This is a genomic window from Streptomyces sp. NBC_00873 (assembly GCF_045207415.1).
Lineage (GTDB): Bacteria > Actinomycetota > Actinomycetes > Streptomycetales > Streptomycetaceae > Streptomyces.
Genome location: NZ_CP108803.1, coordinates 3,449,088 through 4,351,532, shown reverse-complemented (window position 1 = coordinate 4,351,532; position 902,445 = coordinate 3,449,088). Strand labels below are relative to the sequence as shown.

Below are 902,445 nucleotides of genomic sequence, written 5' to 3'. Positions count from 1 at the left end.
CCCAGATGGCGATGCCGAAGCAGAGCAGGATGGCAACAGCCATGACGACCTCGATCATCACCTTGGCTTCGTTGCCCAGGGCTCCGAACGGCCCCCACTTGGGAGCGATGCCGTTGATGATGGTGCTGATACCGCCCTTATCAGTGTCAGCTGCCAGGACCATGTAAGTCACCGCCCCTGTTGGGTAGTTCACTGCCCCTTGCCACATGGCATGGGTCACTCCCTATCTTCGCTGATGAATGCCCCCCGGTACGACGACTTGGCGCCTCTCTTTCATGGGATCTCGCACGTTTGACCGGTCCGACCGCCCTGACCTGCGGATCGAATCGGTGTGTGACCACATGCATATGGTTACTCTGTGTATCACGGAGAGTGACTCTGGGCAATCATTATCATCTCGCCACCCTGGCCGAAGCCCGCCTTCGGTCCCTCCTCGCACTCATCGGGGCAGGCAGGTTGAGGGCCAGTCAGAGGACGGAGCGGCGGGGGCCCGGCGGGCGGGGCAGTGTCGTCCAGGTCTTCGGTGGCCGGAAGTCGCACCAGGAGCCGTCAAAGGGAAAGGTTCCGGCCTCGGCCAGCCGCGCGACCTTGGTGCCCTCGGCACGGATGGCGGCCGCTTCATCGGCCGACCAGTAGACGGGGTGGCCGGTCTTCTCGGCGAAGGACTCCTCGTCCTTCCACTGCCAGGACCGGTCCGGTGCGACGTTGATGTCGAGCTCATGGTCGGCGATGTCGATGTCGTCGCCGTGGTGGACGCGGCGCTCCAGATTCACGTACCAACCGCGGAACTTTCCCCTGCGACCGAAGAGCCACAGAACGGAATGCGCGGCGTCGGTGGGCTGATAGAAGAGGGCGCTGCCCATCGGCCACCGGTCGGGGACCACCGGATATCCGGTGGCAGGTCGGTCGTCCGGGGCGATGTCGCGGAGGTGTGCGCCTCCCGGGAGCTCCGTGCGCCACATGGGTGCGCCTGTCTCCATCCATACCAGCTGGCCCTCGTCCGTGCGGTCGACGAGGCGTACGGGCACCGAGGCACTCAAGTGGCCGCCGATGAAGAAGTTCCAGTGCAGAATCCGGCCCGGTACGTCGTCCGTGGTGTCGATCAAGCGCGCGAGACGGTTCATGGATCCATCCTTGCTGCCGGAGCCCGATGGTGGTGATGTGTTCTGTTTTGCCCGGACAGGAGCAAGTTCAATGCGCGGAGGGGGGCGTGGCGTAGCGAATGCCTTTCGGTAGGACGAGCCGAACAGTTTGGAGCAGGCCGGCTCGCCGTCCGACAGGCAGGAGCCGCGCGGTCACGCCGGGGTGATCGGGCCCTCGCCGGCCGGCTCGGCGAAGTGGTCGAACTCGCCGGCCACGACGCCCTTGGTGAAGGCCTCCCATTTCGTCCGGGTGGTCGTGACGATGTTGGACGGGTCGCTGGTCTCGCGAAGGCGGACGAGCCCGTCCGGACCGAAGGCGATCTCGATCCAGGGCCCGGGGCCGTCCTCCCCCTCAGGAGCGGCGCGGACCCAGGTGAGGTCGGTGGGTATGTGTTGCTCAGCCATGGGTGGTTCCGGCCTTGACGCTTCGGAGAAGGGCGGCCCAGGCGGTGGGGGTGGTGCGGAGTATGGCTCCGGTGGGGTCGCTGCTCTCGGTGACGTTGACCGTGTTGTCGTGCGCGGCGACGTGTACGCAGGACTCGCCCTGTCCGCAGTACGACGACTTCTGCCACTGGTACGGGGGCATGTTGCGCTCCTTCACAGGTCGGTGACCAGACTGTGGATGAAGTCCCGGGACTTGTCCGGTGTCAGTGCTACCGCTTCCATGCGGGCCAGCAGAAGGCGGTAGGCCTCCAACTCCGACTCGGCATCCACCAGGGCGGGACCGTGTGACTGGTCCAGTGAGACGGTGTCGAGGCGCGGTGCCGATCCATGTACGTAAAGGATTGTCTGTCCGGATCCGGGATAGGCGCCGATGGAGAAGGGGATCACCTGGACCGTGATGTGCTCACGCTCGCTCTGTTCCAGCAGGTGGCGGAGTTGGCCCTTGGCGACGGTCGTGCCGCCTACCGGTACGCGGAGCGCTGCCTCGTGGATGACCGCCTGGTACGGAGGGGGAGACGGGCGGTCGAGGACGGCCTGGCGCTGGAGCCGGTGGCTTACGCGGTGCTCGATGTCCGAGCGGGAGAACTCCGGCACGACCTGCCGAAAGATCTCGCGGGCATGGTCCGTGGTCTGGAGGAGGCCCGGAATGTGCGACGTGTTTGCGGATTCCAACCCGGTTGCGTGGTGCTCCAGTTCGGCGATGTCCAGCAAAGGGGTGGGCAACACCTCGCGGAACGTCTCCCACCAGCCGGTCGTGCGCTCCCCTGCGAGGTCGAGCAGCCCCTCGATATAGGTGGCGTCCGAGCAGCGATAGTTGCGAGCCATGGCACGCAGCCGCTCCGCACTGACGCCGAAACGGCTCGCCTCGATGTTGCTGAGCTGGGCCTGGCTGATGCCGAGCAGGCGCGCGCCTTCAGTGGCGGTGAGCCCAGCCCGGTCCCGCAACCTGCGCAGCTCGGTCCCGAGGCGAAGCCGTCGCACGCTGGGAGTGCCTCTGAGCGCCATGCGTCAACTCTCCTTGCCGGACACAGGGGTGGTGCCGTCACTCACACGAGTGCTTCTCTCAAGCGATTGTCGATCAGGCAAATATTTTATGCGGCGAGCCGCTAGCTTGAGATGCAGGCCACTCGCCCGGAAGTACCCCGCTCGACGGAGCGGCCTCGTCACCGGGCAACCAGATGCGCGAGATCCAACGTCCCTCCGTGATCGGAGACTTCCATGGTCCTGGCCACCGTAACGCCGCCCTGGGCGTACACCCTCCAACTCCCGCAAGATCCCCGCGCTCCGGGCATCGCCCGAGCCACCCTCCGCTCCGTACTCCGTGTGCACGGCATGGGCGATCTCATCGACACCGCCGAGCTGTTGGCGAGCGAGCTCGTCACCAACGCGTACCGGTACTCCTCGGGGCCGTACTCACTCCGGCTGCGCGACGCCGGGCGGCACCGGATCAGGCTCAGCGTCTGGGACACCAACCCGGACATCCCGCCACCGTTCCAGGGCGGTGGGAAGGCGCCGGCGTCGCTTGCCGAGTGCGGTCGGGGGCTGCATCTCGTCACCCTGTGGGCCGACAGCTGGGGCGCGTACCCCCTGCGCGGCGGGCTGCCGGGGCACGGCGGGAAGCTGCTCTGGGTGGAGTGCGCGTGGAGACGGGAAGAGGACCTGCTGGGCCGCGTCTCACCGGGAGAACCGTCCTGAGTCATCGCGTCCCTCACGGGGCGGAGCCGTCAAGGACCTCCCCCAGATACCGTACGAATCGAAGGTCCGGGCGGCCGCTGAGCCGGACCTCGCCGGTGGGTATGAATCCGGTCCGGGCCAGTACGGCTCGTGACCCGGCGTTGTCGAGGGTCGTGACGGCCCGCAGTGCTGTCAGACCGTACTCCGCGGCGGCACGGGCGCAGATCTCACGGACGGCGGCCGTAGCCAGTCCTTGTCCGGCGCTCTTCTCGGCGATCCGGTATCCGAGCTCGGCCGAACCGTCCGCCACATCGACCAGGTTGACCCGCCCGAGCACCGCACCGCTCGAACGCAAGAAGGGCCCGGGCATGGTCGAGACGAAGGCGCCGCAGTTCAGCCATCCGGCGATGATGGTGAGCTGAATGCGCGACGGCAGTTGAGTATCTGCGCGCGAGATCTGCCGTGGGCCGGGAGCCGGGGCGCGCACCTCATGGGACCGGCCCCGGTCCTCAAGCTGCGGAGGGCGCTTGAGGTCCGGGGCCGGGTTTGGTGGGGTTGCGGGCTTCCCGGTCAGGTTGCCCGGCGCGCACACCGTGCTGTGGTGCGGCTCAGCCCACTGTCTCGGGCTCCGAGGTCCAGGTTCCCAGGGAGATCTCGGCGGTGATGCCCGGCCCGAAGCCGGCCATGATGCCGCGCTGGCCGTGGAGGGTCGACGCCTCGTCGAACATGCGGGCCAGGGCGTCGAGTACCACCGCGCTGGCGATGTTGCCGTACTCGGTGAGCGTGGCCCGGCTGAAGCGGAACGCTTCGGGCGGCACGTCGAGGAAGCGGCTCAGGTCGTCCAGGATGCGCGGACCGCCGGCGTGGATGATGTAGAAGTCCAGCTTGCTGGCGTTCCACTGGTGCTGTTCCGCGAGGGCGCTCAGGGCTGGGGCGAGTGGCTCCATGGTTCCGGGCACGCGCTTGTCGAGCTGGAAGTGGAAGCCCGTGGACCGGACCGCGTAGGAGATCCATTCCTCGGTGTCCGGGATGATGTACGACCCGTTGCGTTCCAGACGGACTCCGGTGCCGCCCTGGCCCCGGACCACGGCGGCGGCGATCCCGTCGCCGAACAAGCCGTTGGACAGCAGGGACCCCACACCCAGGTCGGTGGGCTGGTAGCACAGCGAGCAGAACTCGCAAGCGATGACGAGCACGTTGCGGTCGGGGTACGCCGTGCAGAAGTCGTGGGCCCGGTTGACGGCTGCGCCGCCCGCTGCACACCCGAGTTGGGCGATCGGCATCTGCCGTGTCTCCGGCCGGAAGCCCATCTTGTTGATGAGCCACGCGGTCGGCGGAGGCATCATGAAGCCGGTGCAGGAGACGTAGATGATCAAGTCGATCTGCGACGGCTCGAGTTCCGCCTGGTCCAGTGCCTGGCGGACAACAGCCGGGACGCGGGCCTTGGTCTGCGCCTCGTAGATTTCGCTGCGCGCATCGAACCCCGGGTGTTGCAGCACCTTGTCGATCGGCTGGATCAGATGCCGTTTCTGGACCCCGGTGTGTTCGATCAGACGGAGGACCAGACCGAGCTGCGGATGGTCGCCGTGCAGTCGTTGTGCCAGTTCGAGGGTTTCGTCGTTGGTGATGACGTACTCGGGAACTGCGATTGCGGGCTTGCAGAGTACCGCCATGGATCTCCTCCTAGCGGACGATGAACCACACGGCCGAGCCCTGACCGGATGTGGGGGCAGGTGTCGGCCGACGGTAGCCACTGCGGCACCGTGCGTGGAGCGGCGCGGGACAGACCTTTTGGCTGCGGCGCCGAATTCCATGCCCCTGCGGATGGGCATGGATGGGCCGATCGACGAATGCGCCGAATTCTCACCGTGTGGGCAGATGAATTTCGGCCGCACCTTGATCGGCCCTGGAAATCACGCTACGGCAGGCGGATGAGGGGCGCACGTCGGACGGAACGCGCTGTCCGGGAGCCCCGGAATCTTCCGGGTTTCCGCCCTTCGAGGGCCGATGCGGCACTTGTTTGTCGTTGGCCACGGCCGGGCGGACCACCCGTGCCCGGCACTGCCCAGCGCGTGCACGACCGGCCCGCCGAGGGGCCGCCCCACGGCGGGAGACGCACCGCTGCGGGGCGGCGGTCACCCATCCCGCGGACCGGTGATCGCCGGTCGGAGCGGGCCGCCCTCCCTGATCGCGTGCCGCGGTTGCACGAAGAGCCTGATGTCTTGCTGGGGTTCACAGCTGCTGGGCAAGCACATCGTTTTGGTGAACGTGGACACGATTGGGTGAACGGTGTGACGAGCTGCGGGTACCCCCGGCGGGGTGTGCGTAGCGTTCTCGGTGCGATCTGGGACGCCGGGTGTGGCGTCAGCAGTCGGGGCCCCCGTGTCACCAGCGAGATGGTTCGGGGCCTCCCCGTCGCCTCTGGCCACACCCATATGGCCAGGTCGTAGGGATTCCGCCCGCCCGGGACGGAGCGCATACGGGATATGCGTCGCCGACCGGGACGCGAAAGCGGAGGACCAGTGCGCCCAAGACCGTTCGGGGCGTACCGGTGAGCCGGGACTCACTCCTGCTCACTGCCCAGGAACGGTAGCGACGTCACCAGGCGACGGGCAGTGCCAGCGGATAACGCCAGATCGATGTCTTGTTCCAGGCCACTTCTCCGGCCGGCTTTGCCAGCCGGAGGTCAGGGAAGCGTTTCAGGAGGGTTCCGAGTGCGACTTCGAGCTCCGTGGCGGCGAGCGGGGCGCCGAGACAGTGGTGGCCACCCCAGCCGAAGGTCATGTGGGACGGACCGGTGCGTTCCAGGTCCAGCTCGTCAGGCCGGTCGAACTTCCGGCCGTCCCGGTTGGCCGTCAGGTAGGAGACGTGCACGATGTCTCCCGCTCGGATCTTCACCCCGCTCAGTACCACGTCCTCGGTGGCGACGCGGGGAATGCCGACGCCCTTGCGGAAGGGGATGAAGCGCAGCAGTTCCTCGATGGCCTGCGGGAGCATCTCGGGGCGGGCGCGCAGCATGGCCAGCTCCTTGGGACGCGTGAGCAGGGTGTATGCGATGTTCCCGATCTCGTACGTGGTGGTGTCCTGGCCGGTGATGAGCAGGACCATGGCCATGACGGTCAGTTCTTGATCGTTGAGGAGCTCGTCCCCGTCGCGGGCGGCGGCCAGCGCGCTGATCAGGTCGTCGCCCGGGTTCTCGCGCCGGTGCGCCGTCAGCTCCGCGAAGTAGGCGCGGAGATCGGCCTTGGCGCGTACCGCGTTGTCCCGGTTGTCGATGCCGACGTCCATCATGGTGCGCGCGTGGGCGCGCAGTTGAGCGTGGTCGCCCTCGGGAATGTCGAGGACCTCGCAAATGGTGGTCAGGGGCAGGGGGGCCGCGAGGTGCTCGAAGAGGTCGGCGGGAGAACCGTGCTCCTCCATCCGGTCCAGCAGCTCATCCACGACATGCTGGGTACGGACCCGCATGCGCTCCATGTGGCGCGGCGCGAAACCCTTGGAGATCAGGCTGCGCAGGCGACTGCTGGCCGGTGGGTCCATCACATTGATCGCCTCGTCCTGAACGATGGGTTCAGGGGTCATCCGCGGGAAGTTCCGGCCGATGATGGCGCTGCGGCTGAATCGCCGGTCGGTGGTCACCGTGCGTACGTCGTCGTAGCCGGTGACGAGCCATGCTTCCCCGTCGCCGTGGGGCAGTTGGATGCGGGCAACGGGTTCGTCGTTCTGCAGTTGCTTGAGCAGCGGATCGAATTCGAGGGCCTCGGCATAGTCGAATGGACAGTTCCGCGGCGTGGAGGCTGGTTCCATACGGGGCTCCAGATATCGGATCTGACGGATGGTTCGGTACCTACTGGGATGAACGGGTCATAAGTACCCGATCATCTTCCGGGGCACGCACCGCTCCGGGGCAATTGGTCCATTGGAATTGACCGTCCCGGTGATGCGGAGGGTTCTGGCCCGTGGCAGGGGCGGGGCATGCCGGCGCCGCGTACACACGCCTGCGAAACGTGCCGCGTCGGCGCCGAAGATGCCCAGGGGCCCGGGAGCGGGTACCCGGGAGCAACCCGCTCCCCACCCCTCTTTCTCAGCCGGTCGGCACGACGTTGGTGGCATCCACCGCGGGGCGCAGTCCCCGGGCGAGCTCGACGGCGTCGCCCACGGCCCAGAAATGGGTGAAGAACAGGCGGGGGTTTTCCGTCAAGTGGTGGTTGTGCAGCTCGACGAGCTTGATCCCGCCGCGCCGCAGAGCGCCCAGTACGTTCTGGACCTCCTCGGCGAGCATGGCGCAGTCGCCGCTGAGCGCGGCCCGGCCGCCACCCAGCGGCTGGAAGTTGAACGCGCTGGTCGATCCCAGACCGGGAGGCAGTACCAGATGGCCGTCGCAGATCGTCTCGCGACGGGCGAAAACGATCTTGTAGACCACGCCATCACTGGAGCCCTTGGCGCCCAGCGCAGCTTCGATGCCGGCGATGTCCAGGTCCTTGGGGACCGGCGGGCCGGGCGGTACTGCCGGCGGGGTCCCGGTGAGGTCGAATCCCGCGCGCAGGCCGCGCGCCAGGGCCACCGCGTCGGGGCCGTGTCCGTGGACGTGAGCCCACCAGATGTCGGGTGTCTGGGCCAGCAGGTGCTTGTGGAGCGCGGTCTGTGCGATTCCGTTCGCCTGCCAGGCGTCCGTCACGTGCTGCAGCTCGTCCTCGGTGACCACCACATCGCCCATCACCATCGTGGTGCCGTCGGCGTAACGGACGAAGCCCACGTGCGTGCCCAGCGCGAGCGCAGGTGTGACGGTGACGCCATCGGAGACCACGTAGAGATCCCCGCGGGGGAAGGCGGTGTGGTAGGTCGTTCCCCGCAGCATGTTGCCTCTGCGGCCCAGCGTGTGTGCGACGTCCGCCCAGTCCGCCTCGGTGGTGGTCACCGGCTTGACCCGCCGGTGACTCCGGTCCCCGGGCATCCCGGTCATTCCGGCCGGCACGGGTCGAGCGGCGGCCGCCCCTGCCCCGACTCCGGCCAGCATCGGTGCCAGCGCCGCTGCGGCCAGCACGCGCCGCCGCGACGTAGGCACCTGTGTGTGCGTGTCCTGCTGTCGATCTTCAGCCATCATCTGATCGCCTCCATGACGAGATGAAATCATGTGAAACAACAAGAAAGCGGATGCTTCGTCATAAGCCGGGCCTGGATGGACCAAGCGTGTGCTGCACGCTCCGGCCGACGGGGCGCACGAGCGTCCGAGACACGGCTCGTATCCCGGTGGGCATGTGGGGATACGGCATGGGGCGGTCCTGTCCTGACCGGTGAGGGACAGCAGCCCGCCCGATCGGGAGACGGGGGCTGGCTGGGCGCCGGATACCACAACTGCCCGGCCGGCAACGCCTGATCGCACGCCCTCCGGCCGCCCACCGATCGGGTGAAATCCCGCCGGGGGCGGGGCGGGCGTTCGGCCTTGCAATTCAGGGCCGAACGCCCGCCCCGAGGGCCGACGCGCATGGCGTGTCGGGTGCGCCGTCTTTGGGACAGTGCCGCTCCACGATCAAAGAGCGGGGTGAGCGGCGTGGCCGTGGTGGGCCGGCAGAGGCTGAGCGATCTGGGCGGGGCGGGCGGAGCTGGTGACGGTCCGGGTGGTGGTGGCAGGGATCAGCTGAAGCACAGCGACGGCCCCTGGCTGCGGGCCGCCGGGGGAGCCGAGTCGCTGCACACGCTGCTGGGGCCGGTGAAGACCGAGCTGGAGACCGCGCACGAAGGGGTCGTGACGGGGACCGTCGGACTGGAGGCGCTGGCCGAACTCGGCGCCGTACGCGAGTCGTGGCAGCGGCGGATCGAAGCCGCGCGCTGCGAGTGCGGGAGCCTCGCCGGGAAACTCCGCGCCGTCGTACTGGCCCAGGGCGTCACGGACGAGACCGTGAAGTCGTCCTTCGCAGCGGTCGCGACGCGGACCGGTGGGCAATGACCTCGAAGATCACGTGGGCCCAACTGCGCGACGTGAACTGCGCCGAACTGGAAGGCGCGGCCGACGGATGGGGCCGGGCCAGCAACCTGGCCGACGCCGGCCGGGACCGCATCGACAAGCAGCTGCTGAACGAGTTGCGCGGGACGCAGCAGGGCGAGGCGGCCGACGCGGCCGTAGGGCGGCTGCGACAACTCAGCCAGAACTTCCAGTACGTGTACACGGAGTGCGGTCTGCTCCGCACCACGCTGAACAGCATGGCCCACGAAATCAGGGGCCAGCAAAGGGCGTTGCAGGAAGCGCTGGACGACGCGGAAGCCCTGAAGTTCACCGTGCACCCGGACGGGTCGGTGACCTACCCGGAGGCCGGCGAGGGGCTGATCGACGACAAGCCGATGCCGGGCGGGACGGCGACCGGGGGAGGAGTACCGGGGCTGCTGCCGCCCTCGGGGCTCGTCGCCCCCAACCCGAACGTGGCCAAGGCGCAGGACATCGCCGACCGGGTGGTCAAGGCCCTGCGGACAGCGGCCGACATCGACTGGCGGTACACGCGGATCCTGCGGAAGCTGAAGGCCGAGGAGGGCCTGAAGGTCCCCGACTCGACGTGGACGGACGCGGCGACAGACGCGGCAGCGGTACGGAACGCGGCCGGCGCCTACCTGAACGAAGCCATCCCGCACAACGCGAGCCCGGCCGAACGCAAGGCGTGGTGGGCCGGGCTGACGCAGGAGCAGCGGGAGGAGTACCTCGCGGTGTACCCGGACCAGATCGGCAACCTGGACGGAATCCCGGCGGTCGTACGGGACGCCGCCAACCGGGACAACCTGCAACTGCTCATCGGGAAGCTGGAAGGGCAGGAGGGGGACAAGGCGGAGACGCAGTTGGCGGGGTTGCGGGAGATTGACCGGCAGCTGCACGACGGGCGGAAGCCGCCGATGTTCCTGCTCGGGATTGGGGATGAGGGGAATGGGCGGGCGATTGTCTCTTACGGGAATCCGGATACGGCTCGGAATGTGTCGGCTTATGTGCCGGGGCTGAATACGTCACTGGATGAGGAATTTACTAAGGCGGACCTTAAGCGTGCTCGTGACACTGCTATGGGTACCTTGAATCACGCCCCATCCAGTGCGGCGATCGTGTGGCTCGGCTACGACGCACCACAGACGCCTGATGGGTTGAGGAGTCTGGCGGTAATGGGTGACGAGAGGGCCGAGAGGGGTGGGAGCGCGTTTAACGGATTCATGAGTGGATTGGTGGCTACCAACGATAATGAGAACCCGCACCTGACGGCAATTGGGCACTCGTACGGATCGCGCACTGTCGGTGCTGCCACGCAGCAGGGTGGCGGGATTCCCGGAGTGGACGACATCGTCTTGGTTGGTAGTCCCGGGGTCGGCGTGGATCACGCCGAGGATCTGGGGGTGGGAAAGGACCACGTCTTCGTTGGGGCGGCGGAGCACGACATCGTGACGATGCTCCCGTCAAAGCAGCAGACCGCTTTTGGTGCTGTCGGCCTCGTCGCTGCGGGACCTGTCGCTTCCTACGTTGTTGGAGACCTCGCCGACCAAGGCGACGACGATCTCTGGTTCGGAAAAGACCCGGCGAGCGAAGCATTCGGTGCGAGACGTTTCCCTGTAGATGACGGTCCACGGTTGGTCAACGGTGAGGGGATCTCGATCGATGCACACTCCCAGTACTTCGATCCCCGCAAGGACACTTCGTCTGCCAACAGTATTGCGCTGATCGCTGCTGGGCATTCGCAAAGGGTCAAGGTGGAGAGGTATCGATGAGTCACCGTTTCGTGACCACGACTGTGGCTCTAATGGCATGTGTGCTGATCTCCGGCTGCGTGAATCATGGGAAGAGGACAGATATGAACATGCAAGGAGCAGCTGACCATTCTGACGGCATCCTTGACGCCGTGTTGAACGAGATCAAACCAGAAGTGCAGTGGGCGCATGCGCCGACCACCACAGGCAGTTGTGATGTGACTCGGAGGCGTACGGTCATGACCATTGTTTCGGAAGCCCGTCGCGGTAGCTTTCTGGGCCTGGTGGACCGTTTTTGGCGGAAAAGCGGGTACAGGATCAAGGCAATCAATAACGATGCAGATGCCCCGGCGATCTATGCGCAGACGAAGGACGGTTTCGGGGTCAGCCTCATCATCGGCTTCAAGGGCCAGGCCTTCTTCGAGGTGGATAGCCCCTGCGTGAAGGAATCAGAGGTGGCCGAGTCCACCACCCCGCCCAACGGTCCTGCGTACGAGGACGTCTATCCCCTTCCCCGCCCCAACGTGCACTCCGACTTCTGGTCCGCCAGAGCAACCTGACGCCACATCAGGACAAGGTGACCTGAACCTCCGGATGTATCGCGCACTTTGAGTCTCGCATTGGGCCCTGGGACCCATGCCCCGCCCGGTGCCCGTGTGGTCGCATACGTGGAGTGGCGGTTCTGTCACTGCTCACTGCACCCACTCACAAGGCAGGGGACTCGCCGTGTCTGGCATACGAGGGTTAGCGGTTCCGGGTGGCGTTGACCCGGATGCTGTCGTGGTCCATCCGGGCAGGCACCCCCTGCCGAGCACGTTGCAGGCAGTGCAGATCCTCGTCCGCGTGCTCTTCGTGGTCACCGTCGTCGGCGTGATCGACGTGTTGTCGGTGGCGTCCTCGGTCGATGCGGTGAACGGTCGGCTGCTGGGCATGCTGCTGTATGCGGCGTTACCGGGTGTCACCGGGTTCGTCCTCTCGCTGTATCTATGGACTGGTGGCGTCCGGATCCGCCGCGGACTCCTTGCCGTACACGTCTGGCTCGTCCTCGGTGCGCTGGCCACCTTGAGTGGGGACGGCAGCGTCCAAGGTGTCTTCCAGCTGGTGATACCTGTCGCCGTCGTCGTCCTTTTGTTCCTGAGGAGGTCCCGCGCCTGGTTCAGGCTCAGCCCTGAACAGCGCGCCGCGCAGAGGCCGTTCATTCTCACGCGGGTGATCAGGGCCCGTCGTGACCGTGGCCAGACCGCGATGGAGTACCTCGGCGCGGTCCTGGTGGTCGTGGCCCTTGTCGGTGCGCTCATGGCGACGCAGATCGGCGGACAGCTGACCGGTGAGATCCGGAGCGCGATCTGCCGGCTGACCGGTAGCGCCTGCCCGGCGGCGGGCAGTGGCGTGGCGGCCGGCCATGGCACCGATGGCGGTGGTGGTGCCTCTGCCGGTGGCGGTACGGAGTCCGGCGGTGTGGACTCCGGAGGGTCGACCGTCGCCGGAGGGACTTCTTCGTCCGGTGGGTCGGGGCCATCCGGGGGTACGGACTCGGGCGGGTCCGCAGCATCCAGTGGATTGGACTCCAGTGGATCGGACTCCGAGGGTACGGACTCCGAGGGTACGGACTCCGGCGGTTCCGCAGCGTCGGGTGGTTCGGACTCGGGTGGCACGGATGCCTCGGGCGGGTCCACCGCTTCCGGCGGAGACGGCGGCAACGCCACCCAGGCCGCCGAGGGGGGCGACGGTTCGAGCCCCGCCGGTCACGCATCGGACGGCGGCTTCTTCACCGGGCTCGTCGGCGACGGGCTCTGGGGCGATGTCAGCGGTGCCGCGGACGCTGTCCTCCACCCCGTCACGAACGGCAAGAACCTCGGCAGCCAGGTCGCCCAGTACACGCAGAGCGCGAGCAACAAGTGGTCCCAGGGCGACCGCGCCGGTGCGGCGGGGGAGCTGATCAAGGGGGCCACCGGGGTCGGTGGAATCGGCGCCGGGCTGCCCGGTTCGGGCTCCCGTGTCGGGGCGGCCGTGCAGGCGGACCAGCGCGACTATCTGAACGCCCGCATCCCGCGGGGCGGCACTGCTGCCGGGCGCAAGGCGTGGTGGGACGGACTGACGCAGGATCAGCGTGATCAGTACCTCGCCCTTTCCCCGGATCGGATCGGCAGCCTCGACGGGATCCCGGCGGCGACCAGGGACGCGGCCAACCGGAAGAACCTGACTCAGCTGATCGGGAAGCTGTCGGGGCAGGACGATGCGAAGTCGCAGAAGCAGCTCGCCGGACTGCGGGAGATCGAGCGGCAGTTGAAGGAGAACGGGAAGCAGCCGCCGATGTACCTGCTCGGCATATCGGACGAGGGAAACGGCCGGGCGATCGTCTCGTTCGGGAATCCGGACACGTCGAAGAACGTGTCGGCGTATGTGCCGGGGCTGAACACCTCTCTGGACGAGGAATTCGCGAAGAACGATCTCAAGCGGGCCCGTGACACGGCGATCGGTGCCCAGGGGTACGACCAGTCCACTGCGGCGATCGTCTGGCTCGGCTACGACGCGCCACAGACGCCGGACGGGCTGGGGAGCCTGGCGGTCATGGGTGCGGGGCGGGCGGAGAAGGGCGGCGTGGCGTACAACGACTTCATGAGCGGGCTGGTCGCCACCAACCAGAACAAGGATCCGCATCTGACGGCCATCGGGCACTCGTACGGCTCGCGGACCGTGGGAGCCGCCGCGCAGCATGTCGGCGGAATCCCGGGGGTCGACGACATCATTCTGGTCGGCAGCCCGGGGGTGGGCGTGGAGCAGGCCGTGGATCTCGGGGTCGGTGCCGGACACGTCTTCGTCGGCGCCGCGGCGAACGACCCGGTGACCAAGCTCCCTTCCAAGCTGCAGGCCGCCGTGGGCACGCTGGGGATGCTGGCGTTCGGTCCTGCTGGTGCATACTTCGCCGGGGATCTGGCCGACCCGGGGGGCGACGATCTCTGGTTCGGCAAGGACCCGGCGAGCAAGGCATTCGGCGCCAGGCGCTTCCCCGTGGGCGACGGGCCACCGGTGGTCAGCGGCTCCGGCCTGAGCTTTGATGCCCACTCTCTCTACTTCGATCCGGTGAGGGACGCCGTCTCGGCGGACAGCATCGCTCTGATCGTGTCGGGACATGCCGACGGGCTCAAGATGGAGGCACAGCGATGAAGCGACGGTTCCGGATCGTGGCGGTGGCCCTGGCCCTCGGCTTCTCCCTGTCCGCGTGCGGGAGCGAACACCGGGTACAAGGGGACGCCGGAGGGAAGAAGGGGCGCATGGACATGCAGCAGGCCGCCGAGCGGTCCGACGGCATGCTGGACGCGGTGCTGAAGGCCATCGACCCCGAGGTGCAGTGGGCGCACGGGCCGACGACTGCGGGGACGTGCGATGTGACCCGCAGGCGCACCGTGATGACCATCGTGTCGGCGTCGCGCCGGGCGGATTTCCTGGATCAGGTGGAGTCGTTCTGGCGGAAGAGCGATTACCGGATCAAGGCGATCAACAATGACACGGAGTTCCCGGCCGTCTATGCCCAGACGGACGCCGGGTTCGGTATCAGTGTCAGCTTCCGCGGAAAGGGGCAGGCGTTCTTCGAGGCGGACAGTCCCTGCGTGAAGGAGTCGAAGGTCACCGATTCCACGTCCAGGCCGAACGGTCCGGCGTACGAGGGCGTCTACCCCCTGCCGCGTCCCAACGTGCACTCCGACTACTGGTCCGCCGAGGCATCCTGAAGACGCGTCAGTGAACGGAATCCGCGCTCGGCCGCCCGGTCGGTGACCCCGGTGAGCCTGCCTGTGCCCCGAACAACTCGCACACACCCGCGAAACCGGCCTTGAACCCGCCCCCGATGGGGGATGGTTGAGGGGTGCGGAAATTCTGGGTGGTCGGTGGGATCGGCATCGGGGTCGCCATGTGCTTCGTGGCGCTGCTCGTCGTCGGTACGTACTCCGCTGCCGCCGGCCTCGGCAGCGCCGGCAGCAACGGGGCCGTCGGGCTGGCGAAGGGGGCCGTGCCGGCGAAGTTCCAGCCGCTCGTGCAGAAGTGGGGCAACCTCTGCTCGGCCATCAACCCCGCGCTCCTCGCCGCGCAGCTGTACCAGGAGAGCGGGTGGAACCCGCGGGCCCAGAGCAAGGCCGCCGCGCAGGGCATCGCGCAGTTCATCCCCGGGACCTGGTCCGGGCACGGGATCGACGGGGACGGGGACGGGGACCGGGACGTATGGGATCCGGCCGATGCGATCCCCTCCGCCGCCAGCTATGACTGCGAACTCGCCGGGTACGTCAAGAAGGTGCCGGGAGATCAGACGGACAACATGCTGGCCGCCTACAACGCCGGTGCGTACCGGGTCATCAGGTCGGGCGGCGTACCGAAGATCGCGGAGACGCAGAACTACGTCAAGGTCATCCGTTCGCTGGAGAAGAGCTTCGCCCGGCCGGTCGGGCGGGTCGAGCCTTCGCGGCAGGCGGCCGGGGCGATCTACTTCGCGCAGAAGAAGCTCGGCACGAAGTACCTGTGGGGCGGGAACGGCACTGCTGAGCAGGGTGGACGGTTCGACTGTTCCGGGCTGACGCAGGCCGCGTACCGGACCGTGGACATCGAGCTGCCGCGGGTGGCGAACGACCAGTACAACGCCGGGCCGCACCCCTCACGGGACGAGCTGCTCCCCGGTGACCTGGTCTTCTTCTCGGACGACCTGACCAACTCCCGGGCCATCCACCACGTCGGGCTGTACGTGGGCGGCGGGTACATGATCAACGCGCCGTACACCGGGGCCGTGATCCGCTTCGACAAGATCGACACGCCCGACTACTTCGGTGCGACACGCGTGACGAAGGACGGCGCCGCGGCACTACCGACCATCCAGCCGGCGGCGTGACAGGGAGTCAGCCTTGGCCGGAACTCTCCGTGAAGCCTGGGCCCTGAGCTGCGACGACGAGTCTCTCTTCGATAACGTCATGGTGATCATTCGGTGGAGAGTGGAACGTACACGCAGAGAGCATCGTTCCCTGGACTGGGACGGCATGCGCATTGACCATGCGGCGCCGACCGGCACAGTCGCGTACGTCACGCAGCAGTGATCGAAGTAGTGGTCGAACCGAAAAACGGGGGTTCGTCAAATGCGGTGCACACGGGTGTGCGCCGCGGCAGCAGACAAGACAAGGGGCCGCAGCGGATGGCTGGACTCGCACTGGATGCGTCGAACCCCGACGTCAGCCTGCTCTACGACATCAATGGGCTCGCGAAGTCCGCTCCGACCTGGTTCGACCGGGTCATGGAGTTCGTCGGCGAGTACGGGATCATGCTCGGCATGGTCCTCGTGGTCCTGTGGTGCTGGTGGAGCGTCCGCCGGCGCGGCACGGCCGAGGACTCGGTGACCGCGGTCGCCGGGATCGTCTGGGCGCCGCTCGCGGCCGGGATCGCGCTGCTCGTCAACATTCCGATCCGGGGCTTCGTGGAGCGGCCGCGCCCGTTCCGCGACCACCAGGGCCTGGATGTCCTGGTGTCGGGGAAGAACGACTTCTCGTTCGTGAGCGACCACGCCACGATGGCGATGGCCCTTGGCGTCGGGCTGTTCGTGGCCAACCGGAAATTCGGGCTCGCCGCGATCGCCCTCGCGCTGGCGGAAGGGTTCTGCCGGATCTACATGGGGGTCCACTACCCGACCGACGTCATCGGCGGATTCGCGCTCGGCACTGCTGCCGCACTGCTGCTCGCCCCGCTTGCGATGGCGCTGCTGACACCGGTCGTCGCCGCCGTCTCGCGGTCGGAGCGGGTGGGCTGGCTCGTGCGGTCGCGGCGGCCGGTGCCGGCCGAGGCCGAGGAGCGCCCGCTCGGGATCCCGGAGCCGCGCCCGCGGTCGGGCGGCGGTGGCGAGAAGGATCTGGCCGCCTGAAGGCGGTGTGGCCGAGGGAGAGCCGGGGGGCGTTCGCGCCCCCCGGTTCTGCGTCAGACCGACCGGCAATTGGGGGGTGCGTGCCCCAGATCCGTGACGCCGCCCCCCAATTGCCGGTCGGTCTTACAGCGCCTGCGGGAAAGTGAAGAGGCGCTCGGGGTCGTACTGCTTCTTCACCCGGGTGAGCCGGTCGGCCGCCGTTCCGTAATACGCCTGCCGCCAGTCGGTCAGCGTCGGGTCCGTGTAGTTCTGGTACGCCGCCCCGGACGCGTACCGCCGCAGCGCCCCGTGGGTGTTTTTCAGCCAGTCCTGCTGGGCCGTGCCCGCCGTGCCGGGACGCCAGGCGGCGATGTACTGGGCGAGCATCCGTGAGCGGCGGTGGACGAACGCCGTCGCCCGCGGGTCGACCCGGTTGATCGCCCCGCCGAGCGCGGTGAGCGCGATCGATCCGCCGCCGCCGCTCGGGGTCACGCCGATCCGGGTGAACGCCTCGGTCCGGTCGAGCAGGGCCCGTATGGCCGCCGGGGACAGGGAGTGGTCGAAGAAGTCGGACGCGGCGGCGTAGGTCTCGCGCTGGAGCGCGCCCTGCACGGTACGGCCGGGTGTCGTACCCGGCAGCCGGCACTGCGCGTCGCTGATATCGGAGCAGCCCGCGTACACCAGCATCGCCTCCTCGTAGCTGCGGCGGCGCAGCGACACCGAGGACGCCGATGCGCCGATCCGGGCGGCGAGACGGTCGACGGCGTTCTGGAGGTCGCCGTAGGTCCCCAGGCTGAACGCGACGACCGACGCGGTCGGGTTGCCGCCGCCCGGTCCCGCCGCGAGATGTGCGGAGGACCAGATCTCGTCCGGCTGGTCGGGGCCCCACTCCTGCCAGGCGGCGATGACGGACCGGGCGCGCGACCACGGCCACGACATGTACGCGGTGACGGTCTGCGGGGCCGGGCGGGTGCGGAACGTCAGCTCGGTGACCACGCCGAAGTTGCCGTTGCCCGCGCCGCGCAGCGCCCAGAAGAGGTCGGGGTGGTGCTTGGCGTCGGCGGTGACTGTCTTGCCGTCGGCGGTGACGAGCGTTGCCGCGGTGAGGCTGTCGCAGGTCAGGCCGTACGCGCGGGACGCGACGCCGTGGCCGCCGCCGAGCGTGAGGCCGGAGATGCCGACCGTGGGGCAGGAGCCTCCGGGGACCGTCAGTCCGTGCCGGGCAAGACCCCGGTAGACGTCGATGAGTTTGGCGCCCGCGCCGACGGTGCCGTCCCGGTCGACCCGGGAGAGTGACGAGACGTCAATGACCAGGCGCCCGTTGCCGCTCGACCAGCCTGCGTAGGAGTGGCCGCCGCTGCGGATCGAGACGGGGGTGGAGCTGCGGCGGGCGAAGGCCAGGCACTCACGGATGTCCGCCGCGTGCCGGACGTACGCGACGGCTGCCGGTTTCTGGCCGTCGAAACGGGTGTTGTAGAGCTGACGGGCCGTCCGGTACGCCGCGTCCGCGGGGCGCACGAGGGTGCCGTCGAGGCTCTTGGCCAGGGCGGGCCAGTTCGTCTTGCCGGTTGTGGCAGACGGTGAGCCGGCTGATGCGGGCGACGTGCGGGTGGTGGTGGCCGAGGTTGCGGCCGAGGAACCCGTGCCGGAGCCTCTGCAGGCGGTGGCCGTGGCGCCGGTCAGGGCTGTTGCCGCGCCCGCGGTGAGCAGGGTGCGGCGGTTCGGCAGGTTCATCGGACCTCCGGGACATGGCCTGGCGGGTCGGTCGGTCGGGCGACCGTCGGGTGGATCGGTTGTCCGTGATCCGTGATCCGTGATCAGCGGGCGGTGCGGTGTTGCTCGGCGTCGGTGCGGGCGCGGTCGCGGGAGCGGCGGGCCGGGCCGGTCCACCCGCATTCGCAGCGGGCGATGCAGAACGAGCCGCGTTCGATGGTGAAGGGCTCGTGGGCGGGGGGCGTCGGCGGGGTGGCGGGAGCGGTCGGCGTGACCTCCGCGGTGTGTTGGTCGTACACGCGTCCACGGTACTGGGGACGGGCACCCGTCCGTGAGGCCCACGAGGACGGCGTGACGGGGGACAGGGGTGGTCGTTATGCGGGTCGGGTGGGGGGCTCGGGCAAGCGGTACGTCGTTGAGGGTTGGCAGGCGATGGTGGTGCAGCAGCACAGGTCCGGAGGCGGGGCGCGCGCTGTCTGCGCCCTCGCCGTGGTGGGCGTGATGGCGGCGGCCGCCGGATGCTCGGACAGCGGTGGCCGGGGCGGGACCGATGCCGGCGGCCGGAGCGTGGTGGACGAGCGGGGTGGGGGCGATTCCCTCGAAGTGATCCACCGGGCGGCCGCGGTGCTCGCCGGGACAGGGGGCGGGAATCTGCCAGGGAGCCCGGACGTCGCCGGGAGTGCCGAGGTGCGTACGTCGATGGAGACCGCGGCAGGCGGGACGCGGGTGACGATCACCGGCCGGGGGACGTACGACTTCCGCAGGCAGCTCGGCCGGCTCACCGTGGTGCTGCCGAAGGACGCCGCGGGCGAGTACGAACACCGACCCATCACCGAACTCCTCGCCCCCGGTGCGCTCTACATGAAGAACCGTGGTGCCGGAGTGCCCGCCGGCAAGTGGGTCAGGGTCGATACGACGGCCCTGGAGGACGGCAACCTCGTCACGGGCGGGGTCACCGATCCCATGGCGGCCGCCGAACTGCTGCGCGGGGCGGACAAAGTGACGTACGTGGGGGAGAGCGAGCTCGCCGGGGTCATGGTCCGGCACTACCGGGGGACCGCGGACCTCGGACGCGCGGCGCGGACCGCCTCGCCGCAATCGCGTGGCGCACTGGCCGCGGCGGCGAAAGGGTTCCGCATGGACGCGGTGCCGTTCGACGCGTATCTGGACGAGGCGGGGCGGCTGCGGAAGGTGCGGCACCGGTTCAGTTTCGCCAACGAGGGACCGGCGGTGCAGGTGGTGTCGACGACGCTGCTGTTCGGATTCGGGGTGCCCGTGGATGTGCAGCTTCCGGATGATCGCGACATCTACACCGGGCGGATCGAGCAGGGGCGGCGGTAGCAGCGGAGGAGGCGGCGGGCCGGGCGCGTAGGCATCCGGCGGGGCCGAAATGGTCCGTCCGTGCCATGCGCGGCACGTGGTCCGCTCCCTACGCTAGGAAGTCGGCGACGGCAGTGAGAGGTGACGTACGTGGTGACGCTCAGCACTCGGACCGTTCAGGACCATGTGGCCCTCGCCGAGATCGAGCTATGCGGTGAGCTGATGATCGCGGCGTCGGCCGCGATCGGGGAACGGCTCAGTGCGGACCGTATCGACGAGGTGCTCAACGTCGGGGCAGGCACCGAACGCACCACCGTTCCCCGGCAGAGTGACCACCGGGGATGACGGACAGAAGCGCACGTCAGGCGGCGCCCCGGACAGTGCCCCAGGAAGTGCGACCGCACACCGTGCGACCTCCAGCGGCGCTGCCTCAGGTACGGAGCAGGCGGGCGATGGCCTTCGTGGCTTCCTCGACCTTCGCGTCGATCTCCTCGCCGCCCTTGACGGCCGCGTCGGCGACGCAGTGGCGCAGATGCTCCTCGAGAAGCTGGAGCGCGAACGACTGGAGAGCCTTGGTGGACGCCGAGACCTGCGTGAGTATGTCGATGCAGTAGACGTCCTCGTCGACCATCCGCTGCAGACCGCGGATCTGGCCCTCGATCCGGCGCAGCCGCTTGACGTGGTCGGCCTTCTGGTGGTGGTAGCCGTGTATGCCGCGGTCGTGGTCGGTGAGGGTCTCCGCCGTTTCCTCGGTGGGTTCCGTCGCCTCTGTGGTCTCGGTGGTGGTCATTGCTGCCTCCCGTTTCCCTTTAACCTGCGCCCTATATACCCCAGGTGGGTATATCCTAACGAATTCGGCTGAACCGTGACCGGGGGCCCGTGCCGATCACCGTGTTCGATGCGCGACACTGAAGAACGCCGGTTAGCCGTGGCCGGATGATGCGCCTAGCATCAGCCTGACCGAAACCAAAGCATCCTGAGGACCCCACGTGCGCTTTCGTCTGACCCCCAGGGAGACGAGCTTCTACGACATGTTCTCCGCATCCGCGGACAACATCGTCACGGGCTCGAAACTCCTCATGGAACTGCTCGGGGCGGACTCTGCCTCCCGAGTCGAGATCGCGGAACGTATGCGGGCAGCGGAGCACGCAGGGGACGATGCCACCCACGCGATCTTCCACCAGCTGAACTCCTCTTTCATCACGCCGTTCGACCGCGAGGACATTTACAACCTCGCATCGTCGCTCGACGACATCATGGACTTCATGGAGGAGGCCGTCGACCTGGTCGTGCTGTACCAGGTCGAAGAACTCCCCAAGGGTGTCGAGCAGCAGATCGAGGTGCTGGCGCGGGCGGCCGAGCTGACCGCCGAGGCGATGCCCAACCTGCGCACGATGGACAACCTCACCGAGTACTGGATCGAGGTCAACCGCCTGGAGAACCAGGCCGACCAGATCCACCGCAAGCTGCTCGCCCATCTCTTCAACGGCAAGTACGACGCCATTGAGGTGCTGAAGCTCAAGCAGATCGTGGATGTGCTGGAAGAGGCGGCCGATGCGTTCGAGCACGTCGCCAACACGGTGGAGACCATCGCGGTCAAGGAGTCCTGAACCACGTGGACACCTTTGCGCTGATCGTGACCATCGGTGTCGCGCTCGGCTTCACCTACACGAACGGCTTCCACGACTCGGCGAACGCCATCGCCACCTCGGTCTCCACCCGGGCGCTGACCCCGCGGGCGGCCCTGGCGATGGCCGCGGTGATGAACCTCGCCGGTGCCTTCCTGGGCCAGGGAGTCGCCAAGACCGTCAGTGAGGGCCTGATCGCGACGCCCGAGGGGCAGAAGGGGATGGGAATCCTCTTCGCCGCCCTGGTCGGCGCGATCATCTGGAACCTCGTCACCTGGTATTTCGGTCTGCCCTCGTCGTCCTCGCACGCGCTGTTCGGCGGCATGGTCGGTGCGGCGCTGGCCGGCGGAACGCTGGTGCACTGGAACGGGGTGCTCGACAAGATCGTCATCCCGATGTTCGTCTCGCCGGTCGTCGGTCTGGTCGTGGGCTATCTGGTGATGGTCGCGATCATGTGGCTGTTCCGGGAGACCAACCCGCACAAGGCCAAGCGCGGATTCCGCATAGCCCAGACGGTCTCGGCGGCAGGCATGGCGCTCGGGCACGGTCTGCAGGACGCGCAGAAGACGATGGGCATCGTGGTGATGGCGCTGGTCATCGCCGATGTCGAGAGTCCGAGCGACCCGATCCCGGTCTGGGTGAAGATCGTCTGCGCGCTGATGCTCTCGCTGGGTACGTACGCGGGTGGCTGGCGGATCATGCGGACGCTCGGCCGGAAGATCATCGAGCTGGACCCGCCGCAGGGCTTCGCCGCGGAGACGACCGGGGCGTCGATCATGTTCGGCTCGGCCTACCTGTTCCACGCGCCCATCTCCACGACGCATGTGATCACCTCGGCGATCATGGGTGTGGGGGCCACGAAGCGGGTCAACGCGGTGCGGTGGGGGGTCGCGAAGAACATCATCCTCGGGTGGTTCATCACGATGCCGGCCGCGGCACTGGTCGCTGCCGCGAGTTACGGGGTCGTCGTTCTGCTGTTCGGGTGAGTGACGCCCCCCGCGGGCTTGAAGTGAAAGGGGTCCGCCCCCGCTCCCTTGTGAGGAGCGGGGGCGGACCCTTCGCCTTGAGGGTGGCACCGCCATGCAGCACCCCAAAGGCTGTCCTTGGTCACCCAAAACGGCCGGAGATGTAGTCCTCCGTCGCCTGGACCGACGGGTTGGAGAAGATCCGTTCCGTCTCGTCTATCTCCACGAGCTTGCCGGGCTTGCCGACCGCAGAGAGGTTGAAGAACGCCGTGCGGTCCGAGACACGGGCCGCCTGCTGCATGTTGTGCGTCACGATGACGATCGTGAAGCGCTCCTTCAGCTCGCCGATCAGGTCCTCGATCGCGAGGGTGGAGATCGGGTCCAGGGCGGAGCACGGTTCGTCCATCAGCAGCACATCCGGCTCGACCGCGATCGCGCGGGCGATGCACAGGCGCTGCTGCTGACCGCCGGAGAGACCGGAGCCGGGCTTGTTCAGGCGGTCCTTGACCTCGTTCCAGAGGTTGGCGCCGCGAAGGGACTTCTCGACGACGTCCGCCAGCCGGCCCTTCTTGTACGAACCGTTCAGCTTCAGGCCCGCCGCGACATTGTCGAAGATCGACATGGTCGGGAACGGGTTCGGCCGCTGGAAGACCATGCCGACCGTGCGGCGCACGGTGACCGGATCGACGTTGGACCCGTACAGGTTCTCGTCGTCCAGCAGGACCTTGCCCTCGACGCGGCCACCGGGGGTGACCTCGTGCATCCGGTTCAGAGTGCGCAGGAAGGTGGACTTGCCACAGCCGGACGGGCCGATGAAGGCGGTCACGGAGCGGGGCTCCACGGTCATCGAGATGTCCTCGATGGCGAGGTGGGAACCGTAATAGGCGGACAGGCCGCTGACGTCGATGCGCTTGGCCATCTGAATCACTGCTTCTTTCGTGCCGCGTCAGCGGCCGGTCTTCGGGGCCTTCCAGCGGGCGATACCGCGGGCCACCAGGTTGAGGATCATGACGAAGGCGATCAGGACCAGAGCGGCGGCCCAGGCACGGTCGTACGACGCCTCGCTGCCGATCTTGAACTGCTCCCAGATGTAGAAGGGGAGCGACGACTGTGCGCCTTGGAAGGGATTGGTGTTGATCAGCTGGCTGCCGAAGACCAGCAGCATGATCGGCGCGGTCTCGCCGGCGATCCGGGCGATCGCGAGCATCACACCCGTGGTGATACCGCCGATCGCGGTGGGCAGAACCACCTTCAGGATGGTGCGCCACTTCGGGATGCCGAGCGCGAGTGATGCCTCGCGGAGCTCGTTCGGGACGAGCTTGAGCATCTCCTCGGTGGAGCGGACCACGACCGGGATCATCAGGATGGTGAGCGCCAGCGAACCCATCAGGCCGGACGGCTGGAGCTTCGCCATCAGCATGATCGACAGGATGAAGAGACCGGCGACGATGGACGGGATACCGGTCATCACGTCGACGAAGAACGTCACAGTCTTGGCGAGTACACCCTTGCCGTACTCCACCAGATAGACGGCGGTCAGCAGGCCGATCGGGGCGGAGATCAAGGTGGCGAGGCCGACCTGCTCCAGGGTGCCGATCAGCGCGTGGTAGACACCGCCGCCCGGCTCCATGCCGAGCACACCTGCCATGGAGTGGGTGAGGAAGTAGACGTCCAGGACCTTGGCGCCGCGGCTGACCGTGATCCAGATCAGCGAGGCCAGCGGCACGACGGCGAGGAGGAAGCACACCCAGACGATGCTGGTGGCGAGCCGGTCCTTGGCCTGGCGCTGGTTCTCGACGACCGACGTCGTGACGTACGAGATGACGACGAAGAGCACCGCGGAGAACACGCCCCACTGGATGCGGCTCTGCCAGCCCGCCGCCGCGCCGATGCCGACGCCGAGCACGAGCGCGGCGCACGCGAAGGCGGCCGGGGCCCAGCGGGGGAGCGCCCGGCTGCTGAGGCTGTTTCCGGAAGCGGCCGCCGTGGGGGTGGGGCGTTCCTGTATGCCGGTGTTGGCTGCCTGGCTCATGCGTTGGCCCCCGAGTACTCCTTGCGGCGGGCGATGATGAGCCGGGCCGCGCCGTTGACCAGCAGGGTGAGGACGAAGAGGACGAGGCCGGAGGCGATCAGGGCGTCGCGCCCGAACTGGTCGGCCTCGTCGAACTTCGCGGCGATGTTCTGGGCGAACGTTGCGCCGCCGGGGTTGAGCACATGCGCGGAGATGACGAAGCTCGGCGACAGGACCGTGGCGACGGCCATCGTCTCGCCGAGTGCGCGGCCCAGGCCCAGCATCGACGCGGAGATCACGCCGGAGCGGCCGAAGGGCAGCACCGAGAGGCGGATGACTTCCCAGCGGGTGGCGCCGAGGGCGAGGGCGGCTTCCTCGTTCATCTTCGGGACCTGGAGGAAGACCTCGCGGCTGACGCTCGTCACGATCGGCAGAATCATGATCGCGAGCAGGATGCCGACGGTGAAGAGCGAGCGGGCGACGCCGACCTCGGTCTTGTCCAGTACGTACGTCCAGCCGAAGAACTGGTCGAGCCAGAGGTTCAGCCCCTCCAGGTACGGGACCAGGAAGAGTGCGCCCCAGATGCCGTACACGATGCTCGGCACTGCGGCGAGCAGGTCGACGACGTACGCGAGGGGTGCGGCCAGCTTGCGCGGCGCGTAGTGCGAGATGAAGAGGGCGATACCGACAGCGATCGGAACCGCGATGACCATCGCGATGATCGAGCTGACGATCGTGCCGAAGAGCAGGACCGCGATACCGAAGACCGGCTTGTCGCCGACCGGGTTCCAGTCCAGCGTGGTGAAGAAGTTGCCCTGGTCCTTGGAGATGGCGAGGGTCGCGCGATACGTGAGGAACACGGCGATCGACGCCATGATCACGAGCAGCAGAATGCCTGAACCCCGTGAGAGGCCCAGGAAGATTTTGTCGCCCGCGCGTCCGGGGGCCTTGGGCCTGGCGCGCTTGCGCTGCACCGGGGGCACCGGTGGCGTGTCTATCGGTGTGGTGGAAGCCATGGTCTTTCCGGTCTGTGTGGGGGAGCGACGGGCTCCCCTGGCGGCGGTGCACCGGATGGGGGGTGGTGCCGGCGGGCCGGTCCGGAGGGGTGCACCGGGCCGGCCTGCCGGGTGTTGCTGGTGGAGCTGGATTTCAGCTGGTGTTACGGGTGTTGCTTCTGACTACGAGAGGGACGCGATGGTCTCGCGGACCTTGGCGTTGATCTCGGTCGGGATCGGCGCGTAACCGGCGTCGGTGAGGAGCTTCTGACCCTGGTCACTGGCGGTGTAGTTCAGGAAGGACTTGACCGTGGAGAGCGTCTCGGGCTTGTTGCCCGAGTCGCAGGCGACCTCGTAGGTCACCAGGACGATCGGGTACGCACCCTCGGCCTTGGTGGTGTAGTCGAGGTCGAGCGCCAGGTCCTTGCCGGTGCCCTTGATCTTGGCGGCGGCGATGGCCTTGGAGGCGTTCTCCGAGGAGGCCTTGACCGGGGCGGAGCCACCGGTGTTGATGTCGACCGTGGAGATGGACTGCGACGAGGCGTACGAGAGCTCGAAGTAACCGATCGAGCCGTCGACCTGCTTCACCTGGGCGGCGACACCGGCCGAGCCGGACGCGGCCTGGCCACCGGGGGCCGGCCACTTCTTCTCGGGCTCGTACTTCCAGTCGTTCGGCGCGGTGGCGGCGAGGTACTTGCCGAGGTTCTGCGTGGTGCCGGAGTCCTCGGAGCGGTGGAAGGCCTGGATCGCCTTGGCCGGAAGCTTCGCGCCGCTGTTGAGCTTGGCGATCGCCGGGTCGTTCCACTTCTTGATCTTGCCGTCGAAGATCTTGGCAAGGGTGGGGGCGTCCAGCGTCAGGCTGTCGACACCCTCGAGGTGGAAGCCGATCGCGATGGGGCCGCCGACCATCGGGAGGTTGATGCCCTGGCCGGTCTTGCAGATCTTCTTCGAGTCGGCGACCTCTTCGGGCTTCAGCGCCGAGTCGGAGCCGGCGAAGCCGACCGTGCCCTGGTTGAAGGCGATGATGCCCTCACCGGAGGACGACGACTTGTAGTTGATCTCCACGCCCTTGCAACCGGCCATGTAGTCCTTGACCCAGAGGTCCATGGCGTTCTTCTGCGCGCTGGAGCCGGAGGCGAGGAGCTGGCCCTTGGCGTCGTCGCACTTGATGTTCGACGCGGCGCTCGTCTTTTCGCCGCTGCCGCCCGTGCTGCTGCTGCCGCCGCTGTTGTTGTCCGAACCGCACGCCGTGAGGACCAGGGCGCTGGAGACGGCGAGGGCACCGAGCGCGGTGGCACGAAGCCGGTTCTTGCGCTGAAGCTTCACTTTCGGGTTTTTCCTTCCAGGAGCCGCCGAGGTCTTGTTCGTTCTACGACGGCGTGCGATGTGATGGGTGGTGCGGCGTCTCGCCGCGCACCGTGTACTGCCGAAATTAGGCAGAACAGGTGAAGTGGCTTACGGGGGAGAGTGAACAGAAGGTGAACCGTGGCGGGCGGCCTGGTTCTCGTCGCCGTGGTGCGGGGCCCCTGGGCGGGGCGGGGGCGTTGCGTGGTGCGGGGCCCCTGGGCGGGGCGGGGGCGTTGCGTGGTGCGGGGCCCCTGGGCGGGGCGTTGCGTGGTGCGGGGCCCCGGTCCGGGGTGCGGGGTTCCGTCCTCAATCGCCGGACGGGCTGGATTTTCGGCGCCGTGTCCCGGTGGAGCCGCCGCACTGTGCGGTGGGTGGTGGGCGGGGCCCCTCCGGGGCGTCTCCTCAGAACTGGCGCGGAAGCCGGCAACGCGGGCGAACCCGGGACGAGCGCCAGTCCCTGCGGGGACTCCCCTGCACGGCCCCACCCAGGCATCACTCGCGCCCGCGACCCGGCGGTCGTGACAGGAGGGCACACCGGGCCGTTGGCGCGCGACGGCCGGTCCGGGGCCGTGCAGGGGAGTCCCCGCAGGGCGACGAACGGGTACCCGGGCTTCCCGGCGTACCCGCCGAACGTTCGTCGTTCGAGGAGACACCCCGGAGGGGCCCCGGGCCACCACCCGCCGGGCAGGCGACGGTGCCACCAGGGGTCAGGCGGACACCTCAAGCCCGTCCGGCGATTGAGGACGGAACCCTGCCCCCGGACCCGGGTGCGAGAACCGCACCGCCCGCCGGGGCAGCCCCGCACGTCACCCGCTGATCAGCAGCGCGTCCAGCAGGTCGCGGTCGCGGGGCTGGGTGAGCCGGGTGCGGGCCGCTTCCGGGTGGAGCCAGAGGACGCGGTCCACCTCGTCGCTGGGGACGAACACGCCGTCCGTCGCCTCGGCCGCCCAGTACAGGACTTCCTTGGGGCGGCCGTTCGCGAGATACCGGACCGTGGGCAGCGGGGGCCCCGGTATGCAGTGGTGGCCGGTCTCCTCCAGAACCTCGCGCAGGGCGGCGTCGATCGCCGGCTCGCCGCGCTTGAGCTTGCCCTTCGGATGTGACCAGTCGTCGTAACGGGGCCGGTGGACCAGGCAGATCTCGAGCTCCCCGGATTGCTCCGACCGGCGCCACAGCACACACCCCGCGGCCTGTACGATCCCGCCGTTCATGGCGCGGTCACAGTCGCCGTCGTGTACGGCCAGGTCTCCCGGAACATCCCGCGGGCCGCCTCCACCTCGTGTCGCTGGTCGGCGTGGAGCACCCCCAGGGCGTAGGCGGTGGCCGGCGCGATCCTCGGCGTACGGGCCGCCGATGCCGCCGCCGCGGCTGCCTCCGCCGCGTCCCGGTGCAGGTCGAGCGCGTGTCCGGGGGTGACCAGGACAGGGTCGGGGGCGCCGCATACCACCTCGTGGGCGTACCGGTGCAGTCGCAGCAGAAGGCGGGCCTGGTGCCAGGGCGCGTCGTGCGCCTCGTTGTACGGCTCGGCCGTCTCGTCGGACGGGAGCGCGGCCACCGCACCGAGCAGCCGCTGCTCCGCCCGGTCCGCGGGCCCGTGCAGCATCTCGGCGGCCGGGGCCGTGGCCGCGGCGGAGAGCGGGACCTCGGAGGCCAGCAGGGCGACCGCGTCGGCGACCGCGTGGAACCGGGACGAGCCGAGCGCCTGGAGGGCCGCCGAGTGGGCGCGGGTCCTGGCGAGGGTGAGCTGCCGTTCCAGAAGCGCTCCGGCCCGGGCCGCACCGACGCCGAGTGCGGCCCGTTCCTTGGCCTGGGCGTCGTGCGGGGCGACATCGATACCGGTGCCGACGGAGGCGGTTCGCTGTGTGCGGGGCGGCGGCAGCGAGGTGCCGGACAGGGCGTGCAGCGCTTCGAGGAGCCGGGTCAGCCGGGTCGCGTACGCGTGCTCGCGGGCCAGCGTGCCGGAGAGCCAGGCCAGTTCCGTACGGAGCTGCTCGGCCCAGCCGGGTTCGAGTGCCGACCGGAAGGTGTGCAGGGTGCCGCTGATGCGGCGGGCCGAGCGGCGCAGCGCACCGGCGGCCTGCTCGGCGGCGAGTGTCCCGGCGTCCGTGGGGGCGCTGTTCTCGCGGTGCAGGCGCAGGCTGCGAAGGAAGTTCGCGGCCTGTTCCTGCAGGTAGGGGGCGAGGACCGCGCCCGCGGACACGTCCGTCCGGGTCGTCGTCTGGTGGTCAGGGCGTCGCACGCCGGCGCCTCCGTGCGTCAATGAGCATTTCCTGTACGTGCCGCAGCGGCTGGCCGTCCGCGTCCGTGGCGTGCCGGTTCCAGTTCCCGTCGGGACCGAGGTGCCAGGAGGAGGTGGTGTCGGCCATACCGGTCTCCAGGAGTCGGCTGAGCGCGGCACGGTGGGCGGGGTCGGTGACCCGGACCAGTGCTTCGATCCGGCGGTCGAGGTTGCGGTGCATCATGTCGGCACTGCCGAACCACACTTCGGGTTCGCCGCCGTTGCCGAATGAGAAGACCCGGGAGTGTTCGAGGAAGCGGCCCAGTATCGAGCGGACCCGGACGTTCTCGGAGAGGCCGGTGACGCCGGGGCGGATCGCGCAGATGCCGCGTACCCAGATGTCCACCGGCACGCCCGCCATCGCGGCCCGGTAGCAGGCGTCGATGATCGCTTCGTCGACCATCGAGTTGACCTTGAACCGTACGTAGGCGGGGCGTCCGGCCCGTTGGTGCGCGATCTCCTTGTCTATCCGGGAGATCAGCCCGTCGCGCAGGGACCTGGGGGCGACGAGGAGGCGGCGGTACGTCTCGCGGCGGGAGTAGCCGGAGAGCCGGTTGAAGAGGTCGGAGAGGTCCGCGCCGACTTGCGGGTCGGCGGTCAGCAGGCCGAGGTCCTCGTACAGCCGGGCCGTCTTGGGGTGGTAGTTGCCGGTGCCGACATGGGAGTAGCGGCGCAGCGTGTCGCCCTCCTGGCGGACGACGAGCGAGAGCTTGCAGTGGGTCTTCAGGCCGACGAGGCCGTAGACCACATGGCAGCCGGACTCCTCCAGCTTGCGTGCCCACTTGATGTTGGCCTGCTCGTCGAAGCGGGCCTTGATCTCGACGAGTACGAGGACCTGCTTGCCGGATTCGGCGGCGTCGATCAGGGCTTCCACTATCGGGGATTCGCCCGAAGTCCGGTACAGGGTTTGCTTGATGGCGAGAACGTCGGGGTCGGCGGCGGCCTGCTCCAGGAACGCTTGCACGGAGGTGGAGAACGAGTCGTACGGGTGGTGCAGGAGTACGTCGCGTTCGCGCAGCGCGGCGAAGATGTCGGGCGCGGCGGCGGATTCGACCTCGGCGAGATCGCGATGGGTGCCCGCGATGTACTTGGGGTATTTCAGCTCGGGCCGGTCCAGGGACGCTATGCCGAAGAGCCCGGTGAGGTCGAGCGGACCGGGCAGCGGGTAGACCTCGGCGTCGGACACCTTGAGTTCGCGTACCAGCAGGTCCAGCACGTACGGGTCGATGGACTCCTCGACCTCCAGGCGGACCGGCGGGCCGAAGCGGCGCCGCATGAGTTCCTTCTCCAGGGCCTGGAGGAGATTCTCGGCGTCGTCCTCCTCGACCTCCAGGTCCTCGTTCCTGGTGACCCGGAATGTGTGGTGGGCGAGGACCTCCATGCCCGGGAAGAGCTCTTCGAGGTGGGCGGCGATGACGTCCTCTATGGGCACGTACCGCTGCGGCGACGCCTCCAGGAACCGGGTCAGAAGCGGCGGCACCTTGACGCGGGCGAAGTGGCGGTGGCCGCTGACCGGGTTGCGTACGACGACCGCGAGGTTGAGCGAGAGGCCCGAGATGTACGGGAACGGGTGTGCCGGGTCGACGGCCAGCGGCGTCAGTACGGGGAAGACCCGCTGCCGGAAGAAGGTGAACAGGCGGGCCTGTTCCTTCTCGGTCAGCTCCGGCCAGCGGATCAGCTGGATGCCTTCGTCGGACAGTGCGGGCGCGATGTCCTGCTGGTAGCAGGCGGCGTGCCGGGCCATGAGTTCGCGGGACCGTGTCCAGATCAGGTCGAGGACCTCGCGGGGCTGCAGACCGGATGCGGAGCGGGTGGCGACGCCGGTGGCGATACGGCGCTTGAGACCGGCCACCCGGACCATGAAGAACTCGTCCAGGTTAGAGGCGAAGATGGCGAGGAAATTCGCTCGTTCGAGGAGGGGTGTCGCCGGGTCCTCGGCGAGCTCCAGCACCCGTTCGTTGAATGCGAGCCAACTGCGCTCCCGGTCCAGGAAGCGGCCGTGCGGCAGCTCGCTGCCGTCGACGTCGGGTTCGTACACGTCCACGTCGGCGTCGAGATCGGGATCGAGGTCGGCGGCCATGGAAAGGCCGGCTCCCGCGTAATTCGGGGATGCGACGGCATGGGGGCGGTGCGCGGCGAGAGAGCCGACCGACGGCTGCACGGCGGGCTGGACCGGGACCTCGGAGCTGGGCAACTGGCTCATGGCCCTATTGTTCCGCGCGGAAGGCTTCCGGGGCGCGTCGGAGGGGGCGGAGATCGCGGAAAACCCGGGGTCTCTGCCGCGTTTTCTCCCGTTGCGGGGGGTCGGCACAGCTGGCTGCATCCTGAGAGGGTCGCAAGCGCGTCTGAATGGGCGGTAACGGCGACATGACGTGCAGGAAGCGGTGTGCGATGCCGGGTTGCGGTGTCACGCTGCGTGTGCGGGGTCCGGGCCGCCCCCTCTGCGGCCCGGACCCCGACGATCGGGGAGGGTCAGCCGTGGCGTCGGCGCAGTACCCGGAAGGCGAGGGCGACGGCAGCGGCGGCGAGGACGAGCAGGATGCCGGTCTCGACCAGCTGGAGCGGCCAGAAGTGCGAGGCGGGGTGGTAGTCGACGTAGCGGAACGCGACGTCGTGGCCGGCCAGGCAGTCCTTCAGATCGTCGGCCGAGTTCAGGCACACATCGACGGGCAGCCGCTTGCCTCCGGTGGTGATCCACCCCTGGCCGGTTTCGGCAGCCGCATCGGGGAACCGGTAGGCGCTCCCGAACCGGAAGGTGTCCGTACGGACCGGCCACAGTCCGTTGCGTACGGTGTTCAGGGCCACGACCAGTGCGCCGTACGCGAGAACCGTCACGATCATCGCGGCGACCGTGCGCCGCAGCAGAAGCGCGGCGAGCGCGCCGAAGGCGAGCATGAGCAGCGCGTAGCCCACGGGGACGGTGCCCATCGCGCCGTACACGACCCGCTCGTACCACTCCGGTGTGTAGTGCGTGCCGTTCGCCTTTGAACGGGCCCAGGCGCAGACGGCGGACAGGACGGAGACCCCGGCGAGGGTCAGGACGGCGGGCACGGCGAGTTGTGCGGCGAGCCAGCGCGCGGGTGACACGGACTGGGTCCAGGACAGCTTGTACGTGCCGCTCTCCAGCTCCCGGCCGATCACCGGGCCTGCGACGAAGATGCCGATGAAGGCGGGCAGCAGCATCATCACCAGGTCCGCGTAGGCGAGCACTTGGCGGAAGTGGAATTCGGTGTCGAGGAAGTGACGGACGGTGTCGCCGCAGCCCCGGGTGGTCTTCTGGGCCGAGCAGCCGGTGCCCGCGAACGTGTCGGAGACGGAGCTCATCCACAGGTAGGTGCCGACTACGGCGGCGATCCCGGCGAGCGCGAGGGCGCCGACGGTCCACAGGGGCCGGCGGTACCGGCGTACGACGACCCGGGCCGGGCCGCGCAGGCTGAGGGTGCTCATCGCGCCGCCACCGCCTCACGGGCCACGGTCTCGCCGTGCGCCGCGCTCGGCGTCAGCAGTGCGGGCGCGTCCGGTGACCGCAGATGTGCCAGCAGCAGTTCCTCCAGTGACGGTGTCGCGATCTCCCAGGCCGCGTCGTCCACCGGGCCCTCCTTCCGTACCAGTGCGGTCAGTCCGCGCCCCGTTGTGCGGGACTCGACGACGGTGTGCGGTGCCAGGTCCTGTACCGGACCCGTGAGCAGGGCGTGTGCGCCGAGGATCTCCTCGGTCTCGCCGCCGAGACGGACCCGGCCGCCGTCGACGAGCAGGAGGTAGTCGCAGGCGCCCTCCAGCTCGGTGAGGATGTGCGAGGACATCACGATGGTGGTGGCGTGCTCGGCGGCCTCCGCCATCAGGACGCCCATCAGCTGGTGCCGGACGAGCGGGTCGAGGTCGGCCATCGGCTCGTCGAGCAGCAGCAGTTCGGCGCGCTTGCCGAGCGCGACGGCGAGCGCGAGGCGGGTGCGCTGGCCGCCGGAGAGCGTGCGGACCCCGGCGTCCCTCGGGAGGTCCCCGATGACGCGTTCGGCGGTGGCCCGGTCCCAGGTGGCGGGGTTCAGCTCGGCGCCCGCCCACAGCGTCTCGGCGACCGTCAACTGCGGGTACAGCGGCTTGTCCTGGGCCACGAAGGCCATCCGGGCCCGGGCCTCGGCGGGCGCGGAGCCGAGGATCCGCAGGGTTCCCTCGACCGGCCGCAGGAGGCCCGCCGCGAGGGCGAGCAGGGTGGACTTGCCCGCTCCGTTCGGCCCGACGAGCGCGCATATCCGTCCCGCGGGCAGCCGGAACGAGCAGTCGCGCAGCGCCCGGTCACCGTCTCCGCGCCGGTACGTCATGCCGAGGCCGGTCGCCTCGATCGCAGCGCCTGTCATGTGCGGTCGTCCCCCTTGTACGTGCTGTCCAGTACGGCGGTGAAGAGCGCGGCCATGTCGTCGCGCTCCAGCCCGGCCGTGCGGGCCCGGCGGGCCCAGTCGGTGAGTTCTCCCCGCAGGGGTGTGTCCGTGGTGGCCGTGGTCCCGAGGGTCCGGCGCACGAATGTGCCCATCCCGCGCCGGGCCTCGACCAGGCCCTCGCGCTCCAGTTCGCGGTAGGCCTTGAGCACGGTGTTCGGGTTGATGGCGGTGGCCTCGACGACCTCGCGTGCGGTGGGCAGCCGGTCGCCGGGCTCCAGCAGTCCGAGGCGGAGGGCCTGTTTGGCCTGCTGGACGATCTGGAGGTACGTGGCGACGCCGCTGCGCCGGTCGATGCGGAACTCGACCGCTGCGGACTCTGCCATGTTCACCCCTTTCACTAATTGAGTAGTGAAAGGGTGCCGGAAAGAAGGGGCGGCGTCAAGCGACGCCGCCCCGGGGGACGTTGTGCGGGCTCAGAGGTGGCCCGACAGCCTCTCAGGACTCCGCGCGGTACATCAGGTCCACCTCATGGGTGGCGAAGCCCATCCGCTCGTACACGGCCAGGGCCGCCGTGTTGTCCGCGTCGACGTAGAGCATCGCGGTCGGCAGCCCCTCGGCGGCGAGGTGGCGCAGCCCGATCGTGGTGAGCGCCTTGCCGAGACCGCCGCCCTGCGCGTCGGGCCGGATGCCGACGACATACACCTCGCCGAGGTGCTCCTCGGCGTGCACCTTTGTCCAGTGGAAGCCGACCAGCTCGGTCCCGCCCTCGGTCTCGCGCTCGGCCAGGAAGAACCCCTTCGGGTCGAACCAGGGCTCGCCCTTGCGGTCGTCCAGGTCGCGCTGGGTGAGCGATCCCTGCTCGGGGTGGTGGGCGAACGCGGCACTGTTCACGGCGAGCCAGGCGGCGTCGTCCTGGCCGGGCACGAAGGTACGGACGGTGACGCCCGGCGGCAGTACGGGCTCAGGGATGTCCAGCGGGCTCAGCGGGCGGCGCAGCTGGCGCAGCTCGCGGAAGAGGGAGAGGCCCAGGACCTGGGCGAGATGGCGGGCGGCGGACTTCCCGCCGTGCGCCCACACGCGCAGCCGCTTCCCGGTCGCGGCGAGCAGCGCGGCGCCCAGCGCACGCCCGTGCCCCTGCCCGCGGTGCGCGGGATGCACGACCAGCTCGGCGGCGGGCGCCTCGACGGGGTCGGTGTCCTCGAGCTGTGCGTACCCGACGAGGGTTCCCATGCTGGTGAGCAGAAGGTGCCGTACGCCCTCCCGGCGCCCGCCCCGCAGTTGCAGTCGCCCCTGCTCGGAGACTGCGGGCCTGCCGTCGGCGCGGGCCGCCTCGCCGAGCAGGTCGAGGACGGCTCCGGCCTGGTCGGGAGAGAGCACGTCGAGCGTCTGGATCTCGCGTCCCGGAGCGGGGAGGGGTACATCAGTCGTCATGCGTACGAGCGTACGGCGGGGCGGGGCGCTGGTGGGGCGGGGCGGGGCGTTGCGGCCTCGATCGGCGGTGTGCGGTGCGGGTCGGACCGCCTTCGCGGGGTGAGCGCGGCCGTCGGCCGGTCCCGGCCCGTCGGCCCTGGCGTACCGGCCTGCGGTGACCTGTATGCCGTGACGTTCCTGTCTGCATATGTGTGCCGTAGGGGTGAAGTGCGGTGATAGATGCCCTTACTGACCACAAGGCAACCAGTTCGTAACTCGAAACACCTGTCGCGCTACGCGCGTTGACTCTAGGCTGCGGGCCGAACCCTCCCGCTGAATTCACAAGGGGACCGATGTCCGCGACACCGCATAAAATCCGTGCGTCGAGGCGGGTGCTCGCCGCCGCGGCCGGGCTGGCCACCGTCGGCGCGCTCGTGGCCGCGATGCCGGCCGATGCCCAGAGCCTCGGTGACGGCAATGGGGGCCACGAGCCGGCCCGCACCGTCGATGTCCAGCTGCTCTCCTTCAACGACCTGCACGGCAACCTGGAGCCGCCGGCCAGCTCCGCGGGCACGATCCCGGCCGGTGGCGTCGAGTACCTTGCGTCCTCGCTGCGCACCGCGCGCCAGGGCCACCCCTACTCGATCACCGCGGCCGGTGGCGACATGGTGGGCGCGAGCCCGCTGCTGTCCGGTCTCTTCCACGACGAGCCGACCATCGAGGCGCTCAACAAGATCGACCTCGATGTGACGACCGTCGGCAACCACGAGTTCGACGAGGGTGCCACCGAGCTGGCCCGTCTGCAGAACGGCGGCTGCCACCCGGTCGAGGGGTGCTACGAGAAGGGCAAGACGTTCCAGGGCGCCGACTTCCCCTACCTCGCCGCCAACGTGACGGACGAGAAGACCGGCAAGCCGATCCTCAAGCCGTACACGGTGTGGAAGAAGAACGGCGTCAAGATCGGCTTCATCGGGGTGACCCTGGAGGGCACGCCGAACATCGTCACGGCCAATGGCGTCAAAGGCCTGAAGTTCCACGACGAGATCGAGACGGTCAACAAGTACGCCAAGGAGCTCGACCAGCAGGGCGTGAAGTCCATCGTCGCGCTCATTCACGAGGGCGGGGTACCGGCCTCCACCTCGTACAACTACGACTGCGACACCTCCGGCGCCGGTGACGGCATCTCCGGGCCGATCGTCGACATCGCCAAGGGGATCTCGCCCAAGGTCGACGCGCTGGTCACGGGCCACACCCACCAGGCGTACGTCTGCACGATCCCGGACCCGGCGGGCAACCCGCGCTTGGTCACCTCGGCGTCGTCGTTCGGCAAGGTCTACACCGACACGACCCTCACCTACGACCGCCGCACCGAGGACATCGTCCGTACGTCGGTGAAGTCGGCCGCGGCCTCGAACCCGAAGGCAGCGAACCACATCGTCAGCCGGGACCAGGGCAGGGCCAGGGACATGACGGACCTGATCGCGCGCTGGAACACCCTCGCGGCGCCCATCGCGAACAGGCCGCAGGGCTACATCACCGCCGACATCGAGGGCCGCAGCTCCACGGCCCCCGAGAAGCCGCTCGGCAACCTGATCGCGGACGCCCAGCTGGAGGGCCTGGCCCCGGCGGACAAGGGCGGGGCGGTCGTCGCCTTCATGAACCCGGGCGGCATCCGCGGGGACCTGGTGTACGCGTCGGTCGACGGCAAGTCCGACGGGGTGGTGACGTACGGGGAGTCCTTCACCGTGCAGCCCTTCACCAACATGATGAACGTCGTCGACCTGACCGGCGCCCAGCTGATCACCGCACTCCAGCAGCAGGTCAGCGGCTCCAACGAGGCCAGCCCGAAGATCCTCCAGGTGTCCAAGGGACTCACCTACACCCTGGACATGACGAAGACCGGCGCGGCTCGCGTCGTCGTCGACACCATCAAGCTGAACGGTGCGGCGATCGACCCGGCCAAGACGTACCGCGTCGCGATGAACGAGTTCCTCGCGGGCGGCGGCGACGGCTTCGCGGCACTCGGCCAGGGCACCAACAAGCTGGTCGGCGCCTCCGACCTGGACCTGTTCAACGCGTACCTGTCGGCCCACTCGGCGGCGGCGGCGCCGCTGGCCCCGCCGGTCACGGACCGGATCACGGTCGTTCAGTAGGTCCTGCGGGACACGCAGTGCCCGTACGCGGGTGAGTGAGCGGGGCGGTGGGCCGGATGGCCCACCGCCCCGGTGTCATCAGGGGATCCGAAAAAGTCTCGCCTATGGTCGCAAGAATGACTGAAGATGCAGACAAGGGCCTGGTCACCGTGGCCAGCAACAGGCCTGTCCGCGAGACGATCGACCGGCTTCAGGACGCGATCACCGCAGCTGGCTTCCATGTGTTCGCGCGGGTCGACCATGCGGACCACGCCGCCCGTGCCGGGCTGGAACTCCGTCCGACCGAACTGCTCATCTTCGGCAAGCCCGAGGGCGGCACGCACCTGATGCAGGACAAGCAGACCGCCGGCATCGACCTTCCGGCGAAGGCGCTGGCCTGGCAGGACGCCGCCGGGGTCACCTGGGTGACCTGCAACGACGCCTCATGGGTCGCCGCACGCCACGGACTGGGGCCGGAGAGCCAGGCCGGTGTCGCGGCACTGGAGGCGAGCACGGTGGCCGCCGTACGCCAGGCCACGTCACCGGCCCTCGACACCCTCTGAAGGCGCCCCCCGCCACCCGCCTGAGCCCGGTCGCCTCGCCGGTCCGGCACAACCCCGGGGCCTGACCGGACGCCGGGGGCGGCTCAGGGGTTCCCCGGCGGCGGCTGCGGTGCGCCCGGCAGTCGGATCGAGGCCTCCGTGCCGCCGCCCGGCGACGGGTGCAGCGCGACCTCGCCGCCCGCCTGCTGGACCGTGCGGGCGACGATCGACAGGCCCAGGCCCGAGCCGGGGAGCTGGCGGGCGGAGGGGGAGCGCCAGAAGCGTTCGAAGACGTGGGGGAGTTCCTCGGCGGGGATGCCGGGGCCGTGGTCCCGTACCGTCAGTTCGCCGTCCCGCAGCGCGACCTCGATCGTGCCGCGGGGCGGGCTGAACTTCACCGCGTTGTCCAGGACGTTGACCACCGCCCGCTCCAGTGCGGCCGGCTCGGCCCGTACGTACCAAGGGGTCAGGTCCGCCCTGATCGTCAGCTCGGGGCCACGCAGCCGGGCCCGTTCCAGGGCCGTGTCCGCGATGTCGTGCAGGCCCACGACCTGGAGCGGGCCGGGGTTCGCCGCGTCGGGTCGGGCCAGTTCCTGGAGGTCGCCGATGAGCGAGGCCAGCTCGGTCATCTGCGCCTTGACCGACTTCATCAGCGCCTTGCGGTCGTCCGGCGGGATGGCCCGGCCGGTGTCGTCGCTGCGGGCGAGGAGTTCGATGTTGGTGCGCAGGGACGTCAGCGGCGTCCGCAACTCGTGGCCGGCGTCCGCGATCAGCTGGGCCTGGCGGTCGCGGGAGCTGGCGAGGGAAGCGGTCATCGAGTTGAAGGAGCTGGACAGCCGGGCGATCTCGTCCTCGCCCTCGACCGGGATGCGGACGGTGAGGTCCTCGGTGCGGGCGACGTGCTCGACCGCCTCGGTGAGCTCGTCGACGGGGCGCAGGCCGGTACGGGCGACCCAGAGACCGGCGGCGCCCGCACCGATGACGCCGATGCCGGAGACGACCAGGAGGACCCAGGTGAGGGTGGCGAGCGGCTCGGTGATCTCGCTCAGCGGGCGGGCGACGGAGACCGCGAAGCCGCTGGGCAGCAGGCCCGGCACCGGGTTGCGGGTCTGGTACGTGTAGCTGTAGACGCGCATCTTCTTGCCGTTCTCGGCCCTGGCCGTGTGCAGGGCGTTGTCCCGCAGACCGGCGGCCACGGCGATGTCGTCGGTGGTCACACCGATCGGTGACGCCTTGGGGGCGGTGCAGGTGTTCCCGGACACGGTGACGAGCTGCACGACGTATGCCCCGCCGAGCTGCTGTGCGGCCGCCTGGCCGGGGTGCGTACAGGCGGCGACCAGGTCCTGCACATAGCTGTCGTCGACCTTGACGTTGCGCAGCGAGGTGTCCAGCTGTTGCTCCAGCTGGACCCGCGTCGCGAACCAGCAGGCCGCCGCGACCGCCGCCACCGCGACCGCCACCGCTGTCGCCACCAGCAGCGCGAGCCGGGAGCGCAGCGGCAGGGCGCGGAGCCGGCGCAGGGTCCCGGTCATCCGTCACCGCGGCCCGAGCGGAGCGCGTAACCGACCCCACGCACCGTGTGCACGAGCCGAGGTTCGCCGCCCGCCTCCGTCTTGCGGCGCAGGTACATCACGTACACGTCCAGGGAGTTGGAGCTCGGTTCGAAGTCGAAGCCCCACACCGCCTTGAGGATCTGCTCGCGGGTCAGTACCTGCCGTGGGTGCGCCAGGAACATCTCCAGCAGGGTGAATTCGGTCCGGGTCAGCTCGACCCGGCGCGGGCCCCGGGTGACCTCGCGGGTGGCGAGGTTCATCCGCAGGTCGGCGAAGGCCAGCACATTGTCGTCGGGGACGCCGCCTGCCGTGGCCGCGTACGAGCTGCGGCGCAGCAGGGCCCGGATGCGGGCGAAGAGCTCGTCCAGTTCGAAGGGCTTGACCAGGTAGTCGTCGGCCCCGGCGTCGAGTCCGGTGACGCGGTCGCCGACGGTGTCGCGGGCGGTGAGCATCAGGATGGGCGTGGTGGTGCCGGTGGCACGGAGGCGGCGGGCGGCGGTCAGACCGTCCATCCGCGGCATCTGGATGTCGAGGACGATCAGATCGGGGGCGTACGACTCCGCCCTGGCCAGCGCGTCGAGTCCGTCGACGGCGACCTCGGTGTCGTACCCCTCGAACGCGAGACTGCGCTGCAGGGCCTCGCGCACGGCCGGCTCGTCGTCGACGATCAGGATGCGCTGCGGATCGTCTTCGGCGGGGCTCATCGCTCGTTGTCCTCTTCTCTCTGCTGCCGTGGTGCTGTCTTCTCAGCCTCGCACGACCGTCGCGCTGCGGCGGGCGGCGCGGCGTTTCCGGCCGGTGGTGCGGGTCGTCGCACGGACCTCCGGCGAGCGCCGCGCCACGGCGGCGAACTCCGTCGCGAGCATCAGTGGCAGCGCGAGGGCGGCCGGGCCGGTGGGGGTGTGGGAAGGGTGGTTCATGGCTGATCTCCTCAGAAGCTGTTGCCGGACCGCAGGGTGTCCAGGTCGGCCTTGAGCGTGTTCACCGGGATGGCGAAGCCGAGGCCGACGCTGCCCGCGCCGGAACTGTTCGAGCCGTCGGACGAACTGGCGGAGTACATCGCGGAGTTGATGCCGATGATCTCGCCGTTCATATTGATGAGCGCACCGCCGGAGTTGCCGGGGTTGAGCGAGGCGTCGGTCTGGATGGCCTTGTAGGTGGTGGTGGAATTGCCGGTGTCGCCGTTGAACTGCTGCCCGCCGAACTCGAACGGCCAGACGCTGCGGCCCCCGCCCTGCTGTCCCTGACCGCTGCCGCTGTCCTTGGCGACGGTGACATCGCGATCCAGCGCGGAGACGATGCCGCTGGTGACGGTGCCGGTGAGGCCCTCGGGCGAGCCGATCGCGACGACCTGGTCACCGACCTTGAGCGAGGAGGAGTCGCCGAGCGTGGCCGTCTTCAGCCCGCTCGCCCCCACCAGCTTGATGAGCGCGAGGTCCTTGTCGGCATCCGTGCCGACGACCTTCGCGGTGTACGTCCTGCCGGTGCTGAGCGTCACCTTGATCGTCGAGGCGTCCGCGATGACATGGTTGTTGGTGACGATCTCACCGTCGGAGGTGATGATCACGCCGGACCCGGTGGACTGGCCCGCGTTCGAGCTTGCGACGATCTCGACGATCGTCGGCGACACCGCCTGCGCCACTCCGGCGACGGTGCCCGCGCTGCTCTGCGAGACGGTCGTGCCGCTGACCGCACTGCTGCCGCCACTGCCGCTGGAACCGGAGTCGGTGAACTGACCGATGGCGGTGGCGGTGGCACCACCGACGACCGCCGCCGCGACGGCCACGGCCGTCAGGAGGGCGACCGGCCGTCCGACCCGGCGCCTGCCGCGCGCGGGCGGCTGGGGTGCGGGCTGCGGCAGCCCGTGGAAGTCGCCGTAGCCGTCGTCACCGCCGCCACTGTGGCCGTCGGCGCCGCCGCTGCCGGGCCACACGGTCGTCCCGGGGCCCGCGGCGATCGGCTGCGCCGGCCGGTACGAGGGCGGCGGCGGGTAGGCCGCGTCGCCGTTGCCGTACGAGGGGTGCATCGGATACTCGCCGCTCGGGCGCTGGCTCTCAGTCATGTCTACGACTGTGTCCAGCGAACATGAGAGAACCCTGAGCACGCCCTGAGAAGCCCGACAGAACCGTGTATGCCCCATATAAGAGCCACGGGGAACGTCGTACGGGTGGGCGGAAGGCTGGTGCCGCGAGCCGGGGAAGTGCCCCGTCTACCGGCCCTGGGCCGTCGGCTCCCCGCACCCGCACGAGCGCCGCACCACCAGCGCCGACGGGAACTGCTTCAGCCGCTCCCGTCGCGAGCCCGAGACCCGCAGCGAGTCGTCGAGCACCAGATCCACCGCGGCCCGGGCCATCGCCGGGCGGTCCGAGAAGACCGTCGTCAGCGGCGGATCGGTCAGCCCCGCTTCCTTCACGTCGTCGAAGCCCGCCACCGCGAGCTCCCCGGGCACATCGATCCGCAGTTCGCGCGCGGCCCTGAGCACCCCGAAGGCCTGGTCGTCCGTCGAGCAGAAGATCGCCGGGGGCCGGTCCGGACCGGCGAGCAGTCCGAGCGCCACCCGGTAGGCGTCGTAGCGGTTGTACGGAGCCTGGAAGAGCCGGCCCTCCGTGGAGCGCCCCGACTCGTGCATCGCCCGTCGCCAGCCCTCGACGTGGTCCGCGACCGGGTCGCCGACCGCCGGGGTGGACTCCATGCCGCCGAGGCACGCCACGTACGCGTTGCCGTGTTCGAGGAGGTGCCGGGTGGCGAGCTGAGCGCCGCCGATGTCGTCGGTGACGACCGCGACGTCGTCGATCGCCTCGGGCCGCTCGTGCAGCAGCACGACCCGGGCATCCCATGCCTCCACCTCGGCTGCGGCCCGCTCGCTGGGGCCCTGGCTGACCAGGATCAGTCCGGAGACGCGCATACCGAGGAAGGCACGGAGATAGTGGACCTCGCGCTCGTCGCGGTAGTCGGAGTTGCCGACGAGAACCATTTTTCCGCGCTCGGAGGCAGCCTGTTCGACCGCGTGCGCCAATTCCGCGAAGAACGGCTGGCGGGCGTCCGGAACGATCATTCCTATGAGGTCGGTCCGCCGCGAGGCCATCGCCTGGGCGACGCGGTCAGGCCGGTAGCCCAGGTCCTTGATCGCGGCGAGTACCCGCTCGCGCGTGGCCGGGGCAACCGGCCGGGGTCCGTTGTTGATGACGTAGCTGACGACCGCGGTCGACGTCCCCGCCAGTCTCGCCACATCGTCCCGCGTCACCTTGGCCACGCGCGGCAGTCTACGCGGATGGAACTACCTGCGGGCAGGCCGGACCGGGGCATCTTCCATGACCTCGGCCACGGAGGGCTGCTCCGAACGGGTGGGTGGTTCGGCGGGCACCTTCGCCGCCCGGGACTTCGCCCCCTCGGCGGCGCGCTCCACCTTCTCCGGTGCGACGAAGCGGTAGCCGACGTTGCGGACCGTGCCGATCAGCGACTCGTGCTCGGGGCCGAGCTTGGCGCGCAGCCGCCGGACATGGACGTCGACCGTCCGGGTACCGCCGAAGTAGTCGTAGCCCCAGACCTCCTGCAGCAGCTGGGCGCGGGTGAAGACGCGGCCGGGGTGCTGCGCGAGGTACTTGAGCAGTTCGAACTCCTTGAAGGTCAGGTCGAGGACCCGGCCCTTCAGTTTTGCGCTGTAGGTCGCCTCGTTGACCGAGAGATCACCGCTGCGGATCTCCATCGGGGAATCGTCGGAGGTGAGCTGCTGCCGGCCGGTGGCCAGCCGCAGCCGGGCCTCGACCTCGGCCGGTCCCGCGGTGTCCAGCAGCACGTCGTCGATGCCCCAGTCGGCGGTGACGGCTGCGAGACCGCCCTCCGTCACGACGAGTATCAGCGGACAGCCAGGTCCGGTGGACCGCAGCAGCTGGCACAGCGACCGCACCTGCGGCAGGTCGCGGCGGCCGTCGACCAGGATGACGTCGGCACCCGGCGTGTAGACGAGAGCGGGTCCCTCGGCGGGGGCCACCCGCACGCTGTGCAGCAGGAGGCCGAGGGCGGGAAGCACCTCCGTCGACGGTTGAAGAGCGTTGGTCAGAAGCAGCAGTGAACTCATCGCCGCCCACCTGCCCGGGTCGTCGGTCGATGATCGTGCACGATTTGCTCGCCCATTACGTCGGTCCTCCTCGTTCCCTGCGAGAGGGGCACTCCCGGGCGGGGCCCGGGGGAGATCTGCGGCACTTCTTCGTACGTCTGTCGTGCTGCTGCCGTACGACGATTGTCATACGTGTTTTATGGTGCGGTCCCGCGCCGTGGGACCGCTGAGCTTGTCGAAACGTCGTCGTAACAACGCGCGTAAAGCACAAAAGGACCCGGGGGCTGCATTGCCCGGATCCTCTTCCCAGCAGAATAGCCCACATGAGTTCTGTGTCCGAGAGTTCGTTTCGGAGTTCTTCTGTTCTCTTGATCACGCCGGGAGCCCGGCGTGCCACATTGCGGACGGATGATGGGCTGCCGATCGAGGCGGTGTACGAACCATGTACGACCGGTGCCGCCCCCGGCGCCGGTGCCGGGGACGCCGGCACGGCGATCGTGGTCGCGCACGGATTCACCGGTTCGGTGGACCGGCCCGCCGTGCGGCGCGCGGCGGGGGTGTTCTCCCAGCGGGCGGCCGTGATCACGTTCTCCTTCCGGGGGCACGGAGGATCCGGTGGCCGGTCGACGGTCGGTGACCGCGAGGTGCTGGATCTGGCGGCCGCGGTGGCGTGGGCGCGCTCGCTCGGACACCGACGGGTGGTGACGGCCGGGTTCTCGATGGGCGGGTCCGTGGCGCTCCGGCACGGGGCGCTGTACACGGCTCCCGGGACCTCTCCGGACACGGCACAGCTCGCTCGCCCGGTTCCCGCGCACGGGAGGTGCAAGGAAGCGCACGCGGATGCGGTGGTAGCCGTGAGTGCTCCCGCCCGTTGGTACTACCGGGGTACGGCCCCGATGCGGCGCCTGCACTGGGTGGTGACCCGGCCCACCGGCCGGCTGGTCGGCCGGTACGCCTTCCGCACCCGGATCGACCGCAAGGAGTGGGACCCCGTGCCGCTCTCCCCGGTCGAGGCGGTCCCGCTGATCGCCCCGGCGCCGCTGCTCATCGTGCACGGCGACCAGGACCCCTACTTCCCGCTCGACCACCCCCGCATGCTGGCCGACGCGGCACAGGGCGGTGCGGAACTGTGGCTGCAGCACGGCATGGGGCACGCCGAGAACGCGGCGGACGAGAGCTTGCTCACCCGGATCGCGGACTGGGCGGTGGCGGAGTGATTCATCATGGACAGCTGACGCGAGACGAAGGGAGCGTCGCCATGCCAGCGGGAACCATCCGCTACTGGGCCGCCGCCAAGGCCGCCGCCGGGACCGCGGAGGAGCCGTACACAGCCGCGACGCTCGCCGAGGCGCTCGACGCGGTGCGCGAGCGGCACCCCGGTGAGCTCACCCGAGTGCTGCAACGGTGCTCGTTCCTGATCGACGGTGACCCCGTGGGGACCCGCAGCCATGAGACCGTACGCCTTGCCGAGGGCGGCACGGTCGAGGTGCTCCCGCCGTTCGCAGGAGGGTGAACCGCAGCACATGAGCAACAGCGATCAGCAGCATCCGTACGGACAAGAGCCCGGGACCGGGACCGGTTACGGGTACGGGTACGGCAACGGATACGGAAACGGCCAGGAACCGCAGCCGTACGGGCAGCAGGTCCCGTACGACCCGAACCAGGCATTCCAGGACCCCGGGGTCGCACAGACCTGGGAGGGCCAGACCTGGGACACCCAGTACCAGCCGGCCGTCCAGCCCGCACCGCAGCCGCAGCAGCCCCAGTACGAGCAGCCGCAGCAGTATGCGCAGCAGCAGTACGAGCAGCCGCAGTACGAGCAGCCGCAGTACGAGCAGCCCCAGTACCAGCAGCCCCAGTACGAGCAGTCGTACCCGGCGCAGGCGCCGCAGCAGCCCGCCGCGGCCGCCGCCGGCCCCGCCGTCGACGCCGGATATCCGATCCCGCGGGGCGCCTCCGGCTCGTACCCGCTGCCCCCCGAGGTCCCGGCAGCCATCCCGGCCGCCCCGGCACCGGACGCGGCGGCCGCGCGCGACGCCTCCGGCTACAGCGCGCCCACCACCCTGGGCAACACCCGCATCACCGACGCCCAGCGCGCCCGCGCCGAGGGCCGTTCTCCGATCATCGCGCCGGGGATGCAGCCGGCGGCGATCACCGCGGGGCTCGGGCTGCTGCTCGCCCTCGGTGCCGCGATCGGGCAGTACGCGCTCTTCGCACCGCTGGTGCTCCTCCAGGCCGTGACCGCCGCCGGCTGGTTCCGGCTCAACGGCATGTGGCCCGCCCGGCAGGGCATCGCGCTCGCCTTCGCCGGGGGGTTCGTCGCCGATGTCGTGCTGCTCGTCGCGGGCCGGGAGAACGCCCCGGCGGCGATCCTCGGCACCCTCGGCATCTGGGTGCTGCTCACCGTCGTCCTGCAGCTGCGCAGCCACGCGGGCGCCGACGAGCGGATGTACGGGCTGATGGCCACCGTCGCCTCGGCCGCCCTGGCGATCCTCGCCGCCGGGCATCTCGCGGCGGCGCCGGACGCCGTGACGGTCGGCTGTGTGGCTGTCGCGGTCGCCGTGCTCGCCCGGGCGCTGCCGCTGCCCGGACCCGCCTCGGTCGTGGTGGCGCTGCTCGCCGCCGTGGGTGCCGGTGTGGCGGCCGGCGGGCTCACCGACCTCGGCGCGAAGGGTGCCTTCCTCGGGTTCGCGGCCGGTGGCTGCGCGCTGATCGGGCTGCGGGTGGCGAGCTACGACTACCCGTCACGTTTTGTGCACATGACGGCCGGGGTGGCGCTGCCGCTCACCGCCGCGGCCCCCGCCGTGTATCTGATCGGCCGCGCAGTCTCCTGACCCGCGGGACCCGCCACGGACCGGGAACCGCGGAGGGGTCCCGGCTCGTCGATCACCTCGGGCGTGCCGTGCAGCCACAGCAGGCTCACGGGCGCCAGGGGGTTCGGGCGGATGCAGGGTGGGGGAAGAACGGGCATGCGTGCACTGCGAATACTGCTGGTCATTGTGGTGGTCCTGGGGGGCATCTTCATCGCCGTCGACCGGGCCGCGGTGTACTTCGCCGAGTCCGAGGCGGCGGGCCGGGTCGAGGTCAGCGGGGGCACGGTCGACTCGACGGACATCTCCATCAGGGGTTTCCCCTTTCTGACCCAGGTCGCCGGATCGGCACTCGACCAGGTCGACATCAAGCTCACCGGCATCGAGACCGCCGCCGGCGGGCACAGGATCCGGATCAGCGAGTTGAACGCCGAACTCCACGACGTCACGCTGGCCGACGGCTTCTCCAGCGCCACCGCCGCCCGGGCCACGGGCACGGCGACCATCTCGTACGAGGATCTGACGCACGCGGCCGGCGACGGCGTCGTCGTCGAGTACGGCGGCAACGGCAAGGTGAAGGTGACCGGCGCCATCGACATCCTCGGCCGCACCCTCACGCGCAGCGTGACCTCCACCGTCACCCTCGTCGACGGCCGCACCGTGCGGGTGCACGCGGACAGGGTGCCGGGCGAGGGCATCCCCGGGCTCGAAGGCCTGGTGCGCAGGAAGACCGACTTCGAGCGGGAGATCGGCGCCCTGCCGAGCGGGCTGAAGCTGCAGCGGATCGAGCCGACGAAGGGCGGTCTGGAGATCTCGGTGACGGGCTCGGACGTCCGGCTCGCGGGATAGACGAACTGCGCGCAGGCTGGGCAGAAGGTTCTCCACCGCTGTGCCACATAGTGAGACGGACTCGTCCGACCCGCAGATGACCGAACGGTTCGCTCCTTCCGGTGCCGGTCCCCACGGCACTGGAAGCGCTCGACCTTCTCGCATTGCGGACGATCGTGTCTCAAGATACGACACAACGGTGACATGGCCGCCCGCACGTCCCTACGATCGGTCCCATGCAGTGCTCTATCAGCGGTCTCCGTCAGCGGGGCCAGGCGGATCTCACGAAGCGGCGGGCAGTAGACCTGTGCCGCGTCGCCGCCATGCTCTGTCGCACTGTCTGAGCGGGATCGTCGCATCCCGCATTCCCCCGGCCCTTCGACCACTGTCAGGGCCCATTCCCGTGCATGTGTGTACGCGCAGAAACGCGCCCCCGTACATCCGCACTCCGCACCATCTCGCCGCAGACTGCCCCGGAGGAGAAAAGAATGAGCCGCAGTGACGTCCTCGTAGACGCCGACTGGGTCGAGGCCCACATCGATGACCCGAAGGTTGCTCTTGTCGAGGTCGACGAGGACACCTCGGCGTACGAGAAGAACCACATCAAGAACGCGATCCGGATCGACTGGACCAAGGACCTCCAGGACCCGGTCCGCCGTGACTTCATCGACCAGGCCGGCTTCGAGAAGCTCCTGTCCGAGAAGGGCATCGGCAACGACACCACGGTCGTGCTCTACGGCGGAAACAACAACTGGTTCGCGTCCTACGCGTTCTGGTACTTCAAGCTCTACGGTCACCAGGACGTCCGCCTGCTCGACGGCGGCCGCAAGAAGTGGGAGCTCGACTCCCGCGACCTGGTCGACGGCGACCAGATCCCGTCCCGTCCGGCCACCCAGTACCAGGCCCAGGCCCAGGACCAGTCGATCCGCGCCTACCGCGACGAGGTCGTGGCGGCGATCGGCAACCAGAACCTGGTCGACGTGCGTTCGCCCGACGAGTTCAGCGGCAAGCTGCTCGCCCCGGCGCACCTCCCGCAGGAGCAGTCGCAGCGTCCGGGCCACATCCCGACCGCGCGCAACATCCCGTGGTCGAAGAACGCCAACGACGACGGCACCTTCAAGTCGGACGACGAGCTCAAGGCCCTTTACGAGGACGAGCAGGTCGACCTGTCGAAGGACACCATCGCGTACTGCCGCATCGGTGAGCGCTCCGCCCTGACCTGGTTCGTGCTGCACCAGCTGCTCGGCCAGGAGAACGTCAAGAACTACGACGGTTCGTGGACCGAGTACGGCTCCCTCGTCGGCGTGCCGATCGAGCTCGGCGCCAACAAGTAACTCCGCACGACCCGGACCAGCCCGACCCCGACCAGAAGGACAGAACGCCATGTGTGGAGCAAAGGCCGGCGGCCCCGACGCTTCGACCATCAAGCCCGGTGAGACCACGATCCAGGGCAGCGTGACCCGCGACGGCGAGCCGGTGACCGGTTACGTCCGTCTGCTGGACTCGACCGGCGAGTTCACCGCGGAGGTCCCGACCTCGGCGACCGGACAGTTCCGCTTCTACGCGGCCGAGGGCACGTGGACGCTGCGCGCCCTCGTCCCGGGCGGCAGCGCCGACCGGACGGTCGTCGCGCAGACCGGTGGCCTCTCCGAGGTGGCCATCGCCGTCTGATCCGCGGCACAGACCGGCCGGAGGGCCGTATCCCAGGGGGTTGGACGCCTTCTGAACCGGGGTACGGCCCTCCGCGCCGTCCACAGGGTGTGCGCGGGCCCGTTCGTGCCGGGCGCACAGGCCGGAATCGGGCCTACGCTTGAGTTATGTACGCCCGGCGCCGTCGCCGCTACTTCCTGATGATGGGCGGATGCATCGTCCTTTTCGTCTCCGCCTGGGCCTTCGTGCGGCTCTGGTCGATGCCTGTAGCCGTCGGAATGTGCGTGGTCGCCATGGTCATCCCGCCCGTCGCGGCGATGGTCGCCAACCGGCGGGGGCCGGAGGACCGCTGGTGGGACGATCCGTCCGGCGACCCGGAGTCGGACGAGTGGTGGGATGAGCTCGACGGCAAGAAGCGCCGCCAGTAGCAGAACTGCCCGCCGTCGGCAGGAAGAACCGTCAGTAGACGAGGGCCTGGACGCCGTCCGCCATGACCTCGCTGACGAAGACCTGGGCGCCCGCGATCCGTACGCCTTCCAGTACGTCGTTCTCGGTGATGTCGCGCCGAGCCGCGCACTGGGTGCAGAGGGTGATCAGGCCGCCCGCCTGAATCGACTCGATCAGGTCAGGCAGCGGTGCGGCGTGCGGAAGTTCGAACTCGGCGGCGCGGCCAGGCAGGGCGAACCAGGAGGATTCGCCGGTCAGCCAGAGCGAGACCTCCACACCGCTGGCGACGGCGACCGCGGCCACCGTGAACGCCTGCGAGCAGCGCTCGGCGGAATCGGCACCTGCGGTCACCTTGATCACGAGCTTCTTCGGCATATGCCGAACTGTAATCGTCGGCCGCACAACCCCACCCCACCGCCATGGGCCAGTTGGGTGCGCAGGTAATGGAATCTGTGCAGAACCAGCTGCTGGGCTGACCCGCACGCCGGGGAGCCCCTTCCCTCGGCACGCCCCCAACCGTCGCGCCGGGCCCCTACCCATTAGGCTGGGGTCCGGCCCCGTATTGCCGCCATACCGCTCGTTATCGCTCGTCCGAGGAGCTCCCGTGCTTGAGGCATTCTTCTCCACCCTGCTGGTTCTGGTCTGCGTCGGCGTTCTTGCCTTCGCGGCCCTGACCGTGAAGAAGCTGTACCAGGGCCAGCGCTGACCCGAGTCCGCACCACTCACCACTCCCTCACAGATCGTCTGAGCCGCTCATGATCGAGATCCCGTCCGACCTCCACCCGGACCTCGTCCCGCTTGCCTTCCTGCTCGGCAACTGGGCGGGAGCGGGCGTGTCCGACTTCCCCGGCGCCGAGAAGTGCAACTTCGGCCAGGAAGTCTCCTTCACCCACGACGGCCGGGACTTCCTGGAATACGTCTCGCACTCCTGGGTGCTCGACGCCGAGGGCAACAAGGTCAAGCCGCTGGAGACCGAGTCCGGCTACTGGCGCATCGACAAGCACCGCAAGGTCGAGGCCGTCATGGTCCGCGACCAGGGGGTCATCGAGATCTGGTACGGCGAGCTCGCCCACCAGAAGCCGCAGATCGACCTGGTCACCGACGCGGTGGCCCGGACCGCGGCCTCCGGCCCGTACAACGGGGGCAAGCGCCTCTACGGCTATGTGAACAGTGACCTGATGTGGGTCGGGGAGAAGGCCACCCCCGAGGTGGAGCTGCGGCCGTACATGTCGGCGCACCTGAAGAAGGTCGTCACCCCGGAAGAGGTCGAGGCGATGGCGAAGAGCCTCGGCGACCTGCCGGACGACGGCATCGCGTTCTTCAAGTAACCGCAGCCGCACGCCTCCCAGGTACGCGCACGACCCTGCGGTCAGGTGCTCACCCGGTCCTACACTGGGCCTGTGGTGAGCACCGACTGGAAGACCGATCTTCGGCAGCGCGGCTATCGGCTGACGCCGCAGCGGCAGCTTGTCCTGGAAGCCGTCGACACACTGGAACACGCGACGCCCGACGACATCCTCGCCGAGGTGCGCAGGACGGCGTCCGGTGTGAACATCTCGACCGTCTACCGGACCCTGGAGCTCCTGGAGGAGCTCCGGCTGGTCAGCCATGCCCATCTGGGGCACGGGGCGCCGACGTACCACCTGGCCGACCGCCACCACCACATCCATCTGGTCTGCCGGGACTGCGCGGACATCATCGAGGCCGATGTCGACGTCGTCGCCGAATTCACCGCGAAACTGCGGGACAGCTTCGGCTTCGAGACCGACATGAAGCACTTTGCGATCTTCGGCCGCTGCGCCGGCTGCACGGCGAAGGCGGCGGACGGTGAGCCGGGCGATCGGGCGGCCGATCAGCCCCGGCCGCCTGCGTCCGCGCAGTAGACCGAGTCGTACGCTGGTCGCATGAAGAGCCCCCTGCTGTCCCTGCCCGGCGCCGTCCCCGCCGAGGGCCGCGACGAAGGCGTCGCCGCGCACTACGGCGACCTGTTCCGCGAGCAGCGAGCCCTCGCCGACGGCACCGGCCTCGTCGACCTCTCGCACCGTGGCGTCGTCACCGTCACCGGAAGCGACCGGCTGGCCTGGCTGCACCTGCTGATCACCCAGCACGTCAGCGAACTCGCCCCGGGAGAGGCCACCGAGGCGCTGGTCCTCACCTCGCACGGGCACATCGAGCACGCCCTCTATCTCGTCGACGACGGCGAGACGGTGTGGATGCACGTCGAACCGGACACCCAGGGCGACCTGATCGCCTATCTGGACTCGATGAAGTTCTTCTACCGGGTGGAGGTCGCCGACCGCACCGAGGACTTCGCCGTCGTGCACCTGCCGGCCGGCTCCATCGCGGAGGTCCCCGAGGGCGTCGTCGTACGGGAGGCACCGCACGGCCGTGACCTGTTCCTGCCCCGCGCCGACCTGGAGGCCTACGCCGCCGAGAACGGTCCGGTGGCCGGCATCCTGGCCTACGAGGCGCTGCGCGTCGAAGCTCACCGCCCCCGGCTCGGCTTCGAGACCGACCACCGCACCATCCCGCACGAGCTGGGCTGGATCGGCACCGCCGTCCACCTCCAGAAGGGCTGCTATCGCGGTCAGGAGACCGTGGCCCGGGTGCAGAACCTGGGGAAGCCGCCGCGCCGGCTGGTCTTCCTGCATCTGGACGGCAGCGACGTGATCCTGCCCGGGCACGGCACTCCGGTGCGGCTCGCAGCGGACGGGGCGGAGGGACGTCAGCTCGGCTTCATCACGACGTCCGCCCGCCATCACGAGCTCGGCCCGATCGCGCTGGCGCTGGTCAAGCGGAACGTGGCGGTGGACGCGGAACTACTCGCGGGGGACACCGCGGCGGCCCAGGAGACGGTCGTCGAGCCGTAGATCCGCTACGCGCGGCCGTCTACGGACGCGCTGGGCCGAACCCGGCTCAGACCTCGATCAGTACGGTGAACGGGCCATGGTTCGTGAGCGAGACCCGCATGTCCGCTCCGAACCGGCCCGTCTCCACCTGCGCACCCAGCGCCCGCAGCTGCGCCACCACCTCGTCGACCAGCGGTTCGGCGGTCTCGCCGGGCGCCGCGGCGTTCCAGGTGGGCCTGCGCCCCTTCCGGGCGTCCCCGTAGAGAGTGAACTGCGAAATCACCAGAAGCGGTGCATTCACATCGGAGCAGGACTTCTCGCCCTCCAGGATGCGCACCGACCAGAGCTTGCGGGCGAGCTGCGCCGCCTTCTCCGCGGTGTCCCCGTGGGTGACTCCGACCAGCACACACAGTCCTTCGCCGACGATTTCGCCGACCACCTCGGGCCCGTTTCCGTCGCTCGCGCCGTCGGCCACCGTGACGCTCGCGCCGTCCACTCTCTGTATCACCGCACGCATACAGACCAACCTATCTTGGGCTGAACGGGTACAGAGCATCTGCGTAGGCACGGTGTGGGGTGGCACCATGCACGGGAGGCGGTGTGCCGACGCACCGGTCGAGGGGATGGACAGAGCATGAGTACATATGGAGCCGGGCAATCCCCCGGTGTCGTACCGGTCACGCATGCCGCCGCCGGTCCTGGTACCAGCACCATGCGCCCGCCCGTGCAGCGGACCGGTCCCGGCCTCGACGACGGCCTGCCCGGGCCCTCGCAGCCGGAGCTGGGCGCCCTGCGACTGCCGGAACTGCGCGCGCTGCGCCGTGACGCGCAGCGCGATGAGGCAGACCTCAGTTACGTACGCCGTCTGGTCCAGGGGCGGATCGACATCCTGCGGGCCGAGCTGGCCCGCCGCCGGGACCCCGAGACACCGGTCGTGGACAGGCTCTCCGAGATCCTCGCCGACACCCCGTCGCGGCACCGCTCGTCCGCCCGGCACGTGACGCTGACCACGCCGCGGAGCGACGAGTTCCGCCGGCTGGCCGCCGAGACACTCGCCGAGGTCGAACTCTCCGACCTCGACGCCCGTACGGACGCGGAGCTGCACACCGCGATGGGACGGCTCGTCCGCTACGAACAACAGGTTTCCCGCCGCCGTCACCAGCTGCAGTGCACCGCGGACGATTGCGGCGCGGAGATCGCCCGCAGGTACCGTGATGGAGAAGCACAAGTAGACGACCTGCTCGCCTGAAGCGATCCTTCCGGGGCGGGTCCCGCACAGCCCCGGAAGGCCGCCACGATGAGCTCCACACCCGTCATATCCCCGGTGGCCCCCGCGCTGCCCGTTCTGGCCGAGGTCGTACGGTCCGGCTTCGTCGAGGGCCACCACCGGGGCTCGCTGGTCGTGCTGGCCGCCGACGGCAGTGTGGAGCAGGCGCTGGGGGACCCGGCCGCGGCGGTCTTCCCGCGCTCCTCGAACAAGCCGATGCAGGCCGCCGCCGTGCTGCGGGCCGGGCTCGACCTCTCCGGGGAACGGCTGGCGCTGGCCGCCGCGAGCCACTCGGGCGAGGGGTTCCACCTCGATCTCGTACGCAAGATGCTTGCCGAGCACGGACTGACGCCGGACGATCTGCAGACCCCGCCCGATCTGCCGCTGGACCCGGCGGAGGCGGAGACCTATCTCGCCGCGGGCGGCGCCCGCGAGCGGATCACCATGAACTGCTCGGGCAAGCACGCGGCGATGCTCGCGGTGTGTGCACGCAACGGCTGGGACCCGGCGACCTATCTGGACCCCGCCCACCCGCTCCAGCAGCTGGTTCACCAGGTGGTCGAGGACGCGGCGGGCGAGCCGGTCACGGCGGTGGGTACGGACGGCTGCGGGGCCCCGCTGATGGCGATCAGCCTGGTCGGTCTGGCGCGGGCGTTCCGCTCGTTCGTGCTGGCCGAGGCGGGCACCGCGGAGCGCCGGGTGGCGGATGCGATGCGCGCCCACCCGGAGTACGTCGCGGGCACCCGGCGCCCCGACACATGGCTGATGCGCGAGGTGCCGGGCACGCTCTCCAAGATGGGCGCGGAGGCGGTCCAGGCGGTGGCGCTGGCGGACGGCCGGGCGCTGGCATTCAAGATCGACGACGGTGGCGGGCGGGCGCTCGGCCCGGTGCTGGCCAGGGCGCTGGAGCTGCTCGGCGTCGATGGGCCCGTGGTGGGCCGGATCGGCCGGGCGCCGCTGCTGGGCGGCGGCGCGGAAGTGGGCGTGATCCGGGCGGCGTTCTGACCGTGCGGGTCCCCCGGGGATGCCCGGAAAACCTGGCGACACTCCCCGTCCCGTATGCCTAGCGTGGGGCGCATGAGTCCTGAAGTCCGTACCGTCACCGAGTCCGAGTTCCCCGGCTGGCTGCGCGCCGTGAACACCGGCTTTCTGCGCCCGCCGACAGTGACGGAGGAGGAGGCCGCGAGCCGCCTCCCGCACACGGATCTGTCCCGTACCCAAGGGGTGTTCGACGACGGGCGGTGCGTGGCGTCGTTCCGGTCGTTCGCGCAGGAGCTGACGGTGGTCGGCGGCGCCGCGGTGGCGTCCGACGCGGTCACCAACGTCACGGTGTCGCCCACGCACCGCCGTCGCGGACTGCTCGGCCGGATGATGGCCACGGACCTGGCGGCGGCGAAGGAGCGCGGCGACGTGGTCGCGACGCTGATCGCCGCCGAGTACCCGATCTACGGGCGGTACGGGTTCGGCCCGGCGACCTGGACCACCGAGTGGGAGATCGACGTACCGAGGGCGGGCCTCGACCCGCGCTGGTCGGGCCCGAGCGCTGCGGACGGCGGCGGTCGGATCGACCTCGTGGACGGTGCGGACGTACGCAAGCTCGGACCCGTCCTGCACGAGCGGCTGCGGTCCCGGCAGCACGGTGTGGTCAGCCGCGGGGACCGCTGGTGGCAGCTGAGGACCGGCGAGGACCTGCCTCTGCCGGGTGAGTGGACGGAGCCGTTCTACGCCCTGTACCGCAACGCGGACGGCGAGGTCGACGGCCTGCTCGTCTACCGCGCCGACGACAAGTGGGGCGATGCGAAGCAGCCGCTGAACCGGGCGTCCGTGCTCGGTCTCATCGCGGAGACCCCGGCGGCGGAACGGGCGCTGTGGCACTTCGTCTGCTCGATCGACTGGGTCACCACGGTTCGCTCCGGCTACCGCGCCCCCGACGACCTGCTCCCCCTTCTCCTCCCGGACCCGCGCGCGGCCCGCGTCGTCACGCAGGCGGACTGGATGTGGGTGCGCGTCCTGGATGTCGTACGAGCCCTGGAGGCGCGCACCTACGCCGTCCCGGCCACCCTGACTCTGGACGTCCGCGACCCGGCGGGCCTCGCCGGCGGCCGCTTCCGCCTGGACGCCTCCCCGGACGGCGCGTCCTGCACGCCGACCACGGAGAGCGCCGATCTGGCCCTGGATGTAAGGGAGTTGGGGACGCTCTACCTCGGCGACGAATCGGTGCTCCGGCTCGCGGCACTGGGCCGGATCGACGAACTCACGCCGGGCGCGGCGGCGGTGGCGGACGGGGTGTTCCGGGCGGGACGGCGCGCCTGGTGCCCGGATGTGTTCTGACCGCGTGCCACGTAGCCCCTTCTAGGATGGATCCAAGGGCGGATCTCCGCCCCGGGTGGGGGACGTCGCAGGCCCGGGGGCCGCGGTCCGGGGGCGGCGGGGAAGGTGGTTCAGGTGACTGGAACATACGGTTCGTCGGGCGGTACGGGCCTGCCGGCCAGCATCGAAGCCGCCTGGGGGTTGCGGGAGCGCCCGGTCAAGGGACCGAAGCCCGGCCTGAGTCTGGCCCGCATCGTGGACGCCGCGGTGGCGGTGGCCGAGTCCGAGGGGCTCGGCGCGGTCTCGATGGGGCGGGTCGCGAAGGACCTCGGCGCCTCGACGATGTCGCTCTACCGCTACGTATCGGCCAAGGGTGAGCTCTACGTCCTGATGCAGGAGGCGGCCCTGGGCCCGCCGCCCCCGCTGCCCGCGCTGGAGAGCGGCGCGGGCTGGCGGGAGGCGCTCCGGCAGTGGGCGTGGGCGCAGCGCGAGGTGTTCCACCGCAATCTGTGGATGCTCCGCATCCCGGTCGTGGGTCCGCCCGCCAGCCCCAACAGCCTCGCCTGGTGGGAGCAGGGCCTCCAGGCGCTCGACGGCACCGGTTTGAGCGAGCGGGAGGGGGTCTCCGTGATCCTTCTCGTCGCCGGTTTCGTACGGAACGAGTCGCTGCTGAGGGGGGACCTCGCCGCCGCCGTCGAGGCGCGGGGCGTCTCGCCGCAGGAAGTGATGAACCGGTACGCGCGGACACTGGACCGCCTGATCGACCCCGCGAGGCACCCGGCGCTCTCGCGGCTGCTGGCGTCCGGGGTGCTGGGCACGCCGGACGATCCGGACGATGAGTTCGCCTTCGGACTGGAGCGGGTGCTGGACGGGGTCGAGGTCCTGCTGCGGGGCCTGACCGGGCGGGCGGAGCCCGGACCGGGCGGGGGCGCGGGCACGGACGCGGGCTCGGACGCGGAGGTTCCGGATCCCCGGCCCGTCACGCCTTCCGCGTACTGAGCAGCACCTTGTCGAGCAGGCCGCGCCCCTCGATCGCCGCATGCACCTGCGCCGCCTGCTCCAGCGGGTAGACCTGCCCGATCACCGGGCGCAGCCGCCCGGCCGCCGCCTCGGCCAGCGGGCCGGTCCAACGCGCGTCGACGCCCTCGCTGACCGTACGGACCGTGCCGGCGATCCCGCCGCCCGGCACGTACGGCGGGACGACCGGGAAGTGGTTCCGGAACGCGCCCGACCGGATCTGGGTCTCCACGAAGAGCGTGTCAACGTCACTCACGTCGATCACCACCTCGTCGGACCCCGCCACCGGGTCGGGCCGCTCGGCCGGAACCAGTACCTCCGGACCGCCCAGCTCCCTGACCAGCGCCTCACACATGCGGATCCCACCCCTCCGTGTTCGGGCGGCCGGCCGTCCGGTGCCCGTCCTCCCACTCTCGGACGTCAAGTCCGGTTGAGGTCAAGGGCGTACGCTTCGTGGTCATGAACGGAGAGAAGGCCCGACCCGGGACCGCGGCTCAGCCGCTGATCAGCCTGCGGGAGCGGAAGAAGCAGCTGACGTACCAGGCAGTTTCCGATGCCGCGATCGCGATGTTCCTGGAGCGGGGCTTCGACAAGGTCTCGGTGGCGGAGGTGGCGGCCGCCGCCGACATCTCCAAGCCCACGCTGTTCCGGTACTTCCCCGCCAAGGAGGACCTGGCGCTGCACCGGTTCGCCGACCACGAGGACGAGGCGGCGAGGGTGGTCGCGGCCCGCCCGGAGGGCGAATCGCCGCTGGACGCCCTGCGCCGCCACCTCCTCGACGGCCTGGAGCGGCGCGACCCGGTGACGGGGCTCTGCGATGCGCCCGAGGTGCTGGCGTTCCACCGGATGCTGTACGGGACGCCGTCGCTGGTGGCCCGCATGTACGGGTACCAGAGCCGCTCGGAGGCGGCGCTCGCGCGTGCGCTGGGCGACGGGGCGCGGGACCGGCTGGCGGCGGGGCAGATCATCGCCGTGCAACGGATCCTGGCGCTGGAGAACTGGCGGCGGATCGACGCCGGGGAGAGCGCGGACGAGGTGTACGGGGACGCGGTGCGGGCGGCCGAACTCGCCTTCGTGCAGCTGAGGTCGGGGATCGAGGGGGACCGGTAGGGCGGGCGGCCCCCGCCCGGCCCGTCCGTGGTCGTCGGCGGTGCCCGCGCACCCGAACTGCGCCTGAGGATCGACACGCTCCTGTCCGCCCTCGCCACGACGGCGTCCCGAGCGTCCGACGGAAGTCAGCCCACCCGCTCCGCCAGGAAGTCCTCCCACGTCCGCGCACCCACGGACGTCCCCTCGCCGAGCGACAGGTTCTCGCCCGCCCGGTACGCGAGCCCGGCCTTCCCCGGCACCCGGACCGGCATCATCAGCCGGTGCTTGCCGCGCGCCTGCAGGTATCCGCGGCTCAGTTCGGCCACTCCGTACACGTTCGGCCCGGCCAGGTTGGGCACCAGGCCGGCCGGCTTGCCGAGCGTCAGCTCCACGAGCCGGGCCGCGACATCGCGCGCGTCGACCGGCTGGAACCGGAGTCCGCCGGGCACCGGTATCACCGGCAGCTTCGTCACCTTCTCCACGACGGTCAGGACCAGGTTGTTGAACTGGGCGGCACGCAGCGTGGTCCACGGCAGGCCCGAGCCGGCCACGGCCTGCTCAGCGCCCAGCTTGGACCTGAAGTAGCCGATCGGCATCCGGTCCGCCCCGATGACCGAGATGTACACGAGGTGCTGGACTCCGGCTCGCGACGCGGCCCGCACCAGGTTCCCGGTCGCCTCGTCGTCTCCCTTGGGGCCACCCGCGAGGTGCAGGACCGTCCCGGCCCCGGCCACCGCGGACTCGACGCCCTCGTCCTTGAGCAGGTCGCCCGTCACGTACTCGATGCCGTCCCCGGACTCGTGGCTGTGCCGGCTCAGGACCCGTACGTGACACCCGGCGTCCCGCAGGAGCGGCACGACGAGGCGGCCGAGCGTGCCCGTGCCGCCGGTGACCAGAAGGGGGGAGGTGGCCATGGTCGTCTCCAATTCGTTCGACCGGGAGTCGGACTCCCGTCACAATCAGCGGGGTTTTGCGGGTCTGCTGATATGACCCGCCATGGGGAAGGAATGTGACCGGATGGACGTGCGCGCAGGGCTGACCGAGCGTTTCGAGGAGGACCGGACCCGTCTGCGAGCCGTGGCGTACCGGATGCTCGGCTCGGTGAGTGAGGCCGATGACGCCGTTCAGGAAACCTGGTTGCGCCTCAATCGCACCGACACCAGCGGCGTCGAGAACCTCAGTGGGTGGCTGACGACGGTGACGGCACGGGTGTGTCTGAACATGCTGCGGGCGCGCGAGTCCCGGCGCGAGGATCCCCTCGCCGCACTCGTGCCCGAAACGGTCGTGGACCAGGAGGACGGGCGCGACCCCGAGGAGGAAGCGCTGCTCGCGGACTCGGTCGGACTGGCGCTGCTGGTGGTGCTCGACACACTGGCACCGGCCGAGCGAATCGCCTTCGTGCTGCACGACCTGTTCGCCGTGCCCTTCGACGAGATCGGCCCGATGATCGAGCGTTCCCCCACAGCGGCCAGACAGCTTGCGAGCCGCGCCCGCCGCCGGGTCAAGGGGGCCACCCCGGTGCCCGACGCCGACCTGGCCCGCCGGCGTCAGGTGGTCGACGCCTTCCTCGCTGCCACCCGTGGCGGGGACTTCGACGCACTGGTCCGGCTGCTCCATCCGGACGTCGTCCTCCGGGCCGACCCGGCGGTCGTGCCGACCCCCGAACCGATCGTCGTCCGCGGCGCCCGCACCGTCGCCCAGGGCGCGATGGCCGCCATGGGCCGGGCCCGGTTCACCCAGCCCGGGCTGGTCAACGGCGCGGTGGGTCTCATCATGGCACCGCTCGGCCGCCTGTCCCTGGTAATCGGCTTCACGGTCACGGCGGACGGGATCACCGAGATCGACGTGATCGCGGACCGGGGCCGCCTCGGCCAGGTCGATATCGCCGTGCTCGACGCCTGACGGGTGCTACGGAACGGGGGTGTGGCTGAAACACGTGCGGCCAAGGCCGCTGATCAAGCCGGAGGATCTCGAGAACGTTGCGGCGGCCGCTGAGGTGGCGTTGGCGTTGGCCTGCGGGAGCCCGCCGCCCGACGGCCCGGGAGCACCGACCTGCCGGCGTTAGGCTGGCCCGGTGACGCTTGAGGACCTCGTACGGCTGCGCCGGGCCCGGGACATGATGGACCGCGACTACGCACGGCCCCTCGACGTCCCGGCACTGGCGCGCGTCGCCCTCATGTCGCCCGGGCACTTCTCCCGCAGCTTCCGGGCTGCCTACGGGGAGACCCCGTACAGCTACCTGATGACCCGCCGTGTCGAGCGGGCCAAGGCGCTGCTGCGGCGGGGCGACCTGAGTGTGACGGAGGTCTGCTTCGCGGTCGGCTGTACATCGCTGGGGTCGTTCAGCTCGCGCTTCACCGAGCTGGTCGGCGAGAGCCCGAGCGCGTACCGGGCCCGCCGCCACGACCCGGGCGCGGCCATTCCGGCGTGCGTCGCCAAGATCCTCACGCGGCCGGTCAGGAACGGACCGGTCCGGATCGGAGAAGCGGAAACCGCCGACCGCCCGTAGCGTCATAGGCATGAACATCAAGCTTTCCCAGTGCTTCATCGCAGTCGACGACCATGACAAGGCGCTCACCTTCTACCGCGACGTTCTCGGCCTGGAGGTACGCAACGACGTGGCGTTCGAGGGGATGCGCTGGGTGACCGTCGGCTCACCCGCGCAGCCGGACGTGGAGATCGTCCTCGAACCGCCGGCCGCGAACCCGAACGCCTCGCCGGCCGACAAGCAGGCGATGGCCGAGCTGCTGGCCAAGGGCATGCTGCGCGGCGTGATCTTCTCCACCGACGACTGCGACGCCACCTTCGAGCGCCTCCGGGCCGCGGGCGGCGAGGTGCTCCAGGAGCCGATCGACCAGCCCTACGGCGTCCGCGACTGCGCCTTCCGCGACCCGGCCGGCAACATGCTGCGCTTCACCCAGCCGCGCGGTCGGTGACGTCCGCTTGCCCTGGAGCGCGCTTCAGCTCCTGCCGTCTCCGGCGTCCCGTTCCGGCGGCCGCAAGGTACGGGCGCGACCCGCGTTCGCCCCCGACGCCTCGGCGAACTCGCGGTCTCCGCCCGGGCGCGCGTCCGCGCGGATGGTCCGGGGCGCGCCCCGACCCCGCTGCGCCCGCTCGCGCTGCCCGCCGCAGAATCCTGGGTGACGCAACGTCAGGCGGTGCGTGCGACAGGTGGCCGGACGGATCAGGAATCGAGAAGCGTCGGTCACCGAGCCGCAGCTAACGTGACGGCCATGGACATCTCCATTCACACGACCTCCCTCCCGCAGGACGACCCGGACGCCGCCCTGGCCTTCTACCGGGACATCCTCGGCTTCGAGGTCCGCAGCGACGTCGGACACGGCAAGATGCGCTGGATCACGGTCGGCCCCGTCGATCAGCCCGGCACTTCCATCCTCCTGGCGCCGCCGGCCGCCGACCCCGGGGTCACCGAGGACGAGCGCCGCACCATCGTCGAGATGATGGCCAAGGGCACCTACGGCTGGATCCTGCTGGCCACCCGGGACCTCGACGGCACCTTCGAGAAGGTCCAGGCCCGCGACGCCGAGGTCGTTCAGGAGCCGACCGATCAGCCCTACGGCGTTCGCGACTGCGCCTTCCGCGATCCCGCGGGCAACCTGATCCGCATCCAAGAGCTTCGCTGAGCCGTTCCGTCATCGATCTGCCCTCGGTGGCCGGCGTCGCGACCACTGCGAAGAATGCGGCGGCCGGCGCTTCCGTGCTCCTACGTCCCGGGCGCGCCGACCACCGGCCCCCACCTGGCCACCGCCCGCTCCACCCTCAGCATGTACCCAGGTCATCGCACACATGGATGAAAGGAGTTCTCTCATGTGTCACCCCGCGTGGATGCGCGCACTTACCGCTGCGCAGCGCCTGAGCGACCTCGCGCGACTGCGCCGCGTCCGCGACCGGATCGACCGGGAGTACGCGCAGCCGCTGAACGTCGAGGCGCTCGCCCGCGGCGCGAACATGTCGGCCGGGCACCTCAGCCGGCAGTTCCGGCTCGCCTACGGCGAGTCGCCGTACGCCTATCTGATGACGCGCCGCATCGAGCGCGCGACGGCGCTGCTGCGGCGCGGCGACCTCAGCGTCACCGAGGTCTGCTTCGCGGTCGGCTGCTCATCGCTGGGCACCTTCAGCACCCGCTTCACCGAGCTGGTCGGCATGCCGCCCAGCGCCTACCGGCGCCGCGCGGCGGGCGGTGCGGGCGCTGCGGCGGGGATGCCGTCGTGCGTGACGAAACAGGTGACCAGACCGGTCAGGAATCGAGAAGCACCGGCGGCCGAGCCGCAACTAGCGTGACGGACATGACCTCCATCGAGTCCATCACCCTCGAGGTGGCCGACCCCACGGCCGCCAACCGCTTTTACACCACCGCCTTCGGTTTGGACACGCAGCTGCGCCTGCGGGCCTCCGAGGCACCGACGACCGGCTTCCGTGGGTTCACGCTGTCGCTCACGGTGTCCCAGCCGTCCACCGTCAACAGCCTCGTCGACGCTGCCCTCGACGCCGGTGCCACGCCGCTGAAGCCGGCCTCGAAGTCGCTCTGGGGCTACGGCGGCGTCGTACAGGCCCCGGACGGGACGATCTGGAAGGTCGCGACCTCGGCGAAGAAGGACACCGGCCCGGCCACCCGGGAGATCGACGATGGTGCTCCTGCTGGGAGTCGCCGACGTGACCGCGAGCAAGCGGTTCTACGCCGACCGCGGCCTCGCCGTGGCGAAGAGCTTCGGCAACAAGTACGTCGAGTTCGCCGCTGGGCCGGGTCCCGTCAAGCTGGCGCTGTACAAGCGCCGTGCCCTTGCCAAGGACGCCGGCGTCCCTGCCGACGGCACCGGATCGCACCGGCTCGTGCTCGGCGGCGACGCCGGGGCTTTCACCGACCCGGATGGGTTCGCCTGGGAGGCCGCATCGCTGACAGGCGCGCCCTGATCCGTCACCGCTGGAGTTCGGGTGCTGTCGCCGCCGAACGGATGCGTACGCGGCGTGTCCACCGGGCCCACGAGACGGGCGGTGTGCGCGAGGCCATCAGGGCTCATGAGCGCAGCGATCGTCGGCCTGACCCGCAGCCCGGCCCGACGGACAACCGGCCGGCGGGCCGGGCTGTTTCTGCCGTGGCGGGTGGAGGAACTCCAGGCAGAGGCTGCGGAGTCGGCTGTCCGGCCGGGGAGGGCAAGCCTCCTGGACCGCCGCATCGCCGTACGCGCCGCGTCACCGCTTCGGGAGGAGCTTGTCCGTCCACAGCGGACGACAAAAGGCAAAGGCAAGGAGGTTACCCACTCCTTGCCACTCTCAACATATAGCGCACCGGGGGCCTTGCGGCAAGACCCGGGTCGTGCTGCAGAATCTCCGGTCGAAGCCAGAACCTGCGGAAATCGGGGATTCGCGAAGTACATGCGCTTTTGGTGATGTGTGGGTCTCGCGGGACGTTGAACCGCCGGTGGGACTCGCGGTGCGGTTGCGGGCACTCGGCGCGGAGGTGCGGGTGTGCGCGCCGCCGGACTGCGCGGAGCAGCTGGCCGACATGGAATCTTGTTGAATGGGGGGTTTGATGATTGACGTGATCATTGCCGGCGGTGGACCGACAGGTTTGATGCTGGCCGGCGAATTGCGGCTGCACGGCGTGCACGCGCTCGTGCTGGAGAAGGAGGCGGAGCCGACCGGGCTGTCCCGCGCGCGCGGCCTGCACGCGCGCAGCGTCGAGGTGATGGACCAGCGCGGTCTGCTGGAGCGGTTTCTCCCGCTCGGCGAGCAGTTCGCGGTCGGCGGTTTCTTCGCCGGCATCGGCAAATCGTGGCCTGACCGGCTGGACACCGCACACTCGTACGTCCTCGCCATCCCGCAGAGCATCACCGAGCGTCTGCTGACCGAGCACGCCACCGAGCTCGGCGCCGAGATCCGGCGCGGCTGCGAACTGGTCGGGCTGAGCCAGGACGAACACGGGGTGACCGCCGAGCTGGCCGACGGCACGCGGCTGCGCTCGCGCTACCTCGTCGGCTGCGACGGCGGCCGCAGCACGGTGCGCAAGCTGCTCGGCGTCGGCTTCCCCGGTGAGCCCGCCAGGGTCGAGACGCTGCTGGGCGAGGTAGAGGTGGCCGTGCCGCCGCAGACGCTGGCCGCCGTGGTGGCCGAAGTCCGCAAGACTCACCTACGGTTCGGCGCCATCCCCATGGGGGACGGGGTGTACCGCATTATCGTGCCCGCCGATGGGGTGGCCGAGGACCGCACGGTCCCGCCGACCCTTGAGGAGTTCAAGCAGCGGCTGCGGGTGTTCGCCGGCACCGACTTCGGCGCGCACTCACCGCGCTGGCTCTCCCGCTTCGGCGACGCCACCCGGCAGGCCGAGCGCTACCGCGCCGGCCGGGTGCTGCTGGCCGGCGACGCGGCGCACATCCACCCGCCGACCGGCGGGCAGGGGCTCAACCTCGGCATCCAGGACGCGTTCAACCTCGGCTGGAAACTGGCCGCCGAGGTGGGCGGCTGGGCACCGGAGGGGCTCCTGGACAGCTACCACACCGAACGGCACCCGGTGGCCGCCGCCGTGCTGGACAACACGCGCGCGCAGATGGAGCTGCTGTCCCCCGAGCCGGGTCCCAGGTCGGTGCGGCGGCTGGTGTCGGAACTGATGGAGTTCGAGGAGGTGAACCGGTATCTGATCGAGAAGATCACTGCGATCGGGGTTTGCTACGACTTCGGCGAGGGGCATGAACTGCTCGGCCGGCGGTTGCGGGACGTCGGGCTGAAGCGCGGTCGCCTCTACGAGCTGATGCACGGCGGCCGCGGACTTCTGCTCGACCAGACCGGCCGGCTGTCGGTGGCGGGCTGGGCAGACCGGGTCGACCATGTCGTCGACGTCAGCGAGGAACTGGACGTGCCCGCGGTACTGCTGCGGCCGGACGGCCACGTGGCGTGGGTCGGTGAAGATCAGCGGGATCTGCTCAGCCGGCTGCCCAAGTGGTTCGGCGCTGCCGTCAGTTGAGCGCGCAGTCGTGGCTGTCCGTTCCCGGTGGGGATGAACTGGCGCCGTGCCTCTGAACGCGTCCCCCGGCTCGTGCCGGGCAGGCCCCGCAGGAAGCCGGACAGCCTCGCCGCGGACAAGGCGTACAGCAACAGTCCCTGTCGCCAGTACCCGCGGCGAAGGGTCATCCGGCACACCATTCCGGAGAAGAGCGACAGCCAGGCCGCCCGTCGGCGCAAAGGCTCACGCGGCGGACGGCTGCCCAGCCTCGACGAACAGCGGTACAAGAAGCGCAACACTGTCGAGAGAAGCAAGCCGCAGTGCTGTCATACCTGCGGCTCGGTTCCATCGCCGTCAGCTCCTTCCTCTCGCGCCTCTTCGTTCCCGGTGTTCATGCTGGCGGCCTGATTCTTCAACCAGGGGCGCCGGGTGTGCTGGCCGCGCGGCACCTGGTGCAGCGCGCGCAGGCGGTCGACCTCTGCCGGGTCGGCCCGGACGATCCTCAAGCCTGCCTGCGGGTGCAGGTAGCCGGTGGCCCAGCCTCGCCTGACCCAGGCATCCAGCGTGATCTCGGACATGCCCAGGTGCTCGGCGAGGTCGCGCAGCCACCACTCGTGTTCGTCCAGGTCGGGGCGGTGACGGTTCTGCTGCCGTGAGCGCTGGATGCCCAGGGCCCGCAGCAGGTCGTTGACCGCGTTCCTGGTGAACGTCTCGCAGCGCTTGGGCGGGCGGAAGCCCTCGGCGTTGAGGTGTTCGGCGATCTGCGCGGTCGTGCAGCCGGCCTCGACCAGTTCGGCGGCGCGGGCACGGAGCCGGGGGTAGTAGCTGAGCTGGGTCAGGCAAGCCACGGGCCGTGCCACCTGCGCATCGGTGCGGTGGCCTCCGGCCCAGCGGACAGCCACGTTCACCAACTCGCTGGTGCCCAGCACCTCGATGCGGACCTGCTCGACCAGATGCCGGATCAGCTGCTTGCGGTCCGCGTCGGTGGTGGTGGGCGCGTGCCAGATGCCCGGGACGTCAGCGGCCAGAGCCCTGATCTGTGCCCGTTCCTCGGCGCTGAGGGTGCGCGGGCGCACAGCGAGGAAGCGGTCGTACTCCTCGCCGAGCCTCTGGCGCTCGGTCATCGCCGTCTCCCAGTCCCTCTCTAACTGCCGTACCACCAGGCGGTTCTCCGGTTCGGCCAGTTGGTACTGGCGCCGTGCGCGGTCCACGGCGTAGTCGGCGCGCTCCAGACGCTGCCGCCAGATCCGGTCCACCTGGGCACGTTGCGTCTCGACCTGCTCGGCCGCGGCGAGTGAGACCTCCACCGCGGCCGGGGTCATCGCCTCCAGCAGCAGGGAGGCGACGTGCTCGTCGATGCAGCCCCCCGCCAACTGCTGGCACTGCCCTTGCCCGTAGTCGCTCTTGGCACGGGCGCACACATACGCCGGGTGCAGCTTCCCGCCCGCGCCACGCTGGTAGCGCACCGTCATCTTCATGCCGCAGCGGCCGCAGACCACCAGCCCGGCCAGCAGCGCCGGGCCGTCGCGCACCACGCCGATGCTCTCGGACCGGGCCCGGTTTGCGTCCATCCGCTGCAGGTTCCGTTCATGCTGTTCAACACTGATATAGGCAGGTAGCAGGCCCGGCAGGTAGACGAACCAGTCCTCGCGGCCGGTGCGCACCCGGCCGGTGCACGGCCGCCCCGCCTGCCGCCGGCGCGGATCGAGCCGGCTGCGGCCGTAGACGTAGATTCCAGCGTAGGCCGGATGCCGGAGCATGTTCTGCAGCGCGACCCGATTGGGCCGACGCCACTCCAACTCCCCACGCTCGGGGCCCTCCCGCAGCCGCACCCCGATCTGGATGTGGTTGTCGACCAGGTAGCACAGCACCGCGTTGACGGTCCCGAACCGCTCGAACAACTCGAAGACCAGACGCACCACAGAGCGCACCTGTTCGTCGGGATCCAGCACCGCCTCGCCCGAGGGACGCCGCACGAAGCCGATGGGCAAGGGCACCACCAGTTCCCCGCGCCGGGCCTTGGCCAGGCGTCCGGACCACATCCGCTGCTTGATCAGGTGCAGTTCCGCCTCGCTGATCGTGCCCTTCAAGCCCAGCAGCAGCCGGTCGTTGTGATCGCTGGGGTCGTAGACGCCGTCCGGATCCCCGAGAAGGGCCCCCGACAGAGCGCACAACTCCAGAAGCTGATGCCATTCGCGGCCACTGCGGGCCAGCCGGGACATCTCGATCCCCAGAACGATCCCCACGTGATCCAGGCCGACCTCGGAGACCAGGTGCTGGAAGCCGGGCCGGGCATCGATCCCGGACGCGGAATGCCCCAGGTCCTCGTCGATCACCAGCACCCGCGACGGAGGCCATCCCAGCGCGACCGCGCGCTCCACCAGCGCGTACTGCAGCCGCGTGGACTCCTGATGGTCCCTGACCTGCCCAGCCGTCGACTGGCGCACATATACGGCCGCGAGCCGGTCACGATGCCAGCGCTGGACCTTACCCTCCAGCCGTTCCCACGACAGCCCGACCATCGTCATCGTCCACACCCCCCTCCGTGCTCCTGAGCGGTGCCGTCGCCATGCGCTCCACCAGAAGACCCAGCAGACGCTGCACCACCACCCGGTTCACCTCCGGGAAGGACTCCCACCTCGGCGTCCCCGCTGTCGCGGGCCCGGTCTGGGGGGCACGGCCGCGTCTCCTCCAGCCATCGCGCCCCACCCCCCTCGCCTGCCCCGACCAGCCCCTCACGCAGCCGTCGGACTGTTCCGACCAGCGCCAACAGGGCATCAACCCCTATGACCGGGACATTCCCCATCCCGCTCGCTTCTATGTCAGTACTGTGGCTTGCTCCTTGAACGGGCTATCAACCGGCTGAAACAGTTCAGAGCGGTAGCAACCCGGTACGACAAGCGCGGCTACATCTTCCGCGGCACCGCCACCGCCGTAGCCCTCGTCATCTGGCTCCGCACATGATCGACCGGACAAGTCCTGGCCGGAGAGGCAGCTGTCGCAGATGGATTGCTCATCCACGGCACGGAACGGCTGGCTGCATATCCCGCAGAGGTCGGGAAAGGCGACGGTGAGGCATGTCGTGATCAGTAGACCCGCGGTCCGGCGTCGGTGGCCCGCACCGCGGTGGCTGCACCGACCGGATCTTTGCCCTTGAAGACGACCTCGCAGGAGTACTTCGACTTCGCATTCAGGGGCACCAGTACGGCGTCGGGAATGTCGTTGCAGAGCGCATAGTCCATGCTGTCGCCGCCGTTGCCGTAGAGCAGGCGGGCGACGCCGTCGCGGGTAAGGATGCCTTGGCGCGGGACCGCCTCGAACTCCACCATGTTGTCCGACCAGCCGGGCTTGTCGCCCACCGTCACGTCCCACTCCACCTTGAGGCCGTCATAGGCGGTCGTGCAGGTCACCTTCGTACCACCCTTTGGCTCCAGGCCCTTGGGACACGTGGCGGTGACCTTGCCCGCCGCCCGGGCCATGTCCAGAGTCTTACGACGCAGCTCGTACGCCAGGTTCTCGCCGAACGTCGCGTTGCCGTCAGGGGATGGCTTGAGCTCCTCCTCCGGCAGCGTAGGCGGCTTCGTCAGCCTCTGCGGTAGCACGGTTTCCACCGGTGCCGGCTTGGCGCCAGCATCGTTGGAACCCGAACCCTCGCCCCCGCACGCCGTGGTCAACAGGCCTATCGCAGCAGTAGTTACCACTGAAATGATCTTCATGCGCATGCCTGTCACTTTACCGGGGGAGCAAGCAGCGCCGAGTGGAGCGCGCGGGTAGGACTCCCGGCGCGACACTGTCGTCGACCAGCCACACCGCGGCAGCGGATGAACGTCTGCGTGGGGCACTTCGGCACTTCGTGGCAGCCGCAGGACTCACCGACGGCTCGGTGGTCCAGCCGTTGTCCGTCTAGATGAACGAGTCCAAGGTCAGTGGTCGAAGGCGGTCAGCGAGCGCAGGACGGGCTGACCGGTCCGGGCGTTGTGCCAGATGGCCGCTGTCAGGGCGAGGAGCCGTTGGAGGACTCGGACGGTGACCCCGCCGGGGGTGCGCCCGCCGTGTCCTTCGAGGTCCAGCTGGGCCTTGAGGGTCTGGTTGACGGATTCGATGAGTTGCCGCAGTGGCGCGGCTTTCTCGAACGAGTCGCTGGACCTTGCGGCGGGAAACTCCAGAAGCCGTCCGTTCACAGCGAGCTGCGTGAACTCCTGATCATCAGTCAGAAGTGAGCTGATCGTGGCTCGCAACTATGTGCTCGTCGTGCCACTCCGGAGTCGTCACTGTGCCAGCCTCCCAATCCCTGCGAAGGATCGCATAGCCGACTGCATCATGGACCGCCCCTTCAGCACCGGCCCAGGCATCGCGGTAGTGCGCCTCCTTGGCGTATCCGCATCGCTGGAACGTCCGCCGCATCGCCACGTTGTCCTGCCGAGTGGTGCCCTCGATCCGTCGGATCCGAGGGAACTCGTCGAACAAGTACCTCGTGATCCAGATCAAAGTCTGGCCCCCGAAGCCCTTGCCCCGCCACTGAGATCGGATCCGCAGGTCGAACAGTGGCGTTTCGTCGCCCAGGTCCATCAGGCGGATCAGCCCTACAACGTTGTCACCTGTGACGATCCAGAAGGTCCGGTTCTCCTCACTGTCGTAGACGCCGTCGGACATCCATTGTCGGATCCGGTCCCGGTCGATCACGACGGAGCTGTGGAACGGCCACGTATCGCTGGTGAGGAAGTTGATGAGGGCATCGCCTTCCGAGGGGACGAAGCGCCGGTAGGTGATCTCCACGGCCGCACTCTACGAGGCAAGCAGCCTCACCAGAAGTGATTTATCACCAACCCTCGTGGCGCACGTGGTCGTCCTGAAGTTCAGACACAGGCACTTACCTTGTTCCTTATCTTCCTGACCGGAAAACTCCACGGTGAGACGGGTACGGCGAGGTAGCCCCTGGTCGGTGACGTCGAGGGATCATTTGCTCCGACCAAGGCGCACGTGACCGAGACGAAGGGGTCCCGTGCCGGGCAAGGCTCCTCCGGACGGTCGCGACGCCGGTTGAAGGTGCTGCCTCGGGTGTGAGACTGGTGAGCTCGCGTATCCAACTGTCGCCAGTTGACCTGCCTGGCTCCGGAATCACTACTGGCCGTGACGCTCCGGGCGGGGGATCTGAGTGTCAGGGGCATCCGGTTGGATGAGCACGTGACTGTCTATGACGTAGCTCGCCAGCTTCCCACCATCGCCGACCTGCGGGACCTGTGCCGCTCACTGGCGATGCTCGATGCGATCCTGAGCCCGGACTGGGAGAGACGGTACTACTCCTTCAACGCCGGCTGGGCCGATGGTGAAGAGATGGCCTCGATGCGCAACGGATCGGGTGACGAGTACTCCATCGTGTTCTCGCCAGCCGGGGCCTACGTCCGCGGCTTCGACCACGAAGCGCCGATGAGCCCGTATGGCAACGATGGCGAGCCCTGGCCGGGAGTGATCGACGATGTCCCGGAGGCTTTCAGACCCTTTGTCGAGGATCCGGCCTTCACCGACGAGGACGACGTGCCCGTCGTGACGGCCTGCTTGTGGCGGGGGGCGACGGACGATCGGTGGCAGCACGGCACGATCGACTTCCCTGCCGGTCGTGCCGACGCTGACGGGGCAACGGCTCTGTTCGAGCTCTTGGTCGACCGTTCGCCGGAAGCGTTCCAGGGCTTCGCTGAGGACTACTACGAGGTCCCCGTGGACCTGGAAGCAGTGTGCGACGTGTACGCCTTGCGACCTCTGAGCCAGAAACTCGTGTCATCACTGAACTCGGAGGTCACCCTCGCCGACCTGGCCGAGGACATCGCAGAGATCGGCTACCCGCAGCCGGACCGGGACACGACCTGAACTTCAACTGTCGCTGGGCAAGCGAGTCCTCCTCGCTCCCTGACCAGGGTCCGTGGTCGCTAAGCGCGCTTTGACGGGCAGATTGCCGCCAGCCAGCTCCAGGGATGACCCGCACCACCCCTGCGAGGACAATCCAACCAGGTGTCCGGGGTGTCAGTAGCGCGCTGTACGTTGCGGCCATGGGCGTATATCTGGTCAGTGTTGGCGCGGAGGAATGGTTTGGTGAGGAAGAGGATGGGTGGGGGGAAATCGCCGCGGCGCTGAACCACGAGCTGCGGCAACAGGGGCTGCCGCCCTATGAGTCCGTGCCGGAGGAGATGGACTTCGTTCGCGGTTCGGGGCAGGCTTTCGAGGAGAAACTGATCCCCTCGATGGACGGGTTTGGGACGCTATGTCAAACGCACCTGTCACGAGGGGAAGTGGAGACTGTCTGCGGCTGGACGGTGCTGGTGCCGTTCTCGCTCGACGAGGAGATCTGGTTGCCCATTGACTCCAGCTATTCGGAGTCGTCGACCATGGTCGCCGGTGCTCCTCAGGTACTGGCGATTGCGGAAAGACTGGCGACAGCCATCGACCTGCCGGCCGAGACCCCACAGATGTGCGACAACCTCGATCTGACCATGTGGTTCATGAACGGAGCAGCGAAGGAACTGGCCGCTGCCCAACCAGGCCCATGGAGCGATGACCTGGATACAGCCTTCTACGTCGCACTGTTTCTGCGCGCTGCCCAGCACTCGGTGCGGCGGGGCTGCCCCATCGTCTACGCCTGACACCTGCGTAGGGTCCTTGCTCGAACCGAGCGGTAGTTCGCGCCTTCCCCCGACATGCGAGTGACTGACAGCAACGTGGTCACGGAAAGTGAGCCAGAAACCGGGTTCCGGAGGCAGTTGGTGGTCTACCCAGCCAGAAATGTTGACGAGAAACGACGTCATTGCCGTCGTCGCTGCTTGCGTTGCGTGAACTATTCGCTGTGACGTGACGAGGAACGTCCGTAGAGGGTCAGCCGAGATACGGCCGAAAGGGATAGCAGGACCCCGGCGGTGTGATCGCCGAGGTCCTCGTGCTGTTTCGGGCTCACCACCGGGGCGGTGTCGTCTTCGTCGGGCGAGGCAGGGTTCCGGCCGAAGTCCCGCGTTCCGGCATGGGTGTCCGCGCTCCTGGCTAAGAGTCATCCCGTAATGGGATGCCGTCCGACCAGTTCCCGTTCGGGGGTGTCGCCTCTGGGCGGGGCGTTCCCTTCGTGGGTGGCTGTTCCGACGTGGGCCTTGTGCCGCTGGTTCGCGGGTCGGGTCTCATTCGGGGTGGGCCGGTACCGGTCGGTGGTGTTTTGCCGAGCAGAGGACCGCTGCCGGGGGATTCCCGACGCTTGGGCTGCCGCGTGGGTGCGGCCCCGGGTGGGGCTGGCACCGCGCTGCGGTTGACTCGACAGGGCCTCTTGCAGCCCTTGTGAGAAAAGAATCTGTGTGACGCGCGCCTGGACTGTGTCCAGGCGCGCCGTGCTGGGATCGTCCGGATCGGTGAGCCGGACGTGTGCGGCAAGGGCCGCGGAGACCACGTCCCGGTCGCCGACCAGGCCGCACGCCGGGCAGGTGTGTACCCGGTCGGCGAGTGTCTTGGACACGCTCTCGCCGCACATGCAGGTCTGGGACAGCTTGGTGGCGAACGTCGACGCCCGTGGTAGCCGGCCGCCGGTCTTGTCGCACTCGCGGCCGATCGCGGTGATGAGCCGGCCGGGGGTGGCGGCTTGCAGGGCTTTGCCCCACAGCCGGTACCACGTGCTGATGTTGCAGTCCTCGACGACCAGGTTGGCGCCGTGAGCTCCCACGATCCGTTCGGCGATGCGCCGCGCCCGATGGTCCCTTGCCGCAGCGGCAGTTGCCGCAGATTCGGCGAGGCGGGCTCGGGTGTGGCGGTAGCCGGCCGACAGGTTGTCTCTGCGGTATGCCTGCTTCGGGATTCCGGCTTTGTTGGCTGCCCGGGCGCCGCCGGGGACGTGGACGTTCCGTTCGGGGAGGCCGGCAGCTTGGCGGCGTTCGGCGCGGGCCTGCTGCCGCCTCGACGGCGCGTACTGCTGAGCGTTGGCGGCCCGGCGGGACCGGTCCAGGGCCCGTTTGCGACCGCGTTCCTTGCGGCGCGACCTGGCGAGTGCGGCGAGCTCTTCGTCGGTGAGCTCAACCCGGGAAGTGGCGACTGGACCGTCGGAGGGATCGAACGTGCCGGGGAAGGAGACGACGGACACGTTCGAGACGTTGCCGTCGATTCCACCGACCCGGGCGAGTTCCCTCGTAGCCCGGCGGCGGGCTCGGGTGGCCGAGGATGCGTAACCGCCTGCCAGCACCATCAGGTGCGCCTCGTACGCCCAGCCGCCGGGCGCGGAGGCGTCCTGACGGCGAACGAGGTCGACCTTGTGCCACGTCGCAGGATCGTTCAGAAAATGCAGCAGGCGCGGCCAACGTCCCGCACCGGAAGGCAGCCGCACGGGCAGAACCAGGTCGCCGCGCTGGGAGTCGGCGCCGCCGGCGAATACGACGGCCAGCGGACCGGTGTGGTCCCACCAGGTTACCGCCCGGGTCTTCAGCGTTCCCTTCGGTGTCACCTCACCGGTCGGGATGCGGCCGGACGGCCGGGCAGGCACCGGCAGCTGCCGCGGCTGTTCCAGGACGCTCGTCCCCGGCGGCAGTCCAGCGGCCTGCTGAGGTGTGCCCACCGACGGGTCGAGGTCCCGGTGCCGGTAAGTGTCCATGTGCCCGACAAGGGTGCCGTGCAGCCGGAAGGTCTCCCATTTTCGTGCCGTGGTGCGCGACCGGGCACGGCCAGGGATCCGGGTGTAGTTCCACCAGGTCCCGGTCTTCGGCCGGCCAAACCGACGGCCGGTCGCATCGGGAAAGAAGTGACGGCTGACGGCCGTCTCGAATACTTCGTCGGCCTGATGCATCACCAAAGCTTTAGTGACGTGATGCCCCAAGTGCCGGGAGGCTTCCATGTGACGGTACGCGCGGCGTTCCATTCCTTCACGGGACAGACCGAGCTCTGCCCGCCAGGATTTCGCATCGTCCTCACGGCGCACATCGCCGGCCCAGTACGCGTCGACCGCAGCGCGGGCATCACGCTGCAGGGCACGCTTGACCGACCACATCGCTGAGTACAGCTGCTCCAGGCGATGCAGGTCGTCGGGGTTGTGGACATCCAGCGGCAGGCGGATCACCGCCAGTTCGGTGTCCTCGCCACGCTTCCAGCGCGCGCTCTTGTTCTTCCCTCGGAACCGGCGAGCGGGAGCCGTGACGCAAACGGGTCCACTGGGGGTGGGCGCCACGGCGGACAGCATGCTGCTCACGGACTTCCCACCTCCTAGATCCTCCGCCAATGCCGACGCCGCGGCGACGGCATAAACCACGCCGTCGCCGGCGTCGCCGCGCTGCACAACCTCAAGCTCGACATCCGGTAGCCGCAGCACCCGGCCCGGCGAGACACGCCTCACCCCGCATTACGGGATAGCTCTTAGCGTGATCGTCGTCTGCATGCCGTACGACGAGAGGACTTGCCGGTGCCCGACCTGCCCACCCCGACGCGGCTGTCACCGATCCGCGACGACCACGCCGGGCACTTCCCGGACATCAACGGCCACCGCACGCACGTGCGGCTGCGGGTGTGGCCGACCAAGGACGGCGGGCACCTGGTGATCGCCACCGACCTTCAGCTGGGCGCCGGGCTGATCAACGCGGCCGAAAGCCTGGTGCGGGCCTGCGCGCGGGAGTTCGGCGAGCCGGTGATGGTGGTGCGGCACTACCCGCCGCACTTCCCTTGGAGCCTGTGGCACGGCGTGGCGCCCAACAACAGCGGCAACGTGCGCAAGTCGGTGATCCTGCGGTTCGGCCAACTGTGGATCAGGCCGAACGACCACGATCGGATGGCCGAGCACACCGTCGCCAGGATGACCAGGCGGCAGCGGCGTATCTGCGGGCACTTCGGTAGGCAGCCCGACCCCATGGACTGGTACTTTCCGACTGACCAGGCCACCATCATGGGCCGGGAGCAGGCAACCAGGTGACTTCTTCAGGCACGTCAACGCGTCTGGCACGGCGAGCGCTTGGCGCTGTCTTGGCGGCCGAGGCGGTTTCGGTCGCGGGAAACCGGATCGCCCTGATCGCGATTCCCTGGTTCGTGCTGGACACCACCGGTGATCCCGCACGGGCCGGGCTGAGCGGGGTCGCCTACTTCGTTCCCGTGGTGCTGGCCGGGATCTTCGGCGGCCCCCTGGTGGACCGCATGGGGTTCATCCGCAGCAGTGTCCATGCCGATCTGGCCAGCGGCATGACGGTGGCCGCGATCCCGGTCCTGTACATGCTGGGCCACCTGTCGTTCTGGCTGTTGCTGGTCCTCACGTTCGCTGGCTCGATGCTCGACGTTCCAGGCACAACGGCCCGCCGCTCCCTCGTGCCCGACCTGGCCGAAGCCAGCGGTATGCGGCTGGAACGGGCGATGAGCGCGCACGAGACAGTGATGCGTGTCGCTCAGCTCACCGGCGGATTACTCGGCGGCGTGCTCGTCGCAGCTCTCGGGCCAATCCTTGTGCTGTACATGGATGCGGCCAGCTTCCTGGTATCGGCCCTGATCGTGGGACTGACTGTGCCCCGAGCGTCGCCTCACAAGGCTCCGCACCTGTCGAAAGGCACGTCGCGGTACTTCGCGGAGCTCAGGGAAGGGCTGCGGTTCATCCGCGAGGACACGTTGCTGCCCCGGATCCTCGTGGTGTTCATGTTCGCCAACATGGCCGACAACGCCCTATTCACCGTGCTGCTGCCCACCTTGGCCGAGCAGGTGCTCGACAACCCGCTCGCCCTGGGGCTTTCGGTCGCTGCCTTCGGCGCCGGCGCCCTGGCGGGCGCGGTCCTGTTTGGTGCAGTTGGGCATCGGTTCCCCCGGCACGTAATCCTGACCGGCGCGTTGCTGATTTCCGGGGCCCCGAAGTTCTTCGTCATCGCTGCGATGCCCGGAACTCCCACGCTTGTCGTCACCATGGCTCTCGCCGGCATCGCTGCTGGACCAGTGAACCCGCTGTTGACCGCTGTCGAGTTCAGCCGTATTCCCTCGGAGCTCCGGGGACGCGTGTCCGGCGCGATCATGGCCGCGGTTGTGGCCGCGGTGCCGGTGGGCATTTTCGGTGCCGGCCTGCTGGTCGCCATGACCAGCCTCACCACGGCTTTACTCGTGATCGCAGCTGGTTATCTCCTGGTCAGCCTCTATCCCGCATTGCATCCCGCGTGGCGAGCCGCCATTCCATGACCTCTGGATCGATCGACCTGCCAGATCGGCGGTGGCCGGGCCGCCGCCGGCCGACACCACCGAGCGCGGCGCGCCTGTGGTCCCATAACTGTCGCCGAGGAGGCGATCCGGCGGGCGGCGGCGCTGGTGAAGAACAACCCACCGGACCTGATCAAGCTGCACCGCAAGCTGGTGCGCGAGCGGCAGGGCATCTCGCCCGCCACCGTGCTCGGCGCTATCCGCCAGGCCCCGGCCATCAACAACGACCCCACCATGCGCAACCTCCGCAACACTGGCGAAACCAGCTGATAGTCGTACGCACAGGGCGATTCAATCGCTCAAGATCGCCCTACTATCCCTTCCGGCCGTATCTCGGCTGACCCTCTTCGGGGAAAGATCGTTGAGGACGCAACGCCGCCGAGCTGACCGCGCTCGCCGACCACCTCGCAGCCCACGGCCTGGTCCTGGAGATGCTCGCCGGGCCCCTGGCCGGGATCTACGACCCCACCGGGCACAGCCGCCTCCTGTTTGCCTTCTTCGCAGCCATGGCGGAGACCGAGCGGGAGAACATCCGCGAGTCGATGCTGGAGGGGCTCGACACCGCCGCCGCGCGAGGGCAAGCACGGCGGTCGGCCGCCGGTCATCACCGACGACATGCTGCACACCGTGCTCCGCCGCCGCACAGGCGGCGAGACGGTCGAGCAGATCCAGTCCGACCTGATCATCCCCACCGGCAGGCGCAAAGGGCAGAACCCGAGCCTGTCCAGCTTCTACCGGGCCCTGGCCGAACACGAGAAGCGGGCGGCGTACCACGAAGCCGTCACCGCGGCGCACACCGACTTCGCCGCCCTCCAGGCTGCCGGGGGCCTTCCGGGACAGGCGCCGGGAAGCGCGTTTGACTGAGACGGTCCGGTCGCGTGCTGTCTCATCGGGTCTGCTCCGTCCGGCGCGTCTCGTCCATCTCATGGAATCTGCTCCGTTCCGGCCGTCCCGATCCGCAGGATCACGCCGGGTGGTCTCGGAGACCGAGCCCTGTGACACCAGAGCAGTGCCAGGGAGACGGGACAGTTCGCCGCCAAGTGGACAATCGGTCGCACGTGGCGGGGAACACTATTGCAAGCATGTGCTTGCAATAGTTAGCAGTGATGGCGCACTATCGAGTCATGGCATCACTCAACGTCGGCAATCTCGGTGAGTACCTGCGCGAGCAGCGTCGCAATGCGCAGCTGTCGCTGCGGCAGCTCGCCGATGCCGCCGGAGTGTCCAATCCGTATCTCAGCCAGATCGAACGCGGGCTGCGCAAGCCGAGCGCCGAGGTGCTGCAGCAGGTCGCCAAGGCCCTGCGGATCTCCGCCGAGACCCTCTACGTACGGGCCGGGATTCTGGACGAGCGGGAGCGGGAGGAGCTGGAGACCCGGGCGGTCATTCTGGCCGATCCCTCGATAAACGAGCGGCAGAAGAACGTGCTGCTGCAGATCTACGACTCCTTCCGCAAGGAGAACGGGTTCGAGACCGTCCCGGGGGACCCCGGTGACGAATCCGGCCTCAGCGCGGACGGCACGGATGCCGATACAGCTTCAAAGCCTTCACCACCCTCACACTGAGTCTGATGATCCGGGAGGACCACAGTCATGGCCATCACCGATGACCTGCGTAAGACCCTCACCGACCCGACCCCCCTCTACTTCGCCGCCGGTACGGCGGACCTCGCCGTAGAGCAGGCCCGGAAGGTTCCGGCCCTGATCGAGCAGCTGCGGGCCGAGGCGCCCGAGCGGATCGAGGCCGTGCGCAACACGGACCCCAAGGCCGTCCAGGAGAAGGTGACCACGCAGGCCAGGGAGGCGCAGGCCACCGTGCAGGCCAAGGTCTCCGAGGTGCTCGGGTCGCTCGACACCGATCTGAAGAAGCTCAGCGAGTCGGCCCAGGACCTGGCGCTGCGCAGCCTGGGAGTGGCCGCGGAGTACGCGGTACGGGCCCGGGAGACGTACGAGAAGGTCGCCGAGCGCGGCGAGCAGACCGTGCGGACGTGGCGCGGCGAGACCGCCGAGGAGATCGTCGAGATCGCCGTCGTCGTCGAGCCGCGGCGGGAGTCCGGGCCCAAGCCGAAGCCGAAGGCGGAGCCCGCCGCGAAGAGCGAGCCGAAGACCGCCGCCAAGGCGGAGACCCGGACGCCGGCCGCGCCCGCCAAGAAGGCGCCCGTGCGCAAGCCCGCGGAGGTGCCCACGCGCAAGCCCGCGGAGGTGCCCACGCACAAGCCCGCGGAGGTGCCCACGCACAAGCCCGTGGCGAAGAAGACCACGCCGCCGACCGCCAAGTAGCGCCGGGGACGGTGTGTACCGGGGCGCGGGGCGGGCACCTTTCGGGGTGGCCGGCTCGTTGTCCCGGTACCTTGGCCGCGAGGCGCTCATCCACTTATTAGGCGGTGCACACCATGTTGCTCACAGGATTCAGCACGCTCGTCTGGCTGCTCTACATGATCATGCTCGTCCTGGCCGTGGTCGCACTGTTCCTGGCCGCGACGGCCCGCGAGGACGCGTACCGTGCCGCGGACAAGCAGAAGAAGTCCTTCTGGCTGATCATTCTCGGCATCACCGTTGCCGTGAACCTCTTCGTGCCGATGCTGTTCCTGCAGCTCGCGGGCGTGGTCGCATCGATCGTCTTCATGGTCGACGTACGGCCCGCGCTCAAGGCGGTCTCCGGCGGCGGTGGCCGACGCGGCGGTTCCAGCAGTGACGGGCCGTACGGGCCCTACAACGGCGGGCGCTGAGCGTTCGCGGGCGACGGCGCCGATCCGGGGCGGGGGCGGGGGCGGGGGAGCGACGTGCTCCGGCTGCGGCCCCAGCTGCCGCTCCGGTCGCGGTCGAGCAGCAGGACCGCCACGTCGTCGGTCAGTTCGCCGCCGTTCAGCTCCCGGACCTCGGCCACGGCGGCTTCCAGCAGCGCCTCTCCGGTGAGCCCCTCCGCCAGTTGACGGTTGATCATCGCAACCATGCCGTCCTGGCCGAGCCGCTGCGTCTCGTTCGCCCCGACGCGGCCTTCGATCAGACCGTCCGTGTACATCATCAGGCTCCAGGAGCCACCCAGTTCGACCTGCCTGCGCGGCCAGCGGGCGCGCGGCAGCAGCCCCAGGGCCGGGCCGCCGTTCTCGTACGGGAGCAGCTGCGCCGCCCGCCCGTGGCGGGCGATCAGCGGCGCGGGGTGGCCCGCCAGGCAGAAACCTGCGTGGCGCCCGTCGGGGGTGATGTCGACGGTGCAGAGCGTCGCGAAGATCTCCTCGCTCTCCCGCTCGTGCTCCAGGACCTGCTGGAGCGTGGAGAGCAGCTCGTCCCCGCAGAGCCCGGCGAACGTCAATGCCCGCCACGCTATGCGCAGTTCGACGCCGAGCGCCGCCTCGTCCGGGCCGTGGCCGCAGACGTCGCCGATCATCGCGTGGACGGTGCCGTCGGGCGTACGCACCGTGTCGTAGAAGTCCCCGCCGAGCAGTGCGCGGCTGCGTCCTGGGCGGTAGCGGGCGGCGAAGCGGAGGTCGGAGCCCTGGAGCAGGGGGGTGGGCAGCAGCCCGCGTTCCAGTCGGGCGTTCTCCTGGGCGCGCAGCTTCGACTCGGTCAGCTGGTGCTGCGCCACGTCGGCGCGCTTGCGTTCGACGGCGTAGCGGATGGCGCGGGTGAGCAGCCGTCCGTCGAGCTCGCCGCGGAAGAGATAGTCCTGGGCGCCGACACGCACCGCCTCGGCGGCCAGCTCGGTGTCGTCCTCCGCGGTGAGCGCGAGGACGGCGTGGCGCGGTGCGATGCGCAGGACGTGCTTGAGGGTGGCGAGCCCGGCAGGCCCCTCAGCGCCCGCGCCGGCGCGTGTCTCGCTGCTGGGCGGCAGAGCCAGGTCCAGCAGGATGCAGTCGACGTCGTCCGTGAGGAGCCGGCCCGCCTCGGTCAGATTGCGGGCGGTGCGGATGCGCACCCGGGTGCCGGCCGCGGCCGGGAGCTCGGGGACGGTGAAGGTGCCCGCCGGGTCGTCCTCGATCACCAGGAGGGTGAGGTCGGCGACGTGGGTGGTTTCCACAGCGGGAACGGCTTGCTGCTGCGCTACGGGTACGGGCATCGGTTCGGTTTCCTTCCCTCCCCCCGAGGGCGCGGCGGAACGACGATCGACGACCCGCCAGACCGGGACGATAGCGGTACCGGACAGGCGAACGGAATGGCGAACGGCAAGCGACCCCTGGCATATGCGGAGCCATAAGCCGCGTCCCGTCACGGATCCGGCGCGATGTGCCCGCCCGGGACCGGGTGGGGAGACATGACGAACATCACCCTGCGGCGGGGCCGGGGGTGGCGTGGCTCACGGCGCGGGCACATGGTCCCGGTCACCGGGTGCGGGCGCGTGGTTGCGTGGTCCGGGTCACTGGTCGCGGGGGCTGGTGCGGGGGCCTTAGACCGACCGGCAATTGGGGGGCGGCGTCACGGGGCTGGGGCACGCACCTCGCGGCGTTGTCGTCCATCACCATGTTCCCCGAGCTCTCGGCTTCGCTCGAGCAGGGGAGGCCCCATTCGCCATGGCTCAATCCTCCGCCTTGCGATGCACGCACCCCAGCCCCGCTCCTTCACCCACCCCCAATTGCCGGTCGGTCTTACTTGTCCGGGCGGACCACCCCGAGGATCGCCATCGAGCCCGCGCCCGCCAGCGTGACATTCCGGCCCGGGCGCGGTGCGTGCACGATCGCGCCGTCGCCGATGTACATCCCCACATGGCTGGCGTCACCGTGGTAGATGATCAGGTCGCCGGGGCGCATGTCCTTGATCGCGATGTGCGGGAGCTGCCGCCACTGTTCCTGTGAGGTGCGCGGGATCGGCCGTCCCGCCGCCGCCCACGCCTGGGACGTCAGCCCGGAGCAGTCGTACGACCCCGGGCCTTCGGCCCCCCATACGTACGGCTTGCCGATCTGCGACGTCGCGAAGGCCACCGCCTTCTTGCCGCGCTCGCTCGCCTCGCGGTTGATCTCCTTGAGGGCGCCGGAGCCGAGCCAGGCGGTCTGTGCCTGGTACTCCGCCTCCTGCTCCAGCTCGAGGAGGCGGGCCCGCTCCTTCTTCTCCAGCTGTGATTCCAGCTTCTTCGCGGCGGCGATCTGCGCGTTGATCTGTTTCTTGGCCTTGGCCTGCTTGATCCGGTTGGCTTCGAGCTTCTTCCAGTTGGTGCTCGCGTCCTTGGTGTACATCTCCAAGTCCGCCTGGGTCCTGGTCAGTTCACCGAGGACCCCCTTGGCTGCCTGCTGGCCCTGCCAGACCCGGTTCATGCCGTCCATGAACATCTGCGGGTCGTCGCTGAGCATCAGTTGCGCGCCCGGCGGCAGCCCGCCGGTCCGGTACTGCTCGCGGGCCTGGGCGCCCGCCTTGCTCTTGAGGTCGGCGATCTTCGCCTGTCCCTCGACGATCGCCTTCGCCAGTTCGACGATCTCACCGGACTGCTTCTTGGTCTGCTCGTCTGCGAGGTTGTACGCATCGGTGGCCGCCCCGGCCTTGCGGTAGAGGGCGTCTATCTCCTTGCGCACCTCTTCGAGGCTTTTCTTCGGCGCCCCGGGAGAGGCGGTGGGGGAGGGTGGTGCGGGCGCCGCGAATGCCTGGGTCGGCGCGGTCAGTACGGTCAGCGTGCAGACCAGAGTGATCGCGGCAGCGGCACAGTGGCGTCGGTTCACGGACTCCCCCTCCGAACGGATCTGATTTACCGTCAGTAACTTCTTGCGACGTCGAGATCGTGCCATGCCGTACCGAAAAGCAACAGAGGCGTACAGCTCCTGTCCTGACGGATACTCGGGTCAAACGGGTCATGCCGGTGCGCGGGGATCGCTCCCCTTCGTCTGGGACGAACGACGCCCCGTCCGCGTTCCCGGGTGTCCCTCGAAGCACTCTCGTTCAGAGCCTGTCGGGCTCGGGCCGCAGCGCCGCCCATTTCACCGTGACTTCGCCCTGCCGCCACCGCCGTACCCCGTCCGTCAGCGGCCAGTCGTCCGAGAGCGAACGCACCGCGGTGATCCAGCGCTGCCGCGCGCCCAGTGAGGCGTACGGCGCCGCCGCGGCCCACGCCCGGTCGAAGTCGCGCAGGAACGCGTGGACCGGTTCGCCCGGCACATTGCGGTGGATCAGCGCCTTGGGGAGTCGTTCCGCGAGATCGGAGGGGCGGTCCAGGGAACCGAGGCGGGTCGCGAACGTGACCGTGCGCGGGCCCTCGGGGCCGAGCGCCACCCACACATGGCGGCGCCCGATCTCGTCGCAGGTGCCCTCCACCAGCAGCCCGTCCGGTGCGAGCCGGGCGCAGAGCCGCTGCCAGACCGCGGCGACCTCGCCCTCGTCGTACTGGCGCAGCACGTTCGCCGCCCGGATGAGGGTGGGGCGGCCGGCCAGCGGGATCTCGAAGCCGCCGTGGACGAAGGTGAGCCCCTCTTCCTCGTACGGTTTCGCCGCCGCGACCCGCTCCGGGTCGATCTCGATGCCGACGACCGCCGTGCGCGGTTCGGCGGTGCGCAGGCGGTGCAGCAACTCCACGGCGGTCCAGGGCGCCGCCCCGTACCCGAGGTCGACGGCGATGGGGGCATCGGAGCGGCGCAGGGCCGGACCGTGCGTGGCGGCGATCCAGCGGTCCATGCGGCGGAGCCGGTTCGGGTTGGTGGTCCCGCGGGTCGCGGTGCCGATGGGGCGCATGACAGCGAGCCTAACGATCCCTGGGGCGGCGACCTCCACGACCGTCGCGTCCGGGCAGGCGTGGTGACGCGCCGTGGCCGAGCGTAATGATTTGGTAAAGCGGAAATGAAAGGGGGCATTCCGCTGTTCCAGCCTTTCGATGGGGCTCCGTGTCCCTTCGGTGTCATGCCCTGAGCGAGGAGGACCGGACGACGTGAGCCAGTACGTCTCTCGGCTCGGCAGCAGCCGTATGGCGCCGCGCCTGAGGTTCCCCGGCGCCTTTCCCGGCAGCCACCGCAAACCCCGCCGCGTCGCGATGCTCTCCGTCCACACGTCCCCGCTGCACCAGCCGGGCACGGGCGACGCGGGCGGCATGAACGTCTACATCGTGGAGCTGGCCACGCGGCTCGCCGCGATCGGCATCGAGGTGGAGATCTTCACCCGGGCCACCACCGGCGCACTGCCCCCGGCGGTCGAGCTGTCGCCCGGCGTCCTGGTCCGGCATGTCGACGCGGGACCGTACGAAGGTCTGGCCAAGGAGGACCTGCCCGCCCAGCTCTGCGCCTTCACGCACGGCGTGATGCAGGCCTGGGCCGGCCAGCGGCCCGGCTACTACGACCTGGTCCACTCCCACTACTGGCTCTCCGGCCATGTCGGCTGGCTCGCCGCGCAGCGCTGGGGCGTTCCCCTCGTCCACGCCATGCACACCATGGCGAAGGTGAAGAACGCCGCGCTCGCCGAGGGCGACACCCCCGAACCGGCCGCCCGGGTCATCGGCGAGACACAGATCGTCAGTGCCGCGAACCGGCTGATCGCGAACACCGCGGAGGAGGTGGACGAGCTCGTCCGCTTCTACGAGGCCGATCCGGCGGCGGTCGCCGTCGTGCACCCAGGGGTCAACCTCGAGCGCTTCCGCCCCGCCGACGGGCGGGCCGCCGCCCGGGCCCGCCTCGGACTGCCCCAGGACGCCCTCATCCCGCTCTTCGCGGGCCGCATCCAGCCGCTGAAGGCCCCCGATGTGCTGCTGCGCGCGGTGGCCGTACTGCTGGACCGGAACCCCTCGCTCCGTTCCCGGATCGTCGTTCCGGTGGTCGGCGGCCCCAGCGGCAGCGGGCTCGCCAAGCCGGAGGGGCTGCAGAAGCTGGCGGCGCGGCTGGGGATCGCCGATGTCGTGCGGTTCCACCCGCCGGTCGGCCAGGACCAGCTCGCCGACTGGTTCCGGGCGGCGTCGGTGCTGGTCATGCCCTCGTACAGCGAGTCCTTCGGCCTGGTCGCCATCGAGGCGCAGGCGGCGGGCACCCCTGTCGTCGCGGCGGCCGTGGGCGGGCTGCCGGTGGCGGTACGGGACGGGGCGAGCGGTTTCCTGATCCCCGGGCACGACCCGGAGGCGTACGCACAGGCGCTGGCCCGGTTCGCCGAGTCGCCGGAGCTCGTCGCCCGGATGGGCGGGGCGGCGGCCGCGCATGCGCAGGGCTTCGGCTGGGACACGGCCGCGTCCGCGACCGCGGACGTGTACACGGCGGCGATGCACGAACACCGCCGTCGGGTCCGCGTCCACCACGTCTGACGCACGCGCCCACCACGGCCGACGCGCACCCGCGCCGGGGCGACGTACGCCCGCACCACACCTCACGTACGCTCACCCCATGGCTGACGTATCCGCCGAAGCGGCAACAGCGCAGGTCATCGAGGCGACGCTGAAGGACGCCGGGCTCGAATGGGAGAGCCCCGACCGCGGTACCTACGTGGTGAAGCTTCCCGGTACCCGCAAGCTGTCCACCACCTGCTCGCTCATCGTCGGCAAGCACTCGCTCTCCCTCAACGCCTTCGTCATCCGCCACCCGGACGAGAACGACGCGGCGCTCCACCGCTGGCTGCTGGAGCGCAACCTCCGCCTCTTCGGCGTGAGTTACGCGATCGACCGGCTCGGCGACGTCTACCTCGTCGGCCGGCTGCCGCTCTCCGTGGTCACGCCCGAGGAACTGGACCGACTGCTCGGCACGGTCCTCGAAGCGGCCGACGGCTCCTTCAACACGTTGCTGGAGCTGGGCTTCGCGAGCGCGATCCGCAAGGAGTACGCGTGGCGGGTGTCGCGCGGCGAGTCCACGCGGAACCTGGACGCGTTCACGCATCTGACTCAGCGGCCCGCCAACTGACCTCCCTCGCCGATGTCCTGGACCACGGCGCCGTACCCGACGGCTCCGCCGACGCGGCCCCCGCAATCAACCGTGCCGTCGCCGCTACGGCCGCAGAACCTCCACGACGCACAGCGGGCGCCGGCGCACCGACGCCCGTACGCGGAGCGCAGGCGCTGCGGTCACGTCACCCCCGTGACCGCAGCGTCGCCTCCACGTTCTCTCACGGGGTGATCACAACGCAATCACGATCAAGTGCTGTGCCTTAATTGGTTGATCTTCAAACCATGGCTCGCTCATAGGGTTGGGCCATGAGACCTACTGCCATACGCCGTACCGCCGTTGCCGCCGCCTGCGCGATGTCCCTGACCCTGCTTGCCACCGCCTGTGGCGGAGACTCCGACTCCGGCGGCAAGGGCGGCGACGGCAAGGGCAAGGAGAGCGCCGCGGCCCAGCCTGCTGCCAAGGCGCTGACCGCCGCCGAGCTGGACAAGGTCGCGCTGGTCCAGGGTGACGTCAAGGGACACAAGGTCGCCGAGACGGGCAAGGCCGATGTCGTCTCAGCCTCGGACGTCACTGCGGACAAGGAGGCCTGCGAGCCTCTCGCCGACGCACTGATGGGCGCCGAGCTCGGCACGCCCGCGGCGGTCAACCGGCGCAAGGTGATCAGCGAGCCCAAGAAGGGCCAGAAGGACAAGCTGGACAGCGAGGACGCGGGCGAGGCCTTCACCGCCGCCTTCGACATCACGACGACGATGACGTCCCTCGCCTCGTACGACGGCAAGGGCGCCCAGGACACCGTCGAGAGCCTGCGTACCGCGGCGACCGCGTGCTCCGGCGGCTTCACCCTCACCGCGGCCGGGACGAAGCAGAAGGTCGTCACGATCAAGGAGGAGAAGATCTCGGGCGGCGAGGAGGCCGCCGCCTGGACGCTGACGGTGGAACAGGACGGCGAGAAGGCCCCGCTCAAGCTGGTCGTCGCACGCCAGGGCGCCACGGTCGCGTCGTTCAGTTCTCTCAACCTGGCCGCTTCCGGCACGGGCCAGGACTTCGAACTGCCGACCGCGGTGGTCGACGCGCAGCTCGCAAAGCTCGCCTGAGCGGCGGAAGTCAGGGAAGCGGGACCAGCCGCACCACGGTGACGGTGAGGACGGACCCGGAGACGTAATAGAGCACGATGGCCCCGGCGACGGTCGCCTCACGCCGGTCGTGCTCACTCTTGACGGCGGACGACCCGTGCCCGTACGGGTCGCTTCCCAGGGTGCGCGCCATCTCGTCCCGGAAGGTGTCGCCTTCCCGCATCTTGGCCAGGGTGTCGTCGGCGGGCGGAGCGTAGGAGATACGGAAGCTCAAGCGACGCTCCGCCTCTCGGCCTCGTCCCGCGCCAGCCGGTCCAGGATCCGCTCGGCCTCGGGATCGGGCACGGCCTCCAGCATCCAGTGCCGCATCACGGCCTGGATCTCGTGCACTCCGGCCCCGTTGATGGCGCGGTCGAACTCCTCGCGTCTCTTCTCGGGCAGCGTGGCCCGGATGTCCGGAATGCTGTTGGGCACGTCGACTTCGGTGCCGCCGACAAAGGTCTTCAGTGGCTCGCCCATGACCGTTCTCCCGATCGCCCAACGTGCTGCGCCACACAGTACGGCGGTGGGTACGGTCCGTCACCTCGCGTGCCACCACCTCTTGGACGGAGGTGCCGGGTCGTCAGAAGCCGAGGGGGACGACGGCTCGGGCAGTTCCCGTACGGCGGACCGTCGACTTCGACAGCTCGGGCCGCAGCCGCACCTCGGCGACGTCGTACCGGGTCAACGCACGGGCCGTCACCAGATACTGCCGCCGAATTCCTCTGAGCAGGGGGGAAACCTTCGCGCGGGGCGATCTTGGCTGATATACGCTGCGCCTGACTTGCTCGAACAGTTCGGCGAATCCGTGTCACCGGATACGCCCTGCCCGGGGGGGCATTCCCATGACTTCGCAGTCCCGCGCGGCGCTCGGCATCGCGCTCACTTCCGTCCTCGCCCTTGCGGCCGCGGCCCCGGCCGCCGCCCACACCACCATCACGGCCGCGGCCACCGGTACCACCGCCACGGCCGCCGGCACTGCCCCGGCCACCGTCGAGACGCGTGCGCCGGGCCCGTGGGGCACCCACACCCTGCACGCCCCGAACCCCAACCCCGCCTCCGCCTCGGGCGGGCTGAACGCCCTGGAGTCGGCCGGGAACGGCGCCCTCGTCTCCCTCACCGGCGACGGGCTCTCCCGTTCCACCCGGATCCGGCCCGCCGGCAGCACCCGCTGGCTCGCCCCGCAGACCTGGCCGGACGCCGGCGGGTACAACACCGAGCTTGTCTCGCTCGGCGACGGCTCGGTGCGCCTGGTCTGGCGGGCCAAGCGCGCCGACGACCACAACAACTACTGGCTGAAGGTGGCCACCCTCACGCCCGGCGCGACCGCCTTCTCCGAGCCCGAGTACGTCGCCGCGGTCCCCGAGAAGGGCTACCACCACCTGGCTGCGGCCCCCGACGGCCGACTGGTCGCCGTGTGGTCGGTCTCCGGCGTCGTGAAGGCCGCCGAGAAGACCGGCCCGCAGGCCGCGTGGACCGCTCCGGCCGACCTCAACGAGCAGCCGCCGTCCGGCAGTCGGGACATTTCCGGCATGGACCTGGCGGTCGCCAAGGACGGCACCGCCCTGCTGGTGTGGCAGTGGCAGGCAAGCAAGGCCGTCGTCGCCCTGGAGAAGGCCCCCGGCGCGTCCGCCTGGACCGCGGTCCAGGGCTTCCCGGTCCCGAGCGTGGACCTGGCGCGCCCGAAGGTGTTCGCCAATCCACAGGGCGGCTTCGACGTGTTCTACGACAACACCGCGCACCTCATGCACACGCGCCGGCCCGCCGGCGCCACGCAGTGGAGCACCCCGCGGTCCGCCGCCAACTATGGCAGCACGTACGGGATGACGGCGCCCGTCTACCTGCCCAACGGCGACCTCTTCGTCGTCGGCGGGCCCGGCTACTCGACCGGCCCCTGGTACGCGGTGCGCTCGGCGGCCACCGGCGTCTGGCAGCCGTACACGCAGCGCTTCTCCACGCACAAGAAGGTGCGCGCGGTCGGCGCGGCCGCCACCTCGGGCGGCACGGTCACGGTGACGTGGCGGGAGGGCTACTCGAACGAGGAGTACACGATGGCCGCCGTCTTCAAAGGCGGCACCTGGTCCGCCCCGCGGCGGCTGAGCGCGACGAGTGCCCAGTTCACCGGGGCGCCCCAGGTGGCCGCCGACGCGCTCGGCCGGCCCGTCGTGCTGTGGGACGAGTACAAGCGGACCGAGACGAACAGCAACGTCCTGGACGGCGTCTACCAGGCCACCACCACCAGCCGCGCGCTGCCCAAGTGGCGTGACTACACGGACGACGGCAAGGCCGACCTGTTCGGCCGCAACAGCACAGGGCTGAAGGTGTACGCGGGCGACGCGACGAAGCTGTCCGCGGGGCAGCGCGCGAGCAGCTGGCCGACGGGCACGCTCGTGCTGCCGTTCGGCGACCTCGACGGCGACCGCTGCAACGACGTGTTCGTCCGCTACCCGAAGGGCGAGGCCCGCGTCTACCCGACGATCTGCGGCGGGCTGCCCGACCAGCAGTCGTTCCACGTCAAGGTCTCGTCGGACTGGAGCGGGTACGACGCGGTCGTCTCGCCCGGCGACGTGACGGGCGACGGCCGGGCCGACCTGCTGACCCGGTCCGCCTCGACCGGGAAGCTGTACGTGTACGCGAACAACGGCGCGGGCGGCTTCAAGGCCCGCGCGCTCGCCGGGTCCGGCTTCGGCGGCTACAAGAGGCTGATCGCCGCCGGGGACCTCGACGGCGACGGCAAGAACGACCTGCTGGCCCTCGACGCGTCGAACGAGCTGTGGCGGTTCAGGGGGACCGGCGCCGGCACCTTCACGCCCCGGTCGCTGGTCTTCAAGGACTGGGGCACCTCCTACAAGGACGTGGTCGGCGGGCTCGACCTGTCCGGGGACGGCCGGGCCGACCTGATCTCGCTCGACAAGGACGGCCGCGCCTGGCTGAACCGGGGCAACGGCCACGGCGGCTTCGACAACCGGTCGCAGGTCGGCAAGGCCACGAACTGGTCGGGCATCCGCATCTCCTGACGGCGCGGATCCGGGGGCCACTCGGACCACGGGGGTCCCGGGGGCCGCTTTCGCGTCCTGTCCCGGTTCAGGGGGAACTTCGGACCCAGGGCTGACGCTCCGTGTGTACGCGCACGGCTGTGGCTGCTGTCTCCGATACGGCCCGATCAAGCACCTGACGGCCCAGCGGCGGCCCCAGGGCAGCAACAAGCCCCCTACTCGCGGAGATACCGCAGGTAGGGGGCTTGCTTTCGGTGTGCTACTTCTTCTTGCCCTGGTTCTTCACGGCCTCGATGGCGGCCTTCGCCGCGTCCGGGTCGAGGTACGTGCCGCCCGGCTTCAGCGGGCGGAAGTCGGCGTCCAGCTCGTAGGCGAGCGGGATGCCGGTCGGGATGTTCAGGCCCGTGATGTCGGCGTCCGAGATGCCGTCGAGGTGCTTGACCAGGCCGCGGAGGCTGTTGCCGTGGGCGGCGACCAGGACCGTGCGGCCGGCCAGCAGGTCCGGGACGATGCCGTCGTACCAGTACGGGAGCATGCGCTCGACGACGTCCTTGAGGCACTCGGTGCGCGGACGCAGCTCGCTCGGGATCGACGCGTAGCGCGGGTCGTCGCTCTGCGAGAACTCGGCGCCGTCCTCGAGGACGGGCGGCGGGGTGTCGTACGAGCGGCGCCAGAGCATGAACTGCTCCTCACCGAACTCGGCCAGGGTCTGCGCCTTGTCCTTGCCCTGCAGGGCGCCGTAGTGACGCTCGTTCAGGCGCCAGGAGCGGTGGACCGGGATCCAGTGGCGGTCGGCGGACTCCAGCGCGAGCTGCGCGGTGCGGATGGCGCGCTTCTGGAGGGAGGTGTGCAGGACATCGGGGAGCAGACCGGCGTCCTTGAGCAGCTCACCACCGCGGACTGCCTCCTTCTCGCCCTTCTCGGTGAGGTTGACGTCCACCCAACCGGTGAACAGGTTCTTCGCGTTCCATTCGCTCTCGCCGTGGCGGAGGAGGATCAGCTTGTACGGTGCGTCGGCCATGAGTCCGAGCGTAATCGAACCCGTGCGGGCTTCACGCGGCCGGTCACAGGGCGGACAGGCGGCGGGGGAGTGGCGGGTGGGGCGGCTTCGATTGACGGCAGCCGTCAAACGAGTGGCGGTCCGGAAGCAGAGCTTCGTAATGTGCTGATAGCCATCGGGCCACTTACCGCTCGAACCCGTTCCGTACGTCCCCGGGGGGAACCGTTATGTCTGTCGCCGGTCTCAGACGGGCCGCACGCGAGACCGTGTCCGGTCTCCCCAGGGAGTTCTGGTGGCTGTGGACCAGCACTCTGGTCAACCGCCTCGGGGCGTTCGTCGCCACCTTCATGGCCCTCTACCTGACCCTGGACCGGGGCTACTCCGCCTCGTACGCGGGGCTGGTCGTCGCGCTGCACGGGCTCGGCGGGGTCGTCTCCTCGCTCGGCGCGGGGGTGATGACGGACCGGCTCGGGCGGCGGCCCACGATGCTGATCGCGCAGAGTTCGACCGCCGCGTCGGTCGCGTTGCTCGGGTTCATGGTCCATCCGGTCGCGATCGCCGCGGTCGCGTTCCTCGTCGGCATGACGAGCAACGCGTCCCGGCCTGCGGTGCAGGCGATGATGGCCGACATCGTCCGGCCCGAGGACCGGGTGCGGGCGTTCTCGTTGAACTACTGGGCGATCAACCTGGGCTTCGCGGTGTCGTCCGCGGGCGCGGGGTTCATCGCCGAGTACAGCTATCGGGCCGGGTTCATGGCCGAGGCCGCGATGACGCTGTTCTGCGCGGTCGTCGTCTTCCTGAAGGTGCCGGAGTCCCGGCCGGAGCGGACACCGGGAATCACGAAGGGCGCGGCGGCCGAGTCCGAGGTCCGGCTCTCCACCGTGCTGCGCGACGGCCGCTTCATGAGCGTCGTCGGACTGTCGTTCGTGGTCGCGCTGATCTTCCAGCAGGGGTACGTGGGGCTGCCGGTGGCGATGGGTACGGACGGGCTCTCCAGCTCCGACTTCGGTACCGCGATCGCCGTCAACGGTGTGCTGATCGTGGCGCTCCAGATCCCCGCCACCCGCTTCATCCAGCACCGCGACCCGCGCGGGCTGCTGGTCGTGTCGTCGTTGCTGGCGGGGTACGGATTCGGGCTGACCGTGTTCGCCGGGTCGGTCGCCGTGTACGCGCTGACGATCTGTGTCTGGACGGTCGGCGAGATCATCAACGCACCGGTCCAGAGCAGCCTGGTCGTCCGCCTCTCCCCGGCCCACGGCCGGGGCCGCTACCAGGGCATGTACACGCTGTCGTGGTCGGCGGCCGCGCTGGTCGCTCCGCTGATGTCCGGTCTGGTGATCGACCACTACGGGGCGACGTGGCTGTGGGGGATGTGCGGGGTGCTGGGGACCGTCGCGGCGCTCGGGTACTGGGTGCTCATGCGCGGGCTTCCGACGGAGGAGAAGGTGACCGAGGTGGTGGCGGTGACGGCTGTGGAGGCCGAGCCGGACGCGGCCTCGGGCGCCCCGCAGGGTGTGGTGGAGCGAGCGGTCTGACCGGCGTCACCGCCTGAAACGGCACTGCCTGAAACGCACCGGACCGGCGCCCCGCACGGGGCGCCGGTCCCGTGGCGTCCGGTCAGCCGGAGCAGCCACCGCACTGGCACGGCGCGCCCGACTGGCAGCCGCATCCGCAGCCCGATCCGCAGCCACAGGCACCGAGCACCGTCAGATGGACCACTTCAGCGGGTGTCTCCTGCTGCGGGTCGGTCGTGGGGGAGTCGGCCATCGTTCCTCCTCAAGGACGTACATCCCGGCGTACGACAGGGCCGTACGACCGACTGCGACGTACGACCGGGGCGTACCACCAGGCGTACCGCCTGCCGCCCCACCCCATTCATGCCCACTCCGGCTGCCCCATCAACGGCGCACAGACGGCGCATCCAAGGCACACCCGCGCAAAACGCGCGGTCTCCTACCCGTTACGCGCCCTCTACCGACGCCGCATTCTGGATGTCGTCCGCGTGTTCACCCGTCACCAGATAGACGACCCGCTTGGCGACCGACACCGCGTGGTCGGCGAAGCGCTCGTAGTAACGGCCGAGCAGCGTCACGTCGACGGCGGTCTCGATGCCGTGCTTCCAGCGGTCGTCCATCAGGTGCTGGAACAGCGTGCGGTGCAGCAGGTCCATCTCGTCGTCGTCCTGCTCCAGCTGGAGCGCCAGGTCGACGTCTTTCGTGATGATCACCTCGGCGGCCTTGGCCATCAGGCGCTGCGCCAGCTGCCCCATCTCCAGAATGGTGGCGTGCAGGTCGTTCGGCACCGCCGACTGCGGGAAGCGCAGCCTGGCCAGCTTTGCCACGTGCTGGGCCAGGTCGCCCGAGCGCTCCAGGTCGGCACTCATCCGCAGCGACGTGACCACGATCCGCAGATCGGTCGCCACGGGCTGCTGGCGCGCGAGGAGGGTGATTGCCCGCGCCTCCAGGTCGTGCTGGAGGTCGTCGACCTTCTGGTCCGCGGCGATCACGCTCTCCGCGAGCTTGAGGTCGGCGTCGAGCATGGACGTCGTCGCCCGGCCGATCGCCGACCCGACGAGCCGGGCCATCTCGACCAGGCCCTCTCCGATCGAGTCGAGTTCCTCGTGGTAAGCGTCACGCATGGAAGTCCCTCTCCAGTCCTCACTAAGGCCGGGGCCAGATCTGAACCCCACGCTCTCACCCTGTGGGGCGTACGCGTCCGGATCCGGCCGACCAAGTGAACCAGCCCTTGCTCCTCAGTGAACTCTGGGCGACGAGTGTTCGAGTACGCCCTCGGATGGCTGGGAGAGCGCTGCCGCACCCGCTTAACCTGGACGCATGGACGTGAACGCGGCGGTCGCCGCGGCTGCAGCGATCGCCGGGTTGTGTACCGGTGTGATCGCCATGCTGGCGTTCCGCTGGAGCGAGCGCGACCTGAAGAGCCCCACGCGCACGTCCCTGCGGCCCGACAGCAACGGTGCACTGCCCCCCGGGGTCGACACGGTGCTCTCCGTGCTCTCCTCCTCCGCGGTCGTGCTCGATGAGAGCGACAGTGTCGTCAAGGCCAGCTCCGCCGCGTATGCGCTGGGACTGGTCAGGGGCGGCCGGCTGGCCGTCGAACCCATGCTGCACATGGCCAGGGACACCCGCCGGGACGGTGAGATACGGCAGGTCGAACTGGACCTCCCCCGGCGCGGTACGGGCCGGGGCGAGGCTCTCGCAGTCTCGGCACGGGTCGCCCCGCTGGGCTCCCGGCTGGTGCTCCTGCTGGTCGAGGACCTCACCGAGGCCCGCCGTATCGAAGCGGTACGACGCGACTTCGTCGCCAACGTCAGCCATGAGCTCAAGACCCCGGTGGGAGCGCTCTCGCTGCTCTCCGAAGCCGTCATGGACGCGTCCGACGACCCGGAGGCGGTCGAGCGGTTCGCGGGCCGGATGCAGATCGAGGCGACCCGGCTGACCAACCTCGTACAGGAACTCATCGACCTCTCCCGCGTGCAGAACGACGACCCGCTGGAGGACGCCGAGCCGGTCCGGGTCGACGAACTGGTCGCCGAGGCCATCGACCGCTGCCGGCAGCAGGCCGGCGCGAAACAGATCACCATGGCCGCCGGCGGCACCGCGGAGCTCCGGATCTGGGGCAACCGCGGCCAGCTCGCCGCGGCGCTCGGCAATCTCGTGGAGAACGCCGTCAACTACAGCCCCGCCCGCACCCGCGTCGGCATCGCCGCGAGGCGCCTGGCCGTACCGGGCGGGGACCAGATCGAGATTGCCGTGACCGACCAGGGCATCGGCATCTCGGAGAAGGACCGCGAGCGGGTCTTCGAACGCTTCTACCGCGTCGACCCGGCCCGCTCACGGGCCACCGGTGGCACCGGTCTCGGCCTCGCCATCGTCAAACATGTGGCCGCCTCGCACGGCGGGGAGGTCACGGTCTGGAGCTCGGAGGGACAGGGCTCCACCTTCACCCTGCGGCTGCCCGAAGCGGGCTCCGTTCGGGACCGAGACCGCACATCGGGCGGACCGCTCATCGTCAACGGTGACGACGGGACCTACCGGACCGCCGACCCCGACACCCTCGAACCATTCCCTGCCCCGGAGGTCCTTCCGTGACCCGAGTGCTTGTCGTCGAGGATGAGGAATCCTTCAGCGACGCCCTGTCCTACATGCTCCGCAAGGAAGGCTTCGAGGTCGCGATCGCGGCCACGGGCCCCGACGGTCTCGACGAGTTCGAGCGCAACGGCGCCGACCTCGTCCTCCTCGACCTGATGCTGCCGGGCCTGCCCGGCACCGAGGTCTGCCGCCAGCTGCGCGGCAGGTCCAACGTCCCCGTGATCATGGTCACGGCCAAGGACAGCGAGATCGACAAGGTCGTCGGCCTGGAAATAGGAGCCGACGACTACGTGACCAAGCCGTTCTCCTCGCGGGAGCTCGTCGCCCGCATCCGCGCGGTGCTGCGGCGCCGCGGGGAGCCGGAGGAGGTCACCCCGGCCGCCCTGGAGGCGGGCCCGGTCCGGATGGACGTGGACCGCCACGTCGTCACGGTCTCCGGCGGCAAGGTCGACCTCCCGCTCAAGGAGTTCGACCTGCTGGAGATGCTGCTGCGCAACGCGGGCCGGGTGCTGACCCGGATGCAGCTGATCGACCGCGTCTGGGGCGCGGACTACGTGGGCGACACCAAGACCCTCGACGTCCACGTCAAGCGCCTGCGCGCCAAGATCGAGCCCGACCCGGGGGCGCCGCGCTTCCTGGTGACGGTGCGCGGCCTGGGCTACAAGTTCGAGCCGTAAACCCGGTTCCGTACGGCAGGCGGCCGGGCGGAGCACATACGACGGAGGCGCCTCCCGAGCGGGAGGCGCCTCCGTCGTGCGTATCCGCGGACGTCAGCCGGCCGGCTGCGAAGCCGACGCGGCGTCCGTCGGGCCCGCTGCGCCGCTCGCCGACTCGGACGGGCTGCCCGACGGCGCGGACCCGGACGGCGTCGTCGCGGGCGTCTCGGACGGCACCGCCGGCAGCGAGCTCGGGCCGAAGCCCGTGAAGTAGCTGGTGGCCGGGACGACGAACAGGCCGAGCGGGACGTCGCCGGTCCTGCTGAACTTGAAGACGACCGACTGCACGTTGCCGGCCTGCGCCGCCTCGCGGCCGTTCTCGATCACGGCGGCGGCATTGCCCTTGCCGCCGAGGACGACCTTGCCCCCGGCCGGGACGACGATCGGCCCCGCACCCTTGGCGGCGTGCAGCTGCACCGTCACGCCGGTGCCGGGCAGGGTGATCGCGTCCAGCCTCTGCCGTGCGACACCGTTGTTGAACAGCGTCGCGGTGACGACGGCCGGACCCGCGGCGTTGCGCTCGGGCTGGGTGATGACGTTCGCGTTCTGGATCCGGATGTCACCGATGGTGGTGGCAGCGCTGTCCGGCTTGATTTCGAGCGTCTGCGCGTCATTGCCGGCACCACACGCGGAAAGTGCACCGATCGAGATCACGATGGCAGTGGCGGCAAGGGCGCCGCGTCGAAGGCTGCGGCTCACGGCTGCGGCAACTCCTTGAACGTACGGACTTCACGGACGGGAGGGGCGAGCGACGTAAAGCCGCCCTAAGGGTGTGTCAGCGCGCTTAGGTTACCGAGCCGTCGTCGCCGCCCTGCACCCGACCCGCCCCTACCGCCCCCCGGGCATCACGAGCCGTGTCCGCAGTCGGGCCCCCGATCCGCCGGCATGCCGCCCCGCCCCCACGATTCGTGTGCTGTTCACATAACAGGCTTGATCAATTCCTCGGACCGTGACGCATTCCTTGCGCGTAATCTCCGCGAATCCTGCCGTTGATCAATTCATTGGTCATCGGCACTTACGTCCGTACGGGTGATCGATCTCCGAACGGAGTACGGAAAGTTCACTATCTGGAATCCGGCAAAACGGGACGTTCAGCCACTTCGGAGGAGGTGCGGGCGTGTGTGACGCACGTGTTTCACCCCACCCGTACAGCCGCTCCGACCTGCGAATACCACCCTCCCGATCCCTTCCGCAGCACGTTCGTGTTGCTGTTGTCAAGCCCCGAGATATGCCCTGACCTGCGAAAACGCCATTCAGGAGAAGCTGTTCTCGTGTTACTCTTGATAGCCACGGAAGGGGTACCTGTCACATGACGTTCAAGGTTGGCGACACCGTGGTCTATCCCCATCACGGGGCCGCGCTGATCGAGGCTATCGAAACTCGCCAGATCAAAGGCGTGGACAAGACCTACTTGGTGCTCAAGGTCGCCCAGGGTGACTTGACGGTTCGTGTCCCGGCGGACAATGCGGAGTTCGTGGGCGTGCGCGACGTGGTCGGGCAGGAGGGCCTGGACCGGGTCTTCGAGGTGCTCCGCGCGCCGTACGCCGAAGAGCCGACGAACTGGTCCCGGCGCTACAAGGCAAATCTGGAGAAGCTCGCCTCGGGCGATGTCATCAAGGTCGCCGAAGTCGTGCGCGACCTGTGGCGTCGTGAGCGTGAGCGCGGACTCTCCGCAGGCGAGAAGCGCATGCTCGCCAAGGCTCGCCAGATCCTGGTGAGTGAGCTCGCTCTCGCGGAGAACACGAACGAAGACAAGGCCGAGGCTCTGCTCGACGAGGTTCTCGCGTCCTGACCCGGATCGCACCGGTCGTAAATAAATGTGCCGCGGTGCCCGCTGACCAGCCGTATTCACGGTGTGTCGTCGGGCGCTGCGGCATGTCCGGATTCGGATCCGGCTATCCCATCGATACTTTGCTCGCCATCTTGCAAAGCCGACCCCGAGCAGCCGCTGCGGCTTGCCCGAACTCGACCGGGTGTCACGGAAAGGGTCCCGGTCAAGTCAAGGCGTCGCGCCCGGCTCGCTTGTGGCCATACCCATGTCGGCCGTGGAAACAAACATGCTGATGCTTCGGAGTGCAACCGATGTCTGATCAATCGCGTCCGTACCGCACCGCCGCGGTGATTCCCGCCGCCGGGCGAGGCGTACGGCTCGGCCCGGGCGCCCCCAAGGCGCTCCGTGCGCTGAGCGGCACGCCCATGCTCATCCACGCGGTACGGGCCATGGCGGCGTCCCGGTCCGTCTCCCTCGTCGTCGTCGTCGCCCCGCCGGACGGCGCGCCCGAGGTCAAGAACCTGCTGGACGAACACGCCCTGCCCGAGCGCACCGACTACCTCGTCGTGCCGGGCGGCGACACCCGCCAGGAATCGGTCAGCCTCGGCCTCGCCGCGCTCCCCGAGGACATCTCCGCCGTCCTCGTCCACGACGCGGCACGCCCGCTGGTGCCGGTCGACACCGTGGACGCGGTGATCGAGGCCGTACGCGACGGTGCGCCCGCCGTCGTCCCCGCGCTGCCGCTCGCCGACACCGTCAAGGAGGTCGAGCCCGGCGTGCCCGGCGACCCGGAGCCCGTGCTCGGCACACCCGTACGGGCCAGGCTGCGCGCCGTGCAGACCCCGCAGGGCTTCGACCGGGACACCCTGGTCCGCGCCCACGAGACCGTCGCCGTCGACGGCGAGGGCGCCACCGACGACGCGGGCATGGTCGAACAGCTCGGGGCGCCCGTCGTGGTCGTACCCGGGCACGAAGAGGCATTCAAGGTGACCCGGCCGCTCGACCTGGTGCTGGCCGAGGCGGTTCTCGCGCGCAGGAGGGCGAACGATGGGTTCTGAGCACGCGCCGGTGATTCCGCAGGTCGGCATCGGCACGGACATCCACGCCTTCGAGGAGGGCCGCGAGCTGTGGTGCGCGGGCCTGCTCTGGGAGAACGAGGGCCCCGGTCTCGCCGGCCACTCCGACGCCGACGTCGTGGCGCACGCCGCCTGCAACGCGCTTTTCTCGGCCGCAGGGCTCGGCGACCTCGGACAGCACTTCGGGACGGGGCGCCCCGAATGGTCCGGCGCCGCGGGCGTCACGCTGCTGACCGAGGCGGCGCGGATCGTACGCGCCGCGGGGTTCGAGATCGGAAACGTCGCCGTACAGGTCATCGGCGTACGACCGAAGATCGGCAAGCGGCGCGACGAGGCGCAGAAGGTGCTGTCGGCGGCGGTGGGCGCCCCGGTCTCGCTCTCGGCCGCCACATCGGACGGGCTCGGATTCACCGGCCGTGCGGAGGGGCTCGCGGGGCTCGCGACGGCGCTGGTCTACCGGGTGGGCTGACCGCGTGCGGGGCCCCTGGGCGGGGCGGGGGCGCCCCGGCGGGCGGTGCGGGTCTCGCACCCGGGTCCGGGGTGCGGGGCCCCTGGGCGGGGCGGGGGCGCCGCGTGGTGCCGGTGCCGGTGCCCGGGTCCGGGGCGGGGGTTCCGTCCTCAATCGCCGGACGGGCTGGATTTTCGGCGCCGTGTCCCGGTGGAGCCGCCGCACTGTGCGGTGGGTGGTGGGCGGGGCCCCTCCGGGGCGTCTCCTCAGAACTGGCGCGGAAGCCGGCAACGCGGGCGAACCCGGGACGAGCGCCAGTCCCTGCGGGGACTCCCCTGCACGGCCCCACCCAGGCATCACTCGCGCCCGCGACCCGGCGGTCGTGACAGGAGGGCACACCGGGCCGTTGGCGCGCGACGGCCGGTCCGGGGCCGTGCAGGGGAGTCCCCGCAGGGCGACGAACGGATACCCGGGCTTCCCCGCGTACCCGCCGAACGTTCGTCGTTCGAGGAGACACCCCGGAGGGGCCCCGGGCCACCACCCGCCGGGCAGGCGACGGTGCCACCAGGGGCCAGGCGGACACCTCAAGCCCGTCCGGCGATTGAGGACGGAACCCCCGCCCCGGACCGGGGCACCACACAACGCCCCGCCCAAGCGCCCCGCGCAGAAAAAGCGCCCCGCGCAGAAAAATGGAGACCGTCCGGCGATTGAGGACAAAGACGGCGGGCACTTTCGGGCGCCGACAACACGAAGTTGTTCCGCCGGTCCCAAGGGGGCACTGCGCACAGCTGCGGGCCCACTACCCTTGAGGGGTGACTATTCGCCTGTACGACACCAGCGCCCGGCAGATCCGTGACTTCGTCCCGCTCACAGCGGGCTGCGTCTCGATCTACCTCTGTGGCGCGACCGTCCAGGCCGCCCCGCACATCGGGCACATCCGGTCCGGGCTGAACTTCGACATCATGCGCCGCTGGTTCGCCTACCGCGGCTACGACGTCACGTTCGTCCGGAACGTCACCGACATCGACGACAAGATCATCGGGAAGTCGGCCGAGCAGGGCCGCCCCTGGTGGTCGATCGGGTACGAGAACGAGCGCGCGTTCAACGACGGCTACGACGCGCTCGGCTGCCTCCCGCCCACCTACGAACCGCGCGCCACCGGCCACATCACCGAGATGATCGAGATGATGCGCGGCCTGATCGAGCGCGGTCACGCCTACGAGGCCGACGGCAACGTCTACTTCGACGTGGGGTCGTTCCCCGGCTATCTGGAGCTCTCCAACCAGGACCTGGACGACCTGCGCCAGCCGTCCGGCGAGGGCGAGACCGGCAAGCGCGACCAGCGCGACTTCGCGATGTGGAAGGCGACCAAGCCGGGCGAGCCCAGCTGGGAGACCCCATGGGGCCGCGGCCGCCCCGGCTGGCACCTGGAGTGCTCCGCCATGGCGCACAAGTACCTCGGCACCGCCTTCGACATCCACGGCGGCGGCATCGACCTGATCTTCCCGCACCACGAGAACGAGATCGCCCAGGCGAAGGCCTACGGCGACGAGTTCGCGAAGTACTGGGTGCACAACGGCTGGGTCACCATGTCCGGCGAGAAGATGTCGAAGTCGCTCGGCAACTCGGTGCTGGTCAGCGAGATGGTCAAGGCGTGGCGCCCCATCGTGCTGCGCTACTACCTCGGCACCCCGCACTACCGGTCGATGATCGAGTACAGCGAGGAGGCACTGCGCGAGGCGGAATCCGCGTTCGCGCGGATCGAGGGCTTCATCCAGCGGGTCATCGAGAAGGCCGGCGGCGAAGTCGTGGCCGCCTCCGAGGTGCCGCCCGCGTTCGCCGAGGCGATGGACGACGACCTGGGCGTCCCGCAGGCGCTCGCGATCGTCCACACCACCGTCCGTCAGGGCAACTCCGCCCTCGCCGCCGACGACAAGGAAGCGGCAGTCGCCAGACTCGCGGAGGTCCGCGCGATGCTCGGCGTCCTCGGCCTCGACCCGCTCGACGAACGCTGGGCGGGCGAGAGCGACCACGGCGAGGATCTGCACGGGGTCGTCGACACGCTCGTACGCCTTGTCCTGGACCAGCGCCAGTCGGCCCGCGACCGCAAGGACTGGCCCGCCGCCGACGCCATCCGCGACCAGCTCAACCAGTCGGGCCTCGTCATCGAGGACAGTCCGACAGGCCCACGGTGGACGCTCGGCCCGCGCCAGTAGTCCGCCCATGTGCCGCCCGGCGATCCGGGCGGCACACTTTCACTTACATACGCACGTCTGAAGCAACGAAACAGGTAGGTCATGGCCGGGAACAGCCAGCGCAGGAACCGCCGCACGTCCAACAAGAAGGGCATGCAGGTCGGCAGCGGTGGGCAGCGTCGCCGTGGCCTGGAAGGCAAGGGACCGACGCCGCCCGCCTCCGCCCGCAAGGGACACAAGAAGAACCGGGTGGCGAACGCCCAGGCCCGGCAGGCCGCTGTCCGCCGACCCGCCCCGCGGCGCGGTGGCGCCAAGGGCACGTCCGAGATGGTCGTGGGCCGCAACCCGGTCTACGAGGCGCTGCGCGACGGCGTCCCGGCGACCACTCTGTACGTCCAGCAGTACATCGACAATGACGAGCGGGTGCGCGACGCGCTCCAGCTCGCCGGCCAGCGCGGCAACATCAACCTGATGGAGGCGCCGCGCCCCGAGCTCGACCGGATGACGAACGGCCTGAACCACCAGGGCCTCGTCCTGCAGGTCCCGCCGTACGAGTACGCGCACCCGGAGGACCTCACCGCTGCCGCGTACGACAACGGCGAGGACCCGCTGATCGTCGCCCTCGACGGCGTCACCGACCCGCGCAACCTCGGTGCGATCGTCCGCTCCGTCTCCGCGTTCGGCGGCCACGGTGTCGTCGTGCCGGAGCGCCGTGCGGCCGGGATGACGGCGGGCGCCTGGAAGTCCTCGGCAGGCACGGCGGCCCGTACACCGGTCTCCCGGGTGACGAACCTGACCCGCGCCCTGGAGGGCTACCAGAAGGCCGGCATCACGGTCGTCGGCCTCGCCGCGGACGGCGAGCACACCGTCCAGGACCTGGAGGCGCTCGGCGGCCCCGTCGTCATCGTCATCGGCAGCGAGGGCAAGGGCCTGGGCCGTCTCGTCGGCGAGACCTGCGACTACCTCGTCCGGATCCCGATGCCGGGCGGCGCGGAGTCGCTGAACGCCGGCGTCGCCGCGGGCATCGTGCTGTACGAGGCGGCCCGGCGCCGCGTCTGACCGGGGGGCGGCTCCCGGACGGGCCCGAGACCGGCCCGTCCGGGAGCCCGCACTGCCGGACGGCGGCGCAGCGTTCCGACCTCGGCAGACGCGGCGGCACCGACCGCCGCGCGCACCCCGGCCACCGCACCGCCCGGGCCTGTTGACGGGTCTCGGACACATCGGGGCCGTCAAGGCAGTGTCCTAATCACACATCACTCGGTTAGATGAGTGTGGACACCAGAACGCCTCGGTTCGACGAACTACCCGCCCTGAGCATGGCCAAGGTGGACTGCGACCCAGCGCAGGTCATCGTCAACCACGCCAGCTTCCGGGTGCAGCTCGCCCCCGGCCAGCGCGCACGGGTGCGCCGCGCCGCCCCCGCGGGGTCCGCCAGGGTCCCCGCCATGAGCGGCAGCGGGGCCGGACGCGGCAGGCGCTCGCCCGTCGTGTGGAGCGGCAAGTCCGCCCCCGGCGACCCCGGCGCCACCGGACTCCTCCAGGCCGTACGGAACTCCACCGCGGTCGGTCTCGACCGCGGGTACGGCCCGTACGGCGACGAGTTCGACGCCGGCTCGGGCACCACCCAGGTCATCCCGCGCCTGGACGAGACCCAGCCCACCCCCGTCATCCCCGCCCCCCACCGCTCCGGCGGCCGCCACGGCAGAGGCCCGCTGCTGCCCCCGATGCGACAGGCGGTCGGCGCCTACGACGCCGTCGACACCGGTCCGTACGACCATGAGCCGTACGAGGACGACGAGTTCGACGAGACCGTCGGGAGCAGGTCGCAACGGCACAGCGCCGACACCGTCCGGCACGCGTACTACCCCGGACGCCGGATGAACCTCGGGGTCGTACTCCTGCCGATGCGGGTGTTCCTCGGCTTCATCTCCATCTACGCGGGCATGGGCAAGCTCTGCGACCCCGTCTACTTCGACGGCGGCGAGCGCGGCTCCATGGTCAAGTGGCTGACCTCTCTGCACCCTTGGGGACTCGCCGAACCGCTGCGGGACTTCGCACTCTCGCACCCGGTCGGGGCCGGACTCACCGTCGCCTTCCTCCAGGTCGTCGTCGGCGTCCTCACCGTCCTCGGCCTCTGGCAGCGGGTCGCCGCCTCGGTCGGCGCCCTGCTCTCCGCCGCGCTGCTGGTCACCGTCAGCTGGCGGACCGTCGCCGTCTACGACGCGCCGGACATCATCTACCTCGCCGCGTGGAGCCCGCTCGTCATCGCGGGCGCCCCCGTCTACTCCGTCGACGGACGCCTGGCCGGCGAGGCGTGGCGCAGGCTCGGCCCGCGCTCCGCGATCTGGGACCTGCGCCGCCGGGTACTGCGCCGCGGCGCCGTCGTCGCCACCGTCGTCGTCGGGCTCACCCTGCTCATCGGTTCGATGCTCGGCGGCGCCGTCCGCTCCTCCGAGGTCGTCACCGTGCCCGGACCGAACGACAACCCGACCAACCAGCTCCCCGGCTCCCCGCTCCCGCAGGAGTCCGGCAAGGGCAGGGCCTCGCGCAGCCCCGCCGGACAGAAGCCCTCCCCGTCGCGCTCCAGCGCCGCTGCCACGCCCTCCGCACAGGCGTCCACGCCCGGCACGGACAGCGTCCCCGAGTCCGGCCAGGCCGCCGGCGCCGGCGGCGGACAGCCCAGCCAGACACAGGGCACCGGGCAGCAGCCCCCGCAGCAGACGACCCCGCAGCAGCCCCCGACGACCAGTGCCGGACCGACCTCCTCCGGCTCCACCGGCACGGGCGGCGGCTCCACCGGTGGTGGTTCGACCGGCGGCTCCACGGGCTCGACGTCCGGCGGCACGTCGGGCGGCGGCCGCAACCCGATCGGTGGCCTGCTCGGCTGAACCGCACACCACGCGCAAGGGGCGGTCACCGGAACTCCGGTGACCGCCCCTCCCGCTTGCCCGCCACGCCGCCCCGCGGCGCTACGGGCCGTCCAGCTCCTTCGCCGCCTCGGCCAGGTCCTTCGCCGTGTCGATGGCCCGCCAGTACGCGCCGTGCGGCAGCGGATACCCGGCCAGCCGCCGCTCACGGGCCAGCCGGGGGAACGTCGTCCGCTCATGGTCGCCGCGTTCCGGCAGCAGCGCCGTGAACGCCGGCGAGAAGACGTACACACCCGCGTTGATCAGATACGGGGACGGCGGCGACTCGATGAAGTCGGTGATGTGCCCGAACGCGTCCGTCTCCACGGCACCCCATGGGATACGGGGACGGGCCAGAGCCAGCGTGGCGGTCGCATCGCGCTCCGCATGGAACGCGGCCATCTCACGCAGCGAGAAACGGGTCCAGATGTCACCGTTGGTCGCGTACCAGGGCTCCGACGGGTCCGGCAGCCGGGCGGCGGCGTACCTCAGGCCGCCGCCGCGGCCCAGCGGCTCCGACTCCACCACGGTGGTCACCCGGAGCGGCAGGACGGCCTCCGCGAGCCACTCCTGGAGCACCTCGGCCAGACGACCGCATGAGACGACAGCATCGGTCACGCCCTCGGCGGCCAGCCAGGAAAGCTGATGGCCGATGATCGGGGTCCCGGTGCCAGGGATCTCGACCATCGGCTTGGGGCGGTCATCGGTGTACGGGCGCAGCCGCGATCCCTGGCCACCCGCCAGGATCACGGCCTGCGTCGGATACGTATGCATGCCAGGCACGATAGGCCGTGCCCGGACCGGGCTGGTCAGCTGAACTGCGCAACACCCGAGGCGAACGACGTGTCGCAGACCGGGCGGGAGAACCGGTGCGCCCGCGTCGGACCGTACTGCTCGACCGCGGCGCGGCCCAGCGCCCTGGCGATCGACATGCAGTGCCGGGCGAGCGAGGGGCGTCCCTCGACGGCGCGCTGGAGGTCCGTCAGCGCGACGCCCGGGTCCTTCTCCTGAAGCTCCATGAGAAGCCGGTCGCGCAGGACGTCCTGCGGGGCGTGCGACGTGGCGTGCTTCGATACGGTCCGAGCCGACGCGGTGAGGGCCTGCGACTCGGAGTTGTGCGCTGCCCACGGCACACGGGTGACCGCGAGAGTCCCGGAGAGGACCATGACGACGGGCAGGACGAGAGCGAGAGTTCGGCCGATGCGGCGAGCAATGTGGGTCACGCAGCGAGCGTAGCGGGCAGTGATGATTCAGCGACATTGCGTCACTCTCGCGGGGGATGGTTCGAGGATGTTTTTCGAATCCCGCGTTGACGACCGCAGGTGAAATGACCGAAGTACCAGGGTATTTGTCGGAGATGCCGGACGTCCGGGCTCAAACCCGTACACGTGCTTCGGTACGCGGACGGCCCCGCACCACGAGGGGTGCGGGGCCGTCGTACGGCGTGTGTGACGTCAGTCGGTGAGACGCTCACCCGTCGAGGTCGAGAAGACGTGCAGCTCGTCCGGGCGCGGCACGACGTGCAGCGTGGTGCCCTTCTCCGGCACGGCGCGGCCGCCGACGCGGACGACCAGGTCCTTGTCCGCACCGCCGACGCGCGCGGAGCCGTAGACGAAGCCGTCGGCGCCGAGCTCCTCGACGACGTTGACCGAGACGGCCAGACCGGCCGGGGCGTCGGCGCTGTCCTTGGACAGCGACTTGGCGGCTGCGCCACCGTGCTCGACGATGTCGAAGTGTTCCGGGCGGATGCCGACCGTGACCGTGGTGTCGCCCTTGTCCGCGGCGGCGGTGAGCGCCTCGCGGGAGACCGGGACGACGCTGTTGCCGAACTTCACGCCACCGTCGGTGATCGGGACCTCGACCAGGTTCATGGCCGGGGAGCCGATGAAGCCAGCGACGAAGAGGTTGGCCGGGCGGTCGTACATGTTGCGCGGCGAGTCGACCTGCTGCAGCAGACCGTCCTTGAGGACCGCGACGCGGTCACCCATGGTGAGGGCCTCGACCTGGTCGTGTGTGACGTACACGGTCGTGATGCCGAGGCGGCGCTGGAGCGACGCGATCTGCGTACGGGTGGAGACGCGGAGCTTGGCGTCGAGGTTCGACAGCGGCTCGTCCATGAGGAAGACCTGCGGCTCACGCACGATGGCGCGACCCATCGCGACACGCTGACGCTGACCACCGGAGAGCGCCTTCGGCTTGCGGTCCAGGTACTCGGTGAGGTCCAGCATCTTGGCGGCCTCTTCGACCTTCGCCCGGATCTCGGTCTTGTTGACACCGGCGATCTTCAGCGCGAAGCCCATGTTGTCCGCGACGGACATGTGCGGGTAGAGCGCGTAGTTCTGGAACACCATGGCGATGTCCCGGTCCTTGGGCGGCAGGTGCGTGACATCGCGGTCACCGATGCGGATCGCGCCGCCGTTGACGTCCTCGAGACCCGCGAGCATGCGCAGGGAGGTCGACTTGCCACAACCGGAAGGACCGACGAGGACGAGGAACTCACCGTCCGCGATGTCGATCTCGAGCTGGTCCACGGCGGGCTTGGTGGAGCCGGGGTAGACGCGGGATGCCTTGTCGAACGTGACACTGGCCATGCTGAATCTTCTCCTCCACCGGCAGGAACGTGCCGGACGATCCGAGTACGGGAGTGGTCTGGTCCACCTGGATGAACCTGCCGCGACGCTACCTGGCCATTTGGAATCTGTCAGTAGTTCGAGGGGGACGGATATCTCGCATCGGGAGGGGCAGGCAGAGCAACGAACTTTTGACCTTGCGTCTGCGGGCAGAGCACCGGTTTTTTTGACCCGCTGCTGCATGCGCAGCACTTCCTGCTTCATCGCCCGCCGCCAACCCGACGCAACCCTGACGGTCACACCCGGCTGGTCTTACGTGGGCTCCACAGGCATGTCGGCCGACGGCCCGTCGGTCCGTAACACTCATATCGCGCCCGCTCACGCGGCCAGCAGCACCTCGGGCAGCTCCGATGCCTTGATCACCGGCGGTGGCACCCTGTCGGGCGGAAGCGCCGACGCCACCAGCCCGTACAGCCGCTGCGGGCCGCTGTGTAGAGTGAGGGAGCTTGCGCGCGCGGCTTTGCTGTGCGCGTTGCCGCCTTAGCTCAGTTGGCAGAGCGGTTGCCTTGTAAGCTCCAGGTCGTCGGTTCGATTCCGACAGGCGGCTCAAAACCCCAGGTCAGATAGCCTTTGACCTGGGGTTTTCTGTTGCTCAGGGCATGGCGGGGCACATGGCTTGCCTGCCGTGGGATGGCCTGCGTGAGCGATGCGTGAGCGGGGGGCCGCCGGACCCTACTTCCCGGGCCGCTCCAGGACACCGATGGTGTCGTCATCCGGGGCCACGACGCGGAAGCCGCTGTCGGTCTTCGGTTCGGACTCCTCGACCTCCCAGCCGTCCTGCACGAGCTGTCCCGAGACGGTGAGCGAGTGCCGGTCGAGGTTGGTCTCCGACCAGGGCTGCCCGCACGCCTCGCCGCGGCGCCGAAGGCGAGCGGATGCCCTCGTCCCGCAGGCGAAGCCACGCGCCGCCGTCGAGGGCGTCGTTCGACTCGCCCCCCTCCCGTGCCGACACCGCAGGCCCACCTGGTCTGGTCAGCTACCGACCTGGGAGCGTTCTCTTGGGGAACGCTCCCAGGGCTCGTCGGCGGTGGCCGGGCTCGCGGGCTCCTGCTGTCCGTGGGCTGTCACGAACCGCGCGGGCGGCCGGACGTCGGCCATGCGCCGCTCCGGGCCGCGCCGCCGCAGCACGAGGTACCCGCAGAACGCGGCCGGGCCGAAGAAGATCTGCGCGGGCACGATCTGCGGAAGGTGTCCGGTGAGCGCCTCGACCGTGACGGGTGTCAGCGTCGGGACGAGCGCGCCGAACACGGCGACCAGCCCAAGGGCCCAGGCCAGCCCCGCTCGTCCGTACGCCTTGTAGGCCACGGTGGTGAAGAGGGCGTACACCAGGAGGTCGCCCATGCCCACGACGGCGCCGAACTCGCCGACGCGCAGCCCGGCCGACGGTGCGAAGGCGTAGCCCTGCACCGCGTCGAACAGCTTCTGGGTGAGGGGGACGACGGTGGCGAAGAACAGGTCGTACACGGCGAGCGCCAGCGCGAACCGGGAGACGTGCCGCAGTTTCAGGCCGCCCTGCGCGTTGAGGTTGGCGGCGCCGACCGCCATCAGCATGATGACCAGGCTGTTGACCAGCCAGTATGGCGTGGCATGGGTGGGATCGTTCTCGGCGCTGCGCGCGGTGAGCCAGTCGGCGATCAGCAGACCGGCGATGAGCGACCAGCGCACCGGTCCCCGGCGGACGACCGGCCCGTAGCCGACCGCGAGACCACCGGCCAGGGTCAGCCCCAGCACGGGCGGCAGCAGCCAGCCCGGAAGGGAGAGATACAGGAAGGGCAGTGCGACGACGAAGCCCATCATGATGACAATGTCGTTGCCGTTGAACACGCCGACGGCCGGCCGGGGCACGGTGACCCGCCGGAAGTAGGCGACCGAGGCGAGCGAGACGCCCAGGGCGACGGCGAGGGTCACGAGGACGAAGAACGCGCTCTGTGCGGCGGTCATGCGGCCCGCCCGGCGGAGGCGAAGCTGTTCTCGACCAGATCGCAGCGGTAGCGCCGCAGCTCACGTCCTTCTCCCGGTACGACGTCGACGGTGGCGTCGAGGCCGGCCTCGGCGAAGTGACGCGCGATGTCGCTCGCCTCCGGCACGGATGAGGCGGCCACCTCCACATGCAGCCGCCCGTCCACCACGTCGGCGCGGTGGCGCATGGGCCAGCACGCGCCGGGCAGCGCGTCGAGGACTTCGATGACCTCACGCGGGGTCACCGGGCCGTCCTGGGTGCGCAGCACATGGTCCGCCTTTCCGAGGATGTGCGAGGTCGCCGGCACGTTCGCCATCTCGCAGGTGAGCGGCGCGTCGGGCAACTGCCGCACCAGGTCGCGGGTGTCGTAGCGGAAGAGCGGCATGCACTCCCGGTACGGGAAGAAGGGAGTGGCGACGATCGTGCCGAGCGCTCCGGGTGCGGCCGGTGCCCCGGTGTCGAGGTCGCACACCTCCACGAGGCCGATGCCGGCGTCGATGTGAAGGTGCCGCTGTCGGCAGATCGCGCCGGCCACCGGTGTCACCTCGGTCATGCCGTAGCCGTCGTGGACGGGGGCGCCGAAGGTCTTTTCGGCGGCCTCCGCAAGGGTGGGCGAGAGTACTTCGCTGCCGACGTTGATGCGGCGCAGCCGGAAGTCCGCGGGGCCGAGCCCCCGTTCGCGGGCCAGGCGGGTCAGCTGTCCCAGATAGCTCGGGTAGGTGACCATCAGGGTCGGCGCCGATGGGCCGGTTCCCGCCATGAGGTCCAGCGTCTCGGCCGGTGGGACCAGGCCCACCATGCGGATCGCCGCCCCTGCCAGGCGGGCGACCTGCATCTCCGCGTACGCCGTGCCGGTCGCCCGGGAGCTGATGTTGAACTGGACCAGGTCGGTGGTACGGACGGTGCCGCGCAGCACCTGGGAGAGGGCGACGAGCGCGGGCCACAGGCGTTCCTCGTAGCGGGAGTACCAGACCTCGGTGGGCCGGCCTGTCGTCCCGGTGGTCCGGGAAGCGAGGAAGGGCTCGCTGCACAGGAAGTCGCGGGCCCGCTCGACCAGGTCGGCCTTGGTGGTGACGGGCACGGCGGTGATGTTCTCGACGGTCAGTGCGGCCGGGTCGACTCTTGCTGCCGCGAAGTGGTCGGCGTAGAAGGGCGACTTGGCCGCGAGGCGTTTCGCGGTACGGCACAGGGCCTTGTTCGTGAGGTCGGTACGCATCTGCGGGTCTGCGGCGGCGCCGCGCAGCAACTGTTCGACGTCCTCACCGGGGGAGCCGAACTCGGCAAGTGTCGCCAGCGCGTCATCGACGAGCCTTTCGGCGGAGCGGACATTGATCGGACGGCCGAGCACCATGGCCAGCGCCATCCGGAACTGCCGTATCCCCGCGTCGAACATGGTCCTCCCCCGCCCGTCCCGGCCCCTTACCATGCCGGGGTGGGCGGCCATGGCCGCCCACCCCGTTCCCGCGTCAGCTGGGGCAGTTCGTGAACAGCACCGCAGCCAGGGAACCCATGACGTACTTCGTGTGCTTGAGCGTGGAAACGATCGCGGACATACGAAAACCCCCTTGTATCGCTCAAAACTGAGCCCCCACCGGTCAGCGAAGGCACACTGATCCTCAAATGGCGCAACGTCTGCTGTCAAGGACTCGTCACACGATCAAACTTCCGCCGCCAAACATTCAATCGGCCTGTTTCTACGGCGAGTTCGCGCCACGGCGTGATGCGGAATCCGGGCCGCGGGCGCGGGGAGCACGAGGAGTGAGCGTGGCATGGCTTCAAGCGCCGATCACTTCCGACAGTGGCATGAACCTCGGCACGGCGTACTCTCGCGACAGATCCAACGCCGCGAAAGCCGCCTGCATCGCCTCTATGCGCCGCCACCTTCGACAAAGGCTGTTGAGCCTGGAGCAGGACCTTCCTCCGGCATCACGGAACCTTCCTATTGGCCGGCGCCGACAGCGTTTTGGTGGCGCGTCGGGGCGAGCGGCAGCCCGCCCTCCCCCGTGGTCACGCCTCGCAAACGATCGACTTCTGCTCAGCTTGATGTCGCTGCTCGCGCACTCGCCCGTCGATGCCCTCCGCAACCTCCCGCTGCCCCTCACCGTCCGAGTTCTGGTAGTCAGTGCCGCCCTCTGCCGCTCTCGTAGGTCGTGCAGGAGGGGGAGGAAGGGGGGCGGTATCGGGACGGGGTTCTACCAGCGCGATCTGGTGCCGTACCAGGAGGTGCAGCAGACCAGCTCGCTGGTGGAGTGGCGGCCGCCCAAGCGGAAGCAGCAGTCGGACTGACGCTCACGGGTGTGTGAGAGGGGCCCGAAGAATCCTCCGGTCCCCTCCTCATGTCTCACGTCCGGTCAGAGCCAGGAGTCCCAGATGCCGTACGCCGTCGATCGGGTCACGGCCTCGGCGCCCGAGGCGTCCAGCCGTACGACGCGGTAGTAGTACAGGCCGAGCCGGTCCTCGTGCACCGTGGTGTCCATGTAGAACGCGGTGTCGCCCGTCGTGCCCTCGGCCAGGGTGACGTAGGCGGCCGTGGCGGGGTCCCAGCGCTCCACGCGGTAGCTCGCGAACCGGGAACAGTCCCCGAGGCCGGAGCTCTCGGAGCAGCCGACGTACAGCTCCGGGTACTGGTCCTGACGGACCTCGGTCTCCGTCCAGCCCGGCGGCCGGGTGTCGGGCAGGGTGACCGAGACCTCGGCGGGGTGGAGGACGTCGAGTGGCTCGTCGTCGTGCAGAAGCCGGCCGTCCGTGGCAGCCACCTTGTAGACGTGGGTGGCGCCGTCGGGGACTGTCGGGCAGAGCATCTCGGTCCTGGCCAGGGAGCTGCTGGTCCAGCAGTTCTCCTTCCAGACCGTCTCGCCGCTGTCCGGGTCGGTGATGCCCTGCCACACGTGGTAGCCGGTGACGTCGGCATCGGCGGGCGGCGTCCAGGTCAGCCGGACGCCGAGCGGGACGCGTTCCGCGGTCAGGTTCTGCACCGGGGCGGGCCGCTCGGTGTCCGGGGTGGTCTCCTTGGCGGCCGGGCCGGGCTGCGAGACATGCCCGTACCGGTCGGTCGTCACGACTCGGTACTCGTACGTCGTCTCTGACTTGCCCTGGACGTCCCAGCAGGTGCCGTTGACCTGCTTGCGGGCGGACAAGGGAGCGTTGTCGTCCGCCCAGGTCCAGTACGTGTCCGGGTCATCCAGCGGCTCGTCCCACGGGGTGAACGGCTTGCACTTGTCCACGATGCTGGTCTCGCCCGTCACGGTGTCGGTGCGGGCGATCTTGTACGTGGGAAGGGGCCTTTCGTCGACGGTCCACGGGTCGACGCTGCTCCATTCGACCATCACGCCCTCATCGAACCTGTGGGCGGTGGTCTTGAACGCGGGAATCGCTTCCGGCCGGTCGGCCATCTTCAGCGTGATTTCCACCGGCGCGGCGGCGTTGCCCTTGGCGTCCACCGAGCGCACCGCGTACCGGTAGCTGTCGGCGACGGCGGCCAGCTGGCGCGGCACCACGTCGGTCTGCGTGGTGGTGCTTTTCTCGGGCAGGGCGTTGCCATAGCTGCCGGTCGCCGGGTCGTACTGGAGGACCTGGTACGAGGCGGCCCCGGTGACGGGCGACCACACCAGATGCGGAACGCCCGACCGATACTCGGCGCGGAGCTGCGCGACGGCGGCCGGCGGGGTCAGGTCGGGGGTGGTGAACGTCGTGGCGGCCGAGTACGCCGACCAGTTCCCGGCGGCGTCCCGGGCCCGGCCCCGGTAAGTGACCTTGCTGCCGTCGGCCGGATAGCCGGTGTCGCAGATCGCGCCCTTGGCGCCGGAGTGGACGGTGCTCCAACGGTTCGTGGCGGCGTCGAGCCGCTGCATCTCGTACCAGGCGATGTCGGCGGCGTTCTCCGCGGTGGTGACCAGCTGCGGGGCCGCGTAGGGCTGGTCGGGCGGGCACGCGTCCCACTCGACGAACGGCGCGGCGGGCGGCGTCTTGTCGACGGTGGCGACGAGTTGGTCGGCGCTGCCGCCGGAGACGTTGCCCGCCTTGTCGACGGCCCGCACCTCGTAGTAGTAGGCCGCGCCGGTCTTCGGCAGGGTGCTGTCGGTGTACGACGTGGCGGTGGTCGTCGCGAGCGGCTTGCTGCCATACGACGAGCCCTTCAGCCGCCGGTAAACCCGGTAGTTCGCGAGGTCCATCTCCCTGTTCCTTGACCAGGTGAGCTTGGCCGCGCCGGTGGCGGTGTCGTAGGAGACGACCGCGCCCGTCGGGGTGAGCGGCTTGACCTTGTCAACGTCGACGGAGGTGCGCGGCGTATAGGCGTACTTGACGTTCGCGGTGCCCGTCCAGTTGACGAAGTCGACGCGGAGCGTGTGCTTGCCGCTGGGGATCGTCACGTTGACCGTCTTCTTGACGGTGGTGGAGACGTTCTTCCACAGGTCGATCTTGCGGACACCATCGAGGTAGACCCGTATGCCGTCCTGGGCGGACACCGTGAACGTGAAGGGGCCGCCGGAGCCGAAGTCGCGCGTCACCGACCAGCGCACGCCGAAGTTGTTAGACGGTACGCCGGAGACGGGTGCGCCCGTGCCCCAGTTCTGGTCGATCGCGGAGTCGCAGTCCGTCTTCTTCGGCGTGCCCGAGAACGTCGTGTTCGCGAAGAACTGCCGTTTGAAGACGGGGGAGGTGCAGCTCACCACCGCGGAGGCGGGTACGGCGGTGGCGTAGAGCACTCCGCCTGCCGTGGCCAGAACCAAGGCGGTGGCGGTGGTGCGTCTGGCTGGTTTCATCAAGTCCTTCAGTCCTGTTCGGCGACAGATGTCGATCAGACGTCGCTGAACAGGACCGGCAAGAGCGTCGATTGGTTGTACGAGCCTCAGCCGGTCACCGCAGTAGTGACAGCCCAGTCGCTTGGGGGCAAGGTCTCCGTTCTGTCCGCCATCACTGCGGTTAGGTTCCGTACGGACACTCACCGGGTATCCGACACGAGTGTCAGACGGCTGGGTAACGCGGCTGCACCGGCTGCGGCCGTGCCACAACGTGCCAGTAGGGGCGGTGAAGAGCGGTCAACACGGGAGACATAACGACAGTCGGTTCAGTGAAACACCAGCCGGTTCTGGGCCTCTTCGACGATCGCCACGTCCTCGTTCATCAAGTCGACGTGCAGTATTCCGTAACCCATAATCTGTAATTCCCTATTCGTTACCCATAGTCGGTTAATGGCTATGGGTAACGGACTCCGTAATAACCCGCATAAACGCGTACTCGAAAAAATTTCACGGAGTCGCACAACCATTCACCGGTGCCCCATGTCTGATCAGTGGAGTCAGCAGACTCCAGAGACTGACTGGATCGGGCGCCGCGGAAGCATGCAACAGAGCTGTCCCGTGCGCCCCTTTTTCAGACGTGGGGAAACACATGCGCATTCGTGCCTCTGTCGCCGCAGTGACAGGCGCCCTGGCCCTCTCCGCCCTCGCCGTCCCGGCGGCGCAGGCGGATGACAGCAACACCGTCTCCTCGTTCACGCAGAGCGTCGAGACCGACGCGGCGGTCAACCCGGCCGACGACGTCAGCGGAGACACCACGATCTCGAACGTGGTCGTAAACGGCGGCAAGGCCGTCGTCATGGGTGCGACCACGAAGAAGACCTTCACGGTCAGCTTCACCGCCACGGACGACTCGGGCATCGAGTGGGCGACCGCGGTGCTGTGGCACGGTTCGACCTTCGACAACGTCGACGGCGGCGTGGTGCCCAACGAGGACGAGGCCGTCTGCACCAAGGTCAACGACACGACCTCCACCTGCAAGCACACCTTCACTGTCGACGCCAACTACGACCTGCTGAACAAGCTGGCCGGCGGCTGGAAGGTCTGGGCGATCGCTCAGGGCACGGACGCTGACTACGTCCAGAAGGACAACGCCAAGGGCTTCAGCCTGCAGCGCATGTCGAAGCTGACGGTCAACGCGTCCCCGGAGCCGGTGGTGAAGGGCAAGACCATCACGGTCACCGGCGCGCTGACCCGTGCCGACTGGGAGTCGAACAAGTACGTGGGCCTCAGCGGCCAGTCGGTGGTGCTGCAGTTCCGCAAGGCGGGCACCACCAACTACACCAACGTCAAGGGCATCAAGTCGACCACGGGCGGCGCGCTGAAGACCACGGTCACGGCGTCCACCGACGGCTATTACCGCTTCACCTACGCGGGTATCGCGTCCACCGCGGCGGTCAGCGCCGCGGGTGACTACGTCGACGTGAAGTAAGTCGGCGTGAAGTAAGTCGGCGTGAAGTAAGTCGGCGTGAGGTAAGCCGGCGTGAAGTAGCCCATAGCCCCGTAGACGCGGGGCCCGTAACGGTTTACCGGATTTACGCGGGAAAGCGGCGGTCGACCCACCTCCACACGAGCTCCAGGGTGGCCGCCGCCACCACGGCGATACCCACCGCGACCCACGGCATCGCACTGCCACACCAACTGATCCCATGGGCGCCGTCCTTGCGAATCCCGGCCCGGCGGTGCAACCGAGGGGCCCCGCTGCGACCAACACATGACAGATCTGCGGGGATCCAATGCGCCCGAACAGGGACATCGGCGAACGAGTGTTCTCAGTGCCGTCCAGCCAGCCGGTCCGCCGTCTTGGCGATCTTGTCGGTGGTGGCTTCGGCCGAGGTGAGTTCGCGGCGGTCCGCGGTGCGGTAGGCCGCGTACATGCCGTGGACGCCGATCCAGCGGAAGGGTTCCGGTTCCCAGCGGCGGACCTTGTGGTTGACCCAGGGGAGGGTGGTCAGGTCGGTGGGGCCCGACTGGCCGGAGTCCTGCTGGATCAGGTCGCGCAGGGTGCGGGCGGCGAGGTTGGTGGTGGCGACGCCGGAGCCGACGTAGCCGCCGGCCCAGCCGAGTCCGGTGGAGCGGTCGAGGGTGACCGTGGCGCACCAGTCGCGGGGGACGCCGAGGACGCCGGACCAGGCGTGGTCGATGCGGGCGCCAGCGGTGGTGGGGAAGAAGCGGACCAGGATCTCGCGGAGGGCCTCGATGGTGGCGGGCTGGGTGCGCCCGTCATTGTCGGTCCCGGAGCCGAAGCGGTACGGGACGCCCCGGCCGCCGAGTGCGATGCGGTCGTCGGCGGTGCGCTGGGCGTACATGTAGGCGTGGGCCATGTCGCCGAGCGTTTCGCGGCCGTCCCAGCCGATGGTGTCCCAGACCGACTTCGGGAGCGGTTCGGTAGCGATCATCGAGGAGTTCATCGGGAGCCAGGTGCGCTTCTGGCCCTTGAGGTTGGCCGTGAAGCCCTCGGTGCAGCGCAGGATGTACGGGGCGCGGACGGTGCCGTACGGGGTGTGGGCGTGCTTGGGCTTGATCTCGGTGACGGGGGTCGACTCGTGAATGGTGACGCCGAGCGCCTCGACGGCGTCGGCGAGCCCCTTGACGAGTTTGACCGGGTGCAGGCGGGCGCCGTGCGGCGTCCAGGAGGAGCCGACGGCTCCGGTGACGCGGATGCGTTCGGCGGTCTCGCGGGCGCCGCGCAGGACCCGGCCGGTCTCACCGAAGGCGATCTCGACGGAGTGGAAGTCCTTGAGGCGGGCCAGCTGGGCCGGCGTGTAGGCCACTTCGAGGACGCCGCCCTGGTGGATGTCGGCGTCGATGTTCTCTTCGGCGGCGACGCGTACGACCTCGTCGACGGTGTCGTTCATCGCCTTCTGGAGGCGGACGGCTGCGTCGTGGCCGTGGAGTTTCGCGTAGCGGTCGCGGCCTGCGATGCCGTTGTAGAGCCAGCCGCCGTTGCGGCCGGAGGCGCCATAACCGCAGAACTTCGCCTCGAGGACGGTGATGTTCAGGAAGGGGACGGCCTTCTTGAGGTAGTACGCCGTCCAGAGTCCGGTGTATCCGCCGCCGACGATGCAGACGTCCGTGGTGGTGTCGCCGGGCAGGGGCTCGCGCGGGACGGGCGTGCCTTGGTCCGCGTACCAGAACGATATTCCGCCGTTGACCGTGCTGACGGTGCTCATGTTGCCCCTGCTTGTCCGTGTGAAGCCGAGTTCTTGTGCGACGGGACGTTACTGCGCGGGGGCGGTTTCGTCCTCCCCCGGATGAGCGGATAGCAGGCGAGACCGATGAGGACGGCGGTGATGTGGCCGAGGTCGGTGAAGGTGCGGCCGGTGACGAGGGGGACGCCGTAGACGACGAGGACGGCGAAGAGGTACACGTACCGCCAAGGCCGGGGGACGTGGTACGTGAGGACGGCGACGACGCCCGCGAGTGCGTAACTGACCCCGACGTCCAAGGTGTTGACCGCGGACGCGGGTGCCTGTCCGTGGCGGACGGCCCAGGCGAGGACGCCCTCGCTGACGAGGGTGGCCAGGATGTGCGCGAGCGCGGCAACCGCGAGCCAGCGCAGCGTGCCGAGCCAGCGTTCGGCGGGGGCGTGGAAGACCGTGAAGAGGAAGGCGTACGGGAGCCACTTGCCGCTGTCGATCCAGAAGGCGCTGGAGATGAGGACACGTACCGGGTCGCGGACGAGCTCGTGGATGTTGGTCGAGTGCTGACGCAGGAAGTCCTCCTCGAAGTCGGGGGACATCTGATGCACCACGACCGTGGTGACGTAGAGGGCCGTCAGCCAGATGTACGTGCCGGGCGCGCTCCGGATCCAGAAGCGGACGGCGCGCAGGGTGCGCGTCGGGAGGGGGAGCGGGTTCGTGGGCGGGGCCGGGCTGCTGCGGGGCATAACCGATTGACGCACGGGCCTACGATCGGGTGCGTGATTGACATTCCGGACGCGCTGATCGCCACCCGGTCCAAGTACAACGGCGAGACCGGGCGGGCGTTCCTGGCCGCGCTCCCGGGGCTCGCGGACCGGTTCCTGGGCGAGTGGGGGCTGCGGCCGGACGGGGCCGCGATGCACGGGATGTGCGCGCTGGTGCTGCCGGTGGTCCGCGCGTCGGACGGCCGGCGGGCGGCGCTGAAGCTCCAGGCAGCGGACGAGGAGACGGCGGGGGAGCCGGTCGCTCTGCGTGCGTGGGGCGAGGCGGGCGCCGAGCAGGCGGAGATCGCCCGGCAGCTGCTGGACCGGGGGTAGGGGGAAGCCGGTGGGCGGCGGCTGCTTACGCTGCCCCCATGATTCGTACCGCTACTGCTGCCGATGTCCCTGTCATCCATTCCATGGTCCGCGAACTCGCCGAGTACGAGAAGGCGCTCCACGAGGTGAACGCCACCGAGGAGCAGCTGCGCGAGGCGTTGTTCGGCGAGCGGCCCGCCGCGTATGCGCACATCGCCGAGTCGGATGAGGACGGGGAGATCGTGGGCTTCGCGCTCTGGTTCCTGAATTTCTCGACGTGGCGCGGGGTGCACGGCATCTACCTGGAGGACCTGTACGTACGCCCCGACCGGCGCGGCGGCGGGCACGGCAAGGCGCTGCTGACGGAGCTGGCGCGGATCTGTGTGGAGCGGGGGTACGAGCGTCTGGAGTGGTCGGTGCTGAACTGGAACGCCCCGTCCATCGCGTTCTACGAGTCGCTGGGCGCGCGGCCGCAGGACGAGTGGACGGTGTACCGGCTGACGGACGGGGCGCTGGCGAAGCTCGGCGGCTGACCGAGGCCCTAAGGGCTGTCCCGTGATCCCTGACGGGCGCACGACGACAGCTACGGCACCTCGCCGCGTTGTCGGAGCGTCCGAATACATCCAGTATGCGGACGCCCCGCGGGGGCGTTGTCAGTGGCGTGGGTCACGATGGGGCCATGGCACGTAACAGCAGGAGTGGTGGCGGGAAGGACGCCGTGGCGGCGGCGCGACGGCCGGAGGTGCGGTTGCCGCCGCTCGTTCCGTACGAAGGGGTGGGGCTGGAGCCGGACGGGGACTACGACGGTGTGCGGTTCGAGGGGACGGACCTCGCGGACGAGTCGGGTCCGGGCGCCCGGTTCATGGACTGCGCGCTGGAGGGATGCGCGCTCGACCGTGCGGAGCTGATCAGGGCCCGCTTCATCGACTCGGTCCTGACGGGGGTGCGGGGGGTGGGCACCGATCTCGCGGGGGCGTCGCTGCGCGATGTGGAGGTGGTGGACGCGCGGCTGGGCGGGGTGCAGCTGCACGGCGCGGTGCTGGAGCGGGTCCATGTGCGCGGCGGGAAGATCGACTATCTGAACCTGCGCAAGGCACGGCTGAAGGACGTGGTCTTCGAGGGCTGCGTGCTGTCCGAGCCGGACTTCGGGGAGGCGCAGCTGGTGCGGGTGGAGTTCCGGGACTGTGTGCTGAAGCGGGCCGACTTCAGTTCCGTAAGGATGGAGTCGGTTGACCTGCGGACGGCCGCCGAGCTGGACATCGCCCGTGGGGTGGAGCGGCTGGCGGGGGCGGTGATCAGCCCGGTGCAGCTGATGGAACTGGCCCCGGCGTTCGCGGCGCAGATCGGGGTGCGGGTGGAGGCGTAGGGGGTGTTCGGATCCGCTCGTCAGACCCGGGGGAAGCGGGCCTGGAGGTCCCAGATCACGGGGTTTTCGGCGAGCCCCTCGTGCATGTCGGCGAGGTCCGCGATCAGGTCGTGCAGGAAGTCGCGGGCCTCGCGGCGCAGCAGGGAGTGGCTGAAGGTGAGCGGGGGCTCGTCGCCGGGCATCCAGTCGGCTTCGACATCGACCCAGCCGAAGCGGCGCTCGAAGAGCATCCGGTCGGACGACTCGGTGAAGTCCAGCTCGGCGAACTGCCGCCGGTGCGAGCGGCTGCCGCGGGGGTCCTGGTCGATCTGCTCGACGATGTCGCAGAGCGCCCAGGCGAAGTCGAGCACGGGCACCCATCCCCAGGCTGTGGATACTTCGCGGTCCGCCTTGGTGTCCGCGAGGTAGACGTCCCCGGAGAACAGGTCGTGCCGCAGGGCGTGGACGTCCGCGCGGCGGTAGTCGGTCTGCGGGGGATCGGGGAAGCGCCGGGAGAGGGAGTAGCCGATGTCGAGCACAGTTCGATGGTGTCATGCCCGGGGGTGTGTCGACGCCGGAGCGGCGGGTTGCCCCACGGCCCCCGGGTCCGCGGGCGCGTGGCGCTGTGGCGGTCCTCGCCGCAGGCGGCCCGGCTCACGGCAGCAGCCGCTGCTCCTTCGCCACGGCCACGGCGCCCGCGCGGGTGTCGACGCCGAGTTTGTCGTAGATGCGGCCCAGGTGTGTCTTGACCGTGGCCTCGCTGATGAACAGGGCCCGGGCGATGTCCCGGTTGCCCAGGCACTGGGACAGCTGGCCCAGGATGTCGCGTTCGCGGTCGGTGAGCGTCGGCGGGGGCTGCGCATGCGGGCCATGACACGGCTGGCGACATCGACGTCGACCACGTCAACCGGCTCGGCTGGACCGCCCTGCTGGAGGCCGTGATCCTGGGCGACGGCGGCCGGGCGCACCAGGAGATCGTCGAACTGCTGCTGGCGGCGGGCGCGACCCCCGGTCTGCCGGACGGCGACGGGGTGACGGCGCTGGAACACGTTGAGCGGCGCGGGTTCGCGGAGATCGCGGCGCTGCTGCGGAACCGGGACCCGAGGTGAGCATCCGCCGATCCGCCAAACCGACATTCCGCACATAGGATCATCGGTGTGCGCCCCACCGCTCTGATCCTGGCCCTCGTCACGACCACCGTCGTCTCCCTCGGCACCGCCTGCTCCGCCGGGATCGGCGGTGTGGAGGGCACCCCCGGCGCCGCCGGTCTGCGTGACCCGTACTTCCCGAAGGTCGGCAACGGCGGGTACGACGTCACCCATTACGACCTCATTTTCGACGTCGACCCGGCTGCCCAGCACCTGCGCGGCACTGCCGTGATCACCGCGCGCGCCACCCAGGACCTCAGCGCCTTCAATCTCGACCTGGCCGGGCTGACCGTCGAGTCCGCGCAGGTCGAGGGCCGCCCGGCCGCCGTCAACCGGGCGGCCCGCGAACTGACGCTGCGCCCCGATGCCGAGGTGGAGAGCCACCTCCACAAGGGCAGGACGTTCCGTACGGTCGTCCGCTACTCCGGTTCGCCGCTGACCCTCACCGACCCGGACAAGTCGAAGGAGGGCTGGCTGAGGACGGCGGACGGATCGGTGGCTCTCGGTGAGCCGGTCGGGGCGATGGCCTGGTTCCCCGGCAACAACCACCCGAGCGACAAGGCGTCCTACGACGTCACGGTCACCGTTCCCAAGGGACTGACCGCGGTGTCCAACGGCGAGCTGACGTCCCGTAGGACCTCCGGCGACACCACCACGTTCCACTGGCACACCGCCGCGCCCATGGCGACCTATCTTGCGACGCTCGCCATCGGGCACTTCGACACGAAGGCGTCGACGACCCCCGACGGCATCAAGGTGTTCACGGCCGTGGACCCGAAGTCGGCGGCGGCGAGTGCCCGGACCCTGGCCCGGATCCCCGAGGTCGTGCGGTGGGAGGCCGAGCGCTTCGGCCCGTATCCGTTCTCCTCGACCGGCGCGATCGTCGACCGCCCGAACGACGCCGGGTATGCGCTGGAGACCCAGAACCGTCCGTTCTTTTCCGGCCCGCCGGACGTCGGGCTTCTGGTCCACGAGATGTCCCACCAGTGGTTCGGGGACTCCGTCACGCCCGAGAGCTGGCGGGATATGTGGCTCAACGAGGGCTTCGCGACGTACGCGGAGTGGCTGTGGCAGGCGGACAAGGAGGGCGTCCCCGTCCAGGACAGCTTCGACCGCGCCTTCGCGAGCGATGCCAACTGGGCGTTCCCGCCGGCCGATCCGCCGACGGCCGCGGACATCTCGCAGCCGCCGGTGTACGGGCGCGGGGCGATGGTGATCCACAAAATCCGGCAGGCGGTGGGCGACGACAAGCGGTTCTTCGCCCTCGTCAGGGGCTGGACGAAGGCGCACCGGCACGGCAATGCGTCGACGGCCGACTTCACCGCCTATGTGGAGAAGACGACCGGCATGGATCTGACGGACCTGTGGAACACCTGGCTGTACGGCAGGAGCCGGCCCGCCGCGAAGGACTGACCGGCTCCCGGAACCGCAGAGGCAGGGGCTACTTCACGTTGATTCCGGACCAGGCGGCGGCGACGGCCGCGTACTCCGTGCCCCCCGCCCCGTACAGATCGGTCGCCGCCTTCAGGGTCGCGGTCCGCGCCCCGGCGTAGTCGGTGGTCGACGTCATGTAGGTGGAGAGGGCCCGGTACCAGATCTGAATGGCCTTGTCGCGCCCGATCCCCGTGACCGTGGAGCCGTTGGAGGTCGGCGAGTCGTAGGAGACCCCGTTGATGGTCTTCGCGCCGCTGCCCTCGGACAGCAGGTAGAAGAAGTGGTTGGCGGGCCCGGACGAGTAGTGGACGTCGAGCCGGCCGAGGGTCTTCGACCAGGAGTCGGCGGAGGCGCCGTCCTTGCTCGGCTTGTCCATGTAGCGCAGCGGGGTGCCGTTGCCGCGGATGTCGATCTTCTCGCCGATGAGGTAGTCGCCGACGTCGCTGCTGTTGCCCGCGTAGAACTCGACCGAGGTGCCGAATATGTCGCTGGTCGCCTCGTTGAGACCGCCGGACTCGCGGCTGTAGTTGAGCCTCGCGGTGGCCGCGGTCAGACCGTGGCTCATCTCGTGTCCGGCGACGTCCAGCGAGGTGAGCGGCTTGAGGTTGCCCGAGCCGTCGCCGTACGTCATGCAGAAGCAGCTGTCCGACCAGAACGCGTTGACGTACGCGTTGCCGTAGTGGACCCGGGAGTACGCGGCCTTGCCGTCGCCCGCGATGCCGTTGCGCGCCAGGACGTTCTTGTAGAAGTCCCAGGTCACGGCGGCGCCGTAGGCGGCGTCGACGGCGGCGGTCTGACGGTTGGTCGCGAGACCGTTGCCCCAGATGTCGTCGGCGTCGGTGAAGAGCGTCCCGGTGCCGGAGGTGCCGCCGTTCAGGTCGTACGTGTTGTGGCCACCGCGACCGCCGTCGGTCAGGTTGTAGCCGGACCCGGAGGCCGTGGTGCCCAGGTTCACCGTGCCGCTGTACTGGCTGGTGCCGGACCCGGTGTCGATGGCCTCGTACGCGTAGAGCTCCTTGCCGCTCGTGGCGTCCGTGATGACGTGGCGTTCGCTGGGAGTCCCGTCGTCCTGGACGCCCTTGACCACGTTCTCGTACGCGAGCGTCGGCTTGCCGGTGGCGGCCCAGACCACCTTCCGCGCACCGGCCTTGGCGGCGAGTGGGGCGGTCGTCGACGGGACGGCGATGGCGGCGCCGGTGGCCTTGGAGACCCCCTTGAGCGAACCGTCCTTACGGGTGTGGGTGACGAGGTCGCCGCCGAGGACGGGCAGTCCGTCGTAGGTGCGCTCGTATCGGGTGTGAACCGTGCCGTCGGCGTCCTTGATCACATCGCGGACGACGAGCTTTTCCTTGCCGCCGAGCTTGATCTTCGCGGCGGTCGAGGCGGCTCCGGCCTGGGCTTCCTTGAGGGCCGAGACCCGCTGGGAGGCGCTGAGCGGCAGGGCGGTGGCCCCGGACTCGCGGTCCTGGGCCGCACCGGCCGGACCTGCTTGTACGCCGACGACGACCATGGCGGCGGTTGCGGCAAGGGCGGCGGCACGCAGAGTGGTTCTCACTCGTACTCCTTCATTCGGTCCATGAGCTCCGTAAGGGGTGCGGTGAGAGTGACATCGACGCGCCCCTATTGGCAGGGGCGCGTCAAGGATTTGACCGGATCTTGTCCGACCGTGAGGGAACGTCATCCGATATGCGGCATACGGTCATCGGTGCCTTGGCGGGTGGCCGACGGCAGGACAGGCGAACGGGAGCCCCTGGCCGAAAACAATCGGCCGGGGGCTCCCGCTGTTCGGGCCTTCAGGCCCCTGGGCTCTGCGTCAGAGGTTGACGCCGAAGTCCTGCGCGATGCCGCGCAGACCCGAGGCGTATCCCTGGCCCACCGCGCGGAACTTCCACTCCGCGCCGTTGCGGTACAGCTCGCCGAAGACCATCGCGGTCTCGGTGGCGGCGTCCTCACTCAGGTCGTAGCGGGCGATCTCGGCGCCGCCGGCCTGGTTGAGGATGCGGATGAACGCGTTGCGCACCTGGCCGAAGTTCTGGCTGCGCGTCTCGGCGTCGTAGATGGAGACCGGGAAGACGATCTTGTCGACGTCGGCAGTGAGGCCCGCCAGGTTGACGTTGATCTGCTCGTCGTCGCCCTCGCCCTGGCCCGTGACGTTGTCACCGGTGTGGACGATGGTCTGGTCCGGCGTCGACTTGTTGTTGAAGAAGATGAAGTGGCCGTCGGAGACGACCTTCCCCGCCGCATTCACCGCGATCGCCGAGGCGTCGAGGTCGAAGTCGGTGCCGGTGGTGGTACGGACGTCCCAGCCGAGGCCGACCGTGACGGCGGTCAGGCCCGGGGCCTCCTTGGTGAGCGAGACGTTGCCGCCCTTGGACAGGCTTACTGCCATGGGAAGTCCCTTTCATCGTCGTGTGCGGGCTTCATGCGTTCACGAAGCTACCGTCACCCGTCATAACGCAGGCGGAGGACCGAGAGGTTCCTGGTCTCTTTGCTTTCTTTACCGAATTCGCAGCCGGGCCGGCGGTCGGGTGCGGCAAAAGGAGGTGACGAACGGGTCCCCGGCCAGGGAACATGGGTGTCATGTCCGGGCCCTATGTCATCCGCGGTTCGGTCTCCCTGCCGGAGGCCGAACTCATGTGGCGTTTCTCGCGGTCCTCCGGGCCCGGCGGTCAGCACGTCAACACCAGCGACTCCCAGGTGGAGCTGCGCTTCGACCTCGCGGCGACCGAGTCGCTTCCCGAGGTGTGGAAGGAGCGGGCGCTCCAGCGGCTGGAGAGCAGACTGGTGGGCGGCGTGGTCACCGTACGGGCGTCGGAGCACCGCTCCCAGTGGCGCAACCGCGAGACCGCACTCGTCCGCCTCGCCGCCCTGCTGGCCGAAGCCACCGCGCCGCCCCCCAAGCCGCGCCGCAAGACCAGGATCCCGCGCGGGATCAACGAACGGCGGCTGCGCGAGAAGAAGCAGCGCGGCGACACGAAGCGCGGCCGCTCCGGCCGCGACTGGTAGGCGGCGCCCGCGGCCGCTCCGGGGTTGCGGACGGGCCGCACCCGCGATCCGTTCCGGCCCCGGCCGGCGGGCGCCGGTGACTCCGGGTCAGCTCAGCTGCCGGTAGCGCCCCCGGAAGTACGTCAGCGGCCCGCCGTCCGCGCTCGGCAGCGCCGCGCTCACCACCCGCCCGATCACCAGCGTGTGGTCGCCCGCGAGCACCCGCTGCTCCGTGCGGCACTCCAGAGTGGCGAGGGCGCCGCCGATCAGAGGTGCGCCGGACACCTCTCCCCGCACATAGGGGATGTCGTCGAACAGCAGCCGATCGCTGATCCGGCCCTTCATCGCGAACCGTCCCGCGATGTGCCGCTGGCTCTCCGCGAGCACGGAGACCGCCCACAACGGCTGCTCGTCCAGCAGGTCGTCCATCCGGGAGCCGTTGCGCAGGCTCACCAGGACCAGGGGCGGGTCCAGTGACACGGACATGAAGGCGGTTGCCGTCATCCCCACGTCCTCGCCGCGCCCGTTCTCGTCGAGCGGCGGCTCCTGGGCGGTGATCAGGACCACGCCTGCGGCCAGCCGGGCGAGGGCGCCGCGGAACTCCTCGTTGCTCACCCCTTCAGCATGGGGGATGGGCTCGGATCGTGGGGTGGGGGGTTTCGTCTGCAACACACCGGCACGCTAACCGTTGCCCGCGCGCGGTCGCCTCGGGCCAGGGGACCAGCCGGGTCCTAGGACTCCGGCCCCACGAGGTCGCACCGCCACGGCACCATGCAACGAGGCGCGACGCCGCGCAACGTACAGATGTGCGTTCAAGAAAAGGACGGACCTCTTCCGAAGGCCGCTCGACACCCTTGATCATCGATTGTGACTTGAGTCACAGAGGGCAATATTTGCTGACCCTGTGTACCGGGTGCACAGCTCACTGTGATTCAGTATCCGTGACACTGCGAACAGTACGTCGATATGAAACCTGGAGTGCTGCCGAGGTCTCGGGGAGTGCGAGCAATGGAGGCCGAGTCGGAGCCGTACGTTCGTCTGGCGACGATGCGGCAGCTGCATCAGGCCGCCGCCGATCTCAACACGGCGCGGAGCCTGGCCGACACATTGCAGACCGTGGCCGACGGAATCGTCGCCGGTCTCGGGTACGAGCTGGCCTGCGTCAACCTCGTCCGCCCCGACGGCGACCTCGTCGTCGCCGCGTTCGCGGGCAACTCCGCCGCCGAAACCCTGCTCACCGGCCGCGTCGGCTCGCGCGACGCCTGGGAGCGCAGGCTCTCCATGGGCGAGAGCTGGGACGAGCTCTGTTTCATACCGCACACCGAGGGCTGGGTCCTCCTCGACGACGACGTACCGCAGTGGCACACCGAGGGTCCCGAGCCCCGCTTCGAGGACGAGTGGCATCCGCAGGACCGGCTCTACGCCCCGATGTACGCGTCCGGCGGCGGCCGGGACCTCCTCGGCGTCATATCCGTCGACCGCCCGCGCAACGGCCGCCGCCCCGGCGCCTGGGGCCGCGAGGCCCTCCAGATGTACGCGTCCCAGTCGGCCATTGCGATCAGCAACGCCCGGCTCCGAGCAAACATGCAGCGTGCCCTGGTCCGGCTGGAACGGGAGCAGCAGGCGCTGCGGGCCAGCGAGGAATCCTTCCGCCAGGCCTTCGAGTACGCCCCCAGCGGCATGGCCATCGCCGAGATGGGCGGCGACCAGCACGGCCGGCTGCTGCGCACCAACGACGCACTGTGCCGGCTCCTCGGCCGGCCCGCCTCCGTCCTGCGCCGCTACTCCTTCGCCGACCTCGTGCACCCCGAGGACGTCGGCACCCTGCTGCGTACGTCCGCCGAGGGCGGCCGCGCCGAGCTGCGGCTCGGGCGCCGGGACGGCACCTACCTCTGGGTCTCGCTGCGCAACTCCGTCGTTGCCGACACCACCGACGGACCCCGCTTCCTCCTCACCCATGTGGAGGACATCGAGGAGCGCAAGCGCCACGAGCTGCACCTCGCGCACCGCGCCTCGCACGACGCGCTCACCGGCCTGCCCAACAGTGCCGAGCTGCGCGCCCGGCTCGGCGCCCGGCTCTGCGAGCGCCCGCACTCGCCGGCGACCACCGCCGTGGAGGCGCTGGACGCGGCGTACGGCGACGTCGAGGACACGGACGCCCGGATGCACGGCTTCCGGGCCGACGGCTTCGAGGCGAACGCGGTGGCGGGCGGCGGCCTGTACGACCACCATGTGCACGCGGTGGCGCCCGACAGCGAGCAGGACGACGGGACGAAGGGGCTCGCGGTCCTCTTCTGCGACCTCGACGGCTTCAAGTCCATCAACGACCGCTTCGGGCACCACACCGGCGATGCCGTCCTGATCGAGGTCGCCCGGCGGCTCACCACCTGTGTGCGCGACGGCGACACCGTCGCCCGGCTCGGGGGTGACGAATTCGTCGTCCTCGCGGACGGGCTCGGTGCCGCGGACGCCGCAGACCTGGCCGTACGGTTGCGTAACGCCATCATTCCCCCCATTCGGGTGGATGGTCGTGCGGTGCGGGTCGGGGCGAGTTTCGGGATCGGCTGGGCCGGCTGCGGCATGACCGCCGAAGAGGTGCTGCGCTCCGCCGACCAGCGGATGTATGTGGAGAAGCGGTCGCGGTCGAAGGTTCACCGCAGGGCCGGCTGACGTTCACGGCAGGTCCGTTCCCGCACCACACCCCGGTTCCGGCACGGCGCCCCGAAGGCCGACGGCAATTCTTGGTGTGCTCCGTTCGAGGTAGGCTCGGCCGGTCGGCGATGGCTGGCGAAATTCGGCGACGGCTGGCGACATGGTGAGGAGTGACCCAGGGATGACGGCCGGGAACAACGGCGCAAGCACACCCGAGGACGACGATCCGTTCGGCTACCTGTACGAGGACGGGCAGGCGTCCGGCGCCCAGTCGCCACGGCAGGGCGGCTACGGCTATCCGGGTCCTGTCTCGCAGCCCGGCGTGCCCAGAACCTCGTACAACCAGGTGCGGACGGTCGGCGAGCGCCAGTACGGGCAGCAGGTGCCGCAGCAGCAGCCGTACGGCGGGCAGCAGCAGGCGCAGTACGGCGGTCCGAACGCCCAGTACGCCGCCCCGGAGACGTACCCCGGCGGCGGTCCCACCGCGCACGTCCCGGTGCAGGGCGGCCGCGGCCGCAGCGGCGGTCCCGGCAGCGGCGGCCCGAACACCAAGGGCCTGCTGATCGGTGCGATCGCGGTCGTCGCGGTCGTGCTCGTCGGCATCGGCGTCGCGATGATCACGAACAACGGCAAGGACAGCAACAAGAAGGACGAGGCTGCCACCTCGGCCGGTCCCGCCGGTCAGGTCGAGGAGTCCCCGAAGCCGAAGCAGTCCGAGACGCCCTCCGAGGCGCCGGCGGAGCTGCCGAAGCAGGACGCGGCGACGCTGAAACTCGGCGGCACGGCCACGCTCGACAACTCGGTCGAGGGCGCGAAGAGCGCGAACGGCCAGTACATCAATCTGAACGAGGTCGGCAGGTCCGCGACCTGGTCGGTCGACGTGCCGGCGGCGGGCGAGTACACGCTGTGGGTGACGTACGGCGTGCCGGGCAAGGACGCCAAGACCTCGCTCACCGTCAACTCCGAGAGCCCCCGGTCCATCAACATGGAGAACTTCGCGCATGCCCCGGAGGGCGACCTGTCGAAGGGCTGGACGCACACCTTCGCCTACGTCAACCTCAACAAGGGCTCGAACACGCTGATGATCTCGTGCAACGAGGGCGACCAGTGCGACGCCAACCTGGACCAGCTGTCGCTGAAGGCCGGCCACCAGACACGCTGAACCCCGAACGAAGTCCGGCCCCACCACCCGACGAGGGCAGTGGGGCCGGTTCTGTATGTGCCGGGCGGGTCAGCCCATCAGGCTCAGGAACCCCGCCACCGTCGTGGCCATCGCCTCGCGGCCCGGGACGATGTACTTGCGCGGGTCGACGCCCGTCGGGTTCTCGGCCAGGTACGCGCGCACCGCGCCGGTGAACGCCGTGTTCAGCGCCGTACCCACGTTGATCTTGCGCATGCCGGAGGCGACCGCCTGGCGGATCTCCTCGTCCGGGACGCCGCTGGAGCCGTGCAGCACCAGCGGGACCGGGACCGCGTCGCGCAGCCGCCCGATCAGGGCGTGGTCCAGGGCGGCGGTGCGCTCCGTCATCGCGTGCGAGGAGCCGACCGCGACGGCCAGCGCGTCGACGCCGGTCGCCGCGACGTAGGCGGCGGCCTCGGCCGGGTCGGTCCGGACGCCGGGGGCGTGGGCGTCGAGCGGGGCCTCGCCCTCCTTGCCGCCGACCTTGCCGAGCTCTGCCTCGATCCAGATCCCGCGCTCGTGGCCCCACGCGACCGCGTCGGCCGTGGCCCGCACGTTCTCCTCGTAGGTCAGCTTCGAGGCGTCGAACATCACCGAGCCGAAGCCCTCGTCGTGCGCCTGGTGCAGCAGCTCCACGGACTCGACGTGGTCGAGGTGGAGCGCGAGCGGCGCGTGCGAGGCGCGGGCGACGGCGGCGGCCGCGGCGGCGATGGCGGAGAGCCGACCGCCGTGGAACTTCACGGCGTTCTCGGAGATCTGCAGGATGGCGGGCGCCCCGGCGCGTTCCGCGCCCGCTGCGATGGCCTCCGCGTGTTCCAGTGTGATGACGTTGAAGGCGGCGACCGATCGTCCGTCGGCCTGGGCGGCCGAGACGAGTTCACCGGTGCTGACGAGCGGCATGCTGACCCCTGAGACTTCGTGTGGTGCGGGATGATCCGGGACGGTGCCGGGCGCGCGATGCGGGCTGGTTCCGCGCCGCTCAGACCGCCGGTGCTTGTTCCTCGATGCTGACGCGCGACAGCAGCTCCTCGTACGCCGCCCGGTCGAACTCCCCGGCCGCCGGTGCCAGCACCGTCGCCGTCGACAGTGCCACCGCCCTGCGCAGCCGGTCCGGCCAGCTCAGCCCCTCGACGAGACCGGACAGCAGTCCGGCCACCGCGGAGTCGCCCGCTCCGGTGGGGTTGCCCGCGACCAGGTCCGGCGGCGCCGCCCGCCAGGCGCCCTCGGGTGTGACGCCGAGCATGCCGTCCGCGCCGAGCGAGGCGATCACGCCGTGCGCGCCCCGGCGGCGAGCGTCACGGGTGGCGCGCAGCGGGTCGCGGGAGCCGGTGAGCTGGGCGAGCTCGTCGGCGTTCGGCTTGATCAGGTCGGGGCGGGCGGCTATGCCCCGGCGCAGCGGTTCGCCGCTGGTGTCGAGGAGAACGGGGACCTCGGCGGCGCGGGCGATGCGGACCAGTTCGGCGTAGGCGCCGACGTGGATGCCGGGCGGCAGGCTGCCGCAGAGTGCGACCGCGTCCGCGCCGGCGAGGAGCTTCTCGTACGTGACGAGGAAGGCGGCCCACTCGTCGGCGCTGACGCGCGGGCCGGGTTCGTTGAGCTGGGTGGTGTCGCCGGTGGACGCGTCGACGACCGCGATGGTGCGACGGGTGTTCCCGGCGACGGGGACGAGTGCGTCGCGCGGCGAGAGGTCCGCCAGGAGCTCGCGGAGTACGGCTCCGGTGGCGCCTCCGGCGAAGCCGGTGACCACGGTCTCGTGGCCGAGTGCGGAGAGTACCCGGGCGACGTTGAGTCCTTTGCCGCCGGGGCGTTCGGATATGTCACCGACGCGGTGGCTGGTGTGCGGGACCAGCGCCGATACGCCGTACGTCAGGTCGAGTGCCGTGTTCAGCGTGACCGTGAGGATCACCTCGGTCACCCCTTCGATCCGTGCCGGAGCGCGGATCCCTTGCCAGAACGCGCTTTCCCTGCTGTTGACGAAGCGATCATGCCAAAGAGCAAGCGGTCGGCCCAGACCTCCGGGCCAATCGCTGCCTCTTTGTTACGTATTCGGCCCACTGCCAAGAATGGCTGAAATCACCCGAGTTCGGGCTCAATAACCCATTCGCCCTTGCGCATGACGCCCTTGAGCGCGAAGTCCGCGTCCAGGACCACCAGGTCCGCGTCCTTGCCCGGGTCGAGCGAGCCGACCTTGTCGTACACGCCGAGCAGCCGTGCCGGGTTGGCGGAGATGGACTGCACGACGTCCTCGACCGGGATCCGGTCGAGCGTGACGGCCCGGCGGAACGCGGTGTCCAGGGTGAGCGTGGAACCCGCGATCGAGTTGCCCTCGACGAGCCGGGCGACGCCGTCCTTGACCTCGACGGCGAGCGGACCCAGCTGGTACCGGCCGTCACCGAACCCGGCCGCGTCCATCGCGTCCGTGATCAGCGCCACGCGGGCGGCGCCCGCGTGGTGGTACGCCAGTTGCAGGGCGGCCGGGTGCAGATGCGTACCGTCGTTGATCAGCTCGACGGTGATCCGCTCGTCCTCCAGGAGGGCGGCGATCGGTCCGGGATCGCGGTGGGCGAACGGCGGCATCGCGTTGAACAGGTGGGTGGCGACGGTGGCGCCTGCGCCGATCGCCTCGACGGTCTGCTCGTACGTCGCGTCGGTGTGCCCGATCGCGGCGATCACGCCGTGCTCGGCGAGCAGCCGCACCGAGTCGATGCCGCCCGGCAGCTCGGTGGCGAGCGTGAACATCTTCGCGGTGCCGCGCGCCGCGTCCATCAGCTTGCGGACCTCGGCCGGGTCCGGGTGGCGCAGCAGCTTCTCGCTGTGCGCGCCCTTGCGGCACGGCGAGATGAACGGGCCCTCGAAGTGGATCCCGGCCAGGTCGCCCTGCTCGACCAGCTCGGAGAGGATGCCGGCCCGCTCGGCGAGGAAGTCCATCTCGCCGGTGACGGTGGAGGCGACCAGGGTGGTGGTGCCGTGCTCGCGGTGGGTGCGGACGCCGGTGAGAACCTCGTCCACGGTGCCGGAGGTGAAGGACGCGCCGCCACCGCCGTGGTTGTGCATGTCGACGAAGCCGGGGACGACCCAGTGGCCGGTCAGATCGATGGTCCGAGCGCCCTCCGCCGGACTCCCGGTGATCCGAGTGCCCTCGACGATCACCCGGCCGTTCTCGACGGTTCCGGTGGGAAGAACCACCCGGGCGCCGGCGAGAACCGTGCTGTCTGCGCGTCCGGCCATCAGGCGGATACCTCCGTGGAGAGAAGATCCCAGGCGAGCAGCCCTGCGCCCAGGCATCCGGCGGTGTCCCCGAGGGCCGCCGGGACGATGTCGGGCAGCTTCTGGAACGTGACACGTTCCTCGACGGCCGCACGGAGTGGTACGAACAAGGTTTCCGCTGCCTCGGCGAGACCGCCACCGATGATGAGCGTGCGGGGGTCCAGCAGGGTCAGCGCGGTGACCAGCCCGGCGGCGAGCGCGTCAACCGCGTCCTGCCATACCCGTACGGCCGCGGGGTCTCCCGATTCGACGGCCTTCGCGCAGTCCGCGGCGTCGGCCTCCGGATCCCCCGACGCGGCGGCCCAGGCGCGGCTGACGGCGGAGGCGGACGCGAGGGTCTCCAGGCAGCCGCGCTGTCCGCACCCGCAGTCCGGCCCGTCCGGCCGGACCACGATGTGCCCGATCTCGCCGGCGTACCCGTGCGCGCCCGCCTCGATGGTGCCCGTGATACCGATGGCTCCGGCGATGCCGGTACCGAGCGGGACGAACAGGAAGCGGTCGGCGCCCTTGCCCGCGCCGATCCTGCCCTCGGCGAGGCCGCCGGTCCTGACGTCGTGGCCGAGCGCGACGGGTACGCCGCCGAGCCGTTCGCCGAGCAGAGTGCGCAGGGGGACATCGCGCCAGCCCAGGTTCGAGGCGTAGACCGCGATCCCGTTCTCCGCGTCGACGATGCCGGGCACGGCGACACCGGCCGCGGCGGCGCTCTCGCCGAAGTGTTTCTCCCCGTGGACGCGCAGTTCCCCGGCAAAGGCGAGGATCGACTCCACGACGACGTCGGGTCCGCGCTCCCTGCCGGTTGCGCGCCGAGCCTCGTGCAGCAGGGTGCCGTCGGTCCCGACCAGTGCGGCCTTCATTCCGGTGCCGCCCACATCGAGGGCGATGACGTGTTTCACGGGAGACAGTTTCGCCCGAGGACCCTTGATAGGTCTAGTCCACTATCGCTGTTTGTTGAGGATCCATACAAAAGTGTGGCAAAGCCCTGGAGCGCGCCCCGGACCGTGCCAAAGCGGGTTCGGGGGCGGGCGATATGTTGGCTCGTATGACCGCCCCCGACGACGGCTCCGCCGAAGCGGAGCCCCCTGCCGACAGCCCCGCCGACCGCCCTGGCACCGGGCTCTCCGACCGCGAGCGTGCGGTCCTGGCCGTGGAACGGCGCTCGTGGCCCGGCCCGGGGGCGAAGGAGCGGGAGATCCGGGAGGGCCTGGGCATCTCGCCCACGCGCTACTACCAGCTGCTGAACGCACTCCTGGACGACCGGCGGGCACTGGAGGAGGACCCGGTGACGGTGAACCGGCTGCGACGGATCCGGGAGGCCCGGCGGGGGCGTCGCTGAACCGGCACCCTCCCTCAGTCGGAGACGGTGATCATGACGGGTTCCGCGGTGCCGGTGACGCGCAGTGCCTCGACGAAGACCTCCGTGGTCCAGGCTGCCGCGTCCAGGGACCACACGGGCACCCGGCGCGGCCGGCCGGCCCCGCTTCGCGGCCCGACACGGTCACGGTGATCTCCCTGACCGCGCCCGGGGTTCACAACTGCTGAGCAAGCACATCGTTTTGGCGAACATAGACACGATTGGGTGAACGGTGTGCCGAGCTGCGGGTACGCCCGGCGGGGTGTGCGTAGCGATCTGGGACGCCGGGTGTGGCGTCAGCAGTCGGGGCCCCCGTGTCACCAGCGAGATGGTTCGGGGCCTCCCCGTCGCCTCTGGCCACACCCATATGGCCAGGTCGTAGGAATTCCGCCCGCCCGGGACGGACCGCATACGGGATATGCGTCGCCGACCGGGACGCGAAAGCGGAGGACCAGTGCGCCCAAGACCGTTCGGGGCGTGCCGGTGAGCCGGGACTCACTCCTGCTCACTGCCCAGGAACGGTACGCCTATACGCTCGACCCATGGGCAGCAATCCGCACGTACCCGCGCCGAGCGAGATCCCGTCCGAGCTCCCGACCCCCACCACCCCACCCGGCCGAGAAGCCTTGGCCGCGATCTTCGCGCGCCCGGACCGTGCCGTCGTCGCCCTCGATTTCGACGGCACCCTCGCCGAGATCGTCCCGGACCCGGAACAGGCCCGCGCCCACCCCGGCGCCGTCCCGGCCCTGGCCGCGCTCGCTCCGAAGGTCGCCTCCGTCGCCGTGATCACCGGCCGTCCGGCCGACGTCGCGGTCCGGCACGGCGGCTTCGCCGGGGTCCCCGGCCTCGACCACCTCGTCGTTCTCGGGCATTACGGCGCCGAACACTGGGACGCCGTCTCCGGCACCGTCCACGCCCCCGCCCCGCACCCGGGCGTCGCCGCGGTCCGCGCCGAACTCCCCGGCCTGCTCGAACGGTTCGACTCGTGGCGCGGTACCTGGATCGAGGAGAAGGGCCGGGCGCTCGCCGTCCACACCCGTCGCGCCGCCGACCCGCAGGCCGCGTTCGACGCGCTGCGCGGCCCGCTCGGTGCGCTCGCCGCCCGGCACGGACTGATCGTCGAACCGGGCCGTTTCGTCCTGGAGCTGCGCCCGCCCGGCATGGACAAGGGTGTGGCGCTCACGGAGCTCGTCCGGGAGACGGACGCCGAGTCCGTTCTCTTCGCCGGCGACGACCTGGGCGACCTCGCGGCCTACACGGCCGTGGAGAAGCTTCGCGCCGAGGGCCCCGACAGCATCCCGGGCCTGCTGGTCTGCAGCGGCAGCGCCGAAGTGCCCGAACTGGCCGAACGCGCCGACCTGTTGCTGCCGGGCCCGGGAGCCGTCGTGGAGTTCCTCTCGGCCTTGGCGCACCGTCTCCGGTCGGATCCCCCCGAGAGGTGACGGGCCGCGTCACTCCTGCCGCAGCGCCTCCAGCTGTTCCAGGAACCACTGCTGCGGCGGCAGCGCCGTCGCCGCAGCGGCCAGCCGCTTCGAGCGCTCCGCCCGTTCCCCGTCCGGCAGCGTCAGCGCCTCGTGCAAGGCGGCCGCCGTCGCGGACACGTCGTACGGGTTCACCGCGATCGCGTCGGCGCCGAGTTCTTCGTACGCCCCCGCCTCCCGCGACAGCACCAGCGCGCAGCCCGCGTCGGAGACCACCGGGACCTCCTTGGCGACGAGGTTCATGCCGTCGCGGATCGGGTTGACGAGCGCCACGTCCGCCAACCGGTACGCCCCCAGCGAGCGTGCGAAGTCGTCGTGCACATGGAGCAGGACCGGGGTCCAGTCAGCGGTCCCGTACGTCGCGTTGATCTCCTCCGCGACCTGCTGCACCTCCGCGGTGTACTCCCGGTACACAGCCAGGTCCTGCCGCGACGGATACGCGAACGCCATGTGAACCACCCGTTCGCGCCACTGTGGACGTGTGTCGAGCAGCTCCCGGTAGGCGAGCAGGCCGCGCACGATGTTCTTGGAGAGTTCCGTCCGGTCCACCCGCACGATCGTCTTCCGGCCGGTGCCGCCGACCTGCTCGCGCAGTGTCGCCATCCGCTCGTCCACGTCCTTCTCGTGCGCGCGGCGGCGCAGGAAGTCCGCGTCCGCGCCCAGGCCGTGCACGCCGATCCTCGTCCGGCCGGTGCCGCCCAGGATCTCCGTGCAGCAGCCGGTGAACGCGTCCGCCCAGCGCCGGGTCAGGAATGCCGCGCGGTCCGCGCCGAGGATGCCGCGCAGCAGCTGCTCGGCGATGTCGTCGGGCAGCAGACGGAAGTAGTCGACGGGGGCCCACGGGGTGTGTGAGAAGTGGCCGATGCGCAGGTCGGGACGGAGTTCGCGGAGCATGCCGGGGACCAGCGCCAGGTGGTAGTCCTGCACCAGCACCGCCGCGCCCTCGCCCGCATCCTCGGCGAGCGCCTCGGCGAAGGCCCGGTTGTACGTCTCGAACGACGCCCACTGCCGCCGGAACTCCGCGTCGAAAACCGGTTCCAGCGGCGTCTGGTACAGCATGTGGTGGACGAACCAGAGCACCGAGTTCGCGATGCCGTTGTACGCGTCCGCGTGGACGGCCGCGTCGATGTCGAGCATCCGGACGCCCTGCTCACCGACCCCGCGCCGGACCGCCTCCCGGTCCCCGTCGCCGAGCGCGGCACACACCCACAGTTTGTCCTTGACGGCGCTCAGCCCGGAGACGAGCCCGCCGCCGCCGCGCTTGGCGTCGAGCGATCCGTCGGTGGCGAGGGTGTACGACACCGGGCCGCGGTTGGACGCAACGAGGACCTGGGCAGCGGACTGGGCTTCGTGCTCGGAGACCATGTTGCGGAATCTAGCCCGATCGCGAACCGCCCAAACGTGCGAAGTCAGGCCACGTCAGGCCGCGCGGCGCGAAACGTACTCCGTGATCTCGCACATCGGGGGCCGCTCCTCCGTGTCCACCGGATGGGTGCGCGGTACGAAACCGTCCTCGCCCCGCTCGAACTGGGTCAGGGCCGGACGTACCAAGTGACCTCGGGACAGCCGGAGTTGGGCGGTGCGATAGATCGCCGCAGCCATCCGTCCCAGTGCCTGGCCGTCCTGGTGGCGGTGTCTGCGCACCCCCACGTCGACCTGTGCCAGCGCGTCCAGCCCGACGGTGTGCAGGGCGTCCACCAGGAGGCCGAGTTCCACTCCGTAGCCGACGGGGAACGGCAGCCGCTCCAGCAGTGAGCGCCGCACCGCGTACTCGCCGCCGAGCGGCTGGACGAAGCCGGCCAGCTGCGGCCAGTGCAGATTGAGCAGCGGGCGGGCCACCAGTTCCGTGACACGACCGCCCTGACCCGCGGTGTCGCCCAGGGGGCGGTCGTACATTGCCTTGACGAACTGCACCCCGGGGTCGGTGAGCAGCGGGCCGACGATGCCGGAGACGAAGTCCGCGGAGAAGTCCCTCAGGTCCGCGTCTATGAAGCAGACGATGTCACCGCTGGTGACCAGGAGCGAGCGCCACAGGACCTCGCCCTTGCCGGGGAGCGCGGGTATGCGCGGGAGTATCGCGTCGCGGTGCACCACCCGGGCGCCCGCCTTCCGGGCGACTTCCGCCGTGCCGTCCGTCGAGCCGGAGTCGATCACCAGCAACTCGTCGACCAGCGGCACCTTCTCCATCAGCTCGACCCGGATCGTCTCGACGATGGCGCCGACCGTCGCCTCCTCGTTCAGGGCGGGCAGCACCACGCTCACGCTCCCGCGCCGCGGATCCCGGCCCTTGGCGGCGACGAGCCGGTCCAGCGGGCGGTCGGCTGCCGACCAGGAACGCCCGGCCAGCCAGCGTTCGACCTCTTCCAGCACGGTCGATACTCCCTGTATGTGATCCATCTCGCGGTTCGGACGACTGTCTCAACCGTCCGGTGCTTCCGTTACAGTCTTGAACAACGCGGATGACCCTCGCATGTCGGGGTCCTCCGCCAATAAATGCCTGGGTCGTTGATCCAGTGCCACAGCGCTCATCCAGAGGGACTGAGGGAAACGGCCCGTTGAAGTCCCGGCAACCCTCCCGCCGACCGCGAGGTCAGGTGGGGAAGGTGCCAATTCCGTCTCGTGGCGAAATGCGCCGCGAGGAAGATGAGGAGAAAGGGCCTCGCCATCATGGCTGCGCAGACTGTTGCAGTAAGCACCGATTCTTCCACCGACGCCGTCGACCTCGGCCCCGCAGCGGCGCTCTCCTGCCGCGAGTGCGGAGAGCGTTTCGAGCTCGGTCCCCTTTTCGCCTGCGCGTCCTGTTTCGGGCCGCTCGAAGTGGCGTACGACCTGCCGAGCGGCTCCCCGGACGAGCTGAAGAAGCGCATCGAGGCCGGACCTGACAACATCTGGCGCTACGCGCCGCTGCTGCCCGTCCCCGCCGATGTCGCGGACAAGCCCAACATCAACCCCGGCTTCACCAAGCTGGTCAAGGCCGACAACCTCGCCCGCGAGCTGGGCGTCACCGGCGGTCTGTACGTCAAGGACGACTCAGGCAACCCGACGCACTCCTTCAAGGACCGCGTCGTCGCGATCGCCGTCGAGGCCGCCCGCGCCTTCGGCTTCACCACTCTCTCCTGCTCCTCCACCGGCAACCTCGCCGGTGCGGTGGGCGCGGCCGCCGCCCGGGCCGGCTTCCGGTCCTGCGTGTTCATCCCGCACGACCTGGAGCAGGGCAAGGTCGTCATGGCCGCGGTGTACGGCGGTGAGCTGGTCGGCATCGAGGGCAACTACGACGACGTCAACCGCTTCTGCTCGGAGCTCATCGGCGACCCGCTCGGTGAGGGCTGGGGCTTCGTCAACGTCAACCTGCGCCCGTACTACGGCGAGGGTTCCAAGACGCTCGCGTACGAGATCTGCGAACAGCTCGGCTGGCAGCTGCCCGACCAGCTCGTCATCCCGATCGCGTCCGGCTCGCAGCTCACGAAGATCGACAAGGGTCTTCAGGAGCTGATCAGGCTCGGTCTCGTCGAGGACAAGCCGTACAAGATTTTCGGCGCCCAGGCCGAGGGCTGCTCCCCGGTCTCCACGGCTTTCAAGGCCGGTCACGACGTCGTGCGCCCGCAGAAGCCGAACACGATCGCCAAGTCTCTGGCGATCGGCAATCCGGCCGACGGTCCGTACGTCCTGGACATCGCCCGCCGCACCGGCGGCGCGGTCGAGGACGTCAACGACGAACAGATCGTCGACGCGATCAAGCTGCTGGCCCGCACCGAGGGCATCTTCGCCGAGACGGCGGGCGGGGTGACAGTCGGTGTGACGAGGAAGCTGATCGAGGCGGGTCTGCTGGACCCGACGCTCACCACGGTCGTCCTGAACACCGGTGACGGTCTGAAGACGCTGGACGCGGTCGCCCCGACCACCGGCCCGACCGCGACCATCCGGCCCAGCCTGGACGCGTTCCGCGACGCAGGCCTCGCCACCGGCTGACCCGACCACCCGAGACGTAAGGAAGGCACCCACATGAGCGTCAAGGTCCGTATCCCCACCATCCTGCGCACCTACACGGGCGGCCAGGCCGAGGTCCCGGCCGAGGGCTCGACCCTCTCCCAGGTCATCGAGTCGCTGGAGCGGAACCACCCGGGCATCGCCGCGCGTGTCCTGGACGACCAGGGCAAGCTCCGCCGCTTCGTGAACGTGTACGTCAACGACGACGACGTGCGCTTCGAGGGCGGCCTGGAGACGGCCACCCCGGACGGCGCGGGCATCTCCATCATCCCGGCGGTCGCGGGCGGCTGCTGACCCGTAGTCGGCCCTGCGGCAGACTTCACAGCGTTACCGGAATTGCCCCCTCTGCAAGCTAAGCGGAGGGGGCAATTCTGCATGGTTGAGCGCGGTACAGTGGGGAAGTCCCCTCCGCTGCCCGTGCCGACCGCATATGAGAATGCGCCCGCCCGCGACAAGATGCAGCCAAAGTGTTCGAACTCCTTGCGCCGTAAGTGGCCTTTGTCCGGCCCGACTTGCCCTGGAATCGCATAAATTCCTCATATTCGGGCGTTCGGTGCTGCCCGGAATTCTCGTCCGATTGACCTGTTGCAGAGGGCAGTTGGGCAGATACATTCAGCCGCGGTCGACGCGTTCCGGCGCACGCACCCTCTCCTGTCGGAGGGTGAGTTCTGACCCGGGTCCGCGAAGTGCGGTCCTGTGCAAGGGCCAGTAATAGGGGAGTTGGGCATGGCTCAGGGCACCGTCAAGTGGTTCAACGCGGAGAAGGGGTACGGCTTCATCGCGGTCGACGGTGGTGCGGATGTTTTCGTCCACTACAGCGCGATCCAGATGGACGGGTACCGCACCCTCGAAGAGGGTCAGCGAGTTGAATTCGAAATCTCGCAGGGCCAGAAGGGGCCGCAGGCGGACATGGTCAAGCTCGCCGTCGGCTGAGCTCGGCGCGGTCGGCCAACGACACCACTCACGCACGAAGGACCCGCACCCCTCCCGGGGGGTACGGGTCCTTCGTGCGTCCCGGAGCCCGCCCTGCGACCACGCCACCGCTGCCCGGCGTCATCCGCGAACTCGAAAGGGCGCTTGCACTCGAAGGGGTCGAGTGCTAATCATTGGGCGTTAGCACTCTGACGTTGAGAGTGACAGAAGGACCGGGTCGGTGAGGCCCGCAGGCCCGGCGGGGCAAGGAACCGTCAGGCACGCAGGCCGTCCGTCGCGGGCGCCACACGGTCCGGAGCAATCCACCCCTGTCCGGGAGGACCACTTCACATGGCCAAGATCATCGCGTTCGACGAGGAAGCGCGGCGCGGCCTCGAGCGCGGGATGAACCAGCTCGCCGACGCCGTCAAGGTGACCCTCGGCCCCAAGGGCCGGAACGTCGTCCTTGAGAAGAAGTGGGGCGCACCCACGATCACCAACGACGGTGTCTCCATCGCCAAGGAGATCGAGCTCGAGGACCCGTTCGAGAAGATCGGCGCAGAGCTGGTCAAGGAAGTCGCCAAGAAGACGGACGACGTCGCCGGCGACGGTACGACCACCGCCACCGTTCTCGCCCAGGCACTCGTCCGTGAGGGCCTCCGCAACGTCGCCGCGGGTGCGAACCCGATGGCCCTCAAGCGGGGCATCGAGAAGGCCGTCGAGGCCGTCTCCGCCGCTCTGCTGGAGCAGGCCAAGGACGTGGAGACCAAGGAGCAGATCGCTTCCACGGCCTCCATCTCCGCCGCCGACACCCAGATCGGCGAGCTCATCGCCGAGGCGATGGACAAGGTCGGCAAGGAAGGCGTCATCACCGTCGAGGAGTCCCAGACCTTCGGTCTGGAGCTGGAGCTCACCGAGGGTATGCGCTTCGACAAGGGCTACATCTCGGCGTACTTCGCCACCGACATGGAGCGCATGGAGTCGTCCCTGGACGACCCGTACATCCTGATCGTCAACTCCAAGGTCAGCAACGTGAAGGACCTCCTTCCGCTGCTGGAGAAGGTCATGCAGTCCGGCAAGCCGCTGCTGATCATCGCCGAGGACGTCGAGGGCGAGGCCCTGTCGACCCTGGTCGTCAACAAGATCCGTGGCACCTTCAAGTCCGTTGCCGTCAAGGCCCCGGGCTTCGGTGACCGCCGCAAGGCCATGCTCGGCGACATCGCCATCCTCACCGGTGGCACCGTCATCTCCGAGGAGGTCGGTCTCAAGCTGGAGAACGCCGGCCTGGACCTGCTGGGCCATGCCCGCAAGGTCGTCATCACCAAGGACGAGACGACGATCGTCGACGGCGCCGGTGACACCGACCAGGTTCAGGGTCGCGTCAACCAGATCCGTGCCGAGATCGAGAACTCCGACTCGGACTACGACCGCGAGAAGCTCCAGGAGCGCCTGGCGAAGCTGGCCGGCGGCGTGGCCGTCATCAAGGCTGGTGCCGCGACCGAGGTCGAGCTCAAGGAGCGCAAGCACCGCATCGAGGACGCCGTTCGCAACGCGAAGGCGGCCGTCGAGGAGGGCATCGTCGCCGGTGGTGGCGTGGCGCTGCTGCAGGCTTCCGCCGTCTTCGAGAAGCTGGAGCTCTCGGGTGACGAGGCGACCGGCGCCAACGCCGTCAAGCTGGCGCTGGAGGCTCCGCTCAAGCAGATCGCCGTCAACGGCGGTCTCGAGGGTGGCGTCGTCGTCGAGAAGGTGCGCAACCTGCCGATCGGTCACGGTCTGAACGCCGCGACCGGCGAGTACGTCGACATGATCGCCGAGGGCATTCTCGACCCGGCGAAGGTCACGCGCTCCGCTCTGCAGAACGCCGCGTCGATCGCCGCGCTGTTCCTGACCACCGAGGCCGTCATCGCCGACAAGCCGGAGAAGGCCTCTGCGGCCGCTCCGGGCGGCATGCCGGGCGGTGACATGGACTTCTGATCCTGACGGATCGGTAGTTCGGGCGCACATCGGCCCCCTGGACCTGCACGGGTCCAGGGGGCCGATGCCATGTCCGCGGCAGCGGCGCTGACGGCCGGTCAGCTGTCCGCGGTAAAGAAGGGCGGGCCACGTCGATGACTGCGGCGACGTCACGCTGCCAGGCCCGGCTCGCCCCGGCACGGTCCGCACTCGCCGCCTGGCAGCGCCTCCGGCTGCCCCGGTGCGCCGCACTTCGCGCACTCCAGGACCCGCAGCACGGCGGGTGGGGTGGGCGGGGCAACCCGTTCGGGTGGCATTTTGGCGGCCAGGCGACTGCGGACCAGTGCCGCCGCGTGATGCGCCGGCACCGGCAACCCGTCGGTCAGCGCGTGCAGCAGCTGTACCTCGGTGGCGCCCCGGTCGAACCACATCGTGACGTACGGCTCCAGCGCCGCACAGTCCGCCGCGGACAGGCATGCCTGCTGGGGAGGTTGGGTGGGGAGAGGCCCCCCACCCATTCCTTGGAAAGAGGGCTCGGGGTACGGGGCTTGAGCCCCGGGCCGTACGGGCCGTCGCAGCCGCGATCGGCGGCCCCGGAAAACGGTTCGACGGCTTTGCGGGGTCCTGACACAGTGGCGCACTATGGCGAACTTCGAGCTTGTGACCGCCGCGGACGTGCAGCTCATGCAGGGTCTGGCGCAGCGCGTCACCGCCACCCGCCCGGATCTGGTGAACGGCGACGCGACGTTCGGCGAGCTGGCCTGGAACTGGGGCAAGGGGCACGCCGGCGACGGCGCAGGCTGGGCGCGTCGGCTGTGGTTCTCTGGCGGGGATCTGGTGGCGTGGGGCTGGGCCTATCTTCCGCACCAGGTGAGGCGGAGCGACGGGTCGGTGAAGGACGTCACCGGCGCCTATCTGGCGTATCAGGTACATCCCGACCACGCCGGGCTGGTTGACGAGGTGATCGACTGGTACGACGGTACGGCGGCGGACATCGAGCGTACGGTGATGCCGAGCGCCGCCGATGAGTTCGCCCTGAAGCGATGGGCGGCGCACGGCTATGAGACCGACCCGGCCTCGCTCGGCGACGCCGGGTCCTGGACCCAGCTCAACGAGCGTGACCTCATCGACGTGGAACAGCCGGTACTGCCAGACGGATTCCGGTTCCGCACCGCCGACGAGGCCGGGCCGAAGGCCGTGGTCCAGGCTCATCTGGATGCCTGGGCTCCCTCGACGTACACGGCCGAGGGCTACCAGGGCGTCCGGCAGACGGCGGGGTATCGCGGCGACCTGCACATCCTGGTGGAGGCGCCGGACGGAACGATGGCATCCTCGACGATCATGTGGCTCGACGAAGCGAACAGGACCGCTGAGTTCGAGCCTGTCGGGACGCATCCGGACTACCGGCGTCTGGGGCTGGGAAGGGCGATGCTTCTGCACGGGATGCATCTGGCGCGGGCGGCCGGGGCCACTCATATGACGGTCGCCTGCCTGGGTGCGCCGGGGCATCCCCAGGCGCGCGGGCTGTACTACAGCGTCGGGTTCCGGGAGTTCACGCGGGACGCGCCGCTCATCAAAACCAAGACCGCGGGCTGAGGGCCGGAGGTTCGAGCCCGACCCGGTTCCCGTCGACGTCGGTGAACCGCAGCTGGGCGCCGGGGTGAGGCCGTTCGTTGCGGACGATCAACCGCAGGCCCTTCGGCCGGCCGGCCAGCGGACGGCCGCCGATCTCGGCGACCCAGGCGTCGTCACGGATCTGGCCGTCGGTGTCGATGGCCGGGGTCCAGGCCGAGGCGAGAACCTTGAGTACGGCCTGGTGGATGTCGGTGGTGATGGTCATCCCCACCGAGTAGGACAGCCACCGTCCATGTGCCGAGAGCCAGTTGACGAAGGCGTGGGTGCCGCCGCCGGAATCTGTACGGATCAGTGTCCGCCGCCCCCGGCGCAGGGATTTCGGCAGCTGGGCCAGCGCGAGCCGGGCAGCCTCGATGTGATCGGCCGCAGTGTTGGAACCGGCGTTGCCGGGCCGCGGCAACGCGGCCACCGGCTCACCGGACCCGGCCGCTCCGTGGTCGACGAACGCCATCGGCGTCGGGGAAGGCGTGGCCGCTTGACAGCCTTCCCGGTCACTCGTACAGCGAGCGCAGTTGCTCTCCTTCGACTTGGACCGGCCGGCAATTGGGGGGCGGCGTCACGGGGCTGGGGCACGCACCTCGCGGCGTTGTCGTCCATCACCATGTTCCCCGAGCTCTCGGCTTCGCTCGAGCAGGGGAGGCCCCATTCGCCATGGCTCAATCCTCCGCCTTGCGATGCACGCACCCCAGCCCCGCTCCTTCACCCACCCCCCAATTGCCGGTCGGTCTTATTTCATGCCGGGCTTTTCATCCAAGAGACGAGCCGGGCCCACCAGCCACCCGTCGATCGGCCACGTGAACCGTCCGGGCGTCGAGGAACCTGTGTGCGTCGCGCCGACCCGCCTGGTCGGACCGGCATCGGCCCCGTTCGAGTCATCGGCTCCCCTGCGTGTGCACGCCTGTGCTTCGCCGGCTCACACATGCACCGCTCAAGTGTTGGCACGCCGGCGAGCACTTGCTCCACGTGTCTCCCGCAGCCCTCGTAGGTGACCTTCCGGCATGACCGGCAGACAGCACGTTGGCACATGATTCCCCTCCATTGGCGTCCTCATTTACGCCCAGCAATATCAACAGTTTCGTCACAGTCGAATTCACAATTTCGCCACAAGCAACGCCTATATGTACACCATCTCCACGAACAACTGACTCCCGTTACCAGGAGGGTCGGCCATGAGGTCGCCTCACGCTCCAAGTGATCTCAATATCGGCCGCGAATATCCGAATATGAGGGGCATGGAGGCACAAGCGCGGCATGACATAGCTCACTCAGCGATGTCAAGCGGTCACGGTCAGAATCCTCCCTGAGGTTGCTCGGGACACCGAAACAGTGGTTCCATCACGCCCGGTCGAAGAAATGGAGGGCACGGCTCCATATTGTGACAGGCCGTCACTGCGTCGCTTGGAGATCGTCGACCCTGGCGCGGCGAGGGCACGAAATCGAGAACGGCAACCGCCTTCACCGAACGGGTGGTGTGCGCCGCTCGGAAGGGAGCAACGTGGGTTGCTCGCACACCGCAGGATGCCCCCTTTTCCCGCTACTTAGGGCGAGCTTGCAAGGCTGGCGCGACTACTACTGCGACAGCGAGGATCAGTGGCTCGGCTGTGCGCGCTACCAGGTGTCGCTCACCGGCGAGCGCGTGCCGATCAGCCTGCTGCCCAACGGAGCCCGCGCGCGACACCTCGAAGACGCTGCCGCCGACGCGGACCGCTCCGGCGCCGCCTACCCAGAGCAGCGACCCCAGCAGGCCCAGCCACCACAGCACAATCCGTGGTCACCGGAGAGCGCGTCCTGGTCGCAGCCGGCACCGGCCCGGCCACCAGAGCCGTCAGAACCTGGGACCGCGGCACCGGAGACCATGGCTCAGTTCGGCGCGGCATCTCCGCCGATACCGGTCTCGCATTACCAACCGTCACCACCCTCACAGATTCCCCAGTCTCCAGACCGCTCATCTCGACGCGCGCGGCGGGCGTCCAGCTCGAAGCGCGGCTGGTGGGCCCGATTCACCGAATGGATGGGAGGCCCCGCATGAGTAACTACTGGCCCTGGTGGGCCGGCGCTGCCGGGCTCGCTCTGATCACCATCAACTACGCCCTCACCACGGATCGGTCTTTCGGGGTGTCCTCCGCGTGGGATCGCGTGTTGCACTGGCGCAGGGAGCGTCGCCTCGAGCGGATGGACGAAGAGTTCACCGACGATCGTGCTCTCGCTGACGCTCTCGCCGCAGCTACAGCGGAGCACTTCGGCACCAGCCCCGCCGCGCCCACCGTGCCGCCGGTTCCGTACGGGACGTCACAACCGCTCGAAACGGACGTCGAACCGACGGTGAGTGAGGACACCTCGGTCACGGGCCTGGGCCCAGCCCCGCTGGTCACCCAGGCTGCCCTGCTGGTATCGATTTTCTTCGGCGGATTGATCGCCGCGGTCACCTCCGGGCGGTTCCACCTCCGCTTCGACATGGGCCCGGCATTCCGGAACGTGGTCACCGCAAATCCGACCACCATGATCGTCCTGCTGTTCGTCGGAGGCGTGCTGGTCGGCTTCGGCACTCGGCTGGCCGGTGGGTGCAGCTCCGGCCACGGACTCAACGGCTGCGGCCGTCTACGCCCGGTCAGCCTCGTCGCGACCGCCGTGTTCTTCGGCACCGCCGTCGCGGTGTCGTTCCTGCTGTGGAAGGTGATCTGATGCGTACTCGGGGCGCGATTCTGCTGGCCAACATCATCACCGGCCTCGCTCTCGGCTATACCGTCTCCAACATCGGCTTCGGCGACTACACCGAGCTGAACCGCATGTTCACCTTCCAAGACTTGCGCATGCTCCTCTCCTTCGCCGGCGCCGTCGTGATCATCGTGTGCGCATTCGCTCTGCTGCGGGTCCGCCGCACCCCGGGGCGCATCCACGCCGGCGTGATCCCGGGCGCAGTGCTGTTCGGTACGGGCTGGGCGATCTCAGGCGGGTGCCCGGCAATCCCGATCGTCCAAGTCGCCAGCGGATATCTGCCCGCCCTGGTCACCCTCGTCGGCGTCATCGTCGGTATCCGGCTGTCCCGCTGGGCCAACGCCCGATACTTCCACCTCGACCGCGGCTCCTGCGGGTTGTAACCATGCGCTGACGAGTACGGCCCCGGTGCCGGACCCACCGGGGCCGGACCATGCCCTCTACGCCGGGACCGCAACAGGACACAACCGAGGGAGTAGACGCGGGATGCGGGCTGCGCGGGGCGGCCCAACGCATGTTCCGGAGTCAGGTAGTCGGCAGTGCCGGTGATCTTTCCCGTGGCGGTCGGGCTGCTGGCGGCATCCGCGGCGAAGCACGCGATGCCGAAGTCGGTGATCTTCACCGTGCGGTCGGTGGTCAGCACCACGTTGGCGGGTTCGATGTCCCAGGCCGGCGGCCGCCTGGGCCGTGACGACTGCCGCCTCGGCCGGGGCCAGGACGCCGCGCACGGAGCGTTCCTGGGCCGGATTCCAGCCGTCGACGAGTTCCATGACCAGGTGAGGCTGGTCATGGTGTGAACCAAAGTCGTACATACCCACGACGTTGGGGTGGCCCAGCCGGGCCGCGATCTGCGCCTCCAGGCGGAACCGCTCGGCGTCCGCCGTATCCTCGGCATGCAGCAGTCTGACCGCCACGGGCCGCCCGAGGAGTTGGTCGCAGGCCCGCCACACCTCGCCCATCGCGCCGCGTCCCAGCAGCTCCTGCAACTCATAGCGGTCCGCCGGCAGACCCTGCACACCCACCCCGATCACCGCCTTGCTCGTAGTTCCCCCGGGCCCGATAGTTGCGGTTTGCGGTCGTTCGGGTCCCGGTTGCCCAGGCCGACACACACTCCCTCTCGGACCGGGCGCCCTCCCGAGGGGGGTACGCATGGGGGACTCACCTGGCTGCCCCTCATTGCGTGACCGCCGACTCGAAACGGGGGGCGAGCAGGTGCCACGGGGCCCCTGGATCCTGGGCCCACTCCTACAGCGCACTGGAGTGCCGGGCCGTCACACCCCTGGGGCACCCACCGCCACACGGCTCTCCAAGCCGGGAGAGCAGGGGCAGGCCCGGTTACGGGGGGAAACCGAGCCTGCCCCAGCACATCGGCGCCTCCATACCCTCCTCCCGGAGGAGGGGCGCCATGACCCCGCCCGGGGTCACTTCCAACAGCGCACCGCACGTCAGGAGCGTCACGGGGGGACGCAGATGATTGCGAGACCGACACCCCTATGAAGGGACGCACCGACCTCCCTCATAACCTGTTCACGAATTGCGCAAACACCGCCGGCTGGAGACTGCGGCGGCACCCGAATCACACCGCTCCATTCAGTCCGGAAAAGTGCCCCGCTACGTGAACATTTGGGTAAGTGGCCGTATAGGCGGCCATATTTGGGGCATTGCGAACGGTGGTGTAACGCCGCAGTGCATGCGGAACGCAGAAGTAGGAAGAAGCGAGGTGCCGACCCGGCTGAATTTCGGCGCCTTGGCGCGAGCGCGCATACTCGGCACTACGTCAGATCGGATTTCCCAGTGAGCAACATCGACCCGGTTCCCGGATACCAGGCATACAACGAGCCCCCAGGCCCGGACCGCGCTGTGCGCCGTCAGGCCACCACCCGGCGTGCGGCCATCACCATCTGCACGATCGCCGACGCCGCGGCGGGCCTGCTGGGCCTGTGGATCCTGTTGTTCCTGCTCGACGCGAACCGCGCGAATGTGTTCGTCCGATTCGTGTGGGGCTCGGCGGACTGGCTGTCCTGGTGGGCACAGGACATTTTCACGATGGACACAGAGGGTCTACGCGTTGTCCTTAATTACGGCCTCCCGGCCGTCATCTATTTGTTGATCGGTCACGGGATCGCTGCCCGGCTCAATCGAGCCTGACGGTGGACCGGCCTCATTATTGATCGCCACGAAATGGGCCGACCATGACGCACAGCTCAACCGAAAACGATCACCTGCCGATCTATGAGGACCTGATACGCGAACGCGGTGACGTCGTCGCCGAAGCCCAACTCGCCGCGGAACACACCCAGCACCGGGCAGCGGAATTGTTGACCGGACGGAACGCGGGTCAGCAAGTAGGTCGCTGGGATGACAGCACCGGAGCCGTTGCGGCTGGTCAGCCGGAGTGGCGCGGGTCGCCGCCGTAGGCGGACTCGGCGCGGGTACGTCCGCATGTCCCGTCCTCAGCCAAGAACCAGGCCGTGGCCCAGCCGGGCCGATGGCACGTCGAACCAGGAAGACCGGAGAACCGCAGATGGATTACTGCTCCTCATGCCGTCGACACCTCAACGGCGCCCTGGTGTGCCCCGGGTGCGGCGCCTACGCCCCGGACATAGCCCCGCCCACCGCCGACGGCCGCAGCGGGTCGGCCCCGGCGACAACGAGCGCCGGACCGGCCACAACGGCTCACCGGGACCCCACGGCCTCCGGGACGTGGCACGACAGCCTCCTGGACGGCGAGGCGGAGTCCAGCACTGCCATGGGTGTGGCCCCGTACATCGCCGCCGACGTCGAGGACCTGCCGCCCGTACGGCAGGGACGTGCGGCACGCCGTCGCCGGCTGGCCCGCTGGAAGAAGAACAAGCGCCGGGCGGCGGTCGCGAGCGCTGTCGCATTCGTCGGAGGCGGCCTGAGCATCGCCATGATGGATCGGCACTCCACCGACCGGGCACAGGCAGCCGTGGCACTGGACGACCGGAAGACGGGCGCCGTGCAGGAGCAGACGCCCGAGCAGAAGCCTCCGACCACCGCACCGGCGACCGCTCCGCACACCCGCCGGCCGTCACACGCCCCTTCCCAGCCGCCGACGACGACCGACGCACCGCGGCAGCAGTCCCTCGCGGCACCGTCCCGCACGACGCCATCGATCACCCGGCCGGACACCGCAGCTCCTGCCCACCCGGCCGCGACGCCGCCCCCACAGCCGCAGAGCACCGCCCCAGCCGCCGACGACACGGCCCCCGACGACACGGCCCCCGACCGCTCCGGGACGACGGCGGAACAGCAGTCGGCGCCCGCGACAGGCGACGTCACGAAGCCAGGCACGCCCCGGACCAGCCCCTCACGGGTGTCGACGTCGCCGACAGAGGTCTGTCTGCTCGGGTTGTGCCTCGGCTGACCACGCCTGCGCCCGGCCGTTCCTGGCGGGACGAGGGAGCGGACTTCGCGAGCCGTGTGTCAGCCCGTGAGCCGCCGGCCCCGGCCGTCGGAAGGGAGAGGAGGCAGAGGAGGTAGACCCATGAGTCCCCGCTACGAATTCCAAGTCCTGCTGCACCGTATCGGCCGGTGGTGGGCCGTCGACATCCCCGGCCTAAGCGCGCTTGAGGTCCGCGACGAAGGACGACCACGCCGCCGTACGGAACACGAGCGCCGGGCCGTCCGGAACCTTGGAGTCACGGACCGGGACGACACCGGGGTGCCCGTCGGCGACTTCCAGGCAGTCCCCGCCGCTGCCGCCGCTGTACGTCGACTTCCGCCAGGTGGCGACTTCGAGGCAGTCGCCGCCGCTCGCGCCGCTGTACGAGGACTTGTGCCAGATCGCCGCGGACAGGTCGTAGTCAGAACTACTGGTCTTCATGAAGGTAATCCTCCGCCGCTGACTCGATCAGGGCCAGGGACGCTTCCGGTGACAATGCGCTGGCCACCACCAGATCGTAGGTCAGTTCGTAGTGTCTGACGGTGGCGGGATCGTCCTGCAACTTCCCTGTGCCCAGGCCCTGGAGATAGACGAGCGGGGGCGCGTCCTCAAAGGACATCAGCTTGAGCGGACCTTCCATGGCCATGTGTGCGCCTGCGCCGAACGGCAGCACCTGCGCGATGATCCGGTGTTCGCGGGCCAGCTTCAGGATGTGGCGGAGTGCCTCTGCCATCGCTGCCGGTCCGCCGACCTCCCGACGCAGCACCGCCTCATCCAGAACTGCCCAAACCAAGGGAGTTGTTGGATCGGACAGCAGCTGTGCCCGTTCCAGTCTCACCGTGACCCGGTCGTCGACCAGGCTCTCCGTTGCCGTCGGCAGTCCGCCCCGGAAGACCGCTCGCGCGTACGCCTCCGTCTGCAACAGGCCGGGAATCAGCTGTGGTGCGTACTCCTTGATGGTCTTCGCGACGGCCTCCGCCTCCGCCGCCTCCGCGAAGTGATCCGGGTACTTCGACTTCTTCAGGGCTACGCAGTTCCGGACGAAGAATCCGTCCGCATGCAGGATCTCGTCGAACTTCTGGGCCTGGTCCACCTGCATCCGGCGTGTACCGGACTCCAGTTGGCCGATGAACGAGCCGCTGACGAAGAGCGGGAGACCGAGTTCTTCCTGGGAGAGACCGGCTTTGTCCCTTCGGTGCCGGAGTTCGGCGCCGAGGAGGGCGCGCGGAGAGGAGGACGGGTCGAGCTTCTTGGGCCCCGGCATGACAACTCCCTGTGACACACGTGCGGTTGTTGGTTCTGCGCCCCTTCCAGGTTAGCCGCGCGTTGGACACGCTGGGTGGACGTTGCGGTTACGGAGCGTGGAAGGTGTGCAGGATGACCAATGCAGAGCGACGACGGGTTGCTGCCGGAAGAGTGCGGGAGGCGGAGGACGCGGTGGAGAAGCTGAGGCAAGGGCTGAAAGGCGTCGGGCTAGCGCTGCCGTCGCTGCGGGTCGATCCGGTGTCATGCGCGGGCAACGAGCCCGCGCCGCTGGTGGACCTCGGGCGGTGCACCATCGATACGGCGCTGCGGCTGAGTGCTGTGCTGGGCGTGGACGGGCAACAGGGAGACCGGACATGACGGGTGAGGGGCTTGAGCCGTGTACGCCGGAACCCGGGTCGTTCGCGGTGGATTCCCGCGACGGGCGGGTGGGGCGCGTGATGGGGCGCGTCGGACCGTACGTACAGCTGCGGCCGCCGGGCGGTGGGGCGGAGTGGGACTGCCCGCCGGAGTCCGTGCGGCCGGCGCCGCCCGGGGAGGTGCTGCGGGCCCGGGTCAGGGAGGTCAACCGGGAGGGGCGGCTGCCGTGAGGGTGTCGGCCGGGCAGTTCTGACACGGCGGCGGATGTGCGGAAGGGCGAGTGCGCGGGAGGCCGTGGTGATCACGGCCGCTCGTCGCGCAATGTAATGCAATGACTACATGAAGGCGCAATCGGTGGCAGGTCGGGTGCCGTGCGCAGTCAGGAAAATTTCAGGGAGGCCCTGCCAGCGTGCGGTTACATGACAGCCGACACGACTGACACGTATACGCCGGGCACGCGCTCCCGGGCGCGGCAGATGCTGAACAAGGTCCCGGAAGTGACCCTCTACTTCTGGGTGATCAAGGTGCTGTGCACCACCGTGGGCGAGACCGCGGCCGACCTGCTCAACGCCAATCTGGGCATGGGGCTGACCAACACCTCGTACCTGATGAGTGCGCTGCTGGTCGTGACCCTGTTCTTCCAGTTCCGGGCGCGTCGGTATGTGCCGGGCCTGTACTGGCTGACCGTGGTCCTGATCAGCGTCGTCGGCACGCTGATCAGCGACAACCTGACCGACAACCTCGGGGTTCCGCTCCAGACCACGACCGTGGTGTTCGCGGTGGCGCTCGCCGTCACGTTCTTCGTCTGGTACGCGAGCGAGCGGACGCTGTCCATCCACTCGATCCGGACGACGCGCCGTGAGGCGTTCTACTGGCTGGCGATCCTGTTCACGTTCGCGCTGGGCACGTCCGCGGGCGACCTCACGGCGGAGAAGCTGAACCTGGGGTACTGGCTCTCCGCGGTCGTGTTCGCCGCGCTGATCGCGGCCGTGGCGCTCGCGCACCGCACGCTGGACTTCAACGCGGTGTGGTCGTTCTGGATCGCGTACGTCCTGACCAGGCCGCTCGGCGCCTCGCTGGGCGACTACCTGTCGCAGCCCACGGCGGACGGCGGGCTGGGGCTGGGCACGGTCGGCACCAGCATCCTGTTCCTCGTCGTCATCCTCGGCCTGGTCGTCTTCCTGACCCGGACCCGGCGCGATGTGGCGCAGGACGGTGCCGTCGAGACGGCCGGCGCACGGGGAGTCAGCCCGCGGGAAGGGTGACGACGAAGCGTGCGCCGGGGGCCGCGGCGTCCAGCGCGAGGCGGTGGCGCCGTCGACGGCGGTCACGACGTCGAAGTCCTCGTCGCGCAGGCCACGGGCCAGGACTTCGCGCAGGCCGTGGTCGTCCTCGACGTCGACGAGAATGCGTGCAGCGATCACCAGGCCAGTATTTCCCCGCCCGCACCGGGCACCCCAGCGCATTCAGGTTCTGTTCAGGTGGCGCGCGACACCATCGGGGCGTGGCCACGGCGGAGCAGTATGTGCGGACGGACCGGCGCCGTCCGGCCGCGGTAGCGTGACGGGGTGGCGCGCATCGTAGTCATCGAGGACGACCCGGCGATCGGCAGCCGGCTGGTCGCCACCCTCCGGGTGCTGGGCCACGACAGCCAGTGGTGCCCCGACGGGGCGAGCGCCCTCGCCGTCACGGAGCGGCGGCCCGCCGCCGATCTCTTTCTCGTCGATCTGGGGCTGCCGGACATCGACGGTTTCGACCTCTGCCGCGGACTTCGTGAGCGGGCGCCGGACGCGGTGCTGGTCGTGCTGACCGCCCGTACGGGGGAGATGGATGTCATCCAGGCGCTGGAGTGCGGCGCCGACGACTACCTGACCAAGCCGTTCCGGCTCGCCGAACTCCAGGCACGGGTCACCGCCCATCTGCGGCGCGCGGCGCCCCGCGCGTTCGGCAGTGCACCTCATCTCCGTGTCGGGGCGCTGGTGATCGACCGGTCGGCGCGGCGCTGCACCGCCCCGGCCGGCGAGGTGGAACTCAGGCCCCGCGAATTCGACCTGCTGGTGCGGCTCGCGGTCCGCCCGGGGCAGGCGGTGAGCCGGGAGGATCTGATGAGCGACGTGTGGGACGAGAACTGGTTCGGCCCCACCAAGACCCTCGACGTCCATGTGGCCGCCCTCCGCCGCAAGCTCGGTGACCAGGTGCGCATCACGACGCTGCGGCAGTTCGGGTACCGGCTGGAGGACCCCACCGGGCCGTGACCGCAGCCCGGTCATGAGAAGCCGTGACCGCAGCCGGGTCATGAGAAGCCGTGACCGCAGCCGGGTCATGAGAAGCCGTGACCGCAGCCGGGTCATGAGAAGCCGTGACCGCAGCCGGGTCATGAGAAGCCGTGACCGCAGCCGGGTCACGAAATGCCGTGACCGTAGCCCGGTCATGAGAAAGGGCGTGTGCCGTGCGGCGTCGCATTCTGAGAGCGACCGTTCTCGCCGTGGCGTGCGCGGTGCTGCTCTTCGCGCTGCCGCTCGGTTATGCGGCGCTGCGGCTGTACCAGCAGGACGAGGAGCGGGAGGCGCAGTCGCTGGGCGAACAGGTCGCGCTCAGCCTGCCCGAGCGGATCACCGCCACGGGCGACCCGATCGAGCTGCCGCCCGTCGAGTCCGGTACGGACATCGCGGTGTACGGGCCCGACGCCCACCGCATCCTCGGGACGGGTCCGGTCGCGGGTGATGCCCCGGTACGGGAGGCGGAGGCGGGCCGGGGCGTCACCCGGGAGATCGGCGACAGCCTGGTCGTCGCCGTTCCCGTGGGGGGATCGGAGCAGGTGCGGGCGATCGTACGGGTCGCCTCACCAGCCTCCGAGCCCTTGCGGCGGGCCGCGCTGACCTGGGCCGGAATGCTGGCACCGGCGGCGGTCGCGGTGGGTGGGGGCGCACTGCTGGCCGTACGGTCGAGCAGGCGGCTGGCCCGCCCGCTGGAGGAGCTGGCCGGGGTCGCCCGGGAGATGGAGGGCGGCGATCTGACGGCCAGGGCGGAGCCGTCCGGGCTTCCGGAGCCGGACGCGGTCGGCCATGCGCTGGCGCGGGCCGCTGCCCGTATCGATGAACTCCTGCGCCGGGAGCGGGCGTTCAGTGCGGACGCCTCGCATCAGCTGCGTACGGCACTGACCCGCGTACGACTGGAACTGGAGATGTCCCTCGCGGCCGGTCCGGACGCTGATGTGGAGGGCGGTGCGGGTGCAGGTGTGGGTGCCGGTGCGGGTGGGTCACGCGCGGCCGTCCGCTCGGCCCTGGCACAGCTCGAACGCATGGAAACCACCCTGGACGATCTGCTCGCCCTCGCCAGGGACGTACCCGAACGGGCGCCGCTCGACCTCGCGGCCCTGCTCGCCCGTGCCGAGGAGGACTGGCACGGGCCGCTCGCCGCACAGGGGCGGCGCTTTGAGATCGGGATCGACGACGCGCTGCCGCAGGCGCTCGGCTCGCGGCGGGCCGCCCGGCAGATCCTCGACGTACTGCTCTCCAACGCGGCGACACACGGCCGCGGCACGGTGACCGTGCACGCGAAGGAGACGGCCGGGGTCGTCGCCGTCGATGTCGAGGACGAGGGGGACGGCATCCCGGAAGCGGGCACGGACGGTGTCTTCGAGCGGCGGGGCGGTGAGGGAGGCCGCTCGGGCGGTGAGGCCGCGCGGGCGGGCGGACCGGCCGCCGGAGGCCATGGGATCGGACTCGCGCTGGCCCGGTCACTGGCCGAGGCCGAGGGCGGGAGACTGTTCGTCTCCCGCCCCCGGCCCCGGCCCCGGTTCACCTGGCTCCTGGCGGCATCACCGGTGGAGGAGCAGGATCCCTCACAGCTCCCGTAGTTCGGTCAGCGGAGGTCGGCGCGCGTGCCGCGCCGCCGCCCAGGCCGCCGCCGCCAGCGTGGCCGCGGTGATACCGGCCAGCGCGACGAGATACGCCCACGGCACCGCGACCTGGTCCGGGGGCGGGTCGAAGACCCCGGAGAGCACCTTCACCAGCATCTGCGACAGGGCCCATCCCATGACCGCACCGGCCGCGCCCCCCGCCACCGCGACCAGCGCTGCCTCGCTCCACACGAACCCGGACAATTGCCGTCCCCTGGCCCCCAGCACCGAGGCCAGCGCCAGCGTGCGACGCCGTTCGGCCAGGCCCAGGGCCAGGACGAGACCGCCCGCCGCCGCACCGATCACCAGGGCGAAGCCCAGCTCGACCCGGGTGAGTCCGGCGAGATCGACCGCGGTCAGGCTGGAGCCGACGACGGTCTGCGACGACGGCAGATCCGTGACATGGGCGCTCGGGCCCAACGCCTTCTTCGCCAGATCGGCCACCTGACGCTGGCCGGTGCCCCCGGTGTCGGCGAGCAGCGTCCCGGCGGCGCCGCTGCCCGTCGTACGCGCGATGTACGAGGCGTTGGCGATCAGAAAGCTGTCCTTCGGGGCGGTCGGGAACTCCTTGACGACACCCTGGAAGTGGAAGGGGATCGTACGCAGTTGACCGGTCCGCGCGTCGGTCAGGCGCAGCCGGACCTGATCGCCGGGGTGCAACTGGAAGTCGTGCGCCGTCTCCGCGCTGACCAGCAGCCCGTCCGGGCGCTCGGCCAGACGGTCCATCAGGGACCGCGCGGTGCCGCCGGAGAAATAGGCGTCCTGGAGCCGCCCCGCCGACACGATGCTCGCGGGCCGCACCCCGTACAGATCCTGCAAGTCGGCGCCCACATAGGCGAACCGGTGCTGGAGCGGTTCCACATGCCGCACCCCCGGCACCGCCGCCAGCTTCGCGGTGTCCGCCGCGGTAAGGGCCGGCTGGGTGACCGTGACATCGGCGCCGTTGGTCAACACCGCGTCCACCGCCGCCTGTTGGCGGTACGTGGAGTTGAAGACGCCGGTCGACACGGCGAACGCGCAGGCCAGTGCAAGCAGCACCACCGAGCGGACCACGGTGCCGCGCTGCCTGGACAGACCGGCCGCGACCGTGCCGGACAGGACCCCGGCCGCCGGGCGGAACAGCCGGGCGAGAACCGGCCTGCCGCGGCGCAGCAACAGACCCACCAGCAGCCCGACCACCACCGCGCCGCCCGCCCACAGCAGCGCGGGACCGGCGAACGCCCAGTAGTCGACCGACAGGGTCGGGGTGCCTTCGGGCGCCAGGACCAAGGCGTAGTTGGTGCCGCTCGTGGCGCGGAAGACGGCCAGCGAACCGGCGAGCAGGCCGAGTCCCAGCACCCACCACGCGGTACGCGGCACCGTACGCCGCTCGACCGCGGTGCGCCCCGAGACGATCGTGGCCCGGCGGGCGTCGTAGCGGGCGGGCACCAGCACGGTCGCCGCCGCGACGAGGGCGCCGACGACACACGCGATCAGCATCCAGGACAGCGGAATGCCCGTGCCGTGGAAGGCCCAGCGGTCCACCAGCGCGGCCAGCCCCAGACCACCGGCCGCGCCGAGCACCGCGACCACGGCCGCCTCCACACCGGCCAGGCCCATCAGCCGGCCGACGGTCGCACCGCGCGTCCGCAGCAGTGCCTGCTCCTTGCGGCGACGGCCCGCACCGGACTGGGCGACCGCCCAGGTCAGGGCCGCGGCCAGCACGGCCCCGGGCACGCCGAGGAAGAGGAAGAGCAGCTGTGCGTAGAGGGCGTCGGACCGGGCGGCGTCCAGGACCGAACCGAGATTGTCGCCGACCAGGCCGGTACCGGCGAGCCGCACCTCGGCGTGGTGTGCGTTGCCGGTGGCCGTGGCGTACGCGGCGGCCGGGTCGGATGGCAGGGAGTGGGTGCGCAGGGTGTGGATCTGCGACTGCACCAGGTCGGGGCGGGCCGAGGCGAGCGGACCGAAGACCGTGTCCCAGGTCTGCCGGGGCATCAGGACGACATTGTCCGGCGGTGCGGAGGGCTGCGACTGGGGCGGGGCGCCCACCTTCTGGAACAACGAGTCCGCGAACGGCAGATCGACGACACCGGCCACCTTCACCGGCACGGGCGGCAGCCCGCCCGCCCGCTCGATGGTGACGGTGTCACCGGGGGCCGCGTGCAGATTGGCGGCGGTCTGCTGGGCGAGGAGCACGCCCTGCTCCCGGCCGGCCAGCAGCCGTATCTCGCCGGGGAACGTGGCGGCGTAACCGGGAGGCAGGCCGAGGACCGAACCCGCGCCGGTGTTCTGCGTCGTTCCGCCGGTGTGCGCGCCCAGACCGCCGGTCTGTGCGTACCCGACCGGCAGGGCCGCCCTGGTGCCGGGCAGGCCCCGTACGGTGGACAGCACGTGCTGTGCGTCCGCGCCGGTGGCCACCTGCACCTGCCAGTCCACGGACACCGAACGCACCGACTGCGACGTCATGGTGGCGCGGGTCGTGGACAGGAAACCGCCGAGCGCCGCGAGCAGCGCGACGGCGACCATGACACCGAGCGCCGTGCCGATCAGGCGTCCGCTGCGCACCCGCAGCAGGCCCGAGAGCCAGATTCCGATCATCGCAACTCACGTTCCCGGTCGGGGGTTTCGGGCTGTACGAGACGGCCGTCGGCCATGTGCCAGCGCTCGTCGAGGGCGCCCGCCACCCGGGCGTCATGGGTGGTGATCAGGGCGGCCGCGCCGAGCGAGTCGGCGGCCGTCAGCAGCACCTCCAGCACGTGCCGGGCGGTTTCGCGGTCGAGCTGGCCGGTCGGCTCGTCGGCCAGGATCAGCCGCGGCCTGCGGGCCAGCATCCGGGCGACCGCGACGCGTTGCGCCTGACCCGCGGACATCTCGTCCGGGAGTTTGGCGGCCAGCGTGCCGAGTTCCAGCTCGGCCAGGGCGGCGGACGCCCGGTCGGCGGCCTCGTCCGCCGTGAGGCCGTCGATGAGCAGGGGCAGGGAGACGTTCTCCAGGGCGGTGAGCGGCGGCAGCAGGCTGGGCCCCTGGAAGACGACCCCGATGTCCCGGGCCTGCAGGATGTCCGCGGCGCCTTCGGGGTCCGCGGTCAGCCCGGGGTGGCTGACCGTACCGGCCGTGGGCCGGTCGAGGCCCGCCATCAGATGCAGCAGGGTCGACTTGCCGGAGCCGGAGGAGCCGACCACGGCGATCCGCGCACCGGCGGGGACGACGCAGTTCGCCCCGTGCACGGCGACGACGGCGTTCGGCCCCGAGCCGTAGGTGCGGGCCGCGTCCACGCAGACGACGAGCGGCTTCGCGGACGTGGGACCGGGGACGGTCATCGCACCCACCTCCCGTCACGCAGCCGGAGCACCCGGTCGGCGACGGCTGCCACCGCGCGCGAGTGGGTGACCAGCACCATCGCCGTGCCCGCACGCGCGCGTTCGCGCAGCAGCGCGAGGACGCGGCGCTCCGTCTCCCCGTCGACCTCGCCGGTCAGCTCATCGGCCAGCAGAACGGCCGGGTTGTTGGCCAGTGCGACGGCCAGCCCGGCGCGGGCGGCTTCACCGCCCGACAGTTGCCGGGGCAGTGCGCCCGCACGGGGGGCGATGCCGACGTCCCGGAGCAGCTCGTGCACACCGGGGCGGTCCGTGCCGCCCGAAATTCCCTGCACCAGCCGGATGTTGTCGCGGACGGTGAGGTGTTCCAGCAGGTTGCCGGACTGGAACAACACGCCGATGTAGCGGGCACGGAGCCGGCTGCGCAGGTGTTCCTGCTGGTGGGAGAGGCGTTCACCGGCGACGTGCACGGTGCCGCCGTCGGGTTCGTCGAGCCCGGCCAGACAACTCAGCAACGTGGTCTTCCCGGAACCGGAAGGGCCGGTCACCGCGACGATCTCGCCCTTCTCGACCTGGAGCCCCACGCCCTGGAGCGCGAACGTCTGCTCCTCGCCCGCGCGGAAGAACCGGTACAGGGAATCGGCGGTGAGCCGGGTCGCGGTCATCACGCCCACCGGAAGGAGTCCGTCACGATCTGCCAGGGATCGACGTTGTCGGCGCCCACGGCACCGGACAGGGTCAGCACGACCTGGGTGCCGTTCTTCCAGAACGCGTACCGCTCGACATCCTGGCGCACGCTCTTCCCGGTCACCTGGTCAGGCGCCGAGTCGGCCCGGTAGGTGGCCAGCACGGCGGTGCCGCCCGAGCGCTTCACTGCGCTGACCTTCCTCACCGTGACGTTCTTCGAGCTGCGCCCGACGGCCGGCAGATCGACCGAGCGGACCGACTGGACCGTGGGGGCCTTGTCCGCCGGACTCCGATCGATCCGGACGCTGTTGAACTTGTCGCTGAACACCGTGGCCCCGCCCACCTGCTGGCGGGCCCACCCCTCGGGCACCTTCACCGTGTAGCCGCCGCCGGACGGCGACCACGCGATGTACACCTGGTTGTCGGGGATGTCACCGGCCGGATTCACCTCCTTCGGAGGCGCGACCGTGGCGGAGGACGACGAGTGCGAGGAACCGGACGAACCGGACGAGGAGGAACAGGCCGCGGCCCCGGTGACGACCACAAGGCCGGTCACCACCGCTGACAAGGTACGACGCATGGGGAACACCTCTGCGCGAGCGAAGGAGCCGACCGGGATGCCGTCTCCACTGCGACGCTAGAAACCCACCGGCCAGCGCCGTGGTTGTGGAGGGTTAGCGGGGGGTTAACGCCGAAAAGCCGCTCACGCTTCCCGAGCCCTTCGGCACGATGCTTCCCACGGGGGACTTTCCGGCGTGACCGGGCACGGCTGAGGGCGGCACCCGGTGTGGATGCCGCCCTCTGTTGCGTTACGGGGTCAGGCGCGGGCCGGTTCCTGCGGCGGGTCCGTGGTCGGGGCGGCCGGGATGTCGGTCGCCGTGGCCGTCGAAGGCGCCGGCTTACGGGAGGTGCGGAGCGGTGCCCCGGATGGGGTCAGGTGCTGCGGGGTGCGGCCGCGAGGGCGGCGCGGAGGTGGCCGTCGGACGCGGACAGGAGCGTGGCGGCGGTCGGGCCGTCGACCTGGCCGAGGATGGCGAGGATCGCGTTCTTCACCTCGCCGTCGGTGGCGGCGAGCGCGGCTTCGATCTCCGCGTCGGATGCGCCGGTGGCGAGGGAAATGATCCGGCGGGAGCGTGCGCGCAGCTTCTCGTTGGAGGCGCGGACGTCGACCATGAGGTTTCCGTACGTCTTGCCGAGCCGGATCATCGTGATCGTCGACAGCATGTTGAGGACGAGCTTCTGCGCCGTACCGGCCTTCAGGCGGGTCGAGCCGGTGAGGAGTTCCGGGCCGACGACGACCTCGATGGGGTGCTCGGCCGCGGCGCCGAGCGCCGAGTCCGCGTTGCAGGACAGGCCGATGGTCAGCGCACCCTTGGCGCGGGCGTGCTCGACGGCCCCGATCGCATACGGCGTACGGCCGGAGGCGGAGATGCCGACCACCGTGTCGTCCGGGGTGAGATCCAGTCCGTCGAGGTCGGCGGCGGCCAGCTCCTTGCTGTCCTCGGCGCCCTCGACGGCTGTGACCATCGCGGACGGGCCGCCCGCGATCAGACCGACCACCTCGGACGGGTCGGTGTTGAACGTGGGCGGGCACTCACTGGCGTCCAGGACGCCGAGCCGGCCCGCGGTGCCCGCGCCCGCGTAGATCAGCCGGCCACCACGGGCCATGCGCGCGGCGACCCCGTCGATCGCGGCGGCGATCTCGGGCAGCCGGGCGGCGACGGCGGAGGGGACGGACTGGTCCTCGCCGTTCATGATCCGGGCAATCTCCAGCGTGGCCAGCCGGTCGATCTCGGCGAGCTCGGGCCGGAACGCCTCGGTGGTGAGGGTGGCGAGTTCGGCGCGGAGTTCCCCGTACTCGGAGGGCTGATCGGGCGTCGCTGCGTTGGCGTCGGTGGTGGAGGTCATGGAGAGCTGCTCTGCTTTCTCGATCTCGTGGCTCGTACGGTTCAGCGCGTGCGGGTGGGGGTGCGGGTGCTCGTGTTGTCAGCGGGTGCGGGGGGTGTGGCGGTGGGCCAGTGCCTCGTACGAGGCGGCGAGCGCCGGGGCTGCCGTCTCGTACGTCCGCTGGGCAACCCCTATGAACAGGCAGTCCACGACGAGGAGCTGGCTCGTCCGGCTCGACATGGCGGCGGGGCGCAGCTCGCTCTCGCGGGCGGTGGACGTGGTCAGCACGTGGTCCGCGTACTGCGTCACCGGGCCGTCGGGGCGGCCGGTGATCGCGATCGTCGTCGCGCCCCGGTCGAACGCCACCCGGAGCGGCTCGATCACGTCACCGGTGGAACCGGAGTGGGTGATCGCGATCGCCACATCGCCGGAGCGGAGCTGCACGGCGTTGGTGACAGCCAGGTGCGGGTCCATGTGCGCGTGCGCGATCAGGCCGATACGGAGCAGCTTCTGCCCCAGGTCCTGGGCGACGAGAGAGGAGGCGCCGACGCCGTAGATGTCGATACGGCGGGCGGTCGAGGCGGCGGCGACGGCGGCACCGAGCTGCACCGTGTCGAGTCCGGCGGCCGTGTCCGCGAGGGTCTGCTGCTCGTCGAAGGCGAGCTTGGCGACCACGTCGGCGATCGGGTCGTCGACGGCTATGTCCGCCGTGACGGAGGGGGCGCGGCCGGACTGCTGGTGGGCGGCGAGCCCGGCGAGGGCGAGGCGCAGATCCCGGTAGCCGGGGTAGCCGAGGAGGCGGGCCGTGCGGACCACGGTCGCCTCGCTGGTGCCGGTGAGCTCGGCGAGACCGGTGACCGTCAGGGCGGCGCAGCCGGCCGGGTCACCGGCTACGGCCTCGGCGACCCGCTGCATGGAGCGCGTCATGGACGGCGCGAGTGTCCGCACCTTGGCGGCGAGTGCGGCCGGAGCGGGCGGCGCATCACCGCTGAAACTTTCCTTCAGCTCATGGGTCACATTTGGAAGATATTTTCAACCCTGCGGTCCGTCAACCCCCTGTGGTCCCGACCTCTGACGGAACGGAGGCCGGGACGGGTGACTGGACGCAGGACCTGTTCGCACTCGGGGTGACAATGGCTGCATGGAGCTGAACCGCCTGGAGCAGGCGCTGCACACCGCCCGCGCCCTGGTCATGGCCGATCTCGCCGCAGGCGGTGTCGCCGAGGCCGAGATCGTCTCGCTCGTCGAGGACGCGGTGACGCATCGGCGCTGGTGGGTCGAGCACTGGCCGGACGGCGTGGAATACGTCGTCGGCCTTGTTGCCCAGGACGTCCAGGACGCGCTGCTGGAGCGGTACGGCCGCTGGCCGCTCTGCCCCGTGTGCGACGCGGGCGACCCGCACGCCCTCGACGTCGAACCGGAGCTGGGCCCGGACCCGCGCTGGGTCTGTACCAAGGCGACCGTGATGGTGGCGCGCGTGGGCGCGCTGAGCGGAGTGCTCGGCCGGTGACGGTCTATATCGACCCGCCCGACTGGCCGGGCCACGGCCGGCTCTGGTCGCATCTGGTCAGCGACGTGTCCTTCGACGAACTGCACGCGTTCGCCGCCGCCATCGGCTGCCCGCCGCAGGCGTTCGAGCGGGACCACTACGACGTACCGGAAACGCGGTACGCGGACGCGGTGCGGGCCGGGGCCGTCGAGATCGGTTCGAAGGAGCTCGTCCGCCGGCTCACGGAGGCGGGGCTGCGGCGTCCGAAGGGACGCCCGGCACCCGGCCGGGCGACGACCGGCGGCTGAACGACTGCCGAAGCGACAGCCTCTCAGGCGGCGGAGGAGCTTCCCGCTTCCACGTCCACGCCCACGTCCGCGGACGTCGGCGACGACGTCACGGCCGGCGACCCGGTCACCCGGCGCGACCTGCCCCCGCCGTGCAGTCGCAGCGAGAGCACCACGGCGCCCAGGGCCAGGACCGTCATCGCCGCGCCCGCCCAGGCCGTCGCCTCGAAGCCGAAGTCCGCGTCGATCACCGTGCCGCCCAGCCACGGGCCGCCCGTGTTGCCGAGGTTGAACGCGGCGGTCGTCGTCGCGCCCGCCAGGGTCGGGGCCGCGCCCGCGATGTTGAACATCCGGGCGTTCAGCGCCGGGGCCGTGTAGAACGCCGACAGGCCCAGCAGGAACGCGAGCCCGACCGCGGCGACCTGGTTCGACGCGAACAGCGCCAGCGCGACCAGGAAGACCGTCGAGGCCGCGATACCGCTCATCAGCACCCCGAAGAGGTGCGCGTCCGCGACCCGGCCGCCGATCGTCGTACCGACCAGCGCCCCGATCCCGAACAGCGCGAGCACCGTCGGCACCCAGCCCGAATCCAGCCCGGCGACATCCGTCAGCAACGGCGCCAGATAGCTGAACGCGCAGAAGACCCCGCCCGCCGCGAGCGCCGTGATCACGATCGACAGCCACACCTGCCGGTCACGGTAGATGGACATCTCCCGCTTGAGCTGCGGCTTCTCCTCAGGGAGCGGAATACGGGGGATGAGCGTCGCGACACCGACGAGCGCCACGGCGGACGCCGCGCCGACCGCCCAGAACGCCGACCGCCAGCCGAGGTTCTCACCGAGGAACGCCCCCAGCGGTACGCCGAGGACGTTCGCGATCGACAGCCCGCCGATCATCACGGCCATCGCTCTGGCCCGCGCATTCACCGGCACCATCGCGATGGCGACGGCCGCTCCCACCGCCCAGAACCCGGCGCACGCGAAGGCGCTCACCACGCGGGAGGCGAAGAGCACCTCGTACGTCGGAGCGAGCGCACCCGCGACCTGCCCGAGGCCGAAGACCGAGATCAGCGCGATGAGGGTGGTGCGGCGCGGCAGCCGGAGCGTGGCCACGGCCAGCAGGGGCGCGCCGATCACCATGCCGATGGCGAAGGCGGATATGAGGAGCCCGGCGCGGGGGATCGACACGTTCATGTCGTCGGCGATGGGCGGCAACAGCCCGGAGAGCATGAACTCGCTGGTACCGAGGGCGAAGACCGCCACCCCTAGAACCACGACGGCAAGGGGCATAGGGGTGCGGCGGCGAACGGCAGAGTCGGGCATGACAGCTGCCAACACCGGTCGTGACCGTTACATTCCCCTGTCGGGGTTTCCCGTCGGCCGTCTCAAGGGGTGAGCAGCTCAAGCTCCGTCAGCAGGTTCTGCCGGGCCCGCGGCTCCCACTCGGTGAACCCGTGCGGCGTACGGAACAGTTGCGGCAGTCCGAGCAGCTGCCGCAGCACGGCCGCACGCCCGTCCCGGAACGCGTCGTCGGGGACGAAGCCGTACTCGTCCCGGACCTGCGCCGCGTACGCCGCGTACTCCTTCGGGGCGGCCGCGAGGATCGCCAGATCCGCGTCGCACAGCACCTCGCCGTTGGTGTCGCCGTCCGCCGGGTCGTGGGTGACGGTGAGCCGGACCAGCCGGGCGACCTCGGCGGTGACGGCGTCCGGGACACCGGCCTCGGGCAGGGCGCGCTCGGCGAGGGCGGCGCTGCGCTCCTCGTTCTCGGACCGGTCCGGGCGGTACACCGCGTCGTGGAACCAGGCGGCGAGGCGGACCGCGTCCGGATCGGCGGCGTGACCGGCGAGGGTGTCGATGCGGTCGAGGACGGCCGTCAGATGGGCGGTGGTGTGGTACTTCCGCTGTGGTTCGGCCCAACGGGCCAGCAGGTTGTCGGCGTACGGCAGCGGATCGGGGCCGGTCGCGCCCTCCCGTACGGCGACCAGCGCATTGCCCCAGCGGGCGCGGAGCGCGTCCACGGCGTCGGGGGAGGATCCGCTCTCGTGCGCGCTGTCGTCCGTCATACGCACGAGAGTAGATTCCCCCCGTCGTCCACGGCGAGCGGCGGGCGGGCCCGGTTACCCGGTGAGTCCGAGCGGCGGTGAGGGAAGTCCGAAATGATCGGCGATGATCCGCACCGTGTGGGTGCCGTCGGCGTTGAAGCCGGGATCGGTGTCGTACTTCGGGGTGTCCCGGCCGACGATTCCGGCGTCCAGCAACTCCCGTACCAGCAGGTCGGCCATGCCTCCGGCACGCCGCGACTCGCGGCGTGCGCCGAAGTTGAAGTACGTCTGCTCGAACCCGCCGCGACTGTGGGTGAACTGGAACGGGTGCTCGGTGCAGTGCGGAACCATGTAGTTCTGCCCGTGCGGGCAGTCGCACGCGGATGTGGAGGCCAGGAACACGGTCTCCACATGGTCCGGCTCGCCGACACGTTCCGCATAGCGGTAACCGGTGATGTTGCGAGCCAGCTCCCAGACGGCCTGTCCATGCCGGGCGGTGGCATCGTGCGTCACCCATACCCAGCCGGACGATTCGCCACTGGTGAGGGCAGGACACCCCGCCTCGGCGAAGATGCCGGAGAGTGTGGACAGGTCCATGCCCTTGCAGAAGGTGACGAACGTATTCGGGGCGAGCCGGCTCACTGCGCCGTCACCTCCGCAGACAGCGGCGGCGAGGGCAGGGCGAAGAAGCCCGCGATCGTCTTCACCAGACGCTCGTGATCGTCGTAGTGATGGTCAAAACAGTCGTGACCGCCGTTGCCTTCGTCTCCACACACCGCATGGGGGCCGATGAGCTGCGCGGCCAGGAGTTCGGCGGACAGGTAATCGGGGTTCTCGCCCACCCGCTGCTGCAGGTCTTCGAAGCTGAAGCCGAGGATCGTGCGGCCGTCGCGGTAGTACTCGAAGGCGGGCGGGAAGGCCTTCGCGCTGCACGGCTCGGTCACGAACACAACGATCTCCGCACCGTCCGGGCAGAGCCCGCGGTAGTTGACGGGGTCGCAGTCCTCGACTTCCCAGTTGAGCATGGGGTGCACCGCCCAGGCCCACCCGCCCGCCTCGCCGTACGCGAGGGGCTCTCGCAGCAGTCCGCGAAGACCCTGGGTGAGCACATCAAGGGGCACACCCCGGGCGAAGACGACGTTCACCTCGTGGCCGGGAAAGGAGCCCTGTATCCAGTTGGTCATGCCGAGCACCCTAGGCGCGGGCACTGACAACCGGCTCAAGCAGTTCCGGTCAGCACATCGAGCAACCCGCTCGCCCCACTCGACCCGGGCAACAACGCTCAGGAATCCCGGCCACGGTACTCAGTTGTGGGGTCGCCCGGGGGATGTGCATCGGTGAGTGCGTCCAGATCCAGGCGGACGCTGAGCTGACTCCCGAGTTCCCGGAAGCCCAGCGCCCGCGCGACCTGGCGGGAGGCCGGGCCCGCCATTGGGGCAGCAGACCTGCGGTGAGTGCGTGCGACACCGCTGCGGAGAGCAACAGACGGTTCCCGAATCCGCCGGACCGGTCAGTGGCCGGGCGGGGTGTCCAGGGCCAGCGCGGCGAAGGTGGCCAGCCAGTGGTCCGTGCTGAAGTCACCGGAGGAGACCGTGGGCAGGCCGACGGCGAGATGAGCCTCGGCCGAAGCGGTCAGAGCGGTGTGGGCGGGGCCCTCGCCCAGCGCGTCGCCGATCGTACGGAGGGCCGCTGCCCGGCTCAGGGTGAGGCCCAGGAGGTGGCCGATCTGCGGGTCCGAGTGGTCGGAGATCACGGGCGGGGTGAGCAGCGGAGAGTCCGTCAGCCCCGGCAGGAACGTGGCCAGCCAGGTCCGGAATTCGGCGACGGGAAGCACCCTGCGCATCGCGTCCGCCTCGGTCAGGGCGGGGGAGAGGAAGTCCTGGCCGGACGGCTCCCAGTGGGCGGGGGCGTCGTGGTCATCGGCGAACCAGGTGCGCAGCCGGTCCGTCACCGCGTCGAGGACCGGGCGGGGCAGCCCGGCGCGCTCGCCCGCGTCCAGAACCATGCCCAGGCCGAAGGCGCTGTTGGGGTGGATCCCGTGCCGGATCGGGTACGTCGCCTTGGGCAGCCAGACGGTGAGGAGTTCGCCGACCGTCTCCACGGCGGGGGCGAGTGCGTCGGCCCAGCGGTCGCCCTCGGGGCCGGCGAGCGCACGGCTCTCCGCCGCCAGCGCCACCAGCCACGCCCAGCCGTAGGGGCGTTCGAAGTGCGGGCGGTTGCGGAGATACGTCGCCTCGACGGCGAGGTTCTCCGGGGTGAGGTGGGAGTTCAGCACCTCGTGGACACGGGTGGTGACCGTGGCCGGGAGGTCGCCGGTGGTGGAGAAGCGGCGCAGCAGGCGGACGAGCAGCCAGTGCATGTGCACGGTGGAGTGCCAGTCGTACCCCCCGTAGAAGGCGGGGTGCAGGGTGCGGGGCGCGACCAGTTCCTCGGGGCCGGTGTACAGGTGGGCCGGGGCGTTGGGGTACTCGCGTACGACGTTGGCGAGGGCCAGTTCCGCGAAGGGGACGGCGTACGCGGCAGGGAGCGCGGGGGGCATCGGGGTCACTCCAGAGGGGTGGGCGAGCGGCTCGGGTCAAGGGGTGGCTCGGGCCAGGGGGCAGGGGCGGTTCGGGTCAGAAGGCGAAGAGGGCCATGATCGCGACGTTGCAGACCAGCAGGGCCGCTGCCGTGGGGAGCTGGGCCTTGATCGGGCCGTACTGGTCCTTGAGTTCGAGCAGAGCGGCCGGAACCAGGTTGAAGTTGGCGGCCATCGGGGTGACGAGGGTGCCGCAGAAACCGCAGAGCATGCCGATCGCAAGGATCGCGGGCGCGTTGCCGTTCATCTGCTCGATGAGGACGGGCCAGCCGATCGCGGCGGTCATCACCGGGAACGCGGCGAAGGCATTGCCCATGACGATGGTGAACAGCGCCATGCCGCAGCAGTAGACCGCCACGGCCACGAACTTCTGGCCGTCCGGCAGCACCGCCTCGCTGATCCTTCCGACCTGCTCGCCGACCCCGGCGGACTGGAAGATCGTGCCGAGGACCGCGAGCAGCTGAGGGAGGATCAGCGCCCAGCCCATCGATTCGAGCATGTTGCGACCGGAGTGCAGCGGTACGGTGATCCTCCGCTCGCGCAGCAGCACCATGCCCACGATCAGCGCGGCGATGGCGCCGACGCCGAGGCCGAGGATGGTCTCGTACCCCGGTTCCAGGACCGGTTCGCCACCGATCTTCCAGTTCTTCACGAGCGTCGCGCAGATCATCGCGACAACGGGGATGGTGAGGGCCGGGAGGAACAGCTTGTTGCCGAGGCGGGCGGCCGAGGCGGCGCGCTTCTCGCGGGAAGGGGTGTGTGATTCGCCCTTGCCGGTGAGGCCGCAGCCGCCCAGGACGATCAGGATCAGGACGGCGACGCCCAGCGGTTCGGCGGGGAGGGACTTGTCGACGACTCCGGTGGAGTAGAAGAACGCGGCGCCCAGCAGGCCCCAGAAGCCGGCCGAGCCGAAGCGCTTGGGGTTGCTGCGGTCCATGAACATCTGCGCGGCCATGACGAGGAACACCGCGCCGACCAGCCAGAAGAAGTACTCGGACTTGATCACTTGGCGTCCTCCGTCCGGAGCCCGGCGTGTGTCGTCAGGTCGTTCTCGGCGGCGGCGACGGCGAGTTCGCGCTCCAGCTGCCGGTCCAGGTTGAGTAGGCGGGCCCCGTGGATCAGGAAGGCGCAGATCGCGGAGGGGATCGCCCACAGGGCCAGGTGCAAGGGTTCGAGGTGCTGGTCGTACGTGGAGTTCACGAAGCCGGTGATCAGCAGGATCGATCCGATGGCGATGAAGCAGTCCTCACCGAAGAACACTCCGATGGTGTCGGCGCCGGACGCGTGCGAGCGGACCTTCTCGCGCAGCTTCTGCGGCAGCGGACGACCCGCCTTGGCCTCGGCGGCGGCCTCGGCCATCGGGGCGATCAGCGGCCGCACACTCTGCGCGGGGCCGCCGATGCTGGTGAGGCCGACGGAGGCGGTGAGTTGCCGTATCAGCAGGTAGAGCGCCAGGAAGCGGCCGGTGGTCAGCCTGCCCAGCTTGCCGATGAGCGTACGGGCCTGCTCCTGGAGTCCGTACCGCTCAAGAAGCCCGATGACGGGCAGGGTGATGACGAAGACGGTCACGGAGCGCGAGGAGGCGAAGCTGGTGCCGAATGTGGCCAGCACCTCCTGCGGGGAGAGCTTGCCGAGCAGCCCGGTGACGATGCCTGCGACACCCACCACGAGGAGGGGATTGCGGCGAGTGGCGAATCCGAGGATCACCACGAGCACGCCGAGGAGAACGATCACGCGTCGGCCTTCTTCCGCGCATGGACGTGCAGGCAGGCCTGCTCGGTCCTGATCAGACGGGGTAGTGCGCGAGACATTAAGCGATTGTTCAACAAACCCACAAGGGTGTGGGCTACATGGATCGAAAAGCGCGAGGTGGGGACGTGGTGTGACCCGGGCGGACGGTGCGCGATTCGGTCGATGCGGGAGGCAAGTGGTGCGAGATGTCCCCTATGTGCAGTTTTGAACGGAGGGAAGTCCGGCGTCCGGCGTGAGGGGTGAGGTTCGGGAGATGGCGAGGATTGTGGAACGTCCGATGGATCGCACGGGCCGGCGGGACGCGAAGCGCGGGGTCGGTTGGAGCGGGGCTGTCGCGGGGCGGGCGCACCGGGCCGGGCTATCGCGTGGTCAGGCGCTCCGCGTACGCCTCCGCCAGCTGGCGCCGTGAGTCCTCCAGGTAGAAGGCCAGCATCCGCTCGGCGCCCGTCGCGTCGCCCTCGGCGAGCCTGTCCGCGATCTCCCTGTTCCGGGTGAGGTAGGGCTCGTGGAAGCGGCGCGGGTCGGCCATCACGTGGAAGGCCAGCCGCAGTTCGGCGAGGACGTTGCGCATCAGCTCGTCCGTGCGGGGACTGTTCGCGAGTCCGGCGAGGGCCTGGTGGAAGCGGATGTTGGCGGTCGAGCAGACGGGCCAGTCGTCCGCCAGCGCCGCCTGCTCGCCCGTCGACACGGCGGCTTCGACGGCCGTCAGGTCGTAGGGCGGCTCGCCCAGCGTCCGTAGGGCGGCGCACTCGACGAGCAGCCGGACCCGGTAGATGTCCACCAGGTCGTCGACGGCCAGGACGCGGACGAAGACGCCCTTGTTGAGCCGGTGTTCCAGGAGGCGCTCGTGCGACAGCAGGCGGAACGCCTCGCGCAGGGTGTTCCGGGACACGGCGAGGGCGCCGCTGATGCTCTCCTCGGAAAGCCGGCTGCCCGGCGGGAAGTAGCCTTCGGTGATCCGGTCCCGCAGGATGGCGGCGACCCGCTCGGCGGTGCCGGACCGGGCCAGGGAGGCGCTGTCCGCCGCCAGTTCCGAGAGATCCGGAGAAGTCCGGCCGCCCGCAGTCCCCGCCATGCCCCGTCCCCTGCCTGTTGCCGTGCGCGTCGTCAGGTGCGCACTCTCTGCCCAGCGAACCGTACCGGCATCCCGCTCCCGAGCCGGGCCTTGTCAGATTGTTGAACAATCGCTAGCGTGCGCTCGTGATGGATCTGACGAACCCGGCGAGTCCGACGAACCCGATGGATCTCAACGCGGATCTCGGCGAAGGGTTCGGGCACTGGACCCTCACCGATGACGACGCGCTGCTCGACTGCGTCACCAGCGCCAATGTGGCCTGCGGGTTCCACGCGGGCGACGCCTCCGTGATGCGGCGGGTCTGCGAGACCGCGGCCGCCAGGGGCGTACGGATCGGCGCCCAGGTCGCGTACCGCGATCTGGCCGGCTTCGGGCGTCGCTCCATGGATGTGCCACCCGCCGAACTCACCGCCGAGATCGCCTACCAGATCGGCGCCCTGCGGGTCTTCGCCGAAGCGGCCGGCTCCACCGTCACGTACGTCAAACCGCACGGTGCCCTCTACAACCGGGCCGTCTGGGACGACGACCAGGCCGCGGCCGTGGTCGAGGGCGTCCGGCTGGCCGGCGGGGACCTGGTGGTCCTCGGACTCCCCGGTTCGCGCCTGCTCGCCCACGCCGGGGCCGCGGGTCTCACCGCCGTCGAGGAGGCCTTCGCCGACCGCGCGTACACCCCGCAGGGCACGCTGGTCCCGCGGAGCGTGCCCGGCGCGGTGGTGCACGACGAGGACGAAGTCGTACGCCGCAGTGTCGGGATGGCGGTGGACCGGGGGGTCACCGGCGCGGACGGCAGCCGGATACCGGTCGCGGCACGCTCGCTGTGCGTCCACGGCGACACCCCGGGTGCGGCGGCGCTGGCACGCAGGATCAGAGCGGCGCTCGAAGAAGCGGGCGTGGCCGTGCGGGCATTCGCATGAACGCGGGAGCGGCTGCCGGCGCCGCGCGCGCGGTCACGGTCGAGCGGGGCGTCCCCGTGGCGGAGTCGTCCGACGCGCGTACGTCCGCGTCGCCGGAGGCGAGCGCCCGCCCGTCCGGCGACGCGAGCGCGCCGGCCGGCATCCGCGTTCTTCCCGCCGGGTCGGGAGCGCTGCTCGTGGAGCTGTCCTCCGGTGAGCACGCCGAGGCCTTTCACGCCGAGCTGCTGCGGCGTCGTGCACGCGGCGAGCTGCCCGCCGTACGCGAGATCGTTCCCGGTGCCCGGACCGTCCTGCTCGACGGCATCGCGGACCGTACCCCGGACGGCAGCGCGCGGCTCGCCCGGGACCTCGTCTCCTGGCGGATACCGCCGCTGCGGCGTGACACCGGGGAAGCCGTCGAGATCCCCGTCGTCTACGACGGCCCGGACCTCGCCGATGTCGCGGCGGCCTGGGGCGTCACCGCCGCCGACGTGCCCCGCATCCACGCCGGGACCGAATTCCGCGTGGCCTTCTGCGGGTTCGCCCCCGGCTTCGGCTACCTCACCGGCCTCCCCGCGCACCGGCACACGCCACGCCGCGCGACGCCGCGCACCAGGGTTCCGGCCGGTGCGCTGGCCCTCGCGGGGGCGTACACGGGGGTGTACCCGCGCCCGTCGCCCGGCGGCTGGCAGATCATCGGGCGGATGCCCCAGCCGGGCGAACTGTGGAACCCGGCCCGGGAACCGGCCGCCCTGCTGAGCCCCGGGGCACGGGTGCGCTTCGTCGCGGCGGAGGTGCGGCTGTGACCGGCGCCATCGAGGTGGTCAGGGCCGGAGCCCTGACCACCGTTCAGGACGCGGGCCGTATCGGCTGGGCGCACCTCGGGGTGCCGCGCGCCGGGGCTCTGGACGCTCCCTCCCGCCGCCTCGCCAACCGGCTGGCCGGCAACCCGGCGGACGCGGCACTGCTGGAGACGACCGCCACCGGCTGCGCGGTCCGCCCGGACCGGCCCGTGGTCGCGGTCGTCGGCGGTGCGTCCTGTCGGGTCACGGTCGACGGGCGGCCCGTGGCCTGGGGGACACCCGTGCAGGTACCGGCGGGCGCGGTGCTCGACGCCGGCCCCGCGGTGCGGGGGCTGCGCAGCTATCTGGCGTTCGGCGGCGGCCTGCTGCCGGAACCGGTGCTGGGCAGCAGGTCAGCGGATCTGCTCTCCGGGCTGGGCCCGGCCCCGCTGCGCGAGGGGGACGTACTGCCGCTGGGGCACGGGCCGTCGAGGCCCGCGGCCCCCGACGCCGTGCCCTGGCCGGGCGCGCCCGCCGAACTCGTGCTCCCCGTACGCCTCGGCCCCCGCCACACCTGGTTCACGGACGAGGCGCTGCGCACGTTCACCACGGCCACGTACCGGGTCTCGCCGCACAGCAACCGGATCGGCCTGCGCACGGAGGGCCCGGCCCTGGCGCGCGCCCACGAGGGCGAACTGCCCAGTGAGGGGATGGTGCTCGGCGCCGTCCAGGTGCCGCCGGACGGCCGCCCGGTGGTGTTCCTCAACGACCATCCGACGACCGGGGGTTACCCGGTCGTCGGAGTCGTGCACGAGACCGCACTCGCGGGGGCGGCACAGGCGGTGCCGGGAAGCCGGGTGCGGTTCGTGAGGGCTGGCTGAGGGACTGCCCCCGTCGGGGTGGGCGGCTTCCTACGCCGCCGCCCTGAACCCGCGCAGCCGCAGCGAGTTGCCGACCACGAAGACCGACGAGAACGCCATCGCGGCGCCCGCGATCATCGGGTTGAGCAGTCCGGCCGCGGCGAGCGGCAGGGCGGCCACGTTGTAGGCGAAGGCCCAGAACAGGTTCGTACGGATGGTGCCCAGCGTCCTGCGGGAGAGGCGGATGGCGTCCGCCGCGGCCCGCAGATCCCCGCGTACCAGCGTCAGGTCGCCGGCCTCGATCGCGGCGTCCGTACCCGTACCCATCGCCAGGCCCAGATCGGCCTGGGCGAGAGCGGCCGCGTCGTTGACGCCGTCACCGACCATGGCGACCGAACGGCCCTGGGACTGGAGTTCCTTGACGACGTCGACCTTGTCCTTCGGCATGACCTCCGCGTACACCTTCTCGATCCCGACCTCGGCCGCGACCGCCTCGGCCACCGCCCGGTTGTCACCGGTGAGCAGGATCGGGGTCAGCCCCAGGGCCCGCAGCCGCCGAATGGCCTCCGCACTGGTGTCCTTCACCGCGTCGGCGACTTCGAGGACCGCCCGTGCCTCGCCGTCCCAGGCGACCGCGATGGCCGTCCGGCCGGCGGCCTCCGCCGCGGCCTTGTGCCGGGCCAGCTCCACCGGCAGGTGGATCTCCCACTCGGCGAGCAGCTGCTCACGGCCGACGAGGACGGCGTGCCCCTCGACGACACCCTGCACGCCGAGCCCCGCGATGTTGGCGAAGTCCTCGGGGGTGGGCAAGGCGGCATCGGTGCGCTCGGCGGCTCCGGCAGCGACGGCCTGGGCGATGGGGTGTTCCGAGGAGTGCTCCAGGGCGCCCGCGAGCCGCAGCACTTCGCGCTCGTCCGTACCGTCCGCCGTGTGCACGTCCAGCAGCGTCATCCGGCCGGTGGTGACCGTGCCGGTCTTGTCCAGGACGATCGTGTCGACGCGACGCGTGGTCTCCAGAACTTCCGGGCCCTTGATCAGGATGCCGAGCTGCGCGCCGCGTCCGGTCCCCACCATGAGGGCGGTCGGAGTGGCGAGGCCCAGCGCGCACGGGCAGGCGATGATCAGTACGGCGACGGCGGCCGTGAACGCGGCCGTCAGACCCGCCCCGTTGCCCAGCCAGAACCCCAGCGTGCCGAGCGCGAGCGCGATGACCACGGGCACGAAGACCGCGGAGATCCGGTCGGCCAGCCGCTGAGCCGCCGCCTTGCCGTTCTGCGCGTCCTCGACGAGCTTCGCCATCCGCGCCAGCTGCGTGTCGGCGCCGATCCGTGTCGCCTCGACGACGAGCCGGCCGCCCGCGTTGAGCGTGGCGCCGGTGACGGAGTCCCCGGCACCGACCTCGACCGGCACGGACTCGCCGGTGAGCATCGACGCGTCCACCGCCGAGGCGCCCTCGACGACTGTGCCGTCAGTGGCGATCTTCTCGCCGGGGCGGACCAGGAACCGGTCCCCGACCTGCAGTTCCGCCGTCGGGACGGTCACCTCGCGGCCGCCCCGCACCACGGTGACCTCCTTGGCGCCCAGCTCCAGCAGCGCCTTGAGCGCGGCGCCCGCCTTCCGCTTGGAACGGGCCTCGAAATAGCGTCCGGCCAGGATGAACGCGGTGACGCCGGCCGCCGCCTCCAGATAGATGTTCCCGGCGCCGTCACTGCGCCCGATGGTCAGCTCGAAGGGGTGCGTCATGCCTGTCATCCCCGCCGTGCCGAAGAACAGCGCCCACAGCGACCACAGGAACGCGGCCGACGTACCGAGCGAGATCAGCGTGTCCATCGTCGCCGCACCGTGCCGGGCATTGGTCCAGGCGGCACGGTGGAACGGCCAGGCGGCATACGTGACGACCGGGGCCGTCAGGGTCAGCGACAGCCACTGCCAGTAGTCGAACTGGAGCGCCGGGATCATCGCCATCGCGATCACCGGGACGGCGAGCACCACGGCGGTGAGCAGCCGCTGCCGCAGCGGACGGAGCTCATCGGCTTCCACTTCGTCTTCTGACGGGGCGCCTTCCCCGGCAGGTACCGGGGGCGCGGGCTCCTGCGCGGTGTAGCCGGTCTTCTCGACCGTGGCGATCAGGTCCTGTACGGAGATGTCCTCGCCCCGGTAGCTGACCTTGGCCTTCTCCGTGGCGTAGTTGACGGTGGCGGTGACGCCGTCCATCCGGTTCAGCTTCTTTTCGATGCGGGCCGCGCACGATGCGCAGGTCATGCCGCCGATGGCGAGCTCGACCTCTGCGGTGGTGTCGGTGCCGATGCCGGTTGCGGCGGTATGCGCGGACACGGTTTCCTCCCAGGCGTTGACGGAGCTTTATACCCCTAGGGGGTATCTAATCCTGATCCATGTATACCCCCCACCCCTATGAAGTGCAAGAGTGGATCCGGATTCGAGAGATGGATCATGCGCGTCCGGTTGCCGGGTGCCGCTCCGGCCTCGCGTAGCTTCGCGTTCGCGCCGAGGCTTCGCCTTCGCGCGACCGGCCCGTAGGCTGGCCACTGGACTAGACCTGTAGCTGCTTACTGGAGGAATGGGGTCCCATGAGCAACCGTGCGGTCCTGGAGGTGATCGCTCTCGACGCGGAGGACGCGGTCGCTGCCCAGGCGGGTGGTGCGGACCGGCTGGAGCTGGTCACCGACATGGCGTCGGACGGCCTGACCCCGTCCTGTGCGACCTTCGCGGAGATCCGCGCCGCGGTCGACATTCCGCTGCGCGTGATGCTCAGGGTGGCGGACGGATTCGCCGCCGGTGACATCGAAGTGCTCGTACGCAAGGCGCGCGAGCTGCGGGCCGCGGGCGCCGATGAATTCGTCCTCGGCTTCCTGGACGTGGCGGGCCGCGCGGACCTCGTCGCCGTCGAACGGCTCGTCGCCGAGCTGGACGGCTGCCGCTGGACGTTCCACCGCGCGATCGACCGCGCCGCCGACCGGGACACCCTGCGCAAGCAGCTGGCGGACCTGCCGGGCCTCGACACGTACCTCACGGCGGGATCGGCGCGGGGCGTCGACGACGGCATCCCGACGCTGCTCGCGGACGCCGCCCACAAGGGTGAGCCCGGGTACGAGCCGCAGATCCTGGTGGGGGGCGGGCTCCGGCTCGAACACCTGCCCAAGCTGCTGGTCGCGGGCATCGACGCGGTGCACATCGGGGGCGCGGCGCGGCCCAAGGGATGGGACGCCCCGGTGGACGCGGCGGCGGTACGGGAGTGGCGGGCGCGGCTCGACGCGTAGGGCGGGGGTGGGTGCGGATGCCGGGGCCGTGCGGGTCGGGCTCACCGGGGTGACCGGTTCCGTCCTCACACGCCGGACGGGCTTGATTTCCCGGCCCGTCCGGCGTGTGAGGACAAAGCGGCTACCGGACGACCCCGGTACCCCCGAGCACCTCCGGCAGCTCCGCCGCATGCACCACCGTCAGCCCCGACACCGCACGGGTCAGCGCCACGTACAGCCGGCGCAGACCCGTGCGTTCGTCCGGTTCGCCGTCGACCACCGCCGCCGGCTCGTCCAGCACCACGTAGTCGTACTCCAGGCCCTTCGCCAGCGACGCCGGGACCAGCGTCAGCCGCGACTCGGCCGTCGTCTCCTCGCCCGGCGACAGATACGCGTGACCCGCCGCAGTCAGCGCCTCCGCCAGCACCGGGATCCGCGCGTCCGCCGCGATCAGCCCGATCGATCCCTCCTGCGCCAGCGACTCCTCGCAGGCCGCGAGCACCGCCGCGTCCAGTCCGGCCGCGCCGGGCACCTCCCGTACCGCCAGCGAACCCGGCGACTCACGCACCGACTCCACCGCCGCAAGTCCCGGCGAGATCACCGGCAGCAGCCGTGACGCGTACGCAATGACCTCCCTCGGCACACGGAAGCCCGCCGTCAGCTCCTCCACCACGGCGTCCTCCTTGCCCAGGTGGTGCAGCGCCTGCGCCCAGCTCTCCGTCGACCACGGCGTCGTCCCCTGCGCCAGGTCGCCGAGCACCGTCGCCGAACCCGTCGTGCACCGCCGTCCCACCGCCCGGTACTGCATGGGCGACAGGTCCTGCGCCTCGTCGAGGACGACATGGCCGAGCGAGTGCGTACGTGCCACCAGATCGCTCGCCTCGTCGATCAGCACCGCGTCCGCCGCCGACCACTTCGCCGACTTCACGCTGCGGGTCGCCCTTCCGCCGGATCCAGGCAGCGTCCACAGGATCGTCTTCTGCTCGTCCTCGGTGAGCAGCCCGTCCGCGTGCGCGGCCAGGAACTCCGGGTCGCAGAGCAGTCGCAGCACCAGCTTCGCCGGATCGACCGCGGGCCAGATCGCCTTCACGGCCGCCTTGACCGCCGGAGTACGGGCCACCGCGTTCTGCACCCGGTCGTCGGGTGCCTCGCCGGCCTCCTCCATCCGGACGAGGACGGCGTGCGCGATCCGCTGCGGGAGCGCCTCGTGCGCCGCGCCGTACCGCATGTCGCGGGCCAGCAACTCGGTGACCATCTCCTCCAGTTCGTACGCGGGCACCCGCCACCGCCGCGAACCGCGCACCACCATCACGGGCTCCGTCGGCAGCGTCACATGCGAACGGATCGCCCGCCGCAGCACCTCCGCCATCCGGGCGTCACCCTTGACGACGGCCGCCTCCGCCGCGTCCGATCCCCGCACCTCGACATGTGCCGCCACCAGATCGTCGACGGTCGCCTGCTTCACCTCCAGCTCACCGAGGGCCGGGAGCACCTGCTCGATGTAGTGCAGGAACGACCGGTTCGGACCGATCACCAGCGTGCCGGTGCGGGCGAGACGCTCACGGTGCGCGTACAGCAGATAGGCGACACGGTGCAGACCGACGGCGGTCTTGCCCGTACCGGGGCCTCCCTGGACGCAGACCGTCCCGCCCAGCCCGCTACGGACGATCTCGTCCTGCTCCGGCTGGATCGTCGCCACGATGTCGCGCATCGGACCCACGCGCGGCCGCTCGATCTCCGCCTGGAGCAGCTTGCTGGTCTGCGCGGCCTCGGTGGGGTCGGTGAGGTGCTCGTCCTCGTACGCGGTCAGTTCGCCGCCGGTGTAGCCGAAACGGCGCCGCTGTCCGACGTCCTGCGGGTCCTTCTTCGAAGCCCGGTAGAACGGCTGCGAGACGGGCGCACGCCAGTCGATGACCATCGGGTCGCCGTCGGCGTCATGGACGTGGCGGCGCCCGATGTAGAACTGTTCGCCCTCCCGTCGCCCACCACCACCCTTGGCCGAGGCGCTTCGCGCCGCCCCTCTTGATGCGCCCTCGGCCTGATCCGCGCCGACCCGGTGCAGATAGTCGAGGCGGCCGAAGAAGAGCGGGGTGTGCGACAGATCGGCGAGCGCCTTGATGCGTTCGTCGATCTGGGCCTGCAGGACGACGGCGTTCACCCAGTTCGCGGTGACATCGCGGATGTCGAGGGCCTGCGCGTCCTCGCGCATGGCCCGCAGCGCGGCGCGGGACGCGGCGAGATGGGCGCGCTCGCGGGCCAGCGCATCGGTGGTGGTCGTGACGGCTTCGTGTTCGTGCGCGGGCACGGTGTTGCCTCCGGCTTTTGACGCAGGACGGCGGACCGCAGCTCGCACCCGGTCACGTGCCAGGGGCGATGCGGTCCGCTCGGGGATCGATCACGGGGTACGCACGCTGGTGCGCGTGCGGCTGTCGGCCGGTTTCCGTCCGGCCGGCGGCGCTCCCCCGGCTGCCGGCGAAGAACCGGTACCACGGTGCGGGAGGCGGGCAGACCGGCGATTGTATCGACCGCGACCGGCGGGGTCGAATGAATTGGGCTGCCGGGCCCGCCCCTTTTCCACCCCCGGCCCACCCGTAGGGGACGGCGTTCGACCGGAGACCTGTGCGAAGCCCACGGGGATTCCGCCCGCGGGCCGATGCCTTTGCGGAACGGGAGAAGGACCATGGACTACATGAGCACCGTCAGTCTGAACCCACACGGCACCGGCCCCGCGCACGGTGCGACCGCGGCCACCGGTCACCCGCCCACCCACCACGTCGGCGATGCCGTGCGCGCCGTCAAGGTCTTCGCACGCGCCGCGTTCGGCGTGGCCGTCCTCGGCGAGTACGCGGAGGAGGCGGGCGTCCTCCGCCGCGACCACCGAGAACGGCACGACCACCGAGAACAGCACGACCACCGAGCACGCCGCGCCCACTGAGAACAGCGCGCCCACCGAGTACGCCGCGAAAACCGATTACGGCGCGAACTCGGCGGCTGACCGGGCGGGACCGCTCGGTTCAGTTGTCCGTCAGCAACTCGTCCGCGTCCACGATCCGGTACGCGTACCCCTGCTCGGCCAGGAACCGCTGGCGGTGCGCCGCGAAGTCCTGGTCGATCGTGTCGCGGGCGACCACCGAGTAGAACCGGGCCTCGTGCCCGTCCGCCTTCGGCCGCAGCACCCGGCCGAGCCGCTGTGCCTCCTCCTGCCGCGAGCCGAATGTGCCCGACACCTGAATGGCGACGGTCGCCTCCGGCAGGTCGATCGAGAAGTTCGCGACCTTCGACACAACAAGGACGTTGAGCTCGCCCTCACGGAACGCGTCGAAGAGCTTCTCGCGCTGCACGTTGCTCGTCTCGCCCTTGATGACCGGGGCGCCCAGATGCTCACCCAGCTCGTCGAGCTGGTCGATGTACTGCCCGATGACGAGAGTCTGCTCGCCCCGGTGCTTGCGCACCAGCGCCTCCGTCACCTTCCGCTTCGTCGCGGTCGTCGCGCAGAACCGGTACTTCTCCTCCGCCTCGGCGGTCGCGTACGCCAGCCGCTCCGAGTCCGTCAGATTGACCCGCACCTCGACACAGTCGGCGGGCGCGATGTAGCCCTGCGCCTCGATCTCCTTCCACGGAGCGTCGAACCGCTTGGGACCGATCAACGAGAAGACGTCCGACTCGCGCCCGTCCTCGCGCACCAGCGTCGCGGTAAGACCGAGCCGCCGCCGGGCCTGCAGGTCGGCGGTGAACTTGAAGACGGGGGCGGGCAGCAGATGCACCTCGTCGTAGATCACCAGACCCCAGTCGCGGGAGTCGAACAGCTCCAGGTGCGGGTAGATGCCCTTACGGCGGGTCGTCAGTACCTGGTAGGTGGCGATGGTGACCGGCCGGATCTCCTTGCGCGCACCGCTGTACTCGCCGATCTCGTCCTCGGTCAGCGAGGTCCGCTTCACCAGTTCGTGCTTCCACTGCCGGGCCGAGACGGTGTTCGTCACCAGAATCAGCGTGGTCGCCTTGGCCTCCGCCATCGCACCGGCCCCGACCAGCGTCTTGCCCGCACCGCACGGCAGTACGACCACCCCGGAGCCGCCGTGCCAGAACCCTTCGACGGCCTGCTTCTGGTACGGACGCAGCGCCCAGCCGTCCTCGGCCAGCTCGATCGGGTGGGCTTCGCCGTCCACGTACCCGGCAAGGTCCTCGGCGGGCCAGCCCAGCTTCAGCAGCGTCTGCTTGATCTGCCCGCGCTCGGACGGGTGCACCGCCACGGTGTCCGGGTCGATCCGCGCCCCGACCAGCGGCTGGACCTTCTTCGACCGGAGGATCTCCTCCAGCACCGGCCGGTCGGTGGAGGTCAGCACCAGCCCGTGGACCGGGTTCTTGGAGAGCGTGAGGCGGCCGTACCGGGCCATCGTCTCGGCGATGTCGACGAGCAGCGCGTGCGGCACCGGGTAGCGGGAGTACTGCACGAGGGCGTCGACGACCTGCTCGGCGTCGTGCCCGGCGGCGCGCGCGTTCCACAGTCCGAGCGGCGTCAGCCGGTAGGTGTGGATGTGCTCGGGCGCACGCTCCAGCTCCGCGAACGGGGCGATCGCACGACGGCAGGCGTCGGCCTGCTCGTGGTCGACTTCCAGGAGCAGTGTCTTGTCGCTCTGGACGATGAGGGGTCCGGTCACGCGTCTCGGCCCTTTCTGCGGGGGTGGCCGCCCGTGCGGCCAAACGTCCAGTGTGCCGCATGCGGGGCAGGTGGTGCGTCGGTGTCGGCCGGCGGGACGTCCGGCCGTCCGCCCGCCGCGGGGGCGGGAAACGTGTCATGGTCCGTGCGTGACCGATGCCACTGCCGGGGCAACGACCCCGGAACGAACCGCTTCCGCGCGTCCGGACGACCGCATACCGTCCGTACTGCGCTTCTGCACCGAACTCGTCGCCTGGGTGGCCACCCCCTGGGTGCTGGCCGGCCACTCATGGCTGCTCGCCGCGCTGTCGCTGGTGGTGCTGATCGGCCTGCCGGCCGTTCTGGCCACCCCGGGCGACAAGAACAGTGTGCTCGTCGCCGTGCCGGGCTGGGCCACGATCCTGATGGTGCTGGCCGAACTGGGCGCTGCCGTCGTCTCGTCGTGGCTGCTGTGGCCGGTGTGGGCGGCCGTTCCGGTGACGCTGCTCGCGGCGGCCGCCGTGGTCACCGAGCAGCCGCGCTGGCGGTGGCTCCAGGAGCTCGGCGAGCCGGGGCACCTTGGTGAAGCGGCCGGTGTGGTAGCTGCTGGCGACCGCTCCGCCACGCGCAGTTCGCACGAAAGCCGTTCCGCTCCCTCGGGGCGTCGGTGCCCCCGGTCTTGAGGTGACCGGCGCCGCCACACCTCGCGGCCGGGGGCGGCACTGACCTCCAGCACCGGGGCGGCGTTGGCTGGCTGCGGGCCCAGCCCGCAAGCACGCGCCTTATATCCATGCGTGCGACTGATGCTCTGAATATGACATATATGGCATGTATGGCATTTGGTGCTGGCGGGAATTCCTTTGTTGAACCCTCGGCTGGGAGGGCTCAGACAGGCGAGAGGAGCGCATCATGATCGCCAAGCTGCTCGGCAAGCTGTCCTTCACCCGCCACTACGGTGCGTACGGGGAACACGACTGGGGTGCGTAAGGCGGCGACGACCGGGTCTGACCGCACTGCCGGCGGGAGCCCCCGGGCGCCCGTCGGCCAGCTACGCTGCCGACGATTTCGGCCCGGACAGGTACGAGAGTCAGGGGGCGATCCCATGGGCCGAATGTATGAGCCGCCGCGGTTGCCCGAAGGCAGCTTCGCGGCCTGGAGCCGCGACCGGCTGGCACTGGCGCGCCGTGGCGCTGCCGAGTGCGGGGACGTCTGGCAACTGGAGCCGGGTGTCTACGTAGCCGCTACGGCTGGGCCGTGTGAAGCAGTCCTGCGCCGCGCGCAGGACTTCCCCAAGCCGCCCTCGCCTCTCTTCCCGCCGTTGAAGCGGTCGAGCGGAGCACCGACGCCTGAGGAGCGTGCGCACGCTCACGCCGCCCGCATGCGCGGACTACGCCCGCAGGCGGTTGCAGCCCGGATCGGTGAAATCGCGCCCAGGGCCGCTCGATTTGCTGACCAGTGGCCCACGGGCCAGGACTTCGAGATTCTGCCCCCGGTCCGGCATGCCCTGGCAGAGATCGGCGTGCGCTACCTCTTCTCCGAAGATGCTCCCACCCTGCTGCCCTTTGCCTCACAGCTCTTCCTGGCCCGGGAGGCGCTCGTACGCCCCTCGCGCTGGGTATGGCCGCGCTGGGTCCCCACACCGGTACGGCGGTTCCGCACACGGCAGCAACTCGCCTTCATCAACGCTTTGCGGCCCATCGTCCGCCGACGCCGTTCATCGGGCCGGCTCGGTGACGACGTGCTGGGACAGATGCTCCGGCCCTCCTCCCGCTATGGCCTACTGCCGGAAGAGGCCATCCTCGACCCTCTCCCCGGAATCACCCTCGCCACCTTCGAGACACCTTCCCGGGCAGCCGGATGGATTCTGCTCCACCTGGCCCGGTACCCCCAGGCAGCGGGCCGCGTCGCGGCCGAAGCAGCTTTGCTGCCCGCGGACCCGGCCGCGACGACCAGCACCCACCTCGACAGCCTGCAATACACCCAGGCACTGGTACGCGAGGTGCTCCGACTGCACCCCCCGAGCTGGCTACTGACCCGGCGCGCCACGCGGCAGACTCAGCTCGCCGACTACACCATCGACGCCGGGTCCACCGTTCTCGTCTGCCCCTACACCGCCCACCGCGACGCACGGGAATACCCCGAGCCGGACCAGTTCCGGCCCGAGCGCTGGCTCGATGATTCGGGCTCGCCGGCGAAACCCGGGGTCTTCCTCTCCTTCGGTACCGGGCCGCATGGCTGCGAGGGAGCCGCTCTGGCCATGGCGATGCTGACGCTCCTGACTGCGCAGACCGCCCGCCGCTACCACTTGAGCGAGCCGCCCGGACCGGAACCCAGCTACCAGGTCACCACCTTCGAAGGTCTCGCAACTGTCGGCCTGCGCCTGCGTGCCACCTTGCGCAGCTGAGGGCAGTCCCCGTCAGCCCGGACGGTGGCGCGGAAGCTGTGGCGGCCCAGGCAGTTGAGGTTCGCGTGCTTCCTCCCGGTACCCGCAGACATCCCGGATCTCCCACGCGTGCTCATACCGGTTCTGGCGCCGCGCCCCGTACACGGCGAACTCGCCCGCCTCGATAGCAAGCTGCTCGGCGGCGAACCGGACCACCACATCCGGGACCACGGACAAGTCCTCGGTGGGGAAGCCGCCCAGCATCCGCACGCAGCCCCACTGCACCGCCCACCCCAGCCGGTTCGCCGACGCACGCTTCGCCCGCGCAGCCGTCAGCGCCTGCGTATCCAGACGGAAGAACTGCTCCAGCTCCCCGGGCGTCGGCGCGGCAGCGAACCGGCCGTAGCGGGAGACCTGGTCATCAGAGAGAAAATCGACTGGCATGAACCGGAACGTAGTGCGGCTGAACAGCGGAAACAGGGCGAGTCATCGAACCGGAATCAAGATCGAGCAGTTGTCGCTACTGGTCGTTCCGATCCTCCCCAGGGGCCTCTAAGGGCTGTCAGGCGTCTTCGGAGTCGGCCAGTTCCGCGACGCCCGTGACCCGGTGCAGCGGGTACGTACGGATCTCGTCCGCCGTGTGGTCGTACGCCGTCACGAAGCCGCCCTCGACCCGCACCGGCGCGATGACGCGCTGGCTGGCAGCGCCGTCCGCATTGACGTAGCCGATCCAGAGCGCCGAGCCCGTCATGGCCGCCGCCTGCACGGTCGCGAGAGTCTCGGCGGAGGTCGTACGAGGCAGTGAACCGGCCGGGGCCGCGGGTTCCGGGGAGGTGTCCTTGCGGACGACGGTGGCGGCCGTGTCCCCGGCGCGGATCGCCCGTACCGCCGCGCCCAGCAGCGTTCCGTCGGGGAGCGGCGGGCCCTCGGGGACCGGCACGGGGGGTGTACGGGGAGGAGTGCGGCGGGTGCCCGCTCGGGTGATCAGGACATCGCCCTCGGCGGACTCGGCGGCGGGCGCGTACCCCATCTCGCGCAGCCCTTCGAGCAGGGACGCCGGGTCGATCTGGGCGGCCAGCGCCGTCGGGGCGAGGCGGCGCAGGCGCAGGGTGGCCGAGCGTTTGTCGGCGAGGATCTCGCCCAGCACGGCCTCGTCGTCGCAGCGCACGTACGCCGACGCGGTGCCGATCCGCAGATGGCCGTGGCGGCGGGCGACGTCGTCGATGAGATAGCTGAGCGGCTGCGGGACCGGCGTACGGCTGTGCGTGGCGAGGAACGCGTGCAGATCGGCCGCGGACTGTCCGGCGTCCAGCGCGCGGCGTACGGAGCCGGGCGTGAACCGGTAGACGGTCGCGCCGCCCTTCGACTCGATGTCCGCGAGGACGGACAGCGTGTCCGCGAGGGGGCGCTCCAGCGGGCCGGGCGCGACGGCCGTCAGGTCGGCCTGCAGCAGGACGTGACCGAGAGGCTCCGGGATGAGCGGGGCGAGCAGCGCGGCCGCCTCGGCGGGCCCGGAGTCGAGCAGGGCGCGGGACTGGGAGGAGAGTGCGCCGCGGCCGGTGATGCCGAGGAGTTCGGACTCGTTCAGTGTCCACAGGGCGATCCGGGACCGGAGGTCGGTGGTGTCCCCGGCGGACGCGGAGGCGCCGCGCAGCGGCCGTTCCCAGCGGAGCCGGGCGAGCAGTGTCTCCGGGTCCGGGGCGGTGCCGGGGGGCAGGGAGGCGAGCAGGGCCAGGATGCGGTGGCGTACCTCGAATGCGGCCGAGCGGTCCAGTTCGGGGCCGAGCGCGGACAGGGCCCGGCCCTTGGCGTCCTGGCCGCCGACCAGACCGGCGGTGCGGGTGGCGGAGAGCCAGGCGGTCGCGAGGCGCACCCAGCGGTCCTGGGTGGGGAGTTCGGTCCAGTCGTCGTATGCGGGCGTCGGCGCGTACCGCTCGTCGGCCTCGCCGTCGGAGGCCAGCAGCCCGGCCGCGTAGGCGAGTTCGAGCCAGAACGCGGCGATCGGCTCGGACACGTCGAGGACGGACGCCGTCCGCTTCAGCTCGCGGACGCTGAGGCCGCCGGCCCGGAGCATGGCGGGGCCGCCGCCGTTCCAGCTCGTCAGGAGTTCCTCGACGGTGGACACCGCCAGGCACGCCTGGCCTGCGGCCGCACTGTCCACAGACTGGGGATCGCGGGTCGCGGCCGCCACGACGGCGGGCGGCAGCGGCTCCGGTACGCGGTGGGCGCGCCCGGCCCGCAGATGCAGCGCCGCCTCGCGCGGCAGGACGACGGTGCGCGTCGACACGGGCAGCAACAGCCCGCGGTCGCGCAGCCACTTCACGGGCGGGGTCGGGTTCGGGGTCACTTCCCCGTACGGCGGACCCCACACCAGCCGGTCCAGTACGGCGAGCGCCTCCATCGGCGCGGTGTCCAGCAGCTCGCCCATCCTGGTCCGGTCGGTGAACAGCGCGGCCAGCGCGGCCACGGCGGAGACCGGGTCGTGTGTGGCGGGCAGCCCGGCCGCCGCCAGGATCTCCTGCAGCCGGCCCGGCGACATGCCGGCCGTGGCCTCGGCGACGGTCGGCCCGAGACCGGTGGGGGAGGGGTGCTGCGGGGACGGGGCGAGAAGTTCGCGCGCGGTACGGACCAGCCGCAGCCGGTCGTCCTCGCCCCAGACCAGGGCCTGTTCGCGCAAGGTCGCGAGGGCTCCGGGCGCCGCGTCCCGGATTGCCGCACCCGAGTCGTCGCGCTGCGCGCCGTCGTCCTGGCCGTCGCCCGTGAGGAGGGCGAGAAGGGTGTCGTACGAGGCCGGGTCGGGTGCGACCGCGAGCGCCTCCGCGGTCTGCAGGGCGAACCGGTCGAGGTGCTCCAGTGCGCGCACGACAGAGGCACGGGTGCCGGCTCTCGTCGCCAGCTGGGTGATGTCGTTCGGCACGGGAGACAGGAGGTCGGGACGGGCACGCAGCAGCCCGGCCAGCGACTCGTCGTCCCGGGCGCGCAGCGCTTCGGCGAGCGTCCGCGGTGGTGTGGTCATCCCCATCCGTCCCACGGTAGTCGCTCCGGACAGGCCCGAGGGCGCTACCGTCGGTGCGGGGCGGCCGGAGGGGAACCGAGGGGAACCATCACGTGGGGATCGAGAGCGATCAGCTCGTCTACGACTATCTGAGCCGGGTCGGCGACCTGGCCCAGCAGCAACAGCTGTCCTCGGGTGCCCGGATGCGGCTCGTGGCGGCACTGCGCACCGAGATCGACCGGCAGCGCGGAAGCCAAGGCACGGACACGCCGGCGGCGGTTCGTCGCATCATCGGGAAGCTCGGCACACCGGACGAACTGGTGGCCGTGGCGGCGAGGTCGGGGGACGGGACCGTGATGCTGCCGGGGACGGCGGCGGGCGGGGAACCCGGCGATCCGGAGCCGCGGGGGGTCCCACGGCCGCGGAGAGGAACCTTCCGGAAAGAGACTTTGCGCAAGGGCGCGTCGGAGGGGAGCCCGGGGGCCGGTGGGGTGCCTGGGGCGCGTGAAGCGCCTGAGGATTCTGGGGCCTCCGCGGCTTCTGCTGCTTCGAGGGGGGACGGGCCGTCGCCGCCGCACATGGCGGGGACGGATGAGCTCGGAGCGTCCGGGAGCGAACCCGACTGGTGGCGTATCGAGCCGGGGCCGTTCGGGGACGGGGTGCGGGTGCCGGGGTTCACCGGCGGGGTGGAGATCCCGGACCTTCTGAAACCGCCGTCGCCCACGGAGGAAGCGGAAGCGGCTGCCGAGGGCGAGACGGAGGGCCACGAGAACGGTTCCGGTGAGGACGGCGGGCGCGAGGGCGCGCGGGGGCGGTGGCGGCCGCGGATCCGGCGGCGTGCGCCACGGGAAAGGGCGGGGTTCCGGTTCGGTCACCCGCTGCTGCTGCTCGCCGCCGGGTTGCTGGTCACCGGTGCGGTGACGGGATCCCTGCTGGTGCTCGCGGGCGGCTGGCTGATCGCGTACAGCTCGCGCACGCTCTCCCGTGCGGAGGCGAAGCTGGCTGCGATGGGACTGCCCGGAGCGGCCGTGGCGGGCGGCCTGGTCTGGCTGTGGGGGCGGATGGACGGGCGCTGGGGCGAGCCCATCCCGGAGGACGGGATGGGGGACGCGCTGAGCGGGGTGTGGCCGGTGGTGGTGCGGGCGGCTGCGGTGGCGTCGGCGGTGTTCCTGGTGCGGCGGGCGGGGAAGCGGGCTGGGTAGGCGGGGGTGGGGCGCGGTGCCCCGGTCCGGCGCGGGGGTTCCGTCCTCAAGCGCCGGACGGGCTGGATGTGCGGGCTTGCCGCGTTCGGCGGGTTCGGGCCCACGGGGGTGGGCGGTTCCGTCCTCAAGCGCCGGACGGGCTTGATGTGTGCGTCTGCTTCCTGGTGGTGCCGTCGCCTTGTCGGGTGGGGTGGTCCGGGGCCCCTCCGGGGCGTCTCCTCGGGCAACGAACGTTCGGCGGGTACGCGAGGAAGCCCGGGTCTTTGTTCGTCGCCCTGCGGGGACTCCCCTGCACGGCCCCGGACCGGCCGTCCCGCGTCCGCGGTCCGGTGTGCCCTCCTGTCACGACCACCGGGCGCGGGCGCGAGTGATGCCTGGGTGGGGCCGTGCAGGGGAGTCCCCGCAGGGACTGGCGCACGTGCCGGGTTCGCTCGCGTTGCCGGCTTCCGCGCCAGTTCTGAGGAGACACCCCGGAGGGGCCCCACCCACCCCGCCACCGGGCAGGCGGCCCGCACCCACGGGGGCACGGTGCCGGAAATCAAGCCCGTCCGGCGATTGAGGACGGAACCCCGCACCCCGGACCAGCAGCGTCCAGCCGATCGGCGCGACCTCGTTCCGGCCGCGGCCGTTCAGTGAGCCCGCCATCCAGATCTGGTCCTGCTGGGCGACCGGATAGTCGCCCTTCGTCAGGAACAGTGTGGTGACGGACCGCGGCGCGATGGCGAAGCCGATGCCGGAAGGAGGCCGTGACCTCGGCACAATGGGCGGCATGGCTCCACACCCCCTGACGGTCGGCTTCGACCTCGACATGACGCTCATCGACTCCCGGCCGGGCATCAAGGCCACCTACCGGGCGCTGTCCGCCGAGACGGGGATGCCGATCGATCTCGACCTGGTCGTCAGCAGGCTCGGACCGCCCGTGGAGCACGAGCTCGCGAACTGGTACCCGGCGCACGCCGTGGCCGCCGCGGCCGACCGATACCGGGAGATCTATCCCGCGTACGCGATCACGCCGAGCCCCGCCCTGCCCGGCGCCCGGGAATCCGTCGCCGCGATCCGCGCGCGGGGCGGCCGGACGATCGTCGTCACCGCGAAGCACACGCCGAACGCCAGGCTCCACCTGGCACACGTGGGAATCGAACCCGACGAGGTCATAGGCAGCCTGTGGGCGGAGCGCAAGGGGGATGCGCTGCGCGAGCACGGCGCGCAGGTGTACGTCGGCGACCACACCGGGGACGTGCGCGGGGCCCGTACCGCCGATGCCCTGTCGGTCGGGGTCACGACGGGCCCGTGCGACGCGTATGAACTGCGGGAGGCGGGCGCGGACGTGGTCCTCCCGGACCTCACGCGATTCCCGGCGTGGCTGCGCACCTACCCGGAACCGGCGTAACCGGCGTAGCCGGCGTCCGGCCCCGTCAGCGCGCGGTCCGCTTGGGGGACCCCGCCCGTGCCGACCGCACCACGCCCGCCGCGGCGATCAGGAACCCCACGCCCATCAGCATGCACAAGGCATACGCGAAGGGCGGGAACGGGTCGGTCCCGAGGAACAGCGGAGCCACCGTGACCAGTGTGGCCAGTGCCCCGATGAAGAAAACGATCGCGCCGACGCGGACAAGCCGGTCACCTGCGCCAGAGGGAGGAGTACTCACCCAGCCAGGGTAGTTCCCGCCCCGGAGCAACCGTCCCTTCACCCGGAGTGCGCCGTTTCTGGACAGAGTCCGGATGACCAGGCTTGACGGGGGGTACTGCACCTGTGGAGGCTTCTGCCAGCAGGGGAGCACGACCACTGGACGGCCTGACCTGCTGAGGCTTGGTTCCGGCTTATGGGTTGAGATGGGGTGCGTGCTTTGCCGACTGGCAAGGTCAAATGGTTCAACAGCGAGAAGGGCTTCGGCTTCCTTTCCCGCGACGACGGTGGCGACGTGTTCGTGCACTCGTCGGTGCTCCCTGCCGGAGTCGACGCACTCAAGCCCGGCCAGCGCGTCGAATTCGGTGTCGTCGCAGGTCAGCGCGGAGACCAGGCGCTCTCGGTGGCGATCCTCGACCCGACCCCGTCCGTCGCCGCCGCCCAGCGCCGCAAGCCGGACGAGCTCGCATCGATCGTGCAGGACCTGACGACCCTGCTGGAGAACATCACGCCGATGCTGGAGCGGGGCCGCTACCCCGACAAGGCGGCAGGCAGGCAGATCGGCGGCCTGCTGCGCGCGGTCGCCGACCAGCTCGACGTATAGGCCCGCCCGTATCCCGTTGCGACCGGACTCAGGCGAACGACAGCGCGTCGCGGCCGAGGGGCGGCACCAGCCCCTCGGCCGCCGCGCGCGTGAGCAGCCCACGGATCGCCGCGTAGCCTTCCTCGCCGAGGTCGGCGGTGAACTCGTTCACGTACAGCCCGATGTGCTGGTCGGCGACGGCCGGGTCCATCTCCTGGGCGTGCTCCAGCACATACGGCCGTGACATCTCCGGGTCGTCCCAGGCCATCCGTACCGACGTGCGGATCGACTCGGCCAGCAGCTTCAGCGTCTCCGCGCCCAGTGACCGCTTCGCGATGATCGCGCCGAGCGGGATCGGCAGCCCGGTCGTCGCCTCCCAGTGCTCGCCCATGTCGGCGAGGCTGTGCAGCCCGTAGTTCCGGTACGTGAAGCGCGCCTCGTGGATGACGAGACCGGCGTCCACCTTGCCGTCCCGCACGGCGGGCATGATCTCGTCGAACGGCATGACGACGATCTCGCCGACATCGCCCGGCACGACATCCGCCGCCCAGAGCCGGAACAGCAGATACGCGGTGGAGCGCTCGCTCGGAACGGCGACGGTCTTCCCCGTCAGATCCGTACCCGGCTCCTTCGTCAGGACGAGCGGCCCGCAGCCGCGGCCCAGCGCACCGCCGCAGGGCAGCAGGGCGTACTCCTCCAGGACCCAGGGCAGCACCGCGTACGACACCTTCAGCACGTCCAGTTCGCCGCGCTCGGCCATGCCGTTCGTGATGTCGATGTCGGCGAAGGTGACATCGAGGGCGGGCGCGCCGGGGACCCTGCCGTGCGCCCAGGCGTCGAAGACGAAGGTGTCGTTCGGGCACGGCGAGAAGGCGATCTTCACAGCGGTGCCGGGCTTCGCGGTGCCCTCAGTCGAGTCGGTCATGGTGGGTCCAACCTTCCAGTACGGGGGTGAGCTTCCCGAACGCGCCGGTGAGTGCGGCCAGCGCGTCGCCGATGCGCCAGGCGTCCCGGTCGCGCGGGCCGACGGCATTCGACACGGCCCGGATCTCCAGCACCGGTACGCGCAGCCGGTCGGCTGCCTCGGCGACCCCGAAGCCCTCCATGGCCTCGGCGACGGCGTCCGGATGTGCGCCGCGGAGGGCGGCGGCGCGGGCGGCGCTGCCGGTCACGGTGGAGACGGTGAGGATGTCGCCGGTGACCGCTCCGGTCGCGGCGGCCACGTCCCGTACCAGGGCCGGCGGCGGCTCGAACCGTTCCCGGCCGAAGCCCAGGGCGGTGACGGGCACGAACCCGTCGGGGGTCTCCGCGCCCAGATCGGCGGCGACGATCGCGCTCGCCACGACGAGGGAGCCGACCGGGGCGCCGGGCGCGAACCCGCCGCCGATCCCGGCCGAGACGACGAGGTCGTACGGCCCGGAGGCAAGCCCGAACGCGGCGGCGGCGGCCGCGGACGCCGGACCGGCGCCGCCCGCGAGAACATCGACACCACCGGCGCGGTGCAGCTCGGCGCCCGGCGCCCGGACCACCTCCGGTCCGTCCCTGAACGCACGCGTGACCGCGTCCCGTTCCACCGGGACAGCGGTCACGACGAGCACACGCACGGGGACGGTCCTCCCGGGTCGGGAGGGGGTCAGCTGGTCTTCACGAAGGTGAAGTGCCAGATGCCCGTGAGCTTCTTGCCCGTGGTCTCCACGATGCTGATCTGCGTCTTGTTCGTGGTCCCGCCGGTCTGGCTGGAGAAGAAGGCGCTGCCCGGGATGGACCGGTAGGTCTTCTTGTACGGCTCCTGCTCGGCCTGCTGGCCGTTGATGAAGAGGGTCCAGCCGTTGTCCGCGATCTTCGGGTCGACGCCGAAGCGGACCTTGTCGTCCATCGCGACCTTGACGGTGTGCTCCGCCTTCTTGTTGTTGAGGCAGCCCTGGATCAGCGACTCCTTGATGGCATTGCCGTCGTTGTAGCAGGTTGCCTCGGCACTCACCGAGGTGTCGCCGACCGTCACGGTGGCGAGCGGCGTCGGCTTTTCGCAGGCGGACAGGACAAGAAGTCCCGCGGACACGGCACCAAGAGCGACGCCGATTCGACGGCCCTTACCGGAGAAGAACGCAACGGTCATGGGCCGAAGGCTATCGGTCGCTCCCGCTCACGCCACGCGGGGGTGCGGCGAGCCGCGCCGAGCCGCACCCAGCAGACCCCGTACGGAGGCTGCCGCACCGAGGGCGAGGATCCCCGCGGCGACCGACATTCCGAGTACGCCGTTGAGGGGGAGGACGATGCCGATACCGCCGCCGACCACCCAGGCCATCTGGAGCAGTGTCTCGGACCGGGCGAACGCCGACGCGCGGACCTCCTCGGGCACGTCGCGCTGGATCATCGCGTCCAGCGACAGCTTGGACAGTGCCTGGGTGAAACCCGCCACCGCGCCGAGCGCGGCGACCATCACGGTGGAGAAGAAGACCGCGGCGAGGACGGCGACACCGAGCGCCAGCCCCAGCACCGAGGCGATGATCACCTCCGGGCCGCGGGCCCGGAGCCAGGAGCCCATCGCCGTGCCGAGGGCATTGCCGACCCCGGCCGCGACACCGACGATGCCGAGCGAGACGGCCGCGCTCTGCCCGGCGAGCGGGTGCACCCGCAGCAGGAACGCCAGGAAGAAGATCAGGAAGCCGGAGAGCGCGCGGTGCGCGGCGTTGGCCTGGAGCCCGTGCAGGACGGACGGCCCGACGGTCCGCAGCCCCGGCCGCTTCTCCTTCTCCCCGCTGGTCCTGGCCCTGCCCTTCTTACCGTTGGCCCCGGAGGGCCTGGTGCGGACGGTGGGCTGATGGCTGTGCGGCTCGACCAGCTGGGCGCGGCGTTCGCCCTTCGCGGAGTCGACCTTGTGGGGCAGCGTGAACGCGAGAACGGTGCCGCAGGTGAAGATCAGACACGCGCCGTAGAGCGGCCAGGGCGCCCCGATGGTCTGTAGCCCGGCCCCGATCGGCGCCGCCACGCCCGTGGCCAGAAGCCCGGCCAGGGTGACCCGGGAATTGGCCTTCACCAGGGAGAAACGGGGTGGCAGCAGGCGTGGCACGACCGCGCTGCGTACGACCCCGTACGCCTTCGAGGCGACCAGCACGCCCAGTGCCGCCGGATATAATTCCAGACCGCCCGTGGCGACCGCGCCCGACATCGTCAGCGCGAGCACGGCCCGCGCCAGCATGGCGGCCGCCATCGCGGCGCGGCGACCGTGCGGCAGGCGGTCCAGGAGCGGGCCGATGACGGGGGCGAGGAGTGTGAAGGGCGCCATCGTGATGGCGAGATAGAGGGCGACGCGTCCTCGGGCCTCGTCCGTCGGTACGGAGAAGAACACCGTCGACGCGAGCGCGACCGTGATCATCACGTCGCCCGCGCCGTTCACGGCATGCAGCTCGATCAGTTTGCCGAGTCCGGATTCGCCGGCGCCGTGGGCGTGCGTCGCCTTGCGGATGCCTTTCGCGGTGCCGGTGAACGGCGTGTGCAGGGCATGACCGATCGTCCGGCCCGTCCTGCGGAGCGGGCCGGACCCGTCGTGCGACCTGGCGGAAGCCACTTCGTCATAGTGCCCCAGCCACTGCGGTAACGAACCGAGAACGGTACGGGGCGCGGGGTTCGCCGCCCTGTCGGGTCAGTGACAACCCTGCCGACAGGGCATTCCTCCGACCGCCGGACCCGGATACGGCAGTGGATACGCCGTTGTTTGGGGCGGGCAGGTGGGCGGGGAGCTGCGGAGAGGGTAGCGTGCGTAGCGCGCCCCCGGCGGTTGTTCTTGGCCGCGCGCCTCTCGGCGATCCCGCAGAATGGATAGCAGAAGGGCGCGCCCGAGGCAGGCACAACGGGTGCGGACGTCGACGCGGCCCTCAGGTCCGCTCCGCCCGCAACCGTCATGGCCGAAATCGATGGATCTGCTGGCGCACTCGTGAGACGGCGTATGGAGAGAAGCGAGACCTGTGAGTGCTGCTACGACGCGAAGCCGTACTGCCCGTACCCCTGCCCCCGACCGTCTGTGCGCCGAGGCGGTAGACCTCGCGCGCGCGGCGGCGGAGGAAGTGGCCGCGCCGGGGGAGGTCGGTGAGCACGTGGGCCTGGTCGCGGAGGGGGACCGGGTCGTGACGCACTACTTCGAGTGCAAGGAACCCGGCTACAAGGGCTGGCGCTGGGCGGCGACGGTCGCCAGGGCCTCCCGCGCCAAGGTCGTCACGCTCGACGAGGCGGTCCTGCTGCCGGGGACCGACGCGCTGCTCGCTCCCGAGTGGGTGCCATGGAGCGAGCGGCTGCGGCCCGGTGACATGGGACCCGGTGATCTGCTGCCGACGGAGGCGGAGGATCTGCGTCTGGAGCCGGGGTACAGCGGCGAGGACGAGCCGCCGCCGAACTCGGTGGCCTCCGAGATGTCGGAGGAGATGGCCGACCTCGTCGACGCGGAGGACGCGGAACTCACGACGCGCCCGGAGGCGACGAGGCGCGGCTCGATCGCCGCGCTCGCGGAAGAGCTCGGCATGCGGCGGGCACGGGTGCTGTCCCGGTACGGGCTGCATACCGCGGCCGACCGCTGGGAAGAGGGGTTCGGCCCGAAGACGCCGATGGCTCAGGCGGCACCGGCATCCTGTGTCACCTGCGCCTTCCTGGTGCCGCTGGCGGGTTCGCTGCGGCAGGCCTTCGGCGTGTGCGCGAACGAGTTCGGCCCGGCGGACGGTCATGTGGTCTCCCTGTCGTACGGCTGCGGTGGGCACTCGGAGGCAGCGGTGATGCCGAAGCCGCCGAAGCCGGCGCCGCACGCGCTGGACACGATGCAGGTGGACGAGTACCCGCTGCGCCCGGCGCGGGACAGCGGATCGGTCCCGGTGGAACCGGATGCGCCGTCGGAGGACCTGGGCCACTCCTGACGCTCCTGGCCGCTGGGGGGTCCGGGTTTGCGGTACCCGGGGGTCGCGCGCTGCGGTGCGGCCCCGGGGCTCCCGGTGAGCGCTTTCTCCTCAATCGCCGGGCGGGCTCGGTGTGGGTCCGGGGCGGGTTTTGGGTGCGGCCGGGTGGTCGTGTTGTCCTCAAGCGCCGGACGGGCTGGATGTGGCCGGGGTGCGTTCGTGGGTCGGTCGGGGTGCTTTTCCCGGGCGCCGTGCGGGCTCGGTGTGGGTCCGGGGCGGGTTTCGGGTGCGGCCGGGTGGTCGTGTTGTCCTCAAGCGCCGGACGGGCTGGATGTGGCCGGGGTGCGTTCTTGGGTCGGTCGGGGTGCTTTTCCCGGGCGCCATGCGGGCTCGGTGTGTGTGGGTCCTGTGCGGGTTTCGGGTGCGGCCCGGTGGCCGTGAGTCCTCAATCGCCGGGCGGGCTGGATGTGGCCGGGGGCGTTCTTCGGGGGCGGAATCAAGCCCGGTCCGGCGACTGAGGACAAGGCGTCGACGACTCGCCGGGTTCGCGGCCTTCGTGGGCACTTTCAGCTCGCCGAGGAGGTCCACCGTGCCTTGAGAGGGGACGTGACCCGACGGGCGGTGCCGCGACGGGGGCATTTCGAGCCTGTTCGGCGATGGAGGACAAGGGCGGCGCCCCACCGCCGCGCCACGCAGGATTGCCGGTCGCGGTACCTTCGGGCGCACACTGGCGGCACGGGTGTACGCGCACGCAGGCGCACGCACACCCCCGCCGCACACGGGTAACGCGTCACCGGACAGAGCGGAGTCAGAGCGTGAGCATGAATGCGACCGAGGGGGCCGATCCGTTCGGGACGGCACGGCTACGGCGCGGCGTGCTCGACGCCTGGGGTGCCGGTCCGGCCCGGTTCCGGGAGGACGCCAACGCCGAGGAGGACCTCGCGCTCGGCGGCTACCGCGACCGCCTCGTCGTCGAGCTCGCCCAGAACGCCGCCGATGCGGCCGCCCGCGCCGGCGTCCCCGGCCGCCTCCGTCTCACCCTTCACCCCGCCTCGGACACCGGACCCGCAGTCCTCGCCGCCGCCAACACCGGCGCCCCCCTCGACGCCACCGGCGTCGAATCGCTCAGCACGCTCCGCGCCTCCGCCAAGCGCGAGGGTCACGAGTCCGCCGTCGGCAGGTTCGGCGTCGGGTTCGCCGCCGTCCTCGCGGTCAGTGACGAGCCCGCCGTCGTCGGCCGGCACGGCGGCGTCCGCTGGTCCCTCGCCGAGGCCCGTGACCTCGCCCGCGAGGCCGTCGTCGGCAGCCCGGGCCTCGGTGACGAACTCCGCCGCCGCGACGGCCACGTACCGCTGCTGCGTCTTCCGCTGCCCGCCGAGGGCACCGCACCGGACGGGTATGACACCGTCGTCGTCCTGCCGCTGCGCGACGGCGTCGCCGAGGACCTCGTCGGACGGCTGCTCGCCGCCGTCGACGACGCGCTCCTCCTGACGCTCGCCGGTCTCGAAGAGATCGTCATCGACACCCCCGAGGACCTGCGGACGCTGCGCCGCTCCCAGCACGGCCCGTACACACACATCGACGACTCCGCATACGGCATGAACCGCTGGCGCACCGTCGCCCAGCACGGGCCGATCGAACCGGCCCTGCTCGCCGACCGCCCGCTGGAGGAACGGCTGCGCCCGCACTGGTCGGTGACCTGGGCGGTGCCCGTGGACGTAGAAGGGGCGCCGGTGTACCCGCGTACCGCCCCCGTGGTCCACGCGCCGACCCCCACCGACGAGCCCCTCGGCGTCCCCGCCCTGCTCATCGCTTCGCTGCCGCTCGACACCACCCGCCGCCACCCCGCGCCCGGCCCGCTCACCGACTTCCTGGTGCAGCGCGCGGCCGACGCGTACGCCGAACTGCTCGCCGACTGGCATCCGGTGTCCATCGCCACTCTCGACCTCGTGCCCGGCCCGCTCGGCAAGGGCCAACTGGACGGTGCCGTGCGCGGCGCGATCCTGGAGCGGCTGGCGCGCGTCGCGTTCCTGGAGCCCGCCGCCCCGCGCGACGCCGCCGCCGAACCCGAGCAGTGGGACGCCTGGGACGCCGGGGCGGAGAACGTCCGCGTGGCCACCACCGCGCTGCGGCCGATCGAGGCAGAGGTCGTGGAGGGGGTGGGCGCCGAGACCGTTCAGGTGCTTGCCGAGGTACTGCCGTGCCTGCTGCCCGCGGGACTTGAGCGCCGGAGCGAACTGCGTACCCTCGGCGTCGCCCGGGTCGCGCTGGCCGAGGCGATCGACCGGCTCGCCGGTCTGGAGCGCGAACCCGCCTGGTGGCGGCGGCTGTACGACAGCCTGTCCGGAATCGACCCCGACCGGCTCTCCGGACTCCCGGTCCCCCTGGCCGGAGAGGTGGAGAACGCGGTGGGCGCCCCGGACACCGCACCACCCCGCACCGCCATCGGCCCCCGTCAGGTTCTGCTGCCGCTCCCCGATGCCCTCACCGGCCCGGTCCTGGGCCGGCTGGCCCGGCTCGGGCTGAAGGTCGCGCATCCGGATGCCGCCCATCCGCTCCTGGAGAAGCTGGGCGCCCTGCCCGCCACCCCGCGCGCGGTGCTGACGACCCCGCAGGTGCGTGCGGCCGTCGCCGGTTCGCTGGACGCCGGCGAGGTGTGGGACGAGGACGCGCTGGACGCGGAGGAGCTCGCGGACACCGTCCTCACGCTCGTCCGGGACGCCGACCTGGCGCCCGGCGACGAACCCTGGCTCGGTGCGCTCGCCCTCCTCGACGAGGACGGCGAGCCCGCACCTGCCGGTGAACTCGTGCTGCCGGGAAGCCCGTTCGCGAGCATCATGCGCGAGGGTGAACTCGCGCTCTGCGATGAGGAGCTGACGGACCGCTGGGGTGAGCAGCCGCTGACCGCCTGCGGGGTGCTGGCCACCTTCGCGCTCGTCCGGGCCACCGATGTCGTCCTCGACCCCGACGAACTGGAGCCACGCGAAGGTGACTTCGCCGAACCCGACGACGCGGGACTGCTCGACGCCGTCGACGTGTGGTGCGAGGACATTCTCGACCAGCTGCAATTGAGTCTGCCGCCGCGCAGCGGTGACGATGACGGGTGGTGGTCGGGCGACGGGCGGGCCCCCGTGCCGCCCGTCGCCACCGAACTCGTCGCCGTCCGCGACCTCGACCTCGTCGACGACGACGCCTGGCCCCAGGCGCTCGCCCTGCTCTCCCGGCCTCCGCTGCGCGACGCGCTGACCCAGCCGGTGCGGGTGCTGCTCCCGGACGGCACGACCCAATCCGTGCGCCCGTACACCGCCTGGTGGCTGCGCGACCACCCGGTGCTCGACGGCCGCCGCCCGGCGGGACTGCGGGCTGCGGGCGGCGACCCGCGGCTGTCCGGACTGTACGACTCCGCCGACGCGACCGGCTTCGGCGACGTCCAGGTGCTGCACGCCCTCGGCGTACGGACCTCCGTTGCCGCGCTCCTCGACGAGCCGGGCGGTGCGGCGGAACTCCTCGGCCGGCTCGCGGACGAGGACCGCCCGGTCGGCTCCGTACAACTCCACGAGCTGTACACGGCCCTGGCCGATCTCGACCCGGAACAGGTCACGCTGCCCGACGAACTGCGGGCCGTGGTCGACGGCGAGGTACGCGTCGTCGACGCGGCCGACGCGGTGATCCCGGACGCCCCCGACCTGCTGCCGCTGACGGGCAGTCTGCCGCTCCTGCCGGTGGCCCCGGCGCGCGCCGCGGAACTGGCCGAGCTGTTCCAGGTGCGGCGGCTCTGCGAGACCGTCGAGGCGGAGGTGACGACGGACGGCGAGGAGCACCAGGTGCCGGAGTCGGTACGGATCCTGCTCGGCGCCGGGACCCCGGACACGTACGTCGAACACGGCGAACTCCGCGCGGGCGGCGTCGAGCTGGACTGGCGCCGCACCCCGGACGGGACCGTCCACGCCTCGACGCTGGAGGGTGTCGCGGCGGGTCTGGCCTGGGCGGCGGGTCAGTGGCCACGCCGTTTCGAGGTCGCTGCGCTGCTGCAGGACCCGTCGCGCACGGAGGAGTTGGCGCGCGACCGCTGGTTCGACTGACACGGCGGAGGGGCGGAACGCGTCAATACCCGGGCAGCGTCACGTATTCGCAAAATATCCCCACGGGCCGCACAACCGTTCACCCGTTCCACTGGTCTTGTCTGTGAAGCCACCAGGCTTCACAGACGACCTTGGGCCCGGGAACGGATGACCTCCGCGGGTCCCTTCTCCACATTGGGGAACGAAACATGCGTATTCGCGCCACTGTGGCCGCCGTAACCGGCGCCCTGGCTCTCTCCGCCCTCGTCGTTCCGTCTGCGGCTCAGGCCGATGACGCGCACCGCTCCACGGTCCTCGATGCCGCGCGCGCCGCTCAGGCCGCGTCCGGCGCGCAGTCCGGTGCGAAGTCCGGCGCGCGCTCCGTTGCCGCTGCCGGGACCGCCGGTGTCCCGCTTAACCTGACCTTCTCCAAGTTCACCGTGAACGGCGGCAAGCCGATCGTCGTGGGTACCAGCGCCACGAAGACCGTGGCGACCACGTACACCGTGACGCACGCCGCCGACGTGAACATCTTCGGCTCCGACTTCGCGCTCGACGTCGCGCTCTACCGCGGTTCGTTCGACGCGCCGACGAACGAGCTCTACGGCGCCAAGCCCCCCACCTGCACGGCCGTCTCCTCGACGGTCGCCACCTGCAAGGGGCAGATCTCCATCTCGCCGTACTACGACCTCATCGGCAACGCGGACGCCACGACGTGGAAGGCGGTGGGCTTCGCCGTCGACTTCAACGGCCAGGACCCGAGCAACCCCGACCCCACCCAGATCGACTACGCGCTGCAGGACGGCCTGGGTACCACCAAGCTCCAGCGCTTCTCGAAGCTGACGGTCAACGCTTCTCCGGAGCCCGTGACGAAGGGCAGGACCATCACGGTCACCGGGAAGCTCTCCCGCGCGAACTGGGACGACCTGGCCTACCACGGCTACTCGACCCAGTCGGTGAAGCTCCAGTTCCGCAAGAAGACCAGCTCCACCTACACCACGCTGAAGACGATCAAGTCGAGCAGCACCGGCGCCCTGAAGACCACGGCCACGGCCTCGGTCGACGGCTACTGGCGCTACAGCTTCGCCGGTACGTCCACCACCCCGGCCGTCACCACCGCGGGTGACTACGTCGACGTGCGGTAGTTCCACGCCCGATTCCAGGCGTAGTTCCACACGAGCAGCGGGATCTCCGGGAGGGGGTCCCGCTTCTCGTACCCCCATCCTGTGCGTCCCCGTCCGGCCCGCCGGTTCCGCGGACGCACTTGACCCATCGGGTCCCGCCGCGGCCGGAGCCACCACGCCACCTGCCCGACGGACCCCTTTCTCCACCGGAGAAAACATGCGCATACGTGCCACTGTCGCCGCTGCGTCCGGCGCCCTGGTCCTGTCCGCCCTCGCCGTCCCGGCCGCGCACGCGGCAACGGCGGATCCCGTCATCTCCAAGGTCAGCGTCAACGGCGGCAAGAACACCGTCCTGGGCACGACGGCGGCGAAGACCATCACCGTGTCGGTCACCGCCTCGCACGCCTCCGGCATAGCCGACGGCTGGGTGATCCTGTGGCACGGGAAGAACCCCGACGAGGGCATGGACGGCGCACTGCTGCCGAACGAGGAGGAAGCGACCTGCAAGGCCGCGAGCGCCACCACCTCCACCTGCTCGTACACCATCACGATCGACCCGAGGGTCGATCTGCCGAAGAACGCACTGGCCGGCTCCTGGCACATCCTCGCCGGCGCGGAGGCCAAGGACGGCTCCAGCACGTCCTACGACTCCTACGCCACGGCGAAGATCCAGCGGCTGTCGAAGCTGACGGTCAACGCCTCCCCGGAGCCCGTCAAGAAGGGCAGGACCATCACGGTCACCGGGAAGCTGTCGCGCGCCAACTGGGAGACGCACACCTACGCGGGCTACACCGGCCAGGCGGTCAAGCTCCAGTTCCGCAAGAAGACCAGCTCCACGTACACCACGGTGAAGACGATCAAGACGAACAGCACCGGCAACCTGAAGACCACGGTCACCGCCTCGGTCGACGGCTACTGGCGCTACAGCTTCGCCGGCACGTCCACCACCCCGGCCGTCACCACCGCCGGTGACTTCGTCGACGTGCAGTAACGGCTACACCGGGAAGCGGCGGCTGACCAGTCGCCAGGTGAACTCCAGGGCAGCCGCCGCCACCACCGCTATCCCCACCGCCGTCCACGGGATGACCGCGCCCACCAGCTTCAGCGCGAAGAAGTTCTGCAGCCACGGCACCATCAGCACGACCAGGAACGCCGCCCCCATCGACGCGACCAGGACGATGCGCCACCACGTGTACGGGCGGGCGATGATCGCGAGCACCCACATCGAGACCAGGAACAGCGTGAGCGTCGCCGCGCTGGTCTCCGCGCCCAGCGCTCTCGTACCCGTGTAGTAGTGCCGGGCGACCAGGTACGTCACGAAGGTGGCGATGCCCGCGATGACGCCGGACGGCACCGAGTACCGCATGACTCTGCGGACGAAGTGCGGCCGGGCCCGCTCCTTGTTCGGGGCGAGGGCCAGGAAGAACGCCGGGACGCCGATCGTCAGCGTCGACAGCAGGGTCAGATGCCGGGGCAGGAACGGGTACTCGACCTGGAAGCAGACCACCAGGATCGCCAGCAGCACCGAATAGACGGTCTTCGTCAGGAACAGGGTCGCGACCCGGGTGATGTTGCCGATCACCCGGCGGCCCTCCGCGACCACCGACGGCAGCGTCGCGAAGCTGTTGTTCAGCAGGACGATCTGGGCCACGGCGCGTGTCGCCTCGGAGCCCGAACCCATCGACACTCCGATGTCGGCGTCCTTCAGCGCCAGCACGTCGTTGACCCCGTCGCCCGTCATCGCGACCGTGTGGCCGCGGGACTGGAGGGCGGCGACCATCTCACGCTTCTGCTGCGGGGTGACCCGGCCGAAGACCGCGTTCTCCTCCATGGCCGTGGCCATCTCGTCCGGGTCCGCGGGCAGCCGGCGCGCGTCCAGCGTGTGCTCGGCGCCCGGCAGGCCGAGCTTGCCCGCGACCGCGCCGACCGAGACGGCGTTGTCCCCGGAGATGACCTTCGTGGCGACCCGCTGGTCGGCGAAGTAGCGCAGCGTGTCCCCGGCGTCCGGCCGCAGCCGCTGCTCCAGCACGATCAGCGCGGTCGGTACGGCCCCGTGGGCGATCTCCGGCCCCTCCAGCTCGCCCACGGCGCGCGCCAGCAGCAGCACCCGCAGCCCCTGCTCGTTGAGCTGCTCGATCTCGCCGAGCGCCGGGTCCTGGTCCGGGAGGAGCACATCGGGTGCGCCGAGCAGCCAGGTCGACGACCGCCCGTCGGCCTCGACGAACGCGGCGCCGCTGTACTTGCGTGCCGAGGAGAACGGCAGCGCCTCCGTGCACCGCCATGCCTCGCCGTTCGGGGACGGGTACGCGTCGATGATCGCCTGCAGGCTTGCGTTGGGCCGCGGATCGGATGTGCCGAGGGCGCGCAGCACCTGGCGTATGTACGGGTCGTCCGCGCCGTTCAGCGCCCGCACCTCGGTGACATCCATCCCGCCCTCGGTGAGCGTGCCGGTCTTGTCCAGGCAGACGACGTCGACCCGGGCCAGACCCTCGATGGCGGGCAGCTCCTGCACGAGGCACTGCTTGCGGCCGAGCCGTACGACACCGATCGCGAAGGCGACCGAGGTGAGCAGGACCAGGCCCTCGGGGATCATCGGTACGATGCCGCCCACGGTGCGGGCGATCGAGTCCTTGACGTTGGTGTTCTTGACGACGAGCTGGCTGATGATGAGGCCGATCGCGGTCGGCACCATCATCCAGGTGACGTACTTGAGGATCGTGCTGATGCCGCTGCGCAGCTCGGACTGGACGAGCGTGAAGCGGGACGCCTCCTCGGCGAGCTGCGCGGCGTAGGCCTCGCGGCCGACTTTGGTGGCGGAGAACGCGCCGCCGCCCGCGACGACGAAGCTGCCGGACATCACCGGGTCGCCTGCCTGCTTCAGTACGGGGTCGGCCTCGCCGGTGAGCAGAGACTCGTCGATCTCCAGGTTGTCGGCCTCGGCCACCGCGCCGTCGACCACGACCTTGTCGCCGGGCCCGAGTTCGACGAGATCGCCGAGGACGATCTCGGAGGTGGAGATCTCGGCCGCGACCCCGTCGCGCCGGACCGTGGGTTTCGCCTCGCCGATGACCGCGAGACTGTCCAGGGTCTTCTTGGCGCGCCACTCCTGGACGATGCCGATGCCTGTGTTGGCGATGATCACGAAGCCGAAGAGGCTGTCCTGGATCGGCGCGACGAACAGCATGATCAGCCAGAGCACGCCGATGATCAGGTTGAACCGGGTGAAGACGTTGGCGCTGACGATCTCGCGGACGGAGCGGGACGAGCGGACGGGTACGTCGTTGACCTCGCCGCGGGCGATCCGCTCGGCCACCTCGGCCGCGGTCAGCCCGCTCGTGCGGACGGCCGTGGCAGGGAGCTTCATCGGGTGGACCGGGTCGAGCTCGGAACCGGCGTCGATCATGGCCGGCCGGGGCCGGCCGGGTGTGTGCTCCCCGGAGGAGCGGAGTGCCCGCAGCGTCATGGTTCCGACGGTACGGGTGGAACGTCCGGTTCACCCGTCGGGGGGTCGAAGATCAGACCGGGGGAGGAGCGGAATGGTCCTCGGGTGGTACGGAAGTCAGGGCCGACCCTGACGTTCTTCGGTGGCGCCGGACGCGCCGGCCGGTCCGGCCCCGGCGGCCGCCCGCTTGATCGCCGCGTCGCGCCCCCGCACGTACCAGATACCGATCAGTCCGAGCCCGGCACCGGCCAGACACGTCCAGATCCACCACGTGTGACCGTGCTCGTCGAACCAGCCGTAGAACGGCAGCTGCACGAGGAAGAGGACGAACCAGAGGAGCGTGCCGCCGGTGATGGTGGCGACGACGGGCCCTTCCAGGGGCTCGGGTGCCTCGTGTGTCGGTGTCCACTTCGCCATGGGCTCAGTCTATGCGGCCCGTATGTAAGACCGGCCGGCACATGGGGGGCGGCGTCACGGGGCTGGGCACGCACATCTGCGGCGTTGTCGTCAGTCAACAACTCCCCCATAGCCTCAAAGGCATGGGGGGACCCCCTTCGCGTTGCCTCCCTCCTCCGCCTTGCAGCTGCACGCACCCAGCCCCGCTCCTTCTCCCACCCCCCATGTGCCGGTCGATCTAAAGCCCCTCGGCCCAGTCGGCCCATGGGTCTACGCGCGGAGATAGCGATCTTCGCCTTATGTATTCATACTGAATCTGCTTACGGCTGGCTCGATTTGTTCGTGTAAAAGTCCAAAGCTGACTACTTTTCTCTCCTTATCTACGTACGACTGAGGTCATACATGCCCCCCTCGGCCACCGCTCCGGTCGCCTCCAAGCAGCCTGCGGCTCGGCAGCCGCACGGCGGCCTGGATCGTTTCTTCAAGATCTCCGAGCGGGGGTCGTCGGTCGCGCGCGAGATCCGTGGCGGATTCGCCACGTTCTTCGCGATGGCGTACATCATCGTGCTGAACCCGATCATCCTCGGCAGCGCGAAGGACATGTACGGGCACCAGCTGGCCGGCGGCCAGCTGGTCACCGCCACCGTGCTGGTCGCTGCGTTCTCCACGCTCCTGATGGGCGTCATCGGCAACGTGCCGATCGCGCTGGCCGCCGGCCTCGGCGTCAACACCGTCGTCGCCCTCCAGCTCGCCCCCCGGATGAGCTGGCCGGACGCGATGGGCATGGTCGTCCTCGCGGGCATCGTCGTCATGCTGCTGGTCGCGACCGGGCTGCGCGAACGCGTGATGAACGCGGTGCCGACGTCGCTCCGCAAGGGCATCGCCATCGGTATCGGTCTCTTCATCCTGCTGATCGGTCTCGTCGACTCGGGCTTCGTCTCCCGCATCCCGGACGCCGCGCACACCACCGTGCCGCTCCAGCTCGGCAGCGACGGCCACCTCCATGGCTGGCCGGTCCTGGTCTTCATCCTCGGCGCGCTGCTCACCCTCGCGCTGATCGTCCGCAAGGTGCCGGGCGCGATCCTCATCTCCATCGTCTCGATGACGGTCGTCGCGCTGATCATCGACGCGGTCGCCGATCTGCCGGGCGAGGCGTGGGGCCTGACCGTCCCGCAGTGGCCGGGCAATCCGGTCGCCACCCCCGACTTCGGGCTGATCGGCCACGTCAGTCTGTTCGGCGGCTTCGACAAGGTCGGTGTGCTCACCGGCATCCTGTTCGTCTTCACCGTGCTGCTGTCCTGCTTCTTCGACGCGATGGGCACCATCCTCGGCGTCGGCGACGAGGCCAAGCTGATGGACAAGGACGGCAACTTCCCCGGCATCAACAAGGTGCTGTTCGTGGACGGCATCGCGGTCGCCGCGGGCGGTGCGGGCTCCGCCTCCGCAGGGACCTGCTTCGTGGAGTCCACCGCGGGCGTCGGTGAGGGCGCCCGCACCGGCTTCGCGAGCGTGGTGACGGGCCTGCTGTTCACGGTGGCACTGTTCCTGACGCCGCTGGCGACCATGGTCCCGTCGCAGGCGGCCACTCCGGCGCTGCTGGCCGTCGGCTTCCTGATCATCGCGGGTTCGGTGCGGGACATCGACTGGAGCGACTACACGCTCGCCATCCCGGCCTTCCTGGCCATGGTGATGATGCCGTTCACCTACTCGATCACCAACGGCATCGGCATCGGCTTCATCGCCTTCTCCGTGCTGCGGGTGGCGGCCGGGCGCTGGCGCGAGGTGCCGGTGGCCATGTACGTCGTGTCGACGGTCTTCGTCTTCTACTACGCGATGCCGGCTCTCGGCCTCACGTGACCTCTTCCGCCCCGTAGAACTTCTGCGTCTCGTCGACGGCCGTCTTGAAGCGCTCGTCGAAGTCGTCCCGAATGAGCGTCCGGACCACATAGTCCTGGACGCTCATTCCGCGTTTGGCGGCATGCTGCCGGAGCCGGTCGAGCAGCTCACCGTCCAGCCGCAGGCTGAGCACTGTCGATCCCATGGCAAGCAGGGTTAGGCCTCCGAGGTCGCTTGGCGTCACTTTCCGCATCCAACTCACTCGTTCGGGTGAGTGATCGGGCGCGCGTGTACCACCGAATGGTCTTTAGGGTAGGTAATGAGTTACGCTAATGAACATGCCTGACCTGATCCACGACGGCGACAGTGCGGCCGCCGTGAGCTCCCTTCGTTCCGCCGTGATGCTGCTGGGCCGACGCCTCAAGCACCAGCGCGTCGACGAGTCGCTGAGCCCCACCGAGATGTCGGTGCTCGGCACGCTCGCCCGCTGCGGTTCCGCCACCCCCGGTGAGCTGGCCCGCAAGGAGCATGTGCAGCCTCCGTCGATGACCCGCATCGTCGCGCTGCTGGAAGCCAAGGGGCTGGTCAGACTGGAACCGCACCCCGATGACCGTCGCCAGAAGATGGTCAGCCAGACCGAGCAGGCCGAAGCCATGCTCGAGGAGAGCCGCTCCAAGCGGAATGCCTGGCTGGCCACCCTCGCCGAGGGCCTGGACGAGGAGGAGTGGGAGACGCTGCGCAAGGCCGCGCCCGTCCTGGAGAAGCTCGCCCACCTGTAGCGGCGGTACCGGACCACGGTCCGGTACCGCCGTCACTGCCTCGTCAGTCAGTGAAATGTCCACGCCGAGGAGGCGAACCCTTTTGAGTACGGGATCCGGAGCAGACTCCGCCCCCGCACCGACGTCCACCCACGAGAGCAAGCCCGGCGGGACCTTCTCGTCGCTGAAGATCCGCAACTACCGCCTGTTCGCCACGGGCGCCGTGATCTCCAACACCGGTACCTGGATGTCCCGCATCACGCAGGACTGGCTCGTCCTGAGCCTCACCGGGTCCGCCGCCGCCGTCGGCATCACCACGGCCCTCCAGTTTCTTCCCATGCTGCTCTTCGGCCTGTACGGCGGCGTCATCGCCGACCGGCTCCCGAAGCGCAAGCTCCTCCTCGTCAGCCAGGCCGCGCTCGGCCTCTGCGGCATCGCCCTCGCCGTCCTCACGCTCTCCGGAGTCGTCCAGGTCTGGCACGTCTACCTGATCGCCTTCCTCCTCGGCATGGTCACGGTCGTCGACAACCCGGCCCGCCAGTCGTTCGTCTCCGAGATGGTCGGCCCCGCCCAGCTGCGCAACGCGGTCAGCCTGAACTCGGCCAACTTCCAGTCCGCCCGGCTCATCGGCCCCGCCGTCGCGGGTGTCCTGATCACCACGGTCGGCAGCGGCTGGGCGTTCATGTTCAACGGTCTGTCGTTCCTCGCCCCACTCGTCGGTCTGCTGATGATGCGTACCAGCGAACTGCACAAGGCGGTCGTCGTGCCGCGCGCCAAGGGGCAGCTGCGCGAGGGACTGCGCTATGTCTCCGGCCGCCCCGAGCTGATCTGGCCGATCGTCCTCGTCGGCTTCGTCGGCACGTTCGGCTTCAACTTCCCGATCTGGCTCACCGCCTTCGCGGATGAGGTCTTCCACGGCGGCGCCGGGATGTATTCGTTCTTCAACATCCTCATAGCCGCCGGCTCCCTGGCCGGCGCCCTGCTCGCCGCCCGCCGCCGCTCCTCGCGGCTGCGGATGCTGGTGGCGGCGGGCACCGCGTTCGGTCTCCTGGAGATCATCGCGTCCCTGTCGCCGTCCGTCTGGCTCTTCGCGATCCTGCTGGTCCCGATCGGCATGATCGGCCTGACGACCAACATCAGCGCGAACACGAGTGTCCAGATGGCGGCCGACCCGGCCATGCGCGGCCGGGTGATGAGTCTGTACATGATGGTCTTCGTCGGGGGTACGCCGGTGGGCGCCCCGATCCTGGGCTGGATCAGCGACGCGTACGGCGTCCGGACCGCCATGGCGGTCGGCGGTGCGTTCTCGCTGCTGGCCGCGCTCGGCGTCGGCTTCATGCTGGCCCGCGTCGGCGGCCTGCGCCTCAAGGTCGACCTGCGGCCGGGCCACCCGCATGTGCGGTTCGTCCCGCGCGAGCAGCTGGCGACGGCGGCCTGAGAGCCTGTCCGTCACGGACGTGATTCGGCCCCGACCGGTGGGTACCGGTCGGGGCCGTTGCTCATGGCCGACGGCACTGTCAGTCGCGCGGGAACTCGTCGGTCCTGAGGGTGATACCGACGGGGGTGTCGGTGAGGTCGATCGGAGTGCCGAAGTCGAGGCTCAGCACACTGCGGTACTCGTCGTCCTTCGGGAGCGTGTGGAGGTGCCACGTTCCGGTGTACGGGTCGGCGATGACGTACACGGGCACGCCGGCGGTGGCATAGGTGGCCTTCTTCGAGCCGTAGTCGTTGGCGGCGGTCTCCTTGGAGATCACCTCCGCGACGAACTCGATGTCCTGGTAACGACACCGTCCCTTGGCGTCGGGTCCAGAGCCCTCGGCCAGGGCTACGACATCGGAGGCGAAGCCGTTGAGGCGGCCCGGGAAGTCGATGCGTACGTCAGACATCAGCCGCTTCCGCGGGTAGCCGGCACGCAACTGCTCGACGATGTCGAGAATGATCTGCCAATGAGTGCCCCGTTGCGGCGACATGTAGATGATCCCCTCGACGATCTCGACCTTGAATCCCTCGGGGGTGGGCTCAAGCCACTCGAACATCATGTCCAAGGTGCGCTCGTCGCTGCTGTCGGCCATCTCGATCCTGTCGGTGTCTACGACGGTCATCGTGCCGCTCCTCCCCGCTGCCGCACGGGCGCGGGCAGCCGCGTAGTACAACGATACGCACGGTGACCGGGACACGCCGGTACGGTGCCACACTCGGATCATGAGCCGCATGAGACTCTTCGTCGCCGTCCTGCCGCCCGCCTCCGCCATCGCGGAGCTCCGCCGCGCCGTCGCCCCGCTGCACACCCTTCCGGGCGCCGGTGGCCTGCGCTGGACCGGAACCGACGCGTGGCACTTCACGCTCGCCTTCCTCGGTGTGGTCGACGACGCGCTGCTGCCCGATCTGCACGAGCGGCTGGCGCGCGCCGCCGGTCGCACCGAGCGGTTCCCGCTGCGCCTCCACCGCGGCGGCCGGTTCGACGGCCATGTGCTGTGGGCCGGGGCCGCGGGCGGCCTCGACACGCTGAGGCTCCTCGCCGAGCGCGCCGACGCCGCCGCCCGCCGCGCCGGCGTGCCGATGGACGAGCACCGCCGTTACACCCCGCACCTCACCCTCGCCCGCAGCCGCGCTGTGGCGGACCTGCACCCCTATCTGGAGGCCCTGGACACCTTCGAGGGCACACCGTGGGAGGTCGGCGAGGTCGCTCTCGTGCGCAGCAATCTGCCGATCTCCGGGGTGCCGGGGGAGCAGCCGCGGTACGAGGTGGTCGCATCCTGGTCGCTGGGACACTGAACGGTGCGGTTACGCTCGACGGGTGGACCCGAAGACCAGAAACCGCATCATGGCGGTCGTGCTCGTGCTGATGTTCGCCGTCGTCGCCGTGGCAGCCGCGGTCGGCGGCTGAGCGGCCGGCACCGGCTCCCGTCAGGCGAGCTCCAGCCCCCGGGCGGTCTCCCTCGCGAACGCCTCGGGGTTGTCCAGCATGATGTTGTGCCCGCACTCCGGGACCGGCACGACCCGCACCCCGGCCGCGACGAGACCGTTCTCGCCGGGCAGTGGCCCGTTGCTCTCCGGTCGCAGAAAGGTGCGCGGAATCTTCAGCTCCAGCAGCAGCTCGCGCAGCGTGGGCGTCGTCCCGCGCGCGAGGTGCATGGCGCTGCGGTGCAGTGCCTCCGGGCCCGCGAGCCGCATCGTCGACCACCAGTGGGAGCCCACCCGGTCGCGCACTTCGTGTAGTCCGTGATCGAGGAACTCCTCCTCCGTGTACGCGGCGATGCCGCTGGTGCCGGGCCGCGGCGGAGCGGGCGCGACCGGGTCGAGGTTCGCGTCGACCAGGACCAGCCGCGCCACCAGGTCCGGATGGCGGGCCGCGAGCACGATGGCCACCGCGCCACCCATGCTGTGCGCGATGACGTCGGTGGCGTACGCGTCGGCTGATCGGAGCGCGACGGCAATCGCGTCGGCGTGCGTTTCGAGGGTGTAGTCGACGTCCGTGGGCCGGTCGCTGATGCCGAAGCCGAGCATGTCCATGAGCAGCGAACGGCTGCCGGCGAGGAGCGGATGGACGGCGCTCGCGGTGAAGTACGGACCGGACGAGGCGCCCAGCCCATGCAGATAGACGCGGGTCGGTGCCGTGCTGCCGGGGATCTCCACCCACCGGATGTGTGCGCCGCCCGCTGTCACCTGTGCGTTCTTCATGTTCTCCCGCTCCCCTCCGGCCAGGTAAAGTCTCGGCGAGACTATATATCGGCGCCGATGTATAGAGCAATGAGGGAGGATGCTCGGGTGTTGGAACTGGCGATCCTGGGATTTCTGTATGAGCAGCCATTGCACGGCTACGAGCTGAAGCGACGCGTCGCCCACCTCACCGGCCACGTCCGCCCGATCGCGGACGGCACCCTGTACCCGGCGATCAAGCGCCTGGAGCGCGCCGGATGGCTCGGCCGCCGGACCGAGCCCGGCAGCAGGGCCGCCCCCCGCCACACGCTGACCCTGACGGACGACGGGCGCGAGGAACTGCGCCGCCGGCTGCGCGAGGCCGACGCGGTGGACATCAGCGACGAGAACCGCTGGTTCACCGTGCTCGCCTTCCTCCGCCATCTCCCGGCACCCGCCGAGCAGGCGGACGTGCTGCGGCGCAGGCTGGCGTTCCTGCAGGAGCCGAGCAGTTTCTTCTACGACTACAACTCCGAGGGCGAGCGCCCGCTCGGAGCGGAGGCGTTCGACGACCCGTTCCGCCGAGGTGTTCTCACGATCGCCCGCGCGACGAGCGAGGCGGAACTGAGCTGGCTGGCAACGACGCTGAAGGACCTCGAAACCCGCTGAGACCGCCCGCCGGCCACTTGCCTCGAGCGGACTCGAAGGCGTTGGCTTGGTGCCCATGAAGTACACGCAGCTCGGACGCACCGGACTCGAAGTCAGCCGACTCGTCCTCGGCACCATGAACTTCGGTCCGCAGACCAATGAGGCCGACAGTCACGCGATCATGGACGCCGCGCTGGACGCGGGCGTCAACTTCGTCGACACCGCCAATGTCTACGGCTGGGGCGAGAACAAGGGCCGCACCGAGGAGATCCTCGGCACCTGGTTCGCCAAGGGCGGTGAACGCCGCGACAAGGTCGTTCTCGCCACCAAGGTGTACGGGAACATGGCCGCGGAGGGCGACGCCTGGCCCAACCACCACAAGCTCTCCGCCCTCAACATCCGGCGGGCCGTCGACGCCAGCCTCAAGCGGCTGCAGACCGACCACATCGACCTGTACCAGTTCCATCACATCGACCGCTCCACCCCGGTCGAGGAGATCTGGCAGGCCATCGACGTACTGATCCAGCAGGGCAAGATCCTCTACGCCGGTTCGTCCAACTTCGCCGGCTGGAAGATCGCCCAGACCAACGAGACCGCCAGGCGCCTCGGTTCGTACGGGCTGGTCAGCGAGCAGTGCCTCTACAACCTCGCCGAGCGCCGCGCCGAGATGGAGGTCATCCCGGCCGCGCAGGAGTACGGACTCGGTGTCATCCCGTGGTCCCCGCTGCACGGCGGACTGCTCGGCGGCGTGATCCGCAAGGAGCGTGAGGGCGGCGCGTCCCGTTCGGTGTCCGGCCGGTCCGCGGACGCGCTCGCCAACACCACGGTGCGGGCGCAGATCCAGGCGTACGAGGACCTGCTCGACAAGCACGGCCTGGAGCCCGGCGAGGTGGGGCTGGCCTGGCTGCTGACCCGCCCGGGGGTGACGGGACCGATCTCCGGCCCGCGCACGCGGGAGCAGCTGGACTCGGCGGTGCGCGCGGTGGACCTCGAGCTGTCGGACGAGGTGCTCGCGTCCCTGGACGAGATCTTCCCGGGCCCGGGTCCGTCGCCGGAGGCCTTCGCCTGGTAGGCGACGGGGTCGGCTGAATGCCTGAGAGGCTGTCGGGTGACCTTCGATCGGATAGCGGACGCGGTCTGGTGCGTGCGATTCCAAGGCGGCGGGATGTCCTCGGATGGGCCTCCCCTGCTCGAACGAAGCTGAGAGCTTGGGGAAGGAGCTACTAGGACATTTCGGCAACGCGGGAAGCGTGCGTGCCAGGGCGTGGCCGCCCGATCAGAGGTCACCCGGCAGCCTCTGAGCCCGGCTCTGCGGCACAGGTGCGCGGAGCCGGGCTCAGGTCATGCGGGTACGTCCGTCAGCGGACCGCGGCGGCTACTTGAGGTAGACGAGGCCGTCCGTCGTGATCGCCGGACGGCCCGAGGTGGCGACGACGACGATCTTGACGGTGTGCTTGGCGCTGGTGGACCAGCTCTTCGTCCACAGGGCGTCGCGGTACTTGGTGGTGGACGACTTCAGGTCGACCGTGGCCACCTTCGTACCGTCGACATACACGTACGCCTGGCCCGACGTGGAGGCACGCGAGACCACCCAGGCGGCCGAACGGCCGGTGAACGTCCAGCTCAGGCTCGCGCCCTTGGCGGAGCTGGAGTACGACTTGCCGCCCAGGTACGAGGACGAGGACTTGGTCGTCCAGGTGCCGGTCTTCGTGGCCGAGGTCTCCTGGAGGATGACCGGGGTGCCGGAGACGGAGGCGGCCGCGGTGTTGCCCGCGGTGTCGTACGCGCTCATGGACCACGTGGTCGCCGCGCCGGACTTCGCGGTGTGCGAGGCGCTCGTGGTGGTCGGGCCGTAGGTCTTGGCGACCGGGGCGGTCAGCCGGACCTCCTTGAGCGACGCGGTGTCGGTCGCCTTCCACTTCAGGGTGAGCGGGACGGCGGTGGTGTTCACCGTGCCGGTGCGCAGCGCGAGGTTCGGCTTGGTGGTGAAGCTCGGCGCCGTCTGGTCGGCGACCACGGTCGCCGCCGCGGACAGGGCCGTCTTCCCCGACTGGTGGGTGGCGCGGACCTGGACCGTGTGCGTGCCGACGCCGAGGGTGGCCTTCGCCGACGTGGCGGTGCCCGCGGTGGTGGCGACGCTCTTGCCGTCGACCAGCAGCTCGTACTTGGAGATGAAGGCGCTCGGAGTGCTCGCCGACCAGCCGACCGTGATCGCGGACTTGGTGTAGTACGACGTCCCGGCGAGCGTGGCGCCGGTCACCGACTTGATGGCGAGTCCGGTGACGGGGCCCGCGGCGAGGCTGCGGATCGAGGGCAGCTGCCCGTACAGCATGGTGCCGGGGCACTCGGTGTTGAAGCCGTCGCGGTGGCCGGAGATCTGCTTGAAGGAGTACTGCGTACCGGCGGTGAAGGTCTTCTTGAAGCCGTTGGACCCGTTGGCGCCCGCGGTGAGCATGGTGCTGCCCGCCGGGTCGCCCTTGTACTGGCCGAGCTTCCACGCGGCGATCCGGGCCACCGAGGTGGTCACCGCGCTGGGGGCGGCCGTATCCGTGTAGGTGCCGAGGACGGAGATACCGGTCGACTCCCGGTTGAAGCCGTAGGTGTGTGCGCCGAGGACCGGCCGGTCCACGCCGCCCTTGCGGCCCTCGAAGATCGTCCCGCACTTGTCGACCAGGAAGTTGTAGCCGATGTCCTTCCAGCCCTCGCTCTCGACGTGGTACGCGTACACGCCGCGCACGATCGCCGCGGAGTCGGCGCAGGAGTACTTGTTGGTCCCTGCGGTGTGGTGGACGAAGACGGCCTTGACCGTGGCGTTGTACTCCGGCGCCTCCGGGCTGATCGACTCGTCGGCGCCCCAGCCCGCACGCGAGGTGATGGGCGGCTTGGGCACGGTCGACGGCGGCGCGGGCGGCAGCGACGCGGACGGCGAGGTGCTCGCGGACGGCGAGGTGCTCGCGGTCGGCGAGGTGCTGCCGCTCGCCGTGGGCGAGGGGCTGTCCGTTGCCGTCTCGGAAGGTGCCACGGGCGGCGCCTCTGATGCCGGGGCGGTGTCGGACTCTGTGGCCGTGGGGGTCGGTTCCGAGGTGGCCGTCGGATCGGCCGAGGGGGAGTCGGACGACGACGGGTCGGCGGGGACGTCGGTCTCGGCGACGAAGGCGGCCGGGGCCGCGTGCAGCGACGAGCCCTTGCCGGGGTCGACGGTGTCCAGCCGCAGCCCGGCGGGCAGCTTCGCGGAGACCTTGCCGTCCGCGGTGACGCGTACCTCGACGCCGTTGGACGGGCCGACCCACCGTGGTTCGGTGGACCCGCGGACGCCGGAGCGGCCCGCCTCCGTACGGCCGTCGATGTCGGTCTCCAGCGGCATCCAGGACGACCAGGTGCCGTTCGCGGCCGACCTGGTCCGTACCTCGACCGCTCCCGTCACCTTCGCCGCCGGGTCGGTCCAGGTGACCCCCAGCATGCTGAACGGTGCGGTGTCCCGCCGGCCGAGCGACGCGGAACTGCCGTCCGCGGCCACCTTCAGCGCCGTCTTCCGTACGTCGGTCCTGACCGGACCGGCCTTGTTGTCACTGTCATCTGCGGAGTCGCCGGTGACGTTCTGGAACACCACGAAACCCGCCACGGCTACCGTCGTAACGGCAGCCGTGGTCCATATTTTTCGGTGCGATCTCACGTCATATCCCTCGGGGGTGTCACGGGGGGTGGCAAGGAGCCGTTGGATCACGGCGTTCGCACAGCTTTCCATGACCGTCCGAGGGCCCGTCCCCCACCCCCGGCACCCAGGGTCTTTTGTTTGGATCGTGCCGGGCCCCGCGAGTCCGGCATGATCCAAACGAACGCGCCGGCCGGCGGAGGACGTGTCCTCCGCCGGCCGACGCACGTGGTGTCCGGGGGGTGTTACGGAGCCAGCGCGATGTCGAAGAGGTGGATGCCGGCATTGGCCGGGAGCACCACGAGTTCGACCTGCTTGGCCGGGTCCAGGGCGATGGAGTGCGCGAAGACCCGGTAGGCGATGCCGGCGTTGCCGTACCCATCCGGACGGTTGCGGCCGTCCGTCGACTTCACGAGCGTCGCGCCGTGTGCCGTTGCCTCCTGGAACGACCAGTTGGGGAAGCCGATCGACCCGGTGGTGCTCGACCCGTCGGCGTAGAACACCGTCGCCGTGCCGGTGGCCCCGCTGCCGACGCCGGAGCCGAGGAAGACCAGCTTGCTGCCCTTGCCGGCGACCTTCACGCCCTGCCCGGTGCTCGACACGTTGTTCTTCGTGCCGGGGGCCGCGGCAGGCCAGGTCAGCTGGGCGCCGAGGGCGGTGACGGACGCTCCTGGCGTCAGCCCGACCGCGGCGAGTTTCTGCGCGGAGAAGCTGTTGCCCTCGCCGTCGTAGTCACCGGCCTTGGTGTTGCTCTCGTCGGTGATGGCGACGTTGTTGTACGCGTCGGAGAGGCGGGCCAGCACGGGGCCGGAGCGCTCGACCCGCGTGCCCGTGGCGGTGCCCTGGCCGTCGCCTCCCTCGTAGCTGGCGCTGGCCGTGAACGTGCGCATGGTGAAGCCCGCGCGCTGTTCCGGCACCTGGATCCGGAACTCCGCCGTGGCCGCGGCACCCGGCTGGTACGACCCGTCGACGCTGCGCACCGAGGGCTGAACGGCCCAGCCGACGGGGCCGTTGAAGGTGACCTTGAGCCGGCGCAGGCGCTCGGGTCCCGCGTTGGTGACGGTGACCTTCACCTCCGAGATGGCAGGGCCGTTCAGGTCGACGGGGGCGATCGTCACCTGGGTGCGCGCCTCGGACGCGGACGCGTCCTGCGGCGCGGCGGACGCGGGGGCGGAGGTGAACGCCACCGTCGCCACCGCCAGGGCCGCCACGGCTCTTCGGGCTGCGGTCACAGGTACGGACATGAATGCTCGCTCCTTCTCTTACGGTTCGGGCAGTGCTCGGCCAGGGTTCAGGGGGCAGGGTTGGACGTGGGCCGGGGTCACACGGGCGGCATCTCTGTCATGCGTGAGTCGAGGCCGAGACGGAGGTTCACCCACGAACCCCGGGTGAAGTCCGGGATCTGTACGGGCTTGCCCTTGTCCTCCAGGGACTTGACGCTCAGCGGCACCGGCGCGCACCAGGCCGCGGAGTCGTACACGTCGATGTCGGGCACGAGGCCGGCGCGCATCAGCTGCACGGTGCGCCACTGCAGGACGTAGTCCATGCCGCCGTGGCCACCGTTGTTCGCGGCGTCGTCGCCGATCTTCTTCCAGAGCCAGTGGTCGAACTCCTTGCGGTACGACCCGAAGTCCCGCCAGGCGTCGTCGCCGTGGTCGGGCTCGAAGTAGACCCGGGCGCCGGTGGAGGAGGTTCCGACGTAGTCCTCGAAGAGGCCGCGGCTGCCGGCGAGGCTGTTGATGCGGCTGTACGGGCGGGCGGAGCTCACGTCGTGCTCGGCGCGGATCGTCCGGCCGTTGGCGGTCTCGATCATGCAGGTGACGAGGTCGCCGTTGATGTAGGTCTCGTTCCACGACGGGTGGCCCTTGGGGACGAAGCGCTCGCGGTAGTCGGCGAGGCCCTTCGGGGCGGTCGCGGTGGCGCGCAGCGTGGTCATCCGGTCGCCGCGGTTGATGTCCATCGCCGCGGCGACCGGGCCGAGACCGTGCATCGCGTAGAAGGAGGCGGTGCTGCGGGTGTGCCACAGGCGGCGCCAGGAGTCCGTGTAGTACGTGTCCGAGAACAGCAGCGCACGCAGGTCGTGCAGGTAACCGCCGTGACCGTTCGTGACGTCGCCGAACACGCCTTCGTGCGCCATCTTGAGCATGGCCAGCTCGTTGCGGCCGTACGAGCAGTTCTCGGCGAGCATCAGGTGTCGTCGGGTCTGCTCGCAGGTGTCGACCAGGTCCCACAGCTCCTCGAGCTGGGTGGCGATGGGAAGTTCGACGATGACGTGCTTGCCGGCCAGCAGCGCGGCCTTGCCCTGCGGGTAGTGGAACTCCCAGGGCGTGGCGATGTAGACGAGGTCGATGTCGTCCCGCTTGAGCATCTCGGCGTACGAGTCGGCGGAGCCGCCGAACTCGGCGGGGCGCGGCTTGCCCGCCTTGACCAGGTTGTCAGCGACGCGCTTGGCGCGGTCCGGGCGGATGTCGCAGACGGCGGTGACCTGACAGCCGGGCACGGCGGACCAGCCCGTGGTCATGCCGTTGCCGCGGTTGCCGAGGCCGATGACGGCGACCCGGACGGTCTGGTGCACCTTGTACGGCACGTTGATCATGGAGGTCTGGCCGGCGGTGCGGCGCGGCTCGGAGGCCGTGACCGCACCGGAAGCGCCCGGCGCGGCGAGCGCGGGGGCGGACCCGGCGGCTCCGAAGCCGACGGCGATCGCGCCCGTGGCCACCGCCCCTCCGAGAACCGATCGCCGCGAGACTGCGGGGACTTCAGACATGAAGGACTCCAGATTCGACGTGGTCGGGATCACTGGCGGGACGACTGTGACGCGCGTTACATATGCATGTCAATAGATGATTGCAAAACGCTTCTTGCGCTCATAAATGAACACCGCGGCCTGCACGCTGCTGCATCTGCGTGCGCGGCGGGGCAAAGCTCGCCGGGAGGGGCGCTAGCGCGACGCGAACCGGTCCAGCGCCTCCACTACCGCCCGGCTGGTCGCCGCACCGCCCAGATGTCCCGCCCCGTCGATCACGGTCAACTCCGCGTCCGGCCATGCCCGGGCCAGCTCCCAGGCGGTGATGAGGGGCCCGCCCAGGTCGAGCCGGCCGTGCACCAGCACTCCCGGGATCCCGGCCAGCCGCCCGGCGTTCCGGATCAACTGCCCCTCCTCCAGCCAGGCCCCGTTGGAGAAGTAGTGCGAGCAGATCCGCACCAGGGCCTGCTGCGCCCTGCCCGGCCTGCCGCTGTACGGGGGCGGTCCCGCGTACGTCTCATGGGAGAGCACCGCGTCCTCCCACGCACACCAGTCCGCCGTCGCCTTCGCCCGTACCCCCGCGTCCGGGCTCTCCATCCGCTGGGCGTACGCGGCGAGGACGTCCGGGGTCGGCTTGCCCTCGGCCTCCGGCACCCCGGCCCGGAACAGGTCCCACGCCTCCGGGAAGATCTGCCCTGCGCCCCGGTACAGCCAGTCGATCTCGCTGCGCCGGGTCGTGGTGACGGCCGGGATCACGATCTCGGAGACCCGGAACGGATGTTCCTCGGCGTACGCGAGGATCAGCGTCGAACCCCAGGACCCGCCGTACAGCAGCCACTTGTCGATCCCCAGACGGACGCGCAGCTGCTCCATGTCGGCGATCAGACGGCCGGTCGTGTTGTACCGCATGTCGGCGGCGGGGTCGCTCGCGTGCGGGGTCGACCGGCCGCAGCCCCGCTGGTCGAAGAGGACGACCCGGTACCGGTCCGGGTCGAAATACTGCCGCGCCCACGCACCGCACCCCGACCCGGGGCCCCCGTGGACGACGAGCGCGGGCTTGCCGTCCGGATTGCCGCAGACCTCCCAGTACACGAGGTTGCCGTCGCCGACGTTGAGCATCCCGTGGTCGTACGGCTCGATCGGCGGGTACTTCTCGTCGGGCTCACGGTCCATGGCGGCGTCCCTCCGGTCCGGGGCAAAGGGTTCAGACTACGGCGGGGCGTAGCCTGGCTGCCGTGAATTCCACTGCCCGGATCCTGGCCGTACTCGACGAACTGCTCACCGAAGCGGGCCCGGAGGAGCGCGGCGCCCTCTGGCACCTGGCCGAACAAGGACGTGAGTTGGACGCCAATCTGGTGCGTCTGCCGCCCGGCGCCGAGGTCGGCGAGCATCAGGAGGACGTCCTCGACGTCCTCCTCGTCGTCCTCGCGGGCGGCGGTCGTGTCCTCGCAGGCACGGGCACAGGCACGGAGACGCTGGAGCTGGCCCCCACGACGGCCGTCTGGCTGCCCCGCACCTCCCGCCGCGCCCTCGCGGCGGGCCCGGACGGGCTCGCGTACCTGACCGTCCACCGCCGCCGCCCCGGCCTGACCATCAAGCCCTCGGTCGCGCCCTCGGCGGCGTACGAAGGCGGCGAGGGGCCCTGCATGCTGGACCGGGTCTGCCCCGAGTGCGGCCGGCTCTCGCCGGACCCGGCGCCGGTGTTCTGCAGCCGGTGCGGGGAGCGGTTCCCGGAGCGGTGAGGTGACGGCGGGAGGGGCTGCCGGGTTCGAACTCCTTCTTCCGGATCACCTCGCCGCCCGGGCCCGGACCGCTAGCGTGGGCCCGTGCCACATACCCCCGCGCTCCTCGTCATCGACATGCAGAACACCCTGGCGGCCATCGCGCACCGGGCCGCCGAGACCGTCGCCACGATCGCCGGCCTCCGCGAACGTGCCAAGGCCTCGGGCGTACCGATCGTGACGATTCAGCACCGCGGCGAAGGGCTGGAGGCCGGCACCGAGGGCTGGCGGATCGTGCCCGAACTCGCGCCCGCCGCCGACGAGGAGGTCGTCCACAAGACCAGCGCGGACAGTTTCCTGGACACCGCTCTCGACAAGACCCTCAAGACGCTGGGAGTCACCGAGGTGGTCGTCACCGGCTTCGCGACCGAGATCTGCGTGGACACCACGGCGCGGCAGGCGCTGAGCCACCGGTACGACCTGGTGCTGGTGGCCGACGGGCACACCACGTCCGTCCGGCCCGACGCCGGCGAATACGCCTCGCCGGACCGGTCGATCGCGCACCACAACGAGATCTTCCGGCACATCGACTTCCCCGGGCGGAGCATCCGCGTGCTGCCCGCGTCCGAAGTGGACTTCGCGGTCCTGTCGTAGCCGGGGCGCGGCCGCGCCCCCGACCCGTTGTCGCACCGCTCGACGGTGGCCCCCTTCGCAGGGCCCTTGCCGCGTATATATGTCGCAAACAGAGGTAAAATGGGCAGGTGGTGGCGAGTGATCTCCCCGAAGAACTCGCCGGACTTCTGCCCCGCATTCAGCGGCTCGCCCGGCGGCGGCTGTGGGGCGGTCTGCCCACGCCCCGGCTGCGCGGAGCGCACGCGGAACTGCTGCGACTGGTTGCCGCCCGGCCCGGAATCCGGGTCTCGGCGGCCGCGCGCGAACTCTGCCTCGCGCCCAACTCCGTCTCCACGCTGGTCAACCACCTGGTCGCGGAAGGCCTGTTGCGGCGGGAGCAGGACCCCGGCGACGGGCGGGCCGCGCTCCTCCACCCGACCCCGGCGGGCGTCGGCCGGCTGCGCGACTGGCGGGCCCGGCGCGACGCGCTCTTCCGCGAACACGTGGCGAAACTCGACTCCGCCGACCGGGCCGCGCTGACCGCCGCGCTCCCGTCACTGCGCAGACTCGCCGAGTCACTGCGCGAAGGAGAGGAGACCCCATGACTCCCGCCCTCCGCTGCACCGGTCTGGCCTACTCCTTCGGAACCTCGAAAGCCGTCGACGGCCTGGACCTGCTCGTCCGCCCCGGCGAGGTCTTCGGACTCCTCGGGCCCAACGGCGCGGGCAAGACCACCACTCTGCGTGCGATCACCACGCTGCTGCCCGTACCCCCCGGCGTCATCCATGTGTTCGGCCACGACGCGGCCCGGCAGAAGATGGCCGTACGGCGCCTGCTCGGTTACGTACCGCAGCAGCTGTCGGCCGACGCCAGTCTCACCGGCCGGGAGAACGTGGCCCTCTTCGCCCGCGTCTTCGACGTGCCCCGCCGGCAGCGCGCGGCCCGTGTCGGGCAGGCGCTGGACGCGGTCGGGCTGGGTCCCGAGGCGCACCGGCTCGCCGCCACGTACTCCGGTGGCATGGTGCGCCGCCTCGAACTCGCTCAGGCGCTGGTCAGCGCACCCCGCCTGATGATCCTGGACGAGCCGACCATCGGTCTGGACCCGATCGCCCGCGACAGTGTCTGGGACCGCATCAACGAAATCCGTGTCGGCACCGGGATGACGGTGCTGGTCACCACCCACTCCATGGACGAGGCAGACCAGCGCTGCGACCGGCTCGCCCTGATGCATCTGGGCAGACTGCGCGCCCTCGGCACGCCCACCGAGCTCAAGAGCGAACTGGTCGCGCACCGCGAGGAGTCCGGCGATACGGCTCTGCCGCCACCCACCCTGGAGGACGTCTTCCGGTACCACTCCGGAAGCGGCCTGGGCGACCCCGGTTCTCCCGGAGAGAAGGGAGTCTTCAACGATGTCCGCCGTACCCGTCGCACCGCATCCCGCCGCGGCTGAACCCGGCTCGCCCGACCGCCGCTTCGCCCTCCTCCTGGAACCGCCGCCCGCCCGCACGGGCTGGCACGTCGTCCCCGCGCGGGTCGCGGCGATGTGCGCCGTCGAACTGCAGAAGCTGCGCCACGACCGCACCGAGATCTACACCCGCGCCGTCCAGCCCGCGCTCTGGCTGCTGATCTTCGGCCAGACGTTCTCCCGTATCCACGCCATCCCCACCGGCGGCGTTCCGTATCTCGACTTCCTGGCGCCCGGGATCATCGCCCAGTCCGCCATGTTCATCGCGATCTTCTACGGCATCATGATCATCTGGGAGCGGGACTCCGGCGTCCTCACCAAACTCATGGTCACACCGACGCCGCGGACCGCCCTGGTGACCGGCAAGGCCTTCGCCGCCGGGGTGAAAGCCGTGATCCAGGCGGCGGTCGTCATCGTGATCGCCGCGGCGCTCGGCGTCGGCATGACCTGGAATCCGCTGAGGCTGCTGGGCGTGGTCGTCGTGGTCGTCCTCGCTTCCGTGTTCTTCTCCTGCCTGTCGATGTCGATCGCCGGGATCGTCCTCACCCGCGACCGGCTGATGGGCATCGGCCAGGCCATCACCATGCCGCTGTTCTTCGCCTCCAACGCGCTCTACCCGGTCGCGCTGATGCCCGGCTGGCTCCAGGCGATCAGCAGGGTGAACCCGCTGAGTTACCAGGTCGACGCCCTGCGCGGACTGCTCATCGGCACGCCGGCCCACCTCGGCCTCGACTTCGCGGTACTCGTCCTCGCCGCGTTCGTCGGCATCGTCGCCGCCGGTTCGCTCCTCGGCCGGCTCGCCCGCTGACCGCGCCGTACGACGGGCACCGGCAACCGGCCGACGGCCGGCCGCTCCCGGTTGCGACGTGACTCGGCGGCATGCCACAAGCGGGAGCGATCGGTCGCATGAGGACCATGACGCTATTCGGCGTAGGCCTTGATGTCGGCCAGTCCGACGTTCGATCCGACCCCGTCGGTCAGCTCGAACCGCATGGCGATGATGCGCAGGCCGTCTTCGAGACGGACCAGGGCGTGTATCGAAAGTAGATCTCGACCGCGCGGTGATCTCGGCAAGTGCCGCCGATGTCGCCGACCCGTCAGCCGCCGGGTCCTCCACTGCCAAAAGCCCCACCGTTGTCATCCTTGGGTACGTCCCTTGGCGAAGAGGGCCGGTTGATCTCATATGGGCTGAGACCTTCCCCGAAATCATCTGCAGCCCTCAAGTTTTCGCTGCTTCGGGAGGAACGTTCGGCCCGTGGTCCCTGCTGTCGTGCCCGAGACCGACGGCGCGCGTCCCACCAGACGAGGCCAAGCAGAACAGCGACTACGACCACTGCTATACCGACGGGGAAAATCCAGCGCACAGCCGAAGCGGCCAGTGTGATGTCACCGATGGGCACCTGGCTCACAAAGTGGCTCATCCGGCCCACGTCCTTCCTGAGGGGATTCCACCGCTCACAAAGCGAGGCAGAGGCTTCCGCTCGTTAGAGAGAGCCCGCAATGGCTGGAGCCGTGGGAAACTCCAATCCCGCCGCCCTTGGCGGGATCAATCTCGCGGGGCCCGCCTGAACTGGACGTCTGGCAAAGCTCAAGCTCCCTGATAAGTCTACGGCGGGGAGCGTACGGGGGACTGCTTAGTGCGCGGCGGGTGTATCAGCGGCCGGAGAGCCATCTACACGAGAGTGAGTGCACGTCTGTGCCGATCTCGGTGATGGCGTTCCACCGTTCTAGGGCTTGTGGTCCGGCACTGACTCGGGCAGTCCTGCGTACCAGCCCTGGACGGCCAGCCAGAATCCGGCCAGCACTATGGCGACGAGCGCGACGCGGCCTGCGTACCCGGCAACGGACGGCCCGATTATCCGTCGCCGGGGCAGCAACCACGCTGACAAAGCGACTGCCACTCCGATGAGAACGGTCAGCGGAAGCTCCGCGTACAGCACGCTCCAGTCCGGCCCTGCTTCGAATCCGGAGCGCGCCCGGAGTTCGGCATCCGCGGCCCATCCCAGCAGCCCGACGAATCCACCGGCCAGGGCCACCCCGGTACCACTCAGCGCTTCAACGCGTTCCCTCATGATCACTGGAGACGCTGGCTACTTCGTGGGAGTTCCCGAAGAACCGCACGATTCTCCGTCGCGAGGCAGGAAGGCATCCGGTCTGGTCAACCCCGAACATTTCCACCGGGCTAGGGCCTGTTGGGAAAGTGGCTCCGCTCGCGAACTCATCATTCAGCAACAACGGCAGCAAGGATTCCAGCTCGACGGGGTCCACGGGCAGCGTCCGCCCCGTGAAGAAGAGGTAGTCGCCGGTGACCGGGTCCGTGAGCGCTCGGTCCGGGTCGTAGGACATATCCGGCAGCAGCTTCACCATGCGCTGCACGTCCGCCACCGTCCGCAGTTCCGCGCCCACGCGCGCACCGGCGTCCCGCGAGTCGAGGAGAGCGCACAGCCGCTTCGCCTGTGCGTACACGTCGAGCGGGTCGCTGCTGCGGTAGACGGGATACGCCCGGGAGTTGCCCATCAGCCGGTCAGGCGTCGCCCTCGCCGGCGTACCCGAGGAAGGCGGTCCAGGCGGCGGGGGAGAGGGTGAGGGCGGGGACGGTGAGGTCCTTGGAGTCGCGGACGTGGACGGTGTGGGGGCAGGTGGCGACCTCGATGCAGTCGCCGCCCTGGTCGCCGCTGTAGCTGCTCTTGAACCAGTTGAGGTCGGTGCTCATTCTTCCTCTGCCACCTCTTCGATCAGTTTCATGGACGCTTCCGGGCTGAGCGCCTGCGCCCGCAGAATGCCATATTTGCCGAACAGATCGCCCAGGTCAGGCTGTTGGCTTACGAAGAAGCTGCCGCTCTGTCCTTCGACGTAGGCGAGGCGGCTTCGTTCAGCTGTCTCCAGCAGGACGTGCGACAGCTCCGCCCGCTCCCGGAAGAAGCGCAATAGCGTCCCGAACATCTGGGCGTTGCCGCCCCCTTGGCCACCGGAGTGCACAACTCACCTCCCGAGTGCACAACAGTGCACAGACGCCTTGTGTCCCTGGTCACGGTACGTGTGGGGCGCGACGCTTTCCGTATGGAACGGAAAAGTTCACTGGACCCGGTGCCCTCGTGGGTGCCTGCGAGCGGGCACGCCCTTCGGTATGCGGGCATCCACTTCGACGCCGTACGGATCACCGGTATGCGGGGGGGAGCACGTCGCGTACGAGATCATGCAGTTCACCGACTTTAGGGCGGGCCCCATCGTGCGCTCGCGGATCGGGGCGCGGAGCACGTATTTTCTGTTGCCGCCGCAGACCGTGACCGCCTACCGCTGGCCGGCCGGTGCGGAGGCGATGAGCCGGGACGGACGGACAGCAGCGTTCGTCGGGGTGCCCGCACTGCACGGGCTCACCTGGCCCCTGGATTGGCGTTCGCCACCGACCGCCGAGACGCCGTTCGTGGATGCGGCGTTGCTGCACGAGCTGATGGTGGGAGTCCTGGCGGACGAGACGGACGGGCGCTCGGCCGACTACCGGCCGCGGTAAACGTCGCGGCGGTTGCCTACGGTCAGCACCCACAGGATCAGCTGACCGTCCTCGACCGTGTAGACGGCCCGATAATCGCCGACCCGCAGACGCCAACGGGCGTGATGCCCTTGGAGAGCCTTGATGTCGAAGGCCGCAACATCGCCGGTGTCCAACGACTTCTGGAGTTCGGCGAGGCGCATGAGGATGCGCAGGGCGTCCTGGCGGGGGATCTTGAGCAAGTCCCGCTGAGCATGCGGAGTGAACCGCGTGACGTGGCCCATGGGGGTCAGGGGGCGGATCGGAGGAGTGCGGCCATCTCTTCCAGGGAGACGGAACCGTCCGTGCCCTCGGATTCAGCCTTGTCGGCCAGCCGGTTGAGCCATTCGTCCTCAAGCTGTTCGGCGACTTCCCGCAGGCGGCGGTATTCGTCGATGTCGATCAGCACTGCTTCGCTCTTGCCCCGGCGGGTGATGATCGTCGGAGTCTTGTCGCGCCGTGCGCGGTCGATCACGTCCGCGAGGTGGCGGCGAACTTCAGCCATCGACTCAACAACGGGCTCACTCATGTATTCAATGTAGCAGATGTACATCTGCTACGTGTAGATATTGGCTTGTGCGTGGTGAAGGGGAAGCCGGGTGCGGTACGGTGACGTCGTCATCACGCTCTGTATGCAGCCGTATGCGGGGCGGCCCCCGGCGGTGCTACCAACACCGGTCCGGAGGCCTTCACCCACGAGTGGTCTAGAGGTCCACCGGGATGCTTTGGCATGCTATCGCGCCGTCTCGGCGCTTCACGAAGGCTTCGCACGACGTGGTGCGTCATCCGCGTCTGAACAGTGACGCGAAGATTCTGCTCCTCTACGTGCAGGGGCTCCCCGATGGTTGCGTCGACCGCCCGCTCAGTGAGCACGCAAGGACGTTGGGGATCACGGGGCGGGCCTACCAGAAGGCCAAGAAGGCGCTGGTCGAGCACGGCTTCGTGCACGAGTGGCAGCAGCAGAACGACCGTGGCCGGTGGGTCACTGTTCAGCTCTTCGCCAACGCGCCGCTGACGGGTGAGGCCGCGGTCGGGGTTCGGGACGGGCGGGATGCCGAGGTGGCGCCGCCGAGTGTGCACAAACGGGCGGTCGGTCAACCGGCAGGACGGGTGGCCGGTGGCTATACACCGGTAGATGAAGAACTGGGGAAGAACACATCCCACCCACCCACCGAAGCCGAACCCGAAGCCGCAGCGGAGCTCGAACCCGAAGCCGAATCCGCGCCGGAAGTGGCTGAGGGCGAGCGGGTGTTGCTCTCGTTGCGGCATGCGCACCGGGAGCTGCACCTCGGGGCGCGGGAGGCCCGGGGGCTCGCGGAGGCCGCCGCCGAGTGGCTGCGGCGCGGGGTGACGGCCGCCGACCTTCGGCAGGCGCTGACCAGTGGACTGCCCGCAGAGGGCGTGCGGTCGGCGGTGGGATTCCTGCGGCACCGGCTCGTACAGAAGCTCCCCGAAGCAGCACCGCCGCCCGTCGAGGCCCGGCCCGTGCCACGGGCCGCCGAGCTGGTGGTCTGCAAGGGGCCCGGCGACGATCACGTGTTCCGGCCCGTGGGGGAGGAGACGCACTGCGGTCCGTGTCGCGGGGCGGACGCGCGGCAGTTCTGGCTCGCCCATGAGGCAGCCGTCGCCGCCCAGCCCCCGCACGTCCCCTGGCGTGAACGGGTTGCCGCCCTCGTGGCGAGTCCGGGTGAAGGCGGCGAGTGTCTGAACGGTGGGTGACCGGAGCTTGCCACGGATAACGATTCCCATGGCCGCGACTTCATGGGGCATGCGCGATCCTGAAGGCATGAACATTGAGATCCTGGTCGTGCCGGACTGTCCGAACACCGGCCCCGCGGCCAACCTCCTGCGTCAGGTGCTCGATGACGTCGGCCTGCACGACACCGCCTTCTCGACGCGGGTGATCGCCGACCAGGCCACGGCCGAGGCGGCCGCGTTCACAGGGTCGCCCACCTTCCTGATCGACGGCCGCGACCCGTTCGCCGAGCCCGGCCGCGCGCCGGGGCTCGCCTGCCGGGTATACAAAACACCCGAAGGTCTGGCCGGGCTCCCCGGGCCCGACCAGCTGCGGCAGGCCCTGATCTGCGCCCTCTAGGCTGGCGGCGGCACCGGCCGGCGTACGAGGAGAGCGAGCACGTGGCGGACAGCGAGCAGGGCCTGGCCGACGCACAGCGGCGGCACTGGCAGAACACATACACCGACCACCCGGGCATGTACGGCGCACAGCCCTCGGCACCCGCCGTCCGCGCCGCCGGACTGTTCCGCGCGGCCGGAGCGAAAGACGTCCTGGAGCTCGGTGCCGGGCACGGCCGGGACGCCCTGTACTTCGCCCGCGAGGGCTTCACCGTCCACGCCACCGACTTCAGCCCGACCGGCCTGGAGCAGCTGCGGGACGCGGCCCGCGCCCAGGGCGTGGGCCGGCGGGTGACGACCACGACGCACGACGTACGCGATCCGCTCCCCCTGCCGGACGCCTCGGTGGACGCGGTCTTCGCGCACATGCTGCTGTGCATGGCCCTGTCCACCCAGGAGATCCACGCCCTGGTCGGTGAGGTCCGCCGCGTCCTGCGCCCCGGCGGACACTTCGTCTACACCGTCCGCCACACCGGCGACGCCCACTACGGCGCCGGCACCGCCCATGGCGACGACATCTATGAACACGGTGGCTTTGCCGTGCACTTCTTCTCCCACGGCCTGGTCGACTCGCTCGCCGACGGCTGGACCCTGGACGAGGTCCACGCCTTCGAGGAGGGCGACCTGCCCCGTCGCCTTTGGCGCGTCACGCAGACCGCGCCCCGATGACCGCAAGCGAGATACCCGCGGCGGACCTCACTGTCGACGGCACCGGCCTGCTCTGCGTCACCCTCCTGCTCCGGCTGCGCAAGCAGATCGACGCCGCCGAGCCGGACACGGTCGTGCACGTCATCGCCACCGACCTGGCCGCCCCGCTCGACCTGCCCGCCTGGTGCCACATGACCGGCCACACCTACCTCGGCCCCGTCCCCGGCAGTGACCGGCCGGTGTACGCCCTACGGCTTGCCGCCAACGCGCGTTCCACCCGGCCGGGCGCCCCCTGGCACCCGGCCGAGCACTGACACAACACATCGTCCTCGCTGGTCCCGTAAAGGTTTCTCAACTGGGCCCGCAGCGGGACACCGGCTGTGTGTGTCAGCAACTGGCGGGCGGTCACCGCTCCGAGGGGGCGGTCGGAGACTGCAGTGGCGCGTCGAGGACCCCGGGGCACGATGTGGCAGAGCAGGCATCGAATCAACGAGTTGCAAAATTATGCAATTCACTACATGCTGTGATGGTTGTGTCCGCTGGTAGCTGCGGACAAAACGACCAGGTGATACCCCAGGTGACCGGGGTGAAGAGGGGTGTTCGACACCGTGCCAGTTCCGCTCTATCAGGCCAAGGCCGAGTTCTTCCGGATGCTCGGGCATCCGGTGCGCATCCGGGTGCTGGAGCTCCTCCAGGACGGCCCGATGCCGGTGCGCGACCTGCTCACGAAGATCGAGATCGAGCCCGCCGCGCTGTCCCAGCAGCTGGCCGTGCTGCGCCGCTCGGGGATCGTCACCGCGACCCGCGAGGGCTCGACCGTGGTGTACGAGCTGGCCGGCGGGGATGTGGCGGAGCTGATGCGGGCCGCGCGGCGGATCTTGACCGAGATGCTGGCGGGGCAGAACGAGTTGCTGGCCGAGTTGCGGGAAACCGAGGTCGCGGCCCAGTGAGCACCCCTGTGGCCAGGGGCTTTACCCGGGCGGGTTCCCTGCTGCCCTCGCGCACCGATCTGGCGATGATGGGCCGCAGTCCGCGCCGTGACCTGCTGGCCGGGCTGACGGTGGCGATCGTGGCGCTGCCGCTCGCGCTGGGCTTCGGTGTCTCCTCCGGCTTGGGCGCCGAGGCCGGGCTGGCCACCGCCGTAGTCGCGGGCGCGGTCGCCGCCGTGTTCGGCGGCTCGAACCTCCAGGTGTCCGGGCCGACCGGGGCCATGACGGTGGTGCTGGTGCCGATCGTCGCCCAGTACGGCACCGGCGGCGTGCTGATGGTCGGACTGATCGCCGGGCTGATGCTGATCGGTCTCGCCGTCGCGCGGGCCGGACGGTACATGGCCTACATTCCCGCCTCGGTGGTGGAGGGCTTCACCCTGGGCATCGCCTGCGTGATCGGCCTCCAGCAGGTCCCGAACGCGCTCGGGGCAGCCAAGCCGGAGGGCGACAAGGTCCTGGTGGTGGCTTGGCACGCCATCGAGGCGTTCATCCAGTCGCCGAACTGGACCGCCGTGACGCTGGCGGCCGGGGTGGTTGTGGTGATGCTGGTGGGGGCCCGCTGGCGGCCCACCATCCCGTTCTCGATCGTCGCGGTGATCGCCGCGACCCTCGTCGCACAGCTCTTCCACCTGGACGCCGCCGCCCGGATCGGGGACCTGCCGGCGGGCCTGCCCGCGCCCTCGCTCGGCTTCGTCGACGTGTCCGCGCTCGGCTCGCTGCTGGCCCCGGCCATCGCGGTCGCCGCGTTGGCGGCGCTGGAATCGCTGCTGTCCGCGCAGGTCGCCGACGGCATGACGGTCGGTCAGAAGCACGATCCGGACAAGGAGCTGTTCGGGCAGGGCTTGGCGAACATCGCCGCCCCGCTGTTCGGCGGCGTGCCGGCGACCGGCGCGATTGCCCGCACCGCGGTCAACGTCCGCACTGGCGCCTCCTCCCGGCTCGCCGCCCTGGTCCATGCCGCCGTGCTGGCGGTCATCGTGTTCGCCGCCGCCCCGCTGGTCTCCAAGATCCCGCTCGCCGCGCTGGCCGGGGTACTGATCGCGACCGCGATCCGCATGGTCGAGGTCGGCTCCCTGCGGGCGATGGCGAAGGCCACCCGCGCGGACGCGATCGTCCTGGTGCTGACCGCCGTGGCGACCCTCGCCCTGGATCTGGTGTACGCGGTCATCATCGGTTTGGTCGTCGCCGGGGCGCTGGCGCTGCGGGCGGTGGCCCGTCAGGCCCGCATGGACCAGGTCGACTTCCGCCCCGACATGCCCGGCGAGCACAGCGACGAAGAGCATGCGCTGCTGGCCGAGCACATCGTCGCCTACCGCATCGACGGCCCGCTGTTCTTTGCCGGCGCCCACCGCTTCCTTCTCGAACTGTCCGAGGTCGCCGATGTGCGCGTGGTGATCCTGCGCATGTCGCGGGTCACCACCCTGGATGCCACCGGCGCTCTCGTCCTCAAGGACGCCGTTGAGAAGCTGAACCGGCGCGGTATCGCCGTCATGACCTCCGGCATCCGTCCCGGCCAGCGACGCGCCCTGGACTCCGTTGGAGCCCTGGACCTGCTTCAACTGGAGGGCCGGGAGTACGCCACCACGCCGGAGGCGATCGCCGGGGCCCGGGCCCACCTGTACAAGGCCGGGCTGCTGCCCGCCGTCCCCCAGAGCGTGACCGGGTTCCGCCTCGCCCACCCGGAGGCGAAGTGACCACCCAGCTCGAAGCCCTCCCGTACCGGCATGTGCTGACCCTGCCCGCGATGGGCTCCTCCGTGCGCATCGCCCGCGAGACCACCGAACAGGTACTGACGGAATGGGGCATCAGCCGCCGCCACCCCAGCATCGATCCGGCGCTGCTGATCCTGGCCGAGCTGGTCACCAACAGCGTCCGGCACGCCGCCGCTCTCTCCCCGAACGTCACGGTCATCTTCGCGGCCGGAGCGGACACGTTCGCATTCGCCGTCCACGACCGCCACCCCTACCAGCCCGCCCTGTACGCCGCCGTGACCGGCACCGGCGCGGGAGGGCTGGCCACCGTCGTCGAACTCACCCTCGGTCTCGGCGGTACCGCGGTCGTACGCGGCGACGCCGATGGGCAGGGCAAGAGCATCTGGATCACCCTGCCGCTGTAGAAGGAGAGCCCCGTGATGACCATCGAGTGGCGCTGCACCACCCAACGGCAGTGGTGCAGCGACCAGTGGCCCGACGCGTGCACCGCGCCGGCCTGACAACCCGATACAACCCGATCAGCAAGGAACGATCAATGAGCGACATTGTGGTGAAGGACAGCAACGGCACCGCCCTGGAGGACGGCGACTCCGTCACGCTGACCAAGGACCTGAAGGTCAAGGGAACGTCCGAGACCCTCAAGCGCGGCACCCTGGTGAAGAACATCCGCCTCACCGGCAAGCCGGACGAGGTCGAGTGCAACACCAAGAAGGTCAAGGGCTTGGTCCTGAAGACCCAGTTCCTGAAGAAAGCCTGACCCGGCGCGGTACACGCCGCGTGACCAGCGGCCCCGTTCTCAGCTGCACGGACGGGGCCGCATGTATCCGGGATTCCGCCGCCGGTGCGGCGTGGATCAGAGCGCGGGGACGGAGACCGGACCGCCCATGGGTGTGGCGGATCCGCCGCCGGCGGGGCGGAGCGAGGACAATGACTGCGACTCCGGGCCGACGAAGGAGGACCTGTGGTGAATGCCGTGGTGAGCCGCGGAACAGGGATGACCGCGTCCGCCGAGGACCGGGCGCAGTGGCGTGGCCGGCTCCTGCGGGCCGGGCGGGACCTGTTCGCCGCGTACGGCTACGCGCGCACGACCGTCGAGCAACTCTGCGCCGAGGCGCGCGTGCCGATTCGCGCGTTCCATCAGCAATTCACCTCGCGGGAGGCGCTGTTGATTGCGCTGTACGACGAGGTGGCGACCAGCGGACTGCGCGCGTCCGAGGAGGCGATGCTCTCCGACGACATGGAGGAGTGCGGGACGGAGGAACGGTTCCGTCGCCTCTTCGCCGCCTATGTGCGCGGGGTCACCGCTGATCCGCGGGCCGCGCGGGTGGCGTTCGTCGAGGCGCTGGGCGTGAGCCGCACCGTGGACGACCATCTCGCGATGTGGCGGACGATGTGGTCCGAGTTCCTGACCTGCGAGGCCGAGCGTGCCGCCGAGCGGGGTGAGGTGGGTGACGGCGACCAGCGGGTCGCGGTCACGGTGATGACCCACTCGGTCGAGGAACTTCTCGCCCACCACGCCCGCCGCCCCCGTCAGGTCACGCCCGACTGGCTGACCGAGGAGCTCACGCGGCTCTCCCTGACCATGCTCGGCTCGCCCTGACCGCCCCCGCTCTCTTGTACGGCGAATAATGGGGAGATGGCAGACGGAGCGAAGGCGGATGCGGATGCCGGCGATGAGTTCGCCGCCGTTCTGACCGGGGTCGGGTCGCGTCTGAGGGCCCTGCGCCGGGAGCGCGGCACGACCCTCGCCCAGCTGGGCGAGACGACCGGGATCTCGGTCAGTACCCTCTCCCGCCTGGAGTCGGGCGGCCGCAAACCCACCCTGGAACTGCTGCTGCCACTGGCCAAGGCGTACGGGGTCCCGCTCGACGAACTCGTCGGCGCCCCCGCCACCGGCGACCCCCGCGTCCATCTGCGCCCCTTCACCCGCGGCGGCAGAAAGTTCATGCCGCTGACCCGGCACCTCGGTGGCCTCCAGGCGTACAAGATGGTGCTGCCCGGCCGGCGAGGGGCGACCGGGCCCCTGGAGCAGCGGGTGCACGAGGGCTACGAGTGGCTGTACGTCCTGGCGGGGCGGCTGCGGCTGGTGCTGGGCGAGCACGATGTCGTACTGACCACCGGGGAGGTCGCCGAGTTCGACACGCGTACGCCCCATGCCTGGTCCAGCGCGGGGCCGGAACCGGTCGAGATTCTCAGTCTGTTCGGGCCGCAGGGCGAACGGATGCATGTGCGGGCCCGGCCCACCAAGAAGTGAGGGCACCGGGACGGCCGGGCGTCACGCTTCCGTGCGACCGCCCGCGTACGGCCCGCCCATGCCCCACGCCTGGTGCATCGCGTCGGCGAATGTCGCGGCCAGCTTCTGCTCGCCCGTGGGACCGGGGTGCGTGCCGTCGTATGTGTCCATGTGGATGTCGTACCCGGCCGGGCGTGACGCCAGCAGGATCGGTGACATCGGCTCGTCGAGGTCGGCGACCGCCTTCGCGAGGAGCTCGTTGAAACGGTCGCACTCGGCGGCGAACGGGGCGTCCGACTCGGCCCGTATGTTCGGGATGACCGGCAGGAGCACGGCCTTGATGTGCGGGTTCGCGGTGCGGGCGGCCGCGACGAACGCGCGGGCGTTCTCGGCGGTCTGCCCGCTGTCCGTGTAGAAGCCGAGATCTATCAGGCCGAGCGAGACGAGCAGCACGTCGGCACGCGTCGCGGTGACCGTGTCCGCGATCACCGGGGCCATGTGCAGCCATCCCTCGCCCCAGCCCGCCAGATGGCGGCGGGCCCGGGCGGGGAAATCCGGGGCGCCGTACGCGTACGAGTCCGGGGTGTTCGTCGCGGTGTCGTAGAGCTCGGTCCGGGGACCGACGATCTCGTACGGACCGTCGAAAGCCGCTTCGAGGTGCTGCCACATGCGGTAGCGCCAGGTGACGTCGCCGGCGCGGCCGATGGTCATGGAATCGCCGACGAACAGAAAACGCATGGCGCCATCATGGCGGATCAACGCGCGGAGCTGCGACGTGACGATGGACACTTGGTCCATGCGTTCGTATCTGACAGTCACCGGTGCCGCCGCGCTGCTCGTCCTCGCCGGGGCGGCAGCTGCCCCGGCCATGGCCGACGACGGGTCCGCCGACCGCAGCTTCACGATCGAGGACCCCCGGATCACCGAGTCCAGCGGCCTCGCCGCGAGCCGCGCCCACCCGGGCATCTACTGGACGCACAACGACAGCGAGGACGGGCCGTACGTCTACGCCGTCGACTCCCGGACCGGGAAGACCGTCGCGACGATCACCATGCGCGGGGTCGGCGCGCCGCGCGACGTGGAGGCGATCTCGCTCGGACCCGACGGCAACCTGTACGTCGGCGACATCGGCGACAACCTGAACGGCAGCTGGGACCACGTCTGGATCTACCGGTTCCCGGAGCCGAAGGTGCTGAAGGACGCGACGGTCCGGGCGACCCAGTTCGACGTGAAGTACGCGGACGGGGCGCGCAACGCCGAGGCGCTGATGGTCCACCCGAAAACCGGCCGGGTCTACATCGCCTCGAAGAACGAGGACGGCGGCGGACTGTACGAAGGACCCGCCGAGCTCTCCACCGGACGGACCAATGTGTTCCGGCGGGTCGGCGATGTGCCGTGGGTGACGGACGGGGCGTTCTCGCCGGACGGGAAGGAACTGGTGCTGCGGTCCTACTTCAGCGCCCGTGGCTACGCGTTCAAGGACGGGCGGCTCGGCGCCGACCACCCGGTCCACGCACCGTTGCAGGGACAGTCCGAGTCGGTGACGTACACGGCGGACGGGTCGGCGCTGATGTTCGGCTCGGAGGGCGCGCGGAGCCAGGTGGTACGGGTGGACATCGCAGGTGCGGGCGGGAACGGAGGCGATGCCAAGTCGCCGTCGAAGGACGGCGGCGGTGCGTCGGCCGCCGGCGGGACGGGCGGGGGCGGCAGCGAGGTGAAAGGCAGCACGCTGCTCGGAGCGGTGGTGCTCGCCGCCGTGGGCGCACTCGTCTTCATGAACCGGCGCCGCAAGCGCGGCTGACCGACCGCGCCCGACCCCATCAGCGCACGTCCCGGGGCCGGAGTCATCCGATGACGCGCCGCACGTAGGGTCGGGCGCTATGACGAACCAGGGGCCCGAGGCCTTCTCCACCGAGCGGCTCGACGTACTGCCGCTGCGAGTCGCGCACGCCGACGAGATGGCGGCGGTCCTCGCCGACCCGGCCCTGCACACCTATACGGGCGGCGCCCCGGAGGACCTGGACACCCTCCGGGCCCGCTACACCCGCTGGGAAGCCGGCTCGCCCGACCCTGCCGAACACTGGTGGAACTGGGTACTCCGGGTACGCGCCGACGGTCGTCTCGTGGGCTGGGTCCAGGCCACGGTGGCGGGCCCCCGGGCCGAGATCGCCTGGGTCGTCGGCACCGAGTGGCAGGGCCTGGGCTACGCGAAGGAAGCGGCGGCCGGACTGGTGGCGCACCTGCCGGCCGACGGCACAGTCCGTACGGTCGTCGCCCACATCCACCCCGACCACACCGCGTCCGCCGCGGTGGCCGCGGCGGCGGGACTCGTGCCCACCGAGGAGTGGGAGGACGGGGAGCGGCTGTGGCACCGCGAGGAGATCACTTCCGGGACTGCCCGGCCTTGAGCAGATCCGCGACGTCGAGCGTGACCTCGGCGCCGATGGAGGCGGGGAGAGCGGCCTGCTGACCGGGGGCGTACACCTGGTGGCTGTCGTATCCATTGGCCATGGGCTCGGTCAGGACGTGGACCCGGCCGTGCTTGCGGTCGACGATCACGTAGACCGGGATCTTGGCCTCGGCATAGGCGGCGACCTTGTTGCGCAGGTCGTTGTTGTAGTTGCTGGAGGTGACCTCCAGGACGAGGCGGAAGATGACAGGGTCGTAGCAGTTGTTCTCGACCAGATGCTCGTCGCGGTCGGCGTCGACGATCGCCAGGTCGGGGACGGCGTAGTCCTCGGGGCCGCCGGGCAGCCACAGACCGATTCCCTGAAGGACTCTGGTCTCCTCGCCGTGGAGGCCCGCCGCCAGGAAGGGAATCATGAGCGTGGTCAGTGCATCCGCATGCGGGCCGTCCGGGGGTGGGGCCACTGTAACGACGCCTCCGATGATCTCGACGCGGTAACCCGGATGCTGCTCCGTGAGCCAGTTGGCCGTTTCGAGCAGGGATTCCGGCTCCCCGTCCCAGGGGTGCTCGACTGCTGCTGCAGACATTGCGGGCCTCCTGAAGGGCTGATGTCGAGGTCATCATCGTAGGACGATCCGGCCGCCCGTGCCCTGAAGGCATTCCGCCACCCGGTCGAGTGATGCAGAAACGGCCCTGCTCACCTTTCGTGTGCAGGGCCGTCTCTTGACGCGTTACCGCTACAGCTTCTCGATCACGTAGTCGATGCAGGCCGTCAGGGCCTGGATGTCCGTCGGGTCGATCGCCGGGAACATCGCGACACGCAGCTGGTTGCGGCCCAGCTTGCGGTACGGCTCCGTGTCGACGATGCCGTTGGCGCGCAGCGCCTTCGCGACCGCCGCGGCGTCGATCTCGTCCGAGAAGTCGATCGTGCCGATGACCGCCGAGCGCTTCTCCGGGTCGGTGACGAACGGGGTCGCGTACTTCGACTCCTCGGCCCAGCCGTACAGGTTCCGCGCCGACGCGGCGCTGCGGCCGGTCGAGAAGTCCAGGCCGCCCTGGCTGTTGAACCAGGTCAGCTGCTCGTTCAGGAGGAACAGCGTGGCCAGGGCCGGGGTGTTGTACGTCTGGTTCTTGAGGGAGTTGTCGATCGCCGTCGGCAGCGAGAAGAACTCCGGGATGTGCCGGCCGGACGCGTGGATGCGCGCGGCGCGCTCCAGGGCCGCCGGGGAGAAGATGCCGATCCAGAGGCCGCCGTCGGCGGCGAAGACCTTCTGCGGCCCGAAGTAGTAGACGTCCGTCTCGGTGATGTCGACCGGCAGGCCACCCGCACCGGAGGTGGCGTCCACCAGGACGAGGGAGCCCTCGTCGGCGCCGGCGACGCGCTTGATCGGCATGGCGACACCGGTCGACGTCTCGTTGTGCGTGAACGCGTAGACGTCGACACCCGCCTCCGCCTGCGGGTCCGGGTGGGTGCCCGGGTCGGAGGCGATGACGCTCGGGTCGGCGAGCCACGGGGCGAGCTTGGCGGCCTTCGTGAACTTCGACGAGAACTCGCCGAAGTTGAGGTGCTGGGACTTCGTCTCGATCAGACCGTGCGTCGCGATGTCCCAGAAGGCGGTGGAGCCGCCGTTGCCCAGGATCACTTCGTAGCCCTCGGGGAGGGAGAAGAGGTCGCGTACACCCTGACGCAACGAGCCGACCAGGTTCTTGACCGGGGCCTGGCGGTGGGACGTCCCGAGAAGAGACGTTCCGGTGGCGGCCAGCGCATCGAGCGCCTCCGTCCGCACCTTGGAAGGACCGGCGCCGAAGCGTCCGTCGGAGGGCTTGATGTCAGCGGGAATCTGGATATCGGCCACGAACCGGAGCGTAGTACCTCACGGGCACGGTCGAGCGCCGTGTCCGTCGGATGAGACACACGCTCCGGCGTGTTGACCACATCGCGCGGCGGGGTCAGCCCAGTTCGACCGGCAGGTCGTACAGGTCGTTCCGGGTGACCGATCGGCTTGTTCCGCAGCTCGGAGGCCGGGACGGCGAGCTCCAGCTCCGGGAACCGCTCGTCCAGCGCGGGCAGCGCCACCCCCGCCTCCAGCCGGGACAGCGCCGCGCCCGGGCACACGTGCGGGCCGTGGGTCACGGGGCAGCCGGAGGGCGGCGCCAGGGGCTGGGTCACGGGGTGGGCTCCGGGGTCTTCTCCGGACGGGTGGCGGACGGGGCGGACGCTGTGCCGACCGCGAGCGCATGGAGGTGCTCGACCAGCGTGATCAGTACGTACTTGCTGGACGAGCGGTCCCGGGCGTCGCACTCCACCAGGGGCACGTCGTCCGAGAGGTCGAGCGCCTCACGTATCTGCTGTTCGGTGTGGAGCGGGCCGCCGAAGTCGTTGCACGCCACGATGAACGGGGTGCCGTGGTGCTCCAGACGGTCGATCGCGTACCAGGAATCGGCGAGCCGGCGGGTGTCGACGAGGACGACGGCACCGAGCGTGCCCGAGAACAGCCGGTCCCACAGGAACCAGAAGCGTTCCTGACCGGGTGCGCCGAAGAGGTACAGCACCGAGCGTTCGTCGAGGGAGATCCGGCCGAAGTCGAAGGCGACGGTCGTGGACGTCTTCGACTGCACACCGTCGAGGTGGTCGACGGCCTCGCCCGCGCGGGTCATGGTCTCTTCCGTGTTCAGCGGACGGATCTCGCTGACGGAGCGGACCATGGTGGTCTTGCCGACCCCGAAGCCGCCGACGACGACGATCTTCAGTCCGTTGTCGGCGGTCGCCTGCAGGGCGGCACGGTCAGAGGTTGCGGAGTCCAACGAGCACCTGTTCCAGGATGTCGGGGTCGGGGAGCCGGTCCGCGACACGGGCGGTACGGGGGTGACGGGCGCTGATCCGGCCGGTGTCCAGCAGGTCGGACAGCATGATCCGGACGATGCTGACGGGCAGCCCGAGCCCCGCCGCGATCTCGACGACCGCGGTGGGGCTCTGGCACATCCGCAGGATCGCGACGTGCTCCGACTGCATGCCGGGGGCCGGCTTGCATTCGGCGACCACCAGCGTCACCAGGTCGAACGCGTCCGAATCGGACCGGCTGCGGCCACCGGTGAGGGTGTACAGCCGGTCCGGGGCGTCGTCCCGGCCGGGACGGGGGCGGGTCATACGGCTGCGGTCGCGTCGGCGGCTGCGGTGGCGTCGGAGGGGGCTTCGGAGGTCGCGGAGGAGCGCGGCGGGGCGCTGAGGTGTTCGCCGAGCTGCTCGATGAGCTCGGTCATGTTGTGGCCGATGAGGCCGACGTCGGAGTCCTCCGAGGCGACGACCGCGAGATGGGCGCCCGCGCCCGCCTCGACGATGAACAGCACGCCGCCGTAGAACTCGGCCATCGCGGACCGTACGCCGCCGGTTCCGTCACCGAACTCGACGGAGGCGCCGTGCGACAGGCTCTGGATGCCGGCCGAGATAGCGGCCAGCTGGTCGGCCTGATCGACGGAGAGCTCGGGGGTACGGCAGAGCTTGAGGCCGTCCCTGGACAGGACGAGGGCGTGCCGGGTGCCGGGGGTGCGCTCCAGGAGCCCCTCCAGCAGCCAGTTGAGCTTCTCGTCGGTGGTCGCGGTCATCGGGTGTTGCCTTCCGGGTGCGGGGGATTGGGCCGTACTGCCTGGCGGAAGCTGCTGAAGCGGGCTGCCTGTTCCTTGGGGTCGGAAGTACGGGGCCGGGGAGTCGCGGCGGCCCCGGGGGTGGCGCCGTTGGCGTTGTTACGGGATTCGGCGGCGGCGAGGGTACGGCCCCGGGTGCGCTTGGGGAGGCCGCTCTCGCCGAACCGAGGGAGGCTGCCGGTGGTCTCGGACGCGGAGCCGGAGCCGGTCTCCGCGTTCGCGGGGGCGGGCTCGGCGGCCGGGGCGGGGGTGTGGACGGGCTCCGGTTCCGCCGCAGGGGCGGGCGCCGGGACGGTCACCGGCGTCCGGGTGACCAGTTCCTGCGGGAGCATCATCAGGGCGCCCGTGCCGCCGCGCGCGGACGGCCGGAACGAGACCGTCAGACTGTGCTTACGGGCCAGTCGGCCCACGACGGCGAGACCGAGGCGGGTGCCGGACAGACCGGTCAGGTCCTGGTTGGTGGCGGACACCGCACGCTCGGCGCGCCGCAGCTGCACATCGCTCATCACCAGACCGCTGTCCTCGACGGTGAGGACGATGCCGGCGGGTACCTCCTCCACGTACACATGGACTTCCGCGGTGGGCGGCGAGAAGTTGGCGGCGTTGTCGAGGAGTTCGGCGAGCGCGTGCATGACGCCCTCGGCTGCGTGACCGGCGATCGCGACGTCGCTGGTCGAGTGGAGACGTACCCGCTGATAGCCGTTGATCCGGCCCATCGCGCCGCGCAGGATGGACTCCATCACGATCGGCTTCGCCCAGCGCCGCCCGGAGCGGGCGCCGGTCAGCACGGCGATGGAGTCGGCCAGCCGGCCCGCCTGGGCGGTGCGGTGGTCCAGGTGCAGCAGATCGCCGAGAACGTCCTCGGCGGAGTGCCGGTGCTCCATCTCGCGCAGGTCGGCGAGCATGCTGGTGGCGAGCGCCTGCATCCGTCCGGCGGCGTTGGCGCAGGCGGTGATCGCGGCGGAGCGCTCGGTCTCGCTGCGGGCCACGCGTGCGCTCAGCCGCTCGACCTCGTCGTGCAGCCGGTCGCCCAGCCGCTTGACCTCGTCGTCCAGCCGGGCGGTCTCCGCGGCGGCCAGTTCGGTGATCCGCGCGTTCTCGGCCGCTGCGGCGGCCTTGATCCTGGCCGCCTCTGCGGTGAACCGCTGGGCTTCGGCCGCGGACGACGACACCAGCCGCGAGGTCTCGGCGGTGAACCGCAGGGCCTCGGCGGCGTTGTGCGCGCGCAGCAGGCGCGTGGTGGCCCGGGCGTGGACGGCGATCGCCACGGTGACGGACAGCAGCAGGGCGGCTGCGCCCGCCCCCCAGGACAGCGGGGTTCTGACCGAAGCGGGAGCGGCGAGGACCGCCCACAGACAGCAGGAACCGGTGACGGCCGCCGAGACCAGCAGGGCCAGTGCGGTTGGCCGGGATGTGGGGCGCAAGCGGAGTCCTAGGGGGCGGACGGCGACGGACAGGGGGTGGATCCGGACACTTCGGCATGACAGGGGGCGAAAGAGATCAACCGGAGTTGATAATTCCTAATCAAGTCGGGGTCACTATATGAGAATTGACGATCTGTTTGGGAAGACCTTGTGGTCTTCCCTGTTATGTATGCGACTACGCATCCGACATATTCCGACGGATTGACGTATTCGGGGGAAACGCGCGGGGGTGGCGGGCCCACCGCCCCGACCAGCGGCATTCTGGGCCCATGGCTGAACGACAGGACCGGACCGCTCTTGTACGGGCCCTCGGCAGCGCCGTGCGCGGAGAGGTGGAGTTCGGCACCACCGCGCGGGCGCTGATGACGATGGACGCCTCCAACTACCGCCGGGTGCCGCTCGGCGTCGTCGCCCCGCGCGACGCCGACGACGTCGCCGCCGCGCTCGCCGTCTGCCGTGCGCACGCGGTGCCCGTCGTGCCGCGTGGCGGCGGCACCTCCATCGCCGGGCAGGCCACCGGCACCGGTGTGGTCCTCGACCTCACCCGCCACCTGAGGAAGATCGTCGAACTGGACGCCGCGTCCCGGACGGCCGTCGTCCAGCCGGGCGTGGTCCTGGACGACCTGCGCGCCGCCGCCGCACCCCACGGCCTCACCTTCGGCCCCGACCCCTCCACGCACAGCCGGTGCACGCTCGGCGGAATGATCGGCAACAACGCTTGCGGCTCCCACTCGGTGGCCTGGGGCACCACCGCAGACAACGTCCACGCACTGACCGTCGCCCGCTACGGCGGCGACACGCTCCGGCTCGACCGGGGGACGTGGGACGGCGCCCCTGCCGGCCTCCGCGAACTGGTCGGCTCCCACCTCGCGCTCCTGCGCACCGGCTTCCCCGAACTCCCGCGCCGCATCTCCGGATACGCCCTCGACGCCCTCCTTCCCGAGCGGGGCCCTGACCTGGCCCGCGCCTTCTGCGGCAGCGAAGGCACGCTCGGCGTGGTGACGGAGGCGACCGTACGACTGGTCGAGGCGCCCGGATCCCGCGCCCTCGCCGTACTCGGATACGCCGATGAGTCCGCGGCCGCCGAAGCCGCCCCCGGGCTCCTCCCGTACCGCCCCCTGACGGTCGAGGGCATGGCCGCCGATCTCGTACGGGAACCGGCCGGGCTGCCGCGCGGCGGGGCCTGGCTCTTCGTCGAGACGGGCGGGGACACCCCGGCCGAGGCGCGGGCGCACGCCGAACGGATCCTGCGGGCGGCCGACGCGGTGGACACGGCCGTGGTCACCGACCCGGCCGGACAGCGGGTTCTGTGGCGCATCCGGGAGGACGCGTCCGGCACCGCTACCCGGATGCCCGATGGCAGTGAGGCGTGGCCCGGCTGGGAGGACTGCGCCGTACCGCCCGCCCGCCTCGGCCCATATCTGCGCGACTTCCGCGCCCTGCTCACCGCACACGGGCTGCGCGGCACGCCGTACGGGCACTTCGGCGACGGCTGCATCCACGTGCGGATCGACTTCGACCTGCTGAGCGGCGACGGTGTGGCCCGTTTCCGCCGCTTCTCCGAGGAACTCGCCGCGCTCGTCGTCACGCACGGCGGCTCGCTGAGCGGGGAACACGGCGACGGGCAGGCGCGGGCCGAGCTGCTGACCCGGATGTACGGGGACGAACTCGTCGCGCTCTTCGGCCGGTTCAAGGACCTCTGGGATCCGGACGGCGGCATGAACCCCGGCATCCTCGCCCGCCCCGCCCGCCTCGACGAGAACATCCGCTTCGACGTCCTGCCGAAACGTCCCGTGGACGTCACCTTCGGCTACCCGCACGACGGCGGCGACTTCACGGCGGCCGTACGACGATGCGTCGGCGTCGCGAAATGCCGTACGGCGCAGCCGGCGGGCACGGACGTGATGTGTCCGTCCTTCCGGGCGACCGGCGAGGAGGCCCACTCCACCCGCGGCCGGGCCCGCCTGCTTCACGAGATGCTCGCCGGCGAGGTGATCACGGACGGCTGGCGGTCGGAGGAGGTGCGGGACGCGCTCGACCTCTGCCTGTCCTGCAAGGGGTGCCGCAGCGACTGCCCGGTGGGCGTGGACATGGCCACGTACAAGGCGGAGTTCCTGCACCACCACTACCGGGGGCGGCTGCGGCCCGCCGCCCACTACGTGATGGGCCGGCTGCCGCAGTGGCTGCGGCTCGTGGCCCCGATCGCGCCCGCGCTGAACGCGCTCGCCCGGATCCGCCCGTTCGCCGCACTGGCGAAACGGCTGGCGGGCATCACTGCGGAGCGAACGATTCCGGTGCTGGCGGGGGAGACGTTCACCCGGTGGGCCCGAAAGCACAGGGGCCGCGGGACCGTGATCCTGTCGAGCGATCAGGTGGTGACCGTCTGGCCGGACACCTTCACCGACCACCTCTCCCCGGAGGTCGGGAAGGCGGCCGTCCGGGTCCTGGAGGCGGCGGGCCGGACAGCCCTGTACCCGGAACGGAGTGTGTGCTGCGGACTCACCTACGTATCGACGGGCCAACTGGACAAGGCCCGCACGGTCATGCGCCGCACCCTCGACCGGATGGGGTTCTCCCTCGGCGACCCGCTCGTCGTCCTCGAACCGAGCTGCGCCGCCACCCTCCGTACGGACCTGCCGGAACTCCTCCCCGACGACCCGCGCGCCGCCGAACTCGCCGGTTCCGTACGGACGTTGGCGCAGTTCCTGGAGGAGTACGCCCCCGAATGGCGGCCGCCGCGCCTGGACCGCCGGGTCGCGGGCCAGACCCACTGCCACCAGCACGCGGTCCTCGGCGACGCGGCCGAACGGCGGCTGCGCGAACGAGCCGGGCTGGAAGGGGAGCTGAGCGGAGGGTGCTGTGGTCTTGCGGGGAACTTCGGTTTCGAGCGGGGCCACTGGGATGTGTCGGTGGCGTGCGCGGAGGAGCAGCTGCTGCCGTCGGTACGGGGTGCGGAGCCCGGCACGGACATCCTGGCGGACGGTTTCTCGTGCCGGACCCAGCTGGCACAGCTGGCGGGTGTGCGGGCGAGGCACCTGGCGGAGCTGCTGGCGGAGGGACTGGACGGGCCCGCTGCCCACCCCTCCGGCAACTGACCCGAGCGTCCGCCCGCGCCACCGCCGCCACCAGCCGCTCGTTCTCCGGAGCCGCCCCGCCCGGGCACTCCCTCACCGGGCGATGTTGTGCCCGATGATCTCGTGGGCCAGCGCGGCGAGTTCGGGCAGCGCCGGGTGGCCGGGGGCGTCGCGCCGGGCGAGGAGCAGCGGTACGGGCGGGGCGTCGACGAGCGGGCGGTAGGCGACCCCCGCGTGCGGATGCATGTCGGCGGTGGAGGCGGCCGACACCCCGGAGCCGCGCCCGGCCGCGATCGCGGTCAGCCAGTCGTCGGTGTTGGCGACGGTGACGGTGGCGGCGGGCCGGGCGCCAGGTGGCCACAGGCCGATGGTGGTGGTACCGGAGACGGTGTTCAGGACGATCGGGCCGCCCGCGAGATCGGCGAGACGGAGCGTGGCGTGCGCGGCGAGCGGCCCGTCCGCGGTCACCGCCGCCACCCGGTCCTCGCTCAGCAGCACCTCGGTGACGAGCCCCGGCGCGTCGACGGGCCCGCGCAGCAGCGCCGCGTCGACCTCGCCGCGGGTGAGCCCGGCGGTGCGGTCGTCGATCCGCAGCAGCTCGAGGGGCGTCTCCGGGTGCCGCTGCTGCCAGCTGCGGAGCAGCGGTGTGGTGTAGGGGCCCAGCGCCGACCAGGCGTGTCCGAGCCGCAGCGGCCAGCGGCGCAGACTGCCGGGGTCGACGGCCTCGTCGAAGGTGGCGACCGCCGCGGCGGCCTTGTCGCGGAAGACGACGCCCTCGGGGGTGAGGGAGAGGTGGTGGGTGGAGCGGTCGACGAGCCGGACGCCGAGGTGCTGTTCCAGAGCGGCGAGGGTGCGGGAGACGGCGGGCTGGGTGAGCCGGAGCGCGGCGGCGGCGCGTGTGACGTTGCCCGCTTCGGCGACGGCGAGGAAGGCCCGTAGATGACGCAGCTCGACGGTGCGGCCGGGGCTCTGTCCTGTGCTCATGCGTGTGGAGCATAACGGGAGCGCAATCGGCATTTCACGTGCCGCGCAGACGTCTCTACGGTGAAGAAACGAGCCGCAGGGCAGGAGTGCAGTATCTTCAATTGCCAAGTGCAGCACATTGAACTCTTCGAGGATGAAGGCCGCCCGTGAATGACCAGCGCAGTGCCGTGGAGCCGGCCGCAGCAGCCGTCGCCGTACCGGAGGCGGTGTCCGCCCTCGACGGGACGGGTCCCGCACGACCGGGCGGCCGCAGGGCGGCGCTCGCTCCGGTGGCGCTGGTGGTCGCGGGCGGACTCTCCGTCCAGTTCGGCTCGGCGGTCGCGGCGCTGCTGATGCCACGGGCGGGCGCGCTCGGCGTGGTCACGCTCCGGCTGGCCGTCGCCGCGGTCGTCCTGCTGATGGTCTGCCGCCCGAAGTGGCGCGGCCACTCACGGGCCGACTGGGGGACGGTGGTCGCGTTCGGCGTCGCGATGGGCGCCATGAACATGCTCTTCTACCAAGCACTCGACCGCATCCCGCTGGGTGCGGCCGTCACCCTGGAGGTGCTCGGCCCCCTCGCGCTCTCGGTCGCCGCCTCCCGCCGGCTGATCAATCTTGTCTGGGCGGGGCTCGCGCTGGGCGGGGTGTTCCTGCTGGGTGGTGGCGGCTTCGACCGACTGGACCCGGTCGGCGCGGCGTTCGCGCTCGGCGCCGGGGCGATGTGGGCGGCGTACATCGTCTTCAGCGCCCGTACCGGCCGCCGCTTCCCGCAGGCCGACGGCCTGGCCCTGGCGATGACGGTCGCCGCGGTCCTGTCGCTCCCGCTGGGCATCCTGGAGTCGGGCGCGAAGCTCGCGGTGCCGTCGACGCTCGCGATGGGAGCGGCGGTGGCGCTGATGAGCTCGGTGCTGCCGTACACGCTGGAACTGATGGCGCTGCGCCGGCTGCCCGCGCCGACGTTCGCGGTCCTGATGAGTCTGGAACCGGCCATCGCGGCGACGGCCGGCTTCCTGATTCTCGACCAGGCGCTGACGGCCACCGACGCCCTCGCCATCGCCCTGGTCATCGGGGCGAGCATGGGAGCGGTCCGCAGCCAGGTCGTCGGCGCCCGCCGCGCGAGGCCGGACACTCCTTAGGGGGCCTTGCGCGGTGAGCCGCCGCCCGGGCTCCCGTGCGGGGGCTCTCGTCGGGCTCCGGATCTCCGGCCCGCACCCTCACCACGCGCAGGCCGCATTCAGGTCCCTGACGGAGTCGGCGAGTTCCGCCGGAGGCGCCGGCCAGCCGACGGTGTGCCAGTGGGCGATCCGCCAGGACAGCCGGCGGGGCCACAGTGGGGTCGTGGGCAGTTCGGGGACCGGAACCCAGACGGGGACGCCGCCGTAGTTGTCCAGGGTCTCCGGTGCGCCCACCTCGCCCTCGGTCTCCACGGTGAAGTAGTGGCCCCGGGTGCCGCGCCGCCAGATCCGGGCCACCTCGCGCACGACCGTCCCGTGCAGGCCGGTCTCCTCCCGGAGCTCACGGATCGCCGCCATCTTTGGCGTCTCGCCCGTCTCGACCCCGCCGCCCGGGATCTCGTACCACGTCCGGCCGCCCTCGTCGAGGCAGATCAGCAGCATCCGCCGGTCACGGATGACGATCGCGCCGCCGCGGACCCGGGTCGGCGCGGCTGCGGTCGGGTCGTCCAGGGCGGCCGCGGCCTGCGTGGGCAGCCCTTGCGACCAGGCGCGCAGGACCTTCTCCGCCGTCCCGACCGGACGGATCCGGGCGTGCAGCGCCTCGGCCAGGGACAGGGCTACCGATGATCCGGCAGGGGTCCGGCCGTCGTCCGGGAAGGCGTAGTAGATGCCGCTCTCGTCCCGATACCGCTCCAGGACAAGCTTGTTGTCGTCGAAACGCACGCCCGTCGTGCGAGGTTCGTCAGTCATCGGCGGAGGCTAGCAGCCGGGTCCCGGGCCACCGGTGGAGGCGGACGGATCAATTAATGCAAGCGTGCTTGCTTGTTTCCAGGTCCGCTGACATGCTCCTGGGCAAACAGCCACGCCCCGAGGGGAGCGCACCGTGTCCGACGCCGCAGCCGTGCTCGACGATCTGCGCAACGAGAGCGACGAACTCGACCGGCTGGTCGCAGAGTTGAGTGCCGGGCAGTGGGCCGGGCCGACCCCCGCCGAACGCTGGACCGTCGCCCACCAGATCGCCCATCTGACCTGGACCGACGAGGTCGCCCTGCTCGCCGTCACCGATCCGGACGCCTTCGCGGTGGAGGTGGCCAAGGCCCGGGCGGCCCCCGACAGCTTTGTCGATCAGGCTGCCGAGGAGATCGTTGCCGCGGAGCCGACCGCGCTGCTCGCGCGCTGGCGCGACGGGCGTGAACGGCTCGGGCGCGCCCTGCGCGACGCCCCGCCCGGCACCCGCATCCCGTGGTACGGGCCGCCCATGAGTGTCGCGTCCATGGCGACCGCGCGGCTCATGGAGACCTGGGCGCATGGGCAGGACATCGCCGACGCCCTCGGCGCCGTACGTGGTCCGACCGCCCGGCTGAGGCACGTCGCCCGAATCGGGGTGCGGGCCCGTGACTACGCGTTCCTCGCACGAGGGATCAAGCCGCCCGGTGAGGAGTTCCGGGTCGAACTGACGGCACCCGGAGGTGAGTTGATTTCCTACGGACCCGAGGGCGCCGCGCAGCGCGTCACCGGACCGCTGTACGACTTCTGCCTGCTCGTCACCCAGCGCGCCCACCGGCTCGACCTGGCCGTGCGCGCCGTCGGGGCCGACGCCGACCAGTGGCTCGACATCGCACAGGCCTTCGCCGGGCCGCCCGGTCCCGGCCGCGCACCCGAGGGCGGTGCACGGTGACCGCCGCGCCGCTGCGGATCGGGAACGCCTCCGGCTTCTACGGCGACCGCTTCGACGCCGTGCGCGAGATGCTCACCGGCGGCCCCCTCTCCGTCCTCACCGGCGACTATCTCGCCGAACTGACCATGCTCATCCTCGGGCGGAGCAGGCTGGGGGACCCGAACCGCGGGTACGCCACCACCTTCCTGCGCCAGCTCGAAGAGGGTCTCGGGCTCGCGCACGAGCGCGGGGTGAAGATCGTCGCCAACGCCGGAGGGCTCAACCCGGCCGGACTGGCCGAAGCGGTCCGGGAGTTGGCGGAGAAGGTGGGCGTGCCGGTGCGCGTCGCGCATGTCGAGGGCGACAGCCTGCCCGTCCCCGACGGGTTCCTCACCGCCAACGCGTACCTCGGGGGCGCGGGCATCGCCGCCTGCCTGCGCGCCGGGGCCGATGTCGTCGTCACCGGCCGGGTCACCGACGCCGCCCTCGTCACGGGACCCGCCGCCGCCCACTTCGGCTGGGAACCCGGCGACCACGACGCGCTCGCCGGTGCCCTCGTCGCCGGGCATGTGCTGGAGTGCGGCACCCAGGCGACCGGCGGGAACTACTCCTTCTTCCGCGGCCACGACGTCCGCCGGCCCGGCTTCCCGCTCGCCGAGATCCACGCCGACGGGACGTCCGTCATCACCAAGCACGAGGGCACGGGCGGCGTCGTCGACGTCGGGACCGTCACCGCCCAGCTGCTGTACGAGACCGGAGGCGCCCGGTACGCCGGACCGGACGTGACCGCCCGGCTCGACACCGTACGGCTGACGCAGGACGGACCGGACCGCGTACGGATCTCCGGAGTGCGCGGCGAGGCTCCGCCGCCCACGCTCAAGGTCGGGCTCAACCGGCTCGGCGGCTGGCGCAACGAGGTCGTCTTCGTGCTCACCGGACTCGACATCGAGGCCAAGGCGCAGCTGGTGCAGGACCAGTTCGCGGAGGCGCTCACCCGGACCCGTACGGAACCCGACGAGGTGCGGTGGGAGCTGGCCCGTACCGACAGGGCCGACGCCGACACCGAGGAGACCGCCGGCGCCCTGCTCCGGCTCGTCGTCCGCGACCAGGAGCCGGAGGCGGTCGGACGCACCGTCTCCGGGGCCGCGATCGAGTTGGCCCTCGGCAGCTACCCGGGCTTCCACGTCACCGCCCCGCCCGGCAAGGGCGCGCCCTACGGGGTGTTCGAGGCGAGGTACGTACCGGCGGGAGAGGTCGACCACGTCGCCGTACTTCCGGACGGGCGGCGGGAGGACATGGCAGCACCGGTACACGTGAGGGAACTTGAGGGTGTGGACGAGCCCGCCCTGCCCGAGCCGCTGCCCACCGGAATCACCCGGCTCGCCCCCCTCGGCCGCATCGCCGGCGCCCGCAGCGGCGACAAGGGCGGGGACGCCAACGTCGGCGTCTGGGTCCGTACCGACGACGCCTGGCGCTGGCTCGCGCATGAGCTCGCCGTCGAACGGTTCCAGGAACTGCTCCCGGAGACTGCCGAGTTGACCGTCGTGCGGCACGTCCTGCCGAACCTCCGTGCGCTGAACTTCGTCGTCCACGGCCTCCTCGGCGAAGGCGTCGCCGCGCAGGCCCGCTTCGACCCGCAGGCCAAGGCGGTGGGGGAGTGGCTGCGGTCCCGGCACCTCCCTGTCCCCGTGACCCTGCTCGAATCCACCGACGCACCGGAGGCGCACGCATGACCGTTCTGGCCAGCGGGCTCGACACCGTAAGCCCCGAATACACCGCCAACCGCGCCGCCATGCTGACCAAGATCGCCGAGCTCGACACCGAGCACGCCAAGGCCCTCGCGGGCGGCGGCGAGAAGTACGTCGAGCGGCACCGGGGACGCGGCAAGCTGCTCGCCCGGGAACGGATCGAGCTGCTCGTCGACCCCGACACACCCTTCTTGGAACTGTCGCCGCTCGCCGCCTGGGGCAGCGAGTACGCGGTGGGCGCCTCGCTCGTCACCGGCATCGGCGTCGTCGAGGGCGTGGAGTGCCTGATCACCGCCAACGACCCGACCGTACGCGGTGGCGCCTCCAACCCCTGGACGCTGAAGAAGGCCCTGCGCGCCAACGAGATCGCCTTCGCCAACCGGCTCCCGTGCATCAGTCTCGTCGAGTCGGGCGGGGCGGACCTGCCGTCCCAGAAGGAGATCTTCATTCCCGGCGGCGCACTGTTCCGCGACCTCACCCGGCTCTCCGCCGCCGGAATCCCGACCGTCGCGGTCGTCTTCGGGAACTCGACCGCGGGCGGGGCGTACGTCCCCGGCATGTCCGACCACACCGTCATGATCAAGGAGCAGTCGAAGGTCTTCCTCGGCGGACCGCCGCTCGTGAAGATGGCGACCGGCGAGGAGAGCGACGACGAGTCCCTCGGCGGCGCCGACATGCACGCCCGCACCTCCGGGCTCGCCGACCATTTCGCCGTCGACGAGCACGACGCGCTCCGTCAGGCGCGACGGATCGTCGCCCGGTTCAACTGGCGCAAGGCACACGCCGATCCGGGCCCCGCCGAACCGCCGAAGTGCGACGAGGAGGAGCTCCTCGGCATCGTGCCCGGCGATCTGAAGGTCCCGTTCGATCCGCGCGAGGTCATCGCCCGGCTCGTCGACGGCTCGGACTTCGACGCGTTCAAACCGTTGTACGGGACGAGCCTCGTCACCGGCTGGGCCCGGCTGCACGGCTACCCCGTCGGCATCCTCGCCAACGCCCGGGGCGTCCTGTTCAGCGAGGAGTCGCAGAAGGCCGCCCAGTTCATCCAGCTCGCCAACCAGCGCGACATCCCCCTCCTCTTCCTTCACAACACCACCGGCTACATGGTCGGCAAGGAGTACGAACAGGGCGGCATCATCAAGCACGGCGCGATGATGATCAACGCGGTGTCGAACTCCAGGGTCCCGCACCTGTCCGTACTGATGGGCGCGTCGTACGGGGCCGGGCACTACGGCATGTGCGGGCGCGCCTACGACCCGCGCTTCCTCTTCGCCTGGCCGGGCAGCAAATCCGCCGTCATGGGACCGCAGCAGCTCGCGGGCGTGCTGTCCATCGTCGCGCGCGCCTCCGCCGCCGCGAAGGGACGGCGATACGACGACGAGGCCGACGCCGGTCTGCGCGCCATGGTGGAGCAGCAGATCGAGTCCGAGTCGCTGCCGATGTTCCTCTCCGGGCGGCTGTACGACGACGGGGTCATCGACCCGCGCGACACCAGGACCGTCCTCGGGATCTGCCTGTCCGCGATCCACACCGCCCCGGTCGAAGGCGCCCGCGGCGGCTTCGGCATCTTCCGGATGTGAGGACGACCATGATCAGCACCCTGCTCGTCGCCAATCGGGGCGAGATCGCCTGCCGGATCTTCCGCACCTGCCGCGCCCTGGGCATCGCCACCGTCGCCGTGTACTCGGACGCCGACGCCGACGCACTGCACGTGAGGGAGGCCGACACCGCCGTACGGCTGCCGGGGGCCGCCCCCGCCGACACGTATCTGCGCGGCGATCTCGTCGTACGTGCCGCGCTCGCCGCGGGCGCAGACGCCGTGCACCCCGGCTACGGGTTCCTCTCCGAGAACGCCGGGTTCGCCCAGGCCGTGCAGGACGCCGGGCTCCTCTGGGTCGGGCCACCGGCCAAGGCCATCGAGATGATGGCGTCCAAGACGCGCGCCAAGGAGCTGATGGCCGCCGCCGAAGTGCCGCTGCTCGCCCCCGTCGACCCGGCGAGGGCGACCGTGGACGATCTGCCGCTGCTGCTGAAGGCCGCGGCCGGTGGCGGCGGGCGCGGGATGCGGGTCGTACGGGAACTGAGCGCCCTGCCGGGCGAGATGGCGGCTGCCACGGCCGAGGCGGCGAACGCCTTCGGGGACGGGGAAGTCTTCGCCGAGCCGTACGTCGAACGCGGCCGGCACGTCGAGGTCCAGATCATGGCCGACGAGCACGGCACCGTATGGGCGCTCGGCACCCGCGACTGCTCGCTCCAGCGCCGCCACCAGAAGGTCATCGAGGAAGCACCCGCACCCGGCGTCGACGAGGCGCTGCGCACCCGGCTGCACGACGCGGCGACCGCCGCCGCCCGAGCCGTCGGCTACCGCGGCGCGGGCACCGTCGAGTTCCTCGTCACCGCCGACGGGCGCCCCTGCTTCCTGGAGATGAACACCCGCCTCCAGGTCGAACACCCCGTCACCGAAGCCGTCTTCGGCCTCGACCTCGTCGCCCTGCAGCTCTCCGTCGCCGAAGGCGAACCCCTCCCGTCCCCCACGCCCCCCACCCCGCACGGGCACGCCGTCGAGGCCCGGCTCTACGCCGAGGACCCCGCCCGCGACTGGCAGCCCCGGACCGGGCCGCTGCACACCCTCGACGTACCGGACGAACCCGGACTGCGCCTGGACACCGGGTACACCGGCGGCGACACCATCGGCGTGCACTACGACCCGATGCTCGCCAAGGTCATCGCCCACGCCCCCACTCGCACCCAGGCCGTACGGCTCCTCGCCCGCGCCCTGGAACGCACCCGCATCCACGGACCGGTCACCAACCGCGACCTGCTCGTACGGTCCTTGCGCCACCCCGACTTCACCGGCGCCCGCCTCGACACCGGCTTCTACGAACGCCACCTGGACGCCCTCACCCGCACTCCGGGCGACGACGCGGACCAGCACCTCGCGGCCCTCGCCGCAGCCACGGCCCTCGCCGCAGCCGCCGCACACGCCGCCCGGCATCCGGGTACCGCCGGCACAGCCCGCTTCGGCGGCTGGCGCAACCTCCCCTCCCGGCCCCAGACCAGGCGCTACCGCAGCGAACCCGACGGCGCCGAGCACGAGATCGCCTACCGCACCACCCGCAGCGGCGCGATCGACGCCCCAGGCGCCAGGATCCTCACCGCCACTCCCGACCACGTCACCGTCGAGACGGACGACGGCGTCACCCACCGCTTCCGCCTCGCCGCCCACCACGACCGGGTGTACGTGGACGGCGCCACCGGCTCGTACACCTTCACCGCCCTGCCCCGCTTCACCGACCCCACCGACCGCACCGAACCGGGCTCCCTGCTCGCCCCCATGCCCGGCACCGTCGTCCGGCTCGCGGACGGACTCGTGGCGGGCGCGGCGGTCGAGGCGGGGCAGCCACTGATCTGGCTGGAGGCGATGAAGATGGAACACCGCATTCACGCCCCCGCCTCCGGCACCCTCACCGCACTGCACGCCGCACCCGGCCTCCAGGTGGAGGTCGGCGCTCTGCTCGCCGTCGTACAGGAGGAACCGACCCCATGAGTACCGTCCTCGAAACCGAAGAGCAGCAAGCCCTGCGCGCCGCCGTCGCCGCACTCGGAAAGCGGTACGGGCGCGACTACATGACGTCCGTCGTGCGCGACGGAGCCCACCCCCGCGAACTGTGGACCGAAGCGGCCAAGCTCGGCTACCTCGGGGTGAACCTCCCGGAGGAGTACGGCGGTGGTGGCAGCGGCATGGCCGAACTCTCCATCGTACTGGAGGAATTGGGGGCGGCGGGCAGTCCGCTGCTGATGATGGTCGTCTCCCCGGCGATCTGCGGCACCGTCATCGCCCGCTTCGGCACCGGCACCCAGAAGCAGCAATGGCTCCCGGGCCTCGCGGACGGCTCCCTCACCATGGCCTTCGGCATCACCGAACCCGACGCCGGATCCAACTCCCACCGCATCACCACCACCGCCCGCCGCGACGGCGAGGACTGGCTGCTCACCGGGCGGAAGGTCTTCGTCTCCGGCGTCGACATCGCCGACGCCACCCTCATCGTCGGCCGCACCGAGGACGCCAGGACGGGGAAGCTCAAGCCCTGTCTCTTCATCGTCCCGCGCGACGCCCCCGGCTTCCGGCGCTCGCAGATCGACATGGAACTCCAGGCGCCGGAGAAGCAGTTCGAGCTCGTCCTCGACGACGTGCGGCTGCCCGCCGACGCCCTCGTCGGAGGGGGTACCTCCCGCTCGAGCGAAGCCGAGAGTGGGGGAGAGGACGCGGGTCTGCTCCAGCTCTTCGCCGGACTGAACCCCGAACGCATCATGACCGCCGCGTTCGCTCTCGGCATGGGGCGGTACGCGCTCGGCCGCGCCGTCGAGTACGCGCGGACCCGTCAGGTGTGGAAGGAGCCCATCGGCTCCCACCAGGCCATCGCACACCCCCTCGCCCAGGCGCACATCGAACTCGAACTGGCCCGCCTGATGATGCAGAAGGCCGCCAGGCTGTACGACGAGGGCGACGACATCGGCGCGGGCGAAGCCGCGAACATGGCGAAGTACGCCGCCGCCGAAGCCTGCGTGAAGGCCGTCGACCAGGCCGTGCACACCCTCGGCGGCAACGGCCTCACCCGCGAGTACGGGCTCGCGTCCCTGATCACCGCCGCCCGCGTCGCCCGGATCGCACCCGTCAGCCGGGAAATGATCCTGAACTACGTTTCCCACCAGTCCCTGGGGCTCCCCAAGTCCTACTGACAGGAGGGACCCTGTCCCGCCACCCGCCGTATCGAAGGGACCCGCCATGGTGAACGTGTTCCGCAGCGAGTACACAGATGTCCAGCCGCTCGGCCTGCCCATCCATGATGCGGTCCTCGGAAAGATCCTCCGGCGCGAACTGCGCGACCGGGAGAAGGCCGACGAAAAGGTCAGCGAGAGGGCGGAAGAGGCATGAAACTGGTCCGCACCGGCCACGAGCGCGGGATCGCCACCGTACGGCTGGACTCACCGACGAACCGCAACGCGCTCTCCGCACAGCTCGTCGCCGAACTCCACGAAGCGCTCGCAGCCTACGGCGGGGACGAGACCGTACGCGCCGTCGTCCTCACCCACACCGGCACCACGTTCTGCGCCGGCGCCGACCTCAACGCACCGCCGGAGCCCGAGGCGTTCGTCGCCCTGATGCGGCAGATCGTGACCCTGCCCAAACCGGTCGTGGCCCGCGTCGACGGACATGTCCGGGCCGGCGGACTCGGCCTCCTCGCGGCCTGCGACATCTCGGCCGCCGGACCCGCCTCCACCTTCGCCCTCACCGAGTCCCGGCTCGGCCTCGCCCCCGCCGTGATCTCGATGCCACTGCTGCCCCGCACCGACCCCAGGGCCGCCGCCCGCTACTACCTCACCGGAGAACGGTTCGACGCGACCGAAGCGGCCCGCATCTCCCTCGTCACCATCGCCGCCGAGGACGTCGACAAAGCACTCGTACCCGTACTGGACGGACTGCGCCGGGCCTCACCGCAGGGGCTGGCAGCATCGAAGGAGCTGGTCACAGCTACTGTGCGGGAGAGTTTCGACCAGTACGCCGAAGACCTCATCGCCCGCTCGGCAGCACTCTTCGCCTCCGCCGAGGCACGGGAGGGGATGACAGCCTTCCTCGAACGACGGGACCCCGCATGGGTGTTGTGACGCCCCCCACCGACCGGACCCCCAAGCAGGACCGCAGCCGCGCCACCCGCCAACGGCTGCTCGAAGCCGCGGTCGCTTGCCTCGCCGAACACGGCTGGGCAGGCTCCACGGTCTCCGTCGTCGCCGAACACGCCGGGGTCTCCCGCGGCGCCGCCCAACACCACTTCCCCACCCGCGAGGACCTGTTCACCGCCGCCGTCGAATACGTCGCCGAGCAACGCTCCGCCGCCCTGCGCGCCCTGCCCGTCCAGGGCCGTACGGCCGTCGTCGCCGCCCTCGTCGATCTCTACACCGGCCCGCTCTTCCGCGCCGCCCTCCAGCTCTGGGTCGCCGCTTCCAACGAATCCCAACTCCGCCCCCGTGTCACCGAACTCGAAGCCCGCGTCGGCCGTGAGACCCACCGCATCGCCGTGGAACTCCTCGCCGCCGACGAGACGAAGCCCGGCGCACGCGAAACCGTCCAGGGGCTCCTCGACATGGCCCGCGGCCTCGGGCTGGCCAACGTGCTGACCGATGACACCGCCCGGCGTCAGAGGGTCGTGGCACAGTGGGCGGCACTGGTGGACGACGTACTCGACTGACCTTGGGGGGACCTGTGGGTGACTACTTCCAGACGATTGTCGACCTCGACGCCACCGAGCAGGACGCCACACAACTCGGCGCCGGGCTCCTCGACTGGCTGATCACCGAAGGAATCGTCAGCGCCGGGCGCACCGACTGCGTCCTCGACGGAGACGGCTACGGCAACGCACCTGGTCCGAACTACGCCGAGGCCGTCGACGACCCGGAACCGGTCGAGCTGTGGAGCAACGGCCTCTACGTTGGGACCGGACGCACCGTCTTCGACAGCGGCCAGGGCGACGCGGGAGCGGCCACCTGCCCGCTCTGCGCCACCGAGATCCGCCTCGTCGACGACACCTGGTGCCCCGTCGACAGCGCCTGGGCCCCGCTCGCGGGCCGGCTCGGTGCCTGGGCGAACGGCGGCGAAGGCGTCGTGGAGTGCCCCTTCTGCCGCCGGCCCTCCGGAATCGACCGCTGGAGCTGGGAGGACGACTACTACGCGTGCGGGCAGCTCGGCCTCACCTTCTGGAACTGGGCGGAGCTGACCTACGGCTTCGAACAGGAGGTGCGGCGCCGCCTCGGCGGACACCGCACCGTCACTCTCCGCGGCAAGCTCTAAGAGTCATCCCGTAATGAGATGCCGTCCGACCAGTTCCCGTTCGGGGGTGTCGCCTCTGGGTGGGGCGTTCCCTTCGTGGGCGGCTGTTCCGACGTGGGCCTTGTGCCGCTGGTTCGCGGGTCGGGTCTCATTCGGGGTGGGCCGGTACCGGTCGGTGGTGTTTTGCCGAGCAGAGGCCCGCTGCCGGGGGATTCCCGACGCTTGGGCTGCCGCGTGGGTGCGGCCCGGCCGGAGGCGTGGTGCTCCCGCGCCGTGAGACTCACGCACCGTACGAATGTGCCGGGGAAACTGCCTCAGGCGCTGAACCAGCGACGTGACCACTCGTCAGGGTTCCACGTCGGTTGAGGCGCGAACGACGAGCTGAGGAGGGAACCGTTCGACCCGTTCGGTTCGTTCGCGGCCGGGTGCCTGAAGCAGAGTCAGCGCGCGTTCGGCCATGGCGGACAACGGGTGACGGATGGACGTGATAGGCGGGTCGAGGAGCTCGAGTATCTCGGTGTCGTCGAACCCGGTGACGGCGATCTGCCCGGGTACGGCGACCGATGAACGGTGCAGCGTGCTCACGAGCCCTACGGCGAGGACGTCTGCTCCGCAGACGACCGCGTCTACCTGGTCGTGCTGTTCGATGATGCGGCGCCCCGCCGTCCGCCCGGCGTCGGTGGTGAAGCTGGGCAGGAGGATGGTGGTGGCGTCGGGACCTTGCGCCTCGGTGAAGGCTGCGAGCCGTTCGGCACCCGAGGAGGAGGCCTGATCGGCGGCGATGAGAGCGATCCGGTGCCGCCCGATGCCCTCCAGGTGATCGACGAGAAGCTGGACCGCGGACGCGTTGTCGAGCGTGACGGCGACGGTGCCGGATCCTTTGGCCCATCGGTCGAAGAGGACGACGGGGCGACGCCTGGCGGCATTGTGGATGGCGGGTCCGGACGCGTTGGCTGATACGGGGACGACGAGCAGGCCGTCCACCCGGCCACCGAGCAGGGTGTCGATCTGCTCGGCCTCGATCGCGGTGTCGTTCGCCGCGTCGGAGAGCACGAGCGTGCCGCCGGCGGCACGCACGTGCTGTGCGATGGCATCGGCGAGTTGGACGAAATAGGGGTTGGCGAGCGTGGGGACGACGACGCCGATGGTACCGGTGGTGCCGGTGCGCAGCGCCCGGGCGGAGTGGTTGGGCTGGTAGCCGAGCCGGTGCGCGGCCTCTTCGACGCGGCGCGCGAGCTCGGGATCGACGTTGCGCGGCGTGCTGGCGAGAACACGTGATGCCGTCGCGCGGGAGACGCCCGCGGCCTCGGCCACGTCGAGGAGTCGGGGCGCTGTCACGTAGGTGTCCTTCTCGGTCGGTGGGCGGATGCGCCATGGCGGCGGGGCGATCCTGTACGACGAGGCTACTTGACGGCGCGTAAGCGCTGGTACAGCATGTCGGAAATCGATCTCCCAGGGGGTGTCAATGTCGTCCATCACCGTCGTCGGTTCGGTGAACCGCGACTTCGTCCTGACCGTCAAGGACCTGCCGCACCCCGGCGAGACCGTGCTCGCACGGCACTTCGTGGAGGGGGTTGGTGGCAAGGGTGCCAACCAGGCCGTCGCGGCCGCCCGCCTCGGATCGCGGGTGCGTCTCGTCGCCAGGGTCGGCGCGGACGCGGCCACCATCCTCGACGCGCTCGCGTCCGAAGGCGTGGACGTCGATGCCGTGCGGTCGGACGAGCGGGCCACGACCGGAATCGCCGCGGTGGTCGTCGACAACGCCGGCGAGAACACCATCGTCGTGAATCCGGGGGCCAACGCCGACCTCGGTGTCCAGGACCTGCCGTCCCGGCTCGTCCGGTCGACGGGAGAGGTCGTCGTCATCCAGAACGAGATCGCACCCGACGTGGTCGACCTAGCGGTCCTGCGGGCCCGCGAACAGGGAGGGGTCGTCGTCTTCAACCCCGCCCCCGCTCGCCCGATCGGCACGCGGGTACTGGCCGCCGTCGACGTCCTCGTCCCCAACCTCGGCGAACTCGCCTCACTTCTCGGCACCGACCGGCCCGCCACCGTCGATGACGCGCGAGGCCTGCTGGAGCGCGCCGCGCTCCCGTGCCGGGCCGTCGTGGTCACACTCGGGGCGGACGGCGCCATCCTGAAGGAGGCGCACAGCGCAAACACCACACACATCCCCGCGCCGTTCGTGGACGCCGTCGACACCGTGGGTGCCGGCGACACCTTCTGCGGTGCCCTCGCGGACGCCCTCGGACGCGGCACCGACCTTCCAGCCGCAGTCGAACGCGCCGTGCACGCGGCGTCGCACGCCGTCACCGGCCTCGGCGCACAGACCTCCATGCCCTATGCGGCCCAACTCGACGTACCCGCAGTCACCTCAGCTTCCTGACACCCCGCGGGTCACCCACCAGCACTACGGAGAACCACCCATGAGGAACCTCAAGCTCGGCGTGTTCGACAACGCGCAGACCAATGCGAGTGGCACGGCCACTTGGCGTCACCCCGACAGCCGACGGCATCTTTTCGACACTCTCGAGTACTGGCGCGATCTCGCCGCGATCTGCGAGGACGCCAAGCTGGACTTCCTGTTCCTCGCCGACGCCTGGGGCTGGTCCGAGATCGACGGCACGCGCCCGCCCATCGCCACGGAGGAGACCCTCGACCTCCCGCGGCTCGACCCGATAGTCGTGGCGTCCGCGCTTCTGTCCACGACGACCAACCTGGGTCTCGTCATGACAGGTTCCGTCCTCGTGGAACCGCCGTACGCGTTCGCGCGCCGCATCGCCACGCTCGACCAGCTCTCCGGTGGCCGGATCGGCTGGAACATCGTGACGACCGGCACGGCCGACACCGCGGTCAAGGCGTTCGGCATGGAGATGGTGGCGCACGACGACCGCTATCGGATGGCCGAGGACTTCCTCGACCTCGTCTACAAGTACTGGGAGGGGGCCTGGGAGCCGGACGCGCTGGAGAAGGACAAGGACGGAAGGTTCGCCGACCCGGCCAAGGTGCACCTCGTCACCCACAAGGGCCCGTTCTTCCGCTCGGAGGGGTACGGCAATACCGCGCGTTCTCCGCAGGGCACGCCCGTGCTGTTCCAGGCAGGGGCATCACCCGCCGGTCGCCGGGTCGGCGGCCGGCACGGCGAATGCATGTTCGTGGGGAGCGGCTCGGTCGAGCAGCTCGCCGGGCACACCGCCTCCATCCGTGAGGAGGCGGTCAAGGCGGGTCGTCGAGCCGACGACGTGAAGGTGATGTCGGCGTTCTCGTGTGTCGTCGGTGCGACGACGTCCGATGCGGAGCGGCGCTATCAGCGGATCCTCGACGCTCAGCGGCCCGAGGTGACCGTCGCCAGCTATTCCATGTTCACCGGGCTCGACCTTTCGTCCTACGCGCCCGAGACGCCCATGGCGGATCTCTCCACCGAGCTGTCGCAGACCCAGGTGGCCCGCTTCGCCGGCAAGACGGTCGGCGACGTCCTCGCCGACTGGCACACCCACGGCGTCGGAGCGCGGCCCGTCGTCGGCACGGCCGAGGAGATCGCCGACGAGATCTGCGCGCTCGCGGAAGGCGCCGACCTCGACGGATTCCTGCTGTCTCCGACGATCCAGCCGACCTCGACGACGGACTTCGTCGAGTCGGTCCTGCCGGTCCTACGGGCACGCGGAGTCTTCCGCGGGGAGTACACGGAGGGCGAGAGCCTGCGCGAACGACTCACCGGAGCATCCGACCGCGCGCTGCCGGCCAGCCACCCCGCGGCACAGTACAGGCACTGAAAACAGAACTCGCGACGAGAGGATGTCGAAGACCATGGCTACGTCTGTCCACAAACCGCCCGGGGCGTCCGCACCGGCGGAGCTGGACGCGGCGACGCTGCGACAGGCGTTCGGGGCCTTCCCGACCGGTGTCGTCGCGATAAGCGCACTGCGCGGGAACGAACCGGTCGGGTTCGCGGCCAGCTCGTTCGTCTCGATCTCGCTCCAACCGCCCATGGTCGCGGTCAGCGTGGCCCGCACCTCGACCACCTGGCCGCGCCTCGCGGGGGCACCCGTTCTGGGCCTGAGTGTGCTCAGCCGCGGTCAGGGTGCGCTGTGCCGGCGTCTGGCGTCCCGGGAGATCAACCGCTTCGACGGCGTCGCGTGGAAGGCGACGCCCGAGGGTGCCGTCGTGATCGAGGACGCCGCGCTCTGGCTGACGGCTCGGGTGAGCGCGACCTACGACGGCGGCGATCACGAGATCGTGCTCATGGAGTTGATGACGGCTGAGCTGTTCTCCCGCGTGGAGCCACTCGTTTTCCACACCAGCCAGTTCCGCGAGCTCATCCCCCATGCGTGACACCCTGACCGTCCACGCGCACCTCACGGGTGCGGTGGTGCACGGTGCCGGTCGGGGCCGTGGGCTCGGGTTCCCCACCGCGAACGTCGCGGCCGATCCCGACTCGCGGGTGCCACCGTCTGCGATCTACAGCGGCTGGGTCGTACGCCACTCGACCGGCGCCGTCCACCGTGGAACGATCAGTATCGGGTCGAACCCGACCTTCTGCGACACGGCGGATGTACACGTCGAGGTGTACTGCCACGACACGTCGGACGAGTTCTATGGAGAGCGCGTCGGACTGTGGTTCGTGGCACGGATTCGAGACACGGTGAAGTTCGCGTCGCCCGACGACCTGGTGCGCGCCGCCCGGCAGGACGTCCTTCGGTCCGAGGCGCTACTCGCCTCGGACTGCGGGCGGCGCGTCCTCACCGACGCGCTCGCCGCGTACGGGAGAACCGTCTCCGCCTGAGGTATCACTCCGCACGGACTCGGCGCGCACTGTCGAACTCCATGCGTCATGACTGGCCCGGTCCGGGCCCATAGCCCACGCCCAGCCTTGCTCCGAACGAACAAAGGTGTTGGTAATGAGCGCATTCCAGTGGCTGAATGAACGGTTCAGCTTCTTCGGCGTCCCCGTCTATTGGTCCGACTTTCTGGGCAACATCCTGGCGCTCGCGACCGTTTGGCTAGCGTTGCGGCGATCGCTCGTGGCCTGGCCGGTGCAGATCCTCGGGTCGGTTCTGCTGCTGATCGCGAGCCTGAACGTCCATCTAGGAGGTAACGCCGCCCGCCAAATCGTGATCATAGCATCGGCGTCGTGGGGTTGGGCAACGTGGCGGCGCAGCAGGGAGAAGGAAGGCGCGATCAACGTCCGCTGGGCATCATGGCGGGAGCGCGCCGTGCTGATCGCTGTCATGGCCGCCGGGACGTTCGCGTTCGGTGCCCTACTCAAGACGACCGACGCGTCATTCTACCCGGGTGCTCCCTGGTGGATGGTCCTCGCGGACGCCTGGATCTTCGTCGGCTCGATCCTGGCGATGTACACCCAGGCCCGGCGGTACGTGGAGTTCTGGTTCGTCTGGCTGGCCGTCGACCTCGTCGGGGTGCCCCTCGCTATTCATTCCCAGCTGTACTTCTCCGGGATTGTCTACGCGATCTTCTTCGTCATGGTCGTCATCGGGATCCGCGACTGGGCGTCTCACAGCAAGGACCAGGAGATCGCCTCGCCGCTCGAGCCGGCTGTCGTCCTGGAGAGTCGGAACGAGAACGACACGTCACCGGCCGCGGGGTCGTACGTCACCCGGCCGGGCACAGAAACAGCAACTGGGTCTTGAACTGCTGACTGACGGATGGTCACGGTCGCGGACACGAATCGGCCGACAACACCGGGCGGAGCGCTCGGAACCTTACTCACCGTCCTGGGGCGGCGGCGTCGCGCGGCCCGCCGGCCCAGTGCCCCGGCGGGCAACGTCTGCCCCGTCGCGACGCCCGGCGCGCTTCCCCAAGCTCTTCGAGCAGGGGATACCCCCAGGGCAGGCATCGAACACCGCTCCTTGACGGGCGAACGTCACCCGCCGGGGCACTGGCCAGTAGGGCTTGGCCGGGCTTGCGCGTGGAGATGTCGCCGTGGCGCGTGGGGCAGGTTCAACGGCCGCTCCTTCACGTTCCGTTACCCGGCATCCCGAAGCGTGAAGGACGGCCGTGTCGCGCGCCCCGGAAACAGGAGGGCCCGACAGGTCGGGGGACGCGCGAGCCTGAACGTCAAGACGAGTGGACGCGCCGATTCCGAAACACCCGCCGCGATATCCGGGTTGGACGGTGCCGCGGCCTCGACACACCGGACGAAGCCGCTGACCGGACGGAGGGACCCGCCGAGGTCGCGATGCTGTTGGTTTATCCCGGCCTCGCGTGGCGTCGGCCTCCAAGACCCGGTTGTGGTCTTGGAGGCCGACGTTGCCGTATGGGGAGGGCATCGATGTCGATGCAGCCGGAGGGGATTCCGGCGGACACGGTGCGGGTGGCGCGGGCTGCTTTTCCCAAGGAGCCTGTTTCAACCTGAAGTTGTAGGTCCCGGGGCCGGCGTGGGTCGCGGTGGGGGGTGTGATCGGTAGGAAGTGATCGTCCGTCAGCGGTGGGCCTCGGCGTTCGTCAGCACGAGGAGAGCCCGAAGAATCGTGGTCGCGTGTCGGGCACACGAAGATCGACCGGACAGGACCTAGTGCCTCTCGTCCGGATCCTGCCGCGCTTGCCCGGTACCGGGACCGTCAGTTCCCCAGATCCGCGATCTGCTCGTACCCGTCGATCTCCCGCGGGTCGCGCGGCCCGGGACCGACATACCTCGCCGACGGCCGCACCAGCCGCCCCGTCCGCTTCTGCTCCAGGATGTGCGCCGACCATCCCGCCGTACGCGCGCACGTGAACATCGACGTGAACATGTGCGCCGGGACCTCGGCGAAGTCCAGCATGATCGCCGCCCAGAACTCCACGTTCGTCGCCAGCACCCGGTCCGGGCGCCGCGCGTGCAGCTCCTCCAGCGCGGCCTTCTCCAGCGCCTCCGCCACCTCGAACCGCGGCGCGCCCAGCTCCTTCGCCGTACGCCGCAGCACGCGCGCCCGCGGGTCCTCGGCCCGGTAGACCCGGTGTCCGAAGCCCATCAGCCGCTCACCCTTGTCCAGGGCCTTCCTCACGTACGCGGTGGCGTCACCGGTCCGCTCGATCTCCTCGATCATGCCGAGGACCCGGGACGGGGCGCCGCCGTGCAGCGGACCCGACATCGCGCCCACCGCACCGGACAGCGCGGCCGCCACATCGGCGCCGGTCGACGCGATGACCCGGGCGGTGAACGTGGACGCGTTCATGCCGTGCTCGGCGGCCGACGTCCAGTACGCGTCGACGGCCTTGACGTGCTTCGGGTCCGGCTCGCCGCGCCAGCGGATCATGAACCGCTCGACGACGGACTGCGCCTTGTCGATCTCGCTCTGCGGGACCATCGGCAGCCCCTGCCCGCGCGCCGACTGAGCGACGTACGACAGCGCCATCACGGCGGCCCGCGCCAGATCGTTGCGGGCGGTCTCCTCGTCGATGTCGAGGAGCGGCTTCAGCCCCCAGACCGGCGCCAGCATGGCCAGCGCGGACTGCACATCGACACGGATGTCACCCGAGTGGACCGGGATCGGGAACGGCTCGGCGGGCGGCAGCCCGGGGTTGAACGCCCCGTCGACCAGCAGACCCCACACGTTCCCGAACGACACATGACCGACGAGATCCTCGATGTCGACCCCGCGGTAGCGGAGCGAGCCACCTTCCTTGTCGGGTTCGGCGATCTCCGTCTCGAACGCGATGACTCCTTCGAGTCCGGGTACGAAGTCGGACATCATGCGGCTCCCTCGATCGGCGGGCTGTATGGAGGCCACAGTGGCCTGCCCCAAGATATTGGCGGGTTCCCACGATGCGGGGAAGCGTGACATCCGGCACAGCCACCCACTTCATCCGTGCGCGATTGACACCCCTCCTTACCGGGCAGACTCGGCCCCTGCGGCAGGATGACCCCGTGCCCACCGCAGATTCCCCTTCCGATTCCACCACCGATCCGGCCGCGATGCGCGAGCAGTACCGCTCCGAGGGCTTCACCGAGGACACGCTCGACGCCGACCCGATGCAGCAGTTCGCCCACTGGTTCCGGCAGATCGCCGCAGGTGGAATGGTCTACGAGCCGAACGCCATGGTGGTCTCCACGGCCACCCCCGACGGCCGCCCCTCCTCCCGGACGGTGCTGCTGAAGAAGTACGACGCCCGCGGTTTCGTCTTCTTCACCAACTACGCCTCCCGCAAGGGCCGCGAGCTGGACGCCAACCCGTACGTCTCCCTGCTCTTCCCCTGGCACCCGCTGGCCCGCCAGGTCATCATCACCGGCACTGCGGCCCGTGTCGCCCGTGAGGAGACGGTCGCCTACTTCCGCACCCGCCCGCACGGCTCCCAGCTGGGCGCCTGGGCGAGCGAGCAGTCGACGGTCATCGGCTCACGCCAGGAACTCATCGTCCGGTACGAGGAACTGGCGGCCCGCTACCCGGAGGGCGAACACATCCCCGCACCCCCCGAGTGGGGCGGCTTCCGTGTCGTACCGGAGACGATCGAGTTCTGGCAGGGCCACGAGAACCGTCTCCACGACCGGCTGCGGTACGTACGCGAGGGCGAGGGCTGGCGAGTGGAACGCCTCTGCCCCTGACCGGCCCCGGACACGCAGAAACCCGCGGGCTCCGGTCCCTCCTTGCGGAGGAGCCGGCCGGATCTACCGGCGAGCCCGCGGGTCGGTGACTGCTTGGGTTTCGGCAGACAGCCTGCCGAGGTGCACGATGTGCGACGACGGGCTGTCAGCCCGCAGCCACCTCACGAATCCGATAAGACTGCACTTTTCGGATCACCTCCTTTCGCGTGTGGCCCCCAGCCTAGGAACCTTCGGCGGGTGTCTCAACCCTTTTTCATCAGCGGCTCCTGTGCGGCGCTGTACGCGTATCCGTCGGCCCGCTGGAGCAGCCGCAGGTTCACGTGGGACACGTTGAAGCGGCCGGCGGGCGTGGTCAGGCTGTGCTGTCCGGACGATCGGACGGAGATACGCCCGGTCCACGTGCCTGCCCACCTGCCGTTGCGCACGGCGGCGCGGACGAGGTCTCCGGTGGCGAAACCGTAGTGCTGCTTTCGACGCGGGCGAATGAGCCGGGGGAATCCGTACCGGTCGGGTGTGGTGCGGGCGTAGGTGCCTCGCCCGGTCGCCTTCACGATCTGGACCGGCTGGGGCACGCGGACGATCGCGTCTCCGCTCTGGTGGTCCAGTCGCCCGACGGAGAGGGCGTCGAGCGTGTGGGTCTTGGGCAGGCCCATGGCCGTACGGTTCCACTTTGTCCGGCCACCCGACGAGGCATGCACCGGCTTGGAGAGTGTGCCGAGGGCATCAGTGAGCAGCTGTCGGGTCGCGTTCATGACTGCGGCGTCGCGGAGGGGAGCCTTGATCTGCGATCGGATCACCGCGAGGCAGGCCGGGCGGTGGGCCAGGAATTCTTCCACGAGGGTGGAGGCTTTGGCCTGGTTGCAGGGGGCGCAGGCAAGGGTGAGATTCGAGATGCGGTCGGAGCCGCCACGGCTGCGGGGCCGGATGTGGTCGATGTTCAGAGGCACGCCGGTGGCATCGCAGTAGGCGCAGGCGCGTCCCCGTGTGGCGAGCAGGTATTCGCGGATTTCGGTGCCCGCGAGAGTGCCGCTGCGGTATTCGGCAGCAGTGAGGCTGTGGCCCGCGCTCATGGCGTGGGTGTCGAAGGCGACCTGCTCGATGTGGATCTCGGTGACCGGAGCCCACCGGGAGAGGCGGCGGACGGTCGCCACCGTGGTGTCGACCCGATGCTGCACCGACGGGGGTAGCCAGTCCTTTCGGCGGGTACGGTTGTCCGACCGGCGCGCGCGGTAGCGGCAGTTCGCCGATCGTCGTCGGTGCCGGTACCCGGCTCGCTGCCCCATGGCCCGGTGGATCTGCTCGCCCCGATGGCGTAGCTCGAGTGAGAAGAGTCCGCGCCGAACGGTCACGGGTGTGTTGCCTGGGCCGGTTTCTTTCTTCGTATCGGTGAGGGCGATACCGGTGCCCTTGGACCCGGGGTCGATCCGTAGCTGCACTCCGGTGACGTCGGATCCGGCGCGTGTGCGGTCTTTGAGACGGATGGTGAAGGGGGCATGTCGTACGACGACAGCGCGCCCCTTGGTGAGTAATTCGCGTGCGCGTGCGGGATGGCAGGGCATGAGTGGCTGTCCGCCCTTCGCGAGGACGAAGACTCTGCCTGCGCCTGTTCCGCCTCTGTACGTGTTGCTGCGTGAGGGGACGTCACCGTCCCTGGTCTCTGCCTTTGTGGCGTGACGCCGACGGGGCCGGGTGCTGCGCCCGTCGGTCTCCCCTCGCCCATGTTCCCTGCCGGTGCCCCGCGCGATGGCGGGTTGTCCGTGAGCCGTTTCGTCCCTGCTCCCAGGGGTGTCTGCTCTCGCGGATTCCAGTGCGGGCTGCTGAGGAAGCACAGCTCGGTGGGTCTGCTCGCCTGCGGGGAACGTAGTCATCAAGGGCACCGGCCTTTGATCGCTGATCGTGATGACTGGGGCTGTTCACTCGGCTCGCCTCGCGAGGAGGGAGCGGGAGCGAGTGATCTCCTTTCAACGTGTCAGTGCGGGACGCTAGCTCTGTTAAAGGGCGGGCGGGGTGAGGAGATGACCGTTACCACCCGTAGGCGTGTTTTTTGCCGAACATCGAATGCCCGATTGTTCGTCGTGATAGTCGGTGAACTCGCACGACGGGCTCGACCGATTTCCCGGAAGTCGATGTGTGCTGAGTCACGTTCGAGTTCAATGATCTGACGTGGGGCAATGGCGGACACGTCCGGCAGGGGGTCCGGGATGAGCGCTTCCAGGAGCAGTGGGATCACCGACGCCCTCGGGCCCGATCCCATCCCCGGGTCGGAGCTGCTCACGGCGCTGCTCGACGGCATGGACGCGGCGCTCTGCGCGTTCGACGCGGGCGGTGCGATCACCCACTGGAACCGTGAGGCCGAGCGGATTCTCGGCTGGAGCGCCGAGGAAGCGGTGGGGCGGCCCGGGTTCGCGGGGTGGGCGGTGCGCCATGCGGACGCGGGTGAGGTGCACGGGCGGCTGATGGCGGCCATGGACGCGCCGAGCCGCCAGGTCCACGAGTTCGCACTGCTGCGCAAGGACGGCGGCCGGGTGCTCGTACGGACCCAGTCGGCCGGGGTGCGGGGCGCGGACGGGAAGCCGGCCGGGGTCTACTGCGCATTCAGCGAGGTGCACGCCCAGATCGACCTGGAGCGGTCGATCGCCCTCAGCGAGGCGCTGTTCGAGGACGCCTCCTGGGGCGTGGTCCTCGTCGATGTGGACCTGCGGCCGACGGTCGTCAACGCCTATGCGGCGCGGGCGCTCGGCGGCGGCCGTACGACGATGCTGGGACGCCCGCTCGGAGAGCTGCTCGTGCAGGGTGTCGAGGACCTGGAGGGCGCGCTGCAGCACGTCCTGGCCGAGGGGCCGCCGCCCGCGCCCGCCGACCTGTGGGTGACGCTGCGCACGGCGGAGGGGGGTCGGCGGCGCTGCTGGCACAGCGGGTTCCTGCAGCTGGCGTCGCCGCTCGCGGAGGAGCCGGTTCCGCTGGGGGTCGGCTGGCTGTTCCAGGACGTGACGGCGGAGCGGCTGGCGGCGCAGGAGGCGGACCGGGTGCGGTTCCGGTCGAACCAGCTGCACCGGGCGTGCCGGTCGGCGGCCGAGTGCGAGGACCCGATGGAGGCGGCGACGTCCTACCTGGACTACGCACTCGCGGGCTTCGCCGACCATGCGCTGATCGACTTGGTGGCGGGGGTGCGGCTGGTCCGGGCGGCGGCGACACCGACCGACGCCCCCGGCCCGTGCCGGCCCGTGGCGGGAGGCGGCATTCCGCTCCGCTACGCCCCGGGTCACCCGGCGCTCCAGGCGGTGGACCGCACGGGTTCGGTCCGCGCGAGCGCCGGTGCGGCTCCGGGGGCCGGGGCCTGGGCGGCGGACCGTCAGTGGCCGGGCGACTCGGTCCATGCCCTGTGCGCGGTGCTGCGGAGCCGGGGCCGGACGCTGGGCGTGGTGACGTTCCTCCGGGCGGCGAACCGCAGCCCTTTCGAACGCCAGGACGCGACGTACGCGGAGAGCGTGGCGGCCCGGGTGGCGACAGCGGTGGACCTGTCCCGGGCACTGCCCGCAACCCCGTAGCCCGCTGGGCCGCCGATCCGGACCGTCCACCGTTCGAGGACGGAACGGACCACCCGGTGAAACCGCAGCCCCTGCCTCAGTGCCGGTAGAAGATCCGGTCCGCGTACTCCGCCATCACGCGCCCGTTCCACTCGTGCCCGCCATCGACGTTCCCCGACCGCAGCAGCGGCGGCTCGATCCCCCGCTCGACCAATCGCTCCGCGGCCGTCGCCATCATGGCCTGCATCACCGCACTGGTGACCACCGTCGACGCGGGCGCGAACGGCGCCTCGACGCCCTCCGTCGTCAGCTCCGCGTCACCGATCGCGATCTTGCTGTCGACGACGATGTCGCAGTGGTCCCGCAGGAACCCGCCCGAGACGTGCCGCGACCGGGTCCCGTCCGCGTAGGCGACCGACGTGACACCGATGACCTTCAGGCCGAGTGCCCGCGCGTTGACCGCCATTTCGACGGGCAACGCGTTGCGCCCGGAGAGCGAGATGATCACCAGCAGGTCGCCGGCGCTCGCCGGGCTGGAGTCGAGCACGGCGCCGGCCAGCCCCTCGACCCGTTCCAGCGCCGAGCCGAGCGTCGCCGGCATGACGTCGACGCCGAGTGTGCCGGGCACGGCGAGCGGGTTCATCAGGGCCAGTCCACCGGCCCGGTAGACGACGTCCTGGGCGGCGAGGGACGAGTGGCCGGCGCCGAACGCGAAGAGCCGGCCACCCGCTTCGACGGTGTCGGCGATCGCGGCCCCGGCTGCCGCGATCGTGCCGGCCTCCTCGTCGCGTACACGCTCCAGCAGGTTGATCGCTGCATCGAAGAACTGACCGGCCAGCTTGCTGTCGCCCATCGAGGAGGCCCTTTCCGCAGGGGTGGGGTGTCCGTGCCGCGGATCACGTTGCGGTCCGGACCAGTGACCTGTCAATACCGTCCGGGACGCACACGGACGGTCCGGGTTCGGTCGGCACGGCACGGTTGTCAGCGGTATGCGTCAGAATTGCCTAAGGGCAAGCGCACGACGTTTTTCATGTCACAGCATCGAGGGGCACGAATGTCCGGACTGATCGACACAACGGAGATGTATCTCCGCACCATCCTCGAACTCGAAGAGGAAGGCGTCGTTCCCATGCGCGCCCGGATCGCGGAACGGCTCGACCAGAGCGGTCCGACGGTCAGCCAGACGGTGGCGCGGATGGAGCGCGACGGTCTGGTGCAGGTCGCGGGGGACCGGCATCTGGAGCTGACGGAGGAGGGCCGCCGGCTGGCGACCCGGGTGATGCGCAAGCACCGCCTCGCCGAGTGCCTGCTCGTCGACGTGATCGGCCTGGAGTGGGAGCAGGTGCACGCCGAGGCCTGCCGCTGGGAGCACGTGATGAGCGAGGCGGTGGAGCGGCGGGTGCTGGAGCTGCTGCGGCACCCGACGGAGTCCCCGTACGGGAATCCGATCCCGGGCCTGGAGGAGCTGGGCGAGAAGGCCGAGGCCGACCCGTTCCTGAACGACAGCATGGTGAGCCTGTCGGAGCTCGACCCCGGAGCCGACGGCAAGACCGTCGTGGTGCGCCGGATCGGCGAGCCGATCCAGACGGACGCCCAGCTGATGTATACGTTGCGGCGGGCGGGCGTGCAGCCCGGTTCCGTGGTCAGCGTGACGCAGTCGCCGGGCGGGGTGCTGGTCGGCAGCAGCGGTGAGGCGGCGGAGCTGGACTCCGAGGTCGCCTCGCACGTGTTCGTGGCCAAGCGCTGACCGGAGGCGGCCCGGGAGGGCCGTACGTGGACCGCACGCCGCCCCGTACGCGGGAGGCCGTAACGCCCGGTTTCCGTTTTTCCGTCCCGAATGGCAGCGGCCGGGCGCATCGCGTGCCAGGCTGTGGCTGAGCCATACCTGAGAGTGTCGGCCGCCTGGCCGTGCGGTCGGGGAGGGAGCAGCGGATGCGCCCGTCGTACTGGCATGTGCAGCAGAGGGCGGCTGCCACGACCACGAGCACCCGGACCGCCCCACCCGTCCGGGCTGCCCAGAGGGGCAGGGCTGCCCACAAGACCGCGACCCCGCACGTCGCGGCCCCGGCCCCGCATGCCCCGGCGCCCGCCGCCCCGCACGCCCCCCGGACGTGGGAGGGCCCCGGCGCCGCGCGGCGCCGGGGCCTCTCCTCCCCTGTTCCGACCTGGAGCCCCGAGCTCTCAAGGTCGGTCCCCACGGACCCTCATCCCCGAGTGGTCCGCCTCTCGGAGAAGATCTCCCCTCAGCGGCCGACGTCAATCCTTGGCAGGGGTCACTCGAACGAGGGGTGTTGCGCGCCGGACACCGATTTTCGAATACAGGTTCGATAGTCTGGCGTGACGCGACCACACGGCGATCGAGCGGTTGTCGAGGACCAGAAGGGGGTGCCAGGACACATGGTGCGACGCATCGATGTAACCGGATCCGACGGCGTACGCCTCGCGGCCTGGGAGTTCGCAGATCCGCCCAAGGAGCGCACGGAGGGCGAACGCGCCCCCGGGGTCTTACTGCTTCATGGACTGATGGGCCGGGCCTCTCATTGGGCCTCCACCACCCGCTGGCTCGCCGAGCGGCACCGGGCGGTCGGGCTCGACCAGCGGGGGCACGGCCGCAGCGAGAAACCCGCCGAAGGCCCGTACACCCGTGAGGCGTACGTCGCCGATGCCGAGGCGGCGATCGAGCAGCTCGGCCTGGCCCCCGTCACCGTCGTCGGCCATGCGATGGGCGCCCTCACCGCCTGGCAGCTCGCCGCGAAGCGCCCCGATCTGGTCCGCGCCCTGGTCATCTGCGACATGCGGGCCTCCGCGCTCGGCGCGGCCTCGCAGCGGGAGTGGGAGGACTGGTTCAAGTCCTGGCCGGTACCGTTCGCGACGCTTTCCGACGTGCGGAAGTGGTTCGGCGAGGACGACCCCTGGGTGGAGCGGCCGAACCCGGCCCGCGGAGAGTTCTTCGCCGAGGTGATGGCCGAGCGTGCCGACGGCTGGCGCCCCGTCTTCTCCCGCCGCCAGATGCTCCGGTCCCGCGCGACATGGGTGTACGACGCGCACTGGGAGGAGCTGGCGCAGGTCCGGTGCCCGGCGCTGGTGCTCCGTGGTCCGGACGGCGAACTGGGACGGGCGGAGGCCCAGGAGATGGTCCGCGTACTGCCGCGCGGAGAGTACGCGGAGGTGGCGGACGCCGGCCATCTCGTCCACTACGACCAGCCGGAGGGCTGGCGCGCCGCGGTCGAACCGTTCCTGGAGGAGTTGGCCGAGGACCCCCGGAACGACCGCGAGCCCGTCTCCCCGTGACGGAGCAGCCCCGCCCGGCTCGCGTCACCCCTTGCTGACCGCCGCCAGGATCTCGGGCAGCCGGTTCGCCGTGCGTGGTGCGGCCAGCCGCAGCCCCGCCCAGGCGACCAGCGCCCCGTACCCGCTGCCGACCGGCAGCAGCACCCACAACCAGTCCTCCGCGTCGACGAGGTGCAGCCAGATCGTCGCCACGATCACCGGCGCGCACAGCACCGCCGCCGAGACCATGCCACCGAAGATCGAGATCCAGGCGAGCCCGGCCTGCCCCGGTGCCACGTTCTTGAACCCGCTGTCCTGAGGGATCGAGTACGGGAAGTTGGCCGATGCCAGCGCCCCCGTCGCCAGCATCGCACCCAGCAGGGCGAGCGACAGCCCTATGGCGCTCGGCAGCTTCTCCCAGTCGCCGAGCACCGCCGCCGTCACCACGGTCACCAGCACCGTGTACGGGAGAGTGATCACCAGCAACGCCGCCGCCCGCCCCCGCAGTTCGAGGTAGGCGTCCCGGGTGGAGGAGATCGTCAGCGCCACCATCCAGAACGCGGAGGTGTCCTGCCCGAACTGGTTGTACATCTGGATGCCGAGCATTCCGGCGGCGAAGCAGGCGAAGTAGACCGAGCCGGTGCCCTGCACCGCGTTGAGCAGCGGAACGATCAGCCCGATGGCGAGCGCCGTCACCCAGGCGGCCTTGGTCTTCGGGTCCCGTGCCACGTACCGCAGACTGCGCCGTATCACCGTCCCCGTGCGCCCCTCGGGCAGCAGCGCCCAGAGCCGGGAGCCGCCCCTGCCGGACTTCTCCCGGGCCGCTCCGGCGGCGGCCGCCGTGGAACCGTCCGGGGCGGTCATCAGCTTCACCAGACTCCGCTGCCAGAGCCACACCAGCGCACCCAGCGCCGTGAAGGAGATCAGCAGTTGCGCCACGGCCCGCCCGTACGCCCCCTGCGCCGCCGAGTCCACCGCGCCGATCGCCGAGGCGGGCGGCAGCCAGCGCACCACGTCCGCCGCCGGGTCGAGCGTGGCCAGCCCACCGGACCGGCCGAGCCGCTGCGCACCGAAGTTGACGACCTGGATGCCGACCGCGACCACGAGTCCGCTGAGAACCGCCAGATCGCGGCCCTTGCGGGAGCTCAGCAGCCGGGTGTTGGCCGTGGCGACGGCCCGCGCCAGGGCGACGCACACCACCAGTGTCAGCGGCACGGCGACCACCGCGCACACCACGGCCGCCGCCCCGTGCGCCACCGCGAACGCCGAACCGGCCGCCAGACAGAGCGTGAACAGCGGTCCGATGCCGACGAGCGATGTCACCAGCAGCGCCCCGACCAGCGGGCGCGGGCGTAGCGGCAGCATCACGAGCCGGCTCGGGTCGAGGGTTTCGTCGCCGCCGGGGAAGAAGAGCGGCATCATCGCCCAGCCGAGCGCCAGCACCCCGGTCAGCAGGACCGTCAGGGAACCCGCGTGGGCATGGCCGCGCAGTGCGGCCAGGGCGACGATCTGGCCCGCCGCGAACAGCAGGGTGAGGACGACGGACGAGATGTACACGACCCGTCTGCCGGAGGACTGCCGCAGCCCGTTGCGCAGCAGCGTCAGCTTGAGCCGTACGAAGGCGCGGACGAGCCGTTCGCCGCCGACGGCGGCGGGGCGGGCGGCGGAGGTGACGGGTGTGTCGAGCACGCTCATCGGGGGCCGCCCAGCCAGTCGAGGGAGTCGCCGGTGTCCCGGCCGCCCGCGCCGACGAGTTCGAGGAACGCGTCCTGCAGCGACGGCGCCTTGCCGCGCACCTCGGCGAGGGTGCCGTGCGCCCGGATCGTGCCGCCCGCCATGACGGCCACCCAGTCGCACAGCGACTCGACGAGCTCCATCACATGGCTGGAGAAGACGACGGTCGCCCCCGAGCGGGTGTACCGCTCCAGGACCCCGCGGATGATCTGCGCCGAGACGGGGTCGACGCCCTCGAACGGCTCGTCCAGAAACAGTACGTCGGGGTTGTGCAGCAGCGCCGCGGCGAGCCCGATCTTCTTCCGCATACCGGTCGAGTAGTCGACGACCAGCTTGTTCCGGGAGCCCGCCAGGTCGAGCACGTCCAGCAGCTGGATGGCCCGCTTGTCGACCTCGGCGCCCGGCAGCCCGCGCAACCGTCCGGTGTACGCGAGGAGTTCGCGCCCCGCGAGGCGCTCGAAGAGCCGCAGCCCCTCCGGCAGGACGCCGATCCTGGCTTTCACCTCGACCGGGTCCCGCCAGACGTCGTGCCCGCCGACCTCGACCGTGCCGTGGTCGGGACGGAGCAGCCCGGTCACCATCGACAGCGTGGTCGTCTTGCCCGCGCCGTTGGGTCCGACCAGACCGATGAACTTGCCTGCGGGCAGCTCCAGATCGATCCCGGCGACCGCGACCTGTTTCCCGAACCGCTTCCACAGGCCCTGTACGCGGACGGCGGGCGGCGCCGTTCGCGCCCCGCCCGCCTCCACCGCCCCGTGCGATCCCACCGTGTTCCGGTCCGACATGGTGCTCCTGCCTTCGGTGTCCCCGAGTGAGGGGCCCAGACTACGAAAGGCGTGCGCGCGCGTCGGCTGCTTCCCGTCCGCAGGCGTAGGCGAGGGGGCTGATGACCTCTTCGGCGTCGGGCAGCCAGCGGTTGGCGGGGGTGGGCCGGCGCGCCCACTGCACCGCACCGCGCCCGCCGATCCTGGTCGGCGGGGCCGCGACGTAGTGGCCCTCACCGCGGCCGAGCAGACCGGTCGCGGTGGCGCTCCAGCCCAGCCTCCGTACGAGATCGTCCACCTTGGCCGCCGCGCCGGGCAGTACGAAGAAGAGCATCCGGCGGTCGGGGGTGCAGGTGACGGGGCCGAGCGGCAGGTTCATCCGCTCCATCCGGGCCAGCGCCAGGAAGCCGGCGGACTCCGGTACGTCGATCGCGTCGAAGGTACGCCCGGTGGGCAGCAGCACCGAAGCCCCGGGCTGCTGGGACCACATCCGGCGGGCCGCGGCGCCGCTGCCGGTCGACCGGCTCGCCCAGTCGGGCCGGGTGGGGTGGGCGCCGGGGGCGGCGCAGCGGGCTTCTCCGCAGGAGCACCGTTCCACCCCTTCCACCACCTGGAGCCAGGTGCCGGGGAACACGTCCCAGTGCCGCTCCTCCGCATAGCGCACGGCGGCGTCGAGCAGTTGCTCACCTCGTTGTTGGGGGACCTGTGCGGTTTCCGTGACTCCGATGGGCTCTTCCACGAACATCACAACTTCCGCAACCACCTGGGGTTACGGGGGTGGCGAACGCGGTCATGGTGCATCGACCCCGCACATGGGGCGCATGGATGCATGGACGGGGGCGCGCATGAGGCGGTGCGTCGAGGGACGGGTAGCCACATGTGGGGAATCCGGAACAGTTCCCCCATGCCGAATACGCACCGAACCTGAACAACAACACGATTAGCGCCATGAATGCCGTGAACACCGTGAACGCCAAGGAAAACACCAACACGATGTATGTGCGCATTTCTTGGGCATATGCCGGGCACTGATCCATTCACCGATCACTGCGGCCTCAGGGGGAAACATGGCAGCCAGGCCTCTCGTCGCACGCCAGCCGAACGAACGGCTCCAGGCGCTCATCCAGGAAGCCGGATCTTCCAACGCGGGCCTTGCCCGCCGAGTCAACATGGTCGGCGCGGAGCGCGGCCTCGACCTCCGTTACGACAAGACCTCCGTGGCCCGCTGGCTGCGCGGACAGCAACCGCGCGGCAGGGCACCGGGAATCATCGCCGAGGCGCTCGGCCGCAAGCTCGGCCGTACGGTCACGATCGACGAGATCGGGATGGCCAACGGCAAGAATCTGGCGTCCGGCGTCGGCCTGCAGTTCGCGCCGACCGTGATCGGCGCGATCGAGCAGGTCTGCGAGCTGTGGCGCAGCGATGTCGGACGCCGCGACGTCCTGTCCGGTTCGGCGGTCGCGTCCTCGGCGCTGGTCGAGCCCAGCAGGGACTGGCTGATCACCGGCGCCGACCCGCAGGTGGCGCGCGTGGCGGGGGCGCGGGTCGGGATGTCGGACGTGGAGGCGGTGCGGGCGATGACGGCGGCGCTGGTCGACCTCGACCACCGGTTCGGCAGCGGACATGTGCGGCCGGTCCTGGTGCACTACCTCAACAGCGTGGTCTCCGGGCTGCTCTCGGGGGCGTACCGCGAGACGGTCGGGCGGCAGCTGTTCGCGGCGGTCGCGCGGCTCACCGAGCTCGCCGGGTACATGGCGGTCGACACGGGCCAACCGGGGCTCGCCCAGCGGTACTACATCCAGGCTCTGCGACTGGCGCAGGCGGCGGGCGACCGGGCGTACGGCGGCTATGTGCTGGCCGCTTCGATGAGCCATCTCGCCGCACAGCTCGGCAACCCGCGGGAGATTGCGCAGCTGGCACGGGCCGCGCAGGAGGGGGCGCGCGGGCGGGTCACCCCGCGCGCGGAGGCGATGTTCTACGCGGCGGAGGCGCGCGGGCACGCGTTGCTCGGCGATGCCCGGACCTGCCAGGCGGTGGCGGGCCGGGCCCTGACGGCGCTGGAGCACGCCGAGCCGGACACCGGTGACGACCCGTCATGGATCGTCCACTTCGACTCCGCCTATCTCGCCGACGAGCTGGCGCACTGTCACCGCGATCTCGGCCAGGCGGAGGCGGCCGCGCGCCGGGCGACGGAGTCCCTGGCCGCCCTCCCGGGGTCCCGGGCCCGGCGCCGGGGCATCGGTCTGGTGCTGCTCGCCACGGCGCAGGTGCAGCTGCGCGAGGTGGAGCAGGCGTGTCATACGGGGACGCGGGCGATGGACCTGCTGGGGACGGTGCGGTCGAGCCGGGGCGCGGAGTACCTGGACGATCTGCAGCAGCGGCTGGTCCCGTACGGCGATGAGCCGGCGGTCCGGGAGTTCGGGGCGCGGCTGGAGCTCCAGGCGGCCTGACCGGCGTCTGATCGGGGATTTTTCGGGGCGTCCGTTAACTGCGTCGTCAGGGCCCGGCGTGTTACTGCCCCTGTGAAGGGGCGATGAGTGATATCGGGCGCTTGGCGGAGAGCGGCTGCCACCCGATAGCGTGAGCCGACGATTCCGTAGGTTTACACGTAGGAGTCCCGGTGACGCAGAGCGGACAGGGTGACGAGCAGCAGCCCCCTGCTGTACGGCCCGCGCACGAAGGTGTCGTGCTGCCCGCAGGTGGCGGCGAGCCCTGGATACCGGGCGGACCGGTCGACCGGTCCGCTCCGGCGGGCGGGCAGCCATGGGGTCAGCCCTGGGGGCCGCAGGCGCCGCAGCAGGACGCGTCGCCGCAGGGCCAGTACGCGCAGTACGACCAGGGGCAGGCGTACGGGCAGCAGGGCCCGGCGCTGCCGGCCGAGCAGCCTCAGCCGTACGCGCAGCCCCAGCCCCAGCAGTACGCCCAGCCCCAGCAGTACGCCCAGCCCCAGCAGTACGCGCAGCCCCAGCCCCAGCCGTACGCCCAGGCGCTGCCCCCGGAGGCCGTACCGGGGACGGGAACGGGCACGGGTGCGGGCATGGGCGGCGACGCGGATGCCACGCAGTTCATCGCGCCGGTGCAGGCCGAGAGTGCCGCGGAGGCGACCCAGTTCATAGCGCCGGTGGCGGCCGAGAGTGCCGCGGAGGCGACCCAGTTCATCGCCCACGCGCAGCCGCCCGCATCGGCCTCCGACGCCGACGCGACCCAGTACATTCCGCCGGTGCCCGGTGGTGCCCCGTACGGCATCAGGCCGGGGGCGCCCGGTGAGCGGCAGCCCCCCGCCGAGTTCGACAACCTGTTCCGCGCCGAGGAGCCCGCGGCCTCCACGCAGCAGATGCCCCGGTTCGACCCGGGACAGGCGCCGTACCAGGGCGCCGGCCGGCCGCACCAGCAGCCCGCGCCGGCCTACCAGCCGCAGCACGGCGAGCCGCCGCAGGGCCGGGCCGGGCAGCGCAAGAAGCCGTCGCACGTCCCGCTGATCGCCGCGGTCGTCGTCGGCTGCGCCGTCGTCGGGCTCGGCGCTGGTGCGCTGATGAGCGGCGGCGACAAGGGCACGGACGACAAGCAGCCGGTGGCCGCGGCGAGTTCGCCCGCCGCGAAGCCCTCCACGCAGGCGGCGGCCGACCCGGCGAAGCAGCAGGCCGAGGCGCTCGACAAGCTGCTCGCTGACAGCAACAACAGCCGTGCGGCGGTCATCGGGGCCGTGGAGAAGACCAAGTCCTGCACCAACCTGGACCAGGCGGTCACCGATCTGCAGGGCGCGGCCAAGCAGCGCCGCGACCTGGTGACGCGGCTGCAGGGGCTGACCGTCGACAAGCTGCCGAACAACGCGCAGCTGACCTCGGCGCTCACGAAGGCGTGGCAGGCGTCGGCCTCCGCCGACGACCACTACGCGGCATGGGCCGCGAAGGCCAAGAACGGCAAGAAGGTCTGCAAGCACGGACAGGCCCGCGCGACGTCCGAGAAGGCCCAGGCCGACCGGGACAGCGGTGAGGCGAGCAAGGCGAAGGCGCAGGCGTCGCCGCTGTGGAACTCGATCGCGGCGAAGTACGGGTTGACGCGGCGGGCGCCGACGGAGCTCTGACGGCGGTGCGGGGTGCTGCCCAGCACTGGGGCAGCACCCCGCACCCCCCTGTGCGCCCGTCGCGTCCGTGCCCCCCGCGCCCCGATCCTCGACCGCCGGAGGGGCTTGCGGGTACTCAGCCCTTCGCGCTGGCCTCCGACAGTGTGTTCGTGACGTCCACGAACCCCTTCCTCTCGGCCACCAGCCGCCCCTTCCGCACCACTTGGAACGTCACCTTCCGGTTCACGATCCGCGGATACGCCGACGAGCCCAGCATGTCCTCGTACCGCCACCGCAGCACCGGGGTGAGACCACCGGTGTCGACCTCGACGCCTCTGTTGAGGGCGGTCGTGATCTTGCTGCCGGTGATGTCCGGGGCGTTGATCGCCGTCACGATCTCCTTCAGCGCCGTGTATGCGATCCACGTCGTCTGGACACCTGTGTCGTCCGGGTCGATCCGGTTGTCGCCGAACGCGTGCTTCCGGATCACCGCGCGCATCTCGTCCCAGCGGGCATCCCCCGACTCGGGGTACCAGCCGGTGACGTACGCCCCCTCGAACGGGCTGTTCCGCCCGCCGGTGCTGTTGATCAGCGGCTGGCCGACGCTGCCGAGGACCGACGAGATCCGCACGGACCCGTCCGACGGTTCGAGACGGCGGAAGGAGTCGAAGAACGTCTCCGTGCGGTCCCCGAGCACCGCCGTCACGCACCCGTCGGACCGCCCCGCCCCTTCCAGCGCCTGCTCGGCCGCCCGGTCGTAGGACGTGGCCGCCTCCGCCGCCCGGACGTCGGTGGGCGCGGACCGCTTCTCCTCCGTCAGGCCGGTGCTGAGGAGCCACGCCTGGCCGTCGCCGCCCAGCGTGTCGGGGCGCACCAGGGAGACCCGCTCACAACTGCGGGCGAGCTGCTTGGCGTTGCCCGCCAGAAGCGCCGACTGGCCGCCGTTGACGGGGTACGAGTTGTAGCTGGTGAACTCCTCCGCGGAGGACCCGTAGCCGCCGATGTACGGGATCCCGGCGGCCTCCAGAGGCCCCATGAAGGAGTGCCCCTCCGGACTGTACGAGCCGACGACCGCGACCGCCTTCTCCGCGACCGCCCGCCGGGCGCAGTCCCCCGCGCTGCTCGACGTGTCGTCCTCGTTGCAGGTGACGACGCGCAGCTTGTGCCCGTCGAGCCCGCCGTTGTTGTTCACCCAGCGGGCATAGGCGCGGGCCATGGCCGTCATGCCCGCCATGTTCTCCGTATCCGGACCGTTGGAGCCGTCGGGGGCCCAGGTCACGACGGTGACGGGCTCCCTGGAGTCCCCCGAGGCCCCAGGGAGCGCACCGCAGCCGGTGATCAGCAATGCCCCGGCCGCCGCCGTACATGTGAGGAATGTGTAGGGGCGGGGGAAAGTGAGGCGTCGCCATCCGGTCATGGGCATGAACATTTCCGCGCCCGGGGTAACGCCGATGCGTGCTCCGTTCAACGCTCGGTGACGCCCAGGTGAATTACAGGGGCCGGTGCGAGCCCGGCAGGAGGGAACGTACGATCGACAACCGTGCAGCAAGGTTCGGAGAACACTTCCCGTCGCGGCCGTCGCTCCTCCACCATGGGCGGCATGCCGCTCAATGACGTTCCTTGGTGGCGCTGGCGCAGCAACGTGCGCTCGGCGCTGCACATGCTCTCCGACCCCGTCTTCCACCACGAGTGCTGGCTGGCCGGCCGGGAGGGGTACGGCGATGTCACCGACGCCGTGTACCGCCTGGTCGAGGACACCTGGCTGGACAACTGGTCCGCCGAGAAATACGTCGGCACGGTCTTCCGCGACTCCGGCGAGGCGGCCCTCGTCGACGTCGCCGTGCTGCGGGTGCTGCGCATCATGCACCAGGTCGGCGCCGACGCCCCCGTCTCCGCCTACCTGGAGCACCACGGCTGGCCGGAAGGCGTACGGGCCGCCCGTGAGGCGCACGTGCTGCTCGCCACGAACGACGGCGAGGACCCCGACACCCCGCCGTGCTCCCTGGACGTGCTCCGCATCATGACCAGGACCGCCTGAACCGGGAACGGTGTGGCACGCTACGGACATGACCGCGCCGCAGCCTGCTGAGACCACCCCGGAGCAGTACGTCCTCACCCTCTCGTGCCCGGACAAACAAGGCATTGTGCACGCCGTGTCGAGTTATCTCTTCATGACCGGCTGCAATATCGAGGACAGCCAGCAGTTCGGTGACCACGACACGGGTCTGTTCTTCATGCGGGTCCACTTCTCGGCGGACGCCCCGGTGACCGTGGAGAAGCTGCGGGCCAGTTTCGCCGCCATCGGGGACTCGTTCCGGATGGACTGGCAGATCCACCGCTCCTCGGACCGGATGCGGGTCGTGCTGATGGTCAGCAAGTTCGGCCACTGCCTCAACGACCTGCTGTTCCGCTCCAGCATCGGCGGGCTGCCGATCGACATCGCGGCCGTCGTCTCCAACCACACGGACTTCGCCGAGCTCGCCGCCTCGTACGACGTGCCCTTCCGGCACATCCCGGTGACCAAGGAGACCAAAGCGGAGGCGGAGGCACAGCTGCTGCAGCTGGTCCGCGAGGAGAACGTCGAGCTGGTCGTCCTCGCCCGCTACATGCAGGTCCTCTCCGACGATCTGTGCAAGCAGCTCAGCGGCCGGATCATCAACATCCACCACTCCTTCCTGCCGAGCTTCAAGGGCGCGAAGCCGTACCACCAGGCGCATGCCCGCGGTGTGAAGCTGATCGGTGCGACGGCGCACTACGTGACCGCCGACCTCGACGAGGGACCGATCATCGAGCAGGAGGTCGAGCGGGTCGGCCACGGCGTCACGCCGGACGAGCTGGTCGCGATCGGGCGCGATGTGGAGTGCCGGGCGCTGGCGCGCGCGGTGAAGTGGCACGCGGAGCGACGCATCCTGCTCAACGGGCGCCGCACGGTGATCTTCGCGTAGCGCGAAAGACGCCAGTGCCGTGACCGGCAGTGTTTGCGATGGGGCAGAGCTTGCCGGGAGGGGTGCTAGAGCCGGCTGAGCGACGCTGCCGCGAACAGCACGTCGCGGATCGTCTCGCGGTCGCCTTCCTGCCCGGCCGCCGCGTCGACGGGCGACACATGGCCCGCGACCAGCCGGCAGAACTCCGTGCTGTCCAGCGCCACCTGCGCGACCGCGTGGTCGCGCGAGCCGAGCGCGGCCGGGGAGTCCAGGGCGATGTACCAGTTGCCGCCGCCCGAGCCCTCGATTTCCAGACGGAGCGAACGGCCCGGCGAACCGGCCGTCACCAGATGGCGGGCGGGCGCCGCGAGCCCGGCCCGGCGGCGTCCGGCGAGGGCGGCCGGCAGGAGCCGGGCCGCCAGATCGATCATCCGGTGGAGATGGGCGGCGGACGGGGCCTCGTACGGATAGTCCACCGCGTCCGCGATGTCACCGCCGTGCACCCAGCACTCGAATGCCCGGTCCAGCAGGGCGTCCTGCAGCGGGAGGGCGAAGCCCCCGTACGAGACGGACAGCGCGGCGACCCCGCGGCCGGCGAACGACACCGTACGGATGAGGGCGTGGCTCTGGTCGCGCCAGGGTTCGCGGACGGCCCGGGTGGGCGGTCGTCGGGCCGCCGACCAGTACGTCTCGGTGCGCGGGGTGGGGGAGAGCGGGAGCTCGGAGCCGGCGTCCGTACCGCTCCCACCGCGTCCGCCGGCGCCGTCGGCGACCGGATCGTCCAGGCCGAGGGCGGTGCTGACCAGCCCGTCGACGGTCATGAGATGGCCGATCACCCCGGCGACCGTCGTCTTGCGGTTGACCTGTCGCTCACCCTCGAACCACTTCAGCCGCACCGGCGCATGCCAGTCCGAGCTGCCGATGTCACGGAGGAGCGCATCGAGGCGGGCGGTCTCCGCGTCGTACGGAACGGCCCAGCCCGGTACCGGGATCTCGGCCGGGCGACGGCTCAGACAGCCTTCGAGCACCCGGGAGCGCAGCAGCGGGTCGAGGTCCAGGCTGCGGTCGGTGTGCAGCAGACCGACCGCGTCGCGCAGCCGCAGCGCTTCGTCCGCGCAGGCGGCGCACCCGGGCAGGTGCGCCTCGACCGCCTCGGTCTCCTCGGCGGAACAGGCGGCCAGCGCCCAGGCGCCGAGAAGGGCCTTGAGCACGCGGTGGGGGAGCACCGGGGCGGGCGGTTGCGGTGGCGCCGCCGGGGATTCCGGTTCCGGGTCGGGTGCCGCCGGTTCACGTGTCGTGGGCCCGGGCGCCGTCGGTACGGCGCCGAGGTCGAAGTCGTCCGCCGCCGCCCGCGGTCCTGGTACGCGCCGCGCGCCCCGCACCTCGTCGTCGCGCCCGTTCGCGTCGTCGTCGCCGGTCACAGGATCCGTCCGTATCCGGGCGGCGCGGACCCCTCCAGTGGGAGGGTGCCGGCGGTGGAGAGCAGCTGCAGCCCGAGCCGCAGCCGGCGGCGGGCCTCGTCCGCGGTCACCCCGAGGTCGGCCGCGGCCTGCCGGTAGTCCCTGCGCTGGATGTACGCGAGCTCCAGTGCGGCCCGCAGCGGCGCGGGCATGGAGGCGACGATGTAGTCGGCGCGGGCTGCGGCCGTGGCGCGCTGCACCCGCTCCTCCAGCTCCTGCCGGGCCGCGGCGTCCTCACCCCCGCCGTTTTCGCCGTCCTCGCTGCCGTCCTCGCCCCGCGCGAACCGGGACGGTTCCGCGGCACGCAGGCGCTGCACGGACTGGCGGTGGGTGAGCCGGGCCACCCAGGACCGCATCGAACCCTGCTTGGGGTCGTACGCGTCGGGGTTCTCCCACACATACCCGAAGACCTCGCGGGTCACCAGGTCGGCGGCCGACTCGTCGTCGAGCATCAGGTGGGCCTGGCTGTGGACGAGTGAGGCGAAACGGTCGTAGAGCTCACCGAGGGCCGCCGCCTCGCCGCGTGCCAGCCGTTGCTGCATCCTGCGGTCCCAGCGGGGCGGTGCGTCTTTCGCCATAGGACCCCCAGCCCTGTCCCCCTCGTCACATCGAATGTAGTCGGCGGCACTCGCCCTGCAGGTGTCTTTGCGGCAAGTACGCCCCTGAGAACGCCCTGGAAGGTAGGGCATACGACATCCCGGGATGTTGGAATCGGACCTGAAGTGATCATTTCTGCCTGAAAACCCTTCTGTGTCTACTTCTGCGGGTCGGTGTTTCATGGGTGCGCGGCGGGGGCAGCCGCGAGGAGGAACGGATACTTCCGGATCGTCGGATTCCCCGGAACGAGAGGCCCAGTCGAGTGGCTCTGAAAGTGGCCGAGACCGAGCAGGGCGTGTGGACCGTGCTGCACATACGAGGCGAACTGGACCTGGTGACGTCGCCCGCGGTCCGCCAGTCCGTCCATGACGCGGTCGCCGTCGGGCGTCACGACGTGGTGCTCGACCTCTCCGAGGTGCTGTTCTGCGACTCGAGCGGCGTCAGCGTGCTGATCGCTGCCCGCCGTCTGATGCGCTCCTGCGGCGGGAGGCTGCGGCTGATCCTGCCGGCCCGCGGCGCGGAGGAGGGCTCCCACGTCAACCGGGTGCTCGCCGCCCTCGGCGTGCGCCGCCTGTTCGATGTCTACCCCGACTGGGACGCGGCCGTCGACGACGGAGCCCAGCCACTTTCGGCCTGAAACCATCCCGCCACCCGGCGTTAAGAGCAGGTTGTCACACCGGTGGCGCGCGTAAGTGACACGTGATGCCCGCAGGCGTCGTACGCTCCCCGCATGGACAGCGCAGAGTATGAGCGCAAGATTGCCTTCCGCTTCGCCGCCTTCGACCAGGACGGCAACGGATACATCGATCGCGCGGATTTCAACGCCGCCGCGGCCCGTCTGCTCGCCGAATTCGGTACGACGGCCCGCTGCGACAAGGGGCAGGCGCTCTACACCGGGGCCGAGGCGTTCTGGCAGGGCATGGCGGGCATCGCCGATGTCGACGGGGACCAGCGCGTCACCCGTGAGGAGTTCGTGGGCGGGGCCGTGAAACGGCTGCGCGACAACCCCGAGCGCTTCGCGGAGATCGCCCGTCCGTTCCTGCGCGCGGCGATCGCCGTGGCGGACAACGACGACGACGGTGCGGCCTCGGTGCCCGCCGTGGAGCGGGCGCTGAAGATCCTGGGCGCGAGCGAGGAGTCGGCAGGACTGGCCGCGCGGAGCCTGGACACCGACCACGACGGCAAGATCGCCGAGGACGAGGCGGTTGCCGCGTTCGCCGTCTATTTCACGGTGATCGAGCCGGACGCGTAACGGCCTGCCTCGCGACAGGGAGCCCACTCCCTGTCGCGAGGCAGGCCGTAAGCGCGCCGCTGACCGGGCCGGGTGCGTTCTCCTCGCCGAGATGGTCGGGACGACGAGCGTGTGCCCCGGAGCGAGGGCGTCCAGCGGGGCGAACGCGGAGACCACCGGCCCGCGGACGACTCACCGCGCCGAGTCATCCCGCATCGGGGTGCAGAAAACACAGTCCATGCCCCCGGACCCCGGCAGGCGGTGAGCGACGGCGGCGACCCGTTTTCGGTCAGGAGAACTGCTCCCGCAGCCTGTACTTGAGCACCTTCCGCAACGTCTCGTTGCGCGGCAGCGCGTCCACCACCTCCAGCTGCTCCGGCAGCTTGTGCACCGCGAGCCCTTCCGTGCGCAGATACCCGGCCAGCTCCGCCAGCGTCAGCGCCCCCGCCCCGGCCGGCTGCTCGACGATCGCGCAGACGCGTTCCCCGCGCTCCTCGTCCGGCAGTCCGATCACGGCCGCGTCGGCGACCCCGGGGTGGCGGTGGAGCAGGTCCTCGATCTCCTTGGCGGAGATGTTCTCGCCCTTGCGGATGATGATGTCCTTGAGCCGCCCGGTGAGGACCAGATGGCCGCTCTCCAGGAGATGGCCGACATCGCCGGTGACGAGGAAGCCGTCCGCGTCGAAGGCGTCCCGGGCCGCGTTCAGATAGCCCTGGCAGACGGCTTCCCCGCGGAGCCGTACCTCGCCGTCCGTCCCGTACGGCAGCGGCTTGCCGTCCTCGTCGGTGATCCGTATCTCCATGCCCTCGGGCGGCCGCCCCTCCGTCTCGGCGAGGTGCTCCACCGTGTCGTCGGGGGCGCCCATCGTGATCATGGGAACCTCGGTCATGCCGTAGCCGTGGGTGAGCTGGACGCCCATCTCCCGTACGACCGCGTGGTAGATCTCCGGCGGTTTCGGCGCCCCGCCGCCCGCCAGCAGCCGCAGCGTGGGGACCACCTTGCGCGTCGGGTCCTTGCGCTGTTCGGTCAGGAACATGGAGTAGAACGCGGTCGAGCCGCCCGCGACCGTCACCCCGTGGCGCCGGTAGTCGTCCAGCGCCCCGTCCATGGCGAAGTGCTCGAACAGGACTGCGGGGAATCCGTACAGCAGCAGCATCACGGTGTAGTCGGGCCCGGCGATATGGGCGAACGGGAACGCCATCGAGCCGATGTCGTCGGCCGACAGACGCAGTGCGTGGGCCAGGCACGAGCCGCCCGCGATCAGGCTGCGGTCGGTGTGCAGGACGCCCTTCGGGTCGGAGGTGGTCCCCGACGTCCAGTAGATCCAACGCACCGCCGTGCCGTCCGTCGGAGGGGGCGGGAGCACGGCGGGGTTGCCGTCCGGCAGCTCCTCGTACGCCTCGAGGACCTGCGGCGGTTGCTCGAGGTCCGCGGCGATCCGGTGCGCCATCGCCGTGTGGTCGAAGCCGCGCCAGGTGCCGGGCACGGCGAAGAAGGCGGCCTTCGACTCGCGCAGCGCGAACCCCACCTCGCGGTCCCGGTAGAACGGGATGACGGGCGACTGTACGGCCCCGATCCGGGTGAGGGCGAAGGAGAGCAGCGCCGTCTCCAGGCGGGTCGGCAGCTGCCAGGCGACGACGCTGCCGGGGCGCACCCCCCGTCCGTACAGGCCCGCCGCGACCCGCTCGCAGCGGTCACGCAGCTCGCCGAAGGTGAGGGTGCGGTCGTCCTGGAGGAGGACGGGGCGGTCCGGGGTCAGCGCGGCGCGGCGCTCGATGAGTTCCCAGAAGGTGGCCGATGCGCCCAGGGCGTGTGCGGTCTCGTTCACTGCGTTCCCCGCTCCCTCTTAGCTGACGGGTAGTCAGATGGTGCGGAGAGCGTAGAGCGCTGCGCCTTGTCGGTCCAGGGGTGCGGGGCTAGCGTGGGAGCCGAACCAAATCTGACTGGGCGTCAGATACATGCCTTGTGCGCCGAAGGGGACACCATGACGGAACTGCCTCGGATCGTCAGCGTCGACGACCATGTGATCGAGCCGCCGCACCTCTTCTCGGCCTGGCTGCCCGCCAAGTACCGCGACCGCGGCCCGCAGCCGCTCACCGCCGGGATCGGCGAGCTGGCGTACACGGGTGGCAAGTACGTCATCACCATGGATCCGGACGGGCCGCCGACCGACTGGTGGATCTACGAGGACCTGAAGTTCCCGTACAAGCGGAACATCGCCGCCGTCGGCTTCGACCGCGACGACATGACGCTGGAGGGCATCACCCGGGCCGAGATGCGGCGTGGCTGCTGGGACCCCGTCGAACGCCTCAAGGACATGGACCTCAACCATGTCGAGGCGTCGCTCTGTTTCCCCACCTTCCCGCGCTTCTGCGGCCAGACCTTCGCCGAGGCCGAGGACAAGGAGGTCGCGCTCGCCTGTGTGCGCGCCTACAACGACTGGATGGTGGAGGAGTGGTGCGGCGACAGCGGCGGCCGGCTGATCCCGCTCTGCATCATCCCGCTCTGGGACATCGGCCTGGCGGTCGCCGAGATCAGGCGGAACGCCGCCCGCGGGGTGCGGGCCGTGACGTTCTCCGAGATCCCCACCCATCTCGGCCTGCCGTCGATCCACACCGGCTACTGGGATCCGTTCTTCGCGGTCTGCCAGGAGACCGGCACGGTCGTCAACATGCACATCGGGTCCAGCTCGCAGATGCCGGCCGCCTCGCCGGACGCCCCGCCCGCCGTACAGGCCTCGCTCTCCTTCAACAACGCGATGGCCTCGATGATGGACTTCCTGTTCAGCGGAGTGCTGGTGAAGTTCCCGCAGCTGAAGCTGGCGTACAGCGAGGGGCAGATGGGCTGGATCCCGTACGCCCTGGAGCGCGCCGACGACGTGTGGGAGGAGCACCGGGCCTGGGGCGGGGTCCGCGATCTGATCCCGGAGCCGCCGTCGGCGTACTACTACCGGCAGATGTTCTGCTGCTTCTTCCGCGACAAGCACGGGGTCGCGTCGCTCGACGTGGTCGGGCGGGACAACGCCACCTTCGAGACCGACTACCCGCACGTCGACTCGACCTTCCCGCACACGAGGGAGGTCGCGCTCGACCACGTCAAGGGACTGGACGACGAGACCGTCTACAAACTGATGCGCGGAAACGCGATCAGGATGCTGGACCTGGATCTCGACCGGGACCGGGGCCGGTAGTGGATCTCGCGGACACGGACGAGGAGCAGGAGTTCCGGGCGCGGCTGCGGGAGTGGCTCGCCGCGGTGCTGCCCGGGCTGCCGGCGAAGCCCGGCCCCGACGACTGGCCGGGCCGGCGGGCCTACGACACCGCCTGGCAGCGCATGCTGTACGACGCCGGGTACGCGGGGCTGCACTGGCCCGTCGACGCGGGCGGGCGGGGCGCCACCCCCACCCAGCACCTGATCTTCCTGGAGGAGACGGAGCGGGCCGGGGCGCCGTACGTCGGCGCGAACTTCGTCGGGCTGCTGCACGCGGGTCCCACGATCGCGGCCGAGGGCACGGCCGGGCAGCGCGCCCGCTGGCTGCCGCCGGTGCTGCGCGGCGACGAGATCTGGTGCCAGGGGTTCAGCGAGCCGGAGGCGGGCTCCGACCTGGCCTCGCTGCGGACCCGGGCGGTCCGGGACGGCGACCACTACGTCGTCACCGGCCAGAAGATCTGGACCTCGCACGCGGAGGTCGCCGACTGGTGCGAGCTGCTCGTGCGGACGGATCCGGCGGCGCCGAAGCACCGCGGGATCAGCTGGCTCGCGATGCGGATGGACGCCCCCGGCGTCACCGTCCGCCCGCTGCGCACGCTCGCCGGATCCACCGAGTTCGCCGAGATGTTCCTCGACGAGGTGCGGGTGCCGGTCTCCCACCGGGTCGGCGCCGAGAACGACGGCTGGCGGGTCACCATGGTCACCCTCTCCTTCGAACGCGGTACGGCGTTCGTCGGCGAGGTCGTCGCCTGCCGCCGCACCCTGAGCGCCCTGGCCGCCGAGGCGCGGCGCAGCGGCCGCTGGGACGACCCGGTGCTGCGCAGGACGCTCGGCAGGCTGAACGCGGAATTCCGGGCGCTGTGGCGACTCACCCAGTGGAACGTCGGCGAGGCCCAGCGCAGCGGCGGCGTCCCCGGCACCGGCGGCTCGGTCTTCAAGCTGCGCTACTCGCAGGCCCGCCAGGAGCTGTACGACGCGGCCGCGGAGGTGCTCGGCGCCGACGGGGCCGATCTGGACCGGGAATGGGTCCTGGACCGGCTGACCTCGCTCTCGTACACGATCGCCGCGGGCACCTCGCAGATCCAGCGGAACATCGTCGCCGAGCGGATCCTCGGCCTGCCGAAGGGGCGGTGAGCGGACTGTGGACTTCCAGCTTTCGGACGACCAGCGGGCCCTGCGGGCAGGCATACGGGAGCTGCTCGCCGGTCGCTTCGGGAGGGACCGGATGCGGGCCGCGCTCGACGCGGGCGTGGCCGTCGACCGGGGGGTGTGGGGGGAGCTGGGCGCGGCCGGGTTCTTCGCGCTGCGGCTGCCCGAGGCGGACGGCGGCGTGGGGCTCGGGCTGCCCGAGTCCGTGCTCCTGTTCGAGGAGGCGGGGCGGGTGCTGCTGCCCGGACCGCTGGTGGCCACGCATCTCGCCGCGGGCGCGGTGGGGGCGGTGAAGGGGGCGGCGGACGGCGGGGCGGTGGTCGCGGTGCTGGACGAGGGGCGGCCGGTGGCCCATCTGGAAGCGGCGGACGCGCTGATCGCCCTGGGTCCTGTCCGGCCGGGAGGGCCGGCGCGGGTCCTGGAGGGGGACGCCTTGCGGGAGCTCGTACGGACGGCGCGTCCCGTACGGTCACTCGACCCGCTCACGCCCCTGCACCGTGTGACGGCGGGCGTCGAGGACGGGGCCCCGCTGCCCGGTGCGACGCCGCTCCGGCTCGAAGGCGCCCTGCTGGCCGCTGCGGAGCAGCTCGGCAGCGCCGCCCGGACCACCGAGATGGCCGTCCAGCACGCCCGTGAGCGCGAGCAGTTCGGATCGCCGATCGGCGCCTTCCAGGCGGTCAAGCACCTGTGTGCCCAGATGCTGGTGCGCGCCGAGGTGGCCCGTACGGCGGTGTACGCGGCAGCGGTGACCGCGGACCCGGCCGAGATCGCGGGCGCCAAGCTGCTCGCCGACGAGGCGGCCGTCCGCAACGCACGGGACTGCCTCCAGGTGCACGGCGGCATGGGCTTCACCTGGGAGGCGGACGTTCATCTGCATCTCAAGCGGGCGTGGCTGCGGGCCGGGCAGTGGCTGACGGCGGCAGAGGCCGAGGAGGCCCTGGCGGCAGATCTGTGCCGAGTGCACGCATGTGACGGGGGAGACCCCTGAGGTTCACGCTGCGGAGTTACGCAGTGCAGTCGGTATGCGCCGATACCGGCTTGTGTCCATTGCGTGATTCGTCACGGGCCGCAGTTGCCCTCTGCTCGGGTACGCTCCGTTGGATGCGAGTGGTTCTGGAATCCGGCGATCCGGGTGTTGCCCGTGCGGCGACTCCGGTCCGGACGAGGTGCCCTGCTCGCGTTCCACGCAGAAGCGCCTGGCGTGCCCGGGGAGCGTTCCCCGCGGCTTCGGTGCGCTGCTGTTCGACTCCCCGCGACGTGCGTCGCACAGTATGCAGCACGCGTACTCCTTCGCGCTGGAATATGCCCGAAGCGCTTGTTGCGGTGACTGTACGTCAACCATGCTGTCTCGTAAGGGAATCACGTTCCGTGATCCTGAGGAGGCGCGAGGCGATGTGTCCGCCGGTTCGGATGGTGTGAGCGGTGCAGGTGCTTCAGGTTCAGCTGGAGGTCGGTCCGGATCCCGCGGAGGTCGGGCGGGCCCGTAGATGGGCGCGGTCGAGACTGGTCGGCTCCGGGATAAGAGACGACGAGCCACTGGCCGAGACGCTCATCCTGCTGATCTCGGAGCTGGTCACCAACGCGGTCGTCCACACCGGCTGTCCGGCTGTGCTGCGCATGCTGTTCGGCGCGACGGGAGCGGCCGGGACGGCCGGGACCGTACGGGTCGAAGTGGCCGACACCAGCTGCCGCCCGCCGCAGCAGCGGCACGCGGAGGGCGAGGACACCGGCGGCCGCGGCCTGGAGCTGGTCGACGGTCTCGCCGACCGCTGGGGCTGGCAGCCGGAGGGCGCCGGAAAGCGGATCTGGTGCGAGGTGGACCGGGGCGCGCCGGTGGTGCAGATGCGGACGGGTGCGCACGGTCCGGGCGTGCCGGGCATCGGCGCCCAGAGCACGGGCCCGTACGAACCGTCGCGCGCCGTCACACATCGCGCATAGCAGCCGGAATGTGCTGGAACGTTCCTGGCCGTGGCCGGTCAGAGAAGGGCGACCGGGGCGACCGGCGTGCCGGTGGCGCCGACGAACGGTTCCGGCATCGCGGAGAGCAGGAAGCCGTAGCGCTTCTCCTCCGCACAGGCTGTGGACAACGTCTCCAGGTTCCAGTTCTGGCCCTGCAGCATGCCCATCTCGACCAGGTCGAGCGCGTGCACGCCCAGCCACAGGTCCTCGATCTCCGCGGGGAAGATCTCGAAGGTCAGCGTGTCATTGGCGACCGCGGCGACATCGCGGGCATGGAACCACTCGGGTGTCCGGATCGACAGGCCGGGTGACGGATAGGCGTACGCGTGCTTGTCGCCGGCGAGATACACCTGGACCTGCCCGGTGCGTACGAGCACGATGTCCCCGGCCCGGACCCGGATCCCGGCGAACTCCTCCGCCGCGTCGAGGTCTTCCGGGGTGACGGCGTGGTCGCCGGGCAGCCGGTCGACACCGTGGACGCGTGCCACGTCCAGCAGGACGCCGCGCGAGACGAGGTGCGGGGGCTTGTCGATCCCGCTGAACTCTGCGCCGCCGTGCGCGGTGACAGTGGTGGCGGGACGGCCGTTGTAGATCTTCCCCGAGTGTGAGGCGTGCGTGAGCGCGTCCCAGTGGGTGGCCGCCTGCAGGCCGAGCGTCACGACGTCGTCGCTGGTCGCGACCGTACCCGGACCGAAGAGCTCCTGGTTGATCTGGACCATGGCGTGCAGTGGGTTGACCCGCCCCGGAATCAGTCCGCTCTGCACACCGTCCTGCTGGAGCGGGAGCGCGAGAGGGATCCGCTGCCCCGTGCGGACGGTGGCCGCCGCGTCCCGCACCACCGCGTCGGTGATCAGGTTGAGCGTCCCGATCTCGTCGTCCGCGCCCCAGCGCCCCCAGTTGTTCACGCGCTTGGCGATCTCGTGGAACTCGGCGGGCAGGGACATGAGGGCCTCCTCGAATCGGTGGGGCACCGGGTCTTGTGCTGACGGAGCCGACTGCCCATAAAATCTAACGGTCCGTCAGAAACAGCGGGAAGGGGCCGGACATGGGGAACTTCTTGGCAGGCAAGGTGGTGGCCGTGACCGGTGCCGGCCGTGGCATCGGACGGGCCGTCGCGATCGCCGCGGCGGCGGAGGGGGCCAGGGTCGTCGTCAACGACTACGGCGTCTCCGTCGAGGGCGGCGAGCCGACCAGTGCGATAGCCGAGTCCGTCGTCAAGGAGATCGAGGCGGCGGGCGGCGAGGCGGTCGCAGTCGCCGACGACATCTCCACGATGGAGGGCGGCCGGCGCGTCGTGGACACGGCGCTGGCGCAGTTCGGGCGGATCGACGGGGTCGTGTGCGTGGCCGGGATCCTCCGCGAACGGATGCTGTTCAACATGTCCGAGGAGGAGTGGGACCCGGTTGTCGCCACCCACCTCAAGGGCACCTTCACCGTCTTCCGCGCGGCCTCGGCGGTGATGCGGAAGCAGGAGGGGGGCGGCACGCTGATCGGCTTCACCAGCGGCAACCACCAGGGCAGCGTCGCCCAGGCGAACTACAGCGCCGCGAAGGGCGGCATCATCTCGCTGGTCCGCAGTGCGGCGCTCGGCCTGCACAAGTACGGCGTCACGGCGAACGCGGTCGCCCCCGTGGCCCGGACCCGGATGTCCGCGAACGTCCCGATGGAGCTGAAGGAGATCGGCGAGCCGGAGGACGTTGCCGCACTCGTCGTCTACCTGCTCAGCGAGCGGGCCCGCGAGGAGAAGATCACCGGCCAGGTGTACACGATCGCGGGCCCCAAGATCGCTGTCTGGGCCCAGCCGAGGGAGCTGCGGGCGGGGTACGCGGAGGGGGCGTGGACCCCGGAGAGAATCGCCGACTACCTGCCGGGGACGGTGGGGGTGGACCCGATGCCGATGCTGGCGCGGCTGGAGGCGATGGCGGCCGCGGCGGCCGCCAGGACGAGGCCCAACGCGTGATCCCCTCCCGGGGCTCCGCCCCGGACCCGTTCCTGAACCGTCGCGGGGGCCTGATCCTCGCCCGCACGGGGCAACCACCCATTCGCCCGACCCCGAGGAGTGGACGTGGACTTCGCGTTCGAGGCAACGGACGACGCCTTCCGCCAGGAGGTCCGGTCCTGGCTGCAGGCGCACCTCACACAGCCCTGCGCCGCCGAGGGCGGCCGCGCCTGGGAGCGCGAGCTGGGCCGCGGCGGCTGGATCGGCCTCGGCTGGGACAGTGGGGCCACGAAGCGCAGCGCCTGTTCCTGTTCACCCGGTCCGACACCATCTACGGCGGCTCGGACGAGATCCAGCGGAACATCATCGCCGAGCGGGTGCTCAACCTACCGAGGGAGCCCAGATGAGAGGCGTCGTCTTCGACGGCAAGCAGACCGAGGTCGTCGACGACCTGGAGATACGCGACCCGGGCCCGGGCGAGGTGCTGGTCGCGGTGGCCGCCGCGGGCCTGTGCCACAGCGATCTGTCGGTCGTCGACGGAACCATCCCGTTCCCGCTGCCGGTGGTCCTCGGGCATGAGGGCGCGGGCGTGGTGGAGGCGGTCGGCGCGGGCGTCGTCCATGTCGTGCCCGGCGACCACGTCGCGCTCTCCACCCTGGCCAGCTGTGGCGCGTGCGCCCAGTGCGACCGGGGCCGGCCGACGATGTGCCGCAAGGCGATCGGGATGCCGGGGCAGCCGTTCTCCCGGGGCGGCACACCGCTGTACCAGTTCGCGTCCAGCTCCGCGTTCGCCGAACGGACCCTGGTCAAGGCCGTGCAGGCGGTGAAGATCCCGGCGGACATCCCGCCGGCCTCCGCGGCCCTGATGGGCTGCGGCGTGGTGACGGGCGTCGGAGCCGTACTCAACCGGGCGAAGGTCGACCGCGGCGACACGGTCGTCGTGATCGGCACCGGTGGCATCGGACTCAATGTGATCCAGGGCGCCCGGATCGCGGGCGCGCTGACGATCGTCGCGGTGGACACCAACCCGGCGAAGGAGGCGGTGGCGCGGCAGTTCGGCGCGACGCACTTCCTGACGTCGGCGGAGGGCGTACGCGAGATCCTGCCCACCGGCGCCGACCACGCCTTCGAGTGCGTGGGCCGTACGGAACTGATCCGGCAGGCGATCGACCTGCTGGGCCGGCGCGGCCAGGCGATCCTGCTGGGCGTCCCGGCGGCGACGGCGGAGGCGTCGTTCCTGGTCTCGTCGATGTACCTGGACAAGTCGATCCTCGGCTGCCGGTACGGCTCCTCCCGCCCGCAGCGCGACATCGCGCTGTACGCGGAGCTGTACCGGACCGGCCGCCTCATGCTCGACGAACTGGTCACGGAGACGTACCTGGTGGAGGACTTCGCGAAGGCGGCGGACGACGCGCACCACGGAAGGGTGGCGCGCGGGGTGCTGGTCTTCTGAGGGTTGTCCCGTCAGGGATCACGGGACAGTCCGTAAGACCGGCCGGCCATTGGGGGGTGGAAGTGAAGGAGCGGGGCTGGGGTTCGTGCATTGCAAGGCGGAGGATTGAGCCATGGTGATGGACGACAACGCCGCGAGGTGCGTGCCCCAGCCCCGTGACGCCGCCCCCCAATTGCCGGCCGGTCCAAGGCCCGCCCTTCGGATCCGAAAGGCCCTGGGACCGGCGCTTCCCCGCCCTCACCGGCCCCCGACCGTCGCCCGGAACGTCCGCCGGTACACCGTCGGCGACACCCCCAGCGCCGCCTGGATGTGCTGCCGCAGTGACGTCGCCGTGCCGAACCCCGCCTCGCGCGCCACCTGGTCGATCGACAGGTCCGTGGACTCCAGCAGCCCCCGCGCCCGCTCCACCCGTTGCTGGGTCAGCCACTGTCCGGGGCTGATCCCGACCTCCTCACGGAACCGGCGCGTGAACGTCCGTACGCTCATCGACTCCTGCTGCGCCATGTCGCGCAGCAGGATCGGCCGGTCAAGACGCCCGAGCGCCCAGGCCCGCGCACCGGTCGTGGTCGCGAACTGGGCCTCGGGGACGGGGCGCTGGATGTACTGCGCCTGCCCGCCGTCGCGGTGCGGTGGCACGATCGTGCGGCGGGCGACGTCATTGGCGACGGCCGTGCCGTGGTCGCGGCGCACGATGTGCAGACACAGGTCGATGCCGGCGGCGACCCCGGCGGATGTGAGGACGTCCCCGTCGTCGATGAACAGGACGTCCGGGTCGACCTGGACCTGCGGGAACAGCCGCTGGAAGTGGTCGGCGGAGGACCAGTGCGTGGTGGCGGGGCGCCCGTCGAGGAACCCGGCGGCGGCGAGGACGTAACTGCCGGTGCAGATCGAGACGAGCCGGGTGCCCGGCCTGATGTACGCGAACGCCGCGGCGAGCTCGTCCGTCAGTCTGCCCTCTTCGTGGACGGGGCCGAGTTCGTACGAGGCGGGGATGACGACCGTGTTGGCGGTGGCCAGTGCTTCGGGGCCGTGCTCGACCGTGATCGTGAAGTCCGCGTCGGTGGAGACCGGTCCCGGTGGGCGGACGGAACAGGTAACGACTTCGTACAGTTTCCGGCCCTTGTCATACGGCTCGGAACTGAGCGCCCGGCCGAAGATCCTTTGAGGGATGCCCAGTTCGAACGGGAGCAGCCCGTCCAGGGCGAGGACGACGACTCTGTGCTTCACGGCAGGGCTCCCTTCACCCCTAGTGGTATAGACCATAAAGTGATACATGTCACCGACGTGAAGGAAAAGTCAGCAGAGCACGAGTGCATTCCCGGCACGGACCGCGCGAACGCACCCTCGCAGTCGTCCCCCTTGGATTCATCGGCCGCCCTGCCGCCCCTGGGTGTGCGCCGGGACGGCGAACGGCCGGGAAGCGAGCTCTGGAACCGTAACTTCCGGCTCTTCTTCATCGCCCGGACCGCCGCACTCTTCGGCGACGGCATGATCCCGGTGGCGCTCACCGCGGGTCTGCTGGGAGCGGGTCGCCCGCATGCGTCCGTCGGCTTCGCGCTGGCCGCATGGATGGGCCCGCTGGCGCTCTTCGTGCTCTTCGGCGGCGTGCTGGCGGATCGTTTCACCCCGCGTCGAATGATGATCATCGCCGATGCGCTGCGGCTGGTCGGGGCATCGGTGCTCGCCGTCTCCTTCGCGACCGGTAACCCGCCGCTGTGGGCGGTGTACGCACTGAGCGCGGTGGCCGGCGTCGGTGCCGCGCTCTTCCAGCCGGGAGTCGCATCGACCGTGCCCCGGGTCTCGCTGGACGTGCAGCGCGGCAACGCGGTGCTCCGGGTCTCCGAGGCGCTGATGACGATGGCGGGCCCGGCCTTCGCGGGACTTCTGGTCGGACTCGCGAGCGCCGGAGCGGTGTACGCGGCGAACGCGGCGACGTTCGCGGTCTCCGGCGTCTGCCTCTTCCTGCTGCGGCTCGCCCCGATGCCGTCCGACGCAACGCAGCGCGGCACGTTCGTCGCCGAACTGGTCGACGGATGGCGGGAGTTCAAGGCCCGCAGCTGGCTGTGGGGGGTGATCGCGATCTGGACGGTGTACGGATTCACCGTGATCGGCCCGATGCTCCCGCTGACCGCGGTCGAGGTCACCGAGGCGCACGGCTCGGGGACGTACGGCGTGATGATGGCGGTGAACGGCGCGGGCAGCGTGGTCGGCGGACTGCTGGCCCTGCGGCTGAGACCGCGCCGCCCGCTCGCGGCGGGCGCGATCGCGCTGACCGGGGTGTGCGTGAACCTGGTGGTGCTGGGGCTCGGGCTGCCGGTGTCCGCGCTGGGGGTCGGGCAGTTCGTGGCGGGCGGGGTGTTCGCGTTCTGGCTGGTGATGTGGTCGACGACGGTCCAGACACACGTCCCGCCGGAGGCCCTGAACCGGCTGCACGCGTACGACGTGGCGGGCTCCCTGCTGATGCTGGCCGCGGGCCGGGCACTGGCGGGACCGGTCGCGGACGCGGTGGGCGCCCCCGAGGTGCTGCTGACCGGAGCGGTGATCAACGCACTGGTGGTGGGCGTGCTGCTGGTGGCCCGCCCGATCCGCCGCCTGGAGCGGATCGGGTGAGCCGGGCGACCGCGCCCCGACCGTCAGCGCTTCTGCCGGTCCCGCTCCTCGGACTTCTGCATCTCGATGACCTGGAAAACATGCGCACTGGTCTGCCTGCGCACACTGCCACCGACGAGCAATGCGGAACCGAGGACGGACAGCGCCCCGGAGATCGCCAGGACGGTGAGCTGCTTGGGCAGCTCCGACGCCACCGTGCACTGCATCGTGACGCGGTAGCAGTACGCGTCCGCCTGATCCCCCAGCAGGAACGCCAGCCAGATCCACAGCCCGACGGCTATGAGAAGCAGCCCGGCGCCCCACGCCTGCATCAGTGCGGAACGGTGATGGAACTGCTGGCGCGCGACCCATTGCATGAGATCCCCCGGTTCGATCGGTTCGTCCGTCTCATCCGGCCGGGTGTGCGTACGCCCCGGCCGACGGATGATCGTACGCCTCCCTCCATGGCCCGATCCCTGCGAACCATGTCCCTCCGGCCACTCGTGAGAGCACGCCCCGGGGCCGGATGCTGGGCGACGTGACCCAGACAACCGATAGCGCAGCCGCCCGGGACGAGGACCGCCCGGCCGCCCGCACACCGTCCCGCGGGCGCTCCCGCCTTCGCGTCCACCGCGCCTGGATCGTCGCCGTCGTCACGTTCGTGACGATCATCGGCGGCGCCGCGTTCAACTCCCTGCCCGGCCTCCTCATCGACCCGCTGCACACGGAGTTCGGCTGGTCGCGCGGGGAGATCGGGCTGGCTGTCTCGATCGACATGGCGCTGTACGGACTGACCGCGCCGTTCGCCGCCGCGCTGATGGACCGGTTCGGCATCCGCCGGGTCGTCGTCGTGGCCCTGTCCACGGTCGCGGCGGGGGCGTTCGCCAGTGTCTGGATGACGGCCTCCTGGCAGCTGATGATCTATTGGGGGCTGCTCGTCGGCCTCGGCACCGGCTCGATGGCGCTGGCCTTCTCGGCCACGGTCACCAACCGCTGGTTCGTCGCCAGACGCGGCCTGGTCACCGGCATCCTCACCGCGGCCGGCGCTTCCGGCCAGCTGATCTTCCTGCCGCTGTGCGCATGGATCGTCGAGGAGCACGGCTGGCGCCCGGCCTCGGTCACCGTCGCGCTGGCCGCGCTCGTCGTCGTTCCGTTCGTCTGGCTCCTGATGCGTGACCACCCGGCCGATGTGGGCCTGGCCCCCTACGGCGGTGCGTACGTCGAGAAGCCGGCACCGGCCCGGGGAGCGGCGGCCCGTACCGTACGCGTCCTGGTCGACGCCGCCCGCACCGGACCGTTCTGGCTGCTCGCGGGCACGTTCGCGATCTGCGGCGCCTCGACCAACGGCCTGATCCGTACGCACTTCGTGCCGTCGGCCCACGACCACGGCATGCCCATCACCGCGGCCGCCTCGCTGCTCGCCGTCATCGGCGTCTTCGACATCATCGGCACGGTCTTCTCCGGCTGGCTCACCGACCGCTTCGACGCCCGCCGGCTCCTCGCCGTCTACTACGCGTTGCGCGGCGTCTCGCTGCTCTTCCTGCCGATGCTGATGGCACCGAGTGTGCACCCGCCGATGGTCTTCTTCATCGTGTTCTACGGCCTGGACTGGGTGGCCACCGTCCCGCCGACACTGGCGCTCTGCCGCGAGCAGTACGGCGAGGACAGCGCGATCGTCTTCGGCTGGGTCCTCGCCTCCCACCAGGTGGGCGCGGCGCTGGTGGCGTTCCTCGGCGGTGTGGCACGCGACGTGTTCGGCTCGTACGACATGGTCTGGTACACGTCGGGGGCGCTGTGCGCGACGGCGGCGCTGATGGCGCTGGTGATCCGGCGGGTCCGGGAGCCTGAGCCTTCAGATGCCGCCGCGGCACTCGGTTGACGGTGCCGAGCGGTCAGGCGGAGAGGCGCTCGGCGACCGTCAGGAAGACGTAGAGGTTCGCGAGGTCGCTGACGGCGAGGCTGCACCAGCTGCCGGGACCGTGCATGTCGCGCTGCCCGCCGCGCCGCTTCCGGCGGCGCTGAAACTGCGGGAGTTGCTGCACGACACCGTCGGCTGAACGGCCACTTGCGCGCCGGGTGGAGGCCCTGGTGCGCGTTCGCCCATTGGTCCGGGCCGGGGCCCCGGTGCACGCTCATCCGGTGAGCGGCCCGAACCGTCCGAAGGCCCCCCGGTGGAACAGCAGCGGATCACTCCTGTCCGCCGCCCCCAGCGCCTCCACCCGGCCGACGACGATCAGATGGTCGCCCCCTGTGTGGACGGCCTGGATGCGGCAGTCGATCCAGGCCGGTACGGAGTCCAGCAGCGGTGCCCCTGTCGTGGGAGCCGCCTCGTACGACACTCCCGCGAACTTGTCGGCACCGCTGACCGCGAAGCTCCGGCACAGCGCGCCCTGGTCCGCGCCCAGGATGTTGACGCAGAAGGCCCCGGCGCGGGCGATGCGGGGCCAGGTCGTCGACGTACGGGCGACCATGAACGTGACCAGCGGCGGGTCCAGGGAGAGCGAGGCGAACGACTGGCAGGCGAAGCCCGCCGGTCCTTCGGCGTCGTCCGGGGCGTGGGCGGTGACGATGGTGACCCCGCTGGCGAAGTGCCCCAGCACGCGGCGGAATTCGGACGCGTCGATGGGCGGTCGCTCGTCGTCGGCGACGGCCCGCAGGTGCGGGCGCGGCAGCGGATCGACCGGCGTCGGCCCTGCGGTGGTGGCGGCGCCGACGGACCTGAGGTACCGGACGGCGGTGGCGGCCATGCCTGCGTGTCCCATCACGCCTTCCATTGAAACTGACTGAACGTCAGATGTGAAGGGTGGGGGGTGGTGTCCATGCCCGGGGCGTCGGCCACGCCCCGGAGCCGGTGCCGCCGGTCGTGGCGAACCCCGCGCGTTGCGCGAGTGCGCGCACGGGAGAGGACGCGCGCTGGAGGGGAGTCACATGTCGATGCACGCTGCTGGGGACTCGGGGCCGGCGACCGGTGGCGCCGGTGCGTCCGCCGTCCCGCCGGCCGTATGGACCGGTCGGTCCAAGGCGACCGTTCCGCCGCCCGGCCTCGGGTTATCCCCACCTCGGATCCGCCAGCAGCCGTCATGGTCCGCAATGACCGTGATCCGTAGCTTCGAGTTATCGGCTCGAAAAGATCGCGAGAGGACGGACATGAGGCTGCGCGGCGGCAAACGACAGAAGACGGACGACCGGCCGGAGGCCCAGGGCACACCCGGTCTCGCCGTCGAACTGCGCGGCGTCCGGCGGCAGTACGGCCGCGGCGCCGGCGCCGTGCACGCCCTCGCAGGCATCGATCTCGCCCTGCCGCGCGGCACGTTCACCGCCGTCATGGGCCCGTCCGGCTCCGGCAAGTCCACGTTCCTGCAGTGCGCCGCCGGCCTCGACCGGCCGTCGGCCGGCTCCGTGCGCCTCGGCGGTACGGAGATCACCGGCATGCGCGAGAACCAGCTCACCGAGCTGCGCCGCAGCCGCCTCGGCTTCGTCTTCCAGGCCTTCAACCTGCTGCCCTCCCTCACCGTGGAGCAGAACGTGCTGCTCCCGATGCGCCTCGCGGGGCAGCGCCAGGACCGCCGCCGGGCGGACGCGGTACTCGCGCAGGTCGGCCTCGCCGACAAGGCGAAGCGCCGGCCCGGCGAGCTCTCCGGCGGCCAGCAACAGCGCGTGGCCATCGCCCGCGCCCTGGTCACCAGCCCGGACGTGGTCTTCGCCGACGAGCCCACCGGCGCCCTCGACACCGGCACCGCCGCCGAGGTCCTCGGCCTGCTCCGGCACGCGGTGGACACCCTCGGCGCCACCGTCGTCATGGTCACCCACGACCCGGCCGCGGCCGCCTGGGCCGACCGCGTGCTGTTCCTCGCGGACGGCGTCTTCGCCGGCGGCCTCGACCGTGGCTCGGCGGAGCAGATCACGGCGCGCATGGCCGCCCTCACCTCCCGTACGGGCGCGATGGCAGGGGCTGCGGCGTGAGGAGCTTCGCCCCCAACGGCCTCGCCCGCGCGGCCGTGCGCTTCAAACCCGCGTCGTTCGCCGGCACCTTCGTCGCGCTGATGACGGCGGCGCTGATCGTCTCGGCCTGCGGCATCCTCCTGGAGACGGGCGCCCGCGCGTCGGTGCCGGCGGAGCGGTACGCGAAGGCGCCGGTCGTCGTGGCGGCGGACCAGTACGCCCGCCTCGTCACGGGCAGCGGCGACAGCCGCTCCGAGTCGGCGAACCCGCTGCCGGACACAGCACGCGTGGACGCTGCTCTGGCCGACAAGGCGGCCCGCGCGCCCGGCGCGAAGGCGGCGGTGCCGGACTTCACGTTCCCGGTGCGCCAGGGCGACGGCGCGCTGACGGGCCACGGCTGGGGATCGCACGCTTTCACCGGCGCCGCGCTCACCTCCGGGGCCGCGCCCCGTACCGGCGAGGTCGTGCTCGACGCCGCCGCCGCACGGGCCGCGAAGGCCGGCGTCGGCGACACCGTCGTGCTCGAAACCGCCACCGGGCGCGCCGACTTCCGCGTCTCCGGGCTGGCGAAGGCCGGATCCGGCGACGCGGCCAAGGGCGCCACGGGCTGGTTCGCCGACGCCCAATCCCCCGCGCTCGCCGGGCATCCCGGCAAGGCCGACGCCATCGCCGTACTCGCGAGGGACGGGGCGGACACCGACGCCCTCGCCGCCGGCGTGAAGAAGGCACTCGCCGGCTCCGGCGCCAAGGTGCACACCGGCGACGGCCGCGGCGCCGTCGAGGACCGCGGGCTCGGGTACGCCAAGGAAACGCTCACCGGGCTCGGCGGCTCCTTCGGCGGGATCGCCGCCGTGGTCGCCATTTTCACGGCGTCCGGCACGGTTGCGCTGTCGGTCGCCCAGCGCGCCCAGGAGTTCGCGCTGCTGCGCGCCGTCGGCGCCACTCCGCGGCAGATCCGCCGCGCGGTCGCCGCCGAGGCGCTGCTCGTCGCGCCGCTCGCCGGGCTGGTCGGCTGCCTGCCCGGGATCGGGCTCGCGCACTGGTGGTTCGGGCAGTTGAAGGACCGCGGGGCCATCCCGGCCCCCGTGGACCTGCACGTCTCCTGGATCCCGCTCGTCGTCGCCGTCGGCATGGGGCTGCTGACCGCGCTCGCCGCCGGCTGGGCGGCCGGGCGCCGGCCCGCGAAGATCAAGCCGGGGCAGGCGCTCACCGAGGCGTCGGTGGAGCGGCTGCGGCCGGGCGTGATCCGTACCGTGCTGGGCCTGGGCGCCCTCGTCGGCGGCGGGTTCCTCACCGTCCTCGCCGCCCGTTCGGCCGGGAACGACGCGGCCAACGCTGCCCTCGGCGTCGTCATGCTGTTCATGCTCGCCGTCGCGCTGCTCGGCCCGCTGGTGGCGCGGCTGTGCGCGGCTCTGTTCGGGCTTTTGCTGCGCGGCCGCGGCGCCGCGGCCGCGCTCGCCGCCGCCAACTCCCGTACGAACGCCCGCCGGCTGGTCTCCGCGATCACCCCGATTGTGCTGGCCATGGCCTTCGCCTCGACGCTCGCCTTCATGCACACGAGCGAAAGCCGAGTCGCCGCGAAGCAACTGCGCGCCGGCGTCACCGCGGACCACGTCATCACGCACCCCGCCGGGCTGCCCGCCGAGGCCGTCGACCGGGCCGCCCGCGCACCCGGCGTCGACGCGGCCGTGGGCCTGCTCGACACGCAGGTGCTCGTGCCCGTCGGGTCGGGCGGCGACCGGTGGCTGCAGAACTCGGCAACGCAGGGCATCTCCGGCTCCGGCGCGCAGCTCGCGAAGGTGCAGGACCTCGACGTGCGCAGCGGCAGTCTGGACCGTGTCGGCAAGGGCCGTGTCGCCATCGACAAGACGCTCGCCACGTCGGCGAGGGTCAAGGTCGGCGACAAGCTGCCGATGTACCTCCCGGACGGCACCAAGACCAGCCCCGAGGTCGTCGCCGTGTACGGCCGCGGGCTCGGCCTCGCGACGGTGACCATGGACCGCGCGTCCCTGACCGCCCACGTCACCTCGGGCTTCGACAGCACGCTGCTGGTACGTGGCGGAGACGCGAAGGCCCTCGCCCCGCTGGGCAAGGGCGCCGACGCGTCCGGCTACGCGGTCGAGCAGACCACCGACCGCGAGCTCAACGCCTGGGCCAACTACACGATGGCCGGAGTCCTGGGCGGCTTCGCCGCCGTCGCCGCCGTCAACACCCTCGTGATGACCGTCCTCGACCGCCGCCGCGAGCTCGGCATGCTCCGCCTCGTCGGCGCCACCAGGCGCCAGGTGATGGACATGCTGCGCTGGGAAGGCCTGCTGGTGGCGGTGGCCGGCATCGTCCTGGGCACGGCCATCGCCGCGGCCACCCTGATCCCGATGATGCGCGGCCTGACCGGCGAGGCCCCGTACGTACCCCCGCTCGTGTACGGGGCCTTCGCCGCGGCCGCGGTGGGCCTCGCCCTGCTCGCCGTCACCCTCCCGGCGCGAGCAGCGCTCCGCGACCGGGAGGGCTGACGGGGGCCTGCGGCCTCGAGGCCGTGCTGGAAGCCGGAAAGTACCGCTGCTCGGGGCGGGTGTCAGTCCCGGCCCCTTCCCCCGTAAGGCCGTCTGGGCCGAACTCGACCTCGTACCGTGACCGCCGCCACCGGGTCGCGGATTTCCGCGATCCGGTGGTCCGTGACGCGGCTCCGCACGACATCAAAAACCTTGAAGAACGTGGGAAATACCCTCCCCGACCCCACCTGCCTCCCGTCACCCACATGGGTGAGGTTGGCCAACTTGGCGGCTATTCGTGCCGGTTGGCTGGCATATGCTCGCCGCGACGAACAACCCCAGACATGCGACGGCCCCCGGCCGGGACTGGCATCCCGATCGAGGGCCTGACCAACGAGGAAGAGAACGCTTCCCGATGGATACCCAGCAGATTAGCGCGCCCTCGCGCGCCCCGTCCCGCGTACGCGGAGACGCCACGCCGTCGTCCGGTGTCGTGCACGACAACTCCCGGCACACCAGCCGTTTCACGGTCGTCGGCAACCACCTCACCCAGCACCACGAGCTCTCCCTCACCGCGATCGGGCTCGCCGCATACATCCAGTCGCTGCCCGCCGGAGCCAGGATCGGCATCAAGGACCTCGCCGCCCGCTTCCCGGAGAGCGAGGCCCGGATCGCCGCCGCGTTACGCGAACTCGAAGCCCACGGCTACCTGCGACGCACCCGCACGCGCCTCGCCAACGGCCGGATCGTCACCCGCACCGTCTCCTGCAACCAGCCTGCCGAGCGGCGGCGTACAGATGCTTCACCGGGGCGCGACTGTCCGCCGCGCATGCAACGTACGGACCCTCCGCCCGCGTCCATCCGACCCCGTCCGGAGTCCGAAGCCGACGTCATGCGTCCGCTCAGGTATCCGGCCCGCACCGTGCTCGCACCACGCCGCGAGCCTGTCCCCGCACCACGCCGCGAGCCTGTCCCCGCACCACGCCGCGAGCGCGCCCCACACAGCCGGTCCACGCCCCTCCTCGTGCCGCAGCCGGCCTTTCCCGCAGCGCCCCTCCTCCGGACCGCCGCCGACCTGCTCGCCGGGCTGCACCATCAGGACCCGCGCCTGCTGCTCTCCGCGCAGGACGTGGATGTCCTGGCCCCGGGGGTCGCCGCATGGCTGGAGCGCGAGGTCGGCCCCGCCGCCGTGGAGCACGCCCTGACCAGCGACCTCCCACCCGAAGGAGTGAGTCGCCCCGCCGGTCTCCTCGCCCACCGGCTCACCGCCCGGATTCCGCCACCACCCCCGTTCCGGGCCCTGGCCGACTCCCCGCCCCGGCCGCTCCCCCTGCAGAACTGCGAGGGCTGCGACCTGGCATTCCGCGCGGCGGAGCCAGGAGAGTGCTCCGGCTGCCGGACCGACAACTCCCATCCGACCGCTCAACAACTCTAGGAAATCCACATGGTCAGCTCGTCCCACGAGGCGATGCACCGCATCTTTCAGGAGTACCCGGGACTTTTCTCCCGCGTCTCCGAGGTATTGGGGGTCGAGATCGGCCCACCCGCCTCAGCCACCGTCATGCCTACGGACCTCACCGAGAACAGGCCCCTCGAACGCCGTGTCGACACCCTGCTGCGCATCGACATGGAGGACGACCAGTCGTACCTCCTCGCGATCGAGGCCCAGGGCAAGAAGGACCCGGAGAAACCGGCGAGCTGGATGTACTACCTGTCCTACTTACAGGCGAAGTACAAGCTGCCGCCCATGCTGCTGGTCGTCTGCCAGGACCGAGCCACCGCCGAATGGGCCGCACGTCCGTTTTCCATCGGCCACCCGCAATCGCCCGTGCTCACCCTGCAAGCCCTCGTCGCGGGCCCGCACAACATGCCGGTGATCACTGATGTGGCCGAGGCCCGCAAGGACCTGGCACTGGCCACGCTGGCCGCGATCACACACGCGGGCGATCCGGACATCGGTGCCATACTCAAAACACTGTCGACCGCTCTGCGGGACGTACCGGAAACCATCGCCGACCCCATCGTCGAACTCACCGCACAGGGCCTGGGCAATCGCCCGGCCGCACAACAGTGGAGGAACCTGGTGGCCGTGGACCTTTCCTTTTACAAGTCACCCCTCTCGGAAGAGATCCGGGACGAGGGTCGAGCAGAAGGCCGCGAAGAGGGTCGAGCAGAAGGCATCGCGCGGGGCATCCTGCTCCTCCTCGCCCAGGTCGGCGTCGACGTGCCCGACGAGGCGCGCGAGCGCATCACGGGCTGCGCCGATCTCGACACCCTGAGCCGCTGGCTCCTGCGCGCCCCTACTGCCACGTCCATCGAGGACGTCTTCGCCGAGAAGTAGGCGGACTGCGGCCGAGACCCGCCGGTGGCCCACGCCAACCGGCGAGCCCCGGCCGCACAACAGTGGAGGAACCTGGTGGCCGTGGACCTTTCCTTTTACAAGTCACCCCTCTCGGAAGAGATCCGGGACGAGGGTCGAGCAGAAGGCCGTGAAGAAGGCCGCGAAGAGGGTCGAGCAGAAGGCATCGCGCGGGGCATCCTGCTCCTCCTCGCCCAGGTCGGCGTCGACGTGCCCGACGAGGCGCGCGAGCGCATCACGGGCTGCGCCGATCTCGACACCCTGAGCCGCTGGCTCCTGCGCGCCCCTACTGCCACGTCCATCGAGGACGTCTTCGCCGAGAAGTAGGCGGACTGCGGCCGAGACCCGCCGGTGGCCCACGCCAACCGGCGAGCCCCGGCCGCACAGTGCTGGAAGAGCCTTGTGGGGTCCGGACCCCGGGCAGCCTCACTCCCTGGATGACGTGAGCGCCTCCGGAGCCCTCACATCCCCCGGTACTTCGGAGCGCGTCGCTCCACGAAGCTCGCCACGCCCTCGTTGGCGTCCTGCGTCGTCATGTTGATCTCCTGGGCCATCGCTTCGGCCGCGAACGCCGTCGCCCGGTCGGAATCCAGGGAGGCGTTCACCAGCTGCTTGGTGAGGGCGATCGCACGGGTCGGCCCGTCCGCCAGCCGCTGGGCCCACGCGCGGGCCGTCGCCGTCAACTCCTCGTCCGGGACCACTCGGTTGACCAGCCCCAGACGTTCCGCGTCCGCCGCCGGGAGCGAGTCGCCGAAGAACATCAGCTCCTTGGCGCGCTGCGGGCCGATCAGGCGCGGCAGCAGGTACGCGCCTCCGCCGTCGGGTACGAGGCCCCGGCGTACGAACACCTCGATGAACTTCGCCGACTCGGCGGCCAGCACCAGGTCGCAGGCGAACGCGAGGTGGGCGCCGATGCCGGCCGCCGTGCCGTTGACGGCCGCGATGACCGGTTTCTCGCAGTCCAGGACGGCGGCGATCAGGCGCTGCGCGCCGAGCCGGATCGTACGGGCCACATCGCCGGGCACCCGGTCGCCGGACGGCGAGGAGCCGACTGCCGGGGAGCCGGCCGACAGGGCGCCGCGCAGGTCGGCGCCCGCGCAGAAGCCGCGGCCGGTGGCGGTGAGGACGACGGCCCGGACCGACGGTTCGGCGGAGGCCTCGGCGAGCAGGGCGATGACGCGTTCCCGCTGGTCCCAGGTGACGGCGTTCATCGCCTCGGGGCGGTTGAGCGTGATCCAGGAGACGCCGTTGTCAGTGGCGTGGAGTACCAATGAGTCAAGCGGGTCGGCCGGGTCGGCGGACCCGGCAGCGGTGGTGTCTTCGGGGGAGGACGGCATGAGGCAGCTCCTGGGTGAGTGGTTCGGCCGGTGGTGCGGCTGCCGGGGCGGTCGACGCGCCGACCGGTCAGCGGCAGACGGTGAGTGCGTCCAGCGCCACGGCGCCCTGCCCGCGCCCCAGCACCGTCAGCGGGTTGATGTCCAGCTCGGAGAGGTCGTCGCCCAGTTCCAGCGCCATCCGCTGGACACGCAGCACGACCTCGACGAGCGCGTCGACGTCCACCGGCGGTCCGCCGCGTACGCCCTCCAGCAGGGCCCGGCCGCGCAGTTCGCCGAGCATCGCCCGCGCCTGGTCCTCGCCGAACGGCGGCACCCGCACCGCAGCGTCGTGCAGCACCTCCACGAGCACACCGCCGAGCCCGACCGTGACCGTCGGTCCGAACAGGGCGTCGTGCGTGACGCCGACCATCATTTCGACGCCCCGCTCGATCATCTGGCAGACCAGGATGCCGTCCAGCTCGACGCCTTCGTAGCGGGCGATGTCCGTCAGTTCGCGGTACGCGTCGCGGACCTGGCTCGCGGAGGTGAGCCCGACCTTGACCAGGCCGAGCTCCGTCTTGTGGGCGAGCCGCGCGCCGGACGCCTTCATCACGACCGGGTAGCCGACCAGGCCCGCGGCCCGGACGGACGCGGCCGCACTGGTGACCAGCTGCTCGCGCGGGACACGGATGCCGTACGCCCGCAGCAGCTGCTTCGCCGCGTGCTCGCTCAGCTGGTGGCCCGGGCGCATCAGGGCCTGCGCCTTGCGGAACGAGGGCGACGGCGTGCGCGGCGCCTCGTCGAAGGGCGAGCGGTACGAGGCGGCGAACCGGTGGTGGTCCAGATAGGCCTTGACGGCGGTGATGCAGTTGCCGAAGGTACGGAAGGTGGCGACGCGCGACGAGCCGAGCAGCGTCGTGCGGTACGCGTCCTCCGTGCCGACCGGCGAGCCCCACACCACACACACCAGCTTGTCCGTGGTCTCCGCCGCGTCCACCAGGTCCTGCGCGAGCCGGTCGCTCATCGGGGGGAACGGGCCGGTGATCGGACAGATCAGCACCCCCACGTCCGGGTCGGCGAGGATCGCGTCGATGATCTTCCGGCCGCGCCAGTCGCCGACCGGGTGCCCGCCGTTGTCGACGGGGTTCGCCACGTTCAGATAGCCGGGAATCCAGGCGTGCAGCTCGCGCTGCTTCTCCTCGGACAGGGTGGGGAGCTTCAGCCCCGCCCCGGTCGCCAGGTCCGAGAAGTGCGCGCCCGTGCCGCCCGAGATCGAATACACGACGACCCCGTCGGCCTGCGGCTTCCGTGCCCGGGCCAGCAGGGCGGCGGTGTCCTGGAGTTCGTCGAGTCCGTTCACCCGGATCACGCCGAACTGCCGCATCGCCGCGTCCACCACCTGGTCGGCTCCGGTCAGCTTGCCGGTGTGTGACGCGGCCGTTCTGGCCCCCGTCTCCGTGCGCCCCACCTTGACCGCCACGACCGGTACCCCGGCCCGCGCCGCCCGGTCGGCGGCGAGCAGGAAGGAGCGGCCGTCCTTGAGGCCCTCGACATAGGCGGCGATGGCCCCGACCTCGGGGCGCTCGGCGAAGTACGAGATGAAGTCGGCGGTCTCCAGATCCGCCTCGTTGCCCGTGGGCGCCCAGTGCGACAGCCGTACGCCCAGCTCCTGGAGGGTGTACACGGGGCGGCCCTGGTGACCGGACTGGGTGATCAGGGCGATCGCCGGCCCGTCGAGGTCGTCCCGGAACGCCTCGAACGCGTTGAGGTTGGTGTTCGGCCCGAGCAGCCGCAGCCCCGACCGCTCCACCGCGGCCGCCAGCCGCGCCTGGGCGGCGGCGCCCTCCTCGCCGGTCTCGGCGAATCCGGAGGCGAAGGCGACCGCGAACTTCACCTTGGCCTGCCCGAGTTCCTCGATCACCGGAAGCGGGTTGCCGACCAGCAGCACCGCCAGATCGACCTGCTCCGGCAGATCCGCGACGGAACGGGAGCAGGGCCGGCCGAAGACGGACTCCCGCGTGGGGTGGACCGGATGCAGCCGCGCCCCGACCCGCTCGGCCCAGGCGACGAGCTGTCGGGTGATGCCGGTGTTGGGCCGGCCCTCGGCCTCGGACGCCCCGATGACGGCCACGGACTCGGGCCGGAAGAACCGGTCCAGATCCGGCACGGGGGCGTGCAGCGGGCGGCCGCTGACGTCGAGATCGCCTTCCGCGGCGGCGACCGCCATGCTGTGGACGGCGGCGTGCGGCTCTTCGCCGCAGGCCACCACCCGGGCGCGGAAGTGTGTGGTGAGGGTGCCGTGAGTCGATCCAAGCATCGTTCCGCCCACTCCTGCCAGAAGTCCGTCGGGGTGCCTGTACCCGGCACCTGTACCCGGCCAGCCATAAGCTGACACTCTGTCAGGGTACTGAACTGACGCTCTGTCAGGAATGGGTGTGCAGGCAAAGGAGAAAGCGAGAAGGGCCTCCGCGGCCGCGGAGGCCCTTCTCCGCGTGCCGACTACCAGGTCGGCGCGCCCGCCGGCTGCCTGGTGGTGACGTTGATGCGGTTGAAGAGGTTGGTGATGCCGATCATGAGAGTCAGCGCGGCGAGCCCCTGCTCGTCGAAGTGGTCGGCCGCCGCGTCCCAGATGTCGTCCGGCACCGCGTCGCCCCGGTCGCTCAGGCGGGTCGCCGCCTCGGCGAGCGCCAGCGCCGCGCGCTCCTCGTCGGAGAAGTACGGCGCCTCGCGCCAGGCCGCCACGGCGAACAGCTTCTCGTCGGCCGTGCCCGCCTTCCTGGCGTTGCGGACCCCGTAGTCGACGCAGAAGCTGCATCCGTTGATCTGGCTCGCCCGCAGGTGGACGAGTTCCAGCGTCGAGTCCGGGACGCCACGGTTCCGGGTGGCCTTCAGGAGTTCCTGGATGGGGGGCAGGGTCTCGGGGATGAGGGCGGCCAGGCTCTTCGTCCGTGCTTCCATGATGCTGCTCCTTTGGATATTCGGGGCCTGTGGAGACACCCGCTCGTCTTCGTCCTTCACAGCACTGACGGAACGCGTCGTGCGGATGTGACAGACCCCGAGAAGTTTTTTTCCGGACCGGAGAGGACGCCCTCGGCGGTGTCCGTGACGACGAGGCGGGGGAGCGCCGGGCACGCCGGCCTCCGGGACGCGAAGTCCCGGGCCGCTGCCCCGGGGTCAGCCGGTCCGCTTCGCCGGCCGCTTGGCGATCTTCTCCGCGTCCAGGGCGCACCTCTTGCGAAGCCGTGCCGGATCAGGTGAACTGACGTACCGTCAGGTTCGTTGAGCGGGAGGGGTCCTGATGCGGACGATCTGGCTCGGTGGAGCCGAGTGGCTCGCCGTCCTTCGAACAGGGCTCGGGTTGTGGTGGCTGGAGAGCTGGCGGCACAAGGACAAGAAGGGCTGGTTCGAACGCGGTACGGGCATCGCCTGGGCGGCGGACGTCGCGGGCAAGCACAAGTGGCCGGCGGTCAGGAGCGGCTTCGAGAAGGTCGTCGCGCCCCGCCCCAAGGCAATGGCCTACCTCGTCGTGTACGCGGAACTCGCCCTCGGTCTCGGGCTGATCGTCGGCTTCCTGACCCCGGTCGCGCTCGTCGGCGGGCTGCTCCTCAATCTCCTCTACCTGGTGCTGATGATCCACGACTGGGCCGAGCAGGGGCAGAACGCGATGATGGCGCTGATCTCGCTGGTCGCCCTCTTCGCCATGTCCTGGCAGGTCTGGTCCTTCGACCACGCGATCGGACTTTTCGGATGACCGCCGCCGCCCCCCGCTTCGATCTGCCCGAACCGGACGACTTCACCCGCCGCTACTGGGACGCCGCCGCCGAGGGCCACTTGCTGCTCCGACGGTGCCGTGCCTGCGGCGCCGCCCACCACTATCCGCGCGAGTTCTGCCCCACATGCTGGAGCGAGGACGTCGACTGGGAGCGGGCGAGCGGACGCGCCACGCTCTACACCTGGTCCGTCGTCCACCGCAACGACCTGCCGCCGTTCGGTTCCCGCGTCCCGTACACGGCGGCCGTCGTCGAACTCGCCGAGGGGCCCCGCATGATGACGGAGATCGTCGACTGCGAGGAGTCGGCCCTCGTGATCGGCATGGAACTACGCGTCGCCTTCCGGCAGGAGGAGGGGTGCGAGGCGGTCCCGGTCTTCCGGCCGGAAGCCGGTGCCTGACGCGGCGGACTCAGCGCCGCTTGCTGCGGCGCAGCTTCCACCGCTCCCAGATGTTCGGGTGGCGGACGACCACTCCGCCCATGCCGCCCGAGCCGGTGAGGCGGAGCAGCGGTGTGCCCGGGAGCCTCTCGCCCCGGGTCCGGTCCTTGAAGCCGCCCAGGCCGGGACGGACGTCGTCGGTCTCCGCCGCCCACCCCCTGGGTACGACGACCACGACCCCGCCCATCTGGCCGTTGACCTCCAGCTCGATCTCGCGCAGCCGGGTCTCGGTCTGCGTGAAGTCGAGCTTGGCGCCGCCCATGCCGCCGTCCACGTCGATGCGTGCGGGCACTTTCCACCGTCCGGTCCGTGCCAGGCCGTGTATGCCGCCCTCGATGACCAGCGGCTCCGTCGCGTTCTGCGGCGCGGGCGCCAGATCGGCGGTGAGGGGTTCCAGCTCGGCGAAGGTCTTGGCGCCGAGCGCCTGACCCAGGCGCGTATCCAGCTCGTCGAGATCGATGCGGCCCTCGGCCGCCGCCTCCTGGAGTTGCTCCACCACCGCTTCACGGTCGGCGTCGGAGGCGCGAAGCCGACTGACGGAATTCGGGCGCTCAGGAGTCATGAACCTGATGATACGGAACGGGTCACCAGTTCTCCCCGACCAATTGCGCGACCACCACCCCGTGCAGCAGCTCCACGTCCACGAACTTCCCCTCCTCCGGCGCCCCGCACCGCCAGCTCAGCGGATACGTGTTGCCGTGCGCCGCGGGGATCCCCACGTACAGATCCCGCGCCGACGGTCCGAGACAGGTCGCCCCGGGCGGCCAGTCGTACTCCTTGCTCACCCCGGGCGGGATCAGGAAGTACGTCCACCGCCCGCCCGCGACCTCGCGGACCACCGGACCCGGTTCGCCGTCCGTGAGCGTGGCGAGGTGGTGCAGGACTGCCTCGCCGCGTACGCCGCGTACCCGGATGGCATCGAAGTGGACGCCGGTCAGATGGAGTTGCAGCCCCGCGGCCGGTACCCACTCGGGGAGATTCTTGCTCGTCATGGATACGAGGATCCCGCCGACTGCGTAGCGTGACCAGAGAGACACGGTCCACATTCGGCAATGTCGTGAGAGCGAGAGCGAGAGCGAGAGCCGGAGCGGGCGCGCAGCGTCTGATCTTCACAGGCCGGGCGCGCCCCAGACCGGGAACCACCGGGAGAGATCCTGCTCGACCCGCAAGTCGTCGCCCAGTGTCGCCCTGACCTGCAGCTCCAAGGGGCTGTCGCGTCTCTCGGCGCCGCCCGGCACCGGGGCGAACGGATAGAACGTGCCGCGTTTGTAGAGGTAGACCAGCGCCAGCGAGCGCCCTTCGGCGTTCCGGAAGCCGATCAGTGAGCAGAGCAGTTGCGGGCCGAAGCCGCCGTCCTGGAGCAGGGTGTTGACCGCGTGCAGGTCGTTGACCAGGGCGGCCACGTCGTCGGGGGAGTGGCGGGCGAGCAGCCAGGTGTAGCCGTACGTGTCGTGGCTGAACTCCACCGGGATCCCGCCCCGGTCCGTGTCCGCGTCGAGCAGTTCCTGTACGTCCTGCTGGATACGGGCGAAGGTGCCGCCCTCCACGCCCGCGAAGCAGACCGAGCCCAGACCGGTGGGGATGAAGCCGGCGCCCGCCTGGAGGGTGAGCGCGGCGGACGGTACGGCGAAGAGCTGGTCGAGGTCGGGGCGGACCGGTTTGCTGCGTCCCAGGATCGTGTCGAGCAGACCCACTGCGGACTCCTTACGGGCGGGCGAGTTCGGCGGAGATGCGGGCCAGCTGGTCGAGGCGCTGTTCGAGGGTCGGGTGGGAGGAGAGCAGCCGGCTGAGGCTCTCCTCCGAGGAGAACGCCGGGACGAAGTAGAAGGCGTTGTACGGCTCCGCCTTGCGCAGGTCCTCCGTCGGGATCCGGGCCATCTGCCCGCTGACCTTGGTGAGCGCCGAGGCGAGCGCGGAAGGGCGGCCGGTGAGGAGGGCGGCGGCGCGGTCGGCGGAGAGTTCGCGGTAGCGCGAGAGCAGTCGGGTGAGCAGGAAGCTCAGGCAGTACACGACGGCGCTGATCAGCGGGATCAGCAGGATCGCGATGCCGACGGGGTCGCTGCTGCGGCTGCTGCGGGAGAAGCCGCCCCAGAGGGCGACGCGGGTGACCACGCCGGCCATGACGCCGAGGAACGAGGCGATCGTCATGACGGCGACGTCCCGGTGCGCGACGTGCGACATCTCGTGGGCGAGGACGCCCTCCAGCTCCTCGGGTTGCAGTCTGCGCAGGAGCCCGGTGGTGGCGCAGACGAGGGCGGTCCTCTCGCCGCGGCCGGTGGCGAACGCGTTCGGTACGTCGCTCTGGGCGATGGCCACCCGGGGTTTCGGCATGTCGGCCAGGGCGCAGATCCGGTCGATGGTGCCGTGCAGCTCGGGTGCTTCCTCGGGGGTGACCTCGCGGGCGCCCATGCTGAAGGCGGCAATGCGGTCGCTGAACCAGAACTGCGCGATGAACAGGCCACCCACGACGATCAGGATGATCGGCCAGGCGCCCCGCAGCACCGCGAGGAGCACGCCCACCAGGACCACGTACAGCAGTCCGATCAGGAACATGGTGGTGACCATGCGCGTGGTCAGACCGTGGTCGGGGGCGTAACGGGAACGGGCTCGTGTCATGGAATGCCTCCAGCAGCTCACCTGCTTCCCATAGTGCTCCTTTCTGGTTGAGTTCGGTTTGCCGGCTCACGGCCAGAGCAGTTCCCGGGTCCAGTTGCCGCCGTCCCGGCGGTAGCGGAGCCGGACGTGCCGCCGCCGCACATCGCCCTGGAAGAACTCGACCTCGTGCGGTTCGACCACGTACCGCGTCCAGCTCGCCACATCCGCCTCCGGTTCCGCCTGCGCCCGCTCCCATGCGGCGTCCGAGGCGCGGTTCAGCTCCTCGTACGAGCCGAGCACCTCGCTCTGTCGCCCCACCAGTGCCGAGGCCAGCGCCCCGGTCGAGCGGACGTGCAGATCGGCCCGGCTCTCGGCCGGGGTGCAGGCGGTGACCGGACCTCGTACCCGTACCTGTCGGCCCTGTGCGGGCCAGTAGAAACCGAGCGCCGCATGCGGACGCGCGGCGAGCTGGCGGCCCTTTGCGCTGGTGGCGTGCGTGGCGAAGTGCCAGCCTCGGTCGTCCGCGTCGTGCAGCATCAGCGTCCGTACGTCGGGGTGGCCCTCGGCGTCGACCGTGGCCAGCGTCATGGTGTGCGGCTCGGTCTGCCCGGCGGCCACCGCCTCGGCGAACCAGGCGTGGAAGAGGGGGAGCGGGGAACGGGGTGCGGCGGCCGGGTCGAAGGCAGGGAGGTCCACGTCCCAGACGCGCTGGGCGTGAAGGAGGTCCCGGAAGGTGTGCTGGGCAGAGGTCGATGCATCCGTCATGCGGCCATTGGACATCAGGACACGGAGTGCCCTGTTGCCTCACCCCCTCACATCCACCTCACTCCCGCCCCAGCACCACCGTCCCCGACGAGCAGAACCAGCCGCCCGTCCCCGAGGCCACCGCTCCGGCAGCCGTCCGTCCGTCTTCCGGACCTGACGGTCTCCCGCCTCCCCGCGCAGTTGCCGTACCGCCTCCACCAGCAGGAACAGCCCGCGCATGCCGGGGTGGCAGGCGGAGAGGCCGCCGCCGTCGGTGTTGACCGGGAGTTCGCCGGTCAGGCCCGTGCGGCCCTTCTCGACGAAGGCGCCGCCCTCGCCCTTCGTGCAGAATCCGAGGTCCTCCAGGGTCACCAGCGTCATATAGGTGAACGCGTCATAGATCTCGGCCAGGTCGATGTCCGCCGGCCGTACCCCGGCCCGTTCGAACGCCAGGCGGCCCGAGACGGCCGCCGGGGAGACCGTGAAGTCGTCCCACTCCGACATCGTGGAGTGCGAGACGTGCTCACCCGTGCCGAGGATCCACACCGGAGCCTTCGCCGTGTCCGGTACGTACTCCTCGGCCGCCAGCAGGACCGCACAGCCGCCGTCGCTGCGGATGCAGCAGTGCAGCTTGGTGAACGGGTCCGCGATCATCGGGCCGGACAGCACGTCGTCCACCGTGATCGGGTCCCGGAACATCGCGTCCGGGTTGGTTGCCGCGTTCGCCCGCGCTTGGACCGCCACCTCGGCGAGCTGCTCCAGCGTCGTCCCGTACGCGTGCATATGGCGGCGTGCGGCCATGGCGTACTTGGCGATCAGCGAGTGCCCGTACGCCACCTCGAACTGGAGCGGGCCGCGCGAACCGAACGACAGGTTCGACGTGCGGCGCCCCGCCCTGATGTCGGCGCGGGCGGTCGATCCGTACACCAGGAGTACGGCGTTCGCGTGGCCTGCCGCGATCGCGTCGGCGGCGTGGGCGGCCATCACCTCCCAGGTCGCACCGCCGACCGCCGTGGAGTCGACCCAGGTGGGTTTCAGCCCCAAATACTCGGCGACCTCGACGGGGGCGAGCGTGCCGAGTCCGGCGGAGGCGAAACCGTCGACGACCGAGCGGTCCAGGCCCGAGTCGGCGAGTGCCCGGCGGGCGGCCTGGGCATGGAGGGCGTACGGAGTCGGGCCGTCGACGCGTCCGCAGTCCGCGAGGGATATGCCGACGACAGCGACCTTGCGCGGGGGGGAGGAGGGTGAGGAAGGCATGAATCTGACGGTACATCAGATGCGGCGGTGCGGGCCGGTGTGCGGGCGGGATCGGGTCCGGGAGCAGGGGCCTGCGTGAGTCTGGGTTTCTGGTGCCATCACCCTTAGCATGACGGCCCGTCAGATCAGGGGCCGTCGGCCCCTGAGGGGAAGGAGCCCGACGATGGACGCCGCCTTCACCGCGGAACAGGACGAGATCCGCCGCACCCTGCGCGAACTGCTGGCCAGACGCTGCGGACCCGCCGAGGTCAGGAGCGCCGTACGGACCGCGCACGGATACGACGAGACCCTGTGGCGGCAGCTCGCCCAGGACCTCGGACTGCCCGGCCTCGCGCTCGCGGAGGAGTGCGGAGGAGTCGGCGGCGGCCCCGCCGAACTCGCCGTCGCCTGCGAGGAGGCCGGCCGCGCCCTGCTGCCGTCCCCGCTGCTCGCCACCGCCGCGCTCGCCGCACCACTGATCGCCGCCGTCGGCACCGACGCCCAGCGCACCGCCCTGCTGCCCCGCATCGCCGCGGGCGAACTGACCGCGACCCTCGCCGTCCCCGGCGGCTCACCGGCCACCGCCCTCGGCCTCATCGGCGACACCAGCGGCGGCGCCTGGGCGGGCGGCGGCCGGTCCGGCGGCGTACAGGCCACGCCCGGCCCGGACGGGTGGCGGCTGTACGGGGAAGCCGCCCAGGTCCTCGACGGGCACAGCGCCGGACTTCTGCTGGTCGCCGCCCACGCGGGTGGCTTCCCGCGCAGCCGGACTCTCCTCTTCCTCGTCCGCTCCGACATGGCGACCGGGCTCGTCCGCACCCGGCAGACCTCGCTCGACGAGACCCGGCCGGTGGCCCGTGTCGAACTCCGTGAGACCACCGCCGAACTGCTCGGCGCGGACGACACGGTGGATGTGTCGGGACCGGCCGGAGCACTCGCCGCCGTCGGGCGCACGACCGCCGCCGTACTGGCGGCGGAGGCGGTCGGAGCCGCGGCGAGCGCACTCGACCGGACCATCGAATACGTCAAGACGCGCGAGCAGTTCGGCCGCGCCATCGGCTCCTTCCAGGCGGTCAAGCACCGGCTCGCCGACCTGTACGTACGGGTGCAGGCGGCCAGGTCCGCGGCGTACTACGCGGCCTGGGACCCGGCGGCCGGAGGGCTCGCGCTCGCCCAGGCGCTGGAGGCGCTGCGGATCACCACCGCGGAGGCCGTACAGCTGCACGGCGGCATCGGCTTCACCTGGGAACACGAGGCGCATCTCTACTTCAAACGGGCCGCTGCCGACGAGCTGCTCTTCGGACCGGTCCACCGGCTGCGCGACCACGCCGCCGAACAGGCCGGTCTGTTCACGCCCGGCGTCCAGAAGCCGCGCGTGGGGGTGGCGGTCTGATGGCGCCCGGAGTCCGGCTGATCCAGATGGTGTCCTCGACCCGCACCTTCGCCAGGATCGCCCCGCACGTCGTGCCCGCCATGGACCGCACCGTCCACCGGCTCACCCGCGGCAAGGTGCTGCTCAGTGCCCGGATGCTGCCGGGGATGATCCTGACGGTGCGCGGGGCGAAGAGCGGACAGCCGCGCACCACTCCACTGGCCTGCATGCCGGAGCGCGGCTCCGAGGGCGGCGGCGGCGACAGCTGGATTCTGATCGGCAGCAACTTCGGCCGTCCGGGTCATCCTGCCTGGACCGCCAACCTGTTGGCCCATCCGGACGACGCCGTCATCAACTGGAAGGGGCACGACATCGCCGTGCGTGCCCGGCTGCTGGAGGGCGCGGAGCGGGCGGAGGTGTGGCAGGCGGCGCTGACGTTCTGGCCGCCGTACGCCACGTATCAGGCGCGGGTGGAGCGGGAGATCCGGCTCTTCCGGCTGGAGCGGCGCGACACCCCGTGACGCGGAGGCCGCCCGGATACGCCGATGGCGGACCACATCGGGTGGTCCGCCATCGGTGAGACAGGACGTGGGCAGCCCGGGATTGCCGTGCGGAGCCCAGTACAGGAAGAAGCGAGGCAAGAAGCCGGAAAGAAGGGTGCGCCCGGCGCTATCTCGTCGGTTTCTTGCCGGTGATGCCCAGATGCACCAACAGCGCGAGGTTCGGCTTGAGTTCGGCCTGCTTGACGCCCCAGGTCTGGAAACCCTTCTGGTGCGAGGCGACCGCCGCCAGCATCGCGACGAGCGAGCCGGCCATCGCCGCCGGACTGACGTCCTTGTCGACCTTGCCCTTGGCCTGGAGCTCCTTCACCGAATCGGTGAGGGAGTTGGTGACCGAGTTCAGGATCTTCATGCGGATCTTGTAGAACCGCTTGTCGCCCTCGGCCGCCCCCAGGTCGACCACGCGCAGGATCGCGTCATGGCGTCGCCAGAAGTCGAGGAACCCGTCGACGAGCTCTTCGGAGGTCTGCCAGCCGGCCTTGCCGACCCAGGAGCGGCCGGCGACCAATTCGGTCAACGCGGCGCCCTCCTTGGCCATTTCTTCGGCGATCTCGAGGACGGCTCCCTCGACGTCGGGGAAGTACTGGTAGAAGGTTGCGGGTGAAGTCCCCGCCTTGCGGGCGACGTCGATGACTTTGACGTCCCGGTAAGGCGAGGAGCTGAGCATCTCGCTGAGGCAGTCGAGCAGCTTCTGCCGCGTCGCCTGTCCGCGTCGACCGGCCACGCGGCCGTCGACGGTGCGCACTTGTCCTGTCATGCCGTCAGCTTACCGAGGGGTGATCGGAGCGCGATTCGGCCGACTGCAAATGGGGAGTTCCGCAGGTGCAGTGGGGTGGCGTGGGAGAAGTGGCCGGATTTCGGCGGATGCGATCCACAGCCTGAATAGTGTTATCAACAGCCTGTGGACAACTTCGGTGGATAACTTTCCGTGACGCGACGGCCAGGGAACGCCGATATCGAATCTTCGTTCGACAAGGGGCATTTGCTGCGCGGTACATGCGGTGCGGGGCTACTTTGAGTGTGATGAGCGTCACTTCGATGGAAGGATCCGGGCCCATGGCCGCATTCCCGCGCTCCGCGCCGTGCTGGGTGGACGCGCAGCTCCCCGATCTCGAAGCGGGCAAGCGTTTCTACGGCGGGCTCTTCGGGTGGACCTTCCGGGCCGGGGACGCCGCCGAGGGTGCGTATGCCGAGGCCCTCAGCGACGGCAAGCTCGTTGCCGCACTCGCCGCCAAGCAGGACGGCCGGATGCCGACCGCCTGGGGCGTCTACTTCGCCACCGACGACATCGCCGCGACCGTCGCCCTGATCCGGCAGGAGGGCGGCCAGGTCATCACCGAGCCCGTCCGGGTCGGCCGCGCGGGCGTGCTCGCGCAGGCCGCCGACCCGGGCGGTGCGGTCTTCGGGCTCTGGCAGGCCGGTGACCGCAGCGGGTTCGAGAAGCAGAACGAGCCCGGATCCTTCTGCTGGACCGAGGTCTACACCCGGCAGAAGGACCGCGTCGACGCCTTCTACGAGAAGGTCTTCGGCTTCCGCGGAACCGATCTCGGCGAGTCCGGCACCGATCACGGCGAGCCGGGCACCGGCGATGGGGACACCGGCGATGGCGGCGCCTCCGATTCCGGATCCGCCGAGTCCGGCTCCGGCGGTGCGGGCACTTCCGAGTCCGGCGTCGACTTCCGCATGTGGTCCCCCGAAGGCACCGAACCCGGCCCCGACACCGCGATCGGCGGACGCAGCGTGATCACCGACGCGTTCCCGGCCGAGATGCCCAGCTATTTCCTCAGCTACTTCGCCGTCGCGGACTGCGACGCCGCCGCCGAGACGGCGGTCGGGCTCGGCGGCCGGGTCTCCGCGCCGCCCTTCGACATCCCGTACGGGCGGATGGCGGTCCTGCACGACGATCAGGGCGCTGAGTTCGCCGTACTTCAGCCCCCGGTGTCCTGATAGAGGGCAGAGTGACATGTGACACCCCGATCCGCCCCCGGGTTCGCAACCATCGCATCGGCCAGCAACAATCAGGGAGCGCACCGCCGGGTGGTGCCCAGTGGTGAGACGCTGCACAGGGCGGGGTTTTTCGCGGACTTCTGTTCCTGAGGTCCGTACGGGGAGGTGGCAGGCAAGTGATGGAGCAGCTGACGCAGCACGACCCGAGGCGGATCGGCCCGTTCGAGGTGCTGGGACGGCTCGGGGCCGGCGGCATGGGGCTGGTCTATCTCGCCCGCTCGGCGTCCGGCCGACGGGTGGCGATCAAGACCGTACGGACGGAGCTCGCCGAGGACCAGCTCTTCCGGGTCCGCTTCACGCGTGAGGTGGAGGCCGCCCGCGCGATCAGCGGCTTCTACACGGCCGCCGTGGTGGACGCCGACCCGCGCGCCGCCGTGCCGTGGCTCGCCACCGCTTACGTGCCCGCTCCCTCGCTCGAAGAAATAGTGAACGAGTGCGGCCCGATGCCGACCCAGGCGGTCCGCTGGCTGGCCGCCGGGATCGCCGAGGCGCTCCAGTCCATCCACGGCGCGGGGCTGGTCCACCGCGACCTCAAGCCGTCGAACGTGCTGGTGGTCGAGGATGGTCCGCGGGTGATCGACTTCGGGATCGCGTCCGGAGTCTCCAACACCCGGCTGACCATGACCAACGTGGCGGTCGGCACCCCCGCGTACATGTCGCCGGAGCAGGCCAGGGACTCGCGCAGTGTCACGGGCGCGAGCGATGTGTTCTCGCTCGGTTCGACGCTCGTCTTCGCCGCCACCGGGCATGCGCCGTTCCACGGGGCGAACCCGGTCGAGACGGTTTTCATGCTGCTGCGGGAGGGCCCCGATGTGGAGGGGATGCCCGACGACCTGCGGCCGCTGATCGAGTCCTGCATGCAGATGGACGCCGGGCTGCGGCCCAGCCCGGCCGATCTGCAGGCCCAGCTTGCGCCGCACCTCTTCGCCTCCGGCAGCGACGACAGCGGTACGGCGTCGGCCTGGCTGCCGACGTCCGCCACAGCGATGATCGAGCAGCGCCGCGGCGGGGGGCGCACGGCGGTTCCCGCCGCCCCGGCGCCCGCCCCGGCGCCCGCCCCGGCGCCGCCACCGCCCCAGCAGCCGCCGCGGGGCGCGGACTGGGAATCGGCGTGGCGCAGCGGCGCGGACCTGAGATCGCCGTCCCCCGCCCCCGCACCTGTTCGGGGGGTGGAGTCGGACGGGGTCGGTCCGGTGCGGCTGCCCGGGGCGAAGGTGCCGATCGGACCCGGGCCGCGTGCCGCGGACGTGCGCGCGACGGCCGGCGCGGAGGCGGGTCCCGCGACCGGGTGGGTGCGCCCGCCCGCCGGGCCGAACGGCGTGGTCCCGGCCGCCGCCCCGCTGCCCGCTCCGGCGCACGCCCCCGATGCGCCGCCTGCGGAGCCGGACCGCTGGCGGCCCTGGCGGTTCCGGATGTCGAACGACGTGTGGGGCACGCCGGTCGTCGCCGGGGACCTGCTGTACGTGACGTCGTTCGAGGTGCACGCGCTGGACGTCGGCAACGGGCGGCGCCAGTTCAAGACCCGTGACGTCGCCTGGTCGATGACGCTCGACGGCGGCCGCATCCATGGCTCCGACGGCCCTTCGCTGTACGCCCTGGACGCGCTGACCGGCGCCGAACGGTGGCGGCTGCAGACCGACGCCTGGGTGTACTCGCTCAAGGCCGACCGGGGCACCGTCATCACCGGCACGCGCGGTGGCGGCGTGCAGGCGTGGGAAGCGTCCACCGGCGAGAAGCTGTGGGAGACCGGAGGCGTACAGACCGACTTCGAGACGGCCGAGGCCGGGCCCGCGATCCACGACGGCACGGTGTACCTGTGGCAGGACGCCCGGCTGCGCGCGGTGGACGCCCGTACGGGCATCGAGCGCTGGTCGTACCCGATCGGTGACGCGGCGTCCTGCGGGGGTGTGCCGGTACGGGTGACGGCCGCCGCGGACGGCTACGTGTACGTCGCCGCGGGCACCCGGGTCCTCGCGGTGGACGTCGCGTCGGGGCTGGTGCGGTGGCACTTCGAGTCGCCCGCGGTCTTCCTGTCCCCGCCCGCGTTCGCGCCGGGGCCCGCGGTCACCGGCGGCGGGGTGTACCTGGCCGACTACCTCGGCACGGTGTACGCACTCGACGCGACGACCGGCAAGGACAGGTGGCGCATCGCGACGGAGGCGCGCCAGTCGATTGAACCGGTACTGGTCACGGCAGGCCATGTCCACGTCGGCAGCGGCAGCGCGCTGTACACGCTGGACGCGGTGACGGGTACCCCGAAATGGCGGTTCGCGGCGGGCGGCGAGGTCGTCGGCGCGCCGGTCGTCGCGGACGGCCGCGTCCACTTCGGTTCCGCGGACCACGTGCTGTACACGCTGGACGCGGCGGGCGGCCAGCTGCGCTGGAAGCTTGCGACGGGCGGCGAGATCACGGGGTCGCCGGTGGCGAAGGGGGGCGTGGTGTACGCGTGCAGCAAGGACCGCTGCGTGTACGCGCTGGACGCGCTGAAGGGGACGGGCACGGGCACGGGGAACCGGGCACGGGCGTAGGCGTTCACCGGGCTCGCCCGGCAGCCGCTTTGTCCTCAATCGCCGGACGGGCTCGATTTTCCCCGCTCGGCCGGCACGTATCGGCCCGTGCGCACACCCCGGCCCGTCCGGCGTGTGCGCACGGAACCGTGTGCCACGGGTGGGGCAAGGCGATTCAAGGGCGCGGGGGTCCGTCCGGGTGGCCGCTGTGTCCTCAATCGCCGGACGGGCTCGACCGGCCCGGCGGGCGGCGCGGTTCCGGGGACTCGGGGCCCGTGTACGGGTCCGCCTCCGGCTCCGGCAGGGGACTCGTCTGCACCGATGGCCCCGGCTCCTGCGTCGGCGGCCACGTGTCCGGATCGTCCGACCCCGGCGCCGCGTAGGGCCGCTCCCGGGCCACGCGCTCCAGACGCCCGCGCCCACCCCGCCGCCCCGGCATCACCGCAGCCCCCACCAGCATCAGTGCCCCGCCCACCGCGGCGGTCGCCACCCCCACCTGCAGCCCGGACCCGTCCGCCGCCACCGTCAGGCTCCCGGTCGCCTGCCCCTGCCGCACCATCCACAGCACGGTGAAGCCCAGGACGACGACCCCCGCGCACGCGACCAGCAGCCGAGACCGGAGCACCACACCCACCACCGTTATGGCCGCAGCGAAGAGAAGCGGCAACCAGACCGACCCCCACGGTCCCGGCCGCGCACCGCTGATGCCGTTGAAGAGGTCCGCGATCCGGTACTGCCGCCCGAGGCGACCGTCGTACCAGTCACGGAAGGGGCTCAGCACGGCGGCCGCCGCTCCTGCGAGAGCGACGACCGAGCCGAGGACGTTGCGGATCATCATCGGCCTCCTGCGGTCGTGCGGACCGGCGTCGCGCGTCAGCACCGCTCTCGGCGTCGACGCTACGCCGGGCCCCTGCCCCCCGCCACCAGGGGCGCACGGGCCGGACGGCCCTTCCCGTACGCCATGCGTTACGGTGTCGCGCGGTCGTGCGACAGCGACATGACAACAACACAAGGGGGGCTGCATCGATGATGCGGCAGCATCTGAAACTCTCGGCGGTCCTGGTGGCGGTAGTGCTCGCACTCACCGGCTTCTCGACCTCGAGCCACGCCGGCAAGAGCCGAGGCAGCAAGAGCCACGGATCGAGCAGCAGTGGCGGCGGCTGCTCCAACTCCAAGAAGAGCAACGGCAGCTACCACCACAACGACTACGACGACGATGACTACGACGACTCGTCGAGCAGCTCGTCCGGCGGCTCCACCTACGAGACCGCGACGCCCGGCGCCACCGCGACCGACACGCCCCAGGTGACCGTCGTCCGCTGCGCGCACCCCAGCAAGGGCAAGCGGCGCGCCGTGACCGCCTCCACCGTCCGCCTCACGGCCGTTGCGTACGACACGCACATGTACGACATCGACGTCACCTTCCTCGACGCGGCCGGCAACACCGTCGACACCGGCGAGGCGAGCGTGGAGGTCGACGGCGGCGCGAGCCGGACCATCTCCGTGCGGATGGACACCCCGGGCAAGGTGTCCCGGGTGAAGAAGTGCCGAGCCGAGGCCACGCTCAGCTACTGACCACGCTCACCGCAGTCCGAACCCGCGGTCCCCACGCCCACGCTCCCGCGCCGCGAACAGCTCCCCCTGCCGCTCCACCGGCAGGTTTCCGAGCGCGATCAGGTGCGGGGCGTGGGCCAGTGCCTGGGTGCGCGCCGCTTCCTTGGCGGACCACACCGCCCGCACCGTTCCCTGCACCGCCCCGGTCGGGTACGACGCGATGACGGCCGCCGCCCGCACCGCCGCCGCCACCGCGTCACCGGGCGCCGTCACCTCGCTGACCAGCCCGGTCTCGTACGCACGACGGGCCGTCACCCGTTCGGCCGTACCCATCAGGGACATCCGGGCGACCTCCCCGAACGGCATCCGCTGCGCCATGTGAATCGCCTCGTACGCGCTGACCATGCCGTATGTCGTATGCGGGTCGAAGAACGTCGCTGCCTCCGACGCGATGACGAACTCCGCCTCGCCCAGCAGATAGAACGCCCCGCCGCACGCCATCCCCTCCACGGCGGCGATCACCGGCTTCCACAGGTCGTTCGCCTTCGGTCCGATCGCGAGCAGCGGATCGTCGATCGTGTACGGGGACGAGGGCTGCGGCACCTCCACGCCCTGGTCGATCCCCGTACAGAAGGCGCGCCCGCCCGCACCGGTGACGACGACGACCCGCACCCCGTCGTCGAAACGGAACGCCCGCCACGCGGCGGCGAGTTCGTCCGCCGTCGCCAGGTCGATCGCGTTCAGCTTCTCCGGCCGGTCGAGGGTGACGACCGCGACCCCGGTCTCCTTGTCGGTCTCCGTCCGCAGCGTCATCGTCGTCCGCTCACCGTTCCAGCAGCCAGCGGACCACGGTCAGCTCCGGGCTCACCGGCGCGAAGACCGCCCGCACCGGTGCCCCGATCCGCAGCCGCGCCGGATCGACCGAATTCAGCGGTGCTTCGGGGCCGCTGACCACATTGCCGACCAGTCGGATGTGCGGAGCGTCGGCGAGTTCGACGACGACCGCGTTGTAGGGGGCCTGCGCGGCGTACGCAGGCAGCAGTGGCGGATGCGGCAGCACGTACGACCAGATCCGGCCGCGCCCGCTCATCGGCCGCCACTCGCTCTCGAAGGACTGGCAGTGCGGGCAGCAGGGCCGCGGCGGGAAACGGAGGGCGCCGCACGCGGGGGCGGCGCACGCCTGGACGCGGAGTTCGCCCCGGGCGGCGTACTCCCAGAAGGGGGCACCGTCCTCGTCGGCGACGGGCAGCAGCAGCGATTCCATCCGGGGTCTCAGCTCCTCAGCAGTACGGCGGAGGTGGGCACGCCCTCACCGGCGGTGACCAGGCAGGTGGCGGCGTCCGGCACCTGCGCGGTAGAGGTGCCGCGCAGCTGCTTCACCCCTTCATTGATGAGATTGAAGCCGTGCACGTACGCCTCGCTGAGCCCGCCGCCCCCGGTGTTGATCGGCAGCCGGCCGCCGCTCTCCAGCGCCCCGCCCTCGGTGAACGCGGCACCCTCACCGCGCCCGCAGAAGCCGTAACCCTCCAAGGAGAGCGGGATGAGTGGGGTGAACGCGTCATAGATCTGTGCGACATCGACATCGTCCGGCCCGAAGTCGGCGTGCTTCCACAGCTGTCGGGCGGCCGTCCAGGCGGGGCCGGTGAGCGGGTCGTCGTTCCAGTAGTTGACCATCCCGTGGTGCTGGGCGGGCAGCCCCTGGGCGACGGAGTGGATGTAGACGGGCCTGCGCCTGCAGTCGCGGGCCCGCTCGGCGGAGACGACGACACAGGCCAGTGCCCCGTCCGTCTCCAGACAGTTGTCGAAGAGACAGAGCGGCTCACTGATCCAGCGCGCGGTCATATACATGTCGCGGGTCAACGGCCGTTCGTACATCACCGCGTCAGGGTTCTGGTTGGCGCGGTTGCGGCAGGCGAGCGCGACATTGAAGAGATGGTCGCGGGTGGCCCCGTACTCGTGCATGTACCGCCGCGCGAGCATCCCGATCTCGTCGGCGGGCCGCAGCAGCCCGTACGGGCGGGTCCACTGGGCGGGGGCCGGCAGCTGGATGGTGGTGTTCTTCCAGGGCCTCGGTCCCGAGCCGCGCTTCCGCGAGCGCCAGGCGACCCCGACGCTCGCCTGTCCGGTGGCGACGGCGGCGGCGAGATGCGCGATCGTCGCGCACGAACCACCGCCTCCGTAACCGACCTTGGAGAAGAAGGTGACATCACCGGCCCCGATCGCCTTGGCGACCTCGACCTCGTCGGTCTCCTCCATCGTGTACGAGGCGAACCCGTCGACCTCCGACGCGGCGATGCCCGCGTCGTCGAGCGCCGCCACGATGGCCCGGCAGGCCAAGGTCTTCTCGGATTCCGGGAGTTGTCTCGCGAAGTCCGTCTGTCCGATCCCGGCTATCGCCGTCACGTCTTTGAGCGCCGCCACCCGCCACCTCCGCGATCGTCATGACTGCTGACAGCGGCAGAGGCTACAGCTAATCTGACGGATAGTCAGCTATTGCGGTTCGGCGGGAGGGCATGCGATGCGCGGCAACGAGGAATGGGGCAGCATCCCGAGGCTGGTGCGGACGGCAGCGCAGCGGTACGGGGAGCGGGAGGCGGTCGTCGAGGGCCGCACCCGCATCTCGTACGCCGAACTCGGCGACCGCGTCGAACGCGCCGCCGCCGCGTGCATGGCCTTGGGCGTGGAGCCCCGCGACCGGGTCGCCGTCTGGGCGCCGAACACCCTGGACTGGATCGTCTCCGCGCTGGGGGCGGTCACGGCGGGCGCGGTCCTGGTCCCCCTCAACACGCGCTTCAAGGGCTCCGAGGCGGCGTACATCCTGGAGCGCAGCCGGGCGAAGCTGCTCTTCATCACCGGCACCTTCCTGGGCACGTCGTACGTTGCGTCGCTGCGCCGGGCGGAGGTGGAACTCCCGCACCTGGAACAGGTGGTGGTGCTGGCGGACGCGGCCCCCGAGTCCTACGTCACCTGGAAGGACTTCCTGGCGACGGGGGAGCGGATATCGCCTGCCGCGGTACGGGAACGGGCCGACGCGGTCGCCTCCTCATCCCCGTCCGACATCATCTACACCTCCGGCACCACGGGCCGCCCCAAGGGCGCTGTCATCACCCACGCCCAGACCCTGCGCTGCTACGCGATCTGGAGCGAGCTGGCCGGCCTGCGCGAGGGCGACCGCTATCTGATCGTGAACCCGTTCTTCCACACCTTCGGCTACAAGGCGGGCATCATCGCGTGCCTGATGCGGGGCGCGACGATGATCCCGCAGCCGGTGTTCAACGTGGACACGGTCCTCGCGAACATCGCCGCCGAACGCATCTCGGTCCTCCCCGGTCCGCCCACCCTCCACCAGTCGCTCCTGGACCACCCGGCGCGGGCGACGCACGACCTCTCCGCCCTGCGCATGGTCGTCACGGGTGCGGCGGTGGTCCCCCTGCGGCTGGTGGAACGCCTGCGCACGGAGCTGGGCATCGAGACGGTCCTCACGGCGTACGGCCTCTCCGAGGCGAGCGGCATCGTCACGATGTGCCGCCGCGGCGACCGGCCCGACGTGATCTCCTCCACCTCGGGCCGCGCGATCCCCGGTACGGAGGTCCGCGTCCTGGCGGCCCCCGGCACCCCCGGCGAGGTCCTGGTCCGCGGCTTCCACGTGATGCAGGGCTACTTCGAGGACCCCGCCACCACGGCCACCGCCATCACCCCGGACGGCTGGCTCCACACGGGAGACGTAGGCATCCTCGACGAGGCGGGCAACCTGCGCATCACGGACCGGATCAAGGACATGTTCATCGTCGGCGGCTTCAACGCGTACCCGGCCGAGATCGAACAGCTCCTGGGCCTGCACCCGGACGTGGCGGACGTGGCGGTGATCGGCATCCCGGACCCGAGACTCGGCGAGGTCGGCAAGGCGTACGCGGTTCGCCGGGCGGGCGCCACGCTGACGGCCGACGACCTGATCGCCTGGTCCCGGCGCGAGATGGCGAACTACAAGGTGCCGAGGGCGGTGGAGTTCGTGGGGGAGCTGCCGCGGAACGCGAGCGGGAAGGTGGTGAAGGGGGAGCTGCGGGGGCGGACAGGGGCCTGACGGCTCAGGGTGAGCCGGGGCTTCGGACCGGCAGCCCCAGGGACTGTGCGGATTCGACGAGGTGCTTGTCGTACGCGACGAACGCGGTGAGGGCCGGCCCCAGCCCGGATGCCGCGGCCAGGTGCAGGGCGTCCAGGGAGCGGAGCCGGTTGCCGGAGGACAGGCTGCCGGCGCGGTCGAAGAGCAGCGGCGGCATGCGGATGAGCGCGCTCTCGTCGAGCCAGCTCTCGGCCTCCGCCGCCACGTCGCGCTCCGCGGCGACAGCGTGCAGTGCACGCCGTACCTCGGTCCGTGTGAGGTCGCAGGTCAGGGTGATGGCGGAGCCTTGGGTGGACAGCCATGCCTTGAGCGCGTCGGTTTCGGCCTCCGCCTTGAAGAGCTTGAGAGCCGCAGAGGTGTCGAGGTAGATGAAACGCATCAGCGGCCCTCTTCCTCTTCGTCCCGGAGCTCGTCCAGAGCCTGGCTGAGGGGGGTGTCGCCGGGCGTGGCGGGCGCTGTCCGGATGCGTGCCGTCTGCGCGGCGGTCCGAGCGCGCGCAAGCTCCGGAAGGTCGATCAGCCCGTCGGCCACGGCCTGATTGACCGCCTCTTCGGCGGGGTCCGGGGGGACTATCCGGGCAACGGTCCGTCCGTGCCGGGTGACGGTGAAGGTCTCCCCGTGCTCCAGCCGTACGAGGACGGCAGCGGCGTTCCGCTGGAGATCGCGGACGGTGATCCTGATGTCGTGGTGCTCCTCGCTGTCCATGTCGTACAGAGTACGAGGGTGTGCGACATCTTGCCATCAGGTGCGTCAATGCGAGGGGGCTGGTCACTTGATGGGGTGAATCGGGTGATGCGGGCACCGATCGCGGCAGTATGGTGATGGGTATGGCAACCAAGAAGTACACGGTCACCTTGCCGGAGGAGCTGGCGGAGGAGATCCGCAGCGAGGTCGGCCCCGGTGCGTTCAGTGCGTACGTCACAAAGGCCATAGAGCGCCAGCGCGAGCATGACCGGCTTGGGGAGCTGGTCACGTGGATGCAGGAAGAGGGCGGACCGCTCACCGAGGAGGAGCAGTCGGCGGCCGCGGCGGAGCTGCGTGAGATCGAGCGGTGGTTCGAGGAGCGACAATCCGGGGCGCAGGACGGGGTTCAGGGCGGGGTTCAGGGCGGGGCGGAGGCGGCGTGATGCTGGACATGTCGTTCGTGCTGGACAGTGAGGCTTTGTCCCGGGCCGTACTTCGGGATCGGGCGATGACCGGCATTCTCACCAAGGCGCACCAGTCCGGAATCCGCGTGGTGACGAGTTCCATGACACTCATCGAGGCGTACCACAGCGGGATCCGGCGGCCTGTGTGGAACTGGGCGATGTCCCGGGTCGTCGTGGAGCCGGTGACAAGAGACGTCGCGGACGAGGCGATCGGGCTCCTGGGGGCGACCGGGCTGCACGGCCATAAGTACGCCATCGACGCGGCGCTCGCGGTGATCGCGGGGCGTCAGCCGGGCCGGGCGGTGGTCTTCACCTCGGACGAGGACGACATGGGGAAGCTGTGTGGGGGCGGGGTGCAGGTCAGGGCGCTGTAACGGGTGTGCGCAGGGTGGGGTCTGGCCGTTCAGGGCGGCCGGACCTTCTCGCCGCGCACGTCAGACTTTCTCCGCCACCACCCGGTGATGGCCTGCGGTGAGCAGCCCGATGTCCTCCACATCGGAGGTCAGAACCGTCACCCGGCCCGGGTGCGCCAGGGCGGTCGCGCAGAGCATCGCGTCGATCGCGTATTTGTGGCCGTGCAGTCCGGCGTTCCGGAGCAGGGACGCGGCTGAGTGAGCGAGGGTCTGGGTGACCGGTTCGACGCGAAGGCGCGACAGCGTGCAGTGGAGCGCGGTGTGGTTGATGCGCGGATGGATCACCTCGACAAGCACGGCGGCCGATGTGATGACAGGAAGGTCCGCATCGCGGGCCGCCTCCAGCCATTCCTGGACCTCCCGGCCCCGTTGAACGGCCTGTGCGAGTCCTTCGCTGTCGAGCACCAATGCGCCGCTCACGCGGCTGCTCCCGCCTCGGGTGTGCCGCGCGTGAGCTTGGCGCGCTTGTCGCTCACAGTGCCCGGATCAGTTGGGCCGTTGACCTTCTCGAAATCCGCGAGCAGTTCGTCCAGGTTGTCGCGTTCGATTTGGCGTTGTGCGGCCATCTCCAGGTACGCGGAGACGCCCCGCTTGCCGACCCGCTCACGGATGGCGTGCAGGGTCCCGGCGGTGAGGGAGACGGAGATCCCGCTGCTGGGGCCGTCGCCGGGTGGGAAGTCCTGGGTTTCGGTCATGGAATCAATTTAGCATTTTCAATGCCATAAGGTGGGTGGGTCTTAGTGGCGCGCATTGGGGGGCGAGTGTTGTGTGTGGGGGGAGGACGCGGAGAGGGCCCGAGCCGGCGGCTCGGGCCCTCTTGGGTCGCGTGTGGTTCAGCTGGCGTGGCTGTCCTGCGGGGTCACCACGGTGGCGTGCATGTCCTGCGTGGTGACGGGGGTGTCGCCCGTCGCGTGCATGTCGGCAAGGGCCGGGGCGGCCGAGCCGAGGCCGAGGGCCACGGCGAACGCGGCGGCGACGAGTGTCTTCTTCGTGCTGGTCATTCCAACTCCTGTGATGGGAGCGAGCTTCCGGACGTGAAGTGACGCTAGTGAGAGGGGGGGCGATGGCGGTACCCCTCTGGCCCGAAGTGGTCGAACGTTTACGCAATTGCACTGACCGCACGCAGAAATGCAGCGGCCGCGACGGCTCCCCCTCCGCGCCGCCGCGGCCGCTCCCCGTGCGGGTTTGGTCTAGTTGGCCGGCTCGCTGGTGGCGTGCGCGTCGAGGGTGGTGATCTCCTCGCCGGTGGCGTGCGCGTCCGTCGGCTTGAGCGGCTCGCTGGTGGCGTGCGCGTCCTGGGTGGTGATCTCCTCGCCGGTGGCGTGGGCGTCCGTCGGCTTGAGGATGTCGCTCTTGTCGGCCATGAGATTCAACTCCTGAAAAGGTATGGGTGCGGATGGATGAGCCCGCCCGGCGGTTCCCCCGAGGATCGCCGGACGGGCATTCCAGGGCCGTTCACCCTAGCGGTGAGGCCATTCGACAATCCGTCTGCCCCCCGACGCGACGGATCGATGAGTAAGAGAATGCCTTGGGGCGATAAACGATTGATGAACGCCGGTCAGGATGCCTGGGCAACCGAAGCCGGATGCAGCAGGTCCCGAACGGAGTTGGCTTCAGGGGAGCTCAGTTCCTCGAAGATCGAAAGGGCCTCGTTCCAGCAGACCTGTGCGCGGTCGGTCTGGCCTATGCCGGCGAGCCCGCGCCCGAGCGTGGTGAGGATGTTGGCGCGGCGCCACTCGCCCCCGATGCCCCGCAGGACCGCCAGCGCCTGCTCCGCATGCGATGCTGCGTGGGCAGGCTGGCGTATGGCGAGGTGCACCTGGGCCAGCCGGAACAGTGTCATGCCGTGCCACAACTGCTGTCGGCTGTCGCGGAATATGGACATGGCCTCGGTCAGCGCGTCCTGCGCCCGGCCGGTCTGGCCGGTACCGCTGAGAGCAAGGCCCAGGGCGTACTTCCCGTTGGCGAGGCGCAGCGCCAGACCCGAGGCGTCCGCCTCGTAGATGCCGACGCCTTGCTGCGCGAGATCTACAGCGCTGGCCGTCCTCCCCATAGCGAGATGGACGCGGGACAGGTTGCAGAGCGCTGACGCCTCGCCCGGTCGATTGCCGTCGGCGCGGAAGGCGGCCAGCGCCTCAGTGAGGTGGCTCTCGGCATCGGCGTGCCGGTTCTCGTAGAGGGCGATGATTCCCCGCTGATTCGGGGCCTGACCCAAGGAGACCGGATCATCCGCGAGTCGACCCAGTTCGAGAGCCCGCCGGGACTCTGTCTCGGCATCGGCGAACCGTCCCGAGACGCTGTGCACGTGCGTGAGCATGGTGCGTGCGCGCCCCTCCGCCTGGGCATCCCCGGCGGCCTCGGCTGCCTCGCTCACCGCTGTTGCCGCTGTGGCGAACTGGTGTGAATTTGCGCCTGATTCGCCTAGATCCACCGCCGCCATGAGGAGATCGGAGGCTCGGCGAGCCATGCCGATTCCGGCGGATTGGCGTGCACACGCGAGAAGCCCGCTCGACTCGGCGAAGAGCCAGTCCAAGGCGGATTCGCGGACTCGGAAGGTCAGACCGGGGTACTCGGTGCGCGAGAAGTGGTCGAGTACGCGCTCCCCCGGCCGCTCCAGCGCATACACCCCCGCCGCCGTGGCCAGGTAGAAGTCCAGCAGCCGCGAAAGCGCAAACTCCCGCTCCTCCGGCGGCTGTTCGTCCCGTTCCGCGCAGGCACGCGCGTAGAGCCGCACAAGGTCGTGATAGCGGTACCTGCCCGGCGCCGCCGACTCCAGCAGTGACGTGTCGACCAGGGACTCCAGCAGGTCCTCCGCCGCATGCACCTCCAGGTTCAGCAGCGCTGCCGCTGCCGCCAGGGAGATGTCCGGGCCGTCCGCCAGGCCCAGCAGGCGGAACGCGCGCGCCTGTTGCGGCTCCAGCTGGCCGTAGCCGAGTTCGAAGGTGGCCTTCACCGCAAGGTCGCCCGCCTGGAGCTCGTCCAGGCGGCGTCGCTCGTCCGCGAGTTTGGCGGCGAGGACCGAGACCGTCCAGGTGCGGCGGGCGGCCAAGCGGGAGGCGGCGATGCGGATCGCCAGGGGGAGGAAGCCGCACGCGGCGACCACGTCCAGGGCCGCCTCACGCTCCGAGCCGACCCGTTCCTCGCCGACGATCCGGGTGAAGAGCTGGAGTGCCTCCTCGGGGGACATCACGTCCAGGTCCACCAGGTGCGCGCCCGCCAGGTCGACCATGCGGACGCGGCTGGTCACCAGGGCCGCGCAGCCAGCCGTGCCGGGCAGCAGGGGGCGGATCTGCGCCGCGTCGTGCGCGTTGTCCAGGAGGACCAGGATGCGGCGGCCGTCGAGCGTGGAGCGGTACAGCGCCGCCCGTTCGTCCAACGAGTCGGGGATCGCCGAGTCGGCGGTGCCGAGGGCGCGCAGGAACGCGCCGAGCACCGTCTCCGGCTCCGCCGCCCGTGCGCCGGCGCCCTGCAGGTCGACGTACAGCTGGCCGTCCGGGAAGTGCGGGCGCGCCTGGTGGGCGACGTGCACCGCGAGCGTCGTCTTGCCGACGCCGCCGATGCCCGCGAGCGCCGACACGGCCATGACCGAACCCTCCGCCGTCGCCAGCCGGTTGCCCAGTTCGCGTACGAAGGAGGCGCGGCCGGTGAAGTCCGGCACGGTCGCCGGGAGTTGGGCCGGACGGACGGCGGCGGGCGCGGGCGTCGCCTCGTCGGCCGGGTGGGCCAGTTCCTCGTCGGCCTGCAGGATCCGCTGCTGGAGCTGCGAGAGCTCGGGGCGCGGGTCGACGCCCAGCTCGTCGGCGAGCAGCCGGCGCGTGTCGGCGTACACCGCGAGCGCTTCCGCCTGACGGCCGCTGCGGTACAGGGCGATCATCAGCAGTTCGCGCAGCCGCTCCCGCAGCGGGTGCGCCGCGGTGAGTGCGGTGAGTTCGGAGACCGCCTCCGCGTGGCAGCCGACCTCCAGATCCAGGTCGAGCCGGGTCTCGGTGAGCTGGAGCCGCCACTCGGCGAGCCTGGTGCGCTGGTTCTCGGCGTAGGGGCCCGGGACGGAGGCCAGCGTTTCGCCGTCCCACAGCGCCAGCGCCTCGTTGAGCAGGGTGCGGGCCCGGTACCGGTCCCCGCCCGCGCGCGCCTTCTCCGCGTCGGCGGCCAACTCCTGGGCCGTCGTGAGGTCGAGCGCGTCGGGGCTGGTCCGAATCGCGTACCCGCCGGCGTCGCTGATCAGCGTGGACGGGTCGAGGATCTTGCGCAGGCGGGACGCGTACGTCCGTACGGCGGCGAGCGCCTGTGACGGGGGCTCCTCGCCCCAGATGGCGTCGATGAGTTCGGCGGCGGTGGCCGTGCGTCCGTCGCGCAGCAGCAGCGCGACCAGCAGGGCCCGCTGCTGCGGTGAGCCGGACGCCAGCGGTTCGTCGTCGCGCCAGGCGCGTACGGGGCCGAGCACGGCGAACCGCAGGCCGGTCCCGGTCGTCTGCTGCTGCGCGGCGCGCTGCTCCGGAACGCGCACACGTGGCCCGTGGTCACGGTCCATTGATGCCCCCTGTCCTGCTCGCCCCGTCAGTCCTGCCGGTCGCGCTGATCCCGCTGGTGCTGCTGATCCTGGTGGCTTCGCCGGTATTCCTGCCCGGAACGACCGCCGCTGCACCGATGTGGTCCGGTTGGATCCGGATGACGTCCTACCGCTGGTATCGCGGTCAACAGTCTGCCTTGTTATGGGCGGACACGTCAGCAGTGGGTGACGCTCTGCACAAGCCCTCGACAACGATTTGGAACCGAGGCCCGGTCCAGAGAGCTGACGGTACGTCAGATAAGCGCTACCGTGGTGCACATGGAGACCTTCCCGAAGATCATCTCGGTGGACGACCACACGGTGGAGCCCGCTCATGTCTGGCGGGACCGGCTCCCGTCCAAGTACCTCGACCGCGGCCCGCGCATCGTCCGCGCCCCCCTGAAGGAAATGACCTTCATGGGCGGCAGGTTCGCACCGGTCATGGGTGCAAAGGGTGACGACGGACCGATCGGCGACTGGTGGGTGTACGAGGATCTGCACCGGCCGCTCACCCGGCTTGACACCTCCGTCGGCTACGACCGGGACGAGATCAGGCTCGAAGTCATCACATACGAGCAGATGCGCCCCGGTTCGTACGCGGTCCCGGACCGGCTCGCCGACATGGACATCAACCACGTCCAGTCCGCGCTCTGTTTCCCGACCTTCCCCCGGTTCTGCGGCCAGACGTTCACGGAGGCGAAGGACCGTGAACTCGGGCTGCTCGGCGTGCGCGCGTACAACGACTGGATGGTGGAGGAGTGGTGCGGCCCCGACGCGCGGGGCCGGCTGATCCCGCTGACCCTCGTCCCGCTCTGGGACGCACAGCTCGCCGCCGACGAGGTCCGGCGGAACGCCGCGCGCGGGGTGCGTGCGGTCGCATTCTCCGAGATACCCCCACATCTCGGACTCCCGTCGATACATACGGACGAGTGGGATCCGTTTCTGCGGGCCTGCGACGAGACGGGCACCGTGATCGCGATGCACATCGGCTCGTCCTCGAAGATGCCGTCCACCTCGGCCGACGCCCCGCCCGCGGTCGGCTCCACCATCACCTTCGCCAACTGCTGCTTCTCGATGGTCGACTGGCTGATGAGCGGCAAGTTCGAACGGTTCCCGAATCTCCGGATCATGTACGCGGAGGGCCAGATCGGCTGGATCCCGTACATCCTGGAACGCGCCGACGTGGTCTGGGAGGAGAACCGGGCCTGGGGCGGTGTCGCAGACAAGGTGCACCGGCCGCCGTCGGAGCTCTTCGCCGAGCATGTGTACGGGTGCTTCTTCGATGACGCGTTCGGGCTGAAGAACCTGGACGCGATCGGCGTCGGAAACATCCTGTACGAGACCGACTACCCGCACTCGGACTCGACCTGGCCCAAGTCGCGCGAGGTCGGCGAGGCACAGATGGGGCACCTGGCCCCGGACGTGGTGGACCGGATCGTGCGCCGCAACGCCATCGATCTGCTGGGGCTCACGGACGAGGGACTGTGGGCGGGGCCGGGGCCGGGGGCGTGAGCGAGGCGGGGCATCACAAGGCAGGAGCCCCGCTCCTCCGCCGAGGCGGGGGAGCGGGGCTCCTTGGGTACTGCATGCCGGCCGCGATCGGCCGACCCGGGCAACTAGGCCGGGCTGACGTTCTCAGCCTGCGGGCCCTTCGGCCCCTGAGTGACGTCGAAGTTCACGACCTGGTTCTCCTCGAGGGAGCGGAACCCGGACGCGTTGATCGCGGAGTAGTGAACGAAGACATCCGGGCCGCCGCCGTCCTGGGCGATGAAGCCGAAGCCCTTTTCAGCGTTGAACCACTTGACGGTTCCGGTAGCCATAAGCCCTCCTTGGGCCAAAGGGTTGCCCTGCTCCAGAACCTGCAAAGAAGTCTGAAAACTACAAAAGCCTGCGGGTTACATGCTCCGCAGGCTCTGTACTGCAAGGGAAACCAAACTGCAACTTGCGTCGAGCCTAGCACGCAGCGTGTGCGGAACGGTAGAGGGAAAGATCACTTCACCCGGATGTTTGATTGCCCTGCCGAGAGGCTGATGGAGATAGCGGTCGGAAGGGGGCCCGGGGGTGTCGTTCGGGTAGCGCGGAGGTGGCCGCGGATACACGCCGGGGCCCGGGACCGGCAGGCACGGAGGGGCGGGACCGGGCGCGCCCCTCCGTGCCCCGGTGGCGGCGGGATGCCCGCACGGGTCTAGCCTCGCGATGTGGACAATTCAACCGTCTCCCCCGCAGCAGGCGACGACCGTCGCAGCAGGCCGCGCGTCGGCCACATCCAGTTCCTGAACTGCCTCCCCCTCTACTGGGGCCTGGCGCGGACCGGAACCCTGCTCGACCTGGAGCTGTCGAAGGACACCCCGGAGAAGCTCAGCGAGCAGCTGGTACGCGGTGACCTCGACATCGGCCCCATCACCCTCGTCGAGTATCTGCGCAACGCAGATCAGCTCGTCGCCTTCCCCGATATCGCGGTCGGCTGCGACGGGCCCGTCATGTCGTGCGTGATCGTGTCGCAGCTGCCCCTGGAGCAGCTCGACGGGGCCCGGGTGGCGCTCGGTTCGACCTCGCGCACCTCCGTACGCCTCGCTCAGCTGCTGCTCGCCGAGCGGTACGAGGTGACGCCCGACTACTACACCTGCCCGCCCGACCTCGGCCTGATGATGCAGGAGGCGGACGCCGCCGTGCTGATCGGCGACGCCGCGCTGCGCGCCTCGCTGCACGACGCGCCGCGCCTCGGTCTGCAGGTCCATGACCTGGGGCAGATGTGGAAGGAGTGGACGGGGCTGCCGTTCGTCTTCGCGGTCTGGGCGGCCCGCAAGGACTATCTGGCCGCGCACCCAGCTGTGGTGGAGGAGGTGCACCGGGCGTTCCTCGCCTCGCGTGACCTGTCGCTGGAAGAGGTCACCAAGGTCGCCGAGACGGCGGCGCGGTGGGAGGTCTTCGACGCGGAGCTGCTGGAGCGGTACTTCACGACGCTGGACTTCCGCTTCGGTCCGGACCAGCTGTCGGGCGTACGTGAGTTCGCCCGCCGGACCGGGGCGACGACCGGTTTCCCGGTGGATGTGAACGTCGAGCTGCTCGAACACTGATCCGGCACCGGCCACTGCGCGGGGGAATGGGCCCGGGCAATAGGTGAATGCTGAACCTTCTTCTGGCTCCCCGTTCCCTCCCGTGCTGTTTATCGCACTGCCCCGTGGATTCCTTTCCGGCGAATGCCGCGAATGCCGCGGCCGGACAGCTCGCACGTCCTATCCCGACTATCTCGAATAGCGGACGGCGTACGGGGTGAGTCCAGGTCGAGACCCGGATTCGATCGGGTGAACGACTCATTCGCGCCTTTTGCTGTGTCGAAAACCGCGGTTCGTTCCCATAGGGGCGAAATCGGCCGATGGTTTGTCTGTGATCGCACGACCTCCGACCCCTAGGCTTCGGTCGGAGGTCCGGCCGGTCCACAGGGGGAGTCCATATGCAGCCGCTGGAAGCCGGCGAACCGCTCACCATCGGTGCCTACCGGTTGCTCGGCAGACTCGGTGCGGGCGGCATGGGCCGGGTGTATCTGGGACGCAGTGCGGGCGGACGCACGGTCGCGGTCAAGGTCGTCCATCCGCACTTCGCACTCGACGAACAGTTCCGTGCCCGGTTCCGGCGCGAGGTCGACGCGGCGCGGCGGATCGGCGCCCAGTGGACGGCGCCCGTCCTGGACGCCGACCCGGACGCACCCGTGCCGTGGGTCGCCACCGGCTATGTCGCCGGGCCCCCGCTGTCGGCCGCGGTCACCGAGCACGGGCCACTGCCCGAGCAGGCGGTACGGACCCTGGGCGCCGGACTCGCGGAGGCCCTGGCCGCCGTGCACGGGCAGGGGCTCATCCACCGCGATGTGAAGCCGTCCAACGTCCTGCTCGCCCTCGACGGCCCCCGCCTCATCGACTTCGGCATCGCCCGCGCGATCGACGCCACCGCCTCGCTCACCTCCACCGGGGTCTCGGTCGGCTCGCCCGGCTACATGGCACCGGAACAGATCCGGGGTCTGGAGATCTCGGGCGCCGCCGATGTCTTCTCGCTCGGCGCGGTGCTCGCGTACGCGGCGACGGGCGACGCCCCCTTCCTCGGCGACTCCTCGGCGGTGCTCCTCTACAAGGTGGTGCACGAGGAGCCGGAGCTGGGTGAGATCGAGGGCGAACTGCGGGACGTGATCGCCACGTGCCTGGCGAAGGACCCGGCGCGTCGGCCCACCCCGACGGAGCTCGCCCAGCAGCTGGCACCCGGCGGGGCGGCGGAGGCGGTGGCGGCGGGCTGGCTGCCCGGACCGCTGGTGCGCGAGGTCAGCCGCTCGGCAGTGGCGCTGCTGGACCTGGAGCCGCAGGACGGGCCCGTTCAGTCGGGACCGGTGCCGTTCAGCAACGCCTCCCTCACCGCCCACGGCTCCGCCGACAGCGACGGCGCGCTCGGAGTGTTCGGGCCGCCGGTCGAGCCGACCCGCCCGCCCCGGACGTTCCCGTCGGCCGAGGCCGGGGACCACAACTCGGGCGGGCTCCCCGGCCCCCGTACCCCCGACCCCCGGTTCTCCGTCACCGTCGGCGCTGGCTCCGAACCCGGCCCCACCGACCGGAACCACGGCCGCAGGCTCAGCTGCACCGTCGCCCTCGCGGTGGCGGGCGCGCTCGCCGCCGTGACCGTCGGCAGCGCCCTCCTCTTCGACCTGCTGCCGGGCAGCGGTGGCAGCGCCGCCGAGCACGGCGGGGTCGCCCAGCCCGCTGCTACGTCCTCCAGCGCGTCGCCGAACCCGGCGGACGAGGGCACCGGCGGTGCGGGCCAGGTCACCGCGCTGCCCAAGACGTTCGTCGGTACCTGGAAGGGGCCGCTGACCGAGAAGACGACCGGGCAGCCGCACGGCACCCTCACCGCGGTGTTCACGGAGGGGAAGAAGGGCACGGACGTCGTCCGTATGAACACCACCCTCTCCGCCCTCGGAGTGACCGTCAGCTGCAACAGCATCGCGGAGCTCTCCTCCGGCACCGCCGAGGAACTGACGCTCCGGGAGCGCGCCGACCCGGTCCGGCCCGGAACCGCCGGGCTCTGCACGGACACCACGACCGACGTCACTTTCACCCTCGCCGAGAACGGCACACTCCGCTTCCGGTCCGAGGAGCGGGGCGCAGGACTTCCGTACGGCACACTCGCCCGGTCCGGCAACTGACCCCGGGAGGGGCTGGCGTAGGCTGAACCGGTCCGTGGATCCGTTGAAAAACCGCCGAAAGGTGACAGCCCGGTGACCGAGAAGGCCGACCTCCAGCCCATCCTCGACCGAGCCGCCGAAGGCGGCCGGATCACTCCGGAGGAGGCCCTCGGCCTCTACCGGTCGGCGCCCCTGCACGCGCTGGGCGCGGCCGCCGACGCCGTGCGCCGACGCCGCTACGCCGGTACGGAGCACATCGCGACGTACATCATCGAGCGCAACATCAACTACACCAACGTGTGCGTCACGGCCTGCAAGTTCTGTGCCTTCTACGCCGCACCGAAGGACACCGCCAAGGGCTGGTCCCGTGACCTCGACGACATCCTGCGCCGCTGCGCGGAGACCGTCGAGCTCGGCGGTACGCAGATCATGTTCCAGGGCGGACACCACCCGGACTACGGCGTCGAGTACTACGAGGAGCACTTCTCCGCGATCAAGAAGGCGTTCCCGCAGCTGGTCATCCACTCGCTGGGCGCCTCCGAGGTCGAGCACATGGCCCGGATCTCCAAGGTCTCCGTCGAGGAGGCCATCCAGCGGATCCACGCCGCCGGCCTCGACTCTTTCGCGGGCGCCGGCGCCGAGCTGCTGCCGGCCCGGCCGCGCAAGGCGATCGCCCCGCTCAAGGAGTCCGGCGAGCGCTGGCTGGAGATCATGGAAGCGGCGCACCGGCTCGGTGTCGAGTCCACCTCCACGATGCTGATGGGCACCGGCGAGACCAACGCCGAGCGCATCGAGCACCTGCGGATGATCCGCGACGTACAGGACCGGACCGGTGGCTTCCGCGCGTTCATCCCGTACACGTACCAGCCGGAGAACAACCACCTGAAGGGCCGGACGCAGGCCACGCTCTTCGAGTACCTGCGGATGATCGCCATCGCCCGGCTCTTCCTCGACAACGTCGCCCACATCCAGGGCTCCTGGCTGACCACCGGCAAGGAGGTCGGCCAGCTGTCGCTGCACTACGGCGCCGACGACCTCGGCTCGATCATGCTGGAGGAGAACGTCGTCTCCTCCGCCGGTGCCAAGCACCGCTCCAACCGGCTGGAGATCATCGAGCTGATCCGCAAGGCGGGCCGTGTCCCGGCGCAGCGCGCCACGACGTACGAGCACCTCGTCGTCCACGACGACCCGGCGAACGACCCGGTCGACGAGCGCGTCGTCTCGCACATCTCGTCCACCGCGATCGAGGGCGGCACGGCCCACCCGGAGCTCAAGCTCCTCAGCGCCAACTGAGGCCGACCGGCACATGGGGGGTGGGAGAAGGAGCGGGGCGAGGTGCGTGCAGCTGCAAGGCGGAGGATTGAGGCATGGCGAATGGGGCCTCCCCTGCTCGAGCGAAGCCGAGAGCTCGGGGAACATGGTGATTGACGACAACGCGGCAGATGCGCGTGCCCAGCCCCGCGACGCCGCCCCCCATGTGCCGGTCGGTCCGGGGCTGCTTTGCTGACCGTTCACGCCGCGCCGCTGGTCCTTCCGGTCGGCGCGGCTGCCATTGCTCAGGGTGCGGTCGCCGTGGAGCGCGACCGGATCGTCGCCCTCGGACCGTACGACGAGGTCGTCGCCGCCCACCCGGCGGCCCGGGTCCGCACCTGGCCGGGCGTCATCACACCGGGACTGCGGCAGTGGCACGGGCTCTGGCTGCTCACCCGCTGCTACCATCCCGACCCGCGCGAGGCGGACGAGCTCGGCGACCGGCCGCTGTGGGGCGAGGAGTTCGAGCGGCTGGCCGGGGAGATGGACGCGGCGCGGCGGGCGGGCAGCGTACGGCGCGGACTGCAGCAGATGCTGCGGTACGGCACCACGCATCTCGCGGGCCGGTTCCACGACCCGGTCGTCCGCACCGCCGTGGACCGTTCGGGTCTGACGGAGGTCTCGGCCGTCGGCGCCCCCGGCATCCTGCTCGGCGAACCGAGCCTGGACCCGTTCGCGGAGGGCTACGACCTGCCGGGCTCCGTGCACGGCCCGCTCACCGTCGGCGGCCGCGCCGACCTCGCCGTCTTCGACGTACCGGGCGAGGACGCGCTCTGTGCGGCGGGCGCCGGGGCGTGCATCGCCACGGTGCTGGGCGGGCGGCTGGTGTACCGGCGGCGGTAGGCGCTCCGGAACCGTCAGGGAACGGACGGGCCACCTAGGTACCTGCCCGTGGCCGTGTACGGCCAGGCGTTGGCGACGCACCCCTGTACTGAGTGGCGTGGCGCCCAAAAGGTTGAAGCCGGCTTCCGAGCGGCTCCGGGCGCCGACGCACGACCGGCGCGAGGCGTCCGCGGCCGGGCTGCTTGAATGGGTGGGTGACCCGAGCATCCCTGGACAAGCAGCCGCACGAAGTCGCCTCGATGTTCGACGACGTGGCGGCGAACTACGACCTCACCAACGATGTGCTGTCGCTCGGCCAGGCCCGGCTGTGGCGCAAGGAGGTGGCGAAGGCGGTGCACGCCCGCCCCGCGGAGAAGGTCCTCGACCTGGCCGCGGGCACGGCGACGTCCTCGCTGCCGTTCGCCGCGACCGGTGCGTACGTCGTGCCGTGCGACTTCTCCGTCGGCATGCTGCAGGTCGGCAAGAAGCGTCACCCCTGGCTGCCGTTCACCGCGGGCGACGCCACGAAACTGCCGTTCCGCGACGAGACGTTCGACGCGGTGACGATCTCCTTCGGGCTGCGCAACGTCCAGGACACGGTTGGGGCACTGCGTGAGCTGTACCGGGTGACCAAGCCGGGCGGCCGCGTGGTCATCTGCGAGTTCTCGCAGCCGACCTGGGCGCCGTTCCGCACGGTCTACACCGAGTACCTGATGCGAGCACTGCCGCCGGTCGCCCGCGCGGTGTCGTCCAACCCCGACGCGTACGTCTATCTCGCCGAGTCGATCCGCGCCTGGCCCGATCAGGCGGGGCTCGCGCAGCTGCTGCAGAAGGCGGGCTGGTCGAAGGTGGCCTGGCGCAATCTGACCGGTGGTGTGGTGGCGCTGCACCGGGGCGTACGTCCCTGACGCGGGCCGTCGCCCGGCAGCGACGGGCCTTGCGCCGGGCAGCGACGGGCCTTGCGCCGGGCAGTTGTCGGGATCCGGTGAACGCGGGTACGCGATCTGCACCACCGAGCGCGACAGCTACTGGCCGGGCGCCCGGTAGATCTTCGACACCGCCCTGTCCACCTGGACCCTCAATGACGTCGACTGACCGTCCGCCGCCTCACGCCTCCAGCCCCAGCCGGAAACAGCAGACCTCCTGCCCCGGGTCCGTAGTCGTGAAGCTCTCCGCGCGCTCCATCCCCAGCCGCCGGGCGACGGCGATCGACCGTTCATTGCGTGGGTCGATCGCCGCCACCACCCGGTCCACCCCCGCCGCGCGCACCCGCTCCAGGGTGAGGCGCGCGGCGGCAGTGGCGTAACCCCGGCCCCAGGCGGCCCGGCCGAGCCGCCAGCCGATCTCGACCTCGCCGACCGGGCCGTACGCCGTCTGCGGCCACGGCTGCGCGCCGGTGAAGCCGAGGACCTCGCCGTCCTCGTCGAGCACGGTCCACAGACAGAAGCCGAGTTCCGCGTCGTGTCTGCGCTGGCGGGCGGTCCACTCCTCGTACAGCGAGAGTTCCGCCGACGTGCCGCCGAAGAACTCCATCACCTCCGGGTCGTCGAACGCCCGGTGCCAGGCGACGGCGTCCTCGTCGGTCGGGACACGTAGGTGTACGGAGGGGACGGCGGGAGGCACGGTCGACATCGGGGAGCCCTTCGGAAGGTTGATCAGCAGGCCCCCATAGACTGCACGGGACAGGTGCCGCGCGGCACGCGATTTCGAGTCTTCGGGAGATCCGACCGTGACCGAGCCCCTCTCCGAACACAGCGCGGATGTGATCGTCGTCGGGGCAGGCCCAGCCGGCTCCACGACCGCGTACTACCTCGCCAAGGCCGGACTCGACGTTCTCCTTCTGGAGAAGACCGCCTTCCCGCGCGAGAAGGTCTGCGGCGACGGTCTCACCCCGCGCGCCACCAAGCAGCTCGTCGCCATGGGCATCGACATCTCCGAAGAGGCCGGTTGGCTGCGCAACAAGGGTCTGCGCATCATCGGCGGCGGCGTCCGGCTGCAGCTGGACTGGCCGGATCTCGCCTCGTACCCGGACTACGGACTGGTCCGCAAGCGCGACGACTTCGACGAGCAGCTGGCCCGCCAGGCGCAGAAGGCGGGCGCCCGGCTGTACGAGCGGTGCAATGTCGGCGCCCCGATCATCGACGAGCGCACCGGCCGCATCACCGGCGTGAACGCGAAGCTCGGCGAGGAGAAGACCCCGGTCACCTTCCACGCCCCGCTCGTCGTCGCCGCCGACGGCAACTCCACCCGGCTGTCGCTCGCCATGGGCCTGCACCGCCGCGAGGACCGCCCGATGGGTGTCGCGGTCCGTACGTACTTCACCTCCCCGCGCCACGACGATGACTACCTGGAGTCCTGGCTGGAGCTGTGGGACCGGCGCGGTCCCCAGGACCGGCTGCTGCCCGGCTACGGCTGGATCTTCGGCATGGGCGACGGCACGTCCAACGTCGGCCTCGGCATCCTCAACTCGTCGTCCGCCTTCAAGGAGCTGGACTGGCGGGAGGTCCTCAAGGCGTGGTGCGCGTCCATGCCGGAGGACTGGGGCTACACCCCGGAGAACATGACGATGCCGATCCGCGGCGCCGCGCTCCCCATGGCGTTCAACCGCCAGCCGCACTACACCAAGGGGCTGCTGCTCGTCGGTGACGCGGGCGGCATGGTCAACCCGTTCAACGGCGAAGGCATCGCGTACGCCATGGAGTCGGGCCAGATCGCCGCGGACGTCATCGTCCAGGCGCACGCCCGCGCGACCCCCGTCCAGCGCGAACTGGCGCTGCACAGCTACCCGAAGATCCTGAAGGAGACCTACGGCGGCTACTACACGATGGGCCGCGCCTTCGTGAAGCTGATCGGCAACCCGAAGGTCATGAAGATCGCCACCCAGCGCGGTCTGACGCACCCGCTGCTGATGAAGTTCACGCTGAAGATGCTCGCCAACCTCACCGACCCGACGGGCGGCGACGCGATGGACCGCATCATCAACGGCCTCTCGAAGGTGGCCCCGAAGGCCTGACCACCACTCCCGTTCGCGTCCTCGCCCAGTTCACGGGCGAGGCGCCGGCGATCTCCGCGATGCGTGTGAGGCATTGAGCCCGTTGTCCTGCTGCACGGGGTCGGGGGCGAGCGGCGCCCCCGGCCGGGTCAGTAGTAGCCCTTCTCGCCGTCGGTGATCTCCCGTACGGCATCGAGGTGACCGGCGTGCCGGGCGGTCTCCTCGATCATGTGGAACAGCATCCACCGCAGATTCGCCTTGGCGATCTCGAAGTCGGGGTGACGGCCCACGTCCTCCAGGGCGTGGTCGGCGACGATGCCGTCGGTGACGGCGCACTGCTGCTCGTACTCCCGGAGGAGCTGCGCGAGTGGAATGCCGTCGACCCGCATGTCGGCATCCTCGGTGTCCGGGTCGAACCGCGGCCCCACGGCGGGCCGGCCGAGGAACATCACCTCGAACCAGTAATGCTCGACCCAGCGCAGATGCGAGACGAGCCCGGCGGCAGTGAGACGGGGCGAGGCGGGCAGCACGGCCCGGTGCGCATCCGTCTCGGACAGCCCCTCGCACTTCCAGTGAACGACCGCCCGCTGCATGTCGAACCAGCCGAGCAACTGGGTCCGCTCGTCGGCTTCGTACGGAGGGCGTGTACGGGGTCGCACCATGGGAGCGAAGCTACCCGACCGGGCCTGCGTGCGCAGGCCGATCCGGGAACGGAAAAGGTACCGGGGCGCCGGCGGCAGCACCGGGCCCACCGTTCCACGACGAAGGGCCGTCGCTCCCGAGCGGGGGAGTGACGGCCCTTCGCCGTGTTCGTGCGCTTGTGAATCAGAGAACGCGGACCGCGCCCGACGGCGGGTCGTAGCTCAGCGGGCGCAGCACCACACCGGTGCTCGGGTTCTGCGCACCGACGAACTGGCCGCCGCCCACGTAGACGCCGACGTGGTACGCGGAGCCCGCGCCGCCCCAGTACAGGATGTCGCCCGGCTGGAGGTTGCTCAGCGAGACCTGGGTGCCGGCGGTCGACTGGGCCTGCGAGACGCGCGGCAGGTCGACGCCCACCGTGCGGAACGCGGCCTGGACCAGGCCGGAGCAGTCCCAGGAGTTGGGGCCGGTGCCGCCGGACACGTACGCGTCGCCGACCTGGGCCCGCACGAACGAGACGACGGAGGCGGCGGAGCCGGTGGCGCTCGACGAGGAGGAGGCCACGGCGGTGGAGCCGGACGCGCTGAGCGTCGTACGGGCCTCGGAGCGGGAGGCGCGCAGGGCGGCCTCCGCCTTGGCCCTGGCGGCCGCCTCTGCCTTCTTCTCGGCCTCTGCCTTGCGGACCGCCTCGGCCTTGGCCTTCGTGGCGGCCTTGGCCGCGCTGGTGGCCGCGGCGTCCTCGTGGGCCTGCGTCTCCAGGTCCAGGGCGACCTGCTGCGTGGCCTCGGCGGACGCGGCGACAGCGGTGGAGAGGCCGGAGGTGAGGGTGGGCATCTCGATGGTCCGGGTCACCGGCTCGGCCTGGGCAGGACCGGCAGCGCCTGCGACCGCGATGGTGCTGAGGACGCCACCGGCAACTCCGGCCCGCAGCGCCGACTTCGGGGCGCTTCGACGGGGCTTCCGGTGGCTGGGTATGTGAGCGGTGAGGGACATGAGTACTAGCGCTATCAGGGCTCCTGGGTTTCCTTCAAGAAACGTGTGTTGCGACACAGTTACGTTCGGAATCTGTGAATCCGCTTTCCGCTGGCCCTTATTGACGCCGTAACGGGCAAACCGGGCATGCGTGATCACCGCTGTGATCACGGGCTTTCAGTAATTCGCCCGAATTGCCCGCCACTTACCATCCGTTCACACCGATGGCCAAGCCCGCTTTTGTTGAAGGCCTGGTGAAGTGACGCAGGTCACGGCATGACCGTTGCGTAGTGGGCATACGGGCGGCCGACGTGTGCGGTGGCGGCGCGGCCGGCACGGTGGGGGCGATCCGTCCGGAAGATCGTGAATGTGCGCGCGCGTCCACATCGCTCCCCGTGAGTCCCTCGCGCGGGTGACCCCGGAATGGGGCGGATCCTCTTATCACCCCCCCGCCGTCCATTGCCAATTTGCTGGTCGAGGCGTCTGATTGTTAGAGGAGCATCGCCTTGACCAGCAAGAACAACACCAGATGTCACGTCTCGTGATCACACGGCCGCTTTGCGTACGAAGATCACCCCTCACCCGCCTTCATGATCCTTCGCCGGGTGGTGGAGATCACAAAGTCGGTGTAGTACCCCGTGTCGCAGATCACAGGACGGCAGGCATAGGATGCGGAGCAGTCGGGCTTGTGAACTGCCTCACATGTGAGCGATCTTGGTGAGGTGGCGAGCTGGTCGCCCGATGCGGTCCAACGGTCAAGGACGACTGGAAGGAGCGAGGAGCGTGAATGCCTACGCGCCCATCCTCGTGCTCGGCGCCCTCGGGGCAGGGTTTGCGATCTTCTCCGTGGTCATGGCCACGCTTATCGGCCCAAAGCGGTACAACCGAGCAAAGCTCGAAGCGTACGAGTGCGGTATTGAACCCACCCCCACTCCAGCCGGAGGCGGCCGCTTCCCCATCAAGTACTACCTGACGGCGATGCTCTTCATCGTCTTCGACATCGAGATCGTCTTCCTCTATCCCTGGGCGGTCACCTTCGACGCCCTGGGGATCTTCGGGCTCGTCGAGATGCTGCTCTTCGTGCTCACCGTCTTCGTCGCCTATGCGTATGTATGGCGTCGCGGCGGCCTGGAATGGGACTGAGGGGCTGAGGGGCACACCATGGGACTCGAAGAGAAGCTGCCCAGCGGCTTCGTGCTGACCACTGTCGAGCAGGCCGCCGGCTGGGTGCGGAAATCCTCCGTCTTCCCTGCCACGTTCGGTCTCGCCTGCTGCGCCATCGAGATGATGACGACCGGAGCCGGGCGCTACGACCTGGCCCGATTCGGGATGGAGGTCTTCCGTGGATCGCCGCGGCAGGCGGATCTGATGATCGTGGCGGGGCGGGTCAGCCAGAAGATGGCGCCCGTTCTGCGGCAGGTCTACGACCAGATGCCGAACCCCAAGTGGGTTATCTCCATGGGGGTTTGCGCATCCTCGGGTGGGATGTTCAACAATTACGCCATTGTGCAGGGTGTTGATCATATTGTCCCGGTCGACATCTATTTGCCGGGCTGCCCGCCGCGCCCCGAGATGCTGATGGACGCCATTCTCAAGCTCCACCAGAAGATCCAGGGCTCCAAGCTCGGGGTCAACGCGGAGGAGGCCGCCCGCGAGGCGGAGGACGCGGCACTCAAGGCGCTTCCCCTGATCGAGATGAAGGGGCTGCTGCGGTGAGCGACGAACAGAACAGCAACGGCGTACCCGCGCCGCGCGACGAGACCGGCGAGGTCATCGGCGTACGCAAGGGCATGTTCGGCGCCAACAACGGCGGCGACACCTCCGGCTACGGCGGGCTCGTCCGTACGGTGACGCTGCCCGGAGCCACGTCCCGGCCGTACGGCGGCTGGTTCGACGAGGTGGCCGACGAGCTCGAAGGGGCCCTGGAGGAGCAGGATCTGCTTCCCGGGAACGCCATCGAGAAGACCGTCGTCGACCGCGGTGAGCTCACCTTCCACATCGCCCGCGAGCACCTGCTCACCGTGGCTCGAACCCTGCGCGACGACCCGGCCCTGCGCTTCGAGCTCTGTACCGGGGTGAGCGGTGTCCACTTCCTCGGCGACAAGGGCCGCGAGCTGCACGCCGTCTACCATCTGCGGTCGATCACCCACGGCCGGCTGATCCGGCTGGAGGTCTCTGCCCCGGACAGCGACCCGCACATCCCGTCGCTCGTCGCGGTCTATCCGACCAACGACTGGCACGAGCGCGAGACATACGACTTCTTCGGGCTCGTCTTCGACGGGCACCCGGCCCTCACCCGGATCATGATGCCGGACGACTGGCAGGGCTTCCCGCAGCGCAAGGACTACCCGCTCGGTGGCATCGCCGTCGAGTACAAGGGCGCCCAGATCCCGGCTCCGGACCAGCGGAGGTCGTACTCCTGATGACTACTCCCCATGCAACGCCCAGGGCCACGACCGAGGGGACTGTATACACAGTCACCGGCGGCGACTGGGACGAGGTCGTCGAGTCGGCGGTCAAGTCCGACGACGAGCGCATCATCGTCAACATGGGTCCCCAGCACCCGTCCACGCACGGTGTGCTGCGGCTGATCCTGGAGATCGACGGCGAGACCGTCACCGAGGCCCGCTGCGGCATCGGCTACCTCCACACCGGCATCGAGAAGAACCTCGAATTCCGGAACTGGACGCAGGGCACCACGTTCGTCACGCGCATGGACTACCTGACGCCGTTCTTCAACGAGACGGCGTACTGCGTGGGCGTCGAGAAGCTCCTCGGCATCGAGGACCAGATCCCCGACCGGGCGACTGTCCTGCGCGTGCTGCTGATGGAGCTCAACCGGATCTCCTCGCACCTGGTGTGCATCGCCACGGGCGGCATGGAACTCGGCGCGACCACGATCATGATCTACGGGTTCCGCGATCGTGAACTCGTTCTCGATCTCTTCGAGCTGATCACCGGGCTCCGGATGAACCACGCGTTCGTCCGGCCCGGCGGACTCGCCCAGGACCTGCCGCCGGGCGCGGTCGACCAGCTGCGCGAGTTCGTGAAGACCATGAAGAAGAACCTGCCGGAGTACGACAAGCTCGCCACCGGCAACCCCATCTTCAAGGCCCGCATGCAGGACGTCGGCTATCTCGACCTGACCGGCTGCATGGCGCTCGGCGCCACCGGCCCGATCCTGCGCTCCGCCGGACTCCCGCACGACCTGCGCAAGACCGATCCCTACTGCGGCTACGAGACCTACGAATTCGACGTCCCCACCGCCGACAGCTGCGACGCCTACGGCCGCTTCCTCATCCGTCTGGAAGAGATGCGGCAGTCGCTGCGGATCATCGAGCAGTGCATCGAACGGCTCGCCCCCGGACCGGTCATGGTCGCCGACAAGAAGATCGCCTGGCCCGCTCAGCTCGCGCTGGGACCCGACGGGCTCGGCAACTCGCTCGACCACATCAAGAAGATCATGGGAACCTCCATGGAGGCCCTGATCCACCACTTCAAGCTGGTGACCGAGGGCTTCCGGGTCCCGGCCGGACAGACGTACACCGCCGTCGAATCGCCCAAGGGCGAGCTCGGCGTGCATGTCGTCTCGGACGGCGGAACCCGCCCCTACCGGGTCCACTTCCGCGACCCGTCCTTCACCAATCTGCAGGCCATGGCGGCGATGTGCGAGGGCGGCCAGGTCGCCGATGTCATCGTCGCCGTCGCGTCCATCGACCCCGTGATGGGAGGCGTCGACCGGTGACCGAAGCACGTCAGGAAGTCAGTCTGGGGATGCCGCAGCTCCCCGCCCCCGCCTACCCGGCCGAGGTGCGCGCCAGGCTCGAAGCGGACGCGAAGGAGGTGATCGCCCGCTACCCCGACAGCCGCTCCGCGCTGCTGCCGCTGCTACACCTGGTGCAGTCCGAGGAGGGGTACGTCTCCCGTACCGGCATGGCACTCTGCGCCGAACTGCTCGGCCTCACCACCGCCGAGGTCACCGCGGTCGCCACCTTCTACACGATGTACCGGCGCAAGCCGAGCGGCGACTACCAGGTGGGTGTCTGCACCAACACGCTGTGTGCGGTGATGGGCGGCGACGCCATCTTCGAACGACTGGGGCAGCATCTCGGCGTCGGCAACAACGAGACGACCGAGGACGGCAAGGTCACCCTCGAACACATCGAGTGCAACGCGGCCTGCGACTTCGCACCCGTGGTGATGGTCAACTGGGAGTTCTTCGACAACCAGACGCCCGAGAGCGCGACGCAGCTCGTCGACGACCTGATCGCCGGGCGCACCGTCGAACCCACCCGCGGCGCCCCGCTCTGCTCGTACAAGGAGACCGCGCGGATCCTGGCCGGCTTCCCCGACCAGCGCCCCGGCGCCGTCGAGGCGACCGGCGGAGCGGGCCCCGCCTCGCTCGTCGGCCTCCGGCTGGCGAAGGGCGAGGAGCTGCACCCGAAGGTCGTCGCCCCGCGTGGCGAGTCGGCCCGCACCGACGCCCCGCAGGACCCGGACCACTCGGCCGGTACCGCAGCAGAGGAGGGGGAGTGATGACGTTGGCAGCCGAAATCAACGACGGGGGCGGCAACGGCAGCGGGGCCAGCCCCGAGAAGCTGCTCTCGCCCGTCCTCTCCGCCTTCTGGGACGAGCCCGAGTCCTGGACCCTGGACACGTACACGCGGCACGGCGGCTACGAGGGGCTGCGCAAGGCCCTCGCCATGTCTCCGGACGACCTCATCGCGTACGTCAAGGACTCCGGCCTGCGCGGCCGCGGCGGCGCGGGCTTCCCCACCGGCATGAAGTGGCAGTTCATCCCGCAGGGCGACGGCAAGCCGCACTACCTGGTGGTCAACGCCGACGAGTCGGAGCCAGGGACCTGCAAGGACATCCCGCTCCTCTTCGCCAACCCGCACAGCCTCATCGAAGGCATCGTGATCGCCTGCTACGCGATCCGCTCCTCGCATGCCTTCATCTATGTGCGCGGTGAAGTCGTCCCCGTACTGCGGCGCCTGCACGAGGCCGTGCGCGAGGCGTACGAGGCGGGCTACCTCGGGACGAGCATCCTGGGCTCGGGGCTCGACCTGGAGCTCACCGTGCACGCGGGCGCGGGCGCGTACATCTGTGGTGAGGAGACCGCACTGCTCGACTCGCTCGAAGGGCGACGCGGCCAGCCCCGGCTGCGGCCCCCCTTCCCCGCGGTCGCCGGTCTGTACGCCTGCCCCACTGTGGTGAACAACGTCGAGTCCATCGCCTCGGTTCCCGCGATCCTGAACAAGGGCAAGGACTGGTTCAAGTCGATGGGCAGCGAGAAGTCCCCGGGCTTCACGCTGTACTCGCTCAGCGGCCACGTCGCCAGCCCAGGACAGTACGAGGCCCCGCTCGGCATCACACTGCGCCAGCTGCTCGACATGAGCGGCGGCATGCGCGCCGGCCACCGGCTGAAGTTCTGGACCCCGGGCGGCTCCTCCACCCCGATGTTCACCGATGAGCACCTCGATGTGCCCCTCGACTACGAGGGCGTCGGCGCCGCCGGTTCCATGCTCGGCACCAAGGCGCTCCAGTGCTTCGACGAGACGACCTGCGTCGTGCGGGCCGTCACCCGCTGGACCGAGTTCTACGCCCATGAGTCCTGCGGCAAGTGCACGCCATGCCGTGAAGGCACCTACTGGCTCGTCCAGTTGCTCCGCGACATCGAGGCCGGCAAGGGACAGATGGCCGACCTCGACAAGCTGAACGACATCGCCGACAACATCAACGGCAAGTCCTTCTGCGCCCTCGGCGACGGCGCCGCCTCGCCGATCTTCTCCTCGCTGAAGTACTTCCGTGAGGAGTACGAGCGGCACATCACCGGCAGGGGCTGCCCCTTCGATCCCGCCAAGTCGACCGCCTGGGCCGACGACAAGAACGCTCACCAGGGGGTGAACGCATGACAGTCACCACAAGTGCGCCCTCCGGGGGCGGCGAGGCGGCGGTCCCGCCCGAGGACCTTGTCACGCTGACGATCGACGGCATCGAGATCAGCGTGCCCAAGGGCACCCTGGTCATCCGCGCCGCCGAACTCCTCGGCATCGAGATCCCGCGCTTCTGCGACCACCCGCTCCTCGACCCGGTCGGCGCCTGCCGCCAGTGCATCGTCGAGGTCGAGGGCCAGCGCAAGCCGATGGCCTCCTGCACCATCACGTGCACCGACGGCATGGTGGTCAAGTCGCAGCTCACCTCGCCGGTCGCCGACAAGGCGCAGCGCGGGGTGATGGAGCTGCTGCTCATCAACCACCCGCTGGACTGCCCGGTCTGCGACAAGGGCGGCGAGTGCCCGCTGCAGAACCAGGCGATGTCGCACGGCGACCCGGACTCCCGGTTCGACGGAAAGAAGCGGACGTACGAGAAGCCCGTCCCGATCTCCACCCAGGTGCTGCTGGACCGTGAGCGGTGCGTGCTCTGCGCGCGCTGCACCCGGTTCTCCAACCAGGTGGCGGGCGACCCGATGATCGAGCTGATCGAGCGCGGCGCGCTCCAGCAGGTCGGCACGGGCGAGGGCGACCCGTTCGAGTCGTACTTCTCCGGCAACACCATCCAGATCTGCCCGGTCGGCGCGCTCACCTCGGCGGCGTACCGGTTCCGCTCCCGCCCCTTCGACCTGGTGTCGTCGCCGTCGGTGTGCGAGCACTGCGCGGGCGGCTGCGCGACCCGCACCGATCACCGGCGCGGCAAGGTCATGCGACGGCTCGCCGCCAACGACCCCGAGGTCAACGAGGAGTGGGTCTGCGACAAGGGCCGCTTCGGGTTCCGTTACGCGCAGCAGCGGGACCGGCTCACCACGCCGCTGGTACGGAACGCGGACGGTGTCCTCGAACCGGCGAGCTGGCCCGAGGCACTGGCTGCCGCGGCCGCCGGGCTCGCCGCCGCACGCGGCAGGACCGGCGTCCTGACCGGCGGCCGGCTGACCGTCGAGGACGCGTACGCGTACAGCAAGTTCGCCCGGATCGCCCTCGATACGAACGACGTCGACTTCCGGGCCCGGGTGCACAGCAGCGAGGAGGCCGACTTCCTGGCGGCCCGCGTCGCCGGTCGCGGACGCGACCTGGACGGCAGCGGGATCACGTACACCTCGCTGGAGAAGGCGCCGACCGTCCTGCTGGTCGGCTTCGAGTCCGAGGAGGAGGCGCCCGGCGTCTTCCTGCGGCTGCGCAAGGCCCACCGCAAGCACGGTCAGCGCACCTTCGCCGTCGCCTCGCACGCCACCCGCGGTCTGGAGAAGGCGGGCGGCACGCTGCTGCCAGCCGCGCCCGGCACCGAGACCGAGTGGCTGGACGCGATCGCGGGCGGCGTCGGACTCGACGGCGACGGAGCCGTGGCGGCCGAGGCGCTGCGCGGCGAAGGCGCCGTGATCGTGGTGGGCGAGCGGCTCGCCGGAGTACCGGGCGGGCTGACCTCCGCGGTACGGGCGGCCACCGCGACCGGGTCCCGGCTGGTGTGGATCCCACGCCGGGCCGGCGAGCGCGGTGCGGTGGAGGCGGGCGCGCTTCCTTCGCTGCTGCCCGGCGGCCGCCCGGCCACCGACCCGCGTGCCAGGGACGAGGTGGCGGCCGTGTGGGGCGTCGCCGAACTCCCCTCCCGGTTCGGCCGCGACACCGGCCAGATCGTCGAGGCCGCCGCCACCGGCGAACTGGGCGCGCTGCTCGTCGCCGGGGTGGAGACCGCCGACCTGCCGGACCCGGCCCGCGCCGTGGAGGCGCTGGACCAGGTCGGCTTCCTCGTCTCGCTGGAGCTGCGGCCCAGCGAGGTCACCGAGCGGGCCGACGTCGTCCTCCCGGTCGCCGCGGTGGCCGAGAAGTCCGGCACCTTCCTCAACTGGGAGGGCAGGGCCCGGATGTTCGAGGCGGCGCTGAAGCCCGAGCAGATGACGCGGACACTCGCGCCGACCGACGCCCGGGTGCTGCACATGCTCGCCGACGAGCTCGCCCGCGCCGGAGGCGCTGATGAACCCAGTCACTTCGCGCTGCCGGATCTGAAGTCCGTGCGCCGTGAGCTGGACCGGCTCGGCGGCTGGACCGGTACGCACGCCGCCGACCCGCACGGCTCGGCGCAGCCGCTGCCCCGGCCCGGCGACGGCGAGGCGGTCCTTGCGGGCCACCGGCTGCTGCTCGACCAGGGGCGGCTCCAGGAGGGCGACGCGGCGCTGGCCGGCACCCGGCACGCCGCGGTCGCCCGGCTCTCCGCCGTCACCGCCGCCGAGACGGGTGTGAAGGACGGCGATCTGCTGGCCGTCACCGGACCGTCCGGCAGCGTCGAACTCCCGCTGCAGGTCACCGACATGCCGGACCGCGTGGTCTGGGTGCCGCTGAACTCCGTCGGGCGGGGCGTACCGGCCGACACCGGCGCCCACCCCGGCGGTCTGGTCCGGATCGGCCCCGCCGCACCGGGTACTCCCGACGTCACACCGGAGGTGCGAGCGTGACTGCCCTCGCTCAACTGGCCGCGGCACCCGACCGCGCCGTACTCGCCGCCGAGGATCTGTCGATGTTCGGCACCGACCCCTGGTGGCTCGTCGTCGTCAAGGCGGTGTTCTGCTTCGCGTTCCTGATGGTGACCGTGCTCTTCTCCATCGTGTGGGAGCGCAAGGTCGTCGCCTGGATGCAGCTGCGCATCGGCCCCAACCGGCACGGCCCCTGGGGCATGCTCCAGTCGCTCGCCGACGGCATCAAGCTGATGCTGAAGGAAGACGTCATCGTCAAGCGGGCGGACAAGGTCGTCTACGTCCTCGCGCCGATCGTCGCCGCCGTACCGGCGTTCATGGCGATCGCCGTGATCCCGTTCGGGCCGTCCGGCAACGAGGTCTCGATCTTCGGCCACCGTACGGCGATGCAGCTCACCGACCTGCCGATCGCGATGCTCTACGTCCTCGCGGTCGCATCGGTCGGGATCTACGGCATCGTGCTGGCGGGCTGGTCCTCCGGATCGACGTACCCGCTGCTCGGCGGATTGCGCTCCTGCGCGCAGATGATCTCGTACGAGATCGCGATGGGCGCCGCGTTCGCCTCCGTCTTCCTCTACTCCGGGTCGATGTCGACCTCGAAGATCGTGGAGGCGCAGCAGGACCGCTGGTTCATCATCCTGCTGCCGGTCTCGTTCATCATCTACATCGTCACGATGGTCGGTGAGACCAACCGCGCCCCGTTCGACATGCCGGAGTCCGAGGGCGACCTCGTCGGCGGCTTCAACACCGAGTACTCGTCGATCAAGTTCGCGATGTTCATGCTCGCCGAGTACGTCAACATGGTCACCGTCTCCGCCGTCTCCGCGACGCTGTTCCTGGGCGGCTGGCGGGCCCCGTGGCCGATCAGCACCTTCTGGGAGGGCGCGAACCACGGCTGGTGGCCGATGCTCTGGTTCGTCCTCAAGGTCCAGCTGCTGCTGTTCTTCTTCATCTGGCTGCGCGGCACGCTGCCCCGCGTCCGCTACGACCAGCTGATGAAGCTCGGCTGGAAGGTCCTGATCCCGGTTTCCGTGGTCTGGCTGATGCTGGTCGCGACCGTGCGGGCGCTGCGCAACGAGGGCTACGACTTCTCGAAGATCGTGCTGTACGTGGCCGGGGCCGTGATCGCGATCCTGCTGATCTCCTTCGTCGCCGACATCTTCCGGGACCGCTCGGCCAAGGCGGCCGGGGAGACCGGGACGGAACCCGGACCCGGGCCGGAGTTCGACCCGATGGCGGGCGGATTCCCGGTGCCGCCGCTGCCCGGACAGACCCTGCCGCCGGTGCCGCGCCGCAGGCCACGGCACGAGCGGGAGCTCATTGTCAGTGGCGGGCCGGACACTCGGAGTGACGGCAGTCAGATTGGTGGAAGTCCGAGTGACGGAAAGGAGGCTGACAGTGTCTGAGCCATCGGAGTCCACTGGGGACAAGTTCCAGAATCCTGTGGCCGGCTTCGGCGTGACCTTCAAGGCCATGTTCAAGAAGCGGCTGACCGAGCAGTACCCCGAACAGCAGAAGGTGACGGCGCCGCGCTTCCACGGCAGGCACCAGCTCAACCGTCACCCGGACGGGCTGGAGAAGTGCATCGGCTGCGAGCTGTGCGCCTGGGCCTGTCCCGCCGACGCCATCTATGTGGAGGGCGCGGACAACACCGACGAGGAGCGCTACTCCCCGGGTGAGCGCTACGGCCGCGTCTACCAGATCAACTACGCGCGCTGCATTCTCTGCGGACTGTGCATCGAGGCGTGCCCGACCCGGGCGCTCACGATGACCAATGAGTTCGAGCTCGCCAACACCACCCGCGAAAGCCTCATCTACACCAAGGACGAGCTGCTCGCGGGCCTGGAGGAGGGCATGGTCGACACTCCGCACGCGATCTTCCCTGGCATGGACGAGCAGGACTACTACCGGGGACTGGTCACCGAGGCGGCGCCGGGCACGGAGCGTCAGGTCGCCATCTCCAAGGGCGAGTCCAAGGAGCAGGCGGCCAAGGACGAGGAGGCGGACGCATGACCGGCCTGGCCGCAGCGGCCTCCACCACATCGATCGGCGAGGCCGTCCAGTTCTGGGTGCTCGGCACGGTCGCCGTGATCGGCGCGCTGTCCACCGTGCTGATGAAGAAGGCCGTGCACAGCGCGCTGAGCCTCGCCGGGACCATGATCGTCCTGGCGGTGTTCTACCTGGCCAACGGCGCCTACTTCCTCGGCGTCGTCCAGATCGTCGTCTACACCGGCGCGATCATGATGCTGTTCCTCTTCGTGGTCATGCTCGTCGGTGTCACGGCGGCGGACTCGCTGAAGGAGACCCTCAAGGGCCAGCGCTGGCTGGCCGCGGGATGCGGGCTCGGCTTCGGCGTCCTGCTGATCGCGGGCATCGGCCACGCCTCGCTGAACAGCTTCAACGGACTCGGCACCGCGAACGCCGCGCACGGCGGAAACGTCGAGGGGCTGGCCAGCCTCATCTTCACCAAGTACGTCTTCGCCTTCGAGATCACCGGCGCCCTGCTGATCACGGCGACGGTCGGCGCGATGGTGCTCACCCACCGGGAGCGCACCGAACGGGCCAGGACCCAGCGGGAGATGTCGGAGGAGCGCGTACGCGGCAAGCACCTGCCGCCGCTGCCCGCCCCGGGTGTCTATGCCCGGCACAACGCCGTGGACATCGCCGGTCTGCTCCCGGACGGCACCCCGTCCGAGCTCACCGTCATGCAGACGCTGCGGCAGCGCGGCCAGATCCGTGACGTGTCGAACGAGTCGCTGGCCGACCTCAAGGCGCTGGAGCAGCGCTCCGAGGAGCGGCTCGGCCGTGATCAGGACGAAGAGGAGGCCACCAAGTGAATCCGGTCAACTACCTCTATCTCTCCGCCCTGTTGTTCACCATCGGCGCGTCCGGGGTGCTGATCAGGCGGAACGCGATCGTGGTGTTCATGTGCGTGGAGCTGATGCTCAACGCCTGCAACCTCGCGTTCGTCACCTTCTCCCGGATGCACGGCAACCTCGACGGCCAGATCATCGCCTTCTTCACGATGGTCGTCGCCGCCGCCGAGGTCGTGGTCGGGCTCGCGATCATCGTGTCGCTGTTCCGTTCCCGCCACTCGGCCTCGGTCGACGACGCCAGCCTGATGAAGTTGTAAGGGGACGCTGAATCGTGGACAACCTCATTGCGCTGCTCGTCGCGGCGCCCCTGCTCGGAGCGGCCGTGCTGCTCTGCGGCGGCCGACGGCTGGACCGCTCCGGCCACTGGCTCGGCACCCTGTTCGCCGCCGCGTCGTTCGTCATCGGTGCGGTGCTCTTCCTCGACATGCTCGGAGAGGGCGTCGAGGACCGGGCGATGCACCAGAAGCTGTTCAGCTGGATCCCGGTCGAGGGCTTCCAGGCCGATGTGGCCTTCCAGCTCGACCAGTTGTCGATGACGTTCGTGCTGCTGATCACCGGTGTGGGCACCCTGATCCACATCTACTCGATCGGCTACATGGAGCACGACGAGCGCCGGCGCCGTTTCTTCGGCTATCTGAACCTGTTCCTCGCCGCGATGCTCCTGCTGGTCGTCGCCGACAACTACCTGCTGCTGTACGTCGGGTGGGAGGGCGTCGGTCTGGCGTCGTACCTGCTGATCGGCTTCTGGCAGCACAAGCCCAGCGCGGCCACCGCCGCCAAGAAGGCGTTCCTGGTCAACCGGGTCGGCGACATGGGCCTGTCGATCGCGATCATGCTGATGTTCACCACGTTCGGCACGTTCGCCTTCGGTCCCGTCCTGGCCTCGACGGGGGAGACCGGCGAGGGCAAGCTGACGGCGATCGGCCTGATGCTGCTGCTCGCCGCCTGCGGCAAGTCGGCCCAGGTGCCGCTGCAGTCCTGGCTCGGTGACGCGATGGAGGGCCCGACCCCGGTCTCGGCCCTCATCCACGCCGCCACCATGGTGACCGCGGGCGTCTACCTGATCGTCCGTTCCGGCGCGATCTTCAACGCCGCCCCGGACGCGCAGCTGGTCGTCGTGGTCGTCGGTGGCGTCACACTCCTGTTCGGTGCGATCGTCGGTTGCGCGAAGGACGACATCAAGAAGGCCCTCGCCGGGTCGACGATGTCGCAGATCGGCTACATGATCCTGGCCGCCGGGCTCGGCCCGATCGGCTATGTCTTCGCGATCATGCACCTGGTGACCCACGGCTTCTTCAAGGCCGGGCTCTTCCTCGGCGCCGGTTCGGTCATGCACGGCATGAACGACGAGGTCGACATGCGGAAGTTCGGCGGCCTGCGGACGTACATGCCGGTCACCTTCATCACCTTCGGCCTCGGCTATCTGGCGATCATCGGCTTCCCCGGACTTTCCGGCTTCTTCTCCAAGGACAAGATCATCGAGGCGGCGTTCGCCAAGGGCGGCACCGAGGGCTGGATCCTCGGCGCCGTCACGCTGCTGGGCGCCGCGATCACCGCGTTCTACATGACGCGCGTGATGCTGCTGACGTTCTTCGGCGAGAAGCGCTGGCAGCCCACTGCGTCCGACAGCGGCTCCGCCGCGGGCGAGGGCCACGATCCGCACCCGCACGAGTCCCCGAAGTCGATGACCATCCCCATGATCGTCCTGGCGTTCGGTTCGGTCTTCGCCGGAGGGTTCTTCTCCATCGGCGACCGCTTCCTGAACTGGCTGGAGCCGGTTACCGGACACAGCCACGGAGACTCCCCCGTCAGCGCCATGACGGTCACCGCCGCCACCATGGTGGTGCTCGTCATCGGCGTCGCCATCGCCTGGGCGATGTACGGGCGCGGACCGGTCCCGGTGGTCGCCCCGCGCGGCTCGCTGCTCACCCGGGCCGCCCGCCGCGATCTCCTCCAGGACGACTTCAACCACGTGGTCCTGGTCCGCGGCGGCGAGCACCTCACCCGCTCCCTGGTGTACGTCGACCACACCCTGGTCGACGGGGTCGTCAACGGCACGGCCGCATTGATGGGCGGGCTCTCCGGCCGGCTGCGCAAGCTGCAGAACGGCTACGCCCGCTCCTACGCGGTCTCGATGTTCGGCGGTACGGCGATCGTCATCGCCGCGACCCTGCTGATGAGGGCGGTCTGATCACCATGTCCTTTCCCCTCCTGACAGCGACGGCGGCGCTCCCGGCGATCGGCGCGATCGCCACCGCCGCCGTCCCGGCCGCCCGGCGCACCGCCGCCAAATGGCTGGCGCTGCTCTTCTCGCTGGCCACCCTCGTGCTGGCGGGCATCGTGCTCGCCCGCTTCGAGCCCGGCGGCGCCCGCTACCAGCTCACCGAATCGCACGCCTGGATCAAGGACTTCGGCGTCCGGTACGAACTGGGTGTGGACGGCATCGGGGTGGCGCTCCTGGCGCTCACCGCCCTGCTGATCCCGTTCGTCATCCTGGCCGGCTGGCACGACGCCGACCCCCTGGAGACGAAGTCCTCGCGCTGGCGCCCCACCCAGGGCTTCTTCGCCCTGATCCTGATGGTCGAAGCGATGGTGATCCTCTCCTTCGAGGCCACCGACGTCTTCGTCTTCTACATCCTCTTCGAAGCCATGCTCATCCCGATGTACTTCCTCATCGGCGGCTTCGGGGACCGGGCCCACACGGGCAGCGACGAGAACGCCGCGGCACAACGCTCGTACGCCGCGGTCAAGTTCCTCCTCTACAACCTGGCCGGCGGGCTCATCATGCTGGCCGCCGTCATCGGCCTGTACGTCGTCGCGGGCACCTTCTCGCTCTCCGAGATCGCCGAGGCCCGCGCCAACGGCTCGCTCTCCATGGCGACCGGCACCGAACGCTGGCTGTTCCTCGGGTTCTTCTTCGCCTTCGCGGTGAAGGCCCCGCTCTGGCCGCTGCACACCTGGCTGCCCAACGCCATGGGCGAGGCGACCTCCCCGGTCGCCGTCCTGATCACCGCGGTCGTCGACAAGGTCGGCACCTTCGCGATGCTCCGCTTCTGCCTCCAGCTGTTCCCGGAGGCCAGCAAGTGGGCGACGCCGGTGATCCTGGTCCTCGCACTGATCAGCATCGTGTACGGGGCGCTGCTCGCCGTCGGCCAGCGCGACATCAAGCGCCTGATCGCCTACGCGTCGATCTCGCACTTCGGCTTCATCATCCTGGGCATTTTCGCGATGACCAGCCAGGGCCAGTCGGGCGCCACGCTCTACATGGTCAACCACGGCATCTCGACGGCCGCGCTGATGCTGGTGGCCGGCTTCCTGATCACCCGGCGCGGTTCGCGGCTCATCGCCGACTACGGCGGGGTGCAGAAGGTGGCGCCGGTCCTGGCCGGCACGTTCCTGATCGGCGGGCTCGCCACCCTGTCGCTCCCCGGCCTCTCCCCGTTCGTCAGCGAATTCCTCGTCCTGGTCGGCACGTTCAGCGCATACCCGGCGGCCGGCATCGTGGCCACCTTCGGCATCGTGCTCGCCGCGCTCTACGTCCTCGTCCTCTACCAGCGGACGATGACCGGCCCGGTGAAGGCCGAGGTCCGGGGCATGCCCGACCTGAAGGTCCGGGAGCTGGTGGTGGTCCTCCCGCTCGTCGCGCTGCTGATCTTCCTGGGCGTCTATCCGAAGCCGCTCACGGAGATCGTCAACCCGGCGGTGCAGCACACCATGTCGGACGTACACAAGAAGGACCCCCAGCCTGAGGTGGAGGCCGCCAAGTGAGCGCAACAGCTGTCCACAGCCTGTGGACAATGGCGGGCGGGGTGACAGCGGCCGCCCCGGACGAGAAGTTCAAGGCGCCGGTCATCGAGTACGCCCAGCTGACCCCGGTCCTCATTGTGATCGGTGTCGCCGTCGTCGGCGTACTCGTCGAGGCCTTCGTGCCGCGCCGGGCCCGCTACTACACACAGGTCTTCCTGACCGTCGTCGCCCTCGCCGCCGCGTTCGCCGCGGTCATCGGCCTCGCGGCCGGGGGGTACGGCACGACGAAGGCGCACATCGCCGCGATGGGCGCCATCGCCGTCGACGGACCCGCCCTGTTCCTGCAGGGCACCATCCTGCTGACGTCGCTGGTCGCCGTCTTCACCTTCGCCGAGCGGCGGCTCGACCCCGAGTCGCACGGCAACCGCGTCGACTCGTTCGCCGCACAGGCCGCCTCGGTGCCCGGCAGCGAGAGCGAGCAGGCCGCGGTCAAGGCGGGCTTCACCACCACCGAGGTCTTCCCGCTGGTCCTCTTCTCGGTGGCGGGCATGCTGGTCTTCCCTGCGGCCAACGATCTGCTGACGCTCTTCGTGGCCCTGGAAGTCTTCTCCCTCCCGCTCTACCTGCTGTGCGCCGTCGCCCGCCGCAAGCGGCTGATGTCGCAGGAGGCCGCGGTGAAGTACTTCCTGCTCGGCGCCTTCTCGTCGGCGTTCCTGCTCTTCGGGATCGCCCTGCTGTACGGGTACGCGGGCTCCGTCTCGTACGCGGCCATCGCCAACGTGGTCGACGGCTCCGTCACCCAGATCGACCCGGCCCTCGCCGACACCATGGGCAACGACGTGCTGCTGCTGATCGGCAGTGCGATGATCCTGACCGGGCTGCTCTTCAAGGTCGGCGCCGTCCCGTTCCACATGTGGACCCCGGACGTCTATCAGGGCGCCCCGACCCCCGTCACCGGCTTCATGGCCGCGGCCACGAAGGTCGCCGCTTTCGGTGCGCTGCTGCGCCTGCTGTACGTGGTGCTGCCGGGCCTCAGCTGGGACTGGCGGCCGGTCATGTGGGCCGTCGCGATCGTCACGATGCTGGGCGGTGCGATCGTCGCCATCACCCAGACCGACATCAAGCGGCTGCTGGCCTACTCGTCCATCGCGCACGCCGGCTTCATCCTCGCCGGGGTCATCGCGACGACCCCCAGCGGCATCTCCTCGGTGCTCTTCTACCTGGGCGCGTACTCCTTCGTGACGGTCGGCGCGTTCGCCGTCGTCACGCTGGTGCGCGACGCGGGCGGCGAGGCGACCCACCTGTCGAAGTGGGCCGGCCTGGGCCGGCGCTCGCCGCTGGTCGCCGCGGTCTTCGCGGTGTATCTGCTGGCCTTCGCCGGTATCCCGCTGACCTCCGGCTTCGCCGGAAAGTTCGCGGTCTTCAAGGCGGCGGCGGAGGGCGGCGCGGGCGGCCTGGTCGTGGTCGGTGTGATCTCGTCCGCCATTGCCGCGTTCTTCTACATCCGGGTCATCGTGCTCATGTTCTTCAGCGAGCCGAAGGCGGACGGCCCGACGGTCGCCGTCCCGTCCCCGCTGACGATGACGACGATCGCGGTCGGCGTCGCCGTCACGCTGGTGCTGGGCCTGGCCCCGCAGTACTTCCTCGACCTGGCGAGCCAGGCAGGAGTGTTCGTGAGGTGACGCGGAGCGGCCGACCGGTGTCCCGGTTGCCGTTCTGCTCCCGATCGCCGGGCGGGCTCGATTCCGAGCCCGCCCGGCGATCGGCTTTCCGGGACCGGCAGGCAGCGCGGTCTGTCAAGCGTGGCGGGCGTTGTCACCGACGGCGCTTATCGTGGCAGGGGACGGCGCAGGACAGAACGGGACGGACCCCGGGGGGACAGAGCGATGAGCGGGACGGGCGGGACCATGGATGTGACCGAGAGCGCCGAGAGCGAAGCGCAGCAGACGCTGAACCGGGTGTTCGGGTACGAGACGTTCCGCGGCGAACAGGAAGCGGTCGTCGACCACGTGGTGGCGGGCGGTGACGCCGTCGTCCTCATGCCCACCGGTGGCGGAAAGTCCCTCTGCTACCAGATCCCGGCCCTGGTCAGACCTGGTACCGGCATCGTCGTCTCACCGCTGATCGCGCTCATGCAGGACCAGGTCGACGCGCTGCGGGCGCTCGGTGTGCGCGCCGGGTTCATCAACTCCACGCAGGACTTCGACGAGCGCCGGGTCATGGAGGCGGAATTCCTCGCCGGTGAGCTCGACCTGCTGTACCTGGCGCCGGAGCGGCTCCGCCTGGACTCCACCCTCAGTCTGCTCGCCCGCGGAAAGATCTCCGTCTTCGCCATCGACGAGGCGCACTGCGTCGCCCAGTGGGGCCACGACTTCCGGCCGGACTACCTGGCCCTGTCCGTGCTCGGCGAGCGCTGGCCCGACGTGCCCCGGATCGCCCTGACGGCCACGGCGACGAACACCACGCACCAGGAGATCACCCAGCGTCTGGGCATGCCCGACGCGAAGCACTTCGTCGCCAGCTTCGACCGGCCCAACATCCAGTACCGGATCGTGCCGAAGGCCGACCCGAAGAAGCAGCTTCTCTCCTTCCTGAAGGAGGAGCACGCTGGGGACGTCGGCATCGTCTACTGCCTGTCGCGCAACTCGACGGAGAAGACCGCCGAGTATCTCTGCCGCAACGGCATCGAGGCGGTTCCGTACCACGCGGGTCTGGACGCCGGGACGCGTGCGCGCCACCAGGCGCGGTTCCTGCGCGAGGACGGTCTGGTCGTCGTGGCGACGATCGCGTTCGGCATGGGCATCGACAAGCCGGACGTACGGTTCGTCGCCCACCTAGACCTGCCGAAGTCGGTCGAGGGCTACTACCAGGAGACCGGCCGCGCGGGCCGCGACGGGCTGCCGTCCACGGCCTGGATGGCGTACGGCCTCCAGGACGTCGTCCAGCAGCGCAAGCTGATCCAGGGCGGCGAGGGCGACGAGGCGTTCCGCCGCCGCGCGGCCGCCCACCTCGACGCGATGCTCGCCCTGTGCGAGACCGCCGACTGCCGCCGCGCCCGGCTGCTCACGTACTTCGGCCAGGAGCCGCAGACCGCGGCCTGCGGCAACTGCGACACCTGCCTCACCCCGCCCGAGACCTGGGACGGCACGGTGGCCGCGCAGAAGCTGCTGTCCACCGTGGTCCGGCTGAAGCGGGAACGCGGCCAGAAGTTCGGCGCCGGCCAGATCGTCGACATCCTGCTGGGCCGCAAGACCGCGAAGGTCATCCAGTTCGACCACGACCAGCTGTCGGTCTTCGGTATCGGCGAGGAGCTGTCGGAGGCGGAATGGCGGGGCGTGGTCCGGCAGTTGCTGGCCCAGGGCCTGCTGGAGGTCGAGGGCGAGTACGGCACGCTGGTGCTGACGGAGGACAGCGGCTCGGTGCTCGGCCGCGAGCGCGAGGTACGGCTGCGCAAGGAGGCGGCGAAGCCCGCGTCGCGCTCCTTGAAGGGCGAACGCAAGGCGAAGACCTCGGCGGCCGTCGCCGAACTGGCCCCGGAGGCCGTACCGGTCTTCGAGGCGCTGCGGGCCTGGCGCGGCGCCCGGGCGAAGGAGCAGGGCGTCCCGGCGTACGTCATCTTCCACGACGCGACGCTGCGCGAGATCGCGACGGTGCGGCCGGCGTCCCTGGTCGAGCTGGGTGGCGTCGGCGGCCTGGGCGAGAAGAAGCTGGCGACATACGGGGAGGGGGTGCTGGAGGTGCTGGGGTCGTTCGGGGACGCAGGGCCCGAGGCGCCGGACGCGGACTCTGCACCGGTCCCGGACCACGTTCCGGCCCCGGTTCCGGCCCCGGCCCCGGTTCCGGCCCCGGTTCCGGCCCCGACGCCGGCCCCGGTTCCGGCCCCGGTTCCGGGACCGCAGGCGGTCCCGGCGGCGGACCCGGAGTTCGGCTGGGACGAGGAACCGCCCGAGTACGAGTGAGCCCCGGGGCCGGGCGGCGGGGCCGGACTACTCCGCGTCCGCCGCCCGGCGGCGGGGGGTGATCGCGGTGAGGTCGAGATCGACCGGGAAGGGCACGGAGACCTTCATCCTGTCGTGGAAGATCCCGGTGGAGGTATAGGCGCCGGTGGCGGGCTCCAGCTCGAAGACGTAGACCACGGTCCGGCCGTCCTGGTCCTCCACCCGCCAGAAGTGCGGGATCTTCGCCCGCGCGTATTTCACCGGCTTGGTCTCCCGGTCCCGGGTCACGGACTCATCGGACACGACCTCGACCGCCAGCAGCACGGATTCGGCTGGGAACCGTGTCTGTCGCCGGCTTCCGACCGCGTCCTCACGCACGACGACAACATCGGGTTCAGGCCTGTTCTGCCAGTCGACGTCGATGGTGAATTCGCGGAAGACCTCCAGGTCGACGGGTGCGAGCGACTGCAACTGCCACTTGAAGTAGTCGACCGCTCGCTCATGGAAAATCGTTTGCGGACTCACGAAAACCAGGCTCCCGTCGATCAGCTCCGTGTGCGGAGGCAGATTCGGAAGCCGGTCCAGGTCATCGGCGGTCCAGCCGCCCACGGGCGGAACCGCCCACCGCGGCTCGGGGGCCTCGGGTTCGACGCTCATCAGTGCTCCCATGCGTCGGAGTCTCGCGGGACTTTCCAGCGTATCCGCCGGGAACCCGGTGAGGCTCCTCCGAACGTGTGAACGCCTCACACGTCGCTGATCGTCACACCCCCGCCGCCCCCGCCCCCCTGGTCCGCCTTGTCCTGGCGGACGTTCTGGCACACCGCGTACGCGGTCCACTCCCCGCGCACCAGCTCACGCAGGGCCGAACGCGCCCGCCAGCGGCCCTGCACCACGGTATTCGACAGGTCGTTCGCCGAGACCAGCGCGCCCAGGGTACGGCTGCGCGGGTCCGGGAATCCGGCCGCCGCGGCAGCCGTGAAGCGTTCCTGGACCGCCACCGACAGGTCCGGTCGCGCGGCCGGGTGGCGGTGGTACGGCACCAGGCCGAGGAAGCGCCGGGTCTCCCGGCGCAGGACCGACCGTCCGACCAGGTGGTCCGGGCAGAGCTCCTCGACGTGCCGCCCGGCCCGCCGGATCCACCGCTTCGCGCTGACGCCGCCCTTTCGGCCGCCCTTGTCCGCCACGGGCAGGCTGCCCAGGACCTGGGCGAGGAGCGTGTCCTGGGGGCCGGCGGGTTGAGCACCCGGATCCGGCCGTACTCCTCGTGGAGCCGGCCCTGGAGTTCGAGCTCCGCGAGGACGGCGCCCGCCATGCCGTACTGCAGGAACCGGTTCCTGCAGTACGGCTTTCCGCGGCGTGGGTCCAGCGCCAGCAGCAGAGGCTCCTAGGGGAGATCGAGCGCGGGCGGCGTCATGGCGTGGGCACGATCCGCCCCGTCACCTCACCGAGACCGATCCGGGTGCCGTCCGGTCCCGGCGCCCAGGCGGTCATCGTCACTGTGTCACCGTCCTCGAGGAAGGTCCGCTTGCCCTCGAGGAGTTCCAGCGGTTCGCTGCCGTTCCAGGTGAGCTCCAGGAGCGAGCCGCGCTGTCCGGGCTCGGCGCCGCTGACCGTGCCGGAGCCGTACAGGTCGCCGGTGCGCAGCGAGGCGCCGTTCACCGTCATGTGGGCCAGCATCTGGGCCGCCGTCCAGTACATGGTGGCGAACGGCGGCTCGGCGACCAGCTGCCCGTTGATCTCGACCGCGATCCGCAGGTCGAGGCCGCCGGGCTCCTCCTCGCCCGTGTCGTCGAGGTACGGGAGCAGCGGGAAGTCCCGGGCGGGCGGGGCGATCCGGGCCGCTTCCAGGGCTTCGAGCGGCGTCACCCACGGCGATACGGACGTGGCGAAGGATTTGCCGAGGAACGGGCCCAGGGGGACGTACTCCCACGCCTGGAGGTCCCGCGCCGACCAGTCGTTGAGCAGCGAGAGCCCGAAGACATGGTCGCGGAACCTGCCGAGCGGGACCGGCCGTCCCTGCTCCGAGGGGACACCCACCACGAAGCCGACCTCGGCCTCGATGTCCAGCTTGACCGAGGGGCCGAAGACCGGGGCGGCGTCGGAGGGCGCCTTGCGCTGGCCGGAGGGGCGCACCACATCCGTGCCGGAGACGACGACGGTGCCGGACCGGCCGTGGTAACCGATCGGGAGGTGCTTCCAGTTCGGCGTCAGTGCGACGCCGTCCGGCCGGAAGATCTTTCCGACGTTGGTGGCGTGGTTCTCGCTGGCGTAGAAGTCGACGTAGTCCGCGACCGCGTACGGCAGATGGAGCGTCACCGACCCGAGCGGGTGCAGCAGTGGCTCGATGTCCGGGCGGTGCGCCGGGACCGTCACCCACGCGGCCAACGCCCGCCGGACGTCCCGCCACGCCGTGCGGCCCGCCGACAGCAGCGCGGTCAGGTCCGGGTGGGCGAGAAGCTGGGCGTAGGGCGAGCCGAGCGCGTGCGCCGCGGCTCCGGCGTCCAGCACGTGGTTGCCGATGCGGACGCCGACCCGGCGGTCCTCGGGGTGGTCGTGGGTGGAGAACACCCCGTACGGAAGGTTGTGCGGACCGAAGGGGTCGCCCTCGGCCAGATCGAGCGGGCTGCTCTGCTCGGGCATCTGTTGCTGCCTCGCTTTCCAGGTCGCTTGGGGGACACGTTACGTCGGTGTTGCTACCCCGCGGCAGTGTCGCAACTACGCGCAATGACCGGAAAGTTCCGGCATACCCCCACGTGAGCAGGGGTACGGCGGTCTTTTCAGCCCGCTGTGCGCGAGATCCGCTTCTCCCAGGTCCGGTGGAAGACGATCTCGTCGCCGTCCTTGCACACCACTTCGTCGGACGTGATGAAGTCGGTCTCGTCCGCACGGATCTCGGACCGCGTCTCGATCCGCGCGTCCCAGGCCATCTCCGGACGGTGCAGCCGGACCGTCCAGTCGGAGCGGGTGCGCGCCGACAGCGGGTCGTTCTCCTGGATCGTGTACGTCTCCACCGCGTCCTCGGTGAATTCGAGACCGTCCGGGTGGACGCGGGTACCGCCGTAGCGCGGGTCGACCTCCAGCCGCCATTCACCCTTGGCGACATCGCGGACGACCAGCCGCTCGGGGCGCGGCTCGTCGAGCGTCACCGGTTGGACGACGCCAAGCGGCTCCGACTGCTCCGCCTGCTCGAACCTGATCGAGGGATCCTCGGTGTGGCGGCGCACCGGCAGTTCGACGAAGCTGCCGTCCGCGTCCAGCGTGAAACCCGCCGAACCGGCCTGCGGCCAGATCCACGGCCAGTAGGCGGAGGAGACGGCGATCCTGATCCGGTGGCCGGGCGGGAAGATGTGCCCGATGCCGTTCAGCTCGAAGGTGACGTCCTCGGTCGCACCGGCCGGCCAGTCGTCGGACCGGTCGCGGCCGTGCCGGGCCGACAGGTTGAGGACGCCGCGGGTGACGAGCGTGGACGAGCCGTCCGGGGCGACGTCGCAGAGCCGGGCGATCGCCTGGCCGCGCGGCACGTCCATCCGGATCCGGAGCTTCACCCTCGGGCGGCCCAGGATCTCGATGGGGGAGTCCGCGACCGGGAATTCGAAGGAGACGGACTTGGCGTCCTCGTCGCGCTGGTCGGGCGGCAGATCGGCGTCGTTGCCGAACGGGAGGAACCGTCCGGCGTCCAGCCCGGTGTGCTGCGGCGAATCGACGGTCTGCGGCCCGCCCTGGAGGGCGTAGGTGACCGGCGCGACGTTCTCCGAAGGCCGGCCGGTGTCACCGACCCACCGTCCGGGCATCGTCTCGTACACCGTCGCGGGCGGGTGCGACTCGCTGATCCAGGACCGCAGCAGCGGCTCGGACATGACACCGGTGTCCCTGTCCTTCAGGTGCTGGTCCCACCAGCGCAGCGTCTCCTGGAGGAAGCCGATCGAGGGGCCCGGCGGAAGGCCGCGGTCCGGGTACTGGTGCGACCACGGGCCGATCAGCCCGCGCACCTTCGCCGGGTCCAGGTGTTCGACGAGCCGCAGCACGGTGTCGCGGTACGGGTCGTGCCAGCCGCCGACCGCGAGCACGTTCGCCCGGATGGCGGAGTAGTCCTCGCAGACGCTGCCGTGCTTCCAGTAGGCGTCGCGGGTCTGGTGCGCCAGCCAGGTGTGGATGAACGGCTCGACTGCTTCGAGCCGGTTGCGCCACATGTCCTTCCACTCCTCGCCGACCTGCGCCGGGTCCGGCGGACGGCAGACGAGGGCGAGCATGGTCGCCGCCCGGGCGTGCATGTCGACGGCGAGGACCGAGCCGCCCATGTAGTGCACGTCGTTGTCGTAGCGGTCGTCGGCCGAGCAGACGGTGACGATCGCCTTCAGCGGCTCCGGGGCGAGCGCGGCGATCTGGAGCGAGTTGGAGCCGCCCCAGGAGATGCCGAACATGCCGACCCGGCCCGAGCACCACTCCTGCTCGGCCAGCCAGTGGATGACGGCGACCCCGTCGGCGAGTTCGGTCGCGTCGTACTCGTCGCCCGGCACCCCCTCGCTGTTGCCGTGCCCGCGGACGTCCACGCGTACGGAGGCGTAGCCGTGGCCCGCGTACCAGGGGTGGCGCTGCCAGTCGCGCGGTGCCGTCCAGTCGCTCAGCCGGTACGGCAGGTACTCCAGGAGCGCCGGCACGGGGTCGCCGGTGACCGGCCGCCAGATCCGCGCGTACAGCCGTGTGCCGTCCGGCAGCGGGATGCGGACGTCCTCATGGGTGGTGTCGTACGGGAACCTGGTCCGGATGTGCATGGCGGTACCTCAGTGGACGGGGTGCATGGTGCGCCTGAGCCAGGGGCCGGCCGCGATGCCGGCCACACCGGCCGGTGTCGCGGTGCCGTTCTGCACGGTGTCGGTTCGCTGCCGTGCCGGCGAAATGGAGGACCGGGACGGCCTGCGTGCCGAAGAACGAGAACCGCTCCGGACCTCCGGGCCGGACAGGGTCATCAGCCCCCGTGGCCGGCCGAAAAAGACGGCGTCGTCGGCGGGTGGTGGCTCTGTCAGGTCGTGGGCGGCAGTGCTGTGGGACAAAGGGGCTACTCCTGATCGTATGAGCTGATCACGAACATACCGACGGTGGCGGGAAGGCGCCCACGGTGATCCAAACGGGACCGGATACGCTGACTTGAGTGATGACAGCGACACATCGACATTCCGTGTGATCGTCAGCAGACAGGAGATCCCCTCGTGACCGTCGTCGGGCCGTTCGGACTGAGCGTGCGGGACCAGGCTCTTGAGGCCGATGTCCAGATCGGTTTGGCCGCTGTCGAGGCGGGGCTGCTGGATGCCACCAAGAGCGAAGTCCCTTTCATCACAGAGGCCGCGCAGCATCTCGTACGGGCCGGGGGCAAGCGTTTCCGGCCGCTGCTGGCGATGCTGGCGTCCCAGTTCGGCGACGCGGACGCGCCGGGTGTCGTGCCGTCCGCCGTGGTCGTCGAGCTGACGCATCTCGCGACGCTCTACCACGACGACGTGATGGACGAGGCGGACGTACGCCGCGGCGTCGACAGCGCCAACACCCGCTGGGGCAACTCGGTGGCCGTGCTGACCGGCGACTTCCTCTTCGCGCGCGCCTCGCACATCCTGGCCGACCTCGGCCCGGAGGCCGTACGCATCCAGGCCGAGGCGTTCGAACGCCTGGTCACCGGACAGATCCTGGAGACCGCGGGCCCGCGCGACGGCCGCGACCCGGTCGACCACTACCTCGACGTGATGCGCGGCAAGACCGGCTCGCTGATCGCCGTGGCCTGCCGGTTCGGCGCGATGATGGCCGGCGCCGACGAGTCCGCCGTGGACATCCTCACCCAGTTCGGGGAACGGCTCGGCGTCGCCTTCCAGCTCGCCGACGACGTGCTCGACATCGCCTCCGACAGCCACGAGTCCGGCAAGACCCCCGGCACCGATCTGCGCGAAGGAATCCCGACGCTTCCGGTCCTGCACCTGCGGGCGCAGGCGGCGGCCGGCGGCAAGCCGGACGACCTGGAGCTCCTTGAGCTGCTGGACGGCGACCTGAGCGACGACGACCGGCTGGCCGAGGCGCTCTGCCGGCTGCGGGCGCACCCGGCGCTGGAGCAGGCCCGGCGCGACACCGTCCGGTACGCGGAGGAGGCGAGGGCGGCCCTGAAGCCGCTTCCCGAGTGCTACGCGAAGGCCGCGCTGGAAGAGCTGTGCGACGCCGTGGTGCACCGCGCGGGCTAGGGCCTTTCGTTTGGAAGCCCCAGTGTCGTTCGCGTCCTACCCCTACGGGTCGGGGGAGGGACGACCGTGTTGTGTCATACCGAAGAGGTAGGCGCAGTTGCGTCCGCAGGCTGATGATTCCGCCCGGTGATTTTGGTCAGATGGAGAACAACCACTCCTGACCACATCGGGTGAGAACGGCGGCACGGAGTGGACGAGTGCATCCGGACGGAAGCCGCCGACCACGGAGGTAGGGCACACATGGCACCGAACGACAGCGCAGAGACCACCGGCAGCGTCACGAGCACAACGGCTGCCCGCAGAAAGGCGGCCCGCTACATCGTCCCGGTCGCGGTGGCGGGGGTGGCGGCCGCGACGATCGGTCTGGTCCCGGCGCTCGCGGACTCCGGTGACCCCGAGCTGCCGAAGATCAGCGCACAGCAGCTCATCGAGAGGATCGCGGCCTCGGACACCCAGCAGCTCTCCGGCACGGTGCGGGTCAGCACCGACCTCGGCATCCCGTCGCTGGGCGGTCTGGCCGAGTCGTTCGCCCGGAGCGCCGGCGGCGAGCAGGGCGGTTCGAGCGCCGCCCCGAAGGACAGGCTGACGGAGCTCGCCTCCGGCACGCACACGCTGCGGGTGGCCGCCGACGGCCCCGACAAGCAGCGCGTCTCCATTCTGGACAGCGCCGCCGAGTACAGCGTGATCCGCAACGGGGACCAGCTCTGGGCATACGACAGCAAGTCCGACGAGGCGTACCACGCGACCACCGACAAGGCCCCGGACGCGGAGAAGCGCGACGGGCACACCACCCCGGACGGCGTGCCGGCCACACCGAAGGCGCTGGCCGAGCAGGCGCTGAAGGCGGCGGACTCCACCACCTCCGTCACGGTCGACGGCACGGCGCAGGTCGCCGGGCGTGATGCGTACAAGCTGGTCATCAAGCCCAAGCAGGGTGGCTCGACGATCGGCGCGATCACCGTCGCGGTGGACGCGAAGAACGGCGTACCGCTGAAGTTCACCCTCTCCCCGAGCAGTGGCGGCAAGGCGGTGATCGACGCCGGGTTCACCAGCGTCGACTTCGGCAAGCCCGCCGCGTCCTCGTTCACGTTCACCCCGCCCAAGGGCACCAAGGTGACCGAGGCGGACGAGGCGAAGACGGAGAAGCAGGCGGAGAGGAACGGCGAGACGGGGCCGGAGGGCCTGACCGGCCTGGACGGGTTCGCCGGCGGCGAGGGCGCGAAGGTCATCGGCGAGGGCTGGGGCGCGATCTACGCGATCGAGTCACCGGGCGCCAAGGGACTGCCCACTGCGGAGAAGAACGCGGATGTTCCGCCCGCGGCCCAGCAGTTCCTGGACTCGTTCGGAGACAAGGTCACCGGAAAGTTCGGCTCCGGCACGGTCTTCAAGACCCGCCTGGTCAACGCCCTGATGACGGACGACGGCAAGGTCTACGTCGGTGCGGTCACCAAGGACGCGCTCGTCAAGGCAGCCGACGCCGCCAACTGACGTTCCCGCACCCGCCACACCGCACCACCGCCCCGTCGTACCCTCCGTACGGCGGGGCGTTCCGTTACCCGGACCATGGGGAGTTGCGCATGACAGAGCCCGGTGCCGTGACCGAGTCCTCGGTGGTGACCCGGACCGGAACGGCCGTGATCGAGACCCGGGGTCTCACCAAGCGGTACCGCGGCGGCCAGCTTGCCGTCGACGGACTCGACCTCAGCGTCCCCGAAGGCAGCGTCTTCGGTTTCCTCGGGCCCAACGGCTCCGGGAAGACCACCACGATCCGGATGCTGATGGGGCTGATCGCCCCGACGTCCGGCACCGCCCGGGTCCTCGGCGACCCCATGCCGGGCGCCGCCCGCACCGTACTCCCGCAGGTCGGGGCGTTGATCGAAGGACCCGCGCTGTACGCGTTCCTGACCGGCCGGGACAACCTCGTACGGTACGACTCCGCCGACCCGACCGCCGATCCGCGCACCCGCCACGCCCGGGTCGACGCCGCCCTGGACCGGGTGGGGCTCGCCGCCGCGGCGGGCAAGAAGGCGAGGGCGTACTCGCTGGGCATGAAGCAGCGCCTCGGGCTCGCCGCCGCCCTGCTGCAGCCGCGCCGCCTCCTCGTCCTGGACGAGCCGACCAACGGACTCGACCCGCAGGGCATGCGCGAGATCCGCACCCTGGTCCGGGAACTGGCGGCGGACGGCACCACCGTCTTCCTCTCCTCCCACCTCCTCGACGAGATCGAACAGGTCTGCACGCACGCCGCGGTCATGGCCCGGGGGCGGCTGATCACCCAGGGACCGGTCGCCGACCTCGCGGCCGACACCCGCGGCCGGCTCGCCGTCACCACCCCCGACCCCGCCGACGCCGCCCGCGTCCTCAAGGAACACGGCGTCACCGGCGTCACCGTGGACGGCGACCGGGTCACCGCCGAACCCCCGCCGCGCGAGGTCGAGCTCGCCGACCTGAGCGGGGCGCTGGTCCACGGCGGCGTACGCGTACGGTCCTTCGGTGTCGAGCGGGCCTCGCTGGAGGACGCCTTTGTCGCACTCACCGGAGAGGGTTTCGATGTCGCAGGCTGAAGCCGCACCCGTACGGGCGGGACGGTCCCGCAACCCGCTGTGGACGTTCGGGATTCTCCGCTCCGAACTGGCCACGACCCTGCGCCGAGGGCACACGCTCGCGCTGCTCGGGGTGCTGGCCGCCGTCCCCGTACTGATCGGGATCGCGGTGAGGATCCAGACGAGCGACGGCTCGCCCGCCGGGCCGCGCGGCGGCGAGGGCGGCCCGGCGTTCCTCTCCCAGGTGACCAACAACGGCCTGTTCCTGGTCTTCGCCGCCCTCGCGGTGACGCTTCCGGTCTTCCTGCCGCTGACCGTCGGCGTCGTCGCGGGCGACGCGATCGCGGGCGAGGCCGGTGCGGGCACCCTGCGCTATCTGCTGGTCGCACCAGCGGGCCGGACCCGGCTGCTGCTCACCAAGTACACCGCCACCCTCGCGTTCTGCCTGACCGCGACCCTCGTCGTGGTGGTATCGGCGTTCGCCGTGGGGGCGCTGCTCTTCCCGGTCGGGGAAGTCACGACGATCTCCGGGACCCGGATCGGCGTCGGCGAGGGACTGCTGCGGGCCGGCCTGATCGCGGTGACGGTGGCGGCGTCACTCATCGGGTTCGCGGCGCTCGGGCTGTTCGTCTCGACGCTCGCCGGCAGCGGGATCGCGGCGATGGCCGCGACGGTCGGGGTGCTGATCACTGTACAGATCCTGGACACGATTCCGCAGTTGAGCGGCATCCACCCGTATCTCTTCCCGCACTACTGGATGTCCTTCGCGGACCTGCTGCGCGATCCCGTCTACTGGGACGGGATCGTCAAGAACCTGGGGCTGCAGGGGCTGTACGCGGCGGTGTTCGGCTCGGCGGCCTGGGCGCGCTTCACGGCGAAGGACATCACGGCCTGAGCGGGCGGGCGTTCGCCGGGTCCGCCCGCGCCGTCGGCCGGGCGAGCCGTCCCCCGATCGGCTCGTCGCGGCACGTACGGCACCAACGGTGCGAACAGCTGGAACGGTACGACACGGCACGTTCCGTTTCCGCCTGAACATTGTTCGACTTTTGGCGACGGACTGTCAACAAGGGTCAGGTCAAACACGCCTGTGCTCACCAAAGAACGAGTGGTGGTCACGGCGGCGTCTCCCCGTGGATGCATCGGGTGCATTGCGCGCAACGACTGCACGCGCCTGCTCTATATGCATGCGCATGGAATGTCGGGAACGGGGTGCCCGGGACCATGGGCGCCGCCGGGACCATGCGCACGGCCGGGATCAGTCGAACAGCCGCTCCAGAACCACCGCGACCCCGTCCGCCTCGTTCGTCAGCGTCACCTCGTCCGCTGCCGCCTTCAGCTCGGGGTGGGCGTTGGCCATCGCGACGCCGTGCCCGGACCGGCGGAACATCGGCAGGTCGTTGGGCATGTCGCCGAAGGCGATCGTGGCCGCCGGATCCACCCCCAGGGTCTCGGCCGCCAGGGCCAGCCCGGTGCCCTTGTCGACGCCGTACGGCTGGAGTTCGACGGTGCCGGGGCCGGACAGGGTGACGGTCGCCAGGTCGCCGACAACCGCGCGGGCCGCGTCAGCGAGTGCGTCGTCCGTCAGGTCGGGGTGGCGAACGAGGACCTTGATGATCGGCGCCGCCCACAGTTCCTCGCGGTGGCCGACCTGTACGGCGGGCAATGCGGGGTGGGGCATCAGGTACCCCGGCTCGATCAGCGTCCGCCCGTCGGTTCCGTCCTGGTCCACGGCCGCGAAGACCGGCCCGACCTGGGCCTCGATCTTGCCGAGCGCGGTGTCGGCCAGGTCCCGGTCCAGGGTCGCCGCGCGAATGATCAGCCCGGCCCCGGCGTCGTACAGCTGCGTGCCCTGCCCGCAGACCACCGGACCCCGGTACTCCAGCCGCGCGAGCAGGTCCCGTATGCCGGGCACGGGCCGTCCGGTGATCACGATGTGCCGGGCCCCCGCCGCGGCGGCCCGGGCGAGCGCGGCACGGGAGCGGGGGCTCACGGTGTCGTCGCGGCGCAGCAGGGTGCCGTCCAGGTCCGTGGCGACGAGGGCGTATATGGGTGAGGTGGGCATGCCGCAACCCTAGGGAGATCCGCTTCCGGCCGTACGTCCCTGACCTGCGCGGACGGTCAGGGGTCAAGGTGCGGCGGACACCCCGGCAGGGGCATACGCACAGGAACTACGCAGAGCGAGCGAGTTGCCGCGGCCGACCGTGCCTCGGCGCGTGTCCTGTCGTTCTTAGAAGCGTAGTTATTAGACGTACGCTTCTAAGGAATCCAGGGGGTCCGAATGGCCCGGCCAGCAGCACGGAACCTGCCCAAACCGGCGGACATGTTCGACCGGGACTGGGAATGGAGCGAACTGACGGCCTTTGCGACGTCCGCAGGCGCGGGTCCGCGGCTCGGGGTGGTCTCCGGGCGGCGGCGACAGGGGAAGAGCTTCCTGCTGCAAGGCCTCGCCGAGGCCACCGGTGGGTTCTACTACGCAGCGGTCGAGGCTTCAGCGGCCGAGTCCTTGCAGCTGTTCGGGGACGCGCTCGCCCGCTACACGGGCTCCGCCGTGCCCCACCGGCCCGCGAACTGGCAGGAGGGGCTGGAGCTGGTCTTCGATCTGGCCTCGGATCGGCCGGTCCCCGTGGTGATCGACGAGTTCCCCTATCTCGTACGGAACGCGCCCGCGCTGCCGTCGCAGTTGCAGGCGGCCATCGGCGTGCGGGGAGGACGGCATCTGGAGCGGCATCCGCGGATCCTGCTGTGCGGCAGTGCTATGTCCTTCATGGGCAACCTGTTGTCCGGCACATCCCCGCTGTACGGCCGCGCCGGGCTCGATCTCGTCGTTCATTCGCTCGGATACCGGGAGGCTGCCGAGTTCTGGGGGATCCGAGACCATCGACTGGCCGTCCTCACCCACGCGATCGTGGGCGGAACGCCCGCGTACCGCAGGGAGTTCGTCAACGATGACGTGCCGGAAGGGCCGGACGACTTCGACGACTGGGTCTGCCGGACCGTACTGAACCCGGCGCGTCCGATCTACGGCGAAGCCCCGTTCCTGCTGGCGGCCGAGCCAGATCTGCGCGACCGGTCGCTGTACCACTCGGTGCTCGCGGCGGTGGCGGCCGGCAACCACAGCAGCGGTGGCATTGCGAGTGCGGTGGGGCGCAAGGCGACCGACATCTCCATGCCCCTCACCGTCCTGAAGAACTGTGGGCTGCTGACGATCGAGCCGGATGCCTTCCGCAAGAACCGCGCCACCTACCGCATCGCCGAACCGCTGATTGCCTTCCACCACGCGGTCGTACGCCCCGAGTCGGCACTGCTCAGTCGGCGACGCGGCGCCGACCAGGTCTGGGAGCGTAGTCAGAACACCTTCCTCAGCCAGGTCGTCGGCCCGCACTTCGAGCAGTTGTGCCGGGCCTGGGTGGAGTGGCACGCGGAGCCCGCTACCTTCGGCGGCATGCCGATCCAGGTTGCCGCGGGGGTTGTCTCCGACCCTGCGGCGCGCACCAGTCACGAGGTCGATGTCGTGGTGCACGGCGCGGTTGACCAGGACCAGGGCATCCTGCTGTCGGTCGGCGAGGCGAAGTGGAACAGGGTCATGAACCTGAGCCATCTCGAACGGCTCCAGCGCATCCTGCGGTTGCTGTCGGCGAGAGGCATCGACACCAGCCGGGCCAAGCCCGCCTGCTACAGCGGCGTGGGATTCGCACCGGAACTGCGGGCCGCTGCCGATCGGGGGGAGGTCGTACTGGTGGACCTGGAGCGGCTCTATCAGGGGACGTAGCAAGCCACCGGGCCGGCCAGATGCCAGGCGAATGTCCCACACGAGAGTGAATGCCGGACGTTCAGGGGTGAAGTCAGCAGGTGAAGTTGTCAGCTGCGCGGGTGGGTTCCCAGACCGCGCAGTCGTGCGCGAAGGGCACACGTCGCGGGTCGGCCTCCCACAGGCGTATGTAGTCGGCGCGGCTCTTCTTCGGCTCCGAACGCACGGTCACCCCGGTGTCCGGCGTCGCGACGTACTGGACGGCTGCGGCGCCGCCGGCGAGTGCTGTACCGGCGAGGAACGCCACGGGATACGCGGTACGAGGCGCTGCACACGCCCGCCGATCTGGTGCGGTGGGCGGGGAAGAGCCGGTTGGCGTCCGGACTGGATCTCGCGGATCTCGCTGTGAGCGATGGTGAACTGGCCCGCGCTCATGAACTCCGCGCCGCACTCTGGCGGTTGACCACGGCCCTGGCGGACCGGCAGGCGGCGGACCTGGCGGACATCGAGGTCGTGAATGCCGTGGCCGCCGCACCGCCGCTCGTGCCCCGTATTGCCGCCGGGTCCCGCAGGGAGTGGGCGCCCGGGGCCACCGGCAGCGCACTCCTGTCGACCGTCGCCCGCGATGCGGTGGAGCTCTTTACCGGGCCGTACGCCCACCGAATCCGCGAATGCGGCGCCCACAACTGCCTGTTGCTGTTCGTCGACACCTCGCGTCCCGGCAAGCGGCGTTGGTGCGCGATGGAGCGGTGCGGAAACCGTCAGAAGGTACGCGCGCACCGCGCCCGCCATCTCGAAGGGGGCGTGTGATGCCCACAGGGGGTTCGGGCCAGGTTTCGGCGTCGAGCGACCCCCGCTTCGACGTGCTGATACACGCGCTGCCTCCTGGCGCACCTCCTCCAGCCGGCGCTGCCGGTCTATGAGCCGTTGGCGTTCCTGCTGCCGTGCCTGACCGATGAGCGTGAGCTACGCCCCTCCCGCACCACCCAGCATGCCGATAGCTACGCCGGTCACTGCCGCCAGTCCTGGGTCCATGCGCTGGTGATACCCGCCAAAGCCCCACCCATGACGTGAACTTGGGACGGCCGGAAGCATGCGCACAGAGCTGCGGGAACGTCTAGGTTGGTGAGTGATCGCCTGATCAACGACCCGCAGGAGGCACCCCCGTGTCAGACCGTGACCCCAGACTCGAATCCGCCGCGGAGATACGCGCACGGATCGACACGAGTACGCCGCACTCCGCGCGCTTCTGGAACTACTTCGTGGGCGGCAAGGACAACTACGAGAAGGACCGTGAGCTCGGAGACCACATCAAGGAGATCTTCCCCGGACTCGTCGACGTAGCACTCACGAGCCGTCACTTCCTCGGGCGCGCGGTCCGGCATCTGGCCGGGGAGCAGGGCATCCGTCAGTTCCTGGACATTGGAACCGGTTTGCCGACGGCCGACAACACCCATGAGGTCGCCCAGCGGGTCGCACCGGATGCGCGGATCGTGTATGTCGACAACGATCCGCTGGTACTGGCCCATGCCCGCGCGCTGCTCACCAGCACGCCTGAGGGAGAAACGGCGTATCTCGACGCCAACCTGTATGAGCCCGAGGCCGTCTTGAAGGCCGCCGCGAAGACGCTTGATTTCTCTCAGCCGGTTGCCCTCATGATTCTCAATACTCTTGGCCACGTCGCCGATTACGACCAGGCCAGAGCTCTCATATCCCAACTTATGGCAGGCCTGCCGTCCGGCAGTTACCTGGTCATCAGCGACTCCACCTCCACCAGCGCAGGCATGATCGCAGCGTCGGAGGCGTACAACTCCAGCGGAGCGATCCCCTACTACGTGCGCAGCATCGAAGAGATCACCGGATACTTCGACGGCCTCGACCTGGTCGACCCCGGAATCGCCCAGGTCACGCAGTGGCGCCCTGAACCTGGCAGTGCGTCTGGCACCTCGACGTCAGTCGATGCCTACAGCGGGGTGGGCCGCAAGCCGTAGCGGCACATTGAACAGCTCGAACAGGCGGCCCCGTGCCCCGTCCCCACGTCGCGGCACGGGCCGTCCGGTGCTGTTGCCCGCCGGCGGGTGCGCACCGGCAGCGTGTGAGGGACCGGGTGGCCGCCGCGCCGGGCTGAGCCCGGCCGCGGGGAGCTGTCACCGGCGTGGCTCATCGGGGTGTTGCCCGGGTGGACGTCGGCCGGGCGATTTGCTGGACCCCCGGAGTCGGGTTTCCGTTGGCGGGATTGCCCTGGAGGCGGAACAGGGGTCCGGCCGGGCTGAGTCCGGAAGGGTGCACCGCCTGTGCGGTGTCGTCGGCGCGTGCGGTGGGTGTGGCCGCGCAGATGACGGCGGAGACGGCCACGGTGGCGGTCGCCACGCGCAGGAGCGTGCGGGAGTGTCTCTCGAAGTGCCGGGTTCGGGTCATAGGTGTTAGAGAAATGTAAGCAGACGGTATGACCGCGCTTCCTCATCGGGACACGCGCCGTGATCGCCCCAATGCCGTACGGTCCAGGTGATCCGCGACGGCTCCGTGGTCCGTGGCCCGCGCGATCAGCGCCACATAATTGTCGGGGCGGACCAGGACGAGGACGTCCTCGGTGATCCCGTACGCCGAGCGGGCGTACCCCTCGTCGTCGGTGAGGCCCTCGTGGCCACCGCCGTCCACCGCGTGCACGCGCACCACGTCGCCGTACTCCGCCGCCACCTCCCGCAGCGCCTCCGCCGCGCCCGCACCGAAGCCCAGCAGCGTGAAGTGCGGCCCGGCGAACGTCTCGAACAGGCGGACCCGCGTCCCCGTCCCCGCGTCGCGACACGGGGCGTCCGGGGCGCGGTCGCCCGCCCGCAGCCGGGCGCGGGGACCGTCGGCCGCTCCGTCCCGGGCGAGCGAGCTCCAGCGGTAGTTCCCGTCCAGCCCCATGGTCTCCGCGGCGTTCGCCGCGTCCAGTCCGCCGCCCGGCTTCTTGATCGCCTCCAGGGTGACCCGCAGCCGGTCGGAGGTGAGGTCGAGGGTCCGGGCGGCGACGGGCAGCCGCTCCTCCTCGTACGTGTCGAGCAGGCCCGTACCCGCCTGTCCGGTCGCCACGAGGGCGAGCTTCCAGCCCAGGTTGAACGCGTCCTGGATGCCGGTGTTCATGCCCAGCCCGCCCGCGATCGCGTGCACATGCGCGGCGTCGCCCGCGAGGAGGACGCGCCCCACCCGGTAGCGGCCGGCCAGGCGCTCGTTGACCCGGTACGTCGACAGCAGGGTGGCGTTCGACAGGCGGGTGCCCGGGAGGCCGGAATGCTTGGCGAAGAGCCGTCGGAAGCCTTCCTGCGAGGGCGGTACGGGGGCCCCGGCGGCGTCCGTCTCGGGCCCGGCCTGGAACCACCAGCCCGACCGGGTACCCGGGATCGGACACAGCATCACGGCGCCGTCCTCGTCGAACCACTGGTGCCAGATCCCGCGGTCGAGACCCTCCACCTCGACATCGCCGCAGACCATCATCTGCTCCTGCGTCGTCCGCCCCTCGAACGAGACCCCGAGCAGCTTGCGCACCGCACTGTGGGCGCCGTCGCAGCCCACCACGTAGGCCGTCCGGGTCTCGCTGCCGTCGGCGAAGGTGACGGTCACCGAAGCGTCCGCCTCCACCAGCCCCGTTACCTCGGCGCCCAGTTCGACACGTACCCCGTACTCCGCGAGCCGGGCCCGCAGGATCTCCTCCAGCCGCCACTGGGCGATGAGCCACGAGCGGTCGTACGGGGCGTCCGGCGTCGGCACCGCCCCCTCGAACGGGTCGGCGTCGGCGATCGCCAGTCCGCCCCGGTACTTGCGCATCGGCAGCGGCGCCGAGCCCGCTGCCAGGACCTCGTCGACCACGCCGAGATCCTCAAGTACCTCGAGGGAGCGGGGATTGGGGCCTTTCGCCCGCGAACTGCGCGGGAAATCGGGGGACTTGTCGACGATCCGTACGGCGATGTCGCGCCGGGCGAGATCGCACGCCAGGGCCAGTCCGGTCGGTCCGGCCCCCACGATGAGTACGTCGGTCATGCCTGCTCCTCGGGTACGGCTCCACTGCCCCCAGGTAAACGTAACCGAGTTAAAAAAGCAACTAGGTAATGATCAATGTGTGTCCGCGGCCGCGCGGGCGTCGTAGTCCGCGCGCGCCACCGCGATCTCGCCCTGATGCTCCTCGGTCCAGGTGACGAGCGCCCGGATCGTGGTGTGCAGCGTGCCACCGAGCGGCGTCAGCTCGTACTCCACGCGGGGCGGTACCACGGCGTGGACCGTCCGCTCGACCAGGCCGTCGCGTTCCAGCTGGCGAAGCGTGACGGTCAGCATCCGCTGGCTGATGCCGTCGATCTCGCGACGCAACTGGGTGAAGCGGAGCTTGCGGCGGTCGAGCAGGGCGATGACCAGGAGCGACCACTTGTCGGCGACCCGGTCCAGGATCTGCCGTACCTCGCAGCCCTCGCGGGTGTCCCACTGGAACGGATCGGGGTCGCCGACGAGGGCCGCGTCGTCAACGGTGCCTCCGAGGTGACTCGGTGACTTCGAAGTGCCTTCTTCCATGGCAGTCGATGCTGGCGCACGATGCCAGTGGTTACAAGAGGGAACCGACCCGCCTTCGAGTAACTCCCCATGCCCGCCTCGTCAAGGAGACACCTGTGTCCACCATGCCCGCACGCGCCCGGGCCCTGCTCCTCGTCCTCTGCGGCACGATCTTCCTGGAGGGCATCGATGTCGCCATGCTCGCCGTCGCGGTGCCCTCGATCAGATCCGATCTCTCCCTGCCGACCAGTACCGCCGCCTGGGTGATGAGTGCCTACGTCCTCGGCTACGCCGGGTTCACCCTGCTCGGTGGACGCGCCGCCGACCTGTTCGGCAGACGCCGGATGTTCCTCGTCTGGATCTCCGTCTTCCTGGTCTTCTCCGGGCTCGGAGGCTTCGCCGACCGGGGCTGGATGCTGATCGTCGCCCGCTTCGTCACCGGGGTGGCCGCCGCGTTCATGACGCCCGCCGCCATGGCGCTCATCACCACCTCGTACGAGGAGGGGCCGCAGCGCAACAAGGCGCTGCTGGTCTTCGCGGGTACCGCGGCGGGCGGCTTCTCGCTCGGTCTCGTCATCGGCGGGCTGCTCACCCAGTTCGGCTGGCGGTGGGTGTTCTTCGCGCCCGTCCTGTTGGCCGGCAGCATCCTGATCGCCGCGCTCCGCACCGTCCCCGCGGAGGCGCGCCCGGTCCGCGCCGGCGGCTTCGACCTGCCGGGTGCCGCCGCGGCCGCCGGAGCGATGCTGCTGCTCGCGTACGGGATCGTGCGCCTGGAACACGGGACGACGGACTGGGCGTGGACCGCCGGGGCCTTCGCCGCGGGACTTCTCCTGATCGCGGTCTTCGTCCTGATCGAACGCAGCTCGCCCGCCCCGCTGGTCCGGCTCTCCCTGCTGCGCAGGGCCTCGACGGTCCGGGCCGATCTCGGCGCCCTGCTCTTCGTGGGGTCCTTCTTCGGGTTCCAGTTCGTGGTGACGCTGTACCTCCAGGAGCTGCGCGGCTGGTCCTCCCTGCAGACCGCCCTCGCCTTGGTGGTGATGGGCGCCGACGCGGTCATCGCGCCGACGCTCACCCCGCGGCTGGTGAACCGTTACGGCAACGCGCGCGTCATCCTCGGCGGATTCGTCGTCGCCATCGTCTCGTACGGACTCTTCCTGAGGGTCGGGCCGGACTGGTCGTACGCGGCGATGTTTCCGACGCTGCTCCTCACCGGCATCGCCTTCGCCCTGGCCTACGGTCCGCTGACGATCGCGGCGACCGACGGCGTACCGGACAGCGAGCAGGGGCTGGCCGGCGGCCTGCTCCACACCTCGACCCAGTTCGGCTCGGCGGTCGGCATCTCCGCGGTGACAGCCGTGTACGGGCTCGCGTCGGCAGGCGCGGACGGCACGCCCGGAGCCACCCTGGAGGCCTTCCGCGCGGCTCTCGTCGTGCCGGTGACGATGGTGACGCTGGGCGCGCTGGTCACTGCTCTCGGGCTGCGTACGAGGAGGAGTCCGCGCCGTCCGCGGGAGGCCGCGACGGTGCCGTCGGAGTCGGCGCCGTTCTCGAAGCCGTCGCCGCAAGCCGCGCGGCCTGCGCCCTCGTCCGCCGCGCCGTCCGGAACGCGTCCCACGTCAGCAGCGTGAGCGCCAGCCACACCAGCGCGAACCCGGCCCACCGCTCAGGCGGCATCGCCTCGTGGAAGTAGAGGATGCCGAGGATGAACTGGAAGACCGGCGCCAGGTACTGCAGCAGGCCCAGCGTCGAGAGGGGGACGCGGATCGCCGCCGCACCGAAGAGGACCAGTGGCGTGGCCGTCACGACACCCGTCGCGGCGAGCAGCGCCGCATGGCCGGCGCCTTCGGAGGCGAACGTCGCGTCGCCCTGCGCGCCGAGCCACAGCAGGTAGCCGAGCGCGGGCAGGAACAGCACCGCGGTCTCGGCGGTGAGCGACTCCAGGCCGCCCATGTTGACCTTCTTCTTCACCAGGCCGTACGTCGCGAAGGAGAACGCCAGCGTCAACGAGATCCACGGTGGACTTGCGTAACCGATCGCCAGCACAAGCACGGCCGCGACGCCCGTGCCGACCGCCACCCACTGCACGGGGCGCAGTCGCTCACCGAGGAGCAGGACGCCCATGGCGATGGTGACCAGGGGGTTGATGAAGTAGCCGAGCGATGCCTCGACGACGTGGCCGTTGTTCACGGCCCAGATGTACAGACCCCAGTTGACGGTGATCACGGCCGCGGCGACCGTGATCAGCCCCAGTTTTTTCGGCCGGCGTATCAGCTCGCCGATCCACGCCCAGCGGCGCAGCGCGAGCAGCGCGATGCCGACGACGGCGAGCGACCAGACCATGCGGTGGGCCAGGATCTCGATGGCGCCGGACGGCTTCAGCAGCGGCCAGAAGAGCGGGACGATTCCCCACAGACCATAGGCGCCGATGCCGGACAGCAAGCCTGCCCGCTGTTCATTTGTCCCCTTCACGGGCCCTCCCGGCATCCCTCGCGTCAACTGCTCCGTCGACTGCATGACGGTAGCGCCGGGAGGGCCCGGTGTCATAGCCGTATCGCCATACGGTCATGACACGGGGCCCGTCCGGTCCGGAGGAAGGGCTCAGCCGGCGGCGACCGCGGCGGCCACCGTCTCGGCCATCGGCGTCGTTGGGCGGCCGATCAGACGGGCCAGGTCGCCGCTCGTACCGGCGAGCAGGCCACGCGCGATCGCCTCGTCGACGTCGACGAGGATCGCGGCGAAGCCCTCGGGCAGACCGGCGCCGACCAGGATCTCCTGGTGCACGGCGGCCGGGACGTTGTTGTACGCGATCTCCTTGCCGGTGGCCTTCGCCACCTCGGCCGCGTACTCGGCGAACGACCAGGCGACGTCGCCGCTCAGCTCGTAGGCCTTGCCGAGGTGGCCCTCGCCGGTCAGTACGGCGGCCGCGGCGGCCGCGTAGTCGGCGCGAGTGGCGGAGGCGACCCGGCCGTCGCCCGCGTTGGAGACGACGGCGCCGTGCTCCAGGACCGGGGCGAGGTTCGCCGTGTAGTTCTCCGTGTACCAGCCGTTGCGCAGGAAGGTGTACGGCAGGCCCGAGTCGAGGATCAGCTGCTCGGTGACCTTGTGCTCGGCGGCCAGCTGGAAGTCGGCGTCCGGGCCGCCCAGCACCCCGGTGTACGCGAGCTGCGCGACGCCGGCTGCCTTCGCCGCGTCGATGACCGCCGTGTGCTGCGGTACGCGCCTGCCGACCTCGCTGCCGGAGATGAGCAGGACCCGGTCCCCGGCCCTGAAGACGCCGGTGAGGGTCTCCGGGCGGTCGTAGTCGGCGACCCGGAGCTCGACGCCGCGGGCGGCGAGGCCGGCGGCCTTCTCCTTGTTGCGGACAACGGCGGCGATCCCGCTCGCGGGCACGGTCTCCAGCAGCCGGTCGACGACGAGACTGCCGAGCTCTCCGGTGGCTCCGGTGACGACGATGCTCATGGGGGGTTTCTCCTCTTTGGGTGCTCTGGTCCTTGTTTGCGCTCTCTGCTGCTCACCCTACGGGATGCACTAACCAAGAGAAAGTACCCACTCTGAAGTAAGGTACTGGTATGAGCGTAAGCAAGGTGCCCGATGTGAACCGGCAGATGTGCCCCTCCCGCCTGGTGCTCGAACACGTCACCAGCCGCTGGGGCGTCCTCGTCCTCGCCGCTCTGCTGGAGCGCTCGTACCGCTTCAGCGAGCTGCGCCGCGAGGTCGGCGGCGTCAGCGAGAAGATGCTGGCCCAGACCCTCCAGACGCTGGAGCGCGACGGCTTCGTGCACCGGGATGCCAAGCCGGTGATCCCGCCGCGGGTGGACTACACGCTCACCGAGCTGGGCAAGGAGGCCGCCGAGCAGGTGTGGGGGCTGGCGCGCTGGACGGAGCGGCGTGTCGACGCCGTACACGCCGCCCGCGAGTCGTACGACGCCCGGAAGCAGGCTCAGTCCGGCTGAGGCGCCCGCCCCTCCTCCAGCTCCCGCAGCGCCCGCGAGACATCGAACGGCAGGATCGTCACCGCCACGTGCGGCAGCTGGACCAGCGCCTTCGCCATCGCCTCGCCGGTGCCCCGGTGCAGCATCTTCCCGAGCGCGTTCGAGTACAGCCGCCGCGGCACCAGTACCGTCAGTGACGTCTCCCCGTCCGCCGTGGTGCGGGTCGCGAGCTCCCGCATCGCCTGGCGCAGCCGCCGGTCGGGGCAGGCCACCAGCTCCAGCGACACAGAGGTCGCGGCCGTCGCCTCCCAGCGGGCGGCCAGCCGCCTGCCGTGCGCCTCGTCGATCGCGAAGTGCACCGCCCGGATCTCGTCCGGGCGCAGCTCATGGGCGTACCGCAGTGCCTTCAGCGTCGCCAGGTCCAGCGTCTCGACGAGGACGAACACCAGATGGCGCCGGACCCGCGGCCGGTCGGCGCCCGGTGCCTGGAGGCTCTGCAGTGCGGCGGCCTCGCGCCGGTACTCGCGGTTGATCCGCATCAACGCCCAGACGCCGAGCGGAAAGACGATCACGACCAGCCAGGCGCCCTCGGTGAACTTGGTGACCGCGAAGATCAGCACCACGGCCGCCGAGATGACCGCGGCCAGCCCATTGACCGCGATCTTCAGCCGGCGGTACCGCTCGCGGCGGCGCAGGTGGTACGCGGTGAGCCCGGCCCCCGCCATGGTGAACGCGGTGAACACGCCGATCGCGTACAGCGCCACCAGCTTGTCCACGCTGGCGCCCGTGACCAGCAGCAGCGCCAGCGAGACGACGGTGAGCGCGATGATCCCGTTGGAGAACGCCAGCCGGTGCCCGCGCCGGGTCAGCACCCGCGGCAGGAAACGGTCCTTGGCGACAAAACTGGCCAGGAACGGGAAGCCGGTGAAGGGCGTGTTGGCGCCCGTGTAGAGGACCAGCGCGGTCGCCAGCTGGACGAAGACCAGCCCGGCCGTCCCCGCCGGGCCGGCACCGAAGGCGAGATGAGCCTCCTGCGCGATGACGGTCGGCGTGCCGTCGGTGTACGGGACGGCATGCGTGAAGTGCGCCAGCGTGGAGACGCCGAGGACGAGGACGCCGAGTACACAGCTCATCACGATGAGGGTGCGGCGGGCGTTGCGGCCCTGCGGTTCACGGAACGCGGAGATGCCGTTGGAGATCGCTTCGAGTCCGGTGAGCGACGAGCCGCCGTTGGCGAAGGAGCGCAGCACGATGAAGAGCGAGGCGCCGTACGCCCAGCCGCTGCCCGGCGTGCCCAGCGGAACCACCCCGGCGGCATGCAGATCGGCGTGCGGCAGCCCGACCGTCAGCCCGCGCACCGCGGCGACGAGCAGCACCAGACCGACCGCGGCCATGAACAGGTAGGCGGGCAGCGCGAAGGTCCGGCCCGCCTCGCGGATGCCGCGCAGATTCCCGTACGCGAGCAGCGCGATCACCGCGACGGAGACCGGCAGCTGGAGATGGTCCAGGCCGGTCCAGCGGCCCCCGGCCAGATGGGCTAGGGAGATGAGGGCGTTCGTGCCGGCCGACACCTGGACGGCGACGGTCACGATGTAGTCGACGAGCAGCGCCACGGCGGCGATCTGTGCGACGTTCGGCCCGAAGTTCTCCCGGGCGACGACATACGAGCCGCCCGCCCGCGTGTAGATCATGACGACATCGCTGTAGCAGAGCGTCAGAAGCAGCAGGACCAGCAGGATCGCGCCGGTCACCGGCATGAGGAGGGTGAAGGCAGCCGCCCCGACGACGGGCACGAGGACCCGGAGCATCTCCTCGGAGCCGTACGCGGACGAACTGATGCAGTCCGAGGCGAGCACCCCGAGCGCCGTCCGGTTGCTCAGTTTCTCGTCACTGATGCGCTCGGTGGTGAGGGGTTTGCCGAGCAGGTGTCGTTTGATGCGGTACGCGGGACGGTCCAGGGCCATGGGCACATGAGAACGGGTGCCGGGCCGGGAGCGGTGAAGACTCCCCGGCCGGGCACCCGTACGGTGCGCCTCACGACGTCCCAGGGGGCGTCCGGCGGATCATCCGGGGCCGCGAGGAGTGGAACCCGTCCGACCCTGATCCGCCGGCCCTCTCAGCCGACGACCGTCCAGTTGTCGTTGCCCGCGAGCAGCGCGGCCAGATCGCCCTTGCCGTTCTGCTCGACCGCGGTGTCCAGCTGCTCGGCCATCTGTGTGTCGTACACCGGCCGCTCGACGCTGCGCAGCACCCCGATCGGGGTCTGGTGCAGCGTGTGGGGGTCGGCGAGCCGGGACAGCGCGAACGCCGTGGTGGGGCTGGCTGCGTGTGCGTCGTGGACCAGGACCTGCGACTCGTTCTCCGCGGTGACCTCGACGACCTTGAGGTCGCCGGTGGCGGGGTCGCGCACGACGCCCTTGGACTGCCCGGTGCCGAAGCGGATCGGCTGCCCGTGCTCCAGCCGGATCACCGCGTTCTCGGCCTGGTCCTTGTCCTTGAGGACCTCGAAGGCGCCGTCGTTGAAGATGTTGCAGTTCTGGTAGATCTCCACCAGCGCCGTGCCGGGGTGGGCGGCCGCCTCGCGCAGCACGCCGGTGAGGTGCTTGCGGTCGGAGTCCACGGTGCGGGCGACGAACGACGCCTCCGCGCCGAGGGCCAGCGACACCGGGTTGAACGGGGCGTCGAGCGAGCCCATCGGCGTCGACTTGGTGATCTTGCCGACCTCGGACGTGGGGGAGTACTGCCCCTTGGTGAGCCCGTAGATCCGGTTGTTGAACAGCAGGATCTTCAGGTTCACATTGCGTCGCAGCGCGTGGATGAGGTGGTTGCCGCCGATGGACAGTGCGTCGCCGTCGCCCGTGACGACCCAGACGGACAGGTCGCGCCGCGAGGACGCCAGCCCGGTCGCGATGGCCGGGGCCCGGCCGTGGATCGAGTGCATCCCGTACGTGTTCATGTAGTACGGGAACCGGGACGAGCAGCCGATGCCGGAGACGAAGACGATGTTCTCCTTCGCCAGACCGAGCTCGGGCATGAACCCCTGCACGGCGGCGAGGACCGCATAGTCACCGCAACCGGGGCACCAGCGCACTTCCTGATCGGACTTGAAGTCCTTCATGGACTGCTTGGCCTCGGCCTTGGGTACCAGCTGCAGTGCCGGGAGCCCGGTGGGGAGTGCCTGGTCGGTGTTAGGCATCGATGGCCTCCTTGAGAGCTGTGGCGAGCTGCTCGGCCTTGAACGGCATTCCGTTGACCTGGTTGTAACTGCGGGCGTCCACCAGGTACTTCGCCCGGATCAGCGTGGCGAGCTGGCCGAGGTTCATCTCCGGGACGACCACCTTGTCGTAACGCTCCAGCACCTCGCCCAGATTCCGTGGGAAGGGGTTGAGGTGGCGCAGATGGACCTGCGCGATCGACTGCCCCTCCGCCCGCAGCCGGCGGACGGCGGCGGTGATGGGGCCGTACGTGGAACCCCAGCCGAGCACCAGGGTCCGGGCGTCGGAGGGGTCGTCGACCTCCACGTCGGGGACCTCGATGCCGTCGACCTTCGCCTGGCGGGTGCGGACCATGAAGTCGTGGTTCGCGGGGTCGTACGAGATGTTGCCGGTGCCGTCCTGCTTCTCGATGCCGCCGATGCGGTGTTCGAGACCGGGAGTGCCGGGGACGGCCCACGGGCGGGCCAGGGTTTGCTGGTCGCGCTTGTACGGCCAGAAGACCTCGGTGCCGTCGGCCAGCTCATGGTTGGGTCCGGAGGCGAACTGCACGCGCAGGTCGGGGAGTTCGTCGACCTCCGGGATCCGCCACGGCTCGGAGCCGTTGGCGAGATAGCCGTCCGAGAGCAGGAACACCGGCGTGCGGTACGTCAGTGCGATCCGGGCGGCGTCGAGCGCGGCGTCGAAGCAGTCCGCCGGCGTCTTCGGCGCCACGATCGGCACCGGGGCCTCGCCGTTGCGCCCGAACATCGCCTGCAGCAGGTCCGCCTGCTCGGTCTTGGTCGGCAGACCGGTCGACGGGCCGCCGCGCTGGATGTCGATGATGAGCAGCGGCAGTTCGAGCGAGACGGCCAGGCCGATGGTCTCCGACTTCAGCGCCACACCCGGACCGGACGTCGTCGTCACCCCGAGCGAACCGCCGAACGCCGCGCCGAGCGCCGCGCCGATGCCCGCGATCTCGTCCTCCGCCTGGAAGGTGCGGACGCCGAAGTTCTTGTGCTTGCTGAGCTCGTGCAGGATGTCGGAGGCCGGGGTGATCGGGTACGAGCCCAGGTAGAGCGGCAGGTCCGCCTGCCGGCCCGCGGCGATCAGCCCGTACGACAGGGCCAGGTTCCCGGAGATGTTCCGGTACGTACCGGTGGGGAACGCCTGCGTCGCGGGCGCCACCTCGTAGCTGACCGCGAAGTCCTCGGTGGTCTCCCCGAAATTCCAGCCCGCCCGGAACGCTGCCACGTTCGCCTCGGCGATCTGCGGTTTCTTGGCGAACTTCGCCCGAAGGAACGCCTCGGTGCCGTCGGTCGGCCGGTGGTACATCCAGGAGAGCAGCCCGAGCGCGAACATGTTCTTCGAGCGCTCGGCCTCCTTGCGGGAGAGCCCGAACTCCTTCAGCGCCTCGATCGTCAGCGTCGTCAGGGGCACCGGATGGACGTTGTACGCCTGCAGCGAGCCGTCCTCCAGCGGACTGGTCTCGTAGCCCACCTTCGCCATCGGGCGCTTGGTGAACTCGTCCGTGTTGACGATGATTTCGGCGCCGCGCGGCACATCGCCGATGTTCGCCCTCAGTGCCGCGGGGTTCATCGCGACCAGCACGTTCGGGGCGTCGCCCGGCGTGAGGATGTCATGGTCGGCGAAGTGCAACTGGAACGACGAGACGCCCGGCAGGGTGCCTGCTGGGGCCCGGATCTCGGCCGGGAAGTTCGGCAGCGTCGACAGGTCGTTCCCGAACGACGCCGTCTCCGAGGTGAACCGGTCACCCGTGAGCTGCATGCCGTCTCCGGAGTCACCCGCGAAACGGATGATCACCCTGTCCAGGCGGCGGATCTCCTTGTCGTCGACGCCCGCTTTCCCGGAATGGGGGGCGCGTTGCCCCCGGAGAGCAGTCTCACTGGCCTGATCGGCGTCGTTGGCTTCGTCGGCCTGCCCGGCTGGGCTACTGACCTGGCTGGTCACTGAACTGGACCTCCTTCGGGGCGGCGGGGGACCGTCCGGCCCGCCGTCGGTCCCAAGGCCCACCCTACGTCGGTAAGGGTCGCCTTCCCTGGAACGGTCACATGGTGGACGCCGCCATGAGACGCATTTTTGTACCGCTTTGCCATGTTGCGTGAACCCCCCTGGGCTTTCGGTCGACGTGATTCGCTGTCTCTCGGCACTCATCCTTGGGTCCCCGGCCCTCGATCGGCCACAGATGACCTGGCAGCGTGTCAGGTTCTCAGGACTTGAGATAGGTCAGAACGGCCAGCACGCGACGGTGATCCCCGTCACTGGGCGAGAGCCCGAGCTTCAGAAAAATATTACTGACGTGCTTCTCCACCGCGCCGTCGCTCACCACCAGCTGCCTGGCGACCGCGGAGTTCGTCCGCCCCTCCGCCATCAGGCCGAGCACCTCGCGCTCGCGCGGCGTCAGCCCGGCCAGGACGTCCTGCTTACGGCTCCGGCCCAGCAGCTGCGCCACCACCTCAGGGTCCAGCGCCGTACCGCCCTGCGCCACTCGGACCACGGCGTCGACGAACTCACGGACCTCGGCGACCCGGTCCTTCAGCAGATACCCCACCCCCCGGCTGCTGCCGGCCAGCAGCTCGGTCGCGTACTGCTCCTCGACGTACTGCGAAAGGACCAGGACCCCGATGCCGGGATACTCCTTGCGCAGCCGCACCGCCGCCCGTACGCCCTCATCGGTGTGGGTCGGAGGCATCCGCACATCGGCGACGACCACATCCGGCAGCTCGTCCTGCGCGGCGAGATCGCTCACCGTCTTGATCAGTGCCTCGGCGTCCCCCACCCCGGCGACGACGTCATGCCCGAGATCGGTCAGCAGCCGGGTGAGCCCCTCCCGAAGCAGTACCGAGTCCTCGGCGATGACCACCCGCACCCTGTCCTCCACCACGACGCTGTTTCCCCCCGCTGCACTGGTCCGCCGGCCCGCGGCCGACGGAAATCCGTCCCCTGACCCCTCCAGCATCCCAGCATCGGCCCGCCGATGGGGAACTGTGGCGAATGGTTGAGGGCACGGGTGGGGCGAGGGAACGCCCATCAGGGGGTGCGCGGGGTGGGGACAACGGGCCGGTCGGTCCGCCTCAGCCGCGCCACGGGAGCTCGGCCGTGACCCGCGTCGGCCCGCCCACCGGGGAGTCGACGACGAGGATGCCGTCCACCGCGTCCAGCCGCTCGGTCAGACCGGCCAGACCGCTGCCCGCCGACAGGTCCGCGCCACCCCGCCCGTTGTCGGTGACCTGCAGCATCAGCCGGTCGGCCGTACGCCACACATCAACCGTCGCACGCGTCGCGTACGCATGCTTGCTGACGTTCTGCAGCAGCTCGGACACGGTGAAGTACGCAATCCCCTCGATGGCCTGCGCGGGCCGCGACGCCAGGTCCACCTCGACCGTCACCGGGACGGTGCAGCGGGAGGCGATGGCGGAGAGCGCGGCGTCCAGGCCGCGGTCGGTGAGGACGGCGGGATGGATCCCCCGGGCGAGGTCGCGGAGCTCCTGCAGGGCGACCTTCACCTCGCCGTGTGCCTCGTCGACCATGCGGGCGGCGGTCTCGGGGTCCTGCGTCAGTTTCTCCTTCGCGAGACCCAGATCCATCGCGAGGGCGACGAGGCGGGCCTGCGCGCCGTCGTGCAGATCGCGTTCGATGCGCCGCAGGTCGGCGGCGGCGGTGTCCACGACCACACCCCGGTCCGACTCCAGCTCCGAGACGCGCGAGGCCAGCCGGGACGGCCCGAGCAGCCCGTACACCATCACCCGGTCCACGGACGTCAGACCACGGATGATCCACGGGGTGACGAGGACGAGTATCAGACCGAACGCACTGGTCACGGCCAGCTCGAAGGGCGAGTCGAGATAGACGTCGTGCGTGGCGTCGCCGTACAGCTGGATGCCGCCGACCCCCGCGTACGCCGGGAAGACCCACTGCCACAACGGATACGTGAGGGCCGCCCACCCGTTTGCCCAGAACGTCAACGAGACGGTGAACGCGAAGACCGCCCACGGGAAGTGCAGCAGCGCATAGAGAAGGTGCCGCCAGGACGCCCCGCTCTTCAGCACCGCGCCGACCCAGGACATCAGCCCGCCGGTCCTGCCGCGCACCGGCGCCGGATCCGCCACCTGGAGCCTCAGCAGACCCCGCGCCCGGAGCCGCTCCAAGGCACCGATTCCGCGGCACATGGCCAGGGTGCCGGCAAGGAGCGGAATGCCGAGGAACGTGATCAGCAGACCCGCGCTGGCAGAGGTCAGAGTCACCGCGAGGCCGAACACCACCGTACTGATGGGCAGACTCAGCAAGAGATAGCCGAACTCGCGCCAGGCCCTCGCCTCGAACGGCGCGCGCAGCACCGCCGGAACGACGTGCTTCACCGGGGGGTGGTCCTCGGGGCCGGAACCGGACCGCTGAGGGTCGCGAGTGTCCGGTCCGTATGCCGTGGCCATGGTGCCGTCCGTTTCTCTGCTCGGCGGATGGAGTGGTTCTTCTGCGACAGCCCGTACAGGCCGCCACCTCAAGAGTGCTGTCCGGCGGGACCCCTCACCATGAGGCCGGTATCCCTTTTTGACCGGGGGTTTTCCCCACCCCCGACCGCGGCCGGGGCCCCTGCTGCGGAATCGGACCGGAACGGGGAGCCGGGGCCGATGCGCGTACCCGCACCCCGCGAACCCGGCACGATCCGCAGGAAAGGCCCTACGGCCGTCTCGCGACGCCTGCGCCGTCCCCGCCCCGGTCCCGCCAGGGCAGCTCGGCCACGACTGTCGTCGGCCCGCCGACCGGCGAGGTCAGGACGAACAGCCCGTCCACCGCCCCCAGCCGTTCCGCCAGCCCGGACATCCCCGTACCGCCGTCCATCTGCGCCCCGCCCCGGCCGTCGTCACTGACCTGGATCAGCAGCCGTTCCCCCGACCGCCACACCTCGACGGACGCCGAACACGCACCACTGTGCTTGCTGACGTTCTGCAGCAGCTCGGACACGGTGAAGTACGCAATCCCCTCGATCGCCTCCGCAGGGCGCGACGGCAGATCCACTCCCACCGTCACCGGGACGGTGCAGCGGGAGGCGATGGCGGAGAGCGCGGCGTCCAGGCCGCGGTCGGTGAGGACGGCGGGATGGATCCCCCGGGCGAGGTCGCGGAGCTCCTGCAGGGCGACCTTCACCTCGCCGTGTGCCTCGTCGACCATGCGGGCGGCGGCCTCGGGGTCCTGCGTCAGTTTCTCCTTCGCCAGGCCGAGCCCCATGGCGAGGGCGACGAGGCGGGCCTGCGCGCCGTCGTGCAGATCGCGTTCGATGCGCCGCAGGTCGGCGGCGGCGGTGTCCACGACCACACCCCGGTCCGACTCCAGCTCGGCGATCCTGCGCTCCAGCTCGTCCGAGGGCGAGAGCAGCCCCCGCGCCATCGCCCGGTCCGCGTTGGTCAGCAGCCGTGCCGTGAAGGGCAGCACGGGCCACAGGACGAACAGACTCAGCAACGTCACCGTGAACGTGAGCACGCCCCAGGGCAGCCGCACGAAGGAATACAGCACCGCCCGCCAGCCCACCGGATCCTTGAGACTCGACCACAGCCACGGAAGGACGCCGCGGTCACGGCGGCCCAGCGCGGCCGCGCTCGGCTCGTCGATACGCACCCCGAGCAGTGCACGGGCCCGGCCCCGCTCCGCCCTGCCGAGCAGCCGCGCCCCCTGCAGCCCGCCGGCGAGAAGCGGCAGACCCACCACCGTGAGGGAAAGCCCCACGCCGATACCGATCATGAAAACTGTGTAAACAAACCCGGCAACAGCCATCGGCAGGCTGGACAGGAGATAGGAGATCTCCTTCCACGTCCACGGATCCAGTGCGAAGCGGGCGGGCGGCGGCCGGTCGTTGTCGGGCGCCGGGGGGCTCAAGGTCATGCGCCCAGCCTGCCGGGCCGGGCCTGCGCACGCCATGGGGTTCATGGGCGGGGCGAAGTAGGGATAACCCCACCTGTTGCCCGACGCGGCTGCTTACCGCTTCTTTAACAGGGCCTAGACTTTCGTGCGTACAGACTCGAACAGGCACGAGGGAGCGGAGGGGCGGACGTGGCCTACGTGACGGACCTGCCGGAATCGACCGTTCTCGCGACGGCCTACTTCCAGAGCTACTCGGTCGTCGGACTGCTCGCCGTGATCGGCGTGCTGTTCGTCGCCGTCGCCTTCGGAGCGGGCCGGCTGCTGCGCCCCGTGGTACCGACACCCGAGAAGCTCCTCACCTACGAATGCGGCGTGGACCCCGTCGGCGAGGGCTGGGCACACACCCAGGTCCGCTACTACGTCTACGCATTCCTCTATGTGATCTTCGCTGTCGACTCGATCTTCCTGTTCCCGTGGGCGACCGTATTTGCAGCACCCGGATACGGCGCGACCACACTGGTGGAAATGTTCATCTTCCTCGGCTTCCTCGCCGTGGGACTGCTCTACGCATGGAAGAAGGGCGTCCTCGAATGGACGTGACGAGCCCGCAGACCCCCGAGCCGCAGCACCGGCCCGAACCGACGCTGCTGCCCGAACCGAAACGGCTCGGCGTGCTGTCCCGGCTCGCACCCGAGCCCATGAAGGTGGTTCTGAACTGGGGCCGCCGCTACAGCCTCTGGGTCTTCAACTTCGGGCTCGCCTGCTGCGCCATCGAATTCATCGCCGCCTCCATGGCCCGGCACGACTTCATCCGCCTCGGCGTGATCCCGTTCGCACCGGGGCCCCGCCAGGCCGACCTCATGATCGTTTCCGGCACGGTGACGGACAAGATGGCCCCGGCCGTCAAGCGGCTGTACGAGCAGATGCCCGAGCCCAAGTACGTCATCTCCTTCGGCGCCTGCTCCAACTGCGGCGGCCCGTACTGGGACTCGTACTCCGTGACCAAGGGCGTCGACCAGATCATCCCCGTCGACGTGTACGTACCGGGCTGCCCGCCGCGCCCGGAGGCCCTGCTCCAGGGCATCCTCAAGCTCCAGGAGAAGATCGCCCGCGAGTCGCTGGGCGAGCGGTACGCGACCGGCGGCAGCCGCCCCTCCACCGCCGCACTCCGCAGCGGCCTGGTCGCCGCCCCGCCGGCCCCGGGGGAGGAGCAGAAGTGACCGATCCGGAAACGGCGCAGGCCTACGACCGCCTGCCGGAAGCCGTCACCGAATTCTTCGGCGAGGACGCCACGGCGGAGCACGCCTACGACCTGCTGACCGTCGACGTCCCGCCGGCCGCCTGGACCACCGCCCTCGAAACGGCCCGCTCCCTGCTGGGCTGCACCTATTTCGACTGGCTGAGCGCAGTCGACGAACCCGGCACCGGCTTCCGCGTCTGCGCCCATGTCGCCGCCCCGGCGCCGGGCAAGGTCCGCCGGCTCCTGCTCCGTACGACCGTTCCGCACGACGCCGCGGTCCTCCCGACCGCCGTCGACGTCTACGCGGGCGCCGCCTGGCACGAGCGCGAGACCCACGAAATGTTCGGCATCGGCTTCGAGGGCCACCCGCACCTGGTCCCCCTTCTCCTCCCCGAAGGCTTCGAGGGCCACCCGCTGCGCAAGGACTTCGTCCTGGCGGCGAGGGTCGCCAAAGCATGGCCGGGCGCCAAGGAACCGGGCGAATCCGAGCACGGCGGCCCCAAGCGGCGCACGATGCTGCCGCCGGGCGTGCCCGACCCGAACGAATGGGGCCCCCTCAAGGGCCAGCTCCCACCTGCCCCGACCCGCCCGGCCCGAGCAGCCCGCCCCGCGGGCGACCGCCCCGTGCGCAGGGCCCGCAGCGTGAGCGAGGGCTCGGCAAGCCAGCAGCCCGAGCCGGCAGCCCCGGCCGCCGCAGGTACCGGGACCACACCGCCGGCCACCACCCCGACCGCGACTCCGCGCCGCACCCGCAGCGCGTCCCAGGGCTCGGCGAGCCAGCAGGGGGCGCCGGTGGAGCAGACGCCGGCAGTGACGGAGCCGGCGGCTTCGGCGGCCACGCCGAAGTCCGACGCGCCGGGCACTGCGGCGACGGACTCGACCACCTCCCCGTCGGCAGCGCCGGGGACGGCCCCCTCGGGACCGACGCCCTCGGAGACCGTGCCCTCAGGACCGACGCCGGAGGCGGCAGCCCCGGAGCAGGCACCCAAGTCCCGCGGCGCGGACGCGCCCTGGCACCACGCCCGCCCCGCCTTCGACCCGACCCTCGAACCGGACACCTCCCAGCCCCCCCGGCGTCCGAGGAGCGGCGGCCCGGAGGCGGAGCCCCCGGTTCGGGAAGGGGCGGACAGGGGAGAGGCCCCGCGCAGCGGCCCCACCCCTGAAGGAACCGAACCCGCGACCACCCCCGAAACCCCCGAAGCTCCCGAAGCCGCCGAAACCCCTGAAACGCCCGACCACCCCGCCGGAGGCGATACCGCGTGAACGACGTACTCGACGTCGCCCTCCGGCTCATCATCGTCTTCGCGGTGTTCATGGTCGTCCCCCTCGTCGTGGGCCAGACCGAACACAAGGTGATGGCCCACATGCAGGGCCGCCTGGGCCCCATGTACGCGGGCGGTTTCCACGGCTGGGCCCAGCTCGTTGCCGACGGCGTGAAGTTCGCGCAGAAGGAAGACATCGTCCCGGCCGAGGCCGACCGCCGCATCTTCCAGCTCGCCCCCGCCGTCGCCCTCCTCCCGTACCTCCTCGTACTCGTCGCCATTCCGATCGGCCCGGGCGAGGGCGCGGTCGGCCAGGTGGTCGACGCGGGCATCTTCTTCGTCCTTGCAGTCATGGGCGTGGGAGTGCTGGGCTCGCTGATGGCGGGCTGGGCATCGGCCAACAAGTTCTCGCTCCTCGGTGGCCTCCGCACCGCCGCCCAGCTCCTCGCGTACGAACTTCCGATGCTGCTCGCCGCGGCCTCTGTCGCGATGGCCGCAGGCACCGTCTCCCTTCCCGGCATCGTCAACGCCTTCGAGTGGTGGTGGCTGCCCTGGCAGATCGTCGGCGCCCTGGTCTTCTTCGTGGCCGGACTCGCCGAACTGCAGCGCCCGCCGTTCGACATGCCGATCGCCGACTCGGAGATCATCTTCGGCGCGTACACCGAGTACACCGGCCTCCGCTTCGCCCTGTTCCTGCTCGCCGAGTACGCGGGCATCGTCGTCCTGTCCGCACTGACCACCGTTCTCTTCCTCGGCGGCTGGCACGGCCCGCTCGGCGCCGACGGACTCGGCTGGGTCTGGACGCTCCTCAAGATCGCGGTCCTCGCCTTCGTCGTCATCTGGCTGCGGGTGAGCTACCCCCGCCTCCGCGAGGACCAGCTGCAGAAGCTCGCCTGGACCACGCTCATCCCGCTCGCTCTCGCGCAGATCGCGCTCACCGGCATCGTGAAGGTGGCGATCAGCTAATGCCTCCGATCCCCGGCTCCGGCCTCGCCAAGGGCCTGGCCGTCACCCTGCGGACGATGACGAAGAAGACGGTCACCGCCCAGTACCCCGACGTCCAGCCCGAACTCCCGCCGCGCTCCCGCGGCGTCATCGGGCTGTTCGAGGAGAACTGCACGGTCTGCATGCTCTGCGCCCGTGAGTGCCCGGACTGGTGCATCTACATCGACTCCCACAAGGAGACGGTGCCCGCCGCCGCACCGGGCGGCCGCGAACGCAGCCACAACGTCCTCGACCGTTTCGCCATCGACTTCTCCCTCTGCATGTACTGCGGTATCTGCATCGAGGTCTGTCCTTTCGACGCGCTGTTCTGGTCGCCGGAGTTCGAGTACGCGGAGACCGACATCCTCGAACTCACCCATGAGCGGGACAAGCTCCGCGAATGGATGTGGACGGTGCCCGAGCCGCCCGCACTCGACCCGGGGGCGGAGGAACCGAAGGAGACCGCCGCCGCCCGCAAGACGGCGGAGAAGCTCGAAGCCCAGCGCGCCGAAGAAACTCAGCGCGCCCAAGAAGCCCAGCAAACCCAGCAGACCCCGCAGCAGGAAGAAGAGGAAGGAAAGGAGTGACCCTCGCAGCCGCCGCGGCCCACCCCGGTTTCCTCTCCCCGACCGGCATCGAGATCGCCTTCGTCCTGGTCGGCGTCGCCACCATCGGCGCAGCCCTCATCACCGTCACGACCAAGCAGCTGGTGCACGCCGCCCTCTGGCTGGTCGTGACGCTCGGCGGCCTCGCCGTCGAGTACCTCCTGCTGACCGCGGAGTTCATCGCCTGGGTACAGGTACTGATCTACGTCGGTTCCGTCGTCGTCCTCCTTCTCTTCGGGCTGATGCTCACCAAGGCCCCCATCGGCCGCTCCCCGGACGCCGACTCCGAAAACCGCTGGGCCGCCCTCGGTGTCGCGGTCGCCGCCGCGGCCGCCCTCGTCTGGGTCGTCGTGGACGCCTTCCGCACCACCTGGATCGACCTGGGCGGACCGGCCCACGGATCCACCAAAGCCACCGGCGCCTTCCTCTTCCGGCACTGGGTGCTGCCCTTCGAAGCACTCTCCGTCCTGCTGCTCGCCGCCCTCGTCGGCGCGATCGTCCTGTCCCGCAAGCGCAGTAAGGAGCAGAGCTGATGCACCTCGCCTATCCCGCCGTGCTCGCCGCCCTCCTCTTCTGCACCGGGCTGTACGGAGTACTCGCACGCCGCAACGCGATCCTGGTCCTGATGTCCGTCGAGCTGATGCTCAACGCCGTCAACCTCAACCTCGTCGCCTTCGACGTCTGGCTCCGCGACGCCCTGCACTCCGGCCAGGCCCTCACCCTCTTCACCATCGCCATCGCCGCAGCCGAGACCGGCATCGGCCTCGCGATCGTCCTCGCCGTCCACCGCAACCGCGGCAGCTCGGACGTCGACCGCCTCCGCGACACCGCCGAGACCGACGCCGCGGAATCCCTCCCCGGCGACGAGGACGACACCACCGGCACCGAAGACCAGGCCACTGCTCCGGCAGGGAAGGCAAAGAAGGCAGAGGCCACCGCGTGACCACCACGACCCTCGCCGTCCTCGTCCCCCTCCTTCCGTTCCTGGGCGCCGCCACCGGCCTGCTCCTCGGCCGCACCGCCCCCGGATACGTACGCCCCCTCGCGATCCTCCCCACCCTCGCCGCGGCCGTGATCGCCGTCGTCGTCGCCGCACGCCAGGGCGGCGGCCCGGCCATCGACGCGTCGACCCGGCTCACACCCACCGGCTCGGTCCCGATCGACCTCGCCCTCCACCTCGACGGCTTCGCGGTCCTCGTCGCCGTCCTGGTGGGTCTCGTCGCGACCTGCGTGCAGATCTACTCGACCGCCTACCTGCGCCACGACCCCCGCTACCCCTCGTACGCGGCCCTCGTCTCCCTGTTCACCTCCGCGATGCTGCTCGTCGTCTACTCCGGCGACCTGATGGTGCTGCTGGTCGGCTGGGAAGTCATGGGCATCTGCTCGTACTTCCTCGTCGGCCACTACTGGGAGACACCCGAAGCCCGCGCCGCCTCCCTCAAGGCATTCCTGGTCACCAAGCTCGGCGACGTCCCCTTCCTGATCGGCCTGTTCGCGCTTGCCGCCGACACCGGCACATTCCGGATCACCGGCATCCTCGGCGCCGTCGCGCACGGCGGGCTCGACCACCCCACTCTCATCGCCCTGCTGCTCCTCGCGGGCGTCGCGGGCAAGTCCGCGCAGTTCCCCCTGCACACCTGGCTGCCCGACGCGATGGCCGGCCCGACCCCGGTCTCCGCGCTGATCCACGCCGCGACGATGGTCGCCGCCGGCATCTACTTCGTGGCCCGGCTCCTCCCCGTCTTCGCCGAATCCGGCGCCGCCCTCGTCGTCCTCGCCGTCATGGCGGCAGTCACGATGATCGGATCGGGACTCGCCGCGCTCGCCCAGGACGACATCAAGCGGGTCCTCGCCTACTCGACCATCGGCCAGCTCGGCTACATGTCCGGCGCCCTGGCCGTCGGCGACCGCGGGGCCGCCGTATTCCACCTCCTCTCGCACGGCGCGTTCAAAGCCGTCCTTTTTCTCGCGGCCGGCGTGGTCATCCACGCCGCCGGGACCAACTCGCTCACCGCCATGTCCCGCATGGGCGGCCTGGCGAAGCGCATCCCGGACGCCTACTGGACGATGACCGTCGCCCTCCTCGCGCTCGCCGCCATCCCGCCGTTCGCCGGCTTCTTCTCCAAGGAAGCCATCCTCGTCGCCGCCGAACACACCGCCCTGGGCGAACGCCACGTCGCCCCGGCCGCCGCCGGCTGGACCGTCCTCGTCGCCGGACTGCTCGCCGCCGTCCTCACCGCCGCGTACGCCACCCGCCTCTGGCTCCTCGCGTTCCGCGGCCGCGGCGCCGAGGCCCCCGACCACGGCAGGCAGCCAGTCGCGATGACCGCCGTCCTCTGGGTCCTCGCCATCCCGACCATCGGCTTCGGGCTCACCGTCGGCGTGATCGCCGACTGGTTCGACGGCCACAGCCTCACCCCGTCCGTGACCACCGCCGTCCTCTCCACCGGCGTCGGCCTCGTCGGCGGCCTCGTCACCTACGGCGCCTGGCGCCACACCACGGCCCTCGCCGCCCGCCCGCCCGCCGGTGCCGTCGTCGCCCACCCCGACGCCGAACCCGCACTCATCGAGGCCGAGGCCATGACCCACCACACCGCCGGATACGGCGACACCCCGGGCACCCCCGACCCGGCCGACCCCGGACGGCTCCTGCTCGGCCCGCTCCACCGCCACGCCGCCACCGGCTTCCACCTGGACGCCCTCTACGCGACGCTGTTCGTCCGCCCCATCCAGGCCGCGGCGAGCCTCGTCCGCTTCCTGGACCGCGAGGTAGTCGACACGTACGTACGTGGCGCCGGCACCGGCGCACGCTGGCTCGGCACCGCCGTCCGCCGCGCCCAGACCGGCAACGTGCAGACCTACCTCAGCGCACTGCTCGCCGGTTCCCTTGTCCTGGCGATCGCCGCCGTCGTTTTTGCCAACATCAACGCCGGGTCGTGAGCCGTGATCGATATCAGCGAATCCGTGATGCAGTTCCTTCTCGCGTTCATCGTCGTCGGCCCGCTCATCGGCGCCGTCGCCGCTCTCCTGCCCGCCCCGCCCGGGCTGAAGGGAAAGAGCCCCGACCAGGCCGTGCTCCGCCACGGCGTGACCGTCACCGGCGCGATCCTCATCGCCGCGATCGTCCTGGCCCTCGGCTTCGACCACGACCACCCGTCGAATATGCAGGCCACCACCGACATCAGCTGGATCCCGGCGCTCGACGTCCGCATCCACCTCGGCATCGACGGCATCTCGCTCCCCCTTCTCGTACTGACCGCGCTGCTGACCTTCCTCTGCGCGCTCTACAGCTACTTCAAAATGCCCGAGGGCCCCTCCCCGAAGGCCTTCGTCGCACTCGTCCTCGTCCTCGAGTCCGGCACCCTCGCGACCTTCGCCGTCCTCGACCTGCTGCTGTTCTTCCTGGCATTCGAGATGGTCCTCATCCCGATGTACTTCCTCATCGCCCGCTGGGGTGGCGCACAGAAGCAGGCCGCCGCCTGGAAGTTCATCCTCTTCACACTGCTCGGCTCAGTGATCATGCTGCTGGGCCTGCTCCTCATCGGGCTGACGAGCGGCACTTTCGACATGGTGGCACTCGCCACTGACAACGGCCGTGGGCTCACCTCGTCCGTGCAGGTCATCGCCGTTCTCGCCATCGGCATCGGACTCGCCGTCAAGGCCCCGATGTGGCCGCTGCACAGCTGGCTCCCGGACGCCCACACCGCCGCCCCGACCGTAGGCTCGGTGCTCCTCGCGGGCGTCCTGCTGAAGATGGGCACGTACGGATTCGTCCGCATCCTGCTCCCCATCACCCCCGACGGGATGCAGACCTTCGCGCCCTACCTCGCCGCATTCGCCGTCGTCGGCATCATCTACGGATCCCTCGCCTGCCTCGCGCTCGCCCGCCCCGGCTCCAAGGGCGACCTCAAGCGCCTGATCGCGTACTCCTCCGTCGGCCACATGGGCTTCGTACTCCTCGGCATCGCGAGCATGACCCCCACCGGCGTCAACGGCGCGCTCTTCGCCAACATCGCCCACGGCCTCATCACCGGCCTGCTGTTCTTCCTGGTCGGCGCAGTCAAGGACCGCTACGGCACCGCCGACCTCGACACCCTCTCCGGCGCCACCGGGGCCGCCCTCTACGGCCGCGCACCCCGCCTCGGCGGTCTTCTCGCCTTCGCCGCCGTCGCCTCGCTCGGCCTGCCCGGCCTCGCCGGATTCTGGGGCGAGATGCTCGCCCTGTTCGGCGCCTTCGACCCGGCCGGCGGCCTCAGCCGCCCCGCCTTCCTCACCTTCATGTCGATCGGCGCGTTCGGAACCCTGCTCACCGCCGCGTACATGCTCATCGTCGTACGCCGCGTCTGCATGGGCGAGAAGCGCGAGGAACCGCACCGCATCGCCGATATCCAGACGTACGAATTCGCCGCCTGGACCCCGCTCGCCGCCCTCACCGTCCTCGCCGGCCTGTGGCCCGCCGTCCTCCTCGGCCTCACCGACCCGGCCGTGCAGAAGCTCCTCGCAGGAGGCAAGTCGTGACCACAGCGGCCGAGACCACCAGCCTCGTCCAGTCCGTCGACTGGCTCGCCATCGCGCCCCCCGTCATCGTCGCGACGGTCGCCCTGATCATCCTCGTCGCCGACCTCTTCCTCCCCCAGGAGCGCAAGCCGCTGCTCGGCTGGGCGACCATCGCCGGACTCGTCGCCGCACTCGCCTTCCTCGTCCCGCTGCGCGACGGCGACCACTCCACCTTCTGCCTCACCACCGGCACCGGCAGCGCCACGGCCTGCAGCTACACAGCCGACCACTTCGCCCTGATCATCCAGTTCCTCGTCCTCGGCGGCGCCCTTCTCACCGCACTGCTCTCCCTCGGCGACACCCGCAAGCTCCCCGCGGGCGAGTTCTGGTTCCTGCTGCTGTCCTCCGCGGCCGGCGCCGCACTCCTGCCCGCCGCCCGCGACCTCGCCACCCTCGTCGTCGCCCTCGAAGTCGCCTCCCTGCCCGCCTTCGCCCTCGTCGGCATCAAGCGCGGCGACCGGCGCTCCTCCGAGGCAGCCCTGAAGTTCTTCCTCTCCTCCGTCGTCGCGACCGCCGTCACGCTCCTCGGCGTCAGCTTCGTGTACGCGACAACCGGCACCCTCCACCTCACGGAACTCGCCACCCGCCTCGACGAGGTCCCTGGTCAGCTCGACACCCTCGCCCAGGCGGGCGTCGCCCTCACCCTCGTCGGCTTCGCCTTCAAGACAGCCGCCGCGCCCTTCCACTTCTGGGTCCCCGACACCTACGTCGGCGCCCCGCTCCCCGTCGCCGCCTACCTCTCGGTCGTCAGCAAAGCAGTCGGCTTCTCCGGGCTCATCCTCGTCACCGTGATCGGATTCCCGTCGTACGCCGACGTCTGGGGGCCCGCAGTCGCCGTCGTCGCCGCACTCACCATGACCATCGGCAACGTCGCCGCCCTCCGACAGACCGCCACCCGCGCCCGCAGCGCCGTACGCCTGCTCGCCTGGTCGTCCGTCGCCCAGGCCGGCTACCTCCTGGTGCCGATCGCCTCCGCCGCGTACTCCAGCGACGACCAGATCGGCTCCACCGTCGCCTACGCCCTCATGTACGCCGTCGTGAACCTCGGCGCCTTCGCGGTAGTGGCCCTCGTCTCCCGCACAAGCCCGGACAACCGTCTCTCCGACTACCGCAGCCTGTACGCCACCCGCCCCCTCGCCGCCCTCGCCATGGCCTTTTTTCTGCTCTGCCTCGCCGGACTGCCGCCAGGCATCGTCGGCCTCTTCGCCAAGGTCACGGTCTTCTCCGCCGCCGTCGACGCAGGCCTCGGCTGGCTCGCGGTCGTCATGGCCGTCAACGTCGTGATCGCGCTCTACTACTACCTCCAGTGGACGGCGGCACTCTTCCGCGGACCGGAAGAGCCCGAGGCGGCGGCCCCGGCAGGCACAGCGGGCACGGCACCCGCCCTGCGCGTGACCGCACCGGCGTCCCTCACCGCCGCGATCGCCCTCACCGCCGCCGTCGGCATCGTGCTCTCCGGAGCCCCGCAGCTCGTGCTCAGGTTCGCCGCGGTCAACCTCTTCTGACCGCGCACCGACCCCACCCAAGATCGGCTTGCCCCGGCCGGACCACACAGGGCAGGGTCATGCCCGCACACCACGCATACGTACACACAAAAGAGGAGCCAGGGCAGTGCTGAACGGGTTCAAGGACTTCATCCTGCGCGGAAACGTGATCTCCATGGCGATCGGACTCGCCGTCGGAGCCGCGTTCACCGCAGTCGTCACAGGATTCAGCAACGCATTCATCGTGCCGCTGATCGGAGTCATCACCCGAGGCACCGGAGACTTCGGCAAGGCCACCTTCCAGGTCGAGGGCGTGAAGTTCCCCTACGGACTGTTCGTCAGCGCCTCCATCGCCTTCCTGATCACCGCCGCCGTCCTCTACTTCTGCGTCGTCGTCCCCATGACGAAGGTCCAGAGCCGCTTCACAGCCAAGGCCGAGGAGAAGGTCGACATCAAGGCCACCCTGCGCGACTGCCCCCGCTGCTACACGGCCATCCCGGCCATCGCCTCCCGCTGCGCCCACTGCACCAGCGAGATCCAGCCCGACCCCGAGGCCCTCGCGCTCGCCGGAATCCCCGCCCAGCGCTGACCCACCCCCGCGGCCGCCCGCACCGACACCCCGACACCCGTACGGCCCAGTGCCTGCTCCGGCCGAACAGCCGGACAGGCCCTGCCCTCCAGCCGCACGCACAAGGGAACTAGCTCTCCTCGCCTGGCGTTGACCAGTACGGGAGGCTCCACTGGGTAGTGGAGCACCACCCAGCAAGGGTTCCCCTGCTGCACCACTTGGAGGGCGTACCGTGCACCGCCGGCACAACGGGCTGAGAACCGCCGTACTCCTCGGGGGCCTGTCCGCACTCATCATCGTCATCGGCAGTTTCTTCGGACGTACGGGCTTGATCGTCGCGCTCTTCGTAGCCGTCGGCACCAACGCCTACGCCTACTGGAACAGTGACAAACTCGCACTACGGGCCATGCGGGCCCGCCCGGTCGGCGAATTCGAGGCGCCACAGCTCTACCGCATGGTCCGCGAACTCTCCACCACGGCCCGCCAACCCATGCCACGGCTCTACATCTCCCCGACCCAGGCACCCAACGCCTTCGCCACCGGCCGCAACCCGCGCCACGCGGCAGTGTGCTGCACCGAAGGCATCCTGCAGATCCTGGACGAACGCGAACTCCGAGGCGTCCTCGGCCACGAACTCAGCCATGTCTACAACCGCGACATCCTGATCTCGTCAGTCGCCGGAGCACTCGCCTCCGTCGTCATGTTCCTGGTCAACTTCGCATGGCTGATCCCGGTCGGCCGGTCCAACGACGACGAAGGTCCGGGCATCCTCGGCATGCTGCTGATCATGATCCTCGGCCCGCTCGCCGCCGGCGTCATCCAACTCGCCGTCAGCCGCTCCCGCGAATACGAGGCAGACGCCTCGGGCGCCCAACTGACCGGCGACCCCCTGGCCCTCGCCAGTGCCCTGCGCAAACTGGACGCCGGAACGAAACAGCTCCCCCTGCCGCCCGAGCCGAAGATCGAGACCGCGAGTCACATGATGATCGCGAACCCTTTCCGCCCCGGCCAGGGCATGTCCAAGATGTTCTCCACGCACCCGCCGATGGCGGAGCGCATTGCCCGACTTGAGCAGATGGCAGGTCATCGCCCATGAAGACAATCCTGAACGTCATATGGCTGGTCCTGTGCGGATTCTGGATGTTCCTCGGCTACATGGCCGCCGGCGTCCTGCTGTGCATCACCATCATCGGCATCCCTTTCGGCCTCGCAGCCTTTCGCATCGGCATCTACGCACTGTGGCCCTTCGGCTACACCGTCGTCGACCGCCGCGACGCCGGCGCACCCTCCTGCGTGGGCAACGTCCTCTGGCTGATCCTCGCGGGCTGGTGGCTGGCCCTCGGCCACATCACCACCGGAATCGCCCTCTGCATCACGATCATCGGCATCCCGCTCGGCATCGCGAACTTCAAGATGCTCCCGGTCTCCCTCATGCCCTTCGGCAAGGAAATCGTCCGAACGGACCAGCCGTTCGCCACCCGGTAGGACGACAGCACGACCAGGGGGCAATGGGGAGCCGGACGGTCCATCCGTCGAAACGCCCCCGTCACGCAGGACGGCATCAGGCCACCCTCCACTGATTGTCAGTGCCGTCCTCCACCATGAACCCATGGACGACACCGAGCAGTTGCTGACGGCCGTGGAGAAGAGAGCGCAGACCGCCCCACGGTGGGAGAAGTACCCCCTCCCGGCAGCTCTGTCCACCCAGGACATTGCCCAGGCCGAAGCGGCCCTCGGCTTCGCGCTGCCGCCGCTGCTGACCGCCCTCTACGCCCGGATCGCCAACGGCGGCTTCGGCCCGGAATATGGTCTGCTGCCCCTCACCGGCAGCCCCGCCCCCGACGGCGAGCAGTCCGCCGTCGACCAGTACCTCGCCCACCGCAGGTCCGCGAGTGAGGAAGGGCAGTGGCCGTGGCCGGAAGGCGTACTGCCGATATGCAGCCTGGGCTGCGGCATGTACAGCTGCGTGGACTGCCGCACCGACCGCACCACCGTCCTGCTCTTCGAGCCGAACGCCGACGAACCGCAGCACGCCTGGTATGTCGACCAGCCCGATCTCGCCACCTGGCTGCGCACATGGCTGGACGGAGCGGGCTGGTACGGGGAGGACGCCGACGACGAAGCAATGGACCTGCAGCCCTGGCCGGACTACAACACCCGCACATGAACAGGCTGTGACCTGCCGCTCATCCCGCTCACCCCGCTCAACGAGCAACCGTCCACGCCCACCCGACGTCTTGGGTTCCACAACCAAGCGAAGGGTAGGTTCGGCCGCATGACCATTATCGGTTGGATCATTCTCGGACTGCTTGCCGGAGTCATTGCCAAGGTGCTGCTCCCGGGTCGCGACCCGGGCGGGCTGGTCGGCACCACCCTCATCGGAGTCGCCGGCGCCTTCATCGGTGGCTGGATCTCCTCACGCTTCCTCGACCACCCCATATCCAAGAACTTCTACGACACCGCGACATGGATCTCGGCCATCGGCGGCTCGCTGGTCCTGCTCATCGTCTACCGGCTGCTCTTCGGGAACTCCCGGGACCGCCACTGACAACCCCGCCCACGACTCAGACACCCAACCCGGTCTCGCGCAGGGTCAGATTGAGCCGCCCACCGCTCATGCCCGTCGCGGGATCGGCCGTCCCCGGACAGACCTTCGGCACACCGTGGAACGCGAAGCGTGACTCCCCACCGAAGACGAACAGGTCGCCGGAAGCCAACTCCACATCCGTATAAGGCCGTCCACGGTCCTCCGTGTTGCCGAAGCGGAAGACACACGTATCACCGATGCTGAGCGAGACCACCGGCGCACCGGACCGCTCCTCCTTGTCCTGGTGCATGCCCATCCTTGCCGCGCCGTCATAAAAATTGATCAGCGCGGTGTCCGGCGCGTACGTCCCGACCGGACTCTCCTCCCCGTACGCCTCGACCAGCGCAGCCCGCCCCAACTCCGCCAGCCAGTCCGGAAAATCGGCGACCCGCGCCCCGTTCACATCATCCGCGGTCCGCGAATACCGGTACGGCTGCCAGTGCCACCCCACACAGACCGTCCGGACGGACATCACCCCTCCGCCCGGCAACACCGTGTGCCGCAGTGGCACCGGCCCCCGCGCCCACTCCCGGCAGGCCTCGACCAGCATCCGCTGGCGCTCCACCGGCAACCACTCCGGCACATGCACGGCACCCGGCGCCACGACAGCCCGCGGCCTCGGGAAGAGACCCGCCATTTCGCCCACCGCCCATCCGTACACAGCCGCTCAGCGCGCAACCGCTCGGCACACGGGCCGCTCAGCGCGCCGCCAGAGCGCCTTCCAGCCCCAGAAGCTGCTCCTTGCGCTCCAGCCCGCCCGCGTAGCCCCGCAGGGCCCCGTCCGCTCCGATCACCCGGTGGCACGGGCGCACGATCAGCAGCGGATTGCGGCCGATCGCCGTCCCCACGGCCCGCACACCCGCCCCGGGTGCGCCGATTTGCTCGGCGATCTGCCCGTAGGACACCGTCTCCCCGTACGGGACGGTGTCCAGCGCGCTCCACACCCGCCGCTGGAACTCCGTGCCCCGACCCTCCGCATACGCGATGTCGAAGCGGGTCAGCCGCCCCTCGAAATACGCCCGCAACTGCGCGGCGATCGAGGTGAAGGCCTCCGGCGTATGGATCCACCCGTCCTGGACGACCTCGGCGCCCTTCTGGCCCGGCAGGGAGAGCGAGGCGAGCGCCACACCGCCGGCGGCGGCTGGTGATTCCTCGCCGACCAGCAGCAGTTCACCCAGCGGGCTGTCGACGGTCGCGTACATGGTCATGGCCGGTCCCTCTCTTCTCCGTACAGGGCGACGAATCACCCGCATCGCCGTTCCATACGGACAAGTCTGCGACCGCCCGCCACCTGCGACCGGCGGTATTCGGACATCACGTCCGACGGGGTGCGAGGCGGGCCGGTGCGTACCTCCCGGCCTGCCCCACCCGCGTCCGGACGGACGACCGAAAGACGGACCTACCGGTAGTTCACGAACTGCACGGCGAAGTCGAAGTCCTGGCCCTTCAGCAGCGCCTGCACGGCCTGCAGGTCGTCCCGGCTCTTCGAGCTGACCCGCAGCTCGTCGCCCTGGACCTGCGCCTTGACGCCCTTCGGACCCTCATCGCGAATGATCTTCGCCACCTTCTTGGCGTTCTCCTGGGAGATGCCTTCCTCGATCGTGGCGAAGATCTTGTACTCCTTGCCGGACAGCTGCGGCTCGCCCGCGTCCAGCGACTTGAGCGAGATGCCCCGCTTGATCAGCTTGGACTGGAAGATGTCGAGGATCGCCTTGACCCGCTCCTCGCCGTTCGCCTCCATCAGGATCTTCTCGCCGGACCAGGAGATCGAGGCGCCCGTGCCCTTGAAGTCGTAGCGCTGCGAGATCTCCTTGGCGGCCTGGTTGAGGGCGTTGTCGACCTCCTGCCGCTCGACCTTCGAGACGATGTCGAAACTGGAGTCGGCCATGACGTGTGGCTCCTTGCGTCGAATGCTTGTGGGGTACGACGTAAAGCCTAGCCATCGCCCACCGCCACGAGCACTGATCAATCAGGTGGCGGAGCACCCCGGCTCATCAGGTATCGTTTACGTCGTCGCCAAGGAGCCCCGTTCAACGAGGTTCCAACGCGTCGTTCGAGGCGGTGTGCCCGAGTGGCCAAAGGGAGCAGACTGTAAATCTGCCGGCTCAGCCTACCCAGGTTCGAACCCTGGCGCCGCCACTCGAACAGAGCCCCTGACCAGCACAAATGGTCGGGGGCTCAGTCATTTTCTGCTCCTTTCACGAGCCTTCCCACCGTGGTTCGAACCGCTGCTTGCAACTACGCCTGCCCTGCTCGATCCGAGCGTTCCGCGCTGCGCCGAGCCCGTCCGGCCCCGTGGGGATCCAGTGGCGCGCAGTACGGTCCGGTGGGTGAGGAGCAGGATCTCCAGCCGAGTGGCCGGAGATCGGGGTTGCCGCATTCGCTGCCTGCCGGCCTGGTACAGCTCAAGCCTGGGACTGGCCCCCGCCGAACGGTGTCCTCCGCCCCGGCGCACGGCCGGGGGAAGGGGCGAGGCGACCGGGCGCACAGCGCCCGGTCCTGATGGTTGGTGCTCCGATGCGGCGGCAGCGGCCTCTCCTCGGCAGATCTCAGGGGTGGGCCCCCGACGGCGCGCCGACCGCTGACGGCGGACACGCACCGTGGTTGTGCTCAGCGCCCGTTGGCCGATCTTCTCCGCCGCGCTGTGGTCGCGGTCGGCGTTGAAGCCGCAGCCGGGGCAGTAGGCCCAGGAGCGTCCGTCCCCGCCGTCCGGGTGAAGACGGTGGCGCAGCTTTCGGTCGCAGCGCGGGCAGTACGTGGACGTGCCGCTCGCGGTGACCTCGATCACGGCGAGCCCCTCCGCAGCGGCGGCCTCACGGGTGGCGGCCGCGGTCCTGCCGCGCAGTGCGAGGGAGACGCATCCTCCGCCGGTACGAACGGCCCGTCACCGCGTCCGCGCTCTCAGGCGTCCGGCCGGTCAGCAGGGAGTCGACGATCGCCATCCGGTGGGCCGCGGCGCGCAATTGACGTGCGGCCAGTTCGGCGCCCAGGGAGAGCGGGGGAGGGGGTGTTCGGGCTCTGTGCTCCTCCCCCCGTCCCCCCTCAGTTCCCCGCGACGTCCTTCATCGCCACGTCCAACGGCACGTTCCCCGAGATCAGTTCCAGGGTCAGTCCCGCTGTCGCCGGGGTGTCCAGCAGTTCCAGCAGCGTCGCCGCCACGTCGTCGCGCGGTACCGTTCCGCGCCCCGTCGAGGCTGCCAGCAGAACCTGCCCGTTGCCCGCGTCGTCGGTGAGCATTCCGGGGCGCAGGATCGTCCAGTCGAGTGCGGTCCTGGAGCGTACGTAAGCGTCGGCGGCGCCCTTGGCCCGCAGGTACACGTCGAAGACCTCGTCGCCCGGGTGGTCCGGATCGGCACCCATGGAGGAGACCACGATGCAGCGCCGTACGCCCGCCCGTTCCGCCGCGTCCGCGAACAGCACTGCCGCGCCGCGGTCCACCGTGTCCTTGCGGGCCGTACCGCTGTTCGGGCCCGCGCCGGCCGCGAAGACCGCCGCGTCGGCGCCGCGCAGCACCTCGGCCACTTCCTCCGCGGAGGCCGACTCGAGGTCCAGGACGACCGGTTCGGCGCCTGCCGACCGGAGGTCCTCGCCCTGTTCCGGGTTGCGGATGATGCCGACCGCTTCATCTCCGCGCGCAGCGAGCAGCCGCTCCAGCCGCAGCGCGATCTGACCATGTCCACCTGCGATGACAATGCGCATAGTCACGACCGTACGCCGCGCCGCGCCGCCCCGCTCAGGACCCGCCGCCCGGCCCGGGCTCAGGGCGGGCCTGGCGGGGCAGATCGAGTGCGACGACGGTCTCGGAGTCGCAGTACTCGCGGACCGCGCTGGTGCGTGCCACCACGCGTCCGCGGTGCACGACGATACGGCTGTACGCGAGCGAGAGCGCGCCGGAGAGCTGTTCGCCGCGTACGGCGAGGAGTTCGGCGGGGAAGCCTGCCTCGACGCGGATCTCAGGCAGCCCCATGGCCTTCCTGGCGGCCGTGGAGACGGCGTCGTACGCGTCCTCGGGGCGTAGGCCGCTCTGTGAGGCGAGCAGGTAGGCGGCCTCCAGCGGGTCTCCGCGGCCCACGGGGTTCGCGACGTCGCGCAGTGCCCCGCTGCCTGCCGCTGTGCGCACTCCGGCGGCGCGCAGCAGCCGTACGGGGGCGGTGCCCCTGCGTTCGGCGCCGCAGCAGCCGCCCTGGGGGAGGCAGATCACTGTCACTTCGGCGGCGGCGAGCTGATCGGCGGTGCGGGACGCGGTTTCCGGGGGGAGCCGGTCGAGGCCGGCGCAGGGGCCTATGGAGACGCCGGGCCGGTGTCCGGCGGCCATGGCGGCGAGCCGGGTGAGGCGGGCGGGGTCGTCGCCGTCCATGTGCAGGTCGACGGGGCAGTGGTGTTCGGCGGCGATCTCCAGGACGGCTTCGGTGTATCCGGCCGGGTCGGGGTCGAGCTCGGGGCAGCCGCCGATCACGCCGGCTCCTGTTTTCACCGCGTCACGCAGCATGGCGAGGCTGTCGGCGCCTGCGATTCCGGTGAGCAGGCGGGGTACGGCGACCGGGGTCAGTTCGGTGAGTCCGTGCAGGGAGCGGCGTGCCTGGAGTACTGCTTCGAGGCCGGCGAGTCCGGTGACGTCCCCGATCCGTACGTGTGAGCGCAGGGCGGTGGCGCCGTGGCCGAGTTGCAGCAGGGCGGCTTCGGTGGCGCGGCGCTGGATGTCCTCGGGGTGGTGCGAGGCGGGTCCGGAGCCGTCGGGGCCGGTGCTGTCCGCGGTGAGTGCGGTGTCGCTGTGGGCGTGGGGTTCTGCGGGGGCGGGGAGCAGGAGGTAGCCGCGCAGGTCGACGCGGGGGCCGGGGGCGGTCAGGCTGCCCGTGGTGCCGACGGCCTCGATGCGGCCGCGGCCGAGCCGTACGTCGACGATGCGGCCGTCGGTGAGCCGGGCGCCGCACAGGATCAGGGCATTGGCTTCGGTGGCGGCGTCGGCGGCGTGGTCGTCGGGCTGCCGCGGCCGGCTGTCGGGCATCGCGCTCCTGGGAGGGTTACAAGATCACGCACAGTGAGTCGAGCCTAGGGGCGTGTTCGTCCCGGTTCGAGGAGGAGGGAAATAGTCGTACCGGTGTGGCCCCGTGAGGTGTGCGCGGCGAGTGGGAGGGGCCGGCGCGGTGGCTGTTCCGAGGCCGGCCGGGTGTGGCTCATGGCGCTGGTCGGGTTGCCGGTCACGTTGCTGATCAGGCGGCGGTTCCGGCCGTCGGCCCGGCTCTCGGCCGGGTCGTCCGCCGGTCGTGGATCGGGGGTCGGTCGGGGGATCGGGGCGGGGCCGGTCATCGCTGCGGCGGGGGGCTCCGAAACGGATTTGGGCGATCGGCGGAGGACCGTGTAATGTCTTCATCGCTCGCCCCAATAGCTCAGTCGGTAGAGCGTCTCCATGGTAAGGAGAAGGTCTACGGTTCGATTCCGTATTGGGGCTCTGGTGATCGGAGAACCCCGCCTCGCGGCGGGGGGATCCGTCATCAAAGCGGTGTAGCTCAGTCGGTAGAGCAAGCGGCTCATAATCGCTGTGTCACCGGTTCAAGTCCGGTCACCGCTACTTACGGTAGCCGATTGTGGGGTCGGTCCTTCGATCGGCTACTCTTTTTTGCGTTCATCCGTTCATCCGTCCGTCCAAGGAGCACTCACGTGGCTGCCACCGACGTCCGCCCGAAGATCACGCTGGCCTGCGTGGAGTGCAAGGAGCGGAACTACATCACCAAGAAGAACCGGCGTAACAACCCGGACCGTCTTGAGATGAAGAAGCACTGCCCGCGCTGCAACTCGCACACTGCGCACCGCGAAACCCGCTGAATCAGGCTCGTACACGAGGCCGCCCCTACTGGGGGCGGCCTCGTGTCGTTGTATAGGACTGTTCCGTACAGGGTTGTTCATCGGCCTTTTCGTCTTTCATCAGGAGGTAGCGAGCCCATGGCGCTCGACCAGTCCTTCGTCGGGCGGACCTATCCGCCCACCGCGCCGTACGAGGTCGGCCGGGAGAAGATCCGTGAGTTTGCCGAGGCGGTGGGAGACACCAATCCCGCGTACGTCGATCCGGTGGCCGCCCGGGCGCTCGGGCATTCCGATGTGATCGCGCCGCCCACTTTTGTCTTCTCGATCACTTTCAAGGCTGCGGGGCAGGTGGTGCAGGACCCGCAGCTGGGCCTGGACTACAGCCGTGTGGTGCATGGTGACCAGAAGTTCGCGTACGTGCGTCCGGTGCGGGCGGGGGACCGGCTGACGGTCACTTCGACGATCGAGGGCGTCAAGTCCATGGCGGGCAACGACATTCTCGACATCCGTGGTGAGGTCCATGACGAGGCCGGCGAGCATGTCGTGACCGCGTGGACGAAGCTGGTGGCGCGCGCCGCCGAGGAGGCGTGATGACGGCGAAGGTGAGTTACGAATCGGTCGAGGTCGGTACGGAGCTGCCGGCGCAGTCCTTCCGGGTGACCCGCGCGACGCTGGTGCAGTACGCGGGTGCCTCCGGTGACTTCAACCCGATCCACTGGAACGAGAAGTTCGCCCTCGAGGTCGGGCTGCCGGATGTGATCGCGCACGGCATGTTCACCATGGCCGAGGCGATCCGGGTGGTCACGGACTGGGTCGGCGACCCGGGTGCGGTCGTCGAGTACGGGGTGCGGTTCACCAAGCCGGTCGTCGTGCCGAACGACGACAAGGGTGCGCTGATCGAGGTCAGTGCCAAGGTGGCGGCCCTGCTGGACGGCAAGCAGGTGCGGGTGGACCTGACGGCGATGAGCGAGGGCAAGAAGGTGCTGGGGATGTCCCGCGCCGTTGTGCGGCTCGCCTGAGCCGTTGTCGAGCCACGTTCATGAGTGAGGGGCACTCTTCGCTGGGGGTGCCCCTTACCCGTACTCGCGAGGCCCTCGCGTCACGTTCCGGAGCGGCTGTCCCTTACCGCTTGATGGCGGCGCCCTCGGGGTCGCGGTGCTCGCCTCGGTCTTCTCCGAGCAGGGCGGTTACGGATCCGCGCAGTCCTTCACCGACGGGACCGTCCCGGCGGTCTGGATCGGTGCGGGTTTCGTGGCGCTCGCCGCGCTCGTGGCGCTGCTGATCCCGGGCCGCCGCCCCGCGCCGGCGGCGGAGCCGGAGCCGGCCGGGGAGCGGTCCGCCGTCGCCGCCTGATCCGTGGCGCGGTCCGGTCCGACCCGGCTGCCCTGCGCGTACGGTCCGTGGCCCCGCCCGAGCGGTGGCGCCGCAGACCGTACTCTTGTCCGCGTGCAGGAACTCCACGACGCCCCCCTCGCCCCCCTGACCACCTTCCGGCTCGGCGGCCCCGCGGCCCGCCTCCTCACGGCGACGACGGACGCCGAGGTGGTCGCGGCCGTGCGTGAGGCCGACGAGGACGGCACTCCGCTCCTCGTCGTCGGCGGCGGCAGCAACCTGGTCATCGGCGACAAGGGCTTCGACGGCACCGCCCTGCGCATCGCGACCAAGGGCTTCGCGCTCTCCGGTACGACGCTGGAACTGGCCGCCGGAGAGATCTGGACGGACGCCGTCGCCCGCACGGTCGAAGCCGGTCTCGCGGGCATCGAATGCCTGGCCGGAATCCCCGGCTCGGTGGGTGCGACGCCGATCCAGAACGTCGGTGCGTACGGCCAGGAGGTCGCGTCGACCATCACGGAGGTCGTCGCCTACGACCGGTACACCCGCGAAACGGTCACCGTCCCGAACGCCGAGTGCGCATTCTCGTACCGCCACAGCCGCTTCAAGGCCGAACCCGACCGCTTCGTGGTGCTGCGTGTCCGTTTCGAGCTGGAAGACGCGGGCGGTCTCTCCGCGCCCCTCAGGTACCCCGAAACGGCCCGTGCCATGGGTGTCGAACAGGGCGACCGGGTGCCCGCGGCGGCCGCCCGTGAGACCGTGCTGCGGCTCCGGGCCGGCAAGGGCATGGTGCTCGACCCGGAGGACCACGACACCTGGTCGGCAGGGTCCTTCTTCACCAACCCGATCCTCGACGGTGCGCAGTACGAGGCGTTCCTCGCCCGCGCCAAGGACCGGCTCGGCCCCGAGGTGACGCCCCCCGCCTTCCCCGCGGACGGGGGACGCACCAAGACCTCTGCGGCCTGGCTCATCGACCGGGCGGGTTTCACCAAGGGGTACGGAGCCGGGCCCGCCCGCATCTCCACCAAGCACACGCTCGCCCTCACCAACCGCGGCGGGGCGACCACCGAGGACCTGCTCGCGCTCGCCCGCGAGGTCGTCGCGGGCGTTCACGACGCCTTCGGCGTCACGCTCGTCAACGAACCGGTGACGGTCGGCGTCACCCTCTGACGCGGGTGTGGTGTCAGTACGCCACGCCCACGCCCTGCTTCACCGCCGCCGGATCGTCGATCAGCGCCAACATCGCGTGCGCCACATCGGCCCGGGAGATGGACCGGCCGCTGCGCGGATTGCTGCCGTAGACCGTCCGGTACGTCCCGGTCAGCGGCCCGTTGGTGAGCTTCGGTGGCCGGACCGACGTCCAGTCCGTCGCGCTGCGGGCCAGTGCGGCCTCCATCAGCGTCAGGTCGGCATAGACCTCCTTGAGGATCGCCCCGATCGCCTTCAGCATCATCCGGTCCAGCAACGGATCGTCCGCGGGCTCCGGCGCGACCGGGGCCGCGCTCACCACGAGCAGCCGCCGCGTTCCCTCCGCCTCCATCGCGCGCAGCACCGAGTTGGTGAGCCGCTCGGCGATCCCGTCGGCCTTCCGGCCGCGCGAGCCGAGTCCGGAGAGCACCGCGTCCCGCCCGGCGACCGCTTCGCGCAGTGCCTCCGGATCGTCGATCCGCGCCGCTGTGTGGACCGTGACGTCGGAGAGCGGGACCGGCAGTCGTGCCGGATCGCGGACCACTGCCGTCACGTCATGGCCCGCGGCCACCGCCTGGCGGACGATCTCCTGGCCGATGCCGCCTGTCGCGCCGAACACCGTGAGTCTCATTGCGCACCCTCCCCGGATGGGTAAGTATTCACTCACCCCTAGAGTGAGTGGATACTCACCACGCGTCAAGCCTCATTGGAGTGCACATGGAGCAGAAGCCGGCCCGCGTCCGCATCCTCGACGCCGCCCACCAGCTGATGCTCACCATCGGCCTGGCCCGGGCCACCACCAAGGAAATCGCCCGGGCCGCGGGCTGTTCGGAGGCGGCCCTCTACAAGCACTTCCCGAGCAAGGAGGAGCTGTTCGTGGCTGTCCTCAAGGAGCGGCTGCCCCAGCTCAACCCGCTCCTGCGGCGGTTGACCGCCGACCCGGCGGCGGGGGAGCGGACGGTCGAGGAGAACCTCACCGAGATCGCCCGCGAGGCCGCGCTCTTCTACGCCCAGAGCTTCCCGATCGCCGCCTCCCTCTACGCCGAGCCGCGGCTCAAGAACCGCCACGACGCGGCCATGCGTGAGCTCGGCACCGGCCCGCACATGCCGATCCAGGGCGTCACCGCCTACCTCGGCAGCGAACAGTCCGCCGGCCGCGTCCGGCCCGGCGCCGACATCTATGCCGCCGCGTCGCTGTTGCTCGGCGCCTGCGTCCAGCGCGCGTTCGCCTACGACGCGACGGACGAGGGCCGCCCGCCGCAGTCACTCGACGAGTTCGCCGCGTCCGTGGCGCGGACGGTGCTGCACGGAATCGGGGCCTGAGGGCTGTCCGTAGGGCGTTTCTTTCCGATCGGGCCGGGCTCGCGGTGGGCCCGTCTGCCGACCGTCGTGCTGTCAGGCCGGCTTCGCCAGCCAGTCGTCGATCCCGGAGAGGAGCCGCTCCCGTACGTCGGACGGCGCCGCCGACCCCCGTACCGACTGCCGCGCCAGCTCCGCCAGCTCCTCGTCCGTGAACGCGTGGTGGCGGCGTACGAGTTCGTACTGCGCGGCGAGCCGGGAGCCGAAGAGCAGCGGGTCGTCCGCGCCGAGCGCCATCGGCACCCCGGCCTCGAACAGAGTGCGCAAGGGTACGTCCGACGGCTTCTCGTAGACGCCCAGTGCCACGTTCGACGCGGGGCACACCTCGCAGGTCACCCCGCGCTCGGCCAGCCTGCGCAGCAGCCGCGGGTCCTCGGCGGCCCGTACGCCGTGGCCGATACGGGCCGCGTAGAGGTCGTCCACGCAGTCCCGCACGCTCGACGGGCCGGCCAGCTCCCCGCCGTGCGGGGCCGCCAGCAGGCCGCCCTCCCTGGCGATGGCGAAGGCCCGGTCGAAGTCGCGCGCCATTCCGCGCCGCTCGTCGTTGGAGAGCCCGAAGCCGACGACGCCCCGGTCCGCGTAGCGCACCGCGAGCCGTGCCAGCGTCCGCGCGTCCAGCGGGTGCTTCATCCGGTTCGCGGCGATCACCACCCGCATCCCGAGGCCGGTCTCGCGGGCGGCAGCGTCCACCGCATCCAGAATGATTTCGACCGCCGGGATCAACCCGCCGAGCAGCGGGGCGTACGAGGTGGGGTCGACCTGGATCTCCAGCCAGCCGGAGCCGTCGGCGACGTCCTCCTGGGCCGTCTCGCGCACCAGCCGCTGGATGTCCTCCGGCGCCCGCAGACAGGACCGGGCGATGTCGTAGAGCCGCTGGAAGCGGAACCAGCCGCGCTCGTCGGTGGCCCGCAGCTGGGGCGGTTCGCCGCCGGTCAGTGCCTCCGGCAGGCGTACGCCGTACTTGTCGGCGAGTTCGAGCAGGGTCGTGGGCCGCATCGACCCGGTGAAATGCAAGTGCAGGTGGGCCTTGGGCAACAGCCGGACGTCACGATCCATGTCCGATCACCTTCTGTAGCTGTTACGCTCCGCACTGTGCCGAAAGGCGTCGGGCAGGGCTTGTCCGTCATGCGGCCCATAGTCGACCACGTGAGAAGCCCCCTCTTGCAGGGGGGAGTCACTCCGAGATCCTGCCGCAAGGATCTCGGTCCAGGCAGCCGGATTCATCGAACGAGCGCTTGCCTGAACGCATAAGCGGGTCCCCGGCTCGGCCGGGGACCCGCTTATGCGCACTACGGGGACGTCAGTCCTTCGCCTCGCCCAGCAGCTTCTGGAGCCGCGACACGCCCTCGACGAGGTCCTCGTCGCCCAGTGCGTACGACAGCCGCAGGTAGCCCGGCGTGCCGAAGGCCTCGCCCGGAACGACCGCGACCTCGGCCTCGTCCAGGATCAGTGCCGCCAGCTCGACAGAGGTGGCCGGGCGCTTGCCGCGGATCTCCTTGCCGAGCAGCGCCTTCACCGACGGGTAGGCGTAGAACGCGCCCTCGGGCTCCGGGCACAGCACGCCGTCGATCTCGTTCAGCATCCGCACGATGGTCTGCCGACGGCGGTCGAAGGCGGTCCGCATCTCGGCGACCGCGTCCAGGTTCCCGGACACGGCGGCCAGCGCGGCGACCTGAGCGACGTTGGAGACGTTGGACGTGGCGTGCGACTGCAGGTTGGTCGCGGCCTTGACGACGTCCTTCGGGGCGATGAGCCAGCCCACGCGCCAGCCGGTCATCGCGTACGTCTTGGCGACGCCGTTGACCACGATGCACTTGTCGCGCAGGGCGGGCACGAGCGTCGGCAGCGAGGTGAACTTCGCGGTGCCGTAGACCAGGTGCTCGTAGATCTCGTCGGTCAGCACCCACAGGCCGTGCTCGACGGCCCACTCGCCGATCGCCCTGGCGTCGGCCTCGCTGTACACCGCACCGGTCGGGTTCGACGGGGAGACGAACAGGACGACCTTCGTACGCTCGGTGCGCGCCGCCTCCAGCTGCTCGACGGAGACCCGGTAGCCGGTGGTCTCGTCGGCCACGACCTCCACCGGGACACCGCCGGCGAGACGGATCGACTCGGGGTAGGTGGTCCAGTACGGCGCCGGGACGACGACCTCGTCGCCCGGGTCGAGGATCGCGGCGAACGCCTCGTAGATGGCCTGCTTGCCGCCGTTGGTCACCAGGATCTGGGAGGCGTCGACCTCGTAACCGGAGTCGCGCAGCGTCTTCTCCGCAATGGCGGCCTTGAGCTCGGGGAGCCCGCCGGCGGGGGTGTAGCGGTGGTACTTCGGGTTGCGGCAGGCCTCGACCGCGGCGTCGACGATGTAGCCGGGGGTCGGGAAGTCGGGCTCGCCGGCACCGAAGCCGATCACCGGACGGCCGGCGGCCTTGAGGGCCTTGGCCTTGGCGTCGACGGCGAGGGTGGCGGATTCGGAGATTGCACCGATGCGGGCGGAGACCCGGCGCTCGGAGGGGGGAGTTGCAGCGCTCATGGGCCCCATCGTCCCAGACCCCGATCCCGGTCGGCACACGGGTTTCAGGGACCGGACAGGACTCGGACAGCATGCGGACAACATGCGACCACGAGTTGTCGGGAGCTGTCTGTTCGACGCCGGGCCGTTGAGCACGTACACTCACCTGTCGTTGGCCTTCACCAGCCAAACCGTTGCTGCACCCGGGTTACCGGGAAAGATGCGGTAGGTTGGTGGAAACCACAAAGGGTCGTAGCTCAATTGGTAGAGCACTGGTCTCCAAAACCAGCGGTTGGGGGTTCAAGTCCCTCCGGCCCTGCTACACACTCCTTCGCCAGGATGTGTGCGCATGTACGTACTTCAATGCACCGCCGTGCGGCTCCACCGGGCGCGGCACGGCCATGACCCGGAATCAGGTGAGTAGCGTGACGGACGCCGTGGGCTCCATCGACATGCCTGATGCTGAGGATCAAGTACCCGAGTCGAAGAAGACTCGGAAGGGCGGCAAGCGCGGCAAGAAGGGTCCCCTGGGCCGTCTCGCGCTGTTCTACCGCCAGATCGTCGCCGAGTTGCGCAAGGTTGTCTGGCCGACTCGCAACCAGCTCACGACGTACACATCCGTGGTGATCGTCTTCGTCGTCGTCATGATCGGTCTTGTTACCGTGATTGACTTCGGATTCCAGCGGGTCATCAAGTACGTCTTCGGCTGATCCCGCGGAGGGCGCCCCAAGGGCGCCCCTTTCGCATGTTCCACCCATTTGTATCCAGGAAGAAGCAGCCACCGTGTCTGACCCGAACCTGAACGACGCCGTCGACTCGACGGCGGGCGACGTCGAGTCCGCCGAGGACGAGTTCGAGATCGTCGAGGCGGCGGACGCTGTGGAGCCGGACCAGGCCGAAGCCGGCGACGCTGCCGCGGGCGAGCCCGCCGAGCAGGCCGCCCTGCACGCCGAGGACGACTCCGAGGACGAGACCGACTCCGAGGACGACGAGGACAGCGCGTCCGAGGGCGACGAGGAGGCCGAGGAAGAGGCCGAGCCGGCCGCTCCCGTCGACGCCGTCACCGCGCTCCGTGACGAGCTCCGCGGTCTCCCCGGTGAGTGGTACGTCATCCACACGTACGCCGGTTACGAGAAGCGTGTGAAGGCCAACCTGGAGCAGCGCGCCGTCTCGCTCAACGTCGAGGACTTCATCTACCAGGCCGAGGTGCCCGAGGAAGAGATCGTCCAGATCAAGAACGGCGAGCGGAAGAACGTCCGTCAGAACAAGCTCCCGGGTTACGTCCTGGTGCGCATGGACCTGACGAACGAGTCCTGGGGCGTCGTCCGCAACACGCCCGGCGTCACCGGCTTCGTGGGCAACGCCTACGACCCGTACCCGCTGACCCTGGACGAGATCGTCAAGATGCTCGCCCCGGAGGCCGAGGAGAAGGCCGCCCGCGAGGCCGCGGAGGCCGAGGGCAAGCCGGTTCCGTCCCGCAAGGTCGAGGTCCAGGTGCTGGACTTCGAGGTGGGCGACTCGGTCACCGTCACCGACGGCCCCTTTGCGACGCTGCAGGCGACGATCAACGAGATCAACGCCGACTCGAAGAAGGTCAAGGGCCTCGTCGAGATCTTCGGCCGCGAGACCCCGGTCGAGCTCAGCTTCGACCAGATCCAGAAGAACTAGCGGTTTCCGCCGACTCCTGGACACATGCCTACCGAGCAGGTCAGAGAGGCTTCGCGGCCTCTCTGACCTGCTCGGTTTTTGGTCGCGCAGCTATACCCGTTATCGTTGTGCGGTATGCCTGCATCCGGATGACCGGATGACGGCGAAAAACTCTCACTAGGACCCGGAGAGAGCAATGCCTCCCAAGAAGAAGAAGGTCACGGGGCTTATCAAGCTCCAGATCAACGCCGGTGCGGCCAACCCGGCCCCGCCGGTCGGCCCCGCGCTCGGCCAGCACGGCGTCAACATCATGGAGTTCTGCAAGGCCTACAACGCCGCGACCGAGTCGCAGCGTGGCATGGTCGTGCCGGTGGAGATCACGGTCTACGAGGACCGTTCCTTCACCTTCGTGACGAAGACCCCGCCGGCTGCCAAGCTCATCCTCAAGGCCGCAGGTGTGGACAAGGGCTCCGGCGAGCCGCACAAGACCAAGGTTGCGAAGCTCACGAGCGCCCAGGTCCGCGAGATCGCCACGGTCAAGCTGCCCGACCTGAACGCCAACGACCTGGACGCCGCGTCGAAGATCATCGCCGGCACCGCCCGTTCGATGGGCATCACGGTCGAGGGCTGATCAGCCCCCGTAGTCCTTCAGTGGCAGGGCCAAGCGCTGGCCCGTACCACGCCTCCACACCTGAAACCACAGGAGCAGAAGTGAAGCGCAGCAAGAACCTCCGCGCTGCGGACGCCAAGGTCGACCGGGAGCGGAACTACGCCCCCCTCGAGGCCGTCCGTCTCGCCAAGGAAACCGCCACCACCAAGTTCGACGGCACCGTCGAGGTCGCGTTCTGCCTGGGTGTAGACCCTCGCAAGGCCGACCAGATGGTCCGTGGCACCGTGAACCTCCCGCACGGCACCGGCAAGACCGCCCGGGTCCTGGTCTTCGCGACCGGTGACCGTGCTGCGGCCGCGGAAGCCGCGGGCGCCGACATCGTCGGCGCCGACGAGCTCATCGACGAGGTGGCGAAGGGCCGTCTGGACTTCGACGCCGTCGTCGCCACTCCGGACCTCATGGGCAAGGTCGGCCGTCTCGGCCGCGTGCTCGGTCCGCGTGGTCTGATGCCGAACCCGAAGACCGGTACGGTCACCCCCGATGTCGCGAAGGCTGTCAACGACATCAAGGGCGGCAAGATCGAGTTCCGCGTCGACAAGCACTCGAACCTGCACTTCATCATCGGCAAGGTCTCCTTCGATGACACGAAGCTGGTCGAGAACTACGCCGCGGCGCTGGAGGAGATCCTCCGTCTGAAGCCGTCCGCCGCCAAGGGCCGCTACATCAAGAAGGCCACCCTGGCCACCACGATGGGCCCCGGCATCCCGCTGGACGCCAACCGCACCCGTAACCTCCTCGTCGAGGAGGACCCGGCCGCCGTCTGAGCCTCCGCGCTCGTACGAAAGCCGTGTCACGCGTGACATTGACGGGCCCCGCAACCTTTCGAGGTGCGGGGCCCGTCCTCGTATCCGTACGGCACCCAGGCCACGGGTCGAGGATCCTCCTGCCGCCGACACGGTGGACTTCCAGAAGCTCGTGGAGCAGCAGCAGGGCAGCACCGCGGGCGCGTCTTGGACCGCCCGAACCGGGACGGATTTGCTCAGCGCGACCCCGGTCGCGTAGTCTCCTCCAGAAGCCAAAGACCGCTGGTCGTTGCTGCGCTCTCGCGAGAGGGGGCAGTGACCGAAGGATCCGTTGAGTGCGGACGACCTGCGCAGGTGACTGTGGAAAGCTCCCGGACTCTGTCCGGTCGAGCTGCGCCCTGGCACTTGTGCCGGGGCGTTTCGTCTTTCCCGGCCCCTTCTGAGCGGTCCTCATCACCCGGAAGGAGGCCGACGCTCATGGCAAGGCCCGACAAGGCTGCCGCGGTAGCCGAGCTCGCGGACCAGTTCCGCAGCTCGAACGCCGCTGTGCTGACCGAGTACCGGGGTCTCACCGTGGCACAGCTCAAGGAGCTGCGCCGTTCGCTCGGTGAGAACGCCCAGTACGCCGTGGTGAAGAACACGCTGACCAAGATTGCGGCCAACGAGGCCGGGATCGACACGCTGGACGACCTGTTCGCAGGCCCGACGGCGGTTGCCTTCGTCACCGGTGACCCGGTGGAGTCGGCGAAGGGTCTTCGTGACTTCGCCAAGGACAACCCGAACCTCATCATCAAGGGCGGTGTCCTTGACGGTAAGGCGCTGTCCGCCGATGAGATCAAGAAGCTTGCGGACCTCGAGTCCCGCGAGGTTCTGCTCGCCAAGGTGGCCGGTGGAATCAAGGCGTCGATGGCCAAGGCCGCGGCGACGTTCCAGGCCCCGCTGTCGGAGTTCGTCCGCACTGCGGACGCCCTTCGCGCCAAGGTCGAGCAGGGCGGTGCCGGTACGCCGGCTCCCGCCGACGCCGAGGTGGCGGAGTAACACTCCGCCCCACGGCTCGCAGCGGGCCCGTACGCCCGCCTTCATATACACCCGGCACCTGCCGACTTAGTGGAAGGACGCCATCATGGCGAAGCTGTCCCAGGACGAGCTGCTCGAGCAGTTCGAGACCCTGACCCTCATCGAGCTCTCCGAGTTCGTCAAGGCGTTCGAGGCGAAGTTCGACGTCAAGGCTGCCGCTCCGGTCGCCGTTGCCGCCGCCGGTGGCGCTGCTGCCGCCGCCGAGGCCGTCGAGGAGCAGGACGAGTTCGACGTCATCCTCACCGGCGCCGGCGAGAAGAAGATCCAGGTCATCAAGGTCGTGCGTGAGCTGACCTCCCTGGGTCTGAAGGAGGCCAAGGACCTCGTCGACGGCACCCCGAAGCCGGTCCTCGAGAAGGTCGCGAAGGAGGCCGCCGAGAAGGCTGCCGAGTCCCTCAAGGCCGCTGGCGCCTCGGTCGAGGTCAAGTGACCCTGCGAGTCTTCTGACTCGTCTGGACTGCTCGTGCCGCACGGCACGGACGTCACATCGCGAAGGGCGACCACCCGTACGGGTGGTCGCCCTTCGGCGTACCCGAGGCGGTTGCCTTGCTCTTCCGTGGTTGACGAGTATGGTGATCTTCGCCGTACGCCTCTCGGGGCCGCCGGCCGATGCCGAGTGGCGGCGGGTGACGGTCTCGGGGGCTCTGTCCTGGCAGGGGGGCCTTGACGAACCGCACGCGGCGCGTAATTCTCAGGACGCGTCGTCACATCGATCCGAATCCGAGGCATGGATCGACGACGAAGAGGGCAGTAAAGAAGAGCGCGTCCCGCGCGAGGGCGATTCATAGGTGTTGAGAACAGCTGTTGCGAGCTACGAGGGTCTCTGAGAACCCGGACTGGACATCAGTGTGCCGTTTGGCTACACTGACCCTTTGCGCTGCCTGTTAGCTGCCTCCTGCCCGTCACCAGGGGCATGTCCAACGCTTGAGCACCGATGGCCGATCGTCCCTGACCTGGGATTTCTGTCTCCGTGTCCAACTTGGGACCGGTACGCGCGTAGTGAGTCCGAGCCCTCGGAAGGACCCCCTCTTGGCCGCCTCGCGCAACGCCTCGACCGCGAATACGAACAACGGTGCCAGCACCGCCCCGCTGCGCATCTCTTTTGCAAAGATCAAGGAGCCCCTCGAGGTTCCGAACCTCCTCGCGCTGCAGACCGAGAGCTTTGACTGGCTCCTCGGCAATGCCGCCTGGAAGGCTCGCGTCGAGGCTGCTCTGGACAGTGGACAAGACGTCCCCACCAAGTCCGGCCTGGAGGAAATCTTCGAGGAGATTTCACCGATCGAGGACTTCTCCGGGTCGATGTCGCTTACGTTCCGCGACCACCGCTTCGAGCCCCCGAAGAACTCGATCGACGAGTGCAAGGAGCGCGACTTCACGTTCGCCGCCCCGCTCTTCGTCACGGCCGAGTTCACCAACAACGAGACCGGCGAGATCAAGTCCCAGACGGTCTTCATGGGCGACTTCCCGCTCATGACCAACAAGGGCACCTTCGTCATCAACGGCACCGAGCGTGTCGTCGTGTCGCAGCTCGTCCGCTCGCCGGGTGTCTACTTCGACTCCTCCATCGACAAGACGTCCGACAAGGACATCTTCTCCGCCAAGATCATCCCGTCCCGGGGTGCCTGGCTCGAGATGGAGATCGACAAGCGCGACATGGTCGGTGTCCGTATCGACCGCAAGCGCAAGCAGTCCGTGACCGTTCTTCTGAAGGCTCTCGGTTGGACCACCGAGCAGATCCTCGAGGAGTTCGGCGAGTACGAGTCCATGCGTGCCACCCTGGAGAAGGACCACACCCAGGGCCAGGACGACGCGCTGCTCGACATCTACCGCAAGCTGCGCCCGGGCGAGCCGCCCACCCGCGAGGCTGCTCAGACGCTGCTCGAGAACCTCTACTTCAACCCGAAGCGCTACGACCTCGCGAAGGTCGGACGCTACAAGGTGAACAAGAAGCTCGGCGCCGATGAGCCGCTGGACGCCGGGGTGCTCACCACCGACGACGTCATCGCGACCATCAAGTACCTGGTCAAGCTGCACGCCGGGGAGACCGAGACGGTCGGCGAGTCCGGCCGGACGATCGTCGTCGAGACCGACGACATCGACCACTTCGGCAACCGTCGTCTGCGCAACGTCGGCGAGCTCATCCAGAACCAGGTCCGTACGGGTCTCGCCCGTATGGAGCGCGTCGTGCGTGAGCGCATGACGACCCAGGACGTCGAGGCGATCACGCCGCAGACCCTGATCAACATCCGGCCGGTCGTCGCCTCCATCAAGGAGTTCTTCGGCACCAGCCAGCTGTCTCAGTTCATGGACCAGAACAACCCGCTGTCGGGTCTCACCCACAAGCGCCGTCTGTCGGCACTTGGCCCGGGTGGTCTCTCCCGTGAGCGGGCCGGCTTCGAGGTCCGTGACGTGCACCCGTCCCACTACGGACGCATGTGCCCGATCGAGACCCCTGAAGGCCCGAACATCGGTCTGATCGGTTCGCTCGCCTCGTACGGACGTGTCAACGCGTTCGGCTTCATCGAGACGCCGTACCGCAAGGTCGTCGACGGTCAGGTCACCGACGAGGTCGACTACATCACCGCCGACGAGGAAGACCGCTTCGTGATCGCCCAGGCGAACGCGACGCTCTCCGAGGACATGCGGTTCACCGAGCCCCGCGTCCTGGTCCGCCGTCGTGGCGGAGAGGTCGACTACATCCCGGGCGACGACGTCGACTACATGGACGTCTCGCCGCGCCAGATGGTGTCCGTCGCCACCGCGATGATCCCCTTCCTGGAGCACGACGACGCCAACCGTGCCCTCATGGGCGCGAACATGATGCGTCAGGCGGTGCCGCTGATCAAGTCGGAGGCTCCGCTCGTCGGTACGGGCATGGAGTACCGCTGCGCCACCGACGCCGGTGACGTCCTGAAGGCCGAGAAGGACGGTGTCGTCCAGGAGGTCTCCGCGGACTACGTCACCGTCACCAACGACGACGGCACGTACACCACGTACCGCATCGCCAAGTTCTCGCGCTCCAACCAGGGCACCTCGGTCAACCAGAAGGTCGTCGTCTCCGAGGGCGACCGGGTCGTCGAGGGCCAGGTCCTCGCCGACGGGCCGGCCACCGAGAACGGTGAGATGGCGCTCGGCAAGAACCTGCTCGTGGCGTTCATGCCGTGGGAGGGTCACAACTACGAGGACGCGATCATCCTGTCGCAGCGCCTCGTGCAGGACGACGTCCTCTCCTCGATCCACATCGAGGAGCACGAGGTCGACGCCCGTGACACCAAGCTCGGCCCGGAGGAGATTACCCGGGACATCCCGAACGTCTCCGAAGAGGTCCTCGCCGACCTCGACGAGCGCGGCATCATCCGTATCGGTGCCGAGGTCGTCGCCGGTGACATCCTCGTCGGCAAGGTCACGCCCAAGGGTGAGACCGAGCTGACCCCCGAGGAGCGCCTGCTCCGCGCGATCTTCGGTGAGAAGGCGCGCGAGGTGCGCGACACCTCGCTGAAGGTGCCGCACGGTGAGATCGGCAAGGTCATCGGCGTCCGCGTCTTCGACCGCGAGGAGGGCGACGAGCTGCCGCCGGGCGTGAACCAGCTGGTCCGCGTCTACGTCGCGCAGAAGCGCAAGATCACCGATGGTGACAAGCTCGCCGGCCGGCACGGCAACAAGGGCGTCATCTCGAAGATCCTCCCGATCGAGGACATGCCGTTCCTGGAGGACGGCACCCCGGTCGACATCATCCTCAACCCGCTGGGTGTCCCGTCCCGAATGAACCCGGGACAGGTCCTGGAGATCCACCTCGGCTGGCTCGCCAGCCGCGGCTGGGACGTCTCCGGCCTCGGTGACGAGTGGGCCAAGCGCCTGCAGGCCATCGGCGCCGACCAGGTCGCCCCCGGCACCAACGTCGCCACGCCCGTCTTCGACGGTGCGCGCGAGGACGAGATCTCGGGTCTCTTCGAGGCCACGATCCCGAACCGCGACGGCGACCGCCTGGTCCAGCCCTCCGGCAAGGCCAAGCTGTTCGACGGCCGCTCCGGTGAGCCGTTCCCGGACCCGGTTTCGGTCGGGTACATGTACATCCTCAAGCTCCACCACCTCGTCGACGACAAGCTGCACGCTCGCTCGACGGGTCCGTACTCCATGATCACCCAGCAGCCGCTGGGTGGTAAGGCTCAGTTCGGTGGACAGCGCTTCGGTGAGATGGAGGTGTGGGCGCTGGAGGCATATGGCGCCGCTTACGCCCTCCAGGAGCTGCTGACGATCAAGTCCGACGACGTGACCGGCCGCGTGAAGGTCTACGAGGCCATCGTCAAGGGCGAGAACATCCCCGAGCCGGGCATCCCCGAGTCCTTCAAGGTGCTCATCAAGGAAATGCAGTCGCTCTGCCTCAACGTGGAGGTGCTCTCCTCGGACGGCATGTCCATCGAGATGCGCGACACGGATGAGGACGTCTTCCGCGCGGCGGAGGAGCTCGGTATCGACCTGTCCCGGCGCGAGCCGAGCAGCGTCGAAGAGGTCTGACGGGCTGGTCGGCCGCCCCGCTCAGGGGCGGCCGGCTCTCCCCGGACCCGTTCAGACCATTGATTGAGACTCGACCCCGAAAGAGGGATTGACGACAAGTGCTCGACGTCAACTTCTTCGACGAGCTGCGGATCGGCCTTGCCACCGCGGACGACATCCGGACCTGGTCGCACGGCGAAGTGAAGAAGCCGGAGACCATCAACTACCGCACGCTCAAGCCCGAAAAGGACGGACTCTTCTGCGAGAAGATCTTCGGTCCGACCCGGGACTGGGAGTGCTACTGCGGCAAGTACAAGCGTGTCCGCTTCAAGGGCATCATCTGTGAGCGTTGTGGCGTGGAGGTCACGCGCGCCAAGGTGCGTCGTGAGCGCATGGGCCACATCGAGCTTGCCGCTCCCGTCACTCACATCTGGTACTTCAAGGGCGTCCCGTCGCGCCTCGGCTACCTGCTCGATCTCGCGCCGAAGGACCTCGAAAAGGTCATCTACTTCGCCGCGTACATGATCACGTTCGTGGACGAGGAGCGCCGTACGCGTGACCTGCCCTCGCTGGAGGCGCACGTCTCCGTCGAGCGTCAGCAGGTCGAGAACCGTCGCGACTCCGACCTGGAGGCCCGCGCCAAGAAGCTCGAGACCGACCTGGCCGAGCTCGAGGCCGAGGGCGCCAAGGCCGACGTACGCCGCAAGGTGCGCGAAGGTGCCGAGCGTGAGATGAAGCAGCTGCGCGACCGTGCGCAGCGCGAGATCGACCGTCTCGACGAGGTGTGGAACCGCTTCAAGAACCTCAAGGTCCAGGACCTCGAGGGCGACGAGCTGCTCTACCGCGAGCTGCGTGACCGCTTCGGCACGTACTTCGACGGCTCCATGGGTGCCGCTGCCCTGCAGAAGCGCCTTGAGTCCTTCGACCTCGACGAGGAGGCCGAGCGCCTCCGCGAGATCATCCGTACCGGCAAGGGCCAGAAGAAGACCCGTGCGCTCAAGCGCCTCAAGGTCGTCTCCGCGTTCCTGCAGACCAGCAACAGCCCCAAGGGCATGGTGCTCGACTGCGTGCCGGTCATCCCGCCGGACCTGCGTCCGATGGTGCAGCTGGACGGTGGCCGCTTCGCGACCTCCGACCTGAACGACCTGTACCGCCGTGTGATCAACCGCAACAACCGCCTCAAGCGTCTCCTTGACCTCGGTGCCCCCGAGATCATCGTGAACAACGAGAAGCGGATGCTGCAGGAGGCCGTCGACGCGCTGTTCGACAACGGCCGCCGTGGTCGCCCGGTCACCGGTCCGGGCAACCGCCCGCTGAAGTCCCTGAGCGACATGCTCAAGGGCAAGCAGGGTCGTTTCCGTCAGAACCTTCTCGGTAAGCGTGTGGACTACTCCGCGCGTTCCGTGATCGTCGTCGGTCCGCAGCTGAAGCTGCACCAGTGCGGTCTGCCGAAGGCGATGGCGCTGGAGCTCTTCAAGCCGTTCGTGATGAAGCGCCTGGTCGACCTGAACCACGCGCAGAACATCAAGTCGGCCAAGCGCATGGTCGAGCGCGGCCGCACCGTGGTCTACGACGTCCTCGAAGAGGTCATCGCCGAGCACCCGGTGCTGCTGAACCGTGCACCGACCCTGCACCGCCTCGGCATCCAGGCCTTCGAGCCGCAGCTGGTCGAGGGCAAGGCCATCCAGATCCACCCGCTCGTCTGCACCGCGTTCAACGCGGACTTCGACGGTGACCAGATGGCCGTGCACCTGCCGCTCTCCGCGGAGGCGCAGGCCGAGGCCCGCATCCTGATGCTGTCCTCGAACAACATCCTGAAGCCGGCCGACGGCCGTCCCGTCACCATGCCGACCCAGGACATGGTGCTGGGCCTGTTCTTCCTCACCACGGACGAGGAGGAGCGCAAGGTCATCGGACAGGGCCGTTCCTTCGGTTCCACGGCCGAGGCGATCATGGCCTTCGACGCCGGCGAGCTGTCGCTCCAGGCGCAGGTCGACATCCGCTTCCCGGTGGGCACCATCCCGCCGCGTGGCTGGGTGCCGCCGGTCGCCGAGGAGGGCGAGCAGGAGTACCAGCAGGGCGACACGTTCCGGCTGCGTACGTCCCTGGGCCGCGCGCTCTTCAACGAGCTGCTGCCCGAGGACTACCCGTTCGTCGACTACTCGGTGGGCAAGAAGCAGCTCTCCGAGATCGTCAACGACCTGGCCGAGCGCTACCCCAAGGTCATCGTGGCGGCGACGCTCGACAACCTGAAGGCGGCCGGTTTCCACTGGGCGACCCGCTCGGGTGTCACCGTGGCCATCTCCGACGTCGTCGTGCCCGAGGCCAAGAAGGCCATCGTCGCGGGTTACGAGGCTCAGGACGAGAAGGTCCAGAAGCAGTACGAGCGCGGTCTGATCACCAAGGACGAGCGCACGCAGGAGCTCATCGCGATCTGGACCAAGGCGACCAACGAGGTTGCCGAGGCGATGAACGCGAACTTCCCGCGGACGAACCCCATCTTCATGATGGTTGACTCGGGTGCCCGAGGAAACATGATGCAGATGCGTCAGATCGCCGGTATGCGTGGTCTGGTGTCCAACGCCAAGAACGAGACCATCCCGCGTCCGATCAAGGCGTCCTTCCGTGAGGGCCTCACCGTTCTGGAGTACTTCATCTCCACGCACGGTGCCCGTAAGGGTCTGGCGGACACCGCCCTGCGTACCGCCGACTCGGGTTACCTGACCCGTCGTCTGGTGGACGTCTCGCAGGACGTGATCATCCGCGAGGAGGACTGCGGCACCGACCGTGGCCTCAAGCTGAAGATCGCCGTCAAGGGTGCGGACGGTGTGCTCCGCAAGACGGAGGACGTCGAGACCTCGGTCTACGCCCGCATGCTCGCCGAGGACGTCGTCGTCGACGGCAAGGTCATCGCGCCTGCCAACGTCGACCTCGGTGACGTCCTGATCGACGCCCTGGTGGGCGCCGGCGTCGAGGAGGTCAAGACCCGTTCGGTCCTGACCTGTGAGTCCGCGGTCGGCACCTGTGCCTTCTGCTACGGACGCTCGCTCGCCACCGGCAAGCTGGTCGACATCGGTGAGGCGGTCGGCATCATCGCCGCCCAGTCCATCGGTGAGCCCGGTACCCAGCTGACGATGCGTACCTTCCATACCGGTGGTGTGGCCGGTGACGACATCACCCAGGGTCTGCCCCGTGTCGTCGAGCTCTTCGAAGCCCGTACGCCCAAGGGTGTCGCCCCGATCTCGGAGGCGGCCGGCCGCATCCGTATCGAGGAGACCGAGAAGACCAAGAAGATCGTCGTCACCCCGGACGACGGCAGCGACGAGACGCCGTTCCCGATCTCGAAGCGTGCCCGTCTGCTCGTGGGCGAGGGCGACCACGTCGAGGTGGGCCAGAAGCTCACCGTGGGTGCCACCAACCCGCACGACGTGCTGCGCATCCTCGGTCAGCGCGCGGTCCAGGTCCACCTGGTCGGCGAAGTCCAGAAGGTGTACAACTCGCAGGGCGTGTCGATCCACGACAAGCACATCGAGATCATCATCCGGCAGATGCTGCGCCGCGTGACGATCATCGAGTCCGGCGACGCGGAGCTGCTGCCGGGCGAGCTGGTCGAGCGGTCGAAGTTCGAGACCGAGAACCGTCGTGTGGTCACCGAGGGCGGTCACCCCGCCTCCGGCCGTCCGCAGCTGATGGGTATCACCAAGGCCTCGCTCGCCACCGAGTCGTGGCTCTCGGCGGCGTCCTTCCAGGAGACGACCAGGGTTCTGACCGACGCGGCGATCAACGCCAAGTCGGACTCCCTGATCGGCCTCAAGGAGAACGTCATCATCGGTAAGCTCATCCCGGCCGGTACGGGTCTGTCCCGCTACCGCAACATCCGGGTCGAGCCGACCGAGGAGGCCAAGGCCGCGATGTACTCGGCCGTCGGCTACGACGACATCGACTACTCGCCGTTCGGCACGGGCTCCGGCCAGGCCGTTCCGCTGGAGGACTACGACTACGGTCCGTACAACCAGTAAGCGAGTCGTTCGAAGGTCTGAACGACTGAAGGGCGGTCACCCCGTTGCGTACGGGGTGGCCGCCCTTCGGCGTGCGTGGGGTCGGCGTCCGGGCTGCAGACAGGGCCGCAGGCGGTGCAGCCGGGTCGGGTGGTCGGGGTGGCCGGGGCGCAGCCGGGCCGGGGTGCCCGGCTCGGCGGGTACGGCACTCCGGGGCCGGGCGGGCTGCGGCCCGGAATGCCGCGGCTCGCCGGATGGCGGCGGGGCAGTGTGTCCTGTCCCGCCGGTCCCGTGCACGGTCCCGCCCGGGCGTCCAGCGGCAGCTGTGGCGTCGCGGGGTCCTGCTGGGCCACCCGGGAAGCCGCTGGTTCAGAACGTCGCTCAGCGCCCGCAGGGCGAGCTTCTCCGGCCCCTCCCGCTCGTAGCTCTCCGCCCCTGCCGGGCAACCGGCCGACGGGGTCCATCCGGGCCTGGATCATGCGGAGTCGGTTCTCGCGCATGCTGTTCGGGGCGAGCCGGGAGTTTTTGGGTGGTCAGCGAGGGGGAGTGCCCCTCGGCGCGCCCCGCAGGCCGGTGGGACGAGAGGCTGATGAAAGTGACTGGGGCATGTGCGGGGAACGACTGGTTTGCACCAGGTGGTGAACGGGACGCAACGCTCTGTCCTGCGTGTCGTGGCGGACAGCATTTGTTTTGACCGGAGTCCGTGAGGTAGGTACGCTCAGACCTTGTGCCTGGGGTGTGCCTGGGCTCGTGTGCGTGTCCTCAACCGCACGGCGAGCCCGTCAGTGGCCACCGCGATCTGTGCCCCTTCTGTCCTCGGGCGGGAGTCCGCAGCATTCGACACACCCGACCGCGTGGGTCGGTGACGTTCCAGGTTAGTTTCACGAACGGCACACAGAAACCGGAGAAGTAGTGCCTACGATCCAGCAGCTGGTCCGGAAGGGCCGGCAGGACAAGGTCGAGAAGAACAAGACGCCCGCGCTTGAGGGTTCGCCCCAGCGCCGCGGCGTCTGCACGCGTGTGTTCACGACCACCCCGAAGAAGCCGAACTCGGCCCTCCGTAAGGTCGCGCGTGTGCGTCTGACCTCCGGTATCGAGGTCACGGCCTACATCCCGGGTGAGGGACACAACCTGCAGGAGCACTCCATCGTGCTCGTGCGTGGTGGCCGTGTGAAGGACCTGCCGGGTGTTCGTTACAAGATCATCCGCGGCTCCCTTGACACCCAGGGTGTCAAGAACCGCAAGCAGGCCCGCAGCCGCTACGGCGCCAAGAAGGAGAAGTAAGAATGCCTCGTAAGGGCCCCGCCCCGAAGCGCCCGGTCATCATCGACCCGGTCTACGGTTCTCCTCTTGTCACCTCGCTGATCAACAAGATCCTGCTCAACGGCAAGCGTTCCACCGCCGAGCGGATCGTGTACGGCGCCATGGAAGGCCTCCGCGAGAAGACCGGCAACGACCCGGTCATCACGCTGAAGCGCGCGCTTGAGAACGTCAAGCCCTCGCTCGAGGTCAAGTCCCGCCGTGTCGGTGGCGCCACCTACCAGGTGCCGATCGAGGTAAAGCCCGGTCGCGCCGCCACCCTCGCGCTGCGCTGGGTCGTGGGTTACTCCCGCGCCCGCCGCGAGAAGACGATGACCGAGCGCCTCATGAACGAGCTGCTCGACGCCTCCAACGGTCTTGGCGCTGCTGTCAAGAAGCGCGAGGACACCCACAAGATGGCCGAGTCCAACAAGGCCTTCGCGCACTACCGCTGGTAGTCGCTACCCACATCGAGACCGAGAGAAGATTGAGCCTTATGGCCACCACTTCGCTTGACCTGGCCAAGGTCCGCAACATTGGGATCATGGCCCACATCGACGCGGGCAAGACGACCACCACTGAGCGGATCCTCTTCTACACCGGTGTTTCTTACAAGATCGGTGAAGTCCACGACGGCGCAGCCACGATGGACTGGATGGAGCAGGAGCAGGAGCGCGGCATCACGATCACGTCCGCCGCGACGACCTGCCACTGGCCGCTCAATGATGTTGACCACACCATCAACATCATCGACACCCCGGGTCACGTCGACTTCACCGTCGAGGTGGAGCGTTCGCTCCGCGTCCTCGACGGCGCTGTCACCGTGTTCGACGGTGTGGCGGGCGTCGAGCCGCAGTCCGAGACTGTCTGGCGTCAGGCGGACCGCTACGGCGTGCCGCGTATCTGCTTCGTCAACAAGCTCGACCGCACGGGTGCCGAGTTCCACCGCTGCGTCGACATGATCGTCGACCGCCTCGGTGCGGTCCCGCTCGTCATGCAGCTCCCCATCGGCGCCGAGGCAGACTTCAAGGGCATCGTCGACCTCGTGTCGATGAAGGCCTTTGTGTGGCCGGAAGAGGCCGCCAAGGGCGAGATGTACGACACCGTCGACATCCCGGACACCCACATCGAGGCAGCTCAGGAGTGGCGCGGCAAGCTGCTCGAGGCCGTCTCCGAGAACGACGACCAGATGATGGAGCTGTACCTGGAGGGCGTCGAGCCCACCGAGGAGCAGCTGCACGAGGCGATCCGTCGGATCACCCTCGCATCGAAGGGCGGCGCGGGCTCCGTCACCGTCACCCCGGTGTTCTGTGGCACGGCGTTCAAGAACAAGGGCGTCCAGCCCCTGCTCGACGCGGTCGTCCGCTACCTGCCTTCCCCCCTGGACGTCGAGGCCATCGAGGGCCACGACGTCAAGGACCCCGAGGTTGTCGTCAAGCGCATGCCCTCGGACGACGAGCCGTTCTCCGGCCTGGCGTTCAAGATCGCGAGCGACCCGCACCTCGGCAAGCTCACCTTCGTCCGGATCTACTCCGGTCGCCTCGAGGCCGGCACCGCGGTGCTGAACTCGGTCAAGGGCAAGAAGGAGCGCATCGGCAAGATCTACCGTATGCACGCGAACAAGCGTGAGGAGATCGCGTCGGTGGGCGCCGGTGACATCATCGCCGTCATGGGCCTGAAGCAGACCACCACCGGTGAGACGCTGTGTGACGACAAGAACCCGGTGATCCTGGAGTCCATGGACTTCCCGGCGCCGGTCATTCAGGTCGCCATCGAGCCCAAGTCCAAGGGTGACCAGGAGAAGCTGGGTGTCGCCATCCAGCGCCTCTCCGAGGAGGACCCGTCCTTCCAGGTGCACTCCGACGAGGAGACCGGCCAGACCATCATCGGTGGTATGGGCGAGCTTCACCTCGAGGTGCTCGTCGACCGCATGAAGCGCGAGTTCCGCGTCGAGGCGAACGTCGGCAAGCCGCAGGTCGCGTACCGCGAGACGATCCGCAAGGCCGTCGAGCGCATCGACTACACGCACAAGAAGCAGACTGGTGGTACCGGCCAGTTCGCGAAGGTGCAGATCGCCCTTGAGCCCATCGAGGGTGGCGACGCGTCCTACGAGTTCGTCAACAAGGTCACCGGTGGCCGCATCCCCCGTGAGTACATCCCCTCGGTGGACGCGGGTGCTCAGGAAGCCATGCAGTTCGGCATCCTGGCCGGTTACGAGATGGTCGGCGTCCGCGTCACCCTTCTCGACGGTGGTTACCACGAGGTCGACTCCTCCGAGCTCGCTTTCAAGATCGCCGGTTCGCAGGCGTTCAAGGAGGGTGCCCGCAAGGCGTCCCCCGTGCTCCTCGAGCCGATGATGGCCGTCGAGGTCACCACGCCCGAGGACTACATGGGCGATGTGATCGGCGACCTCAACTCCCGCCGTGGCCAGATCCAGGCCATGGAGGAGCGCAGCGGCGCTCGCGTCGTGAAGGGCCTCGTGCCCCTCTCGGAGATGTTCGGCTACGTCGGAGACCTCCGCAGCAAGACCTCGGGTCGCGCAAGCTACTCGATGCAGTTCGACTCCTACGCCGAGGTTCCGCGGAACGTCGCCGAGGAGATCATCGCGAAGGCCAAGGGCGAGTAACTCTCCCGAGCTCACGCTTTAGGCTTGTCACCGGAGCCTGATGGGGCATTCGTCGCAGAGCGCAAGCAATGCGGTGAATGCCCCTGGCCCCGGCATCCCAGCAAAGATCACCTGGCGCCGATGAAGCAAGGCGTACAGAACCACTCCACAGGAGGACCCAGTGGCGAAGGCGAAGTTCGAGCGGACTAAGCCGCACGTCAACATCGGCACCATCGGTCACATTGACCACGGTAAGACGACCCTCACGGCCGCCATTACCAAGGTGCTGCACGACGCGTACCCGGACCTGAACGAGGCCTCGGCCTTCGACCAGATCGACAAGGCTCCTGAGGAGCGCCAGCGCGGTATCACGATCTCGATCGCGCACGTCGAGTACCAGACGGAGTCGCGTCACTACGCGCACGTCGACTGCCCGGGTCACGCGGACTACATCAAGAACATGATCACGGGTGCCGCGCAGATGGACGGCGCCATCCTCGTGGTCGCCGCCACCGACGGCCCGATGCCGCAGACCAAGGAGCACGTGCTCCTGGCCCGCCAGGTCGGCGTTCCGTACATCGTCGTCGCCCTGAACAAGGCCGACATGGTGGACGACGAGGAGATCCTGGAGCTCGTCGAGCTCGAGGTCCGTGAGCTCCTCTCCGAGTACGAGTTCCCGGGCGACGACCTTCCGGTCGTCAAGGTCTCGGCGCTCAAGGCTCTTGAGGGCGACAAGGAGTGGGGCCAGACCGTCCTCGACCTGATGAAGGCCGTCGACGAGTCGATCCCGCAGCCCGAGCGCGACGTCGACAAGCCGTTCCTGATGCCGATCGAGGACGTCTTCACGATCACCGGTCGTGGCACCGTCGTCACCGGTCGTATCGAGCGTGGTGTCCTGAAGGTCAACGAGACCGTCGACATCGTCGGTATCAAGCAGGAGAAGACCACCACCACGGTCACCGGCATCGAGATGTTCCGCAAGCTGCTCGACGAGGGCCAGGCCGGTGAGAACGTCGGTCTGCTCCTCCGTGGCATCAAGCGCGAGGACGTCGAGCGCGGCCAGGTCATCATCAAGCCCGGTTCGGTCACGCCGCACACCGAGTTCGAGGCCCAGTCGTACATCCTGTCGAAGGATGAGGGTGGCCGTCACACCCCGTTCTTCAACAACTACCGTCCGCAGTTCTACTTCCGTACCACGGACGTAACGGGCGTTGTGACCCTTCCCGAGGGCACCGAGATGGTCATGCCGGGCGACAACACCGTCATGAACGTCACGCTGATCCAGCCGGTCGCCATGGAAGAGGGCCTGAAGTTCGCCATCCGTGAGGGTGGCCGGACCGTGGGCGCCGGCCAGGTCACCAAGATCCTCAAGTAATTACTTGACGGTCTGACCTGGTAGCTCCGCACAGAGCACCAAGAAGGGCCCTGGCCCGCCGCGCATGCGGTGGACCGGGGCCCTTCGCCATGTCCCGGTGCGGCGTCACGGGCGCCAGAACCAGGGGCGGGCATCCGGCCCCAGCCCCACCACCGCCGGGCGCCCCATGCCCCCCGCGTACAGCGCGGGACCGTCGAGCGCCACCGGTCCCCGGGTGCGTACGGACAGCCCCGCGCCGGTACGGAGCTGGATCCGGCCCTTCTCGGTGCGGCCCAGCAGCACCTGCCCGAACGGCGAACCGGCCACGGTCACCGGCCCGTACCCGTCGAAGTCGGTGCGTTCCTCCGCTGCCCCCGCGCGGACGACCGTCAGTGCGGCCCGCGCCGCCGCCCGGTACAGCAGCTCCACGGACCCGTCCGCGACGACCTGCGCGGCCGGCCCGTCGCCCGGCACCGGCGCCCCGTCGATCTGCGGATGGGCGGTCAGTTCGGCTCCGGGTGTCTCCTGCGTCCAGTGGTGCACCGTGTGATGCCCGGCGGCGAACACATGGACCAGGCCCTGTCCGTCCACCACGGCGCTCAGTCCGTCCTGGACCGCGCCGCCGCCCGTGTCCCGCCAGCCGCTCCACCGCCCGGACCGTTCCCGCACCCGCGTGCTCACGCCGCTGTCCGCGTTCCGTACGAAGAGATGGACCCGCCCGTCGGGCGCCGTCACCGCCACCGGGACGCCGATCCTGCGGCCGCGGTCCTGGTCCCGCTCCGGGTTGCCCAGCCCCCGCCAGGCGCGGAAGGTGCCGTCCGGGGAGCTCTGTTCGAGGAGCACGATCTCCCGCTCGTCGGCCGCCCCGTGCCCGCCGAGCGCCGCGAAGCGCAGCCCGAACAGCAGCTGCCTGGCGTCCGCCGTCGTCGCCCCGCCGAGCACCGGTGCCAGCGGTCCGCCGCCGAGATCGTCGGGATCGTCCCAGACCCCGCTGCCGGGTGCGCTCTCGCGCCACCGCACCGCCCGCAGTCCGAGGACTCCGTACGCGGTGAGCCGCCCGTCCGGTCCGGCGGCGAGGGTGGGGCGGGGGCCCGGGTAGCGGTAATGGGTGGAGCGGACCCAGCCCTTGCGGTTGGTCAGCGGCCTGTCGCCGCCCACGTTGTAGTCCCCGCAGCCCGCCACGTTCCCGCACCGCCAGTCGGCCTCGCCCCCGTACGGGACGAGGTGCGCTGCCTTCTCCTTCAGCACGCGGAACGGCAGGTTCTTCGGCCAGTGCCGGTTGTAGTAGCCGCGGTACGCCGTGGTGACGAACCGCGGCACGGGCCCACCGCCCCCGGTGGCGCGGGCCACCCACCGGATCAGCGCCGCCCAGGTGAACGAGGCGGTCGCGGTGTGGTCGGGGTGGTCGGAGTAGCCGGGCTGCTCGCTGTCCCGGCGGCGGACGGCCTCGGTGCTGTGCTGGATGTCCGGGTCCGGATCCATGGTGTGGACGAGGGTCGGACGGTAGTGGTCGAGGAGCCCGACGAGGACGTTGATCATCCTGTCGTACGTGTACGAGCCTGCCCGCTGCAGCGGTGAGCCCTTGGCGACGACGGTGGGCAGGCCGAGCTCCCGGTCGTGCCAGAGGCTGGGCAGCCCCAGGCGGCCGCGGCCGGTGTGCATCGCCGTATTGAGGAAGATCAGCTCGACCCGGCGCCCGCTGTGCGTCAGGGTGTTGATCTCGGCCCGGAGCCCGTCCGCCGGCGCGATGACGGACTTCTGCCATGCGGTGAACATCGGCAGCCCGAGCTGGATCGCGTACGACTGGCGCAGCCCCTGGTGCCGGGCGGAGGAGTACGCCGCCTTGTCGGCGGCGGGCAGCGGCGCGCCGGGAATCCGGTTGATGCCGACGGCCTCACCGGCGGTGAGGTACACACAGACCACCGGGGTCCCGGCGTCCAGAGCCTGCTGGGTGTCCGGGTTCATGAAGTACAGGTCGTCGTCCGGGTGGGCGAGGATCTGCATCAGCAGGGACTGCCGGGCGTCGCCGATCACCATTCCGGGCGTCGGATCCGCCACGGGGTCACTGCGCCGGGGGGCCGGTACGGAACAGGCGCCGACGCCCATCAGGGCGGCTGCTGCGGCGGCCGCCACGACGCTGCGCCGCCGCAGCCCGGCACGGCCCGGTTCCAGGCCGAATCGATCCCTCACGCCCCGTGCTCCGTCCGCTCACTCCGTCGAAGCAGCCGGTCAGTGCCGCTTCCCGCGGCAGATTAGACGGGGATCGGAGCGGTCGCGTTGCTTGTCGCGGCTACACGCCGGACCGGCGCACCACAAAAACATCGATCGGGTCCTCGCGCTCCAGGGTGAACCCGTGGCGCTCGTACAGCCGACGGGCTCTGAGGCGTCGGCGCGTTCCAGCAGGCCGCGCAGGACGGCGGTGCCGATCCCGTGGCCCTGGAGCGCGGGGGAGAGGTAGACGTTCTCCAGCCGGTCGGCCGGTCCGGTCAGTGCAGGGTCGGCACGTCCCCGCCGCCGACGCGCGTGAGCGTGACCCCGGTGAGTCCCCGCAGTCGGCGCTCCGCGACCCGTTCGACCAGTGCGCGGTCCGGAGGGACCGGACCGAGACCGATCGCGTAGCGGACCGGGTCCGTGCCGAAGGGGCGGGGCCAGGCGTGGGACTCGGGGGCCATTTCCCACAGGTCGCCGAGCAGGGCGCGCATCCGGCCGCGCATCCGGCCCTCGTCCGGGCCAGGGCGTACGGCCACGACCGCCCAGGCCGCGTGGCGGCGGTGCAGCGGCGGCGGCGACAGCAGCCCGGGGGAGCCCGTCTCCAGCAGCTCCCAGGCGCGGAACAGCTCCTGGGTGAGCAGGTCGCGCATGCCTGGCGTGACCTGATCGGTGCAGGGGCGTACGGGCTCCGACGGAGTCGTGATCGTGACCGGCGGTTCCGGTGCCTGCGGTCCCGCCGTACCCACCGGCACGCGCCAGTCCCAGGCCGCCCAGGTCGCGAAGAAGTGCCGAAGCAGCGCATCGGGCGACAGGTCATCCGCCCCGCGGACCGTACGGGCCGCCAGGATGGACCACCCCAGGCCGGGAAGTCCGCCGAACGGCGCCGAGTCCAGGCCGCGTGCCTTCGCCCACGCCTTGACCTCCCGGGCCAGTCGCGCGAAAGCCTCCTGCCGGTCGCCCGCCAGGGCGAGCACCGCCTCCGCGTCGCTCACCGCGCTGAGCGCGACCGCCGCCGCCTCGCCCAACTCCGCTCGGCGCTCGACCGCATCCGCCGGGTCCATCGGACCGGTGGGGACCACGACCAGGTCCACGCGCAGGCCGTCGACGTCCGTCCGCAGACCGGGGACCCGCGCTCCGGCCACCTCCCGGACGTCCGCCGCCTCCGGCAGCGCCGCCGCCAACCGGGCTCGTACAACGGCCAGTTCGGCATCGCCCGGCAGCGCCGCCACCAGATCCAGATCCGCGCCGGGCAGGGCGCAGCCCATGCGCCGGGAGCCGGCGACATGGACGACCCCGCCGGCCAGTGCCTCGCGGACGCGGCGTACGACACCGGTGGCGTCCGCGACCGGGCGGGCGCCGCCCGAGGCCGGGCCGGGGTTCCCGCGGCCGGGCGCGGGGGGCTCGTCCGCCGAGTGTGCGTCCGGTACCCAGCGCACCTCGCCCGTTCCCAGCGTCACCGTCGCCCGTACCCGCATCGGCTCGTCGCCGCGGCGCGACAGCAGCGCCAGCTCCCCGACCCGGACCGGCATCGGATCGAGCCGCCAACCGCACTCGGCGGCCAGGGCGTGCGGGTCCGTGGTCCGGCCCAGGCTCAGGTGCGGGGTGAAGCCCCCGTGGTGGCCGCGGCAGGTGGGGAACCGACGCACCAGCTCCTCCCACAGGCCGGCCCACGGCTCCTCGCCCCCGGCCGCCGGGTCCAGCCACACCGTGGCCCCCTCGCGGTGCCCGAACCACTGCACACCTGCCAGCCGCGCGTCGAAGGGCGCACACGCGGCGGCTGCGGCGGCGAGCAACGGGGCCGCCTGCTCGAAGGTGTACTCGGGGACGAAGCCGAAGAGCAGATTGACGTGCGGCGGCCAGCGGCGGATCTGCGGGTCGTGGTCCCGCCGGATCGCCTGCAGCGGCGGCCAGAGCTCCTGCGGCGGGATCCATGCCAGTGCCGTACGGGCCGTGGGCGGTACGTCCAGGACCTCGGCGCTCTCCGTGACCACAGGGGCCAGTTCGGCCAGCAGGCCGTAGTGGTCGGAGATGTACAGGCCCTCGGCCGTGGAAACGTCGCCGCGGAGTTCGGCACGCCGCACCCGCAGCCCCTCCGCGCGCAGCAGCACCCGGTCCAGCCGGGATGCCCGCCCGCTCAGCGAGGAGACCGCGGCCAGCGGATTGACGCGCGGGTCGAACGTCGGCGTCGCGTCGTCCGGGCCATGGGCCTCGCTCCACGCGTCGCGCATCCCGAGCACCGTGCCCGGCGCCTCGGTGCCGTCGTTGAAGTCGCCCATGAGGACGAGGTCGCCGTCGAGGGTTGCCAGACCCTCGGCGATCCGGGCCAGTTCGGCGTCCCGCCGCTGTGCGCCGTTCTCCGAGTGGTTGCTGCTCAGATGGGTCGCGGCGACCGTGACCGGCCCGGCGCCGGTCTCCACGACGAGGGCGACCACCGCCTTGTGCGGGCCGAGCGCGTGGTGTCCGGCCTCCCGTACGGGCAGCCTGCTCACCAGCAGCACACCGCACTCGTCGACGTCCCGCGAGGCCGGCTCCGTCCCCAGGGTGTACGTCTCACGCACCCACGGCTCCTGGAGCAGCAGCGTGAGCAGCGAGGGCTCCACCTCCTGGAGCGCGACGACGTCGGCGTCGGCCTCGCGCAGTGCGGTCATCAGCAGCGGTCTGCGCACGGCGGTGCCGATGCGGTCGGCGTCGTAGCGGTCCCACAGGGTGTTCCAGGTCAGCACGCGCAGCCGTCCCGCGGGCCCGGCAGCCCGGGGCGTCCGCGCGGGGACCCAGTCGGCGCCGTCCCAGGCGTACGGCGTGCGGGCCGTGAAGAACGGCGCCCTCAGCCGGCGTGCCTCCCGCACCCGCCCGGCGTCCGTGTCGTCGATCCGGTCGACGCCCGTGGCCCGGTTCCATACGACCTCGCCGTCGGCCTCGAAGAACAGCACCCGGTGCCAGGGGATGTCGCCGCCCGGCACGAACACGGGCAGCGGGATGCGCTCGGGCGGGGCGCCGCGCTGGTTGATCCCGACCACGAAACGGGCGGGGTCGAAGCGCGCGTCCCAGCGCACCCGGTGGTAGATCTCTTCGCTGGTGCGCACGGCTACGCCTCCTCCTCGATGGTCCCACTTGCCCCGATGCACCAGGTGCGGTGCGCCTGGCCCGGGTACGGCGGGCCGAAGCGGTGCAGCTGGGCGGCGAGGACGCGGGGCGGCACCGGGTGCTCGCGTGCGGCGTTGCGGCGAGTCAGCTCGTCCTCGTCGACGAGCACCACGGCGTGGGTGACGAGTGCGTCCCGGCGCCGGGCGACGGAGTGCACCAGGGAACGCTGCTGATTGAGTGAGGTCGCGTCCCACACCACGGTCCCGCCGGCGGCCGGCGCGGCGTCCAGCCGGCCGAGTCCGGTGCGCAGGATGTCCGCGTTGGCCTTCTGGTCTGCGCGGGAGCCGCGGGCCTCGCGCAGGTCGTCCAGGGAGATGCGGGTGTCCACCCCGGCCGGCTCCCGGGCGAACGTGCTCTTGCCGCTGCCCGACGGGCCGACCATCTGGATCAGTTTCGGGAAGGCGCCCGACCGCCACCGCCAAGTGGCCGCGACCGCTTCTCCGGCCGTGCGGATCCGCCCGAGCGCGTACGCCTCACGCGCCTCGGCCAGGCAGCGGGCCGAGGCGCCGGTGTCCAGCCCGGCGTGCGTACGCATGACGGTCGAGGCCCCCGTGTCGATGACGTGGGCAGCGTAGGAGGGCGGGGGAGCGGCGTTCCAGCGGATATTCCTCCTGCGGCTCTCCCGGCGCCCCGGTGCCGCGTCGCAGGGCGTTGGGTGAGGCGCGGTTTGACACGCAACACCCGCGGGGTAATCTCTTCGGCCGGATTGGCCAGGCTCCCGCTGCGTATGGCACACTGACCAGGTTGCTCGGTTGAGTGTCAATGCTGCGCGCCTCCCGCCGGGAGGACCGGAAGCGAGTCCCACAGTACTCGTCGGCCCCATGTGGGCCGGACGTACGGGAATCTTTCGGGAAGCGTAAGTGGGGCGCCGGCCAGGCACCCGGTGGGTGTTCCACCCCCGACGCTCTTGATTGAGCACAGCGCGGTCCACGGCCCGCACCCCCTTGGTTGGGAAATCCTTCGGGAGATCTGCGTAGAGGGGATGCGACACGCCCGACCGCGTGGGTCGGAGGAGGAGTTATGAGAACCCCCGGGTTCCAGAGCGTTACGAGAGACAGGACTACTAGTAGCCATGGCGGGACAGAAGATCCGCATCCGGCTCAAGGCCTACGACCACGAGGTCATCGACTCCTCGGCGAAGAAGATCGTCGAGACGGTGACCCGCACTGGTGCGTCGGTCGCGGGCCCGGTGCCGCTGCCCACTGAGAAGAACGTGTACTGCGTCATCAAGTCGCCGCACAAGTACAAGGACTCGCGCGAGCACTTCGAGATGCGCACGCACAAGCGCCTCATCGACATCCTCGACCCCACGCCGAAGACGGTTGACTCGCTGATGCGTCTCGACCTGCCGGCCGGCGTCGACATCGAGATCAAGCTCTGAGGTGACGCGCGAGATGGCTAAGAACATTAAGGGCGTCCTGGGCGAGAAGCTCGGCATGACCCAGGTCTGGGACGAGAACAACCGGGTCGTCCCGGTGACCGTCGTCAAGGCCGGGCCCTGCGTCGTCACCCAGGTCCGCACCAACGACAGCGACGGCTACGAGTCGGTCCAGATCGCCTTCGGCGAGATCGACCCGCGCAAGGTGAACAAGCCCCTCAAGGGCCACTTCGCCAAGGCCGACGTGACCCCGCGCCGCCACCTGGTGGAGCTCCGCACCCCTGACGCCAGCGAGTACACGCTGGGCCAGGAGGTCACTGCCGCAGTGTTCGAGTCCGGCGTCAAGGTTGACGTCACGGGCAAGAGCAAGGGCAAGGGCTTCGCCGGTGTGATGAAGCGTCACAACTTCAAGGGTGGCAAGGCGTCCCACGGTGCCCACCGTGTGCACCGCATGCCCGGCTCCATCGGTGGCTGTGCCACCCCCGGCCGTGTCTTCAAGGGCATGCGCATGGCGGGTCGCATGGGCAACGAGCGTGTCACCACCCAGAACCTGACCATCCACGCGGTTGACGCGGAGAAGGGTCTGCTCCTCATCAAGGGCGCAGTCCCCGGTCCGAACGGCGGCCTCGTCCTGGTCCGTACCGCGGCCAAGGGGGCTTGAGGTAATGAGCACCATTGACATCCTTTCGCCGGCAGGCGACAAGGCCGGTACCGTCGAGCTCCCCGCGGAGATCTTCGACGCGAAGACCAGCGTTCCGCTGATCCACCAGGTCGTTGTCGCTCAGCTGGCTGCTGCCCGTCAGGGCACGCACAAGACCAAGCGTCGCGGCGAAGTCCGTGGTGGTGGCCGCAAGCCGTACCGCCAGAAGGGCACCGGCCGCGCCCGCCAGGGTTCGACCCGCGCACCGCAGTTCGTCGGCGGTGGCGTCGTCCACGGTCCGCAGCCGCGTGACTACTCGCAGCGCACCCCGAAGAAGATGAAGGCCGCCGCCCTGCGCGGTGCCCTCTCCGACCGGGCACGCCACTCCCGTATCCACGTCGTCACCGGCGTGGTCGACGGTGCAGTCTCCACGAAGGCCGCGAAGACGCTGCTCGGCAAGATCTCGGAGCGCAAGAACCTGCTCCTGATCGTCGACCGCGCCGACGAGGCCGCGTGGCTGTCCGCCCGCAACCTGCCCCAGGTGCACATCCTGGAGCCGGGCCAGCTCAACACGTACGACGTGATCGTCTCCGACGACGTGGTCTTCACCCAGGCCGCTTTCGAGTCCTTCGTGTCTGGCCCCAAGGCCGATGAGACCGAAGGGAGCGACGCCTGATGAGCGAGGCGACCGTAACCAGCAAGACCTTCACGGACCCGCGCGACGTTCTCGTCAAGCCGGTCGTTTCCGAGAAGAGCTACGCGCTGCTCGACGAGAACAAGTACACGTTCATCGTCGCGCCCGGCTCCAACAAGACCCAGATCAAGCAGGCCGTGGAAGCGGTCTTCTCGGTCAAGGTCACCGGGGTCAACACGATCAACCGGCAGGGTAAGCGCAAGCGCACCAAGACCGGTTTCGGCAAGCGCGCTGACACCAAGCGCGCCATCGTGACCCTCGCCGAGGGCGACCGTATCGACATCTTCGGCGGCCCGACCTCCTGACGGAGGTCGAGTCGTCCGGAATCGGACGAGGACTGAGAAATGGGTATCCGCAAGTACAAGCCGACGACCCCGGGCCGTCGTGGCTCCAGCGTCGCCGACTTTGTCGAGATCACGCGGTCCACGCCGGAGAAGTCGCTGGTCCGCCCCCTGCACAGCAAGGGCGGCCGTAACAACGCCGGTCGTGTGACCGTTCGCCACCAGGGCGGTGGCCACAAGCGCGCCTACCGAGTGATCGACTTCCGTCGTCACGACAAGGACGGCGTGCCGGCCAAGGTCGCGCACATCGAGTACGACCCCAACCGCACCGCGCGCATCGCGCTCCTGCACTACGCGGACGGCGAGAAGCGCTACATCATCGCGCCGCGTGGACTGACGCAGGGCGACCGGGTCGAGAATGGCCCGACGGCCGACATCAAGCCCGGTAACAACCTGGCGCTGCGCAACATCCCGGTCGGTACGACCATCCACGCCATCGAGCTGCGGCCCGGCGGCGGCGCGAAGTTCGCCCGTTCCGCGGGTGCCTCCGTGCAGCTGCTGGCGAAGGAGGGCACCATGGCCCACCTTCGTATGCCGTCGGGTGAGATCCGCCTGGTCGACGCCCGCTGCCGCGCCACGATCGGCGAGGTCGGCAACGCCGAGCAGTCGAACATCAACTGGGGCAAGGCCGGCCGCATGCGCTGGAAGGGCGTTCGCCCGACCGTCCGCGGTGTCGCGATGAACCCGGTTGACCACCCGCACGGTGGTGGTGAGGGCAAGACCTCCGGTGGTCGCCACCCGGTCTCGCCGTGGGGTCAGAAGGAGGGTCGTACTCGCTCGCCGAAGAAGGCATCGAGCAAGTACATCGTCCGCCGCCGCAAGACGAACAAGAAGCGCTAGGAGCGGGTTTAGATGCCGCGCAGTCTCAAGAAGGGGCCCTTCGTCGACGGCCACCTCATCAAGAAGGTGGACGTACAGAACGAGGCAGGCACCAAGAACGTCATCAAGACCTGGTCCCGTCGCTCGATGATCGTCCCGGCCATGCTGGGTCACACCATCGCGGTGCACAACGGCAAGATCCACGTCCCGGTGTTCGTCACCGAGTCGATGGTCGGCCACAAGCTCGGCGAGTTCTCGCCGACTCGCACCTTCCGCGGCCACGTCAAGGACGACCGGAAGTCGAAGCGCCGCTAACGCGGGGTGACTGACTATGACTTACACCGAAGGGACAACCATGGAAGCCAGGGCCCAGGCGCGGTACATCCGCGTCACGCCCATGAAGGCCCGCCGCGTGGTGGACCTCATCCGTGGCATGGATGCCACGGAGGCTCAGGCGGTCCTGCGTTTCGCCCCGCAGGCCGCGAGCGTGCCGGTTGGCAAGGTGCTGGACAGCGCCATTGCCAACGCTGCACACAACTACGACCACACCGACGCCTCTTCGCTGGTCATCAGCGAGGCGTATGTGGACGAGGGCCCGACCCTGAAGCGGTTCCGTCCGCGTGCTCAGGGCCGTGCCTACCGGATCCGTAAGCGGACCAGCCACATCACCGTGGTCGTCAGCAGCAAGGAAGGAACCCGGTAATGGGCCAGAAGGTAAACCCGCACGGGTTCCGGCTCGGCATCACCACGGACTTCAAGTCCCGTTGGTACGCCGACAAGCTGTACAAGGACTACGTCAAGGAAGACGTCGCCATTCGTCGCATGATGACGAAGGGCATGGAGCGGGCCGGCATCTCGAAGGTTGAGATCGAGCGCACCCGCGACCGCGTCCGCGTTGACATCCACACCGCCCGCCCGGGCATCGTCATCGGTCGCCGTGGCGCCGAGGCCGACCGCATCCGTGGCGAGCTGGAGAAGCTGACCGGCAAGCAGGTCCAGCTGAACATCCTCGAGGTCAAGAACCCCGAGGTGGACGCTCAGCTGGTGGCCCAGGCCGTCGCCGAGCAGCTCTCCTCCCGCGTCTCCTTCCGTCGTGCGATGCGTAAGAGCATGCAGAGCTCGATGAAGGCCGGCGCCAAGGGCATCAAGATCCAGTGCGGTGGCCGCCTCGGCGGCGCCGAGATGTCCCGCTCGGAGTTCTACCGCGAGGGCCGTGTGCCCCTGCACACGCTCCGTGCGAACGTCGACTACGGCTTCTTCGAGGCCAAGACGACCTTCGGCCGTATCGGTGTGAAGGTCTGGATCTACAAGGGCGACGTCAAGAACATCGCCGAGGTCCGCGCCGAGAACGCTGCTGCCCGCGCTGGCAACCGCCCGGCCCGTGGCGGCGCTGACCGCCCGGCCGGCCGCGGTGGCCGCGGTGGCGAGCGTGGCGGTCGCGGTCGCAAGCCGCAGCAGTCCGCGCCGGCAGCCGAGGCCCCCAAGGCCGACGCTCCCGCCGCCGCTGCTCCGGCTGAGAGCACCGGAACGGAGGCCTGACCGAAATGCTGATCCCCCGTAGGGTCAAGCACCGCAAGCAGCACCACCCGAAGCGCAGCGGTATGTCCAAGGGTGGCACGCAGGTTGCGTTCGGCGAGTACGGCATCCAGGCGCTGACCCCGGCGTACGTGACGAACCGCCAGATCGAGGCAGCTCGTATCGCGATGACCCGCCACATCAAGCGTGGCGGCAAGGTCTGGATCAACATCTACCCGGACCGCCCCCTGACGAAGAAGCCTGCCGAGACCCGCATGGGTTCCGGTAAGGGTTCTCCCGAGTGGTGGATCGCGAACGTCAAGCCCGGTCGGGTGATGTTCGAGCTGTCCTACCCGAACGAGAAGATTGCTCGTGAGGCGCTCACCCGCGCTGCTCACAAGCTTCCGATGAAGTGCCGGATCGTTCGGCGCGAGGCAGGTGAGTCGTGATGTCGGCCGGTACCAAGGCGTCCGAGCTGCGCGAGCTGGGCAACGAGGAGCTCCTCAACAAGCTCCGCGAGGCCAAGGAAGAGCTGTTCAATCTCCGCTTCCAGGCGGCGACCGGGCAGCTCGAGAACCACGGTCGGCTCAAGTCCGTCCGTAAGGACATCGCCCGGATCTACACCCTGATGCGCGAGCGCGAGCTGGGCATCGAGACGGTGGAGAGCGCCTGATGAGCGAGAAGACTGTGACTGAGACGAACACCGACCGCGGTTTCCGCAAGACCCGTGAGGGTCTCGTCGTCAGCGACAAGATGGACAAGACTGTCGTCGTCGCTGTCGAGGACCGCGTGAAGCACGCCCTGTACGGCAAGGTCATCCGCCGTACGAACAAGCTGAAGGCTCACGACGAGCAGAACGCTGCGGGCGTCGGCGACCGTGTCCTCCTCATGGAGACCCGGCCGCTGTCTGCGACGAAGCGCTGGCGCGTCGTCGAGATCCTCGAGAAGGCCAAGTAATTCCTGAGGGGCATTCCCCTCAGGCAAGTTCCGCCAGGCTCGGTGGGGTTCGACCCGTTCAGGGTTCGAACCCCGCCGGGAACCGGCAGACGATCAGGAGATAGACGTGATCCAGCAGGAGTCGCGACTTCGCGTCGCCGACAACACGGGTGCGAAGGAAATCCTCACCATCCGTGTTCTCGGTGGTTCGGGTCGCCGCTACGCGGGCATCGGTGACGTCATCGTCGCCACCGTCAAGGACGCGATCCCCGGTGGCAACGTGAAGAAGGGTGACGTCGTCAAGGCCGTCATCGTTCGCACCGTCAAGGAGCGTCGTCGTCAGGATGGCTCGTACATCCGCTTCGACGAGAACGCCGCCGTCATTCTGAAGAACGACGGCGACCCCCGCGGCACCCGTATCTTCGGCCCGGTGGGCCGTGAGCTGCGCGAGAAGAAGTTCATGAAGATCATCTCGCTCGCGCCGGAGGTGCTGTAAGCATGAAGATCAAGAAGGGCGACCTGGTTCAGGTCATCACCGGTAAGGACAAGGGCAAGCAGGGCAAGGTCATCGTGGCCTACCCCGTGCAGAACCGCGTCCTCGTCGAGGGTGTCAACCGGGTCAAGAAGCACACGAAGGCCGGTCAGACGGCTCGCGGCTCGCAGACCGGTGGCATTGTCACCACCGAGGCCCCGATTCACGTCAGCAACGTTCAGCTGATCGTGGAGAAGGACGGCAACAAGGTCGTCACCCGCGTCGGCTACCGCTTTGACGACGAGGGCAAGAAGATCCGCGTTGCCAAGCGGACCGGTGAGGACATCTGATGACTGCCACCACTGCGCCGCGTCTCAAGACGCGCTACCGCGAGGAAATCGCCGGCAAGCTGCGTGAGGAGTTCTCTTACGAGAACGTCATGCAGGTTCCCGGTCTGGTCAAGATCGTGGTCAACATGGGTGTGGGCGACGCCGCCCGCGACTCCAAGCTGATCGATGGCGCCGTGCGCGACCTCACCACGATCACGGGCCAGAAGCCGGCCGTCACCAAGGCCCGCAAGTCCATCGCGCAGTTCAAGCTGCGCGAGGGTCAGCCGATCGGCTGCCACGTCACCCTCCGTGGTGACCGGATGTGGGAGTTCCTGGACCGTACGCTGTCGCTCGCGCTGCCGCGTATCCGTGACTTCCGTGGCCTGTCGCCGAAGCAGTTCGACGGCCGTGGCAACTACACCTTCGGTCTCACGGAGCAGGTCATGTTCCACGAGATCGACCAGGACAAGATCGACCGGGTCCGGGGCATGGACATCACCGTGGTCACCACGGCGACCAATGACGACGAGGGTCGTGCCCTCCTTCGTCACCTCGGCTTCCCGTTCAAGGAGAACTGACCGTGGCGAAGAAGGCTCTGATCGCTAAGGCCGCCCGTAAGCCGAAGTTCGGCGTTCGCGGGTACACCCGCTGCCAGCGCTGCGGCCGGCCCCACTCCGTCTACCGCAAGTTCGGCCTGTGCCGCGTGTGCCTTCGTGAGATGGCTCACCGTGGAGAGCTGCCGGGCGTGACCAAGAGTTCCTGGTAATTCTCCTTCGCCCTTTTGGGCGTTGGGACTACCCGGAAGCTCTCGGTAAGTATCTGGTCGGCAGGAGTCCGGCTCTTCATGCCGTAGGCTTGACGGGTTGGGCGCCTGCCGCCCTGGACCGACTTACTACGCCGTAGGTCCCCGCACCGCACCCGTCCCACCACTGAGTGGGGAGAGGGATGGCGCATACAGGAAACCCCGGCGAGAGAGGCCGAAGGCCAATTCATGACCATGACTGATCCCATCGCAGACATGCTCACGCGTCTGCGTAACGCGAACTCGGCGTACCACGACGACGTCGTGATGCCGCACAGCAAGATCAAGTCGCACATCGCGGAGATCCTCCAGCAGGAGGGCTTCATCACGGGCTGGAAGGTCGAGGACGCCGAGGTCGGCAAGAACCTCGTCCTCGAGCTGAAGTTCGGCCCGAACCGCGAGCGCTCGATCGCCGGCATCAAGCGAATCTCGAAGCCGGGTCTGCGTGTATACGCAAAGTCCACCAACCTGCCGAAGGTTCTCGGCGGCCTGGGCGTGGCGATCATCTCCACGTCCCACGGTCTCCTGACCGGCCAGCAGGCCAGCAAGAAGGGCGTAGGTGGGGAAGTCCTCGCCTACGTCTGGTAGTCGGGAACGGAGGAATAGCTCATGTCGCGAATCGGCAAGCTCCCCATCCAGGTTCCCGCCGGTGTGGACGTCACCATCGATGGCCGTACGGTCGCGGTGAAGGGCCCCAAGGGCACCCTCTCGCACACCGTTGCCGCGCCGATCGAGGTCACCAAGGGTGAGGACGGCGTCCTGAACGTCGTCCGCCCGAACGACGAGCGTCAGAACAAGGCCCTTCACGGCCTGTCCCGCACGCTGGTGGCGAACATGATCACCGGTGTGACCCAGGGATACATCAAGGCGCTCGAGATCAGTGGTGTCGGTTACCGCGTCCAGGCGAAGGGCTCCAACCTGGAGTTCGCCCTGGGCTACAGCCACCCGATCCTGATCGAGGCCCCGGAGGGCATCACCTTCAAGGTGGAGTCCCCCACGAAGTTCTCCGTCGAGGGCATCGACAAGCAGAAGGTCGGCGAGACCGCGGCCAAGATCCGCAAGCTGCGGAAGCCTGACCCGTACAAGGCCAAGGGCGTCAAGTACGCCGGCGAGGTCATCCGCCGCAAGGTCGGAAAGGCGGGTAAGTAGCCATGGCATACGGTGTAAAGATCGCCAAGGGCGACGCGTACAAGCGTGCAGCCCTCAAGCGTCGTCACATTCGTGTCCGCAAGCACATCTCCGGTTCGCCGGAGCGTCCGCGCTTGGTCGTGACGCGTTCCAACCGCCACATGGTCGCTCAGGTCATCGACGACATCGCGGGCCACACGCTCGCGTCGGCGTCGACCCTGGACGTGTCCATCCGTGGTGGCGAGGGTGACAAGAGCGCCCTGGCCAAGCAGGTCGGGGCCCTGGTCGCCGAGCGTGCCAAGGCCGCAGGCGTCGAGGCCGTCGTGTTTGACCGCGGTGGTAACCAGTACGCCGGGCGGATTGCCGCTCTGGCTGACGCCGCCCGTGAAGCCGGGCTGAAGTTCTAAGCCCCGGTTCCTACGCACAGCGGACGTAACAGAGAGAGGTAAATCCAATGGCTGGACCCCAGCGCCGCGGAAGCGGTGCCGGTGGCGGCGAGCGGCGGGACCGGAAGGGCCGTGACGGCGGCGCAGCTGCCGCCGAGAAGACCGCGTACGTTGAGCGCGTTGTCGCGATCAACCGCGTCGCCAAGGTTGTGAAGGGTGGTCGTCGCTTCAGCTTCACCGCGCTGGTCGTGGTGGGCGATGGTGACGGCACCGTCGGTGTCGGTTACGGCAAGGCCAAGGAAGTTCCCGCGGCCATTGCCAAGGGCGTGGAAGAAGCCAAGAAGAACTTCTTCAAGGTTCCGCGTATCCAGGGCACCATTCCTCACCCGATCACGGGTGAGCGGGCCGCGGGTGTCGTGCTGCTGAAGCCGGCTTCCCCCGGTACCGGTGTTATCGCCGGTGGCCCGGTGCGCGCCGTTCTGGAGTGCGCCGGCGTTCACGACATCCTGTCGAAGTCGCTTGGCTCGTCCAACGCGATCAACATCGTGCACGCGACCGTGGCGGCCCTCAAGGGCCTGCAGCGTCCCGAGGAGATCGCGGCTCGCCGTGGTCTGCCCCTCGAGGACGTCGCCCCCGCGGCTCTGCTCCGTGCACGTGCGGGAGCGGGTGCGTAATGGCTCGCCTCAAGATCACGCAGACGAAGTCGTACATCGGCAGCAAGCAGAACCACCGCGACACCCTTCGTTCGCTCGGGCTCAAGCGCCTGCACGACGTGGTTGTCAAGGAGGACCGCCCCGAGTTCCGCGGCATGGCTAACACCGTCCGCCACCTCGTGACGGTTGAGGAGGTCGACTGACATGGCGGAGAACAAGCCGCTGAAGGCTCACGACCTCCGGCCTGCCCCGGGCGCCAAGACCGCCAAGACCCGTGTGGGTCGTGGTGAGGCGTCCAAGGGTAAGACCGCTGGTCGTGGTACCAAGGGCACGAAGGCCCGCTACCAGGTTCCGGAGCGCTTCGAGGGTGGCCAGATGCCCCTCCACATGCGTCTCCCGAAGCTCAAGGGCTTCAAGAACCCGTTCCGCACCGAGTACCAGGTCGTGAACCTGGACAAGCTCGCGACGCTCTACCCCGAGGGTGGAGAGGTCACGGTGGCCGACCTGGTCGCCAAGGGTGCGGTGCGCAACAACCACCTCGTCAAGGTCCTCGGACAGGGCGAGATCTCCGTGGCGCTGCAGGTTTCGGTTGACGCCGTCTCCGGCTCCGCCAAGGAGAAGATTGCCGCCGCCGGCGGCACCGTCACTGAGCTCGTCTGAGACAAGTCGGACAACTCGATGGCTTGAACATCCGACCGGGGATGCCTCTTATTTGGGGCATCCCCGGTTGGTCGTTCCTAGGGGGGCATGGTCGCCGGTAAGGTGGCGTGCATTGTTGCTGTGGTAACCCCCGGGCGCATGCCCGGGAATCTTTGACTGTTTCGTATTTGTCGATCCTCAAGACCGTCACCTCTCGCTCTGCGCGGGGGTCGCAGGAGGCACCGTGCTCACCGCGTTCGCCCGGGCGTTCAAGACGCCCGACCTGCGCAAGAAGCTGCTCTTCACGCTCGGCATCATCGTGCTCTACCGGCTCGGGGCGCACATCCCGGTACCGGGAGTGAGCTACGAGAACGTCCAGACCTGTGTTGACCAGGCAAGTAAGGGCAACAACAGCCTCTTCGGCCTGGTGAACATGTTCAGCGGTGGTGCACTGCTGCAGATCACGATCTTCGCGCTCGGCATCATGCCGTACATCACGGCCAGCATCATCCTTCAGCTGCTGACCGTGGTCATTCCCCGACTCGAGGCGCTCAAGAAGGAGGGGCAGTCCGGCCAGGCCAAGATCACGCAGTACACGCGTTATCTGACCGTCGCGCTCGCCATCCTCCAGGGCACCGGCCTGGTGGCCACCGCCACCAGCGGCGCGCTGTTCAGCGGCTGCCCGGTCGCCGACCAGATCGTTCCGAACCACTCGATCTTCACGACCATCGTCATGGTGATCACCATGACCGCGGGCACCGCTGCCGTCATGTGGCTCGGTGAGCTCATCACCGACCGCGGCATCGGCAACGGCATGTCGATCCTGATGTTCATCTCGATCGCTGCCAGCTTCCCCGGCGCCCTGTGGGCCATCAAGCAGAGCGGCAAGCTGGCGGACGGCTGGATCGAGTTCGGCACCGTCATCCTGGTCGGCTTCGTCATGGTGGCCCTCGTGGTCTTCGTCGAGCAGGCCCAGCGCCGTATCCCGGTGCAGTACGCGAAGCGCATGATCGGCCGCAGGTCGTACGGCGGTACGTCCACGTACATCCCGCTGAAGGTGAATCAGGCGGGTGTGATTCCCGTCATCTTCGCTTCTTCGCTGCTCTACATTCCGGCCCTGGTCGTCCAGTTCTCCAACTCCACCGCGGGCTGGGCCACATGGATCAAGGATCACTTCGTCAAGGGTGACCACCCGTACTACATCACGGCGTACTTCCTGTTGATCGTCTTCTTCGCCTTCTTCTATGTGGCGATTTCGTTCAACCCCGAGGAAGTCGCCGACAACATGAAGAAGTATGGTGGGTTCATCCCGGGTATCCGGGCTGGTCGACCTACTGCCGAGTACCTGAGCTACGTGCTCAACAGGATCACTTGGCCGGGCTCGCTGTACCTGGGTCTGATCGCTCTCGTGCCGACGATGGCGTTGGCAGGCTTCGGCGGCGCTAACCAGAACTTCCCGTTCGGCGGGACGAGCATCCTCATCATCGTGGGTGTGGGTCTGGAGACCGTGAAGCAGATTGAGAGTCAGCTCCAGCAGCGCAATTACGAAGGGTTCCTCCGCTGATGCGAATCGTCCTCGTCGGGCCGCCCGGTGCCGGCAAGGGAACGCAGGCTGCGTACCTTGCCAAGAACCTGTCGATTCCGCACATCTCCACGGGCGATCTCTTCCGCGCCAACATCAGCCAGGGCACCGACCTTGGTAAGCAGGCCCGCGCCTACATGGACGCGGGGCAGCTGGTGCCGGACGAGGTCACCATTGCGATGGCCAAGGACCGCATGTCCCAGCCGGACGCCGTGAACGGCTTCCTGCTCGACGGCTTCCCGCGCAACGTGGGCCAGGCCGAGGCGCTCGACGAGATGCTCAAGAGCGAGGGCGTGACGCTGGACGCGGTTCTCGACCTGGAGGTCCCCGAGGACGAGGTCGTCAAGCGCATCGCGGGCCGGCGTATCTGCCGCAACGACAGCGCGCACGTCTTCCACGTGACGTACAACCCGCCGAAGACCGAGGGTGTCTGCGACACCTGCGACGGCGAGCTGTACCAGCGCGACGACGACACCGAGGAAACGGTCCGGACCCGGCTCGAGGTCTACCACACCCAGACCGAGCCGATCATCGACTACTACCGGGCCCAGGGCCTGGTGGTCACGATCTCGGCGCTCGGCAAGGTCGAGGACGTGACCAAGCGGTCGATGGAAGCCCTCAAGAAGGTCCGCGAGGACTGAGGAACCCCCGTAATACCTGTACAGACGGCCGCGGCGTCCTTGGGCGCCGTGGCCGTCTGTTTGCGCCGTATCGTGGAGTACGCCGCAGCCGTTCCCGTTCGATGCAGAGAGGCGCCGCGCAATGGTGCAGATCAAGACCCCCGAGCAGATCGCGAAGATGCGTGAGGCGGGGCTGGTGGTCGCTGCCATCCACGCGGCCACCCGCGAGGCGGCGGTGCCCGGCGCCACCACCCACGACCTGGACCAGGTCGCACGCAAGGTGATCGCCGACCACGGTGCGAAGTCGAACTTCCTCGGGTACGGCGGGTTCCCCGCGACCATCTGCGCCTCGGTCAACGAGGTCGTCGTGCACGGCATCCCGGACGAGAAGACCGTCCTCAAGGACGGCGACATCATCTCCATCGACGCCGGCGCGATCGTGGACGGCTGGCACGGCGACGCGGCGTACACGGCGTTCGTCGGCACCGGTCACGCTCCGGAGCTCATCGAGCTGTCCCGGGTGACCGAGGAGTCCATGTGGGCCGGGATCGCGGCGATGAAGGTGAACAACCGCCTCGTCGACATCTCGAAGGCGATCGAGTCCTACATCCGCCGCCAGCCGCGTCCGGCCACCGGCAAGTACGGGATCATCGAGGACTACGGCGGCCACGGCATCGGCACCGAGATGCACATGGACCCGCACCTGCTGAACTACGTCGCGCGCAAGCGCGGCAAGGGCATCAAGCTGGTTCCCGGCGTCTGCCTGGCCATCGAGCCGATGGTCTCGCTCGGTACGCCGCAGACCGAGGTGCTCCAGGACAACTGGACGGTCATCACGACCGACGGCACCTGGTCCTCGCACTGGGAGCACTCGATCGCCCTGACCGAACAGGGCCCCCTGGTCCTGACGGCCCCCGACTGCGGCCGCGCGAAGCTGGCGGAGTACGGGATCCAGGCCGCGCCGGACCCGCTGGGCTGAGCGGGCCCCACCGGCCGGGAACGCGCCCCCGGGCAGGTCTAAGGATCTACTCCGATGGGCAAACTTGACGGATTCGTCTTTTGGGGTCCGCTGACGTAGACTGACTCGTCGGCTCTCGTGCATCCGTGTGTCCGCATACGGAGCGGAGAGTCGATCAAGGTAGCCGATTCGAAAGGCGAAGCGTGGCCAAGAAGCAAGGTGCCATCGAAATTGAGGGCACCGTGATCGAGTCCCTCCCGAACGCCATGTTCAAGGTGGAACTCCAGAACGGTCACAAGGTCCTCGCGCACATCAGCGGCAAGATGCGGATGCACTACATCCGCATCCTCCCGGATGACCGCGTCGTGGTGGAGCTGTCTCCGTACGACCTGACGCGTGGCCGGATCGTCTACCGATACAAGTAGATCTTGCCCACGCCCTGCTGCGGCGGGGTGGTGGCACTGACCCGGAGAACCTGACATCCCATGAAGGTCAAGCCGAGCGTCAAGAAGATCTGCGACAAGTGCAAGGTGATCCGCCGTCACGGTCGGGTCATGGTCATCTGCGACAACCTGCGCCACAAGCAGCGCCAGGGCTGACGCACGACCCCCTGCATCTCGCAGCACTTCGCGCGACGCACGTAATACGTACATACGCAGTGCCCGTCCAAGCTTCGGCTGACGACACCTCCGGCGGGGGCCGGGGACCCGGGCGTACCACCGCTTCCCTTTCGGGAGCGGTCGGCGGCCGGGAGTGGTACTGCGGAAGACCCCCGAAATAACAACTGGAGCCATTGAATGGCACGCGTTTCAGGTGTTGACATCCCGCGCGAAAAGCGCGTGGAGGTTGCCCTCACCTACGTCTTCGGTATCGGGCGCACCCGGTCCAAGGAGATCCTCGCCACCACGGGTGTGAACCCGAACACGCGCGTTCGCGACCTGGCCGAAGAGGACCTGGTCAAGATCCGCGAGTACGTGGACGCCAACCTCCGCACCGAGGGTGACCTCCGTCGCGAGATTCAGGCCGACATCCGCCGCAAGGTCGAGATCGGCTGCTACCAGGGTCTGCGTCACCGCCGCGGCCTGCCGGTCCACGGCCAGCGCACCAGCACGAACGCTCGTACCCGCAAGGGTCCGCGTCGCGCGATCGCCGGTAAGAAGAAGCCGGGCAAGAAGTAGTCCTCAGCGGACGCACTGCGGCAGTCCGGATCCCCGGGCCGTTGCAGCATCCAGCGGTCTTCGCTGTAGGACCGATCACCTCCCCTCTCCATCTGGAGTAAAGACATGCCCCCCAAGGGACGTCAGGGCGCAGCCAAGAAGGTGCGTCGCAAGGAAAAGAAGAACGTTGCTCACGGCCACGCGCACATCAAGAGCACGTTCAACAACACGATCGTTTCGATCACGGACCCCTCGGGCAACGTGATCTCCTGGGCCTCCGCCGGCCACGTCGGCTTCAAGGGCTCGCGCAAGTCCACCCCCTTCGCCGCGCAGATGGCCGCCGAGTCGGCCGCCCGCCGCGCGCAGGAGCACGGCATGCGCAAGGTTGACGTTTTCGTCAAGGGTCCGGGCTCCGGCCGCGAGACCGCGATCCGCTCCCTCCAGGCCACCGGCCTCGAGGTCGGTTCGATCCAGGACGTCACCCCCACTCCGCACAACGGATGCCGGCCGCCCAAGCGCCGTCGCGTCTGACGCACTGAAGCAACGGAGACAACTGGAAAATGGCGCGATACACCGGGGCCGACTGCAAGCGTTGCCGTCGGGAGAAGCAGAAGCTGTTCCTTAAGGGCAGCAAGTGCGAGAGCGCGAAGTGCCCGATCGAGATCCGTCCTTACCCCCCGGGTGAGCACGGACGCGGGCGCACCAAGGACAGCGAGTACCTTCTTCAGCTTCGTGAGAAGCAGAAGTGCTCGCGGATCTACGGTGTCCTTGAGAAGCAGTTCGTGAACTACTACAAGGAAGCGAACCAGAAGACCGGCAAGACCGGTGAGAACCTTCTGCGCATCCTTGAGACCCGCCTCGACAACGTGGTCTACCGGGCCGGCTTTGCCAAGTCCCGCGACCACGCCCGTCAGCTGGTGCGTCACGGACACATCGCCGTGAACGGCACGAAGACCGACATTCCGTCGGCCCGCGTCGCCGTGAACGACGTCATCGAGGTCCGCAAGAAGTCGAAGGCCCTGACCCCCTTCCAGGTGGCCCAGGCCGAGGCCGGCGAGCGCACCGTCCCGGCATGGCTCGAAGCCGTGCCGTCGACGCTGCGGATCCTCGTGCACTCCCTGCCCGAGCGCCAGGTGATCGACACCCAGGTGCAGGAGCAGCTGATCGTCGAGCTCTACTCCAAGTAGGAGAGCTCGCGGGTCCGGGCGGTACGGCTCTTTCGGGCCGTGCCGCCCGTACCCTTGTCAGTATCTGGGGGCGTCAAATAGTGGGCGCCCACGACTGAAGGACCACAGCATGCTTATCGCTCAGCGTCCGTCGCTGACCGAAGAGGTCGTCGACGAGTTCCGCTCCCGGTTCGTGATCGAGCCGCTGGAGCCGGGCTTCGGTTACACCCTCGGTAACTCTCTCCGCCGCACGCTCCTCTCCTCGATCCCCGGCGCTGCTGTCACCAGCATCCGGATCGACGGTGTCCTGCACGAGTTCACCACCGTGCCGGGCGTCAAGGAGGACGTCACCGACCTCATCCTCAACATCAAGCAGCTGGTCGTCTCCTCGGAGCACGACGAGCCGGTCGTGATGTACCTGCGCAAGCAGGGTCCCGGCCTGGTCACCGCTGCTGACATCGCCCCGCCGGCCGGTGTCGAGGTCCACAACCCGGACCTGGTCCTCGCCACGCTGAACGGCAAGGGCAAGCTGGAGATGGAGCTGACCGTCGAGCGCGGTCGCGGCTACGTCTCCGCCGTCCAGAACAAGCAGGCGGGCCAGGAGATCGGCCGTATCCCGGTCGACTCCATCTACTCGCCGGTGCTCAAGGTCACGTACAAGGTCGAGGCGACCCGTGTCGAGCAGCGCACCGACTTCGACAAGCTGATTGTCGACGTCGAGACCAAGCAGGCCATGCGTCCCCGGGACGCCATGGCGTCGGCCGGTAAGACTCTGGTCGAGCTGTTCGGTCTGGCCCGCGAGCTCAACATCGACGCCGAGGGCATCGACATGGGCCCGTCGCCGACGGACGCCGCGCTCGCTGCCGATCTGGCGCTGCCGATCGAGGAGCTGGAGCTCACGGTCCGCTCGTACAACTGCCTCAAGCGTGAGGGCATCCACTCCGTGGGTGAGCTCGTGGCGCGCTCGGAGGCCGACCTGCTCGACATTCGCAACTTCGGTGCGAAGTCGATCGACGAGGTCAAGGCGAAGCTGGCCGGTATGGGCCTGGCGCTCAAGGACAGCCCGCCCGGATTCGACCCGACCGCTGCCGCCGACGCCTTCGGCGCCGACGACGACGCGGACGCGGGCTTCGTCGAGACCGAGCAGTACTAGTACGCCTCCGGCCGGGGTGCCTGGGTTTCCGGGCGCCCCGGACCGGGTGAGGGCTTTGTCCTCAATTGCCGGACGGGCTTGATTTCGGCCGATGACTGACCTCATCGGCCGGGATGGTGTCCGGATGGCCCATGAACTTCCGTGGAGCGACCGCTTCACGGGAACTGACACCGGTACCTGATACGGCCGGTGCAGCACACAAGGAGAAACACCATGCCGCGTCCCGCAAAGGGTGCCCGTCTGGGCGGCAGCGCCGCGCACGAGCGTCTGCTTCTCGCGAACCTCGCGAAGTCGCTGTTCGAGCACGGCCGCATCACGACGACCGAGGCCAAGGCCCGCCGCCTGCGTCCGGTCGCCGAGCGTCTGATCACCAAGGCGAAGAAGGGCGACATCCACAACCGTCGCCTCGTTCTGCAGACGATCACGGACAAGAGCATCGTGCACACGCTCTTCACCGAGATCGCCCCGCGCTACGAGAACCGCCCCGGTGGTTACACGCGCATCACCAAGATCGGCAACCGTCGTGGCGACAACGCCCCGATGGCCGTCATCGAGCTGGTCGAGGCGCTGACCGTGGCGCAGCAGGCCACCGGTGAGGCCGAGGCCGCGACGAAGCGTGCGGTCAAGGAGGACTCCCTCAAGAAGGACGAGTCCGCCGAGGTCGTCGAGGACGCCAAGCCGGCCGAGGCCGACGCGCCCGCCGCGGAAGCGGCTGATGTGGAAGCCAAGGACGCCTGAGCGTTCTGAGACCACTGGACGGGCTCGCATCACCCTTCGGGGCGGTGCGGGCCCGTTCCGTATGTTCAGGCTTGAGAGGATCGTTGGGTGAGTGACGAAGTAGAGCCCGGTTTTGTACGGGTGCGGCTGGACCTGGCCTACGACGGCAAGGACTTCTCCGGCTGGGCGAAGCAGACGGCGCGGCGCACGGTGCAGGGGGAGATCGAGGACGCGCTGCGTACCGTGACGCGGTCCGAGCGGACGTACGACCTGACGGTCGCCGGGCGCACCGATGCCGGGGTGCATGCCCGAGGTCAGGTCGCGCATGTCGATCTGCCGGACGGGGTGTGGGCCGAGCACGGTGCGTTGCTGCTGCGTCGGATGGCCGGCCGGATGGCCCCCGATGTACGGATCTGGCGGGTGGCCGAGGCTCCGGCGGGGTTCAACGCGCGTTTCTCGGCGCTGTGGCGGCGGTACGCGTACCGGATCTCGGACCGGGCCGGCGGTGCGGATCCCCTGACTCGCGGTCATGTGCTCTGGCACGACCGCCCGTTGGACGTGGACGCGATGAACGCGGCTGCGGCCAGGATGGTCGGGGAGCACGATTTCGCCGCGTACTGCAGGAAGCGCGAGGGTGCGACGACCATCCGTACGCTGCAGAAGCTGAGTTGGGTACGGGACGAGGCGTCCGGAGTCATCACGGGGACCGTGCGGGCCGATGCCTTCTGCCACAACATGGTGCGCGCCCTGGTCGGCGCCATGCTGTTCGTGGGGGACGGACGCCGCCCCGACCCGTGGCCGGCCCAGGTGCTGGCGGCGGGGGTGCGGGACCCGGGGGTGCACGTGGTGCGGCCGCACGGGCTGACGCTGGAGGAAGTCGCCTACCCGGTCGACGAGTTGCTCGCCGCGCGCAACAAGGCGGCACGCAACATGCGGACGCTGCCTGGGGGCGGCTGCTGCTGAGGCGCGGTGCCGTCCGCAGCCTCCGGACCGTCTCGAGGCGCGCGTCGCCGCCGTTCCTCGGCCTCTCGGTGACGTTCCGGTGCGGCAACGCGCCCGAGTGGGGCCGGGGTGCGGCCGATGAGGGGGCGGGCCGTCCTGGTGAGGCGTGGCTGGTCGGCGAAGCCCGCGGCGGCCGCCACCGATTCCTGGGGCCGTGTCAGCTGGTGGGCGCGGTCGCCGCCGCCGAGGCCTGGACCTCGCCGCGGTGGCGGATCTGACGGAACGTGAAGTTCGTCAGGTCGTCGCCGACCGCGAATACGTTCTTGTCGGCCTTGGTTACGTTCTTACCGTTCGTGAAGCCCCCGATGGTGAAGTAGGCGTAGCGGCCGTACGAGTTGGCGGTGCGGCGGCAGATGGAACCGCCGCGGCAGAACGTCGGCACGCCCGCGCCGCTCAGCGACGCGAGACCGCCGGACGCCTGCTGCGCCGCCTTCTTGGCCTGCGCCTCCGTCTCGAAGACCGCGACGCCGACGGTGACGGCGACCCCCGCCCTGCTGTACGTGGCGCGGATGACCTGGTCGCAGCCGTTGTTCGTGAGGATCGGGCCGAGCGCGCCCTGGGTGGTCGCGGCGCAGTTCGTCGTGCGGTGCGTGGCGTCCTTGGCGTAGACGCGGTCGCCCATCGCCAGCTTCCTGCCGGGGTAGAAGGAGTCGATGGAGATCGGCGCCCTGTCCTTCTTCACATCGGATATGTAGTCCTTCGGGTCCGGCGGGGGCGGAGGCGCCACCGTGGAGAAGGACGGCTCGGGCTCCGCCGAGTCGGCCGGCAGATCGGCGGGTCCCGGCAACTGGCTCGCGTTCTTGCCCGAGCCGGTGGAGCCGCCGTTGTTGCTGGCCGAGATGACGGCTGTGGCGACGATCGCCGCTGTCGCGGCGGTGGCGAGGGCGCCGCCGCCGATCATCAGCCATTTCTTGCGACGGCTCCGCGCGGCGGATTCATCGGCCAGCGCTGCCCAGTCCGGAGTGTGATTGCCTCCGGGCCCCCAGGAGGGCCCCCCTTGCCCAAAGCTCATGCGGCGAATCCTAGAGGAGGCGTAAATCGGTTGGGTCAGGGCTTCGCGGACCGTGACAATGCTGTGCATGGGACATCTTGAAGCAGGCCATCTTGAGTACTACCTACCGGACGGACGGGTGCTGCTCGGCGATGCTTCGTTCCGGGTCGCGGACGGGGCCGTCGTCGCCCTCGTGGGGGCGAACGGCGCCGGGAAGACGACGCTGCTGCGGCTGCTGTCCGGGGAGATCCAGCCGCACGGCGGCACGGTGTCGGTGAGCGGCGGACTCGGGGTGATGCCGCAGTTCGTGGGCTCGGTGCGGGACGACCGTACGGTCCGGGACATCCTCGTCTCCGTCGCCCAGCCGCGCATCCGGGAGGCGGCGCAGGCCGTCGACAAGGCCGAGGAGCTGATCCTCACCGTCGACGACGAGGCCGCGCAGATGACGTACGCGCAGGCTCTCAGCGACTGGGCGGAGGCCCGCGGGTACGAGGCCGAGACCGTCTGGGACATGTGCACCATGGCCGCGCTCGGTGTCCCGTACGAGAAGGCGCAGTGGCGCGAGGTCCGCACGCTCAGTGGTGGTGAGCAGAAGCGGCTCGTGCTCGAAGCGCTGCTGCGCGGGCCCGACGAGGTGCTGCTGCTCGACGAGCCGGACAACTATCTCGACGTCCCCGGCAAGCGGTGGCTGGAGGGGAAGCTCAAGGAGACGCGGAAGACGGTGCTGTTCGTCTCGCACGACCGGGAACTGCTGTCCCGGGCCGCGGAGAAGATCGTCAGCGTGGAGCCCGGCCCGGCGGGCAGCGACGTGTGGGTGCACGGCGGCGGTTTCGACACGTACCACGAGGCCCGCAAGGACCGGTTCGCCCGGTTCGAGGAGCTGAAGCGGCGCTGGGACGAGAAGCACGCCCAGCTGAAGAAGCTGGTGCTCAGCCTCCGGCAGGCGGCGTCCATCAGCCACGAGCTGGCCTCGCGCTACCAGGCGGCGCAGACCCGGCTGCGGAAGTTCGAGGAGGCCGGGCCCCCGCCGGAGCCGCCGCGCGAGCAGGACATCAAGATGCGGCTGCGCGGTGGCCGGACCGGGGTGCGGGTGGTGACCTGCAAGGGGCTGGAGCTGACCGGGCTGATGAAGCCGTTCGACCTGGAGATCTACTACGGGGAACGGGTGGCCGTCCTCGGCTCGAACGGCTCGGGCAAGTCGCACTTCCTGCGGCTGCTGGCCGGGGAACCGGTCGCGCACACGGGGGAGTGGAAGCTCGGTGCGCGTGTCGTGCCCGGGCATTTCGCGCAGACGCACGCCCATCCGGAGCTGATGGGGCACACGCTCGTCGAGATCCTGTGGACGGAGCACGCGAAGGACCGGGGCGGGGCAATGTCCGTACTGCGCCGGTACGAACTGGAGCGGCAGGGCGACCAGCCCTTCGAGAAGCTGTCAGGCGGGCAGCAGGCACGGTTCCAGATCCTGCTGCTGGAGCTGGCGGGAACCACGGCGCTGCTGCTGGACGAGCCGACGGACAACCTGGACCTGGAGTCGGCGGAGGCGCTGCAGGACGGGCTCGAGGTGTACGACGGGACCGTGATGGCCGTCACGCACGACCGGTGGTTCGCGAAGTCCTTCGACCGGTACCTGGTGTTCGGGTCGGACGGGGTGGTGCGGGAGACGGCGGAGCCGGTGTGGGACGAGCGGCGGGTGGAGCGCGTGCGGTAAGGGGGTGAAGGGGCGGGTGTGTTGCGGGGGGGGGGGCTCCGCCCCCGGGCCCCCGCTCCTCGAACGCCGGAGGGGCTGGATTCGGCGCCCGGAGGGGCGGGTTTCGGCGGCCCGGAGGAGCTGGATCCGGCGCCTGTCCGGACACCGATCGGCGCCCTGACAGGCGGGGCCTGCGGCGCGTTTTGACCCGCGCGGGGGAGCGACGGTATTCTTCTGGTTTGTTATGCGTATTGGCTTGGTCGTTCTCACGCGAGGGGCCCTTACGCCGGTCCACCGGGCCGATGACCAGCGGCAGGCACTCGGGTTGCGTCCCCGTAGCGCCGCCAGGGCTGGTTCGATCGTCCGGGTGGCCTTGTCAGGACTCACTCACTGAAGAAGCGAAGGCTACGACCGTGCGTACGTACAGCCCCAAGCCCGGCGATGTGACGCGCCAGTGGCACATCATTGACGCGCAGGACATCGTCCTGGGTCGTCTGGCCACCACGGCTGCGAACCTCCTCCGAGGCAAGCACAAGGCGATTTACGCCCCCCACATGGACATGGGCGACTTCGTCATCATCATCAACGCCGAGAAGGTTCACCTCTCCGGCAACAAGAAGACCCAGAAGATGGCGTACCGCCACTCCGGGTTCCCGGGTGGTCTGCGCTCCGTGCGTTATGACGAGCTCCTCTCCAAGAACCCGGAGAAGGCTGTCGAGAAGGCCATCAAGGGCATGATCCCCAAGAACACCCTGGGCCGTCAGATGCTCTCGAAGCTCAAGGTCTACGCGGGCGACCAGCACCCGCACGCTGCGCAGCAGCCGGTCCCGTTCGAGATCACCCAGGTCGCGCAGTAGTTCCGGCCTCCCCCTAAGACGTAAAGAAAGATCTGAGGAGAATCGTGGCCGAGACCACTGTTGAGAACCCCATCGAGGGCACCGAGGGCGAAGAGGTCTTCGCCGAGGTGACCACCTTCGAATCCGAGGTTCCCGTCGAGGGCGAGTACACCAGCGAGTCGCTGGCGTCCCGCTTCGGCGAGCCGCAGCCTGCCGCCGGCCTTGGCCGTCGCAAGAACGCCATTGCCCGCGTCCGGATCGTTCCGGGCACCGGCAAGTGGAAGATCAACGGTCGCACCCTTGAGGACTACTTCCCCAACAAGGTGCACCAGCAGGAAGTCAACGAGCCCTTCAAGGTGCTCGAGCTCGACAACCGCTACGACGTCATCGCCCGCATCTCGGGTGGCGGTGTCTCGGGTCAGGCCGGCGCCCTGCGCCTCGGTGTCGCCCGTGCGCTGAACGAGGCGGACGTGGACAACAACCGCGCCCCGCTGAAGAAGGCCGGCTTCCTCTCCCGCGACGACCGTGCGGTCGAGCGCAAGAAGGCCGGTCTCAAGAAGGCCCGTAAGGCTCCGCAGTACAGCAAGCGCTAATCCCGCCTGCTCACCTGTTGTACACGTTCGCCCCGGAGGCACTCCCTGTGCCCCCGGGGCGTTCGTTTATTGGCACCCTCGGGCGTATAACGGCATCAGACGCTCATAGGCCCGCCGTGCTCGGCATGGCTCTTCATGTTGCCTTGCGTCGTTCTGGGTCATGCCTGCCTGTCATGACTTGTTTTGTTTTTGCAGTTCGGTTTCGGAGCATCTTCGGAGGACACCAGTGGGACGACTCTTCGGCACGGACGGTGTGCGCGGTGTCGCCAATGCGGACCTGACGGCCGAGCTCGCGCTCGGTCTCTCGGTCGCTGCGGCGCATGTGCTTGCCGAGGCGGGCACCTTTGAGGGGCATCGGCCGACCGCCGTGGTGGGACGCGACCCACGTGCGTCCGGAGAGTTCCTGGAGGCTGCCGTGGTGGCCGGTCTGGCGAGCGCGGGCGTGGACGTCCTGCGGGTCGGTGTGCTGCCCACCCCCGCGGTGGCGTACCTCACCGGCGTGCTGGGCGCCGACCTCGGCGTGATGCTCTCCGCCAGCCACAACGCCATGCCGGACAACGGTGTCAAGTTCTTCGCCCGCGGCGGTCACAAGCTCGCCGACGAGCTGGAGGACCGGATCGAGACGGTCTACGAGCAGCACCGCACCGGTGAGCCCTGGGCGCGTCCGACGGGCGCCGGGGTGGGCCGGGTCACCGATTACACCGAGGGCTTCGACCGGTACGTGGCCCACCTCGTCGCGGTCCTGCCGAACCGGCTCGACGGGCTGAAGGTCGTCCTCGACGAGGCGCACGGCGCGGCCGCCCGGGTCTCGCCCGAGGCATTCGCCCGGGCCGGCGCCGAGGTCGTCACCATCGGGGCCGATCCGAACGGCCTGAACATCAACGACGGCTGCGGCTCCACCCACCTGGACCTGCTGAAGGCCGCCGTCGTCGAGCACGGCGCCGACTTCGGCGTCGCGCACGACGGCGACGCCGACCGCTGCCTCGCCGTGGACGCCTCGGGCGAGGAGATCGACGGCGACCAGATCCTGGCCGTGCTGGCCCTCGCCATGCGCGAGGCCGGGCAGCTGCGCAAGGACACCGTGGTCGGCACGGTCATGTCCAATCTCGGCTTCAAGATCGCCATGGAGCGGGAGGGCATCCACCTCGTCCAGACCGCCGTCGGCGACCGGTACGTACTGGAGTCGATGAAGGCGGAGGGCTACGCGCTGGGCGGCGAGCAGTCCGGCCATGTCATCGTCCTCGACCACGCCACGACCGGTGACGGAACGCTGACCGGCCTGCTGCTGGCGGCCCGGGTCGTCGCCACCGGCCGTACGCTCGCCGACCTGGCCGGTGTCATGCAGCGGCTCCCGCAGATCCTGGTCAACGTCCGGGACGTCGACAAGTCCCGGGTCTCCACCTCCCCGGAGCTGGCCGCCGCGGTCGAGGAGGCCGAGCGCGAGCTGGGCGACACCGGGCGCGTACTGCTGCGTCAGTCGGGCACCGAGCCGCTGGTGCGGGTCATGGTCGAGGCGGCCGACATCGAGCAGGCGCGGTCGGTGGCCGGGCGGCTGGCCGACGTGGTGAAGTCCGCCCTGGGGTGACCTTCGCCGTACGAGGGTTTCGCCGTACGAGGGTGAGGTGCCGCCCGGTGTTCCTCCTGGAGGGGCGCCGGGCGGCGTCGTGTGCGGTTGGTGCCGGGCGACAGCCGAAGGACCGTCGCGGGCCCCGGACCGTCGCGTCAGGCAGCCCGGATCCGACGGCGGTGCATCGTCCACAGCGCCTTCTGGACCAGCAGTGTCAGCGTGCCCGCGAGCACGATCCCGCCGAGGTTCGCCATCAGCTGGCCCACCGAACCCCACGTCTGGGAAAGGTCCTGGTAGCTGAAGGCCACCGCCGCATTGGCGGCCGCGGGCACCGTCGTCACCGAGATCGCGACGCCGATCAGCGCCCCCGACTTCGCCGAGGTGAGGGAGAGCGTCCCGCCGATACCCGCCAGGAGCGCCACCACGAACGACATCCAGTCCGGCTGCCAGATGAACGCCGTATTGGGCCGCTTCGCCTCGATCATCGCCTCCGTGAACAGCCCGAGGCCGTTCATCATCCAGGCGAACCCGGCCGTCAGCACCATCGCTACGGCGAACCCGCCGACCAGCGCCCACAGCGACCGCCACACCAGCCGCGGGGCGCGCTGCACCAGCGCCGTGGAAATGCCGGCCAGTGGCCCGAACTCCGGGCCCACCGCCATCGCGCCCACGATCAGGATCGCGTTGTCCAGCATCACACCGCAGGCCGCGAGCATCGTGGCGATCGTGAGGAACGCCAGGTAGGTGACGCTGAACGTCGACTCCTCGTGGGTCACCTCCGCCAGTTCCTCCCACAGCACCGCGTCCGCGCCCTCGCCCGGCGCCTCCTCCTCGGCCCGGTCGGCATGCGCGGAGAGCGTCAGGTCCGTTTCCTCGACGCTGATCGAGCCGGACTCGTCGATGCCGAGCTCGCGCAGTGAGGCGATCAGCTCGTCGCCCGCCTCGCGCGCCACGTCGCACGTCACGACATCGCCCGCGGGGTCGAGGGCGACACCGGGCATGAGCACCAGATGCGTGGCGCCGACGGTGTGCTGCACGACGTGCACCACCTCGTCCGTGCGGTCGTGAGGGACGATCAGGCGCAGATGCAGCACGCGGATACTCCCGGGGAGGCTCGGGGGACTCAGAGTTTGCGCAGCGAAAGACGCTGGACCTTGTGGTCCGGGCCCTTGCGCAGCACCAGAGTGGCACGGCCGCGTGTGGGTGCCACATTTTCCAGCAGATTGGGCTTGTTGATGGTCCGCCACATGGTGCGGGCGTACTCCATGGCCTCCTCCTCGGAGACCTGGGTGTACTTGCGGAAGTACGAGAACGGGTTCTGGAAGGCCGTCTCGCGCAGCTGGCGGAAGCGGTTGAGGTACCAGGTCTCGATGTCCTCGGCCCGCGCGTCCACGTACACACTGAAGTCGAAGTAGTCGGCGAGCCCGACTCTGGTGCGGCCGTCCTTGCCGGGGAGCGCGGGCTGCAGCACGTTGAGGCCCTCGACGATCAGGATGTCGGGGCGGCGTACGGTGAGCCGCTCGCCCGGCACGATGTCGTAGATCAGGTGCGAGTAGACGGGCGCCGTCACCTCGTCCTTGCCGGCCTTGATGTCGGCGACGAAACGGGTCAGGGCGCGCCGGTCGTACGACTCGGGGAACCCCTTGCGCGACATCAGCCCGCGCGCCCGGAGCTCCTTCATCGGCAGCAGGAACCCGTCCGTGGTGACGAGCTCCACCCGGGGGTGCTCGGGCCAGCGGGCGAGCAGCGCCTGGAGGATACGGGCACTGGTCGACTTGCCGACGGCGACACTGCCGGCGACCCCGATGACGAATGGGGTGCCCCGCTGCTCGCCATGGCCGTTGCCCGCGTCCCCGAGGAAGGTGTTCAGGGCGCCGCGCAGGCCGGAGGTGGCCTGGACGTAGAGGTTGAGGAGGCGGGAGAGCGGCAGGTAGACGTCGCGTACCTCGTCGAGGTCGATGACGTCCCCCAGCCCGCGCAGCTGCTCCACCTCCTCGGCGGTCAGCGGCAGCGGCGTCTTGTCGCGCAGGGCGCTCCACTCGGCGCGCGACAGGTCGACGTATGGCGTCGAAGCGTGCTCGGCGCGTCGGTGGGTGCTCCGTGGCGGCGAAGTGATCACGGGTTCATTGTTGCGGGAGTTTTGACGCAGTGGGGGGTGGGGTCGGTCACGTGGAAGGGCTGCTGGCCGGTGTCCGCACCCCTGTAGCGGACACCGGCCCGTTTCGTACCACCCTGCGGTCAGGACTTCTGGCCCTTGGCATCGACGACGGCGGCCCTGATCCGCGTCTCACTGGTGAGGACCTCCCCGGTCTTGTACGTGCGTGGTGCCCGCGAGGGCCCGGGACGTGGTGGACCACTGCGGGACGGACGTGAACCCGGCCGATTCGACGCGGATCCGGGGCTGCCGCTCGCAGCGGATCGGAGCGACTCCGCCGACGAATGATCCCGGCCGCCCCGCGCCCCTTCTGCGACGATGCAAGCGAGGGGAGGGCGACCGCGAAAGGATCGTTATGTGTGGAATCGTCGGGTACGTCGGTGGGCAGTCCGCGCTTGATGTTGTCGTCGCAGGGCTGAAGCGCCTCGAATACCGCGGGTACGACTCCGCGGGTGTCGCCGTTCTCGCGGACGGCGGGCTGGCCTCCATGAAGAAGGCCGGCAAGCTCGTCAATCTGGAGAAGGCGCTGGTCGAACAGCCTCTTCCGGCCGGGACCACCGCGATCGGGCACACCCGGTGGGCCACCCACGGCGGGCCCACCGATGCCAACGCCCACCCGCATCTCGACAACGCGGGCCACGTCGCCGTCGTGCACAACGGAATCATCGAGAACTTCGCCGGGCTGCGCGCCGAACTCGCCGAGCGCGGGCACGATCTGGCGTCCGAGACCGACACCGAGGTCGTCGCCCATCTGCTCGCCGAGGCGTACTCGTCGACCGGTGACCCGGCAGAGGCGATGCGACAGGTCTGCCGGCAGCTCGAAGGGGCGTTCACCCTGGTCGCCGTGCATGCCGATGAGCCGGATGTGGTGGTGGGCGCCCGGCGGAACTCACCGCTCGTGGTCGGGGTGGGGGACGGGGAGGCGTTCCTGGCCTCCGATGTGGCCGCGTTCATCGCGCACACCCGGTCGGCGATCGAGCTGGGGCAGGATCAGGTCGTCGAGCTGCGCCGGGGGTCCGTCACGGTCACCGACTTCGACGGGCAGCCCGCCGAGGTCCGTAAGTACCACGTGGACTGGGACGCCTCCGCCGCCGAGAAGGGCGGCTACGACTACTTCATGCTCAAGGAGATCGCCGAGCAGCCGAAGGCCGTGGCCGACACCCTCCTCGGGCGGATCGACCGCTCGGGCTCGCTCCACCTCGACGAGGTGCGCATCGCGCCGAGCGTGCTCCGGGAGGTCGACAAGGTGGTCGTCGTGGCCTGCGGGACCGCGTACCACGCCGGGATGATCGCCAAGTACGCCATCGAGCACTGGACCAGGCTGCCCTGCGAGACGGAGCTCGCCAGCGAGTTCCGATACCGCGACCCGATCCTCGACCAGCGCACCCTCGTCATCGCGATCTCCCAGTCCGGCGAGACGATGGACACGCTGATGGCGCTGCGGCACGCCCGCGAGCAGGGCGCGAAGGTCCTCGCCATCTGCAATACGAACGGGTCGACCATTCCGCGTGAGTCCGACGCGGTGCTGTACACGCACGCCGGGCCGGAGGTCGCCGTCGCCTCGACCAAGGCGTTCCTGACGCAGCTCGTCGCCTGCTACCTCGTCGCCCTGTATCTCGGCCAGACCCGCGGTACGAAGTGGGGCGACGAGATCCGGGCCGTCGTCCGGCAGCTCTCCGAGGTACCCGGGCAGGTCGAACGGGTCCTGGAGACCATGGAGCCGGTGCGCGCGCTGGCCCGTTCGCTCGCGCACAAGAACACCGTCCTCTTCCTGGGGCGCCACGTCGGTTATCCGGTCGCCCTCGAAGGGGCGTTGAAGCTCAAGGAACTCGCCTACATGCACGCCGAGGGCTTCGCCGCCGGCGAGCTCAAGCATGGGCCGATCGCGCTGATCGAGGACGATCTGCCGGTCGTCGTGGTCGTGCCGTCGCCGCGCGGGCGTTCGGTGCTCCACGAAAAGATCGTGTCGAACATCCAGGAGATCCGGGCACGCGGCGCCCGCACCATCGTCATTGCCGAGGAGGGCGACGAGGCGGTCGTTCCGTACGCCGATCATCTGATCTCGATCCCCGCTGCGCCTACGCTGCTTCAGCCGCTGGTGGCGACCGTGCCCTTGCAGGTCTTCGCCTGCGAACTGGCCACCGCCCGCGGCAATGAGGTGGACCAGCCGCGCAATCTGGCGAAGTCCGTGACCGTCGAGTGAGACCGGCCGGCAATTGGGGGGTGGGTGAAGGAGCGGGGCATCGTAAGGCGGAGGATTGAGCCATGGCGAATGGGGCCTCCCCTGCTCGAGCGAAGCCGAGAGCTCGGGGAACATGGTGATGGACGACAACGCCGCGAGGTGCGTGCCCCAGCCCCGTGACGCCGCCCCCCAATTGCTGGTCGGTCTGAGTCGAAGAATGAGTGAGTGAGCGCGTGATCATCGGGGTCGGGATCGATGTGGCGGAGATCGAACGGTTCGGCGCGGCGCTGGAGCGTACGCCGCATCTGGCTCAGCGGCTTTTCCTGGAGCGGGAGTTGCTGCTGCCCAGCGGTGAGCGGCGCGGTATCGCGTCGCTGGCCGCCAGGTTCGCCGCCAAGGAAGCCGTCGCGAAGGCGCTCGGTGCGCCGGGCGGGCTGCTGTGGACGGACGCCGAGGTGTACGTCGAGGACAGCGGGCAGCCCCGGCTGCGGGTCCGTGGCAGCGTCGCCGCCTGCGCCGCCGAGCGGGGCGTACGGCACTGGCACGTCTCGCTGAGCCATGACGCGGGGGTGGCGTCGGCCGTGGTGATCGCGGAAGGTTGACCGTATGCGAACTGCGTACAGCGTGAAGACCGTACGGGCCGCCGAGCGTGCCCTGATGGCACGGTTGCCGGAGGGCGCCCTGATGCAGCGGGCCGCCGCGGGACTCGCTGTGGCCTGCGGCGATCTGCTGCGGCGCAATGGCCGCGTGTACGGGTCCCGGGTCGTGCTGCTCGTCGGCAGCGGCGACAACGGCGGCGACGCGCTGTACGCGGGCGCCCGGCTGGCCCGGCGCGGCGCGGGCGTCCACGCGCTGCTGACCTCTCCGGGCCGCGCCCACGAGGGCGGGGTCGCGGCGCTCCGCGCGGCGGGCGGGCTGGCCCAGGACGCGGCGCAGGTGGGCACGGACCAGATCGGCCGCGTCGATCTGGTGGTCGACGGCATCACCGGCATCGGCGGGCGCGGCGGGCTGCGCCCGGACGCGGCCGCGCTGGTGCGCGCCTACGAGGCGACCGGGGCGCCGATCCTCGCCGTGGACCTGCCCAGCGGCATCGAGGCGGACACCGGGGAGGTGCTCGGCGACGCCGTGCGGGCCGATGCGACGGTCACCTTCGGTGTGTACAAGCCGGGGCTGCTCATCGACCCGGCCGCCGACCTGGCGGGTGCGCTGCACCTCGTCGACATCGGGCTCGGCGACGAGCTGCCCGGCGTACCCGATCTGGAGGCGCTGCAGTACGCCGATGTCGCCGCGCTGCTGCCGCTTCCCGGCAGCGAGAGCGACAAGTACCGGCGTGGTGTCGTCGGCATCGTTGCCGGGTCCGCGCGGTATCCGGGCGCGGCGGTGCTCGCCGTCGGCGGGGCGCTGCGGGGCGGTGCGGGCGCGGTGCGGTACGTCGGTCCGGGCGCCGGTGCCGTGATCGCCCGGCACCCGGAGACCCTGGTGCACACGGGCCCGCCGTCGAAGGCGGGGCGGGTGCAGGCGTGGGTCGTCGGACCCGGGCTCGGGGACGGTACGGACGCCGTCTCGGCGGTCGCCGATGTGCTGGACGCCGAGGTTCCGGTGCTTGTCGACGCGGACGGGCTGCGGCTGCTCGACGCCGCCGTCGTGCGGTCGCGCACCGCGCCGACGGTGCTCACCCCGCACGCCGGGGAGGCCGCCGCGCTGCTCGGCGTCCCGCGCGAGGAGGTCGAGGAGGAGCGGCTCGCCGCCGTCCGGGAGCTCGCCGCCCGCTACCGCTCCACCGTGCTGCTCAAGGGGTCGACGACCCTGGTCGCCGACGGCACCGGACGCGCTCCCGTACGGGTCAACCCGACCGGCACATCGTGGCTGGCCACGGCGGGCAGCGGCGACGTCCTCTCCGGGCTGACCGGTTCCCTGCTGGCCGCGGGTCTCGACCCGCGCGACGCCGCCTCCGCCGGCGCCTACCTGCATGGCCTCGCCGCCCGCCAGGCCTCGGACGGCGGCCCGGTCTCCGCCCAGGACGTCGCGGACGCGCTCCCCGCGGCGTGGCGTGACGTGCGGGCCTGAGAGATCCTGGGCACCAGACACGGAACCGCGCAGGAGAGCCGGTGAGGAGTGGTCGACTGTGGGCAGCGACTCCGTACGCGTACGCCGGGTGTACGACCCGCAGGAGGACGGTGACGGGACCCGCGTCCTCGTCGACCGGCTCTGGCCCCGCGGCGTCGCCAAGGACCGGGCACGGATCGACCGGTGGCTGAAGGACCTCACCCCGTCGAACGAACTCCGCTCCTGGTACCACGAGGACCGCAGCGGTACCCGGTACGACGACTTCGTGGACCGCTACCGCGCCGAACTCGCCGACCCCTCCCACACGGCGGCGGTGCGGGAGCTGGTCGAGCTGGTCCGCGCGGGCGGGCCGGTGACCCTCGTCACAGCGGTGAAGGACGTCCCGCACAGCCATGTCCCGGTCCTCGTCGACCACGTGGAACATGAGCTGCGACATCGGTGACATCAGCGGCCTCGCGACCGCTGCCGCCACCGGTGACGCACCCCGGGCCGTACTTCCGGATCGGGCCGGACCCCGCGAGCCCGGCATGATCCGAAAGAAGGGCCCTGACCGCACCCGGCACCTGAGGGTCCTGGCGTACGCCTCTGAGAGACTGGCCGCGTGAACGAGACAGCGTCCTTGAGAGCCCGAGCCGAGATCGACCTTGCCGCACTGCGCGCCAACGTCCGTGTGCTGCGCGCCCGCGCGGCCGGCGCGCAACTCATGGGCGTCGTCAAATCCGATGCGTACGGGCACGGGGCGGTGCCCTGCGCCAGGGCCGCGCTCGAAGCCGGGGCGACCTGGATCGGCACCGCGACCCCGCACGAGGCGCTCGCCCTGCGCGCCGCCGGGCTCGGCGGCCGGGTGATGTGCTGGCTGTGGACACCGGGCGGCCCGTGGCGCGAGGCGATCGAGGCCGATATCGATGTGTCGGTCAGCGGCATGTGGGCGCTGCGCGAGGTCGTCGCCGCGGCCCGGGAGGCCGGACGGCCGGCCCGTATCCAGCTCAAGGCCGACACCGGACTGGGGCGCAACGGCTGCCAGCCCGCCGACTGGCCCGAACTGGTCTCCGCCGCCCGCACCGCCGAGGGCGAGGGCACGGTGAAGGTAACCGGCCTCTGGTCCCACTTCGCCTGCGCCGACGAGCCCGGCCATCCGTCGATCGCCGCCCAGCTGGCGGTGTACCGCGACATGGTCGCGCACGCGGAGAAGGCGGGCGTCGAACCCGAGGTGCGGCACATGGCCAACTCCCCGGCGACGCTGACGATCCCCGAGTCGCACTTCGACCTCGTGCGGACCGGCATCGCCATGTACGGCATCTCGCCCAGCCCGGAGCTGGGCACCCCGGCCGACTTCGGGCTGCGCCCCGTGATGACGCTCGCCGCGTCGGTCGCCCTGGTCAAGCAGGTGCCGGCCGGGCACGGCATCGGCTACGGGCACCACTACACGACGTCCGCCGAGACGACGCTCGGCCTGATCCCGCTCGGCTACGCGGACGGCATTCCGCGCCACGCCTCCGGGCGCGGCCCGGTCCTGGTCGGCGGCGCCCGGCGGCGGGTCGCGGGCGGGGTGGCCATGGACCAGTTCGTCGTCGATCTCGACGGGGACACCGTCGAGGTGGGCAGCGACGCGGTGCTCTTCGGTCCGGGGGACCGGGGCGAGCCGAGCGCCGAGGACTGGGCGGAGGCGGCCGGCACGATCGCGTACGAGATCGTCACCCGCATCGGCGGCCGCGTGCCGCGCGTCTATCTGAACGAGATTCCGACCGGTTCTCTCTGATCCGCTCTGTCCTGCACGTCCTGACCTGATCTGACGGACAACGACCGACGAGGAGCACGGCACGGTGAGCGAGATCAGCGCGGGGGACGCGATGGCGACGGCCGCTTCGGCGGTCGGCTGGCGCCGGGCGGGCATCGCCGGAGCCGCCATAGGTGTGATCGCTGCCGGTGCGGCGGCCGGTGTCGCGGTCGAGCGGATGACCGTCGGCCGGGGCATGCGCAGGCGGGCCAGGCTGGCGCTGGACGCCTCGGGGCCGTACGGCTCGCTGCGCGGCATGCCCGGCCGGGCCACCGCCGACGACGGCACCGAGCTGTACTACGAGACCGACGAGGTCGAACCCGACAGCGGTACGGGCACGGGCGCCGGCCCGGGTGCGGGCTCCGGGCCCGCCGGTACCGGACCGCGCAGACGCCGGCTCTTCGGCCGCAAGGTCCCCGGGCCCGTCACCGTCGTCTTCAGCCACGGCTACTGCCTCAGCCAGGACTCCTGGCACTTCCAGCGGGCGGCGCTGCGTGGCCTGGTGCGCACCGTGCACTGGGACCAGCGCAGCCACGGCCGGTCCGAGCGCGGCCGGGCCCAGGCGCAGGGCGTGACGATCGGGATCGACCAGCTCGGCCGCGATCTGAAGGCGGTCATCGACGCGGCGGCCCCCGAGGGGCGGCTGGTCCTGGTCGGGCACTCGATGGGCGGCATGACGATCATGGCGCTCGCCGAGCAGTACCCGCAGCTGATCCGGGACCGGGTCGCCGCCGTCGCCTTCGTCGGTACGTCGAGCGGGAAGCTCGGCGAGGTCAGCTTCGGGCTGCCGGTTGCGGGTGTGAACGCCGTGCGGCGGGTGCTGCCCGGGGTGCTGAAGGCGCTCGGCTCGCAGGCGGAGCTGGTGGAGCGGGGCCGGCGGGCGACCGCCGATCTCTTCGCCGGGCTCATCAAGCGGTACTCGTTCGGTTCGCGGGACGTGGACCCGGCGGTCGAGCGGTTCGCCGAGCGGCTCATCGAGTTCACACCGATCGACGTGGTCGCGGAGTTCTACCCGGCCTTCACCGAGCACGACAAGAGCGCGGCGCTGCCCGCGTTCCGGGACGTGCCGGTGCTGATCCTGGCGGGCGACAAGGACCTGGTGACACCCAGTTCGCACAGCGAGGCGATTGCCGACCAGCTGCCGGACGCGGAGCTTGTCATCGTGCCGGACGGCGGGCATCTGGTGATGCTGGAGCACCCGGAGACGGTGACCGACCGGCTGGCGGACCTGCTGGTACGGATCGGAGCCGTACTCGCAGCGGCTAACGTTGGCGGGCATGGAAGCACCGCACAACAGCCCGGCAGCTGAAACCGCGCACGCCCCGGCGGCCATGACCGCACAGGCCCAGGTCATCGCCCGTCTCGATGTCACGTCCGCCGAACAGATGCAGGCGCTGGGCCGCCGTCTCGCCGGTCTGCTGCGCCCCGGCGACCTCGTGATGCTCAGCGGCGAGCTCGGCGCCGGGAAGACGACACTGACCCGGGGGCTCGGCGAGGGCCTCGGGGTGCGCGGCGCCGTCACCTCTCCCACCTTTGTGATCGCCCGCGTCCACCCGTCCCTGAGCGAGGGTCCGGCGCTCGTCCATGTCGACGCGTACCGGCTGGGCGGCGGCCTCGACGAGATGGAGGACCTGGACCTCGATGTGTCGCTGCCGGAGTCGGTGGTGGTCGTGGAGTGGGGCGACGGCAAGGTCGAGGAGCTCTCGGACGACCGGCTGCAGGTGCTGATCCACCGCGCGGTCGGCGACACGGACGACGAACGGCGCTCGGTCACGCTGGTCGGGATCGGGGAGCGCTGGTCAGGGCTGGGGGCGGCGCTGGAAGCCGGCCGCTGAGAGTACCGACACGTTTCCGACAGGCTGTCGGCAAATTGTTGCGCGGGGCGGGCCGGGCGTGGTCACATGGGTGCAGAGAGCTGGTTAGGCCTGCCTAACCACGCCTTCCACCGGAGCCCAGGAGGCATCCATGCCGACGCCCGAGCGTGAAGCGCAGCCGCAGCCACCCGTGACGTCCGCGGTGTCGATGAAGGATCTGCTGGCGGCCTGCGCCGCGGCGACCGCGGTCTCGACGCCGCCGTCGGAGGAACGGCAGGAGCGCCGGGAGGGGCACGAGCCCCGGGAGCAGCAGGGGTCCCAGGGGTGTGACGGGGAGCGCGACGCCGCCTGAGGTCTTCCGTGTGGACCCCGTTGGCGTTACGGGACGACGACCACCGTGGCACCGACCGTCGCGAACGTCCACATCGCGTCGCCGTCCGCGCGCTTCATCCGTACCCCGCCGGTCTTCAGCTTCGGGTCCGGGCTCTCCATCGAGCCGTCCTGCGCCGCACTGAACCCGACGGGCACACCCCCGTCGGCCATCTCGAACAGCACCACGTGCTCGATCGGCACGCCGTCCGAGCCCTTGAGGACACCTGTGCGCGAACGCACCTTGTAGGTCCCGGGCCGCGGGCTCACGGAACTCGGCATGACGGCGAAGGTCCGGGTCACCTTCCCCTGTGCGTCGACCAGCCACACACGCCGGTCGCCCAGCGCGTACACCACCCGCGCCCCGGTCCCGGATCCGGCGGGAAGCGCGGTCGGACGCTCTTTGGCCTTCGGCTTGTCGTGGCCGGCGGCGGGGGCGCTGCTGGACGCCTCCGGCTTGGGGACGGCGACGGAGTCGGGGGCGTTCGCCGATGCCTGGTAGGCCAGGAAGCCGACCGCGACGAGTGCCGCCGCGGTGAGCCCGGCCACGATTCCCGAGCTGCCCCTTGCCACCGTGCGTGCCCCTTTCGCCGACGTACGTATGTCGTACAAGCGTTTACGTCGTACCCGCGTCTACCCGGTGACGGTAGCAGCAGGGGCCGGTGTGAACGGGATGCCGTACGGGGCGCCATGGAGCCGTCGGCGGAGCCGTAGGCTGTTTGCGTGCTCTTGCTCGCCGTGGATACCGCCACCCCCGCCGTCACCGTCGCCCTGCACGACGGGAACTCCGTCGTCGCCGAGTCGGGCCAGGTCGACGCCCGAAGGCACGGGGAGCTGCTGCTGCCCGCCGTCGACCGGGTCCTCGCCGAGGCCGGGGTGAAACTCGACGCCGTGACCGGTGTGGTCGTGGGCGTCGGTCCCGGCCCGTACACCGGTCTGCGGGTCGGCCTTGTGACGGCCGCGACGTTCGGCTCGGCGCTCTCCGTGCCGGTCCACGGGCTGTGCACACTGGACGGTCTCGCGTACGCCGCCGGGCAGGGCGGACTGGAGGGCCCGTTCGCCGTGGCCACGGACGCCCGCCGCAAGGAGGTCTACTGGGCGCGGTACGAGGATCCCCGTACCCGCGTCGGCGAACCCGCCGTCGACCGGCCCGCCGACATCGCCGAGCAGCTCGCCGGGCTCCCGGTGGTCGGGGCGGGAGCGGCACTCTACCCCGACGCGTTCCCGGATGCCCGGGGGCCCGAGCACGTCAGCGCCGGGGCGCTCGCCGCGCTGGCCGCCGAGCGGCTCGCCGCGGGGGCGGAGCTGCTGCCGGCGCAGCCGCTTTATCTGCGCCGGCCCGACGCCCAGGTCCCGAAGAACTACAAGGTGGTCACCCCGAAGTGACGAGCCCGACTGCCGTGCTGCGTGAGATGCGCTGGTGGGACATCGACCCGGTGCTGCAGCTCGAACACGAGCTGTTCCCGGAGGACGCCTGGTCGGCCGGCATGTTCTGGTCCGAGCTGGCGCACGCCCGCGGGCCGCAGGCCACCCGCCGCTATGTCGTCGCCGAGGCCCCGGACACCGGACGCATCGTCGGGTACGCGGGACTCGCCGCCGCCGGAGACCTCGCCGACGTCCAGACGATCGGCGTCACCCGCGACCACTGGGGCGGCGGGCTGGGCTCCGAACTCCTCACCGATCTGCTGAAGCACGCCACGGCCTTCGAGTGCGCGGAGGTGCTCCTCGAAGTCCGGGTCGACAACACGCGTGCGCAGAAGCTGTACGAACGCTTCGGCTTCGAACCGATCGGCTTCCGCCGCGGCTACTACCAGCCGGGCAACATCGACGCACTCGTCATGCGTCTCCACGTACAAGAACCCGCACCAGAGCACGTACAGGAAACTGGGACTGACTGATGGCTGACGAACCGCTCGTACTCGGTATCGAGACCTCCTGCGACGAGACCGGCGTCGGCATCGTCCGCGGTACGACGCTGCTCGCGGACGCCGTCGCGTCCAGCGTCGACACCCACGCCCGGTTCGGGGGCGTCGTCCCGGAGATCGCCTCCCGCGCGCACCTGGAGTCGATGGTCCCCACCATCGAACGCGCCCTGAAGGAAGCGGGCATCAGCGCCCGCGACCTCGATGGCATCGCCGTCACCGCCGGTCCCGGGCTGGCGGGCGCGCTGCTCGTCGGCGTCTCGGCGGCGAAGGCGTACGCGTACGCCCTGAACAAGCCGCTGTACGGAGTGAACCACCTCGCCTCGCACATCTGCGTCGACCAGCTGGAGCACGGCCCGCTGCCCGAGCCGACGATGGCGCTGCTGGTCAGCGGCGGCCACTCCTCGCTGCTGCTCGCGCCGGACATCACCAACGACGTACGGCCGCTGGGCGCGACCATCGACGACGCGGCGGGCGAGGCGTTCGACAAGATCGCCCGGGTGCTGAACCTCGGCTTCCCCGGCGGCCCGGTCATCGACCGGCTGGCGAAGGAGGGCGATCCGAAGGCGATCGCGTTCCCGCGCGGACTGAGCGGCTCGCGCGACCCCGCGTACGACTTCTCCTTCTCCGGTCTGAAGACGTCCGTCGCCCGCTGGATCGAGGCGAAGCGGGCCGCGGGCGAGGAGGTGCCGGTACGGGACGTGGCGGCGTCCTTCCAGGAGGCCGTCGTCGATGTGCTCACCCGGAAGGCCGTCCGGGCCTGCAAGGACGAGGGTGTCGACCACCTGATGATCGGCGGCGGCGTCGCGGCCAACTCGCGGCTGCGGGCGCTCGCCGAGGAGCGCTGCGAGCGGGCCGGCATCCGGCTGCGGGTGCCGCGGCCCGGACTGTGCACGGACAACGGGGCGATGGTCGCGGCGCTGGGCGCCGAGATGGTGGCGCGCAACCGTCCTGCGTCCGATCTGGAACTGTCGGCGGACTCGTCACTGCCGGTGACGGACACGCATGTGCCGGGCAGCGCGCACGACCACGACCACGTGCACGAGATCAGCAAGGACAACCTCTACTCATGACCGTCGCCCTCATGTGGGAGGCCCGGGCCGTGGACGGCCGGGGCGCCGAACTGCTGGAGTGGGCCCGGGCGCGCACCGGTGAGCTGGCGGACGAGCCGCTGCGGTACGAACTGCTGCGCGCCCCGCAGGACCGGGTGCTGGTCATCACCTGGTGGGAGGCGGCATACGGCGCCGAGCTGCCCGAGCTGCCCGAACCCGCAGCCGAGTTGATCACCCGGGCGGTGCACCGATGGCGGTTCGAGGTGGCCGGCGGCTCCACCGGCGGAACATGAGAAATCTCAAGGGATCCTGAGATTTTCCGAAGGAAAACCGAACAATCGTTCCCGTCGTACGCCCGCACCCGCCACGGCATCGGCGACGGCAGGACCTCGGCCGGATCGAGCTCCGGCAACAACCGGTCGAGGCGCTGCTGAAGGAGATCCGGGACACGAACCTGCTGACCGGCGCGGCCGGCCTGTACAAGGTGGCGGACGCGGTCACCGGCAGTCTCACCACGGACACCGGACTCGACTCGCTCGGAGAGCTGAGAAACCTGGCGCAGAGCCTGCGGAACATCCCCTCGGACGGACTGAAGACGGTCACCATGCCCGTCGTCACCGCCCGGTCCGACCCCAACCGGGTGGTCGCGCAGGAACCGGCCGCGAGCAAGCTGTGGGCGTCCCTGCGGTAGGTCCGAAGAGTCCCCCAGAAATTTCTTCAATTTCTTCGGGGGAGTGTGTCGATTGCGGCGTCTCCCGTTCGACGCAAGGGTGAGAGGCAGGGAAAGCCCCCGCCCTCCGCTACCGAGGAGCCACCATGCCGCGCTTCCTGTCGATGGTCCGCATCGATGAGCAGCACCTTCCCTCCGAGGCCCCCGACCCCGACTTCGAGGCGCGCATGGGTGCGCTGTTCGAGGAGATCACCAAGGCCGGGGTCATGCTGGAGACCGCCGGGCTCACCCCCACCTCCCAGGGGACCCGGGTCACCTGGGAGGGCGGCAAGCTGAGCTACACCGACGGGCCCTTCACCGAGACGAAGGAAGTCGTCGGCGGCTACGCCATCACCCAGTGCAAGGACATGGCCGAGGCGCTGGAGTGGACCAAGCGCTTCCTGGAGATCCACCCGAAGAACTGGACCGTCACCTCCGAGGTCCGCGAGATCGCCGAGGGCTGACCTTTCGGACCCGGTCAGCCCGGGCCGCGCTTGCTGCGCCCCGGTACGGCTGCTCTGATGGGTGGCCGTGACGGAAGCAAGCGCGACGCAGGCGGTCGAGGCGGTATTCAGGATCGAGTCCGCGCGGATCATCGCCGGTGCCGCCCGTATCGTGCGGGACGTCGGTATCGCAGAGGAGCTCGCGCAGGACGCTCTGGTCGCCGCGCTGGAGCAGTGGCCGGAGTCGGGTGTCCCGGACAGACCGGGCGCCTGGCTCATGGCCACCGCCAAGCACCGCGCGATCGATCTCGTACGCCGCAAGGAGACGTACGCGCGGAAGCTGGCCGAGGTCGGGCGGACCCTGGAGGACGTGCCGGCGCCCGAGCCGGGGGACGTCAACAGCGCCGAGGACCCCGACCACATCGACGACGACCTGCTGCGGCTGATCTTCACCGCCTGCCACCCCGTGCTGTCGACCGAGGCCCGGATCGCGCTCACCCTGCGGCTGCTCGGCGGACTCACCACCGATGAGATCGCCCGGGCCTTCCTGGCGTCCGAGCCGACCGTCGCCCAGCGCATCGTCCGTGCGAAACGCACCCTGGGCCGGGCGGGCGTTCCCTTCGAAGTGCCGTACGGCCCCGAGCGCGCGGCGCGGCTCGACTCCGTCCTCGAAGTCATCTACCTGATCTTCAACGAGGGTTACTCGGCCACCGCCGGCGACGACTGGCTGCGCCCAGCGCTCTGCGAGGACGCGCTGCGACTGGCCCGGGTGCTGGCCGGACTGATGGACAAGGAACCCGAAGTACACGGTCTGGTAGCCCTGTTGGAGCTCCAGGCGTCCCGCATCGCGGCTCGGACCGGGCCGGACGGTGCGCCCGTGCTGCTCGCCGACCAGAACCGGTCCCGCTGGGACCGGCTGCTGATCCGGCGCGGGTACGCGGCCCTGGAGCGGGCGAACGCGGTGGGCGACGCCCCGGGCCCGTACGCCCTGCAGGCCGCGATTGCCGCGTGCCACGCCCACGCGGTGACGTACGAGAAGACGGACTGGAAGGTCATCGCCACGCTCTACGGGCTGCTGCTGAAGGCGGCCCCGTCGCCGGTCGTCGAGCTGAACCGGGCGGTCGCCGTCTCCATGGCGGAGGGGCCGGAGGCGGGGCTCGCGCTGGTCGACGCCCTGGCCGGGGACCCGGCGCTGAGGGCGTACCACCTGCTGCCGAGCGTGCGCGGCGATCTGCTGGCGCGGCTGGGGCGCACGGACGAGGCGCGGGCGGAGTTCCTGCGGGCGGCGGGCCTGACCCGTAACGCACGTGAGCGGGCGCTGCTGCTGGCGCGGGCGGAGAAGTAATTCGGCGCGGCGCGACGAGTTTCAGCGGCCCGCCCCGTCTACCTTGCACACCCAACGCCCGTACGAGCAGCCGAGGAGCAGGCCATGCAGAAGATCAAAACCTTCCTGCTGCGGAGCAGTGCGATCCCGTCGTACGCCGGGTCGCCCGCCCAGCCCTTGGGGTCGATGGCCAGCCAGGGCTCGCGTGCGCCGGCGATCACGTTGCCGTAGTTCAGATCGCCGTGGACGAGGGTGTCCGGCTGCTCGCGGCCCAGTTCCCGTACGGTCGCCAGCGCCGCGTCGGTGACGTACCGCGGCAGGGGCCGGGCCAGCCGTCCTGCGTGTTCGCGGATCTCCTGCTCCCACGCGTCGGACCGGTCGGCGAGCCGGGGCAGACCGGGCGGGGCCGGGACCGCCAGCCTGCGCACCAGACGGCCGGCCGCGGTCACCGCCGCGTCGAGGTCGGCGAGGCCGGCGAGGGTGCCGGGCCCGGCCCGCTCCAGCAGCATCGCGAACCGCTCGTCGTCCCGCTCGTACAGGGCGACCGCCCCGCGCCCGCCCCACACCGCGAAGGCGTCCGGCTCATGGATGTTGCCCGGGTGGGGGAAGGAAACCTTCAGCACTGCACGGGACCCGTCGTGCCGCCGAGCGGGAACGACGATCCCGACCTGGCCGTGCAGGACCGGTCCGGTGTCCACGGTGCAGTCCCAGCGTCGCAGCAGCTCGTCGACCAGCCCCGGCAGCGACTCCACCCAGGCCCGACCGCGTGCGCCTTCCCGGCCGACCGTGGTCCGCTCGAAGTCCGCCGGTATCGCGATCATCCGGACAGCCTACGGAGCGCCGCTAGCGGATCTCGCTCGCCGTCCGGCGGTAGGTCGAGCGCCGGTCCGTGATGTCCGCCCAGAGGTCCCCGTACACGTTCCTCATGACCCCCGGCTCCCGCAGGAAGTCGTGCGGGAAACCGAGCGGTACCTCGCTTGCCGCGTCGAGCCGGTGTACTGCGTCGGCGTCGAGCACGACATCGACACCGGCGAGATTGTCGGCGAGCTGGCTCACCCTGGTGGCGGCGATGATCGGGATGATGTTCCCGGGCCGCCCGCGCAGCCACGCCAGCGCCACCTGCGCCGGGCTCCAGCCGCCCTGTTCGGCGACCTCCAGCACCGCGGTGAGGACCTCCTCCTCCCGGCGATCGGCCCGGGTGTCGAAGGCGGGCGAGTCCAGCCGGCCCGTTTCGCCGCGGCGGTACTTCCCGGTGAGCTTGCCTGCGGCGAGCGGGCTCCACGCCAGCACTGCCTGGTCGAAGGCGCGGGCCTGCGGCAGCAGTTCGCGTTCCGGGGTGCGCTCCAGCAGGTTGTACCGCAGCTGCGAACCGGCGAACGGGGTCCAGCCCCGCAGCTCGGCCATGGTGCTCGCCTGCGCGATCTCCCACGCCGCCCAGTCCGACACCCCGAGATAGAGCACCTTGCCGGACCGTACGAGGTCGTCGAGGGCGCGCATGACCTCCTCGACCGGGGTGAAGTTGTCCCGTGCGTGCACCCACAGCACGTCGATGCGGTCGGTACGCAGCCGGGCGAGGCTCGACTCCACCGACTGGACCAGGTTCTTCCGGTGGTTGCCCGCCGCGTTCACATCGCCCGTGCGGGTGGCGCAGCTGTACTTCGTGGCGAGTACGAACCGGTCCCGGCGGCCTTCGAGCAGCTCGCCGAGGATCGTCTCCGAGCTGCCGTTGGTGTAGTTGTTGGCGGTGTCGATGAAGTTGCCGCCCGCGTCCGCGTACGCGTCGACGATCCGGGCGCTGGTCTCCTTGTCCGCGCCCCACCCCCAGTCCTCGCCGATGGTCATGGCGCCGAGGCTCAGCTCGCTCACCCGCAGGCCGGTCCGGCCGAACAGCGTGTACTGCACAGTGTTCTCCCTCGGTACGTGCGTGCTTCCGGTCAGCCGGTCGCATTCGGCATTCGGACGTTACGAGCTGGAGCGCGCTTCAACGCAAGCCACGCCGAACCGTGCCCGCACCCGGTCGGTAGGGTCTGGCCCATGTCCCGCCGCACACTGCCGCCGCCCCCTCCGCCCGTCGAGATACGTTCCTGGCCCGACAGGGAAGCCCTGCTCGCCGACCGGGCGGTCGTCCTCGGCGAGCTGGTCACCATGCACGTGGGGCTCGGCCGGCTGGTGCTGCTGTGGCTGTGGGGCGCCCTGTGCGCGCTCGGCTGGTCGCTGGTGGGGACCGCGATCCTCACGTTCGAGGAGTCGTACGACATCTTCAGTGCCGTCCTCGGCGTCGCCCTCGCCGCCCTGGGCACCTGCTGCGTCGTGCCGTCGGTGGTCTTCGTCGTCGTCGGTCTGCGCCGCGACCGGCAGATCCGCCGACTGCTCGACGCCTGGGGCGAGTTGGACCGCGATCCGGTCGGCGACATGCGCCTGCGGGCCCCCGGCGCGAGCCTCGCCTGGATGCTGCCGTCGTTCGCGCTGTGCGCGGTCGGGCTGTACGCCTGCGTGGCCGTCCCGGCGGGTGCGGAGGCACCCGAGGACACCTACGGTGCGGTCGCCCTCGTCCTGGGACTCGGGATGATCGGCTGGCTGCTCGGTCTGATCGGCGTCACCAAGGCGTTCGCGCACCGCCGTTGGGTGCTGAGGGTGCTCGTCGGGGCGCCCGGGCCCGAGCCGCTGTTCTCCGTCGGCGGCGGTGCTCACCGCTGAAACCGCCTCTATCCTGGCCGCGTAACAGGATCCGCTCAGGGGGAGGGTGTCACATGGAGTGGTACTGGTGGGTGCTCATCATCTTCTGGACCGGCGGCTTCGGATGGGCGGTCGACAACGTCCGTACGGCGCTGCGCAACCGGCACACCCGCAGGCTGGAACTGCTGGAGGCGGGCAGACAGGAACGCCTGGCCGTCGAGGCGGCGAACCGGCCGCCGGAGCCGGTCTGCGGCTGCACGCACCACCTTGCGATCCATGACAAGCAGGGCAGGTGCCATGAGCGGGTCGAGGTGCCGACGGCCTGGGACGAGAGCAAGAAGCCGGTCCGCTTCGAAGCCGGGCAGTGCAACTGCCAGCAGTACGTGGGCCCACAGCCGCTCTCCCAGGTGTACGCAGACGACCTGACCGACCTTGCCTGACGGCCTCCCCCACGGTAGGGAGTGGGCTCCCTACCTCACAGGGCAATACACCTAAGGCGTGCCGGGCCGCACGGGGTGGCCGATCAGCATGGTCGGCGCCCCTGCGACCCGGGTCAGGAACACGGTCGCCGCGTTGGGGCCCTGGAGCTTCATCTTCCTGCGCAGTTCCTCCGGTTCGACGGCCGAGCCCCGCTTCTTGACGGTCAGGACGCCGACCTTCCGCTCCCGCAGCAGCGCCTTCAGCTTCTTCATGCTGAAGGGCAGTTGGTCGGTGATCTCGTACGCGGAGGCGTAGGGGGAGTCGTACGGCTCGTCGCTCGTGACGTACGCGATCGTCTCGTCGACCAGCCGGCCGCCCGACCGGTCCACGATGTCGGCTACCAGATGGGCGCGGATGACGGCGCCGTCCGGCTCGTACAGATAGCGGCCTACCGGTCCGACGGGCGGGGCGGGCAGTGCGGCCGGGGCCGACACGGTCGCGCCCGCCGGGAGCAGTGTGGCGCGGTACGAGCCCGGGGCGAACCCCTCGCCGAACCAGAGCACCGCCTCCTTCACATCGCCGGCGTCCGAGATCCACTCCGCCTCCGCCTGCGCCGGGATCGCCTCGTGCGGGATGCCGGGGGCGATCTTCAGCGCGGCGCGGGGGGCCGCCAGCGCGGCGCCGGTCGCCCAGGAGAGCGGCGGCGAGTACGCCTCGGGGTCGAAGATCCTGCCGCGTCCGCCGCGCCGGGCCGGGTCGACGAAGACCGCGTCGTACGCGGACGTGTCGATCTCGGTGACATCGGCGCAGCGCACTTCGATCAGGGTGTCGAGACCGAGTGCGGCGGCATTGGCGCGGGCCACCTCTGCGGTCAGCGGGTCGCGGTCCACGGCGAGGACGGAGATGCCCGCGCGGGCGAGGGCGAGGGCGTCACCGCCGATCCCGCAGCAGAGGTCGGCGACGCTGCGTACGCCCGTTTCGGTGAAGCGCCGGGCGCGGTAGGTGGCGACCGAGGTGCGGGTCGCCTGCTCGACGCCGTTCGGTGTGAAGAACATCCGGTACGCGTCCTCGGTGCCGAACTTCGCCACCGCCCGCTGCCGCAGCCGCGCCTGTCCCAGCGCCGCCGACACCAGCGGGGCCGGATGGCTGCGGCGCAGCCGGGTGGCGGTGGCGAGCTCCTGGGAGGGGTCGTAGGCCCGCAGCTCGGCGAGGAGCGCCTCGCCCTCGGGTGTGCGCAGGGCCGTGAAGGCGGCGAGCGGGTCGGTCGGGTCGGTCGGATCGAAGGCGTTCACCGGCCCATTGTGAGCCAGCCGGGGGAGCGCGCGGGCCCGGCGGAGGTGTCGGCCGCAGTGGCCGAGCAGCCACTGGCAGTATGCGAAACCATGCGGCTTATACGACAAAAGGAAGATTTAACCGCGCAGAGGCATGGACCGGGCGTGGTGCGACGCCGACCGGGCCATGTGGCCCCTGGCCGCACTCCTGGTCGCCGCAGCCGTGCCCGGCTGCGTCTCCGAGTCCGGCGGCGGACATCCGGGCGGCTACGCCCGGCGGACGCAGGCCGCACGCGCGGTGCCAGCCAGGAAGTGGGGGCCGGCCGCCATGCCGCCGGCCGCGTTCCCCGACCACATGGAGTGGCGCGAGCGGGACTGCGCTCTGTACCCGGGCGACATCATCCTCACGCACTTCGGGGGCCGCAAGGACTGGGGCGGCTCCATGGCGCCGACCTCGCCGACCTGGTCCGCGCGGTCTTGAGGATCATCACGGACAAGGGGTACGCCGTGGCCCGGCTGGAGGACTACGTATGACAAGGGCGTACCGGCTGCTCGCCGGACTGCTGGCAACCGGTGCGCTCCTGACCGCCACCGCCGGGTGCGCGCAGTCGGTCGACCCGATCGAACGGCTGGGCCGGAAGGCCGCGCAGAAGGTGAGCCGGCCGCACCGGACGCCGGAGCCGGGACCGGCGGCGGGGGCGGAGCCGGAGCGCCGGCAGGGTGTGCCGGGTGATCACGGGGCGGCGGGGCCGATGGTCGTCGGCTCCTGCGGCCGACCGGGTCAGCTGCCGGAGTCCCGGCACTCGTGGTTGTCTCCGCCGCTGTGGCACTGGTGGCCGGACCGGACGGGACCGTCCGACGGATTGGATGCCGGCGCGGGGTGCGAGCGGCGGTAGTCGGACTGCCCGATCTGCACCGTCACGATGCACAGCACGAGCGCGACGCAGACCTGGATCGAACCCGCCCAGGGCCGGTTCGTGCGCAGCAGTGCGACGGTGATCGCGACGACCACCAGCGTGATCACCCCGAACGTGATCGCGGGCCCCCAGTCCGTCGGTGGCCGTTCGGCCGTCTCGGGCGTGCCGTCGTAGGAGTCGGCCCAGCCCGCCATGCCTATCCGGAACGTGGCGATCGCGCAGACCACCACCTCCAGGGCAACCAGCAGCAGACCGAGCGCGATGTCGAGACCTGCCCCGCCGACGGGGCGCTGACGCAGAGGCGTGACTTCCGGCATCTCCCCAGCGTCGTACGGAACGGAGCGGTCCGTCCCTGTGTTCCCCGTACGTTGTCCTGATCGAGGCCGTCCTGTGCTGCGACGCCACGACCGGACTGAATTGGCACTCCACTTGACCGAGTGCTAATCGCGGTCATAGTCTCAGCTCTGGCACTCCCCACTGGAGAGTGCCAGCAGTACTGTGCGACCAGCAGGTCCGGCACCCGCGACGACGGACCCACCTGATCGCCACCCCAGACAGTTAACCCCGCAGTTAACCCCGAGATCTCCGAAGGGGGAGGCCGGATCGTGACGACCACCAGCTCCAAGGTTGCCATCAAGCCGCTTGAGGACCGCATTGTGGTCCAGCCGCTCGACGCCGAGCAGACCACGGCCTCTGGCCTGGTCATCCCGGACACCGCCAAGGAGAAGCCCCAGGAGGGCGTCGTCCTGGCCGTGGGCCCGGGCCGCTTCGAGAACGGCGAGCGCCTGCCGCTCGACGTCAAGACCGGTGACATCGTGCTGTACAGCAAGTACGGCGGCACCGAGGTGAAGTACAACGGCGAGGAGTACCTCGTCCTCTCGGCTCGCGACGTGCTCGCGATCATCGAGAAGTAATTCACACACGTTTGCTTCCGTTCTGCGCCCCTGGTCCCCTGCGAGATAACAAGCCGGGCGGTCAGGGGCGCAGTTCGTTCGAGAGGACAGTTCAGCTCCCATGGCGAAGATTCTGAAGTTCGACGAGGACGCCCGTCGCGCCCTTGAGCGCGGCGTCAACAAGCTTGCCGACACGGTCAAGGTGACGATCGGTCCCAAGGGCCGCAACGTCGTCATCGACAAGAAGTTCGGCGCTCCCACCATCACCAACGACGGTGTCACCATCGCGCGCGAGGTCGAGCTCGACGACCCGTACGAGAACCTCGGTGCCCAGCTGGTGAAGGAGGTGGCGACCAAGACCAACGACGTAGCGGGTGACGGCACCACCACCGCCACCGTGCTCGCCCAGGCGCTCGTCCGCGAGGGCCTGCGCAACGTTGCCGCGGGTGCTTCCCCGGCCGCCCTGAAGAAGGGCATCGACGCCGCGGTCAAGGCTGTGTCCGAGGAGCTCCTCGCGACCGCCCGCCCGATCGACGACAAGTCCGACATCGCCGCCGTGGCCGCGCTCTCCGCGCAGGACTCGCAGGTCGGCGAGCTCATCGCGGACGCGATGGACAAGGTCGGCAAGGACGGTGTCATCACCGTCGAGGAGTCCAACACCTTCGGTCTGGACCTCGAGTTCACCGAGGGCATGGCCTTCGACAAGGGTTACCTGTCCCCGTACATGGTGACCGACCAGGAGCGTATGGAGGCCGTCCTCGACGACCCGTACATCCTGATCCACCAGGGCAAGATCGGCTCGATCCAGGAGCTGCTCCCGCTGCTGGAGAAGGTCATCCAGGCCGGTGGCTCCAAGCCGCTGCTGATCATCGCCGAGGACGTCGAGGGCGAGGCCCTGTCGACCCTGGTCGTCAACAAGATCCGTGGCACCTTCAACGCCGTCGCGGTGAAGGCCCCGGGCTTCGGTGACCGCCGCAAGGCCATGCTCGGCGACATCGCCACCCTCACCGGTGCGACCGTCATCGCCGAGGAGGTCGGCCTCAAGCTCGACCAGGCCGGTCTGGACGTGCTGGGCACCGCCCGCCGTGTCACCATCTCCAAGGACGACACGACCATCGTGGACGGCGGCGGCGAGCCCGGCGACGTCAAGGGCCGGGTCAACCAGATCAAGGCCGAGATCGACGCCACCGACTCCGACTGGGACCGCGAGAAGCTCCAGGAGCGCCTCGCGAAGCTGGCCGGCGGCGTGTGCGTGATCCGTGTCGGTGCCGCCACCGAGGTGGAGCTCAAGGAGAAGAAGCACCGTCTGGAGGACGCCATCTCCGCGACCCGCGCCGCGGTCGAGGAGGGCATCGTCTCCGGTGGTGGCTCCGCTCTGGTCCACGCCGTCAAGGTCCTCGAGGGCAACCTCGACAAGACCGGCGACGAGGCCACCGGTGTCGCGGTCGTGCGCCGCGCCGCGGTCGAGCCGCTGCGCTGGATCGCCGAGAACGCCGGCCTCGAGGGCTACGTCATCACCTCGAAGGTCGCCGAGCTCGACAAGGGCCAGGGCTTCAACGCCGCGACTGGCGAGTACGGCGACCTGGTGAAGGCCGGCGTCATCGACCCGGTCAAGGTCACCCGCTCCGCGCTGGAGAACGCCGCGTCCATCGCGTCGCTGCTGCTCACGACCGAGACCCTGGTCGTCGAGAAGCCGGCCGAGGAAGAGGCCGACGCCGGTCACGGCGGCCACGGTCACTCGCACTGACGCGCTGCCACCTCGGCTCACCGCCGCACAAGGCCCCCGTTCCCGCTGTTCAGCGATGGGAACGGGGGTCTTCGGCTGTCCTTCGCCGTTGGATCAGTCGAGCGCGCCGAGCTGCCGCATCAGGCCGAGGAGATCCTCGTGCCACCAGCCTTCCTGGATCCTGCCGTCCTTGAACCGGAAGATCGTGGTGCCCGTCATGGTGCACTGCCTGCCCGTGGGGGCGATCCCCATGAAGTCGCCCTCGTGGGTGCCGGTCCAGGTCCACAGCGTCACGACGTCGTCACCCTCGCAGACCTGCCGGTCCAGGCTGAAGGTGAAGTCGAAGGCCGCGCGCCATGCGATCACGTCGTTCTTCAGGGAGTCGGACCCGATCACCGTGTCCTGTTCCTTTGCGACGTCGTGGTCGATGTAGCCGGGCGCGAACACCTCGTCGATGGCTTCGAGGTTGCCCCCGACAGCGATCTCGTGGAAGAACCGGCGCGACAGTGTCTGGTTCAACTGTTCGTCACGGACCACATCGAGGTCGGTGAAGGTGGGCATCCCGTCGCAGAGCGCCACCAGCTCCTGGAAGATCTGGTCGGTCTCCGGCAGCTTCGAGTTCGCCATCGCATCTTCGTACGAAGGGAATTCGACGATCTCGACATAGTGGGACCCGTCGGAGCGGTCCTTGCCGATGAGGCTGTGCGTGGCCGTCCGGGTGCCCTTGGTCCGTTCGACCCATTCGTCCATGAGGCGGTCCATGTCGTCGAACCGCTCCGTCTTGCAGTCGATTACTTGTACGAATCTCATGGCGTCTCCCGGTCCTGCAGTTTGGGTGGGATTCTTCCAGTTTAGACCGACCGGCCATTGGGGGGTGGGTGAAGGAGCGGGGATAGAGGTGCGTGCATCGCAAGGCGGAGGATTGAGCCATGGTGATTGACGACAACGCCGCGAGGTGCGTGCCCCAGCCCCGTGACGCCGCCCCCCAATTGCCGGTCGGTCTTGGTGAGTCAGAGGGCTTTCGACGTTCGGGGCTCAGGCCGAGTGCTGCAGGCTTCCGGCGTGCACGGGGTCCGCGAAGGGCAGGCCGGACGCGAACCGCTCCATCTCGTCGAGCGCCTGGTCGGCCATCCGGTGCAGCTCATTGCCCTGCGAGCCCGCGATGTGCGGAGTGAGCAGTACATTCGGCAGCTCGTACAACGGCGAGAGCGCGGGCGGAAGTTCGGGATCCGTCACATCCAGCACCGCGTGCAGCCGCCCGCTCCGCAGCTCCGCAAGCAAGGCGTCCTCGTCGATCAGCGACCCGCGAGCCGTGTTGATCAGCGTCGTGCCCGTCGCCATCGCCGCCAGCTGCGCCGCGCCGATCAGATGGTGCGTCTCCGGCAGCTGCGGCGCATGCACGGAGACGACGGAGCTGCGCGCGCACAGCTCGTCCGGCGTCGCGAGCCGTACGCCCAGCCGGGCCGCCTCCGCGGCGTCGACGTACGGGTCGTACAGCAGGACGTCCAGGTCGAAGGGGTGCAGCAGCTCGATCACCCGTCGGCCGATGCGGGATGCGCCGATGATGCCGACGGTACGGCGGTAGTTGCCGGAGCCGGCGAGCTCCTGGAGCCAGTCGTGGCCGGTGCGCAGGGCGGCGTATCGCTGCGCGGTCTGCAGCACCCGCTTGCCCGCGAACAGGATCGCGGCAAGGGTGAACTCGGCGACGGGCAGCGCATTGGCACCGGCCGCCGAGGTGACGGCGATCCCGCGTTCCCAGCAGGCGTCCGTGATGTGGTGCTTCACGGAACCGGCCGCGTGCACCACGGCCCGCAGCCGCGGCGCGCCGTCCAGCACCTCGGCGGTCAGCGGTGGCGCACCCCAGCAGGTCAACAGCACGTCGGCCTCGGCGAGCGCGGCGGCCGTCTCCGGTGTCGGGTCGGCCAGGTCGTGGGCGACGAAGCGGGGATCCGTACGGGTGAGGGCGGCCAGTCGTGTGCGGTGGCGGTCGGCGAGGAGCTGGTCGGCGATGCCGGGGCCCATCGCCAGCAGGGCTTTCGGCCGGTTGTCAGTGGCGTGGGGCACGGTGGAACTCGGACTCCTCAAAGGGTGCTCGGCTCAAGGGGCGGATGACGGTCACTTGACGCTTCCGGTGGTCAGACCCGCCTTCCAGTGCCGCTGCAGGGAGACGAAGGCGACGATCAGGGGGATCACGGCGAGGAGGGATCCGGTGACGACGAGCGGATAGAAGCTCGGCTCGCCGTGGGTGTTGGTGTTCCAGGTGTACAGACCGAGGCTCAGCGGGAACAGCTTACGGTCCGACAGCATCACGAGGGGGAGGAAGAAGTTGTTCCAGATCGCGGTGAACTGGAAGAGGAAGACGGTCACGAAGCCCGGCATGACCATGCGCAGCCCGATCGAGCAGAAGACGCGCAGCTCGCCGGCGCCGTCGATACGGGCGGCCTCCAGCGCCTCGTTCGGGATGTAGCCGGTGGAGAACACCCGGGCGAGGTAGACGCCGAACGGGTTGACGAGGACCGGGATCAGCACGGACCAGTAGGTGTTGACGAGACCGGTCTTGGACGCCAGGAGATACATCGGCAGGGCGAGCGCGGTGGTTGGGACCAGCACGCCCATCAGCACCAGACCGATGCCGTGCGGACGCTATCCACTGATCATGTCGGCGTTCCTACGGGACTTCGGTGCTCTGCGGGACTGGCGGGCGAGTAGTTGACCAGCGCCGGCGACGACGTACAGCACGACCAGCACTCCGAGTACGAGGTCGAGCCAGTCATAGGCCGAGCCTTTGAAGAGTGCGGCCCATGCCCCGTATCCCGCGACGGATCCAGCAACCACCAGCAACACCGACGCGGCGACGTGCAGCGCCCGCGCAGCCCCGGGCCGTCGATCCTTGAGCAGCTCGGCACCCGCACCGAGCGCGACCAGCGCGGCGAAGGCGTGGTGCGGCTCCGGACGCGCCGACCCGATCACGTCCACGATGTTGACCAGGACTCCGATCGAGCCGACGGCCAGGGCGCCCTGGGATATACGGCAGTTCATCAGTCCCCCGTTGGCAGGCAGGAATCTCCCCGCTCGCGGAGGAGAGAACTTCAAAACAACGCTTTCCGCACATGCGGATCTCGGCACCGATACCTACGCGGGCCGCGGCGTCAAGTAATCCGCACACCGTCCGACCGCCCTACTGCGGGCCGTACTTGCGGCCTGTCTTGGAGGTGACTCCTCCGAGCAGGCCGCGCGGCGCCACCTTCACCAGTCCCATCAGCGCCTTGTACCGCGCGTCCGGGATCGACACCGACTTCCCGCGCGCCAGATCCGCCAGCGCCGAGGCGACCAGCCTGTCCGCGTCGAGCCACATCCAGCCCGGGATGTTGCCGGTCCCCATCCCGGCGCGCTCATGGAACTCGGTCCGTACGAAGCCGGGGCACAGTGCCATCAGCCGCACCCCCGAACCGGCCAGGTCCTTCGCCGCGCCCTGGGTGAACTGAACGACCCACGCCTTGGACGCGCCGTACGTCCCACGCGGTACGAACGCCGCCACCGAGGCCACATTGACCACCCCGCCCCGCCCGCGTTCCTTCATCCCCGTCGCGGCAGCCGAGGTCAGCCGCAGCACTGCTTCGCAGTGCACCTTCAGCATCTTCAGCTCGTCCGCCATCGGCACATCCAGATAGCGGCCCTTGTTGCCGAACCCGGCATTGTTGATCAGAAGGTCGACCGGCTGCCGGCGGTCCGTCAGCCGCGCTTCGACCGACGCGATCCCGTCGTCCTCGGAGAGGTCGGCGGTCAGCACCTCGGCCTCGATGCCGTGCCGGTCGTGCAGCTCGGTGGCCTGTTCCCGGAGCCGCTCGGTGCTGCGCGCCACCAGTACCAGGTTGTGCCCGTCGGCCGCGAGACGCCGCGCGAAGGCGGCTCCGATTCCCGCGGTCGCGCCCGTAATCAATGCAGTCGTCATACGCGGCACGTTACGGCCTCGCGCACCGCACTGATCACTCGCCAGGTGCCTGCGACTCCACGTACTTCAGGGCGGCGCGCAGCGTCTCGGGATGCAGTGCGTCCCGGGCCGTGAGCAGCCCGGGCAGCAGGTCCCGTCGCACCGTCGCCGCCAGGAACTGCATCCGTACGGTGACGTCGTGGTCCGGCCGGTGCACGATCTCGACCGGATCCCCGGCGCGGATCTCGCCCGGCTCGATCACTCGCAGGTAGGCACCCGGAGCGGCCGCCTCCGTGAATCGCTTGACCCAGCGCTTCTCTCCGAGGTGACCGGCGAACGTGCGGCACGGAATGCGACCCGACGTCACCTCCAGGACCAGATCGGGTCCGATCCGCCAGCGCTCGCCGATCCTCGCGCCGCTCACGTCCAGTCCGGCGGTCGTCAGGTTCTCGCCGAACGCGCCGTTGGCCAGCGGGCGGCCGAGCGAACGCTCCCAGGCGTCGAGATCCTCGCGGGCGACGGCGTACACGGCCTGGTCCGAGCCGCCGTGATGGCGCAGATCGCACACCGCGTCCCCGGCCACCCCGCTGCCGCCGCTGCCCTTGGGGCCGGGATCGGTGACCCGCACCGGGCCGTCGGCCGGCTGCTTGTCGATTCCGGTCACGCCGCCGGCGGCGTCGGTGTAGCCGACGGCCTCGGGCCGTCCCGCATTCACAGTCAGCAGTTCCATGCGGCGAACGCTAGTGCCCCTCCCGGCAACAGTGCCCCCATCCTCAAAGTCGCATGTGAATAATTCGCATCCGACCCAAGCTGCCCTTATGGTTGAAGAGTGATCGAAGCCCGTCATCTCCGTGTCCTGCGCGCCGTGGCCGCCACCGGCTCGTTCTCCGCCGCCGCGCGCGAACTGGGCTGCACCCAGCCCGCGGTCAGCCAGCAGATGAAGGCCCTGGAGTCCTCGGCCGGCACCACGCTGCTGATCCGCACAGGCCGCGAGATGCGGCTCACCCAGGCGGGTGAGGCGCTGGTACGTCACGCGTCCGGCATCCTCGCCGGGCTGACCGCCGCCGAGGAGGAGGTCGCCGCGATCGCCGGGCTGCGGGCCGGCCGGGTCCGGCTCGTCTCGTTTCCCAGTGGCAGTTCGACTCTGGTTCCCGGGGCCCTGGCCGCCCTGCGCGCCGCCCACCCGGGGACGAGGGTCTCCCTGGTCGAGGCGGAGCCGCCGCGCTCGGTCGAGATGCTCAGGGAGGGTGACTGCGACATCGCGCTGGCGTTCCGCTACGGCGCCTCGGGTGGCGAGTGGGAGGATCTGGTCGTGCGCCCGCTGCTCACCGACCGGCTGATCGGCCTGGTTCCCGACGGGCATCGCCTGGCCGGTGCGGACGCGGTGGGGATCGGTGAACTGGCCGACGAGTCCTGGATCGCGGGCTGCCCGCGCTGCCGTCGACAGTTGGTGGAGGTCTGCGAGAAGTCCGGCTTCATTCCCCGGATCGACTTCGCCACCGACGACTACCCTGCGGTGATCGGCCTGGTCGGCGCCGGTCTGGGAGTGGCCGTGCTGCCGGCACTGGCGATCGAGTCGGTACGTCCCAAGGGGGCCCGCACCGTGACGGTGGAGCCGGCGATCGAACGCGAGATCGTCGCGCTGACTCTTCCCGACCTGGCCCACGTTCCCGCGGTGGCAGCCACCCTGGACCAGCTGTCCCTGGCGGCCGCCCGCTAGGCCGGGGCCGGCGCATGCCACTGGCCCGCCCCGCAGGCATGCGGTGCAGGAACGTTTCTTCCGTTGTTGTGCAAGGCGCGGAAGGATCAGCCGTGTCCGGACGGGGCGGCCATCCCCGTAGGTGTCGCCGCGATCAGCCGGTTGCGGGCCCGTCCCATGAGCTCCTCGCGCTCATCCTCGGTCAGTCCGCCCCACACCCCGTAGGGCTCGCGTACCGCCAGGGCGTGCGCCGCACACTCGGCGCGCACCGGGCATCGCATGCAGACCTCTTTCGCCGAGTTTTCGCGGGCGCTCCGTGCCGCTCCGCGCTCACCCTCCGGATGGAAGAAGAGCGAGCTGTCGACCCCACGGCAGGCCGCCAGCAGCTGCCAGTCCCACAGATCGGCGTTGGGTCCGGGAAGGCGGGAGAAATCTGCCATTGCTTGTCCCCTCGAAACCATGGTGGGTCGGAAACGTCGTTGTCGTTCGTCGTTGGACCGGTGCCCATGACCGTACATCTACGGTGCTAGTAGATGTAAATATGACTGATTGCGAATCTAGCCACAGACACCAGCAAAAGGGAAGAAAAGTGACTAAATGGGGCATACGTTCAAGTGAAGTTCGGTTGACGGCTTGACGACCCGCGCCGCTCTCCTCTGTGCACGGTCCCTCACATAGAGTTCCGAACCCGCCCTGCGGACCCGTAACTCTTTCGAGTGACCATCGTTGAGAGTGCGGAGGCGGTTGGCAGAAAAAGCGATCGGGCAGATGTCCGAGAGCGTCAACCGCACAGGTGACGACTTGTAACAGCCTGGAGGCTCAAGGTGACGCGCATCAGCTGCGGAGGACGGTCATGACATCCGTCCTCGTCTGCGACGACTCCCCGCTTGCCCGAGAGGCGCTCCGTCGCGCGGTCGCGACCGTGCCCGGCGTCGAGCGTGTGACGACGGCGGCCAACGGCGAGGAAGTCCTCCGCCGCTGGGGAGCCGACCGTTCGGATCTGATTCTGATGGACGTACGCATGCCCGGTCTGGGAGGTGTGGAGACGGTCCGGCGGCTGCTCTCCGCCGACCCCGGGGCCCGGATCATCATGCTGACCGTCGCGGAGGACCTGGACGGTGTCGCGCTCGCGGTCGCCGCCGGTGCCCGCGGATATCTGCACAAGGACGCCTCCCGCGCGGAGCTGCGGGCGACCGTCACCCAGGCGCTGGCCGATCCGACGTGGCGGCTCGCCCCGCGCCGGCTGCGGTCCGCCGAGATGGGTGCGGCGCCCACGCTCACTGCGCGTGAGATCCAGGTGCTCGAAGGGATGAGCCATGGCCGTTCCAACGCGGAGATCGGGCGCGAGCTCTTCCTCTCCGAGGACACGGTGAAGACGCACGCCAGGCGGCTGTTCAAGAAGCTCGGCGCCTCGGACCGGGCGCACGCCGTCGCACTCGGCTTCCGCTGGGGCCTGGTCCGCTGATGACCGGCCATGACCGGTAGCCGGCCGCTTCCCCGTCCGCACTTCGGCGGACGGGGTGACGGGGGCGGCAGGACGTCGATCGGTTGCCCAGCCTCGGTATGTGACGCTTCCCGGCCGATGACGCATCCTTGAGATGTGGAGTTCCTCGGGAACGATTCGGTCGAGCGGAAGGGGAGGGCGCAGGACATGACTTCCGGCGCACCCGCTCATAACGCTTCGGTGCACAACTACGGACGCGGTGCCGCGGATGAAGCGGCGTCGAGGCACCATGGTCCGATGCGCGACGACGAGACGACGGTGATCGGTGCTCTGGTGCACCGTGCCGTCGACGGCGACGCCCAGGCCACCCATGATCTGCTGGCCCATGTCCACCCTCTCGCGCTGCGCTACTGCAGGTCCCGGCTGAACCGGTTGCCCGGTGATGCTCGCCACTTCGTGGAGGACCTGGCGCAGGAGGTCTGTGTCGCGGTGCTGATGGCGTTGCCGCGCTACAAGGACACCGGGAGGCCCTTCGAAGCTTTTGTCTTCGCCATCGCCGGCCACAAGGTCGCCGATCTCCAGCGGGCCGCGATGCGGCACCCGGGGTCGACCGCCGTGCCCTCCGACGAGATGCCGGAGCGGCCGGACGATTCGCTCGGGCCCGAGGAGCGTGCGCTGCTCAGCAGCGATGCGGCCTGGGCCAAGAAGCTCCTCGCCAACCTCCCGGAGAATCAGCGTGAGCTGCTGGTTCTCCGGGTCGCGGTCGGTCTGACCGCCGAGGAGACCGGACAGATGCTCGGCATGTCGCCGGGTGCGGTCCGGGTCGCCCAGCACCGCGCACTGAGCAGGCTGCGCGCCCTCGCCGAGCAGTAGAGCGGTGTCGGATTTCCCCGTACGCAGGTTCCGTACGAAGCTACAGAACCTCTAGGTGATCTTGATCGTGGAATGAGACACCCCCAGAGGCCGTTAGCATGGACATCCGCACCGATCAAGGCCATTTGGGGAAGGTGTCATGACTGCAAACGTCGACGGAGTGCCCGAGAAATTCGCGACGCTCGGGCTGACATACGACGACGTGCTGCTGCTGCCCGGCGCGTCCGACATGGCGCCCGATCAGATCGATACCTCCTCGTACATCTCCAAGAACGTACGGGTGAACATCCCGCTGCTCTCCGCAGCGATGGACAAGGTCACCGAAGCCCGCATGGCGATCGCCATGGCCCGGCAGGGCGGCGCCGGTGTGCTGCACCGCAATCTCTCCATCGCCGACCAGGCCAACCAGGTCGACCTGGTGAAGCGCTCCGAGTCCGGGATGGTCACCGACCCGATCACGGTGCACCCGGACGCGACCCTGCGTGACGCCGACGAGCTGTGCGCCAAGTTCCGCATCAGCGGCGTGCCGGTCACCGACGCCGCGGGCAAGCTGCTCGGCATCGTCACCAACCGTGACATGGCCTTCGAGTCCGACCGTTCGCGCCAGGTGCGCGAGGTCATGACGCCGATGCCGCTCGTCACCGGCAAGGTCGGCATCTCCGGCGTGGACGCCATGGAGCTGCTGCGCCGCCACAAGATCGAGAAGCTTCCGCTGGTCGACGACGGCGGGGTCCTCAAGGGCCTCATCACCGTCAAGGACTTCGTCAAGGCCGAGCAGTACCCGAACGCCGCGAAGGACAAGGAAGGCCGGCTGCTGGTCGGCGCCGCGGTCGGCGTCGCGGGCGACGCCTTCGAGCGGGCCCAGGCACTCGTCGAGGCGGGCGTCGACTTCATCGTCGTCGACACCGCGCACGGCCACTCCCGCCTCGTCTCCGACATGGTCGCCAAGATCAAGTCGAACGCGTCGGGCGTCGACGTCATCGGCGGCAACATCGCCACCCGTGACGGCGCCCAGGCGCTGATCGACGCGGGCGTCGACGGCATCAAGGTCGGCGTCGGCCCCGGTTCCATCTGCACCACCCGCGTCGTCGCCGGTATCGGCGTGCCGCAGGTCACGGCGATCTACGAGGCCTCGCTCGCCGCCAAGGCGGCCGGTGTCCCGGTCATCGGGGACGGCGGCCTGCAGTACTCCGGCGACATCGCCAAGGCTCTCGTGGCCGGTGCGGACACCGTGATGCTCGGCTCGCTGCTCGCGGGCTGCGAGGAGTCCCCGGGCGAGCTGCTCTTCATCAACGGCAAGCAGTTCAAGTCGTACCGCGGCATGGGTTCGCTCGCCGCGATGCAGACCCGTGGCGACCGCAAGTCGTTCTCCAAGGACCGCTACTTCCAGGAGGGCGTCGCCTCCGACGAGAAGCTCGTCCCCGAGGGCATCGAGGGCCAGGTCCCGTACCGCGGCCCGCTCTCCGCGGTCGTCCACCAGCTCACCGGCGGTCTGCGCCAGTCGATGTTCTACGTCGGCGGCCGCACCGTCCCGGAGCTCCAGGCCAACGGCCGGTTCGTACGGATCACCTCGGCGGGGCTCAAGGAGAGCCACCCGCACGACATCCAGATGACGGTCGAGGCGCCGAACTACAGCAGGAAGTAACGCATCACCACAGGTGGGGGGCGGTCCGGACGTACCGGGGCCGCCCCTCAGCCGTGTGTCGGGGATACTGGGAACGCAGACGTAGAGGGAAAGGCCACACCATCGTGACTGAGATCGAGATCGGGCGCGGCAAGCGCGGCCGCAGGGCGTACGCATTCGACGACATCGCCGTCGTTCCGAGTCGTCGCACCCGCGACCCGAAGGAGGTCTCGATCGCCTGGCAGATCGACGCCTACCGGTTCGAGCTGCCGTTCCTGGCCGCACCCATGGACTCCGTGGTCTCCCCACAGACCGCGATCAGGATCGGTGAGCTGGGCGGCCTCGGTGTCCTCAACCTCGAGGGCCTGTGGACCCGGCACGCCGACCCGCAGCCGCTCCTCGACGAGATCGCCGAGATGCCCGTGGAGTCGGCGACCCGCCGCCTCCAGGAGATCTACGCGGCTCCGATCCAGGAGGAGCTGATCGGGCAGCGCATCAAGGAGGTGCGCGACTCCGGTGTCGTCACTGCCGCCGCGCTCTCGCCGCAGCGCACCGCGCAGTTCTCCAAGGCCGTCGTCGACGCGGGCGTGGACATCTTCGTCATCCGAGGTACGACGGTCTCCGCCGAGCACGTCTCGGGCGCGGCCGAGCCGCTCAACCTCAAGCAGTTCATCTACGAGCTGGACGTCCCGGTCATCGTCGGCGGCTGCGCCACGTACACCGCGGCCCTGCACCTGATGCGGACCGGCGCGGCCGGTGTCCTCGTCGGCTTCGGCGGCGGCGCCGCGCACACCACGCGCAACGTCTTCGGCATCCAGGTCCCGATGGCGACCGCGGTCGCCGATGTGGCCGGGGCCCGCCGCGACTACATGGACGAGTCCGGCGGCCGGTACGTGCACGTGATCGCGGACGGCGGCGTCGGCTGGTCCGGCGACCTGCCGAAGGCCATCGCCTGCGGTGCGGACGCCGTGATGATGGGCTCCCCGCTGGCCCGCGCGACGGATGCGCCCGGCCGCGGCCGGCACTGGGGCATGGAGGCCGTCCACGAGGACGTGCCGCGCGGCAAGCTGGTCGACCTGGGCTCCGTCGGCACGACGGAGGAGGTCCTCACCGGCCCCTCGCACACCGCCGACGGTTCGATGAACATCTTCGGTGCGCTGCGCCGGGCGATGGCGACGACGGGGTACAGCGACCTCAAGGAGTTCCAGCGCGTCGAGGTGACGGTGGCGGACTCGCAGCACCGCCGCTGATTGTTCACGGACATACGGGAGGGCCCGGACCGCTCGAGCGGTCCGGGCCCTCCCCTATGAGCCGGATCAGCCCGCGGCCTTCTTGGCCCCGGAGAACGCGGCGAACGCGGCGATCGCGATGAAGACGAAGGTGAGCGGGCCGGCGTCGGCCTTCCACGCCTCGTTCAGCAGGCCGAAGTGGTCGAAGAACAGCTCGGAGACGGTGACCGGGAGCTCCTTCGCGGCGATCATCGCCTCACCGAGCAGCTGCCCGAAGTAGACGGAGACCAGGGCGATCACGGAGCTGAGGACCGGGAGCGCGGGGTTGCGGCCGCCGACCTTGCCCGCTGCGAAGCCGACAAGGAAGCCGACGCCCACGGCCGCGTAGCCGATCTCGTGCTTGGTGGCGCCGACGATCGCGCCGTAGACGCCCGCGGCGACGACCGCCGCGACGACGGCGGCGAGCAGGCCGAGACCGATGCTGTTACGGACGGGACCGGCCGGTGCGAACGGCGCGCCGCCGAACTGGCCGGGCTGACCCGGCTGACCGGCGAACGGGTTGCCGGCCGGAACGCCGGGCTGACCCGGCTGCTGGCCTGCGAACGGGTTGCCGCCGGGCTGGGCGTCGTAGGGCTGCTGCGACTGGTTCGGCGGCGGCACGGACTGACTCATGGTGCTATCCCCCCTGGGACGGTGCGCACGACTGTGCGAGAAGTGACGCCGCAGGCTAGCAGCCGCCTGTGACATCGCCCACCGAAATCCTTGGGGGAACTGCGCTCACAACCGGTGTGCGGCTCCGGCCGGGGTGGCGCCGCGGGTGTCCAGAAGGAGTTGGGCCTTCACGGCGAGGCCCTGGAGGTCGTACGTACGGTGGTGCTGCAGCAGCAGTGTCAGGTCCGCGCTCGCCGCCGCCTCGTACAGCGAGTCCGCGCGCGGGACGGGCAGTTCGCGTACGCGCCAGTCCAGGACGTGCGGGTCGTGGTAGCCGATCTGCGCGCCCATGTCCATCAGCCGCGTCGCGATCTCCCGGGCGGGGGACGCCTCCTGGTCGGCGAGGTCCGGCTTATAGGTGACGCCGAGGAGCAGGACCCTGGCGCCGCGGACGGACTTGCCGTGTTCGTTCAGCAGGGTGGCGCAGCGCTGGATCACGTAACTCGGCATCCGGTCGTTGATCTCCTGGGCGAGCGAGACCATCCGCAGCGGGTGGCCGGGGGTGCGACTGTTGTACGGGAGGTAGCCCGGGTCCACGGGGGCGCAGTGGCCTCCGACGCCGGGGCCCGGGCGGAACGGCTCGAAGCCGAACGGCTTGGTCTCGGCGCACCGGATGACGTCCCAGAGGTCGACGCCGAGGTCGTGGCAGAGCACCGCCATCTCGTTCACCAGGGCGATGTTGACGTGCCGGAAGTTGGTCTCCAGAACCTTCGTCATCTCGGCCTCGCGCGGCCCGCGGGCGCGTACGACCTTGTCGGTGAGCCGGCCGTAGAACGCGGCGGCCGATTCGGTGCAGGCGGGGGTGAGGCCGCCGATGACCTTGGGGGTGTTGGCGTAGACGTGGGCGCGGTTGCCCGGGTCGAGACGGCTGGGGGAGCAGGCGAGGTGGAAGTCGCGTCCGGCGCGCAGTCCTGAGCCCTCTTCGAGGAGGGGGCGCACGAAACTCTCGGTGGTGCCTGGGGGCACGGCCGATTCCAGCAGGACCGTGGTGTGCGGACGGAGCCTGGCGGCGAGGGCGCGGGTGGCGTCGCCGACGGCGGTGAGGTCGATGGTGCGGCCGGCGCCGAGAGGGGTGGGCGCGCAGATCACGGCGGTACGGACCCGGCCCAGCTCGGCCGGGTCGGTGGTGGGCCGGAAGCCCCCCGAGAGCATCCGGCGGATCTCCGAGGCGGTGAGGGCGCCTTCGACGGGGGTGCGGCCGGCGGAGAGCTCGGCGAACGGGTGTGGGTCGGTGTCGTAGCCGACGGTGTGGATACCGGCGGCGACGGCGGCCTGGGCGAGAGGCAGGCCGAGGTGACCGAGTCCGATGACGGCGAGGTCTGCGGGCATAGAGGTGGCCGTCCTTCCCTAAGACCATGAGAGCAGAAAGCGCAACCGCTGAGGACAGCGCAATGTCAGACTAGGCGTAAATATGACCTATATGTCGCATTGCGCGGGGCCCGTCGCCCGGGTGTTGTCCACAGGCGGTGGCTGAAGTCGCGGACCGCGGACAGAATCGAGAGATGGGTACGGGCGCCCGACCCCCCGGTCGGACCGCAGCGCCGTGCCGGACCCACCCCGATCTACCGGGAGGCAGCAGTGAGGACAGCGACACTGGGACCCGCGGAGCGCGCCGAGGCACTCGCCGCGATGGCCGAGCGCGAACTGGACGTGCTGGTCGTGGGGGCGGGCGTGGTCGGCGCCGGAACGGCGCTGGACGCGGCGACACGAGGGCTCTCGACCGGACTGGTCGAGGCGCGCGACTGGGCCTCCGGCACGTCGAGCAGATCGAGCAAGCTGATCCATGGTGGGCTGCGCTATCTGGAGATGCTCGACTTCGCGCTCGTGCGGGAGGCGCTGAAGGAGCGCGGGCTGCTGCTGGAGCGGCTGGCCCCGCATCTGGTGAAGCCGGTGCCGTTCCTCTATCCGTTGCAGCACAAGGGCTGGGAGCGGTTCTACGCCGGTTCGGGCGTCGCGCTGTACGACGCGATGTCGGTGTCGTCGGGGCACGGCCGAGGGCTGCCCGTGCACCGGCACCTCTCCCGCCGCCGGGCTCTGCAGGTCGCGCCCGCGCTGAGGAAGGACGCGCTGGTCGGGGCGTTGCAGTACTACGACGCCCAGGTGGACGACGCCCGCTACGTGGCGGCGCTGGTGCGCACGGCCGCCGGATACGGCGCGCAGGTGGCGAACCGGGCCCGGGTGATCGGCTTCCTGCGCGAGGGCGAACGGGTCGTCGGCGCGCGGGTGGAGGACGTCGAGGCGGGCGGGGAGTACGAGGTCAGGGCCAAGCAGGTGGTCAACGCGACCGGGGTGTGGACGGACGACACCCAGGCGCTGATCGGTCAGCGCGGACAGTTCCACGTCCGGGCGTCCAAGGGCATCCACCTGGTCGTCCCGAAGGACCGCATCCACTCCTCGACCGGACTCATCCTGCGGACCGAGAAGTCCGTGCTGTTCGTGATCCCGTGGGGCCGCCACTGGATCATCGGGACGACGGACACCGACTGGGACCTGGACAAGGCGCACCCGGCCGCGTCCAGCGCCGATATCGACTACCTCATCGAACACGTCAACTCGGTCCTGGCCACCCCGCTGACCAGGGATGACGTCGAGGGTGTCTATGCCGGGCTGCGGCCGCTGCTGGCCGGCGAGTCGGACGCGACCAGCAAGCTCTCGCGCGAGCACACGGTGGCGCACCCGGCCCCGGGACTCGTCGTCGTCGCGGGCGGCAAGTACACGACGTACCGGGTGATGGCGAAGGATGCCGTGGACGAGGCGGTGCACGGCCTCGACCAGCGGGTGGCCGACTGTGTCACGGAGGACATCCCGCTGCTGGGCGCGGAGGGCTACCGGGCGCTGTGGAACGCACGGGCGAGGATCGCGGCCCGCACGGGGCTGCATGTCGCCCGGGTGGAGCATCTGCTGAACCGGTTCGGGTCGATGACCGAGGAGATCCTGGAGCTGATCGCCGCCGATTCTTCGCTGGGCGAGCCGCTGCCGGCGGCGGACGACTATCTGAAGGCCGAGATCGTCTACGCCGCCTCGCACGAAGGGGCCCGTCACCTCGACGACGTCCTGACGAGGCGGACCCGGATCTCCATCGAGACCTTCGACCGGGGTACTCGCTCCGCGCGGATATGCGCGGAGCTGATGGCTCCGGTGCTGGGCTGGGACGAGGGGCAGATCGAGCGGGAGGTGGAGCACTACGAGAAGCGGGTGCAGGCGGAGCGGGAGTCGCAGCGTCAGCCGGACGACCTGACGGCGGACGCGGCACGGCTCGGGGCGCCGGACATCGTGCCGATCTGACGGTCCGATCGTCGGTCCGAGCCGATCGGCGGCCCTTCAGGAGACGCGGTGACGATTCTGCCCCGCGGGGCAGAACTCGGCTTCGAGGAGCGCCGGTTCGAGGGCCGCTTCGGTCAGGGTGTCCGTGTTGATGCGGAACGTCAGGGTGTGTCGGCCGTCTCGGGTGGCTGCGGTACGGACGTAGCTGCCCGCGATGTGGCCGTTGTGACCCCAGACGGTTGTCCCGCACGAGAGTTTCTTCGGATAGATGCCCATGCCGTAGATCCCGTGCGCCGTCACGGTGTTCAGCAGGGTGCTCAGCTGGGCGGGCGGCAGCAGGCGGCCGCCCAGCAGGGCTGCGTAGAAGCGGTTCAGATCGGTGAGCGTGGAGATCAGCTCTCCGGCGGCGCCCGCGGTGCGCGGATCGAGGACGGTGACATCGCGGAAGGTGCCGTCGGCCGGGTCGCGGGAGTAGCCGCGCCCGTGTGGGGCGGGCAGGCCGGTGCGGGCGCCGGGGAGCGACGTGCCGGTGAGACGGAGCGGTGTGATGATGCGGTGTCTGATCTCGGCGGCGTAGCTGTGTCCGGTGACGCGTTGGACAACCAGGCCGAGCAGGACGTAGTTGGTGTTGGAGTAGGAGTAACTGCCGGTGGTGTTCGTGGGGCGGTGGGCCACGGCCGTATGGATCGCGGCGATGGCGGAGACGGGGTGCGCGCCCGGGGCCGCGGTGTAGTCGTAGAGGCCGCTGGTGTGGGTGAGCAGGGCGCGCAGGGTGATGCGGCGGCCGTCGTTGCCGTGGCCGCGTACCAGCCCGGGCAGATGGCTGTCGACGGTGTCGGACAGCTGCAGCCTGTGCTCCCGGGCGAGTTGGAGGACGACCGTCGCGACGAACGTCTTGGTGATGCTGCCTGCCCGGAACCGGTCCGCCGAGCGGATGCCGGGACCCGTGGAACGGTAGGTGGCGCGGCGGACGGAGGAGGTGTCCCGGGTGAGAAGTGCCGCGGCCGGGGCACCGCCCTCGGCGACGAGCCGGGGGAGGTACGCGGCTGCGGGCGTGAGGTGTGGTTCGCTGGGCAGGCTCGCTGTTCCGAGGCTGAACAGCGTGAGCACCACCAGGGTGGCGCGCAGCACCCTGAGTGTCGGCATGGCAGGGAGTCCCTTCCTTCGGCCACATCATGACGGACCCCGGACCCGGCACCATGACCGGTCCCGGGGTGAGGGACAATGAACGCTCTGCCAGGGCGGGTTGATCGCAGAGGGGACGCATGTCGGAGGCGGAGCAGGCACGGGAGCCCCAACGGGACACGGATGGACGTCTCCTTGCGGGTAGGTACCGGCTCGGGGAGGTGCTCGGCCGGGGCGGTATGGGCACGGTCTGGCGTGCTGTCGACGAGACGCTGGGCCGCACGGTCGCGGTCAAGGAGCTGCGGTTCCCGTCGGCCATCGACGAGGACGAGAAGCGTCGGCTCATCACGCGCACACTGCGCGAGGCGAAGGCGATCGCCAGGATTCGCAACAACGGTGCGGTGACGGTCTACGACGTGGTCGACGAGGACGACCGGCCGTGGATCGTGATGGAACTCATCGAGGGCAAGTCGCTCGCCGAGGCGGTGCGCGAGGACGGTGTGCTGACGCCGAAGCGCGCGGCCGAGGTCGGTCTTGCCATCCTCGACGTGCTGCGTTCGGCGCACCGCGAGGGCATTCTGCACCGCGATGTGAAGCCGTCCAACGTGCTGATCGCCGAGGACGGCCGGGTCGTGCTGACCGACTTCGGCATCGCCCAGGTCGAGGGCGACCCGTCCGTCACCTCGACGGGCATGCTCGTCGGCGCACCGTCGTACATCTCGCCGGAGCGCGCCCGCGGACACAAGCCGGGACCGCCCGCGGACCTGTGGTCGCTCGGCGGACTGCTGTACGCGAGCGTCGAGGGCTCCCCGCCGTACGACAAGGGTTCGGCGATCGCCACCCTGACCGCTGTGATGACCGAGCCGCTCGACCCGCCGAAGAACGCGGGCCCGCTGGAGGAGGTCATCTACGGCCTGCTCGCCAGGGACCCGGAGCAGCGGCTCGACGACGCGGGTGCGCGGGCCCTGCTCAACGAAGTGATCCACGCCGCCGACAAGCCGGCCCCCGTGGTGCCGCCGCCGGCCGACTCCACCCAGGTCATGGCGCTGCCCGGAAGTGTCGTCGCTCCCCGAACCAAGGGGGCGTCGAAGTCCGGTGAGGCGGCGGAGGGCGCCCGGGACCGGCTGCGCGGTGCGCTGCGTGCCGCGCGGAACGCGAAGGCGGCGCCCGGCGCCGGTGCAGGTGCGGCTGTTGCCGCCTCGACGTCTGCTGCTTCCGCTGCTGCTGCTTCGGCCGAGCCGCGCACGGCTCCTTCGGCTCCGGCCCGGTCCACGGCTTCGCCGGCCTCCGCCGCCGGTGGCGTACCCCCGCAGCGTCCGGGCGGCTCGTCGAACGTGCCGGTCCGGGCGTCCATCACGGACGTGGTGCCCCGCCGCACCCTGGCGATCACCGCGGCCGTCGTCGTGCTCGCCGTGCTCGGCACGGTCCTTGCGCTCACGCTCGGCGGGGACGACAAGGGCAACGAGAGCAGCAGTTCCGGCAAGGGCGGCACCTCTGCCTCGGCGGGCGGTGCCTCCGGCGACACCGACAAGGGTGACGCAAGCGGCAAGGACCAGGGCCAGGACCCGAGCGGTGATCAGGGCAAGGGCAAGGGTAACGGCAAGGGCAACGGCAAGGACGACGACTCGGGCAAGGGGTCGGACAACTCCGGGCCCGGGAGTTCGGACGCCGTCGACTCGCTGCCCGACGGGTACAAGATGGTCACCAACAAGCAGTTCCATTTCACAGTGGCGATGCCTGAGAACTTCACGCCATACAAGATCGCGGGCAGTAACTCGGGCCAGATCTACAACGTCGACGGCGGCTTCCCGCGTGTCCAGGTCGACTACAACAGCTCTCCCGGCAATGACGCCGCTGCCGCCTGGAACTCGCTGAGGGGCGCGGTCGCGGCCAGCAGCGACGGCTACCGCCACCTCGGCATAAGGAAGATCGAGTACAACGGCTACCCGACCGTCGCCGACTGGCAGTTCGAGCGCAATGAGCACGGCCAGGTGAGCCGGATCCTGAACCGTGGCTTCAAGGTCGATGCCACGCACGGCTACTCGATCATGATCAGCTGCAAGGCGGGCGAGTGGAACGGCGAGGCGTGCCGGACCGTGCGTGAGACGGCGTTCGCCACGTTCCGGCCCAAGGACTGAGCGGCGGGTTGCGTCGACCCTGCCGCGCGGCCGGCACTTGCCACGTATTGTGAGAGGTCGAGGACCGTACGCAGCCATAACCGTAGGCGAATTGCACAGTATGTGACCGCAATTGACGGTTGATGCGGTCTCCGTGACCGGGGGACAGCGCGCTCTGGGGAGGCGTCGTGGACGACTATGCGGGTCGGGTGCTTGCCGACCGCTACCGCCTGCCGCTGCCGCCTTCCCATGAGTACGAACTGGTCGAGACCCGGGCGTTCGACACGTACAGCGGACAGGAAGTCCTGGTGCGGCAGGTGCCGTTGCCGGAGGTCGTGGATGCCGAGGTGCTCGACGGGGACGGACCGCCGCCGGCGGTGCGTCGGGCCGGCGGGCGTACGGTGCGGCGGTCCACGGACCCCGCGGTCCGGCGCGCGATCGAGGCCGCGCAGGCCGCGGCCCAGGTGCCCGATCACCCGAGGCTCGACCAGGTCTTCGACGTGTTTGCCGAGGACGGATCGCTCTGGATCGTGAGCGAACTGGTCGCGGCCCGTCCGCTGGCCGCGCTGCTCGCCGAGCGGCCGCTGAATCCGTACCGGGCCGCGGAGATCGGCTCCGATGTGCTGACGGCCCTGCGCGTGCTGCATGCGCACGGCTGGACCCACCGGAACATCACCGTCCGTACGGTGCTGATCTGCGACGACGGACGTGTCATGCTGACCGGCCTGGCGGCCGGGGCGGCGGAGGAGGCGTTGTGCGGGTATGTGCCGACGCCGCAGCCCGAGGACGAGAACGGATACGGGCGGCCCGCGCTCGAGTCGGGCCCGACCGGTCCGTACGTACCGCCCGCGGAGCCCGCCGAACGAGCCGGGCCGCCCGGACCCGTCGAGCTGCCGTCCTCGCGCGGTCCGGCCGGTGAGCCGGAGGCCGTACGGTCGCCGCTGCATCCCGACGCGGCTGCCCCCGGCGCGGACGGCTCCGCGCAGCTGCGGGCCGCGCGCGCCGGAGCCATCGCCGCCTACCGCGCGGGCGCCCGCGCCGCCGCACGCGTCAGCGAGGACCAGCGACGTGCCCGGACCGGCGAGCCGGAGGAAGCGGACCGGACCGGCAGCCTCCCCGTTCAGCGTCCCGGCCCCCCCGACATCGGCCGCCCGCAGCTCACGGGTGGGTGGGGCCCCACCGCGACGGACCCGTACGACGACGAGGACGACGAGGACGACGACGAGTACGACGCCCCGTACGGCCGTGACGGCGGCGACGGGGGCCACGGTGGCCAGGGGCCGCCCGACCGGCGGATGCACCTGATCGGCTCATGGGGCGACGCCGACTTCGGGCGCCCTGTTCCCACGGGCGGCTCCAACGAGGACGCCCTGCGCGCCGACGCCCGTCGCCACGGCACCTCCGCACCTCAGCGGCAGGAGCACCGACAGCAGCCCGCCTCCGGCCGCTGGGACGACATCGTCGCCGGTGGCCAGGGAGCCCCCGCCTACCGCGGCCCCGCCACCACCCTCGCCGCCGAGCGTGCCCGGCAGGCACGGATCGTCGTCGTCGGCGCCGTCACCGAGCGCTGGGCACCCGAGCAGGCCGGACCGGTGCACGAGAACTGGCAGCTGGCACCGCCCATCGGCCCCGCCACCGACCTCTGGGCGCTCGGCGCCCTGCTCTACCGCGCCGTTCAGGGCCACGCCCCGTACCCCGAGGAGAGCGCGGCCGAGCTCGTCCAGATGGTCTGCGGCGAGCCGCCCGCCTTCGCCGAGGAGTGCGGTCCGCTGCGCCCGGTCGTGGAGTCGCTGCTGCGCCAGGACCCCACCGAACGCCCGGACTTCGAGGAGCTGCGCGGCTGGCTGCGCTCCCTCGTGCGGTCGGCGCCCGAGCCCGAGGCCGGTCTCGACGTCGTGCCGCTGCCGTCCGTCGACGGCACCCGGCTGCCTGTCGTACGCCGCCGGGGCGAGCTGGTCCGCAAGCGCCGCGGCCGCATGGGCAGCGCCTCCGCGCACGGCCGCCACCGCCAGACGAGGGAGCGACCCGAGCGGTACGAGAAGCCAAGGCCGCTCCGCGAGCCCAAGGGCCCCAAGGCGCTGCGCACTCCGCCCCGCCCCCGGCAGGGCGAGGGGCGTGCGCCGCGACGGCTCGGGCGGCTGCTGCTCGTGCTGATCCTGCTGGGCCTGGCCGCCGCCATCGCCTACGCCGTGATGTTCATGCCCAAGGCGGACAGCGGTGCCGGGCAGGGCTCCCCCTCCGGCTCCAAGGGCTCGACCCCGGCAGCCTCGGACACCGGCTCCCCCGACTCCTCCGACGGGAAGCCACCGGCACAGTCCGAGCCGCCGTCACCGTCCCGGTCGCCCGGTGCGGAGCAGCCGCAGACCAGCCGCTCGGCCGTCGCGCTCGCACCCGGATACACCCTGCGCAAGGACGCCGAGGGCTTCGAGGTCGGCGTACTCAAGGGCTGGCAGCGCAGCGCCGGCGGCGCCGACCGGCAGGTCAGGTACGGCAGCGACGGGTTCAGCCTGCTGGTCGTGCCGGGCCGCGACACCGTGAAGGCGAACGGCGGCGACCCGCTCGTCTACCAGAGCGACAAGGAACGGGAGTTGCAGCCCTTCCGGGACTCCAGCTGGTCATCTGCGACCGGGCTGCGCCGTATCGACGTCGGCCGACAGGCCATGGCGGAAGGCCAGTTCACCTGGCAGGACGAGACCGGGCGCGAGGTGTACGTCCGCAACCTCGCGATGATCGTCGACGGCCGTTACCACGTCATCCAGGTGATCGGCCCGGAGAACGAGCGGGACAAGGTGACCGCCGTCTATGAACAGGCCATCGTCTCCTACCGCGTGAACTCCTGAGGCACCGGCAGAGGAAAAGCGTCCGCGCGACAAGCATCACAGTGCGGTTTCGTGAGCGGTGCGAGGTTCCGTGGCCGTACTCCCCCTCCGTAACCTGGCATCCGAAGGAAACGGGGCGGGGAATCGTGGAACCATCGCAAGGAACGGACGCGGGGCTGGTACTGGCCGGAAGGTATCGGCTCGGTGAAGTCCTGGGGCGCGGCGGCATGGGCAAGGTGTGGCGCGCCCATGACGAAGTGCTGCATCGCACGGTCGCCGTCAAGGAGTTGACCGCCGGGCTGTACGTCGCCGAGGCCGACCGGGTCGTGCTCCATGCCCGGACCCAGAAGGAGGCCCGCGCCGCGGCCCGCATCACCCATCCCGGCGTGGTCACCGTCCATGACGTGGTCGAGTACGACAACCGGCCCTGGATCGTCATGCAGTACGTCGACGGGCCGTCACTCGCCGACGCCGCCAAGGAGAGTGGCGAGATCGCGCCGCGCGAGGCGGCCAGGATCGGCCTCCATGTCCTGAGCGCGCTGCGCGCCGCGCACAGCGCCGGTGTGCTGCACCGGGACGTGAAGCCCGGCAACGTACTCCTCGCCGGTGACGGCTCGGTGCTGCTCACCGACTTCGGTATCGCCGCGATAGAGGGCGACTCGACCATCACCAGGACCGGTGAACTCGTCGGGTCCATCGACTATCTGGCGCCCGAGCGGGTACGCGGCGGCGATCCCGGTCCCGCATCCGACCTCTGGTCGCTCGGCGCCACGCTCTACTCCGCGGTCGAGGGACGCTCGCCGTTCCGCCGTACGTCCCCGATCTCCACCATGCAGGCCGTCGTCGCCGAGGAACCGCCGCCGCCCGCCCGGGCCGGCGCGCTCGGCCCGGTGATCACCGCACTGCTCCGCAAGGACCCGGCGGACCGGCCCTCGGCGGCCGAGACGGAACGGATGCTGCTGGACGCGATGGAGGGGCGGGAGCCCCGGGCGGCGCAGGCGTACGTACCGACGCAGCGGGTGCCCGAGGAAGCCCTGCGGGCGACGGACCCGGGTACCACGGGGCGCACGGCCGACACCGGGACGGAGGCACTCGACCCCGTACCGCAGTTCACGGCCGCCCCGGTGACCCGCCGCAGCCGCGGCCGGTGGCGTACGACGATCCTGGTCATCGCGCTCGCCGCGCTGGTCGGCGGCGGCGCCGGGGTGGCCGCGATGAAGTTCGGCGAGGGCTCCGGGACGGGCGGCACGCAGGGCGGAACGGTCCATGCGACGAACACTCCGCCGCGCACCTCGTCCCGGGATCCGGGACCCGGCACCTCCGCCGAGGCAGTGCCCGACGGCTGGCACCCGGTGACCGATCCCGAAGGGTTCGGCCTGGTCGTCCCCGACGGCTGGAAACGCCGGGTGGTCGGCCGGAACGTCGACTACACGCCGGACGACGGCGAGCACTACATCCGGATCAGCGTCGACCCGGAGCCCGACTTCGACAACCCGTACATGCACATGGTGGACCTGGAGAAGACGCTCACCGAGCGGCTGCCCGGCTATGAGCGCAAGACCCTCCACTCCAACCCCTACCGCGATCGTCCCGGCTCCCTCTGGGAGTTCACCTGGACCGAGTCCAATGATCACCCCGGCCCGCGCCACGCGATCGACCAGATGTACTTCGCGCAGGACGGCGGCCCGGAGTACGCGTTGTACATGTCGGGTCCGGCGGGGGACTGGGAGACGACGCGGGACCAGTTCGACACGATGCTGCGGGGCTGGCGCGCCCCGGGTGACGCCGGCTGACGGTGCCTGTGCGTGCGGCATGATGAGCGCCCGGAAAACCAGGGGGAGCAGGGGAGTTGCTCGGTAGATAGCCCCTGATCAGCAAATATGCCGCCAGTGATCGCTGGCTCGATTTGTGGGGACTGTGAAAACCTGTTACCGGCGGGTACCCAAAGTGTGCGGCTGGACATACTCTCGCCCCATGACGGACTCGCAGGCCTCTGCCGCCCACCCTGGTTCGAACCCTGTGGCCGCCGCCCCCGCGGGCGCGCGCACAGCCGCCGATGTGGTGACGCCCGAGGTGGTCGCCCAGTTGACCCGTGGCGTCGTCGGCTCCGGCCGTACCGCGAACCACACCCCCTTCACCGGGGAGAAGCTCGCCGACCTGCCGGAGTCCACCCCCGAGGACGTCGCCGAAGCCTTCTCCCGGGCCCGCGCCGCCCAGCCCGCCTGGGCCGCCACCCCCGTCCGGGCCAGGGCCGCCGTCCTGCTCCGCTTCCACGACCTCGTACTCCAGCGCCAGGCCGAGGTCCTCGACCTCATCCAGCTGGAGACCGGCAAGGCCCGCCTGCACGCCCACGAGGAGGTACAGGCGGTCGCCGTCGTCGCCCGGCACTACGGGCGCAAGGCGTCCTCGTATCTGAAGCCGAAGCGGCACACCGGTGTCGTACCGATGTTGACCAAGGTCACCGAGCTGCGCCAGCCGCGCGGCGTCGTCGGCCATATCTCGCCGTGGAACTACCCGTTCGAGCTGTCCGTCGGCGACGCGCTGCCCGCGTTCGTCTCCGGCAACGCCCTCGTGATGAAGCCCGACACGGAGACCGCGCTCACCGCGCTCTGGGCCCGTGACCTGCTGATCGAGGCCGGGCTGCCCGCCGAGGTGTTCCAGGTCGTGCTCGGTGACGGACCGGTCGTCGGTCCCGAGGTCGTCAAGCACGCCGACTACGTCTCGTTCACCGGCTCCACCCGTACCGGCCGCGAGGTCGCCCAGGGTGCGGCGGCCCGGCTCGTCGGCGTCTCGCTGGAACTCGGCGGCAAGAACGCCATGCTGGTCCTGAAGGACGCCGACGTGGAGAAGGCCGCCGCGGGCGCCGTCCGCGCCGGCTTCTCCTCCGCCGGACAGCTCTGCATCTCCATCGAGCGGCTGTACGTCCACGAGTCCGTCGCCGACGACTTCGTGGCGCGGTTCGCCGCCCGTACCAAGGCCATGCGGCTCGGAAGCTCCCTCGCGTACGGCGCCGACATGGGTTCGCTCGTCGGTGAACGCCAGCTGGAGACCGTCACGCAGCATGTCGCGGAGGCCGTCGAGAAGGGCGCCACACTCGTCGCGGGCGGCGTCGCCCGCCCCGACATCGGCCCGCTGTTCTACGAGCCGACCATCCTCGACGGCGTCGAGGCACCGATGGCCGTCTGCACCCAGGAGACCTTCGGCCCGGTCGTCTCCATCTACCGCTTCTCCGACGAGGACGAGGTCATCGCCCTCGCCAACGCCACCCCGTACGGCCTGAACTCCAGCGTCTGGACCAAGGACTCCAGGCGCGGCCACCAGGTCGCCGCCCGGCTGCGGACCGGCACGGTCAACATCAACGAGGGGTACGCCCCCGCGTACGGCAGCGTGCAGTCCCCGATGGGCGGAATGAAGGATTCCGGTCTCGGTCGGCGGCACGGCTCCGAGGGCATCCTCAAGTACACCGAGGCCCAGACCGTCGCCCAGCAGAGGCTGATCCCGCTCGCCCCGTCCTTCGGGATGGACGACGAGAAGTACGCGGCGTTCATGAGCCGCAGCCTGAAGGCGATGAAGGCGTTCCGCCTGCGCTGACCCCGTAACACCGCGGCACGTTCTGTCCTTTTCGCACCGAGGAGAGCCATGTCCCAGGACAGCCCTGCCCAGAATCAGGCCGGACCGGCAGGTGAGACCGACGACGACGCGGCGTACGACTACGACGTCCTCGTCGTCGGCTCGGGCTTCGGCGGCGCGGTGTCCGCCCTGCGGCTGAGCGAGAAGGGGTACCGGGTCGGGGTCCTGGAGGCGGGCCGCCGCTTCACCCCCGGCACCCTCCCCAAGAACTCCTGGGACATCAAGAACTACCTGTGGGCCCCCGCCCTCGGGCTCTTCGGCATCCAGCGCGTGCATCTGCTCGGCAAGGTGATGGTGCTCGCCGGGGCGGGCGTCGGCGGTGGCTCCCTCAACTACGCCAACACGCTGTACGTCCCGCCGGCCCCGTTCTTCGAGGACCGCCAGTGGGCTTCCATCACCGACTGGCAGGACGAGCTGACGCCGTACTACGACCAGGCCAAGCGGATGCTCGGGGTGCGGCTCAACCCCACGATGACCCCGTCCGACGTCCATCTGAAGGCGGCCGCGCAGGCCATGGGCGTCGGCGACACCTTCCATCTCGCCCCGGTCGGTGTCTTCTTCGGCGACGGCAACGACGCCGACGGCACGGCGAAGGCGAAGCCCGGCGGAACGGTCGCCGACCCGTACTTCGGCGGCGCGGGCCCCGCCCGCAAGGCCTGCACCGAGTGCGGCGAATGCATGACGGGCTGCCGCCACGGCGCGAAGAACACCCTGAACGAGAACTACCTCCACCTCGCCGAGAAGGCCGGAGCCGTCGTCCACCCGATGACCTCCGTCGTCGCGATCACGGACGACCCGGAGGGCGGGTACCACGTCACGACCGTCCCGACGGACCGCCGGAAGAAGGGCGGGCCGACGCTGCTGCGCGCCCGCAAGGTGGTCGTCGCGGCGGGCACGTACGGCACCCAGACCCTGCTCCACACCATGAAGGACAAGAGGCTGCTGCCCCGGCTCTCCGCCAGGCTCGGCGAGCTGACCCGTACCAACTCCGAGGCGCTCGTCGGCTCCCAGACCAGCGACCGCCGCTACCGCAGGAAGCACGGCACCGCGAAGGCCGACTTCACCCGGGGCGTCGCCATCACGTCCTCGATCCACCCCGACGAGAACACCCACATCGAGCCGGTCCGCTACGGCAAGGGTTCCAACGCCATGGGCTCCCTGTCGATCCTCCAGGTCCCGTACGGCAGCCGCCGGGTGCTGGGCTGGCTCGGCAACATGGCCAAGCACCCGGCCCTCGCCGTCCGGTCGCTCTCCAACCATCGCTGGTCGGAGCGGACCATCATCGGTCTCGTCATGCAGTCGCTGGACAACTCCCTGACGACGTACCGCAAGCCCAGCGGTATCGGAAAGGGCCTGCTCACCGCCCGGCAGGGGCACGGGGCGCCCAACCCCACCCAGATCGAGGAGGCGACGCGCAGCGCCTCGTTGCTCGCCGACGAGATCAACGGCTTCGCCGGGTCGAACGTCGGCGAACTGACGGGCACCCCGCTCACCGCGCACTTCCTCGGCGGCTGCCCGATCGGTGCGAGTGCGGAGGACGGGGTCATCGACCCGTACCACCGGCTGTACGGGCACCCGGGCATCTCGGTCGTGGACGGCTCGGCGGTCTCCGCGAACCTCGGCGTCAACCCGTCGCTGACCATCACCGCGCAGGCGGAGCGGGCCATGTCGTTCTGGCCCAACAAGGGCGAGGCGGACCCGCGCCCGGCGCAGGGCGAGGCGTACGAGCGGCTGGCCGCGGTCGAGCCGAAGGCACCGGCGGTGCCGAAGGAGGCGTTCGGCGCGCTGAAGCTGCCGTTCCTGGGTCTGCCGACGGTCCCGCCGAAGAAGAAGCAGTAGGGCCTCTCTTTCGACCGGGCCGGATCCGGACAGCCGAAAGGGGCTGCACCCCCCTCCGAGTGCAGCCCCTCACGCCTACCGGTGACGTCGCCCGTTACGCGGCGGCGTCACCGTTCCTGCGGCGCCGCACGACGAACATCGCACCGGCGCCGAGCACTACGGCCGCGCCGCCCGCGAGGGCGAACATCGGGACTGCGGAGGACGAACCGGTCTCGGCGAGCGTGCCGGAGACCTGGCCCGTGGTGTTGGAGGACGGCTTCTCGGCCGGGACCGGAGCGGTGCCGCCGGTCTGCGGCGTCGAACCGCTGCCGCCGGACTTCACGATCTGGAACTTGTACGCCACGTCGCTGATGCCCATGCAGTCCTTGTCCCCGACGTACAGACCGGCGCCGAGGGTGAATCCGGCGCCGAGCGGGGCGGTCGACTTCACGTTGATGCGCAGTGGGATGTCGATCTCGTAGCCCGCGCGGATCTCGTCGGACTGACCGACGTAACCGACCGCGCGGCCGTCCTCGCTGAGGTCCTCCCACGTGTTGGTGTCCGGGTCGAGCGCCTGGAGGCTGACCTGCTTCGACTTGAACAGGTCGTTGCCGTCCTTGTCGGAGGAGGCGCCCGCGAAGTAGTCGATCTCGCGCACGGTCGTCTTCGACGAGTTGTAGACGTTCATCTTGAACTTGTGCCAGCCGCTGCCACGGGCGATCTTGCCGGGCAGGCCGTTGATCGAGATGTCCAGGTCGGACTTCTCGCACTCGGTCGGCTCCTGCGGGTCCTCGGCCTCGGACGGCGTGCCGGACGGGGTGGCGCCGGTGTCCGCGGAGGGCGTGCCGGTGGGGGCGACGGCGGGCTTGTCCATCTCCTCCGCGGGCTTGCCGGTCTCCTCGGCGGGCTTGCCGGTCTCCTCGGCGGGCGAGGAGGTGTTCTCGGCGGGAGCTGTGGTGGTGACCTCGTCGGACGGCGTACCGCTGGGCGTGGTCTCGGTGTTCTCGGTCGGCTCCGGGTTCGTCGACTCGACGGTGGTGACGGTGTCGTCGGCGAACGCGACCGGGGCGGCCAGGATGGCTGCGGGTGCTATGACTGCGGTGGCGGCGGCCACCGCCATGGCGCGGCGAAGCTTCATGAAGACCTCAGAAGTCCGGTGTACCGCTGTGGCCGCGGTACGGGGGGTGTGGACGGGCCTTCCGCGATGGGGGGTCACGGGTGGGGCCGTTGTTCTGCATGCATGACCAGCCACCCGGCGCAATGGTTGTCTCGGCTTTCACGGAATCTTTATGTGACATGCGTCACGCGGCGCTCCGTCGTGCTCCGTGACCTGCGGAAATCCGCCGCCGCCCCATGACCAAGGGCCCCGCGGTCCGGTGTGAACCGGTCCACGGGGCCCTTGTCGATGGCACCGACGTCAGGGCAGCGCCGGTGCCGAGGGGCGGCGCCGGGGGGTGGCGCCGCGGGAAGGTGGTGCGTCGGGTCGGCGCCCCGGCGCATGGGGGGCGCGTACGAGGTGTCGACCCACGTCGTGAGTGGTGCGATATGGGGGACTTGCCCCTTGCATCGTGCTGGATCGGCTGCGTCCCGCGCAACCGTTTCGACCGGATACGGTCGGCTCCGGGCGTCCCCGGAGCCGACCGCTCTTGGGGTGACCGGGCTGCTGTCCCCTGCCGACCGGTCACGCACGCTGGGGCGCGGTCCCACGGCGTACCTGCAGTACGCCACACGCTCCAGCGGAGCCACGCGTGGTTTCTTCCTGAGCCGCCCCTGGCTGGCACGGACACCGGGACCAACGAAGCCACCGAGGTACCGGTCACGCGCCGTACGGGTGAGAGTCGGTCCGAACTCGGATACGCCTCCGGAGCCCCGTCGGCCGCCGCGCGCCAGGCCTGCGGGTGGGTTGCACGCGGCCGGCCTGCGGGGAGTCACACGCGGCCGCGGCACAGCTCCAGCAGCGTCATTGCGAGCGAGGTGCCGGGCTTGCCGAGCGCCTTCCGGTACTGGCCGAGGATCTCCATCTCGCGGGAGAGGTTGACCCGGCGGCCGCCGGAGGTGATCCGCGCCTCCTGAATGACTGCCGAGACGGCCATCCGTTCCTGGACGAGCCCGATGATCCGGTCGTCGAGGGCGTCGATGCGCTCGCGGGCCTCACCGATCAGCCGGGCGGCCTCATCGGTGTTCGCACCGGTCTTCTCGATGAGGGTCTTCGCGGCGGCGGTGCTGTTGCTCATGGTGTGACTCCTGGGGGATGTGGTCCCCGGGGCGGTCGGACCCCGAACGCAGAACGCCCCGGGCCTGTCGGCCCGGGGCGCCTGGAACGTTGCTTGTCAGTTGCTCAAGCAGCACGACCATGGCAGCCGGCGGGCCGGATGCCATAGGTAAAGACGAAGGTCGTGTGCTGGTGCATGGCGTCAGTATGGACCCGCGCCGGGCGATGGGCCAACGCGCGGCCCGGATGCTGAGACGCCGCCGACGGCACGGCCGTGCGCTCCGCTCCGGCCGACGCCCGGAGGGTCTTGGCCCGTACCCCGGAAGACGCAGAAGTCCGTCTCACTCGCAACCCCGGTAGAATCGGCAGAACCGACCCCCCTCTCAACGCCGGAAGGCCGCCCCGTGCCAGCAGCACCCCCCGCCGCCCCCGACACCACACCCGACGTGGTCCTTGTCGTCGACTTCGGCGCGCAGTACGCCCAGCTCATCGCCCGCCGCGTCCGTGAGGCCCGGGTCTACAGCGAGATCGTCCCGTCCACGATGCCGGTGGCCGAGATGCTGGCCAAGAACCCCCGGGCGATCATCCTGTCCGGCGGCCCCTCCTCGGTGTACACGGACGGCGCGCCCAGTCTCGACCGCTCGCTGTTCGAGGCCGGGGTCCCGGTCTTCGGTATGTGCTACGGCTTCCAGCTGATGGCCACCACGCTCGGCGGCACCGTCGACGACAACGGTGCCCGCGAGTACGGCCGCACCCCGCTGACGGTCTCCAAGACGGGTTCCACGCTCTTCGAGGGCACGCCCGCCGAGCAGTCCGTCTGGATGTCGCACGGCGACGCCTGCTCCGCCGCTCCCGAGGGCTTCACCGTCACCGCGTCCACGGACGTCGTACCGGTCGCCGCCTTCGAGAACGACGAGAAGAAGCTCTACGGCGTTCAGTACCACCCCGAGGTCCTGCACTCCACGTACGGCCAGCAGGTCCTGGAGCACTTCCTCTACCGCGGCGCGGGCATCGAGCCGACCTGGACCACGACGAACGTCGTCGAGGAGCAGATCGCGCTGATCCGTGAGCAGGTCGGCACCAAGCGCGCCATCTGCGGCCTCTCCGGCGGTGTGGACTCCGCGGTCGCCGCAGCCCTCGTTCAGAAGGCCATCGGCTCCCAGCTGACCTGCGTGTACGTGGATCACGGTCTGATGCGCAAGGGCGAGACCGAGCAGGTCGAGAAGGACTTCGTGGCCGCCACCGGCGTCCAGCTGAAGGTCGTCGACGCCGAGGAGCGGTTCCTGAACGCGCTGGCCGGGGTCTCCGATCCCGAGCAGAAGCGGAAGATCATCGGCCGCGAGTTCATCCGCGTCTTCGAGCAGGCCCAGGCCGAACTCGTCGCCGAGGCGGGCGCGGCCGGCGAGGACGTCGCGTTCCTCGTGCAGGGCACGCTCTACCCGGACGTCGTCGAGTCCGGCGGCGGCACCGGCACCGCCAACATCAAGTCCCACCACAACGTGGGCGGCCTCCCCGACGACATCGAGTTCCAGCTCGTCGAGCCGCTGCGCCAGCTGTTCAAGGACGAGGTCCGGATGGTCGGCCAGGAGCTCGGCCTGCCGGAGGAGATCGTCCAGCGCCAGCCCTTCCCCGGCCCCGGTCTCGGTATCCGGATCGTCGGCGAGGTCACCAAGGGCCGGCTCGACCTGCTGCGCGAGGCCGACGCCATCGCCCGCGAGGAGCTGACCGCGGCCGGACTCGACCGCGACATCTGGCAGTGCCCGGTGGTCCTCCTGGCCGACGTCCGCTCGGTCGGCGTCCAGGGCGACGGCCGCACCTACGGCCACCCGATCGTGCTGCGCCCCGTCTCCTCCGAGGACGCGATGACGGCCGACTGGTCGCGCCTGCCGTACGAGGTCCTGGCGAAGATCTCCACCCGCATCACCAACGAGGTCGCCGACGTCAACCGCGTCGTCCTCGACGTGACGAGCAAGCCGCCGGGCACCATCGAGTGGGAGTGACCCCACCGCGGGGCCAACGCCGATGCCGTCGCTCGTTCATCCGGGCGGCGGCATCGCCGTGTCCGGGGCCGCCGCTCCGGCGAATCGATACGTGATCGCTCTGGCCACCTGCGGTGACCGGCGGTAGCTTCCGTCCGAATGCCCTGGGAGCCCCGAGGAGTCGCCATGCCCGAGCCCACGCCGATCCCCGTCGAACAGCTGCAGTTCGCGATGCCGCCCGTCCACGAGTCGGTCGGCGAGGAACGCGCGCACCGCAAGGAGCGGCTGGCCGGGGCGTTGCGGCTGTTCGGTGAGTACGGGTACGAGGACGGGGTCTCCGGTCACCTCACCGCGCGGGACCCGGAGTTCGCCGACTGCTTCTGGGGCAACCCGTTCGGCGCCCCCTTCGACGGGATGAGCCCGGAGGATCTGATCCTGGTCAACGGCGACGGGCAGGTCGTCGAGGGGCGCCACCACGTCAATCAGGCGGCGTTCGCCGTCCATGCCCAGGTGCACCGGGCGCGCCCGGACGTCGTCGCCGTCGCGCACACCCACTCCCTGCACGGCCGGGCGCTGTCCACGCTCGGTGAGTTCATCGAGCCGATCACCCAGGAATCCTGCGCGTTCTACGAGGATCACGCGGTCTACCAGGCCTACACGGGGGTCGTGGTCGACGAGGACGAGGGGCGCCGGATCGCGGCCGCGCTCGGCACCCGCAAGGCGATCATCCTGCGCAACCACGGGCTGCTGACCGTCGGTGACTCGGTGGACGCGGCCGCCTGGTGGTTCCTCACCATGGAGCGCTCCTGCCAGGTGCAGCTGACCGCGCGGGCGGCCGGGAAGCCGGTGCTGATCGAGCACCGGGACGCCGTCGCCACCCGCGAACAGCTCGGCAGCGACCTGGTGGCCTGGTTCAATTACCAGCCGCTGTGGAAGCGGATTGCTCGAACGTTCTGACGATCTGCGCATCCGGACCGCCCCGATGCGGCACCTGCCCGTCCCGTACGGCACAATTCGCAGCAATCGGTGGTCAGTTGGCGGTACTGGGGCGGGAAAGGGCGGCGTTCTCCGTGGCGTTGGACGAGGCACGACAAGGCGCGCACGGCGGTGGCTGTACGTGCGGCGACTGCCCGCACGGTGCGCGCGAGGGACACCGGCGCGCGGTGGCCGCCTTCCTGGCCAAACGGGACGGACTCGCCGCGGGCCAGGGACTGCCGACCGGCGTCGCCCAGTCCGCGTCCGCGACCCGTCAGTGGGTCTCCGACGAGCTGACCGAGTCGGCCCGCACGGTCGCCGAACGCAGCCGGGAGGCGGGCGACGCCTGGCTCCACCGGGTCTGGCAGCGCACCCTGGCCGTCGTCTGGGGGAGCGTCGCCGTGCTCGTCATCGGCGAGGCGGTCACCGCGATCGGCGCTGGCTGGTCGACCGCCCGCACCGCCGGTCTGCTCGCCGGCGTCGTCACCGCGGCACTGCTGACCGGCGCCGCCCGCTTCCATCGGGCCCGCGGCGGCGTCCTGGCCCCGCTGGTCGGTGAGGACAACCGGCTCTCCACCTCCCGCGCGGTCGCCGTCGCCTGGGTGCTGCTCGCCGTCTTCTCCGTACTCGTCCTCGCGCTGCAGCTGGCAGGGGCCTCCGGCCACGCGGAGCGCGACACGCTGATCGACGGTCTGGAACTGGCGCGTGGCGCCGGGGTGCTGACCGTGCTGGCGCTGGTGTGCGCCGTCGCCGTGCTCGTGCGCCGGGTGGTGACCGTACGCGTCCTCGCGCAGCGCCTGCAGAAGCTGAGGGCGGACCGGCCGCGCGCCGCCGATCTGCTCACCGACGACTCCGGGCGCGGCAGTTTCACGGATGTGCAGTACGTGCTGGTGAGCGCCGTAGCCGTCCTCTTCGCCGCGGTCCGGCTGGCCCGCCGGCCCGAGCAGCTTCCCGATCTGCCCTGGGGGCTGGCCTTGCTGGTGGTGGTCTCCGCGGCGACGTACTTCGCGGGGAAGCACGCGGAGGGCGGGCGCCCGGTCGTACTGTCCGTCGTACGGGCCCGGGAGGCCGGTGACCTGGACGCGCCGATCCGTACCGGCGACGACATCGAGATCCGCGGCGCGGGCTTCGTGCCGCCAGGCGCCGGGGCCCCGGACAGGCTGGCCCGCATGGTGGTCCGAATCGGCCATGTCCATGTCCATGTTCCGCTGATCCCGGTCACCGGAGGCTTCGCCAACCCGACCGACACCGTGCTCACCGTGCCGGTCCCGGTGGAGGTGGAACCCGGGCGGGTGGACGTCCAGGTCGTGACAGCCGCCGGGGTGGAGACGAACCGGGTCGAGATCGACGTCACGGACTGAGAGGCGATCGACCGTCTCTCCCCGCCCGGCCGCCGCTTGCGTCTGATCGAACCGCGGGGCAGGTGAGCAGCCCGTTCACCGCGTACGTATGGTCTGGTGACGGGTCGACGGAAGGACGGGGTCTTATGTATGGGTATGGCGCGAATTCGAGAGGTCTGGGCGAGGCGAGAAGCATCCGGGAGCTGGCGCGGGAGCATGCCCTGCTGCCGTTGCGGATCTTTCTCGGGGTCACCTTTCTCTATGCCGGGCTCGACAAACTGACGGACAGTGCCTTCTTCCGCGCCACCGGGCCCGGCTCCATCGGCGAGACGATGCACGCGGTGCGCGACTTGGCCGCGATCCCGGCCCTCGTCGACCTCGCACTGAAGAGCCCGGGAGCCTTCGGGCACGCCATCGCCTTCGGGGAGATCGCCGTCGGCATCGGCACCCTGATCGGGCTGTGGGCCCGGCTCGCCGCACTCGGCGGGGCGCTGATCTCGCTGAGCCTGTGGCTGACCGTGAGCTGGCAGGCCAAGCCGTACTACTTCGGCAACGACCTGGCCTACCTCATGGCCTGGCTGCCGCTGGTGCTCGGCGGCGCCGCGTCGTTCTCCGTGGACGCCTTCCTCGCGTCGCGACGGCGACGGATACGGTAGCCGACCCACGTCGTGGTCGCTGCGAGCCAGAGGCCGCCGAAGAACACCGGGAAGAAGAAGACCCAGGGGGCTTCCCAGGTGCCCGCCGCGTCCGCCGCGTAACCGGCGGCGAGGGCGAGCATCGCGATCCCCGCGACCGCCCGGCCCGGCCGGATCTCATGACGCAGCACGAATGACCTCCACCTGTCCGATACCGACTTCCAGATCCAGCTCGACCGTGCCCGCCGGGGTGACGCCCGCGGGCGGGGCGATCGTGCGGTGTTCCTTCGTCGACGGGCTGACGTCCACATGGCCCGGCAGATCGCCCGGCAGCCGGATGTCGCCGACCCCGGCGTCCGCCCGCACCCGGAGCGTCACCGCCTTCGGTACGACGACGACCGCCCGGCCCGCGCCGACCCCCAGCTGTGTCCGGACCGTGTCACCCTTCGGGACCGGCACCTCTCTCAGGTCGAGTGTGCCGACACCGCTGCCCAGCTCGTACCGCGGCTGGACCGCGGTGACCGACGCCGGGCGCCATTCCTCCCGTACCCAATGGGTGCTGATGTCCTTCGGCAGCGCGGCCGCGCCCGCCAGCAGCGCCGCCGTGATCATTGCGAGCAGGACGGTGCCGAACCCGGTTCCGCCGATGAAGGTGCTGACCAGCATCCCCGCACCGAACACAGCGAGCGCTGCGGCCAGGCCGAACTGCAGGCTCGTACCGAACGGATGCGTGTGCCAGCTCAGCCCCGTGCCCAGACCGCCCGCGATCAGGGCGAGCAGAAAGACCAGGCCACCGATCGAGCGTGGCCCCCGGTTGGCCCGGGCCGGCCCCGGTGCGCGGTACGGGGAGTCCGCCGCCCTGCGGGGACGTACCGGCGGACTGTCGGCCACCGCACCCGCCGGGCCCCACAGATACCCCGGTCCCGCCGGCCCGGACGTGCCGTCCTTGACGATCGGATCCCGCCACCAGGACGGGCTGCCCGGCGACGGCGGCGCCTTCACCTCCGGCGGGGCGTCCGCCACCGCCTGCGCGGCGGCCGTCGGGTGCAGCGGGTCCTCGGGCGCGGCGGTCCTGCGGGCTTGCGTCCACACACTGAAACCGACGACCGCGAGCGTCAGCATCGCGGAGAACGCCAGCGTGCCCCCGTTGCCCAGCATGGACAGGAAGAGCCCGCAGCCGATCAGCGCGAACAGCACCGCGACCAGCGACGCCCCCTCGACCCGGCCGGACAGCAGCCTGCGCGCCTCGTTCTCCTCCTCGCCCTCCAGCGGGAGCAGCAGCCACGCGAAGCCGTAGAAGATCAGGCCGACGCCACCGGTCACCGACAGCACACCGATCACGATCCGGAAGATCACCGGGTCCACGTCGCAGTACCGGCCGAGTCCGCCGCACACCCCGGCCACCACTTTCTGCCGCGAGCTGCGCTGCAGCTGCGGTCTCGGTGCGGGCGGCGGTGCGACGCCGGGCGCGGCGTCCTGGGGAACGGTCATGGCTCCATGGTGACGGGCGGGCGGCGCCGACGGGACCCGTGCCGACCCTGGCCGATCCCTGATATTGGTTCCCCCGGACCCTGAAGGGCGCCGTCGCGGGGCGTGCGCCGAGTGCGGCCCGCCCGTCTCAGGGTCGAAGTGGGGGCAGACCCTGATACCGCCGCTGCCCCGTCCATGTGACGATCGGGGCATGCCGACCGCCACACCCCGAGCCGCAAGCTCCCTCAGCGCCGACCCGGAGGAGCCACCGCTGCGCAAGCTGTACCGCAGCGCCGACGGACGGCTGCTCGGCGGCGTCGCACGCGGTCTCGCCGGACATCTCGGGCTGCCCGTCGTCTGGGTGCGGTTCGTCTTCCTCGGGCTGTTCCTCGCGGACGGCCTCGGGGCTCTGCTCTACGCCGTGTTCTGGATCGTCGTCCCGCTCGGCGTCGGCGGCGTCGACGCGCCGCGCTCCGTCTTCGAGACGGCTCCCGACGGCCGGCGCAGGCTCCGCAAGCCCGACAAGGGGCAGGTGTTCGCCCTCCTCGCGCTCCTCATCGGCGCCGTCATCTTCGTCGGCAACGTCGACATGGGCAGCGAGGCCGACCGTTACATCTGGCCGACGCTGCTGATCGGCGCGGGTTCCGTCCTGGTGTGGCGGCAGGCCGACAACGCCCGCCGGGCCCGCTGGATGGAGGTCGGAAGCCGCCGCCGGGTGCTGCATGTGGCCCGGGCGCTGGCCGGGGTCGCCCTGGTCGGCCTGGGACTCGCCGTGTTCATGGTGGTACGCGGCTCCGCGGCCCAGCTCGGCAATGTCCTGACCGCGGCGATCGCCGTCCTCACCGGCATCGCGCTGCTGGCGGGTCCCTATCTGGTCCGCATGACCCAGGACCTGTCGGAGGAACGCCTGATGCGCATCAGGGCCCAGGAACGCGCCGAGGTCGCGGCTCACGTCCACGATTCCGTGCTGCACACCCTCACCCTGATCCAGCGCAACGCGGACGACGGCAGCGAGGTCCGCAGACTGGCCCGCGCCCAGGAACGCGAGCTGCGCAACTGGCTGTACAACCCCGAGGGCACCGGCAAGGACGAGGGCGACGAACCGGAGACCCTCGCCGAAGCGGTCAAACGCGCCGCCGCGGAGGTCGAGGACAAGCACGGCGTCCCGCTGGAGGTCGTCGTCGTCGGCGACTGCCCGCTCGACGAGAAGCTCGCCGCGCAGATGCAGGCCGCACGCGAGGCGATGGTCAATGCCGCGAAGTACGGTGGCGAGGGCGGTGCCGTGCAGGTCTACGCGGAGGTCGAGGGCCGCACGGTCTTCGTCTCCGTACGGGACCGTGGACCGGGATTCGATCCGGATTCCGTACCGGGGGACAGAATGGGCGTACGAGAATCAATCATCGGCCGGATGCAGCGCAACGGCGGTACGGCGCGGCTGCGTTCGGTGCCCGGCGGGGGCACGGAAGTCGAGCTGGAGATGGAGAGGGCGAGCGAATGACGGAGACCACCGAAACGACCGGGGGCCCGGAGCGCCGGGTACGGGTCGTGCTCGTCGACGACCACCGGATGTTCCGCACCGGAGTCCAGGCCGAGATCGGCCGCACCGAGGAGACCGGTGTCGAGGTCGTCGGCGAGGCCGCCGACGTCGACCAGGCGGTCACTGTCATCACGGCGACCCGCCCCGAGGTCGTCCTCCTCGACGTGCACCTGCCGGGCGGCGGCGGCGTCGAGGTGCTGCGCCGCTGTGCCCCGCTGATGGGCGCGGTCGAGAACCCGGTGCGGTTTCTTGCGCTGTCCGTCTCCGACGCCGCCGAGGATGTCATCGGTGTCATCCGCGGCGGCGCCCGCGGCTACGTCACCAAGACGATCAACGGCACCGACCTGGTCGATTCGGTCTTCCGGGTGCAGGACGGCGACGCGGTGTTCTCGCCCCGGCTGGCCGGCTTCGTCCTCGACGCGTTCGCCTCGACGGACGCACCGCCGGTCGACGAGGACCTGGACCGGCTGACACAGCGCGAGCGCGAGGTGCTGCGGCTGATCGCGCGTGGCTATGCGTACAAGGAGATCGCCAAGCAGCTGTTCATCTCGGTGAAGACGGTCGAGTCGCATGTCTCGGCGGTGCTGCGGAAGCTCCAGCTGTCGAACCGGCACGAGCTGACGCGGTGGGCGACGGCCCGACGGCTGGTCTGAGTCAGCTGTTCTCCCGTTCGGGGTCGATGGAGATGTTGAGTTGCTCGCCGACCCTTCGGTAGCCGATGCCCGCGTAGATCCGTTCCACAGCGGCGTCGGCCGGCTCCAGCCATACCACCCGGAAGCCCCGCGCGAACGCGGCCGCGGTCAGATGGGCGGAGAGTGCGGCGCCGATGCCGCGGCGGCGGAAGGCGTCGGCGACGGCGAACCTATGCGACCCGGGTCGCTCCCGCGAAGGGCATGCCGTCGATCGGCGCGATGCGGACCGGCGCTCCGGGGTGCGGTGCGTGGATCATCTGTCCGTCGCCGATGTAGAGACCGACATGGCTGATCCCGGAGTAGAAGAACACCAGGTCACCGGGGGCGAGTTCGGAGCGGGGGATGTTCCGGCCGACGTTGATCTGGGTGTATGTGGTGCGGGGGAGCGAGACGCCGGCGGAGCGCCAGGCGGCCTGGGTCAGCCCGGAGCAGTCGAACGAGGACGGTCCGGTCGCGCCCCAGACGTACGGCTTGCCGAGCGCCCCGTAGGCGAACGCGACGGCCTCCGCGGCGCGGGCGTTGGGGGCCTGGGCGGTGCCTAAGCGCGGGGCGCTGCGATCCGCGCGGGCGGCGGCGCGGGCGGTGTCCGAGCGTTCGAACTCGGCGCGCTCCGCGGGTGAGAGGGTGTCCAGGAGCTTCTGGGCGTCGGCCAGTCTGGCCCTGACCGTCGTCCGGTGCTTCTTCAGGTCGGCCCGGCGGGCGGTGAGGGCCGCCAGCTCGTCCTTCGCCTCCGCGCGCAGCTGGGCGATCTCGGTGACCTGCCGCTGCACGTTGGAGACCTCGGCCGCCTGGCGGTCGGCGGCCCGGTCCACGTACGAGGCCCGTTGCAGATACTGGTCGGGGTCCGAGGACAGCGCCAGCTGCACGGAGGGGTCGAGGCCGCCGGTGCGGTACTCCGCGGCGGCGAGCGAACCGAGTGCGTTGCGGGAGGCGTTGAGGCGTTCGGTCCTGCGGGCGGCCTCGTCGCGCAGTGCGTTCAGGGACTTGGCCGCGGCGGTCGCTTTCTCTTTCGCGCCGTTGTACTGCTCGGTGGCGACCTCGGCGTCGTGGTACAGCCGGTCCACCGCGGCCTTGATCCGGGTGGGGGTGGGCTGTGGTTCGGCGTGCGCGGAGCCCGGCAGGGCGGCGGCGGTCGCGGCCCCGGCGAAGGCGAGGGTGGCTGCGGTGCGGGCGGCGGAGCCGGTGTGCGGGCGCTGCCTGGGTTTCCGATGCGCTGCCACGGGGGCGGGGCTCCTTGCGTCGACTGCCCGTCGGGGCCTACCGGCGGGCCGCTGAGGTCCGGCGGCGGGACGCCAACAGGGGGAGCGGCCCGCCGCCGGATTTCTCGGCGGGGTGACCGGGCTGCCGTCCGGGTGCGGAGCGGTGGTGAAGCCGGCCACCTGGACAGGGACGCTAAGCCCGGGGCGCGAGGAAGAGTCGCAATGACGGCTATTGCCCGAATTTGGCAATGTGCTGTCGCTGAGCGACTGGAAAATTACACCAGAGTCAGGCAATTGGTACAGATGTAAGTGAAATGCCGAAGAGCCCCCACCTCGCCGAAGAGGGGTGATATGGCCCCGGCTAGGCTGCGGCCTCATGGACGTACTCATCAATATCTTCGTCGCGCTGCACATCATCGGCATCGCCGCCCTCCTGGGCGGCTTCCTGACCCAGATGAAGGCGATGGGCGCGGGCACGGCACGCTTCGTCCCGGCGATGCTGCACGGCGCGCTGACCATGCTGGTCACCGGTGTCGCGCTGGTCGGGCTCAACCAGGCCGACGACCACCCGGTCAACAACATCAAGATCGGCGTGAAGCTGGCGGTCCTGGTGGTGATCCTCGCGCTGGTCTACATCAAGCGGGACGAGGAGAAGGCCGAGAAGGGTGCCTTCGCGGCGGTCGGCGGGCTGACGGTCGCCAACATCTTGATCGCGACGCTCTGGACCTGAGCCGGACCACCCTCATGCGCGAGTGAGCCCCTGCCGGATCCGGCAGGGGCTCACTCGCGCATGAGGGCCCGCCGTCACGCCGGGCGCACGCTGCCGTAGATCGGCATGTAGTAGATCGACTCCTCGCGGACGTTCGCCCCCGGCTTCGGGGCGTGGATCATCATGCCGTCGCCCTTGTAGATGCCGACGTGGCTGATGTCGTCGTAGAAGAAGACGAGGTCGCCCGGCTGCAGGTCGGCCGTGGCTATCCGGGTGCCGGTCTTCACCTGGTCCCAGGTGGTGCGGGGGATGTCGACGCCCGCCGCCTTCCAGGCGGCCTGGGTCAGCCCCGAGCAGTCGTACGAGGAGGGGCCCGTCGCTCCCCAGACGTACGGCTTGCCGATCTGGGCGCGGGCGAAGGCGAGAACCTTCTCGGCCTTCGTGGTGGCGCTGGTGTCCGAGCCGGTCCCGGTTCCCGCGCCCGTCCCCGTGCCGCCGGTGGAGCCGGCCTCCTTCGCCGCCTCCTCGGCCTTGCGGTCCGCCTCGGCCTTGGCGGCGGCCTGCCGACGGGCGAGTTCCTCCGCCTTGCGCTTGGCCTCCGCCTCCTTCTCGCGCTCCAGTGCCGCCAGCCGCGCCTTCTCCTCGGCCGTCAGCTTCGACAGCGTCGCGCGCGCCTCACCCAACTTCTTCTGGACGGATTGTTTGCTGGTCCGGAGCGTGGCCTGGGACTCGGTGAGCGTCTCCAGGCTCTTCACCGCCTCGGTGCGCTTCTTCGCCGCCGCTGCCTGCTGCGTACGGAAGTCCGTGACCGCCTTCTGCTGCTGGGCGGTCATCCGGTTCATCAGCTGGTTCTGGTCGAAGTACGACTGCGGGTCGTCGGCCAGGAAGAAGGTGGCGGTCGGGGCGATGGAGCCGGTGCGGTACTGCGCGGCCGCGTAGTTGCCGAGCGTCCTGCGCGCCTCGTTCAGTTTGTCGGCGCGCTCGGCCACGTCCTCCAGCAGGGCGTCGACCTTGCCGCGCTGCGTGGCGGAGGCCTCCTTCGCCTGGTTGTACTGCTGGGTCGCGGTGCCCGCCTGCCGGTAGAGGTCGTCGACCTTCTTCTGCACGTCCTCGATGCTGGGCCTGGGTGCGCTCGGGGCGGCCGTGGCACTCTGGGTCGACAGCAGGGTCACCCCCGCCAGTGCGGCCGTCGTGAGCCCGACGGCGGGGGTGGTGGTGCGTACCCGGCTGCGCGGTTTGCGATGCGATGCCAAAGCCGGCATCTCCTTCCGTGGACCGCCTACCGGGTTAGCTGTCGGGTTCGGGCGGAACGGAAGGCTGCCCTACGGTCCGAGTGGGGATACAGACCGATTCACCCCGGTTTTGCATATGGGTCCCCGGTCCCGAACTCCCTGCGGGCAGCCCGGATTCGGCGGGGGAGCCCGCTCGGCGTGGTTCGCCTCAAGGGGGTACGGGCCGCCCGACAGGGCACGCTAGCCAACCGTGGTGCCGCTGTGAAGGTTGATGTTCGATATGCCCGATACGTTTTCGTGACCTTGGTGAAGAAGGGCCGGAGAAGGCGGCCCGGGCCCCGATTTCCTTACAGGGCGTGGGTGGGTGTTCTCCGTATGTAGGCGCCTTCCGGCCGCACTTCTCCATGCGGCCGCAGAGTGTCGGTGCGTCGCCCTAGACTCGTGAGGCGATGAGCAGCCTCTTTGACGACAGTTTCCTGGCCGGCCTCCAGCACTCGGAGGAAGAACCCCCGCCGCCCCCCGAGGACTCCGCACCCGAAGCGGTGCCGGAGGACCTCTTCGCGGGCGTGTTCGACGCGCCCGCGCCGCCTCGGGACGCGTACTACCGGGACGGCGCCCACCGCCCCGCCATCGACTCCGCCGCCCTGCTCGACGGGCTGAACACCGAGCAGCGCGCCGCGGTCGTGCACGCCGGATCGCCGCTGCTCATCGTCGCCGGCGCGGGCTCCGGCAAGACCCGGGTGCTCACCCACCGCATCGCCCACCTGCTGGCCGAGCGCGGCGTGCACCCCGGCCAGATCCTGGCGATCACCTTCACCAACAAGGCCGCGGGCGAGATGAAGGAGCGCGTCGAGCAGCTCGTCGGACCGCGCGCCAACGCCATGTGGGTCATGACGTTCCACAGCGCGTGCGTACGGATCCTGCGCCGCGAGTCGAAGCGGCTCGGCTTCACCTCGTCGTTCTCGATCTACGACGCGGCCGACTCCAAGCGGCTGATGGCACTGGTCTGCCGCGATCTGGACCTCGACCCGAAGCGCTTCCCGCCGAAGTCGTTCACGGCCAAGGTCTCGAACCTGAAGAACGAGCTGATCGACGAGGAGACCTTCGCCGGCCAGGTCGGAGGGGGTACCTCCCATTCGAGCGAAGCCGAGAATGGGGGAGGCTTCGAGAAGACGCTCGCCCAGGCGTACGCGATGTACCAGTCCCGGCTGCGCGAGGCCAACGCACTGGACTTCGACGACATCATCATGACGACGGTCCATCTGCTCCAGGCGTTCCCCGACGTCGCCGAGCACTACCGCCGCCGCTTCCGGCACGTCCTCGTCGACGAGTACCAGGACACCAACCACGCCCAGTACACGCTCGTACGCGAACTGGTCGGCCCGGCCGGAGAGGCCGACGCCCCCGCCGAACTCTGCGTCGTGGGTGACGCCGACCAGTCGATCTACGCCTTCCGCGGCGCGACGATCCGTAACATCCTCCAGTTCGAGGAGGACTACCCGAACGCGACGACGATCCTGCTGGAGCAGAACTACCGCTCCACGCAGACGATCCTCTCCGCCGCCAACGCTGTCATCGAGCGCAACGAGAGCCGCCGGCCCAAGAACCTCTGGACGAATGCGGGCGAGGGCGCCCGGATCACCGGCTATGTCGCGGACACCGAGCACGACGAGGCGCAGTTCGTCGCCGACGAGATCGACCGGCTGACCGACGCGGGCGACGCGAAGGCCGGCGACGTCGCGATCTTCTACCGGACGAACGCGCAGTCCCGCGTCTTCGAAGAGATCTTCATCCGCGTCGGCCTGCCCTACAAGGTCGTCGGCGGCGTGCGCTTCTACGAGCGCAAGGAGGTCCGGGACATCCTGGCCTACCTCCGGGTCCTCGCCAACCCCGAGGACACCGTTCCGCTGCGCCGCGTCCTCAACGTGCCCAAGCGAGGTATCGGCGACCGCGCCGAGGCGATGATCGACGCCCTGTCGCTGCGCGAGAAGATCACGTTCCCGCAGGCACTGCGCCGCGTCGACGAGGCGTACGGCATGGCGGCCCGCTCGGCCAACGCCGTCAAGCGGTTCAACACGCTGATGGAGGAACTGCGCACGATCGTCGAGTCCGGCGCAGGCCCCGCCGTGGTGCTGGAGGCGGTGCTGGAACGGACCGGCTATCTCGCCGAGCTCCAGGCGTCCACGGACCCGCAGGACGAGACGCGGATCGAGAACCTTCAGGAACTCGCCGCCGTCGCGCTCGAATTCGAGCAGGAGCGGGGGGAGTCCGCCGGGGAGGAAGGTGCGGGCACGGGCACGCTCGCCGAGTTCCTGGAGAAGGTCGCGCTCGTGGCCGACTCCGACCAGATCCCCGACGAGGACGAGGACGGCTCCGGCGTCATCACGCTGATGACGCTGCACACGGCCAAGGGGCTCGAATTCCCGGTGGTGTTCCTGACCGGCATGGAGGACGGCGTCTTCCCGCACATGCGCGCCCTGGGGCAGGTCAAGGAGCTGGAGGAGGAGCGGCGCCTCGCGTACGTCGGGATCACCCGTGCCCGTGAGCGGCTCTACCTGACGCGGGCGGCGATGCGCAGTGCGTGGGGTCAGCCCTCGTACAACCCGCCGTCGCGGTTCCTGGAGGAGATCCCGGACCAGCACCTGGAGTGGAAGCGGACCGGTCCGATGGCGGCCCCGGCCGGACCGACGTCGGGGATCACGTCGTCGCTGTCCTCGTCGCGCGCCCGCTCGGGCCCTTCGGGCTTCGCGACCCGGCGCACCTCGGACAAGCCGACGGTCACGCTGGTGGTCGGGGACCGGGTCACGCACGACCAGTTCGGGCTCGGCACGGTGACGGCGGTCGAGGGGATCGGCGACCAGGCGAAGGCGACGGTCGACTTCGGGGACGAACGACCGAAGAAGCTGCTGCTGCGGTACGCGCCGGTGGAGAAGCTCTAGGAGTCCGCCCCGGAGCCGACGGGGCGGGCGCAGGTGCCCGCCCCCTGCCGGCGGGCGGGGCCTGCGCCGTGTCGGACTCTGCTGCTCAGGTCGGGTCGACGCCGTGGCTGCGGAGCCAGGGCAGCGGGTCTATGGCCGCTCCGCCACCGGGCCGGACCTCGAAGTGCAGGTGCGGGCCGGTGGAGTTGCCGGAGTTCCCGGAGTACGCGATGACGTCACCGGCCTTGACCGGGCCCGAGCGGATCCTGGTGCTGCTGAGGTGGCAGTACCAGGTCTCGGTGCCGTCGGCCGTGGTGACGATGGCCATGTTCCCGTAGGCGCTGTTCCACTGGGTGCGTACGGTGCCGTCGGTCGCGGCCATCACCGGAGTGCCGTACGAGACGGGGAAGTCGATGCCCGTGTGCACGGACATCCAGTTGACGCCCGCCTGGCCGAAGTAGGCGCTGAGGCCGTGCTGCTTGACCGGCAGGAGGAACTTGGGCCGCAGCGCCTCTTTCCGGGCGGCCTCCTCCTCGCGCTTCTTCTTCTCGGCGGCCTGCCGTTCCCTCAGGTCGATGCGCTCCTGGGTGCGGCTGGCGCGGTCGGCGAAGTTCTCGGCGTCGGCGCTGAGGTTGTCGAACAGGGTGTCCAGCTTGTTGTTGGCGGCGACCGGCTTGGCGCTGCCGGGGTCGACGGCCGCCATCGACGTGGTGTCGTCCTTGGTGTCCTCGCCGCTGCCGAGTCCGCCGACGGAGGCGGCGGCGATACCGGCGACGCTCATCACGCAGGCGGAGGGGACGGCGACGGTGAGAAGAGCGGAACGCTTGGCGGCGGTACGACGCCGGCCGCGGCTGCCACCGCTGCCGCGGGTGACGGAACGGCTCGCAGGGCGGGGGATGCCGACGGTGTGGTCCGCCCGGTCTGCCGCGTTGTCCGCATCGGCGTCGAGGTCCGGGTCCAGGTCGGCGACGCCGAACTCGGAGGTCGCGGTGATGTCCGCGGGCTCCGCGGTCCCGGCTGACGGGTAGGGCTCGTACGGAGCATGGGAACCCCGGTCCGCGTACACCTCGTACGCGGCCTGTTCGGGTTCGTACGACTCGTGCGCGGTTTGCGCGGTTTGCTGTTCGTGCTCGGGCGTGGCGCCGGTGTTCCAGGCAGTGGCGTCGTACGCGCCGGCGTCGTAGGCGGCCGTCTCGGCCATCGCCCACTGGCCGTTCTGGTGCCAGCCGTTGGTGTCCCACTGGCCCGAGGCGTCCGGAGCGCCGCCCTGCGCGGGGATGCCCGGGGCTTCCGGCATCCAGGTCGCGGTGGTGTCGTACTGCTGCGGGTGCTGGGTCCCGTACGCGGCATAGGGGTCGTACGCGGCGGTCTGATGTGCGCCGGTGTCCCACTGGGTGGAGTCGTACTGGCCGCTGTACCCGGCCTGTCCGGTGTCGTAGCCGCTGCTGTAGCCGGCGGTGTCGTACGCACCGTCGTAGCTGCCCGGAAGGGAGCCGAAGAGCGGGTCGCTGTCGTAGCTGCCCATGGAGTGGCTGTCGTAACCGACATACCCGGCGTGGGGGTGCTGGTCGTTCACCAACTTCTCTCTCGCCTCGGCAGCAGGACCTGGGTCTGGGGGCCCGGTGGGGAATCCCAGAGGGAAAGCAGTGGCCGCGACTGTACCCGGCAGTACGTGACGGCGACAATCTTCGTCAGGTTTTGGGCCCACAGGAAACGGGCAATCGGCCGTCTTTCGGCGGACTGCGCACAGAGCCTTGGCTCTATGTTCGAAACGCGTTCTATTTGTGAGCGTGCTCCGGGCGGCCATGGCGCCCGGGAGGCGTGCCCCGGCACGGCGTGGCGGCCTTGTGCCAGTGAGGGACTCCGGTCCTTCAGGCCACCGAGGCGGCTCCCATGAGTCCGGTGGCCGATTCCGCGGACTCCAGGGCCTGCCGGATCCCGGCGGCGACCGCCGGGTGGACCGGCAGTGCGAGGTGGCCGATCCCGGTGACGCGCACGTTCAGCGCATCGAGGTCCGGATGGTCGATGCAGGCCGCCTCGGCCGGGACGATCACCTGGTCCAGCTCGCTCCAGAAGCTCACGAACCGGGTGCGGCAGCCGGGCGCGGGGCGGCGCAGCTCCTCGACCGGGGCGGAACCGCTGCGCATCTGGCGCACGATCGGGTGCGCACTGGCCACCGGGGCGACGGCGGTGCCGCCGTGCGGGGTGCCGAGCGTGACCAGGGTGCGGACGCGTCGGTCGCCGCCGAGTCGCTGCACGTAATAACGGGCGATCAGGCCACCGAGGCTGTGGCCGACGATGTCGACCTCGTGGTGACCGGTGCGGGTGCAGATCTCCTCGACATGCCGGCCGAGAAGTTCGGCGGCCGCGCGGACGTCACAGGTCAGCGGTGAGTAGTTGAGGGACTCCAGGTGGTGCCAGCCGTGCCGGGCGAGGGAACGGCGCAGCAGGACGAAGACGGAGCGGTTGTCGATGAACCCGTGCAGGAGCACGACGGGCCGCCGCTCGGGGCTCTCGGTGGGCAGGGTCCGGGCTCCGGCCGGCGCGGTGGGCGGCTGTTCGGCCAGGGGCGTCGCGTCATGCCGCTCCCCGGTCATGCCCGAGGGGTAGAGGAGCACGTGCCCGACGAGCACGACCAGCTCCAGCGCGGTGGCTCTCAGCAGTGCCGATGACAGCCAGGTGCGGCGCAGAGACGGCTGGCGCAGCAGCAGCGGAAGAAAAGGCAGGACCTTCATGGCCGACCTCCTGCTTCGGCGCACGGGAGGCGGCTCAAGTCCCCGTATGCCCTCATGGGGCGCCGTGGCAGAGGCGCGGGTGGCTGGTCGGACCACCTTGTCGGCGAGCCGTACCACCGTGCCGTGCGGCTGACGGCGCGGTGGTACGGCGACCTCGTAGCGGCTCCCCTTGCCTCCGTGGCCCGCGCGGCAGGTGTGCCGCGTGATGCGGGAACGGGGCCTGGCGAACATGTCCCAGGTGTGATTTCCCCCTCCCGGCCCACCGCGAAACGGCGGGGTGCGGGATGCTGTCGATAACGTTCGTTCACATCCCCGGCCCTTTCCGGTACGGGAGACGCATGTGGAGGCAGTGATGGGTGTGACCGGTCCGATCCGTGTGGTGGTGGCCAAACCGGGCCTCGACGGCCATGACCGCGGGGCGAAGGTGATCGCGCGGGCGCTGCGCGACGCCGGTATGGAGGTCATCTACACCGGGCTCCACCAGACGCCTGAGCAGATCGTCGACACCGCGATCCAGGAGGACGCCGACGCGATCGGCCTCTCGATCCTCTCCGGCGCGCACAACACGCTCTTCGCCAAGGTGATCGAGCTCCTGAAGGAGCGCGACGCGGAGGACATCAAGGTCTTCGGCGGCGGCATCATTCCGGAGGCGGACATCGCACCGCTGAAGGAGAAGGGCGTCGCGGCGATCTTCACCCCGGGTGCGACGACGGGCTCGATCGTCGAGTGGGTGAACGCCAACGTCCGCCAGTCCGCAGACGCCTGACCCGGGCGGGCCGGGGTGCCCGTCCGTCCGGTGCCCTGTGTCCTCAATCGCCTGCCCGGTGCGAGGCCGAGTCCGTCGAAGGGGTCCCCCATGCCCTGGAGACCATGGGGGAGATTGAGGACACAGCGCGGCGCGGGCCGCGCAGCCCGCCGCCGGCACCACCGCACCCCCTACACGGCCTCCGGCATCAGCTCCACCTCCATCGCCGCACGCAGCCGCAGGGTGGAGACCAGACGCTGGAACGCCTCCGACCAGTAGCCGGCGGCTCCCGGCGACGCGCCCTCCGGCTCGTCCGGTGTCGTCGTGAGGACCTCCAGGCGGTCCGCCTCCGCCGGGTTCAGACAGCGCTCGGCGAGGCCCATCACGCCGCTGAAGCTCCACGGATAACTCCCCGCGTCACGGGCGATGTCGAGTGCGTCGACGACCGATCTGCCCAGCGGCTCCGCCCATGGAATCGCGCAGACCCCCAGGAGCTGGAACGCCTCGGACAGCCCGTGCGCGGCAATGAAGTCGGCCACCCACGCGGCCCGTTCCGCACCCGGCAGTGTGGCGAGGAGTTTGGAGCGCTCGGCGAGCGACGCCGTGCCGGGGCCGTTCGACGGGGGTACGGAGGGGGCGCCCAGCAGCGCGCGGGCCCACTCCGGGTCCCGCTGCCGCACCGCCGCCCGGCACCACGCTGCGTGCAGTTCCTCACCCCAGCCGTCGGCGACGGGCAGCGCGACTATCTCCTGCGCCGTACGCCCACCGAACCGCGCCGGCCAGGTGGACAGCGGGGCCGACTCCACCAACTGGCCCAGCCACCACGACCGTTCGCCCCGGCCGGACGGCGGCGCCGCGACCACGCCGTCGCGCTGCATCTCCGCATCGCATTCATGCGGTGCCTCCACGGCGATGGACGCGGAACTGGCCGTCAGGTCCGGGTTCACGCACGACGCCGCACGAGCGGCCATCCGCCCGGCCAGCGCCGACTCCGGCAGCGCGGACAGCAGCTCGGCGGCCGTCGCGCGGACATTGCGGCTGCGGTCGGAGAGCGCCTGCTCCAGGAACGGTTCGTCCGCACCGGACAGCCCGGTACGCAGCGAGTCCACGAACATCAGCCGGTCCTCGGCACGCTCCGTCGGCCACGTGCTGGTCAGCAGCGCGAGCGCGCTCCCCGGATCATGCGCGCGTATGGCCCCGAGCAGGGCGACGCGCTCGGCGAACAAGCCCTCCTCCCACAGCCGGCGCACCGCCTCCGGGTCCGTCACCCCGGGCCGCGGCGCGCCACCGGACGAGCCGCGCAGCGCGAACTTCCACTCGGGGTTCAGCCGGGCCAGCCACAGCCCGCGCGGCCCGGCGAACGCCAGGGCCTGCGGCCGCAGGTCGGTACGGGCGCGGGCCGCGTCCAACAGCGCCGGGAGCAGCGCCGCCGGAGCCCGGTAGCCGTGCAGACCGGCTGTGGCCAGCCACTGCGGGATCAGCTCGGTGAGATCCGGCGCGGCACCGCGCCGGCCGCCCGCACCGCTCGGCGCCGACCGGTCGGCGAGCAGCTGGGCGAGTCTGCGCCGCGCGGCCGGCGGCAGGGGCGGCCGGGGGTCGGCGGGCGCCGTCCCCGGCCGCGCGGCCGCGGCCGCGGGCAGCAGTCCGGCTCTGTGCCGCACGGTCTGGAGCGCCGCCGCGTCCAGGAGCGCGACCGGCCCCCGATCGCCGCCCGCCGTTGACGGTCGGCGATCGGTGCCGAGCAACGCCGAGGTGACGAGCTCGTCCCACGGGATGGTTGTACTGGACATCGGTCCTCCTCGAGGGGTTCACAACTGCTGGGCAGGTGCATCGTTTTGGCGAACATGAACACGATGGGGTGAGCGGTGTGACGATCTGCGGGTATGCCAGGTGAGGTGTGGGTAACGTTCTCGGTGCGATCTGGGACGCCGGGTGTGGCGTCAGCAGTCGGGGCCCCCGTGTCACCAGCGAGATGGTTCGGGGCCTCCCCGTCGCCTTTGGCCACACCCACATGGCCAGGTCGTAGGGATTCCGCCCGCCCGGGACGGAGCGCATACGGGATATGCGTCGCCGACCGGGACGCGAAAGCGGAGGACCAGTGCGCCCAAGACCGTTCGGGGCGTGCCGGTGAGCCAGGACTCACTCCTGCCCACCGCCCAGGAACGGTCAGATGAGCGGTACGGTCTCGGCCGCACCGCCGCCGGAGCCATCGGCCCAGGCGGCGAGCGGGTCGAAGCCGCGGTGGCCGCATTCGCCGAACACCGTGACGGGCGCGCCGCCGGACAGCGCGACGAGCTTCCACAGGCCCGGCCGGGACAGCGTCGACGGGACGACGGGCAGGGCCGTACCGCCTGTGGCGTCCGCCAGTTGCCAGCCGTCGCCCGACGGCACCGGTATGACCTCGCGCAGCGTCGCCGGCCAGGACTCCAGCCAGGGGTCGTCCCGCAGGGCGCGTCCGTACGCGGCGACCGCGGCCGCGGTCGTGGAGCCTCGAGGGGGAGTGCCGGACGGCACCGGCGCACCGAACTGCGCGCCCAGCTCCGCCCTCAGCTGCCCGGCCCCCTGATACGGCGTGAGTTCGGCGTCGAGCGTGACGCCCACCGGCAGGGCCTGCCCGGGGGAGCGCCCGGCCGCTCCGAAGGACAGCAACAGCGCGGTGCGGCCCGAGTCCTTTCCGTACAGCCAGATCCGACGAGTGACGATCTTGCCGTCCGGGGTGTCGTACTGGGCGAGGACCAGCCACCGGTCACGGACCGGGAGGCCGTCGGCGGGGGATGTCAGCCCCACCCGCGTACGGACCGTCGCGGCCAGTGGCTCCGGCAGCCGGTCGATGCCCAGCCAGGCGGTGTCCAGCAGATGCAGCAGCGCGCACTCCTGCAGCAACCGCGCCGGCCAGCCGGGGCCGGACGCCGGGATCGCCCCCAACTCACGGACCCGGCCGGCAAGTCCTGGCGCCTGTGCGTCGACCATGCGGGCCGCCGTCTCCTCCCACAGCCCGTACCCCGACTGGTCGGCCGCCGCCAGACCGCCGCGCACCAGATCCATCAGCCGCTGCTCCAACTCCTGTGCACCGCCGGTGATCCGCCCGGCCCGCCGCTCGGCGCGCCGCCGGGCCGCCTCCGGGTCGGCCGGGCCCGCAGCCGAGGTGCCGCCCGCCGCCGGCCCGCCCTTCTCCCCCTTGTCCGCCGCGCGCTTGCGACGGCCCGTCAGCCACTCGCCGGCCCAGTCCGGTACCTCGCCCGCGGGCAGGGCCGATTCGCCGGAAGCCCAGACCAGCAGCAGTCCCAGCGCGTGCTTGCACGGGAACTTCCGGCTGGGGCAACTGCACCTGTACGCAGGGCCGGTGGTGTCGACCGCGGTTTGATACGGCTTGCTTCCGCTGCCCTTGCACAGCCCCCACACCGCACCCGAACCGTCACACCCGCCACCCGACCACGGTCCGGCCGAACCGAGTTTGCTCCCCGCCTTGCGTGATGCCTCGTCAGGAGCCAGGGCCAGGACCTGCTCCACCGTCCAGCGCGCCACCGGACCGGCGGTGCGCAAGGGTTCTCCCCCGTGAGATAGCAGCATGGGGACGACGGTAGGACGCACCACTGACAATCACCCTGACCTGCCATTTCGTCGTCACGCAAGCAACTTGACTTTACTCTTCCTTTGCGATTCGCTGCGAGGTGCCGACCTTTGAATTCGGGGGGATCGACCGATGAGCCACACTGTCCGCAACATCCACAACTTCCGTCACGCCCGCACCATCCGGACTGCCGTCTCCGCAGCCGTCGTCCTCGGTCTCGCCGTGGGCCTCGGGGCCTGCTCCGAGGCCGTCGATCAGGTGGACAAGGCCGTGGACGAGACGTACGAAGTCACCTACGAGGTCACCGGTACGAGCGTCGACGAGATCCAGTTCCACGCGGGCGGGGGCAAAGCCATGGACCCGGAGATCGAGACGGTCAAGTCCCCGACCCTGCCGTGGCGGAAGACCGTCACGCTGCGCGGCATCATGCCGCCCGCCGTCATGCCGGTCGCCCTGGACGAGAACGGGGCCGACGTCGCCTGCTCGATCACACACAAGGGCAAGGTCATCAAGGAGGCCAAGGGCGAGGGACTCATCACCGCCGGCGGCTGCGTCGCGGTCTCGCCGGTGACCGGCTGAACTCCCCGCCCGTAGCCGCTGAATCGGCCCTGACCTGCGGTCGGGGCCGATTGTCAGTGGCATGGTGCACGGTGGGAACCACATCAGGTCGACCGATCTGGAGGGGGATCCATGACCGTGTCCGAAACCACCGCCGCCGTCGGCGTACAGGCCCTGCGACCGCATGCCGAGGACGCCTTCGCCCATGAGCTGAAGGCCCTTGCCGCAGCCGACGACCGCCCGCGGCCCGCCCGTTGGCAGCTGTCTCCGTGGGCCGTCGCCACCTACCTGCTCGGCGGCACCCTGCCCGACGGCACGGTGATCACACCCAAGTACGTCGGGCCGCGCCGCCTCGTCGAGGTCGCCGTGACGACGCTCGCCACCGACCGGGCGCTGCTGCTCCTCGGCGTTCCCGGCACCGCCAAGACCTGGGTCTCCGAGCACCTCGCGGCCGCCGTCAGCGGCGACTCGACGCTGCTCGTCCAGGGCACGGCGGGCACCCCGGAGGAAGCCGTCCGCTACGGCTGGAACTACGCACAACTGCTCGCGCACGGGCCCAGCCGGGACGCCCTGGTGCCGAGCCCCCTCATGCGTGCCATGTCCGAGGGCATGACCGCGCGGATCGAGGAGCTCACCCGCATCCCCGCCGATGTGCAGGACTCGCTCATCACGATCCTGTCGGAGAAGACGCTTCCCGTTCCGGAGCTGGGTCAGGAGGTCCAGGCCGTCCGGGGATTCAACGTCATTGCGACGGCCAACGACCGCGACCGCGGGGTCAACGAGCTGTCCAGCGCACTGCGCCGGCGGTTCAACACCGTCGTGCTGCCCCTACCGGCCACCCCCGACGAGGAGGTCGACATCGTCTCCCGGCGCGTCGACCAGATCGGGCGTTCCCTCGACCTCCCGGCCGCACCCGACGGAATGGCCGAGATCCGGCGCGTCGTCACCGTCTTTCGCGAGCTGCGCGACGGTGTCACCACCGACGGCCGCACCAAGCTCAAGTCCCCCTCGGGGACGCTGTCGACCGCCGAGGCGATCTCCGTCGTCACCAACGGTCTGGCGCTGGCCGCCCACTTCGGCGACGGGATGCTGCGCCCCGGCGATGTGGCGGCGGGCATCCTCGGCGCGGTCGTCCGTGATCCCGCAGCCGACAGGGTGGTCTGGCAGGAGTACCTGGAGACCGTGGTCCGGGAGCGGGACGGCTGGAAGGACTTCTACCGCGCCTGCCGCGAGGTATCCGCATGACCCGGGCCACGCGTCCCGTCGGACCGCTGCTGCTGGGGGTGCGGCACCACGGGCCGGGCTCGGCCCGAGCCGTCCGTGCGGCGTTGGAAGCCGCCCGCCCGCAGGCGGTGCTCATCGAGGGGCCTCCCGAGGGTGACGCACTGCTGCCGCTGGCGGCCGACGAGCGGATGCGACCGCCGGTCGCGCTGCTCGCCCATGCCGTGGACGACCCGGGACAGGCGGCGTTCTGGCCGCTGGCCGCCTTCTCACCCGAGTGGGTCGCGATCCGCTGGGCGCTGGCGCACGACGTGCCGGTCCGCTTCATCGACCTGCCCGCGGCGAACTCCCTGGCCATGACACAGGCAGCGGAACGCGAACCGGGCAGGGACGGGACCGGGGGTGCGGACGGGGCCGGGGGTGCGGACGGGGGCGTAGCCGGGGAGCCGGCTCCGGGAGGCTCACCCGGGCATGCCCCGATCGACCCCATCGGCGTACTGGCCGAGACGGCGGGATACGACGACCCGGAGCGCTGGTGGGAGGACGTCGTCGAACACCGCACCCAGGGCGGCGAGGCCGTCGACCCACGGGCTCCGTTCGCCGCGCTCGCCGAGGCGATGACGGCCCTGCGCGATGTGTACGGGGACGGCGGCCACCCTCGTGACGCCGTCCGCGAGGCGTACATGCGCATCCAACTCCGCAAGGCGGTGAAGGAGTTCGGTGACGACGTCGCGGTCGTCTGCGGTGCCTGGCATGTGCCCGCGCTCGGTACGAGGACCACACTCGCCGCCGACAGGGCCCTGCTCAAGGGGCTGCCCAAGCTCAAGGCCGAGCTGACCTGGGTGCCTTGGTCGCATCGGCGGCTCGCCCGGCACAGCGGATACGGGGCGGGCATCGACTCGCCCGGCTGGTACGGACACCTCTTCGAGGCCGCCGACCGCCCGATCGAGCGGTGGATGACGAAGGTTGCCGGACTCCTGCGCGACGAGGACCGGTTCGTGTCGTCCGCCCATGTCATCGAGGCCGTACGACTCGCCGAGACCCTAGCCGCCATGCGCGGCCGCCCGCTCGCAGGGCTGAGCGAGACGACCGATGCGATCCGGGCCGTGATGTGCGAAGGCTCCGATGTGCCGCTCGCGCTCGTCGGGGACCGGCTGATCGTCGGCGAGACGCTCGGCGAAGTGCCGGACACCGCCCCTGCCGTGCCCCTGCAGCGTGACCTCACCCGACAGCAGCGCACGCTCCGTCTCAAACCGGAAGCGCTGGAGCGGGAGTTGGAGCTCGACCTGCGCAAGGACACCGACGCGGCCCGCAGCCGGCTGCTCCACCGGCTGCGGATCCTCGCCGTCGGCTGGGGCGAGCCCGCCGCGGGCCGGGCGAGCACCGGCACCTTCCGGGAGAGCTGGCGGCTGCGCTGGGAACCCGAGCTGTACGTACAGGTCGCGGAGGCCGGCACCTGGGGTACCACCGTGCTCTCCGCGGCGACGGCCAAGGCCGGGTCCCAGGCGGTCTCGGCGACCGCACTCGCCGAGGTCACCGCGCTCGCCGAGCGCTGTCTCCTCGCCGAACTGCCCGAGGCACTGCCCGTGGTGATGCGGGCCCTCGCCGACCGCGCCGCGCTCGACGCAGACGTCGGCCACCTCGCCGACGCCCTGCCCGCCCTCGCCCGCACCCTGCGGTACGGGGACGTGCGGTCCACGGACACCGCGGCGCTCGGCGAGGTCGCGGCCGGGCTCGCCGAGCGGATCTGTGTCGGAATGCCGCCCGCCTGCACCGGGCTCGACGCCGACGGAGCCGCCGAACTGCGCCGCAAGGTGGACGGCGTCCACACCGCGATCGGGCTGCTCGACGGAACCGTACCGGCGGACGGACTCCGTGAGCGCTGGGCCGCCGTGCTGCACAAGCTGGCCGCCAGGGACACGGTCGCGGGCGTCATCCGGGGCCGCTCGACGCGGCTGCTCCTCGACGACGGGCGGCTCGAAGAGGGCGACGCGGCACGGCTGATGGGCCTCGCCCTCTCGCCCGGCACGCCCCCGGCCGACGCGGCGGCCTGGATCGAGGGGTTTGTCGGCGGGGCCGACGGGGGCGGCATGCTCCTTGTCCACGACGAGCGGCTGCTCGGCCTGGTCGACGGCTGGCTGGCCGGTGTCCCCGCCGACACGTTCACCGATGTGCTCCCGCTGCTGCGCCGCACCTTCTCGGCGTACGAAGCAGGCGTACGGCGCACGCTCGGCGAGCTCGTACGACGCGGTCCGGCCCCCGGGGCTCCGGCCGCGACCGCCGCCGGGACGGCGGCACCCGGCTTCGGGCCCGGCCTCGACGAGGCGCGGGCGGACGCGGTGGTGCCGGTGCTGCGGCTGCTGCTGGGACTGAACGCCGAATGCGGCGAGGGCGCAGAGGGTGCCGAGAACGCCATGGAACCGCTGGGAGCAACAGGATGACGACGGTCACGGAATCAGGCACGGACGCGGAGCGGCCGGGAGCCGCCGGGCGGGGCGGGGCGGACGACGAACGGCTCCGGAGGTGGCGCATGGTGCTGGGCGCGGAAAGCGCCGAGTCCACCGGCTGCACCCTGACCGGACAGGATGCTGCGATGGACGGTGCGCTGAATGCGCTCTACGGCGGCGGGGGCAGGCCCGGCGGCCGCGGCGGGACCGAGCGCTCGGCCGGACTCGGCGCCTCCGCCCCGTCCGTCGCCCGCTGGCTCGGTGACATCCGCACGTACTTCCCCAGCTCCGTCGTCCAGGTCATGCAGCGCGACGCGATCGACCGGCTCGGTCTCTCCACGCTGCTGCTGGAGCCGGAGATGCTGGAGGCCGTCGAGGCGGACGTCCACCTGGTCGGAACACTGCTCTCGCTCAACAAGGCGATGCCCGAGACGACGAAGGAGACGGCACGAGCCGTCGTACGCAAGGTGGTCGACGACCTGGACAAGCGGCTCGCCACCCGCACCCGGGCCACGCTGACCGGCGCGCTCGACCGCTCGGCGCGGATCAACCGGCCGCGTCACCACGACATCGACTGGGACCGCACCATCCGGGCCAACCTCAAGAACTACCTCCTGCTTCCCGGCGGGGACGGGGCCGGCACGGTCGTCCCCGAGCGGCTCATCGGCTACGGACGCGCCGCGCAGGCCGTGAAGAAGGACGTCATCCTCTGCATCGACCAGTCGGGGTCGATGGCCGCCTCCGTCGTCTATGCCTCCGTCTTCGGCGCGGTGCTCGCCTCCATGCGTACGTTGCGGACCAGGCTCGTCGTCTTCGACACGGCTGTCGTCGACCTCACCGAGCAGCTCGACGACCCCGTCGACGTACTCTTCGGCACCCAGCTCGGCGGCGGCACGGACATCAACCGGGCGCTCGCCTACTGCCAGTCCCAGATCACCCGGCCCGCCGACACCGTCGTGGTCCTCATCAGCGACCTCTACGAAGGCGGCATCCGCAACGAAATGCTGAAGCGGGTGGCCGCGATGAAGGCGTCCGGCGTGCAGTTCGTGACGCTGCTCGCCCTGTCCGACGAGGGCGCGCCCGCCTACGACCGCGAGCACGCGGCGGCGCTCGGCGCGCTCGGAGCACCGGCATTCGCGTGCACCCCGGACCTCTTTCCGGAGGTGATGGCCGCGGCACTGGAGAAGAGGCCACTGCCCATACCGGACAAGGAGACCCATCAGTAACAAGGGACTTGTGTCAACCCGGAAGGGTCGTGCACGCGACGTCCCGTCGCCCGCGGAGGACTGCGTTCCGCAGTCCGCGCCATTCTGAGAGGGCTCACTCCGGCGTGACGGCAGCAGCTGTACGGTCAGTCGCCGACCCGCGCCCGATGCGATGGCCGGCCGGACAGCCGTTCCGGACACCGAACCGGCCGCGGACGCCACCGCGGCCTCGGCCGCGGTCGCGACGCCCGTCCGGCCGTCGAGCACGCGGCGCACGGAGCGGCGGGTCCGGACTCGATCGCGCCCGCCTGTCGGAGCGACGCGGTGGCCGCCTTCACCGCTCCGGAGTACCCGGCCCGGGGGATCTGAGACCCCTCGGAGCGCTGAGTGTTCGTCCCGGCCCGTGGCCGGGCGGTTCCCCGACGTGTACAGGACCGCTGCGCCCCGACCGTGGGTTCCGCCCGGACACGGGCCGCGCTCGCTCCACCGGCGCGGCCCGTGCCGTTTCGTCCACTGCGACCCGGCCACCAGCACGGTCTGTGACCGTAATCACCGCCCAGGTGCGATCTGCGATTTAGGGTCATGCGGAGCTCGGGGATAACCTGCGAGATGGACATGCCGCGTACTCGGTAACCGTGTGCGCCTTCCTTGTGACCGAGCAGTCACGTTGCCCCTCGCGGCACGCCCACGCTGAAAACGAACCGCGAGACCACTGAAAAGGGACGGACGCGCGTGGACCTGTTCGAGTACCAGGCGAGGGACCTCTTCGCCAAGCACGGTGTACCGGTGCTGGCCGGTGAAGTCATTGACACGCCTGAGGCAGCCCGCGAGGCGACCGAGCGGCTGGGCGGCAAGTCTGTCGTCAAGGCGCAGGTGAAGGTCGGCGGCCGCGGCAAGGCCGGCGGCGTCAAGCTGGCCGCCACCCCCGACGAGGCGGTCGCCCGGGCGACCGACATTCTCGGCATGGACATCAAGGGCCACACGGTCCACAAGGTGATGATTGCCGAGACCGCGCCGGAGATTCTTGAGGAGTACTACGTCTCGTACCTCCTCGACCGCACCAACCGCACCTTCCTGGCCATGGCCTCGGTGCAGGGCGGCATGGACATCGAGGAGGTCGCGGAGAAGACCCCCGAGGCCCTCGCGAAGGTCCCGGTCGACTCCAACACCGGTGTCACGATCGAGAAGGCCCGCGAGATCGTCGCCCAGGCGAAGTTCCCGGCCGAGGTGGCCGAGAAGGTCGCCGAGGTCATGGTGACGCTGTGGGAGACGTTCGTCGCCGAGGACGCACTCCTCGTCGAGGTCAACCCGCTCGCCAAGGTCGCCTCCGGCGACGTCCTGGCGCTGGACGGCAAGGTGTCTCTCGACGAGAACGCCGACTTCCGTCAGCCCGGCCACGAGGCCCTCGAGGACAAGGACGCAGCCAACCCGCTCGAGGCTGCCGCCAAGGCCAAGAACCTCAACTACGTCAAGCTCGACGGCGAGGTCGGCATCATCGGTAACGGTGCCGGTCTGGTCATGTCGACCCTGGACGTCGTCGCGTACGCCGGTGAGAACCACGGCAACGTGAAGCCCGCCAACTTCCTCGACATCGGCGGCGGCGCCTCCGCAGAGGTCATGGCGAACGGCCTGGAGATCATCCTCGGCGACCCGGACGTCAAGTCCGTCTTCGTCAACGTCTTCGGTGGCATCACCGCGTGCGACGAGGTCGCCAACGGCATCGTCCAGGCTCTTGCGCTGCTCAAGAGCAAGGGCGAAGAGGTCACCAAGCCGCTGGTCGTGCGCCTCGACGGCAACAACGCGGAGCTGGGTCGCAGGATCCTTTCCGACGCCAACCACCCGCTGGTGCAGCGTGTGGACACCATGGACGGCGCGGCCGACAAGGCCGCCGAGCTCGCCGCGGCTGCGAAGTAAGGGACGAGGGACTCCAACACCATGGCTATCTTCCTCACCAAGGACAGCAAGGTCATCGTCCAGGGGATGACCGGTGCCACCGGCATGAAGCACACCAAGCTCATGCTGGCCGATGGCACCAACATCGTCGGCGGCGTGAACCCGCGCAAGGCCGGCACGACCGTCGACATCGACGGCACCGAGGTACCCGTCTTCGGCTCCGTCGCCGAGGCGATGGAGAAGACCGGCGCCGACGTGTCCGTCCTCTTCGTGCCGCCGGCCTTCGCGAAGGCCGCCGTCGTCGAGGCGATCGACGCCGAGATTCCCCTCGCCGTCGTGATCACCGAGGGCATCGCCGTCCACGACTCGGCCGCCTTCTGGGCGTACGCCGGTTCGAAGGGCAACAAGACCCGGATCATCGGCCCGAACTGCCCCGGACTGATCACCCCCGGCCAGTCCAACGCCGGCATCATCCCGGGCGACATCACCAAGCCCGGCCGCATCGGTCTCGTGTCGAAGTCCGGCACGCTGACCTACCAGATGATGTACGAGCTCCGTGACATCGGTTTCTCGTCCGCCGTCGGCATCGGTGGCGACCCGATCATCGGTACGACGCACATCGACGCCCTCGCGGCGTTCGAGGCCGACCCCGAGACCGACCTGATCGTCATGATCGGCGAGATCGGCGGCGACGCCGAGGAGCGTGCGGCGGACTTCATCGCGAAGAACGTCACCAAGCCGGTCGTCGGTTACGTCGCGGGCTTCACCGCCCCCGAGGGCAAGACCATGGGCCACGCGGGCGCCATTGTCTCCGGCTCCTCCGGCACCGCCCAGGCGAAGAAGGAGGCCCTTGAGGCCGCAGGCGTCAAGGTCGGCAAGACGCCGACCGAGACCGCCAAGCTGGCGCGCGAGATCCTCGGCGCCTGATCACCTCTTCGCGGGACTGCCTCCGCACAGACGGCGCGGGTCCGTACCCCTCCTCCGGGGGTACGGGCCCGCGCCGTTTCCTGTGCGCCGGCCGGAGCGCGCTGGAGTCACCTCAGGTCCGGTACCAGCCGCGCCGGGCCACGGACGAGCTCTTCGTGCAGCTTCTTCTGCAGCTTGAGGTCCTGTGGGGTCAGCTTCTGGGGACCGCCGCGGGGAGGCACGCCGCCGACCCGCTCGGCAGGCGGATTCCCGTACCGCACCGGAGACATCACCATGGTGATCAGTGCGATCCCGACGATCAGGGCCGTCAGGGCGACGGCTGCCCGCGTCCAGAGTCTGGCCTTGTGCTCACTGCCGGCACGGATCGCACGGGCCGCGGGCATCGCGGCCACCGGCTGAGTGAGGGCGAGCGCGCCCAGTTGCTCGTGCAGCAGCGCCGACCGTCCGGTGGGCGATGAGGGTTCCGCCAGCTCGGGCACCTGCTCGGCCACCGCGGCTCGCGCGTTCATCAGCCGGCTCGCAGCCGCTGGGGTGCTCGCCTCCGTCTCCGCGGCGGTCTCCGGGAGGTCCAGGCCGACACCGTCGTAGAGCAGCAGGGTGCGACGGTAGGACGGCGGCAGGTCGAGCAGTGCGTCGAGCAGGGCGCCGGCGCCGGGGGCGGCGGGCGGCGGGTCGGGGTGGCGGTGCGCCCGGCGCAGCCGGTGCCAGGGCGACACCGCGTACTCGTATGCGACCGCCCGTACCCAGCCCGCGGGGTCCCGGTCCACCGCGACCTCGGGCCAGCGCTGCCAGGCCTGCTCGAAGGCCCGCTCGACGGCCTCCCTGGAGAGGTTCCGGCGGCCGGTCAGCAGGAACGTCTGCCGGAAGAGGGCGGCGGCGTTCTTCGCGTACAGGGCGTCGAATGCCTCGGCGGGTGTGAGGGCGGGTACGGGGGCGGGTACGGGGGCGTCCAGCCGGTCGCCGGCCGGCGGCTCGTCCGCCCGCACCGTTTCCGCCGCTCCCACTGACGTTCCTGCTGCTGCCGATGCCGGTGCCGGTGCCGGTGCCGGTGCCGGTGCCGGGGACGACGACGGCTTCGTCAGGTCGGCCCGCTTGCCGTGGGCGCCCGGAGGGGTGCTTTCCGAGGTGCTCCGCGCCTCCGTGCCGACCGAGCCGATCAGCTTCGCGTACGCCTCACGCTTCCGTCCCCGAGGGCTGGCGCGGCCCGACTCCCAGGACCGGACCGTGGCCGGGGTGACGTCCATGGCCGCGGCGACCTGCTCCTCAGTCAGTGACTTCGCCTCACGCAGTCGGCGCAGCTCCTTCGGGGAGGGCAGGGGGGAGGAGGCCGTGTCGGTGGCGCTCTGGGTCATGAGGAACCCCCGGCAGGCCTCCACGGGAAGGAAATGTACATAAACGTATATTGAGCGACACGGCGGCTAATCGCCCGTTACATGGATTAAGTGCGTGTCGTTGGGAGCATTGCGGTGTGATCCACACGACCGAACGCACCCTGTCGCTCTCGGCAGAGCAGGGAAGGACCGCCGTACTCGCATCCGCCTTCGTGCGGGGGGTGCTTGCCGCGGGGCTCGGACTGGGCTCGCTCGCCGTCCTCGCCATGGTGGTGTGGATCAGCTCCCCGGCCCCCGACAGCGGCCCCGGCGGGGCCCTCCACGCGGCGGCCGGGATCTGGCTGCTGGCGCACGGCGCGGCACTCGTCAGGACCGACACCCTCAGCGGCGCCCCCGCCCCCGTCGGCATCGTCCCGCTGCTGCTCACCGGGGTGCTGGTGTGGCTGGTGCACCGGGCCGCCCGCGACGTGATGGAGCCGGACGAGGGGCGCAACCCGCCGTCGGGCGTGAGCGCCTTCTGCCTGGTGATGGCCGGATATCTGCTGGTCGCGGTGGCGGTTGCCCTCTATGCGAAGGGCGGGCCGATGTTCGCGCAGCCGAGCTCGCTCCTGTTCCCGATGGCCCTCGTGGTGGGAGGTGGGGCAGCCGCCGGGGTGTGGGCGGCGGCCGGGCGCCCGATCGGGCCGCCGCCGGGCTGGGCGCCGGTGCGGGTGCGCGAGGCGCTGGCACGGTCCCGGTTCGAGGAGCGGGCGGACGCTGTGCTCCGGTCGGCGGTGGCCGGGACGGCGGTGCTGCTGGGTGGCGGGGCGCTGCTCGTCGCGGTGGCCCTGGTGTGGCATGAGCAGCCGGTGCGGGACGCGTATCTGGGGCTGTCCGGCGACTGGGCGGGCCGGGCCGCGGTCCTGCTGCTGTCGCTGGTGCTCGTGCCGAACGCGGCGATGTGGGGTGCCGCGTACGGGATGGGGCCGGGATTCGCCCTCGGTACGGCGTCCACGGTCACCCCGCTCGCCTTCACCGGGCGACCGGCCCTGCCGAACTTCCCGCTGCTGGCCGCGGTCCCCGCCCACGGAACCGGAACGGCTCCGAACTGGGCAGCCGCGGCGGTACCGGTCGCGGCCGGGGTGACGATCGCCTGGTTCACGGTACGGAGGGCAGCGCCCGCCCGTGGTGTGGGGGAGCCGGCGTGGGGCCTGCGGGGGACTGCGCTGACGGCTGCCCTGGCTGCGCTGGGATGCGGCGCGTGCACGGCGGTGCTGACCGCGGCGGCGGGCGGTCCGCTGGGGACCGGGGCGCTGGCGGAGTTCGGCCCGGTGTGGTGGCTGACCGGGGCGGCGGCGGTGGCGTGGACGGCACTGCTCGGTGTGCCGGGGGCGCTGCTGCTGAGGGCGTGGCGGCTGCGGGAGTCCGGCGGTGAGGGGGAGCGCGCCGAGGCGATGGAGAAAGCGGTGAACCCCGTGACACCCGGGGTGGCCGATGCGGAGGCGCCCGGGCAGCCGAGCGAGGAGCGGCGCCGGTGGTGGCGCCCGCGGCGCGGGCCCGGGGGCGAGGACGCGGCTGCCGGCAGGGAGTCCGGAACCGGACCTGCGGCTGGAGCAGGCTCCGTACGGCCGTCCGCGACCGCGCCTGCGCCCGCCTCCGTGCCCACCCCCGCAACCGCCTCCGCGTCCCGCGACGAGGAACACGCGGGCCGGGACGCGTACGACTTCCTGCCGACCGATCCGTGGCACGGGCGAGCGGTTGAGGATCCCCCTTGGGTCCCGCTCCTCACGGAGCTGGAAACGCCGTCGGCCCGGCCTCCGGAGGCCGGGCCGACGAGTGGGCCGGGAGAAAGCGCTAGTTCTTGACGCCGAAGAACGGTTCCAGCGGCTTCGGCAGGAGATCGTTGCAGGCCAGCTGTCCGGACTTGGTAAGCGCGTCGTTCACGCAGGTGTAGTAGTCGCGGTAGACCAGCTGCACCGTGAACGTCATCGCGACGATCGACAGTGCCAGCAGCGCCGTGACGAGCCCGCTGACCGCGGCCGTCGTCTGCGGCCTGCCCTGGTTCTGCGCGTACGGCGCACCGGGTCCGGAGACCGGGGCGCCTGTCGGAGCGGAGCCCGTACCGGAAGAACCGGCGGCGCCGGCCGCGCTGTCCGCCGCCGTCGCGCTCTTGGGCTTGGCGCGCAGTGAGCTGATCGACCAGTACACGGCCAGCGCGCCGAGCAGCAGGGCGATCTCCGGGAAATCGAAGATCGCGAAGAAGAAGGCCCACATGCCGGAGAGCAGCGCGTAGCGGGCGCGGCGCTGGGCGGGGTCGGTCGGGTCCCAGCGCAGTCCGCCGGGGCTGTTCTCGGGTCCGCCCTTGCCACCCGGGCCGTTCGGTCCGCCCTGGCCGCCGGGACGGCCACCGAAGCCGCCGCTCTGGCGTCCCGGCTGCTGGCTGCTCCACTGGCTGCCCCAGACGGGGCGGTCGTCGGAGGAGCCGTCCTCGGGTGCCCCGTCGCCGTTTCCGCTCCCGTTGCCGTCCCCGTCGGTCCCGCCGTTCGACGGGTGGCGGGGCTGCCACGGCTGGTCGGGGCGGTTCTCCGGCGGTGCGGCGAACGGGTTGTCGTCCTTGTCCGGGGAAGAGGAGGGGCCCGTGGGGGGCCGGCGTTCCCTCAGCAGCACTGAGGACCGCTCGGGCAGCGGGAGGCGGAAGGCGGTGCGGCGGCGTCGGTCCGGCATATGGTGAACGTCTTCCCCATCTCGTCATTTCCGCCCTGCGGACGGTTCGCTGTCCCCTGACGCTACCTCCCGGCCGTCAGGGGCCGAAAGCTGGGAGGCGGCGGTGGCCCGCGCCTTCCGTCCGGACCCCCCTCCTCTCTTCGATCCGGCCCCTCACCCCCGTCCCGTGGGGGTCCCCGATGTGCCGGTATCGTTGCTGACGGTCGACTCCTTCGTAGAGTTCCCCGTATGGAGGGGGGCGATTCTTTCGTACGACCGTACAAATAGCGTCGCTCTGCTTCACCACGCGAGGCTTCACCACGCGAGAAAGGGCCCAGCCGTGGCCTCCCCGCCCTCCTCCGCCGCCCCGGCCCGCCTGGTCGTGCTGGTCTCCGGCTCGGGTACGAACCTCCAAGCCCTGCTCGACGCGATCGATGACGACCCTGCGGGCTTCGGCGCCCAGGTCGTCGCGGTCGGCGCCGACCGCGACGACATCGTCGGTCTGGAACGGGCGGAGCGCGCGGGGCTGCCGACCTTCGTCTGCAAGGTCAAGGACTACGCCACCCGCGAGGAGTGGGACGCGGCGCTCGCCGCGGCCACCGCAGCGCACCGCCCGGACCTCGTGGTGTCCGCGGGCTTCATGAAGATCGTGGGCAAGCGGTTCCTCGCCGAGTTCGGCGGCCGGTTCGTCAACACCCACCCCGCCCTGCTCCCCAGCTTTCCCGGTGCCCACGGAGTGCGTGACGCCCTCGCGTACGGTGCGAAGGTCACCGGGTGCACCGTCCACTTCGTCGACGACGGTGTCGACACCGGTCCGATCATCGCGCAGGGCGTGGTCGAAGTGACCGAAGAGGACACGCCGGAGGGCGAAGCCGCTCTCCATGAACGCATCAAGGAAGTCGAGCGCAAGCTGCTCGTCGAGGTCGTGGGGCGGCTCGCCCGTAACGGCTATCGCATTGAGGGACGAAAGGTTCATCTCGGTCATGTCGGTGAATAAGCCCATCCGCCGCGCCCTGGTCAGTGTCTACGACAAGACGGGGCTCGAAGACCTCGCCCGCGGTCTTCACGAGGCGGGCGTCGAGCTCGTCTCCACCGGTTCGACCGCCGGGAAGATCGCCGCTGCCGGTGTGCCGGTCACCAAGGTGGAGGAGCTCACCGGCTTCCCCGAGTGCCTCGACGGCCGCGTGAAGACGCTGCACCCGCGCGTCCACGCCGGCATCCTCGCCGACCTGCGCCTGGACGCCCACCGCGAGCAGCTCGCCGAGCTGGGTGTCGAGCCCTTCGACCTCGTCGTCGTCAACCTGTACCCGTTCAAGGAGACCGTCGCCTCCGGCGCCTCCGCCGACGAGTGCGTGGAGCAGATCGACATCGGCGGCCCGTCGATGGTCCGCGCCGCCGCCAAGAACCACCCGTCCGTGGCCGTCGTCACCAGCCCCGAGCGGTACGCCGACGTCCTCGCCGCGGTCAAGGCGGGCGGCTTCGACCTGACCACCCGCAAGCGGCTCGCCGCCGAGGCGTTCCAGCACACCGCCGCGTACGACGTGGCCGTCGCCTCCTGGTTCGCGGACGACTACGCCGCCGCCGACGACTCGGGCTTCCCCGACTTCTTCGGTGCGACGTACGAGCGCAGCAACGTCCTGCGGTACGGCGAGAACCCGCACCAGCCCGCCGCGCTGTACACCTCCGGCACCGGTGGCCTGGCCGAGGCGGAGCAGCTGCACGGCAAGGAGATGTCGTACAACAACTACACGGACACGGACGCCGCGCGCCGTGCCGCGTACGACCACGCCGAGCCGTGCGTCGCGATCATCAAGCACGCCAACCCGTGCGGCATCGCGATCGCCGACGACATCGCCGAGGCGCACCGCAACGCGCACGCCTGCGACCCGCTGTCGGCGTTCGGCGGGGTCATCGCCACCAACCGTCCGGTGACCGTCGCCATGGCCGAGCAGGTCGCGGAGATCTTCACCGAGGTCATCGTCGCCCCGGCGTACGAGGACGGCGCGGTCGAGATTCTTGCCCGCAAGAAGAACATCCGTGTGCTGCGCTGCCCCGACGCCCCGAGCTCCGCGGTCGAGCTCAAGCCGATCGACGGCGGCGCGCTGCTCCAGGTCACCGACCGGCTCCAGGCCGACGGCGACAACCCGGCCAACTGGACCCTCGCCACCGGTGAGGCGCTCCCCGAGGACGAGCTCGCCGAGCTCGCCTTCGCGTGGAAGGCCTGCCGCGCGGTCAAGTCCAACGCGATCCTGCTTGCCAAGGGTGGCGCCTCGGTCGGCGTCGGCATGGGCCAGGTCAACCGCGTCGACTCCGCGAAGCTCGCCGTCGAGCGGGCGGGTGAGGAGCGGGCGCGCGGCGCGTACGCCGCTTCGGACGCGTTCTTCCCGTTCCCGGACGGCCTGGAGATCCTGACCGCGGCCGGCATCAAGGCCGTGGCCCAGCCCGGCGGTTCGGTCCGTGACGAGCTGGTCGTCGAGGCCGCGAAGAAGGCGGGCGTGACGATGTACTTCACGGGTACGCGGCACTTCTTCCACTGATACGAGTTGCACCCGGGCAGCCCGGGTAAGACGGAAGGCCGCCAATTCCCCGGAACGAGTGGGGAATTGGCGGCCTTCGCGAGGCGGCGAGGGTGGTTACACCTTCAGCATGCTCACTTCGTCTTGATGACGATCGTGCTGCCGGCGCGGTCGTGCCAGCCCTGGAGCTTGCCCGAGTTGTCGAAGAAGGGGGAGAGGTAGACCAGCAGCGTGCCGAGACCGCAGAAGAGCGAGCCGACCATCGGGATGATCCAGCGGATGAAGCCCGCACCCAGACCGGGGGCCTGGCCGGTGCTCTCCTTGACGACCTTGACGTTGAGGACCATCTTGCCGAGCGTGGCGCCCCAGATGGAGACCATCAGCCATTCGTAGAGCAGCGCGATCAGCGCGAACACGGCGATGAAGCCGAGGAAGCCCGCGAGGATGCCGACGCTGGCGTCGGCCGCGTCGTTCACGCACTGGTTGTAGGCAGCGGTGCCGTACTCGGTGCTGCTGCAGTCGTCGATGGACTTCGAGGCGCCCACGAGGCTCGCGACGCCGATCGCCGAGAAGATCACGTAGAGGATGCCGTACGCGACGGCGTCCAGTGCGCGCGCGCCCAGGCGACGCCCCATCGTGGCGAGTTCGACGGTGCCGAGGCCCGCGACGTTGATGTAGCCGTTGTTGGCCTGGAGGGTGCCGCCCGGCTGCTGGGGCGGGTAGCCGTAACCGGGCTGGCCCTGCGGGGGCACGCCGGGCTGCTGCGGGTAGCCGTAACCCGGCTGACCCTGCGGCGGGACGCCCTGCGGGGCCTGCTGCGGGTAGCCGTAGCCGGGCTGGCCCTGCGGCGGCTGGCCGGGCTGCTGGCCGTATGGATTGTTCGGGTTCGAGTTCGGGTCGCCGAAGCTCATCTGGGCGTTCCTCCAACGTGCATGCGGGGACGAATGCGGCCGCACGGAGGAAAGAAAAGGCCAGTGGTCCGCCCCCCGGTACTTCTGCGGCACTGCGGCCTTCATCGTTATAAGCGGGACATAAGTTTGTCCAGTCGCTGGTGGTGGATGTTGCTCAAGTGCAACATCGTGTCCACCCTCGGCACCCAGAATTGGTATGCGGGTGGGGTCATCCGCGAGTATGGGGACATGACTGCCCAGATTCTCGATGGCAAGGCCACCGCAGCCGCGATCAAGTCCGATCTGACCGTCCGCGTGGCGGCCCTCAAGGCGCAGGGCATCACCCCTGGCCTGGGAACCCTGCTCGTCGGGGACGACCCGGGCAGCCGGTGGTACGTGAACGGCAAGCACCGCGACTGCGCGCAGGTCGGCATCGGCTCCATCCAGCGCGAACTCCCCGACACCGCCACCCAGGAGGAGATCGAGGACGTCGTACGGGAACTCAACGCGAACCCCGACTGCACGGGTTACATCGTGCAGCTTCCCCTGCCCAAGGGCATCGACACCAACCGGGTCCTGGAACTGATGGATCCGGCCAAGGACGCCGACGGTCTGCACCCGATGAACCTCGGCCGCCTCGTACTGAACGAGACGGGTCCGCTGCCGTGCACCCCGCAGGGCGTCGTCCAGCTGCTCCGCCACCACGGTGTGGAGATCGACGGGGCGCACGTCGTGGTTGTCGGCCGCGGTGTCACCATCGGCCGCTCGATCCCGCTGCTGCTGACCCGTAAGTCCGAGAACGCCACCGTCACCCAGTGCCACACCGGTACGCGTGACCTCTCCGCCCAGCTCAAGCAGGCCGACATCATCGTCGCCGCCGCGGGCGTCCCGCACATCATCAAGCCCGAGGACGTGAAGCCGGGCGCGGCCGTGCTCGACGTCGGCGTCAGCCGGGACGAGCACGGAAAGATCGTCGGCGATGTGCACCCCGGTGTGGCCGAGGTCGCCGCGTGGATCTCCCCGAACCCGGGCGGTGTGGGCCCGATGACCCGCGCCCAGCTGCTCGTCAACGTGGTCGAGGCGGCCGAGCGCGACGCGGCTGCCGCGTCTTCCGGCTCCGCCGGCTGACCTGATGCTGACCTGATCCGGAAGGAACCCCATGGGTGCTGGTACGAGTCCGGCCGATCCGGCCGCCGCGGCGGACCGGGCGATTCCGGCGCCGCCGGGTGAGGGAGTGACTGCGGTGGAGGCGTCCGGCGGGGCGGCAGCGGACGACCGTGCCCGGCCGGCCCGGGGTGCGGACGCGCGGCGGGACGGCGACTCGGGAACCGGGCCGGAGGACGGTTCCGGCGCGGACGCGGGCGCGGCTTCCGGCTCCGATGCGGGCTCGGCTACGGGCTCGGCCCCCGGTTCCGGCGCGGACGCGGCCTCAGGTTTGCGGGACGACGTGGCTCCCGGCGCGGATGCCGGCGGCGACTCCGGCAGCGGTGCGCGCGGCTCCGACGGCGGCGAGCCGGACAGCGGAGCCGAGAGCGGGGGCTCCGACGACAACGGCTCGGACCGGGGCCCGGACGAGGCCGTCTCCGCCCCCGCGCCCGGTGGCGATCCGCACGGCGGCCCGCGCGGATCGCGACGGTTCCCGTCGTTCACCCGGGACACCGCCCGCCCCGAGGGCGGTGGCCGGGCCGCGTCCGGGGACGCGCCCGCCCCGGCCCGTCAGTGGCCGCTGCTGGCCGTGCTCTGCACGGCCGGGACCGGACTGCTGATCGTCGCCCTGAACCCCTTCGCAGAGGCCTTCCGGATCGGCACGATACTGATCGGCGCGGCCCTCATCGGGGGCGCCGTGCTGCGCTGCGTCGTCCCCTCGGTGGGCATGCTCGCGGTCCGTTCCCGCTTCACCGACCTGGTGACGTACGGACTCCTGGGCGTCCTGATCGTGATGCTCGCACTCGTGGCGCAGCCCAAGCCATGGCTCGACCTCCCCTTCCTGGAGCACGCGGTCCGGTTCACGATCCGCTGACACCGCCGCCCGTGCGGCCCCACCGCGGCCCCGTCGCACCCGACAGGTGCGAGGGGGCCGCGGTTCTGTGTTCTGTGCAGAGGGAGAAAACCGCCACCATGTATCTCGATGTCGAGTATCTTGGAATCGAGATACGTCGCCAGTCGAAGCGTGAGAGGAATGTGTCCGCTCCATGGTCAAGATCAAGGTAGCCAGCCCCGTCGTCGAGCTCGACGGTGACGAGATGACCCGCATCATCTGGTCCTTCATCAAGGACAGGCTGATCCTGCCGTACCTCGATATCGAGCTGAAGTACTTCGACCTGGGCATCGAGAACCGGGACGCCACCGACGACCGGGTGACGGTCGACGCCGCCCACGCCATCAAGAGGTACGGCGTCGGCATCAAGTGCGCCACCATCACGCCGGACAGGGAGCGGGTCGAGGAGTTCGGGCTCAAGGCGATGTACCGCTCGCCGAACGCCACCATCCGCAACATCCTCGGCGGCGTCGTCTTCCGCGAGCCGGTCATCATGCAGAACGTGCCGCGGCTCGTCCCGGGCTGGACCAAGCCCGTTGTCGTCGGACGGCACGCCTTCGGTGACCAGTACCACGCCACCGAACTGAACATCCCGGGCCCGGGGACCCTCACCATGACCTACACGCCGAAGGACGGCTCGGATCCCGTCGAGGTCGAGGTCCACGAGTACCCGGGTGCCGGTGTCGCGCTGTCGATGTACAACCACGACGAGGCGATCCGCGACTTCGCGCGTGCCTCGTTCCGCTACGGACTGGCGCGCGCCTACCCCGTGTACATGTCGACGAAGAACACCGTCCTCAAGACGTACGACGGCCGCTTCAAGGACATCTTCCAGGAGGTCTTCGACAGCGAGTTCCGCGCGGACTTCGCGAAGTCGGGTCTCACCTACGAGCACCGCCTGATCGACGACATGGTCGCCTCGGCGCTCAAGTGGGAGGGCGGCTACCTCTGGGCGTGCAAGAACTACGACGGCGACGTCCAGTCCGACGTCGTCGCGCAGGGTTTCGGCTCGCTCGGCCTGATGACCTCGGTCCTGACGTCCCCCGACGGCAGGACCGTCGAGGCGGAGGCCGCGCACGGCTCGGTCACCCGTCACTACCGCCGGCACCAGCGCGGCGAGGCGACGTCGACCAACCCGATTGCTTCGATCTTCGCCTGGACCCGCGGACTCGCCCACCGCGGCAGGCTGGACGGCACGCCGGAGGTGGTCGCGTTCGCCGAAGCGCTGGAGCGGGTCTGCGTCGAGACCGTGGAAGGCGGTCGGATGACGAAGGATCTGGCGCGGCTGATCTCCGCGGACGCCCCGTGGCTGACCACGGAGGAGTTTCTGGACGTGCTCGACGTGAACCTGCAGAAGGAGATCGCGCCGCGCTGACGGCCTCGCGCCGACTGCCCGCACGCCGATCTGTGGTGTCCGTCCCCTCCCCCGAGAAGGGACGGACACCCGAGGCCGGAGCCCACCGGGGCACAGATGTCCCCGGAACGTGGCGAGTTGAGCGGCCTTGCCCCGGCCTGACATCAGCTTTGTCGACGGGGCGTCAGGGATCAAGGGATACCAGGGGCCTGTGGCATGGAAGTGACCATTCCGCCACGGTGTGATCGCTGCGCAACGGTGGCGGTCCGGCGCGGCGGAGCACCACGGAAGGGGGCGCGCGAGGGTGTGCGCCGATCCCCCGAATGCCACCGTGCGCTATTTCTCCCGGAACTGGCAGCCTGCCTCCGGGCATCCTTCTGGGTAGTCCGGAACGGTGGACCGCCGTATCGGGGCAGGGGAACGACAGGGCGACGGAAGAGCGGGGCACGCCAGGCACGTTCGGGGGAACGGAGGGGGACAATGCCTCGTTGGAAGGCATTACCGGATGAACTCGACCCGCAGGTGAGGGAGTTTGCGGTCCAGCTGCGCAGGCTCATCGACCGCGGCGGGCTGAGTGTCGCAGCGGTGGCCGACCGCACGGGCTGCAGCAAGACGTCGTGGGAGCGCTATCTGAACGGGCGGTTGCTCGCGCCCAAGGGGGCGATCGTCGCTCTGGCCGAGGTCACGGGCACCGACCAGGCGCATCTGGCCACCATGTGGGAGTTGGCGGAGCGGGCCTGGAGCCGCTCCGAGATGCGCCACGACCTGACGATGGAAGGCATCCGGGTCGCGCAGGCGCGCGCGGCGCTCGGCGAGTTCGGGCCGGACCCGTTGGGCGACGACAGGAGCCGCCGCTTCGGCGGCCGGACCACCGGCACGGCCGTGGACGAGGGTGAAGGCGCGGGTGCGGGCGGCGGGGGCCGCCTGCCATCCGTACCGATCCAGCGTGGGGACACACCACGGGTGCCGCAGCCGGAGGACCGGCGGTCGGCGGAAGCCTCGTCGAGGTGCGGTACAGCAGGACGTGCGGCGCGGCGTGGGCCCGCATCACCGATGCCGTCCGGGGGGACGCGGTACGGATCACCGCGGGCGGCGCCGCGCGGCAGGACGGCACGGTCGATGCCGACGCGGACGTGTACCCCCCAATGGTCGCAGTGAAGAAGGCCGCCGACGCCAAGGCGTGCGCGACCCTCGCCTCCGGCACGAAGGGGTGCACCACCACCACCACCACCGCCGGGTGAGCGCGGGCGGTGCGCGGTGAGCGGTGAGTGACCGGTTGTGTGCGGTGCCACAGGGGGCCGGGCGGCCGGGAGGTCCCGGGTCGGATAGCCTGATCGCTGGATATCTCTTCACATCAAGATTCAGGGGATATCCAGCACCAGGGGCAGGGACCCCCACCGCCAGCTGTCTAACGGAGATCGCCATGACCCGCACTCCCGTGAATGTCACCGTGACCGGCGCAGCCGGCCAGATCGGCTACGCGCTGCTCTTCCGCATCGCCTCCGGCCACCTGCTCGGCCCGGACGTGCCGGTCAACCTGCGCCTCCTGGAGATCCCGCAGGGGCTGAAGGCCGCCGAGGGCACCGCGATGGAGCTCGACGACTGCGCCTTCCCGCTGCTGCGCAACATCGAGATCACGGACGACGCCAACGTCGGCTTCGCCGGTGCGAACGTCGCCCTGCTCGTCGGCGCCCGCCCGCGCACGAAGGGCATGGAGCGCGGCGACCTGCTCTCCGCCAACGGCGGCATCTTCAAGCCGCAGGGCAAGGCCATCAACGACAACGCCGCGGACGACATCAAGGTCCTCGTCGTCGGCAACCCGGCCAACACCAACGCGCTCATCGCGCAGGCTGCCGCCCCGGACGTACCGGCCGAGCGCTTCACCGCGATGACCCGCCTGGACCACAACCGCGCGATCTCGCAGCTGGCCGCCAAGACCGGTGCCGCCGTCTCCGACATCAAGAAGCTGACGATCTGGGGCAACCACTCGGCGACCCAGTACCCGGACATCTTCCATGCGGAGATCGCCGGCAAGAACGCTGCCGAGATCGTCAACGACGAGGCGTGGCTGGCCGACACCTTCATCCCGACCGTCGCCAAGCGCGGCGCCGCGATCATCGAGGCCCGTGGCGCGTCCTCGGCCGCCTCGGCCGCCAACGCCGCCATCGACCACGTGTACACCTGGGTCAACGGCACCGCCGCCGGCGACTGGACCTCGATGGGTATCCCGTCGGACGGCTCCTACGGTGTGCCCGAGGGCCTCATCTCGTCCTTCCCGGTCACCACGAAGGACGGCAAGTACGAGATCGTCCAGGGCCTGGGCATCAACGAGTTCTCCCGTGCGCGCATCGACGCGTCCGTGCAGGAGCTCACCGAGGAGCGCGACGCGGTCCGCGAGCTCGGCCTGATCTGACCGTCGGATCCGGTCGTTTCCGATCCGATCCCGTACGCCCTTGGCGTACCTCACCGCCCCCGGCAGCCGTTGCTGCCGGGGGCGGCCGCGTATGCGGACCCGTACGCCCCGCCCGGGAACTGATCGCGTCCCGACCCGGGTCTGTGTGGTCATGCGTGCGACGATGATTCTTCCGGCCCTGACCGAGGTGGCCAGCCCCCTCTTCCGGCCCATCGAGTACTCGCTCTTCCCGCCGCTAGGCCTGGCGACCCTCGCCGGCTACCTGGACCCGGACGACGAGGTGACGCTCCTCGACGAACATGTCGAGCGGGTCGACATCGAGGCGCTCGACAGCCCCGACCTGCTTGTCGTCCAGCCGTAACATCACTTCCGCCCGGCGCGGCTACGAGATAGCCGACCACTTCCGCGCACGTGGCGTGCACCTCGCCCGGCTCGCCCCGCTCACGGTGATGCGCCGCCCGACCGGCTAGCCGGCGTGCAGCCGGTCGGCCATCTGCCGCACGGCCGCCATGGCCCGGCGCTGCAGGCCGGGGCCGAAGGTGATGCGCGTGGCGCCCAGCTCGCCGAGCCGGCGCGGGGTCGGGCCGTCCGGCAGCGCCAGCGCGTTGAGCGGGGCCGCGACGGCGGCGGCCAGGCGGGGAAGGGACTCGGGCGGCGCGGCAATCGGGTAGACGCAGTCCGCGCCGGCCGCGGCGTACAGCCGGGCCCGGGCGATCGTCTCCGCCTCCGGGTCCGTGCCGTCCGGGACGCCGCGTACGTACGTATCGACGCGGGCGTTGACGAAGAGGTCCTCGCCCGCCACCGCCCGCACCTCCGCCAGCCGGTCCGCCTGCCGCTGCGGGTCGAGGAGGACGCCGTCCGCAGAGTCCTCCAGATTGCAGCCGACCGCGCCGGTGGCCAGAAGACGCTCCACGAGCTCCTTCGGCGGCAGCCCGTAACCGGCCTCGATGTCCGCCGACACGGGTACGGGGACGGCGCGCACGATCCGGGCGACGGCCGCGAACATCTCGGCGGCGGGCGTCGCCCCGTCCTCGTACCCGAGCGAGGCTGCGACCCCGGCGCTCGGGGTGGCCAGCGCCGGGAAGCCCGCGTCGGCGAAGACACGGGCGCTCGCGGCGTCCCACGGGCCGGGGAGGACCAGCGGGTCGCCGGGGGCGCGGCCGTGGTGCAGTGCGCGGAGAACGGACACAGTCATCGCGGTGCTCCTGGGGGAGGTGAGCTGACGGACCGGGGCGCGGCCCGGACCTGCCGGATCCGGGTCAGTGCTTGCTGTCGCCCGGGGTGTAGTGGCCCGGGACCATCCGGGTGGTCACACCGAACCGGTTCCAGGCGTTGATCACCGTGATGGCGGCGATCAGCTGGGCGAGCTCGGCCTCCTCGAAGTGCTTCGCGGCCTTCTCGTACACCTCGTCCGGCACGAAACCGTCGTTCAGGACCGTCACGGCCTCCGTCAGCTCGATCGCCGCGATCTCCTTCTCCGTGTAGAAGTGCTGCGACTCCTCCCACGCGCTGAGCTGAATGATCCGTTCGACGGACTCGCCCGCCGCGAGCGCGTCCTTGGTGTGCATGTCGAGGCAGAACGCACAGCGGTTCAGCTGCGAGGCGCGGACCTTCACCAGTTCGACGAGGACCGGGTCGAGGCCCTTACGGGACGCGGCGTCCAGCCGGACCATGGCCTTGTAGACATCGGGGGCGAGCTGGGCCCAGTGCAGGCGGGCGCTGCGCTCGGGGGCGTGGTCGGAGCTCGGGTGGGAGTGCTCGTTCGTGGTCACGGGTACAACGCTACGGGGTGGATGGCGCACGGGTATGGTCCATTTCCATGACGGATTCCTGGGCCGCTTTCGGAGCCGACCTGCACATCGACCCGACCGGTGCGGCAGGGCTGCGGGCAGGGCTGATGGACGCGCTGCGAGAGGCCGTCCGGACCGGGCGGCTGGCACCCGGTACCCGGCTGCCGTCCTCCCGTACGCTCGCCGCTGACCTGGGTATCGCCCGGAACACCGTCGCCGACGCCTACGCCGAACTGGTCGCCGAGGGGTGGCTCACCGCCCGGCAGGGCTCCGGTACGAGGGTCGCACAGCGGGCCGAACCGCGCCCGGTGGCCACGACGGCGCCGCGCTCCAGGCCGGTGCGCCGACGGCCCGCGTACAGCCTGATACCCGGCTCGCCGGATCTCTCCACGTTCCCGCGCGCCGGCTGGGTCAAGGCGGCCCGGCGCGCCTTGACCGCCGCGCCCAACGACGCCTTCGGATACGGCGATCCGCGCGGACGCATCGAGCTGCGCACCGTACTGGCCGGCTATCTGGCGCGGGCGCGCGGCGTGTACGCGGACCCGGAGCGGATCGTGATCTGTTCCGGCTTCGTTCATGGCCTGATGCTGATGGGGAAGGTGCTGCGGCAGCGGCGGGTGCGCGAGGTGGCCGTCGAGTCGTACGGACTGGACATGCACTGGAAGCTGCTCGCTGATGCCGGACTGCGCACCCCCTGCCTGCCGCTCGACGGACTCGGCTCCCGGACCGGGGAACTGGCCGGGATGCGCGGGGTGGGCGCGGTCCTGATGACGCCCGCGCACCAGTTCCCCACGGGGGTCCCGCTCCATCCGGACCGGCGGGCCGCGGCGGTCGACTGGGCGCGGGGCACGGGCGGACTGATCCTGGAGGACGACTACGACGGGGAGTTCCGCTACGACCGGCAGCCGGTCGGCGCCCTCCAGGGCCTCGACCCGGAACGGGTCGTCTACCTGGGGACGTCCAGCAAGTCCCTGGCACCCGGTCTGCGGCTGGCCTGGATGGTGCTGCCGCGGGGGCTGGTGGGGGCGGTGGCCGAGGCCAAGGGCCAGGTCGACTGGGTGTCGAGCACGCTGGACCAGCTGACGCTCGCGGACTTCATCGAGTCCGGCGCCTACGACCGCCATGTGCGCTCCATGCGACTGCGCTACCGGCGCCGCCGCGACCAGCTCGTCGCGGCGCTCGCCGAACGTGCTCCCGCGCTCCACGTCAGCGGGATCGCCGCGGGTCTGCACGCTGTGGTCGAACTCCCGGAGGGCACCGAGCGAGCGGTGATCCAGGCTGCCGCCTGGCAGGGCCTGGCACTGGAGGGCCTGGCCGGCTTCCGGCACACCGACGCGGAGGCGGGCAGCGACGCCCTGGTCATCAGCTACGGGGCGCCGACCGACAGCGCCTGGGCAGGAACCCTGGAGGCGCTCTGCCGGGTGCTCCCGTAGCGGTGCGCGAGGACCGCACCGGCGCAGTGCGCCCTACCGCGCGCCCGGGACGGCCGGCTCGGGGATGTCTGCCGGAGCCTCGCCGAACCGGGTCAGCGCCAGCGCGCCCGCCACCGCCACCGCGAACCCGGTGACCGCCAGCCAGCCGAGACCCTCCCGGGTACGGTCCCCGAGCCAGACGATGCCCACCAGCGCCGGGCCGATCGTCTCGCCGATCACCATGCCGGCCGTCGCCGTCGTCACCGAGCCCCGCTGCAGCGCGGACGTGAGCAGCAGGAACGCCGCACCTCCGCCCAACAGCAGCGCATACGTCGCCGGGTTGGCGACCAGCGCCGACGGCGAGACGTCGTCGATCAGCCGCACAGCGACCTCGACCACCCCGAAACCGCACCCTGCCCCCAGCCCCAGCACCAGTGCGCGCGACTTCTCCGGCAGCCGCCCGGCCGCCGCGCCGATCACCAGGACACCCAGTGCGACACCGAGCATCGACCAGCGCAGGGCGGTCGAGCCGGTCCGATCGCCCTCGCCGCCGGCGGCGAGCCCCAGCATGGCGAGACCCGCGCAGACCACGCCGACGGCGGCCCACTCGGTACGGCTCAGCCGCACGTGCAGCAGGCGCGCGGCGACCACGGCCGTCACCGCGAGACTTGCGGCGAGGGCGGCGCCCACCGCATAGATAGGCAGGGAGCGCAGGGCGATGATCTGGAGGACGAAACCACAGCCGTCGAGGGCGAGTCCGGCCATGTAACGCCACTGCCGCACGGCGCGCAGCAACAACGCCGGATCCACCCCCGCACCGGGCCCCGGCCCGGCCGCGGCCCGCGTGGCTACGGCCTGGAGGACGGAGGCCGTACCGAAGCAGACCGCGGATCCGAGCGCGCAGATCATCCCAAAGAGCACATGGGAACTCTACGTGGGCGGTCCCGGCCCACCGGGTTCCGGCCGGATGCGCAGCCCTCTCATCCGACGAACGTTCCTATGGCGTGAAACCGGACAACGGGGGAGACAGAAAAATGGCCAAGCGCAGGTTGAGGTCGAGCACAGTGGTGCTCGGTTCCATGGGCGTTCTCGCGGCGGCGATCACCTCCTGTGGTTCGGAGTCGGACAAACGGTGCGTGGACCCGGTCACCCACTCCAAGCTGCCGAGCTACGAGTGACCGAATCCTGGCAGCGCCGCGCCGAACTGCCGTCCCTGTACGGCCGGTTCGCCCTGCGCTACGACGGGACCGGCCCGGCGAAGATGCTGGAGTACAACGCCGATACCCCCACCTCACTCGTGGAAGCAGCCAGCGCCCAGTGGTTCTGGATGGAGGACCGCTTCCCGGACGCCGACCAGTGGAACTCCCTTCATGAGCGTCTCGTCGCCGTCTGGACGACGCTCGTCATGGGGCAAACATTGCCGGTCGCGGCACCAGCGCGGCACCAGCGAGGCGTCGACCGGGAGCCGGGGGCTCGTTACGAGTCGCCCGGGTTGTCTGGTGACCGCCTTGTCCTCAATCGCCGGACGTGCTCGGTGCGCCCGCCGACCGGGCTTGCTCCGAGCGCCGGCCGGGGGCGACATGCGCGTCCCGTCAGCCGCGCAGCACCTCCCGGAGTTGCTCCAGGCCCCAGTCCAGGTCCTCCTTGCTGATCACCAGGGGCGGGGCGATCCGGATCGTCGAACCGTGGGTGTCCTTGACCAACACCCGGCGGTCCATCAGCTTCTCGGAGATCTCCCGGCCCGTGCCGCGGCTCGGGACGATGTCCACGCCTGCCCACAGCCCGCGCCCCCGCACCGCCTCCACGGCGCCGCCGCCCACGAGCAGCCCCAGCTCCTGATGGAGGTGGTCGCCCAACTCCGTGGCCCGTTGCTGGAATTCACCGGTACGCAGCATAGCGATGACTTCCAGTGCGACCGCGCAGGCGAGCGGATTCCCGCCGAACGTCGAACCGTGCTCACCGGGCCGGTAGACCCCCAGCACCTCGGCCGACGAGACGACGGCCGACACCGGGACCACGCCGCCGCCCAGCGCCTTGCCGAGCACGTACATGTCCGGCACGACGCCCTCGTGCTCACAGGCGAAGGTCTTGCCCGTCCGGCCCAGACCCGACTGAATCTCGTCCGCGATGAACAGCACATTCCGCTCTCGGGTCAGCTCGCGCAACCCGGGGAGATAGCCGGGTGGCGGCACCAGCACCCCGGCCTCGCCCTGGATCGGCTCCATCAGCACCGCCACGGTGTTCTCGGTCATCGCTGCACGGAGCGCGGTGAGGTCCCCGTACGGCACGATCTCGAACCCCGGTGTGTACGGGCCGAAGTCCGCCCGAGCCTCCTGGTCCGTGGAGAAGCTGATGATGGTCGTCGTCCGGCCGTGGAAGTTGTTCGCGGCGACGATGATCTTCGCCATGCCGTCCGGGATGTCCTTGACCCGGTAGCCCCACTTGCGGGCGGTCTTCACCGCCGTCTCCACGGCCTCCGCCCCCGTGTTCATCGGGAGCACCATCTCCATGCCGCACAACTCGGCGAGCTGCGTGCAGAAATCGGCGAACCGGTCATGGTGGAAGGCGCGCGAGGTCAGGGTCACCCGGTCCAGCTGCGCCTTGGCGGCCTCGATCAGACGCCGGTTGCCATGGCCGAAGTTGAGCGCCGAATAGCCCGCGAGCATGTCGAGATACCGCCGACCCTCGACGTCGGTCATCCAGGCGCCGTCCGCCGAGGCGACGACGACCGGAAGCGGATGGTAGTTGTGCGCGCTGTGCGCCTCGGCGGAGGCGATGGCAGTTTCCGTGGTCGACACGGGATCTCCGTTCGTCGTGCGGCGTCGGGCTGGAATAACGCCCCACTCTGTATCGTCGGTCGGATCCTCGGGGAGGAAACCTTCAATCCACGGCGCGCCCATGCGTTTGCGCAGTCAGAGGTCCAGGAGCTCTTGGCGGGGGCCGCTCTCCCGGCCGTCCCAGCCTCCGCCACCCCCGTCACCGCCCCGGCGGGCTGCCAGGGGGCGCAGGGCCAGGGCGAGCGCCGCCCCCGCCACCAGCCCGGGTACGGCCCACCACACGCCGTCGAAGCGGTCGGAGGAGCCGGCGGCACCGGCGGTGTCCGCGGAAGTCGACGGGGGAGCGGACGAGGAAGTCTCCGGTCCCGGTGCGAGGCCGGCCAACGGGGCCTTCGGGGCGGACGCCTTCTTGTTCTCCCAGGCCTGCGGGAACAACTTCGCGTAGGCGTCCTCGTTGCTCTTCTTCCCCATCAGCCCGAGCTCCGTGAACAGCTTGACCAGCTCCGCCGGATTCTTCGCCCGGTGCCAGTACCCGCGGTAGGTATAGGGGACTTCGGAGGCCGTGTGTATCCAGATGGTGTCCGGATCGTCTCCCGGGAAGACGCGGTCGGTCCGCATCGGCTCCAGATCCAGGACCATCCAGGTCACATCGATCTGCCGGGTCCCCATCGCCCCGTCCATGCTCTGCGGCCGCTGCTTGGCGCCCTTTCCGGCCGGGCCCAGCAAGGTCTCCAGCGCGGCATACCTCGGATCCGAGACGGAGAGTGCGGTCGCCTCCCCGCTGTCGGGCGAGGAGACGAGCACGGTCGTCGACGCGTCTGCCACCGCACTCGGCGCGAGGCAGAGACTCAGCCCCCACACCGCGGCCGGCACGGCTGACCGCCGCAGCAGCAGGGCCGCCGGCTGCCGCCTGAACCGGCCCCCTTGCCGTTGCACGGAACGCACCCTCCGCCCTCGCGTGAACAGGCTTCCTGGCTTTCGCATGACGCCCCCTTTGCTGTCGCACTGTGCGGTACGGCCCGTCCGCACCGCGTCACCTCTGGTACACCGTTCAAGCCCCGCAGGTTCCGCTCCGGGCCCACCGATTTCGGGCCTACCGATTTCGCCCACCGGTCGTCGGCCTGCCGGTCGCCGGCCCGTCAGAGGGCGGACCCGGCGACCGAGCGGGCCCGCTCCCGCGGGGCCACGCCTTCCAGCCGCAGAGTCAGCCGCCCGCCCTTCACCCACAACAGAGTCGGTCCAGCCGTCCGCTGGGACCGCGTCCACCGAACACCGTCCCCGTCGACGAGGCCGAACTGCAGCACATGCGGCCTCGCGAACCAGAGGCCGTCCACCATGCCGCCGCGGCCGTCGGCCACCTTCAGCCACTCCGGCTGTTCCTGCACCTGCTTGATGAAGTACGGATCCAGCGGCGCCGCGAACTCGTCGAGCCGTATCGTCCGCCCCTCTTCCTGCCAGCACAGCGTGACCATCCACCGGCCCTCCGGGAGCCCCGACACGGACACCGCGTCCGGCGCACCGAGCGACCTGGGCACGACCGGCCGGAAGCCCGACCGCCGCGCCGCCTCCGCCGTCGTCACCGGGGTGCCGCAGCCCGGCACCGGCGCTCCCGGCTGCTCGGGGACCGGCGCGGACGGGTCGTACCGCACGTTCACCCCGCCGAAGTCGAACCAGTCGGCGACCGTCGCCCGTACCGGAGGCGTCAGCACCAGCACGACCAGGAGCCCCGAGAGTGCCGCGGCCAGCAGACGGGCCCGCCGACGGGCCCACCCCCGGGCCCGCTCCAGCCGCCCCGGGGGTACCGGCACAGGCACCGGGACCGCTTCGGCGACGATCTGCGCCAGCACCCGCTCGGCCATCGTCAGCCCGCCGCCCTCCGGCTCGGGGACCTCCATCCCACGCCCCAGCGCCAGCAGCTCCGCCCGCAAGCGCGCCCGGTCCGGATCATTCGCACCCGTCACCCGACGTCACTCCCTCCCGCTTCGGTCCCGAGCTTCTTCTCCAGCTTCTTCAGAGCACGGTTCAGCCGGGACTTCACCGTCCCCCGCGGCCAGCCCAGCGTCCGCGCCGTCTCCGCCTCGTCCATCTCCAGCAGGTATCGGTAGGTGACGACCTGCCGATGCTCCTCGCTCAGCTCGTCGAGCGCGGCTGTCAGCAGCGTCCGCCGCTCCTCCGCGAGCGCCGCCACCGCCGGATCCGCCGACTCCGGTATCACCGGCTCGGCGCCCCGCAGCACCGCCTCGCGCCCGGCCACCGCACGCGCCCGGCCCGCCGACCGTAGTGTGTTCCTCGTCTCATTCACGACGATCCGCAGCAGCCACGGCCGGAATGCCGCGCCTTCCCGGAATCGACCGAGCGACTGATACGCCTTGAAGAACGCGGACTGCACCACATCCTCCGCCTCGGCACCCGCCCCGAAGGCGACCGCGGCCCGCAGCGCGACGCCCGTGTGGGCGCGCACCAGCTGCGCGTATGCCTCCGCCTCTCCGGCGCGCACACGAGCGATTACCGCGGCCTCGTCCTCTGCCCGCGCCCCTTCCGGCGCCGCGGCACGAGTCCCGGTCCGCTGTTCGGCCCGCCCCTCGGCCTGCCCTCCGGCACGCCCGAGAGCGCGGTCCGCACCCCCGTCCTCGACGGCGCGGCCCCCCTCCCGACCCCTCTGCAGGGCCCCCTCCTGCGTCCTCACACCTTTCATACACCGGCTGCCGGAGATCGGTTCCGTACCTGAGACAATGAGTTCTATGGCCTCTGAACGCCCCCGCGTGCTCTCCGGAATCCAGCCCACCGCAGGCTCGTTCCACCTCGGCAACTACCTCGGTGCGGTCCGCCAGTGGGTGGCGCTGCAGGAGTCCCACGACGCCTTCTACATGGTGGTGGACCTGCACGCAATCACCGTTCCGCAGGATCCCGCGGAGCTGCGTGCGAACACCCGGCTCGCCGCCGCCCAGCTGCTGGCCGCCGGTCTCGACCCCGAGCGCTGCACACTCTTCGTCCAGAGCCATGTCCCGGAGCACGCCCAGCTCGGCTGGGTCATGAACTGCCTCACCGGATTCGGCGAGGCCTCCCGGATGACGCAGTTCAAGGACAAGTCCGCCAAGCAGGGCGCCGACCGGGCGACCGTCGGCCTCTTCACGTACCCGGTCCTCCAGGTCGCGGACATCCTGCTCTACCAGGCCCACCAGGTCCCGGTCGGCGAGGACCAGCGCCAGCACATCGAGCTCACCCGCGACCTCGCCGAGCGTTTCAACGGCCGGTTCGGCGACACGTTCACCATCCCTGCGCCGTACATCCTCAAGGAGACGGCGAAGATCTACGACCTGCAGGACCCGTCGATCAAGATGAGCAAGTCGGCGTCCACGCCGAAGGGCCTGATCAACCTGCTCGACGAGCCGAAGACCACGGCCAAGAAGGTCAAGAGCGCGGTCACCGACACCGACACGGTCATCCGGTACGACGTCGAGAACAAGCCAGGTGTCAGCAACCTCCTGACCATCTACTCCACCCTCACCGGCACGGGTATCGCGGATCTGGAGCAGAAGTACGAGGCCAAGGGCTACGGTGCGTTGAAGACCGACCTCGCAGAGGTCATGGTCGAGTTCGTCACACCGTTCCGGACCCGTACCGAGGAATATCTCGACGACCCCGAGACGCTGGACTCGATCCTGGCCAAGGGCGCGGAGAAGGCCCGGGCGGTAGCCGCAGAGACCCTGGCCCGGACATACGACCGGATGGGCTTTCTGCCCGCGAAGCACTGAGTCCGAGGACCCTGGCGAGATGACGGCTCGAGGCTGCACACTGGCGGCAGGAGACCAATCCCGGTGATGGCCTGGATCCAGCCACCGGCCGCGGTGACGGCGGCAACGCCGGTCACCGACTTCGAAGAGTGAGGAGAACGACGTGGGGACCGTTACGCTCGGCGTTTCGATCGCGGTCCCGGAGCCCTACGGCAGCCTGCTCCAGCAGCGGCGCGCGAGCTTCGGGGACCCTGCCGCATTCGGCATTCCCACCCACGTCACGCTTCTCCCGCCGACCGAGGCGGAGGCGGCCGACCTGCCCGCGATCGAGCGGCATCTCGCCGAGATCGCGACAGGTGGCCGTCCCTTCCCGATGCGGCTGTCCGGCACGGGGACCTTCCGCCCCCTGTCGCCGGTGGTCTTCGTCCAGGTCGTCGAGGGCGCGTCTGCCTGCTCCTGGCTGCAGAAGCGGGTGCGGGACGCGTCCGGCCCGCTGATGCGCGAGCTGCAGTTTCCGTACCACCCGCATGTGACCGTGGCGCATGACATCCCGGAGCAGGCGATGGAACGGGCGTACGAGGAGCTCGCCGACTACGAGGCGTCCTGGATCTGCGATTCCTTCGCGCTGTACGAACAGGGCCCGGACGCCGTCTGGCGCAAGATCAACGAGTTCCCGTTCGGGGCCGAGGGCGGCGCGCCCGCCGTGCCCGCGCAGGGCAGCAGCTCCGTGGACGAGCCGTCCCTGCGGCCCTGAGGCGTCGGTAACGGCCACCCCCCGACAGGGAGTGGATCAGCGAGCGGCGTCAAGCGGAGCCGCAGGGCGTCGGGCGCCCAGTCCCTGTCGTGGGCGAGGCCGTAAGCGCTGCTCTCAGACCGGCAGGCGCCGGAAGAGCGGCCGCGGCACGTGCCGCAGCGCCGACATCACCACCCGCAGCGCCCCCGGCACCCACACCGTCTCCGAGCGCCGCCGCAGTCCCGTCACGATCGCCTCCGCGACCGCGTCCGGGGTCGTCGCGAGCGGTGCCTCCGGCATCCCCGCCGTCATCTTCGACCGTACGAAGCCGGGGCGTACGACCATCACATGCACCCCCGTGCCGTGCAGCGCGTCCCCCAGCCCCTGGGCGAACGCGTCCAGGCCCGCCTTGCTCGACCCGTAGATGAAGTTGGCGCGCCGGGCACGCTCACCCGCCACCGAGGACAGCACCACCAGCGATCCGTGCCCCTGCGCCTGGAGTGCGCCGGCGCACACGAGTCCGGCGGAGACGGCGCCGGTGTAGTTGGTCTGGGCGACCCGGACCGCGGAGAGCGGTTCCTCCTCGTCGCGTTCCTGGTCCCCGAGGATGCCGAACGCGAGCAGCACCATGTCGATGTCGCCCTCGGTGAAGATCTTGCCGAGAGCGGTCTCGTGGGACTCGGAGTCGAGGGCGTCGAAGGCGACGGTACGGACGTACGCACCCAGTTCCCGCAGTTCGGCCGCGGCCGACTCCAGGGCGGGGGAGGGGCGTCCGGCCAGCCAGACCGTGCGGGTGCGGCGGGCGATCAGCCGGCGCGCGGTGGCGAGCCCGATCGCCGATGTCCCACCGAGGACGAGCAGGGACTGCGGGGCACCGAAGGCGTCCTTCATGAAATCACTCCTAGCGGGGGCGGGGGCGGGGGCGGGGGCGGGGGAGCGGGCAGTGCGCGGGCTCAGAGGCCGAGGCGGCGGGAGAGGTCCGAACGGAACGCCCCGTCCGGGTCGATTTCGGCGCGCAGCGCCCGGAACTCGGGCAGCCGCGGATACATCGCGGCCAGCGTCTCGGGGCGCAGCCGGGAATCCTTCGCCAGGTAGACGCGGCCACCGGCCGTCGCGACCTCCTCGTCCAGCTCGTCGAGGAAGCGGGCCAGGTCCGGCAGCGTGGCAGGCAGATCGAGGGCGAGCGTCCAGCCGGGCACCGGGAACGACAGCCAGCCCGGATCGCCGTTCCCGAACCGTTTGAGCACGGCCAGGAACGACGGGCAGCGCCGCCGCGAGATCCGGCGCACGATCCGGCGCAGCGCCTCCTCCTGCCCGTATCCGACGGCGAACTGGTACTGCACGAAGCCGCTGCGGCCGTACACCCGGTTCCAGTGCGGCAAGCCGTCCAGCGGGTGGAAGAACGTGGACAGCTTCTGGAGTTCGCCGATGCGGTACGTGGGGGCTCTGCGGTACCGGAGCTCGTTGAAGAGGGCGGCAGAGGTGCGTCCGAGCAGTCCGTCCGGTACGAACGCGGGCGCGACGGGCAGCTGTCCCGGGCGGAACGCGAGCGGTGTGCGCCGGGCGCGCACCGGGAGCACATGCAGGGGCGCGTGCTCCCCTCGGGTGAGTACGGAGCGCCCGGTCGCCCTGCCCCGGGCGAGGAGGTCGATCCAGGCGGCCGAGTAGCGGTAGCGGTGGTCGGAGGCGGTGAGCCGGGCCATCAAGTCGTCCAGATCGACAGCCCGTTCAGTGGTGACCGACATCAGTGACGTCGAGACCGGCTGGAACCGGAGCGTGGCCGAGAGGATCACCCCGGTCAGCCCCATGCCGCCCGCGGTCGCGTCGAAGAGAGCGGTGCCGGGCCGGACCGTACGGATCCCGCCGTCGGCGGTCAGCAGCTCCATGTCCTGTACGTGGCGGGAGAAGGAGCCGGAGACGTGATGGTTCCTGCCGTGGATGTCGGCGCCGATCGCTCCGCCCACGGTGACGTAACGGGTCCCGGGAGTCACCGGCACGAACCAGCCGAGCGGCAGCAGTACTTCCATCAGCCGGTGCAGGCTCACGCCCGCGTCGCACACCACCAGACCGGTGGCGGCGTCGATGGTGCGGATCCGGTTCAGCGCGGTCATGTCGAGGACGGAGCCACCCGCGTTCTGTGCCGCGTCGCCGTAGGCCCGGCCCAGACCGCGCGCGATGGAACCACGGGGTCCGCAGCCGCGCACCGCATCCGCCGCCTCCTCGTACGTACGGGGACGGAACCGCAGGGCGGTCGTCGGGGCGGTACGGCCCCAGCCGGTCAGGGAGACGGTGTCGACAGACATGGTGGTGACCGTATCGCCCGAGAAAACACCTTTGAGGGATTTGTTACAGGACGGGGGCGCCGGGCGTGCCGCGGTCGGCGGGCACCGCGTACCGCAGCACCGCCCGAGGACGTGGTGCCGGGAGACCGGGCGCTCGCCGCCATCGGACTGGTGCGGATGGCCCCCGTGCGGACCGGCGGTCGCCGAGCTGCGAGGGTCCCGCCTGCCGGGTTCCGCCTCGGCCGTACCGGGTGTTGGTCGCCGTCGACGCCCGCGGCTCTGTGGTGCAGTTGGCCCGTCCGGCCGTGTCGCCCACGGGTCCGGCCCGACACCACCCCGGCGCCCGCGCCCGGGACCCGCACACCGGTTTTCCGCGCCCAGGAGGGTACGCGCACGTCATGGACTGGCTGAAGAATCTCCCCGTCATCGGGCCACTTGTCGCCCGGCTGATGATGACGCACGCCTGGCGCTCGTACGAACGGCTGGACCGGGTCCACTGGAGCAGGCTCGCCGCCGCGATCACCTTCATCAGCTTCCTGGCGCTCTTCCCGCTGATCGCGGTCGGCGCGGCGATCGGCGCCGCGCTGCTCTCCGACGAGCAACTGCACAAGATCGAGAAGTCGATCGCCGACCAGGTGCCGGGCATCTCCGACCAGCTGGGCATCAGCAATCTGGTGGCCAATGCGGGCACGGTCGGGCTGGTCGCCGGTGCGCTGCTGCTCTTCACCGGCGTCGGCTGGATCGGTGCGATGCGGGGCTGTCTGCGCGCGGTCTGGGAGAAGGATGATGTGGACCAGGGCAATCCGGTCGTCCGTAAGCTCAAGGACGCCGGACTGCTGATCGGCCTCGGCGGAGCCGCGCTCGTCACCCTTGCCGTTTCCACGGCGGGCTCCACCGCGGTCGGCTGGACCGCCGGCCTGGTGGGCATCGCCAACCGTGGCGCGGGCGGAGTGCTGCTGCAGACCGCCGCCCTGCTCGTGGCGGCCGTGGCCGACTTCCTGCTGCTGCTCTATCTGCTGACACTGCTGCCGGGCGTGAAGCCGCCGCGGCGCAGGCTGCTGACAGCGGCGGTGATCGGCGCGATCGGATTCGAACTCCTCAAGCTGCTGCTCGGCAGCTATATGAAGAGTGTCGCGTCGAAGAGCATGTACGGCGCCTTCGGCGTGCCGGTGGCCCTCCTGCTGTGGATCAACTTCACCGCGAGGCTGCTGCTGTTCTGCGCCGCCTGGACGGCGACGCGGAGCAGCAAGGACATCAGGGAGGGCGTCGCGGACGTCAGCGGCGAGGGAGGCGGCGCACCAGGTCCGGCAGCGGCCAGCGCCGGTTGACCAGGAACACGCCGCCGGCCAGCAGCACCAGCACCCCGCCGACGATCCCCAGTGCGATCCCGACCCCGCTGGAGCCCTTGGCGGCCGCCGCCCCGGTGGCGGCCGGACTTCCCGAGCCGGAGGTGCCCGCGGCGCTGTTGCCGTTGGCCGGTTCCGTACTCTTCCCGGTGCCCGTCTGCGCGGACTTCGGGGGGACCAGTTCGCCGACCGGGGTTACCTTGCCGGCCGCGTCGAAGCCCCAGTCGAGGAGGCTCGCGGCCTCCTTGTAGACGGCGTGGGGCTCCTTCGACGACGGGTTCATGACGGTGACGAGCAGCACCTTGCCGTTGCGCTCGGCGACGCCTGTGAAGGTGTTGCCCGCATGCGTGGTGTAGCCGTTCTTGACGCCTGCGATGCCCTTGTACGGCTCGACGCCGCCGGCCCCGGTGAGCAGCCGGTTGGTGTTCTGGATCTCGAAGGTCCGGCGCTTCTTCCCCTTCTTCTTCCCCCCGGGGAAGTCGGCCGTGGCCGTCGAGCAGTACTCGCGGAAGTCCTCCTTCTGCAGCCCACTGCGGGCGAACAGGGTGAGGTCGTACGCGCTGGAGACCTGTTCGGGTGCGTCGTAACCGTCGGGAGACACGACGTTCGTGTCGAGGGCCTGCAGCTCCTCGGCGTGCGCCTGCATGGCGGCGACGGTCCTGGGCACGCCTCCGTACATCGCGGACAGCACATGTACCGCGTCGTTGCCGGAGCGCAGGAAGACACCGAGCCACAGGTCGTGGACCGTGTAGGTCAGGTGCTTCTTGACGCCGACCAGGCTGCTGCCCTCGCCGACACCGGCGAGGTCCTCGTCCGTCACCTTGTGCTGCAGGGTCTTCGGCTGCAGTTCGGGCGAGTCCATGACCGTGTCGGCGAACAGCATCTTCAGGGTGGACGCGGGGGGCAGCCGCCAGTGCGAGTTGTGCGAGGCCAGCACCTCACCGCTCTCCGCGTCCGCGACGATCCAGGACCGCCCGGTGAGGTCCTTCGGCAGCACCGGGGCTCCGGGACCCAGTTCGACCTGGGTGCCGACCCGGCCGAGCTGCGCGCCGCCGACCTTCGACATCGGGGCGGTCGGCTTCGGGTCGTCGGCGATGTCCTTGTCGACCGCTGACGCGGGACCGATGACAAAAGTGGACAGCAGAGCGGCGGAGATGACCGTCAGCGCGGTCTTTTTCAGAGCGGGCACGGTTGGAAACGTACAGGCTGATGATGTGACGAGTGTTGCGGACCTGCTGACCGGCCGTCCGCGACGCCGGGACAGCCCACCCCGGGCGCTCCGGCCGGAGCGTGGCGGCGATACTGGATCCATGAAGCTCAGCCGCCCCGTTTCCTGGTTCCTGCTCGCCTTCGGGGTGTGGAGCTGGGTCATTTGGGTCACTTTCGCCAAGAATCTATGGAAAGACGGCAGTGGACTTGCCTTCGACGACGCGGGTGACCCGACTGCGTACTTCTGGGTGCATCTGCTGCTCGCCATCACGTCCTTTCTCCTGGGGACGGCGGTCGGTGTGATCGGGTTCCGCGGACTCAGGGCGCTGCGCCGCGAACGTTCATAACCGGCCGGGCGGCGACCGGACATAGGTGTACGAAGCGTCGGCGCGCAAGGCGCAGGCGTACCGAGAGCCGCACGTGGGTGGGGGAGTGCACGTGGCAGTGGTCTTCGTTCCGGTGGCGCTGGCGGTCCTCGCGCTGCTCGTCGGTGTGCACCGCTATGTGTGGCGCCGCTTCGTCGCCGACACGACGGCCCCGGGCGGCACGCTGCGCCGGGTGGGCACGGCGGCGGTCTGGCTGTTGCCGCTGCTGAGCGTCGGCGCCTTGGTCTCCGGGTGGGCGGGCGCCCCGTTCTGGCTGCAGCAGGTGCTGGCCTGGCCGGGCTATCTGTGGCTGGCGGCGCTGCTGTACCTGACCCTGGCTCTGCTGGTGGGCGAGGCGGTACGGCCTGTTCTGCGGCGGGTCCTCGCGCGCCGGGCGGGCGGCGGTACGGCTACCGAGAACGATTCGGCCGAAACCGTTTCATCTCAGGCCGAAGCACCCGCGGGGGAGAACTCCCCGGCCCGTGCGCCCGTGAGCGGAACCCCTGCCACCCTCGTCGCCGACGCCCCCGTCACGCCCCCCGCCGACCCCTCCCGCCGCCTCTTCGTCGCGCGCGCCGTCGGGGGCGCGGCCGCCGTCGCCGGGCTCGGCACCGTCGGCTACGGCACCTACGGCGTGCTGCGCGGTCCGCGCGTCAAGCAGGTCACCGTCCCGCTCGCCAAACTGCCCCGCGCCGCGCACGGCTTCCGGATCGCTGTCGTCAGCGACATCCACCTCGGCCCGACCCTGGGCCGCGCCCACACCCAGCGGATCGTCGACACGATCAACCGGACCCAGCCCGATCTGATCGCCGTCGTCGGGGACCTCGTCGACGGCTCCGTAGCCGACCTCGGTCCGGCCGCCGAACCGCTCGCCCGGCTGGAGGCCCGCCATGGCGCGTTCTTCGTCACCGGCAACCATGAGTATTTCTCCGGTGCGGCCCAATGGGTCCATCACGTAAAGGAATTGGGGCTGCACCCGCTGGAGAACGCCCGGGTCGAGATCGACGGTTTCGATCTCGCCGGGGTCAATGACGTCGCCGGTGAGAGCGAGGGGCAGGGCCCCGATTTCGAGCGCGCCCTGGGCGACCGGGACCGGACCCGCGCCTCCGTCCTCCTCGCCCATCAGCCCGTCGTTATCGACGACGCTGTTGCGTACGGCGTGGATCTCCAGCTTTCGGGCCACACCCACGGCGGCCAGCTCTGGCCGGGCAACTACGTCGCCGAACTGGCCAACCCCACGGTCGCCGGCCTGGAGCGCTACGGCGACACCCAGTTGTACGTCTCCCGGGGTGCGGGTGCCTGGGGTCCGCCCGTGCGGGTCGGCGCCCTCTCCGACATCACCGTCGTCCACCTGGTGTCCCGTCAGGCGTAACGACATAAAAGGGACGACTCAACTGCGCGGCGTCTCCATGGTTTTCAGCCGTTCGGCCCAACTGAGGTTTCAACTGTCGAACAAAAGGCTACGAGATACAGATTTCCTCTTCCAGATGTGAAAATCGTGTGATTGGCTGACCGTGAGCACGGTGATGTGCGTTTCTGAGCACGTCTGCCCAGGTGGGGCTGTTAAGGGAGAGCACGGCAATGCGGTCGATCCGGCTACGGATTCTCGCGATTCTCGCGGTTTTGGTCATCGCAGGCGTCGTCGCCTGGCAGTTGCTTCCCTCGAACGAGGTGAAGAGTGATCCGATCATGGTCGGGACGACGGACGAGGTGACGTCCCTCGATCCGGCCGGCGCGTACGACGCCGGTTCCTGGGCGATATACAGCAACCTCTACCAGTCCCTCATGACGTTCAAGTCCGGGGCGATCGTCCCGGAACCGGACGCCGCCGAGAGCTGTGGGTTCATCGGCCAGAAGCTCCAGACGTACCAGTGCAAACTGCGCGACGACCTGACCTTCGCCAGCGGCCGGAAGATTACCGCCGCCGATGTCGAGTACTCCATCGAGCGCATGATCAAGATCAAGACGAACGTCGGTCCGTGGGTCCTGTTCCCCAGCCTCAAGAGCGTGGTGTCCGAAGGCCGCACGATCACCTTCAACCTCTCCTCGCCTGACGCGACTTTCCCGCAGAAGCTCGCCACCGGAGCCGGTTCGATCGTCGACCGCGACGAGTACCCGGCGGACAAGCTCCGCACCGGAACCACGGTCGACGGCTCGGGGCCGTACGTCCTGAAGTCGTACCAACCGGGCGTCGAGGCGGAGCTGGTCCCGAACACCCGGTACAAGGGCGCGCTGAAGAAGACCGGCGTCCCCGTCACCATCCGCTACTACAAGCAGTCGGACGAGCTCCTGGCGGCCTGGAAGTCCGGACAGGTCCAGGTGACGCACCGGCAGCTGCCGCCGTCCACGCTCGCCGAACTGAACCCCGGCGACCCCGACATTCGCATCACCGAGGCGGACAGCGCCGAGATCCGCAACCTGGTCTTCAACGTGCGCGCCGGGTCCCCGCTCGCCGACAAGAGGGTCCGGCAGGCCATCGCGTCCATCATCGACCGCGGGCCGCTGGTGGCAGATGTCTACAAGAGCACCGTCGAACCGCTCTACTCGCTGATCCCGCAGGGCTACATCGGGCACAGCACGCCGTTCTTCGACGCCTACCCGGCGCCCGACCCGGCGCGCGCCAAGCGGCTGATGCAGGAGGCGGGCGTGCAGACCCCGCTGCACATCAACTTCGCCTACCGCGCCGACGACGCGTACACGACGGAGACCGCCGAGCTCCGCCGCCAGCTGGAGGCGGGCGGGCTGTTCAAGGTCTCGGTCAAGGCCGTGGACTGGCAGGACTTCCAGAAGGGTTACGCGGCCGGCAAGTACGACGCGTACACCGTCGGATGGCTGCCCGACTACCCGGACCCCGACACCTTCAGCCAGCCGCTCGTAGGCCGCGACAGCAGCCTTCACAACGGCTACACCAGCAAGAAGATGGACGACCTGATCACGGCGACGCTGCAGTACAGCGACCGCAGCCGTACCGCGGCGGACTTCAAGGAGCTCCAGGCGCTGGTCGGCGAGGACGTGCCGCTCGTGCCGCTGTGGCAGAAGAAGGACTACGTGCTCAGCAAGACCGATGTCTCCGGCTCGCAGTACCTGTCGGACGGTACGGGCATCTGGCGGCTGTGGGAACTCAGCTGGATCTAGTGCCGTGACCGGCAGTGTTTGCCCCATAAGACCGGCCGGAAGTCCTTGAGTGGAGTCTCCCCTGCTTGAACGAAGTTGAGATCTTGGGGAAGGAGCTGCCAGGGCTTTTGGCCAACGCGGCGAGCGGGCGTGCCGGGCGGTGCGACGGCGCAGAGTCTGCCGGGAAGGGCACTGGGCTCATTCGGATCCGTAAAGGGCCGGGGCCGGGTCGGAGACTGCCGCACACCGCGTGTGGGGTCTCCGGTCGGCCCCGGCCCTTTACGCCTTCTCCCGCCCCGGCCGCTCGGTGGTCGGCTGCTTCACCGTCCCGGGCAGGAAGTCCGTCAGTACGTCGTGGATCTGCCGTACGAGCTGTCGCAGCACCCGGAACCGGGAGAGCGCGATCGCCCGAGCACCGATCGGTGCGGTGCGCTCTACGAGGCGGCGGCTGCGCTCGGCGCCCTCCGTCCGGTCGTACACCCAGAACAGCACCAGACCCATCTGTATCAGCCACATCAACTGCGGAAGCACGTCGGTCATTTCGGGGTCGGTCTTGGTGCTGGAGCCGCGCAGGCACCGTTCATGAATGGAGATCGCCGCCTCCCGGGCCGCAACCGACTCCTCGGAGAACGGGGAGAGCGGGCTTTCCGGATCGGCGGCGTTCTTGAAGAACTGCGCGGCGAAGCGGTGGTACGGCTCGGCCACGTCGAGCCAGCTGAGCAGTACCCCGCGGATCCGCACGGCCAGGTCCTTGTCGCCTTCCAGGACCGGCTTCACCGCCGCCTCGTGCTCTGCGGCGAGCCGGTCGTAGAAGCTCTGGACGAGAGCGTCTTTCCCCGTGAAGTAGTAGTAGGCGTTGCCGACGGAGACCCCGGCCTCCTGCGCGATGGCCCGCATCGTCGTCTTGTCGTAGCCGCGTTCCTCGAAGAGCCGGAGCGCCGTTTCGAGAATGAGTGTGCGGGTCTGCTCGCTCTTGGGAGCCTTGGCTTCCTTCGCTTCCTTCACCACAGCCCCGAGGGTAGCTGCCCGCCCTGGTTCTCCGTGCCGGGGACCTGGCACGCTCCGTCCGCGGGACCGCAGGGCGCCGCCGTCAGCGACCGGTACTTCGCGGCGGCGAGCACGGACGCCCGGGCGAACGGCAGCCCCGCGGGGGTGGCCAGCCAGTGCGACGTGGGCCGGTGTCCGGCCAGCGCCCAGCGGCAGACGATCCAGGCGGAGGTCCCCCGGTAGATCTGCCCCCGGTCGCCGATCACGGTGATCTCGGAGAGTGTCCCGGAGTGGTCGAGGCCGGGGAAGCGGCGCCGTGCCTCCTCGGAGGCCGCCGGGACGAGATCGAGCGGGACGAGCTGACGCTGCTTCATCAGCCACTGGTGCAGGTGGACGCAGAGCGGGCACTGCGCGTCGTAGAGCGGTGAGTCCCTCGACGGGCATCCGTCCCCAGTCGGCCGTGACCGCCACCGGCCCGGTCACCGGCCTGTGGCGGGTGCGGCCCACGGGCCCTGGCCGGCGGGGCCCGTCCAGCGCTGCGGCGGTACCGGCGGGGTCTGCTCACGCTCCATCAGCCCGCGGCGGCGGATCTTGTTGAGTACGTAGACGTTCCCGAGGTGCATCATTCCGTGCGGGCGACCCACACGGTGAGCCCGACGCTGATCAGCAGGTAGATGACGTACGCGACAACAGTGAGGTCCGTGCCCCACCCCCCTTTGAACGCGTTCAAAAGCCGTTGTCGGGGACTCTGGACCTGCATGTGAACATGTTCAAGCGGATACTCCGGAGCGCTTGTCCCCGGCCGCCCCGGCCTGGGTCACAGGGGTCTTGAAGCGTCGTACGCCCGGTACCGCTGCCGTCGCCAGACAGGCCGTACCGACCGCCACGGCGGCGACGGCGAGCGGGACTTCGGGACCCCAGGCCGCGGCGGCGACCGGGGCCAGGGCGTAGCCCAGTGGCATCGCGCCGAGGGAGAGCAGCCAGTCGTACGACGTCACGCGGGCCAGCGCGTGGGCGGGTACCGCGGACTGGACCGAGGTGTTCCAGACCGGGCCGAGGAAGCCGAGTCCCGCCAGCGCGATGCCGTACCCGGCGATGGTCAGCGGGGCGGGGGCGCCGGCCGCGAGGAGGCCGAGGGGGAGTGCGTACGTGGCGAGGCCCAGGTTGGCGGCCAGGACCGGGCGGCGCGGGCGGGCGCGCCCGGCCAGCAGCGAGCCGAGGAGGAGGCCGACCGCGCCGGTCTGGAGCAGGGCGATCCAGGTGCTCTTGCCGCCCATGTCCTCGATGGCGAGTGCCGGCCCCAGGGTCATCAGGACAGCCGCCGCACCGTTCCACACGGAGTGGGCGATCAGGCTCGTCCAGTACCAGTCGCGGCCGCGGACCTCGCCCCAGCCTTCCTTGAGGTCGGCGAGCATCGAGCGGCGCGGTATCGGCACGTGCCGGACCTTGATGGCGGACAGGAGTGCGGCGCTCACCGCGAAGCTCGCACCGTCCAGCACGAACGCCCAGCCGGGGCCCGCGGTGAGGATCAGCGTTCCGGCGACGGCCGGGCCGCCGAGCCGGGTCACGCTGGTGGCGACCGCCATCAGGGAGTTGGCGCGCAGCAGGCCCGGGGCTTCCACCGTGCCGCGGATCAGCGGCGACATGGTCGGCATGGCGAAGGCGCCGGCCGCGCCGCCGATCACCTCGGCGACCGCGATCTGCCAGAGCCGCGGTTCACCGCCGAGCAGCTCCACGCCGACGAAGAGCTGGGTGGCGCACCGTACGAGATCGGTGGAGAGCGCCACCGTGCGGGCGTTGAAGCGGTCGCCCACGACGCCGCCGAGCGGCAGCAGGAGCAGCTTGGGCACCATCGCGCACGCCAGCACCAGGGCGAGGGCGGCGGTCGAGCCGGTGGCCAGGTAGACGGCGACGGAAAGTGCCGCGGGGATGACGGCGTCGCCGAGGAGGGAGAGGGTGCGTCCGATGAAGAGCAGGCGGAAGGCGCGCGTGCGCAAGGGGTGCGACATGCGAGGAAATATAATTCGACGTCGAATTATTCGTCAACGAAATATCTGACGCCGAAGCGCATGCATACGCCGGGCGTACCCTTTCCTCATGGAGCCACGCGACTGGACCGACGGACATGTCGAGCGGTGGAAGCCCGTGCTTCCCGACCTCGATCCCGATGTCGAGGGCGCGGTGACGCGCATGAAGAGGCTCTCCGTCCACCTGCGGCGCGTGCGTGAACAGTCCCTGGTCGACTTCGATCTGGACCGCCAGGAGTTCGAGACGCTCCACAAGCTCGCCGGACGCGGCGGGAAGGCGGCCCCCTCCGAACTCGCCGCCGACCTCGACCTCGCCCCCGCCTCCGTCACCGGCAGGCTGGACGCGCTCGAACGGCGCGGATTCATTCGCCGTACGCCCTCCACCACGGACCGGCGACGGGTCGACGTGGAACTCACCGAGGAGGGCCGCTCGACCTGGCTCGGTGCGATGGACTTCCTCGGCCACGAGGAGTACCGGCTCCTCGGCGTACTCGACAAGGACGAACGCATCCTGCTCAACGACATGCTGCGCCGCATCATGGTCGTCGCCGAGGACCGCGGCGGAGCCGACTGGGGCTGAGAGGTTGCCGGGGCCGTCCGGAAGCCGAGGAGGGAACAGCCCTACGCCGTGTCGTCGTTGATCCCCCTGACCGCGTACTCGGCCAGTGCCGCCCGGAGTTCGTCCCGGCTCCGAGGCCAGTGACCCGGCGCCGCCCCGGTCCGCTCGTTCGCCTGCGGCGCGTCAGATGTTCATCGAGCGCGCGGTGTTGACCTGGGCCATCACCATCTGAAACGTCTCCGGGCCGGTCGCCTGGATCATCGTCGAGGGGTGCCGGCCGCTGCTGGTCCCCGAGACCTGGATGAACCCGGTCGTCTCCTTCTCCTTCATCAGGAGGAAGAGGAGCCCGACCAGGCAGAGCAGGACCGTACCGAACGGACCTGCGCAGCGCAGCAGGAGGCCCCGCCTCCCGCAGCATTCCTGCGGAAAACGGGGCCTCCTGTGCAACTGACGTACCGGGAGGGTCAGAAGCGACGCGTGATCAGCGCGCGCTTCACTTCCTGGATCGCCTTGGTGACCTCGATGCCACGCGGGCACGCGTCCGTGCAGTTGAAGGTGGTGCGGCAACGCCACACACCGTCACGGTCGTTGAGGATCTCCAGTCGCTGCTCGCCGCCCTCGTCACGCGAGTCGAAGATGAAGCGGTGCGCGTTGACGATCGCCGCCGGGCCGAAGTACTGGCCGTCGTTCCAGAACACCGGGCACGACGAGGTGCACGCGGCGCACAGGATGCACTTGGTGGTGTCGTCGAACCGCTCGCGGTCCTCGGCGGACTGCAGACGCTCACGCGTCGGCTCGTTCCCCTTGGTGATGAGGAACGGCATGACGTCGCGGTACGCCTGGAAGAACGGGTCCATGTCGACCACGAGGTCCTTGAGAACCGTGAGGCCCTTTATGGCCTCGATCAGGATCGGCTTCTCCGGGTCGATGTCCTTGATCAGCGTCTTGCAGGCGAGCCTGTTCTTGCCGTTGATCCGCATCGCGTCGGAGCCGCAGATGCCGTGGGCGCAGGAACGGCGGAACGTCAGCGTGCCGTCGGTCTCCCACTTGATCTTGTGAAGGGCGTCGAGGACACGCTCCTTCGGGTCGATCTCGATCTGGAAGTCCTGCCACTTGGCCTCGTCGGAGGCCTCGGGGTTGAAGCGGCGGATCCGGAAAGTGACCGTGATGTACGGGGAGACGGCGGATTCCGCCTCCACCTTGTCCAGAGTCGGGGTAGCCATCAGTACTTACGCTCCATCGGCTGGTAGCGGGTCTGGACGACCGGCTTGTAGTCGAGCCGGATCGACTCGGTGCCGTCGTCGGCGACCTCGCGGTACGCCATGGTGTGGCGCATGAAGTTGACGTCGTCGCGGTTCGGGTAGTCCTCGCGGTAGTGACCGCCGCGGGACTCCTTACGGGCCAGCGCGGAGGTCGCCATGACCTCGGCCAGGTCGAGCAGGTTGCCCAGCTCGATGGCCTCCAGGAGGTCCGTGTTGAACCGCTTGCCCTTGTCCTGGATGGACACGTTCAGGTAGCGCTTGCGCAGCTCGGCGATCTTGTCGACGGCCGTCTTGATGGTCTGCTCGGTACGGAACACCATCACATTGGCGTCCATGCACTCCTGCAGCTCCAGACGGAGCGTCGCGACACGCTCGGTGCCCGTCGAGTTGCGCAGCCGCTCGACCTGGTCGATGACCAGCTGTGCCGGGTTCTCGGGAAGCTCGACGTAGTCGTTCTTCGCCGAGTACTCGGCGGCGGCGATGCCCGACCGGCGTCCGAAGACGTTGATGTCGAGCAGCGAGTTGGTCCCCAGACGGTTGGCGCCGTGCACGGAGACACACGCGACCTCGCCGGCGGCGTACAGGCCCGGGACGACGGTGGTGTTGTCGGCCAGCACCTCACCCTCGACGTTGGTCGGGATGCCGCCCATGGCGTAGTGCGCGGTCGGCTGGATCGGGATCGGGTCCGTGTAGGGCTCGATGCCGAGGTACGTACGCGCGAACTCGGTGATGTCCGGGAGCTTCGCGTCCAGCTGCTCCGGCGGCAGGTGCGTGAGGTCGAGGTAGACGTGGTCACCCTCGGGACCGCAGCCGCGGCCCTCACGGATCTCCGTGTAGATGGAGCGGGACACGACGTCACGGGACGCGAGGTCCTTCATGACGGGCGCGTACTTCTCCATGAAGCGCTCGCCGTCCTTGTTGCGGAGGATGCCGCCCTCACCACGGGCGCCCTCCGTCAGCAGGATGCCCATGCGCCAGATGCCCGTCGGGTGGAACTGGAAGAACTCCATGTCCTCCAGCGGCAGACCGCGGCGGTACGCGGCGGCCTGGCCGTCACCGGTCAGGGTGTGGGCGTTCGACGTCACCTTGAAGAACTTGCCGGTGCCGCCGGAGGCGAAGATGATCGCCTTCGCCTGGAAGACGTGGATCTCGCCGGTCGCCAGCTCGTACGCGACGACGCCCGCGGACTTCTTCAGCCCGGTCTCGGGGTCCTCCTGCAGCAGCAGGTCCAGGACGTAGAACTCGTTGAAGAACTCCACACCCTCCTTGACGCAGTTCTGGTACAGCGTCTGGAGGATCATGTGGCCGGTGCGGTCCGAGGCGTAGCAGGACCGGCGGACCGGGGCCTCGCCGTGGTTACGGCTGTGGCCGCCGAAGCGACGCTGGTCGATCTTGCCCTCGGGCGTGCGGTTGAACGGCAGGCCCATCTTCTCCAGGTCGAGAACGGAGTCGATGGCTTCCTTCGCCAGGATCTCGGCGGCGTCCTGGTCGACCAGGTAGTCGCCGCCCTTGATCGTGTCGAAGGTGTGCCACTCCCAGTTGTCCTCTTCCACGTTGGCGAGCGCGGCGGCCATGCCGCCCTGCGCGGCGCCCGTGTGGGAGCGGGTCGGGTACAGCTTTGTGAGCACGGCGGTACGGCTGCGCTTCGTCGACTCGATGGCCGCGCGCATGCCGGCGCCGCCTGCGCCGACGATGACGGTGTCGTACTTGTGGATCTGCATGATTTCCTCTGGTCCCTCTGGCCCGGCGCCTAGCGGATGTTCGGGTCGAAGGTGAAGATCACCAGCGTGCCCAGCAGGACGGTGAACACCGTGGCGGTGTACAGCAGCATCTTCAGCCAGAAGCGGGTGTTGTCCCGTTCGGCGTAGTCGTTGATGACCGTACGGAGGCCGTTGGCGCCGTGCAGCATGGCCAGCCACAGCATCGCCAGGTCCCAGACCTGCCAGAACGGCGAGGCCCAGCGGCCCGCCACGAAGGCGAAGCCGATCTTGGAGACACCGCCGTCCAGCACGAGCTGGATCAGCAGGTGGCCGATGACCAGGACGACGAGCACGATGCCCGACAGGCGCATGAAGAGCCAGGCGTACATCTCGAAGTTGGTGCGCGAACCCTTGGGGGTCTTGCCCGTCCGCTTGCGCGGGGGCTCGATGACCGGGGCAGGGTGGTCGACGTCGTAGAGGCTGACGCCTTCGACGGCGCCGATCGCGGAGGACTCGGTGGACATTGGCCTCAGCTCCCGAAGACTGCGCGTACGGCGTGGCCGAGGACGGGGTACAGGGCCCCGACCATCAGCACGATCCAGATGCCCACGGCGGACCAGAGCATCTGCTTCTGGTAGCGCGGGCCCTTGGCCCAGAAGTCCACGGCGACGATACGGAGACCGTTCAGCGCGTGGAAGAGAATCGCGGCCACCAGGCCGTATTCGAGGAGCGCGACAGGCCAGGTCTTGTACGTGGCCACGACGTTGTCGTAGGCCTCGGGCGAGACGCGGACGAGAGCGGTGTCCAGGACGTGTACGAACAGGAAGAAGAAAATGAGGACACCGGTGACTCGATGAGCCACCCACGACCACATGCCTTCCCGGCCGCGGTACAGCGTTCCAGCCGGCACGGAAGAACCCTCCGGGAGCGGGGATTAGGGTCGGCCGGCTTGACTGTCGGTCTGACCCGGCCGGGTACGGTCCACCGGCCCCGGCCATCGTAGCGACGGTTTGTCGGTTCGCTCGCGCCGGGGCCTCTGGTGTGATCAAAGTGGCAATGAAACAGGCACGGACGGGCTAGGGCCTCTCGTTCGGATCATGCCGGCCCGGCGCCCGTCACCAGCTCGATGATGCGGCCCCGGGCGAGCCGGCGCATCTCGTCCGCCGTGACCACCCGCTCCTCGTCGGGGTCGTGGCCGAGCCTGGCCCGGATGCCGGCCAGCACCTGGTCCGGGTGCTCGGCGGGGCGGAAGGCGTCGAGGCAGATCACGAAGACATGGCCGAAACGGCTCTCGTACGCGGCATGCGCGGCGCTCAGCGCGAGATGCGCGGAGTGCGGTGCGGCGTGGTGCAGTCCCGGGGAGACCTCGGCGGCGAGCGCCTCGGCGAGATCCGCGGGCGCCATGTCGTACCCCGCCTCGTCTGCGGCGGCGAGGAGGGCGTCCAGATCGGGGTACGGGCGGTGAGCGGCCAGCCGCTGTGCCCAGCGGGGACTGCCGCAGCAGCCGAGCAGCGCGGCTTCGGCGTCGGCGGTGGGTGCGGTGTTGAACCGGTCGAGGCCGAGGAGGCGGGCACTGACGCAGGCCGGGGGCGGGCCGCAGTTCTGGGCGGGGAGCGCGGGCGGGCCGACCCGCCGCCGCGGTGGTTCCGGGAGGCCGGCGTGGGACTCGCTGGGCCTGGACAGCGTGGGACTCCTCGAAACATCGGCATCTCTGTGGGCCTGGTGTGGTGAGGGGGATCGGAAACCAGGGAGACGCAGGGTGAAGGGAGGGACGAATGTGCCCCAACGCTATCGGGGCCAGGCGACGGCTGTGCGACGGATGCGCGAATTTCACCCGGAAGGGAGAGTTTCGGCACGTCTGATGGACGATTCTTCGAGGAGAATGCCCGGTTATCTCCTTACTTTTTCCCTTTTACCCGCCACAACCGGAGGTTTCTGACCGATGTCACCCTCACGCGGAGCCCTCGCGACCGGTGCGGCCCTCGTCGCGGCAGCCGCCGTGACGATCACCGTCGTCGTCTGGCCGGAAGGTGCGGACACCGGACGCCCGGGGGAGGCGTCCGTGGCCGGCGTCTCCTCGCACGCCTCCCTCACCCCCTCGCCGACCCGCAGTTACCCGCTCTCCACGGCGCCCCGGACCATCCCCGCCGTACGCGAGCACATCGCCGCCCGCGGCCCCGGCTGGCGGCCGGGCCCAACCAGCAGCGTCGTGATCGCCGGGGGCAGCGGACCGCTCGCGGACGAGGCGCAGCTGCTCGCGAAGGAGCTGAAGATCCGTTACCGGGGCGCCGTCCCGGCCCGAGCGGGCGATGTCGAGCTGGCCCTCGGCGCCCCCGGTGACGGCGCCCCCGAGTCTTACACCCTGAAGACCCACGACCGGCGGGTCGTCATCACCGGCCCCGACCAGGCGGGTGTCTTCTACGGAACCCGCACGCTGAAGCAGTCGCTGCGCGCCGACGGCACGATGCCCGAGGGCGAGGTGCGCGACCGCCCCGAACGGCCGCAGCGCGGACTCAACCTCGACATCGCGCGCAAGTACTACACCGTCGGCTGGATCGAGGACCGGCTGCGCGACATGGCCGACCTCAAGCTCAACCAGCTCGGCCTGCACTTCTCCGACGACCAGGCGTTCCGGATCCAGTCCGACACCCACCCCGAGGTCGTGTCGCCCCAGCACCTCACCAAGGCGGAGGTCCGTCAGATCCTCGCCCTCGCGGGCCGGCTGCACATCGACGTGGTCCCCGAGATCGACTCCCCGGGCCATCTGGGCGCCGTCCTGCGCGCCCATCCGGACCTCCAGCTGCGCAACACGGCGGGCGTGCGCTCGATCGGATCGCTCGACATCTCCGATCCGGGCGCGGCGAAACTCATCGACCAGCTGATCGGCGAGTTCGCGGAGCTCTTCGGCGGTGCGTACTGGCACCTGGGCGGGGACGAGTACCGCGCGCTGATGGTGAAGGACCCGGCCGCCTCGTACCCGCAGCTCCAACGCGCCGCCCAGCAGAAGTACGGACCGGCGGCCGGGATCAAGGACCTCGCCACCGGCTGGCTCAACGACCGCGCGGCGGTGGTGCGCCCGCACGGGCAGCAGCCCAAGGCCTGGAACGACGGCTTCTTCCGCGGCGGAGTCGTCCAGGCCGACAAGAACATCGAGGTCGAGTACTGGACGGGCAAGGAGTACGGGGCCCGGCCGCCGGAGGAGTATCTGAGCGAGGGCCGACGTGTGGTGAACCTCAACGACGAGTTCCTCTATTACGTGCTCGGTCAGCCCAATGCGTTCGTCTACCCGACCGGGAAGCGGATCTACGAACAGTGGACCCCGCTCGTCCTGCGGGGCACGCAGCCGGTAGCGGCCCGCTACTCGAAGCAGATCCTGGGCGGCCGGTTCGCGGTCTGGGGCGACCTGCCGCAGGCGCGGACCCCGGCGCAGGTGGCGGCAGGGATCCGGATGCCATTGCGGGCCACCGCCCAGAAGCTGTGGGACCCGAGGAGACCGACGCTGAGCTGGGGTCAGTTCCAGGCGCTGGCCGCGACGATCGACAAGGCGGGCTGAGCGGGCGGCGCACACCGGGCGGCCTCGGGGGATTCCCGGGAAGAACGGAGGACGACCGGGGCCGCCACCCCCCACAGGAGAGGCCCCGGTCGTCTTCCGCGGGGCCGCAGGACGACCCCGTACTCTTCTCAGCGTCGTGAGTGCGTTTTCTGTCACACCTCACTGTGTCCGAGGACGTTGCGGGTTGTGCAATTCATGGACGCGGCCCCTGCGAAGGACGTAGCGTGCTGAGTCGCGCAGGGTGGCGCGGGTAGTGGTGACCAGCTGCGATTCAGGACAGCAGGGCGGGTTGAGGGAGTGCTGGGGGACGACGCGGAGCTGACTGCCGCGGTGCTCGCGGCACAGGACGGGGACGAGGACGCCTTCCGTTCTGTGTATCGCGCTGTGCAGCCGCGGCTGCTGGGCTACATACGAACGCTGGTGGGGGAGCCGGACGCCGAGGACGTGGCGTCCGAGTCCTGGCTGCAGATAGCGCGCGACCTCGACCGGTTCAGCGGAGACGCCGACCGGTTCCGCGGCTGGGCGGCGCGGATTGCCCGTAACCGGGCTCTCGACCATCTGCGAATGCGCGGCAGGCGCCCCACGATCGGCGGCGACGAGACCGAACTGTCGGAGAAACCGGCCGAGTCCGACACCGCCGACGAGGCGATCGAGGCCCTGGCCACCGGTCGTACCATGTCCCTCATCGCCCAACTGCCGCAGGATCAGGCCGAGGCCGTCGTGCTGCGCGTGGTGGTCGGCCTGGATGCGAAGAGCGCGGCGCAGACGCTGGGCAAGCGGCCGGGAGCGGTACGCACCGCCGCACACCGCGGACTGAAACGGCTGACGGAGCTGCTTCGCGCGGACAGCGACGACGACGGTGGCGAGGAGGACGCGTCGCGGGGATTTCTGCCGCACGGGAGCGCGGCAGGTCATGCGGCGGAACTCGGCGCCGTACCCGCGCAGCGCCTTTCCCGGACCGGTCCGGCGGCGTCTGCCGGTGTGACGGATTCGCGTCCGTGGACGCAGAGGGACATGTGATGGCCGACGAGCAGGACGCATGGCTTGACAGGGACGCGGCGGAGCGACTGCTCCGCGGCGAACCGGTCGATCCCGGCGAGGGCCATGCGCGCGCCGACGCCGAACGGCTCGCGGCCGCGCTGGGCGCGGCTGCCCGCAGCGCCCGCCCGGCCGCCGGTGAACTGCCGGGAGAGGCCGCCGCGCTGGCCGCGTTCCGGACGGTCCGGCGCGCAGGGACGCGGGCGACGGCATCGGCGGACGTCTGGTCGGCGGGACCCGCCGCGAAGGACAGCGGGCCAAAGACGCTGGGACCGGTACACATCGGTCCTTCGGCCTCCCGGGGCGGCCGTACGCGTGCACCGCGCTGGAGCCGTCCCGTCCGTTTCGGTCTTGCCGCCTCCCTCGCCGGCTGCGCGCTCGGTGGGGTGGCGGTCGCGGCAGGTGCGGGCGTGCTTCCCGGGCCGTTCGGCAAACACGCCAACCCGCTGCCGGCCTCCTCGGTATCGGCGTCCGCGTTTCCGGAGGAACTGGGCTCCGGGGACGCGTCCGGCAGGACGACCGCCCCGCCGTCGGGATCGCCGGACGTGAACCCGTCTCCGGATTCTTCCCGTGGAACCCACCAGGGCGAGGACGAACGGGAGGGCACGTCCGGCCCGGTCGGAAAGCCGGACGGGAGCGACGCCCGCAACGGCGGGAGCGCCGCACCCCGTTCCCCGGACGAGACCGACAGCAAGGGCACGCCCGGCGGCGGCCAGGACGACACGTCGGGTGTCTCGTTCGCCCAGACCCTCAAGGCGTGCCGCGACTACCGCGACGACAAGCTCGACGACGCCCGCAGGCGCCGCCTCGAAAAGCTGGCCGACGGCGCCGCCAACCTGGACCGGTTCTGTCAGCGGATGTTCGACAAGGCCGGTGACGAGGGCGATCAGGAGCAGGGTAAGAGCGGCGCCGACGAGCGGAACGGTGCCGACGCAGACGCGGCGGACCGGGCCGACGGCAGTGCGAAGGCGCTCCAGTCGCTCTGGTTCGCGCCCGGTACCCCGACACCGCCGACACCGCCGACCCCGGCGTCCCCGACCGCTGTCACCTCCCCGGCGGCCACGGCTCCGGCCGTCTCGGTCGACGGCTGAGCCGTTCCGGCTGCTCCGCCGGCACCGGGTGTGACACTTTTCGGCTCGTCGACGCAGTACAGAGTGAGCCGACTGGTCATCGGCAGCGCACAGAGCCGGGGTTCCCCCCGTACCTTCGGCTCAGCGCACCTGGCGCGGGCGGGACACGTTCCCCCGGTCCCGCCCGCGCCCCCTTTCCTCGCCTCCGCTCACCAGTAGATGACGACCTTGTCGCCGTTGCGCACCTGGTCGAAGAGGGCGGCGATCTTTCCCTCGCCCCGGACGTTCACGCAGCCGTGCGACGCGCCGGTGTAGCCGCGGGCCGCGAAGTCCGCCGAGTAGTGCACCGCCTGACCGCCGCTGAAGAACATCGCGTACGGCATGGCCGTGTGGTAGATCGTCGACACGTGGTGCCGGGACTTCCAGTAGATGGAGAAGGTGCCTTCGCGGGTCGGCGTGTACTGCGAGCCGAACCGCACATCCATCGAGGAGACGACCCGGCCGTCGATCATCCACGACAGGGTCCGGCTGTTCTTGCTGATGCAGAGCACCCGCCCGGTCATGCAGCGCTTATCCAGCCTGGCGGCGGGCCGGGAGGCCGGCGGGTTCAGCTCGGCGGCCGTCGGCTTCCGCGTCATGGCGACCAGCTTCTGCCAGGTGACGGTGTCCGTTCGGCCGGTACGGGACAGACTGCGTTTGCCCTGGAAGGACTGCACGGCGGCGACGGTGAGCGTCCCGTAGTAGCCCGTCGGGCTGCGGTCGAAGTGGCCGATCTGACGGAGCCGGGCCTGCAGCTCCCGTACCTGCTTGCCCGCGGAGCCGGTCGCCATCAGCGTCCTGCCCTGCGGAGCCGGCTTCGGTGCGGCGGGCGCCGACGGCGAGGGCGCGGCGGTCGACGGCGAGGGGGTCGCGGGGGGCTTGGCGTCGTCGGTCGCCGGGGCGGAGGTCTTCGGCGGGGAGGAGGGCTTCGCCGCGGAACCGCCGGAGGCATGCGCCTGGCAGCCCGCGGTCGTGGCGGCCAGCGTCAGGACGGTGACGGCGGTCACCGCCGTAGCGCCTGCCCGGTGTGCCGTTCCTCCGCCGTGCCGGGTTCTGTGTATCCGCATCATCCTCGGCCCCCTGATTCCTTCGTTGTCTCTCGGGACGGATTCCCGCTCTGCCCGGTTGCCAAAGCCCGCGCATGATGGTGAGTGCGGTGGCGAAGGCCGTAGGACGCACCCTGTGAGCAAGGTCCCAGCCGGTGCCCCTCCACCGGTCGCGCGGCCGCCGCTACAGTCCGTCGCGAGGATCGTTGGTTACCAGTTAGTAGCTTCAGTGGGAGGCACAGCAGATGACGCGCGAGTCCGAGTCGGGACTGCCCATCGAGCCGGTGTACGGGCCGGACGCACTCGACGGGTGGGACGCCGACGACAAACTGGGAGAGCCCGGTGCCTACCCCTTCACGCGCGGCGTGTACCCCACGATGTACACCGGCCGGCCGTGGACGATGCGGCAGTACGCCGGCTTCGGCACGGCCTCCGAGTCCAACGCCCGCTACAAGCAGCTGATCGCCAACGGCACGATGGGTCTCTCCGTCGCCTTCGACCTGCCCACCCAGATGGGTCACGACTCCGATGCGCCGATCGCGTCCGGCGAGGTCGGCAAGGTCGGAGTGGCGATCGACTCGATCGACGACATGCGGGTGCTGTTCGGCGGGATCCCGCTGGACAAGGTCTCCACGTCCATGACGATCAACGCCCCCGCAGCCCTGCTGCTCCTTCTCTACCAGCTGGTCGGCGAGGAGCAGGGCGTCCCGGCGGACAAGCTGACCGGCACCATCCAGAACGACGTCCTCAAGGAGTACATCGCCCGCGGCACGTACATCTTCCCGCCCAAACCCTCGCTGCGGCTGATCGCCGACATCTTCAAGTACTGCAGGGCCGAGATCCCGAAGTGGAACACCATCTCGATCTCCGGCTACCACATGGCGGAGGCCGGAGCCTCGCCCGCGCAGGAGATCGCGTTCACCCTCGCGGACGGCATCGAGTACGTCCGTACCGCCGTCGCGGCCGGCATGGACGTCGACGACTTCGCCCCGCGTCTCTCCTTCTTCTTCGTCGCCCGTACGACCATTCTCGAAGAGGTCGCCAAGTTCCGGGCCGCCCGCCGGATCTGGGCCCGGGTGATGAAGGAGGAGTTCGGCGCATCGAGCCCCAAGTCGATGATGCTCCGCTTCCACACCCAGACCGCGGGCGTCCAGCTCACCGCGCAGCAGCCCGAGGTCAACCTGGTGCGCGTCGCGGTCCAGGGGCTCGGCGCGGTCCTCGGCGGCACGCAGTCGCTGCACACCAACGCGTTCGACGAGGCGATCGCCCTGCCGACCGACAGGTCCGCCCGGCTCGCGCTCCGTACCCAGCAGGTCCTGGCGTACGAAACGGACGTCACCGCCACGGTCGACCCGTTCGCGGGTTCGTACGTTGTCGAGAAGATGACGGATGCCGTCGAAACTGCGGCCGCTGACCTCATGGGCAAGGTCGAGGACATGGGCGGCGCGGTCGACGCCATCGAGCGGGGCTTCCAGAAGAACGAGATCGAACGCAGCGCCTACCGCATCGCCCTGGAGACGGACAGCGGGGAGCGCGTCGTCGTCGGCGTCAACCGCTTCCAGCTCGAGGAGGAGGAGCCGTACGAGCCGCTCCGCGTCGACCCGGCGATCGAGGCCCAGCAGGCGGCCCGGCTGACGAAGCTCCGCGCCGAACGGGACCAGGACGCCGTGGACGAGGCGCTGGGACGGCTGAAGAAGGCGGCCGAGGGGACGGACAACGTCCTCTACCCGATGAAGGACGCGCTGGCGGCGCGGGCGACGGTCGGCGAAGTCTGCAACGCACTGCGGGAGGTGTGGGGGACGTACGTGCCGACGGACGCGTTCTGAGCGGGGGTCCGGCTGCACGGATGACTCCCGCCTGCTCAACGACGAAGGCTGAGACCGAGAGGCTGCCGGGCTACCTTCGACCGCCCGATCAGAGGCAGCCCGACAGCCTCTGAGCCCCGTACCGTCTGCCGAGACACCTGAACGGAGTGTCGTACCCCCGTGCGACACTCCTGTTCATGCTGGGTGTCACCGATCTTCCGACCTATCTCGCCGGCCTGGTGCTGATCGTTCTTCTGCCGGGGCCGAATTCGCTGTACGTGCTGTCCGTCGCCGCCCGGCGCGGTGTGCGGACCGGGTATGTGGCGGCTGCCGGTGTGTGGACCGGTGACACCGTGCTGATGACGCTGTCCGCGCTCGGCGCCGCCTCCCTGCTGCAGACGACGCCGGTGCTCTTCGCCGTCGTCAAGTACGCGGGCGCGGGCTATCTGACCTGGCTGGCGATCGGCATGCTGCGGGCCGCGGCGTCCATGTGGCGCGAGCGGCACCGGCAGATCGCCGAGCTGACGGACGAGGCCGCCGGACCGGGCGGGACGGAGGCGGTGGCCGGGGCGGTGGAGCGGCCGTACCGGCGGGCGCTGGTGGTGAGCCTCTTCAACCCGAAGGCGATCCTGTTCCTGATCTCCTTCTTCGTGCAGTTCGTCGACCCCGGGTACGCCTATCCCGCACTGTCCTTCCTGCTGCTGGGGACGCTGCTGCAGATCGCGAGCTTCCTCTACCTGTCGGCGCTGATATTCGGCGGCACCCGGCTGTCCGCCGTGTTCCGCCGCCGCAAGCGGCTGTCGGCCGGGGCCACTTCGGCGGCGGGTGTGCTGTTCCTCGGGTTCGCGGCGAAGCTCTCGCTCAGCAGCGTGTGAGGCGGACGGGCGGCCGCCGGTTCACCGGTGCGCTGAGTGGTGGTCAGGCGGGGCGGTCCGCACCGCTCGTCAGTGATCTGCGCAGTCGCGGTGTGAGCCACCGCTCCACGTACCGGTGCAGCAGCCAGGCCAGCGCCAGCATCAGCACCACCGTGAGAACCGCCGTCGCCCACGCGGGGACACCGAGGCGCTGATGGAGCGTGTTCACCGCCACCCAGCCCAGATGCTCATGGACCAGGTAGAAGGGGTACGTCAGAGCTCCCGCGACGGTCAGCCACCGGTGGTCGAAGCGGGCCAGGGCGCCCAGCGCGATGGCGGCGACCGCGGCGAAACCGGCGGTCACGATCGCGATGATGACCAGTGACGACCGGTACGAGAAGGCGTGCGTGCCCGCCGGGTGCCACAGATCGGCCACCGCGGAGTGCTGGCCGAGCAGCCAGCTGACGCCGACGATGCCCCAGGCCGTGGCGTCCCGCCGGTTGCGGTGGACCAGGTAGAGCCCGATGCCGCCTATGAAGAACGGGGCGTACGCCGGCATCAGGACCACGTCGAGCAGCGGCTCGCCGGATGCCTTGCCGAGCGCCGCTGCCAGCGTCCACGCGGCGCAGAACAGGACGATTCGTCGCCGGTTGGCCCCCGGCAGGACGACGCACACGGCGAACAGGGCGTAGAACCGGATCTCCGCCCACAGCGTCCAGCACACGCCCAGCACCCGGTCCACGCCCAGCGGCTGCTGCAGCAGCGTCAGGTTGACCAGCGCGTCGCTGGGCGAGACCGCCTTGTACGCCACCGTCGGCAGCGCGAAGACCAGGGTCACGAGGACGACCGACGCCCAGTACGCGGGCAGCAGCCTGGCCGCCCTCGAAGCGAAGAACGACGCGAGCGAACGGCCCCAGCCGCTCATGCAGATCACGAAACCGCTGATGACGAAGAAGATCTGGACACCGAGACAGCCGTAGGCGAACCACGTGTGGGCGGACGGGAACAGGGAGGCGGCGGAGACTCCCCACGCCGTGGTGATCTCACCGCCCCGGCCCCCGTAGTGGTACGCCGCGACCATCAGCGCGGCGACCAGCCGCAGTCCGTCGAGGGCCCGCAGCCGGGGTGCGGGGCGCGCCTGTGGTGACCGTGGCCCCACCTGCGCGCGGGCCGTGGAAGCCCGCTCGATCGTCCTGCCCGGCATCTTCGGAGTGATGGTCACTGACGTCCCTTCCAACAGCGGCGCAGAGTCAGGCTAGGGCGCCGATGGCTCCGGAACGGGCGGGAAGGGAGCAGTTTCCCGTGCTGACAGGGCGAGTTCATCTCATGGCCGTTCAGGTTTCTTAGCGTGCTACGGAACCTCACACGGCTGCCGAACATCCGACCCCTTCTCACGCCCCCTTCCCCCCACGGGCACCAGACGCTTGGAGCGCCATGACGAAAGCCCGCACCCGCTGGCCACGGCAACGTGACGCGGAGGACTCGGCCCCGCCCGAAGGCGGGACGTCCCACCTCGCCACCGTCCTCCCGACGGAACTGGAGACCTGCCTGCGCGCCTGTGCCGCGCACAGCGGGAAGCTGGTCGCCGGGCTCGACCGGCGGCGTACGGCGCTTGCGGAGGCGCTGCGGAACCTGCTGGCCACCCACGCCACCATGGAGCAGACGACCGCCGCCGCCTCCCCGCTCCCGCTGCTGCGGCGCCCGGGCAAGGGTGGGACAGGATCCTCGCTCGTGCTCGGCGACGCACTGCTCGACCCGCTGCTCGCGGTCGGCAACAAGGCGCTGGACTGCGGTTACGAGGACGAGCTGAGGCTCGCGATCCTCATCACGGACACCGTGCTCACCCAGCGCAGGCGCTCCCGCGCCGGCTGGCGGCTGCGGGCCCGGACGCTGGAGGCGATGGGTGCGGAGAACGCCGCGGTCGAGGCGTACGAGCGCTACCTCGGGCTCACCGACGAGGACGGCTTCGGTGTGGCGGCGAAGATCGCCGGCCTGCGGGCCGGCGCCGAGCGCCAGGACGAGCTCCTGCGGAAGCTGGAGCGCGACTGCCCGGAAGCCGGCGAGTTCACCGGCCGGTCCGTCACCGAGTCCTGGGCCGAAGGCCTGGAGCTGCAGGCGCGCGGCGACTGGCGCGCGGCCCGGCCCCGGCTGATCGGCGCGCTGCTCACCCAGGACCGGGCCGGAGCCCCGGTGCCGGAGATCCAGGAGGCCGCGTCCCAGTACCTGGGCCTCGCGAGGGAAGCCGGCGGGCTGGCGGGCAGCGGCGCCGGCAGTCCCACCAGCCCCACCGACCTCGCCCTTCTCACCGACCTGATCGCGCTCTACGCCGAGCAGCGCCGGACCCGGATGCGCGGCCCGATCGGTGACCCCACCTTCGGCGACGTCGAATGGACCACGCTCGGCGAGTTCCGTAACCGGATAGCGGGCAAGTCGATCTGTCTGATCGCCAACTCGCAGCGCGTCGGCAGCAGTTCGATGGGCGCAGAGATCGACGCGTACGACCTGGTCGTCCGCTTCAACTCGTACCGGATCGACCCGTCGGCGACCGGCAAGCGCACCGACATCCACGCCACCATCCACAAGCACGGCTTCAACTGGGACCGGAAGGTCCACACCCGGCTGGTCTTCGGGGGGCTCTCCGGCGACTGGAAGTACTCGCTGCGCAACCGGCTCGTACCCGGCGCCCAGAAGTACCTCGGCGACGAATCGCTGCGCTGGCCGCTGCGCGACATCGGCAAGGTCGGCACCGACGTCTGGCCGGCGATCCCCACCAGTGGCTTCAACATGCTGTGGCTGCTGGACTACCTGGACGTCAGCTCGCAGCTCGACCTGATCGGCTTCGACTTCTACGAGAGCGGCGCCTACCGCCTGCCCGCCGCGATGAAGATGCCCATCACCTCCGTGCACGAGTACACCAGCGAAAAGGCGTGGGTCATGGAACGCGCCCAGAGCGTCACCGATATGAGGATCAGCCTGCGATGACGACGCCCACCGCGACCACCGCGCACGCACCCGTGCCCGCGCCCCGGACACCCGCCCCCGCGAACGCGCTCACCGGCAAGCGCCGCGTCGCCTTCGCGAGCTTCGTGGACGAGAACTACCTGCCCGGCTTCCTGGCCCTGCTGCGCAGCCTCGCCCTGTCCAACCCCGGCGTCTGTGAGGACTTCCTCGTCCTGCACGACGGACTGCGCCCCGCCTCCGTCGCCCAGATCCGGGCGCTGCACCCGCGCATCGATTTCCGCCGGGTGGACGCCGAGCACTACGACTCGTACGCCAAGGGCGACCAGGACAACTACCTGGTCCGCAAGGCGTACTTCATCCTCGACGTGTTCCGCGTGCGCGACTACGACACCGTGATCACCCTGGACACCGACATGGTGGTCCTCGGCGATCTCGGCGAACTGCTCAAGCTGCGCGACGGCCTGGCCGCCGTGCCGCAGTTCTTCTACGGGCAGCACAAGCTCAACAGCGGGCTGCTGGTCATCCAGCGCGAGTACCTGAGCGACGAGTTCTGCGCGAAGATCGACGAGGTCGGCCGCGCGGGCACGTACGAGCTCGACAAGCACGACCAGGGCATCCTGAACGCTGTCCTCGACGGCGACTTCGTGCAGCTCGACGCCCGCTACAACTTCGTCAAGCGGCGGCTCTCCGGCGACCTGCCGTTGCCCGACACCACCGCGATCCTGCACTTCACCGGGCGGCACAAGCCCTGGCAGGGCGGCGAGGCCGGCTACGGCCTGGCCGAGGACCGCTGGCGCGATTTCGAGCTGCCCGACGCCGAGTTCCACGCCGCTTACCTCGCGCTGCCCGGCACCAAGCACCACGACCTGCTGGTGCACTACGGGACCCCGCACGTCCGCCGCACCGGCGACCCGGAGAGCGCCCGCCGGGTTGCCGCCGCGCGCATCGCCGCCGGTGAGTACCAGGAGGCGGCCGACCTGCTCGGCGGTGTCCGGATACCCGTCGACAACGCCTGGCCGCACGAGGTGCTCGGCCACGCGCTGATGAGCGTCTCCCGTTACGAGGAGGCCCGCGCCCAGCTCCTCCTCGCCACCGCCGCCCCGAACCGGGCCGCGACCTCCTTCGCACGGCTCGCCCAGATCGCCTGGATCCACGGCGACGACGCCACGGCGGCGGCGTACGCACTCGAAGGGCTCGGCGTCGACCCGACCCACCGGGCGAACCGGCTGATGTACAAGCGCACCAAGGACCTGCCCACCCCCGCGGAGGGACCGGCCGCCGAACAGCTCGCGCATGTCGCCTTCTACATGGAGCGGCAGGGCAACGCCGGGGACAAGCTGCTCCCGGAGAGCGTCCGGCTGGCGTTCGGCCAGGACACCGGCCCGGCCCGCTGGCACTCGGTCCACGCCCACCGCCTCTTCGACGAGGCCGCGCTGGAACGGGTCAACGCCCGGCGCGGACTGGTCATCGGCGGCGGCGGCCTCTTCATCCCGGACACCGCGCCGAACGGCAACAGCGGCTGGCAGTGGAACGTCCCCGACGAGCTGCTGGAGCGGATCGACGTACCCGTCATGGTGTACGCCGTCGGGTTCAACGCCTTCGACGGCCAGACGTACGGCCATGGCCGGGACCGGTTCCTCTCCTCCCTGCGGAAGCTGGTGGAACGCGCCTCGTTCTTCGGGCTGCGCAACCACGGCTCCATCGAGAAGGTCCGTGAGCTCCTGCCGTCGTCGCTGCACGACAAGGTCCGCTTTCAGCCCTGCCCGACCACGGTCACCCGGCAGCTGGTCAGCGGCTGGACCGACCCCGTACAGCGCGAGAACACCGTGCTGATCAACGCCGCGTACGACCGGTCCGGGCTCCGCTTCGGCCACGACTACGCGCACTTCCTCGCCGAGATGGCCACCGCGGTGAAGGAACTCGGCAAGCGCGCCGAGGTGAAGTGTGTGGCGCACTCGCTGGACGACGAGCGGATCGCGTTCGACCTGCGGCGCGAGCACGGCGTCTCACTGCCGGTGATCCCGATGTACGACTTCGAGAACCATGAGATCCGGTCCACGTACGCCCGGACCAAGCTGGTCATCGGGATGCGCGGGCACGCCGGCATGATCCCGTTCGGCTGCGGTACGCCGATCATCAGCCTCATTTCGCACCCGAAGATGGCGTACTTCCTGTCCGACATCGACCGGCCGGAGTGGGGCATCTCCGTCCACGACCGGCACCTCGGGGCGCGGCTCGTGGAGCGGGCGGCCGGCCTGCTGGACGACCACGCGGCGACGGTCGCCGATGTGCACGGCAGACAGCAGGAACTCTGGAAGGTCACCGAGGCGAACGCCGCGGACCTCCGGGTGATCCAGGGCGGCGTGCGTATCTGACGGCACGACGAAGGGGGGCGGGGCGCCGATCAGGCACCCCGCCCCCTCCTCTGCCCTCCGTCGCCGGGCAGGCTCGAAGCGCGCGGGACCGGCACGCGGATCACGCCCGTCCGGCGACGGAGGACGGAACCGCTACCGGATCGCCCGGCCCCGGTCTACCGGAGCACAACCCGCCGCAGCGACTTCGCCCGCCGCGCAACCCTGCGCACCGCGGCGTTCTTCGGCAGGAACGCGAACTGCGCGGGCACTCCACCCGGCAGCCCCAGCGAGGTGAGCCGCTTGCGCTTGAAGTAGCGCCAGGTCGTCGCCGTGAGACGGGTGGAGAGATACCGCTCCGCGGCCGGCCGCAGCTCCGGATAGATCTTCGGCTGCATCGTGAAGCCGACCGCGGTGACCAGCTCGTTCAGCTCGACCGGTGCCACCGCCTCCGCCGCTGTGACCGCCTGCCGGTCGCCGAGGTCCGGAACCAGGGCGTCCACCAGCGTCACCGGAACCCGGTTGCTGTTCTCGAATGGTGTCAGCCGGTCCAGCAGCATCTCCGTACCGACCCGGGCGACCGGCAGACCGTAGAACGCGGACGCCGTGAGCAGCGCGGTCGAGAAGCAGCCGACGACCAGCGCCGGCCGCATCCGCTGGTACAGCACCTCGGCCAGCACCGGCGCGGTCAGCACCCCCGAGTCCAGCACGGTCAGCTCCGCGCCGAGCTTCTCCGCTTCCGCCTCCATTGCCCGCGACCACTGCGCCGGCGCCGTCGGGTGTGGCTTGAACACCAGCCGCGTGTGGCCGAGTTCGACCGCCCCGCGCATCATGCGCAGATGCAGCTTCTCCTCCTCCGCCGCGCTGATCAGCCCCAGCGCGGAAAGGTACTGGCCGAGCAGCAGCGCGGGCGCCTGGACGGACGGCGCGCTCCCCACCACATCGCGGGCGTCGGCCAGTTCACCGAGCACCGTGAGGAACGCCTCGGTCGGCACGACCTCGGGCGCGACCCCGAACTCCGTGAGCAGCAGCGGCTTCAGTCCCGGCACGAGGTCGAGGTGGAGCAGCCGCCGCACCCGGGTGCCGGTCAGCGGGTCGATCTTGTTCCTGGTCGGGCCGTAGCTCATCAGCCCGTCCGCGTACACATCGATCGGTGCGCCGGTGAACATCTGGGCGACCGCCATCGCCGGGTTGACCTGGATCGACTCGATCGCGAGCTCGACGGTGTCGTCCCCGAGTCCCCACGCGAGGCGCAGATGACGTTCCCACAGCGGTACGTCGTCCGGGCGCGGGGCCCAGCCGCTCGGGTGGAACGGGGCGATGGTCTCGTTCCACGACACCACGTCGTCGAACCGGCCGCGCAGCGCGTCGAACCCGGGCATGGCGTCGACGGCGGGTGTCGTCTCCGGAATCGCCGCATTGTTCGAGACGAGCAGGATGCGGCGGTCGGCGTCCGCGAAGACGCCCGCGTCCAGCGCGGCCGCGAGAGTGGCGGCGCCGTAGAGGGTGGAGGCGAGGAAGATCTGCGTCGTACGGGTCCGGCTGCTGCTCATGCGGCCGCCACCTCCTTCGCGGCGACCGGGCGGCGACGCAGCCGGCGCAGCAGGGTCGCGCGCTGTACGTCCATCGCGTCCAGGGCGTCGTCCAGCACGTCCTGCGGCATCCGCTTGAGTGCGGCCGCACTCATCGACTTCAGGGCCCGGGCCACGGCGGGTTCGAATCTCTCCATCGAGCTCATGTGATGAAAAATGATTGCGCAATAGGTGCGCACCGCTTTCTGCAGAAGGGCCTGCGCATCGCGGTCCTCCGCCGTTTCTCGTATCACTTGATCGAATGAGCGAATGAAGTCGAGCTGACGTACGTCACCGATCTGGGTCAGTGACGAGGCGACGCCGCGCCGGTAGAAAATGCCGAGAAATCCGAGTACCGCGAAGGAGTCCGCCTCGCGGTGCAGCCGCCAGATCCACGGCCGGTCCTCGGCGGTGCGCAGACCGTCCGTGAAATGCAGCAGTCCGCGGTCCAGGAGCCGACGGTGGTAGAGGCCCGCCCAGGCGTACGGGTAGTCGACCGAGGTGGTGCGCGCGGCGGGCAGGATCGCGTCCCGCGGGTCCATGACCTCATCGCGCCGGCCGTGCGGCACGCGGTGCACCGTGCGGGTCCTGCCGTCGACCTGCACATGGTCGGTACGGACGAAGTCGCAGCCCAGCGCCTCGGTCCGGGCCAGCAGCTCGGAGAGGTACCCAGGGGCCAGCCAGTCGTCGCCGTCCAGGAAGGCGAGGTACTCGCCGCGGGCCGCGTCCAGACCGGTGTTCCGGGCGGTGGCCAGCCCGCCGTTCTGCTTGTGTCTGCTGACGACCACCCCCGGAATCTCGTCCTCCGCGCGGCGCAGTATGTCCGCGGTCCCGTCGGTCGAACAGTCGTCGACGAGGATGAATTCGAAGTCCTCGCGGGCGTTGGACCGCAGGCTTCTCAGAGTGTCGGGGGCGTATGTCTGCACGTTGTAGAACGGCACGATGACGGAGAGCTTAACCACCCGTCTCACGCTAGGCGGGCGCTCGTCATTTGCCCTGGCCCCAGGAGGGACGGCAGGTGAACGGCGAATGTCGGAACGATGAACCGGGCTGAATCCACCGTGATAAAGGACCTTTTGTGAAGCTGATTCGCCAAGCGTCGGCGGGCTGTTAACCATCTGTTGCCGTCACGTTGGGCCACGAATCGAAATGCCTTCCTAGCTTCTAGGACGTGCCCCCACGTACCAGCAGGACCACGGCGCTCCGGGTAGCCGTACTCGCCGACTCGGACACCCGGTGGAAATGGGGCGCGCTCACCGCGCGCCGCCTGACCACCGGGTCCCCGGACGCGCCCCACGCGGCGGAACGGCCGGTCGAAATCAGCGGACTGCTCCTGCGCGGCCGGGCCACCCCGACCGCCCGCCAGCTCGCCGAAGTCGGTGACGTAGGGGTCGAGACCGGCCGGGTGCGTGAAGTGACGGCCGTCGAGTTCCTCCACACCGTGCGGGACGAGGGGTACGACGTCGTGGTCCTCGCCCTCGTCGGCGGCGCGGTCCAGGCCATGCTGCACGGCCTCGCCGCCCTGCGGCTGCCCGCCAGGCCCGTCGTCGTCACCGGCTATGTCGGTGTCGTCTACGAGAAGCTCGCCGACGGTCTGCTGCTGCGCCACGGCGCCGACGTCGTCCTCGCCAACTCCCGCCACGACGCGGAGCGTTTCCGCACCGTGTACGAGGGAGTGGGCGCCGATGCCTCGGCCGTCACGGAGGCCGCACTGCCGTTCCTCGGCGGCGCCCCGCACCGCCCGCAGGAGGGCCGCGACACCGTGGTGTTCGCCGCCCAGCCCTCCGTACCGGCGTCCCGCGCCGACCGCACGTACTTGCTGCGCAGGCTCGTCGAGCACGCCAGGCTGCACCCGGAGCGCGAGGTGCTGCTGAAGCTGCGCTCCAAGCCCGGCGAGCACACCACACACATCGAAGAACTCCCGTACCAGCGGCTCGCGGAGAAGCTGCCCGGCGGACTGCCGCCCAACTTCCGCCTCGTGTACGGGCACATGGGCGAGGTCCTCGACCGCACCGACCTGCTGGTCACGGTCTCCTCGACCGCCGCGCTGGAGTCCCTGCACCGGCGCATCCCCACCGCGATCCTCAGCGACCTCGGCGTCCGCGAGGCCCTCGGCAACCACCACTTCATCGGCTCGGGCCTGCTCACCTCGTGGGACCGGCTCGACGGCGGCTCCCACCCGGAGCCCGACGAGAAGTGGCTGGCCGGCCAGGGCGTCGCCGCCGACGGCACCTACGACACGGCGTACGAAACCGCACGGGCCCGCGTCGACGCGCTGCTGGCCACGCCCCGCCTGCCCGACCTCGCCCCGTACTACACACCCGCCACCGCCTCCGGCTACCTGCCCGGCATCCTCGCCCGCCACCACCTGGCCCCCGACGGCCACCCGCTGCCCGCTGCCGCTGCGCCGCGCGAGACCGGCGGGGTGCGGGGTGCGGTCCGCGACGCGGTACGGGAAGCGGCGCGCGGCGCGTACCGACAGGGCGTCCAGCGGGTCGCCCCCGTGATCCGCCGGATGGGCGAGCTGTGACAACGAATCCAGGAGCAGAGATGACGCCGACCTCGGCACCCAAGCCGGACCCGACCGTGCTCGCTGTGATCCCCGCCCGCGGCGGATCCAAGGGCGTGCCGGCCAAGAACCTCGCCCAGGTCGGCGGCATACCGCTGGTCGCCCGTGCGGTCCGCGCCTGTCTGACCGCCCGCGAGGTCACGGACGTCGTCGTCACCACGGACGACGCGGCGATCGCGGACGCGGCCCGGGCGGCGGGCGAGGCGCTCGGCGCCGCCGGGCGCGTGCACTGCGTCCAGCGCCCGCCGGCCATCGCGGGCGACACCGCGACCAGCGAGGCGGCGGTCCTGCACGCACTCGACGCGTACGAGGCGATGCACGAGCGCACCGCCGACGTGGTGCTGCTCGTCCAGTGCACCAGCCCGTTCGTCACCCGCGAGGACATCGACGGCGTGGCCGCGGCTGTCGCCCGCGACGGCGCCGACACGGCCGTCACCGTCGCCCCGTTCCACGGCTTCATCTGGCGCGACGGCGGCGCGGTCGAGGACGACACCTACGGCGTCAACCACGACAAGGCCGTCCGCCCGCGCCGCCAGGACCGGCCGCAGGACCTGCTGGAGACCGGCGCGGCCTACGCGATGGACGTCGAGGGCTTCCGTGCCCACCGGCACCGCTTCTTCGGCCACACCGCGCTGGTCACCACCGACCCCGCCCGGGTCCTGGAGATCGACGACCCGCACGACCTGGCCCGCGCCCGCGCCCTCGCACCGCTCCTGGACCCGTCACCGCTGCCGACCCGCGAGGACATCGACGCGGTCGTCCTCGACTTCGACGGCACGCAGACCGACGACCGGGTGCTGATCGACTCCGACGGACGCGAGATCGTCGCCGTCCACCGCGGAGACGGACTGGGCATCGCCGCCCTGCGCAGGGCGGGCCTCGACCTCCTGATCCTCTCCACCGAGCAGAACCCGGTCGTCGCCGCCCGCGCCAACAAGCTCAAGGTCCCCGTCCTGCACGGCATCGACCGCAAGGACCTCGCCCTCAAGCAGTGGTGCGACGAGCACGGCATCGCCCCCGAGCGGGTGCTCTACGTCGGCAACGACGTCAACGACCTGCCCTGCTTCGCCCTCGCCGGCTGGCCCGTCGCCGTAGCGAGCGCCCATGACTCGGTACGCGCCGCGGCGCGCGCCGTCACGACCACCCCCGGCGGCTTCGGCGCCATCCGCGAAATCGCGGCGTGGCTGCTCGGGCCCACCCTCACCAGCCACCTTTCCACCCCCACCAACCCCACCACCAAGTAAGGGAACACCCCCATGAACACCTCCCGTCTGCGCACCCTCGGCACCCGCACCGCCGGCCCCGGCCGGCCCGTCTACATCACCGGCGAGATCGGCATCAACCACAACGGCGACCTCAACAACGCCCTCGCGCTGATCGACGTGGCCGCGGAAGCCGGCTGCGACGCCGTCAAGTTCCAGAAGCGCACCCCGGAGATCTGCACCCCGCGCGACCAGTGGGACATCGAGCGCGACACCCCCTGGGGCCGGATGACGTACATCGACTACCGCCACCGCGTCGAGTTCGGCGAGGCCGAGTACCGCGCCATCTCCGACCACTGCGCCGAGCGCGGCATCGACTGGTTCGCCTCCCCGTGGGACACCGAGGCCGTCGCCTTCCTGGAGAAGTTCGACGTTCCCGCCCACAAGGTCGCCTCCGCCTCCCTCACCGACGACGAGCTGCTCCGCTCGCTGCGCGCCACGGGCCGCACGATCATCCTCTCCACCGGCATGTCGACCCCGCGCCAGATCCGCCACGCGGTCGAGGTCCTCGGCTCGGACAACATCCTTCTCTGCCACGCCACGTCGACGTACCCCGCGAAGGCCGAGGAGCTGAACCTCCGCGTCATCAACACCCTCCAGCAGGAGTACCCGAACGTCCCGATCGGCTACAGCGGCCACGAGACCGGCCTGCAGACCACCCTCGCCGCCGTCGCCCTCGGCGCCGCGTTCGTCGAGCGCCACATCACCCTCGACCGCGCCATGTGGGGCTCCGACCAGGCCGCATCCGTCGAGCCGCAGGGCCTGACCCGCCTGGTCCGCGACATCCGCACCATCGAGGCCTCCCTCGGTGACGGCGTCAAGAAGGTGTACGAGTCCGAGCTCGGCCCGATGAAGAAGCTCCGCCGCGTCGCGGGCGTCGTCGCCGAGAACACCGAGGCGGCCCCGGCCGCCGAGCCGGTCGCGGTCTGACGGGCCGACCGGTGAACCTCGCCTTCGTCGAGAGCCCGGTCCAGCTCCTGAACGTCCTGGAGTGGGCCTACACAGAGGGAGGCGACGACCATGTCCTGGCGGACATAACGGTCGTCGTCCTCCCCCCGGTCGACCCGATGTCGCGCGGCCAGCTGCGCCGGATGGCGGAGCTGGCTCGCGACGAGGGCGTCAACGTCCGGTGGCAGGAGGCGCGCGGCGGGGCGGGCGCGCCACTGAAGACCCTCCGGGCCCTGACGGGACTGCTGCGCAGGGCGGACCGGATCGTGATCGGCGACCCGTTCTCCCGCTACGTGCAGCTCCTCCTGTCCATGGTCCGCACCCGCCGGCTCACGGTGGTCGACGACGGCACGGCCACGATGGAGTTCGTCGCCCAACTCGCCCGTGGTGAACGTCTGGTGCGCTGGCACCGGCGCGGCAGCTCGGGCCCGCGCGACCTGATCCTGGCCCCGGTCACGGCCACCGCCCGCCGCCGCTTCACCCCGTCCTCGACCCGCGAGGTCGAGGTGTTCACCGCCATGCCGGTCGAGGCTCCGGCCGGTGTCACGGTCACTCCCAACACCTTCGCCTGGACCCGCGCCCGCTTCGGCCCGCCGCTCCTGACCAAGGGCGCGGACCTGGTCGGCACGTCCCTGGCCGAGACGGGCGTGATCGACCAGGCCCAGTACCTGGAGGCGGTCGCCGCCCTGGCCCGCACCCACGGCGCGACCCGCTACTTCGCCCACCGCCGGGAGTCCGCCGACAAGCTCCACGCCCTGGAAGCCGCCACCGGCCTGGAGATCGTCCGCCCGGACCTCCCTCTGGAACTCATCGCCCGCCGCGGCCCGATCGGCCGCACGGTCCTCAGCTTCCCGTCCACGGTGGTCCACACACTGCCGCTGGCGCTGGCGGGCACGGAGGTCAAGGTCGCGGTCTGCGACATCGCCCCGGAGTGGCTGCGCGACACGGCGTCGCCACGCGCGCAGGGTTTCCTGAGCGGTGTCACGGAGACGGCCCGTGACGTCCAGCGCCTCGCCCCGTGGCGGGTCACCGCGGTGACGGAGGCCTGAGGCCCACCCCTGCGAACGGCTGAGGCCGCCCGGGCGTACTGCCTGAGCGGCCTCGATTCATACGCGAGCCCTGACCGCGTCATGAGTTGCACCGTTCGAAGAATTTCGCTCGGTCGAAGGTCCAATTGTCAGGTGTCCCTCCCCTCATAGCCGCGCGGCACGCAGGGGCGGGCCGCGCGGAGGGATTGCCGGGGGCGGCCCAGCGGTTCAGCTGAGGTTTCCGTTCGCCACCGTCGCCGTCCCGAGGTCGAGGACCGCATCGGCGCCCCAGCCGCGCAGGTCATTGCCGGTGATCCAGGCGCCCTGGCTGCCGGCCATCACGGCCACCCCGGCCCGGGCGGCCCCGCCCTCGCCGACGCGGGACACATTGCCCTGGCAGGACACGTTCGCCGCGTTGCCGCCGATACGGATCGCGTAGCTCCCGGCCTGCCCGGAGGCGCCCGCGCCGGTGATCCGGTTGTCGCGGACGGCGACGTCGGATGAGGCCACCGAGATCCCGTTGCGGGTCGCGTCCAGCACGGTGTTGTGGGCGACGAGGACCCCGGTCGAGCCGCTGTCGACGCCGATGCCGTCGCCGTCGACGTCCGACAGGCGGTTGCCGGTGACCACGGCGTCCGGGGACCCCTGCAACTGGATGCCCTGGCAGTTCCCACCGGACGGGTGGCGGGTCGTGGCGACGGTGTTGCCGGTGACCGAGGCCCCGTCGGTCTGCCCGACGTAGATCGCCGTCTCGCCGTTCGCCGAGCGGATGAGGTTGCCGCTGACAACCACCGAACTGTTGCGTCCGGTACCCGTGTTGGACACCACGATCGCGCCGCCGGAGCCCGTGCCGCAGATGGTGTTGCCGGTCACGGAGATGTCCTGGAGCGCGTTCCCGGAACCCGAGCTGACGTAGATGCCGGTGACCGCCGCCGAGTCGATCGTGTTGCCGGCGATCACCGACTGCTGCCAGTCGGTGGCGCGGACGCCGTAAGCGGAACTGCTCTCCACGCGGTTGCCCAGCACGCGGATGTTCCGGTGCAGCGGCCGGGGAGCGCCCGCGGGGGCGACATAGTGGTCTCCGCACAGCGCGTCGTACGGCGCGTTGGCGGACGAGGAGTTACGCATCGTGCACCCGGTGATCAGCACGTCCTCGCAGGGCGTGCCGTCGTAGTCGGGCGCGGGCAGGTTGGCGGAGTTGGTCGCGCCGGTGATCTGCACGGCCTCCCGCCGGTTCGGCACGATCGGCTCGCCGGGCGCGGCGTACACGCCGTCGAAGAGGCAGTCGACGATCCTGACCCGCCGCATCGCGTTGAGTTCGATCGCGTGCGCCTCGGGAACGTCGAGGACAGTGGCGTCCCGGAGGATGAAACCGTCGGCGTGCGTGAACACGAAGGCGGGACACGTCGAGGTGAACCGGCTGCCGCGCATGTCCCACGTGCCGCCGAACACGGATATGTTCCCGGCTCCGCCGTAGCCGGCGACTGCCGACATGCCGCTCGTGTAGTTCTTGATCAGGGCCGAAGTGTTGCCGGTCCGGAACAGCCGGGCCCCGTACGCCTGCACGGTCATGCCGGGGCCGAGCAGCAGGGACTCCCCGAGCGCGTACGTGCCGGGCGGCACCAGCAGCGTCGCCCCGCCGCCGGGCACGGCCCGCGCGTCGGTCAGCGCACCGTGGAACGCCGCGGTGTCGTCGGCGACCCCGTCCCCGACGGCGCCGTAGGCCCGCACGTCGAAGACGGGGCCGGCCGCGGCGTCCGCCTCAGCGGCGGCAGCCGGCAAACCCGCCAGCACCTGCGTGGCGCCGAGGCCGCCGAAGAGTCCGCCGGTCGCCAGCATCAGGGCGCGTCTGTCCATGGTTGGTTCGTCCTTCGGTGGGTGGTGTGATTGCAGGAGTGCATGGATACGAAGCGGCAGCCAAGGCGCGCCCGGCGGGCCGTTCCGTGCTGTCCTGGAAGACTTCGCGGGCAGCCTGGGCATGCCAGGGGCTGTCAGCCGGTCGAACGGACGAGGTCCGTGAACGCTGACCACGTCGCCGGTGTGGCCGTGAGCGGACGGTGGGTGACGTCCTTGGAGTCCCGGGCACGCACGGCGTGGGGGAGAGAGGTGTTCCCGGCACGGTTGTCGCCACCATTGCCGCTGAAGATGCTCCCGACCCAGGAGAGTTCGGTGCTCATGGGGCTCCTCGCATCTGCTGCAGGAGGCCTGCCGCGTCCGCGCGGCCCAGGACCTGCGAACGCATCCTGCCATAGCCGTTCGACACCGAGATCCGCCGCGCAGTCTGCACCACCAACGCGATCGAGTCGGCCAACGCTCGTATACGAAAAGCCGTCCGGGCCCGCGGGCACTTCCCGAACATGGCCGCAGCCCTCCAATGCGCCTAAATGGCCGTCATGAGCCTTGACCAGCCTCGACCCCACCGAGCAACGCAAACGCTGGACCATGCGTTGGAAGCCCGCCCTGCAGGCTTTCGATAGTGCCTTCGACGGCCGCCTCGTTGGTGACAACTACCTTGCCTCACGCAACCGGTGGACGGCCAGTTCACCCAACCCGGTTAGTGACAACTAACAAAGTTATGTGATCTATAGTCGATCTGACAGCCCCTTCGAGGCCGACTGGAGAGTGAGTGGCGGCGTTGGCGGAAAGTCTGAGTGCGCAAGTGAATGGGGGTGTGGCTGATGTCTGTCGATGCCAGCCTGCATGTTAGGTGGCGCTCAGGTGAAAGCCCATCAATGCGTTGTGTAGAGGAGGCTCTGTCGCTGAATCCTGATGCAGTGAATCCCGTTTGGCTTGAGGGGCGTGCCGCCGATCGTTCGAGGTACGGCATCAGGATCAGCGTTGACGCTGGCGATCTGATTGGCGCGACGGCCAATCCTTCGGGCTGTTTGGCAGAGGGAGGTGTTCGACGTTTTGACGTCATGTTTCACGTTTCCCCTACAGAGATGGGTGAAGGGGTGGAGGATGGCTTCAAATCTCTGCGCGCCTACTGTCGGGAGATAGTCTCTCGCCTTCGGGATCGCTGGGAAATTTCGGAGTATTCCTTCGGCCTAGATTTCGATGGACTCATAAGCTATAAGCTGTCAATTTTCGAGGATCCCCTCCCTGCTGAGCTCAGTTCATCTAGGATTGATCTGTGGATCGGTTCTCAGACGCCTCTCGATGCGGGCTCGTTGAGAGAGGGGTCGACTTTCTCTGAAATTCCAGTGGAGTCGATTCAGAAGAATCTTTCTACGGCTGAAGGGAATGAGGTTCTGGAGTCTCTGGAGAGGCGCATCGAGGATCTGAGTTTCCAAAGAGCATTCACTGTCCCTAATGGCCGCTCTGGTTATTCTGACAGAGGGATCGATGGAGTCTTGTCAAGTTTGGCATCTGTGTGCCCCGGGATTGACGTAGCAGTTTGGGTTGACGGGCTGCTGTGTAGATATGAAGTCGAGCTGGAGCCCATCCTGTAGCGGTGCCAGTAGCGACATTCATGGAATGAGAGACTAGGGGCTGTCTAAGTAGAATTCCTGACTCAGGAGGCTAGAGGGTGCTCTCCAGGAGTTCCAGCTCTTCGAGCGTGAATTGGTCGAAAAAGGCATCCTCGGTGGATTTAACTGTGGACATCTGGAAGGCGCCCAGGCTGTTGAACCGGGCGTGCAGGGTCCACCCCCGCTTCCTGTACACGGCCGTAACTGCCGAGCTGTCCTCGCCGATTGGTATCGGCGCAGCCGCCTGGACTTCCTTCCAGCCTCGGTCCGCCAACCCATCGAGGATGGTGTCGAACTGCCGTCGCCCCTCGGCCGGATCTCTACCGTCGAACAAGGAGCTGGTAGACGACCAGGAATTCCCGCAGGATGCCATCCGGGCTACGACAGCATCCCGCGCCTGCTCTTTCTCGGTCGTTGGCCGGTCGTCCAATCGGCTGGGCTTCGGCATTTTCAGTGAGCGTGGCACCCAGCACGGCGACGATCCGCCGGATCATCAACCGGGTCTGTCCCGGCGGTCTCGCCGACCTGCTTGGATATGACCCGGCCGGGACCGAGTCGATCGCGGCTTGGGTGGAGCCCGCTAGCTGATCGCCACGCTGGCCCGGCACCCTGGCTTGCGGGGTTCGTCTGTGGCAAGAGGTTGGGGAGCGACCTGTCGGGTGGGAGTAGCTGACCCTGCGGATGCACTCCCCGTAGCCCCACGCAGGGGCACGTGACGCTCTACCCTGGTTTCGATGTGCGTCAAGCGTGCAGAGAAGGGGCCCCATCGTGCCGTCCGAAGCCACTTCAGCTAAGTCCCCCGAAGCTGTCTACAGTCCCGCTCCAGAGCCCATCGCGTTCGGTCAACGCATGCAAGTACTTCGTACCCGGCGAGGCATGAGCCGTTCGGTCCTTGCGGGGCTGGTGGGCAAGTCGTCCAGTTGGGTCAAGCAGGTGGAGGGCGGGAAGCTGCAGATGCCCAAGCTGCCTATGGTGCTGCGGATCGCCGAAGCGCTGCGGGTGCATAACCTCGCAGAGTTGACCGGGGATCAATCCCGGGCGGTTGCGCTGTTCGCCGGTCCCGGCCACGCGCGGCTCGCGCGGGTACAGGCTGCGATCGATACGTATCCGTTCACCAGCACACAAGAGGCTCCTCCCGCCGCCCACTTGGAGGCACGCCTCGCGCATGCCTGGAGGGCGCGGCACGCTGCCGCGAATCATCGCGATGTCATCGGCGCACTCCTTCCTGAGCTGATCCGTGATGCACAGCTCGCCGTACGGCAGGCCGACAGTTCTGTCGAGCGACGTGCTGCACAGTCCCTGCTCTCGCAGGCGTACAGCCTCAGTCAGTTCTTCCTCGCCTACCAGCCTGACGCTTCGCTGCTCTGGCGGGTCGTCGAGCGGGGCATGGTGGCCGCCATGGAGTCGGAGGATCCACATACGGTGGGCGTGTCCGCCTGGCTTGCCGCGCAGGCCCATCGCGACTGTGGGCCCTCACACTTCGACGCGGCCGATGCAGTGACCATGCAGACCCTCGCCTACCTGGAACCGCTGCTGGCGAACTCGGGCGACAACATTCTCGCCATCGCAGGGGCTCTGCGTTTCGAAGCGGGTTACACCGCTGCTCGCAGAGGTGACGCCGGCAGCGCCTGGGGGCACTGGGACGTCGCTCGCGCCATGTCCGCTCGGCTCCCGGCCGACTACTACCACCCGGTCACCTCGTTCTCTCGCGCCGTTATGGGCGCCCATGCCGTGACCGTGGCCGTGGAGCTACACGCGGGCGGGGAAAGCGTGCGGCAGGCCACCGCAGCCGACTCGTCCACGATCCCATCCCGGCCCAGGCGGGCCCGGCACCGTATCGAAGAGGCGCGGGGCTACCAGCTCGACGGGCAGCCGGAAGCGGCACTGGCCGCGCTCGGGAAGGCGTACGAGTCGGCGCCGGAGACCATCCGCTACAACGGCTATGCACGCCGCATCGTGCTCGAAGAGGCAGAATCCAAAAGCCCGGCCCAGCGACGGCGGGCCGGGGAACTCGCTGTGAAACTCGGTGTTCTGGCGGCCTGACCGGAAGCGGAGGAATGGGCAGAAACTCTGTCCCTTCCCTGTGAAGAGTGCTTCTAGGGTCGTTGTCGTAAGCCCGTCGCAGGGCGCCGAAGCCCTGCGGCTGCCCGGACATCGGCCTCACGAAAGCAGGTCCCCATGCCGACCCCCGCCATCCGCATGCTGCCCTGGACCGGCCCCGACGGCAGGGTGTGTCTGCTGGTCACCGATCGCCAGGCTCCCGGCGTCGTCTCCAGAGTTGCCGATCAGATCGAGGCCGTGCAGCTCGGCATGGGGGTGGAGTTGATCGGGCACGCAGAGGAGCTGTTGGCCGATCCGAAGGCCGATGCCGGCCAGGTCCGCTACCTCGCCGCCCGGCTGACCGAGGCGCTGCGGGACGCCGTGCGGGTGGCGGCGAGTCGCGGGGCCCGTCTGCACGCGCCGGAAGGATCCATGCCGACGTAAGGAGCGTCTTGCCTGCCGTTCAGAATCTGGCGTGCCAGCCGCTTCCGGGCCCCGGACAGGACGGAGGCCTGAGTTCGGTTGAGCGGCCGGTTCACACTGTGAGACGCAGGACATTCGACACCACTCCGGGTACCAGGAACCACCAAGGAATGTTCTCCGCCGGCATCCCGAATATGAGCGCGGCGACGGCGGCGAAGAGCTGAAGCACGGCCAGCACACGCCCTGCAGTCCGGCTCGGCGGCAGCCACGACAGTGCGGCCCAGGCCACCGGGACCAGAATCCACAGGACGTACGCGATACCCATCAAAGCCCTTTCCCGCTGCGACGCCGCACGGGCGGCCCCCGGAGTTCTGCTCGCTCCCGGGGCGCCGTCAGTTGCTGCCGGCCACTGCTTCGTACGGTCGTCAGATCCAACAACCCCGCCCGGTGCGGCTCCCTGCCGACTCCGCTCCAGCTATCGCCGGAGCCGCCGCTGTCGCCGCCGTCGTTTCCGCCGGGACGACCTGATGCGAGGTGTCCGGGGGACGCAGGAGACAGGGACTACTTCTAGGCGAAGATGTCCTCGATGGACGACGCGGCGGGGGCGCGCAGGAGCCACTGCCTCACGGCGTCCAGATTGCCGCAGCCCGTAATGCGCTCGCGGGCTTTGTCGGGCACGTCGAAACCGCGCTCCTCGAGGATCGCCAGGATGGCGTATGCGAGGCCTTCCACCCGGCCTTCCACCCGGCCTTCGTCCCGGATCTCTTCCGAGAGAGGTGACTTGTAGAACGACAGGTCTCTGGTCACTACGTTTCTCCATGTGCGCGCCGGGACCCACCGGTTCGTGCAGAACACCGGTGGACCTTGGCGAGACGGGCTACTCCTCGGTGAAGATGTCGGCAGCGGCGGTGGCGGTGACTGCGCGGCTGAGCCAAGGGTGCATGACCTGAGGGTCGCCGCAGCCGGTGATCCGCTCGCGGACCTTGTCGGGCACGTCGATACCGCGCTCCTCGAGGATCGCCAGGATGGCGTATGCGAGGCCTTCCGCCCGGCCTTCGTCCCGGATCTCTTCCGAGAGCGGTGACTTGTAGAAAGAAAGGTCCACGGCCACCAGGTTCCTCCACTGTTGTGCGGCCGGGCGGTTGCCCAGGCCCTGTGCGGTGAGTTCGACGATGGGGTCGGCGATTGCTTCCGGTGCGTCCCGCAAGGCGGCAGACAGAGTTTTCAGTATGGCACCGATGTCCGGATCGCCGACGTGTGTGATGGCGGCCAGCGTGGCGAGCGCCAGGTCCTTACGCGCCTCGGCCACGTCGGTGATCACCGGCATGTTGTGCGGGCCCGCGACAAGGGGGCGCAGGGTGAGCGCGGCCCATTGCCGGGGGCCGATGGGGACCTGGCGGCTCGCCCACTCGGCGGTGGCGCGGTCCTGGCAGACGACCAGCAGAAGGGGCGGCAGCCGGTACTTCGTGTGCAGGTAGGACAGGTAGTACGCCCAGCTGGCGGGCTTGTCGGGGTCCTTCTTGCCCTGAGCCTCGATCGCGAGGAGGAAGGTCTCATCGTCCTCAGTGTCGATGCGCAGCAGGGTGTCGACGCGGCGCTCTACGGGCCGGGCCTCGGTGAGGTCGTTGGGCAGGACGGTGGCCGAGGTGGGCGGGGCGAACGCGACACCGAGTACGTCGGAGACGCGGGAGAAAAGTCCCGGGTACTCCTGGAAGATGCGGTGCATCGCCTCGTGGGGCGAGCTGACCATACGACGTTCCTTTGGTTGCGCCGGTGGGGTGGTGGCGTTCGTGTCAGGCGGCTTCTTGTACGCCCGTACGGCAGTCGCGACAGCGCCCTGGTTCGGGAGCGCGGAAGGGCCGGTCGCATCCGTCGCAGTCCTGGAGGGGGTGCGGTCCAGGTGCGGTTACGGGGGCGGACGCCACCGGGAGCGGGGGTGGTAGGTGAGCGGTGAGGCGGTGGGCGAGGAGGCCTGCCGGATGCTCGAGGGGCCCGGGGAGGTTGGTCGTGAGGGCGCGACGTACGGCGTCGGGGTGGGCGTCGCGTTCGAGCCAGGCGGCTACGGCGGGAGCGAGGCGGTGGATGTCGCTCCCGGTCAGGAGCAGGCGGGGTTCGTGGCGACGCAGGCCGGCCAGGAGATCGATGGCCGCGCGATGACGCTCCGGGTCGGGCACGTGCGGCAGGGGGAGCGGCGGGCGCAGGGGGGTGGGTACCTGTTGCGGTTCGGGGGCGGCGGGGGCCTCCGCGTCCGGCCGGGGGATGGGGGCAGGGGCGGGCTCCGGTGCTGGGGGCTGGACAAGTGCCGGTGCGGGAGTCGGGGGCGTCGTCACGGCCGGGCGTCTGGGGCTGAGCTCGGGCCTGGGCTGAACCTTGGGCGCTGTGGTGCGAGCAGCCTCGGAGCTCGGCTGGTTGTACGAGACCGTGCGGGTGACGACCTGGCCGCTGGGGAGACGCTCCCGGGTGCGCTGCAGGTAACCGTGGGACTCGAGTTCGTGTAGTGCGGCGGCGATGCGGGTCTCGCTCTCCGGGAAGCGGTCGGCGAGGAACCTGATGCCGATCTTGGCTCCGGCGGGCAGCGACTGGATGTGTGCGGCAAGTCCGATCGCGGTGAGGGACAGTTCGCGGTGTTGGGTGAGGTGGTTGCCGACGACCGTGAAGCGGCTGGTGTGCCGGGAGTTGATGTGCACGACACCGGACGACGGCGTGGCGCTCCCGGGTACGCGGGACGGGGCGCGCGAGGGGGCGGTAATCTGCTGGGTATCCATCGGGAAGGGTCCGTCTTCCTCGGTGGTCAGGCCCTCGATCAGGATTGCAGTCCTGGCCGGGGGCCGTCGCATGTCTGGGGTTGTTGATCGCCGCGAGCATATGCCGACCAACCAGGCCGAAATCCAGCCCAATTGGCCAACCTCACCCGTGCGGGTGACGGGAGGCAGGGTGGGGTTGGGAAGGGTGGCTTCTCCGGAACTTCAAAGACTTTTACGTCGTGCGTCACCGCGTCGCAGGGAACCGGGTCGAGGAAAACCGCGACCCGGTGGAGGAGGGGGACACGGTACGAACGTGAGCTCCGCGCACACGCTCTTCTGCGGCACAGACCTTGAATCACCCCCAGCGGTCGGCCAGTGCTCCGGCGATGCGCCTCGATTCGTTCGGCGCGGACTGTCACGGAGACAGGCGGTCTCACCGGCCGAGGAACGGCTGAGGCCGCCCGGACGGGATGTCTGAGCGGCCTCGCTTCGGTCGCGGGTCAGGACCTGCCCTGCTCTATGAGTTGTACCGCTCGAAGAACTTCACTCGGTCGTAGATCCAGTTGCCGGGGGCTGTTTCCCAACCTCCTACGGGTTCATTGAGGCTGCCGTCGATCTTCGCGGTCCAGGTGAAGGTCTTGACGTGTCCGTCGTCGTAGCCGTAGAAGGCTCCGAGGTCGTCGCGGCCGTCGCCGTTATAGTCACCAGTGACGATCTGCATGCGGTCGCGCCAGTAGCGTCCTGCGGCTGCGTTCCAGACCTCGATGCGGTTGCCGAGCCGTCGGTACCGCTGGATCGCACGCGGCGCACCACGACACGAACCTGCAGTCCGCCCGGATCTCTGCCCCGCACTCCGGGCATGGCTGAACAATCTGCTCCAAGGTGTCGAGCATCGTCGGGCCCCCTCGTGCCACGGCCCGAAGGGACCGCCCTGTCCACGACGCAGTCGAACCGCATACGCCGGCGACGCGGCGTAGACCCCGTGCACACCGGAACCGGACAGTGGGACAGTGGGGGCATCGGAGGAAAATGGGCGAGTTTACCCACCCCCATCTCGCGGCACACGCTCCGACGCCACATTTTGTTCCTCTATGCGGCTGAACTTTTGTTGATCAGTGGTCAGTTGAGGGGTGAAGGGGCCTACCCTTCACCAGGTGAACCAGTTGATGTCCCGCGATTCCGATGCCGGCCTGCCCGAGGACGCCGCCCTGCCCGGCACGCTGCCCGAACCCCTGCGGGCCGAGCTGATCGCGTTCCGGCGCGATCTGCACATGCACCCCGAGCTCGGCAACCAGGAGTTCCGTACCACCGCTGCGCTCAAGGCCCGGCTGGAGAAGGCCGGGCTCCGGCCCCGGGTGCTCGCCACCGGAACCGGGCTCCTGTGCGACGTGGGTACGTCGGGAGGGGCGCGAAGCTCGGACAAGGGTGGTGGTGGGCGACGGGCGGGCAGTGACACCCGGCCCATGCTCGCCCTGCGCGCGGACATCGACGCCCTGCCCATTCCGGACACCAAGGCCGGCGTCCCGTACCGGTCCACCGTTCCCGACCGGGCGCACGCCTGCGGACACGACATTCACACCACCACGGTCCTCGGCGCCGGGCTCGTGCTCGCCGAGCTCGACCGGCAGGGGCTGCTGCCGCACCCCGTGCGGCTGATCTTCCAGCCCGCCGAGGAGGTGCTGCCCGGCGGCGCGCCCGATGCGATCGAGGACGGGGTGCTGGAAGGCGTCGGGCGGATCATCGGGGTGCACTGCGACCCGAAGGTCGACGTGGGGAGGATCGGGCTGCGGGTCGGGGCGATCACCTCCGCCTGCGACCGGCTGGAGGTCACGCTCGACGGGCCCGGCGGGCACACCGCCCGGCCGCATCTGACCACCGACCTGGTCACCGCCGCCGCCAAGGTGGCCACCGAGGTGCCCGCGCTGCTGGCGCGGCGGGTCGACGCGCGGGCCGGGCTCGCCGTGACCTGGGGGCGGCTGGAGGCCGGGCACGCGTGCAATGTGATCCCACAGCATGCCGAGCTGTCGGGAACGGTCCGCTGCCTGGATCTGGCGGCCTGGCGGGAGGCGCCGGACCTGGTCCACGCCGCGATCGACGAGGTGGCCGGAATGCACCGGGCCAAGTCGGTGATCGACTACATCCGCGGGGTTCCGCCGGTCGTGAACGATCCGGCCGTGACCGATCTGCTGGCCGCCGCGATGACCGGGCGCCGCGGATCGTTTGCGATCGAGGACACCGAACAGAGCCTCGGCGGGGAGGACTTCTCCTGGTATCTGGAGCGCGTCCCGGGGGCCATGGCGCGGCTCGGGGTGCGCACGCCCGGTGACACCCGGCGCCTTGATCTGCACCGGGGCGATTTCGACGCGGACGAGGAGGCGATCACCGTTGGCGTGGAGCTCTTCACCGCCGCGGCTTTGCTCGACGGCAACCGTTCGTAACCGGACAGGTCACCCCCGGTTCGCGACGATCCGGTAACGGCTTCCGTACAGGGCTTTATCTGACATCTACGCGCGTTACGATCGCGGCGAAACCAGCGCCGGAAGAGGCGCTTCGGTCAGGTTTGAAGGAGCCTTCCCTTGCGCCGGGTATCCAAGATCACTGCTGCGTGTGCCATCACTGCGGCATTCGCGCTCACCGCCACCGCGTGCGGCAGCTCGTCCGAGGAGAGCACCAGCTCCGACAACGGCCAGATGAAGATAGGCATGGCCTACGACGTGGGCGGCCGGGGCGACAACTCGTTCAACGACTCCGCCGCACGTGGTCTGGACAAGGCCAAGGCCGAGTTCAAGGCCCAGACGAAGGAGCTCACCGCCAAGAACGGTGAGACCCCGGCCGACCGTGAGCAGCGTCTGCAGTCGCTCGCCGAGGGCGGCTACAACCCGGTCATCGCGATCGGTTTCGCGTACAAGGACGCGGTCGACAAGATCGCCCCGAAGTACCCGAAGGTCAACTTCGGTCTGGTCGACTCGGTTTCCGACGTGAAGAACGCCGCCTCCATCGTCTTCACCGAGGAGCAGGGCTCGTACCTCGCCGGTGTCGCGGCGGCGCTGAAGTCGAAGGACGGCCAGGTCGGCTTCATCGGCGGTGTGGACCTTCCGCTGATCAAGAAGTTCGCCGCGGGCTTCCAGCAGGGTGTCCTGGACACGAACCCGAAGGCCAAGGTGCAGATCCAGTACCTGACCACCGGTTCGGACCTGTCCGGCTTCGGCAGCCCCGACAAGGGCAAGGCCGCCGCCAAGGGCATGCTCGACAAGGGTGCGGACGTCGTCTTCGCCGCCGCGGGCGGCTCGGGTGCCGGTTCGATCGAGGCCGTCGCGGGCAAGAAGGGCGCCTGGTCCATCGGTGTCGACTCCGACCAGGCCCTGGACCCGGCGCTGGCGAAGTACAAGGACACGATCCTGACCTCGGTCGTCAAGAACGTCGACGGCGGTGTCTACGACCTGATCAAGTCCGTCAAGGACGGCAAGCCGGTGACCGGCGTCCAGGCGTACTCCCTGGCCAAGGGCGGCGTCTCGCTGACGACCACGGGTGACCACCTGAAGGACATCCAGGCGCAGCTCGACGAGGCGAAGAAGGAGATCGTCGACGGCACGGTCACGGTCAAGACCACGACCTGATCCGACCCGTCCATCGGGACCCGGGCCAGGGGGTGCCCGCGACGTTCCGCCTGGCCCGCCCTTCGGGCGGACGGCGGGATGTCGCGGGCACCCCCTGGCTGCTTCGGCTGATCGGCCGGGCCCCGATTCGCGTACGGCTTCCGGCCGGGCCCGGAACGTAGCCGTGCGCGCACTGTTGGTCACCTGCTATCGGGTGGCCAACAATTCGGTGGCACTACGCGCGTAGCGCGCGCCGGGCGCGGTACCTTTTTCCGCTCCCACCGCCTCCCGCCCCACCGCCCTCCGCCCTCCGCTCCTGCCAAGGAGAGTGCGCCATCAACGCGTCCAGCAGTCCCCATGCCGTGGAGCTCCGCGGCATCACCAAGCGGTTCCCCGGGGTCGTGGCCAACCACGACATCGACATCACCGTGCGTCGCGGCACCGTCCACGCTCTCGTCGGCGAGAACGGCGCCGGCAAGTCCACTCTGATGAAGATCCTTTACGGCATGCAGAAGCCGGACGAGGGCACCATCGCGGTGGACGGCGAGCAGGTCTCGTTCCACAACCCGGGAGACGCCATCGCGCGCGGCATCGGCATGGTGCACCAGCACTTCATGCTCGCCGACTACCTCACCGTCCTGGAGAACGTCGTCCTCGGCTCCGAGAAGCTGTACGGGATCGGCGACAGGGCCCGCGCAAGGATCAAGGAGATCTCGGACGCGTACGGCCTCGGGATCCGCCCGGACGCCATGGTCGAGGACCTCGGCGTCGCCGACCGCCAGCGCGTGGAGATCCTCAAGGTCCTCTACCGCGGCGCCCGCACCCTGATCCTCGACGAGCCGACCGCCGTCCTCGTGCCGCAGGAGGTCGACGCACTCTTCGACAACCTTCGTGAGCTCAAGGCCGAGGGCCTGACCGTCATCTTCATCTCGCACAAGCTGGGCGAGGTGCTGTCGGTCGCCGACGAGATCACCGTCATCCGGCGCGGTACGACGGTGGGCACCGCCGACCCGGCGAACACCACGCCCAAGCAGCTCGCCGAGCTGATGGTCGGCAGCGAGCTGCCGTCGCCGGAGACCCGCGAGTCGACCGTCACCGACACGCCGATGCTCACCGTCGACGACCTGCGGCTGACCGCCACCGACCCGGACGGGGTGGTGCGTGCCGTGCTCGACGGCATCACCTTCACCATCCACAAGGGTGAGGTCCTCGGCATCGCGGGCGTCGAGGGCAACGGCCAGTCCGAACTGGTCGACGCCATCATGGGCATGCGCCACCTCGACACCGGCGTACTGACCCTGGACGGCGTCGACATCTCCCGTACGCCGACCCGCAAGCGACGCGAGGACGGCATGGCCGTCATCCCCGAGGACCGCCACCGGCACGGACTGCTGCTGGAGGCCCCGCTCTGGGAGAACCGCATCCTCGGCCATGTCACCGAGCGCCCCAACAGCAAGGGCGCGTTCCTCGACCTCAAGGCCGCCCGCGCGGACACCGAGCGGATCGTGCGCGAGTACGACGTCCGTACCCCCGGCATCGAGGTCACCGCCGCCTCACTCTCCGGCGGCAACCAGCAGAAGCTGATCGTCGGCCGCGAGATGAGCCACGCCCCGAAGCTGCTGATCGCCGCGCACCCCACCCGGGGCGTGGACGTCGGCGCGCAGGCGCAGATCTGGGACCAGATCCGCGAGGCGCGCCGCGAGGGCCTTGCGGTGCTGCTGATCTCCGCCGACCTGGACGAGCTGATCGGGCTCTCCGACACCCTGCGCGTCATGTACCGCGGCCGCCTGGTCGCGGACGCCGACCCGGCGACCATCACCCCGGAGGAGCTCGGCTCGGCGATGACGGGAGCGGCCTCCGGCCATCTCGAAGCGCCCGCCGAGCCCGGGACGGATGCGGAGTCCGGTCCGGACGCCGCCGACACCGACCCCCGGGACGGGGGAGAGGACCGATGAAGAAGTTCGACAAGGAGCGGCTGCTCCTGGGGATCGCGGCCCCCGTACTCGCGATCGTGGTCGCCTTCCTGGTGACCGCCCTCGTGCTGGCCGCCACCGGCAAGGAACCGTTCAGCGCGTTCGGCATCATGTTCGACTACGGGGTGAAGTCGGACAGCCAGGTCTACATCCTCAACAAGGCGACGACGTACTACCTCGCGGGTCTCGCGGTGGCCGTCGGTTTCCGGATGAACCTCTTCAACATCGGCGTCGACGGCCAGTACCGCCTCGCCGCCTTCTTCGCCGCCGCCGTCGGTGGCGCGCTGACCCTGCCGGGCGCCCTCCAGATCCCGCTGATCATCCTCACCGCGATGATCGTCGGCGCGATGTGGGCCGGGATCGCCGGTGTCCTCAAGGTCACCCGGGGCGTCAGCGAGGTCGTCTCGACGATCATGCTGAACGCCATCGCGACCGCCGTCATCGGCTATCTGCTCCAGCAGGGCCGCCTCGGTCACCTCGACGAGGCCGGCACGAAGATCTCCACCACCCCGCTCCCGGAGTCCTCGCACTTCTTCGAGTTCCCGACCACCCCGACGCCCGTCTGGGGCTTCATCGTGGTCGCGGTCGTCGCGGGCATCGCCTACTGGTTCACGCTCTCGCGCACCCGGTTCGGCTTCGATCTGCGTACGGTCGGCCAGTCCGGCTCCGCGGCCGAGGCCAGCGGCGTCAACGTCAAGAAGATGGTCGTCACGTCGATGCTGATCTCCGGCGCGGTGGCTGGTCTGGTCGGTATGCCGACCCTGCTCAACGACAGCTACGAGTACAGCGGCGACTTCCCCATCGGCATCGGCTTCACCGGTATCGCCATCGCCCTCCTCGGCCGCAACCACCCCATCGGCATCGCGCTCGGCGCGCTGCTCTGGGGCTTCCTGGAGCGCGGTACCGGAAAGCTCGAGTTCGAGGGGTACGACAAGGAGATCGTCGGCGTCATCCAGGGCGTCATCGTCCTGTGCGTCGTCATCGCCTACGAAGTCGTCCGTCGCTACGGACTGGGGCGCCAGCAGAGCAAGGTCGGCGCGGAACTCGCCGCACAGGCCGCCCGTAACTCCGACCAGCAGGAGGTGTCGGCGTGACCGCCACGGCGACTTCCACCCCGCCGCCCGCGGCCCCCAAGGTCTCCGGTGGCAAGGGCGGCCGCACCCGCCTCTCCTTCCCCGTCGTTCTGCTGATCGTCGCGGGCGCGCTGCTCGCGCTGTCCGCGGTACGCGCCGTCACCGGCGCCCAGGACGTCACCTCGGCCGGGCAGATCAGCGCGGCGCTCGCGATGGCCGTGCCGATCGGGCTCGCCGGTCTCGGCGGCCTGTGGGCCGAGCGGGCCGGTGTGGTCAACATCGGCCTCGAAGGCATGATGATCCTCGGTACGTTCTTCGGTGCCTGGGCCGGCTGGCAGACCGACCCCTGGCTCGGCGTGCTGGCCGGTGTCATCGGCGGCATGCTCGGCGGGCTGCTGCACGCCGTCGCGACCGTCACCTTCGGCGTCGACCACATCATCTCCGGTATCGCCATCAACATCCTGGCGCTCGGGTTCACCACCTACTTCGCCAAGCTCTGGTTCAACACGGGCGAGGCCGCGGCCAAGGGCGGCAGTCCCAAGCAGTCACCGCCGGCCGACGACATCACCTCGGTGACGATCCCCGGCCTGTCCGACTGGCTGCACTCGATCGAGAAGCACCACTGGTTCTTCGTCTCCGACGTGGCCGGTGTCATCGGCGGTCTTGTCACCAATGTGTCGCTGCTGACGGTTCTGGCCGTGGTCCTCTTCGTCGTGACCTTCTTCGTCCTGTGGAAGACCTCGTTCGGGCTGCGGCTGCGTTCCTGCGGCGAGAACCCGGTCGCCGCCGAGTCGCTCGGCGTGAACGTCTACCGCTACAAGTACATCGCGGTGATCATCTCCGGCGGCATGGCCGGACTCGGCGGCGCCTTCCTCTCCCTGGTCACCTCGCACATCTACAACGAGGGCCAGACCGGCGGCCGCGGATACATCGGTCTCGCCGCGATGATCTTCGGCAACTGGCGGCCCGGCGGACTCGCCATGGGCGCAGGCCTGTTCGGCTTCGCCGACGCGCTCCAGCTGCGCAACGGCGGCGAGTCCGTCCACGCGCTGCTCCTGCTGCTCGTGGTCGTGCTGGCCGTGCTCGCCGCCTGGAAGCTCTACCGCAAGAGCTTCGTCCAGGGTGCGGTCAGCGCGGTCATCGCCGCCGCCGTACTGGTCTGGTACCTCGCCACGGACACGGTGCCCACCGAGTTCGTGAGCGCCACCCCGTACATCGTCACGCTGCTCGTCCTCTCGCTCTCCGCGCAGCGGCTGCGGATGCCGAAGGCGGACGGCATGCGCTACCGGAAGGGCCAGGGCAAGTGACGGCCGGCGCGGAGGTCGACTGGGCGGCGCTGCGGAGCGCCGCACGGTCCGTCATGACGCACGCGTACGTTCCCTACTCGCACTATCCGGTCGGCGCCGCGGCACGCGTCGACGACGGCCGTACGGTGTCCGGCTGCAACGTCGAGAACGCCTCGTACGGCATCGGGCTGTGCGCCGAGTGCGGCCTGGTCTCCCAGCTCCACGCCACCGGTGGCGGGCGGCTGACCCACTTCACCTGTGTGGACGGGGCGGGCGAGATCCTGGTGCCGTGCGGCAGGTGCAGGCAGCTGCTGTACGAGTTCGGCGGGCCGGAGCTGATCCTGGAGACGCCGGACGGCTTGCGCACGCTCGAAGAGATGCTGCCGCAGGCGTTCGGACCGGACCATCTGAAGTAGAACTGCTGTGGCCCTCCCGTCCGTTGGGAGGGCCACACCCGTATCCACCCTCTATGCGCGTAGAGTCATTCAGGACTCTTGCGTACATACGTACCGGCCGGAAGGACTCCCAGGACATGGACGCCATCTCCGTCATCCGCACCAAGCGGGACCGAGGCGAGCTGACCCCCGAGCAGATCGACTGGGTCATCGACGCGTACACCCGCGGCGAGGTCGCCGACGAGCAGATGTCCGCGCTGGCCATGGCGATCCTGCTGAACGGTATGAACCGTACGGAGATCGCCCGCTGGACCGCCGCGATGATTGCCTCCGGCGAGCGCATGGACTTCCGGTCGCTCTCCCGGCCCACCACCGACAAGCACTCCACCGGCGGCGTCGGCGACAAGATCACCCTGCCGCTCGCCCCGCTGGTCGCCGCCTGCGGCGCCGCCGTGCCGCAGCTCAGCGGCCGCGGGCTCGGCCACACCGGTGGCACGCTCGACAAGCTGGAGTCCGTCCCCGGCTGGCGTGCCCACCTCTCGAACGAGGAAATGCTGAGCGTCCTGGACACCACCGGCGCCGTGATCTGCGCCGCCGGTGACGGACTCGCCCCCGCCGACAAGAAGCTGTACGCGCTCCGCGATGTCACCGGCACCGTCGAGGCCATCCCGCTGATCGCCAGCTCGATCATGTCCAAGAAGATCGCCGAGGGCACCGGCGCGCTCGTCCTGGATGTCAAGGTCGGCTCGGGCGCCTTCATGAAGACCATCGAGGACGCCCGCGAACTGGCCTCCACCATGGTCGCGCTGGGCACCGACAGCGGAGTGCGGACCGTCGCGCTGCTCACCGACATGGCCACCCCGCTCGGCCTGACCGCGGGCAACGCCCTGGAGGTGCGCGAGTCGGTCGAGGTGCTGGCCGGCGGCGGCCCGAAGGACGTCGTCGACCTCACCCTGGCCCTCGCCCGCGAGATGTTGGACGCGGCCGGACTCAAGGACACCGACCCGGAGAAGGCCCTGGCCGACGGCTCCGCGATGGACGTCTGGCGCCGGATGATCTCCGCCCAGGGCGGCGACCCGGACGCCGCGCTCCCGGTCGCCCGCGAACAGCACGTGGTCACGGCGCCGTCCTCCGGCGTACTGACCCGCCTGGACGCGTACGACATCGGCGTCGCCGCCTGGCGCCTCGGTGCGGGTCGGGCCCGCAAGGAGGACCCGGTGCAGGCCGGCGCGGGCATCGAACTGCATGCCAAGCCGGGCGACCCGGTGACCGAGGGCCAGCCGCTGCTGACGCTCCACACGGACACCCCGGAGAAGTTCGCCTACGCGCTCCAGGCGCTGCCCTCGTCGTACGACATCGCCCCGGCCGGCACGGAGTTCACGCCGACCCCGGTGGTGCGCGAGCGCATCGCGTAGGACTGTCCGAGAACGCGAACGGCCCGCCGGGGTGGAGGAATCCGCCCCGGCGGGCCGCTCTCGTGCAGGCGGTGCGCCTACCGGCTCACCTGTGAATGCCTACTTGCCGAAGTACGCGTTGTAGATCGACACCGACGACTTGTTGCCCTGCTTGTCCGTGACATTGGCCCGGTACGAGATGGACTTGCCCTTGGCCGGGTTCTTCACGGAGAGCTTGCCCGACTTGACCGTGGACTTCTTCCAGGTCTTACCGGCGTCGTAACTGACATACACCGTCAGCGACTTGAGGTTCTTACCGGCGGCTGAACCTTGCACCGTCACCGGCACCGAAGCGGTCCTGCCCGCCGTCACCCTGCCGTCCAGCGTCACATTGGGCGTGAAGCGGACCGTGGACGCCGGGAGCTTCGCGGAGGCGGCCCTCTTGGACTTGAAGGTCCAGCTCGCGTCGATGCGGGTGGACAGGGTGCCGATCCTGGCGCTGCGCCGGACCGAGGTCGTCAGCTTGTAGTCCGCGGAGGCGGCCGGGACGACGAACGGCTCAAAACCGAAGAGCGGGTCCTGGTTCTCGGCGAACTTCTTGCCGTTGCGGTAGAGGACGGTCTTCACCGAGGTGTAGTCCGTGTAGCCATCGTGGCCCTTGCCGTCCGCGTGCAGCGGGAGAATGGCGGACAGCTCGTTGCCCTCGCGGAGGATGCCGTCGCTCTTGCCGATCCGCGGCCCGAAGACACCGGTGTTGACGGTCTTGGTGTAGGTCTTGCCACCGGTGAACGCCTGTTCGGCGCCGAGCGAGTACATGGTTTCACGGATCGGCCAGCCCTGGTCGTCTCGGCCGCCGTTCTGTCCGAAGTCGAAGCTCCACTTGGCCTTGTCGACGGTGGAGACATAGACCGTGCGCGTGCCGGGAAGCTTCTGCGGCACCGGCATGGAGAATGACCCGCCTTCGTCGGGCAAGCTGCCCCATGCGTTGATCTCACCGGTCTTGCGGCTCACACCAGGTACCCCCATGGTCACCTTCACCGCGGCGAACTGCTTGGCCGTCAGGGTGCGGGTGTAGCCGCTGGAGAGCCGGGTCACCGGGAGGCCGCCGAGCGCGATGTCGTACTCGCTCGACGCACCCTTGTACCAGGTGCCCATCCAGTGCTGGGACAACGAGCCGTCGGTCACCTTCGGGCCGACGTGCGCGGTGCGGAAGTTCTTCTGGTCCGGCACGGCGTAGTTGTAGGACATCGAGTGGTCTCTGTCGTCGATCGTGAAGCCGGTCGCGACGTACCCGGGCGTGAGCCCCTTCACGGGCAGGGTGATGCTGACCGGCTTGGTCGTGCGGGCGTCGAACGTCACCGTGGTGTTCTTGGTGACGTTCAGCTTCGGCTGGGCGAACCAGTCGCCGCCCTTGTAGGTGTCGTCCGAGCCCAGCATCTGGTCCGCGCTGAGTGTGTACAGGCCCTTGGGCACCCGCAGCTTCAACGAACCGTTGGTGATCTCCGGCATGAGCCACACGTCGGAGATCGCGTCGTCGAGGCCGGAGAGGTCGGCCCTCGCGGCCGCGGGCGCCTTGCCGTCGCGGCCGATGGCCTTGAGCGTCACGTCGTACGACTCGATCTCGCGCTCCACCGCGGCCGCCGTGCGGACGGTCTGGCCGCCACCGGTCGCCACGACATACGCGGAGTACGAACCGTCCGTCGTGCCGCCCAGCCGGGTGTTCGCCGTCAGCGGCACCTCGGCCGTGCCGCCCGCCGGGACGGTGACCTCGTTCGCCCCCAGGGCGAAGAAACCGGCCGGGGCGGGCTTGCCCTTCGGATTGAGACCCGTCACCGCCAGCGAGAGGGTGACGTCGGTCGTCCCCAGGTTGCGGTATGTCACCTGCTTGGTGACCGGGGCGTCATCGGTGTGCGGCCACTGCTGCGTACCGAATCCGACCGAGACCGGGTCGGCGATGACGCTCTGGCCGATCGCCCTGTCGAGGGCGATCCTGCCCGTGCCCTGCTCGAACGGTGTGTACGCGCCCGGCTTGGCGGAGGCCGTCAGGGCCCCCTTCAGCTCTGTGCTCCGCCACTGCGGGTGCTGCTGCTTGAGTAGCGCCGCGGCGCCCGCGACATGAGGGGTCGCCATCGACGTACCGGAGATGGTGGTGTAGCCGGCCGGCTTCTGGCCGACTTCCCGGTCGATGAGCGAGCCCGGTACCGCGGCCGCCGTGATGTCCACGCCGGGGGCGGTGACATCGGGCTTGATCGCTGAGTCGCCGATGCGCGGACCACGGCTGGAGAAGTCGGCCAGCTTGTCGTTGTCGTCGACGGCGCCGACGGTCAGTGCGGCGTCCGCACTGCCCGGGGAGTTGACCGTGCCGGCGCCGTCGCCCTCGTTGCCCGCCGCGATGGCGAACAGTACGCCGGTCTCGGCCGACAGCTTGTTGACCGTCGCCTCCAGGGGATCGATCCCCGGCTGGTCGAGACCGCCGAGACTCAGGTTGACGATGTCGGCGCCCTGCGCTGCCGCCCACTCCATCCCGGCCACGATGCCGGAGTCCGTGCCGTAGCCGTCGTCGTCGAGCACCTTGCCCTCAAGCAGCTTGGCATCCGGCGCCACGCCCTTGAACTTGCCGCCCGACTTGGCCCCCGTACCGGCCGCGATCGACGACACATGGGTGCCGTGCCCGACCCGGTCCTTGGTGTCGGCCGACGTGGAGAAGTTCTTCGTCGCCAGGATCTGGCCCTTGAGGTCCGGGTGGGTGGCGTCCACACCGGTGTCCAGGACGGCGATCTTGACGCCCTTGCCGGTGTACCCGGCCTTCCAGGCGGCGGGCGCGCCGATCTGCGGCACGCTCCTGTCGAGGCTCGCCCTGCGTACGCCGTCGAGCCAGACCCGGTCGATTCCGGGTGCCGTGGTGCGCTCGACGCTGCGGGACTGCTTGACGGTGAGCGCCTGCCAGATGTCCTCGGCGTCGCTCCTGGGCGTGATCACCGACTCGGCGTTCAGCGACTTCAGGGTCCGGCCGACCGAGGTGTCACCGGTGTCCCTGACGCCGGCCTTGGCGGCGTCCGTCTGTGCGCCCCGGTAGCCGACGATCAGCCGCAGGCCCTTCTGCTGGGACCTGCGGATCTCCGGACGGTTCAGGAAGGTGACGTCGAAGAACCGCCGGTCGAGCTTGCCGGAGCCGATCAGCCGGTGGGCGTCGGTCGGAATGATGTACGTGTGCCCGTTGCGGACGTGCCGCTGTACGGGTATCTGCTCGCGGTCCTTCGTGGGCCGGAAGCCCACGACCCGGCCCTTGGCGTCCACCGAGACGCGGTCGCCGGTGATGAGCGTCAGCTGATGGCGGGGCAGGGACTTCGTCCCCGCCGGCCGGACCTGCTCCGGCTGTGCCATCGCCGGGGTGGTCATCCCGGCTGCGAGCGCCACGGCGGCCGCCGTGGCGATGGTCGATACACACGCGTTTCTCACGTGTCTGCGCAACTCTCCCCCTGGAGAATCAGGCGGCCCCCTGAGGGGCCACTGGTCAGTCGGCACCGAATGGGTCGCCGGTGCCGACCGGTTCGCTTACCTAGAGGGGGAATTGATCGAGATGGTTCACAGAAATCGCACAGTTGACGGGAGTTGACGGAAGTTCATCGATTGGTGCCCTTGCCGGCCGGGCGGCCGAGGGACGGGTGGGAGCAGCCACTGGGCGGATACGGGGCGTGCGCCGGGCCGGGGCGCCGGAAAAGTGCGCAAGCGGGCAGCGATGAGTTTCGGCCGCCGGGCCGGTCTCCCCGATGTGGAAGCCATGACCCCGATCGTTCTCGTCGTCACCGGCCGCGTCACGCGGGCCGCGGTGCCGGGACTCTGCGCCGAGCTGGAGTCGCTGCTGTACGACCCCGAGGGCGCCCTCCGCGACCCGGACGCCGGGGTGGACTGCGACGTGGGCGGGATCGTCCAGGCGGATCTGGCCCTGGTCGAGGCGATAGCGCGGCTGGGGCTCGTCGCACGCCGGGCGGGTGGCAGACGGCTGCGGCTGCGCAATGTGCCACCCCAGCTGCAGCATCTGCTGGACCTGGTGGGGCTGGCCGATGTGGTGAACCTGGGGGAGCAGGGCTGAGGGGCTGTCGGGCTGCCTTTGACCGGGAAGCGGGCGGGGCCCGGAGCGTGCGTGCCAGGGCACGACCGCCCGATCAGAGGCAGCCCGACAGCCTCTGAGGTGCCCGGCCCCGCTCCCCGGCGTCAGCCGGCCCGCGTGCAGACCACCGCGACCGGCGGGCTGCCGAGGCCGGGGGGTGTGGTGTCGGCGTCGCTTTCGCGTCGTCGGCGCAGGCGCCGTCGTACCAGTGCTCCGGCTGCGGTTCCGGTTCGGCGCCGGGGGCAGGGGGACGGACCGGGCCGGGCCCTTCGGTGGCGACGGGCTCACCCAGCCACTGCGTGACCCCCCAGCCGCCGAGCGCCAGCACCACCCAGCCCGCCACCAGCGCGTGCCGCAGTCGCGGCCGCCGCGTCACGCCGCCTCGGCCTCGAGGTGGTCGGGCAGGCCGAAGAGCGGAAACCAGCGGGGCGTGTCCAGAAAGCAGTGCATCCCGGTGATGGAGCCCTCCGAGATGTCGATGACCTGCACCGCCCACGGCACGAACCCCGGACCGTCCGGATCCGGTTTGTAGTGCGCGAACGCCGGGGTGCCGTTCGCCGCCGTCGCCACCAGCCGCGAGCCCGCGCAGCCCGCGCCCATGGAGAGCATGAAACCGGTGATGTCGTCGTGCCCCTGGAGCCAGAGGTCGAACGGCGGCATGGTCATCACGGCGTCCTCATGGAGCAGCGCGGTCAGCGCTGCCATGTCGTACCCCTCGAAGGCCGCGACGTACCGATCGAGGAGCTTGCGCTGCTTCTCGTCGAGCGGATCGGCGGTGTCGGCGGTCAGACCCTCGCGGTCCGCGAGGGTCGCGCGCGCCCGCTGAAGGGCGCTGTTGACCGAGGCGACCGAGGTTTCGAGCAGCTCGGCGACCTCGCTCGCCTTCCAGGCCAGTACCTCGCGCAGGATCAGTACGGCCCGCTGCTTGGGCGGCAGATGCTGCAACGCGGCGACGAACGCGAGTCGCACCGACTCCCGCGCCACCGCGGCCTCGGCCGGGTCGGCCACCGACGGCAGGATCCGCCCGTCCGGCATCGGCTCCAGCCAGGTGTTCTCCGGGAGCGGGTTGAGCGCGGCCCGGGAGAGCGGTGTCGGGCCCGTCAGGTCGACCGGGCGAGCCCGCTTCTTCCCCGCGTTCAGCATGTCCAGGCAGACGTTGGTGGCGATCCGGTACAGCCAGGAGCGCAGCGAGGAACGGCCCTCGAACTTGTCGAAGTTCCGCCAGGCGCGCACCAGCGTGTCCTGTACCGCGTCCTCCGCCTCGAAGGCGGAGCCGAGCATGCGGTAGCAGTATCCGGTGAGCTCGACCCGGTGCCCCTCCAGACGGCTGTCGATATCCGCTGGTGCCGTCAGATCACTCATCGTTCCACCCCTGTTGCGCTGTGACGCCGCTCACTTCGGCACTTCGGAAGCTACCGCAGGCCACTGACAACGGGGGCGGGAAGCGCCGAGGCCGCCCGCTCTCCGGCCACGTCCCCGAATCCGGTCACGTTCCGGGCTTGCGCCCGTACACGTACACGTCGTCGCCGTTCTTCAGCAGGTTCCAGTACGTCCTCGCGTCCGCGTCCCGCATGTTGACGCAGCCGTGCGAGCCGGGCGGGTTCCACATCTTCAGATTCACCGAGTGGAACGCCTGCCCGCCGTCGAAGAACTGGGAGTACGGCATCCACACGTGGTAGAGCGACGACCAGTGGTTGATGTGCCGCAGGTAGATCTTCTTCGAACCGGTGCGCGTCTCGTACCCGTTCCGCCCGCTGCGGATCGGCACCGGACCGAACTTCAGCTTCGATCCGTCCTGGATCCAGCTCAGCTGCCGGGTCAGGTCCACACACGCGATGCGCCCCTTGTTCGTGGGGCACTTCCTGTCCTTGTTCGGGTTCGTGCCGGCCGCCTTCTGGGCCGTGAGCGTCTTCATCGTCCGCCAGGTGACCGGTCCCGCGTACCCGATGTCAGGGGTGACCCCGTAGGTACGCTGGAAGGACTGGATCGCCGTGCAGTCGGCGGCCGACTGCTTCCCGTCGACCGGTCGGTGCAGATAGTTCTCGACCTGCTTCTGGTACGGCCCGGTGGATGTGGTGCAGGACGCCGCCTGCGCCGCCGTGCCACCGCCCAGGACGAGCGCGGGCGCCGCCATCAGCCCGGCGACGGACAGCGCGACCGCGCGCCGTGTCCGGACTCCCCGTCTGTTCCCTACGACTGCCATGTACGCCAACTCCCCTTCGCGCCGCAGTGCGTTGATTACGCCTGATAGACGCGCGAAGGGGAGCCGGTGGTTGTGCGTATGTATGTCTCAGTTCTGTACTGACGCCATCGGGACGAGGCACCGCCGCTCGGCGCGGGCGACCCGTGACCCGTACAGCGTGATCGAGACGACGCCGAGGACCGCGAGCAGCCCCAGCGTCACCGTGCCCGCCCAGCCACCGGCGTGGAAGGCGATCGCGCCGAGCGTGCCGCCCGCGCTGGAGCCCAGGTAGTACGCGGACTGGTAGAGCGCCGATGCCTGCGCCCGGCCGGTCGTCGCGGTCCGGCTCACGGACGACGAGGCGACCGCGTGCCCGGCGAAGAAGCCCGCCGTGATCAGGACCAGACCGAGAAGTACGGCGATCAGCTGGTCGGCGAGGGAGAGCAGCAGACCGGCGGTCGTGGTCGAGACGGCCAGGTAGAGGGCGCCGCGGCGGCCGAGCCGGGCGACGAGCCTGCCCGCCGCCGCCGACGACACCGTACCGACGAGGTAGACCAGGAAGATCGAGCCGATGACACCCTGCGGGAGGTGGAACGGCTCCCCGACCAGCCGGTAGCCGATCACCGTGTAGACCGCCCCGAACACCGTCATGAACAGTGCGCCGATCGCGTACAGCCTGCGCAGCAGCGGGTCGGCGAGGTGCCCGCCCACCGTCTTGGCCAGGGCCTTCGGGTTCAGCGAACCGGGCGTGAAGTGACGGGCCCTCGGGATCATGAAGTGGAAGACGGCCGCGCAGGCCACGGCCAGCAGCCCGACCGCGCCGAGCGCCGCCCGCCAGCCCCACAGCTGGGCGATCCAGCCGGTGAGGATGCGGCCGCTCATGCCGCCGATGCTGTTGCCCGCCACGAACAGTCCGATCGCGGCGACCAGCGCCTTCGGCCGCACCTCCTCGGCGAGGTACGCCATCGCGGAGGCGGGAAGTCCGGCGAGGGCCGCGCCCTGGACGGCGCGCAGGGCGATCAGCCAGCCCAGCGAGGGGGCGAAGGGGACGAGAAGCCCGACCAGTACCGCGACCGTCAGCGACGCGGTCATCATCTGCCGCCGCCCGAACCGCTCGGAGAGCGCGCTCATCGGCAGCACACACAGCGCCAGCGCACCCGTCGCCGCCGAGACCGTCCAGCTGGCCTGTCCGGCCGTGGCGCCGAATCCGGCGGAGACGGCGGGCAGCAGCGCCTGGGTGGAGTAGAGGAGTGTGAACGTCGCGACACCGGCGGCGAAGAGCGCGAAGCTCATCCGGCGGTAGCCGGGCCGGCCGGGCTCCAGCCGGTCAGGGGAGGAAACGGGCGCGACGGGCGATGACGGGGCTGAGGCGTCCAGCGTGAGGGTGGACGCCTTGGTACTGGCAGGAGGCATACCTCGAAAGTAGATCTCTCTGATTTATGCGTCCAATGCACGAACTTGCGATAATCAATCCCATGGCGCATGAACGCAGCTCACAGCCTCGGCTGTCACCGAGTAGTTACGAAGAAGACATTCGCGCAGTGCTCGCGCCGCGGCTCGCGTACTTCGAGGCGGTGGCCCGCCACGAGCATGTGACGCGCGCCGCGCACGAGCTCGGTGTCCCGCAGTCCACGCTGTCGCGGGCGATGGTCAGGCTGGAACAGGACCTGGGCGTCGCCCTGTTCGCCCGCAAGGGCCGTACCGTCTCGCTCACCCCCGCGGGCCGCACCTTCCTGGGCTCCGCCGAGCGGGCCCTCACCGAGGTGGAGCGGGCCGCGGACTCGGTACGGGCGGACGCCGACCCGACGGCGGGCAAGGTCGCCTTCGGCTTCCTGCACACCATGGGCTCCGAGACCGTCCCCGCCCTGCTCCGCTCCTTCCGCGCCGACCACCCCCGGGTCCGCTTCCAGCTGGTGCAGAACTACGGCGAGGCGATGATCGAACGCCTCCGGGCCGGCGGCCTCGACCTCTGCCTCACCTCCCCCGTCCCGGACGCCCCCGACCTGGTCGCCCGCCGCCTCGACGAGCAGCGGCTGCGTCTGGTCGTCCCGGAGGACCACCGCCTCGCCTCCCGCAGGCGGATCCGCCTGGTGGAGGCCGCCGACGAGGCGTTCGTGACGCTGGAGCCGGGGTACGGTCTGCGGCGGATCACCGACGACCTGTGTGCCGAGGCGGGCTTCACCCCGCGTGTGGCGTTCGAGGGGGAGGAGGCGGAGACCCTGCGCGGCCTGGTTGCGGCGGGCCTGGGCGTCGCCCTGCTGCCGCCCCCGGCGGTGGCCCGCCCGGGCGTGGTCGAACTGACGGTCACGGCGCCCCGCGCGGCCCGCGAGATCGGCGTGGCCTGGCTGGACGGCCACCCGGACACACCTCCGGTGGCGGCGTTCAAACAGTTCCTGCTGTCGCGCCGGGGGCATCTGCTGCCGGAGTGAGCAGCCTTCAGCAGCCCTCGGCAGCCCGGCTGATCCGGTGAAGAGTGATTGTTGGCCTTACCGCCCCAACGATCGCCCGAACCCCGCCGCCAGCGGCATCCGCAGCCCCAGGGGCGGGGGCGCCGCCAGGGCGTCGGCGACCGGGCGGGCGTAGGCCCGGCCGAACAGCGCTCCCCGGACGAAGTCCACGGCCAGTGCCACCACTTCGGCGCGGTGCTGGCGCAGGGCGTGGCCGTCCGAGTGGACCTCGAAGCGGCAGGTGTCCCGGTTGGCCTTCTTGGCGCGCTGGGCCAGCCGGAACGACAACTCCGGGTCGGAGCGTGCGTCGTTCGTGCCGTGGACGAGCAACACCTGGCGGCCCAGCAGGTGCTTCACCGGCTCCGGTTCCACCGCGGAGTCTTCGGGAAGCCAAGGGGCCATCGCCAGCACGGAGTTGACCGCCGGATGGCCGCCCGCACGCAGCGCCGCCCGGCCGCCCATGCCGTGGCCGGCCAGACAGACGGGGATGTCGCCGTAGCGTCGCACGACCTCCTCCACCGCCCACTCCGCGTCCGCCGCGAGCTGCGCGTCCGTGGCGTTCCAGCCCCGGCAGCGGTAGTGCACGACATGCGCGGCCAGCCCGTCATCCTGGCCCGCGCGGGCCAGGGTCCGGGCGAGCGGCAGCTGCAGTGCGTACGACAGGGAGGAAGGGCGGCGGTGCGAGTCGGCCTCGCCGTCCGGGAGCAGCAGGACCACTCCGCTGATCGCAGGTTGTGCTCCGGCCGTCATCACGGCCCGTCCCAGCCTCGGAGCAGGCAGGGGAAGTACGCGCTGTCCCATGACAGAACAGTGTCAGAAGAAGAGGTGTACGCCACCCCTATTCGCGGTCACTGTTACGCATCGGCGCGCGGCGCTCTACGCGCGTAGGCGCTAGAGTGCACAGATGATGAGCCCGACCCTCCATGTGCCCGGCGCCGACCAGATCCGACGCGCCCCCAAGGTGCTGCTCCACGACCACCTCGACGGCGGTCTGCGCCCCGGCACGATCGTCGACCTGGCCCGTGACGCGGGCTACGAAGCCCTTCCCGAGACCGACCCGGACAAGCTCGGCATCTGGTTCCGCGAGGCGGCCGACTCCGGCTCGCTGGAGCGTTACCTGGAGACGTTCGCCCACACCTGTGCCGTCATGCAGACCCGGGACGCCCTGTTCCGGGTGGCCGCCGAGTGCGCCGAGGACCTGGCCGCGGACGGTGTCGTGTACGCGGAGGTGCGGTACGCCCCCGAGCAGCACCTGGAATCCGGGCTGACCCTCGAACAGGTCGTCGAGGCGGTCAACGAGGGCTTCCGCGAGGGTGAGCGCCGGGCCCGTCAGGACGGCAACCGGATCAGGGTGGGCGCCCTGCTCACCGCGATGCGGCACGCCGCCCGCGCCCTGGAGATCGCCGAACTCGCCAACCGCTACCGAGACCTGGGCGTCGTCGGCTTCGACATCGCGGGCGCCGAGGCGGGCTACCCGCCCACCCGCCACCTCGACGCCTTCGAGTACCTCAAGCGCGAGAACAACCACTTCACCATCCACGCGGGCGAGGCCTTCGGCCTGCCGTCGATCTGGCAGGCGCTCCAGTGGTGCGGCGCCGACCGCCTCGGCCACGGCGTCCGCATCATCGACGACATCGAGGTCGCCGAGGACGGCAGCGTGACGCTCGGCCGCCTCGCCTCGTACGTACGGGACAAGCGCATCCCGCTGGAGATGTGCCCGACCTCCAACCTCCAGACCGGCGCCGCCGCCTCGTACGCCGACCACCCCATCGGGCTGCTGCGGAGGCTCCATTTCCGCCTCACCGTGAATACGGACAACCGGCTGATGAGCGGTACGAGCATGAGCCAGGAATTCGAGCGGCTGACCGAGACCTTCGGATACACGCTCGACGACATGCAGTGGTTCACAGTCAATGCAATGAAATCAGCGTTCATTCCTTTCGATGAACGTCTCGCGATGATCAATGACGTGATCAAGCCCGGATATGCCGGGCTGAAGTCCGAGTGGCTCTTCGAGCAGACCGCTGCGACCAGCGGCTCTTCGTCCCCCGCGGGCTGATTCGCGCTCTGTTCCGAACGGCCGGGACGATCAGATCCTGGCCGTTCGGCGTGTCCGGCATGTTTGCGGGACAGGTCGTGGGCTGACTAGTTTGCAGAGTCGCCCACATCCCCTTCCCCAAGGATGAATTCCACATGAAGCAGTCTGCTGCCAGGACTTTCGGTGTCGCCGCTCTCGGCGCCGCTTTCGCCGCTGCCGCCGCCGGAACCGCTTCCGCGTCCGCGCTGCCCGTCGACGCCGCGTCCGCGCTGCCCTCCCCCAAGTTCTCGGCTCCGCTCGAGCAGGGAGGTACCCCCTTCGGCTCCGCGCTGGGGACCGCCACCCAGAGCCGGCCGGTCCAGGACACGGCCACGAAGCTCCTCGGCAGCGGTCAGACGAAGGTCGTCCACGACGCCACCTCACCGCTCAAGGGCCTGCTCGGCGGACTGCCCGCCGGCGGCGTGAAGGCCAACGGTCTGTCGACCAACGCTCTCCCGCTCGGCGGCTGACCCCCCCCGCACCCACGCACGTGGGGCGGACACCCGGACCGGGTGTCCGCCCCACGCGTGCGTCCAGGGACGAGGGGATGTCCGGCCATGATCCGCCGGACGCCGCCTACCAGTCGGTCGCCGCCGACGACTTCTCGGCCGGCAGCAGCAGCCACAGCGCCAGGTAGAGCAGGAACTGCGGGCCGGGCAGCAGGCAAGAGACCAGGAAGATCACGCGCATGGTCGCGGCGGACGTGCCGAAGCGCCGTGCCAGCGCTGCGCACACTCCGCCGATCATGCGTCCGTCACGGGGGCGGGCAAGTGCGGCCATGGTGGGCTCCTTCGCGAACCGTCTGCTGGGGAGCAGCTCCGTCGTGCTCCCGATGTCTCCATGGTGGCTCCACGAACGGGGGCAAGGCGTCGCTCTACGGTGCGATACCGACCCTGGAAATCGTCGGGGTCGACCCCTGAGAGCTTTCCTCCCTCTGGCGGGGAATCGCTCCCCGCAGCAGCTGCTCCTGCTTCCGGCGGCGCAGCCGCTTCCGGAACACCGGCACCACCAGCAGATGGGCCAACGCCACCCCGACCGTGTTCAGCAGCAGCGAGTCGACATCGACGACCTGCCCCGGCACCCCGGTCTGCGCCAGCTCGATGGTCAGCGAGATCAGCGACCCGGCGGCGACCGTACGCGCCAGCGAGGCCCAGGGGGAGACGTGGAGCCGGCCCCCGGCCATCGGCAGCAGCACCCCCAGCGGTGCCAGCAACAACAGTCCCTCACCGATCCGGTGCGCCGCCTCGGCCGGGCCGAGGGACAGGTCCGCCCTGATGCCGGCGAGCGGTTGAAGATTCGCGGCTGTCACCCACGGGACGTCCAGCGGGCGCAGAGTCAGCCACCCGACCAGCAGCAGATGCGCGAGGAGGAGAAACCCCCCGGCCGCGCGGAAGCGGATGACGGCCTGGCCGTCCGAACCTTGACCCACGCCCCCCAAGACGCCCCTACTGGCGGCATCGGTTCCGCCCCCGCCCCAGGAAACCCGGGCGGGGCGGCGCGACAGGCGGCGGGCTCACGGCCTCCCCCGCGACAGGGAGGGGGCTCCCGACGCCCTGCGGCTCCGCTTGCGGCGTCGTCGTCGGTCACCGATGATCCGCGTCGACTCCGTCCTCCGCCTCGCCATCGAAGCCGCATGACGCCGCTCGCCGATCCACTCCCTGTCGCGGGGGAGGCCGTCAGGGCAGCTCGAGCGCGCCGAGCGTCGGCACGGACTTCGGCCGGGCCTTCGTCTCCGAAGTGCACAGATAGCCGCGCGGTGCGTAGTTCCCCGGTCCGCCGAGCATCACCGTGCCGTCCGGGGCGAGCGACTCGCTCTCCGCGTAGGTGCACACGATCTGCGCCAGCGCCTCCGACGGCAGGTCCTCCGGCTGCTCACTGAGCCGCAGCGCGGCCGCCGGATCGCCCCGACGCGCCTCGCTGATCCGGAGCGTCGTCGGCACGGTCGTGGAGAAGCCGGCCTGGCGCTCATCGCCGGCCGGTTCCCGCTGCAGCTCGTCGAGGAGGGCCTGCGCCACCCGGATCCGGTCCGACTTCGCGTCGCGGACCTGCACCGCGCGGTCCACCGTGACCAGTTGCGAGGCGCAGACCAGATAGATCTGGACCGGGATGCCCTTCGACGCCTCTGCGCTGACGTCCTCCGCGGACATCGAACACGGCACCCGCGACGGCGCGGCCCCGGCGTCGACCGGCACCGAGGTGGTCCTGATCCCGCACCCGGCGGCCAGCACGGCACAGACGACGGCGCCGGCCAGCGCCCCGGCCGAGCGGCGCGCCCGGCGCGTCCCACGGTTGCTGCGCATCACGTCGCGCCGCCCTCCTCGTCCTGGACCTCCGCGTCGTGATCCTGCGCGGTGCGGGTGAGCTGTTCGGCATCGCGCGGCAGCCGCAGGACGAACACCGCGCCGTCGCCGTCCGGCGAGTTCGCCGCGGTGATGTCACCGCCGTGGATGTGCGCGTTCTCCATGGCGATCGACAGACCCAGCCCGCTGCCCTCCGAACGCGGCCTGGACGCACTGGCCTTGTAGAAACGGTCGAAGACGTGCGGCAGGACGTCCTCGGGAATGCCGGGGCCGTGGTCGCGCACCTCGATGACGAGTTCGTCGCCGTCGGTCCGTACCGCGACCCGTACCGGCGAACCGCCGTGCTTCAGCGCGTTGCCGATCAGATTGGCCAGGATCACATCGAGCCGGCGCGGATCGAGGCGGACCATCATGCCGCGCTCGGCGTCCAGATCCACCGCGTCCAGCCAGGCGCGGGCGTCGATGCAGGCGGTGACCTGGTCGGCGACATCGACCGTGTCGAGGACGAGCCGGGCGGTACCCGCGTCGAAGCGGGTGACCTCCATCAGGTTCTCCACCAGGTCGTTGAGCCGCCGGGTCTCGCTGACCACCAGGTGAACGGCGGGCGCGATCATCGGGTCGAGGCTGTCGGCCTCGTCCTCCAGCACCTCGGCGACCGCGGTGATCGCGGTGAGCGGGGTCCGCAGTTCGTGCGACATGTCGGCGACGAACCGGCGGCTGGACTCCTCCCGCGCGCTCATGTCCGCGACCTTCTTCTCCAGCGAACTCGCGGCCTTGTTGAACGTGCGGGAGAGATCGGCGAGTTCATCGGTGCCGGACACCACGAGGCGGGTGTCGAGTTTCCCCTCGCCCAGCTTGCGCGCCGCGTCACCGAGCCGCTGCACCGGCCGCAGCACCGTCGTCGCGGCAGCCTGCGCCAGCAGCGCGGAGCCGACCAGGGCGAGAGCCGTAGCGATCCCCAGCGACCACGCGAGGGAGCTGAGATCCTGCCGTTCCTGGTCGAGCGACTTCAGCATGTAGCCGGTCGGACCACCACCGATGATCTTCGTGCCGGCCACCAGGTACGGCGTACCGCGGATCGAGGTCCGCTGCCAGAACAGGTGGTACGCGTACTTGTTGCCCGCCTCCACCGGCTGCTTCCGGTTGACCTGCCGCTGCAGAGAGAGCGGCACGTTGTCGAGCGTGAACGAGTCCAGGTCGGAGTTGCCCACGATCGGCTTGCCGCCGTCACGCTTGTCGACGAGCAGCACGCTGTAGCCGGGGCTGCTGCTCGCCATCTGCACGGCGGTGTTCTGCAGGTCGTCCTTGGTCGGGCGCAGCGGCAGCGAAGCCGCCCGGTTCTGCATCTCCTGCCGGAAGTCCCCGAGCGCCGCATCCTGCGTCCGCGTCAGGACCGCCTCGCGGTTGAGCCAGTACGCGATTCCCGAGGCCGACACCGCGGCGGTCAGCGCCACCAGTGCGAACACGACGACGAGCCGCAGCCGCAGACTGGTCCAGCGAAGTCCGGCGAGCGGGCTGCGTTTGGTGGCAGCACTCACTGAGGCGAGTCCAGCCGGTAGCCCACGCCGCGTACGGTACGGATCAGGGTCGGTGAGGACGGCACGTCCTCCACCTTGGCGCGCAGCCGCTGCACACAGGCGTCGACCAGCCGGGAGTCACCGAGATAGTCGTGCTCCCAGACCAGCCGCAGCAACTGCTGGCGCGACAGGGCCTGCCCGGGGCGACGGCTCAGTTCGAGCAGGAGCCGCAGCTCGGTCGGCGTGAGCTGCAGGTCCTCCCCGTTCTTCGTCACGGTCATCGCGGAACGGTCGATGACGACGTTCCCGAACGTCGCCGAGTCCGTGGACTCGCGCTCGCCGCGGCGCAGCACCGCGCGGATCCGGGCGTCGAGCACCCGGCCCTGCACGGGTTTCACCACATAGTCGTCGGCGCCGGACTCCAGTCCGACCACGACGTCGATGTCGTCGCTGCGCGCGGTCAGCAGAATGATCGGCAGCTGGTCGGTGCGCCGGATGCGGCGACACACCTCGAAACCGTCGATACCGGGCAGCATCACATCCAGCACGATCAGGTCCGGCCGCTGCTCGCGCAGCAGTTTCAGGCCGTCCTCTCCCGTTGCCGCGGTGGCCACACGGTGGCCCTGGCGCGACAGCGAGAGTTCGAGGGCCGTGCGGATGGCGTCGTCGTCCTCGATCAGCAGCAGGAAAGGCACGGGGGTCATTCTGGCCCATGGTGGAGCTTCAGTTCGACACTTGAAGCGCTCTCATACGTCCGGCGCACCCGTGGGAGGACCTGTGACAGGTCTGTGACAGTCGGCGGACAACGCCATGAAACAGCCCGGGCAAGCTCATTCTCACAAGGAGACGGACGGACTCCACCGACGGGGGGCGCGGGATGAACGCACTGCACAGCACGACCACAAGCGCAGTTGTCACGCGTCTCCACGACGTCGGCAGGGGCACCGAGAAGTCCGGCACCGGAGGGGGTGCCTCCCTGCTGGAGCGGAACCGAGAGCTCGGGGGAGGCCGGGGGTGCGTTCGTGTCGCCGGGCGTCAGTACACGTCCTGTATGACGGTGGTCGACGCACCTGCGGCAGCCGGCGGGGGAGCCGTGTACGGGGAGGTCACGGGGGAGCGGACGTCCCGGACGGAGAGCTCGGACGCCGAAGCGGCGTTCACGGCCTACGTCCAGGAGCGCCGCGCCTCCCTGTACGCAACCGCCTACCACCTGACCGGTGACCGGTTCGAGGCCGAGGACCTGCTGCAGAGCGCCCTCTTCTCCACGTACCGGGCGTGGGACCGGATCAGTGACAAGGCGGCGGTCGGCGGGTACTTGCGCCGCACCATGACCAATCTGCACATCAGCGCGTGGCGCCGACGCAAGTTGAACGAATACCCGACCGAGGAACTGCCGGAGACGGTGGGCGACACGGACGCGATGCGCGGTACGGAACTGCGCGCCGTGCTCTGGCAGGCGCTGGCGCGGCTGCCGGAACTCCAGCGCACGATGCTGGTCCTGCGGTACTACGAGGGGCGCACGGACCCCGAGATCGCGTCGATCCTCGACATCAGTGTCGGCACGGTGAAGTCGAGCATCTGGCGGTCGCTGCGGCGGCTGCGCGAGGACGAGGTGCTGAGCTTCGGCCGTGACGAGGAGGAGTCCTTCGGCGAGCTGGTGGCCTGAAGGCAGCGGGGGATCCGGGGGGATCCGGAGACTGCTGCTTCGGGGGAAGCGGCGGGCTTACGGGGGGAACGCAGCGGGGTCGGATGGGCCGGGGGGTCCTGTCCGGCCCTGCGGTGCGTCCGGGGCGGGGCGGGCGCGGGGAGAGCAGAGGGACCTCGCGGGGCTCTGCCCCGGACCCCGGTCCTCAATCGCGCGACGGCCTTGGATTCGGGGCTCTGCCCTGGGAGCCCGGGACGACCAGGCCCGATTCGTAGGCCGTCACCACCGCCTGGGTCCGGTCGCGCAGGGCCAGTTTGGCCAGGATTCGACTGACGTGCGTTTTCACCGTCTCCTCCGTGATCAGCAGGCGCGTCGCGACCTCGGGGTTGGACAGGCCCTCCGCCACCAGGCGCAGGACCTCGGTCTCCCGGGGGGGTGAGTGCTGCGAGCACCGCCGCGGGTACGGGGTCCGGCGTGCGGTGCTGGGTGGCGAATTTGCTGATCAGGCGGCGGGTGACTGTCGGTGCCAGCAGGGCCTGGCCGGCCGCGATGACACGCACCGCGTCGAAGAGCCGCTCCGCGGTGACGTCCTTGAGCAGGAAGCCGCTGGCTCCGGCGCGCAGGGCGTCGTACACGTACTCGTCCAGGTCGAACGTGGTCAGGATGAGGATGCGAGGACCGTCCGGGTTCGACGCGGCCAGTTGTCTCGTCGCTTCGATACCGTCCGTGCCCGGCATCCGTACGTCCATGAGGACCACGTCGGGCCGGAGGCCGGCGCACGTCCGTACCGCCTCGGCACCGTCGCACGCCGTGCCGACGACGGTGAAGTCCGGCTGCGTGTCCAGCAGGGCGGCGAAGCCCGTACGGACGACCTGGTGGTCGTCGGCGACGACGATCCGTACGGCGGGCTGTGGCTCGGTGCTCATCCGGTGCTCTCCGCGTGGGTCGGCAGTACGGTCTCGACGAGGAAGCCGCCGCCGTGCGCGGGGCCGGTGCGCAGTTCGCCGCCGACCGCGGCGGCACGCTCGCGCATGCCGGACAGGCCGTGGCCGCCCGCGGACGGCTCGGGCGGCGGGCCCGGTCCGTTGTCGCGGATGCGCAGGGCGAGGGTGCCGGCGGTGTAGTGCAGTTCCACGTCGACGGCGGCGCCCGGTGCGTGCCGCCGGGCGTTGGTGAGGGCTTCCTGGACGATGCGGTACGCGGCGAGCTCGACGCCCGGGTCGAGCGCCGCCTGCCGGCCGCGGACGATGAGGCGGGTGCCCGTCCCGGACGCGTCCCGGGCTTCGTCGAGCAGGTCGACCAGTTGCCGCAGGCCCGGCTGCGGCTGCCGGTCGGCCGTATCGGACCCGGTGTCCTCGCGCAGGACGCCGAGCAGCCGGCGCATCTCGGTCAGCGCCGCCCGCGCGGTGTCGCCGATCGACGAGAGCCGCTGCGCACCGGCGGCGGGCATATCGGGGGTGGTCAGCCGGGCCGTCTCGGCCTGGACGGCGATTATGGAGATGTGATGGGCGACGACGTCGTGCAACTCGCGGGCGATCCGGGCGCGTTCGCCGCGTGCCGTGTGTTCGAGCAGGGTGCTGGTGATCGCCCGGTGCGCGGCGCTGTGGGTGAGTGCCTCGCCGCGGGCCCGGCGGGCGATGCCCGACCACGCCGCGACCGGGGCGAGCGAGGCCAGCAGCACGGTGAGGACGCCGGTTTCGGAGTGCGCCGGGGCGAGCCGGGCGAGGGCGAGCGGCAGGAACGGCATGGCGAGGAGCGCCGCCGACCGCGGTGAGCCGGCACGGCCCAGCCGGTGCAGGACGACCAGCTGGGCGCAGAGTCCCGCGACGGTCAGCGAGCGGAACGGGACCAGCGACAGCACGGTTGCCGCGGTGACCGACGCGGCGGCCGCGGCAGGGCTCAGGAACGCCGACGGCAGCGTGGTGGCCAGCGCGAGCAGACCGATGAGCAGGGCGAACCGGACCGTGACGCCGCTGTCCGCCGTCCGTGCGAACGACTCGGTCACCGCGAGCAGCGCCAGGACCGTCCCGGCCACGGCAGGCGTACGAGGGCCGACGCCGATGCGCCGCCCCCGCTCGGCCCGTCCGCTCCGCCGGTGCTCGTCCACGTCCGTCATTCTTGCCGCAGGTGGCGCGCCCCGGCATCCCTCTCATGAGGGACCCGTGGCGCCGGACATCCCTCGTGCCAGGGAGGGCGGAAGTCGCTGTCCGGCGTGACGACCGCGGGGCACCTGGCTGTTTAGCCTGCCGGACATGGAAGCAACCGTGGAAGTCACCGGCCTGCGCAAGCGCTACGGGCCGACCACCGCGCTGGACGGGATGACGTTCACCGTCAGGCCCGGACAGGTCACCGGCTTCGTCGGCCCCAACGGCGCCGGCAAGTCCACCACGATGCGGGTCATCCTCGGCCTGGACTCGGCCGACGAGGGCGCCGCGCTGATTGGTGGTCAGCCGTACCGGAACCTGCGGAACCCGCTGAACCACATCGGGGCGCTGCTGGACGCCGCCGCACTGCAGCCGGGCCGGACCGCCCGCAACCATCTGCTGTGGCTGGCCCACTCGCAGGGCCTCGGCGCGCGGCGGGTCGACGACGTCATCGAGCAGGCCGGTCTGGGGCCGGTCGCCGGGCGCCGCACGGCGGGCTTCTCGCTCGGCATGCGACAGCGCCTCGGGATCGCCGCCGCACTGCTCGGCGACCCGCCGGTGATCATGCTGGACGAGCCGTTCAACGGCCTGGACCCGGAAGGCATCGTGTGGATGCGCGACTTCCAGCGCGCGCTGGCCGCACAGGGCCGGGCGGTGCTGCTGTCCAGCCACCTGATGAGCGAACTGCAGGACACCGCCGACCATCTGGTGGTGGTCGGACGCGGCAGGGTCATCGCCGACACCAGCGTGCGCGAACTGATCGGGACCGCGTCCGGCGACCGGGTCACGCTGCGGACCTCGGCTCGGTCGGAGGCGATGACGGCGCTGGCGTACGCCGGAGCCACCGTGGCGGCCACCGACCGCGACACACTCACCGTCTCCGGGCTGGCGGCGGAGCACGTCGTGACGCTGCTCGGTGAGAGCGGGGTGCCGTTCTCCGAAGTGTCCGCGCACCGCGCGACACTGGAGGAGGCGTACATGGAACTCACCCGGGACGCGGTCGAGTTCCGCGCCGCGGCGGCCGAGGAGCCGGCCCGATGACCCTGACCACGACGTCGTACCGCCCCGGGACGCCGGCCGTACACGCCGGGTTCGCCCAGCAACTGCGGGCCGAGTGGACCAAGTTCCGTACGGTACGGGGCTGGGTCGCCGGACTCGCGGCCGCGGCGCTGGTGATCGTACTGATCGGGCTGATCGGCGCCCCCACCGGGCGGCCCACCTGCGAGGAGCCGAACCAGCCCTGTACCGGTGCCAGGGGTCCGGGCGGCGAGGCCGTGACGGACCGGTTCTACTTCGTGCACCAGCCGCTGACCGGGGACGGCAGCATCACCGTACGGATCACGTCACTGGCCCCGGACGGTACGAAGGGCGGGCTGCCGCCGTGGGCGAAGGCGGGGATCGTCCTGAAATCGGGCGACCGGGCGGGCTCTGCGTACGCGGCCGTCATGGCCACCGCAGGGCACGGCGTGCGGATGCAGCACAACTACACGCATGACACAGCCGGTGCCCCCGGCGCCGTCTCCGCCGCGTCCCCGCACTGGCTGCGGCTGACCCGGTCCGGGGACACGGTGACCGGCTACCGGTCGGCCGACGGGGCGCGCTGGACCGCGGTCGGCCGCGCGCGCCTGACCGGACTGCCGTCGCAGATGCAGGCCGGGATGTTCGCCGCCTCGCCGCCCGCCACGGAGTCGACGAGCCAGAAGTTCGGCGGGCTGAGCAACCGCGGGGCGCCCACCCGGGCCACCGCTGTCTTCGACCACGTCGCTCTCAGCGGCGCGGAGTCCGGGGACGCGGCGTGGCACGGTGAGCAGATGGGCGGACCTGCCGACGACTTCGCGTCGGACGGCACGTTCCGCCGGGCGGGCGACACGTTCACCGTCACCGGGTCCGGCGACATCGCACCGGCCGTGGGCGGGCCCATGACCGCGGGCGGGCAGACCATCGAGCGCAGCCTGGCCGGCACGTTCGTCGGGCTGATCCTGGTGATCGTCGTCGGGGCGACGTTCATCACCGCCGAGTACCGGCGCGGACTGATCCGCACCACTCTCATGGCGAGCCCGCGGCGGGGCAGGGCGCCGGCCGCGAAAGCCGTCGTCCTCGCTGCCGTGACCTTTGCGGCCGGGCTGCCCGCCGCGGCCGCGGCGGTGCTGCTCGGTGAATGGCTGGTGCGCCCCGGCGGCTTCGACTTCCCGGTCGGCACGCTCACGGAGCTGCGCGTGGTGGCCGGTACGGCGGCCCTGCTCGCGGTCACCGCGGTGCTCGCCATGGCTGTCGGCACCGTACTGCGGCGCAGCGCCGGGGCGGTCACCCTGGTGTTCGCGGCGATCGTCCTGCCGTACATCCTCGCGACCGCCTCGATCCTGCCGGCCGGGCCCTCGCAGTGGCTGCTGCGTGTCACCCCGGCAGCGGGCTTCGCCATTCAGCAGAACATGCCGCAGTACGCGCAGGTGGACAGCGACTACACACCGGGCTTCGGCTACTTCCCGCTGCCGCCGTGGGGCGGCTTCGCGGTGCTGTGCGGGTGGACGGCTGTCGCGTTGGGCGCGGCGGTGCTCATGATGCGCCGGAGGGACGCATGAAGCAGACCCTGCACGCGGAGTGGACGAAGCTGCGCACCGTGACGGCCCCGGGGTGGCTGCTCCTTGCCCTTGTCGTGCTCACGGTGGCGGTCAGTGCCGCGACGGCTGCCGCCGCCGAGTGCCCGTCGACGGACTGTCACCAGGACGTCGTCAGGCTCGGTCTGACCGGGATCCATGTGGGGCAGACGGTCGTCGCCGTCCTGGCCGTGCTGATGATCGGCGGCGAGTACAGCACGGGGATGATGCGCACCACCCTGACGGCGACACCGCGCCGGTCCACGGTCCTGGCGGCGAAGTCGGTCGTCCTCGCGGGGGTGGTGCTGGTCGCCGGGGCGGTCGCGGTGTTCGGCTGCCTGCTTGCGGCGGGGCTGATCCTGCCGGGCAACGGCTTCACGACGGCGCAGGGCCAGGCGATGCTGTCCCCGGCCGACGGTGCGACGCTGCGCGCGGCGGCCGGGTCGGTGCTGTACCTGGTGCTGATCGCCCTGCTCGCCCTCGGCGCCGCCACCGCGGTCCGGGACCCGGCGGCTGCGGTCGGCGTCGTACTCGGCCTGCTCTTCGTCCTCCCGATCCTCACGCAGCTGGTCACCGACCCGGACTGGCACCGGCACCTGCAGCAGATCGCCCCGATGACGGCGGGGCTCGCCATTCAGTCCACGATCGGTGCCGACAGCCTGCCCATCGGCCCGTGGGCAGGGCTGGGAGTGCTCACGGGATGGGCCGTGGCCGCGCTGCTGGGCGGGGGGCTGGTCCTGAGGCTGCGGGACGCGTGAGTCACCGGTGCCCGACCGGCTACGCCACCTCGCGCGCCACCGGTGCGCGGCGGCACCGCCCTGCCGCAGCCGCCGCCAGGCGCCCGAGCGCCTCCTGCTTCCCGCACGGGTGAGCACCCAGCGCCGTCTGCCGTGCCACGATCCGCCGCTCCGCGCGCATCAGCCGCCATCCCCGTCGCAGCAGGAACGGCACGGACTTGCGGCCCTCGCGCAGATCCCGCAGCAGCCGGCGGCGGAACGTCGTCGTCGGGCGGCCGCGCAGGCACAGCGCGTCCGCCAGGACACCCAGTTCCTGGCATCGCTCGACTATGTCCGCCGCGAAGATGCCCTCGGCCACGAACAGCGGCGTCCGCTCGATGTGGAATGCTTCGCGGTCGATCCGGGAGCTGGTGGCGATGTCGTACACCGGGACGTGCGTACGTCCCGTGCGGCACAGCTCCGTGATGGCGGCGACCGCCGCATCCGCGTCCCAGGACTGTGCGGAGTCCCAGTCGATGTCCGAACTGCCCGGTACCAGCGGCAGCGTGGGGTCGTCGCCCTCCTTGTAGAAGTCGTCCAGGCGCAGCACCGGAAGGTCGGTGCGGGCGGCCAGGGAGGACTTGCCGGAGCCGGAGGGGCCCGCGAGCAGCACGACACGGGTCGGGATCGGTTGGGAACTCACAGGACACGAGTGTGAGGCATTGACCCGCGCAGGGGATCCCCCGGTGCCCGTGTTGGTATCCAGCATCACACCACAACTACTCTATGCGCACAGATGATTACTCGATCGGCCGATGCGCGGCTGATCCCGGCGCGCAGGGCTGCGGCCCGCCCTTCCGCGGTGTTGCCGGAGGGGCGGGCCGCAGCCGCGTCGGTCAGTAGGAGGAACCCGAGACGCCGAGCGCGCCCGTGGGGTGCCAGACCGTCTTGGTCTCCAGGAACGCCGTCAGGCGGTCCGTGCCCGGGTCGGCCGACCAGTCGCCTCCGTCCACAGCCTGTGGACGACGGACCCGCTTCAGGTTGTCCGCTGCCGCCATCTCCAGCTCCTTCGCCAGACCGGCGTCGGCGCCCGTGAGATCGATCGCGTTCACGTCCTGGTGGGATGCGAGCGGGGCCGCGAGCTCCGCCGTCTTCCCGGACAGGATGTTCACCACACCGCCCGGCAGGTCGGAGGTGGCCAGCACCTCGCCCAGGGACAGCGCCGGGAGCGGTGCGTCGGCGGACGCGATGACGACCGCCGTGTTGCCGGTCGCGATCACCGGCGCGACGACGGAGACCAGGCCCAGGAACGACGACTTCTGCGGCGCGACGACCGCGACCACGCCCGTCGGCTCGGGCGTGGACAGGTTGAAGAACGGGCCCGCGACCGGGTTCGCCCCGCCCACGATCTGGCCGATCTTGTCGGTCCAGCCCGCGTACCAGACCCAGCGGTCGATCGCCGCGTCCACGGCGGCCGCCGCCTTGGACTTCGACAGCCCCTCCGCGTCCGCCACTTCCCGTACGAACTGGTCCTTGCGGCCCTCCAGCATCTCCGCGATGCGGTAGAGGATCTGGCCGCGGTTGTACGCCGTCGCGCCCGACCAGCCGCCGAACGCCTTGCGGGCGGCCACGACCGCGTCCCGTGCGTCCTTGCGGGAGGACTGCGGGACGTTCGCCAGCCACTTGCCCTTGGAGTCGGTCACCTCGTACACCCGGCCGCTCTCGGAGCGGGGGAACTTGCCCCCGACGTACAGCTTGTAGGTCTTGAAGACAGTGAGTCGGTCAGTGCGCTCAACTGTGCTCATCAGCGCTCACCCTTCGGGTTCGACGGGGCGAGGTACGCCTCCAGGCCGTGACGGCCGCCTTCGCGGCCGAAGCCCGACTCCTTGTATCCGCCGAACGGCGAGGTCGGGTCGAACTTGTTGAACGTATTGGCCCAGACGACGCCCGCCCGGAGCTTGCTCGCCACCGCGAGGATGCGGGAGCCCTTCTCCGTCCAGATGCCGGCCGACAGGCCGTACTGGCTGTTGTTGGCCTTGGCCACCGCCTCGTCCGGGGTACGGAACGACAGGACGGAGAGCACCGGGCCGAAGATCTCGTCGCGGGCGATGGTGTGCGCCTGGGTGACGTTCGTGAACAGCGTCGGGGCGAACCAGTAGCCGGAGGACGGGAGTTCGCACGGGGCGGACCAGCGCTCGGCGCCCTCCGCCTCGCCCGTCTCGACCAGTGCCGTGATCCGGGAAAGCTGCTCTTGGGAGTTGATCGCACCGATGTCGGTGTTCTTGTCCAGCGGGTCGCCGAGGCGCAGCGTGGACAGCCGGCGCTTCAGGGAGTCCACCAGCTCGTCCTGGATCGACTCCTGCACGAGGAGGCGCGAGCCCGCGCAGCAGACCTGCCCCTGGTTGAAGAAGATGCCGGTGACGACGCCCTCGACGGCCTGGTCGATCGGGGCGTCGTCGAAGACGATGTTGGCGCCCTTGCCACCCAGCTCCAGGGTGACCTTCTTGTCGGTGCCCGCGATCTGGCGGGCGATGGCCTTGCCGACCGCGGTCGAGCCGGTGAAGGCGACCTTGTTGACGTCCGGGTGCTCGACGAGGGCCGCACCCGCGTCGCCGTACCCGGTGAGGATGTTCACGACGCCCTTCGGCAGCCCCGCCTGGCGGCAGATGTCCGCGAAGAAGAGCGCGGAGAGCGGGGTCGTCTCGGCGGGCTTGAGGACCACTGTGTTGCCGGTGGCGAGCGCCGGGGCGATCTTCCACGCCAGCATGAGCAGCGGGAAGTTCCACGGGATGATCTGGCCCGCGACACCGAGCGGGCGCGGGTTCGCGCCGTAGCCCGCGTGGTCGAGCTTGTCGGCCCAGCCCGCGTAGTAGAAGAAGTGCGCCGCGACCAGCGGGAGGTCCGCGTCGCGGGTCTCCTTGATCGGCTTGCCGTTGTCGAGGGTTTCGAGAACGGCGAGCTCGCGGGAGCGCTCCTGAATGATCCGGGCGATCCGGAACAGGTACTTGGCGCGCTCGGAGCCTGGCAGCGCCGACCACTTCTCGAATGCCTTGCGGGCCGCCTTCACGGCCCGGTCGACGTCCGCGGCGCCGGCCTGCGCGACCTCGGAGAGCACCTCTTCGCTGCTCGGCGAGACCGTCTTGAAGACCTTGCCGTCGGCCGCGTCGGTGAACTCGCCGTCGATGAAGAGGCCGTACGAGGGCGCGATATCGACGACCGAGCGCGACTCGGGGGCGGGGGCGTACTCGAATGCAGATGCCATGGGGATCAGTCCACCGTCACGTAGTCGGGGCCGGAGTAGCGGCCGGTGGCCAGCTTCTGGCGCTGCATCAGCAGGTCGTTGAGCAGACTTGACGCGCCGAAGCGGAACCAGTGGTTGTCCAGCCAGTCCTCGCCGGCGGTCTCGTTGACCAGGACGAGGAACTTGATCGCGTCCTTGGAGGTGCGGATGCCGCCGGCGGGCTTCACACCGATCTGCACACCGGTCTGCTCCCGGAAGTCGCGCACGGCTTCCAGCATCAGCAGGGTGTTCGCGGGCGTGGCGTTGGTCCCGACCTTGCCGGTCGACGTCTTGATGAAGTCCGCGCCCGCCAGCATGCCGAGCCAGGAGGCGCGGCGGATGTTGTCGTAGGTGGACAGCTCACCGGTCTCGAAGATGACCTTGAGGCGGGCGTCGGTGCCGTCGGCACGGGCGCACTCGGCCTTTACGGCCAGGATCTCCTCGTACACCTTGAGGTAGTGGCCGGAGAGGAAGGCGCCCCGGTCGATCACCATGTCGATCTCGTCGGCCCCGGCGGCCACGGCGTCGCGGACGTCCGCGAGCTTCACGTCGAGCGCGGCGCGCCCGGCGGGGAAGGCCGTCGCGACGGACGCCACCTTCACGCCGGAACCGGCCAGCGCGGCGGCGGCCGTCGCCGCCATGTCGGGATAGACGCAGACCGCGGCGGTGTGCGGGGTCGTGCGGTCGGTCGGGTCGGGATTGACGGCCTTGGCGGCGAGAGCCCGGACCTTGCCCGGGGTGTCCGCGCCTTCCAGCGTCGTCAGGTCGATCATCGAGATGGCGAGGTCGATGGCGTACGCCTTGGCCGTCGTCTTGATCGAACGGGTTCCGAGGGACGCAGCGCGCGCTTCGAGGCCGACGGCGTCGACGCCGGGCAGCCCGTGCAGGAAGCGGCGCAGTGCACTGTCGGACGCGGTGGCGTCGGAGAATGCGGGTGCAGTGGTGGGCATGGTCACCAGAGGAGCATATCTACGCGCGTAGCGGCCTGTACAGAGGGGAGCGGTTTCCGGCGTATGGGCGCGGTGCCGTTCGGGTGCGGGGTGGCCGCTCCGGCGGGGCTTGTGCGCGTCAGGCAGAATCGGCCCCATGACGAGCCCCACACCTCCCACCGAGCCGACCTACGCCGACCGGACCTTCCGGTCGCCCGCCGGGGTGGCGGGCGGTGTCCTGCTGCTCCTGCTGGTCGGCTGGCTCGGCGTGGATGCCCTGATCAGGGGTGACGGGCGGACGCCGTGGCTGGCGCTGGCCGGGCTGCTGACGGCTGTGCCGCTGATCGTCGCGTTCACGCTGCGACCGGTCGTGTCCGTGAACAAGGAGCGGATCCGGATCCGCAACCCGTTCCGGACGATCACGATGCCGTGGGCGGCGGTCGCGGACGTGCGGGCCGGGTACTCCACCGAACTGTTCACCCAGGACGGCGCGAAGTACCAGCTGTGGGCGGTGCCGGTGTCGCTGCGGCAGCGCAAGAAGGCCGCCCGGCGGCAGGCCCGGCAGTCGCTGGACGACCCGTACGGCCGGACGTCCGTCCACGCCGATGTCCGCGACAGCAGGTCCCGCATGGCGACGGCCGACCAGACCATGGCGGACCTCCGCGAGCTGATGGAGCGGGCGCAGACGGGGGCGGGTGCGAGTGCGGCTGCACAGCATTCGGCGTCCTCGGAATCCTCGGAATCCTCGGCGTCTTCGGTTTCGGTGCGCTGGGCGTACGAGTTGATCGCCCCGGCGGTGGTGGGCGTGGTGCTGCTCGTGGTGCTGCTCGCGACCGGCTGAGGCGGGCCGGAGTACGCGTGCACGACGATCGGACCCCGGCGTACGCACGCGGGCGGGCTCGGTCGCGAGGCAGCTTGGTCCGCCGGGTCAGTCCTCCGCGGCCGACCGGTGGGTGCACACCTGCACGCCCGTGCCGCTGGTGACGGTCGAGGCCGGTTCGAGGGTGTGCAGTGCGCCGTCTTCGGGGAAGATCGTCTTACCGCCGCCGAGGATCGACGGCGTGATCATCGCCAGCGGGTACAGGGCCACGCCCGTTCCCCCGATGAGCACGATCCGCCACTGCGCCCTCAGCGCCGTACGGACCCGCGCGATGCGATGCCCGGCCATCAGCGCCTGCAACAGGCCGCCCAGGCCCATCGCCGCCGCGCCGATCGCCGGCGGCCCCACCCGCGGCGCGAAGGCCGCCGCGGTGCCCGTGGTGCCCCAGAGCACCGAGGCCAGCAGCACGAGCGCGCCCGCCCCCGGTCCGGCGGCGCGCCCGGCAGGCCGCGTCACAGGCCGCGCGGATGCGGCCTGGCTAGTGCCGTGAGGGGCACTAGTCCTCCGGGAGCCGGGCCCAGAAGTGGTTGACGATGTCGTCGATGTAGCGTCGCCCGTTTTCGCCGGAGGCGGTGGTGCCGCCGGCTCGGCTGAGGGTGGCGGCCATGAGGGTCTGGTACTCGTGGTGCATGTCGCGCAGGGGGTCTTGCAGGTCGCCGCGTTCCATGGAGACGAGGCGGGCGATGGCGCGGATGTGGGCCTGCCAGCGGGTGGAGACGGCCTCGGTGAGGAGGCGGGCGAGTTCGTCCTCGAGGCCGGTGATGGCGATGAAGTCGCGTGGGGGGAGGTTGAGGAGGGAGCCGAGTTTGGCGGACTGCCTTTTGTCGCCGGTCCATTGGTCGGTTTCTTCCATGTGGTGGTAGGCGCCGAGGGTGAGGCCGGTGGCGCGGGCGACGTCCTCGGCGGCCAGTCTGCGGGCGAGACGGTGTTCCCGCAGGGTGCGGGGAGCGCCCATGAGTTCGCGGGGGTTGCACCACAGGGCACCGGCCAGGGCGGTGAGTTCGCTGGCGGTGGGCAGCGCGGTGCCGCGTTCCCACGCGGTGATGTGGTCGGGGGTGATGTGGGCCGTGCCGTAGGAGGCGCGCATGCCGTAAGCGACGTGGCCGGGGGCCATCCCGAGTTTCTCGCGCAGGATGCGGGCGGCGCGCGCGTTGAAGGGGAGTGGTGGATGCACGGACTGAGAGTAAGGAGTCACCCGGGGTGAACTCCATGGCCGCTGTCGCCCGCATCCCGGTTTGGCTGGATAGGTCGCCGGTGATTTTGGAGGAAGCGACAGGGGTGGTGCGGGAAGGTCAACTAATGGATTCCGCATAGCGGTTGAGATCATGTCTTTGCCGCGTATGATCCGCTCGCAAGGCGCCGTATGTGTGTTCGTACAACCGACTGACACACGCTTCCGGCGCCACTGCCATGTTTTCCCTCGCACCTGCAGGTCCAGGAGACGCAGTCATGCACACCAGCACGACAGGCCCGGCCGAAGCGCCGACAATCAGACCCGGTGGCCCGCTCAACCGGTTCTTCCGCATCGGCGAACGCGGCTCGACGTACGGCCGTGAGATACGCGGCGGGTTCGCCACCTTCTTCACGATGGCGTACATCCTCGTACTCAACCCGATCATCCTCAGCAGTGCCGAGGACAAGTTCGGCCACCAGCTGGACGCCGGCCAACTAGCCACCGCCACGGCCCTGGTGGCCGCCGTGATGACCGTGATCATGGGTGTGGGCGGCAACCTGCCGCTCGCCCTTGCCGCGGGCCTCGGTCTCAACGCCGTCACCGCCTTCCAGATCGCCCCCCTGATGAGCTGGGACGACGCGATGGGCCTCATCGTGCTCGAAGGCCTGCTGATCTGCGTTCTGGTGATGACCGGCCTGCGCGAGGCCATCATGCACGCCATTCCGCAGCCTCTCAAACAAGCCATCAGCGTCGGCATCGGCCTGTTCATCGCCTTCATCGGCTTCGTCGACGCCGGGTTCGTCACCCGCATCCCGGACGCCGCGCACACCACCGTGCCCGTTCAGATCGGCACCGGCACCCTCACCGGCTGGCCCATGCTCGTCTTCTGTCTCGGCGTGCTGATGACGATCGTCCTCCTGGCCCGCAAGGTGCAGGGCGCCATCCTCATCAGCATCGTCGTGATGACCGTCGTCGCCGTCGTCATCAACGGGATCGCCGACATCAAGTCCTGGGGTCTGACCGAGCCGTCGCTGCCCGACCATCCCGTCGCCGCACCCGACTTCGGGCTCCTGGGCAAGTTCGATCTGTTCGGCTCGTTCGGTCAGGTCAGCGTGCTGACCGTCGTCCTGCTCGTCTTCACCCTCATCCTGTCCGACTTCTTCGACACGATGGGCACCGTCGTCGGCGTCACCGCTGAAGCCGGACTCCTCGACGAGCGCGGCCAGGTCCCCGGTCTGGGCCGCGTGCTGCTCATCGACGGCGCAGCCGCCGTCGTCGGCGGCGCAGCCTCCGCCTCGTCCGCCACCACCTACATCGAGTCCGCCGCCGGTGTCGGCGAAGGCGCACGCACCGGCTTCGCCAACCTCATCACCGGCGGCCTGTTCGCCCTCGCTCTCTTCTTCACCCCCGTTCTCACCATCGTGCCCCTCCAGGCTGCGGCCCCCGCCCTCATCGCGGTCGGGTTCCTGATGATGACCCAGGTCAAGCACATCGACTGGGACCGGTACGAACTCGCCATCCCCGCCTTCCTGACCATCGCCGTCATGCCGTTCACCTACTCCATCACCAACGGCATCGGTGCCGGCTTCCTCGCCTACGTGGTCATCAAGGCGTGTCTGGGCAAGGCCCGCGAAGTCCACTGGCTGCTCTGGGGCACCGCGGCGCTCTTCCTCGTCTACTTCGCCATCGACCCGCTGGAGCAGCTGCTCAACATGAAGTAGCCGACATCAAGCAGCCGACGTGGTGGAACCCGAAACGGAGCGGGGGGCGGCCCAGGACGAACAGCGACGGAGTGCGAGCACATCGCCTCCGCCTGATCGCCCGGACGTTCCCCGCCGGCCGGGAGACACCGCCTGCGTCCGCCGGTGCGACGCGCCGTGCACCGCCCGCACGGACGGCGGGCCCCGGCGCCCCGGCCCACGGCCTCTGGGGCGACCTGACCCTCCAGTCCTGCGTGGGCCCGGACACCGGCTTCACGTACCTGATGCGTACCTGAAGCCGATCGTTGCGAGCGGTCAGATCCCGGCCGCCACCGCCAGGTCCCGCTTGATCCCGGCGAGCAGCTCCGCACCTCGCGCACGGGCCGCGGGCAGCTCGTCCGTCGAAGCGACCGGCACCACGACCTCCAGGTAGCACTTGAGCTTCGGCTCGGTGCCGCTCGGGCGGACGATCACGCGGGCGCCCTGAAGGTGGTAGCGGAGTCCGTCGGTGGGCGGCAGCTGCTCCGTGCCCTCCGACAGATCCTCGGCCGAGGTGACGGCGAGCCCCGCGAGCGCGGTCGGCGGGGCCTCGCGCAGCCGCCGCATGGCGTCCGCGATGACCGACAGGTCCTCCACCCGGACCGAGAGCTGGTCGGTGGCGTGCAGCCCGTGCTCGACCGCGAGGTCGTCGAGGAGATCGAGGAGCGTGCGTCCCTGCTCCTTGAGCACGGAGGCCAGCTCGGCGACGAGCAGTGCGGCCGTGATGCCGTCCTTGTCACGTACGCCGTCGGGGTCGACGCAGTAGCCGAGCGCCTCCTCGTACCCGTACCGCAGGCCGTCGACGCGGGCGATCCACTTGAAGCCGGTCAGCGTCTCCTCGTACCCGTTCCCCGCCTGCTCGGCGATCCGGCCGAGCAGTGACGACGACACGATCGACTCGGCGAAGACACCGGTGGCACCGCGGGCGACCAGATGGGCGGCGAGCAGCGCGCCGACCTCGTCGCCTCGCAGCATCCGCCAGCCGCCGTCCACGGACGCGTCCGGGACGGCGACGGCGCAGCGGTCGGCGTCCGGGTCGTTGGCGATGACGATGTCCGGGTGCGCGCGCCGGGCGGTGGCGAACGCGAGGTTCATCGCCCCCGGCTCCTCCGGGTTCGGAAACGCGACCGTGGGGAACGCCGGGTCGGGCTCGGCCTGCTCGGTGACGAGCACCGGCTCCGGGAACCCGGCGCGGGCGAAGGCCGCGGTCAGGACGGACGTGCCGACGCCGTGCATGGCGGTGTACACGACCTGGGCCGTACGCGGGGACCCGGCGTCGAGCACTGCGTCCGTACGGGCCAGATAGGCGTCCAGGACCTCATCGCCGAGGATCTCCCAGCCGCTGTCCGGGCGGTCCACGCCGGCCAGCGGGCCGACCGCGGCGATCGCGTCGGCGATCTCCCCGTCCGCCGGGGGCACGATCTGCGAGCCGTCGCCCAGATAGACCTTGTAGCCGTTGTCGCGCGGCGGATTGTGGCTCGCGGTCACCTCGACGCCCGCGACGGCGCCCAGGTGACGTATGGCATACGCCAGGACGGGGGTCGGGAGCGGGCGGGGGAGGACCGCCGCGCGCAGACCCGCACCCGTCATCACGGCCGCGGTGTCGCGGGCGAAGTCGGCGGACTTGTACCGGGCGTCGTACCCGACGACGACCGTGCCGCCGGTCTGCCCCTTCGCCCTCAGATAGGCGGCGAGACCGGCGGCGGCGCGGATGACGACGGACCGGTTCATCCGCATCGGCCCGGCCCCCAGCTCACCGCGGAGCCCCGCGGTACCGAACTGCAGCGTGCCGGCGAACCGTGCGGCGAGCGCGTCGAGGTCCTCGGCGTCGATGAGCTTGGCGAGCTCGTCGCGGGTCTCGGGGTCGGGGTCCTCGGCGAGCCAGGTCCTGGCCTGCGTGATGAGGTCCTGCTGCACGGTGTCCGCCTTTCTGCGGGGTGAGGTGTTTTCCGGGTGCGGGTGGGTGGCATGCCGCGCGGGGCGGTCCCGGGCGGGAGACACCGCCCGCCGCAGGGCGACGCCCGGTCAGATGCGGTCGAGCACCCGCGCGAGCAACGACCCCATCCGGGTCGCCGAGTCCCGCCCCGCCTGCAGTACCTCTTCGTGGTTCAGCGGCTCCCCGCTCAGCCCGGCGGCAAGATTCGTGACGAGCGAGATGCCCAGCACCTCCGCCCCCGCCTCCCGCGCGGCAATGGCCTCGAGCACCGTGGACATGCCGACCAGGTCGCCGCCCATGACACGGACCATGTTGATCTCGGCCGGGGTCTCGTAGTGCGGACCGGGGAACTGCACGTACACGCCCTCTTCGAGGGTGTCGTCGACCTCCTTGCACAGCGCGCGAAGCCGCGGCGAGTACAGGTCTGTGAGGTCGACGAAGTTGGCGCCGACGATCGGGGACGCCGCGGTCAGGTTGATGTGGTCGCTGATCAGGACCGGCTGCCCGGGGCGCATGCCCTCGCGCAGACCGCCGCAGCCGTTCGTCAGGACGACGGTCTTGCAGCCCGCGGCCACGGCGGTACGGACCCCGTGCGCGACGGCGGCGACGCCGCGGCCCTCGTAGAAGTGCGTGCGGCCGAGGAAGACCAGGGCGCGCTTCTCACCGATCCGGTACGAGCGGATCGTGCCGCCGTGGCCCTGGACGGCGGGTGCCGGGAAGCCGGGCAGCTCGGTCACCGGGAACTCGGCCTCCGGAGCGCCGAGCGCGTCACCCGCAGGTGCCCAGCCGGAACCCATCACGAGGGCGACGTCGTGGGTCTCGGCACCGGTCAGCTCGCGCAGGCGGGCAGCGGCGTCGGCAGCGGCGGCGTGCGGGTCGCCCTGGATGTTCTCCGAAATAACAGATGCGTTCACGTGGATGAGGGTAGCCGGTGATTCCCTACGCGCGTAGATACCGATGCGCAGAGCCTGACCACGCCTGCTTGCGCATTCACATAAAAGTGCTGGTCCGGCGGGTCAGCAGGGGCGTTTGCGCATCTCCATCACATAGTCGTGCGGCGCGCCCGCCGACTCGGCGGCGTCCGCGATCTCGCCCAGATAGCGGGCGGACGGCAGCCCGCCCTCGTACCCGTTCAGCACATACATCCAGGCCGGCTCCTCGCCGTCCAGGGTGTGCACCCGGACCCGCATCCGCCGGTAGATGTCGAGGCCGACACCCTCCCAGCGGTCCATGGAGTCCTCGTCCATCGGCGCGAGGTCGTACAGCGTCACGAAGACCTGCGAGCGCGGCGCCTCCACCACCGTGGCCAGCGCGCCTTCCCAGCCCATCTGCTCCCCGCCGAAGGTCAGCCGCCAGCCGTTGAGCCAGCCCGTGCCGCGCAGCGGGGAATGCGGTGCGCGGCGCGTCATCAGCCGCGCGTCGAGGTTGCCGGCGTACGCGGCGTAGAGCGACATGGGGTCGAGGGTACGGGAGGCGACCCCGGGAGCGGCGATTCCTGTGAGGAAGACGCCGGTGCGCCCCCGGGGAGAACCGGTGGAGGCCTCTGCAAGGGGACCTCGCCGCGCCCCTTCCGCGGTCCTGGCTCCCGTATGGAGGGCCCCGGGGCGAAGCATGTTGGCGCGTGCGGGACAATGGAGTACGTACTGCATACCCCCGGGGTGATCCCCCGGACCCCCGGCCGGGGCGGCAGACGGCCGCGGGATGACATACGCGAGGCGGACTTTTCGTGACCCGGATCGTGATCATCGGCGGCGGACCCGGCGGCTACGAGGCGGCACTGGTGGGCGCCCAGCTCGGCGCGGAGGTGACCGTCGTCGACTGCGACGGCCTCGGCGGCGCGTCGGTACTCACCGACTGCGTGCCCTCGAAGACCCTGATCGCTACGGCAGAGGTGATGACCACCTTCGACTCTTCGTACGAGGAGTTGGGCATCATCGTCGCCGACGACACGCCACACGTCGAGCAGGCGGCCCGGGTGGTCGGTGTCGACCTCGGCAAGGTCAACCGACGGGTGAAGCGCCTGGCGCTCGCCCAGTCCCACGACATCACCGCCTCCGTCACCCGTGCGGGGGCCCGGGTGATGCGCGGCCGCGGGCGTCTGGAAGGCCTCCAGGCCGCCGACGGCTCCCGCACGGTCGTCGTGACCGCGGCCGACGGTACGGAGGAGAGGCTCACCGCCGACGCCGTGCTGATCGCGACCGGCGGCCACCCCCGGGAGATCCCGGACGCGCTCCCCGACGGCGAGCGCATTCTGAACTGGACCCAGGTCTACGACCTCGACGAGCTCCCCGAGGAGCTCATCGTGGTCGGCTCCGGTGTCACCGGTGCCGAGTTCGCCGGCGCCTACCAGGCGCTCGGCTCCCGCGTCACGCTCGTCTCGTCCCGCGACCGGGTGCTGCCGGGTGAGGACCCGGACGCGGCCGCCGTGCTGGAGGACGTCTTCCGGCGCCGCGGCATGAACGTCATGGCCCGATCCCGCGCCCAGGCCGCGAAGCGCGTCGGCGACCGGGTCGAGGTCACCCTCGCCGACGGCCGGGTGATCACCGGTTCACACTGTCTGATGGCGGTCGGTGCGATCCCGAACAGCGCGGGCATGGGCCTGGAGGAGGCCGGGGTCAGGCTCAAGGAGTCCGGCCACATCTGGACCGACAAGGTCTCCCGCACCAGCGCCCCCGGCGTGTACGCGGCCGGCGACGTCACCGGCATCTTCGCGCTGGCCTCGGTCGCCGCGATGCAGGGCCGGATCGCGATGTACCACTTCCTCGGTGACGCGGTGACCCCGCTGAATCTGAAGACGGTCTCCTCGAACGTCTTCACCGACCCCGAGATCGCCACCGTCGGCTACAGCCAGGCCGACGTCGACTGCGGCAAGATCGACGCCCGGGTGGTCAAGCTGCCGCTGCTGCGCAACCCGCGCGCCAAGATGCAGGGCATCCGCGACGGCTTCGTCAAGATCTTCTGCCGGCCCGGCACCGGCATCGTGGTCGGCGGCTGTGTCGTCGCGCCGCGGGCGAGCGAGCTGATCCACCCCATCTCGATCGCGGTCGACAACAATCTGACGGTGGAACAGATCGCAAACGCTTTCACTGTGTATCCGTCCCTGTCGGGATCGATCGCGGAAGTGGCTCGTCAGTTGCACACCCGTAAGCTCACGGGCGAGGCGTAAGCGCCTTCGGGAACCCGGCATTCCCCGGCAACCCCTGGCAACTCAGGCGGGCGGAAGCCGTCGGATGATCAGTACGGAACAACAACGGGGCCGCTTATATCACTTGGCGGCCCCTTGTATGTACAACTTCTGTTATTCGGCGCAAACTGCTGAAAACTCTCGGGTGGTCACGTTACTGTCAGTTTCGTGTTCGCTGCAGAACGTCGTCAATTGATCCTCGAAATGGTGCGCGCCAACGGGGCAGTATCGCTCCGTGAGCTCGCCCGCGTCGTCCAGACCTCCGAAGTGACCGTACGGCGGGACGTGCGGGCACTGGAGGCAGAAGGACTCCTCGACCGCCGGCATGGCGGTGCGGTTTTGCCGGGCGGTTTTACGCGGGAGTCCGGCTTTCCGCAGAAATCCCATCTCGCCACCGCGGAGAAGACGGCCATCGCCGACCTGGCCGCCGGTCTCGTCGAAGAGGGTGAGGCCATTGTGGTCGGAGCCGGTACGACCACGCAGGAGCTGGCCCGCCGGCTCGCGCGGATCCCCGGCCTGACCGTCGTCACCAACTCACTGCTGGTCGCCCAGGCGTTGGCCCATGCCAACCGGGTGGAAGTGGTGATGACCGGAGGCACCCTGCGCGGTTCCAACTACGCCCTGGTGGGCAGCGGTGCGGAGCAGTCGCTCCAGGGGCTGCGGGTGTCGCGCGCGTTCCTGTCCGGGAGCGGACTCACCGCGGAACGGGGGCTGTCCACTTCCAACATGCTCTCGGCGAGCGTCGACCGGGCGTTGGTGCAGGCCGCCGCGGAGGTGGTGGTCCTGGCGGACCACACCAAGCTCGGCTCCGACACGATGTTCCAGACGGTGCCCACCGACCTGATCACCCGTCTGGTGACGGATGAACCTCCGGCCCACGACGAGCGGTCCGTCACCGAGTTGCAGGCGCTGGCCGACCAGGGCGTACAGATCGCGGTGGCCGGGGCGGGGATGGGGCCGGTCGGGACCGACTCCCACCCGTCGGGGCGCCAGGCGCGCCGCGACATGCCCCTGCCCGGTCAGCGGCGCACGCATGGCGGTCCGGGGCTGCAACTGCGCAGCGCGGCTTCGGCCCTGACGGATCAGTCCCCGGGCGACCGGGCCCGCGTGGCGGACCTCCGTCGCCGTTGAGAGGCTGTCGGGCTACCTTCGATCGGGAAGCGTGCGTGCCAGGGCACGACCGCCCGATCAGAGGTAGCCCTACAGCCTCTGAGTCCATCGGGGCACTGCCCCGAACCCCAGCGCTCACGTGCCGGACGGGCTTGACGGGGCCGACGGAACCCGGGCCCCTCCGGCGATTGAGGGACAGTGTCAGCCCGCCGCCCGCGGCCCCTTCAGCCCCTGCAACGTCAGCGTCAGCAGTCGCCCGGCCAGCGCCGGATCCTCCGGCGCCTGCTCCGCCGCCAGCGCGATCGCATTCGTCAGCTGCATCAGGTCGCCGATCGACACGTCCGCCCGTACTGTCCCACTCTCCTGCGCCCGTGCGAGCAGCCGTGCCCCCGCCTCGCGCAGCGGCACGTTGCAGTCGGACAGGGCCGAAGTCTCGTCCCGTGACGTCGACATGAGTGCCTGCGCGAGCCCGCGGTACTCACCCGCATGGGCGATGATCGCGCCGAGCCAGTCCACCAGACCCCCGCACGGATCCGCCTTCGCCAGCTCGTGGGAGCGGGCGAGCAGTGAGGCGACCGCTTCCTGGAACACCGCGCTCATCAGCGCGTGCCGGTTCGGGAAATGCCGGTACAGCGTGCCGATCCCCACGCCCGCCCGGCGTGCGATGTCCTCCAGCGAGGCATCGGTGCCGTGCTCCGCGAACGCCGTACGGGCCTCGCACAGCAACCGGTCGTAGTTGCGGCGCGCGTCGGCGCGCATGGGCCGGCCCGGCGTCTGTGCCGTGCTCATCGCCATTGCGCAGTCCTCCCTATTCCGCCCCCGGGGTCCAGGATGCCATTGCGTAAACGTAGGTCTCCTCCGTTGCCGGGGCCGGACCTGAACCCCGCCGCGACACCGGGACGGCGCCGGCAGACGGCAAGGGCCCCTGCGGAGTCGTTCGTACGACTCCGCAGGGGCCCCGGGACGGCTCCGTGGATCAGTCCTTGATCTCGCAGATCACGGCGCCGGACGAGACCGAGCCGCCGACCTCTGCGGCCAGACCCTTGATCGTGCCGGCGCGGTGCGCGTTGAGGGGCTGTTCCATCTTCATGGCCTCCAGGACGACGATCAGATCGCCCTCGTTGACCGTCTGGCCCTCCTCGACGGCGATCTTGACGATCGTGCCCTGCATCGGGGACGCGAGGGTGTCGCCGGAGACCGCGGAGCCGGTCTTCTTCGCCGCGCGGCGCTTGGGCTTGGCGCCCGCCGCGAGTCCGGTGCGGGCCAGGCTCATGCCCAGCGACGAGGGCAGGGAAACCTCGAGACGCTTGCCGCCGACCTCGACGACGACCGTCTCGCGGCCTGCCTCCTCCTCCGCCTCCGCGCCGGCGGGGGTGGCGAAGGGCTTGATCTCGTTGACGAACTCGGTCTCGATCCAGCGGGTGTGGACGCGGAACGGGTCGCTGGTGAACGCCGGGTCGGCGACGACCGCGCGGTGGAACGGGATCGCGGTGGCCATGCCTTCGACGTTGAACTCTGCCAGTGCGCGCGCCGCCCGCTGCAGAGCCTGCTCACGCGTCGCACCGGTCACGATGAGCTTCGCCAGCAGCGAGTCCCAGGCGGGGCCGATGACCGAGCCGGATTCGACGCCCGCGTCCAGGCGGACACCCGGCCCGGTCGGCGGCGCGAACACCGTCACCGTGCCCGGGGCGGGCAGGAAGCCGCGGCCCGGGTCCTCACCGTTGATCCGGAACTCGAACGAGTGCCCGCGTACCGCCGGGTCGTCGTAACCGAGCTTCTCGCCGTCCGCGATCCGGAACATCTCGCGGACCAGGTCGAGACCGGTGACCTCCTCGGTGACCGGGTGCTCGACCTGGAGACGGGTGTTGACCTCCAGGAACGAGATCGTGCCGTCCACCCCGACCAGGAACTCCACGGTGCCCGCACCGACGTACCCGGCCTCCTTCAGGATCGCCTTCGACGCCGCGTACAGCTCCGCGTTCTGCGCCTCGGACAGGAACGGCGCGGGAGCCTCCTCCACCAGCTTCTGGTGGCGGCGCTGCAGCGAGCAGTCACGGGTCGACACGACGACGACATTGCCGTGGCTGTCGGCCAGGCACTGCGTCTCCACGTGCCGCGGCTTGTCGAGGTAGCGCTCCACGAAGCACTCCCCGCGCCCGAACGCCGCGACCGCCTCGCGGACCGCGGAGTCGTACAGCTCCGGGATCTCCTCCAGCGTCCGGGCCACCTTCAGCCCGCGACCGCCGCCGCCAAACGCCGCCTTGATCGCGATCGGCAGCCCGTGCTGCTCGGCGAACGCCACGACCTCCGCGGAACCCGACACCGGGTCCGGGGTGCCGGCGACCAGCGGCGCACCGGCACGCTGCGCGATGTGCCGGGCGGCGACCTTGTCGCCCAGGTCCCGGATCGCCTGCGGCGGCGGACCGATCCACGTCAGCCCGGCGTCCAGCACGGCCTGGGCGAACTCGGCGTTCTCCGACAGGAAGCCGTAGCCCGGGTGGATCGCGTCCGCCCCCGAGTCCTTGGCAGCCTGCAGCACCTTGGCCATGTCCAGGTAGCTGGCGGCCGGGGTGTCACCGCCCAGAGCGAATGCCTCGTCGGCCGCACGCACATGCAGAGCGTCCCGGTCCGGGTCGGCGTAGACGGCCACGCTCCCGATCCCGGCATCCCGGCACGCCCGAGCAACACGGACAGCAATTTCGCCACGGTTGGCGATGAGCACCTTGCGCACGATGGCTCCCTCCTTGAAACAAGCTGAGTTTAGGGACTACCGACACGGCCTTACGACCCGTCCCCATTGGTGAGCTTGCCCACACGGAGCGTGATTCGAGGCCTGCTCGAAGCGCGAAATCCCTTGTGGCACCACGGTACGCCGGGTTTCATGACCGCACAGTAGCCACGAGGTGTGGTCCAGGTCTCTGTTCACAGGAGCACCAGCTCCTGGCGTTTCTTTGTGGAGTACCTACTAACGGGCGGGGTTTTCTTTGCGCGACGCACGAGGGGCACGACAAAGCGGAGTTCGTGTGCCGAGTGTGATCCGTGTCCGGGTGCGGAAAGAGGCAGGCAGGGCGGGCTGAACTCTTGTCCGAATGATTACCCGTTAGTAGGGTCCGCGCTATCGCATGTACTGCAGGTAACAGGGGGTGAGCGCCGTGGTGCGCAGACCGGTGGCTTTCGTGGCCGCGATCGTGCTGTTCGTGGAAGCCGCGGGCATGGTGCTCGTCAACGGCATCCTGGCGACGGTCGTCGACAACCAGGAGATGTCACTGGCCGGGCTCGATCCCGCCGCCATGTCCGCCGGAGCGTGGGCGATGGGCGGCGTCGCCGGCCTCTGTCTGCTGCTGTGCGGTCTCGTCCTGCTGCTGACCGGCATCCGTGACCGCACCCCCGGCCGGGTCGGCCGGTTCGCCCTGATCAGCTGCGCCGTGGTGCACGGGGTGCTGGGCGCGCTGACCGTGGGTCTGGTCGGCTGGGCCGCGTTCGCCTTCATGATGGTCGTGCTCGGACTGATCGTGCTGACTCTGGTGGCGTACGGGACCGTACGCGAGAAGCGCGACGGCGAGGCGGACGGGAACGGCGGCGGCACCGAAGAGGGCGCTCCGGCGCCCGCGTGACCCGCCCGCGCGCGTCAGACCCACAAGTCGGTGACGGAGAAACCCAGTTCGCCCAGGAGTCGGCGCAGCAGCGGCAGTGAGAGCCCGATGACATTGCCGTGGTCGCCCTCGATGGAGTCGATGAACGGTGCCGAGCGCCCGTCCAGCGTGAAGGCGCCCGCGACATGGAGCGGCTCGCCCGAGGCGACGTAGGCGGCGATCTCGGCATCCGTGGGCTCACCGAACCGGACGACGGTGGACGCCGTCGCTGACGCCGTACGCCCGGTCGCCGTGTCGATCACGCTGTGGCCGGTCTGCAGGATCCCCGACCGGCCGCGCATGGACTTCCAGCGGGCGGTGGCGTCCTCGCTGTCGGCCGGCTTCCCGAGCGCCTCGCCGTCGAGTTCGAGGACCGAGTCGCACCCGATGACCAGGGCCCCCGCGGCCTCCGGACGGCCGGCCACGGCGGCGGCCTTCGCCTCGGCGAGGACGAGCGCCAGCTCGCCCGGCGTCGGGGCGGTCAACCCGTCCTCGTCCACACCGCTGACGATCACCTCGGGTGCGAAGCCGGCCTGGCGCAGGAGACCGAGACGGGCGGGGGAGGCGGAGGCGAGGACGAGACGGCGCTGATCAGTCATACCGGCCATCGTAGAAGGGCCCGGCGCGCCGCAGTACCACGCATCCACGGCCTCGGCGCACGCCGCGGCACCGAGTGCCCACGACTCCGGCGCGCGCTGCGGCACCGGGCGCCCACGGCGTCAGCGTGTGCCCAGCGCCAGCATCGCGACGACCATGGCGAGCGCAAGCACCAGCCACACGCGCCGCATCATGTCCTGGGCGTCGCGCAGCTCTTTCGGGGGCTTGTTCTCGGGGTCGGACCACAGCATGACCCGATCCTGCTGGGGCCGCCCCCGCGGCGCCTGAGTACGGGTACTCAGCCGCCCTGGTGCGTAGGCACCAGATCGTTCCGCGGCCGCACGGCGGAGGCCCGGAACCCGCCGTGGCGGGTTCCGGGCCTCCGAGGGCGCCGTGCGGCCGGACGGTTACCCCGGCCAGTACGTCCGCGCCCAGGCCCGCGGGCCGGGCCGGTGGCGCACCCGGCGGGCGATGCGGCCCGGGTCGGACCACTGTTCGGGCAGCGCGGGCGCGCCGGACGACACGGCGGCCGTCGCCGCGGCGCGCGCCTGGACCACTGCCAGTGCGGCGGCCAGCTCCTCCGGGGTCGGGTTGCCCCGTACGACCTTGATCATGGTCAGGACCCTTTCTAGAGGGGGATGTTGCCGTGCTTCTTCGGGGGCAGCGATTCCCGCTTCGTACGCAGCTGGCGCAGCCCCTTCACCACGTGTGCCCGGGTGTCGGACGGCATGATCACCGCGTCCACGTAGCCGCGTTCGGCCGCCACGTACGGGTTGAGCAGCGTGTCCTCGTAGTCGGCGATCAGCTCGGCGCGGGTCGCCTCCTGATCCTCGGCGGCCGCGATGGTGCGGCGGTGCAGGATGTTCACCGCACCCTGCGCGCCCATCACCGCGATCTGCGCGGTCGGCCAGGCGAGGTTGATGTCGGCCCCCAGGTGCTTGGAGCCCATGACGTCGTACGCGCCGCCGAACGCCTTGCGGGTGATCACCGTGATCAGCGGGACGGTCGCCTCCGCGTACGCGTAGATCAGCTTGGCGCCCCGCCGGATGATGCCGCCGTACTCCTGGTCGACGCCGGGCAGGAAGCCGGGGACGTCGACGAAGGTCAGCACGGGCACGTTGAACGCGTCGCAGGTACGGACGAAGCGTGCGGCCTTCTCGCTCGCGTTGATGTCCAGACAACCCGCGAACTGCATCGGCTGGTTGGCGACGATGCCGACGGGGTAGCCCTCGACACGCCCGAAGCCGGTGATGATGTTCGGCGCGAACAGGGCCTGCGTCTCGAGGAACTCGCCGTCGTCCAGCACATGCTCGATGGCGGTGTGCATGTCGTACGGCTGGTGCGCCGAGTCCGGGATGAGGGTGTCGAGCTCACGGTCCTCGTCGGTCACCGTGAGATCCGCCTCCTCCGGGAAGGCGGGCGCCTCGGAGAGGTTGTTCGAGGGGAGGTAGGACAGCAGCGACTTGACGTACTCGATGGCGTCCTTCTCGTCACCCGCCATGTGATGTGCCACACCCGAGGTGGTGTTGTGCGTACGGGCGCCGCCCAGCTCCTCGAAGCCGACGTCCTCACCGGTCACCGTCTTGATGACGTCGGGACCCGTGATGAACATGTGCGAGGTCTGGTCGACCATGACGGTGAAGTCGGTGATCGCGGGGGAGTAGACCGCGCCACCGGCGCACGGTCCGACGATCAGCGAGATCTGCGGGACGACACCCGAGGCGTGCACATTGCGGCGGAAGATCTCGGCGAACAGACCGAGCGCGGCCACACCCTCCTGGATACGGGCGCCGCCGCCGTCGTTGATGCCGATGACCGGGCAGCCGGTCTTCAGCGCGAAGTCCATCACCTTGACGATTTTCTCACCGTAGACCTCGCCGAGCGAGCCGCCGAAGATGGTGAAGTCCTGCGAATACACGCAGACGGGGCGGCCGTCGACCGTGCCGTAGCCGGTGACGACACCGTCTCCGTACGGGCGGTTCTTCTCGATGCCGAAGTTGGTGGAGCGGTGCCGGGCGAATTCGTCGAGCTCCACGAAGGAGCCCTCGTCGAGCAGGAGATCGACCCGCTCGCGGGCGGTCAACTTGCCCTTGGCGTGCTGCTTTTCGACCGCGCGTACGGAACCGGCATGTGTCGCCTCGTCGATACGGCGCTGCAGGTCCGCGATCTTGCCCGCGGTGGTGTGGATGTCGATCTCTTCCGGCTCGGACATCGGGTGGCGGCTCCCTGCCTGGTCACGGGGACGACTGACTGGTGGTTCTACGGCCGCGCACGCGGCCGGGTGCGCGATGCGTGCGCGAGAACGGCCGGACGGGCAGCTGCCGAAGGTGCTGAATGGCTACTGATCCGTAGCGTATCGGCGCGGATACCGTTCGGCAGTGCGTCGTTTGCCACACCTAGGGTGGCTTGCATGACACCTCCGGATGCGTCACAGAGCCGTTGGTCGGACCTGGACCGGCCGCCCCTGAACGTCCCCGCGCTGCGCCGCGGACTGCTGCGGCCCGGCGGACTGTGGACCTCGCTCGACGTCGTGAACACGACCGGTTCCACCAACTCCGACCTCGCGGGACGGGCTGCGGAACTCACCGAGGGCACGGTCCTGATCGCCGAGGAACAGACCGCGGGCCGAGGCCGCCTCGACCGGACCTGGACGGCGCCCGCCCGCTCCGGCCTGTTCTTCTCCGTCTACCTGACGCCCGGCGACGGCGTACCGGTCCATCGCTGGGGCTGGCTGCCGCTGCTCGCCGGTGTCGCGGCGGCGACCGGCCTGGCCAAGGCGGCGGGCGTCGACATGGCGCTGAAATGGCCGAACGACCTGCTGGTCACGGTGGCGGGCGAGGAGCGGAAGGCGGGCGGCATCCTGGCCGAGCGCGCCGCGAACGGCGTAGTGGTCGGTATCGGCATCAACGTCTCCCTGCACGGGGACGAACTCCCCGTCCCCACGGCCGCCTCCCTCGCCCTGGCCGGAGCGGTCTCCACCGACCGGGAGACGCTGCTGCGGGGCGTGCTGCGCTCGCTGGAGCACTGGTACGAGGAATGGCGTGCGACCGACGGCGACGCGGCGGAGAGCGGCCTCCAGGCGGCGTACGCGGCGGGCTGCGCGACGCTGGGGCGGACGGTGCGCGCCCAGCTCCCCGGCGACCGCTCCCTCACCGGTGAGGCGGTGGCGATCGACGGTGACGGCCGCCTGATCCTGTCCACCGACGAAGGCCTCCAGGAACCGGTGTCGGCGGGCGACATCATCCACCTGAGGGGCGCGGAGGGCGACCCCGCCTAGCGCCCCTCCCGGCACGCCCACCGGTGGCCCCCGCTGCGCGGCGTGGACGGCCCAGGCCCCCGGCGAGCCCGCCACGTACCGGGGTCGCCGGGGGGCACCACCCACAGCCACCACGAGTCCCCCGGCCCAGGCCCGCCCCGTACCGGGGTGCCCTCATTTAGTGAGGTAGCGCACACCTGCCGTATCGTTGAGGCGATCCACCGACAGATCGGCAGGGCAGTGCGCAGGGAACGGGCAGGAGGCGGCTGGTGACCGTCGACGACACGAGCTCCGGCGCGGACGCGGAGCCCCCCTCGGTCCACGCGACACCGCATCACGAAGTCGACCACACCGCGGAACCGACCGACGATCCCCTCGCGATCCGGCTGGAACAGCTGATCCTGGGGGCCGACCGCCGCTACACCCCGTTCCAGGCGGCCCGTACCGCCGGTGTCTCGATGGACCTGGCGTCGCGGTTCTGGCGGGCCATGGGGTTCGCCGACATCGGGCAGGCGAAGGCGCTCACCGAGGCGGACGTGCTGGCGCTGCGGCGGCTCGCCGGACTCGTGGAGGCGGGACTGCTCAGCGAGCCCATGGCGGTGCAGGTCGCCCGGTCCACCGGGCAGACCACCGCCCGGCTGGCGGAATGGCAGATCGATTCCTTCCTGGAGGGGCTGACCGAGCCGCCCGAGCCCGGCATGACCCGCACCGAGGTCACGTATCCCCTGGTGGAGCTGCTCCTGCCGGAGCTGGAGGAGTTCCTCATCTATGTCTGGCGGCGCCAGCTCGCCGCCGCGACCGGCCGGGTGGTGCAGGCGGCCGACGACGACGAGATGGTGGACCGCAGGCTCGCCGTCGGCTTCGCGGACCTGGTCGGCTTCACCCGGCTGACCCGGCGGCTGGAGGAGGAGGAGCTCGGCGAGCTCGTCGAGTCGTTCGAGACGACCTGCGCCGACCTGGTCGCCGCGCACGGCGGCCGGCTCATCAAGACCCTCGGTGACGAGGTCCTCTTCGCCGCCGACGACGCGGGCACGGCGGCCGAGATCGCGCTGCGCCTGATAGAGGCGATGGCCCAGGACGAGACGATGCCCGCGCTCCGCGTCGGCATCGCGTTCGGCACCGTCACGACCCGGATGGGCGATGTCTTCGGCACGACGGTGAACCTCGCCAGCCGGCTCACCTCGATAGCGCCCAAGGACGCCGTGCTGGTGGACGGCGCGTTCGCGGAGGAGCTGACGCGTACGGGCGACGCCCCGGCCTCCGAGGCGCAGGCGGCGGAGGAGGCCGTGGCGGCCGAGAAGGAGCGCGAGGACGGCTTGGAGCCGCTGGCCGTGCCGAAGTACCGGTACGGGCTGCAGCCGATGTGGCAGCGGCCGGTGCGTGGGCTCGGCGTGGTGGAGCCGTGGCTGCTGGCCCGGCGCGGTACGTCCTGACCGCGCCCCGGGGCGCGCTCGCGGACACCCTAGGATCCCTCCGGTAACGCTCGTTAACCGGAGGGGTGCAGTCATGACCGTCACGTCCGAGCAGCGATTCGGGGAGTTCGTCGTCGTACGGGTCCACGAGGGCCAGGACCATGTCGCCGAACTGGTTCTGGACCGGCCCAAGGCCATGAACGCCGTGTCCACGGACATGGCCCGCTCGATCGGTGCCGCCTGTGCGGCGCTCGCCGCCGACCCCGCCGTACGGGTCACCGTTCTCACCTCCAGCCACGAGCGCGCCTTCTGTGTGGGCGCGGACCTCAAGGAGCGGAACTCCTTCACCGACGCCGAGCTGGTGCGGCAGCGGCCCACCGCGCGCGCCGCCTACACCGGCGTCCTCGACCTGCCGATGCCGACGGTCGCCGCCGTGCACGGGTTCGCCCTCGGCGGCGGATTCGAGCTGGCTCTCTCCTGCGATCTGATCGTCGCCGACCGGACCGCCGTGGTGGGGCTGCCGGAGGTGTCGGTCGGCGTCATCCCGGGGGGCGGTGGCACCCAGTTGCTGCCGCGCCGGATCGGGGCGGCGCGCGCCGCCGAGCTGGTCTTCACCGCCCGGCGGGTGGAGGCCGCCGAGGCAAGGGAGTTGGGCCTCGTCGACGAGCTGGTGGAGGCCGGGGAGGACCGGACGCAGGCGCTCGCGCTCGCCGGGCGGATCGCGGCCAACTCGCCGGTGGGTCTGCGCGCTGCGAAGCGTGCGCTGCGGCTCGGACACGGGCTCGATCTGCGGGCCGGACTGGAAGTGGAGGACGCGGCCTGGCGCTCGGTGGCCTTCTCCGGGGACCGGGCCGAGGGCGTGGCCGCGTTCAACGAGAAGCGGAAGCCGAACTGGCCCGGCGAGTAACGGCACGTCGTGGCTCCGACGCGCAGAGCGGGAGATTCGCGGCTCCAAATTGATCAAATCACCACAGATCTACATACGATGTAACGATGGGTGGTGAGGATGTTCGGCTGCGGGCCGTCGTATCGCTTGCGCAGTCGATGGCTGCGGCGCACACCCCGCGCGAGTCCTGGCGGGCGGCCGCGCTGGGGGCGTGCGAGGCGTTGGGCGGCAGTTTCGCCGCGCTCTCCGTGTGGGAGCGCGGGCCGGGGCGGCTCCGGGTGCTGGTGAACGCGGGTGAACGGGCCGAGGGGGAGGAGGAGTTCCCCGACGAGGAGACGTACCCGGTGCACGAGTTCCCGGAGATCACCGAGTTCCTGCACGAGCGGTGGGCGGGGGGTGGTGAACCGGACGCCTGGGTGGAGACCGCCGACGGGCCGGTCGGCGAGGACGGTGTTGCGTCCGACGCGAAATCGGCGGGTGCGGGCGGGCACGGGAGCGGTTACCGCCATCAGCGCGTGGCGGCTCTGCGGCGCCGTCGGCGCGGCTGCTGCGTGGTCGCGCCGATCGTGCTGCACGGGCGGGCCTGGGGTGAGCTCTATGTGGCGCGGCCGGTGGGGGCGCCGGTGTTCGGGCGGGAGGACGCGGACTTCGCGACCGTGCTGGCCGCCGTCGTCGCCGCCGGGATCTCCCAGACCGAGCGCATCGAAGAGGTCCGCAAGCTCGCCTTCACCGACCCGCTGACGGGGCTGGCCAACCGTCGCCTCGTCGATGCGCGGCTCGACGAGGCGGTGGAACGGCACCATGCCGACGGCTCGGTGGTCAGCCTGGTCGTGTGCGACCTGAACGGCCTGAAGGGGGTAAACGACACGCTCGGCCACGCGGTCGGCGACCGACTGCTGGAACGTTTCGGCTCGGTGCTGTCACGGTGTGGCGCGATACTGCCGGGCGCGCTCGCGGCCCGGCTCGGCGGTGACGAGTTCTGTCTGCTCGCCGTGGGCCCCGAGGCGGACGAGGTGATCCGGGTGGCCACCGAACTCTGCGACCGGGCATCGGGGTTGGAGCACGGCGACGGGGTCGCCTGCGGGATCGCGTCGACCGGCGACCCGATCGGTCCGGTGGTCTCGGCCCGGCGGCTCTTCCGGCTGGCGGACGCCGCCCAGTACCGGGCGAAGGCGGCCCGCTCGACGAAACCGGTGGTGGCGGGGCGGGACGGCGAGGTCATCCGGCTGGCCGACTCGCCGCCGAAGTCCGCTCATGACCGCCGTCGGCTGCGCGGCAGCCGTCCGTAGCGCTCGTGCGGAACCGCGATCGGGATCGGTAAGGGGTCAGTCGCACGACCACTAGTGACATGGAGAGTTTCAGTCCGTACGCTTCTGAATATGGATATGCACACAGTCGTGGTGGGGACGTCCGGTACCACCGCAGAGGACGTCATCGCCGTGGCTCGCGCGGGAGCCCGCGTCGAGCTCTCCGCAGCCGCAGTCAGCGCACTCGCCGCCGCCCGCGAGATCGTGGACGCGCTGGCCGCCAAGCCCGAGCCGGTCTACGGCGTCTCCACCGGCTTCGGTGCGCTCGCCAGCCGGCACATCAGCCCCGACCTGCGGGCCCAGCTCCAGCGCAACATCGTCCGCTCGCACGCGGCCGGGATGGGCCCGCGCGTCGAGCGCGAGGTCGTGCGGGCGCTGATGTTCCTGCGCCTGAAGACGGTCTGCTCCGGCCACACCGGCGTGCGCCCCGAGGTCGCCCAGACCATGGCCGACGTACTGAACGCGGGCATCACCCCCGTCGTGCACGAGTACGGCTCGCTCGGCTGCTCCGGCGACCTGGCACCCCTCTCGCACTGCGCCCTGACGCTGATGGGCGAGGGTGACGCAGAGGGCCCCGACGGTGTCGTACGCCCGGCCGGTGAGCTCCTCGCCGCGCACGGCATCGCCCCCGTCGAACTGCGCGAGAAGGAGGGCCTCGCCCTCCTCAACGGCACCGACGGCATGCTCGGCATGCTCGTGATGGCCCTCGCCGACCTGAAGAACCTCTACACCTCCGCCGACATCACCGCCGCGCTCAGCCTGGAGGCACTGCTCGGCACGGAGAAGGTCCTCGCCCCGGAGCTGCACGCCATCCGCCCGCACCCGGGTCAGGGCGTCAGCGCCGACAACATGCTGCGGGTGCTGTCCGGGTCCGGCCTCACCGGTCATCACCAGGACGACGCGCCGCGCGTCCAGGACGCCTACTCCGTGCGGTGCGCGCCCCAGGTCAACGGCGCCGGGCGGGACACCCTCGCGTACGCCGGGATCGTCGCAGACCGCGAGCTGGCCTCCGCCGTCGACAACCCCGTCGTCCTGCCGGACGGCCGTGTCGAGTCCAACGGCAACTTCCACGGTGCCCCGGTGGCGTACGTACTCGACTTCCTGGCGATCGTCGCCGCCGACCTCGGCTCGATCACCGAGCGCCGCACGGACCGGCTGCTGGACAAGAACCGTTCGCACGGGCTGCCGCCGTTCCTCGCCGACGACGCCGGTGTCGACTCGGGTCTGATGATCGCCCAGTACACGCAGGCCGCCCTGGTCAGCGAGATGAAGCGGCTCGCGGTCCCGGCATCGGCGGACTCGATCCCGTCCTCCGCGATGCAGGAGGACCACGTCTCCATGGGCTGGTCGGCGGCGCGCAAGCTCCGTACCGCGGTGGAGAACCTCGGTCGGATCGTCGCCGTCGAGCTGTACGCGGCGACCCGCGCCATCGAACTGCGCGCCGCCCAGGGGCTCGCCCCGGCGCCCGCGTCCCTCGCCGCGATCGAGGCGCTGCGGGCGGCCGGCGTCGAGGGGCCCGGCCCGGACCGGTTCCTGTCGCCGGATCTGGCTGCCGCGGACGCGTTCGTGCGGAGCGGGAAGCTGGTGGCTGCGGTGGAGCCGGTCACCGGGGCACTGGCCTAGGTCCTGCCCGGCCCGCAGAGTTGCCGGGATGCCCGAATGGCTCCGCTGCTCGGGCATCCCGCGGCCTGCTTCGGGCCGACGGCGAGTCCTTGCGGACACCCCCTGGGGGCATCCGGCGGATCAGCGGACGGACCTGTCCCTCAAGCCCGTCCGGCGATCGAGGACAACGCGCCCGCGCGGCGCCCCGAGTGGGCGACGAACGCTGCGCCGATGACCAGGAACGCTGTGCCACCGATCAGATACGGAGTGGTGTCGACCCCGGCCCCGGTCTCGGCGAGCGCCGGCCCGGACACCTCGCCCCCGGCGTTCGTGACTGCCGGTCTGCTCGGTGGACCGGCCACACCTTCGGCATCGTCCGTCGCGTTGGCCGACGGGACGAACCACAGGGCGCACAGCAGCGTGGCCGCCGCAGTGGCGGTCAGGAGCGGACGGCGGGCCATGGCCACGGAATCGATCCCCCTTGTGACAGCAGTGAGTTGGACCGACCGGCAATTGGGGGGCGGCGTCACGGGGCTGGGGCACGCACCTCGCGGCGTTGTCGTCAATCACCATGGCTCCGCCATGGCTCAATCCTCCGCCTTGCGATGCACGCACCCCAGCCCCGCTCCTTCACCCACCCCCAATTGCCGGTCGGCCCTAGCCGGTTGCGCCGATGCTAATGAAAGCAGCGGGTCGCGGGAAAGCCGGGAGAGCCCTTGGCCCTACGCTCCGGCGTATGAGCAATTCAGAGACATCACGGTTTGTTCGTCTTCGCGTGGAGATGGTGTTGGAGATCACCGACGCGGACGCCCTCAGCGGTACGGCACTGGAGAGCATCGCCGCCGAGTACGGCGAGCCCGGCGGCGAGTCGGCCGAGGAACGCATGCACGCCGAGTCCGCGGTACGGGAAGACGGTGCGGAGGCCCTCGCCTCCCTCGTCGACCCGTTCGATCTGGTCGGCGAGGTGCCGGGGGTCGAGCTGGCCCAGGCCTCCTGGACCAGTGAGATCATCGACTACGACCCCGAGGACGCGGACGCCTGGGGCCTCGACGACGAGGACGAGGGTTACGGCGACGGCGACGAGGACCACGTCGCGCACAATGGGGAGGAAGACGACGGCGGGGAACAGCGGTCCAGTCGGTGAACTCACCGGCCCCGGCCCGTTTCCGGCGGGCCGGGGCCACCAGGTGTTCGGCCCCTGGAACCACAGCTGCCACGGCTGCGTCGATGAGTGGTGTTCCCCACATCTTTGACGGATGTGGAACGGAGGGCCCTTCCCGGGTGTTCTTGGAACATTGACGGGGTACCGCCGGCCGGCGGCTCTGCTCGGGGTTATGGGGGATACGGCAACGATGGAGAAGCGTGTGATGACGGACAGCAAACGACGCAGGGGCCTGATGGCCGCGTCCGCACTGCTCGGCGGCGTTCTGGTGCTCACTGCCTGCAGCGACGGCGGGGACAAGGCCAGCGCCGAGGGCTCGAAGACGTCGCAGGCGGCAGCGGTCGACAAGGCGGCAGCCCAGGACGCTTCTGAGGCGCAGATAGCGATCTCGCCGAAGAACGGCGCGACCAACGCCAGCATCAACAACGACGCCAAGGTCACCGTCACCAAGGGCAAGCTGACCGAGGTCACCATGACCACGGCGGCCGGTGCGAGCGTCCAGGGCACCCTGGCGGCCGACGGCACGAGCTGGCAGCCGAACGGGCAGCTGGAGCGCTCGACCACGTACAAGATCAACGCGACGGCCAAGGACTCGAAGGGCCGCGAGGCGCACGAGAACTCCTCGTTCACCACCGTGTCGCCCGCCAACAGCTTCATCGGGAACTTCACCCCCGAGGACGGCTCCACGGTCGGCGTCGGCATGCCGGTCTCGATCAACTTCAACAAGCCGATCACGAACAAGAAGGCCGTCCAGGCCGGGATCACCGTGACGTCCAGCAGCGGCCAGCAGGTCGTCGGCCACTGGTTCAACCCGCAGCGTCTGGACCTGCGCCCCGAGCAGTACTGGACGGGCGGCTCCACCGTCACGCTGAAGCTGGCGCTGGACGGCGTCGAGGGCGCGAACGGCGTCTTCGGTGTGCAGCAGAAGACGGTCACCTTCAAGGTCGGCCGCAACCAGGTCTCGACGGTCGACGCCAGCACGAAGACGATGACCGTCACCCAGAACGGCAAGACGATCAAGACCATCCCGATCTCGGCCGGTTCCCCGGCCAACCCGACGTACAACGGTCAGATGGTGATCTCCGAGAAGTTCAAGGAGACCCGGATGAACGGTGCGACGGTCGGCTTCACCGATGCCGACGGCAAGGGCGAGTACGACATCAAGGACGTGCCGCACGCCATGCGGCTGTCCTCGTCGGGCACGTTCATCCACGGCAACTACTGGGGAGCGCGGTCGGTCTTCGGCGGCGCCAACACCAGCCACGGCTGCGTCGGCCTCGCCGACGTCAAGGGTGCGGGCGACGCCAACCAGCCCGCCGCGTGGTTCTACAACAACTCGATGGTCGGCGACGTGGTCATCGTCAAGAACTCCCCGGACAAGACCATCACCCCCGACAACGGCCTCAACGGCTGGAACCTGAACTGGGCCGACTGGCAGGCAGGCTCCGAAGTCTGACCCCGGCGGGCGTCCCCGGACGTCCCTCCCTACCCCGTGCTCGACCGCGTACCCGCGTAAACCCCGACGCCCCGTACGTACACAAGGCGGCGGCACCCCGGATCCCCCTCGGATCCCCGGTGCCGCCGCCTTCGTCGTACGGAAACGTTCTCATTTGGATCTCATCGCGGCCTTAACTCGCCATCCCTGATCTTCGCAGGTAATCCCGGCCTTCAGGCCGGGCGGGAATGCGACACGATGCGGGAGCTGATGCGGGAGGACCTGGGCATCACCGACTGAGCCCGCCCCTACCCCGGAGGTGATCGACGCTCCGTACGCCCCCGGGCAGCATGTTGCACACCGGCTGACGGAGACACGGCAGCACGCAGATCTCGGAGGGCGAGTTCCTCCGGGCGCTACCTGGACAACCCTCGACTTGTCCTGGCACGGCAGGGAGCGAGCTGAGGTTGACCCATCGTCCAGGTCAACATACATAGGGGGCAGCAGTATTCACTGCTGCTCCTGCTCGACTACTGAACGGATCCGCCCGTGCGACCCTCCGTCGAGACGACCGGATCGCCCACGCGACGTTCGCGCCCCGGCGAGTCCACGCGTGTCGGCTGGGCACGGCATCGTGTGCCGCTCCTGGCCACGGCCCTTTCCGTACCCCTGTACGCGATCTGGGCGATCTGGCTCGCCACCGACGGCGGAGACCTCGCAGCTCAGGTGTCCTGGACCGATTTCGTCTCGCAGTATCCCGGCACCCCATACAACCTGTCCTGGTACGGCGGCATCCACGTCGGTAACTACAGCTTCATCGCACCGCAGTTAATGGCCTTGTGCGGTGTGCGGACCGTCACCGTGCTCTCCGGAATGGCTGCCTCCTGGCTGGCGGCGAGTCTGTTCGTGCGCAGCGGGGTGCGCAGCCCCCTGTGGCCCGCTCTCCTGGCAACGCTGACCCTTTGGTGCAACGTGGCCTCCGGGCGCTCCACCTTCGCACTGGGCGTAGCCCTCGCCCTGGTCCCGTGTCTCGTGCTTGCGGGGGGTTCGCGCCGCCTGGTCCCAGCCGGTGTCTTCGGTGCGCTGGCCACCATGGCCAGTCCAGTTGCCGGGCTCTTCCTCCTGGTCGTGGGTGCAGGCCGGCTGCTGGAGCGGGACTGGCGCAGAGCCGCTGTGCTGTGTGTCCCGCCTGCGGTCGTGGCCGGACTCACCACCCTGCTGTTTCCCTTCAGCGGCGAGATGCCGATGGCGACGAGCGATGTCTGGAAGCCTGTTCTCTTCAGCCTGGTGCTCGTTGCGCTGGCGCCACGAGAGTGGCGGGTGCTGCGCTACGGCGCGGGGGTCTACGCGGTCGGGGTTGTGCTGACCGTCCTCATTCCGTCACCGGTGGGCTCCAACGTCATCCGTCTCGCCGAGTTGTTCGGACCACCCGTCCTCCTCGCCGCGCTGTTGGCCCACGGCGTACAGGTGGCGCGCAGGATCGCTTTCGGCGCGGCGCTCGCACTGTCCCTGCAGTGGGTCACACAGCACGCCGTCCACGTACTGGAGATGTCAACTCCCGTCCCCGCATGGGCTACTGAGGCGAAGGGTGTGGTGGCCGCTCTCGACCGGCTGGGCGCCGACCGCACACGCGTCGAAGCGGTGCCTGCCATCAACCACCGGGAGACCACCGTCCTCGGCCCGCACGTCAACCTGGCCCGTGGCTGGAATCGCCAGCTCGACGTGGAGCGCGGAGCGCTCTTCTACGACGGTTCCTTCTCCGCCGAGAACTACCGTTCCTGGCTCGACCATTGGGCGGTGGGATACGTCGTCCTGCCGGAAGGCGCCCCGGACTGGGCCGCGAAGGACGAGGCCGCACTCGTCCGCTCCGAGCCGACCTGGCTGAAGCCCGTGTGGCGGGACGCCCATTGGCGCGTCTATCAGGTCGAGGACGCGGTGCCCATGGTGTCGGGTGCCGGTTCGTCCGTCGTCAGCAGCGACGGAGCCGGCGTCGTCGTGCGGGCCCGCGAGCGCGGGTCGGTGATTCTGCGCATCGCCTACTCTCCCTGGCTGCAGGCCGACACCGGATGTCTGGAACGGGCGGGCGAGTGGACACGGCTGAAGGTGCCGGCGGCCGGTGAATACCGGATCGGCTCCTCGTACCGACCCCTCCGGCAGGGAAAGTGCTGAGCGAGTACATATCGCACATGCCGAGGGGCCGGGGGTCCGGGCCGAGGCCGGACCACTCGGTCGTCTCCCGCTCGTCGGTGGTGTGACCGACTCCGCCGCGACCGAGCCATGGTGTAGCTGGCTGCACCATGGCTTCGGGGGGCTGGTCCCTCGTGGCGGCCTGTCCCGGCCGGGAGGATGGAGACATCACCGACTACGGAGGAACCTCATGAAGCCGCTGCTCTGGATTGTGTTCGTCGCCGCGATCGCCGCGAACATCTTCTTCAACCTGGGCGTGAAGCAGGACGGCCTGCACATCGCACTGAGCGTCGTCTGCGGCGTGGTCGTACTCGCGTCCGGAGCGCGGCTGTGGATGCTGCGCGACCGGGCCGACGCGTGAGACACCGGTGGGCGCGTGAGTTACCGGACCGGTATGTGAGTTCCGGCATGGCGTTCGGCCTGCCCGGGGCGGGGCCCACTATGTGGATGCCGTGGTAGATCCTCCGGGACCACTGGAACAATCGATATGCCACAACGGTTCTGTACGTCGCTTCCGTGAGCCGCGGAGCGTGCGATGTCTGGGCGACGCCCTCAATGGGGAGGGGGACCGCTGGTGTCCCTCGGGACGAGGGCACCTTCGCGCGCGATGCCGAACCACGGAAGGTCTTACTCACATGCGTGTCATCGAGCCGCTGTACGCGGAGATCCTGCGGCGCAATCGGGGCGAGAGCGAGTTCCATCAGGCGGTACGGGAAGTCCTTGAGACGCTCGGCCCGGTCCTGGCGCAGCGACCGGAGTTCGTGGACGCCCGGATCATCGAGCGCGTCTGTGAGCCGGAGCGTCAGCTCATCTTCCGCGTGCCGTGGTCGGACGACTCCGGCGGCATTCATGTGAACCGTGGCTTCCGGGTCGAGTTCTCCAGCGCCCTGGGACCGTACAAGGGCGGGCTGCGCTTTCACCCCTCGGTCGATCTCGGCATCGTGAAGTTCCTCGGATTCGAGCAGATCTTCAAGAATGCCCTCACAGGCATGCCGATCGGCGGTGGCAAGGGCGGCGCCGACTTCGACCCGAAGGGCCGCTCCGACGCCGAGGTCATGCGGTTCTGCCAGTCGTTCATGACCGAACTCCACCGTCACGTGGGCGAGTACACGGACGTCCCGGCCGGTGACATCGGCGTCGGCGGCCGCGAGATCGGCTACCTGTTCGGCCAGTACAAGCGGATCACCAACCGTTACGAATCCGGTGTGCTCACCGGAAAGGGCCTGGGCTGGGGCGGTGCCCAGGCGCGCACCGAGGCCACCGGCTACGGCTGTGTGCTCTTCACCGACGAGATGCTCAGGAGCCGGGGCGGATCCCTCGACGGCCGGCGGGTCGTCGTGTCGGGCTCCGGCAATGTCGCGATCTACGCGATCGAGAAGGCCCAGCAGCTCGGCGCGACCGTGGTGACGTGCTCCGACTCCGACGGTTATGTCGTCGACGAGAAGGGCATCGACCTCGCCCTGCTCAAGGAGGTCAAGGAGGCCGGTCGCGGCCGGGTCTCGGAGTACGCGGAACGGCGCGGCGCACATGCCGGCTTCGTCGCCGGTACGGGCGTGTGGAACGTCCCCTGCGACGTGGCCCTGCCGTGTGCCACGCAGAACGAACTCCACGAGGCCGATGCGCTGACGCTCGTACGCAACGGGGTGCAGGCGGTCGCCGAGGGCGCCAACATGCCCACCACCCCGGAGGCCGTGCGGGTCCTCCAGGAAGCGGGCGTCGCCTTCGCCCCCGGCAAGGCCGCCAACGCGGGCGGCGTGGCCACCAGCGCGCTGGAGATGCAGCAGAACGCGTCGCGCGACTCATGGACCTTCGCGCACACCGAGGAGCGGCTCGCGGAGATCATGCGCCACATCCACGACTCCTGCTTCACCACGGCGGAGCGCTACGGCAGCCCCGGCAACTACGTGGCCGGCGCGAACATCGCCGGTTTCGAACTGGTCGCGGACGCCATGCTTGCGCAAGGTCTCATCTGATCCCGCGCCGTGCGCACCACCGGCCCGGCCGCCTCCGTGGCCGGGCCGGTGGCGCCGGGGCCCTTTCCTTCGGATCGGGCCCCGCGAGTCTCTCGGATCAGGCCCCGCGAGCCCGGCGTGATCCGAACGCGAGAGGCCCTGAGGGCCTCGTCACCGTGCGGGCCGGCGCCGGAAGAACTCTGCCAGCCCCGTGTTCACGGCCACCACGACGCCGGCCACCGCCGCCGCCACCGGATGACCCACGCGGTACACCGCGTACACCCCGCCACCGAGCACCACCGCCTTCACCAGCAGGACGCCCCACAGCGGAAGCCGGACCCGGGCGCGAGGAGCGGCGAACAGCCCCCACAGCACGATGGCCACCGCCGGTATTCCGAGCCCCAGCAGCCACCGGGCAGCGGCCCCGCCGCCGGCCGTGAAGCCCCACCAGGACAGGCACGCCAGCGCCGCCAACTCGATGACGAACGCCAGGAGTTCGTTGCTCATGAACCAGGGGCGGCCGCGCATCGCCGCAAGGCTGTCGAGGCCGTCGCTTGTCATCGGGCGGGATTCCTCCTCGGGCAGGTCCGCGAGACGGCGGGCGGCAGGTCAGCCGTCCGCGGGCGCGACACCGATCGGGCACGATACGCCCGTCCCCGCGGGTCTGTTGTGCCATGTGTCCCTCGTTTGTCAGCGCTCCGGCATAGGTTACCTACCGCCTGTACCAGCATGTCCGTCCCTGGAGGACTCGCACCGTGCCCCGCAAGATTCCCCCACCGCCCTTCGACCTGGCGGAGCTCGTACCGGAGTTCGCGAGCTTCGCCAGGGAGACAACCTTGCTGTATCCGAGGAGTGGGGAGCCCGGCGTCAGGCACAGTTCCATGGGCGGTCCGTTGCTCTGGCCGACCGGCGAACCATGGCCGTACTGCGCGCAGTCCGGGCACTGGGCCTTCGGCACCTGCAGTGATTCGGCGGGGGAGTCAAAGCCCGGTGCTGTGCCCATGGTGCCGGTGATCCAGCTTTTCGCCCGTGACGTGCCTTGGTGGGAGTTCCCCGAAGGCAAGGACGTGGTGCAGCTGCTCTGGTGTGCTCTCATCCACGAGGAGGATCCGGCCGGGGTCGTACTGCCGAAGCTGTACTGGCGCAATGAGGCCGAGACCGTCGCAAGGGGGTTGTTGCACCAGTTTCCCACCCCTCGTGAGGGTCAGTACGAAGACGACTTCGTGCCCCGCCCCTGCACGGTCTGTCCGACTCCCGCGGTCGAGTACCCCGGCCATGACCTCCCCAATGAGCTGCTGACAGCCCTACGCCCCCGCCTCGAAGAGCTCCAGGACCGCTTCGGGTTCTGGTACACGGAGGCGGCGAGCGCCCTGCAGAACAAAGTCGGTGGATATCCGGCTTGGACCCAGAGTCCGGACTGGCCGCACTGTGGCCAGGGCCACCGCATGGAGCACCTGTTCAGCGTCACCGGCGAGCCAGCCTATGGACGTTGGCTCCCCCTGGACGAGCACGAACCCGGAACGACGCAACCGAAGTGGGACGCTCCAGCGGCCAAGGACGTCCTTGACACCATCGGGCCGGAACTTGCGATCGGGGACGCAGGAGGCCTCTACGTCTTCCTGTGCCGCCAGTGCCCCCATCTGCCGTACGCACACCGCTACGACTGCCACTGAGCGCTGGGTCCGACACTCTCCGTATCCGGCGGGCGAACGTCTGGGTATCGCCTGCTCCTCATTGACTTCCGGTAGGTGCGATCCCGTTGGGGCAGAAAGTCTTCCCGGTTGCCCTGACCCCCGTGCCGACGAGCGTGCGGCGCATGGGCCCGCGAGGTCATGGGTTGCAGGAAGGCTGACGAACGGGAGTGTGCGGCCCCCAGGCTGCGAGCGTCCTCACCGTGGCGCCTCGTACGCACTGATTCGGCACCACGGCAAGTCGGTTGGCCCTGTTCCTGTTGTGGACTACTTGTCAGTGGTCTCCAGCGCAGGAGCAATGCCCGTCGGGCAGGAAACTCCCCAGTTCGTCTCGAACGGGTCGCGCCGGCAAGCGCCTGGCGGCTACAACGGCATGTATGACGGTCTTCTTCTGCGCGAAGTGCGGGGTCGAACTCACCCCGGACTTGGTGGAGCTGCCCACCGTGCCGGAGGTCTCGGGCCGTGACAGGGATCGGGACAAGGAGACACGTCTGGCCCCCTCCACTGTGCCGCGAGGGCACTATGCGATTGATCCCGAGCCGTGGGGCGCACCGTTCGCCCCGCCGACCGGCAAACCTCGGCCGCACCATTCGCGCCGACTGCTCATGCCGCCCGAGCTGACCGACTGGACCCCGACCGGGCCGAGGAACACCGTCGTCGTGCATCCCGACGACGCACCGGACCTGCGGCTGCTGGACCGGGGTGGCCCGCACCGGGGCTGTTGCGGCCCGCTCGGCACCGGGGGCCGCAACATGGCCTGCGGATGCGGTGTCCTCGTCGCCACCCTCGCTGCCGACTGCATGGGCCCGCACGAGCTCCACCTCGATCCCGTACGGGTGTACGCGTTCGATACGAAGGGAGCGGAGAGATGAGCAGCCGTCCTGTGCCAGCGCCTGTCGCTGAACCAGACGCTGAACTGGCGCCGCTTAGACACACTTCCGTGACCCCTCGTCCGAATTCGATGTGGGGCCCGGGTGGCGGTCCCTTGTGCTGCGGTGCCATGAGGCGGTCGTCGCAGAGTTTCCCGAGTACGAGCTTCTGGCGGTGAAGCAGAAGTGGGCGGCCCCGGCCTTCCAGGCTTGTCCTCGGCCGTGATCGTGACAACGCGGACAAGGACTCGACGCGGGCAGCGTCATCAACAACACTCATTGCAGCGGCCGTTCTTGTGACACCTTCGAGCTCGACACTCCGAAGGATCACGGACGGCCGCGCTTGCTGTCAGGAGAACGGTGAACCCCGTCAAGAGACGATCTTGTCGAGCTTAAATCTCAAGCCAAGAGCGCGTTGGCTTTTCCCATGACCTTCAGGGTCGCGTCCCGGCGGGCCAGGTCCTTCTCCAGCCGGGCGACCTTCGTGCGCAGCCGTTCCAGCTCGGCCTGCTCGGCCGTCTTCTTCGGCCGGGCCTGAGAGGTCCGCTGGTCTGTCAGGGCGTCCAGGGCGCCGGCGTCGCGGGCCTGGCGCCACTCGATCACATGCGGATGGTACAGCCGCTCACGCCGCAGGATCGCGCCCTTCTCACCGGTCGGGGCGGCGTCGTACTCGGCGACAATCCGCAGCTTGTACTCCGCGGAGAACGTCCGCCGCTTCGGACGAGGCGCCGGATCCGGTCCGGAGCTACGGGGGGTGGTGCTGGCCGTGCCGGGATGTACTCCTGTCTCGCCCTTCCAGCCTGACCCGGCAAAGCGGGCGTCTCAGTCAAGGCTGTCAGAGAGGGCCCGAAGGCCGCGCCACCTCTTGAGAGTTCCGTCACCAAGCCACTTGAATGTTGCCGTGACCATGGCGCCGATGGACAACACCGAAACTATCGCCGGACGGACCGAACTCAGCGAGATCATTGCGCAGCTGCGCGTGCAGAGGCCAGTCTTCCACTCAGAGGCCGACCTTCAGCACAGCTTCGCTCAGGTGCTGTGGGAGTTGGCACCGGACGTGCACTCCCGGCTCGAGGTGCCGCAGCGGCTGTCGGACAAGACCGAGTATTTGGACCTCCTGTGTATCGGGCCCTCGACCCGCACCGCGATCGAGTTCAAGTACTTCACTCGGAGCTGGACGGGCACGGTCGGCACTCCAGCCGAGAACTACGCCTTGAAGGCGCATGGCGCCACCGACCTCGCACGTCTGCACTTCGTTCGGGACATAGCCAGGTTGGAGCGCTTCTGCCGCCGATCCGACCAGAACGGTCTCGCCCTCATGCTGACCAACGAGGCCTCCCTGTGGACTTCGCCAGGCCCCGGCCGCCGGCGCACTCGGGATCACGACTTCAGGATTCACCACGGCGGGGAGCTCGCCGGGACGCTGCTCTGGGCCGAGGGAACTTACAAGCCGAACACATGCAATCTGCGAGGCACGTACTCCCTCGATTGGGAGCAATACTCCGAGCAGGACGGAGGAGACGGGGAGTTCCGCTACCTGGCGGTGTTCGTCACTCCATCGTCTACCGGAGTCGGTGACGCCATCGCGCACGCGTAGTCCCCTTCGTGGATCACTCCACGCAGCAGAGCGCCTAGCCACGGAAGCCGCTTCGCAGCCGTTCGATGGAGACCGTCCACTCGTCCGCGTAATGTCGTACTGCCTCGCCGGAGAGCCCGAGTTGCAGCGAGCGGTATGGCAGGGGCTGAAGGTGCAGGTCGCGCTCGGGGTCCCACTGGAAGCGGGCTGGTGCACGCTTCTGCTGGCGTTGCCAGGTGCTGCGGTCGGAATGCAGCCCACGGACGTAACTCGACAGGCAGACATTGCGCAACGCCCATTCGAAACCGTCACGTGTGATCTCGACGGCCAGGACTGTCTCCTGTCCCGCCTTCGTGCCCCAGCCGCAGCGGTACATCATCCACAGAAACGACGGCTTGATCTATGTCAAGCCGCGTTCATAGCCCTTTTTGCAAGAGATTCCTGGTCGGTTCGGTGGCCCCTTCAGCAGCAATACCCGTCCTGGTCACGGAGAAGATCGAACTGCACAGGCAGTCGGCCGGGGGCAGAACCGGGCGTGTTCCGGCCTGCCCCCGTGATCCACGGGCGGTTGGTGGTTCTGAGCGGGGTCAGTTCCTCGCCTCATCGGCCAGGAAGGCGCTCAGGCTGTCGAGGAGCATGGCGCTGCCCTGCTCGGCCATGTCGCGTTCCTCGGCGGTGTCGCAGGTCTGGTGGAGCACGATCTGCGTGTGGTGGTCGTTCTGCTCGTCGAGTTCCATGGTCATGGCTGCGGGCGCGGGCTTGCCGGGTACGTCCATGCCGACCACCAGGAGGCGGTTCTCGGCGACCTCAAGATAGGAGCCGGTCAGCGGGAACTGTCCGCCGTCGGGCGTGACCATCGTGGCCTTCCACGCTCCGCCCGGCCGTACGTCCATCTCGACGGAGCCGGCAACGGCGTAAGCCCACCGGGCGTACTGCTCGGGAGTGGTCCACGCCCGCCACACCTTCACCGCGGAGGCGTCGAGCGTTCGGGTCAGCTTGTAGGAGAAGCCGTTGGCCGGGGTGGTCTGCTCGGTGCTCATGCTTCGTCTCCTCGTTTTCGTGCCTGGTCGGGACTGTCGCACCTGTAGACGCCCGTGGACGCGGAGACTCATCGGTCTTGCTGGGGCTTCTCTCAATTGGGCGAGGATGCGGGTAGGGAGCGGTTCGAATGAGCCCGTCCATACTGGTGGCACGCGAACTCGTCGAAGTAAGCGGGGGTAGGCCACAGGCCCGGTCTCAGACTCGGCCGTGGGATGGTCGTGCGCGTGGGCGAGTCCTGGGTGTTCAGCGACGGCAGTGAGGCTGTGTCGTCAAAGGCCGTGTTGGTGACGCTCCGGGGAAGAATCGCCGGAGGACAGCTCAAGAAGTGGTTGACCAGTTCGTCCGGCCGTCTGTTGGGCATCGTGACCAACACCGAGCGTGCGACGGTGATGCTGCTCGACGGTGAAGGTGATCCGGGCGAGCACGCCGTGGATCCGGGAGCTGGCGGCTGGAGCAACGGCTTCGTGCTAGCCAACGGGCAACATGACCAGTATCCGAACGAGGACACCGTGCCTCTTGAGGAAGCGTTCAGAATCATCGATCACATCCTTGCTGCGATTTTCCCGCCCTCTGATGCGCCCTGGTCGATCGACCGCTGAGGCTGCGCCGTTTGCACTACCAGCAGATGGCTGGGCGTCCGTCTGGACCGCCCTACCGGCTGCGCAAGAGTTTGTGAATGCGGTTTGGTGATCCATGTCAAGCATCTTTCGTAGTCCTTTTATGTTCCGCCGCGCCGACCGATCACGGGCTATGCCCGATGGCAGGCTGATCCACGTCCCGGAGGACGGCCAATCCCCGCGTCCCCGTGCCGTCTGCCCTCGCCGCCCGTGGGTACCGTCACCTTGACGTCTGTTGCCGACATTGGCGGTCCGCGTCCCCGGGTTGGCGGTGTTTGAAGGAGTGGATACAGGCATGCCATCTGGTGCTGAGCGAAGTACAGCAGAGGGGTTCACATCGGCCAGCGCTGCGCGGGTAATGAACGTGGCGTGCCGGCGGGTTGGGCTGGATGGCGACGGGGCGTCTCTGATCCGGTTGGGTGAGAACGCGTTGTTCCGGCTGGCGGCTCATCCAGTGGTGGTGCGGATTGCGAGGTCGACGGAGTATCTGGACACGGCGCGGGGTGAGGTTGCGGTGTCGCGCTGGTTGGTGGGTGAGGGCTTCCCGGTCACGCGGGTGGTCGACGACCTGGAACAGCCCTTGGTGGTCGACGGTCATCCGGTGACTTTCTGGCATTTGATCGAAGACAGTGACCGAAAGCCGACATACGGGGAGTTGGGCGCCGTCCTCCGGGACTTGCACTCGCTCACCCTGCCGGGTGGTCTGTCGCTTCCGCCTTACCCTGTTCTGGACCGGACGGAGCGGCGGATCAAGGCAGCGGTCGACATACCGGAGGACGACCGCGCGTTCCTGCGTAAGCGGGCGTGTGAGCTGCGGGACCGGGTACGGGATCTTCGGTTCGAGTCTGTGAAGGGCCCTCTGCACGGGGACGCGCATGTGCAGAATCTCATGGTGGACCGGAGCGGTCAGGTGACTCTGATCGATCTGGAGCGGTTCAGCTTCGACTTTCCCGAGTGGGATCTGATGGTCACCGCCACGGAACACGAGAGCCTGGGGTGGCAGACCAGGGAGGAGTACGGCGCCTTCGTCGGCGCGTACGGTCGGGATCTGCGGACCTGGGTGGGCTTCCCGACTCTCCGGGCCGTGCAGGAGTTCAACATGACGACGTGGCTCATGCAGAACGTGGGCGAGAGCGCCGAGACGGCGGCCGAGTATGCCCGTCGTATTTCCTCGCTCCGGAACGAGAACGCGCCGCGCGACTGGAACCCGGGGTAATCCCGGCTACTCGTCGTCCATCCGCTTCATCGCGTCTCGTACATGTCCGTTGAACTGCTGAACGACCGGGTTCGTCGAGTGGACAGAGACTTCGCGCTGGAAGTCGCCCACATACCGCTGGAACCGGGCGGACTGGAGAGCGTCTCCCGCTTCGACGGCGAGACCCGCGGTTGTCACGGCCTCTTCGAGGTCGCCGTTGAGTAGCTGACTCTGGGCGAGCACCATGCGGCAGAAGCCGAGTGTGCGGGCGTACTTGGGGTCGGTAAGGGCGACGGCGCGTTCGGCGAATCGGACTGCTTCAGGGCCCTGCCCGAGGTCGCGGAAGCAGTGGCAGAATTCGCCGATCAGCTCGGCTTCGTCCATGTAGGAGAGCCATTCGGGGGCGTCGGCGCTGTCGGCTCGCTCGAAGAACTTTTCCGCCTCGTTCATCGCGCGGGCGGCGCCCTTGTGGTCCTGTGCGGTGGACAGGGCCCGCGCCTCGTGGGCGGAGAACAGCGCCATGGCACGGGGTGTGGAGCCGGCCTTGCCGCCCTCGACCGACGCGCGGGCCAACATGAGGGCGCGGGGCGCCTGGCCTAGATAGTTGGCCTGGTGGCTCATGTTGGTCAGGATGCGCGCACCCATCATGCGGTCACCCACCACCTGTGTCAGCCGCAGCGTCGACATCATGTAGCGGTCGGAGAGTACGTGGTTTCCGCTGTCGTACGCGCTCCAGGCGAGAAGTTGCGACATCTCCGAGGCGGCCTTGAACAGCGCTTCGCCCACTCTGGCGCTGTAACTCGCTCCGAGGAGTGGAAGCACGTCTTCGCGGAAGTAGTGCCGGAACGCCTTGTGCGCGTGGCCTCCGCCGAACTGAAAATCGAGCTGCATGAAGAACCCGGCGGCGGTCCGGATTGCAGCGACATCGCGCATGCTCACGCGGCGGGTGGCGGGAGCGTCTACGGGCACGCCATCGGGGCGGGAGACCAGCCAGGAAAGGACGGCGGAGTGCACGTCGTCATCGGGAAGCGGGGCTTCGTCCGACGGGCCGTCTTCTGGACGCTGGTGGGTGAGACCGTCGAGGGTTTCCAGCGTCTCGGTCAGCGATCCTGCGCAGCGCGTGCGGACCGCGGGAACAGGTGCCGACGGGACACTGCGAAAACCGAGATCCTTCGGCGTGATCCTCCGCCGTAACTTGTCGCTCAGTGCCTCGGCGACGAATGCGGCGGTCTGCCGCTGGATACCGCTCCCGTCCAGCCACCGTTGAACCGCGACGTGCGTGGTCCCCAGGTGTTCGCCGTGCCGCTGCGCGACCTCGCGAACCCGTTTGGCCAACCCCTTGTTCGAGGCTCCGGCCTCCGCCATGACGGCGGCCAACTGGTGGTTCGGCTCTTTGCTCACGTTCTGCTGGCACCCCCGGCGTCACGTCAATTGCGCATTCTGTCACAGCAGTTCCAGCCGAGGGGGTTCATCGTGAACCCCCCGACGCCAGCTTCCGAACCCCACGTGTGTATGTGAACCCCCTTGCGAACGCTCCCTCATGGCCGAGGACGGTCGTTGACTGTCGAGACAAGACACCCCGGCGGTGCATGGCGGCACCCCGGGGCATGGCCAACCTGATGGAAGCAGGTCGACATGCGGAACCATATCGGCAGGATTTTCGAGTTGCTATTGAACCTCTTACTGCCCGCTCCGGGCCACCACCGCGCGGCGGGAAACAACCCCGCCGGGGGATGTTCGGACACGCCGACGATGAGCCTCCTGCGTATCCCGGACCCCTACGTCTGGCCCACGATCCGCGGTGAAGACGTCCGGCTTGTCCGCCCGTACATCGTCGCGCACGAGCGCCGCACCCGGTCCCGTCCCGTCTGCGGCTGCTTCACGGGTCTCGGCTGCACCGCCCACCGGACGGTGGTGACACGGTGAGCAAGAACCCCCGCCTTCTCCCCTGGCTCGGCCCGGCCGGCCAGCGTTCCTACCTCGTCACCGATCATGGCGGCCGAAGTCATCTTTCCCGGCTCGCTGACGAGATGGAAGCGGTCCAGCTCCAGGCCGGCGACATCCTCCTCAGCCACGCCGCCGACATCCTCAAGGACGAGAACGTCAAGCCCTGGGAACTCCGCTACCTCAGCGCCCGACTCTACGAAGCGCTGCGCGACGCGCTCCGGGTTGCCGAGAGCAGGGGCAACCGGCTCCACGAACCCGATGACGACAATGTCGAGCCGGACGACGACCCGGCATCCACCGACGGAACAGCCACATGAGCCCGAGCACGGGCGGAACACGGGAGTGGGAGATCGCACCGGCAGCGAGCAAGGCCGTCAGCCGCGAACAAGACGGCCGATTGACCCTGCCACTCCAGATCAACCACCACGACACCCCTGTCGCCACCACCCGGCTGCTTCTGACCATCGCTGAGGCGGAACAACTCCACGCCTCGCTCTGCCACGCGCTCGACAGGGAACCCGTACCCGACGGCGCACCGGAATGCCGCAAACCGATCCAGTACCCCGGCGGCCGACACCGATTCTGACCTCTGCCGGGCAAGCGACCGGCTGGGGCCTCTCTCAACAAGCGCTGACATGACACCGGATCACCCCTCAAACCCTGGCAGGCGCGGGGTGGTCCGGCAGGGGACCGCTGACAAACGATCACGAATCCCGGTGCCGATGGTACCGGGGCTCTCGTCGTGTCCATACGGCGCGGCCCAGCAAGGTCAGTGTTCAGCCAGCCTGTAGGGAAAGGGACTTGAGAGAATGGACGGCATCGGGGACAACGCATTCGACTCCCACGACCTGGACCCCGACGCGGCCTTGTGGGTACGCGGCGCCGATTACCTGGCCGGTTGGCGAGACGCAACCCAGGCAGCGACAGAACTCAGCAACGCGCTGACAGCGGTAGGTATAGAAACAACGGGGAGCAAGCTACGCGCCACGGCCAGTGCGGACGGCTCGGCGCTGGTTAAACTCGAACTCTCAGCAGCCACCGTGCGGGAGATCGCTACGATCACCCGGAGGGCTGGTGCCCAGGAGCGCAAGGCCGGCTGAGCGTGAGCAGATACGAGCCCACTCGCTCTGGACGGGTGCTTAGAAGGCGCCTGCCTTTAGCCGGCGCAATCCCTGGCGTGAGCTGGCAGTTGCTCCACGGTGACAGCTACTCATTACCAACTTCGACACGCATTCGACTGCGGCGGCCAGCGCGCATCCTCTTCACTGAGTGCATGGAACTAGTTGAGCCGCCAATCAGATGGACGCAGGACAAGCACCGCGCTGGTACAGAGTCCCGTCAACAGCGCTGCTCTTGGCGGGACCCTTGCCCCAACGATGCTGCCTGGCGCGTGCATGTTGCGGACAAGGGCGGCGAGAGTTGGTGGGCCGTCTGCGAGGAACATCGCGCCGCCTCTCCGGTCTTGAGCGCTATGCGCCCGGTCGAGTAGCCCACGGCTCCGGAGGCCGCTCACGCGGCGCTCGTTGCCCCTGGTCACGGTGAAAAGAGCGGGCGCTGCTTGGCAAGCCGTCCATGGTCGGCGCTACCTGCGGACGTTGGATCGGCCAGGTTCTGTCTTGCGATACCAGGCCCTAGATGATCAATTCCAAGGGGTCAGTGGTTGTATGCGGTGAGCGAGCGCATGACGGGTTGGCGCTTTGGTCGCTGCGCGGGGCTGTGCCGGGCGGATCGGTTACCGCTTGAGGAGTTCGGCCAGCATGGCGCTGGTCGCTTGGTCAGCCGGTAGGAACGCCTCAAGTCGTAGTTCGGCGATGGTGACGTCGATAGCGGTGCCGAAATGGGTGAGCGTGGTGATGAGCGTTAGCTCCCTGCCGTCGGCCGGATCGTGTGCCCGGAGGCGCAGCGGTACGGCAAAGCCGAGGTGATGCGGTGACTCGCGCGGACGTGGTGGTGCCAGGTCGGTGAGTTCGGAGGCCAGGCGTTGGAGTTGGTCGTCTGGGTTGCGCACGCTCTCGGCCTGGATGCGGTCGATGATGTGCCACGCCCACTCGTCGAGGTTGACGATGCGTGGCGCGAGGCCCTGCGGATGCAGCAACACCCGGGGAACGCTCACCGGCGGTACGAGCAGATGCGGGGCCACACCGGCGGTGAGCGCGTGGAAGGCGGCGTTGGCCGAGACGAGGTCACCGTGCCGGTCGACGACCACCGCCGGGTACGGCAGGTGGCCGTGCAGGATCCGTTCGAGGGCAGTGCGAATCGGTTCGAGCTGGGGGTCGTCCAGGCGGGTCTGCGGGTAGGCCGGTGCGAATCCGGCCTCAAGGAGGAGTTCATTGCGTTCGCGGACCGGCACCTCCAGGGATTCGGCGAGCCGGATGATCATTGATCGGCCGGGGGTCGACCGTCCGCTCTCGATGAAGCTGAGGTGCCGCTGCGTGGTTCCGGCACGCATGGCCAGTTCCAGCTGGCTGACGCGCCGCCGAGAGCGCCACTCACGCAACGCTCCGGCGAGCCCGCCTCTGGTCGATTCGCTGATCACTCCTCTTGTGTACTCGCGTGGCTGCTGATCCGCCATTCCCTGCGAGGAATTGCCGCGTGACGGCCGGCGGCTGCACGGTCGTTGCCGCACGCCGACCATTCGCAACCGAGGGGAACAGCCATGGCTGACATTGACATCCACAACCTCACCGACCGCTACATTGCCGTGTGGAACGAACCCGATGCAGAGCGACGCCGCGCCGCGATTCGCGAGCTGTGGTCCGCCGATGCGGTCCATGTGCTGCAGCCTCCCAAGGAGATCCTGCAGACCGCTGCAGGGCTGGGCTTCGATCGTCTCGTTTTGGAGGCGCGCGGGCACCACGCGTTGGAGTTCCGGGTGACGCGCGCCTACGAGGAGTTCGTCGCGCCGGGCACCTTCGTCTTCCGGTCGCGCTCCAACACCGACAGGCTCCACGATGTCGTCAAGTTCAACTGGGAGATGGCGCCCCGGGACGGTGGTGAGGTCGCCGGCGTCGGGCTGGAGATTCTCATGCTCGGCCCCGACGGCCGCATCGTCAGCGACTACCAGTTCATCGAAGGATGACCGCAATGACGGCAATACTCCCATCAACAGTGCGCAGTTACCACGTCACCACCGGCGGCGGTATCGATGGTCTGTCGCTGTGCACGCACGAGCCACGCACACCCAGGGAGGGGGAGGTCGCGGTCGCGGTCCACGCCACCTCGCTCAGCTTCCGCGAACTTCTGGTGCTACGAGGACAGTACGTGCTGCCCGTCAAACCGGGCGTCATACCGGTCTCGGACGGTGCCGGCGAGGTCGTCGCCGTTGGGCCGGATGTCCGGCGGGTGCGCCCAGGCGACCGTGTCACAGCCGCGCTGTTCCCGCGGTGGCTGGACGGCCCGCTGAAACCGGCATACCTGCCGCAACTGGGTGGCTCGCTCGACGGAATGCTGACCGAGCTGGCCATCCTCCCCAAGGACGCCCTCGTGCCCATCCCCGACCACCTCTCCTACGCCGAGGCGGCAACTCTTCCCTGCGCCGCCGTCACGGCATGGAACGCCCTGACAGGCGACGGCCGCGGAATCCAGCGCGGACAGACCGTGCTGGCCACCGGATCCGGCGGCGTATCGCTGTTCACGGTGCAGTTCGCCAAACTCCTGGGCGCGAGAGTAATCGCCACGACAAGCCGCGCGGACAAGGAACAGCGCCTTCGCGATCTTGGAGCCGACGAGGTCATCAACTACCGCGACATCCCGAACTGGCACACCGCAACCCGCGAACTCACCGCCGGACAAGGGGTCGACCGCGTCGTCGACACCGCCGGAACGCTGGAGCAGTCGCTGAAGTCAGTCGCCGTCGACGGACATATCGCCTTCGTGGGATCCGTCTCCGGCAACTGGCCACCGGTCGACCCTCGTCTGCTGTTCGGCGTCGCCGCTACGGTCCGGGCGTTGGCCGTCGGCAGTCGTGCTCAGTTCACCTCAATGAACGACGTCATCACCGCGCATCGACTCCGACCAGTCCTCGACCAGGTGTTCCCGTTCGAAGAAGCCCTGGCAGCGTACCGGTACTACGAATCGGCCAGCCCGTTCGGAAAGGTAATCATCAAGATCAGATAGCCGGCGAGCGTGCGTGGTCGGGGGAATCCCGCGCATGCTCCATCCAAGGGGTGCCTGCGGAGACGCGAACGAGGGCATCCATGATCGTTTTGTGACGAACAACCTGGACACCCTCGCGACAGCAGTTTATGTGACGACCGACGACCTGCTGAAGGCGAGGCCGGAGTTGGCACCGCGGCGGCCGGCCGTGGGGATCACGCCGCAGCTCAGCGATGCCGAACTCGTCAGTCTCGCAGTGATGCAAGCGATGCTCGGCTACACCTCCGAGGCACGGTGGCTGCGGCACGCACGGGACCACCTTCGTCACCTCTTCCCGTACCTGCCGCAGCAACCCGGCTACAACAAGCGGCTGCGCAAGTCCGCCGGCCTGCTCCGTCGGGTCACCCAGTTTCTGGCCACCAGCACCTCGATATGGACCGACGACGTATGGGTTGTGGACTCCACACCCGTGGAGTGCGGCCGCTCCCGGGAGACCGTCAAACGCTCCGACCTGGCCGGCTGGGCAGAATACGGCTACTGCGCCAGCCACAGCCGCTTCTTCTGGGGCCTGCGTCTGCACCTGGTCTGCACCCTCCAGGGCCTGCCCGTCGCCTTCGCCCTCACGGGTGCCAAAGCCGACGAACGCGAGACCCTGCTCGACCTCCTCGCCGCCAAGCCCCACCTCCTCGCCGACCGCCCCGGACAAACCCTGATCGGCGACAAGAACTACTTCGGCCGTGGCTTCGAACGCGAACTCGCAGAACAGGGAGTCCAGTTGCTGCGGCCCGCCCGCAAGGGCGAGCAGGAACGGCCCGGCACTCACCTGTTCAAACCCCTGCGCCAGATCATCGAGTCGATCAACGAAACGTTCAAGGGACAGCTCGACCTCGAACGGCATCGCGGACGCACACCCTGCGGCGTCATCGCACGCGTCATGCAACGCATACTGGCGCTGACCGCCGCAATCTGGCACAACGACGCCACCGGACAAACCGTCCTACGCTCCCTGACCGCCTACGATCACTGACCCCTTGGAATAGATCATCTAGATAGAGGCAGAGAACCAATCGTGCGAACCACTGCAGGCCGTCTACGCGGTCCGGTAGCGCCGTGATCACGGGTGAGTTGAAGCACAAGGTCGACCAGGTCCGGGATGCGTTTTGGTCAGCTGGCATCTCCAACCCCCTGGAGGTGATCGAGCAGATCAGCTACTTGTTGTTCATCCAGCGCCTGGATGAGCTGCAGAAGCGCAGGGGGCAGACGGCGGCTCGGGTAGGCCAGCCAGTCAAGAACCCGACCTACACGACTGAGACGGACTCGCTACGGTGGTCGCGGTTCACTCATGAGTCGCCGGAGGAAAGTAGCGCTGCTACAAGTGATCGGTTAAAGATGGCGGCATGGACGCGCAGCAGGTGACCTTGCGGAAAATGACGCCGGCGGAGTATCACGCGGCTACTGAGCATCGTGAAGCCGAGTCGGCTCGTGTGCTCAGCAAGTTCATGCCGGAAGAGCTCGCGCGAGAACGAGCCCGGGGCGGCACAGCCAAGTTCCTCCCTGACGGCCCCGACACGGCCGGTCATCATCTCCTGATGGCGGAGAACGGAGCAGGCGAGGTGGTGGGGAACGCGTGGATCGGTCCGAACCCGGGCCAAGCGTCGGGCACCGCTAGCACCGCGTGGCTGTACGACATCAACGTCTTCGAGCCGTTTCGACGCCGTGGATACGGATCCGCCATCCTCGCAGCCTCCGAGGAGCTCGTCGCTCGCGAGGGCAAGACAGCGCTCGCCTTGAATGTCGTCGGCGGCAACGAGGCAGCCATCGCAATGTATCGCCACAGTCGCTACGAAGTGTCGTCGATGTCCATGCGCAAGAGCCTGTAGTGGTAAGAACGGGTCGGCGAAGCCCCTCAGGTGACCAATATCTTTGCTGAACAGGGGTAGGCCCAGGTGCCGGGACAGGGTACGGCCCGGATTGTCTTCCCCTGCCGGGCAGCCCGTTGACCAGAACACCGAGTGGTCCAGCTATGCCACCGCCTCCGGTCGTTCGACGAGCTGGCCGCATTCGAACCGGGCCCCGGCACGGACCAGGGGGACCAGGTGTGCTCCGGTGATCGCGCGCCAGCGTTCCTGGGCGGACTCGACGAGCTTGAAGACCATGGCGAGGGCCGCGGCCGGGCTGCCGGCGCCGCGGGTGACCTTGGTGCGGAGCTTGACGGTGGAGAACGTGGACTCGATCGGGTTCGTGGTCCGCAGGTGGATCCAGTGCTCGGCCGGAAAGTCGTAGAACGTCAGCAACTCGTCCCGGTCCTCGGTGATCCTCGCGACCACGCGATGGGGAAGCGGCCCTCGCGAAGGGCCGGCAGGCCGATGTCCCGTGGCTACGCCTGGTAGACAGTGATAGTGGATGCCGTCCGGGCGGCACGGATCCCGCGCATACGTGCGTGCTCTTCCTGGATCTCGGGGGCCGGCTTCTCCCTGCGGATGCGGGTTGGCAGGTCCGCATTGGTGGCCTGGCGGCCACAAGCCCCCAGAGCATCAAGAGTGCGCCTGGGGACTTGCGGGACGGTTACCGACGGTCGGCGTCGGGGGCCGGAGCGATGCCCGTCGGACAGGACGTCCCCCAGTTCGTCTCGAACGGGGTACTTAGCTTGACCCCCGTCCCGCCGATCCCGCAGTAGCCGGCCGGGTTCTTGTCCAGGTACTGCTGGTGATATGCCTCGGCGGGCCACAACGTGCGGCCCTCTGCCGGGAGGATCTCCGTGGTGATCTCTCCGTGGCCGGCGGCCGTCAGGACCTTCTGGTACGCCTCGCGGGACGTGGCCACCGCCGCCTCCTGCTCGGGGGAGTGGGTGTAGATCGCCGACCGGTACTGCGTACCCACGTCGTTGCCCTGGCGGAAGCCCTGTGTCGGGTCATGGGACTCCCAGAAGACCTTCAGCAGCTCGGAGTACGTGACGATCTTCGGGTCGAAGACGACGCGGACCGCTTCCGTGTGCCCTGTCAGGCCCGAGCAGACCTCTTCGTACGCGGGGTTCTCCGTATAGCCGCCCTGGTAGCCGGCGAGCGTCGTCCAGACGCCCTCGGTCTGCCAGAACTTGCGCTCGGCACCCCAGAAACAGCCCAGCGCGAAGTCCGCGACCTCCAGGCCGTCCGGGTACGGGCCCAGCAGCGGATTGCCGAGGACCGTGTGGCGGGACGGGACGGTGAATTCGGGGGTGGGGCGGCCGCGCAGGGCCTCCTCCGGGGTGGGGAGCTGCGGGGTGCGGCGGTGCAGGAACATGCGGGGCTCCTCCGGGGTAGGGGTGTGCAGCGCGTATAACGCAGCGGGGCCGCCGCGGATTCCGGCGCCCCCGCTGCGTCGCACTGGTCAGTTCCCGCCCGCCGCCAGGACCTGTGCGGCGCTGAAGTCGCGGGCCTGGAGGTAGCGCTTCTTCGGGTCCCCGGAGTACGTCCACGGGGCACCGTCGATGTGGCCGTCGACCGCACGGAACTGCTCCACCGCTTCCTCGTACCGGTCCTGCCAGTACAGCAGCCAGGCGAGCATGTGGCGGACGCGGACGATCCGCAGGTCCCCGGGGTCGGCCTCCGCGGCGGCCGCCACATCGATCAGACAGGCATCGACCGCGGCGATCAGCTCGGGGCTCTTGTAGTACGCGTCCGGATCCACTTCCTGTTCCGCCGTCTCCTGCTCGAACGCGGCGTAGAGCGGGAGGAAGGAGAGGAGCCGGCCGGGGCTGCCCTTCGCCGCCGCCTCGCGCGCGAACCGCTCGGCCAGCTCGTGCGAGCCGCGCCACTTGCGGCACCAGTACTGGAGCGCCGAGGTGTGAGCCGCGAGGTGGTGTGCGTCGCGCTTCTCGATCTCGGCCCACAGGGCGCGGAAGTCGTCGTGCCCGTAGCCGAGGCCCAGGGCGCAGGAGATCTCGGCGATGTACGGGCACGGGTCGTCGCCCGCCAGCTCCTGGGCCTCGTGGCAGGCCACCCGGGCCTGGGCCATCATCCGGTGGAAGCCGGCGAACTGCTCCTGCGTGGTGTATTTCGCCTGCTTCGCACCGCGGATGTCCGCGGCCACGCTGATCAGCGCGCCCGCGTGCACGAGGGCGGCGCCCGCGTCCTTCGGCTGCGCGGTGCGCCAGGCCAGCAGCCAGGTGTCGTCGGCCGCGGCCTCGTCCTGGAGGACGCCGGCGCGCCGGTAGCGCTCCTGCCAGTCCCGGCCCGCGCCGGCGAGGAAGTCGGCGCCCGCCTGCCAGTTCCCGGCCCGGACAGTGGCGCGTACCTCCTCGTCGTGCGGGTCGGGGGCGGCGGCGTGTGCGGTGTCGAGGGCGTCGGCCGGGACGAAGCCGAGTTCCGCCGCGGCCCTCGCCGGGTCGGACTTCCGGCTCCGGCGTTTGCGGGGCGCCGAGGGGGCGGCGCCGGAGGCGGCTTCGGACGACGCCGTGTTCTTCCGTGCCTTCAGCCAGAAGTAGACGCCGAAGGCGATCGCCAGCAGGGGTATCAGTCGTGCCACAGGAAGTACCGGTCCATTCGGGGAAGATGCATGTCGGTCACGGGGCGAGCAGTTTGCGCAGCGGCTCCGTGTCCGGGATGTCCGCAACGGCGGCGTCCAGCGCAGCGGGGAGCTCCTGCGCGTACCCGTGCGGCAGCTCCAGCGTGGCGGAGTCGGACCAGGACAGCTGCCAGCGGGCCCGTCCCTGCCGTACGCACTCGTTGCTGACCAGCTGCGACAGGCCGGACCGCAGCCGGGGCCTGGCGAACTCGCGGGCCGCCCGGCCGGTCGCCGCGGCGGCCTCCTCGGACTTGGGCAGCCGGTCGGCGATCTGCCACAGCGCACCCGCGTCGATCGCGTCGAGCGTGGCGGAGAGCGAGCCGTCGCTGCCGGTCGCCTCGGCGACCACCGCGCCGAACCCCTGCGCCGACCGTTCGGTGTACGACGCCATCGACTCGTGCACCAGCTCCGGCCAGTCGGCACGGCGCAGCCCCAGCGCCTCGGGCGTGAGGACTGCCCCTTCGACGGCGGCGAGCGCCCGCTCGGGATCGGCGAGCAGGGCCAGGGACGGTTCCACCGGCTCCGAGGCACGCCCGTCGTCCGGCAGCGCCTCGATACGGGCGACGCGCTCCGCGATCGGCGGATGCGAGTCGTACGGGGAGGACGGCTCGGTCGGCAGGGAGCCGCGCATCTCGTCCAGCTCGTCCTGGCGGGCGGCCAGCAGATGCCGTACGCCTCCGAGGACCTGGCCGGGCAGCGGCAGCATTCCTGCCTCGACGCCGAGCGTGGCGTACGCGTTCATGTAGAAGCCGTGGGCGGCGTCGAGAGCCGGGAGCTCGCGCAGGGCGGACGCGGTCGCGTCCCGGCCCGCGATCCGGGCTGCGGCGACATCGGCTGCGAGCTCCTCGCGGCGAGCGCCGGAGAGCGTGGCGCGCATGTAGAACTTCGCGTACGCCGTGTAGATCGCCGCCATCGCGCGGTACGTGACACCGGCGCCACCGGTGTCGATCTCCTTGGCCTTCCTGCCCTTGGCGAGGGCCTTCGCCGCCTTCTTCTCCTGGCGCGCCTGCTCCTTGGCGACGGTGTTGCCCGCCCGCTCCTGGAAGTGGGCGATGGTGCGCAGCACCTGGATGCGGCCGCGGGCGGTGATCGCGGTGAGCCGGGTGTCGGAGTTGCCGTAGTGGCCCATCTCATGGGCGAGTACGGAACGCAGCTGGGCCTGGGACAGGCCGGTCATCAGGGGCAGGCCGAGATAGAGCCGGCGCCTGCCGCCGACCAGGCCGAGGAACCTGGCGTCCTCGCTGACCGCGGCGTTCACATCGCCGGTGAGCACGATCTCGTCGGGCGCGCGGGTGCCGACCTGGTGCGCGATGTCACGGACGGTGGCCCAGAGCCGGGGTTCGTGGGTGTCGTCGACCGGCAGTCCGGCCAGGCCCTCGTCCTTCGGCGTGCGCAGCATGAACATGCCCCGCACGATCGGGACGGCCAGTACGACGCTGAGGACGAACAGCTTCGCGGCGACGCTGCCCGTCGTCCACGCGAACGCCGCCCAGTCGAGGGCTCCGAGGACGGCGAGCAGGACGACGCTCAGGAGATAGAAGCCGGCGAGCAGGACAAGGGCGCGCGCGGCACGCAGAGATGGGCCCATCGGGCGATTCCCCCCACGGGAATGAGAAACGTATGGCGAACGGCAGAGTCGGGGCGGTGCGGGTTGTGGGGGGAACCGGAGTATGTCCTACCGCGGGCGGATGCGGCAACGTGGTTCGGCAACAGCCGGAGTCGGCGGTGGAACGGGGGCTGACCAGCGGTGGAACGGGGGCTGACCAGCGGTGGAACCGGCCCCGCGTCACCGCGGGAGTGTCGCCGGGCTGCCGCCGTTCGCCTCGTACCCGGCGACCGCCAGCGCCCGGTAGACCGTGTACTCGCCGGCCGGGTCGGGGTTCTGCGTCCACGGCAGCGCGCCCACGTGCCCGTCGATGTGGACGAGCTGGTGCATCGCCTCCGCCCAGCGTTCCATCCGGACCAGGAACAGCACCAGCAGATGACGGACATGGGCGAGCATCGGGTCGTCGGGGCGCGCCGCGTGCACCGCGAACAAGGCGCCCTCGACGGCCGTCGTCACCACGACGCCCCGGTAGAAGCCCTGCACCAGATTGACCTCGGGCAGATGCTCGTACACCGCGAACAGCGGCAACGCGGCCAGCAGCGAACCCTGCGGGGCGCGGGCCGCGGCGGACGTCGCGAACCGCTCGGCCTCCTCACGGGAGCCGTGCCACTTCTCGCACCAGAAGTGCAGGGCGGCGATGTGCGCGCCCATGTGCGCCGGCGCGCGGTCGATGATCTTCGCCCAGAGCTGGTCGAACTGCTCGTGGGAGTAGCCGAGTCCACGCGCGACGGCCAGTTCGACGATGTACGGGACCGGGTCGCCGGGCGCCAGCAGGGCCGCCTCGCCGCAGACCGTACGGGCCTCCTCCAGGATGATCCGGAAGTCGTCCGTCCCCGCGGAGGAGGACCGCCATGCCTGCTGGACCAGGAACTCGGCGTGCACCGCAGCCCCGCCCGCGTCCTTCGGTGACTGGGCGCGCCACGACCGCAGCCACGCACCACCGACCCCGGGCGCCTGCGTCAGCTCCAGCGAGGCGGCACCGGCGAACGCCTGCACGCGCTGCCACCGGACCTCGCCTTCCTTCGGCGTCCCCGCCAGCAACTGAGAGGCGGCGCGCCAGTCCTGGGTGCGCTGCACGACATCGAGGACATCGAGGAGGTCCTGGTCGGGGCCCGGCATCCGGATGTCCAGCTGCTCCTGGCGCACGAAGCCGTACATGTCCGGGTCGGCGGCGTCGGGGGAGCCCGGCGCGACCTGGCGGATACCGGAGCGGCGACGCAGCACGAAGGGGCCGAGGGCCGCGGTGAGCATGCACAGCGCGATCAGGAACCAGAGAATCTCCATGTGCCCATTGTCCCCGGACGGCGCAGTGGCCGTGGATCAACCCCGTGACGAACTACGCTCGGGCCCCATGAGCGACCAGCAGAGCTTCGAGACCCTCGCGATCCACGCGGGCAACACCGCCGATCCCCTCACCGGCGCCGTTGTTCCGCCCATCTATCAGGTGTCCACGTACAAGCAGGACGGCGTCGGCGGACTGCGCGGCGGCTACGAGTACAGCCGCAGCGCCAACCCGACGCGCACCGCGCTGGAGGAGAACCTCGCGGCCATCGAGGGCGGCCGCCGCGGTCTCGCCTTCGCGTCCGGGCTCGCGGCGGAGGACTGCCTGCTGCGCACGCTGCTCCACCCCGGCGCCCATGTCGTCATCCCGAACGACGCCTACGGCGGCACCTTCCGGCTCTTCGCCAAGGTCGTCAAGCGGTGGGGCGTCGACTACTCCGTCGCGGACACCTCGGACCCGGCGGCGGTCCGGGCCGCGGTCAACGACCGTACGAAGGTCATCTGGGTCGAGACGCCGTCCAACCCGCTGCTCGGCATCACCGACATCGCCGCGGTCGCGGACGTGGCGCGCACCGCGGGTGCCCGGCTGGTTGTCGACAACACCTTCGCCAGCCCTTATCTGCAGCAGCCGATCGCACTCGGCGCGGATGTCGTCGTGCACTCCCTGACCAAGTACATGGGCGGCCACTCCGACGTCGTCGGCGGTGCGTTGATCGCCGCCGACGCGGAGCTCGGTGAGGAACTGGCGTACCACCAGAACGCGATGGGCGCGGTCGCCGGACCGTTCGACTCCTGGCTGGTGCTGCGTGGCATCAAGACGCTGCCCGTCCGGATGGACCGGCACAGCGAGAACGCGGCCAAGGTCGCCGAGCTGCTGACCCGGCACCCCAAGGTCACCCAGGTCCTCTACCCGGGGCTGCCGGAGCACCCGGGACACGAGATCGCCGCCAAGCAGATGAAGGCGTTCGGCGGCATGGTCTCCTTCCGGGTCCAGGGCGGCGAGGAGGCGGCGGTCGAGGTCTGCAACCGGGCGAAGCTCTTCACGCTCGGTGAGTCGCTCGGCGGCGTCGAGTCGCTGGTGGAGCACCCGGGCCGGATGACGCACGCCTCCGTGGCCGGCTCCGCCCTGGAGGTACCGGCCGACCTGGTCCGCCTCTCCGTCGGCATCGAGTCCGCGGACGACCTGATGGCCGACCTGACGCAGGCGCTCGGCTGAGACCGGGTCGGATCGGGGAGCGGGGTCCGGTGCGTGCAGCTGCATGGCGGAGGGGGAGGCAACGCGGAGCGTTGCCGACCGACGACAACGCGGCAGATGCGCGTGCCGGGACCCGCGAGCCCGGGGTGATCCGGGGGAGAGGCCCCGGAAGGAGTCCGGCAGCAGAGGACCGGGCGGGCAGGCGCTCGTCCCGCCCGCCCGGCGTCCTGGGGGTCAGGTGTCGGCCTTCTCGTCCTCCAGCGACGCGCGGATCTGCTCCCGCAGCTCCGGGCTGTCGGCGTGCTCGTGGACGGAGACCGCGTGTTCCGTCGCGGCCCGCACCACTTCCTCCTCCTCACCGGCGATGGTGAGCGAGCAGTTCGTGACGCTCGGGTGCTTGCGACAGTCAGCGATCTTCCTGGTCATGACGGCCTCCTCGGCTCGTGCGGCATGCCGTCACATCCAGGATAAATCCGTAGGAATCCGGCTCTACGGTCCGTCCAGGGGTGGGGTCGTCTCCGTGGGCGGCACCTGCCAGGGCTCGGCGATCATCACCCACGCCGTGAACGCGACCACGCCCACGCACAGCACGAACACCACCAGCGCACGGAGTGCACGGCGCCGCCGCAGCCTCCGGCCGCCCTGCTCGGCCGCCCGCTCCGCCAGATCGGCGGGGACCTGCGGATGCGGCACGTTCAGCATCCGCCGGACCTGGTCCTCCTTCTGGTCCTGACGGCTCATGGCCCCGCCCCCAGCAGTCGTACGGGCAGCCGCCGCGCCGTGGGCCTGCGGGTGCCCCGCATCGTGGCCACCGACCGGTTGCAGAGCGACCGGACCCGGTCCACCGGAAGCCCCAGCAACGCGGCGGTCTGCTCCTCGGCGACCCCCTCGTAGAGCCGCAGCACGAGAACCAGCCGCTCCCGCGGGGTCAGCGGATCCAACAGCCCACCGCGCGGCCGATGGTGCCGCCACGCCTCATGGGCGAACCGGATGGCCAGCTCCTGCCGGGTGCGGTCGTACGGATCCTCACCGTGCAGCCCGTCCCAGGCCGCGTACGTGCGGGCCAGGGCGGCGGTCAGCAGTCGCTGCGCCCGTTCGTTCGCGCCGGGCGGCTGCGTGGGCTCGGCGGTGAGCAGGGTGGCGGTATGCAGCAGTCGGCCCGCGGCGCCCGCCACAAAGGTCTCGAACTCCTGGGCGCGCCGCCGTTGAAGTCCTGTCTGCCGCTCTCGCACACCCACATCGGAGCGCCGGGGAGGCCCCGGGTCAAGAGGTCGTGCAGGCCTGTTCCAGCCGTCAGCCGCCCGCCGGCTGCTGCTGCCGCGCAGCCAGCGCCGTGTTGAACCGGGTCAGCAGCGTGCAGAACGTCTCGCGCTCCTCCGCCGTCCATTCCCCCGTCACCTGCGACATCAGCTCCCGCCGCGACGCACGCACCTCGTCCAGCCGCGCATGTCCGCGCGGCGACAGCTGAAGCACGACCGCGCGGCCGTCCTCCGGATGCGAGGTCCGCTTGACCAGACCGGTGTCGACGAGCGGCGCGACCTGACGGGTCACGGTCGAGGAGTCGATCCCCATGCCCGCGGCCAGCGCCTTGACGCCCATCGGGCCTTCCCGGTCCAGTCGGTTCAGCAGCAGATACGCCGCCCGGTCCATGGAGTTGCGGACCTGGCCGACACCGCCGAGGCGGGTCTGCTCGGCACGGCGGGCGAAGACGGCCACCTGGTGCTGCAGAACATCGAGGAGGTGGTCGGGACCCGGGGATTCGGGGGTGGCGCCCCCGGAAGGAGACGCAGCAGTCGTCATGTCCTGAGGGGGCATGGCCGGGGGCTCTCTTCGTGCGGTGTTCGGATGGGTGGGGGACAGAGTACGCGGCGACGGGGCAACGTGTACCAGTGCTGCACAAACCTGCGAACATCGACGCAGGACGGCACCAGCACGGCGGCCGGCCCCGCGTCCAGCTGCGAGACTTGCGGTTATGAACTTCCGTACGCCACACCCGTTTCCCCCAGTGATCCTCGACGACGTCCGCGGCGCACGGAAGATGCTCTCCGGCGTGGCCCGGATGACCCCGATGGAGGGCAGCCGTCACCTGTCCGGGCTGGTCGGCGCGCCGGTCCACTTCAAGTGCGAGAACCTGCAGCGGACCGGCTCGTTCAAGTTGCGCGGCGCGTACGTGCGGATCGCCGGCCTCTCCCCGGTCGAGCGCGCCGCCGGGGTCGTCGCCGCAAGCGCCGGAAACCATGCGCAGGGTGTCGCACTCGCGTCTGCGCTGCTCGGCGTACGCTCAACGGTCTTCATGCCGGTCGGGGCGCCGCTGCCGAAGGTCGCCGCGACCCGCGAGTACGGCGCCGAGGTCCGGCTGCACGGCCACGTCGTCGACGAGACCCTCGCCGCCGCCGAGGAGTACGCCCAGGAGACCGGCGCGGTCTTCATCCACCCCTTCGACCACCCGGACATCATCGCCGGACAGGGCACCGTGGGCCTGGAGATCCTCGAACAGTGCCCGGAGGTCCGCACCATCGTCGTCGGGATCGGCGGCGGCGGACTCGCCGCGGGCATCGCCGTGGCCGTGAAGGCGATCCGGCCCGACGTGCGGATCGTCGGAGTCCAGGCGGCGGGCGCCGCCTGCTACCCGCCGTCGCTCGCCGCCGGCTACCCGGTGGCGATCGGCTCGCTCCAGACGATGGCGGACGGCATCAAGGTGGGGCGCCCCGGCGACGTACCGTTCGGGCTCGTCCAGGAACTGGTCGACGAGGTCCGTACGGTCTCCGAGGCCGAACTCTCCAGTGCGCTGCTGCTCTGCCTGGAGCGGGCGAAGCTGGTCGTCGAACCGGCGGGGGCGAGCCCGGTGGCGGCGCTGCTGAGCGACCCGGAGTCGTTCCGCGGACCGGTCGTCGCCGTGCTGTCGGGCGGCAATGTCGACCCGCTGCTGATGCAGCGCATCCTCACCCACGGCATGGCGACCGCGGGCCGCTATCTCAGCCTGCGGGTCCGGCTCACGGACCGTCCGGGTGCACTGGCCACGCTGCTCTCCGTGCTGACCGTCGCCGACGCCAACATCCTCGACATCGGCCATGTGCGGACCGATCCGCGGCTCGGACTCACCGAGGCGGAGGTCGACCTGCATCTGGAGACCAAGGGCCCCGAGCACTGCGAGGAGGTCACCGCGGAGCTGCGCGGCGCGGGTTACCTGGTGACGGACTGACACGCCGTCAGGTTTGTTATTTGCCGGGCGGGGAGAGGCGCACAAACCTAGGATCTGTCGAGGAAGCCAACAAACGCTCTGGGGGAATCCCGTATGCCAGGCGCCATCTACGCCGAAGGTCTGGTGAAGACCTTCGGCGATGTACGAGCACTCGGCGGTGTTGATCTCGACGTGCCGGAGGGCACGGTCCTGGGCCTCCTCGGTCCCAACGGCGCAGGCAAGACGACTGCCGTCCGTGTCCTCACGACGCTGCTCAGACCCGACAGCGGCCGGGCCGTCGTGGCAGGCATCGACGTGCTGAAGAAACCCAACGAGGTACGCCGCTCGATCGGCCTCTCCGGCCAGTTCGCCGCGGTCGACGAGTATCTGACCGGCCGCGAGAACCTGCAGATGGTCGGTCAGCTCTACCAGATGAGCGGGCGCGACGCGAAGGCCCGCGCGGTGCAGCTGCTGGAGCGGTTCAACCTCGCCGATGCGGCCGACCGCCCCACGAAGACGTACTCCGGCGGCATGCGCCGCCGCCTCGACCTGGCGGCGGCGCTCGTCGTCTCCCCGCCGGTGATGTTCATGGACGAGCCGACGACCGGACTCGACCCGCGCAACCGGCAGCAGCTGTGGGAGGTCATCGAGGAGCTCGTCGCAGGCGGCACGACGCTGCTGCTGACCACGCAGTATCTGGAGGAGGCCGACCACCTGGCGCATGACATCTGCGTCATCGATCACGGCCTCGTCATCGCCCGCGGCACCTCCGACGAACTGAAGGCCAGGACCGGCGGCGAGCGCGTCGAGGTCGTCGTCCACCACCCCGACCAGATCGATCCGGCCCGCGCCGTCCTTGCCACCCTCGGCAAGGGCGAGGTCACCGTCGCCCGGCACACCCGCAAACTGACGGTCCCGGTCTTCGGCGGCGCCAAGCTGCTCGCCGAGATCATCCGTGATCTCGACACCCGCGGGGTCGAGATCGACGACATCGGACTGCGCCGCCCGACCCTCGACGACGTGTTCCTCTCGCTCACCGGCCATGTCGCCGAGGCACCGGAGACCGACGAGAACGGGACGGTCCCGGGTCCCGCCGCTCAGACCGGCACGAAGGCCGGACAGGAGGTCAGGAAGTGACTGCCACGACGGACACGCCGCACCTCGCGGCAGCCCCCAGGGCGGGCGGCGGCATCGGCGGGTCGGTCCGCGACTCCCTCGTCGTCGCCAAGCGGAATCTGATCCGGATGACCCGGATCCCGGAGATGGTGATCTTCGGGCTGATCCAGCCGATCATGTTCGTGGTGCTGTTCAGCTACGTCTTCGGCGGCTCCATGATGATCGGCGGTTCCACCAGCCCCAGCGACTACCGCAACTTCCTGATGGCGGGCATCTTCGCGCAGACCGTGACGTTCGCCACCGCGGGCGCCGGCGCGGGCATCGCGGACGACATGCACAAGGGCCTCATCGACCGGTTCCGCTCGCTGCCGATGGCGCGCGGCGCGGTCCTCACCGGCCGTACGCTCGCCGACCTCGTCCAGACGACGCTCACCCTGGTCGTTCTCGCGGTCGTCGCCCTGCTGGTCGGCTGGCGCACCGATGAGAACGTCGGCAAGGTGCTCGGCGGCTTCGCGCTGCTGCTCCTGCTGGGGTACGCCTTCTCCTGGATCGGGGCGCTGATCGGTCTGTCGGTCCGCACCCCCGAGGCGGCCACGTCGGGCGGTCTCATCTGGCTCTTCCCGGTCACGTTCATCTCGAACGCCTTCGTGCCCACCGAGAACATGGCGAGCTGGCTCCAGCCGGTCGCCGAATGGAACCCGTTCAGCGCGACCGTCCAGGCCTGCCGCGAACTCTTCGGGAACCCGGGCGTCTCCCCGTCCGGTGCCTGGCCGATGCAGCATCCCGTCTGGGCCTCGCTGATCTGGTCCGTGCTGATCATCGTGGTCTTCCGGACCCTCGCGGTCCGCAAGTACCGTTCGGCGACCGCCTGAGGAACACCAGGAAGCCCCGGCCGTCGGCGGCCGGGGCTTCCTGGTGTTCTGCCGTGTCCGGTGGCCGGCTCAGCCCGAGTAGGGCTTCGCCGCGAGGATCCTCACCGAGGCCCGCTTGCCGTTCGGCAGCTCGTACTCGGCGTCCTCGCCCATCTTCTTGCCGTTCACGCCGGTACCGAGCGGAGACTGCGGAGAGTACGTCTCGATGTCCGCGCTCGCGTACTCGCGCGAGGCGAGCAGGAACGTCAAGGTGTCGTCGGGGTCACCGTCGAACGCGATGGTGACGACCATGCCGGGCTCGACCACGCCGTCGTCGGCGGGGGCCTCGCCGACCTTCGCATGCTCCAGGAGCTGGGTGAGCTGGCGCACCCGCAACTCCATCTTGCCCTGCTCCTCCTTGGCCGCGTGGTACCCGCCGTTCTCCCGGAGGTCACCCTCCTCGCGGGCCGCCGCGATCTTGACGGCGATCTCCGTGCGCGCGGGACCAGACAGGTGCTCCAGCTCGGCCTTGAGCTGGTTGTACGCCTCCTGCGTGAGCCAGGTGACGTTTTCGCTGGTCTGGGTCACAGGTGCTCCTAGTCGGTACTGGATATTCAAGCGTGGGTACTGGGAATACAAAGCATCGCCCTACCCAGAAGCATGTGCCTCCACGGGTGGGCGAAACCACGAGCCTAACAATTCCCCAGGAAAAGGGGGAGAAGGTAAAGCGCTATGACCGCGCCAACGCAGGTCAGCCGCGATAATCGCAGGTCAGGACCGGTCCGTGCCGGTCAGTTCGACGACCCGCCGTCAACCGTGCAGCCCAGCAGCTCGACGCTGGTCGCCCGCGAGGTCGTACGCAGCGTGACGATCCGGTCGATCCGGTCGGAACGGTCGTCGAAACGGATGTCCTTCCGGGCCACGTCGCTGCCGTCCACCTGCTGGGAGCGGAGGGTGCAGTACCCCTTCGCGTCCCGGTCCTTGCGCACCTCGAGGTGGATGTCGACCCGGTCGTCCGAAGCGATCCTGAACTTGATCACCTCGGCGCTGATGCCCTGGCCGGCCACGTAGTCGTAACCGATCCAGCCGAGCACGCCGAGCAGCGCCACGCCCAGCACCGAGCCGATGATCTTGAGCTTGCGGTCCGCGCGCTCGTCCGCGGAGCGCCCGTAGCGGCCCTCCGGAAGTGCTTCACGCACCGCAGTCATGATCGTTCCTCTCTTACCGGGGATCGAGGAATTTTCCGCCCCCCGGTTCGGTCACTATAGAAGCCGCCCACCCGCCACCCGACCGCCGCCCCACACCGACGTCCCTCCGGGACGGCGCCACTCGACGGCGGCCGAATCACTGAGGATCGAGTCTTGACTGAGCAGCTTCGACTGATGGCCGTCCACGCCCACCCCGACGACGAGTCGAGCAAAGGCGCGGCCACCATGGCCAAGTATGTGTCCGAGGGGGTGGACGTGCTGGTGGTGACCTGCACGGGAGGCGAACGCGGCTCCATCCTCAACCCGAAACTCCAGGGCGACGCGTACATCGAGGAGCACATCCACGAGGTACGGAAGAAGGAGATGGACGAGGCCCGGGAGATCCTGGGCGTCAGGCAGGAGTGGCTCGGCTTCGTCGACTCGGGGCTGCCCGAGGGCGACCCGCTGCCCCCGCTTCCCGAGGGCTGCTTCGCGCTGGAGGACGAGGAGAAGGCGGCAGGGCGTCTCGTCCGCTCCATCCGCGCGTTCCGGCCGCAGGTCATCACCACGTACGACGAGAACGGCGGCTACCCGCACCCCGACCACATCATGACCCACACGATCACGATGATCGCGTTCGAGGGTGCCACGGACACCGAGACGTTCCCCGAGATCGAGTTCGGCCCCGCGTGGCAGCCGCAGAAGCTCTACTACAACCAGGGCTTCAACCGTCCGCGTACGGTGGCGCTGCACGAGGCGCTGCTCGCCCGCGGCCTGGAGTCGCCGTACGGCGAGTGGCTGGAGCGCTGGAAGGAGTTCGAGCGCGTCGAGCGGACGCTGACCACGCACGTTCCGTGCGCGGAGTTCTTCGAGACCCGGGACAGGGCGCTGATCGCGCACGCCACGCAGATCGATCCGGACGGCGGCTGGTTCCGGGTGCCGATGGACATCCAGCGGGAGGTCTGGCCGACCGAGGAGTACGAGCTGGCGAAGTCTCTCGTCGATACCTCCCTCCCCGAGAGCGACCTCTTCGCGGGCATCCGCGACAATGCCTGATATGTACGCGACCCAGGCACTGACCCACGTCGTTCCTCTCGCCCAGGAATTCGACAAGAACAAGGTGACACCCGGCGTCCTCGGCTTCCTCGTCTTCGCGGCGCTCGCGGTGGGCGTGTGGCTGCTGATGAAGTCCATGAACCGGCACATGGGCAAGGTGAACTTCGAGGAGGCGCCGGACCCGGATGCGGGGACGTCTGGCGACGCCGAGGTGGCGGGGGCCGGGTCCGCGAAGGGGAAGTAGCGGGTTCCGGCGCAACCCGTTGCCGCTTCGTCCTCAATCGCCGGACGGGCTTGATTGTGCCCGCCCGGCGATTGACGACAACCGGTCAACGACGCCCCGTCACGGCCTCGCCCCCACCGGCACGCCCATGATTTCCCGGGCATGCCGGGTCGGGGTCATGCCCAGGCGCCAGGCCTGCCAGCCGTCCTCCAGGTCGATCCCGCGGTTCAGGACCACGGTGAACGCCTCCGCGCAGTCCTCCAGCTTGCTGTCGCGGTTCGGGTGGCCGGCCCGGAGCAGGTCGGCGAGTTCCTGCTGGGCCACCACGGTGCCCACCTCCGTGCCGCCCGCCGACGCGTACGGCAGCAGAGTGCAGCGCAGGAAGCGGGCCCAGTCGGCGCCCCGGGTGTCGCCGTACGAGTCGAACAGGTCCACCGCCTCGTCGCACAGCACGAGCGCCTGGGCGGCCCGGTTGTTCCCCGCGTCGACCAGGGCCAGTTCCAGACACGTCCACGCCTCGCCGTGGGCGACGCCGATGCGCCGGAAGTCGGCCCGGGCGTCGGCCAGGAGCTGACGGGCGAAACCCGAGTTGCGCAGATTGCCGGTCCGGGCGGCCCGCTGGTCGCGGGTGACCCGGCCCGAGTGGTGCCGGGCACACGCCAGCCCGTAGACGTCCCGCATCCGCGAGAACATCGTGCGCGACCGCTCCAGCTCCCGCACCGCCCGGTCGGTGTCGCCCGCCTCCTCCAGCGCCTGGCCCAGGTAGTACAGCGTCCACGCCTCACCGCGCGCGTCCTCGTTGTCACGGTGGCGGGAGAGCGCCCGGCGCAACTTGTCGACCGCCGGGTCCGGGTCGCCGTCGAGCAGCCGGGCGCGGGCCAACTGGGTCAGCGCCCACGCCTCGCCGCGCTCGTCACGGGTGCGGCCGTACAGGTCCAGGGCCGTACGCAGCGTCTCCTCGGCCCCGGGCACATCGCCCATCCGCAGCAGCACCTGGCCCAGCTGGAACTGCGTCCACGCCTCGCCGTGCAGCGACTCGCCCTCCCGGTGCAGGGTCAGTGCCGTGTCGAGGAGGGTCAGGGCCTCCGCCAGGTTCGCCCGGTCGCGCTCGACGGCGGCCAGGGCGTGCAGCGACCACGCCCGGTCCTCGGCCTGTCCGTCGGAGGACTGCAGGGCGATCGCCTCGCGCAGCCGCGCCGACGCGCCGGTGAGGTTGCCCTGGTGGTGCAGGGTGATGCCGAGCGAGCAGAGCGCCAGCGCCGTGCCCGCGTCGTTCTGCGCCTCGCGGTAGAGACCGACGACCGAGGACAGCGTGGTGCGGGCCTTGTCCAGCTCGCCGAGCTGCCGGGCCGCGATGCCCGTACGCCACTGGACCGACCGTTCCAGCAGCCCCTTGTCGACGGCCTGTGTCAGCTCACTGATCTCACCCAGGCGGTAGAGGTCGCCGCGCAGCAGGCAGTAGTCGCACAGTGCGCCCAGCAGGTCCAGCACGGCCCCCTGGTCGACGCCCTCCGCATGCCGCAGCGCGGAGGTGATGAAGCTCGACTCGTCGTCCAGCCAGTGCAGCGCCGCGTCGAGCGAACCGAACCCGTGCGAACCGAACTGCCCCGCCCGGGTGGACATCTTCCCGTCCACCATCCGGATCACCGCACCCGCGAGCTCCGCGTAGTTGTGGATCAGCCGCTCCTGCGCGGCGGTACGGTCCGCCGTCTCCTCCTCGTCGCGCAGCCGGGCCAGGGCGAAACCCCGTACGAGATCGTGCAGCCGGTAGCGCGTACCCCGCACATGGTCGAGCAGCCCGGCCCGGGACAGGGCCCTCAGCAGTGACTGCGCCTCCCGTTCCTCGGCGGACAGCAGTGCCGCGGCCGCCGCCGCGCCCAGGCTGGCGCGCCCGGCCAGCGCGAGCCGGCGCAGCAGCCTTCGCGCCTGCTCGGACTGGTCGGTGTAGCGCAGCCACAGAGCCCGCTCGACAGGGGCGACGGGACCGTACGCGGCGAGTTCGGTGGCCAGCGCCGTGCGGGTACGCGGCCCGAGCGAGGAACCCGCGACCCGCAGCGCCAGCGGCAGCCCACCGCACAGCTCGGCGATCGCGTCCGTCGACTGGGAGTCGTACGGTCCCTGGTCCTCCTCCTGCGCCGACACGCGCAGCAGCTCCTCCGCACCCGCCGCGTCCAGCGGGCCCACGGGCAGCTGATGCACCCACGCCGGAATGTCGGCAGGCAGGTCGAGAGGGGCGCGGGCGGTGACGAGAACCAGGCTGTCGGAGCGCTCCGGTATGAGCGTACGGACCTGCGCCGGGTCGCCGGCGTCGTCGAGGACGATCGTCACGGGCGTACCGGTCAGATGCTGGTGGTAGAGCTCGCTGAGCCGTCGCACCTGCTGCTCGGCGGAGGACCTTCCCCGGGATCCCGACTTCGCTCTATCAGCGGAGACCCCATCCCGGAACAGCAGCTGTTCGCGCGGCGCGCCGAGCCGGTTCAGCAGGTGCAGCAGCGCGTCGCGGGTCGGCAGCGGGTTCTCGCCGGTGACATCGGAACGCAGATCCACCACGCACGCGCCCCGGAACTGGTCCTTCAGCTCGTGCGCCGCCCGCACCGCGAGTGCCGTGCGCCCGGAGCCGGGCGTGCCGTGCAGGACGACGACGGTCGGCCTGGTCTCCGTCGACGCGCGGGCCGCGTGCACCCACTGGGCGATCTGCGCCAGCTCGGCCCGGCGGCCGGCGAACGGGCCGTCGGGGGCGGGCAGATGCCCGAAGGACTGGTCGAGCAGCGACCGCCTGCGCGCCGCCGCACTGCGGTCACCGCCGCGCAGCTGCGGCACGACGGCGGCGGCCTTCTTCTTCGGCGTACGGGACGACGCGCTCAGCATCCGCTGCTGGTCCAGGAACGGGCGGATGCCCCGCACCTCCAGCGCCGCCAGCCACTGCAACCGCAGCTGTTCGGGCCCGCCGGGCTGGCCCGCCGCACCCGCGTGCCGGTGGGCGGCGGGCCAGTGCGAGGCGGTCACCTTGACGACGGTGGCCGCGGCGCCCGCGACGGCGACGACGGCGCCCGCCCCGAGCGCCGGCCCCGCCGCCGTACCGAACGCGAGATCGGCGCCGAACGCCGCCGCCGCGGCAACCCCCGTGACCAGCAGGGGAGTTCCCAGCGCCGCCTTGCTGAACTGCTGCGACAGGGGTTTCTGCCCGGCCTCCATCGCATCGAGCGCCTGCGTGTACGCGGCGTACTCCTCGGCCGCACCGGCCGCCAGCGAGTCGAGCGCCGCCCGCCCGCGCGCCGTCAGCGCACCGGCGTCGGTCCTGCCCCCTGAACGGCGTACTTCCTCCTCCACGGCGCGTACCAACAGCCGTTCGGCTTCAGCGCGGTGGCTGTCCCGCATGTCCGTCCCCCTCCGAGAGCTCTCTTCGGGACAAGTGTCCTGCGTGGGGCGGCTGAGCGCGAGAGAGCATGAGCGGCTACTGCAGAGGCATCCGATCCTGCGGCTTGAGGGCCAGGACATGGGATGGAGCGGGTCCATTCAGGCAGGATGGAGGTATGCCGAACCGCCTGGCCCATGAGACGTCTCCGTACCTTCTTCAGCACGCCGACAATCCGGTCGACTGGTGGCCTTGGTCGCCCGAGGCCTTTGACGAGGCGCGGGAGCGAGGCGTTCCGGTGGTGTTGAGCGTCGGATACTCAAGTTGCCATTGGTGCCATGTTTTCGCGGTCGAGAGCTTCGAGGACGAAGCGACCGCGGCATACATGAACGAGCACTTCGTCAACGTGAAGGTCGACCGCGAGGAGCGGCCCGACGTCGACGCCGTCTACATGGAGGCGGTGCAGGCGGCGACCGGTCAGGGCGGCTGGCCGATGACCGTCTTCCTGACCGCCGACGCCGAACCCTTCTACTTCGGTACGTACTTCCCGCCCGCGCCCCGTCACGGCATGCCGTCCTTCCGGCAGATCCTCGAAGGCGTCGTATCCGCCTGGACCGAACGCCCCGACGAGGTCGCCGAGGTCGCCGGGCGCATCGTGCACGATCTGGCGGGCCGTTCGCTGGCGCACGGCGGGGAGGGGCTGCCCGGCGAGCAGGACCTCGCGCAGGCGCTGCTCGGGCTGACCAGGGATTACGACGAGAAGTACGCGGGCTTCGGCGGCGCCCCGAAGTTCCCGCCGTCCATGACGATCGAGTTCCTGTTGCGCCACCACGCCCGCACCGGCGCCGAGGGGGCTCTCCAGATGGCCGCCGAGACCTGTGAGGCGATGGCCAGGGGCGGGATGTACGACCAGCTCGCCGGCGGCTTCGCCCGCTACTCGGTGGACCGGGCGTGGGTGACGCCGCACTTTGAAAAAATGCTTTACGATAACGCGCTGCTCTGCCGGGTATACGCCCATCTGTGGCGGGCGACGGGGTCCGAGCTGGCCCGCCGGGTCGCGCTGGAGACCGCCGACTTCATGGTGCGGGAGCTGCGGACGGCGGAGGGCGGGTTCGCCTCCGCGCTCGACGCGGACAGCGAGGACGGCGGCGGCAAGCACGTCGAGGGTGCGTACTACGTCTGGACACCCGCGCAGCTGCGCGAGGCGCTGGGAGAGCAGGACGCCACGTTCGCCGCGGAGTACTTCGGGGTGACCGAGGCGGGCACCTTCGAGGAGGGCGCGTCCGTGCTCCAGCTGCCGCGCACCGACGACGCGGTGGACCGGGACCGGGCCGCCGATGTGCGGGCCCGGCTGCTCGCGGCGCGCGAGGAGCGGGCGCGTCCCGGACGGGACGACAAGGTGGTGGCTGCCTGGAACGGTCTGGCGATCGCCGCGCTCGCCGAGACCGGGGCGTACTTCGACCGGCCCGACCTGATCGAACGCGCCACGGAGGCCGCGGACCTGCTGGTCCAGGTCCACATGGGCGACGATGCCCGGCTGTCCCGGACGTCCAGGGACGGCCGGGCGGGTGACAACGCCGGGGTCCTGGAGGACTACGGCGATGTCGCGGAGGGTTTCCTCGCGCTGGCCGCCGTCACCGGCGAGGGTGTCTGGCTGGAGTTCGCCGGCTTCCTGCTCGACATCGTGCTGCAGCACTTCACCGGCGAGGGCGGGCAGCTGTACGACACGGCGGACGACGCCGAACAGCTGATCCGCCGCCCGCAGGACCCCACCGACAGCGCGACTCCGGCGGGCTGGACGGCGGCTGCCGGAGCGCTGCTCTCGTACGCCGCGCACACCGGATCCGAGGCCCATCGGGCTGCTGCGGAAGGTGCGCTGGGGGTGGTGAAGGCGCTCGGGCCACGGGTTCCGCGGTTCATCGGGTGGGGTCTCGCGGTTGCCGAGGCGCTGCTCGACGGCCCGCGCGAGGTGGCGGTCGCCGGCCCGGTCGGCAGCGGACTGCACCGTACGGCACTGCTGGGGTGGGCGCCGGGGGCGGTGGTCGCGGCGGGCGAGACCGGTGGCGCGGAGTTTCCGCTGCTGGTGGACCGGCCGATGGTCGGCGGGGCGCCGACGGCGTACGTCTGCCGGCACTTTGTGTGCGACGCGCCGACCACGGACGCGGGGGAGCTGGCGCGGAAGCTCGGGGGGTGACCGGGGGCGCCCGGGGCGTGCCCGACCGGCGCTCCGTTTGTGGTCTGCGCCCATGGCCTCAAGAGCGGGGGGCGCACCCCTGGCGCCCCCCGAGGCGTCGGAGCGTCAGGCCGCGGCTCGGAAGCCGCGGCCCTTGAGGGGTGGGGGAGGGGGGCGCTCAGGCGTGGTTGTACGCCACCAGCGAGATGCCGACGTAATGCACGGTGAAGGCCGCCAGGGTCAGCGAGTGGAAGACCTCATGGAAGCCGAACCATCGCGGCGACGGGTTGGGTCGCTTGATCCCGTAGATGACGCCGCCCGCGCTGTAGAGCAGGCCGCCGACGACGACCAGGACCAGGACCGCGATCCCGCCGGTGCGCATGAAATCGGGCAGGAAGAAGACCGCCGCCCATCCCATCGCCAGGTAGCAGGGGGTGTACAGCCAGCGGGGGGCGCCGACCCAGAACACCCGGAAGGCGATGCCGGCCGCGGCTGCCGCCCAGACCGCCCACAGCAGCGGACGCCCGGTCGACTCCGGGAGCAGCAGCAGGGTCAGCGGCGTGTACGTGCCCGCGATGATCAGGAAGATGTTGGCGTGGTCCAGCCGGCGCAGCACCGCCTCGCCGCGCGGACCCCACGTGCCGCGGTGGTAGACCGCGCTCACGCCGAAGAGCAGGCATGCGGTCGCGATGTAGATGCTGCAGGCGATCCGGCCGCGGATGCTGTCCGTGAGCGCAATCAGAACAATCCCCGCGATCAGCACCGCGGGGAACATTCCGGCATGCAGCCAGCCGCGCATGCGCGGTTTCACCGGGTCCGGCGCCACCTCGGCCGGGCCCGGCTCGGCTGGTTCGACCTCGGCTGGTTCGGGCGCGGCGGCGGCAGCAGTCATGACCGCATGCTACCTACGCCACCGTAGGTTGCGAATGCGAGTGGCGATGCTCACGTGGGCGCCCCTCTGGACATATGGACGAATCGGTCGGATGATCAAATGAGTATGGTCGGCACCGGATGAGCGGCTACGAAGCATCCGGGTCGCAGCCCCCACGGGGCAACAGCCCAAAGACACCCTCAACAAGGAGCGATCGTGGCGCGCGACATCGCGGCTCCCCTCACTGTTCCCACCCGTCACCAGGAGCTCGCCTCCTGGGTGAACGAGATCGCAGCCATCACCGAGCCGGACCGCGTGGTCTGGTGCGACGGTTCCGAAGCCGAGTACGAGCGCCTGTGCGGGGAGCTCGTGGCCAAGGGCACGTTCACCAAGCTCGACGAGATCAAGCGCCCGAACTCGTACTACGCCGCCTCCGACCCGAGCGATGTCGCCCGCGTCGAGGACCGCACCTTCATCTGCTCCGAGAAGGAGGAGGACGCGGGCCCGACGAACCACTGGAAGGCCCCCGCCGAGATGCGGGAGATCTTCACCGGTGAGAAGGGTGTCTTCCGTGGCTCCATGCGCGGTCGCACGATGTACGTCGTTCCGTTCTGCATGGGCCCCGTCGGCTCCCCGCTCTCCGCGATCGGTGTCGAGATCACCGACTCCGCGTACGTCGCCGTCTCGATGCGCACCATGACGCGCATGGGCCAGGTCGTCCTCGACGAGCTCGGCACCGACGGCTTCTTCGTCAAGGCGGTCCACACGCTGGGTGCGCCCCTGGAGGAGGGCCAGGAGGACGTTCCGTGGCCGTGCAACTCCACCAAGTACATCTCGCACTTCCCCGAGGACCGCGAGATCTGGTCGTACGGCTCCGGCTACGGTGGCAACGCCCTTCTCGGCAAGAAGTGCTACGCGCTCCGCATCGCCTCGGTCATGGCCCGCGACGAGGGCTGGCTCGCCGAGCACATGCTGATCCTCAAGCTCACGCCGCCGCAGGGTGAGGCGAAGTACGTTGCCGCCGCGTTCCCGAGCGCCTGCGGCAAGACCAACCTCGCCATGCTGGAGCCCACGATCTCCGGCTGGACCGTCGAGACCATCGGCGACGACATCGCCTGGATGCGGTTCGGCGAGGACGGCCGTCTCTACGCGATCAACCCCGAGGCCGGATTCTTCGGAGTCGCGCCCGGCACCGGCGAGCACACCAACGCCAACGCCATGAAGACCATGTGGGGCAACTCCGTCTTCACGAACGTCGCGCTCACCGACGACGGCGACGTGTGGTGGGAGGGCATGACCGAGGAGCTCCCCGCGCACCTCACGGACTGGAAGGGCAACGACTGGACCCCCGAGTCCGGCACGCCCGCCGCCCACCCCAACGCCCGCTTCACCGTCCCGGCCGGCCAGTGCCCGATCATCGCGCCCGAGTGGGAGGACCCGAAGGGTGTGCCGATCTCGGCCATCCTCTTCGGCGGCCGCCGCGCCTCGGCCGTGCCGCTGGTCACCGAGTCCTTCGACTGGCAGCACGGTGTCTTCCTCGGTGCCAACGTGGCCTCCGAGAAGACCGCCGCCGCCGAGGGCAAGGTCGGCGAGCTGCGCCGCGACCCGTTCGCCATGCTGCCGTTCTGCGGCTACAACATGGGCGACTACATGAACCACTGGATCAAGGTCGGCAGCGACGCCGCGCGGGCAGGGAACCAGGCGAAGCTCCCGAAGATCTACTACGTGAACTGGTTCCGCAAGAACGACGCGGGCAAGTTCGTGTGGCCGGGCTTCGGCGAGAACAGCCGTGTTCTGAAGTGGATCGTCGAGCGCCTGGAGGGCAAGGCCGAGGGCGTCGAGACGCCGATCGGCATCCTGCCCGCCAAGGGCGCCCTGGACACCGAGGGCCTGGACCTCTCCGAGTCCGACCTGGACTTCCTGCTCACGGTCGACAAGGAGGTCTGGCGCGAGGAGGCGGCGCTGGTCCCCGAGCACCTCAACACCTTCGGTGACCACACGCCGAAGGAACTGTGGGACGAGTACCGCGCGCTGGTCCAGCGCCTGGGCTGACGCCCCCGGGGCGGCGCCTTCGAGGCGTCGCCCACCCGGGCGCACTCCTGAAGCGCGCCCTTGCGATCCCCGCGGCCAGGCCTTTCGACATCCGCCCTGACCTGTGGGGTCAACAGCCTGCCGCGGAACGGCCCCCGGAATCCCCTTACGGTTCCGGGGGTCGCCTTTTCCCGCCCCTTTATAGAGAGCGTCCGCGCATCGCCGTATGCTTGCGCACGAGATCTTCACATTGCTTCGATGTTCCTTCGCATTGCCTTCGGTCGAGCCGCCTTCCGGGATGGCCCTCAGCGACACCGGCGATGTCACCCCCGCCCTTCCGGCAGGGCTCAGTTGGACCGGCCCCGGTCCTCCAGGTACCGCGTATGCGTCTGCTGCCGGCGCGCCTCGGCCTCCCGCAACCCCGTGACCAGCGACTCCGCCTCCCGGTGCAGCAGCGACAGCTGCTGTTCGAGGTGGCGCTCGGGTGGCTCGGTGCTCGGTGCGATCCGCGTCCACCAGCGGGTCCGCAGATACGTGTCCACGGACTCCGGAATGTCCTGGTGCACGGCGCGCGACAGGGCGTGGACGCTTTCCGGGTCGGTGGCGAGGGCCTCGGAGACCCAGCCGGGTGCGAGCAGCCCTGCCAGCAGCTCCGTCAGCTCGACGAGCCGCCCGGATGCGGCGGGCGGCAGCTCGACCTCGTCCAGATACGCCCGCAGGGTCACGAAGTCGGCCCGCAACGACTCCAGCTGGGACGACGGGTCGGGGAAGTCCGGGGCGGGTGGCCGCTCGGGCGGGGCGATCAGCGCACCCGCGCCGTACAGCCCGACGATCACCACCGGCCAGTACGCCCCCGCGAGCCCGGTGAAGGTGAGGGCGAGCCCGGCGATCCCGCAGGCGCTCCCGGTGAGGTTCTTGCGCGACTCGATGTACGCCAGGATCCGGCCCGGCGCTCTACTGGTAGCCACGGATCTCCTCGAAGGCCCCGTCCAGAGAACCCGGCCCCTGGTCCTTCGTCGCGTCGAAGAGCCGGCCGCCGGTCAGGGAGGCGATCGCGTCCAGCTCCGCACGGTCCGAGTCGCCGAAGACGACCGGGAAGACAGGGGTGACGCGGCGCGCAGCCGGGAGCGAACGGTAGAAGCCGGCGAAGTCGTCGGCCGAGTCGCCCGTCGTGTTCTCGCCGTCCGTCATCAGGACGATCGAGGTGAACGCGGACCCGGTGTCCGGACCCAGCAGGTCGTAGGCGGACTCCAGACTCGAAAAGATCGCCGTCTCGCCGCTCGCGGTCAGGGCGGCGGTGTCCGCCTTGATCGCCGCAAGCCCAGCCTGCGGATCGGCGGGATCGACCGTATGTGTGCGCGCCCGCTTCACCGACGACCCGAACGGCAGCAGCGTGACCTCCTCGCGCTCCCGGAAGTCCCCGGTCAGCCCGGTCAGCGCCGCCTTCAGCTTCCGCAGCCGCTCGCCCTTCATCGATCCGGACGTGTCCAGGGCGTACACGGTGCGCGAGGGCCGCCGGAGCTTGTTCTCGTAATGGTCGAGCAGCCCGTCCGCGACGGATCGCGAGCCGGGGAAGGGCAGTTCACGGCGCGCCTCGGCGGCCAGCGGCGCCGCCGGCCGTACGGACGCGACGACCGGGCGGCGGAACGTCTCCCGGGTCAGCTGCCGCTGCACGGCGGGGGAGCGGAGGTACGAGGTCAGGGTGCGCACCGAGTCCTTCGCTTCCGGCGAGGCGGCGGAGAGCAGGCTCAGCGGGTAGTCGGCCGTCACCACACCGTCGCGCGGGCGGATCACCGTCAGCCCGGTACGGCTGTCCCGGTTGAGGGAGAGCAGCACGGACTCGTAGTTGATCAGCGCGTCGACCGTGCCCCGCCGGGCGTACGCGGTGGCCAGCCAGCCGGACGAACCGGAGGTCAGCCGCTGTCCGCCGAAGAACTCCTCCATCTTCCCGCTCGCCTTGCGGACATCGGCGTCGGTCAGCGCGGACTGGGCGCCCGACAGTGCCGAAGCGACCGAAACAAGTGCGGCGAAACCGGAGTTGGAGCGCGCCGGATCCGTCATTCCGTACGTCAGTTCCCCGTCGGCCACCGCCCGGTGCACCTGCGACCAGGTGACGCGCGACGGTTCCCAGCCCAGCCGCTTCACCACCGCCGGTTTGACGCCGAGGGCGACCGGTGACGCCATCAGCGGCGTCTCGGAAGTGATCCGCTTCGCCGCTTTCGGGTGGAGCCGCAGATAGTCGTTGGACGACAGCCACACCGCGTCGTACGCCCCGTCCGCCTTCCCGGAGCCGAGCTGCTGGACGGCGTCGAGCGTCCCGGTCCAGGTGGGCCGCACAGTGATTCCGGTGGCCTTCCGGGCCTGCTCCAACAGCGGTTTCATGTCGGCGAGTTCGCTGGAAGCCAGTACGCGCAGCGTTCCGGCCCGCGGCGCGCTGTCGTCCTTCTTCCCGGACGCCGCGGGGTCGTCCGCCGCCGAACACGCGGCGATCGGCACGAGTACCGCGGCGGCCAGCAGTGCGGCGAGCGTGCGCGATGTCCGACGGCGCAGCCTTCTGAGCCGGCCCGTCATCCGAGACCGCCGCCCTCAAGGGCCCCCGCGGACCGGCTGCGCTCCAAGTGGGTGCCGGCCTGCTGGAGTTCGGCCGTCAACGACTCGACCGTCGCCGCCATGGACTCGGTCGCCTGTACCTTGTACGTGTCGATCGCGTCCAGCGTCCGGTAGATCTGCTGGAATGCCGTCCGCAGCGTCTCCGCGCCCACCGCCGGGTCGGCGGCGATCCGCTGGATCTCCCCGCTCTGCGTGGCGAGCATCTCCGCATTGCCGCGGATCAGATCCTCCGTCGTGGAGCGCAGCACCTGCACCTGTTCGGTCACCTTGCGCTGGCTCTCCAGCGCCGATGCCAGCATCACGGCGATCCGCAGCGCGGAGACGGTCGTGGTCGCGGCGCGGTCGACGCCCCTGATCAGTTCCTCGTTGTTGCGGCGTACGACATCCATCGCCAGGTACCCCTGCGCGCAGACCGCGAGCTGGGTCAGCAGATCCTGGTGCTTCTGCCGTACGGGGAACAGCACATCAGCCCGCAGGGCGTCCGCCTGCACGGGGTCGGCGGCTTCCGTCGCCCGGATGCGCTGCTCGACGGCGCCGTCCAGGGCCTCGGTGAGGACCACGTACTCCTGGAGCTTGCCCATCGTCTCCCAGAGCCGGGTGCGCTCGGTGTGCAGGGCGGCGTTGTCGCGGCGCAGTTCGTCCTGGCCGCCGCGGAGCGAGCCCACGATCCTGTTGAGGGTGGACTGCGCGGAGGCGTACTTCGCGACATGATCGCGCAGCCTGTTGCCGCCGGGCAGCTTCGCCAGCAGCCGGCGGGCGCCGCGGCCGGGGGTGTCGCGCGGGTCGAGGTCCTCGACGGTGCGGCGCAGCTCGACGAGTGAGGCACCGACCCTCGACTGGGCGTCCCCGTCCCCCGACCCGGCGGAGAGCTCACGGACCGTACGGTCCAGCATCCGGTTGGACTGCTGGGCGGCGCTGCGGATGTCGCCCTGCCCGAGGGCGGCGATCTCCCCGATCCTGGTGGTGAATTCGGGCGAGCGGGCATCGAGCCCGGCGAGGCTGCCGACGTACTCGGTGGCGCGTCGCGTCATCTCCGTGCGCACGGAGTCGTCGACCGGGACGAGCCCGGCGGCCTGCTCGGTACGGACGGGGGCGACGGGCTCGGGTGGGGTGAGGACGAGCGGCTGCGGCTCGGCTTCGGTCATGGGTGATGTCTCCCGGAAGGCGTGTGTCATCAGCCGCGGGTCCGGCGGGCCATCGCGCGCAGCACCGTTGCGGTGGGCACGGGCGCCTGGCGGATCCCGGTCAGCTGTTGGTCGATGTAGTCGGTGCGGCCGGCGGTCGCTGCGGTGAACTCGGCCGCCGCGCCCTGGGGGCGGAAGCCGTGGCGCACGGCCAGCCTGCGCAGCCCGGGGTCGGTGGAGAGCAGCTCGCCGAGCTGCCGGCCCGGGGCGGTCAGCGGTACGAGGGTGTGATCGCTGGAGACGGTGGTGTCCGGGTAGAGGACGACCAGATCCCCGAGCTCCTGCTGCTGCTTCTGCAACAGCAGCGATGCGACCTGCGACTCGTACACCAGGACCAGCGGATTGCCGACTCCGCTGATGAAGTCCCGGAACGGCGCGTCACTGCTGGTCTGCTGCGCACCCTGTACCTGGATCAGCTTCTTCAGCAGCGGCGCAGTGCGGTCGATCGCGGCGTCGTCGGCGGCCACCCGGCCGCCGTCGGCGACGTACGAGGCGGCGGCGAGGTAGAGCGCGCCGGAGTTGGATGCGACGGGATCGGTGCTCGTGACGAACAACGTGCCCGTCAACTCGGCGTGTTCGTCCGCGCCCCCCAGCTGCTGCCAGGTCCGGTCCGCCTTCGCGGCCTTCAGATACGGGGCCATGTGCAGCTTCCCGCTGGACCTGCCGCTCAGCGTCGCCAGCCCGTTGTCCGCCAGCACCTGCGCGGCGCCGCGGTGCGCGACGACGACGAGCGGCGAGTAGAAGGGCCTGAGCGGGCCGCCCTTGACGGGGGACTTGCGCTGCAGCTCATCGGCCGGAGCCTTCGAGCTGGGGAATGCGAAGTCGTAGCCTTTCAGTGGAAGTTGGTCCATGGCCCAGGACCCGGACGTCTCCACCTTCACGGTGAACCCCTTGGCAGCAAGGGCCTTCACCACATCGGGATCGGCGAAGAACTCCGCCTTCTCCGACCCGATCACTCCACGCACGGTCTTCGTTGCCGTGCTCGTGTCCTTGCTGTCGCGGCCTGCTACGACGGCTACTGCCACTCCGCCGATCAGCAGCACCGCCAGGACGATTCCCACGATGCGTCTCACGGATGCAGACTGCTCGCGGAAACCCACATTCCGGGCCGAGTTGAGTGGACGGCAGGTGAAGTGCGCATCTCAGTACGCAACGGGACCGGCCCGTTCTCTCCGGCAACCCGATCACAGGATGACGTGGACTGCGCCGCAGGGCGCACGCACGTGTGCCGTGCCCGGACGATCCCGGGCACGGCACATGTCAGAGGGATCCCAACGAGGTCAGGACCACATCTGGCTCTTCGAGAGTGCCTTCTCGGCTGCCCTGTTGAGGTCGAGGCTGTTCAGCAGCTGCTCAAACGGGCTCGCGCCGCTGAACGACTGGTTCGCGCTGCCGGACGACTGGTTCGTGGTCGGCGGCTCGCCGGCCACGAACGGCCCGGTGGCTACGGGCACGAAGGTGATGAGATTCCAAGCCTTCTGGTCCAGGGGAGCGGTACTACCACAGTCGATAACCATCCCCATGAGCGTGCACTGGAGCTCGTACACGGCCCCGGTCACGGTGATCACCTTGAAGTTCACCTCCCCGTCCTGGGCCGAAACGCTGGCGGCACAGACAGTGGCGGGGTCGGGGTAGCCGGGGTTCTGCGCCGGGTTGGTGAGGTCCTCGCGGAAGTAAGATCCCGTGCTGGGGTCCTTCCGGTGGGCCCCAAACGCAACCCCGTCGACCAGGAGGACGCTGATCTCCTGAGTGTTGTCGGGGAGAAGACTGTCGATCTCGGAGCCGCACCCGCTGGCTCCGGTCTGTCCGGTGGCTCCCGTGGCTCCGGTGTTGCCCGTGGCCCCGGTGGCTCCGGTGGCTCCGGCCGGTCCCGTGGCTCCGGTGGCTCCGTTCTCGCCGTTCTCGCCGTTCTCACCCGTGGCGCCCGTCGGTCCCGTGGGTCCGGTCGGTCCCGTGGCTCCGGTGGCTCCGTTCTCGCCGTTCTCGCCGTTCTCACCCGTGGCGCCGGTCGGTCCCGTGGCTCCGGTGGCTCCAGTGGCTCCCGTGGCGCCGCGCGGACCCGTCGGTCCGGTGGGTCCGGTGGGTCCGCGCTTGCCCTTCTCCTTCTCCTCGCACTTGTCCCTGTCGTGCTTGTTCTTGTGGTGGTCGCAGCACTCGTCCCTGTCGTGCTTGTTCTTCTGGCGCTCGCACTTGTCACCGCCCATAAGCACAGGCCGGTTCATCTCGCCCGGAGAGAAGGCGTTCTGGGCGACCGCCATCGCAGGGCTGGAGAAGCCCAGCACGACGAGGCTCAGCGTTGCCATCGCACCGCCGGCCAGCCACTTGCGACCTCGGGGCACCGGGCCCAGACGTGAGGGGGCCCTGTTCTCAGGACTCATGAATTTTCTCCTTGTGGAACCGAATGGAGTGGTCTCGAGAGGCATGCGGCGCCTCTGACGCAACATTCGGGTGCGTGTGCAAGAAAGTGGGCGAGACACACCAGACGTTCAGGCGATCGGCAGAGGGGGGAAGGGGGCCGAAAGGGGATAAGCCCCCGAAGAGTTGGGCCACGCAGCCCAATAGTGGTTTCAATCCCGAGTGTGTGTCGGTGCAGCAGGCACACAGGTGGATGGATACGCTCTGCATGCTTCATCACCTCCCACTCGCCAAATCGAGGCTCGAATGTCCGTCAGCGAATTTCAAGGAAAGATGAATTTCTTCACCAGGGCCAGGAAGCGTGTGGTCAGGGTGGCGACGGTCGCACTCGCCGTGACCGCGACGTGTTCAGGGCTGACATGGGCGGCGGTCTCCGTGACGGGAAACAGCGTCGATGCGAAGCCGCCGGTCACGTGCTCATACAACCTCACCAATGGTGCAAAGCCTGTGGGAATTCCCACCTTCGACGCCTCGGCCGCGGCTCGGCCGTACACGGCAGAACTCGTGACCAACCGGGGAACCATCACCATTGAGGCCCTGACCGACAAGGCGCCCTGCGCCACCAACTCCTTCTCCTTCCTGGCGCGGAAGGGGTACTACGACGGCAGCAAGTGTCACCGTGTCACGACCCGAGGGATTTACGTACTGGACTGCGGCGACCCCAAAGGGGAAGGCGCAGCCGATCCGGGCTATTTCTTCGGTGACGAGAATCTGGACGGAGCCGAATATTCGGCCGGCACCGTGGCGATGTCGGTTCCCGGCAGAAATGGCAGTCAGTTTTTCATCAGTTACGCCGATCCTGATGTTCCCATGTCGTCCGAATGGACTCCCTTTGGGAAAGTCGTGAGCGGATTGGACGTACTGAAGGAGATCGCCAGGAACGGGACCCAGGACGGGTCCTCCGACGGAAGGCCGAAGAAGGCCGTCGTCATCAAGTCGGTAACGGTGCGGCAGACATCGGCCAATGCCCCTCGCGAGAAGCGCGGGTGACTCCACCACGCCCCAGGTGTGGCGCTGTTCGGAGTATTCCGCGCGCGCACATGGTGGCTCAGAGCCAAGCCGTGAAGGTTGCTGGCACTTGAGGTCCTCAGGGTCAGCTTTCCGGAAGGAATAAGTCATGCAAGCCCCACCCACCGACAGTGCCACGCTCCCGGTGCAACAAAAATCAACTGTGGATGAAGGGCCGGTGGTCGAACCGTCTCGTGGGAGCCGCTCCGACATCCCGTGGTGGATCTGGGCCCTGGCGGGAGCGCTGTTCTTCACGTACGCGACGTTGTCCTTGCGTATCCATCAGCGCATGCTCTCCCGCAGCTTCGACCTGGGAATCTTCGAGCAGGTCGTCCGCTCCTACGCGAATGGGCACCTGCCCGTCTCCGAAATCAAGGGGCCGGACTTTCCCGTCCTGGGGGACCACTTCTCTCCCATTCTGGCCCTGGTGGCACCTGTCTACCGGCTGTGGCCTTCGGCGATGGCCTTGCTCGTGGTGCAGGCGGCGCTGATCGCCGCGAGCGTTCTGCCCCTGACTCTCTGGGCGCGCCGAGCGCTGGGTTCCCCCGCCGCCGCGGTCATCGGGGTCTGCTACGGCCTCTCCTGGGGTCTCGCGAGCGGGGTCGGCTCCGACTTCCATGAATGGGCCTTCGCCGTTCCCCTTCTCGCGTTCTCACTCACCGCTCTCGCGACGGGCCGGATGCGTGCCGCGGCCTGCTGGGCTCTGCCCCTGCTGCTGGTGAAGGAGGACCTCGGGCTCACCGTGGTCGTGATCGGCCTCGTCATCGCCCGGCGTGGCGACCGCAGGCTCGGGATCATCACCGCCGCAGTCGGTCTGGCCGGGGCACTGCTGGCGACGATGGTCATTCTGCCGGCCTTCAGTCCGAGCGGGTCCTACGACTACTGGCACTGGCTGAATGGCTCGGAAGGCAGTGAGGGTGGGCTGACGGATCTGCTGTACAAGAGCACGATCGGTCTCATCACCCCCGAGGCCAAGATCTCGATGCTCCTGCTCGTGCTGGCCCCGACCCTGTTCCTGGCCCTGCGGTCCCCGTTGATGTGGATCGCACTGCCGACTCTGATGTGGCGTTTCGCCTCAGGTCTCAGTACCCACTGGGGCACCGCCTTCCACTATTCGCTCGTGCTGATGCCGATCGTCTTCGCGGCCTTCATCGACGCCTTGATCCGACGGAACCCGAGCAGGAGCAGCCTGCGACGATACCTCGCCGGCTCCGCTGCGATCACACTCCTGATCCTTCCGCAGTATCCGTTCTGGCAGCTGGTCCAGCCGGCCACCTGGCGGGGCGATCCCCGCATCGCTGCCGCCCACCGTCTGATGGACCGGATCCCCGACGGAGCCACGGTCCAGGCATCCAATCTGCTCGTGCCCCAGCTCACGAACCGTACGAGTGTCAGCCTCTACGGCTGGGCCGACAGCCGCCCCGATCCTCAGTGGATCATGGTCGACACCTTGGTGCCGTTCAATCAGCGGTGGCCGCTGAACGTCCTTCAGGAACAGCAGGCCCTGGGCATTGCCCGCGCACAGGGGTATCTCACCGTGGGTAAGGAACAGGGCTTCGTACTGCTCAAGCGTCCGAGCTGACGTCGTGACGTCGGTCTTCTACCTCACCGAGTTGGAGGTGACCCGTGAAATCAACGGTCTGCCTGAACATGATCGTCAAGAACGAGGCCCCGGTCATCAGACGCTGCCTCGAATCCGTGCGCCCTTTGATCGACACGTGGGTCATCCTGGACACGGGCTCGACCGACGGCACCCAGGACGTCATCCGTGACGTCTTCAGTGATCTGCCCGGCTCCCTGCACGAAAGCCCCTGGAAGGGATACGACGGGAGCCGCAGCGAGGCGATCGACCTGGCGCGCGCCGAAGCGGACTATCTGCTGTTCATCGACGCCGACGACGAGATGGAGGTGAAGCCCGGCTTTCGCATGCCGGAGCTGACCCACGACGCCTACCGAGTCGCACTGCACGACGGGCCCCTCACCCACTGGCGCCCCGCTCTGGTCTCAACCCGGCTGCCCTGGCGGTACGTCGGAGTCCTGCACGAGTACATCGACTGCGGAACGCCGTACAGCCTCGGGACGTTCGAAGGCGCCAACATCCTCTCGGTGGGGGGCGGCGCACGCCTGAGGGGAGAAGGGGTGCGGAAGAAGTACCTGCGCGATGCCAAGGTCCTTCAGCAAGGCCTGATCAAGGAACCCGACAACTCCCGCTACGTCTTCTACCTCGCCCAGAGCTGGCGCGATGCCGGAGAGCCGAAGAAGTCACTCGCCGCCTACGACCGCCGGGCAGGCATGGGCGGCTTCGCCGAGGAAGTCTTCTGTGCCCACCTCTACGCCGCACGGCTCGCGGTAGAGCTCGGCAGGCCGCCGGCCGAGGTGATCGACCGCTACCTCCGCGCGCACGAAAGCCGCCCCTCGCGAGCCGAAGCAATCGGTGAACTCGCACGCTATTGCCGCATGAACGGCCGGCGCTGGCCACTTGCGCACATGTTCGCGCAGCAAGCAGCGCAGATCCCGTACCCGAAGGACATTCTGTTCGTCGAGTTCGAATGGTACGACTGGCGCTCGCTCGACGAACTCGCCGTGGCCGCTTACTGGACCGGAAACTATGAGGAGTCGGAGCGCAGCAGCCAACGCCTCCTGAAGGGCGGCAAGGTGCCCCCCGAGCACCACGACCGCGTGGTCGGCAACCTCGAATTCGCCCGGCAGAAGCTGGGCTCGAGGGAACTCGTGAACGCCTGACCGGGGGGCGGCGGGGCCGCGGTGGCCTGGCCGGAGAGTCTTCGCGTCGCAGGCCGGTGCCCGCGGACGAGCCGGCGGCCGCTCGGGACGGCCGGATTCGGCACACGAATGGCACCCGGTCCGCGCGCCTCCCCGGCTCGCGGACCGGGGCCGTCAGGGGGCGCCGATCAGCTCGGCGTCACGCAGGGCGGCGGTGTGTGCGTCCATGCGCTCGGCGGCGAGAATCGCGGCGGCGGTGTCCGCGCGGGACGCGGCGACGACGAGGGCGCGGCCGGCAAGGGCGAGCGCCCGGTGGTGCAATGCGGCGGGGTCGGCCCGGGTCAGCGCGGCATGCCGCGCCGGTGGCGCCCCGCGCAGCCGGGCCACCTGCTCGGCTATGCGATCGCCCTGCCGGCCGAGCCCCAGCTCGTCGGTGACGGCGAGCAGGGCGGCCAGATGCCCGGCGAGCTGGATGTCCAGCTCCTCCTCGCGGGTGCGGTGGGGGTACTGCGCCGCGTCGGCCATCGAGTGGACCGACTTGGTGCGGATCGGCTCGTACATGGGGATGGCCTCCTGCTCGCGGTCAGGAGACCATCCTACATTGGATTCAGTCTAAAGTTGAGCGGTGTCGGGATCCGGTTGCCTCACGGCTGCCCGTATCCGTCCAGGAACGTGCCGATCCTGGTCACGGCGTCCGTCAGATCCTTGGCCGACGGCAGCGTCACGATCCGGAAGTGATCGGGCTCCGGCCAGTTGAACCCCGTACCCTGCACGACCATGATCTTCTCGGCCCGCAGCAGGTCGAGGACCATCTGCCGGTCGTCCTTGATCTTGTAGACCGCGGGGTCGAGCCGCGGAAAGAGATACAGCGCCCCCTTCGGCTTCACGCAGGTGACGCCCGGGATCTGCGTCAGCAGGTCGTACGCGACGTCCCGCTGCTCCAGGATCCGCCCGCCCGGCAGCACCAGGTCGTCGATCGACTGCCGCCCGCCGAGCGCCGCAGCCACCGCGTGCTGCGACGGCATATTGGCGCACAGTCGCATATTGGCGAGGATCGTCAGCCCTTCGATGTACGAGGCGGCGTGCCCCTTCGGGCCGCAGACCGCCAGCCACCCGGACCGGTAACCCGCCACCCGGTAGTTCTTGGAGAGCCCGTTGAACGTGAGCACCAGCAGATCGGGCGCGATGGCCGCTGTCGGGGTGTGTGTCGCTCCGTCGTACAGGATCCGGTCGTAGATCTCGTCGGAGCAGACCACCAGGTTGTGGCGGCGGGCGATCTCCGTCAGCCCGCGCAGCATCTCGTCGTCGTAGACCGCACCCGTCGGATTGTTCGGGTTGATGATCACGATCGCCTTGGTGCGGTCCGTGATCTTCCGCTCGATGTCGGCGAGGTCCGGCATCCAGTCGGCCTGCTCGTCGCACCGGTAGTGCACGGCCGTACCGCCGGCCAGCGACACGGAGGCGGTCCACAGCGGATAGTCCGGTGCGGGTACGAGCACCTCGTCGCCGTCGTCGAGCAGCGCCTGCATCGACATCTGGATCAGCTCGGAGACGCCGTTGCCCAGGTAGATGTCCTCGACGTCGAGGGGGATCCCCTTGGTCTGGTAGTGCTGCATCACCCCGCGGCGCGCGGACAGCAGCCCCTTCGCATCGCCGTAACCGTGCGCCCCGGAGAGGTTGCGCAGTATGTCTTCGAGAATCTCGGGCGGGCACTCGAACCCGAACGCGGCGGGGTTGCCGGTGTTCAGCTTGAGGATGCGGTGACCAGCTGTTTCCAGCCGCATCGCCTCCTCGAGCACGGGGCCCCGGATCTCGTAACAGACATTGGCGAGCTTCGTCGACTGGATGACCTGCATGTCAGCGAGGATACGGTGGTGTTTCACAGGGTGCGCGGGGTTTGCCCACAGGTTGACCCGCCCGGGGAACCCGGTCCGCCCGCCCGGTCTTCCATCGCCATGCACCCGCCGCCCCCGGCCGTGGGAAGCCTGGCCGGGGGCGGTGACGCGGCTTGGAATGGGTGTGTGACGGCCGGGGCGGGTGAGATGCGCCACGCGAATGGGGCGCCGCCGTCACACGGGCAGGCGCGTGCCGTCCGGGAGACGGATGCCGAAGTCGTCCGCCAGGACCCGCAGCACCTCGTCGCCGTCCGCCAGCTCCCGCTTCCGCGTGCCGTCGGGCGCCGTCTCCGTGAGCTTCCGGCCGGACAGTCCCACGTGGCCGTCCGGAGTGGTGCGCTGGACGTACACCAGGTGCTGGAACGGGGAGCGCGGATTGGTCGCGATGTGCCAGTTGATGACCTCGTAGTCCGGCGCCTCGAACGGCTCCAGCGTGAACGCGTACTGGTCCTCCCACTCCCCGCCCGCGGACAGCGTCTGCAGCTTCCACAGCGGCAGCGGGCCGTTGTGCGGTGCGTGGACGAGCCGGTGACGGCGCGGTGCGTCGTGCAGCTCCGCGTCCGCCACCAGCGCGATCGGCTCCAGCAGCGAGCTGCTCGCGCCGAAGCCGACATCGGCGAGATACGGGGTCGCCTCGCCCGGCACCTCGGCCAGCATCAGCATGTGGGTGCGCGGCCGTACGTCCCCGGGCGCGGCCCCCAGCGTCACGCGTGCGCAGAGCAGCGTCACCGTGAATCCGAGCTCGGCCAGCACGGCGGCGAAGAGGGTGTTGTGCTCGTAGCAGTACCCGCCGCGCTCACTGCGTACGAGCTTCGCCTGCAGATCCGCGAGCGCGAGCGAGGGCGCGCTGCCGAGCACGGGGTCCAGATTCTCGAACGGGATGCCCAGCGCATGGGCGCGGTGGACGGAACGCAGCACCTCCACGGTGGGGAGGCGCTCCCCGGTCCAGCCGATACGGGCGAAGTACGCGTCGAGGTCGAGAGTGCGGTCGTGGTCGGTTGTCATGGTCCGACCGTACGCAACCGGGGTGGCGGGAGCCTTCGACCAGGGGTGATGAACTGTTGGCTGTCGAGGTCGTTCGAGTGTGCGTAACCAGGTTTGGGTGAGTGCGTTGTTCAGGGTGTGAATCTGACGGAGTGGGCGAGGGTGCAGGGTGTGCATCCGCAGACGGCGTATCGCTGGTTCCGTGAGGGCACGTTGCCGGTGCCGGCTCAGCGGGTGGGGCCGCGGACGATTCTGGTGAATGTGGAGGCCGTTGCGGCGCCCGGAACGGTCGGCGGTGTCGGGTTGTACGCCCGTGTCTCCTCGCGCGACCAGAGGGGTGATCTCCGGCGTCAGGTGGCCCGGCTGTCGCGGTGGGCCGCGCAGTCGGGTCACCGGGTGGTGCGGGTGGAGTCCGAGATCGGGTCGGGTACGAACGGCTCCCGCGTCAGGGCCCGGCGTTTGCCGGCCGACCCGGACGTGACCATCGTGGTGGTCGAACACCGTGACCGGCTCGGCCGGATGAACACCGAACTTGTCGAAGCGGCACTCGAAGCCGCGGACCGGCGTCTGGTTGTGCTGGATGACGGGGAGCTCGAAGACGACTTGGTGCGGGACATGGTGGAGGAGCTGACCTCGTTCTGTGCCCGTCTGTACGGGCGCCGTTCGGCGAAGAACCGGGCGAGGAAAGCCCTGGAAGCTGCCGAGCATGGCTGAGTCGAAGAACGGATTGCGCACCATCGCTCTGCCGTTCGTCGCCGTCGGACCCACAGGTGTGGCCATACGTGACCGGCTGGGGCACCTCACATCCCAGGACGAGAGAGTCCTCCGCGTGGTCGGTGAGCACCAAGGCCGTCTGAGCTCGCGTGATCCCAAGGCTCGCTGTGCGGATGGTCTGGAGCACGGTGCGGACACCTGGGCGGCGCGTAAGCGGGAGCTGACGGCACTGTCGTCGTCGCGGATCGCGGGTGCGATCACCAAGGCTACGCACGATCAGTGGGCGCTGGCCCGCCGTTGCCAGGCTGTGCATATCCAGAAGCTGGCGGCCGGGATCAAGACGTTGCGGCACCGTCTGTCCCTCCCGCTCGGGGAGCACGGAACGAAGCGGGCTACGGGCGGATACCGGTCGAAGAACGAGTGGTTCCGCAAGTCCCGCCGCCTCGCGGCACTGGAGGCGCGGCGTACTGCTGCTGTCGCCGACTGGCAGGTCGGACGGGTGCGGGTGGTGCGGGGCGGTAAACGTCTCCTCAACACCCGCCACCACCTCACTAAGGCCCAGCTCACCGAAGAGTGGCGGGAAAGGTGGAAGGCGGGACGCTGGTTCATCGCTGCCGACGGTGAGTCGGGGAAGCGGTTCGGGAACGAGACGATCCGCGTCACCCCGGACGGCGAAGTGTCGATCAAGCTGCCTGCCCCGCTCGCGCACCTGGCCAACGCCCGGCACGGCCGATACACCCTCGCCGCCCACATCAGCTTCGCGCACCGGGGCGCGGAGTGGGCCGACCGCATCGAAGCGAACCGGGCCGTCGCCTACCGCATCCATCTCGATACGGAGCGAGGCCGCTGGTATCTCACCGCTTCCTGGGGCGTGAGGGAACCCGCCCGCCCACAACGGACCGCGCCCCTGGAGGCGTGCCGCCGCGCGGGACGCGAAAGCGGGAACCCAGTGCATCCAACACCGTTCGGGATGCGCCCAGTACGCAGCAGTGGGTCCAAGACTCACTTACGCACACTGGTTAGGAACGGTCGATCCCTCTGGTACGCGGGTCCTGGTTCCGGGACCGACGCGCCCCCGTGTCTCAGAGGTACCTTAACCGCGCTGAGGCGAGCGGTGATACGGGGAACGATCGCCGCATGACCGCTTTCGGTGAGCAGGACATGGCCGCTCTCGTGCTCCGCGACCCGACGACATCACCACGGCGCTCCAGCAGGCCCTAAAGACCGCTCCCGCCGACGAACGCCCCGGCCTGGAACGGGCCCTGGCCCTCACCGCAGCCGCCGCCGAGGCGGCGGCGGAGGCGGCGGACCCACGTGCCCGGCAGGGCACGGGCACCCGGGCCCGCACTGTCGGCGGCGCTCAGCGCACCAGCAGGTCGATGACGCCCGTGGTGCCCTCCTCGCCGCCTCGCTCCGCTTCCGCGAGGCGCCGCTCCATCAGCGCCAGGTACGGGGTCAGCAGTTCGGCGCTGACCCCCTGTTCCCCGGCCGTGCGCAGCAGCGTCGCGTTGCCCGCGACCTGCATGGCGAGGTTGGAGACCACGCCCGCGCTGTAGTCGCCGCTCTCCAGCTGAGCGGCGGCCGTGTGCACCGCGGGTGCCATGGCGGTGAGCCAGTCGGCCAGCAGCGGGGCGAGCGCCCGAGGGTCGATGTTCTCCTTGCGGATCAGCGCGAAGGCGTGTGCGACACCCGCGAACATCCCCGTCATCGCGCTCAGCAGCGCCACGTCGTGCAGGGCGGCGAAGCCGGGATTCTCACCGACATAGGTGGTGCCGGCCGGCACGGCGAGCGTCTCTCCGTGCGCGTCGAACAGGGCGCGGGACCCGCTGTAGAAGATGTAGCCGCCGGAGCCCGCGGCGCCGATCATCGGCGGGACCGCCATGATCCCGCCGTCCAGGAACCGGGCGCCGCGCTCCTGGGCCCACCCGGCGAGGGCGCGTGCCTGGCCCGGAGTGGAGGTGGTGAGGTTGACCAGGTCCTTGCCGGCGAGGTCGGCGCCGGCCAGGGTCTGCCCGACGGAGGCGTCGTCCAGCAGGCAGAGGACGACGAGCCGGTTCGCGGCCACCGCCTCCGCGACCGTCCCGGCCGTGCTCGCCCCCTCGGCGGCGAGCACGTCGGCACGGGCGGGGCTGCGGTTCCAGACGGTCAGGGGATGCCCGGCGGCGAGCCAGGTCCGGGCGAGCGCGGTGCCCATGGCGCCGAGCCCGAGGAGGGTGAGCGGCTGTTGCTCAGGGGTGTTGTCAGTCATGGAGATTAGGCTGGTCGCAGGCCTCGGAGCGATCAAGTACCCACTTCGGGGTGGGTGGTTACCACGGGGTGAGTGACCAGGTGAGAGGGGTGGGCCATGAGGACCGTACGCAGGCCGGGGGCGTTCGTCTGTGGGATCGACGCGGCGATGGATGTCATCGGCGGCAAGTGGAAGGTGCTGATCCTCTGGGCGCTGAACGAGCAGACGTGCCGCTTCGGCGAGCTCCGCAGACTGGTGCCGGGGATCACCGAGAAGGTGCTCACCTCGCATCTGCGGGAGCTGGAGGACGACGGCATCGTGCACCGCGAGGTGCATGCCGAGGTGCCGCCCCGCGTCGAGTACTCGCTGACCCCGCTCGGGTACGGGCTCAACAAGGCGCTCGGGCCGCTCGGCGCGTGGGGACGGGAGCACGTGCTCGGCCAGGCGGAACCCGAACCGGCGCGCGGCTGACCGGCCACCCCGTCAGCAGACCGTGCCCGGCCGGGCCGCGGTGGCCCTCAACAGGTCGCGCACCAGGTCGAAGTCGATGTTCTCCGGCTTGCGGAAGCGCAGGCAGCCCTTGCCCATGTCCTGTCCGGCCAGCCGCTCCTCGAATGCCGCGCGGACATCGGTGCGCAGCAGGTAGAAGGAGACGTAGTTCTGCTGGCTCGCGAAGGCGATCTCGGTAACGCCGTCCCGTTCGTAGGCGGGCATCTCGTAGGCCATGATCTCGCCGAAGCCCTTGAGTTCCTGACGGCACATCAGTCGCAGTCTGCCCAGGGCGTCCCGGCGCTCCTCCGGCACCTCGGCCAGGTATCCGTCGACGTCCTCCGCCTTGCTCTGCACCATGCGCACAGCCTGAGCGCTGTCCCGAGGCCGGAAAGGGGGTCTTGCCCCGGACCCGCGCACCCCTAACAATGCGCATGACAAAACCGAACGAACTTCGGTCACAGAGGTCACAGAGGGGACCCCCACATGAAGAAGCCTCTCCTCGGCGCGCTTTTCGCCGTTCTGCTCCTCGGAGCGGGAACGGCACCCGCTGTCGCGGCCACAAGCCACGACGCGGCCGCGCCGCAGAAGACGACACAAGCCGAGCAGATCACGGCCAAGGCGGTCGACTTCGCCGGTACGGTCGCGCTCAGCAACTGCTCCGGCTCCGTGGTCCGCACGGCCGCCTCGCTCCCGAGCGACCCGGCGCTCGTGCTCTCCAACGGGCACTGCCTGGAGACCGGCTTCCCCAGTCCGGGTGAGGTCGTCCTCGGCCGGCGGTCCACCCGCAGCTTCACCCTGCTGAACTCCGCGGGCAGCGGAGTCGGCACCCTGCGCGCCAGCAAGATCGCGTACGGGACGATGACCGACACCGACGTATCGCTGTACCAACTCACCCGTACCTACGCCCAGATCGAGAGCACCTACGGCATCAAGGCGCTGGAGCTCAACGCCGCGCACCCGGTCCAGGGGACCGCGATCACGGTCGTCTCCGGCTACTGGAAGCGCACGTACAGCTGCAACATCGACGGTTTCGTCTACCGCCTGAATGAGGGCGGGTGGACATGGAAGGATTCGGTCCGCTACACCTCCGCCTGCCAGACCATCGGCGGCACGTCCGGCTCCCCGGTGATCGACAACGCGACCGGCAAGGTCGTCGCCGTCAACAACACCGGTAACGAGGACGGGCAGCAGTGCACGGTCAACAATCCGTGCGAGGTCGACGAGAGCGGCAATGTGACGGTCCGCCAGGGCATCAACTACGCCCAGGAGACGTACGGCATCGTGCCGTGCATCGGCGCCGGCAGTCAGATCGACCTCAACCGGACCGGGTGCACCCTGCCCAAGCCGTAGTCGGAAAGCTTCCGCGCGTCGCCCGGGCGGTTCGCGCCCCGCCCGGGTGGCGCCGGTCCGAGCCGAGTCCTTCTTCTTGATCGTGGCCCGACGCCTGATGGCTCGGCGAGTTCACCCTCGCCCGCGGCGACGAAGCCGGCCCCTCGTGCCGTCGGCGGGACCACGGGCCGAACTCGCCGATCACGGTGTCGCCGAAGGTGAGGCGGAGCAGGTTCAGCTGCTGCCACAGCGGGCCGCTCCCTGTGAAGGGATCGCGCTCGCAGGCCGAGCAGGGCGATATCGGTCGGTATCCGCTGTGCAGTTGGCTATGCCCTGGTATCGGAGTCGGCTTTCCATCGGGGGGTGCACTCCATAGACTCCGGCCCCGTGACACATCAGGACCATGCTGTATTCGTCGACACGTCCGGCCGCAGGGGTCGTCTCATGCGGTACGTGGCCACCTTTGTCGGCGTAATCTGCGTCGGATTTGTCGCGACTATCGTGGCCGGTCTGTTCGGCGCGGTCCCCTCCGGTACCACCCTGCCCTGGAGCCCCGGCGGTGGCGGAAAGGCGCCCACCCACGCCGAGGAATCAGCGGAGCCCCCCACCAGTACAGCGAAGCCCTCCACGGTACCGTCCGCCGACACCTCGGCCGTCGCCTCGCCCACCGAGGACGCTTCCGGTACGCCCAGGGGGGCGACCGCTGCGCCCGCGAAGTCGACCGCCTTCTCACCCGCGGCGTCGGCCGCCCCCGCCCCCGCGACGACGGCCCCGTCCGCCTCCCGCGGCAACGGCAACGGCAACGGCAACAGCTCCAGTCGCAGCACCGCCGCGCCTGGCTCGACCAAGGGGCCCAAGTGACCCGGCACGCCCTACGCCGCGACCCCCGATCCCACTGGATCCTGCTCAGCCTCACCCTGGCCGTCGCCGCCACCGCGCTGATCTTCAGCGGGTATGGACGCCACGAGATAGCCCCGACCGCCGCGCCCTCCACCGCCTGCGCCACCGAGCGCACGGTGAGCCTCGACGGTGGTCCCGTCATCCGCCAGAATCCCAAGACCGGCGGTGTCGAAGCCACCGAGATGCCGCGTGACACCGTCGCCCTCACCTACGACGGCGGGCCCGACCCCGCCTGGACCCCGCGCCTGCTCGACCTGCTGAAGAGCCACGACGCCAAGGCCACCTTCTTCCTCACCGGTACGCAGGCCGCCGCCCACCCGGATCTCGTCCGCCGGATCAAGCGCGAGGGCCACGAGATCGGCTCGCACACCTACACCGACGCCAATCTCGCCGGACTCTCCAAGCCCCGCACCAACCTTGAGCTGTCCCTCACCCAGAACACCCTGGCCGGCGCGGCCGGCATCGGTACCCATCTGCTGCGCCTCCCGCACACCACCACCACCGGCACCCTCTGCGGCGGCCAGTGGGAGGCCGCGCGCCAGGCGCTCATCGACGGCTACGTCGTGGTGGCCGCCGACGGCCCCGAACGCTTGCCGCAGCACGGCGCGGTGCGGCAGTTCACCGGCTCGCCCGCCGCGGTCACCGGGACCGAGCAGCTCCTGACGGCCGGAGGCTCCCACGACCTGACGTTCACCAGCGTGGGCCATGGCATCGGCATGGCCGGCGCCACCTACGATGTTTCCGCGCCCGCGCACTGGCGGGGCGCCGCCGTGGTCGGCGTCCAGCAGGCCTCGCGCGGCTTCGCCGACGCCATGACCTGGCTGCTCGCGGTCGCCGGTGTGATCACTGTGCTGCGTCTGGTGATGCTCTTCGCCGTCGCCCGCGTCCACGTGAAGCGCGTCCGCGTCAAGCGTTCCCGCAGACGTGGCTCCCCGCTCCACCCCCCGCTCACCGAGCCGGTCTCTGTGATCGTCCCCGCCTACAACGAAGAGGCGGGCATCGAGGCGACCATCCGCTCGCTCCTCGCCTCCACCCATGAGTACGTCCAGGTCATCGTGGTCGACGACGGCTCCAGCGACCGGACCTTCGAGATCGCCGAAGCGATGCAGGCCGAGGACCAGCGGGTGATGGTGGTCCGTCAGCCCAACAGCGGTAAGGCGGCCGCCCTCAACACCGGTCTCGCCTGGGCCCATTTCGACATCGTCGTCATGATCGACGGCGACACCGTCTTCGAACCGGACGCCGTACGCCATCTCATCCAGCCGCTCGCCGATCCCCGGGTGGGCGCGGTCAGCGGCAACACCAAGGTCGGCAACCGGCAGGGTGTGCTGGGTCGTTGGCAGCACCTCGAATACGTCATCGGCTTCAATCTCGACCGCCGGATGTTCGACGTCATGGAGTGCATGCCGACCGTGCCGGGCGCCATCGGCGCGTTCCGCCGCGACGCACTCGTGGGTGTCGGTGGGGTCAGCGAGGACACCCTCGCCGAGGACACCGACCTCACCATGGCGCTCTGCCGCGCCGGCTGGCGCGTCGTGTACGAGGAGAAGGCCATCGCCTGGACCGAGGCGCCGGCCACCGTCAAGCAGCTGTGGAAGCAGCGCTACCGCTGGTGCTACGGCACGCTCCAGGCCATCTGGAAGCACCGCAGGGCCGTCTTCGAACGCGGCCAGTCGGGCAAGCTCGGCCGGCGCGGACTGATGTACCTGCTGGTCTTCCAGACCGTACTCCCGCTGCTCGCCCCCTTGGTGGACGTCTTCGCCCTGTACGGGCTTCTCTTCCAGGGCGCGGGGCAGGCGCTGGGGGTGTGGCTCGGTTTCACGGCGATTCAGGTCTTGAGCGCGGTGTACGCGCTCCGCCTGGACCGCGAGAAGTTCGAACCGCTCTGGACGCTCCCGCTACAGATCTTCGTCTACCGCCAGCTGATGTACCTGGTCGTCGTCCAGTCGGTGGTGACCGCGCTCCTGGGATCCCCGCTGCGCTGGCACCGCATGCAACGCACCGGCTCGGCCACCGACACCCTGGAACGCCAGCCGGTCGGCTGACGTTCTGACGGTCCGTCGTGACGGACGCGGAGAACGCACCGGGCCCACAGGTCTCACGGCGCGCCCGTGCGTCGCACCGCCGCCTCGATTCCGTCCAGCAGCACGCCGAGCCCGGTGGCGAACGTCTCGCGCGCCTGACGCTCCAGGTAGGGCACCGTGTCGTCGGCCGGTGGCGGCTCGGGTGCGCTCTCGCTCTCCAGACGGCCGACGTCCGGGAAGCGGTCCGCGAAGTCCGGGGCCACCTCGCCGAGCAGCGCAGAGCGGGCGAACCACCACTCCTCGTCGGACTGGCCGGTCACCGCCGCGGCCTGCCGGGACTCGGCGACCGTCTGCGCCGAGCCGCGGACGAAGTGGAACAGCGTGCCGATCAGCCGCCGCAGGAGATGTGCGTCGAGCCCGGTCCGGTACAGGAGACGTATGAGGGTGTTGAGCGCGGCGTACTCGTGCGGGCCCAGCACCGGTCGGGCCTGGGAGACCTGGAGCACCCACGGGTGGCGGAGGTGGAAGGCGAGGGTGTCCTCCGCCCAGCGCGTGAGGGAAGCGCGCCAGTTTTCCGTGTCCGGGTAGTCGGACGGGAGTTCGGCATGCACCGCGTCGTACATCAGGTCCAGCAGCTCGCTCCTGCCGGGAACGTACGTGTAGAGGGCCATGGCCGTCCGGCCCAGCCGCTCGCCCACCGCGCGCATCGAGAGCGCCGCCATGCCGCCCTCGTCGGCGACCGCGACGGCGGCGCTCACGATCGCGTCCACGGTCAGTCCGGGCTTGGGCCCCGACCGGGCCGGTCCCGTTTTGCCCGGCCCTGTTCCGCCCGGTGCCGGAGCGCTCTCCGCGCGCCACAGCAGAGCGATCGAACGGCGGGCGTCGCCCTGTCCCGCATAGACCACCACTTGCGACTCCTTACGCTATAAAGTAACTTCGCCCAGGCGATTCTTTACGGCATAAGGTATCAGGGAGAAAGTGGGTGACCGCTCCGATGAGTCAGTCTCTGCCGGTGTCGTACATCCAGGTTGCGGGCGTGGAACGGATCACGCCGCGGATGGCGCGCGTCACCTTTACCGGAGATGCGCTGGCCGACCTGATCGAGGATCGGCCGGATCAGCAGATGAAGCTCTGCTTCCCGAAGGGGCAGGGCGCGCCCGTGCTGCCGGAGCAGGACGCCGACGACACGTACGGGATGCGGTGGTACGAGGCGTACCTCGCGATCCCGGAGGCCGACCGGCCGTGGATGCGGAGCTTCACCGTCCGGGCGTACGACCGTGAGCGCAACGAGATGACCGTCGACTTCGTGCTCCACGGCGACACCGGACCCGCCACCCGCTGGGGGCGGACCGCGCGGCCCGGGGACGTGCTCGGCATGGTCGGCCCGTCCTCGGCGTACGCCCGGCCGCTGCCCGCCTCCGACTGGCTGCTGCTCGCCGGGGACGCGACAGCGCTCCCCGCGATCGGCACGCTGCTCGAAGCGCTGCCGGCCGGGATGCGCGCGGTGGCGTACGTGGCGGTCGCCGACGCGGGGGAGGAGCAGCGGCTTTCCTCCGCCGCCGAGGTGACCGTGCGCTGGGTGCACGCGGGGGAGGAGCTGGCGGACGTGGTCCGCGCGGCGGAGCTGCCGGGCGAGGCGGGGGCGGGGGCCGCATGGCTCGCGGGGGAGTCGGGGACCGTACGGATGCTGCGCCGCCACCTGGTCGAGGAGCGCGGGATGCCCAGGGCGGCGGTGGAGTTCAGTGGTTACTGGCGGCGCAGGCTGACCCAGGACGACGCCCCGACCGAGGAGGATCTGGCCTGGGCGAAGGAGCGGGCGGAGGGGTGAGCAGGATTCACCGTGAGCCGCGTACCGGCCGGGAGGACCGCGGCGACCGGACCGCCCGTCCCACCAGTACCGAGGTCCGCCTGCCGTCCTCGATGACGAAGCGGCCGTCGATCAGGACGTGCGGGATGCCCACCGGCAGGGTGCGCGGCGCCTCGAAGGTCGATCCCGCCGCCACCGTTGCCGGATCGAAGAGGACCAGGTCGGCGCGGTAGCCCTCACGGACGTAGCCCCGGTCGGGCAGCCGCAGCCGGGCCGCCGGGCGGGAAGTGAGATGGGCGACGCACTCCTCCAGCGAAAGGATGCCCAACTCCCGTACGTACCGGCCGAGATACTGAGGGAACGTGCCGTACGCGCGCGGGTGCGGCTTGTCGCCCTGGAGGATGCCGTCGCTGCCGCCGGTGTAGGGATCGGGTCGGCCGGGGCCGCGCGGGAGAACAAGCCCGTCCGGCGATTGAGGACACGCCCGCAGGGATCAGAAGAACGTGCGGATGTAGTCCGTGACCGTGCCGTCCGCCTCGACGAGCGGAATCAACTGCCACTTGTCGAACGACGTGCACGGGTGCGACAGCCCCATGCCGACCCAGTCCCCGACCTCCAGCTCCGCCCCGGCCTCGGTGCGCAACCACCCGTGCTGGTCGGACAGCCCGGTGACGGTGATGCCGGTGGCGGCCCGCACCGAACCGTCCCGCCCGGACCGCACGACCTGCGCCTGCGGAAGATCGAGGTCGTATGCCGCGTCCCGCTTCCCCGCGTTCACGAACGCCTGCTCGTCGGACGGCCGCGAGACGACCTGGGCCCAGAGGCGGAACGCGGGCTGCAGGGCGCCCTCCTCCGGGACCCGGTTGAACGGGGTGAGGTGCAGGTAGTGCCCGTCGTCGTGCGAGACGTACGCCCCCGAACGCAGCAACTTGCATACGGGACGAGTGAGTTCGGGGATCTCGGCGAAGACCTCCGCGACCGTGTCGAACCAGGCGCTGCCGCCCGCGCTGATCACGATCCGGTCGTCGCCGGCCAGTGCGGCGAACCGGTCCGCCTTGTCGAATTCGGCGGCCACCCGGACGAGCCGGTGCAGCCAGTCCCGTACCCGCTCCGTGGACGCGTCCGGCACCTCGCCCTCGTAACCGGCGACCCCGACCAGACGCAGCGTCCCCGCTGAGGCCACCGCGTCGGCGACCGCCGCGCAGTCGGCCTCGGTACGCGCACCCGTGCGGGCCCCCTCACCGGCGCCGAGTTCCACGACCACGTCCACCGGACGTACCGCACCCGCGGCGCGCAGCGCCTCGTCCATCAGCTCGACGCCGCGCACCGAGTCGACGTAACAGATGAAGTGGAACCGGGGGTCGGAGTCCAGCTCGCCGGCGAGCCAGCGCAGTGCGACTGCGTCGACGAGCTCGTTGGCGAGGAAGATCCGCTCGATCCCGTACGCGCGGTACACCCGGACCTGGTGCGGAACGGCGGCGGTGATGCCCCACGCGCCGTACTCCAGTTGCCGGGCGAAGAGCTGCGGCGCCATGGACGTCTTGCCGTGCGGCGCGAACGCGAGCCCGTGACGTTCGGCGTACGCCTCCAGCAGCGCGAGGTTGTGCGCGACGGACTCGGCGGAGAGGGCGAGGACGGGCGTCGTGAAGCCGCCGGTGAAGAGGTTGCGACGCTCGGCGGCGAGGGCGCCGACCGTGAGTCCGTCGGCGTCGGGCGGGAGCGCCTTGAAGCGGTGGTCGACGCGCTCGGCGGCGAGTTCGCCGAGCGTGTGGGGAGCTGTCGCGACGTTTTTGTCGTCGGCGGCCATGGACCCTCCTCGAGATCTGTTCGTTGCACTATATGCAACACCCATTGCGCACGTCGCTTGACGCTGTCTAACATCCGAGCCGACGCCGGGTCAATGGTGAGAGCCGGTGCGGAGCGCTGACCAGCGAGGAGCCCAGAGTGTCCGGACCCGCAGCCGTGGGACGTGGAGCCGCCACCGCCGATGTCGTCTGCCTCGGTGAGTCCATGGTGACGTTCCTGCCCTCGCAGCCCGGCCGCCTCGCCGACGTCCCGTCCTTCGGGCGCGCGATCGGGGGCGCCGAGTCCAACGTCGCCTGCGCGCTCGCGGCGGCGGGACACCGGGCGAAGTGGGTCGGCCGGGTCGGTGCGGACGGGTTCGGCGACCATCTCGTCGACGCGATCGCGGCCTACGGGGTCGACACGTCGGCAGTCCGGCGCGACCCCGACCGCCCCACCGGCATCTACTTCCGTACGGCGGCGGACCGGGCGACGGGCGCCCATGAAGTCGCGTACTACCGGGCAGGGTCGGCGGCCTCCGCGATGTCCCCGGCGAACGTTCCGTACGCGGACCTGCTCGACGCGCGCATCCTGCACCTGACCGGTATCACGGCGGCCCTCTCCGCGGACTGCCTGTCCCTCCTCCGCTCCCTCACCGAGCCCCGCCCGGACCGCCCGTTGATCTCGTTCGACGTGAACTACCGCCCGCACCTGTGGCGCCGCGGGGACGAGGGACCGGGCGTGCTGCTCGACCTCGCGCGCCGCGCCGATCTCGTCTTCGTCGGTGAGGACGAGGCGGAGGAGGCCTGGGGGCTGCGGGGCACTGATGCCATCCGCGAGGCACTTCCGGAGCCGGCGGTGCTCGTGGTCAAGCGGGGGGCGGAGGGGGCGACGGTCTTCTCGGGGCGCCGCCCCGAACACCGCTCCTCGATCGCCGGAGGGGCTGACTCTTCCGTCGCCGGAGGGGCTGACTCTTCCGTCACCACTGTCCCCGCCCTCCACGTGGACGTCGTCGCCGCCGTCGGCGCAGGCGACGCCTTCGCCGCCGGTTTCCTCTCCGCCACCCTGCGCGAGCTCCCCGTCCGCGACCGCGTCCGCCACGGCCACCTCATGGCCGCCGCAGTCCTCACTGCCCCCGGAGACCTCACCGACCCGCCGGCCCGTGCCCACGCCGACGAACTCGTCGCTCTCGACGAAGCCGCCTGGGGGAGACTTCGTCTCGGTCCCGGCTGGACGGCAGCCGACCGCGTCGACACCGACCGGAGCCCGGCCCCGCAGGAGGTACACCCGGCATGAGCCAGACCGTCGACCGCGCACTGAGCATCCTCCCGCTCCTCGCCGAGGGCCCCGCCGACCTCGGCCAGGTCGCCGACCGCCTCGGCGTCCACAAGTCCACCGCGCTCCGCCTGCTCCGTACGCTGCACGAACACGGTCTCGTCTACCGCCGGCAGGACCAGCGCTACCGCCTCGGAGCCCGTCTCTTCGCCCTCGCGCAGGAGGCCGTCGAGAACCTCGACGTACGCGAGATCGCCCGCCCCCACCTCGTCGAGCTCAACGCGCAGTGCGGGCACACCGTCCATCTCGCGGTGTACGAGGAGGAGGAAGTCCTCTACATCGACAAGGTCGAGAGCCGCTACCCGGTCCGGATGTACTCGCGGATCGGCAAGCCCGTCGCGATCACCGTCGCCGCCGTCGCCAAGCTGCTGCTCGCGGATCTGTCCGAGCCCGAACGGCGGGCGATCGCCGAGAAGCTCGACTACCCCATGTACACGTCCCGTTCGGTCCCGAACGCCGGTGCCTTCCTCAAGGAACTCGCCGCCGTCCGCGAACAGGGCTGGGCCACCGACCTCGGCGGCCACGAGGAGTCCATCAACTGCATCGGCGCCCCGGTCCGCGGCGCGGACGGCCGTGTCGTCGCCGCCATGTCGGTCTCCGCACCCAATGTGGTGGTCACGGCCGAGGAATTCCTCACGCTGCTCCCGCTGGTGCGCCGCACCGCCGACACCATCAGCCGGGAGTGCTCCGGCACCACCCAACCCAAGAAAGCCTGAACCGCGATGACCGAGAAGACCGCCCTCACCCCCAGCACCCACACCACGCCGCCCGCCAAGTTCTCGCACGGCGTGAAGAAGGGGAACATCCTCCAGGTCGCCGGCCAGGTCGGCTTCCTGCCCGTCGTCGAGGGCCAGGCGCCGACCCCGGTCGGCCCGACGCTGCGCGAGCAGACCCTCCAGACGTTCGCCAACGTCAAGGCGATCCTGGAGGAGGGCGGCGCGAGCTGGGACGACGTGATGATGATGCGCGTCTACCTCACGGACGTGGACCACTTCGCGGAGATGAACGAGATCTACAACAGCTACTTCGGCGAGCAGAACCTCAAGGAGGCCCCTGCCGCCCGTACGACGGTGTACGTCGGCCTCCCCAAGGGCCTGCTGATCGAGATCGACGCGCTCGCCGTCCTGAGCTGAACGATCCCCGGCTGATCCGCTTGTCTCACCGCACCACCACGCCACACGGCGCGGCGCCCCGCATCGAGGGGGGCGCCGCGCCGCGCCCCACCGGTCGCGGACGCGCATCCTGCGCAGTGGTCAGATGACCATGACCGGGACGTCGTAGTGGGGGATCCACTTGTCGCGGGTGACGATCGTCATTCCCTCGGTCTGGGCCTGTGCGACCAGTACCCGGTCGAAAGGATCGCGGTGATGGGCGGGCAGCCTGCTCGCCCGTACGCCGTGTCCTGCGGTGATCGGCAGCGAAGTGAACTGGCTGTCCCGGACCCGTTCCGCCAGGTCCTTCGGCCCTTCCAGCTTGCCGAGTGACTGCTTGATCGCGATCTCCCAGGCAGAGACCGCGCTGATGTACACGGACGGTTCCGTGTCGAGCAGATCCTTGACCTCCCCGGAGAGTTCGGAGGAATCGTCGAGCCACCAGAGGATCACATGTGTATCGAGCAGTAGGCGCATCAGTGCATCCCGAAGGCGGCGGCGATCTCGTCGGGCAGCTCGTCGAAGTCGGCGGCGAGGTGGATCCGCCCCTTCAAGGATCCGCGTCCCGTCCGCCTGACCTTGGGGTGCAGCGGAACGACCTTGGCCACTGGCTCACCGGCCTTGCTGATCACGACTTCCTCGCCGGTGGCGACCTGTTCGAGGATGCGCGAGAAGTGGGTCTTGGCCTCGTGCACGTTGTACTGGCGGGCTGCTTCCATGGCTGCCTCACACGTGGGATCGAGAGGTGGACTAAGTGCTGGACTAAGCGCAGAACCACCATAGCCCACATGCGGCAGCGCCACCGGGGGAGCAATGGCGCTGCCGGCCAAGGACTGGTGCTCAAGGACACCGGGTCATGGGTTACGGCAGGCCGTGGACGTGCGGGGCCACCGAGTGCGGTGAGAAGCCGACCGAGCCCTGCGAGTGGACCTTGGCGTCGCAGCCGAGCATCGAACCGCTGTTGTCCAATCGAGTTGTCAAGACCTCTGACGGCAGCGGCTGTGATCAGCGGGCTCGGCGGCCGTGGTGAGCGCGACGGAATCGCGAGGCCCAGTGGTCCGGACCACTGTCGGCCAAAGTCACTCGGAGGCGGCCTCCGTTGACGCTTTCCGGTGATCTTTTCGCGCAGTTCGAGGTCTCTCTCGGGTGGGCGGGCCGAGATCGTCGGACAGTGACCGAGCCCCGCCCCCGGAGCCTGCCATCGATCCGCGGAGATCCATTCTGACGTGCGCGAACGAATTCTAAACATGGGGAATCGAAATCGAGTCCAGTAACCCTCCGCAGTGGTACGGAAGTTAACGAGTCTCGGTTTCGTCCGATTTCGCACCGGTGTGTTGCACGCAAGTCGCCCCCGCAACGCGCACACCTTGTCGTACTGGCCTCCGAAAGGTGTTCTCTGGCTGGTAAGACGTGGATAAAGTGCTGACGCAGAAGCACGGAGCAGGAGCGATTGCGGCCGTTGTCGTGACGACAACGGCCGGAGCCGAACGGGGAACCAGCGTGCCGACCGCAATAACAGTGACCAGTGCTGATCTCGTGCTGCCGCCGACCGACCAGCAGACACCGACAGCCGCTTTACTCCGGGCTCCGGAAGACCAGACCATGGACCAGGCGATCGGTGACATGCATGTGCTGCTGGAGCAGCACGGGTATGTCGTCGCCATCTACTCGGCCGGCCTGCCGATCGCCCATGAGCGCAGGATGCACTCCGTCAGATCGGTCCTGGAGAGTGACCGGATCGCCCTGCTCAAGGTGGATCTGCCACCGTTGGGCATCGCCGTACTGGTGCGTCAGTTGCGTCAGTTGTCGATCTGCGACTTCAGCCCGGGGGTGGTGGCATCCGCCGCCCGGCTGCTGCCCCACTACATCCACGTCGGCGCCCTGCTGAACTCCGTCACCAAGCTGGACAGGGTTCCGGTCAGCCTGAAGACGCACGCCAGGTCCTGGGTCCCGGGCTCCCAGTTCGCGGTGCTCGCGGGCCCGAACCCGCAGCTCATCAAGGTCGGCCCGACCGTCAAACCTCTGGACGGCCCCGAATTTGCCACGGATTTACTGGTCGCCAAGGGGCAGGCGCAGTCCGAATGGGTGCAACAGACCTTGGCTCCCGCATGGAAGGTCCAGGCCATTCACGAGACCGCCCTGCCTTCCGATTCCTCCGGCTGGTGGGGGACCGGAAAGCTGGTGGAATTCGCCGCTTACCTTCCGGACATCTCCATGCTGTACCAACTCGTCGCATCGGTAAGGCGGGAGATCTGCCACTGGTGCGGAATGGAGCTCATCGGGGACCGTTGCGGATTCTGTACATCACCGCTTCACGCTCCCGAGAGCCGAACGCCTTCCAGCGGTGTCCTCAGCCACGGGGCACCTGCGCCACCGGGTTCCTAGTCCCCTCCCGGCAAGCTTTGCCCCGTCGGGGCAAACATTGCCGGTCACGGCACCAGCGCCCCCGGATTCCCCCACAGTCGCATATATCTACGTCCCGCTCCCCGACCACCGCTCCTGCACCCCGCTCCCTGTCATATGCCATCCCCGCCAAGCTGCATACAAGTCCCATAGACAGGTCTACGCGCAGATACAGACGCAGATTCAGACATAAATCGAGTTACCGCACATCCTTCTGTCCGCTGCCCCACGCATCCGATACGAACGAGGTTGTCCGGCCCATGAACTCCCGCCAGCGCCGCGGCGTGATACTCCTGCTCCTGTCGGTCCTGTGCGCCTTCGGCGCCTTCGCCGGGGTGCTCTCGGTGATCAGCGACGTCAACTCGAAGGTCGGACCCGAGGTCTCCGCCTACCAGCTGAAGTCCGACGTCGCCCCCTATACGGCGCTGTCCGCCGGGCAGTTCAAAAAGATCACGATGCCGAAGCGCTGGCTCTCGACCAACGCCGTGACCGACCTCTCCGAGGTCAACGGCAAGATAGCCGTCACCCAGCTGCGCGAGGGCTCGCTGCTCCAGTCGGACATGATGCAGAAGCGTCCCGAACTGCAGCCCGGTGAGCAGGAGATCGCCATCATGATCGACGCCGCGACCGGTGTCGCGGGCAAGATCACCGCCGGTGCGACGGTCAACATCTATGCCACCTTCCCCGGGGAACGGGACGGCGCGCCGTCCCAGTCGAAGGTCATCGTCTCCAACGCCAAGGTCCTGGACGTCGGCAAGCTGACCGCCCTGGAGCCGGGCCGGGACGCCAAGTCGAACATGGGCACCGAGGCCGTCCCGATCACCTTCGCGCTCAACACGCTCGACACCCAGCGCGTCGCCTATGCCGAGTCCTTCGCGGAGCACGTACGCCTTGCGCTCCTCGCCTCCGGCAGCGACAGCACCATCCGCCCGGGCGACCGCACCTACACGCTCGACAAGGACAAGTGAGGATCGAATGACCACGAGGATCCTCCCGGCAGTCGGCGACCCCGACGCGGCCAGATCCGTCACCACCCTGCTCAGCCAGCTCCCCGACGCCGAGCCAGGGGCTCCCGTCGGCGACTCGACGCAGCTGATCGACACCCTCGCCCGGCTCGCGGGCGAGTCGCTCGACGAACTGCCCGAGGTCGTGCTGGTCCATGAGCGGATCGGCCCGGTGCCGGCGCTGGAACTGATCCGGGAGGTCTCGCTGCGCTTCCCCGCCATCGGGGTCGTGCTGATCACCGCCGACGCCAGCTCCAGCCTGTTCGCCGCGGCGATGGAGTCCGGCGCCCGCGGCCTGGTCACCCTGCCGCTGAGTTACGAGGAGCTGGTCAGTCGGGTCCAGTCCGCCGCCCAGTGGTCGGTCGGCGTACGCCGCCACCTGGGCACCGGCGGAGATGTCTTCACCGGTCCCGGCGGTACGGTCGTCACGGTCAGCGGCGCCAAGGGCGGTGTGGGCGCCACCGTCACCGCGGTCCAGCTCGCCCTGGCCGCCCAGGCATCGGGCCGTACGGTCGCCCTCGTCGACATGGACCTCCAGGCCGGCGACATCGCCTCGTACCTCGATGTGCAGTTCCGGCGCTCCATCGTCGACCTGGCGGCGATCACCGACATCTCTCCCCGCGTCCTGTCCGACGCCGTGTTCAGCCACAGCAGCGGCCTCGCCCTGCTGCTGGCGCCCGGCGAGGGCGAACGCGGCGAGGAGGTCAGCGACCGGTCGGCCCGCCAGATCGTCAGCGCCCTGCGGTCGCGGTACGAGGTCGTGGTCATCGACTGCGGCAGCCAGCTCCAGGGCGCGAGCGCGGCGGCCATCGAAATGGCGGACACGGCGCTGCTGGTCACCACCCCGGACGTGATCGCGGTACGCGGCGCGAAGCGCACCGTACGGATGTGGGACCGGCTGCAGATCCGCAAGGCCGAGGAGACGCTCACCCTCGTCAACCGGTTCATCCGCAACACCGAGATCCAGCCCCAGCTGATCGAGAAGATCACCGGGACCCGGATGGCGAACACAGCCGTCCCCGCGAACTTCAAGGAGCTCCAGAGCGCCGTCGACGCCGGACGGATGCATGAACTCGATGCCAAGAGCACGGTGAAGCAGGCGCTGTGGGGCCTGGCCGGAGAGCTGGGGATCGTGAAGGTCCCCGAAAACGCGGACAAGCGCGGCAGGTTCAAGAACGACCGAGGCTCGATCGGACGCCCGCGCAGACGGCGCGACGGCGACACCGGGGGCCGTGCGACGACCGAGGAGGCACGTTGAACCATGGTGACCACCGAGATGAAAGGCCCCGGGATACGGGAGACGCGGGAGGTACGGGGAGGGCGTTACGGCGACCCTGTCCGCGAGGGGGACAGCGGTAGGCGCGAGCGCGATCGCGGCCAGACCGCGATCGAGTTCCTGGGCGTGACGCCGCTGATCATCCTGCTGATGCTCGCACTGTGGCAGTGCGCGCTGATCGGCTACACCTTCTCCCTGGCGGGGAATGCGGCGGACGAGGCGGCGCATAAGGGGGCCATCTCGCAGGGTCTGCGGTTCAAGGAGTGCCGGGACGCGGCCGAGGAGCACCTGCCGGAGGCTTGGCGGGACGGCTTGAAGTCGCGGAAGTGCCGTGCCAAGTCCGGCCTGTACACGGCCGAGGTCAAGCTGCAGGTGCCGGTCCTGGTGCCCGGCATTCTCAACTGGAAGTTCCCGGTCACCGGCTATGCGGCCGCGCCGCTGGAGGGCTGAGCGATGAGCATGCGCGCGCACACACCTGGCCGGACGGCCGCTGTCACCACTCGCCGTGAGCGCGGCCAGGTCGCCATCGAGTATCTGGGCTTCATCCCCCTACTGCTCCTGGTCGGCCTCCTCGCGATTCAGGCGGGCCTGGCCGCGTACGCCGCCAACCAGGCGGGCACCGGGGCCCGCGCGGGAGCCCGTATGGCCAGCATGTCTTCAGGCGGCTGCGACGAGCAGGCGGCCAAGGAAGCGATGAGCGACTGGACCGCCCGCCGGGCTCACATCACGGAGCCCTCCTCTTCCTCCTCCTCCTCCTCCTCCTTCGACGAGGTCACCTGCACCGCCCGTGTCAAAGTGCCCCGCGTCATTCCGGGCGTCGACATCTGGGGCTGGGCCGAACGAAGCTCCACGATGCCCCGCACCTGACCCCGCGGCGCACCGCACTGCCGCCTCACCAGCGGCACAACACGTACGTCAGAGCGAGGAGTTACGCACATGAGTCTGCGGGCACGCGTCACCGCCCCCGAGAAGCGCAGCGGGGCGAGGGAGGACGGCCACATGGTCGCCACCTACCGCGCCAAGCTGCTCGAAGAGATCGACCTGGCGGAGATGTCCTCGCTCGCCGCGGCCGACCGGCGGGCCCGGCTGGAGCGCGTCCTCAGCCACATCATCAGCCGTGAGGGACCGGTCCTCTCGACGGTCGAACGTACGCAGCTGATCCGTCGGGTCGTCGACGAGGCTCTCGGCCTCGGCATCCTGGAACCGCTCCTCGAGGACGCGTCCATCACCGAGATCATGGTGAACGGCCCTGACCAGATCTTCGTCGAGCGCAGCGGCAAGGTCGAGCAGCTCCCGATGCGCTTCGGTTCGCACGAGCAGCTGATGCAGACCATCGAGCGCATCGTGTCGACCGTCAACCGCCGGGTGGACGAGTCGAATCCGATGGTCGACGCCCGCCTGCCCAGCGGCGAGCGTGTCAATGTGATCATCCCGCCGCTCTCGCTGTCCGGTGCGACGCTCACCATCCGACGCTTCCCGCGGGCCTTCACGCTCCAGGAGATGATCAGCATCGGCTCGCTCGACGAGCAGATGCTGATCCTGCTCTCCGGGCTCGTCCAGGCCAAGCTCAACGTCATCGTCTCCGGCGCCACCGGCACGGGCAAGACGACGCTGCTCAATGCGCTCTCCGGGCTGATCCCGAACAGCGAGCGCATCGTCACCATCGAGGACTCCGCCGAGCTGCAGCTCCAGCAGAGCCATGTGATCCGGCTGGAGTCCCGCCCGGCGAACGTCGAGGGGAAGGGCCAGATCACCATCCGTGATCTGGTCCGCAACTCCCTGCGTATGCGCCCCGACCGGATCGTCGTCGGTGAGGTCCGTGGCGGCGAATCGCTCGACATGCTCCAGGCGATGTCCACCGGTCACGACGGCTCGCTCGCCACCGTCCACGCCAACAACGCCGAGGACGCGCTCATGCGTCTGCAAACCCTGGCCTCGATGTCCGAGATCAAGATCCCGTTCGAGGCACTGCACGACCAGATCAACAGCGCCGTCGATGTCATCGTCCAGCTCACCCGGCACGCCGACGGCTCCCGCAAGGTCACCGAGATCGCCGTCCTCGACTCGCACGGCCGCGACCCCTACCGCATCGTGACCGTCGCCCGGTTCAACGCCCAGCCGATGGCCGCCGACGGGCGGATCTACGGCGAGTTCCAGTACCTCCCGATCCCGCGCAAGATCGCCGACCGTCTCTACATGGCCAGCCAGCCCATCCCGCAGGCCTTCGGAGTCGCCGTGTCCGCCGAACAGCTCGCCACCCGAGAGGCCAATTAGGTACCTGTGCCATGACAAATCTTCCTCTTCTCACGATCGGCGTCACGCTGCTCTGCGGCGTGACGGGCGTCATGGGCCTGCACGCCTACTCCGGCGGGAAGGCCGACCGGGACGCCCTGGTGGACCGGCTGTCGCACACCGGCCAGATCCCGGAGGCCGGGCGCCACCGCCGCTTCCGGGGCATCGACCGCAGGCTGCGCAAGACCGGTCTGGGCCGCAAGCTCGAATTGAAGCTGGCCGCCACCGGACTCGAGATCACGCCCGGCGAGTTCTTCGTCTACGCGCTCGCCGCGATGGCCGGACTGTGGATGATCGCCTCGTCGATGCTTGCCAGTTTCTTCGGCCCGGTCGCCGCCCTCATCGGCCTATGGGGCACCAACGCTTTCTTGAACTGGCAGCGGACCAAGCGCACGGAACGCTTCATCAACCAGCTCCCCGAACTCGCCCGCATCCTGGCCAACGCCACCCAGGCAGGGCTCGCGCTGCGTACATCCATCAGCATGGCGGCGGACGAGATGGAGGACCCGGCGGGCGAGGAGCTGGCCCGGGTCGCCCGCCGCCTCGCCGTCGGGGAATCCCTCGAGGATGCCTTGAGCGAAGTCACCGGCCGGCTGCCCTCGCGCGAACTCGCCGTCCTCGTGACGACCCTCGTGCTGTCCAACCGGGCCGGCGGTACGGTCGTCAGCTCGCTGCGCAACCTCACCGAGACGCTGGAGGAGCGCAAGGAGACCCGGCGCGAGGTCAAGACCCAGCTCTCCCAGGTGACGGTCACCGCCTACGCGGTCCCCGCCTTCGGTCTGGGCGCCATGCTCCTGATGAACGCGGTGATGCCCGGCGCACTCGACCGCATGACCGGTGCCCTCATCGGCCAGATCGCGGTGGTCATCTCCATCGCCCTGTACGCGATCGGATTCATCGTGATCCGTCGCCTGTCCCGGATCGACGTCTGATGGGCGGGGCACACATGGGCCTGCTCCTCGCAGGCGTCGTAGGACTCGCGGTGTTCGGAGCCATCGCCGGTATCCGCATGTACCGGGCCGACGCCAAACTGCCCGGTGACCTCGCCATCGCCCTGGAGGTCGGTGCCACCCGCACCAACGCGATGGGTTCCGGCATCGACCGGATGGGCATGCGCTGGGCCCCCATGGTGCTGCGGATGATGGGCCCCAAGGCGGTCAACAAGAAGCGTCGCCAGATCGACATGGCGGGCAACCCGGGCGGTCTGACCATCGACCGCTACGCCGCCCGCCGCTTCGTCTACGGCGCACTCGGCGCGTTCGGTGCGCTCACGATGCTGATGCGCGGGCAGCTCTTCCTCTCCCTGCTGCTGATCGCCTTCGGCCTGTTCTGGGTCGAGGTCGGCATTTGGTCGGCGGTCCGCGTCCGCAGGGATCACATCGACCGGACGCTCCCCGACTTCCTCGACGTCCTCGCCGTCGTCGTCTCCGCGGGTCTCGGCTTCCGCCAGGCGCTCGGCCGCGTCGCGGAGAAGTACGAGGGTCCCTGGGCCGACGAACTCCGCATCACCCTGCGCCAGATGGACATGGGTGTCAGCCGCCGCGAGGCGTTCGAGCAGCTGCGCAAGCGCAACGACTCGGAACAGGTCGCGATGTTCGTGACCACGCTCCAGCAGGGCGAGGAGCTCGGTGCGCCGATCGTCGAGACGCTGATCCAGATCGCCAACGACATGCGGCGCACGGACGCCCAGAACGCCCGCCGGAAGGCGGCCAGGGCCGTCCCCAAGGCGACCTTCGCGGTCACCTCCTTCCTGCTCCCCGGAACCCTGGTGCTGCTGACGGTCGGCTTCGTCTACGGAGCCAACGTCGACTTCGGCTTCCTCATGGGCGGATGACATGGACGGTGGAGCCGATGAGCACGATCTACGGGAGGAGGTGACTAGCACATGTCGTTCCCACTCGGCAGCGCGCAGGCGGGACTGAATGCGGAGGTGCGTCAGGCGATCGCCGACCCCGGGCCGCGCCCGGCGTTCGCGATCCAGCTCAACGCGCTCCAGGCGATGTGCCGGCAGGTCTTTGGGTTCCGGCTCGCGATGATTGCCATAGCTACACCGTTCGCGATCGGCCACACCGCACCGGGACCGGCCACCTGGTTGATCGGCTCGGCGATCCTCGTCACCTTCATGGGCTCGTACGTCCTGTTCCGGGACTGGGAGCGCTTCGGTCCCGTCCTGCTCCGCCACCCCTGGCTGCTCGGCGTAGACGCATTGTTCGGCGCCCTGCTGCTGGTCACCGCCTCACCCGAGTCCACCCTCGCGTACGTCACCGTCTGCACCCCGCTGCTGGCCGGACTCGTCTACGGCTGGCGGGGCGGGGCGGTCTTCGCGGCGCTCCAGACGGTGATCGTCTTCGGCGTGTACGCCACCGACCCGAAGCTGGAGCCCGCCGACGCGACGGCATTCCTCCTCCCCGGCTTCTGCGTGATCGCGGGCGCCGTCGGTGTCACCCTGCGCAATCTCCTCCTCCGCTTCGGCACGGCCAGCCAGGCGCTCACCGAGACCAGGGCGCGGCTCGCTGTGAACGAGGCGGTGGAGGGCGAGCGCACCCGGCTCGCCCGGGAGATGCACGACTCGGTCGCCAAGACCCTGCACGGTCTGGCGCTGGCCGCCGACGGTCTGGCCAGCTCCTCCGACCGGATGGATCCGCTCACCGTCAAGCACCAGGCCGAACTGGTCGCCCGGTCCGCCCGCCGGGCGGCGGCGGAATCGCGGGAACTCCTCTCCGACCTGCGCCGAGAATCCGGACTCGACGGGGGAGTGGACGTGGTCAGCGAGCTCCGCGCCCGCGCGGATGACTTCACCCGCCGCCACGGACTCACGGCCACCTTCCGGATGCTCAACGAGGCCCCGGTCCCGTCCGTGCCGCAGGTGGTCGCCCGCCAGCTGCTCACGGTCGCCTCCGAGGCGATGGAGAACGCTCATCGCCATGCCCACCCCACCTATCTCGTCGTGCTCGCAGGCGTGAAGGGCGATGTCCTGCGTGTCAGCGTGTACGACGACGGACGCGGCCTGCCCCCGGGCACGACGCTCGACGACCTCAGGCGCGCCGGTCACTTCGGTCTCGTCGGCATGGTCGAACGCGCCGCTTCGATCGGCGCCCGTATCCGCATCGGCAGGGGCAAGGCGGCCAAGGGCACCGAAGTACGCCTCGAACTCCCGGTGGCCGCGCTCGTCGCAGTCCCGGAAGCACAGCAACTGAACTGACCCGTTCCACCCACCCCCCACCCCCCCATAAATCCTGAGAGGAGGTCGCAGAATGCCGGACGACGTCTCCCGCGCTTCGGGCCAGAACTGGGCGGCACAGAACCACACCTCCCAGCACACGTCCTCGCACCTCACCCCGCTCAACTCGGAGCTCAGCTCCTCCGGGTTCTCCGTTCCCCAGCAGCCCGCGGCATCCGAGGTCACACCTCCCTTCCCCGCAGCCCCGCCCATGGCTCTCCCCGGCCCCCTGCGGGTCGTCGTCGCCGACGACAACCCCGTGGTCCGGGCCGGCCTGGGCGTCCTGCTCTGCGGCCGCGAGGACATCGAAGTCGTGGCGGAGGCCGCGGACGGCCGCCAGGCCTACGACTTGGCCGTGCAGCACCGCCCGGACGTCGTCCTGCTCGACGTCCGCATGCCGGGCGTCGACGGCATCTCCGCGCTGCCGCACCTCGTGCGGATCGCCCCCGTCATGATGCTGACCTACAGCCGCGAGAGCGAGATCGTCCACGAGGCGCTGCGGCTGGGCGCCGGCGGCTATCTGGTGCACGGCGAGTTCACGGCGGACCAACTGGTGCAGGCGGTACGGGACACCAAGAGCGGCCGCGCCCACTTCACCGCGACCGCGGCGAACACGCTCCTGGCCCATATGCGGCAGGGAACGGGACCCCAGGGGCAACCCCTTCCGGAAGGGCTGGGAACGGCGCTGACCACGGGCGTTCCCTACCCGGGGCCCGGATACGACGGACACCCTGCGGGCATGATGCAGCGGAACGGTGCGCATGCACATGGTTCCGGTCCCGAAATGGTTCCACCTGCGCCGCAACCGGTCCGAAACTCTCAGGGTCTTTCGCATCTGCAACCGGTTGTGGCACAGTCTTCACTGACCGGGACGCCGGGAACGGCACCCAACAGGCAGCAATACGGGCTGAGTTCGCGGGAGGTGGAGGTCATGGAGCTGATCGCGTCCGGCATGAGCAACCAGCAGATCGCCGCCACCTGCTTCATCAGCGAGAAGACGGTCAAGAACCACATCAACCGCATCTTCACCAAGCTCCACAGCGGCAGCCGCAGCGAGGCGATCGCCCGCTGGCTCGGCACGGCCCCGAAGGGTGGGCCCGGTGGGCGACGGGCTGGTGGCCGTGGCTGAGGCGAAGGTCCGGACGCCGGACAGCAGTGCGGGACGCGGGACCCAACTCCCCTTTTGGGCCCGGGAGTGGGCCCTGGGGCCCTCTGGTAGGCAGGGTGTGCCGCCGTATGTTTCTCATGTCGCCAGCGGGACCGGCCAGGAGGAAGCCGGTACCGCGGGTGGCGCCACAGAAACGTGCGAGTCTGCCGGCTACCGGTCGGCCGAATCCGGAGGGGACCACCATGTCGAACATCACCCTGAAGACCGCCGTCCGCGTCAACGGCTGGGCCAACACCGCCGTCAGCAGGATCCAGAAGCGTTACGAGGCCAAGGACCGCGGCCAGACGGCGTTCGAGTACCTGGGCATCATCCTGGTGGTCGTGGCGATCATCGGTGCGATCGTGGCTACGGGTATCGGTGGTGCGATCTCGGCTCGGATCTCCGGCCTGGTGAACTCCATCACCGCGGGCTGATGTTTGCGCGCCAACGCCGCGAGTCAGGGCAGGCCTTCCCCATCTATGTAGTGATGGTGGCGGGCCTGCTCTTCCTCGTGTTCGCGTTCTTTGCTGTCGGCAAGGCCGCGGCCTTGCGTAATGGGGCCCAGGGTGCGGCGGACGCCGCCGCGCTGGCTGCCGCTCAGAAGGCTCGTGAGCAGCTGGAGGCACCGTTTCTCGCGTCGCTTCCCGGGAACATGCTGGACTCATTCCTGCAGGGCTACGCCTTTCCCACCGCAATGCCGTGCGTTGAGGCCCAGAGGCTTGCCGCAGCCAATCAGGCAGACGTCTATCGCGGTCACTGCGACGCGTCGTACGGCGGTGATCGCGACCAGATCACGGTTGAGGTCGAGACCCGTAAGCCGGTGGACTCGACGGTGATTCCCGGTACGAAGACCAAGTTTGCGAAGGCTGAGGCCACTGCCGTGGTCGAGTTCCGCTGCAGCTGGAAGGCCGTGGACTACAACGATGACGGTGTCCAGGACATGTACTTCTTTACGTGCGAGGACGGCGGGATGGTCGAAATCGCGCCGAGCAGCCCGCCGCCGTGGTCCCAGGTGAGCAAGATTCTCTTCGACGTGCACCTGATCGACGACTGACAGCGAACGACGACTAAAGGAATCAGAACCCATGAGCATTCGGCGCACCACCAAGTCCCGAAGGGTTGTGGCAGCTGTCTCACTGACAGCAGCATTGGCCCTGGCCGTCACCGGGTGCGGTGCTGACGACGGCGGTGGAAAGACGAAGGACGCGGGTTCTGAGTCGTCCTCCACACCGTCCAAGCCTTCCGACGGGGACAAGGGCGCGAAGCAGGAAGACACGGCTGCTGGGGACAACGTGGACCCGAATGTGAAACTCGCCGAGGCCAGGGGGCAGAACGGAGTCACGCTGATCATCAATCAGGTGAAGCGTGACTCGGGTGGATTTGTCACAGTGCAAGGCGAGATCAAGAACGGGAGCGATACGAACCAGCCCACCGGGGGCTGGGCTGGCACGGAAGCAGGAATCGTTCCGCAGAATCCCAACTCGGTTGCTGGTGCTGCACTGATCGACAAGGTCGGGAAGAAGCGTTACTACGTTCTCCGGGACACCGAGAACCGCTGCCTTTGCACGACAGGCATCCTGCCGCTTCAGCCGGGTAAGTCAACCTCCGTGTTCATGCAGTTCCCCGCACCGCCCACCAGCACGACCGAGGTCGACTTCACGCTGCCGACCTTCGCTACCACCTCGCTGAAGATCTCCGGGTGATGGCCGACATGACCCACACCCGTATGCGCCGCAGGCCACCGCGTCTTGCGGGGCACGTCATCGCGACGACACTGCTGATGGCCAGCGTCACTGTCCTTGGGGCAACGCAGGCGGTCGCCGACGACGACCCCAGCGTGCCGCCCGGCACCGAGGCGTCATCGGTGCCACCCGTCAAGGTGGACGGCAACGACCCCGACCTGAAGATGCCCGAAGGCGGCACGCTCGCACCGGCCAAGGTGCTCGACATCATCCAGGTCGTCGAGGACCAGGGCGGCGAGGAGCGCCGCGAGGACAGCAACGCCAGCATCAAGTTCGCGCTCCAGGCGGAGGTCCTCTTCGGCAAGGACAGCGCGAAGCTGAGCGCCGCAGCCAAGTCCCGTATCGCAGCGGTCGCAGCCGAGATCAAGAAGCAGAACGCCACCAAGGTGCGCGTCTTCGGCTTCACCGACAATCTCGGGTCCTCCGCCCACGGTGACGTGCTGTCCAAGCAGCGTGCCGATGCGGTGCACGGCGAGCTGGTCGGGTCGCTCGGATCGACGATCACCTTCGAGATCCGCGGTTACGGCGAGCAGTACCCGATCGCCGACAACAGCACGGAAGAGGGCCGGAAGAAGAACCGGCGCGTCGAGGTCTCCTTCCCGCGCGGCAGCGCTTCCTGACCCAGGGCGTATCCGCAGGGCCCGTGTAGGGTCTCAAAAGCCTTGGCAGAATCTCACGGCAGTTGGCAGATGGATGGCAGAAATGCCACTGCCATGAGACTTGCTGTCCGTTCTCACTGGTCCTTTCAGCGTCTCACTGTGTTGCGCGCAGATCTGGCGAATTCTCAGGCGGCGGCCTAGCTGACAGGCTGGTTTACACCAGTCTGGGTTGATGTGAGTCTCATCGGAGTTGGCGTTTCTCATCAATGTCTGCCGTGACCGATGAGTTTTGTGCGGATGCGTGGTCGATACGGCTGGATACACCGACAGCGGTGGGCCTGTGCTGGGGACGTTCCAGCGCGGGAGGAAGCACATGGAGGCTGTGATGAGCGTCGACGACTCCGACCAGGGGCACGCGATCCGGACGGGCGGGCAGGGGCCGCGGGTGAGCGGTCCCAGGGTGTTGGTGGCGGGGGCGAGCATCGCGGGACCTGCGCTGGCCCACTGGCTGCGCCGGCGGGGGGCCGAGGTGACCGTGGTGGAGCGGGCTCCCGAGCTGCGTCCCGGCGGGCAGGCGGTGGACGCGCGCGGGGTCGCCAAGGAGGTCATCGGGCGCATGGGGTTGGACGCGGCGGTGCGCGCGGCGTGCACCGACACCGCCGGCGCGCACACCGTGGACGCGGACGGGCATGTGCTGGAGACCTTCCGTGCCGACGACGACGGTGGCGACGGGTTCATCGCGGACATCGAGATCCTGCGCGGGGACCTGTCCCAGGTGCTCTACGACGACACCCGCGACGGCGTCGAGTACGTCTTCGGCGACCGAATCGCCGGGCTCGCCCAGGACGCGGACGGGGTCGACGTGGTCTTCGCGGGCGGCGACCGGCGGCGCTTCGACTTGGTGGTCGGGGCGGACGGGCTGCACTCGGCGCTGCGAGCGATGGTCTTCGGGCCGCATGAGCGGTTCCTCCGCCACCTCGGGCAGGTGCTGGCCTTCTACAGTGTGCCCAACGAGTTCGGGCTGGACCGCTGGCTGCTGGAGTACCAGGATCAGGAGTCCGGGCGCTCCGCCCTCCTGCGGCCCATCCAGGACGCTACCCGGGCGATGGCCATGTTCTACTTCGCCTCGGCTGACTTCGACGTCGACTACCGTGATGTCGCGGCCCAGAAGGTCCTGCTGCGTGAGCGGGTGGCGGGCCTGGGCTGGTTGACCCCGGATATCCTCGCGCACCTGGACGACACTCCGGACTTCTACCTCGATCAGGTCGCCCAGGTGGTGATGGACCGCTGGTCGAGTGGACGGGTGGGGTTGCTCGGGGACGCGGCGTTCAGCTCGTCGCCGATGTCCGGGCAGGGCACCGGGCTGGCACTGGTCGGTGCCTACCTGCTGGCCGGAGAGCTGGCCGCTGCCGGATGGGACCCCGACGCCGGGTTCGCCCGCTACGAGGCGCGGATGCGCTCGTTCGTCGAGGCCAACCAGGAGATCGGCCGGTTGAACGCCCGCAACCGCGACGTCCCCGGGCCAGACGCCGAGCCGCGCCCCGATTTCGCCAGCGAATGGTTCACGGAGCTGGTCGGGCGCGCGATCAACGGCGTCGAGCTGCCCGACTACGCGGGGGTGCCGGACTCCGCAGCCCCGGCCGGATCGCCGATCACCTCGGCGGCCAAGCCGTAGGTGTCACATAACGTGTCGAGAGGGACCACGCTTCGGTAGGACACCGCCGGATGACCTCCGCTCATGCCGCATGGTGCGCGTTGGAGCGCCCGTTCGGCGGCCAGGCCACGTTCCGATGAGGCGGTGTTGGCTCGGAAAACTGACAAGATCGATGAGAATCCACCGCGCGGGGTCTCTGTGGTTCTGTCACTTGCCTGGTCGGCGCTCACCGGAGCTGACAAGACCATTGAGACATCGACCCCGTGACGTCCAAGCCCATTGATCCCAGCCGGATCGCTCGCCCGTCTTGTCTCAAGGCAGTTGTCAGTGCGCAGCTCGCCGACATGGCTCCCTGACACGATGGATGAGAACGGACACTTGCAGTTCAGGGGCTTCACTCGTTTGGGTGGCTCGGGCGGTAGTCCGGGCCACCCAGGACGGGCGCTCAGCGCCTCGTCTCGTACCTGGTCAGGATCACGCCGCAGGGAAGCGTCCGCGTCTCCACCAGGTTGAGGTTCACCCAGTTGTCCAGCGCGGTGAAGAACGGCGTGCCGCCGCCCACCAGGACCGGCGCGGTGGCCAGCACGTACTCGTCAATCAGCCCGGCCCGCATGGCCGCCCCGGCGAGCGTCGCGCCGCCGATGTCCATCGGGCCGCCGTCCTCGGCCTTGAGCCGGGTGATCTCGGCGACCGCGTCGCCGGTGACCAGGCGGGTGTTCCAGTCGACCTTGTCGATCGTCGAGGAGAACACCACCTTCGACATGTCCCGCCAGCGGCGCGCGAACTCGATCTCCGCCGGGGTGGCGTTGGGCTGCTGGTCGCCGGTCGGCCAGTAGGAGCTCATCGTCTGCCACAGCTTGCGCCCGTACAGCGACAGGTCGGTCGCCTGCAACTGGTCGGACCAAAACTGGAACAGCTCGTCGCTCGGCACGCTCCAGCCGATGTCGTCGCCGGGCGCGGCGATGTAGCCGTCCAGGGTCAGGTTCATGCCGTAGATCAGTTTCCGCATGGCGCCAGCCTTCCGTGAGTCGGTCTCACGCGTACAGACCGGCGCGGCGCGGGAAACTCATCGGTGCGCGATCTGAGCTCACATGTAGTCCTCGTGCTCGGTGGCTCAGCCGCAGACTCATCGTTCCGCCGAGGAAATGGCATCGATCTGAGACTGATCTTGGGTGACATCGCGGTGAGACAACAGAGAACCAGCAGGTCACAGAAGATCGACATGTCATCGGCGGCGAGACCCTACAGGCCCGGTACCGCGACCACCTCGCGGTATCGGGCCCTGCTGCGTTACAGCAGGTGGTCGGCGGCTCCGGCCTTGATGTCGCGGATCATCTGCTGGAGTGCCTCGCGGCTGTCGGTGAGGAAGTGCTCCTCCGCGCCCGCGATGGTGATGTAGCTGTTGCCCTGTTCGTCGGTTCCGAGCCGGTAGCAGGAGTTTCCCTCGCCGCAGAACGCGTCTTCCCAGTTGACGTCCGGCATCCGTGATCCCTTCAGAGTTGGCGTGCGATGTTGTGGATGAAGTCCCGCGACTCGCTCGGCGACAGTGCGATTCCCTCCATCCAGTCCAGGTGGGCCCGGTACTTCGCCAACTGCGCTTCTGCGTAGACGAAGACGGGACCGTGCGAGTTGTCGATCTGTACGGTGTCGAGCTGAGATACCGGTCCCTCCGCGTACAGGACCGTCTGACCCGCTCCGGGGAACGCGCCTGCCTCGAACGGGATGACGAGCAGCGTCACGTTCGGCTGTTCGGACTTCTTCAGCAGATGCTGGAGCTGGGCGCGGGCCACCCCTCGGCCGCCGAACTGCATGCGGAGCGCGGCTTCATGAACGATGCCGGTGTATGACGGTGGCGGGTCCCCGTCCAGGACCTCCTGGCGCTCCACGCGATGGGCCAGCCGCAGTGCGACCTCGCGCTCCGGCAGCTGGGGGATCACCACGCGGAACACGGCCAGGGCGTGGTCCGAGGTCTGGAGCAGGCCCGGGATGTGCATGGAGTACGCCGCCCGCATGCGGAGTGCGTGTGCCTCCAATTCGGCGATATCAAGGAGCCCTTGAGGTAGCGACCCCCGGTATCTCTCCCACCAGCCGCGGCTTCGCGGCTGAGCCATTTCGACGAGGGCGTCGACGTACTTGTCGTCCGTACAGGCGCAATTACAGGCCAACGTGCGCAGGCGGTCCGGGCTGATGGGGCGTGCTCCGGACTCGATGTTCGAGATCTTTCCGCGGTCCACACCGAGCAGACCGGCCGCGAACTCGGCCGATACGTCGGCCGACGTGCGCATTCTCCGCAGTTCGGCCCCAAGCCGCTTCTGGCGTTCGGTAGGCGACGTCCTTGCTGCCATGCCGTTCCTTTCCGCATGCGGTCACTGGCAGTCTGCCGCCTGTGCCTGCAACCCGGCCACGAAAGGGTCCAGTTTCCATGCGGGCAGGGTTATTTTGCCCTCTGTGCCCGCTACGTTGGGTAACGCACTGCTCACGCTGCGAAAAGCAAGAAGTGCATCGCGCGGTCCTGCCCGCAACCTCCTGCCCTGGGAGGGGCGGCCCGCGCCAGGGAGACAAGCCACTGTTCATTCAGCAGCGCACGAGCCACCTGTGCGCATCGACGCGATAGAGAGACCGCCAACTCGCCACCCGTACAAGGGGAGTCAGTCATGCCGCAATCTCCGCGCGCCGCGCTCTGCCCGGTAGCGATCGAGGAACCTTCGCCCGCCCCGTACCCGCACTCGCCCCCGTATCCGAAGCGCCGCTCCGAGCGTGGGCTCGCGCTCAGTCTCACTCTTCCCGGTGATCCGCGGAGCGCGGCGATCGGACGCAACGCGGTCACCGCCTCGCTGCGGGCCTACGGGCTCACTGCCTACATCTGGCCGGCCGCGCTCGTTCTGGGCGAACTGGTCGGTGTCACCTCGGCCATGACCCCGGGCCGGGAGCTGTACGTATCCGCCCGGCACCGGGACAACGCGCTCCGGGTCGTCGTCTGGGATCAGCACCCGCACCACTCCGACCCTGGCGCCTTCATGCTCTGCGAGGCGCGGCGCAGACGGGCGCTGTGGCTGCTGGCGGCGGCCGTGGACGACTGGGGCGGGGAGTGGGGCGTCAGCGACGCGCTGCCACCGCACGCAGGCATCAAGTCCTGGGTGGTGCTGCCGCGCTGACAGGCCCGTTCTGACAGACCCGTTCTGACAGGGCCAGTGCCGCCAGGGCCTCGGGGGCGCCGGACTGACCCCGGATTCCGGGGAAGGCGTTTATGTCCACGATCAGGGTGGTGCCGTCGCCCGTGTCGATGATGTCCACGCCGTAGACGTCCAGTGCGAAGACCTCGCCGACCCGGCGCACCAGGGCGGGCCAGCCGGGCGGCAGGTCATCGGGGGCGAGCGGCAGTGTGGGGCCCCGCCCCTCGGGCGAGAGTTCGGAACGGCGCAGGGCGGCGAAGAGCTGGTCGCCGATCGCCCACAGTTTGTGGTCCCAGCCGCTGTTCGGTGCGAACTCCTGGACCACGACCGGCTCCTGTGGGTACGTGGCGGCGAGCTCTCGCAGCTGTGTGTCGCTGTCGAGGCGGGCCACCAGGTCGTGCCTTCGGCTGTGGCGGCTCTTGACCACCACTGGGCCGGGGAGTGGTGGGCCGGACGCCAGTTGAGCGAGTGTGGTGAAGGTGCGGGTGGCCGCGAACGGGAGGCCGGCCCGCCGGGCATGTTCCGCCATCGCTGTGCGGTCCTGGCACAGCGCGGTCGCCGCAGCCGAGTTCACCACGCAGGCGCCGCGCTGCTCCAGGGCGCGGGCGAGAGCCAGGGCACGTGGCGTACGCGACTTCAGCAGGTAGACGCCGGCGAGCGGCTCGGGGACTTCTGCCACCGTTCTCGGGTCCAGCGTCTCCACTTGATGCTCGGGGGTGAGCAGGGCGGCGGTATCGACCAGCAGCGGATGACCGGGATCGGGCGTGATCAGGACGACTCTCATACGTTCTTGCCCGCCGCCACGGGAACCTGTACGGGGTGCGGGCGGAGTGTCAACGGCGTCCCGCCGGCCGCGTCGTGCTGTTCCGGCGGCCGGGCGGAGGCCGGCTCGGCCGCGCCGGACGCCGGGCCTGTGCGGGCCAGCCCGAGCACGGCTCGTGCCACCCGCGCCGCCGCGTCAGGGACCTGACGGAAGCTGGGGAAGTCGTTCACATCGACGACCACAGGTCCATCCGGCCCCAGCACTACGTCCACACCGTACAGATCGAGGCCGTAGACCACCCCGACCTGGGCAGCTATCGCGGCCACCTCGGCCGACAGCGGCACGCGGCGTTCCCGCACCAAGTGGTCCGGGTGGAGCGGGGAGCGGCGTTCGGTCGCGTACAGTTCGCCGCCGACGCTGTACACCTTGACGTCGATGCCCGAGTTGGTCACATACGGCTGGGCGATGAGCATTCCCTCTCCCGCCAGTTCGGGGATCACCGTGGCGAGCCGGTCCGGCGACGACACCAGGTGCACGGCCCGCCCCGAGCTGCCGTCGGCGGGCTTGACCACCAGTGGGTACTCCGACGCCGGAATCTCGGCCAGCAGTTCAGGCCGCGCCGCCGCGTAGGTCGGCGGCAGAGGAAGCCCGCGGCTGCGACCGATAGCTGCTGCCAGCGCCTTGTCCCGTACACCTCGTATCGACCGGGCGTCGTTGACCGTCGTCATCCCGGCGGAGGCCGCGGCTTCGAGCAAGGTGAGCCCCGGGCCGCCGGAGACCGTCTTGAGGACCCACGCGTCATGGGTGCTCGCCTGCACCGCCTCGGTCATGCGCAGCAGGGAACTGCCCGGCCGCAGCACGTCCACCTGGTGCCCCCAGGAGGTCAGTTGACGGATCACCTCAACCGGCATGCCGTCGTGGCGGTATTGCTCCTCCACCAGAAAGCAGAGCTTCATCGATCTTCCCCGCAACCCCGGACGCCCGCCCTTACCGTTCGGCATCCTGTGACGTCACAGGATGTCATGAACCGTTCTGCGGCCAGGGACGCCGGGCTCTTGAATCCGCCCCAGCAGGCGCAGTTGCCGTACCCAGCCGGCAGCTCGGCTCGGGTTGACGGATCCGGCGCGGGCACCACTGGCTGTGGCCGTCAAGACGGCTGCCTATGCGCGGTCTGAAGGTGGCGTGGCCGTGCCGCCCGAGGCCGTTTCGGGTTTCGTGTAGAGGACCTCGCGGGCCTGCTCCGCGGCGCGGGTCATGCTCTCGGCGACGAAGTCGACGAAGCGGGCGATGTTCTCGAGGCGGTTGGCGGCCGGGGTGTCGGGGCCGAGGATGCCGACGCCCTGCCGTGCGGTCTCGGCGAGCTGGGCGGTGGATCGGGCGCTGGCGATCATCCCCTGGTACCAAACGTCGTCGTCGACGACGTAGCGCTCGCGGCGGCGATCGTCGCGTTCCCGGCGGATGAGGCCCTGGCTTTCGAGGGACGTGATCGCTTTGGAGATGGACGCCGGGCTGACCTGGAGACGCTGGACGAGTTCGGACGCGGTGAGGCTGCCCGCGTCGGTGGTGTAGAGGCAGGTCAGCACCCGGGACATCATCTTGGGCAGGCCCTGTTGCATGAGGAGGGTGGTCCACGTCTCCTCATACTCGCGTAGGGCCTCGGCGTCGGCTCCGTGGGCCTGCGCGGGCGCCTCCGGTCCCCGGGGTGCGGCCTGTCTGCGCCGGTGGGCGCGGCGTTCGGTGGCGCGGTGGGCCAGGTCGGAGCGGTAGGCGGTGGGGCCGCCGTTCCGCATCACCTCACGCGTGATCGTCGAGGTGGGGCGGTCGAGACGTCTGGCGATCTCCGCGTAGGCGAGGCCGTCGGCCAGCCCCAGCGCGATCTGCTGGCGTTCCTGCTGAGTGAGCCTGCCTCCCGGCATCGCGATCTCCCTTCGTGCTTCCTTGACGCCTCCAGCATAGCGTTCACTCTCAATCCATTGCAATGAACAGCTGGCCTTCATTGCATTAAATCCAAGACCATTGCAACGATTACTTGCTCTCACCTGCATTGATGGCAATCGTTCGCAACGATCGTATTGATGGAATCGTGAATGCAACGTAGCGTTTCCGGTGTCAGAAACAACGAGCCGACAGGAGAGCACCATGCAGAAGTTCGACACCCCCGCCCCGATCTCCGCCGTCCTCGACATCCCCGCGGGGCGCGTCCGGTTCATCGCCGCCGACCGGGCTGACACCGCGGTCGAGGTCCTGCCCGCGGACGCCTCGAACAGCCGCGATGTGAAGGCGGCGGAGCGGACCACGGTCGAATACGGGGACGGCGTCCTGCGGATCGGGGCCTCACCGGCGAAGAACCGGATCCTCGGCAGCTCCGGATCCATCGAGGTGACCATCCAGCTGCCCGCCGGCTCTCGCATCGAGGCGAAGGCGGCCAGCGCCGAGTTCCGGGGCGTCGGACGGCTCGGCGACGTCGCCTTCGAGGGCGCGCAGGGCTCGGTCAAGCTCGACGAGGCCGCGAGTGCCCAACTCACCCTCCTCGCCGGCGACGTCTCGGTCGGCCGCCTGGCCGGCCCCGCGGAGATCAGCACTCAAAAGGGCGACATCCGGATCGCCGAGGCCGTCAGCGGCGCGGTCGAACTGCGCACCGAGGCCGGCGAGATCTCGGTCGGCGCCGCCCACGGAGTCTCCGCCTCCCTGGACGCCGGCACCACCCACGGCCGGATCCACAACGCGCTCAAGAACACCGAAGGCGCCGCCGCCGGCCTGAACATCCACGCGACCACCGCCTACGGCGACATCGCCGCCCGCAGCCTCTGAAGGAGCACCCATCATGACCAACCTGGCCATCGTGGCGAACGGGCTGCGCAAGTCCTACGGCGACAAGATCGTGCTCGACGGCGTCGACCTGGCCGTCCCCGAGGGAACGGTCTTCTCCCTGCTCGGACCGAACGGTGCCGGCAAGACCACCGCCGTGAAGATCCTCTCCTCGCTCATCTCCGCCGACCCGGGCACCGGCGACATCCACATCGGCGGCCACAACCTGGCCGCCGACCCCCAGGCGGTGCGCGCCGCGATCGGTGTCACCGGCCAGTTCTCCGCCGTCGACGGCCTGATCACCGGCGAGGAGAACATGCTCCTCATGGCGGACCTGCACCACCTGTCCCGCGGCGAGGGGCGGCGCACCGCCGCCGAGCTGCTGGAGCGCTTCGACCTGGTCGAGGCGGCGAAGAAGCCCGCCTCCACCTACTCCGGCGGCATGAAGCGCCGCCTGGACCTCGCGATGACGCTGGTCGGCAGCCCGCGGATCATCTTCCTCGACGAGCCGACCACCGGCCTCGACCCGCGCTCCCGGCACAACATGTGGCAGATCATCCGCGAGCTGGTCACGGGCGGCGTCACCGTCTTCCTCACCACCCAGTACCTGGACGAGGCGGATGAGCTCGCCGACCGTATCGCCGTGCTCAACGACGGGAAGATCGCCGCCGAGGGCACCGCCGAGGAGCTGAAGCGGCTCATCCCCGGCGGACACGTGCGGCTGCGGTTCACCGACCCGGCTGCGTACCAGAACGCCGCCCTCGCCCTGCGCGAGGCCTCGCGGGACGACGAGGCACTGGCGCTGCGGATCCCCAGCGACGGCAGCCAGCGCGAGCTGCGCTCCGTCCTCGGCCTGCTGGACTCGGCCGGCATCGAGGCGGACGAGCTGACCGTGCACACCCCCGACCTCGACGACGTGTTCTTCGCTCTGACCAGCACCGCCCCGCAGCCCGGCCCGTCCAGCCTGCCCACCCAGCCCACCCAGCCCAAGGAGGATGTCCGATGAGCTCCCTCTCCCTCGCCGTACGCGACTCGTCCACGATGCTGCGCCGCAACCTCCTGCACGCACGGCGCTATCCGTCCCTCACCCTGAACCTGCTGCTCACCCCGATCATGCTGCTGCTGCTCTTCGTCTACATCTTCGGCGACACGATGAGCTCGGGCATCAGCGGCGGTGGTCCGGACCGCTCCGCATACATCGCGTACCTCGTCCCGGGCCTGCTGCTGATGACCATCGGCAGCACCGTGATCGGAACCGCGGTGTCCGTCTCCAACGACATGGCCGAGGGCATCATCGCCCGCTTCCGCACGATGGCGATCCACCGCCCTTCGGTGCTCGTCGGGCACGTCGTCGGCAGCGTGCTGCAGTCGATCACGAGCGTGGTCCTCGTGGGCGCCGTCGCCGTGGCCATCGGCTTCCGGTCCACGGACGCCACGGCCCTGGAGTGGCTGGCGGCATTCGGACTGCTCGTTCTCTTCGCCCTCGCGCTCACCTGGATCGCGGTCGGCATGGGCCTGATCAGCCCGAACGCCGAGGCCGCCAGCAACAACGCGATGCCGCTGATCCTGCTGCCGCTCCTCTCCAGCGCCTTCACCCCGGTCGACTCCATGCCCGGCTGGTTCCAGCCGATCGCCGAGTACCAGCCGTTCACGCCCGCCATCGAAACCCTGCGGGGCCTGCTGCTCGGCACCGAGATCGGCCACAACGGGTGGCTCGCCATCGTGTGGTGCCTGGGTCTCGCGGTGCTCGGCTACTTCTGGTCGACATCGAAGTTCAACCGCGATCCGAAGTAACCGGCATGGCAGCGCGGGCCGCCTCCCGCACCTCGTCCCGCCCCAGGGCGGCGTACTCCGACACCGCGTCGGTGTACGCCGCCCCCTCGGCGTTCTCGGCCATCCGCCGGGCCCGCTCCGCCGACATCGTCGGCTGGAACTCCCTTAGCACCCCGCGCCGTTCGGCCGGCGCGAGCAACCGCACCGCGGAAGGGTCGCCGCCGGCAAGGCCCGCCACGGCGAGCCCGTGCAGGGCGGTGCCGTACGACGAGAACGGGCCGGAAGGGGCGTCCGGCCGGGCCGGCAGACGGCTCCCCGTCCGGCAGATGGGGTGCGGTCATACGTTCGGCCAGGCAGCCCCTGCCTAGGCTTTGCGGGCGAGCAGTTGAATCTCCTGGAACTGCCGTCGGTCGGTGGGCTGAGGCTCGCGAACCATCCGGGCTACCTCGGCCAACCCGGACTTGCGCAGCATCGCCGCGAGGTGATCAGGCGACCACCGATAGGCAAGCGCGACTGCGTGATCGAATACCTGCGTCGGGTGAGACGGATCATCGCTTGCCGAAAAGCCGATCAGAAGGTGACCGCCAGGTGCCAGCACACGGTGGAACTCCGCCAAGATGGCGGGGAGTTCTTGCGGGGGAGTGTGGATGATGGACCAACGTGAGAGTGCGCCGCCCAGCACGCCGTCAGCGATGTTCAACGCGGCCATCGAGCCCACGTCGAACCGCAGGCCCGGATAGGCCTGTCGAGCCAACTTGACCATCGCGGGAGAGGCATCAACACCAAACGTCGCCAGCCCCAACTCGTCAAGATACGCGGTGATATGGCCAGGTCCACACCCCAGATCCGCGACCTGACCGTCCCCACTCGCACTTACGACCTCGGCGAAGGCACTCAAGATCGCGCGGTCCAGGGGTCTGTCACGCAGCGTGTCGCGGAACAGCTGCGCATAGGTGAGGGCAGCAGCATCGTAGGCCTCGCGGGTGGCACTGAGGGCATCGTGTTCGACCATGCTCGCGACAGTAGTTCCTGGCGCTGAGGCGAGCCGAGAAGATCACGATCTTCCCTCCCGCCCGTTCGCCAGGGCTATCGCTATTTCAGAGAGGCCTGTTTCCGCTGCCCCATGCTGCGCCGCGAGCCCAGCCGACTGAGATCCTGCAGCCCGGTACCGCGATCAGCTCGCGGTACCGGGCCCTGCGGCGTTATTTACAGCAGGTGGTCGGCGGCGCCGGCCTTGATGTCGCGGATCATCTGCTGGAGTGCCTCGCGGCTGTCGGTGAGGAAGTGCCCCTCCGCGCCCGCGATGGTGATGTAGCTGTTGCCCTGTTCATCGGTTCCGAGCCGGTAGCAGCTGGCCCCCTCACCACAGAACGGTTCTTCCCATGTGATGCCGTGCACGGAGACTCCCCTCAGAGGTGACGTGCGATGTCCTGGATGAAATCCCGTGACTGCTCGGGCGGCAGCGCAATCCGTTCCATCCAGTCGAGATGTGAACGGTACTTGGCCAGTTGTGCTTCCCCGTAAAGGAATTCGGGCCCATGGGTGCTGTCCACCTGCACCGTGTCCAGCTGGGGCACAGGGCCTTCGGAGTAGTTCACGGTCTGCCCCGCACCGGGAAAGGAGCCCGCCTCGAACGGGGTTACGCGCAGGGTGATGTGGCGGCGTTCCGACACGGCGAGGAGGTGTTCGAGCTGGGCCCGAGCTACCTTCCGTCCGCCGAACTGCATGCGGAGGGCAGCCTCGTGAATGATGCCGACGTACTCCGGTGCCGACATGCCGTCCAGGACCTGCTGGCGTTCCACGCGGTGGGCCAGGCGTAGGGCGACCTCGTGCTCCGGCAGTGCGGGGACGACGACACGGAAAACGGCGAGGGCGTGGTCGGTGGTCTGGAGGATCCCCGGAATATGGACGGAGTGCGCCGTTCGCATGCGCAGGGCGTGGGCTTCCAACTCGGCGATGTCCAGGAGTCCGCTGGGGAGGGTGGGCCGGTAGCGTTCCCACCATCCGCGGCGCGCAGGGCGGGCCATGTCGACCAAGGCGTCGACGTACGTCTGGTCCGTGCAGCCGCAGACGTCGGCGAGCGTGCGCAGCCGGTCCTCGCTGATGGCGCGGAGTCCCTGCTCGATGTTGGAGAGCCTGGAACGGTCGACACCGAGAAGCCTGGCCGCGGTCTCGGCAGAGACGTCGGCTGTGACGCGCATCTTCCGGAGTTCGCTCCCCAGACGCTGCTGACGTTCGGTCGGGGACGTTCGCGATGCCATGTCAATCCTTCCGTGGCTTTCCCGGCGAAGTCTGCCGTGCAAAGGGCGCCTTGAGCCACGTAAGGATTCAAATTTACAGGATCGGGTGGCCAATATGACCCTTAATCACCTACGGTGAGTAACGCACTGCTCACGTTGCGATGAGTCGGAAGTGCATCGCGCGGTCCTGCCCGCAACCTCCTGCCCTGGGAGGGGCGGCCCGCGCCAGGGAGACAAGCCACTGCTCATTCAGCAGCGCACGAGCCACCTGTGCGCATCGACGCGATAGAGAGACAGCCAACTCGCCACCCGCACAAGGGGAGTCAGTCATGCCGCAATCTCCGCGCGCCGCGCTCTGCCCGGTAGCCACCGAGGAGCCCGCACCCGACCCGTACCCGACCGCGTACCCGAGGCGCCCTTCCGAGCGTGGGCTCGCGCTCAGTCTCACTCTTCCCGGCGATCCGCGGAGCGTGGCGATCGGACGCAACGCGGTCACGGCCTCGCTGCACGCGTACGGGCTCACGCCGTACATCTGGCCGGCCGCGCTCGTGGTGAGCGAACTGGTTGGCGTCACCTCCACCATGACCCCGGGCCAAGAGCTGTATGTCTCCGCGCGGCACCGCGACAACGCGCTCCGGATCGTCGTCTGGGACCAGCATCCGCGCCACTGCGACCCGGACGCCGTCACGCTCTGCGAGGCACGGCGCCGGCGAGCGCTGTGGCTGCTGGCTGCGGTCGTGGACGACTGGGGCGGGGAGTGGGGTGTCTGCGACGCGATGCCGCCGCACGCGGGCACCAAGTCCTGGGTGGCGTTGCCGCGCTGGCAGGCGCGAGTGGCGGGGGCGCTTGCTCTGCGAGGGGCCACGGAAGGAAGTCCGTGGCCCCCTGTGCGGCGTCGACACCCTGCGCAACCCCGAAGTCCACGCACACGGAGGGACCCATTCGCACCGTCGTGGCCCCCGAACGGGTGGGGGTCGTGCCGCCTGCGTCTGTAGGTCGCAGGAAGCGCTCCTGCCGCCGCGGAACCTGGCGGCGGGCTCACCGCCCCCGGGGGAGACCGAATCCGGAAGGCCGGCCGGGTGGATGGCTGCCGCCCGCTGCCCCTGGTTCTCACGGCCGGACAGCGGGCGGACTGCACCCGGTTCGGCAAGGTCGCCGTCGGCGATCACCCGGTCCCGGCACCCGGCCGGGCGCACAGGCCGTGCCCGACCGCCCGGACGTGCGTAACGTATCGAGGGACTGCACAGGGTTACCGAAGGTGTTCCGGCGTGGAGGAGTGGACGTGAAGCTCGGCCTGCACTACTGGAACTACTCGCAACCCGCCGACCCCGCGCTCATCGCGCCCACGCTCGCCGAGTCGGCGCGGATCGCCGACCAGGGCGGGGTCGCGTCGTTCACCGTGATGGACCACTACTTCCAGATGGAGACCCCGCAGAGCGCGGCAGACGAACCGATGCTGGAGGGGTACACGACCCTCGGGTACGTGGCCGCGCTGACCCAACGGATGACGCTCGGGCTGATGGTCACGGGCGTGATGTACCGCCACCCCGGCCTGCTCGCGAAGATCGTCACCAGTCTCGACGTGCTCTCCGGCGGCCGGGCGGTGCTCGGGCTCGGCGCCTCCTGGTACGAGCGGGAGCAGCGCGGGCTCGGGGTGCCGGTCGTCCCGGTGGCGGAACGGTTCGAGCGGCTCGAGGAGACGCTCCAGATCTGTCTGCAGATGTGGAGCGAGGACGACGGCCCGTACGAGGGGCGGCACTACAAGCTGGCCGAGACGCTCTGTGTGCCGGAGCCGATCGGGGAGCGGCCGCCGATCATGATCGGCGGCGGGGGCGAGAAGAAGACGCTGCGGCTGGTCGCGCGGTACGCGGACGCGTGCAACCTGTTCGCCACCGACGTCGACGAGGTGGCGCACAAGCTCGATGTGTTGCGGGAGCACTGCGCGGCGGTGGGGCGCGACTACGACGCCATCGAGAAGACCCTGATGTTCAGCAGGCCGGTCCTGGACGAGACCGATGCGTTCCTCGCCGACGTCGAGGCGTACGCGGAGCTCGGCATCAGCGCGGTCCAGGTGCTGCCGGACCGGCACCCGGTCAGCTTCACCGAGCAGCTCGCCGCGCGCATCGTGCCCAGGCTCGCCACGATCGGCCAGTAAGAGTGGCATGTTCCGTTCGCAGGGCCAAATTGCCGAGCAACAGACCGAAAATACGCATTCATGTTCAGCAGAAGGTTCGGCTCTTCATATTTTGCCTTTCTTTGTGAGCTTCTTCGACGTGCCCACTCGCGTTGTCACGTCGCTCTGCCCGCGGCTTGCACCCGACCACAATGTTTCTCGCGCCGACAGAACTTGCCGGACCCTACGTTCTCCTGCTGGACACATTCGGTTCGTCAAGACCCCGTTGAGTGGGGCGACAACTAACGTACGGGACCGGACGGGGGACATGACATGCAGCGGGTAGAGGGGGGTGGGGGCGTGCGGCGTATGCCGCAGCCCGCGATAGCCGAGGTCGGCCGCGGACTGAAGGCGGCGGCGCAGCCCGTGGCGTTAGAGGCGTCGAGGCGCGCGACCCGGCTCTATGTGATAGATGGGCTGCGTCTTGTGGCCGCCCTGCTGGTGGCCGCGCACCACTACATTGGCACGGCTCGTGTCAGCGATCCGGGCAACACGATCTGGGGCCGGCCGGCGGGAGAGATTTTCCCGAATCTGACCCCGATTGCCGCCTATGGCTGGATCGGTGTCGAGTTCTTCTTTGTCATCAGTGGATTCGTCATCTGTATGTCCTCCTGGGGGCGTCGACCCAGGGAGTTCTTCGTCTCGCGGGTGATACGCCTCTATCCGTCATACTGGTTTGCGGTGGTCTTTACCACGGTGGTTCTGTCGGCCGCGCCTGCCGTCTTCCAGGCTCTGAAGCCCACTCAGGTGATCCTCAACCTCTCGATGCTTCAGCAGGGCGTGGGAGTGCCCCATGTGGACGGCGTGTACTGGACGTTATGGTCCGAGCTGCGCTTTTATCTGATCTTCCTGATTGTGGTGGCCACCGGTCTGACCTACCGCAAGGTGGTCGTCTTCTGTTGCGCGTGGGGTGCGGTCTCCGCGTTCGCGGCGAAGTCCGGGATCCCGCTGGTTGTCACACTCGCTGATCCCGCCTCGGCGTGGTTCTTCATTGCCGGCCTCGCCCTGTATCTGATGCATCGTTTCGGCCAGGACCTGCTGCTGTGGGGGATTCTCGGGCTGTCGTGGGTGATGTCGCAGCATGAGCTGCTCAACAGGGTGCGAATCGAGCGTGTGTCGACCTGGACAGGCTCGCTGGTCCTCTACACAGTGTTCCTGCTCGTCATGGCGTGCATCTCGCTCGGTCTGACAGACCGAATCCGCTGGAAGTGGCTGACCACGGCGGGCTCCTTGACCTACCCGTTCTACCTGGTGCACTACGCGGTCGGAGTCACTGCGATTCACTATCTGCACCACAGGGTGGACGCCCGTCTGCTGGTCACCGGGCTGATCGTCGGTGCCCTAGTGCTGAGCTGGTTGATCCACCGTTTTGTGGAGCGACCCCTGGCGAGGTTCCTCAAGGAGGGTCTGTCGCGGGCCTTCTCCCGATTGGGTCCGGCGCCCGGGCGTTGAACGCCATGTGAGTCGACCGGCGCAATTCAGCTCGGAGATCGAATTCCGGCGTAGCCGGCAGGGGGCTGCCGATTAATAACTCCTCGGTTTACTGGTCGGGGGAGGGTGGTGGGGTGCGGCCGACGAGTGCTTCGAGCTGTGCTGTGGAGGTCAGGGTGAGGGGGGCTGGGGAGACGGTGTAGCCGAGTGCGGCGAGGACAGGGGTGGTGTCCCGGAGGGTCGCGCCGATCCTGTTCTTGGACAGGCCGGTTGCCTCGGCGAGTGGGGGTCTGGGCCATGGACCAGCGTTTCGCAAGGAGGAAGACGACGAGGTGGTCTGCGGCGGAGAGTCGCCTGGTGCCGGCGCCGGGGCCGCCGTTCGGGCGTTTCCCGGGAAGCAGAACGGGAGGGTTCTCGGCCACGTGGCCGCGGTAGCGGGCGACGAGGGCGTCGAAAGCAGGAGCTTCCAGTCCGGTGAGGCTGGGGTGCCGCAGCCAGGCGGGGAGCTTGTCACCGGAGGGAAAACGTCCGAACTCGGTACTGGGCGGGGGCGGCGGTGGGGCGAGTGGTTCGGGACGGTGAAGTCGGCCCGAAGCGCGGTCTCGTCTTTCGATCGAGCCGTTTCTTCGGGCCGCTTCCCGCACCCGGCGTGCCACTCTCATGGCACCAGGCGCTCCACAAGTCCCGCCTTGCTGTCGATGATCGTCCTCATGCCGTGGTCGGCCAGGGGGAAGGGATGGTCGCGCCCCGGTAGCGGTAGCGCGTGGTGCGCACCTTTCCGGGATCGAACAGCGTCCGTTCCTCCCCAACCGGCCACCAACCAACCCCCGCAGTAGCGGCGGCGGAGGTCCTTCCAGGTGATCCGGCGGTGTTTGCGGCGCAGCCATTTCATGACCTGGCTCCATGTGTACGAGCTCAGGTATTGGAATGTCGCGCTGGACACGCCGGGTTGGAAGTAGGCGCACCAGCCCGGCAGCATCCGGTTGAGATGGATGAGCAGGGTGTCAAGTGGCTGGTTCGTGGCCATCCTCCGGCACGCCGTCTTGACCTTGGCCATCACAGCCGCGAGGGCTTTGCGTGCGGGGTAGGTGTAGACGTAGTACCGGCTGGTTCCTCGTTTGCGGTGGCGCTGGATGTGCCACCCGAGGAAGTCCAGTCCCTCATCGATGCGGGTGATCAGGGTCTTCTCCGGGGACAGGCGCAGGCCCATCGTGGACAAGACCCCAGCGATCTCATCGCGCAGGGCTTCGGCGTCGCCTTCGGTGCCGTGGACCATCAGACACCAGTCGTCCGCGTACCGCGACAAACGGTAGTTGGGAAGACCTTGACGGCGACGCTGTTCCCGCCCGAGCTTGCTGCTTCCGGGTCCTCCCGGACCCTGGGCGACGTACTCGTCCAGGACGGAGAGGGCCACGTTGCTGAGCAACGGCGACAAGATCGAACCCTGTGGGGTTCCGGCGCTGGTTTCCCGCAGCACGCGATCCTCACCGAGGATGCCCGCCTTGAGGAACGCCTTCACCAGGTCAAGAACGCGTTTGTCCCCGATCCGAAGCCGCACCCGGTCCAGCAGGGCCGGATGCGAAATCTCGTCGAAGCAGGCTTTGATGTCACCCTCCACGATCCACTCATACCCGTGGGACGTGAAGTGGCGGACCTCGGCCACCGCGTCGTGAGCCCGGCGGTTCGGACGGAACCCGTAGGAGCACGGGAGGAATTCCGCCTCGAAAATCGGCTCCAGCACCAGCTTCAAGGACGCCTGCACCACCCGGTCGGTGATCGTCGCGATCCCCAGGCGACGCAACTTGCTGCCCGTCTTGGGGATCATCCGCTCCCGCACCGGCAGCGGACGGAAACTACGGTCCTTGATCGAGCCTCGTAGTGCGTCGAGGAACTCCTCAACGCCCGTCCTCGCCGCGATGGACGCCGCCGTGCGGCCGTCCACCCGGCGGTCTTGGCACCCTTGTTACCCCGCACCCGATCCCACGCGACAAGCAAGAACGCGGGGTCGGCACAGAGGTTGAAGAGGTCATCGAACCTGCGATGAGGATCATCACGGGCCCAACGGTGCAGCTTGGCCTGGATCTCCAGTACCCGGCGCTCCGCCTCATACGTGGCGTGCTCCAGTTCGTCGGTATTCACCGATGACCTCCCGGTATTCCAGTTCCTCGACTGCTGATCTGCTGGCCCCCTTCGCCATGTGCGCGCCATTAACGCGCTCGGACTACTACGGGGCCTCCGCCACGTTCTGACGTCGTCAGCCGACGACGGGCCTTGCCCTCCGCCTGACTGGCTGCCAGACGGGAAGGGCGACATCAGAACGCTTCCCACGTTCACCACCAACCGGTCGACGAGCGAGCCGCCCAGCTCTACCCCGACAGCATCGCCACGCCTACGCCGCAGGCTTTCAACGTGGCCTCCCCACCGACACCCTAAATTCGGCTTCGGAGTCGCCACCCGGAGGTGGCGTGCGCTGCACCCGGCCCATATCCTCCAGATTGGAGCCGGAGGAACTCTTACGGGGCGTCAGACACTGGTTCCTCTCGTACGGCGTCTCGTCTTGCTTGCCGGACCCGCGTCGTCTGGAAGTGCCGACGCGTCCCGTCGTTGTCAGGGCTGCTCTCACCTCCGCGTGCATCTCCACGCATCGGCTGCCCTCAGCTTCACCAGCCTGCTGCGACAGGCCGGCGGTAGGGGTCTTTCACCCCTACCCGGTATCAAGTGGCGCCTCGTGGCGCACCAGGGTGTAGTTCCAGGTGCCGTGCCACTCGTGCGGTGTGAGGGGCAGGCGCTCCATGACGGCGTCGGGGACGGTGATGCCGGTGGGGTAGGCGCCGGGGTCGAGTTCGGCGTGGACGGTCAGTCCGGTGCGGGTGCGGGTCGCGCCGATGGTGTTGACCACGACTTCGTGGCTGGTCAGAGGCCTGCCGCGCCAGTTGATGCTGATCTGGGAGAACAGTCGGTGCTCTATTTTGTTCCAGTGTGTCCTGAATGCAGAGGGGCACTCTCGTCCGGCTCCGATTGTGAGGGAAGTGAGCGGCCGTTGGACTTCCACGCCGCCGAAGAAGGGAATCGTGAGCGCACATCACTATGTCTTTGTCCATTCGGTTCGCCCGCCGGGTGAAGTGATCGCAGATATTTTCGTCGCCTGCGGAACGGCTCTCGCACCGGGATCGGCGGGTGTTGACTACAGCGCGTTGGTCGGGAGCGCCGCAGTCGACGTCAACTTGGCACACGAGTACGACGAAGACTTCGGGATCCCTTTCCCGGACTATGAATCCGTGATCACCGTTCGTGATGACGACCGAGATCTGGAGAGGCAGGAGATTCTGGCGACGCGGATCTATCACAACCTGGCGGCTGTCGGCAGCTACGCGCTGGCGCTGGTGTTCGATCTCCAACATCTGTTGCGCGCCAACCAGGGGGATGAACGAACGTGACACTGCTCCGGCACACTGTCACGTTCCCGTGGACGGGGTGTCGTCCGGCCGGATGCACCGAGCCGGTCGCCCTCGCCCACCAATTCACCGAGCTCAGAGCCCGGGCACCCGGCCGGGTGTACCGGCCATGCCTATCTGCCCGGACGCACGTAACGTAACGAGATACTGCACAGGGTTGCCGAAGGTGTCCGGCGTGGAGGAGTGGACGTGAAGCTCGGGGTGCACTACTGGAACTACTCGCAGCCCGCCGACCCCGCGCTCATCGCGCCCACGCTCGCCGAGTCGGCGCGGATCGCCCACCAGGGCGGGGTCGCGTCGTTCACGGTGATGGACCACTACTTCTCGGCGCCTCCTGGTACGAGCGGGAGCAGCGCGGGCTCGGGGTGCCGGTCGTCCCGGTGGCGGAGCGGTTCGAGCGGCTCGAGGAGACGCTCCAGATCTGTCTGCAGATGTGGAGCGAGGACGACGGCCCGTACGAGGGGCGGCACTACAAGCTGGCCGAGACGCTCTGTGTGCCGGAGCCGATCGGGGAGCGGCCGCCGATCATGATCGGCGGCGGGGGCGAGAAGAAGACGCTGCGGCTGGTCGCGCGGTACGCGGACGCGTGCAACCTGTTCGCCACCGACGTCGACGAGGTGGCGCACAAGCTCGATGTGTTGCGGGAGCACTGCGCGGCGGTGGGGCGCGACTACGACGCCATCGAGAAGACCCTGATGTTCAGCAGGCCGGTCCTGGACGAGACCGATGCGTTCCTCGCCGACGTCGAGGCGTACGCGGAGCTCGGCATCAGCGCGGTCCAGGTGCTGCCGGACCGGCACCCGGTCAGCTTCACCGAGCAGCTCGCCGCACGCATCGTGCCCAGGCTCGCCACGATCGGCTGACGGCCTCCAGATCCTCGTACCTTCTTTGGGGCCGGTGGTGGGTCCGTGGGCCCAAGCCCCGTTCCGGCGCGCTCATTACGCTCGTACACGACCAACCGTGAGGCATGTGACGACGCTGCCCCGAAGCGGCAATCCGGCATGCCCGCGCGCACGGAGAACTTCACGTTTCATTCGTACTGGCGAGGTGCCCCCACACCGATGAGGTGAAGCGTCGATGAGTGACGGATTCTTCTACTCGTACCACCTTGGCTGGAGCCGCCCCGATGCCGAGTCACTGCTCGGTGATCTCGATGCGGCCGGACTGCGGACCGCCCACCCCACCACCCGACGCATCACCCTCGTGACCCCGGGATCCGAGCCGGCGATGACCCAGTCGTGGGTGACCAGGGAGCAGCTCGCACTCCTGGCGGGCCTGCAGCGGCTCGACGAGATCGGGTTCCTGCTCTGGGTGAAGCGCGGCGCGGAGATCCGTGTGCGCATCCGCCGCACACGGGACGGCATCGTCTCCCTCGAATTCGGGCTGTACCGGCTGTCCCGGGACGAGCAGGAACTGGCCGTACGCGCGATCAGGGAGGCGATCAGCAGGGCGTCCCTGCTCTGCATCGGTTTCGTGGTCGACCGGGAGGGTGCTTCGGCGGCGACCGACTGGCGGGCGGTCATCGTCAACGGCACGACCTTCTTCGACAGTTGGCCCGACACGCTTGCCGTGCGGCATGAGATCGCCGACATGCAGCCGCAGTTGTCCGGTGTGACGCCCTTCGTGCAGTCGCCGTGGATGCTGTTCGGGAGCGAGGTCCCCAGCTGGTAGGGCGCGGGACGGCTGGAGACGGTGAAGGTGACCGTCTCCATCACCGCGGGAGGATCGGCGCACCGCGCGCCCGACTCGTGCGTGGTGGGGCTCGTCTCGGCCTCGGACGGTGCGCCGGAGCTGGGGCGGCGCTCCACGTTGCCCCCGACTGTGCGGCAGCCGGTCCCCGTTGACGGGGGCCGGCTGCCGCACAGCTCAGGTCATTCCGGCGGAACGGCGAAGCTCCTGGTGGAGGGGGCCCGGGCCGAGATCGCGCAACCAACAAGGGCTGCGTCCTGCTTCTGCCCTGGCACAGTCTGCGTGCCGTTCATCCAGTTCTTATGCGGTCATCGGGCGGCGACGGTCTCGATATCCTCTGCCTCGTCCGACGCAGCCGCGGGGGTGGCATTCTTCGGACCGCGGAGGGCGATGTAGACGAGCAGCACGCCCATGACGGCGACGCCTGCCCACATGGACTGCTGCCATCCCTCGACGTAGGACTGCCTTGCGGCGTGGACCAGGTCCTGCGCGTGTGAGCCTGCGCTGCCCGAGGCCTCGACGGCGTTGGCGATCCCTTCCCGTGCGGTGTCCGCAGTCCCCTGGGGGATGCCGTGCAGCCTGTCGTCGATGGCGTTGCGGTAGCCGGCCGTCAGGAGTGCGCCGAGCATGGCGACGCCGAGCGCGGTGCCGAATTCTCGGGTGACGTCGTTGAGGGCGGAGGCGACGCCTTGTTTCTCGCTCGGCAGGGAGCGGGTGATGGCCTCGGTGGAGGGCACCATGGACAGGGCCAAGCCGATGCCCATGACGATGATGCCGGGCAGGATCGACAGGTAGCCGCCGTCGACGGAGACGAACAGGGCCATGAGCGCCAGGCTGACGCCGATCAGCGCGATTCCCGCGCTCATGGTCGCGCGGGGGCCGATCTGTGCGGCCAGCCTGGGGGCCAGGCCGGAGGCCATCATCATGGCGATGGCCAGGGGCATCAGCGCCGCCGCGGACAGCAGTCCCGACCAGCCGACCACGGCCTGGAGGAACGGGAAGAGGACTACGGAGGTACCCCCCTGGACGCCGAAGACCACTACCAGCGTGATCGAGCCGCCGGCCAGGCCGCGCTCACGGAACAGGCGTACGTCCAGCAGCGAGGCGTCCCCGCGGCGCAGCTCCCAGGACACGAAAGCGGCCGTGGCGATGAGGCCGACGGCGAGGCTGATCAGAGTCGCGGCTGCGGTCCAGCCTCGCTCCGGTCCCTCCTGCAGGACGAAGATGAGGGCGGCCACGGCGACGATGGACATCAGTGCGCCGACGGTGTCGAAGGCGTGGGGGGAGCGCTCGCGGGAGTTGGGAATCGACTTCAGCGTCATGGCCAGGGACACGACGACCAGGGCCACGGGCAGGGCGAACAGCCAGCGCCAGTCGGCGACGTCCACGAGAAAGGCGGAGAGGAACATGCCCAGGACGCCGCCGCCTCCGGCGACGCCGGTCCACACGCCGATCGCCTTTCCGCGCTGCTCCTCGGGGAAGGTGGAGGTGATGACGGCCAGGGTGATGGGCATGATCGTCGCTGCGCCGATACCGCTGGCCACGCGCGCGGCGAGCATCACCTCGGCGGTCGGGGCCAGGGCCGCCACAACGTTCGCGACGCCGAAGAGGGCCAGCCCGGCGATCAGCATGGGCTTGCGGCCCACGCGGTCGCCGATCGCGCCGAGCGGCAGCAGCAGCGCGGCCAGGGCGAGGGTGTAGATGTTGATGATCCACAGGACCGTGTTCTGCGAGGCGTCGAAGTCGACGGCCATGTGCGTCTGGGCGACGTTCAGCCCGGACACTGACGCCATGACGGCCATCAGCGCGATCGAGACGGTGGTCAGGATCGCGCGCAGCTGACGCGCATCCAGCGCGCCCCCGCCGCTCCCGTCAGCGGGTGCCACCTGTTCAGGGTTCGTACTCATGGATTCCTCTCGAAAAGGGCATGCAGAATCAGCGCCGGGGGACCGGTCGCCGAGTGGATGGGAGGTGGGTGCGGGCCCCGGACGTCAGGAGGTGGTGGCGCCCTGTGTTGCGGCGAGGGCCGCGTCGGTGTCATCGGTGACGGCAGGGCGTTGACGTGGGTGGCGGCCAGGGCGTCGGCAGCGGCGGAGGCGCCGACCTGGGCGGTCAGCTCGGTGGCGTTGCCGGCCACCCACACGCCCGGCACCTCGGTGGTGCCGGCCATGCCGGAGGCGAAGCGGCGCCCCATGGTGTCGGGCAGCTCCTCCATCGGCAGCTTCAGGCCGTCCAGGCCCTCGGTACGGGCCTGGATCCGGGTAGCGACCGCGAGGATGTGGCGGCCACGAACGTGCCGTCGGCCAGGCGTACTCATGCGGTGCCGCCGCCCTCGCTGTTCATGGCTTCCTGTACCGAAGCCCGCGGGAGCATCGCGGCGGCGAAGGCGACGGCGTAGGAGTCGACGATTCACTGCGGCTCACCCGTGGAGGCGGCCAGGGTGGGGAGGGCGACGTGCAGGATCGTCGTATCGAATCCAATGACGAGGGACGCTGATCGTCAGACCGATCAGCGCTAACCCGCGATTTCTGACAGCCATAGGTAAATGGTAACAGCTCCTAGTTGGGAGTGGGCGGAGATTGGGTGAGACTGTCCATATGCTGAATAATGGCGAGGACATGACATCAGTTGCGCGCCCGCAGACCGTGCAGCCTGGCCGCTGGCCCCACCGGCCGCGAAGCCGAAGAGCACCCCCAGGGCAGGACGACCGGCGCTCAAGGGCCAACCACCCGCCAGCCGCGTCCCCAACCTCACGGGTCAGTACATCCAGTGCCCCTCACGGCAAGCTTTGCCCCGTCGCACCGCCAGGCACGGCCGCGTCCGCGGAGCGTGCCGGTGCCGGTGCGACGGGCGGCGCACGCAGTACCCGGGAGCGGGCACCCGGGTGGCCCGTGAATCAGCAGGGTCCGGCAGCCGCAACCGCAGCTGATGTCAGACCCAGCCCCGCATCGCCGCGAACCCGACCAGCAGCCCCACCGCGAACACCCCCAGGACCACCGCGAACACCGCGGGCATCAGCACCGGACCCCAGGCCCGCGGCCCGGCGACCGTGGCGCGCTTCTCCGGGTCCGCCGGATCGTACGACACCCGGACCGGCGCCCCGACCTCGAAACCGAAGGGGCCCGGCGCATGGTCGACGAACTCGACCTCGCGGCCGTCGAGCGTGCGGAACGCGAACACGTACTCCGTCGCATAGCTCCGCTCCCGGTCCGCCCCCCGGTCCACGACCCGGCGCTCCGCGCACCGCCCCTCGGCCCGCTCCCCGTGCCGCACGAGGCTCAGTACGCGGCTCACCCGCAGCGCCGACCGTACGGCGAACGCACCGAGGAACAGGCCGAACAACAGCAGGAAAGTGGCGGTCCCGCCGGGCAGTACATCCATGAACGCCAGTCCTCCACCCGCTACTTCACGGTGATCGACTCCACGAACGCGTCGAGGTCCTGAGTGCTCAGCGAGCCCTTCACCGCATTGATCCGGATGGCGAACGGTACGTCCTTCGAATCGACCCCCGCCACCACGACCCCCGTCATCCGGGTGCCGCTCTCCGGCGTCTGCTCCTTGCCGGACGAGGTGAACTCGTAGTCGATCCGACGCGCCTCGCGGGCGCTCTCCTCGCCCGCGAGCCGCACGTCGGTGGTGCCCTTGCGGGTGGCACCGAGGCCGATGCCCGCGCCCGCCGCGGAGGCGGCCTCGCTCGCGTCGTCGATGCCGGTCGCGAAGTCGAGCTGGACCGAGACCATGCCGGTGCGCAGCCCGCCCTCCTCCTTGAGCGCGACGGCCGCGTTGTTCTTGTTGCGGTCGGCGGCGGACTGCTCCTTGTAGCCCTTGTCCTCGGGGTAGCCGACGGACACGCTCCTGGTGTCGAGCGTGCCCCAGCCGTCCGGGACGGCGGCGGCGTCCGAGGAGCCGCAGCCGGTGAGCAGGGTGAGACCGAGGGCGGCGGCAACAACCGCGCCGGACGTCCGGGACTTCCTCACTGCCGTCATCGCCTTTCGTCGTGCGGGGTGCTGCGTACGGGGCTCACTTCGCGCAGTAGCTGTACGGGAGGAACGTGCGCTTGTCGCCCTGCGGAGCTCCGAGGAACTGCGCGTCCGTCAGTGTCTCCTTCTTGTGGTCGTCCGAGAGGGAGAATCCGAGGCTCATGCCGAGCGAGACCTCGAAGCCGAACTCCTGGGCGTCCGTCTCGCCGTGGTACTGCATCGTGCTCGACAGACCGTCCTGGAACATCATCTGGTCGAACGGGTCGGTTCCGTCGGGCTTCTGCCGCAACGACTTGTCGCCGAACATGTACTCGAACGGAGCGGTGTTGTTGCCGCTGCCGTCCAGCCACTGCTCGGCGATGGCCCGCTTGTCCTCGGTCGCCTTGTCGGTGTCCTTGCCGAAGACGATCGAGTTCGTCTGGACCTCGATGCCCGTGTCGCCGGACGAGTCGGTGGCGCCCGCCTTGCCGCCGCGCTTGTCGCCGTCCTTCTTGCCGTTGTCGCCCTTGGCCTCGCCCTTGCCGGACGTGGAGCCCGTCTCGACCGTCTTCGTCATGTCGATACGGACGATCTTGCCGGTCTTCTGGTCACGGGTGACGGTGATGGCCCCGGTACGGGTGTCCTTCGCGCCGGCCGTACCGGTGAGCGGGCCGGCCGAACCGCTGACCTTGCCCTCCAGTTCGAGCTTGGCGGTGTACGTGTACGACTCGTTGCCGTTGACGTCGTCCTTCGAGATGGTCACGTCCGGGGAGAACTTGGCCTTGCCGCCGAGCTTCGCGCCGAGCTGGGACTCGTCGCCCGCGCTGATGCCCAGGCCGCCGTCCGCGTACACATTGAGGCCGATCGTCGAGTAGGAGATCTTCTTGTTGCCGATCTGCTTCTCGACGTCCTCCTTCTTGTCCGCCCACTTCATCCCCGAGTACCAGTTACCGCCGTAGGCGCCGCTGTACTTCGTGGAGGTCTCCCACATCTTCATTTCCTCGATGTCGTCCCGCATCTTCTTGGCGTCCTCCTCGCTCTTGAAGACCCAGGTGTCACCGTTGGTGATCTTGACGCCGCCGCCGACGTCGACATCCGCCTTGCCCAGCTTGCCGAGCTTGAAGCCGGGGGTGCTGGCGGTGGCGCCGACGGACGCGGCGTCCGTGAACGTCATGTAGACCAGCTTGTCGTTCTCGTCGACCTTGCCGTCCTCGTTCACATCCGTGTTGACCTGGCTGACCTTCTGCTGGAAGCCGTACTCGTTGCCCCACTCGAACCAGCCGATCTTGACCTTGCCGCCGACCGTGTCGGAGACGTTGGAGATCTGGCAGAGCTTGGGCTCGTAGTCGGCATCCGTCTTCGGCTTCGCGACCGGGTTGTTGCCACCGGTGGTGCACCCGCCACCGCCGCCACCGAGCGAACTGATCGCACACCGGATCCGCTCGCCGATCTGACCGCCGACACCGGCCATCGCCATCGCGCCGATCATCGTGACGACGAGGACGATCACCCCGAGGTACTCCATGGCGGTGGCACCGCTGTCCCGCCATGAGTACGAGTTCGGGGTGACGGACTCCGTGCTGTCGTCCTCCTCCAGCAGCCGGTCGACGGCCAGCCCGGCGGCCGAACCGGTGACCAGCACCACGAGGGGCATCAACACGCCCTCGATGCCGACGAGATGCCACGAAACGAAGAGGCCGTACGCGAGTCCGGCGACCGGCACACCCAGGGCGGCGGCCAGATACACCGGGCGGGACTCCCGCTGCTCCTCGGGCAGCACGCGGGCGGCGGCCAGGACGGTGAGCAGAGAGGTGATGACGCTGGGCACATGCAGAAGGCCCAGCCGCCAGGTGAACTCGTCGAGCCGCTCACCGGTGGCGAGGGTCTCCACCAGCCCGCGGCTCACCAGGAAGCCGGCGACGATGTAGACGAGGGCGCCGACGGCCCAACTGCGCGTCAGCGGAAGGAACGCACCGCCGCTGCTCCGGGCTCCGCCGTTCCAGCCGGGGCCGCTACCACCGCCCGGCCGGCCGGGGCCCTGCCCCGGCGGTATGCGGCCCGCGCTTCCGTGTCCCCAGCCCCCGCCACCGCTCACTGCTCTCCCTCTCCGACGCTCACTCGCCCTGCTCGTGCCCCGCTGACTGAACCTCGGGTGTGGCGTGAGCGTACGGGCGAACTGGCATGCTGGCCTGGGCCCTTGGCCCCAAACCCGGGCCCAACGAAGGGCGTGCCCGGCCCCGGCGGCTGCCCGACCTGGACGGCGTGAACGAGGTGTCCCGTAAGCGAAGGCGGCCCGACAGCCTCTCAGCCCCGGCTCTCCTCCGTCTGGACGATCCGCACCCGCACTCCGGGCCGCAGACCCCACTTCTCCATCGCCCCGGCCTCCGACTCGATCACATGCCGCGACCGCAGCCGCACCATCCCGAGCCGCCCCGGCTTCATCGTGTGGACCGCCACGACGTTGAACTTCCGGTCCAGGTACGCCACATCGATCGCGAACCGCATCCGGAACGTGTGCACACTCCCGCACGGGGTGATCATCAGCGCCCCGTCGATCCCGTCCTGACCGAGCAGCCCCTTGGACCGTGCCCGGTACGAGGCGGCGATCCGCAGCGGCACCTCCTGCTCCGGTTTGCCCTGCCGGTCCGTGACCGTCAACGTCCCTTTTCCGTTGCGCCATTGCCCCATGGCCACGACCTTAACGGTCTCCCCCGCGACAGGGAGTGGGCTCCGGACGCCCTGCGACGCCGCCCGCTGATCCACTCCCCATCGCGGGGGAGGCCGTAAGCCCGGTGACCGTCGCTGGGCCCGGAACGATACGCAGTAGGCCCCTGGACCCATGACCCGTGCGCGTCCACGGGCCTAGGGTCGGTTCCGTGTTCGCCATGTTGCTGGGGGTCGCCGCGCTCTGGGGCGCCGCGACCGGACTGCTGGTCCCTCGCGCCGCCTATCGGTTCTCGGTCGAACCGGACGACGCATGGCGGGACACCTGCCCCGCCGGCCACCCCTTCAGCGGGGTGGCCCGCGGCTGGCTCGGTTCTCCCCGGTGCGCTGCGTGCGCCGGGGTACGGACGGCTCCGCGGGCGGCGGCGGTTGCCGCTTCCGTGCCGGATGCAGGCAGCGGTGAGGCCGGGAGAGCGGCTGAGCGTTACGCCCCCTCCCTCCTCGCCCCCGTTGTGACCGCCCTCGGCTGCACCGCCCTGGCCGCGGCCACCGGACTCCGCCCCGAGCTCGTCGTCTGGCTGCTGCTCGCCCCCGTCGCCGTGCTTCTCGCCACCATCGACCGCCGCGTCCACCGGCTGCCCGACCAGCTGACGCTGCCGCTCGCCGGCGCGGCCGCGCTGCTCCTGGGCGGTGCGGCGCTGCTTCCGGAGCATGCCGGATCGTGGACCTCCGCACTGCTCGGCGGCCTCGCGCTCGGCGGCTTCTACCTCCTGCTCTTCCTGATCAACCCGAACGGGATGGGCTTCGGCGACGTCAAGCTCGCCCTGTCGCTGGGCGTGGCCCTCGGCTGGTACGGGTGGGCGATCGTCTGCGCGGGAGGCTTCGCCGGGTTCGTGTTCGGTTCGGTGTACGGGTTCGGGCTGATGATCCTGCGACGGGCCGGGCGCAAGACGGGCATCCCGTTCGGGCCGTTCATGATCGGGGGCGCCCTGCTCGGGCTCCTGTTGGGCGGTCTCGCCGCCTGACGGCCTCCCCCGCGACAGGGAGTGGGGCTCGCGGTGCCCTGCGACTTTGCTTGCGGCGTTGTCGTCGGTCACCGACTCCTCCATAGCCTCAAAGGCATGGGAGGGGCCCCCTTCGCGTCGACTCCGTCCTCCGCCTTGCCGCCGAAGCCGCATGACGCCGCTCGCCGATCCACTCCCTGTCGTGGCGGGAGGCCGTAACCCGTAGTACCGCTCAAACCCGTAGTACCGCTCACGGACCGCCGGGAACGGGGCACCCGGAATCCGGTCGCGTCCGCGGGCGCACCGGTGCCATCATCCTCGTATGCCTGGAACACCCGAGGAGGAACGCGCACGCTTCGACGCACTCGTGGCCGAGGCCGATGCCGTCTCCGTCGACGGCTGGGACTTCTCCTGGCTCGACGGCCGAGCCACCGAACAACGCCCCTCCTGGGGCTACGCGCGCGCCATGGGGGAGCGGCTGGGCCGGGCCCACGCCGCCCTCGACATCCAGACCGGCGGCGGCGAGGTCCTCGCCTCCGCCCCGAAGTTGCCTCCGCTCACCGTCGCCACCGAGTCCTGGCCGCCGAACATCGCCCGCGCCACCGCCCGCCTGCACCCGCTCGGCGTCGTCGTGGTCGCCGATGCGGACGAGCCGCCGCTGCCGTTCGGGGACGCCGCCTTCGACCTGGTGACCAGCCGTCACCCGGTGACCACCTGGTGGACGGAGATCGCACGCGTCCTGCGACCCGGCGGCACGTACTTCTCGCAGCAGGTCGGTCCGGCGAGCGTCTTCGAGCTCGTCGAGTACTTCCTCGGCCCGCAGCCGCCCGAGGTGCGCGGCGCCCGCGACCCGCAACAGGCCGGTGCCGAGGCCGAGGCGGCCGGGCTGGAGGTCGTCGATCTGCGGCTGGAGACGCTGCGTACCGAGTTCTTCGACATCGGCGCCGTCGTCCACTTCCTGCGGAAGGTGATCTGGATGGTGCCCGGCTTCACGGTTGAGCAGTACCGGCCACAGCTGGCCGCCCTGCACCACCTCATCGAGACCGAGGGGCCGTTTGTCGCGCACACCACCCGCTTCCTGATCGAGGCTCGCAAGCCGCGATAGGCGGTCAGCGCCGCCCACACCCTCCTCGACGAGATTCCGGACGGCGAGACGCTCGCCGCATTTAACCGGCTCGTACCGCAACTCACTTCGCGCTGCGAGGTCTCCCTCTTCGCCACGCTCCCGGTCGCCGACGGGCCCTACGCGTGCGGCCCCACCGTCACCTTCCCCACCGTCAGCTCCGCCTTCCCTTCCAGCACCGCCGCCACCCACTCCACCTGCTCCTCCAGTCCCCGCAGCTGCACGGCGGTGAGCGGGGACAGCGGCTCCACGGTGACCGCGATCCGACGGCCGGAGCGACGCTGGTGCCAGACCCCGGCGACCGTGCCGTCGATCAGCAGCACGGGGAAGTTCCCCGCCTGGCCGCGCGCCAGCGCGCGCTCGTACGCCGCGCCCGGGAAGAGCCGCTCGCGCGGCTGGGACGCGATGGCGAACGCGTCGAAATAGGGGAGCAGCCGCACCCCGCACGCCGGACCGGCGGGGAATCCGGTGTCGCCCGCCACCAGCCACGCCGTACCGTCGCTCCCGTACGCCACCTCTTCGATCGCCCCGTCCCCGGCCAGCTCCGCGAAGACCGACTTCGCCCATCTGATGGGCGCTGCCAGCCACTTGGCGAAGTGCGCGGGAGTGGCGGGACCGTACGCGTACAGATAGCGTCGCACGAGCCCGGCGAGCGCCGTCGGACCGTCGAGCGGTGTGACGCCCGGGTTGGTGTACGTGACCTTGCGGCCGCGGTCCTGGGCGAAGCACAGCACACCGCGGTGGCCCGCCACATGCATCACCTGCCGCCAACGCGGCCACAGTTCCTGGAACGCGGGCATCACCGGGTCCCCGGCCCACGGACCCGTGCGGGCGACCACGGCGTCGGAGAGCTCGTCGATCGTCAGCTCGGCGCCCGTCAGCGCATCGCCGATCGCCGCCAGGACCTCCTCGGTCTGCTCGGAACTCATCCGGAGGTCCTTCGGGAACGGGTCGGCCCTGGTCGGAACGGAGGACAACGCACCGGTCCACAACGGAAGTTCGGCCGCCGGCAGCAAATGTACGGTGCCGCGCGGCCCGTACGTCTTGACCAGGGTTCGTTCGGTCGACAGCGCGGCGCGTACGTCGGCACGCGTCCCGCCCGCAAGCCGCAGCCCGATGGACAACTCGGCGGCGGACAGCACCTGCGCGTGTGCGGCGAGCATCGTCGACACGGCGTCGGCGGGGGAGGCGGCCAGGGGGACGGAGAGGCCCTGGCGGTCGATCCGGCGTGCGTTCGCCCCGGCCCAGGTCACGGTTGCTGTTCGGCTCGTCATGATTCGGAAACTAGCGGCCCATCAGGTCAGCTGCTGTCCCATACTCGGCCCATGACCTCTGCGAGACGTGCAGCCGCGGCCCTGATCGGTGCGACGGTGCTGGTCCTGACCCCGGCACTCGCAGGCTGCGGAAAGGGACGGACCCCGAGCGCCGGACCGACCTCCGCGGCCCCCGTCCCTGTCTCGGCCTCCGCCACGACGGCGACCGCGCCCACGACCCCGGCTGCCGCGAGCACCTCCGCTACCACGGCGGCCGGCTCCCCGCCCGTCGGGGCGAGCCCGTACCAGGAACCCGGCACCGTGGACGGCGCGCCGCACTACAAGGAGAACCACGCCTTCCAGCAGGCGCGCGAACTGTCCCCGGCCGAACGGGCCGAGGCCGATGCCCGGGCCGCGAGGATCAAGGAGGCGCTGACCCCGGCGGCCCAGGACCCGCACACCACCGAGTCCCGCATCCGCAAGGTCCTCACCGGACTCGGTTACGCCTCCGGGGTCATCACCACCAGCTCCTGGGGCCACGACAACGCGTACCTGATCGACAACGGCCCGATCTGTCTCGAAGGCGTGGTGTACGTCTCGGTGGACGGCGCGGGCCACGGCCAGGTCACGGCCGAGGCGCACGGCCGCTACATCGAGGGCACCGGCTGCGTGAAGCCGGAGGGCGGGCACTGACCTCCGGCTGGGAGTGTCCGGCGTCAAGCCGACGCCTCCGGCAGCGCACCCGCCTCATCCGCCCCTCCTGCCCCCCGGCGCTGTGCTCGGACCGGAGTCCACCGAATTCGGAGAGTAATTATTGAGTGGCGTGGCACGCGGCATCACTCACGAAGGGTTATGGTGGAAACCCCCCCTCGGGCCGGTCCGTATCCCCCCCCCACGGACCGGCCCGTTTTTTGTACCCGTCCGGCGAAGACCGGACACTCAGCCCCGTCCGGCCCAGATGTTGGTGCCGGCGGTGTCCACGGCGAAGGTGTCGATCTCCTTCAGCTCCTCGGCCGACAGTGCCGGTCCGGCGAGCGCCGCGACGTTCTCCTCCAACTGCTTCACGCTCGAAGCGCCGATCAGGGCCGACGTCATCCGGCTGTCCCGCAGCACCCAGGTGAGCGCCAGCTGGGCGAGTGACTGGCCGCGCCGCTGCGCGATGTCGTTCAGCCCGTTCAGCCGACGGATCACCTCGTCCGAGAGCAGATCCGGGTCGAGGGACTTGCCCTGGGTGGCGCGAGAACCCTCCGGGATGCCCTTCAGGTACTTGTTCGTGAGCAGCCCCTGGGCGAGCGGCACGAAGGAGATGCAGCCCATGCCGACCTCCTCCAGCGTGTCGAGCAGCCCGTCGTCCTCGGTCCAGCGGTTGATCATCGAGTAGGACGGCTGGTGGATCAGGGCCGGCACGCCCATCTCCTTGAGCAGCGCGGCTGCCTCGGCGGTCTGCTCCGAGTTGTACGAGGAGACGCCCACGTACAGCGCCTTGCCCTGCTGCACGGCGGAGGCCAGCGCACCCATGGTCTCCTCGAGCGGAGTGTCTGGGTCGAAGCGGTGCGAGTAGAAGATGTCGACGTAGTCGAGCTGCATCCGCTTCAGCGAGGCGTCGAGCGACGACAGCAGATACTTGCGGGAGCCCCACTCGCCGTACGGGCCGGGGTGCATCTCGTACCCCGCCTTGGTCGAAATGACCAATTCGTCCCGGTGCGGGGTAAAGTCCTGGTGGAAGAGCTTCCCGAAGTTGAGCTCGGCGGAGCCGGGCGGCGGCCCGTAGTTGTTGGCCAGGTCGAAGTGGGTCACGCCGAGGTCGAAGGCGCGGCGCAGAATCGCCCGCTGGGAGTCCAGGGAGCGGTCGTCGCCGAAGTTGTGCCACAGGCCGAGAGAGACGGCGGGGAGCTTGAGGCCGCTGCGGCCGGTGCGGCGGTACTCCATGGAGTCGTAGCGCGAACCGGCGGCCCGGTAGGAGAGAGAAGAATCAGTCACGTTTCCCTCCTTATCACGGACTTGTGACAGACCGGGTTGGGCCGGTGCGGTGCCTGCGCAGTAATGTGGCGGCTTCGGGGACTGCCACGGCACGGCGGAGCGACGGACTCTGCGGACCGGTGTGACGATCCCCACGGGGTCGGCCCCGGACCCCGGGCAATGGGGCGGGAGGGCCCGCACGGAACCGAGAGGTGAACTCAGTGAACTTGCGCGACCTGGTGTACGGGCTCTACGCACGCCGGGTGGAGGCCCGCCTCGACCACGCCCAGGTGCCCAAGCACATCGGTGTCATCCTCGACGGCAACCGGCGCTGGGCGAAGGCGTCCGGCGGCACGGCCGCGCAGGGACACCAGGCAGGTGCGGACAAGATCCAGGAGCTTCTCGGCTGGTGCAGTGAGACCGATGTCGAGGTCGTCACCCTGTGGCTGTTGTCCACGGACAACTTCGACCGGCCCGAGTCCGAGCTGACCCCGCTCCTCGGCATCATCGAGAACACCGTGCGCGACCTGGCGGCGGACGGCCGGTGGCGCGTCCACCACGTCGGCACCCTCGACCTGCTGCCCGCGCACACGCAGATCGTCCTCAAGGAGGCCGAGCAGGCCACGGACGGGGTCGACGGAATACTGGTCAATGTCGCCGTCGGCTACGGCGGGCGGCAGGAGATCGCGGACGCGGTCCGGTCGCTACTGCTCGACCACTCGTCCAGGGGAACGTCCTTCGAGGACCTGGCGGAGATCGTCTCCACCGACCTGATCTCGGAGCACCTGTACACGCGGGGGCAGCCGGATCCGGACCTGGTGATCCGCACGAGCGGCGAACAGCGGCTGTCCGGCTTCATGCTCTGGCAGAGCGCGCACTCCGAGTACTACTTCTGCGAAGTCTTCTGGCCGGCGTTCCGCAAGGTCGACTTCCTCCGCGCACTGCGCGACTACGCCGCCCGAGGCCGTCGCTTCGGCGGCTGACGCCGCGCATCTCCTCCACGGAACCCATCGGCCGGGTGGGCCTGGACCTGTGTGCCCGGAGTCGTCACTTGCCGACCTCGACGGCGCCGGTTCCGCCCTCAATCGCCGGACGGACTTGAGTGCCCGGCCGGGGCCCGCATGTCGGGGCGGGTCCGAAACCCAGCCTGTCCGGCAGTTGAGGACGGAACCCCTGCGCCGGGTCGGCCTGGGCCTGTGTGCCCGGGGCACTGTCTCCCAACGGCCTACATCGTGGGACCGGACCCCCATGGTCGGGGCATCACGTCCGGCTCACCCGCCCGCCTCGTGGCGGCATGGCTTCGCGTGTTCGAGGGAATACCCCTGACAGGTCGACGTCCGGTCAAAAACCAGGCGGACGTCGTGTCCAAGTGAGCGGCATGGAGTCCGCTCGCCCGGGAGGCCCTTTGCACACGAAGGACCGTACATACTGTGCGGCTGACGCGGAGGGCCGGCGCTCGGCCCGTGCAAGAGGGTCGCAGCCCGGTCCGTCCTCTCCCTTTGGGATGCTCCGCGACGCCGTCGCACCCCAACCTCGTCCGAGGGGGTACGTCCTTCCGTGGTGACCAGCACAAAGCGCCGCATGCCCGACAGGCGCACCTATGTTCTCGACACCAGCGTCCTGCTGGCCGACCCGAACGCCATGGCCCGGTTCGACGAGCACGAAGTCGTGCTCCCGATCGTCGTGGTCACGGAACTGGAGGCCAAACGGCACCATCCGGAGCTCGGCTACTTCGCCCGGCAGGCCCTGCGCCTGCTGGACGACTTCCGGGTCCGCTACGGCCGGCTGGATGCCCCGATCCCGCTCGGGGATCTCGGCGGGACGCTGCGCGTCGAACTCAACCATTCCGACCCCGGCGTACTGCCCGCCGGCTACCGGTTGGGGGACAACGACTCACGGATTCTCGCGGTCGCGCGCAATCTCCAGGCCGAGGGGTACGACGTCACGGTCGTCTCCAAGGATCTGCCGCTGCGCATCAAGGCATCCTCGGTCGGCCTCCTCGCGGAGGAGTACCGCGCCGAGCTCGCCATCACCGACTCCGGCTGGACGGGCATGTCGGAACTGCCCCTCTCCGCCGAACAGGTGGATCTGCTCTTCGGAGAGGAGACGCTCTACGTCCCCGAGGCCGCCGACCTGCCCGTGCACACCGGACTGGTCCTGCAGTCCGAGCGCGGCAAGGCGCTCGGCCGGATCACCGCCGAGGGCAATGTGCGCCTCGTCCGCGGCGACCGGGAGGCCTTCGGGATCCATGGCCGCAGCGCCGAGCAGCGCATCGCTCTCGATCTGCTGCTCGACCAGGACGTCGGCATCGTGTCGCTGGGCGGCCGGGCCGGCACCGGCAAGTCGGCGCTGGCGCTCTGCGCCGGTCTGGAGGCCGTCCTGGAGCGGAGGCAGCACCAGAAGGTGATGGTCTTCCGGCCGCTGTACGCGGTCGGCGGCCAGGAGCTCGGCTATCTCCCCGGTACCGAGGCCGAGAAGATGAGCCCGTGGGCGCAGGCCGTCTTCGACACGCTCTCGGCGGTCGCCGGGCGTGAGGTGATCGAGGAGGTGCTCGGGCGCGGGATGCTGGAGGTTCTGCCGCTCACCCACATCCGGGGCCGCTCGCTCCACGACGCGTTCGTGATCGTCGACGAGGCGCAGTCGCTCGAACGGAACGTCCTGCTGACCGTGTTGTCCCGGATCGGGGCGAATTCCCGAGTTGTGCTCACGCATGACGTGGCGCAGCGGGACAACCTCCGGGTCGGCCGGTACGACGGAGTCGTCGCCGTGGTCGAGAAGCTGAAGGGCCATCCGCTCTTCGCGCATGTCACGCTCACCCGTTCCGAGCGCTCGCAGATCGCCGCGCTGGTGACCGAAATGCTGGAGGAAGGCCAGATCTGATACGGGATACGACCATTGATGCCGCCCGGCGAGCGGAATATCTTAGCCGGGCGGCATCGTGCTGCGGCACCATTTCCGTAAAACACGTGGACCAAACGGGGTGTGAGCTTTCACACGCAACGGAGAATTGCTTCGCGGCGGCCCGTTCCGGCAGAGTCTTGCTTCCGTCAGGCCCCGCATACGGCACACCCGCACCTCCAGAGGTGCCACGCATCAGACAACTCAACAGTCGCCGTCCGTATGCCGCCCGCGAGCACCACGCGGCACTCCTCCAGGGGAGTTGCCCACCGGGCCCGTGCCTCCCGTGACCCAAGCAGTAGGGAGGCCAGTGTCAGGGGCACGATTGCGTCCGCGAGGTCACCTAAGCGGGCGATGCTGGAAGGACACCGTGTGAGCCGGATCTCGGTCCGGGGGTTCGCCGTGGCATCTGCCACTGCGGTCACCACCGTCGGCGCCGTCGTAGGCGTTGCATCGGGCAGCACTCCTGCTGCCGACGACAACAACTTCGAGGCGACCGCAGCCGACACGACGCTTCTCGCCGACATCCCTGCGGGCCAGCAGGCCCAGGTGCAGACCGCCTCGCTGACGCAGCAGGCGGACGCCCAGGCGTCCGCAGCCGACGCGGCAGCGAAGAAGTCCGTGGAAGAAGCGGCCCGCATCCAGGCCGCCAAGGACGCCGAGTCGAAGAAGCAGGCGGCCGAGGACAAGCTGGAGAAGGAGCGTCAGGCCAAGAAGGACGCCGAGCGCGCCAGCCGGTCCGCGGTGCGTTCCGCCTCCGCCTTCGCCACGCAGAGCTCGTACACCGTGGCCGAAGTCCAGGCGATGGCCCGCCAGATGATCCCCGCCGACCAGTTCCAGTGCTTCAGCAACATTGTGAACCACGAGTCGACCTGGAACTACCGGGCGAGCAACCCGTCCTCCGGTGCGTACGGTCTCGTCCAGGCGCTGCCCGGTTCCAAGATGGCGTCCGCCGGTGCCGACTGGCAGACCAACCCGGCCACCCAGATCAAGTGGGGCCTCGGCTACATGAACGGCAGGTACCAGAGCCCGTGCGGCGCCTGGTCCTTCTGGCAGGCGAACCACTGGTACTAGAACCTCCCGAGGTTCCGGTCTCAACCTTGCGAAGCCCCTCACCGTCCTACGGTGAGGGGCTTCGCGCGTGTACCGTCGTCCGGACGACTCCGGGGGGAGTGGTGGGGAGAGAACTCGGGGGTAGAGGAACACTCATGTCGAAACTGCCAGCATGGCTCGGGCGGCTGGGCGCCGAACTGACCGAGCTGGGCGACCGCATGGAGGAACGCCGCGTCGCGGCGGAGGCCGAGGGGGATGTCGACGGGGACAGGGACGCGCAGGCCGAAGTCCCGGTCGCGGTCGTCGCCGCTGTGTCCACCGCCGAAGACCGGTCCACCGGCCCCGGCCGGGTCCCGGCGCCGCCCGCCTACGCACCCGCGGTCGCCGCCCGCCCCGATCCGGTCGCGGCGATCCCCTGGGGGATGCGCGTCGCGGCCGAGGCCGGCTGGCGGCTGCTCGTCCTCGCAGGCACGCTCTGGGTGCTGATGAAGGTCATCAGCGCCGTACAACTGGTGGTGCTGGCGTTCGTCGCCGCGCTGCTCGTCACCGCGATGCTGCAGCCGACCGTCTCCCGGCTGCGGCAGTACGGGCTGCCGCGGGGTCTCGCCACCGCCGTCACCGCGATCCTGGGCTTCGTCATCATGGGCCTGGTCGGCTGGTTCGTGGTCTGGCAGGTCATGGACAACCTCGACACTCTCTCCGACAAGGTGCGGGACGGTATCGAGGAGTTGAAGCGATGGCTGCTCGACAGCCCCTTCCACGTCACCGAGCAGCAGATCAACGATGTCGCGAAGAATCTCAGCGACACCATCGGCACCAACACCGAGGAGATAACCTCCGCCGGGCTCCAGGGCGTCACCGTGATGGTGGAGGTCCTCACCGGGATGCTGCTGGCGATGTTCTCGACGCTCTTCCTGCTGTACGACGGGAAGCGCATATGGCACTGGGTGTTGAAGCTGGTGCCCGCGCAGGCGCGGCCGGGTGTCGCGGGCGCCGGGCCACGTGCCTGGCGGACGCTGACCGCCTATGTGCGGGGCACGGTGCTGGTCGCCCTGATCGATGCGATCTTCATCGGGCTCGGCATCTGGTTCCTCGATGTGCCGATGGCGGTGCCGCTCGCCGTCTTCATCTTCCTCTTCGCCTTCATCCCGCTCGTCGGCGCGGTGATCTCCGGGGCGCTCGCGGTGGTCGTCGCGCTGGTCACCGAGGGCGTGTTCACCGCGCTGATGGTGCTGGTCGTGGTGCTGGCCGTGCAGCAGATCGAGGGCCATGTGCTGCAGCCGTTCATCCTCGGCCGTGCGGTACGCGTCCACCCGCTCGCCGTCGTCCTCTCGGTCGCCGCGGGCGGCATGGTCGCGGGCATCGGCGGTGCGGTCGTCGCGGTGCCGCTGGTCGCCGTCACCAACACGGTGGTCGGCTATCTGCGGGCGTACGGGCAGGAGGAGGAGCTGCGGCACGCACCGCAGCCGCGCGGCGCCACGGCCGCCGGCGTCGCCCCGGCCGGGGCGACGGGACCGCCGCCCACGGACCGCGGCGACGGCGACGCCGATATGGAAGCGACGCAGCCGGCGATGGAGTAGAGCAGAAAGAAGGGCCCCGAGGACGGTCGGTCGTCCTCGGGGCCCTTCTCGTATCAGGGGTACTGCTGTCACTGCTCGGCGAGCACGGCCTCGGCTTCGAGGGTGACGCCGACCGCCTGGATCACCGAGGCGATCTTGACGGCTTCCTGAATGGTCTCACGGTCCACGCCGGCCTTGCGCAGCACCTGCTCGTGGGAGTCCAGGCACTGGCCGCAGCCGTTGATCGCGGAGACGGCGAGCGACCACAGTTCGAAGTCGACCTTCTCCACGCCCGGCTTGCCGATGACGTTCATCCGCAGACCCGCACGGAGCGTTCCGTACTCGGGGTCCGACAGCAGGTGCCGGGTCCGGTAGAAGACGTTGTTCATGGCCATGATGGCGGCCGCCGACTTCGCCGCGGTGTACGCCTCGGCGGAGAGGTTGGCCTTGGCCTCCGGCTCCAGCTCGCGCAGCACCTTCGGCGAGCGCGAGGCGATCGCACAGGCGAGGACGGTGCCCCACAGCTGCTGCTGCGGGAGTTCGCTGTTCCCGATGACCGAACCGAGGTTCAGCTTCAGGTCCTTGGCGAAGTCCGGAACAGCCGCCTTCAGTTCGTCGAGTGCCATGTCGGTGTCAGCTCACTCGCCCGAGAGGAGCGCGACCGGGTCCAGGGTGTTCTCGCCCTTGGTCCAGTTGCACGGGCACAGCTCGTCGGTCTGCAGGGCGTCGAGGACCCGGAGGACCTCCTTGGGGTTACGGCCCACGGAACCGGCGGTCACCATCGTGAACTGGATCTCGTTGTTCTGGTCGACGATGAAGACGGCGCGCTGCGCGAAGCCGTCCTCGCCCTCGATGCCGAGGTCACGCATGAGCTCGTGCTTCGAGTCGGCCATCATCGGGAAAGGCAGGTCGGTCAGGTCCGGGTGGTCCTTGCGCCAGGCGTGGTGCACGAACTCGGAGTCACCGGAGAAGCCGAGGATCTGGGCGTCACGGTCGGCGAACTCGTCGTTCAGCTTGCCGAAGGCGGCGATCTCGGTGGGGCACACGAAGGTGAAGTCCTTCGGCCACGCGAAGACCACTTTCCAACCCTCATACGACTTGTGGGTGATGGTCTCGAACTCCTTGCCCTTCTCCAGGGAGACGCAAGCAGTCAGTTCGAACTCGGGGAACTTGTCACCGACAGTGAGCATGGTTCTGGGTACTCCTGTGTTGCAGTGGGTTGGACCAGAGCACCGTCCCACATACACCATTGATCACGGAAATCGGTAGCATCGACGAGATTGATAGAGGCGGACGATCAGTAATAAGCGTGGGATACTCGTTCCAGCGGCCCACTCTGAGACCCCTCCCCAGGATGAACAGAGTGGGCCGCATTTTTTCGGCCTCGCCCTGGACTGGGCCGGGCGGGGTCGAATTGTGTTCATTGCAGTTACTGGGGCCCTATTGTCCGGTTAGACCCCGCTTCAAGATCACCCTTTTGGCCGTGTTTGAGTTGCTTGAAAGTGAACCAATCGCGCCGCCCCAGGAGAACCGTGTCGGTCCTCAAATCCGCACCTACCAGTGCGGTAATCGCGTATGCGCCCCTCGTGGCGGCTGTGCCCATCGCGATAGCTGGCGGAGCTAACGAGAGGAAGACCGGCGCGTCGAACGTCTACGCGTCGAGCGCAGCACCCACCGCAGGCGGAAAGACGACTCAAGGCATTCCCGTCCCCGCGTCTGGACTGACGAAGAGAGTCGACGAAGGCAGCCTTCGTCGCCCAGGACGGCACCCTGGTCGTTCACGCCGTCATGGACCCTGCCAAGACCAGCAAGGGTCAGGGAGGCATCCTCGGTGGTCAGGTTGTCTCGTTCGAGGAGGACGAGCACGACGAGGAGCCGGACGGCATCGAGATGCTGCTGACCGTCGAGGACCCGAGCAAGGCCACCAAGACGGACCCGGCCCAGGTGGAAGTCACCGCGGTTGACCCCGAGACCGACGAGACCGTCACGACGACTGCGGACGTCACCAAGCCTCACAAGGCTGAGGACGTCACGGAGAAGGCCATCGACGAGACGGTCACTGCGGCGGCAGCCGAAGCTGAACCTGAGACGTTGGAGTCCTAGGGCGTGTATCGAAAGTGCCTGGTGAGGATGGCAGAGAGCCCATTTGTGATCCAGAATGATCGGATGGTCACGCTTGAGACTCCCCGTTTGATCCTGCGTCGCTGGCGCGAGGAAGACGTTGCGCCCATGGCTGCCGTCAATGCCGACCCCGAGGTCATGCGGTGGATCCGTGACGGCAGCGTCCGTGACGAACAGCAGACTCGCGGCGGGGTCCGGGCATGGGAGAGCGAGTGGGAGTCACAGGGCTTCGGCCTGTTTGTTTTCGGCGGGATGTATGTATGAGAGCCAGTGGGACGGCGGTTTCGGGAGCCATGTTCGTCCATCCGTGAAGAGGATGGATCAGAGCACGGGTTCGTGATCGGCGGCGGGAATGGGAGCCACCCCTATTGGGTGACTTCTCTCGGCGCGGGTGCCGGGACGGGAGTGTCTGTGGCGGGGATGTGGGGGCAGGCCGGTAGTTTGTGGGTCCCGGGCCCTGCTAGGGCCTGTTCCGGGTTGAGATCTAGATTTTCGGATTTCTGCCCCGTGTCACCTTCCCTGCTGGTAGAAGGCAGGTGTGACGCGGTCTGAAGTGACGGATGACGAGTGGGCGTTGATCGAGCCGTTCCTGCCGATAGGCGAGTTCGGCCCGTACCCGAAGCGACTGCGGGCGCAGTTCGAAGGGGTGGTGTGGCGGTTCCGCACCGGCAGCCCATGGCGGGACATGCCCGACGACCACGGCGCCTGGACGACGGTCTACCACCGGTTCCTGCAGTGGCGTGACCTGGGCGTCTTTGAAGCCCTGATGGACGGCGTGATCGCCGAGGCCGCCGCGCGCGGACAGGTCGACCTCAGCCTGGTCAGCGTGGACTCCACCGTTGCCCGGGCCCACCACGACGCCGCCGGCATGGTCGTGGACGCCGAGGTCCTCACCGCGCTGGAGAAGGCGGCCGAGGAGGAAAAGGGGGCACGCGCAAGGGAGGAAAAGGGCAGACGGGGGCGGGCGCCGAACCTGTCAGCCCGGAACGTGAAGAGCGTCGGCGAGTGCGCCGACGGCGACGGGCCCGGCTGAAAGCGGCCCTGCTGGGACGCTCGCGCGGCGGCCTGACCGGAAAGGTTCACCTTTCCGCCGACCGGCGCTGCCGCCCGCTGTCCTTCGTCCTCACCCCGGGACAGTCCGCCGACAGCCCCCAGTTCACCGCCGTCCTGGCCGGCATCAAGGTCCGCGGCCCGGTCGGCCGCCCCCGCACCCGCCCGGACGCCGTCGCTGGCGACAAGGCATATTCTTCCCGCGCCAACCGTGCCCACCTGCGCAAACGCAACATCAAGGCCGTCATCCCGGAGAAGAAGGACCAGGCCGCGAACCGCAAGAAGAAGGGCCGCCGGGGCGGACGACCCATCAGCCACGACGCCGTTCTTTACAAGGAGCGCAACAGCGTGGAGCGTTGTATCAACAAGATCAAGGACTGGCGCGGCCTCGCCACCCGCTTCGACAAGACCTCCGCCAGCTACCTCGCAGGGCTCCACCTACGCGGCTCCCTCATCTGGATCCGCAGCCTCCGCCCCACCGAGTGATCTCAACCCGGAACAGGCCCTAGTACTGCAACCGCATTTGGGGGTTGTGGCCTCGACGTTTGTAGTGGGAGCGGCGGGCTCGGGCCTGGCTGCGTCGTCGAAAGCGTGACCAGTGCAGATGGTGCTCGTTGGTCTGGTGACGGGGCTTGACGAGGTGGCCCATCAACCGGCGGATCTCCGGGACGCTGAGGGGTATGAGGTCTTGCTCGTCGTCTGCGGTGCCCCTTTTGCGGCTTCTGCGGCGCGGACGGCAGCCAGGTAGGCGAGTGCGGCCATGGCCAGGGTGATGTGCCGGTACCACGCCCGGTAGAGCCTGACCTGGTAGTGGTCCAGGCCGCACTCGCCCTTCGCGGTCTGGAAGCACTCCTCCACTGCCCACCTCGCGGCGGCCACCCTGACCAGGTCTTTCAGCCGGGAGATGGCCGGTCCGTAGCAGACGTAGTAAGCGATCTCGGTGGGGTCGCTGACACTGCGGCGGGCCAGGACCCAGTGCCCGAATCCCTCTTCCCAGCAGGGGCGGATTGCGACGCGGGCCCAGTCGTAGATCCGTTCCCCGTGCGCGCCCTGCCCGCCCGACAGACGCTTCCAGCGTTGCCGTGGCAGCGCGGCGATGAGGTCGTCGACGCGCGACTCGGCCCAACTGGTGGTGATCACGGTGTCGTTGACCTTCGTGGCCAGGACATGCGCGATCTTGCGTTCCTCCAGCCAGGCCCGCGTGTGCTTGACCTGCCCGTACGCCTCGTCCGCGGTCACCCAGGAGAACGGAACGCCGGCGTCGATGGCACGTTGCAGCATCTGCCGGAAATGCTCGTTCTTGGTCGCGAAGGGCACCTCGTCGTCGATCCCGGCAGCGCGGCAGCGATCCCGGTCATCGGTCCAGGAAGACGGCAGGTAGAGCTCCCGGTCGATCAGGGCTCGCCCCTTCGCCGAGGCGTAGGCCAGGAAGGTCCCGATCTGGCAGTTCTCGGTCCGGCCCGGGACTTGCAATTGAATAACTGTCAGATTTGATCTGAAGCATCGTCATCGTCAGGGTGCCGGTGGGAGGCTGTGGCATGGCTACGCATCCGCAACCCCGTACAGCGGCCGAAGCCCTGCAGACAAAGTTCGACCAGATCCTGCCGCACCTTGATGAGCGCCGTCGTCGGCTCTATCTGGCCAGCGAGGCCACCGCGATCGGCCACGGCGGCATCGCTCTGGTGGCGACGGCCTCCGGTACCAGCACCGCCACCATCGCACGCGGCATCGTCGAACTGGCCGGGCAGCCTGCACCGACCCGTCGGATCCGGGTTCCGGGAGGCGGCCGCAAGCCTTTGACGGCCACCGATTCCGGTCTACTGCCGGCACTCGAGGCGTTGATCGAGCCGCACACTCGCGGCGATCCCGTCTCCCCGCTGCGCTGGACCACGCTGTCGCTGCGCGCCTTGGCATCGTCCTTGACCGACCAGGGCCACCCGGTCAGCGCCACGACTGTCGGGCACCTGCTGCACAACCTGGGCTACAGCCTGCAGGGCACCGCGAAGACCCACGAGGGCGTCGGCCATCCGGACCGCGACGCCCAGTTCGCCCACCTGAACCGCACCGCCGCCGCCTTCCTCAACGACAACCAGCCGGTGATCAGTATCGACACCAAGGCCAAAGAGTGGCTCGGCGACCGCGACCGGCCCGGCCGCACCTGGCGACCGGGCGGAAACCCGATCAAAGTGGACTGCCACACCTTCATCACAAGCGACCAGCCGGTAGTCATCCCCTTCGGGATCTACGACATCGCCCACAACAGCGGCTGGGTCAACGTCGGAACCGACCATGACACCTCCGAGTTCGCGGTGGAGTCCATCCGCCGCTGGTGGCAGCACCGCGGACAAGCTGACCACCCGGACGCCACCCGGCTGCTGATCACCGCCGACTCCGGCGGCTCCAACGATCCCCGCCGCTGGACATGGAAGAAGCACCTGCACGCCTTCGCGCAGGAGAGTGGGCTCGAGATCACGGTCTGCCACTTCCCACCTGGCACATCAAAGTGGAACAAGATAGAACACCGAATGTTCTGCCACATCACCGCGAACTGGCGAGGACGGCCGCTGACCAGCTACGAGGTCGCCCTCGAGACCATCGCCGCAACGACCACCACGACCGGGCTTTCGATCGGGGCCGAACTCGACACCGGTAGCTACCACCTTGGCACGACCGTCACGCCAGCCGAGTTCCACGCTCTGCCGATCACACCGAGCACGTTCCACGGCGACTGGAACTACACCCTCGCACCTGCCCCGCCCAAGCCTCCCGAGGCGCCACGGACTCGTCGCCGGATCGACCCGGCCCTGACCGAACTGCTCACCGACCCGGCCCTGACGGGAATGGCCCGCTCCGACTTCGACCACTTGGTGGCGGTCTCGGAGCCGTACTGGGACGCCTTGGCCGAGGCAGCATTCCAACGACGCTTTCACCGTCCGCGCAGCTATCTCCACCCGCAGACCAGCAGCCTGGACCACTACCACCGTCTGCTGACAGCGTTGTTACGCCGCCGCAGAGCATCGACGAGTACGCTCCTGGCCCACTTGCTGGGCGTCACCCGCACCAACCTGTCCAATCAGTTCCAGGACGGGCACCGTCTCCTGGACCTGCACAAAATCACCGTCAAGCCATTGCCCGGAGCGCCCGCCCGCACCCTGGAGCAACTGAAGGCCCGTGGGACGCCTATCGAAAGACACCCCACAGATCAAATCTGACAGTTATTCAATTACAAGCCCCCGCGGTGCCCGAGTACTGCCGCTGGACACCGGCGGACTTGGTGCCCTTCTTCAAAAAGCCGGTGTCGTCGCAGATCAGGACGCCGTCCGCACTGCCGATGGTCTCCACGACGAAGTCGCGGATGTCGTCGCGGACGGCGTTCTCGTCCCAGTCGGAGTGGTTGAGCAGGCGCTGGACCGAGTCCGGGCGCAGCTGCCCGACCTGCTCCGACAGCGTCCACCCGTTCTTCATCTCCAGCGGCGCGAGCAACCCGGTCAGATAGTCAAGCGCCCGCTCACGCGGCTCCGACCTGCCGAAACGGTGGGCGAACCGGGCATGGAGCCCGGCTACCCCCTCGGACCACGACTCGACCTGTTCAATCGTCAGCACATCAGCACACAGTCACACCAACGAGACACAACGCCGTCCGTCACGCCAGATGCGGTTGCAGTACTAGTCCGTGTCCCTGACAGGCGCGGTCTGGAAGGGCCTGGCCTCGTTCTTGCGGTGAGGATTGTCAAGGCCTGTGGTTCAGGGTTTCGTGCTGTTGGCCGGGCCGCCGGGCGGAAGGTCCTCTATGGCCGTTGCGAGGGCAGCGGTTGAAGCTCGGGCCAACGGATGAGCATGCTTTCGCGCATGGCCGTGGTGAGCCTTCCGAGATCCTTCAGCTCGCTGCTTCCAGCGGTCATCTGGCTGACGATCCGGAGACGGTGTACCAGCCGCTGGCGGGCGGTCGCGGTGCCCCACTTCCAGTCGCGGTTCGGAATTTGGCCCAGGTGGTCGACGGTCCCGCGCTGGGCTCGCTGGACCAAGGCGTCGCCCCGTAGCAGCCAGCCAGCACACGCGTCCCTGAGATCGCCTTGGACCTCGGTGCCGATCGCGTTGCGCCATGCCGTGCGGTAGGCGGTCTCTGCCGCGTCCAGCACGTCGGGGGCGGGAGCGGTGGCACACCAGCAGGTCGGGAAGCCGACGCGCAGGTAGGCAAGTTCCACGAGCCCGTTGCCCAACGCGGCTTGTTCGAAGTCGATGAACCTCACGCCGGTGCTGGTGTGCATGTCGTTGCCGGGACACGGATCGCCGTGCAGCAGGGCATGGCCCTCCGCCCGGGCCAGGCGGTTCACCAGGCCGTCCACCTCGGTTCGAGCGCCGGCCGGCACCACCACGCCGAGTGTCCGGGCGAGCCTGAGAAAAGAGTCGACATCATCCTGGGTCGGGCCTGACCAGGTCGGAAGACTGCCCGCGGCGTCAGCGCTGGTGGCGGCGTGGAGCCGGGCCAGCGCCGTCGCGTAGTCCACCATCCAGTCCTCGCGCGGCTCCTGATGGTCCAAGTGCTCCAGGACCAGCACCCGCTCGTCTGGATCGGTGCCCAGGAGCATCGGCACCACGGGCGGGCCGACCCTGGACGCGAGCTGCAGGGCAGCCACCTCACGGGCATACCTCTCGGCTGCTTCCGGACCGTCGATGAGCTGCTTGACCACCACGGGTGTGCCCGACAGCTCGGCTCGCCATACGCGTGATCGCGGGCTGCTGCCCAACCTGCGGGCTCGCCGGGGCGAACCCAGCTCAGCCCTGAGCTTCTCCCCTAACGGCAGTCGTGACCACACGGCCTCATCTTTCCATGCGTTCACCGCAATTGCTGGCGAAGCGAGTGGGAAGACCCACCCCCCTCCCGTCTGGGAGGGGGGTTTTCTGGTGTTCACTGCTCGTCTTCGGTGGTCCAGACGACCTCGATCAGCGACGGGTCGAACTTCTTCCCACGCCCCGCGGGGTGGACCATCACGGCGCGGACCGACTCACGGAGCCGAGTCTTCTTCTGCGAGACCGTGTAGTCCTTCCACTCCTCCAGGAGGGAGGGGGAGGCGTTCTGCCTGCGGACCTTCGCGGCGACCAGTTGGCGGCGCTGCCGGTTCAGCTCATCGCGCTCGCCCTCAAGCTCCTCGATCATGTCGAGTGCCCTGCTCATGCTGATGCGCTTCGCCCTGCGGCGTTCGTTGACCTCTTCGATCTCCTGGTCGATCTCGGCGAGCCGGATATCGTGCTTGGTCTCGTCGACATCCTCTTCCTTGACGACCATGCCGAGGCTCCGGCGGACCTCCAGGAGGAAGGCTTCCTCGACCAGGTCTTCCATCGGGGGGCCGACTCGGGTGACGCCACCGCACCCGCCGAGCGTGGTGAGGCAGGCGTACCGATAGCCGTACCTCTCGTAGGAAGTGGTCCCCTTCGAGTACTGGTTGGACATCAGAGGGAAGCTGCACTTTCCGCACCGGGCGATTCCGGAAAGCAGGTACTTGGCCGAGGTGGTGTGTACCGCCCGGCCTTCCTTCCTGGCCTTCTTCCGCTCCTCGATTGTGGCGACGCAGGCTTGCCACTCTTCGGGGGAAACGATGGCTTCCCAGTCGCCCATTACCGGCTTGCCGTCCTTGTAGACGACGTAGTCAGGCATCCACGGCCTCTTGGCGCCACGTCGCTCGGACTGGGGCAGATAAGTCCTGTAACCACAGACGCGAGGGTTTACGAGTCGGGCCTCAACAGCGCTGTGCTGGAGTGCCTGCGTCCCGGTGTTCTTCTTGTTTCTCGTGGGCTCGTACCCGATGTCAATCCACTGCTTGCGGACTTCGCCGACCGTCAGGCCGCCGGGAACCGCGAGGATTGCCTTCCGAAGATCTTCGGCCTCGGTCTCATGGAGGGTCTTGCGATCATCGCCCCATCCAAAAGGCCGCGGGGCTCCGTGCATGTGTCCGCGTTCGGCCAGGCCCTTGTTCTTTCGGGCGACTCGGCGCTTGGTGTTGTACACCTCCATGCCGCCCATGGTGGCCTGGATGGTGAGCATGGACCGGCCCTCTTGAGTGGACAGATCCGTACCACCCATAACAGCCCGACCCACGTATTTGGGATTGAGCTGGAACAGCCGGTTTATTCGGGCCGCATCGTATTCCTGCCGGACCAAACGGTCGGCGTGGTAGAAGAGGATGCCCCGGATCGTGCCGTTCTCAAGGTCGACCAGCATCTCTTCAAAGTCCTTGCGGACGATGTGAGGGTTGCTCGCCGGGGTGTTGTTGTCGTTGTAACGACGAGTGATGGTGACGCCCAGCTCGGCCGCCACCTCGTCCATGTCTTTGAACTGCTCGGCGACCTGCTCGCCGATCTCGCGCCAGTCGGCAGCGTTCGCCTTCAGCGCCTTGTCCTCGGATACGCGCGCATACGCGCCCACAGGATGCATGTCAGACCCCTCCCCAGAAGTTGACTTGAGGAGGACGTTAGCACTGGGCAGGGCGTTTTTCCCTGCATAGCGGGACATTGTACCCGATGAGTGTCATCCAGTTGTCTTCGGCACGCGAAGACGATCTTCCACTGGCCCTCGTAGGTCTTGTGGTTGATCTGCTCGAACTCCTTGCCGCTCTCCAGCGAAACACAAGCAGTCAGGTCGAACTCGGGGAACTTGTCACCGACGGTGAGCGCGCGCTCTCCTTGCAGCGTAGGAATTCCCTTTTGCGGGAGTTCCTGAGGGTTGGACGCTTGTCCACCATGACACAGAGGGCATTGATCGCGGAAATAGCTATACTTGGTCGTGATGATCGGAGGTGCCTATCAGTGGCGCGGAGTAACCAGGGCAATCGTCCCAAACAGCCCAGCCTGTCGCAGCTGCGCGCCTTCGTGGCCGTGGCCGAACATCTGCACTTCAGGGATGCGGCGGCAGCAATCGGGATGAGTCAGCCCGCGCTCTCCGGAGCCGTGTCCGCGCTGGAGGAGGCGCTCGGTGTCCAGCTCATCGAGCGTACGACGCGCAAGGTACTGCTCTCGCCCGCCGGGGAACGGCTCGCGGTGCGGGCCCGGGTGGTGCTGGAGGCCGTGGGTGAGCTGATGGAGGAGGCCGAGGCGGTCCGGGCGCCGTTCACCGGAGTGCTCAGACTCGGTGTGATCCCGACCGTCGCCCCGTATCTGCTGCCGGCCGTGCTGCGGCTGGTCCACGACCGCTACCCGGAGCTCGACCTCCAGGTGCACGAGGAACAGACCTCGTCGCTGCTGGAGGGGCTGGCCGCCGGACGGCTGGACCTGCTGCTGCTCGCCGTACCTCTCGGGGTGCCACAGATGACCGAACTCCCGCTTTTCGACGAGGACTTCGTGCTGGTCATGGAGCGCGGCCACTGGCTGGGCGGGCGCGCCGACATTCCGCGCGAGGCGCTGCGCGAACTGCCGTTGCTGCTGCTCGACGAGGGGCACTGCCTGCGCGACCAGGCCCTCGACATCTGCCGGGAGGCGGGCCGTACGGAGGGGGCGCCGGTCACCACGACCGCGGCCGGGCTCTCCACGCTGGTGCAGTTGGTCGCGGGCGGACTCGGGGTGACACTGCTGCCGCGTACCGCCGTGACCGTCGAGACCGCCCGCAACGACGCGCTGACCACCGGGTACTTCGCGGAGCCCGCGCCGTCGCGGCGGGTGGCGCTGGGCATGCGGACAGGGGCGGCCCGACAGGGCGAGTTCGAGGAGTTCGCGGCGGCGCTGCGGGAGGCGATGAAGGCGCTGCCGGTACGGGTGACGACGGGCGCGTAGAGCTGGAGGAAGGGGTGCGGTCCCCCGGGGGACCGCACCCCTTGCGGCTGCCGCGCCATCACTCCGTGCGCAGGCCGTCCGGCCGCATCAGGCGCCACAGCGATGGCAGCGAGACCAGAGTCACCAGCAGGATCAGTGCCGCTCCCGCGCCGGTCATCGGGAGGAACAACCACCAGTCGGTCACCTTCTTGGCGACCATCCAGATCATCACCGCACCCAGGCCGAGACCGCCCGCGACGGCCACCACCATGCCGATGACCACGGGTACGGCGGTCTGCCAGAGCACCGACCAGCCGAGCGTGCTCCGCTGGGTGCCGAAGGCGACGAGGACCGAGAGCAGCCGCTTGCGCTCGCGCAGCTGCTCCAGCTGCGAGACCAGCATCGCGGCTGCGATCAGCAGCAGGGTCGCGGTCGCCCCGACCTGGAGACCGGTCTGCACGCTGGCGTACTGCCGGTCGCGGGCCACCGACTTGACGGTCACGACCCTCATCCCGGGGTCGAGCCGGGCCGCCGTGTTCCGTACGTACTCGGCGACGTCCCTGACGCTCCCGTCGACCCGGATCTGCGCCTTGGTCTGCGCGTGCGGCAGGGCGCTCGGGTCGATCGCGCCGGCCGTCGCCATGATGCCCCAGTGCTCCTCGCCCATCGGATCGCGGCGGGAGGAAACGGTCGGAGTGTCGGCGGGCAGGGTCCACAGCTTCGACTTCTTGCCGGGTATCGATCCCACCGCGTAGTTGAGTTCGACCGCCTTGCCCTTGCGGGCGGTCTTGTCCATCCACTTGGCCATGTCCTTGGCCGCGGGGTGGACGACGAACGCGTCGCCCTCCTTGCACGAGCCGATCCGGGCGATCTCGCGCAGAGTCGCACAGTCGCCGACGGTCAGCGAGGTGGTGGGCTGGACTTCGTCGTCCTGATACGTGCCCGGCTTGACGGCGAAGGACTCGACCGTGCCGATGACCGCCGTCACGCCCTTGGTGGCCCGGAATTCCTTGATGGTCCGGGTGGCCGCTTCACCGGTGACGTTCTCGGAGAACGTGTAGAACTGGGCGCGCGTCGGGTCCTGCCCAGTCACCCGGTTGAACTCGTCGCCCACCGCGGCGAACAGCATCTGCAGTGCCACCGCACCCGCGACCGCGACCGCGATGCCGCTGACCGCGCGGGAGGCCGCCCCGCTGCTCAGCTGGAGCCTGCGGGTGGCCAGCTGCCAGGGGACCGGTCCGCCGCGCAGCCGCTTCACGCATGCCTCGACCAGCCAGGGCAGCAGCAGCGCGAGCCCTACCAGGACCAGTACGGCGCCGCCCGCGATCGGATACGGATTCACCGGGGAGAACTCGTCGACCTTGCCGGTCAGCCCGAGCACCGCCAGTCCCGCGACGGGTATCAGCAGCCGCCACCAGAGCCGGCGCTTGCGATTGCGGCCGTTGCGTACGACGCCGAGCGGTTCGATCACCACCGAACGCAGGGCGGCCAGCGTGACGAGCACCGCCGCCACCGGAACCGCGACGGCGATCAGCGCCGTCAGCCAGGGCTCGGGCACCAGGTCCGACGGGAACGCGCTGACGTCCCACACCTCGACGCTGCCCACGAACTCACGCCCCACCAGGAAGAGCGCCAGGCCGACGAGGAGACCGAGCACCGAACCGAAGAACGCCTCACCGGCGGCGATCCGGCGGGTCGTCCGGATGTCCGCACCCACCAGGCGCAGTGCGGCGAGCCGGCGGTCGCGGCGGTCGCCGCCGAAGCGGACGGCCGTCGCGATGAAGATCGCGACCGGCACCAGCAGCACCACGCAGATCATGATGATCAGCACGATGAGAATGGGCGGCATCTCATTGCCCGGGCCCGGGTCGCCGTAACCGGCGATCCGGTGGCCGCCGTTGGCGGGGGTCAGAGTGTCGCTGCCCACGTAGAAGAGCAGCTCTCCCGGGGCCACCAGGCCCGCCTCGCCGATCGTGCCGGTGCTCCGGTACGGCAGCCGCTCCTTGAGGAGGCTGCCCTCCGAGGAACCCAGCAGGTCCTTCAGCGCGGGGGAGACCACCATCTCGTCCGTGCCGGGGAAGCGCGCGACGCCCGGCGGGACGACCGGGTGGGCGCCGTCCGCACGCATCAGGAAGCCGTCGATGGTGCGGCCGCGGTACTCCGTCTCTGCGCTGATCCGGAGCACCGAGGTGTCCGACTTCTTGGCCAGGGCGTCCGGCGACTCGGAGATTTTGGCCTCGGTGCGGGCCTGCTCACGCGCGGAGCGGTGGTCGATCAGATGCGGTACGGAGGAGGCGGCCAGCAGCAGCGCCACACCGAGGCCGACGCCGACGGCGGTGAGCAGGGTGCGGGTCCAGCCCTCGCGCCCCCCTGAGCAGGCGAACCGTATGCCGAGACCGAGATCGCGAAGCAGTGCGGCGAACCGGGAGGGCTCGGGGGGCCGGGGCTGCTCGGTGACCGGGTCCGTCGTGCGGTCGAGCAGGGTCATACCGCGTGATCCAGATCGAGGGCCCGGCCGTCGCGCACGGTGACGTCACGGTCGGAGTAGGCGGCGACGCGGGCCTCGTGCGTCACCAGGACCACGGCGACGTCGGCGGACCGGGCGGCCTCGGTGAGCAGCTCCATGACCCGCTCGCCGTTGAGGGAGTCCAGGGCGCCGGTCGGCTCGTCCGCGAAGATCACCTTGGGGGAGGAGGCGAGGGCGCGGGCGACGGCCACACGCTGACCCTGACCACCGGAGACCTCGGCTGGGCGCTTGGCGCGGAGGTCGTCGACCTCCAGGCGCTCCATCCATGTCAGGGCGGTGCGTTCGGCGTCCTTTCGCCGGGCGCCGCTGAGCCGGAGCGGCAGGGCGACGTTCTCCACACAGGTCAGCTCCGGGACGAGCTGGCCGAACTGGAAGACGAAGCCGAACTCGGTGCGGCGCAGGGCGCTGCGTTCGGCGTCGGACATCGTGGAGAGCTCGCGGCCCGCGTAGGTGATCGTGCCGCGGTCGGGGGTGACGATCCCGGCGAGGCAGTGCAGCAGGGTTGACTTGCCGGAGCCGGAGGGACCCATCACGGCGACGACCTCGCCGGGGTGGATGGAGAACGAGGCGCCGTCGAGTGCCGGCGTCGAACCGTACGACTTGTGCAGATCGTGGGCGGTCAGCAGGGAACCGGCGGGGGTCACGGGTTCACCACCTTCGCGAGCTGGCCGAGTCGCGCGGCGGTCAGTTCCAGCCAGCGGAGGTCGGCTTCGAGGTGGAACAGCGCGTGGTCGCAGATCAGCTGGTCGGCCAGGTCGCCCTTGCGCTTGCGGTCGGTGAGGACGCGCATCAGGCGCAGGTGCTCGGAGCGCTGGGCGTCCAGCAGATCGGCGGCGCTGCGGCCGGTGAGCAGGGCCAGGACGACCTTGGTGTAGAGCGTCGACTGGAGATACGGCTCCGGCTTCTCGGGCTGGGCGAGCCAGGCCGAGACATCGGTGATCCCGGCCTCGGTGATGGCGTACCGCTTGCGCTCGGGGCCGCCGCCGCTCTCGATGCCGTCGACCTCGACGAGGCCGTTCTTGAGGAGCCGGGACATGGTCGAGTAGACCTGGCCGTAGTGCAGGGGGCGGTCGTGGCCGAACTTCTCGTCGAACGTGCGTTTGAGGTCGTAGCCGTGGCGGGGGCCGGACTCCAGGAGTCCCAGCAGGGTGTGGCCGATAGACATGTCCAGCACTGTACACGGCGTGTATACCTAGGGTGTATACGTGATCCCGGGCCGGCTCGGGGGGCCTTCCCGTACCCCTTTCCGGAACCGCGCGGGCTGACGGCCCCCTGGGGGAGGCCGTAAGGGCTGTCCCGTCACCCCCGGGGGGTGCGGCCGAGGGCTACTCGTCCCCGTCGGGGGCCGGTGGTCGTGGGGGGCGGCCGCGGCGCGGCAGGGGGCCGGCGGCGCGCGGTAGGCGGCCCGCCTCCGCCAGCGCCCTGCGCAGCAGGAACTCGATCTGTGCATTCGCGCTGCGCAACTCGTCCGACGCCCACCGCGCCACCGCGTCATGCACCGCCGGATCCAGCCGCACCAGTACCTGCTTGCGGGCGGGTGGTCTGTCTCCTGTCACTGGTACAGGGTGCCCGTATTGAGCACCGGCTGCGCCGCCCGGTCTCCGCACAGCACGACCATCAGATTGCTGACCATCGCCGCCTTGCGTTCGGAGTCCAGCTCCACGATTTCCTGCTCGGCGAGCCGGGTGAGCGCCACGCCGAGGACGGTCAGGAGGAGACCGAGGCCGCCGGGAATGGAGTGCGCCGTGGTCTCCCGGACCCGGGGTTCCGGCATCTCGGGGAGCGGATCGGTCTGCTGAATCGTGTGGTCAGTCATGAAATTGCCCTGTGTGTCCGGTCGGACGAGTACCAGCAATCTGATATCAGATTAGTTGTCCTGGCAACCTTGCGCACCTCTCGTGAGTCGGTTCCCTAAGGAACAGGTGCTGATTGTCACGTCCGCAAAGGACCGGATCTCTTGCTTTTTGTCCCCACCGACAGTGTTAGCTGGCTGGGCCGAGGGGGATCCGGGCGAGCAGAGAAACAGGGAGCAACACAGCGATGGGTCGAGCGGATGCGCGACGAGCCCAGCAGCGCGGGGCGCGGCGGGCTACGAAGAGCGGCGGCATACGCAGACTCTTCACGTGGAAGAAACTGCTGGGCGCGTTCTTCGGGTTCTGCCTGCTCGGCATGGGCGCGTTCCTCGTGCTCTACATGATCGTGGACATACCCGAGGGCAACGCCCAGGCCAAGCTCCAGAGCAACGTCTACAAGTACCCCGACGGCACCGTGCTGGCCCGCACCGGCAAGGTCAACCGGGAGATCGTGGGGCTGTCCGAGGTCCCCAAGGACGTGCAGCGGACCTTCGTCGCCGCCGAGAACAAGTCCTTCTACACGGACAAGGGCGTCGACTTCAAGGGCACCGCGCGCGGTCTGATCAACACGATCTCCGGCAAGGGCAAGCAGGGTGGCTCGACCATCACCCAGCAGTACGTCAAGAACTACTACCTGGACCAGGACCAGACTGTCACCCGCAAGCTCAAGGAGCTGGTGATCTCCCTCAAGGTCGACCAGAAGAAGAGCAAGAACGACATCCTCGCCGGGTACATCAACACCAGCTACTACGGTCGCGGCGCCTACGGCATCCAGGCCGCCGCGCAGGCGTACTACGGCAAGGACGCCCGGGACCTGGACGTCTCCGAGGGCGCCTACCTCGCGGCGCTGCTCCAGGCGCCGAGCCAGTACGACTGGGCCGTCGCCACGCCCACCGGCAAGCGACTGGTCAAGGAACGCTGGAACTACGTACTGAACAACATGGTCGGGGAGCACTGGCTGGACGCCGGCAAGCGCCAGGGGCTGGCCTTCCCGGTGCCGCACGCCCCCAAGCCCCCGGACGGTCTCACCGGCCAGAAGGGCTACATCGTCAACGCGGCGCGGGCCGTGGTGCAGAAGCAGGAGCACCTCACCGACGAGCAGTTCGACGCGGGCGGCTGGACCATCACGGTCAACATCGACAAGAAGAAGCAGCAGCAGCTGGAGCAGTCGGTCAACGCCAGGCTGACCAGCAAGCTCGACACGAAGGGCCGCAGCGTCGACAAGGACGTGCAGGCCGGCGCGGTCTCGGTGGATCCGAAGACCGGCGCGGTCGTCGCCCTGTACGGCGGCGCCGGGCTGACCGAGCACTGGACGAACAACGCCACCCGGCGCGACTACCAGCCCGCGTCCACCTTCAAGCCGATCATTCTCGCCGCGGCGCTCGACCAGGGGGCCCAGACGCAGGACGGGCAGCCGATCACCGCCAACACCCGGTACGACGGCAACAGCCGGCGCCCGGTCCAGGGCAGTGACATCGCCTTCGCGCCGCCCAACGAGGACAACGCGAACTATGGCCCGGTCACCGTCCAGACGGCGATGAACAAGTCCATCAACTCCGTCTTCGCGCAGATGGGCGTGGACGTCCACATGGACAAGGTGATGCAGACCGCGGGCAAGCTCGGCATGAACGTCGACGGCCTGCCGGTCGTGCCCGCGCAGACCCTCGGCTCGATGGGCGCGAGCCCCATGGAGATGGCCGGGATCTACGCGACGCTCGACAACCACGGCAAGAAGGTCACCCCGTCGATCGTGAAGTCCGCCTCCCGGCAGGGCGGCGCCCCGATCGCGCTGCCCGACCCGATCGGCGAGCAGGTGATCAGCCGCCAGGCCGCGGACTCGGTGACCTCGGTGCTGACCGGCGTGGTCGACGACGGCACGGCCCGGGTCTCGGTGCGCGACGCCCCGGGCCGCGGCGGCCAGCAGGTGGCCGGCAAGACGGGTACCTCGGACAACAACAAGTCGGCCTGGTTCACCGGCTACACCCCGGAGCTCGTCACCTCGGTCGGTCTCTTCGGTGAGGCCGCCGAGTCCCACAAGGGGGCCGACGGCAAGCAGATCCAGAAGGGTTCGCAGGTCACCCTGAAGGGCGCCGCGGGCGGCGGCCGCGTCAACGGCGGTGGCTTCCCGGCCGAGATCTGGGCGGACTACACGTTCCAGGTGATGGGCGGGACCAGCACCTTCGACCTCGACACGAACATGGGTGCGGCCGTGGCGCCGCCGCCGACCTCTACCTCGCCGAGCCCGAGCGGGCAGCCGTCGGAATCGGCCAGCCCGTCGGGCGAGCCGTCCAGCCAGGCACCGTCCTCCGAGCCGCCGACGGACAGTGCGCCCCCGTCGACGTCGTCCGACCCGACGCCCTCGGGCGACATGTCGAGCGGGCCGCCGACCGTCCCGAACCCGACGGACAGCGCCGAAGTCCCGCTGAAACCGGCGGACGGCAGGCAGAACGGCCACTCGCAGGGCTGACGCGGCTCACGCACAGCTCACCCGGCTGATACGGCTCACGCACAGCTCACCCGGCTGATACGGCGAAGGGTGCCACGGATACGCTCCGTGGCACCCTTCGCCGTGTGTCCGGCGTGCGCGGTCAGCCGCTGTTGACCTCCTTGGCGACCCGGTCGCCGAGGTCCTTGTCCACGTTGCGCCAGTACTGCAGCGAGCGTTCCAGGACCGGGCGGCTCACACCGTCCAGCAGCTGGCCGGAAATGTTCGACACGAGCCGCTCGCGCGCCGCGTCGTCGAGCACCTTGCGGACCATGGTGCCCGCCTGGCCCCAGTCGTCGTCCTCGCGGTGCAGCTTGTACGCCTCGTGGACCATCTCGCCCGCCGTGGCCCAGCCCGCCGGGTCGCCGAAGCGCTCGGTGTCCGCGGCCGGTCCGCCGTACGAGTTCGGTGCGTAGACCGCTCCCGTGCGCGCCGGCTCGTACCGCATCGGGCCGTCCTTCGCGTACGAGTTCCGGCCGAAGCGCGGCCGGTTCGGAGGCAGCTGCGCGTAGTTCGGGCCGATCCGGTACCGGTGGGTGTCGGGGTACGAGAAGAGCCGGCCGAGCAGCATCTTGTCGGGCGACGGACCGATGCCGGGCACCAGGTTCGACGGCTCGAAGGCCGCCTGCTCGATGTGGACGAAGAAGTCCTCGGGGTTCTCGTTCAGCGTCATCCGGCCGACCTCGATCAGCGGGTAGTCGCCGTGCGGCCACACCTTGGTCAGGTCGAACGGGTTGAACCGGTAGTCCGGCGCGTCGTCGAACGGCATCACCTGGACGTACAGCGTCCAGCTCGGGTGATCGCCGCGCTTGATCGACTCGAACAGGTCGCGGCGGTGGACGTCGCCGTCGATACCGGCCACCTCGTCGGCATCGGCCTGGGTGTAGAAGTCGATGCCCTGGTCGGTCTTGAAGTGGTACTTGATCCAGAACCGCTCGCCACCCGCGTTCACCCACATATAGGCGTGCGAACTGTAACCGTTCATGTTGCGGTACGTCTTCGGGATGCCCCGGTCGCCCATCAGCCACGTCACCATGTGCGCGGACTCGGGGGAGAGGGTCCAGAAGTCCCACTGCATGTCGTGGTCGCGCATCCCGCTCTCCGGGCGGCGCTTCTGCGAGCGGATGAAGTCCTGGAACTTCATCGGGTCCCGGACGAAGAAGATCGGCGTGTTGTTGCCGACCATGTCGTAGTTGCCGTGCTCGGTGTAGAACTTCAGCGCGAAGCCCCGTGGGTCGCGCCAGGTGTCGGGGGAGCCCTGTTCGCCGGCGACCGTGGAGAATCGGGCGAGCATGGCGGTCTGCTTGCCCGGTTGGAAGAGGTCCGCCTTGGTGAACTGGCTGACGTCGTTGGTCACGACGAAGGTGCCGTAGGCGCCGGCGCCCTTGGCGTGCACCACCCGTTCGGGGACCCGTTCACGGTTGAACTGGGCCATCTTCTCGATGAGGTAGTGGTCCTGGAGCAGGATCGGCCCGTCGGATCCGACGGTGAGCGAATGTTCGTCGCTCTCCACCGGGACCCCGGCGTTGTTCGTGGTGTAAGGAGTGTTCTTGGTTTCCTCGGACACGAGCGTCCTCCCGTCGGTGCGGGGTGTCGGTCAAATCGTCCAGGCGGCGCCCGGTCACGACTGAAGTCAACTCCGACGACGGGAGGATGGCAACATGTGGAGATCGCCCCTATTTGTCCAAATTTGGCGAGGCGCTGTTACTGGCTGCGGGTCGGCATCTCGAACCAGACGACCTTGCCGGTCGACAGCCGGGTCGCCCCCCACCGCCTGGCCAGCCGGTTCACCAGGAACAGTCCGCGGCCGCCCTCGTCCATGTCGCGTGCCCGGCGCTGCCGGGGCAGCTGCGGGGCGTCGTCACCGACCTCGCAGCGCAGGATGTCGGTCCGCAGCAGCCGCAGCGTGACCGGCCGCTCCGCATACCGCACGGCATTGGTGACCACCTCGCTGACCAGCAGCTCCACCGAGTCCGAGAGCTCGTCCAGCCCCCACCGGCTGAGCGCCCTGCGGGCCAGCCGCCGGGCCCGTCCGGGGGCGGAGTCCTCCGGTTCCAGGAACCAGTACGCGACATCGCTCGGCGCGATCCCGTCGAAGCGGGCGGCGAGCAGCGCGATGTCGTCGTCCCGGTCGCCGGGGCCGAGAATGTCGAGCACGTCGTCGCAGAGCGCCTCCAGCGGCGGCGAATGGTCCGGTCCGGTGAGCCGGGCGGTGGCGGCGAGCCGCTCGCGCAGCTGCTCGATCCCGGTCCAGACGTCCCGCAGCCGGGACTCCACCAGACCGTCGGTGTACAGCAGCAGCGTGGCGCCCGAGGGCGCGTCCAGCTCGACCGCCTCGAAGTCGACCCCGCCGACGCCGATCGGGGCACCGGGCGGCACCCGGAGCACCTCGGCGCGGCCGCCGAGGTGAAGCAGGACGGGCGGCGGGTGCCCGGCGTTGGCGATGGTGATCCGGTGCGCGACCGGGTCGTAGACCGCGTACAGGCAGGTCGCCATGCGGTCGCTGCCGAGCCGCTGCGCCTGCTCGTCGAGGTGGTGCAGTACCTCCTGCGGCGGCAGGTCGAGCCCGGCGAGGGTCTGCGCGGTGGTACGCAACTGCCCCATGATCGCCGCGGAGGTCATGGAGTGGCCCATGACGTCGCCGACGACCAGGGCGACCCGGCTGCCGGGCAGCGGGATCGCGTCGTACCAGTCGCCGCCGACCCGGGCGGTCTCGGCGGCCGGGAGGTAGCGGGAGGCGAGCCGGACACCGGTGGGCTGCGGCAGCGAGTCGGGCAGCATGGTGCGCTGCAGCTCGTCGGCGATGTACGCCTCGCGCCCGTACAGCACGGCCTTGTCGATGCCGAGCGCGGTGTGCGTCGCCAGCTGCGCGGCGACCAGCAGATCGTTGGCCTCGAAGGGGGGCCGCTCGGTCCCGCGCAGGAAGACGGCAGCACCGATCACCCTCCGGCGGCCGCGCAGCGGGGCGAGGATCGCCCGGTGGCCGGAGGGTACGGTGCGCCCGGTGCCGAGCAGCTCGGGCAGGGCGACGCGGGCCGTCGCGGAGTCACCGAAGACGGGCCGTACGCCGCGCAGCACCTCGGCGAGCGCGCCGCCCGCCCGGACCTCGCAGAGCTCGGCCGCGGGCATCAGATCGGCGTGCGGGTCGAGGGCGGGCAGCCGCAGCCGCTCGCTCTCCGCGGAGGGGGAAACATCGGACTCGTCGTCGGTTAAACGCAGCCGGTCGGACCGGCGCAGCCGCAGCACGAACGGGGTGACGGGGCGCTCGTCGCCGACCGGGAGCGGGTCGCGGAGGTAGACGAGTATGGCGTCGGAGAACGTCGGCACGCTGGCCCTGCACAGCCCGAGGACGATCTCGTCCAGGTCTATGCCGCGGGCGATCCGGCGGGTCGCGGCGCCCACGAAGCGCAGCCGGTCGCCCTCGCGGCGGGCCACCGCCTGCGGGTCCGGCCCGGCTGCGGCGGCGCTCGGCGCGGTCGCCGGGTTCGGTGCGCCGGCGGGGCCGGGAACCGCCGTGGGATTCGAGCCGGAGCCGGGCGCCGGGGCCGGCCCCGGGATCGCTGCGGCGGCAGGCGCGGCCTGCGGCGCGGCATCCTGCTGTCGCGGCCGGGCGCGTTCCTGCGACCGGGCGGCGAGAGGCTGCCGGCCTTCGTGGGAGGTGGGGTGCTCCGTCACGCGTGGGGTTCCGTCCGTCCGGGCCGGTTGTATGAGGCAATCACCTTGTGGGGCGCCACTGTGCCCCGGCAAGAGCGGCGATGACAACGGCTGCCACCGCATGCCCCGCCCGGCGGGGCCGAAACCGTATGCCTGCGAGGTGTGCAGGTGGCAACGTTTCCGGCGCGTGGGCGGCGGACAGCGTGCACGTTTCCACCCCCTCGTCGTGGTCCATGCGGTTCTCGCGACTCATGCAACTGATGCGGCTCATGAAGATCGTGCAACTCGTGCGATGACTTGCGGTCAGGTCCTGTGCCGCGCCCGCCGGTTGAAGCGGAGCAGCCCTCCGGAGGACGATCCTACGTTTGCCCCCCTGGGGTGCATCAAGGGTCTCACGACGGCATATGCGAGGGCGTACGGTCCCAGTCATCCGGCAGCGCGGGTACCCGCCACCGCGGATCGGGCCGCCAGTTCTCCCAGCCGTCCCGGAACGGCGCCCCCCACGCGTCGATCACGCGGACGGCCGCGTGGCCCGCCTCCCGTACCCGCCGCGCGGTGTCCCGGTCCATCAGCCCGACCCGCTGCGCCTGTGTGAACTCGTCCTCGTCCAGCCAGCGCCAGCTGCGGTCGGGGTTGACGGCGATGTCCAGGAAGTGATCCTCGGAGTCGATGCCGCCCGCCCAGCGGGTGTGCGGTTCCTCCAGGTTCACGTACCAGTTGCGAAAGTTCCAGCCGCGGTCCCAGAACAGCCAGACCGACCAGGGTTCGCCGGGTCGGGCGAGCTTGAGCACGCCCGTGCCGAACCAGGTCGAACGGGCGGTGGTACGGGGCGCGGTGTACCGGGTGACGAGCGGCTCGGCGTGCACATCGGTGCCGTCGACGAGGACCGGCTTCATGCATTCGGTGCCGGGTGCCATCCACACGGCGAGCAACTCGGCGGTGTCCTGGACCACGGTGACGGGGCGGCAGATGTGGACCGGGCTGTGGGCGCGGCCGGGCGACCGCGGACCGTTGCCGCGGTAGCGCCACAGAATCTGATCACCCGGCGCCCAGTACGTGGTCTCTCCGGGCTCGACTTCTCCGGGCGCGATGTCTCCGGTACCTGTCATGGGCAGATCTTAGGGACGCGCCCGCCCGGCCGCTGCGATCCACGTCACGGGCGGGTCATACGCAACACGTCGAGTGCCTCGTCGAGCTGATCCACCGTGAGATCGCCGCGCTCCACATACCCCGAGTCCAGCACCACTTCGCGGATCGTCCGCCGCTCGGCGAGCGCCTTCTTGGCGACCTTCGCCGCCTCCTCGTAGCCGATGTACTTGTTCAGCGGCGTGACGACGGAGGGCGAGGACTCCGCGTACTCCCTGGCCCGCTCAACGTCGGCGGTGATGCCGTCGACGGTGCGGTCCGCCAGCAGCCGGGAGACGTTGGACAGCAGCCGGACGGACTCCAGCAGATTCTTCGCGATGACCGGAAGCATGACATTCAGTTCGAAATTGCCCGCCGCGCCCGCGACGGCGACCGTCGCGTCGTTCCCCATCACCTGGGCCGCCACCATCAGAACGGCTTCAGGAATGACTGGATTCACCTTCCCCGGCATGATCGACGAGCCCGGCTGGAGGTCGGGAAGGCTGATCTCGGCCAATCCGGTGCGCGGCCCGGAGGCCATCCAGCGCAGATCGTTGCAGATCTTGGTGAGCGAGACGGCGATCGTACGGAGCTGGCCGGACGTCTCGACGAGCCCGTCCCGCGCGCCCTGCGCCTCGAAGTGGTCGCGGGCCTCGGTGAACGGCAGTCCGGTGACACGGGCGACCTCGGCGATCACGGCGGCGGAGAAGCCGGGCGGGGTGTTGATGCCGGTGCCGACGGCCGTGCCGCCCAGCGGCAGCTCGGCGAGGCGCGGCAGTGATGCGTACAGCCGCTCGATGCCGTACCGGATCTGCGCCGCGTAGCCGCCGAACTCCTGACCCAGCGTCACCGGCGTGGCGTCCATCAGATGGGTACGTCCCGACTTCACGACCGCCGCGAACTCGACGGACTTGCGCTCCAGGGCGGCCGCCAGATGATCCAGCGCCGGGATCAGCTCGCCGGTGACGGCCGCGGTCGCGGCGATGTGGATGGAGGACGGGAAGACGTCGTTGGACGACTGCGAGGCGTTGACGTGGTCGTTGGGGTGGACGTCGCGGCCGAGGCGTTCGGTGGCGAGGGTGGCCACGACCTCATTGGTGTTCATGTTGGAGGACGTGCCGGACCCGGTCTGGAAGACATCGATGGGGAAGTGTGCGTCCCAGCGGCCCTCGGCAACCTCGGCGGCCGCGTCCTGGATCGCGGCGGCGATGTCCGGGTCGAGCACCTCCAGCTCGGCGTTGACCTTCGCCGCGGCTGCCTTGATCCGGGCCAGGGCCTCGATGTGCGCCCGCTCCAGACGCTGGCCGGAGATCGGGAAGTTCTGCACGGCGCGCTGCGTCTGGGCCCGCCACCGGGCATCCGCGGGGACCTTCACCTCGCCCATCGAGTCGTGCTCGATGCGGTACTTCTCTCCGGCTGTGCCGCTGTTCGCCGGGACCTGTGCGTCGTCCATGGGGTTCAACCTCCTGAAAAAGTTGAGCACTTGTCTTGTTCTGTGTATTCCCAAGTCGCCTACCGACCAGTAAATACCGGGGGTAACCACAACCAGGGGAGGCGCAATGAGGCGCACCAGGCACAGACTTCGCTGTACGGTCGCGGCTGCCGCGGCCATGGCGGCGGCGTTCGGCGGCATGGCCGCTGCCGCCGGACCGGCAGGCGCGGCAGGCCGGTCCGGTACCACCACTACCGCATCGACCCCCCTCTCGCCCGAGCTGGAGGCCATCCGCGCCGCCGAAGCCACCCAGCTGTACGGGAGCCCGGCCGAGCGCCCGCTCGCCGACCGCAGGACCGGACTGATCTCGCTCGGCGACAGCGAGATTTCCGGCGAGGGCGTCGGGACGTACGAGGCGGGGACGAACGGTCCCGACAACTGGTGCCACCGCTCACCCGACTCCGCGATCCACCGCACCGGGATCCCGGCCGACGTCACGTACAACGTCTCCTGCTCCGGCGCGTACACCGGCAACATCGTCATCGGCGGCTCGAAGCAGTACGCCGACGAGCTCGTGCAGAGCGACAACCTCGCCATCAAGGCGCGCAACACCCGCATCAAGATGATCGTGCTCGTGGCCGGCGCCAACGACGACCTCCAGTTCGGCCCGGTCATGACGGACTGCGTCGAACGCTGGGTCCTCCTCCAGGGCACCTGCCGGCCGAAGTACGAGGGCGGCTGGCAGGCCCGTGTCGACGGGCTCGTCCCCAAGGTCGAGAAGACCGTCCGCGACCTGAGGACCGTCATGTCCGACGCCGGCTACACGAGCAGCGACTACAAGCTCGTGGTCATGGGCTATCCGAGCCCGATCGGCCCGGACTTCTACGACAACCCGAACTTCCCCGGCAAGCTTCCCGGCGGCTGCGCCGGATACGACTCCGATGCCGCCTGGGGCCGTAACGTCGCCGTCCCCGCCTTCGAGCGCGGGATGCGGCAGGCCGCCGCCGACACCGGCGCCGTCTACCTCGACAACTCCCGTCTCTTCCACGGCCATGAGGTCTGCAGCGAGTCCACCTGGGCCCGTGGTCTCTACATCGACCTCTCGCACTTCCCGCCGGACTCCAACTCCGTCCGGCAGTCCTTCCACCCCAACGCGCGCGGGCACGCGGCCTTCGCATCGTGCTTGACCCAGATCTACAACTCCGGCCTTCGCGAGGCGAGCTGCGCCGACCCGGCCGGCACCGGAAAGCCGGTCCTGGAGCCGGCCGCCTGGGACTCGCTCTTCAAGCCACTCAAGAACGAGGCCACCGGCACCTGTGTGGACGTCCCCGCCTCGGTGACCCGTAACAACACCCCGATCGGCGGCTGGGACTGCCACGGCGGCCGCAACCAGGGCTGGTGGTACGACACCGCCGACAAGAGCATCCACACGGAGCTGAGCCACGACCGGTGCCTCGATGTGCCGGGCGCCGACTACAGGGCGGGTGCCACGGTCATCCTGTGGAACTGCTCGGGCGCGGCCAACCAGCAGTTCGTCAGGCAGTCGGGCACCGTGCGCCCGGCGGCGTCCACCGGCCTGTGTCTGACGCTGGCGGCGGCCAGGGACCCGCTGAAGCTGCAGGCGTGCGACGGGACGGCGAAGCAGCGCTTCGCGTAACGGCCGAAGGGGCAGGGCGGCCGCCAGGGTCTTTCGAGAGGCCCCGGGTGCGGTCGCCCTGCCCCGCTGCGCTCACCGGCTCGCGGTCTCGCTCACGAACGCTCCCAGTACGGCGGCCAGATACCCCGGATCGTCCGCCCCGCACAGCTCGCGCGCCGAATGCATGGAGAGCCCCGGCACCCCCACGTCGACCGTCGGGACACCCAGCCGGGCCGCGGTGAGCGGGCCGATCGACGTGCCGCACGGCATCGTGTTGTGGGAGACGAAATGCTGCCACGGTGCGCCGGCCCGCTCGCACGCCGACGCGAACACCGCCATGCCGGTGCTGTCGGTGGCGTACCGCTGATTGACGTTGACCTTGATCGCCGGTCCGCCGTTGGGCAGCGGGTGGTGATCCGGGTCGTGCCGTTCCGCGTAGTTGGGGTGGACCGCGTGCGACATGTCGGCGGAGACGCAGAAGGTACCCGACAAGGCGCGCGACCAGTCCTCGGAGCTGCCGCCGCGCGCGGTGACCGAGCGGCTGAGGAGCCGCTCCAGCAGCGGGCTCTGCGCACCCGTCTCGGAGCCGCTGCCGACCTCCTCGTGGTCGAAGGCAGCCAGGACGGGGATGTACGCGGGCGGCTCGGCGGCCGTCGCCGCGTCGGCCAGGGCGGTGACGCCCGCGTGCACCGACACCAGGTTGTCCAGCCGCGAGGAGACCACGAACTCCTGGTCCACGCCCAGATATCCGGGCGGCTGGACGTCGTGCAGCATCAGGTCCCAGCCCAGCACCTCGGCCGGGTCCACCTCGGCCGCCGCCGCCACCCGGCGCACCAGCGCTCCGTCCTCGGGTGCGCCGAGCGACCACAGCGGGGCGACATGACGCTGCCGGTCGAGCGCCAGACCGTCATTGACCGTACGGTCCAGATGGATCGCCAGCTGAGGTACGCGCAGCATCGGTTCGTCGATCCGGACGAGCCGCGACGTGGTCGCGCCACCGGGGCCGCGCAGCGCGAGCCGCCCGGATATCCCGAGGTCCCGGTCGAGCCAGGTGTTGAGCGGGACTCCGCCGTAGATCTCCACGGCGATCTGGCGCCAGCCCGCCGAGCCGGTGTCGGGGGTGGGCTTGACCCGCAGATTCGGTGAGTCGGTGTGCGAACCGATGATCCGGAACGGCGTGTGGGCGGGGAGGCCCTCGGGGACGTACCAGGCGATCAGTGCGCCGCCGCGGGTGACGAAGCTGCCGCCGGTCGTGCCCGTCCAGTCGGCCGTGCCGTGCAGCTCACGGAAGCCGGCCTTCTCCAGGCGCTGGGCGGCCTCGGCCACCGCGTGGTACGGGGACGGGGCGGCGCCGATGAAGGCGAGCAGGTCGTCGGAGTGGCTGCGGCGGCTGGCGTGGCTGAGATGGGGGGCCGGCGTCATACGGCGTCCACCTTTCCGGTGTTCGGTATCGGGAGCGAGGGGGGTGGAGCGGGTGGCATGCGGCTGGAGGCGCGGCCGACGGCGCAGACAATCGGCGCAGTGCCCCGGGAACGTCCGCCAACCCTTCGCACGGTCCCGGCGCGGCGCAAGCCCGATCCGCTGCTCCCTGCGTGAAAGCGGCGGTGCGGGATCGTCGCGTTCGAGGCCCCGTCACAGTGGTCGCTGGGAGGAGGTCACAGCGGCACCGGGTCCAGGGCGCAGTCCTCGCCCGCTCCGGTACGGTCCGCGGCTCCCGCAGGTGGTCTCAAGATTGGCTGAATCCCGTCCCTCTGCGCAGCCGCGCCACCCGGAGCACGAACACCAGCGCGACGAGGATCGCTGCCCCGTGGGACCACCCGACGACGGTCAGCGGGGTGTAGCGGTCAAGTGCTGCCGCGACAAGGATCATTCCGACACCGAAACCGAGATTCTCGAACGTCGCGGAGAGCCCGAAGGCGTGACCGCGCGGGCCGGCCGCGAGTGTCTGCAGATGCGAGGTGTAGGAGACCTCCGTGAGCCCGTCCGCCGCGCCCGCGATCAGCGCGATCACAGCCGTCGCGAGGAGCGGGAACCCCGCGAACGCGAGGATGAAGGCCCCGGACATCACGATCGTGCCGTAACCGAAGCCCAGCGTGCCCACCGACCGGCCGGTGCGCTTCGCGTACCGCTGGATCACCTGCTGCGCGAGGACGTTCCCCGTCGCCCACAGACACCAGAAGGAGCTGACGAACACTGCGGGGTGCGAGGGGTCGAGGCCGGCGGAGTGGACCGGCAGTCCCGCGTTGTGGGACGAGGATCCGAAGGCGTCCACGCCGCGCAGCGCCACCATCAGACCGAGACCGGGCGCGGCGGCCAGCGCGGCGAACGCGCCGGGCTTCCTCGACCGCCGCCCCGTCCGCTCCGCGGCCTCGCCCGTCCTTCCCCCGCCCGCGACCGGCAGCAGCGCCACCGTCACGGTACACAGCACGAACGTGACCATGTCCACCACGAACGCGGTCGTGTACCCGACCAGCGACACCACCACACCCGCCGAGGCGAAACCGGCCACCATCGCCAGTGAACGCCCCGTGATGGAGAGGGAGTTCGCCCATCCGAGCCGCTCCTCGCCCACCATCTCCGGAATGGAGCTGCGCAGCGCCACCATGAACAGCGTCCCGCAGGCACCGATCACCACGGAGACGACCACCAGCGCCGCTGTCCGCAGCCCGTCCGGCGCGAGGATCAGCAACAGCATCACCGCCGCCTGCGCCGCGTTCGTCCAGAGCATGACGGTCTTGGCCGTCAAGCGCGCGAGCAGCCTGCCGGCCGTCAGACCGGCGACGAAGCCGGCACCCAGCCGCACCGCCATGAACAGCCCCATGGCGATCGCCCGGCCCGTCGTCTCGTAGACGAACAGATTGAGCGCCACCATGTTCAGGAACGTGCCGTACGAGGAGACGGCGTATCCGGCGACCAGGAAGCGATAATGCCGTTCGCCGCGGGCCGAGTTGTCCGGCCGGTCGGCCGAACGGCCGGGGCAGTGGTCGGTGCGGAGCGTCACCCCGCACATAGTGGTCGAGTCACTGCGAACCCGGATGTCGCCCCGTTCGCACGAATGTAATCTGCATACTTGTGAAGGACGATCATTCCAGCACAGGCGCATGTGATTGCCGCGAATCGTCGTCGGACCGCCCCTGCGTCACCGCCCTGACGGCCTACCGGCGCGCCCTGATGGAAGGAAGCCTTCCGGAAACCGGGGCACCTGCGTGTCTGCGCGCCCTGCAGCTGGTGGTGGCGGACCGCGAAGCGCCGGGCTTCCTGATCCCCGTACCGCCGGAGACGGCGTCCTTCGCCGCGCTCGGGCCCATCGAGGAGGCGATCGTCCGGCAGCGCCGGACCCTGCGCGCCACCCGCGCCGCCCTCGCCGCCTTCGAGGGGCCGTACTCGGATGTGCACCGGACGGAACAACCCACCCTCACCCGGCTCACCGGAAGAACCGTCATCAACAAGGCGCTCGACGCCGCCGTCGGGAGCTGCCGGGACGAGCTGCTCACCGCGCAGCCCGGCGGCGGACGCCCCGCGCACGTCCTGAGCGAGGCGCTGCCGCGCGATCTGGCGATGCTGCGGCGAGGCGTGCGACAGCGGACGATCTACCAGCACACCGCCCGTACGCACCGTGCGACGCTCTCGTACATCGAGCAGGTCACGTCGGCCGGCGCCGAAGTGCGGACGCTTGCCGAGGTCGTCGACCGGGTCATCGTCTGCGACCGCGACGTCGCATTCGTCCCGGTCCACGAGGAGCCGCACACAGCCCTGCGGGTCCAGCATCCGGCCCTGATCGCTCTGCTGGTCCGGCACTTCGACCACGCCTGGTCCCGCTCCGTCCCGATCCGCCCGGAGGACGCACCACAGCGCTCCCCGGCCATCACGTCCGACCTCCAGCGCACCATTCTGCTGGCGGTGGTCGGCGGCGAGACGGACGCGTCGATCGCCCGCAGGCTCGGCATGAGCCGCCGCAGCGTCGCCGAGCACATGCGGAAGGTCTCGGAACAACTGGGCAGCAACAGCCGCGCCCAACTGGGCTACCTGCTCGCCACGTCAGGACTGCTCGACACCTGAACGAAGAGGCGCGGCCGCGCGGCGGTCAGGCGCCGACTCCGTCACGGACGCGCCGCGAGGGCGCCCCGGCCGAAACCGTGACGCCCCCGAAGCGGGCCGAGTCCTGCCGGTCAGGCGAGACGGGGACCGCGCACCGGAATGCTGGTGAACGTCGGCGCCGGAGCGGGCTCGGTGAAGAAGTCGTTGCCCTTGTCGTCGACGACGACGAACGCCGGGAAGTCCTCGACCTCGATCTTCCAGACCGCCTCCATGCCGAGCTCCTCGTACTCGACGACCTCGACCTTCTTGATGCAGTCCTGGGCGAGGCGCGCCGCCGGGCCGCCGATCGAGCCGAGGTAGAAGCCGCCGTGCGCATCACACGCGTCGGTGACCTGCTTGGACCGGTTGCCCTTGGCGAGCATCACCTTGGATCCGCCCGCCGCCTGGAACTGTGCGACATAGCTGTCCATTCGCCCGGCCGTCGTCGGGCCGAAGGAACCCGAGGCGTACCCTTCGGGCGTCTTCGCCGGACCCGCGTAGTACACCGGGTGGTCCTTCAGGTACTGCGGCATCTCCTCGCCCGCGTCCAGCCGCTCCTTGATCTTGGCGTGCGCGATGTCGCGCGCCACGACCAGCGGGCCGGTCAGCGAAAGGCGGGTCTTGACCGGGTACTTGGTCAGCTCGGCGAGGATGTCGTCCATCGGCCGGTTCAGGTCGATCCTGACGACGTCACCCGCCTCGTCCAGGTGCTCGTCCGTGGTGTCCGGCAGGAAGCGCGCCGGGTCCTTCTCCAGCTGCTCCAGGAACACACCCTCGGCGGTGATCTTCGCGGTGGCCTGACGGTCCGCGGAGCAGGACACGGCGATCGCGACGGGCAGCGAGGCACCGTGCCGGGGCAGCCGCACCACGCGCACGTCGTGGCAGAAGTACTTGCCGCCGAACTGCGCACCGATCCCGATCTTCTGCGTCAGCTCGAAGACCTTCTCCTCCAGCTCCTTGTCCCGGAAGCCGTGACCCGTCCGGGAGCCCTCGGCCGGCAGTTCGTCCAGGTAATGGGCGGAGGCGTACTTCGCGGTCTTCAGCGCGAACTCGGCCGACGTGCCGCCGACAACGATCGCCAGGTGGTACGGCGGGCAGGCCGCGGTTCCCAGCGAACGGATCTTCTCCTCCAGGAACTTCATCATGGAGGCCTCGTTCAGGACGGCCTTCGTCTCCTGGAAGAGGAACGACTTGTTGGCCGAGCCGCCGCCCTTCGCCATGAAGAGGAACTTGTAGGCGCCGCCGTCGGTGGCGTACAGCTCGATCTGGGCCGGGAGGTTCGAGCCGGTGTTCTTCTCCTCCCACATGGTGAGCGGAGCCATCTGCGAGTAGCGCAGGTTGAGCTTGGTGTACGCGTCGAAGATGCCGCGCGAGAGCGCCTCTTCGTCACCACCCGAAGTCAGCACGTTCTGCCCGCGCTTGCCCATGACGATCGCGGTGCCGGTGTCCTGGCACATGGGGAGGACGCCCGCGGCGGCGATGTTGGCGTTCTTCAGTAGGTCGAGCGCCACGAACTTGTCGTTGGACGACGCCTCGGGGTCGTCGACGATCCGCCGCAGCTGTGCCAGGTGAGCGGGGCGCAGGTAGTGCGAGATGTCGTGCATCGCCTCGGCGGCCAGGGTGCGCAGCGCCTCCGGCTCGACCTTGAGGAACGTACGGCCGTCGGCCTCGAAGGTCGAGACGCCCTCGGCGGTCACCAGCCGGTACGGCGTGGTGTCCTCTCCCAGAGGGAGCAGATCGGAGTACGCAAACTCTGGCATTACGGCCATTCCTCACTCGGCGACAGTGGCTGGCCTCCCTTGGACAGCGCACCCACCAGGGTAGAACGCCGCAAGGGTGCCGAAGCTGTGAGGTAAGGCTCAGTCGAACGCGCGCGGCCGCCCGGGGCGCGGCGGGCGCGACTCCCCGATCGGCCCGCCGCGTGTCCCGGGGCCGCCCTTTCGGATCCTGCCGGGCCCGCGGGGTCCGGCGCGTACATCTGCGGCGTTGTCGTCACTCCGCGGCTGGCCGTTCCCTGATCCGGCCTGATCGGACGGAGAGGCACTAGTCGCGATCTATCGCGTTTGGGTACGCTTGGTCGGTGGACCTCGAAAAGCACCCCCAGCAGCCCGCCGCCCCGGCGCAAACCGCGCCCGCGGGCATCCGTGCCTCCGACGCGGACCGCGACCGGATCGCGGACATCCTGCGCGATGCCATGGCCGAGGGCCGACTGACCGCCGAGGAGCATGCCGAGCGGGTCGACGCGGTCTACCGGGCCAAGACCGTCGGTGAACTCGAACCGCTGGTACGGGATCTGCCGACCCCCGGCGCCGCCGCCCTGCCTTCGTCCGCCGCTCCGTACGCGTACGGCCCCGAGGCCCCCACCGGCCCGGCCGACAACCTGGTGGCGATCTTCAGCAGCTCCACCCGCAAGGGCCGTTGGCGCGTCGGCGGCCGTACGAACGCCTTCTCGCTCTTCGGCAGCGTGGAGATCGATCTGACCGAGGCGCTTTTCGGTCAGAGACTCACTGTCATCAACGCGACATCCATCTTCGGAAGTGTCGAGATCAAGGTCCCGGAGAACATCTCGCTGCGCGGCAGCGGGACGGGCGTCTTCGGTAATTTCGAAGTGGTCACACTGGAATCCGCAGACCCTGAAGCACCTGTGGTCGTCGTCAACGGCTATTCGGTCTTCGGTAACGTCGAGGCGAAGCCGAAGCGCGGGAAACTGATTACGGATCTCCACAGCAAGCTGCGCAAACACCTCGGCCACTGAACCACGGCAAGCCGTGCCGGTCCGCACCGTGTCCAATCAGGCCAATTTTCCGATCGACCACAATTTCGCCGCCCGGAACTCGGTGCCACTCAGTGCATAGGCGCACGCACAGCGGGTAGGGACTGCTGCATCGTCTCTCGCTCGCGAAGCTGTCGTCAGGAGTAGACCGTGCTGCAACTGCCGCATCAGCCCCTGCAGGTCGCCGCCGTCCCCACCCAGCGCACCCCTGCTCGGGAGGACGAGACCGGCCCCTGGCACTCGGAGGCGGTGTGCCGCCGGGACGAAGCCGGGCTGTTCTTCGCCCCGTCGAAGGAGCCGACTGCTGCCCGACTGTCACGAGAGGAGTCCGCGAAGCGGGTCTGCGGGCGCTGTCCGGTGATGATCGAGTGCCGGGAACACGCCTTGGTGCAGCCCGAACCGTACGGAGTGTGGGGCGGCCTCACCGCCGCCGAACGCCGTGTGGTGCTCGCCCGCCGCAGGCGGCGCGAGATGGAGCTCAAGGCCGCTGCTCCGGCCGACCACATCGCCGCAGCCGGCTGACCGGAGCGGACCTGACCGGAGCGGACCGAAGGGGGCCTCGCGGGACGCGAGGCCCGGCTCCACCGGGACGGGAGGACGGCTCCCGGACGCGACGAGCCACCCCTCACCCGCCGTCGACGCGGAGAGGCGCCCCCACCGCACATGGGGGCGCCTCTTCACGTTCTCCCGGCCGGGTGAGGCCCCCTCACGCGTGCCTCGCGCGGTCTACTCCGCGCGGTCGAAGTCGATCGCGCTGTAGGCGCGCAGCTTCGACAGCCGGTGGGTCGAGTCGATCTTCCGGATCGTGCCGGACTTGGACCGCATCACGATCGACTCGGTGGTCGCCGTCTCGCTGCGGTACCGCACGCCGCGCATCAGCTCACCGTCCGTGATGCCGGTCGCGACGAAGAACACGTTGTCGCCGCTGACCAGGTCGTCCGTGGACAGCACCCGGTCCAGGTCGTGCCCGGCGTCCAGCGCGCGCTGCCGCTCGGCCTCGTCCTTCGGCCAGAGCTTGCCCTGGATGACACCGCCGAGGCACTTTATGGCGCACGCCGAGATGATGCCCTCGGGGGTGCCGCCGATGCCCATCAGCAGATCGACGCCGGTGCCCTCGCGGGCGGCCATGATCGAGCCGGCGACATCGCCGTCGGTGATGAACTTGATGCGGGCGCCGGTCTCCCGGATCTCCTTGACGATGCCCTCGTGGCGCGGGCGGTCCAGGATGACGACGGTGACGTCCTCGGGGGCGGAGTTCTTCGCCTTCGCGACCCGGCGGATGTTCACCGAGACGGGCGCATTGATGTCGACGAAGTCGGCGGCCTCGGGGCCCGTGACCAGCTTGTCCATGTAGAAGACCGCGGACGGGTCGAACATGGCGCCGCGGTCGGCGGCGGCCAGCACGGCGATCGCGTTCGGCATGCCCTTGGCGTTCAGGGTCGTACCGTCGATCGGGTCCACGGCGATGTCGACCTCGGGGCCGGTGCCGTCACCGACCCGCTCGCCGTTGAACAGCATGGGGGCTTCGTCCTTCTCGCCCTCACCGATGACGACGACGCCGTTCATCGAGACGGTCGAGACGAGGGTGCGCATGGCCTTCACGGCGGCGCCGTCGGCGCCGATCTTGTCGCCGCGGCCGACCCAGCGCCCGGCAGCCATGGCGGCGGCCTCGGTGACCCGGACCAGCTCCAGGGCCAGGTTGCGGTCGGGGGCCTCCGGGGAGACCTCTAGCTGGGACGGCAGATGATGCTCGGACATCGGAGCGCCCTTTCTGTACGACGACGACCGGAAGAGGGTGCTCTGAACTCTATCGCCAGGTCGATAAAATGAGCAGGCCGGGTCACTTATGAGCGGCAGGATGGGGCGGGTGCCCCGTTCTCCTGCCCCTCGGTCGGCCCCGTCGGGCCTGATGCGACCATGGACCCGTGGCAAGCAAGCGAGGCAAGCAGACAGCGCGGGACATGATCCTGTCGATGGCCGTGATCTCCGCCGTCGCGGGGGTCGTTTACATTTTCGTCCCGCACGACGACAAGGCCAACCCGGTCAAGGCGGTCGACTACCGCGTGGAGCTCGTGACGGCCAGGCGCGCGGCCCCGTACCCGGTCGCTGCTCCGGCCGGGCTGTCCAAGGACTGGAAGCCGACCTCGGTCAATTACGACCGCGAGGCGGGCAACGGCTGGCACCTGGGCTTCCTCGACCCGGACGGCAAGTACGTCGCGGTGGAGCAGTCGACGGCCCCGGCGAAGAAGTACGTGTCCGAGGTCAGCCAGGACGCGCGGAACACCGGGCGCACGCAGCAGGTCGCCGGTGCGACGTGGCAGCACTGGGAGGGCCCGAAGTACGACGCCCTCGTGCGCCACGACAAGGGCGCGACCACGGTCGTCACCGGCTCGGCGTCGACGGAGCGGCTGGCGGAGATGGCCGCCGCGCTCAGGACGTCCTGAGCCGCGAGCCGGACGGCCTCGCATACGGGCGTACGGAGAAGGGTCCCGGAGCACGTGCTCCGGGACCCTTCTCCGTACGGCTGGAATGCCTCAGACGGTCGTGATGACCTCGTTGTAGGCGAGACGCGGCAGACGCGGGAACCAGGCGTCCTCGCCCGGCTTGCCGATGTTGACGACCATCAGCAGGCTGTGGTCGCCGTCCAGGAACTCCTTCTCGATGCCCGCGGCGTCGAGGCCGGTCATCGGGCCGGCGGCCAGGCCGGCGGCGCGGACGCCGATGATGAAGTACGCGGCCTGCAGGGCGGCGTTCAGCGCGGCGGACGACTCGCGGACCGGGCGCTCGGAGAAGAACGCGTCCTTGGCCTGCGGGAAGTGCGGCATCAGGGCCGGGAGCTCTTCGTGGAACTCGTTGTCGGCGGCCAGGATCGCGACCAGCGGAGCGGTGGAGGTCTTCGGCTGGTTGCCCTCGGCCATGTGCTTCACGAGGCGCGCGCGGGCGTCGTCGGAGCGGACCAGGACGACGCGCAGCGGCGACTGGTTGAAGGCGGTCGGGCCGTACTTGACCAGGTCGTAGATCGCCTGGACCTGCTCGTCGGAGACCGGCTCGTCGGTGAAGGTGTTGGCGGTGCGGGCCTCGCGGAAGAGGAGGTTCTGGGCAGCGGGGTCAAGAGCGAGGGACATCTTGCGGATTACCTTCCGGACGAATACGGATCAAGCGATACGGCGACCGTAAGCGATAGGTAGGTTAACTTTCAACTAAAACCTGACCTGAGTGATCCACTCCACAAACGTGTGCGAAGTGCGCCCGGCCGCCCTGACTTCTGACGAGGCGCACAACCACCGGGCGCGCCGGATCTATTCCGGGACCGGGCTCAGCTCAGCCCGCGTCGCCCTGCCGGTCCGGCTGCTCCTTCCCGGGCTGGGCGAGCGCCTCGTCCAGCCGGGCCCGGGCGCCCTGCAGCCAGTGCCGGCACACCTTGGCCAGCTCCTCGCCGCGCTCCCACAGCGCGAGCGACTCCTCCAGCGTCGTGCCGCCCGCCTCCAGGCGCCGCACGACCTCGATCAGCTCGTCCCGCGCCTGCTCGTACCCGAGCGTGTCCGTGGCGGCAGGTGCCGTTGTCGCGTCGTCCGTCATGTGATCCACCCTATGTGTGAGGTACGACAACCAGGTCCGAGCCAAAACGGCGGGGCGGCGCGTACGTCATTCGGCCACCCGCACGGTGAACTCGCCCTCGGACACCCGCGCCCGCAGCTCGTCGCCCGGCGCCCCGGCGTCCGCGGGGGAGCGGACCACATGACCGTCCGGCCGCTGCAGCACCGCGTACCCGCGCTCCAGCGTCGCCGCGGGCGACAGTGCGACCACCCGCGCCCGGGTGTGGGCGAGCTCCGAGTCCGCCCGGTCCAGCAGATGGCCCAGCACCCGGCGGCTCCGCCCGATCAGCGCGTCGACCTCCGCCGTACGCTCGTCCACCATCCGCTGCGGCTGCTGCATGGAGGGCCGACCCAGCGCATGGGCCAGTCCCCGCTCCTCCCGGTCGAGCAGCCCCCGTACGGTCCGCAGGGCCCGGTCCCGCAGCTGCTGCACCCGGTCCAGCTCCTCGCCCACGTCCGGCACGACCTTCTTCGCCGCGTCCGTCGGCGTGGACGCCCGCAGATCCGCGACCAGGTCGAGCAGCGGGGAGTCCGGCTCGTGCCCGATCGCGGACACCACCGGCTTGCGGCACTCGGCGACCGTACGGATGAGCTGCTCGTCCGAGAACGGCAGCAGGTCCTCCACACTGCCGCCGCCGCGCGCCACGATGATCACATCGACATCGGGCAGGTCGTCCAGCTCCTTCACCGCCTGGACCACCTGGGTCACCGCGTGCACGCCCTGCACCGCGGTGTTGCGCACCTCGAAACGGACCGCGGGCCAGCGCCGCCGCGCGTTCTCCAGCACGTCGCGCTCGGCCGCCGACGCCCGACCGCAGACCAGACCGATCAGCTGCGGCAGGAACGGCAGCGGCTTCTTCCGGTCCAGGGCGAAGAGCCCCTCCGCGGCCAGGGACTTCTTCAGCTGCTCCAGCCGGACCAGCAGTTCGCCGATGCCGACCGGCCGTATTTCCGTGGCCCGCAGGGACAGCTGGCCGCGGGGTGCGTACCACTCGGGCTTGGCGAGGACGACGACCCGCGCACCCTCCGTCACCACATCCGCGATCCGGTCGAAGACTTGACGGAAGCAGGTCACGCTCACGGAGATGTCGTGCGACGGGTCGCGCAGCGTCAGGAACACCACCCCGGCACCCGGCCGTCGCGACAACTGCGTGATCTGCCCCTCGACCCAGACGGCGCCGAGCCGGTCGATCCATCCCCCGATCAGCCGTGACACCTCGCCGACGGGCAGCGGAGCTTCCGCGGACGTATTGAGAGCCATGCGAGCGAGCGTATCCGCCACCACGGACAACGAGGCAGCCCCACGACACGCGAGAGACCTCTTACGGCCTCCCCCACGACAGGGAGTGGTCTCCCGACGCCCTGCGACTCCGCTTGCGGCGTCGTCGTCGGTCGCCCACGCTCCGCGTCGACTCCGTCCTGCCTTGCCATCGAAGCCGCACGACGCCGCTCGCCGATCCACTCCCTGTCGTGGGGGGAGGCCGTTATACAGCCGGGCGCCTATACAGCCGGGCGCCGCCCGCACTGCAACGCCAGTACCACCATCCCCACCGCCAGCCAGAAGACCCCCACCACCTGCGCGCTCGCCGTCGCCGTCGCGATCACCACGACCAGCACGCCCGCACCCACCACTGGCACCAGCACGTGCCGCCACCAGCTGGGCGGCCCGTTCATCCGGCGTACGGCGAACCAGCCGATCACCGACGCGTGCAGCAGTACGAACGCCGTCAGCGCCCCGATGTCGACCACCGAGACCAGACGGTCGAGGCCATCGGCGCGCCGGGCCGCCCACACCGCCGCCACCAGCGTCACGCCCGCGGCGATCAGGATCGCGGTCCGCGGCACCCCGGACCGCGGGTCGACCCGGGCCAGCAGCGAGGGCAGCCGCCGCTCCCTGGCCATCGCGAACAGCAGCCGCCCCGCCGCCGCCTGCCCGGCCAGCGCCGCGAACGCCGCCCCGATCGCCTTGCTGACCGCCACCAGGTCGTGCAGCCAGGTGCCGACGGCGAAGTCCACCGTGTCGTAGAAGGCGGACCCCTGCCTGGCCGGAGCGGCGGCCAGCTCCGCCGACGTCATCGGTTCCAGCAGGGCCGCCAGATAGCCCTGCGCCACGAACAGCGCCCCCGCGAGCACCAGACAGAACAGCACCGCCCGCGCCACCTTCTCCGAGCCGCCGGTGACCTCCTCCGCGAACGAGGCGATGGCGTCGAAGCCCAGGTACGAGAGCACGGCCACCGATACCGCGCCAAGCACCGCCGTCGTCGAGAAGCCGGAGTCCCCGGTGAGCGGCGTCCACCAGCCGCGTTGCGCCCCGTCCCGCACGAGAACGACCACCGCCGACACCAGGAACACCGCCAGCACCGCGATCTCCATCGCGAGCACCGCGAAGCCGACCCGGGCGGCAGCCCGCACCCCCCACAGGTTGAGCAGCGTGGTGACGACCACCGCGAGCGCCGTCCAGACCCACCGCGACACCGACGGCACCAGCGAGTTCATCGCGATCCCGGAGAAGAGATAGGCGACCGCAGGGATCAGCAGATAGTCCAGCATCGCCATCCACCCGGCGATGAACCCGGGCCCTTCCCCGAGCCCCTTGCGCGCGTACGCGAAGACCGAGCCGGCCAGCGGTACGACCCGCACCATCTGGGCGTAGCTGAAGGCGGTGAACGCCATGACGACAGTCGCCACGACGTACACGAGCGCGACCGCACCGTCCGATTTCGCGTCGAGCGTGCCGAAGATCCCGACGGGCGCCATGGGCGCGATGAACAGCAGCCCGTACACCACCAGATCCCGGAACCCGAGCGTCCGGTGCAGTCCCGCCCTGTCCGTACTGCTGCCGGCCATGAGCCCTCCGTAGATCGCGCGGACACGGTCGCGTACGGGGCGTACGGGGCGTACGTGGCGTACGTCGCGTATGGGCAAGTCTCCCGACCCGGCTGATCCCGCGCCTGTTCGGCACGGCCTTACGATGGGACGCATGACTGCTACGCCCAGCCCGTCACCCGTCACCGACCCGAGTGCGGGCGCCACGCGCCGCGTCCTGCTCGCCGCGCCCCGTGGCTACTGCGCGGGCGTGGACCGTGCCGTGATCGCCGTCGAGAAGGCCCTGGAGCAGTACGGGGCCCCGATCTACGTCCGCCACGAGATCGTGCACAACAAGTACGTCGTGCAGACGCTGGAGAAGAAGGGCGCGATCTTCGTCGACGTCACCGCGGAGGTCCCCGAGGGCTCCATCGTGATGTTCTCCGCGCACGGCGTCGCACCGACCGTCCACGCCGAGGCCGCCGAACGCAAGCTCGCCACGATCGACGCGACGTGCCCGCTGGTCACCAAGGTCCACAAGGAAGCGGTCCGGTTCGCCAAGGAGGACTACGACATCCTCCTGATCGGCCACGAGGGCCACGAGGAAGTCATCGGCACGAGCGGCGAGGCGCCCGACCACATCACCCTGGTCGACGGCCCCGAGGACGTCGCCAACGTCTCCGTGCGCGACGAGTCGAAGGTCGTCTGGCTCTCCCAGACCACGCTCTCGGTCGACGAGACGATGGAAACGGTGGACGCGCTGAAGGAGAAGTTCCCCCAGCTCCTCTCGCCGCCGAGCGACGACATCTGCTACGCCACGCAGAACCGCCAGATCGCGGTGAAGAAGCTGGCCGAGGACGCCGAGCTGGTCATCGTCGTCGGCTCCAAGAACTCCTCGAACTCGATCCGCATGGTCGAGGTCGCCCTCGACGCGGGCGCCCCCGCCGCCCATCTGGTGGACTTCGCGCACGAGATCGACGAGGCCTGGCTGGAGGGCGTCACCACGGTCGGCCTCACCTCCGGCGCCTCCGTCCCCGACGTGCTGGTCGACGGCGTACTGGAGTGGCTGGCCGAGCGTGGCTACGCAGACGTGGAGACGGTGAAGACGGCCGACGAGTCGATCACCTTCTCGCTGCCCAAGGAGCTCCGCAGGGACCTGCGCGCAGAGGCTGAAGCACTCTCCGCGAAGTAACGGCCTCCCCCGCGGGTGCGGGCCCGTGCCCCGGGAAGTGGGGCGCGGTGCGGCGCGGGCCCGTACCGTGGGTCGCATGCAGATCTTCGGCGTGGACATCGGCGGATCCGGGATCAAGGGCGCTCCCGTGGACCTGGACCGCGGAGACCTGGCGCAGGAGCGCCACAAAGTACTGACACCGCAGCCGGCCACGCCCAAGGACGTGGCCGACCGCGTGGCCGAGGTGGTCGGCCACTTCGGCTGGTCGGGACCGGTCGGCATCACCTTCCCGGGCGTAGTCACCAGCGGTGTCACCCGCACAGCGGCCAATGTCGACCAGGGCTGGATCGACACCGACGCCCGCACCCTCCTCAGCAACAAGCTGAGCCTTCCGGTGACCGTCCTCAACGACGCCGACGCGGCAGGAATCGCCGAGATGGCGTTCGGCGCCGGGCGCGGCCGCAAGGGGACCGTGATCATGCTGACGTTCGGTACGGGGATCGGCAGCGCTGTCTTCATCGACGGGCAGCTCGTGCCCAACACCGAGCTCGGCCATCTGGAGCTGAACGGACACGACGCCGAGAAGCACGCCTCCACGAAGGCCAAGGAGGACGAGGAGCTGAGCTGGCACCACTGGGCGCACCGGGTGCAGAGGTACCTGACCCATGTGGAGATGCTGTTCTCGCCCGAGCTCTTCATCATCGGCGGCGGAGTCAGCCGCAGGGCGGACAGGTTCCTGCCGCTGATCGACCACGTGCGGGCCGAGATGATCCCCGCGGAGCTGCAGAACAACGCGGGTATCGTCGGCGCGGCCATGGCCGCGGCACACAGCTGACCGGGGGAGCTAACCCTTCGGACGCCGGGTGGACCGCGCCGCCCGCGCGGCCAGCAGCATCCGCCGCCGGCGCTGCCGCATCAGCCGGACCTTGCGCACGGTGGCGATGAGCCCTGCGACGAGCGTGCCGCCGTACAGCCAGCCGGCATGGACGGCGAGCGCGGTGACGACCGCCATCGTCTGCCCGCCGAAGCCGCCCGTGCCGCCGGAGATCGGAATCACACCGACGGCGAACGCGATCGGCACGCTGATCGGTGCGGTCACCAGATCCGCCGGCCGCACCCACAGTGCGGTCAGCGCGCTGACCGGCAGGAACAGCACCCCGTACACCACCGACGAACCGTCGAACAGCAGCCAGTCGAGGCACGCCAGCGAGAACATGACGGCGGCGGCGAACAATCCGGCACCGATGCCGGTGAGCCGAGGGCTGGGCAGCCGGCGCAGCGCGAGCACGGCGGGCGGCACCGGGCGTGCCCGCGGGCCGGGCGAGCCCACAGTCCGATAGGCGGTGCCGGCCTCGTCGAGGGTGCCCTGCGGGGACAGCGGGGGCTGCTGCGACGACTGCCGGTGCCGAGGGGGACGTGTTCTGGGCTGCTCCACCGGGACAACGTAGGTCGCGAGGCGGCAGGACAGACGCGTTGGACACGCCCTTTGGGTGACCTTGGCGATGAGTTCGATGCCACATGGCCGAACGGGAACCGGATCGCCCCCGGGCCAGATCTGTGATTACCCGCTTGCCCTCGCCCGTAAACTGGAGAATCGGCCCATCCATCCTTACTGCAGGAAGTCGCCAACGTGTCGCTCACGATCGGAATCGTCGGTCTGCCGAATGTCGGCAAGTCGACCCTGTTCAACGCCCTGACCAAGAACGACGTGCTGGCGGCCAACTACCCGTTCGCCACGATCGAGCCGAACGTCGGCGTGGTCGGTGTCCCCGACGCGCGTCTGAACAAGCTCGCGGAGATCTTCAACTCCCAGAAGCTGCTCCCCGCCACCGTCGACTTCGTGGACATCGCCGGCATCGTGCGCGGCGCGAGCGAGGGCGAGGGCCTCGGCAACAAGTTCCTCGCGAACATCCGCGAGTCCGACGCGATCTGCCAGGTCATCCGTGCCTTCAAGGACGAGAACGTCGTCCACGTCGACGGCAAGGTCTCGCCCAAGGACGACATCGAGACAATCCACACCGAGCTGATCCTCGCCGACCTCCAGTCCGTCGAGAAGGCCGTCCCGCGCCTCACCAAGGAGTCCCGCCTCCAGAAGGAGAAGGTCGCGGTCCTCGCCGCGGTCGAGGAGGCCCAGAAGATCCTGGAGTCCGGCCAGACCCTCTTCCACGCGGGCATCACGGCAGGCACCGAGAAGGGCAAGCTCCTCCACGAGCTGCACCTCCTCACCACCAAGCCCTTCCTCTACGTCTTCAACGTCGACGAGGACGAGCTGGTCGACGAGGACTTCAAGAACGAACAGCGCGCCCTGGTCGCCCCCGCCGAGGCGATCTTCCTCAACGCCAAGATCGAGTCCGAGCTCATCGAACTCGACGACGACGAGGCCCTCGAACTCCTCCAGTCCATGGGCCAGGACGAGCCCGGCCTGGCCACCCTCGGCCGCGTCGGCTTCGACACCCTGGGCCTCCAGACCTACCTCACGGCAGGTCCCAAGGAAGCCCGCGCCTGGACGATCAAGAAGGGTGCCACGGCCCCCGAGGCGGCCGGTGTCATCCACACCGACTTCCAGAAGGGCTTCATCAAGGCGGAGATCATCTCCTTCGAGGACCTGGTCGAGACGGGCTCGGTCGCCGAGGCCCGCGCGAAGGGCAAGGCCCGCATGGAGGGCAAGGAGTACGTGATGCAGGACGGCGACGTGGTGGAGTTCCGCTTCAACGTGTGAGCGGATGAAATAACACCACGTTGGTGGTCTGGCAAATGTGCAGGTCAGATGGGGTCGGCTCTTCCGCGAGTCGGCCCCTTGCTGTTTCCCGTGCTGGGATGGTGCTGGGAAATCTGATCCCTCGTCACCCTTCACCACTCCTGCTCACCTCTACCGTGCTGGGTCTCAGGTAGGGCTTGTGCGCCAGACGGGCGGTGACTCCGACCAGTCTCGTCGACCTGTCTATGCATTCGATCCACGAGGCCGCTTTGGGTGAAGTAAGATTCAATCTACGTAATAATCTGTCTACGTTAAGCGCCTGGGGTGTGTCGTGGAGTTCCAAGGTCGGGTCGGAGATCTTGAACTGCTGGCCGAGCAGTACAAGACAGTGGCAGAGGGTGCTGGAGCCACTCGAGGGCGCGCTGTGATCATGACGGGTCGGCGCCGGGTAGGGAAGTCGCGACTGGTCCAGGAGTTCTGCGACCGCGCGAAAGCACCGTACGTGGTGTTCCAGGCCACCCGAGGGCGTAACCCCGTGACGGAGCGCGCCGACTTTGCCGCGACGCTCGCGCAGTCGCTACTGCCTGGGGCGGAGCTGGTCGCCGGCCTCCAGGCGCAGGACTGGAACCAGGCCCTGCGCTCGCTGGCGCTCGCGGTACCCGATGACACACCAAGCATCGCGGTGATCGACGAGGTGCCCTGGTTGGTCGAACAGGATCAGGAATTCGAGGGCGCACTCCAAACTGTCTGGGACCGTCACCTGTCTTCCAAGCCTGTGCTTCTGCTGCTGGTTGGCAGCGACACATCGGTGATGGAGGCACTGCAGTCGTACGGACGCCCGTTCTTCGGGCGGGCAGCGAAAATGACCGTTCACCCCCTGAACCTGTCCGATGTGCAAGCCATGACCGAGCTCGATGCCGCAGGGGCCGTCGATGCCCAGTTGATCACTGGCGGATTCCCCGAGATCGTGCAGTCGTGGCGGCCGGGAATGGGGCGTACGGCCTTTTTGCAGGCTTCGGTCGCCAACCCTCTCTCGCCCCTGCTGGTGGCTGGCGAGCTGTCACTGCTGGGTGAATTCCCCGAGGCTTCGCACTCGCGGGCAGTACTAGAAGCGGTTGGCAGCGGTGAGCGCACCTTCAGCGCGATCGCAGCCCAGGCCGGCGGCGCCAGCGCGCTGCCGTCCGGCACGCTCTCCCCTCTGCTGGCCATGCTGCAGGTCAAGCGAGTCCTTGCGGCTGATCTCCCCCTGTCCATCAAGCCGGATAGCAAGAACAAGCGCTATCGGATCGCCGACTCGTATCTACGGTTCTGGCTGGCCTTCCTGGCGCGCGCGATCCCACTCATCGAGCGTGGGCGCGGTGACTTGGCACTGGAACGCATCGAGCGATCGTGGACCACTTGGCGTGGGCGAGCGGTCGAGCCGCTGATCCGCGAGTCCTTGCTACGGCTGACGCCCAATGACGAGTGGCCCGAGACCGAGGCCGTCGGCGGTTGGTGGAACCGTCAAAACAACCCCGAGATCGATCTCATCGGTGCAGACCGCGAACCGGTGGCCCGGCAGGTGCACTTCGTTGGGTCGGTCAAGTGGCTGGAGACCCAGCCCTTCGGCCGTCATGAGTACGACGCCTTGGTGCGTGACATGCTCGCCGTCCCCGGCGCCGCTCCGGATACTCCACTGGTCGCGGTCTCCCGCTGTGGGGTGGCCGATGATCTGCCGCTCACCGCGCACTGGGGGCCGGAGGATCTTGTACGGGCGTGGCAGCCCCGATAGCCGCGGAGCTGCGATGTGCGCCTTCTCGTGCCGTGCGAGATGAGCACTGTGGCGAGGTCCGCCTCGGCCGGATCGGTCCCACTGCATCAACACCCGCACCTCAAGGACCATCGGCACCGGCACGCGCCCTCCGCGCGCCCTGCGCCCCTGTGCGCGCGCTCCCCCGTCCTATTGCGGCTCAAGCTGTGGGACGGTGGTGAGCCACCGTAAGGGCTACAGTCAACCGGACGCAACCAGTTGCTGACATCCGCGGCCAGCATGATCCGTCCGTCGGCCGCGCGCGGCAACGGCAGGCCGGCCAGCGTTCTGCGCAGCCGTGACACATCCAGCCGCCCGTGGTTCAAGGCGCCGTACAGGGCACCGTGCCCGCGCCGGTGCTCGGGCGCCAGGGACAGGTCGACCAGCGTCTTGACCGGGGAGAGGCGCCTTCCGACGATCAGTGCGGCGACCGCACCGACGTAGGCCAGAGGGGCGACTGGCGTGGCTGTGGCCGGCGCTTCAGACCTTGACAACCTCTACGGATGGGCCGCACAGGAGCGTCAGGTCCTCGGGGTCGGAAGTGAGGACGGTGACCGGCTGGGGCGCGTTGCGGGCGATGACGGCGAAGGCGGCGTCGATGGCGTACTTGTGGCCGTGGAGATGATGGGCGCGAAGGAGGGCGGCGGCTTCGTCGGTGACCTCTCTGGTGACGTCGTGAACGTCGACGCGGGAGAGGACCCACTTGATGCGGGCCGGGTGGATCCGCTCGTAATCGGCCTCAAGAGTGGTCATGGCACTGGTGGCCACGCGGATGCCTTCCTCTGAAGCCGCCTGGACCAGCGCGACGACGGTGCGGTCCTTGCGGTAGAGCTTGGAGAGTCCTTCGCTGTCGAGCAGCAGGGTGCCGGGCATCAGGCGGCGGCACCGCCGACCTGTCGGTGGTCATGGCGCAGCAGCGCGCGGGCGGCCTCGACCTCCTCGCGGGTGAGCTCGTCATTGTCGGTCTCGAAGTCGGCGACGATCTCCCGAAGCTTGTCCATGGCGACCCGCTGCTCCAGGGCTTCGGCGACGTAGGCGGAGAAGCCACCGGGCCCGACGTGGGCGCGTACGGCCTCGGCAAGGTCCTCGGGCAGGCTGATGGAGTACTTTCTACTACTGCTCATGGTGTCGATCCTACCGACGGTCGTAACTCTGTGGGTGCGAATAATCATGGCAGCGCGGGGGAGGCGGCTCGGCGCTCCACCCTCCGCCTTGCGGGAGGCTGCCCGGTCCGCAGGCAGTCCGCAGGACGGTCGTAAACGCTCGTCGGGGGCCAACGCGGCCAGACGGTGAAATCCCAGGTCGGCGGCCTGGGCGGGGCTCCGTCGCAGGTCAGGATCAGCCCGCAGGCATTCCGCTTCAACGTCTGAGCGGGTGAAATAACACCACGTTGGCGGCCTGGCAAACATGCAGGTCAGGCGGGGTCGGCTCTTCCGGGAGCCGACCCTTTGCTGTTTCCCGTGCTGGGATAGTGCTGGGTTTTCTGAGAGACCGTCACCTATTTGGTTCCGTTTGAGGTGTCGGCGAGTGGTACGTTATTCGGTACTGCTCGATGTAGGGAGTCGGCCCATGTCCATAACTGCGAGCGAAGCCCGTAAGGCTCTCTTTCCGCTGATCAAGAAGGTCAACGACGATCACGAGGCCATCGAGATCGTCTCCAAGCATGGCAACGCCGTGCTCGTCTCGGCCGAGGACTACGCGGCGCTGCGTGAGGGCTCGTACCTGCTGCGTTCTCCGGCGAATGCGCGGCGGCTGCTCAAGGCGTACGAGAATGCGCTGGCTCACATCGATGTGTCGGAGCGCGAGCTGATCGATCCGGATGCGGCGGGCCCGGCTGTGGGTGCCGAGTGAGGCTTGTCTTCGAGGATCAGGGCTGGGAGGACTACACGTCCTGGCTCAAGAACGACCGCAAGATGCTCGCTCGGATCAATAAGCTCATCGAGGACGTCAGGCGTGACCCCTTCACGGGGATCGGCAAGCCCGAGCCGCTGAAGTATCACTTGCCCGGGGCGTGGTCGCGGCGCATCGACGACGAGCACCGGCTCGTCTACCTGGTTGCGGACAAGGAGATCGTCATCCTCGCGGCTCGCTACCACTACTGACCCTGGAGGCGGTTCCCGGTGGGAGGGCGTGCTGAGAGGGCTCTTCCGTGCTGAGATCGTGCTGGGATGACCTCCGGAAAATCAACATCTTCGCAGGTGGGAGTCATGTCGCAGACGTTCCGGTTCAACGTGTAACCGTGTCATTACCGCGCGCTAGGTAATTCGTCAAGCGCGCAGGTCGGAAGGAGTCGAACTCTGGCGAGCCCGACCCCTTCCGTATTCCCGTGCTGACTTGGTGCTGACTTGGAATCGTGGTGTCAGCCCGACTGGCCCGGCGCCAGCTTGTCGAGATCAAGGCTGATCTCGAACGGCAGCGACCGTTGGAGCGCATGGCGGAAGATCCCTGCCGGTGCGTACGAGCCGGTCGGCTCGTCGAGCTCGTAGACGTGCACGGCGGGGACGGTGTCCTCGTCCTCGATACACCAGTAGTGCCGGATGCCGGCCTCGGCATATTTGCGTAGCTTGACGGTCCGGTCGCGGTGGGCGGACTCCGGCGAGACGACCTCGATGACAAGCTGGACGTCTTCGGGAGCGAACCAGGTGCAGTCGGGGTCGTACGGGGCCGTGGTCACCACGAGGTCCGGCTCCGGGCGGTTTCGGGCATCGAGGCGGATGGTCATCTCCCGGCCGACCTTGAAACCCGCTGGGGCCTGTGCCCTGAGGGCCAACGTGAGGTCGGTGACGATCTCTCCGTGCCACCAGCGCTGGGGCGACATCATGAATACGAGGGCTCCGTCGATCAGCTCGGTGTGGCGCGGCGCTTCCGGGAGGCGGTCGAGGTCCTCCGCGAACCAGCCTTCCGCGCGTGGCGGGCGCATCCAGTCGGGCAGTGCGGTCATGAGCCAACCCTAACGATTGCAGCCCTCACGAGGGGGCGTCGTGCCGTTGATCCATACTCGGCGGATGGACCGTGGACAGCCCGCTTCGCCGTGCCGCAGCCTTCGCGCCGCGCACGGCCGCGCGGAGAAGAAGGACGGGATCCGTCGGAGCTGAGCCCAGAACCGGACCCGTGGCAGTCAGGCGGCCATCGGGATCCTGCTCGTGGTGATGCTGGAGATGCCAACCACCTCCACGGTTACGCCACGGACCGCGAGCGCCTTCGCGGTCTGGGCGATGGTGATCTGGGAGAACCCGAAGATCGACTCGGGGGCGAGTTCTACGCCGTTCTTGAACAGGATGGCGAGCCCCGGGCCGGACGCTCACCCCGACGAAAAACACCTCTACCCGACGGCTCAAGCCGTCGGGTAGAGGTGTTTCGGCGCTACGGACCTGAGCTCAGAACAGTGAGTTGTTGCCCTTGAGCCGGCGGCGCAGGAACGTGGCGAAGGTCTGGTCCTCCAGGTGCGTGAGCGCGGTGCCGTCCGGCTCGATACAGGCGACGCGCCAGTCCTGGGGATCGTCCTTGAGGGCGAGCGAGCCAATCGCCCGACCCTCGACCTCTCCCCACTGCAGGAACAGCCGGTCCTCGGTCAGCCAGGCGGCGCGTGCGACGGGGAACACCCGCACGCCCGCGACGACCCCGCCGGGGAACTCCCGCATGATCGCCAGGTAGTCCTCCGGGAGCGGAATGGACGACTCGTTCACGGCCCGGTCCAGTAGCTCTTCGGCGTACTGCCGGACGACCGGCACACCGAGACTCCGCACCTTGGTGACGATTTCCCTCCACCGCCCCGATGTCCCGGTTCGCCAGCACCGTGGCAGTGGCCCGCATGTCGTCCGCGACATTCCAGAACGAGCCCGACTCATATTCCTCGTACGTCTCGAATGCGGGAATCCCCTCGGGGCGTCCCACAAGAGCCCGCGCGACGAACTCCGACGCGGAAAAGGGAAGTTCCAGCCACAGCTGGAAATCGTTGTCCGTGAGGACGGTCGTCCAATTCGCAGTGCCGGTGCCGGTGGTGTCCCACAGCAGCACGCCGTCACGGGCCGTGCGGCCCCACGGCACCATGCCGCCGGGCTGCGGGAAGAGGGACAGCGCAAGCACGTGCTCGCGGGAGCGCAGGGAATCCCGCATGTCCGCGAGGCGAAGCGCGGCGTCCGCCGTGAAGTCCTCCAGGGAGCGCACGGGGACGTCGGAGCGGTTACGGAAGACGGAGCCCGCGAGGAGAAGCCACCCCCTTCAGGGGTGGAGGAGTCACAAGCCGCCGTATAGCTCGCGTATGGCACGCCTCGGCAGGCTGGTCCGGCTCAGTGGAACGCCCGTGGCCCCGACAGGAGTGACCGTGTCCGAACCGCAGACCGCCGCCGCTACCTGGCGCGTCGTGCTCAACGACGAGGAGCAGTACTCGATCTGGCGGAACGACCGCGAGCTGCCCGCCGGCTGGCGTGCCGAGGGCACCGCCGGGTCGCGGGAGCAGTGCCTCGCCCGCATCCAGGAGGTGTGGACCGACCTGCGTCCGGCCAGCCTGCGCCGCCGCATGGCCGGACAGGACGACTGAGAGGCTGTCGGGCTACCTCTGATCGGGCGGTCGCGCCCTGGTACGCCCGCTTCCCGATCGAAGGTAGCCCGAAAGCCTCTGAGCCACCCCGCCCCGCAGTCATTTGCGATCGACATCCGCGACCGACCAGGACAAGGAGCGCAGACCCATGACCCCCGCACCGCCGACGGTCGGCCCGGACCCGGCCCGGACCGTCCCCGGGCTCGTCGGACGCGAGGTGAAGCGCACTCCCGAGGCCACCGCCGTGGTGGCGGGCGGCCTGCGGATGTCCTACGTGGACCTCGACCGCCGCTCCGCCCGGCTCGCCCGAGGGCTGCGGACCCTGGGCGCGGGACCGAAGGCCCCGGTCGGCGTGCTGCTCGGCCGCAGCCCCGACCTGGTGGTCGCACTGCTCGCCGTCTGGCGGGCCGGCGCCCCCTACCTCGCCCTGGACGTGAGCCTCCCGCAGCCGCGGCTCGACGCCCTCGTGGCGGACTCCGGGACCGGGCTGGTCCTGTGCGACCCGGCGGCCAGGGACACCGTGGCCGCGACGGGGGCCACTCCCGTCGTCCCGGCGGAGACCGAGGGTACTTGGGCCGCCTTTGGAAAGGCTCCCGAGCCCGGTGCCGCGGCCTGCATACTGCCCGCCTCCGGCTCCGGCTCCGCCGACGCGCCCGAAGACGGCGTGGTCGTGACGCACGAGGACTTCGCGGACAGGGTCACGGCGGCGGTCGCCCGGCTCGGGCTGACCGCCCGGGACCGGGTGCTGCACCACGCGGACCTGCTCTCCGACGCCCATGTGTGGGAGATCTTCGCACCGCTCTGCGCAGGGGGGGCCACGGTGCTGGCCCCGGACGCCGACCGCGACCCGGCGGACCTGGTACGGGTCATGGGCGAGCACCGGGTCAGCGTCGTCCGGGCCGGGCCGTCGCTCCTGCGGACGTTGGCGGGGCAGGCCGGCCGGTCGCAGTGCACCGCGCTGCGTGCGGTGGTCTCCTGCGAGGGCGGGGCATGGCAGGTCCACAGCTCCGTCGAGGGACCCGTCGAGAGCGCCGCCGTGTCGGAGGTTCCGGTGCCGGTCGCCTTCGCGGGGCGGGCCGCGGCGGCGCCGGCCGCGGTCGCCGTGGAGGGGGACGGGTTCGCCCTGACCTTCGGCGGGCTGGGGGAGGCGTCGAACCGCTGGGCGCGGTGTCTGCGGTCGGTGGGCGTGGGGCACGGCTCGGTGGTGGGGGTGCTGGTGCGGCGCGGGCCCGATCTGCACGCGGTGATGCTGGGGGTGTGGAAGGCGGGCGCGGCGTTCGTGCCGCTGGATCCGGCCTTCCCGGCGGCCCGGACGGCCTGGCTGCTCGCCGACGCGGGTGTGCAGGTGCTGGTCACCGAGGCGGCGTACGTGCCCGACGGGTTCGACAGGCGTGTTTTGTGCGTGGACGATCCGGAGGTCGCGAGCGCGCTCGCACGGGGTTCGGGCGCGGCGCTCGGGGTGGCGCAGGATCCGGACGAGGCGGCGTACGTGATCCACACGCCGGGTGCGGCGGGGCGCCCGCACGGTGTGGCGGTCACACACCGGGGGCTGGCGAACCACGCGGCGTGGGCGGCGCGGAACCTGGCCGGTGCGGGCCGCGGCGGCGGGGCGGTGTTCTCGTCGATCGCCTGCGACCTGGCGGTGACGGGCATGTGGGCGCCGCTGCTGGCCGGACAGCGGGTGCTGATGCTGCCGCAGGACCTGGACCTGGCGGAGTTGGGGGAGCGGCTGGCGGCAGCCGGGCCGTTCAGCTTCCTGAAGTTGACGTCGGGCCAACTGGGGCTCCTGGCACGACAGTTGGGCGATGCCGGGATCGCCGAGCTGGCCGGGGTCGTCGTGGTCGAGGGCGAGGCGCTGCGGGGGCCCGGGGCAGCGCGTCTCGGCGGGGTCCTCGGTCCCGGCCGGCTGGTCCATGAGTACGGGACGGCCGAGGGGTCGGCGGGCCCGTGCGTCCATCCCGTACCGGCTGATCCGGGCGCGGGCGCGGGCGCGGTGTCGGCCGGAACTCAGCTGCCGGGGGCGGTGATACGGGTGCTGGACGGCGAGTACCGGCCGGTCCCGGTCGGCACGGTGGGCGAGCTGTACGTGGCCGGGGCCGGGGTGGCTCGCGGGTATCCGGGCCGCGGCGCGCTGACCGCGCAGCGGTTCGTGCCCGATCCGTACGGTCCGCCGGGGACGCGGATGTACCGCACCGGAGACCTGGCGCGCTGGACGGAAGCGGGGGTGGCGGAGCTCCTCGGCCGCACCGACCGCCAGGTGAGGATCAGCGGCCACCGGGTCGATCCGGCGGAGTCCGAAGAGGCCCTCCACGACCACCCCTGCGTCAGTGAGGCCGTCGTCGTCGGCTGCGAGCCCGCGCCGGGCGACGTCCGCCTGGCCGCCTATGTGGTGCCGCGCCCCGGTGCGGAAGACCTGGACTCCGCGGCGCTGGCGGCGCACTGCGGGCGGCGGCTGCCCGGATACCTGGTGCCCGGCAGTTTCACCCTGCTGGACGAGGTGCCGCTGGACGCCGACGGGCGGGTGGACCGCGAGGCACTGCCGGACGCCTCCGTCGCCGTGCCGGAGGGTGACGGAGGGTGGCGACGTCTCGAAGACGCGCAGGAGGGGCCCAAGTGACCGGCACATAGCGTGAGATGCCGTCGAACCTTGTTGTAAACATCGAAAGCTTGTCCGCACAATGTCTCCACGGGGGTCGGGGCATTCACTGTCCCGGGAATGGAGGCGGTGTGTCGCCCAGCTTGTCGTTTCAGGTGCTGGGCTCGCTGAAGGTGAGCGTGGACGGCCGGCCGCTGACGCTGCGCAGTGCACGACAGCGGGCAGTTCTGGCCGTACTCCTGCTGACCCCGGGGCGGGTCGTCTCCGTGCAGTCCCTGGCGGAAGCCGTCTGGCACAGCGACCCGCCCGCCACGGTGCGCAACCAGATCGCCATCTGCGTCTCCGCGCTCCGTAAGACGTTGCGGGACGAGGCGGGCGTCGACGGCCTCATCGAGACGGTGCTTCCCGGCTATGTGCTGCACGCGGAGGGCCACTACGTCGACCTCCTCGAACTGCACCAGTGCATCGCGAGCGCCCGGGCCGCCGCGGAGGCCGGGGACCCGGCGGCGGCGGGCCGCTTCGAGTACGCGCTCTCGCTGTGGTCCGGACCGGTGCTCGACGGCATGGACGGCGGCGCCATCGACGGGGCGGTCAGCCGGCTGACCGAGCTGCGGCTCGACCTGGCCGAGGAGCACGCCGCCCTCCTGCTCCAGCAGGGCCGCTACCGGGCGGTGGTGGCGGGCCTGGCCCCGGTCGTCGCCGAGCATCCGCTGCGCGAGCAGGCTCGCGCCGTCCTCATGCAGGCGTACTACCTGTCGGGCAGGCGGTCCGAGGCGCTGGAGTGCTACCGCGAAGGGCGCCAGATCCTGGTGGCGGAGCTGGGCGTCGAGCCCGGAGCGGAGCTGCAGGAACTCCACCGCACGGTGCTGGAAGGCATCCGGCCCCGGGGTGCCGGGCGGGAGCGGGCGCCGGCCGCCCCGCCCGCCGTCGTCCCCCGCCAACTCCCGTGCCAGCCCGAACCGTTCTTCGGCCGGGAGGCCGAACTGGACCTGCTGGAGCGCCTGCTGGAGCCGACGGACGGCCATCCGCCGGTGCGGATCGCGGCGATCTGCGGCGCTGCCGGGGTCGGCAAGAGCGCGCTCGCCATGCTCTGGGCGAACCGCCGCGCCGAGCACTTCCCGGACGGCCAGCTTTTCATGGACCTCCAGGGCTTCCACGAGCACGGCCCCCCCGTCCCGCCCGAGGCCGCACTCGACCGGGCGCTGCGCGCGCTCGGCGTGCCCGGCGCCGCGATCCCCGCCGACCTGCAGGACCGGGCCGCGCTCTACCGCAGCACCCTGGACGGCAAGCGGCTGCTCTTCGTCCTCGACAACGCCGGCTCCCCGGCCCAGATCCGCCCGCTGCTCCCGGGGCGCGGCCCGGCCCGGGTACTGGTCACCAGCCGGGACCCGCTGTCCGGGCTGGCCGGCGAGTTCGCCGCGGTCGGTGTGGAACTGCGGGCGATGAGCGCGGCCGAGGCCCGGGACATGCTCGTCGCCGTGCTCGGTAAGGAGCGCGTGGCGGCCGAACCGGCGGCAGCACAGCGGCTGGTGGAGCTGTGCGACCGCTTGCCGCTGGCTCTCAGGGTCGTGGCGACCCGGCTGCTCGCCGACCACCGGTGGTCGCTGCGCCAGCTGGTGGCGAGGATGGAGGACCGCCGCGACCGCCTGGACATGCTCGGTTCGGGCGAGGGCGGTTTGCGCGCGGGGGCCTGGCTCGGCTACCGGACGCTGTCGGTGCAGGCCGCGCGGCTCTACCGGCGCCTGGGCATGCTGGGCGTGCCCGACTTCCCCGCCTGGATCGGCGCCGCCGTCCTCGGTGTCACCCCCCGCGCCTCCGAGGAGCTGCTGCACCAGCTGGCCGGCGCGCAGTTCCTCGAGACCTGCCCCGCGCCGGGTGGGGGGCTCCGCTTCCGCTTCCAGGACCCGATGCGCCCGTTCGCGCGGGAGCGGTGCCTCGCGGAGGACGCCCCGCAGGAGCGCCAGGAGAGCCTGGAGCGGGTGCTGGGCGCCATGCTCGCCCTGGCGCACGCCGCGCAGGAGCAGCTGTACGGCAAGGGCGAGGCCGTCCCCCGCGGCGTGATGCACGGGGAGGTCCTGCCGGGCGAGACCGTCAGCGAGCTCGTCGGCGATCCCATCGAGTGGTTCGAGGGCGAGCGGGAGGCGCTCGTGGGCCTGGTGCGGCAGGCGTCGCAGAACGGCCTCGCCGGCCACGCCTGGGCCCTGACGGTGCGGTCCGTGCCCTTCTTCGAGACCCGCAACCACCTGGAGGACTGGCGGCGGGCCGCGGAGTACGCGCTGGAGGGCGCGCAGCGCGAGGGGGACACGCTCGGAGCGGGCACCATGCTCCGCTCCCTGGGGACGCTCGCCATCTACCAGCGCCGCTACGAGGAGGCACGGGACCGGCTCCTGTCGGCCATGTTCCACCTGGAGCAGAGCGACGACACACAGGGCCGGGCCATCGTGCGGCGCAATCTCGCCGTGTGCGCCAGGTTCTCGGGCGACCTTGCCGAAGCGGCCCGCTACTGCGAGGAGTCCCTCGTGCTGTTCCGGCGCACCAGGGACTTCTCGGGCCTGTCGCACGCCCTGGGGCTGCTCGCCCAGATCGAGATCGAGCAGGGCAAGCCCGAGCGCGGCGTCGAACTGAGCAATCAGGCGATAGAGGCCAGCTACGAAGGCGGGTCGCTGCGCAGCCGGACCCAGAACCTCTACCGTCTCGCCGAAGCGCTGCTGTCTGCCGGGCAGCCCGCGCGGGCTGAGCGGGTCTGCCACGACGTGGTCGCCCTGACCCGCGGTCAGGGCGACCGCCTGGGCGAGGCCCACGGGCTGTGCGTCCTCGGCGAGGCCCAGTGGCGGCAGAACGAGGCGCACAAGGCGCGCGCCAGCCTGCTGGTGGCACTGCGCGCCGCCGAAGAGGTCAGGGACCGGTTCCTGCAGGCCCGGATCACGACGAACCTCGCCTGCGTCGAGGCGATCCGGGGAGGAAGCACTGCCACAGTCCCCCTGGAGTGGGCCCAGCAGGAGTTCCGTACGCTCAACGCACCGTTATGGGTGCGGCGCGCGGGCCTGCTGCAGCAGGCCCTGGCGTCTCGGTCTGTCGGCCGGCCGATCGACGGCTCGGCCCTGGCACGCCTGCTCGACGCACGCTGACCGTTCCTGGTCAGTGAGCAGGAGTGAGTCCCGGCTCACCGGTACGCCCCGAACGGTCTTGGGCGCACTGGTCCTCCGCTTTCGCGTCCCGGTCGGCGACGCATATCCCGTATGCGGTCCGTCCCGGGCGGGCGGAATTCCTACGACCTGGCCATATGGGTGTGGCCGGAGGCGACGGGGAGGCCCCGAACCATCTCGCTGGTGACACGGGGGCCCCGACTGCTGACGCCCACCCGGCGTCCCAGATCGCACCGAATACGTTACGCACACCCCGCCGGGCATACCCGCAGCTTGTGACACCGTTCACCCCATCGTGCCCACGTTCGCCAAAACGATGTGCCTGCTCAGCAGTTGTGACCCCCCGAGCCCCCCGGCACGCGTCGGCGATGCCGGTCACAGGGTCCAGGGCAGGTCTGTGGTCCCGGTGTCGCCCGCGGCGGTGATGACGGTCCACGGGAGGTCGTCCGTGCCCGGGTCGGTCGCCGCACCGCCGAGCAGCGGGAGGAAGAGGAACGCCGTGGTGATGAACGCCGCTGCGGTCGGACGGGGCTTGCGCATCAACGGATCTCCCAGTCGTGAAATAAATTCCCCATGATTTTCGGAAACCACCCTACGGGGCCGCGCTTTTGTATCGATTTCCCCGCTATTTCGCGTGCTCGAAATCGCCACGATAACGCGGGGAAAATGCGCGCCGCTAGAGTCCTGGAGACTGTTTCATCAGGGCTGCCAGGTGTGCCACGTGCCTCCACGGGGAAAAGAGGGCGCGCCGGAAACGGATTGTGCTGTGCTGAACTCTGGTGGTGTGGCTGTCAGACCCGTCGACGGGATCGCCGAGCCGGACGGCGTCGGCGCAGAAGTGCCGGCGGCGCTCGAATTCAGGCTGCTCGGGCCGGTTTCCGCGATCCGGTTCGGGAGACCGGTCCCGCTGTCCGGGACGAAGATCCATACCGTACTGGCGGTGCTGCTGCTCGCGAGAGGCGCCCTGGTCACCGACGACAGACTGAGCGCGGCGCTGTGGGGAGATGCCCCGCCACCCACGTCGAATTCTCAGATCTACACCTATGTGTCACGGCTCAGGAAGGGCCTCAAAGGCGCGGTGGAGATTTCCAGGAAAGGCTCGGGATACGTACTCGACGCGAAAAACGCCCAGGTCGACCTGTTCTCCTTCGAACGGCTCGACCGGCTGGGCCAGCAGGCCCTGAGGGAGCGCCGCCACGAGGACGCGGGGCGGCTCCTCGGCCTGGCGCTCGACTGCTGGAGCGGCCATGCCCTGGAGAACGTCACCGACCACCTGCTCCAGGCCGAGCAGCCGCGTCTGGAGTTCCTGCGCGCAGAGGCGCTGGAGCGCCGGATCGAGGCGGACCTGGCGCTCGGCAGGCACCGCGCCCTGGTACCCGAACTCCTCTCCCTGGTCGCCCGCTTCCCCATGGACGAGAACCTGCGCGCACACCTCATCACTGCGCTGCACAGGTCGGACCGGCAGGCGGCGGCCGTCAAGGTGTACGGCGAGGGCCGCCGGATCCTCGACGAGCAGCTCGGTGTGGCGCCCGGTCCGCAGCTCAGCGGGGCGTATGTGCGGATGCTGCACGGAGAAGGCGCCCCGGCGCCGCGCAAACCGCTCGTCCTGCTGCCCGCCCGGGCCGCCGCGTTCACCGGGCGGACGGCCGAGGCGGCCCGGCTCAGGTCGCTGCTGCTGCGCCGTGCGCCGGGCCCGGGCTCCCGGCTCAGGGCGGCGCTGGTCACGGGGATGCCCGGCAGCGGCAAGACGGCCCTGGCCGCCGAAGTGGCGTACCACTGCGCCAGGGCGTTCCCGGATGGGGTGCTGCACGCCGACCTCCAGGACGCCCACAGAGGCGCGAGGCCGCCCGCAGCCGTCCTGACCGAGATCCTCGCCGCCCTGGGTGAGGCCGTGCCGGCCGACGGGACCGGCCTCAACGGCCTGGTGCGGCGCTACCGCGCCAGGACGGCCGCGGCCCGGATGCTGCTCGTCCTGGACGACGCGCTGAGCGACTCGCAGCTGGCCCCCCTGCTGCCCGCGGGCCCGGACACCGCGGTGCTGGTCACCAGCCGGGCGCGGCTGGCGACCGTGCCCGCCGTCCACACGGTGGCCCTGCGCCCGATGAGCGACGAGGAGGCAGCGGCGCTGCTCGCCGAGACCGCGGGCGCGGAACGGATCGCCGCCGAGCCGTCGGCGGCGCGGGACCTGGTGCGCCACTGCGCCGGACTGCCGCTCGCGGTGCGGATCGCGGGCGCCCGGCTCGCCTCCCGCACGCACTGGCCGGTGGCCAGGATGGCCGCCCAGCTCGCCGAACCACGCTCCAGGCTCGCCGCCCTGTCCTACGGCGACCTCGACCTCTCCCGCACCCTGGCCCGGGCACTGCCCCCGCTGCGCCCGGCCACCCGGGCCGTCCTGCCCTGGCTCGCGAAGATGGGCCCGGGCCCCTTCACCGCCCGGCTCGCGGGTGACGTGGTCGGCCTCGCCGAAGCCGAGGCGGAGCGAGCCCTGGAAGACCTCGTCGACGCCTCCTTGATCCGCCCGGAGGCAGGAGGCGGCGATGCCCAGGAGGCGGATCGCTACCGGTTCCATCCCCTGGTCCTGCTGCTGGCGGACTCACTGCCGAGAGCGGAGAACCCGTTGTGACCCCTGACCGCACGGCCCGGCCCCGCCAAGTCGGCGGCAAGTTACAAAATAGCGGTGGGCAAGATCTGTGGCCGAGGGTTGACGCCATGAAGCGTATGGATGGTGACCGCCATGAGTGAGGCGGCCGGGATCACCTCGGAAGACTCGGTGCAGGCTCTGTGTTCGGCCATCGAGGAAGCGGCCGGGCTGCTGGAGGTGGAGTGCTCGCGGGACAAGGTGCTGCCCATCCTGGACCTGTACGGGGGTGATCTCGCGCAGTCCGCGGTCGCGTTCAGGGTGGCGACCGGCGCGCGCCGCGCGGGAGAGCTCGACTGCCGGTTCATGGTGCCGCAGGACGTCGACCCGTACCAACTGGCCCTGGACAACGGCCTGGTGAAGAAGACGGACCACCCCGTCGCCAGGCTGCTCTCGGACATCCGGGAGAGCTGCCCCGTCGACGGCTACGGCATCGACTTCGGGGTCGTCGGGGGGTTCAAGAAGATCTGGGTGGTGCTGCCCAGGACCGGCCTTCAGCAGGTCACGAAGCTCGCCGGCATCCCGTCGATGCCGCGCAGCCTGGGCGAGAGCCTCGACTTCATCGCCCGGCACGGCCTGGGCGACACCGCGGGTCTGCTCGGGATCGACTACCGCAACCGGACCGTGAACGTGTATTTCGGTGAGCCCCCCGCCGGGGGCATCGCTGCGGAGTCCGTGCGGTCGATGCTCCGCGAGGTCGACCAGGCGGAGCCCACCGAGCAGATGCTCAGGCTCGGCCGGCAGGCCTTCGGCGTCTACGTGACCCTGAACTGGGACTCCCCGAAGATCGAGCGGATCTGCTTCGCGGTGGCGACCACGGACCCGGCCAGTCTTCCCGTCGAACTCGACGACAGGATCGATCTGTTCGTGAAGCACGTGCTGCGCGCCGACCCCGGCACGAAGTTCGTCTACGCCGTCGCCTCCCAGCCCGACGGTGAGTACTACAAGCTCCAGTCCTACTACCGGTGGGGCTCCGGAGTGCCGGAGATCATGCAGCTGACCGAGGGCGCCCTCGCGGACCCGGTGTAGCCCACCCCCTTTCTTTTTGACACCCCAAACTCCTCAAACTCCCCACGGCCCGCAGGCGGTTGGAGTCTCCTTGCCGCCCGGTCCGTCATTTCCGGAAGGACGAAGCATTGGGAACAGTGGAAGTTCCGGTACTGATCGTGGGCGGGGGCGGCTCCGGCCTGTCCGCCTCCGTCTTCCTGTCCGACCACGGTGTCGGCCACCTGCTGGTGGAACGCCGCGCCGACACCTCGCGACTGCCGAAGGCGCACTACGTCAACCAGCGCACGATGGAGATCTTCCGCCAGCACGGACTGGACGGTGATGTGGCCCAACAGGCCGCGACACCCGAGCAGTTCGGCAAGGTCCGCTGGCAGACCACGCTCACCGGCGAGGGGCCGCTGGACGCACGGCTGATCCACGAGATCGACGGCTTCGGCGGCGGCGCGCTGCGCGAGGCGTACGAGGCGGCCGGGCCCGTCCTGCCGTCCAAGCTGCCGCAGCTGCGCCTCGAGCCGGTCCTTCGCCGCCACGCCGAGGAGCGCAATCCCGGACGGATCCTGTTCGGCCACGAGCTTCTCTCGCTGACCGAGGACGACGGCGGCGACCGGGTCGTCGCCGAGATCCGCTCCACCGCGACCGGCGAGACCACCACGGTCACGGCGCGGTACGTGATCGCGGCGGATGGCGGCCGCACGGTCGGCCCCGCCCTCGGCGTGCGGATGGAGGGCCTGCCCGCCCTGTTCGACGCCACCACGGTCTACTTCTCCGCCGACCTGTCGCAGTGGTGGAACGAGGGCTCGCTCATCACCTGGTTCCTCAACCCGTACCGCCAGGACTTGTCCAGCGCTCTCATTGAGATGGGCCCGACCTGGGGCAAGCACTGCGAGGAGTGGGGCCTGCACCTCTCCCTGGCCGGGATCGACCGCGCCGACGAACAGGCGGTGACCGACCGGATCCGCGAGGTCCTGGGGCTGCCCGGCCTGGAGCTGACCCTGCACGAGGTGACGAGCTGGACCGTGGAGGCGGTGCTCGCCGAGCGCTACCGCCACGGGCGGGTGTTCCTGGCCGGCGACGCCGCCCACCGCCAGCCGCCCGCCGTCGGCCTCGGCCTGAACACCGGCATCCAGGACGCGCACAACCTCGCCTGGAAGCTGGCCGCGGTGCTCTCCGGCCGCGCCGGCGAGAGCCTGCTCGACACCTACGAGGCGGAGCGGCGGCCGGTCGGCCAGTACAACCTGGGCTGGGCGATGTCTGCGGCCTCGCACCACCAGGTGGTCATCGACGCCGCCGTCGGCCTCGGCCCGCACGTGCCGCCGGAGCGCCGCACGCCGGTGTTCTTCTCCTACTTCGCCCCATCCCCGGTCGGCGCGGCCCAGCGCACCCGGGCGGCGGAGATCTTCGCCACCCACCGCGGCGAGTGCCAGGCGCTCGACGTGGAGACCGGTTTCGCCTACGAGCAGGGCGCGGTCGCCCCGGACGGCAGCCGCCCGCCGGCCCGCTCGCCGCTGGGCGACGTGTACCGGCCCACGACCCGCCCGGGGCACCTGCTGCCGCACGCGTGGGTCGAGCACGACGGCCGGCGGGTGTCCACCCACGACCTGGTCGGTTCCGGCACCGGCTTCGTGCTGATCACCGGAGCGGACGGGGAGGCGTGGCACGAGGCGGCGGCGCTGGCGGCGGAGAAGCTCTCGGTGCCCGTCACCGCGGTCCGCGTCGGGGACGCGGCGGAGTACACCGACGCCGACGGCGCCTGGCAGACCCTGCGTGAGACGGACGGGGCGGGCGCCGTCCTGGTCCGGCCCGACAACCACGTGGCCTGGCGCAGCGCAGGCGGCGAGGCGGACCCGGCGGGCTCCCTGACCGAGGCCCTCTCCCTCGTCCTGGGCCACCGCGCCCCGTGACCCGGACCGACCCCCTCGACGCGACGAAGACGAAAGAAGCAGCATGATCAACAGAAGGTCCTTCCTCGCCGGCGCCGGAGGCGTCGCGCTGGCCACGACGGCGCTGTCCGGCGCCGCGAAGGCCGCGACCAGCGCCCCCGGCACCAAGTGGAGCCGACTGGCCGACAGCCTCCAGGGGCGCCTGGTGCTCCCGTCCGACACGGACTACCAGCGGGCCAAGCAGCTCTTCCAGGTCCAGTACGACGCCACCAGCCCTCAGGCGGTCGCCTACTGCTCCTCCACCGCCGACGTGGCCCGGTGCATCGGCTTCGCCGAGGCCAACAGCATCCCCGTCGCCGCGCGCAGCGGCGGCCACAGCGCGGGCGGCTACTCCACGACCCAGGGTCTGGTCATCGACGTGTCCGGGCTGAACTCCGTGGTCCTCGGCGACGGATCGGCGCGGATCGGCCCCGGTGCGCAGCTCGTCGACATCGCGAACACGCTCGCCCCGGCCGGCCTCGGCATATCCGCCGGCTACTGCCCCACCGTCGCGGCCGGCGGGTTCTTCCAGGGCGGCGGCATGGGCCTGTTCACCCGCAGCATCGGCATCGCCTCCGACAAGGTGACCTCGGCGCAGGTGGTCCTCGCCGACGGCCGGACCGTGACCGCCTCGCCGGATTGTCACAGCGACCTGTACTGGGCCCTGCGCGGTGGCGGCGGCGGGAACTTCGGCATCGTGACCTCCTACACGGTCACCCCCTCCGAGCTGACCGACGTGGCCGCCGTCAACCTCGTGTGGACCTTCGACCAGTCGCTGGACATGCTCGACGGCTGGACGCAGTGGCTGGCCGACGCGCCGTGGACGATCGGCAGCGGCGTCAACGTCACGCTGACGGACGCCGGGCCCGGGAAGGTGCCGACCGCCGGGGTGTTCCTCGGCTCGGTGGACACCGGCCCGGCGTTCGACGCCGAGATCGCCCGGCTGATCTCGCTGGTCGGCCGCCCCCCGGCGTACCAGCAGAAGTTCACCGCCCCGTACCAGTCGGTGCTGATGTCTCTCTACCTGTGCTCCGAGCTCACGGTGGCGCAGTGCCACCGCGCCGACACCTCTGCCGAGGGCAAGCTCCAGCGCCCGGCGTTCGGCACGTGGCGCAGCCGCCTGTTCGAGCGGACGATGCCGCGCGAGGGCTGGGCCAAGGCGCTGGAGGTGGTCGACGGGAACCGGTTCGCCGGGCAGATGCGCCAGCTGCAGATCTCCGCCCTCGGCGGAAAGGCCAACACCCTGTCGCGGACCGCCACCGCCTATGTGCACCGCGACAGCCTCTTCTCGGCCAGCTTCCTCACCTCGAACGCGGCCGCGCCGGTCTCCGACGAGGCCAAGGCCGCCGCCTGGCAGTTCGTCGACGCGGGTTTCGCGGTGATCGACCCGTACTCCAACGGCGAGACGTACCAGAACTTCATCGACCCGCGCCTGCCCGACTGGCAGCGCTCCTACTACGCCGAGAATCACGCGCGGCTGGCCGGGGTCAAGGAGAAGTACGACCCGCACCGGTTCTTCCGGTTCGCACAGGGCATCCGCTGACCCGCGCCCGGCTCCGCCGGTCGGGTGATCTCCCGACCGGCGGAGCCGGGCCCTTTTCGCAGAACTCCCAGGCCATCCACGCCGGTTCACACCAGTCCAGACAGGAGCACAGTATGAAAATCGCGGACCTTGCGCGCTCGACGCTGTTAGCGTGGCCTGAGGAGGTCTCCCCGGACGAGGTGCGCCAGGCCACGTCCCGGCTGGTCTCGTACGTAAGCGGCAGAGTCGATGCCGACGGCGCGATACGGGAGGAGTGCGAGAGCCGGGTGCTGGAGTCTGCGCTCGCACTCTCGCTGATGACCCGCACCGGCGCGCACTCCCCGGCCAGGGACCGCCTGCTGACGTTCCTCCGCGGCCACCAGGAGTCCCCGGACCGGCTCGACCGCGTCCTCGCCTCGCTCTCCGTCGGCCGGGAGACCGCCGGTGACGCCGAGCTCGTCGGCCGGCTGACGGCGGGCGTGCTCGGCTCCGCGCCGGGCTTCATCTCCGCCCGCCGCCGCATGATGGTGTACGCGGTGCTGTCGGTGCTCGGCTGCCCGTTGCCGGCCGACGCCGAGCTGCCGGGCGGCGGGGAGGTCCCCACCGACCCCCTGCACTCCTGGGCCGCGGTGCAGGAGGCGTCCATCACGCTGATCCTGGCCACCGCCACGGGCGTCAGCAACAAGGCCTCCGAGGCAGCGCTGGACACACTCCTGGCCACAGACCCGGCCACGACGGTGTGGGAGGGCTACGTGCTGATGCACGTGCTGGTGCTGCACGCGCTCGCCTCGGTCCCCGGGCACGAGGAGACCGTGCGCCGCGGCCTGGAGACGCTGCTGCGCCACCAGCGCGCCGACGGCGGCTTCCCGTTCGTCCTGGAGTTGCACAACTGGTGCACGGCCACGGGCGGCCTTGCGCTCTGTGCGGCGGGCGCCGAGCCGGAGCTGCTGCGCAGGATGGCGGGGATGCTCACCGCCCACCAGGGCGGCGCCCCGCTGCGCTCCCTCTCCCGCGGTGCGACGCTCACCGGCGGCTGGTCGATTTCCCCCGTTGTGGCGCAGAACGACGTCGACGACACCTCCTGCGCCCTGGAGTTCCTCCAGGCGATCGACCCGGTGGCCCACGGCGCGGCGGTGCGGCGCGGCCTTGACGCGCTGCTGGTCGCGCAGGGGGCCGACGGCGGCTTCCCGACCTACGTCGCCGGCGCCTCCTCCGAGCCGTGCATGACGGCCGCGGCGGTCTGCGCGCTCGCGCCGCACCCCTTCACCGCGCCCGCCCGGGAGCGGGCCCTGGCGTTCCTCGCCGACAGCCAGCTGGCCGACGGCGGCTTCGAGCCCGGGTGGAGCCGCAGCCGTCTGCACACCCTGTTCCGCGCGCGGCTCGCCGCGTCCACCGCCGGCCCGGACGACCTGCGCACCGCCGCCATGGCCGAGCGGATCGAGCGCACGGTACGCGAGACGCAGAACGCCGACGGCGGCTGGGGCATGCAGCCCGGCGACCCCAGCGACGACATCAGCACCGCCTACGGCCTGATCGTGCTGTGCTACGGCGACGACCCGCAGCCCGTCGGCCGCGCCCTGTCCTGGCTGCTCGCACAGCAGAAGGCGGACGGCGGCTTCGGCGGCCCGCCCGACATGGTCGGCCCCCGCCCCTTCTCGTACCACTTCCCGCTGCTGACCGACATCCCAGTGCTGCTCGCCCTCGGCCACGTCCGCTCGCGGGTTCTGGACCCGTCGGCCGCGCCGCAGGAGGTGCAGTGACCGCCGTCGCGACCTCGCCTTCGCCTCCCCTTCAACCCGTCCTTCCAACCCCCCGTACAGAGGATTCGACATGATGCGGAAACTGGCCGCCTTGCCCAGCGGAAGAGTGGGCAAGTGGGTCGTCATCGCGCTCTGGGCTGTCCTGCTGGTCCCGGCGCTGATGCTGGCCGGGAAGCTCGGCGACGCCGAGGAGAACGACAACTCGGCCTGGCTGCCCGGTAACGCGGAGTCGACCGCGGTCGTCGAGCGTGCCGAGAAGTTCATGCCCGCCGACAGCATGCCCGCGATCGTGGTCTACGACCGGTCCGGCGGTGTCACCGACGCCGACATGGCCAAGGCGCAGGCCGACGCCGCGGCGTTCAAGGGCATCGACAATGTCGTGGGCCAGATGCAGGGCCCGGTGAAGGCCGAGGACGGCAAGGCCATCCAGACCATCGTCCAGGTACGCAAGGACAAGTCCGGCTGGGAAGGGCTCGGCAAGGTCGTCGACGCGATGACCGAGGTCGGCAAGAAGAACGCGGACGGCCTCGGCTTCCACGTGGCCGGGCCGGTCGGCTACGGAGCCGACTCGATCAAGGCGTTCGGCGGCGGAGGCGCCCTGACGACGATCACCGCGCTGGTGGTGCTCGTGATCCTGCTGCTCACCTACCGCAGCCCGCTGCTGCCCCTGCTGCCGCTGATCACCGTCGGCGTGGCCCTGGTCACGGCGGAGGCGCTGATCTACCTGCTGGCCAAGGACGCCGGACTCGTCATCAACAAGCAGACCAGCTTCATCCTGACCGTGCTGATCTTCGGCGCCGCCACCGACTACGCGCTGCTGCTCATCTCCCGCTACCGGGAGGAGCTGCTGCGGCACGAGGACCGGCACGAGGCGATGGCGGAGGCCCTGTACCGCTCGGGCCCCGCGATCATGGCCAGCGCCGCGACCGTCGCGGTCAGCCTGATGCTGCTGATGCTGGCCGTTCTGAACTCCACCAAGGGCCTCGGTCCGGCCTGCGCCATCGGCATCCTGGTCGGGCTGCTCGCCATGGTCAGCCTCATGCCGGCCCTGCTGGTCGCCTGCGGCCGGTGGATTTTCTGGCCGGTGAAGCCGGTGTACGGCTCGGAGTCGGCGGTCAAGGAGAGCGTCTGGAGCCGGGTCGGCACGGCCGTCTCCGGTCGCCCGCGGGTGGTATGGATCGGCACCGTGCTGGTCCTCGCGGCCATGGCGCTCGGGGCGTTCGGGCTCAAGGCCGACGGCCTCGCCAACAAGGACCAGTTCACCAACAAGCCGCAGATGGCGGTCGGCGAGGAGATCAGGGCCGAGCACTTCCCGGCCGGATCGGGCGACCCCGTCTACGTCGTGGCCAAGGGCGACGCGGCGGAGCAGGTCAAGGCCGCGCTGGCCGGTGTGCCGGGGATCGCCCGCGTTGCGGCCGCCCCGGTGGCCAAGGGCGCCGAGGTCGTTCTGCTCGGGGAGCTGAAGGACGAGCCCAGCAGCAAGGCGGCGATGCGTACCGTCGAGCAGGCCAGGAAGGCGGTCCACGCGGTCGAGGGCGCCGACGCACAGGTCGGCGGCAGCACGGCGATCATGGTGGACACCGAGGAAGCGGCGTCCCGCGACTCCAAGGTGATCATCCCGATCGTGCTGCTCGTGGTGCTGTTCATCCTGGCGGTGCTGCTGCGGGCGGTGGTCGCGCCGCTGCTGCTGATGGCGACGGTGGTGCTGTCGTTCGGGGCAGCGATCGGCGTGAGCAGCCTGGTGTTCGATCATGTGTTCGGATTTGCCGGGGCCGACGCGACCTTCCCGCTGCTGTCGTTCGTGTTCCTGGTCGCCCTGGGCATCGACTACAACATCTTCCTGGTCACCCGGGTACGCGAGGACGCGCTGCTGTACGGCACCCGGCGCGCCGCGCTGACCGGCCTGTCCTCCACCGGCGGCGTGATCACCTCGGCGGGCGTGGTGCTGGCCGGCACCTTCGCGGCGATGGCCTCGCTGCCGCTGGTCTTCGCGGCCGAACTCGGCTTCACGGTGGCGTTCGGCGTGCTGCTGGACACCATCGTGGTCCGCTCGGTGCTGGTCACCGCGCTGACCCTCGACGTGGGCCGGTGGATGTGGTGGCCCGGCAAGCTGTTCCACAGCCGGGACGTCGCCCTGCCGCTGGTGGACGAGCCCGATCGGGAACCCGCGCTCGGCGGCCGGTGACGGCTGTCTGCCACGGGCCCGGTGTCGGCCGGGAGGGCCGGCACCGGGCCCGTGGCAGATCCGGGTTGTCCGGCTCGATCTTCAGCAGCGGATCCCTCAGCAGCGGATCCCTCAGCAGAGGCGATCGCATTCGCCGTCCGGGTCATGTCCGGACACACACCTTCGGGGAAGACCCAATGAGTTCAGAGGCGTTGGACAGGGGAACTGGACTCGGCACGACGACCGCCGGCCCTGTGGCCGGCGGCAGACGTGGGGCGGAGATCATTCCTGAGCAGTGGTCAGGGGAGAACACGGGGAGCACGCAGCGCATAGCGGAACTGGAGCGCGAGGTCCGGGAGCTCAGACGGGCGAACGAGACGCTGAAGCGGTACTTCAGCAAGGCCCTCGAACTCGACGTCGGACTCGGACTCCCAGGCGACGGCTTCACCGAAGCCGTCGCCGGGTACGGCCCGGACGGGGCCGCGACCGTGCGCCGTCCTGGGCAGGGCGCCGCCCAGTGGGCCGGGGACCGCTCCCCGCACAGCCCGCAGGAGCCGGCGGCCGGGGTGGAGTTCCGGGTGCTGGGCCCGATCGAGGCGGCCGTCGGCGGACGGTGGGTGGACCTGGGCGCACCCAAGCAGCGTGCGGCGCTCGCGCTGCTGGTCAGCCAGGTGGGCCAGCTGGTGTCGGTCGACGTGATGGTGGAGGAGCTGTGGGACGGCCGGCCGCCGCAGTCGGCGATCACCTCACTCCACGCGTACATCGCCAATCTGCGGCGGGCCCTGGAGCCGCACCGGGCGCCGCGGACGCCGGCGACGGTGCTGTGCACCCGCGGGCGGGGCTATCTGCTGGACAGCCGGGTCGTCGAGGTCGATGCCCACCGCTTCGGCGAGCGCGCCATGGCCGGGTGGCAGGCGCTGGACCGGAGCGATCCGCAGCGGGCGCTGTACGAGTTCGAGGCGGGGCTGGCGCTGTGGCGCGGGGAGGCGTACACGGAGATGGCCGGCGCCGCGCATGTCGCGCCAGAGGCCGTACGCCTTGAGGAGCTGCGGCTCTCGGTGATCGAGGGCCGCTGCGCCACGCTGATCGCGGTGGGGGCCCACGAGATGGCGGTGCCCGAGCTGGTGGCCTTCACGCAGGCCCATCCGCTGCGCGAGCAGGGGTGTGAGCTGCTGAGCCTGGCGCTGTACCGGGCAGGGCGGCAGGCCGAGGCGCTGTCGGTGCTGCGGGCCCACCAGAAGCGGATGGTGGAGGACCTGGGGATCTCTCCCAGCCTCGCGCTGCAGCACCTGGAGTTGGAGATCCTGCGGCAGGCGCCGGAGCTCGACCGGTAGCCGCCCCGCCCTCCTCCCTGCACGTGTGCGCGTGAAGCCTCCGGCAGGGCGGTTCCCGACCCGGGACCGCCCACTGCCGGAGGCTGCACGCGGCTTTGGGCGGTGAGGCCGTCTCTGCGTTGTGGTATCCCGCCTGCTCTCGGGCGGGGAGCAGGGCGGAGCCCCGGTCGGGGGCCGACCGGGGCTCGGGCGGGGCTTGGGTGGGTGGGGGTCAGCGGGCGAGGACGAGGGTGGTGGGGGAGGGGGTGGTCAGGAAGCGGATGTCCTCGAAGCCCGCTTCGGTGAGCCAGGCGTGGTAGTCGGAGCGCCGCCAGGTGCTGCCGTGCCGGCTCTTCAGGAGCATCTCCCCTGCGAAGGTCAGCGCGAAGGGCGGGCCGCTGCGGTCGTCGTCGACGATGTAGTCGGAGACGACCAGCGTGCCGCCGGGCTTCAGCGCCTTGCGTACCATGGCGAAGACCTCCGTGTTGTCCTTCGGCCCCTCCTGGTGGGCGATGTTGGAGTACATCACGACGTCGTGGTCGCCGTCGCCGAAGTCAGCGGTGTGGAAGTCGCCGTCGACGTGGCTGACACGGTCGCCCACGCCCCGCTCGGCGAGCAGCCGGCGGGCGATCGCATTGATCGGCGCCCAGTCGATCTGGGTCGAGCGGGCGTCGGGGTTCAGCCCGAGCCAGACGGCCGAGCAGACGCCCGACCCGCCGCCGATGTCGAGGATCGAGATCTTCCCGGCGTCCGCAAGACCCAGGGCGTCGGCGGCCATCCGCGCCACGGGGACCGACTGCGCGGCGATGGCCTGGACCAGCCCCTCCCAGTGCGGGTTGTCGGACACCTCCACCACCGCGTCCGTCAGCGGTCCTCCGGCGCGTACGACATCGGGCAGCGCCGCCAGGGAGCTCATGTGACCCATCTTCAGCTTGGCGAAGCCGCTCAGGGAGGCGGGCCTGCCCTCCACCAGGAAGGCGGACGCCTCGGCGGTGTTGCGGTAGCGGCCGTCCGCCACCTCGACCAGGCCCATGCCGACCAGTCCGTCGAGGAGGGCCTGCGCGCCACGCAGCGAGATCCCGGCGCGCTCGGCCAGTTGCTCCGCGGAGGCGGCACCGTCCACGAGGTGGGTGAAGACCGAGTACGTCGCGGCCGTGCCCAGGACCCCGGTGGCCCAGTAGCCGTTGATCAGCCGCATGATCCGGTCCGACGTCGGACCGCCGCCGTTCGTGCTGGTGCTGTTCGTGTCGGTGGCGTTCATGCGGTCCTTCCCGCGTACTGGCGCGGCGCCGGCACGGCGACCGGGCGCTCTTGTGTGTTCGGGGCCGGTTCGGCGACCCAGGTGCCCAGGGCCATCTCGGCGGTGATGCCGGGGCCGAAGCCGGCGATCATGCCGGTGGCGCCTGAGGGCAGTTCTCCGGGCTCCTCGAACCGCCTGCGCAGGGCGTCGAGCACGACGGCGCTGGCGATGTTCCCGTATTCGCTCAGCGTCCCCCAGCTGTGCCGGAAGACCGTGCGGTCGACACCGAGATACTTGGCGAGGTCGTCCAGGATCCGGGGGCCGCCGGCGTGGATGATGTAGAAGTCGAGGGCGCCGGCGTCCCAGCCGTGGCCCGCGGCGAGGTCGCGCAGCACCGGGGCGAGGGGCTCCATCGTCCCCGGGACCCGACGGTCGAGCTGGAAGTGGAATCCGGTGTCGCGTACGGCGTAGGAGATCCACTCCTCGGTGTTCGGAATGAGGTAGGAGGCGTTGCGCTCCAGCTGTACGCCGGTGACGCCGCGGCCGCCGCGGCCCCGCACCACGGCGGCCGCGACCGCGTCGCCGAACAGCCCGTCGGACAGCAGCGAGCCGACGTCGTCGGCGTCGGGCTGGTAGCACAGCGAGCACAGTTCGCAGGAGACGATCAGGACGTTGCTGTCGGGGTGGGCCATGCAGAAGTCATGGGCGCGGTTGATCGCCGCTCCGCCCGCCGCGCAGCCCAGCTGTGCGATCGGCAGCTGCCGGGTGTCGTACCGGAACCCCATGGTGTTGATCAGCCACGCGGTGAGCGAGGGCATCAGGAACCCGGTGCACGACACGTAGATGATCGCGTCGATGTCTTCGGCCCTCAGGCGAGCGTTCACCAGGGCTTCTTCGATGACTTCCGGGCAGCGCTTCTTCGATTCCGTCTCGTATATGCGGTTGCGTTCCTCGAAGCCCGGGTGGTTCAGGGTTTTCTCGATGGGCTGGACCAGGTGCCGCTTCTGCACTCCGGTGTTCTCTATCAGCCGGAGCGCGAGCGGAAGCTGTGGCTTTCCCGCATGTGCCTTCCTGGCGAAATCCAGGGTCTCTTCCATGGTGATGGTGTATTCCGGCACGCGCACCGAAGGCTTGTGCAGAATTGGCATGTCCGGCATCTACCTCTCAGATACAGGGGATATTCTTCCGTCTTTACGGCATTAATGTCGTACGTCAGGCTTGCCGGTTTCTTGGTGGCGGCTTGCCGTCCAGTTCCCGGTCCACCGGGGCGGCCGCGGCACCGGTGTGGCAATCGGGATCCAGGAGCCGGGTGATCTGGTCATCCGTCAGATGTGCGGTGACCTCTGGCAGTGCGCCCAGGACGGCGGCGAGGGGGCTGCCGGTGCGGTCGGCCTCGGCCGAGGCGCGGGTCAGCAGATCCTTCGCGGGGGCGTTGCCGAGCAGCGGCGCCAGGGTGGCCGGGACGCGCTCGGAGACGATCTGACTCCCTGTCGGGTCCAGGTTCTCCCGCCGATCACGGCGAGTTCGCGTACATCCAGCCGGTCGGCCTGCGCGGCGCGGGTGACGGCGGCCGTCGCCTCGGCGGGCACCGTGCCGATCGCGGATGCGGCGTTCGGCGCCGGGGTTCAGTGCGGGCACGCGTGGTTCTTCAGCTCGGTCCGCAGGACTTCCACGACGCGTTCGACCTGGTCCATGCGGAGTTCGGCGTGCATGGGTATGGCCAGGTTGCGCTGGAAGAGGTCCGCCGAGACCGGGCACTGCTGCGTGGAGCGGTACACCGGCTGGAGGTGGGTGGCCCAGGTGCCGTGCCCGCAGCCGATGCCCTGGGCGCGCAGGGCGGCGGCGAGCCCCGAACGGTCCACGCGTGGATCGAGGGTCACCATGTAGGACTGCCAGGCGTGGGTGCGGTCCTGCGGCACGTACGGCACCGTGAGCAGTTCCTCGTCCGCGAGCATCTCCCCGTAGCGCGCCGCGACCGCGCGCCGCCGGTCGAGGAGTTCGTCGACCCGGTCCAGCTGCACCTGCAGGATCGCGGCGGCGATGTCGGAGAGCTTGTAGTTGTAGCCGATGTCGGTGAACGAGGGGATCGGCAGACCGACGACCTGCGCCTGGTCGAAGATGCTGCCGATGCCGAAGGACGACCGCAGCCTGGCGTCCGCCCCGATCACGGGATCGGCGGTGAGCAGGGCCCCGCCCTCGCCGCTGGTGGCCCCCTTGCGTCCGTGGAAGGACAGGCAGGCCACCGGCGCCAGCGCGCCCGCCTCGCGGCCCTGGTACGTCGCACCGACCGCGCAGGCGGCGTCCTCGACGACGAACAGGCCGTGGCGGTCCGCGATGGCCATCAGCTCGGTGTAGTCGGCGGGCAGGCCGACGGTGTCCACCGCGATCACGCCCACCGTGCGTGGGCCGACCAGGTCTGCCACCGCCTGCGGGTCGACGGTGCCGGTGTCGGCGCGCACGTCCGCGAAGACGGGGGTCGCGCCGACGTAGCGCACCGCGTGGGCCGGGGCGGGGAAGGTGTAGTCGGCGACGATCACCTCGTTGCCGGGTTCGACGCCGAGTGCCAGCATGGCCAGGTGGAGAGCCGCGCCGCAGTTGCTGAGTGCGACCGCGTCACCGACCCCGTAGCGCTTGGCCAGCTGGGCCTCCAAGGACTTCCCCTTGGGGCCCTGGCCGGCCGGCCAGCCCGAGGCGAACACCTCGGCGACGGCCGCGAGTTCTCTGTCTCCCAGGCTCGCATGCACGAGCGGAATGGTGTCCAAGGTCATCGGTCGTCACCTGTCCTCACGCCGCGTGGTGCGCGGCCGGGGCGAAGTCGGGCCGGGCGGGGGGTTCGAAGCGCAGGGGGGTGATCTGGTTGACGTCGTAGCGCTCGCGCATCCGCTGCACGGCGTCGGAGTCCACCGACCGGCCCGCGGCGAAGATCTCCACGATCTCCTCGAAGTACCGCTCGTGGTCGGGCGAGGGGTAGCTCTGGAAGAGCATGCGCGCCGGCTTGTCGGTGGGGTTCCGGAACGCGTGCGGGCATCCCGGCGGGACGAACATGCAGCTGCCCTCGTCGGCGCGGACGGCGCGGTCGCCGCCGGGGGACTCCCAGTCGTGCCAGCTCTCCGCGGTCCGCTCGGCGGGCTCGAACGCGAGGAGTTCCAATTCCCCTTCCAGTACGTAGAAGAACTCCTGGGAATGGGTGTGGGTGTGCGCCCCGACGTCGAATCCCGGAGGCACGACCACTTCGAACATGGAAAGGGAGGAGCCGTCCGCGGAGGTGACCTTGAAGGTCACGTCCTGTGCCTTCGTGACCAGTTTTCGGCCCTGGCCGGGCGGAACGATGAGACCGCTCATGTGCTTTCGCTTCCTCGGGGTCGGTACGGGCGCGGGCAGGCGGGACCGCGCGGCGGAGAATTTTCTTCAGGCGCATGTGTGCCGGGAAAGGCCGGCACGGAGAGGCGCGGAATGCGTCGCGGCGCCTCGTGCCGAGGTCGGCCGCGAGGGAAAGGATGCAATCGGCGACTTGGCCCCGACTGTTGTACGGATTGGCGTCCGCTTGCCGCCAAGCCGGTGCCAATCCGCTCCTCAGTCCCCGGCAAGTGATGCGGTCGATGATGCTCTTCACGGCTCGGCGAGCACTGCCGAGAAAGCCGTACCCGCAGGGAATGTCGAACCCTGCGGGACGACATCATCCGGGAGTTCGAGTTCTCCGCGCGATTCTCCGGGAAACCGGCGATTTCTCCTCGGCCCCGGCCACCGTGCCTGAAACGCGGACCGTCGAAATTGGTCTGAGCAATCTGAGGGGGAAACCATGTCGTCCGCCCTGCGCCGAGTCCTGCTCGCCGAGCCCCGCGGCGCCTGTGCCGGTGTTCACCGGGCCATCGAGACAGTGGAACGCGCGCTCGAGGTCCACGGTTCGCCGGTGTACGTACGCAAGCAGATCGTGCACAACGAGCACGTCGTCCGCGAACTGGAGGAGAAGGGCGCCCGGTTCGTCGACTCGGAGGAAGAGGTGCCGGTCGGGGCGGTGTGCATCTTCTCCGCGCACGGGGTGTCCCCGCAGGTGCGCGGCAACGCCCGGGGCCGTGAGCTCAAGGTCATCGACGCGACCTGCCCGCTCGTCGCCAAGGTGCACCAGGAGGCCCGCCGGTTCGCCCGCGACAAGGACACGCTGATCCTCATCGGGCACGCCGACCACGAGGAGATCGAGGGCACCTACGGGGAGGTCCCGGACCGCACGGTCGTCGTGGAGAACGCGGAGGAGGCCAGACGGCTCGACCTCCCGCCGGGCACGTCGGCGGCCTATCTCACCCAGACCACGCTGTCGGTGGACGACACGGCCGAGATCGTGGCCGTCCTCCACGAGCGGTTCCCCGGGCTGACCGGCCCCGGCAGCGCGGACATCTGCTACGCCAGCCAGAACCGGCAGAACGCGGTGAAGGCGATCGCCGGGCGCAGCGACCTCGTGCTCATCGTCGGGTCGGTCAATTCGAGCAACTCGCTGCGGATGGTGGAGGTCGCGCAGGCCGCGGGGGCGAAGGCCCGGCTGCTGCCCGGCTCGGACCTGCTGGACCCGACATGGCTGGAAGGCGTCGGCACCGTGGGGCTGAGCGCGGGCGCGAGTGTGCCCGAGGTGCTGGTCGAGCGGGTCCTGGAGCGGCTCGCGGAACTCGGGTTCGCCGAGGTCGAGACCGAGGTGAGCGCCACCGAGAACGTGGTGTTCAAACTGCCGCCGGAGCTGGAGGAGCAGACGCCGCAGGAGGGTGCCGGCGGTGGCGCCGCCGACGACCACGGCACCGTCGACGAGACCTGCGCCAAGCTGCTGGACCGGGTCGGCACGCGCATCGAGGAGCTGCTGATCGCCGAGGCGGCGCGCTGGAGCGCCGTGGACGCCCGCGTGGCGGTGCCGGTCGAGGCGATCGCGGAGCTGGTCGCGGCGGGCGGGAAGCGACTGCGCCCCCTGTTCTGCGTCAGCGGCTACCTGGCGGCCGGGGGCACGGCGGACGAGGACACGGTCGTCGACGCGGCGGCGGCGCTGGAGCTGCTGCACGTCTTCGCCCTCATCCACGACGACATCATGGACAACTCGCCCACCCGGCGCGGGGCGCCGACCGTCCACGCCACGTACGCGGGCGTCCACGCGGAGCGCGGCTGGGCCGGGGAGTCCCGCCGGTACGGGGAGGGCATCGCCATCCTGGCCGGAGACCTGGCGCTCAGCTACGCCAACCGGCTCGCGGGCCGCCTGACCGGCCCGGCCTCGGAGGTCTGGAACGAGCTGGTCACCGAGATGATCATCGGCCAGCAGCTGGACATCGCCCTCGCCGCGGAGCTGAAGCCGGACCCGGACCTCGCCCGGTGGGTCGCCGTCTGCAAGTCCGGCCGCTACACCATCCACCGGCCCCTCGCCCTCGGCGCGTCCATCGCCGGACGGCCTGAACTCCAGGCGGCCTTCGAGGAGTACGGCGTCGCGGCCGGCGAGGCGTTCCAGCTGCGCGACGACATCCTCGACGCCTTCGGCGACGCGGAGACGACCGGCAAGCCGACCGGCCTGGACCTCAGCGAGCACAAGATGACCCTGCTGATCGCCCTGGCCTCGGCCAAGGACCCCGCGGTCGCCCGCCTGCTCGAGGACGGCCGCCACACCGACTGGAACCCCTGCGAACTCCGCGACGCCCTCCTCGCCTCCGGAGTCCGTGAGGAAGTGGAACAGCGGATCGACGCCCTCGTCGTCGACGCCCGCGCGGCCCTGGAGGATGCCCTCCTGCCCCCCGGCTGGCGCCGCCGCCTGGAGGAGATGGCCGAACAGGTCGCCTACCGCGACCGCTGACACCGCCGCCGAATCGGGGCGGATATCACGGCGATGTGTCGACGTCGTTACCGGAAAAGCGATTTCGGTGCATCAATTCCGGCCGGGTCCCGCCGTGCATCGGCGGGGCCAAGAAGATGCCAATTCGTCGGCCAGCCAGGGCCAAGTCCGGTGCCGGACGCTGTGATCCGCCGGCACCGGAAAACAGGGAACCGCCGTCAATCGGAGAACGGGATCGACGCGGATCCGGATGGAGGTCTCATGGGAAACAATTCGATACACAAGCGCGGGCTCTACCTCGGCGTCGTACCGGAAAGAGCGGCGGCCGTGAACGGCTCCATGCCGCTCACCCTCGATCACGATCTCGACGTCCTGCCGGAGGCCGGGCGGCGCCTGACGGTGACCGAACTCGCCGGCCACACGGCGGACCTCGCGAACCGGATCGCCGCGGCCGGTGTGCGCCCCGGCGAACACGTGGTGATCTACAAGGCGGCGAACTTCGACGTCTGGCTGCTGGCCACGGCGGTGGCGCGGACCGGCGCGGTTCCGGTGATGCTGTCGCACACGCTGGACTTCGAGGCCTTCGCCGCCCTGCTCGAACGGCTCGACCAGCCGCACCTGCTCACCGACGGGCGCAAGCTCGATGCGCTGGCCGCGGCCGACGTGCCGCTGGCGGAGCTCACCCGGGGCGTGATCAGTGTGGGCGACTCCGGACCAGGAGCGGTCTCGCTCGCGGAGCTCGCCGGATCGGCGCCGGTCCGGCCGGTGTTCCAGGGCCTGGACGAGCCGGCCATGATCACGCACACCTCCGGCACCACCGGCCTGCCCAAGCTGGTCGTGCACACGCCGCGGACGATGCGTACCCGGCTCCGCCCGCAGCTGTTCCTGCTGGGGCTGATGCGTAAGCGGGGGACCGTCGCGATCCACATAGCCTTCGGCCACTCCCGGATGTTCGCGGCGATGGCCCTGTGCCTCGCCAAGGCGATGCCGGTGCTGCTGGTGAACGATGGCGACCCCGACGCCGTCGCCGATTTCTTCGCCGAGCACCGCCCATGGCTCATCGAGGCGCTCCCCAATTCCTTCCTGGCGTGGGAGGACCTGGCCGATGATCCGCGAGAGCCGTTCGCGTCGGTGAAGTACTTCAGCAGCACCTTCGACGCGATCCATCCGAGAACGGTGCGCCGGCTCCTGCATTCCTCCGGGCAGAAGGCGCAGTTCTTCCAGATCTACGGGCAGAGCGAGGTCGGCCCCGCGGTCGGCCGCCCGTACTACCGCAGGTCCGCCCACCGGATGGACGGCCGCTGCGTGGGCTACCCCCTGCCGGGCAGCGCGCGGGTCAGGCTGGTGAGCCAGGACGGCAAGCGGCCCTCGCCGAAGAACCCCGGCTTCATCGACGTCCGCTGGGACGGGATCGCGAAGACGTACCACGGCGAACAGGAGCGCTACGACGTCAACGTGCACGACGGATGGTGGCGGACCGGCGACGTCGGCTACCGCACCGCGTTCGGCTGCCTGCACATGCTCGACCGGGACTTCGACACGATCCCCGGGGTGGGCAGCAACCTCGAGATCGAGGACATCGTGCTGGACAAGCTGGAGGAACTGGCCGAGGTCGTCGTGGTGCCGGGCCCGGATGACAGCGCGATCCCGGTCGTCTGCACCCACCGGGACCAGCCGCTCGACCCGGCCCGCTGGCGCGCGGCCGTCGCCGCGTACCCCCAGCTGGCCGACCCTGTCCAGATCCCGCTGGCCGAACTGCCGCGCACCGCCACACTGAAGACACGCCGGGTCGAACTGTCCCGCCGCCTGAACGAGAGGCTCCAGGATCAGGTCTGACCGTTCCTAACCAGTGTGCATAAGTGAGTCTTGGACCCACTGCTGCGTACTGGGCGCATCCCGAACGGTGTTGGATGCACTGGGTTCCCGCTTTCGCGTCCCGCTTTCGCGTCCCGCTCGGCGGCACGCCTCCAGGGGGCCGGTCCGTTGTGGGTGGGCGGGTTCCCTCACGCCCCCGGGCGCATGGTTCGGCCTGGACGGTCCGATGCCCCGCACGATCGCTCCGGTCGTGTGGGGGCGGTGCCGTCCTTCCCCAAGCTCTCAACTCCGTTCGAGCAGGGGATACTCCATCCCGGATCGGGTGTCCAAGGGCGCGTCGTCCGATCGCGATACCTGCGGCATCGTGACGGGACATCTTTCGGCGTGGGGTGACCAGCGGTTTCTGCCAGTGCTGGGCACCCCACATGCTGGTGTAGGCGGGGTCGACCGCGGCAATGCTCAGGCCGTGTTCGGCGGCCATGGAGACGAGCCGGGCCTTGAGCCTGCCGGTGGGCATGCCGGAGATGAGCTGCCGGAACCGCTTGTGGCGGCCGTGTTTCTCGCGGGTCTTCTCAGTGGTGAAGTCGAGGTCTTCGATGCCGATCGCGGCGACACCGACACGCACCGCCCAGTTGATCAGGCGGGTCAGTGCGTGCCTGATCTGTGCGTCGCGGTGAGCGGTGGTGCCGGACAGGTCGTAGGGGAAGCGGTGCGGGTCACCGACGGGGTTGCCGTGCCGGTCGAGCCGGATGTACCGCGGGAAGCCGGCCATCGGGCGCGCCTACGCCGGGCACCTCATCGAGAAGGGTGCCCTCTACTTCCAGCCGCAGCAGGGCTGAGGGACCGGTACGGGGTCAGGGGCACTTCAGGCGGCTCGATCAGGGGGCCAGGCCCGTCTTGAGTCCAGCCCCGCACAGGGGTACGACCACACTGCGGTCCGTCCAGTCGCCGACCGCCGCCCAGCAGGCGACCCCGGTCGTCTCGACGTAGAAACCGCGGGCCGCCAGTTCCCTTTGCGCGGTACGGATCTGATTTTCCGTCACGGTGAGGAAGGTGCCGCCCGACTCCCGCACTGCCGCCAGGATCTGGCGGGCGCGTGGCGGGCGGGGGATGGCGATGCCCTCGGCGAGGGTGGCGGCGGCGGGGGCGGCCCCGCCGGGATGGTCGGGCAGGCCGTCCGCGCCCCGGTGGAACGCGGTGGCCAGCGGCGACACGGCCTCGGCCTGTACGGCGATCAGGGCGGGACGCGCGTCGATCAGGCCCTGGGCGAGGAGTTCTGCAGTGGCCAGTGCCGCGCCGAGCAGCAGTGTGCCGTTGCCGACCGGTACGGCGATGGCGTCGGGGAGCCTGCCGCCGAGGTCTTCCCACATTTCGTACACGTACGTCTTCGTGCCGTGCAGGAAGTACGGGTTGAAGACGTGCGAGGCGTAGAAGGTGCCGGGGGAGTCGGCGGCGGCCCGAGCGGCCAGCGCGGTGGCCTCGCGGTCGCCGGGGGCGATCTCCAGACGGGCACCGTGGGCCCGGATCTGCTCGGTCTTCTTCGGGGACGTGCCCTCGGGGACGTACACCGTGCAGGGCAGTCCGGCCCGCGCGCAGTACGCGGCGACGGCTGTTCCCGCGTTGCCACTGCTGTCCGCGACGACGCGACGGGGGGAGAGACGGCGGGCCAGCTCGGCGAGCATCACGGCGCCGCGGTCCTTGAAGGAGAGCGTCGGCATCAGGAAATCGAGCTTGGCGGAGACCGTGCCGGTGAGCGGCACGAGCGGTGTGCGGCCCTCGCCGAGGCTGGTGGTGGGCGAGGAGAGGGGCAGCACCTCTTCGTAACGCCACAGCGAATTGACGCGCCCGGCAAGCGCGTTGACGGAGAGCGGTGCGTCCGGCTCGAAGTCGAGGTCCCATGGGCCGCGGCAGACCGGACAGCACCAGGTCAGGGATGTGGTGTCGGCGCGGGCGCCGTCCTGCGGGCAGAGATACGTGGCCATGCCCGCCAGGATGTCAGCTTGTGGCGGGTGAAGGGCAAAGGTATGGCGTACCTCAAGGCCGAAAAAGGGCGTACGGAACGGGCGGCAGCGCCGACAACGTGATCACCACCTACACGGTGAACGCCTCGTCGGAGGTGGCCAACGGGACCCGGAAGCTGCGGGTCGGCGACAATGCCGCGGCCGACACCGGGAGGATCAACTCCTGGGCCCTGCAGTTCTGATGTGCGACGACGGGTCCGTGAACGGTTCGAGGGTGTGGGGGCGGCTGCCCCACACCCTCTCGCCTGCTGACGCCGGACCAGGCGGTTGGGGCCGATCGCGGATGGCCGGGGGCGGCCGGGGTCCGGATATGCGCCGTGCGGCGCTTAGTCATCACTTCGGGTGAAACTTTGGCCTGTGCTTGCGGTCCACGACCGACGGTTGCCAGTCTGTCGCAGACTGTCAACCTGTTGGGAGTGGCCTGTGACTTTCGGTGAGCAGCCCGCCTATCTACGCGTTGCGAGCGATCTGAGAGAGAAGATCGCCAATGGTTCGCTGCCGCCGCATACGCGCCTGCCGTCGCAGGCCCGTATCCGCGAGGAGTACGGAGTCTCCGACACGGTCGCGCTGGAGGCGCGCAAGGTGCTGATGGCCGAAGGGCTGGTCGAGGGACGCTCCGGTTCCGGTACGTATGTGCGCGAGCGCCCGGTCCCGCGTCGCATCGCCCGTTCCGGATACCGTCCGGGCACCGGTGCCAGCCCGTTCCGCCAGGAACAGACGGCGGACGGGGTGCGGGGGACGTGGGAGTCCCGCAGCGAGCAGGAAGGGGCGAGTCCGGAGATCGCCGAACGGCTCGGCATCGAGGCGGGTGACCGGGTGATGCGTACCAGATACATCTTCCGGGAAGCGGGGGAGCCGATGATGCTCTCCACCTCCTGGGAGCCCCTCGCTGTCACGGGGCGCACGCCGGTGATGCTTCCGGAGGAGGGCCCGTTGGCCGGCTGCGGGGTGGTTGAGCGGATGGCCGCGATCGATGTCGTCGTGGACAACGTGGTCGAGCAGGTGGGCGCGCGCCCGGGGCTGGCGGAGGAGCTCCTGGCGCTCGGCGGTGTGCCGGGTCATGTGGTGATGGTGATCGGGCGTACGTACTACGCATCGGGGCGGGCGGTCGAGACGGCGGATGTGGTGGTGCCCGCCGACCGCTACCGGATCGCCTACCACCTTCCTGTCAGGTGAGCGGCGGTTCGCGCGCTGGTGGGCTTCGTCGCGGGCCCGCTGTCGAGCCCTCGGTCGAGCTCGGTGCCGGTCTCCTTGCCGAGCGCTCCCGCGGGATTTTTCCGGACCCCCGGCGGGCTCGCGGCCGGGATTTCTGTCGAGTGACCGATACCCGGACGGACTGTCCGGGGCCCCTGACGGCGAGTTGACGCCTACTCGGTTCCCGTATATTCCGATCGCCCGGGCCTGTCAGCAAACTGCTGTGTTTCTACTCGAACGTGGGCATCGCCCGGATCGCAGCCGTCGCCGCCGACCTGGTCATCAACGGGCGGATCGGTCCGAGTCCCCGGTACATCGAGTTCAAGCGCGCCTACCTCTACGCCGCGAGGTACTGGGGGCGCATCCGAGTGGATGCGCCCCTTCGCATTGGCCGGGATCTGTATCTCTTTGTGTAATTACTTATCCGTTGCGTAAAGGTCAGGCGTACGCTCGGGCATATGCGTACTGCGGTTTCCGGGGGATCCTTAGAGACGTGCACGCCGCTCAGGCGAGGGGCCCAATGCTCGGGAGGGACACGATGAGCGACGGCGGTGCCGTGCTCCCTTGGCTGGTGATACGGCAGGACGACAACGGCAATCGGTACCGCGTCGGCAGGTATGCCACGCAGGACGAGGCGCAGAAGATCGCCGACAAACTCGACAACCGCGGACACGAGCAGCTCTATTGGGTGGAGCGCATCGGGCAGAGCGCCCGGCCGTGACCGACGGCCGGCTACGGGGGTGGTACGGGGCGGGGCGGGGCCTGTGAGGGGCGGAGCCGGGAACTACGCTCCGGGCTATGAGTGATCGCGTGGTGGTGGCCGGAGCCGTCTATGACCAAGGGCGCCTGCTGGCCGCGCGTCGCAGTGCCCCGCCGGAGCTGGCCGGCCGCTGGGAGCTGCCCGGTGTTCATTAGGCAAGTCCTTTGTCGGGACGTATGTTGTCGGGCTCCGGGTGGGTGCTGTGGCGCGTCCCGGTAGGGTCCCATTCGACCGGAATGCGGATGAGTGGAAACGGGACATTGTCAGTGCTGATCGACACGGTGGCGTGGGTGCGGATCGAGAACGGCCGCATCCTGTGTGCGCGTCCACGCGGCAAGGATGTCTTCTACATTCCCGGCGGCAAGCGCGAGGGGGCGGAGAGCGACGTCGAGACCCTGCTGCGTGAGGTCAAGGAGGAGCTCACCGTTCCGCTCGACCCCGACACCGTCGTCCACGTGGGCACGTACGAGGCCGGTGTCCCGGAGCTTCCAGCGGGCGCGGTCGTGCGGATGGCCTGCTACACCGCCGAGTACCAGGGGGAGTTGGCCCCGAGCAGTGAGATCGAGGAGATGGCCTGGTTCTCATACGCGGACCGGGACTTGGTGCCGCCCGTCGATCAGTTGCTCTTCGACGACCTGGCGGCTGGCGGCGAACTGGTCTGAGACCGAGGTCCTGGGCGAAGTCTCAGCGGAGCGCCCTCACTACTCACGCCTCAGGCCGTTCATGGATGGGGCCGCGGAGCAGCTGGGGGAGTAGTGCGGAAACGGTGGCAGGAGAAGCCACAGGGCCGAGGGGCAGGGGGCTGGCGTCGTCCAAAGCTGGATCTCCGTGTGCATCCAGTGGAGCGCAATGCCAGCCGTCCGTCATCCTCCAGAACACCACCAGTCCGTGCGTCCACGCATCGCTGTCCGGACCTGAGGTGATCGGCGTCCAGTAGAGGGCGATTGCGCGTGCCTCATCCCATCGTTCATTCGGTGGGCAGCGAGAGCTGCCAAGGGCATCGACGACGGCATCGGCGTACTGCAGCATCTCTGCATAGCCCAGCAGCCCGCTACCCTCGGCGCCGGTCATCGGGCTCTCCCTCTCTGGGTCGCGTCGCTGATTTTGGCGTGCCATCGGCCGCTGCCAGCATCCTCTCTTCGGGCCTGCCCTGCCGGAAGGACGTCACACTTCAGCGGTCCAGGTACCAACGGGGTGTTCGTCCGGCCTCAGCCACAGCTGAGGTTGTGACTGCCGGTGGCCTTCCTCAGTCTGTTCTTCCCAGTGGAAACGGCCCTCCGCGTCGGGCCACGCGACTTGCAGTACCGGGAAAGGGGGGCGCCGGTAGAACCTGATTGCTCGTCCGAAGTACGTCCGGTACCAGCGGAGGTCTGCGACTCTGAGCACCACCGGGTGGCTTGCGGTGACGTCCTGGTGCTCTTGGCCGTCGTCCAGTGGCGTGCCGGCGGCGGCCCGGTCTCCGAGGGTGTTGAGCATGCGGTGCATGTCGTGAACATCAAGTCCGAACATCGCGAGTTCAGGGACGCTGTGGGTGTGTGCGAGGCCGATCGTGTAAGCGAATCCGGGGCCGATGTCGTCCTCGGGAACCATGACGACATGCCATCCGTGCCGCGCTACGTTCTCGACGATCATCAGGTCTGCCGGGTCTGCTTCGTCGCGGTCACCGTAGTCGTGGCAGAGAACACAGCGGCATTCGAAAGGATCACGGGGCATGTGGTGAGACTACGGTGACCGCGTGCTGGGATCGCTGCTAGCTCCCCGTAGGGCAACTAAGCGGGCTTTCAGTGCCGGGGGCCAGGCCGTCGCCGGGTTGGCAGGCTGGTGATGCGCGCGGGCCCGGAGCCTTCACGTGCTGCCTGCAGTTCCAGGTCGAGTTCGGCGACGAGTCGGCGAAGGGCCGCGGTGATCGCGCGCTCCTTGGCCAGCGCCGATGCGGTGTCCGCCAGCTTCTGCTTCAACTGGGAGTTCTCGTCGGACAGCGACTGTGCGACCACCGGAGTGTGCTGGCTGCGGGAGGGGACCAAGTTCTACCTCCGGCTGCAGATGGAGTCCGGACAACTGACCTGGTCGACGGTGATGCAGCACCGCGTGAACACGGCACGCTTCGCCGCATTCGTGGCCAAACGCGGAGTCGACCACCCCGCCCTGGCGGACGGCTCTGAGCGGAGCCTGCGCTCGCTCGCGCTGGACTTCGGCACCTTTCTGCACCACTGGCAGCGCGAGACGCCGGGCCGTGCCGAGGTCGGCGGCAGCCTCCAGCCGAGGACGATCAACAAGAACCTGCAGACGATCGACCTGTTCTACCGGGTCATGACCGACTGCCGCACTGAGGCCGCCGAAGCCCTGGACGATGCCCGGTGGCTGGCGCTCACCGACAGCCACGCCCGCATGTTCCGCCCCGGCGACCGGCCCCGGCAACGCGAGGTCCGCGAGGCCGACGAACGCAACTACATCAACGACACCGACCTCAGCAGCATGCTCACCCACATCGAGCTCCTCGGCCTGCCAGCCGAGCAGACTCGCACCGTCGTCCGCGACGCCCGCCAGGTCGAGCTGGCCGGACTCGGACATCCCGCAGTCATGCGGGCCTGGCTCATCCAGGCCATGACCGGACGCCGGGCAAGCGAAGTGCTGATGATGGACTTCGAACCGCTCTCCGAAATCCCCGGCCTGGACGCCGCCGCCGTCCCCGAGGGAGGGATGGTCGCCCGGCTCCGCTACCAGCAGACGAAGATCGACGCGGCACCGAACACCATCCTCGTCGGCCGCGACGTCGTCGAGATCATCCGGGAACAGCAAGCATGGGTGCGCGAGCACTGGCACCTGGGCCCTGCCGACACCATCCGCTACCTGTTCCCGAAGACCACCGGCAACCGGCACGGCACCAAGTCCTGGGAGACCAGCAACTACAACCACGTCCTGAAGGACTTCAGCCACCACCTGGACCTGCGCGACTCACGCGGTGAGCTCCTCCTCTACTCACGCAGCCACAGGCTCCGCCACACCAAGGCGACCACCCTGATCAACGCCGGCGCCCCCATCCACGTCGTCCAGCGCTACCTCGGCCACCTCTCTCCGGAGATGACGATGCGATACGCGGCGACCCTCGCAAGCACCGCCGAGCGCGAGTTCCTCGCCCTGGCCAAGATCGGGCGCGACGGGAGAGAGATTGGCATGGACCGCCGCGACATGCTCGACCTGGTGCAGCTCGACCGCCGCACCGACCGCATCCTGCCCAACGGCTACTGCCTGCTGCCACCCACCCGGTCCTGCGACAAGGGAAACGCCTGCCACGGCTGCGACCACTTCGCCACCGACCGCACCTTCCTGCCGGACATCCAGCGCCAACTCGCCGAGACCCAGTCTCTGGTCGCCACCCGGCAGGCCCGACACACCGAGCGCTACGGCGAGCCGATGAGCGGGACAAACGTCTGGATGGAACAGCGCGACGCCGAGATCCGCAGCATGCAGCTGGAGATCCTCGCCCTCGAAGCCCAGCCAGCCGACAGCACCACCGTCGTCCGCGGCGCCGGAGTGCTCGGCCGCACCGGCTACCAGGACGCCGCCGGCGCCTCGGACAGCAAAGGGGCGTCACGCTCATGAGCGAGCGGCTGAACGAAACGGCCCCGGAAGCCGTGGCTCCTGCTGACCGGCGGATCGCCGCCCTGCGGCAGGCCGCCCAGGACAAGCACCAGCATGCCGTCCAACGGGCGGAGGCGGGCATCCGAAGGCTGATCAAGGAGGGCGAGGAGATCAACTTCCGGGCCGTCGCTCGTGCGGCGGGGGTCAGCCTGGACTTCCTCTATGCCCACACCGACCTGCGCAAACGCATCGAAGCCCTGCGCGGCCAGCAACGGACCGCGGACCGGCCTGCCCCTCAGGCGCCCTCAGCCGACGACGGCACGGTCATCCATGCCCTTACCGAAGCTCTCCGTCGTGAGCGCACCACACACCGCGAGCGCGTCCAAGAACTCGAACAGCGACTGGCCGCCGCACACGGCGAGATCCTGCGCTTGCAACGCGTGATCCAGTCACACGGCCCAGGGCTGTGACAGCACTCTCCGGGCTGCAGAACCTACGATCCAGAGCGCAATCCCAGAGCACTGTGCTCCACCACGCCCGCGGGAAGATCGCTTTTCCCCGAAGCCCGGGCAGTCAACTCCACGAGACCGGCCCGGAGGTCGGCGGCGGGCTCACCAAGGATGATCGCGCTGATGATCAGTTCCATCATCAGACAGTCGTACTCGTCGCCCGTTCTCCGATAGCGCTCCCCATCGGCCTCCACCACAGCAGAGGCGATCCTCCTCCCACGACCAGCCGCGGGGGCAAAGGACACCTCATAGACGCCGTGACCGGTCCAACTCCGGTGCATGAAAAGGACATCGCCTTCAACGAAGACGTTCCACTTCTCATCCATGTCCCGGGCTCGATATCCGCGCTGGATCCGGTCCCAGTCCTCGTCAGTCCAGACACGATCCGGCAACTGAGACACCGGCCGGGGCGTGCTGATCGGGTGGAGGCGCCGGAACGACTCTCGGGTGAGCGGGGCATCGGCAGTCATGACGTGATCCTACGGAAGCACCACTCCAACAGGACAGCGGATTACCTCCAAGAGCAGGCAACCTGGGCGGAGGGCGCCCTTCAGCCGCCTTCCCGACGCGTCCGCAGCGTCCTGAACAGCAGCTTTGCATGAATCCCTCACCACTACCCCAGATAACTCAACGACTTCGACTTCTCGAAGAACCCGAACATTCCGCAGGAGGTGATCAACACCCTCATGCAGCCCGCCTGGGTCCAGGCCGGCAACCCGCTCTGCCTGATCGGTGACTCCGGCACCGGCAAGTCGCACCTGCTGATCGGGCTAGGCACCGCGATCGCTGAGGCCGGCGGGCGCGTCCGTTACACCACCGCGGCGAACCTGGTGAATGAGCTGGCCGAAGCCGCGAGCGACAAGCAGCTGGGCCGCACGATCAAGAAGTACGGCCGGGTGGACCTTCTCTGCCTGGACGAGCTCGGCTACGTCAAGCTCGACCGGCACGGCGCCGAGTTGCTGTTCCAGATCTTCACCGAGCGCGAGGAACGGCACGCGATCGCGATTGCGTCGAACCGGCCGTTCACCGAGTGGGACCAGACCTTCACCGACAAGCGGCTCTGCCAGGCCATCGTCGACCGCCTCACCTTCGAGGCCCACATCATCGAGACCGGCACCCAGTCGTTCCGCCTCGCCAGCACCACCGCCAAGCGCAAGGCGGCAGCAGCCTGACTCCGGCGGCCCGGGGCAATGGCTCACACGTCCCAGTCCCCGGGCCTCGGCCATTGCAGGAACTCGAAGGCACATTGCCCACCTGCAGCACGAACTACGCTGACGTCGTGTCACCCTCGGGCTGGATAAGGCTCACCAAAGGGCAAGGAATGCGGCGCCGACTGGCGATCGTATGCAGCCACGTCATCAGGCGCCCGCTCCTGATCCTCGTCCTCGCGGGGCTGGCCTTCCTCATCACCAGGTCCGGCAAGGACTTCCCCGTGCTCTATGGCATGGCCCCCCTTGGAGCCGTTCTGATCTCCTGGAGCATGGGCCGCTACCGCTCGGTCGATCCCACCGAAGAGACCGGCGATGGACCCCAAACCCAGGACGCAGATACGACTCGATCGGCAGCGGCGTTGGGGACCAGCGGTACAGCCGTTGGCGCTAGGCATTTGATCAAGGTCTTCTAGCACAGGTGATCGGCCTGCTGCGGGGTACTGGGCCGCTACAGCTTCACCGCCTCCACCCCGGCCGGCGGCCTGCGGCCGCTGCGCGACCCGGACGCCGCGGCGCTCGACGACGATGACGATGACGATGACGATGACGGCGGTGCAGCGGAGTGAGCGTCCCCGGTCAGTCTCCGCAGCCGCAGCCGGTCGCAGACTTTGCTTCGGCGGCTGCTGCAGAAGGGTCGGCGGCCTACTCGTGGTCAGTGCAGAGGTGGGCAATCAGGGCCGCGCAGGCCCACTCCTCCCAGGCGTCGGGGGACCAGCCCCGGTTGCGGACAAAGATCAGGTACAGCTCCGGGCTGAGAAGCCCGTACAGCAGGTCGGCGGCGCGGGCGGTGTCGACGTCGGGGCGGGCGTCAGGCTTGGAGGTCAGGGCCTTCGCTGCGGCGTGCTGAACGGTATAGCGCGGGTCGGGGCCGGCGGGCCACTGCGCGGCGATCTCCGGGTCCGTGGCTGCGGCAGTCGCGATCAACGGCATGATCGGGGCGACACGGCCGAGGATGTCGCGTACACCCCGTACGTGGGCGCGCAGTTGCCCGGCCGCGGTGGGCTCGGCGCACGCGGCGCGGAACCAGTCGCGGTCCATCGTGGCGACCGGTTCGACGTCGCCCGCGATGGACGTGTCGACGACGTCCTTGAACAGCGCGCGCTTGTTGCGGAACACGAAGTACACGGTTTGGACGGCCACACCCGCGCGATCCGCAATCTCCTGAAGGCTTGTCGCGCCGTACCCCTGTGCGACGAACAGCTCCCGCGCCGCCGCAACGATCTTCTCGCGGGTACGCCGCGAGCGCTCGGCCCGCTTGTCGGGGCGCTTGACGTTCTGTCCGTCGGATCCCTTGACTGCATCCATGCCGGGAGTCTATCTCTAGAGTCAGACATTAGAGATGAACTCTAATTTCTTGGAGGGGTAGCGATGAGTGAAACTCGGACGGCTGCGGAGCTCGACCAAGAGGCGTCTGTGCGCCGCGTGTTGGAGGACTTCTACCGGGACGGCAAGCCGCCGTGGGACAGCGGCATCACGCCGCCCGAGCTGGTGGCCCTGATAGAGGGGCCCGGCGCGCTGATGGCGGGCCGGGTGCTCGAACTCGGCTGCGGCACCGGGACCAACGCGGTGTACCTGGCCCGGCACGGCTGGCGGGTGACGGCCGTCGACCTGGTCGACCGCGCGGTCCGGCAGGCGAGGGAGAAGGCCGACGCGGCCGGAGCGGACGTCACGGTGCTGTGCGGGGACGCCACCCGACTCGACGAGGTGGGCGTGCCCGGCCCGTACGACCTGTTCTTCGACCTGAGCTGCTACTGCGGGATTCCACCGCACCGCCGCGACGCCTACGCCGCCGGCCTCACCAAGCGTGCCGCCCCCGGTGCACGATTGCTGATGTTCGGGTACGGGCCCGGGGCGTTTGACGACTCGTGGTCCGGCGTCACTGCGGACGAACTCAGCGCCAGGTTCGCTGGGTGGCAGCTGGCCGACGTGACGCCCGGCACGAACCCGGTCCCGACTTTCTGGTTCACGCTGCGCCGCGCCGCCGCCACGGCATGAGCTCAGTCGCACCGGGCAGCTTCGGGCCGCGGATGTCGCGCGCGGCCGTTCTCATAAATGAGGAGATGTGAGAGGGCGGTTCGCGAGTTGATGTCCGTTTCCGGGTGAGGGTGAGACAGGGCTACTGGTCGCGGTGCTCGGTCGGGTTGCTGCTTCGCGGTGAAGCTGCCGGTGTCGGCCTCGGTGAGGTCGTCGAGTTTGACCAGGCGTTTCAGCTTGGCGCGGGTGCATTCGATGTTTCGAACTGCCCTCTGAGATCTCCCTAAAGTAGTTGTTACTAAGCTAATAGGGGTGTTGCGCCAGTTCCGGGTCTGAGATCCTTCCGCCATGGCGATTCCCGGATTTGATATCGCTGGCTTCCTCGCCGAACGGGGCAGGCCCGCCAGTGTCGCTGCGGTGACCCGCGGAGGTCGGCCGGCACTCGCGACGATGTGGTACGCCTTCTGGGAGGAGAAGTTCTGGTTTCATACCCCGTCGAGGAAACCGATAGAGAGCCCATTCCTCGTCGCCGCAGGTCAGGGCGGCGATATCTCTGTCATGGTGGCCAGCTTCGCTCCACCCGACGACGTGCGCCAGCTGCGTGCCACTGGTCCTGCCCAGCTGGAACCAGCAGATATCGGGCGAGTGCGATCCCTGTACCTCCGCTATGTCGACGGCTGGAGTGAACTCTGGGAACAGCAAGCGTCGTCCCCGGATTACCGCTTGTGGTCGATGACACCGGAACGAGGCATGGCCGTCGCTTATCCGGAACTACGCGGAGCTGCTGAGTACCGGTGGTCGCAGCTCGAAGACATTCGCGATTTTATGTCCGTTTCCGGGTGAAGGTGAGACAGAGCTTCTGGTCGCGGTGCTCGGTCGGGTCACTGCTTCGCGGTGAAGCTGCCGGTGTCGGCCTCGGTGAGGATGCCGAGTTTGACCAGGCGTTTCAGCTTGGCCCGGGTGCCTTCGATGTTCTTCGGCAGCAGCTCGTGGTCGAGGGCTCGGCAGATGTCTTTGGCCCGCAGCGGCCCGGTCGTGTCGTTGAGGATGGCGAGGATGCGGGGGTAGTCCGGGTGCTCGGGCAGGTCCGGGGGGCCGACCGGAAGCCGGTCGGCAAGGCCGGTGACAGTCTTCCGGGTGATTGCGAGGTGTTCGAGGTGTGTCTCGGCCTCCCGTAGCCGGGTCTGCAGTTGGCCGATCTGCGCTCGGAGGTCGTCGGCCTGGGCCCGGGCGGCACCCTCCTGGATGTGCAGCGCGTCAAGCAGGGGCTGGATGTTCATGCGGAAACCGCCTGTGGGTCGCGCCAGGTAGAGGCGTTTGTGCCGGTGAGGCGGCGGGCCATGACGTGAGTCATCGCCCAGTAGACGCGGGAGACGGACGAGGATGGATGGTGTTCGTAGTCGCGGACCATACGGCGGTGCAGTATCAGGATTCCGTAGGTCTGCTCGACCCTCCATCGTTTCGGCTGCGGCACGAAGCCCTTGTCCTGTGGGTTACGTTCGACGATCTCGACGTCAATGCTCAGGCTGGCACCGTGCGCGATGACCTGGTTCTTGAAGCCTTGGTCAACCAGGGCCTTCTCGACGGTTCCGCCGGCGTGTTCGGCAACCTGGTCCAGCAGGGCGATGCCCGCGGCGTTATCGTGCGTGTTCGCGGCGAGGACGACCACTGCGATGACCAGGCCGAGGACGTCCACGGCCAGTCCGCGCTTGCGGCCGGGCACCCGCTTGGCCGGATCCCGGCCGGTCGTGGCGGCGGGGACCCCGGCGGCCGCGTGGACACTCTGGGTGTCCAGCACCACCAGGGTCGGGTCCTCTAATCGGCTGGCCCGCTCCCTGACCTGGCAGCGCAGGAGCTCATGGATGACCCGGTCGGTCCCGTCGTCCCGCCAGGCGGCGAAGTAGTAGTACGTCGCACTCTTCTGCGGAAGGTCGTGCGGGAGATAGGCCCACTGACAGCCGGTCCGCCCCTGATAAAGGATCGCGTTCACGATCTCCCGCATCCGGTAGGCGCCCTGATGGCCGCTGACCGAGCGATGCCGGTCCTTCCACGCAGTGATCACCGGCTCGATCAACGACCATTGCTCGTCCGATAAGTCACTCGGATATGGCTTGCGTTCACTCACCCCGCCACCTCAACAGGCCGCAGGCGGCGGACCAGCAGTTTCCGTCCTCGCTCACACCATCAGGCGACCACAGAACCTGCGAGGTAGTTCTGAGGACCGCCGCCAGAAGCCCGTGACCTGCGGAGGTAGGGCTTAACGCCATCCGCTGCGCGATTGGTCCCCAAGGCCGGGCAGGCAGCGCCCTCCGCTGGCAATCCTGCGAGCCCCTTGCCCACGGGCGGGCGCCAACAAGGCGCCCGCCCGTCCGCATTCCTGTCAGGGGAAGCAGCCGGGCGGGCTCCGTGGAGCACACGCTACCGGCCGCCGCGGACCCCCATCTGCACCTGACCGCCTCCGTCCCAGGACACCCACGAAACGTCACCCGATCGAGGGTGGGGCCAGAACAATCCGTTCCTCTTGGAACCCTCCCGAACCCATCACCCACATGGGTCAAAAGTGGGGCCAAAGCAACTCGTTCTAGTGGGGCCAAAACAAAACTGCCCGGCGAAAACACGCCGTGCTGGGCGAAGATGCGCACCAGCGTGTCCACGCCCGCCTTCTCGTCGTCGTCGAGCAGCGCCATCAGATACGAGATCTGAAGGCCGGTGAAGGGCTCCAGGTAGTGGTCCCGCGTGGTGTCCGGGTGGCGGTGTCCCAAGAGCACGGCCAGTTGTAGCCAGATGTCCCCGAGCTGGTCGCGGAAGTCCTCGATCTCGTCGGGGGAGAAGCCCTTCAGGCGGCGTTCCTCCAGCAGCGAAAGGATCGAGAACCACTTCAGGGCGAAGGAGTGCCGGCACATGTGCGGCGTCGCCCACAGCGGACATTCACGCCGCACCTGCTCGCGCTCTGCCTTGCCCAGTCGCCCTTCCGGATCGGCCTTGTTCAGCCATGCCTCGGCGATTCGTCGGTTTGCCGCGTCGAACGTGTCCTCCCAGCTGTGCGGCCGCTTCGGCAGCCCGTTCACCGACAGCCACACCCACAGCGGCTCAAGTCCTTGCGGCGTACGGCGAAACAGCAGCCGACGATCTTCCGGCGAGAGCTCGTCCAGGGGCACGGGATCGGAGCCGTGCGCCGTGGCGACGTACACCTGCCTGGTGCGGGGATTGTGGCCCGTCACGATGCGCACGCCGTACAGCTGCTCGTACCGGCCCCGCCGCTGTGCGCGCTGGATCACTCCGCCCTGGACCCCTCCAGCGGATCCAGATAGCCCTCGGCCGACTGCAGTACCCGCCGGGGAATCCAGTACGTACGCCCGTCGCGGCCACCCTTGACGCACTTCGCCGCGAGCCAGGCTGTTCCCATTCGTTCGCGCCCCGATGCCGGAAGTTCGACGTCGAGGACGCTCGCCCACTCGCGCAGGCGGAGCCCGGTCCCGTACAAGCCGTCCACGAATGCCGCGTCCCGGTCCTCATTGAACCCGCCGCCGTGCCGCCCCGAACGCCGCAGTCCGTCGAAGCCGTAGCCCCGCAGACCGATGTCGCGCCACTGCTCCAGTGCTTCCCGGAGCAGCCACTTGACCTGACGGCTCGTGGACCCCGCCGGACGCAGTGGGTCCCGGTGGGCCCGGCCGTACGCCTGTCGTGGAGATGCCTCGTCATCGGCACGCACGGTCGAGACCGGGTTCGTGATGTCGAACCGTGAACTCGCCCAGGTGTAGAAGCTGTTGAGTCCTGCCCGGTCAGTGTCGAAGGAGGTGGCCTTCACCCGTTCCTCGTTGCGCGAGTCGGTGATGCGCCAGTCCTTGAACGCCTCGACGTCCCGGACAGTGGCCCTGTCCCACACGGTGCCGATGGCGTCCAGGAAGTCGAGCCACACCACGAGCGTGTACGCGTAGCGCCGCCAGGTCCCCGGCTGGGACGTCGCCATGCGGCCCTCGCGGAAGAAGAGGTTGATCCGGGCGTCCGGACGGCCCGACGGCGACAGGATGACCGGGGTGCCGTGGCGGGCTCCGTTGAGAGTGGCTCTGGAGCACAGATCACCCAGATCCGGGATTCCGAGATCTTCGGTGGTGAGTGACGGGGCGGTGAAGTCGTAGAAGTCGACGGTCCAGTGTTCCAGTACGTTCACGTGCGCAGCTCCGAGGCAGAGGCGTAACGAACCGACAGCAGAGAGTAGCCTAGAGAACCGGTGGAAAGCTGGAGCCGGGGGAGAGCGGCGAACAGGCGCTCGTACGTGAACTCCGCGAGGAACTCGGCGTCGAGGCCGAGCCGCTGGAGCGCATCCCCGGCGAGTGGCCGCTGGGGCCCGGATACGTACTCCGGGTGTGGACCGCTCGAGTGGTGTCCGGCGTGCCGGCGCCGCTCCAGGACCACGACGAGCTGCGCTGGCTCGGGCCCGGCGAGGGTGACGAGGTCGACTGGCTGGATCAGGACCGGCCCGCCGTTGCCGAAGCCATGCGCCGCCTCCCGACCGGATCCGCGTCGACCGGATCCGCGTCGACCGGATCCGCGTCGACCGGGACCGCGTCGACTGGATCCGCGCCGACCCGGAGCCTGCCGGGCGGCGCGCGCCGCTGATCGGGCACTCCCTCTGTGTGCGTTGCGCGCACGTCGCCATACGCCCGTACGCCCTACGCGTCGATTCCGGCGATAGGCCGCCCCAAATATCGGGTATGTGCTGATTAGCCCCCGTAAACAGGACGTTCCTCGTTGCTGGTCTTGGGAAGTGATCGGCGTGATCGATACCGAAGGCGACTGCGCCGAGTGGACCTTTCCGGCAGTGCCCGGCGCCGTGCGTACTGCTCGGCATGCGGTCCACGAGGCGCTGCGGGGGTGGGGGCTCGACGCGGCCGTCGGTGATGTGACCGTCCTGCTGGTCAGCGAGCTGGTGACCAATTCCTTGCGCTACGCCTCGGGCCCCATCGGGGTACGGCTGGTGCGTCCGCGCCTCGATGGCGAGGCTCCGGACGACCGCCCCGGACTGCTTGTGGAAGTCTCCGATCCGCTTCCGGATCCGCCCACCGAACGTGCTGCCGCACCCGACGACGAAGGCGGCCGAGGACTGCAGCTGGTGGCCTGTTCCGCACGCCGCTGGGGGACCCGGCGCGGAAAGAGTGGCAAGACGGTGTGGTTCGAGCTGGCCCTCCCTGGTTAGGAGTGGGGTGGGACGCACAGCGATCACCAGAGGTCGGGCAGAACCTGGCTGAAAGGGACTGTGGCCGTGCTGTGATCGTGAACGCCGTGTCGGTAAGCGCCGTAGTGCTGAATACTGCGGGCAGGACCGGTCCGGTGTGTGAGCTGGAGGGGACGGTCGCGTGAGCGAAATACCTGGGACAGCGGGCGACGTCGTGTGGCAGAGCAGCCCGCCTGGCTCGATCTATGACTACATCAGGGTCGCCTCCTTCTCGATCGGCCCCGACGGGCTGATCGAGCAGTGGAGCCGCCGGGCCGCCGGCCTCTTCGGCATTGCCGCGCACGAGGCGGTGGGCAGGGACCCGGTCGAGACCTTCATGCCCGCAGAGCTGCGCACCGGCGGTCACCGCCGGGTCGGCGAGATACTCGATGGCAAGGAGTGGACGGGCCTCGTCCCCTTCCGGATGCCGGGCGAGGACGCCGTGCACGGTCTCGCCGAGGTCTATGTCATGCCCAGCGAGACGGAGAGCGGGGAACCGGCCGCCCTCTGTATCGTCGTGGACGTCCGCGCCCTGCGGCGTATCGAGACGGACCTTGCGGCATCGCAGGCCATTTTTGGTCAATCTCCCTTCGGTTTCGTGCTGTTCGGCACAGACTTCACGGTCGTGCGCGCCAACCAGCGCTTCGCCACCGTCTTCGGCGGCCAGGCCGACGACCACCGCGGCCGCACGGTCGACGACTATCTCGCCCGCCCCGAGGCCGAGCGGCTCACCGCCACACTCAGGCGTGTTCTGGAGACCGGGGACTCCGTCACCGATCTCCAACTCGTCGGCACCGCACCGGGCGACTCCGAGAGCCGCCACTGGTCGATGAACCTCTACCGCGTGCACAGCGGAGCAGGCCGTCCCATCGGCATAGCCGGACTGGCCACCGATGTCACCCGCCGACACATCGCCGCCCGCGAGGCCGCCAGCGCCCGCCGCAACCTTGCCTTGCTCAACGAGGCCGGCGCCCGCATTGGTAACTCCCTCGACCTGGAGACCACCGCCCGCGAACTCCTCGGCGTCGCTGTACCCGGCTTCTGTGACCTCGCCTCGGTCGACCTCTACCAGGGGCTGCTCACCGGTGACGAGGCCCCGCCCGGCAGTTGGGGCTCGCTCCACCACGAGTCCGTCGGCGGATCCGCAGAACTGCGCCGTGTCGCCTTCGCCAGCGCCGTGTCGGAGGTCCTGCCGGCCACTGCCTCGGACAGCGCCTCGACCGACGGTGCCACCGACCCGCCCGCCCTGGGCGCCGTTCACCGCTACTCCTTCAACTCCCCCTGTTCCATAGCCCTGCGGACCGGCCAGATCAAGGACGTCCCCGGCGACGACCGCGGCTTCGTCCAGGCCACCCTTGCCGTTCCGATGGTCGCGCATGACACCGTCGTCGGCCTCGTCCAGTTCTCTCGCACCAAGGGCAGCGAACCCTTCGGCGAACGCGACCGGGCCCTCGCCACCGAACTCGCCGCCCGCGCCGCCGTCTGTATCGACAACGCCCGCCTCTACCGGCGCGAGCACGAACGCGCGCTCATCCTCCAGCGCAGCCTGCTGCCACCGGGCGATCCCGAGGCCGCCGGTCTCGACATCGCCTGCCGTTATCTCCCGGGCAACACCGCGACCGAGGTCGGCGGCGACTGGTTCGACGTGATCGAACTCCCCGGACACCGCACCGCCCTGGTGGTCGGCGACGTCATGGGCCGTGGACTGCGGGCCGCCGTCGCCATGGGCGAACTGCGCACCGCAGTAAGGACCCTGGCCCTCCTCGACCTGGAACCCGCCGAGGTGCTCTCCGCCCTCGACGAGGTCGCCCGCGGTCTGGGCACCCCCGGTGTCAGCACCCCCTCCGACGGCCTCGGCGGCGCCCAGTGGCCGTCACGGGCGTCCCACAAGGCCCCGGATGCAGATCTCTCCGAGGTCTACCTGGCGACCTGTGTCTACGCCGTTTATGACCCGGTCACCCGGCGGTGCACCTTTGCCAACGCCGGACATCTCCCCCCTGTTGTGGTCGAGCCGGGCGAACCTGCCCTGCTGCTCGACGTCCCACCCGGGATGCCGCTCGGCGTCGGCGGCGAACCCTTCGAGGAAGTCGAGGTCGAACTGAAGGAGGGCGCCCTCGTCGCCCTCTACACCGATGGTCTCGTCGAGTCCCGCGACCACCCGCTCGACGAAGGACTGCGGGCACTGCGCAACGCCCTCATCGAACCCGAGCTCCCGCTCGAGGACGTCTGCGACCACGTACTGACCACCCTCGACACCCGGCACGGTGAGGACGACATCGCCCTGCTGATGGCCCGCATCCAGGGGCTGCCGGTCGACGCGGTCGGCGACTGGCGGCTGCCGCGCGAACCCCGCTCCGTCGGCCGCGCCCGCGAACTGGCCCGTCGGCAACTGCTCGCCTGGGAACTCGATGACCTGGTGGACACCACCGAACTCCTCGTCAGTGAGCTGGTCACCAACGCTCTGCGCTACGGCGAGGGCGAGATCCGGCTCAGGCTGCTGCGCGACCGTACGCTCGTGTGCGAGGTATGGGACGCAGGTCTCGTCCAGCCGCGGCGACGCCGAGCACGCGACACGGACGAGGGCGGGCGCGGGCTGCAGCTGGTCGGGCTGCTGAGTGCGGCCTGGGGTTCGAGGCGGACTCCGCGCGGCAAGACCGTCTGGTTCGAACTGCCGCTGCCCGATGGGGAGCCGGCCGCAGAGCGCACGGTCGAGCAGCTGCTGAGCATGTTCTGAGCGCGGGACCGGGACGTGGCGTCAGAACGGCCGCCGCTCCGGGTGCGGCGGTCATGATGCCGTTTTCATGCCGCATCCGCCACCACGCCTCCCGTCGCCACGGATGACCGGGCGCGCGGATTGGGAGGGTCCGGCGCAACAGGTCCGGAAGGGCCGTTGCAGCAGCCCGGGGGATCGCCTGGGCCGGTGCCGCGGCGATCATTCCCTGGTCGAGGGCGAGCATGTAGTCACTGACCCGTCCGGTGCGGACATCGACGGAGTCCCGGAAGCCGTAACCGTCGTGGTAGGCGCCGAAGTCGCGGTCGAGCGCCCGCAGGTTGGCGATCGCCTCCACCGGCGCGTACGGCAGGGTGAGGAACGAGGCGTGCGGGGTGACCGGCGAGACGGACACCACCGAGGCGATCGTCAAGCTGCTCGGCTGACCGGCATCAGAGGCCCTCCCGCCGACGGATCCTGTTCCCCAGCCACACCAGCGGGTCGTACTTGCGGTCCACCGCCCGCTCCTTCAGCGGGATCAGCGCGTTGTCCGTGATCTTGATGTGCTCGGGGCAGACCTCCGTACAGCACTTCGTGATGTTGCAGTAGCCCAGCCCGTGCTCCTCCTGCGCCGTCGCCTTCCGGTCGAGTCCCGACTCGGCGGCGGCGTCCAACGGGTGCATGTCCAGTTCGGCGACCCGCATCAGGAAGCGCGGTCCGGCGAACGCCGCCTTGTTCTCCTCGTGGTCGCGGACCACATGGCAGGTGTCCTGGCAGAGAAAGCACTCGATGCATTTGCGGAACTCCTGCGAACGCTCCACATCGACCTGCTGCATCCGGTAGTCGCCCGCCTTCACCCCTTCCGGCGGTACGAAGGCGGGCACTTCCCGGGCCTTGGTGTAGTTGAAGGTCACGTCCGTCACCAGATCGCGGATCACCGGGAACGCCCGCAGCGGAGTGACGGTGATCGTCTCGTCCCGGTCGAACACCGACATGCGGGTCATGCACATCAGTCGCGGCCGTCCGTTGATCTCCGCGCTGCACGACCCGCACTTGCCCGCCTTGCAGTTCCAGCGCACCGCCAGATCGCCCGCCTGGCCGGACTGGATCCGGTGGATGATGTCGAGGACGACCTCACCGTCGTTCACCTCGACCGAGAAGTCCTGCAGGTCACCGCCGTCGGTGTCGCCGCGCCAGACCCTGAACCGGGCTTCGTAGCCGCTCACTCGTACAGCTCCTCTTCGGCGAGGTACTTGACCAGCTCCTCCTTGTCGAAGAGGGAGAGCAGGTCCGGTCGGATGGGTTCGGTCGTCTTCCGTACGAGTTCGATCCGGCCGCCCAGCGGCAGGGCGCCGTCGTCGGACAGCCGGCAGAGCAGATTGACCGGCCGCCAGGAGCGCTCCATCGTCGGACAGTCCTCGCGGGTGTGACCGCCGCGGCTCTCCGTGCGTTCCAGCGCGGCCCGGGCGATGCACTCGCTGACCAGCAGCATGTTCCGCAGGTCCAGGGCGAGGTGCCAGCCCGGGTTGAACTGGCGGTGGCCCTCGACACCGGCGCGGCGCGCCCGTATCCGCAGCTCGGCGAGGTTCTCCAGCGCCTGTTCCATCTCGGGTGCCCGCCGGATGATGCCGACCAGGTCGTTCATCGTCTGCTGGAGTTCCTGGTGGAGGGTGTACGGATTCTCCGCCGGCCCCCCGGCGGCGTCAGGTTCCTCGGCGCTGAACGGACGCAGTGCCTCCGCCGCCGCCGCGTCGATCTGTTCCTCGTCCACCACCGGCGGGTCACCGATCCTGCTCGCGAACTCGGCGGCGTGCAGCCCGGCGCGTCGGCCGAAGACCAGCAGGTCGGAGAGGGAGTTCCCGCCGAGCCGGTTGGAGCCGTGCATGCCGCCCGCGACCTCGCCCGCCGCGAACAGACCGGGCACGGCGACGGTTGCCGCGGTGTCCGAGTCGACGGCGATTCCGCCCATCACGTAGTGGCAGGTCGGGCCGACCTCCATCGCCTCCGCCGTGATGTCGACATCCGCCAGTTCCTTGAACTGGTGGTACATCGAGGGCAGCCGCCGCCTGATCGTCTCGGCCGGCATCCGGGTGGACACGTCCAGGAAGACGCCACCGTGCGGTGAGCCGCGGCCTGCCTTCACCTCGGAGTTGATGGCGCGGGCGACCTCATCGCGCGGCAGCAGCTCGGGCGGGCGGCGGTTGTGGTCCGGGTCTTCGTACCAGCGGTCGCCCTCCTCCTCCGACTGCGCGTACTTCTCCTTGAACACATCGGGGACGTAGTCGAACATGAACCGTTTGCCCTCGGAGTTGCGCAGCACCCCGCCGTCCCCGCGCACCGACTCGGTGACGAGGATCCCCTTCACCGACGGGGGCCAGACCATGCCGGTCGGATGGAACTGTACGAACTCCATGTTCAGCAGGGGTGTGCCCGCCAGCAGCGCGAGGGCGTGGCCGTCGCCTGTGTACTCCCAGGAGTTCGACGTGACCTTGAAGGACTTGCCGATGCCGCCGGTGGCGAGGACGACCGCGGGCGCTTCGAGGACGAAGAAGCGGCCGGACTCGCGCTCGTAGCAGAAGGTCCCGCTGACCCTCTCGCTGTCCTTGAGCACCCGCGTGACGGTGCACTCCTGGAAGACCTTCAACCGGGCTTCGTAGTCGCCGTGCTCGCGGTGGTCCTCCTGTTGCAGCGAGACGATCTTCTGCTGGAGGGTGCGGATCAGTTCGAGGCCGGTACGGTCCCCGACGTGGGCGAGCCGCGGGTACTCATGGCCACCGAAGTTGCGCTGGGAGATCTTTCCGTCCGGCGTACGGTCGAAGAGCGCCCCCCAGGTCTCCAGCTCCCAGACCCGGTCCGGCGCCTCCTTGGCGTGCAGCTCCGCCATCCGCCACTGGTTGAGGAACTTCCCGCCGCGCATGGTGTCGCGGAAGTGCACCTGCCAGTTGTCCCCGGAGTTCACATTGCCCATGGAGGCGGCAATTCCGCCCTCCGCCATGACCGTGTGTGCCTTGCCGAAGAGCGATTTGCAGATGACCGCGGTACGGGCCCCGCGCTCCCGCGCCTCGATGGCGGCGCGCAGCCCGGCGCCTCCGGCACCGACCACGACGACGTCCCACTGCTGCCGTTCGAGTTCAGTCATTCAGAAAAACCTCGGATCGTCGAAGGCGCCGGAGGCGACGAGATACACGTAGAAGTCGGCGAGCGCCACGCTGATCAGGGAGGCCCAGGCGAGGAGCATGTGCCGAGCGTTCAGCCGGCCCACCCAGCCCCACAGCCGGTAGCGCACGGGGTGCTTGGAGAAGTGCCGCAGCCGTCCGCCGATGATGTGCCGGCAGGAGTGGCAGGACAGGGTGTACGCCCAGATCAGCGTGATGTTGATCAGGAAGATCAGGGAGCCGAGGCCCATGTGGCCCCAGGCGTAGTGCTCGTCGCGGAAGGAGAGCACAGTGTCGTAGGTGAGGATCCCGGCGACCGGCATCGCGGCGTAGAAGAAGTACCGGTGGATGTTCTGCATGATCAGCGGGAAGCGGGTCTCGCCGGTGTACGTCGTGTGCGGCTCGGCGACCGCGCAGGCCGGGGGTGAGGCCCAGAAGCCCCGGTAGTAGGCCTTGCGGTAGTAGTAGCAGGTCAGCCGGAAGCCGAGCGGGAAGATCAGGATCAGCAGGGCGGGGGAGAGGCCCCACCAGCTGCCGAAGATTTCCCAGTTCGGGCCGTGCCGCATGGGGGCGCAGTTCTCCGCCAGACAGGGCGAGTAGAACGGCGACACATAGGGGGCGGCGTAGTAGTCGGCGTTCGAGAAGGCCCGCCAGGTCGAGTAGACGATGAAGGCGAGGAGCCCGCCCGCGGTGACCGCGGGCGCCAGCCACCAGCGGTCGGTCCGCAGATGGCGGGCGGCGATGGCGGCCCGTGAGGCGTCGTGCACGCCGGACGGCCGGGTGGTACGTGCGCCGTGCCGCGTGGGGGCCTTGCGTCGAGATGGTTCCGTACCTGGTTCTGTGCCGGTGGCCAAGGAACTCTCCTAGGGGGCGTGCCTGCCGCGGACGCCCAGACCCTCGTCGTCCGAGTCCGTCCACAGGGTGGCGTCGTACGGCGCCTCGGTGATCGTGATGACTCCGTCGACGGGGTCGGTGCCGGCGGTGGGTCCGGGTGGCTGCCGACCGGTGTCGGCCGCGCGCAGCTGCGCAAGGCTCCGCTCCAGCCGTCCGACGGTGCGGACCAGGTCGTCGAGGCAGTGCTGAACAGCAGTCAACTCGTCCTGCAGTGACATGACTTGCTCTCACCTCCGCGGTAGCGGGTGGCAATGCTCATGCGCATGCGAGTGTCGCGCGTCACATCCCCTTTGGGAAGGGAGCGGGCCGCCCCGTCTTTGCCCGGTGCTCCGCCGCACAGGTGAGGTTCGCGGGCCGTGCGCCGTGTCTGCGCCGTCTCGCGCGCGTGGGCACCTTCATTGGATGAGCGGAACTAGTGCGATCAACAGCCAATGCCACCAAGTACGCATCATCTGGTCCATTCGAGTACGGGTGGGCCGGGCCGGCCCCGGAGGTATCAGCCATGTCCCACGTCGCCGTCCCGCGCGGGATGGTCGGAAAGCGCCGCCCGCTCGCGCTCCTTGTCGCGGGTGTGCTCACGATCCCCGCGCTCGCCGGGTGCGGCAGCTCGGACGAGGAGGCCACCGCCGCCATTGCCGTTCCACAGGACGTAGCCCCCGCGGGCCGGGGCCAGGTCGCCGAGGGCGGCACGGTCAACTGGGCGATCGACGCGATGCCCGCGACCTTCAACGCCTTCCAGGCGGACGCCGACGCCACCACCACACGCATCACCGGGGCACTGCTGCCGACGCTCTTCCCGCTCGACGCCAAGGGCACCCCGCAGATGAACCGGGACTATCTGAAATCCGCAAAGGTTGTCGAGAGCGAGCCCAAGCAGGTCGTGCTCTACCGGCTCGATCAGCAGGCGGTCTGGAGCGACGGCCGGGAGATCGGAGCCCCCGACTTCGTCGCCCAGTGGCGGGCGCTGAGCGGCAAGGACTCGGCGTTCTGGACCGCCCGCAACGCCGGCTACGAGCGGATCGAACGGATCGAGCGCGGCGCCAACGACCTGGAGGTCCGGGTCACCTTCGCCAAGCCGTACGCGGACTGGCGCTCCCTCTTCTCCCCGCTGTACCCCAAGGAGATGACTGGCTCCCCGGACGCCTTCAACGACGGAGCGCGGACCACGCTCAAGGCCACCGCAGGACCCTTTCGGCTGCGCAGCGTGGACCAGGGGAAGGGCGCCATCACCCTGGTCCGCGACCCGCGCTGGTGGGGCGGTCAGGCGAAGCTCGACTCGATCGTCTTCCGTGCGGTCAAGCCGCAGGACCGCACCGCGGCGCTGGTCGAGGGCAAGGTCGACGTCGCCGATGTCGACGCGGCGGCGGCGCACCGGATCGTGGCGGCGGGACGGGACAAGGGAGGCAACGGGCAACCGCTCACCCACGGCCCCGGCTGGGAGACCGGCCCGGCCGCGGCGATGCGCTCCTGGGCCGTGGCGCACGGCTCGGACGAGAACGCGGCGGCGGTCGCCCGGGCGGCCAGGGAGAAGACCAGGGCAGCCGCCGAGGTGTACGCCTCCGAGCAGGACGGGCTGCGCGCCTTCGTTCTCCGCAAGTCGCTGGAGCCCGCCTACACCCAGCTCGCGCTGAACGGCGAGTCCGGGCCACTGGCCGACAACCGGGTGCGCCGCGCGGTCGCCCGGGCCCTGAACCGCCAGGAGCTCGCCGACGCCGTACTGAGTCCGCTCGGCCTGCCCGCTGCCCCGCTCGGCAGCCATCTGGCAGTGGCCGGACAGCGCGGCTACCACGACAACAGCGGGGCGCTCGGCGACCAGGACACCGGGGCGGCGCGGGCGCTGCTGGCGGACGCCGGCTGGACCCGGGACGGCGCGGCGAAGAAGCCCAGCGGCACAAAGGCGGGCGGCGAGGGCGAGAAGACGAAGGACAAGGCAGCTGAGGAGAAGAAGGGCAAGGCGGCTGAGGAGAAGGCGGACAAGGCCACGAAGGAAGAGAAGGCCGCGAAGACCGACGGCGACAACAAGCCGGGTGACGGCGAAGGATTCAGCCGCGTCCTCGCCCCCGCTCCGGTCGCCGCCGTCCAGAGCGCCGCACTGCTGCGCCAGGCCGGAACCTTCTCGGACGCGTACGCCGACGCCCGCACCGATACCAGCCCTGCCGAGGGCACCCGGGAGAAGGTCACCGCCCAGGAGCGCGGGCCGGGCGGCGCCGTCGGCGCCTACGCCCCCGCGGGGACTGCGGCTCCGGCGGCCCCGGCCAAGGCCGCCGACTCCGTCCGTGGCCCCCTCGGCAAGGACGGCAAGTCGCTGACCTTGCGTTTCGTCCTGCCGTCCGGACCCGGCTCGGAGTCGCTGCGGACCGTGGGGGACAAGATTTCGGCCATGCTCGATTCGGTCGGCATCGGCACCGAGATCATCAAGGTCTCGGACGCCAGCTACTTCAAGGACCATGTCGCCTCCGGCGACTACGACCTGGCCCTGTACTCCTGGCCCGCCACCGCCTACCCGGCCACCGACGACCGGCCGATCTTCGCCAAGCCGGTCCCTGCCACCGACGGCTCGCTGCTCGTCGAGCAGAACTACACCCGCGTCGGTACGGACCACATCGACCAGCTCTTCGACCAGGCGGTCTCCGAACTCGACGAGGGGGCTGCCCAGGACCTGATGAAGCAGGCGGACGCCCGGATCTGGGCGGCTGCAGGATCGATTCCGCTGTATCAGCGCCCGCAGCTCGTGGCCACCGACAAGAAGCTTGCGAATGTCGGCGCCTTCGGCTTCGGAGCCCCGCACTACCAGGACATCGGTTTCAAGAAGCCGCAAGCGGCAGGATCCCCCGCGAATCGTAAGAAGTAGCAGGTCAGGACCGCAGCGAAAGCTCAGAAGCGGCTCAATTCCCTTGCCCGCCGAGGCACTCGGCGGGCAAGGTCGTGGCTACCTGTTGACCCGGGCAACCAATGCGCGGACGCCCCCCGCACTGCGCATCCCCTCCGGTTCCGAAGTCGCCCAACTGCCGCGTCGAGCCGCCCCCAGCCGGGAGCGTGTCCATGACCGCCGGTGAAATTCACCGGAAGACACGACCACGGGGGCAGAAACACGAAGCGCGAGGGCGATGAGCTGCCACCGCATAGAAGGGCGGGGAGACGCCTCCGGTCCGGAAGGCGGCGGACAGGGGCCCCGGCCGCGCGGCCGGTATGTGGTGTACAGCACCCTCCGGCTGGTCGAGGCCGATTTCCGCTCCTCCGCAGCGGGCGAGCGAAGGGTGGGCAGACCGTCGGACATGTGGCGAACTGAAGGGTTTCGGGTACCTGAGTAGTCGGCTGTGACGAGGCGTTCGGCGAGAACGGCCCGGCCGCGGCCCGCGCAGCCGGCGGCGCGGGTCGCCGTCTGTGAGCGGCTGGTAACCCTTGCCCAGGAAGCCGCCACGGCGACAGGCCCGTACCATGGGGGGTAGCCGTGGCGTGTCCGCCCGGCGGGCGTACGAGGACTTGAGACCGACTGAGACGCCTGATCCCACGATCCGAGAGAAGCGCAAGCCACCCAATGCCCACGCGCCACGACATCCGTAACGTAGCCATCGTCGCCCACGTCGACCACGGCAAGACCACGCTGGTCGACGCCATGCTGAGGCAGGCCGGCGCCTTCGCCGCGCACGCCGCCGAGCACCTCGACGAACGCATGATGGACTCGAACGACCTGGAGCGTGAGAAGGGCATCACGATCCTCGCCAAGAACACGGCGGTGAAGTATCACCCCAAGGACGGCGGGGACCCGATCACGATCAACATCATCGACACCCCCGGCCACGCCGACTTCGGCGGCGAGGTCGAGCGCGGTCTGTCGATGGTGGACGCGGTCGTGCTGCTCGTCGATGCCTCCGAGGGCCCGCTCCCGCAGACCCGCTTCGTGCTGCGCAAGGCGCTCTCCGCGAAGATGCCGGTCATCCTCTGCATCAACAAGACGGACCGTCCCGACTCCCGGATCGCCGAGGTCGTCGACGAGACGTACGACCTGTTCCTGGACCTGGACGCGGACGAGGACCAGATCGAGTTCCCGATCGTCTACGCCTGCGCCCGCGACGGCGTCGCCTCGCTGACCAAGCCGGAGGACGGCACCGTCCCGGCCGACAGCGAGAACCTCGAGCCGTTCTTCAACACGATCCTGGCGCACGTCCCGGCTCCGGAGTACGACGACGAGGCGCCGCTGCAGGCCCACGTCACCAACCTGGACGCCGACAACTTCCTCGGTCGTATCGCGCTCTGCCGCGTCGAGCAGGGCGAGCTGCGCAAGGGGCAGACCGTCACCTGGATCAAGCGCGACGGCACGATGTCCAACGTCCGCATCACCGAGCTGATGATGACCGAGGCGCTCACCCGCAAGCCGGCCGAGAAGGCGGGCCCGGGCGACATCTGCGCCATCGCCGGTATCCCGGACATCATGATCGGCGAGACGCTGGCCGACCCCGAGAACCCGGTCGCGCTGCCGCTGATCACGGTCGACGAGCCGGCCATCTCGATGACCATCGGTACGAACACCTCGCCGCTCGTCGGCAAGGGCGGCAAGGGCCACAAGGTCACCGCCCGCCAGGTGAAGGACCGCCTCGACCGCGAGCTGATCGGTAACGTGTCGCTCCGCGTCCTGGACACCGAGCGCCCTGACGCCTGGGAGGTCCAGGGCCGCGGCGAGCTCGCGCTGGCCATCCTCGTCGAGCAGATGCGCCGTGAGGGCTTCGAGCTCACGGTCGGCAAGCCGGAGGTCGTCACCAAGCAGGTCGACGGCAAGACGCACGAGCCGATCGAGCGCATGACGATCGACTCCCCCGAGGAGCACCTCGGCGCGATCACGCAGCTGATGGCGACCCGCAAGGGCCGCATGGAGACGATGACGAACCACGGTTCGGGCTGGGTCCGCATGGAGTGGATCGTCCCGTCCCGCGGCCTCATCGGCTTCCGTACGGAGTTCCTGACGCAGACCCGCGGTACGGGCATCGCGCACTCCATCTTCGAGGGCCACGAGCCGTGGTTCGGCGAGCTGCGCACCCGCCACAACGGCTCGCTGGTCGCGGACCGCGCGGGTTCGGTGACCCCGTTCGCCATGGTCAACCTGCAGGAGCGCGGTGTCATCTTCACCGAGGCCGGCACCGAGGTCTACGAGGGCATGATCGTCGGCGAGAACTCCCGTGCCGACGACATGGACGTGAACATCACCAAGGAGAAGAAGCTCACCAACATGCGTGCCGCCTCCGCGGACACCACGGAGAACGTGGTGCCGGCCCGGAAGCTGTCGCTGGAGCAGTCCCTGGAGTTCTGCCGCGAGGACGAGTGCATCGAGGTGACCCCGGAGACCGTGCGTATCCGCAAGGTCGTCCTGGACCAGAAGGAG

General features: G+C 69.9%; 843 protein-coding genes, 5 tRNA genes, 54 pseudogenes and 2 riboswitches (2 of these 904 running past the window's edge). Of the genes and pseudogenes, 509 read left to right on the top strand and 393 right to left on the bottom strand.

Translation table 11 applies throughout. The annotated features are described in order from the left end of the window. The 5 genes from OH809_RS19940 to OH809_RS19920 form a co-directional block, all read right to left on the bottom strand. Positions 1-163, bottom strand: the 5' portion of a protein-coding gene (locus tag OH809_RS19940; RefSeq protein ID WP_037695745.1) for a hypothetical protein. 152 nt of this gene lie to the left of the window's left edge; the window shows 163 of its 315 coding nt (coding positions 1-163); the start codon lies at positions 161-163; its stop codon lies beyond the left edge, outside the window. Between the two features lie 304 nt (positions 164-467). Next, the gene (locus OH809_RS19935) at positions 468-1,124 is read right to left on the bottom strand and encodes a DUF402 domain-containing protein (protein WP_406515419.1); all 657 of its coding nucleotides are present in this window, start codon (positions 1,122-1,124) and stop codon (positions 468-470) included. 171 nt (positions 1,125-1,295) lie between these two features. Then, the gene (locus OH809_RS19930; protein WP_406421139.1) at positions 1,296-1,547 is read right to left on the bottom strand and encodes a DUF397 domain-containing protein; all 252 of its coding nucleotides are present in this window, start codon (positions 1,545-1,547) and stop codon (positions 1,296-1,298) included. Then, positions 1,540-1,728, bottom strand: a complete 189-nt coding sequence (locus tag OH809_RS19925; protein ID WP_406515418.1) for a DUF397 domain-containing protein — start codon at positions 1,726-1,728, stop codon at positions 1,540-1,542. Before OH809_RS19925 ends, OH809_RS19930 begins: the two co-directional genes overlap by 8 nt. 11 nt (positions 1,729-1,739) lie before the next feature. After that, positions 1,740-2,591: a helix-turn-helix domain-containing protein gene (locus OH809_RS19920; RefSeq protein ID WP_406515417.1), complete on the bottom strand. Its 852-nt coding sequence runs from the start codon at positions 2,589-2,591 to the stop codon at positions 1,740-1,742. A 213-nt stretch (positions 2,592-2,804) separates the two neighbouring features. Here OH809_RS19920 and OH809_RS19915 point away from each other — a divergent pair, with 213 nt between their 5' ends. Continuing rightward, a complete protein-coding gene (locus OH809_RS19915; protein ID WP_406421142.1) occupies positions 2,805-3,281 on the top strand; it encodes an ATP-binding protein in 477 nt (158 codons plus the stop codon). Positions 3,282-3,294: 13 nt separating this feature from the next. Here OH809_RS19915 and OH809_RS19910 read toward each other — a convergent pair. The 4 genes and pseudogenes from OH809_RS19910 to OH809_RS19895 all read right to left on the bottom strand — a co-directional run. Next, positions 3,295-3,609: pseudogene (locus OH809_RS19910) on the bottom strand (GNAT family N-acetyltransferase); the annotation flags it as partial. 259 nt (positions 3,610-3,868) lie between these two features. After that, positions 3,869-4,933 carry a type III polyketide synthase gene (locus OH809_RS19905; protein WP_406515416.1) on the bottom strand — a complete coding sequence of 355 codons (1,065 nt, stop codon included), beginning with the start codon at positions 4,931-4,933 and terminating at the stop codon, positions 3,869-3,871. Positions 4,934-5,858: 925 nt separating this feature from the next. After that, a complete protein-coding gene (locus OH809_RS19900) occupies positions 5,859-7,064 on the bottom strand; it encodes a cytochrome P450 (RefSeq protein ID WP_406421144.1) in 1,206 nt (401 codons plus the stop codon). A gap of 277 nt (positions 7,065-7,341) precedes the next feature. Next, a complete protein-coding gene (locus tag OH809_RS19895; RefSeq protein WP_406515415.1) occupies positions 7,342-8,358 on the bottom strand; it encodes a DUF1259 domain-containing protein in 1,017 nt (338 codons plus the stop codon). A gap of 441 nt (positions 8,359-8,799) precedes the next feature. Here OH809_RS19895 and OH809_RS19890 point away from each other — a divergent pair, with 441 nt between their 5' ends. The 7 genes from OH809_RS19890 to OH809_RS19860 all read left to right on the top strand — a co-directional run bounded on the left by OH809_RS19890 (position 8,800) and on the right by OH809_RS19860 (position 16,863). Further along, on the top strand, positions 8,800-9,204 hold the full coding sequence (locus tag OH809_RS19890) for a hypothetical protein (RefSeq protein ID WP_406421146.1): 405 nt from the start codon (positions 8,800-8,802) through the stop codon (positions 9,202-9,204). After that, entirely contained in the window at positions 9,201-10,991 is a 1,791-nt protein-coding gene (locus tag OH809_RS19885; protein ID WP_406515414.1) for an alpha/beta hydrolase, read from the top strand. The genes OH809_RS19890 and OH809_RS19885 overlap by 4 nt, the downstream gene beginning before the upstream one ends. A 32-nt stretch (positions 10,992-11,023) precedes the next feature. Next, positions 11,024-11,530, top strand: a complete 507-nt coding sequence (locus tag OH809_RS19880; RefSeq protein ID WP_406516266.1) for a hypothetical protein — start codon at positions 11,024-11,026, stop codon at positions 11,528-11,530. A gap of 265 nt (positions 11,531-11,795) precedes the next feature. Beyond that, complete coding sequence (locus OH809_RS19875) at positions 11,796-14,138, top strand: alpha/beta hydrolase (protein ID WP_406515413.1); 2,343 nt, start codon at positions 11,796-11,798, stop codon at positions 14,136-14,138. Next, a complete protein-coding gene (locus tag OH809_RS19870; RefSeq protein ID WP_406421150.1) occupies positions 14,135-14,701 on the top strand; it encodes a hypothetical protein in 567 nt (188 codons plus the stop codon). Before OH809_RS19875 ends, OH809_RS19870 begins: the two co-directional genes overlap by 4 nt. Before the next feature lie 134 nt (positions 14,702-14,835). After that, entirely contained in the window at positions 14,836-15,846 is a 1,011-nt protein-coding gene (locus OH809_RS19865; RefSeq protein ID WP_406421151.1) for an NlpC/P60 family protein, read from the top strand. 297 nt (positions 15,847-16,143) lie between these two features. After that, positions 16,144-16,863: a phosphatase PAP2 family protein gene (locus tag OH809_RS19860; RefSeq protein WP_406421152.1), complete on the top strand. Its 720-nt coding sequence runs from the start codon at positions 16,144-16,146 to the stop codon at positions 16,861-16,863. Positions 16,864-16,986: 123 nt separating this feature from the next. Here OH809_RS19860 and OH809_RS19855 read toward each other — a convergent pair whose 3' ends face one another. Next, positions 16,987-18,576: an FAD-binding oxidoreductase gene (locus OH809_RS19855; protein WP_406421153.1), complete on the bottom strand. Its 1,590-nt coding sequence runs from the start codon at positions 18,574-18,576 to the stop codon at positions 16,987-16,989. An 83-nt stretch (positions 18,577-18,659) separates the two neighbouring features. After that, complete coding sequence (locus OH809_RS19850) at positions 18,660-18,854, bottom strand: hypothetical protein (RefSeq protein ID WP_406515412.1); 195 nt, start codon at positions 18,852-18,854, stop codon at positions 18,660-18,662. Between the two features lie 133 nt (positions 18,855-18,987). On the opposite strand from OH809_RS19850, the gene OH809_RS19845 reads away from it, so the two are divergent. Continuing rightward, positions 18,988-19,896: a hypothetical protein gene (locus OH809_RS19845; RefSeq protein WP_406421154.1), complete on the top strand. Its 909-nt coding sequence runs from the start codon at positions 18,988-18,990 to the stop codon at positions 19,894-19,896. A 129-nt stretch (positions 19,897-20,025) separates the two neighbouring features. Beyond that, on the top strand, positions 20,026-20,220 hold the full coding sequence (locus OH809_RS19840) for a hypothetical protein (RefSeq protein WP_406421155.1): 195 nt from the start codon (positions 20,026-20,028) through the stop codon (positions 20,218-20,220). 85 nt (positions 20,221-20,305) lie between these two features. Here OH809_RS19840 and OH809_RS19835 read toward each other — a convergent pair whose 3' ends face one another. Continuing rightward, positions 20,306-20,665, bottom strand: coding sequence for a metal-sensitive transcriptional regulator (locus tag OH809_RS19835; protein ID WP_406421156.1), 360 nt, complete (start codon positions 20,663-20,665; stop codon positions 20,306-20,308). Between the two features lie 199 nt (positions 20,666-20,864). Between OH809_RS19835 and OH809_RS19830 the strand changes: the two genes are divergently transcribed. Next, on the top strand, positions 20,865-21,485 hold the full coding sequence (locus OH809_RS19830) for a DUF47 domain-containing protein (protein ID WP_037695792.1): 621 nt from the start codon (positions 20,865-20,867) through the stop codon (positions 21,483-21,485). 5 nt (positions 21,486-21,490) lie between these two features. Next, positions 21,491-22,489 carry an anion permease gene (locus tag OH809_RS19825; protein ID WP_406515411.1) on the top strand — a complete coding sequence of 333 codons (999 nt, stop codon included), beginning with the start codon at positions 21,491-21,493 and terminating at the stop codon, positions 22,487-22,489. 121 nt (positions 22,490-22,610) lie between these two features. Here OH809_RS19825 and pstB read toward each other — a convergent pair whose 3' ends face one another. From pstB to mshD, 11 genes are all read right to left on the bottom strand, one after another. Beyond that, complete coding sequence (gene pstB, locus OH809_RS19820) at positions 22,611-23,387, bottom strand: phosphate ABC transporter ATP-binding protein PstB (protein ID WP_406421158.1); 777 nt, start codon at positions 23,385-23,387, stop codon at positions 22,611-22,613. A 27-nt stretch (positions 23,388-23,414) separates the two neighbouring features. Then, positions 23,415-24,500, bottom strand: a complete 1,086-nt coding sequence (gene pstA / locus OH809_RS19815; RefSeq protein WP_406421159.1) for a phosphate ABC transporter permease PstA — start codon at positions 24,498-24,500, stop codon at positions 23,415-23,417. Continuing rightward, positions 24,497-25,495, bottom strand: a complete 999-nt coding sequence (gene pstC / locus OH809_RS19810; protein WP_406421160.1) for a phosphate ABC transporter permease subunit PstC — start codon at positions 25,493-25,495, stop codon at positions 24,497-24,499. Before pstC ends, pstA begins: the two co-directional genes overlap by 4 nt. A 162-nt stretch (positions 25,496-25,657) precedes the next feature. Next, the gene (pstS, locus tag OH809_RS19805) at positions 25,658-26,800 is read right to left on the bottom strand and encodes a phosphate ABC transporter substrate-binding protein PstS (protein WP_406515410.1); all 1,143 of its coding nucleotides are present in this window, start codon (positions 26,798-26,800) and stop codon (positions 25,658-25,660) included. 827 nt (positions 26,801-27,627) lie between these two features. Further along, positions 27,628-28,032, bottom strand: a complete 405-nt coding sequence (locus OH809_RS19800; protein WP_406421162.1) for an NUDIX hydrolase — start codon at positions 28,030-28,032, stop codon at positions 27,628-27,630. After that, entirely contained in the window at positions 28,029-29,060 is a 1,032-nt protein-coding gene (locus OH809_RS19795) for a CHAD domain-containing protein (RefSeq protein ID WP_406421163.1), read from the bottom strand. Before OH809_RS19795 ends, OH809_RS19800 begins: the two co-directional genes overlap by 4 nt. Further along, positions 29,047-31,302: an RNA degradosome polyphosphate kinase gene (locus tag OH809_RS19790; RefSeq protein ID WP_406421164.1), complete on the bottom strand. Its 2,256-nt coding sequence runs from the start codon at positions 31,300-31,302 to the stop codon at positions 29,047-29,049. Before OH809_RS19790 ends, OH809_RS19795 begins: the two co-directional genes overlap by 14 nt. A gap of 269 nt (positions 31,303-31,571) precedes the next feature. Continuing rightward, the gene (locus OH809_RS19785; RefSeq protein WP_406421165.1) at positions 31,572-32,546 is read right to left on the bottom strand and encodes a hypothetical protein; all 975 of its coding nucleotides are present in this window, start codon (positions 32,544-32,546) and stop codon (positions 31,572-31,574) included. Continuing rightward, entirely contained in the window at positions 32,543-33,454 is a 912-nt protein-coding gene (locus OH809_RS19780) for an ATP-binding cassette domain-containing protein (protein WP_406421166.1), read from the bottom strand. The genes OH809_RS19785 and OH809_RS19780 overlap by 4 nt, the downstream gene beginning before the upstream one ends. Then, positions 33,451-33,858, bottom strand: a complete 408-nt coding sequence (locus OH809_RS19775; RefSeq protein ID WP_406421167.1) for a GntR family transcriptional regulator — start codon at positions 33,856-33,858, stop codon at positions 33,451-33,453. Before OH809_RS19775 ends, OH809_RS19780 begins: the two co-directional genes overlap by 4 nt. Positions 33,859-33,970: 112 nt before the next feature. Then, positions 33,971-34,906 carry a mycothiol synthase gene (gene mshD / locus OH809_RS19770; RefSeq protein WP_406421168.1) on the bottom strand — a complete coding sequence of 312 codons (936 nt, stop codon included), beginning with the start codon at positions 34,904-34,906 and terminating at the stop codon, positions 33,971-33,973. Positions 34,907-35,238: 332 nt separating this feature from the next. Here mshD and OH809_RS19765 point away from each other — a divergent pair, with 332 nt between their 5' ends. Together OH809_RS19765 and OH809_RS19760 are read left to right on the top strand one after the other, a co-directional pair. Then, positions 35,239-37,038, top strand: coding sequence for a bifunctional metallophosphatase/5'-nucleotidase (locus OH809_RS19765; RefSeq protein WP_406421169.1), 1,800 nt, complete (start codon positions 35,239-35,241; stop codon positions 37,036-37,038). A gap of 116 nt (positions 37,039-37,154) precedes the next feature. Further along, positions 37,155-37,580: a DUF302 domain-containing protein gene (locus OH809_RS19760; RefSeq protein ID WP_406421170.1), complete on the top strand. Its 426-nt coding sequence runs from the start codon at positions 37,155-37,157 to the stop codon at positions 37,578-37,580. An 83-nt stretch (positions 37,581-37,663) separates the two neighbouring features. Here the strand turns inward: OH809_RS19760 and OH809_RS19755 are convergent, their stop codons facing one another. The 6 genes from OH809_RS19755 to OH809_RS19730 all read right to left on the bottom strand — a co-directional run bounded on the left by OH809_RS19755 (position 37,664) and on the right by OH809_RS19730 (position 43,190). Beyond that, on the bottom strand, positions 37,664-39,091 hold the full coding sequence (locus OH809_RS19755) for a sensor histidine kinase (protein ID WP_406421171.1): 1,428 nt from the start codon (positions 39,089-39,091) through the stop codon (positions 37,664-37,666). After that, entirely contained in the window at positions 39,088-39,816 is a 729-nt protein-coding gene (locus OH809_RS19750; RefSeq protein ID WP_406421172.1) for a response regulator transcription factor, read from the bottom strand. Before OH809_RS19750 ends, OH809_RS19755 begins: the two co-directional genes overlap by 4 nt. A gap of 42 nt (positions 39,817-39,858) precedes the next feature. Beyond that, a complete protein-coding gene (locus tag OH809_RS19745; RefSeq protein ID WP_406421173.1) occupies positions 39,859-40,032 on the bottom strand; it encodes a hypothetical protein in 174 nt (57 codons plus the stop codon). An 11-nt stretch (positions 40,033-40,043) separates the two neighbouring features. Then, the gene (locus OH809_RS19740; protein ID WP_406421174.1) at positions 40,044-41,174 is read right to left on the bottom strand and encodes a S1C family serine protease; all 1,131 of its coding nucleotides are present in this window, start codon (positions 41,172-41,174) and stop codon (positions 40,044-40,046) included. 147 nt (positions 41,175-41,321) lie between these two features. After that, positions 41,322-42,365 carry a LacI family DNA-binding transcriptional regulator gene (locus OH809_RS19735; RefSeq protein WP_406421175.1) on the bottom strand — a complete coding sequence of 348 codons (1,044 nt, stop codon included), beginning with the start codon at positions 42,363-42,365 and terminating at the stop codon, positions 41,322-41,324. A 24-nt stretch (positions 42,366-42,389) separates the two neighbouring features. Continuing rightward, positions 42,390-43,190: a response regulator transcription factor gene (locus OH809_RS19730; protein WP_406515409.1), complete on the bottom strand. Its 801-nt coding sequence runs from the start codon at positions 43,188-43,190 to the stop codon at positions 42,390-42,392. 302 nt (positions 43,191-43,492) lie between these two features. Between OH809_RS19730 and OH809_RS19725 the strand changes: the two genes are divergently transcribed. The 8 genes from OH809_RS19725 to OH809_RS19690 all read left to right on the top strand — a co-directional run bounded on the left by OH809_RS19725 (position 43,493) and on the right by OH809_RS19690 (position 48,885). Continuing rightward, complete coding sequence (locus OH809_RS19725) at positions 43,493-44,386, top strand: alpha/beta hydrolase family protein (protein ID WP_406515408.1); 894 nt, start codon at positions 43,493-43,495, stop codon at positions 44,384-44,386. Positions 44,387-44,427: 41 nt separating this feature from the next. Further along, positions 44,428-44,682 carry a MoaD/ThiS family protein gene (locus OH809_RS19720; RefSeq protein ID WP_037695845.1) on the top strand — a complete coding sequence of 85 codons (255 nt, stop codon included), beginning with the start codon at positions 44,428-44,430 and terminating at the stop codon, positions 44,680-44,682. 10 nt (positions 44,683-44,692) lie between these two features. Further along, the gene (locus OH809_RS19715) at positions 44,693-46,003 is read left to right on the top strand and encodes a hypothetical protein (RefSeq protein WP_406515406.1); all 1,311 of its coding nucleotides are present in this window, start codon (positions 44,693-44,695) and stop codon (positions 46,001-46,003) included. A 135-nt stretch (positions 46,004-46,138) separates the two neighbouring features. Beyond that, a complete protein-coding gene (locus tag OH809_RS19710) occupies positions 46,139-46,828 on the top strand; it encodes a DUF2993 domain-containing protein (protein ID WP_406515405.1) in 690 nt (229 codons plus the stop codon). Positions 46,829-47,043: 215 nt separating this feature from the next. Then, the gene (locus OH809_RS19705) at positions 47,044-47,151 is read left to right on the top strand and encodes a putative leader peptide (protein WP_351392369.1); all 108 of its coding nucleotides are present in this window, start codon (positions 47,044-47,046) and stop codon (positions 47,149-47,151) included. A 144-nt stretch (positions 47,152-47,295) separates the two neighbouring features. Further along, entirely contained in the window at positions 47,296-48,141 is an 846-nt protein-coding gene (locus tag OH809_RS19700; protein WP_406515404.1) for a sulfurtransferase, read from the top strand. A gap of 49 nt (positions 48,142-48,190) precedes the next feature. Further along, the gene (locus tag OH809_RS19695) at positions 48,191-48,478 is read left to right on the top strand and encodes a DUF1416 domain-containing protein (protein ID WP_018490348.1); all 288 of its coding nucleotides are present in this window, start codon (positions 48,191-48,193) and stop codon (positions 48,476-48,478) included. Between the two features lie 146 nt (positions 48,479-48,624). Further along, positions 48,625-48,885, top strand: a complete 261-nt coding sequence (locus tag OH809_RS19690; RefSeq protein WP_406421181.1) for a DUF3099 domain-containing protein — start codon at positions 48,625-48,627, stop codon at positions 48,883-48,885. 31 nt (positions 48,886-48,916) lie between these two features. Here OH809_RS19690 and OH809_RS19685 read toward each other — a convergent pair whose 3' ends face one another. After that, positions 48,917-49,279, bottom strand: coding sequence for a DsrE family protein (locus OH809_RS19685; protein WP_358860297.1), 363 nt, complete (start codon positions 49,277-49,279; stop codon positions 48,917-48,919). 380 nt (positions 49,280-49,659) lie between these two features. Between OH809_RS19685 and OH809_RS19680 the strand changes: the two genes are divergently transcribed. From OH809_RS19680 to OH809_RS19670, 3 genes are all read left to right on the top strand, one after another. Next, positions 49,660-50,232, top strand: coding sequence for an FABP family protein (locus OH809_RS19680; RefSeq protein WP_406421182.1), 573 nt, complete (start codon positions 49,660-49,662; stop codon positions 50,230-50,232). A 72-nt stretch (positions 50,233-50,304) separates the two neighbouring features. Further along, positions 50,305-50,787 (top strand): Fur family transcriptional regulator, encoded by a 483-nt coding sequence (locus tag OH809_RS19675; protein WP_406421183.1) that lies wholly within the window; start codon positions 50,305-50,307, stop codon positions 50,785-50,787. Between the two features lie 21 nt (positions 50,788-50,808). Further along, positions 50,809-51,774, top strand: a complete 966-nt coding sequence (locus tag OH809_RS19670) for a YgfZ/GcvT domain-containing protein (RefSeq protein WP_406421184.1) — start codon at positions 50,809-50,811, stop codon at positions 51,772-51,774. Between the two features lie 46 nt (positions 51,775-51,820). On the opposite strand, the gene dtd is transcribed toward OH809_RS19670, so the two are convergent. Next, positions 51,821-52,270, bottom strand: a complete 450-nt coding sequence (gene dtd, locus OH809_RS19665; protein ID WP_406421185.1) for a D-aminoacyl-tRNA deacylase — start codon at positions 52,268-52,270, stop codon at positions 51,821-51,823. Positions 52,271-52,387: 117 nt separating this feature from the next. Here dtd and OH809_RS19660 point away from each other — a divergent pair, with 117 nt between their 5' ends. The 4 genes from OH809_RS19660 (at position 52,388) to OH809_RS19645 (ending at position 56,329) form a co-directional block, all read left to right on the top strand. Next, positions 52,388-53,002: an ABC transporter substrate-binding protein gene (locus tag OH809_RS19660; RefSeq protein ID WP_406421186.1), complete on the top strand. Its 615-nt coding sequence runs from the start codon at positions 52,388-52,390 to the stop codon at positions 53,000-53,002. 48 nt (positions 53,003-53,050) lie between these two features. Further along, on the top strand, positions 53,051-54,025 hold the full coding sequence (locus OH809_RS19655; protein ID WP_406421187.1) for an asparaginase: 975 nt from the start codon (positions 53,051-53,053) through the stop codon (positions 54,023-54,025). Between the two features lie 72 nt (positions 54,026-54,097). After that, a complete protein-coding gene (locus OH809_RS19650; protein ID WP_406515403.1) occupies positions 54,098-55,351 on the top strand; it encodes a GNAT family N-acetyltransferase in 1,254 nt (417 codons plus the stop codon). A 114-nt stretch (positions 55,352-55,465) separates the two neighbouring features. Then, positions 55,466-56,329 carry a TetR/AcrR family transcriptional regulator gene (locus tag OH809_RS19645; RefSeq protein WP_406421189.1) on the top strand — a complete coding sequence of 288 codons (864 nt, stop codon included), beginning with the start codon at positions 55,466-55,468 and terminating at the stop codon, positions 56,327-56,329. Here the strand turns inward: OH809_RS19645 and OH809_RS19640 are convergent. Beyond that, entirely contained in the window at positions 56,310-56,702 is a 393-nt protein-coding gene (locus tag OH809_RS19640; RefSeq protein ID WP_406421190.1) for a hypothetical protein, read from the bottom strand. The genes OH809_RS19645 and OH809_RS19640 overlap by 20 nt on opposite strands. Before the next feature lie 104 nt (positions 56,703-56,806). Between OH809_RS19640 and OH809_RS19635 the strand changes: the two genes are divergently transcribed. Continuing rightward, the gene (locus OH809_RS19635) at positions 56,807-57,457 is read left to right on the top strand and encodes a TetR family transcriptional regulator (RefSeq protein WP_406421191.1); all 651 of its coding nucleotides are present in this window, start codon (positions 56,807-56,809) and stop codon (positions 57,455-57,457) included. A 125-nt stretch (positions 57,458-57,582) separates the two neighbouring features. On the opposite strand, the gene OH809_RS19630 is transcribed toward OH809_RS19635, so the two are convergent. Beyond that, complete coding sequence (locus OH809_RS19630) at positions 57,583-58,350, bottom strand: SDR family oxidoreductase (RefSeq protein ID WP_406421192.1); 768 nt, start codon at positions 58,348-58,350, stop codon at positions 57,583-57,585. A 103-nt stretch (positions 58,351-58,453) separates the two neighbouring features. On the opposite strand from OH809_RS19630, the gene OH809_RS19625 reads away from it, so the two are divergent. The 7 genes and pseudogenes from OH809_RS19625 to rox all read left to right on the top strand — a co-directional run bounded on the left by OH809_RS19625 (position 58,454) and on the right by rox (position 64,415). Then, the gene (locus OH809_RS19625; protein WP_406421193.1) at positions 58,454-59,338 is read left to right on the top strand and encodes a sigma-70 family RNA polymerase sigma factor; all 885 of its coding nucleotides are present in this window, start codon (positions 58,454-58,456) and stop codon (positions 59,336-59,338) included. Positions 59,339-59,510: 172 nt separating this feature from the next. After that, the gene (locus OH809_RS19620; RefSeq protein ID WP_406421194.1) at positions 59,511-59,945 is read left to right on the top strand and encodes a helix-turn-helix domain-containing protein; all 435 of its coding nucleotides are present in this window, start codon (positions 59,511-59,513) and stop codon (positions 59,943-59,945) included. A 10-nt stretch (positions 59,946-59,955) separates the two neighbouring features. After that, complete coding sequence (locus OH809_RS19615) at positions 59,956-60,372, top strand: VOC family protein (RefSeq protein ID WP_406421195.1); 417 nt, start codon at positions 59,956-59,958, stop codon at positions 60,370-60,372. A 297-nt stretch (positions 60,373-60,669) separates the two neighbouring features. After that, positions 60,670-61,080, top strand: coding sequence for a VOC family protein (locus OH809_RS19610; RefSeq protein ID WP_406421196.1), 411 nt, complete (start codon positions 60,670-60,672; stop codon positions 61,078-61,080). Positions 61,081-61,264: 184 nt separating this feature from the next. Beyond that, positions 61,265-61,738: a helix-turn-helix transcriptional regulator gene (locus OH809_RS19605; protein WP_406421197.1), complete on the top strand. Its 474-nt coding sequence runs from the start codon at positions 61,265-61,267 to the stop codon at positions 61,736-61,738. Between the two features lie 5 nt (positions 61,739-61,743). Then, positions 61,744-62,368: pseudogene (locus tag OH809_RS19600) on the top strand (glyoxalase). A 619-nt stretch (positions 62,369-62,987) separates the two neighbouring features. Next, positions 62,988-64,415, top strand: coding sequence for a rifampin monooxygenase (rox, locus tag OH809_RS19595; protein WP_406515402.1), 1,428 nt, complete (start codon positions 62,988-62,990; stop codon positions 64,413-64,415). Between the two features lie 305 nt (positions 64,416-64,720). Here rox and OH809_RS19590 read toward each other — a convergent pair whose 3' ends face one another. Beyond that, the gene (locus OH809_RS19590) at positions 64,721-66,922 is read right to left on the bottom strand and encodes a recombinase family protein (protein WP_406424664.1); all 2,202 of its coding nucleotides are present in this window, start codon (positions 66,920-66,922) and stop codon (positions 64,721-64,723) included. Positions 66,923-67,235: 313 nt separating this feature from the next. Here OH809_RS19590 and OH809_RS19585 point away from each other — a divergent pair. Further along, a pseudogene (locus OH809_RS19585) lies at positions 67,236-67,358 on the top strand (IS5/IS1182 family transposase); the annotation flags it as partial. A 122-nt stretch (positions 67,359-67,480) separates the two neighbouring features. Here OH809_RS19585 and OH809_RS19580 read toward each other — a convergent pair. From OH809_RS19580 to OH809_RS19570, 3 genes and pseudogenes are all read right to left on the bottom strand, one after another. Continuing rightward, positions 67,481-68,110 (bottom strand): hypothetical protein, encoded by a 630-nt coding sequence (locus OH809_RS19580; protein ID WP_406515401.1) that lies wholly within the window; start codon positions 68,108-68,110, stop codon positions 67,481-67,483. Between the two features lie 207 nt (positions 68,111-68,317). Beyond that, positions 68,318-68,512 (bottom strand): annotated as a pseudogene (locus OH809_RS19575) (IS982 family transposase); the annotation flags it as partial. 88 nt (positions 68,513-68,600) lie between these two features. Next, positions 68,601-69,170: a GNAT family N-acetyltransferase gene (locus OH809_RS19570; protein ID WP_406515400.1), complete on the bottom strand. Its 570-nt coding sequence runs from the start codon at positions 69,168-69,170 to the stop codon at positions 68,601-68,603. 354 nt (positions 69,171-69,524) lie between these two features. Between OH809_RS19570 and OH809_RS19565 the strand changes: the two genes are divergently transcribed. Beyond that, the gene (locus OH809_RS19565; RefSeq protein WP_406421202.1) at positions 69,525-70,259 is read left to right on the top strand and encodes a hypothetical protein; all 735 of its coding nucleotides are present in this window, start codon (positions 69,525-69,527) and stop codon (positions 70,257-70,259) included. A 179-nt stretch (positions 70,260-70,438) separates the two neighbouring features. Further along, positions 70,439-71,029, top strand: a complete 591-nt coding sequence (locus OH809_RS19560; protein ID WP_406515399.1) for a hypothetical protein — start codon at positions 70,439-70,441, stop codon at positions 71,027-71,029. A 398-nt stretch (positions 71,030-71,427) separates the two neighbouring features. Here the strand turns inward: OH809_RS19560 and OH809_RS19555 are convergent, their stop codons facing one another. Continuing rightward, positions 71,428-73,584 (bottom strand): zinc ribbon domain-containing protein, encoded by a 2,157-nt coding sequence (locus OH809_RS19555; RefSeq protein ID WP_406516265.1) that lies wholly within the window; start codon positions 73,582-73,584, stop codon positions 71,428-71,430. 219 nt (positions 73,585-73,803) lie between these two features. On the opposite strand from OH809_RS19555, the gene OH809_RS19550 reads away from it, so the two are divergent. From OH809_RS19550 to OH809_RS19515, 8 genes and pseudogenes are all read left to right on the top strand, one after another. Continuing rightward, positions 73,804-74,307, top strand: coding sequence for a hypothetical protein (locus OH809_RS19550; protein WP_406515398.1), 504 nt, complete (start codon positions 73,804-73,806; stop codon positions 74,305-74,307). After that, positions 74,304-75,542, top strand: a complete 1,239-nt coding sequence (locus OH809_RS19545) for an MFS transporter (protein WP_406515397.1) — start codon at positions 74,304-74,306, stop codon at positions 75,540-75,542. The genes OH809_RS19550 and OH809_RS19545 overlap by 4 nt, the downstream gene beginning before the upstream one ends. 126 nt (positions 75,543-75,668) lie before the next feature. Beyond that, entirely contained in the window at positions 75,669-75,830 is a 162-nt protein-coding gene (locus tag OH809_RS19540) for a hypothetical protein (protein WP_406421206.1), read from the top strand. Positions 75,831-75,943: 113 nt separating this feature from the next. Next, positions 75,944-76,081, top strand: a pseudogene (locus OH809_RS19535) (recombinase family protein); the annotation flags it as partial. Between the two features lie 94 nt (positions 76,082-76,175). Further along, the gene (locus OH809_RS19530) at positions 76,176-76,424 is read left to right on the top strand and encodes a hypothetical protein (protein WP_406515396.1); all 249 of its coding nucleotides are present in this window, start codon (positions 76,176-76,178) and stop codon (positions 76,422-76,424) included. A 260-nt stretch (positions 76,425-76,684) separates the two neighbouring features. Further along, complete coding sequence (locus OH809_RS19525) at positions 76,685-77,125, top strand: helix-turn-helix domain-containing protein (RefSeq protein WP_266983195.1); 441 nt, start codon at positions 76,685-76,687, stop codon at positions 77,123-77,125. 27 nt (positions 77,126-77,152) lie between these two features. Continuing rightward, positions 77,153-77,839, top strand: a complete 687-nt coding sequence (locus tag OH809_RS19520; RefSeq protein ID WP_406421208.1) for a hypothetical protein — start codon at positions 77,153-77,155, stop codon at positions 77,837-77,839. Between the two features lie 113 nt (positions 77,840-77,952). Further along, entirely contained in the window at positions 77,953-78,288 is a 336-nt protein-coding gene (locus OH809_RS19515) for a DUF2516 family protein (RefSeq protein ID WP_406421209.1), read from the top strand. Here the strand turns inward: OH809_RS19515 and OH809_RS19510 are convergent. The 3 genes from OH809_RS19510 to OH809_RS19500 form a co-directional block, all read right to left on the bottom strand. Further along, positions 78,270-79,616, bottom strand: a complete 1,347-nt coding sequence (locus OH809_RS19510; RefSeq protein ID WP_406515395.1) for a PP2C family protein-serine/threonine phosphatase — start codon at positions 79,614-79,616, stop codon at positions 78,270-78,272. The two genes, OH809_RS19515 and OH809_RS19510, sit on opposite strands and share 19 nt — an antisense overlap. Positions 79,617-80,142: 526 nt before the next feature. Continuing rightward, positions 80,143-81,204 carry a C40 family peptidase gene (locus OH809_RS19505; RefSeq protein ID WP_406421211.1) on the bottom strand — a complete coding sequence of 354 codons (1,062 nt, stop codon included), beginning with the start codon at positions 81,202-81,204 and terminating at the stop codon, positions 80,143-80,145. A gap of 217 nt (positions 81,205-81,421) precedes the next feature. Further along, positions 81,422-82,207, bottom strand: coding sequence for a class I SAM-dependent methyltransferase (locus OH809_RS19500; RefSeq protein ID WP_406421212.1), 786 nt, complete (start codon positions 82,205-82,207; stop codon positions 81,422-81,424). Positions 82,208-82,400: 193 nt separating this feature from the next. Here OH809_RS19500 and mshA point away from each other — a divergent pair, with 193 nt between their 5' ends. The 3 genes from mshA (at position 82,401) to OH809_RS19485 (ending at position 85,421) form a co-directional block, all read left to right on the top strand. Next, the gene (gene mshA / locus OH809_RS19495) at positions 82,401-83,753 is read left to right on the top strand and encodes a D-inositol-3-phosphate glycosyltransferase (protein WP_406421213.1); all 1,353 of its coding nucleotides are present in this window, start codon (positions 82,401-82,403) and stop codon (positions 83,751-83,753) included. A 79-nt stretch (positions 83,754-83,832) separates the two neighbouring features. Further along, the gene (locus OH809_RS19490; protein WP_406421214.1) at positions 83,833-84,342 is read left to right on the top strand and encodes a YbjN domain-containing protein; all 510 of its coding nucleotides are present in this window, start codon (positions 83,833-83,835) and stop codon (positions 84,340-84,342) included. A gap of 290 nt (positions 84,343-84,632) precedes the next feature. Continuing rightward, positions 84,633-85,421 carry a hypothetical protein gene (locus OH809_RS19485; RefSeq protein ID WP_406421215.1) on the top strand — a complete coding sequence of 263 codons (789 nt, stop codon included), beginning with the start codon at positions 84,633-84,635 and terminating at the stop codon, positions 85,419-85,421. 10 nt (positions 85,422-85,431) lie between these two features. Here OH809_RS19485 and OH809_RS19480 read toward each other — a convergent pair whose 3' ends face one another. Together OH809_RS19480 and OH809_RS19475 are read right to left on the bottom strand one after the other, a co-directional pair. Beyond that, positions 85,432-85,674 (bottom strand): hypothetical protein, encoded by a 243-nt coding sequence (locus tag OH809_RS19480; protein WP_266983174.1) that lies wholly within the window; start codon positions 85,672-85,674, stop codon positions 85,432-85,434. Beyond that, positions 85,671-85,919 carry a hypothetical protein gene (locus tag OH809_RS19475; protein WP_406421216.1) on the bottom strand — a complete coding sequence of 83 codons (249 nt, stop codon included), beginning with the start codon at positions 85,917-85,919 and terminating at the stop codon, positions 85,671-85,673. Before OH809_RS19475 ends, OH809_RS19480 begins: the two co-directional genes overlap by 4 nt. A gap of 365 nt (positions 85,920-86,284) precedes the next feature. Between OH809_RS19475 and OH809_RS19470 the strand changes: the two genes are divergently transcribed. After that, a complete protein-coding gene (locus OH809_RS19470) occupies positions 86,285-88,456 on the top strand; it encodes an FG-GAP repeat domain-containing protein (RefSeq protein WP_406421217.1) in 2,172 nt (723 codons plus the stop codon). A gap of 238 nt (positions 88,457-88,694) precedes the next feature. Here OH809_RS19470 and OH809_RS19465 read toward each other — a convergent pair whose 3' ends face one another. After that, positions 88,695-89,456, bottom strand: coding sequence for a phosphoglyceromutase (locus tag OH809_RS19465; protein WP_266983164.1), 762 nt, complete (start codon positions 89,454-89,456; stop codon positions 88,695-88,697). 206 nt (positions 89,457-89,662) lie between these two features. On the opposite strand from OH809_RS19465, the gene OH809_RS19460 reads away from it, so the two are divergent. Then, a complete protein-coding gene (locus OH809_RS19460; RefSeq protein WP_406421218.1) occupies positions 89,663-90,970 on the top strand; it encodes an MDR family MFS transporter in 1,308 nt (435 codons plus the stop codon). Between the two features lie 425 nt (positions 90,971-91,395). Here the strand turns inward: OH809_RS19460 and phoU are convergent, their stop codons facing one another. Continuing rightward, complete coding sequence (phoU, locus tag OH809_RS19455; RefSeq protein ID WP_406421219.1) at positions 91,396-92,073, bottom strand: phosphate signaling complex protein PhoU; 678 nt, start codon at positions 92,071-92,073, stop codon at positions 91,396-91,398. Positions 92,074-92,269: 196 nt separating this feature from the next. Here phoU and OH809_RS19450 point away from each other — a divergent pair, with 196 nt between their 5' ends. Both OH809_RS19450 and OH809_RS19445 read left to right on the top strand, forming a co-directional pair. Continuing rightward, a complete protein-coding gene (locus tag OH809_RS19450; protein WP_406421220.1) occupies positions 92,270-93,544 on the top strand; it encodes a sensor histidine kinase in 1,275 nt (424 codons plus the stop codon). Then, the gene (locus tag OH809_RS19445) at positions 93,541-94,221 is read left to right on the top strand and encodes a response regulator transcription factor (protein WP_366136965.1); all 681 of its coding nucleotides are present in this window, start codon (positions 93,541-93,543) and stop codon (positions 94,219-94,221) included. Before OH809_RS19450 ends, OH809_RS19445 begins: the two co-directional genes overlap by 4 nt. Positions 94,222-94,314: 93 nt before the next feature. Here the strand turns inward: OH809_RS19445 and OH809_RS19440 are convergent, their stop codons facing one another. Then, positions 94,315-94,959, bottom strand: a complete 645-nt coding sequence (locus OH809_RS19440) for a DUF461 domain-containing protein (protein WP_406515394.1) — start codon at positions 94,957-94,959, stop codon at positions 94,315-94,317. Between the two features lie 610 nt (positions 94,960-95,569). On the opposite strand from OH809_RS19440, the gene OH809_RS19435 reads away from it, so the two are divergent. From OH809_RS19435 to OH809_RS19410, 6 genes are all read left to right on the top strand, one after another. Beyond that, on the top strand, positions 95,570-96,052 hold the full coding sequence (locus OH809_RS19435) for a CarD family transcriptional regulator (protein ID WP_006380568.1): 483 nt from the start codon (positions 95,570-95,572) through the stop codon (positions 96,050-96,052). Between the two features lie 290 nt (positions 96,053-96,342). Continuing rightward, positions 96,343-97,089: a 2-C-methyl-D-erythritol 4-phosphate cytidylyltransferase gene (gene ispD, locus OH809_RS19430; protein WP_406421222.1), complete on the top strand. Its 747-nt coding sequence runs from the start codon at positions 96,343-96,345 to the stop codon at positions 97,087-97,089. Continuing rightward, positions 97,079-97,576 (top strand): 2-C-methyl-D-erythritol 2,4-cyclodiphosphate synthase, encoded by a 498-nt coding sequence (gene ispF / locus OH809_RS19425; protein WP_406421223.1) that lies wholly within the window; start codon positions 97,079-97,081, stop codon positions 97,574-97,576. Before ispD ends, ispF begins: the two co-directional genes overlap by 11 nt. A 791-nt stretch (positions 97,577-98,367) precedes the next feature. Next, complete coding sequence (cysS, locus tag OH809_RS19420; protein WP_406421224.1) at positions 98,368-99,771, top strand: cysteine--tRNA ligase; 1,404 nt, start codon at positions 98,368-98,370, stop codon at positions 99,769-99,771. Between the two features lie 81 nt (positions 99,772-99,852). Next, positions 99,853-100,809 (top strand): 23S rRNA (guanosine(2251)-2'-O)-methyltransferase RlmB, encoded by a 957-nt coding sequence (gene rlmB, locus OH809_RS19415; protein WP_393302523.1) that lies wholly within the window; start codon positions 99,853-99,855, stop codon positions 100,807-100,809. A gap of 206 nt (positions 100,810-101,015) precedes the next feature. Next, on the top strand, positions 101,016-102,638 hold the full coding sequence (locus OH809_RS19410; protein ID WP_406421225.1) for a DoxX family membrane protein: 1,623 nt from the start codon (positions 101,016-101,018) through the stop codon (positions 102,636-102,638). 81 nt (positions 102,639-102,719) lie between these two features. On the opposite strand, the gene OH809_RS19405 is transcribed toward OH809_RS19410, so the two are convergent. From OH809_RS19405 to OH809_RS19395, 3 genes are all read right to left on the bottom strand, one after another. After that, positions 102,720-103,430, bottom strand: coding sequence for an NDP-sugar synthase (locus tag OH809_RS19405; RefSeq protein ID WP_406421226.1), 711 nt, complete (start codon positions 103,428-103,430; stop codon positions 102,720-102,722). Positions 103,431-103,465: 35 nt separating this feature from the next. Further along, positions 103,466-103,879 carry a hypothetical protein gene (locus tag OH809_RS19400; protein ID WP_406421227.1) on the bottom strand — a complete coding sequence of 138 codons (414 nt, stop codon included), beginning with the start codon at positions 103,877-103,879 and terminating at the stop codon, positions 103,466-103,468. A 231-nt stretch (positions 103,880-104,110) separates the two neighbouring features. Beyond that, the gene (locus OH809_RS19395; RefSeq protein ID WP_406421228.1) at positions 104,111-105,247 is read right to left on the bottom strand and encodes an ABC transporter ATP-binding protein; all 1,137 of its coding nucleotides are present in this window, start codon (positions 105,245-105,247) and stop codon (positions 104,111-104,113) included. Between the two features lie 513 nt (positions 105,248-105,760). On the opposite strand from OH809_RS19395, the gene OH809_RS19390 reads away from it, so the two are divergent. Next, a tRNA-Thr gene (locus OH809_RS19390) sits at positions 105,761-105,833 on the top strand. 128 nt (positions 105,834-105,961) lie between these two features. On the opposite strand, the pseudogene OH809_RS19385 reads toward OH809_RS19390, so the two are convergent. The 3 genes and pseudogenes from OH809_RS19385 to OH809_RS19375 form a co-directional block, all read right to left on the bottom strand. Continuing rightward, positions 105,962-106,147 (bottom strand): annotated as a pseudogene (locus OH809_RS19385) (site-specific integrase); the annotation flags it as partial. A gap of 111 nt (positions 106,148-106,258) precedes the next feature. Further along, complete coding sequence (locus OH809_RS19380; RefSeq protein ID WP_406421229.1) at positions 106,259-107,227, bottom strand: hypothetical protein; 969 nt, start codon at positions 107,225-107,227, stop codon at positions 106,259-106,261. Beyond that, a complete protein-coding gene (locus OH809_RS19375) occupies positions 107,224-108,639 on the bottom strand; it encodes a phenylacetate--CoA ligase family protein (RefSeq protein WP_406515393.1) in 1,416 nt (471 codons plus the stop codon). Before OH809_RS19375 ends, OH809_RS19380 begins: the two co-directional genes overlap by 4 nt. Positions 108,640-109,439: 800 nt before the next feature. On the opposite strand from OH809_RS19375, the pseudogene OH809_RS19370 reads away from it, so the two are divergent. Then, positions 109,440-109,532 (top strand): annotated as a pseudogene (locus OH809_RS19370) (heat-shock protein HspR); the annotation flags it as partial. Between the two features lie 65 nt (positions 109,533-109,597). Here OH809_RS19370 and OH809_RS19365 read toward each other — a convergent pair. Continuing rightward, positions 109,598-112,009, bottom strand: a complete 2,412-nt coding sequence (locus OH809_RS19365) for a PA14 domain-containing protein (protein ID WP_406515392.1) — start codon at positions 112,007-112,009, stop codon at positions 109,598-109,600. Positions 112,010-112,637: 628 nt separating this feature from the next. On the opposite strand from OH809_RS19365, the gene OH809_RS19360 reads away from it, so the two are divergent. Continuing rightward, complete coding sequence (locus tag OH809_RS19360) at positions 112,638-113,477, top strand: DUF5707 domain-containing protein (RefSeq protein ID WP_406421232.1); 840 nt, start codon at positions 112,638-112,640, stop codon at positions 113,475-113,477. 340 nt (positions 113,478-113,817) lie between these two features. On the opposite strand, the gene OH809_RS19355 is transcribed toward OH809_RS19360, so the two are convergent. Beyond that, the gene (locus OH809_RS19355) at positions 113,818-115,218 is read right to left on the bottom strand and encodes an NAD(P)/FAD-dependent oxidoreductase (protein WP_406515391.1); all 1,401 of its coding nucleotides are present in this window, start codon (positions 115,216-115,218) and stop codon (positions 113,818-113,820) included. Beyond that, positions 115,215-115,934 carry a rhomboid-like protein gene (locus OH809_RS19350; protein WP_406425097.1) on the bottom strand — a complete coding sequence of 240 codons (720 nt, stop codon included), beginning with the start codon at positions 115,932-115,934 and terminating at the stop codon, positions 115,215-115,217. Before OH809_RS19350 ends, OH809_RS19355 begins: the two co-directional genes overlap by 4 nt. 33 nt (positions 115,935-115,967) lie before the next feature. Here OH809_RS19350 and OH809_RS19345 point away from each other — a divergent pair. From OH809_RS19345 to OH809_RS19335, 3 genes and pseudogenes are all read left to right on the top strand, one after another. Continuing rightward, positions 115,968-116,243 (top strand): annotated as a pseudogene (locus OH809_RS19345) (hydroxyurea phosphotransferase); the annotation flags it as partial. An 80-nt stretch (positions 116,244-116,323) separates the two neighbouring features. Beyond that, positions 116,324-116,797, top strand: a complete 474-nt coding sequence (locus tag OH809_RS19340) for a GNAT family N-acetyltransferase (RefSeq protein ID WP_406421234.1) — start codon at positions 116,324-116,326, stop codon at positions 116,795-116,797. Between the two features lie 146 nt (positions 116,798-116,943). Then, positions 116,944-117,630: a pentapeptide repeat-containing protein gene (locus OH809_RS19335; RefSeq protein ID WP_406515390.1), complete on the top strand. Its 687-nt coding sequence runs from the start codon at positions 116,944-116,946 to the stop codon at positions 117,628-117,630. Positions 117,631-117,650: 20 nt separating this feature from the next. On the opposite strand, the gene OH809_RS19330 is transcribed toward OH809_RS19335, so the two are convergent. Then, entirely contained in the window at positions 117,651-118,148 is a 498-nt protein-coding gene (locus OH809_RS19330) for a hypothetical protein (protein WP_406421236.1), read from the bottom strand. Between the two features lie 115 nt (positions 118,149-118,263). Further along, positions 118,264-118,496 (bottom strand): annotated as a pseudogene (locus OH809_RS19325) (response regulator transcription factor); the annotation flags it as partial. Here OH809_RS19325 and OH809_RS19320 point away from each other — a divergent pair. After that, positions 118,494-118,718, top strand: a pseudogene (locus tag OH809_RS19320) (hypothetical protein); the annotation flags it as partial. The pseudogenes OH809_RS19325 and OH809_RS19320 sit on opposite strands and share 3 nt — an antisense overlap. A gap of 66 nt (positions 118,719-118,784) precedes the next feature. After that, complete coding sequence (locus OH809_RS19315; protein WP_406516264.1) at positions 118,785-120,170, top strand: M1 family metallopeptidase; 1,386 nt, start codon at positions 118,785-118,787, stop codon at positions 120,168-120,170. A 28-nt stretch (positions 120,171-120,198) separates the two neighbouring features. Here the strand turns inward: OH809_RS19315 and OH809_RS19310 are convergent, their stop codons facing one another. Both OH809_RS19310 and OH809_RS19305 read right to left on the bottom strand, forming a co-directional pair. Further along, a complete protein-coding gene (locus OH809_RS19310) occupies positions 120,199-121,701 on the bottom strand; it encodes a M4 family metallopeptidase (RefSeq protein WP_406425101.1) in 1,503 nt (500 codons plus the stop codon). Positions 121,702-122,004: 303 nt separating this feature from the next. Then, positions 122,005-122,580: a TerD family protein gene (locus OH809_RS19305; protein ID WP_406421237.1), complete on the bottom strand. Its 576-nt coding sequence runs from the start codon at positions 122,578-122,580 to the stop codon at positions 122,005-122,007. 191 nt (positions 122,581-122,771) lie between these two features. On the opposite strand from OH809_RS19305, the gene arfB reads away from it, so the two are divergent. Then, positions 122,772-123,197: an alternative ribosome rescue aminoacyl-tRNA hydrolase ArfB gene (gene arfB / locus OH809_RS19300; protein WP_266983071.1), complete on the top strand. Its 426-nt coding sequence runs from the start codon at positions 122,772-122,774 to the stop codon at positions 123,195-123,197. A gap of 87 nt (positions 123,198-123,284) precedes the next feature. Here arfB and OH809_RS19295 read toward each other — a convergent pair whose 3' ends face one another. Then, entirely contained in the window at positions 123,285-123,791 is a 507-nt protein-coding gene (locus OH809_RS19295) for a flavin reductase family protein (protein ID WP_393302566.1), read from the bottom strand. 393 nt (positions 123,792-124,184) lie between these two features. Between OH809_RS19295 and cdgB the strand changes: the two genes are divergently transcribed. Together cdgB and OH809_RS19285 are read left to right on the top strand one after the other, a co-directional pair. Next, entirely contained in the window at positions 124,185-125,846 is a 1,662-nt protein-coding gene (cdgB, locus tag OH809_RS19290) for a diguanylate cyclase CdgB (protein WP_406421238.1), read from the top strand. 163 nt (positions 125,847-126,009) lie between these two features. Next, complete coding sequence (locus tag OH809_RS19285) at positions 126,010-126,990, top strand: carbohydrate-binding protein (protein WP_406515389.1); 981 nt, start codon at positions 126,010-126,012, stop codon at positions 126,988-126,990. Between the two features lie 69 nt (positions 126,991-127,059). Here OH809_RS19285 and OH809_RS19280 read toward each other — a convergent pair whose 3' ends face one another. The 4 genes from OH809_RS19280 to OH809_RS19265 form a co-directional block, all read right to left on the bottom strand. Continuing rightward, positions 127,060-127,908 (bottom strand): ketose-bisphosphate aldolase, encoded by an 849-nt coding sequence (locus tag OH809_RS19280; RefSeq protein WP_406421240.1) that lies wholly within the window; start codon positions 127,906-127,908, stop codon positions 127,060-127,062. A gap of 79 nt (positions 127,909-127,987) precedes the next feature. Further along, positions 127,988-128,914 carry a 1-phosphofructokinase family hexose kinase gene (locus tag OH809_RS19275; protein WP_406516263.1) on the bottom strand — a complete coding sequence of 309 codons (927 nt, stop codon included), beginning with the start codon at positions 128,912-128,914 and terminating at the stop codon, positions 127,988-127,990. A 167-nt stretch (positions 128,915-129,081) separates the two neighbouring features. Next, positions 129,082-130,236: an N-acetylglucosamine-6-phosphate deacetylase gene (gene nagA, locus OH809_RS19270; RefSeq protein WP_406515388.1), complete on the bottom strand. Its 1,155-nt coding sequence runs from the start codon at positions 130,234-130,236 to the stop codon at positions 129,082-129,084. Continuing rightward, positions 130,236-131,168, bottom strand: a complete 933-nt coding sequence (locus OH809_RS19265; protein ID WP_406421242.1) for an ROK family protein — start codon at positions 131,166-131,168, stop codon at positions 130,236-130,238. The genes nagA and OH809_RS19265 overlap by 1 nt, the downstream gene beginning before the upstream one ends. Before the next feature lie 146 nt (positions 131,169-131,314). Between OH809_RS19265 and OH809_RS19260 the strand changes: the two genes are divergently transcribed. After that, entirely contained in the window at positions 131,315-131,608 is a 294-nt protein-coding gene (locus tag OH809_RS19260) for a DUF3263 domain-containing protein (protein ID WP_406421243.1), read from the top strand. A 560-nt stretch (positions 131,609-132,168) separates the two neighbouring features. Then, complete coding sequence (otsB, locus tag OH809_RS19255) at positions 132,169-133,068, top strand: trehalose-phosphatase (protein WP_406421244.1); 900 nt, start codon at positions 132,169-132,171, stop codon at positions 133,066-133,068. 9 nt (positions 133,069-133,077) lie between these two features. On the opposite strand, the gene OH809_RS19250 is transcribed toward otsB, so the two are convergent. Together OH809_RS19250 and OH809_RS19245 are read right to left on the bottom strand one after the other, a co-directional pair. Then, positions 133,078-134,472 carry a trehalose-6-phosphate synthase gene (locus OH809_RS19250; protein ID WP_406421245.1) on the bottom strand — a complete coding sequence of 465 codons (1,395 nt, stop codon included), beginning with the start codon at positions 134,470-134,472 and terminating at the stop codon, positions 133,078-133,080. Positions 134,473-134,526: 54 nt separating this feature from the next. After that, entirely contained in the window at positions 134,527-135,477 is a 951-nt protein-coding gene (locus OH809_RS19245) for a glucosyl-3-phosphoglycerate synthase (RefSeq protein ID WP_406425105.1), read from the bottom strand. Positions 135,478-135,629: 152 nt separating this feature from the next. Then, a riboswitch (SAM riboswitch) is annotated at positions 135,630-135,757 on the top strand. A gap of 17 nt (positions 135,758-135,774) precedes the next feature. Here OH809_RS19245 and thrC point away from each other — a divergent pair. The 4 genes from thrC (at position 135,775) to groL (OH809_RS19225) (ending at position 139,980) form a co-directional block, all read left to right on the top strand. Beyond that, on the top strand, positions 135,775-137,076 hold the full coding sequence (thrC, locus tag OH809_RS19240) for a threonine synthase (RefSeq protein ID WP_406421246.1): 1,302 nt from the start codon (positions 135,775-135,777) through the stop codon (positions 137,074-137,076). Between the two features lie 33 nt (positions 137,077-137,109). Beyond that, a complete protein-coding gene (locus OH809_RS19235) occupies positions 137,110-137,388 on the top strand; it encodes a MoaD/ThiS family protein (protein ID WP_266730791.1) in 279 nt (92 codons plus the stop codon). 432 nt (positions 137,389-137,820) lie between these two features. After that, on the top strand, positions 137,821-138,027 hold the full coding sequence (locus OH809_RS19230; RefSeq protein ID WP_003967346.1) for a cold-shock protein: 207 nt from the start codon (positions 137,821-137,823) through the stop codon (positions 138,025-138,027). A 330-nt stretch (positions 138,028-138,357) separates the two neighbouring features. After that, positions 138,358-139,980 (top strand): chaperonin GroEL, encoded by a 1,623-nt coding sequence (groL, locus tag OH809_RS19225; RefSeq protein ID WP_406421247.1) that lies wholly within the window; start codon positions 138,358-138,360, stop codon positions 139,978-139,980. Positions 139,981-140,129: 149 nt separating this feature from the next. Here the strand turns inward: groL (OH809_RS19225) and OH809_RS19220 are convergent, their stop codons facing one another. After that, positions 140,130-140,477, bottom strand: a complete 348-nt coding sequence (locus OH809_RS19220) for a hypothetical protein (RefSeq protein WP_406421248.1) — start codon at positions 140,475-140,477, stop codon at positions 140,130-140,132. 124 nt (positions 140,478-140,601) lie between these two features. Between OH809_RS19220 and OH809_RS19215 the strand changes: the two genes are divergently transcribed. Beyond that, the gene (locus OH809_RS19215; protein ID WP_406421249.1) at positions 140,602-141,555 is read left to right on the top strand and encodes a GNAT family N-acetyltransferase; all 954 of its coding nucleotides are present in this window, start codon (positions 140,602-140,604) and stop codon (positions 141,553-141,555) included. 19 nt (positions 141,556-141,574) lie between these two features. Here OH809_RS19215 and OH809_RS19210 read toward each other — a convergent pair. Continuing rightward, positions 141,575-142,042: pseudogene (locus tag OH809_RS19210) on the bottom strand (transposase); the annotation flags it as partial. 1,577 nt (positions 142,043-143,619) lie between these two features. On the opposite strand from OH809_RS19210, the gene OH809_RS19205 reads away from it, so the two are divergent. Both OH809_RS19205 and OH809_RS19200 read left to right on the top strand, forming a co-directional pair. After that, positions 143,620-144,276, top strand: coding sequence for a YeeE/YedE family protein (locus OH809_RS19205; RefSeq protein WP_406421250.1), 657 nt, complete (start codon positions 143,620-143,622; stop codon positions 144,274-144,276). Further along, positions 144,276-144,692, top strand: a complete 417-nt coding sequence (locus tag OH809_RS19200) for a YeeE/YedE thiosulfate transporter family protein (protein ID WP_406421251.1) — start codon at positions 144,276-144,278, stop codon at positions 144,690-144,692. The genes OH809_RS19205 and OH809_RS19200 overlap by 1 nt, the downstream gene beginning before the upstream one ends. A 131-nt stretch (positions 144,693-144,823) precedes the next feature. On the opposite strand, the pseudogene OH809_RS19195 reads toward OH809_RS19200, so the two are convergent. Next, positions 144,824-145,268: pseudogene (locus OH809_RS19195) on the bottom strand (protein kinase domain-containing protein); the annotation flags it as partial. Between the two features lie 835 nt (positions 145,269-146,103). On the opposite strand from OH809_RS19195, the gene OH809_RS19190 reads away from it, so the two are divergent. After that, positions 146,104-146,457, top strand: coding sequence for a hypothetical protein (locus OH809_RS19190; RefSeq protein ID WP_406421252.1), 354 nt, complete (start codon positions 146,104-146,106; stop codon positions 146,455-146,457). Between the two features lie 56 nt (positions 146,458-146,513). Here the strand turns inward: OH809_RS19190 and OH809_RS19185 are convergent, their stop codons facing one another. Next, a complete protein-coding gene (locus OH809_RS19185) occupies positions 146,514-146,654 on the bottom strand; it encodes a hypothetical protein (protein ID WP_406421253.1) in 141 nt (46 codons plus the stop codon). Positions 146,655-146,833: 179 nt separating this feature from the next. On the opposite strand from OH809_RS19185, the gene OH809_RS19180 reads away from it, so the two are divergent. Beyond that, positions 146,834-147,697, top strand: a complete 864-nt coding sequence (locus OH809_RS19180; protein WP_406421254.1) for a hypothetical protein — start codon at positions 146,834-146,836, stop codon at positions 147,695-147,697. A 192-nt stretch (positions 147,698-147,889) separates the two neighbouring features. Here the strand turns inward: OH809_RS19180 and OH809_RS19175 are convergent, their stop codons facing one another. Continuing rightward, a complete protein-coding gene (locus OH809_RS19175) occupies positions 147,890-148,156 on the bottom strand; it encodes a DUF397 domain-containing protein (RefSeq protein WP_406421255.1) in 267 nt (88 codons plus the stop codon). Continuing rightward, the gene (locus tag OH809_RS19170) at positions 148,143-148,979 is read right to left on the bottom strand and encodes a helix-turn-helix domain-containing protein (protein WP_406421256.1); all 837 of its coding nucleotides are present in this window, start codon (positions 148,977-148,979) and stop codon (positions 148,143-148,145) included. Before OH809_RS19170 ends, OH809_RS19175 begins: the two co-directional genes overlap by 14 nt. A gap of 113 nt (positions 148,980-149,092) precedes the next feature. Here OH809_RS19170 and OH809_RS19165 point away from each other — a divergent pair, with 113 nt between their 5' ends. The 5 genes from OH809_RS19165 (at position 149,093) to OH809_RS19145 (ending at position 153,197) form a co-directional block, all read left to right on the top strand. Beyond that, positions 149,093-149,338 (top strand): hypothetical protein, encoded by a 246-nt coding sequence (locus OH809_RS19165; RefSeq protein WP_406421257.1) that lies wholly within the window; start codon positions 149,093-149,095, stop codon positions 149,336-149,338. Continuing rightward, on the top strand, positions 149,335-149,568 hold the full coding sequence (locus OH809_RS19160) for a hypothetical protein (RefSeq protein ID WP_366693412.1): 234 nt from the start codon (positions 149,335-149,337) through the stop codon (positions 149,566-149,568). Before OH809_RS19165 ends, OH809_RS19160 begins: the two co-directional genes overlap by 4 nt. Before the next feature lie 189 nt (positions 149,569-149,757). Continuing rightward, a complete protein-coding gene (locus OH809_RS19155; RefSeq protein ID WP_406421258.1) occupies positions 149,758-150,603 on the top strand; it encodes a hypothetical protein in 846 nt (281 codons plus the stop codon). Positions 150,604-150,906: 303 nt separating this feature from the next. Next, positions 150,907-151,593, top strand: a complete 687-nt coding sequence (locus tag OH809_RS19150) for a response regulator transcription factor (RefSeq protein ID WP_406421259.1) — start codon at positions 150,907-150,909, stop codon at positions 151,591-151,593. A gap of 194 nt (positions 151,594-151,787) precedes the next feature. Continuing rightward, entirely contained in the window at positions 151,788-153,197 is a 1,410-nt protein-coding gene (locus OH809_RS19145) for a sensor histidine kinase (RefSeq protein ID WP_406515387.1), read from the top strand. Here the strand turns inward: OH809_RS19145 and OH809_RS19140 are convergent. The 6 genes from OH809_RS19140 to OH809_RS19115 form a co-directional block, all read right to left on the bottom strand. Continuing rightward, the gene (locus tag OH809_RS19140; protein WP_406515386.1) at positions 153,183-155,819 is read right to left on the bottom strand and encodes an FtsX-like permease family protein; all 2,637 of its coding nucleotides are present in this window, start codon (positions 155,817-155,819) and stop codon (positions 153,183-153,185) included. The genes OH809_RS19145 and OH809_RS19140 overlap by 15 nt on opposite strands. Next, positions 155,816-156,541: an ABC transporter ATP-binding protein gene (locus OH809_RS19135; protein ID WP_406515385.1), complete on the bottom strand. Its 726-nt coding sequence runs from the start codon at positions 156,539-156,541 to the stop codon at positions 155,816-155,818. Before OH809_RS19135 ends, OH809_RS19140 begins: the two co-directional genes overlap by 4 nt. Further along, entirely contained in the window at positions 156,538-157,203 is a 666-nt protein-coding gene (locus OH809_RS19130) for an ABC transporter ATP-binding protein (protein WP_406421263.1), read from the bottom strand. Before OH809_RS19130 ends, OH809_RS19135 begins: the two co-directional genes overlap by 4 nt. Next, positions 157,203-157,805 carry a hypothetical protein gene (locus OH809_RS19125; RefSeq protein WP_406421264.1) on the bottom strand — a complete coding sequence of 201 codons (603 nt, stop codon included), beginning with the start codon at positions 157,803-157,805 and terminating at the stop codon, positions 157,203-157,205. The genes OH809_RS19130 and OH809_RS19125 overlap by 1 nt, the downstream gene beginning before the upstream one ends. A 353-nt stretch (positions 157,806-158,158) precedes the next feature. Then, the gene (gene murQ / locus OH809_RS19120) at positions 158,159-159,133 is read right to left on the bottom strand and encodes an N-acetylmuramic acid 6-phosphate etherase (RefSeq protein WP_406515384.1); all 975 of its coding nucleotides are present in this window, start codon (positions 159,131-159,133) and stop codon (positions 158,159-158,161) included. Positions 159,134-159,211: 78 nt separating this feature from the next. Next, positions 159,212-160,129, bottom strand: a complete 918-nt coding sequence (locus tag OH809_RS19115; RefSeq protein WP_406421266.1) for a MurR/RpiR family transcriptional regulator — start codon at positions 160,127-160,129, stop codon at positions 159,212-159,214. A gap of 124 nt (positions 160,130-160,253) precedes the next feature. Here OH809_RS19115 and OH809_RS19110 point away from each other — a divergent pair, with 124 nt between their 5' ends. Next, positions 160,254-160,622 (top strand): hypothetical protein, encoded by a 369-nt coding sequence (locus OH809_RS19110; protein ID WP_266983026.1) that lies wholly within the window; start codon positions 160,254-160,256, stop codon positions 160,620-160,622. Further along, the gene (locus OH809_RS19105; protein WP_406421267.1) at positions 160,619-160,909 is read left to right on the top strand and encodes a DUF4031 domain-containing protein; all 291 of its coding nucleotides are present in this window, start codon (positions 160,619-160,621) and stop codon (positions 160,907-160,909) included. Before OH809_RS19110 ends, OH809_RS19105 begins: the two co-directional genes overlap by 4 nt. 23 nt (positions 160,910-160,932) lie before the next feature. On the opposite strand, the gene OH809_RS19100 is transcribed toward OH809_RS19105, so the two are convergent. The 9 genes and pseudogenes from OH809_RS19100 to OH809_RS19060 all read right to left on the bottom strand — a co-directional run bounded on the left by OH809_RS19100 (position 160,933) and on the right by OH809_RS19060 (position 168,337). Continuing rightward, on the bottom strand, positions 160,933-162,177 hold the full coding sequence (locus OH809_RS19100) for a Cmx/CmrA family chloramphenicol efflux MFS transporter (RefSeq protein WP_406516262.1): 1,245 nt from the start codon (positions 162,175-162,177) through the stop codon (positions 160,933-160,935). 95 nt (positions 162,178-162,272) lie between these two features. After that, complete coding sequence (locus OH809_RS19095; RefSeq protein ID WP_406421268.1) at positions 162,273-162,953, bottom strand: hypothetical protein; 681 nt, start codon at positions 162,951-162,953, stop codon at positions 162,273-162,275. 54 nt (positions 162,954-163,007) lie between these two features. After that, positions 163,008-163,574 (bottom strand): hypothetical protein, encoded by a 567-nt coding sequence (locus tag OH809_RS19090; RefSeq protein WP_406515383.1) that lies wholly within the window; start codon positions 163,572-163,574, stop codon positions 163,008-163,010. Beyond that, positions 163,571-164,116, bottom strand: coding sequence for a hypothetical protein (locus OH809_RS19085; RefSeq protein ID WP_406515382.1), 546 nt, complete (start codon positions 164,114-164,116; stop codon positions 163,571-163,573). The genes OH809_RS19090 and OH809_RS19085 overlap by 4 nt, the downstream gene beginning before the upstream one ends. Positions 164,117-164,214: 98 nt before the next feature. Further along, positions 164,215-164,420: pseudogene (locus OH809_RS19080) on the bottom strand (hypothetical protein); the annotation flags it as partial. A gap of 22 nt (positions 164,421-164,442) precedes the next feature. Next, positions 164,443-165,471, bottom strand: coding sequence for a DUF2891 domain-containing protein (locus OH809_RS19075; RefSeq protein ID WP_406421271.1), 1,029 nt, complete (start codon positions 165,469-165,471; stop codon positions 164,443-164,445). Between the two features lie 76 nt (positions 165,472-165,547). After that, on the bottom strand, positions 165,548-166,516 hold the full coding sequence (locus OH809_RS19070) for a DUF979 domain-containing protein (RefSeq protein WP_406421272.1): 969 nt from the start codon (positions 166,514-166,516) through the stop codon (positions 165,548-165,550). Then, complete coding sequence (locus OH809_RS19065; RefSeq protein WP_406421273.1) at positions 166,513-167,244, bottom strand: DUF969 domain-containing protein; 732 nt, start codon at positions 167,242-167,244, stop codon at positions 166,513-166,515. The genes OH809_RS19070 and OH809_RS19065 overlap by 4 nt, the downstream gene beginning before the upstream one ends. Before the next feature lie 376 nt (positions 167,245-167,620). Next, a complete protein-coding gene (locus OH809_RS19060; RefSeq protein ID WP_406421274.1) occupies positions 167,621-168,337 on the bottom strand; it encodes a GntR family transcriptional regulator in 717 nt (238 codons plus the stop codon). A gap of 164 nt (positions 168,338-168,501) precedes the next feature. On the opposite strand from OH809_RS19060, the gene OH809_RS19055 reads away from it, so the two are divergent. The 3 genes from OH809_RS19055 to OH809_RS19045 are packed head-to-tail and all read left to right on the top strand — an operon-like array spanning position 168,502 to position 170,893. After that, positions 168,502-169,251 carry a LamB/YcsF family protein gene (locus OH809_RS19055; protein ID WP_406425109.1) on the top strand — a complete coding sequence of 250 codons (750 nt, stop codon included), beginning with the start codon at positions 168,502-168,504 and terminating at the stop codon, positions 169,249-169,251. Beyond that, the gene (locus OH809_RS19050) at positions 169,248-170,036 is read left to right on the top strand and encodes an allophanate hydrolase subunit 1 (RefSeq protein ID WP_406421275.1); all 789 of its coding nucleotides are present in this window, start codon (positions 169,248-169,250) and stop codon (positions 170,034-170,036) included. Before OH809_RS19055 ends, OH809_RS19050 begins: the two co-directional genes overlap by 4 nt. Beyond that, positions 170,033-170,893, top strand: coding sequence for a biotin-dependent carboxyltransferase family protein (locus OH809_RS19045; RefSeq protein WP_406421276.1), 861 nt, complete (start codon positions 170,033-170,035; stop codon positions 170,891-170,893). Before OH809_RS19050 ends, OH809_RS19045 begins: the two co-directional genes overlap by 4 nt. Before the next feature lie 30 nt (positions 170,894-170,923). Here OH809_RS19045 and OH809_RS19040 read toward each other — a convergent pair whose 3' ends face one another. Next, the gene (locus OH809_RS19040) at positions 170,924-173,206 is read right to left on the bottom strand and encodes a heavy metal translocating P-type ATPase (RefSeq protein WP_406515381.1); all 2,283 of its coding nucleotides are present in this window, start codon (positions 173,204-173,206) and stop codon (positions 170,924-170,926) included. A gap of 254 nt (positions 173,207-173,460) precedes the next feature. Here OH809_RS19040 and OH809_RS19035 point away from each other — a divergent pair, with 254 nt between their 5' ends. Further along, on the top strand, positions 173,461-174,150 hold the full coding sequence (locus tag OH809_RS19035; protein ID WP_406421278.1) for a copper homeostasis protein CutC: 690 nt from the start codon (positions 173,461-173,463) through the stop codon (positions 174,148-174,150). Positions 174,151-174,271: 121 nt separating this feature from the next. Here OH809_RS19035 and OH809_RS19030 read toward each other — a convergent pair whose 3' ends face one another. Beyond that, positions 174,272-176,434, bottom strand: coding sequence for a HelD family protein (locus tag OH809_RS19030; RefSeq protein WP_406421279.1), 2,163 nt, complete (start codon positions 176,432-176,434; stop codon positions 174,272-174,274). A 384-nt stretch (positions 176,435-176,818) separates the two neighbouring features. On the opposite strand from OH809_RS19030, the pseudogene OH809_RS19025 reads away from it, so the two are divergent. Further along, positions 176,819-177,001, top strand: a pseudogene (locus tag OH809_RS19025) (hypothetical protein); the annotation flags it as partial. 142 nt (positions 177,002-177,143) lie between these two features. Here the strand turns inward: OH809_RS19025 and OH809_RS19020 are convergent. Then, positions 177,144-178,787 carry a DNA repair helicase XPB gene (locus OH809_RS19020; RefSeq protein WP_406421280.1) on the bottom strand — a complete coding sequence of 548 codons (1,644 nt, stop codon included), beginning with the start codon at positions 178,785-178,787 and terminating at the stop codon, positions 177,144-177,146. 148 nt (positions 178,788-178,935) lie between these two features. Between OH809_RS19020 and OH809_RS19015 the strand changes: the two genes are divergently transcribed. Together OH809_RS19015 and OH809_RS19010 are read left to right on the top strand one after the other, a co-directional pair. Further along, positions 178,936-179,448, top strand: a complete 513-nt coding sequence (locus OH809_RS19015; protein WP_406421281.1) for a hypothetical protein — start codon at positions 178,936-178,938, stop codon at positions 179,446-179,448. Between the two features lie 419 nt (positions 179,449-179,867). After that, a complete protein-coding gene (locus OH809_RS19010) occupies positions 179,868-181,169 on the top strand; it encodes a cytochrome P450 (protein WP_406515380.1) in 1,302 nt (433 codons plus the stop codon). 12 nt (positions 181,170-181,181) lie between these two features. Here OH809_RS19010 and OH809_RS19005 read toward each other — a convergent pair whose 3' ends face one another. Continuing rightward, the gene (locus OH809_RS19005; RefSeq protein ID WP_406421283.1) at positions 181,182-181,592 is read right to left on the bottom strand and encodes a DUF4158 domain-containing protein; all 411 of its coding nucleotides are present in this window, start codon (positions 181,590-181,592) and stop codon (positions 181,182-181,184) included. Positions 181,593-181,710: 118 nt separating this feature from the next. Beyond that, positions 181,711-184,170, bottom strand: coding sequence for a helicase C-terminal domain-containing protein (locus tag OH809_RS19000; protein ID WP_406515379.1), 2,460 nt, complete (start codon positions 184,168-184,170; stop codon positions 181,711-181,713). Positions 184,171-184,256: 86 nt separating this feature from the next. On the opposite strand from OH809_RS19000, the gene OH809_RS18995 reads away from it, so the two are divergent. Further along, complete coding sequence (locus tag OH809_RS18995) at positions 184,257-185,345, top strand: hypothetical protein (protein ID WP_406421285.1); 1,089 nt, start codon at positions 184,257-184,259, stop codon at positions 185,343-185,345. 579 nt (positions 185,346-185,924) lie between these two features. Here the strand turns inward: OH809_RS18995 and OH809_RS18990 are convergent. Continuing rightward, positions 185,925-186,080 (bottom strand): annotated as a pseudogene (locus tag OH809_RS18990) (iron ABC transporter permease); the annotation flags it as partial. A gap of 25 nt (positions 186,081-186,105) precedes the next feature. On the opposite strand from OH809_RS18990, the gene OH809_RS18985 reads away from it, so the two are divergent. Continuing rightward, positions 186,106-186,735, top strand: coding sequence for an HAD family hydrolase (locus tag OH809_RS18985; protein ID WP_406421286.1), 630 nt, complete (start codon positions 186,106-186,108; stop codon positions 186,733-186,735). A gap of 25 nt (positions 186,736-186,760) precedes the next feature. On the opposite strand, the gene OH809_RS18980 is transcribed toward OH809_RS18985, so the two are convergent. Then, on the bottom strand, positions 186,761-186,994 hold the full coding sequence (locus tag OH809_RS18980; RefSeq protein ID WP_406421287.1) for a hypothetical protein: 234 nt from the start codon (positions 186,992-186,994) through the stop codon (positions 186,761-186,763). A 198-nt stretch (positions 186,995-187,192) separates the two neighbouring features. Between OH809_RS18980 and OH809_RS18975 the strand changes: the two genes are divergently transcribed. Then, a complete protein-coding gene (locus tag OH809_RS18975; RefSeq protein WP_406421288.1) occupies positions 187,193-187,576 on the top strand; it encodes a cold-shock protein in 384 nt (127 codons plus the stop codon). A gap of 28 nt (positions 187,577-187,604) precedes the next feature. On the opposite strand, the gene OH809_RS18970 is transcribed toward OH809_RS18975, so the two are convergent. From OH809_RS18970 to OH809_RS18955, 4 genes are read right to left on the bottom strand one after another with little or no spacing between them, the layout of a single operon-like run. Then, a complete protein-coding gene (locus OH809_RS18970; protein ID WP_406421289.1) occupies positions 187,605-188,480 on the bottom strand; it encodes a 1,4-dihydroxy-6-naphthoate synthase in 876 nt (291 codons plus the stop codon). Then, on the bottom strand, positions 188,464-189,159 hold the full coding sequence (locus tag OH809_RS18965) for a futalosine hydrolase (protein ID WP_406421290.1): 696 nt from the start codon (positions 189,157-189,159) through the stop codon (positions 188,464-188,466). The genes OH809_RS18970 and OH809_RS18965 overlap by 17 nt, the downstream gene beginning before the upstream one ends. Positions 189,160-189,188: 29 nt before the next feature. Then, complete coding sequence (locus OH809_RS18960; protein WP_406421291.1) at positions 189,189-189,671, bottom strand: DUF2771 domain-containing protein; 483 nt, start codon at positions 189,669-189,671, stop codon at positions 189,189-189,191. A 27-nt stretch (positions 189,672-189,698) separates the two neighbouring features. Beyond that, positions 189,699-191,123 carry an MFS transporter gene (locus OH809_RS18955; protein WP_406421292.1) on the bottom strand — a complete coding sequence of 475 codons (1,425 nt, stop codon included), beginning with the start codon at positions 191,121-191,123 and terminating at the stop codon, positions 189,699-189,701. A gap of 397 nt (positions 191,124-191,520) precedes the next feature. On the opposite strand from OH809_RS18955, the gene OH809_RS18950 reads away from it, so the two are divergent. The 4 genes from OH809_RS18950 (at position 191,521) to OH809_RS18935 (ending at position 198,611) form a co-directional block, all read left to right on the top strand. After that, entirely contained in the window at positions 191,521-192,456 is a 936-nt protein-coding gene (locus OH809_RS18950) for a DUF3027 domain-containing protein (RefSeq protein WP_406421293.1), read from the top strand. Between the two features lie 800 nt (positions 192,457-193,256). After that, the gene (locus OH809_RS18945) at positions 193,257-196,517 is read left to right on the top strand and encodes a sacsin N-terminal ATP-binding-like domain-containing protein (protein WP_406425111.1); all 3,261 of its coding nucleotides are present in this window, start codon (positions 193,257-193,259) and stop codon (positions 196,515-196,517) included. Positions 196,518-196,705: 188 nt separating this feature from the next. Beyond that, positions 196,706-197,641, top strand: coding sequence for a hypothetical protein (locus OH809_RS18940; protein ID WP_406421294.1), 936 nt, complete (start codon positions 196,706-196,708; stop codon positions 197,639-197,641). A 196-nt stretch (positions 197,642-197,837) separates the two neighbouring features. Continuing rightward, the gene (locus OH809_RS18935) at positions 197,838-198,611 is read left to right on the top strand and encodes a DUF5707 domain-containing protein (protein ID WP_406421295.1); all 774 of its coding nucleotides are present in this window, start codon (positions 197,838-197,840) and stop codon (positions 198,609-198,611) included. Positions 198,612-198,614: 3 nt separating this feature from the next. Here the strand turns inward: OH809_RS18935 and OH809_RS18930 are convergent, their stop codons facing one another. Continuing rightward, the gene (locus tag OH809_RS18930; RefSeq protein ID WP_406421296.1) at positions 198,615-201,083 is read right to left on the bottom strand and encodes an HAD-IC family P-type ATPase; all 2,469 of its coding nucleotides are present in this window, start codon (positions 201,081-201,083) and stop codon (positions 198,615-198,617) included. Positions 201,084-201,179: 96 nt separating this feature from the next. After that, positions 201,180-201,479 carry a DUF2530 domain-containing protein gene (locus OH809_RS18925; RefSeq protein ID WP_406421297.1) on the bottom strand — a complete coding sequence of 100 codons (300 nt, stop codon included), beginning with the start codon at positions 201,477-201,479 and terminating at the stop codon, positions 201,180-201,182. A gap of 381 nt (positions 201,480-201,860) precedes the next feature. Between OH809_RS18925 and OH809_RS18920 the strand changes: the two genes are divergently transcribed. Then, positions 201,861-203,315: an NCS2 family permease gene (locus OH809_RS18920; protein WP_406421298.1), complete on the top strand. Its 1,455-nt coding sequence runs from the start codon at positions 201,861-201,863 to the stop codon at positions 203,313-203,315. On the opposite strand, the gene OH809_RS18915 is transcribed toward OH809_RS18920, so the two are convergent. Beyond that, positions 203,308-203,499, bottom strand: coding sequence for a ribbon-helix-helix protein, CopG family (locus tag OH809_RS18915; RefSeq protein WP_358862349.1), 192 nt, complete (start codon positions 203,497-203,499; stop codon positions 203,308-203,310). The genes OH809_RS18920 and OH809_RS18915 overlap by 8 nt on opposite strands. Before the next feature lie 133 nt (positions 203,500-203,632). On the opposite strand from OH809_RS18915, the gene OH809_RS18910 reads away from it, so the two are divergent. Continuing rightward, on the top strand, positions 203,633-204,073 hold the full coding sequence (locus OH809_RS18910) for a MarR family winged helix-turn-helix transcriptional regulator (protein WP_266982958.1): 441 nt from the start codon (positions 203,633-203,635) through the stop codon (positions 204,071-204,073). Positions 204,074-204,155: 82 nt separating this feature from the next. Beyond that, a complete protein-coding gene (locus tag OH809_RS18905; RefSeq protein ID WP_406421299.1) occupies positions 204,156-205,490 on the top strand; it encodes an MFS transporter in 1,335 nt (444 codons plus the stop codon). A gap of 79 nt (positions 205,491-205,569) precedes the next feature. Here the strand turns inward: OH809_RS18905 and OH809_RS18900 are convergent, their stop codons facing one another. Further along, positions 205,570-206,154 (bottom strand): Uma2 family endonuclease, encoded by a 585-nt coding sequence (locus tag OH809_RS18900; RefSeq protein ID WP_406421300.1) that lies wholly within the window; start codon positions 206,152-206,154, stop codon positions 205,570-205,572. 109 nt (positions 206,155-206,263) lie between these two features. Here OH809_RS18900 and thpR point away from each other — a divergent pair, with 109 nt between their 5' ends. Next, on the top strand, positions 206,264-206,827 hold the full coding sequence (gene thpR, locus OH809_RS18895) for an RNA 2',3'-cyclic phosphodiesterase (RefSeq protein ID WP_406425113.1): 564 nt from the start codon (positions 206,264-206,266) through the stop codon (positions 206,825-206,827). A gap of 132 nt (positions 206,828-206,959) precedes the next feature. Here the strand turns inward: thpR and OH809_RS18890 are convergent, their stop codons facing one another. Next, positions 206,960-207,733, bottom strand: a complete 774-nt coding sequence (locus tag OH809_RS18890; protein WP_406421301.1) for an alpha/beta fold hydrolase — start codon at positions 207,731-207,733, stop codon at positions 206,960-206,962. A gap of 87 nt (positions 207,734-207,820) precedes the next feature. On the opposite strand from OH809_RS18890, the gene OH809_RS18885 reads away from it, so the two are divergent. Together OH809_RS18885 and OH809_RS18880 are read left to right on the top strand one after the other, a co-directional pair. Further along, positions 207,821-208,360 carry a PadR family transcriptional regulator gene (locus OH809_RS18885; RefSeq protein ID WP_406421302.1) on the top strand — a complete coding sequence of 180 codons (540 nt, stop codon included), beginning with the start codon at positions 207,821-207,823 and terminating at the stop codon, positions 208,358-208,360. A gap of 55 nt (positions 208,361-208,415) precedes the next feature. Then, complete coding sequence (locus OH809_RS18880; protein WP_406421303.1) at positions 208,416-209,411, top strand: aldo/keto reductase; 996 nt, start codon at positions 208,416-208,418, stop codon at positions 209,409-209,411. Positions 209,412-209,714: 303 nt separating this feature from the next. Here OH809_RS18880 and OH809_RS18875 read toward each other — a convergent pair whose 3' ends face one another. The 4 genes from OH809_RS18875 to pip all read right to left on the bottom strand — a co-directional run bounded on the left by OH809_RS18875 (position 209,715) and on the right by pip (position 215,910). Then, on the bottom strand, positions 209,715-212,012 hold the full coding sequence (locus OH809_RS18875; protein WP_406515378.1) for a peptidoglycan recognition protein: 2,298 nt from the start codon (positions 212,010-212,012) through the stop codon (positions 209,715-209,717). Between the two features lie 224 nt (positions 212,013-212,236). Further along, positions 212,237-213,235 carry an NEW3 domain-containing protein gene (locus OH809_RS18870; RefSeq protein WP_406421305.1) on the bottom strand — a complete coding sequence of 333 codons (999 nt, stop codon included), beginning with the start codon at positions 213,233-213,235 and terminating at the stop codon, positions 212,237-212,239. Positions 213,236-213,312: 77 nt separating this feature from the next. After that, positions 213,313-214,758: a Gfo/Idh/MocA family protein gene (locus OH809_RS18865; RefSeq protein ID WP_406421306.1), complete on the bottom strand. Its 1,446-nt coding sequence runs from the start codon at positions 214,756-214,758 to the stop codon at positions 213,313-213,315. 174 nt (positions 214,759-214,932) lie between these two features. Beyond that, entirely contained in the window at positions 214,933-215,910 is a 978-nt protein-coding gene (gene pip / locus OH809_RS18860) for a prolyl aminopeptidase (RefSeq protein WP_406421307.1), read from the bottom strand. Between the two features lie 62 nt (positions 215,911-215,972). On the opposite strand from pip, the gene OH809_RS18855 reads away from it, so the two are divergent. The 5 genes from OH809_RS18855 to OH809_RS18835 all read left to right on the top strand — a co-directional run bounded on the left by OH809_RS18855 (position 215,973) and on the right by OH809_RS18835 (position 219,343). Continuing rightward, a complete protein-coding gene (locus OH809_RS18855) occupies positions 215,973-216,479 on the top strand; it encodes a hypothetical protein (protein WP_406421308.1) in 507 nt (168 codons plus the stop codon). A gap of 84 nt (positions 216,480-216,563) precedes the next feature. Next, positions 216,564-217,112: an isochorismatase family protein gene (locus tag OH809_RS18850; protein WP_406421309.1), complete on the top strand. Its 549-nt coding sequence runs from the start codon at positions 216,564-216,566 to the stop codon at positions 217,110-217,112. 107 nt (positions 217,113-217,219) lie between these two features. After that, complete coding sequence (locus OH809_RS18845; protein ID WP_406421310.1) at positions 217,220-217,675, top strand: MarR family winged helix-turn-helix transcriptional regulator; 456 nt, start codon at positions 217,220-217,222, stop codon at positions 217,673-217,675. Beyond that, positions 217,672-218,520 carry an ATP-binding cassette domain-containing protein gene (locus OH809_RS18840; protein ID WP_406515377.1) on the top strand — a complete coding sequence of 283 codons (849 nt, stop codon included), beginning with the start codon at positions 217,672-217,674 and terminating at the stop codon, positions 218,518-218,520. The genes OH809_RS18845 and OH809_RS18840 overlap by 4 nt, the downstream gene beginning before the upstream one ends. Beyond that, positions 218,480-219,343, top strand: coding sequence for an ABC transporter permease (locus OH809_RS18835; protein ID WP_406421312.1), 864 nt, complete (start codon positions 218,480-218,482; stop codon positions 219,341-219,343). The genes OH809_RS18840 and OH809_RS18835 overlap by 41 nt, the downstream gene beginning before the upstream one ends. A 113-nt stretch (positions 219,344-219,456) precedes the next feature. On the opposite strand, the gene OH809_RS18830 is transcribed toward OH809_RS18835, so the two are convergent. From OH809_RS18830 to OH809_RS18810, 5 genes are all read right to left on the bottom strand, one after another. Beyond that, complete coding sequence (locus tag OH809_RS18830; RefSeq protein WP_406515376.1) at positions 219,457-219,609, bottom strand: hypothetical protein; 153 nt, start codon at positions 219,607-219,609, stop codon at positions 219,457-219,459. A gap of 653 nt (positions 219,610-220,262) precedes the next feature. Further along, a complete protein-coding gene (locus OH809_RS18825; protein WP_406421313.1) occupies positions 220,263-220,607 on the bottom strand; it encodes a hypothetical protein in 345 nt (114 codons plus the stop codon). Continuing rightward, positions 220,591-221,052, bottom strand: coding sequence for a hypothetical protein (locus OH809_RS18820; protein ID WP_406421314.1), 462 nt, complete (start codon positions 221,050-221,052; stop codon positions 220,591-220,593). Before OH809_RS18820 ends, OH809_RS18825 begins: the two co-directional genes overlap by 17 nt. Before the next feature lie 7 nt (positions 221,053-221,059). After that, positions 221,060-221,248 carry a DUF397 domain-containing protein gene (locus OH809_RS18815; protein ID WP_406421315.1) on the bottom strand — a complete coding sequence of 63 codons (189 nt, stop codon included), beginning with the start codon at positions 221,246-221,248 and terminating at the stop codon, positions 221,060-221,062. After that, complete coding sequence (locus tag OH809_RS18810) at positions 221,245-221,514, bottom strand: Scr1 family TA system antitoxin-like transcriptional regulator (protein ID WP_406421316.1); 270 nt, start codon at positions 221,512-221,514, stop codon at positions 221,245-221,247. Before OH809_RS18810 ends, OH809_RS18815 begins: the two co-directional genes overlap by 4 nt. 81 nt (positions 221,515-221,595) lie before the next feature. On the opposite strand from OH809_RS18810, the pseudogene OH809_RS18805 reads away from it, so the two are divergent. Next, positions 221,596-222,046: pseudogene (locus OH809_RS18805) on the top strand (hypothetical protein). Here OH809_RS18805 and OH809_RS18800 read toward each other — a convergent pair. Together OH809_RS18800 and OH809_RS18795 are read right to left on the bottom strand one after the other, a co-directional pair. After that, the gene (locus tag OH809_RS18800; RefSeq protein WP_406515375.1) at positions 222,031-222,309 is read right to left on the bottom strand and encodes a type II toxin-antitoxin system RelE/ParE family toxin; all 279 of its coding nucleotides are present in this window, start codon (positions 222,307-222,309) and stop codon (positions 222,031-222,033) included. The pseudogene OH809_RS18805 and the gene OH809_RS18800 sit on opposite strands and share 16 nt — an antisense overlap. Positions 222,310-222,314: 5 nt before the next feature. Then, a complete protein-coding gene (locus OH809_RS18795) occupies positions 222,315-222,617 on the bottom strand; it encodes a type II toxin-antitoxin system Phd/YefM family antitoxin (protein ID WP_406515374.1) in 303 nt (100 codons plus the stop codon). A gap of 167 nt (positions 222,618-222,784) precedes the next feature. Between OH809_RS18795 and OH809_RS18790 the strand changes: the two genes are divergently transcribed. The 4 genes from OH809_RS18790 to OH809_RS18775 all read left to right on the top strand — a co-directional run bounded on the left by OH809_RS18790 (position 222,785) and on the right by OH809_RS18775 (position 225,159). Then, the gene (locus OH809_RS18790; protein WP_406515373.1) at positions 222,785-223,783 is read left to right on the top strand and encodes a hypothetical protein; all 999 of its coding nucleotides are present in this window, start codon (positions 222,785-222,787) and stop codon (positions 223,781-223,783) included. A gap of 67 nt (positions 223,784-223,850) precedes the next feature. Further along, positions 223,851-224,159, top strand: coding sequence for a hypothetical protein (locus tag OH809_RS18785; RefSeq protein WP_406421321.1), 309 nt, complete (start codon positions 223,851-223,853; stop codon positions 224,157-224,159). Between the two features lie 41 nt (positions 224,160-224,200). Next, positions 224,201-224,866, top strand: coding sequence for a class I SAM-dependent methyltransferase (locus tag OH809_RS18780; protein WP_406515372.1), 666 nt, complete (start codon positions 224,201-224,203; stop codon positions 224,864-224,866). Continuing rightward, complete coding sequence (locus OH809_RS18775; RefSeq protein ID WP_406421323.1) at positions 224,863-225,159, top strand: sulfurtransferase TusA family protein; 297 nt, start codon at positions 224,863-224,865, stop codon at positions 225,157-225,159. The genes OH809_RS18780 and OH809_RS18775 overlap by 4 nt, the downstream gene beginning before the upstream one ends. A 5-nt stretch (positions 225,160-225,164) precedes the next feature. Here the strand turns inward: OH809_RS18775 and OH809_RS18770 are convergent. Beyond that, positions 225,165-225,278 (bottom strand): annotated as a pseudogene (locus tag OH809_RS18770) (serine hydrolase); the annotation flags it as partial. A gap of 175 nt (positions 225,279-225,453) precedes the next feature. On the opposite strand from OH809_RS18770, the gene OH809_RS18765 reads away from it, so the two are divergent. The 6 genes from OH809_RS18765 to OH809_RS18740 all read left to right on the top strand — a co-directional run bounded on the left by OH809_RS18765 (position 225,454) and on the right by OH809_RS18740 (position 229,800). Next, positions 225,454-225,795 carry an ArsR/SmtB family transcription factor gene (locus OH809_RS18765; protein WP_406425115.1) on the top strand — a complete coding sequence of 114 codons (342 nt, stop codon included), beginning with the start codon at positions 225,454-225,456 and terminating at the stop codon, positions 225,793-225,795. 65 nt (positions 225,796-225,860) lie between these two features. Beyond that, positions 225,861-227,528 carry a SulP family inorganic anion transporter gene (locus OH809_RS18760; RefSeq protein ID WP_406425117.1) on the top strand — a complete coding sequence of 556 codons (1,668 nt, stop codon included), beginning with the start codon at positions 225,861-225,863 and terminating at the stop codon, positions 227,526-227,528. Continuing rightward, complete coding sequence (locus OH809_RS18755; RefSeq protein WP_406421324.1) at positions 227,525-227,950, top strand: ATP-binding protein; 426 nt, start codon at positions 227,525-227,527, stop codon at positions 227,948-227,950. The genes OH809_RS18760 and OH809_RS18755 overlap by 4 nt, the downstream gene beginning before the upstream one ends. Before the next feature lie 131 nt (positions 227,951-228,081). Continuing rightward, positions 228,082-228,303 carry an alkylphosphonate utilization protein gene (locus OH809_RS18750; protein ID WP_366133666.1) on the top strand — a complete coding sequence of 74 codons (222 nt, stop codon included), beginning with the start codon at positions 228,082-228,084 and terminating at the stop codon, positions 228,301-228,303. 204 nt (positions 228,304-228,507) lie between these two features. Further along, positions 228,508-229,146, top strand: a complete 639-nt coding sequence (locus OH809_RS18745; protein WP_406421325.1) for a TetR/AcrR family transcriptional regulator — start codon at positions 228,508-228,510, stop codon at positions 229,144-229,146. A gap of 36 nt (positions 229,147-229,182) precedes the next feature. Then, on the top strand, positions 229,183-229,800 hold the full coding sequence (locus OH809_RS18740; protein ID WP_406421326.1) for a helix-turn-helix domain-containing protein: 618 nt from the start codon (positions 229,183-229,185) through the stop codon (positions 229,798-229,800). Positions 229,801-229,821: 21 nt separating this feature from the next. On the opposite strand, the gene OH809_RS18735 is transcribed toward OH809_RS18740, so the two are convergent. Further along, positions 229,822-230,517, bottom strand: a complete 696-nt coding sequence (locus OH809_RS18735) for a GDSL-type esterase/lipase family protein (RefSeq protein WP_406515371.1) — start codon at positions 230,515-230,517, stop codon at positions 229,822-229,824. A gap of 58 nt (positions 230,518-230,575) precedes the next feature. On the opposite strand from OH809_RS18735, the gene OH809_RS18730 reads away from it, so the two are divergent. Next, positions 230,576-231,580, top strand: coding sequence for a WD40 repeat domain-containing protein (locus OH809_RS18730; RefSeq protein ID WP_406515370.1), 1,005 nt, complete (start codon positions 230,576-230,578; stop codon positions 231,578-231,580). 79 nt (positions 231,581-231,659) lie between these two features. Next, on the top strand, positions 231,660-232,187 hold the full coding sequence (locus tag OH809_RS18725) for a GNAT family N-acetyltransferase (protein WP_406515369.1): 528 nt from the start codon (positions 231,660-231,662) through the stop codon (positions 232,185-232,187). On the opposite strand, the gene OH809_RS18720 is transcribed toward OH809_RS18725, so the two are convergent. The 7 genes and pseudogenes from OH809_RS18720 to OH809_RS18690 form a co-directional block, all read right to left on the bottom strand. Next, positions 232,162-232,773 (bottom strand): Uma2 family endonuclease, encoded by a 612-nt coding sequence (locus tag OH809_RS18720; RefSeq protein WP_406421330.1) that lies wholly within the window; start codon positions 232,771-232,773, stop codon positions 232,162-232,164. The genes OH809_RS18725 and OH809_RS18720 overlap by 26 nt on opposite strands. Positions 232,774-232,923: 150 nt before the next feature. Beyond that, complete coding sequence (gene serC, locus OH809_RS18715) at positions 232,924-234,042, bottom strand: phosphoserine transaminase (RefSeq protein WP_406515368.1); 1,119 nt, start codon at positions 234,040-234,042, stop codon at positions 232,924-232,926. A 94-nt stretch (positions 234,043-234,136) separates the two neighbouring features. Beyond that, positions 234,137-234,314: pseudogene (locus tag OH809_RS18710) on the bottom strand (cytochrome P450); the annotation flags it as partial. A gap of 38 nt (positions 234,315-234,352) precedes the next feature. After that, complete coding sequence (locus OH809_RS18705) at positions 234,353-234,991, bottom strand: GTP-binding protein (protein ID WP_406515367.1); 639 nt, start codon at positions 234,989-234,991, stop codon at positions 234,353-234,355. Then, complete coding sequence (locus OH809_RS18700) at positions 234,972-235,334, bottom strand: DUF742 domain-containing protein (RefSeq protein WP_406515366.1); 363 nt, start codon at positions 235,332-235,334, stop codon at positions 234,972-234,974. Before OH809_RS18700 ends, OH809_RS18705 begins: the two co-directional genes overlap by 20 nt. After that, positions 235,331-235,789, bottom strand: a complete 459-nt coding sequence (locus tag OH809_RS18695; protein WP_406421334.1) for a roadblock/LC7 domain-containing protein — start codon at positions 235,787-235,789, stop codon at positions 235,331-235,333. The genes OH809_RS18700 and OH809_RS18695 overlap by 4 nt, the downstream gene beginning before the upstream one ends. Next, entirely contained in the window at positions 235,786-237,252 is a 1,467-nt protein-coding gene (locus OH809_RS18690) for a sensor histidine kinase (protein WP_406515365.1), read from the bottom strand. Before OH809_RS18690 ends, OH809_RS18695 begins: the two co-directional genes overlap by 4 nt. Before the next feature lie 269 nt (positions 237,253-237,521). Between OH809_RS18690 and OH809_RS18685 the strand changes: the two genes are divergently transcribed. Next, on the top strand, positions 237,522-240,347 hold the full coding sequence (locus OH809_RS18685) for an FAD-binding and (Fe-S)-binding domain-containing protein (RefSeq protein ID WP_406515364.1): 2,826 nt from the start codon (positions 237,522-237,524) through the stop codon (positions 240,345-240,347). 72 nt (positions 240,348-240,419) lie between these two features. Here the strand turns inward: OH809_RS18685 and OH809_RS18680 are convergent, their stop codons facing one another. Next, positions 240,420-241,310: a LysR family transcriptional regulator gene (locus tag OH809_RS18680; protein WP_406515363.1), complete on the bottom strand. Its 891-nt coding sequence runs from the start codon at positions 241,308-241,310 to the stop codon at positions 240,420-240,422. A gap of 146 nt (positions 241,311-241,456) precedes the next feature. Between OH809_RS18680 and OH809_RS18675 the strand changes: the two genes are divergently transcribed. Further along, the gene (locus OH809_RS18675) at positions 241,457-242,425 is read left to right on the top strand and encodes an EamA family transporter (RefSeq protein WP_406515362.1); all 969 of its coding nucleotides are present in this window, start codon (positions 241,457-241,459) and stop codon (positions 242,423-242,425) included. A gap of 78 nt (positions 242,426-242,503) precedes the next feature. Here OH809_RS18675 and OH809_RS18670 read toward each other — a convergent pair whose 3' ends face one another. Further along, positions 242,504-243,214 carry an NUDIX domain-containing protein gene (locus OH809_RS18670; RefSeq protein ID WP_406515361.1) on the bottom strand — a complete coding sequence of 237 codons (711 nt, stop codon included), beginning with the start codon at positions 243,212-243,214 and terminating at the stop codon, positions 242,504-242,506. A gap of 133 nt (positions 243,215-243,347) precedes the next feature. On the opposite strand from OH809_RS18670, the gene OH809_RS18665 reads away from it, so the two are divergent. The 9 genes from OH809_RS18665 to OH809_RS18625 are packed head-to-tail and all read left to right on the top strand — an operon-like array spanning position 243,348 to position 252,716. Next, complete coding sequence (locus OH809_RS18665; protein ID WP_406515360.1) at positions 243,348-244,142, top strand: TIGR03084 family metal-binding protein; 795 nt, start codon at positions 243,348-243,350, stop codon at positions 244,140-244,142. Next, positions 244,139-245,854 (top strand): acyclic terpene utilization AtuA family protein, encoded by a 1,716-nt coding sequence (locus OH809_RS18660; protein WP_406515359.1) that lies wholly within the window; start codon positions 244,139-244,141, stop codon positions 245,852-245,854. The genes OH809_RS18665 and OH809_RS18660 overlap by 4 nt, the downstream gene beginning before the upstream one ends. Continuing rightward, positions 245,851-247,449, top strand: a complete 1,599-nt coding sequence (locus OH809_RS18655) for an acyl-CoA carboxylase subunit beta (protein WP_406515358.1) — start codon at positions 245,851-245,853, stop codon at positions 247,447-247,449. Before OH809_RS18660 ends, OH809_RS18655 begins: the two co-directional genes overlap by 4 nt. A gap of 8 nt (positions 247,450-247,457) precedes the next feature. Next, entirely contained in the window at positions 247,458-249,416 is a 1,959-nt protein-coding gene (locus OH809_RS18650) for an acetyl/propionyl/methylcrotonyl-CoA carboxylase subunit alpha (RefSeq protein ID WP_406515357.1), read from the top strand. Continuing rightward, positions 249,413-250,609, top strand: coding sequence for an acyl-CoA dehydrogenase family protein (locus OH809_RS18645; RefSeq protein ID WP_406421344.1), 1,197 nt, complete (start codon positions 249,413-249,415; stop codon positions 250,607-250,609). Before OH809_RS18650 ends, OH809_RS18645 begins: the two co-directional genes overlap by 4 nt. A gap of 46 nt (positions 250,610-250,655) precedes the next feature. After that, a complete protein-coding gene (locus OH809_RS18640; RefSeq protein ID WP_406515356.1) occupies positions 250,656-250,805 on the top strand; it encodes a hypothetical protein in 150 nt (49 codons plus the stop codon). Next, positions 250,802-251,536 (top strand): enoyl-CoA hydratase family protein, encoded by a 735-nt coding sequence (locus OH809_RS18635; RefSeq protein WP_406515355.1) that lies wholly within the window; start codon positions 250,802-250,804, stop codon positions 251,534-251,536. The genes OH809_RS18640 and OH809_RS18635 overlap by 4 nt, the downstream gene beginning before the upstream one ends. Continuing rightward, positions 251,524-252,117, top strand: a complete 594-nt coding sequence (locus OH809_RS18630) for a TetR/AcrR family transcriptional regulator (protein ID WP_406515354.1) — start codon at positions 251,524-251,526, stop codon at positions 252,115-252,117. Before OH809_RS18635 ends, OH809_RS18630 begins: the two co-directional genes overlap by 13 nt. A 14-nt stretch (positions 252,118-252,131) precedes the next feature. Continuing rightward, on the top strand, positions 252,132-252,716 hold the full coding sequence (locus OH809_RS18625; RefSeq protein WP_406515353.1) for a hypothetical protein: 585 nt from the start codon (positions 252,132-252,134) through the stop codon (positions 252,714-252,716). Positions 252,717-253,040: 324 nt separating this feature from the next. Here OH809_RS18625 and OH809_RS18620 read toward each other — a convergent pair whose 3' ends face one another. Then, the gene (locus OH809_RS18620) at positions 253,041-254,033 is read right to left on the bottom strand and encodes a LacI family DNA-binding transcriptional regulator (protein ID WP_406515352.1); all 993 of its coding nucleotides are present in this window, start codon (positions 254,031-254,033) and stop codon (positions 253,041-253,043) included. A 127-nt stretch (positions 254,034-254,160) separates the two neighbouring features. Between OH809_RS18620 and OH809_RS18615 the strand changes: the two genes are divergently transcribed. The 5 genes from OH809_RS18615 to OH809_RS18595 all read left to right on the top strand — a co-directional run bounded on the left by OH809_RS18615 (position 254,161) and on the right by OH809_RS18595 (position 258,343). Beyond that, a complete protein-coding gene (locus OH809_RS18615) occupies positions 254,161-255,081 on the top strand; it encodes a ribokinase (protein ID WP_406515351.1) in 921 nt (306 codons plus the stop codon). 40 nt (positions 255,082-255,121) lie between these two features. Then, a complete protein-coding gene (locus tag OH809_RS18610) occupies positions 255,122-256,468 on the top strand; it encodes an NtaA/DmoA family FMN-dependent monooxygenase (RefSeq protein ID WP_406515350.1) in 1,347 nt (448 codons plus the stop codon). Positions 256,469-256,502: 34 nt separating this feature from the next. Then, entirely contained in the window at positions 256,503-257,027 is a 525-nt protein-coding gene (locus tag OH809_RS18605) for a flavin reductase family protein (protein WP_406421352.1), read from the top strand. Further along, a complete protein-coding gene (locus OH809_RS18600; protein ID WP_406421353.1) occupies positions 257,020-257,478 on the top strand; it encodes a riboflavin kinase in 459 nt (152 codons plus the stop codon). The genes OH809_RS18605 and OH809_RS18600 overlap by 8 nt, the downstream gene beginning before the upstream one ends. Positions 257,479-257,593: 115 nt before the next feature. Further along, positions 257,594-258,343, top strand: a complete 750-nt coding sequence (locus OH809_RS18595) for a nicotinamide riboside transporter PnuC (protein WP_406421354.1) — start codon at positions 257,594-257,596, stop codon at positions 258,341-258,343. A 930-nt stretch (positions 258,344-259,273) separates the two neighbouring features. Here the strand turns inward: OH809_RS18595 and OH809_RS18590 are convergent. Continuing rightward, a complete protein-coding gene (locus tag OH809_RS18590) occupies positions 259,274-260,383 on the bottom strand; it encodes a citrate synthase 2 (protein ID WP_406421355.1) in 1,110 nt (369 codons plus the stop codon). Positions 260,384-260,607: 224 nt separating this feature from the next. Here OH809_RS18590 and pdxH point away from each other — a divergent pair, with 224 nt between their 5' ends. Continuing rightward, positions 260,608-261,234, top strand: coding sequence for a pyridoxamine 5'-phosphate oxidase (pdxH, locus tag OH809_RS18585; protein ID WP_406425119.1), 627 nt, complete (start codon positions 260,608-260,610; stop codon positions 261,232-261,234). A gap of 242 nt (positions 261,235-261,476) precedes the next feature. Here the strand turns inward: pdxH and iscB are convergent, their stop codons facing one another. After that, positions 261,477-263,102, bottom strand: a complete 1,626-nt coding sequence (gene iscB / locus OH809_RS18580) for an RNA-guided endonuclease IscB (RefSeq protein WP_406421356.1) — start codon at positions 263,100-263,102, stop codon at positions 261,477-261,479. A 333-nt stretch (positions 263,103-263,435) separates the two neighbouring features. Between iscB and OH809_RS18575 the strand changes: the two genes are divergently transcribed. Next, positions 263,436-264,782, top strand: coding sequence for a PAS domain-containing protein (locus OH809_RS18575; RefSeq protein ID WP_406515349.1), 1,347 nt, complete (start codon positions 263,436-263,438; stop codon positions 264,780-264,782). 76 nt (positions 264,783-264,858) lie between these two features. Here the strand turns inward: OH809_RS18575 and OH809_RS18570 are convergent, their stop codons facing one another. Next, positions 264,859-265,614, bottom strand: a complete 756-nt coding sequence (locus OH809_RS18570; RefSeq protein WP_406515348.1) for an SIS domain-containing protein — start codon at positions 265,612-265,614, stop codon at positions 264,859-264,861. A gap of 201 nt (positions 265,615-265,815) precedes the next feature. Between OH809_RS18570 and OH809_RS18565 the strand changes: the two genes are divergently transcribed. Further along, positions 265,816-266,508 (top strand): metal-dependent transcriptional regulator, encoded by a 693-nt coding sequence (locus tag OH809_RS18565; protein ID WP_406421359.1) that lies wholly within the window; start codon positions 265,816-265,818, stop codon positions 266,506-266,508. 650 nt (positions 266,509-267,158) lie between these two features. Continuing rightward, complete coding sequence (locus tag OH809_RS18560; protein WP_406421360.1) at positions 267,159-268,052, top strand: alpha/beta fold hydrolase; 894 nt, start codon at positions 267,159-267,161, stop codon at positions 268,050-268,052. A gap of 24 nt (positions 268,053-268,076) precedes the next feature. Here OH809_RS18560 and OH809_RS18555 read toward each other — a convergent pair whose 3' ends face one another. Genes OH809_RS18555 through OH809_RS18545 form a run of 3 tightly spaced genes read right to left on the bottom strand, consistent with a single transcriptional unit; the run spans position 268,077 to position 271,277 of the window. Beyond that, positions 268,077-269,726 (bottom strand): transporter, encoded by a 1,650-nt coding sequence (locus OH809_RS18555; protein WP_406515347.1) that lies wholly within the window; start codon positions 269,724-269,726, stop codon positions 268,077-268,079. Then, complete coding sequence (locus OH809_RS18550) at positions 269,723-270,550, bottom strand: ABC transporter ATP-binding protein (RefSeq protein WP_406515346.1); 828 nt, start codon at positions 270,548-270,550, stop codon at positions 269,723-269,725. The genes OH809_RS18555 and OH809_RS18550 overlap by 4 nt, the downstream gene beginning before the upstream one ends. 40 nt (positions 270,551-270,590) lie before the next feature. Further along, positions 270,591-271,277: a bifunctional DNA primase/polymerase gene (locus tag OH809_RS18545; RefSeq protein WP_406515345.1), complete on the bottom strand. Its 687-nt coding sequence runs from the start codon at positions 271,275-271,277 to the stop codon at positions 270,591-270,593. Between the two features lie 131 nt (positions 271,278-271,408). On the opposite strand from OH809_RS18545, the gene OH809_RS18540 reads away from it, so the two are divergent. The 3 genes from OH809_RS18540 (at position 271,409) to OH809_RS18530 (ending at position 274,613) form a co-directional block, all read left to right on the top strand. After that, a complete protein-coding gene (locus OH809_RS18540) occupies positions 271,409-271,561 on the top strand; it encodes a hypothetical protein (RefSeq protein ID WP_406515344.1) in 153 nt (50 codons plus the stop codon). Between the two features lie 35 nt (positions 271,562-271,596). Beyond that, positions 271,597-272,979 carry a transcriptional regulator gene (locus OH809_RS18535; RefSeq protein ID WP_406515343.1) on the top strand — a complete coding sequence of 461 codons (1,383 nt, stop codon included), beginning with the start codon at positions 271,597-271,599 and terminating at the stop codon, positions 272,977-272,979. A 170-nt stretch (positions 272,980-273,149) separates the two neighbouring features. Next, positions 273,150-274,613 carry a hypothetical protein gene (locus tag OH809_RS18530; RefSeq protein WP_406515342.1) on the top strand — a complete coding sequence of 488 codons (1,464 nt, stop codon included), beginning with the start codon at positions 273,150-273,152 and terminating at the stop codon, positions 274,611-274,613. 115 nt (positions 274,614-274,728) lie between these two features. On the opposite strand, the gene OH809_RS18525 is transcribed toward OH809_RS18530, so the two are convergent. Then, positions 274,729-276,009 (bottom strand): ABC transporter substrate-binding protein, encoded by a 1,281-nt coding sequence (locus OH809_RS18525; RefSeq protein WP_406515341.1) that lies wholly within the window; start codon positions 276,007-276,009, stop codon positions 274,729-274,731. Between the two features lie 174 nt (positions 276,010-276,183). Between OH809_RS18525 and OH809_RS18520 the strand changes: the two genes are divergently transcribed. Both OH809_RS18520 and purU read left to right on the top strand, forming a co-directional pair. Continuing rightward, entirely contained in the window at positions 276,184-276,630 is a 447-nt protein-coding gene (locus OH809_RS18520; protein WP_406425121.1) for an SCO4402 family protein, read from the top strand. 28 nt (positions 276,631-276,658) lie between these two features. Next, complete coding sequence (gene purU, locus OH809_RS18515) at positions 276,659-277,537, top strand: formyltetrahydrofolate deformylase (RefSeq protein WP_406515340.1); 879 nt, start codon at positions 276,659-276,661, stop codon at positions 277,535-277,537. Between the two features lie 65 nt (positions 277,538-277,602). Here purU and OH809_RS18510 read toward each other — a convergent pair whose 3' ends face one another. Both OH809_RS18510 and OH809_RS18505 read right to left on the bottom strand, forming a co-directional pair. Continuing rightward, entirely contained in the window at positions 277,603-278,937 is a 1,335-nt protein-coding gene (locus OH809_RS18510) for a maleylpyruvate isomerase N-terminal domain-containing protein (RefSeq protein ID WP_406515339.1), read from the bottom strand. After that, positions 278,934-279,554, bottom strand: a complete 621-nt coding sequence (locus tag OH809_RS18505; protein ID WP_406515338.1) for an RNA polymerase sigma factor — start codon at positions 279,552-279,554, stop codon at positions 278,934-278,936. The genes OH809_RS18510 and OH809_RS18505 overlap by 4 nt, the downstream gene beginning before the upstream one ends. Positions 279,555-279,835: 281 nt before the next feature. Between OH809_RS18505 and OH809_RS18500 the strand changes: the two genes are divergently transcribed. Both OH809_RS18500 and OH809_RS18495 read left to right on the top strand, forming a co-directional pair. Beyond that, positions 279,836-280,210 (top strand): STAS domain-containing protein, encoded by a 375-nt coding sequence (locus OH809_RS18500; RefSeq protein WP_406515337.1) that lies wholly within the window; start codon positions 279,836-279,838, stop codon positions 280,208-280,210. Positions 280,211-280,303: 93 nt separating this feature from the next. Beyond that, positions 280,304-280,825 (top strand): EF-hand domain-containing protein, encoded by a 522-nt coding sequence (locus OH809_RS18495; RefSeq protein ID WP_406421371.1) that lies wholly within the window; start codon positions 280,304-280,306, stop codon positions 280,823-280,825. A gap of 268 nt (positions 280,826-281,093) precedes the next feature. Here OH809_RS18495 and OH809_RS18490 read toward each other — a convergent pair whose 3' ends face one another. Continuing rightward, positions 281,094-282,632: a class I adenylate-forming enzyme family protein gene (locus OH809_RS18490; protein ID WP_406515336.1), complete on the bottom strand. Its 1,539-nt coding sequence runs from the start codon at positions 282,630-282,632 to the stop codon at positions 281,094-281,096. 156 nt (positions 282,633-282,788) lie between these two features. On the opposite strand from OH809_RS18490, the gene OH809_RS18485 reads away from it, so the two are divergent. The 4 genes from OH809_RS18485 (at position 282,789) to OH809_RS18470 (ending at position 287,101) form a co-directional block, all read left to right on the top strand. Further along, positions 282,789-283,994, top strand: a complete 1,206-nt coding sequence (locus OH809_RS18485; RefSeq protein WP_406421372.1) for an amidohydrolase family protein — start codon at positions 282,789-282,791, stop codon at positions 283,992-283,994. Next, positions 283,994-285,148, top strand: a complete 1,155-nt coding sequence (locus tag OH809_RS18480) for an acyl-CoA dehydrogenase (protein ID WP_406421373.1) — start codon at positions 283,994-283,996, stop codon at positions 285,146-285,148. Before OH809_RS18485 ends, OH809_RS18480 begins: the two co-directional genes overlap by 1 nt. Positions 285,149-285,155: 7 nt before the next feature. Further along, on the top strand, positions 285,156-286,151 hold the full coding sequence (locus OH809_RS18475; protein ID WP_406421374.1) for an acyl-CoA dehydrogenase family protein: 996 nt from the start codon (positions 285,156-285,158) through the stop codon (positions 286,149-286,151). Positions 286,152-286,585: 434 nt separating this feature from the next. Beyond that, positions 286,586-287,101: an ATP-binding protein gene (locus tag OH809_RS18470; protein WP_406421375.1), complete on the top strand. Its 516-nt coding sequence runs from the start codon at positions 286,586-286,588 to the stop codon at positions 287,099-287,101. A gap of 38 nt (positions 287,102-287,139) precedes the next feature. Here OH809_RS18470 and OH809_RS18465 read toward each other — a convergent pair whose 3' ends face one another. Next, the gene (locus OH809_RS18465; RefSeq protein ID WP_406421376.1) at positions 287,140-288,066 is read right to left on the bottom strand and encodes a cyclase family protein; all 927 of its coding nucleotides are present in this window, start codon (positions 288,064-288,066) and stop codon (positions 287,140-287,142) included. 101 nt (positions 288,067-288,167) lie between these two features. On the opposite strand from OH809_RS18465, the gene OH809_RS18460 reads away from it, so the two are divergent. The 3 genes and pseudogenes from OH809_RS18460 to OH809_RS18450 all read left to right on the top strand — a co-directional run bounded on the left by OH809_RS18460 (position 288,168) and on the right by OH809_RS18450 (position 290,514). Continuing rightward, positions 288,168-289,082, top strand: coding sequence for an SDR family oxidoreductase (locus tag OH809_RS18460; protein WP_406421377.1), 915 nt, complete (start codon positions 288,168-288,170; stop codon positions 289,080-289,082). 269 nt (positions 289,083-289,351) lie between these two features. Next, a pseudogene (locus tag OH809_RS18455) lies at positions 289,352-289,468 on the top strand (acyl-CoA dehydrogenase family protein); the annotation flags it as partial. After that, entirely contained in the window at positions 289,465-290,514 is a 1,050-nt protein-coding gene (locus tag OH809_RS18450) for a Zn-dependent alcohol dehydrogenase (protein ID WP_406515335.1), read from the top strand. The pseudogene OH809_RS18455 and the gene OH809_RS18450, both read left to right, overlap by 4 nt. Before the next feature lie 237 nt (positions 290,515-290,751). Here OH809_RS18450 and OH809_RS18445 read toward each other — a convergent pair whose 3' ends face one another. Continuing rightward, positions 290,752-291,741 carry a GlxA family transcriptional regulator gene (locus OH809_RS18445; protein ID WP_406515334.1) on the bottom strand — a complete coding sequence of 330 codons (990 nt, stop codon included), beginning with the start codon at positions 291,739-291,741 and terminating at the stop codon, positions 290,752-290,754. 132 nt (positions 291,742-291,873) lie between these two features. On the opposite strand from OH809_RS18445, the gene OH809_RS18440 reads away from it, so the two are divergent. Further along, positions 291,874-293,124 (top strand): MFS transporter, encoded by a 1,251-nt coding sequence (locus OH809_RS18440; RefSeq protein ID WP_406515333.1) that lies wholly within the window; start codon positions 291,874-291,876, stop codon positions 293,122-293,124. A gap of 23 nt (positions 293,125-293,147) precedes the next feature. Here the strand turns inward: OH809_RS18440 and OH809_RS18435 are convergent, their stop codons facing one another. After that, positions 293,148-293,480, bottom strand: a complete 333-nt coding sequence (locus tag OH809_RS18435) for a hypothetical protein (protein ID WP_406421381.1) — start codon at positions 293,478-293,480, stop codon at positions 293,148-293,150. Positions 293,481-293,641: 161 nt separating this feature from the next. On the opposite strand from OH809_RS18435, the gene OH809_RS18430 reads away from it, so the two are divergent. Further along, positions 293,642-294,982, top strand: a complete 1,341-nt coding sequence (locus OH809_RS18430) for an MFS transporter (RefSeq protein WP_406421382.1) — start codon at positions 293,642-293,644, stop codon at positions 294,980-294,982. 13 nt (positions 294,983-294,995) lie between these two features. Here OH809_RS18430 and OH809_RS18425 read toward each other — a convergent pair whose 3' ends face one another. Together OH809_RS18425 and OH809_RS18420 are read right to left on the bottom strand one after the other, a co-directional pair. After that, complete coding sequence (locus OH809_RS18425) at positions 294,996-295,145, bottom strand: hypothetical protein (protein WP_406421383.1); 150 nt, start codon at positions 295,143-295,145, stop codon at positions 294,996-294,998. Positions 295,146-295,235: 90 nt separating this feature from the next. Further along, positions 295,236-295,850, bottom strand: coding sequence for a flavin reductase family protein (locus OH809_RS18420; RefSeq protein WP_406516261.1), 615 nt, complete (start codon positions 295,848-295,850; stop codon positions 295,236-295,238). A gap of 400 nt (positions 295,851-296,250) precedes the next feature. Between OH809_RS18420 and OH809_RS18415 the strand changes: the two genes are divergently transcribed. The 5 genes from OH809_RS18415 (at position 296,251) to OH809_RS18395 (ending at position 302,223) form a co-directional block, all read left to right on the top strand. Further along, positions 296,251-297,066, top strand: coding sequence for an ABC transporter ATP-binding protein (locus OH809_RS18415; protein ID WP_406421384.1), 816 nt, complete (start codon positions 296,251-296,253; stop codon positions 297,064-297,066). Continuing rightward, complete coding sequence (locus tag OH809_RS18410; RefSeq protein WP_406515332.1) at positions 297,063-299,558, top strand: ABC transporter permease; 2,496 nt, start codon at positions 297,063-297,065, stop codon at positions 299,556-299,558. The genes OH809_RS18415 and OH809_RS18410 overlap by 4 nt, the downstream gene beginning before the upstream one ends. Positions 299,559-299,952: 394 nt before the next feature. Next, positions 299,953-300,972 carry a helix-turn-helix domain-containing protein gene (locus tag OH809_RS18405; protein ID WP_406515331.1) on the top strand — a complete coding sequence of 340 codons (1,020 nt, stop codon included), beginning with the start codon at positions 299,953-299,955 and terminating at the stop codon, positions 300,970-300,972. A gap of 9 nt (positions 300,973-300,981) precedes the next feature. Beyond that, positions 300,982-301,878: a hypothetical protein gene (locus tag OH809_RS18400; protein ID WP_406421387.1), complete on the top strand. Its 897-nt coding sequence runs from the start codon at positions 300,982-300,984 to the stop codon at positions 301,876-301,878. 81 nt (positions 301,879-301,959) lie between these two features. Next, the gene (locus OH809_RS18395) at positions 301,960-302,223 is read left to right on the top strand and encodes a hypothetical protein (protein WP_406515330.1); all 264 of its coding nucleotides are present in this window, start codon (positions 301,960-301,962) and stop codon (positions 302,221-302,223) included. A gap of 134 nt (positions 302,224-302,357) precedes the next feature. Here OH809_RS18395 and OH809_RS18390 read toward each other — a convergent pair whose 3' ends face one another. The 3 genes from OH809_RS18390 to OH809_RS18380 all read right to left on the bottom strand — a co-directional run bounded on the left by OH809_RS18390 (position 302,358) and on the right by OH809_RS18380 (position 306,170). After that, positions 302,358-303,233 (bottom strand): enoyl-CoA hydratase/isomerase family protein, encoded by an 876-nt coding sequence (locus tag OH809_RS18390; protein WP_406515329.1) that lies wholly within the window; start codon positions 303,231-303,233, stop codon positions 302,358-302,360. A gap of 67 nt (positions 303,234-303,300) precedes the next feature. Continuing rightward, positions 303,301-305,529, bottom strand: a complete 2,229-nt coding sequence (locus OH809_RS18385; RefSeq protein WP_406421390.1) for an acetate--CoA ligase family protein — start codon at positions 305,527-305,529, stop codon at positions 303,301-303,303. A gap of 182 nt (positions 305,530-305,711) precedes the next feature. Beyond that, complete coding sequence (locus OH809_RS18380) at positions 305,712-306,170, bottom strand: carboxymuconolactone decarboxylase family protein (RefSeq protein WP_406421391.1); 459 nt, start codon at positions 306,168-306,170, stop codon at positions 305,712-305,714. A 340-nt stretch (positions 306,171-306,510) separates the two neighbouring features. On the opposite strand from OH809_RS18380, the gene OH809_RS18375 reads away from it, so the two are divergent. After that, the gene (locus OH809_RS18375; protein ID WP_406421392.1) at positions 306,511-306,963 is read left to right on the top strand and encodes a DoxX family membrane protein; all 453 of its coding nucleotides are present in this window, start codon (positions 306,511-306,513) and stop codon (positions 306,961-306,963) included. Continuing rightward, positions 306,960-307,382, top strand: a complete 423-nt coding sequence (locus OH809_RS18370; RefSeq protein ID WP_406515328.1) for a Zn-ribbon domain-containing OB-fold protein — start codon at positions 306,960-306,962, stop codon at positions 307,380-307,382. Before OH809_RS18375 ends, OH809_RS18370 begins: the two co-directional genes overlap by 4 nt. Positions 307,383-307,392: 10 nt before the next feature. On the opposite strand, the gene OH809_RS18365 is transcribed toward OH809_RS18370, so the two are convergent. The 6 genes and pseudogenes from OH809_RS18365 to OH809_RS18340 form a co-directional block, all read right to left on the bottom strand. Continuing rightward, on the bottom strand, positions 307,393-307,983 hold the full coding sequence (locus OH809_RS18365) for a DUF1707 domain-containing protein (RefSeq protein ID WP_406515327.1): 591 nt from the start codon (positions 307,981-307,983) through the stop codon (positions 307,393-307,395). 22 nt (positions 307,984-308,005) lie between these two features. Next, entirely contained in the window at positions 308,006-308,413 is a 408-nt protein-coding gene (locus OH809_RS18360; RefSeq protein ID WP_406515326.1) for a hypothetical protein, read from the bottom strand. Positions 308,414-308,530: 117 nt separating this feature from the next. Further along, a complete protein-coding gene (gene pspAB, locus OH809_RS18355) occupies positions 308,531-309,115 on the bottom strand; it encodes a PspA-associated protein PspAB (RefSeq protein WP_406421396.1) in 585 nt (194 codons plus the stop codon). A 10-nt stretch (positions 309,116-309,125) separates the two neighbouring features. Continuing rightward, complete coding sequence (gene htpX / locus OH809_RS18350; protein ID WP_406421397.1) at positions 309,126-310,037, bottom strand: zinc metalloprotease HtpX; 912 nt, start codon at positions 310,035-310,037, stop codon at positions 309,126-309,128. Positions 310,038-310,103: 66 nt separating this feature from the next. Beyond that, on the bottom strand, positions 310,104-310,781 hold the full coding sequence (locus tag OH809_RS18345; RefSeq protein WP_406515325.1) for a pyridoxal 5'-phosphate synthase: 678 nt from the start codon (positions 310,779-310,781) through the stop codon (positions 310,104-310,106). Between the two features lie 58 nt (positions 310,782-310,839). Next, positions 310,840-312,017, bottom strand: a pseudogene (locus tag OH809_RS18340) (thiolase C-terminal domain-containing protein). A gap of 163 nt (positions 312,018-312,180) precedes the next feature. On the opposite strand from OH809_RS18340, the gene OH809_RS18335 reads away from it, so the two are divergent. Together OH809_RS18335 and OH809_RS18330 are read left to right on the top strand one after the other, a co-directional pair. After that, positions 312,181-313,389, top strand: a complete 1,209-nt coding sequence (locus OH809_RS18335; RefSeq protein ID WP_406421400.1) for an acyl-CoA dehydrogenase family protein — start codon at positions 312,181-312,183, stop codon at positions 313,387-313,389. Beyond that, the gene (locus OH809_RS18330) at positions 313,389-313,889 is read left to right on the top strand and encodes a nitroreductase family deazaflavin-dependent oxidoreductase (RefSeq protein ID WP_406421401.1); all 501 of its coding nucleotides are present in this window, start codon (positions 313,389-313,391) and stop codon (positions 313,887-313,889) included. The genes OH809_RS18335 and OH809_RS18330 overlap by 1 nt, the downstream gene beginning before the upstream one ends. Positions 313,890-314,037: 148 nt before the next feature. Here the strand turns inward: OH809_RS18330 and OH809_RS18325 are convergent, their stop codons facing one another. After that, on the bottom strand, positions 314,038-314,685 hold the full coding sequence (locus OH809_RS18325; RefSeq protein WP_406421402.1) for a TetR family transcriptional regulator: 648 nt from the start codon (positions 314,683-314,685) through the stop codon (positions 314,038-314,040). A gap of 299 nt (positions 314,686-314,984) precedes the next feature. Between OH809_RS18325 and OH809_RS18320 the strand changes: the two genes are divergently transcribed. Then, the gene (locus OH809_RS18320) at positions 314,985-315,875 is read left to right on the top strand and encodes a VOC family protein (protein WP_406421403.1); all 891 of its coding nucleotides are present in this window, start codon (positions 314,985-314,987) and stop codon (positions 315,873-315,875) included. 179 nt (positions 315,876-316,054) lie between these two features. Continuing rightward, on the top strand, positions 316,055-318,463 hold the full coding sequence (locus tag OH809_RS18315; RefSeq protein WP_406421404.1) for a PQQ-binding-like beta-propeller repeat protein: 2,409 nt from the start codon (positions 316,055-316,057) through the stop codon (positions 318,461-318,463). Between the two features lie 193 nt (positions 318,464-318,656). On the opposite strand, the gene OH809_RS18310 is transcribed toward OH809_RS18315, so the two are convergent. After that, positions 318,657-319,277, bottom strand: a complete 621-nt coding sequence (locus OH809_RS18310) for a hypothetical protein (RefSeq protein WP_406421405.1) — start codon at positions 319,275-319,277, stop codon at positions 318,657-318,659. Between the two features lie 191 nt (positions 319,278-319,468). Here OH809_RS18310 and OH809_RS18305 point away from each other — a divergent pair, with 191 nt between their 5' ends. Next, positions 319,469-320,017, top strand: coding sequence for a hypothetical protein (locus tag OH809_RS18305; protein WP_406421406.1), 549 nt, complete (start codon positions 319,469-319,471; stop codon positions 320,015-320,017). Between the two features lie 6 nt (positions 320,018-320,023). Here the strand turns inward: OH809_RS18305 and OH809_RS18300 are convergent, their stop codons facing one another. Genes OH809_RS18300 through OH809_RS18290 form a run of 3 tightly spaced genes read right to left on the bottom strand, consistent with a single transcriptional unit; the run spans position 320,024 to position 322,417 of the window. Continuing rightward, entirely contained in the window at positions 320,024-320,809 is a 786-nt protein-coding gene (locus OH809_RS18300) for an enoyl-CoA hydratase/isomerase family protein (protein WP_406515324.1), read from the bottom strand. Positions 320,810-320,819: 10 nt separating this feature from the next. Further along, positions 320,820-321,260 (bottom strand): Zn-ribbon domain-containing OB-fold protein, encoded by a 441-nt coding sequence (locus tag OH809_RS18295; RefSeq protein WP_406421408.1) that lies wholly within the window; start codon positions 321,258-321,260, stop codon positions 320,820-320,822. An 8-nt stretch (positions 321,261-321,268) separates the two neighbouring features. Continuing rightward, positions 321,269-322,417: a lipid-transfer protein gene (locus OH809_RS18290; RefSeq protein ID WP_406421409.1), complete on the bottom strand. Its 1,149-nt coding sequence runs from the start codon at positions 322,415-322,417 to the stop codon at positions 321,269-321,271. A 97-nt stretch (positions 322,418-322,514) separates the two neighbouring features. On the opposite strand from OH809_RS18290, the gene OH809_RS18285 reads away from it, so the two are divergent. Then, positions 322,515-324,077 carry a FadD3 family acyl-CoA ligase gene (locus tag OH809_RS18285; protein WP_406515323.1) on the top strand — a complete coding sequence of 521 codons (1,563 nt, stop codon included), beginning with the start codon at positions 322,515-322,517 and terminating at the stop codon, positions 324,075-324,077. 4 nt (positions 324,078-324,081) lie between these two features. On the opposite strand, the gene OH809_RS18280 is transcribed toward OH809_RS18285, so the two are convergent. Together OH809_RS18280 and OH809_RS18275 are read right to left on the bottom strand one after the other, a co-directional pair. Next, a complete protein-coding gene (locus tag OH809_RS18280; RefSeq protein ID WP_406421411.1) occupies positions 324,082-324,495 on the bottom strand; it encodes a type II toxin-antitoxin system VapC family toxin in 414 nt (137 codons plus the stop codon). Then, a complete protein-coding gene (locus tag OH809_RS18275) occupies positions 324,495-324,821 on the bottom strand; it encodes a type II toxin-antitoxin system Phd/YefM family antitoxin (RefSeq protein WP_406421412.1) in 327 nt (108 codons plus the stop codon). The genes OH809_RS18280 and OH809_RS18275 overlap by 1 nt, the downstream gene beginning before the upstream one ends. Positions 324,822-324,943: 122 nt before the next feature. On the opposite strand from OH809_RS18275, the gene OH809_RS18270 reads away from it, so the two are divergent. Further along, a complete protein-coding gene (locus OH809_RS18270; RefSeq protein ID WP_406421413.1) occupies positions 324,944-325,243 on the top strand; it encodes a hypothetical protein in 300 nt (99 codons plus the stop codon). Continuing rightward, positions 325,243-325,638, top strand: a complete 396-nt coding sequence (locus tag OH809_RS18265; protein WP_406421414.1) for a hypothetical protein — start codon at positions 325,243-325,245, stop codon at positions 325,636-325,638. Before OH809_RS18270 ends, OH809_RS18265 begins: the two co-directional genes overlap by 1 nt. 60 nt (positions 325,639-325,698) lie before the next feature. Here the strand turns inward: OH809_RS18265 and OH809_RS18260 are convergent, their stop codons facing one another. The 5 genes from OH809_RS18260 to OH809_RS18240 form a co-directional block, all read right to left on the bottom strand. Beyond that, on the bottom strand, positions 325,699-326,097 hold the full coding sequence (locus tag OH809_RS18260; protein ID WP_406421415.1) for a PIN domain-containing protein: 399 nt from the start codon (positions 326,095-326,097) through the stop codon (positions 325,699-325,701). Then, positions 326,094-326,372, bottom strand: a complete 279-nt coding sequence (locus OH809_RS18255; RefSeq protein WP_406421416.1) for a hypothetical protein — start codon at positions 326,370-326,372, stop codon at positions 326,094-326,096. Before OH809_RS18255 ends, OH809_RS18260 begins: the two co-directional genes overlap by 4 nt. A 138-nt stretch (positions 326,373-326,510) precedes the next feature. Further along, the gene (locus tag OH809_RS18250) at positions 326,511-326,678 is read right to left on the bottom strand and encodes a hypothetical protein (RefSeq protein WP_406421417.1); all 168 of its coding nucleotides are present in this window, start codon (positions 326,676-326,678) and stop codon (positions 326,511-326,513) included. Positions 326,679-326,867: 189 nt separating this feature from the next. Continuing rightward, the gene (locus OH809_RS18245; protein WP_366138544.1) at positions 326,868-327,041 is read right to left on the bottom strand and encodes a hypothetical protein; all 174 of its coding nucleotides are present in this window, start codon (positions 327,039-327,041) and stop codon (positions 326,868-326,870) included. Positions 327,042-327,235: 194 nt separating this feature from the next. Beyond that, positions 327,236-330,208, bottom strand: coding sequence for a BTAD domain-containing putative transcriptional regulator (locus tag OH809_RS18240; RefSeq protein WP_406421418.1), 2,973 nt, complete (start codon positions 330,206-330,208; stop codon positions 327,236-327,238). A 297-nt stretch (positions 330,209-330,505) separates the two neighbouring features. On the opposite strand from OH809_RS18240, the gene OH809_RS18235 reads away from it, so the two are divergent. Continuing rightward, entirely contained in the window at positions 330,506-331,738 is a 1,233-nt protein-coding gene (locus OH809_RS18235; protein WP_406421419.1) for an amidohydrolase family protein, read from the top strand. A gap of 104 nt (positions 331,739-331,842) precedes the next feature. Here the strand turns inward: OH809_RS18235 and OH809_RS18230 are convergent, their stop codons facing one another. Further along, complete coding sequence (locus OH809_RS18230; protein WP_037693088.1) at positions 331,843-332,046, bottom strand: cold-shock protein; 204 nt, start codon at positions 332,044-332,046, stop codon at positions 331,843-331,845. Between the two features lie 378 nt (positions 332,047-332,424). On the opposite strand from OH809_RS18230, the gene OH809_RS18225 reads away from it, so the two are divergent. The 5 genes from OH809_RS18225 (at position 332,425) to OH809_RS18205 (ending at position 338,431) form a co-directional block, all read left to right on the top strand. After that, positions 332,425-333,303: a menaquinone biosynthetic enzyme MqnA/MqnD family protein gene (locus OH809_RS18225; protein ID WP_406421420.1), complete on the top strand. Its 879-nt coding sequence runs from the start codon at positions 332,425-332,427 to the stop codon at positions 333,301-333,303. A gap of 377 nt (positions 333,304-333,680) precedes the next feature. After that, positions 333,681-335,411, top strand: a complete 1,731-nt coding sequence (locus OH809_RS18220; RefSeq protein WP_406421421.1) for a serine/threonine-protein kinase — start codon at positions 333,681-333,683, stop codon at positions 335,409-335,411. A gap of 72 nt (positions 335,412-335,483) precedes the next feature. Next, a complete protein-coding gene (gene mqnC, locus OH809_RS18215; protein WP_406421422.1) occupies positions 335,484-336,683 on the top strand; it encodes a cyclic dehypoxanthinyl futalosine synthase in 1,200 nt (399 codons plus the stop codon). 207 nt (positions 336,684-336,890) lie between these two features. Continuing rightward, positions 336,891-337,544: an imidazolonepropionase-like domain-containing protein gene (locus OH809_RS18210; protein WP_406421423.1), complete on the top strand. Its 654-nt coding sequence runs from the start codon at positions 336,891-336,893 to the stop codon at positions 337,542-337,544. Between the two features lie 194 nt (positions 337,545-337,738). Continuing rightward, complete coding sequence (locus OH809_RS18205; protein ID WP_406421424.1) at positions 337,739-338,431, top strand: demethylmenaquinone methyltransferase; 693 nt, start codon at positions 337,739-337,741, stop codon at positions 338,429-338,431. Between the two features lie 199 nt (positions 338,432-338,630). On the opposite strand, the gene OH809_RS18200 is transcribed toward OH809_RS18205, so the two are convergent. Next, complete coding sequence (locus tag OH809_RS18200; protein WP_406421425.1) at positions 338,631-339,155, bottom strand: GNAT family N-acetyltransferase; 525 nt, start codon at positions 339,153-339,155, stop codon at positions 338,631-338,633. Between the two features lie 97 nt (positions 339,156-339,252). On the opposite strand from OH809_RS18200, the gene OH809_RS18195 reads away from it, so the two are divergent. Beyond that, on the top strand, positions 339,253-340,536 hold the full coding sequence (locus OH809_RS18195; protein ID WP_406421426.1) for a geranylgeranyl reductase family protein: 1,284 nt from the start codon (positions 339,253-339,255) through the stop codon (positions 340,534-340,536). 128 nt (positions 340,537-340,664) lie between these two features. On the opposite strand, the gene OH809_RS18190 is transcribed toward OH809_RS18195, so the two are convergent. Together OH809_RS18190 and OH809_RS18185 are read right to left on the bottom strand one after the other, a co-directional pair. Further along, positions 340,665-341,177, bottom strand: coding sequence for a DinB family protein (locus tag OH809_RS18190; protein WP_406421427.1), 513 nt, complete (start codon positions 341,175-341,177; stop codon positions 340,665-340,667). A 163-nt stretch (positions 341,178-341,340) separates the two neighbouring features. Beyond that, positions 341,341-342,150 (bottom strand): C40 family peptidase, encoded by an 810-nt coding sequence (locus tag OH809_RS18185; protein ID WP_406421428.1) that lies wholly within the window; start codon positions 342,148-342,150, stop codon positions 341,341-341,343. A 762-nt stretch (positions 342,151-342,912) separates the two neighbouring features. Between OH809_RS18185 and OH809_RS18180 the strand changes: the two genes are divergently transcribed. The 15 genes from OH809_RS18180 to recQ all read left to right on the top strand — a co-directional run bounded on the left by OH809_RS18180 (position 342,913) and on the right by recQ (position 361,172). Continuing rightward, complete coding sequence (locus tag OH809_RS18180) at positions 342,913-343,272, top strand: NADH-quinone oxidoreductase subunit A (RefSeq protein WP_003992243.1); 360 nt, start codon at positions 342,913-342,915, stop codon at positions 343,270-343,272. Positions 343,273-343,290: 18 nt separating this feature from the next. Further along, entirely contained in the window at positions 343,291-343,845 is a 555-nt protein-coding gene (locus OH809_RS18175) for an NADH-quinone oxidoreductase subunit B family protein (protein WP_030926341.1), read from the top strand. After that, positions 343,842-344,552 (top strand): NADH-quinone oxidoreductase subunit C, encoded by a 711-nt coding sequence (locus OH809_RS18170; RefSeq protein WP_406421429.1) that lies wholly within the window; start codon positions 343,842-343,844, stop codon positions 344,550-344,552. The genes OH809_RS18175 and OH809_RS18170 overlap by 4 nt, the downstream gene beginning before the upstream one ends. After that, positions 344,552-345,874 carry an NADH-quinone oxidoreductase subunit D gene (locus OH809_RS18165; RefSeq protein WP_406421430.1) on the top strand — a complete coding sequence of 441 codons (1,323 nt, stop codon included), beginning with the start codon at positions 344,552-344,554 and terminating at the stop codon, positions 345,872-345,874. Before OH809_RS18170 ends, OH809_RS18165 begins: the two co-directional genes overlap by 1 nt. Positions 345,875-345,903: 29 nt before the next feature. Beyond that, positions 345,904-346,665 (top strand): NADH-quinone oxidoreductase subunit NuoE, encoded by a 762-nt coding sequence (gene nuoE / locus OH809_RS18160; RefSeq protein WP_406425125.1) that lies wholly within the window; start codon positions 345,904-345,906, stop codon positions 346,663-346,665. After that, on the top strand, positions 346,662-348,044 hold the full coding sequence (gene nuoF / locus OH809_RS18155; RefSeq protein WP_406421431.1) for an NADH-quinone oxidoreductase subunit NuoF: 1,383 nt from the start codon (positions 346,662-346,664) through the stop codon (positions 348,042-348,044). The genes nuoE and nuoF overlap by 4 nt, the downstream gene beginning before the upstream one ends. Continuing rightward, a complete protein-coding gene (locus OH809_RS18150; protein WP_406515322.1) occupies positions 348,041-350,572 on the top strand; it encodes an NADH-quinone oxidoreductase subunit G in 2,532 nt (843 codons plus the stop codon). The genes nuoF and OH809_RS18150 overlap by 4 nt, the downstream gene beginning before the upstream one ends. Continuing rightward, positions 350,569-351,996, top strand: a complete 1,428-nt coding sequence (gene nuoH, locus OH809_RS18145) for an NADH-quinone oxidoreductase subunit NuoH (protein ID WP_406515321.1) — start codon at positions 350,569-350,571, stop codon at positions 351,994-351,996. The genes OH809_RS18150 and nuoH overlap by 4 nt, the downstream gene beginning before the upstream one ends. Continuing rightward, positions 351,989-352,603: an NADH-quinone oxidoreductase subunit NuoI gene (nuoI, locus tag OH809_RS18140; protein ID WP_406515320.1), complete on the top strand. Its 615-nt coding sequence runs from the start codon at positions 351,989-351,991 to the stop codon at positions 352,601-352,603. Before nuoH ends, nuoI begins: the two co-directional genes overlap by 8 nt. Beyond that, complete coding sequence (locus tag OH809_RS18135) at positions 352,600-353,427, top strand: NADH-quinone oxidoreductase subunit J (protein ID WP_406421435.1); 828 nt, start codon at positions 352,600-352,602, stop codon at positions 353,425-353,427. Before nuoI ends, OH809_RS18135 begins: the two co-directional genes overlap by 4 nt. Next, positions 353,424-353,723, top strand: a complete 300-nt coding sequence (gene nuoK / locus OH809_RS18130) for an NADH-quinone oxidoreductase subunit NuoK (RefSeq protein ID WP_037693122.1) — start codon at positions 353,424-353,426, stop codon at positions 353,721-353,723. Before OH809_RS18135 ends, nuoK (OH809_RS18130) begins: the two co-directional genes overlap by 4 nt. A gap of 14 nt (positions 353,724-353,737) precedes the next feature. After that, a complete protein-coding gene (nuoL, locus tag OH809_RS18125; protein ID WP_406421436.1) occupies positions 353,738-355,657 on the top strand; it encodes an NADH-quinone oxidoreductase subunit L in 1,920 nt (639 codons plus the stop codon). Between the two features lie 5 nt (positions 355,658-355,662). Continuing rightward, complete coding sequence (locus OH809_RS18120; protein WP_406421437.1) at positions 355,663-357,234, top strand: NADH-quinone oxidoreductase subunit M; 1,572 nt, start codon at positions 355,663-355,665, stop codon at positions 357,232-357,234. Next, positions 357,231-358,895 (top strand): NADH-quinone oxidoreductase subunit NuoN, encoded by a 1,665-nt coding sequence (gene nuoN, locus OH809_RS18115; protein WP_406515319.1) that lies wholly within the window; start codon positions 357,231-357,233, stop codon positions 358,893-358,895. The genes OH809_RS18120 and nuoN overlap by 4 nt, the downstream gene beginning before the upstream one ends. A gap of 204 nt (positions 358,896-359,099) precedes the next feature. Further along, complete coding sequence (gene recQ, locus OH809_RS18110; RefSeq protein ID WP_406515318.1) at positions 359,100-361,172, top strand: DNA helicase RecQ; 2,073 nt, start codon at positions 359,100-359,102, stop codon at positions 361,170-361,172. 27 nt (positions 361,173-361,199) lie between these two features. Here recQ and OH809_RS18105 read toward each other — a convergent pair whose 3' ends face one another. The 4 genes and pseudogenes from OH809_RS18105 to OH809_RS18090 all read right to left on the bottom strand — a co-directional run bounded on the left by OH809_RS18105 (position 361,200) and on the right by OH809_RS18090 (position 365,923). Continuing rightward, the gene (locus tag OH809_RS18105) at positions 361,200-361,808 is read right to left on the bottom strand and encodes a Uma2 family endonuclease (RefSeq protein ID WP_406515317.1); all 609 of its coding nucleotides are present in this window, start codon (positions 361,806-361,808) and stop codon (positions 361,200-361,202) included. 86 nt (positions 361,809-361,894) lie between these two features. Beyond that, positions 361,895-362,475 (bottom strand): annotated as a pseudogene (locus OH809_RS18100) (GOLPH3/VPS74 family protein). Between the two features lie 86 nt (positions 362,476-362,561). Beyond that, positions 362,562-363,791, bottom strand: coding sequence for a fumarylacetoacetase (gene fahA / locus OH809_RS18095; RefSeq protein ID WP_406515316.1), 1,230 nt, complete (start codon positions 363,789-363,791; stop codon positions 362,562-362,564). Between the two features lie 137 nt (positions 363,792-363,928). Beyond that, entirely contained in the window at positions 363,929-365,923 is a 1,995-nt protein-coding gene (locus OH809_RS18090) for a CocE/NonD family hydrolase (RefSeq protein ID WP_406421442.1), read from the bottom strand. Between the two features lie 435 nt (positions 365,924-366,358). Here OH809_RS18090 and OH809_RS18085 point away from each other — a divergent pair, with 435 nt between their 5' ends. The 4 genes from OH809_RS18085 to OH809_RS18070 all read left to right on the top strand — a co-directional run bounded on the left by OH809_RS18085 (position 366,359) and on the right by OH809_RS18070 (position 370,807). Then, a complete protein-coding gene (locus tag OH809_RS18085) occupies positions 366,359-367,369 on the top strand; it encodes a polyprenyl synthetase family protein (RefSeq protein WP_406421443.1) in 1,011 nt (336 codons plus the stop codon). Positions 367,370-367,609: 240 nt separating this feature from the next. After that, complete coding sequence (locus OH809_RS18080) at positions 367,610-368,857, top strand: LolA family protein (RefSeq protein ID WP_406421444.1); 1,248 nt, start codon at positions 367,610-367,612, stop codon at positions 368,855-368,857. Positions 368,858-368,946: 89 nt separating this feature from the next. Next, positions 368,947-369,933: an ATP-binding cassette domain-containing protein gene (locus OH809_RS18075; RefSeq protein ID WP_406421445.1), complete on the top strand. Its 987-nt coding sequence runs from the start codon at positions 368,947-368,949 to the stop codon at positions 369,931-369,933. Further along, positions 369,920-370,807, top strand: coding sequence for an ABC transporter permease (locus tag OH809_RS18070; RefSeq protein ID WP_406515315.1), 888 nt, complete (start codon positions 369,920-369,922; stop codon positions 370,805-370,807). Before OH809_RS18075 ends, OH809_RS18070 begins: the two co-directional genes overlap by 14 nt. A 360-nt stretch (positions 370,808-371,167) precedes the next feature. Here the strand turns inward: OH809_RS18070 and OH809_RS18065 are convergent, their stop codons facing one another. Further along, a complete protein-coding gene (locus tag OH809_RS18065) occupies positions 371,168-371,974 on the bottom strand; it encodes an HAD family hydrolase (protein ID WP_406421447.1) in 807 nt (268 codons plus the stop codon). 216 nt (positions 371,975-372,190) lie between these two features. Here OH809_RS18065 and OH809_RS18060 point away from each other — a divergent pair, with 216 nt between their 5' ends. After that, on the top strand, positions 372,191-373,681 hold the full coding sequence (locus OH809_RS18060) for an ATP-binding protein (RefSeq protein ID WP_406515314.1): 1,491 nt from the start codon (positions 372,191-372,193) through the stop codon (positions 373,679-373,681). Positions 373,682-373,754: 73 nt separating this feature from the next. Here OH809_RS18060 and OH809_RS18055 read toward each other — a convergent pair whose 3' ends face one another. Further along, positions 373,755-373,967, bottom strand: coding sequence for a hypothetical protein (locus tag OH809_RS18055; RefSeq protein WP_406421449.1), 213 nt, complete (start codon positions 373,965-373,967; stop codon positions 373,755-373,757). Between the two features lie 8 nt (positions 373,968-373,975). Between OH809_RS18055 and OH809_RS18050 the strand changes: the two are divergent. Then, a pseudogene (locus OH809_RS18050) lies at positions 373,976-374,470 on the top strand (CGNR zinc finger domain-containing protein); the annotation flags it as partial. Between the two features lie 356 nt (positions 374,471-374,826). Further along, positions 374,827-375,651: an SAM-dependent methyltransferase gene (locus OH809_RS18045; protein WP_406421450.1), complete on the top strand. Its 825-nt coding sequence runs from the start codon at positions 374,827-374,829 to the stop codon at positions 375,649-375,651. A gap of 169 nt (positions 375,652-375,820) precedes the next feature. Here the strand turns inward: OH809_RS18045 and OH809_RS18040 are convergent, their stop codons facing one another. The 3 genes from OH809_RS18040 to OH809_RS18030 form a co-directional block, all read right to left on the bottom strand. Continuing rightward, the gene (locus tag OH809_RS18040) at positions 375,821-376,030 is read right to left on the bottom strand and encodes a hypothetical protein (RefSeq protein WP_406421451.1); all 210 of its coding nucleotides are present in this window, start codon (positions 376,028-376,030) and stop codon (positions 375,821-375,823) included. A 90-nt stretch (positions 376,031-376,120) separates the two neighbouring features. Continuing rightward, on the bottom strand, positions 376,121-377,680 hold the full coding sequence (locus tag OH809_RS18035; RefSeq protein ID WP_406515313.1) for an FAD-dependent monooxygenase: 1,560 nt from the start codon (positions 377,678-377,680) through the stop codon (positions 376,121-376,123). A 72-nt stretch (positions 377,681-377,752) separates the two neighbouring features. Continuing rightward, on the bottom strand, positions 377,753-378,202 hold the full coding sequence (locus OH809_RS18030) for a winged helix-turn-helix transcriptional regulator (protein WP_406421453.1): 450 nt from the start codon (positions 378,200-378,202) through the stop codon (positions 377,753-377,755). A 104-nt stretch (positions 378,203-378,306) separates the two neighbouring features. Between OH809_RS18030 and OH809_RS18025 the strand changes: the two are divergent. Further along, positions 378,307-379,686: pseudogene (locus OH809_RS18025) on the top strand (MFS transporter); the annotation flags it as partial. Here OH809_RS18025 and rarD read toward each other — a convergent pair. Both rarD and OH809_RS18015 read right to left on the bottom strand, forming a co-directional pair. Beyond that, the gene (gene rarD / locus OH809_RS18020; RefSeq protein WP_406421454.1) at positions 379,646-380,650 is read right to left on the bottom strand and encodes an EamA family transporter RarD; all 1,005 of its coding nucleotides are present in this window, start codon (positions 380,648-380,650) and stop codon (positions 379,646-379,648) included. The pseudogene OH809_RS18025 and the gene rarD overlap by 41 nt on opposite strands. 129 nt (positions 380,651-380,779) lie before the next feature. Further along, entirely contained in the window at positions 380,780-381,640 is an 861-nt protein-coding gene (locus OH809_RS18015; RefSeq protein ID WP_406421455.1) for an SDR family oxidoreductase, read from the bottom strand. 110 nt (positions 381,641-381,750) lie between these two features. Here OH809_RS18015 and OH809_RS18010 point away from each other — a divergent pair, with 110 nt between their 5' ends. Next, positions 381,751-382,134, top strand: a complete 384-nt coding sequence (locus tag OH809_RS18010; protein WP_406421456.1) for a winged helix-turn-helix transcriptional regulator — start codon at positions 381,751-381,753, stop codon at positions 382,132-382,134. Here OH809_RS18010 and OH809_RS18005 read toward each other — a convergent pair. From OH809_RS18005 to OH809_RS17980, 6 genes are all read right to left on the bottom strand, one after another. Continuing rightward, a complete protein-coding gene (locus OH809_RS18005; protein WP_406421457.1) occupies positions 382,122-384,077 on the bottom strand; it encodes an APC family permease in 1,956 nt (651 codons plus the stop codon). The two genes, OH809_RS18010 and OH809_RS18005, sit on opposite strands and share 13 nt — an antisense overlap. A gap of 152 nt (positions 384,078-384,229) precedes the next feature. Beyond that, positions 384,230-385,309 (bottom strand): 2-oxoacid:ferredoxin oxidoreductase subunit beta, encoded by a 1,080-nt coding sequence (locus OH809_RS18000; RefSeq protein WP_366137087.1) that lies wholly within the window; start codon positions 385,307-385,309, stop codon positions 384,230-384,232. Beyond that, entirely contained in the window at positions 385,302-387,275 is a 1,974-nt protein-coding gene (locus OH809_RS17995) for a 2-oxoacid:acceptor oxidoreductase subunit alpha (RefSeq protein WP_406421458.1), read from the bottom strand. The genes OH809_RS18000 and OH809_RS17995 overlap by 8 nt, the downstream gene beginning before the upstream one ends. A 259-nt stretch (positions 387,276-387,534) precedes the next feature. After that, positions 387,535-388,194: a response regulator transcription factor gene (locus OH809_RS17990; protein ID WP_037693221.1), complete on the bottom strand. Its 660-nt coding sequence runs from the start codon at positions 388,192-388,194 to the stop codon at positions 387,535-387,537. Between the two features lie 205 nt (positions 388,195-388,399). Beyond that, entirely contained in the window at positions 388,400-389,755 is a 1,356-nt protein-coding gene (locus tag OH809_RS17985; protein ID WP_406421459.1) for a sensor histidine kinase, read from the bottom strand. Between the two features lie 247 nt (positions 389,756-390,002). After that, entirely contained in the window at positions 390,003-391,202 is a 1,200-nt protein-coding gene (locus tag OH809_RS17980; protein ID WP_406421460.1) for a sensor histidine kinase, read from the bottom strand. A gap of 177 nt (positions 391,203-391,379) precedes the next feature. On the opposite strand from OH809_RS17980, the gene OH809_RS17975 reads away from it, so the two are divergent. The 15 genes from OH809_RS17975 to OH809_RS17905 all read left to right on the top strand — a co-directional run bounded on the left by OH809_RS17975 (position 391,380) and on the right by OH809_RS17905 (position 404,429). Then, entirely contained in the window at positions 391,380-391,781 is a 402-nt protein-coding gene (locus OH809_RS17975) for an NADH-quinone oxidoreductase subunit A (RefSeq protein WP_406425129.1), read from the top strand. Beyond that, complete coding sequence (locus OH809_RS17970) at positions 391,772-392,401, top strand: NADH-quinone oxidoreductase subunit B family protein (protein ID WP_323135876.1); 630 nt, start codon at positions 391,772-391,774, stop codon at positions 392,399-392,401. Before OH809_RS17975 ends, OH809_RS17970 begins: the two co-directional genes overlap by 10 nt. Further along, positions 392,398-393,684 carry an NADH-quinone oxidoreductase subunit C gene (locus OH809_RS17965; RefSeq protein WP_406421461.1) on the top strand — a complete coding sequence of 429 codons (1,287 nt, stop codon included), beginning with the start codon at positions 392,398-392,400 and terminating at the stop codon, positions 393,682-393,684. The genes OH809_RS17970 and OH809_RS17965 overlap by 4 nt, the downstream gene beginning before the upstream one ends. Continuing rightward, positions 393,681-394,649, top strand: a complete 969-nt coding sequence (locus OH809_RS17960; RefSeq protein WP_406421462.1) for an NADH-quinone oxidoreductase subunit H — start codon at positions 393,681-393,683, stop codon at positions 394,647-394,649. The genes OH809_RS17965 and OH809_RS17960 overlap by 4 nt, the downstream gene beginning before the upstream one ends. After that, complete coding sequence (locus tag OH809_RS17955) at positions 394,649-395,254, top strand: NuoI/complex I 23 kDa subunit family protein (protein WP_406421463.1); 606 nt, start codon at positions 394,649-394,651, stop codon at positions 395,252-395,254. The genes OH809_RS17960 and OH809_RS17955 overlap by 1 nt, the downstream gene beginning before the upstream one ends. After that, a complete protein-coding gene (locus OH809_RS17950) occupies positions 395,251-395,805 on the top strand; it encodes an NADH-quinone oxidoreductase subunit J (protein WP_406421464.1) in 555 nt (184 codons plus the stop codon). The genes OH809_RS17955 and OH809_RS17950 overlap by 4 nt, the downstream gene beginning before the upstream one ends. Continuing rightward, the gene (gene nuoK / locus OH809_RS17945) at positions 395,805-396,215 is read left to right on the top strand and encodes an NADH-quinone oxidoreductase subunit NuoK (protein WP_406421465.1); all 411 of its coding nucleotides are present in this window, start codon (positions 395,805-395,807) and stop codon (positions 396,213-396,215) included. The genes OH809_RS17950 and nuoK (OH809_RS17945) overlap by 1 nt, the downstream gene beginning before the upstream one ends. Next, positions 396,212-398,212 (top strand): NADH-quinone oxidoreductase subunit L, encoded by a 2,001-nt coding sequence (locus tag OH809_RS17940; protein WP_406421466.1) that lies wholly within the window; start codon positions 396,212-396,214, stop codon positions 398,210-398,212. The genes nuoK (OH809_RS17945) and OH809_RS17940 overlap by 4 nt, the downstream gene beginning before the upstream one ends. Positions 398,213-398,239: 27 nt before the next feature. Then, entirely contained in the window at positions 398,240-399,790 is a 1,551-nt protein-coding gene (locus OH809_RS17935) for a NuoM family protein (RefSeq protein WP_406425131.1), read from the top strand. Then, positions 399,787-401,334 carry an NADH-quinone oxidoreductase subunit N gene (locus tag OH809_RS17930; protein WP_406421467.1) on the top strand — a complete coding sequence of 516 codons (1,548 nt, stop codon included), beginning with the start codon at positions 399,787-399,789 and terminating at the stop codon, positions 401,332-401,334. Before OH809_RS17935 ends, OH809_RS17930 begins: the two co-directional genes overlap by 4 nt. A gap of 106 nt (positions 401,335-401,440) precedes the next feature. Continuing rightward, a complete protein-coding gene (locus OH809_RS17925; protein WP_406421468.1) occupies positions 401,441-401,902 on the top strand; it encodes an MscL family protein in 462 nt (153 codons plus the stop codon). Between the two features lie 211 nt (positions 401,903-402,113). Further along, positions 402,114-402,977: a zinc metalloprotease HtpX gene (htpX, locus tag OH809_RS17920; protein WP_406421469.1), complete on the top strand. Its 864-nt coding sequence runs from the start codon at positions 402,114-402,116 to the stop codon at positions 402,975-402,977. Beyond that, on the top strand, positions 402,974-403,366 hold the full coding sequence (locus tag OH809_RS17915) for a YccF domain-containing protein (protein ID WP_406515312.1): 393 nt from the start codon (positions 402,974-402,976) through the stop codon (positions 403,364-403,366). Before htpX (OH809_RS17920) ends, OH809_RS17915 begins: the two co-directional genes overlap by 4 nt. 124 nt (positions 403,367-403,490) lie before the next feature. Further along, complete coding sequence (locus OH809_RS17910) at positions 403,491-404,048, top strand: SMI1/KNR4 family protein (protein WP_406515311.1); 558 nt, start codon at positions 403,491-403,493, stop codon at positions 404,046-404,048. Positions 404,049-404,156: 108 nt separating this feature from the next. Next, positions 404,157-404,429, top strand: a complete 273-nt coding sequence (locus OH809_RS17905) for a GlsB/YeaQ/YmgE family stress response membrane protein (protein ID WP_398951155.1) — start codon at positions 404,157-404,159, stop codon at positions 404,427-404,429. A gap of 16 nt (positions 404,430-404,445) precedes the next feature. On the opposite strand, the gene OH809_RS17900 is transcribed toward OH809_RS17905, so the two are convergent. The 3 genes from OH809_RS17900 to OH809_RS17890 form a co-directional block, all read right to left on the bottom strand. Beyond that, on the bottom strand, positions 404,446-405,105 hold the full coding sequence (locus OH809_RS17900; protein ID WP_406516260.1) for an alpha-ketoglutarate-dependent dioxygenase AlkB family protein: 660 nt from the start codon (positions 405,103-405,105) through the stop codon (positions 404,446-404,448). Between the two features lie 61 nt (positions 405,106-405,166). Next, a complete protein-coding gene (locus tag OH809_RS17895) occupies positions 405,167-405,676 on the bottom strand; it encodes a methylated-DNA--[protein]-cysteine S-methyltransferase (RefSeq protein WP_406421472.1) in 510 nt (169 codons plus the stop codon). Between the two features lie 191 nt (positions 405,677-405,867). Beyond that, positions 405,868-406,356: a YajQ family cyclic di-GMP-binding protein gene (locus OH809_RS17890; protein WP_030926258.1), complete on the bottom strand. Its 489-nt coding sequence runs from the start codon at positions 406,354-406,356 to the stop codon at positions 405,868-405,870. Positions 406,357-406,525: 169 nt separating this feature from the next. Between OH809_RS17890 and OH809_RS17885 the strand changes: the two genes are divergently transcribed. Next, positions 406,526-406,607: transfer RNA gene (locus OH809_RS17885), tRNA-Tyr, on the top strand. 43 nt (positions 406,608-406,650) lie between these two features. Here the strand turns inward: OH809_RS17885 and OH809_RS17880 are convergent. The 3 genes from OH809_RS17880 to OH809_RS17870 form a co-directional block, all read right to left on the bottom strand. Then, the gene (locus OH809_RS17880) at positions 406,651-407,313 is read right to left on the bottom strand and encodes a zinc ribbon domain-containing protein (protein ID WP_406516259.1); all 663 of its coding nucleotides are present in this window, start codon (positions 407,311-407,313) and stop codon (positions 406,651-406,653) included. 197 nt (positions 407,314-407,510) lie between these two features. Beyond that, positions 407,511-408,167: an SDR family oxidoreductase gene (locus OH809_RS17875; RefSeq protein ID WP_406421473.1), complete on the bottom strand. Its 657-nt coding sequence runs from the start codon at positions 408,165-408,167 to the stop codon at positions 407,511-407,513. Between the two features lie 34 nt (positions 408,168-408,201). Further along, a complete protein-coding gene (locus OH809_RS17870) occupies positions 408,202-409,473 on the bottom strand; it encodes an amidohydrolase family protein (protein ID WP_406421474.1) in 1,272 nt (423 codons plus the stop codon). 371 nt (positions 409,474-409,844) lie between these two features. On the opposite strand from OH809_RS17870, the gene OH809_RS17865 reads away from it, so the two are divergent. The 7 genes and pseudogenes from OH809_RS17865 (at position 409,845) to OH809_RS17835 (ending at position 412,772) form a co-directional block, all read left to right on the top strand. Then, positions 409,845-409,917, top strand: a tRNA-Thr gene (locus tag OH809_RS17865). Positions 409,918-409,964: 47 nt separating this feature from the next. Continuing rightward, positions 409,965-410,037, top strand: a tRNA-Met gene (locus tag OH809_RS17860). Positions 410,038-410,126: 89 nt separating this feature from the next. Then, a complete protein-coding gene (gene rpmG, locus OH809_RS17855) occupies positions 410,127-410,291 on the top strand; it encodes a 50S ribosomal protein L33 (protein WP_003956487.1) in 165 nt (54 codons plus the stop codon). Positions 410,292-410,408: 117 nt separating this feature from the next. Next, a complete protein-coding gene (locus OH809_RS17850; protein WP_406421475.1) occupies positions 410,409-410,861 on the top strand; it encodes a MaoC family dehydratase N-terminal domain-containing protein in 453 nt (150 codons plus the stop codon). Then, positions 410,861-411,289, top strand: coding sequence for a MaoC family dehydratase (locus OH809_RS17845; RefSeq protein WP_406421476.1), 429 nt, complete (start codon positions 410,861-410,863; stop codon positions 411,287-411,289). The genes OH809_RS17850 and OH809_RS17845 overlap by 1 nt, the downstream gene beginning before the upstream one ends. A 115-nt stretch (positions 411,290-411,404) precedes the next feature. Continuing rightward, a pseudogene (locus OH809_RS17840) lies at positions 411,405-411,623 on the top strand (MFS transporter); the annotation flags it as partial. Positions 411,624-411,716: 93 nt separating this feature from the next. Further along, complete coding sequence (locus tag OH809_RS17835; RefSeq protein WP_406421477.1) at positions 411,717-412,772, top strand: UDP-N-acetylmuramate dehydrogenase; 1,056 nt, start codon at positions 411,717-411,719, stop codon at positions 412,770-412,772. Between the two features lie 13 nt (positions 412,773-412,785). On the opposite strand, the gene OH809_RS17830 is transcribed toward OH809_RS17835, so the two are convergent. Then, positions 412,786-413,421: an NAD(P)-dependent oxidoreductase gene (locus tag OH809_RS17830; RefSeq protein ID WP_406421478.1), complete on the bottom strand. Its 636-nt coding sequence runs from the start codon at positions 413,419-413,421 to the stop codon at positions 412,786-412,788. Positions 413,422-413,507: 86 nt separating this feature from the next. On the opposite strand from OH809_RS17830, the gene OH809_RS17825 reads away from it, so the two are divergent. Then, entirely contained in the window at positions 413,508-414,113 is a 606-nt protein-coding gene (locus OH809_RS17825; RefSeq protein ID WP_406421479.1) for a TetR/AcrR family transcriptional regulator, read from the top strand. A 72-nt stretch (positions 414,114-414,185) separates the two neighbouring features. On the opposite strand, the gene OH809_RS17820 is transcribed toward OH809_RS17825, so the two are convergent. Together OH809_RS17820 and OH809_RS17815 are read right to left on the bottom strand one after the other, a co-directional pair. Then, positions 414,186-415,205 carry an adenosine deaminase gene (locus OH809_RS17820; protein ID WP_406421480.1) on the bottom strand — a complete coding sequence of 340 codons (1,020 nt, stop codon included), beginning with the start codon at positions 415,203-415,205 and terminating at the stop codon, positions 414,186-414,188. Between the two features lie 244 nt (positions 415,206-415,449). Then, positions 415,450-416,676 carry a pyridoxal phosphate-dependent aminotransferase gene (locus OH809_RS17815; RefSeq protein WP_406421481.1) on the bottom strand — a complete coding sequence of 409 codons (1,227 nt, stop codon included), beginning with the start codon at positions 416,674-416,676 and terminating at the stop codon, positions 415,450-415,452. Positions 416,677-416,901: 225 nt separating this feature from the next. Here OH809_RS17815 and OH809_RS17810 point away from each other — a divergent pair. The 13 genes from OH809_RS17810 (at position 416,902) to tuf (ending at position 434,563) form a co-directional block, all read left to right on the top strand. Then, positions 416,902-416,974 (top strand) — tRNA-Trp (locus tag OH809_RS17810). Between the two features lie 106 nt (positions 416,975-417,080). Continuing rightward, entirely contained in the window at positions 417,081-417,365 is a 285-nt protein-coding gene (secE, locus tag OH809_RS17805) for a preprotein translocase subunit SecE (protein WP_406421482.1), read from the top strand. A 73-nt stretch (positions 417,366-417,438) separates the two neighbouring features. Continuing rightward, positions 417,439-418,323, top strand: coding sequence for a transcription termination/antitermination protein NusG (nusG, locus tag OH809_RS17800; RefSeq protein WP_406421483.1), 885 nt, complete (start codon positions 417,439-417,441; stop codon positions 418,321-418,323). Between the two features lie 175 nt (positions 418,324-418,498). Further along, entirely contained in the window at positions 418,499-418,933 is a 435-nt protein-coding gene (gene rplK / locus OH809_RS17795) for a 50S ribosomal protein L11 (RefSeq protein ID WP_030914099.1), read from the top strand. 80 nt (positions 418,934-419,013) lie between these two features. Then, complete coding sequence (gene rplA / locus OH809_RS17790) at positions 419,014-419,736, top strand: 50S ribosomal protein L1 (RefSeq protein ID WP_358856896.1); 723 nt, start codon at positions 419,014-419,016, stop codon at positions 419,734-419,736. 456 nt (positions 419,737-420,192) lie between these two features. After that, positions 420,193-420,753: a 50S ribosomal protein L10 gene (rplJ, locus tag OH809_RS17785; protein ID WP_037687992.1), complete on the top strand. Its 561-nt coding sequence runs from the start codon at positions 420,193-420,195 to the stop codon at positions 420,751-420,753. Positions 420,754-420,838: 85 nt separating this feature from the next. Next, positions 420,839-421,222 carry a 50S ribosomal protein L7/L12 gene (rplL, locus tag OH809_RS17780; protein WP_406421484.1) on the top strand — a complete coding sequence of 128 codons (384 nt, stop codon included), beginning with the start codon at positions 420,839-420,841 and terminating at the stop codon, positions 421,220-421,222. Positions 421,223-421,821: 599 nt separating this feature from the next. Continuing rightward, positions 421,822-425,307, top strand: coding sequence for a DNA-directed RNA polymerase subunit beta (rpoB, locus tag OH809_RS17775; RefSeq protein WP_406421485.1), 3,486 nt, complete (start codon positions 421,822-421,824; stop codon positions 425,305-425,307). 98 nt (positions 425,308-425,405) lie between these two features. After that, positions 425,406-429,305, top strand: a complete 3,900-nt coding sequence (locus tag OH809_RS17770; protein WP_037687996.1) for a DNA-directed RNA polymerase subunit beta' — start codon at positions 425,406-425,408, stop codon at positions 429,303-429,305. A gap of 891 nt (positions 429,306-430,196) precedes the next feature. Beyond that, positions 430,197-430,568, top strand: a complete 372-nt coding sequence (gene rpsL / locus OH809_RS17765) for a 30S ribosomal protein S12 (RefSeq protein WP_003948652.1) — start codon at positions 430,197-430,199, stop codon at positions 430,566-430,568. A gap of 2 nt (positions 430,569-430,570) precedes the next feature. After that, on the top strand, positions 430,571-431,041 hold the full coding sequence (gene rpsG, locus OH809_RS17760) for a 30S ribosomal protein S7 (protein WP_030977935.1): 471 nt from the start codon (positions 430,571-430,573) through the stop codon (positions 431,039-431,041). A 38-nt stretch (positions 431,042-431,079) separates the two neighbouring features. Further along, a complete protein-coding gene (fusA, locus tag OH809_RS17755) occupies positions 431,080-433,209 on the top strand; it encodes an elongation factor G (RefSeq protein WP_393299516.1) in 2,130 nt (709 codons plus the stop codon). Positions 433,210-433,369: 160 nt separating this feature from the next. Then, positions 433,370-434,563, top strand: a complete 1,194-nt coding sequence (gene tuf, locus OH809_RS17750) for an elongation factor Tu (RefSeq protein WP_406421486.1) — start codon at positions 433,370-433,372, stop codon at positions 434,561-434,563. Between the two features lie 105 nt (positions 434,564-434,668). Here the strand turns inward: tuf and OH809_RS17745 are convergent, their stop codons facing one another. The 4 genes and pseudogenes from OH809_RS17745 to OH809_RS17730 form a co-directional block, all read right to left on the bottom strand. Continuing rightward, complete coding sequence (locus OH809_RS17745; protein ID WP_406516258.1) at positions 434,669-436,648, bottom strand: PIG-L family deacetylase; 1,980 nt, start codon at positions 436,646-436,648, stop codon at positions 434,669-434,671. 184 nt (positions 436,649-436,832) lie between these two features. Continuing rightward, positions 436,833-437,011, bottom strand: a pseudogene (locus OH809_RS17740) (GNAT family N-acetyltransferase); the annotation flags it as partial. Between the two features lie 17 nt (positions 437,012-437,028). Further along, positions 437,029-439,836: a poly(A) polymerase gene (locus OH809_RS17735; RefSeq protein WP_406515310.1), complete on the bottom strand. Its 2,808-nt coding sequence runs from the start codon at positions 439,834-439,836 to the stop codon at positions 437,029-437,031. Between the two features lie 2 nt (positions 439,837-439,838). Then, positions 439,839-440,420, bottom strand: a pseudogene (locus OH809_RS17730) (AAA family ATPase); the annotation flags it as partial. Positions 440,421-440,969: 549 nt separating this feature from the next. Between OH809_RS17730 and rpsJ the strand changes: the two are divergent. The 32 genes from rpsJ to truA all read left to right on the top strand — a co-directional run bounded on the left by rpsJ (position 440,970) and on the right by truA (position 458,945). Continuing rightward, entirely contained in the window at positions 440,970-441,278 is a 309-nt protein-coding gene (gene rpsJ, locus OH809_RS17725) for a 30S ribosomal protein S10 (RefSeq protein ID WP_003948644.1), read from the top strand. 13 nt (positions 441,279-441,291) lie between these two features. After that, positions 441,292-441,936 carry a 50S ribosomal protein L3 gene (rplC, locus tag OH809_RS17720; protein ID WP_030914132.1) on the top strand — a complete coding sequence of 215 codons (645 nt, stop codon included), beginning with the start codon at positions 441,292-441,294 and terminating at the stop codon, positions 441,934-441,936. A gap of 4 nt (positions 441,937-441,940) precedes the next feature. After that, entirely contained in the window at positions 441,941-442,591 is a 651-nt protein-coding gene (gene rplD / locus OH809_RS17715) for a 50S ribosomal protein L4 (protein WP_359106592.1), read from the top strand. Continuing rightward, positions 442,591-442,914 carry a 50S ribosomal protein L23 gene (gene rplW / locus OH809_RS17710; protein WP_037688005.1) on the top strand — a complete coding sequence of 108 codons (324 nt, stop codon included), beginning with the start codon at positions 442,591-442,593 and terminating at the stop codon, positions 442,912-442,914. The genes rplD and rplW overlap by 1 nt, the downstream gene beginning before the upstream one ends. 39 nt (positions 442,915-442,953) lie before the next feature. Further along, entirely contained in the window at positions 442,954-443,790 is an 837-nt protein-coding gene (gene rplB / locus OH809_RS17705; RefSeq protein ID WP_266982598.1) for a 50S ribosomal protein L2, read from the top strand. A gap of 12 nt (positions 443,791-443,802) precedes the next feature. Beyond that, positions 443,803-444,084 carry a 30S ribosomal protein S19 gene (gene rpsS / locus OH809_RS17700; protein WP_003966956.1) on the top strand — a complete coding sequence of 94 codons (282 nt, stop codon included), beginning with the start codon at positions 443,803-443,805 and terminating at the stop codon, positions 444,082-444,084. A gap of 40 nt (positions 444,085-444,124) precedes the next feature. Beyond that, entirely contained in the window at positions 444,125-444,472 is a 348-nt protein-coding gene (gene rplV / locus OH809_RS17695; RefSeq protein WP_004571827.1) for a 50S ribosomal protein L22, read from the top strand. Continuing rightward, complete coding sequence (gene rpsC / locus OH809_RS17690; protein ID WP_037688007.1) at positions 444,472-445,308, top strand: 30S ribosomal protein S3; 837 nt, start codon at positions 444,472-444,474, stop codon at positions 445,306-445,308. The genes rplV and rpsC overlap by 1 nt, the downstream gene beginning before the upstream one ends. A gap of 5 nt (positions 445,309-445,313) precedes the next feature. After that, entirely contained in the window at positions 445,314-445,733 is a 420-nt protein-coding gene (gene rplP, locus OH809_RS17685; RefSeq protein ID WP_014047785.1) for a 50S ribosomal protein L16, read from the top strand. Further along, positions 445,733-445,957 (top strand): 50S ribosomal protein L29, encoded by a 225-nt coding sequence (gene rpmC / locus OH809_RS17680; RefSeq protein ID WP_015035581.1) that lies wholly within the window; start codon positions 445,733-445,735, stop codon positions 445,955-445,957. The genes rplP and rpmC overlap by 1 nt, the downstream gene beginning before the upstream one ends. Continuing rightward, positions 445,957-446,241, top strand: coding sequence for a 30S ribosomal protein S17 (rpsQ, locus tag OH809_RS17675; RefSeq protein ID WP_030977953.1), 285 nt, complete (start codon positions 445,957-445,959; stop codon positions 446,239-446,241). The genes rpmC and rpsQ overlap by 1 nt, the downstream gene beginning before the upstream one ends. A gap of 106 nt (positions 446,242-446,347) precedes the next feature. Next, positions 446,348-446,716 (top strand): 50S ribosomal protein L14, encoded by a 369-nt coding sequence (gene rplN / locus OH809_RS17670; RefSeq protein ID WP_003966950.1) that lies wholly within the window; start codon positions 446,348-446,350, stop codon positions 446,714-446,716. A 2-nt stretch (positions 446,717-446,718) separates the two neighbouring features. Further along, a complete protein-coding gene (rplX, locus tag OH809_RS17665; protein ID WP_406421488.1) occupies positions 446,719-447,042 on the top strand; it encodes a 50S ribosomal protein L24 in 324 nt (107 codons plus the stop codon). Then, on the top strand, positions 447,042-447,599 hold the full coding sequence (gene rplE / locus OH809_RS17660; protein WP_006126888.1) for a 50S ribosomal protein L5: 558 nt from the start codon (positions 447,042-447,044) through the stop codon (positions 447,597-447,599). The genes rplX and rplE overlap by 1 nt, the downstream gene beginning before the upstream one ends. Before the next feature lie 2 nt (positions 447,600-447,601). Next, positions 447,602-447,787: a type Z 30S ribosomal protein S14 gene (locus OH809_RS17655; RefSeq protein WP_003948630.1), complete on the top strand. Its 186-nt coding sequence runs from the start codon at positions 447,602-447,604 to the stop codon at positions 447,785-447,787. Between the two features lie 225 nt (positions 447,788-448,012). Beyond that, complete coding sequence (gene rpsH / locus OH809_RS17650) at positions 448,013-448,411, top strand: 30S ribosomal protein S8 (RefSeq protein WP_030351444.1); 399 nt, start codon at positions 448,013-448,015, stop codon at positions 448,409-448,411. Between the two features lie 21 nt (positions 448,412-448,432). Beyond that, complete coding sequence (gene rplF, locus OH809_RS17645) at positions 448,433-448,972, top strand: 50S ribosomal protein L6 (RefSeq protein ID WP_406421489.1); 540 nt, start codon at positions 448,433-448,435, stop codon at positions 448,970-448,972. 2 nt (positions 448,973-448,974) lie between these two features. Further along, entirely contained in the window at positions 448,975-449,358 is a 384-nt protein-coding gene (rplR, locus tag OH809_RS17640) for a 50S ribosomal protein L18 (protein ID WP_266982593.1), read from the top strand. A 47-nt stretch (positions 449,359-449,405) separates the two neighbouring features. Continuing rightward, the gene (gene rpsE, locus OH809_RS17635) at positions 449,406-450,011 is read left to right on the top strand and encodes a 30S ribosomal protein S5 (RefSeq protein WP_030977962.1); all 606 of its coding nucleotides are present in this window, start codon (positions 449,406-449,408) and stop codon (positions 450,009-450,011) included. Next, the gene (gene rpmD / locus OH809_RS17630) at positions 450,011-450,193 is read left to right on the top strand and encodes a 50S ribosomal protein L30 (RefSeq protein ID WP_024491595.1); all 183 of its coding nucleotides are present in this window, start codon (positions 450,011-450,013) and stop codon (positions 450,191-450,193) included. Before rpsE ends, rpmD begins: the two co-directional genes overlap by 1 nt. A gap of 1 nt (position 450,194) precedes the next feature. Beyond that, positions 450,195-450,650 carry a 50S ribosomal protein L15 gene (rplO, locus tag OH809_RS17625; RefSeq protein ID WP_018550610.1) on the top strand — a complete coding sequence of 152 codons (456 nt, stop codon included), beginning with the start codon at positions 450,195-450,197 and terminating at the stop codon, positions 450,648-450,650. A 223-nt stretch (positions 450,651-450,873) separates the two neighbouring features. Then, a complete protein-coding gene (gene secY, locus OH809_RS17620; protein WP_406421491.1) occupies positions 450,874-452,193 on the top strand; it encodes a preprotein translocase subunit SecY in 1,320 nt (439 codons plus the stop codon). Beyond that, positions 452,193-452,852 carry an adenylate kinase gene (locus tag OH809_RS17615; RefSeq protein ID WP_406421492.1) on the top strand — a complete coding sequence of 220 codons (660 nt, stop codon included), beginning with the start codon at positions 452,193-452,195 and terminating at the stop codon, positions 452,850-452,852. The genes secY and OH809_RS17615 overlap by 1 nt, the downstream gene beginning before the upstream one ends. A gap of 121 nt (positions 452,853-452,973) precedes the next feature. Then, on the top strand, positions 452,974-453,810 hold the full coding sequence (gene map / locus OH809_RS17610) for a type I methionyl aminopeptidase (RefSeq protein WP_406421493.1): 837 nt from the start codon (positions 452,974-452,976) through the stop codon (positions 453,808-453,810). 182 nt (positions 453,811-453,992) lie between these two features. Further along, positions 453,993-454,214, top strand: a complete 222-nt coding sequence (infA, locus tag OH809_RS17605) for a translation initiation factor IF-1 (RefSeq protein ID WP_003956442.1) — start codon at positions 453,993-453,995, stop codon at positions 454,212-454,214. Between the two features lie 60 nt (positions 454,215-454,274). Beyond that, positions 454,275-454,388 carry a 50S ribosomal protein L36 gene (gene rpmJ / locus OH809_RS17600; protein WP_003956441.1) on the top strand — a complete coding sequence of 38 codons (114 nt, stop codon included), beginning with the start codon at positions 454,275-454,277 and terminating at the stop codon, positions 454,386-454,388. A gap of 198 nt (positions 454,389-454,586) precedes the next feature. After that, positions 454,587-454,967, top strand: a complete 381-nt coding sequence (gene rpsM, locus OH809_RS17595) for a 30S ribosomal protein S13 (protein ID WP_018519286.1) — start codon at positions 454,587-454,589, stop codon at positions 454,965-454,967. A 105-nt stretch (positions 454,968-455,072) separates the two neighbouring features. Next, a complete protein-coding gene (gene rpsK / locus OH809_RS17590; RefSeq protein ID WP_003956432.1) occupies positions 455,073-455,477 on the top strand; it encodes a 30S ribosomal protein S11 in 405 nt (134 codons plus the stop codon). A 29-nt stretch (positions 455,478-455,506) separates the two neighbouring features. Further along, on the top strand, positions 455,507-456,133 hold the full coding sequence (rpsD, locus tag OH809_RS17585; protein WP_345514969.1) for a 30S ribosomal protein S4: 627 nt from the start codon (positions 455,507-455,509) through the stop codon (positions 456,131-456,133). Between the two features lie 109 nt (positions 456,134-456,242). Beyond that, complete coding sequence (locus OH809_RS17580; protein WP_024755423.1) at positions 456,243-457,265, top strand: DNA-directed RNA polymerase subunit alpha; 1,023 nt, start codon at positions 456,243-456,245, stop codon at positions 457,263-457,265. A gap of 213 nt (positions 457,266-457,478) precedes the next feature. Then, positions 457,479-458,003, top strand: coding sequence for a 50S ribosomal protein L17 (gene rplQ, locus OH809_RS17575; protein WP_359106604.1), 525 nt, complete (start codon positions 457,479-457,481; stop codon positions 458,001-458,003). 87 nt (positions 458,004-458,090) lie between these two features. After that, positions 458,091-458,945, top strand: a complete 855-nt coding sequence (gene truA / locus OH809_RS17570; protein WP_406421494.1) for a tRNA pseudouridine(38-40) synthase TruA — start codon at positions 458,091-458,093, stop codon at positions 458,943-458,945. 196 nt (positions 458,946-459,141) lie between these two features. Here truA and OH809_RS17565 read toward each other — a convergent pair whose 3' ends face one another. Then, positions 459,142-459,996, bottom strand: coding sequence for a hypothetical protein (locus tag OH809_RS17565; RefSeq protein WP_406515309.1), 855 nt, complete (start codon positions 459,994-459,996; stop codon positions 459,142-459,144). 58 nt (positions 459,997-460,054) lie between these two features. Here OH809_RS17565 and OH809_RS17560 point away from each other — a divergent pair, with 58 nt between their 5' ends. The 4 genes from OH809_RS17560 (at position 460,055) to glmM (ending at position 464,676) form a co-directional block, all read left to right on the top strand. Continuing rightward, positions 460,055-461,683: an ABC-F family ATP-binding cassette domain-containing protein gene (locus tag OH809_RS17560; RefSeq protein WP_406421496.1), complete on the top strand. Its 1,629-nt coding sequence runs from the start codon at positions 460,055-460,057 to the stop codon at positions 461,681-461,683. Positions 461,684-462,075: 392 nt separating this feature from the next. Next, entirely contained in the window at positions 462,076-462,519 is a 444-nt protein-coding gene (rplM, locus tag OH809_RS17555; protein ID WP_037688030.1) for a 50S ribosomal protein L13, read from the top strand. A 44-nt stretch (positions 462,520-462,563) separates the two neighbouring features. Next, complete coding sequence (gene rpsI / locus OH809_RS17550) at positions 462,564-463,091, top strand: 30S ribosomal protein S9 (RefSeq protein ID WP_037688031.1); 528 nt, start codon at positions 462,564-462,566, stop codon at positions 463,089-463,091. A gap of 226 nt (positions 463,092-463,317) precedes the next feature. Then, positions 463,318-464,676 (top strand): phosphoglucosamine mutase, encoded by a 1,359-nt coding sequence (gene glmM / locus OH809_RS17545; protein WP_406421497.1) that lies wholly within the window; start codon positions 463,318-463,320, stop codon positions 464,674-464,676. Between the two features lie 137 nt (positions 464,677-464,813). On the opposite strand, the gene OH809_RS17540 is transcribed toward glmM, so the two are convergent. Continuing rightward, positions 464,814-465,752 (bottom strand): DUF389 domain-containing protein, encoded by a 939-nt coding sequence (locus OH809_RS17540; RefSeq protein ID WP_406421498.1) that lies wholly within the window; start codon positions 465,750-465,752, stop codon positions 464,814-464,816. Positions 465,753-465,781: 29 nt separating this feature from the next. Then, entirely contained in the window at positions 465,782-466,777 is a 996-nt protein-coding gene (coaA, locus tag OH809_RS17535; RefSeq protein WP_406421499.1) for a type I pantothenate kinase, read from the bottom strand. Between the two features lie 391 nt (positions 466,778-467,168). Between coaA and glmS the strand changes: the two genes are divergently transcribed. The 8 genes from glmS (at position 467,169) to OH809_RS17495 (ending at position 475,005) form a co-directional block, all read left to right on the top strand. Next, on the top strand, positions 467,169-469,016 hold the full coding sequence (gene glmS, locus OH809_RS17530; RefSeq protein ID WP_406515308.1) for a glutamine--fructose-6-phosphate transaminase (isomerizing): 1,848 nt from the start codon (positions 467,169-467,171) through the stop codon (positions 469,014-469,016). A 212-nt stretch (positions 469,017-469,228) separates the two neighbouring features. Further along, positions 469,229-469,597, top strand: a complete 369-nt coding sequence (locus tag OH809_RS17525; protein ID WP_406421501.1) for a holo-ACP synthase — start codon at positions 469,229-469,231, stop codon at positions 469,595-469,597. A 4-nt stretch (positions 469,598-469,601) separates the two neighbouring features. Continuing rightward, on the top strand, positions 469,602-471,062 hold the full coding sequence (locus OH809_RS17520; RefSeq protein ID WP_406421502.1) for an NAD(P)H-hydrate dehydratase: 1,461 nt from the start codon (positions 469,602-469,604) through the stop codon (positions 471,060-471,062). A 58-nt stretch (positions 471,063-471,120) separates the two neighbouring features. Beyond that, the gene (locus tag OH809_RS17515) at positions 471,121-471,504 is read left to right on the top strand and encodes a DUF488 domain-containing protein (protein ID WP_398951082.1); all 384 of its coding nucleotides are present in this window, start codon (positions 471,121-471,123) and stop codon (positions 471,502-471,504) included. 159 nt (positions 471,505-471,663) lie between these two features. Further along, positions 471,664-472,821 (top strand): alanine racemase, encoded by a 1,158-nt coding sequence (gene alr, locus OH809_RS17510; protein ID WP_406515307.1) that lies wholly within the window; start codon positions 471,664-471,666, stop codon positions 472,819-472,821. A gap of 64 nt (positions 472,822-472,885) precedes the next feature. Beyond that, positions 472,886-474,148 carry an alpha/beta fold hydrolase gene (locus tag OH809_RS17505; protein WP_406515306.1) on the top strand — a complete coding sequence of 421 codons (1,263 nt, stop codon included), beginning with the start codon at positions 472,886-472,888 and terminating at the stop codon, positions 474,146-474,148. Continuing rightward, positions 474,117-474,674: a tRNA (adenosine(37)-N6)-threonylcarbamoyltransferase complex ATPase subunit type 1 TsaE gene (gene tsaE, locus OH809_RS17500; protein ID WP_406421505.1), complete on the top strand. Its 558-nt coding sequence runs from the start codon at positions 474,117-474,119 to the stop codon at positions 474,672-474,674. The genes OH809_RS17505 and tsaE overlap by 32 nt, the downstream gene beginning before the upstream one ends. A gap of 130 nt (positions 474,675-474,804) precedes the next feature. Beyond that, positions 474,805-475,005: a hypothetical protein gene (locus OH809_RS17495; RefSeq protein ID WP_406421506.1), complete on the top strand. Its 201-nt coding sequence runs from the start codon at positions 474,805-474,807 to the stop codon at positions 475,003-475,005. A 26-nt stretch (positions 475,006-475,031) separates the two neighbouring features. On the opposite strand, the gene OH809_RS17490 is transcribed toward OH809_RS17495, so the two are convergent. Next, on the bottom strand, positions 475,032-475,595 hold the full coding sequence (locus OH809_RS17490; RefSeq protein WP_406421507.1) for a hypothetical protein: 564 nt from the start codon (positions 475,593-475,595) through the stop codon (positions 475,032-475,034). Positions 475,596-475,745: 150 nt separating this feature from the next. Here OH809_RS17490 and tsaB point away from each other — a divergent pair, with 150 nt between their 5' ends. From tsaB to OH809_RS17455, 7 genes and pseudogenes are all read left to right on the top strand, one after another. Next, the gene (tsaB, locus tag OH809_RS17485) at positions 475,746-476,408 is read left to right on the top strand and encodes a tRNA (adenosine(37)-N6)-threonylcarbamoyltransferase complex dimerization subunit type 1 TsaB (RefSeq protein WP_406421508.1); all 663 of its coding nucleotides are present in this window, start codon (positions 475,746-475,748) and stop codon (positions 476,406-476,408) included. Further along, positions 476,405-476,920, top strand: coding sequence for a ribosomal protein S18-alanine N-acetyltransferase (gene rimI / locus OH809_RS17480; RefSeq protein ID WP_345515005.1), 516 nt, complete (start codon positions 476,405-476,407; stop codon positions 476,918-476,920). The genes tsaB and rimI overlap by 4 nt, the downstream gene beginning before the upstream one ends. Further along, positions 476,920-478,017: a tRNA (adenosine(37)-N6)-threonylcarbamoyltransferase complex transferase subunit TsaD gene (gene tsaD / locus OH809_RS17475; protein ID WP_393299627.1), complete on the top strand. Its 1,098-nt coding sequence runs from the start codon at positions 476,920-476,922 to the stop codon at positions 478,015-478,017. Before rimI ends, tsaD begins: the two co-directional genes overlap by 1 nt. Further along, entirely contained in the window at positions 478,014-478,289 is a 276-nt protein-coding gene (locus OH809_RS17470; RefSeq protein ID WP_366694805.1) for a hypothetical protein, read from the top strand. The genes tsaD and OH809_RS17470 overlap by 4 nt, the downstream gene beginning before the upstream one ends. Positions 478,290-478,349: 60 nt before the next feature. Further along, a pseudogene (locus OH809_RS17465) lies at positions 478,350-478,687 on the top strand (LCP family protein); the annotation flags it as partial. Between the two features lie 125 nt (positions 478,688-478,812). Next, positions 478,813-479,169 carry a YciI family protein gene (locus tag OH809_RS17460; protein WP_406421509.1) on the top strand — a complete coding sequence of 119 codons (357 nt, stop codon included), beginning with the start codon at positions 478,813-478,815 and terminating at the stop codon, positions 479,167-479,169. 61 nt (positions 479,170-479,230) lie between these two features. After that, a complete protein-coding gene (locus tag OH809_RS17455; RefSeq protein WP_406515305.1) occupies positions 479,231-480,493 on the top strand; it encodes an RNA polymerase sigma factor in 1,263 nt (420 codons plus the stop codon). Between the two features lie 38 nt (positions 480,494-480,531). On the opposite strand, the gene OH809_RS17450 is transcribed toward OH809_RS17455, so the two are convergent. Together OH809_RS17450 and OH809_RS17445 are read right to left on the bottom strand one after the other, a co-directional pair. Next, the gene (locus OH809_RS17450; RefSeq protein ID WP_406515304.1) at positions 480,532-481,293 is read right to left on the bottom strand and encodes an aminoglycoside phosphotransferase family protein; all 762 of its coding nucleotides are present in this window, start codon (positions 481,291-481,293) and stop codon (positions 480,532-480,534) included. 22 nt (positions 481,294-481,315) lie between these two features. Next, positions 481,316-482,374: an aldo/keto reductase gene (locus OH809_RS17445; protein WP_406421512.1), complete on the bottom strand. Its 1,059-nt coding sequence runs from the start codon at positions 482,372-482,374 to the stop codon at positions 481,316-481,318. Between the two features lie 132 nt (positions 482,375-482,506). Here OH809_RS17445 and OH809_RS17440 point away from each other — a divergent pair, with 132 nt between their 5' ends. Together OH809_RS17440 and OH809_RS17435 are read left to right on the top strand one after the other, a co-directional pair. Then, complete coding sequence (locus OH809_RS17440; protein ID WP_406515303.1) at positions 482,507-483,169, top strand: hypothetical protein; 663 nt, start codon at positions 482,507-482,509, stop codon at positions 483,167-483,169. 53 nt (positions 483,170-483,222) lie between these two features. Next, positions 483,223-483,588, top strand: coding sequence for a hypothetical protein (locus OH809_RS17435; RefSeq protein ID WP_406421514.1), 366 nt, complete (start codon positions 483,223-483,225; stop codon positions 483,586-483,588). Positions 483,589-483,639: 51 nt separating this feature from the next. Here OH809_RS17435 and OH809_RS17430 read toward each other — a convergent pair whose 3' ends face one another. Then, a complete protein-coding gene (locus tag OH809_RS17430; protein ID WP_406515302.1) occupies positions 483,640-484,860 on the bottom strand; it encodes a THUMP-like domain-containing protein in 1,221 nt (406 codons plus the stop codon). Positions 484,861-485,143: 283 nt separating this feature from the next. Between OH809_RS17430 and OH809_RS17425 the strand changes: the two are divergent. Next, positions 485,144-485,373 (top strand): annotated as a pseudogene (locus OH809_RS17425) (polysaccharide deacetylase family protein); the annotation flags it as partial. Positions 485,374-485,620: 247 nt separating this feature from the next. Here the strand turns inward: OH809_RS17425 and OH809_RS17420 are convergent. Continuing rightward, entirely contained in the window at positions 485,621-486,073 is a 453-nt protein-coding gene (locus tag OH809_RS17420) for a DUF6234 family protein (protein ID WP_406515301.1), read from the bottom strand. Positions 486,074-486,361: 288 nt separating this feature from the next. Here OH809_RS17420 and groES point away from each other — a divergent pair, with 288 nt between their 5' ends. Together groES and groL (OH809_RS17410) are read left to right on the top strand one after the other, a co-directional pair. Further along, a complete protein-coding gene (gene groES, locus OH809_RS17415; RefSeq protein ID WP_003998759.1) occupies positions 486,362-486,670 on the top strand; it encodes a co-chaperone GroES in 309 nt (102 codons plus the stop codon). A gap of 100 nt (positions 486,671-486,770) precedes the next feature. Then, the gene (gene groL / locus OH809_RS17410; protein ID WP_406421518.1) at positions 486,771-488,396 is read left to right on the top strand and encodes a chaperonin GroEL; all 1,626 of its coding nucleotides are present in this window, start codon (positions 486,771-486,773) and stop codon (positions 488,394-488,396) included. A 93-nt stretch (positions 488,397-488,489) separates the two neighbouring features. Here groL (OH809_RS17410) and OH809_RS17405 read toward each other — a convergent pair whose 3' ends face one another. From OH809_RS17405 to OH809_RS17380, 6 genes and pseudogenes are all read right to left on the bottom strand, one after another. Next, a complete protein-coding gene (locus tag OH809_RS17405) occupies positions 488,490-489,185 on the bottom strand; it encodes an ester cyclase (protein ID WP_406421519.1) in 696 nt (231 codons plus the stop codon). Between the two features lie 225 nt (positions 489,186-489,410). Further along, the gene (locus OH809_RS17400; RefSeq protein WP_406515300.1) at positions 489,411-490,439 is read right to left on the bottom strand and encodes a hydroxyacid dehydrogenase; all 1,029 of its coding nucleotides are present in this window, start codon (positions 490,437-490,439) and stop codon (positions 489,411-489,413) included. A 51-nt stretch (positions 490,440-490,490) separates the two neighbouring features. Then, positions 490,491-491,003 (bottom strand): annotated as a pseudogene (locus OH809_RS17395) (carbohydrate ABC transporter permease); the annotation flags it as partial. A 15-nt stretch (positions 491,004-491,018) separates the two neighbouring features. Further along, on the bottom strand, positions 491,019-491,414 hold the full coding sequence (locus OH809_RS17390) for a hypothetical protein (RefSeq protein WP_406421521.1): 396 nt from the start codon (positions 491,412-491,414) through the stop codon (positions 491,019-491,021). A 139-nt stretch (positions 491,415-491,553) separates the two neighbouring features. Then, on the bottom strand, positions 491,554-492,327 hold the full coding sequence (locus tag OH809_RS17385; protein WP_406421522.1) for an SDR family NAD(P)-dependent oxidoreductase: 774 nt from the start codon (positions 492,325-492,327) through the stop codon (positions 491,554-491,556). A gap of 34 nt (positions 492,328-492,361) precedes the next feature. Then, positions 492,362-493,036 (bottom strand): MOSC domain-containing protein, encoded by a 675-nt coding sequence (locus tag OH809_RS17380; protein ID WP_406515299.1) that lies wholly within the window; start codon positions 493,034-493,036, stop codon positions 492,362-492,364. A 99-nt stretch (positions 493,037-493,135) separates the two neighbouring features. Here OH809_RS17380 and OH809_RS17375 point away from each other — a divergent pair, with 99 nt between their 5' ends. Beyond that, positions 493,136-494,026 (top strand): LysR family transcriptional regulator, encoded by an 891-nt coding sequence (locus OH809_RS17375; RefSeq protein WP_406421524.1) that lies wholly within the window; start codon positions 493,136-493,138, stop codon positions 494,024-494,026. 86 nt (positions 494,027-494,112) lie between these two features. Here the strand turns inward: OH809_RS17375 and OH809_RS17370 are convergent, their stop codons facing one another. Further along, positions 494,113-494,445 carry a WhiB family transcriptional regulator gene (locus OH809_RS17370; RefSeq protein ID WP_406421525.1) on the bottom strand — a complete coding sequence of 111 codons (333 nt, stop codon included), beginning with the start codon at positions 494,443-494,445 and terminating at the stop codon, positions 494,113-494,115. A 413-nt stretch (positions 494,446-494,858) separates the two neighbouring features. On the opposite strand from OH809_RS17370, the gene OH809_RS17365 reads away from it, so the two are divergent. The 4 genes from OH809_RS17365 to OH809_RS17350 all read left to right on the top strand — a co-directional run bounded on the left by OH809_RS17365 (position 494,859) and on the right by OH809_RS17350 (position 499,196). After that, entirely contained in the window at positions 494,859-495,470 is a 612-nt protein-coding gene (locus OH809_RS17365; protein ID WP_003948568.1) for a response regulator transcription factor, read from the top strand. 276 nt (positions 495,471-495,746) lie between these two features. After that, positions 495,747-496,322, top strand: a complete 576-nt coding sequence (locus OH809_RS17360) for a sigma-70 family RNA polymerase sigma factor (protein WP_030084428.1) — start codon at positions 495,747-495,749, stop codon at positions 496,320-496,322. Between the two features lie 139 nt (positions 496,323-496,461). Next, a complete protein-coding gene (guaB, locus tag OH809_RS17355; protein WP_406421526.1) occupies positions 496,462-497,967 on the top strand; it encodes an IMP dehydrogenase in 1,506 nt (501 codons plus the stop codon). A 104-nt stretch (positions 497,968-498,071) separates the two neighbouring features. Beyond that, entirely contained in the window at positions 498,072-499,196 is a 1,125-nt protein-coding gene (locus OH809_RS17350; protein ID WP_406421527.1) for a GuaB3 family IMP dehydrogenase-related protein, read from the top strand. A gap of 66 nt (positions 499,197-499,262) precedes the next feature. Here the strand turns inward: OH809_RS17350 and OH809_RS17345 are convergent, their stop codons facing one another. Next, complete coding sequence (locus tag OH809_RS17345; protein WP_406421528.1) at positions 499,263-499,847, bottom strand: hypothetical protein; 585 nt, start codon at positions 499,845-499,847, stop codon at positions 499,263-499,265. A 105-nt stretch (positions 499,848-499,952) separates the two neighbouring features. Next, on the bottom strand, positions 499,953-501,215 hold the full coding sequence (locus OH809_RS17340; RefSeq protein ID WP_406421529.1) for a nucleotide sugar dehydrogenase: 1,263 nt from the start codon (positions 501,213-501,215) through the stop codon (positions 499,953-499,955). Positions 501,216-501,464: 249 nt separating this feature from the next. On the opposite strand from OH809_RS17340, the gene OH809_RS17335 reads away from it, so the two are divergent. After that, positions 501,465-503,171: a glycerol-3-phosphate dehydrogenase/oxidase gene (locus OH809_RS17335; RefSeq protein ID WP_406421530.1), complete on the top strand. Its 1,707-nt coding sequence runs from the start codon at positions 501,465-501,467 to the stop codon at positions 503,169-503,171. Positions 503,172-503,207: 36 nt separating this feature from the next. Here the strand turns inward: OH809_RS17335 and OH809_RS17330 are convergent, their stop codons facing one another. Further along, a complete protein-coding gene (locus OH809_RS17330) occupies positions 503,208-504,296 on the bottom strand; it encodes a serine hydrolase domain-containing protein (RefSeq protein WP_406421531.1) in 1,089 nt (362 codons plus the stop codon). A 119-nt stretch (positions 504,297-504,415) separates the two neighbouring features. Here OH809_RS17330 and OH809_RS17325 point away from each other — a divergent pair, with 119 nt between their 5' ends. From OH809_RS17325 to OH809_RS17305, 5 genes are all read left to right on the top strand, one after another. Continuing rightward, positions 504,416-506,413, top strand: a complete 1,998-nt coding sequence (locus OH809_RS17325; RefSeq protein ID WP_406421532.1) for a serine/threonine-protein kinase — start codon at positions 504,416-504,418, stop codon at positions 506,411-506,413. Between the two features lie 167 nt (positions 506,414-506,580). Beyond that, positions 506,581-509,232, top strand: a complete 2,652-nt coding sequence (locus tag OH809_RS17320; RefSeq protein ID WP_406421533.1) for a protein kinase — start codon at positions 506,581-506,583, stop codon at positions 509,230-509,232. A 125-nt stretch (positions 509,233-509,357) separates the two neighbouring features. After that, positions 509,358-511,004: a serine/threonine-protein kinase gene (locus OH809_RS17315; RefSeq protein ID WP_406421534.1), complete on the top strand. Its 1,647-nt coding sequence runs from the start codon at positions 509,358-509,360 to the stop codon at positions 511,002-511,004. Between the two features lie 181 nt (positions 511,005-511,185). Then, positions 511,186-512,802: a succinic semialdehyde dehydrogenase gene (locus tag OH809_RS17310; protein ID WP_406421535.1), complete on the top strand. Its 1,617-nt coding sequence runs from the start codon at positions 511,186-511,188 to the stop codon at positions 512,800-512,802. A 48-nt stretch (positions 512,803-512,850) separates the two neighbouring features. Continuing rightward, positions 512,851-514,680, top strand: a complete 1,830-nt coding sequence (locus OH809_RS17305; RefSeq protein ID WP_406421536.1) for a GMC oxidoreductase — start codon at positions 512,851-512,853, stop codon at positions 514,678-514,680. A 94-nt stretch (positions 514,681-514,774) separates the two neighbouring features. Here OH809_RS17305 and OH809_RS17300 read toward each other — a convergent pair whose 3' ends face one another. Beyond that, entirely contained in the window at positions 514,775-515,797 is a 1,023-nt protein-coding gene (locus OH809_RS17300) for an LAETG motif-containing sortase-dependent surface protein (protein WP_406515298.1), read from the bottom strand. A gap of 790 nt (positions 515,798-516,587) precedes the next feature. Next, positions 516,588-516,893 carry a chorismate mutase gene (locus OH809_RS17295; RefSeq protein WP_406421538.1) on the bottom strand — a complete coding sequence of 102 codons (306 nt, stop codon included), beginning with the start codon at positions 516,891-516,893 and terminating at the stop codon, positions 516,588-516,590. Between the two features lie 382 nt (positions 516,894-517,275). Here OH809_RS17295 and guaA point away from each other — a divergent pair, with 382 nt between their 5' ends. The 4 genes from guaA (at position 517,276) to OH809_RS17275 (ending at position 521,821) form a co-directional block, all read left to right on the top strand. After that, positions 517,276-518,871 (top strand): glutamine-hydrolyzing GMP synthase, encoded by a 1,596-nt coding sequence (guaA, locus tag OH809_RS17290; RefSeq protein WP_406421539.1) that lies wholly within the window; start codon positions 517,276-517,278, stop codon positions 518,869-518,871. A gap of 165 nt (positions 518,872-519,036) precedes the next feature. Further along, positions 519,037-519,807, top strand: coding sequence for a class II aldolase/adducin family protein (locus OH809_RS17285; protein ID WP_406421540.1), 771 nt, complete (start codon positions 519,037-519,039; stop codon positions 519,805-519,807). A gap of 113 nt (positions 519,808-519,920) precedes the next feature. Continuing rightward, a complete protein-coding gene (locus OH809_RS17280) occupies positions 519,921-521,186 on the top strand; it encodes a hypothetical protein (RefSeq protein ID WP_406421541.1) in 1,266 nt (421 codons plus the stop codon). Positions 521,187-521,311: 125 nt separating this feature from the next. Then, positions 521,312-521,821 (top strand): DoxX family protein, encoded by a 510-nt coding sequence (locus OH809_RS17275; RefSeq protein ID WP_406421542.1) that lies wholly within the window; start codon positions 521,312-521,314, stop codon positions 521,819-521,821. Positions 521,822-521,977: 156 nt separating this feature from the next. Here OH809_RS17275 and OH809_RS17270 read toward each other — a convergent pair whose 3' ends face one another. Further along, positions 521,978-523,291: a PspC domain-containing protein gene (locus OH809_RS17270; protein WP_406421543.1), complete on the bottom strand. Its 1,314-nt coding sequence runs from the start codon at positions 523,289-523,291 to the stop codon at positions 521,978-521,980. Between the two features lie 190 nt (positions 523,292-523,481). Here OH809_RS17270 and OH809_RS17265 point away from each other — a divergent pair, with 190 nt between their 5' ends. Next, positions 523,482-524,768 (top strand): PspC domain-containing protein, encoded by a 1,287-nt coding sequence (locus OH809_RS17265; RefSeq protein ID WP_406421544.1) that lies wholly within the window; start codon positions 523,482-523,484, stop codon positions 524,766-524,768. Next, on the top strand, positions 524,765-525,460 hold the full coding sequence (locus OH809_RS17260; protein ID WP_406421545.1) for a LuxR C-terminal-related transcriptional regulator: 696 nt from the start codon (positions 524,765-524,767) through the stop codon (positions 525,458-525,460). The genes OH809_RS17265 and OH809_RS17260 overlap by 4 nt, the downstream gene beginning before the upstream one ends. Position 525,461: 1 nt before the next feature. Here the strand turns inward: OH809_RS17260 and OH809_RS17255 are convergent. Then, positions 525,462-525,665: pseudogene (locus tag OH809_RS17255) on the bottom strand (GNAT family N-acetyltransferase); the annotation flags it as partial. A gap of 4 nt (positions 525,666-525,669) precedes the next feature. Beyond that, the gene (locus tag OH809_RS17250; protein ID WP_406421546.1) at positions 525,670-526,719 is read right to left on the bottom strand and encodes an NlpC/P60 family protein; all 1,050 of its coding nucleotides are present in this window, start codon (positions 526,717-526,719) and stop codon (positions 525,670-525,672) included. A gap of 355 nt (positions 526,720-527,074) precedes the next feature. Here OH809_RS17250 and OH809_RS17245 point away from each other — a divergent pair, with 355 nt between their 5' ends. After that, positions 527,075-527,428 (top strand): hypothetical protein, encoded by a 354-nt coding sequence (locus OH809_RS17245; protein ID WP_406421547.1) that lies wholly within the window; start codon positions 527,075-527,077, stop codon positions 527,426-527,428. Between the two features lie 74 nt (positions 527,429-527,502). Here OH809_RS17245 and OH809_RS17240 read toward each other — a convergent pair whose 3' ends face one another. Next, complete coding sequence (locus tag OH809_RS17240; protein WP_406421548.1) at positions 527,503-528,669, bottom strand: NlpC/P60 family protein; 1,167 nt, start codon at positions 528,667-528,669, stop codon at positions 527,503-527,505. After that, a riboswitch (cyclic di-AMP (ydaO/yuaA leader) is annotated at positions 528,668-528,831 on the bottom strand. (Overlaps the previous gene by 2 nt.) A 257-nt stretch (positions 528,832-529,088) precedes the next feature. Between OH809_RS17240 and pcrA the strand changes: the two genes are divergently transcribed. After that, the gene (pcrA, locus tag OH809_RS17235; protein ID WP_406421549.1) at positions 529,089-531,578 is read left to right on the top strand and encodes a DNA helicase PcrA; all 2,490 of its coding nucleotides are present in this window, start codon (positions 529,089-529,091) and stop codon (positions 531,576-531,578) included. An 85-nt stretch (positions 531,579-531,663) separates the two neighbouring features. Here pcrA and OH809_RS17230 read toward each other — a convergent pair whose 3' ends face one another. After that, positions 531,664-533,133, bottom strand: a complete 1,470-nt coding sequence (locus OH809_RS17230; RefSeq protein WP_406421550.1) for a M23 family metallopeptidase — start codon at positions 533,131-533,133, stop codon at positions 531,664-531,666. 295 nt (positions 533,134-533,428) lie between these two features. Further along, entirely contained in the window at positions 533,429-534,292 is an 864-nt protein-coding gene (locus OH809_RS17225) for an esterase/lipase family protein (protein WP_406421551.1), read from the bottom strand. A 352-nt stretch (positions 534,293-534,644) separates the two neighbouring features. On the opposite strand from OH809_RS17225, the gene OH809_RS17220 reads away from it, so the two are divergent. Next, entirely contained in the window at positions 534,645-535,058 is a 414-nt protein-coding gene (locus tag OH809_RS17220; RefSeq protein WP_406421552.1) for a cobalamin B12-binding domain-containing protein, read from the top strand. A 170-nt stretch (positions 535,059-535,228) separates the two neighbouring features. On the opposite strand, the gene OH809_RS17215 is transcribed toward OH809_RS17220, so the two are convergent. After that, complete coding sequence (locus tag OH809_RS17215) at positions 535,229-536,827, bottom strand: DUF5691 domain-containing protein (protein ID WP_406421553.1); 1,599 nt, start codon at positions 536,825-536,827, stop codon at positions 535,229-535,231. Between the two features lie 376 nt (positions 536,828-537,203). Continuing rightward, a complete protein-coding gene (locus tag OH809_RS17210) occupies positions 537,204-538,607 on the bottom strand; it encodes an SWIM zinc finger family protein (protein ID WP_406421554.1) in 1,404 nt (467 codons plus the stop codon). A gap of 133 nt (positions 538,608-538,740) precedes the next feature. On the opposite strand from OH809_RS17210, the gene OH809_RS17205 reads away from it, so the two are divergent. The 6 genes from OH809_RS17205 (at position 538,741) to sucD (ending at position 546,859) form a co-directional block, all read left to right on the top strand. Continuing rightward, positions 538,741-539,187, top strand: a complete 447-nt coding sequence (locus OH809_RS17205) for a hypothetical protein (protein ID WP_406421555.1) — start codon at positions 538,741-538,743, stop codon at positions 539,185-539,187. A gap of 111 nt (positions 539,188-539,298) precedes the next feature. After that, on the top strand, positions 539,299-540,411 hold the full coding sequence (locus tag OH809_RS17200) for an AAA family ATPase (RefSeq protein WP_406421556.1): 1,113 nt from the start codon (positions 539,299-539,301) through the stop codon (positions 540,409-540,411). Further along, positions 540,408-542,828: a DUF5682 family protein gene (locus OH809_RS17195; RefSeq protein WP_406421557.1), complete on the top strand. Its 2,421-nt coding sequence runs from the start codon at positions 540,408-540,410 to the stop codon at positions 542,826-542,828. The genes OH809_RS17200 and OH809_RS17195 overlap by 4 nt, the downstream gene beginning before the upstream one ends. An 89-nt stretch (positions 542,829-542,917) precedes the next feature. Beyond that, on the top strand, positions 542,918-544,060 hold the full coding sequence (locus OH809_RS17190) for a VWA domain-containing protein (protein ID WP_406425139.1): 1,143 nt from the start codon (positions 542,918-542,920) through the stop codon (positions 544,058-544,060). 711 nt (positions 544,061-544,771) lie between these two features. Then, entirely contained in the window at positions 544,772-545,953 is a 1,182-nt protein-coding gene (gene sucC / locus OH809_RS17185) for an ADP-forming succinate--CoA ligase subunit beta (protein WP_266982419.1), read from the top strand. Between the two features lie 21 nt (positions 545,954-545,974). Next, positions 545,975-546,859 (top strand): succinate--CoA ligase subunit alpha, encoded by an 885-nt coding sequence (gene sucD / locus OH809_RS17180; RefSeq protein WP_406421558.1) that lies wholly within the window; start codon positions 545,975-545,977, stop codon positions 546,857-546,859. Between the two features lie 107 nt (positions 546,860-546,966). Here the strand turns inward: sucD and OH809_RS17175 are convergent, their stop codons facing one another. Next, positions 546,967-548,211, bottom strand: coding sequence for a sigma factor-like helix-turn-helix DNA-binding protein (locus tag OH809_RS17175; RefSeq protein WP_406421559.1), 1,245 nt, complete (start codon positions 548,209-548,211; stop codon positions 546,967-546,969). A 116-nt stretch (positions 548,212-548,327) separates the two neighbouring features. Between OH809_RS17175 and OH809_RS17170 the strand changes: the two genes are divergently transcribed. After that, positions 548,328-550,034, top strand: a complete 1,707-nt coding sequence (locus OH809_RS17170) for a DUF6350 family protein (protein ID WP_406515297.1) — start codon at positions 548,328-548,330, stop codon at positions 550,032-550,034. Here the strand turns inward: OH809_RS17170 and OH809_RS17165 are convergent. Next, a complete protein-coding gene (locus OH809_RS17165) occupies positions 550,024-550,893 on the bottom strand; it encodes a hypothetical protein (protein WP_406421561.1) in 870 nt (289 codons plus the stop codon). The two genes, OH809_RS17170 and OH809_RS17165, sit on opposite strands and share 11 nt — an antisense overlap. Before the next feature lie 319 nt (positions 550,894-551,212). On the opposite strand from OH809_RS17165, the gene purN reads away from it, so the two are divergent. Further along, entirely contained in the window at positions 551,213-551,869 is a 657-nt protein-coding gene (gene purN / locus OH809_RS17160) for a phosphoribosylglycinamide formyltransferase (RefSeq protein WP_406421562.1), read from the top strand. Further along, positions 551,856-553,409: a bifunctional phosphoribosylaminoimidazolecarboxamide formyltransferase/IMP cyclohydrolase gene (gene purH, locus OH809_RS17155; protein ID WP_406421563.1), complete on the top strand. Its 1,554-nt coding sequence runs from the start codon at positions 551,856-551,858 to the stop codon at positions 553,407-553,409. Before purN ends, purH begins: the two co-directional genes overlap by 14 nt. Positions 553,410-553,522: 113 nt before the next feature. Here the strand turns inward: purH and OH809_RS17150 are convergent, their stop codons facing one another. After that, positions 553,523-554,299 carry an RDD family protein gene (locus tag OH809_RS17150; protein ID WP_406421564.1) on the bottom strand — a complete coding sequence of 259 codons (777 nt, stop codon included), beginning with the start codon at positions 554,297-554,299 and terminating at the stop codon, positions 553,523-553,525. Positions 554,300-554,527: 228 nt separating this feature from the next. On the opposite strand from OH809_RS17150, the gene OH809_RS17145 reads away from it, so the two are divergent. The 7 genes and pseudogenes from OH809_RS17145 (at position 554,528) to OH809_RS17115 (ending at position 560,553) form a co-directional block, all read left to right on the top strand. Then, the gene (locus OH809_RS17145; RefSeq protein ID WP_406421565.1) at positions 554,528-555,406 is read left to right on the top strand and encodes a bifunctional methylenetetrahydrofolate dehydrogenase/methenyltetrahydrofolate cyclohydrolase; all 879 of its coding nucleotides are present in this window, start codon (positions 554,528-554,530) and stop codon (positions 555,404-555,406) included. Between the two features lie 31 nt (positions 555,407-555,437). Continuing rightward, positions 555,438-556,298 carry a DUF3017 domain-containing protein gene (locus OH809_RS17140; protein ID WP_406515296.1) on the top strand — a complete coding sequence of 287 codons (861 nt, stop codon included), beginning with the start codon at positions 555,438-555,440 and terminating at the stop codon, positions 556,296-556,298. 172 nt (positions 556,299-556,470) lie between these two features. Then, positions 556,471-557,691, top strand: a complete 1,221-nt coding sequence (locus OH809_RS17135; RefSeq protein WP_406515295.1) for an NADP-dependent isocitrate dehydrogenase — start codon at positions 556,471-556,473, stop codon at positions 557,689-557,691. Positions 557,692-558,150: 459 nt separating this feature from the next. After that, a pseudogene (locus OH809_RS17130) lies at positions 558,151-558,911 on the top strand (helix-turn-helix domain-containing protein). A 182-nt stretch (positions 558,912-559,093) separates the two neighbouring features. Then, entirely contained in the window at positions 559,094-560,083 is a 990-nt protein-coding gene (locus OH809_RS17125) for a malate dehydrogenase (protein WP_406421568.1), read from the top strand. Between the two features lie 163 nt (positions 560,084-560,246). Beyond that, positions 560,247-560,444 carry a hypothetical protein gene (locus tag OH809_RS17120; RefSeq protein ID WP_406515294.1) on the top strand — a complete coding sequence of 66 codons (198 nt, stop codon included), beginning with the start codon at positions 560,247-560,249 and terminating at the stop codon, positions 560,442-560,444. Further along, positions 560,428-560,553 (top strand): hypothetical protein, encoded by a 126-nt coding sequence (locus OH809_RS17115; RefSeq protein WP_406421570.1) that lies wholly within the window; start codon positions 560,428-560,430, stop codon positions 560,551-560,553. The genes OH809_RS17120 and OH809_RS17115 overlap by 17 nt, the downstream gene beginning before the upstream one ends. Here OH809_RS17115 and OH809_RS17110 read toward each other — a convergent pair. After that, entirely contained in the window at positions 560,550-561,278 is a 729-nt protein-coding gene (locus tag OH809_RS17110; RefSeq protein ID WP_406421571.1) for an isocitrate lyase/phosphoenolpyruvate mutase family protein, read from the bottom strand. The genes OH809_RS17115 and OH809_RS17110 overlap by 4 nt on opposite strands. A 64-nt stretch (positions 561,279-561,342) precedes the next feature. Beyond that, entirely contained in the window at positions 561,343-561,855 is a 513-nt protein-coding gene (locus OH809_RS17105) for a carboxymuconolactone decarboxylase family protein (RefSeq protein ID WP_406421572.1), read from the bottom strand. Positions 561,856-561,902: 47 nt separating this feature from the next. Between OH809_RS17105 and OH809_RS17100 the strand changes: the two genes are divergently transcribed. After that, on the top strand, positions 561,903-563,306 hold the full coding sequence (locus OH809_RS17100) for a PLP-dependent aminotransferase family protein (RefSeq protein WP_406421573.1): 1,404 nt from the start codon (positions 561,903-561,905) through the stop codon (positions 563,304-563,306). Between the two features lie 33 nt (positions 563,307-563,339). Here the strand turns inward: OH809_RS17100 and OH809_RS17095 are convergent, their stop codons facing one another. After that, positions 563,340-564,194 (bottom strand): hypothetical protein, encoded by an 855-nt coding sequence (locus tag OH809_RS17095; protein ID WP_406516257.1) that lies wholly within the window; start codon positions 564,192-564,194, stop codon positions 563,340-563,342. 125 nt (positions 564,195-564,319) lie between these two features. Here OH809_RS17095 and OH809_RS17090 point away from each other — a divergent pair, with 125 nt between their 5' ends. Both OH809_RS17090 and OH809_RS17085 read left to right on the top strand, forming a co-directional pair. Further along, complete coding sequence (locus OH809_RS17090) at positions 564,320-564,463, top strand: hypothetical protein (protein WP_406425490.1); 144 nt, start codon at positions 564,320-564,322, stop codon at positions 564,461-564,463. Then, positions 564,460-564,679, top strand: a pseudogene (locus tag OH809_RS17085) (glutathionylspermidine synthase family protein); the annotation flags it as partial. The gene OH809_RS17090 and the pseudogene OH809_RS17085, both read left to right, overlap by 4 nt. 198 nt (positions 564,680-564,877) lie before the next feature. Here OH809_RS17085 and rocD read toward each other — a convergent pair. The 4 genes from rocD to OH809_RS17065 all read right to left on the bottom strand — a co-directional run bounded on the left by rocD (position 564,878) and on the right by OH809_RS17065 (position 568,568). After that, complete coding sequence (gene rocD / locus OH809_RS17080; protein WP_406421574.1) at positions 564,878-566,083, bottom strand: ornithine--oxo-acid transaminase; 1,206 nt, start codon at positions 566,081-566,083, stop codon at positions 564,878-564,880. 114 nt (positions 566,084-566,197) lie between these two features. Further along, on the bottom strand, positions 566,198-566,998 hold the full coding sequence (locus tag OH809_RS17075; protein ID WP_406515293.1) for a hypothetical protein: 801 nt from the start codon (positions 566,996-566,998) through the stop codon (positions 566,198-566,200). A 203-nt stretch (positions 566,999-567,201) separates the two neighbouring features. Next, complete coding sequence (locus OH809_RS17070; RefSeq protein ID WP_406421576.1) at positions 567,202-568,023, bottom strand: hypothetical protein; 822 nt, start codon at positions 568,021-568,023, stop codon at positions 567,202-567,204. Next, entirely contained in the window at positions 568,020-568,568 is a 549-nt protein-coding gene (locus tag OH809_RS17065) for an RNA polymerase sigma factor (protein ID WP_406516256.1), read from the bottom strand. The genes OH809_RS17070 and OH809_RS17065 overlap by 4 nt, the downstream gene beginning before the upstream one ends. A gap of 235 nt (positions 568,569-568,803) precedes the next feature. Here OH809_RS17065 and trpS point away from each other — a divergent pair, with 235 nt between their 5' ends. Together trpS and OH809_RS17055 are read left to right on the top strand one after the other, a co-directional pair. After that, complete coding sequence (trpS, locus tag OH809_RS17060) at positions 568,804-569,817, top strand: tryptophan--tRNA ligase (protein WP_406421578.1); 1,014 nt, start codon at positions 568,804-568,806, stop codon at positions 569,815-569,817. Between the two features lie 142 nt (positions 569,818-569,959). Further along, positions 569,960-570,550, top strand: coding sequence for a 2'-5' RNA ligase family protein (locus OH809_RS17055; protein WP_406421579.1), 591 nt, complete (start codon positions 569,960-569,962; stop codon positions 570,548-570,550). 114 nt (positions 570,551-570,664) lie between these two features. Here OH809_RS17055 and OH809_RS17050 read toward each other — a convergent pair whose 3' ends face one another. Further along, the gene (locus tag OH809_RS17050) at positions 570,665-571,420 is read right to left on the bottom strand and encodes a decaprenylphospho-beta-D-erythro-pentofuranosid-2-ulose 2-reductase (RefSeq protein ID WP_406421580.1); all 756 of its coding nucleotides are present in this window, start codon (positions 571,418-571,420) and stop codon (positions 570,665-570,667) included. A 62-nt stretch (positions 571,421-571,482) separates the two neighbouring features. Then, complete coding sequence (locus tag OH809_RS17045) at positions 571,483-572,832, bottom strand: FAD-binding protein (RefSeq protein WP_406421581.1); 1,350 nt, start codon at positions 572,830-572,832, stop codon at positions 571,483-571,485. 377 nt (positions 572,833-573,209) lie between these two features. Here OH809_RS17045 and OH809_RS17040 point away from each other — a divergent pair, with 377 nt between their 5' ends. Further along, positions 573,210-574,139, top strand: a complete 930-nt coding sequence (locus tag OH809_RS17040) for a YihY/virulence factor BrkB family protein (protein WP_406421582.1) — start codon at positions 573,210-573,212, stop codon at positions 574,137-574,139. Here OH809_RS17040 and OH809_RS17035 read toward each other — a convergent pair. After that, positions 574,087-575,346 carry a D-alanyl-D-alanine carboxypeptidase family protein gene (locus OH809_RS17035; RefSeq protein WP_406421583.1) on the bottom strand — a complete coding sequence of 420 codons (1,260 nt, stop codon included), beginning with the start codon at positions 575,344-575,346 and terminating at the stop codon, positions 574,087-574,089. The genes OH809_RS17040 and OH809_RS17035 overlap by 53 nt on opposite strands. Before the next feature lie 121 nt (positions 575,347-575,467). Here OH809_RS17035 and OH809_RS17030 point away from each other — a divergent pair, with 121 nt between their 5' ends. The 3 genes from OH809_RS17030 to OH809_RS17020 all read left to right on the top strand — a co-directional run bounded on the left by OH809_RS17030 (position 575,468) and on the right by OH809_RS17020 (position 578,866). After that, on the top strand, positions 575,468-575,713 hold the full coding sequence (locus OH809_RS17030; RefSeq protein ID WP_037688258.1) for an SCO4848 family membrane protein: 246 nt from the start codon (positions 575,468-575,470) through the stop codon (positions 575,711-575,713). Positions 575,714-575,810: 97 nt separating this feature from the next. Then, a complete protein-coding gene (locus tag OH809_RS17025; RefSeq protein WP_406425143.1) occupies positions 575,811-577,103 on the top strand; it encodes a metallophosphoesterase in 1,293 nt (430 codons plus the stop codon). A gap of 209 nt (positions 577,104-577,312) precedes the next feature. Next, positions 577,313-578,866: an ABC transporter substrate-binding protein gene (locus tag OH809_RS17020; protein WP_406421584.1), complete on the top strand. Its 1,554-nt coding sequence runs from the start codon at positions 577,313-577,315 to the stop codon at positions 578,864-578,866. A gap of 258 nt (positions 578,867-579,124) precedes the next feature. On the opposite strand, the gene OH809_RS17015 is transcribed toward OH809_RS17020, so the two are convergent. The 4 genes and pseudogenes from OH809_RS17015 to OH809_RS17000 all read right to left on the bottom strand — a co-directional run bounded on the left by OH809_RS17015 (position 579,125) and on the right by OH809_RS17000 (position 581,841). Continuing rightward, positions 579,125-579,853 (bottom strand): TetR family transcriptional regulator, encoded by a 729-nt coding sequence (locus OH809_RS17015; RefSeq protein ID WP_406421585.1) that lies wholly within the window; start codon positions 579,851-579,853, stop codon positions 579,125-579,127. Then, complete coding sequence (locus OH809_RS17010; RefSeq protein ID WP_406421586.1) at positions 579,847-580,206, bottom strand: hypothetical protein; 360 nt, start codon at positions 580,204-580,206, stop codon at positions 579,847-579,849. The genes OH809_RS17015 and OH809_RS17010 overlap by 7 nt, the downstream gene beginning before the upstream one ends. 105 nt (positions 580,207-580,311) lie before the next feature. Then, positions 580,312-580,592 (bottom strand): annotated as a pseudogene (locus OH809_RS17005) (hypothetical protein). A gap of 10 nt (positions 580,593-580,602) precedes the next feature. After that, positions 580,603-581,841: an MFS transporter gene (locus tag OH809_RS17000; protein WP_406421587.1), complete on the bottom strand. Its 1,239-nt coding sequence runs from the start codon at positions 581,839-581,841 to the stop codon at positions 580,603-580,605. 88 nt (positions 581,842-581,929) lie between these two features. On the opposite strand from OH809_RS17000, the gene OH809_RS16995 reads away from it, so the two are divergent. After that, entirely contained in the window at positions 581,930-582,439 is a 510-nt protein-coding gene (locus OH809_RS16995; protein WP_406421588.1) for a MarR family winged helix-turn-helix transcriptional regulator, read from the top strand. Positions 582,440-582,601: 162 nt separating this feature from the next. On the opposite strand, the pseudogene OH809_RS16990 reads toward OH809_RS16995, so the two are convergent. The 6 genes and pseudogenes from OH809_RS16990 to OH809_RS16965 form a co-directional block, all read right to left on the bottom strand. Then, positions 582,602-582,781, bottom strand: a pseudogene (locus OH809_RS16990) (hypothetical protein); the annotation flags it as partial. A 101-nt stretch (positions 582,782-582,882) separates the two neighbouring features. Beyond that, complete coding sequence (locus tag OH809_RS16985) at positions 582,883-583,641, bottom strand: succinate dehydrogenase iron-sulfur subunit (RefSeq protein ID WP_406421589.1); 759 nt, start codon at positions 583,639-583,641, stop codon at positions 582,883-582,885. Further along, positions 583,641-585,401 carry a succinate dehydrogenase flavoprotein subunit gene (gene sdhA / locus OH809_RS16980; RefSeq protein WP_037688282.1) on the bottom strand — a complete coding sequence of 587 codons (1,761 nt, stop codon included), beginning with the start codon at positions 585,399-585,401 and terminating at the stop codon, positions 583,641-583,643. The genes OH809_RS16985 and sdhA overlap by 1 nt, the downstream gene beginning before the upstream one ends. 29 nt (positions 585,402-585,430) lie before the next feature. Further along, positions 585,431-585,904, bottom strand: a complete 474-nt coding sequence (locus OH809_RS16975) for a succinate dehydrogenase hydrophobic membrane anchor subunit (protein ID WP_327244726.1) — start codon at positions 585,902-585,904, stop codon at positions 585,431-585,433. Positions 585,905-585,909: 5 nt separating this feature from the next. Then, on the bottom strand, positions 585,910-586,290 hold the full coding sequence (sdhC, locus tag OH809_RS16970) for a succinate dehydrogenase, cytochrome b556 subunit (protein WP_266982339.1): 381 nt from the start codon (positions 586,288-586,290) through the stop codon (positions 585,910-585,912). Positions 586,291-586,475: 185 nt separating this feature from the next. After that, a complete protein-coding gene (locus OH809_RS16965; protein WP_406425144.1) occupies positions 586,476-587,063 on the bottom strand; it encodes a 2-oxo-4-hydroxy-4-carboxy-5-ureidoimidazoline decarboxylase in 588 nt (195 codons plus the stop codon). A 259-nt stretch (positions 587,064-587,322) separates the two neighbouring features. Between OH809_RS16965 and OH809_RS16960 the strand changes: the two genes are divergently transcribed. From OH809_RS16960 to OH809_RS16950, 3 genes are all read left to right on the top strand, one after another. After that, entirely contained in the window at positions 587,323-588,933 is a 1,611-nt protein-coding gene (locus OH809_RS16960; RefSeq protein WP_406421590.1) for a beta-N-acetylhexosaminidase, read from the top strand. A 297-nt stretch (positions 588,934-589,230) separates the two neighbouring features. Beyond that, entirely contained in the window at positions 589,231-589,953 is a 723-nt protein-coding gene (locus OH809_RS16955; RefSeq protein WP_406421591.1) for an RNA polymerase sigma factor, read from the top strand. Next, positions 589,932-591,062, top strand: a complete 1,131-nt coding sequence (locus OH809_RS16950) for a hypothetical protein (protein WP_406421592.1) — start codon at positions 589,932-589,934, stop codon at positions 591,060-591,062. The genes OH809_RS16955 and OH809_RS16950 overlap by 22 nt, the downstream gene beginning before the upstream one ends. 188 nt (positions 591,063-591,250) lie before the next feature. Here OH809_RS16950 and OH809_RS16945 read toward each other — a convergent pair whose 3' ends face one another. Next, complete coding sequence (locus tag OH809_RS16945; RefSeq protein WP_406421593.1) at positions 591,251-592,150, bottom strand: L,D-transpeptidase family protein; 900 nt, start codon at positions 592,148-592,150, stop codon at positions 591,251-591,253. A gap of 221 nt (positions 592,151-592,371) precedes the next feature. Between OH809_RS16945 and OH809_RS16940 the strand changes: the two genes are divergently transcribed. Together OH809_RS16940 and leuE are read left to right on the top strand one after the other, a co-directional pair. Beyond that, complete coding sequence (locus OH809_RS16940) at positions 592,372-593,952, top strand: methylmalonyl-CoA mutase (RefSeq protein ID WP_406421594.1); 1,581 nt, start codon at positions 592,372-592,374, stop codon at positions 593,950-593,952. 176 nt (positions 593,953-594,128) lie between these two features. Beyond that, positions 594,129-594,806 (top strand): leucine efflux protein LeuE, encoded by a 678-nt coding sequence (gene leuE / locus OH809_RS16935; protein WP_406421595.1) that lies wholly within the window; start codon positions 594,129-594,131, stop codon positions 594,804-594,806. Positions 594,807-594,849: 43 nt separating this feature from the next. On the opposite strand, the gene OH809_RS16930 is transcribed toward leuE, so the two are convergent. Then, on the bottom strand, positions 594,850-595,989 hold the full coding sequence (locus tag OH809_RS16930) for an acyltransferase family protein (RefSeq protein ID WP_406425146.1): 1,140 nt from the start codon (positions 595,987-595,989) through the stop codon (positions 594,850-594,852). Between the two features lie 230 nt (positions 595,990-596,219). Here OH809_RS16930 and OH809_RS16925 point away from each other — a divergent pair, with 230 nt between their 5' ends. Both OH809_RS16925 and OH809_RS16920 read left to right on the top strand, forming a co-directional pair. After that, entirely contained in the window at positions 596,220-597,767 is a 1,548-nt protein-coding gene (locus OH809_RS16925; protein WP_406421596.1) for a hypothetical protein, read from the top strand. After that, positions 597,764-600,121 (top strand): glycosyltransferase, encoded by a 2,358-nt coding sequence (locus tag OH809_RS16920; protein WP_406421597.1) that lies wholly within the window; start codon positions 597,764-597,766, stop codon positions 600,119-600,121. Before OH809_RS16925 ends, OH809_RS16920 begins: the two co-directional genes overlap by 4 nt. A gap of 155 nt (positions 600,122-600,276) precedes the next feature. On the opposite strand, the gene OH809_RS16915 is transcribed toward OH809_RS16920, so the two are convergent. Both OH809_RS16915 and OH809_RS16910 read right to left on the bottom strand, forming a co-directional pair. After that, positions 600,277-601,650 (bottom strand): polysialyltransferase family glycosyltransferase, encoded by a 1,374-nt coding sequence (locus OH809_RS16915; RefSeq protein ID WP_406421598.1) that lies wholly within the window; start codon positions 601,648-601,650, stop codon positions 600,277-600,279. Beyond that, positions 601,647-602,630, bottom strand: a complete 984-nt coding sequence (locus OH809_RS16910) for a glycosyltransferase family 2 protein (protein WP_406421599.1) — start codon at positions 602,628-602,630, stop codon at positions 601,647-601,649. Before OH809_RS16910 ends, OH809_RS16915 begins: the two co-directional genes overlap by 4 nt. Positions 602,631-602,839: 209 nt before the next feature. Here OH809_RS16910 and OH809_RS16905 point away from each other — a divergent pair, with 209 nt between their 5' ends. The 4 genes from OH809_RS16905 to OH809_RS16890 are packed head-to-tail and all read left to right on the top strand — an operon-like array spanning position 602,840 to position 607,496. Further along, positions 602,840-604,198: a DUF6716 putative glycosyltransferase gene (locus tag OH809_RS16905; RefSeq protein ID WP_406421600.1), complete on the top strand. Its 1,359-nt coding sequence runs from the start codon at positions 602,840-602,842 to the stop codon at positions 604,196-604,198. Between the two features lie 20 nt (positions 604,199-604,218). Then, complete coding sequence (locus OH809_RS16900; RefSeq protein WP_406421601.1) at positions 604,219-605,481, top strand: cytidylyltransferase domain-containing protein; 1,263 nt, start codon at positions 604,219-604,221, stop codon at positions 605,479-605,481. A gap of 12 nt (positions 605,482-605,493) precedes the next feature. Continuing rightward, positions 605,494-606,429, top strand: a complete 936-nt coding sequence (locus OH809_RS16895) for an N-acetylneuraminate synthase family protein (RefSeq protein WP_406421602.1) — start codon at positions 605,494-605,496, stop codon at positions 606,427-606,429. Positions 606,430-606,440: 11 nt separating this feature from the next. Continuing rightward, on the top strand, positions 606,441-607,496 hold the full coding sequence (locus OH809_RS16890; protein WP_406421603.1) for a hypothetical protein: 1,056 nt from the start codon (positions 606,441-606,443) through the stop codon (positions 607,494-607,496). A 207-nt stretch (positions 607,497-607,703) separates the two neighbouring features. On the opposite strand, the gene OH809_RS16885 is transcribed toward OH809_RS16890, so the two are convergent. Both OH809_RS16885 and OH809_RS16880 read right to left on the bottom strand, forming a co-directional pair. Next, a complete protein-coding gene (locus OH809_RS16885) occupies positions 607,704-609,332 on the bottom strand; it encodes a right-handed parallel beta-helix repeat-containing protein (RefSeq protein ID WP_406421604.1) in 1,629 nt (542 codons plus the stop codon). 134 nt (positions 609,333-609,466) lie between these two features. Then, a complete protein-coding gene (locus OH809_RS16880; RefSeq protein ID WP_406421605.1) occupies positions 609,467-609,652 on the bottom strand; it encodes a DUF397 domain-containing protein in 186 nt (61 codons plus the stop codon). A 78-nt stretch (positions 609,653-609,730) separates the two neighbouring features. Here OH809_RS16880 and OH809_RS16875 point away from each other — a divergent pair. Both OH809_RS16875 and OH809_RS16870 read left to right on the top strand, forming a co-directional pair. Continuing rightward, positions 609,731-609,844 (top strand): annotated as a pseudogene (locus OH809_RS16875) (transposase); the annotation flags it as partial. A 309-nt stretch (positions 609,845-610,153) separates the two neighbouring features. After that, positions 610,154-610,927 carry a hypothetical protein gene (locus OH809_RS16870; RefSeq protein WP_406421606.1) on the top strand — a complete coding sequence of 258 codons (774 nt, stop codon included), beginning with the start codon at positions 610,154-610,156 and terminating at the stop codon, positions 610,925-610,927. Between the two features lie 70 nt (positions 610,928-610,997). Here OH809_RS16870 and OH809_RS16865 read toward each other — a convergent pair whose 3' ends face one another. Next, positions 610,998-611,279: a hypothetical protein gene (locus OH809_RS16865; RefSeq protein ID WP_406515292.1), complete on the bottom strand. Its 282-nt coding sequence runs from the start codon at positions 611,277-611,279 to the stop codon at positions 610,998-611,000. A gap of 125 nt (positions 611,280-611,404) precedes the next feature. Between OH809_RS16865 and OH809_RS16860 the strand changes: the two genes are divergently transcribed. The 3 genes from OH809_RS16860 (at position 611,405) to OH809_RS16850 (ending at position 613,429) form a co-directional block, all read left to right on the top strand. Continuing rightward, positions 611,405-611,533: a hypothetical protein gene (locus tag OH809_RS16860; RefSeq protein WP_406421608.1), complete on the top strand. Its 129-nt coding sequence runs from the start codon at positions 611,405-611,407 to the stop codon at positions 611,531-611,533. 243 nt (positions 611,534-611,776) lie between these two features. Then, positions 611,777-612,988, top strand: coding sequence for a helix-turn-helix domain-containing protein (locus OH809_RS16855; protein WP_406425148.1), 1,212 nt, complete (start codon positions 611,777-611,779; stop codon positions 612,986-612,988). A gap of 135 nt (positions 612,989-613,123) precedes the next feature. Further along, entirely contained in the window at positions 613,124-613,429 is a 306-nt protein-coding gene (locus tag OH809_RS16850; RefSeq protein WP_406421609.1) for a hypothetical protein, read from the top strand. Between the two features lie 91 nt (positions 613,430-613,520). Here the strand turns inward: OH809_RS16850 and OH809_RS16845 are convergent, their stop codons facing one another. From OH809_RS16845 to OH809_RS16825, 5 genes are all read right to left on the bottom strand, one after another. Beyond that, positions 613,521-613,733: a hypothetical protein gene (locus OH809_RS16845; protein ID WP_406421610.1), complete on the bottom strand. Its 213-nt coding sequence runs from the start codon at positions 613,731-613,733 to the stop codon at positions 613,521-613,523. Positions 613,734-613,975: 242 nt separating this feature from the next. Continuing rightward, positions 613,976-614,215, bottom strand: a complete 240-nt coding sequence (locus tag OH809_RS16840; RefSeq protein ID WP_406421611.1) for a hypothetical protein — start codon at positions 614,213-614,215, stop codon at positions 613,976-613,978. A gap of 70 nt (positions 614,216-614,285) precedes the next feature. Then, a complete protein-coding gene (locus OH809_RS16835) occupies positions 614,286-615,158 on the bottom strand; it encodes a hypothetical protein (RefSeq protein ID WP_406421612.1) in 873 nt (290 codons plus the stop codon). Between the two features lie 43 nt (positions 615,159-615,201). Next, the gene (locus tag OH809_RS16830) at positions 615,202-616,173 is read right to left on the bottom strand and encodes a helix-turn-helix domain-containing protein (RefSeq protein WP_406425150.1); all 972 of its coding nucleotides are present in this window, start codon (positions 616,171-616,173) and stop codon (positions 615,202-615,204) included. A 496-nt stretch (positions 616,174-616,669) separates the two neighbouring features. After that, entirely contained in the window at positions 616,670-616,873 is a 204-nt protein-coding gene (locus tag OH809_RS16825; RefSeq protein WP_406421613.1) for a hypothetical protein, read from the bottom strand. A 445-nt stretch (positions 616,874-617,318) separates the two neighbouring features. On the opposite strand from OH809_RS16825, the gene OH809_RS16820 reads away from it, so the two are divergent. From OH809_RS16820 to OH809_RS16790, 7 genes are all read left to right on the top strand, one after another. Beyond that, positions 617,319-618,590 carry an amidohydrolase gene (locus OH809_RS16820; protein WP_406425152.1) on the top strand — a complete coding sequence of 424 codons (1,272 nt, stop codon included), beginning with the start codon at positions 617,319-617,321 and terminating at the stop codon, positions 618,588-618,590. Between the two features lie 138 nt (positions 618,591-618,728). Further along, positions 618,729-619,769, top strand: coding sequence for a BMP family protein (locus OH809_RS16815; RefSeq protein ID WP_406421614.1), 1,041 nt, complete (start codon positions 618,729-618,731; stop codon positions 619,767-619,769). 341 nt (positions 619,770-620,110) lie between these two features. Then, positions 620,111-621,703, top strand: a complete 1,593-nt coding sequence (locus OH809_RS16810) for an ABC transporter ATP-binding protein (protein WP_406421615.1) — start codon at positions 620,111-620,113, stop codon at positions 621,701-621,703. Continuing rightward, on the top strand, positions 621,700-622,815 hold the full coding sequence (locus tag OH809_RS16805) for an ABC transporter permease (protein WP_406421616.1): 1,116 nt from the start codon (positions 621,700-621,702) through the stop codon (positions 622,813-622,815). The genes OH809_RS16810 and OH809_RS16805 overlap by 4 nt, the downstream gene beginning before the upstream one ends. Then, positions 622,812-624,101, top strand: coding sequence for an ABC transporter permease (locus OH809_RS16800; RefSeq protein WP_406421617.1), 1,290 nt, complete (start codon positions 622,812-622,814; stop codon positions 624,099-624,101). Before OH809_RS16805 ends, OH809_RS16800 begins: the two co-directional genes overlap by 4 nt. Further along, positions 624,098-624,496 (top strand): cytidine deaminase, encoded by a 399-nt coding sequence (locus OH809_RS16795; RefSeq protein WP_406421618.1) that lies wholly within the window; start codon positions 624,098-624,100, stop codon positions 624,494-624,496. Before OH809_RS16800 ends, OH809_RS16795 begins: the two co-directional genes overlap by 4 nt. Before the next feature lie 116 nt (positions 624,497-624,612). After that, a complete protein-coding gene (locus OH809_RS16790; protein ID WP_406421619.1) occupies positions 624,613-625,890 on the top strand; it encodes a thymidine phosphorylase in 1,278 nt (425 codons plus the stop codon). A gap of 99 nt (positions 625,891-625,989) precedes the next feature. Here the strand turns inward: OH809_RS16790 and OH809_RS16785 are convergent, their stop codons facing one another. Beyond that, positions 625,990-629,328 (bottom strand): S8 family peptidase, encoded by a 3,339-nt coding sequence (locus OH809_RS16785; protein ID WP_406421620.1) that lies wholly within the window; start codon positions 629,326-629,328, stop codon positions 625,990-625,992. 280 nt (positions 629,329-629,608) lie between these two features. Here OH809_RS16785 and OH809_RS16780 point away from each other — a divergent pair, with 280 nt between their 5' ends. Continuing rightward, positions 629,609-629,962 carry an STAS domain-containing protein gene (locus OH809_RS16780; protein WP_406421621.1) on the top strand — a complete coding sequence of 118 codons (354 nt, stop codon included), beginning with the start codon at positions 629,609-629,611 and terminating at the stop codon, positions 629,960-629,962. Positions 629,963-630,352: 390 nt separating this feature from the next. Here OH809_RS16780 and OH809_RS16775 read toward each other — a convergent pair whose 3' ends face one another. The 3 genes from OH809_RS16775 to OH809_RS16765 all read right to left on the bottom strand — a co-directional run bounded on the left by OH809_RS16775 (position 630,353) and on the right by OH809_RS16765 (position 633,575). Further along, positions 630,353-631,342, bottom strand: a complete 990-nt coding sequence (locus OH809_RS16775) for a sigma-70 family RNA polymerase sigma factor (protein WP_406421622.1) — start codon at positions 631,340-631,342, stop codon at positions 630,353-630,355. A gap of 124 nt (positions 631,343-631,466) precedes the next feature. Further along, positions 631,467-632,183: a L,D-transpeptidase family protein gene (locus tag OH809_RS16770; protein ID WP_406421623.1), complete on the bottom strand. Its 717-nt coding sequence runs from the start codon at positions 632,181-632,183 to the stop codon at positions 631,467-631,469. Positions 632,184-632,270: 87 nt separating this feature from the next. Beyond that, entirely contained in the window at positions 632,271-633,575 is a 1,305-nt protein-coding gene (locus tag OH809_RS16765) for an MFS transporter (RefSeq protein ID WP_406421624.1), read from the bottom strand. A gap of 62 nt (positions 633,576-633,637) precedes the next feature. On the opposite strand from OH809_RS16765, the gene OH809_RS16760 reads away from it, so the two are divergent. Next, positions 633,638-634,591 carry a LysR family transcriptional regulator gene (locus OH809_RS16760; RefSeq protein ID WP_406421625.1) on the top strand — a complete coding sequence of 318 codons (954 nt, stop codon included), beginning with the start codon at positions 633,638-633,640 and terminating at the stop codon, positions 634,589-634,591. Between the two features lie 57 nt (positions 634,592-634,648). Here the strand turns inward: OH809_RS16760 and OH809_RS16755 are convergent, their stop codons facing one another. Then, positions 634,649-635,326: an alpha/beta hydrolase gene (locus tag OH809_RS16755; RefSeq protein WP_406425154.1), complete on the bottom strand. Its 678-nt coding sequence runs from the start codon at positions 635,324-635,326 to the stop codon at positions 634,649-634,651. Between the two features lie 187 nt (positions 635,327-635,513). Here OH809_RS16755 and OH809_RS16750 point away from each other — a divergent pair, with 187 nt between their 5' ends. After that, complete coding sequence (locus OH809_RS16750; protein WP_406421626.1) at positions 635,514-636,668, top strand: adenosine deaminase; 1,155 nt, start codon at positions 635,514-635,516, stop codon at positions 636,666-636,668. A 134-nt stretch (positions 636,669-636,802) separates the two neighbouring features. Next, entirely contained in the window at positions 636,803-637,156 is a 354-nt protein-coding gene (locus OH809_RS16745; protein WP_406421627.1) for a hypothetical protein, read from the top strand. Between the two features lie 106 nt (positions 637,157-637,262). On the opposite strand, the gene OH809_RS16740 is transcribed toward OH809_RS16745, so the two are convergent. The 5 genes from OH809_RS16740 to afsQ1 form a co-directional block, all read right to left on the bottom strand. Continuing rightward, the gene (locus OH809_RS16740; RefSeq protein ID WP_406421628.1) at positions 637,263-637,466 is read right to left on the bottom strand and encodes a PspC domain-containing protein; all 204 of its coding nucleotides are present in this window, start codon (positions 637,464-637,466) and stop codon (positions 637,263-637,265) included. Between the two features lie 94 nt (positions 637,467-637,560). Beyond that, positions 637,561-638,115, bottom strand: coding sequence for a VanZ family protein (locus tag OH809_RS16735; RefSeq protein WP_406421629.1), 555 nt, complete (start codon positions 638,113-638,115; stop codon positions 637,561-637,563). A gap of 247 nt (positions 638,116-638,362) precedes the next feature. After that, the gene (locus OH809_RS16730; protein WP_406421630.1) at positions 638,363-638,986 is read right to left on the bottom strand and encodes a hypothetical protein; all 624 of its coding nucleotides are present in this window, start codon (positions 638,984-638,986) and stop codon (positions 638,363-638,365) included. Continuing rightward, positions 638,986-640,524, bottom strand: coding sequence for an ATP-binding protein (locus OH809_RS16725; protein ID WP_406421631.1), 1,539 nt, complete (start codon positions 640,522-640,524; stop codon positions 638,986-638,988). The genes OH809_RS16730 and OH809_RS16725 overlap by 1 nt, the downstream gene beginning before the upstream one ends. Next, positions 640,521-641,198, bottom strand: a complete 678-nt coding sequence (gene afsQ1 / locus OH809_RS16720) for a two-component system response regulator AfsQ1 (protein WP_189275392.1) — start codon at positions 641,196-641,198, stop codon at positions 640,521-640,523. The genes OH809_RS16725 and afsQ1 overlap by 4 nt, the downstream gene beginning before the upstream one ends. Positions 641,199-641,380: 182 nt before the next feature. On the opposite strand from afsQ1, the gene OH809_RS16715 reads away from it, so the two are divergent. After that, entirely contained in the window at positions 641,381-642,169 is a 789-nt protein-coding gene (locus OH809_RS16715; RefSeq protein ID WP_406421632.1) for a SigE family RNA polymerase sigma factor, read from the top strand. A 184-nt stretch (positions 642,170-642,353) separates the two neighbouring features. Here the strand turns inward: OH809_RS16715 and OH809_RS16710 are convergent. Together OH809_RS16710 and OH809_RS16705 are read right to left on the bottom strand one after the other, a co-directional pair. Further along, positions 642,354-643,074: pseudogene (locus tag OH809_RS16710) on the bottom strand (response regulator). Then, entirely contained in the window at positions 643,071-644,255 is a 1,185-nt protein-coding gene (locus tag OH809_RS16705; RefSeq protein WP_406421633.1) for a sensor histidine kinase, read from the bottom strand. The pseudogene OH809_RS16710 and the gene OH809_RS16705 overlap by 4 nt, the downstream one beginning before the upstream one ends. A gap of 145 nt (positions 644,256-644,400) precedes the next feature. On the opposite strand from OH809_RS16705, the gene OH809_RS16700 reads away from it, so the two are divergent. From OH809_RS16700 to OH809_RS16690, 3 genes are read left to right on the top strand one after another with little or no spacing between them, the layout of a single operon-like run. Beyond that, on the top strand, positions 644,401-645,333 hold the full coding sequence (locus OH809_RS16700; protein ID WP_406421634.1) for an ABC transporter ATP-binding protein: 933 nt from the start codon (positions 644,401-644,403) through the stop codon (positions 645,331-645,333). Continuing rightward, complete coding sequence (locus OH809_RS16695) at positions 645,330-646,871, top strand: ABC transporter permease subunit (protein WP_406421635.1); 1,542 nt, start codon at positions 645,330-645,332, stop codon at positions 646,869-646,871. Before OH809_RS16700 ends, OH809_RS16695 begins: the two co-directional genes overlap by 4 nt. Further along, positions 646,868-647,644, top strand: coding sequence for an ABC transporter permease subunit (locus OH809_RS16690; RefSeq protein ID WP_406421636.1), 777 nt, complete (start codon positions 646,868-646,870; stop codon positions 647,642-647,644). Before OH809_RS16695 ends, OH809_RS16690 begins: the two co-directional genes overlap by 4 nt. Positions 647,645-647,663: 19 nt before the next feature. Here the strand turns inward: OH809_RS16690 and OH809_RS16685 are convergent, their stop codons facing one another. The 4 genes from OH809_RS16685 to deoC all read right to left on the bottom strand — a co-directional run bounded on the left by OH809_RS16685 (position 647,664) and on the right by deoC (position 651,832). Continuing rightward, positions 647,664-648,371 carry a uridine kinase gene (locus OH809_RS16685; RefSeq protein WP_406421637.1) on the bottom strand — a complete coding sequence of 236 codons (708 nt, stop codon included), beginning with the start codon at positions 648,369-648,371 and terminating at the stop codon, positions 647,664-647,666. A 127-nt stretch (positions 648,372-648,498) separates the two neighbouring features. Continuing rightward, entirely contained in the window at positions 648,499-649,407 is a 909-nt protein-coding gene (locus OH809_RS16680; RefSeq protein ID WP_406421638.1) for an aldehyde dehydrogenase family protein, read from the bottom strand. Next, positions 649,407-650,864 carry an aldehyde dehydrogenase family protein gene (locus OH809_RS16675; protein ID WP_406421639.1) on the bottom strand — a complete coding sequence of 486 codons (1,458 nt, stop codon included), beginning with the start codon at positions 650,862-650,864 and terminating at the stop codon, positions 649,407-649,409. Before OH809_RS16675 ends, OH809_RS16680 begins: the two co-directional genes overlap by 1 nt. 5 nt (positions 650,865-650,869) lie before the next feature. Continuing rightward, entirely contained in the window at positions 650,870-651,832 is a 963-nt protein-coding gene (gene deoC, locus OH809_RS16670) for a deoxyribose-phosphate aldolase (RefSeq protein ID WP_406425156.1), read from the bottom strand. A 136-nt stretch (positions 651,833-651,968) separates the two neighbouring features. Here deoC and OH809_RS16665 point away from each other — a divergent pair, with 136 nt between their 5' ends. After that, complete coding sequence (locus OH809_RS16665) at positions 651,969-652,652, top strand: PH domain-containing protein (protein WP_406421640.1); 684 nt, start codon at positions 651,969-651,971, stop codon at positions 652,650-652,652. 87 nt (positions 652,653-652,739) lie between these two features. On the opposite strand, the gene OH809_RS16660 is transcribed toward OH809_RS16665, so the two are convergent. Beyond that, positions 652,740-653,147: a hypothetical protein gene (locus tag OH809_RS16660; protein WP_406421641.1), complete on the bottom strand. Its 408-nt coding sequence runs from the start codon at positions 653,145-653,147 to the stop codon at positions 652,740-652,742. A gap of 40 nt (positions 653,148-653,187) precedes the next feature. Next, positions 653,188-653,865, bottom strand: coding sequence for a helix-turn-helix domain-containing protein (locus OH809_RS16655; RefSeq protein WP_406421642.1), 678 nt, complete (start codon positions 653,863-653,865; stop codon positions 653,188-653,190). A 275-nt stretch (positions 653,866-654,140) separates the two neighbouring features. On the opposite strand from OH809_RS16655, the gene OH809_RS16650 reads away from it, so the two are divergent. Then, on the top strand, positions 654,141-655,586 hold the full coding sequence (locus tag OH809_RS16650; protein WP_406421643.1) for an NCS2 family permease: 1,446 nt from the start codon (positions 654,141-654,143) through the stop codon (positions 655,584-655,586). Positions 655,587-655,657: 71 nt separating this feature from the next. Beyond that, on the top strand, positions 655,658-655,861 hold the full coding sequence (locus tag OH809_RS16645) for a hypothetical protein (protein WP_406421644.1): 204 nt from the start codon (positions 655,658-655,660) through the stop codon (positions 655,859-655,861). A gap of 19 nt (positions 655,862-655,880) precedes the next feature. Here OH809_RS16645 and OH809_RS16640 read toward each other — a convergent pair whose 3' ends face one another. From OH809_RS16640 to OH809_RS16630, 3 genes are all read right to left on the bottom strand, one after another. Further along, positions 655,881-657,521, bottom strand: a complete 1,641-nt coding sequence (locus OH809_RS16640) for a phospho-sugar mutase (RefSeq protein ID WP_406421645.1) — start codon at positions 657,519-657,521, stop codon at positions 655,881-655,883. Between the two features lie 108 nt (positions 657,522-657,629). Then, on the bottom strand, positions 657,630-658,454 hold the full coding sequence (locus OH809_RS16635; protein ID WP_406421646.1) for a purine-nucleoside phosphorylase: 825 nt from the start codon (positions 658,452-658,454) through the stop codon (positions 657,630-657,632). A gap of 102 nt (positions 658,455-658,556) precedes the next feature. Further along, on the bottom strand, positions 658,557-658,994 hold the full coding sequence (locus OH809_RS16630) for a gamma-glutamylcyclotransferase (RefSeq protein ID WP_406421647.1): 438 nt from the start codon (positions 658,992-658,994) through the stop codon (positions 658,557-658,559). A 272-nt stretch (positions 658,995-659,266) separates the two neighbouring features. On the opposite strand from OH809_RS16630, the gene OH809_RS16625 reads away from it, so the two are divergent. Beyond that, positions 659,267-660,706, top strand: a complete 1,440-nt coding sequence (locus OH809_RS16625) for an NAD(P)H-quinone dehydrogenase (RefSeq protein ID WP_406421648.1) — start codon at positions 659,267-659,269, stop codon at positions 660,704-660,706. Between the two features lie 186 nt (positions 660,707-660,892). Continuing rightward, on the top strand, positions 660,893-661,855 hold the full coding sequence (locus tag OH809_RS16620) for a DeoR/GlpR family DNA-binding transcription regulator (RefSeq protein WP_406421649.1): 963 nt from the start codon (positions 660,893-660,895) through the stop codon (positions 661,853-661,855). Between the two features lie 180 nt (positions 661,856-662,035). Here the strand turns inward: OH809_RS16620 and OH809_RS16615 are convergent, their stop codons facing one another. Both OH809_RS16615 and OH809_RS16610 read right to left on the bottom strand, forming a co-directional pair. After that, positions 662,036-662,629: a TetR/AcrR family transcriptional regulator gene (locus OH809_RS16615; RefSeq protein WP_406421650.1), complete on the bottom strand. Its 594-nt coding sequence runs from the start codon at positions 662,627-662,629 to the stop codon at positions 662,036-662,038. Between the two features lie 181 nt (positions 662,630-662,810). After that, positions 662,811-664,565, bottom strand: coding sequence for an acetyl/propionyl/methylcrotonyl-CoA carboxylase subunit alpha (locus OH809_RS16610; protein ID WP_406421651.1), 1,755 nt, complete (start codon positions 664,563-664,565; stop codon positions 662,811-662,813). A 412-nt stretch (positions 664,566-664,977) separates the two neighbouring features. Here OH809_RS16610 and OH809_RS16605 point away from each other — a divergent pair, with 412 nt between their 5' ends. Next, entirely contained in the window at positions 664,978-665,448 is a 471-nt protein-coding gene (locus tag OH809_RS16605) for a hypothetical protein (RefSeq protein ID WP_406421652.1), read from the top strand. 14 nt (positions 665,449-665,462) lie between these two features. Here the strand turns inward: OH809_RS16605 and OH809_RS16600 are convergent, their stop codons facing one another. The 4 genes from OH809_RS16600 to OH809_RS16585 form a co-directional block, all read right to left on the bottom strand. Next, positions 665,463-666,074, bottom strand: a complete 612-nt coding sequence (locus OH809_RS16600) for a nucleoside triphosphate pyrophosphatase (protein WP_406421653.1) — start codon at positions 666,072-666,074, stop codon at positions 665,463-665,465. Positions 666,075-666,185: 111 nt separating this feature from the next. Then, entirely contained in the window at positions 666,186-666,314 is a 129-nt protein-coding gene (gene mmpB, locus OH809_RS16595) for a morphogenic membrane protein MmpB (protein WP_266982230.1), read from the bottom strand. A 156-nt stretch (positions 666,315-666,470) separates the two neighbouring features. Further along, positions 666,471-666,677 (bottom strand): acyl-CoA carboxylase subunit epsilon, encoded by a 207-nt coding sequence (locus OH809_RS16590; RefSeq protein ID WP_406421654.1) that lies wholly within the window; start codon positions 666,675-666,677, stop codon positions 666,471-666,473. Positions 666,678-666,691: 14 nt separating this feature from the next. Further along, on the bottom strand, positions 666,692-668,275 hold the full coding sequence (locus OH809_RS16585; RefSeq protein WP_406421655.1) for an acyl-CoA carboxylase subunit beta: 1,584 nt from the start codon (positions 668,273-668,275) through the stop codon (positions 666,692-666,694). A gap of 198 nt (positions 668,276-668,473) precedes the next feature. On the opposite strand from OH809_RS16585, the gene OH809_RS16580 reads away from it, so the two are divergent. The 5 genes from OH809_RS16580 to hutH all read left to right on the top strand — a co-directional run bounded on the left by OH809_RS16580 (position 668,474) and on the right by hutH (position 674,547). Beyond that, complete coding sequence (locus OH809_RS16580) at positions 668,474-669,340, top strand: biotin--[acetyl-CoA-carboxylase] ligase (RefSeq protein ID WP_406421656.1); 867 nt, start codon at positions 668,474-668,476, stop codon at positions 669,338-669,340. Between the two features lie 248 nt (positions 669,341-669,588). Continuing rightward, positions 669,589-670,752: an adenylate/guanylate cyclase domain-containing protein gene (locus tag OH809_RS16575; protein WP_406421657.1), complete on the top strand. Its 1,164-nt coding sequence runs from the start codon at positions 669,589-669,591 to the stop codon at positions 670,750-670,752. A 73-nt stretch (positions 670,753-670,825) separates the two neighbouring features. Beyond that, positions 670,826-671,638 carry an enoyl-CoA hydratase-related protein gene (locus OH809_RS16570; protein WP_358857829.1) on the top strand — a complete coding sequence of 271 codons (813 nt, stop codon included), beginning with the start codon at positions 670,826-670,828 and terminating at the stop codon, positions 671,636-671,638. An 86-nt stretch (positions 671,639-671,724) separates the two neighbouring features. Next, positions 671,725-672,906, top strand: coding sequence for a diguanylate cyclase domain-containing protein (locus OH809_RS16565; RefSeq protein WP_406421658.1), 1,182 nt, complete (start codon positions 671,725-671,727; stop codon positions 672,904-672,906). Positions 672,907-672,996: 90 nt separating this feature from the next. Next, positions 672,997-674,547 carry a histidine ammonia-lyase gene (gene hutH / locus OH809_RS16560; protein ID WP_393300048.1) on the top strand — a complete coding sequence of 517 codons (1,551 nt, stop codon included), beginning with the start codon at positions 672,997-672,999 and terminating at the stop codon, positions 674,545-674,547. A gap of 140 nt (positions 674,548-674,687) precedes the next feature. Here hutH and OH809_RS16555 read toward each other — a convergent pair whose 3' ends face one another. Then, complete coding sequence (locus tag OH809_RS16555) at positions 674,688-674,993, bottom strand: hypothetical protein (protein ID WP_406515291.1); 306 nt, start codon at positions 674,991-674,993, stop codon at positions 674,688-674,690. Between the two features lie 269 nt (positions 674,994-675,262). On the opposite strand from OH809_RS16555, the gene OH809_RS16550 reads away from it, so the two are divergent. From OH809_RS16550 to gdhA, 5 genes are all read left to right on the top strand, one after another. Then, positions 675,263-675,670: a hypothetical protein gene (locus OH809_RS16550; protein ID WP_406421660.1), complete on the top strand. Its 408-nt coding sequence runs from the start codon at positions 675,263-675,265 to the stop codon at positions 675,668-675,670. Positions 675,671-675,878: 208 nt separating this feature from the next. Beyond that, entirely contained in the window at positions 675,879-677,144 is a 1,266-nt protein-coding gene (locus OH809_RS16545) for an Ig-like domain-containing protein (RefSeq protein WP_406421661.1), read from the top strand. 528 nt (positions 677,145-677,672) lie between these two features. Continuing rightward, complete coding sequence (locus OH809_RS16540) at positions 677,673-679,292, top strand: glycosyltransferase family 87 protein (RefSeq protein WP_406421662.1); 1,620 nt, start codon at positions 677,673-677,675, stop codon at positions 679,290-679,292. A gap of 208 nt (positions 679,293-679,500) precedes the next feature. Continuing rightward, on the top strand, positions 679,501-679,671 hold the full coding sequence (locus OH809_RS16535) for a hypothetical protein (RefSeq protein ID WP_406421663.1): 171 nt from the start codon (positions 679,501-679,503) through the stop codon (positions 679,669-679,671). Positions 679,672-679,945: 274 nt separating this feature from the next. Beyond that, positions 679,946-681,283, top strand: a complete 1,338-nt coding sequence (gdhA, locus tag OH809_RS16530; RefSeq protein ID WP_406421664.1) for an NADP-specific glutamate dehydrogenase — start codon at positions 679,946-679,948, stop codon at positions 681,281-681,283. A gap of 150 nt (positions 681,284-681,433) precedes the next feature. Here the strand turns inward: gdhA and OH809_RS16525 are convergent, their stop codons facing one another. Further along, positions 681,434-681,790, bottom strand: coding sequence for a YrdB family protein (locus OH809_RS16525; RefSeq protein ID WP_406425158.1), 357 nt, complete (start codon positions 681,788-681,790; stop codon positions 681,434-681,436). Between the two features lie 227 nt (positions 681,791-682,017). Between OH809_RS16525 and OH809_RS16520 the strand changes: the two genes are divergently transcribed. Next, positions 682,018-682,935, top strand: a complete 918-nt coding sequence (locus OH809_RS16520; RefSeq protein WP_406421665.1) for a hypothetical protein — start codon at positions 682,018-682,020, stop codon at positions 682,933-682,935. Positions 682,936-683,330: 395 nt separating this feature from the next. Continuing rightward, positions 683,331-683,825 (top strand): hypothetical protein, encoded by a 495-nt coding sequence (locus tag OH809_RS16515; RefSeq protein WP_406421666.1) that lies wholly within the window; start codon positions 683,331-683,333, stop codon positions 683,823-683,825. Positions 683,826-684,221: 396 nt separating this feature from the next. Here OH809_RS16515 and OH809_RS16510 read toward each other — a convergent pair whose 3' ends face one another. Further along, a complete protein-coding gene (locus OH809_RS16510; protein WP_406421667.1) occupies positions 684,222-684,425 on the bottom strand; it encodes a hypothetical protein in 204 nt (67 codons plus the stop codon). A 313-nt stretch (positions 684,426-684,738) separates the two neighbouring features. Between OH809_RS16510 and OH809_RS16505 the strand changes: the two genes are divergently transcribed. Beyond that, on the top strand, positions 684,739-685,419 hold the full coding sequence (locus tag OH809_RS16505; protein ID WP_406421668.1) for a hypothetical protein: 681 nt from the start codon (positions 684,739-684,741) through the stop codon (positions 685,417-685,419). A gap of 64 nt (positions 685,420-685,483) precedes the next feature. Here OH809_RS16505 and OH809_RS16500 read toward each other — a convergent pair. Continuing rightward, a pseudogene (locus OH809_RS16500) lies at positions 685,484-685,798 on the bottom strand (DUF4291 family protein); the annotation flags it as partial. A 187-nt stretch (positions 685,799-685,985) separates the two neighbouring features. After that, positions 685,986-686,438 (bottom strand): SRPBCC domain-containing protein, encoded by a 453-nt coding sequence (locus OH809_RS16495; RefSeq protein WP_406421669.1) that lies wholly within the window; start codon positions 686,436-686,438, stop codon positions 685,986-685,988. A gap of 225 nt (positions 686,439-686,663) precedes the next feature. Between OH809_RS16495 and OH809_RS16490 the strand changes: the two genes are divergently transcribed. After that, complete coding sequence (locus OH809_RS16490) at positions 686,664-687,038, top strand: hypothetical protein (RefSeq protein WP_406421670.1); 375 nt, start codon at positions 686,664-686,666, stop codon at positions 687,036-687,038. A gap of 313 nt (positions 687,039-687,351) precedes the next feature. After that, on the top strand, positions 687,352-688,272 hold the full coding sequence (locus OH809_RS16485) for a phosphotransferase enzyme family protein (RefSeq protein WP_406425160.1): 921 nt from the start codon (positions 687,352-687,354) through the stop codon (positions 688,270-688,272). A gap of 6 nt (positions 688,273-688,278) precedes the next feature. Here the strand turns inward: OH809_RS16485 and OH809_RS16480 are convergent, their stop codons facing one another. Next, positions 688,279-689,652 (bottom strand): sporulation protein, encoded by a 1,374-nt coding sequence (locus OH809_RS16480; RefSeq protein ID WP_406421671.1) that lies wholly within the window; start codon positions 689,650-689,652, stop codon positions 688,279-688,281. Positions 689,653-690,003: 351 nt separating this feature from the next. Between OH809_RS16480 and OH809_RS16475 the strand changes: the two genes are divergently transcribed. From OH809_RS16475 to OH809_RS16460, 4 genes are all read left to right on the top strand, one after another. Beyond that, a complete protein-coding gene (locus OH809_RS16475; protein WP_406421672.1) occupies positions 690,004-690,177 on the top strand; it encodes a hypothetical protein in 174 nt (57 codons plus the stop codon). Next, on the top strand, positions 690,174-690,515 hold the full coding sequence (locus OH809_RS16470) for a hypothetical protein (protein ID WP_406421673.1): 342 nt from the start codon (positions 690,174-690,176) through the stop codon (positions 690,513-690,515). The genes OH809_RS16475 and OH809_RS16470 overlap by 4 nt, the downstream gene beginning before the upstream one ends. Next, entirely contained in the window at positions 690,512-690,784 is a 273-nt protein-coding gene (locus OH809_RS16465) for a hypothetical protein (RefSeq protein ID WP_406421674.1), read from the top strand. Before OH809_RS16470 ends, OH809_RS16465 begins: the two co-directional genes overlap by 4 nt. A 223-nt stretch (positions 690,785-691,007) precedes the next feature. Then, the gene (locus OH809_RS16460) at positions 691,008-691,298 is read left to right on the top strand and encodes a hypothetical protein (protein ID WP_406421675.1); all 291 of its coding nucleotides are present in this window, start codon (positions 691,008-691,010) and stop codon (positions 691,296-691,298) included. 632 nt (positions 691,299-691,930) lie between these two features. On the opposite strand, the gene OH809_RS16455 is transcribed toward OH809_RS16460, so the two are convergent. Beyond that, positions 691,931-692,734, bottom strand: coding sequence for a helix-turn-helix domain-containing protein (locus tag OH809_RS16455; protein ID WP_406515290.1), 804 nt, complete (start codon positions 692,732-692,734; stop codon positions 691,931-691,933). Between the two features lie 120 nt (positions 692,735-692,854). On the opposite strand from OH809_RS16455, the gene OH809_RS16450 reads away from it, so the two are divergent. The 5 genes from OH809_RS16450 to OH809_RS16430 all read left to right on the top strand — a co-directional run bounded on the left by OH809_RS16450 (position 692,855) and on the right by OH809_RS16430 (position 696,173). Next, positions 692,855-693,277 (top strand): hypothetical protein, encoded by a 423-nt coding sequence (locus tag OH809_RS16450; RefSeq protein ID WP_406515289.1) that lies wholly within the window; start codon positions 692,855-692,857, stop codon positions 693,275-693,277. Positions 693,278-693,282: 5 nt separating this feature from the next. Beyond that, positions 693,283-694,314 (top strand): NAD(P)-dependent alcohol dehydrogenase, encoded by a 1,032-nt coding sequence (locus tag OH809_RS16445; RefSeq protein ID WP_406515288.1) that lies wholly within the window; start codon positions 693,283-693,285, stop codon positions 694,312-694,314. A 91-nt stretch (positions 694,315-694,405) separates the two neighbouring features. After that, entirely contained in the window at positions 694,406-695,320 is a 915-nt protein-coding gene (locus OH809_RS16440; RefSeq protein ID WP_406421679.1) for an IS982 family transposase, read from the top strand. An 83-nt stretch (positions 695,321-695,403) separates the two neighbouring features. After that, positions 695,404-695,709, top strand: a complete 306-nt coding sequence (locus tag OH809_RS16435) for a type I restriction-modification system subunit M N-terminal domain-containing protein (RefSeq protein WP_406421680.1) — start codon at positions 695,404-695,406, stop codon at positions 695,707-695,709. Further along, on the top strand, positions 695,691-696,173 hold the full coding sequence (locus tag OH809_RS16430; protein ID WP_406421681.1) for a GNAT family N-acetyltransferase: 483 nt from the start codon (positions 695,691-695,693) through the stop codon (positions 696,171-696,173). The genes OH809_RS16435 and OH809_RS16430 overlap by 19 nt, the downstream gene beginning before the upstream one ends. A 141-nt stretch (positions 696,174-696,314) precedes the next feature. Here OH809_RS16430 and OH809_RS16425 read toward each other — a convergent pair. From OH809_RS16425 to OH809_RS16405, 5 genes and pseudogenes are all read right to left on the bottom strand, one after another. Further along, positions 696,315-696,623 (bottom strand): annotated as a pseudogene (locus tag OH809_RS16425) (transposase); the annotation flags it as partial. A 235-nt stretch (positions 696,624-696,858) separates the two neighbouring features. Next, a complete protein-coding gene (gene msrA, locus OH809_RS16420) occupies positions 696,859-697,572 on the bottom strand; it encodes a peptide-methionine (S)-S-oxide reductase MsrA (protein ID WP_406421682.1) in 714 nt (237 codons plus the stop codon). 87 nt (positions 697,573-697,659) lie between these two features. After that, complete coding sequence (locus OH809_RS16415) at positions 697,660-698,796, bottom strand: hypothetical protein (protein ID WP_406421683.1); 1,137 nt, start codon at positions 698,794-698,796, stop codon at positions 697,660-697,662. Between the two features lie 37 nt (positions 698,797-698,833). After that, a complete protein-coding gene (locus OH809_RS16410) occupies positions 698,834-700,423 on the bottom strand; it encodes a M48 family metallopeptidase (protein ID WP_406421684.1) in 1,590 nt (529 codons plus the stop codon). Between the two features lie 198 nt (positions 700,424-700,621). Beyond that, the gene (locus OH809_RS16405; protein ID WP_406421685.1) at positions 700,622-701,725 is read right to left on the bottom strand and encodes a hypothetical protein; all 1,104 of its coding nucleotides are present in this window, start codon (positions 701,723-701,725) and stop codon (positions 700,622-700,624) included. 67 nt (positions 701,726-701,792) lie between these two features. Between OH809_RS16405 and OH809_RS16400 the strand changes: the two genes are divergently transcribed. Beyond that, entirely contained in the window at positions 701,793-702,938 is a 1,146-nt protein-coding gene (locus OH809_RS16400) for a cystathionine gamma-synthase (protein ID WP_406421686.1), read from the top strand. A 213-nt stretch (positions 702,939-703,151) separates the two neighbouring features. Here the strand turns inward: OH809_RS16400 and OH809_RS16395 are convergent, their stop codons facing one another. The 4 genes from OH809_RS16395 to OH809_RS16380 all read right to left on the bottom strand — a co-directional run bounded on the left by OH809_RS16395 (position 703,152) and on the right by OH809_RS16380 (position 704,732). Beyond that, positions 703,152-703,343: a DUF1059 domain-containing protein gene (locus tag OH809_RS16395; RefSeq protein ID WP_406421687.1), complete on the bottom strand. Its 192-nt coding sequence runs from the start codon at positions 703,341-703,343 to the stop codon at positions 703,152-703,154. A 63-nt stretch (positions 703,344-703,406) separates the two neighbouring features. After that, a complete protein-coding gene (locus OH809_RS16390) occupies positions 703,407-703,658 on the bottom strand; it encodes a hypothetical protein (protein ID WP_406421688.1) in 252 nt (83 codons plus the stop codon). Further along, positions 703,655-704,149: a sigma factor-like helix-turn-helix DNA-binding protein gene (locus OH809_RS16385; RefSeq protein WP_406421689.1), complete on the bottom strand. Its 495-nt coding sequence runs from the start codon at positions 704,147-704,149 to the stop codon at positions 703,655-703,657. Before OH809_RS16385 ends, OH809_RS16390 begins: the two co-directional genes overlap by 4 nt. A gap of 61 nt (positions 704,150-704,210) precedes the next feature. Continuing rightward, positions 704,211-704,732 carry a MarR family transcriptional regulator gene (locus tag OH809_RS16380; RefSeq protein ID WP_037688506.1) on the bottom strand — a complete coding sequence of 174 codons (522 nt, stop codon included), beginning with the start codon at positions 704,730-704,732 and terminating at the stop codon, positions 704,211-704,213. Between the two features lie 157 nt (positions 704,733-704,889). Between OH809_RS16380 and ilvA the strand changes: the two genes are divergently transcribed. The 3 genes from ilvA to OH809_RS16365 all read left to right on the top strand — a co-directional run bounded on the left by ilvA (position 704,890) and on the right by OH809_RS16365 (position 708,086). Next, entirely contained in the window at positions 704,890-706,119 is a 1,230-nt protein-coding gene (ilvA, locus tag OH809_RS16375; protein ID WP_406421690.1) for a threonine ammonia-lyase, read from the top strand. Positions 706,120-706,212: 93 nt separating this feature from the next. Beyond that, positions 706,213-707,235 carry an ATP-binding cassette domain-containing protein gene (locus tag OH809_RS16370; RefSeq protein ID WP_406421691.1) on the top strand — a complete coding sequence of 341 codons (1,023 nt, stop codon included), beginning with the start codon at positions 706,213-706,215 and terminating at the stop codon, positions 707,233-707,235. Beyond that, entirely contained in the window at positions 707,232-708,086 is an 855-nt protein-coding gene (locus OH809_RS16365) for an ABC transporter permease (protein WP_406421692.1), read from the top strand. The genes OH809_RS16370 and OH809_RS16365 overlap by 4 nt, the downstream gene beginning before the upstream one ends. A gap of 69 nt (positions 708,087-708,155) precedes the next feature. Here the strand turns inward: OH809_RS16365 and greA are convergent, their stop codons facing one another. Both greA and OH809_RS16355 read right to left on the bottom strand, forming a co-directional pair. Beyond that, a complete protein-coding gene (gene greA, locus OH809_RS16360; protein WP_406421693.1) occupies positions 708,156-708,653 on the bottom strand; it encodes a transcription elongation factor GreA in 498 nt (165 codons plus the stop codon). A gap of 203 nt (positions 708,654-708,856) precedes the next feature. Continuing rightward, positions 708,857-709,273 carry a DUF4307 domain-containing protein gene (locus OH809_RS16355; protein ID WP_406421694.1) on the bottom strand — a complete coding sequence of 139 codons (417 nt, stop codon included), beginning with the start codon at positions 709,271-709,273 and terminating at the stop codon, positions 708,857-708,859. A gap of 153 nt (positions 709,274-709,426) precedes the next feature. Here OH809_RS16355 and mca point away from each other — a divergent pair, with 153 nt between their 5' ends. Together mca and OH809_RS16345 are read left to right on the top strand one after the other, a co-directional pair. Then, a complete protein-coding gene (gene mca / locus OH809_RS16350; RefSeq protein WP_406421695.1) occupies positions 709,427-710,308 on the top strand; it encodes a mycothiol conjugate amidase Mca in 882 nt (293 codons plus the stop codon). Position 710,309: 1 nt separating this feature from the next. After that, positions 710,310-710,552 (top strand): hypothetical protein, encoded by a 243-nt coding sequence (locus tag OH809_RS16345; RefSeq protein ID WP_406421696.1) that lies wholly within the window; start codon positions 710,310-710,312, stop codon positions 710,550-710,552. 99 nt (positions 710,553-710,651) lie between these two features. Here OH809_RS16345 and OH809_RS16340 read toward each other — a convergent pair whose 3' ends face one another. Beyond that, positions 710,652-713,909 carry a tetratricopeptide repeat protein gene (locus tag OH809_RS16340; protein ID WP_406421697.1) on the bottom strand — a complete coding sequence of 1,086 codons (3,258 nt, stop codon included), beginning with the start codon at positions 713,907-713,909 and terminating at the stop codon, positions 710,652-710,654. A 155-nt stretch (positions 713,910-714,064) separates the two neighbouring features. Between OH809_RS16340 and OH809_RS16335 the strand changes: the two genes are divergently transcribed. Then, positions 714,065-716,080, top strand: coding sequence for a thioredoxin domain-containing protein (locus tag OH809_RS16335; protein WP_406515287.1), 2,016 nt, complete (start codon positions 714,065-714,067; stop codon positions 716,078-716,080). A 157-nt stretch (positions 716,081-716,237) separates the two neighbouring features. Here the strand turns inward: OH809_RS16335 and trhA are convergent, their stop codons facing one another. Next, positions 716,238-716,951 carry a PAQR family membrane homeostasis protein TrhA gene (gene trhA / locus OH809_RS16330; protein WP_406515286.1) on the bottom strand — a complete coding sequence of 238 codons (714 nt, stop codon included), beginning with the start codon at positions 716,949-716,951 and terminating at the stop codon, positions 716,238-716,240. A 195-nt stretch (positions 716,952-717,146) separates the two neighbouring features. Here trhA and OH809_RS16325 point away from each other — a divergent pair, with 195 nt between their 5' ends. Next, positions 717,147-718,982 carry a phosphoenolpyruvate carboxykinase (GTP) gene (locus OH809_RS16325; RefSeq protein ID WP_406515285.1) on the top strand — a complete coding sequence of 612 codons (1,836 nt, stop codon included), beginning with the start codon at positions 717,147-717,149 and terminating at the stop codon, positions 718,980-718,982. A gap of 326 nt (positions 718,983-719,308) precedes the next feature. On the opposite strand, the gene OH809_RS16320 is transcribed toward OH809_RS16325, so the two are convergent. The 5 genes from OH809_RS16320 to OH809_RS16300 all read right to left on the bottom strand — a co-directional run bounded on the left by OH809_RS16320 (position 719,309) and on the right by OH809_RS16300 (position 725,133). Continuing rightward, a complete protein-coding gene (locus OH809_RS16320; RefSeq protein ID WP_406515284.1) occupies positions 719,309-719,929 on the bottom strand; it encodes a hypothetical protein in 621 nt (206 codons plus the stop codon). After that, positions 719,916-721,532: a substrate-binding and vWA domain-containing protein gene (locus tag OH809_RS16315; protein WP_406515283.1), complete on the bottom strand. Its 1,617-nt coding sequence runs from the start codon at positions 721,530-721,532 to the stop codon at positions 719,916-719,918. Before OH809_RS16315 ends, OH809_RS16320 begins: the two co-directional genes overlap by 14 nt. After that, positions 721,529-722,746: a toxic anion resistance protein gene (locus tag OH809_RS16310; protein ID WP_406515282.1), complete on the bottom strand. Its 1,218-nt coding sequence runs from the start codon at positions 722,744-722,746 to the stop codon at positions 721,529-721,531. The genes OH809_RS16315 and OH809_RS16310 overlap by 4 nt, the downstream gene beginning before the upstream one ends. Further along, positions 722,746-723,855 carry a hypothetical protein gene (locus OH809_RS16305; protein WP_406421704.1) on the bottom strand — a complete coding sequence of 370 codons (1,110 nt, stop codon included), beginning with the start codon at positions 723,853-723,855 and terminating at the stop codon, positions 722,746-722,748. The genes OH809_RS16310 and OH809_RS16305 overlap by 1 nt, the downstream gene beginning before the upstream one ends. 180 nt (positions 723,856-724,035) lie before the next feature. Beyond that, positions 724,036-725,133: a hypothetical protein gene (locus tag OH809_RS16300; protein ID WP_406515281.1), complete on the bottom strand. Its 1,098-nt coding sequence runs from the start codon at positions 725,131-725,133 to the stop codon at positions 724,036-724,038. Between the two features lie 283 nt (positions 725,134-725,416). On the opposite strand from OH809_RS16300, the gene OH809_RS16295 reads away from it, so the two are divergent. The 3 genes from OH809_RS16295 to OH809_RS16285 all read left to right on the top strand — a co-directional run bounded on the left by OH809_RS16295 (position 725,417) and on the right by OH809_RS16285 (position 728,920). Next, positions 725,417-726,160, top strand: a complete 744-nt coding sequence (locus tag OH809_RS16295) for a peptidylprolyl isomerase (protein ID WP_406421706.1) — start codon at positions 725,417-725,419, stop codon at positions 726,158-726,160. A gap of 196 nt (positions 726,161-726,356) precedes the next feature. Next, positions 726,357-727,760 carry a DUF2079 domain-containing protein gene (locus OH809_RS16290; protein ID WP_406515280.1) on the top strand — a complete coding sequence of 468 codons (1,404 nt, stop codon included), beginning with the start codon at positions 726,357-726,359 and terminating at the stop codon, positions 727,758-727,760. Positions 727,761-727,804: 44 nt separating this feature from the next. Next, positions 727,805-728,920 carry a glycosyltransferase gene (locus tag OH809_RS16285; protein WP_406421708.1) on the top strand — a complete coding sequence of 372 codons (1,116 nt, stop codon included), beginning with the start codon at positions 727,805-727,807 and terminating at the stop codon, positions 728,918-728,920. A gap of 153 nt (positions 728,921-729,073) precedes the next feature. Here the strand turns inward: OH809_RS16285 and OH809_RS16280 are convergent, their stop codons facing one another. From OH809_RS16280 to OH809_RS16270, 3 genes are all read right to left on the bottom strand, one after another. Continuing rightward, positions 729,074-729,460: a hypothetical protein gene (locus OH809_RS16280; protein WP_366690028.1), complete on the bottom strand. Its 387-nt coding sequence runs from the start codon at positions 729,458-729,460 to the stop codon at positions 729,074-729,076. A gap of 83 nt (positions 729,461-729,543) precedes the next feature. Further along, positions 729,544-730,755, bottom strand: coding sequence for a pyridoxal phosphate-dependent aminotransferase (locus OH809_RS16275; protein ID WP_406421709.1), 1,212 nt, complete (start codon positions 730,753-730,755; stop codon positions 729,544-729,546). 213 nt (positions 730,756-730,968) lie between these two features. Beyond that, complete coding sequence (locus tag OH809_RS16270; protein ID WP_406421710.1) at positions 730,969-731,799, bottom strand: arylamine N-acetyltransferase; 831 nt, start codon at positions 731,797-731,799, stop codon at positions 730,969-730,971. 117 nt (positions 731,800-731,916) lie between these two features. Between OH809_RS16270 and OH809_RS16265 the strand changes: the two genes are divergently transcribed. Beyond that, the gene (locus OH809_RS16265; protein WP_406515279.1) at positions 731,917-732,492 is read left to right on the top strand and encodes an IS607 family transposase; all 576 of its coding nucleotides are present in this window, start codon (positions 731,917-731,919) and stop codon (positions 732,490-732,492) included. Continuing rightward, positions 732,485-733,423, top strand: a pseudogene (locus OH809_RS16260) (IS200/IS605 family accessory protein TnpB-related protein); the annotation flags it as partial. The gene OH809_RS16265 and the pseudogene OH809_RS16260, both read left to right, overlap by 8 nt. A 429-nt stretch (positions 733,424-733,852) precedes the next feature. On the opposite strand, the gene OH809_RS16255 reads toward OH809_RS16260, so the two are convergent. Further along, positions 733,853-734,740, bottom strand: coding sequence for an NAD(P)-dependent oxidoreductase (locus OH809_RS16255; protein WP_406515278.1), 888 nt, complete (start codon positions 734,738-734,740; stop codon positions 733,853-733,855). Positions 734,741-734,836: 96 nt separating this feature from the next. Here OH809_RS16255 and OH809_RS16250 point away from each other — a divergent pair, with 96 nt between their 5' ends. Next, on the top strand, positions 734,837-735,190 hold the full coding sequence (locus tag OH809_RS16250; protein WP_406421713.1) for a winged helix-turn-helix transcriptional regulator: 354 nt from the start codon (positions 734,837-734,839) through the stop codon (positions 735,188-735,190). 12 nt (positions 735,191-735,202) lie between these two features. On the opposite strand, the gene OH809_RS16245 is transcribed toward OH809_RS16250, so the two are convergent. Next, positions 735,203-735,568, bottom strand: coding sequence for an iron chaperone (locus tag OH809_RS16245; protein WP_406515277.1), 366 nt, complete (start codon positions 735,566-735,568; stop codon positions 735,203-735,205). 126 nt (positions 735,569-735,694) lie between these two features. Between OH809_RS16245 and OH809_RS16240 the strand changes: the two genes are divergently transcribed. The 3 genes from OH809_RS16240 (at position 735,695) to OH809_RS16230 (ending at position 739,485) form a co-directional block, all read left to right on the top strand. Next, positions 735,695-736,561 carry a serine protease gene (locus tag OH809_RS16240; RefSeq protein WP_406515276.1) on the top strand — a complete coding sequence of 289 codons (867 nt, stop codon included), beginning with the start codon at positions 735,695-735,697 and terminating at the stop codon, positions 736,559-736,561. A 432-nt stretch (positions 736,562-736,993) separates the two neighbouring features. Then, the gene (locus OH809_RS16235; RefSeq protein ID WP_406421716.1) at positions 736,994-737,401 is read left to right on the top strand and encodes a hypothetical protein; all 408 of its coding nucleotides are present in this window, start codon (positions 736,994-736,996) and stop codon (positions 737,399-737,401) included. Next, entirely contained in the window at positions 737,398-739,485 is a 2,088-nt protein-coding gene (locus OH809_RS16230; RefSeq protein WP_406421717.1) for a bifunctional polysaccharide deacetylase/glycosyltransferase family 2 protein, read from the top strand. The genes OH809_RS16235 and OH809_RS16230 overlap by 4 nt, the downstream gene beginning before the upstream one ends. A gap of 53 nt (positions 739,486-739,538) precedes the next feature. Here OH809_RS16230 and OH809_RS16225 read toward each other — a convergent pair whose 3' ends face one another. Then, positions 739,539-740,372 carry a TetR/AcrR family transcriptional regulator C-terminal domain-containing protein gene (locus OH809_RS16225; RefSeq protein ID WP_406421718.1) on the bottom strand — a complete coding sequence of 278 codons (834 nt, stop codon included), beginning with the start codon at positions 740,370-740,372 and terminating at the stop codon, positions 739,539-739,541. Between the two features lie 86 nt (positions 740,373-740,458). On the opposite strand from OH809_RS16225, the gene OH809_RS16220 reads away from it, so the two are divergent. Continuing rightward, a complete protein-coding gene (locus tag OH809_RS16220; protein ID WP_406515275.1) occupies positions 740,459-741,292 on the top strand; it encodes a siderophore-interacting protein in 834 nt (277 codons plus the stop codon). 7 nt (positions 741,293-741,299) lie between these two features. On the opposite strand, the pseudogene OH809_RS16215 reads toward OH809_RS16220, so the two are convergent. Together OH809_RS16215 and OH809_RS16210 are read right to left on the bottom strand one after the other, a co-directional pair. Then, a pseudogene (locus OH809_RS16215) lies at positions 741,300-741,695 on the bottom strand (amidohydrolase family protein); the annotation flags it as partial. 69 nt (positions 741,696-741,764) lie between these two features. Next, positions 741,765-743,078 carry an amino acid deaminase gene (locus tag OH809_RS16210; RefSeq protein WP_406421720.1) on the bottom strand — a complete coding sequence of 438 codons (1,314 nt, stop codon included), beginning with the start codon at positions 743,076-743,078 and terminating at the stop codon, positions 741,765-741,767. A gap of 137 nt (positions 743,079-743,215) precedes the next feature. Between OH809_RS16210 and OH809_RS16205 the strand changes: the two genes are divergently transcribed. The 3 genes from OH809_RS16205 to OH809_RS16195 are packed head-to-tail and all read left to right on the top strand — an operon-like array spanning position 743,216 to position 745,521. Continuing rightward, positions 743,216-744,349 carry a sugar kinase gene (locus OH809_RS16205; protein ID WP_406515274.1) on the top strand — a complete coding sequence of 378 codons (1,134 nt, stop codon included), beginning with the start codon at positions 743,216-743,218 and terminating at the stop codon, positions 744,347-744,349. Next, complete coding sequence (locus tag OH809_RS16200) at positions 744,346-745,104, top strand: IclR family transcriptional regulator (RefSeq protein ID WP_406421722.1); 759 nt, start codon at positions 744,346-744,348, stop codon at positions 745,102-745,104. Before OH809_RS16205 ends, OH809_RS16200 begins: the two co-directional genes overlap by 4 nt. 6 nt (positions 745,105-745,110) lie before the next feature. Further along, a complete protein-coding gene (locus OH809_RS16195; protein WP_406421723.1) occupies positions 745,111-745,521 on the top strand; it encodes a RidA family protein in 411 nt (136 codons plus the stop codon). Positions 745,522-745,641: 120 nt separating this feature from the next. Here OH809_RS16195 and OH809_RS16190 read toward each other — a convergent pair whose 3' ends face one another. Together OH809_RS16190 and OH809_RS16185 are read right to left on the bottom strand one after the other, a co-directional pair. Further along, positions 745,642-746,016 (bottom strand): type II toxin-antitoxin system VapC family toxin, encoded by a 375-nt coding sequence (locus OH809_RS16190; protein ID WP_406421724.1) that lies wholly within the window; start codon positions 746,014-746,016, stop codon positions 745,642-745,644. Continuing rightward, a complete protein-coding gene (locus tag OH809_RS16185; protein ID WP_406421725.1) occupies positions 746,016-746,258 on the bottom strand; it encodes a type II toxin-antitoxin system Phd/YefM family antitoxin in 243 nt (80 codons plus the stop codon). The genes OH809_RS16190 and OH809_RS16185 overlap by 1 nt, the downstream gene beginning before the upstream one ends. 781 nt (positions 746,259-747,039) lie before the next feature. Here OH809_RS16185 and OH809_RS16180 point away from each other — a divergent pair. From OH809_RS16180 to OH809_RS16110, 15 genes are all read left to right on the top strand, one after another. Then, positions 747,040-747,924 carry a hypothetical protein gene (locus OH809_RS16180; RefSeq protein WP_406421726.1) on the top strand — a complete coding sequence of 295 codons (885 nt, stop codon included), beginning with the start codon at positions 747,040-747,042 and terminating at the stop codon, positions 747,922-747,924. 278 nt (positions 747,925-748,202) lie between these two features. Further along, entirely contained in the window at positions 748,203-748,910 is a 708-nt protein-coding gene (cpaB, locus tag OH809_RS16175) for a Flp pilus assembly protein CpaB (protein ID WP_406421727.1), read from the top strand. 7 nt (positions 748,911-748,917) lie between these two features. After that, the gene (locus tag OH809_RS16170) at positions 748,918-750,204 is read left to right on the top strand and encodes a CpaE family protein (RefSeq protein ID WP_406515273.1); all 1,287 of its coding nucleotides are present in this window, start codon (positions 748,918-748,920) and stop codon (positions 750,202-750,204) included. A gap of 3 nt (positions 750,205-750,207) precedes the next feature. Beyond that, positions 750,208-750,672 carry a TadE family protein gene (locus OH809_RS16165; protein ID WP_406421729.1) on the top strand — a complete coding sequence of 155 codons (465 nt, stop codon included), beginning with the start codon at positions 750,208-750,210 and terminating at the stop codon, positions 750,670-750,672. A 3-nt stretch (positions 750,673-750,675) separates the two neighbouring features. After that, entirely contained in the window at positions 750,676-751,089 is a 414-nt protein-coding gene (locus OH809_RS16160; protein WP_406515272.1) for a TadE/TadG family type IV pilus assembly protein, read from the top strand. A gap of 69 nt (positions 751,090-751,158) precedes the next feature. Next, positions 751,159-752,496, top strand: a complete 1,338-nt coding sequence (locus OH809_RS16155) for a CpaF family protein (RefSeq protein WP_406515271.1) — start codon at positions 751,159-751,161, stop codon at positions 752,494-752,496. An 11-nt stretch (positions 752,497-752,507) separates the two neighbouring features. Further along, complete coding sequence (locus OH809_RS16150) at positions 752,508-753,446, top strand: type II secretion system F family protein (protein ID WP_406515270.1); 939 nt, start codon at positions 752,508-752,510, stop codon at positions 753,444-753,446. Positions 753,447-753,460: 14 nt separating this feature from the next. Beyond that, the gene (locus OH809_RS16145) at positions 753,461-754,348 is read left to right on the top strand and encodes a DUF5936 domain-containing protein (protein ID WP_406516255.1); all 888 of its coding nucleotides are present in this window, start codon (positions 753,461-753,463) and stop codon (positions 754,346-754,348) included. A gap of 51 nt (positions 754,349-754,399) precedes the next feature. Next, positions 754,400-755,716: a sensor histidine kinase gene (locus OH809_RS16140; RefSeq protein ID WP_406515269.1), complete on the top strand. Its 1,317-nt coding sequence runs from the start codon at positions 754,400-754,402 to the stop codon at positions 755,714-755,716. Between the two features lie 52 nt (positions 755,717-755,768). Then, positions 755,769-756,863 (top strand): response regulator, encoded by a 1,095-nt coding sequence (locus OH809_RS16135; RefSeq protein WP_406515268.1) that lies wholly within the window; start codon positions 755,769-755,771, stop codon positions 756,861-756,863. A 221-nt stretch (positions 756,864-757,084) separates the two neighbouring features. Further along, entirely contained in the window at positions 757,085-757,315 is a 231-nt protein-coding gene (locus tag OH809_RS16130) for a hypothetical protein (protein ID WP_406515267.1), read from the top strand. Further along, the gene (locus tag OH809_RS16125) at positions 757,315-757,935 is read left to right on the top strand and encodes a pilus assembly protein TadG-related protein (protein ID WP_406515266.1); all 621 of its coding nucleotides are present in this window, start codon (positions 757,315-757,317) and stop codon (positions 757,933-757,935) included. Before OH809_RS16130 ends, OH809_RS16125 begins: the two co-directional genes overlap by 1 nt. Before the next feature lie 31 nt (positions 757,936-757,966). Then, complete coding sequence (locus OH809_RS16120) at positions 757,967-758,584, top strand: hypothetical protein (RefSeq protein ID WP_406515265.1); 618 nt, start codon at positions 757,967-757,969, stop codon at positions 758,582-758,584. A gap of 23 nt (positions 758,585-758,607) precedes the next feature. After that, on the top strand, positions 758,608-759,243 hold the full coding sequence (locus OH809_RS16115; protein ID WP_406516254.1) for an OmpA family protein: 636 nt from the start codon (positions 758,608-758,610) through the stop codon (positions 759,241-759,243). Between the two features lie 364 nt (positions 759,244-759,607). Beyond that, positions 759,608-760,897, top strand: coding sequence for an FAD-dependent monooxygenase (locus OH809_RS16110; protein WP_406421739.1), 1,290 nt, complete (start codon positions 759,608-759,610; stop codon positions 760,895-760,897). A 424-nt stretch (positions 760,898-761,321) separates the two neighbouring features. Here OH809_RS16110 and OH809_RS16105 read toward each other — a convergent pair whose 3' ends face one another. From OH809_RS16105 to OH809_RS16095, 3 genes are all read right to left on the bottom strand, one after another. Then, a complete protein-coding gene (locus OH809_RS16105) occupies positions 761,322-761,885 on the bottom strand; it encodes a dihydrofolate reductase family protein (RefSeq protein WP_266358395.1) in 564 nt (187 codons plus the stop codon). Between the two features lie 281 nt (positions 761,886-762,166). Next, positions 762,167-762,358 carry a hypothetical protein gene (locus tag OH809_RS16100; RefSeq protein WP_266982075.1) on the bottom strand — a complete coding sequence of 64 codons (192 nt, stop codon included), beginning with the start codon at positions 762,356-762,358 and terminating at the stop codon, positions 762,167-762,169. An 11-nt stretch (positions 762,359-762,369) separates the two neighbouring features. Continuing rightward, a complete protein-coding gene (locus OH809_RS16095; protein WP_406421740.1) occupies positions 762,370-763,221 on the bottom strand; it encodes a helix-turn-helix domain-containing protein in 852 nt (283 codons plus the stop codon). A gap of 309 nt (positions 763,222-763,530) precedes the next feature. Between OH809_RS16095 and OH809_RS16090 the strand changes: the two genes are divergently transcribed. Then, positions 763,531-764,031: an ATP-binding protein gene (locus OH809_RS16090; RefSeq protein WP_406421741.1), complete on the top strand. Its 501-nt coding sequence runs from the start codon at positions 763,531-763,533 to the stop codon at positions 764,029-764,031. Here the strand turns inward: OH809_RS16090 and OH809_RS16085 are convergent. The 3 genes from OH809_RS16085 to OH809_RS16075 all read right to left on the bottom strand — a co-directional run bounded on the left by OH809_RS16085 (position 764,003) and on the right by OH809_RS16075 (position 766,728). Further along, positions 764,003-764,833, bottom strand: coding sequence for a RimK family alpha-L-glutamate ligase (locus OH809_RS16085; RefSeq protein ID WP_406421742.1), 831 nt, complete (start codon positions 764,831-764,833; stop codon positions 764,003-764,005). The genes OH809_RS16090 and OH809_RS16085 overlap by 29 nt on opposite strands. Further along, the gene (locus tag OH809_RS16080; RefSeq protein ID WP_406421743.1) at positions 764,830-765,768 is read right to left on the bottom strand and encodes a RimK family alpha-L-glutamate ligase; all 939 of its coding nucleotides are present in this window, start codon (positions 765,766-765,768) and stop codon (positions 764,830-764,832) included. Before OH809_RS16080 ends, OH809_RS16085 begins: the two co-directional genes overlap by 4 nt. A gap of 204 nt (positions 765,769-765,972) precedes the next feature. After that, a complete protein-coding gene (locus OH809_RS16075) occupies positions 765,973-766,728 on the bottom strand; it encodes a helix-turn-helix domain-containing protein (protein ID WP_406421744.1) in 756 nt (251 codons plus the stop codon). 223 nt (positions 766,729-766,951) lie between these two features. Here OH809_RS16075 and OH809_RS16070 point away from each other — a divergent pair, with 223 nt between their 5' ends. Genes OH809_RS16070 through OH809_RS16060 form a run of 3 tightly spaced genes read left to right on the top strand, consistent with a single transcriptional unit; the run spans position 766,952 to position 769,414 of the window. Beyond that, positions 766,952-767,623: a DUF4097 family beta strand repeat-containing protein gene (locus OH809_RS16070; protein ID WP_406515264.1), complete on the top strand. Its 672-nt coding sequence runs from the start codon at positions 766,952-766,954 to the stop codon at positions 767,621-767,623. 13 nt (positions 767,624-767,636) lie between these two features. Beyond that, complete coding sequence (locus tag OH809_RS16065; protein WP_406515263.1) at positions 767,637-768,626, top strand: ATP-binding cassette domain-containing protein; 990 nt, start codon at positions 767,637-767,639, stop codon at positions 768,624-768,626. Beyond that, positions 768,623-769,414 (top strand): ABC transporter permease, encoded by a 792-nt coding sequence (locus OH809_RS16060; protein WP_406421747.1) that lies wholly within the window; start codon positions 768,623-768,625, stop codon positions 769,412-769,414. The genes OH809_RS16065 and OH809_RS16060 overlap by 4 nt, the downstream gene beginning before the upstream one ends. Here OH809_RS16060 and OH809_RS16055 read toward each other — a convergent pair. From OH809_RS16055 to OH809_RS16040, 4 genes are all read right to left on the bottom strand, one after another. Continuing rightward, a complete protein-coding gene (locus OH809_RS16055; RefSeq protein WP_406515262.1) occupies positions 769,395-769,598 on the bottom strand; it encodes a hypothetical protein in 204 nt (67 codons plus the stop codon). The genes OH809_RS16060 and OH809_RS16055 overlap by 20 nt on opposite strands. A 159-nt stretch (positions 769,599-769,757) precedes the next feature. Beyond that, positions 769,758-770,405, bottom strand: a complete 648-nt coding sequence (locus OH809_RS16050) for a class I SAM-dependent methyltransferase (RefSeq protein WP_406421749.1) — start codon at positions 770,403-770,405, stop codon at positions 769,758-769,760. Positions 770,406-770,599: 194 nt separating this feature from the next. After that, on the bottom strand, positions 770,600-770,791 hold the full coding sequence (locus tag OH809_RS16045; RefSeq protein WP_406421750.1) for a hypothetical protein: 192 nt from the start codon (positions 770,789-770,791) through the stop codon (positions 770,600-770,602). Between the two features lie 11 nt (positions 770,792-770,802). After that, entirely contained in the window at positions 770,803-771,654 is an 852-nt protein-coding gene (locus tag OH809_RS16040) for a helix-turn-helix domain-containing protein (protein ID WP_406421751.1), read from the bottom strand. A gap of 308 nt (positions 771,655-771,962) precedes the next feature. Here OH809_RS16040 and OH809_RS16035 point away from each other — a divergent pair, with 308 nt between their 5' ends. From OH809_RS16035 to OH809_RS16025, 3 genes are all read left to right on the top strand, one after another. Beyond that, positions 771,963-772,628 (top strand): ATP-binding protein, encoded by a 666-nt coding sequence (locus OH809_RS16035; RefSeq protein WP_406515261.1) that lies wholly within the window; start codon positions 771,963-771,965, stop codon positions 772,626-772,628. Between the two features lie 287 nt (positions 772,629-772,915). Further along, on the top strand, positions 772,916-773,788 hold the full coding sequence (locus OH809_RS16030; protein WP_406421753.1) for an LLM class F420-dependent oxidoreductase: 873 nt from the start codon (positions 772,916-772,918) through the stop codon (positions 773,786-773,788). A 327-nt stretch (positions 773,789-774,115) separates the two neighbouring features. After that, positions 774,116-775,258 carry an acyltransferase family protein gene (locus OH809_RS16025; protein WP_406421754.1) on the top strand — a complete coding sequence of 381 codons (1,143 nt, stop codon included), beginning with the start codon at positions 774,116-774,118 and terminating at the stop codon, positions 775,256-775,258. A gap of 88 nt (positions 775,259-775,346) precedes the next feature. Here the strand turns inward: OH809_RS16025 and OH809_RS16020 are convergent. The 3 genes and pseudogenes from OH809_RS16020 to OH809_RS16010 all read right to left on the bottom strand — a co-directional run. Beyond that, positions 775,347-775,815 (bottom strand): annotated as a pseudogene (locus tag OH809_RS16020) (ISAzo13 family transposase); the annotation flags it as partial. 80 nt (positions 775,816-775,895) lie between these two features. Beyond that, on the bottom strand, positions 775,896-777,179 hold the full coding sequence (gene ltrA / locus OH809_RS16015) for a group II intron reverse transcriptase/maturase (protein WP_406515260.1): 1,284 nt from the start codon (positions 777,177-777,179) through the stop codon (positions 775,896-775,898). 795 nt (positions 777,180-777,974) lie between these two features. Further along, positions 777,975-778,214: pseudogene (locus OH809_RS16010) on the bottom strand (ISAzo13-like element transposase-related protein); the annotation flags it as partial. 94 nt (positions 778,215-778,308) lie between these two features. Here OH809_RS16010 and OH809_RS16005 point away from each other — a divergent pair. The 3 genes from OH809_RS16005 (at position 778,309) to OH809_RS15995 (ending at position 780,363) form a co-directional block, all read left to right on the top strand. Continuing rightward, positions 778,309-778,674, top strand: a complete 366-nt coding sequence (locus OH809_RS16005) for a hypothetical protein (protein WP_406421756.1) — start codon at positions 778,309-778,311, stop codon at positions 778,672-778,674. Positions 778,675-779,057: 383 nt separating this feature from the next. Further along, positions 779,058-779,555, top strand: coding sequence for an LLM class flavin-dependent oxidoreductase (locus OH809_RS16000; RefSeq protein WP_406421757.1), 498 nt, complete (start codon positions 779,058-779,060; stop codon positions 779,553-779,555). A gap of 214 nt (positions 779,556-779,769) precedes the next feature. Then, the gene (locus tag OH809_RS15995) at positions 779,770-780,363 is read left to right on the top strand and encodes a hypothetical protein (protein WP_406421758.1); all 594 of its coding nucleotides are present in this window, start codon (positions 779,770-779,772) and stop codon (positions 780,361-780,363) included. Positions 780,364-780,689: 326 nt separating this feature from the next. Here the strand turns inward: OH809_RS15995 and OH809_RS15990 are convergent, their stop codons facing one another. The 6 genes from OH809_RS15990 to OH809_RS15965 form a co-directional block, all read right to left on the bottom strand. Further along, positions 780,690-782,288: an MFS transporter gene (locus OH809_RS15990; protein WP_406421759.1), complete on the bottom strand. Its 1,599-nt coding sequence runs from the start codon at positions 782,286-782,288 to the stop codon at positions 780,690-780,692. Next, positions 782,285-782,698 (bottom strand): hypothetical protein, encoded by a 414-nt coding sequence (locus OH809_RS15985; RefSeq protein WP_406421760.1) that lies wholly within the window; start codon positions 782,696-782,698, stop codon positions 782,285-782,287. Before OH809_RS15985 ends, OH809_RS15990 begins: the two co-directional genes overlap by 4 nt. A gap of 614 nt (positions 782,699-783,312) precedes the next feature. Next, the gene (locus OH809_RS15980; RefSeq protein WP_406421761.1) at positions 783,313-783,762 is read right to left on the bottom strand and encodes a DUF3592 domain-containing protein; all 450 of its coding nucleotides are present in this window, start codon (positions 783,760-783,762) and stop codon (positions 783,313-783,315) included. A 20-nt stretch (positions 783,763-783,782) separates the two neighbouring features. Continuing rightward, positions 783,783-784,367 (bottom strand): hypothetical protein, encoded by a 585-nt coding sequence (locus OH809_RS15975; protein ID WP_406421762.1) that lies wholly within the window; start codon positions 784,365-784,367, stop codon positions 783,783-783,785. Between the two features lie 34 nt (positions 784,368-784,401). Further along, positions 784,402-786,435, bottom strand: coding sequence for a hypothetical protein (locus OH809_RS15970; RefSeq protein WP_406421763.1), 2,034 nt, complete (start codon positions 786,433-786,435; stop codon positions 784,402-784,404). Between the two features lie 209 nt (positions 786,436-786,644). Further along, complete coding sequence (locus OH809_RS15965; RefSeq protein WP_406421764.1) at positions 786,645-787,028, bottom strand: DUF192 domain-containing protein; 384 nt, start codon at positions 787,026-787,028, stop codon at positions 786,645-786,647. A gap of 197 nt (positions 787,029-787,225) precedes the next feature. Here OH809_RS15965 and OH809_RS15960 point away from each other — a divergent pair, with 197 nt between their 5' ends. Both OH809_RS15960 and OH809_RS15955 read left to right on the top strand, forming a co-directional pair. After that, positions 787,226-788,029: a prepilin peptidase gene (locus OH809_RS15960; RefSeq protein WP_406425164.1), complete on the top strand. Its 804-nt coding sequence runs from the start codon at positions 787,226-787,228 to the stop codon at positions 788,027-788,029. A 301-nt stretch (positions 788,030-788,330) separates the two neighbouring features. Beyond that, positions 788,331-789,113 (top strand): class I SAM-dependent methyltransferase, encoded by a 783-nt coding sequence (locus OH809_RS15955; protein ID WP_406421765.1) that lies wholly within the window; start codon positions 788,331-788,333, stop codon positions 789,111-789,113. Between the two features lie 137 nt (positions 789,114-789,250). On the opposite strand, the gene OH809_RS15950 is transcribed toward OH809_RS15955, so the two are convergent. Next, the gene (locus OH809_RS15950; RefSeq protein ID WP_406421766.1) at positions 789,251-790,405 is read right to left on the bottom strand and encodes a winged helix DNA-binding domain-containing protein; all 1,155 of its coding nucleotides are present in this window, start codon (positions 790,403-790,405) and stop codon (positions 789,251-789,253) included. 51 nt (positions 790,406-790,456) lie between these two features. Here OH809_RS15950 and OH809_RS15945 point away from each other — a divergent pair, with 51 nt between their 5' ends. After that, positions 790,457-791,077: a hypothetical protein gene (locus OH809_RS15945; protein ID WP_406421767.1), complete on the top strand. Its 621-nt coding sequence runs from the start codon at positions 790,457-790,459 to the stop codon at positions 791,075-791,077. Positions 791,078-791,323: 246 nt separating this feature from the next. On the opposite strand, the gene mgrA is transcribed toward OH809_RS15945, so the two are convergent. After that, a complete protein-coding gene (gene mgrA, locus OH809_RS15940) occupies positions 791,324-792,364 on the bottom strand; it encodes an L-glyceraldehyde 3-phosphate reductase (protein WP_406421768.1) in 1,041 nt (346 codons plus the stop codon). Positions 792,365-792,564: 200 nt separating this feature from the next. Between mgrA and OH809_RS15935 the strand changes: the two genes are divergently transcribed. The 4 genes from OH809_RS15935 (at position 792,565) to OH809_RS15920 (ending at position 797,874) form a co-directional block, all read left to right on the top strand. Then, entirely contained in the window at positions 792,565-793,326 is a 762-nt protein-coding gene (locus OH809_RS15935; RefSeq protein WP_406421769.1) for an isoprenyl transferase, read from the top strand. A gap of 574 nt (positions 793,327-793,900) precedes the next feature. After that, the gene (locus OH809_RS15930) at positions 793,901-795,223 is read left to right on the top strand and encodes a PhoH family protein (RefSeq protein WP_037688637.1); all 1,323 of its coding nucleotides are present in this window, start codon (positions 793,901-793,903) and stop codon (positions 795,221-795,223) included. Between the two features lie 390 nt (positions 795,224-795,613). After that, a complete protein-coding gene (locus tag OH809_RS15925) occupies positions 795,614-796,315 on the top strand; it encodes a lytic transglycosylase domain-containing protein (protein WP_406421770.1) in 702 nt (233 codons plus the stop codon). Between the two features lie 134 nt (positions 796,316-796,449). Next, complete coding sequence (locus tag OH809_RS15920) at positions 796,450-797,874, top strand: AI-2E family transporter (RefSeq protein ID WP_406421771.1); 1,425 nt, start codon at positions 796,450-796,452, stop codon at positions 797,872-797,874. 68 nt (positions 797,875-797,942) lie between these two features. Here the strand turns inward: OH809_RS15920 and OH809_RS15915 are convergent, their stop codons facing one another. Together OH809_RS15915 and OH809_RS15910 are read right to left on the bottom strand one after the other, a co-directional pair. Further along, the gene (locus OH809_RS15915) at positions 797,943-798,479 is read right to left on the bottom strand and encodes an alkyl hydroperoxide reductase (RefSeq protein ID WP_266982030.1); all 537 of its coding nucleotides are present in this window, start codon (positions 798,477-798,479) and stop codon (positions 797,943-797,945) included. A gap of 12 nt (positions 798,480-798,491) precedes the next feature. After that, positions 798,492-799,043 carry a peroxiredoxin gene (locus tag OH809_RS15910; RefSeq protein ID WP_406421772.1) on the bottom strand — a complete coding sequence of 184 codons (552 nt, stop codon included), beginning with the start codon at positions 799,041-799,043 and terminating at the stop codon, positions 798,492-798,494. A 598-nt stretch (positions 799,044-799,641) separates the two neighbouring features. On the opposite strand from OH809_RS15910, the gene OH809_RS15905 reads away from it, so the two are divergent. The 3 genes and pseudogenes from OH809_RS15905 to OH809_RS15895 all read left to right on the top strand — a co-directional run bounded on the left by OH809_RS15905 (position 799,642) and on the right by OH809_RS15895 (position 801,510). Further along, complete coding sequence (locus tag OH809_RS15905; RefSeq protein WP_406421773.1) at positions 799,642-799,956, top strand: hypothetical protein; 315 nt, start codon at positions 799,642-799,644, stop codon at positions 799,954-799,956. A 27-nt stretch (positions 799,957-799,983) separates the two neighbouring features. Next, on the top strand, positions 799,984-800,238 hold the full coding sequence (locus OH809_RS15900; RefSeq protein ID WP_406515259.1) for a GNAT family N-acetyltransferase: 255 nt from the start codon (positions 799,984-799,986) through the stop codon (positions 800,236-800,238). Positions 800,239-800,512: 274 nt separating this feature from the next. Further along, positions 800,513-801,510 (top strand): annotated as a pseudogene (locus OH809_RS15895) (IS5 family transposase). Positions 801,511-801,672: 162 nt separating this feature from the next. Here the strand turns inward: OH809_RS15895 and OH809_RS15890 are convergent. Continuing rightward, positions 801,673-802,485: pseudogene (locus tag OH809_RS15890) on the bottom strand (IS701 family transposase); the annotation flags it as partial. A 77-nt stretch (positions 802,486-802,562) separates the two neighbouring features. Here OH809_RS15890 and OH809_RS15885 point away from each other — a divergent pair. Then, positions 802,563-804,256 (top strand): annotated as a pseudogene (locus OH809_RS15885) (ISAzo13 family transposase); the annotation flags it as partial. Here OH809_RS15885 and OH809_RS15880 read toward each other — a convergent pair. The 3 genes and pseudogenes from OH809_RS15880 to OH809_RS15870 all read right to left on the bottom strand — a co-directional run. After that, a pseudogene (locus OH809_RS15880) lies at positions 804,256-804,618 on the bottom strand (transposase); the annotation flags it as partial. The pseudogenes OH809_RS15885 and OH809_RS15880 sit on opposite strands and share 1 nt — an antisense overlap. Before the next feature lie 194 nt (positions 804,619-804,812). After that, complete coding sequence (locus tag OH809_RS15875; protein WP_406421775.1) at positions 804,813-805,841, bottom strand: phosphotransferase; 1,029 nt, start codon at positions 805,839-805,841, stop codon at positions 804,813-804,815. A gap of 92 nt (positions 805,842-805,933) precedes the next feature. Then, positions 805,934-807,457, bottom strand: coding sequence for a recombinase family protein (locus tag OH809_RS15870; protein WP_406421776.1), 1,524 nt, complete (start codon positions 807,455-807,457; stop codon positions 805,934-805,936). A gap of 371 nt (positions 807,458-807,828) precedes the next feature. Here OH809_RS15870 and OH809_RS15865 point away from each other — a divergent pair, with 371 nt between their 5' ends. Beyond that, positions 807,829-808,788 carry a hydrogen peroxide-inducible genes activator gene (locus tag OH809_RS15865; protein ID WP_406421777.1) on the top strand — a complete coding sequence of 320 codons (960 nt, stop codon included), beginning with the start codon at positions 807,829-807,831 and terminating at the stop codon, positions 808,786-808,788. 58 nt (positions 808,789-808,846) lie between these two features. On the opposite strand, the gene OH809_RS15860 is transcribed toward OH809_RS15865, so the two are convergent. The 5 genes and pseudogenes from OH809_RS15860 to OH809_RS15840 all read right to left on the bottom strand — a co-directional run. Then, the gene (locus tag OH809_RS15860; protein ID WP_406421778.1) at positions 808,847-811,255 is read right to left on the bottom strand and encodes an FtsX-like permease family protein; all 2,409 of its coding nucleotides are present in this window, start codon (positions 811,253-811,255) and stop codon (positions 808,847-808,849) included. Continuing rightward, positions 811,252-811,938 carry an ABC transporter ATP-binding protein gene (locus tag OH809_RS15855; RefSeq protein ID WP_406421779.1) on the bottom strand — a complete coding sequence of 229 codons (687 nt, stop codon included), beginning with the start codon at positions 811,936-811,938 and terminating at the stop codon, positions 811,252-811,254. Before OH809_RS15855 ends, OH809_RS15860 begins: the two co-directional genes overlap by 4 nt. Continuing rightward, positions 811,935-812,459 (bottom strand): PadR family transcriptional regulator, encoded by a 525-nt coding sequence (locus OH809_RS15850; protein ID WP_406421780.1) that lies wholly within the window; start codon positions 812,457-812,459, stop codon positions 811,935-811,937. The genes OH809_RS15855 and OH809_RS15850 overlap by 4 nt, the downstream gene beginning before the upstream one ends. 160 nt (positions 812,460-812,619) lie before the next feature. Further along, positions 812,620-812,850, bottom strand: coding sequence for a hypothetical protein (locus tag OH809_RS15845; protein WP_406421781.1), 231 nt, complete (start codon positions 812,848-812,850; stop codon positions 812,620-812,622). Continuing rightward, positions 812,847-812,987, bottom strand: a pseudogene (locus OH809_RS15840) (SPFH domain-containing protein); the annotation flags it as partial. The pseudogene OH809_RS15840 and the gene OH809_RS15845, both read right to left, overlap by 4 nt. A 347-nt stretch (positions 812,988-813,334) precedes the next feature. Between OH809_RS15840 and OH809_RS15835 the strand changes: the two are divergent. Then, a complete protein-coding gene (locus tag OH809_RS15835; RefSeq protein ID WP_406421782.1) occupies positions 813,335-815,614 on the top strand; it encodes a transglycosylase domain-containing protein in 2,280 nt (759 codons plus the stop codon). A gap of 121 nt (positions 815,615-815,735) precedes the next feature. Here OH809_RS15835 and OH809_RS15830 read toward each other — a convergent pair whose 3' ends face one another. From OH809_RS15830 to OH809_RS15815, 4 genes are all read right to left on the bottom strand, one after another. Beyond that, positions 815,736-817,199 carry a catalase gene (locus OH809_RS15830; RefSeq protein ID WP_406421783.1) on the bottom strand — a complete coding sequence of 488 codons (1,464 nt, stop codon included), beginning with the start codon at positions 817,197-817,199 and terminating at the stop codon, positions 815,736-815,738. A gap of 137 nt (positions 817,200-817,336) precedes the next feature. Next, on the bottom strand, positions 817,337-819,307 hold the full coding sequence (locus tag OH809_RS15825; protein ID WP_406421784.1) for a SpoIIE family protein phosphatase: 1,971 nt from the start codon (positions 819,305-819,307) through the stop codon (positions 817,337-817,339). A 371-nt stretch (positions 819,308-819,678) separates the two neighbouring features. Continuing rightward, a complete protein-coding gene (locus tag OH809_RS15820; protein WP_406421785.1) occupies positions 819,679-820,395 on the bottom strand; it encodes a DUF402 domain-containing protein in 717 nt (238 codons plus the stop codon). A 44-nt stretch (positions 820,396-820,439) separates the two neighbouring features. Continuing rightward, a complete protein-coding gene (locus OH809_RS15815) occupies positions 820,440-821,864 on the bottom strand; it encodes a class II fumarate hydratase (RefSeq protein WP_406421786.1) in 1,425 nt (474 codons plus the stop codon). A gap of 106 nt (positions 821,865-821,970) precedes the next feature. Between OH809_RS15815 and OH809_RS15810 the strand changes: the two genes are divergently transcribed. Then, on the top strand, positions 821,971-823,500 hold the full coding sequence (locus tag OH809_RS15810; RefSeq protein WP_406421787.1) for a ricin-type beta-trefoil lectin domain protein: 1,530 nt from the start codon (positions 821,971-821,973) through the stop codon (positions 823,498-823,500). A 72-nt stretch (positions 823,501-823,572) separates the two neighbouring features. Here the strand turns inward: OH809_RS15810 and OH809_RS15805 are convergent, their stop codons facing one another. Together OH809_RS15805 and OH809_RS15800 are read right to left on the bottom strand one after the other, a co-directional pair. Further along, positions 823,573-824,901, bottom strand: coding sequence for a M18 family aminopeptidase (locus OH809_RS15805; RefSeq protein ID WP_406421788.1), 1,329 nt, complete (start codon positions 824,899-824,901; stop codon positions 823,573-823,575). A gap of 304 nt (positions 824,902-825,205) precedes the next feature. Continuing rightward, entirely contained in the window at positions 825,206-826,396 is a 1,191-nt protein-coding gene (locus OH809_RS15800) for an MFS transporter (protein WP_406516253.1), read from the bottom strand. A gap of 155 nt (positions 826,397-826,551) precedes the next feature. Between OH809_RS15800 and OH809_RS15795 the strand changes: the two genes are divergently transcribed. After that, positions 826,552-827,538 carry a LuxR C-terminal-related transcriptional regulator gene (locus OH809_RS15795; protein WP_406421789.1) on the top strand — a complete coding sequence of 329 codons (987 nt, stop codon included), beginning with the start codon at positions 826,552-826,554 and terminating at the stop codon, positions 827,536-827,538. Between the two features lie 110 nt (positions 827,539-827,648). On the opposite strand, the gene OH809_RS15790 is transcribed toward OH809_RS15795, so the two are convergent. Then, a complete protein-coding gene (locus OH809_RS15790) occupies positions 827,649-829,316 on the bottom strand; it encodes a fumarate hydratase (RefSeq protein WP_406421790.1) in 1,668 nt (555 codons plus the stop codon). A 320-nt stretch (positions 829,317-829,636) separates the two neighbouring features. On the opposite strand from OH809_RS15790, the gene OH809_RS15785 reads away from it, so the two are divergent. Beyond that, entirely contained in the window at positions 829,637-830,311 is a 675-nt protein-coding gene (locus tag OH809_RS15785; RefSeq protein ID WP_406421791.1) for a DUF1707 domain-containing protein, read from the top strand. A gap of 168 nt (positions 830,312-830,479) precedes the next feature. Then, positions 830,480-830,851 carry a WhiB family transcriptional regulator gene (locus tag OH809_RS15780; protein ID WP_406421792.1) on the top strand — a complete coding sequence of 124 codons (372 nt, stop codon included), beginning with the start codon at positions 830,480-830,482 and terminating at the stop codon, positions 830,849-830,851. A 204-nt stretch (positions 830,852-831,055) separates the two neighbouring features. Here OH809_RS15780 and glpX read toward each other — a convergent pair whose 3' ends face one another. Next, positions 831,056-832,087: a class II fructose-bisphosphatase gene (glpX, locus tag OH809_RS15775; RefSeq protein ID WP_406421793.1), complete on the bottom strand. Its 1,032-nt coding sequence runs from the start codon at positions 832,085-832,087 to the stop codon at positions 831,056-831,058. A gap of 167 nt (positions 832,088-832,254) precedes the next feature. On the opposite strand from glpX, the gene OH809_RS15770 reads away from it, so the two are divergent. Next, positions 832,255-832,773 carry a DUF4245 domain-containing protein gene (locus OH809_RS15770; RefSeq protein WP_406421794.1) on the top strand — a complete coding sequence of 173 codons (519 nt, stop codon included), beginning with the start codon at positions 832,255-832,257 and terminating at the stop codon, positions 832,771-832,773. Between the two features lie 90 nt (positions 832,774-832,863). On the opposite strand, the gene OH809_RS15765 is transcribed toward OH809_RS15770, so the two are convergent. The 4 genes from OH809_RS15765 to OH809_RS15750 form a co-directional block, all read right to left on the bottom strand. Then, a complete protein-coding gene (locus OH809_RS15765; protein WP_406421795.1) occupies positions 832,864-833,454 on the bottom strand; it encodes a malonic semialdehyde reductase in 591 nt (196 codons plus the stop codon). 196 nt (positions 833,455-833,650) lie between these two features. Further along, positions 833,651-833,908 carry an exodeoxyribonuclease VII small subunit gene (locus tag OH809_RS15760; RefSeq protein ID WP_406421796.1) on the bottom strand — a complete coding sequence of 86 codons (258 nt, stop codon included), beginning with the start codon at positions 833,906-833,908 and terminating at the stop codon, positions 833,651-833,653. A gap of 66 nt (positions 833,909-833,974) precedes the next feature. After that, positions 833,975-835,186 carry an exodeoxyribonuclease VII large subunit gene (gene xseA, locus OH809_RS15755; RefSeq protein ID WP_406421797.1) on the bottom strand — a complete coding sequence of 404 codons (1,212 nt, stop codon included), beginning with the start codon at positions 835,184-835,186 and terminating at the stop codon, positions 833,975-833,977. A gap of 239 nt (positions 835,187-835,425) precedes the next feature. After that, positions 835,426-836,772 (bottom strand): APC family permease, encoded by a 1,347-nt coding sequence (locus tag OH809_RS15750; RefSeq protein ID WP_406425168.1) that lies wholly within the window; start codon positions 836,770-836,772, stop codon positions 835,426-835,428. 124 nt (positions 836,773-836,896) lie between these two features. Between OH809_RS15750 and OH809_RS15745 the strand changes: the two genes are divergently transcribed. Then, positions 836,897-837,922, top strand: coding sequence for a 4-hydroxy-3-methylbut-2-enyl diphosphate reductase (locus OH809_RS15745; RefSeq protein WP_406421798.1), 1,026 nt, complete (start codon positions 836,897-836,899; stop codon positions 837,920-837,922). Between the two features lie 76 nt (positions 837,923-837,998). Continuing rightward, positions 837,999-838,736, top strand: a complete 738-nt coding sequence (gene ppgK, locus OH809_RS15740) for a polyphosphate--glucose phosphotransferase (protein WP_406421799.1) — start codon at positions 837,999-838,001, stop codon at positions 838,734-838,736. 9 nt (positions 838,737-838,745) lie between these two features. On the opposite strand, the gene OH809_RS15735 is transcribed toward ppgK, so the two are convergent. Further along, positions 838,746-839,336, bottom strand: a complete 591-nt coding sequence (locus tag OH809_RS15735; RefSeq protein WP_406421800.1) for a DUF6542 domain-containing protein — start codon at positions 839,334-839,336, stop codon at positions 838,746-838,748. A gap of 195 nt (positions 839,337-839,531) precedes the next feature. Between OH809_RS15735 and ychF the strand changes: the two genes are divergently transcribed. Next, entirely contained in the window at positions 839,532-840,620 is a 1,089-nt protein-coding gene (gene ychF, locus OH809_RS15730) for a redox-regulated ATPase YchF (RefSeq protein ID WP_406421801.1), read from the top strand. 310 nt (positions 840,621-840,930) lie between these two features. Beyond that, a complete protein-coding gene (locus tag OH809_RS15725) occupies positions 840,931-842,370 on the top strand; it encodes an ATP-binding protein (RefSeq protein WP_406421802.1) in 1,440 nt (479 codons plus the stop codon). A gap of 211 nt (positions 842,371-842,581) precedes the next feature. Here the strand turns inward: OH809_RS15725 and OH809_RS15720 are convergent. The 3 genes and pseudogenes from OH809_RS15720 to OH809_RS15710 all read right to left on the bottom strand — a co-directional run. Beyond that, positions 842,582-842,786, bottom strand: a pseudogene (locus OH809_RS15720) (transposase); the annotation flags it as partial. A gap of 82 nt (positions 842,787-842,868) precedes the next feature. After that, positions 842,869-843,261, bottom strand: coding sequence for a DNA-binding protein (locus OH809_RS15715; protein ID WP_406421803.1), 393 nt, complete (start codon positions 843,259-843,261; stop codon positions 842,869-842,871). Then, complete coding sequence (locus tag OH809_RS15710) at positions 843,261-843,512, bottom strand: hypothetical protein (protein WP_073946283.1); 252 nt, start codon at positions 843,510-843,512, stop codon at positions 843,261-843,263. The genes OH809_RS15715 and OH809_RS15710 overlap by 1 nt, the downstream gene beginning before the upstream one ends. Before the next feature lie 445 nt (positions 843,513-843,957). Here OH809_RS15710 and OH809_RS15705 point away from each other — a divergent pair, with 445 nt between their 5' ends. Together OH809_RS15705 and OH809_RS15700 are read left to right on the top strand one after the other, a co-directional pair. Beyond that, positions 843,958-844,239, top strand: a complete 282-nt coding sequence (locus OH809_RS15705) for a type II toxin-antitoxin system Phd/YefM family antitoxin (RefSeq protein WP_406421804.1) — start codon at positions 843,958-843,960, stop codon at positions 844,237-844,239. After that, positions 844,236-844,490: a Txe/YoeB family addiction module toxin gene (locus tag OH809_RS15700; RefSeq protein ID WP_406421805.1), complete on the top strand. Its 255-nt coding sequence runs from the start codon at positions 844,236-844,238 to the stop codon at positions 844,488-844,490. The genes OH809_RS15705 and OH809_RS15700 overlap by 4 nt, the downstream gene beginning before the upstream one ends. 257 nt (positions 844,491-844,747) lie before the next feature. Here OH809_RS15700 and OH809_RS15695 read toward each other — a convergent pair whose 3' ends face one another. After that, positions 844,748-845,329, bottom strand: a complete 582-nt coding sequence (locus OH809_RS15695; protein WP_406421806.1) for a Uma2 family endonuclease — start codon at positions 845,327-845,329, stop codon at positions 844,748-844,750. 208 nt (positions 845,330-845,537) lie between these two features. On the opposite strand from OH809_RS15695, the gene OH809_RS15690 reads away from it, so the two are divergent. Continuing rightward, positions 845,538-845,738: a hypothetical protein gene (locus OH809_RS15690; protein WP_406515258.1), complete on the top strand. Its 201-nt coding sequence runs from the start codon at positions 845,538-845,540 to the stop codon at positions 845,736-845,738. Positions 845,739-845,765: 27 nt separating this feature from the next. Here the strand turns inward: OH809_RS15690 and OH809_RS15685 are convergent, their stop codons facing one another. Continuing rightward, on the bottom strand, positions 845,766-846,134 hold the full coding sequence (locus OH809_RS15685) for a hypothetical protein (protein ID WP_406421807.1): 369 nt from the start codon (positions 846,132-846,134) through the stop codon (positions 845,766-845,768). Between the two features lie 578 nt (positions 846,135-846,712). On the opposite strand from OH809_RS15685, the gene OH809_RS15680 reads away from it, so the two are divergent. The 3 genes from OH809_RS15680 (at position 846,713) to OH809_RS15670 (ending at position 852,652) form a co-directional block, all read left to right on the top strand. Continuing rightward, on the top strand, positions 846,713-846,928 hold the full coding sequence (locus OH809_RS15680; protein ID WP_406421808.1) for an MbtH family protein: 216 nt from the start codon (positions 846,713-846,715) through the stop codon (positions 846,926-846,928). A gap of 148 nt (positions 846,929-847,076) precedes the next feature. Further along, positions 847,077-849,545 (top strand): amino acid adenylation domain-containing protein, encoded by a 2,469-nt coding sequence (locus tag OH809_RS15675; RefSeq protein WP_406515257.1) that lies wholly within the window; start codon positions 847,077-847,079, stop codon positions 849,543-849,545. Between the two features lie 110 nt (positions 849,546-849,655). Next, the gene (locus OH809_RS15670) at positions 849,656-852,652 is read left to right on the top strand and encodes a BTAD domain-containing putative transcriptional regulator (protein ID WP_406515256.1); all 2,997 of its coding nucleotides are present in this window, start codon (positions 849,656-849,658) and stop codon (positions 852,650-852,652) included. 393 nt (positions 852,653-853,045) lie between these two features. On the opposite strand, the gene OH809_RS15665 is transcribed toward OH809_RS15670, so the two are convergent. Next, positions 853,046-853,210 (bottom strand): hypothetical protein, encoded by a 165-nt coding sequence (locus OH809_RS15665; protein WP_406421811.1) that lies wholly within the window; start codon positions 853,208-853,210, stop codon positions 853,046-853,048. 244 nt (positions 853,211-853,454) lie between these two features. Between OH809_RS15665 and OH809_RS15660 the strand changes: the two genes are divergently transcribed. The 7 genes from OH809_RS15660 to OH809_RS15630 all read left to right on the top strand — a co-directional run bounded on the left by OH809_RS15660 (position 853,455) and on the right by OH809_RS15630 (position 865,015). Continuing rightward, positions 853,455-855,293, top strand: a complete 1,839-nt coding sequence (locus tag OH809_RS15660; protein ID WP_406515255.1) for a BTAD domain-containing putative transcriptional regulator — start codon at positions 853,455-853,457, stop codon at positions 855,291-855,293. A gap of 111 nt (positions 855,294-855,404) precedes the next feature. Continuing rightward, positions 855,405-856,337 carry an aromatic prenyltransferase gene (locus OH809_RS15655; RefSeq protein ID WP_406515254.1) on the top strand — a complete coding sequence of 311 codons (933 nt, stop codon included), beginning with the start codon at positions 855,405-855,407 and terminating at the stop codon, positions 856,335-856,337. 116 nt (positions 856,338-856,453) lie between these two features. After that, the gene (locus OH809_RS15650; RefSeq protein WP_406516252.1) at positions 856,454-858,217 is read left to right on the top strand and encodes an FAD-dependent monooxygenase; all 1,764 of its coding nucleotides are present in this window, start codon (positions 856,454-856,456) and stop codon (positions 858,215-858,217) included. Between the two features lie 43 nt (positions 858,218-858,260). After that, the gene (locus OH809_RS15645; protein ID WP_406515253.1) at positions 858,261-859,778 is read left to right on the top strand and encodes an FAD-binding oxidoreductase; all 1,518 of its coding nucleotides are present in this window, start codon (positions 858,261-858,263) and stop codon (positions 859,776-859,778) included. Positions 859,779-859,891: 113 nt separating this feature from the next. Beyond that, positions 859,892-861,517, top strand: coding sequence for a prenyltransferase/squalene oxidase repeat-containing protein (locus OH809_RS15640; RefSeq protein WP_406515252.1), 1,626 nt, complete (start codon positions 859,892-859,894; stop codon positions 861,515-861,517). A gap of 70 nt (positions 861,518-861,587) precedes the next feature. Next, positions 861,588-863,702 carry an MMPL family transporter gene (locus OH809_RS15635; RefSeq protein WP_406421816.1) on the top strand — a complete coding sequence of 705 codons (2,115 nt, stop codon included), beginning with the start codon at positions 861,588-861,590 and terminating at the stop codon, positions 863,700-863,702. 191 nt (positions 863,703-863,893) lie between these two features. Next, positions 863,894-865,015 (top strand): BTAD domain-containing putative transcriptional regulator, encoded by a 1,122-nt coding sequence (locus OH809_RS15630; RefSeq protein WP_406421817.1) that lies wholly within the window; start codon positions 863,894-863,896, stop codon positions 865,013-865,015. A gap of 211 nt (positions 865,016-865,226) precedes the next feature. Here OH809_RS15630 and OH809_RS15625 read toward each other — a convergent pair whose 3' ends face one another. From OH809_RS15625 to OH809_RS15605, 5 genes are all read right to left on the bottom strand, one after another. Continuing rightward, complete coding sequence (locus OH809_RS15625) at positions 865,227-866,255, bottom strand: methyltransferase dimerization domain-containing protein (protein WP_406515251.1); 1,029 nt, start codon at positions 866,253-866,255, stop codon at positions 865,227-865,229. After that, positions 866,252-867,382 (bottom strand): type III polyketide synthase, encoded by a 1,131-nt coding sequence (locus OH809_RS15620; RefSeq protein ID WP_406515250.1) that lies wholly within the window; start codon positions 867,380-867,382, stop codon positions 866,252-866,254. Before OH809_RS15620 ends, OH809_RS15625 begins: the two co-directional genes overlap by 4 nt. Positions 867,383-867,446: 64 nt before the next feature. Beyond that, entirely contained in the window at positions 867,447-867,872 is a 426-nt protein-coding gene (locus tag OH809_RS15615; RefSeq protein ID WP_406515249.1) for a hypothetical protein, read from the bottom strand. Continuing rightward, complete coding sequence (locus OH809_RS15610) at positions 867,860-868,996, bottom strand: DegT/DnrJ/EryC1/StrS family aminotransferase (RefSeq protein WP_406516251.1); 1,137 nt, start codon at positions 868,994-868,996, stop codon at positions 867,860-867,862. Before OH809_RS15610 ends, OH809_RS15615 begins: the two co-directional genes overlap by 13 nt. Positions 868,997-869,018: 22 nt before the next feature. After that, complete coding sequence (locus tag OH809_RS15605; RefSeq protein ID WP_406421821.1) at positions 869,019-869,576, bottom strand: cupin domain-containing protein; 558 nt, start codon at positions 869,574-869,576, stop codon at positions 869,019-869,021. A 457-nt stretch (positions 869,577-870,033) separates the two neighbouring features. On the opposite strand from OH809_RS15605, the gene ispH reads away from it, so the two are divergent. Both ispH and OH809_RS15595 read left to right on the top strand, forming a co-directional pair. Further along, positions 870,034-872,049, top strand: a complete 2,016-nt coding sequence (gene ispH, locus OH809_RS15600) for a 4-hydroxy-3-methylbut-2-enyl diphosphate reductase (protein WP_406515248.1) — start codon at positions 870,034-870,036, stop codon at positions 872,047-872,049. A 240-nt stretch (positions 872,050-872,289) separates the two neighbouring features. Then, positions 872,290-873,864, top strand: a complete 1,575-nt coding sequence (locus OH809_RS15595; protein ID WP_406421822.1) for a class I adenylate-forming enzyme family protein — start codon at positions 872,290-872,292, stop codon at positions 873,862-873,864. A gap of 6 nt (positions 873,865-873,870) precedes the next feature. On the opposite strand, the pseudogene OH809_RS15590 reads toward OH809_RS15595, so the two are convergent. Next, positions 873,871-874,591 (bottom strand): annotated as a pseudogene (locus tag OH809_RS15590) (IS200/IS605 family accessory protein TnpB-related protein); the annotation flags it as partial. A gap of 130 nt (positions 874,592-874,721) precedes the next feature. Further along, complete coding sequence (locus OH809_RS15585) at positions 874,722-875,825, bottom strand: threonine synthase (protein WP_406421823.1); 1,104 nt, start codon at positions 875,823-875,825, stop codon at positions 874,722-874,724. A 17-nt stretch (positions 875,826-875,842) separates the two neighbouring features. Here OH809_RS15585 and OH809_RS15580 point away from each other — a divergent pair. The 6 genes and pseudogenes from OH809_RS15580 to OH809_RS15555 all read left to right on the top strand — a co-directional run. Further along, a pseudogene (locus OH809_RS15580) lies at positions 875,843-876,046 on the top strand (proprotein convertase P-domain-containing protein); the annotation flags it as partial. Between the two features lie 241 nt (positions 876,047-876,287). Beyond that, entirely contained in the window at positions 876,288-877,040 is a 753-nt protein-coding gene (locus OH809_RS15575; RefSeq protein WP_406421824.1) for a GntR family transcriptional regulator, read from the top strand. A gap of 257 nt (positions 877,041-877,297) precedes the next feature. Then, on the top strand, positions 877,298-877,474 hold the full coding sequence (locus OH809_RS15570; RefSeq protein ID WP_406421825.1) for a hypothetical protein: 177 nt from the start codon (positions 877,298-877,300) through the stop codon (positions 877,472-877,474). 122 nt (positions 877,475-877,596) lie between these two features. Continuing rightward, the gene (locus OH809_RS15565; RefSeq protein WP_406421826.1) at positions 877,597-877,779 is read left to right on the top strand and encodes an SPOR domain-containing protein; all 183 of its coding nucleotides are present in this window, start codon (positions 877,597-877,599) and stop codon (positions 877,777-877,779) included. 77 nt (positions 877,780-877,856) lie between these two features. Beyond that, a pseudogene (locus OH809_RS15560) lies at positions 877,857-877,964 on the top strand (DNA mismatch repair protein MutT); the annotation flags it as partial. A 96-nt stretch (positions 877,965-878,060) separates the two neighbouring features. Further along, positions 878,061-878,480, top strand: coding sequence for an NUDIX domain-containing protein (locus OH809_RS15555; protein WP_406421827.1), 420 nt, complete (start codon positions 878,061-878,063; stop codon positions 878,478-878,480). A gap of 43 nt (positions 878,481-878,523) precedes the next feature. On the opposite strand, the gene OH809_RS15550 is transcribed toward OH809_RS15555, so the two are convergent. From OH809_RS15550 to OH809_RS15540, 3 genes are all read right to left on the bottom strand, one after another. After that, on the bottom strand, positions 878,524-878,889 hold the full coding sequence (locus tag OH809_RS15550) for a hypothetical protein (RefSeq protein ID WP_406421828.1): 366 nt from the start codon (positions 878,887-878,889) through the stop codon (positions 878,524-878,526). A gap of 93 nt (positions 878,890-878,982) precedes the next feature. Continuing rightward, a complete protein-coding gene (locus OH809_RS15545; protein WP_406421829.1) occupies positions 878,983-879,531 on the bottom strand; it encodes a DUF4262 domain-containing protein in 549 nt (182 codons plus the stop codon). 68 nt (positions 879,532-879,599) lie between these two features. After that, positions 879,600-879,776 carry a hypothetical protein gene (locus OH809_RS15540; RefSeq protein WP_406515247.1) on the bottom strand — a complete coding sequence of 59 codons (177 nt, stop codon included), beginning with the start codon at positions 879,774-879,776 and terminating at the stop codon, positions 879,600-879,602. Between OH809_RS15540 and OH809_RS15535 the strand changes: the two genes are divergently transcribed. Next, complete coding sequence (locus OH809_RS15535; protein ID WP_406515246.1) at positions 879,754-881,421, top strand: tyrosine-type recombinase/integrase; 1,668 nt, start codon at positions 879,754-879,756, stop codon at positions 881,419-881,421. The two genes, OH809_RS15540 and OH809_RS15535, sit on opposite strands and share 23 nt — an antisense overlap. Then, on the top strand, positions 881,418-881,870 hold the full coding sequence (locus OH809_RS15530; RefSeq protein WP_406421832.1) for a DUF6262 family protein: 453 nt from the start codon (positions 881,418-881,420) through the stop codon (positions 881,868-881,870). Before OH809_RS15535 ends, OH809_RS15530 begins: the two co-directional genes overlap by 4 nt. 23 nt (positions 881,871-881,893) lie before the next feature. On the opposite strand, the gene OH809_RS15525 is transcribed toward OH809_RS15530, so the two are convergent. Continuing rightward, complete coding sequence (locus OH809_RS15525) at positions 881,894-882,379, bottom strand: hypothetical protein (RefSeq protein WP_406421833.1); 486 nt, start codon at positions 882,377-882,379, stop codon at positions 881,894-881,896. A gap of 156 nt (positions 882,380-882,535) precedes the next feature. Between OH809_RS15525 and OH809_RS15520 the strand changes: the two are divergent. Further along, positions 882,536-883,081 (top strand): annotated as a pseudogene (locus tag OH809_RS15520) (ATP-binding protein); the annotation flags it as partial. Between the two features lie 681 nt (positions 883,082-883,762). Here the strand turns inward: OH809_RS15520 and OH809_RS15515 are convergent. Continuing rightward, positions 883,763-884,425, bottom strand: coding sequence for a TetR/AcrR family transcriptional regulator (locus OH809_RS15515; protein ID WP_406515245.1), 663 nt, complete (start codon positions 884,423-884,425; stop codon positions 883,763-883,765). 63 nt (positions 884,426-884,488) lie between these two features. Here OH809_RS15515 and OH809_RS15510 point away from each other — a divergent pair, with 63 nt between their 5' ends. After that, a complete protein-coding gene (locus OH809_RS15510; protein WP_406421835.1) occupies positions 884,489-885,115 on the top strand; it encodes a class I SAM-dependent methyltransferase in 627 nt (208 codons plus the stop codon). Positions 885,116-885,442: 327 nt separating this feature from the next. Continuing rightward, complete coding sequence (locus OH809_RS15505; protein ID WP_406421836.1) at positions 885,443-885,937, top strand: hypothetical protein; 495 nt, start codon at positions 885,443-885,445, stop codon at positions 885,935-885,937. A gap of 38 nt (positions 885,938-885,975) precedes the next feature. On the opposite strand, the gene OH809_RS15500 is transcribed toward OH809_RS15505, so the two are convergent. Genes OH809_RS15500 through OH809_RS15485 form a run of 4 tightly spaced genes read right to left on the bottom strand, consistent with a single transcriptional unit; the run spans position 885,976 to position 889,265 of the window. Then, complete coding sequence (locus tag OH809_RS15500; RefSeq protein ID WP_406515244.1) at positions 885,976-886,374, bottom strand: hypothetical protein; 399 nt, start codon at positions 886,372-886,374, stop codon at positions 885,976-885,978. Then, a complete protein-coding gene (locus OH809_RS15495; RefSeq protein ID WP_406421838.1) occupies positions 886,371-887,219 on the bottom strand; it encodes an IS5 family transposase in 849 nt (282 codons plus the stop codon). Before OH809_RS15495 ends, OH809_RS15500 begins: the two co-directional genes overlap by 4 nt. After that, a complete protein-coding gene (locus OH809_RS15490; protein WP_406515243.1) occupies positions 887,212-888,372 on the bottom strand; it encodes a hypothetical protein in 1,161 nt (386 codons plus the stop codon). Before OH809_RS15490 ends, OH809_RS15495 begins: the two co-directional genes overlap by 8 nt. Beyond that, the gene (locus OH809_RS15485; protein WP_406515242.1) at positions 888,369-889,265 is read right to left on the bottom strand and encodes a site-specific integrase; all 897 of its coding nucleotides are present in this window, start codon (positions 889,263-889,265) and stop codon (positions 888,369-888,371) included. The genes OH809_RS15490 and OH809_RS15485 overlap by 4 nt, the downstream gene beginning before the upstream one ends. 59 nt (positions 889,266-889,324) lie before the next feature. On the opposite strand from OH809_RS15485, the pseudogene OH809_RS15480 reads away from it, so the two are divergent. The 3 genes and pseudogenes from OH809_RS15480 to OH809_RS15470 all read left to right on the top strand — a co-directional run. Further along, positions 889,325-889,714: pseudogene (locus OH809_RS15480) on the top strand (NUDIX domain-containing protein); the annotation flags it as partial. Between the two features lie 148 nt (positions 889,715-889,862). Then, positions 889,863-890,291 (top strand): ATP-binding protein, encoded by a 429-nt coding sequence (locus OH809_RS15475; RefSeq protein WP_406421839.1) that lies wholly within the window; start codon positions 889,863-889,865, stop codon positions 890,289-890,291. Positions 890,292-890,484: 193 nt separating this feature from the next. After that, positions 890,485-893,043: a SpoIIE family protein phosphatase gene (locus OH809_RS15470; RefSeq protein ID WP_406516250.1), complete on the top strand. Its 2,559-nt coding sequence runs from the start codon at positions 890,485-890,487 to the stop codon at positions 893,041-893,043. Between the two features lie 51 nt (positions 893,044-893,094). Here the strand turns inward: OH809_RS15470 and OH809_RS15465 are convergent. From OH809_RS15465 to OH809_RS15445, 5 genes and pseudogenes are all read right to left on the bottom strand, one after another. Next, a pseudogene (locus tag OH809_RS15465) lies at positions 893,095-893,419 on the bottom strand (glucoamylase family protein); the annotation flags it as partial. A 52-nt stretch (positions 893,420-893,471) separates the two neighbouring features. Then, on the bottom strand, positions 893,472-894,245 hold the full coding sequence (locus OH809_RS15460; protein ID WP_406515241.1) for a succinate dehydrogenase/fumarate reductase iron-sulfur subunit: 774 nt from the start codon (positions 894,243-894,245) through the stop codon (positions 893,472-893,474). Continuing rightward, positions 894,242-896,158, bottom strand: a complete 1,917-nt coding sequence (locus OH809_RS15455; RefSeq protein WP_406421841.1) for a fumarate reductase/succinate dehydrogenase flavoprotein subunit — start codon at positions 896,156-896,158, stop codon at positions 894,242-894,244. The genes OH809_RS15460 and OH809_RS15455 overlap by 4 nt, the downstream gene beginning before the upstream one ends. Beyond that, positions 896,159-897,028: a hypothetical protein gene (locus OH809_RS15450; protein ID WP_406421842.1), complete on the bottom strand. Its 870-nt coding sequence runs from the start codon at positions 897,026-897,028 to the stop codon at positions 896,159-896,161. A 9-nt stretch (positions 897,029-897,037) separates the two neighbouring features. Then, positions 897,038-897,286, bottom strand: a complete 249-nt coding sequence (locus OH809_RS15445) for a hypothetical protein (protein WP_406421843.1) — start codon at positions 897,284-897,286, stop codon at positions 897,038-897,040. 284 nt (positions 897,287-897,570) lie between these two features. Between OH809_RS15445 and OH809_RS15440 the strand changes: the two genes are divergently transcribed. Together OH809_RS15440 and typA are read left to right on the top strand one after the other, a co-directional pair. Continuing rightward, complete coding sequence (locus OH809_RS15440; RefSeq protein ID WP_406421844.1) at positions 897,571-899,919, top strand: ABC transporter substrate-binding protein; 2,349 nt, start codon at positions 897,571-897,573, stop codon at positions 899,917-899,919. Between the two features lie 687 nt (positions 899,920-900,606). After that, a protein-coding gene (gene typA, locus OH809_RS15435; protein ID WP_406421845.1) for a translational GTPase TypA crosses the window boundary here: on the top strand, positions 900,607-902,445 show its 5' portion. 33 nt of this gene lie beyond the right edge of the window; only the first 1,839 of its 1,872 coding nucleotides appear in the window; the start codon lies at positions 900,607-900,609; its stop codon lies beyond the right edge, outside the window.

What these genes read in the sequence shown, in the direction of transcription:
- OH809_RS19790 (WP_406421164.1), bottom strand. Translation starts at nt 31,302, where the DNA reads ATGAGCCAGTTGCCCAGCTCCGAGGTCCCGGTCCAGCCCGCCGTGCAG.
- OH809_RS17560 (WP_406421496.1), top strand. Translation starts at nt 460,055, where the DNA reads ATGCTGTGCATGGGACATCTTGAAGCAGGCCATCTTGAGTACTACCTA.
- OH809_RS17205 (WP_406421555.1), top strand. Translation starts at nt 538,741, where the DNA reads ATGAGCCACACTGTCCGCAACATCCACAACTTCCGTCACGCCCGCACC.
- OH809_RS16885 (WP_406421604.1), bottom strand. Translation starts at nt 609,332, where the DNA reads ATGGACAGACGCGCCCTGATGCTGGCGACCGGCGGACTCTTCGGCGGC.
- OH809_RS19475 (WP_406421216.1), bottom strand. Translation starts at nt 85,919, where the DNA reads ATGGGCGAGCCACTGAAGACCTTTGTCGGCGGCACCGAAGTCGACGTG.
- OH809_RS18740 (WP_406421326.1), top strand. Translation starts at nt 229,183, where the DNA reads ATGGCAGACGGAGCGAAGGCGGATGCGGATGCCGGCGATGAGTTCGCC.
- OH809_RS18550 (WP_406515346.1), bottom strand. Translation starts at nt 270,550, where the DNA reads ATGTCGGACCGGAACACGGTGGGATCGCACGGGGCGGTGGAGGCGGGC.
- OH809_RS18795 (WP_406515374.1), bottom strand. Translation starts at nt 222,617, where the DNA reads ATGTACATCTGCTACATTGAATACATGAGTGAGCCCGTTGTTGAGTCG.
- OH809_RS17275 (WP_406421542.1), top strand. Translation starts at nt 521,312, where the DNA reads ATGTATGGGTATGGCGCGAATTCGAGAGGTCTGGGCGAGGCGAGAAGC.
- OH809_RS19625 (WP_406421193.1), top strand. Translation starts at nt 58,454, where the DNA reads ATGGACGTGCGCGCAGGGCTGACCGAGCGTTTCGAGGAGGACCGGACC.
- OH809_RS19450 (WP_406421220.1), top strand. Translation starts at nt 92,270, where the DNA reads ATGGACGTGAACGCGGCGGTCGCCGCGGCTGCAGCGATCGCCGGGTTG.
- OH809_RS19410 (WP_406421225.1), top strand. Translation starts at nt 101,016, where the DNA reads ATGAGTGTGGACACCAGAACGCCTCGGTTCGACGAACTACCCGCCCTG.
- OH809_RS16270 (WP_406421710.1), bottom strand. Translation starts at nt 731,799, where the DNA reads ATGACAACCGACCACGACCGCACTCTCGACCTCGACGCGTACTTCGCC.
- OH809_RS18870 (WP_406421305.1), bottom strand. Translation starts at nt 213,235, where the DNA reads ATGTCCGTACCTGTGACCGCAGCCCGAAGAGCCGTGGCGGCCCTGGCG.
- OH809_RS18565 (WP_406421359.1), top strand. Translation starts at nt 265,816, where the DNA reads ATGTCCGGACTGATCGACACAACGGAGATGTATCTCCGCACCATCCTC.
- OH809_RS18600 (WP_406421353.1), top strand. Translation starts at nt 257,020, where the DNA reads ATGCGTGACACCCTGACCGTCCACGCGCACCTCACGGGTGCGGTGGTG.
- rpmC (WP_015035581.1), top strand. Translation starts at nt 445,733, where the DNA reads ATGTCGGCCGGTACCAAGGCGTCCGAGCTGCGCGAGCTGGGCAACGAG.
- OH809_RS17345 (WP_406421528.1), bottom strand. Translation starts at nt 499,847, where the DNA reads ATGAGTCAGTCCGTGCCGCCGCCGAACCAGTCGCAGCAGCCCTACGAC.
- OH809_RS18800 (WP_406515375.1), bottom strand. Translation starts at nt 222,309, where the DNA reads ATGGGCCACGTCACGCGGTTCACTCCGCATGCTCAGCGGGACTTGCTC.
- OH809_RS19140 (WP_406515386.1), bottom strand. Translation starts at nt 155,819, where the DNA reads ATGATCGGAATCTGGCTCTCGGGCCTGCTGCGGGTGCGCAGCGGACGC.
- OH809_RS19470 (WP_406421217.1), top strand. Translation starts at nt 86,285, where the DNA reads ATGACTTCGCAGTCCCGCGCGGCGCTCGGCATCGCGCTCACTTCCGTC.
- OH809_RS18415 (WP_406421384.1), top strand. Translation starts at nt 296,251, where the DNA reads ATGAGGCTGCGCGGCGGCAAACGACAGAAGACGGACGACCGGCCGGAG.
- OH809_RS16200 (WP_406421722.1), top strand. Translation starts at nt 744,346, where the DNA reads ATGAGCCAGACCGTCGACCGCGCACTGAGCATCCTCCCGCTCCTCGCC.
- OH809_RS19530 (WP_406515396.1), top strand. Translation starts at nt 76,176, where the DNA reads ATGCTGCACACCGTGCTCCGCCGCCGCACAGGCGGCGAGACGGTCGAG.
- OH809_RS17215 (WP_406421553.1), bottom strand. Translation starts at nt 536,827, where the DNA reads ATGTCCAGTACAACCATCCCGTGGGACGAGCTCGTCACCTCGGCGTTG.
- OH809_RS17020 (WP_406421584.1), top strand. Translation starts at nt 577,313, where the DNA reads ATGCGGTCGATCCGGCTACGGATTCTCGCGATTCTCGCGGTTTTGGTC.
- OH809_RS16050 (WP_406421749.1), bottom strand. Translation starts at nt 770,405, where the DNA reads ATGGTCGAACACGATGCCCTCAGTGCCACCCGCGAGGCCTACGATGCT.
- OH809_RS19730 (WP_406515409.1), bottom strand. Translation starts at nt 43,190, where the DNA reads ATGAGTTCACTGCTGCTTCTGACCAACGCTCTTCAACCGTCGACGGAG.
- rpsG (WP_030977935.1), top strand. Translation starts at nt 430,571, where the DNA reads ATGCCTCGTAAGGGCCCCGCCCCGAAGCGCCCGGTCATCATCGACCCG.
- OH809_RS18360 (WP_406515326.1), bottom strand. Translation starts at nt 308,413, where the DNA reads ATGACGAGCAAGAATCTCCCCGAGTGGGTACCGGCCGCGGGGCTGCAA.
- OH809_RS16250 (WP_406421713.1), top strand. Translation starts at nt 734,837, where the DNA reads ATGAGGACCGTACGCAGGCCGGGGGCGTTCGTCTGTGGGATCGACGCG.
- OH809_RS19905 (WP_406515416.1), bottom strand. Translation starts at nt 4,933, where the DNA reads ATGGCGGTACTCTGCAAGCCCGCAATCGCAGTTCCCGAGTACGTCATC.
- OH809_RS19100 (WP_406516262.1), bottom strand. Translation starts at nt 162,177, where the DNA reads ATGCCCCTTGCCGTCGTGGTTCTAGGGGTGGCGGTCTTCGCCCTCGGT.
- OH809_RS17900 (WP_406516260.1), bottom strand. Translation starts at nt 405,105, where the DNA reads ATGGCGGGTCTCTTCCCGAGGCCGCGGGCTGTCGTGGCGCCGGGTGCC.
- rplL (WP_406421484.1), top strand. Translation starts at nt 420,839, where the DNA reads ATGGCGAAGCTGTCCCAGGACGAGCTGCTCGAGCAGTTCGAGACCCTG.
- OH809_RS18275 (WP_406421412.1), bottom strand. Translation starts at nt 324,821, where the DNA reads ATGGACAGCGAGGAGCACCACGACATCAGGATCACCGTCCGCGATCTC.
- OH809_RS16590 (WP_406421654.1), bottom strand. Translation starts at nt 666,677, where the DNA reads ATGATCAAGGTCGTACGGGGCAACCCGACCCCGGAGGAGCTGGCCGCC.
- OH809_RS16920 (WP_406421597.1), top strand. Translation starts at nt 597,764, where the DNA reads ATGACGACGCCCACCGCGACCACCGCGCACGCACCCGTGCCCGCGCCC.
- OH809_RS15515 (WP_406515245.1), bottom strand. Translation starts at nt 884,425, where the DNA reads ATGGATGCAGTCAAGGGATCCGACGGACAGAACGTCAAGCGCCCCGAC.
- OH809_RS18945 (WP_406425111.1), top strand. Translation starts at nt 193,257, where the DNA reads ATGAATGCGACCGAGGGGGCCGATCCGTTCGGGACGGCACGGCTACGG.
- dtd (WP_406421185.1), bottom strand. Translation starts at nt 52,270, where the DNA reads ATGCGTGCGGTGATACAGAGAGTGGACGGCGCGAGCGTCACGGTGGCC.
- OH809_RS17830 (WP_406421478.1), bottom strand. Translation starts at nt 413,421, where the DNA reads ATGAGACTCACGGTGTTCGGCGCGACAGGCGGCATCGGCCAGGAGATC.
- OH809_RS19590 (WP_406424664.1), bottom strand. Translation starts at nt 66,922, where the DNA reads ATGACGATGGTCGGGCTGTCGTGGGAACGGCTGGAGGGTAAGGTCCAG.
- OH809_RS16960 (WP_406421590.1), top strand. Translation starts at nt 587,323, where the DNA reads ATGTCACCCTCACGCGGAGCCCTCGCGACCGGTGCGGCCCTCGTCGCG.
- OH809_RS16255 (WP_406515278.1), bottom strand. Translation starts at nt 734,740, where the DNA reads ATGACTGACAACACCCCTGAGCAACAGCCGCTCACCCTCCTCGGGCTC.
- OH809_RS17985 (WP_406421459.1), bottom strand. Translation starts at nt 389,755, where the DNA reads ATGGCCACGGCATACGGACCGGACACTCGCGACCCTCAGCGGTCCGGT.
- OH809_RS16220 (WP_406515275.1), top strand. Translation starts at nt 740,459, where the DNA reads ATGAGTCAGTCTCTGCCGGTGTCGTACATCCAGGTTGCGGGCGTGGAA.
- OH809_RS16210 (WP_406421720.1), bottom strand. Translation starts at nt 743,078, where the DNA reads ATGGCCGCCGACGACAAAAACGTCGCGACAGCTCCCCACACGCTCGGC.
- OH809_RS19465 (WP_266983164.1), bottom strand. Translation starts at nt 89,456, where the DNA reads ATGGCCGACGCACCGTACAAGCTGATCCTCCTCCGCCACGGCGAGAGC.
- OH809_RS19035 (WP_406421278.1), top strand. Translation starts at nt 173,461, where the DNA reads ATGAGCAACCGTGCGGTCCTGGAGGTGATCGCTCTCGACGCGGAGGAC.
- OH809_RS19885 (WP_406515414.1), top strand. Translation starts at nt 9,201, where the DNA reads ATGACCTCGAAGATCACGTGGGCCCAACTGCGCGACGTGAACTGCGCC.
- OH809_RS18295 (WP_406421408.1), bottom strand. Translation starts at nt 321,260, where the DNA reads ATGGAATCGCTGCTGCTGCCCGTCGCCGACGAGGACGGTGCCCCCTTC.
- mmpB (WP_266982230.1), bottom strand. Translation starts at nt 666,314, where the DNA reads ATGCTGTGGTCCGACCCCGAGAACAAGCCCCCGAAAGAGCTGCGCGAC.
- rplC (WP_030914132.1), top strand. Translation starts at nt 441,292, where the DNA reads ATGGCTAAGAACATTAAGGGCGTCCTGGGCGAGAAGCTCGGCATGACC.
- OH809_RS16085 (WP_406421742.1), bottom strand. Translation starts at nt 764,833, where the DNA reads ATGAGAGTCGTCCTGATCACGCCCGATCCCGGTCATCCGCTGCTGGTC.
- rpsE (WP_030977962.1), top strand. Translation starts at nt 449,406, where the DNA reads ATGGCTGGACCCCAGCGCCGCGGAAGCGGTGCCGGTGGCGGCGAGCGG.
- OH809_RS18730 (WP_406515370.1), top strand. Translation starts at nt 230,576, where the DNA reads ATGCGTTCGTATCTGACAGTCACCGGTGCCGCCGCGCTGCTCGTCCTC.
- OH809_RS17175 (WP_406421559.1), bottom strand. Translation starts at nt 548,211, where the DNA reads ATGACCCAGAGCGCCACCGACACGGCCTCCTCCCCCCTGCCCTCCCCG.
- tsaE (WP_406421505.1), top strand. Translation starts at nt 474,117, where the DNA reads ATGGAAGCACCGCACAACAGCCCGGCAGCTGAAACCGCGCACGCCCCG.
- OH809_RS16060 (WP_406421747.1), top strand. Translation starts at nt 768,623, where the DNA reads ATGAGCTCCCTCTCCCTCGCCGTACGCGACTCGTCCACGATGCTGCGC.
- cpaB (WP_406421727.1), top strand. Translation starts at nt 748,203, where the DNA reads ATGAACTCCCGCCAGCGCCGCGGCGTGATACTCCTGCTCCTGTCGGTC.
- rplQ (WP_359106604.1), top strand. Translation starts at nt 457,479, where the DNA reads ATGCCGCGTCCCGCAAAGGGTGCCCGTCTGGGCGGCAGCGCCGCGCAC.
- OH809_RS15975 (WP_406421762.1), bottom strand. Translation starts at nt 784,367, where the DNA reads ATGACGGCAGTGAGGAAGTCCCGGACGTCCGGCGCGGTTGTTGCCGCC.
- OH809_RS15790 (WP_406421790.1), bottom strand. Translation starts at nt 829,316, where the DNA reads ATGCCAGAGTTTGCGTACTCCGATCTGCTCCCTCTGGGAGAGGACACC.
- OH809_RS17905 (WP_398951155.1), top strand. Translation starts at nt 404,157, where the DNA reads ATGACCATTATCGGTTGGATCATTCTCGGACTGCTTGCCGGAGTCATT.
- OH809_RS18695 (WP_406421334.1), bottom strand. Translation starts at nt 235,789, where the DNA reads ATGACCGCGACCACCGACGAGAAGCTCAACTGGCTGCTGGAGGGGCTC.
- OH809_RS16240 (WP_406515276.1), top strand. Translation starts at nt 735,695, where the DNA reads ATGAAGAAGCCTCTCCTCGGCGCGCTTTTCGCCGTTCTGCTCCTCGGA.
- glpX (WP_406421793.1), bottom strand. Translation starts at nt 832,087, where the DNA reads ATGTCCGAGCATCATCTGCCGTCCCAGCTAGAGGTCTCCCCGGAGGCC.
- OH809_RS18005 (WP_406421457.1), bottom strand. Translation starts at nt 384,077, where the DNA reads ATGGCCCTGGACCGTCCCGCGTACCGCATCAAACGACACCTGCTCGGC.
- rpsD (WP_345514969.1), top strand. Translation starts at nt 455,507, where the DNA reads ATGGCGCGATACACCGGGGCCGACTGCAAGCGTTGCCGTCGGGAGAAG.
- OH809_RS15850 (WP_406421780.1), bottom strand. Translation starts at nt 812,459, where the DNA reads ATGTCTATCGGCCACACCCTGCTGGGACTCCTGGAGTCCGGCCCCCGC.
- OH809_RS19685 (WP_358860297.1), bottom strand. Translation starts at nt 49,279, where the DNA reads ATGCCGAAGAAGCTCGTGATCAAGGTGACCGCAGGTGCCGATTCCGCC.
- OH809_RS19095 (WP_406421268.1), bottom strand. Translation starts at nt 162,953, where the DNA reads ATGACGGACGACAGCGCGCACGAGAGCGGATCCTCCCCCGACGCCGTG.
- rpmD (WP_024491595.1), top strand. Translation starts at nt 450,011, where the DNA reads ATGGCTCGCCTCAAGATCACGCAGACGAAGTCGTACATCGGCAGCAAG.
- nuoE (WP_406425125.1), top strand. Translation starts at nt 345,904, where the DNA reads ATGCCGCAGCTCCCCGCCCCCGCCTACCCGGCCGAGGTGCGCGCCAGG.
- OH809_RS17145 (WP_406421565.1), top strand. Translation starts at nt 554,528, where the DNA reads ATGACTGCCCAGATTCTCGATGGCAAGGCCACCGCAGCCGCGATCAAG.
- OH809_RS16870 (WP_406421606.1), top strand. Translation starts at nt 610,154, where the DNA reads ATGTCTGTCGATGCCAGCCTGCATGTTAGGTGGCGCTCAGGTGAAAGC.
- OH809_RS15910 (WP_406421772.1), bottom strand. Translation starts at nt 799,043, where the DNA reads ATGCTCACTGTCGGTGACAAGTTCCCCGAGTTCGAACTGACTGCTTGC.
- OH809_RS17820 (WP_406421480.1), bottom strand. Translation starts at nt 415,205, where the DNA reads ATGGATCGTGACGTCCGGCTGTTGCCCAAGGCCCACCTGCACTTGCAT.
- OH809_RS19760 (WP_406421170.1), top strand. Translation starts at nt 37,155, where the DNA reads ATGACTGAAGATGCAGACAAGGGCCTGGTCACCGTGGCCAGCAACAGG.
- OH809_RS19635 (WP_406421191.1), top strand. Translation starts at nt 56,807, where the DNA reads ATGAACGGAGAGAAGGCCCGACCCGGGACCGCGGCTCAGCCGCTGATC.
- OH809_RS19680 (WP_406421182.1), top strand. Translation starts at nt 49,660, where the DNA reads ATGATCGAGATCCCGTCCGACCTCCACCCGGACCTCGTCCCGCTTGCC.
- OH809_RS16040 (WP_406421751.1), bottom strand. Translation starts at nt 771,654, where the DNA reads ATGGCATCGCGAACGTCCCCGACCGAACGTCAGCAGCGTCTGGGGAGC.
- OH809_RS19580 (WP_406515401.1), bottom strand. Translation starts at nt 68,110, where the DNA reads ATGAAGATCATTTCAGTGGTAACTACTGCTGCGATAGGCCTGTTGACC.
- OH809_RS17420 (WP_406515301.1), bottom strand. Translation starts at nt 486,073, where the DNA reads ATGCCGGAAGTCACGCCTCTGCGTCAGCGCCCCGTCGGCGGGGCAGGT.
- OH809_RS19215 (WP_406421249.1), top strand. Translation starts at nt 140,602, where the DNA reads ATGGCGAACTTCGAGCTTGTGACCGCCGCGGACGTGCAGCTCATGCAG.
- OH809_RS19060 (WP_406421274.1), bottom strand. Translation starts at nt 168,337, where the DNA reads ATGGCGGGGACTGCGGGCGGCCGGACTTCTCCGGATCTCTCGGAACTG.
- OH809_RS16450 (WP_406515289.1), top strand. Translation starts at nt 692,855, where the DNA reads ATGGCTGACATTGACATCCACAACCTCACCGACCGCTACATTGCCGTG.
- OH809_RS19935 (WP_406515419.1), bottom strand. Translation starts at nt 1,124, where the DNA reads ATGAACCGTCTCGCGCGCTTGATCGACACCACGGACGACGTACCGGGC.
- OH809_RS19670 (WP_406421184.1), top strand. Translation starts at nt 50,809, where the DNA reads ATGAAGAGCCCCCTGCTGTCCCTGCCCGGCGCCGTCCCCGCCGAGGGC.
- OH809_RS18485 (WP_406421372.1), top strand. Translation starts at nt 282,789, where the DNA reads ATGACGGAACTGCCTCGGATCGTCAGCGTCGACGACCATGTGATCGAG.
- map (WP_406421493.1), top strand. Translation starts at nt 452,974, where the DNA reads ATGGTGCAGATCAAGACCCCCGAGCAGATCGCGAAGATGCGTGAGGCG.
- OH809_RS17225 (WP_406421551.1), bottom strand. Translation starts at nt 534,292, where the DNA reads ATGAAGGTCCTGCCTTTTCTTCCGCTGCTGCTGCGCCAGCCGTCTCTG.
- OH809_RS15595 (WP_406421822.1), top strand. Translation starts at nt 872,290, where the DNA reads ATGGGAAACAATTCGATACACAAGCGCGGGCTCTACCTCGGCGTCGTA.
- OH809_RS19155 (WP_406421258.1), top strand. Translation starts at nt 149,758, where the DNA reads ATGACAGCCGACACGACTGACACGTATACGCCGGGCACGCGCTCCCGG.
- OH809_RS19405 (WP_406421226.1), bottom strand. Translation starts at nt 103,430, where the DNA reads ATGCATACGTATCCGACGCAGGCCGTGATCCTGGCGGGTGGCCAGGGA.
- OH809_RS18735 (WP_406515371.1), bottom strand. Translation starts at nt 230,517, where the DNA reads ATGCGTTTTCTGTTCGTCGGCGATTCCATGACCATCGGCCGCGCCGGC.
- OH809_RS16410 (WP_406421684.1), bottom strand. Translation starts at nt 700,423, where the DNA reads ATGGGCCCATCTCTGCGTGCCGCGCGCGCCCTTGTCCTGCTCGCCGGC.
- sdhA (WP_037688282.1), bottom strand. Translation starts at nt 585,401, where the DNA reads ATGCAGATCCACAAGTACGACACCGTCATCGTCGGCGCAGGCGGCGCC.
- pstB (WP_406421158.1), bottom strand. Translation starts at nt 23,387, where the DNA reads ATGGCCAAGCGCATCGACGTCAGCGGCCTGTCCGCCTATTACGGTTCC.
- OH809_RS18265 (WP_406421414.1), top strand. Translation starts at nt 325,243, where the DNA reads ATGCTGGACATGTCGTTCGTGCTGGACAGTGAGGCTTTGTCCCGGGCC.
- OH809_RS19555 (WP_406516265.1), bottom strand. Translation starts at nt 73,584, where the DNA reads ATGCTGTCCGCCGTGGCGCCCACCCCCAGTGGACCCGTTTGCGTCACG.
- OH809_RS15605 (WP_406421821.1), bottom strand. Translation starts at nt 869,576, where the DNA reads ATGAGCGGTCTCATCGTTCCGCCCGGCCAGGGCCGAAAACTGGTCACG.
- OH809_RS15820 (WP_406421785.1), bottom strand. Translation starts at nt 820,395, where the DNA reads ATGACAGGTACCGGAGACATCGCGCCCGGAGAAGTCGAGCCCGGAGAG.
- trpS (WP_406421578.1), top strand. Translation starts at nt 568,804, where the DNA reads ATGGCCTCTGAACGCCCCCGCGTGCTCTCCGGAATCCAGCCCACCGCA.
- OH809_RS16475 (WP_406421672.1), top strand. Translation starts at nt 690,004, where the DNA reads ATGAGCCTCCTGCGTATCCCGGACCCCTACGTCTGGCCCACGATCCGC.
- thpR (WP_406425113.1), top strand. Translation starts at nt 206,264, where the DNA reads ATGAGACTCTTCGTCGCCGTCCTGCCGCCCGCCTCCGCCATCGCGGAG.
- OH809_RS19855 (WP_406421153.1), bottom strand. Translation starts at nt 18,576, where the DNA reads ATGAACCTGCCGAACCGCCGCACCCTGCTCACCGCGGGCGCGGCAACA.
- OH809_RS17030 (WP_037688258.1), top strand. Translation starts at nt 575,468, where the DNA reads ATGAAGCTCAGCCGCCCCGTTTCCTGGTTCCTGCTCGCCTTCGGGGTG.
- OH809_RS16845 (WP_406421610.1), bottom strand. Translation starts at nt 613,733, where the DNA reads ATGGGTATCGCGTACGTCCTGTGGATTCTGGTCCCGGTGGCCTGGGCC.
- OH809_RS18930 (WP_406421296.1), bottom strand. Translation starts at nt 201,083, where the DNA reads ATGACGCTGCGGGCACTCCGCTCCTCCGGGGAGCACACACCCGGCCGG.
- OH809_RS15950 (WP_406421766.1), bottom strand. Translation starts at nt 790,405, where the DNA reads ATGACGAGCCGAACAGCAACCGTGACCTGGGCCGGGGCGAACGCACGC.
- OH809_RS19200 (WP_406421251.1), top strand. Translation starts at nt 144,276, where the DNA reads ATGCGTACTCGGGGCGCGATTCTGCTGGCCAACATCATCACCGGCCTC.
- OH809_RS19745 (WP_406421173.1), bottom strand. Translation starts at nt 40,032, where the DNA reads ATGAACCACCCTTCCCACACCCCCACCGGCCCGGCCGCCCTCGCGCTG.
- OH809_RS15805 (WP_406421788.1), bottom strand. Translation starts at nt 824,901, where the DNA reads ATGACGCCGGCCCCCCATCTCAGCCACGCCAGCCGCCGCAGCCACTCC.
- OH809_RS18680 (WP_406515363.1), bottom strand. Translation starts at nt 241,310, where the DNA reads ATGAGCACAGGACAGAGCCCCGGCCGCACCGTCGAGCTGCGTCATCTA.
- OH809_RS18390 (WP_406515329.1), bottom strand. Translation starts at nt 303,233, where the DNA reads ATGCCGTCCTCCCCCGAAGACACCACCGCTGCCGGGTCCGCCGACCCG.
- OH809_RS18400 (WP_406421387.1), top strand. Translation starts at nt 300,982, where the DNA reads ATGGTCAGCTCGTCCCACGAGGCGATGCACCGCATCTTTCAGGAGTAC.
- OH809_RS16370 (WP_406421691.1), top strand. Translation starts at nt 706,213, where the DNA reads ATGCCAGGCGCCATCTACGCCGAAGGTCTGGTGAAGACCTTCGGCGAT.
- OH809_RS17875 (WP_406421473.1), bottom strand. Translation starts at nt 408,167, where the DNA reads ATGCGCATTGTCATCGCAGGTGGACATGGTCAGATCGCGCTGCGGCTG.
- OH809_RS19610 (WP_406421196.1), top strand. Translation starts at nt 60,670, where the DNA reads ATGGACATCTCCATTCACACGACCTCCCTCCCGCAGGACGACCCGGAC.
- OH809_RS19235 (WP_266730791.1), top strand. Translation starts at nt 137,110, where the DNA reads ATGAGCGTCAAGGTCCGTATCCCCACCATCCTGCGCACCTACACGGGC.
- OH809_RS17200 (WP_406421556.1), top strand. Translation starts at nt 539,299, where the DNA reads ATGACCGTGTCCGAAACCACCGCCGCCGTCGGCGTACAGGCCCTGCGA.
- purH (WP_406421563.1), top strand. Translation starts at nt 551,856, where the DNA reads ATGTCGGTGAATAAGCCCATCCGCCGCGCCCTGGTCAGTGTCTACGAC.
- OH809_RS16685 (WP_406421637.1), bottom strand. Translation starts at nt 648,371, where the DNA reads ATGCTGGATACCAACACGGGCACCGGGGGATCCCCTGCGCGGGTCAAT.
- OH809_RS18405 (WP_406515331.1), top strand. Translation starts at nt 299,953, where the DNA reads ATGGATACCCAGCAGATTAGCGCGCCCTCGCGCGCCCCGTCCCGCGTA.
- OH809_RS15985 (WP_406421760.1), bottom strand. Translation starts at nt 782,698, where the DNA reads ATGAGTACGCCTGGCCGACGGCACGTTCGTGGCCGCCACATCCTCGCG.
- OH809_RS18015 (WP_406421455.1), bottom strand. Translation starts at nt 381,640, where the DNA reads ATGAGCATCGTCGTCACCGGAGCCACCGGAGAGCTCGGCAGTCTCGTC.
- OH809_RS18920 (WP_406421298.1), top strand. Translation starts at nt 201,861, where the DNA reads ATGCCCCCCTCGGCCACCGCTCCGGTCGCCTCCAAGCAGCCTGCGGCT.
- OH809_RS18520 (WP_406425121.1), top strand. Translation starts at nt 276,184, where the DNA reads ATGGGCGGCATGCCGCTCAATGACGTTCCTTGGTGGCGCTGGCGCAGC.
- rpsC (WP_037688007.1), top strand. Translation starts at nt 444,472, where the DNA reads ATGGGCCAGAAGGTAAACCCGCACGGGTTCCGGCTCGGCATCACCACG.
- OH809_RS19365 (WP_406515392.1), bottom strand. Translation starts at nt 112,009, where the DNA reads ATGAAACCAGCCAGACGCACCACCGCCACCGCCTTGGTTCTGGCCACG.
- OH809_RS15445 (WP_406421843.1), bottom strand. Translation starts at nt 897,286, where the DNA reads ATGTCACTGCAGGACGAGTTGACTGCTGTTCAGCACTGCCTCGACGAC.
- rplE (WP_006126888.1), top strand. Translation starts at nt 447,042, where the DNA reads ATGACTGCCACCACTGCGCCGCGTCTCAAGACGCGCTACCGCGAGGAA.
- OH809_RS18365 (WP_406515327.1), bottom strand. Translation starts at nt 307,983, where the DNA reads ATGACTCCTGAGCGCCCGAATTCCGTCAGTCGGCTTCGCGCCTCCGAC.
- OH809_RS15530 (WP_406421832.1), top strand. Translation starts at nt 881,418, where the DNA reads ATGAGCGAGCGGCTGAACGAAACGGCCCCGGAAGCCGTGGCTCCTGCT.
- rpsS (WP_003966956.1), top strand. Translation starts at nt 443,803, where the DNA reads ATGCCGCGCAGTCTCAAGAAGGGGCCCTTCGTCGACGGCCACCTCATC.
- OH809_RS18080 (WP_406421444.1), top strand. Translation starts at nt 367,610, where the DNA reads ATGGCACCGAACGACAGCGCAGAGACCACCGGCAGCGTCACGAGCACA.
- rplV (WP_004571827.1), top strand. Translation starts at nt 444,125, where the DNA reads ATGGAAGCCAGGGCCCAGGCGCGGTACATCCGCGTCACGCCCATGAAG.
- OH809_RS18815 (WP_406421315.1), bottom strand. Translation starts at nt 221,248, where the DNA reads ATGAGCACCGACCTCAACTGGTTCAAGAGCAGCTACAGCGGCGACCAG.
- OH809_RS16185 (WP_406421725.1), bottom strand. Translation starts at nt 746,258, where the DNA reads ATGGAAGCAGCCCGCCAGTACAACGTGCACGAGGCCAAGACCCACTTC.
- OH809_RS18030 (WP_406421453.1), bottom strand. Translation starts at nt 378,202, where the DNA reads ATGGAAGAAGGCACTTCGAAGTCACCGAGTCACCTCGGAGGCACCGTT.
- OH809_RS17910 (WP_406515311.1), top strand. Translation starts at nt 403,491, where the DNA reads ATGGACGACACCGAGCAGTTGCTGACGGCCGTGGAGAAGAGAGCGCAG.
- OH809_RS18970 (WP_406421289.1), bottom strand. Translation starts at nt 188,480, where the DNA reads ATGACCGACTCGACTGAGGGCACCGCGAAGCCCGGCACCGCTGTGAAG.
- OH809_RS18335 (WP_406421400.1), top strand. Translation starts at nt 312,181, where the DNA reads ATGGACGCCGCCTTCACCGCGGAACAGGACGAGATCCGCCGCACCCTG.
- OH809_RS19260 (WP_406421243.1), top strand. Translation starts at nt 131,315, where the DNA reads ATGACCGCCCCCGACGACGGCTCCGCCGAAGCGGAGCCCCCTGCCGAC.
- OH809_RS15640 (WP_406515252.1), top strand. Translation starts at nt 859,892, where the DNA reads ATGAAAATCGCGGACCTTGCGCGCTCGACGCTGTTAGCGTGGCCTGAG.
- OH809_RS16300 (WP_406515281.1), bottom strand. Translation starts at nt 725,133, where the DNA reads ATGAGTCCTGAGAACAGGGCCCCCTCACGTCTGGGCCCGGTGCCCCGA.
- OH809_RS16275 (WP_406421709.1), bottom strand. Translation starts at nt 730,755, where the DNA reads ATGCAGGTCATCCAGTCGACGAAGCTCGCCAATGTCTGTTACGAGATC.
- OH809_RS16090 (WP_406421741.1), top strand. Translation starts at nt 763,531, where the DNA reads ATGCCGCAATCTCCGCGCGCCGCGCTCTGCCCGGTAGCGATCGAGGAA.
- OH809_RS16495 (WP_406421669.1), bottom strand. Translation starts at nt 686,438, where the DNA reads ATGAGCACCGAGCAGACCACCCCGGCCAACGGCTTCTCCTACAAGCTG.
- OH809_RS16585 (WP_406421655.1), bottom strand. Translation starts at nt 668,275, where the DNA reads ATGTCCGAGCCGGAAGAGATCGACATCCACACCACCGCGGGCAAGATC.
- OH809_RS16805 (WP_406421616.1), top strand. Translation starts at nt 621,700, where the DNA reads ATGAAGAAGTTCGACAAGGAGCGGCTGCTCCTGGGGATCGCGGCCCCC.
- OH809_RS16315 (WP_406515283.1), bottom strand. Translation starts at nt 721,532, where the DNA reads ATGACGGGCCGGCTCAGAAGGCTGCGCCGTCGGACATCGCGCACGCTC.
- OH809_RS16930 (WP_406425146.1), bottom strand. Translation starts at nt 595,989, where the DNA reads ATGCCGGGCAGGACGATCGAGCGGGCTTCCACGGCCCGCGCGCAGGTG.
- OH809_RS19135 (WP_406515385.1), bottom strand. Translation starts at nt 156,541, where the DNA reads ATGACCGTCCCCGGTCCCACGTCCGCGAAGCCGCTCGTCGTCTGCGTG.
- OH809_RS17270 (WP_406421543.1), bottom strand. Translation starts at nt 523,291, where the DNA reads ATGACCGTTCCCCAGGACGCCGCGCCCGGCGTCGCACCGCCGCCCGCA.
- OH809_RS19740 (WP_406421174.1), bottom strand. Translation starts at nt 41,174, where the DNA reads ATGACTGAGAGCCAGCGCCCGAGCGGCGAGTATCCGATGCACCCCTCG.
- OH809_RS16745 (WP_406421627.1), top strand. Translation starts at nt 636,803, where the DNA reads ATGAAGCAGTCTGCTGCCAGGACTTTCGGTGTCGCCGCTCTCGGCGCC.
- OH809_RS19765 (WP_406421169.1), top strand. Translation starts at nt 35,239, where the DNA reads ATGTCCGCGACACCGCATAAAATCCGTGCGTCGAGGCGGGTGCTCGCC.
- OH809_RS16760 (WP_406421625.1), top strand. Translation starts at nt 633,638, where the DNA reads ATGGCGCATGAACGCAGCTCACAGCCTCGGCTGTCACCGAGTAGTTAC.
- OH809_RS18985 (WP_406421286.1), top strand. Translation starts at nt 186,106, where the DNA reads ATGGGCGGCATGGCTCCACACCCCCTGACGGTCGGCTTCGACCTCGAC.
- OH809_RS19485 (WP_406421215.1), top strand. Translation starts at nt 84,633, where the DNA reads ATGAGACCTACTGCCATACGCCGTACCGCCGTTGCCGCCGCCTGCGCG.
- OH809_RS16665 (WP_406421640.1), top strand. Translation starts at nt 651,969, where the DNA reads ATGACGAGCCCCACACCTCCCACCGAGCCGACCTACGCCGACCGGACC.
- OH809_RS18960 (WP_406421291.1), bottom strand. Translation starts at nt 189,671, where the DNA reads ATGACCGTTGCGTTCTTCTCCGGTAAGGGCCGTCGAATCGGCGTCGCT.
- OH809_RS19525 (WP_266983195.1), top strand. Translation starts at nt 76,685, where the DNA reads ATGGCATCACTCAACGTCGGCAATCTCGGTGAGTACCTGCGCGAGCAG.
- OH809_RS17435 (WP_406421514.1), top strand. Translation starts at nt 483,223, where the DNA reads ATGGAGTGGTACTGGTGGGTGCTCATCATCTTCTGGACCGGCGGCTTC.
- leuE (WP_406421595.1), top strand. Translation starts at nt 594,129, where the DNA reads ATGCTGGGTGTCACCGATCTTCCGACCTATCTCGCCGGCCTGGTGCTG.
- OH809_RS18450 (WP_406515335.1), top strand. Translation starts at nt 289,465, where the DNA reads ATGAGAGGCGTCGTCTTCGACGGCAAGCAGACCGAGGTCGTCGACGAC.
- OH809_RS18385 (WP_406421390.1), bottom strand. Translation starts at nt 305,529, where the DNA reads ATGCTTGGATCGACTCACGGCACCCTCACCACACACTTCCGCGCCCGG.
- OH809_RS16690 (WP_406421636.1), top strand. Translation starts at nt 646,868, where the DNA reads ATGAAGCAGACCCTGCACGCGGAGTGGACGAAGCTGCGCACCGTGACG.
- OH809_RS19000 (WP_406515379.1), bottom strand. Translation starts at nt 184,170, where the DNA reads ATGGGGATGACCACACCACCGCGGACGCTCGCCGAAGCGCTGCGCGCC.
- OH809_RS18245 (WP_366138544.1), bottom strand. Translation starts at nt 327,041, where the DNA reads ATGGCCGACAAGAGCGACATCCTCAAGCCGACGGACGCCCACGCCACC.
- OH809_RS16195 (WP_406421723.1), top strand. Translation starts at nt 745,111, where the DNA reads ATGACCGAGAAGACCGCCCTCACCCCCAGCACCCACACCACGCCGCCC.
- purU (WP_406515340.1), top strand. Translation starts at nt 276,659, where the DNA reads ATGACCGCGCCGCAGCCTGCTGAGACCACCCCGGAGCAGTACGTCCTC.
- OH809_RS15835 (WP_406421782.1), top strand. Translation starts at nt 813,335, where the DNA reads ATGGGTCGAGCGGATGCGCGACGAGCCCAGCAGCGCGGGGCGCGGCGG.
- OH809_RS17870 (WP_406421474.1), bottom strand. Translation starts at nt 409,473, where the DNA reads ATGCCCGACAGCCGGCCGCGGCAGCCCGACGACCACGCCGCCGACGCC.
- OH809_RS16940 (WP_406421594.1), top strand. Translation starts at nt 592,372, where the DNA reads ATGACGCGCGAGTCCGAGTCGGGACTGCCCATCGAGCCGGTGTACGGG.
- OH809_RS16535 (WP_406421663.1), top strand. Translation starts at nt 679,501, where the DNA reads ATGAAGCCGCTGCTCTGGATTGTGTTCGTCGCCGCGATCGCCGCGAAC.
- rplD (WP_359106592.1), top strand. Translation starts at nt 441,941, where the DNA reads ATGAGCACCATTGACATCCTTTCGCCGGCAGGCGACAAGGCCGGTACC.
- OH809_RS16550 (WP_406421660.1), top strand. Translation starts at nt 675,263, where the DNA reads ATGAGCAATTCAGAGACATCACGGTTTGTTCGTCTTCGCGTGGAGATG.
- OH809_RS19560 (WP_406515399.1), top strand. Translation starts at nt 70,439, where the DNA reads ATGGGCGTATATCTGGTCAGTGTTGGCGCGGAGGAATGGTTTGGTGAG.
- hutH (WP_393300048.1), top strand. Translation starts at nt 672,997, where the DNA reads ATGGATATGCACACAGTCGTGGTGGGGACGTCCGGTACCACCGCAGAG.
- OH809_RS18435 (WP_406421381.1), bottom strand. Translation starts at nt 293,480, where the DNA reads ATGCAATGGGTCGCGCGCCAGCAGTTCCATCACCGTTCCGCACTGATG.
- OH809_RS15550 (WP_406421828.1), bottom strand. Translation starts at nt 878,889, where the DNA reads ATGACCGGCGCCGAGGGTAGCGGGCTGCTGGGCTATGCAGAGATGCTG.
- OH809_RS16445 (WP_406515288.1), top strand. Translation starts at nt 693,283, where the DNA reads ATGACGGCAATACTCCCATCAACAGTGCGCAGTTACCACGTCACCACC.
- OH809_RS17935 (WP_406425131.1), top strand. Translation starts at nt 398,240, where the DNA reads ATGCAGTTCCTTCTCGCGTTCATCGTCGTCGGCCCGCTCATCGGCGCC.
- OH809_RS18375 (WP_406421392.1), top strand. Translation starts at nt 306,511, where the DNA reads ATGCGGACGATCTGGCTCGGTGGAGCCGAGTGGCTCGCCGTCCTTCGA.
- OH809_RS18300 (WP_406515324.1), bottom strand. Translation starts at nt 320,809, where the DNA reads ATGACGCTGCGGACGGAGACCGACAAGGAGACCGGGGTCGCGGTCGTC.
- OH809_RS18685 (WP_406515364.1), top strand. Translation starts at nt 237,522, where the DNA reads ATGGCTGAACGACAGGACCGGACCGCTCTTGTACGGGCCCTCGGCAGC.
- OH809_RS18250 (WP_406421417.1), bottom strand. Translation starts at nt 326,678, where the DNA reads ATGACCAGCACGAAGAAGACACTCGTCGCCGCCGCGTTCGCCGTGGCC.
- OH809_RS18090 (WP_406421442.1), bottom strand. Translation starts at nt 365,923, where the DNA reads ATGCACATCCGGACCAGGTTCCCGTACGACACCACCCATGAGGACGTC.
- OH809_RS19725 (WP_406515408.1), top strand. Translation starts at nt 43,493, where the DNA reads ATGAGTTCTGTGTCCGAGAGTTCGTTTCGGAGTTCTTCTGTTCTCTTG.
- OH809_RS16915 (WP_406421598.1), bottom strand. Translation starts at nt 601,650, where the DNA reads ATGAGCAGCAGCCGGACCCGTACGACGCAGATCTTCCTCGCCTCCACC.
- OH809_RS16395 (WP_406421687.1), bottom strand. Translation starts at nt 703,343, where the DNA reads ATGACCAGGAAGATCGCTGACTGTCGCAAGCACCCGAGCGTCACGAAC.
- OH809_RS18750 (WP_366133666.1), top strand. Translation starts at nt 228,082, where the DNA reads ATGAGCGACATTGTGGTGAAGGACAGCAACGGCACCGCCCTGGAGGAC.
- OH809_RS18270 (WP_406421413.1), top strand. Translation starts at nt 324,944, where the DNA reads ATGGCAACCAAGAAGTACACGGTCACCTTGCCGGAGGAGCTGGCGGAG.
- OH809_RS19055 (WP_406425109.1), top strand. Translation starts at nt 168,502, where the DNA reads ATGGATCTCAACGCGGATCTCGGCGAAGGGTTCGGGCACTGGACCCTC.
- OH809_RS18590 (WP_406421355.1), bottom strand. Translation starts at nt 260,383, where the DNA reads ATGTCCGACTTCGTACCCGGACTCGAAGGAGTCATCGCGTTCGAGACG.
- OH809_RS16985 (WP_406421589.1), bottom strand. Translation starts at nt 583,641, where the DNA reads ATGGCTACCCCGACTCTGGACAAGGTGGAGGCGGAATCCGCCGTCTCC.
- OH809_RS17385 (WP_406421522.1), bottom strand. Translation starts at nt 492,327, where the DNA reads ATGACGACTGCATTGATTACGGGCGCGACCGCGGGAATCGGAGCCGCC.
- OH809_RS17850 (WP_406421475.1), top strand. Translation starts at nt 410,409, where the DNA reads ATGGCGCTCGACCAGTCCTTCGTCGGGCGGACCTATCCGCCCACCGCG.
- OH809_RS16070 (WP_406515264.1), top strand. Translation starts at nt 766,952, where the DNA reads ATGCAGAAGTTCGACACCCCCGCCCCGATCTCCGCCGTCCTCGACATC.
- OH809_RS16485 (WP_406425160.1), top strand. Translation starts at nt 687,352, where the DNA reads ATGCCATCTGGTGCTGAGCGAAGTACAGCAGAGGGGTTCACATCGGCC.
- OH809_RS19075 (WP_406421271.1), bottom strand. Translation starts at nt 165,471, where the DNA reads ATGCCCCCCGCGCTCCCTGCCGCGTACGCCGTCCCCTTCGCGGAACTG.
- OH809_RS17895 (WP_406421472.1), bottom strand. Translation starts at nt 405,676, where the DNA reads ATGACCATGTACGCGACCGTCGACAGCCCGCTGGGTGAACTGCTGCTG.
- OH809_RS16145 (WP_406516255.1), top strand. Translation starts at nt 753,461, where the DNA reads ATGGGCCTGCTCCTCGCAGGCGTCGTAGGACTCGCGGTGTTCGGAGCC.
- rpsK (WP_003956432.1), top strand. Translation starts at nt 455,073, where the DNA reads ATGCCCCCCAAGGGACGTCAGGGCGCAGCCAAGAAGGTGCGTCGCAAG.
- OH809_RS19775 (WP_406421167.1), bottom strand. Translation starts at nt 33,858, where the DNA reads ATGGCAGAGTCCGCAGCGGTCGAGTTCCGCATCGACCGGCGCAGCGGC.
- OH809_RS16095 (WP_406421740.1), bottom strand. Translation starts at nt 763,221, where the DNA reads ATGGCAGCAAGGACGTCGCCTACCGAACGCCAGAAGCGGCTTGGGGCC.
- OH809_RS16900 (WP_406421601.1), top strand. Translation starts at nt 604,219, where the DNA reads ATGACGCCGACCTCGGCACCCAAGCCGGACCCGACCGTGCTCGCTGTG.
- OH809_RS17380 (WP_406515299.1), bottom strand. Translation starts at nt 493,036, where the DNA reads ATGGAACTGCTGACTGTGAATGCGGGACGGCCCGAGGCCGTCGGCTAC.
- OH809_RS16120 (WP_406515265.1), top strand. Translation starts at nt 757,967, where the DNA reads ATGAGCATTCGGCGCACCACCAAGTCCCGAAGGGTTGTGGCAGCTGTC.
- OH809_RS16460 (WP_406421675.1), top strand. Translation starts at nt 691,008, where the DNA reads ATGGACGGCATCGGGGACAACGCATTCGACTCCCACGACCTGGACCCC.
- OH809_RS18725 (WP_406515369.1), top strand. Translation starts at nt 231,660, where the DNA reads ATGACGAACCAGGGGCCCGAGGCCTTCTCCACCGAGCGGCTCGACGTA.
- thrC (WP_406421246.1), top strand. Translation starts at nt 135,775, where the DNA reads ATGGCTGCGCAGACTGTTGCAGTAAGCACCGATTCTTCCACCGACGCC.
- OH809_RS16160 (WP_406515272.1), top strand. Translation starts at nt 750,676, where the DNA reads ATGAGCATGCGCGCGCACACACCTGGCCGGACGGCCGCTGTCACCACT.
- OH809_RS16995 (WP_406421588.1), top strand. Translation starts at nt 581,930, where the DNA reads ATGGAGCCACGCGACTGGACCGACGGACATGTCGAGCGGTGGAAGCCC.
- OH809_RS19205 (WP_406421250.1), top strand. Translation starts at nt 143,620, where the DNA reads ATGAGTAACTACTGGCCCTGGTGGGCCGGCGCTGCCGGGCTCGCTCTG.
- OH809_RS17390 (WP_406421521.1), bottom strand. Translation starts at nt 491,414, where the DNA reads ATGAACTGCCGTATATCCCAGGGCGCCCTGGCCGTCGGCTCGATCGGA.
- otsB (WP_406421244.1), top strand. Translation starts at nt 132,169, where the DNA reads ATGGGCAGCAATCCGCACGTACCCGCGCCGAGCGAGATCCCGTCCGAG.
- OH809_RS19395 (WP_406421228.1), bottom strand. Translation starts at nt 105,247, where the DNA reads ATGGCCAGTGTCACGTTCGACAAGGCATCCCGCGTCTACCCCGGCTCC.
- OH809_RS16400 (WP_406421686.1), top strand. Translation starts at nt 701,793, where the DNA reads ATGAGCGACCAGCAGAGCTTCGAGACCCTCGCGATCCACGCGGGCAAC.
- OH809_RS17845 (WP_406421476.1), top strand. Translation starts at nt 410,861, where the DNA reads ATGACGGCGAAGGTGAGTTACGAATCGGTCGAGGTCGGTACGGAGCTG.
- OH809_RS15695 (WP_406421806.1), bottom strand. Translation starts at nt 845,329, where the DNA reads ATGACCGCACTGCCCGACTGGATGCGCCCGCCACGCGCGGAAGGCTGG.
- gdhA (WP_406421664.1), top strand. Translation starts at nt 679,946, where the DNA reads ATGCGTGTCATCGAGCCGCTGTACGCGGAGATCCTGCGGCGCAATCGG.
- OH809_RS17010 (WP_406421586.1), bottom strand. Translation starts at nt 580,206, where the DNA reads ATGAAGCAGCGTCAGCTCGTCCCGCTCGATCTCGTCCCGGCGGCCTCC.
- OH809_RS18825 (WP_406421313.1), bottom strand. Translation starts at nt 220,607, where the DNA reads ATGAGGGAACGCGTTGAAGCGCTGAGTGGTACCGGGGTGGCCCTGGCC.
- OH809_RS19660 (WP_406421186.1), top strand. Translation starts at nt 52,388, where the DNA reads ATGAGTACATATGGAGCCGGGCAATCCCCCGGTGTCGTACCGGTCACG.
- OH809_RS16780 (WP_406421621.1), top strand. Translation starts at nt 629,609, where the DNA reads ATGAGTTTCGGCCGCCGGGCCGGTCTCCCCGATGTGGAAGCCATGACC.
- OH809_RS16770 (WP_406421623.1), bottom strand. Translation starts at nt 632,183, where the DNA reads ATGGCAGTCGTAGGGAACAGACGGGGAGTCCGGACACGGCGCGCGGTC.
- OH809_RS17340 (WP_406421529.1), bottom strand. Translation starts at nt 501,215, where the DNA reads ATGCCCGCAGACCTCGCCGTCATCGGACTCGGTCACCTCGGCCTGCCT.
- OH809_RS17815 (WP_406421481.1), bottom strand. Translation starts at nt 416,676, where the DNA reads ATGAGCGCTGCAACTCCCCCCTCCGAGCGCCGGGTCTCCGCCCGCATC.
- xseA (WP_406421797.1), bottom strand. Translation starts at nt 835,186, where the DNA reads ATGGCTCTCAATACGTCCGCGGAAGCTCCGCTGCCCGTCGGCGAGGTG.
- OH809_RS15555 (WP_406421827.1), top strand. Translation starts at nt 878,061, where the DNA reads ATGAGTGGAAACGGGACATTGTCAGTGCTGATCGACACGGTGGCGTGG.
- OH809_RS19630 (WP_406421192.1), bottom strand. Translation starts at nt 58,350, where the DNA reads ATGGCCACCTCCCCCCTTCTGGTCACCGGCGGCACGGGCACGCTCGGC.
- OH809_RS15705 (WP_406421804.1), top strand. Translation starts at nt 843,958, where the DNA reads ATGTCCATAACTGCGAGCGAAGCCCGTAAGGCTCTCTTTCCGCTGATC.
- rpmJ (WP_003956441.1), top strand. Translation starts at nt 454,275, where the DNA reads ATGAAGGTCAAGCCGAGCGTCAAGAAGATCTGCGACAAGTGCAAGGTG.
- OH809_RS16170 (WP_406515273.1), top strand. Translation starts at nt 748,918, where the DNA reads ATGACCACGAGGATCCTCCCGGCAGTCGGCGACCCCGACGCGGCCAGA.
- ppgK (WP_406421799.1), top strand. Translation starts at nt 837,999, where the DNA reads ATGCAGATCTTCGGCGTGGACATCGGCGGATCCGGGATCAAGGGCGCT.
- OH809_RS19125 (WP_406421264.1), bottom strand. Translation starts at nt 157,805, where the DNA reads ATGCGTCGTACCTTGTCAGCGGTGGTGACCGGCCTTGTGGTCGTCACC.
- OH809_RS18535 (WP_406515343.1), top strand. Translation starts at nt 271,597, where the DNA reads ATGGCAGCCAGGCCTCTCGTCGCACGCCAGCCGAACGAACGGCTCCAG.
- OH809_RS16380 (WP_037688506.1), bottom strand. Translation starts at nt 704,732, where the DNA reads ATGCCCCCTCAGGACATGACGACTGCTGCGTCTCCTTCCGGGGGCGCC.
- pip (WP_406421307.1), bottom strand. Translation starts at nt 215,910, where the DNA reads ATGGACCGTGAGCCCGACGAGAAGTACCCGCCGATCGAGCCGTACGAC.
- msrA (WP_406421682.1), bottom strand. Translation starts at nt 697,572, where the DNA reads ATGTTCCTGCACCGCCGCACCCCGCAGCTCCCCACCCCGGAGGAGGCC.
- OH809_RS17135 (WP_406515295.1), top strand. Translation starts at nt 556,471, where the DNA reads ATGGTCAAGATCAAGGTAGCCAGCCCCGTCGTCGAGCTCGACGGTGAC.
- OH809_RS16895 (WP_406421602.1), top strand. Translation starts at nt 605,494, where the DNA reads ATGAACACCTCCCGTCTGCGCACCCTCGGCACCCGCACCGCCGGCCCC.
- OH809_RS18075 (WP_406421445.1), top strand. Translation starts at nt 368,947, where the DNA reads ATGACAGAGCCCGGTGCCGTGACCGAGTCCTCGGTGGTGACCCGGACC.
- OH809_RS19845 (WP_406421154.1), top strand. Translation starts at nt 18,988, where the DNA reads ATGGTGGTGCAGCAGCACAGGTCCGGAGGCGGGGCGCGCGCTGTCTGC.
- OH809_RS18255 (WP_406421416.1), bottom strand. Translation starts at nt 326,372, where the DNA reads ATGACCGAAACCCAGGACTTCCCACCCGGCGACGGCCCCAGCAGCGGG.
- OH809_RS17210 (WP_406421554.1), bottom strand. Translation starts at nt 538,607, where the DNA reads ATGCTGCTATCTCACGGGGGAGAACCCTTGCGCACCGCCGGTCCGGTG.
- OH809_RS15955 (WP_406421765.1), top strand. Translation starts at nt 788,331, where the DNA reads ATGCCTGGAACACCCGAGGAGGAACGCGCACGCTTCGACGCACTCGTG.
- OH809_RS18910 (WP_266982958.1), top strand. Translation starts at nt 203,633, where the DNA reads ATGCCTGACCTGATCCACGACGGCGACAGTGCGGCCGCCGTGAGCTCC.
- OH809_RS19305 (WP_406421237.1), bottom strand. Translation starts at nt 122,580, where the DNA reads ATGGCAGTAAGCCTGTCCAAGGGCGGCAACGTCTCGCTCACCAAGGAG.
- OH809_RS19005 (WP_406421283.1), bottom strand. Translation starts at nt 181,592, where the DNA reads ATGCCAGTCGATTTTCTCTCTGATGACCAGGTCTCCCGCTACGGCCGG.
- OH809_RS17120 (WP_406515294.1), top strand. Translation starts at nt 560,247, where the DNA reads ATGATTCTTCCGGCCCTGACCGAGGTGGCCAGCCCCCTCTTCCGGCCC.
- OH809_RS17330 (WP_406421531.1), bottom strand. Translation starts at nt 504,296, where the DNA reads ATGCCGACACTCAGGGTGCTGCGCGCCACCCTGGTGGTGCTCACGCTG.
- OH809_RS19180 (WP_406421254.1), top strand. Translation starts at nt 146,834, where the DNA reads ATGGATTACTGCTCCTCATGCCGTCGACACCTCAACGGCGCCCTGGTG.
- OH809_RS16600 (WP_406421653.1), bottom strand. Translation starts at nt 666,074, where the DNA reads ATGGCCGGTATGACTGATCAGCGCCGTCTCGTCCTCGCCTCCGCCTCC.
- OH809_RS19435 (WP_006380568.1), top strand. Translation starts at nt 95,570, where the DNA reads ATGACGTTCAAGGTTGGCGACACCGTGGTCTATCCCCATCACGGGGCC.
- OH809_RS17370 (WP_406421525.1), bottom strand. Translation starts at nt 494,445, where the DNA reads ATGGCAGATTTCTCCCGCCTTCCCGGACCCAACGCCGATCTGTGGGAC.
- OH809_RS16675 (WP_406421639.1), bottom strand. Translation starts at nt 650,864, where the DNA reads ATGGCATCTGCATTCGAGTACGCCCCCGCCCCCGAGTCGCGCTCGGTC.
- OH809_RS17470 (WP_366694805.1), top strand. Translation starts at nt 478,014, where the DNA reads ATGACCGTCGCCCTCATGTGGGAGGCCCGGGCCGTGGACGGCCGGGGC.
- OH809_RS16035 (WP_406515261.1), top strand. Translation starts at nt 771,963, where the DNA reads ATGCCGCAATCTCCGCGCGCCGCGCTCTGCCCGGTAGCCACCGAGGAG.
- OH809_RS19605 (WP_406421197.1), top strand. Translation starts at nt 61,265, where the DNA reads ATGTGTCACCCCGCGTGGATGCGCGCACTTACCGCTGCGCAGCGCCTG.
- OH809_RS18615 (WP_406515351.1), top strand. Translation starts at nt 254,161, where the DNA reads ATGTCGTCCATCACCGTCGTCGGTTCGGTGAACCGCGACTTCGTCCTG.
- OH809_RS16075 (WP_406421744.1), bottom strand. Translation starts at nt 766,728, where the DNA reads ATGCCGGGAGGCAGGCTCACTCAGCAGGAACGCCAGCAGATCGCGCTG.
- OH809_RS17285 (WP_406421540.1), top strand. Translation starts at nt 519,037, where the DNA reads ATGCCCGAGCCCACGCCGATCCCCGTCGAACAGCTGCAGTTCGCGATG.
- OH809_RS18525 (WP_406515341.1), bottom strand. Translation starts at nt 276,009, where the DNA reads ATGACCGGATGGCGACGCCTCACTTTCCCCCGCCCCTACACATTCCTC.
- OH809_RS16025 (WP_406421754.1), top strand. Translation starts at nt 774,116, where the DNA reads ATGCCGCAGCCCGCGATAGCCGAGGTCGGCCGCGGACTGAAGGCGGCG.
- murQ (WP_406515384.1), bottom strand. Translation starts at nt 159,133, where the DNA reads ATGACCTCCACCACCGACGCCAACGCAGCGACGCCCGATCAGCCCTCC.
- OH809_RS15915 (WP_266982030.1), bottom strand. Translation starts at nt 798,479, where the DNA reads ATGGCACTCGACGAACTGAAGGCGGCTGTTCCGGACTTCGCCAAGGAC.
- groL (WP_406421518.1), top strand. Translation starts at nt 486,771, where the DNA reads ATGGCGAAGATTCTGAAGTTCGACGAGGACGCCCGTCGCGCCCTTGAG.
- OH809_RS17090 (WP_406425490.1), top strand. Translation starts at nt 564,320, where the DNA reads ATGGCCAAGCGCAGGTTGAGGTCGAGCACAGTGGTGCTCGGTTCCATG.
- OH809_RS17495 (WP_406421506.1), top strand. Translation starts at nt 474,805, where the DNA reads ATGCCGACGCCCGAGCGTGAAGCGCAGCCGCAGCCACCCGTGACGTCC.
- OH809_RS16925 (WP_406421596.1), top strand. Translation starts at nt 596,220, where the DNA reads ATGACGAAAGCCCGCACCCGCTGGCCACGGCAACGTGACGCGGAGGAC.
- OH809_RS19655 (WP_406421187.1), top strand. Translation starts at nt 53,051, where the DNA reads ATGAGCTCCACACCCGTCATATCCCCGGTGGCCCCCGCGCTGCCCGTT.
- OH809_RS19175 (WP_406421255.1), bottom strand. Translation starts at nt 148,156, where the DNA reads ATGAAGACCAGTAGTTCTGACTACGACCTGTCCGCGGCGATCTGGCAC.
- cdgB (WP_406421238.1), top strand. Translation starts at nt 124,185, where the DNA reads ATGGAGGCCGAGTCGGAGCCGTACGTTCGTCTGGCGACGATGCGGCAG.
- OH809_RS17220 (WP_406421552.1), top strand. Translation starts at nt 534,645, where the DNA reads ATGGGTGTGACCGGTCCGATCCGTGTGGTGGTGGCCAAACCGGGCCTC.
- OH809_RS18465 (WP_406421376.1), bottom strand. Translation starts at nt 288,066, where the DNA reads ATGTCCCTGCCCGCCGAGTTCCACGAGATCGCCAAGCGCGTGAACAAC.
- OH809_RS16390 (WP_406421688.1), bottom strand. Translation starts at nt 703,658, where the DNA reads ATGAGCCGTCAGGACCAGAAGGAGGACCAGGTCCGGCGGATGCTGAAC.
- OH809_RS18460 (WP_406421377.1), top strand. Translation starts at nt 288,168, where the DNA reads ATGGGGAACTTCTTGGCAGGCAAGGTGGTGGCCGTGACCGGTGCCGGC.
- OH809_RS19160 (WP_366693412.1), top strand. Translation starts at nt 149,335, where the DNA reads ATGACGGGTGAGGGGCTTGAGCCGTGTACGCCGGAACCCGGGTCGTTC.
- mshD (WP_406421168.1), bottom strand. Translation starts at nt 34,906, where the DNA reads ATGACGACTGATGTACCCCTCCCCGCTCCGGGACGCGAGATCCAGACG.
- OH809_RS19355 (WP_406515391.1), bottom strand. Translation starts at nt 115,218, where the DNA reads ATGAGCACCGTCAGCACGGTCAACGGCGGAATATCGTTCTGGTACGCG.
- OH809_RS19110 (WP_266983026.1), top strand. Translation starts at nt 160,254, where the DNA reads ATGGAGCTGAACCGCCTGGAGCAGGCGCTGCACACCGCCCGCGCCCTG.
- OH809_RS18320 (WP_406421403.1), top strand. Translation starts at nt 314,985, where the DNA reads ATGGCCGCATTCCCGCGCTCCGCGCCGTGCTGGGTGGACGCGCAGCTC.
- OH809_RS19280 (WP_406421240.1), bottom strand. Translation starts at nt 127,908, where the DNA reads ATGCCGCTCGTCAGCACCGGTGAACTCGTCTCGGCCGCCCAGGCCGAC.
- OH809_RS15810 (WP_406421787.1), top strand. Translation starts at nt 821,971, where the DNA reads ATGAGGCGCACCAGGCACAGACTTCGCTGTACGGTCGCGGCTGCCGCG.
- sucD (WP_406421558.1), top strand. Translation starts at nt 545,975, where the DNA reads ATGGCTATCTTCCTCACCAAGGACAGCAAGGTCATCGTCCAGGGGATG.
- OH809_RS15620 (WP_406515250.1), bottom strand. Translation starts at nt 867,382, where the DNA reads ATGCCAATTCTGCACAAGCCTTCGGTGCGCGTGCCGGAATACACCATC.
- OH809_RS18640 (WP_406515356.1), top strand. Translation starts at nt 250,656, where the DNA reads ATGGTGAACGTGTTCCGCAGCGAGTACACAGATGTCCAGCCGCTCGGC.
- OH809_RS16975 (WP_327244726.1), bottom strand. Translation starts at nt 585,904, where the DNA reads ATGTCCACCGAGTCCTCCGCGATCGGCGCCGTCGAAGGCGTCAGCCTC.
- rox (WP_406515402.1), top strand. Translation starts at nt 62,988, where the DNA reads ATGATTGACGTGATCATTGCCGGCGGTGGACCGACAGGTTTGATGCTG.
- OH809_RS17955 (WP_406421463.1), top strand. Translation starts at nt 394,649, where the DNA reads ATGCCTCCGATCCCCGGCTCCGGCCTCGCCAAGGGCCTGGCCGTCACC.
- OH809_RS19915 (WP_406421142.1), top strand. Translation starts at nt 2,805, where the DNA reads ATGGTCCTGGCCACCGTAACGCCGCCCTGGGCGTACACCCTCCAACTC.
- ispF (WP_406421223.1), top strand. Translation starts at nt 97,079, where the DNA reads ATGGGTTCTGAGCACGCGCCGGTGATTCCGCAGGTCGGCATCGGCACG.
- OH809_RS16280 (WP_366690028.1), bottom strand. Translation starts at nt 729,460, where the DNA reads ATGTACGAGCCGATCCGCACCAAGTCGGTCCACTCGATGGCCGACGCG.
- OH809_RS18060 (WP_406515314.1), top strand. Translation starts at nt 372,191, where the DNA reads ATGGCCCGGCCAGCAGCACGGAACCTGCCCAAACCGGCGGACATGTTC.
- OH809_RS17150 (WP_406421564.1), bottom strand. Translation starts at nt 554,299, where the DNA reads ATGAGCTTCGGCGACCCGAACTCGAACCCGAACAATCCATACGGCCAG.
- OH809_RS19690 (WP_406421181.1), top strand. Translation starts at nt 48,625, where the DNA reads ATGTACGCCCGGCGCCGTCGCCGCTACTTCCTGATGATGGGCGGATGC.
- ispD (WP_406421222.1), top strand. Translation starts at nt 96,343, where the DNA reads ATGTCTGATCAATCGCGTCCGTACCGCACCGCCGCGGTGATTCCCGCC.
- OH809_RS18630 (WP_406515354.1), top strand. Translation starts at nt 251,524, where the DNA reads ATGGGTGTTGTGACGCCCCCCACCGACCGGACCCCCAAGCAGGACCGC.
- OH809_RS19880 (WP_406516266.1), top strand. Translation starts at nt 11,024, where the DNA reads ATGGCATGTGTGCTGATCTCCGGCTGCGTGAATCATGGGAAGAGGACA.
- OH809_RS18655 (WP_406515358.1), top strand. Translation starts at nt 245,851, where the DNA reads ATGACCGTTCTGGCCAGCGGGCTCGACACCGTAAGCCCCGAATACACC.
- OH809_RS16850 (WP_406421609.1), top strand. Translation starts at nt 613,124, where the DNA reads ATGCCGACCCCCGCCATCCGCATGCTGCCCTGGACCGGCCCCGACGGC.
- OH809_RS18315 (WP_406421404.1), top strand. Translation starts at nt 316,055, where the DNA reads ATGGAGCAGCTGACGCAGCACGACCCGAGGCGGATCGGCCCGTTCGAG.
- OH809_RS18325 (WP_406421402.1), bottom strand. Translation starts at nt 314,685, where the DNA reads ATGACAGGACAAGTGCGCACCGTCGACGGCCGCGTGGCCGGTCGACGC.
- OH809_RS16135 (WP_406515268.1), top strand. Translation starts at nt 755,769, where the DNA reads ATGCCGGACGACGTCTCCCGCGCTTCGGGCCAGAACTGGGCGGCACAG.
- OH809_RS18670 (WP_406515361.1), bottom strand. Translation starts at nt 243,214, where the DNA reads ATGACTGACGAACCTCGCACGACGGGCGTGCGTTTCGACGACAACAAG.
- OH809_RS16140 (WP_406515269.1), top strand. Translation starts at nt 754,400, where the DNA reads ATGTCGTTCCCACTCGGCAGCGCGCAGGCGGGACTGAATGCGGAGGTG.
- OH809_RS17520 (WP_406421502.1), top strand. Translation starts at nt 469,602, where the DNA reads ATGCGAACTGCGTACAGCGTGAAGACCGTACGGGCCGCCGAGCGTGCC.
- OH809_RS15455 (WP_406421841.1), bottom strand. Translation starts at nt 896,158, where the DNA reads ATGACTGAACTCGAACGGCAGCAGTGGGACGTCGTCGTGGTCGGTGCC.
- OH809_RS19750 (WP_406421172.1), bottom strand. Translation starts at nt 39,816, where the DNA reads ATGAGCCCCGCCGAAGACGATCCGCAGCGCATCCTGATCGTCGACGAC.
- OH809_RS15965 (WP_406421764.1), bottom strand. Translation starts at nt 787,028, where the DNA reads ATGGGGCAATGGCGCAACGGAAAAGGGACGTTGACGGTCACGGACCGG.
- OH809_RS15625 (WP_406515251.1), bottom strand. Translation starts at nt 866,255, where the DNA reads ATGAACGCCACCGACACGAACAGCACCAGCACGAACGGCGGCGGTCCG.
- OH809_RS18185 (WP_406421428.1), bottom strand. Translation starts at nt 342,150, where the DNA reads ATGTCCCTCACCGCTCACATACCCAGCCACCGGAAGCCCCGTCGAAGC.
- ispH (WP_406515248.1), top strand. Translation starts at nt 870,034, where the DNA reads ATGTCGTCCGCCCTGCGCCGAGTCCTGCTCGCCGAGCCCCGCGGCGCC.
- OH809_RS18635 (WP_406515355.1), top strand. Translation starts at nt 250,802, where the DNA reads ATGAAACTGGTCCGCACCGGCCACGAGCGCGGGATCGCCACCGTACGG.
- OH809_RS18420 (WP_406516261.1), bottom strand. Translation starts at nt 295,850, where the DNA reads ATGGCCGCCACCGCCGTCCGGTACCTCAGGTCCGTCGGCGCCGCCACC.
- OH809_RS16695 (WP_406421635.1), top strand. Translation starts at nt 645,330, where the DNA reads ATGACCCTGACCACGACGTCGTACCGCCCCGGGACGCCGGCCGTACAC.
- pdxH (WP_406425119.1), top strand. Translation starts at nt 260,608, where the DNA reads ATGCGCGAGCAGTACCGCTCCGAGGGCTTCACCGAGGACACGCTCGAC.
- OH809_RS19860 (WP_406421152.1), top strand. Translation starts at nt 16,144, where the DNA reads ATGGCTGGACTCGCACTGGATGCGTCGAACCCCGACGTCAGCCTGCTC.
- OH809_RS16730 (WP_406421630.1), bottom strand. Translation starts at nt 638,986, where the DNA reads ATGCGCAGCAACCGTGGGACGCGCCGGGCGCGCCGCTCGGCCGGGGCG.
- OH809_RS16340 (WP_406421697.1), bottom strand. Translation starts at nt 713,909, where the DNA reads ATGCGGGACAGCCACCGCGCTGAAGCCGAACGGCTGTTGGTACGCGCC.
- OH809_RS17565 (WP_406515309.1), bottom strand. Translation starts at nt 459,996, where the DNA reads ATGAGCTTTGGGCAAGGGGGGCCCTCCTGGGGGCCCGGAGGCAATCAC.
- OH809_RS15690 (WP_406515258.1), top strand. Translation starts at nt 845,538, where the DNA reads ATGCTGGAGATGCCAACCACCTCCACGGTTACGCCACGGACCGCGAGC.
- OH809_RS17240 (WP_406421548.1), bottom strand. Translation starts at nt 528,669, where the DNA reads ATGCCGGCTTTGGCATCGCATCGCAAACCGCGCAGCCGGGTACGCACC.
- OH809_RS15510 (WP_406421835.1), top strand. Translation starts at nt 884,489, where the DNA reads ATGAGTGAAACTCGGACGGCTGCGGAGCTCGACCAAGAGGCGTCTGTG.
- OH809_RS18065 (WP_406421447.1), bottom strand. Translation starts at nt 371,974, where the DNA reads ATGCCCACCTCACCCATATACGCCCTCGTCGCCACGGACCTGGACGGC.
- OH809_RS18035 (WP_406515313.1), bottom strand. Translation starts at nt 377,680, where the DNA reads ATGACCGACGTACTCATCGTGGGGGCCGGACCGACCGGACTGGCCCTG.
- rpsM (WP_018519286.1), top strand. Translation starts at nt 454,587, where the DNA reads ATGGCACGCGTTTCAGGTGTTGACATCCCGCGCGAAAAGCGCGTGGAG.
- OH809_RS16825 (WP_406421613.1), bottom strand. Translation starts at nt 616,873, where the DNA reads ATGCAGATCGTCACTGGTGACTATAACGGCGACGGCCGCGACGACCTC.
- OH809_RS18000 (WP_366137087.1), bottom strand. Translation starts at nt 385,309, where the DNA reads ATGCCTAACACCGACCAGGCACTCCCCACCGGGCTCCCGGCACTGCAG.
- OH809_RS17295 (WP_406421538.1), bottom strand. Translation starts at nt 516,893, where the DNA reads ATGAGCAACAGCACCGCCGCCGCGAAGACCCTCATCGAGAAGACCGGT.
- OH809_RS15585 (WP_406421823.1), bottom strand. Translation starts at nt 875,825, where the DNA reads ATGGCCACGTATCTCTGCCCGCAGGACGGCGCCCGCGCCGACACCACA.
- nuoK (WP_406421465.1), top strand. Translation starts at nt 395,805, where the DNA reads ATGCACCTCGCCTATCCCGCCGTGCTCGCCGCCCTCCTCTTCTGCACC.
- OH809_RS16335 (WP_406515287.1), top strand. Translation starts at nt 714,065, where the DNA reads ATGCCGAACCGCCTGGCCCATGAGACGTCTCCGTACCTTCTTCAGCAC.
- fahA (WP_406515316.1), bottom strand. Translation starts at nt 363,791, where the DNA reads ATGCCCGAGCAGAGCAGCCCGCTCGATCTGGCCGAGGGCGACCCCTTC.
- rpsQ (WP_030977953.1), top strand. Translation starts at nt 445,957, where the DNA reads ATGAGCGAGAAGACTGTGACTGAGACGAACACCGACCGCGGTTTCCGC.
- OH809_RS19695 (WP_018490348.1), top strand. Translation starts at nt 48,191, where the DNA reads ATGTGTGGAGCAAAGGCCGGCGGCCCCGACGCTTCGACCATCAAGCCC.
- OH809_RS18280 (WP_406421411.1), bottom strand. Translation starts at nt 324,495, where the DNA reads ATGCGTTTCATCTACCTCGACACCTCTGCGGCTCTCAAGCTCTTCAAG.
- guaB (WP_406421526.1), top strand. Translation starts at nt 496,462, where the DNA reads ATGACTGCAAACGTCGACGGAGTGCCCGAGAAATTCGCGACGCTCGGG.
- OH809_RS18010 (WP_406421456.1), top strand. Translation starts at nt 381,751, where the DNA reads ATGAGCGTAAGCAAGGTGCCCGATGTGAACCGGCAGATGTGCCCCTCC.
- OH809_RS16130 (WP_406515267.1), top strand. Translation starts at nt 757,085, where the DNA reads ATGTCGAACATCACCCTGAAGACCGCCGTCCGCGTCAACGGCTGGGCC.
- OH809_RS18505 (WP_406515338.1), bottom strand. Translation starts at nt 279,554, where the DNA reads ATGGCGAAAGACGCACCGCCCCGCTGGGACCGCAGGATGCAGCAACGG.
- OH809_RS18495 (WP_406421371.1), top strand. Translation starts at nt 280,304, where the DNA reads ATGGACAGCGCAGAGTATGAGCGCAAGATTGCCTTCCGCTTCGCCGCC.
- OH809_RS15860 (WP_406421778.1), bottom strand. Translation starts at nt 811,255, where the DNA reads ATGACCCTGCTCGACCGCACGACGGACCCGGTCACCGAGCAGCCCCGG.
- OH809_RS19350 (WP_406425097.1), bottom strand. Translation starts at nt 115,934, where the DNA reads ATGCCCCGCAGCAGCCCGGCCCCGCCCACGAACCCGCTCCCCCTCCCG.
- rplJ (WP_037687992.1), top strand. Translation starts at nt 420,193, where the DNA reads ATGGCAAGGCCCGACAAGGCTGCCGCGGTAGCCGAGCTCGCGGACCAG.
- OH809_RS19380 (WP_406421229.1), bottom strand. Translation starts at nt 107,227, where the DNA reads ATGACCGCCGCACAGAGCGCGTTCTTCGTCCTCGTGACCCTCGCCGTC.
- OH809_RS16110 (WP_406421739.1), top strand. Translation starts at nt 759,608, where the DNA reads ATGAGCGTCGACGACTCCGACCAGGGGCACGCGATCCGGACGGGCGGG.
- OH809_RS18105 (WP_406515317.1), bottom strand. Translation starts at nt 361,808, where the DNA reads ATGAGCGTCGAACCCGAGGCCCCCGAGCCGCGGTGGGCGGTTCCGCCC.
- OH809_RS16680 (WP_406421638.1), bottom strand. Translation starts at nt 649,407, where the DNA reads ATGAGCACAGTTGAGCGCACTGACCGACTCACTGTCTTCAAGACCTAC.
- OH809_RS16245 (WP_406515277.1), bottom strand. Translation starts at nt 735,568, where the DNA reads ATGGTGCAGAGCAAGGCGGAGGACGTCGACGGATACCTGGCCGAGGTG.
- OH809_RS16125 (WP_406515266.1), top strand. Translation starts at nt 757,315, where the DNA reads ATGTTTGCGCGCCAACGCCGCGAGTCAGGGCAGGCCTTCCCCATCTAT.
- OH809_RS17300 (WP_406515298.1), bottom strand. Translation starts at nt 515,797, where the DNA reads ATGAAGCTTCGCCGCGCCATGGCGGTGGCCGCCGCCACCGCAGTCATA.
- OH809_RS17125 (WP_406421568.1), top strand. Translation starts at nt 559,094, where the DNA reads ATGACCCGCACTCCCGTGAATGTCACCGTGACCGGCGCAGCCGGCCAG.
- OH809_RS17360 (WP_030084428.1), top strand. Translation starts at nt 495,747, where the DNA reads ATGCGCGACGACGAGACGACGGTGATCGGTGCTCTGGTGCACCGTGCC.
- OH809_RS16830 (WP_406425150.1), bottom strand. Translation starts at nt 616,173, where the DNA reads ATGGATACCCAGCAGATTACCGCCCCCTCGCGCGCCCCGTCCCGCGTA.
- OH809_RS19085 (WP_406515382.1), bottom strand. Translation starts at nt 164,116, where the DNA reads ATGACCAACTGGATACAGGGCTCCTTTCCCGGCCACGAGGTGAACGTC.
- rplP (WP_014047785.1), top strand. Translation starts at nt 445,314, where the DNA reads ATGCTGATCCCCCGTAGGGTCAAGCACCGCAAGCAGCACCACCCGAAG.
- OH809_RS16650 (WP_406421643.1), top strand. Translation starts at nt 654,141, where the DNA reads ATGCACACCAGCACGACAGGCCCGGCCGAAGCGCCGACAATCAGACCC.
- OH809_RS15765 (WP_406421795.1), bottom strand. Translation starts at nt 833,454, where the DNA reads ATGTCCCTCGCTCTTGACCCCGCTGCCCAGAACCTCCTCTTCCGCGAG.
- OH809_RS19715 (WP_406515406.1), top strand. Translation starts at nt 44,693, where the DNA reads ATGAGCAACAGCGATCAGCAGCATCCGTACGGACAAGAGCCCGGGACC.
- OH809_RS17110 (WP_406421571.1), bottom strand. Translation starts at nt 561,278, where the DNA reads ATGACTGTGTCCGTTCTCCGCGCACTGCACCACGGCCGCGCCCCCGGC.
- OH809_RS19920 (WP_406515417.1), bottom strand. Translation starts at nt 2,591, where the DNA reads ATGGCGCTCAGAGGCACTCCCAGCGTGCGACGGCTTCGCCTCGGGACC.
- OH809_RS18760 (WP_406425117.1), top strand. Translation starts at nt 225,861, where the DNA reads ATGATGGGCCGCAGTCCGCGCCGTGACCTGCTGGCCGGGCTGACGGTG.
- OH809_RS18200 (WP_406421425.1), bottom strand. Translation starts at nt 339,155, where the DNA reads ATGTCGACCGTGCCTCCCGCCGTCCCCTCCGTACACCTACGTGTCCCG.
- OH809_RS18840 (WP_406515377.1), top strand. Translation starts at nt 217,672, where the DNA reads ATGACTCCCGCCCTCCGCTGCACCGGTCTGGCCTACTCCTTCGGAACC.
- OH809_RS18230 (WP_037693088.1), bottom strand. Translation starts at nt 332,046, where the DNA reads ATGGCTACCGGAACCGTCAAGTGGTTCAACGCTGAAAAGGGCTTCGGC.
- rpsJ (WP_003948644.1), top strand. Translation starts at nt 440,970, where the DNA reads ATGGCGGGACAGAAGATCCGCATCCGGCTCAAGGCCTACGACCACGAG.
- OH809_RS18370 (WP_406515328.1), top strand. Translation starts at nt 306,960, where the DNA reads ATGACCGCCGCCGCCCCCCGCTTCGATCTGCCCGAACCGGACGACTTC.
- OH809_RS19710 (WP_406515405.1), top strand. Translation starts at nt 46,139, where the DNA reads ATGCGTGCACTGCGAATACTGCTGGTCATTGTGGTGGTCCTGGGGGGC.
- OH809_RS18135 (WP_406421435.1), top strand. Translation starts at nt 352,600, where the DNA reads ATGACCGGCCTGGCCGCAGCGGCCTCCACCACATCGATCGGCGAGGCC.
- OH809_RS15760 (WP_406421796.1), bottom strand. Translation starts at nt 833,908, where the DNA reads ATGACGGACGACGCGACAACGGCACCTGCCGCCACGGACACGCTCGGG.
- OH809_RS19460 (WP_406421218.1), top strand. Translation starts at nt 89,663, where the DNA reads ATGTCTGTCGCCGGTCTCAGACGGGCCGCACGCGAGACCGTGTCCGGT.
- pstC (WP_406421160.1), bottom strand. Translation starts at nt 25,495, where the DNA reads ATGGCTTCCACCACACCGATAGACACGCCACCGGTGCCCCCGGTGCAG.
- OH809_RS15565 (WP_406421826.1), top strand. Translation starts at nt 877,597, where the DNA reads ATGAGCGACGGCGGTGCCGTGCTCCCTTGGCTGGTGATACGGCAGGAC.
- OH809_RS19835 (WP_406421156.1), bottom strand. Translation starts at nt 20,665, where the DNA reads ATGACCACCACCGAGACCACAGAGGCGACGGAACCCACCGAGGAAACG.
- OH809_RS17580 (WP_024755423.1), top strand. Translation starts at nt 456,243, where the DNA reads ATGCTTATCGCTCAGCGTCCGTCGCTGACCGAAGAGGTCGTCGACGAG.
- OH809_RS19720 (WP_037695845.1), top strand. Translation starts at nt 44,428, where the DNA reads ATGCCAGCGGGAACCATCCGCTACTGGGCCGCCGCCAAGGCCGCCGCC.
- OH809_RS17325 (WP_406421532.1), top strand. Translation starts at nt 504,416, where the DNA reads ATGTCGGAGGCGGAGCAGGCACGGGAGCCCCAACGGGACACGGATGGA.
- OH809_RS17825 (WP_406421479.1), top strand. Translation starts at nt 413,508, where the DNA reads ATGGAGCAGAAGCCGGCCCGCGTCCGCATCCTCGACGCCGCCCACCAG.
- OH809_RS16295 (WP_406421706.1), top strand. Translation starts at nt 725,417, where the DNA reads ATGTCCGTCAGCGAATTTCAAGGAAAGATGAATTTCTTCACCAGGGCC.
- OH809_RS16765 (WP_406421624.1), bottom strand. Translation starts at nt 633,575, where the DNA reads ATGCCTCCTGCCAGTACCAAGGCGTCCACCCTCACGCTGGACGCCTCA.
- OH809_RS16835 (WP_406421612.1), bottom strand. Translation starts at nt 615,158, where the DNA reads ATGGTCAGCTCGCCCCACGAGGCGATGCACCGCATCTTCCAGGAGTAC.
- OH809_RS15500 (WP_406515244.1), bottom strand. Translation starts at nt 886,374, where the DNA reads ATGAACATCCAGCCCCTGCTTGACGCGCTGCACATCCAGGAGGGTGCC.
- OH809_RS15995 (WP_406421758.1), top strand. Translation starts at nt 779,770, where the DNA reads ATGAGTGACGGATTCTTCTACTCGTACCACCTTGGCTGGAGCCGCCCC.
- OH809_RS15665 (WP_406421811.1), bottom strand. Translation starts at nt 853,210, where the DNA reads ATGCGCAAGCCCCGTCCGACCGCAGCGGCGTTCATCACCACGGCGTTC.
- tsaD (WP_393299627.1), top strand. Translation starts at nt 476,920, where the DNA reads ATGGCTGACGAACCGCTCGTACTCGGTATCGAGACCTCCTGCGACGAG.
- OH809_RS18720 (WP_406421330.1), bottom strand. Translation starts at nt 232,773, where the DNA reads ATGTCTGCAGCAGCAGTCGAGCACCCCTGGGACGGGGAGCCGGAATCC.
- OH809_RS19515 (WP_406421209.1), top strand. Translation starts at nt 77,953, where the DNA reads ATGTTGCTCACAGGATTCAGCACGCTCGTCTGGCTGCTCTACATGATC.
- OH809_RS18935 (WP_406421295.1), top strand. Translation starts at nt 197,838, where the DNA reads ATGCGCATACGTGCCACTGTCGCCGCTGCGTCCGGCGCCCTGGTCCTG.
- OH809_RS18790 (WP_406515373.1), top strand. Translation starts at nt 222,785, where the DNA reads ATGCTTTGGCATGCTATCGCGCCGTCTCGGCGCTTCACGAAGGCTTCG.
- OH809_RS16430 (WP_406421681.1), top strand. Translation starts at nt 695,691, where the DNA reads ATGGACGCGCAGCAGGTGACCTTGCGGAAAATGACGCCGGCGGAGTAT.
- OH809_RS15440 (WP_406421844.1), top strand. Translation starts at nt 897,571, where the DNA reads ATGTCCCACGTCGCCGTCCCGCGCGGGATGGTCGGAAAGCGCCGCCCG.
- htpX (WP_406421397.1), bottom strand. Translation starts at nt 310,037, where the DNA reads ATGACACGAGCCCGTTCCCGTTACGCCCCCGACCACGGTCTGACCACG.
- OH809_RS16740 (WP_406421628.1), bottom strand. Translation starts at nt 637,466, where the DNA reads ATGGCCGCACTTGCCCGCCCCCGTGACGGACGCATGATCGGCGGAGTG.
- OH809_RS19930 (WP_406421139.1), bottom strand. Translation starts at nt 1,547, where the DNA reads ATGGCTGAGCAACACATACCCACCGACCTCACCTGGGTCCGCGCCGCT.
- OH809_RS16630 (WP_406421647.1), bottom strand. Translation starts at nt 658,994, where the DNA reads ATGTCGCTCTACGCCGCGTACGCCGGCAACCTCGACGCGCGGCTGATG.
- rplR (WP_266982593.1), top strand. Translation starts at nt 448,975, where the DNA reads ATGGCATACGGTGTAAAGATCGCCAAGGGCGACGCGTACAAGCGTGCA.
- rplO (WP_018550610.1), top strand. Translation starts at nt 450,195, where the DNA reads ATGGCGGAGAACAAGCCGCTGAAGGCTCACGACCTCCGGCCTGCCCCG.
- OH809_RS19360 (WP_406421232.1), top strand. Translation starts at nt 112,638, where the DNA reads ATGCGCATTCGTGCCTCTGTCGCCGCAGTGACAGGCGCCCTGGCCCTC.
- OH809_RS18835 (WP_406421312.1), top strand. Translation starts at nt 218,480, where the DNA reads ATGTCCGCCGTACCCGTCGCACCGCATCCCGCCGCGGCTGAACCCGGC.
- OH809_RS16105 (WP_266358395.1), bottom strand. Translation starts at nt 761,885, where the DNA reads ATGCGGAAACTGATCTACGGCATGAACCTGACCCTGGACGGCTACATC.
- OH809_RS19490 (WP_406421214.1), top strand. Translation starts at nt 83,833, where the DNA reads ATGGCTGACGTATCCGCCGAAGCGGCAACAGCGCAGGTCATCGAGGCG.
- OH809_RS18070 (WP_406515315.1), top strand. Translation starts at nt 369,920, where the DNA reads ATGTCGCAGGCTGAAGCCGCACCCGTACGGGCGGGACGGTCCCGCAAC.
- OH809_RS18240 (WP_406421418.1), bottom strand. Translation starts at nt 330,208, where the DNA reads ATGGACCGTGACCACGGGCCACGTGTGCGCGTTCCGGAGCAGCGCGCC.
- OH809_RS17365 (WP_003948568.1), top strand. Translation starts at nt 494,859, where the DNA reads ATGACATCCGTCCTCGTCTGCGACGACTCCCCGCTTGCCCGAGAGGCG.
- OH809_RS17260 (WP_406421545.1), top strand. Translation starts at nt 524,765, where the DNA reads ATGACGGAGACCACCGAAACGACCGGGGGCCCGGAGCGCCGGGTACGG.
- rplW (WP_037688005.1), top strand. Translation starts at nt 442,591, where the DNA reads ATGAGCGAGGCGACCGTAACCAGCAAGACCTTCACGGACCCGCGCGAC.
- OH809_RS18785 (WP_406421321.1), top strand. Translation starts at nt 223,851, where the DNA reads ATGAACATTGAGATCCTGGTCGTGCCGGACTGTCCGAACACCGGCCCC.
- OH809_RS19785 (WP_406421165.1), bottom strand. Translation starts at nt 32,546, where the DNA reads ATGAGCACCCTCAGCCTGCGCGGCCCGGCCCGGGTCGTCGTACGCCGG.
- OH809_RS19285 (WP_406515389.1), top strand. Translation starts at nt 126,010, where the DNA reads ATGACGGCCGGGAACAACGGCGCAAGCACACCCGAGGACGACGATCCG.
- deoC (WP_406425156.1), bottom strand. Translation starts at nt 651,832, where the DNA reads ATGCCCACCACTGCACCCGCATTCTCCGACGCCACCGCGTCCGACAGT.
- OH809_RS16405 (WP_406421685.1), bottom strand. Translation starts at nt 701,725, where the DNA reads ATGGAGATTCTCTGGTTCCTGATCGCGCTGTGCATGCTCACCGCGGCC.
- OH809_RS18890 (WP_406421301.1), bottom strand. Translation starts at nt 207,733, where the DNA reads ATGAAGAACGCACAGGTGACAGCGGGCGGCGCACACATCCGGTGGGTG.
- nagA (WP_406515388.1), bottom strand. Translation starts at nt 130,236, where the DNA reads ATGGCCGGACGCGCAGACAGCACGGTTCTCGCCGGCGCCCGGGTGGTT.
- OH809_RS15715 (WP_406421803.1), bottom strand. Translation starts at nt 843,261, where the DNA reads ATGCCCGGCACCCTGCTGCTCGACAGCGAAGGACTCTCCAAGCTCTAC.
- OH809_RS19230 (WP_003967346.1), top strand. Translation starts at nt 137,821, where the DNA reads ATGGCTCAGGGCACCGTCAAGTGGTTCAACGCGGAGAAGGGGTACGGC.
- OH809_RS15945 (WP_406421767.1), top strand. Translation starts at nt 790,457, where the DNA reads ATGACCTCTGCGAGACGTGCAGCCGCGGCCCTGATCGGTGCGACGGTG.
- OH809_RS19335 (WP_406515390.1), top strand. Translation starts at nt 116,944, where the DNA reads ATGGCACGTAACAGCAGGAGTGGTGGCGGGAAGGACGCCGTGGCGGCG.
- OH809_RS18865 (WP_406421306.1), bottom strand. Translation starts at nt 214,758, where the DNA reads ATGTCTGAAGTCCCCGCAGTCTCGCGGCGATCGGTTCTCGGAGGGGCG.
- OH809_RS17100 (WP_406421573.1), top strand. Translation starts at nt 561,903, where the DNA reads ATGACGGATTCCTGGGCCGCTTTCGGAGCCGACCTGCACATCGACCCG.
- OH809_RS15815 (WP_406421786.1), bottom strand. Translation starts at nt 821,864, where the DNA reads ATGGACGACGCACAGGTCCCGGCGAACAGCGGCACAGCCGGAGAGAAG.
- OH809_RS16715 (WP_406421632.1), top strand. Translation starts at nt 641,381, where the DNA reads ATGAACGCACTGCACAGCACGACCACAAGCGCAGTTGTCACGCGTCTC.
- OH809_RS16115 (WP_406516254.1), top strand. Translation starts at nt 758,608, where the DNA reads ATGCGCCGCAGGCCACCGCGTCTTGCGGGGCACGTCATCGCGACGACA.
- OH809_RS19800 (WP_406421162.1), bottom strand. Translation starts at nt 28,032, where the DNA reads ATGAACGGCGGGATCGTACAGGCCGCGGGGTGTGTGCTGTGGCGCCGG.
- OH809_RS16515 (WP_406421666.1), top strand. Translation starts at nt 683,331, where the DNA reads ATGACGGTCTTCTTCTGCGCGAAGTGCGGGGTCGAACTCACCCCGGAC.
- OH809_RS15960 (WP_406425164.1), top strand. Translation starts at nt 787,226, where the DNA reads ATGTTGCTGGGGGTCGCCGCGCTCTGGGGCGCCGCGACCGGACTGCTG.
- OH809_RS18560 (WP_406421360.1), top strand. Translation starts at nt 267,159, where the DNA reads ATGGTGCGACGCATCGATGTAACCGGATCCGACGGCGTACGCCTCGCG.
- OH809_RS16700 (WP_406421634.1), top strand. Translation starts at nt 644,401, where the DNA reads ATGGAAGCAACCGTGGAAGTCACCGGCCTGCGCAAGCGCTACGGGCCG.
- OH809_RS19780 (WP_406421166.1), bottom strand. Translation starts at nt 33,454, where the DNA reads ATGACAGGCGCTGCGATCGAGGCGACCGGCCTCGGCATGACGTACCGG.
- OH809_RS15645 (WP_406515253.1), top strand. Translation starts at nt 858,261, where the DNA reads ATGATCAACAGAAGGTCCTTCCTCGCCGGCGCCGGAGGCGTCGCGCTG.
- OH809_RS18310 (WP_406421405.1), bottom strand. Translation starts at nt 319,277, where the DNA reads ATGATCCGCAACGTCCTCGGCTCGGTCGTCGCTCTCGCAGGAGCGGCG.
- OH809_RS15545 (WP_406421829.1), bottom strand. Translation starts at nt 879,531, where the DNA reads ATGCCCCGTGATCCTTTCGAATGCCGCTGTGTTCTCTGCCACGACTAC.
- OH809_RS18555 (WP_406515347.1), bottom strand. Translation starts at nt 269,726, where the DNA reads ATGAGCGTGCTCGACACACCCGTCACCTCCGCCGCCCGCCCCGCCGCC.
- OH809_RS17000 (WP_406421587.1), bottom strand. Translation starts at nt 581,841, where the DNA reads ATGTCGCACCCCTTGCGCACGCGCGCCTTCCGCCTGCTCTTCATCGGA.
- OH809_RS17265 (WP_406421544.1), top strand. Translation starts at nt 523,482, where the DNA reads ATGCCGACCGCCACACCCCGAGCCGCAAGCTCCCTCAGCGCCGACCCG.
- OH809_RS18575 (WP_406515349.1), top strand. Translation starts at nt 263,436, where the DNA reads ATGAGCGCTTCCAGGAGCAGTGGGATCACCGACGCCCTCGGGCCCGAT.
- fusA (WP_393299516.1), top strand. Translation starts at nt 431,080, where the DNA reads ATGGCCACCACTTCGCTTGACCTGGCCAAGGTCCGCAACATTGGGATC.
- OH809_RS18220 (WP_406421421.1), top strand. Translation starts at nt 333,681, where the DNA reads ATGCAGCCGCTGGAAGCCGGCGAACCGCTCACCATCGGTGCCTACCGG.
- OH809_RS15905 (WP_406421773.1), top strand. Translation starts at nt 799,642, where the DNA reads ATGGACCCTGCCAAGACCAGCAAGGGTCAGGGAGGCATCCTCGGTGGT.
- OH809_RS17970 (WP_323135876.1), top strand. Translation starts at nt 391,772, where the DNA reads ATGGACGTGACGAGCCCGCAGACCCCCGAGCCGCAGCACCGGCCCGAA.
- OH809_RS18595 (WP_406421354.1), top strand. Translation starts at nt 257,594, where the DNA reads ATGAGCGCATTCCAGTGGCTGAATGAACGGTTCAGCTTCTTCGGCGTC.
- OH809_RS17450 (WP_406515304.1), bottom strand. Translation starts at nt 481,293, where the DNA reads ATGATCGCGATACCGGCGGACTTCGAGCGGACCACGGTCGGCCGGGAA.
- groL (WP_406421247.1), top strand. Translation starts at nt 138,358, where the DNA reads ATGGCCAAGATCATCGCGTTCGACGAGGAAGCGCGGCGCGGCCTCGAG.
- OH809_RS16310 (WP_406515282.1), bottom strand. Translation starts at nt 722,746, where the DNA reads ATGACACACGCCTTCCGGGAGACATCACCCATGACCGAAGCCGAGCCG.
- OH809_RS19500 (WP_406421212.1), bottom strand. Translation starts at nt 82,207, where the DNA reads ATGCGCCCCATCGGCACCGCGACCCGCGGGACCACCAACCCGAACCGG.
- OH809_RS16065 (WP_406515263.1), top strand. Translation starts at nt 767,637, where the DNA reads ATGACCAACCTGGCCATCGTGGCGAACGGGCTGCGCAAGTCCTACGGC.
- rpsH (WP_030351444.1), top strand. Translation starts at nt 448,013, where the DNA reads ATGACCATGACTGATCCCATCGCAGACATGCTCACGCGTCTGCGTAAC.
- OH809_RS18345 (WP_406515325.1), bottom strand. Translation starts at nt 310,781, where the DNA reads ATGACGGATGCATCGACCTCTGCCCAGCACACCTTCCGGGACCTCCTT.
- OH809_RS17165 (WP_406421561.1), bottom strand. Translation starts at nt 550,893, where the DNA reads ATGCCGGACCGACGCCGCCGCACCGCCTTCCGCCTCCCGCTGCCCGAG.
- OH809_RS17190 (WP_406425139.1), top strand. Translation starts at nt 542,918, where the DNA reads ATGGTGCTGGGCGCGGAAAGCGCCGAGTCCACCGGCTGCACCCTGACC.
- OH809_RS16565 (WP_406421658.1), top strand. Translation starts at nt 671,725, where the DNA reads ATGGGTGGTGAGGATGTTCGGCTGCGGGCCGTCGTATCGCTTGCGCAG.
- glmS (WP_406515308.1), top strand. Translation starts at nt 467,169, where the DNA reads ATGTGTGGAATCGTCGGGTACGTCGGTGGGCAGTCCGCGCTTGATGTT.
- OH809_RS19520 (WP_406421208.1), top strand. Translation starts at nt 77,153, where the DNA reads ATGGCCATCACCGATGACCTGCGTAAGACCCTCACCGACCCGACCCCC.
- OH809_RS17615 (WP_406421492.1), top strand. Translation starts at nt 452,193, where the DNA reads ATGCGAATCGTCCTCGTCGGGCCGCCCGGTGCCGGCAAGGGAACGCAG.
- OH809_RS15750 (WP_406425168.1), bottom strand. Translation starts at nt 836,772, where the DNA reads ATGGCCGGCAGCAGTACGGACAGGGCGGGACTGCACCGGACGCTCGGG.
- OH809_RS16465 (WP_406421674.1), top strand. Translation starts at nt 690,512, where the DNA reads ATGAGCCCGAGCACGGGCGGAACACGGGAGTGGGAGATCGCACCGGCA.
- OH809_RS17305 (WP_406421536.1), top strand. Translation starts at nt 512,851, where the DNA reads ATGTCCCAGGACAGCCCTGCCCAGAATCAGGCCGGACCGGCAGGTGAG.
- OH809_RS16820 (WP_406425152.1), top strand. Translation starts at nt 617,319, where the DNA reads ATGTCCCGCGATTCCGATGCCGGCCTGCCCGAGGACGCCGCCCTGCCC.
- OH809_RS19340 (WP_406421234.1), top strand. Translation starts at nt 116,324, where the DNA reads ATGATTCGTACCGCTACTGCTGCCGATGTCCCTGTCATCCATTCCATG.
- OH809_RS17745 (WP_406516258.1), bottom strand. Translation starts at nt 436,648, where the DNA reads ATGGGCGTCGGCGCCTGTTCCGTACCGGCCCCCCGGCGCAGTGACCCC.
- OH809_RS16080 (WP_406421743.1), bottom strand. Translation starts at nt 765,768, where the DNA reads ATGAAGCTCTGCTTTCTGGTGGAGGAGCAATACCGCCACGACGGCATG.
- OH809_RS17040 (WP_406421582.1), top strand. Translation starts at nt 573,210, where the DNA reads ATGGACTGGCTGAAGAATCTCCCCGTCATCGGGCCACTTGTCGCCCGG.
- OH809_RS15655 (WP_406515254.1), top strand. Translation starts at nt 855,405, where the DNA reads ATGAGTGAGGCGGCCGGGATCACCTCGGAAGACTCGGTGCAGGCTCTG.
- OH809_RS18330 (WP_406421401.1), top strand. Translation starts at nt 313,389, where the DNA reads ATGGCGCCCGGAGTCCGGCTGATCCAGATGGTGTCCTCGACCCGCACC.
- ilvA (WP_406421690.1), top strand. Translation starts at nt 704,890, where the DNA reads ATGAACTTCCGTACGCCACACCCGTTTCCCCCAGTGATCCTCGACGAC.
- OH809_RS16355 (WP_406421694.1), bottom strand. Translation starts at nt 709,273, where the DNA reads ATGACTGCGGTGCGTGAAGCACTTCCGGAGGGCCGCTACGGGCGCTCC.
- OH809_RS18380 (WP_406421391.1), bottom strand. Translation starts at nt 306,170, where the DNA reads ATGGAAGCACGGACGAAGAGCCTGGCCGCCCTCATCCCCGAGACCCTG.
- pstA (WP_406421159.1), bottom strand. Translation starts at nt 24,500, where the DNA reads ATGAGCCAGGCAGCCAACACCGGCATACAGGAACGCCCCACCCCCACG.
- OH809_RS17460 (WP_406421509.1), top strand. Translation starts at nt 478,813, where the DNA reads ATGCCGCGCTTCCTGTCGATGGTCCGCATCGATGAGCAGCACCTTCCC.
- OH809_RS16580 (WP_406421656.1), top strand. Translation starts at nt 668,474, where the DNA reads ATGACACCTCCGGATGCGTCACAGAGCCGTTGGTCGGACCTGGACCGG.
- recQ (WP_406515318.1), top strand. Translation starts at nt 359,100, where the DNA reads ATGAGCGGGACGGGCGGGACCATGGATGTGACCGAGAGCGCCGAGAGC.
- OH809_RS15525 (WP_406421833.1), bottom strand. Translation starts at nt 882,379, where the DNA reads ATGACTGCCGATGCCCCGCTCACCCGAGAGTCGTTCCGGCGCCTCCAC.
- OH809_RS19250 (WP_406421245.1), bottom strand. Translation starts at nt 134,472, where the DNA reads ATGGTCTCCGAGCACGAAGCCCAGTCCGCTGCCCAGGTCCTCGTTGCG.
- OH809_RS17140 (WP_406515296.1), top strand. Translation starts at nt 555,438, where the DNA reads ATGGGTGCTGGTACGAGTCCGGCCGATCCGGCCGCCGCGGCGGACCGG.
- OH809_RS15675 (WP_406515257.1), top strand. Translation starts at nt 847,077, where the DNA reads ATGACCCCCGCACCGCCGACGGTCGGCCCGGACCCGGCCCGGACCGTC.
- pcrA (WP_406421549.1), top strand. Translation starts at nt 529,089, where the DNA reads ATGAGCAGCCTCTTTGACGACAGTTTCCTGGCCGGCCTCCAGCACTCG.
- OH809_RS17405 (WP_406421519.1), bottom strand. Translation starts at nt 489,185, where the DNA reads ATGAGATTCGTACAAGTAATCGACTGCAAGACGGAGCGGTTCGACGAC.
- OH809_RS19700 (WP_406515404.1), top strand. Translation starts at nt 47,296, where the DNA reads ATGAGCCGCAGTGACGTCCTCGTAGACGCCGACTGGGTCGAGGCCCAC.
- OH809_RS19895 (WP_406515415.1), bottom strand. Translation starts at nt 8,358, where the DNA reads ATGGCTGAAGATCGACAGCAGGACACGCACACACAGGTGCCTACGTCG.
- rlmB (WP_393302523.1), top strand. Translation starts at nt 99,853, where the DNA reads ATGGCCGGGAACAGCCAGCGCAGGAACCGCCGCACGTCCAACAAGAAG.
- OH809_RS19900 (WP_406421144.1), bottom strand. Translation starts at nt 7,064, where the DNA reads ATGGAACCAGCCTCCACGCCGCGGAACTGTCCATTCGACTATGCCGAG.
- OH809_RS18190 (WP_406421427.1), bottom strand. Translation starts at nt 341,177, where the DNA reads ATGGTGCGACCCCGTACACGCCCTCCGTACGAAGCCGACGAGCGGACC.
- OH809_RS16790 (WP_406421619.1), top strand. Translation starts at nt 624,613, where the DNA reads ATGGACGCCATCTCCGTCATCCGCACCAAGCGGGACCGAGGCGAGCTG.
- OH809_RS16945 (WP_406421593.1), bottom strand. Translation starts at nt 592,150, where the DNA reads ATGATGCGGATACACAGAACCCGGCACGGCGGAGGAACGGCACACCGG.
- OH809_RS19220 (WP_406421248.1), bottom strand. Translation starts at nt 140,477, where the DNA reads ATGGGTGGGGGGCCTCTCCCCACCCAACCTCCCCAGCAGGCATGCCTG.
- OH809_RS18150 (WP_406515322.1), top strand. Translation starts at nt 348,041, where the DNA reads ATGACAGTCACCACAAGTGCGCCCTCCGGGGGCGGCGAGGCGGCGGTC.
- OH809_RS18820 (WP_406421314.1), bottom strand. Translation starts at nt 221,052, where the DNA reads ATGGGCAACTCCCGGGCGTATCCCGTCTACCGCAGCAGCGACCCGCTC.
- OH809_RS15870 (WP_406421776.1), bottom strand. Translation starts at nt 807,457, where the DNA reads ATGCATCCTGTGGGCGCGTATGCGCGCGTATCCGAGGACAAGGCGCTG.
- OH809_RS17890 (WP_030926258.1), bottom strand. Translation starts at nt 406,356, where the DNA reads ATGGCCGACTCCAGTTTCGACATCGTCTCGAAGGTCGAGCGGCAGGAG.
- OH809_RS18305 (WP_406421406.1), top strand. Translation starts at nt 319,469, where the DNA reads ATGATGCGGCAGCATCTGAAACTCTCGGCGGTCCTGGTGGCGGTAGTG.
- OH809_RS17095 (WP_406516257.1), bottom strand. Translation starts at nt 564,194, where the DNA reads ATGATCTGCGCGCTCGGATCCGCGGTCTGCTTCGGTACGGCCTCCGTC.
- OH809_RS17440 (WP_406515303.1), top strand. Translation starts at nt 482,507, where the DNA reads ATGTCCCGCCGCACACTGCCGCCGCCCCCTCCGCCCGTCGAGATACGT.
- OH809_RS18900 (WP_406421300.1), bottom strand. Translation starts at nt 206,154, where the DNA reads ATGACCGTCGTAGACACCGACAGGATCGAGATGGCCGACAGCAGCGAC.
- OH809_RS19510 (WP_406515395.1), bottom strand. Translation starts at nt 79,616, where the DNA reads ATGCCCGTACCCGTAGCGCAGCAGCAAGCCGTTCCCGCTGTGGAAACC.
- OH809_RS15710 (WP_073946283.1), bottom strand. Translation starts at nt 843,512, where the DNA reads ATGAGCAGTAGTAGAAAGTACTCCATCAGCCTGCCCGAGGACCTTGCC.
- OH809_RS17310 (WP_406421535.1), top strand. Translation starts at nt 511,186, where the DNA reads ATGACGGACTCGCAGGCCTCTGCCGCCCACCCTGGTTCGAACCCTGTG.
- OH809_RS18235 (WP_406421419.1), top strand. Translation starts at nt 330,506, where the DNA reads ATGGAGACCTTCCCGAAGATCATCTCGGTGGACGACCACACGGTGGAG.
- OH809_RS19165 (WP_406421257.1), top strand. Translation starts at nt 149,093, where the DNA reads ATGACCAATGCAGAGCGACGACGGGTTGCTGCCGGAAGAGTGCGGGAG.
- arfB (WP_266983071.1), top strand. Translation starts at nt 122,772, where the DNA reads ATGTCCGGGCCCTATGTCATCCGCGGTTCGGTCTCCCTGCCGGAGGCC.
- OH809_RS15745 (WP_406421798.1), top strand. Translation starts at nt 836,897, where the DNA reads ATGGGACGCATGACTGCTACGCCCAGCCCGTCACCCGTCACCGACCCG.
- OH809_RS19925 (WP_406515418.1), bottom strand. Translation starts at nt 1,728, where the DNA reads ATGCCCCCGTACCAGTGGCAGAAGTCGTCGTACTGCGGACAGGGCGAG.
- OH809_RS16165 (WP_406421729.1), top strand. Translation starts at nt 750,208, where the DNA reads ATGGTGACCACCGAGATGAAAGGCCCCGGGATACGGGAGACGCGGGAG.
- OH809_RS16150 (WP_406515270.1), top strand. Translation starts at nt 752,508, where the DNA reads ATGACAAATCTTCCTCTTCTCACGATCGGCGTCACGCTGCTCTGCGGC.
- phoU (WP_406421219.1), bottom strand. Translation starts at nt 92,073, where the DNA reads ATGCGTGACGCTTACCACGAGGAACTCGACTCGATCGGAGAGGGCCTG.
- rplX (WP_406421488.1), top strand. Translation starts at nt 446,719, where the DNA reads ATGAAGATCAAGAAGGGCGACCTGGTTCAGGTCATCACCGGTAAGGAC.
- OH809_RS18940 (WP_406421294.1), top strand. Translation starts at nt 196,706, where the DNA reads ATGCGTATTCGCGCCACTGTGGCCGCCGTAACCGGCGCCCTGGCTCTC.
- OH809_RS19615 (WP_406421195.1), top strand. Translation starts at nt 59,956, where the DNA reads ATGAACATCAAGCTTTCCCAGTGCTTCATCGCAGTCGACGACCATGAC.
- OH809_RS18925 (WP_406421297.1), bottom strand. Translation starts at nt 201,479, where the DNA reads ATGGCGAAGTGGACACCGACACACGAGGCACCCGAGCCCCTGGAAGGG.
- OH809_RS15900 (WP_406515259.1), top strand. Translation starts at nt 799,984, where the DNA reads ATGGCAGAGAGCCCATTTGTGATCCAGAATGATCGGATGGTCACGCTT.
- OH809_RS19640 (WP_406421190.1), bottom strand. Translation starts at nt 56,702, where the DNA reads ATGTGTGAGGCGCTGGTCAGGGAGCTGGGCGGTCCGGAGGTACTGGTT.
- OH809_RS17195 (WP_406421557.1), top strand. Translation starts at nt 540,408, where the DNA reads ATGACCCGGGCCACGCGTCCCGTCGGACCGCTGCTGCTGGGGGTGCGG.
- OH809_RS16750 (WP_406421626.1), top strand. Translation starts at nt 635,514, where the DNA reads ATGATGAGCCCGACCCTCCATGTGCCCGGCGCCGACCAGATCCGACGC.
- OH809_RS15635 (WP_406421816.1), top strand. Translation starts at nt 861,588, where the DNA reads ATGATGCGGAAACTGGCCGCCTTGCCCAGCGGAAGAGTGGGCAAGTGG.
- OH809_RS16775 (WP_406421622.1), bottom strand. Translation starts at nt 631,342, where the DNA reads ATGAGTGATCTGACGGCACCAGCGGATATCGACAGCCGTCTGGAGGGG.
- rplB (WP_266982598.1), top strand. Translation starts at nt 442,954, where the DNA reads ATGGGTATCCGCAAGTACAAGCCGACGACCCCGGGCCGTCGTGGCTCC.
- OH809_RS18700 (WP_406515366.1), bottom strand. Translation starts at nt 235,334, where the DNA reads ATGACCCGCCCCCGTCCCGGCCGGGACGACGCCCCGGACCGGCTGTAC.
- rplF (WP_406421489.1), top strand. Translation starts at nt 448,433, where the DNA reads ATGTCGCGAATCGGCAAGCTCCCCATCCAGGTTCCCGCCGGTGTGGAC.
- OH809_RS16615 (WP_406421650.1), bottom strand. Translation starts at nt 662,629, where the DNA reads ATGGCGATGAGCACGGCACAGACGCCGGGCCGGCCCATGCGCGCCGAC.
- OH809_RS19870 (WP_406421150.1), top strand. Translation starts at nt 14,135, where the DNA reads ATGAAGCGACGGTTCCGGATCGTGGCGGTGGCCCTGGCCCTCGGCTTC.
- OH809_RS16190 (WP_406421724.1), bottom strand. Translation starts at nt 746,016, where the DNA reads ATGCGCCTACTGCTCGATACACATGTGATCCTCTGGTGGCTCGACGAT.
- OH809_RS16155 (WP_406515271.1), top strand. Translation starts at nt 751,159, where the DNA reads ATGAGTCTGCGGGCACGCGTCACCGCCCCCGAGAAGCGCAGCGGGGCG.
- iscB (WP_406421356.1), bottom strand. Translation starts at nt 263,102, where the DNA reads ATGACTACGTTCCCCGCAGGCGAGCAGACCCACCGAGCTGTGCTTCCT.
- OH809_RS16525 (WP_406425158.1), bottom strand. Translation starts at nt 681,790, where the DNA reads ATGCGCGGCCGCCCCTGGTTCATGAGCAACGAACTCCTGGCGTTCGTC.
- OH809_RS15920 (WP_406421771.1), top strand. Translation starts at nt 796,450, where the DNA reads ATGTCGAAACTGCCAGCATGGCTCGGGCGGCTGGGCGCCGAACTGACC.
- OH809_RS18120 (WP_406421437.1), top strand. Translation starts at nt 355,663, where the DNA reads ATGTCCTTTCCCCTCCTGACAGCGACGGCGGCGCTCCCGGCGATCGGC.
- OH809_RS19130 (WP_406421263.1), bottom strand. Translation starts at nt 157,203, where the DNA reads ATGACCGCGACCCGGCTCACCGCCGATTCCCTGTACCGGTTCTTCCGC.
- OH809_RS19310 (WP_406425101.1), bottom strand. Translation starts at nt 121,701, where the DNA reads ATGGTCGTCGTCGGCGTACAAGCAGGTCCGGCCGGTGCGGCCCAGGAC.
- OH809_RS19650 (WP_406515403.1), top strand. Translation starts at nt 54,098, where the DNA reads ATGAGTCCTGAAGTCCGTACCGTCACCGAGTCCGAGTTCCCCGGCTGG.
- OH809_RS18650 (WP_406515357.1), top strand. Translation starts at nt 247,458, where the DNA reads ATGATCAGCACCCTGCTCGTCGCCAATCGGGGCGAGATCGCCTGCCGG.
- OH809_RS19050 (WP_406421275.1), top strand. Translation starts at nt 169,248, where the DNA reads ATGAACGCGGGAGCGGCTGCCGGCGCCGCGCGCGCGGTCACGGTCGAG.
- OH809_RS16880 (WP_406421605.1), bottom strand. Translation starts at nt 609,652, where the DNA reads ATGAGCACCGAACTCTCCTGGGTCGGGAGCATCTTCAGCGGCAATGGT.
- OH809_RS16100 (WP_266982075.1), bottom strand. Translation starts at nt 762,358, where the DNA reads ATGCCGGACGTCAACTGGGAAGACGCGTTCTGCGGCGAGGGAAACTCC.
- OH809_RS18915 (WP_358862349.1), bottom strand. Translation starts at nt 203,499, where the DNA reads ATGGGATCGACAGTGCTCAGCCTGCGGCTGGACGGTGAGCTGCTCGAC.
- OH809_RS17980 (WP_406421460.1), bottom strand. Translation starts at nt 391,202, where the DNA reads ATGACCTTGAGCCCCCCGGCGCCCGACAACGACCGGCCGCCGCCCGCC.
- OH809_RS18645 (WP_406421344.1), top strand. Translation starts at nt 249,413, where the DNA reads ATGAGTACCGTCCTCGAAACCGAAGAGCAGCAAGCCCTGCGCGCCGCC.
- OH809_RS15505 (WP_406421836.1), top strand. Translation starts at nt 885,443, where the DNA reads ATGGCGATTCCCGGATTTGATATCGCTGGCTTCCTCGCCGAACGGGGC.
- OH809_RS18610 (WP_406515350.1), top strand. Translation starts at nt 255,122, where the DNA reads ATGAGGAACCTCAAGCTCGGCGTGTTCGACAACGCGCAGACCAATGCG.
- OH809_RS17245 (WP_406421547.1), top strand. Translation starts at nt 527,075, where the DNA reads ATGGACGTACTCATCAATATCTTCGTCGCGCTGCACATCATCGGCATC.
- OH809_RS18605 (WP_406421352.1), top strand. Translation starts at nt 256,503, where the DNA reads ATGGCTACGTCTGTCCACAAACCGCCCGGGGCGTCCGCACCGGCGGAG.
- OH809_RS16505 (WP_406421668.1), top strand. Translation starts at nt 684,739, where the DNA reads ATGGACAACACCGAAACTATCGCCGGACGGACCGAACTCAGCGAGATC.
- OH809_RS18165 (WP_406421430.1), top strand. Translation starts at nt 344,552, where the DNA reads ATGACTACTCCCCATGCAACGCCCAGGGCCACGACCGAGGGGACTGTA.
- OH809_RS19170 (WP_406421256.1), bottom strand. Translation starts at nt 148,979, where the DNA reads ATGCCGGGGCCCAAGAAGCTCGACCCGTCCTCCTCTCCGCGCGCCCTC.
- OH809_RS17050 (WP_406421580.1), bottom strand. Translation starts at nt 571,420, where the DNA reads ATGAAGGACGCCTTCGGTGCCCCGCAGTCCCTGCTCGTCCTCGGTGGG.
- OH809_RS16345 (WP_406421696.1), top strand. Translation starts at nt 710,310, where the DNA reads ATGTACGCGACCCAGGCACTGACCCACGTCGTTCCTCTCGCCCAGGAA.
- OH809_RS15980 (WP_406421761.1), bottom strand. Translation starts at nt 783,762, where the DNA reads ATGGATGTACTGCCCGGCGGGACCGCCACTTTCCTGCTGTTGTTCGGC.
- OH809_RS16570 (WP_358857829.1), top strand. Translation starts at nt 670,826, where the DNA reads ATGACCGTCACGTCCGAGCAGCGATTCGGGGAGTTCGTCGTCGTACGG.
- OH809_RS19705 (WP_351392369.1), top strand. Translation starts at nt 47,044, where the DNA reads ATGCAGTGCTCTATCAGCGGTCTCCGTCAGCGGGGCCAGGCGGATCTC.
- trhA (WP_406515286.1), bottom strand. Translation starts at nt 716,951, where the DNA reads ATGACTGCTGCCGCCGCCGCGCCCGAACCAGCCGAGGTCGAACCAGCC.
- OH809_RS16545 (WP_406421661.1), top strand. Translation starts at nt 675,879, where the DNA reads ATGGAGAAGCGTGTGATGACGGACAGCAAACGACGCAGGGGCCTGATG.
- OH809_RS19010 (WP_406515380.1), top strand. Translation starts at nt 179,868, where the DNA reads ATGGGCCGAATGTATGAGCCGCCGCGGTTGCCCGAAGGCAGCTTCGCG.
- OH809_RS17045 (WP_406421581.1), bottom strand. Translation starts at nt 572,832, where the DNA reads ATGTCTGTCGACACCGTCTCCCTGACCGGCTGGGGCCGTACCGCCCCG.
- OH809_RS18775 (WP_406421323.1), top strand. Translation starts at nt 224,863, where the DNA reads ATGACCGCAAGCGAGATACCCGCGGCGGACCTCACTGTCGACGGCACC.
- OH809_RS17915 (WP_406515312.1), top strand. Translation starts at nt 402,974, where the DNA reads ATGAAGACAATCCTGAACGTCATATGGCTGGTCCTGTGCGGATTCTGG.
- OH809_RS18175 (WP_030926341.1), top strand. Translation starts at nt 343,291, where the DNA reads ATGGGACTCGAAGAGAAGCTGCCCAGCGGCTTCGTGCTGACCACTGTC.
- OH809_RS18570 (WP_406515348.1), bottom strand. Translation starts at nt 265,614, where the DNA reads ATGGGCGACAGCAAGCTGGCCGGTCAGTTCTTCGATGCAGCGATCAAC.
- OH809_RS19755 (WP_406421171.1), bottom strand. Translation starts at nt 39,091, where the DNA reads ATGACCGGGACCCTGCGCCGGCTCCGCGCCCTGCCGCTGCGCTCCCGG.
- OH809_RS18285 (WP_406515323.1), top strand. Translation starts at nt 322,515, where the DNA reads ATGCGCGGCAACGAGGAATGGGGCAGCATCCCGAGGCTGGTGCGGACG.
- rplK (WP_030914099.1), top strand. Translation starts at nt 418,499, where the DNA reads ATGCCTCCCAAGAAGAAGAAGGTCACGGGGCTTATCAAGCTCCAGATC.
- OH809_RS19375 (WP_406515393.1), bottom strand. Translation starts at nt 108,639, where the DNA reads ATGTTCGACGCGGGGATACGGCAGTTCCGGATGGCGCTGGCCATGGTG.
- OH809_RS15990 (WP_406421759.1), bottom strand. Translation starts at nt 782,288, where the DNA reads ATGAGTACGAACCCTGAACAGGTGGCACCCGCTGACGGGAGCGGCGGG.
- OH809_RS18880 (WP_406421303.1), top strand. Translation starts at nt 208,416, where the DNA reads ATGAAGTACACGCAGCTCGGACGCACCGGACTCGAAGTCAGCCGACTC.